Here is a 719,194-nt window from a genome sequence, read left to right on the forward strand (position 1 = left end):
AGGGCAGACATGGCGCGGGCTTTTTCGGCAATGCCTTTGGCTTCGGCCAGGAATTTCTGTTCCATGATGCGGGCTTCCATTTCGCCCTGTGTTTCCTGTGCTTCGGCTTTGGCTCGTATTACGGTAGCATCTGCCTGGCCCAGCTTGGTGTTGGCTTCGGCCTGTGCATCGCCGGTAGCGCGGATGGCTTTGGCTTCAGCATCGGCTTTGTCGGTAATAACGCTGGCTTCGGCTTTGCCCTGCTTGGCAAGGGCCAGTGCTTTTGCTTCCATTACCTGTGCTTCGCTTAGGCCAAGGGCAGCTGCCTGCCTTGCTTCGGCTTCGGCCATAATCTTGATGCTTTCGGCTCGCAGATCGGCAGATTTGCGCTCGGCTTCGGCATCGATGATGGCTTTCTGCGCCTCGTGTCCGGCAGCTTCGCGGGCTGCTTCGGCAGCTTTGATCTCTTTCACCAGTTTCTCCTGGGCTTCTTTCTCGGCATTTACCAGGGCTACATGCTTCTGGCGCTCTGCTTCGGCATGTGCCACGGTATCTTTGATACGCTCCTGCTCTTCTACCGTGGCTTTTTCTACCACCACACGGTCGCGGATCACCTCCTGAATGTTGCGTTTTTCTACCTCCAGCGCTTTCTCTTTTTCGATCTGCGCCAGGCTTACCACACGCTCGCGCTCGTTGGCTTCCAGGTCGCGGGCCTGTACTACGCGCTCCTGCTCAATGGCATCGGTTTTTTCTTTGTTGCGCTGTGCCACTAAGATCTGGCGCTGCATGTTTTGCTCTGCTATGGCCAGCTGCTCATCGGTTAAGATGCGGGCATTTTCAGACTTCAGGCGTTCTTCGGCTTCAATGCGCTCTGCTTCGGCACGCTCACGGGCACGTACAGAGGCAATTTCGCGTTTCTGCTTTTCTTCGCTTTCAATCTGCTGGCGCTCCAGCTGAAGCACGGTTTCTTTGGCCTCCACATCCTGCTTCTTCAGCGTTTTCTCTTTTTCACGCTCAATAAAGTTGGCCTCCATCTTTTGCTTGGCCGTCAGGTCGATGATCTTCTTGATACCTTCTGAGTCAAGAATGTTGCTTTCGTTCAGGTACTCGAGTGGTGTTTGCTCCAGGTAATCAATGGCACAGTCGTCGAGGATGTAACCGTTCAGGTCGGTGCCGATGATCTGCAGGATCTCGTCTTTAAACTCCCGGCGGTTGGTGTAGAGGTCTACAAAATCGAAGCGTTTACCAACAGCCTTCAGGGCTTCAGAGAATTTTGCATCGAACAGCAGTTCCATCTGCTGCGGATCCGAGGCGCGGCTACAGCCCAGGCTCTGGGCCACCGTCATCACATCTTCCTTGGTCTGGCTTACCCGCACAAAGAAGGTTACTTTTATATCTGCCCGCATGTTATCGCGGCAGATCAGGCCTTCTTTGCCTGTACGGCTGATCATGATGGTTTTAACGGTAATATCCATTACCTCCAGCCTTTGAATAACCGGCCATACTACCGTACCACTAAACGAAACCTTAGGCCCGCCCATACCGGTTACTACCAGCGCCTGCCCCTGCTCTGCCTTGCGGTAGAGCCTTGCTATGAGAATGGCAATGGCAAACAGCGCGAAGATGAATATGCCACCATAGAGTAAGAGGGCATTTCCTGCAATACTTTCCATAATTAAGGGTGATGATTAAAGTTGAATAATTTCTTTTGTTATATTATATAGTATAAGGTTCTACTAAGTAGCAGCGCTTTTCTGGCTGGTACTCCAGCACCAGGGCTGTTTCACCACTGTTTACTGCGGTACCAGGCCTGCTGCAGACCATCAGCACTATAGGAGCCCCGTTTCCGTTTTGCATTACAAGGGCCTGGCCTATTCTCACATCGTTAGCAGTACTTTGCAGGGTGCAGATTTTGCCAATGATCGAGGTATTCTTATGCTCTTCGTCGAGCTTATCAAAAAGCTTTACAAAGGGAATGGTAAGCACCTTTGCCACGAACATGCACAGCCAGAAACCAACACCAAAGGTGAGTAAACCCGGCAGCAGGCTCTGGAAGCCCAGCATATCGTTCACCACAATACAAAAGAGCCAGAGCGGCAGAATCAGGAAGGTGAGAAAGATCATGAGCGGCACCCGACCCAGGTTAAAGAAGCGCAACACATTATTGAGCCACTCCAGGCTGCCTTCGGGATGTCCGTCCATATCAGTGTCCGTATCCAGATCCAGATCAAACATATCAAGGTCAGCGGCACCAACCACTACGGTACACCAGTACAGAATAATGGCAATCAGCAGCAAGGTTGGAATAACGTTGGCTCCGGCTATGGCAAATTTGAGTAGTTCAGTCATGGCGCTAATTGGTTATTGGTTGGAAGCGGGCCTCCCGGCAACAAGGCCGGTGAGGAAATTAATTTCCCCTTATGTATTTAAGGCAAAGTGCCTATGTAAGCTATATTTTTACTTAGCCCCGGAATTTAATCCGGGGTACTTACAGCATAGAATATTACCCTCGGACCCCGGACAGAAATCAGGGGCTAACTAAGGGAGATAATCGCTCCGGACTCCGGAAGCCAGCCTGCTAGGCATTACCTTCGCCAGCAGGTTTATTAATTCCAAGCCTGTTCTTCAGGGCTTCCAGCTCGCCGGCGGTTCTGGCTGATCTTGGGCCGTCGTTCAGGGCTTTTTCAATCTCATCGTCGATGCTGCGGCTTTCGTTCGCAATCTGGCCATAGCTTTCTGCAAGCGCTTCTTCCTGAGCTACTTTATCACGCATGCGCTCCAGCATAGAAACAGTGCTGCTGCTATCGATCTGGGCAAGCTGTTTGTTAAGGCTTTTGGTGGCAGAGCTCACTTTTACACGAGCTTTAAGGGTTTTCAATTCGTTTTCCCATTTGGCGATGTTGGCCCTGATGGTGCGAATATTGCCCTCCAGCTGCTGAACACTGCCATCGAAGCGCTCTACATCACGCCTGCTGCCTTCGCTAAGCTTTACGTTTTCCTCCTTGCGCAGCAGGGCTTCGCCCGCTAAACGATCCGCTTCGGCGCTGTCCATTTCACCAGCCTGTGCTTTTTTCAGGAGCTGAATGGCCTTATGCTCATAGTTCTGTGCCTTTTGTTGATACTCCTCGCTTTCGCTGCGGGAGCGAATGGCCATAGCCTTTACTTCGGCAAGCGCCTGCAGGCTTTTATCAAGGTCTTCCTTCATGTCGCGGATGCCCTGCTCGGTTAAGCGGATAGGGTTCTCCAGCTGATCGATGGCAGAATGTGTTTCGGCCTGACCAATCTTAAAAAGTCTTCTGAAGATGTTCATGATATTAGTATTTAGTTGTTGTTTCTATGTTGAATCAAGAGATAACAGTCAGGGCCGGTCCGCCGCCTGGGCCGGGATTTCAAGTTAAGGCCTGAATGATCAGTCCTGACTTTTGATTCCTGGTTCCTGACGCTGTCTTACTGCCTCGCAAAGCGAATAAGCTCTTCGGAATATTCGGTTAGCAGCAGGCTTAGCGCATTAAAGGTACCCTCTACCTCGTTGAGGTCAAGGTTTTCGAGCTGCAGGGTATTACGGTATAAAACCTTGCGGCCGGTTTCGTCCAGCACAAAGGCACCGGCAATCATATCCCTGTTCTTTTTCAGCAGGCTTCTGTAAACCTCCAGGCTTTCCTCCCGAACCTCGAAAATGAACTGCTCAATGATGAGGATGGGTTCAGCACAGCCAATGACAAGGTTATGGATTCCGCGCTCTTCGTGGCTTACCACAAAAAGTCCTTCGGATTCATTTGCCAGCCTGATCTCGCATCCCATCTCCAGCAAATAGTTTTTCACTTTGTCGAAATAGCAGTTCATTTGGTTAAAATTTTTAGATTTACTTCATGTTGCTCAAAAATAAAGAATCGCGGAATTCATTAATATAATTGTTACACCATTTATAACAATAATTTTACGCCTGGCTGATATCTGTTTTGTTGTTGATTTAAATATACGGAAGATTTAGCTAAAAGTAATAGAGTTGCTAAAAAAAAGAGCAAATATTTTTTATGTCATACATCGGCAAGAACATTAAGCGCATCCGGGCGGTCAAAAAACTATCCCAGGCAGCATTTGCAGAGCTCTTCGACCTGGCCCGCCCAAGTGTAGGTGCGTATGAAGAAGGGCGTTCAGAGCCTAAGATCGATACTATTATTGCTATTGCTCAGCATTTTGGCCTGTCGGCAGACGCCCTGTTACGCAAAGAGCTTACAGTAAATGAACTGTACAGCCTGGACATCCTGAAAGGGGAGTTCGACCCCACCCAGCTACCCCCTGCCTTGGGTAAAAGCTCAAAAAATGAGCAAGTTCAGACCACCCCCTTAAACAGGAGCAACAGTACTGCAGGAGCGGGCCTGGCTTTTGTGAGCAAGGCCATGCGGCTGGAGTATATTGTAAACCTGAACAACAGGGACTTTCACAACCGGCTACCAAAAGTAGCATTACCGGAAGCCCTGCAAGACAAGACCAGGGCTTTTGAACATAGCGGCGGAGAGATGCTCACCGATGGCGGTGGCCTCAAAGATGGCGATATTCTTACCGCTATACCTGCGCCAAAAGAAAAGCCCGGCCGCCTGCACGAGGGCTGTATTTATGTAGTGGTTACCGCAAAGGAACTGCTGATACGCCGCCTTAGGAAAGCAGCAGAAAAAGAACTGGTACTGGATGCCGACAACCCTACAACAGGGCCAGTAACTGTGAACCAGGAAGAACTACTGGAACTCTGGGAAGTGAAAGGCTGCTGGAGCACCCAGCTGCAACAACCCGGCCTGCTGGAGCACAAATTACTGGCACTGGAAGACCAGTTACGCCTGCTGAAGGATCGTGTGGGCAACCTGGAAAGCAGGCAATAAGCATTGGCCGCAGGCAAGCAGAAGTTACTAATACTAACGCGAGTTAAGGATTAGCATCAGGGTCAAATGCTCCTTAATCGTCATCCCCGCGCAGGCGGGGATCTGTCAGCTAGAAACAGAAATGGTGCTTTCACCTGCAAAAGCAAACAGAGCTCCCTCTACAGGGGAATGACGGCTTGTTTTGACCGTAGAAGATGATAACAAACTGGTTATCTATAGCTTTAACCCATAGCGCACATTATCCACAACCAGTAGAAATACAAAAAGCCAGTCTGCAGCGACTGGCTTTTTAGTTTTGGTACGGGCAGGATACTTTAGAAAGGCTTAGAGGCTGTTGCCTGTGCGGTTAAAGCCTCCCCACCAGGTATTGTATTCGGCTTCATTCAAATTACCATCCCGGTCGGCATCATATACATCAAAGGACCTGTCCCTGAATTCTGTATCACTCAGCCTGCCGTCTCCATCAACATCCCAATCGGTGTAGGCACCAACCTGGTCTGCACCCACATCCTGCATGTAAGTGTTACGCCCGGCATTCCACTCACTCTCATCTATATAATTATCGCGATTGGCATCCCAGCGGCCATAATAACCAGCCTCATTCCAGGCTGTACCATACTCATTACTGTCTATCATGGCATTGGCATCTGCATCCCAGCGACCATAACCTTCTTCTTCAGAAACTTTACAAGCCGAGAGATTTACCAGCATCAGGGCAAAAACCACGAAGCACAAAAGGGAGTATTTCTTTGTTGTCATAACTTGATATATTTAAAAAATAGTATAAAATGTAACCTGTCCGGGCAAGCTATGTTTATCTGCAGCAAGGGGAACAGGCATATATTTCCACAATTGTGGCATTCAGCAGCAGCCAGGAACACAGCATGACCAAAAAAAGCCAGCCCACTTACAGGACTGGCCATCAAAAAGCATTAAATAAAATGATCTCCATGAATGCATTCACCGCCAAAGAACACCTCCAGTTCCGGCACAAGCCTACTGGTTTTCGCTGTACCAGGCATTGTATTCCTCTTCATTGATCATACGGTCGCCATCCCTGTCGTAATAGCCGTAGATACCCTGCCTGAACTCATCTTCACTAAGCCTGTCATCAGCGTCGGCATCCCATTCGCTATAGTCACCAGTGTAGCTTGGCATATTTCTACCCCTGCCTTCTGTCCACTCTGTTGCATCTACAAAGCCATCACTGTTGGCATCCCAGCGGTCATAATATCCAGATTCTCCCCAGGCATTGCCAAACTCCCGGTCATCGAGCGACACACTGTTGTCTTCATCCCAGGTACCATAGTGAGCACCATCCTCTGTTGACCTGGTACAGGAAGCGAAGCCCAGTAGCAACACTACCAGCATTGTTAACAAATAAGATGTATTTCTTTTCATAGTTGATATTGATTTGGTTTACCACTCTGTTTCAAGAGTAACCGCCATCATTATAATATGTTTGGCGGCCGCAAAGGCACTGCCACAGCCATTAAGCCAGGTAGCAGCGACAACCAATTAGCCAGCCATGAGGTTAAAAGGGCATGAAACAGCTGCTAACCATTTGCATGATCCTGGGCGTGCTTTATTCCTGCGAAAGCGGAACCACCTCTGCCGGGAGAGATGCCGCCGATACCATGGCTCCCCGCGAAGCCACCGACCCCGTACCCGAGCCTCCCACACTACCTGACAGCAGCAGCGAAGAGAACGGAATGAGCAGCAGCTCTGCAAAGGGAGAAAATGAAATATATTATCGTATTACCGGAACGGAGCCCTTCTGGAGCCTGAACATTGGCAGCGCCTACATTACCTACCGATCTATGGAAGGAGATTCGCTTAGCTTTCCCTACAACAGCCCCAAAAGTGCTGCCGGCCGTACCGAAGAGTGGGCGCAGCTTTACCAGCTTGGAGACCAGGGCTGGGCACTGCTGCGCAGGGGAAACACCCCCTGCTCCGATGGCATGAGCGACCGTGACTATGCCTACACCGCAACAGTTTGGCTAAGGGGGCAGCTACTGGATGGCTGCGGAGAGAAAAAGGAGTAAGGCGCAAGACTACTGCAACAACCGGCTATAAGCGGAACAGCGCCTGCAGAAACCCAATGTTCTCGTTTTTGTCTTTTACAATCAGCAGCGGAATACTCCTGTTATGTTCTGCAAAGCGCTCGGCCACACTACCCATAAGTGCGGCAGCGGCAGCACTTTTACCTTTCGATCCCATCACCACCAGATCTGCCTGCTCCCGAACAGCCTGGTCAAAAATCTCCTTCACCGGGTCATGGTTATTATCAAGCGTAAACACACAAGGCAAATCCTGATAGTGTTCGGGCAGCTTTTTCAGGAACTTCTGGTAATCGCTCCGGGCATGCTGACACATAATATCTGCAAACTCCTTCTCGCTTTTGCCGGTAGTATGCCAGCCACTGGGCAAACTGTATACATGCTGACACTTAACCTCCAGCGGAATCTGCGAATTTTCCTGTACCCTGAGCGCCTGCTTAAGGGCCCGCAGGGAGTGCTCTGAAAAATCAACCGCCACCAGGATCTTGTCCATCTTTTTAGGCAGCAGCTCAGGCACCAGGAGTACAGATCGATTTGCCGCCTTTACAACTTTCATGGGAACGGCACCACTTCCTTTCAGGCCTGCCTTATGCCCCAACACCAGCAGGTCTACATCTTTTTGCTGGGCCAGCTTCAGGAGTTTGTCGGTGGGGTTTCCTTCATGCACCTCCAGCACCGTTTCGCAATCCTTCACCTTTTCAAACAAAGCATCAACCTGTTGCCCTATATTATGCAGTATTTTTTCATCTACCGGCGCCATCAGCTCACCCCATTTCTCCTGCAATTCTTTGGGCATGTCGAGGCTGGTAGAAATATGCGTAAAATAAACCCGCTCGCTCTTCATCATTTTAGCCGTGTAGCAGGCAAAGCGAATTAACACCTCATCCATTTCAGAAAGATCGAGGCTTACCAGAATTTTATTGATCTTAAATTTGTCTTCCATAGGAGGCTGTTAAAAATTAGGCACAGGCTGGTTTGGGCTTAAATGTACTGCCAAGATTTAAGTTTTTCAACATCTGCCACTTCCTGTAGGCCTCTATTACAAAAACAATTGTACCTTTGTAAACAGATCAGTAAGAGAAGGTTTGAAAACACTGGAAAAACCCGAGACCACACAGGCACTTACTGCCAAGAGTGGCATTTTATATAAACTGAAGGATAAGTGGGGCTTACAAAGCCTTGTGCAGGTAGTTGCTGTACTGGCTGTTTTTACCCTTACAGGCTCTACCGTTGTGTATATCCGCAAATTTTTGTTTGCAGGACTGGGCTTTGACGACACCACCCCCTTTTGGCTAAAGACTGTTGCTTACCTCCTGTTTGTAATGCCTTTTTACCAGATTATGTTGCTTGCCTATGGCTTTTTGCTGGGGCAGTTCTCATTCTTCTGGGAAAAGGAAAAGAAACTGGCAAGGCGCATCGGTAAGCTTTTCAGCCGCTAGGCTCCCGGTAAATTATACCACAGGGCCAGCCTGCAGGCTGCTGATTAGCCTCTGCAGGCTGGCCCGGCCAAATGCCGGCATTTTATCTCTGGCACAACTTATAAACCCAAAGGCTGCACAGCCACTACCTCCACCCGGGTACAACGCCCAGGGCTATTGTTGTTTACCGCCGCGTAGTTAAAGCACAAACGCCCGCATGGACTAAACCTCCATCCCGCAACTCCCAGGCAACACCCTCTCCCGGCGGGAGCGCAACCTAATTTGTTTTTAGCTGTTATTGGTAACGTATGGCAAAGAGACGGGATCCCTTAAAACCCGAAGAAAAACGTAAGCTAAGCAAGGAAAACCTTAGCAAACTTGCAGGTATTTTCCACTATATACTGCCTTACCGCTGGCTTTTTATAGCAGGCATTACCTCCCTGGCATTATCGAGCCTTTGCCTGCTGGCCTTTCCGTATGTGGCAGCCCGCCTGATCGATGCTGCCACCGGCGCCGGTGAGTGGTACCTGCGGGGTGTAAACCAGATAGCCCTGCTCCTGCTGGGCATTTTGCTGATACAGGCCGTGTTTTCATTTCTAAGGGTTTACTTTTTTGCCCAGGTAAGCGAGCGCAGCATGGCCGATCTGCGGCGCAGCCTCTACGGCCGCTTTGTTAGCCTGCCCATGAGCTTTTACGACAGCCAGCGCACCGGAGAACTACTCAGCCGCATTACTTCTGATGTATCGCAGCTGCAGGATACCTTTACAGTAACGCTGGCCGAGTTTGTCCGGCAGGTGCTCACCCTAACCGTTGGCACCACCATTATCTTTTACTTTACGCCCAAGCTTGCCCTGTTTATGCTGGCTACCTTTCCGGTAATTGTGGTGCTGGGCATGCTCTTTGGCAACTTTATCAGGCGGCTTAGCAAGCAGATACAGGACGAGCTGGCCAGGGCCAACATTGTGGTAGAAGAAACCCTGCAGTCCATAAGCATGGTAAAGGCTTTTACCAGCGAGCGTTACGAAACCCAGCGCTACAGCACGGCACTGAACCGCGTGGTAGCAACGGCCCTTAAGGCAGCCAGCTATCGTGGTGCCTTTATCTCTTTCATCATCAGCATACTGTTTGGGGGTATGGTTGCCGTGGTATGGTATGGTGCCCTGCTGGTGCAAGGCGGAGAAATGCAGGTGGGCGATCTGCTGGCCTTTATCATGTACATGATGTTTATTGGCGGCTCTATTGCAGGCCTGGGCGATTTGTACGGGCAGCTGCAAAAAGCCATTGGCGCCTCGGAAAGGGTACTGCAGATCATTAGCCTGCCCGGCGAGATGACCCTTGAGGAACCACTGCAGCGCCTGCCCCTTAACGGCAGCATTGAGTACAGGAACATTGGCTTTGCCTACCCTACCCGCCCCGAAGTTGAAGTGCTGCAGAACCTGAAGCTAAGCATTTGCAGTGGTGAAAAGGTGGCACTGGTAGGCCACAGTGGCGCTGGTAAATCTACCATTGTACAGCTGCTGTTGCGCTTCTATGAGCCGGAACAGGGGCAAATTCTGGTAGACGGACAGAACATCAATACCTATGATCTTAGTGCTTACCGGGCAAACCTGGGCATTGTGCCCCAGGAGGTAATCCTGTTCGGGGGCAGCATCCGCGAAAATATTGCCTATGGCCGCCCCCAGGCTACGGAAACAGAAATACGCGAGGCCGCACGCAAAGCAAATGCCCTTCAGTTCATCGAAAACTTTCCCGAAGGTTTTGATACCCTGGTAGGCGAACGCGGGGTAAAGTTAAGCGGTGGCCAGCGGCAGCGCATTGCCATTGCCCGCGCCATTCTCAAGGATCCCAAGATCCTGATCCTGGACGAAGCTACCTCATCGCTCGATGCCGAAAGTGAGCACCTGGTACAAATGGCTCTTGATGAGCTTATGCACGGCCGTACCACCATTATTATTGCGCACCGCCTGGCCACCATCCGCAAAGCAGACCGCATTTATGTGATCAGCGGCGGGCAAATTGCAGAAAGCGGCACGCACGAAGAGCTGCTGCACCAGCCCGAAGGTACCTACGCCAACCTGGTGCGCCTGCAGTTGCAGGAGGAGGGATAGAAAGCCTGCTTTTCTCCTGTAAATGGCCTCATCTGGCTGATTCTCAAGACCCTAACTACTCATAATTTCCTCATAACAAGGCTATTACAATCGTTAACAGGAACGATAAAAGCGTTAAATCTACAAACCCTATTCTTAAACAAGCCGTAGATTAATGTATAGTTAGATAATAGAATTAGGATTTTTTTTAACAGACTCAGTCATGGAATCATCGAGGATAGAGGCGATACGGGATACACTGAAACCAATGCGTGTGCGCCTGCTGGCACATGAAATATATTTACAACTGGAGACCCTGGAAGACCTGCGGGAATTCATGGAGCACCATGTGTTTGCCGTGTGGGACAACCTTTCACAGCTCAAGGCACTGGAAAATGCCATCTCCAGCACCACCAGAATCTGGACCCCCAGCGAGGAACCTATCAGCAACCGCATTGTTAACGAAATGCTGGTAGAGGAAGAAAGCGATAGTGATGGCAATGGCGGCTACATCAGCCACTTTGAGCTCTACCGCAAAGCCATGCAGCAGGCCGGCGCTAAAACCTATATGATTGACCGCTTTCTGGTGCTCATGCAGGAAGAAAAAGATCTTGAAAATGCCCTTGAGAAAATACGGCTGCCCGAGAGCATTAAAAACTACCTGCGCATCAACTGGGGCATCTGCCACAGCAACAATCCTCATGAATTAGCAGCCGCCTACTTTTTAGGCCGCGAAGATGTTGTATCGGAACTGCTACACCGCCTGGACGGCGACCTGCTAAACTACCACCAGAAAGATTTAGCCCTCTACCGCGATTACCTCCTGCGCCATACCCGCATAAACGAACAAGAACAGAACCAACGCATTGAAGCCGTTATGAACGAACTTTGCGGCAATGATGAGCAGAAGTGGCGTGAAGCCGAAGCAGCCGCCAAAAAAGCCCTCGAAGCCCGCTATGTGCTGTGGGATGGTATGCTGTTGCTGGCAGTGTAGGGCAATGTGTTAATGTGCCAGTGAACAATGTGCTGATGGGCGGGAAGCAGTAGAAGCTATCTGCTGCAGATAAATCGATGCTGCGCTGCCCCAATCAGCACATTGGTCGCAGCGGCTACACGCCCCGGGCGAACCGGCACATTGAATAAGCAGTACATGATTAACCTACCGCTACCTCTTCTTTATTTTTATTGATATGCTGGATGTAGAGCTCCAGCAGCCCGTCATAAGTGCCCCAGCGCATAAAACGGGCGTCCTTCAGCAGTTGCTGGAGGCGGGGCATAAAGTCCTGCTGAAGGCCTTCGGCCACAATAAGCTGCAGGGCTTCTTTGTAGCGGCTTATAAGGGTAGAGTTGAAGCCTCCGCTGATGTAGCCCCTGTTGCCGCTGCCTTTGGAAGCAGAGAACTCAACCATGGTTTCGGCCTGGTACAGGAGCAGGTCGGCCACATCGTAGGGAAAAGGGCTTAGCTTGCGGAAGCGCGAGAGCAGCTCACGGGTTTTGGCAGCACGCGGGCGTTTAACGCTGCGGCCGCTGGGAAAATAATGCTGCCTGATCTTTTTCTTATAATCACCTACAAGACCGCCGCCATCCTGGCTTAACTCCTGCTGGTAGTACTCTTTTACGATAGGAAACTTCTTGTAGAGCTTCAGCAGCTCCTCCTGCAGCTCTTCTTCTGATAATTCCTGGAGGTATTTTTTAACCTCCCGCACACCTGTAGCCATATCTCCCTTAACTTTATGCTGCTGTCAAACGTTCCTTAAATGGGCCACGTTCAGCAATACAGCATTTTACTTTTACAATTGTGAAACAATTTAGCCCTGATTTTCGCACTAAAGATGGTAAGATGCTTATCTTGTAGAGCGGGTAATCTTTTTAGATTCAACCTTTTTGCTTTTGATTCCCCCTCTAAAGAATAAACCATAAGAGCCATTTTCACGTCCCGAAAGTGATAGTTTTGCGGTCCAGTCAATTTTTAAAGGCCGATCGGTTACGGGCATTGGTCAAGCTGGCATCTTCTATTAGCAACAGCATTATATTGTTGTTAGCACACCCTTTTTATGCAAGTAACGAAAGATACGTATATAGTTGGTATAGGCGCCTCTGCAGGCGGTTTTGAGGCCCTCAAAAAGTTTTTTAAGGGTTTACCTGAAGAGATTTCTGCCATTTTTGTCGTTATTCAGCACCTCTCGCCCCATTACGAAAGTAATCTTCATAAAATTCTGGAAGATTATACGAGTATGCCGGTGATAAAGGTAACGGAGACGGTAAATGTAAAGCCGGGGCATGTATATGTAATTCCGGAAAAAAAGCAGCTGAAGCTACGTAACACCAGCATTGTTCCCGAAGACCGGCCCGTTCAGAAAGTAGTAAACCTGGCCATTGATGTATTTTTTGAAACCATGGCCCTGGCCTATGGCGATAAATCCGTAGGTATTGTACTCTCCGGCACCGGCTCAGATGGTGCCCGCGGTGTACAGATCATTAAATCGCGCGGTGGGGTGGTAATGGTGCAGAGCCCCCAGTCGGCCAGCTTCGACAGCATGCCCACAGTTGCCATTACCTCCGACAGCCCCGACTATATTGGCAGCCCCGAGGTATTGGCCAAAGAGCTGGCAGAATTTATTCAGCGACCAGAGCTGCTGAACAATGAAAAGATCAAAGAATCTAACTCCCAGCGTGATACGCTGCAGGAAATAATCCAGGAGGTAAGTGCCTATTCCGGTATTAATTTCAGGGGTTATAAGCTGGGCACCATTATCAGGCGCATAGAAAAGCGCATGAAAATAAACCACCTGAACGATATTCAGGAGTATGAAACCCATTTGCGGCGCCACCCTAAAGAACTGAATAACCTTTACCGCGACCTGCTTATTGGGGTTACCCGCTTTTTCAGGGATCCCGAAGTTTTTAAAAGCCTGGAAGAGCATGTGATCCCGGCCATCTGCCAGAAGAACCGTGGCGTGGAGCCTATTCGTATCTGGACGGTGGGCTGCTCTACCGGTGAGGAAGCCTACACCCTCACCATGCTCTTTGACGAGTACATCAGCAGACACAACCTAAACCTGGAGTTTAAAATATTTGCTACCGACATAGACCAGCGGGCTGTAGAAATTGCAAGTGCCGGCCGCTACTCGGCTGCCATAGAAGAAGATGTAAGCCCGGAGCGCCTTAGCCGTTACTTTAGTAAACTTGGGGAGTATTACGAGGTAAAAAAGGACCTCCGGAAGCAAATTATTTTCTCCAAGCACAACCTGATTGGCGATCCGCCTTTTATTCAGCAGGACCTGATTACCTGCCGCAACCTGTTTATATACCTGCTGGATGAAGTACAGAACAAGGCACTCCAGACTTTTAATTACTCGCTGAAGCCCAATGGTTACCTGCTGCTGGGCGCTACCGAATCTATAAGCGAGCAGGATGCGCTGTTTGAATCCATAGACATTCGCAACAAAATTTTTAAAGCCAGGCCCGGCACTAACCTGCGGCCTTACAGGCCTACAAACTTTCAGGTAAGCCAACCGCAGTCTCTGCCTTCTACGGAACTGGTTTACCGCAACTGGGCAAATACCACTACGCCCACTGAACATTATGCCGACCTGCTGACTGGGCGTTTTGCGCCACCCTCCCTCATCATGAATCAGCAGGAAGATGTACTCTACACCACCGGAGCCTTACATAACTACCTGCACTTTCCAAACAAGCGGGTAGACCTGAACGTGTACAGCATGCTAAGGGGTAGGTTAATCCTGGTATTTCGCAATGCACTGCGCCAGCTGTCTGGTGGCGAATCGAGTGTGGTGTTTAAGGATTGCCTGGTGGAGAACGAAAACCAGCAGCACCTGGTCGATCTTAAATTCAGCATACTGGAAAATGCCAGGCCCGAGCCGCACGAAAAACTGTACCTGGTAGAGTTCTGGAGAAAAGAGGCAGACCAACAGCAAATAAGCGAAAGCATAAAGGTTATTGAGCACGATAACTACTCCAAAGCCGAGATTGAAAACCTGGAACTGGAGTTAAAAGTTGCCCGCAGGCAATTGCGCGTAAAAGCCGATGAGCTGGAGACCATTAACGAAGAAATGCAGAGTGCCAATGAGGAACTGCAAAGCGCCAACGAAGAACTGCAAAGTACTAACGAAGAGCTGCAGTCTTCTAACGAAGAGCTGCAGACCGTAAACATGGAGCTCAAGAACAAGGTAGATGCCGTTACCATTCTGCACGACGATATCAACAACCTGTTCAACAGCACTCAGCTGGCTGCCATTTTCCTGGATAACAGCACCAACATCCGTAAGTTTACCCCACCGGCCAAGCATTACTTTAACATACGCGAAACCGATATAGGGCGCCCGCTGGGCCATTACAGCTACAATTTTAAGTACCCCGATATTCTGGAAAATATAGAAAAGGTGCTTGAGCAGTTTTTACCGGTTGAGCATGAGGTAGAACACAAAGACGGTACCTACAGCATTATGCGCATACTACCCTATAAAACCGAAAGCCGGCAGGTAAAAGGGGTGGTCATTACCTTTACTGATATCACAGAACTAAAACTTAGCAACAATAAACTGCTTAAGCTTACCGAAGAGGTACTTGCCAACGAGCGGCACCTTAAATCGCTGCTGGACCATACCCCCGATTTTATTGTACGCTTTGGTTGTGACCTGAAGTATTCTTTCGTAAACCGTGCCCTGCTGGAGGCCAGCGGGCTTAGCTATAGGGAGTTTATTGGCCGGGAGCGGGTTGGCCTGCGCATGCTAAAAGAAGATAAGGAGAGCAAAAAGCTAATGCAGGAGGTAATAGAGACTAAGTCGGTTCGGGATTACTACCACACCTACACCTCGGAATCAGGAGAAAAGCACTACTACGTAAAGCTGGTGCCGGAATTTGGCGAGGACGATCAGCAGGTAAAAAGCATTCTTTCTGTATCTACCGATATTACGCAACTAAAGAACGCCGAGCAAAAGCTGCTGGACAAGAACAAGATCCTCTCCGAGATCTACGACCGTATGGACAATTTTGTGCACGCCATTGCCCACGACCTGCGCACTCCTATGGTAAACCTCAAAATGCTGGCCGACCTGTTTAAGAAAACCGAAAAAGAAGAGGAACGACAAGAGTTTGTTGAGATGATCGGTAATTCCGTAAAGAAGCTCGATACCACACTTAACGGCCTGATCAAAATTATTGAAGTAGCCAATGAGGGCGACATAAACTACCAGGAGCTGGCTTTTGCCGAGGTGTTTAATGCTGTTGCCGGAGATTTTAAAGCCAACATACTGGAATACAAGGTTAAGCTGGAGACTCGCTTTGAGGACTGCCCTAGCATTAGGTATGCCGATGTGTACCTGAACAGCATACTGCAAAACCTCCTTAGCAATGCAATTAAATACCGGCACCCACGCCGCAAGCCTCACATTTTACTTACAACCACCTGTACCGAAAATTTTGTGGTTTTAACTATTTCAGATAACGGCCAGGGCTTTAGCCTGGAGGCGGTACAAAACAGTCTTTTCAAGCCTTTTAAGCGCTTTCATCCGGAGGCCAGTGGTATGGGTGTAGGCTTGTATATTATTAAATATATGGTTGAACGCAACGGCGGAAAAATAGAAGTTGAGAGCCAGGTGAATGAAGGCACAAAATTTATTTTATACCTTAAACCTTATGAGCAAGAAAACAATACTGCTGATTGATGACGATACACTTTTTCTGATGCTCACCCGCAAGATGCTGGAAGGCCAGGATTACCTGGGGCGCATTGACACGGCTACAACTGTTGAAGAAGCCAGGCAGTATTTTCAGAACCTCAAAGAGAATAACAGTTCTTTTCCCGATGCGGTTTTTATAGACCTGGATATGCCAATGGTAAGTGGCCTGGAAATGGCACAACAACTGAAGGATACATTTCTGGCAGAGCATCCGCAAACAAAAATATTTATCCTTTCTTCTTCCATTAGCCAGCGCGACCGGCAAACGGCCGAAAGCCTGGAAGCTGTAACAGACTATATGGAAAAACCGCTCTCGCCGGAAGTACTGAAACAGGCACTTACCCTGGAACAAAAGTCTACCGGCGACAGGAAGAGCATGTCTGCAAACCGGAATACAGAACCAGAAGAAAAAATCAGGAAACAGGATTAATGCCACCAGGCACCAACGCAGGTTATGCTGCAGTTCTGCGCTGTGCTTCAGATGCAGTTACCCGGAGCACCAGTAAACTAACGGCCACTAACAGCCAACACACAGCGCTTGCCACCTGGCGCCAGCTTTCTGTACTTGTCAGTATTAGATTGTTCAGCGCTTAGCCGGAGGCCGCCTTTTGTTTATCATCGTTCTGAGCAGAAACCAGGAGCCGCCTTAACCTGTCAATATGTTCCTGCAGTTCTTCTGCTTTTTCTGCATAGCCTTTTGCAGCCAGCTGAAAGCCCCTGCTGGTGTTTTGGTTTTCCAGGGTATGCAACAAGGTCTTTCGTTCTTCCAGCGAGCGCAATGCCACCCACAGGGTAGATTCAAACTCCTGCTCCTGCCTAAGCAACAAATCCTTAACAGTAAAGCTGTGCCCGGTATGGCATCTGTAATGGCTAAAGGAATTTTCCTGAATATTAAAGAGCACACCTCCGCAATCGGGGCAACTGTATATGGAATTTTCGCCCAGGCTGTTCAGCTTATCTATTCCTGTTGCGGCTCTTTCTGCAATGGCAGCTTCGGCCAGCACATGTTCAGGCACAGCCGTTTCTTCTTTTTCAAGCTGAAGGGCCATCTCCAGTGCATCACCCATTTTAGATAAGCGTACACAGTAGTCTGCCTGCAGGTGTTCAAGCACAGAAAGCGGCATATCGGGGTACTCTGCTTCGTTAGGATCCTGTACAATACAGGTACCACCGCTATTTTTAATAGCCAGCATTCCCGAGGTACCATCGTTGAGGTAGCCGGTTAAAATAATGCCAATGGTACGCCCATCAAAAGCCGCCGCAGCCGAACGAAACAACATATCTATTGCCGGCTTCCAGCGGTTTTCTTTAGGCCCGTACCCAAACTTTATGCCTTCCTGCGCTACCAATAAATGCTTATCGGCCGGGGCAATGTAAATGTGCCCTTTTTGAATGGGAGCCCCCTCCCGGGCCAGGGCACAGGGCAACTGCGCTACCTGCTGAAGCTTATGCACTAAAAAGTCGCTGATTCCCTTTTGGGACAAATGCATCACAATAAAAAAAGCAGCATTCATACCATCATGGAGTTGACTCACCAGTTCCTGCAGCGCGCTTATTCCACCTGCCGATGTGCCTATGACTACTATATGTAAGTGTTCTTCTGTTTCTGTTAACTTCATCTCAACCGCTGTTAATTAGAATAACTCTGGTACATCTTAACTAGCACAACCTGTAAATGTATGCTACCCGGCCTTCATATTTGCCAAATTCGGCAAAATAGCAGAGCGGGGCCTGCTATCTCGTAGCCTTTAGCTGCTCAAGCAGCCGGTCTATAAATGGTATTTGTGCTGCATTGATGTAAGCACAGGCTTCCTCGTAGCTAAACCAGCGGGCCTGGTCTACCTCGGGGTAAGACTGCCACTTACCGCTTTTGTAAGGCCACTCAATTTTCATGCTGTTGCACTGAATACCCTGTGCCTCCTCCCATGCTCCCTCAAAAGCCCAGGCCCAAACAGTTTTTCCACCCTTTTGCTTAATGCTTTCCAGCGGCAGAAACGGCGGCTGAGGGTTAATTCCTGTCTCTTCTAAAAACTCCCTTTGAGCCGTCTGTAATAGTTCCTCCCCTTCGTGGGGCAAACCCTTTGGAATGCCCCACCAGCCTTTATCTTTCCGGGTAAAATAAGGCCCTCCCGGGTGTACCAGAAAAAACTGCAGCGCATGGGGCTGTTCTGGCTTAGGGCGATACATCAGCAATCCGGCACTTAAGTTCCTGGGCATAGGCTTGTTAAGATGATTATGTTGTTTGAACACAAAATGTAAAACATAGTTATTTAGCAGGAGGCGCTTTATGTGCCCTATGCATTTGCTGCCCGGAACCCACTTGCCTATCGCCGATTGCTATGCTCCCCACCAGCCTTTTACCACCTCTGGCTTTAGCAGAATGGGAAGCCACAAAAATTACACTGCATTTGTATATGCAGATCGTTGGTAAAATACAGCTTAAGCTTAACCCGCCCAGAAATCACTGGTGGCACGTAAGCTTATATCCCTGCGCCAAAGGCATAAGCTCACAACAGATCCCCTGCGGGGATAAAACACTGGAAATACTTTTCAACTTTATCAGCCACCGCCTGGAAATACAAACCAGTGCCGGTGAGTACGAGGAGATTTTGCTGCAGGATGGTCTTTCAGTTGCAGAGTTTTATCACCAGCTTTTTAACAAGCTGCAAAAAGTGGACGTGAGGGTGCGGATTCTGGCCAAGCCCTTTTCCATGAACATTGATAAACCTTTTACCCACATTACAGAGCATCACAGCTACCAGAAAACCCACATAGAAAGCTTCTGGAAAATTCTGCTCTGGACCAGTGGAATATTTAAGCAGTTCTGCAGCCGCTTTCAGGGAAAAACCTGCCCGGTGCAGCTCTACTGGCACCACATGGACCTTGCCCTTACCCGCTTTTCCGGCCGCAGGGCACCGGAGCTGCCCAGGAATGCCCATAAGCTATCAAAAGAAACCTACTCACATGAGTTTATCAGCTTTGGCCTTTTACCGGGAGACGAGCACGTACATGCTGCTGCTTACTACGCCTATGCCTACCCTAGCCCTAAGGGCATAAGCCATGAACCGCTGCAACCCCCGGCGGCACAATGGGTAGTAAGTAATGGCACGCCGCTGGCCCTGCTTATGTACAGCGATCTACGTACCCATCCCGATCCGGAGGGCGCACTACTGGCTTTTCTGGAAAGCTCTTTTCAGGCAGGAGCTAAATGCGCAGGCTGGGAGCAAACTTCCTGATCAGAGCTCTACAATAATGCCTACAGTAGGTAGTATGGTGCCACTGGTGTTGCGCAGCAGTTTGCCTAAATACTGGCCCGGGTTTGCAGGATCGGCTACAGGAAGGCCGGCATCATCACGCTGCACATCAATGTTTTCCTGGAACTCAACCTCATAGCCATACAGGTTCTGTACATCAAAATAAACATTCAGGCTCCAGCGGGAGAAAAAGTATTTCTTATCAATCCGCACATCGAGCTGATGGAAGGGGCTTAGGCGGCCTTCGTTCAGGCGGCTGTAATCTGTTACGCCCTGGCCTGTGCGGTCCCAGTTTTCCTGGTTTAGGGAGGCTGTATAATTATAGGGCGTAAAAGGAGGGCCGCCGCTTAGCAGAAAACGGGTGCCAAGCTCCCAGTTTCTTTTAAAACGCTTGCCTCCTGTTAAGCTAACAATATGCCGGTAATCCCAGGCAGAGGGCTTGTAAACATCATTTAGCCCTGTAAATTCACTGCGCACCAGGGTATAGGCCAGGGTTCCGTAAAAGGTGCCGGCAAGCTTTTGCTGCACCAGAAACTCCAGCCCGTAGGCCCTGCCTTTAGAGGCAGACACAACAGGATTCTGGCCCACCACGCCAAAATCTGCCCCCAGATTAGCCAGTGACACGCCCAGATCCAGGAGGTAAGGATAGTTGCGGTACCATTTATAAAAGCCTTCCATGGTAAGGCGCAGAAAATTGTTAGGCGCCCACTCCAGGCCTGTTACCAGGTGGTCGGCCTGCAGGTATTTTAAGCCGTTCTGCCGGTTTACCAAACCGCCGCCCTCAGTGCTTCTGTAGCCCATTACCACGTAGCTGGGCAGCTGGTAATAACGGCCTGCATTAAAGTTAAGGCTCCACTTGGGCAGAAAATAATAGGCCGCCGATAAGCGGGGCGAAAACTGTTGCCACAGCCGGTTCATCTCGTCAGAGTAATCTGTTGCATCCATACGAAAGCCTGCAGAAAGCACCAGCTGCCCCTCCAGCAGATCCTGGCTGGCCTGCCCGAAGAGCCCCCATTTATTAAGCGCCAGGTCTGATGTAAAATCCCTGGTAAGTGGCTGGCCCTGGGCAACAGTTTTAAAGTAGTTGTTAACACTATATTTTGCCCGCTCGTAGTTAAGGCCCCAGCTAAGGCGAAGACCACTGTTCAGCTGCCGGTAATCTTCCAGCCGCAGCTTGTTTTCGATCTCCTGCGAGTGGTAATCCAGCAGGAGGTTATCTGCCCGGCTGTTATCGTTGTTGGCCCATTTTACAGCTTTATTGTCGAGCATGTTTCGGCTAAGCACCACTGTATAGAAACCATCTTTTCTGAAATACTCCCACTTACCACCAATGGTGTAATTCCACTGGTCAGAAACAGGCAGGGTATTAAGCTGGTATCGCTGCTCTTCGGTTTCGTTTGCTGCCAGGTTCAGCTCAAAATTATCGAGTGCGCCCAGGCTAATGAGCGTAAAGCGGTTTTTGCGGTTAGGCTGCCACTGGTATTTAAGCTGATAGTCGTTGTAAACTGGCAGAAAGGGCAGCTCCAGGGCCTTAAAAAGCAGCTGCAGGTAGCTGCGGCGTACCGAAACAATAACAGAGGCACTGTCACCTACCGGCCCCTCTGCAGTAACGCCAAAATCGGTAGCTCCCACTATGCCATTGAACACCCACTTATCGCTGCGACCCTCGCGCTGCCTGAACTCAAAAATTGAAGACAGGGCACCACCCCGGTTAGCCGGAAAGGCGCCGGAGTAAAAGTCTACTTCTTTTATGAAATCAACATTGATAAGCCCTACCGGCCCTCCACTGCTGCCCTGGGTCTGAAAGTGGTTAATGTTGGGCACCTCCACCCCATCGAGGTAATATTTATTTTCGCTTGGGGCGCCACCCCTGATGATGATATCGTTGCGGAAAGAGGGCGCTGTGGCGGCTCCCGGGAGCGTACGGATTACCTTGCTGATGTCGCGGTTACCACCCGGGCTGCGCCTTATTTCATCGGGCCCAATGCTACGGAGCGATACCGGGCTCTCGTCGGTTTTGCTAAAAGGAGAAGCCACCACCTCTACCTCCTGCAGCCGCTCCGCTTCCTCAGCCAGGGTAATATTTACCTCTGCTGGCCGGGCGTTTGTAACAGCCACCTCATAAATACGCTCTGTTTTAAAACCCAGGCTCCGCACCTCCAGGTTATAGCGCCCCGGCTCAAGCTGGCTAAGCTCAAAGCGCCCCTCTTCTGTGGTGGTAACACCGCTGATGGCGGAGGTAGTGGCATTACCGCCAGTGCTACTGCTAATAACAACCGTGGCATAGGGCACCGGCTCATTGCTTACCTTGTTCAGCACCCGCCCCCTGATCACACCATTCTGGGCAAGGGCCAACACGGGCAGCACCAGCAGCAACAGGAACAGACAGCCAGACTTTTGCATGTTTATCTTTATTTAAGTAAAGCTAAACAATTTAAAGCTGTAAAAGGCAATAAGGTTGCAGAATGCAGGCGGATTCTTTTCTGCGGCAGATCCCGGTTATTAAAAAGAGCTTAAGCCTTTTTCTTCCAGAGCTGCCACCAGGGGGTACCAGGGTAGTGGTGATGCTCCCAGTGGTAACCGAAAAAATAGCAGCTCATAAAGGCCCAGAGGTGGTTTTTAGCCTGGCTGCCAGATTTGTGCCTGTTATCCGGAGCATGCTCACCCTTGTGGGGCAAATAGGTACCAAAGTAGAACAACTGCAGCGTTGCCAGTATGCTGGGCACCATCCAGAACAGGATAACATTCTGCTGCGGGAAGATGAGAATGAGCAGGTTATAGGTAATGGCCATGGCCACTATTTGCCAGATGGTAACATACTGCTTTAAAAAACTGAAATACCACAAAAAGAAATTATCGCTGTGGTGGTAATCGGGATCGTGGTCGGTGGCTACAAAGCGGTGGTGCAGGTGGTGGCGTGGGTACAGGCGCGGGTACCAGTTATAGGCAAACAGTAGCGCGGTAATCCAGCCAATGGCATTATTTAACCCTTTGTTTTTACTAACAGCTCCATGCATGGCATCATGGGCCGTTATAAACAGGCCTGTATACAGGTGCGTTTGCAGCAGCACCAGCAGCCAGCTTAGCGGCGAGTACCAGTTAATGGTATACTGGGTAAGCAAAAACCAGAGGCTAAGGGTCCAGGCAGCAACAATTGCCAGGGCTATGCTAACGCCCAGCTGCCTTTGCCAAAATGATATGGATTTTACTGCCACTGACATGCCGTAGCACAAAGATACAAAAGGATTTACAGATCAGTAGGTAAGCAGGCGATCGCGCACATGCTGCATCAGCCACATAGGTGTAGAGGTTGCTCCGCAAATACCCACCTTATCATTCTTTTCAAACCAGCCTGTATTTAACTCTTCGGGCCGGCTAATAAAAAAGGTATGCGGATTTCTGTCTTTGCACACCCCATACAAAACCCTGCCGTTAGAGGATTTGGTGCCAGATACAAACACCACTTTATCGTACTGGCTGGCAAAATCCCGCAGTTCTTTATCGCGGTTGCTTACCTGCCTGCAGATGGTGTCATTTGCATTTACCTGAATGCCACTAGCTTCTAACAAAGACTTTATCTGGTAGAAGTTATCGGTACTTTTGGTTGTCTGGCTGTAGAGCGTAAGGGAGCGGGGCAGCTCCTCCAGGGGCAATTCGGCAATATCCTGAAATACCACTGCCTCGTTGTTGGTTTGCCCCAAAAGGCCTACTACTTCGGCATGGCCATGCTTGCCATAGATGTAGATGTTATCGCCTTTATCGAAAGAATTTTTAATGCGGTTCTGCAGCTTAAGCACTACAGGACAGGAGGCATCTATCAGGCTTAGGTTATTTTGCAGGGCCAGCTCGTAGGTAGAGGGCGGCTCTCCATGTGCCCTGATCAGCACTGTTTCGTTGCGCAGCTCCCGGAGCTGTTCATGATTGATGATCCTTAGCCCTTTATCTTCAAGTCTGCGCACCTCCTCATCGTTATGCACAATATCGCCCAGGCAGTACAGGTAGCCCTGTTCTTCCAGCATATCCTCGGCCATTTCTATGGCGTAAACTACACCAAAGCAAAAGCCGGAATTAGGGTCGATATCTACTTGAAGATTAAGCATGGTTTCTACACATAGAAAGCGAAGGTAAGGGCAAAAAGTTTCTGATAAATATGTAATTGTTTAAAATATTTTACAAAAAGTTAAACTGATAGCGCAGCATTGTTTGTGCCAGCAGCAGCAGCTTTTTCTGGTCGGCTATGCGGATACGCTCTTTGAGTATGCGTGAGGCAGGACAAAGGCAGATTTTGTTGAATAATTTCTGATAATAGAGGTAAGCAAGATAAACACCCATTTGTGCTCCCTCGGGTAATTTTAATATGCCGGCATAGGCATCCTTAAAGTCTTTCTCTATGTCTTTTTCAATCTGCTGCTTTGCCGAGGCAGAAAACCGGCTGAAGTCCACACCCGGAAAGTAAACGCGGCCCCGATCTTCAAAATCGCTTTTGATATCGCGCAGAAAGTTCACTTTCTGGAAAGCTGCACCCAGGCTGCGGGCGGATGCCTTCAGCGAATGGTACAAGGCACTGTCTCCTTCGCAAAACACGCGCAGGCACATCAGGCCCACCACCTCGGCAGAGCCGTAAATGTACTCCTGGTACTTTGTCTGGTCGTACCGGGTGCGGTCAAGGTCCATTTCCATGCTGTGCAGAAAAGCATCTATCAGCTCCCACTCTATGCCATAGGCACGCACCACCTGCTGAAAGCTGTGCAAAACCGGGTTAAGGCTTACCTTTTCTTCCAGCGCCAGCAGCGTATCCTTACGGAACCGCTCCAGCAGCATGGACTTGTCGTGCTCGTGAAAGGTATCCACTATTTCATCGGCATAGCGCACATAGCCATAAATGGCATAAATAGGAAAATGGAACCGTTTGTGCAGCGTACGGATTCCAAGTGTAAAAGAAGTGCTGTACCGCTGCGTAATGAGCTTACTACACTCAAAGGTTGTTTGGCTAAACAGATCCATGCCTATCATCCCACTAATGGCTGAATGTTAATTTGCTATGTCTTTACTAATCTCACCGGCTACCACCTGCCCTGATATAAGCGAAGGCGGAACTCCCGGGCCCGGCACAGTAAGCTGGCCTGTGTAATAGAGATTTTTCACTTTTTTGCTTTTCAGCGATGGCTTCAGGAGTGCAGTCTGGCGCAGGGTGTTGGCTAAACCATACGCATTGCCCCTGAAGGCATTATAATCACCAACAAAGTCTTTGTGTGCATAACTGCGCTTGTACACCACGGCATCTGCCACCGATTGGCCCGTCAGGTCTTCCAGCCTGTTCATGATACGATGGTAGTACTGCTCCCGGATCTCCTCGGTATCCTCCAGGCCGGGGGCAACCGGCACCAGCAGAAACAGGTTTTCAGAGCCGGCAGGTGCTACTGCAGGATCTGTAACGGAGGGAACACAGGCGTAAAAGAGCGGATCGCTGGGCCATTGCGGCTGTTGGTAGATCTCCTGTGCATGCTGCCCAAAATCGCGATCGAAAAACAGGTTATGGTGCTGCAGGTTCCTGAGGCGCTTGTTCACACCCAGGTAAAACAGCAGGCTGGAGGGTGCCATGGTACGCTTCTTCCAATAAGAGGCGCCATAGGTACGCCATTGCGGATCGAGCAGCTCCTGTTCCACATGATGATAGTCTGCTCCTGCCACTACCACATCGGCTTTAAAATCTCCGCGGGCTGTAACTACTTTAGTAGCCCTGCCCTTCTCTACCACTATTTCATGCACCGGGCAATCCAGCTCCAGCTGCACCCCCTGCTCCTCTGCCACTTTTACCATGCCCTCTACTATTTTATGCATGCCACCCATGGGGTACCAGGTTCCCAGGCCCATATCGGCATAGTTCATAAGGCTGTAAAGGGCTGGTGTATTTTGTGGTGTAGCGCCCAGGAACAAAACCGGAAACTCTACAATCTGCAGCAACTGCGGATGGCTGAAGAACTTACGTGCATGCCCGTGCAGCGACTTAAACACATCGAGCCTGAGTATATCAAGCAGCAGGCGCAGGTTCATGAATTCTTTAAGGCTGCGGCCGGGCTTGTACACCAGGTCCTGCATGCCTACTTTATACTTATAGGCCGCCTGATGCAGAAACTCCTGCAGCGCCCTGCCACTGCCTGGCTCCAGGCTGTTAAAGAGTGCGCATAAGTCCTGCATGGCAGCAGGCAAATCAAGCGCCTCCCCCTTTCCAAAAAACACCCGGTAGGAAGGGTCCAGGCGGCGCAACTCGTAAAAGTCTGCCGGACTGTGGCCAAAAAGGCCAAAGTACTGCTCGAAAACATCGGGCATCCAGTACCAGCTGGGTCCCATATCATACATAAAACCCCCAGCCTGGAACGCGCGAGCGCGCCCACCGGGGGTTATGTTTTTTTCTACTATCGTTACTGAGTGCCCGGCCTTAGCCAGACATGAAGCAGCTGCCAAACCGGCAAAGCCTGCTCCTATCACTACTATATTTTTGTTCATGAAGTGGCCTCTGGCTACTTCACCGCATAGTTCTTCAGTTTGCCCTTAAGCTCCTTACGCGCTATGTGTATGCGGTTTTTTACCGTACCTATTGGAATGTTTAATTTATCTGCAATCTCATGGTACTTAAATCCACGGAAGTGCATCATGAAAGGCGTTTTGTAAGCATCTTCCAGATTTACAATGGCCTCATTAATGTCTTTAAGCGCAAAGCTTGTGTATGCTAAATTCTCTGTAATGTTCTCAGTAGAGTTAATGTAGTGCAGGTTATCAGTAGTATCGATAAAGGTATTCCTTCTTACCATGCGCTGATAGTTGGTAATGAAGGTATTTTTCATAATTGTATATAACCAAGCTTTAAGATTGGTACCGTCGGCAAATTTATCTCGATTCGTAAAGGCTTTCAGGATGGTCTCCTGCAACAGATCATTGGCTTCCTCCATGTCTTTGGTAAGCTTAAGCGCAAATGGCTTTAGGGATTTTGACATCTTGTTGAGGGAATAGCTGAACTCTAGTGCTGTCATGCAAAAAATGTTTAAGTTGGCTTAAAAAGTCTATAAACAAAATTATAAGGTTGTACCTAAATGTCAAGACTTTGTAAAAGTTTTTTAGAAAAAAGTTAAAAAGTGTCTTGACCAATTCAGAGGAGGAGAAGGCTGCTTCCGGAGAAGCTGCAGAATAGTATGAAAATCGTCTGTGATAGATATACGGCTCTAATACAGGAGGGTTACGTTGTACTTATATGATATTTTTAATTTTTATTGCTGAAAAATATTTTAGAATAAAAAATAAAACCCACCCTAATTTTGAAGGGTGGGTTGGCAATAATTGTTGAGGATTAAATCCCCATCTGTTTAAGATTTTATACAGGTTCTGTCAATATGCATCAACAACAGCGTTCTTATTCCTGAAATATGCTTTTTTCGCTACGCTGCGCCAGCAGCGAAACAAAATCTTCCAGCCTCCGCAGTAAAGTTGCATTGGGTGGCAGCTTAAGGTCGTTGCTTAGCAGCTGGTAGCCCGAAAGCAGCAGTTGCGCTCCCTTAAACTTATCCCCAATCATGTTTATGTACTTCTGGGTTTTGGCAACCGACTTGTTGGTAGTAATTACCGTTAGTACATAATCCGGATTATAGATCTGGTAGGTACTTTCCACATCGGGCAGCGGAACATTCTGCCCCAGGTAAATTACCCTGTTTTTACGACTCTTAATCGCGTAATAACAAAATAGCAGGGTTAGCTCATGTAGTTCGCCCTCGGGTAAATACAGCAGGTATTTGCGGCTCTTGTCTTTACTGGAGACATAGGTGCCATCAATGGCCACAATAAGCTTCTGGCGGATAAGGTTTGAAATAAAGTGCTCCTGGGCAGGACTCACAGAGCCGGTTTGCCAGAGCACCCCTATTTTGCGCAGAAAAGGAAACACCACCTGCAGCATGGTTTGCTCAAAACCCTGCTGCAGAATGTTAGTAGACATAATTTTCTCAAAGCGCTCCTCATCCAGGTCAATCATGGCCAGGCTAAGGGCATGGATCTGCTCGTTGTGGTGACTGGTTTGCTGGTCTGTGATCTGCCGCACGGCTTCGCCGATCTGCTTGGCATCCATGCCGGCAATTTTAGAGATCTTATAGCCATTGTCGCGCAGCAGCGATACATTCAGAATGAGCCTTAGGTCATCATCGTCGTAAAGGCGGATGTTGGTATCTGTGCGCTTGGGGTGCAGAAAGTTATACCGCTGCTCCCAAATACGCAGTGTGTGGGCTTTAATGCCTGAAAGATGTTCTAGATCTTTAATAGAGTAGTGGCTCACGCTATCCTCCCTTTCCGGTTTTGCTGTCTGAAGTATCGAATCGGAACCCATAATAAGCCAAAGACAACAGCACCATCCCGTTCCCGGGTGCGATGATGATCGCGGTGTGCATCTGCCAGTGCCTTCAGGTATGGATTTTGTAAACGTCCCAACGCTTTTATACGCCGGTGTATGAGTATGTCATGCAACACAAAATATGTTAAACCATAAACAGAAATACCTATACCGGCTCCTACTGCATACAGGTTGTCATGTTCCAATCCCAGCACAATTAACGCTACTGCAATGCTGCCAAAAAACAGCGAAAACAGGTCGTTAAGTTCAAAGAAACCTTTTCCATGCACATGATGTGTTTTGTGTATTCGCCAGAGTGGCCCATGCATCAGATATTTGTGCATAGCCCAGGAAACCACCTCCATCAAAATAAAACTACCAATTGCTGTAAACAACCCCACCATATCCTCTATTCTATAGTTCTTGCAATTAGTAACTGAAAGTGCGCCATCATGTTTAACACTGGCTGCATTTTACGTAAACAAAAGCAAAGAAACAAAGAAGAGGAGCTGCATAATATATAAAGGCAGTGCCATTCTGTTTTGCCGCTGCAGGGGCAGCAGGTAAAACAGCAGCAGCAGCAGGTAGGCTGTAGCAAACCAGGCAACAAAGTTCTGCAGGGGTATTTTATCATTGGCCCAGTACCAGAAATCGAAGGTACCCGAAACAGGTTCCATCAACACATCCAGCCCTATGAGCAGTGCAGCTGCAATTCCTGCCCTGGCCCAGGCAGGCCACTTAAGCGGTGCACAAATAACCCCGGCTATGTAAACAAGCACCAGCCAGTTTAGCCCTATTAACAGGGGCACCTCAAAGATTTTGAAACCAAATGCGCCACCGTAGCGGTACTCTCCAAAGATTTTGCCTGTATGTACGCCAGCCACCTCCACACCATAGCCTACCCCAAAGGCTACGAGGCAAAACAGAATAAACTGCCTGCTCCAGCCTTTATGAAACCAAAACAGTATACTTGCAGTAAGCAGCAAATGAAAGGGCGTAAGCAGCTGAAAAAGCTGCCTGCTCTGTGGCAACAGCAATCCTACCACTCCTGCTGCATAAGATGCCGCCAGGAGCAAAGGGGCGTAACGTTTGGCAGATGCCAGGCTTTCAGAAGGTATTGTTCGTTGCATCAACATTGAAAATTAATGCATTTTTTTAGACTTTGTGTAAGTCTTGTTCTATAATTACCCAAACAGGAACAGAAAAAACTATGATACTATATAACGTAACTGTAAGTGTAGATCCCGGCGTAGAAAAAGACTGGCTCCGGTGGATGCAGGAAATCCACATTCCGGAGATGATGGCTACCCGCAAATTTGTAGACCACAAAATCTTCAGAATACTGAATGAGGTAGAAGGCGGGCGCACTTACGCAATACAGTACTTTGCCCTCGACATCAACGATATGGACAACTACCTGCGCGACTATGCCCCTCGCCTGCGCCAGCAGCATGCCGAGCGCTACGGCGAAAAGGCCCTCTCCTTCCGTACCCTCATGGAGCAGGTGATATAGGGTTGGTATTGGGTATTCAGTGTTGGGCGGCCTGCCGCAGCGGTACTGATATTACCCAATGCTCTTCAGCTGCTCGTAGGTAAGGCGGCCGTTGATCCACTCAGGATCGAGCTGGGCGCCTATTCCTTTGTAGAATTGTATGGCCGGCTCGTTCCATTCCAGCACCTGCCAGCTTAACCGACGCACATCTTTTTCTTTGGCTATCTTAATCAGCTCCCGGAAAAGCAGGCGCCCCACACCAAAACGACGCTGGCTTTCGGTAACAACCAGGTCTTCCAGGTACATGCACTTGCCTTTCCAGGTGCTGTAGCTCCAGTAGTAAAGTGCCAGTCCTACAATACGACCTTCGGTTTCAGCCACCAAAAAATCAAATACCTTTTCCGGACCAAAGCCATCCTGCTCCATACGCTCTACGGTATTATCTACCTCCTGGGGAGCACGTTCATACTCGGCCAGCTCCTTAATAAGGCCCAGTACCTGCGGAAGATCTTCGCGGGTACCCGTGCGGATTATGATATTTTCTCTGTCTCTCATTTAAATGCAAAGGTATTAAATCTTTCCTGGATGGCTGATGTGTATTCTATTTTCCTGGTATGTGAACAGATTTAGATATCATAACATCATGTTGAATAATGTTAGAAAGAAGGACTGATTTTTTTAAATTACAACCCTCTCAATTGTTAGTCTATCTCTATCCTGATGAAAAAGCACCTGCTACTCTTTGCATTTCTGCTGACCACCAAGCTGTTAACAGCCCAGCAACTTGACTATTTGAACCTGCCTGATACGATATGGGTGGCTGTTGCTGTACAATCTGCAGAGGTACGACCTGAATTTGAAGAATCGCTGAAGATTTCAGCGCAACAGTATTTTTACAAAATAAACGGACGCGTAAAGAACAAGATCAAGTTTATGATAGCAGCAGACCCGGCTTTTGCAGACATGCATATGCACATACTGGATTGCAGGCTGGCCACCCAAGCTGATAAAACCTCTTCTTTGTTATTAACTGTGGTAGGCATAGGTGGTCCATTAGCGCTGGCAGCAGGAGGAATTCCTGTTCCCGTCGCTTTTTATTTCACCCCAAGCAATCGCTATGTTACCTCAATTTCCTATTCAGGAACGCTAATTTCGCTGGGTTTTACAGATGAGCATGAGCTACTTAGAAAAGTAAGCACCGGATATTTCTCTACTGATCGACGCAATGAAGGCAAAGTTGCAAAAGATTTTGGCTATTGGCTGGAAGCAAAAGGAAAAAAGCTAAACAGGAAACACCGCAAAGCACTAAGAAAAGTGAATCGGCAGCTATAGGTTACCAGCTTTGTATCTAAAGCTTAATATCATAAATAAAAAGCGGCGCCACTTTTTCAGTAGCGCCGCTTACATTTCCGCTGATTACACTTCAGTAATTATTTCATCTGCACGTTTTTGCTTTGCAGCTGGTCAAAATCTGGCGTAAAGTTCATATTGTACCAGGTAAAGGCATAGCGGTCGGCCCACTCTTCTATTTGCTTGGCCGTTGGCTTACCGGCCCCGTGGCCTGCCTTGGTTTCAATGCGGATCAGGTACGGGTTGCCCGGAGCAGCTTTTTCCTGCAGGGTGCTGATGAACTTAAAGCTGTGCGCCGGCACTACGCGGTCGTCGTGATCGGCGGTGGTTACCAGGGTAGCCGGGTATACCACACCTTCTTTTACATTGTGCAGGGGCGAGTAGCCCAGCAGGTAGCGGAACATCTCTTCGCTATCTTCTGAGCTGCCATACTCTACCGCCCAGGCCCAGCCAATGGTAAACTTATGGTAGCGGAGCATATCCAGCACCCCTACCGCAGGCAGTGCTACCTGGAACAGGTCGGGGCGCTGAGTCATAACCGCACCTACCAGCAGACCACCGTTAGAGCCTCCGCTTACCGACAGCCTCTCCTTGCCGGTATATTTTTCACTGATCAGGTATTCGGCAGCAGCAATAAAGTCGTCGAACACATTTTGCTTGTTTAGCTTCATGCCACCCTCGTGCCAGGCCTGTCCGTACTCACCACCACCCCGGATGCTGGGCTGCGCATAGATGCCGCCCTGCTCCAGCCACGCCAGGCGTGCCACGCTAAAGGCAGGACGCATGCTGATGTCGAAACCGCCATAGCTGTACAGGTAGGTAGGATTGGTGCCATCCAGCTTCAGGCCTTTTTTGTGCACAATAAACATAGGTACTTTTGTGCCATCCTTGCTGGTGTAGAATACCTGCCTGGTTTCGTACTTGGTAAAGTCAAAATCCAGCTTTGGCGCCTCAAACAGGGTGCTCTCTCCCGTCTGGATGTTGTATTTATAAATGGTGCCGGGGCTTGTAAAGGAGGTAAAGGTATAGTATAGCTCCTTGTCTTCCGGCTTGGCATCAAAACCACTGGCGGTACCAATATCGGGCAGTTGCAGTTCGCGCTCCTGCTTGCCCTGCTTACTATACTGGTACACTTTGCTGGCTGCATCCTGCATATAGGTTACAAAAAGCTTACCTCCGGCCGTTTCCACACTTTCCAGTAAACGATCTGTTTCCGGAATTACATCTATCCAGTTTTGTGGTTGTGGCATGCTCAGGTCTACCCGCACCAGGCGTTTATTGGGCGCATTCAGCGTAGTGAGCAGCAGCAGGCTGTTACCATCGGCATCCACTACATTATGGTCTTTTTTGAAATCTTCTACCACCGTTACAAACCCACTGTTGGGCTTGCTAAGATCTTTTACCAGCAGGTTATTGCCGCTGGTACCTTCAGATCCGTTGATGATCAGGAATCGCTCATCATCGGTGGTTTGCGCGTAAAAATTACGAAGGGGGTGCTGCTTATCTTCATACACCAGCTTATCCTGGCTCTGCGGGGTACCCAGCTTATGATAGTACACTTTATGGTATTCATTTTTGCCTTTCAGGGCATCGCCTTCCTTGGGAGCATCATAGGCACTGTAATAAAAACCATCGCCGGCCCAGCTCATGCCCGAAAATTTCACCCAACGCACTTCATCTTCCAGCTGCTTCTGGCTCGCAGCATCCATTACACGAACTGTTTGCCAGTCGGAGCCCGATTCGGCCACTGAGTAGGCCACATACTTGCCGTCTTTAGAAAAGCTTATACTTCCCAGGGCTACGGTACCATCTTCGCTCCAGGTGTTGGGGTCAAGAAATACCTGCCCCTCCTGGCCGGGCTGGTCCATGCGGTAGAGCACGTACTGGTTTTGCAGGCCGTTGTTGCGGTAAACGTACCAGGCATTGCCTTCGCGTGAGGGCGCTCCGGTCTTGGGGTAGTTCCAGATCTCGGTGAGCCTGTCTTTGATCTCATCCCGGTAAGGAATAAGATCCAGGTAGGTTTCTGTTACCAGATTCTGGGCCTTTACCCATGCTTCTGTTTCTGCAGAGCGGTCGTCCTCCAGCCAGCGGTAAGGATCGGCCACCTGCTGCCCAAAGTAGGTGTCTGTGGTATCAACCTTTTGGGTAACGGGATACTGGGGTGTTTGCATTTCTGAACTTCCATTAGCGCCCTGCCCTACCTCTGTGGTGGCAGGTGTAGAGGTACAAGCAGCCAGCAGTCCTATCGCTGCCGCACCGTACACAATTGTTCTCTTCATATAGCAGTAAATTTTTAACAAATTAACAAAGACTTACACCAGCGCAAAAGATTCTGCAGGATAGTGTATTCTTGTAACGAATACTAACAGACATTATGCGCGTTTTATTCCTGCTCCTCCTCTTTGCATCAACATTTGCCTCTGCTCAGCAGCTGCCCCTCTGGCGGCCTGGCCTGGGCTATACTCCAGATTTGAGCCCACAGGCCTACAAAGCATTTGAACAGTGGGGAAAGCTGGCTTTCCGCTCCAACCTTACCGAAGATGAAAAAAGGGAGCTGGAAGCCATCAACCTCAGATACACCTTTGATGAATCGATGGAAAGCCTTGAGCATATAGAGGGTGTTGCCTGCAGCTGGTATTGTGGCGGTGGCCCTTATGCCATCACGGCATCCTCTGCACTGAAACCCCAGGGCCGCAACAGCTACGAGGCAGAAAAAGCCCACGACCTCAGCTTTACAGGTGCCTGGGTGGAGGGTGTGCATGGCAATGGCTTTGGCGAATGGCTCGAATACCGCTTTGCCGCCGGCAGCCCCCGTATTACCGAAATAAAAATCTACAACGGCTACGTAAAAAATGAAAAGGCCTGGCAGGAAAACGGACGTGTAAGAACCCTGAAGCTCTTTGTAAATGACAAACCCACTGCCCTGCTGAAGCTCGAAGACAGCCGCGCCGAACAAAGCTTTAAACTGCCCGAACCCTGGGGGCGCTCACCCCAGCAACCGGAAATGGTGCTGCGCTTCGAGATTGTAGATGTGTACAAGGGAAGTAAATACGAAGACACCGCCCTTACAGAGATCTTTTTCGATGGCCTTGATGTGCACTGCTTTGTAAAAGGATCGCTGGTAAGCATGGCCGATGGTAGCTTCAGGCCAATAGAACAGCTGCGCGAGGGCGATATGGTACTCTCTTACAACCAGAGTACAGAAGAAACAGAGCCAGCCGAAATACTGGGCACGGCCATGGCCACCCACTGCAAACTGCTGCGTTTAAATTTTGATAACGGCACTTCCATTACTACCACACCAGACCACCCCTTTCTGCTGTCGTATGGCAAATGGGCTTCTTTCGACCCGGCTAAGTCGCGCCTGTATACAGGCTATGAGGGCGTTTTCAGAAAAATTGAAGGCGGCGATATATTCAATCATATTGGCTACCCCAGTGAACATAGCCTGGTGCGGCTGGTGAGGATTGAAGAACTGCATGCCCCCCAGCCTACCTACACCATTACCAGGCTATCTGGCCAGAACCAGAGCTTTATTGTAAACGGACTGGTAGTTGGCACCGAAGAACTGGAGGTAGATACCCACTATAGCCAATCTCCGCAACTGGCGGAGTAAGGTTATTAGTAGCGTAGTGCCAGTATTGGCATCGTAATGCCAGTTCCGGAGTAATCAGCACAGGTAAATGCAATCTGTTTCAGAAAAAGCATTACCGGGAGGGAAAGCGTATACGCAAGCCGGCAGCGGAGCCTTTGCAGAACTTCGTCTTGGGCAGGGCGCAATGTTTAAGGGCTGGCCAACGCATTTACCTCTTCCTGCACAACAAATGGAAAAAATAAAGCTCATGCAGCGGATTTTACTGGCCATTGGCATGCTTGTAAGCGGCACCCAATTATGCATTGCCCAGCAGGCTGCTGAACTGAAAAGCGTAGCCAGCCAATCCTTTGCACCGCAAAAACAGGAGGCGGCCCGGCAGCTGCAGTTTACCCTAAGCCTGCAGCCCGGCTACAACACAACAGACAAGGTAGTAAACCTGCATAATTTTGAAGTGGCGGCAGGCTGGAGCAGGCGGCCCAACCGGCTCATGGAAATTGGATTGAACAACATTAGCCTGAATACCAGAAAAACTTATTTCTACAATAGCCAGCCTCTTGCAACCCCAACAGTAACCACAAACCGTTCGCTTGGGCTTAATGTAGCTTATTATGTTTTCTTCAGGCATGATAATGCCCGTTTCAAGCCCTACGTAAGTGCAGGCTGGGCTACACAGCTAAGTCAGTATAAAAACAATCCCGGTATCCGTACATCTTTTCCCTCTGAAGCGCTGCACTGGTATAACAGTTTACTCCTAAGCCCTGGCATACGCTACCAATTCTCGGGCCTGTTCTTGAAGCTGGAAGCACCTCTTACGGCTATTCACTTAGATTCCAGTTATCAAAGAGTGCAGAATCCAGCCATTCCCATCAGGAGTCAGGAGCAATACAAGCTTGCGGCAAGCTACTTTCCCTTCGGCATCATACCCCTGGAGATAGGCATAGGGTACCGCCTTGCCAGATAGTAAGCCTACATTCTCACTGTAGAACTGCCACTGGCATAGCTGCTTTTTTTGTACCTTTGCCGAACTAATTTAAGTACCCTTAAGTACTAATTAAAGGTACAACAAGAACAACTCAAGCTATGCTATACCGCCCACGTCGCAATAGAAAATCGGCTGCTATACGCGCCATGGTTGAGGAAACCCAGGTGCATACCCGCAATCTTATTTACCCGCTCTTTGTTATTGATGGTAAAAACCTGCAGGTAGAGGTGGCCTCCATGCCTGGCCAATACCGCCGTTCTCCAGACCTGCTCCTGAAAGAAATAGAAGAATGCCTCAAGCTGGGCATTACCACCTTCGACCTGTTCCCGGCTTTTCCGGATGAAAAGAAAGACAAAGAAGCCAGCCTTAGCTACAATCCGGAGAACTTTTACCTGCAGGCGATCAGCAGGGTAAAAAAAGAATTACCTGAGGCCTGCCTGATGAGTGATGTAGCCCTGGACCCTTACAATTCCGACGGGCACGACGGCCTGGTTCGCGGCGGTAAGATCCTGAACGACGAAACCCTGGAAGTGCTGGCAAAAATGGCTGTAGCCCAGGCAGAGGCCGGCATCGACATCATTGGGCCCTCAGATATGATGGATGGCCGCGTGGAGTACCTGCGCAATGCCCTGGATGCGCGGGGCTTTACTGACGTAAGCATCATGAGCTACACCGCCAAGTATGCCAGCGCCTTCTACAATCCTTTCCGCGATGCGCTGGATAGCGCACCCCGCGAAGGTGAAGGCATCCCCACCAATAAAAAAACCTACCAGATGAACCCGGCCAACAGCCGCGAAGCACTGCTGGAGGCAGATCTGGATGCCGCCGAAGGAGCCGACTTCCTGATGGTAAAGCCTGCACTGGCCTACCTCGATATTATTAAGCTACTAAAAGACAATTACAACCTGCCTATTGCTGCCTATAATGTAAGTGGTGAATATGCTATGGTGAAAGCAGCAGCCGAGCGTGGCTGGCTCAACGGCGAAGCCATCATGCTGGAAACTCTCCTAAGCATAAAAAGGGCCGGTGCCGATATTATCCTTACCTATTTTGCAAAAGAATTTGCCAAGCTTCAGGCAAACCGGTAGGCCCGCACAGGCATTTGATCCTATAGTTTGATTCTCAAAGGCAGCCAGCTAAAAGGGCTGCCTTTTTTCTTCCACTCCCTGGCCCGCATCAAACGCTTTGTTTTACCAGCATGAATAACAAAAATCAAATCAACTACTTTCACGTTAATGATGCTCTTTAACAGGAGATTTCTCCTGAACGGGATGGATATAAGTAAAGCGATAGCTCTTTAATCGCCTGCTCCTGTGTAACCTAAAGCATGACTTTTGTCATTTTTCCACTTATACCGGCCAGATACAGCCAAATATCACCTCACAGCTTAAGCTAAAATTTAATTTATTATGTGGCAAGCACCCGGGCCAGCACTGACTTTCAGGAACTTAAATAGATGTCTAAACACAAATGGGCAGGAAATCCCGGCTGGAATGGTAACATTACCCAATGTGTAATAATACACCATTTTCTGATTTTCTACAGCTTCAGTCTTTCTCTAAGTTTGCATCAACCCTTAACAAATTAAAAAAACAGAAAATGAAAAAGTTCCTATTAGGTGTTTTAGGTGTATTTATGTTTGTAGGAGCATCTTATGCTCAGGAATACAAACCATTTAAAATTGGTGTTGGCCTTGGTTATGCCATCCCTGGTGGTGAAGGTGCCGGAGGAGGAATCCTGATTTATGGTGAACCAATGTATCGTATCAATGATGCAATTGCCGTTGGTTTAAGACTGGAGTCAGCGCTTGTAGTAAGAGGTTTATCTTCAACTGAAGATAGCTATTCCGGCGATATTGCAGGTATCTCTTCTTATACTCTTAGTGGTCAGTACTACTTCAGCAATGGTGGCTTCAGACCATTAGCAGGTCTGGGTCTTGGCCTTTACTCACTTTCTGCAGTAACACTGGAAAGCACAGGTGATTCTGGTGCTGGCGCAAGCACTACTTTTGGCTTCTATCCACGTGTTGGTTTCGATGCTGGTCACTTCAACCTCCTGCTTGAGTATAACCTGATTCCTGCTACCGAACTCGAATCAACTTCAGGTGCAGATCCAATCAAGGTTAAAAACAGCTACTTTGCTATCAAAGCTGGTGTTTCTATCCTGGGTGGCAGAAAAAAATAATAACAGTACTACATTCAGTAGCACAACAGTTATAACATACACAAGCCCCGGGCCTTACAAAGGTCCGGGGCTTTTTTTATTCAAGGTCACGCTTTATGGAGTATTTACTGGCACAGGATCCAGACAAAGCCGCTTACAATCTTTCACTCAACCACTTACACAAAAAGATCTAACAACACCTATTGGATTTTGGAAGCTTGTTGTATACCTTTAATAAATTATTGACATTATCCTATACCTCCTCATAATATTACTCCCTGTACAGGAGTAGACAGATGAGTGGCTTTCTCTGATTTGTTGTTTTTGGACCAGACGCAGGCACTGGTGGCTTTAATCCGCCACTGCTTTTAGCCGCGGCCATTTGCAGTAACCATCAAAAAGCATCCTTAACAAATTTACTTCAACCAAAAAAAGATGAAAAAGCTGTTACTAAGTGTGTTAGGTTTGTTCCTGTTTATTGGAGCATCTTATGCCCAGGAGTACAAACCATTTAAGATCGGCCTAGGTCTTGGCTATGCCATACCCGGGGGAGAAGGCGCAGGAGGAGGAATCCTTATTTATGGTGAACCAATGTATCGCATCAATGATGCAATTGCCGTTGGTTTAAGAGTGGAAGGAGCAATTGTTGTAAGAGGCTATTCTGAAACTAATGTAGATGACTACTCACTTGATGCTGCAGCTATTGGTTCTTACACCCTTAGCGGTCAGTACTATTTCAGCAATGCAACCTTCAGGCCTCTGGTAGGGGCTGGCTTTGGCATCTACTCGCTGGCCGCGGTTTCAGTTGAAAATGGCGATGATACCGGAGCCGGAGAAAGTACTACTTTTGGATTTTATCCCCGTGTAGGCTTTGATGCCGGGCACTTTAACTTCATGATTGAGTACAATATTGTACCCAACACCAAAATTGAATCAACAACTCTCGGCGGGGAGTCTGTAACCGTTAAAAACAGCTATCTTTCCATTAAAGCAGGTGCCTCTATCCTGGGTGGCAGAAGAAAATAATAGCTGCACCACATTTAGCAGCATAACTATCAAACATGCAAAAGCCCCGATCTTCACCAGATCAGGGCTTATTTATGGATCGGGAATTGATTTCTTATCCTTTGAAACTGCCGCTAAAGCCTTTAGCCCTCAGCAGCTTATTTCAACCTAGTTTTTAGATCGCGCATGGCCGCCACCCACTCTTCGGTATCAGGCCTGTTTAGCCAGCGGTCGCGCAGGTCGGAGTCTACAAGAATAATATCAATAGCGCTGTTGGCTTTGGAAACCAGCTCCTCTACATCATCCTCATCAAAACGTTCAGTCTTTTTTATAAATTCTGCCTCCAGGCCATCGGAGGGATTTCCATAGGCCGCCGCTACAACCTCTGCAGCTGCCAGGGCTTCCTGGCAAAGGCGCGCATCGGGATGACTGGAGCTTAACAGCTCATCCAGGGTACCTTCTACAAAGCCAATATTTCCCAATCCGCGCCATTCCTCCAGCCAACGTTCTGCCGGGGCAGTTTCTAATGTATATTTATCTGAACTAGCCATAAAAAATAATTTTTTGCCAAACCTAATGTTCTATACGCAAGTTTAAAAACGCCTGAGGATTTTTTGCTCATTTTTTTAGTAATTTACAGACCTGATAGCAGAGGGAAGGAGATTATGAAGATACTGCATACCGCCGACTGGCACCTGGGAAAGCGCCTGCAAACCTACAGCCGGCTGGAAGAACAACGGGAAGTGATGGACGAGATCTGCCGCATTGCAGATGAGCAGGAGGTAGATGTAGTACTCATAGCCGGCGACCTGTATGATACCTTTAGCCCACCCAACGAAGCCATAGAGCTTTTTTACAAAAGCCTGCACCGCCTGGCCAAAGGAGGTAAACGCGCCGTTATTGGCATTGCCGGCAACCACGACTCCCCCGACCGTATCAATGCCCCCGACCCACTGGCCCGCGCCTGCGGCATTATTTTATGCGGACGCCCGCTCTGCGAAATAAAAGACTGTAAAATGGAAGCCGGCATGGAGCTGCTGCGCTCAGAGCCAGGCTTTGCAGAGATCCGCATACCGGGCTATGAGTACCCGCTGCGCCTGCTCCTTACCCCTTATGCCAACGAAGCTACGCTGCGCCAGTACCTGGGCGAAGAGGAGCGCGAAGAAGAGCTGCGCCGCCTCCTGCAGGAGCACTGGCAGCACCTGGCCAATACCTACTGCGATGATAAGGGTGTAAACATGCTCATGACCCACCTTTTCGTTACCGATCAGGATAACCCAACCGAGGAAGAAGAAGGCGATGGCGAACGCCCCATCCTGCACATGGGCGGCGCCCAGGCCATTTATACCCAAAACATGCCTTCGCAGCTGCAATACGTAGCCCTGGGGCACCTGCACCGCTACCAGGTGGTAAGCAAAACACCCTGCCCGGTGGTGTACAGCAGCAGCCCGCTGGCCTACAGCTTTAGCGAAGCTAACCAGCCTAAATTTATAATTCTGCTGGATGCTGAGCCCGGCAAACCAGTGCAAATGAAACCTATTCGCCTGCAAAGCGGCCGCAGCCTGCACCGCAAGCGCTTCGAGGAGCTGGACGAAGCCATTGGCTGGCTGCAGGAAAATCCCAACACCTTTGTGGAGCTCACCATGGTATGCGATCAGTACCTGGATGCCAAAATCCGCAAAGCACTCACCAAAGCCCATGATGGTATCGTAAACATCATTCCCGAGCCTCGCCCAAGGGAAGGTGAAGAAAAAAATTTTAAGAGTCAATACGCTGACCGTCAGCTAGATATGTCCGACCTCTTTAAGAATTACTTCAAATCTCGTAAGGGCCAGGAACCCAACGAAACCATGATGGCGTTATTCAGGGAAATACTGGATGATGAAGGTTAACTTTTAGCGCAACCATGGCAGATCAACAACAATGGATTAGGGGCAGGCCCATGCACCCGGGGCTTTAGTGCCTGTATGAATGGCCTGTACTAAATACCAAAACGCTATACCCAATACCAAACATGATTCCTCTCTCCCTCACCATAGAAGGCCTGTATTCTTACCGCAAGCGGCAGCACATCGATTTTGAGAAGCTTTCGTCAAACGGGTTGTTTGGCATTTTCGGACAGGTGGGCAGCGGTAAGTCTTCCATCCTGGAGGCCATTATGTTTGCCCTCTTCGATGATACAGAGCGGCTCAACCGCAGCGGCGACGATCGCTATTATAACATGCTGAACCTGCAGAGCCGGGAGTTCTACATTGAATTTATTTTTAAGGCCGGGCAGGAAAACGGTAAAAAATACAAGGCTGTTTGCAGTGCAAAAAGGAACAGCAAACCCGAAAAGTTTGAAGAGGTAAAGGTTGGCGACCGCCGCTACTATGAATGGCAGAATGGCGACTGGGCACCCCTGGAGAACCAGAAAGATGCCTCCTCCCTGCTGGCCATGGAGTACAAGCACTTCCGCCAGACGGTGATCATTCCCCAGGGCCGCTTCCGCGACTTTATTGACCAGACCAGCGGTGAGCGCACCAAAATGCTGAAAGAGCTCTTTCAGCTACACCAGTACGACCTGGCTCCCCAAACCGGCAGGCTGCAAAAGCAAACAGAAATGCAGCTGGAAAACCTGAAAGGCCAGCTCAAGAACATTGGCGAAATAAGTCCTGAAAAGCTCGTACAGCTGCAGCAGGAGGCACAGCAGGCCGACCTGCGGGTATCTACCCTGCACCACCAGCACCAGAAGCTGTACAGCCAGGAAAAAAATCATGATACCCTGCGCAAGCTCTGGGAGCAGCTCGACCAGCTGGAGCACCACCTCAAAGGTCTGGAGCTGGAAAAGGATAAATGGCAGCAACGCAGCCAGCGCCTGGATACTTACCGAAAGGCCTACACCTATTTTTCGGAGCGCCTGCGCCAGCAGGATAACCTGGGCAGGGAACTGCAGCAAAAGCAGGCAGCACTGCAAAAACTGAATACCGATGCTGCCGCAGCACAAAAACAGCTGCAGGAGGCTGAAGAAGCTTACCAGCAAAGCAAAGAAAAGTGGGATAAACGCGACGACATAAAAGCCAGCTGTGATGACCTGGAGCGCATTCTGCTCATCAAGCAAAAAGAAGAGCAGCTACACCGCAAACAGCAGCAGGCCGAACAGGCACAGCAGCGGGCTAAAGCGGCCGAAGCAGCCGTAAAAGCCCTGGAGGCCCAGGTTAAAGAAGCAGAAAAGCAGCTGCATGAGCTGGAAGACAAAGCCCATGACGGCAGCCGCCTTACCGAAGCCCACCAGTGGCACAGGCGTTGCCAGGAGCTGCAGCAGGAACTGAAAAAGGAAGAAGATGGCTGCAAAGAGCTGCTGCAAACCCTGCAGGACTTTGCCCATAACCGCCGTAAGCTTATTAATGGCTACGAGTTTCTGCTGCCCGACAATAACTGGGAGTTGGTATTCAACAATCTGTCTGCAAAACACCAGGAGCTTGACAAAAAGCATCAGCAGCTGCTACAACATAAAGAAAGCCTGGCCGTACAGCAGGAGCTTTCCCGATTTGCCCAGCAGCTGCAGACAGGTGGCAGTTGTCCGCTATGCGGCTCCGATAACCATCCAAAGCCCCTGCAAATCCAGCATATGCAGGAAGCACTAAAGAAGTGTGAAGACGATTTAAGAAAGCACCTGCACGAGAGCCAGCAGATGAAAGTGCTGGAGGAACATCTTAAGCAGTTACGCCTGAAGCACGAGCTCCAGCAGCAGACTTATGAGCACAGGCAAACGCAGCTTCAGACCATTAAAAGCCGTTTTGAGCAGCACCAGGCAGGTTTTGACTGGCCAGAATACCAGGAGCACAACCTGGAGAAACTTGAGCAGCTGCTGAAAGAAACCCGCCAGCATCAGCACAAGCTGCAGGAGGCCCGTCAGCTTGTGCGCAGCCAGCGCCAGAAGCTGGAGAAGCAGCAGGCGGAGTGCGAAACACTTCGGGCAGCCACTCAAAATGCCGAAAAGGAATGGGATCGCCTGCAGGCAGAGCAAAACACCCTTACCTCGCAGCTAAAGGAAGAGCGGCTCTCCTGGCTGAAGTTTGATCTCCCTAAACTGCAGGGAAGCCTGCAGAAAGGCCGGCAGCAGCTAAAGGATGCGGTAGAAGGCTTTGAAAAGGCCCAGCTGCAGCGCCAGCAGGCCGAGCAGCGCCATAACCAGCTGCAGGGCGAGCTAAAAGCACAGCAGGCACATGCAAGGCAGCTGCAGCAAAAAACCGAAGAGCTGCAGCAGGAGCTGGAGCAGCTTTGCCGCGAAAAAGGCTTTATAAGCCTGGAAACCATCAAAGAAATTCTGCGCCAGTCGCTGGACCAGGATCGGGAGCAGGAACAGATCGATAACTACTACCACCAGCTAAACACCACCACCAGCACCCTGGAGCAGCTTAAGCTGCAGACCAATGGCCTGGTGTACGATGCTGCAGCCCACCGCGAGCTACAGCAGGAGCTTGATGTGCTGGAAAAAGAACTGGAGCAGGCACGCAAGGAAAAAATTGAGAAGGAGCGTGAGGCCGATGAGATGCAGAAGCAGCTGGATAAGCAGGCCGAGCTGCTGAAAAAAGCAGATGCCCTGGATGAACGCCTGCAAAACCTGAAGGAGCTGGCGGGCCTTTTCCGCAGCAGCGGCTTTGTAGACTTTGTGTCTACCATGCACCTGCAGGACCTTTGCCGCTCTGCCAACGAGCGCTTCTTCAAACTCACCAGCAACAACCTGAGCCTGGAGCTAAACGACGGCAACAATTTTATTGTGCGCGACCACCTGAACGGCGGCAAAACACGCTTGCTTAAAACCCTAAGCGGCGGCCAGAGCTTTCAGGCAGCGCTTTGCCTTGCTCTTGCCATGGCCGAGAACGTGAAGAGCCTCAACGGAGCCGACCAGAGCTTCTTCTTCCTGGATGAAGGCTTTGGCTCACTGGATAAAGAAAGCCTGCGCATTGTATTCGATACGCTAAAGTCGCTGCGCCAGGAGAATCGTATTGTGGGTATCATCTCGCACGTAGAAGAACTGCAGCAGGAAATAGACCTTTACCTCAATGTGAAGAACGACGAGGAGCATGGCAGCCTAGTGGTGTGTAGTTGGGAGTAGCCTTCTGCCCATCACAGCCTTAGAATTACATTACCTGAACCTGATCAGCCGGCGTTTCCATGCCGGCTTTTTTTTTGCTGAACAGAGTAGCAGTACTCCTCCCACTGATCACCGCAGATCAAATATATATCACTGTCTGTGAGCAACTTAGTTTACAAATCACTAAATTGTATAAAACGGATATTTTTTAGGCCTTTACCAAATTTTTATGATCCTATACCCCCTCCAGCTATGCTACCCCACCCCCTATTTAATAGCAAGTTGTATCCTGTCGGTACCTTTCTATTAGTCATCATCGCCACAGGGCTGGTTTTTTTCAGCTCCCGAAAACAGTCTTTAACCATTGACGAGCCCAACCATTTATACTGCGGCATGGAATGGCTGCAGGAAGCAAGTTATACTGCCTGGCCTGAAAATCCACCGCTGGCACGTGTGTTCATAGCACTGGGGCCATACTTGAATGGACATAACATCAGCCCACCCCTTAAGGGGAAGCAGACAACAATGACAGATTACTTCTTTGCATCCTACGACATGAAATATTTTGAAATGGGTGCTATTGAAGAACAGTTAGGCTGGATGCGCCTCTTTGTATTACCCCTGTTTCTCCTGTCTGTAGGAATTGTGTGGTACTGGGCCAGAGCATTGGGCGGAAACAAGGCAGCATTTCTGGCAGTAGGCATGTATGCCTTGCTCCCTCCCATCCTGGCTCACAGCGGTCTGGCCACTACCGATATAGGATTTGCTGCATTCTTCACCCTCTCTATTTTCAGTTTTGCCCGCTGGTTAAACAAACCTACCTTCCGCAGGGCATGTATGTTTGGAATAAGCATGGCCGCTGCCTTGCTAAGCAAATACTCAGCCCTGGCATTTTTTCCGCCAGCTGCACTGCTAATGCTGGTGCTCTTTAGATTCTACGGACTAGCGCAAACAGGCTTATCCGGGCGTATATGGGGATTGAAGGCACTAAAAAGCGCTGCTGCAGGCATAGTTGCTGCATTTTTATCTGTGTGGGCATTCTTTGGTTTTTCTACAGGCACGCTTGGCAACGAGCCAACCATACAGGCCGCTATTCAGGAGGGTGCTATCTCTGCCGCCTATGGAAATCTGTGGCTGCCGGCGCCTGAATGGTTTGCCGGCCTGGCCTTGCTCATGCTCCACAACCAACAGGGACACCTGGCCTATATTGCCGGAGAAGTATCTGTAGAAGGTTTCTGGTACTTTTATTCGATAACTACCCTTGTTAAAACACCCCTGCCTTTTTTACTGCTTCTCCTGGCAGGGGCTACAGGTGCCTGCCTCCGCCTAGATGGCCCAAGAAACTGGGAGGCGATGGCACTCTCGCTGTTGCCTTTCATTATTATTCTGGGAGGCTTAACCAGCAACATTAACATTGGCATCAGGCACATCCTCATCATTTATCCTTTAGGAGCCATAGGCGCCTCAATAGGTCTCATAAGGCTGCTCGGGCATGTAATGGAACGATCCCGTGCACGCTGGAAAAAAGCTGTGCCCCTTACCCTGGTACTCTGGCAACTTACTATTGCTGCAACAGCTTATCCTGCCTACCTCTCCTACTTTAATCCTATTGCAGGAGAGGAACCAGGCGAACTACTAATTGATAGCGATCTGGACTGGGGACAGGGCATGTTTGAACTGGCAGAATATTGCCGGGAGAACAAGATAGAATCGTTAAGCCTCTCCTACTTTGGCCTGGGCCAGGACTGCTGGTATGGACTACCCCCGATAAAAACGCTGTCGCCTGATTCAGTAGCAGAAGGTTGGGTAGCCATTAGCGAGGTGGCCTACAGAGGCGTATGGGGAGGAATGGCTACACCCGCCGAAACCTGTAATTCGCTTTCTTTCAGACCCATCATCAATGATAAGCTACAAGCCAACACAGGGTTTCGCTGGCTCGACAAGTACCCCCTAAAGGCAAAACTGGCCGGCTCTATCCGTTTGTATTATGTAGGCAACAAAGAACCGCAGCAGGCACCCCTGGAGCTTAAGGGAACAGCAAGATAGTATGAGATATATCTACTGAACCTGGTTCCGCAGCGTTCAACAGCACTTAATAGATAAAGCGCCCTTCTATGCTGTACTCCACCCTATCCTTAAAAATCATTTTCTGGATACCTTCAATGCTGTAGGTTTGGGGGAGTTGCTGCTCATTGAGGCTGAGTACCAGCTTTCGGGTGCTGTTGTAGAGGTAGTTTCTATCGCTGAACAGGGCTTCCAGCCGTTGCACCTGTCCTGCCAGGCGGTACACCTCCAGGTAGTTTACCCGCAGGTCGTCGGGCTCATCGGCCTGGTAACGGGTAACTTCCAGGCCCTCTTTTTGGGCAACAGTTTTAATGTAGCGGCCGCTTAACACAGGCCTGTTGATGTTCATTTCGTTGAACAACTGCAGCTCCTGCTCCAGACTGTCTTCGGTAAGGCTTACTGTGTCTACCTCCTCGCTGCCTCCGTACACCACTGTTTTAACAAGCCGTGCCCTGTTTGCTGCCAATACATCTATTTGCTGCACCAGCAGGCTATCTACATTGTAGTATTCCCTAATAGACTGGCTGGGGCCTTCCGTACCACGGTCGGCCTCAGCACAGCTCATCAGGCTTATCAGGCTTAGCAAATAGCTAATCCACTTCATGCTTCTATCAGTACATTGCCGGTCATGTCGGCGGGTTGAGGAACCTGCATTAGTTGCAGAATTGTAGGGGCCACATCACCCAGTTTGCCATTTTTAAGCCTGGCGCCCTGTGGTCCGCCCAGCATAATAAAGGGCACCAGGTTGGTGGTGTGGGCCGTATTGGGGCTGCCATCTTCATTGATCATGAAATCGGCATTGCCGTGGTCGGCCAGCATCAGTATCGTGTAGCCATTGGCCAATGCTGTTTCTGCTACGGCTCGGGCACATTCATCTACCACTTCGCAGGCTTTAACAGCAGCCTCAAACACACCGGTATGGCCCACCATATCGGGGTTGGCAAAGTTAAGGCAAACAAAATCAGGAGCACCTTTCTGTAGCTCGGGTATAATGCTGTCGCGAATTTCGTAGGCACTCATTTCCGGCTTCAGGTCGTAGGTAGCCACTTTAGGCGATGGGCACAGCAGGCGGCTCTCACCCTCGAACTGAACCTCACGGCCACCGCTGAAGAAGAAGGTTACGTGCGGGTATTTTTCGGTTTCGGCAATACGGATCTGGGTTTTACCATTGCGGCTAAGTACCTCCCCCAGGGTGTTCTGCAGCTTATCTTTCTCAAAAACAACGCCTACGTTCCGGAAGGTCTCGTCGTAATTGGTGAGTGTTACATAGTGCAGCGCAAGTTTGTACATGTTCTGCTCGGGAAAATCTTCCTGAGTAAGTGCCTGGGTTATCTGACGGCCACGGTCGGTGCGGAAATTAAAGCAGATCACCACATCGCCATTCTCTATCTTTGCCAGTGGCTGGCCCTGCTCATCTGTATGGATGACCGGCATGATAAACTCATCGGTTACACCTTCGGCATAAGACTGCTGCAGCGATTCCAGTATATTCCGGGAAGGCTTACCTTCGCCGTGCACCATGGCATCGTAGGCTATTTTAACACGCTCCCAGCGACGGTCGCGGTCCATGGCATAATAACGGCCAATTACGGTTGCTATTTTAGCGCCTGTTGTCTGGGCGTGCTGCTGCAGGTCCTGCAGGAAGCCGGCGCCGCTCTTAGGGTCGGTATCGCGGCCATCGGTAAAGGCATGCACATACACCTGTGGTACATTTGCCTCCTGTGCCAGCGATAGCAGGCCTTTCAGGTGTTCAATGTGGGAGTGTACACCGCCATCAGACACCAAACCAATAAAATGTAGTTTCTTGCCGGTTTGCTTTGCATTCACAAAAGCTCCCTGCAGTACACTGTTATGTTTTAATTCACCATCCTGTAGTGCCTTCGTTACCTTTGCCAGGTCCTGGTATACCACCCGGCCGGCACCCAGGTTCATGTGGCCAACCTCCGAATTACCCATTTGCCCTTCGGGTAAACCTACCGCCAAACCACTTGCCTCCAACTTACTGTGCGGGTACTTCGTATATAAACTATCGATGAAGGGTGTATTTGCTTTGTCGATAGCAGAAACCGCTGCATTTTGTGCAAGGCCCCACCCATCCAGTATCATGAGAATTACTTTGTTGTTCATGTTTAAGGTTGTTAGCTGAACAAAACTAGCTATTATTAGGGTAATAGGGAAAAATAGTCCCATTTTTAAACATGGAGCATCATAAAGGAAGGTTTTGATTTATCGCCAAACTTAGCAGCAGAACAAATTAATGCTTATTTTGGCATAATTTTAGCAGTATAAACTGCGGATTGACAGGAGAAGACAGAGATGTACAAAAAAATACTTTTGATGTTGGTATTGGTAGCCCTTGCAGGCATGCTGGCAATAGCAAATACCGTACAAACAACGCCAAGTGTAATGAACGGGGTGCGCGATGCAATTAAAGCAGGCAACTCCCGGGAGCTTACCCGCCATTTTAATGATATGGTGGAGCTTACCATACTTGATAAATCAGGTAATTACACCAAGGAGCAGGCTACCTTTGTGCTGAAGGAGTTTTTTGATAAAAACCCGCCCAGCAGTTTTAGCTTTATCCACCAGGGTGCCTCCGGCGATGGTACCCAATATGCCATTGGCCGCTATGCTTATGGATCGGGCAGCTCCTACCGCATATTTATGCTGGTAAAAAAGGGAGAGGCTAATACCTATAAGGTAAAGCTGCTGAACATAGCCGAAGAATAAGAAATTTAGGTTTGGAAGGTTAATAATAGTGGAAAACATACTTTCCAGACAAACATAAGAGCCCGGGCGCTGCTATTTATTGCAGCGCCTTTTTTATTTTTGCGCCGTGAATCTCAGTTACATAACCGAACAGAGCCTCTCCGACTTTATTTCTGCCGCTTTGCTGGAAGATGTAGGTCCGGGAGATTACTCTACCCTTGCCTCGGTGCCGGCCGATGCCCAAAACCGCGCGCGCCTGCTCATCAAAGATGAGGGTATACTAGCCGGTGTGGAAATGGCGCTGCACATTTTTCGCCAGGTAGACCCCCGGCTGCAGGTAAAGGTACTGCTGAAAGACGGCAGCCCCGTGAAAAAGGGCGATATTGGCCTTGAGGTAAGCGGCAGTGCCCGCAGCATTCTTACCGCCGAACGGCTGGTGCTTAACTGCATGCAGCGCATGAGTGGCATTGCCACCATTACCCGGCGCATGGTAAAGCTAATTGAGGGCACCGGCGCTAAACTGCTCGATACCCGAAAAACCACACCCAACTTTCGCATGGCCGAGAAGTGGGCCGTAGTGATCGGCGGTGGCTACAACCACCGCTATGGCCTCTACGATATGGTAATGCTCAAAGACAACCATACCGATTTTGCAGGCGGCATCCGGCAGGCAATTGAGAGCACTAATAAATTTCTGGCAGAACAGGGGCTTTCACTGAAAATAGAAGTAGAAACCCGCAGCCTTCAGGAGGTACAACAGGTGCTGGAAACAGGCGGCGTTCACCGGATCATGCTCGATAACATGAGCCCGGAGGTAATGGGGCAGGCCGTTCAGCTCATCGGTAAACGCTTCGAAACAGAGGCCTCTGGCGGTATTAAAGAAAGTACCATCCGGGCCGTGGCTGAAAGTGGCGTTGACTATATCTCTGTGGGTGCCCTCACCCACTCTGCCCAGCCACTGGATATCAGCCTTAAAGCATTTTAGGGGTATGGGTTTAGGTATGAGGTGGGGGTTCATGCCGCTGCAGATCCTCCATCAGCACATTGATACAAACTGCCCTTCCAAATTAGCACATTAAACAATTAGTATATTAGCACATTAACATGATCGTTAAGACCAAAAAATACAAGCTCGAAACCAAGACCTACATCGGGCTTGCCATGAAAAATATTTTACGTGAGCAGTGGTGGGTATTCCTGATTGCCCTGGCTATTATGGCCATGTACTTTGTGATTCCCAGCATCTGGTGGATCATCGGTGCCCTTATTGCCCTGGTGCTCTACATTCTTTTCTGGCTCATTCAGTTTGCCGGCGTAACCCAGCTGGAGCAGAACAAAATTTTATTTGATAAGCTAAGCTACGAGATCACCAGCCAGCAGGTACTCATCAAGGTTAATCCCCGCCAGGGCATGCCCCTGAACTGGAACATGATCAAAAAAGCCAGTATTGAAAATGAGGCTATCAACCTTTTTGTATCAAAAGCACAAATCATACACCTGCCTTTCCGCATCTTCAATACTGATAATGAGCGTAAGTTTGTAGAAACGATCATGAGAAGAAAAGGACTGATCAAAGAAAAAGAAGCAGAAAAGGCCGTTAAGTAATCTTTTTCAGCAGCTGTGGGAACCAGTTCTGCCCCGTCCGGTGTAAGGATAAAATGCAGAACTGGAGAATAATGATTGGGTTTGTGCTGCTGATGGTTCTGGCATGCCCGCCCGCTTACAGTCAAAATAGATATACCCATTTTCCCTGGACATACGATCGTAATGTATCTGCCGGCATTGGTGCCGAGGGTACAACTTTTACATTCCTGGGAAGGGTACGCCCCGATACGGCCAGTATTTATTCGGCCTTTGCCATACCGGTAAATCCCATTCGTGGCGCCATTGGTGGTTATTATAACAGGCATACCACCAACGGCAAGCACGTAACGGACTTTGGACTTGGCTATAACATAGTGCTTCGTTTTACCGAAACAGCTAACCTGCGCCTGGGTGTGCAGCGCAACTGGCACCAGGTAACAGATGTGGCTTCTGCCAGTGATATCTGGGATAGCAAAGCGCCCACTACCTACAACACTACTGACTTTTCGGCCCTGCTCCGGCGCGATCATTTAGTGACGGGTGTTTCTATGGAAAACGCCCTGGAGAAGGGAAACCGGCAGTACAACATATTACTGGGCTTCAGAGAGCTGGAGACCTACAGCTGGCTCCGCTCCTCTCCCTTTATGATGATGCAGATCAGGGAAGGAAGGGAAGTGCCTGAGTTCAGGTTTAACTATACTGTTACCGTGCTGAATACACTTGTAATGGGAAGCAGTGTGTACAAGAACAGCTACTACAGCTGGGGCGCCAATGCCGGCATTAAGCTGTTCCGTTCGGTATGGCTTGCCGCCGGTGCCGATTTTAAAGAGTTTAATACTCAGCCAGATGCCCTGGAGCTTGGGTTACGGTTTAACTTTGGCAGGGGCCGTGTACGCTCTGCCGCCGAAGAGGCCGAACTGCCCCCGGTATTATCCAAAGAAGGTTTAAGGTACTGAAGCACCAGCAACACCAGGGCAATGAGTATAAACAGGGCCATAATGCTGTAGGCCCAGGCAATATTGGAGCCCCGGTTAAAGAACGCACTGCTGAAGAGCAGTATAAAACCTACCCGCATTAGTATGTTTGCCATGCTGAAAACAGAGTTGGTGCGGCCTATAATGTTGTTGGGAATATGCTCGAAAAGGTAAGCAACGCGCAGCACCCGTATTCCGGCATTGGAAAAGCCTATAAGCAGGCCCGCCCCCAGGAATATAACCACAGAGCGGGTAAGCGCCAGCACACCCATCGAGACTATTGCCAGCAACATTAACAGCATAACGGCTTTAACTACCTCTCCGCTCCTGAAGAGCCAGCGTACACCCAGGCCTGCAGAAAGGGCTCCTATGGCATACAGCACCTCCATGGTGCCCAGTACCTCCCCTCCCTGCTGCAGGTGGTTGGTAATGTATATAGGCGCCACGGCGTGCAGCTCTACCAGTACCACCACAAATACTGTGTAGGATAGCAGGCCAAACAACAAAATGGCCCTGTTCTGCTGTAAAAAGGTAATTCCCGTACGGATGCGCTTAAACACGCTTCCCACTTCTATTTCGAACTGGGTTTGCGGCACATAACGGATTAAGGCAATAAGGCAGGAAGAGATGAAATAAGTAGCCCCATCGAGGGCGAATATTTCCCAGATCGTCCAGCGTGGAATATGGATGGCAAGCGGAATTTCCTGCGAACCGAGGGTGAGGGTTTGCTGCCAGTTTACCCCTTCCAGCAGGAGCGCCGCCAGCAGGCCCGCCCCTACATTAGTACTCTGGCCCACAATCTCCAGCATGGAAGTAACCCGCTGGTAGTTGCCTTTTTTGGTAATTTCCTGTGCAAAGGCGTAAAGGTTGGGATAGTGGATCTGGTATCCGAAAATAGTAACGCCAAACACCAGCATTACCAGATACCAGGGGAGTGCCTGCTGCCAGAAGCCCAGCGCTGCAACAGCCAGCACAATTGTACCTTCTACCAGGTTAGTAGTTAAAAACACCCTTTTCCGCGGAAAGCGGTCTACCAGCGAACCTGCAAACAAGCCCCAGAAAAGGGTGCAGAAGGTAACAAAGGCATACATGAGGTTAAAGCGGCTGGAGAGGCTTTGCTGGGCAAAATACCAGGGTATGGCCAGCATGGACACGCCCTGTGCAAAACCAGAAATGCCATTGGCAGTAAAAAGTAAGGCTAATGCTTGTTTATTTTTCAAGATACCGTAGTTTCAAGTATGATGCGTAAAGGCCCTCCGGAACCACCCAAACCCCTGCACTATGCCGATGCAAAAGCAAAAGCAATGGCTTACTGCGCCTACCAGGAGCGCTCCCGCCAGCAGCTGCGCGATAAACTGGCCGAATGGGGCCAGGAACCCGAAGCCATAGAGCGCATGCTTACCGAGCTGGAGCAGGAGAACTTCTTTAACGAAGAACGCTTTGCCATCGCTTACGCCGGCAGCAAATTTAGGGTAAAGCACTGGGGCCGCTACAAAATTCTTCAGGGCCTCAAGCAACACCGGGTTCCGGATACCCTGCAGCAAAAAGCACTAAGGGAGATAGACCCCGAACAGTACTGGGAAGCCCTTTTAACTCTGCTGGATAAAAAAAGTAAATCCACCCACGACAAAGACCCCTACGCCAGAAAGAACAAGCTGGTTCGCTATGCCATCAGCAAAGGCTACGAACAAGACCTTGTTTGGGATGCATTAAAGGAGCTGGAGGGAGATGATTAATGCGAAGGTTCGCCCGGGAGGCTAAGCCGCTGCGACTAATTATTAATGTGTTGATATGTAAATTTGGAGGCCCGCAGAAATTTATTTGCTGCAGGTTAAACACTACTGCTGCCCCTGCAGACAGCGCATTTCGGCGCAGATATGAGGCGTAGGTGCCCGGTAGCACAGGCTCCGGGGAGGTGCAGGAAGGGGCACAGTGCAGGACTAAAAAAAACAGGTAAATTGCACCACCGCTCCCAATCAGCACGTTAACCTCTTCGCTGCTCTATCCTTGTATCTGGTGGAGGAAGCTGATCGAGAAAGATGATGCGTTTGCCAGATACCTTTTCCAGCAGCGGCCGCAGTACCTGTTCCGCATTTTCGCGGGTTTCCTTCAGTATGCCCGATTGCAGGGCAGCTGTGCGCATTTGCTGCTCAGCCTTTTTATAAGCCTGCTCCAGCAGCTTGCTGTCTTCCTTAAAATACACCTGCTTTTCAATAGAATATACCCGCGATTTTGAGAGGTCGAGCTTGTAGTAGCACAGCTCGGGCCTGGGCAGGTGCACCATAACGGTATCGCCGCTGATGATAACATCCTCTGCACTGATCTTTCTCAGATCAATACAGCCTGTGGCCTCTCCTACTGTAATCAGGGCCACTTTGCTGTCGGGCACATCAAAGATGCCCAGGTAGGGTGCATTCTTTTCGGTTAGCTCAACAATATCTTTAAAGCGGTAGCGCACCAGCTCCAGCCGGCCCATGCTTTCAATTTCCTGGAGCACGGTTTCGTGCCGCACTGTAGCAACAGACTCTTCTTTTTCGCGAAACCAGTTAAACCTGGTTTCCAGCAGCCACCAGGCAACTCCTAAAAAGATAAGCAAAGGCAGCCAACGCAAAAGCCACCGCAGAAAACGGACTAACATCATATTACTGTGTGTGACAGGCAGCTGGCATAAGACACCCAAAGTACAGTGGGGCTACACCTGCAGTACCTATCATAGTTTTAAAGTTTTTGTTTTATAGAGCATACGCGGCTTTTACACATCCGGATATAGGGCTACGCTTGCGGCAACGTCTTTTCCTGATTAAACCGCCGCTGTTTATTATTATACAATTCTAATACCAGATAGTTATAGCAAGCATAGTGCCACAAACAAAAACATAATAAAAGCAGGATCTGATCAGACAGAAAGTGTAGAAAAAGCCCTGTAGTTGTTGGGGTAATATCTGCAATTAGCTTTAAAAACTACAGGCAAAAGGTTCATGACTAAGCGCTAAATCTTTAACTTTACCCCTAAACCATTTTTTATTATGAGCCAGAGTAGCTTTGATCTGCAGCAAATACTGAAGCAATTTGGAATTGAGTCTCTGAACAAATCCACCTCCACCGGAGCCGAATGGTTTGGCGAGGGTGCTGAAAAAATCACCTCCTGGTCGCCGGTAGATGGTAAGGATATTGCCAGTGTACATGCCACCACAGATGAAGATTGGGAGCGTGCGATAAATCAGTCGCTGCAGGCATTTAACGAATGGCGCCTTTGGCCCTCGCCCAGGAGAGGCGAAGTGGTAAGGCAGTTTGGCGAATCGCTAAGACAATATAAAGAGCCGCTGGGCCAGCTGGTGAGCTACGAAATGGGCAAAAGCCTGCAGGAAGGCCTGGGCGAAGTGCAGGAAATGATCGATATCTGCGATTTTGCTGTAGGCCTAAGCCGGCAGCTGCACGGACTCACCATGCACTCCGAGCGCCCACAGCACCGCATGTACGAGCAGTACCACCCGCTGGGCATTGTTGGGGTTATCTCGGCCTTTAACTTTCCGGTAGCCGTGTGGAGCTGGAATGCCGCTCTGGCCTGGGTGTGCGGCGATTGCGTACTCTGGAAACCTTCTGAAAAAACACCTGTAACAGCCCTAGCCTGCCAGAAAATTATGGGCGAGGTGCTGAAGAAAAACAACGTACCCGAGGGTGTGTGTGTGCTGGTGCAGGGCGATTACCGCATTGGCGAAAAAATATCGCACGACAGGCGCATTCCGCTGGTGTCTGCCACAGGCTCTACCCGTATGGGCAAAAAAGTAGGCGAGGCAGTAGGTGCACGCCTGGGTAAATCCTTGCTGGAGCTGGGTGGTAACAATGCCATTATTATCTCGCAGGATGCAGACTTAAAAGTAGCCATACCGGCTGCACTTTTTGGCGCCGTGGGTACTGCCGGGCAGCGCTGTACCACCACCCGCCGACTAATCATACACGAAAGCATCTATGGAGAATTTAAGGAGCGTTTAACAAACGCCTATCAGCAGTTGCGGCTGGGCAACCCCCTCGACAGCAGGAACCACGTTGGCCCGCTTATTGACAAAGATGCAGTAAGCCAGTACCAGAACACCATAGAAAAAGTAAAAGCCGAAGGTGCAAAAACCGTAGTGGAAGGTGGTGTGCTGGAGGGTGCAGGCTATGAGAGCGGCTGCTATGTAAAGCCGGCCATTTTCGAGGTGGAACCCCACTACGAAATGGTGCAGCACGAAACGTTTGCCCCCATTTTGTACCTGATGAAATATAATACCATTCAGGAGGCAATTGCCATACAAAACGGTGTACCACAGGGATTATCATCTTCCATCATCACAAACAACCTGCGCGAAGCCGAGCTGTTTTTAAGCCATGCAGGTTCTGATTGCGGAATTGCCAACGTAAATATAGGTACCTCCGGGGCCGAAATCGGCGGCGCTTTTGGCGGCGAAAAAGAAACCGGCGGCGGGCGCGAATCGGGCTCCGATGCCTGGAAATTTTACATGCGCAGGCAGACCAACACCATTAACTATGGTTCTGACCTGCCGCTTGCACAAGGCATAAAGTTTGATTTGTAAACAAAATATGTCCGAAAACATTTTATAGGTGTTTATTTTAACGTACTATTAACCCAAACATTGGATAAATGGATGAGCGTTCGTATATTCACCGTGCATCCAGATTTATTTTTTTGCAAAATATATGGCAGAAAAGAACAAACCCCACTACAACGCTGTCATGCTTATTGATGACAATGAGATTGACAATCTCATCAATCATAAAATGATAGAAGCCAGTAACATCACTAATAAAATTTTCACCCACACCGGTGCCAAAAGTGCTATCGAGTTTTTGAAGAATATAGAAAAACTTGAAGGCGCCGGCGAGAGCATTCTGCCGGATCTTATCTTCCTGGATATTGACATGCCTCTGATGGATGGCTTTCAGTTCTTAGATGAGTTTGATAAGCTATCCGATATCACAAAGAAGAAGTGTAAAATTGTAATGTTAACATCTTCTATCAACCCTCAGGACGTAAACCGTTCCAAGAAGTATGAGTACGTTAAAAAATACATCAACAAGCCGCTTACCCAGGAAAACCTGGAAAAACTGAATGTTTGAGCACTTGTAACGGTGTAAATACAATATAAAAGGCTGCCTTACCGGCAGCCTTTTTTTATGTTCAGCCGGGAGCAAAAAACCCTTGCCAGCAATACCGGCAGGCGCAGGAATACCCTTGCCCCATCTTCTTTTGCGGCACCTTATACAGCACTCCTAAATCTACGTCTGCCTACCTGAACAGGCATAAAAAAGGGCCCGGATTTTCTTCCTGGGCCCTTTTTTATAAAGTTATTCTATCTGGCTTAAGCACAGGCAAATGCCTGAGAGCTTAACTACTTATAAAGCAGCAAGCTTCTCCAGTAGTGTATCATCAAAGCGAATGTACTTGGTAGGCGCAAAGTATGGAGGCTCCATAGCATTAATGCGCTCTGCCAGCTGCTTGATCTTTTCGTACTTATTGCGCTTGCTTTCTGAAATAGCAATTTTCAGAATCTTGGTAAAGATCAGCACATGGTCGCAGGTGTCTTTTCCTAACAGGCGTATCTGACGCTGAATGGAATTGATCAGCTGGTTGAACAAATCATAATCGCTCATGAGGCAGTACTGCAGCGCCAGCAGGGTTTTAATCTCCAGCTGTGCATAGGGGTACTTCTTAAGGCTAACGTCGTTCAGCAGCTTGTTGATCCAGCGGGATGCCTCATCGGTTTTCCCTGCATAATAGCAGGAAATAGACCTGTAGGTAACATAAGTGATGTACTTGGGCAGGTCTTCCTTGTCGATTTCAAAATCCTGGAACAGCACCTCATTTTCCTCGTACATACGCTCGGGATCTCCCATGCGCAGGTGGCGCTCAACTTTGGTGAGCAGGAACTGGGCAGGGTAAGTAAACAGGCTGTAGTTGGTGAGCAGGTGTGCGGTAGATTCGTTTACCTCCTCATAGAAGTTCTCTGCCTTCCGGTATACTTTATAGTAGTTGTAGTACTCCAGGCGCAGGTACTCATATACCAGGCGCAGGTGGTAATAGATCGTATCGAGGTGATACATTTCAAAGATGGCATGCATGCGGTCCAGGATATCCTCTATAGGCTCCAGCTCCTGCTCCATGCTCTCATCGCGCACCACAAAAAGCCTGTGGAATACACCAAGGCAGCTTTGGTAAATGTACAACCTGTGCGAATTATAAAGCCTGCACACATTGTGCATTTCGTTGGTCAGCAGCGTTAGCTCCAGCTTTTCAATTTCGCCACCCGTTAAGGTGTATTCGCCATATTTGCGGAAGTAGTTTACCAGCAGGTCTTCTGCCTTATCTACCGCCAGCATATAGGCTACGTGCTGGTTGTAAAGCTGCGAATAAGTAAAGTGCTCCGGAGAATGAACGTGCAGTTTTTTCAGCGTTTTATACACAACTGTAAGCTCATTGGCCAAATCATAATCGAGCAATTCCTTCTCCAGCTTTTTAAGAGTAGCTATCGCAATTGCTTTTTTCTTGGTAAAAATTACCTCGTTGATGTTGGCTACTTTCTTCAACACATCCGTCCGGGGATTTTCCATCTGCTGAAGCAGGTATTCCTCGATCTTCTGGTTAAGGCGGGAGCGCAGCGTATAGTACGCATTGGTGTTTACATCAAGCTCGTCCATGATTTTGTTATCAGAAACGTGCTTTTCGCGCATGGCTTTTAACAGGTAGGCTGACTTTTCAGCGCTGCTTTCCATTAGCGAATTATAGATCTTATCGTAGTCTCCCTCAGAGAGCTGCTTTATAATGTTTTTTAGTTTGGCCATAAGTAAAAGGGCTTCAAAAGGCTGAGCTATAGGCTCCTAGAAAGGCACAATTTAATATCGTAGAATCGTTTATCTGGTTTTGGCAAATTATTGCTGAAAATAAGAAAATTCTCAATAATTTTTAAAATTTTAAAGAAACAAACTATAAGTCTTTAATATATTACCGACTCCTGTTTCTAATCATAATGTCATAAAGACCTTTAAATTGTATTTTGGCGATATCTTATATTAATACACCCCATGTTTTGGCTTAAAATTACCCCAACATTAAAAAATAGGGCTTTTAAAATTTTTTTATGAAAAGTGAGGTGTGGCATCCAGTAAAAACAAAATTTCCTTCAGAAAAGAACCATCCATACTGGCTTAAAATTCCTGAGTATTATTGATTCCAGGAAATGTGCTACTCCACCGGCAAACCGGCAACCGCATTAACAATATTTATCAGTAGCCTCGCAACAGCCGGAGCTCCGGAGAAGCACCCCATTCTTATCAAGATTTTCAGCCGGCTGTACCTGCAACAGCCCTATGTAAAGTAGCCCAAACTATTTACGGCAGTTTGTTAATTCAGAAGCAACTAAGTGTTTTAAAATCCGTTATTAGTTTACTGCTTAAAGTTTCCCCGATCAGATAATTTTGGTACATCTACTCCACCAGCTGCTAGATTTACATGAAAAGCCATTGCTGTTAGTAAGTGGCAGTGGCCAAGTCCGCAAGTACAATAATGCAGCTAAAAGCCTGTGGCCATTCCCTGAAGAGGAGACCTTCTCCAGCCTTTTAGAAATTGGAGAACTCAAGCAGCAACAGCTAATTTCTTTCCTGGAGGAATACAAAAATAGCAGAAGCAAATCAGAATCAGCCCCATTTAGCATTTGCCCCCCGATTTCAGGAGAAGAATTAATAATAAAAGTGATTGGGGAAGACCAGGAGCTTTTTCTGCTGGAGATCGAAAAGAAGCAGCCGGCTGAACAAAACATCCTGGCTGCCACCACTCTCTCGCCAGATATTCTGGATGCACTGATCAATGGCATAAGTGACCAGCTCATGGCAGTGCTAGACATAAACATGCGCTATATCACCTTCAATGATGCTTACAAAAAAGAGTATGCGCGCATTTTTGCCATTGAGATAGTGCAGGGAGATCATCTGCTGGATACCCTTCATCACCTACCCGGAGAGCAGGAAAAAGTAATGCGCATCTGGGGACAGGTATTGAACGGGGAAGAATTTTCCCTGCAGGAAACCTTTGGCCATGCAAGCCTCCAGCCTACCACCTACAGCTTTCACTTTATTCCGCTGAAAGATAAAAACGGCCAGCTCCTGGGAGTGCTGTACCAGGTAAAAGACATCAGCAAGGAAAAAATAGTGGAGGCGCTGTTACACGATGCCGAACAACGCTTCCGAACCCTGGCAGAATCCACACCCGACATTGTTGTTCGCTATGCCCCGGATATGCAGGTGCTCTTTGTAAACTCTGCTGTTGAACACGAACTGGAGGTAGCTCCAGCTACCCTTATCAGCAAAAACATTTTTGATGCACCCAATGCCAGCAAAATCTCCGAAGGCTACTTTCTTAAAGTAAAGCAGGCCCTCACCTCAGGGCAGGAAACGGATCTAATCAGCACCTACGAACTTAAGGGTGTGCTTAAAGATTATTACACCCGCTTTATTCCTGAAAAGAATGCCAGTGGCAAAGTTATTTCGGTGCTTGCCGTTTCGGAGAACATTAGTAACCTGCAGGAAGCACAAAAGGAGCTGCAGCAGGCAAGAGATTTTGTTTTCATGGCCGAAATAATTCCGCAGATTGTGTGGACTACCGAGGCAAATGGAAGTGTTTCTTATTTTAATCCGCGCTGGTATGAGTACACTGGCTTAAGCCTGGGAGAGAGCCTGCAGTGGGGCTGGCAGATTGTTATTCACCCGGAAGACACACAGCAAACCCTGCTTAGCTGGGAACACGCCCTGGAGAACAGCGAGCCCTACCAGGTCGAGTATCGCCTGCGCAGACACGATGGCAGCTATCGCTGGCACATAGGCAGGGGCATGCCCTTGCGCAATGAGGAGGGCAAGGTTATAAAATGGTACGGCTTCTGTGCAGATGTTCATGAACAAAAACAAAACCGTACCGAGCTGGCAAAAATGGCGCAGGAGTACCAGCTGCTGAACCAGATGATTCCGCAGATTGTGTGGTCAACGAAGCCAGACGGCGAGCACGACTACTTTAACCAGCGGTGGTATGAATTTACAGGGCTAAGCTTTGAACAATCAAAAGGCCAGGGCTGGACAGAGGTGCTACACCCCGATGACCTGCAGCTGATGCGGGAGCGCTGGTACCACAGTGTTGCCACCGGAGAACCTTACCAGGTTGAGTACCGCTTCAGGCGCTACGATGGTGTGTACCGCTGGTTTATAGGCCGGGCTACCCCCCTAAGGGATTCGAGTGGAAAAATTATTAAATGGTTTGGCACCTGCACCGATATACACGACCAAAAGCAGCAAAGCGATGTGCTTGCCCAAAAGAACCACGAGCTGCGGCAAATCAACAATTACCTGGATCAGTTCGTGCACACTGCCGCCCATGACTTACGCTCACCGGTAGCTAACATGAAGCTGCTCCACGATATGGTGTTACGCGAGGAAAGGGCAGAAAAGAAACAGAAGCTGCTGGAGACTTTTAAACCCCTGCTGAACCGCCTGGACAATACGATTATTGGTTTGGTAGAAATAGTGCAAATGCAGGAGGGCCATAACGCACTACGCGTGCAGTCGGTAAACCCCCTGCAAGTATTTGAAGAGGTAAAAGAAGAATTATCCGAGACCCTGAAAGATGCCGGTGCTTTGCTGGCGCAGCAGATTGTGCTCGAAAAGCCGCTTTACTACCTGAAGCCCTACCTGCACAGTATTTTGCGTAACTTAATCAGCAATGCCATTAAGTACCGCGATGCTGGCCGTAGCCTTAGCATTAAGGTTAAAGGAGAGTGGAAAGGCAAATACTACTTACTTAGCGTGGAAGACAACGGAATTGGCATTGACCTGCAGCGCAACAACAAAAATCTTTTTCGCCCCTTTAAACGACTAAGCCAGCAAGGGCAGGGCCTGGGTATTGGCCTGCACATGGTACAGAACATGGTAAGCAAAAATGGTGGCTACATAGAAGTAAACAGCAACCCGGGGCTTGGCTCCACCTTTTCGGTATACCTGAATCCCTACGAATTCTAGTACCGGGAATGTTCTGCTCTGTTTACCTGGCCAAAGATGGTAAAAAGAAAGAACCCTGGCCGTTTCCGGCAAGGGTTCTTTCTTCGATACAGACTATTATGTTGTTTAGCTGTTTAATCTATGGTAAAGCGTAAGCGGCCATAGTAAAAGGCCCCGGTAAAGCCCATTTGAACGGGATCCCACAAACCACCCGATTCTGTTAGGGCCGGGTCATGCTCATCGGGATAAACATCAAAAATATTGGTGGCCCCCACCGTGAGTATTATGTTATTTCCCAGCTGCCTGGCCACCGCCAGATCGGTTGTGTACTTGGGTGTATAAACATCCAGCTTTTCCTCCATCGGCACATCTTCCAGTTCATTCCAGTTCATCAGCACAACTTCGCCAAAGCGCATTAGCTTGGCATTGAAGGTCCAGCCACGCAGCTTGTAGTCTGCAATAAAGTTTATTTTGCTGGGTGGTGCACTGGCAATCAGAAACCTCTGCTCACGCTCTCCAAAGTAAATATCTTCTTTTCCCTGCAAACGCTGGGTTGTATGTATTGCATCAATTTCCATATCGTTGAAGTTACCGGCAAGGCTTAAGCTCAGGCGATTATCCTGGCCAAAGTTATTGGCCCAGGTAAGGATCACATCAATACCTTTGGTACGGGTATCTACAGCATTGGTAAAAAACTGTGCCGCGCCCACGTTCAGGGCCTGCAGATCCTCACCAATCACATCGTCGGTATCTTCAAAAGCACCAGTAAGCACTACGCGGTCGTCTATAGCCACATAGTAGCCATCTACGGTTGCCGTAAAGTTTCTGAGGCTGGCCGTAAAGCCCAGGCTCGCATTGAGCGCCCGCTCTTCTGTAAGGGCAGGTATACCCAGTTTACGGGTTAAGGCACTGGTGTTTCCGGCAATCACCTTATCTACAGCCACACCTCCTACAAAGTCGGTAAAGGTGGAGTTAAAGTAAACCTGCGCCAGCGAGGGTGCCCTAAAGCCTGTGCTTACAGAACCACGCAGGGCAAAGTTATCGGTAAACTCCAGCCTGGAGGCCAGCTTACCATTTAGGGTATTGCCAAAATCGCTGTAGTTCTCAAAGCGCATAGCAGCACCAACCATAAAGCGGTCAGTAAAGTCAAACTCACCATCTACATACACGCCAATGTTCGTGCGGATCTCATCCAGCTCATTTTCGGGGTTAAAGCCAGGGAAGCCCTGTGAGCCACCGGCCCGCCCCAGCACATCGAACTGCCGCACCCGGCCATCTATTACAGAATCTATAATACCGTAATTACGCCACGACGCCTCCTCGCCTGCAAAGATCTGGTAGCGCTCCAGGCGATACTCTGTACCAAAGGCAATGTTAGTGCCGGCAAACCAGTCTTTAAAGTAGCGGGAAAGGTTAATGCCGGTTGTATTTTGCGAAAGCTCAAAGCCACCTGCATCAAAGCGCGTAGGGGTTTCTTCCAGCAAAGATGCATTAAGGCTACCGGCTACAATATAGTGAAAGCGGTTGGAGCCGTAGGTGTTGTTCAGGTCCAGGTCCCATTCCTGCACCTTACTCTTAAAGCCTGCCGATACAGACCTGTCGATAATGCGGGACTGAATGCGTGGATCAAACCCATTGGGGTAAATAGATGGTATGTTTCTGTCGTCATCGGCTTCGCGGGTCCAGGCATAGGCATCGGTATCGCGAAAGTTAAACCCGCCAAAAGTATAGAACGAAGATGTTTCGCTAAGGGGTAGCTCAGCATTGAAGAGTGCAGAAAAATTATCGGACTCTGCATCACCAAACTGGCGTCGGTATATTTCGTACTGGCCAGGATCTGGCACCCTGTTGGTTCTGCCACGGCTTAGGTAATCCATCGTCATGTTTACAAAGCCGCGCTCACCTATCTCAAAACCATAATTGCCGTTTACCTGAAAGCTTTTGCCATCACCCTCTGAAGTAATGCCCGAGTTAACATTGCCGGTAAATTCATTTACCGAAGATTTAAGCACAATGTTGATAACCCCGGCTATGGCATCGGAACCATACTGGGCACTGGCACCATCGCGCAGAATTTCTACCCGGTCTATGGCTGCTGCCGGTATGGTGTTAAGGTCGGTACCGGTGTTGCCACGCCCCCTGGTACCAAATATGTTGATCAGAGATGACTGGTGGCGCCTTTTGCCATTTACCAGCACCAGTGTCTGGTCGGGACCCAGCCCCCGGATAGTGGCCGGATCAACGTGGTCGCTACCATCTGAACCAGACTGGCGGTTTACGTTAAAAGAAGGCGCCACATACTGCAGGAGCATGTTTACATCCAGCTGGCCGGAGGTGGTTGTAATCTCCTGAATTGGAATAATATCAATGGCCACAGGGGTTTCCGTTACCGTGCGGTTCTGGCTGCGGGTACCTACCACCACCAGGTCCTGGAGGCTTTCTATTTCTTCTTTGAGCACAACATTGATGTTGGGTCTGTTTGCTATCCGCACTTCCTGGCGGGCATATCCTATGTAGCTGTACACCAAGGTAGCATTCGCATCTGGCACTGTTAGCTGATAGGAGCCGCTGGCATCGGTAACTGTTCCCGTAGAGGTACCTTTCACCTGCACGGCAACACCTATCAGCGGTTCATCTCGTTCATTTAGCACCCTGCCACTTACGGCCAGGCCACCCTGGGCCAGCAGTGGCTGCGTACAGGTAAACAGAGAAATCAACACTAAAAAAATAAAAACCGGCAACAAGCTTTTCCAGCTCTGCCGTCTTATCAGGGTAAAAATAGTCATATAGATTTGTTTTGGTGTAGCTAACAAGTTAAACCAATTCTTTAAGTAATACCAAAACCGCTTTTGATCTTTCATAAACACCAGCACCTCCTGCAGCAGCATTTGCAGGGCTGTTATTAGCGGCGCTGCATCTTTATCAAAGATTGCGGAATAACATAGCTGAGCTATTTATGTAGCTACTGCTGAATACTTTAACAACAAAGCGCTGGTGATCTGACTGCCGCAGCAGCCCACAAATACACAGAGAGAAAGAAAACAGCACCATAAAACAGCTGCAGCACCAGCTCCTGCCTGGTCCTGAAAAAATATACGTTCTCCTGCCCTAAATAACACAAAATCTAAAGGCACAGGCTTTGTTAAGGGTTATGCGTAAAAGGCAATACCGGATATTTGTTTAACTTTGCGTGCCGGATGCCTGCCAGTAAGCAGCATACCCAAGCAATAATGATGTAAGAAAAACAGCCCTTTTTAACTTTTTCAAACGTTTGCAATATTTTATTCTGATATTTTAGGCTAATTCAGAATTTTTATTTAGTAAAAAATGGTTTTTCTTATTTTTATAGCTATCTTGCTAGCACATAATGTTGAAGGCTCAACCGAAATCGATTGAGGAAGCCAGGTATCGCTAAGGTTGCTGATTTACACTACACGTAATATTAAGCACGAAAAAAGCACAATTAACCTCTCGAAGGTACTGGTAAGTGGCTGGCACCATAGTAGCCTTCAGGCATTAAAGAAATTAAATAAGTAGTAAATCCTCTTCACATATTTTATCAATAAGGCATCTCCACCTGGAGATGCTTTTTTAATGCACAATTTCACCAGGGCCAGTTGCCCATTGCCTACAACAACCGGGCTAACAACTGCTCACCCTCCACAAATCAGCGGGCTTAATCATCAGCCTATTCTCCCATTCAGCCAAGCCTTTTACCTCTCATACCATTCTGCTTTTAAATATGATTGCTAAACATTAAATTGAATGAACATTTCTGTTTGCTGAATACTCATGACGCGCAATACTGTTTACTGGATTTGTCAATTAGGGGGCTGGTCGCTGTATGGCGTCATCAATATTTTCTTCTTTCTGCTGAATGGTGCCAGCCCTGAGCAAGTATTGAATCTCTTTCTTGCTGTTCTCTATTCCCTGCTGATTACGCACGCTTTCCGGGCATGGGTACACCGGCGCAGGTGGCTGAAACTCTCTACAGGCAGGCTGGTGCCACGCATTATTCTGGCCATCCTGATTATGAGTGCCCTTGTTTATGGCCTGCAGCTGGCAACATTCTACCTGCAGGATAACCTGGCCGCCGGGCTGGACCTTACCCTGGCCCTGCTCAACATACTCACCAACATGACGATCTTCTTCATCTGGTGTGTTATTTACATAGCCTATCATTATGTTGAACGTTACAATGCCACCCTGCGCTACGAGGCCGCACTAAATGAAATGACCCTGAACCGCCTTAAGTCGCAGCTCAATCCTCACTTTATTTTTAATGCCCTTAACAGCATCCGGGCACTGGTAGACGAAGATCCGCAGAAATCCAAGAAAGCCATAACCCAGCTTAGCAATATACTTCGCAACTCCCTGGTGATGGATAAACGCAGCCTGGTGCGCTTTCAGGACGAGCTGCAAACGGTAAAAGACTACCTGGCCCTGGAGGGGATCCGCTTTGAAGAACGCCTGCGCATCCAGTACAACATCAGCCCCGAAGCCAGCGATTTTCAGGTGCCGCCCATGATGCTGCAAACGCTGGTGGAAAACGGCATCAAGCATGGTATTTCTAACCTCATTGATGGTGGCATTGTACACATAGATGCGCTGGTAAAAGAGCAAAAGCTGCATGTGTGCGTGCGCAACAGCGGACAATATGTTAATGGTGTAAAGAAAAAGAACGGAAGCGGTGTTGGCCTTGCCAATACCAAGCAACGCCTGGCACTCCTCTACGGACACCGTGCTCACTTTAGTATTAAAAACGAAAACGACAAAACCGTACTCACCGAACTGGTAATCCCTCAACATTGATCCTATGAAAGCCCTTATCGTAGACGACGAACGCCTGGCCCGCAAAGAGCTAATGTCGCTCCTGGCAGAGCACCACGAAGTAGAAGTAGTAGGTGAAGCAGTAAATGCCGAAGATGCCTATGAAAAAATAAAAGAACTGCAGCCCGACCTGCTGTTTCTGGACATTCAGATGCCCGGCAAAACCGGCTTTGACCTGCTGGAGATGCTCGACAAAGTGCCTACCGTAATTTTTACAACCGCCTACGATGAGTATGCCCTTAAAGCCTTTGAGGTAAGCGCGCTGGACTACCTGCTCAAACCCGTACAACCCGAACGCCTGCAGGAAAGCATTAAGAAACTAGGGGCTCTCAGTGAGAACGGCAGCGACAAAGAAGATGAAGATGAGGACGATGCCTCCTCTGCTCCTGCCCGACAGCACAAGCTGGGCCCCGACGACCAGGTGTTTGTAAAAGATGGCGACCGCTGCTGGTTTGTGCGCCTAAGCAAAGTACGCCTGTTCGAAAGCGACGGAAACTATATTAAAGTGTACTTCGATCATCACAAGCCCATGATCCACAAATCGCTTAACGCGCTGGATGAACGGCTGGATGATAAAGTGTTTTTCAGGGCTAACCGCAAACATATGATTAACCTTAACTGGGTAGAAAACATAGAACCCTGGTTTAACGGTGGCCTGATGGTAACCCTGCAGGGAGGAGAAAAAGTAGAGGTTAGCCGCCGCCAGGCCACCCGCTTTAAAGAAATGATGAGCCTGTAAGAAGCCAGGGCACAGTTACTTCTAAGTATGGGCCTTTCATAACTTTCTGAAGAGAAGTAAAAAAATTGCCCCGGCTGTAGCAGATACTTTAATGCGCTGCAGCCGGGGCAATTGCAGTTAATTTCTGCACAAACTATTAATTACTTATTACTGCCTGCAGCTTTTTGCTCTGCCGGCCGCTTTTTAGCAGACTTTCTTTTATTGTAGATGTTCTTAAGATCTCTCTCAAACAAGGTATAAGGATCGTTATAGAACTTCAGAAAATCCGGCACACTCCTATGACCCGGATAAGGTGCATAGTAGTGGGTGGGGCTTTTTACATCATTCCGCCAGACCAGCACGTAGGCAAGCCTCATATCGTGCGCCTTCATTGTTTTAAGCAGGGTTTCTGTCCACCAGGTGGTATCCGGTATAGACTCCAGCCCGGTTTCGGTAAAAGCAGCCAGCTTGCCTGCCTTGATGGCATAGTCAGATACAATCTTCAGCTTCATGGCAGCTGTGTCAATAGCATAACGGTCGCGGCCCAGATCGGCATAATTGTCCATGCCCACCATATCTACCCACTCATCGCCAGGGTAACGCTCCAGAAACTCCTGCTCGTTATTAAACTTATTATCTGGTGAAAATGCATAGATAAAATTGTGCACATCAAGGCTATCTCTAAGGTAAGAAACCGTAAAGCGCCACAAAGAAATAAATTCCTCGCGACTTGTGTGAGGCTTACCCCACCAGAACCAGCCGCCATCGAACTCATGATAAGGCCGGAAAACAACAGGGGCCAGGGCACCATCGGCTCCTTTAAGGCTATGCGCCCATTCACCCATACCTCTTAAAATCTCTTTGTACTGCTCATGGGCCTCGCCACCGGGAATAATGTATTTTACAGCAGGCAGCGATACCGAGTCCTTCCAGTAAAAACCCCCACCTGACACAGGGTTAGAAAAATGCCAGGCTATTGTGCTTACACCACCGCGATTGTAGGTATCTACCACATTTTTACGAAGGCTTTCTTTAGCCCTTTGTATTTCCTGGGGAGAGCGGCCGGAAAAGCCCATAATATCCACACCAATCACTGCAGGATGAGAACCCGTAACCGATTTTACATCTGAGCGGCCTTCTTCGCCCCACCAGCCATGGCCATATTCTGTAGCATGCTGGTGGCCAAAGAGCGTGTGCTTTTTTGATAGCTTAGCCAGGTTTTTGTACAAAGCCTTAGTCTCCCTGGTAGCATCTTTATCAATAGGCTTTTTCTTTTGAGCATTAACAGCGCCAAAAGAAAAAGCAAAAAAGCTAACAAGCAGCAAAGTAAATCTCCCCAACTGTATCATATTTCCTGTGTTACTTCAGCAAATTACTTACTGATGCCGGTGTTTGCAAACTTACAACTCATGCAGCCAGGCATAAGATAGGGTCACCGATAAGTCTTTTCAGCCTGTACCAGATTACCAGAAAAAAACCATCACCCATCAAGGCTTCACAGATTTTGAAACCCACATTTTTACAGGAGCAAAAGCAGCCTGGATTTCCCTGCTACAGCATTCTGCTCCAGCATTACAACGGGTGCTATTATTTTTCAAGAAAGTGAAAGAGCCTGAGCAGCACTAGCCCCTCACAAGCTTCATCAGATCGGCCTCCAACTGCCAGTCTCTGGCGAGGCGCAGCATACCAGTGGCCTCCATTTCTGTAATGTAGCCTTTGGCGTTGTTGGCTTTCCAGACACGATAGAGGTAATCGAGCTTCTTTTCGGGGGCAATTTCTACCGTTTGCAGGTATTCGCGGGCGCGGTCAAAGGCAGAGAGGTAGTCCTGGGCCACAAACTCCTGCGCCCAGTTCAGCTCCTCATCGCCTTCCAGCTCCTGAGCAGTTTCGCGCAGCAGAAGCTGCTCCTCTTCATCAAGGCCGTGGTAATGAAAAATGATGCTCTTTAAAAGAAAGAAAATCTTTTTTTCCTCGCTGCTCATGCCAGAACCGGTTGTGTGGTAATTGTAGCTCCTAAAGATATAATAAATTATTCCGAAAAATGACGCAATTAACCTGCTCATCAGGAGCCTGATATAAATTTTACCTCCCCGGCTTACAGATATGCAGTTTATGCTGCCTTTTATACAATAAATAGCCTGGCCGTTATCTCGTCGGCAAGCAGGCGGCCTTCTTCTGTAAGCATCAGATGATTGTTCTCCAGCCTTGCCTGCCCTCTTGCCTGCATTTCCTGCAGGTAGCGCTTATTCTGCTGCAGCAAATCGTGCTGCCACTGGTTTTTTAAGTACTGCAGGTCTATTCCCCAGCTGGTACGCAGGCCCGTCATCAGGTATTCGTTTATATGATCCTGCCGGTTCAATTCCTCGCCTTCCTGGGGCAACACGCCTGCCTGCAGCTTTTTAATATAAAGGCCATTGTTGCGGATATTGTATTGCCGCGACTCCAGGTTATAGGAATGGGCGCCCGGCCCAAGCCCGAGATATTTCTTTTGCAGCCAGTAAGAGGTATTATGGTGTGAGTGGTAGCCGGGCAGGCAAAAGTTAGATACTTCGTAATGCTCATAGCCCGCCCTGAGCAGGGCCTGCGTAAGCATCAGGTAATGCTCCTCTCCTACCTCTTCGCCTGGTGGCTGCAGCTTACCCCGCTCAGTCCATTTACCAAAGGCAGTTTTAGGCTCTATGGTAAGGCAGTAGGCCGATATATGTTCGGGCCGCAACGCCAGTGCCAGGTCAAGGTCCTGCTGCCAGACCTCAGCGGTTTGCCCGGGTAAGCCATACATTAAGTCTATGCTGATATTATCGAAGCCTGCCGCCCTGGCCAGCGGCACACAGGCATGGGCCTGCGCTGCGCTATGCGCCCGGTTCAGGCCCTGCAGCACTGGCTGGGCAAAAGTCTGGATGCCGATGCTTAGGCGGTTTACGCCTACTTTGCGCAGGGCCTCCAGCTTTTCCGGTGTCAGGTCGTCGGGGTTGGCCTCCAGGGTTATTTCAGCCCCTTCCTTTACCTCAAAAAGCTCCCGTAAATGTTGCAGCAAAGCGCCAGTTTCACCAGCCTCCAGCAAGGAGGGTGTGCCGCCACCAAAATAGATGGTCTCTACCGGCTCCCCCTGCAGGTAGTGCTGCTGCATGCGGGCTTCCTGGTGTATTGCCTGCAGCAAATCCTGCTTCGGCTTCAGGTTAGTGCTGAAGTGGAAGTCGCAATAGAAGCATGCCTGCCGGCAAAAAGGGATGTGTAGGTATATGCCTGCCATAGATTAAGATTGCATTTCCTGCAGCACCGGCAGGGATTTTAGTTCGCCAAAATCGGCTACGTGCAGGCGGTAAAACTGCAGGATAAGCTGCAGCACATGCCGGCGCCGCTCTCCATTCATGGGAATGGGACTGCCATAAGGCTCCTGCAGCATGCGCTCTACGGCTTCGCGGTCTGTGGCATCGGCAGAAATATAAGGACTTACCTCTTCCAGAAAATCATCGGCCGTAGGCGTGGCAAAACCCAGGTAACGCGATAGCTTCAGCAAAAACTGCAGGTGAAAATTCTGAATACCCTCCCGCTGAGTATCCAGTATGTGTATGGAGCTGTGCAAAAACTGGAACAGCTGCGGATTAGACTCCTCACCCTTCATAGCTTTGCCCAGCATTTCTGTTAAGAACAGGGCAATGCCTGTTTTCTGAAAATCCATGGGCAGCTGCATAAACGGTTCCGAACATTTAATTTCTTTGATCCGCTGCAGGTTGGCCTTATCCTGGTAGTACACCACCATATCCAGCATTGTAAGCGGTTGGTAAAGCGCCATACGGCTGCCACCACTGCGGGCATTGCCGCTGCTGCGCACCCCGTTTACAATGTACGATTGCAGGCCAAGGGCCTCAGTATATACCTTTACTATGATGGATGTTTCGCGGTAACGAATGTGACTAAGTACAATGCCGCGTGTTTTATGGAGCATTTCTGATGAATAAATCTCTTGTGCTAGTACATCTACAGAACAATTATCTGGCTCCTATCATTCCAAAAAAAGCATTTTACCGCACTACAGCCAGCTTGCCCACCAATGCTTCGGTACCCAGGGCATTGGCACTAAAAACAAGATATACCCCGGTGGCCACTTCATTCCCCCGGCTGTCGCGCAGGTCCCAGGCGGCGGTGCCACCCTCGGCTTCCAGTTCGCGCACCAGGTAACCTGCCGTATTGGTGATCTTTACAACAGCATCCTGCACCAGGCCTGTAATACCCACTTGCCCCCGGTAGCCGGGGCGCACCGGGTTCGGAAAAATTTTAATGGCAGCCGCATGGGTACTTCCTCCGGTGGTGGCACCACTCCGGTAACTCACCAGACCCTGGTCGGTAGCAATAAACACCTCGCCTGTTTGCCCGTGTATGGCAATAGCCTGTATGTTGTTAGAGGGCAGCGGGCTATTTGCAGTAGTAAAATGCTGATAGAGTGTATCGCCGGCATCGCCCACCAGCCAAACACCACTGCGGGTGCCTATCCATTTACGATTACCCCCATCTACTGCTATGGCCGTAATGAGCGATTCGTCAAGCAGGGGCCTCTGCTGATAGACAGGCAAAGCTGCATCAACATCAGCACTTGATAGCACTGCTGCCGGGTTGGTAACATAAACAACACCATCCTGCGTACCCACCCAGACGCTTCCTTCAAGATCTTCCTGCAGGCTATACACCTGGTTTGCAGTTAATCCGCCGGTACCCAGGTTACGGTTCAGGCTTCGTACATCAGGCTGTTTCTCCGGATTAAATACCAATATACCTTCTGCACTGGCAGCAGCCGGCCGCAGCCGCAACCATATATCATTGGTGTAGGGAATGATAAGCTGCTGAGCCAGGGCAGCAGTACTGTTCCCGGCCAGGTATGCCTGCCAGCTCTCCTCCGATGGATTAAAGCGGTGCAAAGGACGGCTGCTGTTGTAGCTGCTCATCCACACTCTTCCCTCACTATCAACCCCCACACCACTTAGCAGCACCCTGTCGGGCAGATCCCTGGCGCCAGTAAAGCTTACCCCTTCGGTATTCAGGCCGTAGAGTATAAAAGCATCATCTTCGGGACGCCACGAGAGCAGGCCATCGGAATAAGAAGCCAGGTACCAGCTGTTATCTGCCGTTGAAAAAGCAGCCGCTACCAGGTCCCGCGCCTCTGGCATAGGGTGGCTTCCTGCCCGTTGCTGCGGATGGTAGTTAGTCCAGCCCCGGGTGGTAGTAAAAGTACTGAAGCCCCGGGTGCCCAGCGGATTTCCGCTGGCGGTATAGCCACCATAAAGTGCCACCATCTGGCCGTTGGCAAACTGCAGGCTGTTAACTGCATCGCTCAGTGGCCCATCGGGGCTCCTTCGTGCAAAACTACCTTCTGTGTTGGTAAGCAGGCCATTGAAAGCATCGCCCACCCAATAAAAACCGGCAGCATCCTGCACTGCAGTTACTGGCTCAATTATAAGATCCGAACTTATTCTGTTATAAGTTTGCTGCCCGGGCAGATAGCGGTAAACGGCCCTTTCAGTGGTAATGATGAGGGCATCACCCCCTGCTGCAGCCTGCAAGTCAGTAATGCCACCCTCTTCATTAAAAGCAGCAGGCAACCATGTCGCACCCTGCTTCTGGTAAAGCCCTCCGGCACGGTTTGCCGCCCACAGCTGCTCCCCTAAGGCTACCACAAAGTGAGTACCCTCTTCTGGCAGACCACTGTTTGCCCCATAACGCTGCCAGCTGCTGAAATCATTCAGGTTAACGCTGCTGCTTATCCTGTTTGCTATCAGGCCGGCATCGGTGGCTGCATAGAGGCTATCGTTCAGCACCGCGAGGCTATATACCCCTGCCCGTGTGCCGCCGGGGCCGAGGTTCAGGTAGCTGTCGGCCAGCCGTGCCTGTGCCAGCTGCAGAATGCTGATGCCGTAATCCGTAGCCAGTATGGCCGAATCGCCGCGAAAAGCCGTACCCCGAATGGTTTTACTGCCACTGATACTGGCAGTGCTGATGGTGGGAATGTTGGTAACCCTGCCATCCTGAAGCAAATCGATATTACCGCTGCCATAGCCGATAAGCAGGAGATTGCTTTGCTCCTGCCACAGAAGTGTACTTACGCCAACATCGTTAAAGCCCCGGAGTGGCCCCAGCTCCACAATTTCAGCCGAAGCTTTATCGTAATAAAAAAAACCGTTTTCACTGGCTGCATACACCCTGCTGCCCGCCAGTGCCACTTCCTGCACCTGTGCATAGGAAAAATGGGTTCGCCAGCTGCCAATGGGTATATCTCCCTGCGCCCGGGCTGTAGCAGAAAAAAATAGTAGCAGCAATAGGGGCAGCAGCTTAGTCATGATGGTTAAATTATTTGCTCGGCTTTGGGGCCTTTCAGGAAACAACGCCGGCAGCGGGCCTCATAGGTATCTTTTTCTCCTAACATTACTGTTTTTTGATTGGCTGTAAGCCGGTAGGAGTAGTGGGCAATATCGCCGCACTTTACGCAAATAGCATGCACTTTGGTTACATACTCTGCTATGGCAAGCAGTTGTGGCATGGGTCCGAAAGGTTTACCACTGAAATCCATATCCAGGCCCGCTACAATAACTCTTTTACCACTGGCGGCAAGTTTGTTGCACACCTCTACCAGCTCTTCGTCAAAAAACTGGGCTTCATCGATGCCCACTACATCGCAATTACCTGCCAGAAGCAGTATGTCTTCAGAAAACTGCACGGGTGTGGAGCGTATGGAATTGGCATTGTGCGATACCACGTTCTGCTCATGGTAGCGGGTATCAATGGCCGGTTTAAATATTTCCACCTTCTGCCTGGCAATCATTACCCGGTTCAGGCGGCGCAGCAGTTCTTCAGTTTTACCACTGAACATGGAGCCACAAATCACCTCTATCCAACCTGCCTTGCCGGCAGCAGCGGTACCCGAAATCTTTGGTTCAATAAACATAAAGCTCCCTCTTTCTTCAGCGCTAATCGGTATACTCCAGGTGGGGCAGTTTGCCAGACTCCGGCACCCGCACCACTACCCTGCCCTTCTCAACAATGCACTGGCAAGCCAGCCGATACACCTTTGGCAGGCGGCCCTGCCGCTGCATACGCTGCTCTGCTTCCGTATATGTACTAAGGTTTTCTGCTCCTTCCACCACTTTCATGGCACAGGTAGTACAACGGCCCTTTCCACCACAGGCATGCATCCAATCAACACCTGCAGCACCCATGGCCTGTAGCACCGATTGTATCATTTCTGTAACTTCAACCGTTTTATTATCCAGATTTTGTATTGTGATAGAAGGCATTGTAATTTGAGCTACAAAAGAAACCCGCATTAGTAAAAGCTCAAAGCAAAGCACAATAAATTTGCTTGGGCCTTCTGCTGGTGCAACCTGCAACAGGCAACTGGCGGGGGCACCTGACGGCCCTGTAAATTAAATTTTTTCTGAAGAAACAAATAAATAGAATGGTGCGCAAACTGAACCGGAAAGCAGCAGAAGCCTATAGCGAAGACTTTAGCAGTAATGTACTGAATAATTTCTTCTCGAACAGTACGGTAGCCACAGGGCAGGATATTCTGGAGCTAACCCCTGTGCAACAAATAAACCTGCTGCTGGTACAGCGGCTGTACCAGCGCTGGCAAGAAGAAACACTGCGCCTGCGCAGCCCCTACTTCAATTATGAGCACCCCCAGGTGCAGGAATCCCTGAAGGCATTAATGAACACCCTCTCCCGCCATATTCAGGTAGAGCGCGAGGCCCTGGAACCCCTGCTACAGGGAGCAGTACTGGATGCATTAAGACTTGCACTCAACCCCCTGTCGTTTTTCGATGAGTTTCTGCGCCAAAACTCAAGCCTTGACAGCCTGCAGTCCTCTTTGCGTTACCTGCGCTGGCAGCAGTCTTTAACAGATGTGCTGCACGAGCAGGTAGAGCAAAAAGAAATGGGAGAACCCGAATACCTGCTGGCAATGCTCGAAGCAGGCGTGCGATCGGGCAAGATTGCTTTAGACTCAACCGATGAGTACATACAGGCTTTTGAAGCAGTGCTCCCTATGCCTAATGGCCTGATAGAAGAGCCGGCGACTCCCCCACAGGCAGCAGCCCCCCGGGAAGAACCTGCCGATGACTTTTTCAGTGCTATTTCGCGTATGGCACCCCGCACTCCAAAACCAGCCCCACGCCCGACACCCGAACCAGAGCCCGCACAGATACCCGAGCCGGAACCAGAGCCTGCAGCAAAAGTTCAGGCACCCAGGAAAACAGAACCGGATCCCTGGGTGAGCAGGCCAGCCCCCGCAGAACCAGAGCCTACAGTACCAGCACCACGGCCTGCTACTGTAGCACCACTTGCAGCCTCTGCAGAAAAGCCAGCCGAAATCAAGAAGCCCGAAGAACCTAAAAAGCAGCCGGAAGAAAACCGCTCGCTTAATATGCGCTTAGGAGCAAATGATAAAAAACCGCTCTATGAGAAGTTTGAATCTAAAGAGCCCCGTAGTGCTGCCCTGGCACAAAAGCACCGGCCGACCAACATCCGGCACTACATTACGCTCAACCAGCGCTTTATGTTTGTAAAGGAGCTTTTTGATGGCAATGCTGCGGCATTCAATTCCGCGCTTGATGCCCTGGATACCTGCCAAAGCCACCGCGAAGCACAGCAGTGGACGCGCGATAACCTGGCACACAAGCCCCAGTGGCAGGACGACTCTGAAGCAGCCCAGGAGTTTATGGCTGTGATTGATCACCGCTTTGGCGGTTGAGCTGTGGGTGGCGAGGTATCAGGTTTTGGCTATGAGGTATGAGCCTGGGTTGTGGCATTCAGTTGCGTTTAGCCTGCCTGTAAAGGCTGGCTTTCCTTGTTTACTGCTACTCCCTTTTTGTGCCAGGGCCTGGCCGGAGTCTGAAATCAGCTATTTTAGCTTTCTTCTTACCTAAGCACCTGTATCTATTGAATTTAGCTTTAATTTTATTCCCTTAAACCACTTAGCTGAATAGCTACTACACAAGCGCTAAAGCCAGACTTTTGCCAGTGCAACAGGAGCTGAAATTTCAAGGTCTGATACAAATAATTAATCAGGCGGTTTCAGTTCAGGAACATACTGGCGCGATTTTGGATTGTTTCGCATAGTACCTGCCTTGCCCGCAGCCGGGTCAGGCTTTGTACCAGCACTAGCCGGATACCTTTATGATAAAAAGAATACTAACTGTGGCCGCTGCCACCTTTTTGAGTACGCAGGCCTGCGTGGCTCAAACTCCTGTACCAGCAACCGAAAAAGTGGTGCACCCCTTTACTCTTGAAGATTTCTACAGGCAGGACAAGCTGCTGGATCAGCAGGTAGAGCAGATTTTCAGCCGCATGAGCGATGAGCAGCGGGTAGGCCAAATGATCATCCCGGCTGCAGGCCGGCTTGGCAAGCCCGATGCCCAGCTGGATGAGCTTGCCCGCAAAGGCTGGATGGGTGGCATAATTTTATTGAATGGCACAGTTGAAAGCTTCAAGAACTATGTACATCGATTCGACAGCATCAGCAAAGCAAACGGGCACCTGCCGCTGGTCTATAGTGCCGATGCAGAGCCAAGCCTGATTAACCGGAAAATTAGCGGCTCTGTTCAGGTTCCTAAAACTGCCGAGCTCAAAGACACTACCGAAGTGATGGCTGTGGCCCATACCATTGCCCACCAGCTAAAAGACATTGGCATTCTCTATAACTATGCACCGGTTACCGACCTAAGCCTGCAGAATGCCGCCATTGGCAACCGCAGCTTTGGTTCCGATCCTGCCCATGTGGAGCGTATGAACAGAGTTTTTATCACTACCTCACAGGCAGATGGTGTAGCCACCACTGCCAAACACTTTCCCGGCCATGGCCTGGTAAAGGGCGACACCCATAAAAAGCTGGTGTTTATTGATGGTCCCATGAAGGAGGTTGACGTTTATAAAGGCCTGATAGATGCCGGCGTGTTAAGTATTATGATTGGCCATATTGCCGTACAAAATAACCCTAAGTACAACACCAACGGTCAGCCAGCTACCCTTAGCCGGGCAATTGTAACAGACCTGCTAAAAAAAGAAATGGGCTTTAAAGGTATTATCACCACCGATGCCATGAACATGGGCGCCGTGGCTGCTATCCCAAACTCATCGCTTTTGGCTGCACAGGCAGGTAACGATATCATCCTGATGCCAAACAACGAAAAAGAATCTGTATTCTCTATCCTGGCACAAATGGATAAGGATGCAGCCTTCAGGCAACAGGTATACGATTCGGTAAAGAAGATTATACGCTTTAAGCTGGCACTTGGGGTAATACGCTAAAGTGCGGCTTACGCTACATCGCTATATAACAGAAAAGCCTCCCTACTGAGGAGGCTTTTTTTATGTATTCAATAAGATGTAAAGCTTAGGCTGCCTGGGCGTTTTCGTTGTCGCGCTCGTCAATTACCTTCTTTACTTTTTGAATTGCTTTCAGGATACGCTCGCTGTCAAGGGTATTGATACTCTCGATCATTTTCGCTTTTTCGTCCTGGGTGATGTGCTTGTTATTGAGCAACAGCAACAGCTCTGTTTTCTGTTTTACAGAAGCCATTGGAGCCGCCTGCTTTTCTTCTGCAGCTGGAGCCTCGTTACTGGCTGCAGCAGGGGCCGGAGCACCACTAGCAGTATCTTCTACAGCGTCTTTTTTCTTAGCTGCAACTTTAGTACGAGCAGGCTCACGATCAGCAACTGCAGCACTTCTGCTTCCGTTGCCCGAGCTGCTGTTATCATCCTTCATCAGAAAATCCATTTCTTCGGCAGGAGTAGGTTCGTAACCTGCAGCCCTGATAATCCAGGCCAGTATGTTACGGTATGCCTTACCAATAGCACGGGTTTGTGCCATAGAAGCAATTGCAAACTCCTGGTAGTATCGCTTGCCTGACTCGCGGTTACTGCAAATGGCAAAACCAGAGCCAACGATCGTATCTGTTTTCAGATTTACCAGCTTAACATGCGCCTGGTACTTCATCTCGTCATCGTTTGTCTGGATGCGTTTTACATCCTCGATAACAGGAAGAATGCCTAACCTGGCACCGGCATACTGCCAGCCCTCTACATTCACATAGTCTTTACCCTGAATTTGCATAGCCAGGCGATTCTCACGGATGAACTTCGCCAGATCCTGCGCCAGGTGCAGTGTTTCGCTAGAATTTGAAATATCGTAGCTCTCCACTATTCTCTTCTCTGATTTTACCATTCCCTGTGCCATATCTTTCCGTTTTTATCTCTACATACAGAACACATGTCGTTCTGAAATAGTGCTTTAAAGATACTAAAATTTTTAGTATCATACATCTTTTTAAGCCTGAAAAACAAGTTTTTGAATAAATTTTTATCTCTACTCAAATGACAATATTTTTAGTATTCCCTTATACGCACAAAACCTTTTACCGGTTTAGCCGGGTTAAGCAATTGCATGCAGTTAGCCGAACTTCTATTACATAATTTTCCCTTTACTCCAACCGCGGAGCAGGAGGCACTCTTTGTTAAGCTGGAAGCCTTTTTAGCCGCGCCCGCCATAAGAAAGCAGGTATTTATCCTGAAGGGCTATGCTGGCACAGGCAAAACGGTAGTTTTGCAAACACTGGCAAAAAGCCTGAAAAAGCACAGACAAAGCGTTGAGCTACTGGCCCCTACAGGACGGGCCGCTAAAGTGCTTGCCAAAAGCGCTGGCCAGGAGGCCTACACTGTACACCGGCAGCTCTACAAACTTGTACAGCACCCCTTCTCCGGCCAAATAGACATGCAGCTGCGCAAAAACTATCACTCAAACACCCTCTTTGTGGTAGACGAAGCCTCCATGCTCAGCACCGAGAGCAGCAGCAGCGAGCAGGGTGTACTGCAGGATCTTATAGGCTTTGTTTTTTCCCGAACCGGCAATGCTTTGCTACTGGTAGGAGACCCGGCCCAGCTACCACCGGTAGCGGAGCCTACCAGCGTAGCCCTGGAGGCTGATGTGTTGCGCTTTGCCTATGGACTGGAGGTACAGGAACACACCCTTACCGAAGTGAGCCGACAGCAGGAAGGCTCGGGCATCCTGGTAAATGCTACTTACCTGCGCCAGTGCATGGAAGATCCGCCCAAACAGCTCAGGATAAAAACAGCAGGCTTCAGGGATATTTTCCAGCTGCCAGAGCAGCGGCTACTGGAGGGGCTGCGCTACTCCTTTAAAAAAGATGGCTGGGAAAACACCCTTGTGATTTGCGCCACCAACGAGGAGGCCGTTCGTTTAAACCAGCTCATCAGGCAGGAGATCTTAAACTTTTCAGCAGATGTTGTGACAGGTGATTTACTGATGATTGCCCGCAATAACTACCAGAGCCTGCCAAAGGGCAGCAAGATCAATTACCTGGCTAATGGAGAATTTGTGGAAGTGGTAGAGGTAATGGGTGAAGAAGAACGTTTTGGCTTTAACTTCCTGAAGTTGAAGCTCCGCCTGCCCGACGAACAGGAGCAACCGGCCTTTGACTCCCTCATTCTAACAGAAACCCTTGGCAGTACTCAGCCAGCCCTGCCCGACAACCGCAGCCGCAGCCTCTTTGAAGCTGTTAGCCGCAACTACCGCTACATGCCCCGCAGCAGGCAGGTGCGTGCCCTACGAAAAGATCCATACCTGAATGCGCTGCAGGTAAAGTTTGCTTATGCACTTACCTGTCATAAAGCACAGGGCGGCCAGTGGAACACCGTATTGTTACAACCACAATTCTGGCTCCTGGAGCCCAACACAGCAGACAAATTACGCTGGTTTTATACCGCTGTTACCAGGGCCAGCAAAGAACTGTTCATTATTAATCCTGCTTTGTAATATTTGTAGATAACCTCCCGAAGCTTGTGTAGGCATATTTATGCTAAAATCTGCCGGAAGCTTAAAAGAATAGCTTAAATTAGATATACACAATAGTCTTATATACAGATAGTTATATAAACATATCCGCTACATATTTATAGAAAAATAAAAAATAATTAGAAAATTTTTCTGCTTCTGGAACTTATGAACACCCCAAAACCTTATTAATGTACATTTGGCTTATTCATAGTTGATAGGTTTTAATGTTTTGGTTGAAAGGGAAAAAATCCACCCGCCTGGGTGGATTTTTTCTTTGTAGGCACTCAATTTTTTTACTGTTGCTGCGAAGACACCGAATCCAGCAGTTTCAGGGCATTGGGACCAAGATTATTGGCAACTACCTTTCTGTAATCAGAGCCACTTACAAAGTCTTTCATAAAGCGGGCCATCACCGGCCCCCAGTCACTGTTCCTGGGCATAACAATGCCAAAGCTTTCTGTGCTTTCGTCGCCGGCAGGATGCCTTTTTACCGGCAGACCATCCTTTATTGCCTGAAGATAATAGGTGAAATCGAGGTTCGTAAACAGGTTCTCATTTTCAGCCACCAGTTTAAGCGCCTCCGGGCTTGAGCTTACATACCTGAACTTCAGGTTTGGATGCTGGCTCTTTTTCAGCTCAGTCATTCTAACTTCGTTAGTAGTACCGCGCACCACCACTGCCTCCATTCCGGAAAAAGCAGCAGCAATTTTATTTCTGTTCTCCAGCGTAGCAACAGATTTGTTGGTAATTAGGATGGCAACATTTGTAATGTAGGGAGGACTGAAATCATAGGCTTTCTGACGCTCTTCGGTAATGGTGATATTTCCCAGGCCAAACACGCCGCCCTGCGACTCCTTAACGTTGCCCATGAAAGCTTTGAAGTTTTTGGCATCTTTGCCCTCATAGACAGGCTTTAGCTCTATGCCTTCGTTCTTCTTAAGCCATACCACAAAGGCATCCATCATATCTATACAGAGTCCGTTCAGCTTGTTGCCGGCGTCTTTCCCAACAAAGCCGGGTGTTTCTATATAGGAGAAAACTACCTGAGCAGTACCTTTTTGCCTGGCAGTTGCATAGGTATCGCCCGTTAACTGGGCAGCAGCATCAGGCGCAGCAAACAGCAATAACAGAAGCCCTAAAATCAGGCCGGGAGTAGTAATACGTCTTTTGTTCATAAAAATAAGCTCTGGATTATAATTACAATCTAGAGCTTACTTCTATTATTCTGCAAAATGTGTAATATTTTCAGCGAAAACGCCTAAGTATTCAGCTCCTCCCTCAGGAAGACGGCCGTATAGCTTCCTTCTGCTTTTGCCACTTTTTCTGGTGTACCCTGGGCTATGATCTTGCCGCCGCCACGCCCTCCTTCGGGCCCAAGATCTACCACCCAGTCAGATACTTTAATAACATCCAGGTTGTGCTCAATGATGAGTACGGTGTTGCCGCGGTTCACTAATTTCTGCAGCACATCCAGCAGCTGGCGTATATCCTGGAAGTGAAGACCTGTGGTGGGCTCATCCAGAATATAGAATGTATTACCGGTATCTTTTTTACTAAGCTCTGTTGCCAGCTTTACACGCTGTGCCTCCCCTCCGCTAAGGGTAGTAGCATGCTGGCCAAGGGTAATATAGTTAAGGCCAACATCGTTCAGGGTTTTAATCTTGCGCACAATCTTAGGCTGATGCTCAAAGAACTCCACAGCCTGCTCTACCGTCATGTCCAGCACATCGGAGATGCTCTTGCCCTTAAAGCGCACTTCCAGGGTTTCGCGGTTGTAGCGCTTGCCTTTACACACCTCGCAGTGCACGTGTACATCGGGCAGAAAATCCATTTCTATAAGCTTAAGGCCTGCGCCCCCGCACTCTTCACAGCGGCCACCCTTTACGTTAAAGCTAAAGCGCCCGGGCTTATAGCCCCGAATCTTTGCTTCGGGCAGTTCTGCAAACAAGGTACGGATATCGGTAAATACACCTGTGTAGGTAGCCGGGTTAGAGCGCGGCGTACGACCAATTGGCGACTGGTCTACCTCAATTACCTTGTCGAGGTGCTCCAGCCCTTTGATCTCTTTATGCGGCAGCGGCTCTTTGAGGGCATTGTAAAAATGCCTGTTCAGCAGCGGGTAGAGGGTTTCGTGAATCAGGGTAGACTTGCCACTGCCACTTACACCGCTTATGCAGATCATGGTGCCCAGTGGCAGCTTCAGATCCACATTGTGCAGGTTATTGCCGCTGGCACCCTTCAGCTCCAGAAAATTACCATTGCCTTTGCGCCTTTCCTTTGGCACTTCTATGGCACGCTCGCCCCTTAGGTACTGCGCCGTTACCGCCGGCAGTTCTAAAAACTCTTTTGGAGTACCTGCTGCCACAACCGTACCGCCATGGCGGCCCGCTCCGGGACCAATATCCAGAATGTAATCAGAGGCAATCATCATGTCTTTATCGTGCTCTACCACGAGCACGGTATTGCCAATATCGCGCAGGTCCTGCAGCGCCTTGATCAGCTTAACGTTATCGCGCTGGTGCAGGCCAATAGAAGGCTCATCCAGGATATAAAGTACGCCTACCAGCTGGGTACCTATCTGGGTAGCCAGCCTGATGCGCTGTGCCTCGCCGCCGCTAAGGGTACGGAGCGGACGGTTTAGGTGCAGATAATCAAGACCTACATCCAGCAGAAAGCGTATGCGTTTGCGGATCTCCTTGAGCAACTCGGCAGCAATGAGCAGCTGGCGCTCGCTTAGGCGCTCCTCCAGGTCCTGGAACCAGGCATAAAGCGCCTGGATATCGAGCATGGCCAGCTCTGCAATATTTTTGCCGTCTATCTTAAAGTGCAGCGATTCTTTTTTAAGCCTGGTACCCTCACACTCGGGACAGTTTATGGCGGTGGTGTAGTCTTCAACCCAGGCAATGGTTTTATCTGATCCCTCCTCGCGCTGCTTTTCCAGGAATGGGATAATACCCTCAAACTTAGTATCCCACTGGGTACCGGGATACTTTTTCGAGTTCACCTTTACAGTTTCATCACTACCATGCAACAGCACCTGCAGCACCTCTTCGGGGAGCTTGTTTATTGGTGTTGTAATGGTATGCTTGTATCCTTTCAGGATAGACTGAATCTTTTTGAAGATCCAGATATCGCGGAATTCGCCCAGTGGCGCAATACCACCCCGGGTAATGCTAAGGGTTGGATCCGGAATAATGGACTCCCTTGTAATTTCTTCGATAACGCCCAAACCGTTGCATTTAGGGCAGGCTCCATAAGGCGAGTTAAAGGAGAAGGTATTTGGTGCAGGCTCATCGTAGCTCAGGCCCGATTTAGGGTCCATGAGGTACTTCGAGAAGTGGTGCAGCTCGTTGGTATCGGCATTGAGCACCATCAGCAGGCCTTCGCCATGCTTCATGGCCGTAGCTACCGACTGGCTCAGGCGGTAGCGGTCTTCGGCTTTCAGCGCCAGGCGGTCTACCACTATTTCGATATCGTGTATCTTGTAGCGGTCTACCTGCATCTTAGGGTCTATGTCTTTTATTTCGCCATCTACGCGCACCTTGGTAAAGCCGCTTTTGCGTATCTGCTGAAAAAGCTCCCGGTAGTGGCCTTTACGTCCTTTTACCACCGGTGCCAGCAGAATAATCCTTACGCCATCAAAGGTGTGCATCAGGTGATCGATAATCTGGTCTTCTGACTGGCGCACCATTTTTTCGCCGGTGATGTAAGAAAAAGCCTCGGAGGCCCTGGCGTACAGCAGGCGCAGAAAGTCGTAAATCTCGGTGGTGGTACCTACGGTAGAGCGGGGGTTGCGGGAAGTTGTTTTCTGCTCGATGGATATCACCGGCGAGAGGCCGTTAATCTTATCCACATCGGGCCGCTCCATGCCGCCCATAAAGGAGCGTGCATAGGCCGAAAAACTTTCCATGTAGCGCCGCTGGCCTTCGGCATAAATAGTATCGAAAGCCAGGGATGATTTGCCGCTGCCACTAATACCGGTGATTACCACCAGCTGGTTGCGCGGAATGCGTACGTCTATATTTTTGAGGTTGTGCTCACGGGCACCAATTACCTCTATATGCTCTTCGCCAACCGGATCGAAGCGTTGCGCAGGTTGCACTTTAACCGCCTGCTCAGTCCGATTTGCTGCTGATTTTATCTTGCCCATAGTATTCTGCAAATATACGGAATTTTGCAGAGGGTAGTTAGTGCTAAGTCTATTAGTATTTTACTACTTAGGCATTGTTTGCAACCAGCTGCCAGGACAAACGAGCAAACATTCCATTGCCGCCCCTCCTGCCGGCCTCATCAGAAAAATTCACCCGCTCATCCTTAAACCCAGCCCTCTATCTAACTACAACTACCAGCTCACACAACAGGGGCATACATAAAAGCAGGCGCAGTTTGAGGATTCTCCTCTTCAGCTTTGGCTTTCTTACCTTTTTGTTTTTCAGAATGTACAAGAAATCTTTAGGTTAAAAACACTGTTCAGGCATTTGCATAACCGGCTTTAACAAAGCAAAGAGGCTGGTGTTATGCCAGCCTCTTTGTTTTGTGTTTGGGTGTTTGCCTCTTACCTATTCAAGAATAAGTTTGCGGATGCGGAAGTTCCGGTTATCTGTAACGTAGACATTACCCGCGGCATCTATGGCAAGGCTGCCTGGCTCATTGAAGCTTGCTGCAGCACCTATACCATCGGCATTTCCGGCAGTGCCGGTACCTGCAACGGTAGTTACTGTGCCATCTGGGGCAATCATGCGGATGCGGTGATTTAGATAATCTGCCACCAGCACTGCACCATCTGCTCTTACCGCCACATTCCAGGGCTCATTAAACTGAGCATCAGCAGCTGCACCATCGGCATAACCGGCAGAACCATTTCCAGCCAGGGTAGTTACTTCGCCGGCAGCTGTGATTTTACGGATGCGGTGTCCGTAAGAATCTGCCACATACAGATTGCCTTCAGCATCTATCTTCAATCCTGTAGGACCATTAAACTGAGCTGCAGTGCCCATGCCATCGGCATAGCCGGCAGTGCTACCGGCAAAGGTGGTTACTATGCCGTCGGGACTGATTTTACGGATGCGGTGGTTATTGACGTCGCCAATGTACAGATTACCATCGGCATCAACGGCAATGCCAGATGGCTTACCAAACTTGGCAATCTCCACCGGGCCATCATTGTCTCCATCTTTTCCGTTACCTGCAATGGTGGTAACCACACCATCAGGGGTAATCTTGCGGATTGCATGGTTTACATCTTCTGTAACATACACATTGCCTGCTGCATCTGTTGTAATAGCAGTAGGACCATTAAACTGTGCAGCTGTGCCTGTACCATCGGCAAAGCCTGCAGTGCTGCCGGCAAAGGTGCTCACCACTCCATCAGGCGTAATTTTACGTATCTGGTGGCTATCATAATCGGTAACATACATGACACCATTAGCATCTATGGCAATATCCCATGGATCATAAAACTGGGCACTGGCACCAGTACCATCGCTCATGCCCTGTGAACTGCCTGCAAAAGTGCTCACCCGGTACGATTCCAGGTAATCAAAGGCAGGGCCTTCAATGGTTTTACCATCTACTGTAAGGACAATTTTACCATCGCCGGCCTTATCGGGCACCTCAACTGTTAACTGGGTGGAAGTACCGCTTTTAATTACTGCAGCCACACCATTGAATGTAACGGTATGAAGCGAGGCAGGAGACCTGAAATTAGTACCTGTTATGGTTACTACAGTACCTGTAGCACCACTTGCCGGATTTACAGCGCTGATTGTTGGATCGGGCAATTCCACCACAGGCGGATCGGGTGTTACCGGCACAGGTGCGGGTTCATCATCGTCTTTACAGGAAAACACAAGCATAGAAACGCAGAGCATGAGCACAACACCCATACCCTGCCGGAGAAGAGAAAGTAACATAGTTGAACAAGTTTAATCCTACAGATCTTTGGTTCGAAAGGAAGTATTTGGCTGCTATAATATTTTGGGCGCAGGAAAACAGCTGCTGCTGCTCAAATGCCCACCACTTAAACGGAAGATTTACCATAAGGTTTGTGCAATAGAGGAAAAATGTCTAAAGCATCTGATGTGCCGCCCGCTCTTCTGTTTAAGCCTTTAGTTAAAAAGCTTTATTTGCTTATCAGCCAGTGATACAGGTATAAAGTTAGCAAATCAATTTATTTATTAGACTTAAAGCCATGTTAAATTGGATTTAAATATTGCTTTCAGCTCCCTGACCTCTAAAATTTATGAGGAGAATGTTCATCATTAAATTGTTTTGCCATAACAGTTAACCTACTGAGGTTCAAAGGCAGCAACTCTCTTTATATTGATGGATACCCCCTAAAGCAGAATAGCCGGCATTACTGCCGGCTATTCTGAAGCTGTCGCTGAAGAATAATTATCAGAAGTTTGGCGAGAGCAGGTATTTGCTGTAAAACTCATCTATCACCCTTACTGCTTCGTCCGGTGTGTCTACAATATTCACCAGGTGCAAGTCTTCTTCGTTAACATTTTTTTCCTGGTCCAGCATTACATCCCTGATCCACTGCATGAGTCCGCCCCAATATTTGCTGCCTACCAGCACAATGGGAAAACGACCAATCTTCTTGGTTTGAATAAGGGTAAGTGCCTCAAACAATTCATCCATGGTACCAAAACCACCGGGCATTACAATAAAGCCCTGTGCATATTTTACAAACATTACCTTACGCACAAAAAAGTGATCGAAGGTGATAAGTTTGTCCGAATCAATGTAGGGGTTATCGAACTGTTCAAAAGGCAGCACAATGTTCAGGCCTACGGACTTGCCTCCTTCATTGTAGGCACCTTTATTTCCGGCCTCCATAATGCCAGGTCCGCCGCCTGTAATAACACCGTAACCATGGCGCACCAGTTTGGCCGCAATTTCTTCGGCCATTTTGTAATATTTATGGTCTTCTTTGGTGCGTGCAGAACCGAATATGGATACACAGGGACCAATCTTTGCCAGCTTCTCGAAGCCTTCTACAAACTCAGACATTACTTTAAAAATAGCCCAGCTGTTAGAGCTTTTTATCTCGTTCCAGTCGCGGTCTTCAAAAGCCATACGAATAAGCTGGTCATCCTCATCTGATTTTTTCCGCGGAATAAGCTCTCCCTCTTTCGGGGGTGCCGGCGGCATGTTGGCCTTAGGTTTTTTTTTCGGTGCCTCTTTTTTTGGCGCCTCTTTTGGATGGTGCGGATGACCTTCTTTTGCTATTTTTTCCTCGTGTGCTACTTCGGCACTTGTTTTTTCTGCAATAGGTTGTTTAGGCATTTTGCCGGAAGCCTCTTCGGTGGTTACAGTACTGTTAACCAACGATGTATCATTATTTTTGTCAGATTCTGTACGACCATTGCCCTGCTTTCTATCAGAGTGTGTTTTATCATTTGCCATACTTTAAAAAAATTTAGTCTAAAAATCGCAAGCCTGCTAAGTTAGAACACAAAAACGAGTTTGCCAAACCAAAGCTATTCTGTTAACAATTGCTGCAGGGCAGGCTCAAGCTCCTGGTAGCGAAATGTGTAGCCGGCTTTAAGCAGCTTATCTGCCGATACCTTTGCACTGCCCAGTACCACCACCGCACGCTCACCCAGGGCCAGTTTCATGAGCTTACCCGGCACACTTGGCAAGAAATAAGGCTTATCCAGGGCTGCAGCCAGTACTTCTGAAAAATGAGCATTTGTTACCGGCTCAGGTGCTACCGCGTTATAGGCGCCCTGCATTTTATCATCGCGCATGGCCGTTAAAATAACCTGGCACAAATCATCTATATGGATCCAGCTCATATACTGCCGGCCATTGCCCAGAGGGGCACCCAGCCCTAAACGGAAAGGTAGCATAAGTTGCTTCAGGGCCCCACCATCGGGGCTTAGCACCACCCCTATTCTTAGCACTACCAGGCGCACCCCTTCCTCTTCCACGCCTTCGGCAGCATTCTCCCAGGCACGGCATACCGAGGCCATAAAGTCCTGCCCCGCCCCAGACTGCTCTCTTAGTAACTCATCGCCCCGGTCGCCACCGTAATAACCAATGGCCGAAGCAGAAATAAAAGCTCTGGGCTTTATCTTCAGGCGGGCCAGCTCCCGCACCAGGAGTTCCGTGGAGGCTGTGCGGCTACGGATAACAGTTTGTTTATAGGGGGCAGACCAGCGGTGATCGGCAAGGCTGGCACCTGCCAGGTTAATAACATAATCGGCACCCGCCAGGGCGCCCTCTTCTATTTTTCCTTGCTCAACATCCCATAGGTAATGCTTTATGGACTTATCTTCGCGAATGGATCTGCTAAGGTGGGCTACCTGGTAACCTTCTTTTAAGAGCAGACGGGAAAGATGGGAACCGATTAAGCCAGAGCCCCCACTGATTACAACTTTTTCCGGCATGGAAAAGAAATTTTCTGTGAAATAATAACGTTGTAACCCCTGTCTGCCCCTTATGTTCATCATTATCTAAGTGCTTTATGGAAAAAAGATTACTCCTCCTGCTGTTTATTGTACAGGGACTGTTTTTTACTGCCAGCGGCCAGGAGCCACGGCGGCAACAGCAAACCCTGCAGGGCCAGCAGCACTATGGCTATAGCTTAAAAGTGCCCTATGCCGAGCATAATGCCAAGCGCTACTGGCTGGCTTACCTGAAGGAGCGCGGCAAGGTAACCGAGCGCCGGCAGTTTATCGAGATCAAAGATATTTACTGGCTCGACAGCGGGGCAAAGCAACAGGCCCTTAGCACAGTGGCCGGCGACTCTGCCCAGAGTGAGGTATGGATCGGCTACCCCTCCACCACCCGCGATTCTGTGCTGGAAGCCGGCATTAAAGAACAACTGCAGAAGCTGCCATTCCTGATGAAGAAGTACCAGCTGATGGCCAGCCTGCAGGATGCAGAAGGTGCCGCCACTTACCTTAACCGTGAGGTAGAAAGCACCCGTCGCCAGGAGAGCAAGCTGGAAAACTCCCTCAGGCGCAATGCCGAAGAAAAACTGCGACTGGAGCAGCAGCTGGTTAAAAATGGCGAAGACAAGCTACGGCTGGAGCAGGAAATAAAGGACAACAAGCTAAAACAGGAGCAACAGCAGGCCGAGGTAGAGAAGATAAACCGCCAGCTGCAGGCCCTCAAAGAAAAGCTAAGCCAGCTGCAGGAGTAAATCTACATCAATGTAAAAAGATAAAGCCGGTATAAGCGTAAGCAACCGGGCCAGCATATAAAACACAAAAGCGGCAGCTGTAATCAGCTGCCGCTTTTGTGTTTTATGTAAGAGCAGAAATAAATGGACTAGTCGATCAGGTAGGTAAAGCCAATTGAGTAGGTGCGGCCAACCTGGTACTGCTTGTAAATATACTCCTCACCCTTAAACTCGTGGGTTTCTTTATACAGGGCATTCAGCAGGTTTTGTGCAGCAAGCTTTACAGCAAGATGCTGTCCAATTCCTTTCTTAATGTTGAAGTCAAGCGTGTTACGGGGCTGCTCATACACATCGGGAATTCCGCTAAAGCCACCGATTACCGCCAGGCGCCTGCCATACACATTGTAAACCAGGTTAGCCGCTACTCTCTTTGCTTCACTTTCATAGCTCAGGTAAGAGTTGATCAGGTAAGGCGACTGCCCATACATAGGGCGCTGTCCATCACGCTCGGGGTCGTTCAGGCGGATGGTCTCCAGCTCCTGAGGATCAATATCTACCGCAGAATAGATTAAGCTTGCATTAACACCGGTGCGGAAGTTGCGGAAGAAATCTCCGATAAAGGCCAGGTCTTTGCGCACCTCCAGCTCCAGGCCGTATACAGAAGCACTGCTTACATTGCGGTAGTTGATCTCCTGGGCCAGGTCTTGCGAAAGTGGGTTAAACACCCGCTCTATCGGGTCTTTGAAAGACTTATAGAAGAGGCTTACCGACAAGTACTCTGTTGGCACAGGATAGTACTCCCAGCGAAGATCTATGTTATCTATCTTTACACGCTTAAGATCCGGGTTACCTCTTTCACCCACTGCACCCAGGAAAGGGAAGGTTGTGAAGAGCGAGAGCTCCCTGAAGTTAGGCCTGGCAACCGTGCGGCCATAGCCCACGCGCAGGTTCATGTTATCCATGAGGTTTTTGGTGATGTTAACACCCGGCAGGAAGTCGCCCCCCTTTACGTGTGCATATTTTGCAGGATCGTCCTCGTTCAGCTGCACGTTATTCAGAAAAATATCTGTCTGCTCGTAACGCACTCCGCCACTTACACGGAATGAGCTGGTCAGGGGAAGATCTACCATGGCATAGGCTGCAGGCAGTTTTTCAAGGCCGTAGTAAGTACCGCCTTTATCTGTTTCATCACGGATAAAGAGAGAGGAACCACCATTTGGATTCCAGCCCAGGTTATCTGGCGCAAAGTACACATCTGAATCGCCCTGGTATTGCCTGATCGGTGAAGTACCGAGGCGGTACTGCAGGATACGCTCGTTAAAATCGCGCTCACGCTCCAGGTAAGTGCCACCCACTTTTATTTTAGACTCACGGGCCTGGTAGAGAAAAGGTATTTCAATGTCTACTTTTCCTTCAATATTGGTTTCATCCATGTCCCTGAAATAACGCGAAGGCGCTACCAGGTTGGCATTTACGGCATTGTACACTGTGTTTTCGCCTACCACCTCGCGGAAGTTGTTGAAGAAACGCAGGTCTGGCTCATCCTGGTTAAGTTTGGTGTAAGAGCCCAGCCAGTTTACTTTTATGTTGCGGCTGGTTAAACGGTGCTCACCCTTAACCTGGCCTGTGGCCATGCCTCGCTGGGTGTAGGCCAGTGCCCTGGCTTCTATTTGCTTGCTGGGGTCGTTGGTTCCGAAGTGGAAAGGATGCACCCCCTGCTGATAGGTAGTAGACCCATCGGCGCTGTGGTTGTACATCAGGTTTACGCCAACCTTATGGTTAGGGCTTATTTTATAGGAGGTATTGAAGATAGCTCCCCACAGCACAGATTCTGTACTGTTATTATACACTGAGTATTGCTGTGCTGTATCCAGTGAAGGCTCCTGGGTAGTGCCGGGCAATAAGAAATAACCGCGCTGTCCGTTGGAGTACTGGTCGTAATTTTTCTGGTAGCTGAAACCACCAACAAAACCAAGCGGGCGCTTGAACACTTCTTTCTGGTTGCCAATAGAAAGGCTGATGCTGTGGTTGGTAAAAGAAGTTTCTGCCTGTGGAGCAAAGCCACCCTGTATAGCATCAGACTGACGATCGAGCAGCTGAGCTTCAGCAGGATTTGAGAAGGCAACACCCACATCGGCCAGCTCGCCTTTCAGAATATCAGGCATTGCCCTGTCGCTTGCTGTTAAGCCAAGAATACCCGGGCTGCTGTTGGTGTGTGTTAGGAAATTATCGTTAAAGCTGGCATTCTCGTTGTACCCGATAGAACCAGAAAACTGCAGGGTAAACTGGTTTGGAAAATCTTTGGTGGCGATATCTACATAGCCCCCGGAGAAGCTGCCTGGCAGTTCAGGCGAAAAAGTTTTGTAAACTACAATGTTATCTACCAGGTTAGAGGGGAACAGGTCCATCTGGATTGTGTTCTTGTCCGGGTCCAGGCCTGGGATCTGTGCGCTGTTCAGCGATGTTTTGGTGTAGCGATCGCCCAGTCCGCGCACGTACACATATTTACCACCCTGTACAGATACGCCAGTAATGCGTCGGATCGCTGCTGCTGCATCGCTGTCGCCACTTCTGGAAAACTGTTGTGCAGAGATACCATCCAGTACAACAGCACTCTTTTTCTGCATGGTGAGCAGGGCAGTCTCATTATCTCTTAAGGCCTTGGCCTCCACCACAATTTCCTGCAGTGTTTCTTCTGCAGATACCAGGCGGGCATCTACCACAGCAACCTCATCAGCTTTTACAGCTACATCCTTAATGGTTAGGGTATTATATGATATATAAGAAACCCTTAAGCTAACAGTACCGGGCTCTGTTTTTATGGTATACTTTCCATCCAGATCCGTAATGCTGCCAATGGATGTACCTTCAATCTGCACGGTTGCTCCCAGCAGAGGCTCACCAGTACCACCATCTATTATTTGCCCCCGAATAGTACCCGACTGGGCAAATGCACCCACAGGGGTGAAAGCCGCTAAAAACCCAAACAACAGAAAGGCAGAAGCCAGAAAACATTTCATAAATGCAATTGTAATTAATACAAGTGCAAAAGTACGGTTTCCTTAAGGCCGGGGCTTAACAGAAGCGTTTATGAATATGTTAATTTGAGGTGGTGCAGATAGCATTAAGTTAACATTGAGGTAAAGGTTAAGTAAACAAAAGCGGCACCCCTTTAAGAGTGCCGCCCTGTTACTTATATGATCAGCTTAATCAAGCAAGCCATAAGCATCGGCAGCAGTCCAGCCGCGCATCCAGTTGGTATCACCAAATGCTCCGATGTATTCTACTGCCTCATAGTCAAATCCATTGATAGAGCCAGGATATTCAGATCTTTCCATGCTAAGTGGCAGTGTACCAGCTGCAGGCACAGGGTTCAGTGCATTTTCACTTACTACGATGGTAGGATCCTGGATCATGTTGCCGCTGGCCTCCAGGTGTGTAGCCAGGGGAGCGTATGCATTGGCAATACCAGCAAAGGTATTTTTAGAGTCGCCTGTGCCAATGTTCCAGAAGATGTTGTTGCGGAAGGCAAGATCTCCGGCAGCCAGACGATCGCGGGAGTTTTTACCGGTAGCACCTACATCTGTTACATTGATACCAGCAGGGAAGTTCATGATGATAGAGTTATGAACCAGGGCACCAGAACCTTCGGTGAAGAACATGGTGTTGTTGGTACCTGTACCTCCCTGGCCTATCATGGTCATGTTATAGATCTGTGGTCTGGAGAACTGCTCGGAAGCAAGATTATCTTTATGAGCACCATCGCTTTCAAAACCGCGGTCTGACAGCTGGAAGCCAGGCTGCTGATACACCAGCCAGAACTGGTTCTCGCCAGTCCAGCCCTGATCCCAGTCAAACGCATCGTCCTGGTTGATTACAGAAGCCAGGTAAGAAGAGTTAGCAGTACCGCCAAACCACTCAAAGCCGTCGTCGTCGTTGGCATAAACCTCTATGTAAGAGATGCTGGTGCCACGGCCAACGCCACCCATGGTAAGACCGTTAATTTCGTTACCCGCACCAATGTTGGTACCACCATGGCGGATAGATACATATTTCATCACACCGGAATTATCATCAGGATTATTTCCGCCGTACTGTCCGCGGGTTTCAGAGGTAGGAATACCTTCGATGTTTGTAACACCGTTTGGTGCGTTAATAGGTGCATTACCCAGCAGAATTACACCCCCCCAAAGGCCACGGGCATTGTAAGGAATATCTGTAGTGGTAGACAGGTCATCAGCGAGTGCCGTAAAAATGATTGGCTCCTCAGCAGTACCCTCGGCCATGATTTTACCACCGCGGGCTACAATAAGCGCACTGGCACTGGTACCCTGACCAGCCTGACCTTTGATTACGGTACCTGGCTCGATGGTAAGGGTCTGTCCTTCATTTACAAAAACAAAACCGCGGATTACGTATATGTTATCCTTTGTCCAGGTTGTGGTGCCCACACCTTCCGGAGTGGCAAATATCTCAACCACTTCGGCAGCAGGCTCTTCAGTAACTGCAACTGTAAAGCTCACAGCTTCGGTTTTAGGAGTAGACTGCTGATCTGTAACTGTAACTGTAATGGTTGCATTCTGCGGAGTTGCAGGAGCAGTAAAGGTAATATTGGCGGTACCTGATGTCTGGCCCACCAAAGCAGCAGCATTGGTTACCTCAACAGTACCAGCCGATGCGGTAGCGGTAACAGAAGCAATACGGCCTGGTGCCTGTATGGCTACATTGAATGTACCCGCCTCGCTATACATCACATTTAAATTTGCAGTTGGTGCCTCCAGGTCAGGTCGGTCCAGATCTGTTGTGGCTTCATCATCATCGCATGCCGACATGGTCACAAAAAGACTCATGATCAACAGCAAAAAGTACGCATTAAATTTTTTCATAAGTAAAAGAGATTGCTCGTTCTATTTGATCTAATTGATTTCTCTTGCAAAATTGAAGACTCTATTTTACATGAATGCGTACCTGAGGTTAAGATATAGTTAAAAGGCCCACTATCAGATTACTTAAATGTTAACTAGTAAACCCGCTGAAACCATACAAAACGCGCACCAGCGCATCCGCACCTACATTCACCAGACCCCGGTGCTGGAATCGAGGCAGCTCAATGAAATGTTGAATGCCCGGGTGTATTTTAAATGTGAGAACCTGCAAAAAGTAGGAGCCTTTAAAATGCGGGGCGCCGCCAATGCAGTTTTTTCACTCAAGCCAGAGGAGCGCCAAAAAGGCGTGGCCACCCACAGCAGCGGCAACCATGCCCAGGCCCTGGCGCTGGCTGCACGCCTGGCAGGCATCCCTGCCTACATTGTAATGCCACGCACGGCACCCAAGGTAAAAGTAGCTGCCGTACAGGGTTATGGGGCAGAGGTTATCTTTTGCGAGCCTACCCTGGCCGCACGTGAAACTACCCTGCAGGAGGTGGTGGAGCGCACCGGCGCAAGCTTTGTACATCCCTATAATGATGATCGCGTAATTGCCGGGCAGGCCACTGCCGCCAAGGAATTATTCGAGCAGGTAAAAGAGCCGCTTGACCTGGTAATGACTCCCGTAGGTGGCGGAGGCCTACTGAGCGGCACCGTGCTGGCCGCCCGTTCCTTTTCGCCTGCTACCAAAGTATGGGCCGGCGAGCCTGCCGGTGCCGACGATGCCTACCGCTCGCTGCAGGAGGGCAGCATTGTACCGCAAACAGGACCCAACACCATTGCCGATGGTCTGCTGACCTCATTAGGTGATAAAACCTTTGCCATTATTTCAAAAGGTGTAGAGCAGATCATACTGGTTTCGGAAGAAGAAATTGTAGAAGCAATGCGCTTCTTGTGGGAGCGTATGAAGCTGGTGGTAGAGCCCTCCGGTGCCGTGCCCCTGGCGGCAGCCATCAGAGAAAAACAGGTGCTTAAGGGAAAGCGTATCGGCATCATCATCAGTGGCGGCAATGTAGATCTGGGGAAGTTGCCGTTTTAGGTATCGGGTGTCAGGTATGAGGTATCAGCTTGGCCGCTGCCTGGAGTTTCCGGCCGATGGAACACATTTGCTAAACCAGATGCTGCTTTAGGATATCAGGAATATAAAAAACACAGCGGACTTTACTATTTGCTACCATAGTAAATCCCTTGCCTTGATCTTAGGTAGGCTGGCTGCAAAAAAAAAGCTGTTCCATACAACCGGAACAGCTTATATATATATGTATTAGAAAGATTTCATTTTAGCAGTAGCCAAGCTGAAACCTGATACCTGACACCCGATACCTTACCAAGGCAATCCGTAGTAGGCTTTTTCGCCGTTAGGGTACATACCTTCGATCAGTGTACCTTCGTTGCGCTTGCCGCTTAAGATACCGGCAACCTCATCAACGTTAGATACAGGCTGGTGATCAATGGAGGTAATGATAAAGCCTTCACGGATTTTGGCATCCTTTAGTTTGCCTGCACCAATTTTTTCCACTTTAACACCATTCTTCACTTTCAGGCGAGATTTCTCGGCATCTGAAAGATTACCAAGTACAGATCCTCCTATTTCCAGGGTATTGCTCTTGGCTACAATTTTTGTAGTACCCATGCTATTCTTCAGGGTAGCATCTGTGGTACGCACATCGCCGTTACGGTAATAAGTTACTTTTACTTTATCGCCAGGGCGGTTGGTGGCAATTACTTCCTGCAACTGGGCAGTAGTGTTGGTGCGTCTGCCGTTGATTTCCACAATCACGTCGCCTTCTTTAAGGCCGGCAGCTTCTGCAGCACTACCAGATGTTACATTGCTCACATAAACACCACGGTTGATTTCCAGATTTTTTTCTTTTGCCAGCTGGGCATTCACATCACCAATATTCACACCAAGCAGCGCACGCTGTACGGCACCGTACTCTTTCAGGTCTTTCACAATTTTGCTTACCAGGGTGGCTGGTACTGCAAAGCTATAGCCAGAGTAAGATCCTGTTGGAGAAGCAATGGCTGTGTTGATACCTACCAGCTCACCTTTCAGGTTTACAAGTGCACCACCACTGTTACCAGGGTTAACGGCAGCATCTGTCTGGATAAAAGATTCAATAGCTGTATTTACACCCTGGGCACTGGTGTTGTTACGGGCCAGGATACCAATGCTACGGCCTTTGGCACTTACAATACCAGCAGTTACAGTAGAGGTAAGGTCCAGCGGGTTACCCACTGCCAGCACCCATTCACCTACTTTTACTGCATCAGAATTACCATAAGGCAGGTAAGGCAGGTCTTCGCCATTTACCTTGATCAGGGCAATATCAGTAGTAGGGTCAACACCAATTACTTCGGCGGTGTAGCTGCGGTTATCATTAAGAGTTACTTCTACTTTGCTTGCATTGTCAATCACGTGGTTGTTGGTAACAATGTAACCATCGGCAGAAACAATCACACCGGAACCGGTAGCGCCCTGCGGCATGCCACCACGTCCTCGCGGACTTGGTGCTCCATCACCAAAAAGATCCGGGAACATTTCCTGAAGGGGGTGTCCGCTAGGCACCTGGCTGGCAGCGCCTCCTCCACTATAAGTAGATCGGATGTGTACAACAGCCGGCGTTGATACCTCTGCAGCATACACAAAGTTAAGCCCCTCGGGCACTGTAAAATCACCAGACTCCAGGTAGGAAGCCAGTCTGACATTTTGACGCTCAATGTACTCATTCAAAGGCTGGGAGCTGTCATCCTGCAGGTAAACCATGCTGCCAACAGCAACCATACCGCCCACAAGGGCTGAGGTGATAGTCGATAGGAATAAATTTTTCTTGCTCATATTAATGTTTTTATTTTTTTGCGCTAAGCGATCTACTCATCCAGATACAAAAACCGTACACATAACGCTGCGGCACAGTCCTACTTTCTACGTTTTAACACTTTTTAACGAAAAAAGGGTTTTAGCATTCCTGCCTTTCTTTTCAAAAAGCTTTTGCACCCGGCATATCAGAGACCTTATTTACCATGCCTGTATTTTTTACCCTGCAGTACAGAGCTTTACCAATCCATGATATAAATATTTAATGCAAAAGTTGTGCCTAAAGTACGAAGGGCACCCTTGATTATGTATTAATGTAGTACGGCTCATCCATTGAAATATCTTGAAAAAAGGCTAGTTTATACAAATAAATCGATTGCGACATCCATGCCAACCCAGCTCAAAGAACCAGATGCGCCTGTAATCCCCGCAGCAGGCAGCCTGTGGCACACCATACAGCGGGTAGTAGGGCCAGGCATTTTGTTTGCCAGCTGTGCCATTGGGGTTTCGCACCTGGTACAAAGCACCCGTGCCGGCGCCCTTTATGGTTTTGACCTGGCGGTATTCATTATCTTGGCCAATGTACTCAAGTTTCCCTTTTTTGAATATGGCTCCCGCTATGCCTGCGCCACCGGCCGCAGCATTTTATGGGGCTACCTGCAGCAGGGCCGCTGGCTTCTGCTTACCTACCTGCTGCTAACCGGGCTAAGCATGTTTGCTGTATCCTCTGCTGTTACACTGGTTTGTGCAGGCCTTTTCGGCACCCTGTTTGGGCTACCTCCTGCCGCTACTCCCTGGGTGGCCGCTGCCGTACTGCTGGTGTGCATCCTGCTACTGATGGCTAATAAATTCAGCCTGCTCGATAATGCCCTCAAGGTACTGGCCGTGGTACTGCTCTTCACCACCCTTACAGCTTTTTTTGTACTGATGTGGGACTGGAGCACCGGCCAGATGCCACACCGGAAGCCAGACTTTAGCTCAACCCAGATATTTTCTGCCGCAAGCCTGCCCTTTATCATTGCCCTGATGGGCTGGATGCCTACCGCTGTTGACCTTAGCGCCTGGAACAGCATCTGGACGGTAGAAAAGATCCGCCAGACAGGCTACCACCCCACCCTTAGGGAAACCCTTTTCGATTTTAACCTTGGCTACTGGTTTTCGGCAGGCCTGGCACTTTGCTTCCTGAGCCTGGGTGCACTGGTGATGTACGGCAGCGGCATACCCCTGTCTGACAGCTCCGTTGGCTTTTCCGCACAGCTCATCAGCCTGTATACTGCCGCGATTGGCGACTGGATCTACTATGTTATTGCCATAGCAGCGGCTACCGTTATGTTCAGTACTGTTATTACGGTACTGGATGGCTACAGCAGAACTATGGATGAGATTATGCTGCTCCTGAAGCCCCGCTTCTTACGCCGGCAAAGTGGACAGCGCCTCTATGTACCCCTGATGCTGCTGGTTGCCGGTGGTTCCTTTCTTATCATCTGGCAGCTGGCCACCGGCCTTTCTTCTATGGTAGACTTTGCCACGATTCTATCTTTTATAATCGCCCCGGTGATAGCCATCATTAATTTTAAAGTAATTATGGGCGCCGAGGTAGCACCACAACACCGGCCGGGGCGTGCCATGCAGCTACTCTCCTGGCTGGGTATCTTGTTTTTAGCAGGATTTACACTGGTATACCTCTATTACCTGCTGGCAATGGCATAAAAGGAGAAAAAATAAAGAATGAAAAATTTTTTCAACAGAGTGTTGCGTAAAGCATAAAAAGCTACTAATATTGCATTCCCAAAGGACGGGAAACACTTCAAGAACCAAGGCCAAAGGCCCGAGATCAAAGAGAAATTGACTGCTAACCAGGCCAATTAATCCGAAGAGTTTCTTAACTTTGGTACAAATTCCTCAGTAGCTCAGCTGGTTAGAGCACCTGACTGTTAATCAGGGGGTCCTTGGTTCGAGCCCAAGCTGGGGAGCTTGAAAATAGAGCACTTACGACGAATAAAGTTGTAAGTGCTTTTTTATTTGCACAGGATTTGGGATCAAGCGGTAAATCTGGGATCAAGCGGAAAAGTTGTGGAGGGGTAGAATCAGGCATAGATTTTAGAGAGTCTAAAAAGGAAGAAGTCAATGTTTCTCACGCCCCTGAACTGGCTTCTGAAGGCTTTGATTTTGGCGTTGAAGGATTCAGCAGAAGCATTGGTGCTTCTGTTGTCAAAGAAGTTGAGAATGCTTAGGTAGTGGTTCTGAATAGTTCTGGCTACTGTAGAGAAAGATTTAAAGGCTGCTTTTTCTACTTTGTTGTACCAGAGGGCAAGCTTCTTGAAAGCTACTTCTCTTACCTTTGTCTGCTGGTAGATAGCAGCCAAATCCCTGGAGAGGTTGTAAGCTTGTTCCAGGACAGGATACCTACTAAAGAGGATCTCTGCCCGATGAGCTTGTGAAGCAGACCAGTTGCTTTTGTTCTTAAACAGCAGGTACCTGCTTCTGGCCAAGAGCTGTTTTAAGGAGTCGCCATTCTCCAGCCTATCAGGGATAAAGTTACACCCCAACTCCTTTGCTAGCTCCATCTCCTTGTTTTCCTGCTCTATGGCTTGCCAGCAGATAGCTACTGTTAGCAAAAAGTCAATGTATTACAACAGACGCAATTGATGCTCCCGACTTTTAAATAAAATAGAGTTTAAACTCAAGGGGTCCATAAACATAAATACATCACTTGAAATTTAAGTAAAATCCCAACATCCTCTGGATTTAGCTGATGCTTCTTTGTTACCCCAGGAAGCTTCTACATTCAACACTGCACTATGTGATTTCCCAAAGTGCTCCGAAGTCCTGGCTAATCCATTTTTTTCCATGAGCGGTCAAAATCCTACAAATTGGGTGATGCATCCTATATTATTTCCTGCATAACTTTGCAGCATAATTTAGCAACTCAACAATAGCTTTTCCCAAGCCCCGGCCAGGCCTCAGTACAACAGGCTGCGCCAGTGCTGTGGAAACCTATATCACCTGTAGATTTTTTACTACCACTTTACATGAAAACCAGATTTTCTTTTTTGGTTGTCTTGATGGCAACCCTGGGCCTGTTCTGCCTAAGCGCATGCGAGGACGACGACACCCCTTCTGTTAACCCCTTAACTGCCAAAGCCGGAAATGATGTAACTATTGCCCTGGGCAGTTCTACCCAGCTGAATGGTGCTGCATCTGCAGATGCAGAGGGAATGGCATTTGCCTCCGCCTGGACAGTTACCAACAAACCTGCCGGCAGCAACCCAACACTATTGAGTGCTAACACTGCTACCCCTACTTTTACACCAGATAAAACAGGTGTTTATGTGGTAACGCTTACCATCAGCAGGGGCGAGTGGTCTGCAACTGACGAAGTGCAGGTAACTGTTACCGATGCACCAGGTGCGGTGCTGATCTCTGAAAACATTACCCAGGACCGGGTGCTGGAAGATATATTTACCAGCGACTGGACCAAGGTTGATTATATTGTAACCCGCTCGATAAGGCTGGATGCAAAGCTAACCATTAAGCCTGGTGTGAAAGTTGCCTTTGCAGAAGATGCCCTGCTTACAGTTTCTACCAGCGGCACCCTTATTGCTGAAGGTGGCGCTACAGAAGCCGGCACTATTTACCTGACGGGGCAGGAAGAACAGGATGCCTACTGGACGGGCATTATGCTCCATTCTGCAAACACCGCCAATAAATTAGACCACGTACAGCTCTCCCATGCCGGCAGCACACCCTATGCAGGCAACTTAATGGCTGGCATGCTCCTGAAAGCGAACAGCAAAATCAGCATTACCAACAGCAGGTTTTTACAAAATAATGACTATGGCCTCTATGCTGAAAGTACCGCAGAACTTTTAGCATTTGACCACAACAGCTTTTCACAGAATAATGGCATTGGCCTTGCCTTACCAGCCAGGCAGGTGCACATGCTGGGAAGCAACTGCTCTTTTGACGAAAACAACACCACCAATGCTGTTGAAATTCATGATGGCATCTTAAACTCCGGTGCTAACCTTACGTGGAAAGCGCTTGAGGTACCCTACATCCTTGCCCAGGATCTGATTATATCTGCCCAAACCGGGCTGCACCTGGATGCAGGTACTTTACTCAAAGTAAAGAGCGATAAAAGCATTTCCCTTCTCGCAGGCGCTCACCTGCATGCGAATGGCACTGCCAGCAAATGGGTACAGATTGAAGGACTGGAACCTGTAGCAGGTTACTGGAGGGGCATTATCATAGAGCATAGCGGCGACAACATGAGCGAAATGGATTATACTGCCATAAAGCATGCCGGTAGCACACCTCTGATTGGCGGCCGCAAAACATCCCTGAACATAGCCGCAGGAGCTGTTGTTTCCGTGAATCACAGCCTGATTGCTGATGGCGCAGGAGATGGCTTTGATGCCTACTCCAGCAGTGCAGATGTGCGTTCATTCGAGGGAAATACCATCCAAAATCATGCAGGCTACCCCATTGTAGTTTCTACTACCAATGTTGCCATACTGGATTATAACACCCATTTTGCAGCCAATGGTAAGCCAGAGGTGCGGGTAGACCCTACCAACTCTATTCAGAGCAGCACCGAAACTGTATGGCGGGGATTTGCAGAAGGCACCGCCTACCTGATTGCCGGCGTACACAACCACCTGTACGTACATTCCGGCTTTAAACTTACCGAAGGCGTAATCATTAAATTCCAGGAGGGCATCAGCCTGATTGTGAATGACGCAAACGGACACCTGGCCTATTTGAAAGTTGCAGGTACTGCTGCTAAAAAAGTAGTACTGCAGGGAGCAAAAGAAGAAGCCGGCTCCTGGTATGGCATTACCATATCATCAAACAATGCAGAAAATAACATCACCCATGCCCGGATACTGCATGGAGGCAAGCCTATCAGCAACAGCTTTTCTGCCAGTGTTGTGGTAGATAATTCTCCCATGGGCAGGCTTACCATTACAAACTCCTCCATAGAGCACAGTGCCCAGCATGGAATTTCCGTAGCTGCAGATAAAAGAGACATGCTGAATGATCAGAACCTGCAGTTTACAGCTGTACCTGCCTCACCGATCTATGTGTGGAATTAAGCGCAGAAAAAACGAGAAACTGCCAATAAGCAAGCGCTAACATACTTGCAGCGAACGGCTTTTACTGCAGAAGCGCAGTGTCTTATAAGCTGTATCTTAGCAATTTCAACATCGTACACTTTTACAAAAACAGCCCTGGATCTGCTTCCAGGGCTGTTTTTGTCTTACCTGATCCCTTCAGGAGAAAAGTGCTACGATATCTTCCCTGCTAAGATTTTTCATTACACCTTCGCCACTGCTCACCAGTTCTTCCGACAGCAGCTTCTTTTGCTCCTGCAGCTGGATGATCTTTTCTTCTACGGTATCCTTGCAGATCATGCGGTAGGCAAACACCCGCTTTTCCTGGCCCATGCGGTAGCACCGGTCAATGGCCTGGTTTTCTACAGCAGGGTTCCACCAGGGGTCCAGCAGGTACACATAGTCGGCGGCGGTAAGGTTAAGGCCGGTACCGCCGGCTTTCAGGCTGATGAGAAATACCCGCCGGTCGGGGTCGTCCTGGAAACGCTGCACCCTTTTCTCACGCTCCTTCAGGCTTGTTTGCCCATCGAGGTACTCGTAGGGTATATCCAGCTTTTTGAACTGCTCCTCTACCAGCTGCAGCATTTTTACAAACTGTGAAAATACCAGCAGCTTGTGCCTGCCGGTTTTTTCCTGAACGTGGGTGAGCAGCTCATGCAGCTTGGCAGAGCCTCCTTCTGCAGAAAAAGAGGGCTCAACCAATACCGGTGAGTCACAGATCTGGCGCAGGCGCGTAAGCCCCTCCAGCACATAGAGCTGGGAGTTTTCCACACCCTCCTCTTCAAATTTCTTCAGCAGGTAATTGCGGTATTCGTTGCGGTAAGCATCGTACACCTTGCGCTGGGCCGGACCCATCTCGCAGTAAAGGTATTCTTCTGTTTTTTCGGGCAGCTCGGTAAGTACCTGTTTTTTAGTGCGGCGCAGAATAAACGGATCAATTTTCTTTCTTAATTCTGCCGTAATGGCCTCGTTATGCTCCTGCTCAATAGGCTTGGCATAATCCTGCTTAAAAGCCGCTAGCCCCTGGAAGAAGCCCGGGTTTACAAAGTTCATCTGGGCGTAAAGCTCAAAGATGTTGTTTTCGATGGGGGTACCCGACATGGCCAGCCGCACCCGCCCCTGCAGCTGCCTTAGGGCCTTGTGGCGCTTGGCGTGCAGGTTTTTGATGGCCTGCGATTCGTCTGCTATGATCAGGTTAAACTTTATTTTCTTCAGCAGCTCCAGGTCGTTTACGGCTATGCCATAGCTGGTAAGCACCAGCTGATGCCGGGCCAGCTCCCCTTCCGACTCATATCGTTCGCCGTGGTGAATGATAAAATCGATACTCGGGGCAAACTTTTCTATTTCCTTCTTCCAGTTAAACAGCAGGGTGGTGGGGGCTATCACCAGGTTGGGCTGCTCAGGCCGCTCCTGCAACTCCAGGCCAATGAGCGCCAGTGCCTGCAGGGTTTTGCCCAGGCCCATATCGTCGGCCAGGATGCCACCCCAGCTGTACTCGCGCAGAAAGTTGAGCCAGTTGAGGCCCGCCTGCTGGTAATTGCGCAGGTTTGCCTGCAGCAAGGGTGGTGGTGCCACATCTTTAATGCTGGTAAAGGAAGCGAGGCGTTTTTTCTTTTCTTCTATTTCCCGGAATACTTCGGGATTCAGCTCCTCGTCTACCAGGTCGCCCAGCAGGTTAAAGTGTGTTTTGGGAATCAGGGCTTCGTCTTTCTCCAGCTGGGCACTGCGGAACAGCTTTTCAAATTTTTTCAGCCACGCTTCCGGCAAAATGCCAATGGTGCCGTCGGTAAGCTCAACATAGCCGCTGCCTTCCCTAACTGCTTTTTTCAGCTCCTTCAGGCTTACTTTGTTGTTGCCAAAGGCTACCTCCAGCTGGGTTTCGAACCAGTCGTGGCCGGAGCGTACATTCATGCTGATGCTGGGCGTATGCGGCGAAAAACGGAAGTTCTTCAGCTCGTTGAAGCCAAAAATATGTACCTCCTGTTTACGAAGGGTTTCAAAAGCTTTCAGGAACCAGTAGCCCTCCTGCATTTGCTGAAAAGTGAGATAGAAAAAGCTTTGCTGGGTAGCCGGTTTAAAGGAGGGGTGCAGCGAAGCCAGCAGGTTAATAAAACTTTCCTCTGCCTCGGGATCGCGCTCGTAAAGCGTTAGCTGCTCCTCGCTGGTAAAAAGGGTGGTGTCCTCCAGCAGGTTTACCTCGCGATCGCCCTGGTAGAGCATTACGGGGCGGAAAATAACGTACTGGTTCAGCTCAGAAATGTAAAGTCTTTTCTGCAGTGGCTCCAGCTGTACGCTTTCCACCGCCAGGCCCTCTTCTTCAAAAGCCACGGGAAACTCCTGTGCCAGTGGCTGCACTACCTGCTGCAGGTATTCTTTTAGCTGCCCTGGGGAAACACGCATTACCGGGTTATGAATAAAGGGCTGCAGGGCCAGGCCTTCCTTTAGGCTGTTCATGAGTCCCAGGCGGTAGCGCGACCAAAGCAGCAGGCAATTGTTGAAGAGCAGGAGCTTATCAGTTTCCGGATCCAGGGTACCGGCACCATCGGGAAGCTCCAGGTAGGGTTTTAGTACATAAAAGTCACCATCCCGGAAAAAGCGGAATTTTAGCCTGATGCCGGAGTAGACTGCAGCTGGCTGGTGCAAGTCTGATTTACGGGGTGTAAGTCCTTCCCTGATAAAATCAAAACTGCGCTCATCGAACAGCAGGTATAGCGGAAACTGTGGCAACAGCAAAAAAAGCTGGTTCAGGGTATTAAAAATAACCGCCAGCGTTTCCTGCTTAGCGGCAAGCGCAGCATTAAACTTTTCCTTTAGGAAAAAGGCTTCAGTGAAATCTTTTTGTTCGCTTAGGTTAGCTTCGTAAGGGGTTTTCAGCAGTGCTATATGGCTGGCCAGCTTATCGTTGTTCCTGGTTGGTTTTCCGCTTAGGGATAAGATTGCTCCCAGCTCGTAAGCCACCGGGTTAAGTGCAATGGCAAAGCCGGGGATGCGCTGCAGCTCTTCATTGTACTGAGCTGGCAGCAGGAGCGCCTGTTTCAGTTCGGGCGTAGCGGTTTTGCTGAAGATATGGTGCTGCAGGTAATTGGAGACAGCCACGGGTGCATTTAATCCCCGCAGCGGCCCTTTCAGCAGAAAGCGGAAACTATCATCCAGAAATGCTATTTCCAGCAGCTCCTCCAGCTTTGCTTTTGGTGGTCTCTGGGTCTGAAAACCTTTCAACATCTGCTGCAGCACTTCCTCCTGCCGCTCCTCTTTCAATAACTCCAGCACATTTTGCTCTACATGCTGGCTTACAAACAGGGCAAGCCAATGTATGTGATCGCACAGGCCTTTGTGCGTTTTATCGGAACAGGCAAGCTGATAGCTGCCGTTTTTCCAGTGGATGGTGGCTTTAGTGGGAACAGCTTTGTAGTATCCAAAACGATCAATCAGCTCTGCCTGAAACACATCGGGCATGACCTGCAGCGTAACAGCCATCAGCTGCCGGGCCCTGAAATCATCACGCAAGTGTTTAAAAAGCTTTTCCGGATCGACCCGGCCGGTGGCAGGTGCTTTTATAACTATGGGTTGTTTTTCTTTTGCAGAAGGCTTTGCTGCGATGCCCAGGGCCTGTTGCAGTGTAGGGGGTAAAGATTCCAGCACTTCTTCGGCTGTAGCAAGCTTTTTGTTTTTCTTCAGGTACAGCAGGCTGGCAGCAATATGCTTACAAACCTCTTCACTCCCCTCAAAATAAGGGCAGGTACAGCTTACTTCTGCCTCTTCGCCGGCAAGTCCAAAGTCAATATCCACTTCATAATATGGCTCATAGCTGCCCCGCACATGAAAGAGAAACGCATTGTGCGGCGCATCTTCCTTCACCAGGCTCACCTTGTTTCGCTGAAAAAGATCCTGCCCTCGACTGCGAATAGCTGCCGGGGCAGATTTAAGTAGTCGGTCTATTATTGTCATTGTTCATTAAAGATCAAACATCTGCCTTGATAAGCCTAATAACTATAAGCTTTTAGGTTTTTTCGGGGAGTGCCTGCCTCCGGTATAATAAATTTACGCTAAACAATTACTACCCCCACCAGGAAACCTTTACAAACGTTTGCTATAATGTTTAGCCATTGAAAAGCCTTTTTCACCTAGGAAAGCTGGGGTAAAGCTTTGTACTTTAGATACCTGATAACTCAAAACAATCTCTATCTTCTATGCGGAAATTCTGTTTTTATCTGCTGCTTATTTTAAGTTTTACCAACGTTTGGGCACAAAAGAAAAAAGCCCGGACTACACCAAGCTCCCCGGCAGCAGCCAATGATTACCTGAAGCCTGTACTCTGGCGCAATATTGGGCCTGCACGCGGAGGCCGTTCGGTAGCAGTGAGTGGCATACCTGGTAATCCTCTTGTTTATTATGCAGGTACCACCGGCGGGGGTCTATGGAAAACAACTGATGCCGGCCAGCGCTGGTTTAATATTTCTGATGGTTATTTTACCAGCAGCTCTGTAGGTGCCATTGCTGTGGCTGCCTCCGATCCTAATGTAGTGTATGTAGGTATGGGCGAGCATGCCCCGCGGGGTGTAATGACCTCCTATGGCGATGGCGTTTATAAATCTACCGATGCCGGTAAAAGCTGGACAAAACTTGGCCTGGAGCTAACGCGTCACATTGCCGGCATCGTAGTACACCCGCAAAATCCGGAGGTGGTGTACGTTGCCGCACAGGGTGCCCTCCACGGCCCCGGCGAAGAACGTGGTGTTTATAAATCTGCCGATGGCGGCAGGAGCTGGAAAAAGGTGCTATATGTAGATGCCAACACGGGTAGTGCACACCTGGTGATGGATGCAAACAACCCGCGCATTCTCTATGCCACCATGTGGGACCACCGCCGCCTGCCCTGGCAGGTAGTGAGTGGCGGCAAGGGCAGCGGGCTCTACAAATCTACCGATGCAGGCGAAAGCTGGGTAAGGCTGGAGAATGGGCTACCGAAAGAATTGGGAAAGACTTCCATATCGGTTTCGGGCGCTAATTCTGATAAGGTTTATGCACTTATTGAAAGCGACAGCGAAAAAGAGCAGGGCGGTGTGTTTATGAGTGCTGATGGCGGACAGAACTGGACACGGGTTAGCAAAGATCATAGCCTTATTCAGCGGGCTTGGTATTATACAGAAATCTTTGCCGACCCTAAGGATGAAAATACGGTTTATGCCCTTAACGAAACTGCCTTCAGATCTATAGACGGGGGTAAGAGCTGGGAAAAAATAGATGAAGGCACCCATAGCGACCACCACCATCTCTGGATTAACCCTGGTAACACCCAAAACATGATTATGGCCAATGATGGCGGACCAGCCATTACCTTTAACGGGGGCGCTACCTGGTCGGATCAGAACAGGCTGCCTACAGCACAGTTCTACCGCATCAATGCCGATAATCTTTTCCCCTACCATCTTTATGCCGGTCAGCAGGATAATTCATCGGTGAAAATAGCCAGCAGAAGCACTGCAGGCGGCAGCATAGACGAAAAGGAATGGTGGGCCAGTGCCGGTGGCGAAAGTGCCTTCCTGGCTTTCGACCCCCAGAACCCCCGTTACGTGATGGGCGGCAGCTACCAGGGCACCCTTGAGCTGCTGGATGCGCAGACGGGTGAAGGCAAGCCTGTAATGCCATCGCCTGTGCAGTACCTGGCAGCCATGCCAAAGAACATGCAATACCGCTTTAACTGGAATGCCCCGGTAATTTATTCGGCCCACGAACCAAACACTTTCTATCATGGTGGCAATGTTCTTTTCAAAACCACTGATAAGGGTAAAAGCTGGCAGGTAGTATCTCCTGACCTTACCCGCAACGATACTACCAAGCAGGGCAAAGGCGGCGCTCCCTACACCAACGAAGGCGCCGGTGGCGAGAACTACAACACCCTGTCTTATGTGGCAGAATCTGCACACGAGAAAGGCGTAATCTGGACCGGCAGCGACGATGGCCTGGTGCACCTTACCCGCGATGGCGGCAGGAGCTGGAGCAATGTAACACCCAAAGGTTTGCCAGAAAGCCTGATCAACAGCATAGAGGTATCGCCGCACGATAAAGGTACTGCCTACATAGCCACCACCCGCTACAAGTTCAACGACTTTAGCCCTGCCCTTTACAAAACCACCAACTACGGCCAGAGTTGGACAAAGATCAGCGATGGTATTCCCTATGGGGCTTTTACAAGGGTGGTGCGTGAAGATGACCAGCGCAAAGACCTGCTGTATGCAGGTACAGAAACAGGCCTTTATGTCTCATTTGATGGTGGCAACAGCTGGATGAACATGCAGCTAAACCTGCCCGTAACCCCTGTTTCAGACCTGAAGGTGCACCAGGGCGACCTGCTGGCCGCTACACAGGGTAGAAGCTTCTGGATCCTGGACGACCTGAACCCCATCCGCCAGTACGACTCCCAGCGTAGCCGCGAGGCTCTGCACCTCTACCAGCCAGAAGATGCCTACCGTGTATCGGGCTATAGTGCCATGGATGGAACAGATGTAGAAAAGGTAAGGAAAGCGGTGATGGCCTCTTCAGGAACAAACCCGGCAACAGGCGTGGTAGTATACTACCAGCTGCCACAGCAGTTTAATAAAGACAGCCTCCTGAGCCTGGAAATTCTGGATGAAGCGGGTAATGTAATCAGAACCTACACCAACCAGGAAGACAAGGAGTTTGTATCTTTCGATGGCGGTCCTTCCGCAGAAGCACTTTTACCGACACAGGGCGGCCTCAATCGCTTTGTGTGGGATATGCGCTATCCTACCCTGCCAGGAGTACCCACCGTTTATATTGAAGGCAGCTACAGGGGTCATAAGGTAGCCCCCGGTACCTACCAGGCCCGCCTGAAAGCCGGGGGAGCAGAACAGCTCGTGCGCTTCAGGGTGCTGGCCGATCCCCGCATTGAAGCCAGTACAGCAGAATATGCAAAACAGCAGGAAGTGCTGCAGGAGGTTGAAGGTATGATTCGTGATGTTCATTCTTCTGTACTGCGCATGCGCAAAGTAAGGCAACAATTCAGCGCTTTAACCTCGCTGCTGGAGGGGCAGCCCGGTATGGAAAAGGTAGTAACCGAAGGCAAAGAGTCCATCAAAAAAATGGAGGCCTGGGAATCGGAGCTGGTGCAAAATAAGTCACAGTCGTTTGATGATGTGATCAACTTTGAAAATAAGCTCAGTGCACACCTTATTTTCCTCAAAGGGCAGCTGGATGTAAACATTCCCTTTGTAACGGAGGCACAGCAAAAGCGCCTGCAGGAGTTAAAACAGGATTGGGCAAAGCAGCAGCAAAAAATGAATGCGCTGCTGGAGCAGGATGTTGCACGTTTCAACACCATGAGCCGTGACGCGCAACTGCAGCAAATTACCCTGCCGGCTGCAGGCAGGTAAGGCTACAGACATGAACATGCTTTTAAAGCATCAGGCAGCATAACAGCTGCCGCACTATAATAAACATGAATCATCCCGAATTTTGATTTGGGATAAAATAAGCAAAAACAGCCTTGGATGCTATTCCAGGGCTGTTTTTGCTTAAAGGTACTAGTTTTTGCGAGGAGGCACGACGAAGCAATCTGGCGTCTACGCGCATAGAAGCCAGATTGCCACACTCCGCTTCGCTGCGTTCGCAAAGACTGTACTGCTAATAGAAGTGGCCACTGGAGATCTCCAGTGGCCACTTCTATTAGGAATGCTAGCTCTTTAAAAATTTGGGATGATTCATGTTTCTGTTGTGTATGCTTTGTTTAAGACTGATTTTCTGGTTTGCTGATGACTATTAATGCTAGAAAGGCAGTCATTTCAGTATAATGAGATTTTGTGTTATGCAAGCCTATTGTAGCACTGATGAAGACCATAACTCAACCGATGCAGCATCCTCGCATGGATAATCAGGAACAGCCAAAGCAGCTCTGTGGAAGGAATGATGCCTACCCCTGTAGCATCTAATATCAGGCCTTATTCAGCCTGGATCAGCCAGAAAGCTTTTAACCAAAAAAGCCACAGCGGCAGGCTGTGGCTTTTTTTAGTGAAAAAGAATGGAATTAGAAGTATCCTTCGTTTTGCCTTAAGCTTTCGTTAGCATCTATTTCACGCTGCGGAATCGGGAAAATCAGCTCGAATGCATCATACTCAAAGCCATCTATGTCCCACTGCAGGCGCTTCATGTCGTGAACCCGCTGTCCTTCAAAGGCCAGCTCCAGGAATCGCTCCCGTACAATATCATCTACCGTAGGATTATCAATTGGATCCAGACCGGCACGTTCACGGATCAGGTTCACGTCATCGGCTGGCGATGCACCCACTTCAGTACCAAGGCGGGCGTTGGCTTCGGCCCGGGTCAGGTACAGTTCTGCCAGGCGGATCAGGTTTACGTTCGCATACTGGTCTACCCACTTACCTGTACGGCTTTCGCCAGTTACCGGGTCGCTGTAGAATAAAGCCAGCCGCTCATCCCCCTCCTCGTACTCAGACAAATGCTGATTCTGAATTTCGATATCTCCGCGACCACCAAACCTGGTGGAGGCAAAGAACAGCTGCATGTTATTAACACCATCCTGTGTGGTTACCTGGGTAGAAAGCACATCTTCTGAAGAGTTAGTAGTGTTATTGAATGCGTTTTCGTAAACAGGCACCAGGCTAAACACTCCCTGTGCATAGGCCAGGCCACGGTTGGCAGCATCGCGTGCGCCTTCATAGTTCAGCATTTGCAAATAAGCCCTGGAGAGGATGGCCGCAGCAGCAGTTTTGTTGGCATATACCCCGTTAGAGGTTGGTAACAAGTCTTCGGCCTGCTGCAGATCTTCAAGTACACGTGCATACACCGCTTCTACTGTTTGCCTTTCGGGATAGGTAATATCACCAAACTCATATGTTGGCTCCGTGATAATAGGTACAGCCAGGTTGGTGGTGGTGTTACCTGCACTGTAAGGCTTACCAAAGTATTTGACCAGCTCAAAATAGGCCAGCCCTCTTAAAAAGAGTGCTTCTCCCTGTACACGCCCCTGCTCTTCCTCATCCACCAGCTCCAGGTTATCCAGTACAATGTTGGTGGCATTGATCACATAATAACTGCTGTACCAGCGTTCGGCAACATCGCTGTTCGATGTTACCAGCTCTTTGCGCCAGACTTCAGCAGGCTCACCGTAGGTACCGGAAAACTGGAGATCGCCATCGCTACCCAATAGTTCACTGTCGCGTAGAGCATTACCACCAAACAGATCGCCATCGCTCAAAGCATCGTAGGCGCCTAACAGTATCCTTTCAATATTTTCGCCCGTATTCAGCGCACTTTCAGCAGGTAGTTTGTCTGTTGGACTAAGATCCAGCTCATCGGTACAGCTACCGACCAGAAGGCTGCCTGCGATCAAAGAGGTAAATCCTATGTATTTTATATATTTCATAGTGCTATCAATGGGTTAAAAGCTAAGTTTTGCGCCAAAAACAATGGTACGTGCCTGCGGGGCAGAGTAGAAGTCGTTACCAAGGCTGATGTTGCTGGCAGCATAGTCTGTGTTTACTTCCGGATCCCAGCCGGGGTATTGGGTAAAGGTGAGCAGGTTCTGGGCTACTGCATAAAAGCGCAGGGTGCCCAGGCCATAATTACCCAGCAGCGATTTAGGCAGGCTGTATCCCAAAGTAAGGTTCTTCAGGCGCAGGTATGAGCCATCGTAAAGGTAACGGCTGGAGGCCTGTGCTCCATTGTTGCTGTAAAGGCGTGCCTGTGGTACATCGGTAATATCGCCAGGCTTCTGCCAGCGGTTCATCTGGTCAACAGTCTGGTTATCTTCGTAACGGCCATTGGCTGTCATGTAGGTACCACCGCCATTAAAGATTTTATTTCCTTCTACGCCCTGGAACAGCACGCTCAGGTCAAATCCTTTAAAGGTAAGGCTGGTGTTAACACCATATATAAACTCGGGGGTAGGATTACCCAGCACCACCCGCTGTGCCAGGTTGTAGTTATTTGTGGCAATACGGCCACCCTGGTTCAGGTAGGTTACGCCGTCGATGTCTTCTGCCGCTACCTCATCGTTCACATACCAGAGGGCATCACCGTTATCAGGGTTAACTCCTGCATATTCCTGTCCGTAGAATACACCAATAGGCTCGCCTACAATAACATCGTTCAACCACCTGGAGCCCGATTGGGCCAGCGTTTGCTGATCGCCGTTAAGACTCAACACCTCGTTCTGGTTGTAAGCCATGTTCAAACCGGCAGTCCATTGCAGGTCTGTTTTGCTCAGGATAGTACCATTCAGTACCAGTTCTACGCCCCTGTTCCGGAGAGAGCCAATGTTGTCCATGATAGTCCTGTAACCCGAGGTATAGGGTACCGGGCGCTCCAACAACAAATCTGTAGTGTTCTTTACATAGTAGTCAAGCTCACCATTGATACGGTTCTTGAAAAACCCAAAATCAAATCCCACATCCAGCTGCGCTGTTCTTTCCCAGGAAAGATCGGGATTTTCCAGCTGATAGGGCACAAAGCCGGGCTGGCCACCATAAACAGACGCATCGTAGAGGCCAAGGTGGGTAAAGTTACCAATGGCAGCATTACCGGTGATGCCGTAGCTGGCACGTAGTTTCAGGAAGCTGATGGCCCTGGTATTTTGCAGGAATGATTCTTCGGATAGAATCCAGCCGGCAGAAACAGCCGGGAAGAAACCATAGCGGTTGTTTGCACCAAAGCGGGAGGAAGCGTCCACACGGCCACTTACACCCAGCAGGTAACGGTCCAGCAGCTTATAATTTGCCCTCAAGAAGTATGAGAGGAAGGAGTATTCTGATAAATCACCTTCTGCATCTGTAATCTCGGCTGCAGAAACCAAACGGGTTAGCTCAGTAGACGGGAAGTTCTGACCGGCAACATAGGTTTGATCTATCTGTGATTTCTGGAATTCTACCCCACCGGTAAGATCAATATCGTGCACCTCACCCAATGGTTTAACATAGTTTGCATAGGCACGGGTGGTGTAATTGAATATTCTAAGCCAGCGTGAGCTGCCCCAGCCAGCTGTAGAACGGCCTCCCTGTGTGTTGGCGTTCTGGTAGCGATCTTCATTTTGGGTGAGCAGGTCAAAGCCATATTCTCCTGTAATACGCAGGCCATCAACAGGCTCATACACAAGCGATGTATTGGCCAGGTTACGCCATACCGAGGTTTCGAAACGGGAGTTCTCAAGCTCCACGGTAGCGGGGTAGTAGAACATAGATGGGTTGAGGGCATCGTCGTAGAGATTACCCTCTGGGTCGCGTACCGGAGAAAGCGGCGATTGGGCCACCAGCTGTAGTGGGGTGGCAAATTCGTTATCGTCAGAAACACGCGCATTGAGGGTGCGGGAAATACCTACATTGGCATTAAAATCAAGGTTGCTCTTAAGCTCGTGATTAAGGTTAAGGCGGCCGGAAATACGCTTAAAGTTGTTCCCGATCAGGATACCGTCCTGGTCGCTGAAAGAGCCACTGGCGTAGTAGCGCGTTTTATCGGTGCCGCCAGAGGCAGACAGGTTCAGCTCCTGGGTACGGGCATCCTGGAAGGCCAGTTCTTCCCAGTTTGTATTCGCAGGATTGGTGCGCCAGTCCCTGTCGCCGGAAAGAAAGTCGAAGGTACCATGGATGTACTGCAGCCAGGAATCGGCCGCGTAATCGGGATGGTCTTCTATACCGGCAGGAATCAGGGCCGGGTTCTCAGGATCAACTACATCAGCAAAATAGCCATCGGCTACGTCGTTGTTCCAGGCTGCTTCCTGCAGCAGCTCAATATACTGTGAGGCATTGAGGAATTCCCGGTGATTGGTAGGCCTGCTAACACCGTACTGGTAGTTGATGTTGAAACTTGTTGCACCGGCTTTACCTTTTTTAGTAGTGATGATAACCACACCGTTAGAGGCACGGGAACCATAAATAGCCGCTGCCGATGCATCTTTCAGAATCTCCATCGACTCAATGTCGTTGAAGTTAAGGTCTGCCAGCGGGTTGGTGGGCGCTGCTGTGTTTGACTGGTTCTCCGAAGTAACAGGAATACCATCAATTACATATAGCGGATCGTTGCTGGCGTTAATGGAAGAAGCACCACGGATGCGGATGTTGATGCCCTGGCCCACTTTTCCGTTCAGCGAGTTTACAAAAACACCGGCTGCACGGCCCTGAATGGCTTGCTCCACAGAGGGAACCGGCACGTTCTGGATTTGATCGCCACCTACCCTGGCAATGTTACCGGTAAGTTCTTCCTTAACCTGCGTACCATAGCCCACTACTACCAGCTCAGAGAGCTGATCAAGGCTGGGGTAAAGCTCAACGTTAATAACGGATCTGTTTCCAACAGTTACTTCTTCATCCACAAAACCCACAAAAGAAAACTGCAGCACCGATTCTGCCGAAGGAACTTCTATGGTATAATTTCCATCCAGGTCAGTAACAGTCCCTGAAGTAGTACCTTGTATCCGAATGTTTACCCCGGGCAAGCCTGTGTTGTCTTCATTCGAAATTACTTTACCCGACACATTTCTTGACTGAGCCCAGCCAATTCCTGTGATCAGATGAAGCAGCAGTACACTACATAGTAAAGCTTTTCTCATAGTTCAGTAATTAATTAGAATATATAAATGCATGCTTTGGTGGAGGATTTAAACAGCCATTTCTGCGGCATTGACGTTCAAACACCCTTGTTTATCCGAACAAGTTAAAACAGAAATATTTGATTGAAAAGCAGGCGGTACAGCCGGAAACCAGGGGGAATGGCTTTAACAAATCATACTTAAACAGTGATACCGTTCTCGCAACGGTTTGAAATGCTCGTTTGCCAGATAAAGCCTTTTTTAAAAAAATTTTACGGTTTTATTAAATTTTATTCACTTTCGGTATTTCAGCATTAAAAACCATGCTACCCGAGCCAAATACATTCATCATTTGCTGAAGCAAGCCTTAAAAACAAGCCATCTGCCGATAAGGAATGGCTAATCTTACTGACCCCGGTAAAATTTTAAACCTGTCTGTTTAAAAACAAAAGGAGCCTGACTTAATAAGCAGGCTCCTGTGTATGTACAGCTTGTATACTGATTAGTCTCTTACTACCCGAAACCCGGTATGTTCCGGGGCGCTGCTGCATTCCTGTGAGGCAGGGTCTACAAAATCGTAGGCGCTGTAGCCGTAAACAGCACACTTACCTCCTTCTTCGTAGAATTCAGCCACATTACCACCCAGGTCAAACACTTTGGCATCGCCAAGAGCAAGCGGCTTAAAGGTACCAGCTTCTTTTACCAGGCTTCCTTTTACCTCCTGCAGCTTTTGCCTGAAGGCTGGCAGCTCATCCAGGGTTATGCTATAACCTGCCCAGTAATTGAGGGTATTTTCATCGGTGCCAGCTTCACGCGCTTTTTTCTGCAGTTCGGCCGCTTCTTTGCTGTTTGGCAGGCGGTAGCGCTGTCCTGTTTTTTCACTTAGCCAGTTTGTATAAGCCCGGGCATCTTCGAAAGATACATTTTGTGCAGGATAATTATCCTGGCCTGCAGCAAAGGCATGGGCAGGTTTATAGGCTTTGAACTGCGCATTGGTAATTTCATAAAGGCCTATGTGCAGGGAATCTTTCTTTACAGCTGCTACCTCTGGCAGCAGGAGGCCCTCTTTCCAGATGCCCAGCAGGTTCTGGTGGCGGGCAGACTTTTCCTTCTCCAGCAGCATGGCCAGCGGGCTTTCTTCGCTAAAGCTTTCGTTTGGTGCTTTGTACTTGCCAAAGAGGTAGCGATCAAACCAGGCCACTTCTTCTTCTATCTTTCTCTTTTGGTGGCTAAGCTTTTGCAGGCCGTGCGGCTGGCCCGGGAACCAGAGGAAACGCACAGGAGCCTGCTTTAACTGCTGCAGCGAGCGGTAGTACTCCCAGCCCTGGTCGCGTGGCACGGCTCTGTCTTCGCTGCCGTGGAAGATGATGGTAGGTGTTTTTACCTTTTCCATCTCAAAGAGAGGCGACTTCAGGACATAATTCTCGTTGTAGTTTTTACCGTTGAGGTTATCCCAGGGAGCACCGCCAAAGTAGCTCTGGTCAAAGGTAACGCCAAACTCGCAGGTGCCATAGTCGGAGGTCCAGTTAACATCGCCAGCGCCGGGAGCTGCTACTTTAAACAGATCGGGATGCTGTACGGTAAGCATGGTGGTTAAAATAGCACCGTTAGACCAGCCCATTACACCCATAGAGTCTTTGTTTACCTTGCCGGCATCGATCAGTGCCTGGGCACCATTCAGGATATCAGTAAGCTCCAGTTCGTAATAGTGCCCTTTGATAGACTCTACAAACTTCTGGCCGTGGTTGGAAGAACCATGGTAGTTGGGCATGAGCACAAAAGCTCCTTTTTCGGCAAGCAGGTGCGGGTAGTAGGCCCAGCTTGCTTCCCACTGGTCCTGGTCTACACCGGAGGGGCCGCCATGAATAGCCAGCACCAGCGGGTATGCCCGCCCCTGCTCATAATTGTAGGGATAGTACAGGATCCCGTTCACTTCTTCATCGAGTGCCCCTTTCCAGCGCATTACCTCGCTCCTGCCTATTTTCTTGTTATCCAGGTGGTTGTTCAGTTTTGCAAGCGGAGCTTCGGGGGTAATAGTGGCAATTTTACGTTTCGTTGCTAGCTTTCCCTTCAGGTACTGTGTAGGTGTGGAAGAAGTAGAGTGTACAAACAGGATATCTTCCCTGTTATCGGCAACCACAGCGGGTGTGAGGTGCTGCTCCATGCCTTTTGCTTCTACCGCCTGGTAAGTCCAGGAGCTGCCTTTTTTCTGGTAGTAAGCCAGCTTATTCAGCGGGCCATTGGCCAATATCGCCAGCACATCGTTGCCCACCACGGTAAAGTTACCTCCCAGGCCCCAGTCCCACTGCAGCTCCACCTGCCGGGGCTGGCTTGTAGCCAGGTCAAAATAATGGAGCAGGTCAATGCCGGCACCATTCCATTCCGGGTTGCTCGATTGCACACTGCTGAAGTAAAACCCTTTACTATCGGCTGTAAAGGCAAAGCTGCCCGGGGTTTGATAGTCAGCACCCAGTATTTCTTTCTTTTCGCCACTCTCCAGGTTCCAGAGGTATACTTTATTCTTCGGCTGGCCATCAACACCATAATGAGGAGAGCCCACATGGCTGCTCACCAGCCAGTTGCCATCTTTAGAGATGGCGTATTCATTTACCGGGTGTTTATTATCGGTGAGGCGGCGGGCCTGCTTCTTATTAAGGTCATAGGCAAAGATGCGGCTGGCCTTAAAGTGAGCCGTGTCTTCGATCACCATTACGTCATCTTTCTTCTTTTCCAGCAGCTGTTCATAGAGGGTTTTGCCTTCCTCTGCTACAAATATCAGCGAATGATCGCCCAGCCGCTGCAGGCTGCTGATGGAGGTGGCAAAGCTATCGAGTGCATAGGCCTCTCCTCCCAGCACATGCATGGCCCATATTTTTTTACCACTCCCGCGTGATGACAAAAAATAGATAAGCTCACCATTGGCTGAAAAGATAGGGCTATGGTCATTTTCTTCGCTGCGCGTGAGCTGTGTGCTGGTGTACTGCCCGTCTTTCAGCGTAGCAAGGCGTGTAAGGTAAAGATCGCTCACCAGCTTATCTTTTTCTTTGGAGGGACGTTTCTTTTCCCAAACAACCATGCCCGCATCGGGGGAGTAGGCCATGTGGTTGATCCGTTCCTGTTTTACAATATCATCCGGACTCCAGCCAGTTTGCCTGGTTTGCTGTTTTTGGGCATGGCCTGCCAAAGAGAGCCAGAGCAGGGCCAGCAGCAGAGGTACATTTTTATTCATCTTTTAAAGAAGGACAAATTAAGTAGCAGTAGAAATAAAATTTTAGGTAGATTTTAAAATTCAGGTTTATTTCAGGAGCAATTAACCTGGCTAAGCCGCAAGTTATTGAAAAACGGGTATAAGAAGAACAGCACACAAAGATTTCTGTACAGGCTGCAGTAACTGGCTGTTATAGCTAATATAAAAACAGCCGGGGCCAGAGCCTCGGCTGTTCTGTTATAAACCCGGATGTACTAACGCAGTTTTAAGGGTCAGCATACCAAATACCTGCCCTTATACTACCTGCAGAGGTGCTTTATGCACAAAAAGTGCAGCAGGCATTAATTTCCATCGCCACCCTGGCTGCCACCACTTTTCATATCATCATTAGAGATTTTGGACCTACGGTTGCGCTGGCTGAACTTCATGTCGCCAAAGCTGTAACGGAAGCTTAACCGTATGTCGCGCTGCTGAAAGCGCCAGGCAGAGGTTTGGTAGAAGTCGTCGCCGCTTATTTCGGACTCAAACTCCATATAATCCCTGAACGGGTTAGCAACTGAAAGACCAACAGAGCCTTTTTCCTTCAGGATGTCTTTAGAAATACCAAAGTTCATGAATATGTACTGCGGACTGCGCCCCTGGAACGTTGGCTGTGCGCTACGGTAATAGAAAAAGGTATTTGCTTTCCAGCCCTTGTCAAACTTAAAGTTAAAACCAGTGTTGCTATTGAAGCCTACACCACGCCTGCTCCTGTCTAGTGCAGCACTGGATACATTGTAGGTACTTAAATTTGCGTTCAAAAACAGGCTGGCCCATTTAGTGAGTTTTATGTTTGTAAAGGCGTTTGCACCAAAGGACTGGTTGCTGCCAACATTGAGGTAGGTACTTAAGGTAACGGTGTCTCCCTCAAACTGCTCCAGTGTGCTGTACGATTCTATCATGTCTTGTGTATTGCGGTAAAAAACAGAAAGGTTTACCACATTTTCCTTGATCATGGTGTTAAATGAGAGCTCCAGCTGATCGGTGATTTCAGGATCAAGCTTTGGATTGCCCCGGGAAATAAAAAGGGTGGAAGACTGGCGCAGGTATGGGTTGAGGTAGTACAAACTAGGCCGCTGTATGCGGCGTGTGTAGGATCCCTTCAGGCTGGTCATCTGGCTGATGTTATAGCTGGCAATGGCACTGGGCAAAAAGCTGCTGTACTCATTGCTGGCGTTGAGGGGATTATCTCTAAACTCGAAACCAATACGGGTATACTCATAGCGCAGCCCGGTAACCAGCCCCCACTTCTCACTTAGCTTGGAGTTAAGGGAAGAGTAGGCACTGACCACATCCTGGTCGTACCTGAACCTGTCCGACTGCCGGGGGTCAATTTCCTGATCCTGCCCTATACCAGGGCCAACAAATGCAGTAAATTCGCTGGTGAGGCGCCGCAGCATGGCCTTACCCCCGGTTTCCAGCTTTCCCCACTTCCCAAAAGGTTCAGTATAATCCAGCTGGTAGGTATACTCCATGTTATCGCCATCGTTGGTATTGTTGTTGGCAAGCGAGCGATCTCCCTCTTCCGTAAAGCGGTTCAGGGTATTGGAAAGGTTTCCCGACATCTGGAATGCCAGGGCAATCTCCCGCTCACTGCCTTCAAAAGTACGCCGGTAATCGCTTGTCCAGTCGAAGGAGCGGTTACTCATTTCCATCAGGCTGTTGCGAATAATTTCCTCAAAAGGCTCTGCACTGCCAGCGCTATACCGCTGGCTAAGGGTCTGAGAAATATTATCATTGGAATATCCGTGCATGCTCACAGAAGTATTCAGGCTGTTGTAGGCATTAAAGTCATAGAAGGCACCTATCCTGCCCGACAAAAAATTGAAGGAGCTCCGGCCTTCTCCGTCCTGGAGCAGGCGCTGCGGATTATCTCCGTAGGTTTCGCGGTACAGGTTATTTCCACTTCTTCGCTCAAATCCGTAATTGCCAAACATACTGCCATTAAGTCCAAAGCGGCCCCTGCCCAGGTTAAGGCTACCGCCTCCGCCCACTGCCCGAATACCTGCGTTCAGGTTTACATCTCCCTTAAAGCCTTCCATGCCCTTGCGCTTGGTAATGATGTTTACAATGCCGCTGGAGCCCTCTCCATCGTATTTGGCTGTGGGAACAGTAATCACCTCTACTTTTTTGATCTCATCAGCCGGGATACTGCGGAGTGCCTCGGCAACATTGCCACTAAAAAGGGAGGATGGCTTACCGTTAATCAGCAGGCGCACGCCGCTATTGCCCCGCAGTGAAATATTGCCATCCATGTCTACCGACATCATAGGTGTTTTACGCAGCACATCCGTGGCATCTCCTCCGGAAAGTGAGGGATCATTTTCTACATTGAAGACAACCTTATCTACATGGTTTTCAATCAGCTCCTGCTGGCCTGTTACTGTTACGCCATCCAGCACCTTGTCAGAAACGCTCAGTTTTATAGCGCCCAGATCATGATCGGGTTTTGCACCGCTTGTACTGATCTCAAAGCTTTTTTTTTCGTACCCCAGAAAAGAGATTTCAAGCTTGTAATCACCAGGGCTAACATCCTTGAGCTTAAAGCTGCCATCCTCTTCGGTAAGAGCGCCATTTACCTGCTTCCAGGGATTGAAAACAGCTGTATCTGCAGCAGGTGCCTGCTGCTTGGGCGGGCTTTGGGCCATCAAAAGAATAACAGTGGCATAGGGAATAGGCGCGCCTGTTTGCGTATCCAGCAGGCGTCCGCTTATGGCACCTTTCACTGTAGCAGCACCCCTTCCCGGGAACTGCGCATGTGCGGTATAGGTACAGACAATGAGACCTAACAGAAGGACGAAAAAATGCTTCATGCGCTGCGGGGCTTTGGTAACGATTGCTAAGGTAAAAAAGCTTTTTGTCTAAGACCTTAAGATAAGGTTAATTATTGTTAAATATTTAACAAATTGCAGCTGCACCGCTGTTATTTTACAAAAATCTGGCAACCAGCTCTTTGATAAAGCCCATACACCCCTGTTGGTTATGCTTGCCAGGCCCTGTAATTCTTTTCGGACACTTCATGGAGACCGGAGTCGACAAGGCCTGCGCCTGCTTGCTGCGGTTGTAGCAGCCGTACAGCTTTCCGGGGATATGGCATCCAGAACTTTGGTGTGCGGCACAGTGGGTTCTGCACAGCAGGAGGCGGAGTTGATGGAGGCGACCTGCTGGACCAGGACCTCCGCCAGGCACTCGTGGATCTGGCGCCGGATAGCAGAAAGATAGTGGCCGGCAAGTTTCACTGCCAGGCACCTCCCTGTCAAAAGTCAGCCTTTCTTCCGGCCTTTTTTTCAGAACACGTTATATACAGAACGTTAGTTACTAGTATATAAACCGTTAGCTTAGTCAACATTATTTCCAAAAAAAATTTGAGCACTGATTTAGTTTCAACCTACCACCAGCCTTTCGGCTATAATAACATAGAGTATATGCGCTAGAAGCAACTCCAGGGCTGTTTTATGTAATGTAAGCTTAAAATACAAGACCAATCTTCACCGCAAAAGGCAGTGAGACAGGTGTTTCTTTTACAGCAAATGGCTTTTTTTTAACTTTTTTTCCTAAATAAGTGCAAATTATTAATGCTCGTTGCTATATTGCATTGAATTTACTTCCTCCGCAGAAGCTAAAATCATCATGTAATGTTATTCCTGAAATTGCATTTTTGTACTTTACTAATCATATAAAGTATGCTCTCTCCTGATTATCAGAGGTCAAGAAAGTACCAGTATACCACATTGATTCCAATGGCATTATCGGTCATTGATTTTGGGATCATCCTTTTTCTGCTTAACCAGATAAAAGTCTATTGGCCGAACCTAGGTATAGATGCCCAGGACTATTTGCTGGTGAGTGTAAACCTGGCGCTATGCTGGACCCTGGCTAGCTTAATGACCGGGACTTACCAGGTAGAAAACATTGACAGGATTAAAAAGATCATTATCCGATCCCTCCTGTCTGGCATTATTTACCTTGCTCTTGTGCTGCTTTCGATGGGGTTGCGTCACGAAAGCACGCTTCCGCTTGGAACACTGCTATCGCTTTCCCTGGCTTCGGTAGTCACCATTGTAATAGCGCGCATGTTTATGCACCGCATTTACAAGGTACTCCGCCATATGTCGCCACACCGTAAAAATGTGATCATCATTGGCAACACCCCGAGAGGCAAAGAACTTAGCCGATACTTCCTTACCACTACATCACTGCCTGTTCAGTATCTTGGCTTTTTTGATAATCATATTCCCACCCGCCTGGAAGACGTACCTTTCCACCTGGGTAGCCTGGAAGGTGTTAAACAATACTGCCTGGAAAACAATGTTAACGAGATTTACTATGCCTTAGACCAGCAGCAGCAATTCTTTGCTGATCTGATGCAGTTTGCCGATGAACATTTTATATTCCTGGGCATCGTACCTCATTTAGATGGCATAGATTTTAGCAGACGTGTGGACACATTGCTTTTCAATGACAGCCGAATCCCTATTATCGCTTCAAGAAGAGTGCCTTTACAACTTTTTGAGAATCATCAGATCAAAAGAGCTTTCGATGTAATATTCTCTGCTATTGTACTGCTCTTCCTCTCTTTTACTGTTTTTCCTGTTATTGCACTGGCCATTAAGCTTAGTTCCCCGGGGCCTGTACTCTTTAAACAGTTACGCCCTGGCAAAAACAATAAACTGTTCTGGTGCTACAAATTCCGCACCATGAAGGTAGACAGCGATCAACAAAAGCAGGCTACAAAAAATGACAGCCGCATTACCAGGGTAGGCGCTTTTCTACGAAAGACCAGCCTTGATGAGCTACCGCAGTTTTACAATGTGCTGATAGGCGATATGTCTGTTGTAGGGCCACGACCTAACCTGCTCGTTCACTTACAGGAATATCCGAAAGAAATAAAAGAATATACCCAGAGACATTGGGTAACACCTGGCATAACAGGATTTGCCCAGGTTAGTGGGCTCCGGGGCGAAACAAAGGAAACTATTTTAATGAAGAAACGGGTAGAGCATGATTTGCAATACATCGAGAACTGGAGCCTGGAGCTAGACATGAAAATAATTGGTAAGACAGTGGTAAATATGGTGAAGGGAGAAGATAAAGCCTATTAAGCCCTTTCTACACCTAAAACACCTATACGCATGCTCCCAAAAGTTAAACTTTTCAATACCTGGGTTACTGCCGCCAGCTACCGGCAGTACCTCCATGATATAATCCAGTTAGCGGATGCAAGAAAGTCATCTTATGTATGCTTTGCGAATGTACATATGCTAATGGATGCCTACCAGATACCCAGCTTCAACCAGGTAGTGAACGAGGCAGATATAGTAACGCCGGATGGCCGGCCTCTTTCTGTTTTGATGAACCTACACTACAAAAACAAGCAGGAACGCGCCTGTGGAATGGACTTATTTCCGGATATTTTAAGAGAGGCCGAAAAAAGAGCTCTGTCGGTTTTTTTCTATGGCTCAACAAATGAGGTACTGGAAACCATCACCCAAAAAGCCCGGGAGGAACTTCCTGCATTAACAATTGCTGGAGCTTACTCTCCTCCTTTTCGCCCATTAACTCCCGAAGAAGATAAAGAGGTAGTAGACATGATCAATGCCTCCGGGGCCAATCTTGTTTTTGTATCGCTGGGCTGCCCCAAGCAGGAAAAGTGGATGCATGAACACAAGGGAAAAATTCAAGCCTGCATGCTGGGATTGGGGCAGGCTTTCCTCACCTATGCAGGACTGGAAAAAAGGCTGCCAAAATGGGCAAGAGATCTGTCGCTGGAATGGGCTTACAGGTTGTATTTAGAGCCCAAGAGGCTGTGGAAGCGGTATTTGGTGGGCAACAGCAGGTTTTTATGGCTGGCGGGAAAAAGTCTTTTGTTTCAACAGGATAATTAAGCCACTTCATTAGCATTAAGAAAAGGGGGCGAAGTGATGAATACTAATTATTTGCAATTCAATCGTTGCTCTTCTAGCAGGAGCGATTCGTAAACGTATGAGCCAATTTATTTCTGTAATAATTCCGGCCTATAATGCTGAGTTATACATAGCAAAAGCAATTGAGAGTGTTTTGGATCAAACTTATAAGCATTTCGAGCTTATAATTGTTGATGACGGATCCACTGATAGAACAGCTGATATAGTACAAAACTATGCCGAAAGAGATGGAAGAGTGAAATACTTCTATCAGGAAAACACAGGAGTTGGAAAAGCCTCAAATAAATGCATTGAACTTGCCAAAGGTGATATTATAGCACGCATGGATGCAGATGATATCATGCTACCGAACAGGCTGGAAGAGCAGTATCAATTTTTGTTAAAACATCCTGAGATAAGCGCTGTAAGCTGCCTGGCTTACTACATTAACAGTAAGGATAATATTACAGGAAGAACATACAGCGACATCTTAACCATTGAAGACTGTAACAGATACCTGAAAGAAGATAAAATAATATTCTGCCTCAACCCTGGCACTATGTTCCTGAAGCAACCAGTACAGGCCGTAGGGGGGTACAACGAGGAGGTTAAGATTGCAGAAGACATAGATCTTTGGAACAGGCTGCTGGAGCATGGTTACTACACAGTGGTGATGCCCGAGATATTAATGAAGTACAGAATACACAAAAGCTCAGCTACTTTTCTGATGCTGCCACTCATGCTCCAAAAAAAATGGATAATAGCCAACATAAGGAGGCGCAGAAAGCACTTGCAGCCTCTTGCAATCAGTGAGTTTATTACCGAGCAGAAGCAAACCTCATATATTAAAACAACTGCTTTATACTGTAAAGAGTTTGGAGGTCACCTTTACAGACTGGCAGGTTATGCTTATGGAGAAAGAGACTATTTTCATTTTATTCTCTACCTGCTGGCTTCCATTTTTCTAAGACCTAAATATGTACTGTTTAAAGTACTGAATCAAAAATTCAGAACACTTAGGCTTCTTTAACTGAGCTATAAGGTATATTAAAAATTAAGAAAAGGAACTTCTATGCTGCCTTTATAAAACCTATATCTTTTTCTACAGAAAGTTTTACTGACTGGAGAATTAGCAATTAAAACATAAGGTTATAAGGCACCATAATATTAGAGCTTATGATAAATGTAGCATTTATCGGATTTCTTCAAAAAAAGGAAGTGGTAAATGGTGTAAATTTTGCTGCTCATAATCTTGCAACAGGGTTAAATCAGATAGGCGTAAAAGTATTTTTTTATGAAGTATCTGATAGTACTACCAATTTTACAGACGAAGGAATGGTATACCGACGGTTCAGGAAAGGCCTACTCCCACTGAAAATTACAGATGAACTTTCTGACTTTCTGGAGGCAAATCCTGATCAGATTGACTTGTTCCATTTTCACAGCGTATTTATTCCATTTTTCATACCTATACAAAAAATATTGAGAAAAAAGGGATACCCTTACGTGATAACACCACATGGAGGCTATGAGAAAAGGATTCTGAAGAAGAACAGCATCCTTAAAAAATTATACATTCAGCTGTTCGAAAAGCATCTTCTCAGCAACGCCCGAAGTGTGATTTGTGTATCTGAAAATGAAATTGCCGACATAAGAAAAATATCCCAGAACGTGCCTACTAAGGTAATTTCCAACCCTGTACTTATTCCTGTTGAGGAAAATATACAGCCACAGCAAAAAAAAGGCGCACAGGTATTGGTGTACTTGGGCCGTTATGACATCTACCACAAAGGTTTGGATAAGCTAATCAGAATCTTTAAAAGAGTAGAAGATCATGATAATAATATTCAGCTGCACCTGTACGGACAAGGAAAGGATAAGTTAAAACTAGCTAAGCTGATAGAATCCTTAGAGCTGAAAAATGTAGAGTTGAAAGAACCTGTTTATGGCGATAAGAAAGTACAGGTACTAAAAGATGCTACCGCATATGTGCAAATGTCAAACTGGGAAACCTTTGGCATCTCTGTTGTGGAGGCTATGCTTCTAAGCAAGCCAGTAATCATAAGCGAGGGTTGTTCATTGTCCAAACTATTTGTGGAGTCTAAAGCAGGGCTGGTTGTAAATAATAACGATGCAGATAAAGCTGCAGATAGCATCATTAAGTATATATCCGGAACTCAAAATGTCTTAAAAGACGGTGAGGCATTAAAGAAACTGGCAAAGCAGAAGTTCTCCATATGCCAGATAGTTACCGAAACTTATAATCTATATCTTCAACTCCTTAAAAGAAACCACCACTACGGGAGTATGATAAATAACGTTCAATCATTAGAGTCAGCTGCCTTACCTTAGAGCACTCAATTTTAAATGATAAACATTCCACAGAATTGCAAGAACGATGGTTCCTGTGTGGAATAATTTATAAATACATGCAGCCAGACAATTATTTTATACAAATAAACAATTAGAAATGAGCTATCCTCTGATCAACAAAAGCAGCCTTAGAATATTAGTAACAGGAGGGTCTGGTTTTATCGGCACTAATCTAATAGAGTACCTCCTCGATAACGGAATTACATTTTTGAATGTTGATTGGAACCCACCTTTGAATCCTAAGCATAGCGTTTTTTGGAAGGAGTGTGACATCATGGACATAGCTGCCTTACAAGAAATTTTTTCTGCTTTTCAGCCAACAGTAGTTATTCATCTGGCTGCAAGAACAGATACTGATATATATGAGCTGGACGGAAACTTAAATGAGTATATACAAAATACTGAAGGAACAAGAAATGTACTGAGCTGTATCAGTAATACAGCTGGTGTAGAGCGCGCTATATTTACCTCCACCATGTTTGTCTGTAAAGCAGGCTATTTACCAAAACATGATCAGGATTATATGCCATTCACTCTGTATGGCGTAAGTAAAATGCTAAGCGAGCAGTACATCCGTGAAGCCAACTTAAGTTGTACCTGGACAATCATCCGACCACAAACCATATGGGGGCCTTGGTCGCTCCGATATAGAGATGTTATGTTTAAAGTTATGCAGAGAGGCCTGTACTTCCATCCTTCCAAGCAAAATGTATTTAGGGCCTATGGCTATGTAAAGAACGTAGTGTGGCAAATTCAGCAAATAATGAATGCCCCACAGGAGAAGGTACACCAACAGGCTTTTTATGTTGGCGATAAAGAAATTAATCTGCTGGACTGGGTACAACTTATTTCACAGGAACTAACGGGGAAAAGAGCAAGAATATTACCTACTGCAGTTGTTAAGGGTATTGCCTTAACAGGCGACTTATTGAAACATATCAACATTCCATTTCCGCTTTCTTCTACACGATTTAACAGTATGACACAGGATTACACTACACCAATAGATAGAACATATGAGATATTTGGTGTTCCTCCATATACTATGCAGCAGGGCGTAAAGGAAATAGTTGATTGGTACAAGATGGAGAGTAAAAATATAGCCCATCCCAAGAAAAAAACCATTGATATAGAAATTCCTGAAGAATTACATACAAGATAAACTTACACTCCTGGACATTAAGCATTAAAGAATGACTTTAAAAGAACTTAACCAAAGCAGAAAATTAAAGAAGGAAACGTATACTGAAAATCTTTACCCCTCTTCATCGTAAGTTCTGCAAGTTCGGACTCTACTCTTTTACAGATACAGCAAAAGAGATACAAAACCAGTTAATATGTAGATGTTGTGATGAATTCTTCCAGCAAATTTCCAGCCCATGCAGAAGCTGGTTGAATAAAATACAACTGTATACTTCCAAATATGCAGCGTCACCTTTTGAAGTAAAAGCTGCCAGCAGCAACCACCCTCTAAACCACCATCGCGACCATGGAAATCAAGAAGCGTGTAAGCATGATTCATTCCCTTCAGAGCGTCAGAATATTCGCAGCATTGATTGTGCTCTTACACCATATCAGCTCCATCTATATTTCCAAATATGAAATCCATAGCTTTGAATCAATGTTTAATTTTGGAAAGAGTGGGGTGCACCTTTTTTTTGTCCTAAGCGGGTATGTCATGTATGTAGCACACCATAAAGATTTAGGTTTAGGATTCAACACAGGAAAGTTGTTCGCATGGAAGAGGTTTACCAGAATTTACCCTACCTACTGGATCCTCACTACGTTTGTTGTTCTTGCCATGTTCCTAACATCGGGAGAAGTAAAGGAATACAAATACAGCCTTCCATACATATTTCAGTCTTTCACTCTGATCGACTTTGGCTTCATGCAAGGCAACCCTATCATTCCTGCGGCCTGGACACTCTTCCATGAGATAAAGTTCTACGCATTTTTTATGCTTTTTATTATTATTCAGAGCAGATCCATCAGAATTTCACTGGCAATAATTGCGCTGACAATGTCTCTGACCAAATCAGCACTTTACGGCACCACAAATTCATGGGGGATTGATTTTTACTTTAGCGAATTTAATTTCTTGTTCGCCTTTGGAGTATTAGCGGCATGGCTTACAAAAAAACACTTCATTTTCTTTAAATCTGCCTTATACCCACTCCTAAGTGTGCTTGGTTATATTTCTGTATCCTTCTTGAGCAATTACTATTTATGGGAAACAAGCACGATGTCAATTCTTGTTTTTGGTGTATCAGGTTTCTTCATAATCACCAGCTTTGCAGGTTATGAAACATATACCCAGAAGGTTCTTAACAGAAATCCGTTCAATCTCAACCAGAAAATGCTGTTATTTGCAGATGCTACCTATTGCTTATATCTGATTCATTATCCGGTATACACCATCGTAGCAATGCTCAATAAGTACTTAATGTTTTCGGATCCGATGCTTATTGCCATAATGATTGGAAGCTCTATCGTGATTTCAATTGTTTATTATAAGCTTATTGAATACCCTATCTACTACTCAATGAAAAATTGGCAATTCAAGAAAGCCAAAGTTGCTAAACCCGAAGTTCTTGCATAGAATAAATAAATGTTGGCAAGCCTTCTACCCAGAGTTTAAAGTAAGGCAGGCAATTACGCCAACACCACTATGTATCTTATAAAATCATATAATCTTCCTAAGAAGTCTGATATAACTGCATGATCCAATGAAGAAAATTTTGATTGTGGGCATTACCCCTCCTCCCTATGGAGGCCAGGCAATGATGACTGAGAGACTGGTGAAGGCAAAGTTTACTGAATTGCAGGTTTATCATGTCAGAATGGCGTTTTCAAAATCCATGAAATCGGTGGGTACTTTTGAGGTTGGCAAGGTGTTGCATATGTTTTCTGTGGTATTGCGCGCACTGTATTTTCGTTTCCGGTATGGAATCAATACCTTGTACTATATGCCCGGAGGCTCAAACTTTACCCCTATTGCAAGAGACATTTTTATCCTGTTCTTTCTACGAACATTTTTTTCAAAAACCATTTTTCACTTTCGGGCTGCAGGAGTATCGGAGATTGTCAGAAACCAGCCATACGTCCTTAGAAAAGCAGCCACTCTTATTTATAATAAACCGGAGCTGGCCATACAGTTATCGGCGTTGAATCCGGATGATGGCCAATACTTTAAAGCAAAAAAAGTCTCCATCATTCCAAACGGACTGGAGGATGCCGCGTTACCATATATTCCGATCGTTAGGCAAAGCCAAAAAATTGTTACCATTCTTTATGTTGGCGTGGTGCAAGAAACCAAAGGGATTATGGTGCTTTTAGAAGCAACAAAAATGCTATTAGAAGCAGGATATAAAATCAGGGTGAATATAATTGGAGAGTTTAACTCTGAAAAATTCAGAGTCACGGCCATTAACTACTGTCGCAATAACAATCTTGAAGATACTGTAAACTTTCTGGGTGTAAAAAAAGGCGAGGAAAAATGGCTTCATTTTAATGCAGCAGATATTTTCTGTTTTCCATCCTATTTTGAATCAGAATCTTTTGGCAATGTTGCTGTAGAAGCAATGATGTTTGGATTGCCAATTGTAGCTACGGAATGGAGAGGCATACCAGATATTGTAAAAGACGGTTTATCAGGTTTTCTGGTAAAAATAAAATCAGCTGATCAGTTAAAAAACAAGCTTAGTTTACTTATCGAAGATCAAAAATTAAGGATTGAGATGGGAACTAAAGGTCGGCAAATTTATGAGGAAACGTTTCAAATCAATAGATTTATGGATTCAATGGAACGAGCACTATCCAGTGTTTAAGGAACATAATTAATTTTTGCTTTATCAGCCTACCACAAACATCCATGGTTTGGTAAATAAAGTTGCAGAAAGTTGCAATGTATTTAACTCACTTATCTATTGATTGATAGGCAATAAGAATCTTTTCACAAAAAATTCAAACAAATGAAAATATTGTTGTCAGCTTATGCCTGTCGGCCAAAATTCGGAAGTGAGCATGCTGCTGGCTGGAATTTTGCGCAACAGCTTAGCAAGCAGGGACATCAAGTAACAGTGCTTACGAATGATGAATGTAGAAATGACATTGAGAATCAGGGAGGAGATATACCAGCCAATACTACATTCGTTTACCACAGATTGCCCTTGTGGATAAAAAAACCACTTTATAGAAAAACAGGACCCCTAGCCCATATTTACTACTTTTTCTGGCAGATAAGTGCCTTTTTTTGTGTCAGAAATATACTGAAAGATAATGAAGTAGATTTAATACACCTGATAACCATCGGTGTTTTTAGAACCCCTGCTTTTTTGGGACTTCTGACCCCGCCATTTATCCTGGGACCCGTTGGTGGAGGAGAAACAAGCACACCTCAGTTACAGCGAAAATTACCTTTCAGGTATAAGCTAAAAGAAAAACTAAGGCATTGGGCAAATTTATCAGCTCTTATCAACCCTTTGATGTACCTCACTTATCAGACTACAGATCTTATACTTTTAAAAACCAGTGACAATTTAAGGTACATCCCAGACAGGTTTCATAACAAATGCAGGGTAAGTCTGGAAGTTGGCATTGAATTAAGCCATAATCAGGAGAGAAAGACTACTTCAAGAGATGACAAATCTTTTAAAATACTGTTTGCTGGTCGTTTAGAGTACTGGAAAGGGGTACATTTAGCTATTAAGGCATATGCGCAAATCTTGAAAAAGCACCCTTCCACCACTTTTACGATCGTTGGTTCCGGATCGGAAGAACAATGGTTTAAGGAAACAGCCACACGCCATAATGTCCTGGATAAAATAGAGTGGTTACCAAGGGTTGAACAGGAAAAGCTTTTTCTGATGTACGAATCTTTCGATGTTTTTCTTTTCCCGAGCATGCATGATTCCAGTGGCCATGTAACAGTAGAGGCGCTATCTCATGGATTGCCCGTGGTTTGCCTGGATTTGGGAGGACCAAAGGAAATCATAAACGAAGCCTGTGGCCGTGTTATTCCTACACAAGATCTTGCTGAAGATGATATCATCCAAAAAATAGTTGATGAGATCAGTTCACTAATCTCTAAGCCGGAAAGCATCAGCAGGATGAGAGAAAATGCCCTGTTACGGGCAAGCCAGTTTTCCTGGGATAAAGTGGTTGAAAATAATTATCAGCTCATTCACGAAACAATAAGTTTACATGGAAGCAAAGGCACAAAGCAAAGCTGGAAGCAGCCTGCAGCTGTATGACAAACCATTTTTTGAGGCGTTCATCATTGCTCTACTTCTGTGTTTGTCTCCATCCAAGGCTATTGGACTAATAATTCCTTTTCTCTGCGCTTTTTGGTTTATTACAAGAAGCAAAAGCGGTAGTAGCTTTAAACGCTTGGTGCTGCTGATTATCTGGTGGGGACTTGTGTTACTCTTTTACCAATTCTACAATGCTCAGATAGGATCAGATTTTAATGTCTCAAATGGCATCCTGTCGTTTGTCAGCTATGCTTCTATTTTTATTGTTTTAGTTTTCCCTGCGCTATTAACCTCAGAGAAGTACAGCTATGACAAGTATGCCAAACTCCTGATTTATGTGATCTTGTTTGAGGGATGCTGGGGAATTATGCAAAAAATATTAGCCCCCATTATCATTCGTTCTAGCTCCGGCGATGTTGTAGAGGGTACTATTAATCCATTCTCGTTTATATATGGACACTCCGGATTCAGTAACCAGTTCTTTGCGATCAATATTGTGTGCCTGCTTATTTTTTGCTTTCCCTTTGTGTATAAAAACAAAAGATTCATCATACACTATGGCATAGGAATTATTGCACTTCTGTTAGCTTCTGTAGGTCATGTGTTCTATAGCTTTATATTAGCTACATCCATTACTTACTTTATATTTGAGGGCACAAAATTACTATTTAGAATTAAAACGCTGGCTTTGTTTTTCACAGCCATAGCCATCATTCTGTCATTGTTCGCAACCCTTGATCCTAAGGTGTGGGCTAATTCTCTGGATGCCTACGATAGTTTTATAAACGGAAAAACTCCAAAATCACAGGCAGTCATAATTGCAGTAAATGATTTGGGCAATCAATATCCCACCATGCACTTGGTTGGCATGGGGCCAGGGGAGTATTCTAGCCGAACCGGAATTATTGCTTCTGGTTCTTATTTTAGCTTGTCAGACTTTTTCACAGGCCTGCCCTTCTTAAACATCGGGATTTCAGACAGCTATAGGCAACATGTACTGTCTCACTGGTTACGAATACAGAAGATAGCCATAAGAGAGTCAACTTCCTGGGCAACCTCTACCATGGCGCGGCCTTACTTCTCAATATTATCAGTTTATACTGAATTTGGAGGCCTGGGCCTGCTACTACTTTTAAGTGTTATTTTTCACCAGGTATTCCTCTTAAAGAGGGAGTACCGAAGAGTTACATCATCGGCAAATAAAACCACACTAAAACAAATTGCCTTTGGTTGTACCTCCATCATTCTATTCCTGTTTTTGATTGGCTTATACGAAAATTACTATGAAACCTCACAAGGAATATTTGTAGGAATTTTACTTATTCTGGTAATGCGTTCATTTTTAAATATAGCGAAATTAGATGCCCTTCAACCTGTGGAACAGCCTGAAGCCAGGCCTCACCACCAGGAAATAGTATTGCGTTAAATGTTTTATGGGTCCGGCTAATATTGTCAGTGAGTCTTGGAAGAGAAAAGGCGTGCCTTTTTTGGATCTCCATAAATTGAACTTATTTTTCTTCTACTCTTTTTTGATCATCCTTACTCACATAGAGGGGAATGAACCGATTATTTTGCAGTCTGTTCCTTTTTAATTCACTAATAATCCCCTTTCTGCTTTCTCGGACCAAGATCGGATACATTGCGTTCGGACTGTAAGCGCTGACGCCAAAAATTAGTGACTGGTCTGCATCTTCACATATGAATGCTGCCTCAAGATCATCATCAAACCTCTCTACCGGATAGAGCAAGCCTCCCAAGAGCTCAGTTCTGCCTTTATGAGTAGTTTTTATTGCATATCCTCTTCTTTCCGTTTTCAAACCCATGATCCATACATCAGCTCCTTTATTCCAAATTTTGCCAGTATTCCATGCTTCATTATTAAACTGCCTTGCCCATACCTTCTGCCCCTTGTAAAAGGTAACTGGTTTATGTATTTCTACATTCTCCAGGTATACATTTCCGGCATCAGCAGAAGCCACATACTCTTCTATTCTGCTGTGCCTGATTACAAGAGGACGCTTTGAAAGATGCTCTATGCTTACGCCATACCCTATATGTTCAATGAAGAGCGGCGGACTGCTTTCATCACCCTCCTTAATTATCAACTTCATTGCCTGTGAACCATTGCCATTAAATACTGCGCCAAAGGCATTTATTTTATGTACACCTAAGGGTATGGTATAATTTTTACTTTTCACCATATAGGTCCCGGTTTTGATGCAGATGGAAGACTTCCCTGAATCAATTATCTTCTGCCAGTTACGGGTATCGCCATACCATCCTGGAGACGAAAGAGATGCCCAGCTGGAGGTGTCTTTTTCGTGATAAACTGGTGTTTCTTCAACAGGCAGCCTTAAAGAATACCTTGCATTGGCGTGTGGGCTGTATACTTCTCCAACAACATATTCTTCCAGACTTAATTTTCTGATTTTATTACCTCGATCAGTGAGTATAGTAGAATATCCGCTGGCAATTATATCACGGGCAAAAAGGCACCCATCCAGATTTTCAATAGCGCTTTGCTCCTGACTTCCTCCAGTAAATCTACTATTCAGCACCACAATCATCCCATGCTTACTGGTATTTAAAAGAGCAGGAACTGAATTATCACTGGTTAATTTGCGGATGATCAGAATGTTTCCGTCATTTTTAACACCTGCAATATTCTGTTGACAGATGAAGATATTTTCCAGCGTAATGCTGTAATCTGCTTTTCCGGACTGAATGGCATAATCAAAACCTTTTATAGATACATTCTGTAAAAGACAGGGCCCTGGGAACTCCCTGATCATGCTAATGGCCGTGCTACCCAAGCCATCTTCGGACACTATTCCTACATTGATGATTCCGCCACTATTATTTGCCACAAAATCAATAGCAATAGTTCCCGGATTTGCCGCCCCCGTACAGATAGTGAGATCTTTGATATAATTATGAAACTGCTGATTTCCAGCCGGAGTCTTTACCAATGCCTTTGGATGGTGTATATCTGAAAACCCTCTAGCACTGTCTTTCAATTTTATAGTGGTGATGCCTTGCCCCTGCCCCATCAGCATCATGGCCTGCCCCTCCCATTGCAAGGCATCGGAAATCAGGTAGGTACCTGCCGGAAAATAAAGAGTTTTAGGACGCGGGAAAAAATAATCAGGCTTCTGTTGAAAATTTGCTCCCGCCCTGTTTGCATCCATTGCCGCCTGTATGGCGTTTGTATCATCACTAATACCATCGCCCTTAGCACCAAAATCTTTTACGTTATAAAAGCCTCCTGCATCACTAACATTAAAGCCTGTATAATGTGGCACATGGGTTAACTCAAAACTTTTTGGATAGCTAATAAGCTGTGCTTTAACACTATTGGGTAAAAAGAACAAGACAAGCGAAATAATATAAAAGCATCTTATTTCAAAAATTATCATTGCCTTTGGATTCAAACAGATAAGAAGAAAAGTGCTGCGGAAGACACCATAAACAGGTTCTTCTTTACTTTATGTGAATGATCTGCTTCTATTTTTTGCTGATAAGCCCAAGGCTCATTTTTAACAGATCAGGATTGAATATAAGAATAGCAACCAGACTTAAACTCATCCACATCAGCGCTTTATAGATCACTAAATAAGGTAGTGTACTCTGGAAAAAAGGGCTAACAGCAACAATGAGCAGTGCAATAAATGAAAATACAATTATTGGCTTTGCAATATTCAAAATGTAGCTCTTTATCTCCTCAAAAGATTTGTTCAGCCACCACAAAATATACACAAACGAAACAAAGTATTTTATAACAAAGCTCCAGGCGGCACCTGTCAGTCCAAAATCCATCAGGAGCAGAAGACTAATGATCCCTGCACTAAAATTGATCAGATTGATTGTAATGTTATTTTCCGGCTTGCCGATACCAATCTGGAAACTTTCGTATATACACAATATCATCACACTTACTCCAGAAATAGCCAGTATTTGCATGCAATCCCGGCTAGGTGCCCAGGCAGTCCCGAAAGTAAGTTCAATGAGATCAGGAATAAAAACCAGCAGGGCTATAAAGAGTGGAAGGCTAGAGTATAGCATCAAATATGATGCCTTGAAAAAAGTAATTTCAAGCCTTTTCCTGTCCTGCTGAATATTGGAGAATAACGGCAGCAGAACTTTGGATACTGATAAATTTACAACATCACTGATTGTTGTAAAAACCTTCAATGCAAAGGAAAAATACCCTAACACTGTGGTATCGAAGGCGTAGCCAATGATGAGGTTGTATGAGTATTGGTTAAAGTTGCTTATCATTCGGGTTGCCAACACCTTGGAGCCAAAGGAAAATAAGCTTTTATAGAGTTTCCATGAAAAGTATATTTTAGGAATCCATCCACTGCTTATCCAAAATGTAACAGTCTGCACAAAAGAAAAGATAAGATGTTGTGCCACTAAACACCAGGCTCCAAAGTTATTATAAGCCATAACAATGCTAACTATCCCCCCGAGTACAATGCCAACAATACGCCCATACGCTACAACTTTAAAATTGAAGTTCTTCATCAATATTGCCCTGTGCACCAGACCAGATGAACCAATGATAAAGTTGAAGGCATGAACGCGAAGAATATCCTCCATCATGGGCTCCTTGTAAAAAGAAGCGATCACGGGAGCTGATAAAAACATCAGCAAAAAGAAAACAAAACCCAGAATGGATATTCCCCAGAATGCAGAATAGAGATGTTCTTTCTTTAAGTCTTGCCGTTGGATAAGAGCCTCTGCAAACCCCTGATCAATGACCAATGAAGTAAAAAATATTACAGAACTGGTTAATGCCACTAAGCCAAAAGGCTCTGGCCCTAGAATCTTAGCCAGCAAAAAATAGATCGAAACAGAGAAGATTCTAACTCCGATTGTCTCAGTAAAAGACCATACTACTCCTTTTATTGATTTCTGCCTTAAACTCATTGCTTGCTTCTTTTGGCCACCTTTTTATAGTAGCCTTTGTAGGTAGATTCCGCTACCGATCCATTATAAACAATGCCTGCATTTAAGTGATGATCTCTTACCAGCTTATCAAGGCGCTGAACTTGCTCTTTACCAGAAAATTCATGCCGCACTACTAGCAAAGTATAATCAAAATACTTACTTAGTATCAAATAGTCTGCCACCAAACCAACTGGTGGCGTATCGAATATAATGATGTCGTACTTCTCCCTAAGCGTACTCACCAGCAGATCAAGGCTGGTATGATTCAAAAGGTCAGAGGCATTTTCAACTGGAGTTCCTGCTGCTACCAGGTCCAGGTTTTCCACTTCTGTTTTTTGGACCAGCAGCTTGCTACCCCCCAACAGGCAATCACTAATGCCCGGACTTGTCTTCACTTTGAAATAACCCGATAATTTAGGCAAATGAAGATCTGCCTCTATCAAAAGTGTTTTTTTGCCTACTCTGGCAAAGGAGAGCGCCAGATGAGTGGCACAAAAGGTTTTTCCTTCTCCACTGGTAGATGAGGTGATTCCTACAACTTTAATATTTTCGCTCACCTGCAAAAACCCAATGTGCTGACGTATGTAACGAAAGGCATGTGCCAGGTACCCATCTCCTGCATATTGATTAGACTTTTCATCACCCTTCACATATGATATCTGATCAATCAGCGGAATATTCGTCCAGCTCAGCAGCTGGTCCTTAGTTTCCACCTTTGGCCGAAAGAAATCCCTGCTGAAGATAAAGCCAACCGGAACAATTAAACCGGCTAGTAAAGCCACCAGCATAACAAAGGCCTTATTTGGGGCAACAGGCTCTTTGCCGATCATATGAGGTGGGTCTACAATGGTTTTATCAGGAATATTTGATGCTATGGCTATTCCTGCTTCGGCCTTTTTTTGCAAGAGGTAATTATATATGTTGTCGTTAAAAGTAAAGCGTCTGTTAATATCTGTCAGATTTCGCTCATTCTCGGGTAAGCGGCTAATGGTTTGCTGTAATTCTGCTACCCGTCTGTTGCTCTCCTGCAGGCCTATCTTATTAGCCCCTATAAGATTACTTATGTTTTCAATCAGTGCTTGCTTGGTAGAGCTGATCTTCCGATCCAACACTTGTATCACCGGACTTTGCTTGCTGGAACTGAAGCTTTTATTTATCTTCTCTTCATTTAGTTTTGAGAGCTGTATCAGCAGACTGTTCAGCAGCTCGTCGTGAATACCAACTGATGAAGGAGCAACTACATCGCTTACATCATCATTGCTGGCCAGATAATCAGACATGTACTGATAATACTTATTTTGCACCAGCAGTTGTTCTCTTGTTTCTTCCAGCGCAAACAACTGTTCATTTAAAGTCTTGGAAGTAAGCTCTACGTTTACCACATTACTTCTAGAACGAAAGGCCTGCAGCTTGTTTTCTGCCCCTCTCAAAGAGTCGGCCACTCCCTGCAGCTGAAAATCGATGAACTCTATAGTCTTCTCCCCAAGCAGGTTTTTCTTCTTCAGATCATTGTTGATATACATACTGCTTAGCATCTTAAGAAAGACGATATCTTTCTGCGGTGTTGCACTTTGCAGGCTTAGCTTAACAATGTTTGACTTATCAGAAATCTGGCCGTAAAACAGTTTTTTATGATAATGCTCAGTAACATCATTTAAACTGGAGAGAGTTACGTAGTATGCCTGATCAAGATCCAGTGCCAGAGAGTCTACAGTATCTATTGATATATTCAGGTACGGGAGACGCAGTGGATCCTGTATCGATAAAACTGTATCCAGTTCAATGGCAAAAACTTTCTCAACAATCTCCTGTGTTTTTGGATGAAGTAGATATCGAGGCTGCTTTTTTGCAGATATCTTAACCCTGTAATGCTTACTGTCAGGAAAGGTAATATCAACAGGCTGATAGGTAAGTTGCCACGCATCAGGATTTAATTGCAGCTTAAAGGGAGCTGGGTAAAGCTCTTCTGAAAACATTTTCCCTAAAGTACCCAGCATTGCAGGATATTGATGATAGGCAATTTCAAAACCAAGTTCTTTCAGGCTTCCAGATATCATAGAGTAAGAAGTAAGAATACCGATTTCATCTTCTATCTCAGGATCGGAGTCCAGCAATTCAAAGCCACTTAAAAATTTTTCCTGCGAGTTCCCCTTATCACTTAGACTTTGGTCCTTTAGCTGAATAGAGGCTTCAACAAGGTATTTTTTCTCTGTAGTTGCCAGGTATACTACAGCCAGCGTAAGCGTAACAAGCATTGATAATAAAAACCAATACCAATTACGCAGCAATTTTCTAAGAATAATCCTTACATCAATATCTTCCATCACAGCAGCAGATTAGTTAACATAGTTCAGTACCAGTATAGCTGTTGAAACAGCTCCGAATATCACGCTAAGTACGTTTAAAGTATTAAGATTACCCCTGGTAGCCTTGGCTTTCAGGGGTTGCACATAAAGCACATCATTAGGCTGGAGGTAGTAAAATTCTGATGAAAGTAGTTGAGGATTTTTCAGATCAACCACTACTGCCCCCACACCCGTATCCGTTTGTCTTAACAAGGTTATGTTCTCCCTATTACCAAAGTCCGTAAGATCTCCCGCCATACCAAGCCCTTCCAACACTGTCAGCTGGTTGTTGTAGATATAAAAGTGCCCAGGATTTCGGACCTCACCTAATATGGTAATCTTAAAGCTTACCAGCTTTACCAGGATAGTAGCTTTATTCAGGTAAACACTAAACGCTTCCTGTATTTTCTGCTGCGCCTCTGGAACTGTTAAACCTGCCACCTGTAAAGGCCCAACCTCTGGCAATGTAATGCTGCCATTATCGTCAATCGAATAACTATTGAGGTATACGCTCGCCTGGTTGATATTAAAAAAGCTGTTTTCGGGCTGTATATTAAAGTAATCCGATGATTCTGTATCAAGTGTCTTTATTCTAACGGACAGAATATCCCTTGACTGCAACTTGTAGGCACCAGGTTGATTCGTTATAGGCGTTAATGTCTCTGTATTATACTTTGGATCAGAGAAATAGACAAGTTTTTTATTTGGCACACATGCACTGCCCAGAAGTAGCAACACCAGCAGGCACAGGTATACAGAGGACTTGGAGTAGAAATCCATCTCAGGTATTGGGTTATTGATAAGTCAGAAAAGATAAGTGCTAAAATTTCCTTCAAAGATACAAGCTAGATTGGCAACAAAAAACCTTGTTACCTTAAAGTTGAACCTCTAGTAATTAATAAAGTCAAAAGCTAGGGTATTAATGTATAAAAGGGGATGTTATGTGTAGTGATATGCTGATTACCGTCATATACATAAACGTACAATCGATACCCGCCCTCTTGTTCAGGAGTACAAAACTGAATATTAGAACCCCCATCCTCAGGCAAAAGATGATTCAAAACGTAATCATAATTTCCCTTCTTCATATCATCGAACCCTTCCGGACGTATTTCCCAGCAGTAAGACAACAGATCATTGTCGGGATCATGAGCAAAAGCCTGCACTTCCTGTACACTTCCTGCAGGCAGGTAAAGGCTGCGATGCAGGGGTTCACCATTCATGTGCAAGGAATCTAAACTGGGCGCCCAGTTATCTGGGTTAACTCCTGACCATCTTACCCTTAATCTGTTAACTGATTCTGTTTCAAAATCTTCAAAAGAAAACAAGCTATAAAAAGTCTCTGTTCTCTCGTACTTAGTACCCCAGTAAAAAGCATACCCTCCAAGAAAGTATGTACTATCCTTGTTGATCACATCCCAGTAATAGTCTACCTCCTGCCCTCTGAGGGTGCTGCTTTTTTCGAGAGGCGCCCCCCAGTCAGTAGAGTTAGCTTCCCAGGGACCCTCCGATCCCCATTCGCTTAATATATAGGCTTTGTTCCATCCAAAAAGCCCGCCAATCTCTTCTTGCAGGTAAGGCAAACGGGCAAAACCATTTACCCCCAGAATATCCAGATTTGGACATAACAGCCGCATCAAACCTCGCTTACTGAAATTTGGCCCCAGCGGCACCGCTGTCATTACCGGATGATTAGGATCAGTTTCGTGGATCATTTTGGCAATTCGGTCAATGGTATGTAAAACCATGAGTTGGTTGCCTCCAAACAAATGAACTTCATTACCAATACCCCACATCAACAAGGCCGGATGATCCTTATACTGTTCTACTACTTTTTTGAGGGCTGCAATTTTTTCATCCACAGCCCTGGAATTCCAGTAACTAAAATCATTGCCCCACCACTCATTTCCCACCTCCAAGCCAAGAGTAACGGTCAGGCCATAAGACGCAGCCTCGTCCAGAATCCTGCCTGCCTCATTTGTATTCCAGGTCCTGATAGAGTTTCCTCCATACAATGCAACCTTAGCCATATGCTTATGTCCGGCAGCGCCCTTGATATGGTAAGGCTTACCATGTCTGAAGAGGACAAATCTTCCATCCTGTTCCCGCACTTCCACGGTTGGAACAAAAGCCTCATCTTTTTCCTGACAAGAAAATGAAAGCAAACTAACAACCAATAACAAGAAGTAATATTTACACATGCTGACAGATCTTTAAGGGAGGATTAACAAGAACTTCGTGAGTATAAGCGCGTGTTACAGGCACAAATATAAAATTATTTCCTTTATAATTATCACTATTATAACTTTTAAATTAACTTTACCTCCATAATGACTCATGTAAGAAAAATGTCATTAAGTTTCACCGACCTATTTCAACAAGAGGCTTAACAGTGCTGCCACCTGCAGCCGAGGTTAAAACCACCTAGCTTAGGCTAAGTGCCAAAACTTTAAATAGAATTACACCACATTACTACTTATTCAAGAATACACATGCCAGACAGCCTTCACTATTTGCGCTCCACCCAACATATAGCCATTACGTTCACATTCCTAACGGAGCACCTATATTAAAGGCCACTGAGGCCCGTGCTTAACTAACTACAACTCCTCCAATGATGCATAAAAAAAAGTCTAAACTCCTTCTCCCTATCCTCATCCTCATTGGAGTAGGATTTCTCTTTTTGTTTCTCTACGGTTTTACAACAGTAGTTGAGGCTGGCCATCCGGTTCTTTATATACTACTAACCATAAGCCTGGGCTTTAAAATTGTACGCATTCTTTTTGAATGGTATCACTACGCAGGCATCAAACAACAGCCCGAACAGACTTGTGGCAGCAAAAAAGAATGGAAAGTAGACATGCTTACCACTGCCTGCCCCGGTGAGCCCAGAGAAATGATAGAGGAGACATTAAGGGCAATGGTAAATGTTAGCTACCCTCACCAAAACTACCTGTGCGATGAAGGCAATGATCCGGCACTTAAAGCCCTGTGTCAGGAATTAGGCGTGCATCATGTAACCCGTACTACACGAGAAAATGCCAAGGCAGGAAATATCAACAACGCGCTTGCACAGGCAAAGGGAGAAATATGTGTTATCATGGACCCCGACCATGCACCAACAGCTGATTTCCTGCACAAAACACTTCCTTATTTTGACGACCCCGAAACAGGCTATGTACAGGTAGTACAGGCTTATAAGAACCAAAACGAATCGTTGGTAGCACGCGGCGCAGCAGAACAGACCTATAATTTTTACGGTCCTTACATGAGCGCTATGGGCCAGTATGGTACGGCGCAGGCAATTGGCGCTAACTGTACCTTTCGAAGAGAAGCCCTTGATTCAATCGGTGGCCACGCCCCCGGCTTAACAGAAGACATGCACACCTCTATGCTGCTCCATGCCAAAGGCTGGAAATCAGTATATGTACCTGAAATTGTATCCAGAGGCTTAGTGCCAAGTACTTTATCAGCTTATTACAAACAGCAACTCAAGTGGTCAAGAGGCACCTTCGATCTCTGGTTTCATGTTTTCCCTCGCCTGTTTACAAAACTGTCGTGGCGCCAGAAACTTCATTACGGCTTACTACCGCTCTACTACCTTTTCGGTTTAGTTACCCTGATAGATGTAGCCGTACCAGTGTATGCCCTCTTCTCTGGAGATTATCCCTGGCACATGAACCCCCTGATATTCTTTGCTTATTATGCTCCTTTACTAATCAGCAGTTTACTTATAAGATTATTTGCCCAGAGATGGCTGAATGAGCCACACGAAAAGGGATTACATCTGACTGGAGGCATTTTAAGGGTAGGCGCCTGGTGGATTTACACAACAGGATTTATTTACACCCTGCTCAACATTAAGGTACCCTATATTCCCACACCAAAGGAACACGATGCAAAAAATGAATTTTTACTGGGTTTTCCCAACCTGCTGCTTGCCGTACTCTGCCTTGTATCTGTGATTTACGGTCTGCACATGGACTGGCAGCCATATAGTTTCCTGATGGCAGGCTTTGCCCTCTTCAACGCTTTTATTCTTTTCATTGCTTTTGCTATGGGCCAGACCCACTGGATCGACTTGTTGGTGCGCTTTAGCAACCGCTTAAAACTTCGTTACCTCTCACTCAGGTGGAAGCTGGCTGTCAAACCTTTTGGCAAAGTGGCATTACATTACTATATCCTGCTCTGCCCTATTTCCCTGCCGCTTATTGCACTACCATGGATCTTTTCTGAAGAAAAACAAGAAATCAATGCCTCCGGCGTTCGTAGCATGATTGTACAGAAAGAAATTGGTGGCTTTTATACGGGTATTTATCCAGCTGCTTCAGACAAGAGCATTATGGAACAGCTGGATAAAGCAGAGAGCGAAAGCAATCATTCATTTTCAATAGTCTCCACCTATCTTGCCTGGAGTGCCGCACCACTGCCTACTGCAGAATGGAGAAAAATAAGTGCCAAGGGCGCCATCCCCATGATTACGTGGGAACCCTGGACAAATCTTTTTCCACAATATGCCGATCATCCGGACTTAAGTCAGAACAGAAAAGTTTTTCTTTACATCACCGAGGGCTATTTCGATGAATACATTGATTCCGTAGCTGTTTCTATACGCTCACTTGGCTATCCTGTATTTCTTAGGTTTGCGCATGAAATGGACAACCCCATGTATCCCTGGTCTGCCAGCGGCAGCAACACTCCCAATGAATTTATTGCTGCCTGGCGTTATGTTCATAACCGGTTCCAGGCGCTGGGAGTCCAGAACGTAAGCTGGGTCTGGAATCCTTTAAAACCCTCCGCCTTCGATAACTATTACCCTAATGGCGCCCGCTATCCCGACAATATGTATATTGACTGGATTGGTGTTACCTGCCTGAATTACGGAAAAGCCAATGTAAGCCAGCAATGGTCTACTTTTGAGGAAATTTACAAGCCTTTTCAACTGAAGCGCCAAAGCTATTCAATTGATCTGCCGGTTATGCTGGCGGAGTTTGGCTCTACCTCCTATGGCGGCAATGGCGGCAAGTGGGTATCAGATGCTCTTAATCGCATACAGGATCACTATCCTGAAATTAAATCAACAGTACTCTTCTACAGCAAACAGGATAAAAACTGGGTCACCGACTGGCGGCCCACAGAGCGTGAAACCAGTATAGACTGGACCTACCAGCTTAGCCTCCTGGAGCCGGTGCTTAGTAAGTTTGATTTACCGGCCCAGTATGCCTTCGATAACAATGTTAATACTGATGCCCCAAAGCCAAAGTCGCGCATTGCGGGCAAAAATGGGAATTATACTATGCTGGTAGATGGTAAGCCTTTCTACATGAAAGGAATCTGCTATAATCCACAACACGACTGGCAGGATGGATTCCTGCCCCTCACAAGAAAGCAGCTGGAGAATGATTTCAGCCAGATCAAGGCCATGGGAGCCAACACCATCAGAAGGTACGAACCAGGCGTTTACGATGTAAACATGCTGAATGTGGCAGAAGAAACCGGCCTGTACATTATGTATGGATTCTGGTTTGACCCTTCAGTGGATTACCTCAAAGACAATGCAAAAAAAGCTGCCTACGAAGCAAAGGTTCTGAAGCATGTAAAAAAATATAAACACAGAAAATCTATCATAGCCTGGAATATTGGGAATGAAGCCTGGGGATTACAAAAGAAATATTTTGCAAAGCCTTACCTGACTATTACCCGCAGGGCTTACCTGGAGTTTCTGGAGGGCCTGGCACAAAAGATACGGGAAATAGACCCCGACCGACCCATTTTCGCCTCTGAAGAGCACGAGCACTATCAGTTGGCCAGTACTATTTACGAGATGAAAGCCCACCTTCCTTCCGTAGACGCAATTGGCATCAATTCCTACTACAAATCAAATATTACAACACTTCAGAATACATTTCTTCAATTCGATCAGTCCCGCCCTTACATAGTAACAGAATTTGGCCCTAAGGGCTACTGGCATCATGAATTTGGGGATTATTATAATGATACCGACTCTCTCCTGATTGAAGTATCCAGCCTTAGCAAAGCCCAGTGGTACCAAAGCCAGTGGGAAGATCACATAGCAAGCCAAAAGGGCTATAACCTTGGTGGCTTTGCCTTCAGCTGGCGCGACAGATATGAAGGAACTGCCACCTGGTTTGGCATAACTGACTACAAGGGCCGCCTAAAACCTGCCTACTACTATCTTCAAAAAGCCTTCAAGGGAATACCCGATCAGCAAAGCGCCTCTACAACAGCAAATTTTGCGAATATTACCATAGCAGGACCCTGGTATTCATTTAAACCTGGTGAAACCATATGGTTAACGGCTGGTGTTACAAATAATTATTCCGGCTCCTTATCCTTTGAATGGGAGGTACAGGAAGAATCGAGCTGGAAAAATGTTACAAGCATTCGGAATGACTTTTATGACAAGAAACACGTGGAGATCCAGCTACCGAATAAGAAATCACAGTACCGTGTTTATGTACATGCTGTTGATTCCGCAGGCAATGTGGTTACAGCCTCCAGGCCTCTCCTGATGGAGTAGCCGCAGGTAAAGATTGTCAATAATTATAAGTGAAGGATGAGCATGGTGTGATTAATCAACACCAAGGGAGGGATTAGCATCCACTGCCCGATACCATGGAAGAGGCTGCTGGTATTACTACACAATATCCTGTAAACAGGCGCAGTCTCTTTCATTTAAATAAACATGAATCGCAGCAGTTTAGCGGATAGAAACTTTTAGAAGAGAAACCCAAGCTGGTGCAACTGGTCCCGATAGCGCTATGGCATAAGGCATATTCCGATACACCTCACTTTGCTTTAGCAGGTAGCTTCAGCATGAACTTTAACGACTATCGGTTAATTTGCATTGCCGCGTTAAGCAGATGCTTGTTTCTGAGCCCTCCAGACGTGCTACTGATTCTACAAAAAAATCTACTCCTGCTGTACAGCGGCTAAATAATGGGCTTGTATAAAAGCTAGTGCATAATGGATACAGAGCCGGTAACAGACTTTTCTCCTTCTCCTAAATGTATAATGTAAGCATAAGAGCCAAGGGGGAGCTTTTTGCCTTTATAGGCACCATTCCAGGCCCTGGTGTAGCCACTGGATGTAAATACCAAATTACCCCACCGATCATAAACTTCGATTCTGCAGTTGGGATAATCAGAAATCATCAGTATTTCCCACTCATCATTAAGACCATCTCCATTAGGAGTGAAGGCATTGGGCACAAAGATTCCATCCACAACTGTAATGGTAACCTCATCAGTTGCACTACATCCCTGTTCATCGATAACGGTAAGGGTATAGGTAGTTGTTTTAGCCGGTCGGGCAATGGGATTAGCAATTGTTGGATCACTAAGGCCATCGGACGGAAACCACTCATACGCGCCCTCCCCACTGGCAAATAACTGAACTGACTCCCCCTGGGATACCTTGACGTCTTCACCTGCATAGATATCGGGAAGCTTGTTGATAATTGCCTTCACCGGCCTACGCTCGCTTTCACAGTTTCCATCAAAGTAAGCCACATAAAAGGTTGTTGTTTGGCTAAGAGCAGGGGTAGTAAAATGTCCATCTTCTGCTTCAGCCAAGGGCAAAGCGTCTGAAGCACTGGCATACCAACGGTAACTACCTGCACCTTCACCTCCCTCTTCCACCACTAACGTAACTTTTCCGGAGCCACATCGTGCCATGTCATTGACTACAGGAACAGCGGGTAAAGATTTACACACTACCTCTATTTTCACCAACGCACTTGCACATTTGGCATAACACTTATCCGAAATCACTTCACAAACCTCATAGGTAAAGGTATCAGTGCCTACAAAACCTGCATGGGGAGTGTAAATAAGCTGATCACCTGAAATGACCACCTCACCATTTTTTGGTGGAACAACAACAGCCGATATTCCAATGGCGTCGCCGGTAGTATGTGAATCATTCGCTAGAGCAGATATATGAACAGAGGTTAAAGGCTCTGTTGTGGCTCCATCATCCATTGCTTCCGGCTTACTATCTGCATCATTTACACATATCGTTTGCTCATTTTTGCGTGTTCCCGTAGAACCGGTAAAGCCGTAATATACTAAAGAATTCCCGCCGAAGATATTATTTATAATATCATCTGTATGACTGAAGCGGAGCTTTCCATCGAAATACATCTGCAATTCCTGCGTAGCCGGATTCCATTTGATTGTATAATCATGACACTGGTTATCTTCTATATCCGGATGATCGGGATCAATCCTGACTGCGGGAATCACCGCTGTGTTCAGATCACCATTATACACAAGTACAGTATGATCATCCCTTAGCTCATTTACAAGCTCACGATTGAAATAGGTATCGAATTCGATCGCAACCGAGGGCTTAATTACATCGATAGCCGCCTGATCAGTTGTATGAGTAGGATGATATGCAAAGCCCAACCCACCACCTGGCGTGCCCTTTGCATTAAATCCTCTTGCGTCATTATGCAGTACGAAGGCAATCCCATCTGCACCATCAGTATCTCTGGAGCCCAGGAAGAGCACAAAGTTTAGTTCAAGTGGCTTTGTTAAATCAACTTTCTTATCCCACCAGACAGCTCCAAACCGTCCTAACTCATCTTCTGTTACCTTGAAACATCTGTCTGATACTTTAACAGCATCTCCCTTTGGAATAAACTGGCAGAAAGAGATGCCTGGCAACAGCAGGAGTAACAGGATTAACCCACTCCTTATTTGCCTGAGGGACATATCCCGAATGATTGTCAGACCATCGCTTCTCAAAAGGAACATATTGATCGGGCCTAGTACAGAGGATAGAATATCACGATGTAAAATGCAGATTGAACAGTATAATAACCAAGAACATTACCTCAGCCCAATGCAGCAATTCACGCTAAACAGAAAGGAAAATAAAACTTATCAGTGATAAAATTATGAATAAAAAAGTTTAACAACAACATATCTCAAGGGAAATAATGAACCACACCCTCTTTTCATGCACAAATATTACCTCACTTGCAGCACAAACACAATTAGCTAACGGTGTGAATACACAACAAGCGGCCGCAGCATAAATTTCCGACGTATTATTCCTAAACAAAAGAACGGAGAGCAGGTAAGTCACTTGCCTGCTCTCCGCCTATTTAGAAACACAACTGATTCATCTCTTCCAAAGAGCCCGACAGGAGGATTGAATCTTATATATTCAACAATTACTCAAAGTAATTCAGGGTATTGTAGCCAGATTCAGCCAGGTACTTTTCTTTCTGCATCAGTTCCAGGTCTGACTGCATCATGTCTTTTACCAGGGCAGGCAGGTCGTACTTAGGCTCCCAACCCAGCACCTGTTTAGATTTGGTAGGATCGCCAATAAGCAGCTCTACCTCTGTTGGCCTGAAGTAACGAGGGTCTATACAAACAATCTCCTGGCCAGCAGGCAGTGCATGATCGCCGCTACAGCTCTTTACATACCCCTTCTCCTCTACGCCTTCTCCTTTAAATTCTATCTCTATGCCAAGTTCGGCAAAGGCCATGCGTACAAAATCACGCACGGTGGTAGTGATACCTGTGGCAATTACAAAGTCATCTGGTTTGTCCTGCTGCAGGATCAGGTACATAGCCTCTACATAGTCTTTGGCATGGCCCCAGTCGCGTTGTGCATCCAGGTTACCCAGGTACATCTTCTCCTGCATGCCCAGTGCAATACGTGCTGTGGCCCTGGTAATCTTGCGTGTTACAAAGGTTTCACCTCTTAGCGGCGACTCGTGGTTGAAAAGAATGCCGTTGCAGGCAAACATGTTGTAGGCCTCGCGGTAGTTAACGGTAATCCAGTAGGCATACATCTTTGCCACTGCATAGGGAGACCTGGGGTAGAAAGGAGTTTTCTCCGACTGTGGCACCTGCTGCACCAGACCATAAAGCTCGGAAGTGGAGGCCTGGTAAACGCGCGTCTTTTCTGTTAATCCCAGCAGGCGAACAGCTTCCAGTATGCGCAGTGTACCTATACCATCTGCATTGGCAGTATACTCCGGTGTATCAAAACTTACCCGCACATGGCTCATGGCAGCCAGGTTGTAGATCTCATCCGGCTGTACTTCCTGGATAATCCTGATCAGGTTGGTACTGTCGGTAAGGTCGCCATAGTGCAGCTTCAGGCGTATCTCCTTCTCGTGAGGATCCTGGTAAAGGTGGTCAATCCTGTCGGTATTGAACAAAGAGGTACGACGCTTGATGCCATGCACCATATATCCCTTTTCCAGAAGTAGTTCCGCAAGATAGGCGCCATCCTGGCCCGTGATCCCTGTAATTAATGCAGTCTTCATTATAAGTCTTACAATGCAGTAAATTTACTGCAGCATGTTATTAATGTGTATTATGTAGTAATTCTTAAGCCAGAATATCTTTGGCGTGATGCTGTAAGAAATCCTCATAGGCAAGAGCGATTCCTGCCCTTAAGTCAGTCTTGTGCTTCCAGCCCAGCGCATGAAGTTTGCTTACATCCATTAATTTACGTGGTGTACCATCAGGCTTGGTGGTATCAAACTTTATTTCTCCCGCGTAGCCTACAATATCGCTCACCAATGCTGCCAGCTCTCCTATTGATATATCTTCTCCTGTACCAATATTTACAAGCTCCTTCTCATTGTAGTGCTCCATTAAAAAAAGGCATGCCTCTGCCAGATCATCTGCAAAGAGAAATTCTCTTTTGGGAGTACCAGTACCCCAAACCACTACTTCTGAAAGCCCTGCTTCTTTAGCTTCGTGGAAACGGCGAATCAGGGCCGGTAGCACGTGGCTGTTTTCGGGATGGTAGTTATCGCCATAACCATACAGGTTAGTAGGCATTACAGATATGAAATTGCAGCCATACTGATCGCGGTAAGCTTCGCATAGCTTAATACCGGCAATTTTTGCGATGGCATAAGGCTCATTGGTTTGCTCCAGCGTGCCTGTAAGCAGGTACTCTTCTTTGAGAGGTTGTGGTGCCAGTTTAGGATATATACAGGAAGACCCCAGGAAACAAAGCTTTTTTACCCCATGCTGGTAAGCTGCGTGAATAACATTTGCTTCGATCATGAGGTTATCGTACAGAAACTCAGCCCGATAGGTATTATTTGCCATAATCCCCCCCACTTTAGCAGCAGCCAGAAATACATATTCAGGCTTTTCTTCTTCAAAGAATTTATCTACTGCTACCTGGTTGCGCAGATCAACTTTGGATGAAGACCTGGTAAGCAAATTATGATAGCCCTCCTTTTTCAGTGCTCTGTAGATGGCAGAGCCGACCATACCCCTATGGCCCGCTACATATATTTTTGAATTTTTATTCATATCCCCACTTTATTCTTTTCAACGCCTTCTCACAATACCCAATACTCAAAAAGAGTTCCTACACTGGCGGGTAAAAGAGTAACTTCTAAACTTTTTTTAACATACCACTGACACACAGGTAGCTTGACCGCTCTCATTAGTAACAATAAAGGCCACCCACATTATCAGAATGCAAATATCAAGAAAATTTAATGATTAACGCCTTTTAGCCATAACTGATAAATGGTTAAAAAATGCTTAAATCTTACGCAAGGTATGAATAATCTTTTTTACTTTATCATTTTTTAATGACATAAATGAAAGTATAGGATAAAATAGAGGCAGAACCAATAAAAAACCCCGGCTCATTTTTATCATGAGCCGGGGTTTTATGGTTGCCTTGTGTACTGCTTCTTACTGCACAAATGGATCGATGGTTTCGATGGTGCCATCGGGGCGGTGGGTTAACTCTGTTACTTTAATGCTCCTTAAATGGGTTTTGCCACCGGAAAGAGAGCTGTCGTGATAGAACAGGTACCACTTGCCTTCAAACTCCACAATAGAGTGGTGGTTGGTCCAGCCCAGTACCGGCTTCAGAATTACACCCTGATAGGTGAAGGGCCCGTAAGGGTTATCGCCAACGGCATAGGCAATGTTATGGGTATCGCCGGTTGAGTAAGAAAAATAGTATTTGCCATTGTACATATGCATCCAGGCAGCTTCAAAAAACCTTCTTTCGTTATCTCCGGCCAGCAGGGGCTGCCCGTTCTCATCCAGGATCTGCACATCCTTCAGCTCTTCGGCAAAGCCCAGCATATCGTTGCTCATGCGTGCTACTTTTGGCATCAGGGCAGGCTGGTCGTCGGCAGGGTAGGTATCTTCGGGCTTATAGGCACCGGTGCTCCAGCGTTGCAGCTGTCCGCCCCAGATCCCACCTAAATACATATAGTGGGTGCCGTCTTTATCCTTAAAAACAGTTGGGTCAATGCTGTAGCTGTTTGCAATGGGCTGTGGCTGTGGCTTGAATGGCCCTGTGGGAGAATTGCTGGTAGCAACACCAATGCGGAATATATCCTGCTTGTCTTTTACCGGGAAGTAGAGGTAGTAGGTACCATTGTTAAAGGCTGCATCGGGTGCCCATAGCTGGCGGCCGGCCCATGGAATGTCTTTGATATCGAGGGCTACGCCATGGTCTTTTACCTCTCCGCCAATACGGTCCATTGAAAACACATGGTAGTCGCGCATATCAAAGTGAGAGCCATCGTCTTTCTCGGGTATGCCCGCATCAACATCGTGTGAGGGGTAGATGTATATTTTGCCATCGAACACATGCGCCGACGGATCGGCTGTATACATGTGCGTAACAAGCGGCTCCGAGAGAAATCTCTGGTTTTGAGCGGCAGTATCTCCGGCTGCTGTTTCCTGAGCAACCGTATCGGCTTCGGCAGTGGTGGCTTCGGTATTACTGCTCTGGCAGGCTCCTGCCAGCATAGAAGTGGCCATCAGCACAAGCGCTGAATGTTTAAACGATGAGTTGGTAAGCATAATTGGTGGTTGTATACTATTGGTTCAATGCTTAAAAAAGCTGTACAGACAAAGCTTTCAGGCTCCGGTAATTGTACAGTTTCCTGTAATGTCAATTATACAATATTAAGCCATTGTTGCAAAACATAATTGCAACAAACTGGCTAACTTTCAGATAAATTGCTGCAACTGGTTGCATTAATTTCTGCAATTTGTTACAATCTACTGGAAATAATGCCTGCTTTTTTTATTATTTCAGCTGTGTTTTTTAGCCCGGTAATTGTCTGGTCGCAGTGATCAGGCAGCATAAAAACGGATAGCTTTAAACGCCAGAGGTGCTTCCATAGCGTAGGAATCAACTCCTTTGCTATGAAAGCACCTCTCGTTATAAAATTCATTTAAGCTTACTTAACCGGATAAATACGCGCTGCCCAGCCACCACCTGGTGCCATTTCTGCCTTTAGCTGATCTTTGGAGCTTACCTTCACCACTTCACGTACGTAGTCCGATCCTTCCCTGTCTGCATTGATGCCATCTTTGAAAATCTCGGCCTCATAGGCACCTTCGGGTAAAAAGGAAAAAGCAATATCTACATCGTGGCCATCCCAGTTGGTGATGGCACCCACATACCAGGTGTCGCCTTTTCTGCGGGCTATGGCTGCATACTCCGACACCTTACCCTCAAGAGCAACGGTTTCATCAAAGGTAGTAGGTACCGAAGCAATAAAGCGGGTACTCTCCTGCTCTCTTTGGTAGCTGGTAGGGTTATCTGCCAGCATGTTGAAGGGCGCCTCGTACATTACATACAGCGCCAGCTGATGCGCACGGGTACCCTGGCTCATAGGTGTGGAGTGTATGGCGCGGAAGTTATGCTTGTTGGCATTGTTCATGGCGCCAGGGGTATAATCCATGGGGCCGGCCAGCATGCGGATAAAGGGAATGGTACTGTCGTAGAGCGGGAAATCGGGATTAGACCATTTTGCCTGCTCCAGCCCGTGCACACCCTCAAAATTAACCACATTGGGGTAGGTACGCTGCAGCCCTGTTGGCTTATAGGCACCATGATAATCGATCATCAACTTATACTCAGCTGCTTTTTGGGCCAGGTTGTAGTAAAAGTCTACCATCTTCTGATCATCACGGTCCATAAAATCAACTTTAAAGCCTTTTACGCCCATTTTAGAGTAGGTAGAAAGTGCTTCGTCGGTCTTCTTGCTCAGTGGCAGCCAGCCGCCCCACAGCCATATCCCTACATTTTTCTGCTTTGCATAATCAATGATCTCCTGCAGGTTAATTTCGGGCACAATCTTCATAATATCCTCAGAGGTAGCCCAGCCTTCATCGAGCAGCACGTTTTCGATATTATTGGCTGCTGCAAAATCTATGTAATACTTATAAGTATCTGTGTTGATGCCTGCACGGAAATCCACGCCAGAAATATTCCAGTCATTCCACCAGTCCCAGGCAACCTTACCCGGCTCTACCCAGGAGGCATCTTTGATCCTGGAAGGGGAGGCCAGCTTGTAGATCATGTCGTTGTTCAGCAGATCCTTATCCTCTTCGCTCACAATGAGCACACGCCAGGGAAAGCTGCGGCTGCCTTCTGTTTTTGCTATGTAGGGCGCCCGCTTCATTACGTACGACTGCAGGTTGTTGTGGCCACCCTGCTTTTCTTCTACAGGATAGGGGGCAAAATCGCCGGTTAAGGAGAAATCCTTCCCGCCTGCCTTCAGGAACATACCAGGGTAGCTCTCCAGGTCTGCCTCTGTAATGGCTGCTTTTATGCCGTTGGGCAGCTCTACCAGTACAGGGGCAAAAGCCAGTGTATCTTTATTGATCTCTGAGAGGCGGATGTGGTTATAAATGTTCTCGAAAGAGATCTGGTACATATCACCTACATGCGGATCATTCGCATAGGGTATGTAGATCATGTGGTCTTGTGGAAAATTGAATTCAGCTACCTCTGAAGCCACAGTAATGGGCTTTCTCTTTTTAGTAAAGAAGCGATAAGCCACGCCATCATTGTAGGCGCGGAAGATCACACCATAGTCGCCCCTGAAGTTAAGGGTGAGCTGGTTGTAACGATCTTCAATTACATCCTTTTTATAGTTAAGCGCTTTAATGGTGGTGTTTACACTTTCGGGTTTGGAGGAGGCAACCTTAACATTTTCGCCAAGGGTCTGGCCGCCTTCCAGGCGCATGGCAATGGAAGAGGGGGCTATTACCTGCTGCTGCCCATGTTGCACCGACCACTGCAGCTGCCCTGCAGCATCAACCGTAACCTGAATTTTATTATCAGGAGAGTTAAGCCTGAACTGCTGGTTCTTCTGTGCATAAACAACGCCTGCACTGAGCAGCAGCACAAGTATGATGTATATGTTTCTCATCATGATGGTATAGTGAAAAGTAGTTGGTACCGGTTATCAGGTATGAGCAATAATTCCTTGAACACTTCAGGAAATCATTTCTAAACTGGCTGAATATAGTTTTAAACTGCCACCTAAAGCATAGCACTGCAGACCGCCTGCATTTGGCATTGCTCCTACTCTGCAAAGTAGTAAACGATTGCTGAAATAGAACTTTTTAGTTACTGTTTTTAAAGAAGATTATCTGCATGGCAGTAAATACCACAAAAGCCTGCTAAAAACAGATTAGCTGGCTAAGAAGCAGATGTAGCTGTAGTGCTTAGGCACCTACTTACCTCTGCTTACTTTTGTTCGCCCTTACACTCAACCTACATTTAGGTTACCAGAGCACCAGTACGCTCATAATACCTTTACCTGGGTATGGCCATGCGGAGCTGGTTTACCATCCTCGCCTAAATTAACAAATACCATTTTATCTATGGTGAGGATGCTGCTCTTGGTAATAAGGTTGCGCACTTCGCAGCGCAGGGTAATGGAGGTATTACCAAATGAAGCCACCGCCAGACCCAGCTCTATGATATCGCCCAGGCGGGCAGAGCTTACAAAGTTGATCTCTGAAATATATTTGGTTACCACCCGGCTGTTATCTAGCTGGGCAATAGCATAAATGGCAGCTTCTTCATCGAGCCAGCGCAGCAGGCTGCCACCAAAAAGCGTACCATTGGGATTCAGGTCTTCGGGTTTTACCCATTTGCGGGTGTGAAATTTCATGCTTGCTAGGTTCAAAAATGTCTATGTTTTAACGATTGCTGTTTTCTCCACACAGCTTGGAGGGCTGCAGCACAAACTACCGCCTGTTCTAAAAACTAATATGGAATCAGGGGCCTATGTTTGAGAGAAAACTACACTGTTTTATGTTATCATGTCAAATACTAAGGCATTGTTTTGTATTTTCAGCTGTTTTTAAGATGCTGTACGGAACATTACAGGCCTATGGCTACAGAATCGTGAAACATTCAGCATCAGATGCCTTTTTATCGGAACAATGGGCGCTGTAATTCGTCAGTTATATTAGATTTTTAAACATTTGCCTCCGGGGCAAAGCTTACTTTTAAGGGGATATGACGCAGGACTTTCAGGAGATAAACATTCAGATACCACGTACCGATAAGCCAAGGGTGGTTATCATAGGCGGAGGCTTTGCAGGCCTTAACATTATGAAGGCAATTGACACCCGCTACTACCAGGTTGTGGTGCTCGACCGGCATAATTACCATACCTTTCAGCCCTTGCTGTACCAGGTAGCTACTGCCGGCCTGGAGCCAGGTTCTATTGCCGGCCCGCTGCGGCACTTCATCGAAAATAACGAAGAGGTGTTTTTCCGCATGGCCAAGGTTACCAGAATCAACCCCGAGCGCAGAACTGTTACCACGCCGGTTGGGGAGCTTAAGTATGATTACCTGATCATTGCCTGTGGATCGCGCACCAATTACTTTGGCAAAGACGAAGCTTTCAAGGAAGCCCTGCCCCTGAAGCAGATTCCGCAGGCGCTGAACATGCGCTCCCACATTCTGCAAAACTTTGAGAAGGCCGTTAACACTGTTGATAGTTACGAGCTAAGAAGCCTGCTTAATATTGTAATTGTAGGCGGCGGACCTACCGGTGTGGAAGTAGCCGGGGCTTTGGGCGAGCTGCGCAGCCATGTATTACCTAAAGACTACCCCGAGCTTAACTTCAGGCAAATGCAGATTTACCTGGTGGAGGGCTTGCCACGCCTGCTCAATGGCATGAGCGATAAGGCCGGCAGAAAAGCTACCAAGTACCTCAAAGATTTTGAGGTAAACCTCATGCTCAACACCATAGTAGAATCTTACGATGGTAAAGAAGTGCGCCTCAACAATGGAGAAATTATTCCAACCCAAACCCTCGTATGGGCAGCTGGCGTAAAAGGAAACATTATTCCCGGCCTGCCCGATGAGGTAATTGAGCGCGACAGGATTCTGGTAGATGATTTTAACAGGGTGAGGGGATCTGACAGTATTTTTGCCGTTGGCGATATTGCCCAGCTTACAACGGAAAAGTACCCGAAAGGACTACCCATGCTGGCGCCTGTGGCGATACAGCAGGGTGAGCGGCTGGCCAAGAACCTGAACCGCGCCATGGAGGGGAAAGAAATGAAGCCATTCAAATATACCAACAAAGGCTATATGGCTACTGTGGGTCGTAACAGGGCGGTGGTAGATATGCCCAACGGCTGGAGCTTTGGTGGTTTTATGGCCTGGATGGCCTGGATGTTTATTCACCTGCTTTACCTGATTGGCTTCCGCAATAAGCTGGTGGTACTCAACAACTGGATCTGGAATTACTTTACCTACGATCGCGGCATACGCCTGATCATACGTCCGTTTAACAGGGAAGAAAAATTAAAGCAACATGAGGCAGAAATCTCGGGGGTCAAGTAGCAATGCTTACCCCCAGACTTTTGTGCCTTCTGTGCAGTTCCGGCACATTTCTATCTGATCCCTGCCTTTCAGGATAAGGGAGCGAAACTGCTCATACTCGCCGCTGTTCCATATCTCGCGGAAGCTTTTTTGCTGCGCATCGCCCAGGCGGTGGTGGGCATCTTTATCAAAACAACAGGGCACTACCTTACCATCCCAGGTTACCACGCAGCTGTGCCACATTTTCCAGCAGTGGTCCAGCAGCTTGTTTTTAATATGCCAGCGACCATCGATACCCTGCTGATAGCGGCTGTAGCGGCCAATAGTGGGGATCAGGGGCGATCCTTCTTCATAGTCGTAAATCTGTGCTGTTTTAAACCAGACATCATCTACGCCTAATTGCTTTGCCAGCTTTTTTGCATCCTCCAGCTGATGCTCATTGGGACGTACCACCAGAAACTGGAACACCACATAGGGTGTTCGGCTCTTTAACTGTTTTCGCCACTGCAGCAGACGCTTTGTTCCCTCCAGTACTTTTTCCAGCTTTCCGCCCACCCGGTATTGTTCGTACACCTCCTGGGTAGTGCCATCCAGCGATATAATAAGGCGGCTCAGGCCGCTCTCTACCGTCTGTCGTGCGCGCTCATCGCTAAGATAGTGGGCGTTGGTAGAGGTAGCTGTGTAAATACCCCGCTGATGCGCGTATTGCACCAGGTCCAGGAACTGAGGATGCAGGTAAGGCTCGCCCTGAAAATAAAGCAGGAGGTAGAGCAGGGTATCCTGCAGCTCATCAATAACTTTTTGGTATACCTCGTGCTGCAGCATGCCGGTGGGCCGGCTAAAAGAGCGCAGGCCGCTGGGGCACTCGGGGCAACGCAGATTACAGTGTGTGGTGGGCTCAAACGAAATACTTAGCGGCATGCCCGATATGCCGGCCCTACCACTGGTTCTACTATAGTAGTAGCTACCCAGCACCTGAGCAGCGTTGCGCAACTTGCGTGGCGTCAGGGTTCGGGAAAAATTATAGCCGTCCAGTAATGCACTCATATCTCTCTACTTCAAAACTACACAGCCTGTGCAGCAATCCCAAAAGCAGCAGAAGGAAATAATACATTGCCGTGAATAAAGGGGTGCATTGAACCAACCAGAATAACTATCTGAAATTATAAAAGAAGAGAAAATGCTGAGTTAATACTGCTATACCAGCGCTGTCAGTAGCAGAACAAATGGTAAAAAAATCAAGAGTAAGTAGTAAGTGGCGTGAAGTCTGCAGAGGAATTCCTGGCAGAACCAGAAACACTAATGGTTAAACAACAAAACAGGCAGGTTAAAGCAGGCGGATTTTTAGTGGCAGTTTTGGCTTTGGCTGAAGCCTGACGGCCAGAAAATAAGAGGGCTACAAGAAAGAATATAAGGTGCTTAGCAGTTACAGCTGCTCATCGAGCTGCTCCTCATCCGGACGAGAATATTCGTACCAGAATTCATAATCTTCGTACGCTATACAATCTTCCGCCACTGAGCCTCCCTCTTCCAGCTTTGTCAGGTATGTTTCGGGCAGCCAGTCACGCAGCGAACTGGCCTGGGGCGTCGGCAGCTTTGACAAGCGTATGTACTCTGTAGTACCTAAACGGTGTGGTGCTAACTTTGGCATATCTATTCCCTGTTTTACTAAAGTACGGCAAATGATTATGGCTGTAGCTCTATTTCCCTTTAAGCTATTGTTATCATTACCGTTACCCTATAGACACAACAAAAACGCTGCCAGTTGTAAGTAACAAATAATATTTTTCAGATAAACAACAAAAGCCCCAGAGCAGGCTGCAATGGGGCTTTTTATATGTGTAGTAATTCTCTACAGCTGGGGAAGATATCCCGCAGCAATTATCCACTATTGCTTCATGCGGGTGTAGTGCTGATAGAAAGCCACAATGGTTTCGATGCCCTTGAAGTAGTTAAAGACTCCATATTTCTCATTCGGTGAGTGTATGTTATCAGAATCAAGACCAAAACCCAGGAGCACAGAATCGAGGCCCAGCTCTTTCTGGAAGAGGGAAACAATGGGAATACTGCCACCATCGCGGGTAGGCACAGGCGTTTTGCCCCAGCACTCTTCAAAAGCAGCACTTGCCGCCCTGTATTCTGTAGAATCTGTGGGTACTACAGCTGCTTCGCCACCGTGGTGCGGCTTTACTGTTACTTTTACACCTGCAGGTGCAATAGACTTAAAATGCTTTGTAAATAGCTGTGTAATTTCTTCTGATTCCTGGTTGGGCACCAGGCGCATAGAAATTTTAGCATAAGCCTTGGAAGGCAGTACCGTTTTGGCGCCTTCGCCTATGTATCCGCCCCAGATACCATTTACATCCAGGGTTGGGCGTATGCCCACGCGCTCAATGGTACTGTAACCTTCTTCGCCATATACCTCGGCAATGCCCAGGTCCTGGGTAAACTCTTTTTCATCGTAAGGTGCATCGTGCAGCGCCTCACGTTCCTCCAGGCTTAGGGTGGCTACTTTATCGTAGAAGCCGGGTATGGTAATATGTCTTTTTTCGTCGTGCAGAGAAGCAATCATGCTGCAGAGTACATTAATGGGGTTTGCCACTGCACCACCATAACGGCCAGAATGCAAGTCGCGGTTTGGCCCTACAACCTCTACCTCCAGATAGCTCATGCCACGAAGGCCAACCGTTATGGAAGGCGTCTGGTTAGAGATAATGCCTGTATCTGAAATCAGGATCACATCGGCCCTAAGCAAATCTTTATTGGCACGCACAAACTTCTCAAGGTTAGAAGAACCTACTTCCTCCTCGCCTTCTATCATGAACTTAACATTGCAGCTAAGGCTTTGGGTGCGCATCATGGCCTCAAATGCCTTTACGTGCATATACACCTGCCCTTTATCATCGCAGGCTCCGCGGGCAAAAATAGCTCCCTGCGGGTGCTCGGGCGTTTTCTTAACAACCGGTTCAAAAGGCGGGCTGTCCCACAGCTCATAGGGGTCGGCAGGCTGTACATCGTAGTGCCCATACACCAGCACTGTTGGCAAAGCAGGGTCAACCTTTTTTTCTGCAAATACAATAGGATGTCCGGTAGTTTCGAAAAGCTCAACCCTATCGGCACCAGCCTCGCTCAAACGATTGCAAAGATATTCTGCAGCCCGGCGTACATCGCCCTGAAATTTAGAATCGGCACTTACCGAAGGAATGCGCAGCAGATCAAAAAGCTCGCCCAGAAAGCGGTCTTTGTTTTCTTCGATATAATTACGGTACAATGGCTGGGTGTTATTTTCCATATAGGTCAGGAATAGATTAGGCTAAAAATGTAATGCCACAAATATACACTTTTTCATAAAAGGGGTACCTGCGGTTAATTGCTTAAGCGCTGCAACATAAAATTGTTTTCCGATGGGAAGGAATTCGCAGGATGGAATAATACACTGCTTCTTTCGGAGAGGACATATGTGTAGTTATTACTGATCGAGGCCCCAGGGGCTCTTTTACCAAAAAAGCCGGCCCCTGTGAAGGAACCGGCTTATCAGTAACTATTTCATTTTAAGTGAGGCTTCAGGTTTAGAAGCCGTCTTTATCATCTGCAGTGGCAGGCTGTACTGGTTGTGTGCCTGTGCTGAAAGGATCGTTCTCTGCAGCAGGTACCGGTGCTGGTGCACTGAAATCATAAGGAGTATCCAGCCCCAGGTAGTCTTTGCGGAAGCGGCTTACATACCGCTTCGTTTCGGCTACATCAGATTCTACCACACCATATTCTCCGGCCTTGGCTCTTTTTGCCTTGGTGCGGATGGCTGTATTGAAATCTTCGCCGGAAGAGAACACCGCCAGGCGATTGCTCTCGTAGTTGAAGTAGTACCACACACCAGGGGCAATCTGCAGGAACACATTGATCACATTGCCAAGCTCTGCTGATTTGCGGATCTCCACAAAACCATCTACCACGGCATTGATGTCATGTGCGCCTATGTTGGAGAGACCAATTTTGCCCATGCTGTACCAGGCTTTTTTCTGCTCATTCCACTTCAGGTTCATGTCTGTGATCATAAGGCTTTTGGCCAGATCAGAGCTGATGCTCACCACCGGAGTATAGGTTTGCAGCGATTTATCCTCCCAGGCTTTCACCGGGGCCTCGCCTACTATTTCTGCCAGTTTATATACAAAGCGGCTACGCTCGGTATGCGCCTGTGGCAGGCCTACTCTTTTTACAACCTCAGTAACCGTTGTGGCCATGGCATCTTCGGCCTGCACCGGCAGCCGGTAGTCCAATACCATCAGGGAGTTCATATCAAACTCACTGCTCTGGAAGCTACCCTTACCCAAGCCGGCTGCTTTTACCTGCAGGCTGTTTTTATCGTTTGGCATAAAGGTAAGCGGACCTTCAAAGCGTACCTCACCGGTACCTTCGTTATAGGCAAAAATGCGGCCTACATACGACTTACCCGCTTTCTTGCTCATTTCTTCAATGCGGTACTCATTATTCAGCGCATCGTAAGAAAGTATACCTGCCGGCACAAAGAGGTCCTGGTCTTCAGGAGCCCTTTTCTTAGTTACAAAGCTTGGATACAGATCGTTGGTGCGGCTGTCGTAATGAATACCGGCAATCAGTGGTGCATCATCTTCGGTTACACTTTTGTTGAAGTCAAAGGCAATCTCCTTCTGCTCACCGGTACTCTTGTACTTGATCCAGGTGTTGTAGTTAGGAATGCTCTTCAGGTCGAGCTTAACAGAACCATCCAGCTCCAGTGCAGGCTTGTGAGCAAACATGGTTACCTTACCGCGGTAGATCATACCGGGAGAAATACCCATTTTTTCCTCCTCCTTCACCTGGCCGCTCGATAGGGTGTGCAGCTCTTTTTTACGGCGGCCTTCGTTTGCCTCAACCAGCTGAAAACTGTTGAACTGAATATTAAAAGTATCGGCAGTAGAGGTTACCAGGCGGTAGGTAGCCTTACCCATAAATTTATTTCTGCTCTCTACCTTAATAGCACCATTAACCAGGTGGTGATACTCGTTGAGCGTATCCATTACAATGGTGGCATTTGCCAGCTCCTGTAAACGGGCATTTTCCAAAATTTCTACCTGGTTGTTTTCAGGTGTGATCTTGGCATCTGCCACACGAATAAAGGGAATACCACTTACCGTAAGCTTAAGGGCATCGATATCATACACTGCATTTTCGGCATTGAAAGCAAGTGAATCAAGCTCTTTGCGGGTAGTGTAGAAATAGGAAGTGCTGATGTCTACATCTTTAGGCTTGCTCATGACAACCTTTTTCTCCTCGAAATTCCAGGTAGCTTTTGGAATAGAGGTTCGGTACTGGGCAAAAGGAAAATCAAGTGCCGCCACACCTTCTACCTCAGGGCTAACGGTAGCGTTACCTTTGTCGAGGTTAAAGGCAATGCGCACATCCTTAGCTGCCAGAATTGGCTTCTGCGCATTGGATGAGTTAATCTTAAAGTCTGCATTCTGAGCCTGGAAATCGCGCTGGTTAAAGGTATAAGCTTTAGACTCAACCTCGGCACCCTTGGTTAAGAGCTTACCACCACCATAGAGGCCCTGCTTACGCAGCAGCATCTGGCCATCGAGCTGAGCAACACCATCAAAAAGTTCAAAAGGCTTTTTCTTGTTGTAGATGTTGAGGCTATCGCTCTTGGGCAGCCACTTCATGCTATAATCTGCCACGTCTGCTTTTGGATAGTTTGCATTACCAACTGCACCCTGCTTCATTTCCATTTTATAGCCATCGGCCTTCACTGAGTCTTCAAAGAAGTAGAAGTCTCTGGAGTAGAGGGTACTGGTAAGGTACTTGATGTTGCCCTTACCGCGCAGACCTTTCTGGTCGAGCACCAGCGTATCGTACAAAGTAGCCGAACCGCCATAGAGCGAATAGCCATTTCGGGGAACAATGTGCTGAAAGCCAAGAGAGTTATCGGGCAGTACAACCAGGGTTTCTTCAAAATCTGGTACGATGCCTCCGCTGGAGAAAGTACCTTTGAACGAAATGGCTGCCGGGTCGCTACTACTCAAACTGTCTATGCCAAACGGAGGAATGGCAAAGCTGATGTTTTTACTGTAGGCACCGCCTGCAACTTCTTTCCTGTCGAAGAATACAGTAGAACCTGTCATGGCATCAAAAACAGGGTACTCGGGAAAATCCCTCATACTGGACTTGTTGTTGGCCAGGTCTATGTAGAGCTTACCAGATGTTTGTGCCAGCTGGTTGTCGAGGCGCTTCTTTTTAAGATCTTTGGTGTCCTGGAAGTTATCTACATCGAACTGGATAGACTGAATCTTTGGCAGGTTGATCAGGAAGCTATCGTAATCAAAACGCATTTGCTCACCCATAAAAATAAAGCTACCCGCCTGTACCTTACCATCGAAGCTGAAATCGCGGTTCTGCAGCAGCGTTATTTCGCGGTTTGTAGGTTCAATAACTACATTCTTAGCCCTGCTGATGTAGAACTGCTCAATACCGCGCACTTTCAGCTCCTGCTTATCCAGGTAGAGGGTTGCGTTTGGCAGCTTAGGCTCCAGCGAAGGAATTAAGAGGTTGTCGAAGTCTTTTTTACGCGTTTTGCTTAGTACATAATGGAAGCCCTTGCGGTTAATTTTCACCCAGCCTGTGGCTACATCATAATCTATATATCCGTTCTGCATCAGCACTTTCATGGCACTGCGAACGGTACCAGGCTCCTGCCTCAGGTCTTTGGCCATATCATCGGCATAAAACTCCGACGACTGCAGCTTGCGGGCATAACCCACCACCATTTGCAGGGGATGGAAGTTATAAATACCCTTCAGATCATCGAAGCGCTGCGGATGGAAGAACTCCTGCGAAGTAAAATAGGCAGGAACCTGCCCTTTTCCGCTTAATATGGAAATATTGATGCTGTCAACATTGGTATTCCACTGCATAAGGTCGGCAGTGATGTCCATCTGGAAAAACGAAGACACAAATGGCGTATACTTGAAGGCACCGCCATCTTTAATAAGCGTAAGCACACCGGTAGCAGTGTTAAAGCGCGACTGTACCGCCGGATGGTAAACAGAATCCTTCTGGTGATACAACACTACCGCCGAGCGATCAGCACTTATAACAGTATCCTGCAGGTTAAACTGCAGGGCGCGAATGTTGAAACGCTGCTTTCCGGCCTCCTTCAGCTCTATGGAAGCCATGCCTCCATTTACCGAAGAGCTGTATATTTTATTGCCGGAGAGGGCAAAACCACCACGGTAAACAAGCTCATCGCTGATGCCATTTACTTTAATATTGCTATCGTAAGACTTAAATCGCGGGTACTGGGCCTGATCGGGGCTTGCATAACGTGTTCCCTTGTACTCGAACACACCTTCTACAGGTGTATCCAGTTTTCCAGAATAGGTAAGTTTTACACCATCGGCATCCAGCTCGGGCTTGCTGCTTTTAAATGAATACGGCCCGAAGGTAGCATAAACAGATTCTGCCGGCAGGCCGGCATTTGTCCAGTCAAATACACCGCCGTCGCCCACAAATACCTCTCTGAGCACCATCAGATCGCCTTTGGTGTTTTTAAGCACTACAGAATCCTGGTTACTTACAAATACCAGCGAAACTCCCTGCAGGCTAATCACAGGTCCCTCTACCTGGGGCAGCTCCTGCTGAACATAAACAGGTACGGGTGCCGGGGCAGCTTTGGCTTTTTTAGTGTCTTTTGATTTAGTTTCTTCCGCAGGTGTATCCCAGGATTCCCAGCCGGTGCTCCAGTTATCATCGGCCTTATCGGCTGGCACATCCCAGTCGCTAAAAGCGCTGGTTTCCTCTTCAGGTTCTTCTTTTGGCTGTTCCTTTACCACCACAGGCTCCGGATAGCGAAAGTTAAAACTGCCGCCAACCGCATAAAGGCGTGAGTAGTTGGTAAAATAGAGTGCCCTGTTTTGCAGAAACTGGGCCGCTCCCTCCATAAAACGGGTAAGATTTTTACTATCGCCTTCCTTAAACAGGCGTTCGCTGATCTCCAGCAGCTCATTTACGGAATTGCCTTTGCCGGCAGCACCTGCCAGCATACCAAAATAAGCAGTAAAGTGGGGCGCTGGCTTGTAGCGCTTTTGCTCCATCTGGCTGGCCAGGGCCATAATACGGTTTTGCTGCTCGCCAGAGAACCCTCCGGCAGCCCAGGCAGAATCGAACTTAACCCCCCAGCTGCGGGCTTGTGGATTGGCCGTTCCGCTTAGCATAGTTGCTACGCCCTGCCCATATCCCGAAGGATCTTTAGGAAGGGTTTGTGCCACCAGCTGCTGTCCGGTCAATAGCAGCGCCATAACACACACAGTGCACAGTAACTGTAGTTTCATCTTTAACATCTTAAATACACACCTTAACATCACAAGAAGTGCCTCTTTATCAGGAGACTCTATAAACCAGCACAACCTACAGGATAAAACGATGCCATGCCACGTAATTGTATATGGTAAATTACATGCATGGGGCAATCGGCCATTTTTCTTTTATTATGGCTGCTCTAACAGCCTTTCAGGGCTGCTTTAAAAGTTGCAGGCTGGCCCACTTTCCATCAGCAAAACGCGCAACCTCCTCTAAGCCAAGCCCATGAGCCAGATCCAGCAGGTCTGGAATATCCTCTTCGTAAAAGCCGCTTAACAGTAAATGACCATCCGGCTGTAAAAATTCCACATACAGGTCCATTTCTTCCAGCAGCACGTTTTTATTGATGTTGGCCAGTACAATATCGTAGCGTCCGCCAATGCCACTTTCGGCCAGTGTACCCAGCCGCACCTGAATTTCGGGACATTTGTTGAGCAGGCAGTTTTCCTGTCCGTTCTCCACACACCATTCGTCTATATCGCAGGCCCACACCTCTGCAGCTCCGCGTTTAAACGCCATGATAGCCAGAATAGCCGTTCCGCAGCCAACGTCCAGCACACGCATGCCCTGGTGGTTGAGGTGGAGCTGCTGCTGTAACATCAGGCGGGTGGTCTGGTGATGGCCGGTACCAAACGACATTTTTGGGGTAATGATGATCTCGTAAGGCACATCGGGCCGTGGCGGGTGGAAGGAGGCCCGTACTACACACTCATCTCCAATCTCAATCAGGTCGTAATTTTTCTCCCACTCTTCGTTCCAGTTCTTTTTATCCAGGGTTTTTACCTCCCACTCCAGGGCAGCATCCATCATGTACTGCTTCAGGATAGAATCTGTAGCATCTCTATTGTAGGATTTTACAGGGGCATAAGCAGCAAAACCACGCTCCTCTTCTGCAAAAGCTTCGAATCCTAATTCGGCTAGCTCGGCCTGAATAATGTCACAGTAGGTTCCATCGCAACGAACCAGCAATTCGATATAATCCATTTTGTTGTATGTTAAATCCCTAACTTAATATCTGCTTCTTGTGGCTGTAGATCAGCCATTTGGCTTTAAACAGTAATTCTTATTTTTTCCCTTACATCTTTTAGGAGAGCACAGGAACAATATTCATATTTGTATTAATTACCCAGCTCTCTCTACTATGTACCAGCTAAAAGCACTCTTTTGTGTTCTGTGTATTGCTGTATTACTCAGCGGCTGCGCTGGCTCATACCGCACTATCAATCCGGAAAGCCTACCCTACCGGCAGCACCCAACAAGTACCGATGCTGCGGTGCAGGTTGGTTATCACTATAATATACTGACAGAATTAGGGAACAAAAAATTTGCCCGCAAGGAGAAAAAAAAGAACCTGAACCTGGTAGCGGTAAAAATAACCAATAATACCGACCGCACACTTATTTTTGGCAAAGACATCTTTTTGCGTTCAGAGGGCCAGATGGTTGCCCCGGTAAGCTATATGAGAACCTTCCGCACATTGAAACACAAGACCCCGCTCTACCTGTTGTACCTGCCAATCATCCACCTCAACGTCACTACGGTTGAACAAACCCACAGCGGGTTCAAGCAGCGGTTTTATCCGGTAGGGCTAATTGTAGGCCCCATTCTTAGCTTTGGCAATATGTTCAAAGCGCACTCAAACAACAAAAAGTTTTTAAGAGAGCTAAAAGCACACACGCTGCAGGATAAATCAATAAAACCTGGCGAAACAGTATATGGCCTACTGGGTGTGCAAAAAGCAACCTTTAAGCCTATCGAAGCAGAGATTAGGGTGAAAGGTGATAAAATTGTTCAGGATGAGTACTACATAGAAGGATATTGATGCCAGCTTGGCCATAAAGTAAAAACACCGCCTTTCAAAAGCGGTGTTTTTTATTTTTAGCGGCAGCCTGCAAAAGAAGCTACGTCGGTATAGGCAATGGTAAAATCGGCAAAGGCTCTGCTATCTGCCAGGTAGATCCTAAAATCGGCAAATGCTGGTTTATCCGTAAAGTACCAGTGCCCGGGCTGGTCGGCATAGAGTTTGTTCTCTTCTGAATAAACCACCAGGTCGGCAGAGGTTTCGTACTCCTCTACATACACCCGGAAATGCGCCTCCTCGGGCCTCTCAGTTACATAAACCGAGCCCCGAAGCTTGCACACATCAGGGGCCGCCCGCTCAGCCGGAGCCCCGCCCAGCAAGCAAAGTAATCCTATCAGTAGTAATTTCATGCTGCTATCTTAACTTAAATAGGGTGCTGAACATTGCAACAGCCCTAATTTATTTCTTTCTAAGAACATAAACCTGCCATCAATGGTGCTCTTCTCCGCCAAAGATCTTCCAGATAAAACCTCCGTTTACCACAAAGCCATCTGTTGGCGCCCAAATTTGCGCAAAGCTTGGGTTGGTAAAGGGCGGGTATACTATATCGCTGTAGCGCGACTGACGGGCATCTACAAAATTCTCAAAATTCAGGAACAGGCTGAACTTTCTCATCTCCCGCATGGCCATGATGCCCATAATCCAGTAATCCCGGGTTTGGGTATAGTCACTTAAGTATTGCCTGCCAGTATAGTACGCTTCGTAGCCAATGCGCCACTTGCCATGCTGCTCAAACATAAGCACTGCCCCTGCAGTGTGGCGGGGGGTAAGGGGCTTCTGCCGGTTTATGTTGTAGTACTGCAGCTCTACATCGGTAAAGGCATACTGCAAAAAGAGCTTAAAATCGCCCATGGTAAAGCGGGCATTGGTTTCTGAGCCCATGCTGCGCACCGGGCCATTGGCATTGCTGAAACTATATTGACCATAGATTTCACTTAGCACCAGTGCATCCTGCAGGCGGGTGTAAAAAAAGAGCTGGTTAAGCGAGAAGGTGATGTTATCGCCAATACCTGTTGTGTAGTTAACATCAAAATTGCCACCGTAGCTGCGCTCTGCCTTTGCATCGGCAGCGGTAATGGGCAATACGTTACGGAACACCATTGCCTCTGCCTCTTCTGTAAACACCGTTGGCAGTTTATAACCTAAACCTCCGCCCAGGCGGGCTGTAAACTTACGCACAGGCTTGTACATGAATGAAAGCCTTGGCAGCACAAAGGTACCATAGTCGGTATTATGGTCTGTGCGAAGGCCAGTCTCCAGTGCCAGCTGCTCACTTAGCTGCCAGCTGTGCTGGGCAAAAGCGCCCAGGGTGGTATTGCTGTAGTCGCGTGCCTGTATGGCGGATTGTTGCTCCGTAAACTGATCGGTAAAGAGGTTAAGCCCCCCAATCCAGCGGCTGTCTTCCTCGCCAAAGCTATAGCTGGCCTCGGTAAAGCTGGCCCACTGCTCACCTGCAAAGCGGTAGTCGGGAACCCGAATCTCACGGTCGAAATAGCTGATGCTGTTCTTTAATACCAGGGCCGCATTGTTTGCATACTGCTTTTCAAAAGCAAGCTGGGAGGAAACACGTTTAGAGCTATTCTCCTCTGTAAAAGGGTTGGTAGCGCTCGGACCCGACTCAATAGCGGCAATGTCTCCGCCCACACGCTCTTCCAGTGCGGCATTCACACCCACCCAAAGGGTAGCATCATCGCCAAAGTAACGGAACAGGCGCGGGTTAAGGGTTAGGCTGCGTACCTGAGGTATGTCTGAGAAGCCATCGTCGTTTGGATCGTATGGCTCCTGCAGGTTGCCGGAGGCATAAACGGTAGAGCCCCATTTTTCATTTCTGCCACTGTAAAAAGCATTGAGGGTGGTACCCAGGGCGCTTGTCTGGTTTAGCATAAGGCTTAGCTCGGGCTCCTCCCCTGGCTTTTTGGTTACCAGGTTTACCAGGCCGGCAATGGCACCCCCGCCATAGAGAGTGGAAGCACTGCCCTTGATTACCTCTACCTGCTGCAGATCCAGCGGCGGCACCTGCATAATGCTCAAGCCACTGGCAAAACCACTGTATAGCGGAAAACCATCGCGCAGCAGCTGAGTGTAGCGCCCATCGAGCCCCTGTATGCGAATGCTCTGGTTGGCAGAGTTGGCAGAGGTTTGCTGCATTTGGATACCGGTACTTTCGCGCAGCAGCATGGCAATGTTGGTGGAGTTCATTACTGCCTTTTCGCCCAGCTCCTCGCCGGAAATTGCTTCTACCCGGGTGGGTATATCTTCAATGGTGCGGCTGCTGCGGGTGGCACTTACCACCACGGCCTCCAGTTCTTCTTCGGGCTCCAGCTCCACCAGCAGAGGCTCCTCGCCGGAGCGCGGAAACTGCAGATCTAGTTGCTGCGACTCATAACCCACAAAGGAAAAAATAACAGTTTGCTGGCCCGCCGGAATATTTTCTACCACCACCAGCCCACTGGCATTGGCAGTTGCGCCTATGGTAGTGCCCTTAAGCTGTGCGGTAGCGCCGGGCAGGGCTTCGCCGGAGTCATGATCTACAATCCGGGCGCGAAGGGTGTGTTGTGCAAAGCTCAGGGAGCTGCACATAAGGCATAGGTATAGAAACAGGAATAACCTTTTCATTTAATTACTTTGAATAAAACAGAATAGAACAGCGGAAAAAGGGCTGAAAAAGCCCGGGGAAAAGGGTATTACTACTGGGGCGGGTGCCAGATGCCGTACTGTGGGGCTACAGATGGGTTTTGGATCAGCACACAAAGCTGCTGATGATGGGGTGTAACAGGATTTGCTTCCGGAGTTAGTTGCTGCGCTGCCTCAATAAGTAAACAGCAGCCAGCACAGGCAAATGGATTACACTGCTCTCCTTCTTCACCATCATGCTCCTCTTTATCAGAATGAGCATCCTGCTGCTCTTCGCAATTTTCTGTACAGCAGGAAAGAGCCGGCAAACTGGCGAGCGCCGGTGCCGAGCTTAAAAGCATTACCTGTAGCAATAAAAGGAGCGATAACAGCCTCATTCCTGCAAAAGTACGAATTTCAGCATAAATGCATGGGCTGCCCTCTTTCAAATAACATCACTTATCTATAGCTTAAAAATGAAAAGAGCCTTAGAGAGGCTCTTTTCATAACATTCAGCTTGTAATATGTCTATACAAAAGATACTGGAGCAAAAGCAAAAGTATGTTCCAAAAACTGGTTACAATGTAGTGGGGGTAGATCGTTACGAAATACCCGGCAGCGATGATGCCCTGTTCCTGATTGCCCACACCCACAGCCTGCAGGAGGCTGAACACATCAGGGCGCAGTATAATGGTAACGAAGGGATTACTGCCTACATCTATACACCAGATGCGGTTTAAATAGCTCCTTTGATGATGTCCATAAAGTCGCGGCTCTTAAGCGAGGCGCCACCTACCAGGCCACCATCTACATCGGGCTTGGCAAAAAGATTTTTAGCATTATCGGGCTTAACGCTGCCACCGTACAGAATGCGGATCTCGTTTGCCAGGTTCTGACCCCACTTGCCTGCCAGCTGCTGGCGTATATGGGCATGCATCTCCTGCGCCTGTTCGTCGGAGGCAGTTTTGCCGGTACCAATGGCCCAGATAGGTTCATAAGCAATTACCACTTTGCGCATTTGCTCTTCGCTCAGGTGAAAGAGGCTTTCCTCCAGCTGGCGCTGCACATACCCATTTTGATCCTCTTTTTCGCGGACCTCCAGTGGCTCGCCGCAGCAGAAAATAGGCTGAAGTCCGCCAGCCAGTACAGCATCCAGCTTTTTGGCCAGCTGCTGGTTGCTTTCCTTAAAGTACTCGCGGCGCTCGCTGTGGCCCAGGATTACCCATTTTACCCCAACGGCTTTCAGCATTCCTACCGATATCTCGCCGGTGTAAGCGCCTTTTTCGTGCTCGCTTACATTCTGGGCGGCTAAAGTTATGTGTTTTGCATCGCCAATAAGGCGGCTCACCTGGTGCAGGTGAGTAAAGGGCGGGGCTAATACAACCTGTACCTCGCGGTTCAGTTCGTCTTTCACCATATTCACCACTTCAGAGGCCAGCTTCTGACCTTCTTCGGGTGTGGTGTTCATTTTCCAGTTACCGGCTACTAGTTTTGTTCTCATGCTAAAAAAAGTCGTTTGGGTGCCAAAGTTAAAGTTTTTTGTGAAACGAGCAGGAAAAAGCAATGCACTTCAGTAACATCAGCATATAATCTTTGTTTTCTCAGCCTATCGGGAGCTGAACGGTTTTTTGATTATCCGGCACTGGCTGAAAACCATGCTTGTGCACCTGCTTTTGAACATACGAAACCCGCACAGAAAAAGACTGTCAAAAATTAAATCAACTCATGCGTCTTTTTTAACTTATCTGCGTCATCAGGGTATAATCCATAAAACTATCATGAGCTTAGCCAACACCCTTACCAGCCAGGAACACGAGTTACTGCTCCGGGAAGCCACTCCCGGCCAGCGGCAGGAAATAGCTGCCCTGCTTAGCACCAACAAACTACCAGTAAATGATTTAACAGAAGCAGTTACACTTTATGCCCTGATGTATAATGGAAACCTGGCCGGATCTGCCGGTCTTGAAATATATGGCACCCAGGCACTGCTGCGCTCTGTAAGTGTGGCCGATAGTGGTAAAGGCAGGGGTTGGGGTAAATTTATCAGCCATGAAATTGAAAAGCTGGCGCAACAGCAGGGCATAGAAGAGTTGTACCTGGTTACCACTACTGCAGAAGGCTTCTTCCAGAAACTGGGCTACCGTAAAGTGGAGCGTAGCAATGTAGCAGAAGCAGTACTGGTATCAGGCCAGTTTAACGGCATCTGCCCTGCTTCTGCAGCTATTATGGTAAAGCAAATACAGTGACTGGCAATGCCCCTGATTTACCGCCGCTCAGCTTAACTCAGAGACCTGTAAGCTTTCATCAAAATACATCCGGGAAAGTGAAGTGCCTGTAGAGGATACAAGCAGGTATCCTTAAATGCTATTTCTCCATCAGGGCCTGCAGCTGGCGCTCTTCTAAAAAGCCTTTTACCTTGTCGGCATCCATGCGATAGATGTCGATGGTAGTGGCATTGTAGTATACTTTCTTCAGGTATTCCAGCCGGTTATAAATACGTGGCTCAAAGCGGCCATTTTTAGATAGCAGGCCTTCTTCTCCCTGAAAAGCTGTGTGCAAGGCATAGCCTGCGCTGTCACGGAAAATGAGCAGACTGCCAGTGGAAATGGGTTGCTTAAGGTCTCCCATAAAAGTGGCATCCAGGCTGTACTCTTTTTCATAAGCAGTGGTCAGCACTACTTCCAGCATTGCCGGGTCCAGAAAAGTAGTGGGATTAAACCAGGGCAGGGGATCTATGCCCTCGTAGCTAAATGACTGAGCAAGCCCGAAGGTGTGGCAGTTGGCATGGGGCAGCACAAACCCCTCCCCATCCCAGGGCTCCTCCCGGTAGATGGTGTAGTAGGGATTATCCTGTTTAGGAACGGGAACATCGGTAATAAAGTCTGCATATTTTCGGTCCAGCTGAAAAACAGTATCCATCCATTGCACCTGCAGCAGGTGATTTGCCTTTTTTCCCTCAATAGTGTCATTAATGAGCAACAGCATTTTAGGATATGACACCACGCCCGTATCTGGCGCTGTTATACTTTGCTGGGCACTGCTGTTACTGAAGATGAACAGGCCTACAAAAAAAATAAAAGTACTTATCCTTAATGAGTGGTTTATTTTTGGCAGTATCATCGTTAAAAAAAGCAGTATCTGCAACTCATAAAATAAATGCAAATACGAAATTCTTTATACTTGGTTACTAAGGCATTAACGCTATCATCAGCTAAAATAGTACAGAAAGCACCACATCGCTGCCTGTTCTTTCTCATGCATATTTTTGTAATCTTAAACAGCGGCACCTGCCTTGCACAGGCTTCTGTAGATTATACCCTTGTAGACGAACAGGGCATTTGGGTCGAGAAGTTCGACAGTACATTATCCAATGAAAATAAGTATACAGCCAATAACCAGGTATATAAAGACAGTATTCGCTTCATCTACCGATACCATTACATTAGTCCGGATGGCAAAAAGTACCTGCAAAAAGTAGTGCCTAAGGCAAACAAAGATCGGGAAAAAGCATGGAAGCTGGTGCCGCTGCAGGAAAAAGATTCTCTCACCAATGATCGCCTGCAGCTGGTTGTTGAAACTGACCTGAAGGGGGCAGATGCTCAAACCCAAGGCTACAATCACACCCCCATCAGGTGGGAATACTACGCTCCCGCCGGGCAAATCAGCTTTCTGGAGCGCAGTAGTCTGGTGGAGAACTGGAAGAATATTTGGATCACTCCTCCGCGTGCACGTATGTTCAGAATTATGGCCTTGAATCCTTTTCCATCTATCCAATCACCCTATAAAATTGGCAACAGCTGGGAGTGGCATCAGGAGGTAGCCGGCTACTGGGGCGATGAGCGCTGGAAAGAATGGGCTGGGCCTGTCATGATTCACTACCACTACACCATCAGCCAGGAAGAAAAAATTTCATCAGCCATGGGTACTCTTCCTACCCTGGTAATACAAGGAGTGGCCAGCAGTAAACTTGGCTCCACCAGCCTAAAAGCCCATTACCATGCAAAATATGGCTTTGTAAAGCTGCTTTTCAGCAACATTGATGGCAGCCAAATTCTCTTGGAGCTGATTGAACTTGAGGTGAATTGATTTATAAAGACTTCTATGACGTACTTTATTTTCAAATATTTTTGAAAGTTTAGGAATTTGCTATACCTTGCCCACAGGATGCAGCTAGACGAAGCAAAAAGTAAGTTTATCCAGGCCTGGGGCGCCTTAGGCTCCAGCTGGGGGGTTCCGCGCACCATGGCCCAGATACATGCACTGCTGTTGGTATCTCCACAAGCCCTTACCACAGAAGAGGTTATGGAAGCACTTCAGATAAGCCGTGGCAATGCCAACATGAGTCTTCGTAATTTACTCGACTGGGGACTGGTGGAAAAAGAAGTGCATATGGGCGAACGCAAGGAGTTCTTCAAGGCTCCTAAAGATACCATGTATATGGCCAAGCAAGTTGCTGTTCAGCGTAAAAAGCGAGAACTGGAGCCAATGCTTAGGGCCCTGCAGGAGGTAAAGGAAGTGGAAGGTAATGATAAAGAGACTCAGGAGTTCAGGTCGCTTATCTCTGATATTGATGGATTTGCAAGGCAGTCGGAAAGTATGCTGAACCTCTTTATCAGCTCTCAGCAAAACTGGTTTATGAAAGCCATTATGAAACTGGCCGGAAAGCAGTAAAAAAAATTTAACCAAATACTTTCAATTATTTTTGAAAGTACTGTAAATAATATTCTACCAAAAACAATCCCGATGACACGTAAAATTGTAATTGCCGGTGGCAGTGGATTTTTAGGTGAGCTTGCAACCCGCCATTTTATAGCACAAGGCTGGAGGGTGGTGGTATTAAGCCGCGCCAGTCAAAAGCACAGCAGACTGATACGCCAGCGCTATTGGGATGGGAAAACCGTAGAACCCTGGCAGCAGGAGCTGGAGGGTGCCCACGCACTGCTTAACCTCAGCGGCCGCTCTGTAGATTGCCGCTACACCAGCGCAAACAGGCAGGAGATCATTGCCTCGCGCATCGATAGCACACACTGCCTTGCCAATGCTGTTGCAGCCTGTCAGCATCCGCCCAAGGTCTGGATTAATGCCTCTTCGGCAACCATTTACCGCCATGCCTACGAGCCACAGGATGAAGTTGGAGGTGAAGCTGGCAACGGTTTTTCTGTTGAAGTATGCCAGCAATGGGAACAGGCCTTTTTTGAAAAACAAGTGCCGGGGGTGCGCAAAGTAGCCCTTAGAATGGGCATTGTGCTTGGTAGCAATGCCGGAGCCTTATTACCTATGAAGCGGCTGGTACAGCTGGGCCTGGGCGGCTGTTTTGGCTCCGGCACCCAATACATGAGCTGGCTGCACCAGCACGACTACCTGCGTATCCTTGAGTTCATCATCAGCACAACTGCCGCAGAAGGCACCATCAATGCCACAGCACCACAGCCCCTCCCCAACCGGCTGTTTCTGAAAGCAATGCGCAAAACAATCGGCATCCCCTTTGGCCTGCCCCTGCCCCGCCCTTTACTGGCACTGGGAGCCCTGCTGATCCGCACCGAAACCGAGCTGATCCTGAAAAGCCGCTGCGTGGTACCACGCCGCCTGCAGGAGCTGGGCTTCGAATTCCGCTACCCCACTGCAGAAGAAGCACTGCAGGAACTGCTGGGTAAGAAAATACCTGCCGCAAATCCTAATAATTATTACCCAACGCAACCTTCAGCAGCATGAAACCAAAGCCCCTTTACATCGAAACCCAAATAGCCTGCCCATTGGAGGTACTGTGGGAGCATACACAAAACCCGGCCCTGCACCAGCAATGGGACCTAAGATTTTCATCTATAACCTATTTGCCTAAACAAGAGCATCAAGACCCGCAGCAGTTTTTGTACAGCACCAAAATAGGGTTTGGCTTAGCCGTAAAAGGCACCGGTGAAAGTGTAGCCACTAAAGCCTCAAGGGCAGGAGAAAGTACTTCTGTGCTGAAGTTCTGGTCTGAAAGCGGCTTATCCCTGATAAGGAGCGGCTCGGGTTACTGGAAATACCAGCCACAGCCGGAGGGCAACACCATACGCTTCCGCACGGGCTACAATTACCAGACCCGCTGGGGATTGGCCGGGGCCACTATCGATAGCTGCCTTTTCCGGCCACTGATGATCTGGGCCACTGCCTGGAGTTTCGACTGCCTTAAAAACTGGCTGGAAAAAGGAATTCATCCGCTGCAGGCCCTGCGGGCACAGGCAGGTGTTACCATTGCTTCAGCTGTGCTGAGCCTGGTGTGGATTTACCAGGGCCTGGTACCGAAGTTGCTGTTTCCCTATAGCGGTGAGCTGGGTATGCTTGAGCAGTCGGGGCTATTTACTGGTTTTGAGCATTTAGTAATCAAGGGAATAGGGCTGATGGAAATACTGTTTGGGTGCTGTTTGCTTATTCTTCACAACAGGCTTATCCACAGCATCAACATACTGGCCCTCTGTATACTGGGTTTGGGTGCAGTTTACAGTAATGCAGAAGTGGTTCTGGCCCCATTCAACCCTGTATCCTTCAACCTGGCACTTATTGCACTTTCGCTCATTTGCCTGCTCCACCTCAAACACCTGCCCCGGGCTTCTAACTGTAAAACCAAACCTATATGAGCTCTATTTACCAGAAGGTGCTGGGAGAGGACTTTTATAAGCTTCACCCGCAGATACAAAAACGATTTGGCTTCAGCAGCGAAAACAAAATTGCCTCCATTGGCAGAGGTGTGATGGAGGAGGTCTGGCTGGGGAAATTTTATACCCTGCCTTTCCTCTACATCGGTACCTGGCGCAACATTATGTTTCCACAGGCGGGGCGCCATGTTCCTTTCACCATTGAAAATTACGCCTACCAGGACTCCTTTGGCAGAGAAACCGTTACCTGGGTGCGCAGCTATCAATTTCCAAAGCACAAAAGGCGGTTCGATGCAACCATGATCTACAGCCGGCAGCGAAAGAGAATTATTGATTACCTGGGCACTCATCAGCACCTTGCTGTAGACATACACCTCGAAGTAGCCCCCAATGGTGGGTTACGGCTCATATCTGGCCAGCAGCGTTTTTATGAAGGACTGCTGGGCTTTCGCTTCCCAATGTTTTTTTCTGGCTATGCCGATGTGTGTGAGTGGTACGATGATGCCGAAGAGAAACACAAAATATCAGTATCTGTAAGCAACAAAGCCTGGGGTCCTCTTTTCGGCTACCGGGGCAGTTTTGATGTAGAGTACCTGCCAGTTACAGATGCAGCTGCAATACCCCGGCATGTTAAACCAGTACGGGAAGAGCAGCGCGAGTAGCTCATAACACAAAAACAACTACTCCTCCAATAATAACTAAGCTTATGGACAGATGCCAAACCACTATCCGTAATGCTGGCAGAAGGCTCACCCATTGCAGTGCGCAGGGGCAGCAGGATATAGACTCTGACTTCGGTACATACAGGCAGCTGCTAAAGCTTTAGCTTTTTGTATTTCCAGCTACCTTTCCTGAACCAGAAGAAAGCAATGCCGGCAGCAATAAGGTTGGAAACCGGGAAAGCCCACCAGAGTCCGTTATACGATAGAGACGTATTGTGTGAAAGTACATAGGCCACCGGGAAACGCACCACCCACAACGAAAAAACAGAAACCAGCATAGAGGCAAGCGTGTAGCCTGAGCCATTAAATACGCCGTTTACTACCTGCTGCACGCCCAGTAAACCAAAGCTGGGAGCCATAATTTTGATAAAGTTAGACCCGTTTTCAATTACTTTATCTTCGCCCGGCACAAAGAAGGCTGTGAGAGGCTCTGCCAGCAGGAACATTAATAAACCGATAATGGTAAGCCCGAAAAAAGCTACCCGCTGGCTCAGGCGGCCTACATGCGCCGCCTGCTTCACCTGGCCGGCACCCATATATTGCCCCACCAGCGTAGTAGTAGCTGCAGCCAGCCCCAGCGAGGGTATGATCACAAAACTTAAAATACGTGCACCAATGCCATAGGAGGCTACGATAATACTGCCAAAGCTGGTTACCAGCGTTACCAGAATGGCCATGCCCAGGGCCCGCGTCGACATTTCAAGGCTGGCAGGCACGCCTATCCTGATCAGCTCCCTCACCCAGGTGAAATCAAACTTGAAATCTTTCAGGTGCAGCTTAATGCCAAACCTGCCGGAAGCCATGATCCAGATGCCTGCCACTGCCGAAAGCCCCTGGGTAAACACACTGGCCATTGCCGCCCCGGCAACGCCCATGGCAGGTGCAGGACCCCAGCCGTAAATAAACAGCGGATCCAGCACCAGGTTCAGCAATACAGTTGTAAGCACCACATACATAGGAATGGCCACATTGCCAATGCCACGCATGAGCGACTGGAAAACAAAGTAAATAAAGAGGAACACAAAGCCCAGGGAAGAGACTTTAAAGTAGCTGACAGAATCCTCCAGGATTGTATCTTCTGCCCCAATGATCTCCATCAGGGGCTGGGCAAAGCTATAGCCAATACCGGCAAGCCCGGCTGAAATAAAGAGCATCACAAAAAGCGTTTGGGCGCTTACATAATCAATCATGCGCTGATCGTTCCTGCCCTTATACTGGGCTGCGAGAATTGAGCCCGCCAGTGTAAGGCCTATGCCCAGGGAAATAATCAGGAACAGGATAGGAAAGCTAATGGAAACCGCCGCCACCGCCCCTGCGCCAATTCTGCCCAGCCAAAAAGTATCGATAAGCTGATAAGCCGTTTGTAATATATTGGCCAACACTATTGGCCCCGAGAGGCGGAGCAACCTGTTCAGTACTGTTGGCCCGCCTCCCTTTGCATTTTCTTCCCTCATATCTAAAAATATACCTCGTTCGCTGGCCACCTGTTGCTACTTGCCCGCTACAATCAGAAGGGGAGTCTGGGTCAGCATTCGGGTTTATGTTCATGTTTATACCTGCCGCACGCTACTTTGGTTTAGCTATCAGCAACTTTCTCCGGATGCACCAAAGAAAAAATGTATCGGCACAGACATAAAAAAAGAAAAGCCATAGTGTTCTTTCGAACCATGGCTTTTCTTTTCTATAAGTATCAGACCAGGCTTATTTTCTGTGCCGATAGCCTGTTTTATCTAAGGGCGGCGGCTACGCTCGCTATTACTGCGCTGCATAGGGTTTGTACCGGAGCTACCACGTGGCGCCTGCTGCTGTTTGAACAGTTCAAAGCGGCTGGGGCGGTCCTGAGCTGGCCAGTAGTTATTGTCTTCGTCCACATCGGCTGTTTCGCGCCATGGATCAAGTACAATGGTTTCTACAGGCTTACTCCTGGCAAATACCTTGGTAACCTTGTTTTCGTTTTGGCGCCAGATTTCAGCAGGGATGTATTGTACCTCATTGGTGCCGTCGGCATAATTCCACTGAATTACAATTGGCATTACCAGGCCACCATTGTTGCGGAAGGTCAATTCATAGAAGTGCCATTTTGCATCAAGTATGGCAAGCTCTTCTTTGCTTAGAGACTTGCGGTACTGCTCGTAAGATGCTATGTCCTGCTTGCTTACTGCAAACTCGTTGTAGCTGTTGTAGAAATCGCGCAGGGCAGGGTTGTTCTCTACTGCCGTTTTAGGTACCGATTTTTCGTTACGGGTACGGGCAATGTGGTTAGCATTCCGCTGGTCCAGCTCCTGCTTCAGCACATTTTCTACACGGGGATCCTGCGTATTCATCTGGAAGTACTTCACATCATCCAGCGCTATATCTACGTGATCGGTCGTGTAGAACCAGCCTTTCCAGTACCAGTCCAGGTCTACACCTGAGGCGTCTTCCATGGTGCGGAAGAAATCTTCTGGGGTAGGATGCTTAAAGGCCCAGCGCTGGGCGTAGGTTTTAAATGCAAAATCGAACAGCTCACGGCCCATTACCGTCTCACGCAGAATGTTAAGGGCTGTAGCAGGTTTGCCATAGGCATTATTGCCAAACTGCAGCACCTGCTCGGAGTTAGTCATGATGGGGCGCTGGGTATCTTTGGCACTATTCATGTAAGGCACAATTTTGTGTGCAGGGCCACGGCTGCTGGGGTAATCGCGCTGCCACTCCTGCTCTGCCAGAAACTGCACAAAGGTATTCAGGCCTTCGTCCATCCAGGTCCACTGGCGCTCATCAGAGTTAACAATCATCGGGAAGAAGTTATGCCCTACTTCGTGGATGATTACGGAGATCATTCCATATTTAATACGCTCGCTGTAGGTACCATCTTTTGCAGGTCTGCCATAGTTAAAGCAGATCATGGGGTACTCCATACCATTGCTGGCCTCTACAGAAATAGCCACCGGGTAGGGATAAGGAACAGTATACTTGCTGTAAACACGCAGGGTGTGCGCCACAGCTTCGGTAGAGTACTGCTCATACAGCGGGTTGGCTTCTTTTGGGTAGTAGCTCATGGCCATTACCGTTTTGCCACCAACCTCTACGCCCATAGCATCCCATATATATTTGCGGCTGCTGCCAAAGGCAAAGTCACGCACACTATCGGCATGGTATACCCATGTTTTGGTGTCTTTTGCCTTAGTTTTCTCTTTCTTCTCCGCATCTTTCTGGCTTACAATAATTACCGGCTTAGAAGATGTTCTGGCTTTTGCAAACAGCTGCTGCTGCTCTTTAGTCAGCACCTCTTCAGGGTTTTGCAACACGCCTGTTGCAGCTATAATATGGTCTGATGGCACCGTAATGCGCACCTTGTAGTTACCAAAAGGCAGTGCAAACTCACCTCTGCCCAGGAACTGCTTGTGCTGCCAGCCCTGAAAATCGGAATACACAGCCATGCGTGGAAACCACTGGGCAATGGTGTAGAGGTAATTGCCATCTTCAGGGAAGTACTCATAACCACCACGGTCGCTCAGTATGCCGCGGTCGTTAATATTGTACCACCATTCTACATTAAAGCTCATTTTTTCACCTGGCTTCAGGGGCTTGGCAAGGTCTACACGCATCATGGTTTTGTTAATGGTGTAAGGGAGCTCGCTGCCGTTGGCTTCGGTTACTTTCTGAATCTTGAAACCACCATCGAAACCATAGCCAATAATGCTGCGCAGGCTGCCTATGGTCATTTTATCTTCTATGCTGTTGGTTTCTGTACTGTACGTGTCAGAACTGATGGCCCGCATGTTCTGATCTAGCTGCAGCCAGAGGTAGTGCAGATCATCCGGCGAATTGTTGTAGTAGGTAATGGTTTCCTTACCGGTAATTCGCTGGGTATCGTCGTGCAGGGTAACTTCAATATCGTAATCGGCACGCTGCTGCCAGTACTGGTGGCCAGGTGCACCAGAAGCGGTGCGGTAAACATTAGGGGAGCGCAGCTCACTGTCGAGCTGCTCAAATTTTCTTTTGTACACATTCTCTTCCTGTTGCTCCTGCGCAAATGCCGTGAGGCTTGCACTCATCACCAGGGCAAGAACAGCCCATCTTTTTATCATATCAGTTTGTATAATAATTCGCAATAACCAATTTAGTAACGAAAAACAGATTACCAAATTTTATTTTGGAGCATGAGCATAAAAGCCATGCCTACAATGGTAGCCGATACCCCCAGGGTCCATTCCCGCTTGCTTACACCGGCTACTACCACAATAAGGCCGGCAACCAGTAAAAAGAACAACACAATTACCACCTGGCCCAGCTCTATTCCAAGGTTGTAAGCCAGTAGCGGCTCAACCACTGAGGCCCTTCGGCCTACCATCGCCACCAGTTCTCTGGCCAGACCCAGGCCGTGTATCAGGCCAAAAGTAAAGGCATAAAAATAATTTAGATGGATTTTGCTGGCTGGAGAAGAAAAATCGGGCTGCCGGCGAAAAACATTACTGGCAGCTGTGATAAGAATGGTAACCGGAATCAGAAACTCTACCCAGGCAGCATTTGCCCTGAAAACATCAAAAGCAGACAGTGCCAATGTTACCGAATGCCCCAGGGTAAAGGCAGTTACTAAAATCAGCACTTTTCTCCAGTCACGTAGCGTATACAAGGCACTAAGTGCAAGAATGAATAAAATATGATCTAAGGCCCTGAAATTTAAAATATGCCCAACTCCCAGCTGAAAGTACATTTGAAAAGTACTCATACACCAAACTCGTATTTTTAAAAGGAATTTGCAAAATTACGGCTTTCGCGGAATTTCAGTACTTATTTTCTGTGTTAAAGTTAAGTTTGGTCCTGATTTTGCAAATAAAGGCTATATGATACTCAATTACCTGTTTCTCCTGATTGTTGGCTGGTTTCATCCTTTGCACCTTAGCGTAAGCGAAGTGGTGCTGAACCCTAAAAGCGGCAGCCTGGAAATTTCTCATCGCATTTTTCTGGACGACCTGGAGGCAGACCTGCAGGAGCGCTATGGAAATCAAATTGACCTGATAAACCCATCGGACCCTGCGCTTGTGCAGGAGCTGGTGGGCAGTTATTTAAACCAGCATTTCAGGCTACAGGTAAACGGAAAAGCTGTGCAGGCCCAATACCTGGGCTTTGAGGTGGAAGAAGATGCCATCTGGGCTTATATGGAAGTACCTAAGGTAAGGCAGCTCAGCAGCATTAATGTGCACAACAGCCTTTTCTTTAAGCGCTTTAACGACCAGGTAAACCTTGTAAATGTAAAAGTGGGCAGTAAGATCCAGAGCATGCGTCTGCAAACTGATAATGACAACGGCACTCTTAAGTGGTAGCCGCTACTCTTCTTCATCAACACCAGCAACATTGGCAAATATGGCCTGGGCAAGTTCCTGCCACTGCCTGCCATCGTGGCGCAGCAGCGTAAGGCCCTGCACCTGCCAGTCAGCCTTAAACTCCTTTTCCCTGTACTCCTCCCATGCTTCCTTAAATCGCTCTTTCTTCAAGTCCCTGAAAGCAAGCGTTATGTGCGGATGGAAGGGTTTTTTCTTATAATCAGCATTGAATACATTGAAACCACGCTTCATAAGTTCGTGCACATCTGACTGCAGGCGGCTTAGCGTAGCGTTGGGTACTACGTGCAGAAACAGCACCCTGGGCGGAAAAGCCCCATAACCGTCTATATCGATGTTGAAAGATTTGTAGCCTTCCGCCAACTCCTGCAGCGATGCGATCACTGCTTTCTCCCGGTTTTGCTTAAGCTCAAATGGCATGTGCAGGGTAATGTGAGCAGGAGAGTTCAGCGAAGCTTTGCTACCGTAGGTATCGCGCATGTGCTCCTTAAGGGCCCAGGCTTCCGAGCGGAGGGGCTCAGCGGGTACTAGCGCTATGAAGTATAAATTTTCTTGAACCGGCATGGTAAATTTTACGCCCTTTGGTAAATAAGGGTTATAGAAAAAGCCACCCTTTTTGGGGTGGCCTGTACTGCTTTGCTTAGCGCACTTATTTGATGCCTGTAAGCAGCTTTATAAGTCAAGTTCTTGTTGCTTATAGAAAGAAGCTGATCCCCAAAGATACATTATTGAAATTTGGGCCTACCTGAACGGTTTCGTTAGGATCACTCTTCGTATCTGCATATTTACCTTTTATGCCAGCTGTAGTACGGCTGTATTGCAGCAGGTTAGCCTGAAAGTCAATTCCCACATGTTCTCCTACACGGATTGTAACACCTGGTGCCAGCGATGCAGTAAAAGCGCGGTTTCTGAAATCTGACCCGGCAAGATCATCGCCTCCTGAGCGCCCCCAGCCAAAGCCCAGTGAGCCCTGCATATAAAAGCCTGCCCATTCATTCAAAGAAAAGTACTTTCTTCCATAAGGAGCAAGGGTAAACATATCTTGAGCACTTTTACCTGACAGATCAGTGTCATTGATAAAAGCTGAATGCATATACGATACCTGCATACCCGCCTCAAAGTCGTCTGCCAGAAATGTACCTATTCTTGGAGAGATAGTTACAGTTTTTGCAGTTGCGGTTGCCGAACCATAGTAACCCAGATAGTCAACCTGATCTTTACTGTAAGAAAAGCTTCCTCCCAACACAGTTGTTCCAGCACTAAACTGAGCATAAGCGCTGCTGGTAAAGCCAATAGTAGCCACCAGGGCAGCAAACAACATCTTTTTCATCTTCTAATTTATAAGTAGTTTGATGCTGCAAGTAACCATCAATTAACAATACAAAATAAACCGCAAGTGCGTAAAAACGGTGGCACGTAAGGTTGTTGTTCTATTTAAAGCCAATTTCAATGATGCCACTTTAAAAAAATTATCCCGGCAACAACAACTGGTACATTGTTATTACCGGGATAAACAAACAGACAAACTGCCTGCCTTAGATCAGCATTAATTTCCTAACAGGTAAATCACAGACAGTGTAAGGAATTTATTACGTTCCTTTTCATTTGCGTCCATTTCATTGTAAATATCTTTCCAGACAAGTGTATATCTGGCGTCAACTAAAAAGTTTTTACCAGCTACCGGAAGCATAACACCACCACCAAAGGAGGCACCTACTTCAAAGCGGTTTGCATGTTCTTTACTTACCTCTACAAAATCTTCTGTTTCAATTTGGTCGTATTCCTTTACAAACTTTACTTCCAGATCGTAAGCAAAGGGCTGGGTAACTTCATTTTCGGTGTAGTTTCCTTTTCCTTCATACCTGCCACTTAGCCAGTAGCTGAGTGTAGGTCCGGCGTTTACATAGGCTTTTACAACGCTGCCAAAAGTGCCTCTTAGCAACAGTGGCATGTCAATATAATTAGTCTTGAAGGTTTCCTCTTCTGTACCGTTCATAGTTGAGGTACCCAAATCATACTTGTACCCTTTTTGTGAAAAGGAAATTTCAGGCGCAAAAGAAAGCATCTTCGTAAACCTGATATTAGAAGCAACACCAACATTTAAACCTGCAGCATATCCTATTCCATCTTCTACTTTATTCTCCCTTTCTCCAAGGTTCATGGTGGCAACATTCACACCCACTTTAGGCCCAATCTGTATCTGAGCCTGCGCCAGTGCGGCTGTTCCAGCCAGCACCAACGTTAGAAACACCTTTTTCATTTGATTATTGTTGAGAAGTTTGATCCTACAATAATAGGCTTAAACTACCATCAATAGTACAGGTGTGTAAGAAGAATAATAATATTACAAAAAATCAATTCTGTACAATTGGGGCAGGCTCAACAAAATACAGATGAAGCGCGCTTCCGCTCTTTTAGCTGGTACACAGGCAAATGCACTTATTAAAATCAGTAGCTGTGGATACGCTGGTGGTGTACAAAAAAATTAAATAGCTGTTGTTAAAATTCTTCGAATAATGTCTCATCCACATTTTCCGAAACATTGATATCAGTGATCTGGCGCTCACCCCTGTTTTCGGAAAGCAGGATGTTGCCATGCTGCTGGTAGTCCTGCCAGGGCGACATAAAATTAGGCGTATCCATGGCTGCATTTTCATAATAGGCCCAGGCCTTTACCAGGCTATCAGCAGGGTCTATGTACACCCTGTACTTATTCTGAGGTGTATAGCCAACTTCTTTAAAACGCAGCTCCAATACTTCGGCCTCTTTCCCTCCTGCCAGTGTATCTTTACCAGCATAGGTAAGGGTTACGCCGCTGTCTTTTAGCTTATAAGGCATAACAAGCCAGTAGCTGTCGTTTACCCAGATCTGCCTGCCCTTGTCTATCCACTCCTTACGCTCCTGCTCGTCGGTTATTTCCCGGCCCCCAACCTGCACCCGGCCCTGCTCATCATTTACGTTTATCAGGTATGTATTATTTTCTTTGGGCACTTCTATACGTACCCTGCCAGTGTGCTTATCCCACAACAGCTTACGGTTGCCAAAGAAATTCCAGCCAATGTAACGGGTATTATCCCAGGCTTCACGACCACCCTGTGCCTTCATCACGGCATCGGCCCAAACAATGGCAAGGCTGTCAGAACCTTCACGGTCAAAACCTTCGGCAGCAGGGTTGTTCCCTCCTGCCCGGTTTGCCATGTTACTATTGGAGTCACCACAGGATAATAAAGCGAGTGGGAGAATGAGGTACATCAGCTTTTTCATGGGTAAAAGCTACAAAAATTGCTGCATATCACAGCAAAGGCTCATTCCTTTCTTAATCTAAATCTGGAGACTATAAACTGCCTGTCGGTTCTTTAAAAAGCTCTCTCCAGCTCCTGCGGCCTTTCTCTGTAAGGTATGGATAAAGCAACGCCATGCACATACGGGCATAATAAGCTGCTTTTTCATCTTCAGGGCCTTTGTATAGCAGCGCTGCCTCAGAGAGCCAGAAATCACTGATGCAATAGAGCTGGGGTAAAATATAACGATCATAATGTCCGCTCTCCGGCTCCGACATTAGCTCACCCACCTGCACCAGCGCCTGCAGGATAAATGAATATTCCTGGCGGCGGTGGTCATAATTTTGCCTGAACTGCTCCAGGATTGTCGGGTACTTCCGCAGCATGTGTACAAGGTCCAGCATAATAAACTGGTAGCGCTGCTGAATCTGGTAGCTGTTCAGCAGGGCTTCCCAAATTAGCTCCAGCCATAGCTTGGGCTGCGGAGTTTCTTCTATCTTAGCATTCAATTCTTTTATTAGTCTGTTGAGCAGTCCCTGCACAAGACTATCCCGATTTGGGAAATGGTAGGTAAGATTACCCACACTCATGCGTGCCCCGGCTGCTACTGCACGCATGCTTACCGAGGCTATTCCCTTATTATTAAATAAGGTCAGGGCTGTGTCCAAAATCCTGTCTTGAGTACTCATAATCACTAATATACAAAAAAATCAAGCCACTAGTACCTTAGTACTAAATATCATATTTAGTACTAAGGTACTACAGGAATAGTCAATGCTTCTGCGAAACTTTGTTGCCAGGCTGGCAGCTGCTCATTAGGTAAACAATTTTGTGTAACTGGAGCAAGGGTACAGCCAGGTATTTTAAGAAAATGAACCTCCTCTACCCTTAAACCAAAAGCAAATAAATCTGCAGGTCAGTATATAGCAAAAGCCATTGCCGTGCTGTAAATTGTGGACCATGAGCACCGATTATCTTCCGGTAAAGCATCAAGAAGCGAACCTCCCCGGCACCAGTCTGCGCAGGATCCGGTCTGTGCAGAATTACCTGGGAGAATTTGTTTACGGAGGTATTGATGGCTCAGTTACCACCTTTGCAGTAGTAGCAGGTGCTGCCGGTGGTGGTCTGGGTGCAGATGTAATTCTGATACTGGGCTTTGCCAACCTTATTGCCGATGGTTTTGCCATGAGTGTAGGCAGCTACCTTAGCAAAAAAAGCGAACAGGATAATTACAGCCTGCATGAGCGTACCGAGTACTGGGAAATAAATCATATGCCGGAACAGGAGCGCGAGGAGGTGCGTGAGATCATGCAGGCTAAAGGATTCAAAGGTGAGCTGCTGGAGAAAGTAGTGGAGGTGATTACCGCCGATAAAGACCGCTGGGTTGACCTGATGATGAAAGAAGAACTGGGGATGATGCGTGAAACCAAGTCTCCCCTGGCCATGGGCGCTGTTACTTTTGCCTCTTTTGTGCTGGTGGGGCTTATTCCGCTAATTACATATCTGGTTGAATTTTCTGGTACACGCCTGCAGGCAGATCCTTTCTGGCTGGCCTCCTTTCTCACAGCGCTTGCGTTTATAGGTATTGGCTACCTCAAGAGCTATGTTACCCAAACAAACCACTGGCGGGCAATGCTGGAGACCCTATTACTAGGCGGCGCAGCTGCAATGCTGGCCTACTACGTTGGCTCTCTGCTGGAGGGCTTCCTGGGATGAACCAGGGGTGAAGCTCCTAACGCTTCACCCGTGCATTTTTAACTTTACCTTCTCCTTTCTGCAGGTTATATACAAAGCCATTGATAATGGCATAGTGCACTTTATCTCCCTTAAGCAATACAAAATCAGCGGGTTCGTCCATACCAAATCCAGTTGCTGTTTTTGGCAGCTGCAGGTTAATGGGCAATGAACTGTACTCCATATCTTCAGGTATGTTGCTTAGCATTACACTGGTGTAGCCGTCTTTCAATAACTTCTCTACGCCGTACAACTGCAGCTGCTGCATATCTTCGAAGGCAAAAGGATATACTTTACCGGCTTGTAGCCGCAGGCCTTTGGCATTCAGTTCTTCAAAGCCCTGAAAAACCGACAGATCTCCCAGGTCTTCTATGGAAGATTCGTAGTAAAAGAGAGGCTGATTTGGCTGCCGTAGCTCGGGCTGCCCCAGCTCGGGCTGCCCCAGCTCAGGCTGCCCCAGCTCAGGCTGCCGCAGTTCTCTCTCATTTCTGTCGATGCCTACATCCGCCGTATATAGGAAACCATCTTTTTCAAGCTGTGCATTGCGCACCACCAAATCATAGAAGAAGCGGGCATTTTCCGGTATTTTATCATAATCAATAATACTTTCCTGCTGCCAGGAGCCGGTAGCAATGCTCTGAAAAGCAGCAAGCAATGCCACAAAGTTAAGCTTTCGGATTTCCTGCTTTTCCGGATCGCCGGGATAGCCACCAGATTCAATTAAAATGGTGCTGGTGCCCCAGCGTTGCATGTTTTCTCCAAAAGCCCGGGGTTCAAAATCGTCGTTCCATTTGGCTACTCCGCGCGGAATAAAAGGCTGCAGCACTTCATTTAGCTTTACCACCATTTGCATGGCCGGGCGGCGCACGTTGTCAACAGTGCCGGCATCATCAACCGGAGGTGCCAGGAGTGCAATGGTGGCAGCAGGTCCTTTTGGGCCTGCCGCATAACGGGGGTTCTGGTCGTGCAGGTTAAAGCCCCAGTCGGCCTGCAGGCTGTCACGAATATTTTTAAGCAGCTGGCTTTCGGGAGAGGCCAGGCGCTGGGCATCACGGTTAAGGTCTATATCCAGGGCATTGCGCCGCTGGTATCTTGCTGCTCCATCGGGATTGAGCATGGGCAAAAAATAGAGCGTGGTATTTTGCAGAATATTTTGCCGCAGCGAATCAAAGACATCGTCTTCATCACTCTGAAAAAAATTAAACAGATCGATAATGGCAGCCGTGGCAGTAGGCTCATCGCCATGCATCTGCGACCACAACAGCACTTTCTTGGGCCCCCACCCTAATTTCACCAGGTAAATCGGCCGGCCCTCTACCGATTCTCCAGCTTTGGTAACTGTAAAGCGGCTATCGTTCTCCAGTTCTTTAATCAGCACCTCTAACTCCGATGACGTAAACCTTCGGTGGCTAAGGCGTTCTTCTTTAAAGTTATCGTACTGCTGATAAAGTATCTGCCACACGTTTGGAACGGACTGTTCTTTCAGGGGAACACAGTTTGTCATAAGTAACAAGTATAGCAAAAAAGAGAAGTAAGCATACTTTCGCATAAAATAGAGAAATAGAATAATTAGGCCTTTTTAAGCTAATTATGTATTATACTGCCTGCTTTAACTGATGGTTCATCTACAGAGGGAGTATCAGCCTGAATTATATAAAACAGCTTGTACAAAAGCATAGGCCAGGCAGCAGAACAGCACTGATGCACCAGCCGCCAGATAATGCTTTGTATGCGCTGATAAAGTTATCGATTCTCTATCTAAAAACTATACACAGCTAAATCCTTCTATGGAACACTTTGGGTTTTGGTCGCTGCTGCCACCTGTTATTGCCATTATACTGGCCATCAGAACACGGCAGGTGTACCTATCGCTGCTCACAGGCATTTTTCTGGGCTGGGTAATTCTTAGCGGCGGCAACCCCATTACAGGCTTTTTTGCCACCCTGCAGGGGCTGGTGGCTGTTTTTCAGGAACCCTCCAATACCCGCACCATTCTCTTCAGTGCATTGGTAGGCGCCCTGATTGCCTTTGTACAACGCTCGGGCGGAGTGGCCGGTTTTGTGCTGCGGCTGGATGCCTGGCTACAAAAAAAGGCAGACAACAATGCCTCTGGCTCAGGTATTCGCAAGCGTGTGGAAGGGCTGGCTTTCCTCAGCGGCATGCTGATATTTGTAGAATCAAGCATTTCCGTTTTAACGGTGGGTGCCTTGTTCAGGCCGGTATTCGACCGGCTTAAAATCTCCAGGGAAAAACTGGCCTACCTGGCCGATACCTCCTCAGCACCATCCTGCATTCTGATTCCATTTAATGCCTGGGGGGCCTATATTATGGGTCTGCTTGCCCTGCAGGGCTTTGATCGGCCGTTTGCAACACTGGTACAGGCTTTCCCCTGGAACTTTTACCCCATACTGGCCGTGCTGCTGGCTGTGGTGCTTATTGTAACGGGCCGCGATTTTGGCCCCATGCACAGAGCAGAAAAAAGAGCCAGGGAAACCGGCCAGGTGCTTAGCCCCGATGCTAAGCCCCTGCTCTCTGCCGAGGTAACAGCACTGGAAGCCAAGCCTGGGGTGCCCCCCCGCATGCGCAACATGCTGCTGCCTATAGTACTGATGGTACTCTTAATGCCCCTGATGCTGGCCTACACCGGCTGGGATGCTGTAGAAGAACCAGGTGTAAGCCTGGGCCGGCACATACTCTTGTCTATTGGCCAGGGATCCGGCTCTTCGGCAGTGCTTTACTCTATCAGCATTACCCTTTTATTTTCCATGCTGCTTTACAGAGCACAGGGCATTCTTAAAACCGGCGAGCTGATCGACTTAACCCTGCGTGGCATATCAGACCTGATGCCGCTGGCGCTGCTGATGCTGCTGGCCTTTGCCATAGGCAATGTGTGTAATGCGCTGGGCACCGGCCTTTATGCGGCCGAGGCGGTTAAAGGCTGGCTAAACCCGGCCCTGGTACCGGCCATTGTGTTTGTTGTGAGCAGTTTTATTGCCTTTTCAACAGGTACATCCTGGGGCACCTTTGCCATTATGATCTCCATAGCCATTCCTATGGCCCAGAACCTTGGCTCTCCGCTGCCCCTTACCCTGGCTGCAGCCCTGGGTGGCGGCGTATTTGGCGATCACTGCTCTCCTATTTCCGATACCAGTATACTGGCATCTATGGCATCGGCCTCCGACCACATCGACCACGTACGCACACAACTGCCCTATGCACTAGCAGCCGCTGCAGTAGCGCTGGCCTTGTACCTGGTATCTGGCTGGATGATGGTGTAATAGGTATCGGGTATCAGGTATGGGTACAGGGTATGAGGTACAGAAGACGGGCTGCCTGTTCCTATCTGGTTACAGGCATCCATAGCAGGAGGTGCTAAGCTGTTTATAGAGCCTCTACAGCAACAAACCAAGACTCCTTACCTGACACCTCCTCTACACCAACACGAATTCTACGAAGAAAATGGAGCCTTCGCCCAGCTCGCTGTCGCAGCCAATGCTGCCCCCCATGGCTTCTACGTAACGTTTGGCAATAGAAAGGCCAAGGCCTGTAGATTCTTCGCCACCGGTTGGCCGGGCTGTTAAGGTCTGAAATTTGCTGAACAGGCGCCTCTGATCTCTTTTGCTGATGCCCGGCCCCTGGTCTTTGACTTCTATACGGGCTACATCGCCATCCTCATACAGCATCACCTGCACCTGTGAGCCCGGCGGCGAAAATTTAAGCGCATTGCTGATCAGGTTTTCAAGAATCTGTATCGTATAATTTCTGTCAATCTCTATCTCAAGCGTATTTTCCGGCAGCACCAGCTGTAGTGCAATGTTTTTGTTAGCAGCCTGTATCCTGAAATTAGTTACCACATCTTCCAGGAGAATTTCCATATCAACCATCTCAAGATTCAGCGCTATCTCCTGGGAGTCCATGGCATTGGTATTCAGGATACGGGCAATCATATCACTTAAGCGATCTGATGATTTAAGGCTAAGATCCAGGAACTGCTGCTGATCGGCAGTAAGCTTTTCCGACGCCAGCTTAATCAGGTTTAGCATGCCCCTGATCTGGTTCAGAGGACTACGCAAATCATGGGCAACAATGTTTACCAGCTCATCTTTTTCCTCATTGAGCAACTGCAGCTCCTTATTTTTTTCTTCCAGAATTTTCTGCTGCACCTTAAGTTCTCCGGTACGTTCTTCTATCCGCTGCTCCATTTGAGTATAGAGCAGGGCATTTTCCAGCGCTACCGCTATTTGCCCCGATAAAAGCCTGAGCAGCTGCAGCTGCGTTGTTGTAAAAGCACCGGTTGTTAAAGTATTGTGCAGGTAAATAATGCCCAACACCCGTTGCTGCCTTATTACGGGAAAGCACAGCACCGAGCGAATGTAGCGAATGGCTACCACGGCATCGGCAGCAAAACGTTTATCGTTCTGCGCATCCGACAGTACCAGTTCTTCTTTGATCCGAAATGTTAAATTGATGATGGAAGAAGGCAGCTCATTGTACTCCTCCACGGGCAGGCCAGCCAAAAATTCCACCTCCTGCTGCCCTGCCCTGCCTTTTGCCACTACCTCCAGGCTGTCGTCCCGGTTAATGAGTACATAGCCTTCCTGTGCACCTGCCTGCTGAAGTACAATATTCAACAGGTTTTCAAGCATTTTGTCGAGCCTCATTTCGCTCGATAGCGCCGTAGCAGCTTTCAGCAGGCTCTCTACATTTAATGCTTTATTCAACACAGCAGAAAGCCCGCCTGCCTGATCCGCAGTCAGGGACTGAAGTGCCGGGTACTGCCTGAGCATCTGGCTTGTCTTTGCTTTGGCACCCCACTGCAGGTAGGCCTTATACGCCTTTAGCAGATAATCATTGGCGGTTTCCTCTTTATCCTGAGCCATAAACGATTGCCCGGCAAGTTCAAGCGCCAGGGCTTTTTCCTGCAGGTATCTGTGCTCCTGAGCACCCTGCACTGCATTTTCATACTCAGTGCGGGCGCCAGGGTAATCTCCTTTTATCCGGGAAACTTCTGCCTGCAGCAGGTTGTACTTATGCCTGAAGTTCATGGGCGCATTTCGTGCCCACTTTTCCATGCTGTTCCTGGCTTTTTTTAATCTTGCTAAGGCTTTTTTCTGCTCTGCCGGGGGCAGATGCTGATACCTGGCCGCCTGCAGAAGCCCATCGTAAAAAACATAAGCCGGCAATACAGCCGAGCCCATCACATTTTCACTTTTATCGGCCAGAAAGTCGCTGTATTCCTGTGCCATGCTGTACTGGCCTGATAAGTACGCCAGTATAAGCTTCTGGAGATAAAGGTAGTAAACGCCTGTTTTGCTGCTTTCTCTAAAGGCGGGGCTAACCACCTCCCTTTCATCAAAAACAGCTCCCTGCAGCTTTACCGACAGCTCACCCTCCTGCATCAGGTTCAGCACTGCCTGATGAAAAAGCTGCGTTTGCTGATAGAGCAGCTCTTGTTTTAACTGCAGTATGTTCTGGCTGAAAAGCTCCATTTTTGCAGCCAGCTGCGGCAGGGGCTCACCGGCCAGGTAACCATGGGTGCACTGAATCATTAAACCTGAGGCGGCAAATTCAAGGTCTCCATTTTTAAGGCCCGACTCGTATGCCGCTTTTGCTATTTCCAGCGAATTGCGGAGCGGGTTTATCCAGAAATCAAGAAAAGCCGCTATAACCACATAGGTTTTAGCTACAGCAGCCTCAGCATGCAGCGATTCCAGCAAGTCTGCAGCCAGCCTGCCATAAGCATAGCCCGTTTGCACCTTATTGAACAAAGCGGTTTGTAATACTCCGTACCCACTGTAGGCGGGAATTGAGGCAATGGTGTTACCATATTTTATAGACAATTGCACCAGTTTGCACACAAACACAGGAAACAGCATAGGTGCAGAGCGGGATACTGCAGCACCTACACTGCCCATAATTTGCATAATGGCAAGGGCTTTTGGATCCGTCATGCGGGGTAAGGATGACAGCTTATGAATGCCTTTTCGCTTAAGCACCCATTCGGTTTTTAGCAGGCTGGCTACTATTGCTGCCTTGCCTGGTTTCCGCGGCAGCTTTACGCCCAGTTCTGCTAAAATCGACATAGCCGTATCTACAGCAGCCCGACCTTCATTTCTGGCAATAAGGGATTGTATTTTAGTATCAACCGCCCTTGCTTTATCCAACACATGTTGTGCGTGCTGCTCAACCTGCTGAAAACAGATTTCGAGCTGATCGAAAGCGCCGGCTAAATATGCGGCATAGGCTGCTTCTGTATACAGATCCAGCGTAAGCCTATAATTGCTCTGCCAGCAGTGCTGCGGCAAGAGCGCCAGACCATCCTGAAAGTACTTAAGCGCTACACCATAGCCGGTAGCACCCATTGCTTTAAGGCCAGCCCGAAGGTTTAGCGCTGCCAGCTTAAGCTGTTCTGCCCCATCTAGCAGCTGTTGTGCCAGGCTTAAATGCGTTACAACATCAAACAGCACTTCATCATTATCCTCCAGCTTAGCCAGGAGCAGCCCGCCAATCTGATGGTGAACATGCAGCCTGTGCTCATCGCCCAGGGTAGAATAAACAGCCTGAAGCAAACGATCGTGCAGAAAGCGATACATAGTATCTTTATCACCTGCTTCTGTTGCTATTTCTGTTATGATGTAGCCTTCCTCAACAGCTTTTTTTAATACTGCCTGCGGGTACTCCACCAGGTCGCCTACCAGTTCAATGATCAGGCCCTGGCTAAAGCGCTTACCAATGCAGGCTGCAATTACCAGCATGGCCTGTGTTTCTTTATCCAGCTGGTTAAAGCGGGATATCATCAGGCTTAGTACGTTTTCCGTCTGGGGCAGCTGCTGAATTCCGCTGATGTTCCAATGCCACCTGTCTGCCGGCACAGCTCCTTTTACTGCTTTATTATACACCAGCCCTGCCTGAAAAGCTGTGCGTAAAAACTGGGTCAGAAACAGCGGATTTCCTTTGGTTTTGGCAAAGAGTACATTGGCCAGCTCTTCAGTGTCGCCGGGGCTTTCCTGAAAGGTTTCGGCCAGAAATTTGTTTACTTCAGCTAAATTAAGATTTGACAGCTCCATTTCCAGCCTGCCAAACCCCGGCTTTTTATTCTGAAGCAAAGAGATAAGCGGATGGTCCTGCCCTACTTCTTCCTTGCGGTATATCCCCAGAAAAAGGAAGCAGGTAAACTCCTCATCTGAAAACAGCTCCTGCAGCAGGTTAAAGGTTGCGCTATCAGCCCACTGCAAATCATCCAGCTGAAAAACCAGCGGGTGCGCCTCGTCTGCAAGTGCTTTTATAAAGTTTATAAGCACAGCATGAAAACGGTACTGCGCCTCCGGCCCCTCCAGCTGGGCAACTGCAGTTGGCTGGCTGCCCATCAGCAGGTTCAGGTGCGGAATAAGGCCTGAAAGAATTTTAACTTCTTTCCCAACGGCCTCCCTTACTTTCTCCCGCCAGTAGATCAGTTCTTCATCTTTTCGGGTAAGCCAGATTTCAATAAGTCCTCCCAGGGCCTGAATAAGCCCATCATAAGGTTTGTTGGCAGAAAGCAACTCAAACTTGCCTTTGGCAATACTGGCTTTTTCCTGTTTAGCCCAGGCATGTACCTGCTCTGCCAATGTTGTTTTACCTATACCTGCATGGCCACTTATCCACACCTGTTCTGCCGCGCCCCTGTTAATACGCTGCCAGACCTGGCGAAGCAGCCTGATCTCGTGCTCACGGCCAAAAAGAGGTAAAGGAAACTGCAGCCGTGGCGCAGCATCGAAGCGGGCAAGGCTAAAAACCGGAATCTCCCCCTTCTGTCCCAGCAGGGCTGTACATTGCTCCAGATCGGCCTGTACACCCGCAGCAGACTGGTAGCGGGCTTCGGGTGCCTTGGTTAGCAGTTTGTGTATGATCTGAGCTATAGTAGCCGGTACCTCTGGATTTACCTGCAAAAGGAAAGGCGGCGCTACCGCCAGATGCGCATGAATAAGCGCCTGTGGATTGTTGCAGAGGTCCCGGAAGGGAAGGCTTTCCCCGAAAAGCTCATAGAGTACAACACCCAGGCTGTACAGATCGGCACGCTCATCGGCATTATTAGTTACATTTCCGCTTAGCTCCGGGGCCATATAGGGTAAAGCCAGGCTTTGGGGCAGATCAGAGCCGTGCACTTCTTTAGGAATGGGGCTGGCAAGCTTAAAATCCAGAAGAGTCGTAGACAGGGTGTCGGGCTGTACAATTATATTTTCGCTGCAGAAGTTTCCATGCAGCAGCCCCCTTTTGTGCAGCACATCCAGCAACTGGCACAGGCTAATGGCAATTATAACTTTTTCGGAAAGTGCGGGGCGATGCCGGGCCAGGTACTGCTTCAGGTTCAGGCCTTCCACATAGTGCAAAACCAATGCAGTATGATACTCTATGGTTAGCTTTCCCAGTACAGGGCGTACCTTTTTTGAAGACACCAGGCTTAAACATTGAAACTCATTCTCCAGCTGCCTGACAGTTTCTGTATCTTCCTGATCCCTTACCAGCTTTATGACTACACTATCTCCATAGGCAGGAAGGTCTGTCACATACAGTTGTGTATGTTTGCCGTCGTGTAAAAGAACAGCTCCTTCCAGAAGATCTTTGCCTGCCATTATGGCTTTCTCATCATAAAATGTCTATAAAAATATATAGCAATAACCATACAAAAAAATAACCTACCAAAAAAGAAGGGCAGCTTAAGAGCCAGCCTGTGTACGAAATTGCCCTGAAAATAACCTTTAGCTTTTACATCCCGAATGTATAGTGTTAAAGGCGTTTTAGCTAATTCTTTTAAAATTAGGTTACCATTAGAGTAACTCATGAAAGGTGCTGTCGTAGTTTTTAATAGAGATTAATTTTTTTGTAACCCCTTAATTTTTAAGTATATGGCATTAGATTTCAATAAATTCGCACAAGAAGGTAATACATTCGTCAATCAACTTGCAGAAAAGCTAGGGCATACCAGCGAGCAGGACCGTGGGCAGGTAACCCGCATCCTTAAAGCTGTGATGCATACCCTTAGGGATAGCCTGGAGTTCCATGAAAACCTGCATGTTATTTCCCAGCTGCCAATGGCCCTTAAGGCTGTGTGGGTAGACCAGTGGGAGTACAAGGAGAAGCCCCATCGTGCGCGCAGCATAGAGGAGTTTAAAGATATTGTTAAATCTTACCAGCGCCTCTATGGTGAACAGAATTTTGACTGGGGCAAGGGTACAGACGAGATTGTACGGATTACCATCGACTCCCTGAAGCAGTACCTTACTACAGGTGAGGCCATTCATGTAATGGGCCAGCTACCTAAAGAGGTACAGGAGATCATGGGATAAAAGCTTGTTGAAAGCATAAAAGAAGCGCTTCTGCTGTTTGCGGAAGCGCTTCTTTTATGCTTATATTTTTCATTTCAGGTTGGCTGCCTGCTCTTTGCGAAGGCCCTGCAGAAAATTATTCAAAGCAGTTTGCCAGTCGGCAGAGGCATCCCAGCTGGAGCCCGCATACACATCGCCGCTTGGTATGTGACGAATGTAAAACTTGTAAAGCGGCTCACCGGTATCCGGCCCTGCCTGCAGCTCCAGCGGCGACTCTTCATTAGGTGCGTAAGTAAGAAAACGGCGCAGGTTATCCTGTGCTGTATACAGGTAGAGCAGCACATAGGGATAGCCCTGCTTCATGCGCAGCACATCCTCGGCTGTTCCGGGTTCTGTAACACCCCATTCGTAGGGATAAAGCTGCATAATGCTTTTTAAAGCCGACAGGCTATCGCTGCTGCTGGTTTTCATGAATGCATAGCGGGGCACAGCCAGCTTATCGAACTTAAGGTCGAGCGGATAGGAGAAGAAGCGTTTTTTTATATTGATGTTATCCGTAGTATAAAACAGCTCCGGTGCCTCCGGTATCAGAAAATTGCTTAGATGCAGCTTTTCTGCATTGGCCGCCAGATACAGCGCTTCTGCTGCATCGGCAGGAGCAGCCGCTTTGGTTTGCCAGGCAGCAGTGCCGGCATCTACCAGTCCCAAACCTTTTTTACCGATGGGTGCAACGGTAAGGGTAATGTCGCTGCCCTTATCAACCAGAATAATATTCTGGATATCGCGCTGCTGAAAATCCCGTAAGAAACCACTGGTGGCATCGGGGCCTGAGAGTACATTGCCTAGCTCATAATAAGCAACCGCATCGATACCAGCTTTTCTTAAGCCGGGATGTAATGCTTTGGCAACTGCCTCCCACGAATTCTGACCGCCAGCTCCCTGCATTACGTTTATAACAACCACGCTACGGCTTTTAAGCAGCTCTGCAGGTAGTTTCTGGCTAATGGAGAGCTGAGAAACCGGGTTATTCTGCGCCACCCCCGAAAAAACCAGGCATAAAGCAATTAGAAGAAGCAGTAGGTGTTTCATTATACAATTAACCGACAAGCCTTATTTTTAGTATAGGCAATCTTAAAGTTGCACAAAAAAAGTATCACGTACAAAATATATGGTATATGGTATATGGTATATGGTATATGGTATATGGTATATGGTATATGGTATATAACAATTATTCCCGGCACCCACGCCATGTTTTAGATTTTCCGCCAGCTTAATCTTAGAATCTATTGTCTGTCTTCTAGTTTCTCATCTCCGCCAACGCCTCACAGGTACTTCAACATCAGGTTAATAAACTTTTGAATCTTTGGCGAATAAGGAGGTTTGAAAGTACCGGTTGAGGTTAAACCGCTCCGCTGCCGCATTACCGGCTTTTGGTTGCTGAAGTCCATAAAGCCCCAGTGCCCGTGTGCCTTGCCGATGCCGCTCCAGTTAACTCCGCCAAAGGGAAGGTTGGGCTGCAGGTAGTGAATGGCTGTATCGTTAAGGCATACACCACCGGCAGAAGTGCGCTGCAGCACTGCTGTCTCTACCTCTTTGCGGTTAGTAAAAAGGTACAACGACAGGGGCTTGGGCTTGGCATTTACATAACTGATCGCCTCCGACAGATCTGTATAACGCCTGATGGGCAGAATAGGACCAAAAATCTCTTCCTGCATCAGGCTGCTTTCTTCAGGCACATCGGTAACTACTGTTGGCGCAACAAAAAACTGGGCAGCATCGAAATTACCTCCTGTTTCTACTACAGCACCTGCATCTGCCGCTTCATCCAATGCAGCCTTTAGTCGCTCAAAATGTCTTTTATTAATAATGCGGGCATAGTCATTACTTTCCTTTACCTGAGCTCCTTCGCCACCATACATGCCGTTGATGGCCTTCCTTAATTCCTGCACCAGTTGCTCACACACACGCTCATGCACCAGCACATAATCGGGCGCTATGCAGGTTTGGCCGGCATTGAGCCATTTACCAAAGGCAATGCGCTCGGCTGCTTCTTTCAGGTTGGTGGTGTAATCAACTATGGCTGGAGATTTACCCCCTAATTCCAGGGTTGCGGAGGATAGATTTTCGGCAGCCGCCTTCATGATGATCTTACCCACCTGCGGACTGCCGGTAAAGAAAATATGGTCGAAAGGCAGCTTCAGCAAAGCCTGAGCTACCTCTTTGCCCCCCTTAAATAGTGCCACTTCATGAGGCTGGTATGTTTCTGCCACCATACGCTCCAGCAGGCCTGAGGTATGTGGCGTTTCTTCCGATGGCTTAAGCATGGCAGTACAGCCTGCCGCAAGGCAGCTTACCAGGGGCACCAGCAGCAGATTGAAGGGGTAATTCCAGGGGGCAATGATCAGGCTTACGCCTTTTGGCTCGTACTGAATGTAGGAGCGTGTACCCATAAACTGCAGCGGTGTTTTTACCTTTTGGGGCTTCATCCAGTCGTGCAGATGCTTAATGGCATGTTTTATCTCGGCCTGCACCGGGTATATTTCTGTAAGATCGGTCTCCGGATTAGGCTTTCCAAAGTCTCTGTAGAGTGCTTCATGAATGGCATTACGGTTCACCTCCATCCAGCGCTGCAACTTCTTCAAACGCTCTATGCGCTCTTCTGCCGTGCTTCTGCGCCAGGCCTGGCTGGTAGTTCGCTGTTGCTGGAACACCTGTAGCATTTGTGCAGGTGCATCGGTATCTAAGGCAGAAGTGGTAGCAGCTGTTTCCATAAGTTCTTTTCGTTTCTTTACGGCTTAAATAAAGATTGGATACTAACCAAAGAGTACCTTCAGGTAAAAGGAGGGCTTTTTAAGCTGCTGGCGCACATCCATATCGGTAAGCATACAGCTGATGGTTTGCCGCAGGGTTTCGTTGGCCGTGGCTTTGTTTACCACCATACTGAAAAGCCAGGGATAATTGAGCAGGTCCTGCAGGGTTTTGCTAAGCCTTAGCTCTTTCCAGAGCCTGTTGTAAATGGCTGTATCATAACCCTTCAGAAAAGCCGCAGTGTAGTTTTGCGCCTCCAGGGCCTTTTGCGCCCACTGGGCTGCCAGCTCCCCACTGGCCAGCGCATTGCCAATGCCTTCTCCCGTAAATGGATCGATGAGTGAGGCAGCATCGCCGGCCAGCATAAAGTTATCGCCGCTAACACCCCTCTTCTTTGAACCCAGCGGCAGCCCAAAGCCTTTTACCTCATCCAGCCGCCTGGCATGCCTAAAGCGCTCCCGCAGCTGCGGGTCCTGCGCTATAAGCTCCAGCATAGATTTGCGCAGGTTTACCTTTTTTTTGGCCACCATATCGCTGCGCATGCCGGCACCTACATTGGCCCTGCCATCGGGCAGGGGAAATATCCAGAAATAACCCGGCAGAAACTCCTTCAGAAAATGCAGCTCAATGTGCCCATCGGGGTGCAGTCCCTGCACGCCTTCATAATAGGCCCGGATGCCGGCAACATAATGCCGCTTTTCGGCATGAATGCCCCCCAGTGCTTTTGCCTGCTGCGAGTGTGCTCCGTTGGCAAAAACAGCCAGCTTTGCCTCTACCTCTACAAGGCCTTTTTCATCCTGCAGCCGCACACAGTCTGCCGAAACACGTTCCCATTTAACCAGCGCCACACCTTCTGCTACCTCGATCAGCGGATGCTGCTTGCACTGCTCCATCAGAAAATTATCGAACCAGAGCCTGGGTGCCACATAGCCGGGGGGTTGGGCCTGAGGCAAGTGGCGGTCTACAAAAGGAACATCCAGCACCTGCCGGTTTGGGGCCACAAAACGGGCACCCCAGCTGGGCAGTGCGGCAGGCGCAGCAGCCAGCGCTTCCTTAAGTTCCGGGGCCAGCCTGTTGAGCATGGCTACCGACCAGCCACTAAGGCCATCGCCACAAATTTTATCCCTGGGAAAGCGGGCTTTATCGACCAGCAGGCAGGCAACACCGGCTTTTGCAAGAAAAAGAGCAGTAGCGCAGCCAGCAGGGCCTGCGCCAACAATGCAGATTTGGTTTTTGTACAACACAGTCTTCAATTAGAAGAAAAAATGTCTTGCTTCAAAATTTAGTATTTCTTTTTGCCTCCGGAAGGCCCTGGCTTTTAAAACAGGGCTTATGCAAGTGACTGAACTAGACTAAGTTCAAGCTAATTGAAGACAGATTTTTATGTTTTGGAAGCCAAAATTCAGAGACATTTTTTCTTGTTTAAACAATAGTTTGTATATTCAGTCTTGCCGTTTTCCTTAACTCCTTTGAGGCGCAACCAGAGTTTAGCCCTATAATTATTGTTCTTGTGCAGGATAATTTGCAAGGTATAGAAGACAGACTTTCTGCCGGCAGAAAGGCAATTAGTAGAAAAGCCCTGATGCAAATGGGCTTTGTGCTGGCACTTTTGCTGATAGCCGTAGAAATGTATACTACCTACAGTAGTTTAGAGGCCTATGCTGCAGAAAACAAAGAAACCATTACCACCTACAAGCTGCTCAATGCCTCGGAGCAGCTGATCTCCACTTTAAAAGATGCCCAAACCAGCCAGCGGGGCTACATTTTAACCCAAAATTCAGAATTTCTGGAGCCCTACCATGAGGCAAATAAGCAGGTACCGGAGTTAGTTCAGCAGCTGCGGGCACTAACAGCCGTTTATCCGGATGAACAAAAGGTCTTTTATGATATAGAAGAACGAGTGGCACGGCTACAGGCATACCTGGCAGAAACCATAAATCTTAGCAAATATAAGAGCCGCGAGGAGGCCATTAGCCTGGTTAAAAATGAAACAGGTGCAAACCTGATGGATAGCTTAAAAAGCGATATCCGAAGCTTTGAGGCTTCATTTCAGGATTTGCTCCAGAACCAGAAAGCAACCACCTCTACAGCCCGGCTACAGGCAAGCATGTACGGACTCTCTGGTGGGTTTATAAGCCTGGCACTGCTTTTTATTACTTATGTATCGCTTCGCCGCATGCTCTCTAAAGAGGAGATACTGGCAAGAGGCCTTAAAGAAGAAGTTCAAAAACAAACCGAAGAACTCCATGCCGCAAACGAGGAGCTGCTGGCAGGCAATGAAGAACTGACTGCCTACGTAGAAAACCTTAACACCACCCAGGAAGCACTGGAACGGCAGCAGGCCTGCCTGCAACATGCCTACAGGCAGCTGGAAAGCGAGGATGCACGCAAATCAGCAGAACTGGAGGAAGCACGGGCACTGCAGCTTTCCATGCTGCCCGATGCACCCCCTGCACTCCCGCACCTGGACCTGAAACTGTACCTGGAATCGGCCTCTGAAGTAGGCGGCGATTACTACGACTACCGCATAAACCCTGATGGTAACTTTACTTTTGCCATTGGCGATGTAACCGGCCATGGCCTGAAAGCCGGCATCCTGGTTGCCACCGCCAAAAGTTACTTTCAAAACCTCTGGGACCAGCCGGGCGAGGTTATCCTGCAGAAAACATCCGAAGGCATTCGGAGCCTTAAGTTGCGTGGCATGTACATGGGCATGATGGTACTGCAGCAGCAAGGCAGCCACTACACTGTTACCGCTGCCGGAATGCCACCCTTGCTACATTTCAGGAAGCGCAGTGGCGAGGTAGAGATCATAAAACTGCCAGGCCTGTTTTTAGGCTTTCATGAAAAACAGCAATTTCAGCAGCAGCAGGTATTACTCGAAGAAGGTGATATACTGCTCGCCCTAACGGATGGATTGCTGGAAGCGAAAAACCCCTCCCGCAAAGTGCTGGGCATAAAACGGCTGGCTAATAAATTAAAGGAGCTGGCCCATCTTACAACATCAGACATAAGCGGCGAGCTGATTCGCTACGGCAGAACATGGATACAGAACCCTGGTGGCTTTACTGATGATCTGTCGATGATCATTCTAAAAGGAAAATAGGTAGACTCCTTCTTCTACACCCGGGCCGCCCCTTTTGTGGGCGGCTTTTTCTTTTCCCCTACCCTTACTATATTATCATAGTATATTTTTTCAGATACATGATAGCAGCAACATTTTCCAGAGCACTTGCCCCTTTCAGCCATTGGGGACTCCTGGCATTGCGCCTGGCTTTTGCCGTACAGCTGATCCACGGAACCCAGGATAATGTTTTTAGCTGGGAGCGCATGCTGGAGTTTCGCGATTTCCTGGAAGCAAGAGGGGTTCCTGCCCCGCTTGTTGCTGCACATGTTTCGGCTTACGCCCAGTTTATTTGCGGCATCCTGTGGATCGTTGGCTGGCAAACCAGGCTGGCTGCTGCCATTATGGTGATAAACTTTATTGCAGCACTTATTATCGTACACATAGGCCTGCCTTACGAACAAAACTTTCCTGCCATTAACGTGCTGGCCGTTTCATTCTGCCTGTTGCTTACCGGTCCGGGCAAAATATCGCTCGATCACCGGCAGCATGCTGCCTGAGTAACAGCCAGGAATAGCTGGAAAGCAACAAATTTCTTCAAACCAAAGCCTTAACTGCTTAAAAAGGCCTTAAACAAATTTTCTACCCTATTTTTATACAGATAGGCTAATCCCGACTGCCTTCTTCCCGTTTTTCAGTATGGGGCATCAGGAAAATATATTATAAATGTTATGCATGCATAACATATTTTTTTATATTTGAGTTAATACAAACGCAGCCTGTATGATTTTCAAACGGTTGCAGGAGCAGCTATCGACCTGGCATCTATGAAGAGAGAAGAAACTGTAGATTATAATATTAAAGCAGCCTGGCATGCCATATCACGCATGTATAACACAGAAGCTGGCAAGTACGATATTACCACCTCTATTGGCTTTGTGCTGCTGAACATTGATGCTGAACTGGGTACACCGGCCACCAAAATTGCACCACTGCTGGGCCTGGAGGCACGCAGCCTTACCAGGATGCTGAAGAACATGGAAGAAAAGGGCCTGATCTACCGCCAGGCAGACCCTGTAGACCGGCGCCTGGTGAGAATTTTTTTAACAGAAGAAGGAAAAAATAAAAAAGAAATCTCACGCCGCACTGTAAAATCTTTCAACCAGGCGGTAGTAGAGAACATCCCTCCTAACAAACTACAGTGCTTCTTTGAAGTTATCAATTCTATCAACAGGCTTGTAGATGAACACAAGTTTAAATAGCAGCAAGATGTGAGCAATAAGATGATAGGCCTGGGGCTGTAAACCTGCAGTTCTGTCTCTTATATACAACTTCTAATACTTCTTTCTTCTAACCACTATAATTTAATCTAAACCCATACACCAAGCTATATGAAACGAACCATCAATAAGGTTACAGTTCTGGGGTCGGGCATTATGGGCTCGCGCATTGCAGCACATTTTGCCAACATAGGCGTTAAAGTGCGCCTGCTCGACATTGCCCCTTTCGAACTTACCGAGGATGAACAGCAGAAAGGCCTAAGCCTTGACGACCCACGCGTAAAAATGCGCATTGTATCACAAAGCTGGGAGAACACCCTGAAAAGCAAGCCAGCTTCGCTCTACACCCCTGATTTTGCCAGCCGGGTTGAGCTGGGCAACTTCAAGGATAACATGAAAGACATTGGCGACAGCGACTGGGTGATTGAAGTGGTGGTGGAAAACCTGAAGATCAAAAAGCAGGTTTTTGATGATGTTGAAAAGTATCGCAGGAAAGGTACCCTTATCACTTCCAACACCTCGGGCATTCCTATTCACCTGATGCTGGATGGCCGTTCTGATGACTTTGCCCAAAACTTCTGCGGCACTCACTTTTTTAACCCGCCCCGCTACCTGAAGCTGCTTGAAATTATCCCTACCCCTAAAACCAATCCGGAGGTAGTAGACTTTTTAATGAAGTATGGCTCACAGTACCTGGGTAAAACCACCGTACTGGCCAAAGATACCCCTGCCTTTATTGCAAACCGTGTAGGTATCTATGCAATTCTGAAGGTGGTAGACACCATGCAGAAACTTGAGCTGAACGTAGACGAGGTAGACCGCCTTACCGGCCCGGTAATAGGCCGCCCCAAATCAGCCACCTTCCGTACCTCAGATGTAGTAGGCCTCGATACGCTGGTAAAAGTAGCCAACGGGCTATACCACGGCCTGCCCAACGATGAGCAGCGCGAAATCTTTAACCTGCCCCCGCAGGTAAACGATATGGTAGAGCGCAAATGGCTGGGCGACAAAACCGGCCAGGGCTTCTACAAAAAAACCAAGAACTCCAAGGGCCAGACTGAGATCCTTACCCTGGACCTCAACACCATGGAGTATGGCGAAAAGCAGCGCCCCAAGTTTGCCACCCTGGAGCAAACCAAACCTATCGAAAACCTGAAGGAGCGCATGCCGGTACTGCTTAGCGGCAAAGACAAAGCCGGTGAGTTTTACCGCCACAGCTTCTATGGCCTTTTCCAGTACAGCAGCAACCGCATACCCGAAATTGCAGATGAGCTCTACAAGATCGACGATGCCCTGAAAACCGGCTTTGGCTGGAAACTGGGCCCCTTCGAAACCTGGGACATCCTGGGTGTGCAGAAGACTGTGCAAAAGATGGAAGAGCTGGGCTATCAGCCTAACCAATGGGTGTACCAGATGCTGGAGAGCGGCAACAACAGCTTCTACAAAACCGAAGGCGGCCGCAGGCTCTACTACGATATTCAGAGCAAAGAATATAAAGGCATACCAGGCACCGAAGAATTTATTCTGCTGGATACCCTGCGCGGCTCTCAAAAGGTATGGGGCAATGCCGAAGCCACTGTGTTTGATCTTGGCGATGGCATCCTTAACCTGGAGTTCCACAGCAAAATGAACACCATGGGTGCCGGCGTCATTGAAGGCATCAACAGGGCCATTAACCTGGCCGAAGAAAAGTACCGCGGCCTGGTAATTGCCAACGAAGGCGATAACTTCTCAGCCGGCGCCAACCTGGGCATGCTGTTTATGTATGCCATTGAGCAGGAGTTCGATGAGGTAGAGTTTATGGTGCGCCAGTTCCAGCAAACCATTATGCGTGCCCGCTACAGCAGTGTGCCGGTAGTGGTAGCACCCCATGGCATGACGCTGGGCGGTGGCTGCGAGCTTACCATGCATGCCGACCAGGTGGTGGCAGCTGCCGAAACTTATATAGGTCTGGTAGAGGTAGGCGTTGGCCTTATTCCTGCCGGTGGTGGCACCAAAGAATTTACCCTGCGTGTAAGCGATAAGCTGGAGTCTGGCGACGTAGAATACAACGCCCTGCAAAATGCATTTATGAACATTGCAACGGCAAAGGTGGCTACCTCTGCCTATGAGGCCATGGACATGAACATCATCCGCAAAAAAGACCGGGTGGTGGTAAACAAAGACCGGCAGATTGCCGAAGCCAAAGCTGCAGCTCTTGCCCTGGCCGAAGCAGGTTATGTACAGCCCATCCAGCGCAGCAATGTAAAGGTACAGGGCAGGGGAGGCATGGCACTCTTCCTGGCGGGTATACATGGCATGCGTGCAGGTAACTATATTTCCGATCACGACCAGAAGATTGCCAGCAAAATTGCCTACGTGATGTGCGGCGGCGACCTAAGCTATCCGCAGGAAGTAAGCGAGCAATACCTCCTCGACCTGGAGCGCGAAGCCTTCGTAAGCCTTTGCGGCGAACGCAAAACCCTGGAGCGGATACAGAGCATTATTCAGGGAGGCAAGCCTTTGAGAAATTAGTAATTAGTAGTGGGTATTGAGTATTTAGTATTTAGACATAGTCAATGCATAATTATAAACAGCTTAAGGTATGGCAAGAAGCTGTGGCGCTTGCAACTGACATTTACAAACTAACTGCTCAATTTCCTGCTGAAGAACGATTTGGGCTGCAATCACAAGTGCGAAGAAGCTGTGTCTCCATCGCATTGAATATAGCTGAAGGGGCCGGACGAGCGACTTCTGGCGAGTTTAAACAATTCATTGGCTACGCAAGCGGATCTGCAAATGAAGTTGATACAACCCTGATCATCTGCAGAAACTTAGATTTATTAACAGAAGAAGAAGTAAACAGAGTATCGGCTAAACTTGATTCAATACAGAAAATGCTATACAAGCTTAAAAGTACCCTGTAGTAGTCCCAATACTCAATACCCAATACCAAAAAATGAACGCATACATAATAAACGGATATAGAACAGCGGTTACCCGGGCCAAGAAGGGCGGGTTTCGCTTTACGCGGCCCGATGATCTGGCTGCCGATGTGATCAAACACCTGGTAAGCCAGGTAGGCATAGACCCTCACCAGGTAGATGACCTGGTAGTAGGAAATGCCGTACCCGAAGCCGAACAGGGCATGCAGATGGGCCGGATGATCTCCCTGCTTTCCTTACCTAAGGAAGTGCCGGGTATGATCATTAACCGCTACTGCGGCTCCGGCATTGAGGCCATTAATATTGCCGCCGCCCGTGTAAACGCAGGCATGGCCGATTGCATTATTGCCGGTGGCACCGAAAGCATGTCAATGGTACCCATCATGGGCTACCGCACGGCACTGAACTACAAAATAGCCAGCCAGTTTCCGGAATACTACACCAGCATGGGGCTAACGGCAGAGCATATCTCCGAGGAGTTCAACATTAGCCGCGAAGACCAGGACCAGTTTGCACTGGCCAGCCACCAGAAAGCAGTAAAGGCACAGCAGGAGGGCAAGTTTAAAGACGAAATTCTGCCTATAACGGTAGAAGAGACCTACCTGGACGAAAACATGAAGAAAAAGACCCGCACCTATACCGTAGCGGAAGATGAAGGCCCACGCCCCGACACCAACCTGAAAGCACTGGGCAGCCTTAAGCCGGTATTCCGCCTGGGTGGCAAGGTAACGGCAGGTAACTCCTCGCCAACCAACGATGGTGCTGCCTTTGTAATGGTGGTAAGCGAAAGGTTTCTGAAAGAAAACAACCTGAAGCCTGATGCCCGCTTTGTCTCTTACGCCGCAGCCGGTGTGGAACCCCGCATCATGGGCATTGGTCCTGTTGCTGCTATTCCAAAAGCTCTTAAATATGCAGGCCTCAAACAGAGCGACCTCGATCTTATCGAGATGAACGAGGCTTTTGCGGCACAGTCCCTGGCAGTAATACGCGAGCTTGACCTGGATACCACCAACTTTAATGTAAATGGTGGCGCCATTGCCCTGGGCCACCCACTGGGTTGTACCGGAGCAAAGCTTAGCATCAGCATGATCAACGAAGCCAAACGGCGTGGCAATGCCAAATATGGTATGGTAACAGCCTGTGTAGGCGGTGGCCAGGGCGTAGCCGGCATCTTTGAATTTTTACAGTAGCGGGTAAGTAGCATCTGGTAATAGCGGCAGTTAAAACATAGAAAATGCCTTCGCTCACAAACGCCAGATACACATTGCCCCATACCCTGTACATAACATTGAATATTAAATACAAAAAAGATGGAAACAACTGATAAAAGAGAAGCCATCAAGGGTGGTGAATTTCTGATAAAAGAAACCCCGGCAGAGCGGGTATTCATTCCCGAAGAGTGGAGTGAAGAACAGCGTATGATTGCCCAGACCTGCAAGGACTTTCTGGAAACAGAAATCTATCCGCGTCTGGAAGAGATCGACTCTATGAAGCATCCCGAGCTGATGCCCGGCCTGATGGACAAAGCCGGAGAACTTGGCCTGCTGGGCACATCAGTACCTGAACAGTACGGCGGCTTTGGCATGGACTTTAACACCTCCATGCTGGTAGCAGAAGCCACAGGCCCAGGCCACTCTTTTGCCGTAGCCCTTTCGGCACATACTGGCATTGGCACCCTGCCAATCCTGTACTATGGCAACGAAGAGCAAAAAGCAAAATACCTGCCCAAGCTGGCCACCGGCGAGTACAAAGCGGCTTACTGCTTAACTGAGCCCGATAGCGGATCCGATGCCAACAGCGGCAAAACAAAGGCTGTTCTCAATGCTGAAGGCACGCACTACATCATCAATGGCCAGAAGATGTGGATCACCAACGGTGGCTTTGCCGATATCTACATTGTGTTTGCCAAGATTGATGACGACGAAAACCTAAGCGCCTTTATTGTAGAGCGCAGCTTTGGTGGCATCACCATGAATGAAGAAGAGAAGAAAATGGGTATCAAGGGTTCTTCCACCCGCCAGATCTTCTTTAACGACTGCCCTGTACCTAAGGAAAACATGCTTTCCGAGCGCCAGAACGGCTTTAAGATAGCAGTAAACATCCTGAACATTGGCCGTATTAAACTGGCAGCCGCCGCATTTGGTGCCTGCAAGGCAGTTACCGCCAATGCCGTGCAGTATGCCAATGAGCGCAAGCAGTTTGGCAGGGCCATTGCTAACTTTGGTGCCATTAAGCACAAGCTGGCCGAAATGGCAGCACGCACCTATGCCTCAGAATCTGCAGGTTACCGTGCCGGCCAGAACATCGACGATGCCTACGAATCTTTAAGAGCCGGTGGCATGGAAGAAGCCCAGGCAAAGCTAAAGTCTGTAGAGGAGTTTGCCATTGAGTGCGCCATCCTGAAAGTACATGGCTCCGAGGTGCTGGACTATGTGGTAGACGAAGGCGTACAGATCTACGGTGGTATGGGCTTCTCTGCCGATGCGCCAATGGACCGCGCCTACCGCGATGCCCGGATAAACCGCATCTTTGAGGGTACCAACGAGATCAACCGCATGCTCACCATCGATATGATCATGAAGCGCGCCATGAAGGGCCAGATTGATCTGATGAGTGCTGCCATGGCCGTACAGAAAGACCTTACCTCTATTCCAGACTTTGGTGCCCAGGAAGAAGAAGGCCTTTTTGTGAAAGAGAAAAAAGTGCTGAACAACCTGAAAAAGGCCGGCCTGATGATTGCAGGTGCTGCTGCCCAGAAATTTATGCAGAAGCTGGGCCAGGAGCAGGAAATCCTGATGAACCTTGCCGATATGCTTATCCAGGGATATGCGGCCGAGTCTGCCCTGCTACGCACCGAAAAGCTGGCTGGCATGCGCGGCGAAGAAGCCGTACAGGCACAAATAGACATGACCCGCATTTACCTGAACCATGCCGTAGAAATAGTAGGCAAGGCAGGCCGTGAAGCCATCTATGCCTTTGCCCAGGGCGATGAACAGCGCCTGATGCTGATGGGCCTGAAACGCTACACCAAAATCGATCCTTTCAACCTGAAAGAAGCCCGCCGCCGTGTGGCTGATATCATGATCGAAAAGAACGGCTACCCGTTCTGATAAGATAATTGATGAAGGGGATTTTACTGCCTCTGCCAAAATTGGCAGAGGCTTTTTTGTGAAAAAAATTTTCCATGAACAGCAGCTTTACTGCAGCACCTGCAATAAGGTGGTGTTTAGTGTTTTGCTGCTGTTAAAGAATCGCCGTTTAACAAAGAGCAGCTGCACTGGTACTTATTCTGTTACCTTCCACCCCTCATGATAAAAGCCTTTCCACAGCACCCCTGGCTGACTTAAACAATTGTTCATAGCATCTTCTTTAATTATAAGGTATATGAATTGATATGGAAGAGAGCACCAAAAACCTCGGTGAAATACTGGAAAGCTATTGGCAGCAGTTTCTTATTGCCCTGCCCCGCATTGCCATGGGCATTCTGGTAATAGTAGTTGGTATTTTAATAGCCGCATGGCTAAGCAGGTTATTGCGACAGCGCCTGGAAGGCCGCATGGATGATCCCCTCATGGGCCGTTTTATTGCCAACCTGCTCAAAATATCCCTTATTATATTAGTGATTATGCTGGGGCTGCAGGCGGCAGGTCTTAGCGGGGTAGCAGGCGGTTTGCTGGCAGCTGCAGGCGCAACTACCGTAGTGCTTGGCTTTGCCTTCAAAGATATTGGCGAAAACTTCCTGGCAGGTGTTATCCTGGCTTTTAACCGCCCTTTCAATATCAACGATTCTGTTAAAGTGGGCGAAATTTTTGGAAAGGTAAAAGCCCTTGACTTCCGCTATACCCATATTAAAACCTTCGATGGCCGCGATGTATTTGTTCCCAACGGCACCCTGCTGCAGGAGCCTGTGGAAAACTACACCCGTGATGGCTTTTTCCGCTTTGACTTTGTGGTAGGCATAGACTATGATGATGACATAGATGGTGCAAGCCGTGAGATCCTGAAAGCAATTCAGGAAGAGCCGGAAGTTATTAATGAAGAAGGACACGAGCCATTTGTTGTAACAGAAGAGTTGAATGTAAGCACCGTAGACCTGAAGATATTTTTCTGGGTGAATACCGATGATTACAGAAAAGGAGCACTGGAAACACGCGGGCGTGTTATGCGGAATGTTAAAAAACGTTTGCTTGCAGAAGGCTACAGCCTGCCAGCCGATATACACGAGCTTAAGTTCTACGGGGGCGATCCTTTCCCGGTTCGCCAGCCTAACGGACAACACAAGCAGCAAGACAGAGCAGCAGTGAATAAACAGCAACAACCTTAGCAAAAACCTAAAGATTTGGTTCTGAGGCGCCTGCCCGGGGAGAACAATTTTTACATTTTCAAAATATTTTGTGCATCACGTAAGGAATCTCCTAAAGTTCAACATTCGCAAACCTTACTTCTCCCCAGGAACTGCTATTTAGCCAGTTTCTGCACACAAAAAATGGCTGTAAGAATAGCATGCGCTTTGGCTTTTCTAAAAAACATTATGTCGCTAATTGCACATATCTAAGCTGCAGTAGGCATATAAGAAACATCAACAGGCCCAAAAAACGCAAAATTGGCTATTTCTAAAGAATTCTTATAGAAAAAGAAGTAGACAAGCTAGTGGTAATACACAAGGCATCTACTTCTAAACCTACTTTCGGTACTATCTGCTAACTACTTCTTTATTAGCCCGCTATTTGAGTAAGTTCTGGCGCCTGCTTTCAGCATTAGTGCAAAAAATGAATTTTATCAACAGCACCTTTCATGTACAGGCAGTGCCTGAATTGTACCCTTTTTAGAGAGTGGACAATTTTTTTCTAAATTTCTTATCACATAGCAACGCCAAAAAGAAGTTCCACTCTAACTTTGTAGTGCCATGACACTGATTAAAAAAACACTCTTTACACTGATCATAAACCTGCTGATCATTGTTTCTTTCTTTGTATTTGTTAACTGCTTCGGAAAGCAGGAAATGTGGCCTGTAATTGTATCAGGTATGTTCTTCGCAACATTCCTGGGCATTAAAATTTCACAGATTTCTAAAGAAGGCCGCCGCAACCAGCCACGTTACCAGCGCGCCCGCTATTAATTAGCTGATACGGCTCCAGTTAACTCTTTCACGCGTCTGCGCCTCTACCTGGCGACGCACATTGCTGTTTTGCGACCCGCTAAGGTCGGGGTCTGCCTCCAGCAAATCATTTGCAGCCTGGCGGGAGAGCTTCATAATCTCGCCATCCTTGCCCAGGTCGGCTATGGTCATGTCCATGAGCCCGCTCTGCTGAGTGCCGGTAATATCTCCGGGGCCTCTTAACTTCAGGTCTATATCGGCAATTTCGAAGCCATCATTGGTGCGCACCATTGTGTCGATACGGATTCGTGCTTCTTTGCTCAGTTTTACGTCTGTCATCAGAATGCAGTAGCTCTGATCTGCGCCACGCCCTACACGCCCGCGTAACTGGTGCAGCTGTGCAAGCCCAAAACGCTCGGCATTTTCTATTACCATTACCGAGGCATTGGGTACGTTTACCCCTACTTCTATTACAGTAGTAGCTACCATTAGCTGCGTTTCCTTTTTGATGAAGCGCTGCATCTCAAATTCTTTTTCCTCGGGCTTCTGGCGGCCATGCACAATACTTACCTGGTACTGCGGCGGCGGAAAAGCCCTGGAGACACTCTCAAAGCCATCCATCAGGTCTTTTAAATCCAGCTTCTCCGATTCTTCAATCAGCGGGTATACCACATACACCTGCCGGCCCTGGGCTATCTGCTCTTTCATAAAGCCAAACATGCGCAGCCGGTGGCTATCGTAGCGATGCACCGTTTTGATGGGCTTACGCCCTGCCGGCAGCTCGTCTATCACAGACACATCCAGGTCGCCATAGAGGGTCATGGCCAGTGTACGGGGTATGGGCGTGGCTGTCATCACCAGCACATGCGGCGGAAACTCCCGGTTTTTTTGCCACAGGCGTGCCCGCTGTGCTACGCCAAAGCGGTGCTGCTCATCTATTACAGCCATGCCCAGGTTCCGGAACTGCACAGGATCTTCCAGCAGCGCATGGGTACCCACCAGTATGTGCAGCTGGCCTGCCTCCAGCGCCTCATGAATTTGCCTGCGCATTTTAGTTTTGGTAGAGCCGGTAAGCAGCGAAATATTGAGCCCCATTTTTTTGGCAAAGGGCTGCAGGCCCTGGTAGTGCTGAGTGGCCAGAATTTCGGTAGGAGCCATGAGGGCTGCCTGGGCACCACTGCCAATGGCCAGCAACATAGTAATAAAGGCTACAATGGTTTTACCGCTGCCAACATCGCCCTGCAGCAGGCGGTTCATTTGTTTACCGCTGCGTACATCGGCATAAATCTCTTTAATTACCCGCTTTTGCGCTCCGGTAAGCTCAAAGGGTAGCTGCTCGTTGTAGAAGCGTGTGAGCAGGCCCGGATCACTAAATACCTGGCCTTTATATTTAGCAGTTCTGGTAACTTTTAGTTTTAACAGCCGCAGCTGTATGTAAAACAGCTCCTCGAACTTAAGGCGGTAGCGCGCCCTTTGCAGCCGGTCATGATCTACCGGAAAATGGATCTGCTGCATGGCATCCAGCTTACCAATCAGGCTGTAGAGGCTTAAAAAGTCGGGTGGAAGGGTTTCGTTGATATGCTCCTTTGCCAGTGCCAGCAGGTGCTCCTGTATTTTGCTGATGCCCTTGCTATCCAGCCCCCGCACCTTTAGCTTTTCGGTAGAGTGGTACACCGGCTGCAGGTAGCCTGTTTTGTCGCTCTGGGCATTTAATGGTTCTATCTCGGGGTGTGCAATGCTAAACTTACCTCCAAAGCGGCTGGGGCTGCCAAACACCACATACTGCACACCAGGCTTTAGCTGCTTTGCCACCCATTTCTGTGCCTGAAACCACACCAGCTCCATTTCCCCGCTGCCATCGTAAAAGTGAGCTACCAGGCGTTTCTTATGTCCCTCTCCCACTGTTTCCATAGAGCGGATAACGCCTTTGATCTGCACATGGGGCATTGTCTCATCCAGCTCCGAGATGCGGTAAAAGCGGGTGCGGTCTTCGTAACGGAAAGGGTAATGCTGGATCAGGTCGCTATAGGTAAACAGGTTAAGCTCCTTTTTAAGGAGCTCAGACTTCTGCGGACCTATTCCCTTCAGGTATTCTATGGGTGTGCTAAAGAAACCTGCCATGTTTTAGTTGTGAGTAGGTGAGGGAGTGAGGATTGGCCGCTCCTTTGGAGAATCTGAAGCACATGGAATAGATACTGCAACGATTTCACATTGATCACCACTCATTGACCATTGAAGAAAGTTTGTAATATTACAAATTCATAAATTTCTACAAAAATAGCCCACCCCTACTGTGACTGTTTAACAAAGTATTACAGCAAGAATTACGAAACGATCAACTCACTCCCTCACTCCCTCACCACTTACGTCCCTTTCCCACTCCAGGGTGTTGAGCATGTGAATGATATCCTGTTTTACATATTCTATCACTGGCTCCAGCGAATCGTTTTGGGTGGCAGTACGGAAGTAGAGGGCACCCCGTAAAAAGTGCCTGGTAGAGTCGGTAATAAAGAACTGGAACTGGCTGGGCACCTCTCCGCTTAATTCTTCTACCACGGCGGTTTTGCCACTTGGTGTCTTTAGCACTGTTTCTTCTATGGCAGAGGCCTTTATCTGGTGCTTGGAGGTAAGCTTATAGGCATCGCGCAGGTGCTCCTTTAGCTTTTGCTCCGAACCATCCAGCGGCTTATAGGTAAGCTGTACGTTGGCATCCAGTTGCGGATAGTAGAGGTTAATCCAGTAGCGCTCGGCAATCCAGCTGGAGTCAGGCTTAATGCGGGCATGGCTGGAGTAATCGAAGTCGTAAGGAAAAGTATCGGGCAGGGAAGTATAACTGTGCTCCGGCAGGTTAATGCGGTTGTATGCCCTTGGTTTGGGTACATAGTCTGTACTGCCGCCACAAGCGGTAAATAAAGCAGAGGCTAGCAGACTAAACAGAAATATTCGAAATATCATGATGATCAGTGAATAATAGAAACAAGCCTTAGTTTAACCCGGGCTTTACAAATTTATTGCTCCTGCAGTTATAATCCGCCAGATAAAGTCAGAAATACAGCATCAGGGCGTTGCTCTACACACCTGCTTACGCAGCCATATAATACGGCGGGCAACTGTACAGGAGCATAGCTGGCAAGCACCGGGAGCCGTGCAATGGAAAAGACCTACAGGCCCGACTGGGCGAGGTTCTTACCAATATAATAGCCGGCCACGAACATAAGAATGCCAGCAACCACCAACCAGATAACGACCTTTTTAGGTATTCTATTCATTTATATAAGAAATGCTGCTTACTGCTCCGGATTAGTACCCTATTATGAAGAAGCTCTCACTCCCCTTGCAGGCTTAACTTCTGTAGCTACAGGCTTAATAAGCACCCGCACACGTTTAATGCGTTTCATGTCTACTGATACAACAGTAAAAACAAAACGGTCAAAATGGATTTTTTCGCCGGCACGGGGCAGCTTGTTGTTGATCTCCAGCAGGAGGCCACCCAGTGATTCACTCTCGCCCTTCACCGGCTCAAAAACAGTAGAATCAACAGCTACGATCTTTGCAAAATCATTTAGGGAAGTTTTGCCTTCGAACACATAAGTGGTTTCATCCAGCTTATTGTAGGCAATATCTTCTTCGTCAAACTCATCATTGATCTCCCCTACTATTTCTTCAATAATATCCTCCAGCGTAATAAGTCCTGAGGTACCCCCGTATTCATCTACCACTACGGCCATGTGTATGCGCTTCTCCTGAAAATCCTTCAGCAGCGAATCTATCTTTTTAGTTTCGGGAATATAAAACACCGGGCGCAGCAGGTCCTGCCATCTGAAATGTTCATTTTCCTGCAGGTAGGGCAGCAGGTCTTTTACATAGAGCAGCCCCTTGAGGGTATCTACTGTTTCTTCGTACACCGGCACGCGCGAGTAGCCCGATTTATTTACCTTATCCATGAGCTCATGAAAATCATACTCATAATCGAAGGCAGTTATATCGAGGCGGGAGCGCATTACCTGTTTTACCGTAAGGGTTCCGAAGTTTACAATCCCTTTCAGAATTCCTTTTTCCTCCTCGGTAGTACCCTGGCTTGTGGTAATATCCAGGGCCAGGTTAAGATGATCTACGGTTATCTGGTAGTTTTTACGGACGATGCGTTTCTCCAGGATGTTGCTGAACCTGATCAGGAACCAGCTTAGAGGCCTGAAGAAAGTCTCGGCACCGCTCAGAAAGCCCGACATGCGGCGGGCAAAATTTATGTTATTGCTGGTAGCATATACCTTGGGCACCACCTCTCCAAAGAACACAATCAATATTGTTACCAGAAAGGTAAGCACCGTAACCACCAGTCCTTCGGTAGTACGGCCACCCACAACCCGCCAGGTAACAAAAGTAGAAAGGGTTACAATGGCAATGTTGGTAAAGTTGTTAAGGATAAGAATGGTGGCCAGCAGGCTCCGGGGCTTTTCCAGTAACTTCAGTACTTTCTTATCAGCTGCAGCACTGCTTCTGTTGCACTCGGCCACATCGGCACTGTCAAAAGAAAAAAATGCTACCTCAGAACCCGATATAAGGGCAGAAAGCAAGAGCAGGCACACCAGGGCTATGCCGCTAATGATATAAAAGAACCAGTCGGAAGGCGATACAGAAATTTGCAGGGAGATTTGCAGCAGCGAATTGGGCAGCAGAAAGGGCAAACCAGCCCATAAGCCTACCTGCCCGAAGCCGGAAGAACCGTGATCGGCTATGTTACCAAAACTTTTTCCCGAAGGAGGTTCTCCCGGCTCCGACCGGTAGGGATCATCTAAAGAATTATCCAAAATCAAATATTTCGTTCAACCATCATTTTAAAATGGCAAATCGTCTTCATCGCCACCGCTGTTGCTAAAACTGGTTGGCTGGGGCTGTGAAGCTGTTTGCCCGGCAGGTTTCTGATATCCTCCGCTGTTATCGGCACCACCCTGGGCACTGCCATAATCGCCGCCGCTGCCTTCGGACCGGCTGCCGCCCAGCATTGTCAGGTTCTGGCCCATGATCTCGGTAATATACCGGGTCTGGTTGTCCTTATCCTGATAACTGCGTGTTCGGATGCGGCCTTCTACAAACACTGAGTTACCTTTTTTAAGATAGCGCTCAATGGTATCGGCAATAGGGCCCCAGAAAACAATATTATGCCACTCGGTTTGTTCCTGCCGGTTACCATCGCGGTCTTTGTATGTTTCTGTAGTTGCAAGCGGAAAATTAGCAACCTTACGACCACTTTCCATGGCACGTACTTCAGGGTCTTTACCCAAATTGCCAATCAAAATAACTTTGTTTACTCCAGCCATAAAAATTAATCTTAAAAGAAAGTTTACACCTTTCGGCTTTTACGTAGATATTTATACAATATACTTAAAATCGTACATCTTTCAAATAGTTTTGAATTAGCACCGGTTTTGGGATCTGCTCTGCCTCAGATGGCGAAAACCATACAAATTCAGGGGGGAAAACCAGTTTCCGAAGCTGTTTCTCTGCAAGCTTAAACAGGAAGAAGCGAACATGCAAGCGCTGATGTGTTAGCTGATGGCTGTAAGCTGGCGAGGCCTCATACATGGGCTGCAGCCGGAGCAGCTCCTGCAGCAGCGGGTCTTCCTCCAGGGCTTCCGGTTCCTCATGTAGCGTTAATGCTGACTCCAGCAGGTAAAAGTCGTACAGACCCTGCCATATGTCTCCGGCCGGCCGGGCGCGCATCAGCATTTTACCATCTGCAGATACAATTACCAGGTAATGGAAGTAACGGAAACGAACAGCAGCTTTTTTACTTTTTACCGGCAGCACATGCTGCTGGCTGTGGGCAAAGGCCCAGCACTGCTGCTGCAGGGGGCAGTAGAGGCACAGCGGTTTTAAGGGAGTGCAATGCAGCGCACCAAACTCCATAATAGCCTGGTTAAAGGTGTCGGGCTGCTGCCGGTCAATAAGTTGTTCACCTATGTTGAAGAATACCTTAAAAGCACCGGGGCTGGCAATGTCAGTGGTTTCGCCATAAAGCCTGGCAAGCACCCTGTATACGTTACCATCTACCACCGGAACAGCTTTTTGGAACGCAAAAGAAGCAATTGCTGCTGCAGTATATTTACCAATTCCAGGTAATTTTTGCAGCACTTCGTAAGATTGTGGAAAGATTCCACTATGCTGCTCCACCACCTGCCGGGCACAGGCATGGAGGTTACGCGCCCTTCTGTAGTAGCCCAGCCCCTGCCATAGCCTGAGCACCTCCTGCTCGGGTGCGGCAGCAAGCGCCTGCACGCTGGGGTAAGCCTCGATAAAGCGCTGATAATAAGGCAGTCCCTGCTGCACGCGGGTCTGTTGCAGAATGATTTCCGAGAGCCAGATCCGGTATGGATCCCTGCTCTGCCGCCAGGGTAAATCGCGGTGGTTACGCAGGTACCAGTCAATTAGTTTAGCGGCAACCAAGTGACTGTTTTTTATTGGGTTATCTTGCTTATACAAAGTTATTACTCCTTAGGGCGCTGTAATATTTTTTCTAAACCTATGTTTTTATATTGGGAAGCGCCTTATAGATTTGTGGACGTTTTTGAGAAACGGCAAGTTCGTTAAAACCTTTAAATACTAAAACTGTGACGAAAGCTGAAATTATTGCAGAAATTGCTGAGCAGACCGGTATCGACAAAGCCGACGTAACAACCACTGTAGAAGCATTCTTTGATGTGGTGAAGGAGTCGATGGCCAGCGGCCATAACATCTATGTACGTGGGTTTGGCAGCTTTGTCAACAAGAAGAGAGCTCGCAAGATTGCGCGCAACATCTCTCAGAATACCGCTATGGTAATTGATGAGCACTTTGTACCCAGCTTTAAACCTTCCAAAGTCTTCATCGACAAGGTAAAAAGCAGCGATAAAGTGAAGGAGTTCAATGACGAAATGAAACTAACCGAAGAAGTAGACGGTTAATCTCATTAAGAGCAAAGAACAAAATAAGTAATGACGGGAAAACAATGGGCCGGCATGGCAGTAGCAGGGGTATTAGCAGTAAGCATATACCTCCTGCCGCAAACGGTAGTAAATGGCGATAGCGATAAGCTGGCTGCTTCCAGCCCTGTGCCCGCATCTGACTTAGCTACAGCTGAAACTCCTGCGGTAGAGGAACATAGCGAAGATGATGGCCATGACCACAGTGCCGATGGCCACCTACACAGCGGGCAGCGACAGGAGCTGCCCCTTGCCGTGCGTGAAAAGCTACAATCTCTGAAAGAAAGCGCCTCAAAGACAGCAGATAAAGAAAAATTTGCTATATTTGCCGACTCATTAGCCGCCAACTGGTCTAAATGGGCCTGGCACGACAGTGCCGCCCATTGGGCAGAGCAGGCGGTTACAGCCGTTCCTACCACTGAACGCCGGTATATTGCAGGCAGCCAGTGGTACGAAGCGTTTCAACTGGCTCCTGATGTTGCGCAGCAGCGTTTATATGGCGAGCGCGCAGCCAACCACCTTAAAAAGGTGCTGGAACAGGACCCAACGAGATCTGACGCCCAGGTACGGCTGGCACTTACTTATGTGGTAACAGAAAACCCTATGCAGGGTATTACATTACTACGGCAGGTGCTTGAGCGTGAACCAAATAACACAGAAGCGCTTTTTCATATGGGTGTGCTTTCTTTCCAAAGCAGCCAGTATGACAAAGCAGTTCAGCGTTTTGAGCAGCTGTTAAAATTAGCGTCTGACCACAAGGAAGGGCATTTTTACCTGGCACTGAGTTATATAGAGCTGGGGCAGAATGCAAAGGCACGGGAGCACCTGCTGGCTGTGCAGAAATTGGAGACAGACCCTGAAGTAAAGGCCGCTGTAGACAGTTATTTGGGCCGACTTTAAAGCAAATTTTATTAATTATCGTTCAAACTAAAAAAAACGGATATGCCTTGCGGTAAAAAGAGAAAGAGACATAAGATTGCGACCCACAAGCGCAAGAAAAGACTTAGAAAGAATCGCCACAAGAAGAAGTAAGGCGCTTCTTGAAAGGGCGTAACTAACGAGCTACTCTCTTCTCACCTCTTGCATGGGTATGCGAGAGGTGTACTTTTTTTGTTTAACTTAATATACGATAACCTTGAGTTACGAACTGTTAATCAATTCTACTCAGGATGGTAGCCGTATAGCCCTCTTAAAAAATAAAGGCCTTGTTGAGTTTCATCTGGAGCACGACGAAAGTCGGTTTACCGTAGGTGATATTTATCTCGGTACGGTACGTAAAGTATCTCAGGGGCTCAACGCAGCGTTCATTGACATTGGGTACGAAAAAGACGGATTTCTGCACTACCTCGATTTGGGGCCGAGGGTGCAGTCATTAAACAAGTTTACCAAGCTGGTACAGCAAGGCAAACTATCAGGTAGTGCGCTGGCCGGAAAACTCGGCAGCTTTAAACTGGAGCCTGAAATTGACAAACACGGCAAAATCGGACAGGTACTTAGCAAGAATCAGCAGATTCTGGTACAGGTAGTTAAAGAGCCAATCTCTACAAAAGGCCCCCGCCTCTCCTGTGAACTCTCCATTGCCGGCCGTTACCTCATTCTGGTGCCTTTTTCCGATAGCATTAATGTATCGAAAAAAATAAGCAACTCAGAAGAGCGCCAGCGCCTTATGCGCCTCATTACCTCCATCAGACCCGAAGGCTTTGGTGTGATCATCCGCACAGTAGCCGAAGGAAAGGAAGTTGCCGAACTAGACCGCGATCTGCAGGAACTTGTGAACAAGTGGGAGGCCGGAATAAAGAAATTGCGCAGCGCCAAACCACGGGAAAAGATCATTGGCGAAATGAACCGCGCCTCCTCTATTCTTAGAGATGTGCTCAACGAAAGTTTTGATGCCATCATTACCGACGAAGAGGAGATGTATTCCGACATCAAAGATTACATCCGCTCCATTGCTCCAGACAAGCAGAAGATCGTAAAACTCCACAACGGCAAAGTAAAGCCATTTGAGCAATACGGCATCGAAAAGCAGTTAAAAAGCCTTTTTGGCCAGACTGTTAGTCTTCAGGGAGGTGGTTACCTGGTAATTGAGCACACCGAAGCCCTGCACGTGATTGATGTAAACAGCGGAAATAAATCAAACTCCGCAGAAGATCAGGAAAGTACGGCGCTACAGGTAAACCTCCAGGCAGCAAAAGAGGTAGCCCGGCAGCTGCGGCTGCGCGATATGGGTGGCATTATTGTAGTCGATTTTATCGATATGCGTAAGCCCGATAACAAGCGCAAAGTTTATGATGCGGTTAAGGATGAAATGAAAGACGACCGCTCTAAATTTACCATACTGCCACTAACCAAGTTTGGCCTCATGCAAATTACCCGGCAACGGGTTAGGCCAGAGCTAAACATTGCCACACGCGAAAAATGCCCCACCTGTAATGGAACCGGAAAAATAACAGCTTCCATTCTGGTATCTGATGAAATTGAAAACCATCTGGACTACCTCATGACCCGCCAGAACGAGCGCAGCATTAAGGTGGCCCTGCACCCCTACCTCTATTCTTACTTTACCAATGGAATTATATCCAAACGGATGAAGTGGTTTATGAAGTATAACCGCTGGGTTAACCTGGAGCAGGACTCCTCACTGGGCGTAACCGATTACCGGTTCATGAATGGTAAAGATGAAGTTATTGAAGTACCCAAGTAAGTAAAGCTACAAGCTATTACCCTATCATTTTGAGTAGAAGACAAAAGCCCGCTGATGGATTCAGCGGGCTTTTCTTGTTTAATCATCTTCCGGGAAGTTGCCAGATCGCTCCACACCCCCTCAATTCGGCATGTAACTTTTATTTGCTTTATTAACAATTATGCCGTCAGAACAACAGCATGAGCGCCTCCCGAATAAGCCGTAACACAGGCAAAGTAGCGCAAAGTAGCCAACCGGACCCATGGGGCTAATTACAAAAATAATATATGCCATTTCGTACTTTTCGGTACTTATGTATTTTCCAGCACAGCTTTAAAACTTTGTAAAAAAACAAAAAGCCACCCGGCTTAGCCAGGTGGCTCCTGAATATGAGGAGCAAAAAGCGCTCCTGCTTCTTTTTAAAACTTAACCCCCAGGTCGAGCCCCAACAGGTCGTTATTAATTCTAAGCTTATCGTCCAAACCATTTACCTTGGCAGCCGCATTGATAAGGCCTCTGTTGTAAAAGAAACCGCCAAAAAGAATGGTGTTATAGCCCAGGCGGTGCTCCACACCCGCACCCAAATGCAGGCTCACATCAAAAAACTGAAAACGATCCACAACAGGCACATCAACATCTGTCTGCTCATTGATTTTTACCTCCAGCAGGCCCCCCAGCTGAAAAAACAGGCGGGTATCCAGGGCTAGTTCGTTTGTAAATAATTTAAGGGTGGCAGGTATCTGAAGGTACTGCAGCCTGTAAGATTCCGTTGTAGGAGTATTGCCCCGCCTGATCTCCAGGCCTACCCGTTTAGGGGCATACAGTATACCTGTGCTAAAAGAATAGTTATCGGTGATAAAATGATCATAAATGGGCCCGAACACAAAGCGGCCTCCTACTCCATCAGAAGAAAATGCCGCATCATTTCCCTCATAATTGATACGGTTCGAAGAAAGGGTTGGAGATAACTTTATTCCTATTTTACTTTGTGCCTGAGCGCCAAACGCTAATACCAAACCCAGCAAAAACAAACATGTCTTTTTCATACAACAATCAGTTAACCTTTATATATCGTTTATTAATACTTTTTCCTCTTTGCCTGCTGCTATTTAGCTGCGGCAACAATGCTGATGATGCTATAGACAGACCCGATGTATCTGATATTGAAGTGGAAGTAAGCATTCACAGACTGGAGCAACCTCTCTTCGAAGCAAAATCGAGGGACGAAATAAAAGCATTTTTAGAGGAAAACGAATTATTCGCCCAGAACTTTTTGAGGATTAACGAATATCCCAACGATTCGGTTATTGTAGATCAGCTCTGGCAGCTTTCGCAAGATCCGCACCTCGATACTGTTTACCGCGAGTCGCAGCAGATCTTCCCGGACCTGAAAGCCTGGGAAGAACAGTTTGAGACAGCTTTTAAATACATTAAGTTCTACTATCCTGAATTTCAGCCCCCGGTAATTTACACAGTAGTAAGTGGCTTTAGCACCGATCTGTTCATGACAGAAGATATGATCGTGATAGGCCTTGACTATTTCCTGGGACCAACCGCTACCTACCGCCCGCAGGAGCTGCCCCAGTATATTCTGCACCGCTATGCACCGGAGTATGTTGTGCCGGGTGCCATGCTGCTGCTTTCTTCCCGCTTTAACCAAACCGACCTTAGGGATAAAAGCATGCTGGCCGAAATGATCTACTACGGAAAATCTTACTACTTCGTAGATTTTGTACTGCCCTCGGCAGCCGACAGTGTTATTTTAGGATACACTACAGAAGAACTGCAGGGCGTAAACCAGAACAAGGGAACCATCTGGAATCACTTTCTGAAAAACGAACTGCTGTTCGAGACCAACCACGTGCTCAAGAAAAAATACCTGGAGGAGCGCCCAAAAACATTGGAAATAGGCGACAAAGCACCGGGTCGTATTGGCAACTGGCTGGGCTGGCAAATAGTACGCGCTTTTATGGAAAAGAAGGACGACCTAAGCCTGCGCCAGCTGATGGAGCTACCGGATGCCCGCTATATCTTTAATGAGGCAAAATACCGCCCTGAAAACGAACGTTAAACCAGCCCTTCCAGCAGCGCTGCAATACCTCCCGTAACAGTGCTGCGGGAAAACATGGTTTCGGCTGTGTGGCGTGCGTTTGCCTGGGCCTGCTCCAGCAGGCGTGACTCCTGCAGGTAGGGGTGCAGCTTTTCAGTAAATTCAGACGGTTTATCACCAGGTGCATAAAAGCCGCACTGCTGCTGCTCTACCAACTCTTTTAGCCAGCCACTGGTATTCACCACACAGAGCTTAGCAGCAGCCATGGCATCAAACAGTTTATTGGGGCTGTTGGTCTGCAGAATTGGCTGCGGACCAAAAGAGGTGTAGCTTGCATCGCTCACTGCCAGGTAATCCCGCACCTGTTCTTTGCCGCCAAAGGGCATAAAGCTAAGGTTATTTAAGGCTGCGGCCTCCTGCTTAAGCCGCTCCAGCTCACTACCAGCGGCAGCAATCAGAAAATGCACAGGCAACTGAGCACACTGGCATGCCTTAGCGGCAGCCAGCAGGTACTCCAGGTGGTTGGTAGCCCCGGCAGCACCGGTATAGCTCACTACAAACTTACCCTCCAGTCCCCAGGCTTTTACCAGTGCTGCAGGTTTTGGAACAGGCCTGAAGAATTCACAATCGGCCATATTTGGCGCCATGTGTACTGCTGCCCCGGGGTGCAGCTTTTTGATACCATCGGCAATACCCGGAGACAATGCCACTACTACTGCTGCCTGCAGGTATATCTGCTTCTCCAGTGCTCTAAGAGATTTTATCAGCAATGGATTCCTGATCGCTCCCATCTGGATGGGCGCTTCCGGCCACAGATCACGCACCTCGAATAAGTAGGGCACCTTATAACGTCTATGCGCATACAGGGCCAGCAAACCAATGGTAAGGGGGCTGGAGGTAGCATACACCAGGTCGGCAGGCATTAGCTCATCTATCCGTTGCCTGGCCAGCCACAGGTATTGTACAAAGGCCTGGATGCGCCTGCCGAAGCCCATGGCGTTATCGTAAGGTACTGGCAGGTAATGCACCTCCATGCCTGCAATCTGTTCCCTTTTTTCAACTGGTCCATTCCAGCTGGTGAGCATTAGCACCTGGTGCCCCCGCGCGGCCAAAGCTTTTCCTACATAGTACGAGCGTATGGCCCCTCCTTCTTCGGGTGTTTTAAAATACTGATGGAGGTAGAGAATGCGCATGGGGTGTAAACAGTTCAGCCAAAGTTTTTTTCCAGCCATCCTGCCAGCAAGGCCAGTGCCATTAGTTCCTGGCTATAGTCTGCCCTGCCCTGCCGGTGGGCCTGCAGCAGGTTCTGTGTAATGGCGGGTGGCAATATTTCGTGCAGCGGATGTTCCTTTTGCTCCAGCCACTGCCATAAAAAATCTGTTTTATCCTGCTGTACCCAGGCTCCAAAAGGCAGACCAAAGCCCTCCTTGGCACGCCGGGTATAGGCCTTGCCTCCGTACTTCTGCAGCAGGGCCTTTAGTATCCACTTTCTCCCCTTCTGTAACAGGTAAGTGGCCGGCATTCGGGTAATATATGCTGTAAGTGGTGCATCCAGGTAAGGCATGCGCATTTCCAGGCCCCACTGCATACCGGCTTTGTCGTTCAGTGCCAGCAAATCAGATACTAAATAATGTTTTCTGTCGTGCTCCAGCGCCCACTGCAGCGGCTCTGCCCCTGATGCTTCCTGCACCCGGGCACCATTTGCGAGTATAGACAGGCTGGTGAAATTAACAAAGGTCTGGTAGGGATTGCCACTTAGGTTTTTGCCAAACTTCTTCATCAGCTGCCATTGCTTACGGCCCGGCACATTTCTGCCTGCGGGCAGTAGGTTGCTGCCACTCCTGAGAAAGGGCAGTAATGATTTTATCAGGCCCTGGTGATCTAAGTATTTTGCAAATGCGCTATGGCGGTGGTAGCCTGCAAAGAGCTCATCGGCACCTGCCCCGCTTAGTACTACCTTTACTTTAGCGGCTGCATGTTCGCTTAATAAACAGCTCGTTATCCAGGCACTGTCGGCAACAGGCTGATCCTGGCGATGGCTTAGCTCCTGAAACCTGCCCAACACTGTATCGGCCTCCAGGAGCAGGTGCTGGTGGGAGGCCTGGTATTGAGTAGCCGCTTTTTCAGCCCATTTATAGTCCTGCGTACCCCAGGAGGCATCGTTGGCCTTGTTGCCCAGCGTAAAGCAGAGAGGCAGCTGCCAGGCCGCATGCTCCCGCAACAGGGCCAGCATAAGGGTTGAATCTACCCCGCCACTTAAAAACAAGCCTACCGGTTTATCGGACTGCAGGTGGTTAAGCAGGGCATCAGTCAGGAGCTCCTCTACCTTTTCCAGCACTTCCTGCTCATTAAGTTCTCCCGGCGATAGCAGGCTTACATTAGCAGGGGCCGGGGGCACAAAAGAACCCTCTACCGGCTGCTGGTGGGGCGTAAAGAGCAGATAGTGGCCGGGCTCCAGCTCATGAATATTCTGAAAAAAAGTCTGTGGACGGGCAGCAAACTTGTACTGCAGGTAGTGCATGAGCTGCGGCTCGTTAAGCCGCTTTTCCACCAGCCCGCTGGCCAGCAGGCCCTGCAGCTCCGATGCTGCCAGCCACACATTATTTTGCCGGGTGTAGTAAAGGGGCTTCTGCCCCCAGCGGTCCCTGGCCACAAGCAGGCAGGGTTCGCCATTCTCCAGGCCCTCGTAGTAGAGCAGGGCAAACATGCCGTTTAATCTTTGCAGCACTGCTTTACCCCAGATAAGCAGCGCATACAGCACAACTTCCGTATCTGAGGTGCTGCTAAAGCTGCAGCCCTGCTGTATCAGCTCATTGCGGAGCTCGGTGTAATTGTAAAGCTCGCCATTGTAGCTTAGCCATCCCTTTTTACTGCCCCATATGCGGTGCATGGGCTGTTCTGCTGCTGCAGTGGTGCCCAGGATCTGCAACCGCCGGCTCCCCAGGGCAAGCAAACCTCTGCCCCAGGGCAGGTTCACCGCCCCACCACTATCGGGCCCACGGTGCTCCTGCCGGCTTTGCATTTGCAGCAGCAGAGAGTCTGCGGCAGGTTTTGCAGCCAGTGCCTCTTCAGGGTCTATGATCAGGCTAAGGCCGCACATCTTTAAAGCTGCTTAACGTTCTTTTCAAAATACCGGCAAAAATGGGTAAGTGGGCATACATTACATTTAGGTGTACGCGCTACACATACATAACGGCCATGCAGGATCAGCCAGTGGTGGGCATGTGGTATCAGGTTTTCCGGTATATGCTTTACCAGCTCTTTTTCTACCTCCAGCGGTGTTTTGGCCTTTTGGTTTACCAGCCCCAGCCGCTTGCTTACCCTGAACACATGTGTATCTACCGCCATGGTAGGCTGGTTATACACCACAGAGGCAATTACATTGGCAGTTTTGCGCCCTACACCTGGTAATTTCTGTAGCAGCTTTACATCGGCAGGCACTTCGTTATTAAACTCCTCCACCAGCATTTTAGCCATGCCCAGCAGGTGTTTGGTTTTATTGTTGGGGTAAGAAATGCTTTTGATGTAGGGAAAAAGCTCATCGAAATGGCTGGCTGCCAGGTGCCGGGCTGTGGGAAATGCCTCGAATAAGGCAGGTGTGGTCATGTTCACCCGCTTGTCGGTGCACTGGGCGCTTAAGATAACAGCCACCAGCAGCTCATATGGATTATTGAAGGCCAGTTCAGTTTCGGCCTCCGGCATGTTAACAGTAAAGTAATCTATGAAGGCTTTGTATCGCTCTTTTTTTAGCATAAGCCAAAGATAATGAAAATACAGTATTTGGGCAGATGGGGAGGTTTTTTGCAGTATGATGCAGTTACAAATTAAACGGGCGCCTTAAAAACATGGCAAAGCTTGCACCTTTTTAATCTGTAGCCTCGTTACACCCAGTACAGCTACAAAAGCACTGTATTATTTTTAGACGATGGAAGCATGAGTACCCGGAAATTATACACTTTACTGGTTGTGCTGGGTTTGGCTATGGTCTGGCTGGGTTTTCTTTTTACCTATGAGTTAAAGATTGCAGAACACACACATACATCTGTAGAACAGGTGGCGGAGAAAAACACCGGCAACACCATACAACCAGAAGATGAAGAATCGCAGGCTGCTGGCTTAAACAGCAGTGATGCCGTATCAGAAGCAGGTTTAGGCTTTCCAATGGCGCTTGCCGGCCTGGGGATGATTTTTGTAATCGGTGGTGCTTTCAATTTCAGAAAGCAAAATAGTTAGCAACAGAACAACATAATAAATGCAGAAGCCCTGTTTACGTGTGTAAACAGGGCTTCTGCATTTAATTTAGTTTTTAACTTCTTAAGGCTGCCATATTCATGGCGCCCGCCCAATGCATAATTCTGTCGGTTACTGCTTCCGAAGGTTCAAGAAGCAGATCGTCAAGCAACTGGAAATCATTCTGTAGTTGCTCCCACTCTTGCTGCAGGCGCTCATCTGTCAGAAGCGCGATTTCAATTTCTTTGCTTTCTTCAACTGAGGTATCCTCATAAAGGTACCTTAGCAAATCATCCGGGGTAAAGGTTTTGATCATAGGCGATATTATTGCTCTCCATCTTTTTTCTAAGATTGATAAGCGCATATCGCATACGACCCAGCGCGGTGTTAATGCTTACTCCGGTTGCATCAGCAATCTCCTGGAAACTCATTTGCATGAAGTGCCGGCGTATTAAAACATCTCGCTGTGCATCTGGCAGCTCTGCAATGAGCTGATACAGCAGGTTGTGTGTTTCGTGCCGGATTTGTTCATCCTCATAGGTGCCCTCGGAGAACTCCACCGTATTAAAAACAGGGTTGGTATACTCCATGTTTACCACGGGATACCGCTTCTGCTTGCGGAAGTAGTCTATAGCCAGGTTGTGCGCGATGCGCAATATCCAGGGAAGGAATTTGCCCTCCTCATTATAACGTCCTGATTGGATGGTGTTGATAGCTTTTACGAAGGAATCCTGTAAAAGATCTTCTGCTATCTCGGCATCCTTCACAATCAGGTAAATAGCCGTATAAATCCTCGACTTATGACGCTCGACGAGTGTCTTAAAGGCCTCTTCGTTGCCATTTTTGTACGACAGCACTAATTCGCTATCGTTCAATCCATTTTTCCTCATGTAATTGTCTGTTAAGCTAACGTAGAGGTTCAGGCCATAGTATCGGGTCTAGAGGTTTAGTAATTAAAAATTTTTAGAAGGGTATTCGGTCTTTACTCAAATATACCGAACAGCAGCATAATTAGCAATAGAAGTAAGGCTTTAGGCAAGAATTAACAGATTTTAACGTTAATGGCTCCTCACAACTCTCTGCTACTCAATAACAACAGCCTCAAGTATCTTGCCAAAATGTTCATATATCACTAATATTGACTCATGCAGAAGTCTTTTTTCTCTCTCCTGTTGTGTGCACTCCTGATGGGAGCAGCACATATGGCTACAGCACAGCAACTGAGCCTGCAACCCTATGCCGGGATTGGCCTTAGCCTGATGAAGGACAAAACTCTGGATCAGACCTGGAACCCTCCTGTGTGGGGTGGCGGGCATGCCTCTCTATACAACACCACCGACAGAGACCTGCATTACACTTTACCAGCACCGGAAGCCGGACTGCGCACTCAATTACAAGTAGCCAACAAATGGAGTCTGCGGCTGGAAACCGGCCTGCAGCAAATGCGCTACAGAAGAAGAGTGGAGAAAACACTCTACACCAGTGGCAACATGCAGTACAGCTTTGCCGAGTCAGACATCGAGCTTCTTTTTCTGCACCAGAGCCTGGAAGGCGCCTACTCAGTTACACCACGTATACTGCTAAGTGCAGGTGGCTATGCGGGCACCCTGCTTACTTCGGTGCAGAACATGCCCCTCTTTCCCCCTGAAGCCGGTACTCCCGGCACTTCAGAAGCATATACAAAAGCCGGCCACGGATTACGGGACACACAGCTGGGCCTGAAAGCCAGCCTTTCTTATGAGCTTCCCCTGGGAATTACCACCACCGCCGGCATACGGCAAAGCCTGCAGTCGCTTTATACGGCAGAGGCCCAGCCGGCCGGCCCCATAAAACCTATAAGCTTTAGCCTTACTGTAGGATATAAGTTTAAAGTAAAAAGCCAGCCTAAGGCGGCAAATTAGCTTACCAACGCTTCAGTTTATACTGAACACCCAGGCTAAGCAGGTTAGCTTTGGCCCTTCTACTGGCTGCATCGTTTGCCGTATAAACAGGTGTTAAGCTATGCTGAAGCCCCAGCGACAGGGAAAGATGGCTGCACAGATCATAAGCCCCTCCTATGTGAACGCCCAGCACCTGATCATTAAAGTTTGCCCCGCTTTTGTCTTTTTCTGTTGTGATGGCATAAACCGGCTGTTGGCCGGGCACAACTGACCCTATGCTAAGTTGCTGAACCCACACCTGTGAATAGAGACGATGTGACAGATTTACGCCACCGCCAATCCATATTTTTGGCAGCAGCCGGTAGCGGGCGCCCAGCTCCTGGCTCAGATACAGCATACTTGTTTTTCCGCTGCGTTGATCATTTCCAATAATCATACGATCTTCTGGTGCTGCTTCGGGCGCCTCAACCCACAGCCCCTCTCCGGAAAAAGTCCTCATGTTCTGCAGCTCAACCCTGGGCTGAAACCTTAACAGATGCAGGCCAAGGTTGTGGTACAGCTGTAGCCGGTCATTCAGGGCATAACTTAAGTTACCCTTCAGGTAGCCGCCGGGCTTTTCCTGATAGGCAGTTGCAATATCTACCACATAAGCAGTGCTGGAATAGCCCGGGGGCGATAACGGATAATTCCCCGGCATTACAGCTCGTTCCGTATAATCGGGTATCCAGCTTTGCTGGAAGCCTCCTTCGGCAGAAAGCTGCAGTTTTTGTGCAGCTACTGGCATTACACAGGCTAAAAACAGGCCTGTTGCTACATAAATTGTCTTTAGCATGGGGCAGCGCGTTATAAAGTAAAAATACAACAATAGCTGAACTTAGCTATAGCAACACTAACATTTTTTTGAACAATATCAAGAATCATGGTGTGGCAGGCAATTTTTTGCTCCGGTGCCGGAGCAGTGCCCGAACCAGCACCTAAATCTGCTATAAAGTATTGTGCCAGTTTAAACATTCACCGCTTGTTGCAGCGTTATAATACTTCAGCCTCTCCCCTTTTTTTTGTATTTTTGCATTATCTATGAAGCAAACAACTGCAGTTACCCCTGCTCCCGATATACTCGATAGTCTCGATCCGCGCCAGTACATAATTATAAAAGGCGCCAAAGTAAACAACCTTAAAAACCTTAGCGTTGCCATACCCCGCAACAGGCTGGTGGTGGTTACGGGTGTTTCCGGCTCGGGAAAATCTTCCCTGGCTTTCGATACACTTTTTGCCGAAGGCCAGCGCATGTACGTGGAAAGCCTTAGCAGCTATGCCCGCCAGTTCCTGGGTCGTATGGAAAAGCCCGAGGTGGAGTACATACGAGGTGTATCGCCGGCCATTGCCATTGAGCAGAAGGTGAGCACCAAGAATCCCCGCTCTACGGTTGGCACCACCACCGAAATTTACGATTACCTTAAGCTGCTCTTTGCCCGCATTGGCCACACCTACTCGCCGGTAAGCGGGCAGGAGGTGCAGCGCGATACCGTTAGCAGCGTGGTGGATTACATCAACAGCCTGCCGGAGGGCACCCGCATTATGGTGCTTTGCCCCTTTGTACGCCACCCCGAGCGCAGCCTTGTAGCCGATCTGAAGGTGCTGCTTAGCAAGGGCTACACCCGTATCATCGCCAACGGCGAAACCACCTTTATCGAAGAGCTGCTGGAGAAGCCCGAGAAAGAGCTGGCCCAGATGCAGTTCGACCTCCTGATTGACCGTGCTGCCGTAGACCCTGCCGACGAGGATCTGCAGTTTCGCCTGGCCGACTCTGTACAAACTGCTTTTTTTGAAAGCCACGGCGATTGTATTGTGGAGATTCCGGGAGCTGAGGCACCACTCGAAGCAAGAAGGCTGTTCTCCGACCGCTTTGAACTGGATGGCATCCAGTTTGAGGAGCCCAGCGTAAACCTTTTTACCTTTAACAACCCTTACGGCGCCTGCAAAACCTGCGAAGGCTTTGGGCAGATCCTGGGCATCGATCCCGACCTGGTGATACCTGACAAGAGCCTAAGTGTGTACGAAGGTGCCATTGCTCCCTGGCGCAGCGAGGGCAAACGCGAAGACTGGCTGCAGCCCCTGCTTAAGAACGGCATCCGCTTCGATTTTCCCATACACCGCCCCTACAACGAGCTTACACCCGAAGAGCAGCAACTGCTGTGGGAGGGTAATAATTACTTCGACGGCATCAACAGTTTCTTTAAATGGGTAAACACCCAGATGCACAAGGTGCAGTACCGGGTACTGCTAAGCCGATACCGCGGCCGCACCGTATGCCCTGATTGCCGCGGAACACGCCTGCGCAAAGATGCTCAATATGTTAAACTAGGCGTACAGCCAGGCCAGGATCCTAAAACCGGCAAGAGCATTGCCGACCTGGTGCTGATGCCAGTAGGCAAACTGAAAGCCTTCTTCGATGGGCTGCAGCTGCCGCCGCATGAGCAGAAAATAGCAGAGCGCCTGCAAAAAGAAGTAACTAACCGCCTGGATTACCTCATCAGGGTAGGTCTGGAATACCTAACACTCAACCGGGTAGCCAACACCCTTTCCGGTGGTGAGTTTCAGCGCATCAAGCTTAGCACCTCCCTGGGTTCTGCACTGGTAGGCTCTATGTACATCCTCGACGAACCCTCCATTGGCCTTCACCCGCGTGACACCACCCGCCTGGTAAGCGTACTGGAGTTACTGCGTAACCTGGGTAACACAGTTATTGTGGTAGAGCACGAGGAGGAAGTAATGCGCACCGCCGATCAGATCATCGATATTGGTCCCGATGCCGGTACCCATGGTGGTGAGCTGGTGTTCCAGGGAACCTTGGAAGAGCTGATGGAGCACGGCCAGACACATACCGCCCGCTACTTAAGCGGACGCGAAGCCATACAGGTGCCTAAGCACCGCCGCCCCTGGCGCAACAGCATCTGGCTGCGTGGCTGCCGCGAAAACAACCTGAAGAACATTGATGTACAAATACCCCTGGAGGTAATGAGCTGCATTACGGGTGTATCGGGCTCAGGCAAAAGTACGCTGGTGAAAAAGATCCTCTACCCTGCTGTGGGCAAGCTGATGGGCTCCGTATCGGAAGCCACCGGTAAGTTCGACAAGCTGGAGGGCGACTATAAAAAGATCACCCAGGTAGAGTTTGTAGACCAGAACCCGATTGGCAAAAGCAGCCGCTCTAACCCCGTAACCTATGTGAAGGCTTACGATGCCATCCGCTCCCTCTATGCCGATCAGCCACTTTCCAAGGCACGTGGTTATAAGCAGGGCCACTTCAGCTTTAACGTAGAAGGAGGCCGCTGCGAGATCTGCCAGGGCGAAGGACAGGTAACCGTAGAAATGCAGTTTATGGCTGATATTCACCTGACCTGCGAGGGCTGTGGCGGTCGCCGTTTTAAGCAGGAGATCCTGGATGTGAAGTTCAGGGAGCGCGATATTGCCGAGGTGCTGGACCTTACCGTTGACGATGCCCTGGAATTCTTCAAAGGGCAGGCCGCCATCATCAATAAACTGCAGCCCCTGCAGGAAGTAGGCCTGGGATATATTACCCTGGGCCAGAGCTCCAGCAGCCTTTCGGGTGGTGAGGCGCAGCGTGTAAAGCTGGCTTCGTTCCTGGCCAAAGGCAGCGGCGCCAACAGCGGCGGTATTCTCTTCATCTTCGATGAGCCCACTACCGGTCTGCACTTCCACGACATCAGCAAACTGCTCCATTCCATCAATGCGCTGGTGGAGCAGGGCAATACGGCCGTAATCATTGAGCACAACATGGAGATGATCAAAAGCGCCGACTGGATCATCGACCTGGGCCCCGAAGGTGGCGAAGGCGGCGGCAAGCTTGAGTTCGCCGGCACCCCCGAAGAAATGGCCAAGCTTGCAGAAACGAATTATACTGCGAAATACCTGAAGGAGAAATTGTAGCAGGCGTTACCTGCTTCAGTAAGATGATTAAAAGATAAAGGTGCGTTTAGCCAGCTGTATATTGTTGGCTAAACGCACCTTTTGCTTATATTGATAGCCGAGATATACACCACAGTGGCGTATATCTAGTAGTTAGGCTGCATTGTAGCTGTTATCGAAACCCACATGATAGCATTGAAAAGATTAACATTATTCGTATCACTTGAGCTGTTATTTACAATGTGTAATAGTTGGGAGCCTGATTATGAGCATGCTCATCCCAATGCTAAGGCACTAATGACAGATGATTTCTTGTGGAGCCCGCTTGAGCCAAGTTCACCTTTTGGCAATGATGACGGAGCTGACGCAGTATGGCAATTTTATGAATGGAGAAAGAACAACCAAAATACAAGAGCAAAAGAATTTATACCATTCCTACTTACCGAATGGAATTACAAAACCTATGACTATACTCAAGTCGATACAGTTGCTATAAAAGAATTTATTGTATCTGGTAATATTGGTGATCGTCTTTACATGGGAATAGATGATGTCATTATAGCTACTGGTTTTGGGCAGCTGATTATGGAAGGTAAAATAGATGCAGATTTAAAGTCACTCACATTGATAGCACTGAATAGACAACTTCTCCCCATATCTCTTTCTCTAGTAAATGAAGAGTATAGAAATACTAGAGAAAGTCAGCTGCAGAGAATGATAAAAATAATAAACGCAGCCTAACAACAGAATAAAGCAAATGCCCCAACAGCGTTCAGCCATTGCTTGTGCAGGCCGTTAGCTTTTCGTACTTTCAGCAGAGGGCAGTGAAGGGCATCTGCTTTATTCAACGGACGTTGGGGGTAATATGCAATACAATAATCATGAAAATCAAATCTTTTACGTTTGGACTTTTGATAACAGTAATGCTATCAAGTTGTATTGTGTATCATCCTCAGTCAACGGATATCCCTCTAATTAGCAAAAAAAATGATTTAAGAGTTGATGCAGGAATATCATTAATTCCATCAGCTCAAGCCACTATTTCATATGGATTGACAGATAAAATAGCAGTTCAAGGGTTTGGAAGTATAGGTTCGGAAGAAAGATATTATTTACAAGCTGCAACTGGTTTATACAAGAACCTAGGCAACTCCCAGGTCTTTGAGGTATACGGTGGGTTTGGGCATGGCTATGGTAATGCATATAAGGGTGCAAATCCAGGACATTTATATGGAAACTACCAGTTGTATTTTACTCAGTTTAATTTCGGAAAAATAGCAACTGAACACTCAAATTTTGAAGTTGGAGTAGGAGTCAAAGCAGGATATTTGAATTCTTACCTTACTGATGATAATTATTATAGTGTTAAGCCTGAAACTACCCCAAACGTAGAATACCATGATAAAAGCCTTTTGTTTGAACCAGTTGGGGTGATGAGAGTCGGTGGAAGTAAGCTAAGATTTAGCTTAAGACTAGGGGGTGCATTGATATATAAATTCACAAATACTGAAAATAACTTGCCTTATAGCAAAGTAAACATAGGATTAGGGCTTAATTATAGATTATAAATAAAAAAATACTGGCCACAACAACAGAATAAAGCCAGGGCTGTAAGAGCTCTTTACTATCTTACCAGAAACTTTAGCCAGATGTACATTGAGAGGCGGCGGTGAGCAGCCCCTGCTTTATTCAACGGACTTTAGCGGTCATTGTAGAAAACCCTCACATAAATAACAATCATAAAATGAGTAAAATTAGCCTCGGGCAAAAAGCCCTGCACTTTCCTCTGACGAAAATAATAATCGGACTAATTGTATGTCTGGCAATAATCCGGATTGGGCAACCTTTAGTTGAGAAATTCCTGGAGTTGACGAGCATCAGCAATGACTGGGCAAAGCTAGTTAGAGGGGTAGTTGTTGCTATTCTTGCCATAGTTTCCTATTCCTATCTATTCAAGCGCTACGAAAAAAGAGAAATAACAGAATTCTCTAAAAACAACCTCCTTAGAAACATAACAATAGGAATAGCTCTAGGCGTAGTTTTACAGGCGTTGACCATATTGGTAATTTACTTAAAGGGTGGTTATTCCATCATATCTGTGAACCCTGTCTTGTTTATAGTTCCTCCATTGGCTATGGCCTTTACCTCTGCCATTGTGGAAGAAATTCTATTGAGGGGTATTGTTTTCAGGATTACAGAAGAGAAACTGGGGAGCTACGTAGCCTTGGTGATTTCTGCCGTTTTATTTGGAGCCATGCATTATGCTAATCCAAATAGTTCCTTAACTGCCGCTATAGGACTTGCCATCCAGGCTGGTCTTTTACTTGCAGCCGCCTACATCTACACGAGGAACTTATGGTTTCCCATTGCACTACATTTTGCCTGGAATTTTACACAGTCAGCCATTTTTGGTGCAAATGTATCAGGCAATACACTTTCTAAGACATTGATAACTTCTAAGATTGAGGGTGCAGTATGGTTTACAGGAGGAGAATTTGGTCCGGAAGGCTCTATTCAAGCAACAGTCTTCTGTTTAGTTCCAACAATCATACTTTTAGTTTTAAGCCATAAAGAAGGTAAAATTATAGAACCATATTGGAAGAAAAACAACGAACCGCTAATCGAGTAGACGGCCAGTGAGCCGTTAAGCTCTCTGGTGCGCCTCTCACACCACTGTACGTACGGGCCTCGTATACAGCGGTTCACTAGGGATAGAATAGCCGCTCTTTACAACAGCCATTCCCTTCTCGGAGTTTAAGGCAGGGCTAGCAAGCACGAAGCCTGAACCGCAGCGGCGGCCGCCTCCCAATCGAATTTTGGACAACCTAGCGTTCGGTCCTTCACTGGCTTGTGAGAGCTCCGTAGCTCCTACGGCTCGTTACTACCAACTACTATGACCTCTTCCGCCGGGCGGCCCCGTGACTTCTCCCGATGTACACGACATCCGGAGACCTCCCCAGGTAAGAGCATATAAACCTTTTTTAATGCTGGCTGGCGAGTTGGATAACTCAACTGCGAGTACCATGGAATCAATGGAACCCGTTTGGCCAAGGTTAATGGACCGTTTACCATCACCTAAATGGCTACCAGACACATCAGGGAAGACATATAGATACATTCATTCGTTGATGATGTATCTGTTCTGCGGTTTACGTTATATGAGTATGAAAATCATAGCTGTGGCTAAAAGAGGTAACACTGCCCCTGCTTTAGCTGAAGTAGTACTGTAAGCATTTGCAGATAAGTATATACATCTGATATTTATGAAATACGAGCCAATGACTGTGAGGGGTGATGATAATGATGTATTTACTTATAGAAGAATAAGGAAAGCAATCGGGTGGTTGGGCATTGCTTTACCGCTTGTGCTTGTGTGCTTTTCTTTTATTCCTTTTTTTAAAACCGAACTGCAGCCCTCCATCAGCCATTACTACTATACAAACCTCCGGGAGCTGTTTACAGGTACTTTATTTGCAGTTGGTCTGTTCCTGATCCGCTATAAAGGACATGTCAACAGATCTTTTTTCAGGAACGACAGCCTGTTAACAAACCTGGCAGGCATCATGGCTTTTGGCGCTGCTTTGGTGCCTACCGCGCCTGAATATAGAGTTGATCCGGAAAAACTCTTTACCCTGATACCTTATCCCGGCGAGTGGCTAAGCTGGTTACACTATGGCTTTGCTGCGGCCCTGTTTCTTATCTTTGCAAACCTGGCAATTAATGTGTTTACAATTGGCCAGGCCAGGAATGAAGATATACCGGTAAGCGCTGTGAATGAGAACAAGATCTACCGCATTTGTGGGTATTCCATTCTTATATTCATGGCCATGGTTCCAATATCCGATGGGTTTGATTTATTCAATTATTCAACTTTAGTGTTTGAAGCCCTGTCACTTTTTGCTTTTGGTATTGCCTGGCTGATAAAAGGCAGGGCATTAGGAGATACCGGTAAAATTGGAAGGATGGTGTACAGGGAACATAACGGCAAAACAGCCGGTGCCAAACGCTACTACATTGCCGACGGACACTAACCTTCAACAGCTTAGCAACCAGCCCATGAAAAGTTACCTCTTTACCTCCCAAAGACTTGGCTTCCGGAACTGGAGGCAGGCCGATCTGCAGCCCATGGCTGCCCTTAATGCAGATCCGGAGGTGATGGCGTATTTCCCCGGCACAGCATCAGAAGAAGAAACTTACAGGTTTATAGAGCGGATGCAGCAGCAGTATGCTGAAAGAGGGTTCTGCTATTTTGCCGTGGATAAGCTGGAGGATGGGGAATTTATTGGGTTTATCGGCCTTTCAGAACAAAATTACCAGGCATACTTTACCCCCTGCACAGATATAGGCTGGCGCCTGAAAAAGAGCGCCTGGGGCCAGGGCTTCGCTACAGAAGGAGCCAAAGCTTGTCTGGACTATACTTTCTCCCGTTTAGGGCTGGAAAAGGTGTATGCAGTAGCACCCCTGGTGAACACTCCATCAGAAAATGTGATGAAAAAGATTGGCATGCAGCCGCTAAAAACTTTTATGCATCCGCTGCTGCTGCAGGATGAGCGGCTGCGGGAGTGCATGGTATACATGATCGATAAGCATCGTTACCACAATGCTCCCGCTCCTCTTGCAGAAAGGCCTGATGTTGAATAATCCTGTTCTGTTCGGCTGTAACTGTACTTCCTGCTAGCATTCTTTGCCGGCAGCACTTATCTTGGCAGCATGCTTCGAATTTTCTACACCCTTCTCCTTATGCTTCCTTTTTCGCTGCAGGCACAAAAACTGCCTACCCGCTTTGAACAAAGCGGGGGCACCCAAACCCCTACCTATGCCGAAGCCATGGATTGGTGGAGGGCACTCGATAAAGCATCAGACAAAATAAGCATGCAGGCCGCCGGACCTACCGATAGCGGCGAACCCCTGCACCTGCTGCTCTACAGCCCCGACGGCAAAAGCAGTATCAGTAGTATCAAACAAAGCGGAAAGCCCCTGCTGCTGATCAACAATGCCATACACCCCGGTGAACCCGATGGCCTGGATGCCTCTATGCTGCTGCTGCGGGAGCTGGCTTTTAACCCACAGTTCCGGAAAGAAGTGGGCAGTGTGGCCATTGCCGTAATTCCTTTCTACAACATTGGCGGTGCCCTAAACCGCAATACCCACAGCCGTGCAAACCAGCAGGGGCCTGAGGCATACGGCTTCCGGGGCAATGCCCGCAATCTGGACCTGAACCGCGATTATATCAAGCTGGATAGCCGCAATGCCCAGTCTTTTGCCCAGCTTTTCCTGGCGTTGAAGCCACAGCTCTACGTAGAAACCCACGTGAGCAACGGTGCCGATTACCAGTATACCATGACCTTTCTGCCCACCCAGCACAACAAGCTGAACGGTCCGCTGGGGCAATACCTGCAGCAGGAGCTGGCACCACAGCTCTATACCCAGATGGAGCAGGAGGGCTGGCCCATGACGCCCTATGTAAATGTATGGGGCAAGGTACCAGATGAGGGCTGGGTTTCTTTCATCGACCACCCGCGCTACAGTACCGGCTTTGCAGCCCTGCATAATACCCTCGGCATCATGACGGAAACCCATATGCTGAAGCCCTATGAGCAGCGGGTAAAAGCTACCTACCAGTTCCTGCTGATTGCAGCAAAAGCAACTGCCCGTGATGGCAAAAAGCTGCAGCAGCTACAGCAGGAGCAACAGGATTTTTTTGCACGGCAAACCGAAATACCCCTGCACTGGGTATCCGATACCAGTCAGCACACAATCTTAAACTTTAAGGGCTACGAAGGCAGCATGCAAACCAGCGAAGTGAGCGGCCTGCCCCGCCTCAGCTACGACCGCACAAAGCCATTTGAAAAGCCGTTAAGGCACTACGATACCTACAAAGCTGCGCAGCCTGTGCAGGTGCCCCGGTTTTATGTTGTGCCCCAGGGATGGTGGCCTGTGCTGGAGCGCCTTAAAGCCAATGGCGTTGCCATGACAGCGCTTAGTGAAGATACCCTTATAGAGGGAGAGGTGTACAGGATCGCTGATTTCAAAACCCTTGAAAGACCTTTCGAAGGCCATTACCTGCACCACAGCATAAAGGTACAGCCCCAGAAGCAGCAGCTTAAGCTGCGCAAAGGCGATTTTATGATATCGACAGAACAGCCCGCCCGCCGCTTTATTGTAGAGGTGCTGGAACCTGCCGCCCCCGACAGCTACTTTGCCTGGAATTTCTTTGATACCATTCTGCAGCAAAAGGAAGGCTTTAGCGATTATGTATTTGAAGATGTAGCCGCGCAACTGCTTAAAGACAACCCAGGCCTGCGGCAGGAGCTGGAGGACCTGAAAAAGAAAGATGCAGCCTTTGCCGGTGATGCAGGCGCCCAGCTGGACTGGGTCTACAAACGCTCTCCCTATTACGAGGAGGCACATTTACGCTACCCCATTTACAGAATACTATAAAAGCGGAAGACCCTGCCATAGCAGGGTCTTCCTTTTCCAACTTTAACCACAAGGCAGGCTAACCCGTAGCCCGCTTTATCTTCAATATTGCTTGTTTCCGGACCGATTCCTGCCCATCATTGGGGTAAGGCAGTACATCTACCAAAACGATGTTGTAACTCAAATTATTGAAACGAAATAAGAAAGAATTTCCCGATTCTCCAAAACAATCAGCACCTGTGCAAAGGTTTGCTACTGCTCCTTCGCTGCCAACAGCTAGCTCGGCAACCGCTTTTCCACCCGTTATACAGTTAACATCTTTAGGGCAGCGGCTATCCTGAATACTATTTAGCCGCAGCCAAAAGCTGTTATCCCCATCTCTAAACTGCACAGAATCAGAGACGGCCACAGCAACTGATTCATCGGGCACTGCAGCCGGTGCAGTTTCCACACCCTTATCGGCTCCACCTTTATCGGCAGCACAAGCCGCCAGCAACAGCAGAAAAAAAATCTGTAAACAAATTTTACTCTTTTTCATCGGAAGATCTTTTTACAACAGAGCACTGCAAATCCTGTGCCCCTGCTGCACCAGTACCTGCGAAGATAAAATTGGGATGGGAGGACACTATTTCACAATAAAATTTACCTTGGCCGCACCTGTATTCCCAGATGCAGGATCATAGGCAGTAATGGCAATTTCGTAGGTACCGGCGGTTTGTGGCACAAAGCTGCCTCTAAAAGTGCTGTCCTTCTCCTTTACCTGCAGCGGCACCCGCTGGCTAAGCTTACCCCCCTGGTATACCAGGGCTTCTACCTCGTAGCGGTTTGCATCCCAGAGTCCGCCGGGGGTAACAGGGCAGCCGCAGGTAAGCACAACATTTGCCAGCAGCGGCACTTCCTTGCCGGCAGCAACCGACTCATGCGCCTGTGGAGCCAGGGCATTTACTATAAATCCCGGAATTTCCACCACCAGGCCATCGCCCGTAATATGCTTGCCCGGCAGCAGCCACAGCTGGGTTTGGGCCTGCACCCTGGCGCCGGGCTGGTTATAAGGAGCCCACACCTCTACTGTTACAAACTGGGGTTTCTCCAGCTGCAGGGTAGTTTCAAACTTCGCAGTTTCATCGTCGGCCAGTGCTGCATTACGCTGCCGTGGCTCCTGCATAATGCGTTTGGTGTTGCCAGTGCTACCCTCTGTAAATCCTTCTGCCAGTACTTTAGCCGTTACAGGATCTTTCACCACCACATAAGCCCCGCCAATGGAAGTGCCAATAAACTTGGCATCCTTTGCTTTTGCCCTTACCACCAGGGTAGTAGCCTGTACCACCTCGGTGGCAGCCTGCTGCTGGGCAAATGCTGATGCGGCAAAAGACAGGCACAGGAAAAGGATAAAAAGGTAACGCATAGGAAAATCAAATGAGTGAATGAGTGAATGAGTGAATGGTAAGTATTGATTTCGATACAAAAACAGTACTCACCTATATCTTCTCTGGCCTGAAGTATGGGTTTTCGATGATGCCCAGTACATTACCCCAGGGATCGAACACTGTAGCCAGGCGAATGCCGCCACCTACATCCTGCACCCCTTCCCGCTCTTTTGCTCCCTGTTCAAGTAAATATGTAACGCCATCGCCTGCATCGGGTACTCCCCAGTACACCACCACACCATTTTCACCGGGCTTGGCAGCACCTTCAGCGGGCACCAGTCCCAGCTCATAGCCGCCTATGTTAAAGCCTGCGTAAAACGGCTCATCAAAATAAGGATCCTTTCCAAACACCTGTGCGTACCATGCTTTGGCGGCCTGCACATCGGGTACCGGGTAAATGGCGGTTCGCAAACCCTGAAAGCGATCCTGGCTGTTTTGTGTGCTCATCAGATCAAAGATGTTTAATTTTTACCATTGCTTTCGAAGAACGACAACACTGGGTTCCGGGAAAGACTATTTTGAGCTGCACAGCCCTACGCTACGATGAGAAAAAAGGCTTTTACAGCTGTCTGTAATGTTGTTTTGCAGTGCAAAGCGTAAAGTTCGCACATGCTTTCTATCATTTTATTCTGAAATGTACACCTTAAAGCAGAAACTTTCATTTTACACAGCTTAATTCCTGCTTTGGATGCAGGCAGCATGGGCACAAACAAATGATAATTCAGTACTAACTAAGCTTTTTACAGCCTTTTAAGCAATAGCGTTGATATATGGTGAAGTTTTGTTATTATTGAATTGCCAAAGATTTATTTGTAATTCAAGGCCGCTGGCGTATCTGTTTCAGGTGATTCAACCCTTGCTTAATTTATTTAAAAGGCGGCCCGCTCCTGTGGCTGCTAAAGTTTATGCGTAAATACCTGTTCTTTAACCTCCTGATCCTGCTCCTGGCTGGCTCCACTGCAAATGTAAACGCTCAGTCAGCCGCAGGCTTAGATTCTCTGGATGATGCCCTGCACAATACCATTGCTCTCTACAGGGAAAAAGTCAGGGACAACTCCTTTCTGTTTCATGGCCGGGAATATACAGGCTGGGATAACAGAATTGAGGGGCATGCCTATTTTCTTATCGATGAATGGCAGGAAGGCAGCCTGCATTATAAAGGGCAACTGTACCAGCATGTTCCAATACGCTACGATATTGCTGCAGAAGAACTGGTGGTAAAGCATTATGCAGGTGTTTTCAAAATAAGGCTGTACAAAGAAAAAATCAGCCACTTTTCCCTCTCGGGCCATCTCTTCATAAATCTTGAGGCAGCCGATGCTGCGGCAGTATCGGCTGCTGCGGCAGGTGTTTCTACGACAGCCGACACTGCAACAGGAGCAGCTGTGGCAGCAACCACTGTACTAAACGATGCAAAGGGTTCACCCATGCTTTCGGGTTTTTATGATCTTCTATCCGGGGGAAATACCCAACTGCTTGTAAAACGCAGAAAAAGTGTAAAAGAAAGCATTGACAACAACCAGCTTCACAGAGAATTTATCCAGAAAAACCTCTACTTCATAGAAAAAGATGGCCAGTACCACCCGGTAAAAAGTAAGGGCTCTGCGCTAAAAGTGCTGGCAGATCAGAAAAAGGAGATTCGCCAGTACCTGAAAAAGAACAAGATTAAATTCCGCCAAAACCCGGAGCTTGCCCTGCTGAGCATGGTGGAGTATTACAACCAGGCAACAGAACAACCATGAAACATTTTATACAGTTTTTTCTGCTCTTCCTGGGCTTTTCTTTCCTATCACTGCCAGCCGCAGCACAAAGCGTACAACCACCGGTCATCAGCGCCAGCTTTAACAGCCTTAGCTTCGAGCAGTTTGTACAGGAGCTGGAAACAAAAAGCGGCTATCGTTTTTACTATAATCCTCAGCACACCGACAGCCTTTCTATAAGTGGTAATTATACCAATAAGCCATTAGCCGCTGTGCTGGAACAGGCCCTGCAGGGCAGCGGGCTGGAGTACGCAGTGGATGCCGAAACTAAAAACATCTATATCACCAAAGGCCAGAAGATTATCACCAGCCTGCCCGCTGGCTTTTTCAGGAAAGAAGAAGAGAAAGTTAGCCCGCAGCAGGAAAAAGAGTTTGTTGTAGATTACTACAATGGCAACGGCAACCGATCCTGGGTTAAAAAAGACAAGATCTATGAGATCGGTAAAAAAACCCAGACCATTGTACCGGGCAATGCTACCATAACAGGCCAGATCCGCAGTGCCCAAACCGGAGAGCAGGTAATTGGCGCTACCGTTCTCATTGAAGATCCCTTTACAGGAGCCGCTACCGATGCCTTCGGAAATTTTACCCTTCGCATTCCCAAAGGCCGCCACACCCTTAAGGTAAGGTCGGTAGGCATGGTTAGCGAGGAGCTCCAGATTGTGCTTTATTCTGATGGAAAGCTGGATATTGAGCTTTTTGAAAATGTTGCCCAGCTAAAGGCGGTAGAAATTAGTGCCGATCGAGATGTGAATGTGAGCCAGGCGCAGATGGGCATGGAAAAAATCAACATCAGGGCCATCAGGCAGGTACCCAGCGTAATGGGTGAGCCAGATGTGCTGCGGGTGGTGCTTACCCTGCCCGGGGTAAAAACCACGGGCGAGGCCAGTACTGGCTTTAATGTGCGCGGAGGCTCTGTAGATCAGAACCTGATCCTGTTCAACGATGCTACCGTATACAACCCCTCGCACCTTTTTGGTTTCTTTTCGGCCTTTAATTCCGATCTGCTCGATGGGGTGGAGCTTTTCAAAAGCAGTATTCCGGCACAGTATGGCGGCCGCCTGTCGTCGGTGCTAAAGATTACACCACGCTACGGCAACAAGAAAAAGATAGAAGGCAAGGCCGGCATTGGCCTATTAACAAGCAGGGCTACCATAGAGGGTCCTATCATCAAAGATAAAACCTCGTTTATACTGGGTGGCCGTACCACTTACTCTAACTGGCTGCTAAAGCTGCTCGATAACGAAGAGTACCAGAACAGCAAAGCCTCCTTCTATGATGTAAACCTGAACCTTACCCATGAAATAAACGAAAGAAGCAACCTCTACTTTACCGGCTACTTCAGCAAAGATCAGTTTAAGCTAAGAACCGATACCCTGTATGGCTACGATAACAAAAATGCTACCCTAAAATGGAAAAAGATTTTTTCTGATAAACTGCTGGCCGATTTTACCGGCAGTTACAGCCAGTACAGCTTTGGGGTATCCAGCGAAAGTAATCCTGTTAATGCCTATAAGCTGGCTTTTAATATTAACCAGCTGAATGCACAGGCAGCATTCAATTATTCGCTGAACCAGAGCCACACCTTAAACTTTGGCCTTACCTCTGTTTACTATAAGCTGCGCCCGGGTTCATTCCTGCCCATAGGTGAGGGATCTGAGGTGGTGCCCGATGTACTGGAAAGCGAGCGGGCACTGGAAAGCGCCCTTTACCTGGAAGATCAGTACGATATATCTAAAAGGTTTGCTGTAACCCTGGGGCTGCGGTACTCGCTCTTCAATTACCTGGGGCCTAAAAGTGTGATCACCTATGCCGATGGTTTACCCCGGAGCGAAACCAATATGCTGGATACCCTCTCCTACGGCTCTGGCGATCTCATCAAAACCTACCACGGGCCCGAATACAGGCTATCTGCCCGCTACATGTTTACCCCAAGCTTTTCTGTTAAGGGAGGCTACAATACCCTGCGCCAGTACATTCACATGCTCTCCAACACCACGGCGGTATCGCCCACCGATATCTGGAAGCTAAGTGATCCCAACATACGCCCGCAATTTGGTGAACAGTTCTCGCTGGGTTTTTACAAGAACTTCCGGAATGGTGTAATAGAAACCTCTGTAGAAGGCTATTACAAGAATATGCAGGATTACCTGGACTACAAAGGTGGTGCAGAACTGGTTATGAACCACGCCATAGAAGCAGAAGTGATCAATACCGAAGGCAAGGCCTATGGAGCAGAGTTTATGATCAAAAAGCTTAGCGGAAAGCTAAACGGCTGGCTTAGCTACACCTACTCACGCACCCTGCTGCGCATGGACGACCCCAACGCCGGCGAGCTTATTAACAATGGAGACTGGTACCCGGCCAACTACGACAAGCCTCATGACTTTACCCTTATTGGCAACTATAAATTTTCGCACCGCTTTAGTGTGTCCCTTAACTGCACCTACAGCAGCGGCCGCCCCATTACCCTGCCCATTGCCAAGTACTGGTACGCCGGCTCTGAGCGTGTACTCTATGCAGAAAGGAACGCTAACAGAATACCGGATTACTTCCGCACCGACCTTGCCATTAACATAGAGGGCAACCATTACCTGAAGCAGCTTACCCACAACTCCTGGACCATTGGTGTGTACAACCTCACCGGCAGAAGAAATGTGTACTCGGCCTATTTTATTGCAGAAGCAGGTGCTATAAAGGGCTACAGGCTCTCCATTTTTGGCAGTGCCATTCCATTTATCAACTACAACATCAGATTTTGAGCAGCATGAAATATTGGTTGAAAATTCTTCTGTTATCTATCTGCACTGCCTGCCTTTGGATTAGCTGTGTAGACCCCTACGAGCCTCCTGTAATAGCCGAAGCAAATAATTTTCTGGTGATAGAGGGTGTTTTACGCAGTGGCGAGCCTACTACAATCAAGCTCACACGCACTGCCCGCCTGGCCGATACCGCCAGGATCACACCCGAGCGTTCTGCAGATGTAAGAATAGAATGTGAAAGCTGCGGGCTTGACCTTCCACTGCAGGAAACTGCGGATGGTGTTTATGTTTTACCGCCCCTTGACCTGAACCCTAACGACCGCTATCGCCTGCATATCAAAACATCGCAGAACCGGGAGTACCTTTCTGATTACGTAGAAGTAAAGCAGGCTCCCCCTATTGACAGCCTTAACTGGACACTTAGCAGCGAAGGGGTACAATTGTACGTAACCACCCACGACCCCCAAAATAACACCCGCTATTACCGCTGGGAGTTTGAGGAAACCTGGGAGTTCCGCTCGCTGTATCAGTCAACTGTAGATTATGTTGATGGACAGATCATTGACCGTGTGCCGCCCACACCAATCAGGTGCTGGCAGAACAATAACTCTACCAGTCTGCTGCTGGGTTCTTCTGCCAAACTTGGCAACGATATAATATATCAGCAGCCACTTACTGTTGTACCACATGCATCCTGGAAGCTCTCTACTAAATACAGCATCCTGGTAAAGCAGTTTGCCCTTAGCAAGGAGGCCTTTGAGTACTATCAGCAAATGAAAAAGAACTCTGAACAGATGGGCTCATTTTTCGATCCCCAGCCTGTAGAGCTTGGTGGTAACATCTATTCTCTGGATAATGCCAACGAGCCTGTTATTGGTTTTTTCAGTGCTGGCCAGGTACAGGAGAAAAGAATTTATATCAGGGCCGATGAGGTGCAGCCCTGGGGCTACAGGCTGTGGTGTGATCTGATAGAGGTTACACCCGACAGCTTTAATTATTACTTTGGCCAGTCTGGCGTGGAACCTATCTATCAGGATCTGTCGGGGGTAGTATTCGGGCTTGACAATCCTGAATGCTACGATTGCTCCACGAAGGCCAGACCCGTTCAACCCGATTTCTGGGAATAACAATCTTATTTTATGATGTGCACGCCGCCCATTTTCCGTCAATACAACAGCTGCTTTCTGCCAGCCCGTCTGCTGCTTTTTATATTATGCACCCTGGGTTCTGCTGCAGGGCTGGCGCAGACAACACAATTTTCTTCCCTGCGGCAGGCATTTGAGCAGCATACAAAGCGGGCAGTAATTGAAAAGGTATTTGTGCACACCGACAGGGAGGATTACCTGGCCGGTGAAACCATGTGGTTTAAACTGTACGTGGTGGATGGCAGCAGGCATCAGCCCCTGGATCTTAGCAAGCTGGCTTATGTGGAAGTGCTGGATAAAGAGAACAAACCTGTACTGCAGGCAAAAACAGCGCTGGAAAACGGTAGCGGCAGCGGTTCTTTTTACCTGCCCCTAAGCTTAAAATCGGGCAGCTACAAATTAAGGGCCTATACAAACTGGATGAAAAACTTCGGCCCCGAATTTTACTTTGAAAAACCTGTTAGCCTTATCAACACCTTTACGGTACCGGAATACTCTGCTCCGGTAGCTGAGGCAGCTTTTGATGTGCAGTTTTTTCCAGAAGGCGGCGAAATGCTTAGTGGCATCAGGAGCAAAGTAGCTTTTAAAGCCCTTGACAGCCACGGAAAAGGCGTTGCCGTTAAGGGAGTGGTGGTAAAAGAGCAGGGAGATACGGTGGCAGTTTTTAGCCCCCTGAAGTTTGGCATGGGCCATTTTTACTTTACACCGGAGGCAAACACAACCTACAAAGCGCTGGTAAGCCTGGGTACCGACAGCAGCTTTACTTCTTTCTCCCTCCCTGCCGTGCAAAGCCAGGGCTATGTAATGCAGCTGGAAGAGGAAGCTAACGATGGGCTAAGCATCAGCGTTAGCACCAATTTACCCGATCAGCAGCTGCACCTGTTTGTGCATACCCGCCAGCAGGTTAAAGTAGTAGAAACGCAGAAATTAACAAATGGCCAGGCTGTTTTCAGGCTAAACAAGCAGCAGCTGGGAGAAGGTATTTCTCACCTTACCCTTATTAACCAGCAGAAGCAGGCGGTAGCAGAACGCCTCTACTTCAGGTACCCGCAAAATATCCTTAGCCTTGATGCCGGCACAAATAAAAATAGGTATGCCAGCCGCCAGCAGGTGGAGCTGCAGCTTGCTGCCAGCGAAAAGGGTAACGGAACTCCAGCCAACCTCTCGCTGGCCGTATACCGCACCGACTCCCTCAGCCGTGAAGAGGCGGCCGGCAACATCATGAGCTACCTCTGGCTTAGCTCCGACCTTAAGGGACATATAGAATCTCCTGCTTATTACTTTTCAGCGAAAGGGCCCCAGACAGCCCAGGCCATGGATAACCTGATGCTCACCCAGGGATGGAGAAGATTCCGCTGGCAGGAGCTCCTCGAAAAGGAAGAAGCCCCTGCGCTGGCTTACATTCCGGAGTACGAAGGGCACATTATCCGGGCAGTTGTAACCAGTAAAGAAACGGGTGCTCCGGCTGCGGGCGTAACCACTTATCTTTCGGTGCCAGGCAAGCTGGTGCAGTTTTATGTTTCCAGCACCAATGAGCAGGGAGAGGCACTGTTTATCACAGAGCAGCTCTATGGCTTAAATGATGTTATCCTTCAAAACAGACCAGATCAGGCAGGGCTTTATAACATAGAAATATCCAGCCCCTACGCCACCCAGTATTCGGCAGTGCCCCCTGCTCCGTTTATAATACCGGAGCAATATCAGGAGCAGTTAAGACTTAGGCATGTACAAATGCAGGCGCAAAACACCTATTGGCAGGAAGAAAGAAATCAGCTTGTTGCCCCCAGGCTGGATAGTGCTGCCTTTTACAGAACTCCCAGCAAAACTTACTTACTGGATAATTTTACCCGCTTCCCCACCATGGAAGAAGTAATGCGGGAGTATGTTTATGAGGTAAGAGTCAGAAAGCAAGGTGGCAAATTTAATTTTAAACTGCTCGACCCTAACATCAGGGATTACTTTGAAAACCCTCCCCTGGTGCTGCTGGATGGAGTGCCTGTAACAGATACGGATAAGATCATTGAATACAACCCCCTGAAGGTAGAAAAACTGGAGGTAGTAACTGACAGGTTCTTTAAGGGAAAGGATATTATGTACGATGGCATTGTAAGTTACACCACCTACAAAGGAAACCTGGAGGGCTTTCCCCTGAATGCTGATCTGAAACAACTGGACTACGACGGGCTGCAGCTTCAGCGTGAGTTCTACAGCCCCAGCTACGAAACCCAACAACAAATCAGCAGCCGTAAGCCAGACTTCAGAAACCTGCTCCACTGGTCGCCACAGATCGTTACCGGCAAAGACGGCAAAAGCAGCCTTAGCTTTTACACCTCCGACCTGAAAGGAAAGTTTATAGTGGTGGTGCAGGGAATTACCCCTACTGGTACAGCAGGCGTTACTACCCATACTTTTGAAGTAGAAGAAGATACGCTTTGAAATTTGAAAGTCTCCGGCCGCAATCAAACATCTATGCTGTAAAGCCGCGGCCCATATGCACAGAATGCATTAAATTTACCCTTAGTGGCTGCATGCTTTTGTTCATTTTTAAGCCTGGCAGCCTCCATTCTAAAAAAGGCATAGATGTACGATACCATTGTTATAGGCGGGGGGCAAAGTGCGCTTGCAACTGCATATTTTCTAAGACGGGAGGGACTTGAATACCTCCTGCTCGACAAGCAGCCTGCTGCCGGGGGTGCCTGGCAACAGTACTGGGAAAGCCTGCGGCTGTTCAGCCCTGCCGATGCCAGTTCGCTGCCTGGCTGGCTCATGCCCAGAAGTGAACATACCTACCCCTCGCGTAACGAGGTGGTAAGTTACCTGCAGCAGTACGAGGAAAGGTACAAAATACCGGTAGAGCGGCCCGTGCAGGTTACCGCTGTTCATCAGGAGGGGGCGCACTTTCTGGTTCAGGCAGACCAGGAAGCATACCAGGCTAAAACAATTGTAAGCGCTACAGGCTCATTTCAGAACCCTTACATCCCACCGTACCCGGGCAGAGAGCTTTTCAGGGGTGTGCAAATACATGCTGCTGCCTACCAAAACCCGGAGCCCTTCAGGGATAAAAAGGTTCTGGTGGTTGGCGGTGGCAACTCCGGCGCACAGATACTGGCCGAACTTTCCAAAACTGCGCATACAACCTGGGTAACTGAAAATGAGCCTTCTTTTCTGCCCGATGATGTAGACGGACGCTATCTTTTTAGCATAGCCAGCAAGATATGGGAAGCCAAAAAGCGGGGCGAAACCTTTGTGCCGAGGGGCTCCCTGGGAGATATTGTACTGGTAGAGCCAGTAAAAGAAGCCCGTGAAAGAGGTGCCCTGCTGGCCCGCAGGCCCTTTAATAATTTCACTGAAGAAGGTGTTCGCTGGCCCGACGGTACTACAGAGTACGTTGATGCTGTTATCTGGTGTACAGGATACAGGCCGGCGCTGGAACATCTGGCGCCTCTTGCCGTACTAGAGGCAGACGGCAAAGTGCTCACCCGCGGTACGCGTAGCCAGAAAGTAAACGGTCTGTGGCTGGTTGGCTATGGCAGCTGGACAGGCTTTGCCTCTGCTACCTTAATTGGTGTGGGCCGCTCCTCCAGACAAACCGCAGCCGAAATAAAAAAATATCTGCAACAGGATAGCCACAAGAATTAGTATCTTTGCACGCTTAATTGCGTTGGTGTGGTCCTGTGCGGCATGAACTTTCTTTATGATTAATCTCTACTATTATCGCCAGAACAGGCTGGTGAAAACTACTGCCGGCGAGCAGTTGGAAGACATACAGCTGGATGAACTTCTTTGGGTTGATCTGTTTAATGCTACAGATGCAGAAAAAGCTACAGTAGAACGTACACTGGGCATAGAACTTTTTACCCAGCAGGAAAGCGAAGAGATTGAAAGCAGCTCCAAATTTGCCGAGGATGCGCATGAGATTGGCATCAACCTTAACTTTCTGCACCGCGAAAAAGGCACCGACATCTACGAAATGGAAGCTGTGTCATTTATTCTGCGGAAAAATGCCCTTATCACACAGCGCAACTTCAAGTTCAAAACATTTACCGATACCGAACGCAAAATCCTAAGCCTGCGCCCCCGCAGCGGCGCAGATATACTCCTGTACCTGTTCGAGGTGCGGATCGATTTCGATGCCGACCTTATCGAGCACATTACGGATCAGATCTCAAACATCAGTAAAAGACTCATCAGGCGTGATGAGCTGAATGAAGAAGTACTTCTGAAAATTACCAGCCTGCAGGAAACAACCATCACCATACGGGAGAATATTGTAGAGAAGCAGCGCATTCTCTCCTCCATTCTCAAGAGCGATTTCTTTCCAAAAGACAATGTTGAAAAAATTCGCATAATGATAAAGGATGTTGGCTCGCTTCTGGACCATACTTCCTTTAATTTTGAACGGCTTGAGTTTCTGCAAAACACCTTCCTGGGTTTGGTAGATATTGAACAAAACCGTGTGATCAAGATCTTTACCGTAGTAACAGTGGTGTTTATGCCACCTACCCTTATTGCAAGCATGTATGGCATGAACTTCCGGTTTATGCCCGAGCTCGATAAGGCCTGGGGCTACCCTTTTGCTATTTTGCTGATGATTCTTTCCTCCGCCCTAACGCTTTTATTCTTCAAACGTAAAAACTGGCTCTAATGAGTTTGCTAGAAGCAATTATAATAGGCATTGTAGAAGGCCTTACTGAATTTCTACCGGTTTCATCTACCGGCCACATGATCCTTACCTCCTACCTGCTGAAAATGCAGGAAACTACCTTTCTTAAAACATTTGAGGTTGTTATTCAATTAGGAGCTATTCTGGCAATTGTATGGCTTTATGCCAAACGATTCCTCTCTAGCATTGAGATATACTTTAAGCTGGCCATTGCCTTTTTGCCAACTGGCATTATTGGCTTGCTGGCGTATAAAACTATTAAGCTCTACCTGTTTAACCCGGTAGTGGTGGCAGTAAGCCTTATTTTGGGTGGCATTGTGCTGATTCTGCTGGATCGCAAGCTTGAAACCACCGTTACTAAATACACCGACATAGCCGATATTTCTTATAAAAGAGCCTTTTTCATTGGGCTTATGCAGTGCTTTTCCATGATACCAGGTGTATCCCGGGCTGCTGCTACCATCATAGGTGGTGTGTTTAACGGGCTGGATAAACAACAGGCAGCCGAATTTTCATTTCTGCTGGCGGTGCCTACCATGTTTGCCGCCTCTGGCTACGACCTGCTCAAATCCGAAATTGAATATACTTCTCATAACCTCATGCTCCTGGGCGTTGGTATGCTGGTTGCTTTTGTCTCTGCCTGGCTTGCCGTTAAGTTTTTCCTCAAGTTCATTCACCGCTATGGCTTCCGGCACTTTGGCTACTACAGAATTGTGATCGGAGTACTGTTTCTGATCCTGTTCTTCTCCGGCATCATAGAAAGCATTTAAGCTGTAGAAGAGTACATTCCAGTATCTGTCCAGAGGGTGCTAAGGTTATAGGTTTCTGCCCGGTTTGATAACGCTATGCGTTTAGCTGCGTATAGTACCTTAAATGGTTTAACCTAAATTTTTTAGCTATGACAAAAGGACATAATAAACTCGATAACAACACTAACGATATTGATCAGGAAAATAAAGCCCAGCATCAGCATCGCAGCTTATCCAATAAAGACAGGGAACGTAAGAACGACCGTGAAGGTCGTGGCCCTGAAGAAGACCCCAGCAATGGCAGAAAGAAAAACTCCAATGCAGTAGGATAAGATTAGTTCTTCATATCAAAAAGGCAGAGCCAGGGCAAAACCCTGGCTCTCCTGTTTTACCTAGCATTCATTGTTACATCTTAAAATTAATTTCTGCCATCCTTGCTGGTTTAAACTACGGTGGCCGGCCCTAAACCCACAATTTGGCTAATATCTCTTTTTCAATCGGGCTTATATTCCTAAATACATAACCCAAGCATACTTACGTCGTAAAATATACAACAGAAGTACATGTTCAATCAAACATTTTTTAGCGATGAAAGACGATAATAAAAATAATAAACAGCAAGAGAATAATAAGCAGCAACAAAACGAGGTAAGTCCGTACAGCAGGGGCAAAAGCATGAACCCTACGCAAAACCCGGACCTGAACTCCGATGGCTTTACCAAAAGCATGAAACAACAGACCAGGGCAAACAACGCTGAGGGACACGCACAGACAGCACACCCCAACAACAGCCCAGGGCATGTAAACGACTAATCCATAGTTAATTATAAATAATATTAACAAAGAAAGAGCTGGTGTTTTTACAACCAGCTCTTTCTTATTTTCAGCGAACCTCCACGTGCCTGCATCCTGTACCCAGTAGCAGGGCAGCGGCATACTGGCAACAGGCACAGAGGTAGCAGGATAAACAGTTAGCAGTCAATAAGTACTGTAAATGAACATCTAAAATAGGCAACTGCTTTAGCTCGCCCACAGAGAAAATAGCTTAACAGCGAACATCAGCCATACTCTGCCGTAAAATATTATATAATAAATAAATGTTAAATTAAACTTTTTGAACTATGAATACTGATAGAGAGAACAACCGAAGCAACAATAACAACGAATCGAACCGTAACTGGAGCGACGTAAATTCAGCAAGCCGCTCTAAAGAAGATTCCGGCAACTCACAGTCTGACAGAGAGCGCCGTGACCGGAATGTTGACATGAGTATGGACCAGCGCAGAAGAGAAGATCAAAACCGCAACAATGAGATAAGCGGCCGCACAGATCAACTGAGCCCAAGTGGTGGTGGTCAGCAAACCAACCCTAAAGGCAGGGTACAGGAACAATCCAACCTGGGCTCTACTACCGGTAGCAAACAGGAAAACAACTCATAATAAAGCACAGCAGCTGGTAAACAGAAAGAGCCGGATCAAATCTCCGGCTCTTTTTTACTTTGGTGCATCCAGGGTGCGAAACTCGCTTACATCTACCTTCAGGTCTTTAAGTATACCCTCTCCAACGTGGTACACCAGGCCGTGTAAGTTCAGCTCCTGGCCCCTGTGCCAGGCATTCTGTACAATGGAGGTCATGCCCAGGTTCTTAACCTGTTCAATTACGTTCAATTCTACCAGCCTGTCGCGGCGCTCTTTTTCATCCTCAATAGCATTCAGCTCATCAGCATATATACGGGCTACATCTTTGATGTTACGCAGCCAGTTGTCTATAAGCCCAAACTGCTGGCTGGTCATGGCGGCAGCCACACCACCACACTCTTTATGGCCACACACAATAATATCGCGCACCTTGAGCACATCCACAGCATACTGCAATACACTTAGCAGGTTCATGTCGGTATGCACCACCATGTTAGCAATATTGCGGTGCACAAACATATCGCCAGCTTCTGTACCGGTTATAACGTTGGCCGGAACACGGCTATCGGAGCAACCAATAAACAAATACCGCGGGCTTTGGCCTTTCGCAAGATTTTTGAAATAGTTAGGGTCTTTTGCCAGCTGCTCGGCAACCCACTCTTTGTTATTTTTGAATATTTCCTCCATCGGCTTCTATGTTGATAAGTTTTACATCAATCTTCTTTTCAGCGGCTTCTCTTTTGAAATCTTTAATAGTCTCCAGCACATCATGGTCAATAAAGGTAGAGTGAGAGCCATTGATCACAACACTTCCATTTTCTGGTATGGCATTTAGCTCATTGATGATGTGTGCCCTGTTCAAAAAAGTAACCTGCTCAGATAAAACAAGTTCCACGGTTTCATGTCCGTTGTGGTGCACGCTCTTTTTATGGAAGGCATGTTTGTAATTTTCCCTAAGGATGCTATACATGCCTACCACCATGCCTATTACCACACCTATTAGCAGGTCGGTTAACACAATGGCAACCAGCGTAACAATAAAAGGAATAAACTGGTCACGCCCCTGGCTCCACTGTTCCCTGATCACTTTTATACTTACCAGCTTATAACCAACAACCAGCAGTACAGCTGCCAGCGCCGCTAAAGGAATCTGAGTAAGCAAGCCAGGAATGGCAAGCACACTCACCAAAAGAAAAATACCGTGAAAAAAACTTGCCAGCTTGGTGCGGCCGCCGGCACTAATGTTTGCCGTACTGCGAACAATCACCACCGTCATGGGCAAGCCACCAATAAAACCACTAACAATGTTACCGGCCCCCTGTGCCAGCAGCTCCCGATTCATTGGGGAGTGGCGGCGTAAAGGGTCTAGCTTATCAGTAGCTCCTACACTAAGCAGGGTTTCTATACTGGCAATTAAGCCTAAGCTCAAAGCAACCAGGTAAACCTGCGGATTGGAAAGTATAGCAAAATCAGGATGAGACAGGCTGCTTTTAATCTCACCCCAGTTACGCAACACCGGCAGGCTCACCAAATGTGATTCTTCAATCTGCCAGCCAGGCATGCCATCAAAAAACAACTTAAGCCCTATCGCTGCAATAACTGCTACCAGAGCGCCTGGTATATTCTTCAGTATTGCGTTTTGCTTCATAAAAGGCCGATCCCAGAAGATAATTATGGCCAGCGCAACAATGCCAACTGTTACAACCCCATAGTGTATGTGGGTTAAGGAGTAGAATATTTCGGAGAATGTATTAAGGCCGTTGGCCTGCCAGAAGGCAAAATCCCCGAAAAAGTCCTCATCAACGCCAAAAAAATGCGGTATTTGTTTAAGAATAAGAATAAGACCAATGGCTGCAAGCAAGCCTTTAATAACCGAGTGTGGAAAGAACATGCCGATGAAACCCGCCTTCAAAAAGCCTAAAGCAAGCTGTATCACACCTCCCAGCACAACAGCTACCAGAAAAGGCTCCCAGCCACCCAGATCTTCAATACCATTGAGCACAATAACTGTTAAGCCTGCTGCCGGGCCACTTACTGCCAGGTTTGTACCACTTAGCAGGGCCACTACTACACCGCCTACAATGCCCGTGATAATTCCGGAAAAAAGCGGGGCCCCGGATGCAAGTGCAATGCCAAGACAAAGGGGTAGCGCAACTAAAAATACTACCAGGCCTGCAGACACATCAGACCCTAACCATTTGAACGTAATTTCAGATTTCAATTTATTCGCCATGCGTCTAAAATAAGCGCTTTGTAGCAATTGTACAAAGCATTTTAGTACAGCAGGAGCAGCAGCAGAAGCAGAAGGAGTAAAAAACTCAACTTTGAGTAAGCTGAACCTCTTTTTCCTTAAACATATATTATAAAGAAAAGAAAAATAAACCTCTGCAGATGGTGTTCGACCATCAGTTTCAGAGGCAGCGCATCATTAACAAAAGGTGTCTTATAAAAATGAATGCCCGCCTTTCAGCATCAAAAGCACAGAAAAGATTATTAGTTTTATCTCTAATGAATAGAGGCCCTGTTGCCGGTCTGGATATTTTCACGTTCCACGGTCCAGCTGTAGGTAAGATCTGCATCCTGGGCCAGGGTGGCAGAAACAGAGCAGTACTTTTCAACAGCCAGGGTTACCAGCTTACCCAGCTCTTCCTCATTGGCATCTGGCGAGGTAAGCACAAAGCGCAGGTGGATCTCAACAAAGCGTTTTGGAATTTCATCTCTGCGGCGTCCGCTGGTTTCTACTCTTAAGGCTGTAACAGTACGGCGGCGCTTCTTGATCATGCCCACCAAATCAACTGCGGCACAGCTACCAACTGCAGCCAGCACAAGTTGCATGGGTGAAAAATGCTCCTTTTCCTCTGCCGGCAGCATATCTATCTGTAGCCGGTTTCCACTCTCGTTTACAGACTCAAACTGGTAGTCGCTTACAAAGTGGGTGGTAATATTCGTAACCATAAGGCTTTCTTGTGTTAGTTAATTTTTTTGGCTGCTGCCAGGGTACAATAAACAGCCTGCTGCATAGCGCTTAATGGCTGTAAGCACTTTTGCCTCTTTATGTAAAGCTAAGCAGGAAGAGGTAATTCACACAAATGTTAATGCTAATTTCAGAGCCCTACCTACCGCAAGCCTGAAAGCAGGCAGGGAAGTCCAAGTCCTAGCGCTGCATAAAGGCTTCTATAAAGAGAAAATAAAAGGGCAGGTGTTTCCACACCTGCCCTTACTATATCTATGATGTCTTTATACAGACTAAAATTTCATTGAAGCACCAAGAGTAAATGCACCAAGGGCACCGCGGCCGGTTTCTGCAAATACACCAAAGTTAGGATTGAAGAAGTAACGGCCACCAATCACCGGACCAATAACAATTCCGCCACCACTGTTATCAATATCAACAAGATAGTCCTCGTCGTAATTCCAGGAATATACTTCAAAACCTAATACCGCTGCTGCATAAATATCCCATTTGCTTTCATCTATATTCCAGTTAAACCACTCGTTCAGGGAGCTGGTAGCATGAAATGAGCCACGGCCACCAAATGAGAACACAGAAAAGCCATCACGGTAACTGCCACTTCTGTAGGTTCTGGAAAAGTAGCCAAGGTAAGGACCAACCGCAAAGCGATCATCAATGCTGTATTCAACATTTACAGTTAACGGAGGAAAGCCAAGGGTACTGCTACCATAGCCGAAACCATAACCAATCAAGCCAAACGACAGGCCTGCATTGCCGGTAAGGTCACCTTTTCTGTACTGTGCATTGGCAGAAAGGGTCGTCATGCACAAACCCGCCGCCAGGATTAGTAAAGCGATTCTTTTCATTTCGATAATTATTTGGAGAGTGTAAAAATGTGTGCAAATGTAAGAATTCATGGCTTACCTCCCACTCCATCTAACCCAAATTATAGTTCAGATTTTGATGGATTTACACAAGTGGTCAGTTACAGAGACGGCTGGTTTAGACTCTTACTAAACACAGGGTAAAAATAGAATAAATTCTTGAATTAATTAAAAATATAAGCGAAAAAATAAAATAACTCATTTTATTTTAGCTTTTTCCGTTTAAAGCCCGTCCTTTCTCAGGTTCAGGCATAAGTAAGTTCTTGCGCAGAAAACATTTTTGCAATAATGCAATTTCTACTAGCTTGGCATGGTTCTTATTAGTATATGATATAACCAATAAATGTGGTTAAAGACGCTTAATTAAAGATATGAAAAAGGCTTTGATAATTATAGGTAGTGTTGTAGGGGTACTGCTCTTACTACTTATCTTAATTCCGGTGATTTTTAAGGATGAGATCTTTCGTAAGGTTGATGAGCAACTGGCAAAAAGTGTAAATGCGGAGGTAAACTACAATCCTGATAAACTAAGCTTAAGCCTGCTGCGCAATTTTCCTCATGCTACCGCTGGTCTTGAGGATTTCAGCATTGTTGGCAAAGACCGCTTTGCCGGCGATACCCTGATGGCTGCAGATGAATTTAAAATTGTGATCAACCTGGGCAGCCTGTTCTTTGGTGATCAGATGAAAATCAGGGCCATTGAACTTGACCGCCCCTTTATTCAGGTGCTGGTGCTGGAAGATGGTACTGCCAACTACGATATTGCCATTGCAGAAGAAACCCTTCCCGGACAGGAAGATACCACTGCCACAGAATTTCAGATAGGCATTCAGCACTGGGCTATTAATGGGGGCCGCATTGTGTATGAAGACCGCAGCATTCCCGTTCGCATAGACCTGGAAGAGGTAAACCACAGTGGTAACGGCGACTTTACACAGGATATCTTTGACATGCGCACCCAAACAGAATCTCAGCGCGCCAGCCTGGTGTTTGATGGCGTAGAGTATGTTTCTGACAAGCACCTGGAAGCTGATGCCACCATTAACATGAACCTGCCGGAAATGAAATTCACCTTCCAGGATAACGTACTGGAGCTGAATGATTTTGCTGTTAAGTTCGATGGCTGGCTGGCCATGCCTAACGATCCTATTGTATTCGATATGAATTTTGCCGCACCGGAAAACACATTCAAAAGCCTGCTTTCACTGGTGCCCGGCATGTATAACGAGCACTTTGAGCAATTAGAAGCAAGCGGCGATGTGGCTTTCCAGGGCTACCTGAAAGGTACCTACAGCGAAGCCGACAGCACCCTGCCTGGCTATAAAGTAGCCCTGCAGGTAAAAGACGGCCGCTTCCGCTACCCCGATCTGCCCCAGGAGGTAAAAGGTGTAAATGTAGATATGGTGGTAGAAGACCAGAAGGGCGACATGAAAGACCTGCACCTGCTGGTAAACCAGTTTGCCATGCAAATGGGTAATAACCCTGTAAAAGGTATGGTGGAGATTCGCGGACTGCAGCCAATGCAGGTGAAAGCCGATGTAGATGCCCGCCTGAACCTGGCCGAGCTGGACCAGATCCTGAAGCTCGATACCATGGTCATGAGGGGTCTCTTTAGCGTTAACTTAAAGGCAGAGGGTGTGTATGATACCATCCAGAACCGCTTCCCCAGAACCAATGCCGAAATGGCCCTGAAAGATGGCTATTTTAAAACAGCCAGCTACCCTATTCCGGTACAGGATTTCAACTTTAACGGCACTGTTACAAACCAGGATGGCAGCCTGCAGGCTACCGTGGTGAATGTACCTGCTTTCTCAATGCTGGTAGACCAGGATCGTCTCACAGGCCGCCTGCAGCTCGAAGACCTGGATGATTACAAATGGGATGCTGCCCTGCAGGGTACCCTTGACCTTACCACCATTGGCAAGATTGTGGAATTTGAAGACATGGAAATTGCCGGCCGCATTATTGCCGACATACAAACCCGCGGCCGTATGAGTGCCCTGGATGCCGGCCGTTACGACGAGCTGCCTACCAGCGGTACCATGGGTGTGGAAAATTTTAAGTACAGCAGCAAAGATCTGCCCTACGATTTTCTACTTAGCACTGCAAACATGCGCTTTAACCCGCAGGCCATGGTGCTGGAGAGCTTCAACGGTAAAATTGGCGATACCGATATGCAGCTGAGCGGTAGCGTACGCAACTACCTGGCTTACGCCATGAAAGACAACCAGACCCTTTATGGCGATCTGAACCTGGTGAGCCAGCGCGCTAACCTTAACCAGTGGATGAGCGACGATGCGGCCCCTGCTGATACAGCTGCCGCCACTGCCATGGAACCCATTGAAATTCCAAAAAATATCGACCTTACCTTTAATGCTACCATTGGCGAGGTACTGTACGATAACCTTACGCTCAATAACATGGCTGGCACCATTGTGGCCAGAGATGGAAAACTACGCATGGATGGCCTTACCTTTAACACCCTGGGCGGCCAGTTTGGCCTTACAGGTACGTACGATCCTACCGAGCTGCAAAAGCCTAAGTTTGATTTTGGTATCAAAATCGATAACCTAAGCATTCAGAAGGCATTCCAGAATTTTGTAACCATACAAAAACTGGCTCCTATTGCCGAGCGCATGGAGGGTAACTTCTCTACCGATTTTAACCTGAATGGCTTGCTTGGCCAGGATATGATGCCGGTATTCAACACCCTTTCAGGTGGTGGACTGGTAAAAGTAGCCGAAGCTGTTATCGAAAACTCTAATGTGATTCAGAAAGTAGCCCTGGCCACCAAATTAACCGATAACCTGGGGCAGGAGGTACTTAAGCTTAAGGATGTGCTGATGAAGGTAAAAGTAGCCGATGGCGGCGTGAACGTAGAGCCGTTCGATTTCAATATCGGCAATATACCTATTACCCTTAGCGGCCGCCAGGGTTTCGATAGCTCCCTGGATTACAACATGAAGCTGGAGGTACCCTCCGGAGCAGTTGGCCAGGCAGCAAATAACCTGCTGGCACAGTATGGCATTGGCTCAGTAGTGGGCGATAAAATTCCGATGAACCTGGGCATTGGCGGTACTGCAACCGACCCAAAAATCAATATCCTGGGGGTAGGTGGTGGTAGCAGCTCCGGCCAGACCAGTGTAGCCGATGCTGCCAAGGATGCTGCCAAACAGCAGATCGACACCCAGATAGACAAGGCCAAAGAAGAGCTGGAAGCCAAACGTAAAGAAGCCGAAGCCCAGGCACAGGCCGAAATACAGAAAAGACAGGCCGAAGCCGAGGCGAAAGCCAAGGCAGAGCTGGAAAAAAGGCAAAAGGCTATTCAGGACAGCCTGAAGAAAAAGAGCAAAGGTGTGCTGAAAGACATCTTTGGCGGTGGCGGCAGATAATACTGCAAGTCCAGGTGAATAAAACAGAAGCGGGAGCCCCTTGGCTCCCGCTTTTTATTTGTACTGGTTGTAGTGCTTAATTTCACAAAGCCTTTTTCCCAGCCTCGGATGTGCCTGAAACTTCTCACTGATCCAGCTCCAGCTACTTTTATCTTCCTTAAAGTCTGTAGTATAACATTCGGCATCTATGCGCGAGTATAACTCACTGCCAACGGTTAGGATCAGTATGCCTTTTACAGCCCCTTCAGGAGAAAAGTGGTAGCCAATCCGGTCGCAGGTAAACTCACAGCCCCGCGAATAGGCCTTGCTTAGTAATGGCACTAAATAAGCAGGTGCCAGCCACCATTTGCTGTTCAGGTGCTTTTGTTTAATATGCCCTAACTCATGCCCGATCACAAAAGCCAGCACATCCTCCTGCCCGTTCAGCAGCGTTTCTACTACTTCAGACTGCAGTACCAGCACCTTGCTGCGCATAAACTTAAACACAAAAGCATTAAAGCTACCATGCACCAGGTAGGTATGGGGCACCTCTGCCAGCTGCAGGGCTTTGGATTGCTTCTCTACTATCTGGTACAGCTCAGGCAACTGCCGTGCACCAATCCTTACAGAATTGCCTTTCACAAGGCCCAGAAAATACCCCGTTACCAAATGCCGCAGCAGAAAAAAGAGACCAAGCCCAGCAACGCCAAGCAGTAAAAGCTCCGGCAAATAATCCAGCACTGCTTCGTTATAGAGCAGCAATGCTCCTCCTGCGGCGCAATAAAATAAAACGCTAAAAACCAGCCTTAGCCCATGGTAGCGGCTTTCTTTTGGGTGGGCAGCATATGTTACCTCCTCCTCCATTCCCGGCAGGCTGTGGTGCTTTTTCAAAAAGCTTTCATGTACACCTGATTCAGCCTTTTTTCTCCTGGCCTGGTACCAGCTTTCAATTTCTGTGGTAAGAAAATAGTGTTCAACCAGGTAAGTGAGCAACTCTTCGCGATCGCCAGCTGTGAGTTGCAATATCTCTTCATTGTGCTGCCGGGCGAGCATGAGTCCTCCGGCGGCATCGGGCTTGCAGACAAACTCACCATAATCCGATCCTTCTTTCACTGTTTTGTAAAAACAATATAAATCGGAATGATTTGTGCTATTAATATGCGAAATGAGCCACTTTTTGTATGGCACTGGTATTTGGTCTGTAATATTCATACTGAGAGAGGTTTAGCTAATTAATTTCTGAACTGATCAATAAAATTCAGGCAGCAACTTGTCGAATAAATATAGCGAAACAGCAACAAAAAGCTGCACACGGCAGCAGCCAGGGCCTGTAAGAAAACAAGCCCTGCAGATGAATTTTACTCCTGTTTCTGCGGTTTTAGGAACAAGCTGCTCCCACAAAAGCATCATTGCCATTTTTTTGGCCAATACCGATGATAAAATGCTTGTTTTCAATATATTAGGCTGATAGTTGAATAGTGTTGCCCGGGATTAATATGAAAAACCTTAAAACTTGCCTGTTTGGAATTTTACTGCTAACTGTTCAGTTTGCCCAGGCACAATCTTCAGAGAATGGTATTAAACGCTGGGATCTGGCAATACCCCTGCAGTGGACAGATTTTAGCGGAAAGCCTGATACACCGGATACTGAATTTGCTGCTGCCACCTATGCAGGTCTTGAGCTGGATGTGGTGGAGGTAAGCTTTTCCGGTCTTGTTACCTTTAAAGTAAGAGCCGTGTTCGACAGCCACCGCTCCTGGGCCCATCCCGATCGCAAAGACGATTACGTACTGGCCCATGAACAGCTTCATTTCGATATTGCCGAGGTATATGCCAGGCGGCTGGAGCGCAAGCTGAATAGCATGCAGATTAAGGTAAAAGATAAAGAGGTAGCCAAAAGACTTGCTCTGCAGTATAACGAAGCTCAGATGAAAGAGCAGGGCCGCTTTGACAAAGACTGTGTGCATGGCCTGGATAGAAAAAGCCAGGAAGGCTGGCGTAACAAAGTAGATCGCGAGCTAAAGATCAAAAGAGCCCCTAGAGGTCTGGTGGCTAAAGAACAGAAATAAATATTAGTAGCAATACAAATTATATGTGGCTGCCCCGGGGCAGCCATTTTGTTTTGTTCCTGATTTAGTACCTTAGGAAGAGCTTTGATTTTTCAGGCGCAAAGCCCTTGCTACAATTACTAAAAAGTAGACAACAATACTGCCCTATTTATTCTTTTAACTAGAAACAAATCAGAAACTATGAAACGTACAGCCACAGCCAAATGGCAGGGAGGCCTTAAAGACGGAAAAGGCCAGATTAATTCACAGAGCGGTGCTTTTAAAGATCAGCCCTACAACTTTCGCATGCGCTTCGAAGATGAGAGCGGAAAGAGCGGCACGAACCCCGAAGAACTGATTGCTGCCGCGCATGCCGGCTGCTTTAGCATGGCCCTCAGCGCTCAGCTGGAAAAAGCAGGCCATACTGCTGAAAATATTCAAACCCAGTGTACCATAACCATGGAGCCTGATGATAAAGGCCCACGGGTAAAATCCAGCACACTTAAGCTGCAGGCAAACGTACCAGGCATGGAGAAGGATGCATTCATGAAAGCCGCAAATGATGCAAAAGAAAACTGCCCTATCTCACGCCTGCTCAACTGCGAAATTACTCTGGATGCAGAGCTGCAGTAATAACAAATTAGTACTGCACAAAACGAATAGCCTGGGCTTCTGCCCAGGCTATTCGTTTTGTTTAATACTGCTCATGTAAATGCTGGCTAAGAACACAGCTGCCGGGGTACAGCTGCTTAGCTTTATACATTATATGTTAGTCTGGCTGCTCCTTTAGAAAAAACTGTGCTTCGCTTTACAGCATCTATGCAGTCCTTCAGAGCCTGTTACACAAGGGCAGGCTTAAGCTCCCTGATGTAAACAATGTAATCGCCGGCTGGTGGCTGTATTTTTTCCTGCCGAAGCATGCTGGCAATCTGTGCCCGGTGGTGGCTTCCGTGGTTCACCATATGTGTGATAATATCATCCAGGCGGGTACTGAACGACTCTCCCTTTGTATTCTTGTAAACAGCCTCCTGATCAAAGTCTGTGTTACTGCAATTGTTCAGAAACTCCAGCCATTGGCTGCTGTTCTCTTCCAGCATCAGGGGGAGCGTTGCGTTAGGATAAATCTCCCACAAGCGCTGTACGGGTGCCTCTACTCCTTTAACCCGGCACAGCCACACTTCCTCAGAGGTTAATATATGGCTAAGCAGCAGAAATACTTTATTGTTTACTACGGTATTATCCTGCAGGCAGCTCAGAAACCTTCTGTTTGCCCAGGTATTGTAGTTAAGTAGTTTAAGAAAATGCGCTTTCATATCTGTTTGTACGGTAACAAAGCTTTACCGTTAGATCAGGCACAATATTTAAACTTAAGGTAACATTTGGAAAACAGCTGATAAATCAGGCTGCCTGATCTGCTGAGGAAAGATGGCGAAAATTTGGGCGCTGCGAGGGGTTGCGCTGCTTAAAGCTGCGAACAACTTCTCCTTTGCTGATCAGGAATACGCCCGGCATCCTGAAGTAATCCTCCTGCACGCTGTTATTTGCTGCCTTCTGCCGGGGAGTCCGCTTCAACAAATCTATAATGCCAACACTCCAGCTTAGCAGCCGGGTTATGCTTCCCTGCTTAAGGCCAAAGGCATTGTACATAATGCCATTAGGGTCGCTTACATGATGCAGATCTCCAAGCTCGTATTTCTGTAACACCTCACTGGCTTCCCCCGACTCTGCCAGGTGAATCAGCACAATTTGGGTGCCCTGTCGTTCAATAATCTTACGCTGCTGATTAATGTCTGCCAGGGTTTCGCGACAAAAGCTGCTCCCGAGCCTGCGAAGAAACACAAGCATGGTGGGGCGCTCATTGGATAACTGCAGCACGCTTTTGCCCCGCTGGGTTCTAAACCGGCTTAGGGTTTTGGATAGTGGCTCCTGATAAGCATGTGCCAGGGACTGGGGCTGCTGACGGGCTTTCGCAATCTGGTGCAGGACTGCAACCATTAATCCGCACCAGCCAAGGGCTATCAGTACCCAAAGCTGCAATGCTATGTACTGCCAGAACATGCTCCCGGCTAAAACAGCCAGTTCTACGGCAAATATCAGGTTTGCAATCAACCCCATCAGCAAAACAGCTTTATTGCTAAAGGGATTGAGGCTTACGGCTATATAGCCTATGCCGAGCGTAGCCAGCAATATGCCGTACATTTGTATTGCCTGTAGCGACAAAAAAAGAGCATTTCCAAAAAATAAAACTCTGCTACCATCTGGCATCAGCATAAAAGTTGCTGCCAGTAGTAAGTTTACGACTCCGCCTCCAAGCAACAGAGGCCGAACCCAGGTAGGTACCTTTCTCATACGTTTTTCATAACATTGCCAAAGGCAGGGGCCTTGTGAGAGGCATCAGGACTATTTAAAAAATTCACTCGCGTTCAAGAGCGGGTGCACCAGAAAATCCTTGACATTGCTCTATACCAGGCTTTATAAAAAGTGCCCGGTTTGCGCTTTCGATGTAAAAAGCTGTCTTACCTTCTCCACTAGATCCGCACCACAGACAAAACTTTAATTTCTTTAGTAGGTACTGCCAAAAAACCTAAAAGGCTTAACCTGTTTTTGTACAGGAAATAGAATTTATAAAAGCAATATAAATCTACTCTTAAAAATATACTTTCAAAACTTTCCTTACAATATTCTTACTATCTTAATACTTCCTATACCGCTAAACACCACATTCATAATTAAATAACCATCTCTTACACCACTTTAAATATTATTTTAATATAAGCACCTGCCTGGAGCATAGCTGCTTTTTTATCCTCCCCAGGTAAAACCCTTAATCAACTAATTAATTAGTTGATCTTTGCCCATTTTTTCGTAGCTTCCTTTAGGCAACACAAGTCGGTACTATATGAAACTACTTTTTATGAAACACAGTAGCTGCTCATGCCTCGTGTGCGGGATTTTTGTACTATGCACTTCCCTGCTTTCTGCCCAGGAGAAACCCGAAAGCTCCAGGATAAAAGATGCCATGTATCTGATGGAAACATTTGACTATCAGCAGGCAGTTGAGTTGCTGCAGCAGATAGTCAAAACAGATTCTGTACAAACAGAAGCGCTTTGGCTGTTAGGCAGGTGTTATGCCCAGTTAGGACAGAATGCCGCAGCCAGACAGGCTGTTGGTAAGCTTCTGATGAAAGAACAGGAGCATAAACCGGCAAGAGCTTTACTTGGGCAGCTATACCTGAAGGAAGCAAATTATGCAAAAGCCGCTGCCTGCTACGACCTGTTGCTTAAACAGGATAGCACAAATGCGTACTTTTACAGACAACGAGCCTTTACAGCTGATAAAGCCGGAGATGTTAATGCTGCCTTAAATTACTATCGGAAGGCTGTGGCACTGGCGCCGCAGGATATTGAGAGCACCGTAGCCCTTGCAGAACTATTGAGTAAACTGGAAGATAATGTACAGGCTGCCGGCCTGGTGCAGCAGGGGCTTAGCCAGGATAGCAGCAATATTCGTCTGTGGCAGTTACAGGCACGGCTTAGCTATAAAGTTAAAGATTATGAGGGGGTGATCCGGGCAATGAAATATCCGCTTTCTGCCGGAGACAGCTCGCTGTACTACCTGCAGCTACTGGGTATTTCGCACTTTCACTTAAGTAACTTCGAAGAGGCCATTCGCTGGCTTGGGCACCTGCAGCTGGAGGGAGTGGAAACAGAAGTCTTGTTCTACTACCTTGGCCTTAGCTACAGAAACGCCGGAGATACTGGCAGGGGTATTGAGTACCTGGAAAAAGCTACCAAACAAAGTGTTTCTGAAAACCTCAGCCATTATTACACACAGCTGGCAGTAACTTATGAGGAAAAAGGCGACTACAGCAATGCAATACGCAGCTTTCAGCTTGCCCATAAAGCCTCTGGCGATAAAACACTGCTCTACCACCTGGCCCGTAATTACGATATGCACTATAAAGACAAGCAGGTGGCTTTAAACTACTACCAGAAATATCTTTCTGAAACAGACTCTGCCAATGCAAAATACCAGGAGTATGCCCGCTACAGGGCCTCGCAGTTAAAAGAACATATTCATTTCAGCATCGACACACTCTGATAGTGATTAAAACAATCAGCAGCAGAAACGACAAAGCAGGCTTATGGCCTGCTTTGTCAGTTAACCAATTTAGGCCAGTGGATTAGCCGTTCTTCTTTTCTGTAACTTCGTTACGAACTTCCTGAGCTATGTTTTTAAGCTCCTGCATGTGCTTACGAAGACGTGTACCAGCAGCCTTGTTTTCTTTGTTATAGAACTTATCTGCATCGTCTCTTGCATCACGTATCAGTTGTTCGAGTTTTTCGATTTTCTCCATGTTCTGTGAATGTTTTGGTTAAAAATAATACTACAAGATTGTGTATAAGGTTTTCAAATATATAAGAAAGGATGATAGCAGCGCTGTTTAAAACGCGTTTTCTTTTGTTTTTAGAGCTTTTAACAGCGAAAAAGGGCATGTTGTTCTTTCGAATGGCCCATCCGGAGCAATCTTTAGGGCTTTAACCAAATTTTTTCACCCTTTACAGAACCCTCTGAATACTGTTTTGAGGGCATGCTGGCAGGGCTCAAATGTTGGACAAAAAAAAGCTGCTCCTCTTCAGGGAGCAGCAATCTGGTGCATAAACAATCATTATTCCTATCGTTATCAGGCAGCCACTTTCTTAGGGCTTTTTGCCTCCTTCGGATAGGCATAGGCCTTGCCTTCTATTAGCTTTAATACATCGGCCAGCACAGATGCACCTGTTGGTAAAGCACCTGCTCCTTTGCCGGTAAATAGCTGCTTGCCGCTGTAGCGTAAATCTACCTGCACAGCATTCAACTCATGTTCTATGCCAAAAAGCGCATCTTCCGGACCTACTGCCTCAGGCTTTACACTTGCCTCCAGCTGCCCGTTTACCAGTTTAAGCCGGCCTAGCAGCCTTACACGCTGCCCCTGCTGCTGTGCAGCTTCGATAAGGGATACAGGTAAATCAGAAATGCCCTGCACCTCTACGTCTGATGGCTGCAGTATTTTGCCAAATGCATGCCTGGCCAGCAGGCACAGCTTATAGCAGGCATCCCAGCCATCAACATCAGAAGCAGGGTTTGCCTCGGCAAAACCAAGGCGCTGCGCCTCGCGCAGTGCATGTTCGTAACTCCAGTGCTGCAGGCGCATTTGTGTTAATATATAATTGGTGGTACCGTTGAGGATGGCACGTATCTCTTCTACCGGCTCGTGCAGGGGCTCATCCAGCAGGTGCAGGATAGGTATGGCACCGGCAACGGCAGCCTCGTAGCGGAAAGCAGTGTTGGTTTCCTGTTGCAGGGCCAGCAGCTCAGGCAGGTGCAGGGCCAGCATTTTCTTGGAGGCAGAGGTTACAGGCAGCCAGCGCTGCAGGGCTTCTTTTACTATTTCAAAAGCCGGTTCAGTTTCGCTAATGGCCTCTACTATCAGGTCAATCTCCGGATCTTCGAGGATATCGTGCGCATTGTAGGTAAAAAGTTCAGGCGGGCCCGGCCGCTCTTTGTTTGGGTTACGCACACAAATACGGCGCACCTCTATGGGCAGCTTTTGCTCCTGAATAATCTGGTAAAACCCCTGGCCTACCGTACCAAAACCAAACAATCCTATCTTCCAGTGCCTCTCCATATATATTATTTATATAATGAGTGATTTAGTTAATGCAAGCAGATGCTTTTGGCAAACAGCTGCCCTGGTGCATCTTTACCACTATTTAAAATCTTATAAACCTATTTTTTCTCGTGTAACTGCTGTTTCCCTTAGCTCCGGAAAATGGCCCTGAATAGCTGCCGCTATTGCCTCTGCCTCTACCAGAAAACCATCGTGCCCATACACAGAAGAAATAACCTGCAATGCCGCAGCGGGAATGTGGGCTGCCAGAAACTCCTGCTCATGCACAGGAAACAATATATCAGAATCAACACCCACTACCAGTGTTTTGGCGCTAACACCAGCTAAGGCTGCTGCCGCACTACCCCTGCCTCTGCCCACCTGGTGCGAATCCATTGCCTGCGAAAGACGGTAGTAGGTAAATGCGTTAAAGCGGTTAACCAGCTTTTGCCCCTGGTACTGCTGGTAAGTAGCAGCGCGGTAGTTTTCAAGCTTATCGGCACTGGTAGCAGCCTCTGCCTGGCGTTCGTTATAAATTTGCCAGGTTCTGTAAGAGAGCATGCCAATGCTGCGCGCAACCTTCAAGCCTCCCTCACCAGCTTTGGGGCTTTTCTGCAACCAGCTGCTATCGGCCTCAATGGCCATGCGCTGGCTTTCGTTAAAAGCAATGCCCCAGGGAGAGTGCCAGGCATTGGTTGCCAGCAGCACCAGGCGTTCAATATCCTTCGGACTGGAAATAGCCCATTCTACGGCATGTTGCCCGCCCAGGGAACCACCCAGCATCACGTTAATGCGGCTAATGCCAATATGTTCTTTTAGCAGCTGAAAAGCCCGTACAATATCACGGTTGGTGAGCACCGGAAAACTGTGGTACCAGGGCTCGCCCGTTTGTGGGTTTATACTCAAAGGGCCTGTAGAGCCATAACAGCCTCCCAGCACATTGGCACAAACAATAAAATAGCGGTCAGGGTCCAGCAGCTTACCCGAACCCACCAGTCCCGGCCACCACTCCTCTGGCTGTGCATTACCAGTAAGTGCATGGCAAATCCACACCACATTATTGCCTTCCCGGTTCAGGGTGCCGGCAGTGGTATAGGCCAGCTCAAAACCTGGCAGGCTTTCTCCTCCCTCCAGCTCAAACGGGGCTGTATGTTTATAAACTTCTAACATCTACTTCTACTCCCCTGGTACTGCTCGCAGGAACAAGTCTTTAGCAGGGACATTTTTTATTTCTTTAATTGATTTCCTGATGCTCCCGCCTCCGTCTTCTGCCTGGAAAAGTAATGACAGAAAACGGAGGGAGGAGTCAGGGTTATGCTAACACAGGTTTAGATACCGCAGCAAATGCCTGTTCCAGGTCTGCCTTGATATCGTCGATATGCTCTATACCAGCCGAGATACGCAGCAGGTTAGGGTTTACACCTGCACTTTGCTGCTCTGCTTCGCTAAGCTGCTGGTGCGTGGTAGATGCCGGGTGAATGATAAGGGTTTTGGCATCGCCCACATTGGCCAGGTGGCTCACCAGCTTTAAGCTGTTTACAAAGCGCTCGGCACGCTCTTTACCACCCTTTATGCGGAAGGTAAACACACCGCCAAAGCCTCTTTTAAAATACTTTGTTGCCAGCTCATGGTAGCGGCTGCTTTTCAGGCCCGGGTAATTAACTCCTTCTACCTCGGGGTGCTGCTCAAGCCACTGCGCCAGCGCCAGGGCATTCTGTACAGTGCGGTCTACCCGCAGGCTTAGGGTTTCCAGCCCCTGCAGCAGCAGAAAAGAATTGAAAGGGCTAAGCGCCGGACCAAAATCACGCAGGCCCTCTACCCTGGTACGAATGGCAAAGGCAATGTTTGGCAGACCCAGCGGGTTTCCTTCACCAAAAACTTCCCAGAAGTTCAGGCCATGGTAGCCTTCGGAGGGCTCTGAAAACTGTGGAAACTTACCATTGCCCCAGTTGTAGTTACCACCATCAACCACAACTCCTCCTATGGAGTTTCCATGGCCGCCAATCCATTTGGTGGCAGAAGAAACCACCACCGATGCTCCGTGCTCGAGCGGGCGGAACAGGTAGCCACCGGCGCCAAAAGTATTATCCACCACCAGCGGTATATCGTACTGCTTTGCCAGGGCTGCTATGGCCTCAAAATCGGGAACGTTGAAACCAGGATTACCCAGGGTTTCTATATAAATGGCCTTGGTTTTGTCGTCAATCAGCTGCTCCAGGCTATCGGCCTGGTCGTCATGGGCAAAGCGTACCTCTATTCCAAGGCGCCTGAAGGCTACCTTAAACTGGTTGTAAGTACCGCCATAGAGAAAAGGAGAGGTAACAAAATTATCGCCTGCCTGTAAAATATTGTTCAGGGCCAGAAACTGCGCGGCCTGGCCTGAGGCCGTTGCCACAGCCGCCACACCACCTTCCAGCGCAGCAATGCGTTTTTCAAACACATCGGTGGTGGGATTCATAATACGGGTATAGATATTACCAAACTCCTGCAGGGCAAACAATTTAGCACCATGCTCGGCATCGCGAAAGGCATAAGAAGTAGTCTGGTAAATAGGAACGGCACGGCTGCCGGTAGTAGGGTCAATTTCCTGGCCTGCATGTAGCTGCAGCGTTTCAAAGCGGAGAGATTGGGTTTGATCAGACATAATGATTATAGTTTGAGAGCAAAAGGTTTAGCTAAAAATTAGATTTGAAGGGTTCTGATGAGCTGCGAAAGCACACTTACAGTAGAAAACACTGCACTGGCAGCCCAGCAGTCAGCTTAACAGAAAAAGGGGAGTTACATGCAACAACAACAGCAACAGAAGCCGGAGGCATAGCAAGAGGGCATGCCAATAACTGCTTGTGTAAAGCTACGGGAAGATAATGGTGCTGTAAGCGCGTTGTGGTTTATCATAACTGTAACGATTTATATTCTCCCGGTTTTTCGGGATCAGGATTTAGCACCGTTGCCCAAGGTGGGCAGGGTTGCTAGCGCTTCAAAGAGCCTGTCTCTCTGCGCTTCTGTATAAATCAAAGCAGTCCAAAAGGAAGACTTGACCCTGCAAACCTACTACACACGCTTTACCAAAGCAAGCGTAGCAGCATAAAAAATTATAGTCAAGCTGTTGAAGTACCCTGATCGTTCGTATATTTAATCTTACTTTTTATACCGGTAATACATGAAAAAGTTGCCACTTTTATCAATGCTCCTGATTTCTATACTCTTACTTACCGCAGAACAGTGTAGCGAAAGCAGCGGCGATCATAAAATGCCTGATAGTCTTATGGGCAGCTGGATACACTCTCATGAAGAAGACTACTCTGGCTACCAGGTGTACCGGCACCCGAACTTTAGCTTTCCTCCCTCGCGTGGCAGAGAAAGGTTTGATTTGCGTGCAGACGGCCGCATCTTCTACTATGGCATAGCACCCGATGATGGCGCTGCCGAATTAGTGGAAGGAAGATGGACCCCCCTCAACGAGCGCACCATTGAGGTAACATTACCGGAAAATACAGAAAGTGAATTTTCTGCAGAGCTTATTGAAATGGCAAACGACAGGCTGGTAATACGCAGGCTGCCAGACTAAGACTGCTAAAAAAGTGGCAGTGTACCACCACGCCTGAAACGGCTAAGGTCGTATGGAGGCATTTGCCTGTCTGCCATAAATTTTCTTTTGGCAGCCCTGAACAGCTGCTTTATGTTTTCTGCCTCCTGTCCCTGCCCGCTGATGCGGCGTCCCCACCTGCTATCCTGCACATCGCCACCGTGCAGGGCGCAGATGCCATTCCAGACCTTATTAAACCTGTCGGGAAAGTTCTTTTCCAGCCATTCTTTAAAAATTGGCCCTACCTGGCCATTTAGCCGCACTACGGTGTAGCCCGCCGTTAAAGCGCCGTGTTCGGCTGCCTGCTTTACCAGCTCCCACACCTCGTGGCTGTTTAGGCCCGGAATAATGGGTGCTGTCATTACCCCGCAGGGTATGCCCGCCGCAGTTAACTGCTGCAGTGTTTGCAGGCGCCGCCGGGCTGTGGCAGTACGTGGCTCCATTTTACGCCGCAGCTCTTCCTGCAGGGTGGTAATACTAATGTATACATGCAGCAACCCTTCTTCGGCCAATGGCTTCAGAATATCAAGGTCACGCAATATCAGGCTGTTTTTAGTGATAATGCCTACAGGATTTCCCCACTTCAGGCAAAGCTGTAGCATTTTGCGGGTAAGCTGATAAGTACGTTCTGCCGGCTGGTAGCAGTCTGTATTACCCGATAAGGAGATGGAGGCAGGTTGCCAGCCTTTAGCCGAAAAAGCTTTTTCTAGCAGCTCAGGTGCATTTTTCTTTACAATGATTTTACTTTCAAAATCCAGACCTGCACTGTAGCCCCAATACTCGTGCGAGTTGCGGGCATAGCAGTAAATACAGCCATGCTCGCAGCCCTGGTAAGGGTTTACAGAATTCATCATGCCCAGGTCGGGGCTTTTTACTTCATTGATGATTTGCCGGGGGTTTTCTGTCAAAAATTGAGTAGGCCGGGCGGCATCCGGCCACTCATCGATCCCTTCCGGATGCTCCATAGCCTTCCCCAAATTACTAAACCTGTTATCTGGATTAGACTGAGCACCCCTTCCGGAAAGATAATTCATAGTTAAAGCCAATTTATTTAGTAAAATTGCTAAATAAATTTGGTTGTTCCGGCCTCGCCTCCGACTAAATTTTCCTATTTCTTTGTTACTCCTCCAGCACAAAGCCTAAATATGAAATTTGGAAAACTTGAAAATATAGAAGGAGTTAGCTTTACACTACCACCCTCCCACCCCATCAATGATAAAATATTACCCGGCAAAGCAGCCGCTGCACCGCGGGTGCATGTTGGCTGTTCGGTCTGGTCTGAGAAAGGCTACAAAGGCAGAATTTTCCCCCAAAAAACACCCCAGCGCTCCTTTCTGACAGAATATGCAAAGCAGCTGCCTACGGTAGAGTTGAACGGCATGCATTACTACCTGCCCCGGCCAGAGGTGGTAGAAAGCTGGAAGGCTGCCGTGCCTGAGGGCTTTCTTTTTTGCCCTAAGGTACCGCAGTTCATCAGCCACCGCCGGTATATGCTGGGTAATCCTGAAATGACAGATCAGTTTTTGCTGCGCCTGGCTGCCCTGGAAGGCTACCTTGGCCCCTGCATTTTACAGCTGCCCCCCTATTTTGGCCCGGAGCGCCTGCCGCAGCTCGAAGAACTGCTTACATTTATGCCCGATGATGTGGAACTGGCACTTGAGTTAAGGCACCCAGCCTGGTTTGCAGATAGTACCGCACAAAACGAGGTGTTTGCCCTGATGGAAGCCTGTGGGGTGCACCCGGTAATTGCAGATGTTGGCGGCAGGCGCGATGCCCTGCACATGCGTTTAAGCAGCCGAAAATTACTGATCCGTTTTAACGGCCATAACCTGCACCTTACCGATTACGAGCGGCTGGATGCCTGGGCACTGCAGCTCCAGCAGTGGATAGCACAGGGCCTGGAGGAAGTTTTCATCTTTATGCACCAGCCAGAGCAAGGCAATGGTGCTAACCTTGCCCTTTATTTTATCAGAAAAATGAATGCCCTAAACCCGAACCTAAGGCTAAAGGAGCCGGTGTGGTATGCTGAGTAGTAGCATAGCAGGAGCAGCAGCAGTTACACAAGTTATACACCTGTCAGGCTTTTGTAACCTGACAGGTGTTGCAGCTTTGCCATAAAAGCAAAAACCCCACCACTGGAGGTGAGGTTTTTGTTTGGATAGTGTCCTAAAGCCGGTTTACAGCTTTACAGCTTCGTTCATATTAACTGTAAGTACAGGTACGCTTGCTTCGCGAATTACATCTTCGGCTACACTATGGCTTAGCAGGGCAGAAAGTCCCTCACGTCCGTGGGTGATCACAGCAATCAGGTCTGCTCCTACGCTTGCCGCATAGCGCTTAATACCATCTTCGGTGTCGCTGTCTTCTATTGCTCCTATGGTGTAGTTACTTAGTCCCTGCTTTGCTGCATAAGCCTCTACATCTGAGCGCCTTTGTGCTACTTTGCCACTTTTGGTTACATACACCAGGTGCAGGTGAGCCCTAAGTTTGTCTGCCAGTACCTTAATATGGCGCAGTCCGTTGTAGGCCTTATCGTTCATGTCGGTAGCCAGCACTATGTTTCTGATGTCTGCAGGCCTGTCGGTTACCTTTATGGTAATCACCGGCACCCTGGCTATCCTGATCACCTGTTCGGTGTGGTTGCCTACAAAGTATTCTTCAAAAGTGTTTTCCCCGCTGGTACCCATTACAATAAGGTCTGGCTTGTGCTTATTCATAAAAGCATCTACCACCTCCTGCATAGGGCCTACCTCTATATAGGGCGTAATGCGTACGCCGCTGTTTTCATAGCTGGCTGCCAGCTCCTGCAGCCTTTGTGTATTTTTGCGGATAAGGGCAACCATAAAGCGGTCTTCTTCATGGTTATCTGTATAGTAAATGTCGCCGGTGGCAGAGAACTCCCGCCCCTGTGGCGATAGCTCTGTGTTCAGAAGCAGTATTTCGGCGCCACCCAGTTGCTGAGCCAGGCGCACCGCTCCTTCAAGTCCTTGTTTTGCTATATCAGAAAAGTCGGTTAGTACCAGAATGCGTTCCATAGCGATAGTGTTTGTGGTGATAGTAATGTGCTGATGTTTTGGTTTAAATTTTTTTATTCGGCGCTGGCTGGCTCTATAGATCCTACGCCACTCACCTGGCGCTGGATGTTCTGTGGATTTCCCCTGAATCGTATACCGCCAACACCGCTCACTTTTGCCTGCAGGTTATCGGTTACATACACTTCTGCACTGCCAATGCCACTGAGGCTTACGTTGGCATCACGTACCCGCAGCTCATAGGCCTCCAGGTTACCGGCACCGCTTAAATCGGCCGCCAGCTGACGGGCCGAACCCTGAAAACTTACCGAAGAAGCACCGGAGAGCTCCAGCTCCAGCTTTCTTACTTCCATTGCCAGGTCTACCATGGCGGCTCCTCTTACCTCTATTTCCAGGTTTTTAGCCTGCAGGGTGCCAGTATTGGAGATATTGGCAGCGCCACCAACCTCCAGCCTTTCCAGTTCGGGGTAGCTGATGCGTATGGTAACGCCATCAGATCCGTCTATTTTTTTTGTGTTGCTGATCCGGAGCGTATTTCTATTTACCTCAGTCTGGATAAGCGGCATCAGGTTTTCATCTGTTTCAATGGTTAAACCTGGCTCCCCCTGCGCTAATTCAATAGAATAGTTGCCCTCTATTATAATATCAGAAAATTTTTCGAGGCTGCGCTGCTCTTCTACAACTGTACCATTGCCCTCTTCTGCTCTTTCATTAGAGCCACAGGCAAAAAAAAGGGGTAAAAAGCCTAACCAAAAGAATCTCTTAAACATAAAATCGTTGTATTTCTGATGAAAAGTACGTGAAGCGGCTGCAAAAAACAATGATCTCCATCAGGAGAACAATAAATACGGCCCTGTTGTTGGAGGCAAAGAGCCTGTAGCATGTAACCGGCATTGGTAATCTGCTGCCGAAATCCTATTTTTACGCCACAATTTAAAATTATATTGCTATGACAGCATATTCTTCTGCAGTTAAAAGCGCTGCACATACAATAGCCCGCGACGAAGTTGTTTTTTCTCTTATCCAGGAAGAACGCGAGCGTCAGGAGCGGGGCATTGAGCTGATTGCTTCCGAGAACTTTACCTCACCACAGGTAATTGAGGCTGTTGGCAGCGTATTAACCAATAAATATGCAGAAGGCCTGCCTGGCAAACGCTACTACGGCGGTTGCGAGGTGGTAGATGAGGTAGAGCAGCTGGCCATTGACCGCCTGAAAGAACTGTTTGGTGCCGAATGGGCCAACGTACAGCCGCACTCAGGTGCACAGGCCAATGCAGCCGTAATGCTGGCCTGCCTGCAACCCGGCGATACCATCCTGGGCTTTGACCTTAGCCATGGCGGGCATCTTACCCATGGTTCTACTGTTAACTTCTCGGGCAAGCTGTACAACCCTGTTTTTTATGGCGTTGAAAAAGAAACAGGCCTTATAAACTGGGATAAGGTAGAAGAAATAGCAAAAAAAGAGAAGCCAAAGATGATCATCTGCGGTGCCTCTGCCTATAGCCGCGACTGGGATTATGAGCGCCTGCGCCAGATTGCCGATGCTGTTGGTGCCCTTTTACTTGCTGATATATCGCACCCGGCCGGCCTTATTGCCAAAGGGCTGCTGAACGATCCGCTGCCGCACTGCCACATTGTAACCACCACCACCCATAAAACCCTGCGCGGACCCCGTGGCGGCGTTATTATGATGGGCAAGGATTTTGAGAACCCCTGGGGAATCAAAACGCCTAAAGGCGAAGTGCGCATGATGTCGTCGCTGCTGGATGGCGGTGTATTCCCGGGCACCCAGGGCGGCCCGCTGGAGCACGTTATTGCAGGCAAAGCGGTTGCTTTTGGCGAAGCGCTGACAGATGAATATATGCATTACACGCTGCAGGTTGTTAAAAATGCTAAGGCCATGGCCGAAGCGTTTGTAGCAAAAGGATACAACCTGGTATCTGGCGGAACTGATAACCACCTGATGCTGATTGACCTGCGCAATAAAAATGTAAGCGGTAAGCAGGCCGAAAATGCATTGGTGAAGGCCGATATCACCGTTAATAAAAACATGGTGCCCTTTGATGATAAGTCGCCCTTTGTTACCTCCGGTTTTAGGGTTGGCACACCTGCCGTAACCACCCGTGGCATGAAAGAAGAGCATATGGGCCGCATTGTGGAGCTTATTGACCGCGTGCTGATGAACCACGAGAATGAAGAGGTGCTGGAGCAGGTGAAGCAGGAAGTAAATGCATGGATGAAGGAATTTCCGCTTTATAAATAAGCTTGTTGTAATAAGAGAGGATTTAGGGGGAGAGTATTAGTGGCAGCAACACAAGAGATGTCGTTCATAGACCACCTGGAGGAACTCCGGTGGCATCTTATTCGTGCCCTGATAGCGGTGGTTGTTTTTACAATCGCAGCTTTTCTGGCAAAGGACCTGGTGTTTCATGATATCATACTGGGGCCCTCACGCACCGACTTCTGGACCTACCGGATGATGTGCAAGTGGGGGGCCTATGTAGGATCTGATGCGCTTTGTATTGATGAGCTGCCGTTTATCCTGCAGAGCAGGGAAATGTCGGCCCAGTTTGCCATGCACATTACCACCTCTTTTGTGGTGGGGCTTATTTGTGCATTTCCCTACCTGTTCTGGGAAATATGGCGTTTTGTAAGTCCGGCACTGTATGATAATGAACGTACCCTAAGCACAGGAGCCGTATTTTTTGTTAGCCTGCTCTTTATGCTGGGTACACTGTTCGGCTATTATCTGGTTGCGCCTCTCTCCATTAACTTTCTGGCCAACTACCAGGTAGATCCCAGCATTGTTAATGAGTTCGATATTAACTCCTATATTTCTACCCTTACCATGCTGGTGCTGGCCTGTGCGCTTATGTTTCAGCTCCCCATGGTCGTTCTCTTTTTAACGAAGCTGGGCGTAGCAAGCCCCGCTTCCATGCGGGCCTATCGCAAGATCTCTATCGTTATCATTCTGATTGTTTCGGCCGTTATTACGCCACCCGATGTTACAAGCCAGATCCTGATTGCACTGCCGCTTATGCTGCTCTATGAAATCAGTATTTACTTAAGTGCTATTATTTTACGCCGCGAGCGTAAGAAAGAAGCTGCAGAGCTTAAAGCACTTGAAGAGCGGGAACGACTGCGCGAAGCGCAGGAAGAAAAAAAGCGCCTGGAAGAACCAAAAAAACAACTGCCGCTGGATCAGCAGTTTGATTAGAGCACCGGCCATTAGCTACTTCTGAAAACACACAGCGCAGCCAGTTATCTTCAGTACTTAATGAACTTGCACAAAGTAAGCTTTCTGTAGTACCCCTACCTAAAAGTAAAAAGCTGCCCCGGAATGATCCGGGGCAGCTTTTTACTTTTAGGTATAATCTGTTTGTTGCTTTGCCTTTGCACATAGGGCTGCAGGCTGGCTGGCAATCTTATTCAAAATTATGGCCTTCGAGCTGAATCATAAGTGTATCGCCAGTAGCCAGCTGCTGATGAATCAGCTGATTCAGATAATTATTAACACGGCCGTAGGTTTCCACACCATTACTAGTTTTCAAATAATAATTGATCATTGGAAACTGCAGTTCTCCAAAACCTACAGTTGCATACTGCTCCGGTAAACTACGTATCTGATACTCGTAGTCTGCTTCTGCTGGTGCTGCCTCTATCTTATTGTAGGCGGGTTGTTTAACAACCATTTTAGTGAGTATTTCTGACCTGGTACTGCTCTCGGTAGGAACCGTTAAAGTATCCAGACCTCTGAGCAGTAAAACTCCGCCATTATCTGTAAGCTGGTATGAGTAGCGGTTAGCATCCATACCCGGCATCATTGTGGCAATACCATTATCAAACGATAAAGTCTGTGGCTGAGCTGTCAGTGAAGTGTTTTGCTTCTTAAAACCAGGATTTTTTCCTTCGGCAGTGATGCGCTCCAGCATAGGTTTGATCTTGGCAGAATCCCTGGCCCAGCCAAACCAGCCGCCTTTGACACCTATATAAATATAATCTGTATTGATGGTTGTGGCTGAATATGTGTTTTTGGGCTCTATGTTGGGCTCAGGCTCATCGCTTTTAAGACAGGAAACAGAAACAGCAGCCAAAAGAGCCGCCATCAAAAGGGGGCGTAATACATTCATTGTTATGCTTTTAAAAATAGTGCTAATAAAATTACACAAATAGCCGCTACTACCTATGCTTTTTAAGTTGAAAAGAAGCTTTTACAGACAGCAGCTTACAAATGCCACAAAAAGTATGGCAGCAATGGCTGATGGCTAAGTGCTGTTAATTAACGTGCAGGCACTGCTTATTATGATATTTTGCTCTTGAATTATTTATATTAACCATTGACTGTCAGCAAGCTTTATACCGGGGAGCCATCTCTTCCAGCACTTCCTTCAGAATGGTACAGGCCTGGCGCATCTCCTGCTCTGTCATGCCGGCAAAGCCCATCCGGCAGGCGTTTAACTGCTTACCCGGTGGGTTATAGCTTAGCCCGTTGGAGAGGTAAAGGTTACGGGCCTTGCAGGCTTCCGCTACCTTAACCAGCGGGTAGGCTTCCCTGAATTTCACCCACACGGCCATGCCACCCTCCGGTTCCTGGAAATAGAGATACTGGCTGAACTCCTGCCGCAGCAGCTGGCAAAAATGTTCCTTTCGCTTTTTATATATGTTTTTGCTCTTGCGCAGGTAGCGCTGCAGGGTACCCTCCTGGATCAGGTTGGCAAGGGCACGCTCTATAAGATGATCTCCCTGCCTGTCGATAATACGGCGGTACTTAACCATTTCCATGATCAGGGCCGGGGGAGCAACCACAAAGCCAACCCGAATGGTGGGATAGATTACTTTTGAATAAGATCCTGTATAAATCACCAGGCCATGCCTGTCCATACTGGCAATGGGCAGCGTTGGCTTGTTCTCATAGTGATAGTCAAAATCGTAGTCATCTTCCAGAATATAGAACTTATACTTTCTGGCCAGCTCATATAAATGCAACCGCCGCTCCGGCGCCAGCATTACGGTAGTGGGGTGCTGGTGATGAGAGGTAATGTACAGCATGCGGATTGGCTGCTGCTGCAACAGCGCTTCCAGGGCATGGGTATCCAGCCCTTTGCTGTCAACAGGGATGCGTACCAGCCTGGCGCCACACTGCTCAAAACAAAGGTTGGCGGTGCGGTAGTTAAGCTCGCCTATTACCACCGTATCACCGGGTTTAAGCGTGGTACGGGCCAGTAGGTAAATGCCCATTACACTTCCCCTTGAAATAAATATGTCTGCCGGCGCTACAGCAAATCCTCTTATTTCATTAAGCTGCCGGCAAACCATATTTCGAAAAAAGGGGTCTCCCTGGGCATCTGAATAACTGAACAGCTTCAGGGGGTTTGCTTTTTTGTGAAGGCGACGGTACTCACGCCCTAACTCCTGCAGCGGACTAAGCCTGGGGTCGGGAAAACCATCATTAAATTCCAGGGCACACTTATGCACCTCCGGCGCCTCCAGCAGCAGGTTTTGCTCCAGCCGAAAAGCAGTAGCCCCCGCTACATCTGCTGTAAAAAGGCTCTCTTCCTTCAAAGGGTCTTTTTCTGCAACGGTAACAACAGGCAGCCGGCCATTAACATAGAGGCCGCTCCGCTCCTTTGCCACCACCCATCCTTCTGCCTGGAGCTCATCCATGGCCAGGGTAATGGTATTGCGGTTTAGCCGCAGTATTTCTGCCAGCAGGCGGGTGCCGGGTAGCTTCTGCCCGGGCTTTAGCACCCCCTGCTGTATAAGGCTGGCAAGGCCCTGGGAGATCTGCAGGTATACTGCGCCGGACTTTTCTTTATCGATCTCCAGCAAATTCAGGTAAGGGTAATCCATAACTGGCCTATCTGTTATCTGTAAACTGGCACATAAAGATAGCCCAGTTGTAAGATACCTTTGATAAAAAAAGAAGCAAATATGAAAACAGCTGCAACTGCCCTGCTGCTTATTGATGTTCAGCAGGGGTTTTACAACGAAAGCTACTGGGGTGGCAACAGAAATAATCCCGGAGCAGAAGCCAACATCAGCAAACTACTCACGCACTGGCGCATGCAGGGGCTGCCTGTAATCCATGTAAAACATGATTCTGTGAATCCTGCATCTCCTTTGCACCCTTCCAGTACAGGCAACAACTTTATGGACTGTGCACTACCCCAGGCAGGCGAACCACTATTTCCAAAGCAGGTAAACAGCGCTTTTATCGGTACACGCCTACAGGAATATCTTGATGAAAATGGGATTACCTCGCTCCTGATCGTGGGCCTGATTACGAATCACTGTGTTTCTACCACCGCCCGCATGGCCGCTAACTTTGGCTATGAGGTGTGTGTAGCCGAAGATGCAACTGCCACCTTTGACAGGATAAGCTTTGACGGCACCCTCTATAAGGCACAGGATGTTCATAATATCTCTCTGGCAAACCTTCATGAAGAATTTGCCACCATTGTAAAAACTGAAGACATGATTTTACAACACACTAATATATTGAGCCATGCCTGAGCATAATTCCCCCGGCCCTCTCACCACCATAAGCCGCCATGCGCACCGCGGCGTATACGATCCTGAAACCATTTACGCCATTCTGGACGAAGCCATTGAAGTTACCATTGCCTATGCTGCTTATGGCACCGCCATGGCAATCCCTACAGGCTTTGTAAGGATGGATGATAAAGTTTACATCCACGCATCGGTAAAGAGCCACTTTATTCAGCAGCTCCTCCGGCAGGAAAAGGTTTGCCTTACTGTATCGCTGCTGGATGGCATGGTGCTGGCCAATACTGCTTTTAACCACTCATTTAACTATCGTTCTGTGGTTGCCTTTTCCAAACCTTTTGAGGTAGAAGATCCGGATCAGAAAATGGAAATTTTAAAAGCATTTACGGATAAACTGCTGCCGGGCCGCTGGGAGGACGATATTAAAAAACCTACGCCCGAGGAGTTGAAAATAACAGCTGTACTTGGCTTTTCACTGGAGGAAGCATCAGCCAAAATCAGGCAGGGTGCCGCCGGTAACAACCAGCAGGAAGCCTACAGAAAAGTATGGACTGGCTACATACCCCTGAAACGAAACTGGGGAGCTCCGGTAAAAAATGCCGACACAGACCCCCTGGTAGAAGAACCAGCCTACCTTGCTGGCTTGTATGCCGAACAGACCCAGTCTTGATAAAATGATAAACAGCCACAGCTAAATTTTAGCCACATTTGTTAGTTTACAGCTACTAATAACATCTTTAGCACATACGTACTATAGCAACGTTTATCAGAATTATTCATCTAAGCAGATTCTGAATAAAACCGCTATACCGCTAAATCAGCTGGAAAAGGCCAGGTGAGGCTAAGGGTTAATATTCGGTCTGCATGTGAATGTGGTCGTCGTGGCGCACAGCATCGCAGCCGTGGAAGCGAATTTTGGCAGCAGCAGAAAGTCCCAGCCGCTGCTGCAGGTGAGGCTCCAGGAAAACCTTGCCAATCTCTTTTTGCTCCAGTAGCAACTGCAGCACCCGTTTGGTACGCAGGGCATCAAACTTTAGATTTGGGCGGCTGCCCATGGTCAGGTACTGAGGATAGCTGTACTGCCAGTACCCTTTGCCATGGCAGGCTTCTGCTGTAGACAGCTCCTGTTCAGTGGGCCCTTCAAATACGCCATAGCCGCTGCGGCTGGGTATTTCATTGGTTACTGTACCATCGGGGCGCAGGTAAAAGAAGGCCAGGTCTACCTTGCGGCCATCGGTATGGCTTAGGTGCGGCAGGAGCGGAAACTTTTTAAAGAGCGGAAAGCCGGCATCCAGGTAGTGTAATTCTGAACTGGGGTGCTGTTGGCGGAGCTGATCTGCCACCTCCTGCAGCACCCTGCGGGTATTAGGCGTTACGTAGTGGCGGTTCAGCAGGGGGTACATAACACTGGCAGGCTTAAGCGTAGGCGAGGTAAACACTGGCAGGGGTGTACGGCCAAAATAGCCACATACAATTGGCAGTACTGCTGCTGTAATCAGCAGGTAAAGGGGCACAAACATCAGCAGTGCCCTGCCAGCTCGTTTGTCTTTCCAGCGGCAGGCAATGCAGTAACAAAGGAGCCAGAGTAACCCTCCTACCTGGGTAAGGGCGGTTAGCAGCAGCACTAGCAGGGTATGGATAAAAAAGCTGAACAAACGCATACGTACAAAATTGGGCATCTAAATTACATAATAGGTACATAGTAATCCCGGGTGCTCCGCTTTTTATTTACAAATGGCTATCTTCGCTCATATATACTTACCCCACTACTCACCATGAGCAAGAAAATAGCAATTGGAGGCGATCATGCTGGTTTTGAATATAAGCAGCGGCTCATCGACCACCTGCAGAAACAGGGATATGCGGTTGAAGATTTTGGCCCCGGAAGCGATGCATCCGTAGATTACCCCGACCATGCCCACCCGCTTTCAGAAGCTGTAGCTAATAAGCGCCAGGACCTCGGCATTCTGATTTGTGGCAGTGGCAATGGCGTTTGCATGACAGCCAATAAACACCAGGGTATTCGTGCCGGCCTCTGCTGGAACGAAGAAGTAGCTGCCCTTATCCGCCAGCACAATAATGCCAATGTGCTCTGCATACCCGCCCGCTTTGTGGAATTTGAGCAGGCCGTTAAAATTACAGATACCTTTTTAACAACAGAATTTGAGGGAGGCCGCCACGGACGCCGCGTAGATAAAATTGCCTGCTGATTGGCTAGTCCTGCTCCTGTAGTACCCAAACATGGGGAAAGCGTTCTGAATTTCTGTAACGGCTTTCAATGGTAGGCATGCGCTGAAAGAGCTGCGGTACAATGCCGGCATCGTCTATGAGCACCTGGGGAGTGTCCTGCTGGAAATAGCGGAACGCATCAACAAGGTTATCGTAATAGTCAAGCTCACTTAGCTGGCGGCTGGCCAGGCGCCACTCCAGGTAAGGGGTTGCCAGCTTTGCATGCTGGTACAGGCTTACATCGCGCCCCAGGGTAAGAATGCGTTTACCGGCTACAAGCTCTTCTTCGGGCCTGCTGTTTACCAGCAGGCGCTCGGCATTTACATAGGGCTTTATTTCTGGCACTACCTCCAGGTACAGCACCATGTGCAGGGCCAGCACAAGTATGGTAAAAAGCCAGAAGATGCCCTCTGCTTTAATATGCCTGCGCACCAGGAGCAGGTAGTGCGAAATGTAAAATGCCCATGCCGGCACCAGCAGCAGCAGGTGGTAGGCTGATTTTTCTGCAGAAAGCACAATGGCAATAATACCCGCAATGAGGGAGTAAAACATGGTTTGCTGCAGGCGGGTCTGGTATATTGTGTAATTGCGACGGCTAAAATTGTAAAGGCCCACTACAAAGAACAGGGAGGGAATTGCTGCCAGCGCAAGCAGGCTTAAGGTGCCCAGGTAGTTATCGCTGCCAAACAGGTTTAGCGACATCAGGTAGCCAAAGTAGAAATCCTGCAGGTTATCCTGCCAGAAGAAGTACAGCACAATAACAGCCAGGGGCAGGGCAACGCCAATAAAGAGCAGGAGGTACTGGCGGGGCTTTGTACCCGTAAAGATCATGAGCGCAAACAGCAGGGCCGGAAAGAAGGTGAGCGTTGGCAAAAAGAAGCCACCGGCCACGCCTACATAGGCGCCCAGGAAAAACAGGCTTTCGTCTTTACCCCTGCCCGATACCACTTTAAAGGCATTCCGGATGGCCATGAGCAGGAAGGTCATGCTCATGAGTGGAGGCGAAAGCAGATAAAAATCGAAGAAAATATGGGCAAGTACCGTATAAATGAGTGCAGGTACGTAAGTATTCTCGTTATAAGCTTTATAATTGAGCAGCATTATGTTAAACTGGCCTGCCTGAATAAGCACCAGCAGCATAGCCAGTATAGCATGTGCCAGGGGAGCGCGGCCAAACAGCTCATCGAGCAGCCAGTAAACGGCAGCAGAGAAGGGAGCTGTATTGTCCCATATGCCATCGTATAAGCTGTCGCCGGCAGAGAGGTTTTCTCCCAAAATCATCCACCCTAATTCTGGCTGTAGTGTGGGTGTCCAACCCAAAAGGGCCGGTAAGCGTAACACCAGAAGCAATAAGAAAATACCGATAAGCCGGTATGGATCGTTTAAACGGAAGAAGCCTATCACAAACCTATATTCGTATACCCAAACAAAAACGAAAATAGTTTATTTCTTAGACAAACAACAATCTTGTTATAATATTTGCACCTATGAGTGAAAGCAAACGACAACAGAAATTCAGTCGATTATTGCAGAAAGAATTAAGTGAAATTTTTCAGCGCGATATTCCACATTTGTTCAAAAATACCATGGTTACAGTCACCGATGTGCGCGTAAGCCCCGATTTAAGCGTAGCCAAGGCATTTTTAAGCTTTATGCTTGCCCCTAACCAGCAGCAGTTGCTGGATGTGGTGAACGAGCGCAAGGCAGAGGTGCGAAACATGCTGGGGCGCCGCATCCGCAAAGAGGTGCGCCATGTGCCCGAACTTGTATTTTTCCTGAATGAAAGTGCAGATTATGCGGCCCATATGGACCGGGTGATCAGCAGTCTGGACATACCCCCTGCACCAGACGAGGAGGAATAAAAAATACAGGATGTAAGACTTTGGATAAGATTGCTGAAAAGCAGTTTATAAATTCAGGTCTTGCATCCTGATCCTTGAGCATCAACCTTATAGTCAGCATTCTCCTTGAATCTACCTTTTTACATTGCCCGGCGCTACTTCCGCTCTAAAAAGAAGAAAACTTTCATCAACATCATATCCATTATCAGCATGCTGGTGGTGGCAGTAGGTACCTGTGCACTTATTATAGTGCTGTCGGTGTTTAATGGCCTCGAGGATCTCATTCGCTCGCTCTACAATACTTTTGATGCAGAATTGCGTATTGTGGCCGAAAAAGGAAAAACCTTTGAGTTAACCCCCGAGCTGCTGGAGCTTGTGAGAACCACCGAAGGTGTTGAGATTGTAACGGAAGTAGCCGAGGACAACGCCCTGATCCGTTACCAGGATGCCGAAAAAGTAGTTAAGATAAAAGGCGTGGGACCCAATTTTCTGGAACAGGGCCGCATGCAGGGCACCCTGCTGCAGGGCGAGCTAAGCCTGCAAAAGGGAAATGTTCCGGTTGCCATTTTAGGAGCGGGCGTTAGAAATGCCCTGTCTGTAGCACTTGAAAATGAATTTTATGTACTGCGCATTTACTATCCCCGGAATGTACGCCCGGGCACCCTGGACCCCAGCAAGTATTATGTGCAGCAAAACATCAAACCCGGGGCAGTATTCAGCATAGAAAAGCAGTACGATGATAACTATGTGTTTGTACCCCTGGAGTTTGCTCTAAACCTCTTTGACTACGGCAACCGCCGCAGTTCGCTGGAAATAAAAACAACCGATAAAGTAAGCATTAGCAGGGTGCAAAGAAGGCTTAAGGAACGCCTGCCGGAAGGCTTTCTGGTGCAGAACAGTGATGAACAGCATAGCAGCCTGCTGAAAGCCATTCAGATCGAAAAGCTGTTTGTGTACCTGGCCTTTACTTTTATCCTGGGAGTAGCCTCTTTCAATATCTTCTTTTCGCTTACCATGCTTGCCATAGATAAGAAGCGCGACATTGCCGTGCTCTTTTCCATGGGCGCCACCACTGGCCTGGTACGCCGCATCTTTTTGTACGAAGGTGCCATTATTGCCTTTACCGGCGCCCTGCTGGGCTTGCTGCTGGGAATTGTAATAGTACTGATACAGGAAGAATGGGGCCTGGTAGGCATGGGCATGCAAACCTCGGTAGAAAGTGCATACCCTGTTCAGCTTATGTGGACGGACCTGCTGTTTACTGCTATCAGCACCGCGTTTATTACCCTGCTTGCCTCGTTCCATCCGGCATCACTGGCAGCCCGTACCCCTACCGCACAGCACATTTAGTTTATATTCAGGATATAGCGCTTCTGTAGCGGAACATCCGTAGAAAGTATGCTGCAGGGTTCGGGGGTAAACCCATGGCTAAACAATGGCTTAAGTGGGTAGGGCAGCTGCCATAAATATTCTGTACCTGGCCAGGCTACTCTAAATTATTCCTCTAAAAAATAGTGGTATTCTCATAGTTTTTTGCAAAGAATATTTAAATTTAATACCGGTCTAGTCTCTGTATTTCATTTTTTACTATTTTTCGGGGCTGTATCCACTTTTTATTAGATGAAAGTTAGCATCTCAAAGCCTTTTAAACTCATCTATTCGTTGTATGCCCACGAATACCTGGGTTATTTGTTTGAATCGTTCGTGGTTCAGCTCGATGATGCTGGCCAGCTATCGTTTCTGCATCAGAATATCTCTTATAAAAATGCCGCTGAATTTGCTTCCGGCCTGGATGAGAAAGACTACGAGCTTATCCGCATTATGGACAGCATGCAGCAGGATGTTGTTATCAAGCAGTTCTGGAATAAAAAGGTAAACCCAAGTGAGTTCTTCCTGAAGGTTTATGACCAGGAAAAAGGAAACAGGCCTGTTCAGGAAGAAATAGAACGCTACCTGGAGCACCGCAGGGCACAGATCCTGGAGCGTATGCAGGGCAAGCTCCTGTTCGAGATGGGCAACGATGGTGAGCCTGCCTGGCGCCAGATACAGGTAATGCCGCAACAGGCTACCGTGCTCTTCCACTTCAGGCGTAATGAAGTAAGCACACACTACTTCCCTACGATTAAATATGGCGGACAAAAGCTCGATTTTCAGCGCAGGGGTGCTTACCTGGTTTGTAAAGATCCGGCCTGGCTGGTACTCAATAACAGGCTCTACACCTTTGAGCAGGAAGTGGATGGCAAAAAGCTGCAGCCCTTTTTACAAAAGCAGTTTATAGAGGTTCCCCGCAAGGTAGAGGATACCTATTACCGGCGTTTTGTAGCACCCCTGATCTCGCAGTTTGATGTACTGGCCGTGGGTTTCGAGATCAAGGAAGAAACCTACTCGCCGCAGCCGGTGCTTACCTTCTCTGAGCTGGCCGAAGCGCAAACAGCCGAACTAATGCTTTACGATGGCAATGGTGCACACAGCAGTGGTGACACAGTGGCTACTGCCGGCGGCAATAGTGGAAAAATACTGTTTAACCTTTCTTTCCGCTACGGTACATATTTATTTAAAGCCGATACCAATTCCGATACCAGCGTTCGCGTAGAACAGCAGGGCAGCGAATACATCTTCCATAAAGTAAAACGCCACACCTCAGACGAAAAGCGTATCTTAAAGCTGCTGCGGGATACGGGGCTGGACATCAGGCATGCCCGCACCACCCTACCCAAGCAACAGGCTTTCAGCTGGTTAAACACCTACCGCCGCCAGCTGGAAGAGCTTGGCTTTAGCATTGGCCAGAACGAGGCCGATGGCAAACGCTATTTCCTCGGCGAATCTTCCATTATCATAGAAGTTCGTGAAAATATCGACTGGTTTGATATATACGCTGTTATCCGCTTTGGTCCCTACGAAATTACTTTTCAGGAGCTGCGCAGGCACATCATGCGCCGCCAGACCGAAATAAAATTACCCAATGGCGAAGTAGCCGTTATCCCGGAACAGTGGTTTCTGGACTACAGTGAACTGTTTGCCTTTGCCGAAGATAATCGCGAGCAGGAAAACATGGTGTTGCGCAAGCATCACCTGGCCCTGGTGCAGGACCTGCAAAATGGTAACCTGGCGCAGGTAACCATGAGCCGCAAGCTGGAGATGCTGCGCAATTTTGAGGAGATAGAGGATCATCCTGTACCGATTAAATTCCAGGGACAGCTGCGCCCCTACCAGAAAGCCGGCTATAACTGGCTGCAGTTCCTGAATAAGTATGGCTTTGGCGGCTGCCTTGCCGATGATATGGGTCTTGGTAAAACCATTCAGACCCTGGCCATGCTGCAGGCCCAGAAAGAACTGGGGCAGGAAGGTACCTCACTGCTGGTAATGCCCACCTCCCTGATCTATAACTGGGAGATGGAGGCCAAACGCTTTACGCCTAACCTGCGGGTGCACCTGTACACCGGCACCGGCCGCAACAAAGATGTTAGCCGCTTCAAGAATTACGACCTGGTGCTTAGCTCTTATGGCATTGTGCGCCTGGATATAGAGGAGCTGCAGAAGTTCTATTTCAACTATGTAATTCTGGACGAATCGCAGGCCATTAAAAATCCGGGCAGCAATATTGCAAAGGCCGTGCGGGAGCTTAAAAGCCGCCGCCGCCTGATCCTGACCGGTACTCCGCTGGAAAACAGCACCATGGACCTCTGGTCGCAGATGCATTTTATTAACCCGGGCCTGCTGGGCAACCAGACTTTCTTCCGCAATGAGTTTCTGAACCCCATTGAGAAAAAGCAGGATGAAACCAAAACCGGCAAGCTCTACAGCATCATCAAGCCTTTTATTCTGCGGCGCCAGAAAACGCAGGTAGCCACCGAGCTACCCGATAAGGTAGAGAACATCCGCTACTGCAGCATGACGGAGGAGCAGGCCGAAAAATATGAGGCCGCCAAAAATTACTACCGCAGCCACATTCTGGACCAGATTGACCTGCACGGTGTAAAAAAATCGCAGTTTGTGCTCTTACAGGGCCTTACCAAACTACGCCAGATTGCCAACCACCCCTATATGGTGGATGAAGAGTATAAAGATAGCAGCGGCAAAATGGAGGAAGTGCTGGACATGCTGCAGAATGCTATTGCAGAAGGGCACAAGATCCTGGTGTTTAGCCAGTTTGTTAAGCACCTTACGCTGGTACGCAAGTACCTGGATGCCGAGAAAATACCTTATGCCTACCTCGATGGTGCCACCAAAGACAGGCAGGGACAGGTAGAGCGTTTTCAGAATGACCCCAAACTGCGCATCTTCCTGATTTCCCTTAAAGCCGGCGGCGTAGGCCTTAACCTCACCAAGGCCGATTATGTGTTTATGCTCGATCCCTGGTGGAACCCTGCCATTGAGCAGCAGGCCATTGACCGGGCGCACCGCATCGGACAGGAAAACCGTGTGTTTACTTATAAATTTATTACCAAAGACACGGTAGAAGAAAAAATACTGGCCCTGCAGCAACACAAAACCAGCCTGGCAGATAACCTGATTACCACAGAGGAGAGCTTTGTAAAGACACTTAGTAAGGAAGACATTGATAATATACTGGCTTAATATTTACAAGCCAGATAGCAGCAGGTTTAGAATCAGGGCCTATATCCTGCTTTTAGGCTATTTTCCTGTTATCTTTAAGTCAGTACCTATTATAAATTTTTCAGAAAACAGATAACATGAACCTCCCTCCCCTCTTTGCAGAACGCATGCAGCAACAGCTAGGTAGCCAGTACGATAATTTTGTACAGGCACTTGGAGAGGAGGCACCGGTAAGTCTGCGCTTGAACAGACATAAGTGGCACGGATCAGTACCTTATGCCCCCGTACCCTGGACCGACAGTGGCTATTACCTGCCCGAGCGCCCGCTTTTTGCACTTGACCCGCTCTGGCATGCGGGAGCTTATTATGTGCAGGAAGCCAGCAGCATGTTTCTGGAGCAGGCTTTTAAGCAGTACCTAACAGGCCACAACCCCTTGCTGGCGCTGGACCTCTGCGGAGCACCCGGTGGCAAAAGCACACACATCAGCAGCCTGTTACCCGAGGGAAGCCTGCTGGTGAGCAATGAGGTAATCCGCAGCCGTGCCAATATCCTGGCCGAGAACATACAAAAATGGGGCCTTGGCAATACCCTGGTGACTAATAGCGATCCGGAAGATTTTGCCAGGCTGGAGGGCCAGTTTGATGTAATGGTTGTAGATGCTCCCTGCAGTGGCGAAGGTTTATTCCGGAGAGATGTCGCCGCACAGGAAGAGTGGTCGCCAGCTAACATACAGCTATGTATGGAACGGCAGAGGCGCATCTTAATGGATGTATGGCCGGCGCTGAAACAGGGCGGCCTGCTTGTTTACAGCACCTGCACCTATAACCTGCAGGAAAATGAAGAAAACCTGCAGTGGCTAAGCAGGCAGGAGGCTGTTAAGAGCCTGCCGCTGGAGATACCGGAAAGCTGGGGCATTGAAGAAACCGAACTCAGCGGTATCAGGGGCTACCGTTTTTATCCGCACCGGCTAAAGGGCGAAGGCTTTTTTATGGCTGTACTGCAAAAACAAGGTGGTAACCTGGTGGGGCGTTTACCAAGAGTACGCAAAGCACATCTGGCAGCGCCTCCAAAAGGGCTTGCGCCCCTAGTACAGCCCTGGCTACTCGATGGTACCAACTGGGAAATTCTGCAGGAAGGCTCCCTGATCACTGCCTTCACTAAAGAATGGGTAGCAGAAATACAGGTGCTCTATGAGCAGTTAAAGGTAGTGTATGGAGGCATACAGCTGGCGGAGCCTAAAGGTAAAAGCATGATTCCCCAGCCTGCCCTGGCTCTTAGCACATATTTGAACCCTGCTGCATTTCCTACACTAGATGCAGATCTTGATACAGTACTTAGGTTTCTGCGTAAAGACGATATCTTACCTGAAAATACCCCCGATGGCTGGGTGCTGATCTGTTACCGGAATATAGGCCTGGGCTGGCTTAAAATGATGAAAAACCGCAGCAACAATTACTGGCCTACCTACTGGCGCATTCGCATGGAACTTCCAGCAGACCATCAGCCTGCTGTGTTGCCACTGTAGTAAACCCTGCTCTCTGGCACAGCCCAGGCATGCATAGGTTTTACCGCTTCATGGCAACGTTAGCAAAGCTAGTTCCTGCCAGACTTAACAATCATCGAAAGCAGCTTAATATTAGTACCTCCAGGATCATCCATATCCCTGAGGGCTTTAACATTTCCTGTAACCTACTGTTTTTTCAGTATGGTTCTTGAAACTGGAATAGCAGCTTTTTTACTGGCCATTACACATCTGTTTGCTGAAAAGATGAAAGATGCAGCCATACCACGCAGCAAATGGCTTTCTTTTGCTGGTGGTGTTGCCGTTGCTTATATTTTCGTACATCTGCTGCCGGCATTACAGGATGGCCAGGCTTATCTGCAGCAACATAACTTAGGTGTTAGCATCCTGAAGCATCCTGTCTATTTGCTCACACTTCTGGGGCTTGCAACCTTTTATGGTGTGGAACGACTGGCTGTTCTTTCTTCAGGATCGGAAAGAGCTGCTAAAGGGCAGCCATCAAGGCACTCCATTCGCACCTTTTGGATCCATATTATTGCTTTCTCTGTTTACAATGCACTTGTAGGTTACCTGCTGATCCATAACGGGAAAAAGTCTCTTACATCGCTGCTATTCTTTACTGTTGCAATGGCCTTTCATTTCCTGGTGAACGATTATGTGCTTTTTGACCACTACAGAAGCATTTACCGCCATAAAGGCCGCTGGGTGGTTACAGCAGCGGTATTAGGTGGCTGGCTGGCTGGCATGCTTGTGGATTTGCCTAAAGTATGGATATACATACTATATGCTTTTGTGGCCGGCAGCACTATTCTTAATGTGCTCAAGGAAGAATTACCTGAAGAACGCAGAAGCAATTTCTGGTCATTTGCCAGCGGCATGCTGGTATACAGCATTCTATTGATGTTTTCTTAAAAAAACCCTGCTTTAACAGCTGCGTATGATTTAACAAAGACAAGTATTAACTAAAATAACAAAGTTATGATGTGGAGATTAATTAGAACAGCAATAATGATTGCAGGTGCCAGGGCATTGTGGAGCAACAAATTTGTACGGAAAGCAGTGAAAAAAAGGATTTCTTATAGCACCCGCTCCTTACTACCCTTTTAATATTTATCAACAACAACGACAATTCCAGGCTGCAACTGCAGCCTTTTTTTGGCTCATGCTCATTCCAGGGCTGCAGAATCACTGCTGCCCTTAAAGATGATTATTGTTTTTTTAAAGGAAATGCTGCCCGGCTTTAGATATGAAGAGGTATAGGACGTATTGCACTACAGAAGCCGGGCAGCTTTGCTATTGGTTATAGCGGGTTGTAGAAATTCTTAATCGATCAATATTATTATAAGTAAAAGCTGGTTACCCGAAATTGGGGAAGCCTTCTAAGCATTTCAGACAGTGAGAATTTATTGATTCCAGAAAAAAGCAGAATCCTTCCCTGCCATTATAACTATCCTCTAAAAAAATAGAGTTAACATCTCCTTAGCCACATGAAAAGTATGCTCAACTTCAGCAGCTGAGCCACTGTACACCAAAAAAATCAAGCGTAATAAGCTGATTGGTACGTTAAAAAAACAGGAATTTTTTGATCCATTCCTCTTTATTAATATCAAGATAATGATTTAATAATAAAGAGAAGAATTAATTTTTAATCAAAAAACTATTTTTTACTGCAAACGATTCCGCAAACGTTATAAATGCATTGCTTGACTTTATTAACAAAGGCCGGTAACGTTTGAGCCAACTCCAGACCCTGATCTTTCTACTGCTGATTTCTATTACAGGAAACACAAAAGCCAGCGTTATGCCCCTAGTACTTGCTGCTGAGGTAGCAGTTGGCCTTAGCCACATCCTGTAGAAACACATAAAGAAACTTTGTACTTCAACGTAAAGCTTTGCTGATAGTGGTGCAAAGATAAAGTGGATCATTTAACAATCTGTAGATGCCAGAGCGAGAATACTTGAAGTAAGGTCTTTCACATTTAAGGATTAAAAGTATATTAAATAGGATTCGACTAATTGTTTTTCCAGTACTCCTCTCTATCTTTGTACTGCTATAAGACCTTAATGCACGAATTACTCTACAACTCTCCTATCGGACCTTTACTCATTACTGGCAGTGAAGCAGGTGTCAGATCAGTCCGCTTTCATCAGGGTGCTGCTCCTGATCCTAAAGGAGAGGCTGTACCTCAATGTATAGAGGAGGCAGCTGAACAGCTCACAGAATATTTTTGTCAGCTACGCCACCAGTTTAATCTCAAACTAGACCTGCAGGGGACTGCTTTTCAGCTATCGGTCTGGAGGGCGCTCGATGCAATAAACTGGGGCCATACCCTTAGTTATTCGCAACTGGCCGACCGCATAGGAGCAAACGGAGCTGCCCGAGCAGTAGGAATGGCTAATGCGCAGAATCCATGCCTGATAATACTGCCCTGCCACCGTGTTATTGGCAGCAATGGTGTACTTACGGGCTACGCAGGTGGCTTATTACGTAAACAATGGCTTCTTCAGCACGAACAGCAGGTACTGCAGCTTAACCTTTTTGGCTGATCCCCGCCCCCCTGCCCCGGCTTTACTTTCATAACTTTTTATATCTGGAGTACCAAATGCTGGCAGCAGCCTTTAGTAGCCAGGCCCCTAGCTATACTTCCCGGGCCAGTTGTCTGCATCAGGCAATTTTTGCCTGAGTCACATCCTGCTGCAGGCTAAAATAATCTTGTTCTTCAGGCAGTTGCCTAACCTAATGCCCACTTACGCGTAAATTTTACTGTGTAAGTGTTCTTGTGGAATACACTTCCAAACTGATTTTTTAGCCTATGAACGAGATACATATTCAAGAAAAACATATATATAACAGCCTTAACCCGCTTTTCAAGAACAATGGATACGAACTTCTGCCATTTCATAAACAGTTCCGGCTCCCTACGCGCAATGGTTACAGGGCAGCATTGATTGCAGTAAACGGCACACGCTACGAACAAACCATTGAGCTGAATTTAGGCATTCGGCTGGATATTGTTGAAGATCTGGTAAGTCAGTTCATCAGGGAATTACCTGTTAGTTACAGGGAAAACACTACCATTACAGCCTCTTACGGCAGGCTTACCGAACAACCTTACAAGCGTTTTCTGGTAAAGGATGAAGCGGATCTTTCAGCAGTATGTAAGCGCATAGAGGAGTTTATGACTGCCAAGGGCTTTAAGTTTCTGGAAAGCTTTGACAAGATGCGTAAGATAGACGGCCTTGTTAACAGAAAGCCGGAACAGGCCTGCTATTTATTAAATAACCAGGTAGTTCGCTGCTTTAAGGGCATAGCACTTGCCAAAATGACCCACCGTACAGATTTTAACAGACTGGTTAAGACCTATCTGAATTACCTGCACAAACAATGGGCTCCGCAGGCGGTGATAGATAATTATAAAAAATTCGTGCGCTTCCTGCGCTTTTATTCGCTTAACTAGCTGATCTACAGCATTGAGCACCTAAGGCTAGTGGGGAAGTACTTTACTGCTCCAGTGCGATGGCGCCCTGGCATGCCGATAGTAGTATTGCTGCTCTTCATTTAAATCAATGGTATTCTCATACCAGGGCAGGTGCCTTACGCTATAAGGATAATTCATTCTTAATGCCGGCACCATAGAGGCGGGCCCAAAACAATTAGGCCTGTACAGTGCAAATGTAGTATCGACGGGTGCTGAAAAAGCCAGCCTTTCCACCTTTTGTTTCCAAAACTGGCCTTCCCAGTCAATTACTTCCTGCCTTTTCTCATATTGTGCAGGTAAATCATTGATCAGCAATGACAGCCCCACTTTTCCCACCCTGTTGTATCTGCGCCTGCTTAGCATATAATGCATAGCTAACATGAAATCATCCGGACATTCTTCTACTAACTCCAGATCGCTATCGGTATATACATAATACTGATCTCTAAACTGTTCAAAAATTGGGGTATCCCAGAGAGCACAATAACCAACATTCTCCTTCAGAAAAAACGTTTTATAAGGTATATGACGGTAATACTCCAACAATGGAGGATAGCTGGATGCATTATCGATGATGAAGATATTCCGGTACCCCCTTTTTTCCAGCGAACAGATTAACCGCTTTAGGTAAGTCAGATGGTTGCGATTATTTATGATGATCGGTATTGCAAAGCAGGATTTCTGATGCGCTGCTTTATAGGCTCTGAAAGCAAAGCCTGTTTCCAGGGATCTTTTTAAGGAACGAAGGTCTTTCAATCCACGAACCACTGATTTTGCTACAGGCAGAAAAAGCCTGCGAGGCAAACCCTTTGCATGTTCCAGGCGTTCCAGGATAATCTGAGCACTATAAATGGGCGCTTGTGAATAAGATTCATGAGCTTCCTTGATCAGAGAGGCATAAGTCGGTGGCAGGAGTTGGTGAAGTATTTTGGTTCTTTCAGCTTCTATCAGAGGAATGTTAGACAGTTTACTGCTGATACCATCCATGCTGTAAACAGCCACATCGCTATCTACATATTGTGTTGTTATCTTTCCACTAATGATCAGTTTCAGAAAAAAAGCCCAGTCAGCAACAATCCTGATACTTTCATCATAAAGGCCATAAGTATCAAAAAGGCTTTTCTTAATAAGGGTAACAGGATGGCAGAGGGTGCCCTTTACCATAGTTTCTACTGTAATGGAATCAGGCATTTTTACCCTATCCCGCATACCATTTGGGAAAATCCGTCGGAGGTTTCCGTATATTAGGTCTGTATCTTTTCGACTATGTATTAACAGTTGTGTAATAACCTGCTCATCACACAAATAATCACCACTGTTTAAAAAGAGCAGGTATTTGCCGGTAGCTGCCCTTATGCCTTTGTTCATGGCAGCGTACATACCGCTATCCTGTTCGCTAATCCAGTAGGTTATCTGGTCATCATACTCCTTCAGTATGTCCACACTGCCATCTGTAGAGCCACCATCAATTACTATATACTCAATCTCCTTATACTCTTGCTGCAGCACGCTTCTGACAGTTCTTTCAAGACCTGCGCTGTTGTTAAGGTTAATGGTTATGATACTAATCTCCATGATTGCTGCCCCCACAGACTCAACCTAAAATTGCATAAAGAGGTTAAAGCAGTATGATGTCAAAGCCTTGAAGCCGTTGCCGCCGCAAAAGACTCCTTTCTTTTTTACACCCTTTACACATACTCGTAGGTATGCCCTTCGTGCTGCAGGCTTACGCCTCTTTCGCCTTTTTCCACTCGCCCTACTATTTGGGCCTCTACTCCAAAACTGTTTGCGATCTGTATTAGGGTACCGGCATATTGCTCGGGGAGGTAGGCCTCCATGCGGTGGCCCATATTAAATACCTTGAACATCTCCTGCATTGGAGTGCCACTCTCCTGCTGAATAAGCCTGAAAAGTGGAGGAACGGGCAGCAGTTTATCTTTGATGACGCGCAGGCCATCCGGCAGAAAGTGAAGTACTTTTGTCTGGGCACCACCACTGCAGTGCACCAGGCCATGCACATGCTGCCTGTGCTCGCCTATAAAGGCCTTTAATATCGGCGCATATGTACGTGTGGGCGAAAGCACCAGTTTGCCGGCATCCATCTGAACACCTGCAGGCAGGCCTTCTACAGGATCTGTTAACTTTTTGCTGCCGGCATACACCAGCTCCCGGGGTACTGCAGGGTCAAAGCTCTCGCTGTACTTATTGGCAAGGTAGTGGGCAAAAACATCATGACGGGCACTGGTAAGGCCGTTGCTGCCCATGCCGCCATTGTACTCCCGCTCATAGCTGGCCTGCCCGTAAGAGGCAAGGCCTACAATAACATCGCCGGCCTGTATGCGGTCGTTGCTGATAACATCGCTGCGGCGCATGCGTGCCACTACGGTACTGTCTACTATAATGGTGCGCACCAGGTCGCCTACGTCGGCGGTTTCGCCACCGGTACTCCATATGCCAATGCCATGGTCGCGCAGCAGCTGCAACACCTCTTCGGTACCCTCAATAATGGCGGCAATAACCTCTCCAGGAACCCTGTTTTTATTACGGCCAATGGTACTGCTAAGCAAAATGTTATCCATTGCCCCTACACAGAGCAGGTCGTCGGTATTCATGATGATGGCGTCCTGGGCAATACCTTTCCAAACGGAGAGGTCGCCGGTTTCCTGCCAGTAAAGCCAGGCGAGCGAAGATTTGGTGCCTGCCCCATCGGCATGCATAATGGTACACCAATCAGGGTCTCCGGCCAGCATATCGGGCACAATTTTACAAAAAGCTTTTGGAAAAAGGCCTTTATCCAGTTTGCTGATGGCCTGATGAACATCTTCTTTTGAGGCGCTTACGCCTCTTTGCATGTAACGGTCCTGCTGCATAGGAACAAAAATACAAAATGCCCGGCAAGCCGGGCATTGTTCTGGTATTAATTGCTGATTTTATCTGCCATCGTCGTTAAGCTCATCGAAAACAGCATCACGTTCAGGCTTTGAAGGCCTTTCTTTTTTGGGCTCTCTTTTTCTTTCCGGAGTCTCTTGCTGCTGCTGTTCCGGATCAATAACTACGGGAACACCTTCATCTTCTGTTGCATCCTGTTGTGGCATTACCACCTGCGCCTCTGGTGTGATTTCTGTTACCTTAAACTCGGTGCGGCGGTTAACCTGGTGTTCTTCTTCCGTTTCTGCATTTTCTATGATAGGCCTTGTTTTGCCATAACCACGGGCGGCAATCCGCCTGGGCTCCACACCCTTGGAGATAATGTACTGTACGGCAGATTCTGCGCGACGCTGCGACAGGTCTATGTTATAGGCCACATCACCGCGGGAGTCGGTATGAGAGCTTAGCTCAATAACCAGCTGCGGGTTATCTTGCAGTACGGTTACCAGCTTATCCAGCTCACGGGCTGCATCCTGCCTGATTTCTGCTTTGTCAAAATCGTAGTAGATATTCTCCAGTACAATTGCTCTGTCCAGTACAATTTTATCCAGGACTAGATCTGCATAATAGGTAGTATCTGTTTTAAACTCTTTCAAGGTCTTGCGGTCCAGGTAACGGCCATCCATTGGTATTTCTTTACGCGTGGTAAAGTAATCCTGGCGTTCGCCAATAATGAGGAACTGCGGCACACCCTCTTCCAGCTGAAAGCGGAAGCGGCCCTGATCATCAGATTCCACCACGTCCTGCTGGCGCTGCTCGTTATCCATCAGGCGCACCTGCACATTAGGCAGCACTACCTGCTTTCCTTCATCATCGGTAGTGTAGGTTACACCAGCCAGGTAATAGTTCACAATTTTAAGGTCTGGCGAGTTATTGATGAATGCGTAGATATCGTCATCGCCGGCACCACCATCCCTGTTGCTCGAGAAGTAGCCTTTATCGAGGGTGTAATAGCTTAGGCCAAAGTCGTCAGCAGGGCTGTTCATTGGCTCGCTCAGGTTTTCAATCACAATTTTACCATCGCGGCGGGTTGCAATAAACAGGTCAAGTCCGCCAAGGCCGGGGTGCCCGTCGGAGCTAAAGTACAAACGATTATCTACCGATACATAGGGAAACATTTCGTTGCCTGCAGTATTGATTTCTTTGCCAAGGTTTTGAACCCTGCCCCAGTTACCCCTGGCATCTATCTGTGCGGAGTAAAGGTCTACACCACCCATGCCGCCACGGCGGTTAGAGGCAAAATAGAGGGTTTTGCCATTGCGGCTAAAAGCAGGGGTGCTATCCCAGGAGCGCAGGTCATTGATGGGCATGATCTGTGGCTCACTCCACTGCTCATTGCGGAAGTAACTCACATACAGGTTTACTTCTTCTCCTCCTTTTTTACCTTTAGCATTACCCCTGGCAAATACCATGGTGTTACCATCGGGGCTAAAGGCAATGGTACCTTCTGCACGGTCGGCCAGGTTAAAGGCTTCGGGCAGCTCCTGTACCGTTGTAGGTACTACTTCCATGGCCTGGCCTACATTTGCTTTGTACAGGTTGGTGAATGATTTACCAGTAGCCTTGTTTGTTCTGTCGTCGCTGCGCGAAGATGTAAAGTATAATTCGTTACCGCGGGCAACAGCACCGTATTCAGATTCAGGTGTATTGATGTTGGGCAGGTGCTTAATTTTGAAAACAGGCTCGCGGCTCAGAATATCACTTAAGGCCTGCAGGTTGCTTATTTCTTTGTTTGCACGCTGCTTATACTCCTCGTTCCGGGGCGAGCTTCCCAGGTAATCCTGGAACTGCTGGCGGGCCTCGGTGTATTTGCTGTTTGCCTTCATGGCATAGCCGTAGTAGAAGCGGGCTTCCTCATCCTGCAAACCTCCCTGCAGTGCAGCAGCATAGTAAGGCTCTGCCTCTCCAATGCGGTTAGATAGTCTGTACGATTCGGCTATATAGAAATTGGCCTTGGGATTGTTATCACCCGCTTTCTTAAACTGTTCAATCGCTACCTGGTACTCTCCCAGCTGATAGCTCTGTAAGCCCTTTTTGTAAGGACTACAGCTTGCAACCAGCAACACCAATAGTACACACCACAGATTTAAAAATTGATCTTTTCTCATATTATCTTCAGCATTCGCACCCTTTTACAGTAGTTGAGCTAGGTTACTTTTTTTGTAGTACAGGCTAATGCAACGGAAAACACAGGCGTATGCTGCCAGATTTCACTGTTGCCATGCAGTACAAATGGGGCTTCTTTTGAAAGTTAAGTATTTTACCGCAAAGAATAACGTTTTAAAGACGCTTCCTGTATGTTGTTTTCACTTTTTTCGCCGGATAATAACAACATTATTTGTTCAGGGATAAAAAAATAAAAAAGCTGACGTTTTTGGAACGTCAGCTCTTTGATATCAGGCTGTTTTCAGATGCTTAAAATAATCATTTCTTGTCTGAATCAGCTTATCGATAGAGATGGGTGTTTTAATGTACTCTGCTACCGCCTTGTATTGTTTGGCTTTCTCAATATCGTTTTTATAAACAGATGAGGTAAGCAGGATCAGCATAATGTCTTTTCCCATTTTTTCCCTGAACTCCTCGTAGGCATCCAGGAAATCCCAGCCATCCATAAACGGCATATTGATATCCAGAAAAATAAGATCTGGAAGCTCCTCGGTATTTCCGACGTTATTTCTCAGGTAGGAGAGCGCCTCTTCAGCATCGTTAAAAATGGTAACGCTGTTGGCAATCCCTGCACGCAAGATAAGCTCATAGCAAAGATTGCTATGAATCTCATCATCGTCTACCAGCATAATGCGGTTTATCTTCTCCTGGCTCATTTGCTACTTCACGCTAAAATTACAGCACAAACAATGCATTTCCCTCCCCGTAAGCACAAATTATGTACCAACTGTAGTATACAAAGATATAAAAAACTAGATTATCTCTTTAGCAAAATCCAATTTTCATCTTACAGCCAAATAGTTTATTTTATAGTCTTCCGCTAAGCCTGCTCCCTTTAAATCTGAAAGCAAAGGCATTTTTTGCCTTTCCCAGCAAAAACAAAATATTCTTTTTATATACAAACATTACATTACTCAGCTTTTTCCTCCAATTCCTGATAACCAATTATTTTATCAATGGAACTGCTTGATACAAAATGGTAATTGGTTCGCGCACGGCGATATATATTGAGGGCCAGCTCTTTTCCTTTTTCGGTTTCTGCCAGCTTTCTATAGATAGGAGCCAAAAACTTACGGCGCCCCACCTTGTTCAGGAACCTGTCCAGGGCACTATAAGCAGGCTCATACTCATGGGCGATGGCATGTATAAACCAGGCTGCCAAAATTTCAGAATTACCGGAATTGGTAAATCCAAAGGCAGCATCCAGCTCTGCCAGTTGCTGCTGGTTAAGCTCCTGTGGCAGGTTTCTGATAAAGTGCAGCCACTCGTGCGACGACCAGTCTTTTGTATTTAGCTGGCTGGCAGGAGTGCCCCCCTTCCATTGCTGCAGTGCCTGCTCTACCTGCTGGAAACGTTCCGATGTTACAGCTGGCACACTAGCAGGCAGGCCCTCTTCATAAATCCACTGTTTAAGCCCCAGCTGCTCGGCATTGAGGTTATTGGGCTCCAGCAGATTTTCGGACAGATAGCTCAGGAAGGCTTCGGTGGTCATGGTTTCAAAAGCATTGGCACTGAAGTACTCGCGCAGGAATGCATCCCACTTTTCGCGGCCCACCTGGTCTTCCAGGTAACGGAGCAAGTAGTAGCCTTTTTCATAGGCAATGTCTGTCATGCCGTCATCGGGGCTTCTGCCCTCCAGGTCCAGGTACAGCTTTGTATCTGCTGCTCTGTTTTCTTCTTTTAGCTGCGCAATGGTTGCTTCCAGATCCTGCCTGCCCAGCACTGCCAGCATGTCAGCGTAATCTTTGCCGTAAAGTGCTTCCATAATACGGCGCTCAAAATATACGGTAAAGCCTTCATTGAGCCAGAAATCATTCCAGGTTGCATTGGTTACCAGGTTGCCACTCCAGCTATGCGCCAGCTCATGAGCCACCAGCGAGGTTAAAGAACGATCGCCGGCCAGAATGGTAGGTGTTGCAAAAGTTAGCCTTGGGTTTTCCATACCCCCGAAAGGGAAGCTTGGTGGCAGCACAATCAGGTCGTAGCGCTCCCAGCGGTAGGGGCCATACAACTCTTCTGCTGCTACCAGCATTTTATCCAGCTCTGCAAACTCATAGGCAGATTCTTTGATCATGGAAGGCTCTGCATATACACCCGTACGGGTGCTGATGGGGGCAAACTCCAGATCACCTACCGAAAGGGCCAGCAGGTAAGCCGGAATTGGCTGATCCATTTTAAATTTATACACCCCGGACTCATTACGCTGCATAGGGTTTTCGGCACTCATAAGTGCCATAAGTGCAGGGGGCACCTGCACGGTAGCCTCGTAGGTAAAGCGGATACCCGGCGAATCCTGTATAGGTACCCAGCTGCGGGCAAGTATAGCCTGCGACTGCGTAAAAAGGAATGGATGTTCCTTGCCTGCTGTTTGCTCAGGAGAGAGCCACTGCAGGGCCTCGGCATCGGCGCCGGTTCTGTAATATACATTAACCCGCTTTGTATCAGGCTTGATGTTTATTTTAAGTGCACTGCCCATGTGCTCGTTGAACTCACCCATCTCAAAGGTGCCCATTTCTTCCTGCTCACCCAGGGTTACACGTTCTATCTGCAGACCCTTGGTATCCAGAACCAGCTCACTTGCTCCGCTGGCAGCTTCTATGTCTAAGCGGGCTACAGCTACAATTTCTTTTTTACCGAAATCTACCTGGGCATCCCAGTTCAGATGCTTAACAATGGCCTGGTCGGGCCGGGCATAGGAGTGAATATCTTGCACAACTTTAGATATAGTAGGTTCATTAGCAGTTTGTTCGCTAGGGCCGGCACAGCTGGTGATCATTACACCTGCTATACAGGCCAGGGACAGCATCCTGAGAATCATAAAAAAAAGATGTTTGTTTGCCCGAATATAGGAAAAAATGTAACCACCTCTTTTTTTGGCCATATCAGCAGGCAACAAGCTGCAGTAAAGCCTCTTTAAGGTCTAGCTATCAGGCTTTGTGCGGCTCCTGCTAGCAGGCTGGCTGCTGCTATATTTCAGGAACAGCTTTACAATAAAACAGCCAGCGGAAAAATCCGCTGGCTGCAAACATCTTTAGACTTTACTTTAACCCCTGAATTTATTCAGAAGCAGCCTGGGGCGCCTGCACCAACACTGCTTTTGTAGCATGGGCACTTTTTACTTGCTGTACAAAGGCAACCCAATCTGCATACCTGGCTGCGGCATAGCGGCCATCATCAATCCTGAAGGTAGCAATGCTGATGAGCTCTCCTTTTTTGTATTCGGCTTTCAGCTCATATTCGCCAAATTCTGTTTTAATATGTTGTGGTTCTGGCAGGTGCTCCAGTGTGTAAGCGGCCGGCACTTTGTATACAAGCGTATCGGAGTAGGTGTAGCCCCACTCCTGCTCAAAATCTGTTTTGCGGTTTGCCATGGGCCTTGGAGTATTTACCGGAAACCTGTTGAGGCTTAGGGGTAAAAACATGCGGGTGCCGGAGCGCATTTGTTTTTCCTGCAGCACACCCCCGGCCTCCAGCAGCATAACTGGCTCTGCTCCGTCGGCTCTTTTCAGCTTATGCTGATTTATACTCACATTGGGCAGGTCGGAGTGCTCGTACAACCACTTTTTTTGAATCTGCGGATCTGCCCGCATCACCTCATAGGGCAAATCGAACTGTATACCCCCAAAGCGACGGGAAAGCTTGTATTGCGGCTGATCATCTTCCAGGTCTACAATGGTTTTAGTATAGCGGTAATTATCTGCTGCACTGTAAACAGGTGTATTTACCAGCTTGCCTCCCTGCTCTGTAACCAGCAGGGCTTTTCTGTTTCCAGTAAAGCTGCCCATATGGTTGAAAGGTTTGGTCTGGCTGGTGCACTCAAGCCATACCGTATCTTTCTCCAGCGGCACGCAAAGAATAACATGGTTGAAATAGCGTTTTGGAAAATCTTCAAGAACGCTGTTTGTTCCGTCGGCACCGGCATGGATAATTGTGTAGTAAGAAGGAATATCTATGCTTTTTAAAAGTGCCTTGGTATAATTACTAAGTGCTTTACAGTCGCCATAGCCTTTCTGGTGTACAAAGGATGCCTCAAATGGCTGCCAGCCGCCAATACCCAGCTGAATGCTAACATAGCGTGTGTTCTGCTGCATGTATTCATACACAGCTTTTACTTTTTCTTCAGGAGTGGCTAAACCACCGGTGAGCTGCTTTATCGTATTTTCAGCCTCTGGTGTTAAAACATCTCTGCCTTTTAAAAGCTGATTCATGAATACACCCAGCTGCTGCCAGCTTTCCATATTCCCTTTGTAACCTTCTACCTCAAAATCTACCGGAGCCGTTAAAACATAGGCTGCACTTTGCCAGTAAGAAGCATAGGGTTCGGGCGCTACAGGCGCCAGCTTTTCTACTTTCCACTGATAGCGTTTGCTGCCACCTGCTTCATCAAAAATTTGTGGTTCCTGCAGCTTATGGGTACGATGCCGCAGGGTAAATCCTGGCGGGCAAATGATCTCCAGCTGTGCCTGTTCCACTCCTACTTTTTCGTCAACAGGTGGCTGCCACTGGGGGTAAAACATCATGTTTGTTGTCTCCCCTTCTCTGTACCATTCTACTGTATATGGGTAGCTGGTATGTTTAAGCCTGGCAGTTTTGTACCTGTTATCATTAATCAGGCCGCCATCAAGGTAGCTCTGGTCGGAAACATCGCTGCTCTTCAGCTTACGAACCTGCTTGCCACTGGCATCATACAGCACCCCTTCTAACTTTTTATGCTTATTCAGTTTGTCATAGGGCGCAAACATCAGGGCTTCGTCATCGCCCTGAGGGTTCAGCACGGTAACCACTTTTTTTAGTGTTTCCTCCGCTTTTCCGGTACTTAAAATCCGGAAGGTGGTAACTTCTTCTCTGATAACGGCATTGGCCCCTTTCTTCAGCTCTTCAGGAATCTGGGCAGCCGGGTATTTATTGCCTGGCCCGGCAAACGCTAAAGCCTGCTGCAAGGGCAGCAGGCTCATTGTTATCAGCAGTGTGTAAAGTTTTATTCGCATCTGCCTGTTTATTTTTGCTTCGTCAACACTACCTGCTCATTCTGCTTGGCCAGCATCAGCTGGTAAAATTGCTTTAAGGCGCCATATTCTTCGGCGGCATACACAGGCTTTTTAATTTGCAGCGAACTGGTAACGCTTAGCTTATTTCCCAGCTGGGCAACATTAAAGCGGAATATGGCAGATTTATCGGGCAGCACTAACATAGCAGGATCTGGAATTTGCTCCACCACATACCCTTCCGGCAGCTCTATTTCATACATGAGCATATCTTCTGTAGGGCAGCCAAAGTTTACCGGAAACTTGCGGTCATTCATTTTAAAAGGACTGTTCTCTTCAACTCCCTCAGGCAAAAGCGCAACATACAGCTTATCGCCTGCAGGAATGGCCTTGTCCCTTATCTCCAGTGTAAAGTGCTCCTCCAGCTTTTTATAAACATTCTCAAAGTTATCTACCTTGTGTTCCTTTACCAGCCAGTTACCCCTTTTGCCAAAGAATTCTTCCATGTACTTATCCTCTCCGTCGCTGAACATCTTTTTACGCACGTTCACTGCTTCGTAGCCATCCAGCAGATAAGAGAGGGTGCCCGTCATGGTACCATTGGGCATTACTTTTAATTTAGCCTTTATAAAAGACGACCACTTTTCAGTATTAAGCAGGGTAACCCAGCTTGTAAAACCTTCTCCAACAAGCCGGCCCCTGTCGTTCATGCAGCGGTAGGGTAGCGTGCCAAGTGGCTGAAAAGGATCTGTGGCATCTATAAGAATGTACTGGTTGTCACCCATGGCCACATGGCAGACCACATAGTTAAAGTCCTTCTCCAGAGGAATTACCGGGTTGATCCGGCCATGCCTGCGCGTACTCATGATCACCGGATTGGCCTGCAGACCTGCCTCACGGAGCATGGCAGTCATCAGCAGGTTAATTTCTGCAGCATTGCCCTCTTTTGTAGCCAGTACCTCTTTAAAGCCCTTGCTCATGTACACCCGCTCCTGGCCGTTATACTTAACATTTTGCTGCACATAGGCATACAAAGCCTGTATTTTTTCTTCCGGCTTTTCTTTGCCTGCTGTAAGCGATGCCACCAGGCTGCTTACATGCTTCTGCTTTTTAAGCTCTCCGCCAAACCTGTTAGCTTCTAGAAACTCCCTGCTAAGTTTATCCCAGTCGCTGCTGAAATACTTTATGGTCTGATTCGGATACTTGGTGTAGTTCAGCTCAAACTCAAGCTTAGAGGCATAATCGGAGAGCGTGGTGATATAGGCTTCTTCCTTAAGCGCCGGTACATTTTCCATGGCCCAGCGGTATTTGGTACCATATGGGGTAATGGTACCGCTATATCTTTCTATCTGGCCACCCGCCTGCGGAAGTGATTCTCCACGATAGTCAAACCTGTCCTGGTAGCTTTCGCTTTCATTGATAACAGGCGAATAGTGGCCGCTCATAAAGTTTTTGTACCCAAAGTACTCGGGAATTCTTGCCCTGAACTCACTCCAGCGCGTTGGAATGGTACTTTGAAAAACCCAGGTCTCAAAGCTGTAGATAAAATCGCTAAGCTTGTGGTACTCATATTCCAGCACTGAGCCAACCTTTACATTAGGCATGGTAAACTTGTGCAGGTTAGATCTTTCGTTGTATTCTTCTACAAACACATCGCTTTTAGATAGTTTGCTCTTTTCTTCCTTTCCATCTACAAGGTTGTAGGTAACACCCTTTACAGAAAGCATTTCTTCTTTAAGCATGCTAGTGCTCTGGTAAAGAAGGTTTTCAATATTAGCCTGCTCCAGGCCCTCAGTTTTCAGAATCTTAATGCGCACATGGCGTTTAATATTAAGCTGAAAACCCTTTTCGTTGTTGTAGGTGAAATAAGCCTCACCATAATCTCCCAGAATTACAGCCGGGGCAGTAGTGTCAGGCTCGTACACTTTCATTTCCAGATCCTGCTGATCTATCTTACCCCATTTCATAGGTGCAGACTGGCTCCATGCAATACCTGATAACAAGGCAAATGCTGTAGCCAGAAACAACGGCTTTACGTTCATAGCTTTTGGTTAAAGTTGCGTATAGATGGTTAAAAGCAGATAAAGCTAATTTTTTTCAAGGGGTATAGCAATTATTATAACAACAGATGTAATATTAAACTGTAAAAACTTTACTTCTTTTTTACAGATCTATTTCTTTTTACATTCGTATAAATGCCTAACGGTCAAGCTAAAAGGATGGGATTATTTGATAAGTTCTTAGGGATTTTTGATGAAAATAAGCAACCAGGGGAAAATACTGATGGGGGTAAAATGCCGCTGCTCGATAAAATAGCGCCCTATAAGCGTACCACCTGGATGCCTTTTGTAGAGGAGGATGTTGATGATGAAGCACTGGCCACTAAAATTGGGGGCACTGCTTACCTGGCACCAGGTGAGAACTATCCTGTTTGCAACAACTGCCAGGAACCGCTAACCCTGTTTCTGCAAATAAATCCTGCCTCACTCCCCGAGAACTGCGATCTGGACCTGGAGCCTGATAAACTTATCCAGCTTTTTTACTGCACCAACCAGCACCCTCACTGCGAAACTGAGTGCCAGGCGTGGCAACCCTTTGCAAAAAGCCAGCTGGCCAGAACCACCGTAATACCCAGTACGGATGTTACCCTGCCCGCTAAAGCCATTCCCAGGCAGTTTCCGGTGCGGCTGGTAAGCGACTGGGTAGAGAACGAAGATTACCCCGACTGGCACGAAATGCAACAGGGCGCTGCAGGCCTATCCGAGCAGGAGGTAGAGGAGCTGGAAAACGAAGAGACTGCGGTACCCAAAGCAGCAGACAAGCTGGGCGGATGGCCCTACTGGGTGCAGGGAGTGGAGTACCCGAAGTGTCCGGAATGTGGCATTCAAATGCAGATGATCTTTCAGCTTGACTCCAATCACCACCTCCCCTATATGTTTGGTGATGCAGGTATTGCCCATCTGCACCAATGCCGCCTTCATAAAAATATGCTGGCGTTTGGCTGGTCGAGCTACTGACGTTTTTAGCCATTTTCTTACATGGCAAAGAAAATGGCATACGTAACAAAAAGTAAATACTAACGATTAATATATAATTCGAAACACCCTTATTTTGGAACAGCATATTTTTTATAATCAAAGTATAGATGCACTACTCAATAGCTTGCCGGATGCTGTCTTTATTGGAGATACAGAGGGAATCAAGCGAGTGAATGATATAGCCCTGAAAATGATGGGCCTTAGCAGTGAAAAAGAAGTACCTGAAGGTTTAGCCTCTTTTATCAAAGCCTTTAACTTTCGCTTTCTCGAAAGCGGAGAAAAGGTTATACCCGGTGAAGGCCCTTTCTCCAAAGCACTGCGGGGTGAGCGTACTGTAACGGAGCTTAGGCACACCAACCACGAAACAGGCCTGCCCATTTACAGCCGCTGTGCCGCAGCGCCTATCTGGGAGAATAATACTGTAGTAGGTGCCATCCTTATCTTAACAGATATTACCGAACGTATAATTGCCGGAAAAAAATTACAGGAAACCTTACATGCCTTATCACACTCCACGCAGGAGCAGGAGGCGGTTTTGGATAGCATTCCCGATGGCGTATACATGGGTGACCAAAACGGCATATATAAAGTAAACCGGCCTGCGCTGGAAATGATCGGCTACAGCCCGGAAAGAGATGTACAGGGGCAGGTAAGCAGCTTTATCAGCAAGCTTAATGCCCGTTATGCAGAAAACGGAAACCAGATTCCTGTTTCCGAAGATCCTTTTTCCAGAGCACTGCGTGGCGAACGTGTGGTTCAGGAGATTATCATTACGCATCTGATTAGCGGCAAAGACGTTTACATTCGCTGTGCCGCAGCTCCTGTTTACCTGGAGAATAAAATCATTGGTGCCATTGCTGTAAATTCAGATATCACAGATAAGATCTTAGCTGAAAGAAAGCTGCAAAAAACCCTGCAGGAGCTCAGAAAGGTAAATGAGGAGCTTGAGGCTTTTACTTATGCCGTATCTCACGACCTGAAAAGCCCCCTGGGGCGAATCAGTGGCCTGGCTTCCCTCCTGCTGATCAGCAACGAAAGCCAGATTTCTGATAAAGACCGCTACCTGCTTCAGCTAATTGTACAATCGAGCGAAAAGCTTACCGAACTGGTGAGTCATCTGCTTAACCTGGGCAAAATCGGGCAAACCGAAATCAATTACTGCAAGATAGACTTAACAGCACTTTGCCACCAGGTAATTGAAAACATCAACACAGGCAAGAGAAACATAAAGTTTACCATAGCCCCCAATATGTATGTATGGGGAGATAAAACGCTGATGCATTCCGTTATGCAAAACCTGCTGACAAATGCGGCAAAATACAGCTCTAAAAATCCTAATGCTGAAGTACAGGTTGGCACCCATGAAGATAATGGCTACACCCTTTGTTATGTACGTGACAATGGGGTAGGATTTGATATGTCTGAGGCAGATAAGCTCTTTATGCCATTCAAGCGACTGTACACCGGCACAAACTTTGAAGGTACGGGCGTGGGCTTATCAACCGTAAAGCGTATTATCGAACGGCACGAGGGCAGGATCTGGGCAGAGTCTAAACCCGGCGAGGGTGCCACTTTCTATTTTAGCCTGCCAAACAAAAAGGGTAACAGCAACCGCCATACCCGCCCTGTTAAACTACCGGAGGAAAATCCGGGTACCAAGATCAAAAAATTGTCCCCGCAGGGATTATCTTAGGGTATGGCAAAAAACTATACTTTACAAAAGCAGCCCTTCCGGGTGCCGGTACCCGGCAATAAGCTAATACTGGAGCACTTTGGCCAGGCTACCACCGGCGAGCAGCGCTTTAGTGTTGCCCGTATGGTGGCACCCCCCGGCTGGAGCGAGCCCCACCAGACACCCGAGTTTGACGAGGTAACCCTGATGCTGCGTGGACGCAAGCAGATTGAGATAGACGGCGAAACTGTAGAACTTCATGCGGGAGAATCTATCCTTATCAAAGCAGGAGCCCGTATTCGCTACAGCAATCCTTTTAGTGAAGAAAACGAATACATATCGGTGTGCCTGCCGGCTTTCTCTCCGGATACCGTGCACCGGGAAGAAGAGTAGTTTGTTCGCTTCGCCGCTCCAGCTAAGGGAAGATTCGCAGAGCCGGCATCCGGAAAAGCGCCCGCTTTCACATTTTTTGCCCTTTACATTTTGGTATTGCGTATTGAGTATTTAGTATTGAAGCATCATTCAGATACAAGCTTTGCTGCAGGCCAAAGTGCCGGCGCGGGCTTCACTTCTGATCGTGCCATGATAGATTTTACTAAATAAACCAGTTACACTTACTTAACTCTAAACGCTTAAATCTTATGCAATACCGTTCCGAACGCGATACAATGGGACCCATAGAGGTACCCGCCGACAAGTACTGGGGTGCACAGACCCAGCGCTCGCTGCACCATTTTGAGATTGGCGGCGATACCATGAAAATGCCCATTGAAATTATATATGCATTTGCTTACCTGAAAAAAGCTGCTGCGCTTACCAATGCCGACCTGGGAGTGCTCACTCAGGAAAAAGCACAGAAAATTGCAGATGTATGTGAAGAAATTCTGCGCGGCGAGCTTGATGCAGAGTTTCCGCTCAAGATCTGGCAAACCGGTTCCGGTACCCAAAGCAATATGAACGTGAACGAGGTAATTGCTAACCGTGCCCATGTAAAAGGCGGAGGCAAACTCGATGATGAGAAAAAGAGCATCCACCCCAACGACGATGTAAACAAGTCGCAGAGCAGTAACGATACCTTCCCTACTGCCATGCACATTGCCGGCTATAAAATGCTGGTAGAGTATACCATTCCGCGTGTAGAAAACCTGCGAAACACCTTAAAGGAAAAGTCCGATACTTTTATGGAGGTGGTTAAAATTGGCCGCACCCACTTTATGGATGCCACCCCCCTTACGCTGGGCCAGGAGTTTAGTGGCTATGTAAGCCAGCTGGATCATGGTCTGAAAGCCCTGCGCAATACCCTGGACCACCTTAGCGAGCTGGCCCTGGGCGGTACAGCCGTTGGTACCGGCCTTAATACCCCCGAAGGTTACGATGTGGCCGTTGCCAAAAAGATTGCCGAACTTACTGGCCACCCCTTCCGCACAGCAGAAAATAAATTTGAAAGCCTTGCCGCCCACGATGCCGTGGTAGAAAGTATGGGAGCCCTTAAGCAGCTGGCCGTAAGCCTTATGAAAATAGGCAACGACATTCGCATGCTTAGCAGTGGTCCGCGCAGTGGTATTGGCGAAATTGTTATTCCGGAAAACGAGCCGGGTTCTTCTATTATGCCGGGCAAAGTTAACCCAACCCAATCCGAAGCCCTTACCATGGTATGTGCCCAGGTGCTGGGTTGCGATGTTGCCGTAAGCGTTGGCGGCATGAATGGCCACTTTGAACTGAACGTGTTTAAGCCGCTCATGATCTACAACCTGTTAACGGCTGCCCGCCTGCTGGGCGATGCCTGCCAGTCGTTTAACGACCACTGTGCAGTAGGTATTGAGGCTAACCAGGAGCGTATTAAGATGCACCTGGAGAACTCCCTGATGTTGGTTACAGCCTTAAACACGCATATTGGCTACGATAATGCCGCTAAAATTGCTAAAAAGGCTCATAAGGAAGGCACCACCCTGCGCCAGGCTGCCCTGGACCTCGGCTTGCTCACAAACGAGCAATTTGATGAATGGGTAAGGCCTGAAGATATGATTGGCAGTTTAAAAAAATAAACCCACCTTTAGATGATAAGGAAAACCGGCGGAAGGTAACCGCCGGTTTTTTGTTTTTTAAGGGCAAAGCTTACATACGCCAAGTTCTTTAGATTCAGTTCATTAAATGTATTGTTCTGATTTTGTACTTTGCATGCCTATTTATAGCTTTTGAAACTTAACTGTGGAAATAAACATGAAAAAAGCAGTATTAGCCATTGTTGTATTGCTGTGTTTCGGCCTCACCTACAACGCCAGCGCTCAGCTTTCCAAGAAAGAAAAGAAAGAGTGGAAAAAACAGATGAAAGACCTTGATGTAGAGGCTTTCAAAAAACTGGTAGAAGAAAAGGAAAGCCTGGAAAGCCAGGTAGCCAGCCTTAATTCACAGGTAAGCAGCCTGCAGGCCAGGGCCAACGAAAAAACAACCGAAGCAGAGCGCCTGAATGCCGAAGTAAAAGACCTGCAAAACCAGCTGGCAGAAACCAAAGCTGCCCAGGTACAGGAAGCCAACAACATGGACATCAGCGGCAAAAGTACTCGTGTTGTAAAAGGTGTTGCGTTTAAGGTACAGATTGGTGCATTCCGCAATAAAAACCTGACAAAATATTTTGAGAACAACGGCAGCTTTGATGGCGAAGTAGACAACACCACCGAGCGCTATACCCTGGGTACCTTTACAGATTACTGGGAAGCCGATAAGTTTAAAAAATACCTGCGTGAAATGGGTGTTAAAGATGCCTGGATCGTAGCCTATAAAGATGGTCAGCGCGTTCCGCTGAAAGATGTACTGGAAGGTGTGATTTAAGCACTGCTCCCAAAAAACTTGTTCTGCACAGTTTGATTAACGATTACGCACTGGCGCTCCTTTAGTAAGGGAGCGCTTTTTTATTGCAGGCTACGCATAAACAAAAACACCACCTGATCGGCCATGCGGCGCTTTTCTGCTACCGTCTCATCACTTTCCAGTAAATGCTGGCAAATGCCATTTACTACCGACAGCGTATAGGTGGCAAGGTAACGCGGGCTTATGTGTGCCATTACGGCCCTGTCGGCCTGCGCCTGCCAGTACAACTGTTCAAGCGCCAGCAGATACTTTTCCTGCCATAAAGAATAGTGCGAAACCAGCTCCGGAAGGGCATTGCAGCTTTTATTCAGCAGCTGCTGCGATAGCCTGTATTCTTCATCTTCTGCCAGCAGATGCAAAGCCTGCTTCAAGAAAGAAGTGATTTTTTGCAGTGGCGGTATTTCCTCGTCTTTAAGCAGCTTTTCCAGCTGCTCCTGCGTAGGTTTTAAGCGTTTCTCCACCAGTTCCTCAAACAGCGCCAGCTTATCTTTAAAATGCCAGTATACAGCACCACGGGTCATATCTACCCGCTGGGCAATTTCTTCCAGGCTGGTGCGGTCAAACCCACGCTCTAAGAACACCGATAAACCAGCCTGCAACAAGCGATTCCGTGTTTCCTCTGCTTCAGACCTGGTGCGTTTCATATACTTGCCTGCGTGTGGATTTAATAAGTGAGTTTAAGCTATTCCTTATAACAGTCTGCCAGCTGCAGCGGTGTTAAAAAAGCTGGTCAGGAGTAAAATAATCACACATCCTGATCACATACAAGCAGGTAGGTAAAAAAGGATTAGCATAATATTACCTGAACAGGTAACGCACCGAAAGCGCAATTTCTCCGCCCCAGAAACCAGCAAAGGGCGAAAATTCTAAGGCAGGCTTCCAGTCCAGCGAAGCATTGATTGGAATGGAATGGTCCTGAATGGTGTATTCTATGCCCAGGATACCATCAACACCTACAATAAGCCTGCTGCTACTATAAAAGCGATCGTTATAGTAGCGACCATTGGCAGCCCCCAGATGAGCACCACCCCCGTAATAAAAATACAAGCCGGGCTCATCAAAAGCCCTGGCATGACGCTCCCACAGGCCTGTGAGTTTAAATGCATTCCATCTGCTGTGCAAGATACCTTCCACTGCATCTGTGCTGCTGTAAAAATGCTTGGCTGTAACCCCCCAGAATGGCGAAAGTCTTAGGCCAAGCCCCGTGTTGTACTGCTGCGCCTGCAGCTCCTGCGTTGTTCCCAGCAATAACAGAAAACCTAATATGTAAAAAAGCCTCTTCATATAATTTTAAATTTTAACCTACATGCCTCTACACGTAAATAAGCCATCTGCACCCTCTAATGCCTATGTGATAAAATTACAATAGCAGTAAAATGTTGCAGGCTTGTGTGCTGGCATACGGTACTAACGGCACAAATAAGTTCCTCTTATTATACATCTTATTGGCCAATATGTTTTTACTGATTTAAGGTGCCGTACAGCCTGCCGCATTACCGGCACTCCTACACAATTGGTAGTGCTTTAGGTTATGGTAAAGCTCAAAATTAAACTAAAGCTGGTAGGGCAAAACAAGCCTTTAAACTGCTGAATGCTGCATACTTGCATTGGTAACGATTATGCAGCATATAGCAGGCCTGCAGTATATACGGGCGCATATACAGCAAAGCTCAAAAAAGACTGTTTGGGAATGTAGAGTAGAATGAAAAATTTAAGCCGGGCTGTGTCTGCTGAACGCTTTTCAAGGCCAAAGGGTATGGGTGATGCACAGCCTAAGCTAGCTTTTCATGCAGGTACTTTTACCAGATTGTTTACTTTTCTAAGAAAAGCTACCGCTTCTTCCTGGTCTGGTAAAATTTCTACGGTATAGCCAGTAAGGGTACGGAAAGCCTTTAACAGGTACTGCATACCGGTTTTTTGCATAATTTTTTCGCTACCCAATATAGCTGCGGCCATATTGTTAGGCAATACTTTTTTTACACGCGGAAACGCACTGATCACCACCCAGCCACGGGCATTAAAGCTTACATTTCCAATTTGCCGCTGGTCTATTATAATCCTGTTAACCTGTTGCTTTTCAGCAAAATCAATGCTTTTTGTCCAGAAAGCTTTATAGGAATCATCAGACATATCGCCAATAAAAGTCATTTTAATTATTTTATTGGAAGCATCGTACAGCGTTTGTGCCTGCTCTACTGTTATGATCTTTTCCATGGGCATAGCAATATCAGTCATAGAGTATACTAGCAAGTGTAGAACATTGTGCTTTTCAGAACGGCAGTCTTATTTAGCCCTACTTAACCAGGTACCAGGGAACGGACACAATGGCTGTGTTCATAAAACCCGTAAACTCATGTAGCTGGCTATTGCCAGATTTTTTAACACAGTAAGGCTGATTGAACTGGACAAGGAGTGAAATCTAGCAAAAAATAACAATTTATACGAATATTTATCCAATAATTAGTTTCTCATCCCACAAGTCCCGCCGCATGAGCAGATCAGGTCAGCAGCCGTATTAGCATCAAAAACGGAGCATAAGCTCTCACTTTAAAGTAGTTATCATACGGAATACGCGGCTTTCATCCAGAATAGTCTACTCATATTAGTATACCACATAGCGCTATTTACATGATGATTTACCCGGATATATAGCAGGCAAAACCTAATTTTTTATATAAAAAAGTGAGTTAATACAAAAAAAATCAGCAATTTAACCTAACCTGAACCTTGCAGATACAGTATAATGAGTACCGACTATTTTTTAAGCTGATATGAGCGACAAATTTACCATCATCAACCTGCTGAATAAGCTAGCCGTAGAGCAAAAATTAACCTGGAAGATTAAAAGCGCCTACGGAAACGGGTTAGGCAAAAACCTGCTGGAAATCCTTATTTATTCATTGCCGCAGCAAATCCGCAAAGGCCAGATCGTTTTTGAATCGGTTACCGGAGAGGTTGTAGCAGTGCAGTACAGTGGGTACAAATCTGCTGCCGCCGAAAATGTAGTTGATATGTTGCTGGATGTGATTAACTTTGAGAAACACAGGAAAGCAGCAGACGGTGATCTTAAAAAAGCTGTTTCGGCCTATTGACATTGCTCCCCTTGTTTTTTTCAGGGTAGTTGTTGGCGGCCTGATAACCATTGAACTTGCCGGCGAAATCATAACCGATTATGGCGCCGATTACTTCCACACGGACTTTCATTTCTCTTACCTCTTTTTTGAGTGGCTAAAGCCCTGGCCCTCCTTCTGGATGCACCTGCATTTTGCATTCAATGTGCTGATGGCCCTCTTTGTAACCTTAGGTCTATACTACCGGGCTAGTGCGCTGCTGCTTTGCCTGGGAACCACCTCAGCTTTCCTGATGGAAAAGTCGGTTTACATAAACCACACCTACCTCTATTGCCTTACTGCTTTCCTGATGATCTTTATTCCGGCCCACAAAGCCTGGTCGCTGGATGTTAGGCGTAAGCCCCGGCTGGAACAAAGCTCAGTACCGGCCTGGACACTGTGGATACTGCTTTTCCAGATCAGCGTAGTCTATATTTTTGCCGGGCTTGCCAAATTAAACCCCGACTGGTTCAGGGGCACTCCCCTCAACATATGGCTGCCGGCCAGGTCTCATTACTTTATCATTGGCCCGCTGCTGGCACAACCCTGGCTTCCGTACGTAATGAGCTGGGGCGGCGCTGCCTTCGATCTGCTGGTGGTGCCCCTGATGCTCTGGCGCTTTACCCGCCGCTGGACCTTTTTCATTGCCCTTACCTTCCACTTTACCAACGTCTGCATTTTTGGCATTGGCACCTTTCCCTGGTACAGCATGGCCATGACGGCCCTGTTCTTCCCGCCTCACAGCTTTCGTAAACTGCCCCTGCTGCGAAAAAAGCTGCCAGCCTATGTACCCCTCAATTTCAATAAGCTGCTGCAACCTGCAGCGAAGAAAGCCATTGCTGTATTCCTGGCCCTGTACATGCTGGTGCAAATTGCAGTGCCCCTGCGGCAGTACACTTATGCCGGCAACAGCAGCTGGACAGAGGCAGGCCATAATTTTAGCTGGCATATGATGCTGCGCTCCAAGCGGGGCGGTAGCATATATTACAGAGTAGTAGACCCTGCCAGCGGTGAGGAGTGGCAGGTAGACCCCAGGAATTACATTACCCCACACCAATACCGTAGCATGACCGGTAAACCGGATATGATCCTGGAGCTGGCACACCACATCCGCGATAAATACGCCCGTGATGGCTATGAGGGAGTAGAAGTGTACGCACACTGCTCCGTTGAATTTAACGGCCGCCCCAACCTGTTGCTAACCGATACCACTGTTAACCTTTCGCAGGAGTCGCGTCGGTTGGGCCCATACAGTTGGGTATTACCTTTTGAAGAAGACTAATGCTAAGCCTGCTGATTATACCTGCTTGTTTTGGAGGAGGGCTGTTGCTGCAACGGTTTGGCTCCATGGCCGGGCTTGCCCGCCTGCTTACCAAAATAGTTATATATGTATCGCTGCCGGCACTGGTACTGGAAAAAATACCACTCCTGCAGCTCAATGAACAGCAACTGCTGCCAATTTTAATGCCCTGGCTTATATTCGCCCTGGCCTGGCTGGGCTTTAGCGCCCTGGGCCGTAAACTAGGCTGGGAGCGTAAAACCAAGGGTGGCATTATTTTAAGCTGTGGGTTTGGCAACACCTCTTTTGTGGGCATACCTGTAATGAATGCCCTTTGGGGAGCTGCCGGTGTAGAGGTAGCCATTCTGGCCGATCAGCCCGGCTCCTTTGCCTGCCTCTCCACACTGGGCATAGTAGCAGCCTCCTGGTACGCCGGCGATACCATATCGCCACAATCGCTGGTGAAACGCCTCCTGCGCTTTCCGCCTTTCCTGGCTTTTGTAGCTGCCTTTGCCATGAACGCCCTTAACGTAGCTCCGCAGGGCATTATACTGCAAATACTCCATTGGGTGGGCTTGCTCGTGGTTCCCTTTTCACTTTTAGCCGTAGGGCTGCAGCTGGAGGTAAAGGCGCTGTTACGCCCACAGAAAGAAATTCTGGTAGGGCTGGCCTATAAGCTACTGCTGGCCCCCCTGCTGATCTTTATCCTCTACCTCTTTATTTTACAGCAGCGTAGTTTTATGGCCATTGGCAGTGTGATGGAAGCTGGCATGGGTCCTATGGTAACTGCCTCGCTGATTGCCGAGCAGTTCGGACTTAACCCGCCCATGGTGCGCCAGACCCTTAGCCTGGGCATCCTGCTTTCCTTCCTAACGCTGGCACTGTGGTATGGGCTGCTGATGTGGGTGGTGTGAATATCAGCATGCCAGCATTAGTAATCAACATCTACTGCTCTTGTCTTTTTGCATTACTTTTATAGAACTCTTGAGTACAAAAAAACCACCTGCTCTTTTACAGGTGGTTCTATGTAGTATGCAGGCCTGTTCATAAACAGCCTTACTTCGCAAAGATCTGGCTCATGTCCTGGAAGCTCTTAAACTCAAGGGCATTGCCGGCAGGATCCAGGAAAAACATAGTGGCCTGCTCACCTACCTCTCCTTTAAAGCGTATGTGCGGCTCAATGATGAATTTAATGCCGGCTGCTTTTACTTTATCGGCCAGCTGGTGCCACTGCTCCCACTCCAGAATAGCGCCGAAATGACGAACCGGCACAGCATCGCCATCTACCTCATTGGTTTTAGCCCTGCTTACCTCTTCGGGCTTTACGTGGGCCGAGATCTGGTGCCCGAAAAAGTTAAAGTCAATCCATTTATCGGTACTTCGGCCCACTTCGCAGCCCAGCAGCTCGCCGTAAAATGTACGGGTATCTTCAATAGACAGAATTGGAAAAGCCAGGTGAAAAGGTGTATAGTTTTGCATATATGGTTATGTTTGAAAATAAAGATAAATAATTTGCTTGTTGATCAATCTATTGATTAACTAATGTGAAGGTTCAGCAGCAGCTGTTAGCTGCTCCAACTACTGCAAAAATAGCTGAAGTGCAGCTGCATACGCTGGTTTATCAACTTACCTTGTACGATAATACTTTGTACTAACAACACCAAATGACACCACAAGAACTTAACCAGGAACTGGGCAACATAGATATTTACCTGCTGGATGCCATTCTGAAGGGCTATTTTCCGGCAGGCAGCAGGGTATTGGATGCAGGCTGTGGTGAGGGACGTAACCTGCACTGGTTATTGAAAAATGGATACGAGGCCTGGGGAGTGGATAAAAACCCTTCTGCCATACGTATGCTGCGCTATGTTGCCAACAGCCTTCAAAAAGGCTACCCTGCGGAGCGCTTCGATGAAACAGGCGTAGAAGAAATGCACTACCCACCTGCAGCCTTTGATGCTGTAATAAGCAGTGCCGTGCTGCACTTTGCTGAAAATGAAGCACACTTCAGGCAAATGTGGGCAGAAATGTACCGGGTGCTGAAGCCCGGAGGCGTTTTATTTATCCGCACCGCCACCCTGCTGGGCATGAATCCGGATGAAGTTCAGAAAACTGCCGATGGCAAATACCTGCTGCCAGATGGCAGCTACCGCTTTGTACTTAGTGCAACCCTTCTGGCAGATTTGCTACGGCAATACCCAGTTCAGTGGCTGGAACCACTAAAATCAGTATTAGTGGCTAACCAAAGAAGCATGGGCGTGTTAGTACTAAAGAAATCAACTGCTGCTACTGAAGCATAATCTTCAAACACCCTATGGAACCCTCTGAGCACAAATACGCCTCTTTCTGGAGCCGCCTGCTGGCCATCATCATCGATTACTTCCTGGTAAACCTGGTGCTGAGCCTCATTATTGCCACCGTTATTGTTGTTGGCTTTGCCGACGAGGGTGCTGATATTGTACAACGCGGCGATGACTTGGTGCGCGACCTCTCGGAAAGCTGGGGACCGGCTCAGTTGCTGCTGCTGGCTGGCTACTGGCTTTATTTTGCCCTGATGCACAGCAGCGCCTGGGGAGCTACGGTGGGCAAGCGGGTGCTGGGCCTCTATGTGGCCGACGAAGATGGCAACCGCCTAAGCTTCTGGCAGGCTTCGCTGCGCTACCTGGGCAAGCTGATCTCCCTCTTTACGCTCTTTGTAGGCTTTCTGGTAGCACTGGTACATCCCCGGCGGCAGGCACTGCACGACCTTATTGCAAAAACCTACGTAAAGCACTGGTAGTAAGCCTCCTTTTCACATTGCGGTAATATATCTGTGGTATTCTTCATCTAGGCACCACACTTCCTTAAACATTGGGTGATCTTGTGCCTCTATTTTTGTAGTGTAGCAAAACACTAATTTTGGTGAGGAGTAAAAACCACAAAATTTCCCCTGATCGGTTACTGCTGCAGGCACAGCTAAAGCCCCTTCAGCAAGCACCATTGCCGGTGCAACTGCAGCAGCACTCCCAGCGGCAGCATCGGCAGGCGATGCTGCCGTTTCTCTACTTTCAGCGATTGGGACAACACCTCTTCACAAAGCTGCTGCTCCGGCAGCTTTCTTCCTTTGGCTCTTCTTTCCGACATTAACCTATAAGCAGATGAGCACCCAAATGAAACGTGAGGTAGAAGTAGTAGTGATTTCGGATGTGCATCTGGGTACCTATGGCTGCCAGGCAAAAGCCCTGCTGCGTTACCTGAAAAGCATACGCCCCAAAACACTGGTGCTAAATGGCGATATTATCGATATCTGGCAGTTCAGCAAAAGCTACTGGCCAAAAGCACATATGCAGGTGGTAAAGTATATCATGGGCCTCATCAGCAAAGGAGTGCAGGTACATTATATTACCGGCAATCACGATGAGCTGCTGCGCCGCTTCACTGGCTTTAAGCTTCAGAACTTTAGCATCAGCAATAAAGCTGTGCTGAAACTGGGTAACAGACAGGCTTGGGTTTTTCATGGCGATGTTTTTGATGTTACCATGCAACACTCCAAATGGCTGGCCCGCCTGGGTGGCCATGGCTACGACGGGCTCATTTTACTGAATACCTTCGCCAACTTCTGCAGCCAGAAAATGGGGCGTGGGCGCCTTTCTTTCTCAAAACGAATCAAGGGCAGTGTTAAATCTGCCGTAAAATTTATCTCGGGCTTTGAGCTCACCGCTGCCGACATTGCCATTGAAAAAGGCTACGACTATGTGATCTGCGGCCATATTCACCAGCCCGAACTGCGCACCATCAGCAACCAGCATGGCAGTGTGCTGTACCTCAACTCAGGCGACTGGGTAGAGAGCCTCACGGCACTCGAGTATCAGCACGGGCAGTGGCAGCTCTACCGCTTTGCCGAAGACAGCAGCATGCTCGTGCCGGATTCTGAAGATGGCGATGTTGCAGAACCAGATCAGCAGCAGCTTTATGCCCTGCTAATGGCAGAATTTAACCCTAAATCGGCCTGATGAAGATTTTATATGCTGTGCAAGGCACCGGCAACGGCCACCTGAGCCGTGCCCGTGAAATTATTCCGGCGCTGCAAAAGCGCGCAGAGGTAGAGGTGCTGGTAAGTGGTACCCAGGCCGATATTTCTTTACCCGTTCCGCCTAAATACCAGTACCATGGCATTAGCTTTATATTCGGGCAAAAGGGTGGAATCGATTTCGCCGCCACCTGGCGCAGAAATTACCTGCAGCAGATCATGAAGGAAGTTAACAGCCTGCCAGTGCAGGAATACGACCTGGTGATCTCCGATTTTGAGCCAATCTCCTGCTGGGCCAGCCAGCTTAAGGGCAAAACCTGTATTGGCTTAAGCAACCAGGCTACCATATTATTGCCCGGCACCCCGCGCCCCAAACACCGCGATCCTGTTGGTGAAATGGTACTGCGTTATTATGCTCCTACCGCTGCCGCTTATGGCTTTCACTTTCAGGCTTACCAACCCAACATTTTTACGCCTGTAATACGGCAGGAAGTACGGCAGCTACAACCCAGCGACGAGGGCTATTACACCGTATACCTGCCTGCACACAGCGATGAGCTAATCCTGAAGGTACTCTCCGCCATACCCGACATTCCCTGGCAGGTATTCAGCAAGCACAGCAAAAAGCCTTACCGCTGTGGCAACGTAAACATACAGCCAATAAAAGAAAGGGCTTTTCTGGAAAGTATGGAAGGCTGCAGCGGCATTTTATGTGCTGCAGGCTTTGCCACACCTGCAGAAGCCCTTTTCCTGAAAAAGAAACTGATGGTGGTACCCATGAAGTACCAGTATGAGCAGCAGTGCAATGCAGCTGCCTTAAAAGCCATGGGCGTAGCGGTATTAAAATCATTCAAGAAAAAGCAGCTCCCTAGAATACTGGACTGGCTGGAAAAGGGCTCCCCGATACCCGTACTCTACCCCGACCGCACACAGGAAATGGTAGATGCTATTCTGGCTAAACATGCCGTGGCCTCCACCAGTGAGGCCCTTCCCTCCAAAGTACACAGCATTGTTCCGGAGGGGCTGGTTCGCCTGCTGCAGAAACCGGGAGAGCATTATGAATACCAGGCGAAGAACCGCTAAGGAAATATCACAGACAAATAAGCTGATCTCCGGCAGGTGTGCAGAAAATAAGCAGGAAAGATTTTGGTGAAGACTTTGTCTGGGGAACGGCAATATCTGCCTATCAGACAGAGGGTGCGGCGGCGGCAGATGGTAAGGGGCCTTCTATCTGGGATAGCTTCTGTGCCAGAAAGGGTAAAATAGCTGATGGCGATAGCGGCAGCACCGCCTGTGATTTCTATAACCTCTGGCAGCAGGATGTTGCCCTGCTAAAGCAGCTTAACATCACCAACTTCCGATTTTCGCTCTCCTGGCCCAGAATACTGCCACAAGGTACCGGAGCAGTTAACCAAAAAGGCATTGATTTCTACAACAGGCTTATCGACAGGCTGCTGGAGGCCGGCATTACACCCTGGGTTACGCTTTACCACTGGGACCTGCCCCAGGCGCTGGAAGATAAAGGTGGCTGGACTAACCGGCAAATAGTAGACTGGTTTAGTGAATACACCCGCCTGTGCGCCCTGCACTTTGGCGATCGGGTGCAGCACTGGATGGTGCTGAACGAACCCCTGGCTTTTACCGGTGCCGGTCACTTCCTGGGCATTCATGCACCGGGCAGGCGCTGGCTTAAAAACTTTTTACCTGCGGTGCACCATGCCACCCTCTGCCAGGCCGCCGGCGGGCGAATCCTGAGGCAGCTTTGCCCGCAGGCGCAAATTGGCACCACCTACAGTGGCAGCTGGGTAGAGCCCCTGCGCCCGGGCAACCAAAAAGATATTGCAGCTGCCCGGCGAACCGATGCCCTTCTGAACCGCCTGTTCCTGGAGCCCTGCCTGGGGCTGGGGTATCCTGTGCAGGAGCTCCCTTTTCTGCAGCGGCTTGAGCAGTACATGCAACCCCATGACGAAGCGCTGCTCCCCTTCAGTTTTGACTTTGTGGGCCTGCAGCTCTATACCCGCGAGCTGGTGCGCTACAGCTTTTGGGTGCCTCTTATGCAGGCACGCTTAGTATCTGCAAAAAAACGGGGGGTGCCCAAAACAGAAATGGACTGGGAGGTACACCCCCCCGCCCTGCACCACATGCTAATGCAGTACAGCCAGTACAAAGGGATCAAAAAGATCATCGTCACTGAAAATGGCGCTGCTTTTGCCGATACCCTGGTAAACGGAGGGGTACAGGACCCGCAACGGCAGCAATACCTGCAGGAGCACCTGTACCAGCTGTTGCAGGCCCGCCACGCAGGAGCACCTGTGCAAGGGTACTTTGTGTGGAGCTTTCTGGATAACTTTGAATGGGCAGAAGGTTACCGGCCCCGCTTTGGCCTGGTACATGTAGACTACGCCACGCAAAAGCGCACTGTTAAAGACTCCGGCTACTGGTACAGCCATTTCCTGGCAAACAGAGCTTCTGCTGCAGAAAAAAAACAGCCGCACACTTTTTAGGTTAGGATTAGTATAATCACTGCCACTTCTTTATTTTTTGCACGTATGTGATTTAAGCCCGAGCGTTGAATGCTCTAACATTATCATAACTCGTTACAGAGCTTTTTTTACCCATGAAAAACCAATCTCAACTACGCGTTGGCGGAGTGCCCGAGCATTTTAACCTGCCCTGGCACCTGGCACTGGAAGACAAAGCCTTTGACAACCTCAGCCTTAGCCTCGACTGGCAGGATTATCCCGGTGGTACCGGTGCCATGGCCAAAGATTTGCGTGAGAATAAGCTGGATATTGCCATGCTCCTGACAGAAGGAGCTGTTGCCGATATTATCCGTGGTGCCAATTACCGGATTCTTTCCCTCTATGTAGACAGCCCGCTCCTCTGGGGCATTCATGTACATGCAGATTCTTCCATTCAGGAGATCGATGATATGAAAGGCCGTACCTATGCCATTAGCCGCGAGGGCAGCGGCTCCCACATTATGGCCTTTGTAGATGCAAAATCCAGGGAGTGGAACACCAAAAACCTGAAATTTGAAATAGTAGGCAACCTGGAAGGTGCCAGAACCGCTCTGGCCAATAACACTGCCGATGTTTTTATGTGGGAAAAGTTTATGACCAAACCACTGGTAGATAGTGGTGAGTGGCGCCGCATAGGCGAAAGGCCTACCCCCTGGCCCTGCTTTGTGGTAGTGGTACGCGAGGAGGTAATGCAGCAACAGGCCGAGCAGGTAAGCCAGGTGCTGCAGGTGGTGCGGCAGTATGCACAGCAGCTTAAGTTTAATCCGGAAGCCCCGGCCACCATTGCACGCCGCTACCACCTGAAGCCGGAAGATGCCAAAATCTGGTGGGATGATGTACGCTGGGCCAATAACAGCCTTATACCTATGCTGATGCTGGAGGAGGTAATGAACGCGCTGAAAAGTGTAAACCTGATCACTAAAAAGAGCCCTCCAGAAAGCCTGTGCTTTGAAACCTGCCAGCTTGTATAGAACAGATCCGGAACCCCGCCGCTAAGGACAGGGCTGTAAGAAATGTACCCCGGACTAAAGTCCGGGGTGCGCCTATAACCTGATCATTCTAGACCTAACAATGCTTTCTCCTAGAAAAGGAGTTTATTGAAGAGTAGTCCCTAAAGTTACTTAGTCTCTCTCACAAGCCGGAAGCCTACATCATAGCCATTTCCAGGGCCACCGGCATGAAAAAAATAGGTGGCATTTACAACATCAGAGATAAAGCTTCCGCCCTTTAATACATGAACTTCTCCGCTATCAGGAGGCACAGGACTGGCATATACTTTTCCGTTGTAGTAATCTTCTACCCATTCCCACACATTGCCAATCGTATCGTAGAGGCCCCAGGGGTTTGGCTTCATCTTACCTACCGGCTGCGTACTGCCTTTATTGGTATCCTGAATCCAGGCCTGCTCTTTTGTTTCTGCCCACGAAAGGAGCTTATCGGCTCCGGCTCTGGCTGCATACTCCCACTCAAACTCTGTTGGCAGCCTGTAAACGGCAGCTGTATCCAGGGCATTGAGCTTTCTAATAAAAGCCTGGGCCTGCTCCCAGCTAACTCCTTCAACGGGGTGCTGGTCTGCATTGCCTTTTACCCTGCTTTCCTGAAAAAAAGAAGGGTTTGTGCCCATTACTTTTTTCCATTGCCCCTGCGTTACTTCATATTTTCCTATGTAGTAAGGCTTGTTGATGGTAACCAGGAAACCAGGTCTTGAATCACGCCTTGCAAGCTCCTCGCAGCGCTTAAAGTCCTCCTCCGTCCAGCGAACGCTTGCATCTACTTCCCGGGTGTCTGGCGGGCTAGGACATTCCAGCTCCACCCGGCCTACTACCATACTGCCGGGCTCAATCAGCTCAAATTCCATTCCTATTGTGTTGGTAAGTTTCCGCTTTGAGTTATTTGTACCAGGCTGCTGGCAGTATAGTGTTGCTGTAGCCAATAGTATGATCAAAAAGGAAGCACTGATAACTTTCATCCTTTTAGCTTTAGTGGAAACTACAATTCTTTGATGGCGATGTTCCGGTAAGCATGGGCAGCATCTGGTTTCCATGAATAACCACAGCAGCTCCCGCCCGGTACCGGTACTAGGGTTGAACTCCAGTGCAGCTGCAGGGCAATCATTCCTTCGGTTACATCTGCAATTAAATCGTTACGCCTGGCTTTTACATCCCACATCTTCACGCCGTTTACCCATAGCGTTGCGTGGGGTGCTGCTCCTTCAACACGCAGATGAAAGGAATTCCACTGGCCTTTTTTCCATACCTTCTGCAAATCTGTAGCCTCAGCGGTGGTAGTGGTACGTAGCATTTCACCAATCAGGTTTCCTGTGCCGGGCTCACCGTCTCCTGCAACCTCCAGCTGGTAGGCAGAACCACTTTCACTGGATCTGAAGAAGATCCCTCCATTAGTACCCGGATCCCCCTTAAATTCAAGGTACAGCTCAAAATCCCTGTATTTTTTATCAGTAAGAATAATGCCGCCCTGTCCGTAGGGGTACTGTTGCATCACTAAACTTCCATCCTCTACAAAGAAATTACCCGATGTTCCGTGGTGGCTGGTTTTGCTGATATGCCATCCGCTAAGATCCCGGCCATTGAATATAGGTGTGAACCCTTTTGGAATGGAATTCTGCTGTGCAATGAGCGTTGATGCTCCTGTAATCAGCAGAAAGAGACCAAGCATGCCTGATCTTAATACTTTCTGCATTGGCCCCGGAGGAGCAAAGCCACTTGCTTCAAAGGAATCAGTATGTACTTTTTGCATATTCTAAGAATCTACGCCTGCCTCCAGACCTGCGGCTTATTGCTCAAATTCAATCCCCGTCATTATCACCAGTGCATCGGTATCTTTAGCCTCCTGATTCCGCACCACTATGTATATATCCTGTACTCCATCAATTTCCGAAACATCTACCGGAATGGGCCTGCCTCCGGCATCACCAAAAAAGGGTCCGTTGGCCTCAGAGGTAGCCGGAGGAATTCTTTCGTAAGGCTCACCGATAAGTGTACCGGTTGGAGAGCCCAGCCGAAGCTCTATGGTGGCACCAACAAAATGCGACCAGTGCCAGAACCTGGTGATGGCACCAATGTTAATCCTGTTGATGCCAGTAAGATCGATATTCCTGAAACCGATGTACCCACCCTTGCCCGTAAATATAAAGCCGGGATCGTTGGTAGAGGGGGTAAACGAAATACCTTCTTCTGAAAAGACATCTGCTGTTTCAGGAGCCAGTAAGGGATATCGCAGCAGCACAATATCATCAGCAGTAAGGTTAAGTCCTGCTGCTTTGCCCGATCCTTTATCTGTATAAGTTGCCCGAAGCACATACGAACCCAATTCGAAGGGAGGTGAGAAAAAAGAAGCCATACGGCCACCTGCTCCCTTAACTTTGTATGCCAGGGTTTTGAAACTACCTTCTACAGGGAGCGACTGCTGCCCTTTTTCAGTGCCGGCAACATCCAGTATAAAATCTACAATTTGCTTTACCTCTGTATCATTGAGCATAGGATGTGGTGGCATGGCCGTTGTGCCCCATTTACCGCTGCTGCCTTCCCGGATGCTTAGGCTTAGGTTTTCAAAAACCCGCTCCTCTTCCTTGTATTTTTGTGCAACATCCAGGAAAGAGGGTCCTACCAAGGGCGCATCCAGCTTATGGCAGCTTACACAATTGTACTGGGTGATCAGGGATCTGGCCTGCAGGTGGCGAAGCGCTGTGCCCTCCTCCAGCGCTCCTCTCTCTTTAAGGGTAGTCAGTTGCTCAAAGGTCATGCCTGAAGGAATATACTCTGCCGTTACAGCTACAGCTGAAGGGGCAATATTTCCGTTGGCCAGGCTGCCATCTTCCTTATCGCTTACCTGTACCTTGTATTCTATTGTTTTGCCTGGAAAATAGAAAGTCTGGTTCCCGGAGCTTATTTCAAAGTCAACGGCTGGTCGTTCGTTTCCGGCTACAATCTCTAAAGATACACTGTCGCTTGCCCCGGCCGGATCGCTCACCCTTAACAGCACACTGTACCTGCCGGGCTGCTCAATTGTAACCGATGGATTTTGCTGCGTATAATTTTTCACCTGCCCGCCGGTAAGAGGCTTTACCTGCCAGGTGTAGTTTAAATTATCTCCGTCGAAGTCTGTAGAGCCCTTGGAGGAAAGGCCGACCTTTAAGGGAACGGCACCTGTTGAGGGCTCTGCACCGGCCAGTGCAATGGGTGCCCGGTTACCGGCATTGTACTCTATTCTCGATATTCGCCCCTGCCCTCCGCTGCCGTACTCAACCAGATAAAGATCTCCGGAGGGGCCAAAATCCATGTCGAGCGGTTGTTTGTGGGTAAGTTGTTCCGGGGGCAGCAAGTGCTCTATCGACTCCACCTCCGTTCGTGCACTGTTCATGGTAATCACCATAATCCAGTTACGCACATAGTCGGTTACCAGCCACTTGCCCTCGAAGTAAGCTGGAAATACACGTGCTGCATTCGGAGCAAAATCGGCCTGCCGAAAAACTGGGCCGCCTACTGCAGAACGCGCGGCACTGCCAAGTATAGGCCATTCCTCTGCTACCTTGTAAGGGTAAGCAACCAGCGCCGGCTGTGCAGGGGGCAGCTCCCGCAATCCTGTATTATTTGGAGAGCTGTTAATGGGCGATTCCGGATCGTAGGGCTCTCCCCAGCTGCCTGTCTGGTAATTGTAACTGTTGTAGGGCAGATTTTTACCAACAATGAAGGGCCAGCCATAATTGCCAGGTGCTTTGGCCACATTGAATTCATCGTAGCCCATAGGGCCATATATTTCAGCATTAGCGCCGGCATCCGGACCTACCTCTCCCCAATGCAGGTAACCGGTTTCGGAGTCGACCGTCAGGCGCCAGGGGTTTCTGTTGCCCATGATGAAGATCTCCGGACGGGTGTTGGGAGTGCCTTCCGGGAAAAGATTTCCTTCAGGAATGGTGTAACTGCCATCTGGCCGGGGGCGGATGCGCAGGATAGTGCCGCGCAGATCATTGGTGTTACCGGCTGTTCTTGCTCCATCCTGCCCACGCCCGCCCTCATTGGTAAAAGGCAGCGGTGCGTACTGCGTAGGTGCCGTATCACAACCAACCGAAAGATAAAGATTACCCTGCTCGTCCCAGGCCATGCCACCTCCGAAATGGTGGCCATCGGGCTGTTCCCATGGAATCCGCAGCAAAACAGTTTCGGAGGCCATGTTAAGCTTGTTGTCGGTGCCAAGGGTAAAACGCGACAGGCGCATAATCTCTCCTTTATCCTCTAATGCTGAATAATAGAGGTAGAGCTGCCGGCTATTCTCAAAGTCTTTGTCCAGCAGAAAACCTATCAAACCAGGAGCGGGGCCTCCGGCAACAGAAACTGTTCCGAGTGTTTCTACCTGCCCGCCTGCACTGTTTATTCTTTTGATGTTCCCCGGCCGTTCAATCCAATACACCCAGCCTTTGGTGTCAAACTCTATTTGCAGTGGTTCCTCTAGGCCATCGGCCAGCACTTTTTGGGTAAAGCGGGTAAACTCAGGCTTAGCATCACGATCAACCACTTTTGTTTCAGGATCGGGTTCAGAACAGGCCAACAGCAGGCCAACCAGTAATGCTAAGTAAAGGAACCTCGTCATTAAATTTCTGCAGTTATATTTTCTGTGTTCTTACTGATGTTCAGGATGTACCTGTCCTTAACAATGGCTTTGGCAGTGCACCCTGCAATACTAGTAACTATATGTTACCCGTATTGCAGGGTTTTGCTGCTTGTTAAGGGCTTTTGCTTATTGCCCGCTAAGGGTAAATGTTAGCTCCTGTACATCTCTTGAATTAGGGCCTACATATACCTTGAATTCTCCTGGCTCATACACATACTCCAGGTCGTTGTTGTAGAACTTCAGATCGTCGGCCGTAATCCTGAAGGTTACTGTTTTGGTTTCGCCCTTTTTAAGAGCGATCTTCTGAAAGCCTTTAAGCTCCCTTACCGGGCGCGTAATAGAGCCTACCAGGTCCTGGATGTAGAGCTGCACCACTTCTTCTCCATCTCTCTGGCCGGTGTTTGTTACATCCACCCGTACCTCCAGCTCCTGCTGAGGTGTTATGCTGGTCTGGCTTAACTGCGGCGCAGCATAGTTGAAGGTAGTATAGCTCAGGCCATAGCCGAATGGGTAAAGGGGCTCGTTGCTCACATCCATATAGCGTGATTTGTACTTATCGAGCATTTCGCCGCCATAGGGACGGCCTGTGTTCTTCTGCGCGTAATAAATAGGCACCTGCCCCACTACCTGCGGAAATGTAACGGGTAGCTTGCCTGATGGATTGTAGTCGCCAAACAGTACGTCTGCAATAGCATTACCTGCCTGCGTACCGGCAAACCATGTTTCTAATATGGCATCTGCATTTTCGGCTTCCCACTGCAGTGCCAGCGGCCGGCCATTCATGAGCACCAGCACGAGCGGCTTACCGGTTGCCTTCAGGGCTCTGAGCAGCTCCTGCTGCCTGCCCGGCAGGCTTATGTCGGCGCGGCTGGCGGCTTCACCAGACATGCCCTGCGATTCGCCTACCACTGCTACCACTACATCAGAAGCCTGGGCTACTTTTACCGCCTCTGCTATCATTTCCTCAGAAGAGCGGGTGTCTATTTCCAGCTCTCCGCCATGGGCATTCAGGCGCTGGATCATCTGCGGATCATCGGCAATATTTGCGCCTTTTGCATAATTTATTTTTACACCACTGCCTGCTACGTTACGGATGCCCTGCTCTACCGATACTGCCTGCTTCCAGTCGCCGGCGCCACTCCAGTTACCAATCATATCGCGCTGGTTTCTGGCCAATGGGCCAACCAGTGCTATAGAGGCTGTTTTATTCAGGGGTAGTGCATTATTTTCATTTTTGAGCAGCACCATGCTTTCACGGGCTATTTCACGGGCGGCGGTAATGTACTCCGGTTTCATGATGGTAGCTTTCGCACGGGCTTCATCGGTATAGCGGTAAGGATCCTGGAACAAACCAAGCTTGTACTTGGCCTCCAGAATACGGCGTGCTGACTTTGTTACATCTTCCTCTGTCAGCTTGCCTTCTCTTACCAGCTGGGCCACATTTTTCAGATACACTTCGCCTACCATGTCCATATCTGCCCCTGCCTTCAAAGCAAGAGCACCTACCTCTGCTTCGGTTCCCAATCCGTGTGGTACCAATTCATTGATGGCTGTATAGTCAGTTACTACAAAACCATCGAAGCCCCACTGATCACGCAGAAGTTCCGTCAGCAGCCACCTGTTGGCAGTGGCCGGCACCCCGTTAACCTCATTGAAAGCAGTCATTACACTGCCGGCACCAGCATCGATGGCCGCTTTGTAAGGGGCCAGGTATTCGTTGAACATCCGGTTCATGCTCATATCTACCGTATGGTAATCGCGGCCGGCTTCAGGAGCACCATACAGCGCAAAGTGCTTTACGGTTGCCATTACGGTATTGTTTTTTGTAAGATCGTTGCCCTGGTAGCCGCGCACCATTGCTGCAGCTATTTTACTGCCCAGGTACGGGTCTTCTCCTGCACCCTCTGCAATGCGCCCCCAGCGCGGATCGCGGGATATATCTACCATGGGCGAGAAAACCCAGTTCAGTCCATCGGCACTGGCTTCGTCGGCTGCAATGCGGGCGCTGCGCTCTACAGCTTCCATATCCCAGCTTGCCGCCAGCCCCAGGGGCATCGGAAAAATGGTACGATGCCCATGGATAACATCGTAGCCGAACAAAAGCGGAATTTTCAGGCGTGTGTTATTGATGGCTAACTCCTGCAATTTTCTGGCAGCTACGGGGGTGAAGGTGTTGAACACACCACCCACATTACCGTTGCGGATATTTTCATCTACGTTCTCGCTTACCACCGGACCAGTAACATCAAAGCCCACCGCCACCAGGTTCAGCTGACCAATTTTTTCTTCGAGGGTCATTTTACTGAGCAGATCATCTACAAACTGCTTCATTTGCTGCTCATTAACGGCAGTTCCCTGTGTTTGCGCAGGTTTGGTTTGTTGTGCGGTACTACATTGCGTGCCCATCAGCCCAATAGATATGATAAGGGCTGTGCGTATGATTTGCTTCATATGTCCTTTATATTTTGAGAGTCAGTTAATCATTTTTTTGTTGATAGCCTTAGCCAATATGCTAAGCAGCTGGTACAAGAGATACCAGCCCCTTACTTATTCTACTTTAACAACTTTTGTTCTTGCCGATACCCCGTTTTCATTGAAAGCTTCAACTGAAAAATAATAGGTCTGGTCTACTGACAAGCTCTTCAGTTCAAGCGTGTTATCTCCATAAACCAGCCAGGAGCTGTATAGCTTATCAGGAGCTATACCCCAGAGCACATTATAACCTTGGGCATCAGGCTGCTTTTCCCAGCTGATCATGGCATCCCTGCGGTCGGTGCGGCGGTTTACGCTAAAGCTCCGCACCTTTTGGGGCGCTTTTCCCTGGCCCTGGCCAAACACTCTCAATCCTGAAACAGCCAGGTTGGTAGTAGGTGCGTGGATGTTCTGAAAACGGATGTACCGCACTGTTTGCGGCGTACCCAACTCTACATAATCGTTTGGTACATCGGTGTGGTTATCGCTTCTATCTACAAGGGTTACCCAGTTTTTACCGTCTGTAGAGCCTGTAATCAGGTAACGGTGGTACAGCCCATGCACCTTTCCGTAGAGGTCTGACTTATAATCGTGGTAGTTCAGCTGAATGGCATGTACCCTGCCCGGCTTCTGCAGGTCTATTTCCACCCATTGCTGATCGTTGTTATTTTCTGCCACCCAAAAAGTTTTGATGTTTTCATCTACCATATGATCGGCCCTAAAATCCTGGAGTACAGAAGATGCTTTTACAGGTTTTTTATAAGAGAGCAGCATCCAGCCTGCAAAAGCACCCTCCCTTCCGGCAATGGCTGGCGCAAAATGAGGATAGTCGCCGAAGTAGGTGTTCACATGCATCAGGCCGTCTTTATCGAAGTGAGTAGGAAACATGCTGATGCGGCGTTCCCAGTTCATGTTTACAGAAACAGTGGCAGAACCAAAATGCCAGTACTGTCCGCCGGGACCTTCTACCGTACTGCCATGGCCTGCACCATTGGCAAAGCCACCCGGCTTGTAAGACACCGGGTTGTTAGGGGCATAGGTGAAAGGCCCAAGCGGGCTATCACTTACATACACACCATCGCCGTACACATTGAATTCTGTGCCGGGAGCGGCATACTGCAGGTAGTACTTTCCCCCATGCTTGGTCATCCAGGCCCCTTCCATATAACCTGCCAGCGCGGTATCTGCATGGTTTTCGCCAAAGCGCTCCCAGCCATGCTGGTCTCCGTGCAGTTTAAAGAGCTCTACGGTTTCTTCAGAAGGCTTGAAGCGGTGCTCTTTGTCCAGCTTTTTCACCCGTAGCGGATAGGTATTGGAGGAACCCCAGTACATATAGGCCTGTCCGTCGTCATCGATGAAGAGCGCAGGGTCCTGCAGGTCCCATAAAATAGAGGGGGTTGCTTTCCAGTCGCCCTTTTTAGGATTATCGGTATAGAGAACGCTCATGGAGCCCGAAGGGTCTCCTGCTACGTAGAGAACAGAATCTTTATAGTTGAAGGCAGCCGGTGCATTTGAGCCCTGGAAGTACCATTTTTCCGGATGGATAAAGCTCCAGTTCTGCAGGTCTGTGGAGTGCCAGTAGCCCATGGAGCGGGTTACAAACATATAATACTCGTTCCTGAACTCCACCACGGCGGGATCTGCACCGGAGCGGTAAGAGATATCTTTATGGGCATCGTATACCGCATAAGTATAGTCGATGTTGATAGGATTGCAATAGGTGCTCATGTGGGTACCCTGTGCCTGAGCTGTTGTCAGGGACAGCGCCGCTACTATAAGCTGAATTATTCCTGAAAGGCTTTTTTTCATCTGTATACTTTTCTCAAGCACTAACATTGGGTTGAAGAACATCTATTTTAAGGCCGGGCTTTCGAAGCCCAGCTTCTTTAAACCTGCCTGCACTTCTGGAGCGCCCATAAACAGGTCCCAGAGCAGGCCGCTGCGTCCGTTCTCAATCATCACCACTATAGGGCCCTGATCTATGCCCAGGTAACGCCGGGGGTACCAATCCTGCTCTTCGCTGAAGGCATCATAAAAACCATACTTGCCCCATACCTTGTTACCCAGGTCTTCGTACAGATGCCGGATCACTTTCATAGATTCTTCTGGCGTATAGGGGTAGGAAGAAAGTGCCGCTGTAGGGGAAATTACCCCTAAATCTTCGTTTGGGCTATGGCCGGCATAACCCCTTGGCGGGGGAGAGTAGCTGGAGGTAAGGCCCCAGGCCTCTTCGCCGTAACCTTCATAATCTTTGGGGTTATCGATGCAGTAGGCCCGGTGTATCAGGGTGTGGTTGGTATTGTGCAGCCAGTAATCGGCATAGCGGTCTTTGAGGTTGCGGGGGTCCAGCCCCAGGTAAGAATAGTGCGCCCAGAACAAGGGGCCAACACCCCCCTGCTGGCCATTGTGCTCCAGCGGAATTTTGTAACCATACTGCTCGGCATCTGCAGTTATATCACCGCTACGGGCCCAGCCTTTATGATACACCTCTGGCGGCACACCATGTGTGGGCGATGCCGCAGCCAGCACATACATGATCAGGCACTCGTTATAGCCTGATACCGGAAAATTCATGGCCCATCCATGGTTGGGTGACCAGTGCCAGTAAAGCACATCCTGTCCATTACGGTACCAGTCCCATTCTACCTCTTCCCACAGCTGTGTTATCTTTTTGGCAAGTGCTTGTTCCCGGGCATTTCCATCCTTGAAGTACTCCCGTACCGTTAACAGCCCCTGTACCAGGAAAGCTGTTTCCACCAGGTCACCGCCATCGTCTTTCGGGCTGAAAGGTTTTACTTTGCCGGTTTCGCCCTGGAGCCAGTGCGGCCAGGCACCATGAAAGCGATCTGCTTTTTCCAGGGAGTTTACAATCTTCTGCATGCGCTCAAAACCCTGCTCCCGGCTAATGAACCCCCGCTCAATGCCTACCAGTATGGCCATTACACCAAAGCCGGTGGCGCCGGTGGTTACCACGTTCTGATCGTTTTGCGGATAGTCGCCATCCAGGTGAATCCGCTCACGCGCCAGGCCAGAGGCAGGCTCCGCACCATCCCAGAAATACTGAAAGGTGTTTTTCTGAACCAGCGTCAGCAGCTCTTCATCAGTTAAACTACTATCTGCCGGGGAGGTCTCTGCACTATTTGTTTGTTCAGATGGCTGCTGACAAGCTACTAATAGTAAGCCAACAAGTAGCAGGAAATATGTAGTGGCTGTTTTCATTTACCGGTTTTCTTGTTGTATAAAATTTGATCTGCCGGGTCCGCTGCCCTCCGGCAGATTTATAAAATAAACCTGTGCCTTTATGTTTGCTTTACCTAAGCGGCAGTTTTATAAGTTATGAGTAGGGTTCATAAATCAACATTTTCAAACCTAAACTGCTGCTTTGGTTCTGTCATATAAGTATCCAGGTAAGGAGAATAGGTGCTTACTTTAATCGTTTCCGCTTTTGGATCTACGGTAATAAGCCGCAGGTACCCATTGCCCCCATTTTCTGATCCTTTTACTCCCTCCTGGTAATTTGCCAGCATCTGGTATACCTTATTTCCGTTAACGCCTTCGCTTACCAGGGTACCTTCGCCGTCGTGCAGCACGTGTCCGCTAAAGACAAACACCATATTTGGATGTTTTTTCACCAGCTTCTCCCAGATTTGATCGCCGTCGTTTGGTGCCCTGGCTCCCGTATCTTTACCAATGCCATAAGCCTGCGGCCGCCACCAGTCTTCTCCCCCCTGCCGGGTACTGTCTGAATAGAGATAAGTATGGGTGTTGAGAATTACTTTATGGTAGGGGTGCTCCTCCACTACCCTATTCGCCCAGTCCAGTACCTCGTTACGGGGGCCAAACTCCAGTGAAAGCACCAGCCAGTTAAGCCCTCCTGCTTTAAACTTATGATAGGTATTATCTACCTTGTTTGCTTCAAAGGCTCCTCCATAGGTTGGCAGTTCCTGATAGCGGCTTAGGGGCAGGTACTGGTTTAAGAGGGTGGTGTTCCGTACATCGGCGAATTTGCCAGGCTCACTGCCCATATCATGATTGCCGGGCACAAAGGTGTAGGGGATTTTGCCGTCGAGTAATGCCAGTGATTTTGCCACTGCCTGCCACTCTTCATCATTATTGTTCTGAGTGAGATCGCCTTGTTGCAGTACAAAAGCAAAACTATCGGCATGGGCTGCGATCCATTGTGTCTGAGCCTCAAAAATCTCCGGGTGCTTCTCTGCATATGTTTGTGTATCGGGCAGTAACACCATAGTAAAGGCTCTGCCTGCCTTGTTGCAGGCGCACAAGCTGAGGCAGGCTGCAACAATCAAAAAATAATGTAAAAGCTTTACCATTCCCTGTTATTTACTGAAGCTTAAAAAAACACCTGATAAACAGTTGTTTTTTCATCATTACTGCTCCTGAAACTTTCTAAAACACATACAGTTACCTTGTCGTTAGGCCTGCTGCCAGTAGGCAATTTCTTTAAGAAACTTTGCTGGCAGCAATATCATAACTGCTGGCTCATATAGTATGAGTCAACCAGCCCGAATTTTCCACTATCCGGGAGTAACTTTTTTCAAATTAGCATGGGTAAATATGGCGTTGCGTTCAGCTGCCTTTATGGATATGACTAAATCAATTGATTAGCATGAGCCCATATTGCTCCTATTCTGCTACTTCTGCGGGAAAACTGGAGCCGCTCGCCTGGCTTATACAAAAACAACACTTTTTGCTTAGCAATTATTGATAATGCCAGGCTGAACACCATTCGCTTAAGCCTGTAAATGGTACCTGTTTTATTGCTAAAGAAATGTTTTTGAGCTTTTGCCGAAACAGCGTGAATTATAGAGTAAAAGTGCTGGAAAGGCTAAAAAAGATCAATAATCAACAAAACGTAAACTACAAAAATGGGTGGTATGCTTTTACGCAGAATGCCAAAAGCCTTGGAGGCAAGGTTATAGATGTACTTCTGATCGAGTTGTAGCAACTGAGCAATTTCATCGTAAGACATATCCTGGTAGAAGCGAAGGTAGATGATTTCTCTTTGCCGGTTAGATAAACCTGCAAGGCACTTCTTTACTTTTGCTGCAAGTGTTTCTTTTTGCTGAACATCAATAAGCTCATCCAGGAAAGAAGCTGAAATACCAGGAGATGGTTGCGCAGCGCTCAGATCAAAATCAGAAAATACGTTCTCTTTTTTTAGTTTCCGCAGTGCTCTTCTTTTAACACTGGAAAAAAGGTAGAGGCGCACTGAGCGCACTTTACCAAGCTTTTCTCTACTACTCCAGAGGTCGGTAAACACATCATGTATTACATCTTCTGCCAAAGATTTATCCTTCACAACCATATAAGCGTACCTGAACAATTCGCTTACATACTTGTGATAAATGTGTTCATAAGCAAGCTCACTACCCTCTGAAAACTCCTGCCAGAGAGCAATGTCATCTTCTAAAAAAGATGTATTCTTATAATGAATCTGCAAAATTCCTCCCTCTTACACACACCTTAAATGTAAGAATTTTAATTTGTGCAAATTATTAAATACAGATTATTTTATTCTGCATTTCTTAACAAATGAGCATATAAAGAGGGAATAAATATCAACTCTGGCTTTATTCTGAAATATATGTCTAAAGATGCTGCATTCTAAGACAGGCAAATAGTTTATCTTTTGTTGGATTACAGTACTTAATCCTGCTGCTTTGCTGTTATATCAAACAGCTTTTTTAATAAAATACCTATGAGTTCATAAGAAAGGTATCAATTCAGACTCACTTACACAATTAATTGGCTATTCATACGAAAACCCTAACTTTTCCAAACCAGCTTTCACTTCCGGAGCCGACATAAAAAGATCCCAAAGCAAAGCAGACCGGTGGTTTTCGATCATGATGATGATGGGCCCCTGGTCGATGGCTAGATAAGAATCAGCGTACCATTGAGCCGTAGGATTATATGCATCTTTGAAGCCGTATTCGCCCCATATTCTATCGCCCATTAAGTAATAAAAATGCTTTAAAGCATCCATAGAGGCATCTGGTGTATATGGCATGGATGATAAAGCTGCAGTAGGTGTAATGACTCCCTTATCATTGGTGGGCGAATGAGCCGAATATCCCTCCTGGTTATCGCTTGCAGTAAAACCCCAGGCCTTTTCGCCATAGCCTACCCAGTTCTGCGGATTGGCAACAGCATGCTGCTGGTTTATCAGGCTGTGATTTACATTTTGCTCCCAGTAATTTGCATACTGGTCCCGCAAATTTCGGGGATCGAGCCCTAAAAAGGAATAGTGCGCAAAAAACAGGGGGCCTCCGAAGGCTTCTCCCAGTGGGAGGTTTATACCATAGTAGCTGTTCCCGTTCTGCATATTACCCCCTCTTGCCCAACCTTCATGATACACTGCCGGGTCGATTGGATGTGTGGGTGAGGCAGCTGCCAGTACATATACAATCAATGCTTCGTTCCAGCCCTGTATCCGATGGTTCATCTCCCAGCCATAATCAGGCGACCAGTGCCAGTACAGTACATTTTCGCCCTCTTTCGTATACCAGTCCCACTCTACGGCTTCCCACAACTGGTTAATCGTTTGTATAATTTGTGCCTCCTGCGGATTTGCAGGGTTTAAATACTCCCTTGCTGCCAGCAGGCCCTGGATCATGAAAGCAGTTTCCACCAGATCTCCCCCATTGTCTTTGGTACTAAAGGGCACAACGTCTCCGGTGTTTCCATCTATCCAGTGTGGCCACACGCCATGAAAACGGTCGGCAGTTTCCAGAAAATTAACAATCTTCTGCAGCCTGTCAACACCTGCCTGCCTGCTGATAAAGCCTCTTTCAATACCCACCAGGATAGTCATTACCCCAAAGCCGGAACCACCAATGGTTACAGTATTGCCTGAGGTGTTTCTTTCCCGGGCCAGGCCGCTGGTAGGGTGGGCAAAATCCCAGAAGTAGCGGAAAGTCTGCTCCTGCACCCTGGTAAGCAGCGCTTCATCGGAGATCTCTGGAAACTTGTAGGTGGAGTCCAGCTGCGTGTACAGGGTTTTTGAAATACCTGAAAATCCTTCTCCACCAGTGCCTTGCAACTGGTTAGAGATGGAGAACTCATATTTAGTCAGATATTGTAAAGGAGCTGTGGTAGTGACTTCTGCTGTTTTTTGATCATTGGAATAAGTGACCTGCAATCCTGCGCTTCCCGGCCCGGTTATGCTAAGGGCATCTTCAAAAGATGCCGGGTTAACCGGAACAGAGAAGTTAACTGCCATCTTAAGATCTGCAGGCACATTGGAGATTCTGGATGCACTGCTAACGCTCCTGCCATCAATGGTAAGAGCGGTTACTGTTAATGCACCTGCCTTGGTTCTGAAGCTAAGCTCCCTGGGCTCAAATGTTTCTCCGCTGGCGCCTGTTAACTGGTCTGTTATCGAAAGCGTGTAAACGGTATTATTCTGAAGAACACCATTGGGATAAATAACCACAGACTTATCCTGCGACTGAAAGCTGATGTTTGTAGCAACAACATCGTTACCCTGTTTTAGCTGAATAGCACTGCTGGCGGTGGTTTTGTTTACAGGACCTGAAAACACCAGAACAATGCTGGCATCAACGGGTATACCACTGCTTACAGTACTCTCCAGATCAATTTCCGATGATCCGGCAAATACCTGCTGCAGCTGTAGTGTACCACCAGCAGGCTCCTCTTTCTCACATGCAGCAAGGAAGCCAAAGAGTACTAATATGATGATATTCAGTCTGGTAACTAACATAACAGGATTTAAGAATAAGGGCCTCAAAAGAATGAGGCCCTTATCAATCAATAAACCAACCAACCATTCTTAAACTAATGAGTCTTTTAGCTAAACCGTATTTTACTACGATTCGTCTGCAATTATCTGTTGTATTTGCTCCTGTGTAAGTGCTGTGTTGAAGATGCGCAGTTCATCCATCTGGCTTTGGTCTGATAAATGGCCCCATTCTGTAAAACGTGGAGCGCCCGACATGATGGATATAACATTCGTACCTTCCCAGCTCACACCATTAAGGGTACCCGAAGAGACCAGCTCCCCATTTATATATACCTTAGCCTCGGTTTCGGAAATGGTAAACGCCATGTGCACCCATTCTCCTGTGTTAGGCACTACAGAGGCTGCTGCGCCACCATCGAACCAGGAGTCAGAAGAGCCTGTACCAACATTGAGCTTAAAGATTTGGTTAGTTGGAGATCCTTCCCGAAAGAACCTGAAACCAGCCGTTCTGTTGTTCATGGCATCAGGATTGTTTTCGTCTGGCGGACCAATTACCAGAATGCCTGCCCGATCCGGGGTGCCGTTTACATTCATCCAAAACGAAGCACTGAATTCGTTACCCAAATCCAGCATATCTGTTGAAAAGGTTAAATAAGCACCTTCGGCACCATCGTAGGCTGCGCCCGCTACCCCTTCTTCGGTAAAACCAGGGCTACCCACCACAGTAGGGTTGGTTACATTTACCAGCTCCATATAGCTGCCATCAAAGGGAAGATAGAAAACCTCCCCTTCATAAACAGGTGTATAGGGTTCTATTTTCTCGAAGGTAACCGACTCAGAAGTGCTTTTACCCGATACGTCGGTGGCAGTTACCGTTAAGGTGTGCTCGCCGTTGGTAAGGTTTTCATAAACATAGCTATCAATTACCCTGCGGTAGTCCAGGAATTCGCTGAAGCTTGCTATTTGTGTACCATCCAGTGTTAAGGTAATGGTCTGTACCTCAATATCGTCTTCAACCTCGAAGCTGATTTCAACAGGTGTAACATCTTCTGGAACACGTATCTGGGTACCTTCGCTGGGATATACAATATCTACGGTAGGCGCAGCTTCGTCTGGCCCGGGAGCTACCTCGGTGATCGGATCAATATAGCCGTCGTCATCACAGCTGCCAAACAGTGTAAGGGCAAATGTAATGAGCATTATATTTCTAAATATTTTCATGTCAGCTAACGTTTAAGTAATTGCTCTACTGTTGTAACTGCGGTAACAAATCAAGTTGTGCCAGTGGGTAAGGCAGGAACCTGTCTTCACCCTCCACGTAGTTTCTGCCACCGTAATCCAGTTCTTCGGTTCTGTTATGTCTCACCAGGTCGTAGAAGCGAATACCCCATTCCATGGCAAACTCAGCATACTTTTCGTCCAGTACATCATCGAGGGTAACACCACTTAGGGGAGGCATACTCACCCTGGCTCTTACCAGGTTCACGGCTTCGTCGGCCGACAATACCCCACTGGTAGCACCCTGAGTTAAAGCTTCTGCATGCATCAGCAGAATTTCTGCATAGCGGATTGCAATAAAGTTTTTATTGCTGCCATATTCTACCCTTCCCGGGGTTAGCTGGTTAGAGGGCAAATAATGTTTACCGCTGGCAAAAAGGGCACGGCTGTAATCATTAATTACATCGCCACTGGGGGTAACATTATCGATCCAATCGGGCAGTGTGGCATAAGTGGGGTCGGTTTTGATCTCATTAATACCACGATTTGTAAATAAAACAGAGGTTTCCAGTCGTTCTGTCTCTCCCCTGCCGATCATGAACTTAACATACTTAAGGCTGGGCTCCCAAAAGCCCCAGCCCGCACTGGCACCTGCTACTGCCGGAGTCCAGTCCTGCGGGCCAAAAAAGGCATTCAGATAGTTTCTGCTCTCCCCGGAGCCCTGGCCAAAATCAGAGTACTGCAATTCCAGAATATTTTCCCGATTGAGCTTACCAGGAATTTTGAATAGCTGATAATAATCCGGCTCCAGCATGAACTCACCCGAGCTGATGATGGCACCTGTAGCATCTGCCACGGCCTGGTAGTTTTCTGCCTCAAGATTTGCCAGTGCTTTTACTGCAAGGGCTGTATACCTGGTAATACCACCGGGTATATCTGTTCTTTCATTAGGATGCACCGCCGGGAGTACAGGAATAACTGCATCCATTTCTGCAGAAATATACTCCATCACTTCTTCCATAGAAGATAAGGAGGTACCAAAGAGCTCATCTGGTTGTGAGCTCTGGGGAATCAGCACGCTTCCCCAAAGCCTGGAGAGTTGAAATAATTCCCAGGCCTGCATTACCCGTATCTCAGCAATGTACTGATCGGCCTGCGCCGGATTGGCAGCAAACTCCCGGTAGCGCTCCAGCTCTTCTATGGTAGCATACCAGGTGAGAATGTCTCCGTAAAGGTTCAGCCATGTTGAATTGTACATCCAGAAGGAGCGGTCGTATTGATACAGATCTGTTTCAATTAGGGGAACCTGGTCTCCACCTGCATTTACATCATCTCCTCTTACTGAAATAAGCGGAAAGGTTTCCCACTGCAGATTATAGAGGTTTGCATAGGCCCCGTTCAGCAGCAGGACCATATTTTCAGTCTGGGTATAATCTGTATTTTCTGTTAACCTCTGCCGCTCCAGAGGTTCTTCCAGGTAGTCGTCGCAGGATACGTTAACCATGAGGGCAAGGCCCAAGGCACCTATATATTTTAAAAACTTAATAGCGTTCATATATTTAGTTTTTTAGAGTCTCAACATTAAACCTAAAGTATATACTGCAGGGATCGGATAGGTCTGGCGGTCAATACCATCCGGTACTTCAGGGTTAAACCCATTGTAGTCAAAAACCGTCAGGGGTCTTTCTGCTGTGAGGGTAATTCTGGCATCTGGCATAGCAGTTCCAAACAGGCGGTTGTCGCGTAAGCTGTAAGCAAGCCTTACGTTCTGAATTCTCCAGAACGAGCCGTCTTCTACAAAGTAGTCGCTCATGTTCTGGTTCCATCCTTTTCGGAGGCCTGCTGCAGAGGGATAAATATTTGAGGTACCCTCACCGCGCCATAAGTTATTGGCAAGGTCAGCGTCGATGTTGGTATCGGTGGTAAATATGATCTCTCCGCGCTTTCTGTTAAGGATGCTGTGGCCCGACTGGCCCTGGAAGAGTGCCGTAAACTCCAGGTTTTTCCAGGTTAAGCCCAGGTTTACACCATAGGTTAGGTTTGGTAAATAGGAGCCTAATACCACCCTGTCCTGGTCATTGATCAAACCATCACCATTCTGGTCACGATAGATAAAATCGCCGGGTGCAAGTTCGTTATCGGCAATAAATTCGCTGTTATAGCCACTGTTGGCTATTTGCTGCTCGTTCTGGAAAACACCTTCCACTTCATAGCCGAAGAATGCTGCAACAGGCTCGCCTACAATATAACGCTGGCGAAATTCGGCCGATCCGGCATCCAGATATTGCTGGCCACCCAGGCCCAGAACTTCATTTTTGAGGGTGGCAATATTACCGCCAATGCTGTAGGTAAAATTGTCGGAGATCTGGTCAGTCCAGTCCAGGCCAAACTCGAAACCGGAGTTGCGTATTTCGCCCCTGTTTCTCCTGATGTTATCCCTTATAACCGGTAAGATGATAGTTACTACGGCATCTTTGGTATCCCTTATGTAGTAGTCTGCCTCCAGCGACAGGCGATTATCCAGTAAACGGGAGGAGAGGCCTACGTTAATTTCTTCCGTAGTTTCCCAGCGGTCGAGGTAATCATATACATAATCTACTTCTCTTCCCTGTACATACTGGTTGTTGATGGCCGTAAAAATTGGAGAAAGGGTCGGAGCGCCGGTAGCAAAAGCAATTGCATCGTTGCCCAGCCTGCCCCAGCCTGCCCTGAATTTCAGGAAATTTATAGGATTTACATTAAAAAAGCTTTCTTCGGATAACACCCATCCTGCGCCAACAGTAGGGAAATTACCCCACCGTTGCTGAAATTTGCTGGTACCATCTCTTCTGAACGAACCGAAGAGCAGGTAGCGGCCATCGTAATTATAGGAGATCCGCCCGAAATAAGAGCTGCCGTAAAACCTGGAGCCAAAATCCTGCACATTGTCTACATCTATCTCCTCGGCATAGTACAGGTACCAGAGCTCTTCCCTATCACGATCTGGTGCTCCCTCATCGCCCGTTCCTGTTCCCCTGGCATACAGTCCGTCAGTAGTTTCTGACCTAAAAGAGTAACCTGCCATTGCGGTAAGTTCGTGTTTGCCAAAAAGATCACTGTAGGTAAGCACATTATCCCAGATACCATTCAGGGAGGTAGAACTTTCCTTCCTGATTGCATAGGGGTTTTGTGTTCTGCCATCATTAAACCTGAAATTTACATTCCTGGCATTGATGTTACCATAGCTGGAGTTGTATGTAGTATTGAAGGTTAGTTTATCAGGGATTAACTTAAGATCCACGAATACATTTGCCAGCACCCGGTTAACCCTGTTCCGGTTATCGTTGTAGAGCAAATCATAAAATGGGTTTTGAGAACCACGATAGCCCAGCTGCTGGGCATTGCTCAGGCGTATGGGCGATGCTGCAGTATTCAGCTCGTCGTACACCGGTAAAATAGGAACGGCAAAATATGTCTTGAACCAGACCGAATTTTCTGCAACATACTGAGTACCTGAGCTGATGTTCATGTTCACACCTGCACTAAGCCAGTCGTTCGCATTAAAATTGATTTTTCCTCTTAGGTTATATCTTTCAAATGAATTGCGGGTTTCCTGAAGCAGGCCTTCCTGCTCAAAATAATTTGCACCTACAGAGTATCTTGTTCTTTCGCTGCCCCCACTGATGCTAAGTGAGTGATTCTGGATTGGTGCAGTTTGCAGTACCTCATTGTACCAGTCGGTGTTTACATTTGGCACATTGGGGTTAATTCTGCTCCGGCCAAAGCGCTGAAATGCATTTTCGATAAATTCATTATCTGCAGTAGCACCGGTTTCCCGGATGTAGCGGGTAAACTGCTCTGCATTGGCCAGCTTCAGTATATTTTGTGCCCGCTGTACACCATAGTATCCATCGTAAACAATTTCGGGTTTCTGGTTAAAGGAGCCGGATTTGGTTTCAATAAGTACTACACCATTGGCTGCTCTTACCCCGTAAATAGCTGCGGCCGAGGCATCCTTCAGAATAGACATTGACTCTATGTCGTTCGGGTTCAGAAAGTCAATATTGTCGAAAAACATGCCATCGACTACATAAAGCGGCGATGCATTACCATCCAATGAACCAACACCCCTTACCCGCACGGTTGGCGCAGCACCCGGTGCACCACTGCTTACAATCTGTACGCCTGGCACCCTGCCCTGGAGCGACTGCATGGCCTGCCCGGTTGGGGTCTGGGTAATTTCTTCGGCCTTTACTCTTGAGATTGCCGAGGTCAGGTCTCTTTCTTCCTGGGTACCATAGCCAATTACCACTACTTCCTGCAGCGCCTCAACATCTTGTGCCAGCTGCACATCTATGGTAGAGCGGTTGCTGATGGGTATTTCCTGCTCGGCATAACCGATAAAGGAAATTACCAGGGTGCCGTTTTGCAGCGCCTCGGGTACTTCAAGGCGATAGTTTCCGTCAGGGTCTGTAACAGCGCCCACTGAAGCACTTTCTTTTAGCCTTACAGTTGCACCCGGCAGGCCCTGCCCGGTTTCGTCTGTAACCCTGCCTGTAATGATAACCGGCGGCAAAGAAGATTTCACATACCCCAAACCTTCTTCTTTATCATCAATACTCTGTATACTGATGTTATGATTTACCTGCCTGAATTTGATCTTAGCCTGCAGTGACAGCTCCTGCAGTACGTTGTACAGGGGTATATTAGTAGCATTGAGGCTTACTTTTTTACCCATATCTAACTTCCTGGGATTATAAACAAAGCTTAGCTGGGTCTGGGATTCTATTGCACCCAACACCTTGTCTATTCGCTCATTCTTTACCTCCAGGTTTACCAGAACCTCTTTTAGATTTGGATCCTGAGCATCTACATCGATTGCAAGCACCGGGCTTAAAAAAAAGCATTGGAGTAATAGCCCATACAGTAGGTATTTTGTTACCAGAAAACAACTTGGTAAATGTCTGTTTTTCATAAATTTCTTAGTTAAAAATAGAACTTATGATACTGTTCCTATCTCGGCTGATAAATTGATTGATGATTAAAAATTTTGATGTTGTTTCGGAGTCTCATTCCCGGCGCTGTTATAAACAGCTTATGCGTTAATGTGATAGCGCCGGTAAACTTTAAGGCTGAAATGTTAGGTGTACTTTGTTTTTTTCTATCCTATATTCAAACTTTATGGTAAAGCCAATACTGCGTAAAACATTCTCAAGAGATTCGTTATCAAAACGGCCGGTTACGTGATAATCCTTTTCAGGAAATTTGCCTTTGGCGAATTCCACTCCGTACCAGCGTTCCATCCGGCCAAGTGCTTCTTTCAGGGGCAGGTCTTTGAAAAGCAGAATACCCTCCTTCCAGGCAACTTCTTCCTCATAATCGAAAGCGGTTTTTGTAAGACTCCCTGCTGTACTGTTGATTTTTCCCTTTTCGCCAGGCTCCAGTATAAGATGTTGCTGATCATCTACTGTTGTGCGCACCTCTACTTTGCCAGTTACCAATGAAACAGATTGTTCTTTGGTATCAGGAAAAGCATTTATGTTGAAAGTTGTGCCCAGCACCCTGGCCGCTAATTTATCCGTACGCACAATGAATGGCCTGGTGCCTTTGGTCACATCAAAAAAGGCTTCTCCTTTTAAATAAACCTCCCTTACATCATCCTTAAATTCTTTAGGATACATAAGTGTACTGGAAGAGTTTAATACAACCTTAGAACCATCGGGCAGAAAGAAGGTTGCCTTCTGCCCTTTGTTATTCACCTTCTCAACCAGCTTTGGGCCTGCATCATTTTTCCAGTTTCCCGATAGCAGGTGGATTGATAGAGCAACAATCAGAGCACCTGCCAGAACAGCTGCATATCCCAGCAAAGTCCGCATTGAACTTTTTCTTCTGCTTTGCTCATACTGAAGCTGCTCTGCCCTGCTGCTTATTGGTTTTACAACAGCCTCAGCTGGCTTTGTTTTTCCTCCCAGCGCATTGGTGTTTTTTATTCTCTTAAGCAGTTGCTCACTTTCTTTTTCTGAAAGACTTTTTTCATCGAACTGTAGAGACTCCAGTATAATCCTTGCCTGAGCTATTGTTTCTTTCTTTCCAGGATTTTCTGCCAACCATTTTTTCCAATACACACCTGATTCATCATCCTGATGCAATACCCAGTTCCTAAAAGACAGGTCAGACAAAAGATCATCTACGCCACGATCACCTCTCATTAATTACGGCTTTTTATAGCATGAGTCAGCCACCTTGGTTTTTCCACTATCAGAAAACAAAAATTTTTACATCTTTTTGCATTTTGCTCACTAAGGCACAAAATCAACAGGAATAGGGGGAAATGCACCTGCAGCAAAATGGTAACAGAGGCCGCTGCAGCAGGTGATAACGGAAGCAAAAGGTAGTGATGGAAAAGCATGCCACTACAAGCTTTCGCAGCATGCAAAAAAAATCAGGGGCCTGAATTATCAGCGGCCTGAATTATGAGAGACCCTGGGCTTTAGCCTGATGGAGCCAGTAAAAAATTCCAATAGATTTATCAACACCAGTAACAACAATAACACCAGTAACTACTCACGATAATCTTTACAAACATGAATCATCCCGAATTTTTAAGGAGCTAGTATTTATAATAGAAGTGGCCTCTGGGGATCTCCAGAGGCCACTTCTATTAGCAGTACAGTCTTTGCGAACGCAGCGAAGCGGAGTGCGGAGGCCGCCCCGTGGCAATCTGGCTTCTATGCGCGTAGACGCCAGATTGCTTCGTCGTGCCTCCCGGGCCTCGGTGGCTCGCAAAAACTAATACCTTTAAGCAAAAACAGCCTTGAATGCTATTCCAAGGCTGTTTTTGCTTATTTTATCCCAAATCAAAATTCGGGATGATTCATGTTTATGGATGATGTGTCGTTACTTCTTCGGTATCTGAATAGCCGCTTTCTGCAGCTTCTGTTTCATCGGGTTCGCTAAAAAAGCGGCGCTGCATTAGCAAAATGAGGGCAACGCCAATAAATATGGCAGAGTCGGCAAGGTTAAAAACCGGGCGGAAGAAAATAAAATACTGGCCGCCCCAGCCCGGTACCCAATCGGGTAGCACCCCTTCATAGAGCGGGAAGTAGAGCATATCAATTACCTGGCCATGGAACCAGGGTGTGGGCGCTCCGGGCACCAGGTTGTTTTCCAGAAAAACCCCGTAAAAGATACTGTCAATTAAATTACCCACAGCACCGCCCAGAATAAGGGACATGCTCCAGATAAGCCCGGGATGTGCTTTACGATTGATGAGCAGGCAAATATAATAGCCTATGCCTATGGTGGCAGCAAACCTGAACATGGTGAGCAGTAGCTTGCCCCACTCCCAATCGAGCTTCATGCCAAAGGCCATACCCGGATTGAGGAGATAATGCAGCCTGAACCAATCGCCCAGCACATTCACTTCGCCGGCAATGCCGAGCTCCATATTATAATGGACCAAAAGTTTAACTGTTTGGTCAATGGCAATCACCCCCAGCGCCGCCAAGAAGAACTTCAAATACTTCACCTAATAGCTTGCTTGTTACTGCTTTTGCTTAACAAAAAAAGTAACGCTAAAATTACAGGAATAATACAGATTTGCCAAGATAATGAACACTACTAAAAAAATAAGAATATTTGCCACAGAAGCCGACGCAGCAAAAGCAGTACCGCCAGGCACTTTACGAAAGCTGAAAATAGGTGCTTACACCCTCTGCCTGGCCAATACCCACCAGGGATTTATGGCCATTTCAGATGCCTGCCCGCACCAGCTGGCCTCCCTTAGCGGTGGTACTTTAAATGCCCGGTTGCAGGTAATTTGCCCCCTGCACCAGAAAAGCTACTCGCTTATAACCGGAGAAGAAGGAAGTAAGCGCACACCTCCGGCAGAAACTTTTAAGGTAGAAACCACCGAAGAAGGTATCTTTGTGCACATACCGGCATAAAAAAACCGGAGCTGCACTCCGGTCTGAGTATATACACCTGTTTAACAAAGCGCTGTATAAGAATTGATGGTTTTATCCGTTTTTTGCATACGCAACGCTATACCTTAGGTTCATGAATTTCAGTAGAAAATTTGTACTTTCTTCCACTTTCTTTTTACTAAGAATTTTTGCCCCTTGTTTTGTAGCACTTTATGTATTGATGCCTGCACGGGCAATTGCACAGGAACAAGAGGTGGCGGAGCAATCGCTACTCTGGAAGATATCCGGAGGCGGGCTTAAACAGCCATCCTACCTCTATGGTACTATTCATGCCATTTGTGTAGACGATATGCTGGTATCGGAACCTATGCTGCAGGCAATGCAAAACAGTAAGCAACTGGCGCTGGAAGTAAACATCTCCGATGTTGCCGAGCTAAAGCAGCTGCAGGCAGGCATGCAGATGAAAACGCCAAGTAAGCTAAGCGACTACCTTTCCGAGGGTGAATACAGGCTGGTAGAACGTTTCTACCGCGATTCGCTGGGCGTAGCCCTTAACCAGCTGCAAAGCATGAAGCCTTTCTTTATCAGCTCGCTGCTCTATTCCAAGCTGCTCAACTGCCCGGTGCTTTCTTACGAAATGCAGCTCTCGCGCATGATGGGCCTGCAAAACAAAGCGGTAGTAGGTCTGGAGGGTGCCTCAGATCAGCTAAAAGCCCTGGATGCCATTCCTTACCAGGAGCAGGCTAAGCTGTTATTAGAAGCTGTAAAAAATTATGAAGAACTGAGGGCTGACTTCTGGAACATGGTGGTGAGCTACAAGAACCAGGACCTGGAGAGTCTCTTTTACATTGTACGCGAAACCAGCCTGGGCATGAAAAACTATGAGAAGATTCTGCTGCAGGACCGAAACCGCCGCTGGATGCCTACAGTAGAAACTCTTGCCCGTAACAAGCCCACCTTTTTTGCAGTAGGCGCCGCACACCTGCCAGGCGAAGATGGCCTTATCAGCCTCTTGCGGCGCAGAGGTTATACAGTAGAGCCCCTATTCTACTAAGTGCATACCAGGCTGTGTCCGGATTGAGTGATTAGTGATTCAGTTGTTCTGCATTCGCCGGTTTACACAAAAAAAGTCTGGCCTATGTGTATAAGCCAGACTTTTAGATTGCTCAGTTCAGTTAATGAACTTTATTCTGTGGTGTAGGTAACTACTAGTCTTGGACGTTTACTATCGTCGGCTACATCGCTTGAGGCAAAAACCAAGCTTCTGTAAGAAGACTCTACTTTTTGCTGAATCATATATCCAAAGCTGCTGCCGGCATTTTGTCTTGCATCGCGTACCAGGGCTGTCATGTCTATCTCATAGTTTTGAGTAGTTGATGTGCTGGCAGGAATGCTTACCTGGTTCAGTGTAGTACTGCCAGGTTGCGTATTCCAGGTAACTGTGTTCTCACTCCAGCTTTGGGTAATGCGTTTAATTACGCCTTCGTTTTGCCCCTGGTGTCCAAAATTGTTGTTTGCTTCGTGATGATACAGGTAAAGCGTTGCGCTTTCAATATGTGCTTCAGCCGGTATACTACTCAGGTCAAAATCAAAAAGAGAACGTAATACAGCAGGAGAACCATTAAAGGTACCGGCACTGCCAAGTATTTGTGGATGGGTACTGTAGTTGTTTGCTGGCTGTATATCCCAAACAGTGGCATCTTTGCCAGTGGTAGCATCAGGCTTAAATTCTACAGTTCCGTTGGTTGCCTCTGCAACATCCCGCAGATTCACTACCACAACCGAAGAGCTGGATTGCTGAGCCTTGGCGTCACTTTCAACTACCTGTACCACTATGTTAAACTTTGGATTTGTTTCATAGTCCAGCAAGCCACTGTCTGCAACTTTAAGCTCACCACTTGTTTCATCGATGATAAAAGCTGCTGCTGGGTGCTGGTTTGTAATGCTGTAAAGGAGTGAAACATTCTCCGGATCCTGTGCCTGAACTTTGCCTACTACAGTTCCATTGGGCGTGTTTTCATCAGTGGTAAACTCCTGATCAAAAACAACCGGAGCGTGGTTTTCCTCTTCGCATGCATCGTCTTTGCATCCAAACATCATTAAACCTGCCAGAGAAAGCATTAATGTAAACCTTTGTTTCATCACTAATAAAGCTATGTAATTGATAAAATGGGAATAGCCGCCTAAAGCAGTCTATTTTAAAGTGCCGAAACTAGCTTGTTTTGAACAGCGGGAAAAATCAGATACTTGTATTGTTACACCAATGTAAGATAATCGCTATCCCTTGCGTATAAGCTTTGCTGCTCTAGCTATTCATCAGCCTGGCAATTACCCATCATATCAAAGATCTATCAGCAAATTTCATTATCACAGACAGGCAGCATTAGCGTTGAGTAACATCTACCTGATAGCCTGCTGCAACAATGAATAAAGGATCTATTTCTTAGCTAGCTTTCCCTCTACTAGCTTTAACTGTGTATAAGGTTCCGGCTGTGTCCAGGCTAGGTACACTTTTTCATTCAGGCGTACAAGCTGTGGAAAACCGCTTTTGCGGCTGCTGAGGCTATCGGCCAGGGGCTGTATTTCTCCCATTTGTCCTTCGGGATTTACCTGCCGCAGCACCAGTCTTCCCTCGCCATCGAGCCAGCTTAGCAAGGCACTGCCGCCGGATAAAAGTTTAACGCCTACCCTGCCCATGGGCTGCAGGCTGTCTGCTACCAGCACAGGTCCCCAGCTTTCGCCGGCATCTTCACTAAAGCGGAGCTGCACCCTGTTGTTTCCGCCTGCACCGGTAAACCAGGCTACCGCTACCTTTGCACCCCTGGCATCGGCAGCCGGGCCATTTACCGGGCATGCACGCATTTCCCAGCCATCGTTATGCACAGGCCTGGGCTCCGACCAGCTACCTGCTGCATAGCGGGTGTAGTAGATGTCGCGGATTTCTTCTTCGGAACGGTCGCGGTAAAAAACAATGGCACCTTCCGGTGTTGCTACCATGGCAGTATTGCAGCAGTCGCAGGTACGGCCATCTACCTCAGTGGCTTGCTGCAGCTTGCCATCTGCAGCAAGGGAGCGGAAACGCAGTGTCATTTCACCGCCATGGCCATGACCGTGGGCATCTTCGGCGCCGGCATACTTATTTCCATCCAGCCACACAATGCCCTGCCGGCCTCCGGGTAAAGCAGCAGCACTCACAAAACCATGTTCGGTAGCAGAGCTATCGCTATGCAGGCGCTGAGCAGCTTTACCTGCTTCTTTGTACATAACATGATAGGCATAAGGTGCAGTAGGATCGGCAATCTGCAGAAAAAGTACACCCGGCTGTTTGCCATTCGGCAGCAGGTGGGGGTAATCGGCCCAGTTCACCATCAGGGATTTTCCGGCATGTACTAGTTCCGGCTCCTTCCATATACCTGTAGCGCCATCCATTTCTGCCATCCAGAGCGAGGCAGAATCGGAATTGTGCTGCACCATCCAGCTCATCCAGAGGCGGTTGTTTTCTTCATCTGCCAGCAGGTGCGGGTAACGGGCAAGACTATCGGCAGGAAAGGGCAACTGGCTGAAAACCAGTTGCTCCTCTGCTTTTACTTCTGCTTTTTTTTCTTCTGTTGCACAACCGGCCAGCACAGCTGCAGTTAGCACAAGCAGAGCATAAAACTGTTTGCTCATTGACCTACAAAGAAAACAGCGTTAGCGAAGAATAATTTACCACTGTGCCAGAAGGCACGGAAAAGTGGGTTATCCACCATATAAATAACCTCTCCCTGCCCTTTTTCCTCTACCCCAAACACAAGGGTATTTGCAAGCCTCTCCTGGGCTTGCTGACCCACAAAACCGCTTACAAGCGCGTTCTCTGAACGGATGGTACCAACATTCCAGCCACCTTTCAGGTAGTGGTAACTATCGGCATCGGTCTTTAAACTGAAGTACTCCTGATCATAACCAAATGCCAGGGGATGTGTAGGATCTAGCGTTACCCGGTAAATGCTACCGGCATTGTAGTTGCTGATGGCTTCGCGTTCGCTGTTGGCGTATACTTTCAGGCGCTCCTCCATATTTTCCTCACCTTCTTTTTCTTCTTCAGCAGCCGCTTTTTTCCGCTCAATATTAAGCCCGTCACGTCCGGCAAAAGCATTAACAGCATCTCCCATCAGTATAAGTTTTCCACCGGCACGTACCCAGCCTATCAGCTGTTCGTGAACATCACTGGTAATGGTACCCGAGTAAGACCCCCCTGGCAGGATCAAAACATCGAACTTGTTGATGTCTACCCGATCCAGATAATTAGTACCCAGTACAGTGGCCGGGTAGCCAATCTGCTGATCAAAAAAGTGCCACACCTCTCCAAAAGATAGCGACGAAACACCCTCGCCCGATAGTACAGCTACCTTAGGGGCATCAATATAGCGGATGCTGGAAGAACCAAAATCTTTCCCCTCTGCTACAAAACCGGTACCTACTGCCTGCAGTGGCCGCTCCCAATTACTTGCCGATTCTTTCACCAGAAAATCAAAACGCTCTCCCAGGTGCTGATTACCGGTGCGTGTAATAATAAGCGAGCCTCTGCCGTACTGCCTGCCATTGGTAGTGAAAGGCTCCAGGCTATAGCGCACTTTAATGCCCAGCCGCATCAGCTCTGCCAGAAAGCGGGTATCTTCCAGGCTTTGCCACGGCAACACATAAGCATATGGTTTTTCTGCTGAAATGTTAAGCGCATAAGCCTTGCTATCGGAGGCCGGGCGTGTTGCAATAGGTTCGGCAGCTGCATAAGCCTCCAGCCCAAATACGTAGGGCAGCGACCATGCAGTAATATCGTAGGTTACAGAATCGCTTACCTGGGTGGTAGGATCCATCAGTACCTGCACCAGCACTGCCTTTGGCTGCCTTGCAGAGATCACCAGGTCGCCGGCATTGGTGCGGAAGCTGCTTTCGCGGCCATCGGCATAGCTCCAGCCACGGTAGGTGCGGGTAGCGGCAGCTTCGGCATACTGGATCTGATGAAGGTCCAGAAACTCTTTCAGGGCCTGGCGCTTATCGGGGGCATTCTGTGCCGGAACAAGGTAGCTCAGGTATTTACCCGGGGGGCGCTGGCTAGAAGTGCGAAAGAAACTCTCGAAGTTCCTGATCACCTCCTGCTGGTTGTTGGCCGTTGCCTCTATGGTAGACATACTGGTGGTGTAGTGGTGCAGGATGCGGTCGGTAAGGGTTAAGGTATCGTTCTCGCTGGTAATAATGCCCAGCCCGGCGCGGCCGGAACCGCCCTGCTCGTATGTCATGCCAATAGCGCCGTTAAAGGTGGGGTAGGTATCGCCATAGCTGGGGTAGAGCAGATCGAAACGCTCACGCGTAAAATAGAGCCAGCCGCTTTCATCGAAATAGCGGGTGTTGTTCAAGCCAATGGTAGTCTGGAATTCGCGCTGCCACTCGGTAATGTACTGGTGGTAGGGCTCAGCGGCAGGAGCAAAGTAGTAAGGCTCTTCCACACCCTGCTCATGAAAATCGGCATGGATGTGTGGCAGCCACTGGTTGTATACCTGCATACGCTGCCGGCTTTCGCGCTGCGTTTGCCAGGCCCAGTCGCGGTTCAGGTCAAAAAGATAATGGTTGGGCCGCCCACCGGGCCAGGGCTCCTGGTGTTCGCGTGCTTCGGGCTGCGCATTGTATTGCTCACCTACCACAGAATTGTACCAGTTTACATAACGGTCGCGCCCATCGGGGTTAACCGCCGGATCTATGATTACCACCACATTCTGGAGCCATTCTTCAACATTTTCATTCCTGGCCTCTACCAGGTCGTGCATCACAGCCATGGAGGCCTCTGTACTTACCGATTCGTTGCCATGCACGTTATAGCTAAGCCATACCAGTGCTACTGGCTCTTCTGCCTCTACCCGGCCCTCCAGTACGCCTGCACGCCGCAGGTTGTTCTGCCGTATGCTCTCTAAACGAGCCAGGTTTTCGGGGCTGCTGACAAAGGCCAGCATCAGTGGCCTTTGCTCATAGGTTGTGCCATAGGGCTGTAGTTGTACTTTATTGCTGTTCTCTGCCAGGTACTCGAAATACTGTACTACCCTGTGGTGTGGTGTAAAGCGTGTACCCAGGGTGTAGCCTAGAAATTCATCTGGATTTTTAAGGTTCTGCTGTGCCAGCAAGGGGTTCATGAGACCTGCAAGGCACAGCACACATAGTGTAAAAATTTTCTTCATGTTTGATTTTATCAACTGCAAAAGCTACTGCTATTTTAAAGTTTACACAATTATAATGACTTATGGCCTTAAAAAACTACCAGGCTTTGAAAAGGAACAGATGGTGCCCTTCCGGACTTTCAAGTATTGCTTCTTCAGGCTCAGCGGTGGCAGCGGGTAAAATATGGGCTAACTTAAAACCTTTTTGCTGAAGCAGGCTAAGCTTTTCAGCAGCGTTGGCGTTAAACCAGGTTAGCGCCGGGCTCCGGAATGGATGCCCACAACTGCCTTTTTCATAGAGGCCAACCCTGAGCAGCGGGTGGCTCATGGTAAGCCAGCTGGATATGTCTCCCTCAGGTAATATTTTTTTAAAACCTACACTTTCCCAGAAGATTCTGTTCTCTTCCAGGTTATTTACTTCAAGGCTAATTTCATAAAAAGAGCCGCACAGGCTATGTCCTGTGGCAGGCTGTTTTGGAAAATCAAAATCTTTGAGACTTAGCCAGTAAACTGCTGTACCATCTGGCGCAACCACTCTTATTTTATTATCTTGAACCACAGTTTGTATGCCACTTAGCTGTAAAGCTGCTGCATGGCTGTCTATGGGTTGCTCTGTACAAAAAACAATGCCGGTGCGCCAGTCAGCTTCTGCCGGGCTTAGCTGAACCTGCAAATAGCCATCAGAATAAAGCCTGGTGTTAGCAATTAGGGGAGGATATAGCTCAGTAAAGCCTAAGTTTTCAAAAAAACCGGCAACAGCGGCACTGTCTTGTACTGGCAGGTTTACAATAAAATGATGGGCACGTGGCATAAAATTTTATGGCTTTTTTTGAACAGGTTAATTTACTTATTCTCTCTGTAAAGCCTCTGTTTTTTCTGCAATCGTACTTTTAAATTGAAATTAATGAACCTCTAAAGGAAAGACTCCGTTAAAAATTTTAGTACGCAAGTAAGATATTTTTGAATTTTCAAATATTTTTTTGAATTTTACGTATTAACAGGCGGGTAGTCTGCTCTGAGTGCTTTAAGCAAAGAAGAGTTGGCTGTTTTCCTGTTAACGTTGTAGATGTATAGCATGATTATTGTGTCTGGAATACTTTTAAATCCAGACTTAGCTTCAGTTTAGCCTGAATGACCTCCAGAGTTATTAAAAACATGTGGCTCCGGCTTATGGCCGTAGGAATGATACTGTTACTGTTCACAGTAGCTGTTTCTGCCCAACAATTGTACCCCATGCGCAAATATGACAAGTGGGGCTATATCGATGAATCCGGTCAGTGGATCATTAAACCGCAGTACCAGATGGCGATGGATTTTCATGATGGCCTTGCCATGGTGAAAGATACCTACCAGGGCGGTGAGGTATGGGATTTCATTAATGAGAAAGGGCAGAAGGTTATTCAGTCCGAATACTTTGGCTTTGGTACCTTTATCAAGCTGTATGATTACAAAGTATCCGTTCAGCCGCACGATCATTTTTCAGAAGGCCTGGTGCCTGTAACCATCCAGATCCTGGATCCTACCTATAAGGGTGCCGGTATTAGCGGCTTTCTTAATAAAGAAGGGCAGCTTGAGCTTTACGGGTATTACGATAAGGTATATAATTTTTCTGAAGGACTTGCCCGCATAGAAAAAGGCGGCAAGGTTGGCTATATTAACCGAAATGGCGATTACGCTATTAAGCCAATCTTTAGCGGAGGCGGAGCTTTTGCCAACGGCTTAGCCCCTGCACTGGATGAAGCCACCGGTAAATGGGGCTATATCGACAAGAAAGGCAATTTTGTCATTCAGCCGCAGTTCAGCAAGGCACGTGAGTTCTCCCAGGGTGTGGCCGCGGTATGGAAAGATTTTAAATGGGGCTATATTATGCCCGATGGTTCCGTAGCAGTACCAATGCAGTTTCGCTCTGCCGATTCTTTCTCCAATGGGTACGCCTTTGTTACTACTGAAAATGATGCTTTTTTCATTGACAGGCACGGTAAGAAGGTATTCGACAATGAACTTTACACCAAGCTTTGCCATACGCGCTCTTTTACCAATGGAGCTGCGCTGATGTCTGTTTCTCCTGAAAACAGGGGCTGCAACAGCTACAGACTGGCAGAAGAGGTAATTCTGGAAGATACTAACCTGCTGATGTACCTTAATACTGATGGCAAAGTGATATACCGCCAGGAACTGGAAGAGTACTATACCATCAATAAAATACGGCGGCCTTAGTTGTAATGTGGATAAACGGCATTTATCCCCAAATTTTAAGGCCTTTGCATACAAAAACAGCCATGGAGAGCTCCATGGCTGTTCTTATTTTTAGAGTTATCAACTTATCAACCTATAGCAGTTCATGAGTTACAGGAATGATGCTTCATGAACCTATCCGAATTATGCAGCGCATCTGCAGAAAAGGCAGTTGTTAAGCCACCGGAGGCTTTTGTGGAGGTGGAGGTGTAGTGGTGTTCCTGTCCAGTGGCACATTTTCACGTTCACGCGCTGGCACAGGACCACGCGCAGTTAAAGGCGGTGTGGTTGTAGTACCTGCTGTTTGTGCTGCATTCTCCTGGGCCTCCTCATGATAGAGGTTCTTCAGCAGGTCTATTGCCCTGGCTTTGTCTTCTACTGCTACAAAAACTTCAGCAGCATAATCCGGAGCGGCTGCTACCCAGCCGGCATCTAAACTTTCCTGCATGTGATTTCGCACCAGGGATGCAATTTGGTTCTGGGCCAGAAAATCGTGAACGGTATCGGCCTCTACAGTCGATCCCTGAAATATAGAAATGTTACTTTTATCTTCCATTTTGCCGTATTTATGTTTTGAAATGTTTTTAGAGACAGGTATAGTATTAACGGCAAAGTATCTGAGGAGTTTTAGCATTCTACCCTCTGCCAGAGGCCACAAGCCTGCAGGCAGCGAAGGTTTAAGAGCTATTATTCAGTAATAAACATTTCTTTCTCTGATGCATCTGCCTGGTTTTCTTCGTAAATGCTGCGCACCAGCAGCTCGTAGTCTTCCAGAATACGGCGACGCTTTAATTTAAGCGTTGGCGTTAACTCTCCGCTTTCCACACTCCAGGGTTCTGCTATCAGCCTGAACTGCTTTATCTTTTCCCACTGGCCAAAATTTTTGTTGTACTTATCCAGTTCACGCTGAAATTTATCGATTACCTCTGGTGACTTGATTATGTAGGCATCTGAGGTGTACTTAATGCCATTATGAAGACACCAGTCACGCAGGGCAACAAAATCAGGCACAATCAGGGCTGCAGGAAAACGCTGGCCCTCTCCCACCACCATTACCTGTTCTATTACCTTCGATTCTTTTAGTTTGTTTTCCAGTACCTGCGGGGCAATGTATTTGCCTCCGGAGGTTTTGAACATTTCTTTTTTACGGTCAGTAATGCGCAGGTAACGATTATCCTTTAGTTCTCCCACATCGCCGGTATGGAACCAGCCTTCAGCATCTATTACCTCTGCAGTAAGATCCGGCCTGTTGTAATAGCCCTTCATGATGTTGGGGCCCTTTACCAGGATCTCACCATCTTCTGCTATTTTTACCTCTACCCCTTCCAGCAGCTCTCCTACATAGCCAATCTGCACCCTGCTGGCATCGTTGCGGGTAAAGCTTATACCAGGTGAGGTTTCCGTTAGCCCGTAGGCCTCACAAACAGGAATGCCTGCTGCCCAGAAGATCCTGGCCAGGCGCGGTTGCAGGGCTGCAGCTCCGGAAACAACCATTTTTACATTGCCTCCCAGGGCTTCGCGCCATTTGTTGAAGATAATCTTATTGGCCAGCTTAAGCTGAAAGTTATACCAGCTGCCGGCATCTGCTGCAGGATCATGCCTTTTACCCAGCCCCAGTGCCCAGAAGAAAAGAGTCTTTTTGATGCCCGATAGCCCCGATCCTTTCGCCACAATTTTGGAGTACACCTTCTCCAGCAAACGTGGCACCGTGGTGAACACATGTGGCTTTACCTCCTTCAGGTTATCGCCAATGGTTTCCATGCTTTCGGCATAGTAAATGCTGGCACCAACATTTAAGTAGGCATAGATGGCCGTACGTTCAAAGATATGGCAAATGGGCAGAAAGCTTAGTATGCGCATATCAGGACCAATATCCGGAAACAGATCTGCAACCGATTGCGTGTTGCTAAGAATATTTTTATGCGTTAACATCACCCCTTTTGGGGTTCCGGTAGTGCCAGAGGTGTAAATGATGGTTAACAAATCTTCCGCATCTACTGCTGCTTTAAGCGGTACCAGCTGATTTGTATCTTCATTTTTGCCTTCTTTCAAAATATCCTTCCAGGAGGCTGCGCCGGGTACACTATCGAAAGTATATATTTTTATGGCATTCGGTAAGCCTGCTGCTGCATTACTGGCTTTCCTGTACAGTTCCTCATCGGCCACAAAGGCCATTTTAACACCGGAATCCTTAAATATAAACCTGAATTCATTTTCTGATATGGTAGGATACATCGGTACACTTACGGCACCCAGCTGTTGCAAACCAAAATCTATAAAATTCCACTCAGGCCGGTTTGGAGAAATGATTGCTACATGATCTCCCTTTTCTATGCCCCGCTTACGCAGGCCTATGCTCATCTGGTCTACAATGCGTGCTACATCTTCTGTACTGTAGCTTACCCACTGCCCATTTTGTTTGTAGGCTACCGCATCAGGTTTTGGAAACTCTTTAAGCTGTTGTGTAATTAAATCAAACAGGCGGCTGGGGATCATTATTTTTATGTTATCTATATTATGTTAAAAATTTACACATTTTTATGATATGTTCAAAGCCAAATATGATTCATCTCTAGTTTTGAACAACTATGATTTTTAATAAAAAAGGCTCTGGAAGTAAATCCAGAGCCTTTTTTATGTTGATAAACACCCTTGTAAAATCCGGAATGGGTCGTGTTTAAACTGAATGGATGATCAGCTCAGTTTAATTGGCAAAATCTCCTCTGAGGGTTCTGAATCGCTTTCTGGCCTCTGCAACATACACACTGCCCGGAAAACGTTTCAGGAATTCTGTATACTGCGTTTTGGCCGTTTCATGATCCTGCAGGTATTCTTCATAAAGCCTGGCCCGAAGGAACCAGGCATCATCGGCCAGAATATCAGAAGACCAGTTATCCACCAGGAGGTTTAGCTTATCAACAGCCTGCTGAAATTCTCCCAGTTCTACATAGATATTTGCCTGCCTGTAAAGTATGTCGTCGGTAAGACTGTGGTTTGCATACTCCTTTAGCATGGCATCCAGTTCCTCCAGAGCCTCTTTTTTCTTGTTCTGAAAGAGTAACAGCTCTGAGTTGGCATACCGCTGCATCGGGAGGTCTACGGAGTCTAAATAACTATTGTTTTTGATTAACTGGCTTAAGGCCATGGCATCATTGGCAATTTCGCGGGTGGTAGCTTCTTTTAAAACATCCAGGTGCCCCTGTGCCAGTCCAAACTCCCCTTTGAAATAAGAAAGCCTGGCATTACGTAATTTGGCTTCATATCCCAAAGGATCATCCTTAAAAGCCTTCTCTACCTGTGAGTATAGCAGCGTTGCCTCCCAGGGCTCTGCAGTAAGCAAATAGATATCTCCCAGTGCCATTTTGCTCTGGCCTCTTAAACGGGCAGGGGTACGCGGGTTCTGGATCAGCATGTTCAGGATCTCGGTAGCTTTTGCCTTCTCATCGAGGTAAAAGGCATAGAGCATGGCCATGCTGTTTTGTGCATCAATGGCTGTAGGGTTATTCTCTGCTTCGTTTACCAGCTGTTGATAATCATGGATCAGCTTGCGAATTTCAAGCGTATCTACCGGGTAGGTTGTTTTTACCAGCTGTTCTCTTGATAAAATAAGGTAGCGGCGCGCCAGGTAGTGTTCTGGTAATTCCGGAAAAGCCGTGTTAACATATTCAAAAATCTTGATGGCTCCTGCATAATCCTTGTTCTCCAGCGCTATCTGCCCTATTTCCATCAGCTGCTCCGGACCATCCTTAAAGCGCTTTTGCAGCGCTCTTGCCTGTACAAATGCTCCGTAGAAATTCTTTTGCTGCAGGTGCAGCCATATTAGCAGATCAGAGAACTGCCTGTTTCCAGGCTCCTGCTGTACTCTTTCAAAAAGCAGTGCCTCAAAGGCCTGCAGATCTTCTGGTTCTGTCAGGGCGTTCTGCAGCATATTCTTTGCCTGCTGCATTCTGCTGGGCTGCTGGCGAATGTAGCGAAAGTACTCTTCGAACATCTGATTTTGCTGGCCAAGCAAATTATAAAGCACTGCCATTTGCAGCGAATAAGACTCATCAGGGTTTGGCTGTACCTCACGTGCCCGCTCATAGGTGCGCAGCGCCTTCTCATATAAGCGGTTTGCCATAAGCTGCTGCGCTACGGTATGCGTCTTAAAGTTATTCTTTGCAGCAGCCTCTATGATTTCATTATAAAGCTTGTCTGCTTTTTTGGTTTCGCCCTGCTGTGCATATACCTGCGCCAGATCCAGCTGAAAGCGCTCAGCATTAGCCCTGTTACGGATAAGACGCTGCAGGTAACGCTCAGCTGCCCTGAAATCTTCCTGGTTTATCAACAGGTTCAGGTAATTGTTGTGAATAAGTGCAACGTTAGCTTCATCATCTGCAAGCTCATCGTAAAGCTGTCGTGCTTTGGCTAAATCACCACGCTGAAAATATTCATCGGCCAGTTGTATATCCTGCCTGTCCTGTGCCCAGCTGATGATGGGCAAAAACATAACCAGCAGTAGCAAAAATTTCTTACGCCAGGTACTTATACACATAATTCTCCCCTCTAATACTTATTAATAAAATAAATATTTAAGAAATATATTGTTTCTATTAAGCTGTTAAAAGGTTAATAACTGCTTCTTTTTTTTAATTTTGGTCTTAACCCGGTGTGGATATCTCAATTAAAAGGTTAAATAAGTGCTCTTAAGTTATTGATAGTTTGTGAGTTATCGATATCCACCTAAAGTTCCACATTAAGCTTTTAAAGCTGTTGATAAATTCTGCAGTTGTGGAAACAGGCTGTGTATAATCTGGAAAACTCAGCACTTATACCCACACCCCTGCCTCTTCAGACTTATCAACTCTCTTTATCTACAGTCGGTGCACACTTATCTACATCCCAACCTAAGTTATACACAGCACTTATAAGGTAATTTCCGGATTCTGAATCTCCCAGTTTGCCTTGATGGTAATGGGCTGCTCGTTGATAAATACAGGTTCAGGAGCCTCCAGTTTAAAGATATTTCCAGGGTCCCAGCGGCCGTTTGCGTTCTGGTCTACCACTACACGAATAAGGTAATCGCCAGGCTCTACAAAGCGGAAGGTGTACTGCCTGGTGTTTGTCTGCTGGCTTACCACTTCAAAATTATTTGCCCTTAAAAGCTGCACGATATAATTTTCTGCAGCAGTTGCAATGGTACCATTGATGATACCGGTCTGGCTTTCTGTAGCAAACCTATAGTTAAGTGCCTGATTATCAAGTGTATCCGACTCTACACTATACACAGAACCTTTGGGAACCCGTACTTCTACCTGTTGTTCTTTCTTTCCGGCTCCTCCCCTTGCCAGCTTTTGAGGATCTGTTTCTGTTGTGGTTGCTGTTTGTGCCTGTTGTGGAGGCGAAAGAGTTTTTCTTATGGTTAACCTATCGCGTTTGTTGTTCCATTCTATTTCCTCTGCGATTATTGTCTCCCAGGTAAGGCTGTCGTACATAACACGCAGGCTATCGGTGCGCAGCTCGGCTACAGGTTTGGAAAACTGCAGGTTTAGCTGCAGGTTTTTGGTAATGGATGATCCTTTCCGGGGTAAGGGATCAACAGTAAAGGATGCTTTTGCACGTTTGCTTTCATCAAAACGTATGTAAAATGTATCACTTGCTACCTGCTGCAGAGAATCAAGTGCTGTGATGGTAGCCCACAGGCTGTCCTGAATGGCTTGTGGATATATCCTTACCTTTTTATTTTTTTCAATAAAGTTACTGCTGACTTCAGTGGTGCCTTCGGTTTGCAGTTCATAACTGTTCATGGGCTTGTTGAAAGTAACTTCAAAATAGTTACCCACAGGCCGTGCACTGTTTACCACCGGCTTATCTGCAGTAACGCTAAACAGCCTCATGTTTACAGAATCTGTTGTAGCAGCAAGTTGTAAGGTATCCGGCCAGTAACCATAACGCTCATTTTTTGTTTGCAGCGTTAAATTTTTATTATTGTCTGTAAATCCATACACCAGGTAGGGCCCTTTTTTCAGATTCCGAAGTTCATAATTACCTTCTTTATCTGTAGTGCTAAAGTAGGCTGGTTTATCTGTAAAAACAGTAGTGGTATCTCTGGGATCAAACAGTACCACTGTAGCACCTTCTACTACCTTATCTGTTAAGGCATCTCTAACCTTGCCTCTGATGATGAGTGAATCCAGGTAGTTTCCAGTACTGAAAGCCAGGTAAAGGTTTGGTGCTATATTACCTTCTGTGATATCCACAATGCCTTCCCTAAAATTAAAAGTATAGGTGGTGCTATCGTTCAGGGGTTCCTCAAAGCTGAGCTCAACAATGTTTTTATTAACCCTGGCTTTATATTTTGCCTCTGTACGAGGCGTAATGATAAGCTGTTGCTGCAGGTTTTTTAACGTAACCAATTCATCAAACTGCAGCCTGAGCACTCCATCTTTATAATTAAGTGTATTTTGTGCTGGCGTAATATTTACCAGGCGCGGTGGTATGGTATCTCTGTCGCCGCCTGTTGGGCTACCAACATTGGCACAACCTGTACCCATATACCAAACACCTGTAACAATCATTGCCAGGTACAGGAAGAATGAAGATAACTTCATGCGTGTTGAAGAATATAGATTAAACTTGAAAATTGATTATTATGGTTTCTAGCCCATAGGTTGCTACGTGCTCCTGTTACTACTGCGTTGGCATATGCTTTTTTCCCTTTTTGGTATTCTTCGCTTAGCATGCTTACGTAAAAGGCATCAAAGTACATGGGCCTGACCTCTTTTACTGCAAAGCCATGTTTCCTGGCCAGTTTGTGCATAACATCCTGGCTGAAGTGATACAGGTGGCGGGGAACATCCCAGGCTGCCCAGGCATGGCCATAGACCCGGGCATCGTAGCTTTCAGGGTTTGGCACGGCAATCACCAAACTACCCTGTTTATGTAACAGGTCTTTTAATAACGTAAAAGTCTGCCCTAAATCGTATACATGTTCCAGCACATGCCACATACTTATTACCTGAAATCTTCTGGTAAGCGGAATTTCGCTTAGCTGTTTGTGTAGCTCCTGCCCTAATGCTGCTTCTGCCTGTTTACGGGCGCCGTCATTAATTTCTACTCCATCTACCTTCCATCCATTGGCTTTTGCTGCAGCAAGAAAATGGCCGGTACCGCAGCCAATGTCCAACAGCTCTCCCTTTGTGCTCCATTTCTCTACCAGTGAGGTCTTCTGGCGCAGGGTTATGTGCCTTACAAGCTTATAAATACGGTTTATAAGGGTATTGCCTTCGTTGGTATGCGATACATAGGTAGCAGAATCGTAATAGCGGCCAAGCTCTGATTCTGCAGGCCGGGGGTTTGTAAACAGCAAATCGCAGTTCTGGCATTGCTGAATGCTGAAGGTTTCGCCACTTACGCTATAGTCTTTAGATGTTGTAAACAAACGGAACTGCCCGCTATGGCAAAGCGGGCAGTGCTGTAGTTCCTGGTGCATATGTTTTATTTTCCCATATAAATGGTAAGAACAGAAATGTCGGCAGGTGATACACCGCTTATTCTGCTGGCCTGGCCAATGGTTGCCGGCCTTTGTTTATTTAACTTTTGCTTTGCCTCTGCCGAAAGTGCTACAATTTTATTGTAGTCGAAGTTTTGTGGAATAATATGGTTTTCCAGCCCCTCCATCCTTTCGGCAAGCTTTTGCTCTTTATCGATATACGTTTCGTATTTGATCTGGATTTCGGCCTGCTCCAGCACTTCATCAGAATAACGGTTCAGGTAATCTGCTAATTCAGCATCCAGCTTTTTAAGTTCGCCAACACCTATCTGCGGCCTGCGCAGCAACTGTAAGGCACTGGTGGTTTCTTTCAGCGCAGCTGTGTTAAACTCTTCCAGTCCGGCATTTGCCAGTTCAGGTGCTACTTTTTTCTGCTTCAGGTCGTTTAGCAGTTTCTTCAGATCATTTTTCTTATCAAGCACACGCTCCAGACGCTCATCTGAGGCAAGGCCCAGGCGGTGTCCCATCTCTGTCAGGCGGAGGTCGGCATTATCCTGGCGTAACAGTATCCGGAATTCTGCCCTTGATGTAAACATACGGTATGGCTCATCGGTACCTTTATTTACCAGGTCATCTATGAGCACACCTATGTAGGCATCGGATCGTTTAGGAATAAAGGCTTCCTTTTCGTGCACCTTGTTATGTGCGTTGATCCCTGCAATGAGTCCCTGGCAGGCAGCTTCTTCGTAACCGGTTGTACCATTGATCTGCCCTGCAAAGAACAGGTTTTCTACCAGCCTTGTCTCCAGCGTTAGCTGCAGCTGTGTTGGCGGGAAGTAATCATATTCAATAGCATAACCCGGCCTGAACATTTTAGCGTTTTCAAAACCTACTATCTGACGCAACGCTTTATACTGTACATCTTCCGGCAATGAGGTTGAAAAGCCATTCACATAGATCTCTACTGTGTTCCAGCCTTCTGGTTCTACAAATATCTGGTGACGCTCCCTTTCAGCAAACCTGTTAATCTTATCTTCAATAGATGGGCAGTAGCGGGGGCCCAGGCCTTTGATGCGCCCGTTAAACATGGGTGAACGATCAAAACCTGTTTGTAGTGTTGCATGCACCTCTTCATTGGTATAAGTAATGTAGCAGGGCAACTGCTTTTGCATAGGTGCTTCTGTCATGTAGGAGAAGGTACCCGGGTTCTCATCTCCCAGTTGCGCTTCCATGGCTGCATAGTTTAAGGTACGGCCATCTACTCTTGGCGGTGTACCTGTTTTCATGCGGCCTGCTTCAAAGCCCAGTTCTATTAACTGTTCGGTTATGCCGGTAGCAGCTTTTTCTCCACTCCTGCCACCACCAAACTGTTTTTCACCAATATGAATTAGGCCATTCAGGAAGGTGCCGTTTGTGAGTACTACAGCTTTTGTAGGTATTTCAATACCCAGTGCAGTTTTTACGGCAACCACCCTACCCCCTTTTACTACTATGCCTTTAGCCATTTCCTGCCAAAGATCTATGTTAGGCGTTTGCTCCAGGGCCAGACGCCATTCTTCTGCAAAGCGCATGCGGTCATTTTGTGTGCGTGGGCTCCACATAGCCGGGCCTTTAGATCTGTTCAGCATCCTGAACTGCACGGTAGATTTATCAGAAATAATTCCTGACATACCACCCAGTGCATCTATCTCCCGCACTATTTGTCCTTTAGCCACACCGCCCATGGCTGGATTACACGACATTTGTGCAATGGTCTGCATGTTCATGGTAACCAGCAGCACCTTCGATCCCATTTTAGCGGCAGCATGTGCAGCTTCGCAGCCTGCATGGCCACCCCCTACTACAACTACATCGTATTCCGGAAACATATCTTATTTTCTATTCTAGATATAGATGTTCCACGTGAAACCTTAACACCATTACAAAGAATCTTCATTCTGTTTGGCTGCTATAGTTCCACGTGGAACGTGTGATATAACTCTTACAAAAGTAAATTAGCTTTGGTTCAAAGAAGCGTACAAAGATAAATACTGATCTTCTTTCTGCCGCATCTGCGTTTGTTCATCAGCAGATTTATCTCTATAGCCTAATAAATGTAAAACGCCGTGAATAATAACACGGCGTAATTCCTGATCAAATGAACTGGAAAAATCGGTACTGTTTTCCCTGATTCGATCTATGCTGATGAAGATGTCTCCTTCCAATATCTCTTCCTGGTCGCTGTTATCGAAAGTGATGATATCAGTAAAGTAGTCGTGTTGCAGGTAATCAATATTCACCTGCTTCAGATAAGGATCAGAACAGAAAATGTAGTTAATTTCAGAGATGTCAGCACCTTCTGTTTTAACTACATTTTTGATCCAAGTCCTGATTTTAGTTTTTTGAGGCAATTTGAACTGAATGTCTTCCTCAAAAAAATTAATTACAGGCATACTAATTCAGGTAAAAGCAGAGCTCAACTAAGCGTCCGTTGTTTTTAAAGTTTACCTCGTCTGCAAGGTGCTTCATTAAGAAGATGCCTCTGCCACCAGGCTTCTCTATATTTTCAGGAGCAGTAGGATCAGGTAAGTGTTCGTAGTCGAAGCCTTCTCCTTCGTCTTCAATTTCGAACTGTATGTTATCTTCACGCAAAAAGAGCGTGAGTTTAACATTCTTGCTTGGATCCATTTTATTCCCGTGGCGAATAGCATTGTTCACCGATTCGGTAACCGCAATCATGATATTCCCATACAGGCCATCATCTAACTGAAATTCCTCTTTGGCATTATCAATGAAACTTTCAATCATTCTGATGTTTTCAATGAGAGAAGGAATTTCAATTTTTATCGTATTGATCATACCCGTCCTAAAAAGTTATTGCTCTAATCTCTTAAAATAATTATTTATCTCTTCCTTATAGAAAGGGTTAAGTTTTGGTGGTACTGATCGTATCAACTCAATTTCCCTCTCTTTTTGTTTTAGGTACTCTTCCAGTGCCTTGGGCGCCTGCTGATCGTAATCTTTGGCGGTTTCCCCTTTTCGTTCTTCATCTAATTCCCGTTCCATCATGGCTTTTTCTGCTTCCAGCAAGCGTGTCTGAATCTCCTGCTGGCGCTCCACAAGTTCGCGAGATAATTTTTTATTCACCAGTTCAGTTTCGGTTTCTTCCATCATTTTCTGCAAACCTTCACCTCCGGGCAATTTACCATCTTTCCCAAATTTCTCCTGCATTTCTTTCAATGCTTCGCGAATACGCTCCTGCTCGGCAGCCATACGTGCCAGCTCTTCGCTTAATTCACGGCCACTTTTGCCTCCCTTTTTCAGCTCATTGATGCGCTCGTTGAGCTGCTGCTGCATTTGCCCTAGCGTTGGCTTTTGCCCTTTCTGCTGGCCCTTTTTTGGGTTGCCCATGGCATCGGCCATCTGCTGCTGCATTTGCTGTAAGATATCATCTAGTAAAAGGGCCAAATTGTTCATGGAAGTCATGGCAAATTGCTGCTTGCCTGCAGCAACACCCTTTTTGCGTTCCTTTATAGCTTCTACGCTTTCTTCCATGTAACGGTTCATGTTATCCACCTCGCGGGTAACAAAACTGCGAATCTGGAATACACGTTCTGCTAAGGAACGCAGGCTGTCTTCCAGGATAACGGCATCGTCTTTAAACTTTAACTGCTTTTGCCCCAGCTCTACAAATCGCGGGTCGCTTTGGTTTACTTCCCTGAACTCTTTCATTAAAGCTTCCTGGTCGAAAGAAAGTTTAACAAGATTATCCACAATATCGCGCAGGTGGTCCAGGTTTTCCTGCAGCGACTCCATTTCCATGCCGCCCTGCATCTGTTTCATCTTCTGCTGCATCTGGCGCATTTGTTCTGCTGCTTTCTGCTGTGGCTTACTGGCTTTTTTAGGTTTACCCTCCTGGAGCATCTGCTCACTCTTTTGTTGCTGTTGCTTTATCTCCTCCTGCTCCTGCTGGGTGTCTTCCATGCTGTTGGGGCTCTTCAGGTCCTGGTTAAGCTCCTGCATCTCCTTCATCTCCTGCTCCAGTTCCTTAAACTCTTCGTTGAGCTCCTGCTGCTTTTCTTTCAATTCTTCAGAGTCAGCATTTTTTTCTTCACTTTGCTTCGATAGCTCCTCCTGCTCTTTGCTTAGCTCCTCCAGTTTGTCGATATTTTTCTCCAGCTTGTCATCAAACTTCATACGCTTGAACAGCTCCAGGGTTCGCTCCAGCTCTTTTTCCAGGTTATTCTCCTTGCGGTTTAGCTTCTCTAGCACATCGCGCATTTCATCCGGGTTGCTCTTTTCTTCTAGCAGCTTTTGCAGCTCTTCGTACAGCTTCTTGGTTTCTTCATCAAGCAGCTCGTCCATTAGCTGGCGCAGCTGCTCCGCTTTTTCAGCAATCTTCTCATCCTGCTGTTTATCGAACCTTTTTTTCTGCTCATTCAGCAGCTCCTGCTGCTCCTGCAATTTTTTTACTGCCTCCTCAAGCTTTTGGCGTTCCTCAACTAATTCCTGCAGCACTTTCTCATCCTGATAGTTTAGCTGATTTTTGCCGCGCATACGCTCTTCTGCTTTCTTAAGCTGCTCCTTTAGCTGTCTGGCCTGTTTCAGGTTCTCATCCAGCTGGTTTTGTGCCTGCTGCTCACTTTTATTGATCTGCTCTTCTATCTCTTTTGCATCGGGCAGCTTGAGCATGTACACACCAGTGCGTGAAGCTTTGGCGCCATTTACGCCATCATTGTCCCACACCTGTACAAAATACTCCAGGCGGTCTCCAGCGGCAATGCCGAGGCTGTCGAGCTGCCAGCGATAGTAATAGGTTTGGCTAAGATTGCCCCTTTGCAGTGGCAGCGAAATGGTTTTATAATTGCCCCCCTCCTTATTTTCCTTGCTTAAGCGGTAATGTACCTGCAGGCGGCTAAGCCCGTAGTCGTCGGATACATTGCCTGCCAGTACCACATAGTTGTACAGCAGGGTATCGCTAAACCTGTTTAGGTTTACCTGTGGGTGCCTGTCTGGTATTACTTCCAGCTGGTATTCTATGGCTTCTCTGTTCTGGCTCCAGCGGTTTTTAAGCTCCACCTGGTAAGATTGGGAAGCCAGCATGGTTTTAGAGAACAGCAGTTGCTGCTCCCTACCCGGTGCTCCTGCCAGTGCGGTACTGTCTTCTGAAAAGCGAAGCCGCAGGCTGTCGGTTGCTGAGGTAAAGAACTGCCATTGTACCTGGGTTCCTTCCGGTACCTGAAAACTACCTGTATTATCCAGCACGGCGGCTTCCTTAGCCAGGTACTGCGGGTACTGCAGCTTAACCCTGAATCCTTTCAGATCGGGGCGTTCTGCCAGCGCTATGGTATAATCATCACTCTCAAAACCTGCGGCCTCAAAATGGAATGCTTTTTCTTCCTGAATTTTTGGAAAGGTATAGCTAAAATAATTGCCCTCACGCTGCATTTTTACACGACGCCCCTCCTCTGTTACCATATATGCTGTTTGAGGCACAGTAGAGCCGGCAAACTGCAGTTTAAGGGTAAAATCTTCGTTGCGGAAAGCCTGCAGGTTTTCGTTCATCAGCTGAAACTGGAAAGGAGCCTGAGGCTTAAACTCCTGCTGGTAACTTACCAGGCGCCTGGTGCTGTCGGTAATAAGCTCTGGCAAAAAGAAAGCTGCCAGTAACAGCAGGGCTAATGGAGGCAGCAGGTAGCGCAGATATTGTCTGTTGCTGCTGAAGTCTACTGCCGCATCAAAGGGTACTGTTGATATCTCTGCAGATTTTTGCCTTACACCGGCAGCAGCCAGCGGATTGCTGATGGCCAGCTGCTGGAGCTGCAGTACATTCAGGAGTTTATCGCGTACCTCGGGAAAGTAAGCGCCAATGCGTTGTGCTGCTTCCTCGTCGGTAAGGGGTTTGGTAATAGAAAAGAGGTAGCCAAGTGGTCTTAGCACCCAAACATATAAAATGACCAGCGCCAGTGCGCTAAAGCCAAAAAACAGTACTGTACGAACACGGCTGCTGAAGTTGGCCAGGTATTCGGCAAAGGCCAAAACCAAAAATACAGCCAACAGGCAAGCCAGCGTCCAGATGAGGCCGCGAAGCAGCAGGTTTGTATAATATTTGCGCTTATAGCGCCGTATGCTGCGGATTACCTCTAAATCTTCCCGGTTTGCCATAATCTATTCCGCTCCCTTTTTGGGTATGGGGTATCAGGTATGGGGTTTCAGCTCTTTCAACAGCAGTGGCAAATCTTCCTGCCCTAAGTCAAACAGCTTAATATCCATTTACTATATACCATATACCTTGTACAATATTTTATTACTATCTCTAAAATTCACAAAACCTACTGGCTGCGCAAGGTGCGCGCCTGTTGAAAATAAACTTCTCCCAAGTCCCGGTATTGCATAGGGTTGTTCGGAAAATTTTTAACGTACGATTGCAAAAGCCTGTACCCTTCGTCGTACCAGAGTACAATTACGGGTGCATCTTTCATTAAAACTTTTTCTGCTCTTAAGAAAAGATCATTTGCTTCTTTAAGAGAACGCGCCTGCAGTGCCTGTTCATATAATCTGTTAAAAGTAACATTGTTATAGCGCCCTATGTTCGGATAAACCTGATCTCTGCTAAGCCTATCTGCACTGCCGCTGTAAAAAACCCATAGAAAATTTTCTGGGCTTGGGTAATCGGCAAACCAGGCCGAGCGCATCATATCAAATTTACCGCTGAAAGCACGCTCCAGCAATTGCGCCATAGGGTAAGTATTGATCTCAACCTGTATGTTCAGGTAATCACTTAGCTGCTTTTGAATTTCTACGGCAACATTGGTATTCCTGTCACCCTCGGCATTCAGCATCAACTCAATCTTCGGGAATCCCTTACCATCCGGATAACCGGCTTTGGCCAGATAATAGCGGGCAGAGTCAACATTCAGGCGAAAGCCAGTGATCTCATCAATGTTGTAATCGGCAAATACAGGCGGTGTAATGCCGTGGTTACCAGGCGCATAGCCTTCGTTATTCAGCGCAAAGTTAAGAATTTTCTCCCTGTCTATGGCATAGCTGATGGCCTTACGCAGGTCTTTGTTGCTGAACAGTTTGCGGTCCGACATATTAAAGGTCAGGTACTGGGTAACCATTTCCGGTTCGCGCTGCAGCTCGTACTTAACAAACTCTCCGGTGCCGGTCTGGTTGTTCTCCAGTATTTCAATGATGTGCTCTGTTGGCAGGCGGTACACCATATCGAGGTTGCCTTTGCGGAACTCCAGCAGCTCTGTGTTTTTGCTGTTGATAAACTGGATGTTGAGTGCATCCAGAAAAGGCAGCTGGTTGCCAAAGGCATCGCTTCGCCAGTAACGCTCATTTTTAGGCAGTGATATAGAAATGTTTTCTTCTATACTACCCAGCTGAAACGGTCCGGTGCCAACGGGGTGGCGGCTCATATCGGCGCCATATTTATCCCATGCTTCTGGCGGGTAAATAAAGCAGGCTGGCCTTGCCAGGTGCATCAAAAACATGCTGTTAGGCCTGGTAAGGGTAAACCTAAGGGTGCGGCTGTCGAGTACCTCTATGCCCGGTACCCCTGTAGCAGGTGCACTGCCCTTTGCGCTGGCTGCATAATAAGCATCGGCGCCTTTAATCAGTCCGGAGAATACTGCGAAGTTCTGGTTCTGTGGAGAAAAGGTGCAGAGCCGGGTAAGGCAAAAGGCTACATCTTCGGCAATAAGTTTGCGGCCTTTACCGGTGCTAAAGCAGGGGTCATCATGAAAGTACACATCATCGCGCAGCCGTATGGTATACACAGTGCCGGTTTCGTCCATAGTGTAGCTTTCGGCCAGTCCGTTGATAACGGTAAGGTTATCTGGCTTGAGCCGGAACAGGCCCTCATACACCTGGTTTGCTACCCGGTAAGAGTACACATCGGTAATGGCCGGTGGGTAAAGGTTCTTGATATATTCAGTTTCATTTGTTCTGAATATACCGCCATAATAACGCCCCCCCTCCCCTTCGCGCAGTTCATTAGCAGGCCCATCAACAGTTTGCTCCTGTGTGGTGCTGCAGCCGGATGCCAGCAAACAGAGCAGAGAAACCTGAAGCCACCGTTTATTCATAGCTAAAATACAGAAAGTAGACATTTAAGATAAAGAAATAAGCGGTAGTGAAAAAGCTAAGCACTTACTCATGACAGCTCTACAATAACAGGACAGTGATCGGAGTGTATAGCATCCGGTAGTATGCTTGCACTTTTTAGCCGATCCTGCAGTGGCAGCGTGGCCAAGTGGTAATCGATACGCCAGCCTTTGTTATTCTTTCGTGCACCTGCCCGATAGCTCCACCAGCTGTAGCAGTGCGGATCCTTGTTAAAGTGACGAAACGTATCCACAAAGCCAGAACTCACAAAACCATCAAACCATTCCCGCTCCTCAGGCAAAAATCCGGAGGAATCTTTGTTACGGATGGGGTCGTGAATATCAATTGCTTTGTGGCAAATGTTGTAATCGCCGCTGATGATCAGGTTGGGGTGTTCCCTGCGCAGCTCTTCAACATACTGCTGAAAATCTGCAAGCCACTGCATTTTAAAAGATTGCCGCGCATCGCCACTGGAGCCAGAGGGCATGTAAACACTCATGACTGATAAATCCGGATAATCGGCTCTTAGCACCCTGCCCTCATAATCGTATAGAGGCAGGCCGCAGCCGTATTCCACGTGGAACGGTTCAGGCCGGCTAAAGATGGCAACGCCGCTATAGCCTGGTTTTTCGGCGGGCATCCAGTAGAGATGATAGCCCAGGTCTTCGAAGGCCTTGGTATCTACCTGTTCGGGCCGGGCTTTAATTTCCTGCAGGCACACCACATCGGCATCCTGTTCGGCAAGCCATTGGGCAAAGCCTTTCTGCATGGCTGCCCGGATGCCATTTACATTGTAACTAATGATTTTCACAAAAACAGAGAAAGCAGAACTTTATAATTAAATAAATAGCTGGTGCGCTAAAACACCAATATGAGCAAATTAATTATAATTTTTGATATCTGCTTGAATGTAAGAGCACTGATTGAAGGTTTAATGCACAGGAGGAGGAAAAAAATAGTTCCGGACTCCTCTACTCCCCCGTGCAGCAGCTATTTTCTACAAGGCTTTTAGCCTTCTGTTAAGCATGCCCCAGGCTTTTGTATAAGAAGATCCTATGTATTTAAAGTAGTTTACGGTACTAACGTTGAAGGTACGCCCAACATAAACCTGGTTAAGAATAACACTGATAATATAGGTAGTAAGCGTAGCCAGCGCTGCCCCGATCAGCCCCAAATTAGTTATGAACAGGTAGTTAAGCACGATGTTGAGAACGGCATTCCGCAGCACAAAGAGGGTGTTCATTTTCTGTTTTCCGGTGGCATCGAGCATTACGCCCACCTGCTTGTCGAGGGGCAGCAGCAGCCCGTACAGCACTGTAATCTGAAGCACAGGAATGGCTTCGGCATAGCGCAGCTCGCCAATAAGCGTAACTATCTGTGGGGCAAAGAGCAAAGTAAAGGCCACAAAAGGCAGCATTACAGAAAACAGAATAGCCACCGATTTTTCGTAGTAAGGCCGGGCAGCCTGTACTCCCTCCTCCTTAATAGCGCGCACCATTTTTGGAAAGATTACCTGCGAAACGGTATTGGCCGGTACCTCAAAAATATTGGAGATCTTAAGGGCTAATACATAAGGGGCAACAGCCGTTGGTCCCAGCAGGGCGGTTAACATCCAGCTGTCGATGTTGCGCATCATATAAGCACTGATAAAAGTACCAAAGGTGTATTTACCGTAGTGCAGCTGTTCTTTAAGGGTGCTAAAGCTAAAGCGCCAGGTAAACGACATGTACTTGCTGCCATAGTAGTAGGTAATAAAAGTACCTGCCACAATTCCCACCCCCTGCAGCATTACCACTTCTGTGAGGGTAACCGACTGGTAGTAAAAAATATATGCGATCAGCAGAAGCGAATAAAGCCCCTTGTTAGCAAACTGGCCAAGCGACGATCCTTTGAAATCCATGTTTGCCCTTTGCATCATTTCCAGGTGAAACACTGGTACCATCAGGAAGTTAAGGAAGGCATAAATCTGCAGCATAGGGCCGATCAGCGGGGCATTTGTTACACTGCCTATCCAGTCGCTGCAGGTCCATAAAAAAGCAGAGATAAGTACAGTAACAGCTATGTTGAGCGAGAGGGCGCCGGTTTCTACCCGTATATAGTCTTCGCGGCTGTCGGTATGGTTGAGGTAGCGCACCAGGCCATTGCTGATAAAGCCATAGCGGAACTGCTCAATAAAGCCTGTCAGCATCAGAAATACCCCCCAGGTACCAAACTCTTCTTTGGTGGTATGCCTTACCAGGGCATAGTAGGCAACAAAACCAAAAATTACGATAGATGCACGTTCAAAAAGCTTGAATGCCCCGGAGCGGAGCCAGTAAGACTGAGAGAATTTTTTAAAAAGTTGTTTCATCAACACGACCAATAGACTGGTAAATTACAAAAATCAAAGGATAAATATGAATAATTTAGCTAACTATCCAGCAAGAGGCTTCATTAAGGTTGTTTTATGTTTGTAAACATAATGCATTGTATTGCTTTGGCGAAGGCTGATGTACCAGAAGTTCCCTTCTGTTTTACTGTATAATATATGTTGATAAGTTGAGAAACAGTTTGATACTAGCTTAAAGCTGCTTTAGCAAAAATCCTCCGCAATCATACGAAAATACACCCACTACTGTTGCTAAAGAATTTAAACAATGGCTTTAGCAGGCAATACAGATGGTAGTGGCCTGGAGCAGTGCAGGCAGCTATTATGCAAGTGTGGGTATTCTTATGATGATGGTAGCTGAAAAACTTCGGGGAGATGACGGGAGCTAATTAGTACGAAAGCTATCCCGGTGCTGTAAAACACCTTTCAGGGCTGCCAAAGAAAAGTACAATTTAGTGCAGAAACATAAGAGCTCCCTGGGAAGCAGCTGAGCTATTTTTGCCTAATCCGGGGGTATAACGCAGCTTATAAGCTAACCGTTTGTCTTTGAAGAGGCTATAAAGTACAAATTGTAGAATAAATCTACACTTTCCACACAAAAAGCACATGTATAATTTTTTCAGGTAAACTAAAAAGTGATCAAAAAATCAGATGTAATGCAATATTGGCATAAGCTTCTTGTTTTTATTACACGAGATGACTTTATTGGATTTCTGTAAGTGCAGATGGAACGCTTATTAGTAATTTTTGCTTTCGTTTGTGAAACCTAAAAAGTCTTTATCCCAAAAAGATTCAACTTTATGACTAAGAGAGCTGTAGCCGCCTTAATGTTGGTTGCTGTAATGGTATGTGCCTGGTGGACAGGAAGAGATTTGCTAGAGCAATATATAAACCCACAGCAGAGTGGCGAAATTAAAGAACTCCATCATACAACTCAGGAAGAAATTGTTGAGGAATTGCCGGAACCAACCCTTCTTTATGGAATGGTGGTAGATTCATTCAACATAGTTGAACAAACGATCAAACCACGCCAGAACCTGGCCGACATTCTCAATCCTTTTAATATTGAGGCCCGTATTGCAACTGAACTGGCGAAAAAGTGCCGCCAGATATTTGATGTTCGCCAGCTGGCAGCCAATAAAAAAGTAACGATCCTTGCCTCTAAGGATAGCACCCAAACGGCTCAGTTCATGATCTATGAGCCCAACCCAACAGAATTTGTTGTTTTCTCGCTACGTGATACCCTGGGTGCAGCCATTGTGCAGCGCGAGGTTAAAACTGTAGAAAAAACCATTTACGGCGTTATCAACAGCTCACTGTCGCAAAGCATGCAGGAAGCAGGCGGTAATCCGGCCCTTACCAGCAAACTGGTTGACGTATTTGCCTGGCAGATCGACTTCTTCCGCATTCAGAAAGGCGATTCTTTCCGGGTGATCTACGAAGAAAAGTGGGTGGAAGACCAGCAGATAGGTATCGGCAAAATTCTGGCAGTGCAGTTCGATCATGACGGCGAACCTTACCATGCCTTCTATTTCGACCAGGGCCAGGGCAGCAACTACTTCGATGAAAAAGGTAACAGCCTGCGCCAGGCATTCCTGAAAGCACCCCTGAACTTTACCCGCATTAGCTCACGTTACACCAGGAAGCGCTTCCACCCGGTGCAAAAACGCTGGAAAGCACACCTGGGCACTGATTATGCAGCGCCTACCGGAACACCCATCTACACAGTAGGCGATGGCGTGGTGGTTGAAGCAGGCCGCACTAGGGGCAATGGCAACTATGTAAAAGTAAAACACAACGATACCTATACTACCCAATACCTGCACATGAGCAGAATTGCCAAAGGAATGAGGAAAGGTACCCGCGTACGCCAGGGAGAAGTGATCGGCTATGTAGGCAGCACAGGCCTGGCAACCGGCCCGCACCTTTGCTTCCGCTTCTGGAAGAATGGCAAGCAAATAGATCCGTTCTCGGTTAAAATGCCTCCGGCAGAACCTGTAGCCAAACAATACCAGGTGGCATTTGAGCAAATGAAGCAGCAATATACCCAGCGCCTGGCAACCATAGGTCAGGATCAGGCACCGGTAGACCTAAGGGCCAGCTTGTAATAAACATTTCAATGTACAGCATTGGTCAAAAGCACAGGGGTAGCATAACCTGTGCTTTTTTCTTTTACTGAAAAATATAAACTTAGTGCCCCCTGCGGGGCATTTTTTGTTTACATACAAAGATGTATGTCTGTAACCATATTATAAGTAAATAAAAAGCAAAGCTTGAACATACAGGAACTGCAGCAGCCAGCGGTACGGCAATGGATAGAGGAGCATGCGCACGACGAGCCAGCCAGGCTTATGTTGCAGGCACAGCTGTACCCCCACATACCCATGCGGGAGGCAGTACAACAGCTGCAGGCAAGGCAAAAAGCCAGGTACAAGCTCCCGCACTGGTATGCAAATCAGGGAGTACTCATGCCGCCTCCCCTTTCTGTAGAGCAGGCTTCTTCTGAAGAAACCGCCCGTTATAAAGCCAGCCTGGTGTGGGAGCGCATGCCGGAGCAGGAAAAAAGCGCTGCCGTAGCAGGCACCCTGGCAGATCTTACGGGTGGTATGGGCCTCGATAGCTGGGCCTTTAGCCGGCACTTTAGCAATGTATATTATGTAGAGCAGCAGGAGGAGCTTAGCAGCCTGGCGGCGTACAACTTTAAGCAGCTCAATTGCACCAATGTACAAGTACATGGCGAACAAGCTGCAACATTTTTGCAGCAACAGCAGCAGCCACTCGATGTACTCTACCTCGACCCGGCCCGCCGCGATGCCGCCAGAAATAAAGTAGTGCTGCTATCCGATTGCCAGCCCAATGTGGTAAGCATGCTGCCGCTGCTGTTACAGAAGGGCAGGCAGGTGTGGGTAAAGGCTTCGCCCATGCTGGATATCAAAGGTGCTATGCAGGAATTAGGGCAGCAGGTACAGGAGGTACAGGTAGTAAGCCTGCGGGGAGAAGTAAAAGAACTGCTTTTTTGCATAGAAGCAGCACAGCAGCCCGACCCGCAGATCACAGCGGTAAACCTTACTGCAGCGGGAGAAGCAGAAAGCTTCTGCTTCCGCTACAGCGAAGAGAGCACTGCCGCCCCGGCCATTAGCATGCCTCAGGCCTATCTGTACGATCCGGGTGCTGCCCTGCGCAAAGCAGGTGCCTTTAAGCTGCCGGCAGTGCGCTTTGCTATGCAAAAGCTGCATCCCCACAGCCACCTCTATACATCCCGGGAGCAGCTAAATAATTTCCCCGGCCGTAGCTTTAGAATGCTCGGACTTGTTAAAGCTGATAAAAAAGCTGTACGCAAATTGCTTCCCGGCGGACGGGCACACCTGGTGGTCCGTAATTTTCCACAGAAAGCTGAGCTGCTGCAGAAAAAGCTTGGGCTGGAAGAGGGAGATCCCCTCTACCTGTTTGCCACCACCCTGGCCGATGGTAAACCACAACTGCTCCTGTGTGAAAGGATATAAGCCTCTTCAGTATCTGAACTGTTTAGGGGCAGGGCTTTCCTTGGCGGCTTCCAGTATGGTTTTCATTTTTCTGATGTTAAAATTAGCATCTGGTAGCCTGATAGGGTTAAACAGATGAACATATACAGCTACTGTTAGTTAATCTGGTGATGGATTTCAGGCAAAGCGGTGTTCAGGAATTAGCGGTGGGCTTTGTACAATTCTGAAAATTTACTGCAACAGTAACCACATTGACCATTCAATAAAGTATTTTTTATCACAAACTTATTTTTCATGAGCGCTATAGCAAATTTTATTGGCGGGCTTGCCGGAGCAACCGCAGTTACCCTGGTCAACGAATCCGTAAGACAATTTATGCCACAGGCACCCCAACTTCAGCTATATGGCATACGTGCAGTGCGTCAGATATTTAACAAAACAGATGCTGATATGCCAGACCGGGAAGAACAATACGGTATGGCAATGGGAGGCGAGCTGATGGCAAATGCATCATACTACAGCATGGCTGGCCGCAGCACCACCAAAGGGGTATTGCTTGGCCTGGCAGCAGGTTTGGGTGGTATTTTTCTGCCAGATAAGCTAGATCTTGGCAAAGCCCCCAGCAACCAAACCCTTACCACCCAGATCATGACGGTGGGTTATTATGTTCTAGGAGGCATTGTAGCCGCTAAAACTACCCGTGCACTATCAGGTAAGAGAAGAAAATAATCCGGAGTAACATTTTATTCAGCAGCCTCTTGTAATTCTTTTGCAAGAGGCTGCTGTACTTTGTAGGGAATAAGTGCGCCAGTCAACTGCCCCAGCACACTGGCAGCAAGGCCCCACAGCATTGGGTTCAATTCTGTTTCCAGCCACACAGCCAGCAGCCACACCAGCATACCTGCAGTAATAGAAAGCATGGCGCCTGCAGGGGTAGCCTTTTTCCAGAACATGCCTGCCACCAGCGGAACCAGCAAGCTCACCAGGCTTAGAGCCGAGGATTCGCCCACCAGCTCATAAATATTGTTGCTGCTAAGCGCCATGCCCAGCGAAACAGCAGCGACCAAAAGCACACTTAGCCGCGAAAGGCGCAGCAGCTGCCGGTCGCTAAGCCTGTGTAGCTGTGGCCGCAGCAGGTTTTCGCTTAAAATGGCCGCCGGTGCCAGCATGGCCCCGCTGGAGGTACTGATGATGGCTGATACCAGAGCACCAAAAAAGAGCACCTGCAGCCACAGCTCGCCACTGCGGGCAACCAGGCCCGGTACCAGCATTTGCGGGTCTTCTGCCAGCAGATCGGGGTGCAGCTTTGCGGCATACAGGCCAATGAGCAGGGGCATAAAGGCCACGCTGAGGTACATGGCTCCGGCAGCAACAGAAGAAAACACCGCCACACGCTCACTTTTAGAAGCCATTACACGCTGAAATACATCCTGCTGCGGAATAGAACCAAGGCCAATGGTTATCCACAGGGCCAGGTAGTTTAACCAGCCGGTAGCACTCCTTTCTTCTGCCGGTACCATTCTGAAGAATCCCTGCGGCTGAGCCTCCAGCAGCTCCCCCAGCGGGTATTTCCATATCAGTACTGCACATATTACCACCAGGCCCAGCAGAATAAGGCAGGTTTGTATAAAATCTGTTACCGAAATCGACCACATACCGCCCAGGTAGGTATAGCCAACCACCACGGCACTGGCCAGCACCATGCCAACAGCTGCATCTATCTCAAACACCTGCTGCATTAAAATGCCCAGTGCTACCATCTGGGCGGCAATCCATCCAAAATAAGAAAGCACCATGCATACGGCAGCCAGGGCCTCTACCCTTCTGCCAAATCGGATGCGGTAAAAATCGCCCATGGTGAGCAGGTTCATGCGGTAGAGCCTGCGGGCAAAAAACACACCTACCAATACCAGGCAAAGGGCTGCACCAAAAGGATCTTCAATTACCCCCAGCAGGCCGTGCTGTGCAAATTCAGCAGAAGCACCCAGCAGGGTTTCGGAGCCAAACCAGGTAGCAAAGACCACAGCCGTAGACATATAAAAAGGCAAACGGCGGCCTGCCAGCATAAAATCCTGGGTATTATGTACTTTGCGGGAGGCCTGCCAGCCAATAAACAGGTTCAGCAGCAGATAAAGTAAAACAAAGACGGCTAACACTGGTAGTTATTTGAAGAGCAAAGTAAACCGGAAATGGCTATCTGGCAATGATTGATGACTTAAAGCTGCCTTTCCACCCTTTTTTATATATTGCATGTTATGAAGGCGATTATTCCTGTGGCCGGCGTAGGCTCCCGCTTGCGTCCACATACCCATACCCAACCTAAAGCACTGGTACCTGTGGCGGGCAAAGCCATTCTTTTGCACATTGTTGATATGCTTATCGATAATGGCGTGCAGGACCTGGTATTTGTAATCGGGTACATGGGTGCCAAGATCAGGCGCTTTATTACCAGCCACTATAAAGATTCTGATGTTCGTGTAGAGTTTGTGCTGCAGGATCCGCGCGAAGGCATCGGGCATGCCCTTTACCTGGCACGTGATACTTTTCAGAACGAACAGGAAATAATGATTGTGCTGGGCGATACCATTGTAAACCTGAACCTGAAGGCTTTTACCGAAAGTTCAGATTCGGTGCTGGGTGTGCAGAAGGTAAGCAATCCCGGCAGCTTTGGTATTGCAGAGTTAGGCCAGGAGGGCTTTATCCGCCGGCTGGTAGAAAAGCCACAGATACCCAAGAGTAACCTGGCGCTGGTAGGCATTTACAAAATTGCCAATCCGGCTTTGCTCATAGAAGGGCTGGAGCACATAATGGAAAACAATGTAAAGCACCTGGGCGAATACCAGCTTACAGATGCCCTGATGTATATGGTAGAAAAAGGCCACCAGATGCGTACCGTGCCGGTAGACAGCTGGTTTGACTGCGGCAGGCGTTCTTCGCTGCTGGAGGCCAATGCTATTTTGCTTACCCGCCAGCTAAAGGAAAATCCGCAGAAATATAAATATCCCTCCACCATTATTATACCGCCGGTAAGCATAGGCAAAAACTGCAAAATTACCCACTCCATTATTGGTCCCAATGTAGCCATTGGCGACGATGCCATTGTTAGTTACTCCATTATAGAAGATACCATTGTAGGCTCCTACAGCGAATTACGCAATATTATGCTTTCGCACTCCATTATTGGAAACGACACACGTATACTGGGCCTAAGCCAGCAGCTAAATATTGGCGACAACACCGAAATAAATTTTACGGAGTAGCGGAAGATGCATAAAAAGAAGGGAACAGGCATACTCTTACTGATGCTACTGGCATTGGCCGGGGCCTGTGGCAGCGGGAGCAATGAAACAGCAGATACTGAGCAGGCAAGGCCAGCCAATAAAACCTTTACCTTTAGCAATGGAGAGGTAGAGCAGATTTTGCAGCTAAGGTGGAATAATGATACTGCCGTAAGCTTTGTGCTGGAACACCACCAGGGAGCATGTAACTACACCCTAAGCGGCAATGCAGTAAACCCCTACAACACCTACGAACCCGAAACAGATACTGACGCCAGCACCGGCGAGCTCTACTGGGTTGATATCTACCTCTACAACAGGGATAATTGCCGCATGGCGCTCCGGATTGCCCAGGATACCAGCAGGGCCCAGCTACAGCTGTCGAACTGTGCCGCCTCCCCCACCTGTGCACTGGAGAGTGTGGGCATCTTAAGGCGCCAGGAGTAGGGTATATTTTCTCCCTGATTCTGAAAAAAAATTGGCAAAGGCTAAACAGCGCACTTACAGCTGCTTAAGGGCAATAGTTGCAGGCTTTAGTTGTGCAGCATCAGGAGGATAACAAGTTTTTGGCTTCTAACATTAGATGGTTTTTCTAATTTTGCTCTCCCGTGTACTGTTTCAAATGCCCTAAAGAGCCCAAACGCTTATTATGCCATCCATTCTAAACAATCACATTCAGAAGTTAAAGCTGGCTGTTTCTATATTGTTGCTGTTTTGTTGTTTGTCTGGCACACAGGCACAAGACAGGCTATATGAAGCAGGATATATCGTACAGGAGGGGGACACCATCAGGGGCTTTATTAAACGAACGGATGAAGTTAAGTTAAGCTACTCCATTGATTTTAAAACAAGCGCTACCTCCGAAGCTTCAACGCAGTACACGCCCCACAACCTGAAGGGCTTTGGTTTTACCACCGATGGTCTTCATTTTGCAGCGGTTGATGTGTACATCAGCCATGCAACGGTTACGATAAAAGATCAGAGGTTCGCAAAGAAATTAAGAAGCGGAGCCCTAAGCCTGTACAAACTTCAACTGTCAAGATCTGAAAAAACAGACATCTTGTTGAAAGACTACTCCCATGTTTATGTTCTTGAGAAAGAAGGCAGCTTCCATACGCTGACACAACATAAAATTAAAACTACCAATCGGGAGGGAGTGAATAAAAAATACATTGGAATATTACGGGCAATGTTAGGCGACTGCCTGAACAGTCTTGATGATGTCAGTGCTGAGCTTCCTTATAAAGATCAGCCAGTTATTCAGCTGGTTGAGCAGTACAACCACTGTAAAAACCCAACTAAAGAAAGCACCACCTACCAGTACCAAACAAAAGCATGGGTCAGAAAGGGAATTGAAGTAATGTATAGCAGTACTTATTCTCCCCTTCATGATCTTTTGTCTAAAAGATATGGATATGCTGCAGGCTACTTCTGGGATATCACCAAGCCAAATTTAAGCAGAAAGTACTCTGAGAGAATAGGAATCAATTATACAAATCTCCACTATAATTATTGGAATCAGCGAAGCAGAAAAGACATTCCTGCATCTATCCACCTGATTAGAATACCCCTGCTCATTCAGTACAACATGAACAATTATCAGGAAGCAAAGCTAAACCCGTTTTTGAATATAGGTTTAACCGGTCAGTTCTCTACTAACCAGAAATTTGGCTACCTCGATATAATACCTTTTTTCACAGTTGGTGGCGGTGCTTATTTCGGAAAGTTAAAGCTTGAATTTTTCATTGATAACATAAATTTCGCCTGGAAGAGTGATAAAATATTCAATGCAGGCATTGGTTACAGGTTGAATAAGCTTTAGTAAAGGGCATTGGAAAGTGGCGGCATAGCTAACATCCGTTTACCTCTTTTCTATCTTCTCCTTAAATTTCCAGCGCCTGTCTGTAAACATTTCTCTCTTTTTCTAATTTTTCAGTAACACATCAGGTACTAAGGCTGGTGTGACTTTTTCTGTTGTACATTTTTTTGTCTTTAAACTGATAATGCCATGACTGCACGTCCGCTTCGTGATATTCTGTTCGTAGATATAGAAACTGTTGCTGCGGCACCATCCCTGGAGGAGATGAATAACCCCATGCGGCAGGCCTGGGAAAGTAAGGTAGACTACATCGACTGGACGGATGAAGAAGTAACACCCGGAGAGCTGTTCGAGTATGAAGCTGGTCTTTATGCAGAATTTGGCCGCATTGTGAGTATTTCGGTGGCTTACTTTTACGAGAAAGATGGTGGAGCGCTTGAGCTGCGGGTAAAAACCTTTGCTTCGGTAGATAACGAACCCTGGCTCCTGAAGCAGTTCATGCAGCTGCTCAACGATCGCTTCGATCAGCGCAGCCTGCGCCTCTGCTCCCACAATGGCAAGGAGTTCGATTTTCCATACCTCTGCCGCCGTATGCTGGTGCACTGCATTCCCATTCCCGAAGCACTGAACTTTGCCGGCAAAAAGCCCTGGGAGGTACCCCACCTCGATACCATGGAGATGTGGATGTTCGGCAACCGCAAGTATACCATATCGCTGCAAACCCTCACGGCGCTCTTTGGCATCGACTATGAGCCCCATCCTGATGGCGATGAAATTAACCGCCTCTTTTACGAAGATGGCCAGGAGGGTTTAGATGCCATTGTGCTGCACAGCCAGCAGGATGTAATTGCCACCGCACAGGTATACATGCGCTACCGCTGCCAGCCCCTGTTAAAACCTGAGCAGATTGTGGTGGTGTAGCTGTAAAAGTGCTAATTATTTAATGTGGCAATGTGCTAATGAATAGCTGTGGAGGCAACCCCTGGCTTGGGCCAGGGTCTGTTGGCTTGAGCGTACCCAGGGTTTCAACCCTGGGCTAAACGGGGGCAGCATTATCTAAGTGTTCATGGGTATTCTAATCTAAGAATTAAGAAATCTTCCTAAGGCTTGATTCCCTGTGCGGACTAAATTCATTCTTTTGATTGAACGCTCTGAAAGAAATGTCAGAGCAGGCCCATCACTTAGCCCAGGATTTCAGCCGGGGGTATCCGGTATTTGAGCCAAAGCCTGCCATTGGCAACCCGATGCCACTAAGCAACCTCCCTTAAAATTTTTTTTAAAATCCCTGCGTCTTTTTATTTAAGGCTCCGTCGTACTGTCGAAATCAAAAAATAAAACTAAAATTTCGATAGAACCATGGAGCCAATCTTTTGCTACCCCACCACAGGCAATAAGCAGTGCAGTTCTTTTACAGCTAAGAAAGCGGAAGCAGGCAGTCAGCCAGTTGTTAACAAATGGACCCTGCTGCTTTATTTTTTGCTGATGTTGCTTCCCCTCCTGTTTAGCCTGTTTTAATAAGTATAGGGTGTGCCTGGAATAAAACTGCAGGCACACGGCTTTACAACTAGCAGCACAATAGCTCTTTTACATACATTTGCTCATCTTCTCCACATTGATTCATGATGGAAGTAAAACCCATGCTGCCCCGGCATGCAGCGGCAGTGCTCAACATCTATAAAGAAGGTCTGGCAACGGGTCAGGCCACATTCAACACAGAGGTTCCCTCCTGGGAAGACTGGCACAAGGCTCACCACTCCCACAGCCGGCTGGTGGCCCTGCAAAAAGACATAGTCGTGGGCTGGGTGGCGCTTTCGCCTGTTTCTGCACGCCATTGCTACCGGGGTGTGGCTGAGTTCAGCATCTACATCAGCGCCAGCCATAGAGGAAAAGGCATCGGCGATTTGCTCATGGAGCAGCTGATAGCCGAAAGCGAAGCCAATGGCATCTGGACCCTTTACTCGGCCACCTTTGCAGAAAATAAGGCCAGCATTGCCCTTCAGAAAAAATGGGGGTTCCGCGAAATTGGCTACCGCGAGAAAATAGCACAGCTCAATGGCATCTGGCACAACACCATTCTGCTGGAGCGGCGAAGCGATAAATTTTGATAAACTTACATCCGTTCTCCTGCCGCCGCTTTTTTCTTTAATTTGGTGGCTGTATGCTCAACCGACTCCATACCGGAAAGCTTCAGCAGGAGGTTCTGCTGGAGGTAAAAAACCTGCAAACCCATTACCAGACCCCCGGCGGAGTTATTCGTGCCGTAGATGGCATTGATTTCAGTATCCGCAAGGGCGAAACCCTGGGTATTGTGGGTGAGTCCGGCTCTGGCAAATCGGTAACGGCCCTTAGCCTGCTGCAGCTGCTGGGCGCACAGGGAAAGAGCATGGAAGGCGAGGCTATTTTCCAGTCGCGTCAGCTGGGGCCCATCAACCTGCTGAAGGCCACTTCTCAGCAAATGCGGCAGATTCGTGGAAACGAGATTTCCATCATCTTCCAGGAGCCCATGACCTCGCTTAACCCGGTGTACACCTGTGGTAACCAGGTAATGGAAACCATACTGTTGCACCGCCGTGTAAGCCACGACGAAGCACGACGCCAGACCCTGGCCCTTTTTGACCGGGTGCAGCTGCCAAAGCCGGAGCGCATTTTCAAGGCCTACCCGCACCAGCTGTCGGGTGGGCAAAAACAGCGGGTAATGATTGCCATGGCCCTCTCCTGCGATCCGCAGCTGGTAATTGCCGATGAGCCTACCACTGCACTGGATGTAACGGTGCAGTCGTCTATTCTGAAGCTGATGGCCGAGCTGCGCGACGACATCAACACAGCCGTGATGTTTATTACCCACGACCTGGGCGTAATAGCCGAGGTAGCCGACCGGGTAATGGTGATGTGGGGCGGCAAGGCTGTAGAAGAAGCCGATGTGCTGGATATTTTCAGCAGACCCAAGCACCCCTACACCAAAGGCCTGCTGGCCTGCCGCCCGCGCCTCGACATGACGCTGAAAGTGCTGCCTACCATTACAGATTTTGTGGCACTCGATAGCAGTGGTCAGCTGATAGAACGGCCCGATGCCCGCTACCACTCTGTAGGTGAGGCCCTGCTGATGAACGTAGAAACAACAGAGGAGATAAACAAGCGCCACCTGCAGGTGCTTAAAAATACCCGGCCACTGCTGGAAATAAATGAGCTAAAGGTAGAGTTTGATGTAAGCCTGAACCCTTTTAAACGGCAGCAGGGCAAGGTAACAGCGGTAGATGGCGTTAGCTTTAAAGTATATCCCGGCGAAACGCTGGGGCTGGTGGGGGAGTCTGGCTGCGGCAAAACCAGCCTGGGCCGCAGTATTTTGCGCCTGATGGAACCCAGCAGCGGCGAAATTATTTTCGACGGGCAGAACATCCGCAAGCTCAGTAACCGGGATATGCGGCTGCTGAGGCGCCAGATGCAGATTATCTTTCAGGACCCCTACGCCTCGCTCAACCCGCGGCAAACCATTGGCAGCGCCATTATGGAGCCTATGCAAATCCATAAGCTGCAGCAAAACGACAAGCAAAGGCGGGAGCGCGTAATGTACCTGCTGGAGCGCGTAGGGCTGCAGCCCGACCAATATCATCGTTATCCGCATGAATTTTCCGGCGGACAGCGCCAACGAATCTGCATTGCCCGAACATTAGCCTTAGAACCGCGGTTTATTATTTGCGACGAAAGTGTTTCGGCGCTGGATGTATCGGTGCAGGCGCAGGTGCTTAACCTGCTCAACGAGCTTAAAAATGATTTTGGCTTAACCTATATTTTTATCTCGCACGATCTGTCGGTAGTGAAATTTATGGCAGACCGCATTATGGTAATGCAGCGTGGTAAGATTGTAGAAACAGGCTATCCGGAGCAGATGTTTGAGCACCCCCGCGATGAATACACCCGTTCGCTGATCAAAGCAATTCCGAGAGGAGACCTTGAAGATATCCGAAAAGCACAACTGGCCCGCATGCTGGCCAGAAAGGCAGGGTGATGTATTTTCTGGCATATGCTTGATTATGCTGTGGCAGGCACAAGCAGCGCTAGCTGAGCATATTAGGTGATTTCACCTAATGAAATCCCGCCTTCTCCAAGGGGGATCTTCATTGGTACAGCTACTTAGAGGCAACAGGTGTAAATAGTATTAGAAAGTAAAATTGAGCCATAAGCAGCTAAAAACAGGGCTTTCCTTTAAAAGAAGCTTTTTATTAATATATTTCAGAAGACTAACCTCCTGGTTAGAATTTTAATCCCTAACCGGATTTTTTAGACTATGAGTAAAGCAAAAGAATCAAAAAGAAACAAATCTAAGTCCGGCGACAACGGACCAAGCAAAGAAGAAGTTTACCGCATGAAGGACCGCATCCGCGATCTGCTGCAAAAGAACCGGTCCCGTGCCCTCGATACCAAACATATTATCCGAAAGCTCGACCTTAAGAGCCGCAAGCAGCTCGATGCCATGGAAAGTGCCCTGCACAAGCTGGTAAAAGGCGGCGAGGCCGAAATAACCCGCAACGGCCAGTTCCGCATCAGGTTGGGAGAAGAGGTGATAGAGGGAAGAGTGGACTTTGTAAACCCACGCTATGCCTTTATTGTATCGCCAGATACCCAGCAGGATGTAATGGTAAATGCCAACCGCCTGAAAAATGCACTGGATGGCGATACGGTAAAAGTGCAGCTGTACAGCGCAGGTAGAAATGCCGACAAACGGCCCGAGGGCGAAGTGGTAGAGATTGTAAAGCGCGGCCGTACGCAGTTTGTGGGCCGCATTCAGCTTTCCAAAGGCTTTGCTTTTGTGGTGGCCGATAGCCGCAAAATGCACCACGATATCTTTGTAAAGCCTGGCGATACCATGGATGCGCAGGATAACGACAAGGTAATGGTAGAAATTACCCAGTGGCCCGACCGCAACCGCAATCCCGAGGGTAAGGTAGTACGGGTGCTGGGCCAGGCTGGCGAAAACGAGGCTGAAATTCACTCCATCATGGCAGAATTTAACCTGCCGTTTGAATTTGAAAAGGGCGTAAATACCCAGGCCAAGCGCATTAAAGATGATATTACCGAAGAAGAAATTGCAAAGCGCCGCGACTTCCGGGATGTAACTACCTTTACCATAGACCCTGCCGATGCCAAAGACTTTGACGATGCCATCTCCCTGCGCCTGCTGGAAAATGGTAATTACGAAGTAGGCATACACATTGCAGATGTAAGCCATTATGTAAAGCCCGGCACTGTGCTGGATAAGGAAGCAATAGAACGGGCAACCTCTGTGTACCTGGTAGACCGCACCATTCCCATGCTGCCAGAGCGACTCTCTAACGAGCTGTGCTCGCTACGTCCCCAGGAAACAAAGCTTACCTTTGCAGCAGTATTTGAGCTTGATAAAGATGCCGTTATCCGCAATGAATGGTTTGGCCGTACGGTTATCTATTCCGACAGGCGTTTCTCTTATGAGGAGGCCCAGGAACGGATAGAAACCCTGCAGGGAGATTTTGCCCGCGAGCTTACCATTCTCAATACCCTGGCCCTGAAGCTGAAAAGCGACCGCTTTGCCCGGGGTGCCATCAACTTCGAAACAGTAGAGGTAAAATTCAGGCTCGATGAGCAGGGCCGTCCGCTGGAGGTTATCCCGAAGGTGCGTAAAGATGCCCACAAGCTCATCGAAGAGTTTATGCTGCTGGCCAACAAGCGGGTAGCCGAGTGGGTGTACAACCGTGGTAAGAGAACCAAAGGCGATTACACCCCGCCAACCTATGTGTACCGGATTCACGATGCACCGGATCCCGAAAAGCTGGAAGGATTCTCGGCCTTTGCCCGCAAATTCGGGCATTCGCTTAGCACCGATGAGGATGCCGTTTCAAACTCGCTCAACAAGCTGATGCTGGATATCCAGGGTAAGCCCGAACAGAACGTACTGGAAACCCTTGCCATCCGCAGCATGGCCAAAGCCAAATACTCAACTGAGCCAGAGGGGCACTTTGGTCTGGCCTTTGATCACTACACCCACTTTACCTCCCCTATTCGCCGCTATCCCGATGTAATGGTGCACCGCCTGTTACAGCACTACCTCGATGGTGGCAAGAGTGCAGACAGGGATAAATATGAAAAGCTTTGCCAGCACAGCTCCGACCGCGAAAAACGTGCTGCCGATGCCGAACGTGCCTCTATCAAGTACAAGCAGGTAGAGTTTATGAAACTGCAGGATCCGGAAACCATCTGGAATGGTGTGGTATCAGGCGTAACCGAATGGGGCATCTATGTAGAAATTGTGGAAACACGCTGCGAAGGTATGGTGCGTCTCTCCGACCTGAAGGATGACTTCTACGAGTACGATGACCAAAACTACCGCATCGTTGGCAAAAGCAATAAAAAGATTATTACTTTGGGCGATAAAGTAAAGGTGAAGGTACTGAATACCGACATCGATCGCCGCACCATTGATCTTGAACTTGTTGAACACCAACGATAACATCCGTTCCCTGCAGGAATTAACCCACCTGCTAAGCCAGACAGTAGAAGAAGCCCGTTACGGGCAGGACCCACTGTCGCTCTACGAACCTATCCGCTACATTATGTCGCTGGGGGGCAAACGCATTCGTCCCCTGCTGACACTGTTGGCGCACCAGCTCTGGCAGCATAACCCGGAGCCGGCCCTGCAGCCGGCCCTGGGGGTGGAGCTGTTTCATAATTTCAGCCTGATGCATGATGATATTATGGATAAGGCCCCCCTGCGCCGTGGCCAGCCTACCGTGCATGCCCGCTGGAACGAAAGCACTGCTATTTTAAGTGGCGATGTAATGCTGGTAAAAGCCTACGAGCGCATGATGCAGGTGCCCGATGGGCTGCTGCGCCCCGTGCTGGAGAAGTTTAGCCAGTGTGCAGCCGAGGTTTGCGAAGGCCAGCAGCTGGATATGGAGTTTGAAGACCAGCAGGGCGTAAGCGAAGCCGCTTACCTGGATATGATCAGGCGTAAAACAGCCGTATTGCTGGGCTTTAGCCTGGAGCTGGGTGGCATTGTAGCCGGTGCAGATGCAGAAGCCTGCCGCCATTTGTATGAGCTGGGTATTAACATGGGCATTGGTTTTCAGCTGATGGACGACCTGCTGGACGTGTATGCCGAGCAGGAAAAGTTTGGTAAGCAGGTAGGCGGCGATATTATTGCCAATAAAAAAACCTATTTGCTCATTAACGCCCGCCAGCGTGCTGCCGGCAGCGATGCGCAGGAGCTTAACAGCTGGCTGCAGCAGCAGGAGTTTGATGCCACCGAAAAAGTAGCTGCCGTTACCGCCATTTACGACAGGCTGGGCATCCGGGCTCTTACAGAGGCCAAAATAGATGAGTATTTCCATGAAGCTTTTGCTGCCCTTGCTGCCCTACCGGCGCCCGAGGCACGTAAAGCACCCCTGCGTCAACTAATGCAAGCCTTATCCAAGCGAGAAAAATGATTAGTATTACCGTTGTTCTGATCATCATCATTTCCGCTGTGAGCATTTATGGCTTTCAGCAGCCCGACTTTTTGCAGAAGATGCTCTTTCACCCATACAGTGTAAAGCATCGTGGGGAATGGTACCGCTTTTTAAGCAGTGCCTTTGTGCATGGCAGCTGGATGCACCTGCTCTTCAACATGTTTACCTTTTACTTTTTTGGAGAAGCAGTAGAGCGTTATGTGCTGAAGCCCCTTTTTGGTGCTGAAATGGGCGGCCTTTACTTTGTGCTGCTCTTTATACTAGGTGTAGTGGTATCACACATCTCTACCTATAAAAAATATGCCGATGCGGCTTACTACCGCTCCCTGGGGGCATCGGGTGGTGTATCTTCAGTAGTGTTTGCCAGTATAATGTTTTACCCGGTAAATGACGTGTGCTTCTTTGGCGTTATTTGCATACCTGGTTTTGTACTGGGTCCGCTTTACCTTATCTACTCCTACTACCAGGGCAAGCGTGGTGCCGATAATATAAACCATGAGGCCCACCTTTACGGTGCCCTCTTCGGCATCCTGTTCAGCATTATTGTAGATGTATCGGTTCTGGGCCGCTTTGTAGATCAGGTAGTTCAGTATATGTCGCAGTACCAACTATAAACAGCAGTCCAGGGCCAGGCAAAAGAGCAGCAGCCAAAGAGCATAGAGCGCAGCGCACTAATTTTACCGAATAGATTATTCACAAAAGCATCCTTCAATGAAACTTAAGCACATACCACAGCTACTTGGTTTTAATAAAAGGGCTAAACGCTATGGCTATGTGGTAAAAGAATTCAACCTGCAGGAGCATGGCTTGCTGCGCTATGCCCAGTGGCAGCACCCCAGCGAATCGCCCAAGGAGATAAGCCATCAGACTGTAGCACAGCATAAGAGCATTATCAGCGAGGGTGATTTTTGCATAGATATTGGAGCCCATACAGGCGATACTACCCTGCCCATGGCGCTGGCCGCAGGCACTGCAGGTTTAACGCTGGCGCTGGAACCAAACCCTTATGTATTTCCGGTGCTGGAGAAAAATGTTCGGCTTAACCGTGATAAAACCAATATTGTACCCCTGCTGGCAGCTGCAGCACAGGCCTATGGAGAAATGGAGTTCGAGTACTCCGACTCCGGCTTTTGCAATGGTGGGCGCCACGAAAACATCAGTGTACTGGACCACGGGCATGTGTTTAAACTTTCTGTCTGGGGTATTGATATTGCCTATGAGCTGCAGACAGACTTTGCAGCCCATTTACCAAAGCTTCGCTTTATCAAGACAGATGCCGAAGGTTACGATCTGTATATTCTGCAGACCTTAAAGGATATCATCAGGGAATATAAGCCTTATTTAAAGGCTGAGGTATATAAAAAATCTTCTGCAGCCTACCGCCGGGAGCTGGTGGTTTATCTGAAGGAAATGGGCTATGCTGTTTACCACATAGCAGAAGAGCCTTTTATAACTGGTGTGGAAGTAACCACCGAAAATGTGATGGACTGGAAGCATTACGATGTTTTCTGCATTCCCCCTAACAAGCCAAAGCCACGCTGATGCTGTGGCAGAACGTATAACCGCTGTTGTTGTAATGCCCTGCCGGCAGATGTACCAGAAGAACAAAATGACCTATCAAAAGAAGGCCAGATAAACGATGAACCCCCGCCACCTGAATATATTGATTGCTGTGCTTTATGCCTTTGCTGCCCTTAGTTTGCTGGGCATGGGCAGAGCCCGTGAAAAACTGAACAGCTACCAGGCAGCCCAGCAAACAGAGGTGCTACAGGATAGCACTGCCGCTGCCGAACCAGCGCAGCCGGTACAGGAAATACCAGTTGCACCTGAAGAGCTGGCGCTCCGCAGCCGGCTTAACATGTGGCAGATTATAGCCATTTGTTTTTTTGGTACCGCCTCTTTACTACTGGTACTTAAAGATAAGCTGGTAAAGAAAAAGCCCGAGGCGCCTGAACAGCATTAAAAAATTTTATTGTTGAAACCCCCATAACCTGATATTTGGTACCAAACCACAGGCTACCATAAGCTGTTAATATGCTGTAACCCTTGTAGCCCTGGCTGCTATTTTTTTAACATAGGTTTCTATTTTTTATGTCTAAACTAACGATTCCCGACTGGTTATCGATTAGCAGAATTGTGATGGTGCCGGTAGTACTGCTGCTGGCGTATTTTGATCTGAGAATGTGGTGTGCCTCCCTCCTGCTCACAGGCTTTATTACCGATGCCCTGGATGGCTACCTGGCACGTAAATGGAATATTACCACTGCGCGTGGCTCACGGCTGGATTCTACCGGCGATGCCCTGCTGTTTGTAGCAGGCGTGGCAGCTGTTTTTTGGTTTGAGTGGAGCTTTGTAAAAGAGCACTGGCTTGAACTGGCCATTGCCCTGGGCCTGTACTTTGTGCAGCTGGGGCTGGCCTACTGGCGCTACGGCAAGCCCAGCAGCTTTCATACCTATTCTGCTAAAACCGCTGCTGTTTTACAGGCTGTTTTTCTGGTATGCACCCTCTATTTTGGTCCCCGGGACTGGTTGTTTTATGTTGCCCTGGCCATCAGCATACTGGAAACTGTAGAAGAGATCATCCTTATTTTTATCTATGATGAGTGGGTAAATAACATCAAAGGCCTCTATTGGGTAATGCGGGATGATCTGGAAGCAAAACGCAACTAACAGCAAACTTAATTATCGCTTCGTAGGTGCACCACCTCTTTTTCCGGAAGGCTGCGGCGCAGGTACAGGTCGTTGGGCAGAAATATGCGGAAAGTACAGCCATCATTATTACCTGAAGATTCCAGCGTAATGTAACCGCAAAGGCGCTCTACTATAGAAGCTACAATATAAAGGCCAAGGCCGCTGCCCTGCGATTTTTCATGGCCCCGGTAATACATATCATAAATCTTCTCGTGTATCTCCGGATCAATGCCCGGACCATTATCGGCCACGCTGATCAATACCCCATTGGCTTGTTCCTGTACCGATATGCGCAGGCGCGGCTCTGAGTTATTGCGGAACTTAATGGAATTGTCAATCAGGTAAAACAGAAAGCCCCTGATCAGCTTTTCGTCGGTTATAAAAGAAATTTCTTCTTTAACATTGATGTCTATGAGTACCCCATGCTCCCGTATCGCTTTTTCAAAACTTAGAAGGGTATCTTCAATTACTGCCTCAAAATCAATGGGTGCCAGGCTTAGGTCTTCCTGCTTTACTTTTGTAATGGCAATCAGCTCCGAGAGGGTAAACTCCAGGTGATTGGCCCGCTCGCCCAGCAGCTTAATGTAGCGGGTAGAGAGTGGATCCTGCACCTCCATCTGGGCTACATTAATGAGACCACTTAGGGTTGCTACCGGTCCGCGCAGGTTGTGCGAGGCTTTGTACATAAAGGTCATCAGCTCGCGGTGAATTTTTTCGGAGCGGATTTCGGCCATTTTACGGTCTGTGATCGGGTAAGAAATGGCCATGTACTTGTAGATGTGGTTGTGCTCGTCGTATACCGGCACTACCGACATATCAACCCAAAAGAAATGGCCATCTTTGGTGCGGTTGCGGATCTCCCCCCGCCATACGTGGGCCTCCTGCAGGCTAATGTACATATTGGTCCAGAAGCTTTTCGGATGGTAGTCGGAGTTGAGCATGCGCGGATTTTTGCCCAGCAGCTCGTTGCGGGAGTAGCCGGAGATATCACAAAACTTATTGTTAATATCTATGAAATTGCCTTCCAGGTCTGTTACCGCAAGCAGTGCAGAGCGGTCCAGGGCTTTTTTGTAGTGGTGCAGCTCGTTATGGATCCTGAGCTTCTCTTCTTCGGTGCGGATCAGGTCGCTGAGGTTGTTGGCTATCACCAGCTTGGCGGGGTGCTCGTTGAAGTGGATCTGGTGAATCACCAGGTCGAGGTACACAATTTTGCCCTCATCGTTTTTAAAGCGCCATACGCCTGCTTTTTCGTAATGCTGGTCTGGCAGCAGGTGCAGGTTAAGCAGGTACTGGTCTTTTTCGTACACCAGCGTTTGCAGGGGCTTCATGCGTAGCTCCGACTGGGTATAGCCAAAAAGCTCCAGGGCGGCATCGTTCAGGGAGAGCAGCAGTTTATCGCGGCTGCTGCAGATCCACATGGGCTGAGGGCTTTCTTCGTACAGCTTTTGGTAGCGTTCCTCATCGGCCTGCAGACGCAGGCGCTGGCCCTCCAGCTGCTGATGCCGGGTGCGCAGCACAATCATGAGCAGGCTGGCAGTAACTATTAAAAACAGAAGGTTGGTGAAGGTGCTGCCCAGAACCGGCAAATCAGGAATATACTGCAGCATAAATGCCGACAGGGTAAACCAGGCAAGTCCTGCCAGTAGGTAGAGGATAACGATCCGCTGCGGACTCTTATCATCAGAGGGGTGTTGTCCGCTAGTATGGTGGTGCATAAAGTGCAAACTCCTATAGAGACTGTTTAGTAAGTTACTAAACTGAAGTTGGAATTATAAGGAATTTATCCGGATATGACAAAATAAAAAGCACACAGCTTACGTTGCTGTGTGCTTTTTGTTGGTTAGCAGCTAACTGCTGTTAGGCAAAAGGCCTGCATTAGATGCAGACTTATGCCTCTAAAGGTTTTACAGATACGAATGAACGGTCTTTGAAGCCTTTTTTGAACTCCACAGTACCTTCAATCAGTGCAAACAGAGTGTGATCTCTGCCAATGCCTACGTTCTCGCCGGGGTGGTGCTGAGTACCACGCTGACGAACCAGAATGTTACCAGCTTTAGCAAACTGGCCACCGAATATCTTTACGCCAAGACGTTTGCTGTGTGATTCGCGACCGTTCTTGGAACTACCTGCGCCTTTCTTGTGTGCCATGGTATTTCTTAGTTCTTGAGGTTACTAAAATAATTGTTTGAATAAGGGTTTACTTGCTGATGCCAGTGATTTGCACCTTAGTAAAGTCCTGACGGTGACCATTCTTCTTTCTGTAGCCCTTGCGGCGCTTCTTCTTGAAGACAATTACTTTGTCACCTTTTACGTGGCCAAGGATTTTCCCGGCTACTTTGGCGCCAGCTATAGTGGGTGCGCCTACTTCGACAGCGTTGTCATCTCCAATGAGCAACACAGTGCCGAACTCTACGGAAGCGCCTTCTTCGCCTGCCATCAACGGGGCATAAACGAACTGGTCTTGCGTTACTTTGAACTGCTTTCCGGCTATGTCAACAATTGCGTACATTGTACTTGAATTAGGGTATTCTAAAACAGAGGGCAAAGATAAGGATTTGCTTTCAATATTCAAAGCTCTTTTGCAGGTCCTTGTATACCTAAAATCATACCAAACTTATGCACACCCCGTTGTGCATAAAAATTGAAAAAAAATTTTCGTTTGTAAGTTCTTGAACATCAGCTACAAACACGGGTACAAAGTGGCTTTTACAAGAATAAAACTTTTCGAATTATTTCCTCATTAACCTTCTGTTAATTAGTGCGTTATATTAGTGTACTTGAAACTTTACTTTACATAGAGGGGGTTTGAAAAGCGGGTAAGGTTTCTAATATTTGTAAGCACACCCCAACACAAAACAGCGGGTAAACCCCTACTAACTGGCACTCGTTTAAGTGCCTGTTATTAAAGATTCCCGGTGTAATGTTTTAACCTAAAATGAACGCAGCATGAGTCGTATATCAGCAGCAGAAGCAGAAGAGCCGATTTTAAGGGAGAATAAAGACCGTTTTGTGCTGTTCCCTATTCAGCACAACGATATCTGGCAGTTCTATAAAAAGGCAGAAGCCAGCATCTGGACCGCCGAAGAAATAGACCTTAGCCAGGACCTGAAGGACTGGGAAAACCTGAACGATGGTGAGCGTCATTTTATCAAGCACGTACTGGCTTTCTTTGCAGCCTCAGATGGTATTGTAAATGAAAACCTGGCCGAAAACTTTGTAGCGGAAGTACAGTATACCGAAGCCAAGTTCTTCTATGGCTTCCAGATCATGATGGAGAACATCCATTCTGAAACCTATTCTTTGCTGATTGATACTTATGTAAAAGATCAGGGCGAAAAAGATTACCTCTTCAATGCCATTGATACCATGCCTTGTGTAGGCAAAAAGGCTCAGTGGGCCCTGCGCTGGATCAACGAAGGTTCTTTTGCAGAGCGCCTGGTTGCCTTTGCAGCTGTAGAGGGCATTTTCTTTTCCGGTTCGTTCTGTTCCATCTTCTGGATGAAAAAGCGTGGCCTGATGCCGGGCCTTACCTTCTCTAACGAGCTTATCAGCCGCGACGAAGGTCTGCACTGCGATTTTGCCTGTTTATTATATACACAGCACCTTGTGAGCAAGCTTTCGCCAGATACGGTGAAGAAAATCATCACAGATGCCGTGGAAATAGAGAAAGAGTTTGTGACCGACGCACTGCCTGTAGACCTTATCGGCATGAATGCCCGTCTGATGTGCCAGTACATTGAATTTGTAGCAGATCGCCTGCTGATGGAGCTGGGTGTCGATAAGGTATACGGTGCAACCAACCCCTTCGATTTTATGGAAATGATCTCCCTGCAGGGTAAAACCAACTTCTTTGAGAAGCGCGTGGGCGATTACCAGAAAGCCGGGGTGATGAACCAGGAAAAAGAAAAGCCACGATTTACCCTGGACGAAGATTTTTAGTGCCACTATACTATAGTGCCCTCTCTCCTCAACCAACAGAGTGCACATGTAGCCGGAATCCCGGGGGTAAAACCCCGGGCTTTTAACCGGAATAGCCAGGTAACCGGAAAGTAAATAGACAGTACTCCGGCTGGGGTCCGCCAAAGCCTCAGCCCTTTCAACCAAAACTTTTATGTTCGTAATAAAGAGAGACGGAAGACGCGAATCTGTACGCTTCGATAAAATCACAGCCCGCATTGAAAAGCTTTGCGGTGGCCTGGATGCCAATTTTGTAAGCCCGGTAGAGGTGGCCAAAAAGGTAATCAACGGCCTGTACGATGGCGTTAGCACGCAGGAGCTGGATAACCTGGCAGCCGAAACATCGGCTTCTATGGCTACCCGCCACCCCGACTATGCAATTCTGGCGGCTCGCATTGCGGTAAGCAACCTGCACAAAGTAACCAGCAGCAGCTTTAGCAACACCATGAAGCGTCTCTACACCTATGTAGACCCTAAAACAGGTGAAAACGCATCGCTCATCAGCAAAGAGGCCTGGAAAGTGGTGAAGGAGCATGCCAAAACGCTGGACGACGCCATTGTATACGAGCGCGACTTTACCTACGACTACTTTGGTTTTAAAACGCTGGAGCGCTCTTACCTGATGAAGTGCGATGGCAAAATCGTAGAACGTCCCCAGCACATGCTGATGCGTGTAGCGGTGGGTATTCACATGGATGATATTGATTCTGCCATTGAAACCTACAACCTGCTGAGCGAAAAGTGGTTTACACACGCTACGCCTACCCTCTTCAATGCTGGTACGCCTAAGCCGCAAATGTCGTCCTGCTTCCTGCTTACCATGAAGGACGACTCTATCGACGGCATTTACGATACGCTTAAGCAGTGCGCACTGATTTCACAAAGTGCCGGCGGTATTGGTCTTTCTATTCATAATGTACGTGCCACTGGCTCTTACATTAAAGGCACCAACGGTACCTCCAACGGCCTGATCCCGATGCTGCGTGTGTTTAACGACACTGCCCGCTATGTAGATCAGGGCGGCGGCAAGCGCAAAGGTGCTTTTGCCGTATACCTGGAACCCTGGCATGCCGATATCTTTGACTGGCTGGAACTGCGTAAAAACCACGGCAAGGAAGAGCTGCGTGCCCGTGACCTGTTCTATGCCCTCTGGACACCAGACCTGTTCATGAAGCGTGTGGAAGAAAATGGCGAATGGAGCCTCTTCTGCCCTAATGAGTGTCCCGGCCTTGGCGATTGCTACGGCGAAGAATTTGAAAAACTTTACACCAAATACGAGCGCGAAGGCCGTGCCCGTAAAGTGGTAAAAGCACAGGATCTGTGGTTTGAAGTGCTGGAATCTCAGATTGAGACCGGTACGCCATACATGCTCTACAAAGACCATGCAAACCGCAAGAGCAACCAGAAGAACCTGGGTACCATCAAGAGCTCCAACCTCTGCACCGAAATCATGGAGTATACCTCTAAAGACGAGGTAGCGGTATGTAACCTGGCTTCTCTTGCCCTGAATAAATATGTTGATTACGATGCCAAAGGCAACCCGTTCTTCAACCACCAGAAACTGTATGAAATTACCAAGGTAGCCACCAAGAACCTCAACAAGGTTATTGACCTGAACTACTACCCGGTGCCAGAGGCGCGCAATTCAAACATGCGTCACCGCCCTATTGGCCTGGGGGTACAGGGCCTGGCCGATGCCTTTATAATGCTGCGCATGCCTTTTGATAGCCCTGAGGCCCGCCGCATGAACGAAGACATCTTTGAAACGATATACTATGGCGCCATGGAAGCTTCTATGGAGCTGGCCCAGAAAGATGGTCCTTACCAGACTTTCAAAGGATCTCCTGTAAGCAAGGGAATCTTCCAGTTCGATATGTGGGGTGTTACGCCTAAGAGCGGCCGCTGGGACTGGATTAGCCTGAAGCAGCAGGTGAAGAAGCACGGGGTGCGCAACTCCCTGCTGGTAGCGCCAATGCCTACCGCTTCTACCTCGCAGATCCTGGGCAACAACGAGTGCTTTGAGCCATATACCACCAATATCTACAGCCGTCGTACGCTTAGTGGTGAGTTTATTGTCATCAACAAGCACCTGCTGAAAGACCTGATTGCCCTTGGCCTGTGGGATGAAAACATGAAGAACCGCCTGATTGCCGCCAATGGCTCAGTGCAGGAAATTCCTGAAATTCCGCAGCACATCAAGGACCTGTACCGTACCGTTTGGGAAATTTCCCAGAAGTCGATCATGGACATGGCCGCCGACCGTGGTGCCTACATTTGCCAGAGCCAGAGCCTGAACATCCACATCCAGGACCCGAACTTCGGCAAAATGACCTCCATGCACTTCTACAGCTGGAAAAAAGGCCTCAAAACCGGTATGTACTACCTGCGTACCAAAGCTGCTACACAAGCCATTCAGTTCACGGTTGACAAAGCCGCCCTGAACCAGCCAAAAGCTGAGGCGAAGCAGGTAGAGGTTAGCAACGAAGACCAAAACCGCTCCGACATGGCCTGCTCTCTGGATAATCCGGATGCCTGCGAGGCCTGCGGCAGCTAAGATTCTGCTCGATAATTTGAGTGTTTATGATGAAGCGATTCCCCTAGCTCGAAAGGGCTAGGGGTTTTGTTAATGTCAAAGCAAGAAAATAATTATGAAATTTGGTAGGCCTATGAAACAAAAGGCCCCTTAACAACAAATCTTGGCGGAGCAGTTGTTAAAGGGCTGAATAAGTCATTTCTAGCATTTACAAGGGCAAGTGGTTAGCCCCTGCTATACTATTATAAACTTGAAAGGGAGAGTAAAGTTAATAGTTGAATAGCTAAAGTTATCCACAAAATTACTTTACAAAATATACCAGAGTATGCCAATGAGCATTCTTAAATTTAAACCCACTGATATTCATCACTTAAGCCAGTTAGGAACACTTGCAAAAAATAATCAGATTGAAAAGTATCTTACCATGGATGAACAGAAACCTTTTGATCCTGCAAAGGACTATTATGGGGGTCTGAGAAAAACTTTATGTAAGTGTCTCAGAAGTGGTAGACTTAGTGACCTAATTGATGAAGTCCAAAAGCTATAATTTAGGCATCCTAAACAAAGAAGCACATATTTAGAACTAGCATCGAATTTTCTTACGGTATTAGGAGATGCTAAAATAGGTGCTGCAAGTAAGGTTACATGCAAGCTACCCATTGTTGAAAACTGCGTTATCTCAGCACCTTCACATCTATGTGTTGATATTAATAGTAAGAGATGGTTAATTTGGTTTTACTTCGCAGAGGATGAACTTTTGTTAGAGAGAATTCAAATTCAGCTACAACTGATGAAGAAAATGGCTCCTGCAGGTACAGTGCCAACGATCATTGATTTGAGGCAGGAAAAGTTATATCAAACTGATGATATGACCATTAGCATCTATGAATTCCTGGTAGAGGAGGAAATTTCCTTTTTAGTAGGTTACCTGAGTGATAGAAGCAGATATTTTGCTGCATAATTTTGAGTGTTTATGATGAAGCGATTCCCCCGGTGCGAAAGTGCCGGGGGTTTTGTTTTTATGTGGTATAAAAGAAGAAGTCTATTCGGCTTATCTTTATTGTAGGTGAGGTTGAGAAGGGGTTATTTGCGAGGAGGAACGACGAAGCAATCTGGCTTCTATTGAGCAGTTAGATTCTATTGTCTGCAAACTTTGCCCATACTACAGTTAATAAATGGAATAGAGTAAGCAGGAAAGCTTAGCAACTATGGGACTCTTCTATCTATAAACTCGAACTGCACCATTTCATAGATGCCAGATTGCCGCGCTGCGCTCGCAAAAACAGGAGAAATTGCAGTAGAGGGAGCAACTTTGAATTCAGGTGTTTAGGCAGTAAGCGGCTGCAAATGCAGGAATTAAGCTAGTAGAAGGATTGATTGCAAAACTTTATAAAGATGGTGGCAGGGGCGACTTCACAAGAGGCAAAATTACGAAGCAGTATTACTTATCTTGACTTAAGCCATTGCGCACTTATTTATACCAATCCTTTGCCAGGTCCAGCCACAGGGGATTATGTGCTTCGATGAGGGCTACTTTTTTGGCGCGCGGTCCTGCCTTTAGCTGCTTTTCCCGCTCCAGGGCTTCTTCGGCAGTAGGATGCTCTTCCCACCACACCAGTTTATGTACTTTATACCGGCTGCTGAAGGATTGGGAATGCAGGCTATTCTTATGTTCCTCTACCCTGCGCTGCAAATCATCCGTCATGCCCGTGTAAAGAACGCTGTTGCTGCGGTTGCTTAAGAGGTACACGTAATAGTTAATGTATGCCATTTAGCTTTGCGTATGCCATATATAATCCAAGAACCTGCAGAAGCCAATTGGTTTTCAGTAGATTAAGATTAGCAGTTTAGGCTGTGGCATTATTCTGTTAGCATGAATGAAAGGCTGTTTTGGCTTTGAAAAAGCAAGAGCTGCACACCGGAGGCATGCAGCTCGATTAAAAATACAGGAAAAAAATTTCGTGGTGCTACTTATTGTCTGTAGAACTTTAAGACTACGTTACTGGCAGTAGTGAGGGTTAACTCCCAATAGGGTATTCCTGTAATCTGGTCATATACCTTGTTTATCTCGTAACGCAGGTTCATGCTGCCAGGCGTGAGTTCTTTATCAAAGTTCATGCTTTCATCGCAGGGGTAATGGAACCTGCTTCTCCAGTTGCTTTCCTGAAATACCAGCTGGTTGTCGTTGGCAGTAACACTGCCTGTGATGTAATCTGCCTGGTAAGTGCCGTAGCAGTTATGGATTGGTTCAACATCAGAATATACACTCCAGATAAAACTGCCATCCTGCTCAATTTTGATACCTGCACCTGGCCGTGGGCTCATTTCCCAGGGGCTGTTGGCACCACCAAACCAGCGGTTGGCTGCCCGATCATATAACTTCTCATCAAAAACAAACCCTATTTTAAAACTATCATCATCCAGCCACACACCCGCCAGCTGATCAGCATAGGCTGCGTCGGAGGTAAGTTTGTAATTGCCTGACACCAGGCTGCCGAAGGTATTAGCAGTAGGTGCATTTGCGTTGATCTGGGCACCTTTGTCGGTGTAGCCCAGCAGACCCCAGCCCAAGCCCTGCTGAATGGTAGCGTTTTCAACAGAGACCTTAGCTGTTAGGGCAACCGCCACATTCGCTTTCAGTCCGGGATAGAAAGGGACCTCCTTGTTGCCTGCATACGATACTTCGGTGTGGCGAAGTCTGTTAAGATCACTGGTAGAGTGGAATAAGATACCTCCCCAATAGCTGGAAGCAGATTTAGTATGGGCAGTAAAAGTAATTTTACCCGCATCTGTTCCTGTAGCATTCAAATAGCCGTTTGCTACTCTTAAAACTGTTTCCTCTTTAAATTCAAAGGTGGCACCCTCGGCAATACGCACACCAGATTCAATGATGATATCGCTGCTTACATAGTAGCCTGAGCCATCGTTAAAATCAGGCCATACTACATGAGATGCATGATTTACCACACCACCGGTTTCCACACCGTTAAAGCCGTTGTTTCCGCTATAGTGTGAGAAGAAGTCGAGCTTGTGCAGCTCACGGGCCGGTAAGTACATGGCACTGCCGGTGTTATTCACAAAAGCGTTGGTTTCAAACTTGTTAAGTGTTGCCATGCCCTGCACATACATGCCATAGCCAGCACTCTCATAAACATTGGTACCGGTCATTTTTAAAGCTGCGCCACTGTTTGCGCTGCCCATCATAATAATGCCTGCCTTGATGCCTGGTAGATCTACAAAGCTACTGCTGCCTGCATCCGAAAGAGTTACATTCTCAAATTCATTCAAAGGATTGTTGCTGATAAAAGCAATGCCTTTCCAGAAGCCCCTGACAGCATTTTTTCCCGCAAAGGTCACGCGCTTTTCATGAGTTCCGGTACCGTCGTTAGTACCCTTGGCAATGAGGGCGCCGGATGGATGAATGGTAAGGCCTTTATCCTGCTCGAATTCTATGCGAACCCCTGGTTTAACAGTAAGCTTGGCAGAAACCACCACATCGGCAGTGACAATATAATCGGCCAGTGCGGCATCTGTAAAGATATCTTCCAGTACCCGGTCTTCGGTTATGTCTTCGCTGATGATGATGGCAGCAGGCTCGCTGGGTTCCTGACCTGGAGCAAGAGCGGTGATCTTTACTTCGTCGGTGGCATAGCCCCGGGCATTGCTTATTTTAAGTTCTACCACATATTCACCAGTTACATCGGCAATAAAAGTGGAAGTCATGGAAGTAGCTCCGTTTATATTTGCAACGCTGCTGGCAGGTTTGGTTTTAAGTATCCAGTTATAGCCAAAGGACTTGCCATTACCATCTTTAGAGGCAGATCCATTGAGAGTTACCAGCGTGCCGGCTGCTACCTGCTGATCGGGGCCAGCTTTGGCCTCCAGCTGGTGCTGAGGCTGTGGTAGTGTTTCATCTTCTTCACAAGCAAACATGCTTAAGGTCAGGAACAGAAGAAAATAGGCGAGTTTGAAAAACGTGTTCATCTCTTTGAGCTTCAAAAATGTAAGATTCTGGTTAAGGTGTTACAGCTGAATTTTTTGCTGTGATACCGGTCAGACCAAAGAGGTTGAAAAAGCGTTGCCTGAGCTAAAAAAGATTTTTCAGTTTTTTTACCTATGCGCAGATGCTGCCAGAAACTGCTTGCGCCAGGTGCTATAGACTGCTTTTCCCGGCAAACCACAAGTTTAAGCGCAGGGGTAAATGTGCCTGTTTTCAGAAATGGCATATAGTCTCTGTGCACTTTCCCCCCTGGAAGTAAAAAAACCACCTGCTGTGTACACAGGCCTTTTGCCGCACATCATCAGTACAGATGCTGCTGAAGCCACAGGTTTAGCCGCAGCAAATTTTTTCTATAAGTGAGCATCAGGCAAAAACTACTCTGGCAGCATAGATTCACACATTATCTTTAAGGAGAGCTTTTTATTAATTGTGTTTAATAAAAAAATTAATAGTTAAACAAAACAATTATTTATTAACCTAGTATATCCCTTTATAGCTAAGATAAATTATTTACTGTTAAACAAACAGACAAGCAATGAAGGGAATTTTTGAAAACTTTAACAACCGCTGGAGCAGCCTTTTTATGGCGCTTACCCTGCTGACGCTGGTAGCTACCAGCTGTGATGACGACGACGACAATCCGGTTGTAGAACCAAGTAATGGAACTCTGCTGGAGCGGGTACAGAACGATCCGCAGCTTACTACCCTGGAGACCATTTTAACCATGCCCGAGTTTTCAGACCTGGCAGCAACAGCCGCAGATGAAGATGCTAACATCACTATTTTTGCACCCACCGATGCCGCTTTTACAGCTCTGCTAAACACCCTGGGAGCAAGCTCTCTGAATGAGCTGCCCATGGAGGTAGTGCGCGAAGTTGTAGAATATCATATTGTAGGGCAGGCGCTGATGTCCTCACAGATCACGGCCGGGCAGGTAACTACCCTGCAGGGCGAAAGCCTTACGGTTACCACCACTGGTGGCGTACAGGTAGATGGCATTGGTGTAACCCAGGCCGATGTTGAAGCCGATAATGGCGTTTTGCATAAAATAGGTGGTGTGCTGCTGCCCGAAGAACCACGCGCCGTGGCAGGTACAATTCTGGCACCGGCTTATTTTAATAATAACTTCAGCATACTGGTAGATGCCCTGCGTACAGCCGGTCTTGTAGATGATCTGCTAGGTGAAGGGCCTTACACTGTTTTTGCACCAACAAACGATGCTTTTGAAGCAGCAGGCATTACCAGCCTGGAAGGAATGACTTCGGAAGACCTGCAGCCAATTTTACTCTACCATGTGGTAGACGGCGAAGTAATGGCAGCTGATTTAACTGCAGGCGCTGTTAACACACTGGCAGAGCAGGATTTCTACGTAAGCCTTGCAGAAGATGGCGTGTACATTAATGGAATGTCGGAAGTAGTTACCACAGATGTAGCAGGTTCTAATGGCGTGGTGCACGTAATAAACCGTACTTTGATGCCTCCTAGCCAGAGCATTGTTGAGATTGTGCAGGAAATGGCCAGTGCTGCGGATGGAGCAGAATTTACACAGCTGCTGGCAGCGGTACAGCGGGTAAGTACCGGCGGCGGTGCTAACCTGGCAGAAGCGCTTAGTGGTGATAATAATGGCATGGGTTATACCGTGTTTGCACCCACCGATGCAGCCTTCCAGGCAGTGTATGATGCCGATAACGGTATTAACAGCATTGATGATATTCCGGTAGCTACGCTGCAGGCTATTCTGCTTACGCACGTTGTTAGCGGACGGGTGTTTTCTACCGATCTGATGGATGGTAATGTGGCTCCTCTGCAAAGCGGAGAAACCCTTGTAATTGATGCCGGCACCCCATCGGTAATGGTAGAAGGTTCTAATGAAGCAAATATCAACGCCGGGGCCTCAAATGTACTGGCAACAAATGGCGTAATACATGTTATTGATCAAGTACTAATCCCTGCAAATTAAGCCAGAAAGTTAAGGTCAATCCGGGCTAAAGCCATGACTTCTGGTCATGGCTTTCCTATTTCAGGTACCGGCGCCCTCCTACCCTGCAATGGCTGCATTAACAGCGGTGCAAGGCTTCCAAACTTTAGCAGGCAGGTGGCGTTACATATAATTGATAGCAGGTATGCTGTATGCAGCTAACTTGTTGGAAGGGAGAAGAACTACAGCCTTATTAAAGTACGCCTGGAATAGATGAGCTAAAAAAGCTCTGTAAAAGATTTTGATTCGAAGTTTCCACGCACTTAATTTGTAGTACAAAGCAAATGAAAACCGCTAATCCAATAAACTGCTGTTGCCTTGCTTGTTGTGCTTACACAACGAAGGGAACATTATTGGGTTGATTTGAATACGTTCATCACTGAATAATGAAGAGCCCTTCGGATGATCCCGCAGGGCTTTTTTCGTTTTTACTGATACACCGCCATGAACAAAGGTACCAGAACATACGGCCACAGCATCTACACATGCAGCTCTTGCTGTTGTTGTGTGTGTTGTACCCCTTTGCCGAAGGAGTGTTTCTGGTATAGTTGTGTGTAACTGCAGATTACCTTACTATGCTAAGTATTAAGAAAGCCCTTCGAGCCCTATATGCCCGCAGGGCTTTTTTGTTTATCTCAAATATGATTAAATAGAACTCCATATGCGCGAGCAGGAATTAATACAAAAACTTTTTGAGCGGAACCAGCAGGCCTTTATTGGTTTTCCCGGCAAGCAACAGGCCGAGGCGGTTATCGACAGGCTTTTTCATTTTTTGTTTACCCCCTACCATGGTCGCTTTAGCTGTTTACAGGAAACCGAACAGGAGTACCAGCTACTTAAAACCAGCTTTATACAACTGCTGGAGCGGGTGGTGCCCGATGAAAAGGCAAGAAAGAGCCTTTCAGAAGCTTATTTCGAAGAACTTCCCCGCATTTACCAGCGGCTGCTGATAGATGCCGAGGCTATTTTGCAGTTCGATCCGGCAGCACGCTCGCTGGAAGAAGTACTACTGGCCTACCCTGGCTTTTACGCCACAGCCATACACCGTCTTTCGCATGCGCTGTTTATGCTAAAGGTACCGGTGCTGCCGAGGCTTTTTTCTGAATATGCACACCGGCAAACCGGCATCGATATTCACCCGGGAGCCCAAATTGGCGAAGCCTTTGCCATAGACCATGGAACCGGCATTGTTATAGGCGAAACAACTGTAATTGGCAGGCATGTTAAAATATACCAGGGGGTTACCCTTGGTGCCCTGAATGTAGACAAAGGCTATACAAACCAGAAACGCCACCCCACCATTGAGGATAAGGTAATTATCTATTCCGGCGCCACCATTTTAGGTGGTAATACTATTATTGGCCATGACAGTATCATTGGTGGCAATGTATGGTTAACTTATAGTGTACCCTCGCACTCGGTGGTGTACCATAAAAGTGAAATAAAGGTAAGGGAAAAGAACCCCTTTGCCGAACCAATCAATTTTGTAATTTAATACCAGAACATACTATGAAAGCACAAAACGTTTTAGAAACCATTGGCAATACGCCTCATGTACGCATCAACAGACTCTATGGCAGCGAGCACGAAGTCTGGATAAAGCTGGAAAAGAACAATCCCGGCAACAGCATCAAAGACCGCATTGCACTGGCTATGATCGAGGATGCCGAAGAAAGAGGTGTTTTAAATAAAGACAGCGTTATCATAGAGCCTACTTCAGGCAACACCGGTATAGGCCTGGCCCTTGTAGCAGCAGTAAAAGGTTATAAGCTGATTCTGGTAATGCCTGAATCTATGAGCGTGGAGCGCAGAAAATTAATGGCAGCCTACGGGGCCGAATTTGTACTGACGCCACGCGAGCAGGGCATGAAAGGAGCCATAGAACGGGCAGGTGAGCTGGTGCAGGCTACCCCGAATGGCTGGATGCCCCAGCAGTTCGATAATGGAGCCAACCTGGAGATCCACCGTAAAACCACGGTGCAGGAGATCATCAAAGACTTTCCCGATGGCCTCGATTATGTAATTACAGGTGTGGGCACAGGCGGCCATATAACTGCGGCAGCAGAGGTGCTGAAAGCGAAATTCCCGAACCTTAAGGTTTTTGCCGTAGAGCCGGAGCTATCGCCTGTGTTAAGTGGCGGTGCACCGGGCCCCCACCCGCTGCAGGGCATTGGTGCAGGTTTTATACCGTCAATCATGAAGCCCGAGCTGCTGGATGGCGTTATACAGGTAAGTAAGGAAGCTGCTTTTGAATATGCCCAGCGTGTAGCCCGGGAAGAAGGCATCTTTGTAGGTATTTCAACAGGTGCTTCGCTGGCGGCTGTAGCCAAAAAACTGCCGGAGATCCCGAAGGGGGCCAAAGTTCTAACCTTCAATTACGATACCGGCGAGCGCTACCTGTCTATTGAAGGACTCTATTAAGAAACAGAAACAGTACAAAATCAGAAAGAGCACCCATCTGCTATGGGTGCTCTTTCCTTTTCATCATTAAGCCAACTTAACGATTATCTTTCACCAGGCTTTGTTTGCGATTTCTGATCATGTGCCTGCCATGGTGCATCAGAAAGGTTCGGTACACCTCCATGCGGACGGGCGGGCTCACGATTAAACTGTCCATAGCCGTCCAGCGACTGGCCTTGTGTCCAGCGGCCCTGTGCCATTGACTCTTCCGGACGAATGTTGGTAACCACAAACTTGTAGTTGAACTCCTGGTTTTCCAGATCACGTGGGAAGGTGTTAGGCACCGTGTCTGTTAAAGCGCCTATTTCCTCGAGTACTGCCAGCCATTGTTGCTGGTGCATGGTATCGCGGGCAATCAGGAACGAAAGCATATCGCGCATGCCGGGATCGTCTGTCATTTCGAACAGGCGGGTTGCCAAAAGGCGGCCACTACTTTCTGCCATAACGTTTGCACGCATATCGGCAGCCAGGTTACCGGTTCCTACTACCCATGAGCCGTTAAAAGGAACACCATTGCTGTCGGCAGCCATAGCGCCTAAACCGGCAGAAAGGTAATGGCGTGGGTCCATACCACCTAAAATTTGCTGTACTACCGGGTTCATGGAAGAAACATCTTCCTTAACAGCCATAGAGGCTCCCTCCAGGTTAAGGGCCACTGCTGTGGAAAGCATTTCAATATGTGATATTTCTTCTGTGCCGGTTTCCAGCAGCATATCGCGGTATTTCTCTGGTCCGCGCGCATTCCAGGCCTGGAACAGGTACTGAAGGCACACACGAATTTCTCCTTCTATACCACCAATTGCCTGCTGAAGCATTTTGGCGAACATTGGGTTGGGCTTATCAACCCTAACTTTGTACTGAAGTCTTTTATCGTAAAAAAACATAAAAATTGTGTTTTAGAAAAAATAAATTGTTACAGTTCCAACAGGTTCGATAAGCCATTGTTAGCCAATGTCAGAGAAAATATTGTTACCTTTTGTTGGATATCTGAACCGTTCATCCGCTAGTTTCTGCACTCGCTGCCATACATATTAATTGTCAAAAGCTTTGTAAACAGCTTGTAATGAGGATAATGTAAAAGAACGGGAGAGGCAGGATGCTGCTTTTGCTATAAGAATTACTTATAGCCTTATAATTTTAAATAATAGAACAGGCGCCAGCATAAAATAGGTAAAGCACCCAGTTGATAGCTGCTAAAATGAAAAAGCCCTGCCGGAGGGGCAGGGCTTCTTAAAAATTCAAAAAGGAAGGATTAATGCACCAGGCTATGCTCCAGCATATACTGGGCTATTTGCACTGCATTGGTGGCAGCACCTTTGCGAAGGTTATCGGCCACAATCCACATATTAAGTGTTTTAGGCTGCGACTCATCGCGGCGCAGGCGACCAACAAATACCTCATCGCGGCCATGGGAGTTCATGGGCATCGGGTACACTTTATTGGCCGGATCATCTTCTACCACCACACCAGGTGTCTGGCTTAGCAGGCGGCGTACTTCTTCCAGGGTATAGTCTTCTTCAAACTCTACGTTTACAGACTCGGAGTGGCCGCCCATTACAGGTACGCGCACGCAGGTAGCAGTTACCTGAATGCTGTCGTCGCCCATAATTTTCTTGGTTTCGTTTACCATCTTCATCTCCTCTTTGGTGTAGCCATTGTCCATGAATACATCAATCTGAGGCAGCAGGTTAAGATCTATACGATATGGATAAGGTCCGTTCTCTACCTTTTGGCCTGCACGCTCTGCCATTAACTGGTCAACAGCGTTTTTACCGGTACCGGTTACAGACTGATAGGTAGATACCACGATGCGCTTAATGCGGTACTTTTTATGCAGTGGCGCCAGTGCCAGCACCATTTGTATGGTAGAGCAGTTTGGGTTTGCAATAACACGGTCGTCGATGCGCAACACATCGCCGTTTACCTCTGGTACCACCAGTTTGTTCTTGGGGTTCATGCGCCAGGCAGAGGAGTTATCGATTACGATAGTGCCCACTTCTGCAAACTGCGGAGCCCACTCCAGCGAAGTGCCGCCGCCGGCAGAGAAAATAGCAATGTCTGGCTTTTTGGCAATAGCCTCCTTCATGCCAATAATGGCATATTCCTTTCCCTTAAACTTCACCTGTTTACCCACTGAGCGCTCAGAAGCTACAGGGTACAACTCGTCGAACTCGAAGTTTCTTTCTTCCAGTACTTTAAGAATTTCGGTGCCCACCAGACCGGTGGCGCCAACTACCGCCAGTTTCATTTGTTATTAGGTTAATTAATAGACTGGCAAAAGTACAACAAAATTTTCTTTTATATGAAGAGAACAGCAATAATGGCCCTGCTACTATGCCTGTTTTTTATAAATAATTTGGTATTAGGGCAGATAAGCAACCTTCCTTACAGTCAAAGTTTTGAAGAAAGCTTTACTACGGGAACCCGGGTGCTGTTCCTGCCCCACTGGTGGGCCAATGAAGTAAGCAGCAGCTCCCGCATATACCAGACTACGGCAGGAGCCTACAGCGGTATGGCGGCTTTGGTGGCAGAACCTACCAGTACTTTTACAGCAGACATACGGCTGCTGCTCAATGCCAGTGCACTCGATGGAGCAAATCTGAGCTTCAGGGCCCGCAGCGGCAAAAACGGTAGCGGCACCCGTGCTTCAAAGCTCCTGTTAAGTTTTTCAGCAAATGGAGGCCAGAGCTTCAGCAATCCTGTGGAGGTAGGTGGTGCCGGTGCTTTTCCGAATGCCGATACAGAATACCAGCTGTTTGAATTTACGCTGCCGGCAGACTTGCTGCATAACCCAGATGCGGTGATACGCTGGCAGGTAGCGCGCCTGGAGGAGGGCAGCGGAACGGCCGCACGTATTTTGCTGGATGATGTGGTGGTAAGTCCGGCAACGGCACAATTAGCCTTACTTTCTGCTGAAGCAGCTTCTTCATCAGAAATAGTACTTACTTTTAACCTGCCGCCAGAGCAGGCCTCTGCCGAAAATACTGGTAACTACAACATAAGCCCTGCTGCTACCATCACGGCAGCTTCCCTGCACCCGCAGAATCCACGCCAGGTGCTGCTAGAGGTATCATCTCCCTTAGCGCCGGGTAGTTATGTCCTTACCATTACAGGCATCAGGCCTGCCGGAGCAGGTGAACCATTGCCCCTTACCTCCTTCCCTTTTCAGTACACGCCAGCTCCGCAGTACCGCGATGTGGTAATCAATGAAATATTTGCCGACCCTAACCCAAAGGGAAGCCTTAGGCCACAGCCTGTAGTATTACCAACAGCAGCAGATGCCGAGTTTGTAGAACTGTTCAATGCTTCTGACGCTCCATACAATTTGCAGGATTTGCGCTTAGGTGGCGGGAGGCTTCCAGATTACCAACTGGCACCAGGCGCCTATGTACTGCTGGTACCTGCCGGAAAGCAGGAGCTCTATAATGAATACGGAGCGGTAGCAGAGGTACAGGGCTGGAAAAGCCTTGGCAACAGTGGCAGCAGCTTACAGCTTACCCACACCGCCAGCGGCCAGCTGCTCGATAGCCTTAGCTACTCCATAAGCTGGTACCGCGAGGAGGGCAAGGCAGAAGGTGGCTGGTCGCTGGAGCAAATAAACCCCTACAGCCAGTGCAGCCAGCCCCTGAACTGGCGCGCCTCTGCAGACCCAAAAGGTGCAAGCCCTGCTGCACCTAACTCTGTGCTCGATACCACCCCCGATACAGAACCACCGCAACTGCTGCAGGCCGTAGCAGCTGCACCACAGGAGGTAGTGTTGATATTTGATGAGTATCTTTCTCCAGCTGCTTTATCTGCAGCCTCGTTTGCCCTGGACCCAGTGGTGCCCATTGCAGGGTTGCAGCACCGGGGGCGGCGGCTGGTGGTGCAGCTTTCTGAACCACTGCATCAGCAGTCTTACCAGATAAACATAGCAGAAGTAGCAGATTGCAGCGGCAATACAGCCCTGCTGACTGCACCCATCATTTACCCCAGGCCAGCAGAAGCCGGAGATTTGCTGATCAACGAAATTATGTATAATCCTGCGGCAGGTGCTCCTGAATGGGTAGAACTACATAACCCTACTGCGCACTATTTAAATTTGCAGGGCTGGTACCTGGGCTTAAGGGAAGGTGGTATAAAGTCTTCGGCAATTATAAGCCGGGAGCTGCTCCTGATGCCCCCCAATAGTTACCTGGTGCTTACCCCCAGCCCCGGTGGCGTACAGGAATATTTTCCGCAGGCGCCTGCAGAACGACTGCTGCAACTGCAGGGCTTTCCTAACCTGCGCAACAGCGGCGATACCCTGGTGTTGTTAACACCTGCATTTAAAGTAGCAGAAACTGCTTTTTTTTCCGATGCCCTGCACCATTCCCTGCTTTCCGACCGCATAGGAGTTTCGCTGGAACGAATAGATGCTGCAAAGCCTGCCCTGCTGATGGCTAATTGGACTTCTGCAGCCTCTCCCCACTGGGGCAGCCCTGGTATGCCTAACTCACAAAGCCGCTCCCTGGCACCGGCCACAGCCCCATTACAAATTGAACCTGAAGTAGTGGAGCCAACTCCGGATGGTGTGGATGATGTAGCCTTTATCCGTTACCAGTTGCCCAGGTCGGGCCTTAGCGGTACGCTTTACATTTTCGATGCCGGGGGGCGGGAAGTAAACCGGCTGGCGGATAATCAGCTGCTGGGGCAGGAAGGAACTTTTAACTGGAATGGTACTAACAGCTCAGGAGAACGTGTAAGAAATGGATACTATATAGTACTGCTTTCTGTCTTTGGATCTGATGGTTATATGGAGCAATGGCGGAAAACAATTGTGGTAACAAGTTGGCTGTAAGGAACTTTTGATAAAAACTTCATGTATTATTTTTGGGAAAATATCATAAAAGTTTATATCTTAAGATCAAATTCCTGCCAGAATAAAAAAGATATTATGAGTGACGTAATCGACAACACCCTTGTTAGTGGAGTTCAGCGTGGTCTTCGCCTTGAAGCCCTGCATCGCTACATCAGAATGAAATACGGCATCAGCATTGATCTGGATGCTCTGAAAAGAAGAATACACCTGCTGAATCTTAAATTAGATTACTAACAAAAAAGCTGCCTGCAGATATCTGCAGGCAGCTTTTTTGTTATAAGGCCTTTTATTTCTTTTCCTGAAAGATAAACACCTGTGGTTTTCCTTTCTGGTTCATGTAGCCCCTGTACATACCGCTGGTGTTGAAGGGCATGGCAATGTTGCCTTTATTGTCTACAGCAATAATGCCACCTTCGCCTCCCTGTTCCTTCAGGGTTTTCATCACCACCTCTTCTGCGGCATTCTGTAGAGAGAGTCCCTGGTATTTCATGCGGGCGGCAACATCGTATGCTACTACATTGCGTATAAAGAATTCGCCATGGCCGGTAGCCGATACGGCACAGCTCTGGTTGTTGGCGTAGGTGCCTGCGCCTATGATGGGAGAATCGCCAACCCGGCCCCAGCGCTTATTGGTCATGCCACCGGTAGAGGTACCGGCTGCCAGGTTGCCCTGGCTGTCCAGTGCTACGGCACCTACAGTGCCAAATTTTTTACCTTCAAAAAGTCCCCATTCCGGGTCCTTCAGGCTGCCTTCCTTGTCTTTACCCTGCTCCAGCTGTTGCAGGCGTTTTAGCTGGTCGAAGCGCCGCTGATCAAAGAAATAGGAGTTTTCTACCTGCTCCAGTCCCTGCTCCCTGGCAAACTCTTCGGCACCGGTGCCGGTAAGCATAACGTGCGGTGATTTTTGCATAACCGCCTGTGCTGCCAGAATTGGGCTCTTGATGGTGGTAACACCAGCAACAGCGCCTGCCTGCCCTGTTTTACCATCCATAATGGAGGCATCCAGCTCATTACGGCCGGCGTGGGTAAACACAGCACCCCTGCCTGCATTAAACAGCGGCGATTCTTCCATGATCTGTATAGCCGTAGTAACAGCCTCCAGGCTGGTGCCCCCGCGCTCCAGCACGGCATAACCCTTTTCCAGGGCTTCAGAAAGCTTTTGCCTGTAGATGCGCTCCAGCTCCGGAGTCATGTTCTCGGGCGTGATGGTACCTGCCCCACCATGAATTACCAGTACCACTTTATTTTGTGCTTGTGCCGCCATTGTAAAAAAAAGGAACAGGAGTATTAATATGTTTTTCATGCAGCGCAACGTTAGATTGGTTAAGTCAGCAAGAAATTTCATTTATTTCTTATTTTCAAGAAAAATAACGATATTTGCGCCTCGAAGGTGATAATGCCTTAAAACTGCACTGCCATGCGGTTTATGACTTTTTCCACTTGTTGAATAGTGTTTAGTAGGTAAACAAGTACGCCCATGTCGAACGAAGCAACAGTACGATACTCAGACGAGGATTTAAAAGAGTTTGAAACGCTGATTCAGGAGAAACTGGATAAGGCTAAGAGTGAGCTCAAGTACATCAAAGAAACCCTGAATAAGACCAGCGAATATACGCTTGACAGTGGCGGACCTGTTAAGATGCTAGAAGATGGAGCCGATGCTGCCGAACGTGAAAGCTTAACACAGCTAGCGGCACGCCAGCAAAAGTTTATTAACCAGCTGGAGAGTGCAATGGTCCGTATCAAAAACAAGACTTACGGTGTTTGCGTGGATACTGGCAAGCTTATCAGCAAAGATCGTTTACGTGCTGTGCCGCATACCATGCATTCAATAGAAGCCAAGCTGGCTAAAAACACCTAACACGCGCCTTTGGACTTTCTGCAAAACCATGTAGAGGCGCTTATTTTTTGTTCACCCTCACCACTGGGGGTGGCAGACATAAAAAGTGCTCTTTCTGAAATGTTTGGGGCCGATGTGCCCCAGGGGCATATAGAGGAGGCTGTACAGCACCTGCTGCAGCGCTACGAAAGCCCCGACTACGCTTTTGAACTTGTTGCCCTCGCCGGTGGTTATCAGTTTATGACAAAGCCGGCCTATGCTGCCGGTATAAGCATATTACTAAAGCAACAGTCTAAAAAACGCCTGTCTACCTCTGCGCTTGAAACGCTTTCTATTATAGCTTATAAGCAACCTATTACCAAAAACGAAGTAGAACAAATTAGGGGCGTTAACTGCGATTACACAATCCAGAAACTTCTGGAAAAAGAATTAGTTGAGATAAAAGGAAAAGCTGAGGCTATTGGCAGGCCCCTTCTGTACGGAACAAGCCGCAAATTTGAAGAGCACTTTGGTATTAACAGTCTGAAAGACCTGCCCACCCCCAAAGATTTCTCGGCCGACGATAACAAAATAGGCGAAGAACAGTAAAGCATAAAGCTGCAGTACTGTTCAATTCCCTAACCAGTACCCAGTACCAGTAAAGCATTAGTTGCTATCTGCACCAGAAGCACACAAATAACAAACTACGTTTACGTAACACGATTCGATGAACAAACCCAACCGTAAGTTCACTCCCAAGCAAAATGGAGGGGAACGCTCTTCTAATGGAGGAGAACGCACCTCTTTTGGAGGAGGAGAACGCTCCTCTAATGGAGGAGTACGCAGCGAGCGCCCCCGCAGGCCTCGTACAGATGAAGGAAGTAGAGCAGGGGGTTTCTCTGATAAGCGCTATTCTCCCATGCTAGACCCTGATGATAACAAAGAATGGCAGCAGCGGGACGAAGCTGGCCGCCGTTACCGCCCCTCAGGAAATGATAATGCTGAACGTCCGCGTCGCCCAAGAGGCGATGATGATGACAACCGCCGCGATGGCGGGCGTCGTGGCGAAGGCCGTCGGAGCGACGATCGCCGGAGCGATGCTCCCCGTGGAGAAGGCGCTCGCAGAGACGATCGTCGTGGCAGTGCCCCGCGTGAGTTCAGAAAGCCCGGCCGTGATGGCGAGGGTGGCGCAAGCCGTTTCCGCTCCGAAGAAGGCAGAAGCTCCAAACCGCGTACAGGTAACAGCCGCTTTGGCGAAGGCTCTAGCTTTGGCAGAGACAGCGACGATACTGAAAGAGGAGGTTTTAACCGCCGCTTTAACAGCGACGATGACAGCCGTGGCTACGGTGCCCGCAGGGACAACCGCCGTGGCGACGAGGCCCGTGGATACAACCGTAGCGACGAAGGATTTGGAGAACGAAGGTCTGGCGGACCACGTTCAAGCGGACCGCGCCCAGGCGGAAATCGCTATGGCGAAGAACGCTCCGAGACCGGACGCTCTGCAGGTTATGGCAACCGCAGGAATGAAGGTGGCCGCAGCGAATTTCGCTCCGAAGGTAATCGCAGCGAGCGCCGTGGAGAATTCCGCTCCAACCGCTCTGAAGGCAACCCTGCAGAACGCCGCAGCAATGCCGGCCGCAGAGGTGGTGCCCGTTTCGACAACCAGGATGAAGCCCCGCGCCGCAGCCGCAGAAGCGAAGATGGTAACGATTTTGAAGGACGCGAAAGCACTCCTTTTAAAAAAAAAACTTTTAGCGAACGGAAAAGCAGCAGCACCTCAACCCCTCCCACCTACGACTTTAGCAAAATAAAGCCTAAGGACGAGAAAGTTGCCCATACCGACGCCAACATCCGCCTGAACAAGTACATTGCTGATGCCGGCATTTGCAGCCGCCGCGATGCCGATGAGCTGATTGCCAGCGGACAGATAAAAGTAAATGGTGAGGTAGTTACCCAGATGGGCCATAAGGTGAGCCGTAACGATAAGGTTACCTTCAACGGCAAAAAGATTAACCCTGAAAAGTTAGTGTACGTGCTGTTGAATAAGCCTAAAGACTTTATCACCACCACCGAAGATCCGCAGGAACGTAAAACAGTAATGCAGCTGGTAGACGATGCCGCCGATCAGCGCATCTACCCGGTAGGGCGCCTTGACCGTAACACTACTGGTTTACTCCTGCTGACCAACGATGGCGAGCTGGCTGAAAAGCTAAGCCACCCCAGCCATAAGGTTAAAAAGGTGTACCAGGTACTGCTCGATAAGCCGTTGGATGAGGCAGATTTCGATAAAATTCAACAGGGCATAGAGCTGGAAGACGGCCCCGCTCCCGTTGATGAGATCGGCTACGTAATTCCGGAAAAAACTGTGGTTGGTGTGGAAATCCATATTGGCCGTAACCGTATTGTACGCCGTATTTTCGAATCGCTGGGGTATGAGGTACTGGGCCTTGACCGCGTAATTTATGCCGGTCTTACCAAAAAAGACCTGCCCCGCGGCCACTGGCGCTACCTGAGCCAGAAAGAGGTAATCCGCCTGAAGCATTTTAGCTAACAGGCTGGCGAATACAGGCACTGGTGCTTTTGGCACTATGCAGCATACATATCATCAAAAGCCCTTGCTATATAAAGCAGGGGCTTTTTGCTTTTTACTGCCAAGTGTTTGTACAGGCTTAGTATATTGTGGCAGTGTTTAGCCTGTGTACTTAATGAAATCTATCCTGCTGCTCTTGTTTGCCCTCTGCCTTGCCGGCTGCAGTAGCACTGCTGAAAATAGTGCCGTAGCCGAAACAGCAGATAAGGTGCTGGTGTTAAAGGCCAGGCGTGAAATGCAGCTCCTGAAGGAGGGGCGGGTACTAAAGACCTACAAAATTGCAATGGGAGATCAGCCTGTGGGGCATAAACAACAGGAGGGAGATGAGCGTACTCCTGAAGGCAGATACACCCTTGACTGGCGAAACAGCAAAAGTGCTTACCATAAATCCATTCACATCTCTTACCCCAGTGAGCAGGATAAGGCCCGGGCTAAGCGTTTGGGTGTATCTCCCGGTGGTGACATTATGATTCATGGCATGGCTAAAAAAATGGCATGGATAGGTGCTCTGCACACAGCAAAAGACTGGACCAACGGATGTATCGCCGTAACAAACGAAGAGATGGATGAAATTTGGGCAATGGTGAAGAATGGAACAGAAATTGAAATTCTTCCGTAAAAATCTGGCCAGATGTACGGCAGTTACCGTCCCAACAAAGTCCTGATGATACAAAAATACAGCAGCTAGCAGCTAATGATTCCATGATGGCAGCTGTATGCTTCAATAATAAAAGCTCATTTAGAATATACTGGTAATATAAGTTTATGAAAAGATTACTCCTGAACGCTCTGCCCATACTGCTGGCAGGGCTAGTGGTGCAGGCCTGTTCAAATACCGGCCAAAGGCTGGAAGCCCCCACACAGAATGTGGTAGAAGGACCACTGGAAGTTGAAATACGCCAGCAGGAGGATGGATGGCGGCTGTACAGGGGAGGCGCGCTGTACTACATCAATGGCGCAGGAGGCAGCCGCTATTTTGATGAGCTGGCAGCCAGTGGCGGTAACTCCGTTCGTACCTGGAGCACACAAAATGCCCAGGACATACTGGATGAGGCACACAGGCGCGGCCTTACCGTTACCCTGGGGCTGGATGTGGCCCGGGAACGGCATGGCTTCGATTACAACGATACTGCTGCTGTTGCAGAGCAGCTGGAGCGGCTGCGGATTGAAGTGCAAAAGTATAAGAACCATCCCGCCCTGCTCATGTGGGGCATTGGCAATGAGCTAAACCTGCACTACACGAATCCTAAAGTGTGGGATGCGGTAAACAGCATTGCCCGGATGATACATGAGGAAGATCCTAACCACCCGGCTACTACCATGCTGGCAGGCCTTAACCAGGCAGAGGTAGATCTTATCAGAACAAGAGTGCCGGCGCTTGACCTGCTGGCGGTGAATGCCTATGGTGACCTGCCGTCAGTACCTGAAAAGGTGCGCAGCCTGGGCTGGACCAAACCCTATATTGTAACAGAGTGGGGCCCTACCGGCCACTGGGAGGTAGCTAAAACAGCCTGGGATGCTCCCATTGAAGAAACCAGCAGCGAAAAAGCAGCCGTTTACATGCGCCGTTACGAAGCCTCCATGGGAACTGATACTGAAATGAATTTAGGTTCTTACGTATTTCTGTGGGGGCAAAAGCAGGAACGTACCCCCACCTGGTATGGCCTTTTTACGGAGGCAGGGCAGGTATCGGAGGTGGCAGATGTAATGCAGTACCTCTGGACTGGCAGCTGGCCCCGCAACAGGGCACCACACCTGGATTCTATGCTTGTAGATGGAAAAAGAGCAACAGATAATATTTACCTGCAGCCGGGGGCGAGCTACAGCGCCAGCGTATATGCTTCAGACCCTAACGGAGATCCACTCTCATACCGCTGGGAGCTTCTGCCCGAGAGTACAGACCTGAAGGAGGGCGGTGACCGCGAAAGCAGGCCGGCTCCCCTGGAAGGGCAGTTTACAGCAGAAGCGGGGGGGCAGCTCACGCTAAATGCGCCAGCACAGGAGGGTGCCTACAGGCTTTTTGTGTATGTTACTGATGGCAATAACAAAGTGGCTACTGCCAACATACCTTTTTATGTAAAAAAATAAAGAACAAGGGGGCAGATTTATTCTTTGGCACATTAAATGTAGATTAATCCACAACATTAAGTATTCAGATATTACACCTAAACGTTAAGGCTATATGCCGGAGTAAAAATTTATTAATTTCATGCGCTAGATTTAACGTTTGATCCATTTAACCAAAACTTATGCGTTCCAGTAATCCAGCCCTAAAAAAAGCCTTTTCCGGCAGTTACTATGCCGAAGGCAACGATGTAATGACGGTAAAAGGTGCCGTTGATAAAAGCTTTCTCCTGATCCTGATTGTGTTTGCCGGTGCAGCCATCAGCTGGACCCTGATTACAGGTGGCCTGGTGCCTGCACAGCCGCTGTTAATTGGCAGTGCCATAGCTGGCTTTGTGCTGGCCATGGTAACCATCTTTAAAGCAGAAATAGCTAAGTATACTGCTCCCATATATGCAATACTGGAAGGCCTTTTCCTGGGCGGACTTACCCTTTACTTCGAAATGATGTTTTCGGGTATTGCTTTTCAGGCAGTAGGCTTAACCCTTGGCGTATTCATCAGCATGCTGGTTGCCTATAAAACAGGTGTGATCAAAGCCACTGAGGGTTTTCGTGCCGGCCTGATGGCAGCGACTGGTGCTGTAGCCCTGGTGTATGTAATATCATTCGTTATGAGCCTGTTCGGTTACCAGATCCCGTACATACACGAATCAGGCCTTATTGGCATTGGCTTTAGTGTGGTGGTGGTAGTTATAGCTGCCCTTAACCTGATACTGGACTTTGCCTTTATTGAAGAAGGTGCTGCCATGGGTGCTCCCAAACATATGGAATGGTATGCAGCCTTTAGCCTGCTGGTAACCCTGGTGTGGCTCTACCTGGAAATTCTTCGCCTGCTGGCTAAACTCTCCAGCAGAGACTAAGTGTTTCTGGTTTACAATATTATTTAGTACAGCCCCTGTCTTATGGCAGGGGCTTTTTATTTGCTGCACATTGCTGTAACATACTATCTTAACAGGCGCCAGAACCGTATTAACAGGAGAGAGTATATTTGTAGTAAAAGATTGCGGGTAGTTGGGCTTAATTACTGCCTGGAATATATCAGAAACGAACAAACATGACCTTCAAGGAAATATACAACAACATACTGCCCCTGTGGGGAGACACAATTGATTTTTCGGATGCTATTATCCTGGAACCAAAAAAGCCCTATACCAACCGCAAGTCACTGGTTCCTTCAAAGGAAAAGGAGCATTTCTACTCCCAGAAGCTCAGCAGCCAGTGGAATAGTGTAGAAGAGGCTGTTGATGAAAAGGATGAGTGGGGAAAACTGATGATCTGGACGATGTACCAGGTCTTTCACCGGCACGCCCGCAAGAAGTTTGAGCAGAACAAGTCTTCTTTTTCGCCTAAGGAAATCGACAGAAAAGAAATTGAAGAACAGTATTTCAGGAACCTTAGCGAGGATGGATGGGAAGCACAATTAGCAGAATATGAACGAATTATAGAATAAACCATTTCGCCTCCGCATAAGGTACAAGCGGTAAAAAGAGCAGACTGCCTCCTGAAAAAGTAGAAATTTACATTTAAAAAATTAGGTAATTTTTTCGTTTATTGAATTCTGATGTGTCTGTACATGGTGTGGGTCTGCTCACGCATGTGTTCATTCGCACATCAGCAAGCTAAACCTGGGTTTGCAGCGCATGCAATATTCAACAGCAATCTGGTGCCAGCTAAGCACCATAGTTCAGGATGCACGATCACCGTCTGCCGCATTTCTTTATAACCAATGAAAATACTACTGATATTTTTACCATTCTTCTGCATCAGTAATCTTTTTGCCCAGATGACTAAGTCTGCCGATCCCTTTGCCCACACCTATTCTATTGTAGCCCGCGATTCTGCCACCGGCGAAATGGCCGTAGGTGTACAAAGCCACTGGTTTAGTGTGGGTACTGCCGTATCCTGGGCCGAAGCCGGTGTTGGCGCAGTGGCCACACAGTCGTTTGTGAATGTATCTTTCGGCATGCGCGGGCTGGCTCTCCTGAAAGAGGGAAAGTCGCCGCAGGAGGCCCTGGATATACTCCTTAGCGACGATGAGGCCAGGGAGGTGCGGCAGGTAGCCATTATTGACAAGCAGGGGCGGGTAGCCGTGCATACCGGTAAAAACTGTGTAGAATATGCAGGCCATGCAACAGGCACTAATTTTTCTGTGCAGGCCAACATGATGCTCAACGACAAGGTTTGGCCGGCTATGGCTAAATCATTTGAAAAGAATAAAAGCCTGCCCCTGGCTGAGCGGGTACTGGCTGCGCTGCAGGCAGGCGAGGCAGCCGGTGGCGATATAAGAGGTAAACAGTCTGCAGCTTTGCTGGTAGTAAAAGCCAAAGCAAGCGGAGAGCCCTGGAACGATAAGGTACTGGACCTGCGGGTTGATGACCACCCCCAGCCACTGCAGGAAATGGAGCGGCTGCTAAAGGTATTTCGTGCCTACGAGCATATGAACCGCGGCGACCTGGCAGTAGAAAAGGGCGATATGCAGGGGGCCATGCAGGAGTATACTGCGGCAGAACAGATGTTTCCAGATAACCTGGAAATGCAGTACTGGCATGCCATAACCCTGGCAAATGGCGGAAAAGTTGCCGAGGCTGCTGCCATGCTGAAGAAGATCTACAAAAAAGATGCAAACTGGCAGGAGTTAACACGGCGTTTGCCAAAAGCTGGCCTGCTAACGGTAAGTGACAAAGATTTTGCAAGGCTGTTAGGAGAGTAATGTAAATGAACAAGCGCTGCCCCTGCCTTTTCTTTACCCCCTTACTGGTGCTGATGCTTGCATTGGTGGCAGCCCCTCCCCTCTTTGCGCAGAACAAAGCACCCCAGGACTTTGGTTTCAGGTACCTGCAGATGCCCTTTCAGCAAGATCCTGTGAATATTCTGGTGCTATCGCAAAAAGGACAGGAGCAGAAAAAAAAACCACTATTACTCTTTATACAAGGTTCACTGCCTATTCCGCTCATTATATACGATGAGCAGGGCGTTTACGGTACCTTTCCTTTCCGTACTACAGAGCTGCTGCAGCATTACCACCTGGCCATAGTCGGAAAGCCTTTTATTCCGGTAGTTATAGAATCGAAGTACCTTCCGCCTAACTTTACCTTTCTGGATCCGGATACGGGGCATTTCCCGGTAGAGTACTCGGAGCGGAATATCCTGGATTATTATGTAGCCCGTAACCTGGCGGTGATCAGCTACCTGAAAGAACAGCCCTGGGTAAGCAATCAGCAGCTGGTGCTGGCAGGCCATTCCGAGGGTAGTACCATAGCAGCCAAAATGGCAACCCTTTCGCCCGAAATCACCCACCTGGTCTATTCCGGCGGTAACCCCCTGGGGCGCATCATGTCGTTTATAGCCAGGGCCAGGGCTATAGAAGATTCGCAGGCCGAAAGCGATTTACTCTACTGGCAGTATGTGATCAACAATTCAGAAAGCCTGGATGGCTCAGAGGGTGATACCCCCAAAACCACCTACCAGTTTTCCTTACCTCCGCTGCATAACCTGCTGCAGCTGGAGATACCGGTGCTGGTTACCTATGGTACTAAAGATACTGCAGCAATATTCAATGACTACCTGCGGGTGGAGACTATGCGGCAGCAAAAAAGCAACTTTACCTACAAGGCATATTCTGGCCTGGAGCACAACTACTTTGGCCTTACCCCTACCGGCGAGGTAGATTATAACAACTACAACTGGGATAATGTAGTGCAGGACTGGCTCGAGTGGCTGCAGCAGCCGGCAAAGAAGTAGTATTACAAAAATCCTATTGTACGGCCTGTTGTTAAACTATTTTTTTGTACCTTTTTACGGTTCATACAGGCTTGTGCAAACAGCTGATTTTTTCTGCAGAAGCCTGCTGGCCAGTGTAAGCATACCTCAATTTTTATCATAACCCTTAATTTTTAAAGCAATGGAAAATGCTAAAAAAATCCTCTTTCTCACCGGCGACTATGCAGAAGACTACGAAACCATGGTGCCTTTTCAGATGCTGCAGATGGTAGGCTACGAAGTGCATGCCGTTTGCCCGGATAAGAAAAAAGGCGAAGTGATTAGAACGGCTATACATGATTTTGAAGGAGACCAGACCTATTCCGAAAAGCGCGGACACAACTTTCAGCTTAACTACAGCTTTGATGAAGTTAACCCTGCCGATTATGATGGCTTTGTAATTGCCGGAGGCAGAGCACCAGAGTACCTGCGGCTAAACGAAAGGGTGCTGGAGCTGGTGCGTTACTTCATGAACAATAACAAGCCACTGGCAGCCATTTGCCATGCCATTCAGATATTAACCGTAGCCGGTGTGATAAAAGGGCGCAGGCTTACTGCTTACCCTGCTGTTGGGCCTGAAATTGGCTTAGCCGGCGGCACCTATGAGGCTGTTGCCATTGATGATGTGGTGGTAGATGGCAAGCTGGTTACCTCACCCGCCTGGCCGGCCCATCCAAAGTTCATACGTGCATTCCTGGATGTGATGGGTGCAAAAATTGACCTGGGAGCCTCTGCAATGGCTGCTGTTACTGCTTAGTTGTCCCACTCGGTTCTTCTACCTAAGCGGGTCTTGTAGCCCCTGTTTCAGGCAAAAGGGCTCATAAAAAAGGAGGGCAATGGACTTTTACATACCATTGCCCTTTTTTGTGTGGGTATCTGAAAAAAATAGGATACCAGAAAAAATCTGTTGTGCTCTTTCAGCAGTTCGTTTAGCCCTCTTTTTTAACAGCACCTGCAGTACTGCTTTCAGCTTTCTGGGCTGCACCCGGCTTAGGCAGGTCCGTGAGGTGAGAGGCTGCCACCTGCCAGCCCTTTTCGGTACGTACCCAGGTATCGGTGTAGTATTGCTTCACCTGCCGCTTTTCTGCACCAACCATAAATTCCGAAACTACAATACCCCTGAGAATTACTGTGCCGGGATATGCAGTGGCTACGGTTTGTACGGTGTAGAGCTTTGTAGTGCCGGGTTTGCCGGCATGATCGCGCACCATTTTTACGAGCGCTGCCTTGTTTTGTACATTTCCCTGCGGAAACCTGATCTCAAAACCTTCTGCTACAATACGGTCCATGGCGGCGGCATCATTTTGCTCATAAGCATCAAGCCATTGGCGTTCCAGCGCCAGTACTTCCTGCTCTGCCGATTGCTGTGCAGCTGCACCCAGACCCAGGCACAGCAGAAAAAGAAAAATGAGAGTTTTCTTCATATAAAAAGTAAGGATGATAAGGAAAAAGCTATTGCAGGAACAGGAAAGAAAGAGCTGCTTGCTGCCATTTACAAAGTGGTGATTTGCAGCGCTATCTTTACCCAGAAAAGCAGTGGAAAGATAATATATTTGGCAGCGCTGGTAATAGCGCTTTTACACCAGCGGTCATTTTCTTCTTAGAACAACTTCAAATTAGTCTGCATGCATACCATTTTTTCAGATCTTTTTGTACCTTAGGGTTTATGAAAACCACCAGTAACAACATTTTCAAACGATTGAGGAGCCTAAAACAAAAAAACCCTTCCGCTGTTAGGGAAGGGTCTTGTGGGAGTGGTGATGGGCGGAATCGAACCGTCGACTCAAGGATTTTCAGTCCTTTGCTCTACCAACTGAGCTACATCACCAGCCGATTGGGAGTACAAAAGTAGTACAGAAATATATTTTGGCAAACATTTCTGAAGAAAAATATTTTAGAGAATAATTATTTAATCAAAACAACCCCAATTCATAAAAGATAGCCCTTTATGGAATTTTTACCCCGTATCATATTTATACTTATTCTGGGTGTTACTGCCTGGCTGATCTTTAAGCGGGCCAGGTACATTAACCGCAATATTTACCTGGGCAAGTCGCAGGATCGGACCGATCATAAAAGCGAACGCCTGCGCAACCTGCTGCTGATTGCCTTTGGCCAGAAAAAAATGTTTAAGCGCCCCATACCGGCAGTGCTGCACCTTTTCATCTATGTGGGCTTCTTCGTAATCAATATTGAGGTACTGGAGTTTGTGATTGATGGTATTTTTGGTTCCCACCGTTTTTTTGCCAGCATTATTGGAGGCGACGGCCTCTATACCGCTGCCTTAAACCTGTTTGAGTTTCTGGCGGTGCTCATCCTTATCTCCTGCGTGGTTTTCCTCATTAGGCGTAATGTGCTGAAGGTAAACCGCTTTAAAGGAGAGGAAATGACCCACTGGCCAAAGCTGGATGCTAACCTCATCCTAGTCTTCGAGATCATACTTATGTCGGCCATCCTGACCATGAATGCCACTGATACCCTCCTGCAGGCCCGTGACGAACGATATGTGGCTACCGGCAGCTTCTTTTTCAGCGGTCTTTTAACACCCCTGTTCCAGGACTTAAGCACCCCTACCCTTGTCATCATTGAGCGGGCAACCTGGTGGCTGCACATCATCGGTATTCTGGCCTTTACAGTTTATATTACCTACTCCAAGCACCTGCACATTTTCCTGGCTTTCCCCAATACCTACTATGCCGATATAAAGCCTAAGGCTGAAATGCGTAATATGCCTGAAGTAACCCGCGAGGTTAAAAGCATGCTGGGCATTACCGATACCACGGCACCAGACCATGCTGCCCCAGAGGCACCGGGAGAGGGCATGGAAATTGGCCGTTTTGGTGCCAAAGATATTAATGACCTAAGCTGGAAAAACATTCTCGATTCCTACACCTGCACCCAGTGCGGGCGCTGCAGTAGCATGTGCCCGGCATGGCAAACAGGTAAAAAGCTGTCGCCGCGTAAAATTGTAATGGATGTACGTGCACGCGCCGAAGAGGTAGGCAACAGCCTGGACTCCGGCGGGCCGGGTCTGGAAGACGGCAAATCGCTGTTCCGCGATTATATAACCGAAGAGGAGATCAATGCCTGTACCTCCTGCCAGGCCTGCGTGGAAGCCTGCCCTGTTATGATTAACCCGCTGGATGTAATTCTGCAGATGCGCCGCTATATGGCCATGGAAGAGAGCAGCAGCCCGCAGGAGTGGCAGATGATGTTCCAGAACATCGAAACCAGCTTTGCCCCCTGGAAATTTCCACCCAGTGACCGCTTTAACTGGGCAGAGTCTCTTCGTGAGAACAAGGAGTCATAAAGAGCAAGTTAACCTGTACAAATTAACAGGCAGCTGGTATGTAGAAACACCAGCTGCCAAAACAACCACTTACGAATTATTAATCTGATGGAATATAAAGTACCTACCGTTGCTGAACTGGCCGCTGCCGGAGAAACACCCGATGTATTATTTTGGGTAGGCTGTGCCGGTAGCTTCGACGACCGCTACAAAAATGTTACCCGTGCCTTTGTAAAAATCCTGAATAAGATAGGCATCAAGTTTGCCGTACTGGGTACGGAAGAAAGCTGCACCGGCGATCCTGCCCGCCGTGCCGGTAATGAATTTCTTTTTCAGATGCAGGCCATGAGCAACATTCAGGTGCTCAATGGCTACGAGATCAAGCGGATTGTAACTGCCTGCCCACATTGCTTTAATGTGCTGAAAAATGAGTACCCTGCCCTGGGAGGTACCTATGAGGTAATGCACCACAGCAGCTTTCTGCAGCAGCTTATCAATGAGGGCAAAATTACCATGAAAGGCGGTGGTGAATTTAAGGGCAAACGCATTACCTACCATGATAGCTGCTACCTGGGCCGTGGCAATGGAATTTACGAAGCACCACGCGAAGTGCTGGAGGCACTGGATGCCGAGCTGGTGGAAATGAAGCGGAGCAAAGCCAAAGGCTTATGCTGCGGTGCCGGTGGTGCCCAGATGTGGAAAGAACCGGAGCCAGGCTTCCCAGACCCAAAGAAAGCGAAAGATATAAACGTGGAGCGTGCAGAAGAAGCGCTTGCCACCGGCGCCCAGACCATTGCCGTAGCCTGCCCCTTCTGTATGGTAATGCTTTCAGATGGCGTGAAGGCAAAGAATAAAGAAAACGAAGTAAATGTAGTTGACCTGGCAGAGCTGATTGACCGAAGCCTTTGAGGTACGAGGTATGGGCTGTGCGGTATGAGCGTACTCTCTAAGCTTTTAGCAATAGTTTTTTGTGCAGTAGCTGTGTTGCTTGCAGGGCTGGTGTGGTTGCGATCTAAGCTGCCATATAATTCAGAAGAGCGGCTTTTTGATAGAGAAAGCAGTATAGTCTACCATGAGCAGTCTGTTACAGCCTATAGTACATTGCTGGCGCTAAGTTTGATGCTGTCAGTTCTGTTTGTTTACTTTGAATTCAAGACTAAACAAGGAACTTCAGGAGACTGATTCTGCTTTATATTGATTGAATAAGTAGTAAGATTATGCACATACCGTTCAGCAAACTGCCCACTACTGCCCGCATCTGGGTGTATGCGGCTCCAAGAGCTTTTACCAGTGAAGAACTAACGTTTATCAATAATACCGCACCTGAATTTTTAAACAGCTGGGCCACGCATGGAACACCCCTGCAGGCGGGTTTCCAGGTGCTGGAGGATCAGTTTCTGATCTTGGCTGTAGACGAAGGTGTACAGGCAGCCAGTGGCTGCTCCATCGATAGCTCTATGGGCTATGTACGCATGCTGGAAAAAGAGCTGAGTCTTAGCCTTACCGAACGCAGCCTGGTTTATTTTCTGCAGGATGGGCAGGTAAAAGCTTATGCGCTGGGTGAGCTAAAGCAGCTGATAGCGGAAGGTGTGATAACGCCACAAACGCAACTGGTAAACACACTTGTAGCCACTAAGGCTGAGCTGGAGCAAAAATGGTTGTTACCTGCTGCAGAAAGCTGGCTAAAACGGCATTTCAAAAAGGCTGCTGTTTAAGTAAAAACAAATAAAATTTTAAACCACCGCAGGCTTGCGGTGGTTTTTCTTTTGTTAACACTATTCAGGTACACTCCATTTTTCTTGTAAAACACGTATCGGGTTTACCATCAGTCTGTTAATGGTGGCAGCAGCAGGCAGGCGCCGCTGTGGGTGTAGGCATTACGGCAGTATTTCTTAGGGCAATATGTACTGTTCTGCACAAGGCTTTCAAAAAAAATGCATTGGAGGCCGGGCTTAACACCTGCTACATTATGTAAAAGCTGTAACACACCTTGCAAAGGTTTTATGCATAGCGGAATTTTATGATAATAAGAATGTGGGAAAGAGTAAGCCATTGGGGTGTAAATCCGTCTATGCGTCCGCATGAGCGGCGCATCATTCTGCTTACCAATAATCTCTCGCTAATTCTGTTAACCCTAAGCGTATTACTTGCCATAGCCATTGCTGTTACCATAGGCCTGGTTATCCAGGTATATCTTGTGCTGATCACCTGTTTCTTTTATCTGTGGGTACTGGTACTTAACCGTAGCAGGCATCACAGCTTCAGCCGCATGGCCATATGCATTTTTGTGCCTACAGCCACCATGCTTGTGTCGGTGCTGGGAAAAATCAGTAATGAACAGGTAGAAGAATTTTCATTTTTTGCAAGCCGCCTGGTGCTGCTTATTACTGCCCTGTTACCCCTGGTGTTGTTTCGTTTAAACGAGCGGAAGATGCTTGTTACAGGGCTTTCGATAAATTTTTTCTATTTACTGTTACACACCTCCATTCATGCTGTTTTTGGGGTGAGTTACTACCAGCTGGGTTTTGGCTCTCCCTATTACAGGTTTGTTCACCTGCTCTTTATCATACTCTTTGTGCTGATGGTAGCAGCCTTTTTATACTACAAAAATATGCTGATGCAGGCAGAAGAAGAGCTAATGGAGGGGCATAAGCAGCTCAACTATTTGTACGAAGAGCTGGGCATACGGCACGAAGAAATTTCTGCTCAGGCAGATGTACTGGTAGAAAGCCAGCAGCAGCTGCAGGAAGCCAATCAGCTTATAGAGCAGCAGAAGGAGTTACTGCAGGCAGAAAACCTGCAGCTGCACCAGCACCTGCTGGAAAAAAACAAAATTCTGGATGCCAGCAACCGGGAGCTGCACAAACGGCTGGAAGAGCTGCAGCAGTTCAGTTATACCATCTCTCATAACCTAAGAGGCCCGGTTGCCAGCCTGCTGGGCTTATGCAGTCTTTTTAACATGGAAAAGGCCGATCCGGAAAACAGGGAACTAATGCTCCATGCAAAATCATCAGCAGCGGCACTTGATCGGGTGATCCTCGATCTCTCAAAGGTGCTCCAGATACAGGAAGGCCGGCAGGTATCTGAACCCGTAAACCTGGAGCAGCTGCTCGAGAATGTGCTGCTGTCTTTAGATAACGAGCTGGAATCTGCAGAAGCGGAGGTATTCCAGCACCTGGAGGTTAAGCAGCTGCAAAGTGTAAAGTCTTACCTGTACAGTGTATTTTACAACCTGATCAGCAATGCCCTGAAATACAGGCACCCTGACCGTACCTGTTTCATCAAAATAGAAACAAGACCATCAAGAGGTGGTGTGAGCTTAGTGGTAGAAGACAATGGTACGGGAATTGACCTAGTGCAGCATGGGCATCAGCTTTTTAAGATGTACAAACGGTTCCATGAGGGAAAAGACGGGCGCGGCCTGGGTCTCTACCTGGTTAAAGTGCAGGCAGAAATACTGGGAGGCCATGTTGATGTTAAAAGTCAGCCAGGGGAGGGTACCACCTTTACCATCTGGCTGCCAGGCTAGTTCAATTGCAGGTGCCCCATCCTGAAATAGCGATACAAAAAAGTAAAGCTATAAAAGAAGGAGCTTACTACAGCATTAAATAAGCACGTACGCCATATGCCCGAAGCGCTCAAAAGCTGCACGCTCCAGTGCTTCGCGGTGTTGCGGATGTGCTATTTCAATAAGGGCTTTGGCGCGCTGCTTCAGGCTTTTTCCGTACAGGTTTACAGCACCCCATTCAGTTACAATGTAATGCACATTGGCACGGGTAGTTACAACGCCTGCACCCGGGCGCAATACCGGGTTAATTCTGCTCTCGCCCCGAGAGGTAACAGAAGGAAGTGCTATGATAGGTTTACCACCTTCGGAATAAGAGGCGCCCCTGATAAAATCGATTTGCCCCCCTACCCCGCTGTACTGCCGCATGCCAATAGAATCGGCACAAACCTGGCCGGTAAGGTCTACCTCTATGGCGCAGTTAATGGCGGTTACCCTGGGGTTTTGTCGTATTACGCTCACATCGTTGGTGAAGGCTACATCCATGAGCTGTATGGCCGGGTTACGGTCAATGAAATGATAGAGGCGCTGGCTGCCCATTACAAAAGCTGATACGGTTTTACCCCGCATTACTGCTTTATACTCGTTTGTTACCACTCCTTTTTCTATCAGGGGCATCAGGCCGTCGGAGAACATTTCGGTGTGCACGCCCAGGCCTTTGTGGTTGCTCAGGGAGGCGAGTACGGCATCGGGTATGGCGCCAATTCCCATCTGTAGCGTAGCACCATCTTCTACAAGGGCTGCTATGTGCTTGCCAATTTGCCCGGCCTGTTCGCTGCATTTGCGGTTATGCGGTTCGTGCAGCGGCACATTGTGCTTAACCAGGTAATTGAAACTGCTGATGGGCAGCAGGCCATCGCCATATACATGGGGCATATGTACATTTACCTGTGCAATTACAATTTTTGCGCTTTCAATGGCCGCTTTGGTGGCTTCTACCGATGGCCCCAGACTGCAGTAGCCGTGTTTATCTGGTGGCGATACCTGCACCAGGGCAACATCCAGCGGCAACACATTGCGCCGAAACAGGTTGGGTACTTCACTTAAGAAGATGGGAATATAGTCGGCCAAGCCCTCCTGTGTGGCTGTACGTACATTAGGTCCTACAAAGAGGGAGTGTAGCTGAAAGCTATCCTGGTAGCGGGCTTCGGTATAAGGAGCTTTTCCTTCGGTGTGCAGGTGTACAATTTCAACATCTTTCAACTCTGGGGCACGGGCTACCATGGCGTCTATAAGTGCGGCAGGAGCCGCGGCAACGCTGTGTATGTACACCCGGTCTCCCGATTTGATCACCTTTACAGCTTCTTCGGCACTAACAAACTGGCTCATATGCGTATAGCTTTGCGTACAACATACAGTAAAGCTAACGCTTGTTAGTAAACCTTTTTATGATATTAAGCCTCTCTTAAAGTTGATATTAGTCATGAAAGGGGGGCCGGCAGCGCTAAGCCGGATGTGTTACTGCTCCTCTCCCTGCTGGCCGGGGTTAACAAATTTTTTGTAGAACGGGCGGAGCAGGCGTACAATATCGCGGGCATCATCCAGTGCCTGGTGGCTTACAATATCAGACAAGCCGGCTCTTTCTTTACAGGTAGACATGTTGGGTAGCTTTCGGTCGTTGTGCCAGTCGAGGTAAAGCAGGGCGGGATCTATAACTGCATTGCTGATTTTGAGCAGCTCACCATAGCCGGGAAGGTTATGAATAAAGGGCAGGTCGAAGGAAGCAAAGTTTTTACCGGCAGCCAGCAGGGCGCGCTTCCGGTTTACCTGATGGGCATCCAGAAATTCAGCAAAACGGGCTAGTACTTCGCCAGCCTGGCAATGGTCCGGGGGCAGGTTGTTTTTCTGCTCTGCATCGGCAATCTCCTGCAGCAGCCTGGCATTCATGGCAAGTGCGGCTACATTACCGCATAGAATTTCATAATGCACCGCCAGGCGCAGGTAAGGGAGCTCTTCTACGGGTACTTCGGGTTTTTCTGTATCTTCCAGTACGGCAGCAAACTCAATAATCTGGCAGGTAAGCGGATCGGAGCCGGTAGTTTCTAAATCGATACTTAGGTAACGCATGGGGTAGTTTTTTACACAACCGCAACAGGAACAGAAAGTTGCAGCACTACGGCCTGCGCCTGTTATTAACAAGGATTACTGCTACCTGCGACAGCCATAGATAAGCCTGCTCTAAACTGGTGAGCTGCTTACCAGTGAAATTCCCTGTCGGCTACTTCAACATCTTCGGGTACCAGGGTATCTTCAATAAGGGTGGTTTTATTGGTAAACAGCGCATGCCTGAAGCGCAGCACCAGCTTCTGATCATTAAGCTCAACGATCTGGAAGTCCTTTATGTCTTTATCGATACCAAAGGCCTGTGGTATGAGGCTGCTCTGCAGGCTAAGGTAAGGCTTGTTCTCCCTGTCGTGCCGCAGGTACCATTTCCCATGCATAGATTCGCCACAGTCGGCCGACTGCTCCCCATTATTATCATGAAAGGTACCATCAGTTTTGAAGGTTTGCCGGTAGCCGTAGTAGCAGGGCCCCATGCTTACACGAACTCCGCCATTATAGCGCCAGGCCAGTTTCCAGCTTTTGAGGGTATCGCCTGCCAGGAATTGAGCAGCATTTTCAGGCAGCTGATAGGCAGGTTCCTGCTGGCAGGCGCAAAGGAGCAGCACAGTAAAGAGCAGTAATAGCGGGAGAGATCGCATTGCAAAAAAAGAGTGATGCTTTAATATAAAGTTTTAAGCTGCTAATGCCAATCCTTAACCTTGCTCATTTATCCATGTGCTGCTCCTCCTCTACTTTTCTTGTTTTTTCAGCACAATGGAACGACCTTTGCACACATCAATGGTAAAAGGGGAACGAATCCTGCTTTTTGCTGTTTTTTATATAAACCTCTTGCCCTATGCAAACAGATCAACAAACCGATAATAAAAGATACGTAACGCTTTACCTGGAGGCAAATCCAAACCCTAACAGCCTTAAGTTTGTAGCTAACTTTATGCTGCTGCCCGAAGGCCAGACCTACGATTTTGCTGATAAAAACAGTGCGGAGGCATCTCCTTTAGCACAGGAGCTGTTTGAGAAACCCTATGTTGAGCGGGTGTTCTTTATGAGCAATTTTGTAACGGTAACTAAAAATGCCGATATAGAGTGGATAGAGATACAGTCAGAGCTTAAAGCCCTTATTCAGCAGTACCTGGAAAGTGGCCGTGCCCTGGTGAACAAACAGAACGAAGTTACTGCAGCTGCAGGCGCCGGTCCGCAAACTGATACTGAGGCTAAGATCGTGAACATTCTGGACGAGTATGTTCGCCCGGCAGTAGAGAGCGATGGCGGTGCCATTCAGTTCCACAGCTTTGAAAATGGCGTGGTGAAAGTGTTGCTACAGGGCTCCTGCAGCGGCTGTCCTTCATCAACCATCACCCTTAAGGCCGGCATCGAAAACCTGCTGAAACGCATGGTGCCTGAGGTGCAGAGTGTAGAAGCGCAGGGCGTTTAAGAAAACATAAATCAAACAAAAAGCCAGCATAATAAGCTGGCTTTTTGTTTGATTGAAGATTTCATTTTAGAATAAGCTTTGACGTATTTGTTTTCCGCAAATCTCCGTCCGGAGCACGCTCACCTCCAAAATCAAAATATTGAAAATTTCCTGAGTAGCTACCTGTTAGTTTCTTACCACCAGCCATGGTAAGATCAAGCGAAAGGGTGTAGTTATTGGCAGAACCGGAAACTGTAACTGTGCCAGACTGAGGTAAATACTCGTTATCTGAATCGCTAAGTTTGCCGTCGTTATTACTATCTACAACAAGACTTAATTGATTGAAATAGTAATCACCTTCTACATCAGTAGCCTGAGCATCGTAGGTAAAAGTACCGGTACGAAACTCATCACTACCTGGTGAAAAAAGCTCTGCATACAATAGAAACTTTGCTTCTATTTCATCTGCATCCTCCAGATCATCTAATGTAACGTTTGCCTGATCTACCAAAGCAAAATCATAGTTGTAGTGAGTTTCTGCTAAGTCAGGACCAAAATCAAAAGCAAAACCTTTTTGTGCAGTGTAGCCTTTACCATCAAACATTATCGGGGCTGATGCTGGTTTAGCATCATCGTCATCGCAGGATGTAATAGCCAACAATGCCAGCACACCCACCAGATAGAAATTTGCTCTCATTGATATGTAAAATAAATTGTTAGATGAGTGCAAATGTAATCATCTGATTCACAATTATATTGAATTTAATTACAAATATTTTTCATTATATCAATAGCGGGCAAATTATGTAAACGCTTTGTTTTAGAGCTGCTCCTGTTCTGTCTGAAACTATGCTGATGTCTGTGGTTGTAAAAGAACAAAGCTGGTTTAGACCTTTCCTTTTAAATAAGCCTGCCGGGTATTTTCCGGAAAACGCTCTATGGCGTAGCGCAGCATGGTGCGGGGCATGTTCCTGTAATGCTGGTCCAGGAATTCTACCAGCACCAGCTCGTCTTTTTTGCCCAGCTCGCGCAGCATCCAGCCAATAGCTTTGTGCATCAGGGGGTGCTGGTGCTGCATAAGTTTCTCGGCCAGCAACAGCGTATCGGTAAACTGCCCTTTGCGGATAAAAGCCAGGGTTGCTACTACTGCTATGCGCTGCCGCCAGAGGTCGCCGGCGGCGGCAAAGGTATAGAGCAGGGAGCGTTCTCTGTTCAAAAGCCAGTGGCCCAGCATGTCATAGGCGGTTGCATCTACCAGGTCCCAGTTGTTAATGCCGGGCAGGTGCTGCAGGTAGCACTGTACACAGGCCTCCTTTTCTGCTGCTGTTTTGCTCTTTTTGTAGCGCTCCAGCAGCATAAATAATCCACACAGGCGCTCCTCATGCCAGGCGCTTAGGAGTAGCGGACTAAGATTGTGCAGCTCCAGCTGCTGCCAGTGGCCTTTGGCTATTGCCCTGTTATCAGGCACTACTACACCCAGAAATTGATCGCCTTCGCCATAACCACCGGCATAGGCCTGAAAATATTTTGGATAATGTGCAGCCTTTTCAGGCCTTACCCTTTGCCGCAGCGCCTGCTGTACGCTTTGAAGAGGTGTGAAGGTGGAGGTTTCCATTTTTCTTGAATCAGGAGCCAGTAAATTGTGGGGTTGAAAGTTGCCATCTGTAGCCAGAAAATCATTTCAGCCGTCACGTCATCAATTTAAAATACAGCTTGCTTCTATACAAGTTTTGAACATCTGCCGGCGCAAATCCTGGCTCCTGATTCCTGAGTCCTGACTCTTCACCTCTTCCTTCTCACTAATTTTTCCTAATATTGCCCAACAATTTTTAGATCTGCTTTTTATACTTAAAGACTTAAACTCGCATCAGGATGGGAAAAGTACTTATTATCGGAGCTGGTGGCGTTGGCACCGTTGTGGTGAAGAAATGCGCGCAGCTACCCGAAGTTTTTACAGAAATTATGCTGGCCAGCCGTACGCTGTCTAAAGTAGAACGCATAGCACAGGATACCGAAAAGCGCTTTGGCGTTAAAATAAAAACCGCACAGGTAGATGCCGACGATGTACAGGCGCTGGTAAAGCTGTTCAACAGCTATAAGCCCGACCTGGTGGTAAACGTGGCGCTGCCTTACCAGGACCTGCCCATTATGGATGCCTGCCTGGAGTACGGGGTGCACTACCTCGATACTGCCAACTATGAGCCTAAAGAAGAAGCCAAATTTGAATACAGCTGGCAGTGGGCCTACCAGGACCGCTTTAAGCAAAAAGGGCTGATGGCGCTGCTGGGCTGCGGTTTCGACCCCGGTGCCACCCAGGCTTTCACGGCTCATGCCGCCAAACATCACTTCGACGAAATCCATTACCTCGATATTGTAGACTGTAATGCCGGCAGCCATGGCAAAGCTTTTGCTACCAACTTTAACCCGGAGATTAACATCCGTGAAATTACCCAGAAAGGCAAGTACTGGGAAAACGGACAGTGGGTGGAGATTGACCCCATGAGCATTCACAAGCCTATAGACTATCCAGGCATTGGTCCGAAGGAGAGCTACCTCCTGTTCCACGAAGAGCTGGAGTCGCTGGTGAAGCACTTTCCGACCATCAAGCGCGCCCGCTTCTGGATGACCTTTGGCCAGCAGTACATCACCCACCTGCAGGTGCTGCAAAACGTAGGCATGACCAGCATTCAGCCAATCAAATTCCAGGGTATGGATGTTATTCCGCTGGAGTTCCTGAAAGCAGTACTGCCTGCACCCGATGAGTTAGGTGAAAACTATACCGGCGAAACCTCTATTGGCTGCCAGATCAAAGGTATCAAGGGGGGTAAAGATAAAACCTACTTTATCTGGAACAACTGCAGCCATGAGGCAGCCTACAAAGAAACCGGCGCCCAGGGCGTAAGCTATACCACCGGCGTACCAGCCATGATTGGCGCCGCCCTGATGCTGAAAGGCACCTGGATGAAGCCCGGCGTGTACAACGTAGAGCAGCTGGATCCCGATCCGTTCCTGGACATGATGAACAAGCACGGCCTGCCCTGGCATGAGAAAGAGGGCGTAGAGCTGCCGCATGAATATCCAAATTAATCAATTTGAATCAGGAGTCAAGAATCAGGAATCAAGACTGAATGCACAACTACAAGAACCTTCAGGTGTGGCAGCTGGCAATGGAGCAGGCAGAAAAAATATACCTGTTGTCGGCAAATTTTCCTGCTGAAGAAAAGTTTGGTTTAGTTTCACAGATCAGGAGAAGTGCTGTTTCTATAGTTAGTAATATAGCTGAAGGATCGGGTAGAGGTTCTGATAAAGATTTTGTTAGATTTTTAAATATGGCCCTAGGCTCTGCCTTTGAAGTTGAAACGCAACTTTTACTAGCAGTGCGTCTTGGCTACTCATCGGCTAACGATACATCTATCGTTGATAAGACGAATCAGCTGCAGAAGATGATCCATAACCTGATTAAAAAGCTAGAATAAACAATTGGGACTGCAGCGGCATTTTACCGGGGTGGTCCTGTTTCTTGATTCCTGATTCTTGACTCAATTCCTGAAATGACTACAAGCGAAAAATTCCCCATAGACAAAACGCCAACGGTACGATTCGATACCACCCCTTCCCCCTGCTTTGTGCTGGAGGAGCGGCTGCTGCGGTATAATTTGCAGGTGCTTAGGCATGTGATGGATGAGACCGGTTGCGAGATCATCTGTGCCCTGAAAGGCTTTGCCATGTGGAGCACCTTTCCGCTGGTGCGGGAATACCTGCCGGGCGGCACCGCCTCTTCACTGCACGAGGCTAAACTTATTTGGGAAGAGATGGGTGTAAAAGCCCACCTCACAGCACCGGCCTACCGTGAAGAAGACTGGCCCGAGCTGGAGCAGATCTGCAGCCATATTGTATTCAACAGCCTCAACCAGTGGAACCAGTACAAGGAACGGGCACTGGCGGCTGGTATCAGCTGCGGCATTCGGGTTAATCCGCAGTACTCAGAGGTAGAGGTAGAGCTGTACAACCCCTGCATTCCCGGCTCACGCCTGGGCACTACGGCCAATCATATTGGCGATAAGCTGCCCGAGGGCATGGAGGGTGTGCATTTCCATACCCTGTGTGAGAACAATGCCGATGCACTGGAGCGTACCTTCAAAGCAGTGGAAGATCGCTTTGGTCCGCTGTTGCATCAGGCAAAATGGCTTAACCTGGGTGGCGGGCATCACATTACGCGTGATGATTATGACATTGACCGTCTCATTAAGCTTATCAGGTACATCAAAGAGAAGTACGATGTGCATGTGATCCTGGAGCCTGGCGAGGCGGTAGGCTGGCAAACTGGTTACCTGCGCGCCAAGGTGCTCGATATCATAGATTCCCAGGGAATCAACGTAATTGTAATGGATGCTTCTGTAAGCGCGCACATGCCCGATTGTATTGAAATGCCTTATAAGCCGAAGATACATGGAGCTGGTGATGTTCAATCAAATGGCCGCACCGATGAAAAAGACGGCTCCTGGCGCGTAGGTGGTGGTACTTGCCTGGCAGGCGACTTTGTTGGCGATTACCAGTTTGAAAAGGAGCCACAGATTGGTGACCCGCTGATCTTTAACGACATGATCCATTACACTATGGTAAAAACCACCAACTTCAATGGCGTACAGCTCCCCTCTATCGGCATCTGGAAAGAAGATAACTCTTTTAAGCTGGTAAAAAGCTTTGGCTACGAAAGCTACAAGGGCAGGTTAAGCTGATTAGGAGATAATGATCATTTGATATGAAGGAGCCCGAAAGGCTCCTTTTTTTATTAAAGGTTTAAACAGCAAAATTCACATCAGGTGGTTTTAATACACAGTGAATCCTGTAAACTGCACCTTCCGGTATGGTTGTATTAAAACAATGCGGCAGGTAGCGGTTGAGCAGTAAACATATTAAAGATCTGTATAATAAAAGTTACTGCCTGCCATTGGCGTGATGTCTGCCGGAGACATAGTAAGTGTGTCTTCAAAACATAATAAACAGCTGTACCTCAAGTCTTAAACAATGATAAAGTTCTTATATTGTTTTTAAGGAAGGCTCATCTATAAGGAAGCATGGAAAACCCAAATTACAGCTATGGCTTCAAAAGTCAGAACAACGAATGTTCAGACGTAAAGCTTAAAATTACTGGTGCCATACCCGGGTGGCTACAGGGTACGCTGATCAGAACAGCACCCTCTAAATTTGAGGTGGGGAGGGATAAGTATAAGCATTGGTTCGATGGTTTGGCGATGCTGCACAAGTTTGAAATTAAGGATCAGGAGGCAACTTATTCCTGCAAATTTTTGGAATCCGAGGTATACAAGAAGGCCCTGAAGAAAGGCAGGATCGCCCATGGTGAGTTTGGCACCGACCCCTGCCGGGATCTTTTTCAAAAGGTTTTTTCCTTCTTTAAAGGCCCTACTCCTACCGACAATGGCTGTGTGAACATTATCAAATATGGCGAAGAAGTGACTTCCTGTACGGAAACGCCTAACCCGAAAATATTTGATCTGGATACCCTGGAAACAAGGGGCAACTATCGGTTTGAGGATAAACTACGGGGACAGCTTACGCCGGTCCATCCACACATGGATAACGAGGGGAACATTTACAGTTACCTGACAGAAATAGCTTACAAAAGTTTCTACCACATATATGAGGCTCCGGCAGATAGCAAGGAACGAAGGCTCATTGCCTCAATACCCACCAAAGAATTTGCCTACATCCACAGTTTTGGGATGACTGAGAACTATGTTGTCTTCCTGGAAAACCCACTGGTGGCAACACCGCTGGAATTCAGGTTCAAAGACAAGCCTTTTATAGAAAAGTTTAAGTGGAAGGAAGACAGGGGCACCATCATTCACCTGGTTCATAAAAATTCCGGTGAGGTAAGTACCATTAAAACAGATGCATTCTTCTGTTTTCATCATGCCAACGCATTTGAACAGGATGGGGAGATCGTTTTCGACCTGATTACTTATGAAGATGCCTCTATCGTTAGTTTTCTGTACCTGGATGAGCTTAGGGCAAACAATCCTTCATTGGCGGCAGGTCAGTTGTGGCGGTACACCATTTCAACCTTCGATAATACGATTGAGAAAAAGCTGCTCACTGAGCTTCCGGTGGAGTTGCCGCGCACCAACTATGAGAGCATCAATACAAAGCCCTACCAGTACGTTTATGCCGCAGCCAATCTTGAGCCTGGTAATTTCCTTGATGCCCTGGCAAAAATAGATGTTAATACAGGGGCGGAAACTATCTGGCAGGAAGAGGGTTGCTATCCCGGAGAGCCGGTTTTTGTACCACGGCCTTCCGGTGCATCAGAAGATGATGGCGTTATTTTGAGTGTGGTACTCAATGCACGCAAAGGTACCTCATTCCTCCTCATTTTAAATGCACAGAACCTGCAGGAACTGGCCAGGACCGAAGTGCCGCAGCATATTACTTTTGGCTTTCACGGACAGTTCTTTGCTTTGAACTCCTGAGCATTCTGATGCTGCTATTACCATTGCTTTAAATGTTAGCTGCATGTGGCCTGCACATGCAGCTTTTTTTTGCGGCACAGCTATACATTGTTACATTTAGCTTTTTAACATCTGTTTCTTTTCAAATGCTGAAATTTTTCTTTGCTACTGTACTTTTTTTGACTGTGACAACAGCTGCTATGGCACAATTGAGTGTAGGTTATCATCAGTCTAATCTTCCGTTTGTTTCCATCGGTTATGAAATCAATGAGCGGCTAATGCCTGAGCTTCGTATTGGTACGGATTTGGTTATTAATAATTTTTCACCTGAACTGGTGCTTACCTATCAGTTTATCAACAAGCCTGACTATGAGTTTTATGCTGGTTTGGGGTACAGGGATAATACATTTCGGGGGCCAATACTCCCCGTTGGTTTGAACCTGTTTCCATTTGAAAGAAAGAACTTTGGCTTTCACCTGGAGGTAGCCCCTATCATAGTAATTGAAGGACGGTCAGTCTTAAGGGGCAGCTTTGGTATCCGCTACCGCTTTGCAGGCGAATAAGCACATCTGCAGATTATAGACATTCTCCTGGTATGCTGGTTAAGGCTGTTCTTGTTATTTTTACAGGAGCAGTTATCAAAAAATATTATCATGAGTAACAGCCCCTTTACCCCGGAAGAACTTCAGCGCTACAACCGGCACCTCATCCTGCCCCAGTTCGGGCACGAAGGGCAGCGTAAGCTGAAGGAAGCAAAGGTGCTGGTGGTAGGCACCGGCGGTTTGGGCTGTCCGCTGCTGTTGTACCTGGCTGCTGCGGGCGTAGGTACTATTGGGCTGCTTGATTTTGATGTGGTAGACAGAAGCAATCTGCAGCGGCAGGTGCTGTACACGGTAGAAGATGTTGGCACTCCCAAAGTTGAGGCTGCCAAAAAGCGTCTGCAAGGGCTAAATCCTAATGTTACCTTTATTACGCATAACACCAGGATTACTTCTGAAAATGCTCTGCAGATTATAAAAGCTTATGATGTGGTGGCTGATGGTACCGATAACTTCCCTACCCGCTACCTGGTAAACGATGCCTGCGTGCTGCTGGACAAGCCCCTGGTTTATGCCTCCATTTTCCAGTTCGATGGACAGGCCTCCGTGTTCAACTACCACTACCCCGATGGCAGCCGAGGTCCCAATTACCGAGACCTTTTCCCCCACCCTCCCCTGCCCCACATGGTGCCCAGTTGTGCCGAAGGGGGCGTGTTAGGAGTGTTACCCGGGTTACTGGGTACAATACAGGCTAACGAGGTGATCAAGGTAATTACCGGCATTGGCGAAACCCTTTCAGGCAGGTTGTTCCTCTACGATGCCCTAAGCTTTAGTACCCGCACTTTAAAGGTTGCCAAAGATCCACAAAACCCGCTCACCGGCGAAAACCCCACCATCCACTCCCTCATCGACTACGAGGCTTTTTGTGGAGTAGGCAGGCAGGAGCAGCCACTGCAGGAAATAAGTGCTACAGACTTGAAAGCCATGCTGGATGCCGGGGAAGATTTTCAGCTGATTGATGTGCGCGAGCCGCATGAATGGGAAGATGCTAATATTGGAGGAGAGCTAATTCCGTTAAAGAGCCTAGAAAAACAGCTGGATAAAGTTGCCAGGTGTAAGAAAGTAGTGCTCCATTGCCGCGGTGGCCAGCGAAGTGCCCAGGCCATTAAGCTCTTACAGGAGCAGGGCTATCAGAATCTCTACAACCTGAAAGGCGGTATTCTGGCCTGGGCGCAGGAGGTGGATGAAGACATGATTGTGGGGTAAAAAAAGTGGCGCTGCTACCATAATGCTACCAGCGCCAGTTAAGATCTATTGCTTTCTACTGTAGCTGCCCTTTGAATGGTTTGCTGCTGTGTTGCTGTTCCGGAAGCGTACATAAACCATCAGACTCTATTGCAAAGGCACCATTGAGAATGTTATAGTAATGTTCTACCGCCACCACCCAGGCAATGCTGATAAGGGCCTTGTCGGAGAAATGTTCCTGGCAGCGGCCATAGGTTTCATCACTTACCTGCTTGTGCCGGGTTAATTCAGTGGCAAAACGGAGGGCCAGCTGTTCCTGCCTGGAAAAAAGCGGCGATTCCTCAAAGCTGTTTACGCTAAAGAAGCGTTCCTGCCGGTCAAATTTACCTATGGCCTGTGCTTTGGCAATATCTATGCAAAAGCCGCAGCCGTTAAGCTGCGCTACATGAATTTTAACCAGCAGTGCCAGGTCGGGGGGAATGGCCAGCTGTTTTTCCAGGGACTGTATCTTTCTGGACCAGTTTAAAAAGCTAAAAGGCAGGCGAGCATGAATCAGTTTGAGGGGGCTGATTACCTTGCCAAACATCTTTTTGGTGAACCAGTAGGCCAGCTTCATGAGCGGGCTCTCAGGATTTTCGATAGGGCTTAATCGTGCAGTCATAGCGGTTTTTTCCTTATGTCCGGATTAGTCGCTGTTTGTGACAGCCTATTTCAGAATAATTTTATCCGGATTGCGGACAAAGAAAATCTGCGACAGTTGGCTGCCATCAGCCTGAAGATAAAGCACACTATCTGTTTGCCCGTTTACCAGTAAGATAACAGCCGGACGCCCGTTGACCAGTACCTGCCGGATGCCTAACTGCTGCTCCAGCTTTTTACCGGTAACACCAACCAAAAACTTGCTTACCACCCCATGCCCCCTTAAGATGTTGAGTGCAGCAGCCACCTTACCACCCCCATCGGAATAAAGTGCAACATCCTGTTTTAAGAATTGGGCCAGCTTTTCCGGATTGCCGGCTGCGCAAGCCTGTAAAAAAGTATTGATCAGCTGCTGCAGGCTTTGGTCTTCTGTTGCGCCGGATGCAGGAGTTTTAACTCCCTGCGAAACTTTCTGCTTGGCACGCCGCACCAGTTGCCGGCAGTTTACTTCCGTAGTATTGCAGATGAGTGATAACTCCTGGTAGGGATAGTCGAAAGCTGTTCGCAAGACAAAAGCAGCCCGTTCGGTTGGGTTGAGCTGATCAAGGGCATAGAGCACTTCATAGGCTAAAATGCCTTCCTGCGGCACTCCTTCCGGCACAGCATCTGTAAACGTAATCAGCGGTTCCGGCAGCCAGGTGCCGGGATAAGCCTCACGCTGCTTTTTTAGAACCTGTAGACGGTCTATTGATTTATTGGCAACAATGCGGGTTAAGTAAGCTTTGGGGTTTTTGATTCCGCTCACCTCTTTGCCAAGCACCACCTCAAAAGTATCCTGCACCAGGTCTTCGGCCTCCTGAATCTCTCCCAGGATGTTGTAGGCGACCGAAAAAAGATAGGCTCTGTACTTGGTATAGGCTTCTTCCATAAAAAATAAAAATCAGGAATTAAAGATCAGGAGCCAGGCTTAGCTGCTGCAGGCAGAGGCGGTAGTACTTATATGGTCTTGGCTCCTGATTCCTGGCTCAATTATGTAAATACCCTATCCCAGTCTTTCCAAACCGGTTCATAACCCTGTTCCCTGATGAGGGCTGCTATTTCCTTTGGGCTGCGCTCGTCGCTGATCTCAAACTGCTCCAGCGATTGTGGCTCAACAGCATAGCCACCGGGATTGGTCCTGGAGCCGGCACTCATGGAGGTAATGCCCAGCTTCAGCACATTATTGCGGAATTTAGGAGTTTCCCGGGTAGAAAGCGAGAGTTCCACATCTTCATTCAAGATCCGGTAGGCACAGATCAGCTGCACCAGCTCCCGATCTGTCATTTCAACTTTGGGAGCCAGGCCGCCCGAGAAGGGACGCAGCCTTGGAAAGGAGATGGAAAATTTTGTTTTCCAGTACCTTTTCTCTAAATAGTTCAGGTGCAGGGCAGTGAAAAAGCAGTCGGTGCGCCAGTCTTCCAGGCCAATGAGCACCCCCAGCCCAATTTTATGCACGCCTGCCCTGCCCAGGCGGTCGGGGGTTTCCAGCCGGTACTGGAAGTTCGATTTTTTACCCCGCGGGTGATGCTTTTTATAATCTTCCTGGTGGTAGGTTTCCTGGTACACCAGCACGGTATTCAGGCCCAGCGGTACCAGCTCCTGATACTCCTCCTGGTCCAGCGGCTGCACCTCCATAGAAATATGCGAAAAGTGGGGGCGGATAAGCGCCAGCACCCGCTTGAAATAAGGCACCCCTACTGTCTGGTTAGCCTCGCCGGTTACCAGCAGCACATGCTCGTAACCCAGGGCTTTGATGGCGGCTACTTCCTGCAGAATTTCTGCATCGGTGAGCGTGCGGCGGGGCAGCTTATTGGTAAAGCTAAAGCCGCAGTAGGTGCAGATGTTCTGGCACTCGTTAGAGAGGTAGAGTGGTATGTACAGCTGCATGGTATTGCCAAAACGCTTGCGGGTAAGGGCATGGCTAAGCCGGGCCATTTGCTCCAGGTAAGGAGCTGCAGCCGGCGATATAAGGGCTTTAAAATCCTCCAAGTCCCGCTTTTCCCTGTTCAGTGCCCGCACCACATCATCTGCTGTTTTGCTGTAAATGCTGCTTTTTACGCTATCCCAGGAGTGGCTGGAGAAGGTATCTTGAAAGGTCATGGCAGGTGGTTATTGGGTATAAGGTGTGGAGTTTAGGTATGAGGTGCTGGTGTAGCAAAGAGGCTATAAAAGCAAAAGCTTCCAGGTGATGTATAGAAAATCAGAAATGGATTTCATGATAGTTAGCAGTGTACTAGTGTACTTCTACCTCATAACTTTCAGCCCTCATCCAAAAAGGCTGTAAATGGACTACTGGCTTCGGCGGCGGTGCTTTCAGGGGCCAGCCTGGCTTCGTAGGCCATACGGCCGGCTTCTACGGCCAGCCTAAAGGCTTTTGCCATGCGTAGCGGGTCTTGCGATACGGCAATGGCTGTGTTTACCAGTACGGCATCGGCGCCCATTTCCAGGGCTTTGGCGGCATCTGAGGGAGCGCCTATGCCGGCATCTACCACCACGGGTACCCTGCTTTGCTCAATGATGATTTGCAGGAAGTCCTGAGTTTTGAGCCCCTTGTTGCTGCCTATGGGAGAGCCCAGTGGCATTACGGCTGCTACACCTACCTCCTCCAGCCGTTTGCAAAGCACCGGATCGGCATGAATGTAGGGCAGCACCACAAAACCCAGCTTCACCAGCTGTTCGGCTGCCTGCAGGGTTTCGATGGGGTCGGGCAGCAGGTAGCGCGGATCGGGGTGTATCTCCAGCTTAAGCCAATGGGTCTCCAGCGCCTCTCGGGCCAGCTGTGCTGCAAAAACAGCTTCTTTGGCTGTTCGCACACCCGAGGTATTGGGCAGCAGGTTAAACTGTGGGTGCTTCAGGTGCCGCAGAATATTATCCTGCGCATCATAGGCATCTACACGCTTGAGGGCAACGGTTACCAGTTCGCTGCCGCTTGCCACTAGTGCTTCTTCCATCAGGGGGGCAGAAGAGAATTTTCCGGTACCCGTAAAGAGCCGGGAGCTGAAGGTTTTATTGGCGATCGTAAGCATGTTCTGTTGTTGAGTTTTCCAGGAGTTGCAGAATGCTGGCTACTGTAAAGCGCATATTTTCGGCGCCGGCAATAAGCGAAGAAACAGCAATGCCATGTACGCCAGTCTGCATAATGGCCGGAATATCACTGAGCCCAATGCCGCCAATGGCAATTACCGGAATGGTAATGCCTGCCCTCCTGCATTGCTGCATAAGTTGCCGGTAGCCCTCCAGCCCTAAAATGGGGCTTAGCTTTTGCTTGGTGGTGGTAAAGGCAAAGGGGCCTGCTCCTACATAATTGGCACCGTTTTGCCAGTGCTGCCTGATATCCTCAAAGGTATTGGCCGTTTGCCCGATGATCATATTTTCAGCAAACCTTTGTGCCTGCTGAATAGGCATATCTTTTTTGCCCAGGTGAAATCCATCGGCACCAACCTCCTGCGCAATCTGGGGATAGTCGTTGATGATGAGCCGGGCACCCCACTGCAGGCAAATGCTTTTGGCATCTTCCGCAAGTCTTTTTACTTCGGCGAGTGGTTTGTTTTTCACCCGTAGCTGCACCCACTTTACACCAGCCTGGCAGGCAGCTTCTATGCCCTGCAGGTGGGTGTGCTGCGCATTTTCCTGCGATATAAACTGTAGTTTCTCTATCATAGGTTATGTATTATGCCACCCCAGCAAGCTGGGATGGGAGCTTAAAAATTTTTCGATGTAGCGCTTGCCCAGCTGGCAGGCCTCAATGGGCGAGGCCCCTTTAGCCAGGTTAGCACAGATGGCAGCCGCCAGTACACAGCCAGAGCCATGCTTGGAACTGGGAATTCCTTTTGTAGCCTCCGGGTCCAGTACATGCTGGTAGCCTTTATAAAAGAGCAAATCCCTGCCCTTGTGTTCCTGTGCATGGCCTCCCTTTTTCAGGATGGTAAAGTGCTGAGAAAGCTGTATGGCTTTTTCGTTGGAGCCAATCAGGAGATCAAACTCAGGCAGGTTGGGTGTAAGCCAGTCAACCTTTCCCTTTAGCCGTATCCAGTCTGCGGAACCCCCAAAAAAGGGAAAGTTGTCAGAAGCCTTCAATACCGGGTCCCAGATAATGGTAGCCCGCGGATTGGCGTGCTTGATGTAACCGGTAAGCTGCAGGAGGCGCTCCATATTTTCAATGATGCCGATCTTATAGTAGTCGACTCTGAACTTAGGCACCAGCATAGCCAGCTGCTCCAGTATGTCGGTGCTCGATAGCCACTGCACGCGCGCCACCTTTTCGTCGTTTTGCCAGGTGGTGGCGGAGAGAATGCCAAAGCCATACACTTTGAGCATTTCAAAGGTTTTGAGATCTGCTGTTACGCCTGCTCCGGCAGAAGGGTCGAAACCGGCAATGCTACACACGTATTTTCTTTCAGGCATTGTTTACCCTTTCTTGAATCTCTAAAAATGCCGCCAGCGGATCGGCTGCCTGCCAGATGGCGCCCAAAACGGCAGCACCGCCAATGCCCAGTTGCCTCACAGTATTGATCGTGCTACCATCTATTCCCCCCATTGCCACAACCTTGTTCAGCGGAGCATTAGCAGGTACCTGCTGCAACTGCGGGTGGGCAGCATAGCCAGGCTTGGAAATGCTGTTGAAAAATGGGCTTAGCAGCGCATAATCAACCTGCTCTGCCAGTGCCAGGAACTCCTCCCAGGAGTGAACAGGACATGAAACGCAGTAGCCTGGCTTTACATGCGGAAGTGTATGTTGCTGAAAATGCACCCCTTTTACCTCCACCAGCTCTGGCATGCGTGCGGCATAATGTACCATGATGTGCGGATGGTAGCGCTCCTCTACCTTATGCAGGTAAGCAAGGAGCTCTTGTTCACTCCAGCCCTTTTTGCGCAGGTGCAGGGTTTCCAGACCGTTTGCAAACAGCCTGTTTACCCACTGTGTTTCCAGTGCATAAGGCCTTTCCGGTGTTATCACCAGCAGGCGAAAAGAAGAAGCATTATTATCAGGCATGTTTATAATACACTAAATGCATGCTGCAGCTTTTACCACTACAGGTACAGCTCGGAGCCTGCCTGTTTAAACTCTGCTGATTTTAGCTTCATGCCTTCCTGCAGGGCTGCTTCCTCTTCCAGCCCCTGCTCTTCGGCATATTTGCGCACATCCTGTGTAATTTTCATGGAGCAGAAGTGGGGTCCGCACATAGAGCAGAAGTGGGCAACTTTGGCACCTTCGGCGGGCAGGGTTTCGTCGTGAAACTCCCGGGCCGTATCCGGATCCAGGGCCAGGTTAAACTGGTCTTCCCAGCGGAATTCGAAGCGGGCCTTGCTAAGGGCGTTGTCGCGGTACTGCACACCCGGATGTCCCTTGGCGAGGTCGGCGGCGTGGGCGGCAATTTTATAAGTAATTACCCCGTCTTTCACATCCTTTTTATTGGGCAGGCCCAGGTGCTCTTTTGGTGTTACATAGCAGAGCATGGCCGTGCCAAACCAGCCAATCATTGCAGCGCCAATGGCAGAGGTAATATGGTCGTAGCCGGGTGCAATATCGGTAGTAAGCGGACCCAGGGTGTAGAAAGGAGCCTCGCCGCAGTGGGCCAGCTGCTTGTCCATGTTCTCCTTGATCATGTGCATGGGCACATGGCCGGGGCCTTCTATCATGGTTTGTACATCGTGCTTCCAGGCAATTTTGGTGAGCTCGCCCAGGGTTTCCAGCTCGGCAAACTGAGCTTCGTCGTTGGCATCGGCCAGGGAGCCGGGGCGCAGGCCATCGCCTAAAGAGAAGGCTACATCATAGGCCTTCATAATCTCGCAGATCTCCTCGAAGTGCGTATAGAGGAAGCTCTCCTTATGATGCGCCAGGCACCATTTGGCCATGATAGAACCCCCGCGCGATACAATACCGGTGAGCCTTTTGGCTGTTAGCGGTACATAGCGCAGCAGCACGCCGGCATGAATGGTAAAGTAATCAACCCCCTGCTCGGCCTGCTCTATGAGTGTATCGCGGAAGAGGTCCCAGCTAAGCTCTTCGGCCTTGCCGCCTACTTTCTCGAGCGCCTGGTAAATGGGTACTGTGCCAATGGGCACGGGCGAGTTGCGGATGATCCACTCCCGCGTTTCGTGAATATTTTTACCGGTAGAGAGGTCCATGATGGTATCGGCTCCCCAGCGGCAGGCCCACACAGCTTTCTCTACCTCTTCCTCTATGCTGGAGCCTACGGCAGAGTTGCCAATATTGGCATTGATCTTCACCAGGAAATTGCGGCCAATGATCATAGGCTCTGTTTCGGGGTGGTTGATGTTGGCCGGGATGATGGCCCTGCCGGCGGCTACCTCCTGCCGTACAAACTCCGGCGTGATAAAACCTTTTGGTGTGTTGGCGCCAAAGCTGTGGCCTTTGTGCTGCTGCCACAGGTTGTTATGGGCAGAAAATTGTTCTTCGGCCCGCTGGTTTTCACGTATGGCGATATACTCCATTTCGGGAGTGATGATACCCTGCCGGGCATAGTGCATCTGGCTTACGTTTTTACCAGCTTTGGCCCTAAGGGGGCGCTGGATGTGGGCAAACCTTAGCGGGTCCAGGCTGGCATCGGCCTGGCGGGCCCTGCCATACTGGGAGGAGATCTGCGGTAGCTCTTCCACATCGCCACGTTCCAGTATCCAGGAGCGGCGCAGCGGGTCCAGTCCTTTGCGCACATTGGTTTCTACGGCAGGATCGGTATAGGGGCCGCTGGTATCATATACTGTTACGGAGGGATTCTTTTCTCTTTTACCACCGAATTTTTCCTGGGTGTCGCTCAGAGAAATCTCCCGCATGGCCACACGTATATTGTGGAGGCTTCCGGGTACATATATTTTTTGTGACTCGGGAAATGGCTCACGGCTGATCACTTCCTGCTGGGGTGTTTTTTCGTTCTTCATAAAAATGGGTTTAGTGGGGGAGTAAAAATGGAGCTGGAGAGGCTTAACCGCCCTGGGTAGCTTTGATGAGAATCACTTTGTCTTCTGGCAGAAGCTCAAAAGTGAGCCAGTTGGCTTTTGCTATTACCTGCTCGTTAACGGCAACGGCAATGCCACGGGTATCGGAAATACCCAGCAGGGGCAACAGCTTGTTAATGGTACAGCTGGCCGGTGTGGTGATTGTTTGATTGTTTACCAGTACCTCCATATAGATAAGTTTAATAACTTTAGGAGGCACCAGGAGCGCAGAATGCGCACAGCATGGTAGCGGACTTTTTCCTACGCCGGTACTAACCGGATCAGGTTTATGAGGGTATAATCTCAGCCACACACAAGTGAGGCACCCCTAAAGTATTGTCAATATTATAAATTTTTAGGGGTGAAGACAAAGCGATTGCAGTTATTTTTAATTTTAACTAAAAAGCTATGTTGCGTACATAGGAACTGTGGTGGAGCGATAAACCTGCAAATGCTGCAAAGTGTGTAGTGTGTAGATAGCCGGAAAAACTGGCTGCAGCCTGATAGTTATTGTCGCAATAGCGGCCCGTTACATTAGTTGTAGCAGCCATGCGCCCCGGGCCTTCCGTTACATTATAGAATTAGCAGATTATCACTTTAGTATGTTTACCCGAGACGAAGCAAAAGCCTGGAACGAAAGATTTTATACCCTGTTTGGTACCTATATGCGCAGGCATGAGCCGCAGGCAGAAGGAGCCAGGCAGTGGCTCAATTACCGCACAGGTGTAAAGGGCATCTTCTTTCGGGTAGAGGCTACGGGAAAAGAAGCCGTTGCCTCCATTGATCTGCAGCAGGCCGATGAGGGCGTAAGAAAGTTATTCTTTGATCAGTTCGTGGAGTTCCGCAAAGCCCTGGAGAGCCACACCGGCCCCCTGTACTGGGAGGAGGAATACAGCTTATCCAGCGGCCGCATCATCAGCAGAATTTACCAGAAGCAGCAAGAGGTGAGTCTTTTCCGCCAGGATGACTGGCACCAGATTTTCCCTTTTTTCGAAAAATACCTGCTTGGCTTTGATGCTTTCTGGGCCGATTTCAGGGAAGGCTTTATTGAGCTTGCTGAATAAGATGAAGTGGATATTTCCGGGTTTGTGATATTACCGTTCTGCCTGTTGTTTTCTATAATTTAATCAGTTTTGTATCTTTATTTAAGCCTGAAAACCAGATAAATAGATAATATTTTAAACCTGCGGGTTTGAGTTCCGTAGAGAAGGAAAGATGGTATTTTTTTACTAAATAATTTTTTTATGGATACTCGTAGACCACGTTATGAAACTGATTCTGCTTATTACTCTGCAGATGTAGCTTATGGAAACAGAGGGATGGGCTTTTTCAGGCGCATTTCCTGGGGTGCTATTTTTGCCGGTGCACTGGTTGCTATTGTTGTAATGTTGCTGCTGAACCTGCTGGGCATTGGTATTGGGCTGGGCTCAATAAACCCTGTAGAGGAATCCAATGCTTTTTCCGGGCTTGGTACAGGAGCCATCATCTGGTGGGTGGTAAGTAACCTGATAGCCATTTTTGCCGGTGGTTATGTAGCAGGCCGTTTAGCTGGCGTACCTTTAAGAACAGCCAGTACTCTGCATGGTATTTTAGCCTGGTGTTTGTATACACTGGTTTCTTTCTGGATACTTACAACGGCTATTGGTAGCATTATAAGCGGTGTTGGCAGCATTATGTCAGGGGCTATTTCTGCAGCCGGTTCAGGCATTGAAGCAGTTAGCGGAAATAGTGGAAACAACCAGGACCAGAACTCTAATCAGCAGGCTTCTATCAGCTTCGCTGAAATTCAGCGCGAAGTAAGGCAGGTACTTAGCCAAACCGGCGATCCGGCACTGCAGCCGGATTCAATTGAGCAAACTGCCCAGAATACTGCGCAGAATGCACGTCAGACACTGCAAAATACTTCCTATGTTTCTGATGAGGAGCTTACCAGTATTGTAGAGAATGTGATGTTCCAGGGAGGTCAGCTGGTAGAGAACATTGACCGCCAGGATGTGGTGAATGTGGTAGTACAAAGAACAAACTTAAGCCGCCAGGAAGCCAACAATGTTGCCGATGTAGTGGTGCGCAAGCATCAGCAGGCAAAGCAGAACTGGAAAGAATTTAAAGCCAATGCAAAACAAGAAGCGGAACAAAAAGGACAGCAGGTTGCAGACTCTGCCTCCAAAGCAGCTATCTGGAGCTTCGTAGCTTTATTTTTGGGCGCTGTAGTAGCTGGTGTTGGTGGTGGTGTAGGCAAGCCTCATGAGGTTGTGGTAGCACCAGATGCCAAAACAGATGTAGTAAAATAGGTTTCCTGAACAGGAATTTTAATCAATATTCATGTATCCCGGCCAAAGCCTCCTGAGGAAGGTTTTCTGCCGGGATATTTTTTGCCTTTTCAGGCACGTGCTGGTGTTGTTTTACTTCCTGAAGGTCCAGCGCTGCTCAACTGGTTTGGCTGCCATAAGGGCATCGGCAAGGGCCTCGTCATTTTCAAAGCTTAGCTGTTCCAGCTGCCGGGCCTCTACCCAAACCTCAAACTGGTTTTCTTCAAAAGGCCAGGGTTCTATTATCAGGCTGCTGTCCTGGCTGCGCTGCCAGATATGGTAGGTTTCATTATCCGGGCCCTGAAAAACCTCGAGCCGGCGTTCATCTTCGGGCAGCTGGCGTCTGCACAGAATCAGGGAACAACGGTCGCACCAATGCATTAAGCGATAGGCGGCCTCTGCCTCCTGTTTGCTCATGCTCAAAGACTTTCGCCACTTCTGCTGATGCTGCTTTTGTTCATCCAGCAGCTCATCCAGCCCTTTGTTGTCTCCCCTGAGGCCCTCGTACAAATAACTGACATGCATGCTGATGAGCAGGGCCACATAGCGGCTCTTGTATTGGGCTACCTTTACCACATTGCGGGCCTGTTGCAGTGAAAAAACCTTCTGGCTGAAATCTATGGGAGCACCTGCTTTGGTAAGATGTTCGGCACGCTGCCACTTATCCTGCTGGTTATCGTGGTCGCCAATGGCGGTAAGGGTTTCCAGCCAGCGCCGGGGGCGCTGCTTTACCTGCCAATGCCAGCCAATTTGCACGGCCAGCAGCTCGTGCGCCCGCTGAAAGATAATTTCCCAGCCACTTTCGGTACTGTTTACTATCATAGAGGATTAGCCCTTCACAGAAAAACTTACTGAATCGCTGCTATCGTTCTCGGTGTTACGAACAGCCGTAAGATGGATCAACGAAACTTTCTGATCTGTTCCCGGAAGGGTTTCTTCGTTTTCCTGCAGCAGGTCTATTTGCAGGCCTTTGAAGTCTTCCACCAGGTCGGCCTCACGATAACGAATATCTGGCAGGTAAGCCGTAGTGTTTTTGGGCTGGTTCTCGCTGTAAGCCAGGAGGTAAAGGTTGCCTCCATCTGGTTTAAGGCAATTGATCACAGCCTGGTGAAAGCTGCGCCTGGTATCTGGTGGGAGCTGGGCGTACATCAGTACAGCTGCATCAAACTCCAAACCCTGGCAAAGAGGTGCGTTAGGCTGGTAGAGGCTGAAGGTGACATTCTTTTCTTGTGCCTGATCGGCAAGTGCAAGGGTTTTTTCCTGATCATTTTCACTAAAGCCTACCGCATGCACCTCCCAACCTGCCTCAGCGGCATAAACAGCATAACGGTTTGCAGATTCACTCAATAAGAGTAAACGGCCTGGCGGGAGCCTGTCAATTACCCTTTTAAAAAATGGATGGGGCTCATGACCTGTATGCTCTTTATTACCAGAATTACTAAATATCGACATATTAGATTAGGCTTGTCTCTATTTAAAGACATAGATGAGAGAATGTTTAAAAAGATAACGATTTTTCTTATTTACCGTATTTATATATAGATGAAGCCTATTTTTTAAGCACAAAAAGTTAAAATAAAATTAATCAGGCTTTTCAAAACCAAGCCAGACCGATCCTGTTATACAGGTACCTCCAAAAGAAAAGTAGGCCTTGCAGGCGCTTTTCAATCGTTTGAAATTTTTTAGGAGGTAAATTTTAGAGGGGATCATGAACAAGATCAGTGTTGAAGCGCCCGTAGATTGTTCCTGTAGCAGTGTGGGCATTATTTTGTTACTAACTGAACATGCAGTATTTCAACAGGACATCACAGCCAAAGCATCCTGTTGCCGGCCCTTAGTGATGAATCTTAGCGTTCAAGTAGCTAACCTGATTTTCAGTGCCCCTTATTTAACAAACGCCCGGGCTTTTCCTTTCAGCACTCAGCCAATAATGCTTTTCTTTTTAAATGTGGCAGTGAATAAAACTAAACTGCCGACAGCTGCACGAGCGAAGAATGCTAAGGCTGCCAGGCATTTCAAAACATTCAAGGCTTTCTCTCCTTTAGTAGATAATTCTTTTTGCTCCTCACCTCTTCTCTTTCTCAATCCCGGAGGTACGCTATCCACACCCACTTTGAGGGTGGCGGCGAACAGGCAAACGCAACCAATGAGCAGCCCAAGTGGAATAACTTTGTTCAAACACTGGTATTGCAAACAACATGCAAAGCCAGAGTTGCAAAAAAAGCCACAGGTGGTGCATAGGTATGGGCGTAACCTCTTGCAAAAGCTTAAGAGTGAAAAAAAAGCACTCTGCAGCAACTGTAATGGTTTGTAAACCATTACAGTTGCTGCAGGCTGCTTAACTGACTGCTTCCTGGAAGCGGTATGCTATGTAATGCTTTGCTAAACGAACCGGGGCGTACACCATATGTCCTACAGGGTTTCAATTCAGGGATTCTACATCTCTTGCAGATCCTGTTTATTCCTGTCTGCAATGCAGCAGGCGCAACTCCTTTTGTATGGAGGCTGTTGGCTGTGGCAGAGAGGAGTAGGTGGTATATCCGGGCTCAAAGGACAATTAAACAGAACTTTTTATTATTGAAAATTAAATTTTTATGGCTACGAAAGACAAAAATGAGTCGCAGTCCGATCAGGACCAAAACAAAAATTCGGACACTACTTCGACTAACGACAGCAACAAATCCGGTAATGCTACTGGTAAATCATCAACAGATGTAACTGCATCAACGGGCAGCACTTCAACAGGCAGCAGCTCAACAGGCAGCAGCAATGCTGGTGGCAGCACCGATAAAAGTAAAACAGGTGGTACTTCTAAGTCAGCAACTGCTGCTTCCAATAACAGAAGCTCAGGCAGCTCGGCCAGCGGAAGTACCCAGGCAGGTTCTACCACCACAGGCAGCACCAATGCTGGTTCTACTACAGGCGATAATGATAAAAAAAGTAGTAGCGGGAGTATAGGTGGTTCCAGCACCAACACAAGCATGAGCAGTTCTGGTGGCACCACTGGCATAGGAAGCAGTTCCGACAGGAACAATGATGCGTCTGGCAGCAACAGTAACAGGGGCAACGACTCCGACAGAGAACGCAGCTGGGGCAGTTCCGGAAGCCAAAATCCCTATTCATCTTCTTACGGCTCTAACCAGGGCAACCAGGACCAGAATTCTGGCAGCTGGGGTCAGGGTAATAACCAGAACCAGGGAGGCCAGAGCAGCAGCTACGCTCTGGGTGGCAGCTCAGGGGCCGACAGAGGCTATGGTTATGGTATGAGCGGAACGCTTGGATCTGACCAGGGTAACCAAAACCAGGGTGGTAACTGGAGCCAGGGCTACAGACAAAGTGAAGGTGGTTATAATGAGGGCAGCAACCGCAACCAGGGTGGCTCTCAGAACCAGGGCTCTAATTTTGGCTATGGCAGCTCTGCCAGCCAGTACAGTGGCAGTGGCCAGGGAAGCTCAGGCGCTAACTGGGATAGCGGTAACTATGGCCGCGGTCAGTCTGGCATGGGTAATAGCTATGGCCAGTCTGGCTATGGTGGTCAGCAGGGCTACGGCGGAGATCAGAACCGTGGTAGCCAGGGCCAGATGGGCAGCTACAACCAAAACCAGGGAAGCCACACCTGGAACCAGGGCAACAGCTCAGGAAGCAACCAGGGTGGTCAGGGCGGCCACAATTACGGGCAAAGTGCAGACTGGAACCAGAGCCACGGCTCTAACTGGCGAAACCAGGAACGTGAACAACAAGGCAGCTCTCAGGGCTGGGGATCTTCTTATGGCCAGGGTAACCAGGGTAACATGAGTAACCAGGGAATGTCTGGCGGATATGGCAGGAGCTCAGGATTCAGCCAGTTTGGGGATCAAAACCAGTCTGGTAACCAGAACCAGTTTTCCAACCAAAATTCAGGCAATATGAGAAACGACAGAGATAACCAGAATGAAGGTTATCGTGGCTACAGCTCCGGCTCTGGATATGATACCGGCAGCTACAGCGGTAGCGGTAGCGACAGAAACCGCGGCTTTGGCGGTGCAAGTGGTATGAGCGGCGGCGGCTCCAATTATGGAGGTGGCTCTAATTATGGCGGAAGCCTAGAGCGTGGTACCGACAGCGACCGTAACTATGGTAACTCAAGCTACGGCTCCGGCAACTACGGAAGCTCCAACTACGGCTCCAGCAGTGGCGGTGGAAATTACGACCGCGACCGCAATTCAGGCGGTGGCTTTATGTCTGATGCAAGCTATGGCGGCACCTCTTACCGTGGTACCGACAGCGATCAGAACTATGGCAACTCCAGCTACGGGTCTGGTAACTACGGAGGCTCAAACTATGGCTCAAGCAGCCAGGGCGGCTATGGTGGCTCACAAGGCCGCGATATGGGCATGTCTAACAGGGGCAGCTCCGGTGGCTATGGTAATTCCGGCAGCTACGGCGGTGGTTCCGATCGCGGCGATTGGGGCAGAGGCAGCCAGGGCAGCTCCGGCGGCTATGGAAGCAGTATGAGCAGCGGCTATGGCTCCAGCACTAGTAATTATGGCGGTGGCTTTGGCTCCAGTGGCCAGAGTGGCTTTGGTGGTGGTTCCTATTCGAGCCGCGATATGGGCATGTCTAACAGAGGCGGCTCAGGCAGCTATGGTGGTTCCAGTAGCTATGGCGGTGGTTCTACCGACCGCGACCGCGATTTTGGCAGCAACCGCAACTATGGTAGTGGCTCAGGCTCCAGCTATGGTAGTGGTTCTGCAAGCTGGGGTGGCAACTCTGATCGTGACAACGACCGCAATATGGGCAGCAGCTATGGTGGCGGTACTACCGGTGGCTATGGCGGAAGCTTAAGCTCTTATGGCGGTGGTATGAGCTCTGGCAACCAGAGCGGATCAAGCTACAGCTCCGACAGAGACCGCAATTATGGAGGTGGCTATGGCTCAGGTTCCGGCAACTACGGCGGCGCCAGCAGCTATGGCGGCGGTGGTAACCAGGGTGCAGGTTATGGACAAGACAGATCCGGATCTGGCACATACCGCAGTCAGCACACAGAATATGCAAACTATAGCGGCGACCGCAACCAAAATTACGGTGGCAGTAGCAACTATGGCCGCAATAGTGACTATGATCGTGACAGAAACCGCGATGATGACCGTGGCTTCCTGGAAAAAGCAGGTGAGCGCGTGCGTTCATGGTTTGGCGGCGATGATGATGATCGCGACCGCGACCGTAACTATGGTGGCTCACAAGGCCGCGACCGCTACTAATATAAGTAGCTAAATACTGGGTTAAGCAAAGGCTGGCTCATCAGGAGCTGGTCTTTGCTACATAACCTTTTCCTCTGTAAACAGTAGTTTATATAGGGAGACAGCAAAATTCTTTTTATAGATAGAATGAGCTGTACACACGCTTTTGCAGAAATGTGCCTGAATATTCAGGATGCTTTTTTCAAAATGCAAAAGCAGTTTTGTCGGCTAAACAAGGCTATCACAGCCAGCTGACTTTTTAATATATTTTTTAACTAAACTTTAACAATTATGCGATACGAAGGAGATTATTCAAACAGAGATTATAATAACAATTATGACCGCGACCGTACCTATGGTACTAACTATAGCCGTGGCTACGACCGTGATTATGACAATAACATGAACCGGGGCCGTGACAACGACCGTGGCTTTTTTGATAAAGCCGGCGATCAGGTTCGCTCCTGGTTTGGCGATGATGACAATGACCGCCGCAGGAACCAGGGTGGTTATGACCGCGACTACAGCAGCCGCGACCGCAGCTGGGGTGATCGTGACAGCAACCGCAGCTGGGGCGACAGCGACCGTAACATGAGAAGTTCTGATGGTTACCATAACAGCAGTATGGGCAGCGCCTATAATGGTGGCAGAGACTTTGGATCCAGCAGCAACTTTGACCGTGATTCCGGACGCAGCAACTACGGTTCATCAGCCAATATGTATGGTAGTACCAGCAACTTTGGTGGTGGCATGACAGGTGGTTACGACCGCGACCGCAGTGACCGTAACTTCGGTAGCAGCAGTTATGGTTCTGGTAGCAGCAACTATGGTTCCGGCTCTTTAAACAGGGGCAATAGCTATGGTGGCGGTACCAGCGATTACCGCACTTATGGTAGCGAATATGGTGGCGGTAGCGGCAGCACCAACTATAGTGGTGGCGGCAGCAGCTATGGCCGTGATTATGATCGCGACCGCGGAAGCCACTTTGGATCATCAGGTTATGACCGTAACCGGGACCGCGATAACGACCGTGGCTTTTTTGACAAAGCCGGCGATCAGGTTCGCTCCTGGTTTGGCGATGATGACAATGACCGCCGCAGGAACCAGGGTGGTTATGACCGCGACTACAGCAACCGCGACCGTAGCTGGGGCGACCGCAATACCAGCACTCGTGGCTGGGGAAGCGACAGCTATAACAGAAACCGCGACAACGACCGTGACGGATTCCGAGATGACCGCAGCTCGCAGTTTGGCGGATACAACCGTGGGTACGATCCAGACCGTTATTAATAATCAGTAATTAATGGCAGCCCTGATAAAAGGGCACATAAATAGTAAAACCGGCTCTTTAAGAGTCGGTTTTTTTTGCTTCAGGTAATATAATTGTAACAGTGGTGCCTTTACCAGGGCTGCTTTCTATGTGCAGGCTTCCTCCCATCTGCTGCAGTACTTCGCGGCTCATGTGCAGCCCCAGGCCGCTTCCTTTTTCATTGTTGGTGCCTGTGCGGCTGTGTTTTTTATTAAGATCAAAGAGCTGGGTTAACACCAATGGCTCCATGCCAACACCAGTATCCTGAATGATGAGCCCGGTGGCATCCGGTTTTTGTTCTGCCTGAACGCTGATGATACCCCCGGATGTAAATTTATTTGCGTTAACAAGCAGATTTCGCAGCACCATGTTCAGAGAGGTGGTATTTGCAAAGGCATGTAACCTGGATGGGACCAGATTTTGGAGTGTATTTCCTTTTTGATCTGCGGCATCCTGCAATACAGAAAGTTGTTGTTCTACAACAGTACACAGGTTTACCTGCTTTTTTTCCGGCTCCTGCCCATCCAGCTGAATCATGCCCCACTCAAGTAAATTCTCAAGCAGGTTAACAGCATTTTGTACGGACTTGCCCAGTGCTGTTGTATACTTTTCTGTGTCCTGCAGGGCTGCTTTTTTAGTGGATATCAGCATAAGCAGGTTCTGCAGGGTGTGCAGAGGCCCCCGCAGGTCATGGGCAACGATAGAAAGCATCTGATCTTTGGTGTGGCTTGCTTTTGCAAGTTCTTCGGTAAGCTTTACACGCTCCTGCAGCAGTGAATGGATGCGCTTTTTCTGTCGGCTTACTGTTTGCAGGCTTTGGGTGAGCTTCAGGTTCTGGTAGCGGAGCTCCAGCAATTTTACAACCTGCCCGGCCAGTACCTTGAGGGCAAACTTCTGCTCATCGGTGAGGTTACGTGGTATATGGTCTATCACGCAAAGCGCTCCCAGCCTGTACTGGTCGTGGGTAATAAGAGGCGCGCCAGCATAAAATCTAATGTCGGGGTCGCCCAAAACCAGCGGATTATCCTTGAAGCGCTCATCTGCAGTGGCATCTTCAATTACCATCAGTTCATCACTTAAAATGGTATGGGCACAAAAAGCATATTCGCGTGATACTTCAGATAATGATAACTCCTTTCGTGCTTTAAACCACTGCCGTTTAGCATCTATAAGTGAAATAAGCGATACGGGTGTATTGCATATTTGTGAAGCAAGTTTAACAATGTCATCAAACTGCTCTTCGGAGCTAGTATCTAACAGCTCGTACCGCTGTAGGGCCTGCAGACGTACTTTTTCATTGGGCGGCAGTGGGGCTTGTTCCATTTCTTAAAAAAATCCAGATCAACAGAAACCATTCTCATCAAGAGGATATCAAGCTTTGTGAGAGCCGCCTGAACGAGGAGATAAAAATTTTACAGGGCCTATAGAGGCTATATAATAATCACCAGCTTACTGAGTGGGCATTATATCATTAAATTAACAAACAGCATCTTTTTTCAAAAGAAGATCTTACTATTAATGCTTCTGCTTGCTCCATAGCCTATATTGCCATACTACATTAAAAGATTGATCAGCTGGTTTTAGAATGTCCGGGAATGTGTATTGGGCTCCTGTTAAACAGCTAACCATCAGCTGGCCCACCATTCTGAATAAGTGAAAAGCACCAACATAAAAAAGGTGTACCCTAAGATAAAAACCTCCTGTTTTAGGCAAGATATATTTCTTTCCCAAAACAGGAGATAGTTTTCTGCTTTTATCAAAATCTCTGATTTCAGAGATATGGCTTGTTGCTATTTTTTAGGAGCATTGTTCGTGTCTTCAGGATCTTTTACCTGCTCGTTAAGAATACGGTTTTTCTCCCTCTGTTTTTCTGTACCTATTTCGCTAACGCTGGGGCGGTCAATAAAACCATTGGTGCTTACATTAGCACGTTGTGAGCCACCATCGTCGCTGTGGCTAGTTTTGCTACTCAAGCCACCTTTGTCGGTATCTGCAGGACTCTGCTTTTCCGTTAGCTTATGCTGTAGCCCCGCATTATCGGGTAGGTGGTTCTGAGGATCTCGAGCTTGTTTTTTATTATTATCTGCCATAATCAAATGTTTTAATCTAATTCTATTTAAGTATACGAGCTAAGCCCGAAATGGATATCAGCTTTAGGGATTGGAAGAACCTAAGACACCCTCCGAAAGCAGCTGATACTACCATAGCCGTTAGCAGCACAGCATAAAAAGGCCGGTGGCACCAAACTTAGGAGCTTACTCCACTGTAAGGTGCCACCGGCTGTTTTTGTAATCTGTCGTTTTCTTCTTTACTGCCTGTTGCTCTTTTTCAGATCATCTGGCAGCAGTGTGAGCCGTTGCTAAGGCTGCACAACGATTTTTGTGGTAAAGGCTTCGCCACTGGCAGTTGTCATTCTTACCAGGTAGAGCCCCCCTTTATAATTAGCCACACTAAACTCCGCAGAGCGGGCGGTGCCAAAGCTGTCTTTTGCATCGTAAAGTGTTGCCAGCTCCTGGCCTGCTAAAGTGTAGAGCTTAACAGTGGTTCTGCCCTCTTCCAGTACTATAAAGTCTACAGTTGCCCTGCCTGAAACCAGGTTGGGCGTTACAGAGAAAGCACTGTTAATGTTAAGGTACTGCACATCGGCATTTTGCGAAATACGTGCGTTGGTGTTCTTTTCATCAGGCGCACAGGCTTGTTCTGCAAAACAGCCCCCAATCGATGCCCCGCGGCTAATAAAGAAATCAGCCAGCTGTTCTGGCAGGCACAGCTGCACGTAAACCGGCTTATTTTTAGCTGGCTGCCAGCAAAGCTGCAGTTTTCCCCTACCACAGGTGGCGTCGATGGCACAAACACTAAAGGTTTCGGTGGTAGTGTTGCCTACAGCATCCATAACCGTAAGGGTGTAGGTAGTGCTGGTTTCAGGGCAGGCCTCTATGGATTCGGTGGTTTCTCCTGTACTCCAGCTGTAGCTGTACTCTCCATTACCGCCGCTTACAGAAGCAGTTAAAGTAGTACATTCTTCAGGCTCATAACCATAATACACTACCTCATCGCCGCTAATAGATACTTCCAGTGGTTCGTACAGCTCAAAGCGTGTTAACACGGGCAGGTGGTCTGATGTAGTACTTGCGTAATTCTCGATGTAGGAGAACGGAATGATGAGGGTTTCGGTGCCGGCCAGGTAATTATCATACAACTCATCGCTTATGGTGATGTGGTCGATTACATTATCCTGGGTAATGAAAGAGCGTAATCCTGCCTCGCTAAGGGTAGAGGTAACCACCCTGAAGTTTTCAGCCTCCACAAATTCGGTATAGGTGGTGGTGCCACCACCAATCGATTCGTCTACATCATCATTATAATCACCTAATAAGATGATGTTGGCATCTGGGTAGAACTGATCCAGCGTATCGTTCAGCGCCTGTACATCAAAGAAGCGGCGCTCAAGATCGTTGGCACCGGAGCCCGATTTAGCATGGATGTTGATCAGCTGAATGCGCTCGGTAACACCATCTATGGTGGCATCTACGGTAATCATGTAGGGCAGCCTGCCGCTCGACCAGAAGGACGAGGGGTTACCAGTCGGGTAGGCATCCAGTGGTGTGGTTTCGCCGGCGCGGGCAGCATCATACATCTCCTCAAAAATTACCCTTTCGTCTACCACGGTGATGGTAGCAGGATTATAGAGAAAGCAGATCTTCTGTTCCGGGAATGTTGGGTCGGGCTCATCGAAAGAATAGGAGAAGCGGTCGGAGCATATTTTTTCATAGCCCAGCATATCTGCCAGTTGCTGCAGCAGTGCCTCATCAGATATTTCCTGTACGGCAATAATATCGGCGTTGGCCTGCTCAATTAATATTCTGGCATTTTGCATCTGCAGTTCTACATTTTCCGGACCAAAGTTAGGCAGGGTAGAGCCAAAGAACTCCATATTCCAGCTCATAACCTCCAGGGTAGTAGAAAGAGGGATGTCTGTACCTTCCGGAACATAAGGCTCGGTACCTGGCAAATCTTCAATAAAGCGCGGAAGCAGTTGTAATGTGCCTCTGAAGCTACTTAATACGCCAGTGGTGGTTACAGCCTCATCAGGAATTTCGCGTCCTACCAGGCTCTCCACATCGCCATCTATTCTTAGGGCTAAAGTGCCGGTACCGTCTGTAATATCATAGTTGCTTTCGGGGAAGAGCAAGCCCCTGCTATCTACAAAAGAAGCTCCTGGTATGGTTATCAGCTGACCCTCAAGAGCAGGGGTTATTTCAGCAATGTTTACCACTACTGGCTCTACAGGATTGTTGGCAGGGCCAAAGCTCTCTACGTTGGTAACATCTACCAGCTGCACCATTTGGTTGAAGGCACCTATAGAGGCGGTTACCTGAATGGAATCACCAATACTGAAAGCATCGGGACCATGCACCTGATAATCAAAAACAGCTATGCCGCCGGTTTTATCCTGCAGGTAAGCAGGGCCGCCCAGTTCATTCACGGCTGTAAGGGTACCGTTTATGATTACCAGGGTGCCTAGTGGTAAGTTTTTAGCTTCTGCAATGCTAACTTCCTGAGGCTCCGGATCAGGATCTGTGCCTCCTCCGGTACCAAAGCGCTGGTCGGTATTGATGGTGTTGTAGGTGCTGGCAAGCGGGCCACTCCAGGTAAAATCTGCATAATTAAAGCCTGTGCCGCTTAGCTGAAGGGAAGCGCCCACAGGGGTTGAGCTGCCTTCAGCTACCCCAATATCTGTACTAAGTGTACCATCGGCCGGGCCACCTACTGCTGTAAAAGCACCCTCGTAGCTTAAAAACTGTACTACTATGCCATCGGGATCTACCAGGGCTATACCATCGGGTGCACCGTTTTGCAGTCCGGATATGGCAAAAAATACAGTGCCGTAACCATTCTGCTGGTTAGGTATTATGCCGCTTAGGTTGGTTGTATTATAAGCACCGCCACCATTGCCGTTATAGGCAACCAGCTGCCAGCCCTCCAGGTTGGCGCCTGCATTGCCTGCTACTTCCACACCCTCGCCTACGTCTGTACCGTCGTTATCGTAGTGGATTTCGTTGATGAATACAACATCCTGCAGGGGCAGGAATACCTGGTTGTTGTTTACTGCATTGTACGTTGAGGCAGTTTCGGCAGCCCATGTAAAATCTGCATAAGCCGAGCCTGTACCTGTTAGCTGCAGAGAGAAATTTGCAGGTGTGCTGCTACCCTCTGCCACCCCAATATCTGTGCTGGTTAAGCCTGCAGCAGGACCATTATTAGCCTCAAAAGAGCCTTCGTAGCTTAAAAACTGGATAACGTTGTTTTCGGCATCTACCAGGGCAATACCATCGGGAGCACCATTCTGCAAACCAGTAATTGGGAAGAAAACAGTGCCAAAGCCAGCCATCTGATCGGGAATAGTACCCGATAAGGTGAGTGAACTGTAGCTTTCTCCATTGTTGCCATTATAAGGAATCAGCTGCCAGCCTGTTAAGTTTGTGCCGGCCAGGCCAGCCAGCTCAACACCTTCGTTTTGGTCAGTACCTTCGTTATCGTAGTGAATTTCGTTGATGAAAACGATGGTAGAAGCACCTGGAGTCGGATCCGGATCCGGATCAGGGTCGGGATCGGTACCACCGCCACCTTCGCCAAAGCTTTGAGCACTATTAACTGCCCCAAAGGTTGCAGTGGCTTCAGCTGCCCAGCTAAAGTCTGCATAGGTAGTGCCGTTGCCGGCTAGTTGCAGCGAAAAATTTGCCGGGGTTGAGCTGCCTTCTGCCACACCTATGTCTGTACTGCTAAGTCCGTCGGCAGGGCCTCCAACAGCAGTAAAGCTACCTTCGTAGCTTAAGAATTGTACAACACCGCCATTATTATCGATTAGCGCAACCCCGTCAGGAGCACCATTCTGAATGCCGGTATAGCTTTCTGTTACAAAGCCATATCCGCTGTTCTGGTCGGAAATAGTACCGCTCAGGTTTATTGTGCCGTATGGAGCACCGTTGTTGCCATTGTAGAGCACCAGGCTCCAGCCGCTTAAATCTGTTCCGGCAGGACCGGCTACTTCAATGGCTTCATTAGCATCTGTATCAACATTATCGTAATGAATCTCATTGATAAACACCGCCTGGCCTTTTGCAATCTGCGTGCTGCCCAGGGCAAAAGCCAACAGAAAAAATGCCTTAATCAGTAAATTTCTTCTCATAAATTACCTCATTAAAAATGATAAAGATATTTTCAAATCTATATAAAAGATTTAAAAGCAAGGCTTAGGAAGGGTTATGGTATTATTAATTATTTAAATAATAGCTCAAATATTACGTTGATCAGCGGGCACGGCAGCCTGGCCGCGGTGGTAACAAAAGAGTAGGTCTGTAAAACCACGGGGGCAGCAGATAGTTATCTTTTTAAACTTAAATGATCATGAAAAAAAGTATATGTGCAGTTATGCTGCTAATGGGTACACTGGCTGCCTGTAGTGAAAGCCGCGAAGGGGATGACAATGCTCAGATGAGAAGAGATGATATGGCTCCTATTCAATATTCCGATCCGGACGATACAGATACAATGCAGCAGAATGAGCCGGATACAGCAAAGAGACGCATCAATAACATTCCGGGGAGGCCTGCAGATTCCATAACCACGCAGCCATACGGCACGGGAACGAACATATAGTACCTGATGCCTCTGCCATGGCAATGAGGCATCAGCTGTTTTCTGCCTGGCTTACAGCTGTTTTGCTTTTGGCCAGGTGCTGCACATATTCTGTAAGACCATTCTCGAACACCGTTACGTTTTCTGGGCCAAAGAAACGTTCTACCTTTCTTTTTGCATACTTATCCTGGTAGAGTACGGCATCTATTTCTTTAGGCGGTTCTTTGTGCTTAAGCCTGATTTCGGCACTCTTAATAAGGTGCTTGAGCTCAAAATCGGCTTCGGGGAGGGAGTAACCTATAAATACCCATTTTTGTGCCTCAGACAGCAGGTTTTCTGCCTCATGCCAGATGGCAGAGTAAGCCGCTGTACGAAATGATTTGCGGTAGCTGAAGGTGGCAATGTGGGTAGTGAGGTTACTGCTGCAGATGCGGCATTTGTCGTCCTGCTCGTCTATCTGGGAGCAGGCATCAAAGTGAGTATCATTGAAAGAGGGATCGAAAAGCTTAAAGTCGCTCAGGTAAAGGCCTACTTTTTTGTGGAGCGACAGCTTTTTATCGAGCTGGTAAAAGAGTGTTTTGCAGTTTTTGCAGTAAGCCCAGTTACTTGAGCCATGCATTTTGCAGATTTTGATGCCATCCACAGGGCTGCTCCTGCGTTTGCTTTGCCAGTCGTAAGAAGGGGTAACATAGTTGATGGTAACATCAGGATCGATTTCTTCCAGGTGTTTCTCCAGCACAATATCCCAGTTCATCACAATGTATGAGCAGTCATAGTCCTGGTAATGCCGCAAAAGGCTGTCTATATCTTCGCAGATGTTAAAACGCTGATCCAGGATCTGAAAGGTGCGGTATATGAGCATTCTTCGCAGCGCCCGTAATTTATCCGGCGGGTAAATGTTACCCAGGTGGGTGCCATTGGTAACAGATATATCTATTGATGTAAACACATCCTCCAGGGAGGGGATTTCCTTACCCTCCTGCCAGCCAAAGGTATATCCTAAAAAATCGCAGATAATTTTTGTGATTGTCTGGTCCAGCGGACTATCAAACTCATCAGAAACCAGCAGGGGGGTTAAATCGGCCTGCACCGGTAAATCGGCACATTTGGAAAAACCTGCTCCCAGTATAAAAGCTACTTTTTTGCGTTTGTTGCTGTTGTTCTTCATGTATGGGTTTCAACGGTGGTGCAAACCCGAGGTTGCAGAAAAAATGCGAGAAGTACTATGATAAAATATAAATAATGGAACACACCTTTGCCGCCATTTTTTTTATTTATTCGCTGCTTTTGCAAAGAACAGGGTAATAGTGACAGACAAGAAATAGCAAAGCCTGCAATGCAGCGCGCATCACAGGCTTTAGAATGAAAGCTAATATTTAGCTGCTAGTGAGAAGCCGCAGCCATTTCTGCTCTTTTAGCCTTGTGCCGGTAAATAAGCAGTACACCCAGTGCAAAGCTGGCGCAGCCGGCCATAGTTAAAGCCATTGGCAACGGGGTGCCATTGTGGAAAAAGCTAACTGATACAGAAGCCAGGGCACCGGCTACCATTTGAATACTCCCTAACAGGGCCGAAGCACTGCCGGCATAGCGGGTAAAAGGGCTTAGGGCAACAGCAGTAGCATTTGGCGCAACAAAGCCGGAACAGAACAGGAATCCAAAAATAAGTACCAGGGTGCCGGTAACATCTAAAACGCCCCACACCGTTCCTACAGCCAGCAACAAGCCCAGTACTCCCTGGAAAACACTGGCACGGCGGGTAATCTGCTCTGCTGTTTTGCGCTTAAGCAACAGGCGGTTTATCTGGCTGCCCAGGATAAAGCCAAAGGCATTCAGGCCAAACAGCCACCCATAGTAGGTTTCCGACAGCCCAAAATATTCCATAAACACAAAGGGTGAACCCGAGATATAAGCAAACATGCCGGCGAAGGCAACGCTGCCTGCAATGGAATAGGTGATAAATTCAGGATCTTTCAGCACCATCAGGTAATCTTTCAGCACTTTTTTTGGCTGAAGAGACACACTGGCATCTGGCTGTTTGCTCTCCGGCAATAAGCGGTAGACCATAAACAGCAGGGCAGCGGCTATAAGGGTAAGCGCTGTAAATATGTGGCGCCAGCCAAAGCTTGCTGTTACAAATCCGCCCAGGGTAGGTGCAACAATGGGTGCTACCCCCATCACCAGGATCAGGGTAGAAAAAACCTTAGCGGTTTCGCTGGCCGGAAACAGGTCGCGCACAATGGCGCGCCCTGCCACCATGCCCACACAGCCACCCAGGGCCAGCAGCAGGCGCAGCCCTATTAGCCAGAAAACATCTGGCGCAAAGGCACAGCCAATAGCGGCCAGCAGGTACAGAAACAGGCCAATCAGCAAAGGTGTTCTACGGCCATATCGGTCTATAACAGGACCATAAATGAGCTGCCCTACCGAAATACCAACAAAATAGCTGGTAAGCGAAAAGCCAACATGTGCAATATCTGTCTGCAGGTCTTTGGCAATGGCCGGGAAGCCCGGCAGGTACATATCTATAGAAAAAGGCCCAAGTGCAGCCAAAGCACCCAGCACCAATATAATTTTAGTTCTTTGTTGTTGATTCACGGTACATTAATTTAGAGCAGAAGCATCTCTGATCTGAAAGCTTCGGGAAAAAATATAAGGGCACATTGCTTTGCCCCGGTTTCCTAACACAAATGAGCAGCTGTAAGTGCAAAGCATTTGAATGTTTTGCAAATTTGAAAAAGCTTTTCGGCTTATGCGTTATCGTTGCTGGTTTATATTGCACGCTGCTTTAGGCCCAAATGCCGGCAGTCTGGCCAAGAAGGGGCAGGGAGAGCAGCAGCGCTGCAGAAGCAGGCATGGAGTAGTTCGGCAGGTAAAGTAGCTGATAAATCTGGCAGTTTACAGGTACACGAAGAAATGCTTCAAACCAGGTAAGGGGCATTGCCTGTACCTGGTTTGAAGCATAAGCTGTGCTTAGCGCAGTACTGATTTTTAACGGATCACTTGCAGGGAGGCTGTTAGGCAGGACTGCCGCTTTTTTCCCTTAGCCACTCATAAATACTCTCTACATCTTCGCGGCGGCAGAGCTCGGAACCCGGGCTCATGGTGGCGGCAGTGCCGGCAGCCACACCCCAGCGGATCATATCGTGGTGCGATTTACCCAGACTAAGGGCAAGCACCATGCCTGCTACCATGCTATCGCCTGCACCTACTGTGCTTAGCTGCTTTACCGTAGGTGGCACTACATATTCGATGTGGTTTCTTGTGGCAAGCATAGCGCCTCTTGGCCCCAGCGATACAGCCAGCATGGTGGCCTTTCCTGTGTTGATTACTTCTTTGGCTATTTCCTCCTGCTCCAGTGCATTAACTTCCTCCTTACCTGCCAGCTGGCTTAACTCGCCCAGGTTTGGCTTCAGGAGGCACACACCAAAATCGGCAGCCTTCATCAGGGCTTTGCCAGAGGTATCCACTACACATTTAATACCACGCCCCTGGGCCATCTGGGTTATTTTGGCATAGAAATCATCTGGAGCACCGGTAGGCAGGCTGCCACTGGCTACCAGGTACTCTACCTCCTCGGGCAGGTTTCTGACTGCCTCAAGGCAGGCCTCCAGCTCTTCTTCGCTTACTTTGGCGCCGGGCATTCCAAAGCGGTACTGCTTTTGTGTACTCTTTTCAAAAACAACCAGGTTTTCGCGGGTCTCCTCCTTCGCATGTATCCGCTGCTGCCTGATGCCTTCTTCTGCCAGCAATTTTTCCATTTTATCGCCGGCAGGGCCTCCGGCCAGGTAAATACAGAGCGAATCGCCGCCCAGGAATTTGATTGCCCTGCTTACGTTGATGCCACCGCCGCCTGGTTCCCAGCGGGGCATATCACAGCGCAGCTTTTCATCGGGCAGCAGCCGATCGGTTTCAGTACTTTTATCCAGCGCAGGATTGAGTGTAAGGGTTACTATTTTTGTCATAGGTTGTGTATGGGAGCCAGGAGTCAGGAATCAGGAGTATGACGATGGCCAGATAAACCATGGGCCATGGATAAAGCATTCCTGATGCTGTTCCTGAAGTAAGTTTCCGATCTGAAGCCCCTGGTCTTGGTACCTGACTCGTGGCTCCTGGTTCATATTAAATTAAAAATCTTTTCGTACTGTTTTTATCAGCTGAATGATGATACTTGGCAAAACAGCAGCTACCATCACCAGCCCCCAGTGCCTGGGTGCGAGGCCATCGAATTGCAGCAGTTCTGCCAGGCCTGGAATCAAATAGCCCATGAGCAGGAAAGCAGCACAAACTGCCAGTGCCATCCACACATATTTGTTGCGTGTTACCTGGTTGCTGAACATGTTCTCCCGCGCCTCGCGCATATTAAAAACATGCAGCAGCTGCGCAAATGCCAGGCTGAAGAAGGCCACATCATTGGTGATACCTTCTGGTTCCTGCCAGATGTAATGGGCAAAAAGGTAAGCTCCGGTAACACTCGCAGTAATAATAACGCCATATACTGCTATTTGCAACCAGTTTTTATTGTTAATGAGCGGTTCCTGCGGATCTTTTGGAGGCTGCTCCATTACCTTTGGCGTGCCGCGGCCTATACCCAGGGCCAGCGCCGGAAAAACATCAGAAAGCAGGTTCAGGAACAGCAGTTGCAGCGGTTCCAGCGGTAAGATCAGGAGTCCGAAGCTAATAATGGCGATGATGAGGATCTCTGCCAGATGATAGGAGAGCTGGTAGATAATAAATTTACGGATGTTGCCGAAAATGATCCGCCCTTCCTCAATTGCGTAGATGATGGAGTTGAACTTATCATCTTTCAGTATCATATCTGATACCTCCTGGGCCACCTGGGTACCTCTTTTGCCCATGGCAATACCAATATTGGCCTTTTTAAGGGCGGGCGCATCGTTTACACCATCGCCCGTCATGCCTACAATTTCGCCTTCATCCTGGTAGTGCTTAATTAAATCGAGCTTCTGGCCGGGATCTACCCGTGAAAACACAGGGGTACTGATCAATACTTTATTATCATTCTTATCCAGCTCGGCCTGCAGGTTTTTACCGTGCAGCACAGTATGCTCCGACTCGTTCTCCTCATTTACCAGGCGTACGTCTTTAGCAATTTTGAGGGCGGTGCCGGGATGGTCGCCGGTTACCATCACTACTTTTATGCCTGCTTTGTGGCAAACATCCATAGCCTCGGCAACTTCTTGCCTGGGCGGGTCCAGAAAGCCTATAAGGCCGGTAAAGGTAAGATCGTGCAGAAAGTCTTCGGCCTCCTCTCCTTGCGGCAGGTGGTCGGTGGTTTTATAGGCAAAGCCCAGCACGCGCAGGCCATCACCGGATAGCTCATCATTTTTCCGTAGCCAGTACTCCTTATCTTGTTCACCAAGCTCTTTTTCTTCTCCATCCAGCAGAATTCTGGAAGAACGGCCCAGTATGGCATCGGCAGCGCCTTTGCCTGCTACGTAGAGGTGCTTATCTTCCTGATGAATGGTACCCATTACCATGCTTTCAGAGTCGAAGGGATCGTGCAGCCGGCGCTCCAGCCGCCGGTGTTGCTGGTAAAGGTCTGGCTGATAGTTACTGGTAAAGTGGAGCAGGGCAACTTCCAGCGGGTCACCTTCGCCCCGTTTGTATGCATCTTCGTCCTCCTCTACATCTACTTCTTCAACAAGCTCTTCTTCCTCTTCTTCCTCCTCAGGTTCTGCCTGCATCTTGTTGGGAGGCACAGGCCGGGCACTTGCCACTCTATCCTGATGAGGTGAGGTGCTTTTTTCAGAGGCAGCTCTATCTTTCTCTACAATACGGTCTTCTATCGTTTCACTGAATATTTTCTCTTTTGATTGTTTACTGGTGTCAGAGACTGAACCAGGCTTTGCGGGTCTGTCCAGGGCGTCTTTTTGTGTTCTTTCTACTGCGGCGGTCTCTAGCGGTGCAGTGTCCACTGGGGCAGTATCCACTGCGGCAGCATCCACTGGGGCAGCCCCTTTTTCTTCTCCTGTAAGGAATGCATCGTTGGCCAGCACAGAAATTTTGAGCAGGTGCAGCAGATTTTTATTTTCCCGGGGATCCAGCCCTTCTTTAGAAAGCTGAGGCTGGCTGCCCTCTTTCCAGTCTACATCTGCTCTTATATCGTTTGGCAGAAAAAAGGTATTGACTGTAAGGCGGTTTTCTGTGAGGGTACCGGTTTTATCGGTAAAGATTACGGTGGTTTCGCCAAGGGTTTCTACAGCAGCAAGCCGCTTAACAATTACATTCTTTTTAGCCAGGCGCAGCATACCGCGGGCAAGGGCAATGGAAGCTACAATGGGTAAGCCTTCGGGAATAGCGGCGATGGTCCAGGCAATAGAGGTTTGTATCAGCTCATAAATCTCTTTGCCCGATAACCAGCCGAAGAGGAAAAAAGCCGCAGCCAGGCCAAGGGTAGCCCAGATAAGGTTTTTTGCCAGCTTGGAGAGTTTAAGGGTAAGAGGTGTTTCTGCATCTGCTTCCTCCCCTACCATGGCAGAAATATTGCCCAGCTCAGTGTGCATACCGGTGGCAAATACCACCGCTTTCCCCGTACCGGTGGTAACGGCTGTGCCTTTATACAATATGTTGGTACGGTCGGCTACTCCTTTTTCTTCCTGCAGTGCTTCTGCTGTTTTGTTTACCGGCAGCGACTCTCCTGTTAGCGGCGATTCGTCTACCCCCAGCTCGGCGGCTTCTATAATGCGGGCATCTGCAGATACCAGGTCTCCCTGCTCTATCAGCAGAATATCGCCGGGCACCAGTTCTTCGGCATTGATGGTGGCTCTTTTGCCATTGCGCAGCACCTTTGCCTCTATTTTATCCAGCTGCTGCAATGCCTCCATGCTTTGCTGGGCCTGGTACTCCATCCAGAACCCGATAATGGTGTTAATGAGCAGCACAACCAGAATGGCAATGGCTTCGGCATAATCGCCAAATATAAAAGCTACGGTTGTGGCTGCCATCAGCAGGTACACCACCGGGTTATTAATCTGCGACAGAATAATATGCCAGATGCTTTTCTGTTCGTGCTCCTCCAGTTCATTGGGGCCCCACTCTTCCCTTCGCCTTATTATTTCCTGTTCCGAGAGGCCTGCAGCAGGATCTACAGACAATGCCGCTGCCACCTCCCGGTGTTCTTTACGGTAGGGCTCCTCTATGGGAGAAGCATGTTTAGCTGTTTTGCGTGATTTTGAAGCTTTGCCCATTGCTCGCAGTTTAAAAAGTATTGTAGTAAGGTCTACAAAATCTTCACAAGAATAACGCAATGAAATACATGGTAGTTACACCACCGGTTAGTGTAATAGCAGCAACAGCTGCAGGGTTGCAAGCCTGCAGCATGAGAGAGGCCGGTTACGCATCAGATGTAGTTGTGCTGTTACTTTCTGCTGTCCAGTGTTGTATTTAGTTGCTGCAGAAATTGCTGTACCTCTTCTACATCTTCTACCCGGTAGTGGGCCCAGGTTTTTTCGCCATGCTCACCGGCTATGATGCCTATTCCTTTTTCATGCACCGCTTTCAGGCCATCTTCATCGGTCAGGTCATCGCCAATAAAAACAGGCAGTACTTTTTCTCCCTTCAGGTTCAGTTTTTCCATAAGCCATTCTGTTGCCCGGCCTTTATGCCAGTCAATCTTAGGCTTTAGTTCCTTAATTTTTTTACCGCCCCCGCCTTTCAGTTTCTCCTGGCGGCTTAGTTCATCTTCTACTGCCTGTATTACTGCCTCTACCTGCTCGTCGGCCACATTGCGGTAATGCACGGCAATAGCGTATTTTTTGCGCTCTATTTGCACACCTGCTATGCTGCCTATTTTATTGTTGAGGCTTCTGGTTGCATCGTCCAGGGCGGGCTGGGCAGCCTGCCCTCCTTCGTACTGCAGCTCCAGCCCGTTTGGCCCCTCTATATCGAAACCATGGCTGCCAGCATATACTACATTTTCCAGGCCCACCTTTTTCTGTACATCGGCACGGTCGCGGCCACTTACAACGGCAACGGTTACCTTTTCTGCCAGTTTGGAGAGGATGCTCCTCATCTCATCTGATAAAATGGCTTTTTCAGGGTCTTTTACAATAGGGCTGAGGGTTCCGTCATAATCCAGAAAAAGTACAGGTGTGTATCCCTGTAGCTTCTTTTCTATTTCCTGCCTGCTTTGCAGGGCATGTGGCAGTTCATGGGCCTCACGTGGAGTTGCTTGGTTTTGCATGAAATTATCTAGTTCTGTTAGCTTGTGTACAATTATATCGGCTCCGGCTTCTTCCAGTTCCCTGTCTTCGCCATTGCGGGCAACCCCCACTACCCAGCCAAACCCTCCTTTTTTACCGGCAGCAACACCTGCCCTGGCGTCTTCGAAAACAATTGCTTTTTCAGGCGCTACTCCTAATTCCCTGCTTGCTGCCAGAAATGTATCAGGATCGGGTTTTCCGTTCAAGCCTCTTTCTTCAGTGGTTTGTCCGTCTATCCGTATGTCAAAAAAGTCCAGAACACCTCCGGCATGCAGCACCTCTTCTGCATTGCGGCTGGAGGAGACTAATGCCATGGGTACGCCCAGCTGCCGCCATCTTCCCATCATTTGCAGGGCATCTCCGAATACTTCTACCCCTTCTTCTGCCAGCAGCTTATGAAAGTAATCATTTTTACGTTTACCCAGGCCATAGATCGTGTCCTGATCGGGTGTGTCTGCTGCATTACCTTCGGGCAGGTTAAGGTTACGGCTTTCAATAAAACTGCGAATCCCTTTATAGCGGGGCATTCCGGCAAGATAGCGTTTGTAATCTTCTTCGTCAAAAGGAACATACCCACTGCCCAGCTTCTTTTGTAGCAGTTCATTGAAGATTTTTTTGAAGGCACTACAATGCAGACTTGAAGTATTGGTGAGTACTCCATCCATATCTAAAATAACTGCCTTGTAGGGTAAATGGCTCATGCTTTGGTTCGGGTGCTGCGCTGCTGGTGCTTTGCCGGCAACACATGGGTATACACTTATAGTAACCTGCCAGCCCGGCAATAGTTATTTCTCTTTTAACTGATCTGAAAAGCAGGCCGTATGGAGATTTAAAAAGGAGAGTTTCTGATCATAACCTGTTTAAAATGGCAGACTCTTTAAGAGCAGCCATAGTACCAGCAGCACCAGCCAGCTGGTACCATAATACCGAAGCACCCGGAGGCGGTTCTGGTAATCGAGCCACCACAGCGCAATTACAGGACGCCACAGGCCAGCCAGCAGCAGCAGCGTATTGAGCAGTAAAAGTATTTTAATGAGCTGTTCTAAAACCTCCATAAGCAAAAAAGCACTGCCTTTGCGGCAGCGCTTTTATTATAGAAATAAATTTTATATCTGTTACAGGGTACGCTTAACTTCTTTGGTGGTAAAGCCTTCGATGTTATCGCCTTCTCTGATATCGTTGAAGTTTTTAATGCTGATACCGCACTCGTAGCCTTGCTTAACCTCGGCCACATCGTCTTTGAAACGTTTCAGCGCATCAACGTCACCAGTATAGACTACTATACCATCGCGTACCAGGCGCACCTTGTTGTTGCGTTTCAGGAAGCCTTCGGTAACCATACAGCCGGCAACTGTACCAACCTTAGAGATTCTGAATACTTCACGAACTTCAGCATTACCTGTGATCACCTCTTCTACTGTAGGTGCAAGCATACCTTCCATGGCATCTTTCACTTCGTTGATGGCATCGTAGATGATCGAGTACAGGCGTACTTCAATTTCTTCCTGCTCGGCAATTCTACGCGCACCTGCCGATGGACGTACCTGGAAACCAATCACAATTGCATCTGAAGCAGAAGCTAACAGAATGTCTGATTCTGAGATCTGACCAACCGCTTTGTGAATGATGTTTACCTGTACCTCTTCGGTAGAGAGCTTCAGTAACGAATCTGAAAGTGCCTCGATTGAGCCATCCACGTCACCTTTAACAATAACGTTAAGCTCTTTGAAGGTACCAATTGCCAGACGGCGGCCAATCTCGTCCAGTGTAATGTGCTTTTTGGTACGCATGCTCTGCTCACGCATCAGCTGCTCACGCTTGGTAGCGATTTCGCGAGCTTCGCGGTCAGTTTCCATTACATTGAACTTATCACCGGCCTGGGGTGCACCACTTAGGCCCAGCATCTGCACCGGGGTAGATGGCCCAACCTTTTTGATGCGCTGACCAAGGTGGTTGAACATGGCCTTAACCTTACCATAGTGCTGTCCGGCCAGTACAATATCGCCTACATTGAGGGTACCTGTTTGTACCAGCAGGGTAGTTACATAACCACGGCCTTTATCGAGGGTGGCTTCAATAACAGTACCGGAAGCGGCACGTTCAGGGTTAGCCTTAAGCTCAAGCAGCTCGGCCTCCAGCAGTACTTTTTCCAGCAGGTCGTCAATACCCTGGCCAGATTTGGCAGAAATTTCCTGGCACTGGTATTTACCACCCCAGTCTTCTACCAGTATGTTGATGTTTGCCAGCTCTTCCCTGATTTTTTCCGGGTTAGCATTTGGCTTATCTACTTTGTTAATGGCAATGATAATAGGTGCACCAGCCACCTGTGCGTGGTTGATGGCCTCTTTGGTTTGAGGCATCACGGCGTCGTCGGCCGCTACTACTATAATTACAATATCGGTTACTTTAGCACCACGGGCACGCATGGCCGTAAAGGCTTCGTGACCAGGTGTATCCAGGAATGCAATGCGTTTGCCGCTGTCGGTGGTTACATCGTAGGCACCAATGTGCTGGGTAATACCACCGGCTTCGCCGGCTGCTACCTTGGCATTACGGATGTAGTCAAGGAGCGAGGTTTTACCGTGGTCAACGTGACCCATGATGGTTACAATCGGTGCACGATCTACCAGGTCTTCCGGTGCATCTTCTTCCTCGGTTACTTCGGCTTCGTCATCGCTGGTGGTAAACTCTACATTATAGCCAAACTCATCGGCAATAACGGTAATAGCTTCTGCATCCAGGCGCTGGTTAATCGATACGAACATACCCAGGCTCATACAGGTAGAGATGATCTCATTCACAGTTACGTTCATGAGTGCAGCCAGGTCGTTAGCCGATACGAACTCGGTAACTTTCAGTGTTTTTGCATCTTCCTGCTCCTGCAGCATACGCTCCTGCTCGGCATCTGCGGCAGCAGAGCGTTTGTCGCGGCGATATTTTGCACGGTTGCTGGAGCGACCGCCACCTTTACCACCACCACTCAGGCGGGCAAGGGTTTCCTTGATCTGCTCCTGAATCTGTTTATCAGTAAGCTCTTCTTTAGGGGCTCTTGGAGCAGGAGCACCTGGCCTGCCACCTCTTTGTGGACCTCCAGGACCTCTTCCAGCTCCTCCAGGTCCGCCTGGGCCTCTGCCCGGACCACCAGGTCCGCGCTGTCCACCAGGACCACCAGGGCCTCTGCCCGGGCCACCAGGTCCGGCCGTGCCACGCTGGCCGCCAGGTCCGCCCTGACCACCTCTGAAAAGTTTATCAGTTTTAGTTTCTGCAGTACCCCCGGCCTGGGCAGTTGGCTGCTGGCCTGGTTGTGTAATGCGCTTACGCAAACGCTTTTTCTTCTTTCTGTCGTCAGAAGAAGCAACAGGTTTATCTTTTTTGCCACCACGGCCTCTATCGGCAGGCAGCTCAATTTTACCTAATACAGTAAGCCCTTTGAGTGCATCTGCTTTTGCCTGAATTACCTTTTCGGGCTGGTCAGCTGTTGCCTGTATCTCTTCTTCCTTTTTAGGAGAGGCAGGTGCTGCTGCTGTAGTATCTTCTTTTTTGGGTCCGGCCTGGCTAGGTCCGGCCTGGTTAGATCCAGCCTGTATAGGCCTGTCTTGTGCAGGTCTGGCTGGCTGCGAGCCGGCAGTTTGCTGTCCGCCTTTTTGCGGTGCGCTTGTCCGGGGCTCATTCTGTGCAGGTTGGGCCGAAGGCGCGGCCTGTTCTGGCTTGGCGGTTGCTGCTTTATCAGCAGGTGACTGTGTAGGCTGCTCTGTTCTTGCAGGAGCTGCAGCTATTGGTTGTTGAGGCATCTGCTTTTCTGGTGCAACAGGAGCCTTCGCTTGCGGTTCTGCTGCTTGTTGTGGCTTTGGCTGTTCCGGCTGAACGTACTGTTCTTTAGCTGGAGTAGCTGCTTCCTGAGCCTGTGGCGTTACCGGTTTAGAAGGTGTAACGGGCTGTTCTGGTGCTTGCGCAGCAGCAGGTTTTGCCGGTTTGTCTTCTTCTTTGGTACGTGCAGGCTTGTTGAGGTCTATTTTACCCAATACTTTCAAACCACCCAGTTTTGGGCGGTCAAGGTTGTTACTGCCTTCGGCATCTTCTGCTTTAGGTGCCTGCTGCGTTTCTGCAGCCTGTGGAGCAGGGGTAGCCTCTGTTTTGGGTGTTTCTGCTTTAGGGGCCTCTGGTTGCGCCTGTGCAGCAACAGGCTGTGTTGCTGCAGGCTTAGCAGGCTCCTGTGGCTTAACTTCCGGAGTGCGGGCACTCTCTACAGTCCGCGTCTCTCCAGACCGGGTCTCTCCAGACCGGGTCTCTGCAGGCCGTGCTTGCTCGGTTTTGCGGAAGTTGCCTTTTATAAATATTTCATCATCATCGTCGCCGGATTGATTAGCAGGCTCATCGCTGTCTGCATCGATCACAACGTTTTGGTTGCTTTTTCTGCCAATGGTGAGGCTGTGTGCCTCCTCTTTATCCATAGCAGAGGACGCAAATTCCCGTTCCAAAACTCTGTATTGGTCTTCAGAAATTTTGGCGTTGGGGTTATTTTCTACTTCATGGCCTTTTCTGCCCAGATAGTCAATAATGGTATCTTTACCAATATTGAGCTTTCGGGCCACTTGACCAAGCCTCATCATTTTTGCTTCTGCCATATCCGCTGCCTTCTTTCTCTTGTTTTTTTAGTTAAGGTTCGGGCGATTTTTTTACTCAAATTCCTGACGCAGCACCTGGTGAACACTTTCGATCGTTTCCTCTTCCAGGTCAGTACGTCTTAACAGATCATCTTTGGAAAGGGCAAGTACGCTCTTAGCTGTATCAAGCCCCACCCGATGAAACTCGTCAATGATCCACTGTTCGATTTCGTCGTTGAATTCCTCCAACGCTACATCTTCGTCGTCAATGGTATCCACATCGCGGAACACGTCTATTTCCAGTTCTACCAGACGGCTGGCCAGCTTAATGTTCTGACCACCGCGGCCAATGGCCAGCGATACCTGGTCGGGCTTAAGGTACACGGCAACGCGCCCGTTTTCTTCATCTACTTTCATGTTGCTGATCTTAGCCGGGCTAAGTGCACGGGTAATGAACAGCTCCTTATTTTCAGTAAAATTGATAACGTCTATATTCTCGTTTTGCAGCTCGCGCACAATGCTGTGAATACGTGAGCCTTTCATACCAACGCAGGCACCCACCGGGTCAATCCTGTCGTCGAAGCTTTCTACAGCTACTTTGGCACGCTCGCCGGGTTCACGTACAATTCTGCGAACAACAATCTGCTCGTCGTAAATTTCAGGAACCTCTGCTTCGAACAGGCGCTCCAGGAATACCGGCGAAGTGCGGCTGAGGATAATACGCGGCGTGCCGTTTACCATCTCAACACGGTGTATAATCGCCTTGGCAGTATCGCCTTTGCGGAAACGATCTTTCGGAATCTGCTCGCCCTTAGGCAGGATCAGTTCGTTTCCTTCTGCATCAAGCAGCAGCACCTCGCGGCCCAGTACCTGATAAATTTCGGCGGTGATCATCTCACCTACCATATCTTTATACTTCTGGAAAAGAATTTCTTTTTCCAGGTCTTTTACTTTCTGAATAAGCGTTTGCCGGGCAGTAAGTACTGCACGGCGGCCAAAATCCTCCAGCTTTACTTCTTCGGCAACTTCCTCACCTATCTCAAAGTCAGGCTCGATCTTCTGTGCTTCAGTAAGGCTGATCTTGTCATGATCCCAGATATCCTCGGAGTTATCATCAACAATCTCACGGAAACGCCAGATCTCCAGGTCGCCCTTTTCGGCATTGATGATAATGTCGAAGTTATCGTCGGTGCCATATCTTTTGCGGATCATGGTCCGGAAAACATCTTCCAGAATCCGGATCATGGTTGGCCGGTCTATATTTTTACGCTTTGCAAACTCGGCAAAGTTTTCTATTAACGTTCCGCTGCTCATCTTTTTATGAAAATGACACTAATACACTAACACTCTTGATGTTATCATGGCTGATAAACACTTCGTTGTGCAGGGTTTGCTTTTTAACTTTTGTTTCTTCATTTACCCGGATGCCCTCGGCAGTAATTTCCAGTAAAGGACCTACTACTGTAGCACCATCGGTCTTGGTTACTTTTACGCGTCTGCCAATATGCTTAGGGTACTGCCGCTGGTATTTCAGCGGAAAGTCTACGCCAGGCGAAGAAACTTCCAGAGACCAGGCTCCTTCAAAAAAATCTTTTTCTTCAAGTGCTGCTGATATCCTGCGGCTAAGCCGGGCACACTCATCAATGGTTACGCCCTCGTCGCCATCTATCAGTACCATTACCTTCTGACGCCGGGCAGCTCCTGTAACCACTATTTCTACTAAAAACAGGTGGGGCTGCTCCTGCAGATACTCCTGGGCCAGGTTAGCAATGTATTCTTTTACCTCCATGCATCAAATGCGTTGCTTAAAGAAAAGAGGGGACTTCATTGTCCCCTCTGCTCGAGAAACGCTTATTTAGCGGCAAAATTAATATTTTTTGGATACTAAAACAACTTTTTCATAAGAATAAGCTATTTTCAGCGTTCAGCCGCGCTTTTGCTAAAGGCTTTTGGTCTCCTAAGCCTTTTGTTTCTATTCTCAAACAGAACGATTACAAGTTTAATAACAGCTTTTACTAAAAAGTTGGTTCACTTGTGGAGATGTTTTCTCCTTTAGTCCTGTATTTTTGCAAAAATTCAATCTGTTCTTAGCTGATTACTTCTGGCTTTTTGCCGGAAGGCTGGTCAGCTTCTATAACTTTGTGCCCATGATACCACCGCTTCGCGTTTACAATACCTTAAGCCGACAAAAAGAAGTATTTGAGCCTCTGGCACCACCGCATGTTGGCATGTATGTGTGCGGACCAACCGTTTACAGCGATGTGCACCTGGGCAATGTGCGCACCTTTCTGAGCTTCGATATTATTTACCGTTACCTGAAGCAGCAGGGCTATAAGGTGCGCTATGTGCGTAACATCACGGATGTAGGCCACCTGTTGGGCGAGACCAACGAAGGTGAAGACCGGATTTCGCAGAAAGCCCGCCTGGAGAACCTGGAGCCTATGGAGGTAGTACAGCGCTACACCAACGGCTTTCATGAGGTAATGCAGCAGTTTAATATTTTACCGCCCAGCATTGAGCCGGCGGCAACCGGGCATATTGTAGAGCAAATTGGCCTTACCCAGCGGCTGCTGGAGCAGGGCCTGGCCTACGAAGTTAACGGATCGGTGTATTTTGATGTAAGCAAATATAACCAGGAGCATAACTACGGCAAGCTTAGCGGCCGCAATGTAGAGGAGCTGATTGCCAACACCCGTGAGCTGGAGGGGCAGGAAATAAAACGTAATCCTGCAGATTTTGCCCTCTGGAAAAAGGCGCAGCCCGAGCACATCATGCGCTGGCCATCGCCCTGGGGCCCTGGATTTCCGGGCTGGCACCTGGAGTGCACTGTTATGAGCACCAAATACCTGGGTGAGCGTTTCGATATACACGGTGGCGGCATGGATCTTAAATTTCCGCACCACGAATGTGAAATAGCCCAGTCGGTTGGCAGCTGCGGGGTAGATCCGGCCAAATACTGGGTGCACACCAACATGGTGACCATCAATGGCCAGAAAATGAGCAAGAGCCTGGGCAATAGTATTCTGCCTTCGCAGTTTATTACAGGTAACCACCCGCTGCTCGACCAGCCATACAGCCCCATGGTGCTGCGCTTTTTTATGCTGCAGTCGCATTACGCCAGCACGCTGGATATTAGCATGGAGGCCCTGCAGGCTGCCAAGAAAGGCTACCTGAAGCTGATGAATGGCATGCGTGTACTGCGCAACCTGGAGTACAGCGAGCAGGAGGGCATTGAGTTTAATGAAAAAGGAGCCCAGCAGGTAAAAGGCCTGTGCGATAACTGCTACCGCTCCATGAACGATGATTTTAACACTGCCCAAACCATTGGCCACCTGTTTAACCTGGTTAAAAAGATAAATGCGCTGCAAACAGGGCAGCTTAGTACTGCAGAGCTGGGCAGGGAGGTTTTTGATCAGATGAAGCAAACCTTCATCAGCTTTACAGAAGAGGTGCTGGGCTTGCGCGAAGAACTGGACCTGCGCCCTGAGAATCTGCTGGAGGCACTCCTGGAGGTATACCGCCAGGCAAAAGAACAAAAAGACTATGAGCGTGTAGACCAGATCAGGGCAAGCCTGCGCAACAGCGGCATTGTGGTAAAAGACATGAAGCAGGGCATCGACTGGGCTTACGAGGAGTAGGAATGGCTTGTGACAGAATAGACTGTAGATAATGGACTGCAGCGGCTATGTGCACCAAGCAGACTAGAATAGATTTTCTTAGGTATTTTGCCTGATGATGGTGGCAGCATGAAAGTGCTGCAGGGTTCAAAAACTGGCAAACAGCAATCGGAAATAATTGATGAAATTAAAAAATATACTTCTACCCGGCCTGTTTCTGGCACTGTTGCAGGTAACAGGCTGTGGCGATGATAACAGAAGAGCGGGCGGAGAAGAGCAGGCAACTGTATCTGCAGTTGAAAGGCTGGAAGGCGTTACCGTGCCTGCATTTAATGCAGACTCTGCCTATGCCTATGTGGCTGCTCAGGTGGCCTTTGGGCCCAGGGTGCCCAATACCGAGCAGCACCGGCAGGCTGGCGATTTTCTGATTGCCAAGTTTAAGGAGTATGGTGCGGAGGTACAGGTGCAGGAGTTTGCTGCAGAAGCTTTTGATGGAACCACCCTGCAGCTGCGTAATATCATAGCCAGCTACAACCCACAGGCTACCAAGCGGGTTTTGCTTGCTGCCCACTGGGATACCCGCCCTTTTGCCGATAAAGATCCTGATGAGGCAAACAGGAACCAACCCATACTGGGTGCAAATGATGGCGGCAGTGGCGTGGGCGTACTGCTTGAAATTGCGCGGCAGCTGGGCCAGGGGCCCTTGCCGCAGGTAGGTGTTGATATTATCCTGTACGATGGCGAAGACTATGGCGAGCCCCATCAGTCTAAAGATGTGCAGCCGAAACAGGGTGGAACCTACTGGTGCCTTGGCTCGCAGTACTGGGCCCGCAACAAACACGAAGTAGGGTACAATGCGTATTTTGGCATATTGCTGGATATGGTGGGTGCTAAAGATGCCATGTTTTACCGTGAAGAGTACTCGCGCACTTATGCACCCAGTGTAGTAAAACGGGTGTGGGGCTGGGGCAATGAGCTAGGCTATGGCCGTTACTTCCGCTACGAAAATAGCGAACCAATCATCGATGACCACTATTTCATGAATGCAGGCGGTGTGCCTTCCATAGACATTATTGAGTTCGACCCCGCTTCTGATTTTTATTTTGGCAAATACCACCACACGATGGAAGACAACATGGAGATCATCAGCCCGGAAACGCTAAAAGCTGTTGGCGAAACAGTAATGCACGTGGTATATCATGAGCCTGCCCCTGCCGTGGCAAATTAATTTTACTGATGGGTAAGCATGTACTGCCTGTGGTGTTAAAAAATTGTGTAGTTAGCAGGCTTGATTTTCCTGATAAGTAATGGATACCACTGATGTCATCAGCTACATTAACAGCAACAACCTGGTGGGAATACGGGGCGGAAGTAAGCCCAGGGAGTTCCTGTATATCTGGATGGTGGTGGTGGCAAACAGGATTTTTGTACGCTCCTGGGGCTTAAGTGAAAGAAGCTGGTACACCGCCTTTCTGGAGGAAGGAACAGGCGCAATAAAATGCGGAGAAACTGAAGTGGCTGTTAGGGGAATTATTCCTGCGGATATTGCCGTACTGGGACCAAAGATAAACGAGGCATATCTGCAGAAGTATACTTCGGAGCATAACCGCCCGTATGCCAATGGCATAGTACAGCCAGCGCATATGGCAAAAACGCTGGAGCTTGTACCCCTTGCTGCCGGCAACATAAAGGCAAAACAATAGAGCAGATATGCTTTTCTGCTAGTCCTGCAGTTGATCCTGTAGATCGTTCACTGCCTGCGCATGCGCCTGCATGTAGGGAAGGGTTTGTGATGCCCAGTTTCGCATGTTCATGTCCAGGGCCTCATCGGAGGCAATTTCATACTGGTGGATCATCTTGCGCTGAATATCACTAAGAACCTGCAGGTATTCTTTCTCAAACTGCGGGGAAGAAAGCTGCTTTAGCTTATCATGGTAACTTTGTACATCCTGCCCTTCTGTATTGGGTAGTACTACCTCCTTTTGCTGTGCCATTTGCTTAATCTGGTTATTAAGCTTTTTGTGCCAGGCGGCAGATTGTTCGGCAAAGCTTCTGGCTGCCGGGCTTTGGGCTTTCTGGAGTGCCAGCTCGCTGTAGCGAATAATCATCATTCCATAGCTGTAGGCATCTATGAGAAAAGCAGCATCCTGGCGGGCATCCCAGCTTTCTGAAGATGCCTCGCTCAGCTGCAGTGCTTTTTCTTTTGTCTGGGTATTGCTGCTGCCTCTATCGCACGAAGAGAGCGATACAGCTATGGCCATGCAAAGCAGGCCTGTTTGGAAACGACAGAGGCACGGCATACCTGCTAGCGCCGGTCGCGGCGTTTTTCTTCGGCCGGAAAGGTAAGCAGTACGCTTATGCCTGCTCCAAACCAAAAGATGAACATAATGGGGAACCAGGAATTATCAAAGAATAAAACAGTTCCGCCTTTATTAGAGGTAAAAACACCAATTATTACAAATACCAGGGAAATAAGCCCCATAATGGTCATCACAAAACCGGCAGTTCTCATATTTTTATTTTATAGTGTTGTTTTATTTAACGCTCCAGGCGAGCAACGTGATTATCTACAGATTGCTCTACATCGTTTATTACTTCCTTAATCTCGTTCTTTACGTCTTCCCATTCATCGTCGGTAGCAGCCTGTATGCTATTGTACTGCGCTACCAGTCTTTCACGCTCTTCGTCCAGCTGGTCAATGATTTGCTCATATTCCTGCCTGGCCGAAGCAGATACAGATTTTGCTTCATCTTCTACCTTTTCAATTCGCTCGTCTACCTGGTCCAGCTTCTGGTTAAGCGTTGTGGTTAGTTCCTCTTTTTCCGTTCTTACTTCTTCAGATGCCTTCAGGCTATAAGCACCAGGCACATCTGCGAGGTCCTCATAAACAACGTCGTCGGCATCTTCTGAAAGAGCCTCCCTGTTATTGGTGCAGGCAGTGGTTCCAATTAAGGCGGCTGCAACAGCTGCGGCCCCCAGGAATTTCCGAAAGTTTGTTAATGGTTTTTTCATAGTCGGCTAAAAAATTGATTATTACCGACTTATTTTACGGGAACATGCCAGTAGGGTTAATTTTGCCCCCTACTGATGGTTTACCACGTTCATCAGGTACTGGCCATAGCCACTTTTCATCAGTGGGTTAGCAAGCCTTCTTAGTCCTTCCTCATCAATAAAGCCCATCCGGTATGCCACTTCCTCGATACAGCCTACCTTAAGACCCTGGCGTTCCTCGATTACCTGTACAAACTGGCCTGCCTGCATCAGGGAAGCAAAGGTGCCGGTATCGAGCCAGGCAGTGCCACGGCTTAAAATACCTACCTTCAGCTTGCCCTCCCGCAGATAATGCTGGTTGATATCTGTGATCTCCAGCTCGCCGCGTGGGCTTGGCTTCAGGCTATGAGCAATATCTACTACCTGGTTATCATAGAAGTAAAGACCGGGTACTGCGTAGTTAGACTTAGGCTTTGCAGGTTTTTCTTCGATAGAGATGGCCCGCTGGTCCTGGTCAAACTCCACCACACCGTAACGTTCAGGGTCATGAACGTGGTAGGCAAACACTACCCCTCCATCCGGATCGTTATTGCTCTGAAGCATCTTAGCCAGGCCACTGCCATAGAAGATGTTGTCTCCCAGTACAAGGGCAACCTTCTCTTTGCCAATAAAATCGGCGCCTATGGTAAATGCCTGGGCCAGGCCTTTGGGCTCTGGCTGCACAGCATATGAGAAACGGCAGCCGAGGCTTTCGCCATTGCCTAGCAGTCGCTCAAAATTCGGGAGGTCGTGTGGCGTAGAAATGATCAGAATTTCACGTATGCCTGCCATCATGAGGATAGACAGCGGATAATAGATCATTGGCTTATCGTAAACCGGCATTAGCTGTTTACTAACGGCTAAAGTAAGCGGGTGCAGACGGGTACCAGAGCCGCCGGCCAAAATAATTCCTTTCATTCTGAAGAAATAAAATTTATTGCTGCGCTAAATTAAGAAGGTTTGGCTCAGCTGCCAAGTATTATGCATTTTCCTTAGCACCTACTGCAGCAGGCTGGTAGGGGATGCTAACAATAAACCGGCTTCCTTTGTGTGGCACACTACGCAGCTTTACGGTGCCCTGCAGCTTTTCTACGGCATTTCTTAATATGTACAGGCCAAGGCCGGTTCCGTTAGAGCGGGTGGTTGCCCTGTAAAACATATCGAAAATATGTGCCTGGGCCTCTTCAGAAATGCCAATGCCATTGTCGCTCACTTCCAGTACCAGCTGATCGTCTTTAAGTTTGATGCACACCAAAACCTTTGGAGCCGTATCGGAGCAGTACTTGATGGCATTTTCCAGCAGGTTCTGGATGATCGTTTGCAGCAGGTTTTCTTCGATGTAAACGCTGTCCTTTATTTCTATGCGTATGGTAAAAGTGATCCTGTAGAAATCCGGCAGGTGGCACAGCGATTGCAGGCAGTCCTGCACCATGTTTCTAAGATTAACCATGCCCATGCGGGCTGCTCCTTTTTTTACCCGGGAAAGGGTAAGCAAATCGGTAACTGTTGTATTGAGCCGGCCAATGGTTGAGTGGTAGTGGTTAAAGTACTCCATTACCTTGGGGTCGTGGCCATACTCCAGTTCCACAATACGGTGCAGCGCCATGAGCGAGCGCAGTGGTCCTTTCATATCGTGGGTTACCCGGTCTATGAACAGGCCCATATCCTGTTGCTCCTGCACCAGCTGGGTTTCTTTTTGCTTTAGTTTACTTATGTCCAGCGCAATGGCTGTTATATAAGGTTCTTCTCCGGGGCGGTCTAATAAGCCAGCTGTATACTGTACCCAGAGATACTGCTGATTTTTATGCCTGATCTGTAACTCTGTGGTAAAAGCTGTTTTGCTGCCGCTGGCCAGTTCTAGCATCTGGCTGTTAAACATGGGGGCATGCTGCGGATGGAGCAGCTTGTTTAAACCAATAACCTGCAGCTCACTGTCGGTATATCCCAGCATCTGGCAGAACTGCTGATTATAGCGAATAAGGTTAAGGCTTTTATCGTATATAAGCGAGGCGGTGGCCAGGCTTTCAAACTGCTGGTCTTCGGCCTGAGCCTCTGAAGGCTTTTTTATTGTTAGTGAAATGCTGCTGTTGCAGCACTTGATACGCAACAGATGGGTGGTGTAGCCATTTTCTATTGCAGACAGCCTGGTGATGGCTTCGTAAGCGCGTGACTTGTTCTGGGCCAGTAAAAGCTTTCTGATTAGCGGGGCTTTGTCTTCGGGGTGTACCCTGTCTAAAAACGAGTGCTGGCGGGCCTGGAGTGCAGGGAGTTTAAAAAACAGAAGCAGGGGGGCATTTGCAGCCAGCATGCGTCCATCGGGCAGGAGCAAAGCACAGGGTTCTTCTATCAAGTTTAGGACAAAAGTTACCTCTGCCGGTAACGCCAGGCCACTGGAGGAGAGGTCTGCCGGCAAAGCATCCCTTTTCGTGAGTTTCTCTTTTTTACCTGCAGAATACATAACCCGGAGCTGGAGAAGCATCCGAACGGATGTTCTATATAGTCCTATATTTTATTCCAAGCTAAACAAATCTAGTTAAATATCTTACAACTTCAGGACATTTGTGTTATTTTAGTTTTTAAAATAACAAAAAGTAGTGTTCTTTCGGGACTAATTACAAAAGTGCGCATTTAACCTTTTTTTGAACCTGTTCGTTAGTAACCAGCATATGGAGATGAAGACAATTACAAGGAATTTATTGCTGTCAGTACTATTTTTTGGACTGTTGCCCGGAGGCTTATTTGCAGAAGAGGTTTTTGCACAAATGGGTGCACCTGATTCACTGGTGTTTATCAGTGGCAGGATTATAAATGCGAAAGACAGCACACCAGTTGTGGCAAAAATCAGGTTTAGAAAGCTGCCCCATGGAGATGATGTTGGTGTATCGGTGAGCAACAAAACCGGTACTTACCAGATGCCTGTGCTCAATGAGCGCAGCTATGGTTTTGAGGTAATAGCAGAGGGATACATACCGTTAAGACAACAGGTAGATATTTATGATTTCAACAGAGATCAGCTGGTACAGAAAGATTTTCTGATGGAACCTGTTCGGGTAGGGCAGATCATGGAGTTCGATAACTTTCTGTTTGATCAGAGCGAGGCCATCCTGCTGCCAGAATCTTACCCTACACTCGACAAACTGGTTGATTTGATGATGGACAACCCTACGCTGGTTATTCAGCTGGAGGGACATACGGATTTCAGGGGGCCTGTTGGCGCAAACAGACGCCTTTCCGCAGAGCGTGTGGAGGTGATACAAAATTACCTGGTGAACAAGGGAATTCAGAAAGACCGGGTAAAAACCAAAGCTTTTGGAGGCTCGCAGCCGCTGTCGAAAGAAGATACCGCCGAAGCCCGGCAGCTCAACAGAAGGGTTGAAATACGCATTTTGCAGGAGTAGTATTGAGCGGGAAACCTCCGTAGATTTCTTAACAAAACCCGAAAAAATGGTAAAGTTTGTAACTTACCACGAGTATACTTGTTGAATAATATATAAAGTTTGACTTTTAGGAATTACATTACAGCCAAAGAAAAACTCTTTTTGAGATATGAGAATACACTTTTACAGTTATAGGTTATTGTTTATTTGTTTGCTGCTAATAGCTGCAGCTCCCACTTATGCACAGAACGTTCAGTGGGCATCAAAGGTTTTAGAAGTATCCAGTGAAATTTCCGGCAACCAGTTTTCATCCATGCAGGCGCTGAAAGCACCCAATGTGTTGCCAGCTGGTGGCGAAAACCCCAATGCCTGGACACCCGACCGACCAAACCGCAAGGAGTTTATTAAAGTAGGCTTCGATGAGCCAATGCGTATACGCCAGATTATTGTAGCGGAGTCTTACAATCCTACTGCTGTATCTGAGGTTTATGCCTATGATACCCAGGGTAAGGAGTACCTGATCGAAACTTTTCAGCCACAAGCTGTGCGTAATGCCGAAGGCCGTTTGCTGAACATCTTCCTTGACCGTACCGAGTACGATGTGGCCGCCGTGAAGGTAGTTCTGGATGGTACTGTATTACCAGGTTACCACAGCATCGATGCAATTGGTATCTCTAAATCAAGAGCACCTATTGTAATTGACGTTAATGTGGCGGCAGATGTGAACCCCGATATCCAGGCACAAAAGCTGGGGCCAGAGGTAAACAGTGAATACAAAGAGCTTAAGCCGCTGCTGTCTCCTGATGGCAATACCCTGTTCTTTAGCCGCCGCAACCACCCTGCTAACGTAGGTGGTGTGAATGATAAGGAAGATATCTGGTTCTCTGAGAAGAACGTGCAAACCGGAGAGTGGACTGAAGCAAAAAATATTGGAGCTCCACTTAACAACGAAGGCCCTAATTTTATCAGCTCTATTACTCCTGATGGTAATACCATGCTGCTGCTGTTAGGTAACCGTTACGACAAGCGCGGCAAAATGCGTGCGGGTGTATCCATGAGCTATAAAGACGGCGACAAATGGACAGACCCGGTAGCCCTTGAAATTGATAATGAGTATAACTTTTCAGATCAGGCTAACTTCTATCTTGCCCAGAGCCGCAAAACCCTGCTGATGTCGGTGCAGCGTGAAGATACCCGCGGTGACCGCGATTTGTACGTGAGCTTTCTGAAGGAAAACGGCAACTGGACAGAGCCAAAGAACCTGGGCGATATATTGAACACTGCAGGTATTGAAGGCAGCCCTTTCCTGGCAGCCGACGACCGCACCCTATATTTCTCTTCTAATGGTTTTAGCGGCTATGGCGGAAGTGATATTTATGTTACCCGCCGCCTGGACGATACCTGGACAAACTGGTCGGAGCCTGAAAACTTAGGCCCAAGCATTAACTCTAACGGTGATGACCTTTTCTTCAACATTCCGCTTAGTGGTGAGCAGGCCTACTACTCACGTGGTGCTACCGATGCCGATGTAGATATTTTCTCCCTGGACCTGCCGGTGTTCTACAAGCCATCGCCGGTTGTAGTAGTAAAGGGTAAGGTATACAATGCTAAAACCAATGAACCAATTGGTGCTGCCAGAATATTCTATGAGCGTTTGTCTGATGGTGTTGAAGTAGGTATTGCCCGCAGCGAATCTGATGGTAGCTACCAGATTATTCTGCCATACGGCGAGCGCTATGGCTATCTGGCAGAAGCACCTGGCTTTGTTTCCATCAGTGCTAACATAAACCTGGTAGAAGAGCAGGAATTTAAGGAAATTACCCAAGACCTGTACCTGATGCCAATCGAAGTTGGTGCCCGTGTTACCATCAACAACATCTTCTTCGATTTCGACAAGGCAACCCTGCGTCCGGAGAGCTATCCGGAGCTGAACCGCCTGCTAGAGCTGCTGAACCAGTATCCTAACATGAGCATCAGGATTGAAGGTCACACCGACGCTCTTGGTTCAAATGAATACAACCAACGCCTTTCTCAGCGAAGAGCTGATGCTGTTGCCCGCTTCCTGCGCGTAAATGGTATCAACACAGATCGCCTGGTGGTAGAAGGTAAAGGTGAAACAACCCCGGTTGCTACCAATGAAACCGAAGAGGGACGTCAGCTGAACCGCCGTGTTGAGTTTGAGATTACAGAGCAGTAATGTTTATAATACTACCAGCTTAAAAAAGAAGGGCCACTGCTGCAGTGGCCCTTCTTTTTTTATGCCAGCCAGAGCCTGACGCTGGCTTAATGTGAATTAGATTAAAGCTACTGCTAATCTACCTGTTATCATCTTCTACAGCTAAATACAAGCCGTCATTCTCCTGAAAAGGGAAAATCACCATTCCTGTTTTTAGCTGACAGCTCCCCGCCTGCGCGGTGATGACGATCAAGGAGCAATTAACGCTGATGCTAACCATAACGCACGTTGGCTTACAACCCATGGCAAACAGGGTGCAGGCACAGTGTAGGGAGATGTACGCTTACATTGAACGAATATTAAAGAGGAGCACAAGTCCTTTGAATAAGGCAGCTTAGGAGCCGTGTATTATACGTGTGTTGTTTAAGCAGGAGCCTGCGCAGGCAGGCACAGAAGCGAAAGCAAAACAGTTGGCAGATGTTTTGGCAGAACAGCTGAGGAAGAATTTGAGGTAGATTAAGATTAGAGATTACCCAAACTTTGGAAAGCTGTTACCGGCCTGATATCAGGCGTGCTGTTTTTTCAAAACGCTCGGAGCGATACAGGAGCTGCCCTCTGCGCAGGTGATCCGTTGCATGCGCCATGCTGCGCTGGTTGAAATGCCATGCGGCATAGTTATAATACTGAAGCCCCGCCAGCTCGCGGAGGTCTATGGTTCTGAAGATCTTAAGGTTCAGGTTGTAATAGCCTGCGGCCTGTTCGCTGTTTTTGATTGCCTGCAGGCGCTCCTTCACCCCATTGGTGTTTGCTACAAAGCCATTGGCAGGATCGGTAGTTTCCAATAAAATCAGTTGCCCGTTTTGCGGCTTTACCAGCAAAACAATGTGGTTGATTGATTCTATGATCTGATAGTGGTAGCCTAAGCGCTCCAGGATCAGTGCATAAAATGCGGTTGCACTCAGGCAGTTATATTCGCCAGTCTGGAAAAGGGCCTGTAGACCGGTGTACTTTGTATAGTGTTTTAAGTACCGCCGGTGCACATCGTAAAATAGCTGATGCAGCAGCTGCTGATCTGCTATTTTACCTTTTTTATCGAGCCACTGCTGGCTGTAGGCATTAAGATCATGCTCCCACTCTAACAGTTTTCCGGTTTTACCGCTGGCATAAGCAGGCATAAAAAGCCTCAGATCAGAAGACCTGGCGCTTAAGAGTACAAAAGAATCGAAATTTTGCCTTAAGGGTTGCGGCCTTGCATGCTTGTTACCTGCTAATGCCTGGTTAGTATACCCTGTTACTAACAGTAAAGCCAATATCACCACAAAACGTACCATGTTCCCTCCTTTTCATTGCTGTTTACGCTATGTTAACATCAAGTTAACAATTTGTTAACATAGCAATATGCAAATCGTTGGCTTTATTTTAAAAATAGTTTAGTGAGGAAATAGCCGGATAGCACCTGCTTTAAGGTAAAAGCATTTTGTCAGGCGGAATGAAAGATAGGGGGTAAAGAAGTTAAAGAACTAAACCTGGTGTTTTGCCCTTTGCAGGCTGCTTGCGCCCGGTGAGATGTAAGGCACAACAGAGCATAGAGAAGTAACTTATTGCTTGGGGGGAAATACATTCCATAAAAAAGCCCGGGTTTACCGGGCACTGTGTATTATACATTGATAGTGTGTAAGCAAACAAATCAGCGGCTGCTGATATTCTTAATAAGGCTAATACCTGTCAGGAAAAAGATTAAGCCAAGTACTGCTACAATAGCACCCTGCCATACACCCATTGCCAGTCCCATTAAGTTTGTACCACCGCTAATAATGGCAATTACTGCTATTATTAGTATAATGATACCGAGTATGGTAAGAATGGTGCCAAAAACTTGCTTCAGATCCATAAAAAATCATTTTTTGATGATAGTATATCGTTTCCTTAGATTGAAATGTTTCAATTCAGAAGAATCCGGCGGTTTTTATCCATTCATGTTTAGCTTCTAGAACAGTAGCGATAGGGCAACAGGCAGGCAGGCAGGGGAATACACTCCTGATGCTATCCGGCTGAATTAATCCTGGCCCTTGCCGGAAGTACCAGGCTTTGACTGCGCCTCCTGCTTTGCTTTCTCCATCTTTTTCTGGGGTGTAAGCACCGCACTGCCTAAGTGAGCCTGCTGCTGGTCTGATTCCCTGCGTTCTTCTGGCTTTCTGTCCTTGTTCTTCATGCGGCTTTCTTCGGCCTGCATCTTTTTGGGAGGAGTAAGTGGTTCATCTCCAAAGCTTGCCCTGCGGCCTTCAGCTACTTTTTCTACTGTTCCTTTCTGTTCTGTGCCTTTTTTAGGATTATTTGCATTGTTTTCCATATTTCAAAAATCTAGTTTTACCTTAGTATACGAGAAGCAGCAGATGAGTTGTCTTATTAATCTGGAAGCCTTTTGGGGATAACTACTCTGTTTACTTATAGTACAGTACCGGAGCAGGGGCTTAGCATAGCGCAGGCTCAACTTGCAGCTTGCCTGTGGGTGCGGCTTTTAGTGCGGGCAAACAAAAAAATGCTTTGCTCAAGGAGATTATGCTACCCACAAGGTTAAAGATGTTATGAGTAATTTTGGCAGAATTAATCTGAACAAAGAACAGACTTAATATGAAAAAAGGATTGTATGTACTTACGTTGATGCTGCTTGCGTCAGTTACGGCTTTTGCCCAGTTACGTCACGAGCAGCAATCGCAGATTGGCTTGAAGGCTGGTGCCAACTTTGCCACCATTCAGGATGGCTTTGACCAGCTGGAGGGTATTGACGAAGAGCCCTGGATCCCAAGACTTACCGTTGGACTGGCAACGAGCTTCTGGGCGAATGATTACTTTGCCTTTGCTCCTGAAATTAACTACAGCCAGCGTGGCTTCAGAGCAAGCGGAACTCTGTTAGGTGTAGATTACACCAATACCTACCACTACGATTTTGTTGAAGTACCTTTACTTTTTAGGGCAACCTTTGGCCAACAGATTGTTAGAGGCTACATAAACCTGGGCCCTACTGTTAGCTACATGGTTGCCGGCAAGGAAACTGCAGAAATGGGAGGTATTACCACTGAAAAAAAGATCGATACCGAAGATACAAGGTACAGCCTTTTTGAGGTTGGCGGTGCCGCTGGAGGTGGTTTACACATCAACACAGGTTTGGGTAGCTTTTTGATAGACCTGCGCTATCATACAGGCTTTACAAATATTCAAAAAGAGGAGTTTACGCTGCCTGCATATGTTACAATGGGAGAGGGGCCGGAGAAGTACAGAACCCAGTATGTAAGCCTGTCGCTGATATTTCTTACTCCTCACCGGGAATAAAAATAATTATATTCTGTGTTTAAACCTGCTTCTGCCCGGAGCAGGTTTTTTTATTGTTAATTTTCAGAATAAAGAGATTGGAAAAGCCTGGGTAGCACAGCCTGAAGGCAGAAGAACACCTTCTGCTGCAGCTAAGGTAGGATTTATTAATTCTGTAGAGCAAAAGAAATAAAACCTTAGTCAAAAAGAGCCGTTCTTATGAACGATTATTGTAGAACAAAAAAGTACAGTTATGAGAAAAATTTTTTTTACACTCTTTTTGATGTTGCTGACAACGGCAAGTGTATTTGCCCAGGCACAGGTAGGTTTACGTGCAGGAGCCAACTGGGCTACTGTTATTAGAGAGCAGGATCCACCAGCAGGCGTAGAAACTCCCTGGCGGCCGGGCTTTATGGTGGGTGTAGCTACAAGCTTTGGTGCAGGTGAAATATTTTCTATTGCCCCCGAACTGGTCTTTAGCCAGCGCGGCAATAACTGGGAAGAAGGAGGCGTCAGTAGCAGTACACGCTATAATTTCCTGGAGCTGCCTGTATTGTTTCGTATTTCTTTTGGTGATGTACTGGGCGGTTATATTAATGCCGGTCCTACCTTTAGCTACTTGCTGGGTGGAAAAAGCGATTCGGAAGATGTTAATTTCAGTGAGATTGATGATCCTAAAAGATGGGAGATTGGCGGTTCACTGGGTGGAGGTGTAAAGCTTAATACAGGGGCAGGAACCTTCCTGATAGACCTGCGCTATACCCGTGGATTTTCCGACACATTCTTTAGAGACTTTAGCGGAGACCAGGAGTCCAAGCACCAGCTGATCACTACATCGCTGATCTTCCTGATTCCTTCAGTACAATAACAAGTTTATTTTAAGTAACAGTTAAGAGCCTGCTCCTTTTAGGGGGCAGGCTTATTTATTGTACAGACTGCACCCGGTGCCTGCGTTGTAACCAGTGCAGGTATACCCAGGCTGCTGCTGCCAGTATTGCGCCGGTGGCAAAGGCTGTTGATATATTTTCGACCTTATTGGCATATACCCAGCCGGAGAGCAGAGCGCCTAAGCCAATACCTACCTCCAGCGAAATGTAAAGTGTAGCAAGGCCCCGGCCCCTTTGCCCCTCCTGGCTTAGATCGATAGCCCAGGCAAAAGCCGTTGGAGAATTGATGCCTGCTGCAAAACCAAAGATTATACCTCCAAATAGAAATACTTCCGGTCGCCAGGCAAAGCCCGTAAGGCACATGGCGGCCACGTACAACAAAGCACCCGCCTTTAAAACCGGAGCCCGGCCAATGGTATCGGAAAAGCGGCCGGCAAAGAAACGAACACTTACAGAGGCAAGCGTAAAACACAAAAAGTACAGCCCCCGGTTTGCAATGCCCAGGCTATCGCTAAGGTCGGGTACAAGGGTTAACACCGTGCCTAAAGAGTAAGTAGTAAGTAACAGCACCACACTGGGAGGCATTACCCGTGGCTCCAGAATTTCATGGCGGTTTAGCTTAAGCAGGGAGAGGCGAAAGCTTTGCTTTTCAGCAAGGGTTTCCTTCATGCCTGCCAGTATTACAATAGAAAGCAGTGCAGCTGCAGAAGAAGACCAGAACACCCACTCCAGTGGCGCCACCCGGGCAAGGCTGCTCCCTATAAACGGGCCACAGGCCATCCCCAGGCTGCTGCACAGGCCAACAAATCCCATGGCCTCACCACGCTTGTTTAAGGGCACAACATCTGAAATATAGGCCGAGCTGCCCGTGGGAGTAAAGCCGGTAGAAAAGCCATGCAGCAGGCGTAAGGCCAGAAAGCCTGCAACTGTAAGCACCAGGGGGTACAGAAATCCGCATAATACGCACACAACAGCACCAAAAACCATTACCGGTATGCGGCCTATGGTATCGGTAAGCTTACCGCTGAACGGGCGCGACAAACCTGCCGTAACTGTAAACAAACCAATTATAAAGCCTTTGTACTCGCCCCCGCCCAGGTTCTCCAGAAATGCCGGCAACTCCGGTATAATCATATTGAAACTGCTGAAGAATAAAAAAGTACTCAGGCACAGAAGGCCAAACTGAAGCGTGTAAATAGAATTGTTCATAAATAGCTGCCCGCAAAGTTACGGCACCAGGCGGTGGTGTAAAAGAATAATGCTCCGCAAAGAATAGCTTACCTTAACAGGCTCTCGAACATGTGATTACAGTCTCTAATACTAATGCCCGGTGCCGGTGACAGGGAAAACAAGAGGCTTGCTGGCTGTAGCAGTTTGTAGTTGAAGATTGAAAAAAGTGTAGGTGCGTTTCTTAAAAAGAGAAAACCATTTCAAAACGATGTGCAGCCTCATGGGCGAATAACTAAATCGTTAAAGAAAAAACAGCTTTTTTATTGTGCCAGAAGCGATATGTGGCGGTAGTGATGCTTTTGGCATGGCTTCTGCCAGAGCAGTTAACAGATCCTGATTTATTTTTTTACTAATGTTTTGGCTGATTTTTTAATCTAAATTCCCGTTTAGCACGGACTGGTAAATCTTCCTCCAGTCCGTGTTTTTTTTAAGGGCACTGCAGGAGTGCAGGAAGGATCTTCAGATTCTGGCAGGCAAGGATGATCTGGTGGCCAAACTACGCGGTAACAAACAGCTTAGCCACACAGGGCTAATCCTTTTTAAAAGCCTTTTTGATTTTTTCAATGGAGAGTGCATGTTCTTCTGTTCCCCTGTCGCTCAGTAAAAAGGCTACTGGCTTTAAAAAGGAAAAATGTTCGCAGAAGATTCTGAACATGGCTACAAAAGGAATTACAATGAACATACCTGTTACGCCCCAGATCATGCTGCCTACAATCAGGCTTAATATGGTTACCAGGGGATTCAGGCTAACGTGTCCGCCGGTGATGTTGGGAGTTAATATGTTATTCTCAGTAAACTGGATAAACAGAAAGTAAACAAGCACCCAAAAAGTATAATCTAAATCATCCATGGCAACCATGGAAAAGGTTATGGGAACCAATGCACCAATGAGGGTGCCGAAGTAGGGGATGAAATTAAATAGGGCTGCCGTTATTCCCAGAAGAATAGGATATTTTAAACCAATGATGGTAAAAGCAATTGAATGTACAACAGCCAGTATCATCACCACGGTAAAAACACCGGTCATGTACTTGGTAGTAACCTTGTTCATTTCATTCAGTATTTTTTCTGCCCGGTACTCTTCTTTATCCGGTGCCATTCGAAGAATAAATCTGTAGAACTTGGTGCGGTAGTAAAGCATAAAAAAAATGTACACCGGCATCAGTCCAATAATAACCAGTGTTCTGGTGGTAGCTTTAAAAATCGTTTTTAAGGTATCGTCTAAATTGGTGAGGTTGGCTATTCTTTCTTCAACCCAGTCTCTGATGGTGCTGTTTGATACACCAAACACATCAGAAACCCACTCCTGTGCCTGTCGCAAATTAATGGTTGCCTGCTCCCTCATTTGCGGAAAGTCTTCTACAAATACCGAGAACTGGTCTGAAAAGAAATGAATGACCGCCACCAGCACAACAACAGCTAAAATAATACTGATGAGGTTGGCAAGAATTCTTGCCAGCCCACCCTTTTCCAGAAAATTGGCAATGGGGTACAGCAGGTAAGACAAAAGTACAGCCAGTGCAAGCGGGGCTAAAAATTGTTGCGCTTCAATTAACCCATAAATAAATAAGATAACTAGTAGTAGATAGACCGTTATTTTTTTTGCGAGTACGTAACGCCTGCCCATTTTTTAAAATTCCTTTATTAACAAAATAAAAAAAGGGGGTTATATGTTTGAAAACAGCTAGCAGAAGCAGCCTTGGCCTATAAATTTAACATTGGGAGATGCCGGGTCAGGGCGTGCTGCTGCAACAGACTAATGTACTCCTTAATACTGTTGCAGCAGCATATCCTTACCTCCACAGCAAAGAATAGCTAGCCAGTACTAACCCATACAGGCTTCATTACTTTTTTGGAGCAGCGGTGAGTTGTGTGCTGCCCGGCAAGGGCATAAGTGTATGTAAGCTGGTAGTACGGTTTATCTACAGCACAGCTTTTTCTCCGGGCGTTTTTGGTCTTGGAGCACCGGGGTTTTCGCCTTCGGTGCTGGCTACTACCATGGCTACGGAGGCATCGCCGGTAACATTTACTACCGTACGGCACATATCCAGTATACGATCCGGGGCAATAATAAGTGCAATGCCGGCCGCAGGTACACCAATGGCCTCCAATACAATTATCAGCATAACGAGTCCGGCTCCTGGTACGCCGGCAGAACCAATAGATGCCAGCGTGGCGGTAAGCACAATCATAAGCTGGTCTGACAGGGTTAAGCCAAGCCCCAGGGCCTGTGCAATAAACACAGCGGCAACACTCTGGTACAGGCTGGTGCCATCCATGTTAATGGTAGCCCCCAGGGGCAGCACAAATGAGCTTACCTCCTCGCTTACGCCCAGTTCTTCTTCTACCTGGCGCATGGTAACGGGTAAGGTTGCCGAGCTGCTGGAGGTAGTAAAAGCCAGTAGCTGGGCCGGCCGAATCCCCTCAAAGAACCTTCCGTACTTCATGCGGGTAAACAGCTTGAACAGGGCAGGATACACCACCAGTACCATCAGGGCCAGGCCACCCAGCACGCAGGCGGTATAGGCGCCTAAAGCCTTAAGCAGCTGGTAGGCCCGCTCGGGGTTATCGCCGGCCAGCTCTACCATCAGCGAAGCCATAAGGGCAAAAACACCATAGGGAGCCAGCAACATAATGAACTCCACTATTTTAATAATGATGTCGTTAAGACCATCAAAAAAGCGCACAACCGGTTCGCCCTTTTCTTTTGGTATCTGTAGCAGGGCAATGCCTACAATAAGGGCAAAGAAAACAACCTGCAGCATGCGGCCATTATCTGCCGTTGCCGAAAAAATATTATCGGGCACAATATCTACTACAGGCTGCAGCGGGCTTTGTCTGCGTAGCTGCTCTGCGGTTTCGCCCCTGCTTCCGGCATCGGTCTGGTAGAGGGTCATTAACTCATCGCGTGTTGCGGTAGGAAGTATTTTGCCGGGCTGAAAAATATTAGCAATGAGCAGGCCCAAAGTAACAGCAATAACGGTGGTGCAGAGGTACACAAGAATTGTTTTGCCGCCTATGCGGGAGAGCTTTGATATATCGCCCAGGTTAGCAACGCCAACTATCAGCGATGCCAGCACCAGGGGTACGGCAATCATCTTCAGGGCATTGATGAATATGGTGCCAATTGGCTTTATCCAGTTAATGGTAAATGAAGTTGGCCAGCCAAATTGTATGCTTAACCAACCATACACTAAACCTAAAACAAGACCCAAAACAATTTGAATGTGCAGCGGAATCCTCTTCATTAATAATTTGCTTTGCAGCGAATATAAGAAAAAATGCCACAACCCCGCTGATGCAGCAATGATGGGCCGGTAGCTTTACTTCTCCTGGTTGAGTGACTCCAGCAATAATTTCCAGCCTTGTGGCTGCATTTGCCAGATGCGCAGGTAGTATCCCTTGTTGCCACTCTTAGTGCTGTAGTGGCCGTAGGTATAGCCAAAATCACCTGCTTTGCCTACGGCTGCATAAAGGGGCTGCCAAAGGCTGTACTGCTGGTTTTCCTGTTTCAGCAGCTCGCCGGCTGCTTCAAAGCGGGGGTACTGCCCCTCACGGTAAATGGCTGTGCCGGGGCTAAGGTAGGGGGCGTTGCTGGTATAGGCTTTATCAGTTTCCAGCAAACCTGCTTTGGTGGCTTTCTCATTCTTCCTTTTCAAAGGAGTAAGCGCGTAGCTGGCAGGGTATGCAATAGGAGTATGAGCGGACAGGGCTGTGTGTGGAGAGCCGAAATCGGCTACATTTTTCCAGCTATCATCGGCTTGTTTTTGCCATATAGATGTGAAATGTCCCCACCGCCAGCTGCTGCTGTCTTTCTCGGTAGGCTTGAATACATAAGGGCCGGTGGTAAAGCCTATATCGCTGCCGGCAGAAACAACCGCATAAGTAGGGTGCCAGTACAGCTTGCCACTAATGTTAGAGAGGTTTTGGTAAAAGGGCTTTCCCAGTGTAGGCTTAGGGGTAAAGATCATGCCGCTATCACCCAGGTAGCTTACAAAGGCGGCCTTTACTCCTAAGCTATCTGCGTAGCTGGCAAAAGCTTTTTCTGCCCCTATAAGCGACTGGAGCGACTGCTGGCCCCACAGCGGCGGCATGCTAAACAGTATTAGCAGTACCGGCAAAATCTTTTTCATAAGCCAGAAACCAAAAAATTATGCAAAAACGTAGTGAGATAGCCTACACTTTATTTGCCCTGCTTAACAGATAAGCATCTGCCATTACCAGGGCGGCCATTGCTTCCACAATGGGAACGGCACGGGGCACCACACAAGGGTCGTGGCGGCCTTTGCCGCTTACAGTTACAGCCTCGCCCTGCTGGTTTACACTTTCCTGATCCTGCATAATGGTAGCAACCGGTTTGAAGGCTACCCTGAAGTAGATATCTTCGCCATTGCTGATGCCACCCTGTATGCCGCCACTCTGGTTGGTGCGCGTGCGGATCCGGCCCTGCGCATCGGTATAAAACTGGTCGTTATGCTGGCTGCCACGAAGGGTAATGCCGGCAAAACCACTGCCATACTCAAAACCTTTGGCAGCATTGATGCCCAGCATGGCGGCGCCCAATTCTGCATGCAGTTTGCCAAATACCGGTTCGCCCAGGCCCACGGGTGCTCCTTTGATAACGGCACTCACTATGCCACCAACGGTATCGCGGTCTTTGCGTACGCCATCTATATATTCGGCCATGCGCTCGGCCATTTCGGGATCGGGGCAGCGCACAGGGTTAGTATCGGTTTGGCTAAGGTCCAGTTCCTGGTAGGGCTTCTGAAGTTCTAGTTCGCCCACGCCACTTACCCAGGCCTGCACGCTCATGCCCCACTGCTGCAGGAGTTGTTTGGCTACGGCGCCTGCGGCTACCCGGGCGGCGGTTTCGCGGGCGCTGCTGCGGCCACCGCCACGGTAATCGCGGTGCCCCCATTTGGTCTGGTAGGTATAGTCGGCATGCGAAGGCCTGAAGCTCTCTGCAATATGACTGTAATCTTTGCTGCGCTGGTCCTGGTTGCGGATAAGCAGGCCAATGGGCTGGCCAGTAGTTTTACCTTCAAAAACGCCGGAGAGCACCTCTACCTGGTCGGCTTCCTGCCGCTGGGTGGTAAGGCGGCTCTGGCCCGGGCGGCGGCGGTCAAGCTCGTGCTGCAGGGCAGCTTCGTTTAGCTCCAGTCCGGCAGGGCAGCCATCTATAATAGCACCAATGGCAGGGCCATGCGACTCACCAAAAGTTGTTATGCGGAATAACCTTCCAAACGTGTTCGACATCTCTATTTGCGGATAAGCAATACTACTACTGCAGCGAACATAAGTAAAATTAGGCCATTCACCAACCAGCGCAGGGAGCTGTCTTCATCGAATGATGCTAAATTGTTGCTTACTCCGCTCATTTTCTCATAGAATGAACCTGGATCTGCAGCCATGATCGACTCATTCTTACGGCTGCGGCCTACAGCTTCTACCGTAATACCAGATCTTAAGGTATCGTAGCTGGCGGTGCGTGGGTTAAAGAAGATCCACTGAAAGCGGTCGCCCAGCTCATAAGTGCCTGGCTCGTTAGGTACGGCATAGTAATTAAACTGCTTTACGCCAATTACTGTGTTGCCTGTTTTGCGGGTATTAACGGTTTCATTCGGTTCATACACCGTTAAATTCCTATCCTGCTTAACCTGGGGAGCGCTGATGGCTGCTATATTGCCCTGCCCCACCACGCTAAAGCTGTAGCTGAAGCTTTCGCCGGTTTCTACCTGCTTATTGCTGACTGTTTCTTTAAGCTGGTAATCGCCAACAGCTACCTGCTCTTTTAACGGATGTTCAGGCAGTGCTTTTACTTTAACTTTTAATGGATCGGAATAGAAGGTTTTGAAGCCCTCCTGGCGATCGGGGCCAAAAAATGTGCGCCTTTTGGCAAGCTTGTACTTGATCATCTGCAGGTCTACCGCCGGAAACTCCACTGTTTTGGTATTCAGGGGATAGTAGCGGGCCTGGTAGAGCTTGTACTGACGGTACCGCTCGCCCTTGATCTCTACATTGTTTGCTTTGATCTGGTAGATCTGAAAATTTTCTTCCCAGGCGTCATGTGGTTTCAGTTGCTGAATAATTTTTGTGAGCTGGTTGTTGAGGTCGTAAAATTCGAACACCTGCGGATCGGTTTCCGGAATATAAAATGCCAGGGTAAGGGTAAAGCCTTCGCCAATGTACACCTCCTGCTTATCTACGGTAAGGCCTAAAAAGGCGTGGTCGGGCCTTTCCACATATTCAACATCTTCCTCTACATCGTCTATACCAAATAAATCGTCGAAAAGGCTGCGGGGGCGGTTTTGCCCGTTGCCGCTGTACTGCTGGCGTGGCGGGCCCACACTAATGGTGGTGCCATCAGAATCTACATACTCGCCATTAACTTTTATTCTGAAAGGCTTAAGCCTGAAGTTGCCCTGCTGCCTGGGCATATAAGACTGAATAATGCTGATCTGCTGGCTGCGGCGGCCGTTCACTATTTGTGTGGCACTGGAGGTGGAGATGCCGGCCCTGTCAAAACCATCTATATCGGGAAATGCACTGTAGGACTCAATTTCTCCGTTTTCAATGCTTAGGGTAATGGTAAAAGGCTCGTTCTGCGCAATCTGATTTTCTCCCAGCTGTATGCTAACTTCCTGGCCTACGGCAAAAGTGCAAACCATTAAAAAAAAACTGAGCAGTATATATGATCTTTTTAGCATTTGTGTCGTTATCTTTGCGAGGCTTTGCAAACGAATGAAAAGCCATTATACATAATATTAACTTGACTTTCGGCTAATTATTTTGTATTTTAAGAAACTCAAAGTTAAGCCGGAGATTACAATTTTTTAACCTAAACTGTAAAGTAAAATGCTGGAGTACTTTAAAACAATTCTCAGCAAGGTAAGCTTTAGCAAGGAGTTGTTTGAGAGGGAATTGAGGAAAGCAATTACCTCGCTGGTGCCCAAAGAAGTTGATCAACTTCGGGATTGGTGCTATGCTAAATTTCGTCACCTGTACGAAGAGGTCCTGGACCGCTGCTTCGTTGCCGGGTCTGCTGTGTAAACGATTTGCTAAAAAAACTCAAGCCCTTCCCCCCTTAGAAGGGCTTATTCTTTTACAAAGCGAATGTTTCTCCTCAATCCTTCTAATTTAGTGCGTTTAACGGCCGATTTCTTAAAAAGCTTCGCGAAAATTTCTTCAGTAATTTCTTCCCAATCCTGCTTCCGCATTGCTCCAAGCTCCTGATGAGGTTCAAAGAGAGGCTCCTGGTGCGCCTGCGAGAAGCGATTCCAGGGACATACATCCTGGCAGATGTCACAGCCAAAGATCCAGTTTTCAAATTTTCCTTTTACTTCCTGTGGTATTTCCTCCTTTAGCTCAATGGTAAAGTAGCTGATGCAGCGGCTGCCATCCACCACACCGGGTTTTACAATTGCATCTGTAGGGCAGGCATCTATACAACGCGTGCAGGTGCCACAATAGTCTTTGGCCAGCGGCACATCCGGCTCTAACTCCAGGTCTAGCACCAGCTCGGCTAAAAAAAAGAAACTGCCCATTTGCTTATTCAGCAGCAGGCTGTTTTTACCCAGCCAGCCCAGCCCGGCACGTTTTGCCCACTGGCGTTCCAGCAGGGGAGCGGAGTCAACAAAAGCCCGGCCCTCAATAGCGCCTATTTCTTCCTGCAGCTCCTGCATAAGTTCCCGCAGCTTAGCCTTCACCACATGATGATAATCCTGCCCATAGGCATATTTAGCCAGCTTATAATCGCTGCTGCCGGTTAAATCCTGCTTGGGAAAATAGTTATAGCCCAGCACCACTACCGATTTTGCGCCGGGCACCAGCTTGCGCGGATCGAGCCGAAGGTCAAAATGATTTGCCATGTAGCCCATCTGCCCGTGCATACCTGCCTTTAGCCAGGCCTCCAGCCGGGGAGCTTCTTCCTCCAGGTAGGCAGCTTTGGCAATACCACAAAAGGAAAAGCCCAGTGCTGCTGCTTTATGCTTAATAAGCTGGCTATGTTTTTTTGATGTGCTAATGTGCTAACTTTTTAATGTGCTAATGTTACGGTCTGCGGCGATGGTATGTCAGTTTTGCCTGGCTGCTTATAATTCGTTTATTGCGTATAGCGGGTCTATCTCTAACCACCCGTGTCAATACACCCCATACCCGCATACAGCTAACATACATTCATCTCCGGCACCTTTATCAGGTTACAGGCTTTTCTCCAGCCAGATGCGGTTTTCAGAAACTTCAGCCCTGGGCTCTACTGCTATAATGTTAAATCCCCGGCGCAGGGCAAACTGTAGCATGGCCCGGCAGTGGTTTCTGGTCTTGAAACGCACAGTGGTATAGCCTTGGTTCCGTGCCCAGGCCTCCTGTTGTTCGGCCAGCATGTCTGCAACGCCATGCCGGCGCCAGCTGGGGTGTACACCGCCCATCCAGGAGTAGAAGCAATCTTTGCTTAGCGCATAGCCTACTTTGCAGCCTACTGTTTCTCCATTGGCTACAGCCAGTAAGTTCAGGTGGGGTTTATCGAGTAAACGAGCCCTGTATTTTTCCGGTGGGTAAGCATCAGCAGCAAACTCGGGTATGGTGCTAAGGAAGTGAGCGGCTTCTTCCGGAGTTCCACTTTTAATACTCAGGTCCATTCAATTTCTTTTACACAAAAATAGCCATGCTGCTGGCATAGTTGCAGTAAGTTTTACAAATTCCCGAAAGTAAAAATCCAGCTATGGAGCAGCCTGTAAGATGCGGATGGGCCGAAGGTAAGTTTTCCGATTATGTACGCTACCACGATGAAGAGTGGGGTGTGCCGGTGCACAGCGATCCTGTACATTTTGAATTTTTGGTGCTGGAGAGCGCCCAGGCTGGGCTTAGCTGGGCAACAGTGCTTAAGAAACGGGAGGCCTACCGCTCGGCATTTGCCGGTTTTAACCCGCAGCAGGTAGCAGGCTTTGGGGAGGCAGAAGTAAACGAGCTGCTACAGAACGAAGGAATTATACGTAACGGGGCTAAAATCAGGGCTGCCATCAACAATGCGCAGTGTTTCCTGAAAGTACAGCAGGAGTGGAGCAGCTTCGATAGTTATCTGTGGAGGTTTGTTGATGGAAAGCCCGTTATCAACCATTGGCAGCACGCCAAAGAGGTGCCGGCAACAACACCCTTGTCTGATGCTGTGGCCAAAGACATGAAGAAAAGAGGTTTTAAATTTTTAGGCAGTACGGTTATGTATGCCCATCTGCAGGCCTGCGGGCTGGTGATGGACCATACTACTGACTGTTTCCGCTATCGTGAACTGGCTGGTTTGTAATTTGCAGTTTATCGCTGCGAGCCTCCAATGTTGAAGGGAATGGAAAAGCCCAGCCAGGGCAGAGCAATAAAGTCGCCGCTGGTGTCGGATACCTGGGGAAAAATCAGCCCAAAATCAAGGCCAACTCTTTTGATGATGGCCCTGCTGCCGAACATAAGAAAAGCAAGGGTTTCACTATCAACGCTGATAAAGTAATTTTCGGTAAGCAGGTACCAGTTTTTGCCTACCCTGGTCATGCCACTAAGGGTAATAAGAGGGGTAGAAGACCAGTCGCCGCCTGCATAGCCATAACCAAGGCCAAAGGTGGCATTGTGGTTACGGGAGCCAATGGTACCTACGCCATAGGCCAGGGCAAAGCCTGTTCCTGCTTCGCCAACAACAGACCCCACAAGAGCACCAGCTCCCAGGTTAAATTTGTTTTCTACAATAGGCACTGAAATCTTAGGCGTAAGCCACACGGGCGAGGCGGTTCCGGCAAACAGAAAAAGAGGTACCGTGCCTACGCCAATGGATACGTTGTCTGATATGCCAATACTTGCCTGGTTAAACAATATCCAGATATTTTGGTAGTAGCCCTCGCCCTTGCGGAGTCCGTAGCCGTTAGGTGCCCAAAAGTAACGGGTAGCCTGCGGATTATCTGCCCAAATCTGGCCATTTACGATCTGTTCCGGCGTAATGCGGCTGAGACTGGTGATGTTTATTCTGGCTATTGTAATTTCACCAATGGTGCGGGTCTTCAAAAGGATAAACTCCTCATCCTGGTGTATGATCTGTCCTATGTATTCGTTGCCGTCGCTGGTTTGTACACGGTAGGTGGCAGTTGTATCATTCTCTGTCTGGGCCTGTAGAGGCTGAATAAAAGCACAGAGCATCAAAAAGAATGATAGAACAAATATTGTTTTTGCTTTTTCCCGGGGAGTCATGTAAAAAGGTGGGGTTGGGTATTGCATAATTTACAACTGCTCCCGCTTCTTATAAAGCAGACAGTGGAAATTTTTTACGGTCAGAGTACAAATTATAAAAACGGATTAACCCTCGCCTGCAAGCGACATAACTTTTTTGCTAAATGTTTTGGCCTCTTCCGGTATGGAGGCTTCGAGGGCGGCTAAAGGGCAATATAAGCTGGCAACATAGTCCATGTCCAGATAACTGGCAGTAAGCCTGAAAGGCACCTGAAAGCCTTCTGGCAATACCTTATCTGCGCCAACTGCAATCAGAAAGACTTTTTTACCTTTTAACTGCCGTCCCTGCTTTTTTGAGGTGGTGATAAGATCGGTTAAGCGATCAAAAAATACCTTCATGTGTCCGCTCATGCTGTACCAGTAGATTGGCGTGCCAAACACCAGCACAGCATGAGCAAGCAGTTCCTGCACCAGCTCCTGAAAGGTGTCGTCGGGCGGGTAAATGTCCGAGTAGTTGTAGTGGTAAACTTTATAATCGGCTAGGTTTAGCACCCGGACCCTCTCTTTGCCAAAAAGCTGCTCCACCAGCCTGGATGTATTGCCTGCTTTACGGGCGCTTCCCATAATTACCAGGGGCAGGTGGTGACTGGCTTTTTCCATTTGCAGTACAGGCTTCAGGCAAGCAGACTTTTGATCTGCGTTATGCGGTAATGGCGTTCCAGTGAAAATGTGGTTTCTGTGGCTTCCAGGTGCTCGTAAATGGCCAGGGCACGCTCCCACAAGGCACGGGCGGTAGCGGTATCTTTCTGCAGCAAAAAGCCCTCGGCAGCTTCGTACAGAATATCCGCCATGGGCGCCAGGTGCTCGGGCTGAAACTGGTGTTCCTGTTGCAGCCAGCTTACCAGCTCTTTGGGGCTTACTGCAATCATGCTGATGAGGTTCAGGGAAAGCACTCTTTGCATGGTTTCATCTACCATCTGTAGCGCTTCCCCCACCTGTCCCTGCTGCTTGAGGCCCAGCATATCAGCCAGCATCTTACCCAATACCCTCCCCAGCTGGTCTATTTGTTTTTTAAGATAATCTCTGCGTTCAAAGCCCATCAAAAAAATTGTTAGGTGCGTACTAAAATAATTCAACTCATTTATCAATGCTGAAATTACAAAAATGTGCATTGAAGATTGATAGTTTTATTTACTGCATATCACCAAAAGAAGATCCTAAAGCAGCGGTATATATTCTATGACAAGCGCTGAAAGTTTCTGGCTGATGAAGGGCCGCCAGAGCCTTACTCTTTGAATAAGTAAAGAATGCATCTATTGCCTTGATCTTACCCTCTTTGTATTCTAACTGTGTTCGAAAGTGATTGGTCCAGAACTTAGGTGTATTTGCACCTGAATGGCTGTCAACTATGGGCTTTTCTATGTAGGTACTCTGCTTTGTGATGGCATATTGATAATAAGAATATTTTATGCTGCCACCACAACCAGATCCTGTAGGCGTACTGCCTGTAGCATACGTCCCTATCTCAAAAGAATTACTTTTACCAAACAGGGCAGGTTCAATAAGGATGAAGGGTAAATTTTTTCTTAACTGTTTAACAGCTTTATCGAAGGGAAGTCTTTTATCTGATGCAGCGGGCTCACTCCCAAAGAAAGGCCATGGGGTATTGGCGTAGTAGTTAATCGGTTCCGGGTGCCAATTTTTTCTGCCTTATTGTTATTGATTAGCCAGAAGTTTAATTTTTTCCACCAACAGTAATGGCTGCTTTAATGCTACCATTTTTTTCGATGAGAAACATTTCCTTGCTCTGTGCATCCTCCCCAACAGGAAAAACTGTCTCGTTTTTTGAAAACATTTCCTTTGCATGGAGATTGAATGTTTGCCCGATCAACAGGTAAATCAGGATGAGGTAGCGCATGATGGCTGGCTTTTGTTGAGCGGCAAATCTGGATGAAAAGCAAGAAATAGATCTTTCTAATTAGAGGTTTTCCTTACCTTTACCCTATGGCCAAACCCGATAAAAAACTTTTTCTGCTCGATGCCCTGGCTCTTATTTACCGGGCCCATTTTGCCTTTAGCAAAAATCCGCGCATCACCAGTACAGGCCTTAACACAGGGGCTGTATATGGTTTTACCAACTCTCTGCTGGAGATCATTCAGAAAGAAAAGCCTACCCATATTGGTGTAGCCTTCGATACCGATGTGCCAACCTTCCGGCATGTAGAGTTTGAAGCCTATAAGGCGCAGCGCGAAAAACAACCCGAAGATATTAAGATAGCAAAGCCATACATTCGTCAGCTGATCGAAGCATTTAACATACCCATCCTGGAGGTAGACGGTTTTGAGGCCGACGATGTGATTGGTACGCTGGCTAAAAAGGCCTGCCGGGCGGGTTTTGAGGTATTCATGATGACGCCTGACAAAGACTTTGGCCAGCTGGTAGAGGAGCATATTTACCACTACAAGCCTGCCTATATGGGCAATGCAGTAGATATACTGGGGGTAAAGGAAGTACTGGAAAAGTGGGATGTGGAGCGCATTGACCAGGTTATTGATATGCTGGGCCTCCAGGGCGATGCCGTAGACAATATTCCCGGCATCCCGGGCATAGGCCCCAAAACGGCCTCCAAGCTCCTGAAGGAGTACGGAACCGTAGAGAATATTGTGGCCCATGCCGATGAAATAAAAGGAAAGAACGGCGAGCGCATCAAGGAATTTGGTGAGCAGGGCATTCTATCCAAGCGCCTGGCAACCATTAACCAGGAGGTGCCGATAGATTTTGATCCTGATGCCCTACTATATACCGGTCCCGATGATGCTAAACTAAAGCCCCTGTTGCAGGAGCTGGAGTTCCGCAGCACCATGCGCCGCCTCTATGGCGAAGAAGGCACCAGTGCCGTAGCTGCCGCAACAGCAGCAGTTGCTAAAAAAGCGCCCAAACAGGGTGCTTCCCTGCAGGGCGACCTCTTTGCACCCGCCGCCGATAGTCAGGAAACTGAACAGGATGGTACAGAGGTGATGACAGCCGTTGCCGACCTGGCAGCAGAAGACCACAGAACCCTTGCCGGCCCGCGTACCATCTATAACTCCACCCACCACTATCACCTGATGCAGACCCAAAGGCAGCAGGAGGAGCTGGTGAAGCACCTGAAACAGCAAAAAGGTTTTTGCTTCGATACCGAAACCGATGCGCTTGATCCGGTAGAGGCCAGGCTGGTAGGCATAAGCTTTAGCTGGTATCCTGGCGAGGCTTATTATGTGCCTGTACCAGAAAATGAAGCGGAAGCTAAGGAGCTGATTGGCCGCTTTAAAGAGGTGCTGGAAGATGAGAAAGTGCGCAAGATTGGCCAGAACCTGAAGTACGATATACTGGCACTACGCAAATATGGTATAGAGGTGCAGGGGCCCGTTACCGACACTATGATTGCCCACTACCTGCTGGAGCCCGATATGCGCCACGGCATGGACCTGCTGGCCGAAACCTACCTCAACTACAAGCCTGTAAGCATCACAGAACTGATTGGCAGCAAGGGCAAAGATCAGAAAACCATGCGTGATGTGCCGCTGGAGGCCATTAAGGAATACGCCGCCGAAGATGCCGACATAACCCTGCAGCTGGAGCGCAAGCTGATGCCCCTGCTGAAGCAGGAAAAACTGCTGAAGCTGTACGAGGAGGTGGAAGCCCCCCTGGTGCACGTACTGGCGGATATAGAATACAACGGAATTAATGTTGATACTGATGCCCTGAAAGAACTTTCGGTGCAGCTCGACCAGGAAGCGAAAGAGCTGGAGAAACAGATTTACCAGGAGGCCGGCGAGGAGTTTAATATTGGCTCTCCCAAACAGCTGGGCGAAATACTATTCGATAAGCTTAAGCTGATTGACAAGCCTAAGACTACAAAAACAGGCCAGTATGCCACCGGCGAAGAAATTCTGATAAAGCTGGCCGATGAGCATGAAATTGTAAAGCACATTTTAGAGTACCGCCAGCTAACCAAGCTTTGCAGTACGTATATTGATGCGCTGCCCAAGCTGATCAGCCCGCGCGATGGCAGGGTGCATACCAGCTTTAACCAGGCCGTAACAGCCACCGGCCGCCTGTCTTCTACCAATCCCAACCTGCAGAACATCCCAATCCGTACCGAGCGGGGGCGGGAGATCCGCAAAGCCTTTGTGCCCCGCAGCGAAGGGTTTACCCTGCTCTCTGCAGATTACAGCCAGGTAGAGCTGCGCCTGATGGCTGGCTTTGCTAAGGACGAAGCCATGGTAGAAGCCTTCCGTGAAGGTAAAGACATTCATGCTGCCACCGCAGCCAAGATCTATAAAATAGACATTGAAGCCGTAGATTCTGATATGCGCCGGAAAGCCAAAACGGCCAACTTCGGCATTATTTACGGCATATCTGCTTTTGGCCTGGCCCAGCGCCTGAACATACCCCGTAAAGAAGCATCTGATCTGATTGAGGCCTACTTCCAGGAGTTTCCGGGGGTGAAGAAATACATGGACGAGAGCATCCACAAAGCCCGCGAGCAGGAGTATGTGGAAACCATTATGGGCCGCCGCCGCTACCTGCGCGACATCAACAGCCGCAACCAAACTGTTCGGGGCTTTGCAGAGCGCAACGCCATTAATGCCCCCATCCAGGGTTCTGCTGCGGATATCATTAAAGTGGCCATGGTAAACATACACCACTGGATGAAAAAGCAGCAGCTGAAAAGCCGCATGGTGCTGCAGGTGCACGACGAATTGGTGTTTGATGTGCACCTGGATGAACTGGAGTTGATGAAGGAGCACATCCCCCTTTTCATGAGCACCGCCGTAGACCTGCCCGTACCGCTTGAAGTAGGCCTCGGCACCGGCCCCAACTGGCTGGAAGCACATTAAATTTTGTCTTTACTCTAATTTTAAATGGGCGCAGGAGTTTCTTGTGCAGTTAGCAATATAAGACCTACCTGTAGCAGCAGGTGGGTCTTCTGTATTAATATACCTTTGAAGGTTAACCTGTATATGAATGAAAATGTAAAATGTCTGTACTAGCTTTATATGAGAATAAAAATGGGGAAGCTCCCGGAATAAGTAGATTTTTTAAGTTGATGTAGCTGTAGCACTCATTTTTCAGTTTTTGTTTTTTTTGCGCTTTACCCAAAGCATTTTTAATCAATGGAGTTTCCGCTTTTACAAGACATCGTTATCATCTTAGGGCTTGCCGTCCTGATCATCCTGCTTTTTCAGAGGCTAAAAATGCCTTCTATTCTTGGCTTTCTGATAACCGGGATTGTTGCCGGACCTCATGGCTTAAGCCTTATCCATGCCCGCCACGAAGTAGAAATGCTGGCAGAAATTGGCGTAATCTTTCTGCTGTTTGTGATTGGTATTGAGTTTTCCCTGAAGGGTCTGGCCTCTATCAAAAACACGGTAATCTTGGGAGGTAGCCTGCAGGTGTTCGGTACCATTCTGGCAACTGCAGTTATCACTAAAATACTGGGCCTCCCCTGGAGCCAGGCGGTGTTTATGGGCTTTCTGTTATCGCTAAGCAGCACGGCAATTGTACTGAAGCTGCTGCAGGCAAAAGCAGAAATCACGGCACCGCACGGGCGTATTGCTGTAGCCATCCTCATCTTCCAGGATATAATTGTGGTGCCCATGATGCTGCTCACGCCCATTATATCCGGCCAGGCAGATAACATCGCCACAACCCTGCTGGTGTTAACTGCAAAAGTGATAGGAGTGGTGGGAGTAATCATTCTTTTGGCCCGCTATGTTGTGCCTACTGTGCTTACACTGGTGGTAAAAACCCGCAGCAAAGAGCTTTTTATTCTTACCATTATAGTGCTTTGTTTCGCCACGGCCTGGCTTACCTCTTCCATAGGGCTGTCGCTGGCATTGGGTGCTTTTTTTGCAGGCCTGGTTATTTCAGAATCTGATTACAGCCACCAGGCAACGGCTAATATTCTGCCTTTCCGGGAGATCTTCATCAGCTTCTTTTTTGTATCCATTGGTATGCTGCTGGACATGGGCTTTTTCATAAGCCACCTGTTCCAGGTACTGCTGCTAACAGCAGGCGTTATTTTACTGAAGGCCCTGGTGATTTCAGTGGCTGTAGTAGCGCTTCGTTACCCGCCCAGAACAGTTGTGCTTACAGCCTTTAGCCTGTTTCAGGTAGGGGAGTTTGCCTTTTTACTTTCTACCGTAGGCCTGCAATACGAACTGATGGAGGATATTATTTACCAGTATTTTCTGGCTATTTCTATCCTTACCATGGCTGCTACGCCTTTCATTTTTGCCCAGGCTGCCGCTATTTCTGATTTCCTGGTGAAGAGAACATTACCAGCGCAGGTGCGCGAACGGCTTGAAAGACGTAGCAAGGCAATAAGTGCTGCTGTTGATCATGAAGTCCTGCACGATCATGTGGTGATTATTGGTTATGGCATCAACGGGAAAAACGTTGCGCGTGCTGCCAAAAATGCCCAGATCCCCTATGTGATCATCGAGATGAATCCGGATACGGTAAAAACGGTTAGAGCCGAAGGTGAACCCATCATGTACGGTGATGCCTCTCAGGATGTGATTTTACAGCATGTGCACGTACAGGAGGCGAGGGTGGTGGTGGTGGCCATTTCCGATCCCGATGCTACCAAAAAGATTGTGGCGCAGATCAGGCAGTTCAGCAAAACAGTCTACATCATTGTGCGTACCCGCTATGTGAGCGAAATTGAAGAGAACATTCGCCTGGGTGCCGACGAGATCATACCAGAAGAATTTGAAACCTCTATTGAGATATTTACCCGGGTGCTAAAAAAATACCTGGTGCCACAAGACCAGGTAGAATCATTTATCAATTACATAAGATCGCAGAACTATGAGATGCTGCGGAGCCAGAGCAGCCTTTCGCGGGTGGTGCCAGACCATCTGCAGTTAACCATACCCGATGTAACCATAAGCACCCTGCCGGTGTACCAGGGGAATAATAAAATAGTAGGCAAGAGTGTATCCGATTCCGGGCTGCGAAAAAACTTTGGGGTAACGGTGCTGGCCATAAAACGCGGAAGTCATTTTGAAACCAACATACGGCCAGAGCAAACCATTGAGCAGGATGATGTGCTGTATGTCTTTGGCTCACCCGATAACATCTCTGCCCTGAACAGCTTCCTGGAGATGTAGAAGGCTGATTCTTCCAGAATTATGCGGCAGTTTCAGGAGGGTGGCATTAAAAAAAGAGCCACCCTTGTAAAGGTGGCTGTAGCAAAAAGTCTTCGCTGAATTAAAAAGGGATAGTTAGTTTAGGGGGCCTGCTCTGCAGCGATCTGATCTTCCTGCTGCAGAATTACCTTTATTTTTTCAATGGCCAGCTCATTATTGGGATCATCCAGGCTGTTGCTCACCACCAGACCTTCGCGGTTCAGCACTACATATGACCAGTCCGGTAGCTTCACCTGCTGTCCTGGTTTTGGCCTGTTGATAATGCTCTTAAGATAATCATTAGCGTCGGCATACACCATGCGCTCGTAAGCATCGCGGTTATCGATCATGGAAAGCTGCAGAAACTTAACATCCTTAAAGTTAGCCAGCTGTTTCTTAAGTAGTTCATCGTGCTTTTGCAGTTCGGCAGGGTCTGCGTCCTGTATGTTATTATCGAAGCGAACCAGCACAATATGGCCTTTCAGTACACTTAGTGGAACATCGCGGCCATTCTTGTCTTTGAACACTACCTTTGGCTTATTCACCTCAAATACGTTCTGCATTTTTATAAGCTCATGCAGCTCGTTCTTGTATGGCTGCACGGGGCATTCATTTGCAAACTCAATGTATTCGTCTTTTACTACATCCAGCCCTATATAAGAAATAGCTTCTACCAGGTACACAGCCTGCACATGGTATTTGGGTAATGCACGCAGGTTTTCGGCAGCCAGTTCGTACATGTGGTTGTAATATTGCTTGTCCTGCTCTGGCTGCATTTTATGTGCAATGGCATACAGGTACTGCATGTAGTTTGTCAGGAAAGTGCGGTAGCTGTCCAGGCTTATTACATCGTAATTATGCAGCTTTACCTCATCGATAAAGCTGTAGTAGTTTTCGGGCAGCTTAGCCTTTTTGCCTTTGATGTTCTGCAGCTGGTTTGCATAAGCAAAAAGATCGTTAGCCCAGAGGTAATCGAGGTTGGCCTGCTGATAGGTATACAATGCAGGGCTTAAGCTTGGTCTTTTGCTGGTAAGGGCAATCAGTTGTTCTTCTTTGCGTTGTTTGCTCCAGGCTACAAACTCTTCTACCGATTTCTTTTTGAACTTCTCTTTAAGATCGTCTGTGCTAAGTTCGTGGGTCAGGTAGAACTTAGTCAGGTAAGCATTATCTTCGGCGCCATCTCCGCTAAAGCGGATGCTGCTGGCAAAGTCATTGGCATCAAAAACAATCTGCAGCTGGGAGCCCGGCTCAACAAAGATAGCGGCAGAGTGCTTGCCGTAGTAAACACGGCCAAACATGGCCTCCCGTACATAGGCTACAAACTGGAAATTGTTATTATCATCCAGGCTGGTGGTAGAAGCATGGTCTTCTTCGCCGGGCACAAAAGAATGCAGTACCACCCGCACCTGCTTGTCTTTGGCATTCAACACCTCGCCTGAAATAGATATATTGTTCACTTCTGCCATTAGCAGAAGCGGCATGAGCAACAATCCAATAAATGTTGTTATCTTCTTATGCATTGAAACAATATCCTTCTTATCAGTTTTCCTTACATCCAAATTTTAGGTTGAGATTAGATGCAGGAAGTTCTTCCGGCATGCAATCTTACTAAGAAGTTGTGAGTTTAGCTAATAAAATCAAATTTTTATTAGAAAGTTGCAATTAATTAAGTTTTGCTACACTCCAAAATCTTCTTCTTATACAGAGGTTTTCTTACATTAGTTTTCTGTCATATATACACTACGTTCGTTTTTTGACAGAGGTTTTATGTGTGAGAAAAAACCTTAAATAAAAGCATAAAAGCTCGTTACAGGGCACAAATGCTGATCTGCTTTATGTATAGCAGGCCAGGCATTCTGGCAAATTAATTATCTTTGCCTTAAGCTGGTGGTAAAGGCACATAAAGCATCTGCTAAACAAAAGTGTGCGGCAGTGCTGCTGCTTTTGCCTGTCTGCTCCTGCTTTGCCGGTGTACCTGCAACAGCGAGATACAAGGCTGGCGGAGCAGGAGCTGGCTGTGACTGGGCTGCTTTACGGCCGGTGAGTGCAAACGCCTTATGCTGGCACCCTATTAGCTGCAGCTGCTGCTACAAACTGCTGATCGGAATTTTCTGCAGAATTGACCTGACAAGATCCTTACCTGTTACTGCTTCGGCTTCGGCTTCGTAGTTGAGCAGAATGCGGTGGTTTAGTACGTCTTCTGCTACTTCCTTTACATCTTCGGGCAGCACATAATCGCGCCCGTCGAAATAGGCTACTGCCTTGGCGGCAAGATTTATGTTGATACTGGCACGGGGCGATGCGCCAAACTGGATGTAGGCAGCTTCGTCTTTAAGGCCGTAGTTAGCAGGCTGGCGGGTAGCCCATACCAGCTCAATAATGTAGCGCTCCAGCGAATCATTGATGTTCACGGCATTGATCTCATCTCTTATTTCAAAGATATCTTCTTTGGTAAGGATGGTGCCAACCTGGGGCTTAAAGGTTGTGTTGGCCATGCGGCGCATGATCTCCAGCTCCTCGTCTTTGGTGGGGTAATCTACAAACACCCGCATCATAAAACGGTCTACCTGTGCTTCGGGCAGGGGGTAGGTTCCCTCCTGGTCTACGGGGTTTTGGGTTGCCAGTACCAGAAAAGGTCTGTCGAGCTGGTAGGTGGTATCGCCAATGGTAATTTGCTTTTCCTGCATGGCCTCCAGCAGGGCACTTTGTACCTTGGCAGGGGAGCGGTTTACCTCATCGGCCAGAATGATGTTGGCAAAGATGGGGCCCTTCTTCACCTCAAAGTTGCTGGTTTGCTGGTTATAGATCATGGTGCCAATGAGGTCGGCGGGCAGCAGATCCGGGGTAAACTGCAGGCGTTTAAAGTCCAGGTGCAGTACCTGGGCCAGTGTATTTACGGTAAGGGTTTTGGCCAGGCCCGGCACACCCTCGAGCAAAATGTGTCCGTTGGTAAACAGGCCAATCAGCAGGCGGTTTATCATGTGTTGCTGCCCCACCACCATTTTACCTACCTCGTGAAACACATCTTTGATTTTCCGCTGATGATCCTGGCGGCGATCGCCCGCCTGGCTACTGCTGCCTGAAAAAAAGTCTTCCATCTATATAAGGTGTATCTTTATCTTTTATTTACTGAACAACTGAAGATAGGAACGCGCCCGCGCTCCAATTGGTATTTACACTTATGGTTTAAGTTGGGTGGTCCAGACCAGCGAAACTGTTACAGACATTTGCTGGCTTGCATTAAAAACATTGTTACGTGCCAGGTTTGGCTGCAGCCTGTTGCTAAGCGTGTAGGCAAAGCGTCCCTCCAGTTGCAGCAGGTTATTGCCAAGGCGCACAGCAGGCCCTAGCCCGCCCAGCAGCCCATAGTGCCAATTGAGCCTGGGCTGGCTCCTGTAATCAATACTATAAACAACCTCAGTACCATTTTCTATTATTTTTTCGCCCAATATATAGGAGGCAAATGCCCCGCCCGTAATGAGCAGCTGCAGGCGTCCGCTCCCTACCACTACCAGGCTCTGAATAGGCAGGCTCAGGTGCTGTTCTTCTATATGAAACGCCTCACTGGTGCCGGGAAACAGGTGCCAGCCCTTTTGTTCCATCAGTAGCTCCAGTTGTATACCTAAGTGAGGCGTGTTTAAGCTACGGAACAGGATGCCTCCTCCTATACCGGGCGTCCACTCCTGCGCCGGTGCAGCCAGGTTGGTAAACTCATTAAACTGAATACGGTGTAAACCATAGCCTCCGCGAACACCAACCGACAGCTGCCCAAATGCTGTACCTGAAAAAAGGCAACAGCAACATACTAGTATAACAAAGTGCTTCATTCTTAGCAACAAAGATTGGGCTTTTGGTATTATTGTGCAACAGATTTAACAACTGCCTGACGAAGATAGCGTTTTGGTGCTATAAAAGATTGTGCAGTTCATATATACCCGTAAATAAGGCTACCATCCTATAACGCCTTTAAGCAGGAATACACCCCCGGAGGTATGAATATTAATGAAATAAGTGCCAAACAGCTCAGGCTCCTGGAACTCTCTGAACAGGAGCATGAGATTTATAAAAAGGTGTACACGAACAGTGGCAGCATAGAGCAGCTTAACCGTTACCTGCAGCAGCAGGGAATTTTTGACCAGTATCGCCAGATACATGCCGAGTATGTTGCACTTTGCTGTTTTAAAACCGAAAGATATGTGCGTAACGAAGCACTGAAACGGGCTATTTTTCTTAGCTGGTATGCAGAGGTGGAGCCAGCCTCCTTTACCGGTCTTGCCGATTTATGGGAAGATAAAATCACCGAGGCCTACTTTGCGCTAAACAGAATAATAGAGAAAGGTTGGATGAATGAGGAGCTTGCCTGGATGCTTACCTATTACAGCAGCTGGGACTGGGTAATACTGCAGTATACAGAAAATAAAATACATGCAGTAACGAAATGGGTGAGGGCAATTAATGCTCATGAAGCAACCCTGCCATTGGGCTTGCTGCCAAAAGGCACTATGGATAAGCGAGGGCTCATGGGCCTGTATTTTAAAGAACTGGGCGTTGAGCAGGCATAGCAGCCCTTTATGGCTTGGCTGTTGCCTATAGCGGCAGTAGCTGCAGTTGGAACAGTTGCCTGTTAGAGTGTTTGCCCTTTAGAGCGGCAGATGATTAGAGCAGTGTTTGCTAAACCAGAGCCGGCTTTAACGGTTTCTTAAGCATGACAGCAGAAGAAATACGCCAGCACCTGCACCGCCTAATTGATGCACTACCCGCCGAAGAGTTGGTAAGGCTGGAGCAGGATATTGAAAAGCATGAGCAGGCACTGCAACGGAGGCAGCTAATTGCTCATATTATTGAAGAAGATGCTCGTTTGCTAAAACGCCTGGGCCGATGATAGAGTGGGAAGAACTAGTTTACCTCCACGAAATGCTCAACGAACGCTTTTTTGGTGACACAGGCATTCGCGATGAGCGCGGGCTGGAGGCAGCGCTGGCCCGGCCCCTGGCAAGCTTTGGTGGGCAGGATCTTTATGAGGGCCGCCTGGAAAAAGCAGCTGCGCTGACAGAAAGCCTGGTTAAAAATCATCCCTTCCATGAAGGAAACATCCGAACTGCCTATGTAGTCATGAAGCTGCTGCTCCTGGAGGCGGGGATGCAAATAGATGCCACCGAAGAGGAGCGGCACAGCCTGATGCTGGATATTGCCACCAGCCAGGCCGGTTATGAGCAGATAGTGGAATGGCTGCGGCTGCACCTTGTTAAGTAAAGTGCAGGCATGATTATGAAAAACCTCAACACCAACTACTCAGGAGGTGCTAAGTGTTTACCTTTCCCCTCTTTTTCCGTTAAAGCCTTATTATAATCATCCCTGAGCGTGTACATGGAGTTGTCCACTTTGAAAAATCAATTCATAGAAGATCATAATATAAATGAACTACACCCGCTGCACAGCCTTATTCTGGACGAATGCTGCGAAACAGCTATTCGTTTGGGAAAAACGGGCTATGATACCTTAAGCACAGCTGTATCCGTAGCCTTTTTAACCTGCTTTTCAAGCCTGCGGTCTGTAATAGAAGAGGGCCTTAAGGAATACGATCGTGTAAAGATTGTGTACAGAGGGCAGCAGTTTGTTTTTTATACCGTAAACGATCCGGCCCTGGACAGCAGCGCCATCAGTTTTATCAGGCACGAAAATTAAGCATACAGCATAAGACAAAACCAGTGCTGCATTAGTTAGTAGCCCTATTCCCCACTGGTACTTGAGAATTGACGCAAAAGGTCCCTTAATTTTTCATGAGCTGTTGCTGGTATACCTTACCGTTTACACCCTCCAGTTTTGCCACAAAACGGGTGTGTGGCGGGTAAAGATGTAAAAATTCGATATAAAGGTCGTAATTGCCGATGCCCAGCTGCCTGTAGCGTTTAAATTCCTGCACCAGGGTTCCGTTCTCCAGGTATATGTTCAGCTTTACATACTCCAGCGGTTTTTCTATGGAAAACTGCATGGTATGTTTAAGTACCTCCGGACTAACAGGTGTTTCTACCGTGCTTTTGTCTACATCCATTTGCGCCAGTACTTTGCCCGAAGCCGTAACTACCTTTGCAGTATAGCGGGGGTTATCGGTAGAAAAGATGGTTTCGTTTACCCCGAAGGTGTAGTGTTTTACCCCGGCACCAAGCTTTTGGTTGGTGAAGTAGTGGTACTTTTCCCTGCCCCGGGCATCGTATAAAACAAAGGAAGCCACCTCATCAACAGGGTTGTGAAATGCAAGCACTGCCTTTTTTGAAAAGGTTTCTATTGATGGAAGATCAAGATAGTTCTTTTTGATGCTTACCCTGCCGGCTTCTGTATTGGTAACGCCAGCCACATAGTTCATGATGTTAGAGGCGCTGCCAAGCATGGCAGAATCTACCGAAATATCATAGAGGCTTCTGTTGTTGGTAATGGCCCATACAAACATTTGTCCATACTCATCTGCCACAACCTCATATTTTGCCAGGGAATCTCCCAGTATTTTCAGGGGAGTTATGGCAAATCCATTGAAGAGGTACTCGCCATTTACGCCCGGCGAATAATTGGTGGCCTGCATGCAAAACCCCCTGCTGTTGATCATTTTCTCTGATCCGGGCTCCAGGCTTATGAGCACTTCTTTTACAGTAAAAAGATCCTGTGCCCCGGGATCTTTAGATTTAAAATGCAGTCCCGGAGGTATTCTAACATGAATAACCTTGTTGATCAGGTTTTTTATTTTAATGAACAGGTTTTCCTTGCCCAGGCCGCCTGCAGAAGTGGCTTTTACCTCTACTGATTTAGTATATACAGCAGTGGGCAGATCAACATAATCTGTGTGCTGGCCAAAGGCTGATGCACTTATCAACAGCAGCACAAGAAGCAGATATAACCGCATGGCAGGTTCTTTTAAAATGATAGATATCCGGAGAGGGCTTTTAGCTTTTCAGCAAAATTCAGGGCATGAAGATATCTATTATATGATTCTTAAGCTGTTAGATGTAGTATTTGCAATATTATTGATACAAAACAGCATGATGATCTATGGCTGTTGGCTGGCATTATCAGAGCTCTAAATGAAGCGCGGGCCATGTTTTGTAAGTTTTGTTATGCAAAAAGCCCCGGGAATCTACATTCTGCCGGGGCTTCTAACATTTATGTTTTTTCGGATTTTTTACTGCCCTATTACCTTTATCATGGTTCCCTGTTCTACCCTGTCGGTAAGCTCCAGCCCATTGAGTATGGCCAGCTCCTCCATACGGTCTTTAGGCACCTGAAAATTGGTCAGAACCTGTAAAAAGCTTCCTGCCTGCTGAACTGTACGAACCTGAATGCGCTCCGGCTGGCGGTTTAACTTATCCGGATCGTTAAGCTGACTGAATGCCTGCATGGTGTTGCTAAAGAGCTGAAGATAGTTATTGAAATCATTGGCCGAAGAAACCCCAATCATGCTGTAGATATTGCCTCCGTACTGGATCAGGTAAATAAGTGTGCGAAGGGTTTGTCCCTGCTGCTGCCCCTGTTGTGCTGGTTGGTCTGCTACCATGGCAATAGCTGGCAAACCATTAACTGTAACCTGCTTCGACTCCACCATCTGCAGGCCGTACTGTTGCAGGGTTTGCTGGGCCGCCTCCTGGAGTGAGCTGCCCTGTGCAAGTGTAAGCATCATCATGGCTTTACCATCCGGAGATGCCATCTGGAATGCCTGCGGGCTATTCTGATGCTGCCAGTTGGTAGGTATCGGAAACTGGAACCTGAGCTCGGGGTGGTAAAAAATACTGTTTTCTACAAAGCCCTGCTTTGGATCTTCTCCATATACCATCCCATCTATCATCTTTAGGTAGCTGTTCCGGTTTACTTCGGCATTGGTGAGTAATAACTCCTTTTTCCATTTAGCCGCCAGCTCATGTACGGTTTCGTATCGCTCTCCGGGGTTTGGGTGTGTGGAAAGAAAACCAGGGATTTCTTCTGCTCCTGTTCCTTCCTGCTGACGCTGAAGGGTCAAAAAGAAATCGGCCATTTCGGTAGCATCATAGCCTATTTTAGAGGAATACTCAACCCCCAGCTCGTCAGACTGGCGCTCATCGTCGCGGCCATACTTCAAAAACAGGAGCTGCAATCCCTGGGCGGCAGTATTACCAAACTGGGCAAATTCCGGCGAGGCAATCATGGCGCCAATGAGGGCTACCTGCCCCAGTGTTGCCTTTGTTTGCTGCTGTGCAGAGTGGCGGGCAGTAATGTGGCCTATTTCATGCCCCAGTACGCCGGCAAACTGGGCTTCGTTGTTAAAGTGCGCCATAATGCCGCGCGTAAAATATACATAACCACCAGGTACAGCAAAGGCGTTGATTACCGGAGAGTCTAATATTTTAAACTCATAGTTTAGCTCACTGCGGTGAGAGACGGCTGCCATCTGCTCGCCTTTCTGTTGAATAAAGCGCTGTAGCTCGGGGTTTTCATATAAGCCAAACTGGGCTACAATCTGTGGATCGGCTTCCTTGCCCATAGCGATCTCCTGTTCAGTGGAGACCAGGCTCACCTGGCGTCTGCCAGTAACCGGATTGGTAGCGCAGGAATTAAAAAAAAGCGCTACAGCAACAATCAGGCTGATGAGTGCGGGTTTGTTCATCACGATAGATAAAATTTAAATCTGAAAAAAATTCCGCTATGCGGATAGGTCGTGGTAAAGGCTTTCAACCCTGAATTAACTGAAGATTAGCCTATTTTGTTGGAGCAGGCAGTTTATTCCTTGGCCATTATCCTGCAGATAGTGGGTGTAGGCTTATGTACATCCGGATTCCTTATTTGAAGGCTGTTTAGAGGCTGTTCCGGCACAGGCAAAGCTACTGCTCTAAAAAGATGGTCTTAGATAAACATAAATTAATGAGCATAAGCCCGGCCTGAGCAGCCAGTAGGTGTGGTACAGGTACGCACATCATGAAAGCCATGGTTGAACAACCCGGTAAAAAGCAGGATTTGAAGTCGGGAGGGTGTTGAAAGAACCCAGTTAGGTAGCGCTGCCAAAATAGCAGGAACAGCAGTATTGTTCTATTCTATGGATGTTGAATAGAAAGAAGCAGGTACCGATTTGTTTATAAGCAGTTTATGAGGCAATAGGCAACTGGCTGTTTTTTGAATCGCTTAGAAAGTAGCCCAGCATAAACCTGTTTGGTTCAAAAGATTTAAAGCCTTCATAGCTCCTTAAGTTATGCAGATCCGGGCTGTGTTGTAACCTGTGCAGGTTAAAATAGCCATTTTCGCATGCACGGTTTAGGTGGTACAGGGCTTTTTCAGGCATGTTGTTAAGGGAATAGGCTCTTGCTAAGCCATAGTGGGCAGCAATGCTGTAAGGCCTGGCCCTGAGTGAAACATGGAAAGCACTGATGGCCTTGTCTATTTTCTTTTTCCTGAGCAGGCGCTCACCCGATGCCAGTGCCAGTGAGGCTTTATCGTATACCTCCGGCGATAGCAGCACTAACACCAACCCTACCAGAGGACTCAGAATCAAAGAGAGTGAAAAAGCACCACTAAATTCAACAGAACGGTTTTTGCCTAAAAAGCCTATTACAAGGGACAACAAGAGCCAGGCAACACAAAGTATCATAAAAATAGAGAGAAGAGATAAAAAAACATCTACTTGTTAAAGTTTAATATATTATTTCATTATTCCAAGAGTTTTGGAGGGTAGTTATAAATAATTTGTTAAAAAATATTATGAAGCAATCAGGAGGGAGGCTCTTCTGTATTATACTGCTTGATTTAAGTTGCTTACTGGTTTTGTACATTAACCATAAACCTGCTTCAGCCTGGCTACAGCGCTGTTGCAATTACTGCAGAGGTATACTTTTAAGGCATGATCAGATGGGTATGTGCCAAATATCTGTGTAGTAGCGCTTTGTTGCCGGGCATGTATTGGAAATACTCTTCAAAGGCACTAAGGAAGTAGTAGAGCTGGGTGCTGCCGTATCTTACACTCAAGGTGCTACGGGTGTCTTTTGTGTGCGATATAAATCAGTTTTGGTAAATTATTTCCCTTCAAATCTCAATGCAAACGATTGAGATTATAGCTACATATCATATATTGAGTATTGATATATAGATGCTTTGAGGATGCGCAATGTTTTAGCCTGTTTCTTTCTGGTTGTACCTTTTCTTTTTTCCTGCAGCAACGCCGAAAAGGAAAAGCAATATAGAATTGGATTCTCCCAATGTACAGGCGGAGATGCGTGGCGTAAGGCGATGCATGATGATATGAGACGGGAGCTCTCATTCTACCAGGACATGGAGCTGGTGATCAAAGATGCCAAAAACAGCACTCCCGAACAGGCAAAGCACATCCGCGAGTTTATAGAGCAGGGGGTAGACCTGCTAATTGTATCTCCCAACGAGACCGACCCCATCACCCCACTGGTTGAAGAAGCTTTTGAAAAAGGCATTCCGGTTATTATCGTTGACCGCAGAACCTCTTCCTCGCTCTACACAGCCTATGTAGGTGCTAACAATTACGAAATAGGTAAACTGGCAGGAAACTATGTTGCTGAACTGCTGAAAGGGAGGGGCAACATCATTGAAGTATGGGGCCTTAAAGGTTCGTCTCCGGCAATAGACCGCCACAGGGGCTTTATGGATGCCCTTGCCCCTTTTACCGATATCAACATTGTAGCAGAAGTAAGAGGCGAATGGGAAAAAGAAGTTGCGAAAGCGAGATTTCCTGATGTTTATAAAAAAGTACAGGATGCAGACCTTTTGTTCGCTCATAATGATGTAATGGCGCTAGGCTCATATGAGTACCTGAAGAGTATTAACCAGGAGGAGAAGCTTTTATTTGTAGGTGTGGATGGCTTAAGCGGTACCAACGGAGGTTTGCAGTTTGTAACCGATGGCATTCTGGATGCCACTTTTCTGTACCCAACCGGTGGCGAGGAAATCATAAAACTGGCCAACAAGATCCTGCGTCATGAGCCTTACGAAAAGGAAAATATTCTGAGCAGTACGGCAATAGATGGCCGTAATGTTCACATCATGAAGCAGCAAACAGACAAAATTCTTGTACAGCAGAAAAGCATTGAACGGCAGCAGGATAAGATAAAGGAGCAAATTGAGATCTACCAGAACCAAAGAACCCTTCTGTACATAATGCTGGGCAGCCTCACCATTATTATTATCCTGGGGGCGCTTGCTATGCTGGCATTAAGAGAAAAGCAGGAAATAAACAGGGTATTGCTTGCAAAGAACAGGGAGATCTTAAACCAGCGCAATGAAATAGAAAAAATGGCCCGTAAAGCTGATAAAGCCACGGAGGCCAAGTTTAAATTCTTTACCAATATTTCGCATGAGTTCCGCACACCATTAACCTTAATACTTGGTCCTGTAGAAGACATCTTAAGGAGCAATATTAACTCCGACCTGAAGAAAGACATGCAGCTGGTTAAGAACAATGCAAACAGGCTGCTGCACCTGGTTACCCAGCTGATGGATTTCAGAAAGATTGAAAATAAGAAAATGAGGCTCCAGGCAGCAGAAAATGATATTGTAGCCTTCATCAGGGATGTTGCTTCTTCCTTTAAGCGGGTGGCACAAAAAAGAAGAATCAGTTTTATGGTGGATAGTAAACCGGAGAAGCTAAAAGTTTATTTTGATACCGATAAGCTTGATAAAGTGCTGTTTAATCTGCTTTCCAACGCTTTCAAATTTACACCCGATGGAGGAAGCATCGGCATCAGCATAGCAGTTTCTGATACTTACGACAGTGTAGAAATTACAGTGGAGGATACCGGGAAAGGCATGGCGCCGGAGCATGTGAAACATGCCTTCGACAGATTCTACACAGGCGATACCTATAATAACTTAAGCACCGGTCTGGGGCTGGCACTTTCAAAAGAATTTATCTCGCTGCACAAAGGCAGTATTGCCGTGGTAAGTGAAAAATGGAAGGGCACTAAATTTATCATCACACTGCCCTTAGGAAAGGAACACCTGAAAGAAGAAGAGATTCTTATAGAGTCAGGAAGTGAAGCCCTTTACCTGATGCCCTCCCTGCTCCATACTTCAGAAGACAGCTATACAGATCTTTCTGAAGCAGACGGTGCAAGCCTGCAAAAAGAGCACACGGTTTTGCTGATTGAAGATAACAATGAGCTTAGGGCATTTCTGAGGCAGCGGCTACAAAAAGACTTTAACGTGGTAGAAGCGCCAGATGGTATCTTAGGCCTAAACCAGGCCTTTGATGTAGTGCCGGATCTTGTTATTTCTGATATTATGCTGCCAAACAAGGATGGGCTGGAAGTAACGGCTACCTTGAAAAACGATCCCAGAACTTCGCATATACCGGTGGTGCTACTCACGGCAAAAGACTCTATCGATCATAAGATCGAAGGCATACAGTCGGGCGCAGATCTGTATGTGACCAAACCTTTCAGCTATCAATACCTGCTGGAAAGGATCAAAAACCTGCTTAGGTCCAGGGAAAAATTAAAAGAGCATTACTGCAGTGAGATTCCGGTAGATACAGCACTGGCAGCCCCTAAGCAGCTGGAGAAGAAATTCATCAGTGAGTTTAGGGCGCTGGTACAAAAGAACCTCTCAAACGCTGAGTTCAACACCAACGATATTGCAGAAAGCCTGGGCATGTCGCGGGTGCAGGTATACAGAAAGGTAAAACAGCTTTTAGGATATTCTGTGAACGATTATGTAGTAAAAGCGCGCATGAAAAAAGCGAAGCACCTGTTGCTCCATACCGATCAGACCATAGCGGAGATATCTGCAGAGGTGGGTTTTTCTTCTCCCGCCTACTTCTCCACTGCCTTTAAAAATCATTTTGGCATAAGTCCTTCTGATTTCAAAGGTTCTCACCTGATCAAGCATTAGCACTTTCTCTGAAACTTTTGCTGTGCCCGGCTGCTAACCTCCCAACTATCTGTTGTGGTACAGAAAGTGTAAAACCACTTCAACAGCAAGACCAGACTACGGCTGAAGAAACAGCCTTATTGCCGTTCCTGCCTCCGGCTTTTAGCTTGCAACCCTCATAATCCCGAAAGGATAAAAGATAAAGCCAAAGGTTTCTGTAGAGGCAAAAATCCCGGAGAGACTACATGGTAGCTATCTGATATAGTTAACAGTAGAGCAGAGCATATGCTGAATGGCTGCTGTCAGTCCGGCTCATTACATTGGTCGCTGCATATGTTAATGATGTTAGCCCCTGCACCAGGCGTTTTGCGCTTCTGCTCCTTTGCCAGAACCACCCCACCCCTTCAAAATCTCTATACCTTTGGCCTGAATCTGGTGCCAGCCGGATTCTGGTTTTGATACAGCAGCTTCCTGATTATACCGAGATAACAGATAACCCTCTCCTTCCTGTGCTAAAATTTTATTATGAGCAGCTACATGGGCAGATCAGCAGCACAGGTAGTACATTAGAGGTGATACGATTTTGAAAGAATGATACAATAATGAAAGCAAGGGGTACTGGAAATATAGATTTATTTTACCGCAAACGGTTGCGTAAACGCTGATTTTGCGTGATTTTCTGAAAACGATTGAAATTCAAACAATCTTGAAACGATCCTGAAACCCTCTTCTTTTTCATGCCCATAACTTGAGATTAAAATCAAGCCCGCATAAGATGAGGAACAGGAGAATTTTGTTTTGGTCGATAACGGTAGCATTGGGAGGCTTTCTCTTTGGCTTCGACACAGCTGTTATATCAGGAGCAGAACAGTCAATAGAAAAGGTATGGCAGCTTAATGTATTTGAGCATGGCCTTACCGTTAGTATTGCCCTAATAGGTACCGTAATAGGGGCATTGTTTGGCGGCATACCCTCCGATGCCTTTGGCCGGAAGAATACCCTGTTCTGGATAGGTGTTTTGTACCTGGTATCTGCCGTGGGCTCTGCCCTTGCTACCGACTGGTACTCTTTTCTGTTTTTCAGGTTTATTGGCGGTTTGGGCGTTGGGGCCTCTTCGGTTGCTGCCCCTATGTACATCAGCGAAATAGCCCCGGCCGCTAAGCGGGGCAAAATGGTAGGTATGTTCCAGTTTAACGTTGTGCTGGGTATCCTGATTGCCTACCTCTCCAACTACCTGCTGAAAGATGCCGGCGAAGGTGCCTGGCGCTGGATGCTGGGTGTGGAAGCTTTTCCGGCTGCCGTTTTTGTAGGCCTGATGTTGTTTGTGCCCAGGAGCCCACGCTGGCTCATTGTAAAAAGAGGGGCAGTGGAGGAGGCTAGAAGTGTTCTAATGCAGATAGATCCGCAGACTGCAGATGCAGAGCTAAAAGCAATTGTTGATTCTAAAAGCAGTAACAGGCCCGGAGTTTCAGCAGACAGGCTTTTCTCCCGGAAGCATAGCATCCCGGTGCTGCTGGCAGTTCTGTTTGCTGTGTTCAACCAGGTGTCGGGTATCAATGCCATTATCTATTACGCCCCCCGCATTTTTGAAATGGCTGGTTTGGGTAAAGAGTCGGCCCTGCTTTCTTCTGCCGGTATTGGCTTTGTTAACCTGCTCTTTACCATGGTGGGGCTAACCCTAATAGACAGGGTGGGCCGAAGAAAGCTGATGCTGATTGGTTCTGCCGGCCTGATTGTAACCCTGGGGCTAGTGGCCAGCTCTTTCTATATGGAAAGTGTGGGTGGTATGATGGTACCCATTTACCTGTTTGCCTACATCGCCTTTTTTGCCCTTTCACAGGGAACGGTTATCTGGGTATTTATTTCAGAAATATTTCCCAACCAGGTAAGAGCAGGAGGGCAGGCGCTTGGAAGTTTCACCCACTGGTTTTTGGCAGCGCTAATCGCCTTCTTCTTTCCATATATCTCCTCTAGCCTAGGCCCGGGCAACACCTTTATGATTTTTGCTTTGATGATGGTTTTGCAACTCTTGTTTGCATGGAAAATAATGCCTGAAACCAAGGGTACCTCACTGGAGAAAATTCAGGTGCAGGGCAACACTACTGATAAAGAACTAGAAATGAAGAGCTATACAAAAACAGTATAAATTATGAATGAAAGATTACTCATTTTCCTATTCCTGAGCTGCTTACCTTTTTTAGGCAGTGCACAGCAGCAAACTATCAGGGGAACCGTTATCGATGGTACGTCAAATGAGACTCTCCCAGGAGTAAACGTACTTGTTAAAGGAACATCAACAGGTGCAGTAACAGACCTCGATGGCAAGTTTGAATTAAGCGCTGCACCAAGTGATACACTGGCTTTCTCGTTTGTTGGTTACCTGACCCAGGAAGTAGCCGTTGGCAACAAAACTACTATCAATGTATCCCTGCAGGAAGATCTGCAATCGCTCGAAGAGGTGGTTGTGGTGGGGTATACTGCAGAAAGAAAAGTGGATTTAACCGGTGCGGTTGCTGTTGTGGAAATGGAGTCTGTGAAAGGACAAAGCATGAGTTCGGGTAATCCGGCTCAGGCTTTGCAGGGAAGGGTACCCGGGCTTTACATCGAAAGGTCAGGTGATCCTACAGGCACTAACCAGCAAATACTCATCAGAGGTGCAAACACTTTGGGTGATAACAATCCCCTGTACATCATTGATGGGGTGCCAACCATACGCCCGGAAGTTTTCGCAAGCTTGAACCCAAGTGTGATAGAGTCTATACAGGTATTAAAAGATGCCTCGGCTGCCTCTATCTATGGTGCCAGGGCCTCCAATGGTGTTATTATCGTATCTACCAAAAATCGGGTGGCAGGGCGCCAGAATGAGAACAAGCTGAATATTCAGCTCAACTCCAACATATCTGCATTATCAGAAAAAAGGCAGCGCTACGAAATGCTCGATGCTGTAGGCAGGGGGAGAGCCCTGTGGCAGGCCTCAGTAAACGATCGTACCGATCCGGCAGGAGGTTACGGCGAGATTTACAACTTTGACTGGAACGGCGATTTTGATAACCCCGTGCTTAATAGTGTAACGGTACAGCCTTATGTTGGAGGCGACGAAAATGTGCCCGCCGGCAACACCGACTGGCAGGATGTAATGTATAAAACCGGCCAGGTATACAACAACGATCTGACGATTTCAGGAGGCTCCGAACAGGCTTTTTTGCTGGCCAATATCGGTTATCTTAAAAACACAGGTACGCTGGCTCACACTAATTACGAGCGTTATACTGCCAAGCTTAACTCTCACTTTAACCTGTTTGATAATGCATTTACCTTTGGTGTAAACACCCAGTTTGCCTCTTCCAATGAAACACTGGCATCGCGAGATGTAGGCAGCGCCTTTACCCCGGGCCTGGCCGTTACCCTGGCACCCACCATACCTGTTTATACGTCTGATGGCGAATTTGCAGGCCCCCTGGGTTCTGGCTATTCCGACAGGAACAACCCTTTATTGATCCAGTACATTAACCGCTGGGATAACACGCACCGCAATTCTTTTTTAGGCAATGCTTTTGCCCAGATAGGCATCGCTGAAAACCTGAATTTCAGGACCAGCTTTGGGGTAGACTACAACCAGGTGCATGTTAAAGACATTGAACCCAGGGTTTCTAATGGCTTTATCTCCAGAACAATCAACAGCCTGGAGCTTCGCAATAACTCCTACTTAAGCCTTACCTTCTCCAACACCCTTACTTACAATCTGGAATTAAGCGACCACAACTTTGATTTTCTTCTTGGTACTGAAGCCGTAAAAACAGACCTGACCTTTATGACCTCCCGTGCACAGGAGTTTGCTTTAGAAACCGAAGATTTCTTTGTACTGGATGCTGCAACGGGTTTACGTAACAACACAGGTAGTGAAACGGGCAGCCGCTTGCTGTCGCAGTTTGGTAAAATAGGATACCGCTTTCAGGATAAATATTTAGCTTCTGTAACCCTGCGGAGAGATGGCTCCTCCCGCTTTGGGGCCAACAACAGGTACGGAATTTTCCCTGCGGCCACCTTAGGCTGGAGAATAGACCAGGAGTCTTTCATGGATAATGTCAAATCACTAAGCCAGCTTAAAATAAGGGCAGGCTATGGGCAGGTTGGCAATCAATCCATCGGGGATCTGTCGCGCTTTGGCTTGTTTGCCTCCCGCTACGGACTTACCCAGGAGCAGGTGCTGGGCAACGGATTCTTCTTCGATAACTATTACAATGTTGGTACTGCTTATGACTTGGCAGGTGTAAATACCGGAACACTTCCTTCGGGCTTTGTGTCTATACAGGGTGCAAATCCTGACCTGAAGTGGGAAACCACCACTGAGCTAAACTTTGGTGTTGACTTTGGCTTCTTCACGCAAAAGCTGCAGGGCTCCTTCGATTACTTTACACGGGAAACAACGGATGTACTGATTACTCCACCGGTGGCTTCTGCCGCTGGCGAAGGTGTGCTAAGAACACTAAACGGAGCAACCGTAGAAAACAAGGGCTGGGAATTTGCCCTGGGTTATACAGATCAAACCAAGGGAGGTTTATCTTATACCATTGCTACCAACATTAGCAGATTCAGGGATAAAATAACCGAGCTACCCGAAGAGGTACGCACAGGTTTTGCCGGCAATGCCGAGCAGGATATCCTGGGGCAGTCGCAGTTTGCCATATTTGGTTACAGAACCAATGGGCTGTTCCAAAACGAGGCAGAAGTAGAAACACACGCCAACCAGGTTGGGGCAGCGCCAGGCAGGATCCGCTATGTAGATTTAAACGATGATGGCGAAATAAATGCTTTAGACCAGGAGTTTTTCGGTACCACCCTGCCCTCGCTGGAATATGGCCTGAACATCAACCTGGGCTATCGCAATTTTGATCTTTCTATGTTTGGCTCCGGCGTTGCAGGCAGAAGGGGCTTCGATAACTATATCTTCCTCAATGAATTTATTCGGGGTAGAGATAATGTAGGCCCCGGCACACTTAATGCCTGGACGCCCCAAAACAACACCTCTACCATTCCGGCACTAACGCTCTCAGATGGTAACAACGAGACCAGAACATCAGACTACCTGTTTGTCAACAATTCTTATTTCAAGTTGAGAAACCTGTCGTTAGGCTACAATTTTTCAAAAAGCCTACTCGCCAATCTTGGCCCTGTAAGTAACCTAAGGGTGTATCTGCAGGCAGAAAATGTATTCTGGTTTAAAAGCAGGGAGTTTAAGGGCCCAGATCCGGAACGGACAAACCTGACTGCCATTCCGGTACCTTCTGTGTATTCGTTCGGCCTCAACATAAGTCTGTAAATCTATCTACTGAATTAAGAAACATACGAATATGACACGCTACACAATAAAAACCACGCTTATTGCCGCTATTACGGTGCTGATGTTTAGCTGTGATGATTTTCTTGAGTATGAGCCAAAAGGAGCCTTATCTTCTGAAAATGTAGCCGCTCCCGAAAACATAGAAGGCCTGGTAACCGCAGCCTACGCCGGTATTGCCAACGATGACATGGTAGGGCCTATTACCAGTAGCTGGATATATGGCAGTGTACGCTCCGACGACGCCTACAAAGCAGGCGGAGGCGTTGCCGATGTTATAGACATTCACTTTCTGGAGCAGTACAACATGGTGCAGCCCCAGACTGGCGACAACTGGATGGGCCCCCGCACCTTCGAAAACCACTATAAGGCTATATCAAGAACTAACTTTGCCTTAAGGGCCATCAATGCTACCGAAGATTTTGAACTTAAAGCAGTAAGAACCGGTGAGCTTCGCTTCCTGAGAGGCCACTCTTATTTTATGCTGAAGCAGCTGTTCAAATACGTTCCATACATAGATGAAACCCTATCGCCGGAAGAAATTCTGGAGGTATCGAACCGGGAGTACACCAATGATGAGCTCTGGAATAAGATTGCCGAAGATTTCCAGTTTGCCATTGACAACCTGCCCGAAACACAATCGGAAGTAGGAAGGGCAAATAAGTATGCTGCCATGGCTTATCTGGCTAAAGTTCGCCTTTACCAGGCCTATGAGCAGGACGATAACCACCAGGTGGTGAACATCAACACCTCGCGCCTGGAAGAGGTGGTGTCGCTGACCCAGGAGGTAATTAACTCCGGTATGTACCGCCTGCAACCCGACTTTGCTGAAAACTTTCTCAATGGGTACGATAACGGCCCCGAATCAGTTTTTGCCATTCAGTTCTCCATTGCCGACGGAACAACCACCGGCCGTGTGTCTTTTGTAACCGGCCTCAACTCACCTCATGGTGCACCGGAGTATGGCTGCTGTGGATTTCACTATGCAAGCCAGAACATGGTAAATGCCTTCAAAACTGATAATAGCGGCTTACCCATGTTCGATACTTTCAATGAAAGCGACATGATTAATCCGCAGGATTTCCTCAACAATGGCGTTGACCCCCGCTTGGACCACACCGTGGGTGTACCAGGGCACCCCTATAAGTACAACCCTAATTTTCTTTACCAGGAGAGCTGGGCAAGGGATAAAGGAGTATATGGCTTTTTTGGTAACATGAAAGAGCAGCAGTTGCCTGACTGTGAATGTTTCATCAAGAACGGACCATTTATAGGGACCTCAAAAAACATTGATATTATCCGCTATGCAGATGTGCTCCTGATGCAGGCAGAGGCCCTGATAGAACTGGGGCGCCACCAGGAAGCCCTGCCTCTCATTAACCAGGTTAGGGCCAGGGCTAAGGCCAGCACTGGCAGACTCAAAACTGCCGATGGTGAAAACCCTTCTAACTATCGTATTGAGGAATATGTAGATGGCGGCAATATTAACTGGACCCAGGAAAATGCCAGGGAAGCCCTGCGCTGGGAGCGTAGGCTGGAGTTTGCCATGGAGAGTCCGCGCTTTTTTGACCTGGTACGCTGGGGTATTGCTGCAGAAACCCTGAATGCCTACCTTGAAGAGGAGAAGACCAAGAGAGACTACTTATCTGGTGCCCATTTTACGGCAGGCCGGGATGAGTACCTGCCTATTCCGCAAAGGGAGATAGACTTCACTAAAAACCTGTATGTGCAAAATCCCGGTTACTAAGGGGTTTGTACCAGTGCTATTTTGAACAATCAGCCGGCTACTGCCGGAGTAATGCCGGCTGATACTTTTTGAGTTGACCAACTACGCCATCAACTAACCTTAATGATATGAAAATAAAACAACTGTTATATGCTGTTCCCATGGTACTGTTTATGGGGTGCCAGGCCGAGAGTTCTAAACAAACAACCGACGAAGTAGTGGATAATGGAACCACAAAAGAAGCCCACCGGCTGCTCTATCATTTTACGCCACCCTCAGGATGGATGAATGACCCCAATGGCATGGTGTATCATGATGGCGAGTACCACCTGTTCTACCAGCACAACCCCGACAGCACCGTGTGGGGACCCATGCACTGGGGTCATGCCGTGAGTAAGGATATGGTGCAGTGGGAGCACCTGCCTATTGCGCTTTATCCCGATAGCCTGGGTACTATCTTTTCCGGCAGTGCCGTGGTAGACCTTAACAACACCTCCGGCCTGGGAACAGCAGACAACCCACCCATGGTAGCCATTTACACCTACCATAATGCAGAGGGAGAGCGTGCCGGCAGAAACGATTACCAGACCCAGGGCATTGCCTTTAGCCTGGATAGGGGCCGCAGCTGGACCAAGTACGAAAGCAACCCGGTGCTGCCCAACCCCGGTATCCGGGATTTTCGCGATCCAAAGGTAAGCTGGAATGAAGAAGCACAAAAGTGGATCATGGCCTTGGCTGTAGCCGATCATATCAGCTTTTATTCTTCCAAAAACCTTAAAGAATGGCAGCACGAAAGTGATTTTGGCCAGGGCATTGGTGCACATGGCGGGGTTTGGGAATGTCCGGATCTGTTTAAAATGCAGGTAAACGGCAGTGGAGCAGAAAAGTGGGTGCTGCTGGTGAGCATTAACCCGGGTGGCCCTAACGGGGGCTCTGCAACACAATACTTTGTTGGCGATTTTGACGGTAAGCGCTTTGTGCTGGATGAGCAGTTTAGCGCTGATGTAGACGAAAAAGGCATCTGGATTGATTATGGCCGTGACAATTACGCAGGTGTTACATGGTCGAACATACCGGCTGAAGATGGAAGGAGACTGTTTATGGGCTGGATGAGTAACTGGAAGTACGCCAATGTAGTGCCGACAGAAAAATGGCGCAGCGCCATGACAGTAGCCAGAACCTTAACACTGGCAGAAACCTCGGAAGGATTGCGTCTGCTTTCCAATCCTGTGGAGGAATTGGAAAAGCTGTACCAGAATGAATACACACTGGAATCGCAAGCTGTGGCCAGCGCTTTAGACATATCAGAAAAAATGCCCTTCCGGTCTCCAGCTCTTCAAATAGACCTTGAGCTGGAACTTGCTAATGCAGATGGTGAGTTTGCTGTTGAATTATCGAATGATCAGGATCAGAAGATTCTGGTAGGCTACGATGCCGCAAAAAATCAGTATTTCATTGATAGGACAAAGGCTGGTACTCACAAGTTTTCAGATGAGTTTGCAGGAATACATTATGGGCCAAGACTGGCCTCTGGTGCAGTGCATACCATGAAACTGCTGGTAGATGTGGCATCAGTAGAACTGTTTGCCGATGGCGGAAAAACAGTTATGACAGATATCTTCTTCCCGGATGAGGAATTCACCAACGTCAGATTAGTATCTCAAAAGGGAAATGTGCGCATAAATGCGGGCAAGGTCACAGACCTTAAATCCATCTACAATGGATCTTTGTAACGGTGCTTCCGATAGCTGGCAAGAGTAGCATTCAGGCTGTTGCCTTATGTTTTGTATTCATTTTTTCTCCAAACCTGGGTTGAGGGGTATTGGCATGCTGGTTCATCTGCAGAATGATTGAATACGCTTAAGAGTATCATGGAAAAGGTATGGCTGCCATTGTTGTGGTCTTTATCCGGCCAGCTCTTAAAATTCAGTTCAAATACCAAATCACAAATCAAGAATCATGAAGAGTGAAAAAGAATCATTCGCTATTCGTGTAGCAATGGCTGTTGCCATGCTTACACTGCTTAGTGTTGGCGATACATTAGGTCAGGAGGCGGCTCCTGATAACACATCCAAAGTGCCCAAACATACCTTTGCTAATACGCTGGAGGAACAGGAGGCTCAGTTAAAAACCAATCCGCTGATGCAGAGGTTGATTGAGTCGCGTAAGAAAATGGCAGACGATAAGTTCCGTCCTATCTATCATTACGTAAACCCAGAAGGAACCCTCAATGACCCCAACGGATTAAGCTACTGGAAAGGAAACTGGCATCTTTTTTACCAGGCCTACCCGCCGGAAGATCCGCGTCAGCACTGGGGCCACGCCATCAGCAAAGACCTGGTTCACTGGAGAGATCTGCCCTATGCCATCTATCCTGGTCCTGAACGTGCCGTGTTTTCAGGGGCTACCCTGGTTGAAGAAGATCGTGTTATTGCCATGTATCATGGAACAGGTGTTGGTAATATGGTGGCGGTATCGAGCGATCCCCTGCTCCTGAACTGGGAGAAAGTTACTGGCCAGGCAGTTATTCCGCTAAAGAGCACTACTGGTTTTTCCCTGCCCTATAGTGTGTTCGATCCTTCTATCTGGAAAAAAGACGGTGTTTACTATTCGCTCTCTGCAGGCAGATCATTCACAGGTCCTGGGAATAAACCTGTGCGGGCAGATTATCTTTTCCGCTCAAAAGATCTGGCCAAATGGGAGTACATGCACGAGTTTGTAGAAGGAGACCGCTTTACCCTGGTGGGTGATGATGGCGCCTGCCCTTATTTCTGGCCTATTGGCGACCGGTACATCATGAACTTCTTCAGCCATATGAGTGGAGGGCAGTACTTGCTGGGCGACTACGATAAGGAAAATAATAAGTTTATTGTTACCTCCGGTGGTAAATTTAATCATGGCGCGGTGAGCCCCGCGGGTGTGCATGCCCCTTCTGCTACTCCGGATGGCAAGGGAGGCGTAATTGTTATTTTTAATATGAACCAGGGAAGGCCAACCGAAGGCTGGAACCAGATCATGACATTGCCACGCCGGCTAACGCTTCTTGCAGAAGATGAGGTAGGGCAGGAGCCGGCCGGAGATATTGCTTCTCTTCGCTACAATGCTAAACGTATAGGTAAAACAAAGCTTCCTGCAAACAAGGAAATAGTACTGAAGAACATCAGCGGCAATGCAATGGAGATTTCTGCAGAGATTGATCCAAAAGATTCTAAAACAATTGAATTGAACGTATTGCGCTCACCCAATAAAGAAGAATACACCCGCATCATTTTTTACAAAGAAAAGGGATTTTCGGCAGGCCTGGATTACCAGTCGGGCCCAGAGACGGCCAAAATGCCGGCAGATCTTATCTATTTGGTTACCGATGAAAAGCCTGCGCCCCGAAAGCGCAGTGTGCCGGCAAGCCTGATATCAATACAATCATCTTACTCTTCCACACTGCCAGATGCTGAAATCCGTGCTCCGGAAACGGCTCCCTTTCAGTTAAATCCGGGAGAAACCGTTAAACTTCGAATTTTTATTGATAAAAGTGTAGTAGAGGTATTTGTAAATGGAAAACAGTGTGTGGCCATGAGGGTGTATCCCGGCAGGGATGATAGCCTGGGGGTATCCATCCAGTCTCGGGGAAGAGATGCCGAACTTAAATCGCTGGATGCATGGCAGATGAAAAACATCTATGAAGGAGATGTACATCAATAGGTGGCATCTGGCAGTGGTATCAGGCATCAGTAGGGGTAGGCAAGGGCTGAACTTTGTGCCAGAAGTGGTACAGACTACAGTATGCATGATTCCTGCAGGAAGCAGGCATTACGGCCACCAGCACAAACCATCTGTCAAAAGCAGAGCGGCCCAATTACTATGGCCATACAGCTGCCGGTAAAATAATGATGAAAACACAAGAAGAAGCGGAAACAGTGCACATATGAGAATTTTATCTTTCGGAGAAATCCTGTTTGATATCATAGAAGGAGAGCATTACCTGGGAGGCGCTCCCCTGAATTTTGCAGCGCACCTGGCACAGCTTGGAGCCGAGTCGTACATCTATTCAAAAGTAGGCAGGGATGAGCTGGGTAAGTATGCCGTGCAGCAAATAAGTGGCCTGGGCGTTAAAACAGACTTTGTTCAGCATGATGAAGCCCACCCAACAGGCACAGTACCGGTAGAGTTTATTGCGGGACAGCCCTCCTACACCATTACCGAACATGTAGCTTACGACTACATACAGTTTGAGGCGCATAATCAGGTGCTGGTAAAAACTGAATTTGATGTGCTCTATTTTGGCACCCTGGCCCAGCGCAGCGGGCAATCCAGAGAGGCATTGCAGCAGCTGGTGAGCAGTAAGAAGTATACGCATATTTTTTATGACATCAACCTGCGCAAGAACTGCTATACGCCACTGGTCATTCAGCATTCCCTTGAGCTTTGCACCATTTTAAAGCTTAACGATGATGAGGTAAATGTGCTTTCGAATATATTCTACGGCCAAGCCTTAACAGTAGAGGAATTTACGCTCCTGGTATCGAAAGACTACCACATCCCGATGATCATTATTACTGCAGGAGAAAAGGGCTGTTATTTATTTTACGAAGAGGCGCTCCATTTTATAGCGGGCTATCCTGCCACAGTGGTAGATACGGTTGGTGCAGGAGATTCATTCAGTGCAGCTTTTATACACCATTACTTCAAGAAGAAAGACGCGATGAGGGCTGCGGATATCGCGAACAGAATGGGCGCCTTTGTTGCTTCTTCCCGCGGTCCGCTGCCCCCTTATTCAGCAGAAATCAAAAGCGCGCTCATGCTAAGCTAAAAGATTTGCACTATTAGTTGATAGTTACCTGTGATTATAAACACTTCTTGTTTGTGAGCTTTAAGAAGTGTTTACCGCGCTTACTCCGCTAATATTGATTTAGTGGAAAGACAAAGAGTTGATGTACCCGGCCTTTTTCTGTGGTTGGTTTAGAGGCAATGCCGGGGTGGTTTCCGGGGGTATGTTAACTGTTTTGAGTAAGCTTAAAATCCGGCGGTGGGGATTCCTCAAAGCCGGATTTTTTATTTAGCTTTGGCTAATTACAAAGCACCTCCTCACCTGAATTTACTTTCTACTAATAGAAAAAGCCTCACAACTTGCTGAAACCAGCTGTTATGAGGCTTTGTACGTACCAGGAGCGGGAATCGAACCCGCACGGCACTTGCGTGCCACAGGATTTTAAGTCCTGCGTGTCTACCAGTTCCACCATCCCGGCGGCCGACTATGTACTACTGTACCTAGTCTTTTAACGAAAAAGCATCCCGGTGCAGGATGCTCTTCTTTGAGCGAAAGACGGGGTTCGAACCCGCGACCTCGACCTTGGCAAGGTCGCGCTCTACCAGCTGAGCTACTTTCGCGTTTGTTATTTTTTCTTTTTTCCTTCCCGCTAACCGGTTGGGATTACAAAGGTAGTGGATAGAAATAAAAAGGCAAGGGGTAGGGAGAAAAAAAATTCAAAAATTTTACGTCGATTTAAGTGTACTAATATTAGCAATCTGAACTCCAATGTTTTACGATTTTTAGTGCCTTTAGCAAGGGTTGCTATCCTATTAAAGTTATTGGTCGCCTCATACAGTAGAGGGGCTGATCAAAGAGAATTTCCCGGTAAACCTCAAACCCCCACCGCCGATAAAAGCCAATGTTGCTGGCTAGTGAAGTTTCCAGGTAAACAGGCCGCTGCAGCTGCCGGCTTTCTTCAATAATATCCTGTAGCAGCATACTGCCAATGCCCCTGCCCTGCTGTTCAGGTGCTACTCCCAGAAACCACAGGTAATAGAAGGGTAGCTGCGGATAGCCCTTTTTGATCTTTGCCTCCCGGGCAAGTATTTTCCCAACCCTCCTCAGGCCTGTCACACCAACCACCAGGCGAAGGTCCAGCATCAGGGTCCTGATGGTGGTTTTCTTCTTTTCAGGCAGTAACACAAGGGCACAGCCCTTCCGGTCAGCAGACAGATAAACAGCACCAAAAGCCTGGCACAGTTCAAAAGAGTAGTCCATGAGGCTTCTGATCCTCTTTTCCCGCCTGCCATCCTGCCTGACAATGTAGTTAACGCTGGGATTGGCATCAAATGCGCGTGCCAGGATGTCGATTACCAGTGCTTTGTCGCTGCTGCTTGCCTTGATCATCTTTATCTGCATCCATGGGGAATAAATTAGCCCTTCTTCTCCAGCAGTCCCTTAATTTCGTTGAGCTTTAGCAGGGCTTCCACCGGTGAAATTGTATTGATGTCGGTTTTTTCAACAAGCTCACGCACCTGCTCAAACTTAGGGTCCAGCTCAAACAGGCTAAGCTGATAGGTATTTTTGGGCATCTCCTTTACCTTCTGCTGGTGCTGCAGCCTGCCCTTATCGCCTTCGAGGTGGTGCATGATCTCGCTGGCGCGTATTACCACCCGGTTGGGCATGCCGGCCATCTGCGCAACATGAATACCAAAGCTGTGCTGGCTGCCACCGGCCTGCAGCTTGCGCATAAAGATTACCTTATCGCCCACCTCTTTTACCGATACATTAAAGTTGCGTACCCGGGGCAGGTCTTCGGCCAGCTGGTTCAGCTCGTGGTAATGGGTGGCAAAAAGTGTTTTAGGGCGGTATTTGTCGTTTCCATGCAGGTACTCCACAATACTCCAGGCAATGGAAATACCATCGTAAGTGCTGGTGCCACGGCCAATCTCGTCCATCAGCACCAGGCTGCGATCACTTAGGTTGTTAAGGATGGAGGCCGTTTCAATCATCTCCACCATAAAGGTACTTTCGCCCCTGGCCAGGTTATCTGAGGCACCTACGCGGGTAAACACCCGGTCTACCACGCCAATGGCAGCCCGTTTTGCCGGCACAAAGGAGCCTACCTGGGCCATCAGCACAATCAGTGCCGTTTGCCGCAGCAGGGCCGATTTACCCGCCATGTTAGGGCCGGTAATAATCATGATCTGCTGCTCGTCGGGGTCCAGCAGCGTATCGTTGGGAATGTAGGGCTGATCGGGCGGCAATTGCTGCTCAATAACCGGGTGGCGGCCCTGCTCAATATCAATGGCATAACCGTCGTTTACCTGCGGCTTGATGTAACCACGCTTCTGGGCTACGGCTGCAAATCCAGCCAGGCAGTCGATGGTGGCCAGCACCCGTGCATTTTGCTGAATATGGGTAGTATACTCTGCTGCGGCAGCTACCAGCTCGTTGAAGAGGTTTTGCTCAATGCTGTTGATCTCGCCCTCGGCATTCAGAATCTTCTCCTCGTAAGTCTTCAGCTCCTCGGTAATGTAGCGCTCGGCGTTTACCAGCGTTTGTTTCCGGATCCAGTCCTGCGGTACTTTATTTTTATGGGCATTGGTAACCTCCAGGTAATAGCCAAACACCTTGTTATAGGCAATTTTGAGAGAGGAGATGCCAGTGCGGGCCTGCTCGCGCTGCTGTATCTGCAGCAGGTAATCTTTGCCGCTGTAGGCTATGGTGCGCAGCTCGTCGAGCTTTTCGTATATGCCATCGCGCATCATGCCGCCCTGGTTGGTTACCAGCGGCACCTCATCGGCCAGCTCCCGCTCAATACGCTCGTAGAGGTAGGTGCAGGGGTTCAGCTGGTCGGCCAGCTTGCGCAGCGGCTCTATGTTGCCGCCCGCCAGCATATCGCGGATGGGCAGGGTGTGCTTCAGCGATTTCTTCAGCTGCAGCATCTCCCGCGGGTTGATGCGCCCTACAGCTACTTTAGAGATCAGACGCTCCAGGTCGCCAATGCTGCGCAGGCTTTTGATCAGCTGCTGCAGCAGCTCGGGCTGTTTGGTAAGGGCTTCTACCACTTCCAGCCTCTCCTGGATGGCTTTAAGATCTTTGAGTGGCATTACCAGCCAGCGGCGCAGCTGGCGGGCTCCCATGGGCGTGGCGGTCTGGTCCAGCACAGAAATGAGGGGAATGCCATCGGGCTGCTGCGGGTACACCAGCTCCAGGTTGCGGATGGTAAAGGGATCGAGCCACACATAATGCTCCTCGGCAATGCGCGAGAGCTGCACCAGGTGGTTCATGTCGTGGTGCTCGGTTTCCTGCAGGTAGTGTAGCACGGCGCCGGCGGCAATAATGCCCTCGGGCAGGTCTTCTACGCCAAAGCCTTTGAGCGAGGTAGTACCAAAATGTTTGGTGAGGCACTCATAGGCGTAATCGTGCTGAAACACCCAGTCTTCGGGCGTATAGGTGCTGAAGCTGTAGTTGCTGTATTGTTCTGAAAAGCGCTTGCGGCAGCCCTTGCTGTAGATTACCTCCGAAGGCTGCAGGCCCTGAAGCAGCTTTTCGATGTACTCCTGCGGACCTTCGGCTACCATGAACTCGCCGGTAGATACATCCAGAAAAGCAACCCCAATACTGCCCTTGCCAAAATGGAGGGAGCAGAGGTAGTTGTTGCGGCTTTTTTCCAGTACCTGGTCGTTAAAGCTAAGGCCGGGCGTTACCAGCTCGGTTACGCCGCGTTTTACAATACCTTTCACTGTCTTTGGGTCTTCCAGCTGGTCGCAGATGGCTACGCGGTAGCCGGCGCGCACCAGGCGGGGCAGGTAAGAGTCGAGGCTGTGGTGCGGAAAGCCCGCCAGCTCTACCTCAGAGGCAGAGCCGTTGGAGCGTTTGGTGAGCACAATGTCCAGCACCTTGCTGGCTGTAACAGCATCATCACCAAAAGTTTCGTAAAAATCGCCCACCCTGAACAGCAGCAGCGCACCGGGGTGCTTAGCCTTAATGGCATTGTACTGCTTCATCAGGGGAGTTTCTTCTTTCTTTGTCTTAACTGCAGTGTCTTTCGTCATCTCTAGAATAAAGCTTTCCGGCTCCGCCAATCTCAAAGATAGTGAATTCAGTTGCTTTGCAGGAATTCTCTTTCCAAAGAAGCTTTCGGATTTAGAAAAATGTACTGCTATTTTACATTTATAAAATGTGATACTCCCTTTCTATGCTACCGAAGCTGTACTTGATACTCACTACTCACTACTCAATACTAGAAAATGCGCAAGCTTAAGCTCGACGAACTGAACCGCCTTAGCCCACAGGAATTTGAACAACTGCCCAAGCACCCCCTGGTACTGGTGCTCGACAACATCCGCAGTCTTAACAACGTGGGCAGCGCCTTTCGCACTGCCGATGCCTTTGCAGCAGAAAAGATCTACCTCTGTGGCATTACGGGTACGCCGCCCCACCGCGAAATCCATAAGTCTGCCCTGGGTGCTCAGGAAACAGTGGCCTGGGAGCATGCCCCAAATGCAGCGGAGCTGTGCAGCAGGTTAAAGCAGGAGGGCTACCAGGTGCTGGCTGTTGAACAGGCCGAGGGCAGCACGCAGCTGCAGCAGTTTATGCCGGCAGAAGGGCAAAAGTATGCACTGGTATTTGGCAACGAGGTAGAGGGGGTGAGCGAGGGGGTGATGCAGCTGGCCGATGCAGCCCTGGAGATTCCGCAGTGGGGCACCAAGCATTCACTGAATGTATCGGTAAGCATGGGCATTGTGCTCTGGAGCCTGCTGGAGAAGCTGTACCGGGAGTAATTTTACTTTTTAAAGAAATAGTATGCGCAATTTAATAAGATGAGAGGCGTTAGAGCTAAAAGCTTTTTACCAAACCCTCTCCTCCTTATGAAAAAGCTCCCCCTGCTGTTGCTCCTGTTTTTTGCCGCCTGCGAAGCTGATAACAGCAGAAGTACCCGTGATAATTATGCAGGCGATGAGTTTGAGGAAACTGCGGATGTGGACATGAATATTCCATTCTCTGCCCAGCCACCTTCACCGGCAGATTACAAGATGCATAGACGTTCGGGAGATATGGACTATGCTGCAGTAGAGATGGTGGCAGTGCCAGGTGGTCCCTCTGCCTATACAAATGTATCCCAGCCCCTTCCTGCTCCCTTTGATACGGTGGCCAAGCAAATAATCAAAACAGCTTCCCTGGTGTACGAGGTAAAAGCGCTGCAGGAAGCGAATCACAAGGTCGATAGCCTGGTGAAAAAGACGGGAGGCTACATCTCCTCCTCAAACCAGAATAACAGCCAGCAGCGGCATGAGCTTAATTTAACGCTGCGGGTGCCTTCGCGCTACTTCGATGCACTCATGAATGCCCTTGGCACCCTGCCGGAGCGGGTAGACCATAAGTCGGTGGAGGCGCAGGATGTCACCGAGCAGTATGTGGATTTGCGCAGCCGCCTGCAGACCAAGAAAAAGGTAGAAAAGCGCTACCAGGAGCTGCTGCAAAAAGCCAATACAGTAAAAGAGATTCTGGAAGTGGAAGAAAAGCTGCGGCAGCTGCAGGAGGAAATTGAAGCAAAAGAAGGTCAGCTGCGCTACCTTAGCCACCAGGTGGGCTACAGCACCATTCACCTGAACCTCTACCAGGTGCAAAAGTACGAGTACCTGCCCAGCCGCACCCCCAACTTCGGCCAGCGTATTTTAGGCGCGCTGGATGGTGGCTGGCAACTGCTGCTGGGTTTGCTGCTCTTTATTTTCAGGCTCTGGCCGCTCTGGGTCATTGGCGGTATTATTGCCCTGGCAGTGATCAGGTACCGGAAACAACATAAGCGCAAATCACTTGCAAAAGATTAGCAACTTTTTGATCTTGAGTTGATTGCAGTACCACCTTTAACTTTTTGATATGAAAAAGATTTTTTCCCCGCTTTTCACCTGTCTGTGCTTCCTGCTGTGCAGCAGCAGCCTGTTGGCACAGGATGTTCTGCTGATTACCAGCGAAATGCTGGACAAAAAGGCAAAGTCTACCGTTAACCGCGTATACCTTACTGCCGATAAGGTGCTGATGGAATCCGATGATCAGAACGAGATGACGACCCTCTACGACGCCACCAAAGAGGAAATGTACCTGATCAACCACAAAAAGAAAGAATATACGCTGATGGACAAAGCAGCAATGGCGGAGATGAATGCCCAAATGCAGGAAGCTGCCCGGCAAATGGAGCAAACCCTGCAGCAGATGCCGGAGAGTCAGCGGAAAATGATGGAAGAGCAGATGCGTAAAATCATGGGATCTAAGGAGCCTGTCACCTATGAAAAAGAACAGGCCCAGGCACCTGTTAAAAACTGGAAGAGCACCAAGTATGTAGGTAAAAGCGGCGATAAGCTGCGGCACGAGGTATATGTAGTTACCTATAAAGATCTGGGAGAGGATAAAGATAATTTCAAGGCGCTGGTATCGCTCTACACACTGCTGCAAAGCCAGCTGCAGGAAATGGGCCGCAATATGCCGGGCATGATGGCCTTTTCCATGCCCGAAATGCTGCCCGGTGGTGAAGAAGGCTTACCCGTAAAAAGTATTTATTACGATGTGCAGGGGCAGCCGGATATTACCTCTACCATGAACACCATAGAAAAAACCACCCTTGCTGCAGATAAATGGCAGGTACCGCCCAAATACAAGCAGAAGAAGTTTACAGCATCGGCAAAATAGCAGCTACGGAAACTAGAATTGAGCCTGCGATAAACAACTCAATTCCTATACAGTTATCTAAGAACAGAGAAAAGGATGGTAGGCCCAGGCTTACCATTTTTTCATCTTCGATATTTATTAATTGTAATACCGGAATTTAATATACCATGAAAATACTTGTTGCAGGATCACACGGTAAAGTAGGGCACCACCTGGTGCAAATGCTAAGCGAAAAAGGCCATGAAGTACGGGCTATGATACGCGATTCCAGCCAGTCAGAAGAAATGCGTAAGCTTGGTGCCGAGCCAGTGGTTGCCGATCTGGAGAAAGATAAATTTTTTCCGCTGGAGGGCATTAATGCCGTCTATTTTGTAGCTGGATCAGGTGCTGGTACAGGCGCCGATAAAACCGAAGCCGTAGATAAAAAAGGAGCTATTAAGCTGATAGAAGATGCCTATAAGCACAAGGTGCAGCGTTTTATTATGCTTAGCTCTGTAGGTGCCGACGACCCCCGCAAAGGACCAGATGAATTGAAAACCTACCTGGAAGCCAAGCATGAGGCGGATAAAGAGCTTAAGTACAGCGGCATTCTGTACACCATCATAAGGGCTAACAATCTTTCCGATGACAAAGGAACCGGCAAAGTTACTGCCACCGAAAAGCTGGATAGCTACGAGGGCAGTGTACCACGCGAAGATGTTGCCCGTGCCCTGGTAGCCTGCCTGGATATTCGCCACACCGAAAATAAGGTGTTTGAATTAACAAGCGGCAACACGCCCATAGACCAGGCACTGGTTAATCTGCCGCTTGTGTAGCAGTTTTTTTGAAAAGTTACAAAGCCGTACCGGAAGGTGCGGCTTTTTTATTTGCCCCAGGCTGCTTCTTATCAGCTAAAAGCCTGTAGATCTGTTGCTTTACTCGCATATTGCAGATAACAATCTGATAATTAGATTCGTAGTTTTATATAAGTGCCTGTAAAAAAAACAGGCGGTTAAATAATTTTTTCACCTAAACACAAAAATTATGTTTACAGACAGAAAAGAAGCAGGTCAGGCCCTTGCCGATCAGCTAAAGAAATATCAGAATGAAGAAGGTGTAGTACTGGCAATACCAAGAGGTGGTGTACCCATTGGGCACGAAATTGCAGAAGCCCTCGACTGGCCCCTGGACCTGGTGCTCTCTAAAAAGATCGGACACCCAACCAACAAGGAATTTGCGATAGGTGCCGTAAGCCTGAATGGCTATGTGGTGAACCAGGACTTGCAGGTGCCTAAAGACTATCTCGAAACAGAAATAGCCCGTGTTAGGGAAACCCTGCGCAATAACTATCATAAATACCTGCACGAGCAGGACCCGCTCATCATTACCAATAAAACCGTTATCATTACTGATGATGGTGTGGCCACAGGGCATACCCTGCTTTCGGTAATTGACCTGATCCGCAAGGATAAACCCCGGAAGCTGATTGTTGCGGTGCCGGTTTCGGCAAAGGAAGCTATTCATAAAATAAAGCAGCAGGCCGATGAGGTGATTTGCCTGTCGGTGCCCGATGAGTTTAGGGCGGTAGGGCAGTTCTACCAGGATTTTAACCAGGTAGAAGACCAGGAAGTAGCAGCGCTGTTGCACGACCGTCGCCACTTTGAAGCCAGATAGTTTATGGAAGTAATAAGAGAAGACATTACCATACCGGTAGGTCAGCATGTTCACCTGGAGGCTGAGCTGATTCTGCCCCTGGATGCACAGGGAATAGTTATTTTCTCCCATGGCAGTGGCAGCAGCCGGCACAGTCCCCGCAATAAAAAGGTAGCAAACGATTTGCAGCGGTCAGGGTTTGCTACGCTTCTGTTCGATTTGCTAACCCAGGAAGAAGACCGGGTATACGAAAACCGCTTTAACATTGAGCTGCTCACCGAGCGGCTGGTGAGCGTTACCCGCTGGACTGGCAGGCAAAATGAAGTGCAGCACCTGCCCATAGGCTACTTTGGCGCCAGCACAGGAGCAGCCTCTGCGCTAAAGGCAGCGGCCCGTGTTGGTAGCTTTGTAAAGGCTGTAGTATCACGCGGCGGCCGGCCAGATCTTGCCATACCAGAGCTTTCGGGCGTGGAAACGGCTAGCCTGCTAGTTGTAGGTGGTGATGACCACCAGGTGATTGGCTTAAACGAACAGGCCTATGCACAGCTGCCCCAACCTAAGCAACTGGAGATAGTGCCCGGGGCCGGACATCTCTTTGAAGAGCCCGGCAAGCTGGAAGAAGTAGCCCGATTGGCAGCAGACTGGTACAGGCAGTACCTGCAGGCATAGAAGCACCGGTAACAGGTAGAAGTCTTCTGACTCTTAAGCTTGAAAATTAAAAGGGCCCGTTAATACAGCGGGTCCTTTTTTTGTGCTTTTAATCAAAACTTCCTGCAATTAGGCAGGCAGGGCAGCGTTTCTTTTCAGGTACTTAAGGGCTGTTGCTGCACGCGTAGAGATCCTTTATAGGAGCCGATAAATTTTTTATCTGCAGTATGTGTTACTTTTGTACCTTGAAGGCTGAAGCACGTACCATGAAGATACACCATGCTCTTTTACTAACGATCTTTCTGCTGGCCCTGCAGCTACCAGGCTACGCTCAGATGCAACAGGCACCCAAATGGTCTGTAGAGGTTAAGCCCGAGCGTGTGCCAGTGGGTGGCGAAGCAGAGTTCATCATTCGGGCGCAGATTCCCAAAGACTGGTACCTCTATTCCAATGATTTTGATCCGGAGCTGGGGCCCATGGTAACGGAGTTTGAGTTTAAGCCCCATGCCAGCTATTCTTTAGTTGGTAAGGTGCAGCCGGTAGGAGCCAAGCGTAAATATGATGAGATCTGGGAGGGGGAGTATACCTACTTTACCGGCACTGCAGAATTTCGCCAGAAAATAAAGGTGCTGCAGGAAAACCCAAAGATACAGGCAACGGCCAGCTACCAGATCTGCACCGATGTTACCGGCCAGTGCATTCCGTTCGACAGCGACCTGCCACAGCCAAATATACAGGTAGTAAAAGGAAAAGAGGGGCAGCAACAGTCAGGCGAAACCATAACACCCCCTAAACAGGGTAATAAAGAGCCCCAGGAAAAAACAGGCTATAAAAAAGACGGAGGCACTTCTTCTGTCACAAGCCCGGAGGTTGAAACCCTAAGCGGAGGTGAAGGCGCTGCCGGATTGGCGGCAGCAGAGCAGCAGCAGGAGGTGTTTGTACCGGCAGACAGATCCGGAGAAGCGGCCGAAACTGCAGCACAAACCGAGACTGTGAGCAACGATGGTGTTAGCGTGCGCCAGTACGATCCTTTTCAAAATCCGTTCGGGGAAGAAAGCAGCGATGAATCCCGCAGTGGCTTTCTGGCCCTGTTCCTGATCTCGCTGGCGGCCGGTGTAACGGCACTGCTCACCCCCTGCATTTACCCCATGATTCCACTTACAGTTACCTATTTCCTGAAAATGGGACAGGGAAACAGGCGTAAGGGAGTTATGTTTGCCCTCTTCTATGGGGTGTCTATTATCCTGATTTACCTGTCGCTGGGTATTCTGTTCGCCAAAATATTTGGTGCCGATTATGCCAACGAGCTCAGTACGCACTGGTTCCCCAACATCCTGTTCTTCTTTATCTTTATTCTGTTTGCACTTTCCTTTTTCGGGCTCTTTGAAATTACGCTGCCTAACAGCTTTATCAATAAAGTAGATAAGCAGGCCGATCGTGGCGGTTTGGTAGGCGTTTTTTTTATGGCCTTTGCCCTGGTGCTGATCGGCTTTAGCTGTACCGGCCCTATTGTGGGTACGATCCTGATAGAAACTGCCGATGAAATCGGGGCTACCTCTATAGTATCAATGCTTGGTTTTTCCCTGGCCTTTGCCCTGCCTTTTACCCTGCTCGCCATTTTTCCGGGCTGGCTTAACTCACTGCCCAAGAGCGGCGGCTGGTTAAATTCGGTGAAGGTGGTATTAGGATTCCTGGAGCTGGCGCTGGCATTAAAGTTTTTAAGCGTGGCAGATCAGACCTACCACTGGGGCCTGCTGGACCGCGAGGTGTACCTGGCGCTCTGGATCATCATCTTTACCCTGATGGGCTTTTACCTGCTGGGCAAACTCAGGCTGCCGCACGACAGCCCCCGCAGCAGCACCTCTGTTACCGGACTGATCCTGGGCATTATTACCTTTGGCTTTGTGCTCTACCTTATTCCGGGCATGTTTGGTGCGCCCTTAAAAGCGCTTGCAGGTTACCTGCCGCCCATGAGCACCCACGATTTTAACCTGGTGGCTATTTTGAAGGGCGAAGAAAAGTCGGAACTGCCCCAGCTGTGCGAAAAGCCCCAGTACGATGAGCTGCTCCACCTGCCTCATGGCCTAAATGGCTACTTTGATTATGAACAGGCGCTGGCCTGTGCCAGGGCACAAAACAAGCCCCTGTTCATTGACTTTACCGGCCATGGCTGCGTTAACTGCCGCGAAATGGAAGCCAACGTCTGGAGCGATCCCGAAGTGCTGCGCCGCCTGAAAGAAGATTATGTGGTAGTAGCCCTTTATGTAGACGAGAAAAAAGAACTTCCCGCAGAAGACTGGTACATTAGCGCCTACGATGGCAAGCTCAAGAAGTCGATCGGTAAGCAGAACCTCGATTTTATGATCCAGCGGCTCAATGCCAATGCCCAGCCTTACTACACACTGGTAGATCCGCATACAGAATCCTTACTGGCAGCTCCCAAAGCCTACGACCTGGAGGTAAAGAATTTTGTAGAATTTCTGGAGGCAGGCGTAGAACGCCATAAGCAGAGACCATTGGCCCAGCAGTAGTAGCCCGGCTGCGTTAACCTGCGGATTTTCCAATTAGCTGCTGCAACTGATTATAGGGTTTGGGCAACTGCTTTAGTATCAAAAAATTACAACAAGCGAAATAATATTACAGCCGCTGCTTGGCAGCGGCTGCTTTTTTTATATTTGAGGTCTCTATCAAATTGGCACTATTTCTGTATTTGCCATAACAGAACCTCAACCCTTACCGCTTATGAAGCGCGTTTTACATACCCTTATATTAGTGCTGGCTGTAGCTGCTTTTGGCTGCAGTTCCGGCAAAAAAGCCTGGGAGCAGGGCAACTACTACGAAGCCAGCATGCAGGCCATTAACAGGCTAAAGCAAAAGCCCGATCATAAAAAAGCTTCCCAAACCCTGTTGCAGGCCTACCCCATGGCAGTAGAGGCCCTGGAGGCAGATATCATTCACCTCAAAACCCTTAAAACAGCAAACCGCTGGGGCAACATTGTAAGTCGTTATGAGCAGCTAAATGCACTTTACGATGCCATTCGCTATACACCCGGTGCCTTAAACGTGGTGCCAGTACCAAAGCCCTATCATGCCAAACTACAGGAGGCGCGTGAGCAGGCTGCAGCAGAAAGCTATGCTTTAGGCCAGCAGGAGTTGAGCAGGGGCAGTCGAGAGGCAGCCCGGCAGGCTTATGAACATTTTGGGGCAGCCATGCACTATGTGCCGGGCTATCTTGATAGTGAGAGAAAGATGGAGGAAGCCCACTACCTGGCAACTTTAAAGGTGCTGGTAGAACAAATTCCGGTACCGGGCCGCTACTCGCTGGATGTAGCCTTTTTCAATGACCAGATAGAATCATACCTGCACAATGCCGAAAAGCAGCATGGGTTTATCCGCTTCTATTCCATGGAAGAGGCCGATGCTGAAAAGCTTAACCAGCCCGACCACTACGTGCGGATTCAGTTTGAGGATTTTGTAATCGGAGAAACCCATTTAAAAGAGAGCAAAGAACAGCTGAAGCGCGATAGTGTGCGCATTGGCGAGGTAAAGGTAAAGCCTGATTCTTTAGTGCCGGTATATGGTACTGTAGAAGCCAAGCTCACCACTTTCCGGAAGGAAGTAATCTCCCGGGGCCGCGTAAGTATGTACATCGTAGATGCCCGCACCAACGCAGTACTGCAGCACAGGCAGTTTCCGGGTGAGTTTGTCTGGTTCAGCGAGTGGGGCTTTTTTAACGGAGATGAGCGGGCCCTGGATGCTAAACATAAAAAGCTGGTTCAGTTGCGCGAAGTGCCACCCCCACCTCCACAAGATATGTTTGCCGGCTTTGCTGCCCCTATCTTCTCCCAACTCACAGATGCCTGCCGGGGGTTCTATGCGAAGTACTAGCATGATTGAATGCTAATAAACTCCTGATCATTCCTGGCGCAAGCATCCGCTTGTGTCTCACAAAGGCTTAACCTGTAGTGCCTGGCAGGCACACAATATGTAAAGGCATAAGCGAATGCTTGCCGCAGGATTTGCTGCTGCCTCTTAAAATCAAAGTTTCTGGTAATAGTGGATACAACCATCCACTGAAGCAGCTTTTTGAAAGATAATGGATGCCCTCTGTGCTGTTAGGCATAGGGGGCTTTTTTTATAGCCTGCCAAACCTTCTGCTGCTGCAGTGTTTATTAGAACAGGTGTCTGTTACCGCTAAAAGTACTGCTTATGGAAGAAGCCAAGGAACCTTTCGATATACATAAAACAGTTGCTCTTCTCCGGGAAATGACGGCAGAGCTGCCACCAGCAGCCTTATTTGATCTTTATGAGCGGGGCTATACCAGTGTTTTTGAGCAGCTGGTGGCTTGCATTATCTCCATCCGCACTTTTGATGAAACCACCGTTCCGGCTTCGCTGCGGCTGTTTGCGCTTGCTCGTACACCCGCAGAAATGATGAAACTTAGTCCCGAACAATTAGCCGAGGCAATTTACGACAGCTCTTATGCCCGCAACAAAGCAGCTACCATACTAGCCATTGCACAAGAGGCAGAAGAAAAGTGGAACGGAGAGCTGCCGGCCAGTTTTGAGGTGTTAACAGCTTTTAAAGGCGTGGGCCCCAAATGTGCAGGGCTGGCGCTGGGCATTGCCGCACAGCAGCCCTACATTGGGGTTGATATTCATGTGCACCGCGTTACCAACCGCTGGGGTTATGTAGCAGCCTCCACGCCGGAAAAGACCATGGCAGCCCTGGAGAAAGAACTACCGCAGGAGTACTGGGTGGAGATTAACCGCCTGCTGGTACCCTTCGGCAAGCATATTTGTACAGGCCGCCTACCCCACTGCTCTACCTGCCTGCTGCTCTCCATGTGCCGGCAGGTGGGGGTTACAAAGCACCGTTAAGGTTGTGGCGCATCATCCGGCGGCGGAGCGGAAGGATTTGGTACAAAAACCCAGCCCATCTCCTGCTCAAAATACTCCAGCACGTGCATTTTCAGCAGCTTTTCCTGTTCCAGCAGGTCAAAGTGGGGCAGGTTCTTTACCTTTTTCCAATGCGGCCAGCCCTGGGCATCGAGCCCCTCCAGCTCATAGAAGCCGCTGTAGCTAAGGGCCTTGCAGATGGCAATGTGCATGAGGTCCTGCTTTTCTTCTTTGCTGAAGCTGCGCTTTCCCTGCCCCAGCTCCTGTACCCCAATCAGGAACAGGATGGCATTAAGGTCTTTGGGCCGGCGGCCAATCTGCTCTCCCAGCCGCAGGCGCAGCTGCTGCCAGCGGCGTTCCAGGTCAAGGTCTTTTTTAAGCATTTTCTCCCTTTGGTTCGTTGGGGCTGCCCTCCGCGGGGCGGCCCTCCGCTTGCAGGGCTTCCCAGAATTCAACGGCGCGCCTCAGGTGTGGTATAACAATGCTGCCCCCGATGAGGGTAGCAACCGAAAAAATTTCATACATCTGCTCATTGCTGTAGCCCAGCTGGTGGCATTTTTCCAGGTGGTAGCGCACGCAGTCGTCGCAGCGCAGCACCATGCTGCAGGCAAGGCCAATGGCTTCTTTTGTTTTAGTATCGAGCGCTCCCTCCATATAGGTATTGGTGTCGAGGTTAAAAAAGCGCTTCAGTACTTTATTATCAGCCTCCATGATCTTCTCATTCATGCGGCTGCGGTAGTCGTTAAAATCAGATACAATGCTCATAAAATGTAGTACGTAAAAATATGTGCAAATATACATGCTAAGACTGAGAAAATGGGTGCGTAGAATTAGCACTTGCCTGGTAGGATATTTATGATTTGTTATATACTTTAGATGGCCATTATTTAAAGATTATATGACAAGACTCTCTCTACTCTCTCTGATGCTGTTGCTGGTTTTATGCTGGGGATGCGACCAGCCAGCCAAGAAACAAGCTACCAAAGAAAAAAAGGTAAAGAAGCTCGAAGGACTGGTGCAGCATTATTACGACGATGGTTCCCTTGCTTCCGAGATAAACTACAAAGACAAGAAAAGGCATGGCTATGCCAAGGGTTATTTCAAGAATGGTTCGGTACAGGGTGAGTTTAATTATGAAGAGGGTGAGCTGCATGGCATCACCAAAATGTATTACGAAAACGGTAATATATTTCGGGAAACCCCCTATACCCACGGAAAAAAGGATGGCGTAGAAAAACTCTACCGGCAGAGCGGCCAGCTATTGGCCGAGGTGCCTTACAAAAATGACGAGCTCGGGCTGGGTACCATCGAGTACACCAAAGAAGGCAAACCCAAAAAGCAGCTGCCCCAGCTAAAGGTAGAGCAGATCGATAAGCTGCTGAAGAACAACCAGTACATCATCCGCATTAGCCTTAGCGAAAGAAATGGCAAAACAAGGTTCTATTTTGGCGAGCTGCAGGATGGGAAATACAAAGGAGGCGGAGGCCTCAACTGGATACCTGATAAAAACGGAGTTGCCGAGCTGGTGTATAACATGCCTCCCGGCACCTTTATGATGGAAACCATTCAGATAGTGGCAGAAACAGAAACAAAAATGAAAACGCCCTACCTGATATCAACCAAAGTAAATGTTGCAATAGAAAACAAAGGGTACTAGGAGGTACCCTTTTCTTTTTTAATTGGATCACCAGGATGTGAATTAGTCCAAAGCCTGTAAAGCAGGCTTTAGCGGATCATTTGCCTGCGCTGCAGGAGCTCGTGGTTGTGTGGATCTACCTCCAGCCCTTTGTCCAGCAGCTGACGGGCCTGTGAGGTTTGCCCCCTTCTGAAATAATATACGGCTGCCACAGAATAAGCCCTGCCCAGTAAGGCATTGTCGAGTATGTAGGCTTCTGTTCCTCCCTTTTTTCGCTGGTAGGCCTGCTCAAAGATCTGCCGGTACTGTATGCCTTTTTTTTCCTGATCCAGCTCATAGGCCTGGCCAAAGCGTACCAGGTAAAACTGCAGCAACTGGCTATAGAGAATGTTGTTGTTTTCAAGGGCAGGATACTTCTTCAGGTAGTCTTCCAGGAAACTGGTTTTTTCATCTAGGGAGTAAATGGTGTTCAGGCGCTGGCCTATGCAGCCGAGCAGCAGCCCGGTACTGTTGGTGGCCTCGGGCTTCAGCTGGTAAGCCTTTTCGCTCCACTTCAGGCCTTCGGTAAACTGGCCGGCATTGAAGGCAGTTCTGCCCTTTTCAAAATAGTAGATGTAGGAAATCTCATCGACCAGGGAAGTATCACTAAGTGCTCCCTGTAGCTTGTGGTACATCTTATCATAATAAGCGGTCTGACCCTTGTTGGAGAGCTGGTCTTCGGTAAAAAGAATCCATTCTCCTTTTAGCTGCTCCTGGTGGTTATCAACGCCCTCTATGTTGGCCAGTTTAACCAGGTAATCGATGTAGGCAGTGTCTGCATAGGTTTTACTTTCCTTGGCCAGCAGTATGGAGTTGTAAACGAGAAAACCACCCCGGTCGCAGGGGTATAGTGCATAGCCCTTCTCAAACTGCCGGAGGCTGCTCTCCCACTTTTCTTCATCCATCAGGTAAAGCCCGTCGTTATAATACTGCAGCGCAATCAGCTCCTGCAGGGAGATGTCCTGGTTGTCAAAATACATTTCATCAAAAAGCTTTTCAACACCTTTTGTCTGGTAATCCTGCTCGCTGATGAGCTTCATTTTGCGGAGTTGTGCTACATATTGTGTTTTGAACCTGGCATCGAACACCATATAGCCTACCTGTGGGTCTGTACTTTCCAGGGCAATGCGGTCGGTATCAGGGTAAGCTACCAGAAAAACGTGGGTAGGGGTTTCTTTTATGCTGAAGGGTATATTTAGCTGCTGCAGTACAAGTGCGTAGAGTGCCGTGGCAGATACGCAGTTGTACTCTCCCCTGCTGAAAATATCGGCAAAATGGTTAGCCAGTACATACTTCTTGAGGAAAGTGCTGTGCACCTCTTTATGGATAGCCTTAATCTTTTTCTGTGCTCCTTTTGCTTTCTCAACCCTGGGGCTAAGGCTGGCAATAAACTCTTTTAGCTGCTCCGCGTGTGTTGCCTGCATAGAAGCCTCTGCTCCGGGGCTGCTGATGTACAGGAGCCGGAACTGACTCTCAAAGCTAAGAGGCGCCAGCTGATTGAAAGCTTGCTGCTCCTGTGCAGAGCTGTAGTGCAGGAGGGGTAATTCTTTTAACGCCAGCTTCTGTGCATGGAGAGTAATGCTGCACAGGCCCAGGAGACAGATAAGTAGAGCGTAACGCATAACAGCTATATTTGTGGGTAACAATATAGCAGATAGCATACTATATTCTGGGCTGATGCAAGATATAATTGCTCTTTTGTTAAAACACTAATGGCTGCAGAGAGCAATTCCCTGCAAAAGCACCGGCACCATGCGTAAAGCCTTACAATACAAACGTCATACTCACTTTTACACCAAAGCGGCGCACGTTGGGCGTATCGAGGTAAGTAAGCCGGTGTATGGCATCTACCCTGAAAAACTTAAAGATGTTCTCAATGCCGTAGCCAACCTCTATATAAGGGGTACTGCCTAAGGAGCGGGGTGGCCTGTATTCTGAACCAGTCTGGTCTTCGACAGGTGCTATGATTTGCTGGTTCTCCTGGTTAAGGTGCCCCCAAAGTACATTGCTGTGGGCAATGGCGCGCCACTTAAGCTTGCGGATCAGGGGTACGCGGTTCAGCAAAAATCCTTCAAAGTAGTGGATGTAGCGAAAGGAGGCATAGGTATCGCTGGCAAATTCGGCCAGGTCCATGAGGTTATAGGCTGCCGTAGTGTAAAAAGGCGACTGGTTACCCAGGTGCACCCTTAGCAGGGGGTAGGGCAGCGTACCAAAATATTTTCCGCCTTCAATAGTATAGCGCGAAACACCCAGAAAAGCCATTTTTACCCGCTGGGTAGCATGCAGGCTTAAGCGATGGTATTCAAAATCGCTGCCCAGCATATCCGGTATGCCATAGGCATAGCGAAGCGTTACCACCGGCCAGTTTTGCATGCTGGAGGGAATCCGCTCAAAATCGTTGATCAGATAGGTTTCTCCTTTAGCAAAACGGGTTTCCAGCTGCACCTCCGAGGTACTAAAATCGCTTGCCAGGCTCTGGGCATCATTTGCCGGATGATAGCTGAAGGGGTAGATGGGTGAAAAATAACGGTGGTTGTATGATACAGAAACTGTGGTGCCCCTGGAAAGGTCGGTTTGCAGCTGCAGACCGCTGCGCTGGTAGCGGTAGGGTAACTGCAGGTTGCCCCAGCGGCTGGAGGCATAGAAAATATAGTTGGTACCATCCATTTTATCGGTCTCCAGCCCTACCTGCTCCAGGTCACTGTTGTGGTAGATGCGGACGGAGGTCCAGTTGGTACGCGACAGGATGCGTTCTGCCTGCACACTATATTTAAAACGATTATCGCCGGTGCCATAGGCGCCAAAACCACTCAGGCGGTAATCTGTAGAAAATGCAGTGGTGGTGCGTCCGCCAAAGCCAATGCGGTGGCCTTCTATGTTATTGTAGATATAGAAGTTTGGAAAAGGGCCAATCTCCAGCGCAGGGTTTACCTTAAAGTAGCCTGTTGCCAATATCTTAAGCAGGGTAACAGATCTTTTAACAGCAGGTATTTTATTGGCAGAATCAATCATCTGCGCTACCTTTTGTTCTTCGTAACTAAGCGAATCATGGCGGTTAAGGCTCCAGAAATCTTCTGTAGCCTGTGCGGCCTTTATTTCAACAGTTAAAGGGTTGGCGTAGAATTCAGGATCTTTAGGCATGTTAACCACCGGATCTTTCAGCGAGGTATAGAATTTGGCTACTATGCCGCTGCCCCGCTGGCCGGGTTTACGCACATCCATCATTACCCGCGTTTTAAGCGGCAGCCACGAGCCTGCTGTTGTTTGGCTGAGCTGCTGGCTTATGGTGATTTTGTGCACAAAGTTCAGGTTTGCTTTTGGCAGTACCTGCAGGTCCAGCTGTTTAAGGGCAAAGTCCTTTTTGGTAATCCAGATGGTGCCGTAAAAAGCAAGGTCCTGTTCCCGTTTGGGCGCTACGCCTATTTTATAGGTAAGCTCCCCGTCTATCATCAGGCTGTCCTGCAGGTCGTACTCGTAATAAAGCTTCCAGCCATCTGCCACCGGCGATACAAATTCTTTTTCCAGTATGTTAAGCCAGTTTTCATAAAAGTTATACTCCTGAAAAGAGCTGCCCACCAGCTGCGACAGAAAAGTGCCATCTTCCACACCAAAGCCCTTTAGGTTGGTGTGGAGTATGTGCTCTTTTCTAAGCTGTGGCTTGGTGCGGTAGTAAAAGCGGCTGATACTCTCCGATAGAAAGAGGGGAAGCAGTGCCTCTCCATCTTCGGTTTTGTACTGGTGAATGCTATCGAAGGCTGCCTGTACCTGCTGCATTAATTTTCTTTTGCTGGCTTCTTCGGGCAGGCGCTGCAGGCTTAACTCTATTTTGTTATAGGCTTCGTATTCGTAGGCCGTAAGATTGGTTTTGTTGTTGGTGTTCTTATTATCCAGTACTTTCTGGATGATGGGGTGTGCCGGGTTCTCCCATTTTTTCTTTCCCGGCCGTATCACTACCTCGCGCAGCGTTTCAGAATCTTCCAGCATTTTAACCTCTATGGTTTGGCTGCGGCCAGGGCGTATGGGCAGGGTTTGCTTTTTATAGCCAAGGTAGGAGACTGAAACAGAATCGTAGGCTTCGCTGCTTACTAACTGAAAGTAACCCTCGAAATTGGTGGTTACACCAACAGAGGTTCCTGTAAAGATAATGTTGGCAAATGGCAAAGGCTCGTTGGTACGTGCATCGGTAACACGGCCTTTTATTTCTGTTTGTGCCCAGGAGGCAGTGCAGGATAGGAGCAGTAGAATTATTAAAAGAGAATTGCGTTTCATTCGCCTCTTGTCAATACAACCAATAAGCTAAGTTAGGGGGGATTTTGCAAACTTAACTTATTGAGTAATAAAATAATGATTATCCTCTTTACACAAAAGGTATTTTGTTGGTTAATAAGGTGATGGCAAATATTTTACAGCATTTCTGGAGCCTTGTTTTTCCGCAAACTTGCATTGTTTGCAATGAAAGGGTGCTGGTGCAGGGGGAGGAAAGCATTTGTACCTATTGCCGTTCTCGCCTTCCGCAAACAGATTATCATTTGCATCCTGCCAATAATGTGCTGTACCAGCAGCTGGTGGTGCACCTGCCTGTAAAATATGCCTTAGCCTATTTACTTTTTACTAAAAGTGGCAGAACTCAGCAATTGTTACATCACCTTAAGTACAGAGATATGCCGGAGCTGGGAGAGGAGCTGGGCAGGTGGTATGGTGCTGTTTTGGCAGAGCAGGCTTTTCAGCACCATTTTGATGCCGTAGTGCCCATACCCTTGCACAAAGAAAAGCTACTGAAAAGAGGCTACAACCAGAGCTACCATTTTGCCCTGGGGTTAGGGATTAGCCTGGGGCTGCCCGTATGGCCGGAGGTGGTAGTGCGGAAAAGCGCCAGTGAAACCCAAACCCGCAAAAGCAGGCTAAAGCGCTGGCAAAATGTAGAAGATATATTTGAAGTAGTGGTAGAAGAAAAGGTAGCGGGCAGCCGCCTGCTGCTGGTAGACGATGTGATTACGACCGGGGCAACCGTGCTTAGCTGTGCATTTGCACTGAAGGAGGCAGGCTGTAGCGAAATTAGCTTTGCTGCCCTGGCCACTGCCTGATGAAAAACAGGAGCAGGCAGGCACAAAAAAAGCTCCTGCCTTGCGGGCAGGAGCCTGTATATATGCTGTGAGCAATATTAGTAGTTAGTTCCGGCAGAGATCATGGCGCAACGGAAACCAATAGTAGCTGTTGCAGAGTCTTCTTCCAGGAAGCGGCGTGTACCAGGAGACAGCCAGTAGGCAATGTCTTTCCAGGAACCACCTTTGTATACACGTACACGGTCGTTGATCAGTGAGTTTTCAGGATCGTAAGCACTTCCTTCGTCCATGTAGCCATCGCGGCGCACTGGGTTAAGGTCGTCGAACTCACGGAATGAAAGCGGACGGTAAACGTCTTGTACCCACTCATTTACGTTGCCAGCCATGTTGTACAGACCAAAGTCGTTAGGCGGGAACTCGTAGATGTAGGCAGTGATCATGGCACCATCGTTCAGCTTACCGGCAATACCGGCATAGTCACCGCGGCCGCGCTTGAAGTTAGCCAGGAAGTAACCCATTTGTTTGCCATAAGGGTTACGCAGGGCGTGTCCATCCCAGGGATACAGGCGCTTGTGTGTTTGGTTCTCATCAAGCCACTGGGTACCGATAAGGGCCTGTGCGGCATATTCCCACTCGGCTTCTGTTGGCAGGCGGTAGTCTGGTAGCACTACACCAGTTTCCAGCGGAATGCGGCCACCAGTAGTTTCAGGAACATCATCCAGACCGTTTTCTTCGGCCAGCTTCTGGTTTACCACGCGGGTACGCCATTTGCAGTAGTCGTTAGCCTGCACCCAGGTAACACCTACCACAGGGTGGTAACGGAAGCCGGGGTAACGGAGGTAATGCTCAACGTAAGGGTCGTTAAAGGCCAGCTCACGTGCCCATACTGTAGTATCTGGCAGAGCCGACTCATAGAACTCACGGCTTGAGTCTAATTTTACATAGAAGAGGTACTCCAGCCAGTGGATGTTGGCAACTTCTGTTTCGTCCATATAGAACGAAGCTACCGTAACCGTACGCTCTAAGTTATCGCGCGAGTTTAAGATATCTTCTTCGTAAGATCCCAGGGTGGTGCGGCCACCCTGTATAAATACCAGGTTTGGACCGGCAGGCTGTCCGCGGAATTCATTCACGGCAAATCCGCCATCTTCGTTGTATTCCAAACCGGTAGCAGTACTGGCTTCGCCCGGGTTTACTGCATCAGGCGTTCCGCTTCGTCCGCAGGAAGCAAGCAATGCTAATCCGCAGGCCAAAGCTGTTAAGCCTTTAAGGTTGCTCACAATGTTGGTCATAACACACTTTTTTATTCTACACGCTGTTTAACGCAATACCTGTTAGCCAGCTACACCTATTTGCTGGCACATGACAAAATTGAACGATTCTCTTAACATTTTAAGTACAAATCCTAAGAAATAACTCACTATGTAAGATTACGTCTGTTTTAATCTATTTGCAAGCCCCCTTTACTGCCTGTTAGCGTAAAGTAAAAGCAACGCAATTATCAAACGCTGTTTCTTCCGGAAACGTATTTCTAAAATATTGAAAAAATACAGTATCTGCAGAAGATATGTAAGGTTTTTTAAATCAAAGCCTGCAGCCACACCCTAAAAAGGCACTTAGCTGCTCATATCCTGCAATAACTGCCTTGCTTCTTCTATTGTTCCAACTTCCTGTATGCTGAGAATGAGCCTCTTCTTGTGCTCCTTAAGTCTGCAGCGGCGCGGATGCATCTGTACATACCTTAAAATTTTGCCAAAAGTTTCCGACTTATAATAATCTTCTCGTTCCTGCGGAACAAAATAGGCTTTCAGGGTGCCTGACTTTAAGTTAAGCTTCTCAAAACCAAGCTCCTCGGCCTGCCAGCGCAGGCGCACGGTCTGGATCAGGTCCTGCACACTTTCGGGCAGCGGACCAAAGCGGTCGCGCACACTGTCGCCGAATTTTTGCAGCTCCAGCTCAGTCTTGATATTATCCAGCTGGCTGTACAGATTTAATCTTTCGCTGATGTTGCTTACATACTCATCTGGTATGAGCAGCTCCATATCTGTTTCAATGGTACAATCCTGCACCACAGGGCCTTTGATGGCTTCGCTCAGCTCGCGGGCAAAGAGGTCCCGGAATTCTGTTTCCTTTAACTCCTGAACGGCTTCGTCCAGTATTTTATGGTACATATCGAAACCAAGATCAGAAATAAAGCCGCTTTGCTCGGCCCCCAGCAGGTTGCCGGCACCGCGAATGTCCAGGTCGCGCATGGCTACCCTGAAACCATCGCCCAGGTCGCTGAACTCCTCCAGGGTGCTCAGGCGCTTGCGGGCATCGGAGCTTAGCTGGGCCACGGGTGGCGTAAGCAGGTAACAGTAAGCTTTTTTGTTGGAGCGGCCTACGCGGCCCCGCATCTGGTGCAGGTCGGAGAGGCCAAACATATGCGCCCTGTTGATGATGATGGTGTTTGCATTGGGAATATCCAGACCACTTTCGATGATGTTGGTACTCACCAGCACATCAAACTCTCCCTCAATAAAGGCAACCATTACTTTTTCGAGCTTGGCACCATCCATCTGGCCGTGGGCAACGGCAATGCGGGCATCGGGCACCAGTCGCTTAATAAGGCTGCCAATGCTGTCGATGTCGGAAATGCGGTTGTGCACAAAGAATACCTGCCCGCCCCGGCGCAGCTCCTGGCTCACGGCATCGCGCACAATCTCATCGTTAAAAGAGTGCAGCTCGGTGGTAACCGGCTGGCGGTTGGGGGGTGGTGTGGCAATTACACTTAGGTCGCGGGCGCCCATAAGGCTAAAGTGCAGGGTGCGCGGTATTGGGGTTGCCGTGAGGGTAAGCACATCTACATTTACCCGCATTTCCTTGAGGCGCTCTTTGGTTTTTACCCCAAACTTCTGTTCTTCGTCAATCACCAGCAGCCCCAGGTTTTTAAACTCCACATCTTTGTTTACAATGCGGTGGGTGCCAATAAGAATATCGGTTTTGCCCTCCTTTACATTCTGCAGGGTTTGCTTCAGATCTTTGCTGCTTTTAAAGCGGTTAATGTACTCTACCTTAAGCGGAAAATTATCGAGCCTTTCGCTAAAGGTGCGGTAATGCTGCATGGCCAGAATGGTGGTAGGCACCAGCACGGCCACCTGTTTGCCATCGGTTACGGCTTTGAAGGCTGCCCTTATGGCCACCTCGGTTTTACCAAAGCCCACATCGCCACACACCAGTCGGTCCATGGGGTGTGCCTGCTCCATATCTTCCTTTACATCGGCAGTAGCCTTGGCCTGGTCGGGGGTGTCTTCATAAATAAAGGAGCTCTCCAGCTCGGCCTGCAGAAAGCCATCGGGGCTGTAGGCAAAGCCCGGCGCACCTTTTCGTTTGGCGTAAAGGTCTATCAGGTCTTTGGCAATATCCTGTACTTTTTTCTTGGCGCGCTTTTTCTTATTCTCCCAGTCTTGCGAGCCCAGCTTGCTGATCTGGGGTGGCGTTCCCTCCTTGCCGGTGTACTTGCTGATTTTATGCAGCGAGTGAATGCTCACGTACAGCAGGTCATCATCGCGGTAAATAAGGCGCACCGCTTCCTGCTCCTTGCCATTATTCTCCACTTTCTCGAGGCCGGCAAACTTGCCGATGCCATAGTCTACGTGGGTAACAAAATCGCCGGGCTGCAGGCTGCGTAGTTCCTTTAAAGTGAGGGCTTTGCTTTTGCTGTACTTGTTTTTGTTGCGGAACTGGTGAAAGCGATCAAAAAGCTGGTGATCGGTATAGCAGGCCAGCCGCAGGTTACGGTCTACAAAGCCCTGCCGGAAAGCAACGTTTAAGGTCTGGAATTTGAGGTAAGGGTTTGTCTCTTCAAAAATGGTGGTGAGGCGTTCCAGCTGCTTTTGCTGCTCAGCTACCAGTATGTTGGTGAGGCCTTCCTCGCTGTTGCGCTCCAGGCGCTCGGCTATCAGCTCAAAGTTTTTGTTGAAGCTGGGCTGTGGCTCGGCCTGCCAGCTGTGTTCATGCCCGGCATCGAGGTAAAAGCGGTTGCCCCATTCTACGCGCGTAAAATTCGGGAGCTTCTCTTTATAAGTTTCGGGTGTTTCAAAAAGCTGTTCCGGCTTCATCAGCAGTTTGCTGTTGCCGGTAGCTTTCAGTACATCGGCAAAGCTTTGGCTGGCTTTGTCGAAGTAGCTTTGCAGCACATCCAGGGTTTGCTGATAGTCTTTGAAGAAGATGAGCGTATCTTCCTGCATAAAATCCAGCAGGCTCTGGCGCTCTTCCTGTATCAGTTTGGTTTGAACGTTCGGAATAATGGCAATGCTGTCGATGCTTTCGGTACTAAGCTGGCTTACCGGATCGAAGGTACGGATGCTTTCTACCTCGTCGCCAAAAAGCTCTATGCGGTAGGGCAGCTCATTGGCAAAGCTGTATACATCCACAATACCGCCACGCACGGCATACTGGCCGGCTTCGTACACAAAATCGGTAGGCTCAAAATCGTAGGTCTGCAGCAGCTCTACCATAAAGGGAACATCCAGCCGCTCGCCTTTGCGTACGCTAAAGGTGTTTTCTTTAAGAGAGCGGCGGTTGATTACTTTTTCTGTCAGGGCTTCCGGATAGGTTACCACCAGCTCGCCGGTGGCGGCTTTCTGGTTCAGGCGGTTCAGCACTTCGGCCCGCAGCAGCACATTGGCATTTTCGGTTTCATCGAAGCTGTAGGGGCGCTTCCAGGAAGAGGGAAACAGCAGCACCTCCTGCCGGCCCGTAAGAAACTGCAGGTCGTTGAGAAAGTACTGGGCTTCGTCGCGGTCGTGCATCACAAACAGGCAGGGCCGCTTGTTCATTTCATAAAAAACCGATGCCAGCACTGCATCCAGGCTACCCCGCAGACCTTTGATCTGGAGGCAGCTTTTTTTTCCTGGCTCCAGGTAAGATGCAAGGGTTTGTACCAGGCTATCGTTAGTATATAAAGTCTTTAAATCTTCTACCGTCAAGTTCAAAAGTTTTTGCTCTTTAAATAATTAAGCGCTGCAAATTTAGTTTGAAAAAAGTTAGCCTCTGCACTAACTTGTTATTGTACTGATAATAAGCGCAGAAATAGTGTGCATGCGGCGCAACCAAACCTTATTTTGTACAGTAAAACTAAATACAGGCTCCGGCTTTATAAATATCACGCTTGCAGATGTTTTTCCTCTATTTTTAGTAAGCAGGTTTGGAGCCCCACACTTTATATAACAGATTTTTTTATGCTACCATATCATAATAGAAAAATAACAGATACGGGTTCACAGGCTACCCTGGAGAAGATAGAGAAGTTGCACCCCCACAAAATGCTGCTTTACCTGGCCATTTTTGGCAGCACCCTTATCTTCCTGTTTATGATTATTGCCTTTACCGCAACCAATAACCATCCTGTATTGCAGGAGGGTGAAGCACAAATACAGCTGCCTAAAGCATTTACCTTCAGCACCCTGGTGCTGTTGTTCAGTTCTTACTTTGTGTCGCGTTTTATGCGGGCCTTTGAGCAGGAGAACATGAAGAAGCTGCGAAATATGCTGGGCATCACAGTAGTGCTGGGCTTTATTTTTACCATCAGCCAGTATTGGGGCTGGCATCAACTGGAGCAGGCCGGGCATGGTTTAAGCGGCATCAGCAGTGGAGCATATCTTTACATTATTTCAGGATTGCACATTTTGCACCTGGTAGGAGCCATGTTTTTCATGACCCACCAGTTTATCCGCACCAGCAGCATCTCTACCGATCCGGTAAAAACGCTTATTGCAGTAACCAATCCATACCAGAAGATGAAGCTGGAAATGCTCACCACTTACTGGCATTTTATGGACTTTCTGTGGGTGGCATTGTTCCTCTACTTCCTGATTATGTTTTAAGGGCCTGTGCAATTTTACCACAAGCATAAAATACTGTTGTTAACGGCTGTTGCTGTTTTGTTCCTATCATTTATTCCGGGCGTACAAACCTCTATGGAAATACCTGCACCCCCATTGCTGGACAAGTACCAGTGGAAAAACCGCCTCTTGCTCCTGTTTGCCCCAGATGAGGATGATAAAAGTTACAGACTTCAGCTGGAAGAACTGCTGAAGCAGGAAAAAGGGCTGCGGGAGCGTGATCTGCTGATCTTTCATGTGTTTCCCGACAGGGTTATATTACCGGATGGCACTGTTACTGTGCAGGCAGATGCCAGTGAACTGCGAAAGCACTACATTATTCCTTTAAAAGAAACTGCTACCCTGCTGATAGGCAAAGACGGGGGAGAAAAGCTGCGCAGCCGCGATTTACTTACCACCGAACGCCTCTTCCAGACTATTGATGTTATGCCCATGCGCCGGAATGAAATGAAGGAGCAGGATTAAAGTAGTGCTGATATTATTCTTTGCCTTTTGTATACTACACCTACCCCTGATTGAAATACAGGGCTAAATATGGCTGCCTTCGGGTATGCTCTACTGTAAAGAATTTATGCTGCAGCTCTTCACTAGCAACTAATCCTGACTGTCGCCGCTGTGCTCTGACTGGCAGCGCTGGCTGTTTTGCCGCAGCCGGAGCAATTAGCCATAGTCAAATTAAATAATCAGTTGCAGCGGCTATGGGTCCCTGACTACGCACCCCGGACTGCGCGTCCCGAACTAACCGCTATATCCATCCGCCATTGCTTTTTAGCAAAATACTGCCGTTGTTCGTAATAAGTATTTTTTAACAGCAATACACTGCCAATGGCTCCCTCAGCGCAATTCTACTATTTTAATGATCGTATTGTACAGGCCAATGAGGCCGTACTGCCCCTGCAGGACTTAAGCATGTTCAGGGGCTATGCAATTTTCGATTATGCCCGCACCCACAAAGGAAAACCCCTGTTGCTGGAGCAGTACCTGAAGCGTTTCCGCAGCTCTGCCCAGGCCCTAAGATTACCCCTGAAGCAAAGCAACGAGGAGTTAAGCAGGATCATAGGGGAGCTGATTGATCGTAATGGTTTTACAGAAAGCGGGGTGCGACTGTTGCTAACGGGTGGGTACTCTCCGGATGTGTTTACACCGGCAGACCCCAACCTGATGATAAGGATCGAAAACTCTACCCTTGCACCGCAGGCAGCTTATACCGAAGGAGTTTCGCTGCTCACCAATGAGTACCTGCGCGACTGGCCCCAGGTAAAGCATACCAATTACCTCAATGCCATCAGGCACTGGCCCAGGGTGAGTGCTGCCGGTGCTACCGAAATACTCTATTACTGGCAGGACGAAGTACTGGAGTGCAGCCGCAGTAACTTTTTTATTGTGAAAGGGGGCAAATTGATCACCTCAACCACGGAGTACATACTGGCGGGCATTACGCGTGCAGGCGTACTGGCACTTGCCCGGGAGCAGGGCATCAAAACAGAAGAGCGTATTTTTTCATTAGAAGAAGTGTGGCAGGCCGACGAAGCTTTTATTACCGGAACCACCAAGCGGGTGATGCCGGTAATAAAGATTGATGATCGCCCCATTGGCAACGGAAAGCCAGGGCCTGTAAGCCAGAGGCTGCTGCAGTTATGGGCAGCGCAGGTGGAAGGCTGAAACAATGTATCCATTACAAATAAATAACATGACCATAGATCTAACAAACAAAAACATACTCGTAACCGGCGCCAGCCGTGGTATTGGCAGGGCCATAGCAGAAGCACTGGCGAAAAGTGGTGCCCGTGTAGCGGTACACTACAACCATAACAGGGAAGAAGCAGAAGCGCTTGCCGCACAGATTGGTAATGGGAGCCGGGCCTTTGGGGCTGATTTAGGAACAGGCGATGGACCGCTTCAGCTATGGGAGCAGGTAACGGATGCCTTTGGAAAAGTAGATGTGCTTATCAACAATGCCGGTGTTGCCATCAGCAGTGATATGGAAAAAGATGATACAGACTGGCTGCACGACTGGGGACACACCATGATGGTAAACCTGAATGCTACTGCCCTGCTCTGCAAAAAAGCAGTGGCACATTTCAAGCAGCAGGGTGGCGGGCGCATCATCAGCATCAGCAGCCGGGCTGCTTTCCGGGGCGATACAGCCGATTACCTTGCCTATGCTGCCAGCAAAGGCGGCATGGTAGCCCTTACCCGCAGCCTGGCCAGGGCCTATGGCAAGCAGGGCATCAAAGCCTTTATTATTGCGCCAGGTTTTACACGCACCGATATGGCACAGGATTTTATGGACCAGTATGGAGAAGACTACGCACTGAACGATATTGCCCTGAATAAGCTGACCGAACCCGCCGACATAGCACCCACCATTGTATTTTTAGCCAGCGGCCTGGCCGATCACGCCACCGGCAGTACCATCGATATCAATGCGGGCAGTTATGTACACTAAGGTAGAATCAAGAATCAGGAGCCAGGAATCAGGATAAAATACAATGAACGGAGGATGTTAGATGTAGCTACAAAATTTAGCTCACAGAGCTTGTTGCTGACCTGCTTGAAGAAGTACAAGCCAGCAGGTGCAGGGGCAGTTGCTATGATCCCCGAAATCCATTGTCTATCGTCTAGAATCTATTGTCATAAATCTATCGTTCATTCTCATGTTTCCTGGTTCCTGATTCCTGACTCTTGGTTCATAACTCCAATTTCAGAACATCAAACGGTTTATTCTTTTTAATCCGGCGCTTTGTTCGTTATTTTACAAGGCTATGACAAAACGGTGGGTATTAAAGGAACGAGCTGATGCGGAGACGGCTGCCCGCTTGTCGGAAGAAATAAACGTGGACCCCGTAATCGCTAATTTGCTGGTGCAAAGAGGCATTACGAGCTATGAGGAGGCTTTTAAGTTCTTTCGGCCGCAGCTGGAAGACCTGCACGACCCCTGGCAGATGAAAGACATGGCGCTGGCTGTAGAGCGGCTGGAGCTTGCCATTGACCGGGGGGAAAGAATTTTGATTTACGGTGATTACGACGTAGACGGTACTACCTCTGTGGCACTGGTCTATGGCTTCCTGCGAGAACATTATTCTAACCTGGATTTTTACATTCCGGACCGCTATAAAGAAGGTTACGGCATTTCTGACGATGGTATTACCTATGCCATCGAAGAAGACTTCGGGCTGGTGATCAGCCTCGACTGTGGTATCAAAGCCCTCAAAACCATTCAGCGTGCTGCCGAGGCCGGCGTAGACTTTATTGTGTGCGACCACCACCTGCCCGGCGATGTGCTGCCACCTGCCGTAGCGGTGCTGGACCCTAAACGGTCCGACTGTCCCTACCCATATAAGGAGCTAAGCGGATGTGGCATTGGCTTTAAATTTTTACAGGCTTTTTGCCTGAAGAACGATATTCCACTGCAGCACCTCTACGAGTACCTCGACCTGACAGCCGTAAGCATTGCTGCCGATATTGTACCCATTACCGGCGAAAATCGCATTTTAGCCTATTGGGGGCTCAAAAAGCTGAACAAACAGCCTCGCCCGGGCCTTTTGGCACTTATAGAACAGGCAGGGTTTAAGAAGGAAATTGACATTACCAATGTTGTTTTCGGCATTGGTCCGCGAATCAATGCCTCCGGACGCATTGCCCATGCAAAAGCAGCTGTAAACCTGTTGCTTACCCAGGAGCAGGAGGAGGCAGCCTTTCTGGCGGAAGGCATTGACGATAAAAATTCGCAGCGCCGCAGCTTCGACAGCACCATTACCGAAGAGGCGCACGAAATGATCAGACAGGACCCGGAGTTTAAAGATGCCAAAACAACGGTGCTCTTCAAAAAAGACTGGCACAAGGGCGTAATTGGCATTGTGGCTTCACGCTGCGTAGATTGTTATTACCGCCCTACCATAATACTTACAGAATCTAATAACAAAGCCACCGGCTCAGCGCGTTCTGTAGTAGGGTTCGATATATATGAGGCTATTATGGAGTGCAGCGACCTGCTGCTCCAGTATGGTGGCCATATGTATGCAGCGGGCCTCACTATGGAGCTGGAAAATGTACCGCTTTTCAGGCAGCGGTTCGAGGAGGTGGTGGCAAGGCGCATACGGCCGGAGCAGCTCATTCCGCAGCTGGAGATAGACATCCCCCTGGGCTTTGATCAGATCACGCCTAAGTTTTACAATGTGCTGAAGCAGATGTCGCCCTTTGGCCCGGAAAACATGCAGCCTGTGTTTATGACCAGGCAGGTAAAGGCAGCCGGCAGAACCCGCATCATGAAAAACCGGCACCTGAAGGTATCGGTGGTAGAAGAAGAAACAGGTATTACATTTGAGGCAGTTGGTTTCGATATGGCCGATTACTTTGATTTTATTGACAGCGGCATGCGTTTTGATATTGCTTATACGTTGGAAGAGAATACCTTCTGGGGTGAAGGAACCCTGGAATTATACCTGCGTGATATTAAGTTTGAAGAATAGTATTGAGCGCCCGAAGAGCAATTAGCGCAAGCAGATACATTTTATGATACTACGAGCCGAAAATCTGGTAAAAAAATATAAAAAGCGCACGGTGGTAAACAATGTGTCCGTGCAGGTAGAGCAGGGCGAAATTGTGGGATTGCTGGGCCCCAACGGTGCCGGCAAAACCACTTCTTTTTACATGATTGTTGGCCTTATCAAGCCTAATGAAGGCCGCATTTTTTTAGAGAATGAAGATATTACTGCGCTCCCCATGTACCGACGGGCTAAAAAAGGCATTGGCTACCTGGCACAGGAGGCATCGGTTTTTCGTACCTTAACCGTAGAAGAAAACATTCTGGCCGTGCTGGAAATGACTAATCTTCCCAAAGCACAGCAAAGAGAAAAGATGGAGAGCCTGCTGGAGGAGTTTAGCCTTACGCATGTGCGCAAGAACCAGGGCATGGTGTTGAGTGGTGGTGAGCGCCGCCGTACCGAAATTGCCAGGGCGCTGGCGGTAGACCCCAAGTTTGTGCTGCTCGATGAGCCCTTTGCCGGTGTAGACCCTATTGCCGTGGAGGAAATTCAAACAATAGTGGCGCAGCTGAAAAACAAGAATATAGGCATCCTTATTACCGACCACAACGTTAATGAAACATTGTCTATTACTGATAGAGCGTACCTGATGTTTGAGGGTCGCCTGCTGAAAGCCGGTTCTGCCGAAGAGCTGGCCTCTGACCCGCAGGTACGGAAGGTATACTTAGGTCAGCATTTCGAACTTCGCCGTAAAATCTGATTTTTTCAGCTATGCTGGATTTGTTCAACTCTGTTCTCACATGGTTCATGAAAAAGCGCATCCAGGAGGTGGAGCATTTCATGAACAACCCGCATGATGTACAGCAGCAGGTGCTTCAAAACCTGCTCGATACTGCCAAAAGCACCGAATGGGGGCAGAAATGGGGCTATGCAGAGCTGCAGAAGAGCAGCGCCTTTCAGGAGCGGGTACCCATCAGCACCTACGAACAGCTTAAGCCATATATAGACCGTATGATGCGCGGGGAGCAGAATATCCTCTGGCCCGGCAAAATAGACTGGTTTGCCAAGTCAAGCGGTACTACTAGCAGCCGAAGCAAGTTTATTCCGGTATCGCCAGAGGCGCTGGAAGACTGCCATTACAAAGGCGGCAAAGACCTGATCTCTATCTACGTCAATAATTTTCCTGAAACCAAGATCTTCACCGGCAAAAACCTGGCTATTGGCGGGAGCCTGCAGGTAAACGAGCAGGATAGTGATGGTTCCTCCAAATATGGCGATATCTCCGCTATTATTATGCGAAACCTGCCCTTCTGGGCGCAAATGGTGCGCTCGCCAAGCCTGGAAGTAGCGCTGCTAAGCGAGTGGGATGAGAAGCTGGAGCGCATGGCCAATGAAACCATCAACGATAATATTACCAATCTGTCGGGTGTGCCTACCTGGACGCTCCTGCTGATGGAGCGCATCCTGGAAATTACCGGTAAGCAGAACATGCTGGAGGTATGGCCAAACCTGGAGGTGTTTACCCATGGTGCCGTTTCCTTTACCCCGTACGAGCAGCTCTTTAAAAAGCTGATCCCCACCGATACCATGTATTACCAGGAGGTGTACAATGCCTCAGAAGGCTTCTTTGGTATTCAGGACCAGACCCACAGCAAGGAAATGCTGCTTATGCTGGATTATGGGGTGTACTATGAGTTTATCGAAACCTCAGAGCTGGAGAAGGAGAATCCGAAGGTGCTTACGCTGGACCAGGTGCAGTTGGGAAAAAATTATGCCCTCATCATCAGCACCAATGGAGGCCTGTGGCGCTACAACATTGGCGATACAGTAAAATTCACCTCCCTGAATCCTTACCGCATCATCATCAGCGGGCGTACCAAACACTTCATCAATGCTTTTGGCGAAGAGGTGGTAATAGAAAATGCAGAGCAGGCCATTGCCGAGGCTTGCCGGCAGACCAATGCCGAAATTGATAACTTCACGGCTGCCCCCCGGTACTTTGGGGAAAAGAGCAAGGCCAGCCACGAGTGGATCATAGAATTTGTGCACCCGCCGCAGGATAAAGATCGTTTTGCGCAGGTGCTGGACGAAACGCTGCGCAAGATCAATTCTGATTACGATGCCAAGCGTTTTAAAGACATGGCCCTGCAGCCGCCAATTGTACACCATGCACCAAAAGGTACTTTTTACCGCTGGATGGAGAAGCGCGGAAAGCTGGGCGGACAGAACAAAGTGCCCCGCCTAAGCAACACCCGCGAGCATGTAGAGGATATTCTGGCAATGCTAAACACCTAATTTCAGCAGGCACAACCAGGTACAGGTATTAGGTGTTCGTTGATTGCACAGTCGTCTAGTTCCGGCTCCGCTGTAAGGATAATAAAATCAGGCACTACGGCCATGAAATGCCTGCTAAGCTTTAAACATACGTAGAATTATTATTTTGCTTTGCCTTTTCTTTTTTATGCTTAAGCAGGGTTAATACTACTGACGCGACAAAAGCAATGCTTATTCTTCTGGTAAAATCAATTTTTTCCAATTGACCTGCAAAGTCTGGCGAATCTCCTGACATCAACTGCTTGATTGGCACAAAAAATTCGCCCAGCAATAGCCCAACTACTACAATGGTGATAAACACCACTGTTCCATACCCAACTGCACGTTTAATCCCAAATTTTGCTTGTTCCATTGATGAAATACCAGTTTAGTAAAGAAAGGGCTCCTTTACTACTGTTCAACTAGTAAAGGAGCCTGGTGATAAGTATATAAAATTCAAAGTATTTTAGGGCCTTTGATCATAATCAGATCCTAAGCCTCTTTCCATTTAATGGTGCAGCCTATGGCTTTGGTGCTGGTAGTTTTGGGCTTTTTGCCGCTCATCAGCTGGCCAACGGCTTCCTCAACATATTTCTGATCGGCGGCGGCAGCATCTTTATGGTTATTGTCGATGGCGCCTACATACTCAACTTTGAAGCCTTTGGCCTCTTTGTTCAGAATGTAAATATGAGGCGTGCGGGTGGCGCCAAATGCTTTGGCCACTGATCCGGTATCGTCCTGCAGGTAAGGGAAGCCATAGCTTTTCTCCTGTGCACGTTTCTGCATTTCCTGGTAACTATCGCCGGCCTGCTGGCTGGGATCATTTGGGTTAATAGCCACAACAGGGTATCCTTTGGGAGCAAACTGTTTGTTCAGGGCTATGATGCGGTCTTCGTAAAGCTTTGCATAGGGGCAGGTATTGCAGGTGAACACCACAATAAGGCCTTTGGCGTTGGCATAGTTCGCCAGCGACACCTCTTTGCCATCAACATTGCGGAGCTTAAAGTCGGCAACATAATCACCAACCTCGTAGCCTTGTGGTAGCGTAGCAGCGCTAGCCAGCACAAATAAAGCGCCCAGTACTAGTAAAAAAACGTTTTTCATTGTTGGATTTGGCTTATGGTACAGATGTATATTTATTTAACAGTGCCTCCAGTTCCTGTGGCTCCATTTTACCTTCTATTAGCTTGCGTTGCTTGCCCGAAAGAATAATAGTGGTAGGAATTGCTCCTGACCACTGCGGGTCTACCCGGTTGATAAAAGCATTCTGGTCGGTTTCGTCCAGCAGCATTACTGTGCCATTCAGCTTTTTCTTTTTGACAAAGGGCTTTACCCGGCTTTCAAGTATTTCCACATCATCCAGGCTCACAAAGTACATTTTTACGCCTTTATCAGCGTACTTTTCCTGCGCTTTGCTGAAGTAGGGCATTTCTTCAATACAGGGTCTGCACCAGGTAGCCCAGAAGTTGATGAGCACAACACCCTCTTTTGGCTGTTTCAGCAGATTGTTCAGGTCTGCCAGCTTAATCACTTCCACCTCCTGTGCAACGGCAGGTGCCAAACTAAATAATCCAAAAACCAGTAAGAGTAAAATCTTTTTCATGCAATATCATATAGTTCAGAAAGATAACGCATGCACGGCACAAAAAGTCCGTAAGAGGGTTAAAAATTGATTAGAAACACTTACTCCCGCTGCTGGCGTATAAGGCGGGTGCGGTAGGCATTAAAGATGCGGCTTTTGGAAACAAAGCCGGCGTAACGGCCGCCATATATTACGGGCAGGTTCCAGGCGCCGGTTTTTTCAAATTTATTCATCACCGATTCCATGTCTTCGTCCAGCACTACCTCTGCCGGAGGCTGGCGCATAATGGTGTTGATGATCACCTTTTTCCGCTTTTCAATATCGAACATAATTTCCCGGATATCATCAAGGGTAATGATGCCTTTCAGAACGCCATGTTCATCCACCACCGGAAAAATGTTGCGGGTACTCATTTGTACCAGCTGCACCATTTCTTCCACAGTAGCGGTAGGTCTTATTTCCATCAGGTCGGTTTCTACCAGCTTCTCCAGAGATATCAGGCGAAGCACCTGCTTGTCTTTGTCGTAAGGAATAAAATCGCCCCGTTCAACCAGGTTTTTTGTATAGAAGGAGTAGCGCTGAAAGTAAGAGGATACACTGTAGGAGATTGCCGATACCAGCATAAGGGGCACAAAAAGTGTATAGCCGCCTGTTAGTTCGGCGATGAGGAAGATGGCTGTGAGCGGGGCATGCATAATGCCGCTCATAACGCCGCACATACCTACCAGGGTAAAGTTGGCTACGCTTACATGGCCGGCAACCTGCACCACATTAATAAAGCGGGCAAAGAGAAAACCGGTAACAGCACCCATAAAAAGCGAAGGCGCAAACACACCGCCACTACCGCCGGCGCCTATGGTGAGGGCCGAAGCAACAGGTTTGATGAGCAGAATACCTAACAGGAACAGCAGAAGAAAGTAAGGATTTTCAACCTCATCGAAAAATAAGCTGCGGCTAAGCAGGTAGTGGTCCCGGCCCTCGAGCATGCCGGTAATGCTGTCGTACCCCTCGCCATAGATTGGCGGAAATATAAAAATGATTAGCCCCAGGCCGATACCACCAACCAGGGCGCGCGGAATGCGGGCATTGATTTTTCCGACCCAGCCCTCTACAGTGTACATAACCCTGTTAAAATAAAAGGCAGTTATGCCGCACACAGCACCAAGCAGCAGAAAGTAAGGCGTTTCTATTGCCCTGAAAGGTTCTTCGAGCCTGAAGGTAAAGAGTATATCCTGGCCCAGCAGCACGAGCGAAACCAGCTGCCCACTTACGGAGGCAATCAGCAGCGGAATGAAAGAGGCAATGGTTACATCGGAAAGGATTACTTCTATGGCAAAGATCACACCTGCTATGGGAGAATTGAAAATAGCCGCTACGGCCCCGGCAGATCCGCAGCCTATGAGCATGGTGCGCTTTTTGTAGTTTAGGTGCATAAGCTGCCCTATGTTGGAGCCAATGGCAGAACCTGTAACTACAATAGGTGCCTCCAGTCCCACAGACCCGCCAAAACCAACGGTGAGGGCAGAGGTAAACATGCGGGAGTACATTTTAGAGCGCTCTATAATGCTGCTCTTTTTAGAAATGATGTAGAGAATATCCGTTATGCCATGGCCGAGCTTTTCCTTCAGTACAAAGTGTGCCAGCAGTACCGTAAGCAATATACCGATGAGTGGGTAGGTAATGTAAAGAATGTTGGCAAAACCGTAGTGGAAAAAGCCGGTGAGGCTATTCTGGATAAAATGGACGGCTGATTTCAGGGTAACCGCCGCCAGGCCGGAAATCATCCCGATGATACCCGCCAGGATCAGTACAAAGTTTTTATTGTTGATGTGCTTGATGCGCCAGATTAAAAAGCGCGCCAGCAGGTTGTTACCGTTCATTCCCCAAAGCTTCCAGACAAGGCGCAAGTTAGGCCAAAGATGTTTCTTATGTAAAGCTTTTTTGGCTTAATGTGGGCTTGCTCAGCAACTATTCCAGGGGCAGGAACCTGTAGCGGTAACTTTACTGTTTACCGTTCAGCTTTTGTATATTTGCAGCCATGATCAATAAAATCAAAGACTTTTACGCCAAATACAAGCAGTACATGCTGGTAGACGTGCTCATGTATGCTGCCATGATCCTGCTGATCATTCTGTTGTTCGTGTTTTTTGGCTAAGGTTTCTATTCATCTGCCACGGCAGTTTCTGCTAAGAGCCCCAGCTCCCCCATATCTTTCTTGGCATTAATGCCCATAGACTTTAGCTTTTCGGCGCGGCTTAGTAGGTTGCCTTTGCCGGTGCTTAGCTTTTTCATGGCTTCGCTGTAGGTCTCCTGGCTCTTGTCCAGTAAAGCACCTATTTTCTCCAGCTCCTGCACAAACCCATAAAATTTATCGTAAAGCCTGCCGCTTTCTTCTGCAATCTGCAGGGCATTCTGATTTTGTTTTTCGTATTTCCAGATAGATGCCGTGGTGCGCAGCGTAGCCAGCAGGGTAGTAGGGCTTACAATAATTACCTTGCGCTCCCAGGCATATTGGAAGAGGCTGGAGCTGCCCAGGCTGGAGCCGCCCAGGCTGTCGGTATCGGTGCTAAGGGCCAGGCTAAACGATGCTTCTATGGGTACAAAGAGCAGCACAAAATCTGGTGTGTTGAGCTTGTGCAGGCGGTAGTAGTGCTTTTCAGAAAGACCTTTTACATGGCTGCGCAGGCTGTGGATGTGCTGCTTCAGGTAGTTAAGCCTTTCAGTTTCGTCGGGGCAGTTGCAGAAAGACTCGTAGGCCTTGAGTGAGACCTTGGCATCGATGATCAGGTGGCGGCCTTCCGGCAGGCGTACAATAACATCAGGCCGCTGCGCCTGTCCGTCTTCGCCGCGCAGGCCCATGTCTTCGCCCTGCAGCAGGTATTCGCTGCCGCGCTGCAGGCCGCTGCTCTCCAGGATGCGCTCCAGTACCAGCTCTCCCCAGTTTCCCTGTATTTTATTGTCGCCCTTAAGGGCCTGGGTAAGGTTGCGGGCTTCTTCACTCATTTGCTGGTTCAGGCGCGCTAGGCGTTCCAGCTCTCCCTTCAGCACCTCGCTCTGCACCGTCTGGTTTTCCTGGTTTTTCTCAACCCGCTGTTCAAAAGAGGCAATACGCTCTTTTAGTGGATCCAGGATCAGGCGCAGGCGTTCGCTGTTGCTTTCGGCCAGCTGCTCGCGCTGCTGGCTTAGTACCTGGTGGGCCAGGTTTTCGAACTGCTGGCGCAGTTGCTCCTGCAGCTGCCGGAGTTCTTCCTTTTGTGAGCCCAGCTTTTCCTGCAGGTGGCGGTTGGTGGTTTGTGCTTCTACCAGGCTGCTGCGCAGGTCGGCTTCGGAAAACTGGAGCTGCTCCCGCTCCTGCAACAGGCGGTTGTGCTGCTCCTGCAGTCGCAGGTACCTGTCCTGTGCCAGCTGGCTGGCATGTTCGGCCTCTGTATGCTTTAGCGCTGCCTCTTTTCCCTTTTTAAACAAATGCAGGCAGCCAAACAGTAGAAGCAGGCTGCTGCCGGCAGAAAAAAGGAGGAGCAGGAGTGGAAGGCCAGTCATTTTGTATCTGAATGTTTCTACCAATATAAAGGATTACGCCTGATTTTGGTAGAATACTGAGTATTGAGTATTTGGGTTACTGATGGTATGTCTGCAGTGGGGCTATCTGGCGGGGTGTGCCATGGAAAGGCAAAAGCCTCCTGCAGGAGCTGCAGGAGGCGATTGGATAAGGTAAACAAGCAAGGTTTTTTAAACTGCGCTAACGTTATAGAAGCGGTAGTGAACGTAAAGCTTGTTTGACTTGAGGTACTCCAGGATAAAGCTGTAGAGCACATCGTAGGAAATAATCTCCATGTCAACGCCAGGCTCTGACGGAATATCGATTTTGCGCAGTTTGTTGTAGTAAGTACGGCCTTTTTCTTCGATCTGGTCGTAATTGAATTCTTTTTCTGTTACAATGCTAAGCAGGCGAATAAAAATGCTGTTGCGGTAGTTGTGGCGCTTATCCAGGTGTGTAGAGTTGTACTGCTGCAGTGCTTCCACACGGCGGCGAACCTCTTCTATGTTGCCATCGCGCAGCAGGTACATATACTGAATAATGAGACGTGCAATGTTATAAGAAGAGAATTCTTTTGGATAATCCGGCATGGTATCCACAAACTTCTCCAGGTTAAAGCCCCAGCGCAGCAGCTTGGAGTCATTTACAAACACCAGGAAGGCCCGGTAGATCTTCCAGCGTTTCTTTTCGAGCTCAGGCAGTACGCTATAGTTTTTGTTAGTGCGTACCTTGCGGAAGATTTCACCGGCTTTTTTGTAGTTCAGGCCCTTCATCATCAGCAGAAAATACAGCTCCATAAAGCGGAACCACTGGCTGCTGCCAGCTTTAAAGAATTTGCTGGTTTTCTGGGCATAGGCGCCACCACCTTCGGCATCGCGCAGGCAGTAGTAGGCCTTAAGCTTGGTAAGGACCACATCGTTCTTATTCAGGTCTATCTCTACCAGGCTGTTGTCTTTTTTCAGGTAACGATCTTCAATGGCATCGCACAGACGAATGTTATCCTTAAAGTTCCAGCTAAGCTCGTTATAGAGCGTTTGGAGCATAAATACCAGGCGGTCTATCTGGCGGCTCTTATACTTCTGGGCGTACTTCTGCAGCTTTATCACGGTTTCGGGTATGTTGCTCATTACCCGGTTTTGTGCACTTACAGATTTGTTTACAAACACCAGAATGCCCTGGTAGGCTGCTTCGGCTTCTTCTATGGCCTGCTTAAAGCTTTGATAATAGGCCAGTTCCTCGCTTACTTCCTGGTAGGGAGTAACCTTGCCCTGTCTTGCATAATCATTGCGTTGCAGGGTAAGGGCTTCAATTAGAATATCGATGCACTCAAACTGCTTGGCATTTTTGATAAGTGTAGGCAGCACGTTAGCGGCAATTTCATGAGCACCCTCTTTTACCAGGATCTGGCATTGGTGCAGCATGTGGCGGCATTCGTACTCGCACTTATTGTATAAGGTGTAGGTACTTTTGTCGTAATCCAGAAAGTAAAGATGGTTGAGCAGTTTTTGCTTAAGCTTTGCTTTTGCATTGCGGTAGTTTCGGTTACCGGGGTGAGAACGAAACATGGCTTTGGCAGCTTCATCATCACTGAGGAACTGTCCGTTTACGATGCCATCATACAGCTGGTTATCTTTGGAAATTTCGTTTTTCCTGAAGTTCAGATTCACAAGCTGAATGCTGCGCTGTCCCCTTTTTTTGGTAATCTCAATGAGCTTAAGCAGGTCTTCCATAGTGGCTGAGGTTTGACTGGGGTGTTGTAAGTGCTGATAATGTTACGTGCGGTGGCAGCTCTGTAGTAAAAGTTATTTTGGCTGTTCGTCAACTACAAGGTTCTGCTAATGTTAGTGCTTTTCCCGTAAAAATATTACATACAGGTAAAATAATTAGCTTTAAGGATCTTTTGCAAGAAAAACTTAAATTTTTTCGGCAAAAAATTTTATTTATGTAGAATAAATACACTAAATTTGTGATATAACACAAAAATCTACTATTGGAATAGGCTTTCAGCCACTTAATGATTAAAGCGGATTTTAAAAGGGAAGCAGTATATTTTTAAAAATATTTTAAGAAGATAGTGCAACTTACAAGGTCCGGAATCAGTATAAGATAGATAGATTTTTTAAGCATAATCGGTATGGACAAGTTCAGAATCAACTACAAGTGTAACAAGATACCAAAGGCCAACTCGGGATTAGAGGGCTTTACGGTAGACCGTACCTATACTGGCCGCTCCTTTAACGGATTGTTTGAGGTAACGCCGCAGTGGGGTAATGGCAAGCAAACCAAACTGCTGCAGCGCCAGGAGTTTGAGGAGTACTTTGAGATAGTGCCTGTAGGTTTTCTGCATCAGCAAAGTGCCTGATTACCAGCGGTAGCATGTATGTACAGCAAATAAAAGAAACCTGCCTCTACGTAAAGGACCTGGACCAGAGCAGGGCCTTTTATGAAGGTAAACTGGAATTGCCTGTGATTGGCCTGGCCGAGCACAGGCACATTTTTTTTAGGGCCGGAAGCTCTGTTCTGCTGTGTTTTATCGCTGAAAGCTCAAAAAAATCCACTCATTTGCCCCCGCACTGGGCTGCGGGAAAGCAGCACTTTGCCTTTCAGGTGGCAGCACCTGAGTATGAAGCCTATAAGAACAAGGTAAAGAAGCTGGGCATTGCCATTACTCATGAAGAGCTGTGGCCTAACGGCCTGGAGTCGTTCTATTTTGAAGATCCGGACGGCCATGTGCTGGAGGTAGTGCCCGAAGGGCTTTGGGAGAAGAGTAAATAGCAGCAGGCTATTCTTTTGCTGCTTACTCCCGCTTTTCCTGTTAGGCCACTACCCTCTGCCTACATACCTAAAACAATTTCTTTTCTGCTTAACTGTATGCTCCAGACTGCACAAGGCTTTTTTGTAGTTGCACCGTTAGTTGCAGGGGCATTGTAAATAAAATATTCTTTTCCCTCCGCCTGTATGTTGCTTTCCAGAGGCAGGTTTTGTTCAAGGTTGTAGCGGTAGGCTTCCAGCACTTGCTGTTCCAGAGTGCTTGCCGGTACCTCATGCTCATTGAGCAGCGAATAGCACTTTATTTGTGCCTGGTACTGGTTCTGGAGTGAATCCAGCAAGGAGGGGGGCATGGCAGGACAGCAGTTGCTGCTGTCGGGTAAGCTTTTAGACTCCAAAACCGATACAATCATTTGCCCCTGCTGCAGGCCTGCAGCTTCAATCTCTCCTTCTTTTATACGCCTTGGTTCCCGGCGCCGCATTTCTTCCTGGAGTGTACCCGGGTCTAAACGACGCTGGCTGCCTGTATCACAGGCAGCCAGCAAACACAGCAACACAAAATATAATGGTTTACGAATGCTCATGTTTATGCACAACACTGGTGATGTTGGCAGCAAATATAAGGTATTTGTGGGTGTTGGCGTACATATCCCGGGTTTTACCCGCAGAAGCTTTTACAACCACTTCTCCGCCATTTTTGGCTTTCAGGGTTAAAATACCGTTCCAGGTGTGGCCTTCATCCACTGTTTTTCTGGCCTGGTTAAGGGCTTCTGAAGAAATTACCAGGTTGTTGAACGCCATCTTTTGCAGCTCGCTCTCCTGGTAGCCCAGTACCTGAACAGTAGTGGCGTTTACCAGGCTTATCTTAAGGTGCTCATTCAGCTCAAACAAAAGGTTCGTGCTGTTAATAATGTTTTCCTTTTCCTTGCGGTCCTGCTGGCTGCGCTCCATTTCTTCCTGGGTTGCCTGCAGTTCTTCCATGTTCTGGCGCATTTCTTCTTCCTGGGCACGCATCTGCTCGGTTAGCTGCTGCGAGTCTTCCAGCAGGCGCTGGGTGCGCTCGTTTACTTTTGCAGAAGACAGTGTGGAAGCAATGCTCTCTGCAATTTTCTCAACAAACTCAACCTGGTAATCGGCATAGGTATTGAATGAGGCAAGCTCAAGCAAACCATAAACCTCGTCGTTCAGCTTCAGGGGCACAATCAGTATAGACGTAGGGTTTGCTTCGCCCAGGCCTGAGGTAATGCTAATGTAATCGTCGGGAATGTCTGTAAGATAGATAGTTTCTTTCTCCAGCCATGCCTGGCCGGTAAGGCCATCGCCGGGATACACCTTCTGTTCTACATACTTTTTCTTATCCCAGGCATAGCAGGCGGCCATCTCCAGGTAAGGGTCCTGCGGGTTTTCGTCGTTTACAATGTACAAACCACCCTGGTTGGCGCCTACATATTTTACCAGGTTACTGAGTATGGTATCGCTCAGGCTGCCAATGTTGTCGTTGCTCTTACGCAAAATTTCGCCAAACCTGGCCAGGCCTTCTGTTGCCCAGTTGCGGCGGCTGTCTTCTTCTGCTACTTTCTGCAGGTTGTCGCGCATTTCTATAAGCGAGTTGCCCAGCACATCTTCCTGGCTCAGGGGCTGAAAGTTAGCAGTGTAGTTGCCTTTACCAATGTTTTCGGCAAAGCCGGAGGTAGATCTCAAGCCAACCACCAGTTTTTCCAGGGCCACGGCCATTTCGCCGATTTCGTCGTTAGAGAACTTGCGGGTGTTATCTTCGGGCAGTATACCGTTGCTAAGCTTGTATACTACATCTTTCATATAAGTTACCGGGCCGGTAATGGTGCGGGTAATGATCAGTGCAATAATAAAACCCAGCACAATAACGACGATGCCCAGTACAATGGTGGTATTACCCAGGGTTTCAAAAGAAGTCATCTGCACTATGGTAGCTGTTTCTTTTTCCTGCAGTTTAGCCTGGATCAGGCTCTCCAGCTTCTTTTGCAGGTTGCCCATCTCCGGCAGAATCTGGCTGGAGAGCGCTTCCTCAGCCATGAACTTAACCATAGAGTCTTCATAATCTTCAAAAGTGCGCAGATTTGCCATAATCTCATTTTGCTGCACTGTAAAGATGGCGTCCAGCTGCGTGAAAATGGCTTTCATTTCTTCCTGCTGCTTCTGATCTTCCCATTTTAGTGAGAGGGCATCGAGCTCCTTCTTCAGTACAGGGTACTCGTTGCGCTGCAGGCTGTCGAGCTTTTGTTGGTCCTGCAGGTTGCGGTACATATACACCCAGTTGGTTACCAGCATTTTGGAGCGGCTTACCAGGTGGTTAAGATCACTGAGCTTAGCTACGGAGGGATCAATTACCTCGGTGTTTTCCCGGATAATTGAGCCGTTGTGCCGGATGGTTAAAATGCTGTAGATGGCATTGGCAGCAAAAATGGTAATCAGGATTAAAAATCCTCCTAATACCTTGTTGCCTATGGTAAACCTAAATCGTTTCATGCTTTTGCGTTACCTGTGTCTGTGCCTAAACTTTAAGATTATTGTTGGCTGGTATTGTATTATCTGCATGTTAGCCTGCTGGTGTAAAATGTAAGTATCATCTACATCTTCAAGCTTTTGAGTACAGAATATACATCCTGCCTATACTTCTGTATATACCTTCAATGCAAACTTTAGCAGCTCCTGGCTTATTTTAAGCCCGTGCATATCGGTTGTTGCCTGATTTACTTCAAATTTCCAGCGGCCATCATTCAGAATAAAGTTGATGGCACTGCCCTGTTCGGCAAGGCCGGATTTTTCACTGATGATAAGGGTGGGCGAATTGGCCAGTTTGGTTCTCATGGCAGCAAGTTCTTTGCTCTGCCCTGACGGTAAGAATATCATATGGCAGTCTTTGATCTCATCGATGCTGTTATACACCACCACTTCAATAGGCTTTCCATTAACGGTTTTTGATGCTGCCATCTCTTTTAATGGAGTGGTAATGCCCGATTTTCCGAGTACACCAATTACAAAGCTGTTACCCTGCGTATTGTCGGGCCACTTAATGTATTTTGTAAAGTTGTAAATGAAAACGGTGTGGAATTTATAATCCGTTCCCTGGGCCTTTACCCCATGTTGTAACAGCAATATAAACGCTGCTGCTACCAAAGTTATCAGTCTTGCCTTTTTCATACCTATCTAAAAATGATGTTCTTCAAAATTAGAGGCTTAGCTTAGGTAAAACTGCTCATAGTTGCCGCTTATCTTAATCAGGTAATAAAAAGACGTTCTGTGCAGGGATTTGCACACTTGCAAGAAAGGCAGTGGCTCTTGTTTTAAAATGTTTTTAGCCGGCAGGCGTTAAGCTTCGTACATTATAGTATTTTTGTAGTGTAATTGTTAGTAGGTATGCGAGATAAGTTAGACGCCATCCGTCATAGGTTTGAAGAAGTAAGCCAACTGATCATACAGCCGGAGTCTATGGCTGATATGACTAAATATGGCAAGCTTAGCAAAGAATATAAAGACCTGAGCAAAATTGTTAAAAAGTATGATGAGTACCTGCAGGTAACCGGTAACATCAAACAGGCCAGGGAAGTACTGAATACAGAGAAAGATCCGGAGTTCCGGGAAATGGCAAAGATGGAGCTGGAAGAGCTGCAGCCCCGTGAGGAGGAGCTGGAGGAAGAGCTCAAGAAAATGCTGGTGCCCAAAGATCCCAACGACGATAAGAACGCTATCCTGGAGGTACGCGCCGGTACTGGTGGCGATGAAGCGGCAATCTTTGCAGGCGACCTCTTTAAAATGTACCAGCGCTTTTGTGAAAAGCAGGGCTGGAAAATGGAGGTGCTCGACCTTACCGAAGGTACTGCCGGTGGTTATAAGGAGATTATAAGCATGGTGAGCGGGCCCGAAGTGTACGGCCTTTTAAAATATGAGTCGGGCGTACACCGCGTGCAGCGTGTGCCGGCCACCGAAACACAGGGGCGTGTGCATACCTCTGCGGCAACAGTAGCAGTGCTGCCCGAGGTAGAAGATGTAGAGGTGGAAATCAATATGAACGATGTTCGCAAAGATACCTTCTGCTCCAGCGGCCCCGGCGGCCAGTCGGTAAACACCACCTACTCGGCCATTCGCCTTACCCACATTCCAAGCGGACTGGTGGTAAGCTGCCAGGACGAGAAATCGCAGATCAAAAACTTTGAAAAAGCCCTGAAGGTACTGCGCAGCCGCCTCTATGAAATGGAGCTTAGCAAGCACAATGCCGAAATAAGCGCCCAGCGCAAATCCATGGTAGGCAGCGGCGACCGCTCCGACAAGATCCGTACCTACAATTACCCGCAGAGCCGGGTAACCGATCACCGCATTGGCTATACGGTTCATAACCTGCCAACGGTAATGGAAGGAGAGATCTTTGATTTTATTGAACAGCTGCGTATGGCCGAGCATACCGAAAAGTTAAAAGAAGGATCGGACAACGCTTGAAAATCCGCCAGCTCACATACCTGATACTGCTGTTACTGAATGCTTTTGCCTGCCTGCCCGAAGAAGAGGTGGTGCAGCATGAAGCCGTTGGCCTGCAGTTAAGTACCGATACTGTTTTTTTTGATACACTCTTTGTTACCGAACGCAGTGTTACCAAAAGGCTTCGGGTATTTAACCCGGGCAATAAGGCCGTAGTGCTTGAGTCTATAGCACTGGCAGGAGGGGCCGAATCGCCCTACACCCTGTTAGTGAATGGCAGAAGGGGAAAGAGCTTTGGCGAACAGCGCCTGCTGGGAGGCGATAGCCTGCTGGTGCTGCTGGAAGCACAGCTGCCGGCCGGTACCAGTCCCGAACCACAGCTTATTTCAGATGCGGTGGTGCTCATCAACAGGGGTTACCGGCAGGAGGTGCCGGTGGTAGGCTGGGGGCAAAATGCCCAATTTATTGGCGATGTGGTGCTGGGCTGCAATACAGTTTTTACTGGTACCACCCCTTATGTTATTGAAAAATCCATACTGGTAGACTCTGCCTGCTCACTTACCATTGAAAAAGGAGCAAAGCTCTACTTTAAGCCCGGAGCATTCCTGTATGTACGGGGTACTCTTATTGCCGAGGGAGACTCAAGTAAAACCGACCGCATTCTGTTCCGAAACCACCGGCTCGATCTGCAGTACGAAAACCAGCCGGGGCAGTGGGGCGGCATTATGATACTGGAAGGCAGCACAAGCAATTACCTGCGCTACTGCGACATACGGAATGCAGAGGTAGGTGTAAGGGTAGGTAGCCCGGATGATAACGACGAGCCTGACCTTAGGCTGGAGCACTGCCGGCTGGAGAACCACCTGCAGGCGGGAATTCTGTGCTATACCTCAGACCTGGTAGCCGTAAACACCCTGGTTGCAAATTGCGTGGGCCCTGCTGTGGCCAACCTGGCAGGTGGCAATTACAGCTACACCCACTGCACTTTTGCCAACTTTTACACCGGGCAGCGCGATGCTCCTGCCGCTGTTTTTGCAGATAATACGGTACTCGATAACGATGAGGTGCTGATGGCAGATCTTAGGCTGGTGCTGCAAAACTCAATTATCTGGGGTAACTTATCGGCTCCAAACGAGTTACTGATAGATAACAGTGGGGGTGCAGTGGTGGCAGTGCTGCTGGAGCATAACCTTATCCGCAGCAACAACAGTGCCTATGCCGCCGGGGGCAACCTGCTGGAGACCAGCCTGGGCTTTGTAAAGTTTCAGAACCCGGGTGCCTATAATTTCAGGCCCGATAGCCTGTCGCCGGCAGTAAATGCTGCAATGCCTTTAGGTGTGGAGTATGACCTAAGCGGCAAAACCCGCGATAGCCAGCCAGATATTGGCGCCCTTGAGTTTATACCAAGAAAATAAATTCACTCTTATAGAATTGCCGTGGTAGAATTTTTTCAGCAGGAACTAGAATTACCGGCCTTCAACAGGGGCTACCATATCATTACCCGTCATATTGTGGAGAACTGCTCTTTCCTGCCGCAACTGGAAACAGGCATTCTGCACATATTCATACAGCATACTTCGGCCTCTCTCACCATTAACGAAAATGCAGATCCAAGTGTGCGGGAAGATTTCAAAAGCTACTTCGATAGGATTGCCCCTGAAAATGCTTCTTACTACACCCACACGCAGGAAGGATCTGATGATATGCCTGCCCATCTGAAAAATGCCTTACTGGGTTCTTCACTTTCCATACCTGTTAGCCAGGGCAGGCTTAATCTTGGTATATGGCAGGGAATTTACCTTTGCGAGCACCGCAATCGGGGCGGTAGGCGCAGGCTGGTGTTAAGCGCCTGGGGCAACAGCCGTAATAAGCTTTCTTAAGCAGTAGCTTGCCGGAAGCAAACCCCTGATGCCTGCAGGATTACCTGCAGCAGCCGCCGGTATGGCTGTAACGTAACAAGCCGGGCCAAACCACGTAAAATATTGTAGAATTGCGGAAAAACATTTTCTGTTTTTTTCAATTCTTGTTGTAAGCACTTACTGATGGACAATCAAGAAAGGCCATTACAGTAAGCATCTCCCTCTCTACTCCTTAAGCCAGGGTCAGCACCAATTTTTTATGCTGATGGCTATCCCTTTCTTTTTTTAAACCAAAACATTAAAAACAAATGGCTGAAATCAGAGTAGAACCAAAACGAAAAGCACCTATCTGGCCCTGGATTGTGGGCATTTTAATTCTTTTAGGCCTTATATGGCTGTTGGCAGAAGCCTTCGACAGAGATGACGATGAATATGAAAATGACAGAATAGAAGACGACAGAGGAATAGAAAATGATACTGTAGGAAGTGTTTCTACAGACGAAGAAGGTGGTAAGCTGGTGTTGAACATTAGCCGGCCCCTGGATTCAGAAAGTGAAGTTGCTGCATAAAACCTGTAGCACATCTAAACTAAATCGCTGCTTCAGCTAAACAGCCATCAGTGATTTACAGTATTCAATAAACACAGCTAAAGCAATTTTTTAAATTTAAAGAAGATAGTGATGAAAGATAATGATAGAGATCGCGTAAACGATCGTACCCGCACAGGAGATAGTTACAGAGATAATGCTGGCACAACCAATAACCTGGTTCGCCTCAAGGATGCAGATGATCTTAAGATCGTAAAGCATGATTCTGATGTGCGCGGCTGGCCGGTGCTTACCTCAGATAATATGGAAGTTGGTAAGGTAGATGAACTGATTGTAGATACAAATGCAATGAAAGTTCGCTACCTGATCGTTGATTTGTACGACGACTATGCAGCCGACAAAATTGACCATTACCTGTTGCTGCCAATAGGTGCAGCGCGTTTGCATGAGAAAGACAACAAAGTATTGGTGAGCGGTATCAAAACCACTACCGTACTAAACTATCCTGTATACCGCGATACACCCATTACCCGTGAGTATGAACAATCCATCAGAGGTTTTTTTGATCGTGGGGGTGTTATGAACAGCTCCTCAGGAGCCATAGCAGGTACACCTGGTGCCGTTGCCGGTACCCCATCAAACACCATTCCTTCCAATACCATGGACAGGCCCAGCGCCGAGAGAACCATTGTTCGTACTGATGAGGACCACATTCATGGAAATGTAAGCGACAGACCCCGTAGCATGAGCAATACAGACACTCCTGCTACTGGCAGAACCATTATTCGTACCGACGAAGACCACATCTATGGACATGCAACCAATGCATCGGATGATGTACATGGTACTACCTCCAGGCACGATGTAGAAAGCTCTCATATGCAGGATCCCGACCGCATCGGCGACGATACCCGTGCCGATACTGATTCACTCTCCGGCAGAAGCGACAGACTGCGTGGTGAGCGCCGTGAGCCATTAACAGGCAACAAGCCATTTGGTACACCAAACTTTAGCACGCCGGCAGATTTTAACGAGCGTTCACAAACCTCAGGTTTAACGCCACGTACCGGTAGCCTGGAAAACAAGGAAATAAACATGGGGCCTAGTGGTGCCACTAAAGATGAGTGGGATGCGCAGCGTCCGCACCACCAGGAGGGCGACTGGAACGAAACCTCCAACCTGAACAGCTCCACCAGTCTCTCTAATGATGCCAAGCGTGGATCTAATATGGGTAACATAGAGAACCGCCCGCAGTATCATACCGACCGGGAACGCCTGGCATCGCCGGAGCACGTAACCCGCAGACAGGGAGATCCTTCTACAGACGATTTCTACGACCATGAGCATTTCGATGAGGAAGTGTTCTACGTGCGTCGTCGCAGGAAAGAAGACTAAGGAATAATACGTTTTCTCCTTTTAACAGAAAGCTGCTTGTGTGTTCATAAGCAGCTTTCTTTTTAGCGTATGTTCCTGGTGAGGCGATAGTAGTCGAAGAGGGTGGTTCTGAATACTTTTCTGTCTGTAGGTTTATCCATAAAGGGCAGGGTAGTGGAATCGGTAGACAGAAAAAACTGCTGGCCCTGCTGCATACCCTCATAAAGCTGGCTGGCAAACCGCAACTGTTCCATTTTATTATTGCTCTCCAGAATATATTCGCCTTCCTGCTGCTGCCGATCCCGCCACTTAACAATGAGCGGCCTTACTTCGCCTAACAGTTCATTTGCTTCCAGAACAATGTAAGCTTCGTCGTAGCGCCAGTTAACCACCAGCGCCGGTATCAGCAGCGGGTAATCTGCCTCCTGGGTGCGATCCTGGTGCCTGAAAATATCGAGCTTTGCCGCTTTCAGGTTCTGGTAATCGTATTCGGTTCGGCGTAAATTCCTGAAAAAAAGCTCTGCATCGTCGGTGGTGGCGAAATGAAGGCTATCTCTGTTTACCCGCTTTTTTGTGTCGGTATCGCAGGCAAACAGCAGGAGCAGGAGAATGGTAAAGCAAAGATTTCTCATCAAGAAAATAAACCACTGAAGGCGTTCTTGGTTCCATTTATCAAGTAATAGCCTACCTTGGCATATAAAAACCGTTAAATTTAGAGCACAAAATAGATTTTTAAGAATGAAGACGATTTTGACCTATGTCGCCAGTCTGTTTATGCTGGCAAGCCTTAGCTCTTGTGGTTATAACACCATGGTTTCTAAAGAAGAAGCAGTAGCTGCCCAGTGGGCGCAGGTAGAAAACCAGTACCAGCGCCGGGCCGACCTGGTGCCAAACCTGGTAAATACTGTTAAAGGAGCTGCAGATTTTGAAAGAGGTACACTAACAGATGTAATAGAAGCAAGATCCAGGGCAACCTCTATTCAGGTAAATGCGGAGGAGTTAGACCCTGCGCAGATCCAGCGTTTTCAGGAAGCGCAGGAGCAGTTAAGCGGTGCACTTAGCCGGTTGCTGGTGTCTGTTGAGCGGTACCCGGAGCTAAGAGCCAACCAGAACTTTCTGGAGCTGCAGGCCCAGCTGGAGGGTACGGAAAACCGTATAGCCGTAGAGCGGGGCCGGTTTAATGAGCGGGTGCAGGATTATAACACCTACATCAGGAGCTTTCCGCAGAATATATTTGCCGGCATGTTCGGGTTTGAGCGCAAAGGCTTATTTGAGGCACGGCCTGGTAGTGATGTACCACCAACCGTTGAATTTTAGTGCCTATGGCTAAGGATAGTTTAACAGAGCAGGAGCGTAAAGCTGTAATTGCAGCCATTGAGGATGCTGAAATGGCAACCTCCGGTGAAATACGGGTGCACCTGGAAAATCACTGCAAGGGCGATCATATGGATCGTGCAGCAGAACTGTTCTCCATGCTCAAAATGCATAAGACCGAACTGCGCAATGGTGTACTTTTTTACCTGGCCCTGAAAGACCATAAATTTGCCATTCTGGGTGATAAGGGAATCAATGAAAAAGTGCCCGAGCACTTCTGGGAGGATATCCGCGATCACATGCGCGGATTATTTAAAGAAGGTAAGTTAGCCCAGGGTTTATCAGAAGGTATTCGCATGGCAGGCGAACAGCTGAAGGCACACTTCCCTTACCAGAAAAATGACCGCAATGAACTGTCCGATGATATATCTTTTGGACAGTAACCAAGAAAAGAAAATGATGAGATATCCTATAGTATTGCTGGTATTGTTGCTTTGCTGTCTGACGGCTTTTGCACAAGTGCCTGCAGACGAATTACCCCCGCGGCCCAATCCGCCAATGGCGGTAAATGACCTGGCAAACACCATGAACAGCAGCCAGCAGCAGCAGCTGGAGCGAAAGCTGCGGAATTATAACGATACTGCCAGCACTGCCATTGTAGTAGTTACCATACAGAGTACAGGTGCCTATGAAATTGCAGACTATGCTACTGCCCTGGGCCACGCCTGGGGTGTGGGCCGTAGCGATGTGGATAATGGTGTGCTTATTCTGGTGGCGCTTAAAGACCGTGAGGTATGGATTGCTACGGGATATGGCGTTGAAGGTGCTATACCCGATGCCATTGCCAAAAGGGTGGTGGAGCAGATCATTAAGCCCAGGTTCAGACAAAACGATTATTACGGAGGCCTTAACGAAGCAACCTCCGCGCTAATGAGCTATGCCGCCGGCGAGTACAGCGACCTGGCTACTGGCCCGCAGCAGGAAAGGCAGACCCGGCAGGATGAGGGCAGCCCTGTTGGCCTGATCATGGCGCTTTTTTTCCTGATCTTTTTTATTATTCTGCCCATGCGGGCGGCGCGCAGAGCACAGCGCAGGCACCTTACCGGTAAACGGGGTGGGGGTGGCTGTATGGGACCATTAGGTACGGCTATTTTGCTAAGCTCTATGGGCCGCAGAGGCGGCGGCTTCGGTGGAGGCGGCGGTTTTGGCGGGGGCGGGGGCGGCGGCTTCGGCGGCTTTGGCGGCGGCGGTTTTGGTGGCGGCGGTGCTGGCGGCAGCTGGTAACAGTTGGTAGCAGGGCTGGTCACTGTAAAGCGAGTTTTGGACAGGTGGCCATGCTATAAAGCCCTAATTCTGTAAACAATAGCAGCGCTTTTAAATTTATTTTAGCAGCGGCTCTGTACAAATACTGTACAGGGCGCTGCTATTTTTTTACTATAAAACCATAAGCCATGAAAGCTGCTATTATAAAACGTTACGGCTCTGCCGATTCTCTTCGTATCCAGGATATGCCCCGCCCCAGCCTCTCAGATGATGAGGTGCTGGTTCGGGTACGGGCCACTTCCATAAACCCGGTAGACTGGAAGATCCGGGAAGGAAGCTTAAAGTTTTTAACCGGTAAGGATTTTCCTAAAGTACTGGGCTCTGACTTTAGCGGCGAAATTGTGGAGGCTGGTGCCAATACCAATGGTTACGAACCCGGCCAGCTGGTGTACGGTATGAACAATGCTGTAAAAGGGGGCGCTTATGCCGAATACCTGGCAGTTAAAATCAGTAAGCTGGCGCCAAAGCCTACCAGCCTGAGCCACGAAGAGGCCGCTGCTGTACCCATGGCTGCCCTTACTGCCCTGCAGGGGCTGAAGAAAGGCGGTCTTAGGGCTGGGCAGCACATCCTGGTAAATGGTGCATCGGGTGGTGTAGGCTCGTTTGCCGTGCAAATAGCCCGTGCCTACCATGCCAGTGTAACGGGCGTGTGCAGCAGCCGGCATGTAGAGATGGTGCAGCAGCTTGGTGCAGACCGGGTAGTTAATTACGAAGAGGAGTCTCCCCTGCCCAATACCCCAACCTACGATTTGATTTTTGATGCGCACGGCACCATGTCGTTCAGCAAAGCCAGAAAAGCGCTGCGCGAAGGGGGGCAGTTTGTTTCTACCTTACCTTCTGTAGATAAGGTTTTCTGGTCGGTAGCCTCTAAAGTTATGGGTGATCAGGGCTCGCACATTATTCAAGTGAAGGTGAATCCCACCGACCTAAGCGAACTAAGAACACTGATTGATGATGGGCAGATTAAGCCTTTTATCGACAGTGTGTTTCCGCTGGAGGATATAGACGAAGCCCACAGGAAAAGCGAAGAAGGCCATGCCAGTGGTAAAATTGTAGTGAGCCTTTACGCTGAAGATACTGGCAAAAAGTAGCATGCTTTACTATTGCTACGGGTGCCAGCTATTTAAAATATAACAGCTAATGATAGCAATACCACCCGTAGCAAGTTGGTGTTTTGCTATTTGCAATGGGTTAGCCAAATGTACACGCTGCTTATGTGTGGCCGCCAGGATGTGGAGCAGGTTTTGTGTTTTCTGTAATTTAGCTAAGTTAGCAGAGAGCTGTTTAGCTGCTGATGCCAGACTGGCACTATTTTGGATTAAGTTATAAAATCTTAGCTCAGCTGCAGTACTGATACTGCTTTGTATTGCTGCGGCAGAGTTGCTATTGATCCTTAATCCTGTGTATTATGAAGATGTATCTAAAAGCTGTGCTTGCAGGCTTGTTTATCCTCCAGAGTTTTGTTGCAGTGGCGCAAAACAGGAGCGCTGGTCAGGAGGTGCTGATCATTATTAATGGTGAGCCGGCTACTGAAAAGGAACTGCAGGCAATAACAGAAAGAGAACCTTATGAGATCCAGTATCTTTCTCCGCAAAAAGCGCAGGCGCTTTATGGCCCTGCCGGCGCAAAGGGTGCTATGCTTTTAACCACAACCCCAGTGAGAAAAGCAAACAAGCCGCTGGTGATATTAAATGGGAAGCCTGTTCCGGCAGATTCTCTTAAGCAGCTGCCCTTTAAAAAAATAGATGTGCTGCGTGGCCGCCAGGCTATAAACCTGTATGGCCCTGCAGGAAAAGATGGTGTTTTGCTGGTAGAGGCCGAGGCTGAAAAAACGGATGTATGGCTGGAAATTGTTAATAAAAAAGGCAGACCGGTAAAAGGTGCACAGCTCCTGGATAAAGATGGAAATGTGCTGGGCACTACAAATAAGTGCGGATTAGCACTGTTAGAGAATTTTACAAGGGGTAACAGCGTTACAGTAAAGAGTAAGAGGTATCAGACACTTCAGCTTGATATTTCGGATCGGAAACAAAAAATTATACTTTCAAAATAAAGCATTTGGTACATGCATAAACCCAACAAGTTTTTATATCAGCTTCTGGCCTTTGCCCTGGTTGTTGGTATCAACGTATCCTGCGAAAAAGATGAGGCAGTAGAGCCAGTCAATCCTACTCCCACTCCCGAAACAGAAGAACCTGATTTGCGCCTTGAGACCAATAACTGGATCTATGACGTAATGAAGGAGGTATACCTCTGGGAAGATGAGTTACCCGCTGCGCCAAATTTTGAGCAGGAGCCCGAGGAATTCTACAACGACCTGCTCTCTTCTAAGGACAGGTTCTCCTATATCATTGCTGATTACCAGGAGCTGATGAATAGCCTGAATGGCGTAAGTCGTGAGGCTGGGTATGAGTTTATGCTCAGCAGGTCTGGTGAAGATAATGTGGTGGCAATTGTGTTGTACGTAAAGAAAGATTCTCCAGCCCAGGCAGCCGGTCTGAAAAGGGGAGATGTAATTACGAGCATCAACGGACAAACCATCACCATGTCTAACTACCAGGACCTGATTGCAGCGGCCGGAGAAAACCATACTGTTGACTACCGCCGTTTCAACGAAACTAAAAATGCTTATGAAGCACAGGCTGGTGTGTCGCTGGCAGCAGTTGAGCTATCAGAAAACCCTAATTACCTGGATACGGTGTATGTAGCACCTAATGGTAAAAAGGTTGGTTATTTTGTGTATAACTTCTTTTCTCCGGGGGTAGGCAATACCAGTGAGTATGATCAGGAAATGGATAACATCATTGCCGATTTCAAGAGCAAGGGTGTAAATGAGCTGGTGCTGGATTTGCGCTACAACAGTGGCGGTGCTGTATCATCTGCAGCAAATCTTGCCAGCCTGGTGGGGCAGAATGTAAACAGCAGCAAAGTATTTTACGAAAACCGCTGGAACCAGCTTTACCAGGACTACATCAGCAGCAGGGCCGATGGCGATGACATTTTAAGGGGCAAGTTCCTGACAAAGGATGTTACCATTGGTAACGATTTAGCCTCTGGTACCATATACGTACTGGTGGGTTCAAGAACTGCATCGGCCAGTGAGCTCATCATTAATGGACTGAGGCCTTATATGAATGTGGTAGTGATTGGCGAACAAACCGTAGGTAAAAATGTGGGTTCAATTCCTATTGAAGATGAAGAGAACCCCGACAACCACTATGGCCTGCTGCCAATTGTGTTCCAGATCTACAACAGCCAGGGCCAGTCAGACTATGCAAATGGCTTTACACCTGATGCCGGAAGCGAAATAGATGAATTCAGCCTGTTTCCTTTTAAGCAGCTTGGAGATATCAATGAGCCTCTGTTAGCACGTGCCCTGGAACTGATCAGCGGAGAAGGTGCCAGAATTTCTACCAAGGCAGCACGTAATCTTGATCCTATGACACCAATTATGTCGTCGATCGATAAAAAGACCAGGACCAACAGGCTTATTCTCGATAAGGCGCCACAGTTATAAGTAGACTTTTGTAGAGTAAATAATTTAAGCAAAAAAGCAGGATGTACTCCTGCTTTTTTGCTTTCTGCCTGCGGTAACTGCTGCTTTAAATTATGGGATGACGTTGAAAAGGCTTTGTCTGATCGAAAAGATAGCGGTAGGTAACCAGCTGACGGCTTTGCTCCGCCCCTAAATGCCTGGATATATTCAGCATTTTCGGATTAAAATCGCCCTGCCACTGCAGCTCCACACTCTTATACTTTGTGGAGGTTTTAATTACCTTTTCTGCCTCTACAATCATAAAATAATCTACGCCAGTTCCCTGAAATTCGGGTACAATGCCATAGGCCAGGCCTACAAACTTGGTGCAGAAGCCAGCCTGCTTCATCAAAAGAAATTTAAGCTTGGCCAGCAGGTTAAATTTGCCTCCCAAGTGCTTTACAATTCCATTTATATCGGGAATGTTCAGCCACATGGCAACAGGTGTTTCGCGGTGGTATGCAAACCAGACCAGTTTCTCATCCATAATTGCTTTCATAGATGAAAAAAGCTTGTAAGCCTGTGCCGGACTCATTTCTTTATTGCCTTCGTGCTTAGACCATGCTTTGTTGTAAACCGTGCAGAAATCTTCAGAGAATTTCCTGAGCTGCGATTTTTTTACATGTACGGCCCGGAAATCGGGATCAGCCGCAAATTTTTTATGAGCCTGGTAAAATTTTTCCTGCAGCTGTACTGACTGGCTGGCAACAGGCAGGCTCCAGCAGATCTGGTTATAAAAGTTACGAAAGCCGTAGGCTTCAAATAAGCGCTGGTAGTAGGGCGGGTTGTAGTTCATGGTGTACAGGGGCGCCTGAAAGCCCGACACCAGCAGGCCCCACCACCTGTCGCGCTCCCCAAAGTTAATGGGTCCATCCATTGCCTCCATGCCTTTTTGCTGCAACCATTGGGCGGCTGTATCGAATAGCTGGTTGGCAGCATCCTGCTGGTCTGTGCAGTCAAAAAAGCCAATACCCCCCACCGGCATACCATCGCCCTTGTTCCTGTAACGCTTGTTTACAAAGGCAGCAATGCGGCCTATGGCTTCTCCGCCTTCGTCGTAGAGCAGCCAGCGAATGGCTTCGCCATGCCTGAAGTACTTATTTTGGGCGGGGTCAAATATGCTGTTAATGTCTTTATCGAGCGGCCTGATCCAGTTTGGATTGTGCCTGTTGCGGTTGATATGCACCTGCAGGAATTCCTTCTCCTGATGCTTATCCGTTACCTCCACTACTACCCTCCTGGGGTATGTTGTTCTTTTGATTTGGATAGCCTGCATGGTAGTAAAAGTATGCGTACTAATATAGTCCGGGCCTGCTCACACCGGAAATTCTGCTCTTCTGGAAAAAATGCCGCGTTCTAAGGCCGGTGCAGCTGGTTAATACAGAAGTTGCTTAAGCAAGCAGTCAAACTGTATCGGAGCATAAAGGTCGGCAAAATTCTAATAAGGTTTAAAAAGAAATTGCCTTAAATGCAGGCAGGTGTTACTGCGCTTTTTTGCCAATAACGGCCACACAGTTAGGAATGGTAAAGAAGCGAATAAGTTTGTGGTGCTGCAGGCCGGCATCTTTTTGCCAGCGTTTCATTTCCCTGATTGTGTAGGTGCCGGCCGTGCTGCTGAGGGCAAAAAAGAGATCGCTGCTGCTGCCAATCAGGTCTGAGTTTGTCTTTGGTTCAGGCCTTACAAAATCCATGAGCACATAGTAGCCTCCCGGCCTTAAAGCTTTGAAGATTTTTTCTGCGATAAGCGTATTCTGGGCTTTGCTGAAGTGGTGGCTAAGGCTCGACATAAGCACAAGATCATACTGCTGCTCCGGCAGACTGTCTTCCAGTATATTGCCGGCTTTATGTTGTACCTGATCGCCCATTCCCTCCTGTTCCAGGATTGGCTTTGCCCAGCGTATGGCCTCCGGTAAATCCATAATAGTGGCCTGTAGTGCTTTTTGCTTCCGGCACAGTGCTACCGAATGGAGGCCGTGCGAGCCGCCTATGTCCAGCATCTGGCTGGCCCCGCGGGGAACAGGTACCCGCTTGCCCACCTCCCTGCTTTGTGCGCGGGCTGCAGATGCCATGGCATCCTGGTAGTAGCTCCACTCCTGTTCTTTCAGGATGGTATGAAAGCCCAGTCCTTTGCCTGTTTTCAAGAAATCGCCCAGGTGATTCATCCAGTGCCAGCACACCCGGTTATCCAGTATCATCATGGCTGCTACAGAATCGGGGCTGCTGCGGAGCATCCACTTGCGGGAGAGTCTGGTGAGCTGCCACTGCTCCTTTTTGTAGGCTACATAACCGGCAGATGCCAGCACGTTCAGCAGGCTTTGCAGGGCCATTTCGTTTAGCTCCAGCTGCCTGGCCAGCTCCTGTAGCGAGAGGGGAGCATCTTCAAGGGCTTCAAAAATACCTGTATCTGTTGCTTCCAGCACTGCCCGGGATAGTATAAAAGCAATATGGCTATGGCCTAATGGCGTGGGCACAAGCCTGGATTTAAGCGCCAGCCATTCAAGAGGATTCTGCGCTATGGCATCTAATTTCATAAAGGGAGATATGGGGTTACGGTTAGGTAACAAAATTGTAGGCTCCGGGTTGTGGAAAAGTGAATGCTATTGCAGAACTTGTACACCATGAATACCAATACAAAGCCTGCAGTTGCCCTTGTGGCCCATGATAATAAGAAAAGAGACCTGGTAGAATGGTGCCAGCATAATAAAGCGCTGCTGCAAGAGTATCAGCTATTAGCCACCGGTACTACCGGAAAACTAGTGGCAGAAGAAACCGGTCTGGAGGTAAAACGTCTCAAAAGCGGCCCATTGGGTGGTGACCTGCAGATTGGCGCTATGATAGCCGAAGGTACTGTAGATTATTTAATTTTTTTGTGGGATCCGCTGGAAGCACAGCCCCACGACCCGGATGTAAAGGCGCTGCTAAGAATTGCTGCGGTCTGGAACATTCCCGTTGCCTGTAACCGTGCCACTGCCGACTATATCTTTACCTCGCGCCTGCTGAACGAAAAGTACGACCGCAAGCACCCCGATTACGCAGATTACCTTAACAGAAACATTGATACCGAAGAGGAGGCTGAAAAAAGCTAGCCTAAACTCCTGCAGGCCTGTGCTGGTTATGGAGGTATGAAATTACCCCTATCATTTTTTTTGCTGAAGCTGCTTGCTTTGGCAGTATTGGCCGGCAGCTGTAATCGCGAAAGCGCTGCAGATGACGATGCAGATACTATAGTTATTACGACGCCCGGGCAGGATACTACTGTTGCAGATACCCTAACCCGACATGCAGATGATGGTGTGGCCGTAGAAACCCCGGCTGATGAGCCGGTGCCCGAGGTTGTGGAAGAGGAGCAGGCAAAGCAACCAAATGCGCAGCCAGCGCGCGAAAAGCAAAAACAGCCATCAACAGCAGAGCGAACACCCGCTAGCGGCAATACACAGGCAGGTGCCCCTGCTGTAGGCACACCTGCTCCACCTTCTGATGGAGGAGTACTGCAGGAGGGCAGTTACCGCCTGCAGAGCGTGCAGGGAGAGGGGCTTCCGCTGGTACTCGATATGACCACCGACTGTGATACCAAGCTAATGAGCGGAACGCTGCAGCTGCAGAATGGCCGCTTTCAGTTCAGGAGTACCGCGGCAGAGGTATGTGGCGGCCAGACCAGAAAACAGGAGGAGCATGCTGCCGCCGGCAGCTACAGGCTGGATGGCAACCGTATCTTTTTAAAGGTTGAATCAGGAGAAGTATTAGGCGATGCGGCAGGCGTGGTAGAAGGTAATGCCATCAGGCTGCAGCAGATCAGCAACGACGAAGAACAGCAGGAAGTAGACTGGCTGTTTGAAATGTAACAGCGCAGCAGCTAATAACATGAAAAAGCCTTCTCCCATAAAGAGAAGGCTTTTTGGTTAAAGTTGGAAAAATAGACTTTTGTTGCTTTAAGCTTATTCCTTGATAAACTTCTGATTATAGGTTGCTCCGCTTTCACCCTGTGAACGCAGGGTATAGAGGCCTGCTGGCAGGGCAGATACATCTACTGTAAGTTGCTGGTTTTCTGTTAAGCGGCCCTTCCATACTTTTTTACCTGTAATATTGTATAGAATGGCGGTGGCAGATTTTTCACCCGCAAGTTCGATATGCAGCACATCTTTACCGGGATTGGGGTAGAGGCTGATGCCGGCAGCAACAGCATCTGCCTGGTAACCAACCAGCGGCTGTTGGCTGGTGCGCAGATCTGCCAGACGAGTACTGCCGCAGCTACCTTCAAATACCTTTACATTTCTGAAGTAGGAGGTTTGCTGGGCATAGCGGTCGTCGTCGCCTACAAATACCAGTTTGGTGAAGTTACCTGTAAAGAAACTGCCAACGGGTATGGTATACTTTTTCCAGCTGGTGCCACTGTAGTTGTCGTAGTTGGCAATGCCCAGGTTCTGATTACCATAAACCCTAAAGGTGGTTTCAGGGGTGATCTTTTCATCATTATCGAAAGAAATGCCCTGCACCTCTCCCATGCGGGTACTGCGGTATTCAAACTCCAGCACAGTATTGGCAGTAACAGTGTAGCTGAATGGAATTTGCTTCCAGGTATTGCCACTCACAAAAAGGGTGGCGCCATTATCCTGCACCTGGTAAGTGCCGCCGCCTTCCTGGTCGGCAAAGCTGCTCACGCTGTAGTTGCTAAAGTTTAAGGCTGTGCAGGCGGGCGTACTGCTACCGCCGCTTCCAAGGCAAATGTTTTTGGTTTCTGTTGCGCCAAAGCTGCCGGCGCTGCTGGCCAACACCTTGCCGCTGGCATCGGTAAGGCTGTAGTTTCCGTTGCCGTGGGTACAGCAAATACCATCTCCGTAGGCATCGGTAATAACAAAATCGTAGCAGCCGTCGGGCAGGCAAAAAGTTTCGTTAATGGTTTGGACGGCCGTGCTGTAAGGGCCTCCCGCAGCCACAATGCTGCCGTTACTGGCCTTTAGCTCCCAGCTTGTTTCTGTGGGGTAGTTATCAAGTACCAGTTTTAACTTTACCTCATTGGTGGTGCAGGTGGGGGCAGGTGTGGTGGTTCCTCCGCCTCCCAGTCCGCGGGAGGTTAGCAGGCTTGCCCGATAGCCGCCGTTTCCGAACATGGCCTGCATACGGGCCTTCTGGCCGGCTGTGAACAGGTTCATGCAGGCATCATCAGAATAATCCATATAGTTCTGCACCATATCTGTGGTGCCGCAGCTGCTGTGGCCTATGGCACAGCCATAGTTGGGGGCATCGGAGGGGGGCGTATCGTTCACATTGTCATCAACACTGCAGCCACCATCGCCCCAGATATGGCGCAGGTTTAGCCAGTGGCCCACCTCATGGGTAGTAGTACGGCCTTTATTGAAGGGAGCGGTTGCTGTGCCGGTGGTGCCAAAATACTTGTAGCTGATCACTACGCCATCGGTAGTGGCAGGACCGCCGCCGGGGAACTGCGCATAACCCAGGGTATTGCCGCTGAGGTTACACACCCAGATGTTGAGATAGCTGTCGGCTGGCCATGCATTACGGCCTCCCCTGTTGGAGAACTTTACTGCATCGTCTTTGCTGAAGCTGGTAACACTGGTTGAGGTGCGTGTAATGCCGGTGGTAGAGGTGCCCATGTAGTTGTGGGTTGCCAGTTTAAACTCTATTCCCACATCGGCTGCCTGGCTCCAGGTGTTATCAGCATCGGCATTGGTGCGCCTGAAATCTTCGTTAAGCACTTGTATCTGGCTCCTGATCTGTGCATCGCTAATGTTTTGTGTACTGTTATTATATACCACATGCACCACTACCGGAATGGTGATGATGCCTGTTGCAAGCCCGGCTCCCTTATGTTTCTGGATAAACCTGGCCGTTTGCTCTTCAATAGCGTTTAAAACCCTGGCCCTTGCGGGATTTTTGGCGATCTGCTGCTCCAGTACTTCCATGGCAGAGCAATTGCGCTGCAGGGGTATGTCGTTTTGCTGGCCATATGCGGCTGACAAGAACAATAAATTTGCGGCTAAAACAAGTATAAATGGCAGCTTATTTATAGAGTGTGCTGGTAGATGTTTTGTCATGCGTGTGGATTAATATAGGGTAAGTTGTTTTATATCAGTAGTGTTGGCGAATCATATTTTGCATGAGCACATTTATTTTGTATTGCAGCATGTTGTATTTTGTAACTATTAAATTAAATAAAATAGCTGCAATTCAAGTATTTATTATTCTTTTTATTGAATATAAATAAAAGATAATCAGTGTTTTAACGCTAAACATATTGCTTTGCTTAGCAGGTGCGTCTGCTGCAGCCGGGGCTGCCAAAGCTGCAGATTATACTCTTTTTGCTCTTTAAAGGTTCTGCTGTTTATTAATTCTTCCTTTCATCAGGCTCTATTACCGCTCATCACATTCACCAACTTTCTGTGCAACCACTGCCGGCTTAGGCTCATCTAAGATGCAAATACCAGCATAACAAGCTTAGAACAGGGAAATGGACATTTATCACCACAATTGACCACTTATACAAAGTACCTTGTTATGCAAACTAGCTTGTTATACTTTACATTACTTTTTAGCACAACCCCATTAGCCATGAGACCAAGACATTTACTTTTCCTAGTTCTTTTAGCTGCCAGTACAGCCAGCGCTTTTGCACAATCTACCTTAAAAGGTAAGGTTGTGGACGACAAAAATAAACCAGTGGAGTTTGCCACTATTATGCTGTTGGATGTGGCAGACTCTGCCCTGGTGAAAGGAGCCATCAGTGATTCTGCCGGCCAATATATACTGCCGCAAATAAAGGAGGGGCGTTACCTGGTATCTGCCAGCATGATGGGTTTCGATAAGGCCTGGGCAGGACCGGTTACAGTTGCTGGCAGTGCTGCACAAAGCCTGCCCCAGCTGCGCCTGCAGGAAATGGTGGAGCAAATGAAGGCTGTTACAGTGGTAGGGCAAAAGCCAATGGTTGAGCAGCATGCCGACCGCATGGTAGTAAATGTGGAGGGAAGCATTCTGGCAACAGGGGGTAATGCCCTTGAGGTGCTGGAGAAGTCGCCGGGAATATCCGTAGACCAGGATGGTAACATAAGCCTGAATGGCAAGCAGGGAGTAACGGTAATGATTGATGGCAAACGCACCTATCTCTCCAGTGCCGATGTAGCCAATATGCTCAAAAACATGACCAGCGATGCACTGGAGCAGGTAGAGATTATTACCAACCCTTCTGCCAAATACGATGCAGCCGGTAACTCGGGCATCATCAACATCAAAACCAAAAAAGGAAAGAACAACGGCACCAACGGGAGCATTAGCCTTGGAGCAGGCCATGGCCGTTTTGAAAGGGCCAATACCGGCCTGACCCTCAACCACCGCCAGGGCATTGTGAACGCCTTTGGCAGTTATAACTATGGCCTGAACCGCGGCTACCAGGACTTAAATATTTACCGTACCGCCGTAGATGAGAATGGTGTAAACACATTTGAGCAGAATAACTACATGCCTAACCATTGGAGAGGGCACAACTATAAAGCCGGCGTAGATATATTCCTGAACAAAAAGAACACCCTGGGTGTGATGGTAAACGGCAGCTTTGGCATCTGGGGCTCTAATTCAGATAATGAAGCATTGCACAGCATTGTGGGTAGGGGCACTGAAAGACTGATTAGTACCCGGGGCGATATTGACGAATCTTACAGCAATACTACCATTAACCTGAATTACCAGAGAACATTTGAAAAGCCCGGACAGGAGCTAACTTTCGATATAGATTATTCGCACTACAAAGGCCGTAACGATAACTTCTTCGATAACCGCTTCAGTTATTATGATGAAAGGCCCGACAGTGTTTTTCTGCTGCAAAGTGCTTCTCCTTCCGACATTGATATATGGGTGGCAAAGTTAGACTACAGCCTGCCTGTTGGAAAGAGCAAGATAGAAATGGGTGCAAAAGCCAGTTACGTATACTCTGATAACGATGCCCGTATAGAAAAGCAGGAAAACGAAGGGAACTGGGTAATGTGGGATAAATTTACAAACGACTTTCTGTACCAGGAAAACATAAATGCAGCCTATGCAAACTGGAGTGGTGCTTTTGGTAAAACTACTGTAATGGCAGGTTTGCGGGCGGAGCATACCTGGTACCAGGGTGAGTCTGTAAAAAACGATAGTACGGCAAAAAATGAGTACCTGTCGCTCTTTCCCAGCGTTTTTGTGCAGCGCCCTATCAATGAAAAAAATACACTGAACCTTTCGTACAGCCGCCGGGTAGACCGCCCCTCTTACCAGGACCTGAACCCATTCTACTACCTGTTGGATGTAACCACCTATGGCAAAGGAAACCCGCTGCTGCAGCCACAGTTTACGCATCAGTTGCAGCTTAGCCATACGTTTAACCAGGCAGTTGTAACCAATCTTTCGTACAGTATAACCGATGGGCCCATGACGGAAATACTGGAAACAGAAGGCCTGGATGCTTTCCAGACAAAAAGAAACCTGGGAACACGCAAAAACTGGAGCCTGAACATGTCGATACCAGTACCTGTAGCCAAATGGTGGAATATTCAGAACAACCTAAGTGCCTACCATAATAAGTATGAAGGACAGTATCTTGAGCAGAATCTGGACATCGAGCAGTTTACTGCCAGCATTTACATGATGAACAACATAAAGCTGCCTCATAATTTTTCTGCAGAGTTCTCGGGCTTTTACAGAACACCTCAGGTTTGGGGTATCATGAAAATCAACAGCCAGTACATGGTGAATGCCGGCGTGCAGTACAGCTTCTGGGATAGCAACGCCAGTTTAAAACTGGGTGTTAACGATATTTTCCGTACCATGAATTTTTCCGGAGAATCTATCTTTGGAGAAAACACAATAAAAATAAACAACCGCTGGGATAACCGCAGGGTGAACCTGACCTTCAATTACCGCTTTGGTAATAAAGATGTTAAGCCTGTAGGTCGCAAAAGAGGTGCTTCTTCTGACGAGCAGGACCGCATCAAAAGCAGTGGTAGCTAAAAGCATTGGTTAAAGTTGGAAAGTTGAAAAGGAGCCCCTGTGTCGGGGGCTCTTTTTTTGCGCCACTATATGCCGGTAATGTTTGTAATGATGGTGGCATACTTTGGTGAATATATGTAAGTGCTTACATACAATGTTAAAGAATGTTAAAATAGCTGCTTTGGCACCTATTGAATAAGGTAAATAGCTTCATTATCATCTTATTTTGCCGTTCCTCAAAATTTGTTAGTGCTTACGTGTAATGAATAATACCTTTATTCAGTCTATTAAAGTAGTTAAAACTCCTGTGGCTACTGTTCATCACTAAAAACTACCGTTTATTGCAAAGTACCTTGTATAGCCTATAAGCATTTTTGACCTTAGCATAAAGATTGCCACTCCAACTACCAATGCATATGATCAATAAACCTATACCCCTTCTATGTCTGTTGCTCTGTATGGCAACAGCCGCTACGGCTCAGACTAACCTAAAAGGTAAAGTTGTAGATGAGAATAATAAGCCTGTAGAGTTTGCCACTGTAATGATCCTGAACGCTGCCGATTCTGCCATGGTGAAAGGTGCTATAAGTGATGCAGAGGGAGCATATATATTTCCGCAGATAAAAGAGGGGCGCTACCTGCTATCGGCCACCATGATGGGGTATGCCAAGGCCTGGGCTGGACCGGTTACAGTAGCCGCTGGCAGTGCTCCCGGCCTGCCACAGCTGCAGCTGCGCGAAAATGTGGAGCAGCTCGATGCGGTAACCGTTGTAGGCCAGAAGCCAATGATTGAGCAGCAGGCCGACCGTACCGTGGTGAACGTAGAGGGCAGTATACTGGCCAGTGGCGGCAACGCGCTGGAAGTGCTGGAAAGGGCTCCGGGGGTTATTGTAGACAAAGACGATAACATAAACCTGAATGGCAAAAATGGTGTGATTGTAATGATTGATGGCCGGCGCACCCGCATGTCGGGTACGGAGGTGGCAAACCTGCTGCGTAATATGCCCAGCGATGCCGTGCAGCGGGTTGATATTATTACCAACCCATCGGCCAAATACGATGCAGATGGTAATTCAGGAATTATTGATATCCGCACCAAAAAAGGCAAGAGCGATGGCTTTAATGGTACTATCAATGCCGGTACCGGTTATGGCCGCTACGAGAAAGCAAATGGTGGCCTTAACCTTAACTACCGCAAAGGCAACTACAACTGGTTTGGTAACTACAACTATAACTACGGCCGCCGTTTCAGCGAAACCTTCCTGGACAGGAGACTGCAGTACAACAATGAGCAGATTATCTTCGACCAGAATAACACCCGCCCATTTACCTCGCACAACCAAAGCTTTAAGGCAGGGGTAGATTATGCCCTGAACGATAAAAATACCTTTGGCATTTCGGCTACAGGATTTGTAAACTCCTGGAACCTTAGCCTTAACAATAACACCTACCAGTACAGGGCAGCAGATAACCTGCTGAAAGAAGAGCTGCTTACCAGGGGTACAGTAGAAAACAGCATGAGCAACTACTCTTTCAATGCCAACTACCTCAGAACTTTTGGCAAGCCCGGACATGAGCTTACTGCAGATCTTGAGTACACGCTTTTCAATGGCGAGAAAACAGATAATATTACCAACAGCTCTTTTTATGCAAATCCGGAAGATAATGAGCGGGAGGTAATTACCAGCCTTACCCCTTCAGATATTGATATTGTAGTAGGTAAACTGGATTATACCCTGCCACTGGAGAAGGGTAAGGTAGAGCTGGGTGCTAAAACCAGTTTTGTTACTACCGATAACGATGTGCAGTTCTATAATGTGCTTGGTGAAGACAGGGTGGTAGACGCTGCCAGAACCAATCATTACCTGTACAAAGAGCGTATCAATGCTGCTTATGCTAACTGGAGCCGACAGTTTGGCAAGCTAAGTGTGCAAACAGGCCTGCGGGCAGAGCATACCTGGTACGAGGGTAATTCCATTACCCGGCAGGAGGTGCGCACCAGGGATTATCTTGAGTTTTTCCCAAGTGCTTTTCTGCAGTATAGCATCAGCGAAAATCACCAGGCTGGTTTATCGTACAGCCGCCGCATCGACAGGCCCTCTTACCAGATGCTGAACCCCTTTGTGTACCTGCTCGATAAGTATACTTACTTCCAGGGAAATCCCGATCTGCAGCCGCAGTTTACCAACCAGCTGCAGGCCAACTACACCTTTAAGAAACTATACAGCCTGAATGTAGGCTACAGCCATACTGCTGAAGTGTATACCCAGGTGCCTGAGCTAAACAAGGAAGATGAGCGCTACAGTTATTCGACCATGAAAAACCTGGCCGACCTCTATAACATGAGTGTGAATATCAGTGCGCCCTTTGATTTTACAAAGTGGTGGAGTGCCCAGAATAGCTTTAGCCTGTTCCATAACCGTTACAAAGGTCCGCTCCTGGGTGAGCAGCTGGATATTAACATGCTCTCCTATAACCTGAACATCATGAACCGCTTTAAGCTGCCGCATGATTTTTCAGCAGAGTTAACTGGCTTTTACAACTCGCCGCAGGTATATGGCGCCATGCGCTCCAGGGAAATGTGGGCTATCAATGCAGGTGTTCAGTACACCTTCATGAATAAAGCAGCCACTTTAAAGCTTAATGTAAACGACATTTTCAGAACCATGCGCTGGCAGGGCACGCAGAATTTTGCCGGTGTGGATATGACCATTCTTAACCAGTGGGAGAGCCGCCAGGCCCGCCTTACCTTTACCTACAATTTTGGTAATAAGGATGTGAAGCCAATACGCCGCCGCAAAAGTGCAGGAGAAGAAGAGCAGCGCCGCCTGGATGGAGGCAACCAGAATTAACAGCATTCAAGCCTTATGCTTTGCAGGGGCAAACTGCCGGCAGCAAAGCTTTTTAAGCTATAAAAATCTTTTTTTGATTAGTGTTAGAAAAAAAGGCCTCCCGCTTGGGAGGCCCTTTTTTGTTTTTGCGGCTTGGGTAGTGAATAAACTGCTACTTCAGGCAGTGAAGCACTCTGCTACCAGTGCTCTTACTTCCTCTACCACCAGTGGCTTTTGCAGGTAGGCGGTAAAGCCAAGCTGCTGTGCGTGTGAAATATCTTTATGATTATCGGAGCTGGTAAGTACTGCAACTTTTACTTTCTCGTGTAACTGCCGTGCTTCCAGTTCTTCCATAAACTCAAAGCCGTCCATTACAGGCATATTAAGGTCCAGCAGTACTAGAATACAGCTGCCATCATAGGCGGAAGGGGTTTCATTAATATCCTGCTCCAGAAAGTTCAGGGCTTGCTGGCCATCGGTAACAGTTACAATGGTTTGGCAAAATCCTTTTTCCTTGATCAGTTCTTCGGTAACAAAGTTGCTGATAGGGTCATCATCTACCAGCAGGATCTTTTCTAGCTTAGCTTTCATTAACTGCCTGGTCTAACAAATACAGATTAAAGACAGAACCTTGTCCTACTTCACTTTCTACTTCAATTCTACCGCCGCTGTTTTCTATGATGCGTTTTACAATATACAGCCCCATGCCCGATCCTTCAACATCTTTGTGCAGGCGTTTAAAGAGCGAGAAGATTTTATCCTGTTGTTTCTGCGGAATTCCCTGCCCATTGTCGGATACCCTCAGCACAATATAATCGCCTATGCGGCGGGTGCCGAGGTGTATCTCCGGTGCACGGTCGGGGTGTCTGTATTTAATGGCATTGGTAATGAGGTTGTGCAGAATGCTCCTCATGTTTTTGCGGTTATAGTTGAGTTTATCAACCTCCAGGTTAATGTGCAGCTGTGTGTTGCTTTCCTGCATCAGGTTGCTGATGTCGGCCTGTAAGTCCTGCAGCAGGGGCTGGAAATGTACCGCTTCTGCAACCTCTTCTTCCAGTTCCTTTTGCATATGGGCAATGTCGGTAAGGTCTTTGATGGTTTTCTTAAACCTGTTTACCGATTTGTAGATCATATCCAGCAGGTTTTGCTCACGCTCCGAAAGGCTTGCTTTTATTTTGGCATCCAGCAGCGTAAGCAGGCCTTCCAGGTTAGCAATTGGGGCCTTTAGGTCGTGAGAGGCTGTATAAATAAAATTATCCAGATCGGCGTTGATGCGTGTAAGCTGTTGGTTTTTCCGGCTAAGCTCAGAGGTGCGGGAGGCTACCTGCTCTTCCAGCTTATTGTTGATTTCACGAAGGCGGGCTTCACTTTCCAGAATTAGCTGCTCTGCTTTTTTGCGTTCGGTAATATCTCGGCTTACGCCAATGATTTGTGTTGCCTGCCCTTTTTCATTGCGCTTAAACACATTGTAACGCCCCATTATCCAGAGGTAATGGCCCTGTTTGTTTTTGCCGCGGTACTCTATCTCGCGGGCCTGCTGACCGGTGTAAGAGCGCAGGCCTTCTATAAAGGCAAAGAAACGTGGCAGATCCTCGGGATGCAGCAGGCTGTACACCCAGTTGCTGCCTTTGGTTTTGCGTAATTCATCTACTTCTTCAGGGGTATAGCCGAGCACTTCGTGCAGTTCACGGTTACCGTATATGTTTACGCGTTTTTCCAGATCGAAAACAGTGATCACATCCGGTGTTGTGTCTGTAACTGTGCGGATAAAGTGTTGCTCCTCCTGCACTTTCATTTCGGCAAGCTTGCGTTCGGTAATATCCATGCCGGTTCCGCTAAGCTTGTACAGCTTACCATCTGATGTCAGGCTGGCCTTGCCCTGGCTCAGCACCCAGCGCACCTCGCCATCACGGCGGCAAATGCGGTGCTCTATGGCAAAAGGTATCTGGTCTACAGAGCAGTCGGCAATGGTGGTGGCCACCACCTCGCGGTCATCGGGATGGATCAGCTCCAGGTAAGTGTTATAAGTAAGGTCAAGTTCTTCTTCGCCAATCCCATAGATACGGCGCATTTCTTTAGACCAGAACACCAGGTTGCGCGTAATATCATACTCCCAGTTGCCCAGCTGGGCAATTGCCTGTGCCTCTTCCAGCTGTTCTACGGCAGTTCTAAGTATTTCCTGGGTTTCTTCCAGCTGTGCAAGGCTTTCCTGGAGTTCTTCATTGGAGGCCTGCAGTTCTTCCTGGTGTTCCTTAAGTCTCTCCTCCTGTTCTACTGCTTCTGAAACATCGTGTATCACACTAAGAGCCCCGCTAACGCTTCCCTCTTTGTCGTGGAGGGGCACAAGAATAGCATCGTACCATCCTTTGCGGTTAATGTAAGGTTGCCGTACCAGCTGAATGCGCTCGCCCTTTAATGCTTTTTCAAGAGAATTGAGGTAAGGAGTATTTTTCAGCTTTGGGTTTATGCTTGTTACACCCCGGCCTAAAACATCCTCTCTGGTGGAGCCAAAGATTTTTTCTGCCGAAGTGTTCCATTCGGTTAGCCTAAGCTCCGGGTCAAAGGCCATGATAGCATCTTCGCTGTTGCTTACCAGCGAAGACAGAAAATCATTTTGTTTACGGAGTTCTTCTTTCTGAATCTCCACATAGGTATCAAAGGCGTGGCGCTTAAGCTCTATGTGAAACTGTTCCATCTCCTGCATGATTGATACAATCTGGTTGCAGTCGCTGGTAAAATCGGGTAAAAACTTCAGGAAGAGCTGTTTTCTAATGCTGTAGCCAATTACAAGGTCTACCCCCTGAATGCCTTCTTTTGGAATGCCTGGCAGTTCATTGTTCTTCCAGTGTATAAGTTCCAGCAGCGCTTTTGTAAGGGCTGTATCCTGATCAATATCTTCAAAAAAAGCTTGTAGCGATTTCTGTGTAACAAGCAAAAGCTCTTCTTCTGACAGGTGATCAAAAAAAGCAAGCAGGGGTAACTGGTACTCCCTTAGCATCTTAAGGTTTTCCCTGGCAACTTCCTCCAGCCGGTTGTTAAGAAGGTAGTTGGTAAACTTTTTCGCTTCTTTGAAACAAAACAAGCTTTTCGATTCATTCTCTTGCACCACTAAAGCCATATTTATAGGAGAGAACAGTTAAGGACAGTTGTTGCATAAATTACTAAAGGTTAACTAAAATAGTTCATGCCTGGATTCGCTCACTTACAAAAATAATGAAATTATTTAAGTCAGGGGGATATGCATGTGGATCGCTCCATTATTTAGTGATTTTAATGGTTAAGCAGGTGCTTAAGGGGCATAAAAAAAATAATTAATTGAAGGCAAAGCCAGGCAAAAGAGAAGGGTTGGGTGCTGGCTAATAAGTACCAGACTTTTATGCCTGTCAACTGCAGAAAAAAAGCCAACCCCTGGAGGCTGGCTCTTCTTGTTTTAAGGTATGGCTTAATTAAGCGCCGGGTTTGCCTCTTTGTGCGGCTACCAGCTGCTGGTTAAGTTCTTCAACGGCGTTGCGCTCAGTTTGCAGCTCGCGCATGAGCTTGGTTTCGCGCTCGCGCGAACGATTCTTAAAATCCTGAAACTCCTGCTCCAGCATTTCAAATTCACTGCGTTTGCGAACGGCAAAGCGTTTGCTGTTGCGGTGGTTATAGAGTACAACGGCCAGGATAAGTATTAAAAGTCCAATTACTACCCAGTTAAAGGTAACATAAGCCTCTTTCTGAATATTCATTCCCAGTACCTGAATATGTGCTTTTTCATATTCGCTTTCGGCTACCTCCTGGTTGCGCTCATTTATTTCCTGAGATAACCTCTTTATCTCCTGCTGCTGATCCTGAATCTGCTGTCTCGACTCCAGCATTTGCCGTTGTCTGGCTGCCAGGGTGTCCTGTACATTTTTCCAAAACTCATCCAGGTTCCTTTCCCTCACTACTTTATACTCCTGGTAATTATTGGCGCCTTCCTTCATGTTCTGGAATTGCCTGGATAAACTATTGTTTGATCCTGCTGGCGCGTCTTGTGCCTGAAGGGAGTAGCCCATGCTCAACAGCAGACATAGGCAAAGAAGATGTTTGCTCAAAAATTTCATAGCTCTATTCTGTTACTATGCAAGCCCTCGTTGGATTGATCTAAGAATACTACAATTTATTGACTCCACACTAAGGAGGATTGCAAGATAAAGATTTTTCGTAGGTATACGAACACGAAAGTTATTTATTGCCCCAGAGATTTGTATTTTCAGCCTGTTGCTGCATTGGTGTCTGCCCGGAACTCTGCAGTCTGCTGCCAGTAGGGGAATTCTATTGAGGCAGCTGTATGAAGTGCAGTGGCTACACCTCTTAGCCGCCTTACCACATGCAGAGCGCCTTCTATGCCTGCCGAAACACCGGCAGTAGCAATAATATTCCCGCTATCGGTGTAGCGTGGGCCCCTGATGGCCTTGCCATAGGGTGCATATTGCTGCAGGCTGTCGATGTGCTCATGATGGGTTGTAAAGATTTTCCCATCCAGCAAGCCTGCAGCTGCCAGCAAGTAGGCCCCAGTGCAAACCGACAAAAGCAGGTTAGTTTTGATAGACATAGCTTTCAGCCACCTTAAAACTTCTTCATTGTCTTGTATTTTTTCGATGCAGCCACCCGGTATTACCAGCACGTCCAGCAGGGGGCTATCTTTCAGTTCGTAATCCGGCACAAGGGTAAAGCCCTTATTGGCCCGTATTGGTTCCGTTGTAAGACTTAAGGTAATTACTTTAAAGTGTGCTGTTGCTGCAAACACTTCTGCAGGGCCTGCCACATTTAATATTTCCACGCCTGGGTAAAGTAGTATTCCCGATCTGTATACTTTCTGATCCTTCATACCTATCTGATTTGGTGGCTGTTATATTATGACTGGATCGGGATTTTACCCCGTACACCATATGACCCGGCCGTAGCGAAGATTGTTTATCAGATGTTAATTTTTTTGTGAGGCTGGTAGTGCTGGAAAAGGGAGGCTGGGAAACATGCACGGACTGGATCTTGTTTTTCCTGTGAGACAATGATGACCGTGGCAGGAATGATGTAGCCATGCTTATGCTCAGCTATGCTTTAGTTTGAAGTGAACAAGCCAGGAAAAAAATTATTTAATATTTAAGGAAAGAGGTATTGCAAACATGTGGAGAGTCTGCTACATTTGCATCTCCAATTCAAACACGCCCATGTGGTGAAATTGGTAGACACGCATGTTTCAGGTACATGTGCCGAGAGGCTTGGGGGTTCGAGTCCCTCCATGGGCACCAAAAAAAGCGGCCAAACTGGATAATCTAGTTTGGCCGCTTTTTTCTTAAGAATTTAGTAGTCCTATGAGCTGTACACTCCTGATAAATATTCTTTCACTGTAGTGGGCTTTCTGCCTAATAGTTTTTCCAGATCAGTGCTTGTTTGGGAGAATGTTCCCTGTTTAAAGGCTTCTGCCCATTCTACCGACATTGTTACTATGGGGGCAGGAACACCAGCGCTGCTCAGTGCCTGGGCGAAGTCTTCAGCAGTTGGATTTACGTATGGAATTTTAGTGCCAAGTGTATCACTAAGCATAGCAGCAATATCACCAAAAGATATACTGTCGGTATTGCTAAAGACAAGCTCTTTGTTCTGGTGCTCCCTGCTTGCCAGCACTGCAGCGGTTGCTTCGGCCATATTTTCCCGTGTTGCAAAGGCAACTTTTCCTTCTCCTGCAGGGAAAAACACACCCGTATTGGCCACCTGCTCTCCTAAAAACATGGGGATCATATCGGCATAAATGTTGTTTCGCAGCAGGGTGTAGGCCATGCCCGATGATTTTATGTGCCGCTCCGTGTCAAGGTGCGTTTTCATCACCAGGGCAATGGGCGATGCTTCAGCATTATCGCTTTTCCTGTCGATGCTGGTATAATAAATATGCTTAACCCCTGCTTCTACAGCTGCCTTTACCACATTTTCATGCTGCTTTCCGCGTTTTTCCAAATCACTGCCGGAAACAAGCAGTAGCTGGTCTACGCCTTTGAACGCCTGCATGAGTGCACTGTAGTTATCGTAATCTCCAATTTTAATGGTTACGCCTTTGGCTTTCAGTGCTTCTGCTTTTGCGCTATCTCTTGCCAATGCGCTTATGTTGCTGGCTGGTACCCCTTTCTTAAGCAGAAATTCTATAACTGCATTTCCAAAGTGTCCTGTTGCGCCTGTTACTAAAATCATATAAAAAATTTGTTTGTCATTGAACATTATATTGAGCAAAGCTAGTACATTCGCTATATAATATATAGTAACATCTTAAAATGTAGTACTATACTTTGGTATAGTGGCAGCCAGCCAGCCTATTATGAAAAGCCTGTTAGAAGCTAAGTCTTGTCCGATTGAATTTGTTTTAGCTATCAATGATACGCTGAACGTAATTAATGGAAAATGGAAGCTGCCCATTATTGGTACGCTGCTGTTTGGTAATAAGCGCTTTATGGAACTGGAGCGTAACATTGCTAAAATCACGCCCCGTATGCTCTCTAAGGAGTTAAAGGAGCTGGAGCTGAATGGTATTGTAAAGCGAACAGTTTATGATACCACACCGGTAACAGTAGAATACAGCCTTACTGATTCAGGTAAAACCATAGGCGAGGTTTTGGATAAAATGGTTGAGTGGGGGCTGGCTCATCGTAAGGCAGTCATTACGGATTGAGTTTAGTGCCTGTTGTGGTTGTGTATTTAGCGTTCCGGATAAGCAACGAATTGCTTTGCTATCGTTGAAATAGCTAGCAGTAGTCACTATAGAACCGCATCACCTGCTTTGAATTCCAGGCTTAAGAGTTCAAGCAGCTCCACGTTGGGGCACCAGGAAAAGCAGCCAAACCAGATTTCTGGTTTGGCTGCTTTTTGTTTCAGCAAGGATGCTAGTTAATGTCCTATCCGTTACCCTTCATCTGTAAAAGCTACTTCAAGTCCAGCAGGGCATCGTCGGGCCCCCTGGCATCGGTACCAGGTGCTTACCGCTTCTCCAGCTTTGTTTTGTACAGAACTTTGCCTTCATCGTTAATTACCTGAACCAGTATGGCATCTTTTGTAACGGAAAATACCATAAAGCCATATTCCGAAGCCGCGAACTTGCTTTCGGGAAGCTTGCCGGTTTTGCGTATTTCTGATGCAGAGCCGGAGATGAAATGATGGGTTTTCCCTTCGGGAAGGATGTGCTGCAGGTCGTGTTCATGTCCGGAAATGTAGGCATCGGCTTCGTGTTTATCCAGTAGCGGCTTAAGGGTAGAACGTATTGCTTTTGTATCGTAACCCTCTTTACGCATGCCCCCGGAAAACATGGGGTGGTGGCCCACCACCAGCTTCCATTGAATATCCGGGTCAGGGGTGCTCAACACTTCTTCCAGCCAGCGTTTCTGCTGCAGGGTATCCTGGCTGGCAACATTGGGGCCGTATTCTGTATTGCTGTAAAACTCCTTTATGAGCGGGTTGGTATCAATAAAAGCAATGAGCACTTTCTGCCCGTTACTGCCGGGGATGTTGAATGTTTTAGAGTAGTACCTGGCCGGCATTTTCCAGCGGCGGCTAATTTTCGAATAGGCTACCTGTGCATCTGGGTCTGATTTATAATCATGGTTGCCTAAAATAGGGTACCAGTCAAACTGCAGGGAAAAATCGGTGTAAATATCTTCAAAAGAATACCGCCACAGTGGGTCAAACTCACTCACAACGCCACTGGGGTAAAAGTTATCTCCTGTGGAAACAACAAAACTCACCCCCATTTCTTTGGCGGTTTTGCCCATTTGCCTGGCTACCTCTTTTTGATGATCCTCCCCGTTTCTTCCCCAGTCTCCCATTACTATAAAATTTAGGGCGGGGGTGTTTGCGGCAGGCTTATCTGCTGCCTGGTTTTTGTGATGCGTGGAGAAGGTAAAGGACAGCAGCGCAACTGCTATAAAAAGCACAGGGAGGTAAAATAACGTTTTTTTCATTTCTGGATTTAAGTCTGTTTCGTGGTGTGTGCTGTTGTAGGCAGCCCTTAGTTCTGCTCCTGCAGTACTTTCAGGAGCTCCATAATTTTCCAGTGCAGTTCGGTGTTCTGGTATACTCCCCTAAAGGCTTCTGAGCCGGGACCATAGGCAAAAACCGGCACCATTACCCCTGTATGGTCTGTAGTACTGAAATGGCCGTGGATGGATCCCTTTGAAACATCACCTCCTAAGAGAGAAAGACCTCCGGTTTCGTGGTCGGCAGTAATAAGGAGCAGCGTTTCCCCATCGCTATCTACAAATTTCATGGCCTCCCCAATGGCCTGGTCAAAATCGAGCACCTCACGCACTACATACCCCATGTCGTTGCTATGCCCGCCCCAGTCAATTTGGGCACCTTCTGCCATTACAAAAAATGGTTTTGGTTTATGTGATAGCAGCTGTAAGCTCTTTACGAGTGCACTTGGCAAAAAATCGCCCCTGCCCTGCTGTTTTGAGAGAGCATTTGCCCCGTCCAGGATCAGTACTTTATTACCCTGCACACTGTCTATAGCACTGAATGATTCTGAAACAAAGTAGCCTTTCTGCCGGAGCTCCTGCAACAGGTTCTTACCATCTTTCCTGTTTTTAAAAGCACCTGCTCCGGCTCCTATCAGTATGTCGTTGTTGCTGGACAGGTAATCGTAGGCAATGGCTTCGCTTAGGCTACGTTCTGCTTGGTGTGCGTAAAAGGCGGCAGGGGTAGCGTCTGTAACATCGCCATTAGAAATGATAGCGGTGCTAAAGCCCCTGCTCTTCAGTTTTTCGGTAATGGGAACCAGAGGATTTCCGAGGGAGTCAACACCCACGTGCCGGTTGTTTGTTTTGCTGCCGCTGGCCATGGCTGTTGCACCTGCTGCAGAATCGGTAATGTCGCTGTCTGTAGCCGTGGTAATGGAAAAGCCAATGTCTTTTATATTGAAAATATTTAGCTGCCCTCGATTGGCAGCATAGCCGCTGTAGAGCTGGGTTAGCCCCATGCCATCGCCAATCATCAGAATAATATTTCTGGGCCCTGATTTTTGGGAGGAGTGTGCAACAGAGGGCTTATAGACCGCATGAGGGCTGGTATGTTGATAAGTGTTTTTGGGTAAGTCTTTCAGGAAAGCAGCCAGTCTGGGCACATTATCCGTGTTCAGCACATCTACCTGCATGTTCATGAGCTGGATCCAGGCATTGCCAAAGTCCGGGCTGGCCCAAAAGCGAATCTTTTTGCCTTTGGCATGAACATCGTTGATGAGCGCCTGCAGCGTACGTTTTTCTTCTTTGGGTAGTACGCCTTTGCCATTCCACTGGGTGTACTCCCTGAAGCTGGTGCTGATGAGGCTGATCCGCTCCAGCTGTTCAGGGGTGTAGGCTATACCCGGCCGGCCATCGAAATAGATAAAGTAGGGATATTCCTTCCATGTAGCCGGCTCTGGGGTATTACCGCTGATGGTAATTTTGAGGCTGGGAGAGGCGAGTAGCTGCGGGTATTTTTTCAGTATTTTGACTAACTGCGTTAAGGTGGAGGCTCCCTCTGTCTTCAGGTCAATCATGAGCGTGAGTGTTTTACCCGAATCAGCATATACAAAGCCCTTATTGGCCGATATGTATTTTTGAAGGGGCTTTAGGTAAAGCCCCTCCAGCGTTTTGTCTTTTTCAATCTCTTCGCGGGTGTGGGCCACATACAGTTCTTTTCCCTGCAGAAAGATGTCTGCCTCGAGATACCCAACCTCCTGCACATAGGCTGTATAGAACGGAACAGGCTGAACATAATCGTTATGCGCAAAAATATTGGAGGCGGTATACACCTGCGCCGTGGCGAGTGCTGAAACAAAAATGGTGATGCAGAAAATCAGAAGTTTTTTCATAGGTTTAAAATAAAGAAGTGGAATGTTAGAGGTTAAGCCGAAACCTGTTTTCTAACATTCCACTTAAAAAGAGGCTGTTCAACAATCAGTACCTGAGCCAGCAGAGTTGTGTTGCCGAATCAGCCTCCTTGTTTTAGTTTACTGGTTTTTAGTGATGCTGAATTAGTAGCTGGGGTTTTGAACCAGGTAGCCCGGTACGTTTGAGGCACCGTCTATCGCATTTTGCGGAATGGGGAACAGCCTTTTGAACTTGTCGCTATTGGTTTTTTCTGTCCAGCTATCCTCATACTTTCCGAAACGGATCATATCGGTGCGGCGCAGCATTTCCCAGTAGAACTCAAAGCCACGCTCCCTGAACAGCAGGTCGAGCGACATTTGATTCAGGGCTGGCGCAGGCGTAGTAGCTGTTCTGGCGGCTCTTACGGTGTTTACATCTTCGAGTGCGGCTGCGGCATCTCCATTCTTACGCAGTTTGGCTTCGGCACGCATCAGGTAAATGTCTGCCAGGCGAAGCAGCACAATATCGGCTTCTCCAAAGTTTCTGCCGCTTGATGATTTACGGCTGAACTCATACTTTTCTACCCGATAGCCGGTGCTGTAACCGCTTCCTTCTACGGTATAGTCAATTTGCTCGGTAAAGATTACCGGAATATCAGGATTGTTCCGGCTGTTATTATAGAGCTTGTCTACCTTGTAGCTGCCATCTTCGCAGCGCACAAATACGCCTCCCTCTTTAATAAGCCCATACTGCTGGCCTCTAAGGATGCCTCTGTTGATATGAAAATCTTCGGCAGCTACACAGGCTTCTGCAGGAGGCAGGTTTTCTTTGTAGAACCTCGGATCGATATCCGCAGGATCTACCGGGGCGTAAGCATTTACCCAGGTGCGGTAAAAGTCAGGCGTAATACCGGGGCCATCGGTACCATTGGCAGCCGGAAACTCTGGCAGCGGGTACTGATCGCCGGAGAGGGAAAAGTAGGCCATCCGGTTATGTCCGTTTAGCTCGGCACGCTGGTCGTATACAAAAATCAGCTCGGGGTTGTCGTGGTTGTCATCATCGAAAAGGGCAAAGTAATCGGGAGAAAGCTGGTACTTGCCCCCTTCAATTACCTTGTTGCAGTACTCGATCACTTTGTCCATATCCTCCGCGCGGAAATCAAAACTTTCGGCATACGGATCGCGGTATACAGCTGCATTCAGGTACAGGCGTGCTAAAAGGCCCTGTGCAGCGCCCCTTGAGAGGCGGCCTGGCCCCACATTAGGGTCGAGCTGAGATTCTACCGCCTCGAGCTCAGTTCTAACATACTCATAGGCTTCAGCACCTCTTAAAATCTGCGAGGTTTCGTTAATATTATCCTTCACAAACACCAGTCCGTACAGATCGAGGCTAAGCATGGAGTAGTAGGCTTTCAAGGCCCGGGCCTCGGCTATGTAAAGGTTTACCTTCTCGCTCTTAAGGGTTGGCAGCACGTTCAGGGCAGTAATACACCTTGCAATTCCCTTCATAATGTTGTTCCAGGTATCCCTGATTCTGGGATCGGTGGTGGAGAAGTTGTGGGTGTGCATGGCAATGAAGATGCCATTATCGCCCCAGTCTGTGCCTCCGCGGTAGGGAAGAATTGCCTCGTCAGTAGATATTTCCTGTAAATTGAAATAGTTAACATGGGTAAACAGGCTGCTGAAGGGAGCGTAGGCAGGTGCTAAATTGGCGTCGGCAGCCTCTGCGTCAGAAAGTCCGGAAGAGGTTTCGTCCAGGATCTCCTCACTTAAATCAGTGCATCCTTCAATGATTACGAAACCCATGAACATCATTAAAAAACTAAAGATCTTTTTCATATTCTTATAAAAGAGCGTTAAGGCAGGTTAGAATGTCACATTTAAACCAAAGAGCAGCGTTCTGGCTTTTGGATAGCTCATATAATCGATGCCATACGAAGACACACCATTGATGGTACGATCGGTGTTTACTTCGGGGTCAAACCCATCATAAGGCGTAATCACGAACAGGTTCTGCCCGGTTACCGACAGCCTTACTTTTGGTACCCATTTGGCAATACCAAACGCGCTTGTATTAAAGTTGTAGCCAAGGGTAAGGTTGTTCAGGCGAAGAAAGGAGGCATCTTTAAGAAAGCGGGTGGAGACCGGTGCAGAGTTGTTCGTTGATTCTTCCGGGTTTTCAACGGCCTCAGGCGTGGTGTTCAGGCCTTTAGACAAACGCAGCTTGTAGAAAGCGGCATTGGCAGTGTTGTCATAAATTTTGTTGCCTGATACGCCATTAAGGTTTACCGCCAGATCAAAGCCCCTGAAAGCAATGTTGCCGTTAAAGTTATACTGCCTTGTAGGCAATGCACTGCCTGCTACCACGCGGTCTTTGTCGTTTATCAGGCCATCTTCATTTACATCCCTGTAAATGCTTAAGCCGGCTTCATCAAAACCCAGGTGCTCCTGCAGGTAAAAGGTACCGATGGGCTGCCCGTTTACGTAGCCGTTAATGGTGGCAGATGATAAACCAGAGCCAGTAGCACTACCGGAAGGAATAACTGTGTAGGGCGAGTTCTCCACCTCGTTCTGAATGAAGGTTGCATTACCACCTATGCCGTAAGTTACACCGCCTGGGTTGGTGTGCTGGTAGTTCAGGGCCAACTCCAGGCCACGGTTGGTGATGGTCATGTCCTCTACGTTCATCCAGGTAGTGCTGGCGGGCTGAACAGGGTCTGTTGGAATAACCTCCAGCAGTATGTTGTTCGATACTTTGTTGAACACATCTACAGAGCCAGACAGGGCACCTTTGAAGAGGCCAAAATCTAAACCAATGTTGGTTTGGGTAGAAACCTCCCACTGAATATCAGGGTTGGCCAGCCTTGTGTAGGTAGTACCAGCAGGGTATGGCCCGCCAGGTGTGAGCGGATAACTGGTGCCACCGGTTACTTCAGAAGTAAACAGGGGCTGGGTAATTTTGGAAGGTATTTCCTGGTTACCGGTTTGTCCCCAGCCTGCCCTTAATTTCAGTAGGCTTACGAATGATGATGTCTTGAAAAAGTTCTCATCTGAAATTCTCCAGCCTGCAGAGAAGGAAGGGAAGATGCCGTATTTGTTGTTTTCACCAAACTTGGAGGAGCCATCGGCCCGAACGGTAGCAGTAAGTAAATAGCGGTCTTTGTAGCCATAGTTTATTCTGCCGAAGAAAGACTGCAACTCGTTGATCAGTGCAAAACCACCGGGCAGGTTATTGCCCATGGTCAGTTCCTGGCCCATACCCGGGTTGTACCTTGGTTCGATATCGGAAATCGGGAATTTGTTAATGCTGTTCCATCTTTCCTGCACAAATATTTTCTGGTAGGAGTGGCCGGCCAGGGCTGTTAAATTATGATCCAGATTTAAATAGTTGTAGGTAAGGTAGTTTTCCACCAGGTAGTTGGTGTTAGTGGCATTGGTGGTTAGCAGGCGTCCATCCTGCTGTGGCACCAGGCTGGCCAGCGACTGCTCATCGCGTACTGAACTTGAGTTGTCAACGCCAAGATTCAGCTTATATTCCAGTGACTTGCTTATTGTTAGGGATGGTGTGATGTTGGCAATAATCCTGTTGGTGGTGGTAATATCTTTCCACAACTCCAGCGTACGTAGCGGGTTATCTCCAGACTCGTACTGGTAAGGAGCTCCGTTTTCGTTGTAGGCCGGAAAAGTTGGATTGGTAGAAAGCGCACTGCCTATAATGCTGGAAATGGGCGGGCGCTCACTTTTCGTCTGGGAGGCATTCAGGTTCAGCCCCACATTCAGCAGGTCATTCAGAAACTTTTGCGTAACATTCAGCCTGGCAGAATATCTTTTCAGGTTACTGTTCCTGAGCACACCTTCCTGATCCTGCAGGCCCAGAGAGGCATAATACACCAGCTTATCGGCCCCGCCGGTAAACGACAGGTTATGATTCTGGGTAATGGCCGTGCGTGATATTTCCTCCTGCCAGTCGGTATTGGCACCCATATCATTCAGGTCGCCCTCCAGGGCAGATACTTGCCTGCGGAACTCATCGGCACTGAATACATCGAGTGGGCGTGCCATGGTAGAGATGCCATAGCCCAGCGAGTAGTTGATGGAAGATTGCCCTGCTTTGCCTTTTTTGGTGGTAATGAGCACCACACCATTGGCACCGCGCGATCCGTAAATGGCAGTGGCCGAGGCATCCTTCAGTACATCTATGGATTCAATGTCCTGTGGGTTGATGAAGTTCAGGGGGTTGGTAGCACCACCGGTGCTGGAGTTATCCAGGGCCAGACCATCTACCACAAATAGGGGCGTGCTGCCTGTACGTACACCGCCCGGTCCGCGAATAGAGATACCTTGTACAGCACCGGGTTCTCCACTGGCCGAGGTAACATTTACACCGGCTACCTTTCCCTGCAGCAGCTGCTCGGGAGAGTTGATCACGCCCCTGTTAAACTCTTCGCTCTGTACTGAGGTGACAGCACCGGTTACATCCCGTTTTTCCTGGGTGCCATAACCCACTACTACCAGCTCTGAAAGGGTTTCAGTATCTTCTGCCAGCGTTACATTAAGTGCAGACCTGTTGCCAACCTTCTGCTCCTGGCTAATCATGCCAACAAAACTGAAAACCAATACGGCATCTGCAGAACTAACAGTTAGCTGAAAGTTGCCGTCTACATCACTTACGGTACCATTAACGGTGCCCTTTTCTACAATGGTTACTCCCGGGAGCGGTTCTCCCTCCTCGTTTGTTACCTTGCCCTTTATCACTTTATCCTGGGCAAAGGGTTGGTGGTTAATTGTGTAACCCACACTGGCAGTAGCGTAATAGGGTATGAAAGCCGCATAAGCCAGAAGGCAGCTAACAAAGAAAAGCCTGGTGCAATACTGCATGAAGAGTATTCTCTTAAATAGGTGATACAGTTTTTCCATTGAAAAATTTATTTGGTTACGATGGTTAGATGGAGTGGATTTTCCCCTTGTTGCCGCACCTTATGGTGCTTTTTATGATTTTTGCGCAAGTACGCTTTTATGCATCAGAGGGAATTAGATTTATCATTAAGGCTTGGTTATCAAAATGTATCATACAGGCACTACCTTACTGAAGGATACTGCTGCTACTTTTCTTGTACCAAAAGAGCTAAAGTGTGGCTTAATATTGCTGCTGGCCGAAAGCAGGGGGATGGCTAAAAGATAGCGGGCATCAAGGGTATGTATTGAGCTATCCAAGCATCCTATTTCAGTCTTTTCCGGCTTAAGAATAGACCTTGCCAATCATTAGCAGCAATTTCAAAGCCTCGCTTTATTGCCTGCAAATGTAGGTAGAGCGGGGTAGGCGAACTTTTATTTTCAACGAAGTGCCGGTAATGGCAGGCGAAAGGCAGTAAAAACTAAATGTGCAGCGAATGATTGGGAAAGGCAGCACAAAATGGTTACGCATTGATCACGTTTTGGTAATCTTGAGAGCGTATAGCTGCATTGCTGCCGGAGGGAATCTTCCCTTGAATCAAAACTTACTCCTGGAAGTCAAGTGGAGGGTTATCAGGTAAGGGAAATCTTTCACGCAGCTCCCGGGCTGCGGGGATGCAGGAATTACCTGTGTTGAGGTTGCGCTGTGGAGATACTGTTGCTACAGATATTGAAATAAGGCTCCTTTTTCAAATGTACCCCTACAATCATGTTGTTGAATCAGAGCAGCTGATGCTTCGTGGCGTAGTTTATCATGGCAGCAGTGTTGGTTGCCTTAAACTTTGTTAAGAGGTTCTTTCGGTGCGAGATAACGGTTAAGATGCTAATGAAAAGCTGATCGGCAATCTCCTGGTTGGTTAAACCGGAGGCAACCAGTTTAAGTATTTCTTTTTCGCGGCGGGTTAGCCTGGGGAGGTTGCTAGGCGCATCTTTTTGTTGCTGCAGCAGGGTTTCGGTTACTTCGGTGCTAAAGTATTTTTTGCCGAGGTGTACTGCGGTAATGGCATCCAGGAGTTCTTCTGTGGTAGCGTTTTTGAGCACATAGCCCGAGGCGCCATTCTGCATCATTTCTGCAATATAATTGTATTGGTTAAAGGTTGTTAATGCCACTATCTTTAGCTGTGGATATTCGGTTTTAATTTTTCTGCACAGTTCAATTCCATTGCAGTCGGGCAGGCTGATATCAGAAAGTACCACATCTGCTGCAACTGTCTGGAGCAGTTCCAGCCCATCCCTTGCATTAAGGGCAAAGCCAGCTACCTCTACATGTGCAGAGCTGTTTAAGGTGCTTTTTAAGCCCTCAATCATCATAGGATGGTCCTCAATAAGCAGTACTCTTATTTTTGTTGTCATGATTGTTTGTTTCAACCCATTACTTCTGCAGTGCTCTGGCCTTCTTTCAGTGTAAATTCAATGGTAACGGTAGTACCCAGCTGTGGATTTGAGTAAACATCTATATTACCTCCCAGGTAATCAATCCTGGATTGAATGTTGCTTAAGCCAATTCCCTTAGAGGACCGGGTGCTGTCAAAACCCCTGCCATTATCTTCTACGGTTAGAGAAACCGTGTTTTCTGTCCGGATAATTTGAACGAGCACTTCTGTGGCGGCAGCATGCTTTACCACATTGTTGAGCAACTCCTGAACAATGCGGTACAAAATAATTTCGGTATTGGCCTCCAGGCGGGCTTCCATGCCAAACACCTGAAAATTGATCTGAAGCTGGCCTTCTGTCTGAAAAGCCCTGCAAAAGTCCTGAAGGGCTTTCACCAGTCCAAAACGGACCAGCGACTCGGGCATCATGTTATGGGCCACCCGGCGTAGCTCCCGGATGGTGTTATCCAGCTGGTCCAGGGCCATTGCAAAGCTGGCAGCATCCCGTTCTGTAAGAATCATACTACTTTTCATATTGCTTAGCAATAATTTAACGCCTGATAACATTCCGCCTAAGCCATCATGCAAATCCCTGGCAAGTCTGCTGCGTTCATCCTCCTGCCCTTTTAGCATGGCATTTACAGCTAATAATTGCTGGGCCTGCTCCAGCTCTTTAATACGCTGCGCCTGCAGCTCCTGGGTTTGCAGGGAAATAATGCGCTTGTTGCGGGTGTTGCGGTAAAAAAGGAAACCAAAGCCCAGCAGTGAAACTGTAGTGCCTGTGAAAACAGCATTCAGTATATTTTTTTGTCTGATGCTGAGTACCTGAATTTCATTTTCCTGCTGTAGCTGTTCAATTCTGCTTTCTTTTTTGGCGGCCTCGTACTTAGCTTCCAGCTCCTGTATGTTTTGGGTTACCTGTTCGTTAAGCACCACAGCCTCCAGTGAGTCGCCTTCTGCCCGCAGTAAATCGTAGGCTTCAATATTGCCCAATGCCAGCTCTATGTTCGCTAACTGCAGTACAGAACTGCCCAAGCTTTCACGGAGCTCATGGGTGCGGCATAGCTTCAGGGCCTGGCTTGCATACAGTTTAGCCTTCTGGTATTCTTTGAGGTGTAGATAGGCCGAGGCCAGTCCGTTTAGTGCTAAAGATTCGTTATTGACATCTGCCACAGACTTTGCCAGATTTTCCATTTCCATTGCCACAGGAATAACCCGGGTGTACTGCCCATTCCGAAGATAAATGTCTATGATGTTGCCAAGAGCCCCCAGTTGCATATAAACGTTGCTGAGCTCCTTTCCAATAGTGTAGCCTTCCTGAATGGCTGTGAGTGCCTGTGCATAGTCTTTTTTTCTTATGAGCACCAGTCCCCTGTTTAGCTGTGCCATGCCCAGTCCCCTGATATGCTCCTGCTCACGGGCCAGTGCTACGGCCTTATCGCAGTAGATCATGGCTTTGTCATACTGGTTCAGTTCATCACCGTACAAACCACAAAGATTAGAGTAGAGCATGTGCAAGCCTGTTTCATACTTCAGGTCTTCGAAGGCTGCAGTAGCTTTTAAGTAGTACTGCAGGGCTTGTTCATATTCTGCCTTATACTGATAGCTCACCCCTACATTGGCGTAGGCCTTGGCCAGTGGCAGCCTTAACTGGTGCTTTTGTGCTATGTCTACTGCCTGTAAATTCAGGGCCAGGCTCTGGTCGTATTTGCCCTGGCGGTTGAGCAATTCAGAATGATAGGCAATGTATTTAACCTTTCCTGCCGGGTAATTAAACTTATCACTAATCCTGCCAGCCTGCAGGTAGTAATATACGGCCGAATCGGGAGCGGTTCCTTCAAGTGATTCGCCAATTCTCAGGTAGAGCATAATGGCAGCAGTATCTTCCGGGCTGTGCCTTAAGCGCTCCAACAGGCTGTTGCGTTCTGAGGTGCTTCCAGTCTGCCCGTACAAACTGGAGGCAAGGCTCAGGAATACTAACAGCAGAAGGCAGTTCAGTTTCATGATTCTTGTTTTTAACATTGCACCTTAGCAAGAGGCTCCATATCCGGGCCCCAAAAAAGGCAGGAGCAGCAATTAGCTTTCTTTACTGATCATGCCATGGCCCATCACTTCACTACAACCAGCGGCAGTTCTCCGGAATTGTCTCTCTTAGCCTGCCTGGAGCTCTATTTTTATCATCCGGAAGTACCATCAAGTACTCCTGCTGGCTGCAGATGCATTTAAAATTACAATGCATTATTACAAAAGTTTAATCTCCTGACAATGGCTGTGGTAACATAAATTCATGTAAGCCTGAATTGCTGCTGCTTATGCTTAGCTGCTCCCTTTCTGCCAGTTGCTGATGCCAGTGTAAGAGCGTGTCAACTGGTTTCTTCTAATAGGGAAGTTCAAGTTTTATGTCTACAGGCCTCCAGCCACCATAATTTGGTAAGGCAGAGGAAGCCTCCACACCCATGGGTGTAAACAGTACCTCTGCACTGCCTGTGGCTTCTTTCGGTTTGAGGCCATGATGTGGATAGGTGGAAACATAGGGGCCTGTCTGGCGTAGTTTTAGCTGTCTGCCATCTTTTAAACTGGCGCTAATGGTATATCGGCCAATGGGTATATTGTTTAGGCTGAGCGAGGTAGAGCCTACTTTTTTGGTGATGACAAAGCTTCTGCTTTCCCCGTACAGGGTTTCAAGGGGAGTAAGGGTAATGAGTATTTCTGCATCCGGAGGCAGGCTTCCCCGCGCAGCCCAGATATCATCAGGATCGCCTATGTTGTAGTTCAGAAACAAAGCACCCCCAAAATAGCCTCCCGACGACCAAGGCTTTTCTGCACGGTGATCGGCATCGGCCAGTCCGTACGAGAGCAGTACAAAGTTCTTTACCTTTCCTGTGGTAGATTCAAAGCTTTCTAATTTGCTATCTGCAGGGTAGAGCGAAAGTGCGGCTCTGCCCGTGCCATAATCAATTGTGTAACCTCCGGACCAAAAATGGGTGGCTCCCCAGGGTACTAGAATTTCATAATAGCCATTCTCATCAGTTTCTGCAGAGGCAGAAGAATAGTAGCCACCAACGGCCGAGGAACGAACTCCAACAAAAGCACCGGCTAGTGGATTGCCGTTTAAATCGGCTACAAACCCACGAACTTTTCCTTCTTTAACAGATACCTGCGGGAAATTGGGCACACGTGGCATCATGGATTCCATCACATTCAGGTAATCATCCTGCGCAGACACCTGAAAGTGTACTTCTCCTTTTACCTCCGGCGCAGGAGTTTGTGGGCCCCATGCTGGTTCTTCTGCCGTGGGGTTAGGGCGGGTTCTTCTGTGGTAGTACAGCTTACCACAACACACAGGCTAAAGGCCAGGAGCAGGCTTGTCCTGATTTGTTTCTTGTTCATAAGGTTAAGGTAGTATGTTGGTAATAGAACTCATTTGCCAGTGCCGTACATATAGTAACTATGTGCGCTGGTAGCTATAGGCATCGATGTAAATGCTGCCCGGGAAAAAAATTTCTTTTATAAAGGTTTGAACATGCTGGCAGTGCAGCTGGTCATTCTTTATACAAATTACGCTGTAAGTGACATATGGCGGAATCCTCATAAATAAGGAAACTTTCTCCTTATTTATGAGGACTTTTTTATTGATAGTGCCCGGGGGTGGTGAAACTGTGAGGGGTTAGAGTCAAATGTACGCCGGTTTTCAGACCTGGCATCAATGTAAACATATCAAGCATGCCCAGCCTGCCCTTTGGCATTTTTGCTTTTAGTGTTTTGTAACACTTGCCGCGGCTGTTGCTGGAATAGAAGGTTTTACCACAAAGGCTTTTGCAACCCTTCCAATCAGGCTGAACTCACTTTCAGGCATTTTATTTTCCACTGGCTTTAGCGATCGCAGGTAGGAGATAACGGCGGTCATATCTTCGTCACTCATATCCAGTCCCTGCATAAAAGGCAGCACTGCTTCTCCGTTACTTTTTACTCCGTAACGAAGTACACGTGCAATTTCTGCGTCCGTCATGCTTCCTATACCGGTTTTGGCATCCGGAGTTATGTTGGGTATAAAGAATACACCAAAGGGAGTATCAATTTTTTTACCCCCGGCCAGGGAAGGCTCTTCACCCTTTGCAAGCATTGCCTCCACGTTTTCAGCAGGACTGTGGCAATGAACGCAGCCTTTTGTTACAAGGGTAAGATGTTTTCCCTTTTCAATTACAGCCGGATCGGTTGATGCCTGGATGGCTGGGTAGGGAGCATCATAGGTGAGGTTTTGGCGAAGCATAGTAGCAACTGCTACACCTACAATTATGCACAGCACAGCAAGGCCTGTCCATTTTAATATTTTACGAAGCATATTAGATTGATTTTTAGGTAAGAAGAAGATATGATCAGGGTTACTTTTTCTATGGCTGGTTTTAGTTACTGGCTAAGGGCTTGTAGCTTCTGTAAAGCAGGCACCCCATAGAAAGGAAAAATACAACTGCAAGTGCAATAGGAGCCTCCTGCTGTGCATACCATACACCACTGTTGTTTAATAGGGGGTTTAGTAAAGGCTTTGTGATCATGGCAAACAGAAGAAACAAGCCAGCTGCAACAACAGGTGAAAAGATGATGGCAGCTATGCGTAACATAAGTGTGCGGTTAAGGCTCAGCTGGTTTCCGATGCCTGTGGAACCAATAAGCAGCAACAGCAGACCAACTTTCATAAACAGTGCTGCTGCACCGGTATCTATAATGCGGCCATTGGTGGCAATGATAACACCCAGCTTAATTGTCCAGGCCACAGCGCCTCCAATCAGGAGTAACGCTGCTACCTGGGTCCATTTTGAAAAAAGTAATTTCAGTTGCATGATGAGTAAGGGGTTTAGTGTATTGGTTAAAATTTTTTGTTAGTATGCTGTTAGGGATGTAGGGCAGTAGACTTTTTTTCCCAGCGCACAAGGCAAAGGTACCCAGGGATGCTGCGGCTTGTCTAACACCCGGGTTACACTGTTTACTACTGTGGTAACCTTCAAAAATCAGCTTTCACTAAGGAATTGGGGGGATAACACTGTGGTTACATTTTGTGCCGCAGGGGTAACACAAGTATGAAATTCCGCTATAGCGGATAGCGTTTAGCGTTTAGGAATAGCTTTTAAAAATGGTACGGGCCTGGCTTAGCTAATCCAAAGCCGATGTTTATGTGCGTATCGGCAAAAGAAGTTCGATTGTTGCCCTCCGGAAGATGAGTAGTAGATAAAAAAGGTGCTGGCAGCCAAGCCAGCACCCGTCTTACTGTTAGTACGTTGGTTTTGAATGAAGTGAATTGCTCCTGGAAAAATCACTCTACTGTTTTGCTGATAATAGTCTTTTCAACCGGATGGTTGAGGTGCTTTTTCCCTACTATAAGCCGGTTGCCGGTATCATAGGTAAAATACGCCCACACCCAGTCTACCATAACCTCCAGCTTGTTCCTGAAACCTACAATGGAAACCAGGTGTACGAACATCCATATAAACCAGGCAAAAAAGCCCTGCGATTTGTACTCCTTTTTAAAGAGCTTCAGGTCTGCAACTGCATGGTTACGGCCTATGGTAGCCATGGCGCCATTATCGTTATAGTCGAATGGCAATAAGGCTTCTCCGGCTCTTAAGCGCATCAGATTTTTGCCTAAAAGCTTTCCCTGCTGCAAAGCGGGCTGCGCCAGCATGGGGTGGCCCTGTGGGTTTTCTTCTGTTACCATGGCAGCAATGTCTCCAATGGCAAAAACATTACTATACCCAACAACACGGTTAAATACATCTACCTGCAGCCTGTTGCCACGCAAAACACTTTCTGGCCTGATGCCGGCTATGGGAGCGCCCGTTACCCCTGCAGCCCAGAATAGGGTACGTGTAATGATCTTCTCTCCGGAGTCCAGGAGAACGGTATAGCCATCGTATGACTTTACCCTCTTGTTCAGCCACACCTTTACACCAAAGCGCTCCAGGTACTCAAGCGCCTTGGCAGAGGCCTCTGCCGACATACCCTTCAGCAGCAGGGGGCCGCTCTGTATCAGGTGTATGTCCATTTCCCTGAAGTCGAGCTCACTGTAATCTTTGGGAAAAACATGTTTGCGCAGCTCGCTTAAAGCCCCCGCCAGCTCTACGCCGGTTGGCCCTCCTCCCACAATCACATAGTCCATCAGGCTGTTGCGCTGTTCTTCATCATCCAGCTGCAGCGACTTTTCAAAGTTGTACAAGATGGTGTTTCTTATTTCCAGTGCATCGTCAATGCTTTTCATGGCAATGGCATGCTTTTCCATCTGGGGGTCGCCAAAAAAGTTTGAGGTAGCCCCTGTGGCAATCATCAGGTAATCGTATTTGATAAGGCCAATGGATGTTTCCACCACCTGCAGGGCTGTATCTACCCGCTCTACTTCTGCCAGTCGGAAGTAGAAGTTCTTTTGTTTCAGGAATATCTTCCGGAAGGGGTGGATAATTGAATCTGCCTCCAGGCCGGCGGTGGCAACCTGGTACAGGAGGGGCTGAAAGGTGTGATAGTTTTGCTTGTCAATTAATACTACCTGCAGATCGGCATCCTGCAGTGATTTTGCCAGTTCTACACCAGCAAATCCACCGCCTATGATTACAACACGCTGTTTACCGGTGTTTGCGATTTTGGCATAGTTTCCCATTAAAGGCAGAAGTAGGTTTGTTGAATTGAAAGATTTAAAGCTGTTTACCTGTACGCAGGCCTTTGCCTACATGTTTTCCGGGGCAGGGTAGGTATTAACCGGCATATTTGTAACTATATGAATAGATAATTGAAAAATTTCTTTGCCCTTCTGCTTCTACAGCCTCCATTTTAGCTAACTTGTATATTCCAATTGCAAATATGTTGCCTGAAAAGCCATCGGTTAATAAAATCTGGAGGAATGTAGTGCTCCTGCTCTTACTGCTGGGGATTCCCGGAGTAGCTGTCAGCCAGCCAGGCCTGGCTGCTGCCGCTAATGCTGCAGAGCATTTCAGGGGTTTGCCCATCATTCAGAATTTCAACCCAAAAGAGTACCTCCACCTCACACCACACTTTGAGCATACCTCTATCATTCAGGGCAAAGAGGGCGTGATGTACATTGCAAGCCAGGGGGGCGTGCTGCTGTACAATGGCAGTAGCTGGCAGTTTGTAGAAGTGCCAGGTAAGGATATGGTATGGTCACTATGCCTGGAAGCTTCCTCTGACCGTATTTACCTTGGGGCTTCTGATAACCTGGGCTATCTGGAGACAGATAGTAGTGGTAAAAAAAGGTTTGTTTCGCTGCTGCCCCACTTACCAAAAGAGGTTGGCGCCATCGGTATTGTCTGGGCCACCATTGTTACGCCCGATGGTGTTTACTTCAAGACCAACCACTACCTGATGCGCTGGCACCAGGATCAGTTTAAGGTTTGGAAAGCAGATGAAGCTTTTGGCGGTGTTTACCATATTAACCAGAAGCTCTATGTGCACCAGCCAAACAAAGGGCTGTTCGTATTACAAAACGATAAGCTGGAGCTTTTCTCCAACGACAAGGCATTTTCTGCTGAAATCCCGCAGTTTCTGATGCCGCTTTCTCCTGACCGCTGGCTGCTGACTACCAACAGCGGTGGGCTATACCAGTTCGATGGCAGGCAAACAGCTCCTGTTAATGGCGCTGCAGTCTCTTTTCTGCTAAACAACTGGCTGTTTAGCGGCACTGTTCTGCCAGATGGCAACATTGCCCTGGCAACATTAAGGGGCGGTGTGGTAATTGCTGATCAGCAGCTCAACATTAAACGCATTATTAACAAAGAAAGCGGACTGCCTACCAACACTGTTTATCTGCTAAGTACCGATAAGCAGGGAGGCTTGTGGGTAAGTTCAGAAAAAGGCTTAAGCCGGCTTAGGCTCAATGCCCCCTTCTCCTATTTCAATGAACAAAATGGCCTGCAGCGGCAAACCTACGCTGTGCAATTGCATGAGGGCCGGCTTTATGCAGGCACTACGGATGGTCTGTTTGTTTTGGAAGAAAAGGCACCCTTTGGTGTATCAGCCACCTTCAAAAAAGTAGCCGGTTTTGGGGCCAGTATATGGAATATTCAATCTTTAGGAACATCCTTGTTTTTGGCAAGCGAAGAAGGGCTGTTTGAATGGCGGGGCGGCAACATAACATCACTGAAAATCTCTGATCATCCCTGGAACAACTATTGCAGAGACGCAGAGCCCAGCATTCTTGATACTTCTTTAGTATATGCAGCGGGCAAGGGGCTCCATACTTTTAAGCGTAAGGGCGAAGCCTGGCAGTACCAAGGCAGCATAGCAGGGCTGGAAGAAGAAGATCTGACACAGATACTGCAGATGCCTGAGGGCGACCTATGGTTACCGATACATTCAGGCCTTGTTCGGCTGCGCTTTCCTAGTGCACAGGGTGCTCATGCTGATCAGGACTTTTTCACACAGGCCACGGTAGAACGTTTTGGCGAAAAGCAGGGAATACCTGCCGGCACCCTCAGGTTGTATAGGATGGGTGAGCAGCTTATTGCCCAGGCAGGTGAGGTGAATTATAAACTATTCCGATTCCGGGAAGAGCTTAATCGGTTTGAGCCTATCTCCAACTTTGCAGAGCAGCTTGGTTTAGCTGGTCAGCTGGCACATCCGGCCATGGAGTATAATAAGGAGCAGCAGCTTTGGCTGTGGACCAAGAATAAGGAAGATCAGCGCTGGAAATTAGCCTTAGCCGCCAAACAGGCAGGTGGTGCCTATACTTTAAGCACGTATGATTTCAGTGGCATAACCGATCCTTTCAAACGCTTTATGTACCAGCAGCAGAACGATGGAACAGTCTGGTATGCAGGGGTAGACGGCCTGGTGCGTTTTGAGCAGTCGGGCGCTAAAGTAGAAAAACATCCCTTCCCCACGCTGCTGGAGCGCGTGGTGTTGTCGGGCAATTCTGTAGTCTTTCCTCAAAGCAAGGCTGCAGCTGTTTTCCCTTTTGAAAATAATTCCTTAGGTTTTGAATTTGCTGCACCCAGCTACAATGGCGCCGATGAAAATAAGTTCCAGTATTGGCTGGAGGGCTACGACGAAGGCTGGTCTGCCTGGAGCAGTGAGCGCTTTAAGGAGTACACCCGCATACCCGAAGGTACCTATACCCTGCATGCCCGGGCACTAAGTGCACAGGGCGAGATAGGAGAACCTGTTGCCTATGCTTTTACTATTTTGCCACCCTGGTACCGCGCAGGCTATATGTATGTGCTGTATGTGCTGCTCTTTTTGGGTGGGGTGTGGATCTTGGTCCGCTGGCGTTCCTCGCAGCTGCGGGCCGAGAAAATGGCCCTGGAAAGCCTGGTAGCGCAGCGTACTACTGAGCTGGCACAGAAAAACAGAGCATTGAGTGAGCAATCAGAAGCCCTGGCGCAGCAGGCAGAAAAGCTAAAGGAGCTGGATGGGGTGAAGTCCCGATTTTTTGCCAATATCTCGCATGAGTTTCGCACGCCGCTTAGCCTTATCCTCAATAACCTGCTCGATAAGTTGGCTGCTACCGAACGCAGTCCGGAGCAAACGCAGGTACCGGTGGCTGTTTCCGATCTGAACGTAATGTCACGGAATGCCAGGCGGCTGCTGCAGCTCATTAACCAGCTGCTGGATCTTTCCAAAGTGGAATCGGGTAATATGCAGCTGGAGCTGCAGAATGGCGATTTACAGCAGCTGATCAGGCTTATTTTTGCCTCCTTTTCGTCACTGGCCACTGCACAGCAAATCAATTTTCAGCTCCGGCTTCCGGAAGATCCGCTCCTGTGCATGTACGATGTCGATAAGGTTGAGAAAATACTGTACAACCTGCTTTCCAATGCCTTTAAGTTTACCCCGGCACAGGGCACAGTGGTGCTGGAGGTAAAGCTGCTGCCCGCTCATGGCCAGCAGCAGTCATCGCTGGTACAGATTAGCCTGCAGGATAGTGGCCCGGGAATTCCGGCAGATCAGCTGATGCATGTGTTTAACCGCTTTTACCAGGGTAAACAGTATTATGCAGATGCCCAGGGTACAGGCATTGGCCTGGCCCTTACCAAAGAACTGGTAGAGCTGCACCAGGGTCATATAAGTGTGGAAAGCAGGGCGGGAGAAGGAAGCTGTTTTATGGTGCAGCTGCCTTACATTCCCGCAACTGCTGGTATAGCACCAGGTGCAGACGGGCATTCGGCCAGTGCCCTGGCTTACCAGATGCTCACGCTACCGGCGCAGCAGGCAGAGCAGCAAGAAGCACTGGCATCAGTAGCTGCTACAGGGCAGGAAGAACAGCCCCTGGTGCTGGTGGTGGAAGATAATGTAGACCTTCGCAACTATATAAAGCGCCAGCTGGAGGGTAGCTACCGGGTGCTGGAGTGTGTAAACGGCGCCCAGGGGCTAGCCAAAGCGCTGGAGGTGGTGCCTGATTTAATCATCAGCGACTGGATGATGCCCGAAATGGACGGCCTGGCCCTGTGCCAGCAGCTTAAAGGAGATGAGCGCACCAGCCACATACCACTGATCATGCTTACAGCCCTGGCCACTACCGATGCCAAACTACAGGGATTGGAAAACGGTGCCGATGAGTACCTCACCAAGCCTTTTGATGCCCGGGAGTTTCATGTACGTATCCAGAACCTGCTGGAAAACCGCCGCAAATTGCGTGAGCACTTTAGCCGTGTGCTACGCCTGGAGCCTACCCAGCTGCAAATAGCCTCTGCCGATGAGAAATTCCTGCGCCGCATGATGCAGATTGTGGAAGCGCGCATGACCGATTCTGAATTCAGCATAGAAGAATTTAGCCGTGAGGCAGGCCTAAGCAGGGTGCATCTGCACCGCAAGCTAAAAGCCCTTACAGGGCAGGCCCCCAGCGATTTTGTACGCATGATGCGCCTGAAACAAGCCGCACAATTGCTGCAGGCCCGGGCAGGTAACGTTGCTGAAATTGCTTACCAGGTAGGCTTTAACAACCTCTCCTACTTCTCTAAATGCTTCCGCGAAGAGTTTGGTACTTTACCAAATGAGTATGCTTCCCGAAAAGCTGCCCCTATGTAGCAGCGCCAGTCTTAACTTTAGTAATAGAATATATTCAGTTAGCTGTTTGCTGCTACACCCATAATGAAATCTATCTGTTAAAACTCTGCTTTTAAATTCTATGGATACACCAGACTTCCTGCTACAGAAGCTTACAGAATTAAATTCAGGGGTAAGTGCGGTACTTTTAGAGGACTTTGCCCGGGCCATGCCCCTTAAAAAGTTTCGTAAGGGAGAAACCATTGCCCCTGCAGGTAAGGTAGCCAGCGAAGTATTTTTCGTTGAAAAAGGATGTGTAAGGATGCTCTATTACCTGGAAAGTAAAGAAGTTACTGCCTCTTTCTTTTTTGAGGGAGGCTTTACCGGGCCATGCATCAGTATGATGTTCAAGACAATTAACCAGCAGGTGTTTGAAGCCTTCGAAGACTGCCACATTCGAACTTTAAACTTTGATACCTATATGAGCTTGCTTCGGCAACAACCATGCTTTTACCAGCTGCGCAGTACTATTGCGGAGAGCATTATGGCCGACCAGGAGCTGATCATTCGCTTCTTCCTTAGCTTTACGCCAATGGAGCGCTACCAATACCTGATCAAGAACCAGCCCCAGCTGTTCATGCGTGTTCCGCAGCACCACATAGCCTCCATGATCGGCATTACGCCTGTGAGCCTTAGCCGCATCAGAAAAAGAATTGCCTGCTAAAGTATTTCTTAACTTTTGTTAATGAAAAGCAGCCTTGCCTGCTGCTAAGTTTGTAAAGCGCAACAGAAACTTTTTTGTACAGAAAAGAAAAGCTCCGCAGGGCTTCTATTTTTCAAATGTACTTCGGCAGCGGACGAAGGAAAAGCTTTTACAAACATGAAAAACTCAAATATTATCAAAGCAAAGCAGGGAGATACTTTCTCCATGATGGGCCTGAAAATTACTGTTAAACAAAGTGCAGCCGCCAGCGGTGGTTTAATTTCAGTATTGGAGCAAACAGTAGCGCCTGGTGCAGGATCTCCACCACACATTTGCAGCGGGGAAGATAAAATCATCTATGTGGTAACAGGTAAGTTTGATGTGCTCCTGGGCCATGAAGTTCACCATTGTACTGCCGGTGATACGGTTACCATTCCGCGGGGCCTGCGGCATAATTTTAAAAACGCCGGCACCAGGCAGGGAAAGCTCCTGGTAACGCTTACCCCCGGGGGGCACGAGAACTTTCTGCGGGAACTAAGCGAATCATTACAACAGGCAGCCCCAGGCACAGACACACTTAAAACTGTTGCAGCCAGGCATGAGGTGGTGCTTGGCTGAAACTGGAGTGCTAAGTTTTCTGAACGTCAGGGAAAGTTTTTACGCGCTGCGCATTCACTACAGCAGCTCACATTCCACTAACGGCAACTCCTCATTTTCCCCTGTATTTCTATCCTGATTTACATCTTGAAGGGTAAGGAACCCTGCCATGTTACAGGCGTGGCAGGGTCTGTTACCTGGCTGTTATTGTGCCTCAGGCAGGGTTACGTACTATTTTTCAGATGTTACAGGAGTGTTATACAGTGTAACAGGCGGGTTAGACAAAGGCCCTTCTGCCACTGTACATTTGCTAAGCATTCAGACGGAAATAGAGTTGCTGTTAATTTCAATAATTGCTACAACTGGAGCAATAACCAAGAATAGCAACCGGGGCCGAAAGTTTAACGATGAAAGTCATTGGTCGATAAAATAAGATTAATCTGTAGAAATGTGCCTGCTGACGATTAGTAGCCGGCATTGGTCTAAATAGTGAAAATCCACAGCATAAGCCTTTTATCTTTGTGCTGTGCGGGTTGGGGTAAGCTACTGGCCTGTTTGATAACTCTTAAAAATATTAAGTGATTGGAGTAAGTCGCTTTCATACAAGTATGCATGCATGCACTATTCTAATTTTGCTTATATAATCTGTTACAGATGATAAGTACAGTGCAGCTTGATTGCTGCATTGCAGGCTGTAAAAAGACAAGGCACATCAATATTTAAAGGAACGAACAGAACATGGAAACCTTTTGCAAATACTAATGCCCGGCAGTAAGGCTTCGGAGGCAGGATTATAGCTTGCAAAGCAAATCTTGATTTTGATCAATTATTCTGACACCAAATCTGCCTTACTTTGTGCATTGAAAAAAACAGAGGGCGAACAGAAGCATTAGTCTGCAAAATGTACACAGCAGCAAGATCTGCAAACTCTTACAGGCCAGTGTTCTTTACTTTTGCAGCATAAGCAGTGGAGGAAGGCATGAAGGATCGGCTGTGTAACAACAGGCAAGTATGGCTGTTAACTGCAGAACTTGTTAGTTGAGCAAAGCTGCAGATTTGATTTTTAGGCGCTGTGAAAGGGATCAGGTATAGCTGATTCTGCTATTCGGTTCAGAACTTGTTTACTACACTTTAACTAGGACAATTGGCACCTGGCATGCAGATGTGTTTCCAGGCAGGAACGCCTGTGCCACCTTTGCTCTGCCAATACAGCTTCAGTAGCGGTTAACAAAATGGTTTTTTAGAGACAAAAGAGGTCATAAGCATACATAAGACTGGCCTTACAGATAGCATAAATATTTAACACTAATATCAATCATGACTACACCATCTTTCAAAGTGGTGCTGCTCATTGCATCCTACTGTTTCATCTTATTTTCCTGCCTGGAGGAGGAAGAAACCCCAGCACCCGATGCTGGTACTGAAGTACCTTATGCAGTAACAGGCACTGTAGTAGATACAAAAGGCAACCCAATGGCCGGCGTAAAAGTAAGGGCAGATAACGACGCCCTCTATGGCTCTGCAGAGGTAACTACCGATGCCAATGGCAAATACACCCTGCCCAAACTGGAGATAGGTGGCTGGAAGATCTATGCCTGGAAAGAAGTAAGCTACAAGGGCAAAACCTACCACCTGCGCATGGGCATGCCTGCCGCTGCCGACTATAATGCCTTTAGCCCGGGAAAGGAAGGGGCCGTTAAGAACTTCAGGTGGCAGCTTTCCGGTCCTATACCCGACCGCCCCAGGAGCGAGCGTTCAGGATCTGGTTATTTTGGGGGCACACTGCTCTTCACCAACTTAGGACCTGATGCTGTTCAGATGCCTTCCGGTACAGTAGTAACAGTAACCCTAACGCCTGTAGCAGGTGCCACCTTATTGGATGGGAGTGCGCCTGAAGTCATTAAAAAATCTTTTACCATAGAAGAAGGAGAGTACAACTACTGGATTCACGATATAGCCCAGTGCGAGTACCGCATTACAGCAGAAAGTAAGTTCAATGGAGCTACCAAAGAGGTGTTGTTGGGTACCAGTGCCTATAGCGGCCATAAGCCTGCCATAGAGAGCTTTTACTTTCCGCCCAGCCTGGGCAGCAGTGGCGACTATGAGAACGGCCTGCTCTCCAGTAATGATCACCCCTTTTTCATGCATCAGCCATAATTCCTGACTACAAATGAAGTCTATTTCAATAACAAGCATCCTCCGCAAGTGCTTAATTTGCCTGTATGTGCTGGCCTTTTTCACAGCTCTTAACGGCTGTACCGACGATGATGGAGATGTAGCAGGCCCGGTGGTGGTAGAGGATCCGCTTAGCCCGGCTCCCAGTGTTACAACTACCCTTAGCGGCCTTGTGCTTGACGAAGAGGGAAATCCGCTCTCCGGCGTTAGGGTAACGGCACATGGCGAAACTGCCACCACCGATGCCGAAGGCTCATTCAGGCTGCAGGACGTTCAGGTGCCTGGCAACCGCTGTGTGATCAGCGCCGGGAAAGAGGGATATTTTACCAGCGTACGCGCCGAAGTGCCCCGTAAGGAAAAGGAGACCAGGGTAAACGTTTATTTGCAGCGCGCCACCACCACCCACACGATTGATGCAATGGCTGGCGGTACGGCAACCTTAGCCAATGGATCTAAGGTGGAAATTCCTACAAGCGGACTGGTGACAGAGTCTGGCGATGTGTATGAAGGGGAGGTTAATATGAGTGTGCTTTACCAGGATCCCTCCGCAGCAGGCTTTGGTGCTGTTGTAGCAGGTGGAGACATGATGGCCCGCAGAACAGACGAAAGCAGCACCATCCTCTATTCTTACGGCATCTTACGGGTGCTGCTCACCGGCAGCGATGGAGAAAAGCTGCAGCTGGCAGCAGGAAAACCCTCTACCCTCACAGTAGCAATTCCTGAAAGCCAGCTGACTACCGCTCCTCAAACAATTCCGCTATGGTATTTCGATGAAGAGGAGGGAGTCTGGCAGGAAGAAGGATCTGCCACCCGCCAGGGCGACAAGTATATAGGAACCGTAAAGCATTTTACCGACTGGAACTGCGATGATCCCAAGGAGTTTGCAACCATTATCGGCAGGGTGGTAGATTGTAGAGGTGAAGCACTCAATCAGGGTGATATATACGTAGGCCAGTCCACCAACGATCTCAGCAACGGTATTGAGATTGATAACGATGGTCCGGGTGCCGAACAAATAGGTTTTGAAAAGAGAGTTCCTGCAGGTATGCCCCTGATGGTGATGGTAGCGCCTCCCCTGACCATTCCGCCCCTTACTACACCAAATGAAAAGTTTCGTTGGGTGTTGGTACCTGTACCGCCACTGGCCCCCGGGCAGGTATATGATGTAGGCACCATTAAGCCCGATCCCTGCCCATCCATTGCATCGGGTAAATTTAAAACCAAACAGGGTGATAAAGTGAAATATCTTAGCATGAAGGTGGTAAACGGCGGTGGTCATTTAAGTCTGATCAAATATGCTTTTCCAGTAAAAGTAGCAGACGCCGACGCATCTTTCACTGCTAACTATCTTGCTGCCAATGCCACCTACACTTTGCAGGTGATTACAGAATCCGGGTTAAACGTTACAAAAACATTTTCAACAGCAGCAGCCGGAGAAACTGTAGACCTGGGCATTATTGATCTGTCAGGTCCTGAGCTTGTTGCGGTAGCGGGCATTGTGCATTGCCACAATGCGCCCATTGCCAATGCAACTGTTGAGGCAGCGTGGGCAGGAGGCTCTGCCAGTACTACTACCGATGCCTCTGGCACCTATGAAGTTTTAGTTCCGGCTACCACTGCAGGCACCATCACCATTACGCATGAGGATAAAACAGGAACTACTGGCTTCCAGGCTCCGGCTAGCGGAGGCGCTAGTGCAGGCCCCCTGAATATGTGTGAAACCACTACAGAAACAGGAGTCAACAGCTTTGTTATTGATGGAGATGGCTATGCCAACACAACAAAAGTAATCAGCCTGAGCCCTTATCCTAACAGCTTTATTTACTATAACAGGGATGCTGCTGTTTCCACGCTAACAATCCATGATGTTTCCGGCAACCAGGAGGTGGCAATAACTTTCCTGGGTAACGCCCTCGGAGAGGCGGAAAAGAGTGGTACAACAGGAGCACGGATCACCCTTAAGACAGGGAATAATTCAGTTCATTATTTTGCTGGTTTAAGCATGGAGGGTACAGATCTGGATGTGAGGGTTACCCGCTATGATGCGGTGGGAGGGCTGGTGGAAGGAACCTTCTCCGGCACCTTTATGAGCCAAAGTGGTAATCCTGTTACCATCAAAGAGGGCAAGTTTTCCGTGATCAGGTTCAATGATCTGAGTGGCGCATGCGGTGGCTTTTGTATGTAATCCCTGATGGCACTCATGCCGGCAGTTAAACTTTCATCAACAGCTGCTTCCTTCTCTGCCAGGCGCTGTTGCGCTCCTAAACTGCTTACTGCATTTCTAAATCCGAATTTTACAAATCATAATCATTTTTCTTAGTTCAAAATCATGAAACTCAAACACTTTTCTATTGTGGCAGCCCTTGCTGCACTGGTTATTACAGGCTGTACAGACGATTCAGGCGATCCACAGCCAATCCCGACACCTGAGCCACCAAAAGAAACCCAGGAGCTGGGCAACATCAGCACCAATACTACTTTAGAGGATATCTTTACAGATCCTGCTACGCCAGATTACCGCGTAAGTGCAGATATAAAAATTGAAGCCATCCTCACCATCAAACCAGGCGTAGTGGTAGAGGTAGCAGAGGGTAAAAAGATAGAAGTACATGAACCAGGCTATCTTTCTGCTGTTGGTCAGCAGAATAAAAAGATTATTTTCCGGGGCAAAACCCAGAGCGCAGGCTTCTGGAAAGGTCTGATCATCTACTCCAGCAACGAAGCCAGCACTTTAGATTATGTAGAGATTGCCCATGCCGGAAGTGCTGTGCTGTTTGATGGGATAAAAGCAGCCATAGGCCTTTTTGGTGCAAGCGGAAGCCCGGCCAAGCTTAGCATCAGGAACAGTGAGCTGCACCACAACGCAGGCTATGGCATCTATGTGGGCAGCAATACGCAGTTCAGCGGCTTTGCCAGCAATAAATTTACCCACCATGCAGCAGCAGGATTATATATGACAGCCAGCCAGGTGCAAAACCTTGATGCTGCTTCCCATTTTTCTGATAATGCCAAAGGAGGCATAGAAGTATTTGGTGGCACTGTAGAGGGAACAGGCGAGGTGGTGTGGCCGGGCTACCATTACCGCTTTAGCAGCGGACCTTTATCTGTAAGAACAGGCTGGAAGGTAATGGCTGGTGCTGTTATAGAAATGGCAGATGATCAGTACATAGAAGTGGCAGACAGACCAGGCGCTTACATACATGCAGCCGGTACTGCAGAAAAGAAGGTAACTTTCACCAGCGTTAGCAAACAGGCGGGAGCATGGAGAGGCATCAGCATCTTTACTGCCAATGCTAACCTGCTCGAGCATGCGGTGGTAGAGAATGGCGGCAGCGCCATCAGCTATGGTGTTAAAGCCAACATCTATGTGACCACCTCCAGCAAACTCACCATCCGAAGCAGCAAGATTTCCAACAGCGGGGGCTATGGCATCTACTACAGAAGCTCTGCTGTGCTCAATAATGACTTTGAACAGGTAAACCTCTTCGAGGCCAATCCCGCCGGTAACGTCTATAAAGACTAAGACTACCCCACTGTAGCTTAACCGTTTTAAGACAGCATATAGAGCCCTAATCTTTCAAAGGTTAGGGCTTTTTATTGTGTGTTGCTGCACAGAATCATGGACATCAGGTTTCCTGATCCATTGACGGGTTGCAAAAATATGCCGGAACATTAATGCTTCAGGCCTGAAAAGCTAAATCCCGAAACAACCGGCAAGTGTCAAGTACTAAAGCACCGCTAAACATCATTCGGCATGCAAAGGTTAATCATCAGGGAATTGATCAGACAAAAACTTTAATCTTGGATAACAGCATAGAAGCGTTTACCCCAACAGGGAAAAGGGCCTGGACTAAGGTAGCTAAGAACAGTGCCTTTGCAGGCTCTGCTTGTGCCATTGTTACCAGGGCTTTTGATGCCGCTTATAGGCTTGTTCCGCTACTTATATTCATCATATTTTGTGCCTGCACCCCAAAGACCTCTAAAACCACTTTGCCGCTGGAGCCCCCGGCAGCCTTTACCCTTTCTGGCAATGGGGAAACACCTGCAGCATGGTGGACCAATTTTAACGATCAGCAGTTGGATGCACTGGTGGGGCAGGCACTAGATTCGAACTTTAACCTGATGACTACCTGGCACAGGTTTCAGGCGGCACAAGCCGTTGTTGAGCGGGAGAGATCTTACTTATGGCCCGATGTTGAAGCTTCTTTGCAGGTGGGAACAAGCTATCCGCAGCCAAACTTTGTGGGTGGCGAAAACCTGCGCTTCGGGCTGTCTTCCGTTTACGAGGCAGACCTCTGGGGCCGGATCAGCTCCAGGGTTGCTGCTGAACGTTTCAGGGCAGAAGCATCCCTGCTCGATTACCAGGCAGCGGCAGTTTCGCTTTCTGCAGAAATTACACGCACCTGGTACCAGCTTATGGCAGCCTGGCAACAGCTGGCGCTGGTAGAGGAGCAGATTGAAACCAATGAAAAGATCCTGGGGCTCATCAGGGCTCGCTTTGGCATTGGGCAGATCAGGGCTGTTGATATGCTTCGGCAAAGGCAGCTAATTGCCTCAACCCGGGAGCAAAAAGTCTTTACCGAATCCAGGATACAGCTGCTGGAGCATCAGTTAGCAGTACTCTTAGGCCTCCCGCCCCAGGCACCACTCAACTACAAGGCCGATAGCCTTCCTGCACCGCCGCCCCTGCCCGAAACTGGTGTGCCGGCTGAGCTTGTGCGGCGGCGGCCAGATGTACAACTGGCTTTTAAACTTTTACAGGCGGCCGATCGGGAAGTGGCCGCAGCAATCAGCGATCAGTATCCCAGGTTTGCGATCAGTGGTTCGGCTTCTGTACGGGCAAACAATGCAGAGGATTTATTTCAGGACTGGGCCTACTCCCTTGCCGCCAACCTGGCTGCCCCCCTTTTTTATGGAGGAAGGCTGCGGGCAGAAGTAGACCGTACAAAGGCGGTGAAAAATCAGCGCCTTTACGAATGGGGGCAAACCGTGCTGGTTGCTTTTCGCGAAGTGGAGGATGCCCTGGTACAGGAGCAGAAACAACTTGAGGGAATACAGGTTTTGGAGGAACAGCTCGGCTTTGCCGAACAGGCCTCTGAGCAACTGCGGATAGAGTACCTGAATGGCATGAGTGAGTACCTGGCTGTTCTTACCGCTCTTAACCAGGAGCAGCTGCTGCGGCGCAACCTGATAACGGCAAGGCTAAACCTGCTGGAGTATCGGATTGCCCTGTACCGTGCCCTGGCGGGTGGGTTCGAAACCCAGCGGGAGATAGATGATGGAGGGTACTTAGATGAGTAGCTTAAATATGATTCAGCCGGATCAGCTTTTGATTACATGAATAAAAAGAAAACACTGCTTATCTGCCTGGCAATTCTGCTGGCAGGAGGAGCGGTTTTAGCCTATATTTTTTTTACTGAACCTTCGGCCAGCCGTGAAGGAGCCAGCAGGCAGTCTGCCATGCTGGTAGATGTTGAAATGGTGGAGCAGGGAAGCTATCAGCCGCTTATTGTGGCAACGGGTAGCGTGCAGCCTTCAGCAGATATTGTGCTTAGCCCCCGCGTGAGTGGTGAAATCATAAGCCGCTCAGATGCTTTTGTGCCCGGCGGCTTTGTAAAAAAAGGGGAGGTACTGCTACAGATCGACCCTGCAGATTTCAGAAATACCCTTGAGTTGCGGAGGAGCGATTTGAGCCAGGCCATGGCCGATCTGGAAATTGAGCAGGGGCGGCAGAATGTAGCCCGCAGGGACTTTGAGCTGATCGACGAAAATATTACAGAAGAGAACCGTGAGCTGGTACTGCGGGAGCCCCAGCTCAATGCAGTGAAAGCAAGGGTTGAAGCTGCCCGGGCAGCGGTAGAACAGGCAAAGCTGCAGCTGGAGCGAAGTACCATAAGAGCTCCCTTCGATGCCCATATTTTAAGCCGTAATGCAAACGTAGGCTCACAGGTGGCACCCGGCGACGATCTTGGCCGCCTGGTAGGGCGCGATGTATACTGGGTAGTGGTAAACGTACCGCTCTCCAAACTGCGCTGGCTCACTTTTCCCGATAAGGAAGGCGAGCGGGGGTCGGAGGTTACGATCAGGGACCGCAAAGCCTGGCAGGAAGGAGAATATCGCACCGGCTACCTTTATAAGCTGGTAGGAGCACTGGAGGATCAGACCCGGATGGCGCGCCTGCTGGTGGCGGTTCCCGATCCGCTCGCTTACCAGGAGGAATCCGAAGGACTGCCTCCCCTGATGATTAACTCCTTTGTGGAGGCCAGCATCAAAGGCACAGAAATAAAAGATGTTGTACGGCTTAACCGCGATTGGGTGCGGCAGGACGAAACGGTGTGGGTAATGGAAGATGAAAAGCTAAGCATCCGCGAAGTTGATATTGTACTAAGCGATGCGGAATATGCCTACATCAGCAAGGGCCTGCAGGAGAACGACCAGGTGGTAACCACCAACCTCACTACCGTTGCCGAGGGTGCCGAACTTCGCAGAAACAATCCGGACTCTGCCGCTGGCGGAGGGGATACAGCAGCTACTGCAGCAGGGCAGCGCCGGCAGGGAGCACAAACTATGGGAGGTACACGCTAAATGCAGGAGAAGGACTCACATAACAATCAGGAGAAGCAGTACAGCGGTCCTATTGCCTACATGGCACGCAATCCGCTTGTTGCTAATTTGCTGATGATCATCCTGATTGGTGGTGGTGCCTGGTCGATGTACAATATTCAGAAAGAGGTATACCCACAGTTTCAGCTCGATATTGTAGAAGTAAGTGTGGTATATCCAGGAGCGGCACCCGCAGAGGTGGAGGTGGGCATTCTGTTGCCGGTAGAGGAAGCTGTCAGGGGGGTGCAGGGCATTAAAGAAGTTGTCTCCACCGCTTACGAAGGCTCCGGAACAGTAGAGATAGAACTGGTGGCCGGAACAGAGCGCATGAAAGCCTTCCAGGATATTGACCAGGCCATCGCCAGGATACGCACCTTTCCCGATGAAATTGAACAGCCGGAGGTGCGGTTGCAGGCGCGGCAGCGTAGTGTAATAGAGGTTGGCCTTTACGGTAATGTTGATATCTGGACGCTAAGAAAGTTAGGAGAGCAGCTGCGCGACCGCCTGCTGAACAACGAAGCCATTACACAGGTAGAGCTTGGTAATGTACCGGAATATGTTACCCACATTGAAATTCCCCGGCACCGGCTGCGGGAGTACAACCTCACCCTGAACCAGGTAGCGGAAATCATCCGCCAGTCGAGCGAAGATATTCCCGGCGGGGCCGTTCAAACCAATACCGGCGAAATTTTGCTGCGGATGAAGGAGCGCAAGCAGTGGGCAGAAGAGTTCGGTAATATTGATGTTATTACCACCGGATCTGGGGCCACGGTAAAGCTGGCAGAGCTGGCCTCCATTACCGATGGTTTTGCCGAAGAAGGTCTTCATGGCCAGTTTAACCAGCAACCTTCCATAGAGCTGAATATATACCGGATCGGAGACCAGTCGCCCCTGGAGATTGCCGCTGCTGTGCAGGAGATCCTGCAGGAGTTTGAGGCTTCGCTGCCGCCGGGTGTGCAATACCGCATTGACAGCAACACTGCCGAAGATTACCGGGAGCGCCTGTACCTGCTGGCCGAAAACGGGCTAATGGCCGTTGTGATTGTTTTGCTGATACTGGCCCTTTTCCTGGAATACAAGCTGGCCTTTTGGGTAATGATGGGTATGGCCATTGCTTTTGTAGGCAGCATACTGTTTTTACCCCTGTTTGGCCTCAGCATTAATATGATCTCGATGTTTGGCCTGCTGGTGGTGCTGGGTATTGTGGTAGACGATGCCGTGGTGGTAGGCGAAAACATTTACGAATACCGGCAGCAGGGTAAAGGCTTTCTGGAGGCGGCTATCACAGGTGCTAAAGACATTTCCCGGCCTGTTGTGTTCAGCATTCTTACCAATATTATTGCCTTTGTGCCGCTGTTGTTTATTCCGGGCGAGACGGGTAAGTTCTGGTGGCCCCTACCGGCGGTTGTAATCATAGTACTTTCCATTTCGCTGTTCGAGGCCCTGTTTATTTTGCCGGCGCACCTGGGGCACAGTTCAGATAAAAAATCTTCTAAAGTGGCTAAAAAGCTGGAGCAGTGGCAGGAGGCTTTTTCAAAACACTTTCAGAAGTTTGTAGACCATTACTACAGGCCCCTGCTAAAAAGAGGTTTGCAAAACCGCTACATTACCCTTAGTGCTGCCGTTACGCTGCTGGTGGTGGTGGGCGGCTATGGCTACAGCGATCACATGGGTATTATTATGATGCCTGAAGTAGCTGCCGATGAAATAGAAGCAGGCGTTACCCTGCCAGTGAGCACTACCCCGGAACAGGCGGCAAAGGTAGCCACTGAGATTACAGAATCAACGCTGCAGATGTTTGAAAAACATAACCTGTTTGAGGTGGCCGAGGGGGTAAAAACAAATGTGCGGGGCCAGAATATTATTGATGTGGAGATTGTGATGAAACCACCCGACGAGCGCGATATGTCGGCCCGTGAGGTAATTAGCCTCTGGCGGGATGAGATCGGGCAAATAGAAGGGGTGGATCAGATTACTTTTGAAGCAGAGCGTGGCCCCGGAGGTTACCAGCAGGATATCAGCGTTGACCTGAGCCACTCCGATATTGAGGTGCTGGAAAAGGCCAGCCAGGCTTTTCTGGAGCGGGTGGAAGCCTTTGAAAACACCCGGGATGTAAACGATAACTACAACAAGGGCAAGCTGCAGTTCGATTTTGAGCTACTGCCCGAGGGCCGTAATCTTGGCCTTACCCCTACCGCTGTGGGGCAGCAGATCAGGAATGCCTTTTTCGGAGCGCTGGCCATGCGGCAGCTGCGTGGAAACAACGAGGTAGAAGTGCGGGTAAAGCTGCCGCTCGAGGAGCGGAAAGACCTCTACAACCTGGAAGACTTTGTAATCCGTACCCCCGGGGGAGTGGAAGTTCCGCTGCTGGATGTGGTTACGGTAAACGAGCGCGAAGCCTTTACTTCCATAAACCGCCGCAACGGGCGCCGGGTAGTTACCGTGGGCATGGATGTGGAACCGGCCAATACAGTTACACAGGTGCTGGAGTCCCTGCAAAGAGAGGTGCTTCCCCAGCTTAGGGCCGACTATCCCGGCATAACCTGGAGCTTTGAGGGCAGCCAAGCCGAGATGCGGGAATCTACCCAATCGCTCTGGGGTGGCTTTACACTGGCCATGCTGGTAATGTATGCCCTGCTGGCCATTGCTTTTAACAACTACCTGCAGCCTCTTATTGTAATGATTGCCATTCCATTTGGCCTGGTAGGCGCTGTAATCGGGCACATCCTGCTGGGCTACGACCTATCCCTGGTGAGCCTGATGGGTGTAATTGCATTATCAGGAGTGGTTGTAAACGATTCCCTGATCATGATCGATTATGCCAACCGGAGACGACGCTCAGATGGATCTGTTTTAGAATCGATTCACGAGTCGGGCGTTCGGCGTTTCAGGCCTATTATCTTAACCACCTTAACCACCTTTGGAGGCCTCACCCCCATCATACTGGAAACTTCTCCCCAGGCCAACAACCTGATTCCAATGGCCATATCGCTTGGGTTTGGTATTATCTTTTCTACCGCCATCATACTCTTGCTGGTTCCCTGTCTCTACATGATTCTGGAGGATATCAGGTCGCTGGTAAAAGGCAGCAAAACTTGATTTTCCATCTTTGGGTTATAAACAGCTGCCTATATTCTTTCTGTATAAAAGAGCAATCAAGCTTCTAACCGATGGTTTTGGTGAAATGTACTATATCATTAACTATGAATGACTTAGCGGCAGGCCTGGATCGGGAAGCGCAGTTTGCAGTGGAGCCCCTGCAGGAAAAGATCTGCCGCAGGGCTGTAGAAGAAAACAATATGATGTTCAAACATATTAATCGGATTCAGATTTTACAGTAGAATTATTGCTAACCCTTTATGCTTGTCAGAAGAAACTTAAAGTGGAGCATTATTTTCCACTACACCTGGAAACACTTGCTCTACTACACCATACTTTCCATCATTGTGTTCCTGTTGCACGATCACTTTGAGATCATCATCCTGCACCTGCCATTTAGTACCATTACAGCTTTGAGTACTGCCCTGGCCATCTTTCTGGGTTTTAAAAACAACAATGCCTACGACAGGTGGTGGGAGGCGCGAAAGATCTGGGGCCTCCTGGTAAATTACAGCCGGGCATGGGCGCGGGAGGTAATCACGATGATCATTCCTGAAGATCCGGGTGAGGCAGCGGCAGTAAAAGAGTTGCAGAACCGCATGATCAGGAGGCACATTGCTTTTGTGCATGCCCTGCGGGTTTTTCTGCGAAAAATACACCACTACAATGAAACAAGCCAGGTAGAAGTGTACGAGGAGCCCAATGAATATTCAGATACTGTAGCCTTTCTGGAGCCCCGGGAGTATGAGCTTTTTCATCATAAGAATAACCCGCCGAACTACCTGCTGGAGCGACAGGGCAAGGATCTGCAGGAGGCTTTTAAGCGGGGCTGGCTTTCGGATTTTCGTTTTGTAAAACTCGAGGAAACACTTGTGGAGTTCAATAACATACAGGGCAGGAGCGAACGCATTAAAAACACACCCCTGCCCCGGCAGTACAGCTTTTTCTCCAGGGTGTTTGTGTTTATACATGCTTCCCTGCTCCCTTTTGTATTTGTGGAGGAAATAGGCTGGGCTACCATTCCCTTATCTATCATCATCTCCTTTGTGTTTCTATGTCTGGACCTGGTAGGCGAGCGCAGCGAAGATCCTTTCGAAAACAGGCTGGAGGATGTGCCGTTAACAGCCCTAAGCCTTACCATTGAAACCAACCTGAAGGAGCAATGGGGCGACGATAACTTTCCTAAGGCAAAAGATACCCGAAAGGGTGTGGTGCTCTAAGCGATGCACCGGCCCTTGGGCTGGCGATCTGTGCTGCTGTTTCACTAATTTAAACAGAACCACATTTGGTGTGTTAATTAGCATTGGTGAGATGATGCAGGATTTTGGAACAAGAATTTATTTCTCTGCTGATCAGGTGGTACAGCTAAAAAATGATTAGAAGCTTTTATAAGAAAATTGCGGCTGCCCTGGCGCTTTTTACAATAGAGCTGCTGTTTGTCTGGACGCTTTTTTTAACATGCATTATTATATTCTTCTACATCAGCTCCGAGGTTAGGGAAGATGACACGCTGGGAATTGACCAGGCAGCTTTTTCGTATGCAGGAAACATTGCATCGCCAGAACTTACCAGCTTTTTTGAAGGCATAACATTCTTTGGTTCCAGGAATTTTCTAACACCTGCGGCTTTGCTGCTGGTTGGCTATTTTCTTTTTGTACGAAGGCACCGCTGGCATTCCCTTAAAGTACCGGTAATTGCCCTGGGCAGCATTACATTAAATCTTGTACTGAAGTACCTGTTCGACAGGCCCCGGCCTGTAATGCCACTGGTAGAGGCTTCGGGACTTAGCTTTCCGAGCGGGCATACCATGGTGGCTGCATCCTTTTACGGGCTTATCATTTACCTGGTGTGGCGCCATGTGGAAAAAAAGCCACTGCGGAACATACTGGTGCTGCTCCTGTCGGTCTTCATCATTCTTATAGGCTTTAGTCGTATTTACCTTCGGGTGCACTATGCTTCTGATGCCATGGCGGGCTTTGCTGCCGGATTCTTCTGGCTGGTGTTAGGTATATGGTCGTTGCGCAAAATGGAAAAGTTCTCACGAAAGGAAATAACACCGAGCCTTGAAGAAGAGGAGCAGCCAAAAGGGCCCTGATGCTGCTGGGCCGTTTTCTGTTTGTGTTCTTAATATCTTAATAACTGATATTGGTATCTGATTCAGACCCTTACTAAATTTTCTTTCGGTGCATACATCTGCTAAACTATCTGATGCTGTGAAACAGGCACTTGTACACCACAGGGTTAGTTTGCTGTTAACTGATCAGCACAACAGGCCAACATAAGACAAGAAATTTTGCAGGCATGCTTAGCCCGGGAAAAAAGCTATGGAAATACTGATCGTTTTTTTACTGATACTGCTCAATGGTGTATTTGCCATGTCGGAAATAGCACTGGTGTCTGCTAAAAAGCCACGCCTGGAGGCAGAGGCCAAAAAAGGTAATGCAAGCGCAAAAAGAGCTCTTAATCTGGCAAATGCTCCCGATGTGTTTTTATCAACAGTACAAATAGGCATTACCCTTATAGGCATTCTTACCGGTATTTACAGTGGCGAAGCCATTACAACAGACTTAGCACTTTTGCTGGCATCGGTGCCATTTTTAGCTCCTTATGCAGGTGGGCTTGCGGTGGTAATTGTTGTGGTGCTGATTACTTTTTTTACGCTGGTGCTGGGTGAACTGGTGCCCAAGCGCATCGGCTTGTCAAACCCCGAGGCCTATGCAAAGCTTTTGGCCGGCCCCATGACGCTGCTCTCCAAAATAACCGCTCCCTTTGTGTGGCTGCTTACCAAAACATCTGATTTTGTGCTGCGCATCTTTAACATAAAGCCCGCAGAAGTACGGGTTACAGAAGATGAAATCAGGGCCATGGTAGAAGAAGGAGCCAGGGGCGGTATTGTGCAGGAGGTAGAGCAGGATATTGTGGAGCGGGTCTTTCACCTGGGCGACCGGCGAATCAGCTCGCTCATGACCTATCGTACAGATGTGGTCACTATTCCGGTGCATGCAGGTATTTCCCAGATCAGAACTACGCTTAGCGACACACTTTTTTCTGTGTATCCTGTTGTTGAGCACAACCTCGACGATGTGCTGGGGGTGGTTTATCTGAAAGATATGTTCAGGCATCTGGGAGAGGAGAACTTTCAGCTGCAGGACTATATAAAACCTGCCACCTATGTTGCAGAAACTACCTCTGCCTATAAAGCCCTGGAGACCTTTAAGCACACCGGCGTACACTACAGTCTGGTATCTGATGAATATGGAACTGTAATGGGAATTGTTACCATGAATGATATACTGGAGGCCCTGATAGGCGACAGTGTAGAGCTGGGAACAGAAGAGTGGGGTGTTCAGCAGCGCGACGATGGCAGCTGGCTCATTGACGGAGATTATCCCTTTCATGACTTTCTGCATTATTTTGATATACCCTCAGATGACCAGGTGCACCATTTCGATACACTGGGTGGCCTGATCCTGAATGAACTGGGCTACATCCCTAAAGAAGGAGATAAGCTGCACTGGTCGGGGCTGGAACTGGAGGTAATAGATATGGACCGGGTTAAGATCGATAAAGTACTGGTCAGGAGGATAGACAATGGGTTTACTGATTGAATATTCTCCGCTTCAAAGGCTTCTCTAGCTCATTTTTAGCCCTGCTCCACAATCAGTAGTGCCCACCGGACTACCAGAAAGAGTATGCCTGCAGGGCCGAATACGGTGGTTGTAATGTTTTTGCCGGAAAGCAAGTAGTAATAAGCAGGGCTCCCTTGCCTGCCACTGATAAGGCATTTTTATTGTTTATCTGAGGTAATGCACTGTAAAAGTTCTTAAAAAGTACAATCTGTGGCCAGTTAATATACTTATTATTAGGGGCTTGTTGATTTAATTCGGACCTTTGTAACAATCTTCTACGTTTAATGTTTTTTAGATTGTTGCATAAATATTTTACTAAAATTAGCTCTATAATTTTTATTCCAGCGTATATCAAGGACTGTTGTCTGATATCTCTGACAGCTTACGCATCAGGTACCATTTTTATGGATAAACCAACATTTTTACTGGAGCAGGGGTCGGTAGCCAGTGATGGCTGTTATTGAGCACCCCTTTTTTGCTAAAAAGATGTTTTATGCAGAGCGTATCAAAAACTCTGATGCCCCGTGGCACATATACCATGTGCCGGATCGTACACACTAAACCTGTGAAGGTGCACCAGGCCGGTGCTGTTTTAAAGAACAAAAGCTCCTGACAAACACATTTTATTAAAGTTTGATAAGTGCGCTCATTTTTCAGCTATAAAAGTATAGAGGCAGCAATTTTACTGATTGCCTTTCTTGGTGTTACACCCATAGCCAAAAGCCAGCCGGGAACCTTAGATCAGGATTTTGGCACCCAGAGTGGCTATACGCTCACCAGCTTCTTTAATGGAGGTGTGGGCTATCATGGTATAGCCATTCAGTCAGACGGGAGAATAGTGGTGGCCGGCGATGAGCATAAGGGCAATAAAGCAGTTTTTGTCCTGGCCCGCTATAACAGCAATGGCGAACTGGATACTTCATTCGGCTCCGGCGGAAAAGTGTTTACAGATTTTGATGGTGGAAACGACCGGGCCAGGCCTGTGGCCATTCAGAACAATGGTAAAATAGTTGTGGCTGGCTATGCCTACAATGGCAGCAACTACGATTTTGCCCTTGCCCGCTACAACCAGGATGGAAAGCCTGATAATGGTTTTGGCGATCGGGGAAAGCTGGTAATTGCTTTCGGGGAAAGAAACGACTACGCCAGATCAATGGTACTACAGCCCGACGGTATGATACTGGTGGCTGGCGAGGTGTGGAAGGAAGAAAATGGCATTTCTTCGGATTTTGCCATTGCCCGTTACAAGAGCAATGGCAAACAACCGGATAAAGATTTTGGCTCTGACGGAATAGTAATCACTGATTTTGAGGGAGGGGATGATAAAGCCAGGGCAATGGCCGTTCAGCCTGATGGGAAGATTATAGTTGCCGGTCAGTCTTACGAAAGCGGTAAAGGATTTTTTTCTCTTGTTCGCTATAATACAAATGGCAGTCTGGATACCAGCTTTGGTAATCGTGGAGACGGAAAAGTGCTCACAGCGCTTGGTTCCGGCAATGCTTTAGGTATTTCTATGGTCCTGCAGCCCGATGGAAAGATCTTGCTAACAGGTGAAGCCTCCAACGGCAGCAACCAGGATTTTGCCCTTGCCCGCTACAACAGTAATGGCCTCTTGGATGCCTCATTTGGCTCTGGCGGAAAAGTACTGACTGATTTTGGCGGCAGTAATGACCAGGGCAGAACAGTAGTGCTGCAGGCAGGCGGAAAGATAATTGTGGCAGGCCAGGCCAAAAATGGAAGCAGAGAAGATGCCGCCCTTGCCCGCTATAACCCCGATGGCAGCCTGGACACCAGCTTCGGTGATCGGGGAGACGGGAAAGTAGTTGCAAACTTTGGCGGAGAAAATGAATCAGTAAATGCATCGGTTATTGTAGGCGAACAGCTGTTGCTTGCCGGGTATTCTGGTTCAGGTGTAGATACAGAAGAAGCACTGCTTGCGGCTTATCTTTTGGCAGAAGAGGAAGTTGAGGATGTGCTGCTGTCGGTAGTAGTAGAGAAAGATGCTGCAGAGGATGATAAAGATGGCTTTTTTGAGATATCAGTATCCAAAGCCCTGGCTACAGATGTTAGCCTTGGCTACAGCTTATCCGGAATAGCCCAAAGAGGCAGCGATTATAGTACAGAGCCGGAGGCAGATGAAGTAGTGCTGAAAGCAGGCAAAACCAGTATAAAGGTTAAAATATCGCCAAAGGCAGATTCAGAAGTAGAAGAAGAGGAAACAGTAGTGCTTGCCTTAGCAAATCCCACCATACAGGGTCTGGAACTGGACGAGGCAAAGAAATCCGCAACACTAAATATTACAGACGATGATGAGGAAATAGAAGAGGTGCTGCTTTCCGTTGCCAGGGGAAAAGATGCAGCCGAGCCGGCAGAGCACGGCCACTTTATCATCAGCGCCAGCCCAGCCCCGGCAGAAGATCTTACAATCGGCTTTGGGCTAAGCGGTACAGCTGTTACAGCTGACTACAGCACCACCCTGGCAAAACAGGAAGTAGTGCTGCCTGCAGGGCAGACCACTGTTCAGGTACCCATTCAGGTAATAGATGATGCAGAGGTAGAAGAGGAGGAAACAGTAATCCTGACGCTTAATACCCCAGACAAAGAAGGTGTACTAGTGGATGAATCAAACAAAACAGCTACTGTACAGATCACCGACAATGATGAGGAACCGGAGGATGTTTTTCTTTCAGTAACCAAAGACAAAGATGCTGCAGAAGATAATGTTAACGGAGAATTTATCATCAGCTTATCATCAGCGCTGGAAGAAGCTCTTACCATTGGCTATGGGATAACGGGCACTGCTACAGAAGGATCAGACTACAAAGCAGTTGGCGGGCAGGTAGTGCTGCCTGCTGGTCAGACCAGTGTAAAAGTAGCCATAGAGGTTGTGGCAGATCTGGATGTAGAGCCAGAAGAGACAGTGATTTTAACCCTCCAGGTACCAACAGTGGCAGGAGTAGTCCTGAATCCTGAAGAGGGTAAGCAGAATGCAAGCCTAAGTATTATTGATAATGATGAGGAAGTGGAAGATATTCTGCTTTCAGTAGCCAGCGGAAAAGATGCTACAGAGCCGGATGAGCACGGCTATTTCATCGTCAGTGCTACTGCTGCTCCCCGGGAAGACCTGCTTATCAGCATTAACCTGACAGGCACAGCTGTTGAAGGAGCGGACTATGAAACAGTAGGGCAGCAGGTAAGGCTGGAGGCGGGACAAACATCAGTACAGGTACCCGTTCAGGTAAAAGATGATGCAGAAGTAGAAGCAGTGGAAACAGTAGTGTTGGCGCTGCAGGCACCTGCTATAGCAGGAGTGGCTTTAGATCCTGATCAGAACAAGCAGCAGGCGAGCCTTTCCATTCAGGATAATGATGAAGAACCAGTGCCGGCAATTGTTTTATCTGTTGCAAAGGGAGCGGACGCTGCAGAGCCTGATCAGGCGGGGCAGTTCATCATCAGTGCCAGTGCTGCTCCCCGGGAAGATCTCTCCATCAGCTACACGTTTGCGGGTACAGCAACAGCAGGTCAGGATTACACTGCTCCTGCTGAGCAGGTTGTGTTGCCAGCAGGCCAGACCAGTATAAATGTACCCATAGCTGTAACAGATGACCAGGAAGTGGAAGAAGAGGAGACGGTAATCCTGGCACTGGAAGTACCAGCTGCAACAGGCATAGAACTGGATGAGACAAGAAAATCAGCTACCCTTACCATTACAGACAACGATGAAGAAATAGAAGAGGTGCTGCTTTCTGTGGCAGTCGTAAAAGATGCAGAGGAAGATAATAAAGATGGAGAGTTTGAAATCTCCCTTTCCAACACCTTGGCCGAAGACCTTACCATCAGCTACAGCATAGCGGGCACTGCTGCCGCAGGCACAGACTATGAAGCCCCGGAAGAGCAGCTGGTGCTGAAAGCAGGCAAGAAGAGCGAAAAGATCAAGATAAAAGTAGCAGCAGATACAGAGGTAGAAGAAGAGGAAACTGTAATTCTCACACTGCAGCCTTCTGGTGCAGCGGGTGTACTGCTGGATGAGGCAAAGAAAGAGGCAATACTAAAAATACTGGACAATGACGAGGAGCCGGTGGAAGTAGAACCTGCCTTGCTATCAGTAGTAGTAGATAAGGATGCCGCAGAAGATGATAAAGACGGAGCCTTTGCATTGCAGCTGTCTAAGGCTTTAGAAAATGACCTGGTTGTTACCTTCAGCATATCCGGTACAGCACAAAGGGGCAGCGACTATACAACAGCGCCTGAAGAAGACCAGGTGGTGCTCAAAGCAGGCAAGACCACTGAAAAGGTACAAGTAAAGATAATAGCAGATACAGAGGTAGAGGAAGCCGAAACAGTAGTACTGCGCCTGCAGGCTCCTGCCACAGCAGAAGCGGTGCTGGATGATGCAAAGCAGGAGGCAAGCCTGAAGATAGAGGATGACGATGAGGAAGTAGCAGAAGACATACTGCTGTCTGTTGCAGCTGCCCGCGATGCTGCAGAGCCGGATCAGGACGGACATTTTGTAATTAGTGCCTCCAGTGCGCCGGATAATGATCTGACAATTGGTTTTAACCTGTCGGGCACAGCCGGCACAGACGATTATAGCACCACCCTGGCAAAGCAGGAGGTAGTGCTGATGGCGGGGCAAACAACAGTTCAGGTGCCCGTTCAGGTAAAAGACGATGCAGAAGTGGAAGGTGAAGAAGGAGTGGTGCTGGGGTTGCTGGCGCCAACCATAAACGGTGTGGTACTTGATGAAAATGCAAAGACAGCTGCACTTAAAATCAAAGATAATGATGAAGAGGAGGAAGACCTGGCCCTGCTTTCTGTTAGAGTTGGAGAAGATGCAGCCGAGGATGCTGAAGATGGATACTTTCTCATCAGCAGCTCTCTTCCGCTTCTTATTGATGTTCCCCTTTATTATAGTATTTCTGGCACTGCCACGGCAGGTGCAGACTTTGATTCTCCAGGCCAGCAGGTAATACTTCCTGCAGGCCAGACCAGTGTAAGAGTACCCATAGCCGTACAGGCAGATACTGAAATAGAGGAAGCCGAAACGGTGATACTTACGCTGCAGTCGCCTTCGCTGCTGGGCCTGATGTTAGATGAAGCCGGGAAAGTAGCAACCATGATGATTGAGGACGATGACGAAGAGGTAGTAGAAGATGTGCTGCTGTCGGTAGTAGTGGAAAAAGAGGCGGCAGAAGATGATAAAGACGGCTTCTTTGAATTAGCAGTATCACAAGCACTGCCTGCTGATGTTACTATCAGTTACCAGCTCTCCGGCACTGCACAAAAAGGCAGCGACTACAGCACAGAGCCAGAGGCAGATGAGGTTGTGCTGAAAGCAGGCAAAACCAGTGTAAAGGTAAAGATATCGCCCAATGCAGATACAGAGGCAGAAGAGGAAGAAACAGTAGTACTTACCTTAGTACCCCCGGCTGTTGAAGGCCTGGTACTGGATGAATCAAGAAAATCAGCTAGCCTTGCCATCACAGATAATGATGATGAAGCAGTAGAGGAGGTGTTGCTTTCAGTAGCCATGGGTAAAGCTGCAGCAGAACCTGATGAGCACGGCTATTTTATCATCAACGCTACTGCTGCCCTTCAAGCAGACCTTCCAATCAGCATTAGTCTGTCAGGCACAGCAACGGAAGGGGCAGACTATGAAGCAACAGAACAGGTGGTGCTAATGGCGGGCCAGACTTCAGTGCAGGTGCCGGTTCAGGTAATAGATGATGCAGCGGTAGAAGAGGAGGAAACAGTAATTCTGACGCTGAATGCTCCCACAGGGGAAGGTGTAGCATTGGAAGAAACAGCAAAATCGGCTAGCCTCACCATTCAGGATGATGATGAAGAACCAGTGCCGGCAGTAGTACTATCAGTGGCAAAGGGAGCGGACGCTGCAGAGCCTGATCAGGAGGGGCAGTTCATCATCAGTGCCAGTGCTGCTCTCCAGGAAGATCTTACCATTGGCTACAGTATTTCAGGTACAGCAATAGCAGCCGAAGATTATACTGCTCCCGCAGAGCAGGTAGTGCTAAAGGCAGGGCAGACCAGCGTAAACGTAGCAATAACTGTTAGCGATGACGAGGAAATAGAAGAGGAAGAGACGGTAATCCTGGCGCTGGAAGTACCTGCTGCAACAGGCGTAGAACTGGATGAGACAAGAAAGTCAGCAAGCCTTGCCATAAAAGATAATGATGAAGAAGTAGAGCCAGCAGTACTATCTGTTGTAGTAACCAAAGATGCTGAAGAAGATAATAAAGACGGTGAGTTCGAGATCTCTCTGTCTGAGGCTTTGGCGGAAGACCTGCTCATCAGCTACAGCTTAACAGGCACTGCTGCCGCAGGTGCAGACTATGAAGCCCCGGAAGGACAATTGGTGCTGAAAGCCGGTAAAAAGAAAGAGAAAATCAAGATTAAGGTATTAGCAGATACTGAAGTAGAAGAAGAGGAAACAGTGATTCTTACACTGCAGCCTTCTGCTGTGGCAGGCGTAGTGCTGGATGAGGCTAAGCATGAGGCAACACTAATAATACTGGACAATGATGAGGAAGATGAAGAAGTAGCGGATGTACTGATTTCAGTAGAGGTTGCCACGCATGCAAACAGGGAGGACAAAGATGGAGAGTTTGAGATAAAAGCATCTAAGGCTTTGCCGGAGGATGTTACCATCAGCTATAGCTTTTCGGGAACAGCTACAAAAGGAGATGCCTACAGCACGGAGCCGGCAGGTGAACAGCTGGTACTAAAAGCGGGCAAAACCAGTGCAAAAGTAAAGGTTAAGAAACAGAAGAAAGTAGTAGACAGGCAAACGGTGGTGCTGCAACTCACAGCCCCAGCCCGTGAAGGTCTGGTGCTGGATCAGCAGAATGATTCGGCAACAATGGAGATCCAGAGCCAGGAGGAGGTAGAAGATGTGCTGCTTACTGTTTCAGTAGAAAAAGGTGCGGGAGAGGATAGCAAAGATGGCTTTTTTGAAATAGCAGTATCAAAAGCATTTTCAACCGATGTTACCATCAGCTACAGCTTATCCGGAACAGCACAAAGAGGTAGCGACTATACTACAGAGCCGGAAGTAGACCAGTTAGTGCTGAAAGCAGGCAAGACCAGCATAAAAGTTAAAATAAAGCCAGTAGCAGATGCAGAAGTAGAAGAGGAAGAAACTATAACCCTAACCCTGCAGGATCCTGCTGTGGCAGGACTGGCGCTAGATGAAGCCAGAAAAGCAGCAACAATGCAGGTTCAGGATAATGACGAAGAAGTGGAGGTGGAAGATGTGCTGCTTTCTGTTGTGGTGGATAAAGATGCTGCCGAAGATAATAAAGATGGCTTCTTTGAGCTCAAACTCTCAAAAGCCTTAGATACAGACCTTACCATAGCCTTTGCTCTTTCGGGTACAGCAACGGCAGGCACAGATTATGTTAATCCCGGAGAACAGCTGGTCCTGAAAGCAGGCAGGACCAGCGAAAAAATCAAAGTAGAGGTAAAAGCTGATGCAGCAGTGGAAGGCGATGAAACTGTAATTCTCAGCCTGCAGGCCCCGGCAACAGCAGGTGTTTTACTGGATGAAGCCAATAAAACCGCAAGCCTGAAGATCAGCGATAATGACGAAGAACGGGAGGAGGTAGAGCCGGCATTACTATCTGTTGCAGTTGCCAAAAATGCAGCAGAAGATAATAAAGACGGTGAGTTCGAGATCTCTCTGTCTGAGGCTTTCCCTGAAGATCTTGTTATTAGCTACAGCTTAGCCGGTACGGCTACTGCAGGGGCAGACTATGAAGCCCCGGAAGGCCAGGTAGTGCTTAAAGCCGGTAAAAAGAAGGAGAAAATAAAAGTAAAAGTGCTGGCAGATTCAGAAGTGGAGGGAGACGAAACAGTGGTTCTGGAGCTGGCAGCACCAGCAACGGCAGGTGTACTGCTGAATGAGGGAAAGAAAGCAGCTACCCTTACCATAGAAGATAACGATGAGGAGGAAGTACCGGTACAGGTGCTGCTATCTGTTGCTCTAGAGAAAAATGCTGCAGAAGATGGCAAAGATGGTTTCTTTGAAATATCCCTGTCGGAGGCACTCTCGGCCGACCTTACCATTAGCTACACCCTGTCTGGAAGCGCTACCCCTGGCGAAGACTATGAAGCGCCTGCCGGTCAGCTGATGATAGAAGCAGGCAAAACCAGCGAAAAAATAAAAATAGCTGTGCAGGCCGACGCAGAAGAGGAGGAGGATGAAACTGTAGTACTCACGCTTGATGCGCCCGCTACGGACGAAGTAATTCTGGATGAAACCAGAAAAGCAGCAACGCTTATCATTGAGGATAACGATGAAGAAGAGGAAGTGGAAGATGTGCTGCTTTCTGTTGTAAAAGCCAAAGATGCTGCCGAAGATAATAAAGATGGCGCCTTTACACTTAGACTGTCGGAAGCCCTGCCTGCAGACCTCAGCATTCGCTACAGCCTTTCGGGTACAGCAACCGCAGGAGCCGATTATGAAGCTGCCGGTGAAGAGGTAGTGCTGAAGGCCGGAGATAAGCAGGTAGAGGTAGCAATAACAGTAAAGGCAGATTCAGAAGTTGAAGGAGACGAGACTGTAGTGCTGGAGCTGGTAGCCCCCACCCAATCAGGGGTAATACTGGATGTAGCGAATAAATCAGCAAGCCTTAACATTAAGGATGATGATAAGGAGGAGGAAGCAGAGCCGGCCATACTTTCTGTATCAGTAGAAAAGAATGCAGCAGAAGATGATGAAGATGGTGCTTTTGAGGTGAAGCTTTCAAAAGCTTTGGCTACTGATCTTAGCATAGCCTACACCCTGTCGGGCACTGCTACGGCAGGTACAGATTTTGAATCTCCGGCTGCGCAACTGCTGATAAAAGCAGGCCAGACCAGCGCAAAACTAACCATCGCTGTTAAGGCAGATGAAGAAGCAGAGCAGGAGGAAACCGTAATATTAACCCTGCAGGCGCCTGCCGCAGAGGATGTGATCCTGGATGAAGCTGGTAAAGCAGCCACATTGAAGATACGCGATAACGATGAGGAGCAGGAAGTAGAACCAGCCTTACTTTCGGTTACAGTTGCTAAACACGCAGAAGAAGACAACCGGGAGGGTACTTTTCTTATCAGCAGCTCCATTGCCCTGCCTGTAGATGTTATCATTAGCTACAGCCTTGCAGGTAGTGCTACTGCAGATACAGACTATGTTTCGCCAGGCGGGCAGGTAGTGCTGAAGGCCGGCCAAACCAGTGTGGAAGTAGCAATAAAAGTAAAGGCAGATACAGAAGCTGAAGGAATCGAAACAGTGGTGCTAAGCCTGCAGACTCCTGTAGTAACAGGTTTGCTGCTGGATCAGAACAGGAAGGCTGCAACGATGAACCTCCTGGATAATGATGAGGAAGAAGTTGTCCCCGCTGTTCTTTCTGTTTCAGTAGATAGAGATGCGACAGAAGACGGTCAGGAGGGTGTATTTATGATTATGCTCTCAGAAGCCCTGGATACCGATCTCACCATCAGCTACAGCCTGTCTGGTACGGCCACTCCCGGGCTAGATTATGAATCTCCTGCCGGGCAGCTGGTACTGAAGGCCGGCAAAACCAGTGAAAAGGTAGTGGTTGCTGTAAAAGCTGATACAGAAGTAGAAGGAGATGAAACAGTTATACTAAGCTTGCAGACCTCTGCTACAGAAGGCGTGGTGTTACATGAAAGTGAAAAAGCTGCCACACTAAAGGTTTTTGATAATGATGAGGATGATGTAGAAGAGATCGTCTTTTTGTCGGTTGCCGTAGGTACGGATGCAGCAGAGGGTGCTGAAGCAGGCTATTTTGTTATCAGCAGTTCTGTTATGCTGCAAGAAGACCTAACCATTAGCTACAGCCTGGCAGGCACTGCAGCCGCTGGTGCAGACTATGTTTCGCCAGGCGGGGAGGTAGTTTTAAACAAGGGCCGCAAGAGTGTAAAGGTGGCGGTAGAAATACTTGACGATGAGGAGGTTGAGGAAGATGAGACAGTGGTCCTTAGCTTGCAGGCCCCTTCCATAGCAGGCGTGGCCCTGGATGAAGCGAAGAAATCGGCCAGCCTTACCATCAGGGATAATGACGAAGAAGAGGAGGTAGTACTAGCCCTGCTTTCTGTTGCTGTAGATAAAGATGCAGCAGAAGATGATAAAAGCGGTGCTTTTGTGCTTTCGCTGTCAAAAGCGCTGGATGCTGATCTTACCATCGGCTACAGCCTGTCGGGTACTGCTCAGAGAGGCAGCGACTACAATACCGATCCTGCAGCAGACCAGCTGGTGCTGAGCGCCGGGCAGACCAGCATAAAAGTAGCGGTAAATGTACTGGCAGATCTGGAGGTGGAAGCGGAAGAAACAGTGGTGCTAGAGCTAAACGCCGTTACAGCAGCAGGTGTGGTAATAGATGAAACCAGGCAGGTAGCAACCCTCACCATTACCGATAACGATGAGGAGGAGGTGGTGGAGCCGGTAGGTACCTATGCTGTATTGCCTACGCTTTTTACACCCAATGGCGACCAGATGAACGATGCTTTTGTGCTGCATGCCCGCAATCTGCGTGCCCTGCACTGGAGAATCTATAACCGCCATGGCAGGCTTATTTATGAAACCACAAGCATAGAAGATGCTACTGCAGTGGGCTGGGATGGTACGGTAAATGGCGAGCCGCAGCCAGAAGATTCCTATATCTGGATCTTAGTGTACCAGGAGAATGCTCCGGAGGCAGGCAGTACCAAATTAACAGGAAGTGTAACGCTAATACGATAGATATGCGATTATTTAAAGTTGCCCTTGTGGCAGTCGTATGCATGGTAGTTGTCACTACAGATCTGTTGGCGCAGTACACAACACCTATAAGCTTTTGGCTAAGCCCGCAGCTAACGGCTCCCACGGCTATGTCGGGTAACGATTACCAGCAGATAAGCGCCCACTACCAAAAGCTGGCCCTGGTGGGTAATATTGGTGCCCGCAGCATGGTTCTTAGCGGCCAGTTTCCGCTATACAGCAGGAACAACGTGCCCTTTGGCACGGCAGGTATCAATATTTTGCGGCAGGATAACGGCACCGCCTACCTGTTTTCCACAACCGGCGCAGTGCTTAGCTACAACTACACCGTAAGGTTCAGCAGCCAGCACCATCTTGTTGGTGGTGTGCAGGGCGGCTTTTTCTCCAGAAAAATAGACTGGAACAAAGCCACCACCAGGAACCAGTTTGCAGATGGACAGATCAACCCAAACCTGGATCATGGAGAAACCTTCCACGACTACCGGAGCCAGGCTTTTACAACCAATATTGGTTTAGCCTACTACCTGACAGATGCACGGGGGGAGCAGCGCTTTCATATAGGGGCAGGAATGATCAATGCAAACAAAGGCAGGTTTACCTACCTGGAAAACGACAACAGCCAGGCCGAACCTGTTAAATGGATGGTTTACTCGCAGCTTAGGCTGATCAGCAATCCTTTTTTTGAGCTGGCTACAAACATGTACTGGCAGCAGGAGAATAAATTCAACGACTTTGTAGGCGGGCTGCAGCTTAACAAAGGCATAAATCCAAGAAAAACAGTTTCTGAGGAGCACCTGGGGCTGGGGGTTTACTATTCCCCAGATCATTCGGCTACGCTGGCCATGCAGTTGCTGCGGCAAAACATGCTGCTGGGCCTTAGTTACAGTATGCCCTTTGGCGATAAAGATTTGTACGGGATACAAAGTGCGGCAGAAGTTACGCTGGGCTGGCGCCTGCAACGTTCAGGCAAAAAGGCTGCTTATTATGCCGGGGGTAACCGCAACCGGCTGCCTGCTTATGGTGGAGCTAAGCGAAGTTCATCAAAAAAGCTGGAAAACAGAACCCTCAATACAAAGTATAAGGTAAAGAGCAAGGCAGCCCGAGCCTTCAAAAGCAATGCAAGCAAAAAGGCAGATGCCCGCTCCCGTAAGTTTAACAGGAAAGTAGCATCCTATAAATCCAGGGCTAAAAAGGAGAGTCCGGCCTACAAGAACAAATCTGGATTGAAATCGCTGTTCTCTAAAAAGAATAAGTTCAAGTACAGGAAGGTAAAACGGCCCTCCTATAAAAAGAACAGGCCTAATAAATGGAAGCTTAAGCGAAGAGGCCTGCTGCGGATGAACAACCGCAGGAATTAATATTAAATTTTATCTAATGAATTGAAAACGTATTAATTAGCTTTCATTAAATTTAATATTAGCTTATTCTATGATATGCAATTGAATGGTAAGTATTATAATGCTTATAACAGCAGGGGAGAACTATAGCAGGTAATCTTCAGTATGTATACTGTAAGCTTTATTTTTCTTTGTTAGGCTGCTCCCGGCAACTTATCCAGCCTGAGCCTGATGTAAGCCCGGGAGGAGCAGCGTACTACTTTTCTTTTGCCTAACTGTCGTCAGGGGCAGTTTTATTTAAAATTTTATGCCAGTATTAAAGCAGAATGATGTTTACGCCGGCCGGTATATACTAGACCAGATCATTGGTGAGGGCGGCTTTTCGGAGGTGTGGAAGGCCAGGGACCTGATGGCCGATGATGCTGTAGTGGCAATTAAAATCTATGCGCCCAGTAAAGGGCTTGATGATTATGGTCTCCGTCAGTTCCGAAATGAATTTTCCATTACCTATAATTTATCTCACCCCCACCTGCTAAAGGTAAATCACTTTGATATAGCGGAAGGTTCGCCCTACCTGATCATGCCATACTGCCCCTATGGCTCTCTTACCAGTGAACTGGAGCAGGGCGGTACTTTCAGCGAACAGAAGGTAGCGCTGGTGATGTATCAGATAGGCTCGGCCCTGGAGGAAATACACAGCCAGGATCCCCCCATCATTCACCAGGATATTAAGCCGGATAACATCTTGCTGTTACATCCAAAGTCTTTTGTGCTGGCAGATTTTGGTGTCAGCAGCCGGTTCAGGCATACCCTGAGAAAAGCTACCTCAGACAGCACACAAACCCTCACCATTGCCTACGCACCCCCCGAGCGTTTTGATCGGCATCCTTCAGCGGACCCCTCCAGCGATATTTTTTCACTGGGCGTAACGCTGTATGAGATGTGTACAGATAAAGTGCCCTGGGAAGGCGCCGGAGGCCAGTGCCTGCTGAAAGGAGCGAGTGTGCCTGCACTTCCCCAGGGTTTCTCTCCTGAGCTTAATAAAATACTGGAGGCCTGCATGCAGGCTGACCGCAGTAAAAGGCCTACTGCTGCAGAAATCTCTGGATGGGGTAAGCATTTTCTGGAAACAGGCCAGTGGAACGTGCCAAAAAAGAAAAAAGGGGCGGAGCCTGCGAAAAAAAGCTATATTCCATTTATGGCTGCTGCAGTTGTAGTACTGCTTGTTGCAATGGGAGGCCTCTGGCTGTACATAGATTACAACAGTGTATCTGCCGCTAATACGAAAGAAGGAACAGCTGCTGCAGAAATGGCAAACAGTGCTGCTTCTTTGGGAGAAGGCAAGGCCGAAGACCCGGTAGCGGATAAACTGAAAACAATGGAAGCCCAGCTGGTAAAGGCTAACCAGCAGCTGCTGTTGCAGGACTCCCTAAACCAGGTACTGGCACAATATAAAGATGCACAGGTGGTAAAAGACCAGGCAGCCAGCAGCAGGGAAAATATGAGCGCCACTCAGCAAGGGGCAGCGCAGCAGGCCCGTGCTGTTTCTAAAGCAGAAAAGCTGCGGATTCAAAGCAGGGAGCTGCAGCGATACCTGAACCAGATTTCAGACCCGAAACATTCAAGAGAGCTGCGTTCCGGCTGGAAGCAGGAGGCACTCTCCCGTTTTGCAGATGGTTCTGTGCGGGTGCTCGACGAATCAGACGGAAGCTTGAAAGAGTACAGGGCCGCTGTGTTCCTGACGCTGCTGTTTACCTCTCCGCACCAGGTGGTGGTAAGAGAAATAAAGACAGATCAGCGAAATAAGGTTACGGAAGTGAGGCTTGCAAAACAACCTCTCAGCGCAAGCATGTAGTTTGTCTGCTTGTTAAATCTTATAGGGCTTTCGGTAATCAGGCCTGTGGTTTCCGTATGTTCTGTGCAGGCTTTGTAAGTTCTAAAGCTGTAGGATCTGGTCTGTTAGCGCAAAGCTCTGTTTCTTTACAATAAGATTTTTGAAAGATTGCCGGAAAGCTATATTTGGCTGTCTGGATCACTGGAGTAATATATTTTAAACTTTTTTGCATGTCGTTGCCACCGGAAGTTGTTTTCAGATCAAGCGTAGATATCCAGGCCATGACCGATGTTGGCAGGTACCGGGCCCATAACGAAGATAACTTTATTGTATGCCCGGATCTGAGCCAGAAGCGCTGGTGCTTATCGGATCATCCCGCAGAATTACCGCCCCAGGGGTGTTTGTTAGTAGTAGCAGATGGAATGGGAGGAGCCAATGCCGGAGAGGTTGCCTCTGCAATAGCTGTTGAAACCATCAAGAACAGGTTTGATCTACTGGAAATAGAAGCCAGCCAGGAGGAGGAGCAGATACAGCGTTATATTGCCGGGGCAATTATGGAGGCTCACGAAGCTATTGTTGCTGCATCAGCAGAAAATCCCGATCGTGCAGGCATGGGTACCACCATTGTTGTTGCCTGGGTATTTCCCGAGAAGGCTGTTATGGCCTGGGTTGGCGATAGCAGGGCTTACCGCTTCAGTAAACAGGATGGGCTTAAACTGCTTACCAATGATCATTCGCTGGTGTGGGAGCTGGTAATGGCTGGTAAGCTTACACCCGATGAGGCAGACATACATCCGGACAGTAATATCATTACCCAAAGCCTGGGAGCGCCAGACCGTTTGCCCCGTCCGGACTTCACCACATGTGCTTTGAAACCCGGAGACCGTTTGCTGCTTTGCAGCGACGGCCTCAATAATATGCTCTCCCACAAAGCTATAGAGCAGATCCTGGCAAAGAAAATACCCCTCTCGGAAGCCGGTAAAAAGCTCATCGATGCTGCCAATGAAGAAGGTGGAGACGATAACATTACCGTTCTTTCACTGGAGTTGCTCGAAAAACCGCCTAAAAAGAATTTTTTCAACTTGTTTGGGCTTTTATCAGTATAAAATTGGCCAGCTAAAGAAGAGCTCCGGCTAAGGAGTTCTGTAAAAACATTGGTAAAACTGCAATGAGTATGGTTTCGACCCATTTTTTTGATAGGCATAGATTGAGAATGTACCTCCTGAAAGGACTGCTGCTTTTTACAGTCCTTTTTTCAGTGGTTTCTTTTGCTTTTGCTCAGCAATATACCCTGCGCGATCAGGCAGAAATAAAATACCGGGCGCAGCTTACACTGGTTGATTATGAAAGTATCCTGAACCTGATTTCCAATGCAGCCATTTCAGAGTCGGTACTAAGAGATGCCGCCCGTAATTCTTACAACAACCCCGATACCAGGCTCTTTTACACCCCGGAGGTGAGCCTGGTAGATGATATTGCACCTTCTGCATTGGATGCAGCGGATAAATCACCCTTAAAAGTGAAGGACTATATCCGGGAGTTCGACAGGATGTATGTTAAATCGGAGCTGGAAACAGTGGATTTCTACGATTTTCAGATCTCGAATCTTAAAAAGAAGGACAACCTGTACATCAGAATAAGGTATAAGGCTCATTTTAAAGGAAGGCACAAAACAGAGGTTGCTCCCTACAAACCTGTTGATCGTCTGGCAGAGCTGATTGTGGAAAAAAAGGAGGGGCGCTGGGTTACCTACATTTCCGGCATTATTCCCTACGACCCGGCCTTGCCCCTTAGCCAGGCACAGGATGATGTAAAGTTAGATGTTTCCGTTGCTGATGATGGTTCTTTTGCACAAAAGCTGGATGAATTAAAAGAGGCGCAAAATGCCCAGGAGCAACACGTGAACAGTGCCCTGATCGCGTATAGCTGGAAAGCATTTGACGATAAACGTTTTGAAGAGGTTCGCCTGCTGGCCAGGGAGGCCGAAGAACGCAGGGACTATGAGGCCGCCAGGCTGCTTTACGGGCAGGCCCTGCAGCTAAAACCAAAAGAGCCTGCTGTAGAGGCAAGCCTGGTTAAGCTTAATAAAACAATTCAGCAGCATGAGCTTCTTGAGCAGAAGTTCAGGGCCGGAGACTATGTTGAAGCAATTAAAGCCTACAGCGAGGCAATTGCACGCGAACCGGAAAATGCATACCTCTACTATGGAAGGGGAAAATCTTACGAGAAGCTAAACGAGCTGCAAACGGCGGTCAGGGATTTTTCTACGGCCATTAAAATTGACGGTAAGTATACAGAAGCTCTGGATAACAGGGCAAGGCTATATGTACGTATGGGCCAGCCAAAAAATGCTGTAGAGGATTATACCCAGATTACCCGCTATTTAAAAGATGCCTCGGTTTACTATACAGAAAGGGCAAAAATAAGGGCAGCCCAGGGCGATACCAGGGGTGCGCTGGAGGATTATGCTGCTGCCACCAGGCAAAACCCACAGCTAGCTGCTCCCTATTACGAGAAGGGCCTGATTCTGTATCAGCAAAAGCAGATGGATGGGGCAATTGAGGCTTTCAGGGCAGCAATTGCCAACGACAGCCTGCTTGCAGATGCTTATTATTTCCGGGGCTTAGCCTTTGTTGAAAACCACAACATCAGCTCAGCGGCCTATGATTTTGAAAAAGCCAGAAAAATAGGCCTGAAGGAGGAGCAGTTAGCGGCCATCGATCAGATTGCATCTTCTTATACTGCCGCCGGGGAGGCGGCCATGCAGAAGGCAGATTACAAGGCTGCTCTTGAAAATTACATAAAGGCAGTTATTTTCAATCCCGCTGATGATGGTGCCTGGTTGAAAAAGGGAGACGTACACCTGCAGCTGCAGGATTATGAAAATGCCGTTCAGAGCTACACGAAAGCCATAGCCCTTGAGGGTGTAACGCTTGCCTACTACAAAAGGGGCATGTTGTATTGGCAGCAAAGAGATTACACAGCCGCTAAAAGCGATTTTGAGAAATTTGTACCTATCGGAAAGGAGCTGGTAGGCAGGGCAGAAGGCAGGGCAGTTAACGCACCCTCTGCACAGGCGCTTGAGCTGGCGGCAGAGGAAATTGCAAATGCCTGGTACTATTTAGGAAATGCACAGCTAATGGCAGAACAGTATACCGGCGCACTCGAAAGTCTGGACAAGGCCCTTGAGATCAATAAAAACTATGCTGAAGCACTGTTTGCCAGGGGTTCTGTACAGATAGCGCTTAAGAATTATAAGAAAGCTATCAAGGATATAGAAAAAAGCCTGAAATCGAGCATCAAGGATAATCGCTGGGTGTACCTGGCACTGGGAGATGCATACCAGGCAATTGGTCAGTTTGATTATGCCATCAGTATATACAGCTACATTATCGATTCGGTTGATAAAGGTTTTGACCTGGCATATGTACACAGGGCCGACAGTTACAAAAATTTAAAATTGTACCAGCAGGCGCTGCAGGACATAAAGCTTGCCCTGTCACTCAATAATGCCTTAAACAGTGATGTTAGTCTTATTACCAGCAAAGGCTTGCTGGAGCTTTATGAGTCAAGGTACCAGGAGGCAGGGCTTACTTTTGACCAGGCATTAAGTATAGAACAAAACGATGCCTGGGCGCTGTACGGAAAAGCTTCTGTACTGGCCAGCCAGAATAAAATAGAAGAATCGCTGGATTTGTACCGTAAAGCTTTTCAGACCGGAAAAATAGAATGGTCGGCAATAAAAGATGATCCCATCATAAAAAATGTAAGTAAGCAAAAAGCTTTTAAGGACCTGGTAGATGCCTCCTTACGCCTCTAGAAGGAAAAGGAACGGAGAAAGCAGAAGAGCTTTAGGGCAGACTATATCTTTTTATCAGAGCATTTCGTTATCCTGTTTCTTAAAGATGACTTACCTTTATCGAATGGCAGGCAGCTGTTGCAGCAGATTTTTCTTGTCTGGTATGGCGCTAGCTGAAACATAATTTACTTACTACCCGAAAATTTTTGATATATGATTCGTTGTCACAAATGTGGTTTTTCCAATCAACATAATGCAAAAGAATGTGTCAAGTGCAGAACGAGCCTTGTAAACGGGGGCGCAGCAATGCCTGGTGCAGCAGATGCAGACAGCCGTAGTAAAAAAACAGTTGTGATTGGTGGTAAAGACGAAGCACCATGGGATCAGGTAAATGCCGCGCCTGCACAACGCAGCCGGCAACAGGGGGGTGTTCACACGGTCAGGAGAATTGTTCCGGATCCTAATACCTGCTGCCTGGTTGCCATTTCTCTTGATGAGGAAAAAGAACTAAGGAAAATTGATCTGCAGGAAGATCCTGTGCAGCTTGATCGCAACTTGCTGGATCCAGGGAACAGCTCAATCTCCAGAAGTGGGCATGCAACCATTTATGAAAAGAATGGCAAGTGGTATGTCGAAAACCTAACTGCTCTGAAAACAACTTTCATACAGGTGAACGGGCCGGTAGAGCTAACCGATGGAGATGTGCTGCTGATGGGCGATAGCCTGTTTAAGTTTAAAATGGGTAAAAAAGACTGATAATTATTTTTAGTGTGTTAATGTAATGATTTTTATATGGCATGGTCAATTCTGAAAAGTTCTGAAGATAGCCAGGATAGTGCCAATGGCAGGAAGTTGAATAAAGAACAGCCATCCTATCCCTACACCCTGGTGTTCCTGGATGCTGCAAAAAATGCACCTCAGGGCACCGAGAAAGTCATAGATGCGCCTTACATCAGCATTGGCAGAGATTCTGACTGCCTGATCAGCTACGGAGATGAGTTTCCGATGGTAAGCAGGCTGCATGCGGCCATAGAGTGGAGTGAAGACAGCTACAGCATCAGGCATTTGTCTAATACAAACCAGACCCTCCTGAACGACAGGCCCATTGCCCGGAAATGGTTTCTGCGCGATGATGATGTTATTCAGTTAGCGCCCTCGGGCCCGAGGATAAAATTCAAGCTGCCGCTCATCATCAACACAAAGTCTCCTAAGAAAGGCAGCAGTAGCAGTAAACTGGACCTGCATAACATAGCCCTTGTAACTGTAATTGTGCTGGCAGTATTGCTGGCAATATTGATGGTTTACCTCACGGTAGGGGACTAGGGTTTAGTTTGTGGAGAAGCGGTTCAACCCTTCAGCAGATCTGCGACACCTTCTTCTGCCACAGCAGTAATCAAATACAGCAAACTCCGTCGCGGAGCTTCAGGGCGGACAGACCAGAATTTTCATGGTTTGTCCGCTTTTTTTGTTGCGGTAAAAAAGCTTACAGTTGTAGGCCCTATCAAGCATAAGTTCAGGCAAAAGGCGCACATGATCTAACTTTATTCCGGCGGCCGTTATGCAATGCAAAATAATTGGATTGTAGCGCCATTTTTTATTAAAAATCACTCTAAAGTGGTATTTACATTGTAGATCTATGGCCATAATTTGATACTCCTAAGAGACTGTTGATGCGGCACCAAATCAAATATATGCATAGCAGCTATTCATTGGTTTCATAGATTAGGAACAGGATTCTTTCTCAATATGCTGCACTAGCTTACTCCTACTGATCTTATGTAGTGCAAAGGGAATTCTATCTACAAGTGCAGGAAAGTTGATGTACGCTTAATATTTGCCTTTGTATCAGGGTAATAAACGGTTCAAAGGTATTTGAACTTTACTTTTTAAGGGTTGGAAGGTGTTCTAAAGCACCTTCGCAAACATGTTATTATGCACATTTATTTTTAGCCATTGGAGGTATGAAGGCCCTTATTTTCCTCATTATTTTTTTTGGTGTGGTGTCTATTGCTAACAGCCAGTCGGGAACATTGGATAAAAGCTTTGGTACCAACGAAGGCTATACTCCCACTCCTTTTCCTAATGGATATTCTAATTTTTATGGTTTAGCCATTCAGTCTGATGAAAAAATAGTAGCAGTAGGTGAAAAATGTATGGGTGGGAAATGTGATAACAATACCAGTTCATTTGACTTTGCCATTGCTCGTTACGAGAAGAATGGAAAATTGGATACAAGTTTCGGTCCTAATAAGGATGGAAAGGTTGTTACTGATTTTGATGGGAGAAAAGACAATGCTAGGTCTGTGGCAATTCAATCTGATGGTAAAATAGTAGTGGTGGGCTATTCATCTGACGGTAGTTCATTTGACTTTGCCATTGCCCGCTATGAGAAGAATGGTACATTAGACAGAACCTTCGGTCCAAATAAAGATGGGAAGGTAATCACTGACATTAGTTCAGGAGAAGATAAAGCCTTTTTTCTTCTTATACTGGAGGATGATAGGATACTTGTAGTAGGACAGGCAAAGGATGGTAAAAGGCCTTCTGACTTTGCAGTTGTTTGCTATGAGAAGAATGGTATGTTAGATACCACCTTCGGCCCAAATAAAGATGGGAAGGTACGTACTGATATCAAGGGTAATGCTGATATAGGAAGAACTGCATTGATATATAATCAAAAGATATTAGTTGTAGGTGAAGCAGCAGTAAACGGCAGTTCCAATGACTTTGCCATTGTTTGTTATGATATGAATGGCACATTAGAGACTAGCTTCGGCCCGAATAAAGATGGAAAGGTTGTTACTGACTTTAGGGGAGGAAGCGATCGAGTTAGTACAGCAGCTATTATTGAAGAGGATAAAAAGTTTGTAGTGATGGGCGATGCACAAATTGGTAATTCATTTGATTTTGCCATTGCTCGCTATGATATGAATGGTACGTTAGATACCACCTTCGGCCCGAATAAAGATGGAAAGGTTGTTACTGACTTTAGGGGAAAAGATGATTGGGGAAACGCTTTGGCATTTCAGACAGATGGAAGTATGATACTGGCAGGTCAGGCTCATAAGGGTGTTGATTTCGATTTTGCTCTTTCACGCTACACCCGCAATGGCTTTATAGATACAAGTTTTGGTCCTGATAAAAATGGAAAAGTAGTTACTGCTATTGGTGCTGAAGGTGAAAATATTACCGCAGCATTAGTAAAAGATAATAATCTCTATGTTGCTGGTACATATCTACATCCTAGTAATCCAACTGCAGTAGTAGCGGCTTTTCATTTATTAGAGGACCCAGCCATAGAGTTATCAGTAACAGCAGGCCCCGAAGCAGCAGAACCCAGCAGGCACAGCCACTTTGTTATTAGTTCACCAGAACCACCTACAGAGGATCTGCTCATTCGCTATACCTTATGGGGAAGTGCTGGCGGAGGCACCGGCAAAGACTATACTACACTTCCCAGCCAGCAGGAGGTAAAGTTACCAGCAGGGCAAAAGTCAGTGAAGGTGGAGATAAAAGTAGAAGATGACTTAGAGTATGAACGAGATGAGCAGGTAACCCTGTTACTTAATCCTCCTACAGTACCTGGTGTTTTGCTGGATGAAAGCCAAAAATCAGCAACAGTAAAAATCAAGGATAATGACGAAGAACCTGTTCCGCAGCCGGAGCTGAAGACATCTGGAAACTGCTTACCTGGGGTAACGCTAACAATTGAAAATGCCGAAAATGCAACACAGATTGTATGGTTCAAAGATGGAAAAGCCATAAGCACTGTTGTGCCTGTGCCTGCGACCAGTGGTAGCACGGTAGCGGGCGGAGGCCAATCAGGTATTGGTCCCAACCAGTTATTGAATCCGAATAAGGTTTTTGTTGATGGGCAGAACACTGTTTATGTGGGCGATCGGGATAATCACCGTATTCAAAGGTGGACATCAGGTGCTAAAAGCGGCAGTACTGTGGCTGGTGGTAATGGTGCTGGAGCAGAAGCCAAGCACCTCTATTTTCCTAATGGTCTCCATGTAGATGGTAACGGGAATGTATTGATTGCCGACCAGGATAACAATCGTATCCAAATGTGGACACCAGGAGCTACTAGTGGGATTACTATAGCTGGAACGGGCAAACAAGGAAATGACGTCAATGAGTTTGATTCCCCCCGTGGACTTTTTATTGACAACGAGGGCAATTTATATATAGCAGATCATAACAATCACCGAATTCAAAAGTGGGCACCTGGAGCCAGCAGTGGTATAACCGTAGCAGGAAGTGGTGTAGCGGGCAGTGGAGCGAAAGATCTTCATAATCCCTCTGGAGTAGCTGTAGACATCCATAATAATATTTACGTTGCAGATCGGGATAACCATCGCATCCAAATGTGGACTCCGGGAGCTGATGCTGGAATAACTGTTGCCGGAGGTAGCAAAGCAGAAAGTGAAGCGGAAAAGTTGAGTTCTCCTGCTGGTGTGTTTGTGGATGGTGTGGGTAACCTGTATATCGCTGATCGGGGAAACAACCGCATTCAGATGTGGGCTCCGGGAGCTGATGCTGGAATAACTGTTGCCGGAAGTGGCGAAGCAGGCAATGGAGCAGATGAGTTTGATGGAGTCTGGGATGTATTTGTCGATAAAACAGGAAATATATATGCAGCAGATTATAAGAATCACCGCATCCAGAAATGGGCAGCTCCTACACTAACTACAACTTTTACTCCTGCCGAACCAGGTGTTTATTCAGCAGCAGTTACTTATGGTTCCAAAACAGTCAATACGAAGGCTGAAACAATTAGAGAAGTTGTAGAAGTAAGTGTCAGCATTTCAGCTGAGCCTTCTACTCCTATTATTGCTGGTACCAAAGTAACTTTTACAGCTGTTCCTACACATGGCGGAGAAAATCCAGTTTTTGTGTGGAGGGTGAATGGAGTAGCTGTAAAAGGGGAAAATGGACCTGTCTTTACCAGTTCAACATTGAAAGATGGGGATGTGGTCATGTGTGATCTCACCTCTGATGCTCCCTGCACGGAGGAACCAACAATTAGTTCCAATTCTATTCCCATAACTGTGCTTCCAGTTATAGAATTATCGGTGACAGCAGGCCCGGATGCATCAGAGGATGATGAGCACAGTTACTTTACCATTACAGCGAGTGCTAAGCACACAGAGGATCTGATGATTAGCTACAATTTCACAGGCAGCAGTGCTCTAAGGGGCAGCGAAAAGGACTACATCACCGATCCTGTGGGGGATGAGGTAAAGCTAGCGGCAGGAGAGACGTCTGTACAGGTGAAGATACTGGTAGAGGGTGATAATGTTGCTGAAGATGATGAAGAGGTGATCCTGACACTGGAGCCACCTACTGCCGCAGGGGTAAAGCTGGATGAGGCAAAGAAAACCGCCAGCCTGACCATCAAAGATGATGATGAGGATCCAGAGCCAGTTATAGAGTTATCGGTGACAGCAGGCCCGGATGCATCAGAGGATGATGAGCACAGTTACTTTACCATTACAGCGAGTGCTAAGCATACAGAGGATCTGATGATTGGCTACAGCCTCTCGGGTGTTGCTCTAAGGGGCAGCGAAAAGGACTTTCTCACAGATCCTGCGGGGGATGAAGTACGGCTAAAGGCAGGAGAGACATCTGTACAGGTGAAGATACTGGTAGAGGGTGATGATATAGAAGAGCCTGATGAAGAGGTGATCCTGACGCTGGAGCCACCTACTGCCGCAGGGGTAAAGCTGGATGAGGCAAAGAAAACCGCCAGCCTGACCATCAAAGATGATGATGAGGATCCAGTAGATCCAGACCCGGTATTGCTATCGGTGACAGCAGGCCCGGATGCATCAGAGGATGATGAGCACAGTTACTTTACCATTACAGCGAGTGCTAAGCATACAGAGGATCTGATGATTGGCTACAGCCTCTCGGGTGTTGCTCTAAGGGGCAGCGAAAAGGACTTTCTCACAGATCCTGCGGGGGATGAAGTACGGCTAAAGGCAGGAGAGACGTCTGTACAGGTGAAGATACTGGTAGAGGGTGATAATGTTGCTGAAGATGATGAAGAGGTGATCCTGACGCTGGAGCCACCTACTGCCGCAGGGGTAAAGCTGGATGAGGCAAAGAAAACCGCCAGCCTGACCATCAAAGATGATGATTTCTCAGGTCCTGTGATCGCCATGTTGCCTAATCTTTTTTCTCCTAATGGAGACCAGGTGAACGATTTCTTCATTTTGCATGCCACTAATTTACAGGCTGTGCACTTGCAGATCTTTAATCGTCAGGGCAGGCTGATTTTTGAAACCAAAAGCCTTAATGCTGCTACCGAACTGGGCTGGGATGGAACGCACAATGGAGAGGATGTGCCGGAGGATACATACGTTTGGATTCTGAACTACCAGGATATGGCGCCCAAACCAACAAGTTTGAAATTAAAAGGTAGTGTTACACTCATTAGGTAGAGGAATTTTCTTCTACAACACAAGGGCAACACACAGCTTGTAAGCTTATTATAACCACAGCATAAGTAGACGTTGTACTGTGCATCCACTTTGCATCTTTCATAGAAGTTTTTTAAAAATCACTCTAAAGCGGTATTTCCCTTTTAGTCCAAAGGTCATAATTTGATACTCCTAGTAGATTATTGCCACGACACCTTTTTGTGCAGAGGCTAAGAAGATTTTCAGGTTACATTGAAGTAGGACGGCACCTGCCTTGATATTAGCCTGAGTTACTCTGAACCACTTTTTGTAGAGCATATTTTGAGATTTTTTCGATTGGAGTATAGAAAACAAGCCTATGCTTCAATCCTGTTTTTGAGATGCTTAGGGATTTGGATGCGCTGTGTATGAACAGCATGCTAAATCCAGAACAGCTCATCACTCCTGTGAATTTTGTACTAGCCCGATAAATCTCCAAAGCCGGCACATGTCAAACTAAAAGGAAGTGTTACGCTAATACGATAAAACATGCATTTTATTCGATCTGTACTTTTTGCGGGAGCACTCTTTTTACTTATAAGCCCAAGAGCTTTTGCCCAGTACGCTACTCCTAACAGTTTTTGGCTAAATCCACAACTAACTGCGCCAACAGCCATGGCAAGTTATAATTACCAGCAGGTAAGTGCACATTACAGGCAACAATCGCTGGTAAATAACATTCGCAGCAGAAGCATGGTGTTAAGCGGCCAGTTCTCAATGTATGGCAAAAGGAATACCCAGTTTGGTACCATTGGCCTGAACCTGATGCGCGATGAAAGCGGCTCCTCCTACCTGTTTTCCACAAGTGGCGCCATGTTCAGCTACAATTACGATGTAAGCCTTAGCAGCCGCCATCATCTTGTAGCAGGCGTACAGGGTGGCTATTTTTCCCGGAGCATAGACTGGAATAAGGTTACCACCAGCAGCCAGTACAACAACGGGCAGTTTGAGCCTGGCATCAACCACGGAGAAAATTTTACCGATTACAGGAGCCACACCTACACAACCAATGTTGGACTGGCTTACTACCTGGCTGATATGCGGGGAGAGCAGCTGTTCCATATAGGCCTTGGCATGATCAATGCGAACAAAGGCAGGTTTACCTACCTGGATAATGATGAAAACCAGGCAGAGCCCGTAAGGTGGGTGGCCTATTCGCAATTCAGGGTCTTCAGCAGCCCATCTTTTGAGGTGGTATCAGATGTATACTGGCAGCAGGAAAGCGGGGTGAGTGACTTTATGGGAGGGCTGCAGCTAAGAAGAAGCATCAATCCCAGGGAAACAGTATCCGATGAGCACCTGGGGCTGGGATTGCATTATTCTCCGGATCATGCAGCAACGCTCTCCATGCAGCTGATGAAACCAAACTGGCTGCTGGGCCTTAGCTACAGCATGCCTTTTGGCAACCAGCAGTTGCAGAATGTTCAGAACGTAGCAGAGGTTACCCTTGGCTGGCGAATGCAGCGGCCTGGCAAGCGCGGTTCCTTCTATGGCGGTGGCTCCAGGGGAAAAATGCCTTATCAGGCAAAAAAAACAGCCCCATGGCAGCCCAACAAAAAAGCGCCATCCTATAAGTTCAAGCCTAACAGAAAGCCTGCACCTGCCTTCAAAAAGAAGTTTGGCAGGAAAATAGCGCCATATAAATTCAAGACAAAAAAGAAGGCCACCTTCAATTATAAAATAGCCAGGAAAAAAGCGTTCAAACATCATAAGAAGGTGAATAAAAGCAGGGGCATTTCTTACAACCCCATGAAATTCAAAAAGTGGAAGCCTAAAAGAAGATCGGCCTGGAAGCCCTCCGGACGAAGATTCAAGGGCTGGAAAACATGATTGGTTTCGGCTAAGCTCAGTTGGGAGTACTTAATTATTAGGCCCCTGGAAAGCTGCTAAATACCTCTTTAGTGGTATTTATTATGGCTTTTTATCTTACTAACTTCATTTACTCTAAATATATCAAATGCTGTAGATGCTACACTTTGGTGTCAGGAGAGGCAGAATCCTAATTTCTTTGGCCTGACTGCTTTCAAGGGGCGGTTCTTACTTAATTTTTTATGCCAGTTTTAAAACAGAACGAAGTTTTTGCCGGGCGATACATTTTATGCCAGCCCATTGGTGAGGGTGGTTTCTCTGAGGTTTGGAAAGCCAAAGACCAGATGGCGGATGATGCAATTGTGGCAATAAAAATCTATGCACCAGACAAAGGCCTTGATGATTACGGGGTTCGCCAGTTCCGCAAGGAATTTTCCATGACCTACCATCTTACACACCCCCACCTGCTGAAAGTCTACCATTTCGATATTTCTGATGGTTCTCCCTACCTGATCATGCCTTTCTGTCCCTTTGGCTCCCTGGCCAGGGTGTTGAGAGACGAAGGTCCCTTTAGTGAAAGGCAGGTGGCGCTGGCGATGTGCCAGATAGGCTCGGCCCTGGAAGAACTGCACCGGCAGGATCCTTCCATTATTCATCAGGATATAAAGCCGGATAATATTTTAGTACTGAATGCAGAGTGTTACCTTCTGGCAGATTTTGGAATTAGCAGCCAGATCAGGCATACCCTGCGAAAAGCTACCTCCAACATGCAATCACTTACGGTTGCTTATGCCCCGCCGGAACGCTTCGATCGCCACCCTACCTCCGATATTACAAGCGATATTTTTTCACTTGGCGTTACCCTCTACGAGATATGCACCAACACCATTCCCTGGAGTGGGGCGGGGGGGCAATGCCTGCTGAAGGGCGCCCTGGTGCCTGTTCTTCCTGATAACTTCTCTCCCGAGCTCAATGAGCTGCTTGAGGCATGTATGTCGGTAGATCGGAGCAAAAGACCTACAGCTGCCGAACTGCATGCTAAAGGAAGGCGCTTTCTGGAAACCGGCACCTGGAGTGAGCCTAAGAAGAAAAGAGGAGGGCAGCTTCTTAAAAAAAGGTCTTTTCAGTACCTGCTAGCTGCTGCAGTTGCACTTTTTGCCTTAGCAGGCTATTGGTTTTACAATAGTGAGTATAGCAGTTCTGCAGGGTACGCAAATAGTACAGCTTCTTCCGGCATACAGCAGCAAAACTCCAGAGCGCTGGAAGATAAAATTAAAACTATGGAAGCCCAGCTGGTTGAAGCCAATCAGCGGATTGTACAGCAGGACTCTACCAACAGCACCCTGCTGCAAAGCAACAAACTACCGGTAGCAGGTGCCCAGGATCTAATAGCTAACAAAGAGAGCGAACTTAAAACAGATCAAAGGAGTGCAAGGCAGCCTGAGGTTGTAATAGAGAGCAACACAAGCAGACTAAACCTGGAGCTAAGGAAACACCTGAATCAGATATCTGATCCTGGAATTTCTAAAGAGATACGCTCTGGCCGAAAGCAGGAGGTGTTGGGCAAATTTGCCGATGGTTCTGTTCAGGTACTGGATGAATCGGAGGGTACTGTGAAAGAATACAGGGCCGGCGTTTTTCTCACCATCCTGCTTAATTCTCCACATGAGGTTGATCTCCGGGAGGTAAAAAGAGACCGCAACAGTAAAATCGTTGAGCTTAGGCTATCCATGAAATCTTTAAAGCAGAATTTGTAAAGCTGCACACATAAAGATTATTAGCTCTCCACAGAATGAATTTTTTAGATTAAACTATATTCTGAATGTCGATGCCACCGGAAGTTGTGTTCGAAACAAAGATAAACATCCAGGCCATAACGGATGTAGGGATGTCTCGTGCACACAATGAGGATAATTTTATTGTATGTCCGGACCTAAGCGAAAAGCACTGGTGCTTGTCTGATCATCCTGCGAACTTATCTTCCAGGGGAAGTCTGCTGGTGGTTGCCGACGGTATGGGCGGGGCTAATGCCGGCGAAGTTGCTTCAGAAATAGCTGTAGAAACCATCCGTAACTGCTTTGATGCCCTGGATATTGAGGAAAATCCTGAAGATAGCAAGGTTAAGGATTACCTCTACCGGGTTATTTTAGAAGCTCATAAGGCCATTGTTGCTGCATCTCATCAAAACCCTTCCTGTGGGGGTATGGGCACAACCATACTTATTGCGTGGGTTTTTCCAGACAGGGCAGTTTTTGCCTGGGTTGGTGATAGCCGCGGGTATTTGCATCGAAAACGCAGCGGACTTAAAATTATTACCAACGACCATTCTATGGTGTGGGAGTTGGTAGAGGCTGGCAAGCTTACCCCCGAGGAGGCAGACGTTCATCCCGATAACAATATCATTACCCAGAGCCTGGGAGATGAAGACCATCCCCCCCGGCCAGATTTTCTTAGCTGTCCGCTTGAGCCCGGCGATCGTTTGCTGCTTTGCAGCGACGGCCTTAATAACATGGTAACCCACAAGGCCATAGAGAAGATTCTGGGAGAAGGTACCTCCCTGGCAGCTGCCTGCCAGCAACTGGTTCAGTCTGCCAACCAGGGTGGCGGGTCTGATAACATCACTGTTCTTTCTCTTGAGTTGCTGGAAAATGCTCCTAAGAAAGAGGCAAAGAGTTACTTATGGTTTTTATTGGGCCTGGGGATAGCTGGCTGTTTGCTCTTAGGCTGGATGTTATTTCGTGCGCCTGCGGCTGCTGATTCGGCTCCACAACTTAACGATACTTATGTGCTGCAGCAGGAAGTAGCAGCCCTGGAGCCAAGTCCCGATAAAAAACTAACAGTGAGTAATTCAGGAACTGAAGAAGCACATGCTGCAGCAGAACCAACCCCGGCAGCGGTTGCTCCTGAACTAAAGCTTGCGCTTGCAAGGTACGATTACCTCGACAGTATGCTTGGTCTGCGTTTTCCCGATGAAGACTTTAGTGCTGCAGATCAGCAGCGTATTCTCTTATCCCGGATGGCTGCAGGCGATTCATTAACTACTGCAAACAATGAAAAAGCAGTAAACGAATTATTGAGCCTTGCCCGAAAGTATCACCTCGGTTACGCTGCCGATGATAGTGCCCGGCAGTATTTTCTGGATTATTTATCCGGCAAAGACAAAGTGGTGATCGACGAGGTAGCGCGGGAGCTCATCAGAATGGAGTTATTAATTAACCAGGTTAAACCCCTTTGAGTATGTTGTCAAAGTACTTACTAAAAGAGCTGGGGTTGGAAAAATATATTCTGGGGGGGCTGCTTTTTCTGGGGTTAAATTTCTCCCTTACTAGTTACTCCCATGCGCAGGAGTACAGCCTTAGGGATCAGGCAGAAATAAAATATCTGGCGCAGCTAACGCTGATTGATTATGAGGGCTTCCTGAATCTTGTTTCAAACTCATCGGTTTCAAAATCAGTGGTAAAAGATGCTATTCACAATGCCTATGAAAATCCCGCGACCAGATTCTTTTATTCTGAGCACATCAAAGTAGAGGATAATATACTGCCTTCCGCTATAGACTCACCTGAAAAGACTGGCAGCAGCGTAAAGGATTATATCCGCGAATTTGATGAGATGTATGTTAAATCAGCACTTGAAACAGTAGACTTCTACAACTTTCAGATAACCGATCTTAAATACCGCGACTACCTGTATGTAAGGGTAAAGTATACGGTTGATTTTAAAGGGAGACATAAAAAAGATGCTGCTCCCTATAAGCCGGTAGAGCGAGTGGCAGAGCTAAGAGCAGAAAAAAGAGGTGATACCTGGGTTACTTATATTACTAGTATTACTAAATTTGACCAGGCTCAGCCCCTTGGATCAAAAGCAGATGATATTAAGTTGAACAGGGCCATTGCTGATGATGGTACCTTTACCCGCAAGCTCGATGAGCTGGTAAAGTCCCAGCAATCTCAAAGACAAAGAGCAGGCAGTTTAGTAAACCACTGGAAGGCCTACGATGATAAGAGATTTGAAGAGGTACAGCTATTAGCAGAGCAGGCACTGGATGTGCGTGACTATGCCAACGCAAGGCATTATTATACCCAGGCCCTGCATGTAAAACCAAATAATGCAGCTGTAGAGGCTAAACTGCTCAAACTCGAAACGACTGTAAAGCAAAATGAGCTCCTGGCAAAAAAGTTTGCAGCAGGGCATTACATGGAAGCCATCAAGGAGTACAGCAAAGCAATTGCCGGAGATGCGAATAATCCAGACTACTACTATGGCAGGGGAAAATGCTATGAGAAGCTGAATGACACCAAAGAGGCAATCAAAGATCTTTCTGCGGCAGTTAAGCTGGATAATAACTTTGTAGATGCGTTAAGCAACAGGGCACAACTCTACATCCGCACCTCGCAGCCACAAAAAGCTATTGAAGACTACAACCAGATCATTAAAAGCCTGTACGATGCATCTATTTACTATCCCGCAAGGGCCAAACTGAAAATTGCCATGGGAGATGTAAAGGGCGCCTTGGATGATTATACCGCTGTGATAGCGTTAAACCCCGGCCTGGCTGCAAATTATTTCGAAAAAGGAATGGTGCAGTATGAGCAAAAGCAGCATGAAGAGGCAATCAGTACATTCAGTGCAGCCATTGAAAAAGACAGCCTTTTTGCTCAGGCATATTATTACCGCGGGCTGGCCCACATCGAGAATGAGAATATTAATGCTGCAGCTATAGATTTTGAAAGAGCCAGGAAGATTGGCATGGAAAAAGCCCAGCTATCTGCAATGGAAAACATTGCTTCAGATTATTTCAAATCTGGTGAAGAAGCAATGGAGAAAGCCAACCATAAAAACGCCCTGGCAGCTTTTATCAAAGCTGTGCTTATTGCACCAGGCGATGATAGGGCATGGTTGCGCAAAGGAGATGCCCATTACAGTCTCAATGATTTTGAAAATGCGGTTCAAAGTTATACAAAGGCAGCAGAGCTGGAGAAGGTTTCCCTGGCTTATTACAAGCGCGGACTGGCTTACCGGCAAATAAAAGATGAGGAGTCGGCCAGGAATGACTTTAAACAGTTTGTTTCTGTAGGTAAAAAGCTGATCAGCAATATTGAAAAGCAGGCCAGTCTTGCCACATCAGAAAAAGCCTTATCTAAGCTGGCAGAACAGGTGGCTGATACATGGTACATGATAGGGAATGCCCAGCTACTGGCAGAGCAGTATTCCGATGCAATTGCAAGCCTGGAAAAAGGGCTTGAAATTAATAAAGCCCACACCCGTGCCTTATTTGCAAGAGGAGCGGCTTATTATGGCCTTAAAAATTACAAAAAAGCCATCAAAGACATTGAGAAAAGCATCCAGTGGGGTATTGAAGATGGTCCGGGTGTTTACCTACTACTGGGCGATGCTTACAAGGCAAACGAGCAGGCAGATGTTTCCATACAAATTTATACCTACATCATTGATAAGGTTAACCCTAAATATGATCAGGCGTACATACACCGATCCCTCTGTTACAAAAATTTCAGGCAGTACCAATTAGCACTTCAGGATATTAATGTTGCCCTTTCAATTAATGAGTCACTGAAGCAGGACCTTAGCTTAATGACGAGCAAGGGTCTCATGGAACTGTATGAAAGCAAAATTCAGGAGGCAGATCTCACTTTTGACCAGGCTTTGAGCATTTCAGAAAATGATGCCTGGGCCCTATACGGAAAAGCCTGTGTACTGGCAAGCCAGAACAAGGTAGAGGAATCACTGGATTTGTTTCGTAAGTCTTTTCAGCCAAAAGTAATTGAGTGGTCGGCAATAAAAGACGATCCGATCATTAAAACAGTAAGCCAGCAGAAAGCTTTTATGGATCTGTTCCAGGCTTCTTTCAGCATGTAGAAGGTTTGGAAAACACTCTACTACACCTGATGCATTGCCTTTTTCCTATGGTTTTGTAAAAAGAAAGAGTGATAGGTGCTGTTGGCCCTTACTGGCCTGATAAGCAGGGGATTTGTTAAAATTAAATTATAATTAAATTGAGGAATAATTTCATATTTTATGATTATTTAGTATTTTGATGATGCTATTCCTCGCCTGAAATTTTTAAGCAACTGTTGCTTGGGCACAGTAAATGCAGGCATCTGAAACAACATCTCTGATAGAACTTTAACAGCTTATAAGAATCCTCCTGACTCTCCTGATTTTTTTGTGGAGTCTTTCTAAGTCTGTATATACAATAGCTTAACAAAAGCTTTAGCAGGAGAATTGCCGTTTTCTCCCTGAAATTGCTTTGCCTTTAGCGAGCAGGGGACTGCTGCCATACCCATATACTTTTTAATTCGTTTCGCTTTCTTCAGATGGAAAACCAGTACGCCTACCTGCAGGACTTTTTTCTGCTCAATGCTGTGCCTGATACTAATCAGGTGGATGAGACTCTGTTGCAAAGTTTTATTGATGGAAACGAAGCAATAGAGGGGGGCGCTAGTTTCTTTTGGTTGATGAATTACATGAAGCGCGAGCCGGAGTATGTAAGCAGTTCCATTAAGCAGGTTTTGGGGTATCATAAAGCTTTTCTGAATAATGGCAGCATAAGCAGCTATTTAAGGCTTATTCCGGCAGAGGACAGAAATCTCCTGCGGAAAGTATTTTCGGATATATACGATTACTATCAGCAAATTCCGCTTGATGAAAAAGGCCTGTACCGCTTTGATTTCAACTATCGGGTGCAGCGCATTGATCAGCGCCTGATCTCTGTGATGCAGCAAACTATATTTCTACAGTCCTCTCCTACAGGTTTGCCGCTTTTGGAGCTAAGTTTATTAACTGATTTTAGTACCTATAAAAGTAATCCCCTCATTCAGCTGCAAATTTTTAAGTTGCAGAATGGTTCTTACAAAAGAGTGGCGGCCTGCCAGTACGATGAGTGCCTGGACAAACTAACAGACAGGGAAAAAGAAGTGATTGAGCTGATTGCCCATGGTTTAACAGATAAAGAAATAGCAGATAAAATGTGTATTAGCCTGCATACGGTAAAAACACATCGTAAAAACATCATCAGTAAAACAAATTCCAGAAATACGGCAGAGGCAGTTAATAAATACCTGGCTACACTGGCACCTGAGCAATAAAAGTGGGGAACATACACAATGGAGCGAGCTGCCTGAGCAAAAATGCTGTAGCTGAAAAAGACTGCCTGAAAGTGGTGTGACTGCTATGGAGTGTGCTTAATTCTGACATCTCCAAACAAAAGGTATGCGTGGGTTGTAGAGGCAGGATACCCTGAAGAGACAGGAGTGGAACCAGGATATGTTACCGTTTAGCATAAACCATTTGCCAGGCTAAATTGAAGCAGCTCGGCGGTATTCCTGGACTGTGTTTTCTCCAGCATGTTCTTTCGGTGCGTTTTAATGGTGTGCAGGCTGCGGTTTAGTTTTTCAGCTATTTTTTCGCTGCTGTAGCCATTCCTGATCCAGTGCAGAATATTTAGTTCTGCGGGAGAAAGCTGTTGATTGGCCTCGGCCTGATCTGGTGCGAAAGTTTTTACATCTTCGTTTTCCCAGATGTGATTACTGTTGAGTGACTGGGCAAGGTAGGTAATCTTATAATTCGGAGATGGATATGGAATTACCGTGCAAACGCCTGCATTGATCAGCGGCCTTCCGTTTTTATCAATCTTGTGAAAATTATTTATCTGCCTGATGCTTAGCGTATTGCCGTTGGGCTGCTGAATCCTGTAGTTGAAAATAAAACGATGTTTAACATCAGGCTTTGAAGGAGCCTCGGCCAGGAAACTGCAAATGGACTTGAAAATTGAATTGTTAATAATCTCCCAGTCCTGTTTGTTAATTAAGCTGGTGTAGTACCGGATTCCCTCTTTTTTAACCAGATGTGCCGAATGGTTTACCACATCGCTGAAAGTACTGCTGAAAAAGATATAGCCGCCGGTACGGTAGTCAACCATATAAGAATAACTGTTGGTGGCTTTCAAAAGTAAGCGGGATGCTTCGCTGATCAGGGGATAACCGGCGGTATCGGAGGCAAGGCCATTGTATTCAGCAATGGTTTTTTGCACAAAATCAATATAGTTCAAGAACTGGCTCATGGGCCACGGGGGTTAAAAGTATTGTATGCCAAGCTGCCTTTGGCTACGGTTGCAAAGGCCTTTCAGAAAAAATCCTGCAGCTTTCTGCAGTTATAATAAAAGCAATCTGGAAGCAGTGTCTGTAAAAAAAGTTACAGAATATATTAATAAAGGCCTAATGTATAACAAGTTAATTGTATAAACAAAAGTTTAAAGAAGAAAAATCAAAGGATCGTAAAATTTATGTAGCAACTTTGATTCTTTAGAAATTAAGCTAAAAAATACCTCTTTAGTGGTATTGTCGCTGCCTGATAAAAGGGCTAATTTTCATTTATTAATAATTCGCAAAGGAAAAGCTGAATTATACTTTTATGATAGGTGGCTATGGTGCCACGGGCAAGCACCTGTCTGTGTAGTACAGGTAATTGCTGCCCGCAGCCATCTGATCTTTGTGAAAGGCACCTGGCCGGGAAGGATGCCACTACATTGTATACTATAGTATATAAGCACATCAGGGCAACCGGAATAAATTATAAATGCTTTTTTAACTGTAATCAGTTTAGCTCATGCTGCCTTTAAAGTATAAGTTTGTTAATTGGGTAGATGGGATGAAAATCTCCAAAGATCATTTTATTGCCTTAGAAAATGCAGTAATAGATCGGTTCAGAGATGCAGTAGGGTATCAGCTAAACAGCCTTAACTATGGAATACTGCCCGCAACTGCAGGCAGTAAACAGCCGCTGGAGATCTTCTTTAGCTACGACCATGCTACCCGTAAAATTACTCTTAAGCTACTCTCGTGTTTTGCTGTAACGCCAGCCGGTGCACGTGTAGAAATATATGATGAAGGCATTCCCGGTTTTGATATGGGAAACAGCCAGCCAGCCCTGGAGTTTGAGGTAGATGGTTTCAACACTCTGGGCTATGAGGTAGTGCTGGTGGTAAATCCCTTTGCACGCTTGGCCTTTGGGTATCCTAATCCCGAAGAATCGCCCCTGCGCAATCCTTTTATACAGGCCGCACACTCCCTGGAGGTTATTCCCTATCCCAGGGTAAACCAGCCGGAGCAGGGGCCATACCATTTAACAATTGGCAGAATTGAATTTGAAGCCGGGCAGCCAAAGCTGTCAAAGCAATACATTCCGCCCTGTGCAACCATTAAAAGCTCTTCTCATTTAACCTCGCTTAACAACCGTATCATCAAAAAAATAGATGAGCTTGAGGCAACCTTGCTGAAGATCATTCAGAAAAAAAGATCAGGCTCGCAGCAGACCGACCTGGACCAGGAAACCTGCTATGTAGCCGAAAAGGTGCTGTACTTTCTGGTAACCAGCAAAGACCATTATAAACTAACCAGTGAGTTTGAGCCGCCACATGTAATTGTAGATTACAACCTAAAGCTGGCAAGGGTACTCTATACTGCCCTGGAGTGTTCCAGAAATAAGTTTGAGCTGCTCGATTACTACTGTAACTGGCTGGAGTGGAACCCTGGTCGCTTTGAAAGCACACTTAACGATTCTTTACAGATAAAATATAACCACCAGGAGTCTTTCAAAGCCCTTAAGCAGGCCGAAGACAGCTATGAGCTTATCCTAAGCTTTTTTGAACAGGTTTGGAAAATGGCTGCGCCAGGCAAGGGCCAGAAAAAGCTCACGCGTGTTTTCGGCTGGCTTGTTGAGCATTCCCGTGAAAAAAGAATGGAGCATTCCCAGGTATTTAAGCTGGATAAGGAAACCAACATTATTGGCAGGGGAACGGAACCTGCCATAAACCTGCGTATTGCAGGCGACCAGTTTGTGAGCCGCCAGCATGCACAGTTGTTTATTGACGATGGCGCTTTTCTGCTCACAGACCTGCAAAGCAGCTATGGTACCATGGTGCAAAACAAAAATGGTGGCTGGATACGGGTAAACAACGAAGGTTTTTACCTGATGGATGGTGATCAGATCCAGGTTGGTAAAACCCTGCTGGTTTTCAGATCGCAGCAGGCGGTAAGTACAGAAGCAGAGGCTATAGAATCAGTAGAGCGCCTGCCCTATGCAAGCCTTTATGAGCTGATGGGTGTGTAGGTTTAGGTTTGATGATAACTGACGTTTTTTGATAAAAAATATCTGCAATATGGCTAACAGTTTACCACAATTCCACACGGTAATAAGAGGGGAAAACTTAACAACGATTGCAAGGAAATACGGATTTACAAACTACAAACCAATTGCTGTATATAATGGCCTGAAGAATGAAAATTCAATAAGGGAAGGTCATCGGATTGTTATTCCCCGCTCCAGGCAGGGGTATGATAGTGTGATCACGAAGTTAAATCAGCTTAAGGTAGAAATGGGCAACATGACCAAAAGTACAACTAACCAGCTGAAGATCGATAAAGAGGAATTTGATAGAAAGAACAAGGTGATAGATATAAGCTGTGAGGTTTTAACCATTGCAGTGGGTGTAGGCAGGATTGGCGCTAAAGCGGTTGTGGCATCCAGGGATGTTGTTACCAAAATGCCGGTCATTAAAAAAGCAATGATAGAAGTTGGTGCATTATTGGCAGAAAAAGCAAAGGGTAAGGCAGAGGATCTGGCTTTTGATGCAGTAAACAAGAGCGTTTTTGATGAAAAGAGCCAGGGAGCTGTAGAAACCACTTACAAAGTTTACAGAAAAAAGTATGATCTGGCTTTTAAGTATGCCAAAAAGGGGCTGAAGGTACTGGATGTTGCAGAAGTTGCGCTGGATTTTATTCAACCCTCAACAATTGCAAAGTACTACACTGCCTGGGTTGCTGGTGAGTCTGTTGAGGAAACAGAAGAGAATGCTAAGAAAATGATTGAGAGAACGCATCAGCAGGCAATTATGAACTTAAATGAGAAGATAACCAGGCTTACTAACGAAAGAAATTTACTCTATAGCAATCAGCAGATGAGTATGCCGGTTCTGGTGCATTAGTAAAAGCTGGCTTAACTGAAAGAAATTAGCCCAGGGAGCCTGTAAAGGCTGTAAAAAGCGGGCCTGCACTAGTGCTTGTACCTGCTGCATACAGCGGCTAAATATAGATACACTGATTCTGACTTTTTAGCTTGAGGGCCTACAAGATCGCCTTCGGCCTGTAATAATATGCTGTTTATTTTTTAAGTCTCAACTTTAAGCTCACAGTTATGGCGTGGATATATGAAAGTAGTACCGGGAGTTTACTCTATTCAGAAAACAACTCCCCCTTCGGCACGCTGGTAGGGAAAGGGTACTCCGGGAAAAAGGGGTTTAAAAACAATATTTTGTTCGATACGGTGAAGGATGTAGGTCCTATCCCTCCCGGAAAATACATTATTGGACTATCCTACCAGTCTATCAGCAAAGGTCCCATGACCATGAACCTGAATCCCTTTGGGCATAATGCCTTTGGCAGAACTCTCTTCAGAATTCACGGCAACAACAGAAAAAACGATGCATCACAGGGCTGTATCATTCTTAGCCCTGATCTCAGGAAGAAAATAGGGGAGTCCAGCGACAGGGTACTGATCGTAGTCAGAAAGCTGAAGCTGCCGGATAGCCTTCCCCAAATCAGTTTAAGGCAAAGTTTCACTGGCGGCGGCGGATTGAGAGGCTAAGCCCGCAAGCACTTTTCCCCATCATGTATAGCACTAATTCATCCATTTTCAGACCCCTACCTATTTATCATGCTTATTACTACTGCCTATACCGACGAACTCAAAAGAGCCATCCAGATTGCACAGTCTATTGCAAAGGAGCACCAGCACCAACACTTTGGCCCTGCGCACCTGCTGCGTGCGCTGCTGCACTCCGAGATTGGCCTGGTAAAATTTCTGGAATCGATTGATAAAGATGTGCCTTACCTGCGCGAGTGGGCAGAGGTGCGCATTGAAGGCTACCCCAAGGCCTCCCGCGGTGTCAGCGAGCCCGTAGGCGACGACCGCATCATTGCCGTGCTGGATGAGGCAGATGTGCTGCGCCTGAAAATGGGACAGGATACCATAGATCCTGCCTGTGTGCTGGCAGCCTTAAGCAAGCCTAATGTGGCCTTCACCAAAGAGCAGCTCAAAACCTTTCCGCTTTCTGCCGATGATGTGGTAGATACCAGCCTGGAAAATGCCTCGGTACAGCAGGCAGTTGGTGCTGCTGCAGGTTCTGCGGCTACCAAACCAACTGGTAAAGAAAAAGCAGGTGTTAATGCCCTCCACAAGTTCTGCATCGACAAAACTTCTCTTGCCAGGGAAGGTAAGATAGACCCGATCATTGGCCGCGACCGCGAAACCCGTATGATGATTGAGATCCTGGGCCGGCGCACCAAGCCAAACGTGCTGATTGTAGGAGATCCCGGTGTTGGTAAAACGGCCCTGGCAGATGGTTTTGCCCTCAGCATTGTAGAAAAAAACGTACCCGCACACCTGCAGGCAGCCCTGCTGTACGAGCTCGATACAGGTGCCCTGGTAGCGGGAGCCTCTTACAAAGGCGAGGTGGAAGACCGCCTCAAGAGCATCATTAAGGAGCTGAAGGGACAGCAAAAAGCCATTTTGTTCATAGATGAAATGCACCTGCTCCTGGATAGTACCGGCCCCATAGGTTCCGGCGCAGCCAATCTCTTGAAGCCAGAGCTGGCCCGCGGTGAGCTTACTGTTATTGGTGCTACTACAAACGATGAGTACCGTGAGCTGATAGAACCAGAGCAGGCTTTTAACCGCAGGTTTGAAGTACTGCGCGTGGAGGAGCCGGATGTAATTACGGCTGCCAAAATGCTGGAGAAAATCCTTCCTTTCTATGAGCAGCACCATGGCATAAAAGTAGCAGAGGGCGCAGCTGCAGAAGCCGTGGCACTAGCCCGCCGCTATGTGAAAGACAGGCGCCTGCCCGATGCCGCCATTGACCTGGTAGACCGCACCATGGCCGCCATCCGCATGGCCGATGAAACATCGGAGAAAGAACTGGCAGATCTTACCGAAAAACTGCTACGGCTAAAAGATACAGGTTACAGCATGGCCGATCTGCGCTGGTTCCATCGGGAGCTGAACAACCGCATTAGCCCGATTCTGCTCGGCCAGCTTGAGACCGAAGAGGAAGATGGTGATATTGATACCCCTGATACACTGCAGGCCCACCTTTTAACCATGCTGGAGCAGCTGCAGCGCCTGTCTGGCACCAAAAAAGGAATGGTCGATAAGGTAGACCTGGCCGCGGTGGTGGCACACAAAACAGGCATACCACTCGGCAAAATACAGACCAAGGAACGTGAAAAGCTGCTCAACATGGAGGCTACCCTGCAGCAGCGCGTCATCGGCCAGGATCCAGCCATCAAAGTAATTGCAGAGGCTATCCTGGAGTCTCGTTCGGGCCTTACCAAGCCGGGACAGCCCATTGGCTCTTTCTTTTTCCTGGGACCAACCGGTACCGGTAAAACCGAGCTGGCAAAGTCCCTGGCAGATTTCCTGTTCAACGATGAAACAGCCATGATCCGCTTCGATATGTCGGAGTTCAAGGAAGAGCATTCTGCCGCCCTGCTCTACGGAGCGCCTCCCGGCTATGTAGGCTACAAAGAAGGTGGTTTGCTGGTAAACAAGATCCGGGAGAAGCCCTATGCCGTGTTGCTGTTTGATGAGGTAGAAAAAGCCCACCCATCTGTATTTGATGTGTTCCTGCAGATTCTGGACGAAGGTAAACTGCACGACCGCCTGGGCAAAGAAGGAGACTTCTCCAATGCTGTTATTCTCTTTACCTCCAACATAGGCAGCGATTTTATCATAGAGCGCTTCGAAGAGCAGGCAACACTGCCCGCCTCTAATGAAATGATGGAGATCATGAGCCGCTACTTCAGGCCGGAGTTTCTGGCGCGGGTAACAGAAATAGTGCCCTTTGCCCCAATCACCGAAGCCAATGTAGAGAAGATATTCAGAATACACCTTAAAAAGCTGCTCGACACTTTGCACAAGCAGGGCATCTCGCTGGATATCTCCAGCGAGGCAGTAAAGCAGCTGGCAATATCTGGCTTTACGCCTAAGTACGGTGCCAGGCCACTCACCGGCGTAATCCGCAACCAGTTACGCAGGCCGTTGTCGCGCATGATCATCTCCGGCAAAGCAACCAAAGGCACCACCGTGCACCTTGATGTAGGCCAGGGCGGAGAGCTTAGCTGGACAGTTGGAACAGAGCCGGAAGCGGTGCTTCAGCACGAGTAAAGCAGCATTTTAGATTTTTTACTAAATAAAACTCAATATGAACGAGGTAGAACTAGTTGGAGGGCAGTTAGTGCCCCAGCAATCTTTTGAAGCCATAACCCAGATTTCTTCCAACAGAACACTTCTGGTGCAGCAGCTCAACAGCAAGCCAGGAAAGCCAGAGCCTGTTACCGGGCTTAAAACCATAGAAGAGGCTTTTCAGCACTTCAAGCCAAGTGTAAAGGTAGCTTTCGAAACTGCAGAAGGTAAACCGGTTAACGAAGAGCTGAAGTTTAGCAACCTGGGTGATTTCGGAAAAGAAGGTCTTGTTTCCCAGAGTCCGTTTTTGAGTGATACCCGCACCCAGCAGGATACTTACCAGAAAATTGCCAAACAACTGCGCACCAACAAGATTCTGAAATCTGCACTGCAGTCATCGGAATCGCGCCAGGCCTTCCTGCAGGCCATACAAGCCATGATGGAAGAAATTGACAGTGCAAAACAGTAACCACCACTAACTGAACAAAATTATGGAACAGGAAAAAGATCCTATACTGCAGCAGACCAAGGAAGCCGCACCGGTAGCCAGCCCCTCCCTAAGCCTTACTGAACTTTGTGATCAGCTGGCAGAGTATGGTGGTTTCGAAATACTGGAATCGGCCATTGATGGCGCCAAGGTAATGAACCCCGAAAGCAAAGCGCGTAAAAATATATTCCTGACAGAAGCCTCACGGGAGAAAGACCGCCAGCAGCTCAAAAAGCAGCTGCAAATGTGGGCCGACCTGGTGAGTAATGCAGAAAGCGTAGCCGATATGGTAGCTGCCGCCCAGGAGAAAGCCGATGAGGCCGATGATGTGCTCCGGGCAAACCTTAGCACGGCTGTAAAAGAGTGCAAGCAGCTGGAGCAGGCCTACCGCTCCCTGGCCCTCTTCTACAAAAACACCGAGCGCGATAAAATCAAGAACCTTACCATCTTCAACGCCAACATCGACAGGCTCAAAGACCTAGACAATACCCTGGTAATTGATAAAATAGACGAGGAGCTGAAGGCTCGCCACGACCGCCTGGATCTAAGAGAAAACTATGCCATGCTGGTAATACCAGGCTACCTGGGCTCTAACAAAGTGGTGGAGAAATGGGCAAAGATCGCGCACCAGAACAAAGTAATGCTCATCACCGACTTCGAAAACCTCGAATCGCCAGATGAGGTAATGGAAGAATTTGATGCAGCCAACCTTACCGGCGGCGACATTTACCGCTCCAACGTAATGATGACCTGCAACTGGCTGGTTGGTCGCAATAAGCACGAAGACCTGGGTGAGGAAGACCACCTGCTGGTGCCCCCTTCTACAGCCCTGGCTGGCAAGATTTACAGCACCCTTATTGCCCAGCCCACTGCCGGTAAAATGCATGGCGGCATTAACGAAGTAGATGGCGTAAGCTTTCCGCTCAAGAAAAGCGAGATCTCCGAACTGGAGAAACGCGGCCTGGTGCCCATGGTAAAAGAGTGGGAGAAGGTAATGGCATTCTCTGCCAAAACCCTCTACAACGGCAACGACATAGGCCTGCAGACCTACTCTGTGGTACGTGTGTTCGACTATATCGGCAAAGTAATCATCGACTTCCTGAACCGCCAGGCCTTCGTTAACTGGACCCCGGTGGTGGAGCGCGACCTGCGCAAGGAGATATCCAAATACCTGGAGAGCATCCGCGGCAGCGATAAGATCATTCAGGACTACAACCTGATGCGCCTGGAGCAGGACCCCGATACCAAAAAGATCTTTATTGACATGCACATTACCCCATTCTTCCCGGCTAAAAACTTTATGCTGAAAATGGGTGGTACCAAAGGCGATACTGCCGAGGCCTGGGCATCTGAATATGCAGAGCAGTAGAGGCTTTTACAATCAGATAAAAAGTAATACAGAATACCTTCTATTATTATTCACTTTTAGTTTTCAAATTATCAAAAACCATTAACTTTTTTTCAACCATGGCTGTAAATGCAAGATTGAATTTAGACAGTTTAAAAGACGTGAGAGTAATTGATTTCTCTTACAATTTTAATCGTGATGTAGATGCTTCCGGCAGACCTTCCGGTGCTGTACGCGGAGGAACCGTTCAAATCACTATCGAATCTACAAAGAGCGCCTTCCTTCCCGCCTGGATGACAGCTGCTTCCGGAAAAACCAAAAGTGGTGAGATCACCATTATGGATGATGAAGATGATAGCAAATCGCTGAAAAAGATCAAGTTTGATGATTCATACATTGTCAACTACGGAGAAAACTTCAGCTGGCAGGGTGGCGAAAACATGATGGAAACCTTCACACTTTCTGCTTACAAAATCAGCGTGGATGGTGACGGTGGCCCTGCCGAATTCCAGAACGAGTGGCCTAGTAAGAAGTAGGAGTGTTTACTGTCATTAGTGGTGTGTGATTGTACACACCACTAATGATTACTATTCAAAAATATTCATATTTCAGAATACGATATAAAGTGAGAAGATTGTTTGTCAGCGGAGTTACTGAAAAGAGTGCCATCTTCCAAAACGACCTATATAGAAAACTTTGCTTTTAAGCTAGCAGATACGGAGTTTGAGATAAAAGGGGATGCTTTTAAAAGTTTAGTGATGTAGATAAATAAAACATTATATACTTAAATTTTATATTTATGAGCTTGGTTCGGCAATATGAAGTACTGGCAAAGAAGCAACTGGCTCTGCAGGAAGGTATTGAGCTTATGAAGCAGATTCAGATTGATCTTAACCGGCAGATGATGTCGGCAAACGTCTGGGGCCTTACAGCCGTGGCGGCCAATGCAACTCTTATCCCTCTGAACGTTATTATCAACAGTTTTGAACTGAAGAAAGCTAATAGTATTTATCAAACTTTGGTACGGCAGGTGTATGATAAGTTTGCCAGTAGCGGAACACGCGCAGAAGGCGTGGCAAAAACCTCTCTGGGCATCCTCAAAAAGGTAGTGGTAGAGGAGCTTACTCGAAATGCATTGAAAGACTACATTCCTGGGGTAAATATACTAATAGGACTTGCCGAAGACTCTCTGGCATTCTGGCAGGCACTTCAAACTGTCAGTTCAGGCAGTCAGGAAATGAAGATGATAGCTAGAAACATCAGTCTGAAGATAGCGACGGCCAACCGTGAATTATTACAATTGGGTATTCAAAGAGCATACATACATGACCGTATGCAGGAAGTCTCCCGCATTGCCTGATGTCCAAGAGCCTATCTAATAATTTGATGTGAGTCTAAAAGATATAGTTATAGATCCAAAAACTGGTGACTTTGTTCATGCTGAAGTATCATAGACAGATTCATAAGCTAAGTATAATGCTATTTATATTTATAGGAACATAGATATAAAGATTCATTGTCTAGGTGGTGTTTGATAGTATAGATCTATTTCTAATGGAATTGTTCAAGAATGCATGTTATGAGTTAGTGGGAACATTAAAAGTCACTGATAAACACCAATCACAGCATATTCGTCTTTAGCGTTGAGAATTAGTTAAGAATTACTTCAACTAATTTCTATTTAGGACTTATAGTTTCTTTGCTGACTATTTACATCAATATATTATTTGTCAAGTTACATCTAATAAAGTACTATTTTGGCACAGCACGTAGAAGTCAATATCACCATTGAAGGAGAGGAAATTACGCCTTTCTCCCTCATTTCCATTTCACAGGATATTCACCACCATCATGTGTTTGAGGTGGTGTTGCCGGTAGATGCATTCGAAAACAGCAGCCGGGGTATACTGGAGCAGTCAAAGGGCTATATTGGCAAGTCCATTATTATTCGCTTTGGCCCGCATTTGTTTGAAAGAAGGCATGCAGATAACCAGTTTATCGGGCTTATCACCAACATTGGCGTGAGCCGCTCGGGCAATGGTGAGCGCCAGATTGTGATTAGGGGTAACAGCCCAACCATTATGATGGATGGCAATGGTCAATGCCGCTCCTTCACCCAAAAATCCTTACAGGATATTGCAAATGCCATGTTGGAAAAAGTGCCGCGATCATTGGAAAGTCATATTGGTCCACAGTTTGGTGGTACCATTCCCTATGTTGTGCAGTTTAACGAAAGCAATTGGGCTTTTCTGAAGCGCATGGCAGCACGCTATGGCGAGTGGTGCTATTACGATGGTGCCAAACTGGTGTTTGGTAAACTCCCGCAAGGTACTGTTGTAGATCTCCCTTTTGGCGAAGATCTCTTTAACTTTGAATTTGACCTGCGGCTCCTGCCTACCAATGGCAAAGCCGTTGCCTACAATTACCTGGAAAGCAAAGCTTACGAAGGTACTACGGCTTCGGCAGCGGTAAGTGACCTGGATGATTTTGGTAAATTCGCACTCGACCAGTCTTCCAGGATCTATTCGCAGGAGCCAGTGTTTGCATCTGCAGATGTGGTGGTACAACAACAGGAACTGGATGATATCTTATTGCAGCAGAAAGCATCCTCTGCCCGTAACATGGTAGTGGCTACAGGCGATAGTGACAATCCCCACCTCAACGTAGGCACCGTGATCAACATCACCGGAGAAGGCGTGCATGAGCAGGACTACGGTCGTTTTATCATTACCTCTGTCACACACAGCATCAGTGGTACATATTCTTACAGTAACGGTTTTACAGCTATTCCGGCAGAGAATCAATCGCCTCCTGCTCCGGCAATACGCAAACCTGTGGGAGATATTCAGCCGGCCCTTATCATAGATAATGCAGACCCCGAAGGTTTGGGCAGGGTAAAGGCGCAGTTTTACTGGCAGCCGGCACCGGAATCAACTCCCTGGATAAGGGTGGCTAACACCATGGCTGGCAACGGAAAAAGCAATGTCCATGGCTTCTATTTTACCCCAGAGGTGGGCGATGAGGTGATGGTTGGCTTTGAAGATAACAATCCCGATAAGCCATTTGTGATGGGCAGCGTGTACCATAAAAAGGTGGCTCCTTCGGAATGGAAAGATAGCAGCAACCAGATTAAGGTAATACGCACCCGCAATGGCAACCAGATTTACCTGTTCGATAAAGATGGTAAAGAAGAAATTAAAATCCTGAACAAGGATGTGGGGGATCCCACCAATATCATCTCCCTTTCTATGGATGGTGAAGGTAAAATTACCATCGAAACCAAAGGCGAGCTGGTGATGAAAGCAAAATCCATACAAATGGATGCGGATGAAGGCATAAAGATTACTTCCGGCAAGGCTACTGAAATGAAAGCGCAGGAACTCAGTGTGAAAACCGATCAGAACATAAAGATGGATGCCGGTCAGGGCATTAAGACCAGCTCCAGCCAGGCAACTGAAATGAAAGCCATGGAGCTGAAAGTGGATGCTGATATGGCCATCAACATGAAATGTCAGCAGATGAAGCTGGAGAGCTCAATGGCTCAATTGAAGGCCGCCGCAAATCTGGATATTGATGGCGGAGCTATGGCATCTGTTAAGGCTGCTATCATCAAGTTGAATTAACAAAAGGAACAGAGCTAATATTTTTCAAAGTGCCTTATGCTTCCTTCCTACTACACTTTTCCACTTAACTGCCAGAAAATCATGGAGAAGCAGAGGCAGCCGCGCTGCAGCCTGGCAGATTCCATCAGGCAGCACATTCACCTTATTTTGCGCACACATTTTAATGAGTACCGCTTCGATCCCCGCTTTGGCTGTATGGTGTGGGATAAGGATTTTGAAACCATCAGGAGTGTGTACAAATGGAAAACGGAACTGATTGATGCCTTTGGCAAAGCCCTCAAAAGCTACGAAAAAAGGCTGCAGCAGATTCAGGTGGTAGTAGATCTTGATGACCAGAAAATTATTGATCCCCAAACGCACAAGTTGATTGAACTGCGGAAAAGGATTATCATTCATGCAGCCGGTACCATTGGCCAGACCAACGAATCTTTTCAGCATACCGAGTATATCTTTTTCAGTCCCCTGTCTTTAACCTGATCTCTCTCTTATGATAGGACAAGCCACACCCAATACCTTTCATCCCGATAGCTTCAGAAAAGAGCAGGTGATCCGCAGGCTTCGCAGCAGGGCCATACAATACTGGGGGCTGCAGGAGGCCGATGCCGATAAGCTGGACCCACTGGTGGATATGCTACTGGGTGCCTGTTCAGTAGAGTTTGAGCGTACTGCACAGGAAGTGCATGTTTCACAAAGCAGACTTCTGGAGCGCCTGGCACAGCTCATGGTGCCGGAGGTGTACACCAATGCCCGCCCCGCTCATGCCATTATGCATGCCAGGGCAGATGGGGCCATCCTGAAGCTTAAGCCCGAAGACCAGTTTTTTGTAGAAAAAGAAGTACAGGAAGATAATAAGATAAGTACCCTGCCCATCACCTTTTCGCCGGTTACTAACTGTCAGGTGTACGATGCGGCCGTTGTTTGCCAGGCTGTAGGAAATAAAATTACATTCTATGAGACTCCCCTGGCAAAAGGCAAGAGCCTGTATGGAGAAACAAAAGAAAACCTGGCGCCCTACACGCTATGGCTTGGCCTGCGGCTGAACACAAAAATTGCCAGCCTGAAAGGCATGCGTTTGTTCTTCGACTGGAAAAACGATCTGGACAGAAAAAAGTATCTCCCCCTGCTATCGGCAGCCAAATGGTCCGAAAACGAAACAACACTTAAGGTAGTCCATGGTTTTGCCAGGCAGTCTGGCGACAGGCTGCAGGATTTTGATGCTATGGCAGAGCTCGAAGGGCATGTGCTGCAGTATTATCAGCAGCACTTTATTGCCATCGAAGAGGGTGAACATAAGCTTAGCTACCAGAAATACCCGGCAGAATTTGCCCCTGTTTTTACACCCGATCAGCTTAAGGAAATAAAAGAAGAGCTGGTTTGGCTGAAGATAAATTTTCCGGGACTGGCCTCGCAGCAGCCCCTGCATGAGGTGTACTGCACGCTTAACTGTTTCCCGGTGATGAACCGTAAACTGCACCAGAACAGCCGGCCTTACACCCTTACGCCTAATCTCAACATCATTCCAATCCAGAGCAGTGAACACTACCTTTCCATCAGGCGGGTGTACACCGATAACCGCGCTTACCGCTCGCTATCATTCAGAGAAGTAGGCGAGGCGGAAGATGGCACCTATTCTGTGAGGCAGGGAGGCGTTGCGCGCTTCGACCAGCGGAATGCCACCAGCCTGCTTAACTACCTGTGGGACCTGCTGCGCGATGAAAGTGCAGCCTTTTCAGCCTTTGGGCATCATGCCCTTACTACGGAGATACGTTCGCTTGAGCAGGGGCTTACACGGCTGCAGATGCATTTTCTGCAGAAACTACAGGAGCAATCATCCAAATGCCACCTCTTGCTGCACACCAAAACCCCCGAAGATGTGTGGGTAGAGTTCTGGTCAACGCAGGGTGCTGCAGCAAACCAGCTGCCCTCGGGCAAAAAAGCCAGTCCCCAGACCCAGACCTTTGTTAAGCGCGAAGACCTGATGCTGATCACCGCCACTGCAGGAGGCAAGGAGGCCATGAATGAAACAGAAAAGCTGCAGGTCTATAAGCATACCTTGCTCACCCGAAACCGCATTGTAACCGAAGAAGATATCAAATCTGCCTGTTTTGCCGAGCTGGGCGAAAAGCTGGAGCGTGTTACTGTTAAGAAAGGCTTTGTGGTAGATGCCTCTGCGAAAAAAGGCTTTAGCGCTACGCTGGATGTTGTGCTCACCCCTGCTCCTAATTTTACGGAGATAAACTGGAAAGGCGCATGCTACGAGATGCAGGCGCTGCTGGAGCGCAAGAAGATGTTCACAACCAAAATACAGGTGTATACACAAACTGAATTTGCTGCAAATGTACCAGGGTGAAGACGATTACCGTGCAGAGGCACTCATAGCTTTCTGGCTGGAGAACGAGGTGTTGTCGCTCGACAATCTCACCATTCAGCCCGAGGGTACTTTTCAGCGCCCCTACAGCAAGGATGTGCTGGCAATTGAGCGTGGCGAAAAAGCCCCTGGCAGCCAGGTAAAGCTGCGCATCAGCAGGGAGGGCTTGTACGATATGCTGCCGGAAGGCCTTTTCCACCAGGCAGAGCAAAAAACACAAAAAAGCACAGAGGAAGCAGTAAAAGAATCTGAAAGGTACGAAAGGGAAGAGGCTGCAGCCCGTCGCATGTTCCTGCCCCTGGAGCAGGAGTTTTACCGGCAGCGGATCTGGTTGGAGCATACTGAGCTCCAGGCCTGCCTCAATACTGTGCGTCCAGAGAACGAAAGCTTTTTCATGAACTTCTGGGGAATCGACAAAAAAGCATTCACGCCCCAGCAGAGCCTTAACCTGCTGGCTGTTTTGCCCCACCTGCACGAGGTGGTGGGAGACCAGGAGCTGGTGGCTTTTTGCCTGGAGAAGATCATCCAGGAACCTGTATCCATAGCCTACACCCAGCAGCAGGAAGAGCTACCGGAAGGTCAGGGTGTTTCCCTTCTGGGCAATGTGAGCCTGGGGGTAGATGTGGTATTGGGGGGAAGCTGGTGGGCTGATGAGCCTGCCATAGAAGTGACCGTAGGCCCCATTGCAGCGGAAAAGCTGCCCCGGTTCCTGCCGGAAGGCAAGACTTACAAGCAGATCAAGAAATTATATGGCTACTTCTTTCCGGCAGAAGCCAGCGTGATTACGAATGTTGCCATCGAAAAAGCCGGCACCGGCTTCAAATTGGTAGCAGAAAACATGCATGCCGGCAGACTGGGATACACAACAGAAATTTAACGCTACCATGGCTCCTAAAAAGATTGTTTTTACAGCACTGGCCGATACCCATGTAAACTACAAAGGCAGGTACGTGCGCTTTACCGGAAGGCCCAGAAAGATCCTGGACATGAATGGTAAAACTTTTACCCTGCCCAACGGAGCATACGGCTACTGCTACTCCGTAAATGGAGCCACCATGTATGTTGCCCTCAAGGAAAGCCTGCTGTTGCCGCCCCTGAAGTCATTCAACTTTGCCACCTGGAATTTCCACCTAAGCATACGCCCCCACTCTGATAAAGGCTGGGAAATTGAAAATACCTAAGCCCTAATGAGGGGGTAGCTATCGGAAACTAAATTGCTGGCCAAAAATATATATGCCGGGCGCTTAGATCTTCTGCAATGAAAAGGAAATTTAAATAGCTTAAGCAATGATAAATTATAAATATTTAGCAAGAGTACACCATGTGCCTTTTGATCAGTACAATGGTTTGTATGTTGCTCGTGATTATAGGGATCCCTATAGTTCAAGATTTATTTGCTCCTACAACGACGGGAAGAATCATAAAGCCAGGCTTTTCCAATTCTTCAGGAGATGTGGGCAAAATGAAATCCAGAGAGATTGGGAATTGCATCATATTGTGGAGGGGCAGCATTTTGCAGACATAGACTTTTCAGGCAGACTTAGCAAAATGTATGCATATGAACTTCCATGTGTTTTGATACATAAAGAAGAACACAGGGCTTACAATCGTCTCCTTCATATTAAGGAAACGGATGAACTGTATCGGGATCAGCTTCCTAAAGATATGCTGCAACGCTCACAACAAGCTGCAGCAAGTGCTCATGATAAAAGTCAGCAAAGGAAGCTGCAAATACGCATCAAAGATATTGAACATTTATACCTGGATGCATACAGCGGAGATACGGTCTTACAACGTATTGCACAGAATGTTATAAATGAGGCCAAAGAACTAATAGGCTGAATTTTCAAGCAAGGTAGTAAAAGTTATATGCAATAGTTTCTATGTGCTATGAGTAAGCCAGCAGCCAGAATCGGTGATATGCATATGTGTCCCATGGTCACGCCAGGCCTTCCGCCTGTGCCCCATGTTGGCGGGCCTATTACCGGTCCCGGCTGCCCAACCGTGCTGATCGGAGGCATGCCCGCCGCGGTGATGGGTGACATGTGCACTTGTGTAGGTCCGCCCGATACTATCGTGCTGGGCTCAACAGGAGTGTTCATTGGCGGCAAACCTGCAGCCCGCATGGGTGACCAGTGCGTACACGGCGGTGCTATCACCCTTGGCTGCCCCACCGTCCTCATTGGTGAAACCGGCGGCGGCGGTGGTGGTGGCGCTGCGACTAAGAAAGGATCTGGTGGGGGTGGAAGTTCTTCCTCTTCTGCAGCAAAATCAGGTGGTTTGGCTGCCATGCCGGTGGAGGCTTTGAAGAATGTGATTAGAGATGCACCTCCTGATGTGGCAAAAAAGCTCGCTCAAGTGGTGACCTTAAAAGAAGCTACTATTGATGGGACTCCCTTTTGTAAAATTTGTAGTAAGTCATAAATACAAAAGAGCTTGCAATGAAATTAATCATAAAAACTGCTCAATTATGTTACTTGTCCGCTGATTTGAAAACAAAAGCAAATTTAAATATGGCTGAATATTTGAGAAAGCGCTTTCCACTCGAATTTGCTAGCACTGATGTTAATAATATAATCCAGTTGATTTCAAAACAAAGAAAAGCAGCCAATAGCTATGGTGTAGAAAAAGAAAATGATATAGCTACTTTTCTAGATTTTTCAGTAATGTACGGCGAAGGATTTCATTTAGATGAATGGGCTCAAGATGTGCTGCAATGCATCAAATTATATGGTCCTGATAAAATGGCATTGCTCCGCCATTATGTTCGTAGAACAGGAATTGAACTATGACCAAATGCAAAATTTTTGAATATGGAAATCGACTTAAAGGCAGCTGCCATTGCAGATATGGAGTTCTGGGCAAAATATCCTGAACTTTCTGGGCGTAAGTTAACCCTAGAGCCAAAGGATATGACCTATCGTGAAGCTTGGAGAGAAATCTATCAAAAGAGGGCTCATCAAATGGCAACTCCTCCACCAACATTTATCACGCCTCTATCAGTAGATGCCCCACCTAGGCCTAAAATCGCCAATGATCCCACACTACCTTGCCCAACAATTGCCCAAATGACACATGAAGAAAAGATGCAAGTGGCTATAAAACAGGCAAATTTGAGTGAAGAGGTATTAGAAGAAATTGGAGATATCAAAACATTAGTAGCTTCTATGGTAGTAGTCGGTGGAATATTAGCTTTGATTGCAGCAACTGGTTATGGTGCGGTTGCAGAAGCTGTGGCAGCAGGTTTACTTATAATTGGTGGAGCCTTGTCTGGTCACCAGATTGGAGAAGGTATCAATAGTATGATGGATTTTTACCAAAAGACAAGATGCGATAAGGCCAAAACTCCTCAGGACTTGGCTGATGCAGGAAAAAATTTTGGAGATGGTATATCCAAAATGGGTGTGGGTGGATTGAACTTATTGCTTGCAGCAGTTGGAGGAAGAAAAGCATCAAGAAAGACTGAGTCTAAACCTAAACCTGATATTGAGAACGCTAAATGGGCACAAGTAGACGCAGATAATGTATTTAGTAAAGGTGGTAAATTTTCTAATAAATCACTAAATGAGATAGTTGCAGAGCTAAAGTCTGGAAAATTAGATCCAAATGAACTAGAAATAGAAGTTGTAGTAAGAGAGGGTAAAATGTTCATATTAAACACTAGATCATCTTTTGCTTTAACGAAAGCTGGTATTCCTAGATCAAAATGGAATGTAAAAAATAAGACTGGGGATTCAAGTCCAAATGGTGCAGAAGAAAGATTGACAAAACAGTTAGAAAACCCCAAAAATAAAAAATATTTGGACAGTGACGGTACAGATACGATTGTTATATATCCTTATGACAAAACTCCTAAATAGTTATGTTTGCTTTTATAGTTATGTTTTCAATTGATCTCTTCTCAAAAATTTAGTTTTAGGCGTTTAAATATTTTATAAAAGTGCGTCGCTTCTATGGTTTTGAACCATAGAAGGTATTTTAGAAATATACATGCATTATTTATTTCACCCACTGTGGTAGTCATGGTGTATTGTCTTTATTTTTATGCCTGAACAAGATTGTAATATGAGGACATTTTATGTAAACAATCTTAATGTTAAATAATAATTTATATTTTGTCTTATAAGGGTATGTCTATAATATTTCTGATGAATTGTTGATCATTACTTAAAGTCATTTCTAACATAGAAATTATAAACTAATCAAAGCTGATTGTTCCCGTGCGCCCCTACATTAGCTACATATTACTAGACGCTGCCCGGATGGAGGTGAGGATGGAGGAGGCTAAAGAGCTGAATCCTTATCATCTTTCGCTGTACAAAGGGCGTAGCGAAGAGGATTTGGCGGCGGTGGCTCCTTACTTGTTTTCTGTGCCTGAGGACGAGGATGATTTCCTTAACTGGTTTATGGAGCAGGGCTGGAGTGATGCCTGGGGGGTGATTGTGTCTTCGCAGGCTTCTTTTGAGGAATGCTATAGGCATTTCCGCAAGTTCTTGATAGTACAAACCGAACTGGGGGAAGAGCTTTACTTCCGCTTCTATGATCCGCGGGTGCTGAAGATCTTTTTGCCCATCTGCGATAAACATCAAATCATCGAGTTTTTTGGTCCGGTTGATTTTTTTGCCTGCGAAGGAGACAGCAGGGATGAAGCGCTGGTTTTCCAGCATATTGATGGAGAGCTAACAATTGATGCCATCCCGGCTAATCAGCTGTTTGGGGTAACGGTGCAGTAATTCTGCCAGTGTTGTTTGCCTGGTTGAGTGAAACTCGTTCATAGCAGAATTCTTTTCCACCTAAACATTGTATATCATGATTCCCCAGCATAAGCAAATCTTTTTTACAGCAGCCGATCACCTCAACTGCTACATAGGGCTGCGAAAGCCTAATGACGAAGCCGATCAGTGGATCACCAAAGAGGGATACATTCCTAAGGGGATGGAGGTAAAAGCAAAATCTGCCAAAGCGGGTAAATATGCAGGACTGGTGGTGAATCCCTATCTGCGTAAAGATGCCTTTACCGATGAAAAAGACTGGGCTAGAGCAAAGAAAAGCTGGGATGAATTCACCAAAAATGGTTTACCTAAAGGTTATAGCTACCCCACAAATGGCGATGATGTGGGCGTGCTGAAAAAGGAGGGTAAAGGCATACATGCAGATTATGACCTGATGTTTGTGAACCTGGCCGATAAAGAGGCAAAATACGCTACACCAGCACCCGAGAGGCGCACTACGTGTGCAATAGTGTTATGCGCCTGATCAACCGCCTGGAATCCCGAAAGCAGATGATCCAGCATCCTTCTGAATTTTTATACAGTGGTGTGGGGGCGGCCGAGCAGGAACAGATTTACATTTTTGGCACCAAAAGACAATTCATGATTTCTACTTCATACTTTAAAACAAATGAGCATGTCCTTTGACATGCTAATGGAAGCAAGTGGAAATGATATCAAAATGTAGCAGCTTAGCTAAGTAATATTTTTTTAGTTCTATCAGCCTATCATCGAGAGATTGAACCATAAAGCATCAGTAGGCTCAAATTCATTACTGTAGCATTCCCCCTATAAATACCACTTTAGCGGTATTGAGCCATTCCTATTACTTATCTACATTAAGCCTGCTATCCACAGGGATAGTTCAGGGTATGCAGTGCCATATAAGATTCACTTTATCAGTGTTCATACTGATTTTGTTTTTGTCTTTTTATGCGTTAAGCCAGCACTACAAAAGGCATTGGTAAGAGCTATTTGTTGCCAGCCAGCAATAGCTTGTATGCTGCTGATAAGTTCTACAGACTCTTTGCAAAGCTACTATGAATTTTTTTAGGCTAGTTTTTTTATTCATTGCTACTCTTGGCCTTATCAAAACCGCTAAGGCCCAGCCGGGAACGGTTGATAAAACTTTTGGCACCAGGGATGGCTTCACAATCACTCCTTTTCTTGACCGTGGGAGTTCCGACTTCAGTGAAATAGTAATTCAGGAAGATGGAAAGTTAGTAGTAGCGGGTGAGATATGTACAAGTGAAATATGTAATGAAGAATCTATCACTTTTGACTTTGGAGTTGCCCGCTATAATCAAGATGGTACTTTAGACACTAGCTTTGGCCCAAACAGAGATGGCAAAGTACTGATAGATTTCAGCGGACGCAAGGATAATGCCCGGTCCTTAGCTATACAAGGGGATGGAAAGATAGTTGTCGTCGGTAGAGTAGAGATAAGCAACGGTGTTTTTGACATGGGGGTTGTCCGCTTAAATGAGAATGGTACCATAGACAAAACGTTTGGTCAGAATAGAGACGGTAAGGTAGTTACTGACATCAAATCTGGAGTTGATTGGGCGAGAGCGGTGACCATTTTAGAGGGTGGTGAAATAGTTGTGGCAGGTGAGGCAGAAGTTAATGGCAATGTTGATTTCGCAGTTGTTCGTTACAGAAAAGATGGCACTTTAGATGAATCTTTTGGTCCTGATAAGACTGGCAAGGTAGTTACTGACTTTGGAGCTACTAAAGATGAGGGAAAAGCACTGTTCATACAGGAGGATGGGAATATTATCGTTGCGGGAGAGGTGTTCAATCATGGTAGTTCTGATTTCGGAATTGTGCGTTATAAACCTAATGGTGCATTGGATACTGGTTTCGGAGGAGATGGAATAGTACTTACTGACATTCTTGGCGGTCCAGATCGTCCTCTTTCCATAGCTGTACAGAGGGATAAAAAAATAGTAATCGGAGGCAGGGCAGAATATTCTTTCAGAAAAATGGATGCTGCCGTTCTTCGCTATGAAAGCGATGGTACTTTGGATTCAGACTTTGGTGATAACGGAAGATTACTTATTGACTTTTATAAAGGGGGGCATGATTATGGAAGATCAGTAGTCATTCAGCCTGATGGTAAGATCTTAATATCAGGTGAAGCGTATTTCCAGGGCATTGCGGAAACTGCGCTTGCCCGCATTCAGCCTGATGGTACTTTAGATGAAACATTTGGACCTGAAAAAACTGGTAAGGTAGTTACTGATTTAGGGGGGGCGGCAGAAGCTATCAATGCTGCTAAAATCAAAGGTGGAAAAATGTATGTAGCAGGACGTACCATGGTAGGTTCAGCGATTACCGCATTTGTAGGAGCCTATCACTTATACGAACTTGGCGAGATTTCTATTACGGAGGTAAAAAACGCCAGGGAGGATAATGAACATGGTTACTTTGAACTAAAAACAACAAAAGCATTAAATGAAGATGCAGTTATCAGTTTCGAAATTTTACCTGCCAGTACAGCAACTGAAGGCACGGACTACGAAAGTTTGAATAGAAAGGTAACGCTGAAGGCAGGGCAGTTAACTGCAAAAATTGAAATTAAAGTAAAGGCCGATGCAGTAGTAGAGGGGGATGAAGAAGTAGTTCTGGCATTGACAGGCATTAAGAGTGAGGAAGCCAAGTTGGATGAGACAAAGAAGCAGGCTGCACTGAAGATAATAGATGATGATGAGGCTTCTTTATCGGTAAGTACAGAGCATAATGCGGCAGAACCTGATGATAATGGCCTCTTTGTTATAGAATCCTCACATGAGCTGGATGAGGACCTGACCATCAGCTTTACGTTATCAGAGGGTACAGCTATTGAAGGAAAGGATTATAAATCCGTTAACCGACAGGTAGAGCTCAAGAAAGGGAGTAAGCAGACAGAAGTGCTCATAGATGTTGAGGATGACTCAGAGCATGAAGGGGATGAGACTGTAACACTAACTTTAGATGTGTCTACTAAAGAGGGGGTAAAGCTGGATGAGGCGAACAAAACTGCTGAGCTTACCATTACAGATGATGAAAAAAAAGAAGCAGCAGTTTTGTCAGTGAACTGGGCAGAACATGCAACAGAGCCGGATCAGAACGGCCGCTTTGTGATAAATGTTACCCGGGCGCTGGATGAAAATCTTGTTATTAGCTTTAGGTTAAGAGGCACTGCTACTGAAAAAGACGATTACAAGCAACATAGTATGCAGGTAACCCTTGAAAAAGGAAAGACAACAGCAGAAGTTATTATTGAAGTAGAAGATGATAAAGAGGTAGAGGAAGATGAGACTGTGATCATAACCCTGGAGGCTCCCGATAGAAATGACGTGGTGCTGCAGGAAAATAATAAATCAGCTACACTGCTCATCAAAGATAATGATAAAGCTGTTTTATCAGTAGCCGTAACCAAGCATGCTGCAGAAGATGAAAGATATGGAATATTTAGCATTAGCACTACTGCTCCTGTTAGCAGGCCTGTTACCATTTCTTATTCGGTAGAGGGAACAGCCACCCCTGGAAAGGATTACCAGGTGTTAAAGGGTGAAGTTGTGCTGCCTGCCAAGGCCATGGAGATAGCGGTAGAGGTAGTCATTATTCCTGATACAGAGGTGGATCCTGCAGAGACTGTTACGCTCATCCTGGAGCAGGCAGATTATTCGCTGGTGCAGGTGGTTGAGGGTGCAGGCAAACAGGCCGAAATGGTTATTGAGGATAATGATAAGGATGAGCCCACAGCACTTTTGTGGGTTGAGAAAGGAAAAGATGCAAGGGAAGATGATGAAGATGGCTACTTTGTGATCAGGGCCAGCGAAGCTCTAACAAGCGATATCAGCATCAGCATTGGCTTATCGGGTAATGCCCAAGCAGGCAAGGATTATACCGCACCTTCACAACCTATAGTGTTTCCGGCAGGAAAAACATCTGTAGAAGTACGGATTGCCGTGCGGAAGGATGAACAGGTTGAGGTTACTGAAACTGTTGAGCTGGAGCTAAAGAGCTTATCAGGCAGTGGCAACATCAGTATTGATAAGGCCCGAGCTTCTGCCAGCATCAACATTCAGGATAATGATGCCTGCTTTACCCTTTCACAGCAGGTGCAGCCGGCCAGCTGTGCCGATGGAACCGATGGTGGCATTGTGCTCACCCTGGGTGGAGCTTCTGATGATGTTGTTTATTCCTGGAGTACCGGTTATACGGGTAAGGATCTGCAGAAGGTAGCGCCGGGCAAATACAAAGTAGAGGTAACCGACCGGGTGAAGGGATGTACCCTTAGTGGTGAATGGGAGGTAAAGGCACAGGATAAAACTGACCCAGTGGTGAAGGTGCGTACCTTAAGCCTGCAGCTAAACCCTGAGGGTAAAGCAACCATAAATGCACAGGATTTGGATGATGGCAGCACAGACAACTGTGCTATAAAATCAATTACGGCAGATAAGACCAGCTTCAGCTGTGCTGATGTAGGGGAGAACACAGTTACCCTTACTGTTGAAGACGAGAGTGGCAACAAAGCAACTGCTTCCGTTAATGTACTCATTGAAGATAAACTGGCTCCTGCGCTTACCGCTAACCAGAAGTTTACAGTTGCCGAGGATGTACCTGTGGGTACAAAAGCAGGTACTGTTAAGGCAGCGGATAATTGTGGAATCAAGGAATGGAAGATAACGGCAGGCAATGCAGCGGATCACTTTCATATTGATGCTGATGGCAATATCCTGACCAATGCTCAACTTGATTATGAAGATCAGGCCCTTTACAGGCTCACTATTGAGGTTTCAGATGGCGCTTTAACAGATCAGAAAGAGGTAACAATTGAGGTCGGGAATGTAAGTGACATTGGACCTGAGGTAAGTCAATTGATAGTGGCGGCGCAGGAGGTACTGGAAGATGAGGAGTATTCTTTTGATGTACCCCTGGAAGCTTTTGTTTCTGATGGAGGAGAAGTGCTGCGCTTCAGTGTAGAGGGGCAGCCAGCCTGGTTTACTTTTGATGCAGCTACCCGCCACTGCGGTGGCACACCCCTCAATGAACATGTGGGAGAACATCAGATCACCATAAAAGTTACAGACTCCAAAGGAAGAACAGCGGAGCAGCAATACAAGCTGATAGTAATTAACACCAACGATGCCCCGCATGCACTGGACCTTTCCGCCGAACTGTTGATGGAAAACCTGCCAGAGGGAGTGCTGGCAGGAGCGCTTAGCCACCAGGATGTGGACGCAGGAGACAGCCACAGCTACTCACTGGTTGCAGGCGAGGGTGATACACACAATAGCTATTTTACCATAGAAGACAACAGGCTGCTGTCGCTGCAGGTAGTAGACTATGAAACAGAGCCTGTACTATATGTACGCCTGGCAGTGACCGATAAGGCAGGAGCCACTTTCGAAAGAACGTTTGAAATAGAAGTAGGAAATGAAGAAGATGGGGCTGCTTTTTTGCCCAACCTATTCTCTCCAAACGGAGACCAGGTGAATGACAGCTTTCTGCTGCATACCCGTAAGCTTGGTGCCTTGCAGTTGCGCATCTATAACCTGAATGGCCGGCTGGTGTACACAACAAACAACTTCGAAGAAGCAACCATCAGGGGCTGGGATGGCAGGGCCAACGGAGAGGCACAGCCCGAAGGCTCCTACCTGTGGGTGCTGGATGCCCATTACCCCGATGGCAGTCCCGTACTCATCGGTGGCAAAACAACAGGTAACGTAACGCTGGTCAGGTAGCGCCAGGGCTTATTCATCGGGCCTTTCTAAAGAGCCTTGTGCTGCTTTTTAGCTGTAGTTTCAGCAATAAGCAAGGCAGTAAAATGTGCTATTGCACTGTAATATTCTGCTAATCTGGCAGCTTCAATAGCTAAATACCTCTAAAGTGGTATTGATAGAAGCTATATACCTCACTACCTTAATCTTATTATCAACGCCCCTAATTTGCAGAAGACCCGAAGGCCGCGTGCAATTTTTATGAGGCGTTCATGCTACCTTTTTTAGGCTTAACTGCTCGTGCAACGGCAGTTATTATTTACACTTTATGCCAGTATATAAGCAGAATGATGTTTTTGCAGGCCGATATGGGTTAACAGAACTGGTCGGCGAGGGTGGCTTCTCGGAAGTCTGGAAGGCAAACGACCAGATGGCCGATGATGCGGTGGTGGCATTAAAAATCTACGCTCCGGAGAAAGGACTCGACGACTATGGGGTGCGCCAGTTCCGCAAAGAATTTTCGCTGACCCATCACCTGGCGCATCCACACCTCATGAAGGTATATCACTTTGATATAACTGATGGATCTCCTTACCTGATCATGCCTTACTGCCCCTACGGATCGCTCTCCAAATTACTGGCAGATGAAGGCACTTTCAGCGAAAGGCAGGTGGCCCTGGTGATGTGCCAGATAGGATCAGCCCTGCATGAGTTGCATAAGCAGGAGCAGCAGATCCTGCACCAGGATATTAAGCCCGATAATATTTTGGTGCTGAACCCGGAAAGCTTCCTGCTGGCAGATTTTGGCATCAGTAACCAGATCAGGCATACCCTTAGAAAAGCAACTTCTGATATGAAGTCGCTCACCATTGCCTATGCGCCACCCGAGCGCTTCGACCGTCACCCCGTATCCGATGCCTCCAGCGATATTTTTTCTTTCGGTGTTACTTTATACGAGGTGTGCACCAACAGCATTCCCTGGGATGGCTATGGAGGGCAAAGCCTGCTAAAAGGAGCGCAAACACCAGACCTGCCCGAAGGGTTTTCTCCGGAGCTAAACAGGCTGCTGCAGGCCTGCATGTCTGTAGACCGTAGGGAGCGCCCAACGGCAGAGGAGCTATATGAAAGAGGTAAACACTTTTTAGAAACTGGTCAGTGGAAGCCCCAGCTGGCTGAGCCAGTGGTTGAAAAAAGCTTTGTACAAAAGTTTACCCCCTACCTGCTGGCTGCTGCCATCTCGTTATTTGCCATCACCGGCTTCTGGTTTTACAATTATACCGATGCCGAAGCGGCTGATGAGGCTTCTGCAAAGTTAGCTACCTCGCTTGCACAGGAAAAAGGCTCCAGGGAAAGCCTTGAGGCGAGACTTAAGGTACTGGAAAGCAAGGCAGCTAAGCTGGAGGCAGAAAACAAAAAGCTCCTTCAGAATGAACTCACAATGCAGGAGCTGCTGCAGGATAAAGATGGTCTTATTGCCAGCTACGAAAGGGAGCTTTTAACCTATAAAAATGGAAAGCAAAGACCTGCTGCCGTGGCAGATGACAACTCCTTCCGATCAGCCAAAGACCTACAGGAGTACTTAAACCAGATATCGAATCCCAAAATATCTAAAAAGGTGCGTACTGCCTGGAAGCAGGAAACCATCAGCCAGTTTGCAGACGGATCTGTAAAAGTGCTGGATGAGTCTGATGGTACAGTAAAGCAATATTCGGCCAGTATACTGCTGAATCTTTTGATAAACGTGCCCCATCGCATTGTGGTCAAAGAGATGAAAAAAGACCGTAACAATAAAGTTACGGAGCTCCGGTTATCGATGCAGTCAAGTTTGTAAAGGAAGCCAGACCTATGTTCCGAAACCTTAAGCATACAAGACCTCTTACGCTCCTGCTGGCACTGGTAAATTGCTTTTTGCTGGCAGCAGCACCTGTGCTTGCCCAGCGAGCTATTACACCCATGCAGCAGCAGGCAATAGCGGAGGTGGCGATCGACAGGGTGGAGGTTTTTACCAAATACCTGGCATTGCTGGCCAAAGAGCAGGATAGTGATAAAAGAAAAGCTTACGAAAGATATATAAGCCTGTCTTTCGTAGGGCAGGAGACTCCCATTCGGGTGTATAACGATCTGTTGCCCGGTTCAGTAGTAGAGGCTAATCCAATCCTGGATCAGCATGTTTACCTGGAGGAGTACCTGGGGCAGCTTTCTGCCAATTATGCCAATATGCTGAATGTCTCCTTCAGCGACCATAAAGTTAAATGCATAAGCTACAGCGATTACCTGAAACAGTACTATGTGGTGGTAACAGCTCAGCGGGAGCTAAGTGGCATGTACAGGAATGGGGCCCGGTTAATAGAAAACAAAGCTGCTTATCCCATTGATTTCTTTGTACAGCTGGAGCTGGGCCAGTATGGTATTGATGTAGGCAGCTTATTTGGCTTTGAACCACATAAAGAGCGGCACAACTATACAATTGTGCCGGTAGATAGCACAACTGTGGCAGGGCAGGCAAATGAAATGGAGGGTTTTCGGGAGGCTATCAGGCTGGTATCCTCCAAAAGAAAGATCAGGATCAAAAGAGGCAAGTCGCATGTGCTGCAGTGGTCGGGAGGCTTAAAAGATGATATTGTGGAAGTAGAGCTGATTCCGCTCGATGATAAGAAGGGCAAAACCACTGTTTACTTTGAGCCCCTCCGGAATGAAAAGTCTGCCAGGGTTTGGATCCATGATAGTGTAAGGGCGGGCCTCTACAGGTTCAGAATAACAAATATTACCACCGGCCACTACACCCAAACCGGCCAGGTAAAAGTAAAGAGAAAGTTTTTGTTCTTAGGCTCCGCTGCAGGCCCTGCTGCCCTGCAGGCTGATGCTGCTTTTTTACCGGTGCCGGTAAAAAAGTTTTTTAAATCTAGCATACCGATTTGCCATTCCTAAATTCTGAAAAATATGATTCGTTGTCACAAGTGCGGTTATTCAAACCAGCTAAATGCTAAAAATTGCGTTAAATGCAGGCATAGCCTTGTTAAAGAAGAGGCGGTTGTTCCGGTGGCTGCAGACCCCAGCCTTCTGAACAAGAAAACTATTGTAGTAGCAAGCAGCGAAGACCTTCCCTGGGACCAGCCCAACCCGGTGCCTGTGCCTGTGCAGCGTAATCGCGCCAACGGAGGGGTACAAACAGTTAGAAGAGTGGTGCCCGACCATCGTTCCTGCTATTTGGTGGCACTTTCTGTTGATGAGGAAAAAGAGCTGCGCAAAATCGATCTGAAGGGCGACACCATTTCACTTGATCGTGAAGTGCTAGATCCCGGAAACACTTCTATTTCCCGGAACGGACACGCCAGCATCTATCAGAAAGATGGGAGCTGGTATCTCGAAAACATGACTGCCCTTAAAACAACCTTTATTCAGGTAAACCAGCCACTGAAGCTTACAGATGGCGATATCGTGCTGCTGGGTGACAGTCTGTTCAAGTTCAAGCTTGGTTAACCCGTTCTGTAAATTTTTTTTGTCTATTAATGTTTTAGATATGGCATGGTCAACTCTTAAAAAGTCTGCAGACAACAAGCATGTGGCAAACGGCAGGGCAGTGGAAAAACAACAACCCACAGCCCCCTACACCCTGGTGTTTCTTGATTCTGCGAAAAACCTTCCCGAGGGAACCGAGCAGAAGATGGATGCTTCTTACGTTAGCCTGGGCAGAGACAATGACTGCATGGTCTGTTACGGCGAGGAGTTTCCGATGGTAAGCAGGTTTCATGCAGCAATAGAATGGAGCGAAGACAGCTACAGTATCAGACATTTGTCTACCACCAACCAAACGCTCCTGAACGGCAGGCCAATAGCCAGGAAGTGGTTTCTGCACGACGACGATGTGATTCAGCTGGCACCTTCCGGCCCCAAGATCAAGTTTAAAATGCCCCTGGTTTTATCAACGCAGTCATCAGAAAAAAGCAAGAAAGACTACTATAACATAGCCATGATTACCCTGGTTGTGCTGGCGGTGCTGCTTGTTGCCTTTATGGTGTACATGACGATTACGAGCGCCTGATCTGCCGGAGTTCAACGCCAGATCAGTGCCTTCTAACTGCTACTGCATGACTGAACAAACGGACAGCCGCTAAAGCCCTGTTAGGGCCTAAGGGGTCACACAAGCTTCAGTCTTTACCCACCATTATTTTTTTTCGAATGCAATCAGAAGTTATCTCAAAATCTACAGTATACATCCATGCCAGAACGGATGTAGGAAAGACTCGTGCGCACAATGAGGATAACTTTATTGTATGTCCGCAGGTAGGGGAAAAATGCTGGCATACAACTGATGAGCCGGTACCCCTCACAGATAAGGGATGCCTGTTGGTGGTGGCCGACGGAATGGGAGGGGCAAATGCAGGAGAAATTGCTTCAGAAATAGCAGTGGAAGTGGTGCGGAAAAAGTTTGATGGTTTGGTGCTTGATCAAGACTTTGCCGAGAACCAGGCAAAGGATTATCTGTATCAGTCCATTATAGAAGCACACAAAGCCATTGTGGCTGCTGCCATCGAAAACCCAACGTATGCTGGTATGGGCACCACCATTCTAATGGCATGGGTTTTTTCTGATAAAGCAGTATTGGGCTGGTGCGGAGACAGCAGGGCTTACCTGCACAGAAAAAAACAAGGCTTAAAAATCCTTACCAAAGATCATTCCCTGGTATGGGAGCTGGTAGAGGCAGGGCAGCTAACCGTAGAGGAGGCAGATGTTCATCCCGATAGCAACATCATTACCCAAAGCCTTGGTGATAAAAACCGGCTTCCGCGCCCCGATATTACTGTTTGCAGGCTGGAGGGTGGAGATCGCCTGCTTCTTTGCAGCGACGGCTTAAATAACATGCTGACACACCTGGACATTGCCGCCATTCTGGCTGAGGAAGGGCCGCTGTCTGCCATTAATGAAAAGCTTATTGAAAGGGCCAATGAGCAGGGCGGGGAGGATAACATAACGGTTGTTTCCCTGGAGGTAGAACAACAGGAAGAGCCCACAGCGAAAAAATCTAAACTGGCACTCTGGCTGCTGCCGTTTTTAGCTGTTCTGGGTCTGGCAGGGTGGTTTCTGTATTACACCGGTTTTTTTGCTGCATCAACTCCGGAAGATGAGATGTATAGAGAAGCTGGAACTGAAATAGTACAGGAAGAATCTGCTGCCCGGCAAAAAGCCCTGGACCCCCGGCCACCGGAGCAGCAGACAATGCAGTTTGCTGATGCAGGGCCTGAAGGAGCAATCGCTGCTACTGCAGTGCCAGTGGCCGATTCCTCTGCTTCAGAAGTTAAGCAGGTGGTGGCTAAGTACCACCTGCTGGATAGCATGATCAGTCTTAGACCGCTGAATGGAAGCGGGCCGGATGTTGGGCAGGACAGTTTAGCCCTTTCTGGAGGAACAACCAACAGGCTAGCAGAGCGCCAGGGCCGCGAACAGGAGGCTGACAGGGAGTTGAATAGTCTTCTCCGGAAGTACTATTTGGGTAATCCGAAAACGGGCAATAGCCAGCAGCTGTTTTTAGATTCTCTTTCAGGTAATGATAAACGCTTATTAAGCAGGGTTTCAAAGGAATTAGCCAGAATTGAAACACTGATCAGGCAGGAAAAAACTAATTAGTATGCTACAGAAGTCTATCCTTCAGAAGATCCGACACTATGCCTGTTTCACAGGCTTGTTTTTACTGTTGCTGGCAGCTCCACCGGCTGTGTATGCTCAACTGCAGGATAACATCTACCTCATAGATGAAACTGCCATAAAAAATGTAGACATCATCCAGATCGACAGCAAAAAAATAAAGTACCTGAGCAAGAGCGGAAAAGACCAGGCCTTAAACAGCAGACAGGTGATCATGGCATTTAATGCGCAGGGCAGGTACCTTGTCTTTCCGGGAAACGAAGCGCAGATCGCATCTTTTTTCAGTGCAGAAAAAGAACTTCCTAAAGCAGATCTTATCGTTACCTTATCGGAGCAGGTTATTCCGGGCTCCATTAGTACCGAAGATGCACTACAGGTTAATTTCGATGATTTAGCTACAAAGGAAAAGAGTAAAAAGATCTCTACGGCAGAACTGGCAGCCATTATTTACAAAGATGGAAGTCATAAGCTGTTTACGAGTCCATCACAGGCATCCAGCATCTTAACCTCCCTAAGCGAAAAAATTTCTGCCACCCGCCTTACCACCTACGACAGAACAGAGCCCCCTGCCCAGCTTGTTTCTTCTACTGCTGCAGTAGCAGCTACCCCTTCTGCCCCGCCCGTACTAAAAGAAGCGGAGCCAGTGCTAAATGCTACCTTACATGAGCTGAAAACCGATTCTGTTGCGGCAGTGGCACCAGCTCCTGAGGAGTCTGAAGTGCCCCATAACCCGCTGGAGATAGATCATGCCTTATACAGCCGCAAAGCCCTGCAAAAAACCGAAGACCTAAGCACCTACCTGGCCGTTATCTCAAGCAAAAGTACCGCAATGGCAGAAGTGGATAAAGCGGTAGAAATGGCTGTAAGGCTGTTTATCAATGAAGATGCCCAGGTAGAAGTATCCAGCAAAGCGGGCAGAACCAGGCACAAGATCAGGGCTTATCTTACCAAGCTAAAGCTGCTGAAATATGATAAGGTGGAAATTCACTGGACAGATATTTCTTATGTAAGTGACCTGAAAAAAGGCGTAGACGGAAACTACTACGGTATTATTACCCTGCAGCAGCGCTTTAACGGTTTTTTGGACGGACAGCTGGTGTACAGCGATTTAACCGAGAAAAATGTGGAAGTAATGGTAAAGGCTTACCAGAAAGAAGTAGACGGCGAAAGGCAGGAAATGTGGGATGTATTCCTGTCGGATATAGGGGTGGTTGTAACAAAATTTGAATAGAAGCAGGAGTTTAAAAATACCGCTTTGGAGGTATTCTTTAAGATTCTAAAGGCTTCTAACTTAATGAAAATCTTTCTTTTGTAAATTCCTCAGGAGCGGCTATAACTGCATTTGGTGTATTTAGGAGATGAAGATGAACAAAATGCGCTGCCGCACAAAACCAGCTTAGCAATGAAAGATGTTTTTATTCGTCTTGTATTGGTATTAATTGTTTGTTTGAATAGCTCAGGTGCGGTGTTTAGCCAGACCAGCGCCGGCTATCAGGAGGTTTTTGCTTTTGAAGTAAAGCAGATAGATGAATTTTTTGAGCGCTTCAACAATCAGCAGACACTCATAAAAAACTACATAGCGGCACGTGATAACACTACAGAGGTAAACAGGGAAGAGTTAATAAAGAATTTGTTCAACGGCCACAGTACCACCATCAGGGTGGGAGATGTTTACAAGTTCATTGAATCGGTGAATAACCCGCAACAGCCGGTTGTACTCAGTTTTTACGATGATGAATGGTTTGCCAAAGTAAAATGCTCGGTACTCTACCAGCAGAAGAAAAGAGAGCTGGTACTGGTGCTCCGGGTTCAGAAAGAAAAGGATGGGGCCTCCAAATGGGTGATCCATGGTGTTGATGCAGATTTTTTTGTTACCCCCGATGCGCAGGATCCCAAGGCTTCTCTTAACCCCATCAGCCATGGCACAGATTTTCTGGGGCTAAGCAAAGCATTTACAGATACAGAGAACATAAGGTCTTATTTGCCTGCCGATTACCAGGAAGATCAGCTTTCCAAGTTTATTCTGGAGATCCGTAACAAGCGCCTGTCTTTTGTTCAGGTAGAAAGCATCTCCTATCACCTCCTGCAGATTGATGGCTGGATCCTGACTGTAGAGAACTTTCAGCGACCTGAGAAAAACTCCGGCTGGCTAATCAGTGACCTTATTCAGGCAGATACAAAAGCAAAAGAAAATTATAAGCAACAGATATTAAAGCTAAAAATATGAAAGCTGTTAAAAATGGGCTTCTGTGTATTTTTTTATGCCTGCTGGCCTCCTACCCCTGTTTTTCTCAAAAGTATACAGTGCGGGATCAGGCAGAGATTACCTACCAGGCCCACATAACACTAACCATGTACAAAGATTTGCTTAATGTAATCTCCTACACCGATGTTACAGAAGCAGAAGTGGGTGAGCTTATAAAGAACAGCTACAGCGATCCGCAAACACAAATATTCTTTTCTGATGCAGCCATCATTGAGGATAATGTGAAGCCCTCGAACCTACGCGCCAGCCATGAGCAGGATAAAAATGTTAAGGACTATCTTAAGTACTTTGACCTGATGTATGCCAAGTCTGATGAACAAACAGTGGAGTTTTCGGATCTGCAGGCGTCTAATTTAAAATACCGCGATTACCTGTACATAAAGGTTAAATACACCAGCCACTTTAAGGGAAGGCATAAGGAAGATACTACCGCCTACAGCCCCACAGAGCGGCTGGCAGAGATACGGGTGGAAAGAAAAGACAACCAATGGAAAACCTATATTACCAGCATTGTTTATTACAATCCCGACAGCCCCCTGGATTCTACAGAAAGCGATGTGGAATTAGATGAGACCGTAGCAGACGATGGTACTTTTTCCAACAGGCTGAAGGCAATCAATGGCAGCTCCAACTCTCTGGATGAGCGCGATAAAGCAGCACAGATTTCGCAGTATACCTTTAAGCAGGATTCTGTTTTTAGCTTGTACATGCAAAAAGGGCAGCAGGCTTTTGAGGCTGGTAGTTTTAATGAGGCAGTGGCCGCTTATACCCAGGCGCAGCAGATCAATCCTTATGATATTACGCCCAGAATTAAAATCAATGAAGTAACCAGGTCTATCCTGGATAGCAGGAACAGCATAGAGGAGAAATTTCAGGAAGCACTGATGAATGGCGACAGGGCCAAAGCTGCAAGAGAATATGTAAAAGCGAAAAGCTTTTACCAGGAGGCGCTTTCCATAAAGCCTCACGAATCAGCTCTAAAACCAAGAATAAGCGATTTAGAAAAAGTTATCCAGAATAAGGCGCTACTGGAAAGCAAGTTTAATGTGGGTAACTACAAAGAAGCCATCAAAGACTACAACAAAGCCATTCAGGATAATAAAGGCAATCCCGATTACTATTATGGCCGGGGTAAATGCTACGAAAAACTAAGTGACACCAAAGAGGCAATCAGGGATTACTCTAAAGCAATTGAACTGGATGGCAATTTTATAGAGGCAATTCACAGCAGGGCAAAACTTTATGAGCAGGGCTCTCAGCATTACGAAGCCATTGGTGATTACAGCCTCATCATCTCAAATCCTGATTATGCTGCGGAATTTTATCCTGCCCGCGCCCGGATCAGAAAAATAATTGGTGATTTTAAGGGTGCTGTTGAAGACTATGATGAAGCCATAAAGCTAAGTCCGGAACTGCCATTAAACTACTTCGAAAAAGGCCTGATCGAGGTAGAACAGGCGCTAATAGAGCCAGCTATCGTATCATTCAGCAGTGCAATTGAAAGGCAGGAAGATTATAAAGATGCGCATTATCATCGTGGTCTGGCCTACATCAAAGTGGATGATGTACACAGTGCTGCGGCAGACTTTAATCGTGCCAGGGAGCTGGGGATTGATAACAGCCAGCAGCAGAAAATCAGCAGCCTTGCATTTGTGTATTTCTCTGAGGGAGACTTCAACATGAAGGTGGCTAATTATGGCGATGCGCTGGGAGGTTTTATGAATGCTGTACTTATATATCCTGGCTACGGAGAAGCCTGGCTCAGAAAAGGCGATGCCCATGCCATGCTGGAGGACTATGAGAACGCCATCATCAACTACAGCAAATCACTTGCATTAGATACCATCACAAATGCTTATTACAAAAGAGGTTTAGCCTATCAGCAGCTAAACGACCAGCAGTCTGCCGTTAAAGATTTTGGCAGGTATATCCCGATCGGTAGTGTAATTGCTGCAAAAAAGGAAAAAGCGGCAAAAAGTGGTAATGCTTCACAAACTAACAGTGCATCAATGGTAGAAGAAAGTGCCGATGCATTGTATTCACTGGGCTATGCCCAATTGATGACGCAGCATTATACCGCTGCCATTGAAAGCCTGGATAAAGCCATCAAGGTTAAAAAGTCTTACCCACTGGCCCTTTTTGCCAGGGGATCGGCCCAATATGCGCTAAAGAAACACAAAAAAGCAGCGAAGGATATAGAAGAAAGTATAAAACTTGGCTATCAAAAACCTGCTGTATTCTACACCCTGGGGCAGGTGCATGAGGCAATGGGCGATGCTGAAGAAGCAGCTAAAAGCTACTCACAGGCCATAAGGGCAGATGCTGGTTTCGAGGCGGCTTATAAACAAAGGGCAATCTGCTACAAGAACACAAAGCAATACAAGCTGGCCCTTGATGACATCAATACAGTATTTTCGCTCAATGAAAATCTGAAAGCAGACGTTAGCCTGCTTACCAATAAGGGATTGATTGAAATGTACCAGAATAACTGGGCCGAGGCAGACAAATTTTTTGACCACGCGCTAAGCCTTAAAGAAGACGATGGCTGGGCTCTTTATGGCAAAGCCTGTGTTTTAGTGCAGCAAAATAAAATCCAGGAGTCCCTGGAGCTTTATCGCAAGGCTTTTCAATCTAAACAAATAGAGTGGTCCAGTATAAAAAACGATCCCCAGATCAGGATTGTGAATAAAGACAAAGGGTTTAAAGAGCTGGTTAAAGCTTCTTTCTGATTTTTTATGGTTGAGCTTTCGGGCATCTCTCTGGAAACATCAGGTTAAAACCCACAGATACAGAAGAAGGCCAGCTATTACAGCTGGCCTTCTTTGATTTTTTTGATCTATAGCTTTTCTGGTGCTTTTGCTTATTGCTTTCTTCAGTACCTGGCAAACAAAGAGTCTGCTTTAGTATGTTCAGGTTTATGAAAAACCATTCTACAAGAAGTTAAAACCCTACTGCACCAGTATACAGGTGCTAGTGAGCAACCTGAACTTTTACAGCAACCGGGCCTTTCTGCCCCATTTCAACCTCAAAAGTAACTTTGTTATTTTCTTTTATGGGATCGATCAGATCATTGATGTGAACAAAGATGCTCTCCTGTGTCTGCTGGTCTTTGATGAAGCCATATCCTTTGGAATCATTAAAAAAGGTTACTATGCCTTTTCTGATGGCATCGGCAGGGTCTGCTGCTTCCTGCTTGGGAACGCTCACTGCAATAGATTCCTTTTTAACTTTGCGTTTTTCCGGATCAGGAGGGGTCGATGAGAAATTACCATTTTCATCAACATACATGATCATATCATCAAGGCTTTTGCCCTTATCAGCGTTGGCTTTACGCTCTTCTCTCTTTTGCTCTTTGTCCTTTTTCTTCCGTAGCTTGTTCTTTTCTTTTTCTTTTTTACTAAATGTCTCTTGAGATCTGCCCATAATTAATTTTTACTGTTTGAGTATTTTTGTTGAGTAATGCCCGTTCCCCTGCTTGCTGTTGTTGCCTGTTGAGGTGCGCCATGTATTATATAACACAAGCTTGTAGCGAAGAAATTCCAGGCTTCTTAAATTATATTAGCTGTAGACCAATAAAATATGCAAGCTGCTAAGTTCACACTATTTATTTAATGAACCGATAACTATTCCTGCCCGAAGCAAGAATAATATACTAAAATTTTCTAATACAGCTACTTAGCAGGCTTAAAATCTTCAGCAATAAATGTAGACGGAGGAAGAGGAGGCTACAATCGCAGTGCCTGTTTGATTTCTTTACTCCTCCATTTGTGCATTTGTTTCAGTATGTTCAGCTTAATTGTAGCGGTAAACCGTACTATTTAGGGCGCTCTACACACAGGAAAAGCAAAAGTTAGCAGGCGGTTAGATTATTCAGTTTCTGGGCTAAGCCGCCTGCAGGCTAAGGGCACAGGAGGGTGAGGCGTAGATTAAATGATAAATGTTAAATTGACATTAATAAAAATAAGTGTTAGTATTACGCTTGTAGGCTTGTGGTGTAGGTGTGGTGGTGTTTCTGCAGCCAGCACTGCAGCAATTCCTATTGTGTGCTGACGTCTCCCTTGCTGGAGAAGCCTATTTTTGAGTTGCTTCTTAATTCAGTTTCAGTTCAGACATAATAATATTTTTTTACAAGCAGAATAATAATATAAGCATGAGTATAGAAGAGCTAGAAGGCATCAGCAAGCAGGTTCGCCGGGATATTGTGCGGATGGTGCATAGTGCGCAGTCGGGGCACCCTGGCGGCTCATTGGGTTGTACAGATTTTTTAGTAGCCCTTTACTTTAGGGAGCTTACCCACAACCCCCGGTTCAGCATGGATGGTG

The 719,194-nt window shown here is 47.9% G+C and carries 551 protein-coding genes, 5 tRNA genes, 2 pseudogenes and 2 riboswitches (1 of these 560 only partly in view); of the genes and pseudogenes, 291 read left to right on the top strand and 267 right to left on the bottom strand.

Going from position 1 to position 719,194, the window contains the following annotated elements; all coding sequences use genetic code 11:
• The 4 genes from KWJ01_RS24745 to KWJ01_RS24760 form a co-directional block, all read right to left on the bottom strand.
• Positions 1-1,652: the 5' portion of a flotillin family protein gene (locus tag KWJ01_RS24745; RefSeq protein WP_224999816.1), read on the bottom strand. Its footprint begins 496 nt before the window's first position; the window shows 1,652 of its 2,148 coding nt (coding positions 1-1,652); the start codon lies at positions 1,650-1,652; its stop codon lies off the left edge, out of view.
• A gap of 43 nt (positions 1,653-1,695) precedes the next feature.
• Positions 1,696-2,328 carry an OB-fold-containig protein gene (locus tag KWJ01_RS24750; protein ID WP_224999817.1) on the bottom strand — a complete coding sequence of 211 codons (633 nt, stop codon included), beginning with the start codon at positions 2,326-2,328 and terminating at the stop codon, positions 1,696-1,698.
• Between the two features lie 229 nt (positions 2,329-2,557).
• On the bottom strand, positions 2,558-3,289 hold the full coding sequence (locus KWJ01_RS24755; protein ID WP_224999818.1) for a PspA/IM30 family protein: 732 nt from the start codon (positions 3,287-3,289) through the stop codon (positions 2,558-2,560).
• Between the two features lie 137 nt (positions 3,290-3,426).
• A complete protein-coding gene (locus tag KWJ01_RS24760; protein WP_224999819.1) occupies positions 3,427-3,822 on the bottom strand; it encodes a YbjN domain-containing protein in 396 nt (131 codons plus the stop codon).
• Positions 3,823-4,013: 191 nt separating this feature from the next.
• Between KWJ01_RS24760 and KWJ01_RS24765 the strand changes: the two genes are divergently transcribed.
• Entirely contained in the window at positions 4,014-4,856 is an 843-nt protein-coding gene (locus tag KWJ01_RS24765; RefSeq protein ID WP_224999820.1) for a LexA family transcriptional regulator, read from the top strand.
• 324 nt (positions 4,857-5,180) lie between these two features.
• Here the strand turns inward: KWJ01_RS24765 and KWJ01_RS24770 are convergent, their stop codons facing one another.
• Together KWJ01_RS24770 and KWJ01_RS24775 are read right to left on the bottom strand one after the other, a co-directional pair.
• Positions 5,181-5,615, bottom strand: a complete 435-nt coding sequence (locus KWJ01_RS24770) for a hypothetical protein (RefSeq protein ID WP_224999821.1) — start codon at positions 5,613-5,615, stop codon at positions 5,181-5,183.
• 237 nt (positions 5,616-5,852) lie between these two features.
• Positions 5,853-6,257 carry a hypothetical protein gene (locus tag KWJ01_RS24775; protein ID WP_224999822.1) on the bottom strand — a complete coding sequence of 135 codons (405 nt, stop codon included), beginning with the start codon at positions 6,255-6,257 and terminating at the stop codon, positions 5,853-5,855.
• A gap of 143 nt (positions 6,258-6,400) precedes the next feature.
• Here KWJ01_RS24775 and KWJ01_RS24780 point away from each other — a divergent pair, with 143 nt between their 5' ends.
• The gene (locus KWJ01_RS24780) at positions 6,401-6,901 is read left to right on the top strand and encodes a COG3650 family protein (protein WP_224999823.1); all 501 of its coding nucleotides are present in this window, start codon (positions 6,401-6,403) and stop codon (positions 6,899-6,901) included.
• Positions 6,902-6,926: 25 nt separating this feature from the next.
• Here the strand turns inward: KWJ01_RS24780 and KWJ01_RS24785 are convergent, their stop codons facing one another.
• Positions 6,927-7,859: a universal stress protein gene (locus tag KWJ01_RS24785; protein ID WP_224999824.1), complete on the bottom strand. Its 933-nt coding sequence runs from the start codon at positions 7,857-7,859 to the stop codon at positions 6,927-6,929.
• A gap of 142 nt (positions 7,860-8,001) precedes the next feature.
• Here KWJ01_RS24785 and KWJ01_RS24790 point away from each other — a divergent pair, with 142 nt between their 5' ends.
• The 3 genes from KWJ01_RS24790 (at position 8,002) to KWJ01_RS24800 (ending at position 11,415) form a co-directional block, all read left to right on the top strand.
• The gene (locus KWJ01_RS24790) at positions 8,002-8,355 is read left to right on the top strand and encodes a DUF6787 family protein (RefSeq protein WP_224999825.1); all 354 of its coding nucleotides are present in this window, start codon (positions 8,002-8,004) and stop codon (positions 8,353-8,355) included.
• 287 nt (positions 8,356-8,642) lie between these two features.
• A complete protein-coding gene (locus KWJ01_RS24795; RefSeq protein WP_224999826.1) occupies positions 8,643-10,442 on the top strand; it encodes an ABC transporter ATP-binding protein in 1,800 nt (599 codons plus the stop codon).
• A 202-nt stretch (positions 10,443-10,644) separates the two neighbouring features.
• On the top strand, positions 10,645-11,415 hold the full coding sequence (locus KWJ01_RS24800; protein ID WP_224999827.1) for a DUF3050 domain-containing protein: 771 nt from the start codon (positions 10,645-10,647) through the stop codon (positions 11,413-11,415).
• Between the two features lie 160 nt (positions 11,416-11,575).
• Here the strand turns inward: KWJ01_RS24800 and KWJ01_RS24805 are convergent, their stop codons facing one another.
• The gene (locus KWJ01_RS24805; protein WP_224999828.1) at positions 11,576-12,139 is read right to left on the bottom strand and encodes a DUF6155 family protein; all 564 of its coding nucleotides are present in this window, start codon (positions 12,137-12,139) and stop codon (positions 11,576-11,578) included.
• Positions 12,140-12,475: 336 nt separating this feature from the next.
• Between KWJ01_RS24805 and KWJ01_RS24810 the strand changes: the two genes are divergently transcribed.
• Complete coding sequence (locus KWJ01_RS24810; protein WP_224999829.1) at positions 12,476-16,108, top strand: CheR family methyltransferase; 3,633 nt, start codon at positions 12,476-12,478, stop codon at positions 16,106-16,108.
• Entirely contained in the window at positions 16,080-16,553 is a 474-nt protein-coding gene (locus tag KWJ01_RS24815) for a response regulator (protein ID WP_224999830.1), read from the top strand. Before KWJ01_RS24810 ends, KWJ01_RS24815 begins: the two co-directional genes overlap by 29 nt.
• A gap of 160 nt (positions 16,554-16,713) precedes the next feature.
• On the opposite strand, the gene KWJ01_RS24820 is transcribed toward KWJ01_RS24815, so the two are convergent.
• Positions 16,714-17,742: a chemotaxis protein CheB gene (locus KWJ01_RS24820; RefSeq protein WP_224999831.1), complete on the bottom strand. Its 1,029-nt coding sequence runs from the start codon at positions 17,740-17,742 to the stop codon at positions 16,714-16,716.
• A 115-nt stretch (positions 17,743-17,857) separates the two neighbouring features.
• Positions 17,858-18,340 (bottom strand): NUDIX domain-containing protein, encoded by a 483-nt coding sequence (locus tag KWJ01_RS24825; RefSeq protein ID WP_224999832.1) that lies wholly within the window; start codon positions 18,338-18,340, stop codon positions 17,858-17,860.
• Between the two features lie 122 nt (positions 18,341-18,462).
• Here KWJ01_RS24825 and KWJ01_RS24830 point away from each other — a divergent pair, with 122 nt between their 5' ends.
• Entirely contained in the window at positions 18,463-19,359 is an 897-nt protein-coding gene (locus KWJ01_RS24830) for a DUF5996 family protein (protein WP_224999833.1), read from the top strand.
• On the opposite strand, the gene KWJ01_RS24835 is transcribed toward KWJ01_RS24830, so the two are convergent.
• From KWJ01_RS24835 to KWJ01_RS24875, 9 genes are all read right to left on the bottom strand, one after another.
• Positions 19,360-21,780 carry a TonB-dependent receptor gene (locus KWJ01_RS24835; protein ID WP_224999834.1) on the bottom strand — a complete coding sequence of 807 codons (2,421 nt, stop codon included), beginning with the start codon at positions 21,778-21,780 and terminating at the stop codon, positions 19,360-19,362.
• A gap of 110 nt (positions 21,781-21,890) precedes the next feature.
• The gene (locus tag KWJ01_RS24840; protein ID WP_224999835.1) at positions 21,891-22,598 is read right to left on the bottom strand and encodes a fatty acid desaturase; all 708 of its coding nucleotides are present in this window, start codon (positions 22,596-22,598) and stop codon (positions 21,891-21,893) included.
• A 33-nt stretch (positions 22,599-22,631) separates the two neighbouring features.
• Positions 22,632-23,477, bottom strand: coding sequence for a 4-hydroxy-3-methylbut-2-enyl diphosphate reductase (locus KWJ01_RS24845; protein ID WP_224999836.1), 846 nt, complete (start codon positions 23,475-23,477; stop codon positions 22,632-22,634).
• A 70-nt stretch (positions 23,478-23,547) separates the two neighbouring features.
• Positions 23,548-24,381 (bottom strand): phytoene/squalene synthase family protein, encoded by an 834-nt coding sequence (locus KWJ01_RS24850; RefSeq protein WP_224999837.1) that lies wholly within the window; start codon positions 24,379-24,381, stop codon positions 23,548-23,550.
• A 27-nt stretch (positions 24,382-24,408) separates the two neighbouring features.
• Positions 24,409-25,884: an NAD(P)/FAD-dependent oxidoreductase gene (locus KWJ01_RS24855; RefSeq protein ID WP_224999838.1), complete on the bottom strand. Its 1,476-nt coding sequence runs from the start codon at positions 25,882-25,884 to the stop codon at positions 24,409-24,411.
• A 14-nt stretch (positions 25,885-25,898) separates the two neighbouring features.
• Positions 25,899-26,408, bottom strand: coding sequence for an RNA polymerase sigma factor (locus KWJ01_RS24860; protein ID WP_061989948.1), 510 nt, complete (start codon positions 26,406-26,408; stop codon positions 25,899-25,901).
• A gap of 377 nt (positions 26,409-26,785) precedes the next feature.
• Entirely contained in the window at positions 26,786-27,694 is a 909-nt protein-coding gene (locus KWJ01_RS24865) for a MerR family transcriptional regulator (RefSeq protein WP_224999839.1), read from the bottom strand.
• Positions 27,691-28,152, bottom strand: a complete 462-nt coding sequence (locus KWJ01_RS24870; protein ID WP_224999840.1) for a sterol desaturase family protein — start codon at positions 28,150-28,152, stop codon at positions 27,691-27,693. The genes KWJ01_RS24865 and KWJ01_RS24870 overlap by 4 nt, the downstream gene beginning before the upstream one ends.
• Before the next feature lie 69 nt (positions 28,153-28,221).
• Positions 28,222-28,878, bottom strand: a complete 657-nt coding sequence (locus KWJ01_RS24875) for a carotenoid biosynthesis protein (protein ID WP_224999841.1) — start codon at positions 28,876-28,878, stop codon at positions 28,222-28,224.
• Positions 28,879-28,958: 80 nt separating this feature from the next.
• On the opposite strand from KWJ01_RS24875, the gene KWJ01_RS24880 reads away from it, so the two are divergent.
• Complete coding sequence (locus KWJ01_RS24880; protein WP_224999842.1) at positions 28,959-29,261, top strand: DUF4286 family protein; 303 nt, start codon at positions 28,959-28,961, stop codon at positions 29,259-29,261.
• A 51-nt stretch (positions 29,262-29,312) separates the two neighbouring features.
• On the opposite strand, the gene KWJ01_RS24885 is transcribed toward KWJ01_RS24880, so the two are convergent.
• Positions 29,313-29,795, bottom strand: a complete 483-nt coding sequence (locus KWJ01_RS24885; protein ID WP_224999843.1) for a GNAT family N-acetyltransferase — start codon at positions 29,793-29,795, stop codon at positions 29,313-29,315.
• A 165-nt stretch (positions 29,796-29,960) separates the two neighbouring features.
• On the opposite strand from KWJ01_RS24885, the gene KWJ01_RS24890 reads away from it, so the two are divergent.
• Positions 29,961-30,572 (top strand): hypothetical protein, encoded by a 612-nt coding sequence (locus tag KWJ01_RS24890; RefSeq protein ID WP_224999844.1) that lies wholly within the window; start codon positions 29,961-29,963, stop codon positions 30,570-30,572.
• A gap of 98 nt (positions 30,573-30,670) precedes the next feature.
• Here KWJ01_RS24890 and KWJ01_RS24895 read toward each other — a convergent pair whose 3' ends face one another.
• On the bottom strand, positions 30,671-32,869 hold the full coding sequence (locus tag KWJ01_RS24895) for a prolyl oligopeptidase family protein (protein WP_224999845.1): 2,199 nt from the start codon (positions 32,867-32,869) through the stop codon (positions 30,671-30,673).
• Positions 32,870-32,964: 95 nt separating this feature from the next.
• On the opposite strand from KWJ01_RS24895, the gene KWJ01_RS24900 reads away from it, so the two are divergent.
• The 3 genes from KWJ01_RS24900 to hemB all read left to right on the top strand — a co-directional run bounded on the left by KWJ01_RS24900 (position 32,965) and on the right by hemB (position 36,255).
• Positions 32,965-34,206, top strand: coding sequence for a hypothetical protein (locus KWJ01_RS24900; RefSeq protein WP_224999846.1), 1,242 nt, complete (start codon positions 32,965-32,967; stop codon positions 34,204-34,206).
• Positions 34,207-34,273: 67 nt separating this feature from the next.
• Positions 34,274-35,146 carry a hypothetical protein gene (locus KWJ01_RS24905; protein WP_224999847.1) on the top strand — a complete coding sequence of 291 codons (873 nt, stop codon included), beginning with the start codon at positions 34,274-34,276 and terminating at the stop codon, positions 35,144-35,146.
• A 119-nt stretch (positions 35,147-35,265) separates the two neighbouring features.
• On the top strand, positions 35,266-36,255 hold the full coding sequence (gene hemB / locus KWJ01_RS24910; RefSeq protein ID WP_224999848.1) for a porphobilinogen synthase: 990 nt from the start codon (positions 35,266-35,268) through the stop codon (positions 36,253-36,255).
• 20 nt (positions 36,256-36,275) lie between these two features.
• On the opposite strand, the gene KWJ01_RS28110 is transcribed toward hemB, so the two are convergent.
• Positions 36,276-36,398, bottom strand: coding sequence for a hypothetical protein (locus KWJ01_RS28110; RefSeq protein ID WP_255651208.1), 123 nt, complete (start codon positions 36,396-36,398; stop codon positions 36,276-36,278).
• A gap of 368 nt (positions 36,399-36,766) precedes the next feature.
• Here KWJ01_RS28110 and KWJ01_RS24915 point away from each other — a divergent pair, with 368 nt between their 5' ends.
• Positions 36,767-37,351, top strand: a complete 585-nt coding sequence (locus KWJ01_RS24915; RefSeq protein ID WP_224999849.1) for a hypothetical protein — start codon at positions 36,767-36,769, stop codon at positions 37,349-37,351.
• Positions 37,352-37,765: 414 nt separating this feature from the next.
• A complete protein-coding gene (locus KWJ01_RS24920) occupies positions 37,766-38,356 on the top strand; it encodes a hypothetical protein (protein WP_224999850.1) in 591 nt (196 codons plus the stop codon).
• A gap of 137 nt (positions 38,357-38,493) precedes the next feature.
• Here KWJ01_RS24920 and KWJ01_RS24925 read toward each other — a convergent pair whose 3' ends face one another.
• Positions 38,494-38,886: a DUF4259 domain-containing protein gene (locus KWJ01_RS24925; RefSeq protein WP_224999851.1), complete on the bottom strand. Its 393-nt coding sequence runs from the start codon at positions 38,884-38,886 to the stop codon at positions 38,494-38,496.
• A gap of 114 nt (positions 38,887-39,000) precedes the next feature.
• Here KWJ01_RS24925 and KWJ01_RS24930 point away from each other — a divergent pair, with 114 nt between their 5' ends.
• The 3 genes from KWJ01_RS24930 (at position 39,001) to KWJ01_RS24940 (ending at position 45,461) form a co-directional block, all read left to right on the top strand.
• Complete coding sequence (locus KWJ01_RS24930) at positions 39,001-40,227, top strand: exonuclease subunit SbcD (RefSeq protein WP_224999852.1); 1,227 nt, start codon at positions 39,001-39,003, stop codon at positions 40,225-40,227.
• A gap of 122 nt (positions 40,228-40,349) precedes the next feature.
• A complete protein-coding gene (locus KWJ01_RS24935) occupies positions 40,350-43,436 on the top strand; it encodes an AAA family ATPase (RefSeq protein WP_224999853.1) in 3,087 nt (1,028 codons plus the stop codon).
• 372 nt (positions 43,437-43,808) lie between these two features.
• A complete protein-coding gene (locus KWJ01_RS24940) occupies positions 43,809-45,461 on the top strand; it encodes a glycosyltransferase family 39 protein (protein ID WP_224999854.1) in 1,653 nt (550 codons plus the stop codon).
• Between the two features lie 46 nt (positions 45,462-45,507).
• Here KWJ01_RS24940 and KWJ01_RS24945 read toward each other — a convergent pair whose 3' ends face one another.
• The gene (locus tag KWJ01_RS24945; RefSeq protein WP_224999855.1) at positions 45,508-46,083 is read right to left on the bottom strand and encodes a hypothetical protein; all 576 of its coding nucleotides are present in this window, start codon (positions 46,081-46,083) and stop codon (positions 45,508-45,510) included.
• A complete protein-coding gene (gene gpmI, locus KWJ01_RS24950) occupies positions 46,080-47,606 on the bottom strand; it encodes a 2,3-bisphosphoglycerate-independent phosphoglycerate mutase (protein ID WP_224999856.1) in 1,527 nt (508 codons plus the stop codon). Before gpmI ends, KWJ01_RS24945 begins: the two co-directional genes overlap by 4 nt.
• Positions 47,607-47,816: 210 nt before the next feature.
• Between gpmI and KWJ01_RS24955 the strand changes: the two genes are divergently transcribed.
• From KWJ01_RS24955 to KWJ01_RS24970, 4 genes are all read left to right on the top strand, one after another.
• Positions 47,817-48,209 (top strand): DUF4783 domain-containing protein, encoded by a 393-nt coding sequence (locus KWJ01_RS24955; protein ID WP_224999857.1) that lies wholly within the window; start codon positions 47,817-47,819, stop codon positions 48,207-48,209.
• Positions 48,210-48,315: 106 nt separating this feature from the next.
• Positions 48,316-49,173, top strand: a complete 858-nt coding sequence (nadC, locus tag KWJ01_RS24960) for a carboxylating nicotinate-nucleotide diphosphorylase (protein ID WP_224999858.1) — start codon at positions 48,316-48,318, stop codon at positions 49,171-49,173.
• Positions 49,174-49,292: 119 nt separating this feature from the next.
• Positions 49,293-49,793, top strand: a complete 501-nt coding sequence (locus KWJ01_RS24965) for a hypothetical protein (RefSeq protein WP_224999859.1) — start codon at positions 49,293-49,295, stop codon at positions 49,791-49,793.
• Positions 49,794-49,846: 53 nt separating this feature from the next.
• Positions 49,847-50,728, top strand: coding sequence for a hypothetical protein (locus KWJ01_RS24970; RefSeq protein WP_224999860.1), 882 nt, complete (start codon positions 49,847-49,849; stop codon positions 50,726-50,728).
• On the opposite strand, the gene KWJ01_RS24975 is transcribed toward KWJ01_RS24970, so the two are convergent.
• On the bottom strand, positions 50,611-51,966 hold the full coding sequence (locus tag KWJ01_RS24975) for an MFS transporter (protein WP_224999861.1): 1,356 nt from the start codon (positions 51,964-51,966) through the stop codon (positions 50,611-50,613). The two genes, KWJ01_RS24970 and KWJ01_RS24975, sit on opposite strands and share 118 nt — an antisense overlap.
• An 18-nt stretch (positions 51,967-51,984) precedes the next feature.
• On the opposite strand from KWJ01_RS24975, the gene KWJ01_RS24980 reads away from it, so the two are divergent.
• Complete coding sequence (locus KWJ01_RS24980; RefSeq protein ID WP_224999862.1) at positions 51,985-52,482, top strand: regulatory protein RecX; 498 nt, start codon at positions 51,985-51,987, stop codon at positions 52,480-52,482.
• A gap of 248 nt (positions 52,483-52,730) precedes the next feature.
• Here the strand turns inward: KWJ01_RS24980 and KWJ01_RS24985 are convergent, their stop codons facing one another.
• On the bottom strand, positions 52,731-53,387 hold the full coding sequence (locus KWJ01_RS24985) for a DUF4230 domain-containing protein (RefSeq protein WP_224999863.1): 657 nt from the start codon (positions 53,385-53,387) through the stop codon (positions 52,731-52,733).
• 385 nt (positions 53,388-53,772) lie between these two features.
• Here KWJ01_RS24985 and KWJ01_RS24990 point away from each other — a divergent pair, with 385 nt between their 5' ends.
• On the top strand, positions 53,773-55,320 hold the full coding sequence (locus tag KWJ01_RS24990) for an aldehyde dehydrogenase family protein (RefSeq protein ID WP_224999864.1): 1,548 nt from the start codon (positions 53,773-53,775) through the stop codon (positions 55,318-55,320).
• Between the two features lie 124 nt (positions 55,321-55,444).
• Entirely contained in the window at positions 55,445-55,864 is a 420-nt protein-coding gene (locus KWJ01_RS24995; RefSeq protein ID WP_224999865.1) for a response regulator, read from the top strand.
• A 276-nt stretch (positions 55,865-56,140) separates the two neighbouring features.
• Here the strand turns inward: KWJ01_RS24995 and KWJ01_RS25000 are convergent, their stop codons facing one another.
• Positions 56,141-57,586: a hypothetical protein gene (locus tag KWJ01_RS25000; RefSeq protein ID WP_224999866.1), complete on the bottom strand. Its 1,446-nt coding sequence runs from the start codon at positions 57,584-57,586 to the stop codon at positions 56,141-56,143.
• A gap of 906 nt (positions 57,587-58,492) precedes the next feature.
• On the opposite strand from KWJ01_RS25000, the gene KWJ01_RS25005 reads away from it, so the two are divergent.
• Complete coding sequence (locus KWJ01_RS25005) at positions 58,493-60,802, top strand: PAS domain-containing sensor histidine kinase (RefSeq protein ID WP_224999867.1); 2,310 nt, start codon at positions 58,493-58,495, stop codon at positions 60,800-60,802.
• A 113-nt stretch (positions 60,803-60,915) separates the two neighbouring features.
• On the opposite strand, the gene KWJ01_RS25010 is transcribed toward KWJ01_RS25005, so the two are convergent.
• Positions 60,916-63,567, bottom strand: coding sequence for a TonB-dependent receptor (locus KWJ01_RS25010; RefSeq protein ID WP_224999868.1), 2,652 nt, complete (start codon positions 63,565-63,567; stop codon positions 60,916-60,918).
• A gap of 1,006 nt (positions 63,568-64,573) precedes the next feature.
• Here KWJ01_RS25010 and KWJ01_RS25015 point away from each other — a divergent pair.
• Complete coding sequence (locus tag KWJ01_RS25015) at positions 64,574-65,593, top strand: sensor histidine kinase (protein ID WP_224999869.1); 1,020 nt, start codon at positions 64,574-64,576, stop codon at positions 65,591-65,593.
• Between the two features lie 4 nt (positions 65,594-65,597).
• On the top strand, positions 65,598-66,350 hold the full coding sequence (locus tag KWJ01_RS25020; RefSeq protein ID WP_224999870.1) for a LytTR family DNA-binding domain-containing protein: 753 nt from the start codon (positions 65,598-65,600) through the stop codon (positions 66,348-66,350).
• 140 nt (positions 66,351-66,490) lie between these two features.
• On the opposite strand, the gene KWJ01_RS25025 is transcribed toward KWJ01_RS25020, so the two are convergent.
• The 7 genes from KWJ01_RS25025 to KWJ01_RS25055 form a co-directional block, all read right to left on the bottom strand.
• Positions 66,491-67,678: a glycoside hydrolase family 26 protein gene (locus KWJ01_RS25025; RefSeq protein WP_224999871.1), complete on the bottom strand. Its 1,188-nt coding sequence runs from the start codon at positions 67,676-67,678 to the stop codon at positions 66,491-66,493.
• A 273-nt stretch (positions 67,679-67,951) separates the two neighbouring features.
• Positions 67,952-68,311, bottom strand: coding sequence for a hypothetical protein (locus KWJ01_RS25030; RefSeq protein WP_224999872.1), 360 nt, complete (start codon positions 68,309-68,311; stop codon positions 67,952-67,954).
• A gap of 140 nt (positions 68,312-68,451) precedes the next feature.
• Positions 68,452-69,579, bottom strand: coding sequence for a radical SAM family heme chaperone HemW (gene hemW / locus KWJ01_RS25035; RefSeq protein ID WP_224999873.1), 1,128 nt, complete (start codon positions 69,577-69,579; stop codon positions 68,452-68,454).
• A 3-nt stretch (positions 69,580-69,582) separates the two neighbouring features.
• On the bottom strand, positions 69,583-70,275 hold the full coding sequence (gene recO, locus KWJ01_RS25040) for a DNA repair protein RecO (protein ID WP_224999874.1): 693 nt from the start codon (positions 70,273-70,275) through the stop codon (positions 69,583-69,585).
• Between the two features lie 76 nt (positions 70,276-70,351).
• A complete protein-coding gene (locus KWJ01_RS25045; protein ID WP_224999875.1) occupies positions 70,352-72,658 on the bottom strand; it encodes a hypothetical protein in 2,307 nt (768 codons plus the stop codon).
• Positions 72,659-72,663: 5 nt separating this feature from the next.
• Complete coding sequence (locus KWJ01_RS25050) at positions 72,664-73,263, bottom strand: thymidine kinase (protein ID WP_224999876.1); 600 nt, start codon at positions 73,261-73,263, stop codon at positions 72,664-72,666.
• Positions 73,264-73,285: 22 nt separating this feature from the next.
• Positions 73,286-73,612 carry a 2Fe-2S iron-sulfur cluster-binding protein gene (locus KWJ01_RS25055; RefSeq protein WP_224999877.1) on the bottom strand — a complete coding sequence of 109 codons (327 nt, stop codon included), beginning with the start codon at positions 73,610-73,612 and terminating at the stop codon, positions 73,286-73,288.
• A 161-nt stretch (positions 73,613-73,773) separates the two neighbouring features.
• On the opposite strand from KWJ01_RS25055, the gene KWJ01_RS25060 reads away from it, so the two are divergent.
• Together KWJ01_RS25060 and KWJ01_RS25065 are read left to right on the top strand one after the other, a co-directional pair.
• Entirely contained in the window at positions 73,774-75,066 is a 1,293-nt protein-coding gene (locus tag KWJ01_RS25060; protein WP_224999878.1) for a hypothetical protein, read from the top strand.
• Between the two features lie 425 nt (positions 75,067-75,491).
• Entirely contained in the window at positions 75,492-76,622 is a 1,131-nt protein-coding gene (locus KWJ01_RS25065; RefSeq protein WP_224999879.1) for a glycoside hydrolase family 3 N-terminal domain-containing protein, read from the top strand.
• A gap of 85 nt (positions 76,623-76,707) precedes the next feature.
• On the opposite strand, the gene KWJ01_RS25070 is transcribed toward KWJ01_RS25065, so the two are convergent.
• Positions 76,708-77,550 carry a hypothetical protein gene (locus tag KWJ01_RS25070; RefSeq protein WP_224999880.1) on the bottom strand — a complete coding sequence of 281 codons (843 nt, stop codon included), beginning with the start codon at positions 77,548-77,550 and terminating at the stop codon, positions 76,708-76,710.
• Positions 77,551-77,757: 207 nt separating this feature from the next.
• On the opposite strand from KWJ01_RS25070, the gene KWJ01_RS25075 reads away from it, so the two are divergent.
• A complete protein-coding gene (locus KWJ01_RS25075; RefSeq protein ID WP_224999881.1) occupies positions 77,758-79,146 on the top strand; it encodes an ATP-dependent RecD-like DNA helicase in 1,389 nt (462 codons plus the stop codon).
• 314 nt (positions 79,147-79,460) lie between these two features.
• Here the strand turns inward: KWJ01_RS25075 and KWJ01_RS25080 are convergent, their stop codons facing one another.
• From KWJ01_RS25080 to KWJ01_RS25100, 5 genes are all read right to left on the bottom strand, one after another.
• Positions 79,461-80,342, bottom strand: a complete 882-nt coding sequence (locus tag KWJ01_RS25080; RefSeq protein WP_224999882.1) for a transporter substrate-binding domain-containing protein — start codon at positions 80,340-80,342, stop codon at positions 79,461-79,463.
• An 83-nt stretch (positions 80,343-80,425) separates the two neighbouring features.
• Positions 80,426-83,317 (bottom strand): excinuclease ABC subunit UvrA, encoded by a 2,892-nt coding sequence (uvrA, locus tag KWJ01_RS25085; protein ID WP_224999883.1) that lies wholly within the window; start codon positions 83,315-83,317, stop codon positions 80,426-80,428.
• A gap of 409 nt (positions 83,318-83,726) precedes the next feature.
• Positions 83,727-85,079, bottom strand: a complete 1,353-nt coding sequence (locus KWJ01_RS25090) for an IPT/TIG domain-containing protein (protein WP_224999884.1) — start codon at positions 85,077-85,079, stop codon at positions 83,727-83,729.
• A 484-nt stretch (positions 85,080-85,563) separates the two neighbouring features.
• Complete coding sequence (locus KWJ01_RS25095; protein ID WP_370634798.1) at positions 85,564-86,247, bottom strand: TIGR00730 family Rossman fold protein; 684 nt, start codon at positions 86,245-86,247, stop codon at positions 85,564-85,566.
• Between the two features lie 404 nt (positions 86,248-86,651).
• Positions 86,652-87,626 carry a TIGR01777 family oxidoreductase gene (locus tag KWJ01_RS25100; protein ID WP_224999885.1) on the bottom strand — a complete coding sequence of 325 codons (975 nt, stop codon included), beginning with the start codon at positions 87,624-87,626 and terminating at the stop codon, positions 86,652-86,654.
• Between the two features lie 14 nt (positions 87,627-87,640).
• On the opposite strand from KWJ01_RS25100, the gene KWJ01_RS25105 reads away from it, so the two are divergent.
• Positions 87,641-88,321 carry a hypothetical protein gene (locus KWJ01_RS25105; protein ID WP_224999886.1) on the top strand — a complete coding sequence of 227 codons (681 nt, stop codon included), beginning with the start codon at positions 87,641-87,643 and terminating at the stop codon, positions 88,319-88,321.
• A gap of 128 nt (positions 88,322-88,449) precedes the next feature.
• Here the strand turns inward: KWJ01_RS25105 and KWJ01_RS25110 are convergent, their stop codons facing one another.
• Together KWJ01_RS25110 and KWJ01_RS25115 are read right to left on the bottom strand one after the other, a co-directional pair.
• Complete coding sequence (locus tag KWJ01_RS25110) at positions 88,450-91,320, bottom strand: TonB-dependent receptor (RefSeq protein ID WP_224999887.1); 2,871 nt, start codon at positions 91,318-91,320, stop codon at positions 88,450-88,452.
• Between the two features lie 186 nt (positions 91,321-91,506).
• The gene (locus KWJ01_RS25115) at positions 91,507-93,186 is read right to left on the bottom strand and encodes a hypothetical protein (protein WP_224999888.1); all 1,680 of its coding nucleotides are present in this window, start codon (positions 93,184-93,186) and stop codon (positions 91,507-91,509) included.
• Between the two features lie 127 nt (positions 93,187-93,313).
• On the opposite strand from KWJ01_RS25115, the gene KWJ01_RS25120 reads away from it, so the two are divergent.
• Positions 93,314-94,264, top strand: coding sequence for a pyridoxal-phosphate dependent enzyme (locus tag KWJ01_RS25120; RefSeq protein ID WP_224999889.1), 951 nt, complete (start codon positions 93,314-93,316; stop codon positions 94,262-94,264).
• A 285-nt stretch (positions 94,265-94,549) separates the two neighbouring features.
• On the opposite strand, the gene KWJ01_RS25125 is transcribed toward KWJ01_RS25120, so the two are convergent.
• Positions 94,550-96,064 carry a Do family serine endopeptidase gene (locus KWJ01_RS25125; RefSeq protein ID WP_224999890.1) on the bottom strand — a complete coding sequence of 505 codons (1,515 nt, stop codon included), beginning with the start codon at positions 96,062-96,064 and terminating at the stop codon, positions 94,550-94,552.
• A 366-nt stretch (positions 96,065-96,430) separates the two neighbouring features.
• Here KWJ01_RS25125 and KWJ01_RS25130 point away from each other — a divergent pair, with 366 nt between their 5' ends.
• Together KWJ01_RS25130 and KWJ01_RS25135 are read left to right on the top strand one after the other, a co-directional pair.
• Positions 96,431-97,753, top strand: coding sequence for an NRAMP family divalent metal transporter (locus KWJ01_RS25130; RefSeq protein ID WP_224999891.1), 1,323 nt, complete (start codon positions 96,431-96,433; stop codon positions 97,751-97,753).
• A 189-nt stretch (positions 97,754-97,942) separates the two neighbouring features.
• Positions 97,943-98,016: transfer RNA gene (locus KWJ01_RS25135), tRNA-Asn, on the top strand.
• Between the two features lie 114 nt (positions 98,017-98,130).
• On the opposite strand, the gene KWJ01_RS25140 is transcribed toward KWJ01_RS25135, so the two are convergent.
• The gene (locus KWJ01_RS25140) at positions 98,131-98,610 is read right to left on the bottom strand and encodes a transposase (protein ID WP_224999892.1); all 480 of its coding nucleotides are present in this window, start codon (positions 98,608-98,610) and stop codon (positions 98,131-98,133) included.
• A gap of 465 nt (positions 98,611-99,075) precedes the next feature.
• On the opposite strand from KWJ01_RS25140, the gene KWJ01_RS25145 reads away from it, so the two are divergent.
• Positions 99,076-101,142, top strand: coding sequence for a hypothetical protein (locus KWJ01_RS25145; RefSeq protein WP_224999893.1), 2,067 nt, complete (start codon positions 99,076-99,078; stop codon positions 101,140-101,142).
• Between the two features lie 177 nt (positions 101,143-101,319).
• Here the strand turns inward: KWJ01_RS25145 and KWJ01_RS25150 are convergent, their stop codons facing one another.
• Entirely contained in the window at positions 101,320-105,108 is a 3,789-nt protein-coding gene (locus KWJ01_RS25150; RefSeq protein ID WP_224999894.1) for a DEAD/DEAH box helicase, read from the bottom strand.
• A gap of 242 nt (positions 105,109-105,350) precedes the next feature.
• Here KWJ01_RS25150 and KWJ01_RS25155 point away from each other — a divergent pair, with 242 nt between their 5' ends.
• Positions 105,351-108,554, top strand: coding sequence for a glycosyl hydrolase (locus KWJ01_RS25155; protein ID WP_224999895.1), 3,204 nt, complete (start codon positions 105,351-105,353; stop codon positions 108,552-108,554).
• Positions 108,555-109,204: 650 nt separating this feature from the next.
• Here the strand turns inward: KWJ01_RS25155 and KWJ01_RS25160 are convergent.
• The 4 genes from KWJ01_RS25160 to KWJ01_RS25175 all read right to left on the bottom strand — a co-directional run bounded on the left by KWJ01_RS25160 (position 109,205) and on the right by KWJ01_RS25175 (position 119,779).
• Positions 109,205-110,563 (bottom strand): RagB/SusD family nutrient uptake outer membrane protein, encoded by a 1,359-nt coding sequence (locus KWJ01_RS25160; RefSeq protein WP_224999896.1) that lies wholly within the window; start codon positions 110,561-110,563, stop codon positions 109,205-109,207.
• Between the two features lie 15 nt (positions 110,564-110,578).
• Positions 110,579-113,740, bottom strand: a complete 3,162-nt coding sequence (locus KWJ01_RS25165; RefSeq protein WP_224999897.1) for a TonB-dependent receptor — start codon at positions 113,738-113,740, stop codon at positions 110,579-110,581.
• Positions 113,741-114,221: 481 nt separating this feature from the next.
• Entirely contained in the window at positions 114,222-116,948 is a 2,727-nt protein-coding gene (locus KWJ01_RS25170; RefSeq protein ID WP_224999898.1) for a prolyl oligopeptidase family serine peptidase, read from the bottom strand.
• A 320-nt stretch (positions 116,949-117,268) separates the two neighbouring features.
• Entirely contained in the window at positions 117,269-119,779 is a 2,511-nt protein-coding gene (locus tag KWJ01_RS25175; protein WP_224999899.1) for a TonB-dependent receptor domain-containing protein, read from the bottom strand.
• A 927-nt stretch (positions 119,780-120,706) separates the two neighbouring features.
• Between KWJ01_RS25175 and KWJ01_RS25180 the strand changes: the two genes are divergently transcribed.
• The 9 genes from KWJ01_RS25180 (at position 120,707) to KWJ01_RS25220 (ending at position 131,920) form a co-directional block, all read left to right on the top strand.
• Complete coding sequence (locus KWJ01_RS25180; RefSeq protein ID WP_224999900.1) at positions 120,707-122,068, top strand: exopolysaccharide biosynthesis polyprenyl glycosylphosphotransferase; 1,362 nt, start codon at positions 120,707-120,709, stop codon at positions 122,066-122,068.
• Positions 122,069-122,098: 30 nt separating this feature from the next.
• A complete protein-coding gene (locus tag KWJ01_RS25185) occupies positions 122,099-122,851 on the top strand; it encodes a WecB/TagA/CpsF family glycosyltransferase (protein ID WP_224999901.1) in 753 nt (250 codons plus the stop codon).
• 97 nt (positions 122,852-122,948) lie between these two features.
• On the top strand, positions 122,949-123,899 hold the full coding sequence (locus tag KWJ01_RS25190) for a glycosyltransferase (RefSeq protein ID WP_224999902.1): 951 nt from the start codon (positions 122,949-122,951) through the stop codon (positions 123,897-123,899).
• 146 nt (positions 123,900-124,045) lie between these two features.
• On the top strand, positions 124,046-125,221 hold the full coding sequence (locus KWJ01_RS25195) for a glycosyltransferase family 4 protein (protein ID WP_224999903.1): 1,176 nt from the start codon (positions 124,046-124,048) through the stop codon (positions 125,219-125,221).
• A 118-nt stretch (positions 125,222-125,339) separates the two neighbouring features.
• On the top strand, positions 125,340-126,404 hold the full coding sequence (locus tag KWJ01_RS25200; RefSeq protein ID WP_224999904.1) for an NAD(P)-dependent oxidoreductase: 1,065 nt from the start codon (positions 125,340-125,342) through the stop codon (positions 126,402-126,404).
• A 327-nt stretch (positions 126,405-126,731) separates the two neighbouring features.
• Positions 126,732-127,841, top strand: a complete 1,110-nt coding sequence (locus KWJ01_RS25205; protein ID WP_224999905.1) for an acyltransferase — start codon at positions 126,732-126,734, stop codon at positions 127,839-127,841.
• 127 nt (positions 127,842-127,968) lie between these two features.
• Positions 127,969-129,069, top strand: coding sequence for a glycosyltransferase (locus tag KWJ01_RS25210; RefSeq protein WP_224999906.1), 1,101 nt, complete (start codon positions 127,969-127,971; stop codon positions 129,067-129,069).
• Between the two features lie 144 nt (positions 129,070-129,213).
• Positions 129,214-130,494 carry a glycosyltransferase family 4 protein gene (locus KWJ01_RS25215; protein WP_224999907.1) on the top strand — a complete coding sequence of 427 codons (1,281 nt, stop codon included), beginning with the start codon at positions 129,214-129,216 and terminating at the stop codon, positions 130,492-130,494.
• Positions 130,445-131,920 carry a hypothetical protein gene (locus KWJ01_RS25220; RefSeq protein WP_224999908.1) on the top strand — a complete coding sequence of 492 codons (1,476 nt, stop codon included), beginning with the start codon at positions 130,445-130,447 and terminating at the stop codon, positions 131,918-131,920. The genes KWJ01_RS25215 and KWJ01_RS25220 overlap by 50 nt, the downstream gene beginning before the upstream one ends.
• 82 nt (positions 131,921-132,002) lie before the next feature.
• Here the strand turns inward: KWJ01_RS25220 and KWJ01_RS25225 are convergent, their stop codons facing one another.
• From KWJ01_RS25225 to KWJ01_RS25245, 5 genes are all read right to left on the bottom strand, one after another.
• The gene (locus KWJ01_RS25225; protein ID WP_224999909.1) at positions 132,003-133,910 is read right to left on the bottom strand and encodes a glycoside hydrolase family 55 protein; all 1,908 of its coding nucleotides are present in this window, start codon (positions 133,908-133,910) and stop codon (positions 132,003-132,005) included.
• An 88-nt stretch (positions 133,911-133,998) separates the two neighbouring features.
• Complete coding sequence (locus KWJ01_RS25230; RefSeq protein WP_224999910.1) at positions 133,999-135,426, bottom strand: lipopolysaccharide biosynthesis protein; 1,428 nt, start codon at positions 135,424-135,426, stop codon at positions 133,999-134,001.
• A complete protein-coding gene (locus tag KWJ01_RS25235) occupies positions 135,423-137,771 on the bottom strand; it encodes a tyrosine-protein kinase (protein WP_224999911.1) in 2,349 nt (782 codons plus the stop codon). The genes KWJ01_RS25230 and KWJ01_RS25235 overlap by 4 nt, the downstream gene beginning before the upstream one ends.
• 12 nt (positions 137,772-137,783) lie before the next feature.
• A complete protein-coding gene (locus KWJ01_RS25240; RefSeq protein WP_224999912.1) occupies positions 137,784-138,572 on the bottom strand; it encodes a polysaccharide biosynthesis/export family protein in 789 nt (262 codons plus the stop codon).
• 131 nt (positions 138,573-138,703) lie between these two features.
• Positions 138,704-139,822 carry a cellulase family glycosylhydrolase gene (locus tag KWJ01_RS25245; protein ID WP_224999913.1) on the bottom strand — a complete coding sequence of 373 codons (1,119 nt, stop codon included), beginning with the start codon at positions 139,820-139,822 and terminating at the stop codon, positions 138,704-138,706.
• A 584-nt stretch (positions 139,823-140,406) separates the two neighbouring features.
• Here KWJ01_RS25245 and KWJ01_RS25250 point away from each other — a divergent pair.
• A complete protein-coding gene (locus KWJ01_RS25250) occupies positions 140,407-144,333 on the top strand; it encodes a glycosyltransferase (RefSeq protein ID WP_224999914.1) in 3,927 nt (1,308 codons plus the stop codon).
• Positions 144,334-144,769: 436 nt separating this feature from the next.
• On the opposite strand, the gene KWJ01_RS25255 is transcribed toward KWJ01_RS25250, so the two are convergent.
• The 6 genes from KWJ01_RS25255 to KWJ01_RS25280 form a co-directional block, all read right to left on the bottom strand.
• Positions 144,770-146,533, bottom strand: coding sequence for a gliding motility-associated C-terminal domain-containing protein (locus KWJ01_RS25255; RefSeq protein WP_224999915.1), 1,764 nt, complete (start codon positions 146,531-146,533; stop codon positions 144,770-144,772).
• A 464-nt stretch (positions 146,534-146,997) separates the two neighbouring features.
• Entirely contained in the window at positions 146,998-148,107 is a 1,110-nt protein-coding gene (gene gmd, locus KWJ01_RS25260; protein ID WP_224999916.1) for a GDP-mannose 4,6-dehydratase, read from the bottom strand.
• Between the two features lie 64 nt (positions 148,108-148,171).
• Positions 148,172-149,116 carry a GDP-L-fucose synthase gene (locus KWJ01_RS25265; protein ID WP_224999917.1) on the bottom strand — a complete coding sequence of 315 codons (945 nt, stop codon included), beginning with the start codon at positions 149,114-149,116 and terminating at the stop codon, positions 148,172-148,174.
• Positions 149,117-149,509: 393 nt separating this feature from the next.
• Positions 149,510-150,640, bottom strand: a complete 1,131-nt coding sequence (locus KWJ01_RS25270; protein ID WP_224999918.1) for a glycoside hydrolase family 43 protein — start codon at positions 150,638-150,640, stop codon at positions 149,510-149,512.
• 383 nt (positions 150,641-151,023) lie between these two features.
• Positions 151,024-153,009, bottom strand: a complete 1,986-nt coding sequence (locus KWJ01_RS25275) for a glycoside hydrolase family 97 protein (RefSeq protein WP_224999919.1) — start codon at positions 153,007-153,009, stop codon at positions 151,024-151,026.
• A 375-nt stretch (positions 153,010-153,384) separates the two neighbouring features.
• On the bottom strand, positions 153,385-153,756 hold the full coding sequence (locus tag KWJ01_RS25280; protein ID WP_224999920.1) for an acyl-CoA thioesterase: 372 nt from the start codon (positions 153,754-153,756) through the stop codon (positions 153,385-153,387).
• Positions 153,757-154,106: 350 nt separating this feature from the next.
• Between KWJ01_RS25280 and KWJ01_RS25285 the strand changes: the two genes are divergently transcribed.
• Complete coding sequence (locus KWJ01_RS25285; RefSeq protein WP_224999921.1) at positions 154,107-155,447, top strand: NAD(P)/FAD-dependent oxidoreductase; 1,341 nt, start codon at positions 154,107-154,109, stop codon at positions 155,445-155,447.
• A gap of 6 nt (positions 155,448-155,453) precedes the next feature.
• Here the strand turns inward: KWJ01_RS25285 and KWJ01_RS25290 are convergent, their stop codons facing one another.
• From KWJ01_RS25290 to prmA, 5 genes are all read right to left on the bottom strand, one after another.
• Positions 155,454-156,473 (bottom strand): SPASM domain-containing protein, encoded by a 1,020-nt coding sequence (locus tag KWJ01_RS25290; RefSeq protein ID WP_224999922.1) that lies wholly within the window; start codon positions 156,471-156,473, stop codon positions 155,454-155,456.
• Between the two features lie 379 nt (positions 156,474-156,852).
• On the bottom strand, positions 156,853-157,077 hold the full coding sequence (locus tag KWJ01_RS25295) for a hypothetical protein (protein WP_224999923.1): 225 nt from the start codon (positions 157,075-157,077) through the stop codon (positions 156,853-156,855).
• A 237-nt stretch (positions 157,078-157,314) separates the two neighbouring features.
• Positions 157,315-158,718, bottom strand: coding sequence for a dipeptidase (locus tag KWJ01_RS25300; RefSeq protein WP_224999924.1), 1,404 nt, complete (start codon positions 158,716-158,718; stop codon positions 157,315-157,317).
• A gap of 277 nt (positions 158,719-158,995) precedes the next feature.
• Positions 158,996-163,732: a hypothetical protein gene (locus KWJ01_RS25305; RefSeq protein WP_224999925.1), complete on the bottom strand. Its 4,737-nt coding sequence runs from the start codon at positions 163,730-163,732 to the stop codon at positions 158,996-158,998.
• A 211-nt stretch (positions 163,733-163,943) separates the two neighbouring features.
• Complete coding sequence (gene prmA, locus KWJ01_RS25310) at positions 163,944-164,777, bottom strand: 50S ribosomal protein L11 methyltransferase (RefSeq protein WP_224999926.1); 834 nt, start codon at positions 164,775-164,777, stop codon at positions 163,944-163,946.
• A 157-nt stretch (positions 164,778-164,934) separates the two neighbouring features.
• Between prmA and KWJ01_RS25315 the strand changes: the two genes are divergently transcribed.
• Positions 164,935-165,615 (top strand): hypothetical protein, encoded by a 681-nt coding sequence (locus KWJ01_RS25315; RefSeq protein WP_224999927.1) that lies wholly within the window; start codon positions 164,935-164,937, stop codon positions 165,613-165,615.
• Between the two features lie 56 nt (positions 165,616-165,671).
• Here KWJ01_RS25315 and KWJ01_RS25320 read toward each other — a convergent pair whose 3' ends face one another.
• From KWJ01_RS25320 to KWJ01_RS25330, 3 genes are all read right to left on the bottom strand, one after another.
• The gene (locus KWJ01_RS25320; RefSeq protein WP_224999928.1) at positions 165,672-166,004 is read right to left on the bottom strand and encodes a DUF6150 family protein; all 333 of its coding nucleotides are present in this window, start codon (positions 166,002-166,004) and stop codon (positions 165,672-165,674) included.
• A 79-nt stretch (positions 166,005-166,083) separates the two neighbouring features.
• Positions 166,084-168,270: a TonB-dependent receptor gene (locus KWJ01_RS25325; protein WP_224999929.1), complete on the bottom strand. Its 2,187-nt coding sequence runs from the start codon at positions 168,268-168,270 to the stop codon at positions 166,084-166,086.
• 71 nt (positions 168,271-168,341) lie between these two features.
• Positions 168,342-168,665, bottom strand: a complete 324-nt coding sequence (locus tag KWJ01_RS25330) for a hypothetical protein (RefSeq protein ID WP_224999930.1) — start codon at positions 168,663-168,665, stop codon at positions 168,342-168,344.
• Positions 168,666-168,791: 126 nt separating this feature from the next.
• Between KWJ01_RS25330 and KWJ01_RS25335 the strand changes: the two genes are divergently transcribed.
• Positions 168,792-169,007, top strand: coding sequence for a hypothetical protein (locus KWJ01_RS25335; RefSeq protein WP_224999931.1), 216 nt, complete (start codon positions 168,792-168,794; stop codon positions 169,005-169,007).
• Here the strand turns inward: KWJ01_RS25335 and tpiA are convergent.
• Entirely contained in the window at positions 169,004-169,768 is a 765-nt protein-coding gene (tpiA, locus tag KWJ01_RS25340) for a triose-phosphate isomerase (RefSeq protein WP_224999932.1), read from the bottom strand. The two genes, KWJ01_RS25335 and tpiA, sit on opposite strands and share 4 nt — an antisense overlap.
• Before the next feature lie 277 nt (positions 169,769-170,045).
• On the opposite strand from tpiA, the gene arsN2 reads away from it, so the two are divergent.
• Positions 170,046-170,513 (top strand): arsenic resistance N-acetyltransferase ArsN2, encoded by a 468-nt coding sequence (gene arsN2, locus KWJ01_RS25345; protein WP_224999933.1) that lies wholly within the window; start codon positions 170,046-170,048, stop codon positions 170,511-170,513.
• Positions 170,514-170,631: 118 nt separating this feature from the next.
• Here arsN2 and KWJ01_RS25350 read toward each other — a convergent pair whose 3' ends face one another.
• Positions 170,632-171,387 (bottom strand): hypothetical protein, encoded by a 756-nt coding sequence (locus KWJ01_RS25350; RefSeq protein ID WP_224999934.1) that lies wholly within the window; start codon positions 171,385-171,387, stop codon positions 170,632-170,634.
• Between the two features lie 135 nt (positions 171,388-171,522).
• Here KWJ01_RS25350 and KWJ01_RS25355 point away from each other — a divergent pair, with 135 nt between their 5' ends.
• From KWJ01_RS25355 to KWJ01_RS25375, 5 genes are all read left to right on the top strand, one after another.
• Entirely contained in the window at positions 171,523-172,353 is an 831-nt protein-coding gene (locus KWJ01_RS25355; protein WP_224999935.1) for a hypothetical protein, read from the top strand.
• A gap of 78 nt (positions 172,354-172,431) precedes the next feature.
• The gene (locus KWJ01_RS25360; RefSeq protein WP_224999936.1) at positions 172,432-172,938 is read left to right on the top strand and encodes a GbsR/MarR family transcriptional regulator; all 507 of its coding nucleotides are present in this window, start codon (positions 172,432-172,434) and stop codon (positions 172,936-172,938) included.
• A 72-nt stretch (positions 172,939-173,010) separates the two neighbouring features.
• Positions 173,011-173,979 carry a TIGR01777 family oxidoreductase gene (locus tag KWJ01_RS25365; protein WP_224999937.1) on the top strand — a complete coding sequence of 323 codons (969 nt, stop codon included), beginning with the start codon at positions 173,011-173,013 and terminating at the stop codon, positions 173,977-173,979.
• Positions 173,976-174,884 carry a DoxX-like family protein gene (locus tag KWJ01_RS25370; RefSeq protein ID WP_224999938.1) on the top strand — a complete coding sequence of 303 codons (909 nt, stop codon included), beginning with the start codon at positions 173,976-173,978 and terminating at the stop codon, positions 174,882-174,884. The genes KWJ01_RS25365 and KWJ01_RS25370 overlap by 4 nt, the downstream gene beginning before the upstream one ends.
• Positions 174,881-175,564 (top strand): DUF4166 domain-containing protein, encoded by a 684-nt coding sequence (locus KWJ01_RS25375; RefSeq protein ID WP_224999939.1) that lies wholly within the window; start codon positions 174,881-174,883, stop codon positions 175,562-175,564. The genes KWJ01_RS25370 and KWJ01_RS25375 overlap by 4 nt, the downstream gene beginning before the upstream one ends.
• A gap of 152 nt (positions 175,565-175,716) precedes the next feature.
• On the opposite strand, the gene KWJ01_RS25380 is transcribed toward KWJ01_RS25375, so the two are convergent.
• The 3 genes from KWJ01_RS25380 to KWJ01_RS25390 all read right to left on the bottom strand — a co-directional run bounded on the left by KWJ01_RS25380 (position 175,717) and on the right by KWJ01_RS25390 (position 180,335).
• Complete coding sequence (locus KWJ01_RS25380; RefSeq protein WP_224999940.1) at positions 175,717-177,078, bottom strand: MATE family efflux transporter; 1,362 nt, start codon at positions 177,076-177,078, stop codon at positions 175,717-175,719.
• A gap of 276 nt (positions 177,079-177,354) precedes the next feature.
• Positions 177,355-179,694, bottom strand: a complete 2,340-nt coding sequence (locus KWJ01_RS25385; RefSeq protein ID WP_224999941.1) for a M1 family metallopeptidase — start codon at positions 179,692-179,694, stop codon at positions 177,355-177,357.
• Between the two features lie 50 nt (positions 179,695-179,744).
• Positions 179,745-180,335, bottom strand: a complete 591-nt coding sequence (locus KWJ01_RS25390; RefSeq protein WP_224999942.1) for a HupE/UreJ family protein — start codon at positions 180,333-180,335, stop codon at positions 179,745-179,747.
• A 115-nt stretch (positions 180,336-180,450) separates the two neighbouring features.
• On the opposite strand from KWJ01_RS25390, the gene KWJ01_RS25395 reads away from it, so the two are divergent.
• Positions 180,451-180,930 carry a DUF6702 family protein gene (locus tag KWJ01_RS25395; RefSeq protein WP_224999943.1) on the top strand — a complete coding sequence of 160 codons (480 nt, stop codon included), beginning with the start codon at positions 180,451-180,453 and terminating at the stop codon, positions 180,928-180,930.
• A 3-nt stretch (positions 180,931-180,933) separates the two neighbouring features.
• Here the strand turns inward: KWJ01_RS25395 and thpR are convergent, their stop codons facing one another.
• From thpR to KWJ01_RS25420, 5 genes are all read right to left on the bottom strand, one after another.
• Complete coding sequence (gene thpR, locus KWJ01_RS25400; protein WP_224999944.1) at positions 180,934-181,512, bottom strand: RNA 2',3'-cyclic phosphodiesterase; 579 nt, start codon at positions 181,510-181,512, stop codon at positions 180,934-180,936.
• 130 nt (positions 181,513-181,642) lie between these two features.
• A complete protein-coding gene (locus KWJ01_RS25405; RefSeq protein WP_224999945.1) occupies positions 181,643-182,278 on the bottom strand; it encodes an autotransporter outer membrane beta-barrel domain-containing protein in 636 nt (211 codons plus the stop codon).
• A gap of 216 nt (positions 182,279-182,494) precedes the next feature.
• Positions 182,495-183,208, bottom strand: a complete 714-nt coding sequence (locus KWJ01_RS25410) for a porin family protein (RefSeq protein WP_224999946.1) — start codon at positions 183,206-183,208, stop codon at positions 182,495-182,497.
• Positions 183,209-183,447: 239 nt separating this feature from the next.
• Positions 183,448-184,146 carry a hypothetical protein gene (locus tag KWJ01_RS25415; protein WP_224999947.1) on the bottom strand — a complete coding sequence of 233 codons (699 nt, stop codon included), beginning with the start codon at positions 184,144-184,146 and terminating at the stop codon, positions 183,448-183,450.
• A gap of 136 nt (positions 184,147-184,282) precedes the next feature.
• Complete coding sequence (locus tag KWJ01_RS25420; RefSeq protein WP_224999948.1) at positions 184,283-184,918, bottom strand: TetR/AcrR family transcriptional regulator; 636 nt, start codon at positions 184,916-184,918, stop codon at positions 184,283-184,285.
• 271 nt (positions 184,919-185,189) lie between these two features.
• Here KWJ01_RS25420 and KWJ01_RS25425 point away from each other — a divergent pair, with 271 nt between their 5' ends.
• Complete coding sequence (locus tag KWJ01_RS25425) at positions 185,190-185,945, top strand: VIT1/CCC1 transporter family protein (RefSeq protein WP_224999949.1); 756 nt, start codon at positions 185,190-185,192, stop codon at positions 185,943-185,945.
• Positions 185,946-185,961: 16 nt separating this feature from the next.
• Here KWJ01_RS25425 and KWJ01_RS25430 read toward each other — a convergent pair whose 3' ends face one another.
• A complete protein-coding gene (locus tag KWJ01_RS25430; RefSeq protein WP_224999950.1) occupies positions 185,962-187,467 on the bottom strand; it encodes a M14 family zinc carboxypeptidase in 1,506 nt (501 codons plus the stop codon).
• 283 nt (positions 187,468-187,750) lie between these two features.
• Here KWJ01_RS25430 and KWJ01_RS25435 point away from each other — a divergent pair, with 283 nt between their 5' ends.
• Complete coding sequence (locus KWJ01_RS25435; RefSeq protein WP_224999951.1) at positions 187,751-189,241, top strand: Na+/H+ antiporter NhaC family protein; 1,491 nt, start codon at positions 187,751-187,753, stop codon at positions 189,239-189,241.
• Between the two features lie 153 nt (positions 189,242-189,394).
• Here KWJ01_RS25435 and KWJ01_RS25440 read toward each other — a convergent pair whose 3' ends face one another.
• A complete protein-coding gene (locus KWJ01_RS25440; protein ID WP_224999952.1) occupies positions 189,395-194,575 on the bottom strand; it encodes an ATP-binding sensor histidine kinase in 5,181 nt (1,726 codons plus the stop codon).
• Between the two features lie 273 nt (positions 194,576-194,848).
• Between KWJ01_RS25440 and KWJ01_RS25445 the strand changes: the two genes are divergently transcribed.
• Positions 194,849-195,289, top strand: a complete 441-nt coding sequence (locus tag KWJ01_RS25445) for a DUF2267 domain-containing protein (protein ID WP_224999953.1) — start codon at positions 194,849-194,851, stop codon at positions 195,287-195,289.
• A gap of 69 nt (positions 195,290-195,358) precedes the next feature.
• Here the strand turns inward: KWJ01_RS25445 and KWJ01_RS25450 are convergent, their stop codons facing one another.
• The 3 genes from KWJ01_RS25450 to KWJ01_RS25460 all read right to left on the bottom strand — a co-directional run bounded on the left by KWJ01_RS25450 (position 195,359) and on the right by KWJ01_RS25460 (position 199,323).
• A complete protein-coding gene (locus KWJ01_RS25450) occupies positions 195,359-196,357 on the bottom strand; it encodes a hypothetical protein (protein WP_224999954.1) in 999 nt (332 codons plus the stop codon).
• A gap of 236 nt (positions 196,358-196,593) precedes the next feature.
• On the bottom strand, positions 196,594-198,042 hold the full coding sequence (locus KWJ01_RS25455) for an aldehyde dehydrogenase family protein (protein WP_224999955.1): 1,449 nt from the start codon (positions 198,040-198,042) through the stop codon (positions 196,594-196,596).
• A gap of 42 nt (positions 198,043-198,084) precedes the next feature.
• Positions 198,085-199,323 (bottom strand): NAD(P)/FAD-dependent oxidoreductase, encoded by a 1,239-nt coding sequence (locus tag KWJ01_RS25460; protein ID WP_224999956.1) that lies wholly within the window; start codon positions 199,321-199,323, stop codon positions 198,085-198,087.
• Between the two features lie 266 nt (positions 199,324-199,589).
• On the opposite strand from KWJ01_RS25460, the gene KWJ01_RS25465 reads away from it, so the two are divergent.
• The 9 genes from KWJ01_RS25465 (at position 199,590) to KWJ01_RS25505 (ending at position 210,466) form a co-directional block, all read left to right on the top strand.
• Positions 199,590-201,185: a CHASE3 domain-containing protein gene (locus KWJ01_RS25465; protein WP_224999957.1), complete on the top strand. Its 1,596-nt coding sequence runs from the start codon at positions 199,590-199,592 to the stop codon at positions 201,183-201,185.
• A gap of 98 nt (positions 201,186-201,283) precedes the next feature.
• A complete protein-coding gene (locus KWJ01_RS25470) occupies positions 201,284-201,703 on the top strand; it encodes a DoxX family protein (protein ID WP_224999958.1) in 420 nt (139 codons plus the stop codon).
• Between the two features lie 267 nt (positions 201,704-201,970).
• Positions 201,971-202,405 (top strand): MarR family winged helix-turn-helix transcriptional regulator, encoded by a 435-nt coding sequence (locus KWJ01_RS25475; protein WP_224999959.1) that lies wholly within the window; start codon positions 201,971-201,973, stop codon positions 202,403-202,405.
• Between the two features lie 129 nt (positions 202,406-202,534).
• Positions 202,535-204,937, top strand: coding sequence for a 3-hydroxyacyl-CoA dehydrogenase/enoyl-CoA hydratase family protein (locus KWJ01_RS25480; RefSeq protein ID WP_224999960.1), 2,403 nt, complete (start codon positions 202,535-202,537; stop codon positions 204,935-204,937).
• A gap of 44 nt (positions 204,938-204,981) precedes the next feature.
• Positions 204,982-205,329 (top strand): four helix bundle protein, encoded by a 348-nt coding sequence (locus tag KWJ01_RS25485; RefSeq protein WP_224999961.1) that lies wholly within the window; start codon positions 204,982-204,984, stop codon positions 205,327-205,329.
• A 32-nt stretch (positions 205,330-205,361) separates the two neighbouring features.
• Complete coding sequence (locus tag KWJ01_RS25490) at positions 205,362-206,537, top strand: acetyl-CoA C-acyltransferase (RefSeq protein WP_224999962.1); 1,176 nt, start codon at positions 205,362-205,364, stop codon at positions 206,535-206,537.
• Between the two features lie 120 nt (positions 206,538-206,657).
• Positions 206,658-208,457: an acyl-CoA dehydrogenase family protein gene (locus tag KWJ01_RS25495; protein ID WP_224999963.1), complete on the top strand. Its 1,800-nt coding sequence runs from the start codon at positions 206,658-206,660 to the stop codon at positions 208,455-208,457.
• 284 nt (positions 208,458-208,741) lie between these two features.
• Positions 208,742-209,671: a mechanosensitive ion channel family protein gene (locus tag KWJ01_RS25500; protein WP_224999964.1), complete on the top strand. Its 930-nt coding sequence runs from the start codon at positions 208,742-208,744 to the stop codon at positions 209,669-209,671.
• A 582-nt stretch (positions 209,672-210,253) separates the two neighbouring features.
• Positions 210,254-210,466 (top strand): hypothetical protein, encoded by a 213-nt coding sequence (locus tag KWJ01_RS25505; RefSeq protein WP_224999965.1) that lies wholly within the window; start codon positions 210,254-210,256, stop codon positions 210,464-210,466.
• Here the strand turns inward: KWJ01_RS25505 and recG are convergent, their stop codons facing one another.
• The 5 genes from recG to mutY form a co-directional block, all read right to left on the bottom strand.
• Entirely contained in the window at positions 210,467-212,566 is a 2,100-nt protein-coding gene (recG, locus tag KWJ01_RS25510; protein ID WP_224999966.1) for an ATP-dependent DNA helicase RecG, read from the bottom strand.
• A gap of 219 nt (positions 212,567-212,785) precedes the next feature.
• Positions 212,786-213,400 (bottom strand): gliding motility lipoprotein GldD, encoded by a 615-nt coding sequence (gene gldD / locus KWJ01_RS25515; RefSeq protein ID WP_224999967.1) that lies wholly within the window; start codon positions 213,398-213,400, stop codon positions 212,786-212,788.
• Between the two features lie 356 nt (positions 213,401-213,756).
• On the bottom strand, positions 213,757-215,253 hold the full coding sequence (gene gldE / locus KWJ01_RS25520; protein WP_224999968.1) for a gliding motility-associated protein GldE: 1,497 nt from the start codon (positions 215,251-215,253) through the stop codon (positions 213,757-213,759).
• Between the two features lie 27 nt (positions 215,254-215,280).
• Positions 215,281-215,763: a single-stranded DNA-binding protein gene (locus KWJ01_RS25525; RefSeq protein WP_224999969.1), complete on the bottom strand. Its 483-nt coding sequence runs from the start codon at positions 215,761-215,763 to the stop codon at positions 215,281-215,283.
• 64 nt (positions 215,764-215,827) lie between these two features.
• Positions 215,828-216,925 (bottom strand): A/G-specific adenine glycosylase, encoded by a 1,098-nt coding sequence (gene mutY / locus KWJ01_RS25530; protein ID WP_224999970.1) that lies wholly within the window; start codon positions 216,923-216,925, stop codon positions 215,828-215,830.
• 122 nt (positions 216,926-217,047) lie between these two features.
• On the opposite strand from mutY, the pseudogene KWJ01_RS25535 reads away from it, so the two are divergent.
• The 3 genes and pseudogenes from KWJ01_RS25535 to KWJ01_RS25545 all read left to right on the top strand — a co-directional run.
• Positions 217,048-217,386, top strand: a pseudogene (locus tag KWJ01_RS25535) (HU family DNA-binding protein); the annotation flags it as partial.
• 30 nt (positions 217,387-217,416) lie between these two features.
• Complete coding sequence (locus tag KWJ01_RS25540; RefSeq protein ID WP_224999972.1) at positions 217,417-218,304, top strand: tetratricopeptide repeat protein; 888 nt, start codon at positions 217,417-217,419, stop codon at positions 218,302-218,304.
• A gap of 235 nt (positions 218,305-218,539) precedes the next feature.
• On the top strand, positions 218,540-220,108 hold the full coding sequence (locus KWJ01_RS25545) for an Rne/Rng family ribonuclease (protein WP_224999973.1): 1,569 nt from the start codon (positions 218,540-218,542) through the stop codon (positions 220,106-220,108).
• Positions 220,109-220,506: 398 nt separating this feature from the next.
• On the opposite strand, the gene KWJ01_RS25550 is transcribed toward KWJ01_RS25545, so the two are convergent.
• Positions 220,507-221,133, bottom strand: a complete 627-nt coding sequence (locus tag KWJ01_RS25550; RefSeq protein WP_224999974.1) for a porin family protein — start codon at positions 221,131-221,133, stop codon at positions 220,507-220,509.
• Between KWJ01_RS25550 and gldB the strand changes: the two genes are divergently transcribed.
• Positions 221,121-222,158: a gliding motility lipoprotein GldB gene (gene gldB, locus KWJ01_RS25555; RefSeq protein WP_224999975.1), complete on the top strand. Its 1,038-nt coding sequence runs from the start codon at positions 221,121-221,123 to the stop codon at positions 222,156-222,158. The genes KWJ01_RS25550 and gldB overlap by 13 nt on opposite strands.
• Here gldB and KWJ01_RS25560 read toward each other — a convergent pair.
• Genes KWJ01_RS25560 through nth (KWJ01_RS25570) form a run of 3 tightly spaced genes read right to left on the bottom strand, consistent with a single transcriptional unit; the run spans position 222,155 to position 225,890 of the window.
• Positions 222,155-223,330 carry a glycosyltransferase family 4 protein gene (locus KWJ01_RS25560; RefSeq protein WP_224999976.1) on the bottom strand — a complete coding sequence of 392 codons (1,176 nt, stop codon included), beginning with the start codon at positions 223,328-223,330 and terminating at the stop codon, positions 222,155-222,157. The two genes, gldB and KWJ01_RS25560, sit on opposite strands and share 4 nt — an antisense overlap.
• Before the next feature lie 14 nt (positions 223,331-223,344).
• Positions 223,345-225,237, bottom strand: coding sequence for an asparagine synthase (glutamine-hydrolyzing) (asnB, locus tag KWJ01_RS25565; RefSeq protein WP_224999977.1), 1,893 nt, complete (start codon positions 225,235-225,237; stop codon positions 223,345-223,347).
• A gap of 2 nt (positions 225,238-225,239) precedes the next feature.
• The gene (gene nth / locus KWJ01_RS25570; protein ID WP_224999978.1) at positions 225,240-225,890 is read right to left on the bottom strand and encodes an endonuclease III; all 651 of its coding nucleotides are present in this window, start codon (positions 225,888-225,890) and stop codon (positions 225,240-225,242) included.
• A gap of 180 nt (positions 225,891-226,070) precedes the next feature.
• On the opposite strand from nth (KWJ01_RS25570), the gene KWJ01_RS25575 reads away from it, so the two are divergent.
• Positions 226,071-226,370, top strand: coding sequence for a hypothetical protein (locus KWJ01_RS25575; protein ID WP_224999979.1), 300 nt, complete (start codon positions 226,071-226,073; stop codon positions 226,368-226,370).
• 73 nt (positions 226,371-226,443) lie between these two features.
• Here the strand turns inward: KWJ01_RS25575 and KWJ01_RS25580 are convergent, their stop codons facing one another.
• Both KWJ01_RS25580 and KWJ01_RS25585 read right to left on the bottom strand, forming a co-directional pair.
• Positions 226,444-226,683: a hypothetical protein gene (locus KWJ01_RS25580; protein WP_224999980.1), complete on the bottom strand. Its 240-nt coding sequence runs from the start codon at positions 226,681-226,683 to the stop codon at positions 226,444-226,446.
• On the bottom strand, positions 226,658-227,257 hold the full coding sequence (locus KWJ01_RS25585) for an RNA polymerase sigma factor (protein ID WP_224999981.1): 600 nt from the start codon (positions 227,255-227,257) through the stop codon (positions 226,658-226,660). Before KWJ01_RS25585 ends, KWJ01_RS25580 begins: the two co-directional genes overlap by 26 nt.
• 255 nt (positions 227,258-227,512) lie before the next feature.
• Here KWJ01_RS25585 and KWJ01_RS25590 point away from each other — a divergent pair, with 255 nt between their 5' ends.
• On the top strand, positions 227,513-228,268 hold the full coding sequence (locus KWJ01_RS25590) for a hypothetical protein (protein WP_224999982.1): 756 nt from the start codon (positions 227,513-227,515) through the stop codon (positions 228,266-228,268).
• 1 nt (position 228,269) lies between these two features.
• Here KWJ01_RS25590 and KWJ01_RS25595 read toward each other — a convergent pair whose 3' ends face one another.
• Entirely contained in the window at positions 228,270-229,079 is an 810-nt protein-coding gene (locus KWJ01_RS25595) for a hypothetical protein (RefSeq protein WP_224999983.1), read from the bottom strand.
• Positions 229,080-229,090: 11 nt separating this feature from the next.
• The gene (locus KWJ01_RS25600; RefSeq protein WP_224999984.1) at positions 229,091-229,258 is read right to left on the bottom strand and encodes a hypothetical protein; all 168 of its coding nucleotides are present in this window, start codon (positions 229,256-229,258) and stop codon (positions 229,091-229,093) included.
• A 66-nt stretch (positions 229,259-229,324) separates the two neighbouring features.
• On the opposite strand from KWJ01_RS25600, the gene uvrA (KWJ01_RS25605) reads away from it, so the two are divergent.
• From uvrA (KWJ01_RS25605) to KWJ01_RS25635, 7 genes are all read left to right on the top strand, one after another.
• Positions 229,325-232,198, top strand: coding sequence for an excinuclease ABC subunit UvrA (gene uvrA, locus KWJ01_RS25605; protein WP_224999985.1), 2,874 nt, complete (start codon positions 229,325-229,327; stop codon positions 232,196-232,198).
• Positions 232,199-232,363: 165 nt separating this feature from the next.
• A complete protein-coding gene (locus KWJ01_RS25610; protein WP_224999986.1) occupies positions 232,364-232,918 on the top strand; it encodes a hypothetical protein in 555 nt (184 codons plus the stop codon).
• 140 nt (positions 232,919-233,058) lie between these two features.
• Complete coding sequence (locus KWJ01_RS25615) at positions 233,059-233,745, top strand: hypothetical protein (RefSeq protein WP_224999987.1); 687 nt, start codon at positions 233,059-233,061, stop codon at positions 233,743-233,745.
• 176 nt (positions 233,746-233,921) lie between these two features.
• Complete coding sequence (locus tag KWJ01_RS25620; protein WP_224999988.1) at positions 233,922-234,806, top strand: CPBP family intramembrane glutamic endopeptidase; 885 nt, start codon at positions 233,922-233,924, stop codon at positions 234,804-234,806.
• 634 nt (positions 234,807-235,440) lie between these two features.
• Complete coding sequence (locus KWJ01_RS25625) at positions 235,441-236,208, top strand: hypothetical protein (protein WP_224999989.1); 768 nt, start codon at positions 235,441-235,443, stop codon at positions 236,206-236,208.
• Positions 236,209-236,233: 25 nt separating this feature from the next.
• Entirely contained in the window at positions 236,234-236,818 is a 585-nt protein-coding gene (locus KWJ01_RS25630) for a GNAT family N-acetyltransferase (RefSeq protein WP_224999990.1), read from the top strand.
• Positions 236,819-236,887: 69 nt separating this feature from the next.
• A complete protein-coding gene (locus tag KWJ01_RS25635) occupies positions 236,888-238,618 on the top strand; it encodes a M14 family zinc carboxypeptidase (RefSeq protein WP_224999991.1) in 1,731 nt (576 codons plus the stop codon).
• A gap of 58 nt (positions 238,619-238,676) precedes the next feature.
• Here the strand turns inward: KWJ01_RS25635 and KWJ01_RS25640 are convergent, their stop codons facing one another.
• The 3 genes from KWJ01_RS25640 to KWJ01_RS25650 form a co-directional block, all read right to left on the bottom strand.
• Complete coding sequence (locus tag KWJ01_RS25640; RefSeq protein WP_224999992.1) at positions 238,677-239,135, bottom strand: hypothetical protein; 459 nt, start codon at positions 239,133-239,135, stop codon at positions 238,677-238,679.
• An 87-nt stretch (positions 239,136-239,222) separates the two neighbouring features.
• Positions 239,223-240,002, bottom strand: a complete 780-nt coding sequence (locus tag KWJ01_RS25645; RefSeq protein WP_224999993.1) for a hypothetical protein — start codon at positions 240,000-240,002, stop codon at positions 239,223-239,225.
• 73 nt (positions 240,003-240,075) lie between these two features.
• Entirely contained in the window at positions 240,076-240,471 is a 396-nt protein-coding gene (locus KWJ01_RS25650) for a VOC family protein (RefSeq protein ID WP_224999994.1), read from the bottom strand.
• Positions 240,472-240,929: 458 nt separating this feature from the next.
• Between KWJ01_RS25650 and KWJ01_RS25655 the strand changes: the two genes are divergently transcribed.
• The 10 genes from KWJ01_RS25655 to KWJ01_RS25700 all read left to right on the top strand — a co-directional run bounded on the left by KWJ01_RS25655 (position 240,930) and on the right by KWJ01_RS25700 (position 252,542).
• A complete protein-coding gene (locus KWJ01_RS25655; RefSeq protein ID WP_224999995.1) occupies positions 240,930-241,766 on the top strand; it encodes a hypothetical protein in 837 nt (278 codons plus the stop codon).
• Entirely contained in the window at positions 241,763-244,546 is a 2,784-nt protein-coding gene (locus KWJ01_RS25660) for a TonB-dependent receptor (protein WP_224999996.1), read from the top strand. Before KWJ01_RS25655 ends, KWJ01_RS25660 begins: the two co-directional genes overlap by 4 nt.
• Before the next feature lie 5 nt (positions 244,547-244,551).
• Positions 244,552-245,673, top strand: coding sequence for a DUF4249 domain-containing protein (locus KWJ01_RS25665; RefSeq protein ID WP_224999997.1), 1,122 nt, complete (start codon positions 244,552-244,554; stop codon positions 245,671-245,673).
• Between the two features lie 12 nt (positions 245,674-245,685).
• The gene (locus tag KWJ01_RS25670; RefSeq protein ID WP_224999998.1) at positions 245,686-248,127 is read left to right on the top strand and encodes a hypothetical protein; all 2,442 of its coding nucleotides are present in this window, start codon (positions 245,686-245,688) and stop codon (positions 248,125-248,127) included.
• A 144-nt stretch (positions 248,128-248,271) separates the two neighbouring features.
• Entirely contained in the window at positions 248,272-249,330 is a 1,059-nt protein-coding gene (locus KWJ01_RS25675; protein WP_224999999.1) for an ArsO family NAD(P)H-dependent flavin-containing monooxygenase, read from the top strand.
• 55 nt (positions 249,331-249,385) lie between these two features.
• The gene (gene corA, locus KWJ01_RS25680; protein ID WP_225000000.1) at positions 249,386-250,336 is read left to right on the top strand and encodes a magnesium/cobalt transporter CorA; all 951 of its coding nucleotides are present in this window, start codon (positions 249,386-249,388) and stop codon (positions 250,334-250,336) included.
• Entirely contained in the window at positions 250,336-251,124 is a 789-nt protein-coding gene (locus KWJ01_RS25685; RefSeq protein ID WP_225000001.1) for an undecaprenyl-diphosphate phosphatase, read from the top strand. The genes corA and KWJ01_RS25685 overlap by 1 nt, the downstream gene beginning before the upstream one ends.
• A gap of 128 nt (positions 251,125-251,252) precedes the next feature.
• Positions 251,253-251,435 carry a hypothetical protein gene (locus tag KWJ01_RS25690; protein WP_225000002.1) on the top strand — a complete coding sequence of 61 codons (183 nt, stop codon included), beginning with the start codon at positions 251,253-251,255 and terminating at the stop codon, positions 251,433-251,435.
• 256 nt (positions 251,436-251,691) lie between these two features.
• Positions 251,692-251,916 carry a hypothetical protein gene (locus KWJ01_RS25695; protein WP_225000003.1) on the top strand — a complete coding sequence of 75 codons (225 nt, stop codon included), beginning with the start codon at positions 251,692-251,694 and terminating at the stop codon, positions 251,914-251,916.
• Between the two features lie 308 nt (positions 251,917-252,224).
• Positions 252,225-252,542, top strand: coding sequence for a hypothetical protein (locus KWJ01_RS25700; protein WP_225000004.1), 318 nt, complete (start codon positions 252,225-252,227; stop codon positions 252,540-252,542).
• Between the two features lie 54 nt (positions 252,543-252,596).
• Here the strand turns inward: KWJ01_RS25700 and KWJ01_RS25705 are convergent, their stop codons facing one another.
• From KWJ01_RS25705 to KWJ01_RS25720, 4 genes are all read right to left on the bottom strand, one after another.
• Positions 252,597-253,208: a carbonic anhydrase gene (locus KWJ01_RS25705; protein ID WP_225000005.1), complete on the bottom strand. Its 612-nt coding sequence runs from the start codon at positions 253,206-253,208 to the stop codon at positions 252,597-252,599.
• Positions 253,186-254,754, bottom strand: a complete 1,569-nt coding sequence (locus KWJ01_RS25710; protein ID WP_225000006.1) for a SulP family inorganic anion transporter — start codon at positions 254,752-254,754, stop codon at positions 253,186-253,188. The genes KWJ01_RS25705 and KWJ01_RS25710 overlap by 23 nt, the downstream gene beginning before the upstream one ends.
• Before the next feature lie 272 nt (positions 254,755-255,026).
• Positions 255,027-255,476, bottom strand: coding sequence for an OsmC family protein (locus KWJ01_RS25715; protein WP_225000007.1), 450 nt, complete (start codon positions 255,474-255,476; stop codon positions 255,027-255,029).
• Positions 255,477-255,767: 291 nt separating this feature from the next.
• On the bottom strand, positions 255,768-256,340 hold the full coding sequence (locus KWJ01_RS25720) for a hypothetical protein (protein WP_225000008.1): 573 nt from the start codon (positions 256,338-256,340) through the stop codon (positions 255,768-255,770).
• 389 nt (positions 256,341-256,729) lie between these two features.
• Here KWJ01_RS25720 and KWJ01_RS25725 point away from each other — a divergent pair, with 389 nt between their 5' ends.
• Positions 256,730-259,750 carry an AsmA-like C-terminal region-containing protein gene (locus KWJ01_RS25725; protein ID WP_225000009.1) on the top strand — a complete coding sequence of 1,007 codons (3,021 nt, stop codon included), beginning with the start codon at positions 256,730-256,732 and terminating at the stop codon, positions 259,748-259,750.
• 54 nt (positions 259,751-259,804) lie between these two features.
• Here the strand turns inward: KWJ01_RS25725 and KWJ01_RS25730 are convergent, their stop codons facing one another.
• Complete coding sequence (locus KWJ01_RS25730; RefSeq protein WP_225000010.1) at positions 259,805-260,842, bottom strand: M48 family metallopeptidase; 1,038 nt, start codon at positions 260,840-260,842, stop codon at positions 259,805-259,807.
• A 383-nt stretch (positions 260,843-261,225) separates the two neighbouring features.
• Between KWJ01_RS25730 and KWJ01_RS25735 the strand changes: the two genes are divergently transcribed.
• Together KWJ01_RS25735 and KWJ01_RS25740 are read left to right on the top strand one after the other, a co-directional pair.
• The gene (locus tag KWJ01_RS25735) at positions 261,226-261,798 is read left to right on the top strand and encodes a hypothetical protein (protein ID WP_225000011.1); all 573 of its coding nucleotides are present in this window, start codon (positions 261,226-261,228) and stop codon (positions 261,796-261,798) included.
• A gap of 180 nt (positions 261,799-261,978) precedes the next feature.
• Positions 261,979-262,410, top strand: coding sequence for an OsmC family protein (locus KWJ01_RS25740; protein ID WP_225000012.1), 432 nt, complete (start codon positions 261,979-261,981; stop codon positions 262,408-262,410).
• A 206-nt stretch (positions 262,411-262,616) separates the two neighbouring features.
• Here KWJ01_RS25740 and KWJ01_RS25745 read toward each other — a convergent pair whose 3' ends face one another.
• Together KWJ01_RS25745 and KWJ01_RS25750 are read right to left on the bottom strand one after the other, a co-directional pair.
• Complete coding sequence (locus tag KWJ01_RS25745; RefSeq protein ID WP_225000013.1) at positions 262,617-263,090, bottom strand: DinB family protein; 474 nt, start codon at positions 263,088-263,090, stop codon at positions 262,617-262,619.
• Between the two features lie 85 nt (positions 263,091-263,175).
• The gene (locus KWJ01_RS25750) at positions 263,176-264,126 is read right to left on the bottom strand and encodes a redoxin domain-containing protein (RefSeq protein ID WP_225000014.1); all 951 of its coding nucleotides are present in this window, start codon (positions 264,124-264,126) and stop codon (positions 263,176-263,178) included.
• Between the two features lie 565 nt (positions 264,127-264,691).
• Here KWJ01_RS25750 and KWJ01_RS25755 point away from each other — a divergent pair.
• A complete protein-coding gene (locus KWJ01_RS25755; protein WP_225000015.1) occupies positions 264,692-265,879 on the top strand; it encodes a tetratricopeptide repeat protein in 1,188 nt (395 codons plus the stop codon).
• Positions 265,880-265,961: 82 nt separating this feature from the next.
• On the opposite strand, the gene KWJ01_RS25760 is transcribed toward KWJ01_RS25755, so the two are convergent.
• From KWJ01_RS25760 to KWJ01_RS25775, 4 genes are all read right to left on the bottom strand, one after another.
• A complete protein-coding gene (locus KWJ01_RS25760; RefSeq protein WP_225000016.1) occupies positions 265,962-266,135 on the bottom strand; it encodes a histone H1 in 174 nt (57 codons plus the stop codon).
• Between the two features lie 327 nt (positions 266,136-266,462).
• A complete protein-coding gene (locus KWJ01_RS25765) occupies positions 266,463-267,446 on the bottom strand; it encodes a homoserine dehydrogenase (protein ID WP_225000017.1) in 984 nt (327 codons plus the stop codon).
• Positions 267,447-267,539: 93 nt separating this feature from the next.
• Positions 267,540-268,598, bottom strand: coding sequence for a homoserine O-acetyltransferase (gene metX / locus KWJ01_RS25770; protein ID WP_225000018.1), 1,059 nt, complete (start codon positions 268,596-268,598; stop codon positions 267,540-267,542).
• A 142-nt stretch (positions 268,599-268,740) separates the two neighbouring features.
• Positions 268,741-270,072, bottom strand: coding sequence for an O-acetylhomoserine aminocarboxypropyltransferase/cysteine synthase family protein (locus KWJ01_RS25775; protein WP_225000019.1), 1,332 nt, complete (start codon positions 270,070-270,072; stop codon positions 268,741-268,743).
• A 260-nt stretch (positions 270,073-270,332) separates the two neighbouring features.
• A riboswitch (SAM riboswitch) is annotated at positions 270,333-270,441 on the bottom strand.
• 147 nt (positions 270,442-270,588) lie between these two features.
• Between KWJ01_RS25775 and KWJ01_RS25780 the strand changes: the two genes are divergently transcribed.
• Positions 270,589-270,996: a hypothetical protein gene (locus tag KWJ01_RS25780; protein WP_225000020.1), complete on the top strand. Its 408-nt coding sequence runs from the start codon at positions 270,589-270,591 to the stop codon at positions 270,994-270,996.
• A 5-nt stretch (positions 270,997-271,001) separates the two neighbouring features.
• On the opposite strand, the gene KWJ01_RS25785 is transcribed toward KWJ01_RS25780, so the two are convergent.
• The gene (locus KWJ01_RS25785; RefSeq protein ID WP_225000021.1) at positions 271,002-272,048 is read right to left on the bottom strand and encodes a PA0069 family radical SAM protein; all 1,047 of its coding nucleotides are present in this window, start codon (positions 272,046-272,048) and stop codon (positions 271,002-271,004) included.
• A gap of 111 nt (positions 272,049-272,159) precedes the next feature.
• Here KWJ01_RS25785 and KWJ01_RS25790 point away from each other — a divergent pair, with 111 nt between their 5' ends.
• A complete protein-coding gene (locus tag KWJ01_RS25790) occupies positions 272,160-273,047 on the top strand; it encodes a DUF72 domain-containing protein (RefSeq protein WP_225000022.1) in 888 nt (295 codons plus the stop codon).
• A 144-nt stretch (positions 273,048-273,191) separates the two neighbouring features.
• Here KWJ01_RS25790 and KWJ01_RS25795 read toward each other — a convergent pair whose 3' ends face one another.
• Together KWJ01_RS25795 and KWJ01_RS25800 are read right to left on the bottom strand one after the other, a co-directional pair.
• The gene (locus tag KWJ01_RS25795; protein WP_225000023.1) at positions 273,192-274,049 is read right to left on the bottom strand and encodes a universal stress protein; all 858 of its coding nucleotides are present in this window, start codon (positions 274,047-274,049) and stop codon (positions 273,192-273,194) included.
• Between the two features lie 53 nt (positions 274,050-274,102).
• Positions 274,103-274,816 carry a head GIN domain-containing protein gene (locus KWJ01_RS25800; protein ID WP_225000024.1) on the bottom strand — a complete coding sequence of 238 codons (714 nt, stop codon included), beginning with the start codon at positions 274,814-274,816 and terminating at the stop codon, positions 274,103-274,105.
• 179 nt (positions 274,817-274,995) lie between these two features.
• Here KWJ01_RS25800 and glyA point away from each other — a divergent pair, with 179 nt between their 5' ends.
• Complete coding sequence (gene glyA / locus KWJ01_RS25805) at positions 274,996-276,309, top strand: serine hydroxymethyltransferase (protein WP_225000025.1); 1,314 nt, start codon at positions 274,996-274,998, stop codon at positions 276,307-276,309.
• Positions 276,310-276,366: 57 nt separating this feature from the next.
• The gene (tatC, locus tag KWJ01_RS25810; protein ID WP_225000363.1) at positions 276,367-277,263 is read left to right on the top strand and encodes a twin-arginine translocase subunit TatC; all 897 of its coding nucleotides are present in this window, start codon (positions 276,367-276,369) and stop codon (positions 277,261-277,263) included.
• A gap of 208 nt (positions 277,264-277,471) precedes the next feature.
• Here tatC and KWJ01_RS25815 read toward each other — a convergent pair whose 3' ends face one another.
• Together KWJ01_RS25815 and KWJ01_RS25820 are read right to left on the bottom strand one after the other, a co-directional pair.
• Positions 277,472-278,176: a hypothetical protein gene (locus KWJ01_RS25815; protein ID WP_225000026.1), complete on the bottom strand. Its 705-nt coding sequence runs from the start codon at positions 278,174-278,176 to the stop codon at positions 277,472-277,474.
• A gap of 214 nt (positions 278,177-278,390) precedes the next feature.
• Entirely contained in the window at positions 278,391-279,896 is a 1,506-nt protein-coding gene (locus KWJ01_RS25820) for a PLP-dependent aminotransferase family protein (protein WP_225000027.1), read from the bottom strand.
• An 81-nt stretch (positions 279,897-279,977) separates the two neighbouring features.
• On the opposite strand from KWJ01_RS25820, the gene KWJ01_RS25825 reads away from it, so the two are divergent.
• Positions 279,978-280,559: a cysteine hydrolase family protein gene (locus KWJ01_RS25825; protein ID WP_225000028.1), complete on the top strand. Its 582-nt coding sequence runs from the start codon at positions 279,978-279,980 to the stop codon at positions 280,557-280,559.
• The gene (locus KWJ01_RS25830; protein ID WP_225000029.1) at positions 280,552-281,223 is read left to right on the top strand and encodes a pyridoxamine 5'-phosphate oxidase family protein; all 672 of its coding nucleotides are present in this window, start codon (positions 280,552-280,554) and stop codon (positions 281,221-281,223) included. The genes KWJ01_RS25825 and KWJ01_RS25830 overlap by 8 nt, the downstream gene beginning before the upstream one ends.
• A 178-nt stretch (positions 281,224-281,401) precedes the next feature.
• Here KWJ01_RS25830 and KWJ01_RS25835 read toward each other — a convergent pair whose 3' ends face one another.
• Positions 281,402-282,232, bottom strand: coding sequence for a hypothetical protein (locus KWJ01_RS25835; protein ID WP_225000030.1), 831 nt, complete (start codon positions 282,230-282,232; stop codon positions 281,402-281,404).
• A 96-nt stretch (positions 282,233-282,328) separates the two neighbouring features.
• On the opposite strand from KWJ01_RS25835, the gene rpiB reads away from it, so the two are divergent.
• A complete protein-coding gene (gene rpiB / locus KWJ01_RS25840; protein ID WP_225000031.1) occupies positions 282,329-282,763 on the top strand; it encodes a ribose 5-phosphate isomerase B in 435 nt (144 codons plus the stop codon).
• A 4-nt stretch (positions 282,764-282,767) separates the two neighbouring features.
• Here the strand turns inward: rpiB and KWJ01_RS25845 are convergent, their stop codons facing one another.
• Entirely contained in the window at positions 282,768-284,063 is a 1,296-nt protein-coding gene (locus KWJ01_RS25845; protein WP_225000032.1) for a hypothetical protein, read from the bottom strand.
• 206 nt (positions 284,064-284,269) lie between these two features.
• Between KWJ01_RS25845 and rbfA the strand changes: the two genes are divergently transcribed.
• The 7 genes from rbfA (at position 284,270) to KWJ01_RS25880 (ending at position 294,161) form a co-directional block, all read left to right on the top strand.
• Complete coding sequence (gene rbfA, locus KWJ01_RS25850) at positions 284,270-284,644, top strand: 30S ribosome-binding factor RbfA (protein WP_225000033.1); 375 nt, start codon at positions 284,270-284,272, stop codon at positions 284,642-284,644.
• 105 nt (positions 284,645-284,749) lie between these two features.
• A complete protein-coding gene (locus KWJ01_RS25855) occupies positions 284,750-285,973 on the top strand; it encodes an FtsX-like permease family protein (RefSeq protein WP_225000034.1) in 1,224 nt (407 codons plus the stop codon).
• Positions 285,974-286,243: 270 nt separating this feature from the next.
• Positions 286,244-289,201, top strand: a complete 2,958-nt coding sequence (locus KWJ01_RS25860) for a DEAD/DEAH box helicase (protein ID WP_225000035.1) — start codon at positions 286,244-286,246, stop codon at positions 289,199-289,201.
• Between the two features lie 116 nt (positions 289,202-289,317).
• Complete coding sequence (locus tag KWJ01_RS25865) at positions 289,318-290,706, top strand: RsmB/NOP family class I SAM-dependent RNA methyltransferase (RefSeq protein WP_225000036.1); 1,389 nt, start codon at positions 289,318-289,320, stop codon at positions 290,704-290,706.
• Positions 290,707-290,886: 180 nt separating this feature from the next.
• Positions 290,887-291,615 (top strand): hypothetical protein, encoded by a 729-nt coding sequence (locus tag KWJ01_RS25870; RefSeq protein WP_225000037.1) that lies wholly within the window; start codon positions 290,887-290,889, stop codon positions 291,613-291,615.
• Positions 291,616-292,767: 1,152 nt separating this feature from the next.
• Positions 292,768-293,250 carry a methylated-DNA--[protein]-cysteine S-methyltransferase gene (locus tag KWJ01_RS25875; protein ID WP_225000038.1) on the top strand — a complete coding sequence of 161 codons (483 nt, stop codon included), beginning with the start codon at positions 292,768-292,770 and terminating at the stop codon, positions 293,248-293,250.
• Between the two features lie 266 nt (positions 293,251-293,516).
• Complete coding sequence (locus KWJ01_RS25880; protein ID WP_225000039.1) at positions 293,517-294,161, top strand: hypothetical protein; 645 nt, start codon at positions 293,517-293,519, stop codon at positions 294,159-294,161.
• Between the two features lie 27 nt (positions 294,162-294,188).
• Here KWJ01_RS25880 and KWJ01_RS25885 read toward each other — a convergent pair whose 3' ends face one another.
• From KWJ01_RS25885 to KWJ01_RS25915, 7 genes are all read right to left on the bottom strand, one after another.
• A complete protein-coding gene (locus KWJ01_RS25885; RefSeq protein WP_225000040.1) occupies positions 294,189-295,757 on the bottom strand; it encodes a glycosyltransferase in 1,569 nt (522 codons plus the stop codon).
• Positions 295,758-295,870: 113 nt separating this feature from the next.
• The gene (locus KWJ01_RS25890) at positions 295,871-297,052 is read right to left on the bottom strand and encodes an AIR synthase related protein (protein WP_225000041.1); all 1,182 of its coding nucleotides are present in this window, start codon (positions 297,050-297,052) and stop codon (positions 295,871-295,873) included.
• 60 nt (positions 297,053-297,112) lie between these two features.
• On the bottom strand, positions 297,113-299,218 hold the full coding sequence (locus KWJ01_RS25895) for an OmpA family protein (RefSeq protein ID WP_225000042.1): 2,106 nt from the start codon (positions 299,216-299,218) through the stop codon (positions 297,113-297,115).
• A gap of 288 nt (positions 299,219-299,506) precedes the next feature.
• Positions 299,507-299,932: a response regulator gene (locus KWJ01_RS25900; protein ID WP_225000043.1), complete on the bottom strand. Its 426-nt coding sequence runs from the start codon at positions 299,930-299,932 to the stop codon at positions 299,507-299,509.
• 254 nt (positions 299,933-300,186) lie between these two features.
• Entirely contained in the window at positions 300,187-302,094 is a 1,908-nt protein-coding gene (locus tag KWJ01_RS25905; protein ID WP_225000044.1) for a M1 family metallopeptidase, read from the bottom strand.
• A gap of 238 nt (positions 302,095-302,332) precedes the next feature.
• On the bottom strand, positions 302,333-304,264 hold the full coding sequence (locus KWJ01_RS25910) for a DUF3857 domain-containing transglutaminase family protein (RefSeq protein WP_225000045.1): 1,932 nt from the start codon (positions 304,262-304,264) through the stop codon (positions 302,333-302,335).
• Between the two features lie 8 nt (positions 304,265-304,272).
• A complete protein-coding gene (locus KWJ01_RS25915) occupies positions 304,273-306,303 on the bottom strand; it encodes a transglutaminase domain-containing protein (protein ID WP_225000046.1) in 2,031 nt (676 codons plus the stop codon).
• Between the two features lie 177 nt (positions 306,304-306,480).
• Between KWJ01_RS25915 and KWJ01_RS25920 the strand changes: the two genes are divergently transcribed.
• From KWJ01_RS25920 to KWJ01_RS25940, 5 genes are all read left to right on the top strand, one after another.
• Positions 306,481-307,278: a DUF1963 domain-containing protein gene (locus tag KWJ01_RS25920; RefSeq protein WP_225000047.1), complete on the top strand. Its 798-nt coding sequence runs from the start codon at positions 306,481-306,483 to the stop codon at positions 307,276-307,278.
• A gap of 94 nt (positions 307,279-307,372) precedes the next feature.
• Positions 307,373-308,992, top strand: a complete 1,620-nt coding sequence (locus KWJ01_RS25925; RefSeq protein ID WP_225000048.1) for an ATP-binding protein — start codon at positions 307,373-307,375, stop codon at positions 308,990-308,992.
• A gap of 3 nt (positions 308,993-308,995) precedes the next feature.
• The gene (locus tag KWJ01_RS25930; RefSeq protein WP_225000049.1) at positions 308,996-309,364 is read left to right on the top strand and encodes a cupin domain-containing protein; all 369 of its coding nucleotides are present in this window, start codon (positions 308,996-308,998) and stop codon (positions 309,362-309,364) included.
• A gap of 248 nt (positions 309,365-309,612) precedes the next feature.
• Positions 309,613-311,016, top strand: coding sequence for a class II fumarate hydratase (gene fumC, locus KWJ01_RS25935; protein WP_225000050.1), 1,404 nt, complete (start codon positions 309,613-309,615; stop codon positions 311,014-311,016).
• Between the two features lie 175 nt (positions 311,017-311,191).
• Positions 311,192-311,800 (top strand): Ezrin/radixin/moesin family protein, encoded by a 609-nt coding sequence (locus tag KWJ01_RS25940; protein WP_225000051.1) that lies wholly within the window; start codon positions 311,192-311,194, stop codon positions 311,798-311,800.
• A gap of 80 nt (positions 311,801-311,880) precedes the next feature.
• Here KWJ01_RS25940 and KWJ01_RS25945 read toward each other — a convergent pair whose 3' ends face one another.
• The 3 genes from KWJ01_RS25945 to KWJ01_RS25955 form a co-directional block, all read right to left on the bottom strand.
• Entirely contained in the window at positions 311,881-312,483 is a 603-nt protein-coding gene (locus tag KWJ01_RS25945; protein WP_225000052.1) for a TetR/AcrR family transcriptional regulator, read from the bottom strand.
• A 154-nt stretch (positions 312,484-312,637) separates the two neighbouring features.
• Positions 312,638-313,123, bottom strand: coding sequence for a hypothetical protein (locus KWJ01_RS25950; protein WP_225000053.1), 486 nt, complete (start codon positions 313,121-313,123; stop codon positions 312,638-312,640).
• A 501-nt stretch (positions 313,124-313,624) separates the two neighbouring features.
• Entirely contained in the window at positions 313,625-314,074 is a 450-nt protein-coding gene (locus KWJ01_RS25955; protein WP_225000054.1) for a hypothetical protein, read from the bottom strand.
• A gap of 536 nt (positions 314,075-314,610) precedes the next feature.
• On the opposite strand from KWJ01_RS25955, the gene KWJ01_RS25960 reads away from it, so the two are divergent.
• Genes KWJ01_RS25960 through KWJ01_RS25970 form a run of 3 tightly spaced genes read left to right on the top strand, consistent with a single transcriptional unit; the run spans position 314,611 to position 317,142 of the window.
• A complete protein-coding gene (locus KWJ01_RS25960) occupies positions 314,611-314,931 on the top strand; it encodes a hypothetical protein (RefSeq protein ID WP_225000055.1) in 321 nt (106 codons plus the stop codon).
• The gene (locus KWJ01_RS25965; RefSeq protein ID WP_225000056.1) at positions 314,900-316,231 is read left to right on the top strand and encodes an HTTM domain-containing protein; all 1,332 of its coding nucleotides are present in this window, start codon (positions 314,900-314,902) and stop codon (positions 316,229-316,231) included. The genes KWJ01_RS25960 and KWJ01_RS25965 overlap by 32 nt, the downstream gene beginning before the upstream one ends.
• Positions 316,231-317,142: an AEC family transporter gene (locus KWJ01_RS25970; protein WP_225000057.1), complete on the top strand. Its 912-nt coding sequence runs from the start codon at positions 316,231-316,233 to the stop codon at positions 317,140-317,142. The genes KWJ01_RS25965 and KWJ01_RS25970 overlap by 1 nt, the downstream gene beginning before the upstream one ends.
• Positions 317,143-317,284: 142 nt before the next feature.
• Here KWJ01_RS25970 and KWJ01_RS25975 read toward each other — a convergent pair whose 3' ends face one another.
• Positions 317,285-317,707 (bottom strand): VOC family protein, encoded by a 423-nt coding sequence (locus KWJ01_RS25975; protein WP_225000058.1) that lies wholly within the window; start codon positions 317,705-317,707, stop codon positions 317,285-317,287.
• A gap of 185 nt (positions 317,708-317,892) precedes the next feature.
• On the opposite strand from KWJ01_RS25975, the gene KWJ01_RS25980 reads away from it, so the two are divergent.
• Positions 317,893-318,528, top strand: a complete 636-nt coding sequence (locus tag KWJ01_RS25980) for a bifunctional 2-polyprenyl-6-hydroxyphenol methylase/3-demethylubiquinol 3-O-methyltransferase UbiG (protein WP_225000059.1) — start codon at positions 317,893-317,895, stop codon at positions 318,526-318,528.
• 14 nt (positions 318,529-318,542) lie between these two features.
• Positions 318,543-319,007 (top strand): RDD family protein, encoded by a 465-nt coding sequence (locus KWJ01_RS25985; protein ID WP_225000060.1) that lies wholly within the window; start codon positions 318,543-318,545, stop codon positions 319,005-319,007.
• 176 nt (positions 319,008-319,183) lie between these two features.
• On the opposite strand, the gene KWJ01_RS25990 is transcribed toward KWJ01_RS25985, so the two are convergent.
• The gene (locus KWJ01_RS25990) at positions 319,184-319,351 is read right to left on the bottom strand and encodes a hypothetical protein (protein WP_225000061.1); all 168 of its coding nucleotides are present in this window, start codon (positions 319,349-319,351) and stop codon (positions 319,184-319,186) included.
• A 14-nt stretch (positions 319,352-319,365) separates the two neighbouring features.
• Here KWJ01_RS25990 and KWJ01_RS25995 point away from each other — a divergent pair, with 14 nt between their 5' ends.
• The 4 genes from KWJ01_RS25995 (at position 319,366) to KWJ01_RS26010 (ending at position 323,730) form a co-directional block, all read left to right on the top strand.
• Positions 319,366-320,220 (top strand): UDP-2,3-diacylglucosamine diphosphatase, encoded by an 855-nt coding sequence (locus tag KWJ01_RS25995; protein WP_225000062.1) that lies wholly within the window; start codon positions 319,366-319,368, stop codon positions 320,218-320,220.
• The gene (locus KWJ01_RS26000; RefSeq protein ID WP_225000063.1) at positions 320,220-321,320 is read left to right on the top strand and encodes a glycosyltransferase family protein; all 1,101 of its coding nucleotides are present in this window, start codon (positions 320,220-320,222) and stop codon (positions 321,318-321,320) included. The genes KWJ01_RS25995 and KWJ01_RS26000 overlap by 1 nt, the downstream gene beginning before the upstream one ends.
• Before the next feature lie 38 nt (positions 321,321-321,358).
• The gene (locus KWJ01_RS26005; RefSeq protein WP_225000064.1) at positions 321,359-322,741 is read left to right on the top strand and encodes a GH1 family beta-glucosidase; all 1,383 of its coding nucleotides are present in this window, start codon (positions 321,359-321,361) and stop codon (positions 322,739-322,741) included.
• 113 nt (positions 322,742-322,854) lie between these two features.
• Positions 322,855-323,730, top strand: a complete 876-nt coding sequence (locus tag KWJ01_RS26010) for a substrate-binding domain-containing protein (RefSeq protein ID WP_225000065.1) — start codon at positions 322,855-322,857, stop codon at positions 323,728-323,730.
• A gap of 146 nt (positions 323,731-323,876) precedes the next feature.
• Here KWJ01_RS26010 and KWJ01_RS26015 read toward each other — a convergent pair whose 3' ends face one another.
• The 14 genes from KWJ01_RS26015 to KWJ01_RS26080 all read right to left on the bottom strand — a co-directional run bounded on the left by KWJ01_RS26015 (position 323,877) and on the right by KWJ01_RS26080 (position 347,307).
• On the bottom strand, positions 323,877-324,617 hold the full coding sequence (locus tag KWJ01_RS26015; RefSeq protein WP_225000066.1) for an SUMF1/EgtB/PvdO family nonheme iron enzyme: 741 nt from the start codon (positions 324,615-324,617) through the stop codon (positions 323,877-323,879).
• A gap of 131 nt (positions 324,618-324,748) precedes the next feature.
• A complete protein-coding gene (locus tag KWJ01_RS26020; protein WP_225000067.1) occupies positions 324,749-325,516 on the bottom strand; it encodes a DUF1080 domain-containing protein in 768 nt (255 codons plus the stop codon).
• 36 nt (positions 325,517-325,552) lie between these two features.
• Positions 325,553-328,366, bottom strand: a complete 2,814-nt coding sequence (locus tag KWJ01_RS26025) for a PQQ-dependent sugar dehydrogenase (RefSeq protein ID WP_225000068.1) — start codon at positions 328,364-328,366, stop codon at positions 325,553-325,555.
• Positions 328,367-328,513: 147 nt separating this feature from the next.
• On the bottom strand, positions 328,514-330,838 hold the full coding sequence (gene bglX / locus KWJ01_RS26030) for a beta-glucosidase BglX (protein ID WP_225000069.1): 2,325 nt from the start codon (positions 330,836-330,838) through the stop codon (positions 328,514-328,516).
• A 96-nt stretch (positions 330,839-330,934) separates the two neighbouring features.
• Positions 330,935-332,668: a family 43 glycosylhydrolase gene (locus tag KWJ01_RS26035; protein ID WP_225000070.1), complete on the bottom strand. Its 1,734-nt coding sequence runs from the start codon at positions 332,666-332,668 to the stop codon at positions 330,935-330,937.
• A 42-nt stretch (positions 332,669-332,710) separates the two neighbouring features.
• Positions 332,711-334,078 (bottom strand): glucoamylase family protein, encoded by a 1,368-nt coding sequence (locus KWJ01_RS26040; protein WP_225000071.1) that lies wholly within the window; start codon positions 334,076-334,078, stop codon positions 332,711-332,713.
• A 128-nt stretch (positions 334,079-334,206) separates the two neighbouring features.
• Positions 334,207-335,106, bottom strand: coding sequence for a metallophosphoesterase (locus KWJ01_RS26045; RefSeq protein WP_225000072.1), 900 nt, complete (start codon positions 335,104-335,106; stop codon positions 334,207-334,209).
• Positions 335,107-335,705: 599 nt separating this feature from the next.
• Positions 335,706-336,320, bottom strand: a complete 615-nt coding sequence (locus KWJ01_RS26050; protein ID WP_225000073.1) for an RNA polymerase sigma factor — start codon at positions 336,318-336,320, stop codon at positions 335,706-335,708.
• A 309-nt stretch (positions 336,321-336,629) separates the two neighbouring features.
• Complete coding sequence (locus tag KWJ01_RS26055; RefSeq protein WP_225000074.1) at positions 336,630-338,603, bottom strand: glucoamylase family protein; 1,974 nt, start codon at positions 338,601-338,603, stop codon at positions 336,630-336,632.
• A 105-nt stretch (positions 338,604-338,708) separates the two neighbouring features.
• Complete coding sequence (locus KWJ01_RS26060) at positions 338,709-339,803, bottom strand: LamG-like jellyroll fold domain-containing protein (protein ID WP_225000075.1); 1,095 nt, start codon at positions 339,801-339,803, stop codon at positions 338,709-338,711.
• A 25-nt stretch (positions 339,804-339,828) separates the two neighbouring features.
• Positions 339,829-341,355 carry a RagB/SusD family nutrient uptake outer membrane protein gene (locus tag KWJ01_RS26065; protein ID WP_225000076.1) on the bottom strand — a complete coding sequence of 509 codons (1,527 nt, stop codon included), beginning with the start codon at positions 341,353-341,355 and terminating at the stop codon, positions 339,829-339,831.
• Between the two features lie 12 nt (positions 341,356-341,367).
• Positions 341,368-344,667: a TonB-dependent receptor gene (locus tag KWJ01_RS26070; RefSeq protein ID WP_225000077.1), complete on the bottom strand. Its 3,300-nt coding sequence runs from the start codon at positions 344,665-344,667 to the stop codon at positions 341,368-341,370.
• A 238-nt stretch (positions 344,668-344,905) separates the two neighbouring features.
• The gene (locus tag KWJ01_RS26075; protein WP_225000078.1) at positions 344,906-345,988 is read right to left on the bottom strand and encodes a FecR family protein; all 1,083 of its coding nucleotides are present in this window, start codon (positions 345,986-345,988) and stop codon (positions 344,906-344,908) included.
• A 671-nt stretch (positions 345,989-346,659) separates the two neighbouring features.
• Positions 346,660-347,307: a lipoprotein signal peptidase gene (locus tag KWJ01_RS26080; RefSeq protein WP_225000079.1), complete on the bottom strand. Its 648-nt coding sequence runs from the start codon at positions 347,305-347,307 to the stop codon at positions 346,660-346,662.
• A gap of 82 nt (positions 347,308-347,389) precedes the next feature.
• Here KWJ01_RS26080 and KWJ01_RS26085 point away from each other — a divergent pair, with 82 nt between their 5' ends.
• Together KWJ01_RS26085 and KWJ01_RS26090 are read left to right on the top strand one after the other, a co-directional pair.
• Positions 347,390-347,725: a Rieske 2Fe-2S domain-containing protein gene (locus KWJ01_RS26085; protein ID WP_225000080.1), complete on the top strand. Its 336-nt coding sequence runs from the start codon at positions 347,390-347,392 to the stop codon at positions 347,723-347,725.
• A 112-nt stretch (positions 347,726-347,837) separates the two neighbouring features.
• Positions 347,838-348,758: a TraB/GumN family protein gene (locus tag KWJ01_RS26090; protein ID WP_225000081.1), complete on the top strand. Its 921-nt coding sequence runs from the start codon at positions 347,838-347,840 to the stop codon at positions 348,756-348,758.
• A 131-nt stretch (positions 348,759-348,889) separates the two neighbouring features.
• Here KWJ01_RS26090 and KWJ01_RS26095 read toward each other — a convergent pair whose 3' ends face one another.
• The 4 genes from KWJ01_RS26095 to KWJ01_RS26110 form a co-directional block, all read right to left on the bottom strand.
• A complete protein-coding gene (locus KWJ01_RS26095) occupies positions 348,890-349,846 on the bottom strand; it encodes a DNRLRE domain-containing protein (RefSeq protein ID WP_225000082.1) in 957 nt (318 codons plus the stop codon).
• Between the two features lie 294 nt (positions 349,847-350,140).
• On the bottom strand, positions 350,141-351,373 hold the full coding sequence (locus tag KWJ01_RS26100; protein ID WP_225000083.1) for a hypothetical protein: 1,233 nt from the start codon (positions 351,371-351,373) through the stop codon (positions 350,141-350,143).
• Positions 351,370-353,910, bottom strand: coding sequence for a M14 family metallopeptidase (locus tag KWJ01_RS26105; protein ID WP_225000084.1), 2,541 nt, complete (start codon positions 353,908-353,910; stop codon positions 351,370-351,372). Before KWJ01_RS26105 ends, KWJ01_RS26100 begins: the two co-directional genes overlap by 4 nt.
• A gap of 76 nt (positions 353,911-353,986) precedes the next feature.
• Positions 353,987-354,700, bottom strand: coding sequence for a hypothetical protein (locus tag KWJ01_RS26110; RefSeq protein WP_225000085.1), 714 nt, complete (start codon positions 354,698-354,700; stop codon positions 353,987-353,989).
• Positions 354,701-355,122: 422 nt separating this feature from the next.
• On the opposite strand from KWJ01_RS26110, the gene KWJ01_RS26115 reads away from it, so the two are divergent.
• The gene (locus tag KWJ01_RS26115; protein ID WP_225000086.1) at positions 355,123-356,106 is read left to right on the top strand and encodes a WG repeat-containing protein; all 984 of its coding nucleotides are present in this window, start codon (positions 355,123-355,125) and stop codon (positions 356,104-356,106) included.
• A 193-nt stretch (positions 356,107-356,299) separates the two neighbouring features.
• On the opposite strand, the gene KWJ01_RS26120 is transcribed toward KWJ01_RS26115, so the two are convergent.
• From KWJ01_RS26120 to KWJ01_RS26175, 12 genes are all read right to left on the bottom strand, one after another.
• Complete coding sequence (locus KWJ01_RS26120) at positions 356,300-356,680, bottom strand: hypothetical protein (protein WP_225000087.1); 381 nt, start codon at positions 356,678-356,680, stop codon at positions 356,300-356,302.
• Between the two features lie 131 nt (positions 356,681-356,811).
• Positions 356,812-358,620 (bottom strand): long-chain fatty acid--CoA ligase, encoded by a 1,809-nt coding sequence (locus tag KWJ01_RS26125; RefSeq protein ID WP_225000088.1) that lies wholly within the window; start codon positions 358,618-358,620, stop codon positions 356,812-356,814.
• A 208-nt stretch (positions 358,621-358,828) separates the two neighbouring features.
• Complete coding sequence (locus tag KWJ01_RS26130; protein ID WP_225000089.1) at positions 358,829-360,658, bottom strand: tetratricopeptide repeat protein; 1,830 nt, start codon at positions 360,656-360,658, stop codon at positions 358,829-358,831.
• A gap of 370 nt (positions 360,659-361,028) precedes the next feature.
• Complete coding sequence (locus KWJ01_RS26135; RefSeq protein ID WP_225000090.1) at positions 361,029-362,714, bottom strand: Ig-like domain-containing protein; 1,686 nt, start codon at positions 362,712-362,714, stop codon at positions 361,029-361,031.
• Complete coding sequence (locus tag KWJ01_RS26140) at positions 362,711-363,595, bottom strand: class I SAM-dependent methyltransferase (protein ID WP_225000091.1); 885 nt, start codon at positions 363,593-363,595, stop codon at positions 362,711-362,713. The genes KWJ01_RS26135 and KWJ01_RS26140 overlap by 4 nt, the downstream gene beginning before the upstream one ends.
• Positions 363,596-363,600: 5 nt before the next feature.
• Positions 363,601-365,463, bottom strand: a complete 1,863-nt coding sequence (mnmG, locus tag KWJ01_RS26145; protein WP_225000092.1) for a tRNA uridine-5-carboxymethylaminomethyl(34) synthesis enzyme MnmG — start codon at positions 365,461-365,463, stop codon at positions 363,601-363,603.
• Between the two features lie 126 nt (positions 365,464-365,589).
• On the bottom strand, positions 365,590-366,027 hold the full coding sequence (gene ybeY, locus KWJ01_RS26150; protein ID WP_225000093.1) for an rRNA maturation RNase YbeY: 438 nt from the start codon (positions 366,025-366,027) through the stop codon (positions 365,590-365,592).
• A gap of 1 nt (position 366,028) precedes the next feature.
• A complete protein-coding gene (locus KWJ01_RS26155; RefSeq protein ID WP_255651215.1) occupies positions 366,029-366,433 on the bottom strand; it encodes an ATP-binding protein in 405 nt (134 codons plus the stop codon).
• A gap of 15 nt (positions 366,434-366,448) precedes the next feature.
• Complete coding sequence (locus KWJ01_RS26160) at positions 366,449-369,739, bottom strand: DUF4175 family protein (protein ID WP_225000094.1); 3,291 nt, start codon at positions 369,737-369,739, stop codon at positions 366,449-366,451.
• A gap of 167 nt (positions 369,740-369,906) precedes the next feature.
• Positions 369,907-371,670, bottom strand: coding sequence for an ABC transporter substrate-binding protein (locus KWJ01_RS26165; RefSeq protein ID WP_225000095.1), 1,764 nt, complete (start codon positions 371,668-371,670; stop codon positions 369,907-369,909).
• A gap of 68 nt (positions 371,671-371,738) precedes the next feature.
• Positions 371,739-372,500, bottom strand: coding sequence for an exodeoxyribonuclease III (locus KWJ01_RS26170; RefSeq protein ID WP_225000096.1), 762 nt, complete (start codon positions 372,498-372,500; stop codon positions 371,739-371,741).
• A 186-nt stretch (positions 372,501-372,686) separates the two neighbouring features.
• The gene (locus tag KWJ01_RS26175) at positions 372,687-374,039 is read right to left on the bottom strand and encodes a flippase (protein WP_225000097.1); all 1,353 of its coding nucleotides are present in this window, start codon (positions 374,037-374,039) and stop codon (positions 372,687-372,689) included.
• Positions 374,040-374,857: 818 nt separating this feature from the next.
• Here KWJ01_RS26175 and KWJ01_RS26180 point away from each other — a divergent pair.
• The 3 genes from KWJ01_RS26180 to KWJ01_RS26190 all read left to right on the top strand — a co-directional run bounded on the left by KWJ01_RS26180 (position 374,858) and on the right by KWJ01_RS26190 (position 378,268).
• Entirely contained in the window at positions 374,858-376,165 is a 1,308-nt protein-coding gene (locus tag KWJ01_RS26180) for a peptidoglycan DD-metalloendopeptidase family protein (protein ID WP_225000098.1), read from the top strand.
• 165 nt (positions 376,166-376,330) lie between these two features.
• Entirely contained in the window at positions 376,331-377,560 is a 1,230-nt protein-coding gene (locus KWJ01_RS26185; protein WP_225000099.1) for an RsmD family RNA methyltransferase, read from the top strand.
• A 273-nt stretch (positions 377,561-377,833) separates the two neighbouring features.
• Positions 377,834-378,268, top strand: a complete 435-nt coding sequence (locus KWJ01_RS26190) for a hypothetical protein (RefSeq protein WP_225000100.1) — start codon at positions 377,834-377,836, stop codon at positions 378,266-378,268.
• A 14-nt stretch (positions 378,269-378,282) separates the two neighbouring features.
• Here the strand turns inward: KWJ01_RS26190 and KWJ01_RS26195 are convergent, their stop codons facing one another.
• Positions 378,283-379,695 (bottom strand): sodium:solute symporter family protein, encoded by a 1,413-nt coding sequence (locus KWJ01_RS26195; protein WP_225000101.1) that lies wholly within the window; start codon positions 379,693-379,695, stop codon positions 378,283-378,285.
• A 99-nt stretch (positions 379,696-379,794) separates the two neighbouring features.
• On the opposite strand from KWJ01_RS26195, the gene KWJ01_RS26200 reads away from it, so the two are divergent.
• From KWJ01_RS26200 to KWJ01_RS26255, 12 genes are all read left to right on the top strand, one after another.
• A complete protein-coding gene (locus KWJ01_RS26200) occupies positions 379,795-380,799 on the top strand; it encodes a sugar phosphate nucleotidyltransferase (protein WP_225000102.1) in 1,005 nt (334 codons plus the stop codon).
• 6 nt (positions 380,800-380,805) lie between these two features.
• On the top strand, positions 380,806-381,264 hold the full coding sequence (locus tag KWJ01_RS26205) for a hypothetical protein (RefSeq protein WP_225000103.1): 459 nt from the start codon (positions 380,806-380,808) through the stop codon (positions 381,262-381,264).
• A gap of 202 nt (positions 381,265-381,466) precedes the next feature.
• Positions 381,467-382,639, top strand: a complete 1,173-nt coding sequence (locus tag KWJ01_RS26210; RefSeq protein WP_225000104.1) for a hypothetical protein — start codon at positions 381,467-381,469, stop codon at positions 382,637-382,639.
• A 186-nt stretch (positions 382,640-382,825) separates the two neighbouring features.
• The gene (locus KWJ01_RS26215; protein ID WP_225000105.1) at positions 382,826-383,557 is read left to right on the top strand and encodes a ribonuclease H-like domain-containing protein; all 732 of its coding nucleotides are present in this window, start codon (positions 382,826-382,828) and stop codon (positions 383,555-383,557) included.
• 698 nt (positions 383,558-384,255) lie between these two features.
• The gene (locus KWJ01_RS26220) at positions 384,256-384,741 is read left to right on the top strand and encodes a GNAT family N-acetyltransferase (protein ID WP_225000106.1); all 486 of its coding nucleotides are present in this window, start codon (positions 384,256-384,258) and stop codon (positions 384,739-384,741) included.
• A 53-nt stretch (positions 384,742-384,794) separates the two neighbouring features.
• Positions 384,795-386,642, top strand: coding sequence for an ABC transporter ATP-binding protein (locus KWJ01_RS26225; RefSeq protein WP_225000107.1), 1,848 nt, complete (start codon positions 384,795-384,797; stop codon positions 386,640-386,642).
• A gap of 279 nt (positions 386,643-386,921) precedes the next feature.
• Positions 386,922-389,117, top strand: a complete 2,196-nt coding sequence (gene rnr, locus KWJ01_RS26230) for a ribonuclease R (RefSeq protein ID WP_370634780.1) — start codon at positions 386,922-386,924, stop codon at positions 389,115-389,117.
• The gene (locus KWJ01_RS26235; protein ID WP_370634781.1) at positions 389,092-390,093 is read left to right on the top strand and encodes a polyprenyl synthetase family protein; all 1,002 of its coding nucleotides are present in this window, start codon (positions 389,092-389,094) and stop codon (positions 390,091-390,093) included. Before rnr ends, KWJ01_RS26235 begins: the two co-directional genes overlap by 26 nt.
• Positions 390,090-390,728: a rhomboid family intramembrane serine protease gene (locus KWJ01_RS26240; RefSeq protein ID WP_225000108.1), complete on the top strand. Its 639-nt coding sequence runs from the start codon at positions 390,090-390,092 to the stop codon at positions 390,726-390,728. The genes KWJ01_RS26235 and KWJ01_RS26240 overlap by 4 nt, the downstream gene beginning before the upstream one ends.
• A gap of 97 nt (positions 390,729-390,825) precedes the next feature.
• Positions 390,826-391,656, top strand: a complete 831-nt coding sequence (locus tag KWJ01_RS26245; RefSeq protein WP_225000109.1) for an FkbM family methyltransferase — start codon at positions 390,826-390,828, stop codon at positions 391,654-391,656.
• 97 nt (positions 391,657-391,753) lie between these two features.
• Positions 391,754-392,077: a hypothetical protein gene (locus tag KWJ01_RS26250; RefSeq protein ID WP_225000110.1), complete on the top strand. Its 324-nt coding sequence runs from the start codon at positions 391,754-391,756 to the stop codon at positions 392,075-392,077.
• 128 nt (positions 392,078-392,205) lie between these two features.
• Positions 392,206-392,784, top strand: coding sequence for a CDP-alcohol phosphatidyltransferase family protein (locus KWJ01_RS26255; protein WP_225000111.1), 579 nt, complete (start codon positions 392,206-392,208; stop codon positions 392,782-392,784).
• A gap of 8 nt (positions 392,785-392,792) precedes the next feature.
• Here KWJ01_RS26255 and KWJ01_RS26260 read toward each other — a convergent pair whose 3' ends face one another.
• The 3 genes from KWJ01_RS26260 to rplU all read right to left on the bottom strand — a co-directional run bounded on the left by KWJ01_RS26260 (position 392,793) and on the right by rplU (position 395,314).
• Positions 392,793-394,520: a PAS domain-containing sensor histidine kinase gene (locus KWJ01_RS26260; RefSeq protein WP_225000112.1), complete on the bottom strand. Its 1,728-nt coding sequence runs from the start codon at positions 394,518-394,520 to the stop codon at positions 392,793-392,795.
• Between the two features lie 172 nt (positions 394,521-394,692).
• Positions 394,693-394,953, bottom strand: a complete 261-nt coding sequence (gene rpmA, locus KWJ01_RS26265) for a 50S ribosomal protein L27 (RefSeq protein ID WP_225000113.1) — start codon at positions 394,951-394,953, stop codon at positions 394,693-394,695.
• 49 nt (positions 394,954-395,002) lie between these two features.
• Positions 395,003-395,314: a 50S ribosomal protein L21 gene (gene rplU / locus KWJ01_RS26270; RefSeq protein ID WP_225000114.1), complete on the bottom strand. Its 312-nt coding sequence runs from the start codon at positions 395,312-395,314 to the stop codon at positions 395,003-395,005.
• 437 nt (positions 395,315-395,751) lie between these two features.
• Between rplU and KWJ01_RS26275 the strand changes: the two genes are divergently transcribed.
• The 3 genes from KWJ01_RS26275 (at position 395,752) to KWJ01_RS26285 (ending at position 400,256) form a co-directional block, all read left to right on the top strand.
• On the top strand, positions 395,752-396,744 hold the full coding sequence (locus KWJ01_RS26275) for a ribonucleoside-diphosphate reductase small subunit (protein WP_225000115.1): 993 nt from the start codon (positions 395,752-395,754) through the stop codon (positions 396,742-396,744).
• 172 nt (positions 396,745-396,916) lie between these two features.
• On the top strand, positions 396,917-399,316 hold the full coding sequence (locus tag KWJ01_RS26280; protein WP_225000116.1) for a ribonucleoside-diphosphate reductase subunit alpha: 2,400 nt from the start codon (positions 396,917-396,919) through the stop codon (positions 399,314-399,316).
• 769 nt (positions 399,317-400,085) lie between these two features.
• Positions 400,086-400,256, top strand: coding sequence for a hypothetical protein (locus KWJ01_RS26285; protein ID WP_225000117.1), 171 nt, complete (start codon positions 400,086-400,088; stop codon positions 400,254-400,256).
• Between the two features lie 510 nt (positions 400,257-400,766).
• Here the strand turns inward: KWJ01_RS26285 and KWJ01_RS26290 are convergent.
• Positions 400,767-401,066: a GIY-YIG nuclease family protein gene (locus tag KWJ01_RS26290; protein WP_225000118.1), complete on the bottom strand. Its 300-nt coding sequence runs from the start codon at positions 401,064-401,066 to the stop codon at positions 400,767-400,769.
• 200 nt (positions 401,067-401,266) lie between these two features.
• Positions 401,267-403,279, bottom strand: coding sequence for a hypothetical protein (locus KWJ01_RS26295; protein ID WP_225000119.1), 2,013 nt, complete (start codon positions 403,277-403,279; stop codon positions 401,267-401,269).
• Between the two features lie 551 nt (positions 403,280-403,830).
• Here KWJ01_RS26295 and KWJ01_RS26300 point away from each other — a divergent pair.
• The 3 genes from KWJ01_RS26300 to cysK all read left to right on the top strand — a co-directional run bounded on the left by KWJ01_RS26300 (position 403,831) and on the right by cysK (position 407,694).
• Positions 403,831-405,255, top strand: a complete 1,425-nt coding sequence (locus tag KWJ01_RS26300; protein WP_225000120.1) for a fasciclin domain-containing protein — start codon at positions 403,831-403,833, stop codon at positions 405,253-405,255.
• Positions 405,256-405,934: 679 nt separating this feature from the next.
• Positions 405,935-406,768 (top strand): serine O-acetyltransferase, encoded by an 834-nt coding sequence (locus KWJ01_RS26305; protein WP_225000121.1) that lies wholly within the window; start codon positions 405,935-405,937, stop codon positions 406,766-406,768.
• Between the two features lie 14 nt (positions 406,769-406,782).
• Positions 406,783-407,694: a cysteine synthase A gene (gene cysK / locus KWJ01_RS26310; protein WP_225000122.1), complete on the top strand. Its 912-nt coding sequence runs from the start codon at positions 406,783-406,785 to the stop codon at positions 407,692-407,694.
• A gap of 83 nt (positions 407,695-407,777) precedes the next feature.
• Here cysK and KWJ01_RS26315 read toward each other — a convergent pair whose 3' ends face one another.
• Together KWJ01_RS26315 and KWJ01_RS26320 are read right to left on the bottom strand one after the other, a co-directional pair.
• Positions 407,778-408,617: a manganese catalase family protein gene (locus KWJ01_RS26315; protein WP_225000123.1), complete on the bottom strand. Its 840-nt coding sequence runs from the start codon at positions 408,615-408,617 to the stop codon at positions 407,778-407,780.
• 368 nt (positions 408,618-408,985) lie between these two features.
• Positions 408,986-409,981, bottom strand: a complete 996-nt coding sequence (locus tag KWJ01_RS26320; RefSeq protein ID WP_225000124.1) for an aspartate-semialdehyde dehydrogenase — start codon at positions 409,979-409,981, stop codon at positions 408,986-408,988.
• A gap of 54 nt (positions 409,982-410,035) precedes the next feature.
• Here KWJ01_RS26320 and KWJ01_RS26325 point away from each other — a divergent pair, with 54 nt between their 5' ends.
• Positions 410,036-412,552 carry a lamin tail domain-containing protein gene (locus KWJ01_RS26325; RefSeq protein WP_225000125.1) on the top strand — a complete coding sequence of 839 codons (2,517 nt, stop codon included), beginning with the start codon at positions 410,036-410,038 and terminating at the stop codon, positions 412,550-412,552.
• A 96-nt stretch (positions 412,553-412,648) separates the two neighbouring features.
• The gene (locus tag KWJ01_RS26330) at positions 412,649-412,807 is read left to right on the top strand and encodes a hypothetical protein (RefSeq protein WP_225000126.1); all 159 of its coding nucleotides are present in this window, start codon (positions 412,649-412,651) and stop codon (positions 412,805-412,807) included.
• A 52-nt stretch (positions 412,808-412,859) separates the two neighbouring features.
• On the opposite strand, the gene KWJ01_RS26335 is transcribed toward KWJ01_RS26330, so the two are convergent.
• A complete protein-coding gene (locus tag KWJ01_RS26335) occupies positions 412,860-413,876 on the bottom strand; it encodes an isoaspartyl peptidase/L-asparaginase family protein (protein ID WP_225000127.1) in 1,017 nt (338 codons plus the stop codon).
• Positions 413,877-414,050: 174 nt separating this feature from the next.
• Between KWJ01_RS26335 and KWJ01_RS26340 the strand changes: the two genes are divergently transcribed.
• The 10 genes from KWJ01_RS26340 to KWJ01_RS26385 all read left to right on the top strand — a co-directional run bounded on the left by KWJ01_RS26340 (position 414,051) and on the right by KWJ01_RS26385 (position 423,622).
• On the top strand, positions 414,051-414,434 hold the full coding sequence (locus KWJ01_RS26340; protein WP_225000128.1) for a TraR/DksA C4-type zinc finger protein: 384 nt from the start codon (positions 414,051-414,053) through the stop codon (positions 414,432-414,434).
• 9 nt (positions 414,435-414,443) lie between these two features.
• Positions 414,444-415,001 (top strand): SMC-Scp complex subunit ScpB, encoded by a 558-nt coding sequence (gene scpB / locus KWJ01_RS26345; RefSeq protein WP_225000129.1) that lies wholly within the window; start codon positions 414,444-414,446, stop codon positions 414,999-415,001.
• Between the two features lie 118 nt (positions 415,002-415,119).
• Positions 415,120-416,943, top strand: a complete 1,824-nt coding sequence (locus KWJ01_RS26350) for a pseudouridine synthase (protein WP_225000130.1) — start codon at positions 415,120-415,122, stop codon at positions 416,941-416,943.
• Positions 416,944-417,097: 154 nt separating this feature from the next.
• Positions 417,098-417,601 carry a murein L,D-transpeptidase family protein gene (locus KWJ01_RS26355; RefSeq protein WP_225000131.1) on the top strand — a complete coding sequence of 168 codons (504 nt, stop codon included), beginning with the start codon at positions 417,098-417,100 and terminating at the stop codon, positions 417,599-417,601.
• Between the two features lie 146 nt (positions 417,602-417,747).
• On the top strand, positions 417,748-419,070 hold the full coding sequence (locus KWJ01_RS26360) for a glycoside hydrolase family 2 TIM barrel-domain containing protein (RefSeq protein WP_225000132.1): 1,323 nt from the start codon (positions 417,748-417,750) through the stop codon (positions 419,068-419,070).
• A gap of 161 nt (positions 419,071-419,231) precedes the next feature.
• A complete protein-coding gene (locus tag KWJ01_RS26365) occupies positions 419,232-419,966 on the top strand; it encodes a Bax inhibitor-1/YccA family protein (protein ID WP_225000133.1) in 735 nt (244 codons plus the stop codon).
• Positions 419,967-420,160: 194 nt separating this feature from the next.
• Entirely contained in the window at positions 420,161-420,556 is a 396-nt protein-coding gene (locus tag KWJ01_RS26370; RefSeq protein ID WP_225000134.1) for a hypothetical protein, read from the top strand.
• Between the two features lie 276 nt (positions 420,557-420,832).
• Positions 420,833-421,816, top strand: coding sequence for a DUF1028 domain-containing protein (locus KWJ01_RS26375; RefSeq protein ID WP_225000135.1), 984 nt, complete (start codon positions 420,833-420,835; stop codon positions 421,814-421,816).
• Between the two features lie 5 nt (positions 421,817-421,821).
• Entirely contained in the window at positions 421,822-422,847 is a 1,026-nt protein-coding gene (locus tag KWJ01_RS26380; protein ID WP_225000136.1) for a S9 family peptidase, read from the top strand.
• Positions 422,848-423,007: 160 nt separating this feature from the next.
• Complete coding sequence (locus KWJ01_RS26385) at positions 423,008-423,622, top strand: DJ-1/PfpI family protein (RefSeq protein ID WP_225000137.1); 615 nt, start codon at positions 423,008-423,010, stop codon at positions 423,620-423,622.
• A gap of 172 nt (positions 423,623-423,794) precedes the next feature.
• On the opposite strand, the gene KWJ01_RS26390 is transcribed toward KWJ01_RS26385, so the two are convergent.
• Together KWJ01_RS26390 and KWJ01_RS26395 are read right to left on the bottom strand one after the other, a co-directional pair.
• Positions 423,795-424,289, bottom strand: a complete 495-nt coding sequence (locus KWJ01_RS26390; RefSeq protein ID WP_225000138.1) for a nuclear transport factor 2 family protein — start codon at positions 424,287-424,289, stop codon at positions 423,795-423,797.
• Between the two features lie 331 nt (positions 424,290-424,620).
• Positions 424,621-424,693: transfer RNA gene (locus KWJ01_RS26395), tRNA-Phe, on the bottom strand.
• A 120-nt stretch (positions 424,694-424,813) separates the two neighbouring features.
• On the opposite strand from KWJ01_RS26395, the gene KWJ01_RS26400 reads away from it, so the two are divergent.
• The 4 genes from KWJ01_RS26400 (at position 424,814) to KWJ01_RS26415 (ending at position 429,683) form a co-directional block, all read left to right on the top strand.
• Complete coding sequence (locus KWJ01_RS26400) at positions 424,814-426,175, top strand: (Fe-S)-binding protein (protein WP_225000139.1); 1,362 nt, start codon at positions 424,814-424,816, stop codon at positions 426,173-426,175.
• Positions 426,176-426,262: 87 nt separating this feature from the next.
• Entirely contained in the window at positions 426,263-427,063 is an 801-nt protein-coding gene (locus KWJ01_RS26405) for a (Fe-S)-binding protein (protein WP_225000140.1), read from the top strand.
• A gap of 308 nt (positions 427,064-427,371) precedes the next feature.
• A complete protein-coding gene (locus KWJ01_RS26410) occupies positions 427,372-427,869 on the top strand; it encodes a hypothetical protein (RefSeq protein ID WP_225000141.1) in 498 nt (165 codons plus the stop codon).
• Positions 427,870-428,174: 305 nt separating this feature from the next.
• Positions 428,175-429,683, top strand: coding sequence for an ATP-binding protein (locus tag KWJ01_RS26415; RefSeq protein WP_225000142.1), 1,509 nt, complete (start codon positions 428,175-428,177; stop codon positions 429,681-429,683).
• 75 nt (positions 429,684-429,758) lie between these two features.
• Here the strand turns inward: KWJ01_RS26415 and KWJ01_RS26420 are convergent, their stop codons facing one another.
• The 3 genes from KWJ01_RS26420 to KWJ01_RS26430 all read right to left on the bottom strand — a co-directional run bounded on the left by KWJ01_RS26420 (position 429,759) and on the right by KWJ01_RS26430 (position 432,421).
• Complete coding sequence (locus tag KWJ01_RS26420; protein WP_225000143.1) at positions 429,759-431,048, bottom strand: acetyl-CoA hydrolase/transferase family protein; 1,290 nt, start codon at positions 431,046-431,048, stop codon at positions 429,759-429,761.
• A 129-nt stretch (positions 431,049-431,177) separates the two neighbouring features.
• The gene (locus KWJ01_RS26425) at positions 431,178-431,786 is read right to left on the bottom strand and encodes a 3'-5' exonuclease (RefSeq protein WP_225000144.1); all 609 of its coding nucleotides are present in this window, start codon (positions 431,784-431,786) and stop codon (positions 431,178-431,180) included.
• A gap of 128 nt (positions 431,787-431,914) precedes the next feature.
• Positions 431,915-432,421 carry a lipocalin family protein gene (locus tag KWJ01_RS26430; RefSeq protein WP_225000145.1) on the bottom strand — a complete coding sequence of 169 codons (507 nt, stop codon included), beginning with the start codon at positions 432,419-432,421 and terminating at the stop codon, positions 431,915-431,917.
• 197 nt (positions 432,422-432,618) lie between these two features.
• Here KWJ01_RS26430 and KWJ01_RS26435 point away from each other — a divergent pair, with 197 nt between their 5' ends.
• Positions 432,619-433,215 (top strand): NifU family protein, encoded by a 597-nt coding sequence (locus KWJ01_RS26435; protein WP_225000146.1) that lies wholly within the window; start codon positions 432,619-432,621, stop codon positions 433,213-433,215.
• Between the two features lie 61 nt (positions 433,216-433,276).
• On the opposite strand, the gene KWJ01_RS26440 is transcribed toward KWJ01_RS26435, so the two are convergent.
• Positions 433,277-433,891: a hypothetical protein gene (locus tag KWJ01_RS26440; protein WP_225000147.1), complete on the bottom strand. Its 615-nt coding sequence runs from the start codon at positions 433,889-433,891 to the stop codon at positions 433,277-433,279.
• A 189-nt stretch (positions 433,892-434,080) separates the two neighbouring features.
• Positions 434,081-434,809 carry a DNA alkylation repair protein gene (locus tag KWJ01_RS26445; RefSeq protein WP_225000148.1) on the bottom strand — a complete coding sequence of 243 codons (729 nt, stop codon included), beginning with the start codon at positions 434,807-434,809 and terminating at the stop codon, positions 434,081-434,083.
• 257 nt (positions 434,810-435,066) lie between these two features.
• Between KWJ01_RS26445 and KWJ01_RS26450 the strand changes: the two genes are divergently transcribed.
• The 6 genes from KWJ01_RS26450 (at position 435,067) to moeB (ending at position 441,469) form a co-directional block, all read left to right on the top strand.
• Positions 435,067-436,281, top strand: coding sequence for a saccharopine dehydrogenase family protein (locus KWJ01_RS26450; protein ID WP_225000149.1), 1,215 nt, complete (start codon positions 435,067-435,069; stop codon positions 436,279-436,281).
• A gap of 41 nt (positions 436,282-436,322) precedes the next feature.
• Positions 436,323-436,670: a four helix bundle protein gene (locus KWJ01_RS26455; protein WP_225000150.1), complete on the top strand. Its 348-nt coding sequence runs from the start codon at positions 436,323-436,325 to the stop codon at positions 436,668-436,670.
• Between the two features lie 75 nt (positions 436,671-436,745).
• Positions 436,746-437,933, top strand: a complete 1,188-nt coding sequence (nspC, locus tag KWJ01_RS26460) for a carboxynorspermidine decarboxylase (RefSeq protein ID WP_225000151.1) — start codon at positions 436,746-436,748, stop codon at positions 437,931-437,933.
• A gap of 339 nt (positions 437,934-438,272) precedes the next feature.
• Entirely contained in the window at positions 438,273-439,685 is a 1,413-nt protein-coding gene (locus KWJ01_RS26465; RefSeq protein ID WP_225000152.1) for a carotenoid oxygenase family protein, read from the top strand.
• Between the two features lie 179 nt (positions 439,686-439,864).
• Positions 439,865-440,227 carry a hypothetical protein gene (locus KWJ01_RS26470; RefSeq protein WP_225000153.1) on the top strand — a complete coding sequence of 121 codons (363 nt, stop codon included), beginning with the start codon at positions 439,865-439,867 and terminating at the stop codon, positions 440,225-440,227.
• Between the two features lie 90 nt (positions 440,228-440,317).
• Entirely contained in the window at positions 440,318-441,469 is a 1,152-nt protein-coding gene (moeB, locus tag KWJ01_RS26475) for a molybdopterin-synthase adenylyltransferase MoeB (RefSeq protein ID WP_225000154.1), read from the top strand.
• 55 nt (positions 441,470-441,524) lie between these two features.
• Here moeB and KWJ01_RS26480 read toward each other — a convergent pair whose 3' ends face one another.
• The 9 genes from KWJ01_RS26480 to thiS all read right to left on the bottom strand — a co-directional run bounded on the left by KWJ01_RS26480 (position 441,525) and on the right by thiS (position 449,273).
• On the bottom strand, positions 441,525-442,109 hold the full coding sequence (locus tag KWJ01_RS26480; RefSeq protein WP_225000155.1) for a carboxymuconolactone decarboxylase family protein: 585 nt from the start codon (positions 442,107-442,109) through the stop codon (positions 441,525-441,527).
• Between the two features lie 45 nt (positions 442,110-442,154).
• Positions 442,155-443,015 (bottom strand): sigma-70 family RNA polymerase sigma factor, encoded by an 861-nt coding sequence (locus KWJ01_RS26485; RefSeq protein WP_225000156.1) that lies wholly within the window; start codon positions 443,013-443,015, stop codon positions 442,155-442,157.
• A gap of 101 nt (positions 443,016-443,116) precedes the next feature.
• Positions 443,117-444,226 (bottom strand): 2-iminoacetate synthase ThiH, encoded by a 1,110-nt coding sequence (gene thiH / locus KWJ01_RS26490; protein ID WP_225000157.1) that lies wholly within the window; start codon positions 444,224-444,226, stop codon positions 443,117-443,119.
• Positions 444,227-444,384: 158 nt separating this feature from the next.
• Positions 444,385-445,152, bottom strand: coding sequence for a thiazole synthase (locus KWJ01_RS26495; RefSeq protein WP_225000158.1), 768 nt, complete (start codon positions 445,150-445,152; stop codon positions 444,385-444,387).
• A complete protein-coding gene (locus KWJ01_RS26500; RefSeq protein ID WP_225000159.1) occupies positions 445,133-445,786 on the bottom strand; it encodes a thiamine phosphate synthase in 654 nt (217 codons plus the stop codon). Before KWJ01_RS26500 ends, KWJ01_RS26495 begins: the two co-directional genes overlap by 20 nt.
• 3 nt (positions 445,787-445,789) lie before the next feature.
• On the bottom strand, positions 445,790-446,530 hold the full coding sequence (locus tag KWJ01_RS26505) for a hydroxymethylpyrimidine/phosphomethylpyrimidine kinase (protein WP_225000160.1): 741 nt from the start codon (positions 446,528-446,530) through the stop codon (positions 445,790-445,792).
• Entirely contained in the window at positions 446,523-447,119 is a 597-nt protein-coding gene (locus KWJ01_RS26510; protein WP_225000161.1) for a thiamine phosphate synthase, read from the bottom strand. The genes KWJ01_RS26505 and KWJ01_RS26510 overlap by 8 nt, the downstream gene beginning before the upstream one ends.
• A gap of 38 nt (positions 447,120-447,157) precedes the next feature.
• Positions 447,158-449,026, bottom strand: a complete 1,869-nt coding sequence (gene thiC / locus KWJ01_RS26515) for a phosphomethylpyrimidine synthase ThiC (protein WP_225000162.1) — start codon at positions 449,024-449,026, stop codon at positions 447,158-447,160.
• A gap of 43 nt (positions 449,027-449,069) precedes the next feature.
• The gene (gene thiS, locus KWJ01_RS26520; protein WP_225000163.1) at positions 449,070-449,273 is read right to left on the bottom strand and encodes a sulfur carrier protein ThiS; all 204 of its coding nucleotides are present in this window, start codon (positions 449,271-449,273) and stop codon (positions 449,070-449,072) included.
• 51 nt (positions 449,274-449,324) lie between these two features.
• Positions 449,325-449,423: riboswitch (TPP riboswitch) on the bottom strand.
• A gap of 262 nt (positions 449,424-449,685) precedes the next feature.
• Here thiS and KWJ01_RS26525 point away from each other — a divergent pair.
• Both KWJ01_RS26525 and KWJ01_RS26530 read left to right on the top strand, forming a co-directional pair.
• Positions 449,686-450,147: a DUF4268 domain-containing protein gene (locus tag KWJ01_RS26525; RefSeq protein WP_225000164.1), complete on the top strand. Its 462-nt coding sequence runs from the start codon at positions 449,686-449,688 to the stop codon at positions 450,145-450,147.
• Positions 450,148-450,327: 180 nt separating this feature from the next.
• Positions 450,328-451,374, top strand: coding sequence for a hypothetical protein (locus KWJ01_RS26530; RefSeq protein WP_225000165.1), 1,047 nt, complete (start codon positions 450,328-450,330; stop codon positions 451,372-451,374).
• 111 nt (positions 451,375-451,485) lie between these two features.
• Here KWJ01_RS26530 and KWJ01_RS26535 read toward each other — a convergent pair whose 3' ends face one another.
• The gene (locus KWJ01_RS26535; protein ID WP_225000166.1) at positions 451,486-452,214 is read right to left on the bottom strand and encodes a DUF3891 family protein; all 729 of its coding nucleotides are present in this window, start codon (positions 452,212-452,214) and stop codon (positions 451,486-451,488) included.
• 6 nt (positions 452,215-452,220) lie between these two features.
• Positions 452,221-452,844, bottom strand: a complete 624-nt coding sequence (locus KWJ01_RS26540) for a hypothetical protein (RefSeq protein ID WP_225000167.1) — start codon at positions 452,842-452,844, stop codon at positions 452,221-452,223.
• Positions 452,845-453,100: 256 nt separating this feature from the next.
• Between KWJ01_RS26540 and KWJ01_RS26545 the strand changes: the two genes are divergently transcribed.
• The 3 genes from KWJ01_RS26545 to KWJ01_RS26555 all read left to right on the top strand — a co-directional run bounded on the left by KWJ01_RS26545 (position 453,101) and on the right by KWJ01_RS26555 (position 457,901).
• Positions 453,101-453,706, top strand: coding sequence for a hypothetical protein (locus KWJ01_RS26545; RefSeq protein WP_225000168.1), 606 nt, complete (start codon positions 453,101-453,103; stop codon positions 453,704-453,706).
• Positions 453,707-453,986: 280 nt separating this feature from the next.
• The gene (locus KWJ01_RS26550) at positions 453,987-456,632 is read left to right on the top strand and encodes a hypothetical protein (protein ID WP_225000169.1); all 2,646 of its coding nucleotides are present in this window, start codon (positions 453,987-453,989) and stop codon (positions 456,630-456,632) included.
• A 270-nt stretch (positions 456,633-456,902) separates the two neighbouring features.
• Positions 456,903-457,901 carry an SWFGD domain-containing protein gene (locus KWJ01_RS26555; protein ID WP_225000170.1) on the top strand — a complete coding sequence of 333 codons (999 nt, stop codon included), beginning with the start codon at positions 456,903-456,905 and terminating at the stop codon, positions 457,899-457,901.
• Positions 457,902-457,959: 58 nt separating this feature from the next.
• Here KWJ01_RS26555 and KWJ01_RS26560 read toward each other — a convergent pair whose 3' ends face one another.
• The 3 genes from KWJ01_RS26560 to KWJ01_RS26570 form a co-directional block, all read right to left on the bottom strand.
• A complete protein-coding gene (locus KWJ01_RS26560) occupies positions 457,960-459,243 on the bottom strand; it encodes a GAF domain-containing sensor histidine kinase (RefSeq protein WP_225000171.1) in 1,284 nt (427 codons plus the stop codon).
• Between the two features lie 467 nt (positions 459,244-459,710).
• Complete coding sequence (locus KWJ01_RS26565; protein ID WP_225000172.1) at positions 459,711-460,010, bottom strand: hypothetical protein; 300 nt, start codon at positions 460,008-460,010, stop codon at positions 459,711-459,713.
• A gap of 269 nt (positions 460,011-460,279) precedes the next feature.
• The gene (locus KWJ01_RS26570; protein WP_225000173.1) at positions 460,280-464,110 is read right to left on the bottom strand and encodes a DUF5689 domain-containing protein; all 3,831 of its coding nucleotides are present in this window, start codon (positions 464,108-464,110) and stop codon (positions 460,280-460,282) included.
• Between the two features lie 218 nt (positions 464,111-464,328).
• Here KWJ01_RS26570 and KWJ01_RS26575 point away from each other — a divergent pair, with 218 nt between their 5' ends.
• Positions 464,329-464,580 carry a hypothetical protein gene (locus KWJ01_RS26575; RefSeq protein ID WP_225000174.1) on the top strand — a complete coding sequence of 84 codons (252 nt, stop codon included), beginning with the start codon at positions 464,329-464,331 and terminating at the stop codon, positions 464,578-464,580.
• Between the two features lie 31 nt (positions 464,581-464,611).
• Here KWJ01_RS26575 and KWJ01_RS26580 read toward each other — a convergent pair whose 3' ends face one another.
• The 10 genes from KWJ01_RS26580 to rimP all read right to left on the bottom strand — a co-directional run bounded on the left by KWJ01_RS26580 (position 464,612) and on the right by rimP (position 479,174).
• Positions 464,612-465,727 (bottom strand): hypothetical protein, encoded by a 1,116-nt coding sequence (locus KWJ01_RS26580; RefSeq protein WP_225000175.1) that lies wholly within the window; start codon positions 465,725-465,727, stop codon positions 464,612-464,614.
• A gap of 215 nt (positions 465,728-465,942) precedes the next feature.
• Positions 465,943-467,154, bottom strand: coding sequence for a multidrug effflux MFS transporter (locus KWJ01_RS26585; protein ID WP_225000176.1), 1,212 nt, complete (start codon positions 467,152-467,154; stop codon positions 465,943-465,945).
• Between the two features lie 190 nt (positions 467,155-467,344).
• Positions 467,345-467,497: a hypothetical protein gene (locus KWJ01_RS26590; RefSeq protein WP_225000177.1), complete on the bottom strand. Its 153-nt coding sequence runs from the start codon at positions 467,495-467,497 to the stop codon at positions 467,345-467,347.
• Positions 467,498-467,573: 76 nt separating this feature from the next.
• The gene (locus KWJ01_RS26595; protein ID WP_225000178.1) at positions 467,574-468,521 is read right to left on the bottom strand and encodes a 1-phosphofructokinase family hexose kinase; all 948 of its coding nucleotides are present in this window, start codon (positions 468,519-468,521) and stop codon (positions 467,574-467,576) included.
• 162 nt (positions 468,522-468,683) lie between these two features.
• Entirely contained in the window at positions 468,684-471,767 is a 3,084-nt protein-coding gene (locus KWJ01_RS26600) for a cation-transporting P-type ATPase (RefSeq protein ID WP_225000179.1), read from the bottom strand.
• Between the two features lie 170 nt (positions 471,768-471,937).
• Positions 471,938-473,482, bottom strand: a complete 1,545-nt coding sequence (gene otsB / locus KWJ01_RS26605) for a trehalose-phosphatase (protein WP_225000180.1) — start codon at positions 473,480-473,482, stop codon at positions 471,938-471,940.
• A 159-nt stretch (positions 473,483-473,641) separates the two neighbouring features.
• Entirely contained in the window at positions 473,642-473,836 is a 195-nt protein-coding gene (locus KWJ01_RS26610; protein WP_225000181.1) for a hypothetical protein, read from the bottom strand.
• A 60-nt stretch (positions 473,837-473,896) separates the two neighbouring features.
• Complete coding sequence (gene infB, locus KWJ01_RS26615; RefSeq protein ID WP_225000182.1) at positions 473,897-477,406, bottom strand: translation initiation factor IF-2; 3,510 nt, start codon at positions 477,404-477,406, stop codon at positions 473,897-473,899.
• Positions 477,407-477,457: 51 nt separating this feature from the next.
• Complete coding sequence (gene nusA / locus KWJ01_RS26620) at positions 477,458-478,699, bottom strand: transcription termination factor NusA (RefSeq protein WP_225000183.1); 1,242 nt, start codon at positions 478,697-478,699, stop codon at positions 477,458-477,460.
• Positions 478,700-478,703: 4 nt separating this feature from the next.
• Positions 478,704-479,174, bottom strand: a complete 471-nt coding sequence (gene rimP / locus KWJ01_RS26625; RefSeq protein ID WP_225000184.1) for a ribosome maturation factor RimP — start codon at positions 479,172-479,174, stop codon at positions 478,704-478,706.
• Positions 479,175-479,532: 358 nt separating this feature from the next.
• Between rimP and cysS the strand changes: the two genes are divergently transcribed.
• The 3 genes from cysS (at position 479,533) to KWJ01_RS26640 (ending at position 482,705) form a co-directional block, all read left to right on the top strand.
• Entirely contained in the window at positions 479,533-481,023 is a 1,491-nt protein-coding gene (gene cysS, locus KWJ01_RS26630) for a cysteine--tRNA ligase (protein ID WP_225000185.1), read from the top strand.
• A 160-nt stretch (positions 481,024-481,183) separates the two neighbouring features.
• The gene (locus KWJ01_RS26635; protein WP_225000186.1) at positions 481,184-482,230 is read left to right on the top strand and encodes a M28 family peptidase; all 1,047 of its coding nucleotides are present in this window, start codon (positions 481,184-481,186) and stop codon (positions 482,228-482,230) included.
• Positions 482,231-482,309: 79 nt separating this feature from the next.
• Complete coding sequence (locus KWJ01_RS26640) at positions 482,310-482,705, top strand: DUF2255 family protein (protein ID WP_225000187.1); 396 nt, start codon at positions 482,310-482,312, stop codon at positions 482,703-482,705.
• An 18-nt stretch (positions 482,706-482,723) separates the two neighbouring features.
• On the opposite strand, the gene KWJ01_RS26645 is transcribed toward KWJ01_RS26640, so the two are convergent.
• The 5 genes from KWJ01_RS26645 to KWJ01_RS26665 form a co-directional block, all read right to left on the bottom strand.
• Positions 482,724-483,263, bottom strand: coding sequence for a DUF4142 domain-containing protein (locus KWJ01_RS26645; protein ID WP_225000188.1), 540 nt, complete (start codon positions 483,261-483,263; stop codon positions 482,724-482,726).
• A 44-nt stretch (positions 483,264-483,307) separates the two neighbouring features.
• A complete protein-coding gene (locus KWJ01_RS26650) occupies positions 483,308-483,514 on the bottom strand; it encodes a hypothetical protein (RefSeq protein ID WP_225000189.1) in 207 nt (68 codons plus the stop codon).
• A gap of 26 nt (positions 483,515-483,540) precedes the next feature.
• Positions 483,541-484,014 (bottom strand): hypothetical protein, encoded by a 474-nt coding sequence (locus KWJ01_RS26655; RefSeq protein ID WP_225000190.1) that lies wholly within the window; start codon positions 484,012-484,014, stop codon positions 483,541-483,543.
• A gap of 69 nt (positions 484,015-484,083) precedes the next feature.
• Complete coding sequence (rfbA, locus tag KWJ01_RS26660) at positions 484,084-484,950, bottom strand: glucose-1-phosphate thymidylyltransferase RfbA (RefSeq protein ID WP_225000191.1); 867 nt, start codon at positions 484,948-484,950, stop codon at positions 484,084-484,086.
• Between the two features lie 61 nt (positions 484,951-485,011).
• A complete protein-coding gene (locus KWJ01_RS26665) occupies positions 485,012-486,511 on the bottom strand; it encodes a PAS domain-containing sensor histidine kinase (RefSeq protein WP_225000192.1) in 1,500 nt (499 codons plus the stop codon).
• Between the two features lie 193 nt (positions 486,512-486,704).
• On the opposite strand from KWJ01_RS26665, the gene KWJ01_RS26670 reads away from it, so the two are divergent.
• Positions 486,705-487,430 (top strand): OmpA family protein, encoded by a 726-nt coding sequence (locus KWJ01_RS26670; RefSeq protein ID WP_225000193.1) that lies wholly within the window; start codon positions 486,705-486,707, stop codon positions 487,428-487,430.
• Between the two features lie 148 nt (positions 487,431-487,578).
• Positions 487,579-489,606 (top strand): OmpA family protein, encoded by a 2,028-nt coding sequence (locus KWJ01_RS26675; protein WP_225000194.1) that lies wholly within the window; start codon positions 487,579-487,581, stop codon positions 489,604-489,606.
• Positions 489,607-490,136: 530 nt separating this feature from the next.
• On the opposite strand, the gene KWJ01_RS26680 is transcribed toward KWJ01_RS26675, so the two are convergent.
• The 3 genes from KWJ01_RS26680 to KWJ01_RS26690 all read right to left on the bottom strand — a co-directional run bounded on the left by KWJ01_RS26680 (position 490,137) and on the right by KWJ01_RS26690 (position 491,935).
• Complete coding sequence (locus KWJ01_RS26680) at positions 490,137-490,916, bottom strand: hypothetical protein (RefSeq protein ID WP_225000195.1); 780 nt, start codon at positions 490,914-490,916, stop codon at positions 490,137-490,139.
• 356 nt (positions 490,917-491,272) lie between these two features.
• Positions 491,273-491,476, bottom strand: a complete 204-nt coding sequence (locus KWJ01_RS26685; RefSeq protein ID WP_225000196.1) for a hypothetical protein — start codon at positions 491,474-491,476, stop codon at positions 491,273-491,275.
• Between the two features lie 165 nt (positions 491,477-491,641).
• Positions 491,642-491,935, bottom strand: coding sequence for a hypothetical protein (locus tag KWJ01_RS26690; RefSeq protein WP_225000197.1), 294 nt, complete (start codon positions 491,933-491,935; stop codon positions 491,642-491,644).
• Between the two features lie 281 nt (positions 491,936-492,216).
• Here KWJ01_RS26690 and KWJ01_RS26695 point away from each other — a divergent pair, with 281 nt between their 5' ends.
• Positions 492,217-492,915, top strand: coding sequence for a porin family protein (locus tag KWJ01_RS26695; protein WP_225000198.1), 699 nt, complete (start codon positions 492,217-492,219; stop codon positions 492,913-492,915).
• A 232-nt stretch (positions 492,916-493,147) separates the two neighbouring features.
• Positions 493,148-493,762, top strand: coding sequence for a porin family protein (locus KWJ01_RS26700; protein ID WP_225000199.1), 615 nt, complete (start codon positions 493,148-493,150; stop codon positions 493,760-493,762).
• Between the two features lie 55 nt (positions 493,763-493,817).
• Here KWJ01_RS26700 and KWJ01_RS26705 read toward each other — a convergent pair whose 3' ends face one another.
• From KWJ01_RS26705 to KWJ01_RS26730, 6 genes are all read right to left on the bottom strand, one after another.
• Positions 493,818-494,990 carry an MFS transporter gene (locus KWJ01_RS26705; protein ID WP_225000200.1) on the bottom strand — a complete coding sequence of 391 codons (1,173 nt, stop codon included), beginning with the start codon at positions 494,988-494,990 and terminating at the stop codon, positions 493,818-493,820.
• Positions 494,991-495,540: 550 nt separating this feature from the next.
• Complete coding sequence (locus tag KWJ01_RS26710; RefSeq protein ID WP_225000201.1) at positions 495,541-496,638, bottom strand: AI-2E family transporter; 1,098 nt, start codon at positions 496,636-496,638, stop codon at positions 495,541-495,543.
• 295 nt (positions 496,639-496,933) lie between these two features.
• On the bottom strand, positions 496,934-498,259 hold the full coding sequence (locus tag KWJ01_RS26715; protein ID WP_225000202.1) for a dicarboxylate/amino acid:cation symporter: 1,326 nt from the start codon (positions 498,257-498,259) through the stop codon (positions 496,934-496,936).
• Between the two features lie 75 nt (positions 498,260-498,334).
• Positions 498,335-499,144: a nuclear transport factor 2 family protein gene (locus KWJ01_RS26720; protein WP_225000203.1), complete on the bottom strand. Its 810-nt coding sequence runs from the start codon at positions 499,142-499,144 to the stop codon at positions 498,335-498,337.
• Positions 499,145-499,187: 43 nt separating this feature from the next.
• Positions 499,188-500,267 (bottom strand): chorismate synthase, encoded by a 1,080-nt coding sequence (gene aroC / locus KWJ01_RS26725; RefSeq protein ID WP_225000204.1) that lies wholly within the window; start codon positions 500,265-500,267, stop codon positions 499,188-499,190.
• Positions 500,268-500,269: 2 nt separating this feature from the next.
• The gene (locus KWJ01_RS26730) at positions 500,270-501,679 is read right to left on the bottom strand and encodes a BatD family protein (RefSeq protein ID WP_225000205.1); all 1,410 of its coding nucleotides are present in this window, start codon (positions 501,677-501,679) and stop codon (positions 500,270-500,272) included.
• Positions 501,680-501,866: 187 nt separating this feature from the next.
• Between KWJ01_RS26730 and KWJ01_RS26735 the strand changes: the two genes are divergently transcribed.
• Positions 501,867-502,061 carry a hypothetical protein gene (locus KWJ01_RS26735; protein ID WP_225000206.1) on the top strand — a complete coding sequence of 65 codons (195 nt, stop codon included), beginning with the start codon at positions 501,867-501,869 and terminating at the stop codon, positions 502,059-502,061.
• 44 nt (positions 502,062-502,105) lie between these two features.
• Here KWJ01_RS26735 and queG read toward each other — a convergent pair whose 3' ends face one another.
• On the bottom strand, positions 502,106-503,035 hold the full coding sequence (gene queG / locus KWJ01_RS26740; RefSeq protein ID WP_225000367.1) for a tRNA epoxyqueuosine(34) reductase QueG: 930 nt from the start codon (positions 503,033-503,035) through the stop codon (positions 502,106-502,108).
• Positions 503,036-503,209: 174 nt separating this feature from the next.
• Positions 503,210-503,647 (bottom strand): GNAT family N-acetyltransferase, encoded by a 438-nt coding sequence (locus tag KWJ01_RS26745; RefSeq protein ID WP_225000207.1) that lies wholly within the window; start codon positions 503,645-503,647, stop codon positions 503,210-503,212.
• A gap of 83 nt (positions 503,648-503,730) precedes the next feature.
• Here KWJ01_RS26745 and KWJ01_RS26750 point away from each other — a divergent pair, with 83 nt between their 5' ends.
• Positions 503,731-504,309 (top strand): DNA-3-methyladenine glycosylase I, encoded by a 579-nt coding sequence (locus KWJ01_RS26750; protein WP_225000208.1) that lies wholly within the window; start codon positions 503,731-503,733, stop codon positions 504,307-504,309.
• Between the two features lie 8 nt (positions 504,310-504,317).
• Here the strand turns inward: KWJ01_RS26750 and KWJ01_RS26755 are convergent, their stop codons facing one another.
• From KWJ01_RS26755 to KWJ01_RS26770, 4 genes are all read right to left on the bottom strand, one after another.
• The gene (locus tag KWJ01_RS26755) at positions 504,318-505,259 is read right to left on the bottom strand and encodes a hypothetical protein (RefSeq protein ID WP_225000209.1); all 942 of its coding nucleotides are present in this window, start codon (positions 505,257-505,259) and stop codon (positions 504,318-504,320) included.
• Positions 505,260-505,337: 78 nt separating this feature from the next.
• A complete protein-coding gene (locus KWJ01_RS26760; protein WP_225000210.1) occupies positions 505,338-505,871 on the bottom strand; it encodes a flavodoxin family protein in 534 nt (177 codons plus the stop codon).
• A gap of 14 nt (positions 505,872-505,885) precedes the next feature.
• Entirely contained in the window at positions 505,886-506,311 is a 426-nt protein-coding gene (locus KWJ01_RS26765; protein ID WP_225000211.1) for a hypothetical protein, read from the bottom strand.
• A 635-nt stretch (positions 506,312-506,946) separates the two neighbouring features.
• A complete protein-coding gene (locus KWJ01_RS26770) occupies positions 506,947-507,129 on the bottom strand; it encodes a hypothetical protein (protein WP_225000212.1) in 183 nt (60 codons plus the stop codon).
• An 86-nt stretch (positions 507,130-507,215) separates the two neighbouring features.
• Here KWJ01_RS26770 and polA point away from each other — a divergent pair, with 86 nt between their 5' ends.
• Both polA and KWJ01_RS26780 read left to right on the top strand, forming a co-directional pair.
• A complete protein-coding gene (polA, locus tag KWJ01_RS26775; RefSeq protein WP_225000213.1) occupies positions 507,216-510,095 on the top strand; it encodes a DNA polymerase I in 2,880 nt (959 codons plus the stop codon).
• Positions 510,096-510,371: 276 nt separating this feature from the next.
• Entirely contained in the window at positions 510,372-512,372 is a 2,001-nt protein-coding gene (locus KWJ01_RS26780; RefSeq protein WP_225000214.1) for a monovalent cation:proton antiporter family protein, read from the top strand.
• Positions 512,373-512,491: 119 nt separating this feature from the next.
• On the opposite strand, the gene KWJ01_RS26785 is transcribed toward KWJ01_RS26780, so the two are convergent.
• The 3 genes from KWJ01_RS26785 to KWJ01_RS26795 form a co-directional block, all read right to left on the bottom strand.
• Positions 512,492-513,871 (bottom strand): hypothetical protein, encoded by a 1,380-nt coding sequence (locus KWJ01_RS26785; protein ID WP_225000215.1) that lies wholly within the window; start codon positions 513,869-513,871, stop codon positions 512,492-512,494.
• 606 nt (positions 513,872-514,477) lie between these two features.
• Positions 514,478-515,488 (bottom strand): MoxR family ATPase, encoded by a 1,011-nt coding sequence (locus tag KWJ01_RS26790; protein WP_225000216.1) that lies wholly within the window; start codon positions 515,486-515,488, stop codon positions 514,478-514,480.
• 81 nt (positions 515,489-515,569) lie between these two features.
• Complete coding sequence (locus KWJ01_RS26795; protein WP_225000217.1) at positions 515,570-516,217, bottom strand: porin family protein; 648 nt, start codon at positions 516,215-516,217, stop codon at positions 515,570-515,572.
• A 165-nt stretch (positions 516,218-516,382) separates the two neighbouring features.
• On the opposite strand from KWJ01_RS26795, the gene KWJ01_RS26800 reads away from it, so the two are divergent.
• The 4 genes from KWJ01_RS26800 to KWJ01_RS26815 all read left to right on the top strand — a co-directional run bounded on the left by KWJ01_RS26800 (position 516,383) and on the right by KWJ01_RS26815 (position 518,075).
• Positions 516,383-516,952, top strand: a complete 570-nt coding sequence (locus KWJ01_RS26800) for a hypothetical protein (RefSeq protein ID WP_225000218.1) — start codon at positions 516,383-516,385, stop codon at positions 516,950-516,952.
• Positions 516,953-517,095: 143 nt separating this feature from the next.
• On the top strand, positions 517,096-517,272 hold the full coding sequence (locus KWJ01_RS26805) for a hypothetical protein (protein WP_225000219.1): 177 nt from the start codon (positions 517,096-517,098) through the stop codon (positions 517,270-517,272).
• Positions 517,269-517,643 carry a type II toxin-antitoxin system death-on-curing family toxin gene (locus KWJ01_RS26810; RefSeq protein WP_225000220.1) on the top strand — a complete coding sequence of 125 codons (375 nt, stop codon included), beginning with the start codon at positions 517,269-517,271 and terminating at the stop codon, positions 517,641-517,643. Before KWJ01_RS26805 ends, KWJ01_RS26810 begins: the two co-directional genes overlap by 4 nt.
• 129 nt (positions 517,644-517,772) lie before the next feature.
• On the top strand, positions 517,773-518,075 hold the full coding sequence (locus KWJ01_RS26815; protein WP_225000221.1) for a hypothetical protein: 303 nt from the start codon (positions 517,773-517,775) through the stop codon (positions 518,073-518,075).
• Positions 518,076-518,160: 85 nt separating this feature from the next.
• Here the strand turns inward: KWJ01_RS26815 and KWJ01_RS26820 are convergent, their stop codons facing one another.
• The 3 genes from KWJ01_RS26820 to KWJ01_RS26830 form a co-directional block, all read right to left on the bottom strand.
• Positions 518,161-519,285, bottom strand: a complete 1,125-nt coding sequence (locus tag KWJ01_RS26820; RefSeq protein ID WP_225000222.1) for a hypothetical protein — start codon at positions 519,283-519,285, stop codon at positions 518,161-518,163.
• Between the two features lie 276 nt (positions 519,286-519,561).
• Positions 519,562-521,016 carry a M48 family metalloprotease gene (locus KWJ01_RS26825; protein WP_225000368.1) on the bottom strand — a complete coding sequence of 485 codons (1,455 nt, stop codon included), beginning with the start codon at positions 521,014-521,016 and terminating at the stop codon, positions 519,562-519,564.
• Positions 521,017-521,490: 474 nt separating this feature from the next.
• Entirely contained in the window at positions 521,491-521,991 is a 501-nt protein-coding gene (locus tag KWJ01_RS26830) for a lipopolysaccharide assembly protein LapB (RefSeq protein ID WP_225000223.1), read from the bottom strand.
• Positions 521,992-522,638: 647 nt separating this feature from the next.
• Here KWJ01_RS26830 and KWJ01_RS26835 point away from each other — a divergent pair.
• The 7 genes from KWJ01_RS26835 to KWJ01_RS26865 all read left to right on the top strand — a co-directional run bounded on the left by KWJ01_RS26835 (position 522,639) and on the right by KWJ01_RS26865 (position 537,104).
• Complete coding sequence (locus KWJ01_RS26835) at positions 522,639-525,254, top strand: substrate-binding domain-containing protein (protein ID WP_370634789.1); 2,616 nt, start codon at positions 522,639-522,641, stop codon at positions 525,252-525,254.
• Between the two features lie 754 nt (positions 525,255-526,008).
• A complete protein-coding gene (locus KWJ01_RS26840) occupies positions 526,009-527,379 on the top strand; it encodes a sugar porter family MFS transporter (RefSeq protein WP_225000225.1) in 1,371 nt (456 codons plus the stop codon).
• Positions 527,380-527,382: 3 nt separating this feature from the next.
• On the top strand, positions 527,383-530,553 hold the full coding sequence (locus KWJ01_RS26845) for a TonB-dependent receptor (RefSeq protein ID WP_225000226.1): 3,171 nt from the start codon (positions 527,383-527,385) through the stop codon (positions 530,551-530,553).
• A 31-nt stretch (positions 530,554-530,584) separates the two neighbouring features.
• Positions 530,585-532,318 (top strand): RagB/SusD family nutrient uptake outer membrane protein, encoded by a 1,734-nt coding sequence (locus KWJ01_RS26850; protein ID WP_225000227.1) that lies wholly within the window; start codon positions 530,585-530,587, stop codon positions 532,316-532,318.
• A gap of 107 nt (positions 532,319-532,425) precedes the next feature.
• Positions 532,426-534,030, top strand: coding sequence for a glycoside hydrolase family 32 protein (locus KWJ01_RS26855; protein ID WP_225000228.1), 1,605 nt, complete (start codon positions 532,426-532,428; stop codon positions 534,028-534,030).
• A 226-nt stretch (positions 534,031-534,256) separates the two neighbouring features.
• Positions 534,257-535,996 carry a glycoside hydrolase family 32 protein gene (locus KWJ01_RS26860; protein WP_225000229.1) on the top strand — a complete coding sequence of 580 codons (1,740 nt, stop codon included), beginning with the start codon at positions 534,257-534,259 and terminating at the stop codon, positions 535,994-535,996.
• 223 nt (positions 535,997-536,219) lie between these two features.
• Complete coding sequence (locus KWJ01_RS26865; RefSeq protein ID WP_225000230.1) at positions 536,220-537,104, top strand: carbohydrate kinase; 885 nt, start codon at positions 536,220-536,222, stop codon at positions 537,102-537,104.
• A 350-nt stretch (positions 537,105-537,454) separates the two neighbouring features.
• Here the strand turns inward: KWJ01_RS26865 and KWJ01_RS26870 are convergent.
• The 4 genes from KWJ01_RS26870 to mutS all read right to left on the bottom strand — a co-directional run bounded on the left by KWJ01_RS26870 (position 537,455) and on the right by mutS (position 541,105).
• Positions 537,455-537,540: transfer RNA gene (locus tag KWJ01_RS26870), tRNA-Leu, on the bottom strand.
• Positions 537,541-537,609: 69 nt separating this feature from the next.
• A tRNA-Gly gene (locus KWJ01_RS26875) sits at positions 537,610-537,682 on the bottom strand.
• Positions 537,683-537,866: 184 nt separating this feature from the next.
• Complete coding sequence (locus KWJ01_RS26880) at positions 537,867-538,451, bottom strand: N-acetyltransferase (protein WP_225000231.1); 585 nt, start codon at positions 538,449-538,451, stop codon at positions 537,867-537,869.
• Positions 538,452-538,477: 26 nt separating this feature from the next.
• A complete protein-coding gene (gene mutS, locus KWJ01_RS26885) occupies positions 538,478-541,105 on the bottom strand; it encodes a DNA mismatch repair protein MutS (RefSeq protein ID WP_225000232.1) in 2,628 nt (875 codons plus the stop codon).
• Between the two features lie 195 nt (positions 541,106-541,300).
• Between mutS and KWJ01_RS26890 the strand changes: the two genes are divergently transcribed.
• From KWJ01_RS26890 to nth (KWJ01_RS26930), 9 genes are all read left to right on the top strand, one after another.
• Positions 541,301-541,834, top strand: a complete 534-nt coding sequence (locus KWJ01_RS26890; protein ID WP_225000233.1) for an RNA methyltransferase — start codon at positions 541,301-541,303, stop codon at positions 541,832-541,834.
• A gap of 87 nt (positions 541,835-541,921) precedes the next feature.
• The gene (locus KWJ01_RS26895) at positions 541,922-542,881 is read left to right on the top strand and encodes a DUF4349 domain-containing protein (protein WP_225000234.1); all 960 of its coding nucleotides are present in this window, start codon (positions 541,922-541,924) and stop codon (positions 542,879-542,881) included.
• A 49-nt stretch (positions 542,882-542,930) separates the two neighbouring features.
• Complete coding sequence (locus KWJ01_RS26900) at positions 542,931-543,737, top strand: hypothetical protein (RefSeq protein ID WP_225000235.1); 807 nt, start codon at positions 542,931-542,933, stop codon at positions 543,735-543,737.
• 146 nt (positions 543,738-543,883) lie between these two features.
• Entirely contained in the window at positions 543,884-544,531 is a 648-nt protein-coding gene (locus KWJ01_RS26905; protein WP_225000236.1) for an SDR family oxidoreductase, read from the top strand.
• 208 nt (positions 544,532-544,739) lie between these two features.
• Positions 544,740-545,369, top strand: a complete 630-nt coding sequence (locus KWJ01_RS26910) for a phosphoribosyltransferase (protein ID WP_225000237.1) — start codon at positions 544,740-544,742, stop codon at positions 545,367-545,369.
• A gap of 3 nt (positions 545,370-545,372) precedes the next feature.
• The gene (locus KWJ01_RS26915) at positions 545,373-546,017 is read left to right on the top strand and encodes a dienelactone hydrolase family protein (protein WP_225000238.1); all 645 of its coding nucleotides are present in this window, start codon (positions 545,373-545,375) and stop codon (positions 546,015-546,017) included.
• Between the two features lie 245 nt (positions 546,018-546,262).
• A complete protein-coding gene (locus KWJ01_RS26920) occupies positions 546,263-548,527 on the top strand; it encodes a thioredoxin family protein (RefSeq protein ID WP_225000239.1) in 2,265 nt (754 codons plus the stop codon).
• 211 nt (positions 548,528-548,738) lie between these two features.
• Positions 548,739-549,884: a hypothetical protein gene (locus KWJ01_RS26925; RefSeq protein ID WP_225000240.1), complete on the top strand. Its 1,146-nt coding sequence runs from the start codon at positions 548,739-548,741 to the stop codon at positions 549,882-549,884.
• 321 nt (positions 549,885-550,205) lie between these two features.
• Positions 550,206-550,877, top strand: a complete 672-nt coding sequence (nth, locus tag KWJ01_RS26930; protein ID WP_225000241.1) for an endonuclease III — start codon at positions 550,206-550,208, stop codon at positions 550,875-550,877.
• Here the strand turns inward: nth (KWJ01_RS26930) and KWJ01_RS26935 are convergent.
• Complete coding sequence (locus KWJ01_RS26935; RefSeq protein WP_225000242.1) at positions 550,874-551,278, bottom strand: hypothetical protein; 405 nt, start codon at positions 551,276-551,278, stop codon at positions 550,874-550,876. The genes nth (KWJ01_RS26930) and KWJ01_RS26935 overlap by 4 nt on opposite strands.
• Complete coding sequence (locus KWJ01_RS26940; protein ID WP_225000243.1) at positions 551,271-551,660, bottom strand: carboxymuconolactone decarboxylase family protein; 390 nt, start codon at positions 551,658-551,660, stop codon at positions 551,271-551,273. The genes KWJ01_RS26935 and KWJ01_RS26940 overlap by 8 nt, the downstream gene beginning before the upstream one ends.
• 133 nt (positions 551,661-551,793) lie before the next feature.
• On the opposite strand from KWJ01_RS26940, the gene KWJ01_RS26945 reads away from it, so the two are divergent.
• Positions 551,794-552,552: a toxin-antitoxin system YwqK family antitoxin gene (locus KWJ01_RS26945; RefSeq protein ID WP_225000244.1), complete on the top strand. Its 759-nt coding sequence runs from the start codon at positions 551,794-551,796 to the stop codon at positions 552,550-552,552.
• A 68-nt stretch (positions 552,553-552,620) separates the two neighbouring features.
• On the opposite strand, the gene KWJ01_RS26950 is transcribed toward KWJ01_RS26945, so the two are convergent.
• Together KWJ01_RS26950 and KWJ01_RS26955 are read right to left on the bottom strand one after the other, a co-directional pair.
• Positions 552,621-554,192, bottom strand: coding sequence for a hypothetical protein (locus KWJ01_RS26950; RefSeq protein ID WP_225000245.1), 1,572 nt, complete (start codon positions 554,190-554,192; stop codon positions 552,621-552,623).
• A 142-nt stretch (positions 554,193-554,334) separates the two neighbouring features.
• Positions 554,335-556,839 (bottom strand): DUF5686 and carboxypeptidase-like regulatory domain-containing protein, encoded by a 2,505-nt coding sequence (locus KWJ01_RS26955; protein WP_225000246.1) that lies wholly within the window; start codon positions 556,837-556,839, stop codon positions 554,335-554,337.
• A gap of 122 nt (positions 556,840-556,961) precedes the next feature.
• Between KWJ01_RS26955 and KWJ01_RS26960 the strand changes: the two genes are divergently transcribed.
• A complete protein-coding gene (locus tag KWJ01_RS26960) occupies positions 556,962-557,654 on the top strand; it encodes a ComF family protein (protein WP_225000247.1) in 693 nt (230 codons plus the stop codon).
• 77 nt (positions 557,655-557,731) lie between these two features.
• Here KWJ01_RS26960 and gldJ read toward each other — a convergent pair whose 3' ends face one another.
• Together gldJ and mfd are read right to left on the bottom strand one after the other, a co-directional pair.
• A complete protein-coding gene (gldJ, locus tag KWJ01_RS26965; protein WP_225000248.1) occupies positions 557,732-558,925 on the bottom strand; it encodes a gliding motility lipoprotein GldJ in 1,194 nt (397 codons plus the stop codon).
• Between the two features lie 324 nt (positions 558,926-559,249).
• Entirely contained in the window at positions 559,250-562,603 is a 3,354-nt protein-coding gene (gene mfd, locus KWJ01_RS26970) for a transcription-repair coupling factor (protein ID WP_225000249.1), read from the bottom strand.
• A 252-nt stretch (positions 562,604-562,855) separates the two neighbouring features.
• Here mfd and KWJ01_RS26975 point away from each other — a divergent pair, with 252 nt between their 5' ends.
• From KWJ01_RS26975 to KWJ01_RS27005, 7 genes are all read left to right on the top strand, one after another.
• Positions 562,856-563,500: a cytochrome c oxidase subunit 3 gene (locus tag KWJ01_RS26975; RefSeq protein ID WP_225000250.1), complete on the top strand. Its 645-nt coding sequence runs from the start codon at positions 562,856-562,858 to the stop codon at positions 563,498-563,500.
• A gap of 93 nt (positions 563,501-563,593) precedes the next feature.
• On the top strand, positions 563,594-563,983 hold the full coding sequence (locus KWJ01_RS26980) for a DUF4174 domain-containing protein (RefSeq protein WP_225000251.1): 390 nt from the start codon (positions 563,594-563,596) through the stop codon (positions 563,981-563,983).
• A 360-nt stretch (positions 563,984-564,343) separates the two neighbouring features.
• Positions 564,344-565,180, top strand: a complete 837-nt coding sequence (locus KWJ01_RS26985) for an aminotransferase class IV (protein ID WP_225000252.1) — start codon at positions 564,344-564,346, stop codon at positions 565,178-565,180.
• 28 nt (positions 565,181-565,208) lie between these two features.
• Positions 565,209-565,967 (top strand): SDR family NAD(P)-dependent oxidoreductase, encoded by a 759-nt coding sequence (locus KWJ01_RS26990; protein WP_225000253.1) that lies wholly within the window; start codon positions 565,209-565,211, stop codon positions 565,965-565,967.
• Positions 565,968-566,283: 316 nt separating this feature from the next.
• On the top strand, positions 566,284-567,990 hold the full coding sequence (recJ, locus tag KWJ01_RS26995; protein ID WP_225000254.1) for a single-stranded-DNA-specific exonuclease RecJ: 1,707 nt from the start codon (positions 566,284-566,286) through the stop codon (positions 567,988-567,990).
• Positions 567,991-568,033: 43 nt separating this feature from the next.
• Positions 568,034-568,765, top strand: coding sequence for an LPS export ABC transporter ATP-binding protein (gene lptB / locus KWJ01_RS27000; RefSeq protein ID WP_225000255.1), 732 nt, complete (start codon positions 568,034-568,036; stop codon positions 568,763-568,765).
• Between the two features lie 47 nt (positions 568,766-568,812).
• Entirely contained in the window at positions 568,813-570,300 is a 1,488-nt protein-coding gene (locus tag KWJ01_RS27005) for a GH3 auxin-responsive promoter family protein (protein ID WP_225000256.1), read from the top strand.
• 121 nt (positions 570,301-570,421) lie between these two features.
• Here the strand turns inward: KWJ01_RS27005 and KWJ01_RS27010 are convergent, their stop codons facing one another.
• The 6 genes from KWJ01_RS27010 to KWJ01_RS27035 form a co-directional block, all read right to left on the bottom strand.
• The gene (locus KWJ01_RS27010) at positions 570,422-570,691 is read right to left on the bottom strand and encodes a hypothetical protein (protein ID WP_225000257.1); all 270 of its coding nucleotides are present in this window, start codon (positions 570,689-570,691) and stop codon (positions 570,422-570,424) included.
• Between the two features lie 119 nt (positions 570,692-570,810).
• Complete coding sequence (locus tag KWJ01_RS27015; RefSeq protein ID WP_225000258.1) at positions 570,811-571,422, bottom strand: thioredoxin family protein; 612 nt, start codon at positions 571,420-571,422, stop codon at positions 570,811-570,813.
• Between the two features lie 13 nt (positions 571,423-571,435).
• Positions 571,436-571,921, bottom strand: coding sequence for a TlpA disulfide reductase family protein (locus KWJ01_RS27020; protein WP_225000259.1), 486 nt, complete (start codon positions 571,919-571,921; stop codon positions 571,436-571,438).
• Positions 571,922-572,001: 80 nt separating this feature from the next.
• Positions 572,002-573,780, bottom strand: a complete 1,779-nt coding sequence (locus KWJ01_RS27025) for a chloride channel protein (protein WP_225000260.1) — start codon at positions 573,778-573,780, stop codon at positions 572,002-572,004.
• Positions 573,781-574,060: 280 nt separating this feature from the next.
• Entirely contained in the window at positions 574,061-575,440 is a 1,380-nt protein-coding gene (locus KWJ01_RS27030) for a DNA recombination protein RmuC (protein ID WP_225000261.1), read from the bottom strand.
• A gap of 189 nt (positions 575,441-575,629) precedes the next feature.
• Entirely contained in the window at positions 575,630-577,168 is a 1,539-nt protein-coding gene (locus KWJ01_RS27035) for a hypothetical protein (RefSeq protein ID WP_225000262.1), read from the bottom strand.
• 404 nt (positions 577,169-577,572) lie between these two features.
• Between KWJ01_RS27035 and KWJ01_RS27040 the strand changes: the two genes are divergently transcribed.
• Together KWJ01_RS27040 and KWJ01_RS27045 are read left to right on the top strand one after the other, a co-directional pair.
• Entirely contained in the window at positions 577,573-577,800 is a 228-nt protein-coding gene (locus tag KWJ01_RS27040; protein WP_225000263.1) for a hypothetical protein, read from the top strand.
• A gap of 14 nt (positions 577,801-577,814) precedes the next feature.
• On the top strand, positions 577,815-578,213 hold the full coding sequence (locus KWJ01_RS27045) for a VOC family protein (RefSeq protein ID WP_225000264.1): 399 nt from the start codon (positions 577,815-577,817) through the stop codon (positions 578,211-578,213).
• 59 nt (positions 578,214-578,272) lie between these two features.
• Here the strand turns inward: KWJ01_RS27045 and KWJ01_RS27050 are convergent, their stop codons facing one another.
• The 3 genes from KWJ01_RS27050 to KWJ01_RS27060 form a co-directional block, all read right to left on the bottom strand.
• Positions 578,273-578,791: a hypothetical protein gene (locus KWJ01_RS27050; protein ID WP_225000265.1), complete on the bottom strand. Its 519-nt coding sequence runs from the start codon at positions 578,789-578,791 to the stop codon at positions 578,273-578,275.
• A complete protein-coding gene (locus tag KWJ01_RS27055; protein WP_225000266.1) occupies positions 578,778-580,712 on the bottom strand; it encodes a GAF domain-containing protein in 1,935 nt (644 codons plus the stop codon). The genes KWJ01_RS27050 and KWJ01_RS27055 overlap by 14 nt, the downstream gene beginning before the upstream one ends.
• Positions 580,713-580,853: 141 nt before the next feature.
• Complete coding sequence (locus tag KWJ01_RS27060) at positions 580,854-581,387, bottom strand: YfiR family protein (protein WP_225000267.1); 534 nt, start codon at positions 581,385-581,387, stop codon at positions 580,854-580,856.
• Between the two features lie 216 nt (positions 581,388-581,603).
• Here KWJ01_RS27060 and prfA point away from each other — a divergent pair, with 216 nt between their 5' ends.
• The 5 genes from prfA to KWJ01_RS27085 all read left to right on the top strand — a co-directional run bounded on the left by prfA (position 581,604) and on the right by KWJ01_RS27085 (position 586,461).
• Positions 581,604-582,680 (top strand): peptide chain release factor 1, encoded by a 1,077-nt coding sequence (prfA, locus tag KWJ01_RS27065; protein WP_225000268.1) that lies wholly within the window; start codon positions 581,604-581,606, stop codon positions 582,678-582,680.
• Positions 582,677-584,074 carry a right-handed parallel beta-helix repeat-containing protein gene (locus KWJ01_RS27070; RefSeq protein WP_225000269.1) on the top strand — a complete coding sequence of 466 codons (1,398 nt, stop codon included), beginning with the start codon at positions 582,677-582,679 and terminating at the stop codon, positions 584,072-584,074. Before prfA ends, KWJ01_RS27070 begins: the two co-directional genes overlap by 4 nt.
• Before the next feature lie 21 nt (positions 584,075-584,095).
• On the top strand, positions 584,096-584,539 hold the full coding sequence (locus KWJ01_RS27075; protein WP_225000270.1) for a secondary thiamine-phosphate synthase enzyme YjbQ: 444 nt from the start codon (positions 584,096-584,098) through the stop codon (positions 584,537-584,539).
• 287 nt (positions 584,540-584,826) lie between these two features.
• A complete protein-coding gene (locus tag KWJ01_RS27080) occupies positions 584,827-585,087 on the top strand; it encodes a hypothetical protein (RefSeq protein WP_225000271.1) in 261 nt (86 codons plus the stop codon).
• A gap of 111 nt (positions 585,088-585,198) precedes the next feature.
• Positions 585,199-586,461, top strand: a complete 1,263-nt coding sequence (locus tag KWJ01_RS27085) for a PRC-barrel domain-containing protein (protein ID WP_225000272.1) — start codon at positions 585,199-585,201, stop codon at positions 586,459-586,461.
• Positions 586,462-586,523: 62 nt separating this feature from the next.
• On the opposite strand, the gene KWJ01_RS27090 is transcribed toward KWJ01_RS27085, so the two are convergent.
• A complete protein-coding gene (locus tag KWJ01_RS27090) occupies positions 586,524-587,072 on the bottom strand; it encodes a hypothetical protein (protein ID WP_225000273.1) in 549 nt (182 codons plus the stop codon).
• Positions 587,073-587,178: 106 nt separating this feature from the next.
• On the opposite strand from KWJ01_RS27090, the gene KWJ01_RS27095 reads away from it, so the two are divergent.
• The 6 genes from KWJ01_RS27095 to KWJ01_RS27120 all read left to right on the top strand — a co-directional run bounded on the left by KWJ01_RS27095 (position 587,179) and on the right by KWJ01_RS27120 (position 592,594).
• Entirely contained in the window at positions 587,179-587,757 is a 579-nt protein-coding gene (locus tag KWJ01_RS27095) for a LemA family protein (protein WP_370634793.1), read from the top strand.
• Positions 587,758-587,762: 5 nt separating this feature from the next.
• Positions 587,763-588,197 (top strand): TPM domain-containing protein, encoded by a 435-nt coding sequence (locus KWJ01_RS27100; RefSeq protein WP_225000274.1) that lies wholly within the window; start codon positions 587,763-587,765, stop codon positions 588,195-588,197.
• A 13-nt stretch (positions 588,198-588,210) separates the two neighbouring features.
• Entirely contained in the window at positions 588,211-589,038 is an 828-nt protein-coding gene (locus KWJ01_RS27105; protein WP_225000275.1) for a YgcG family protein, read from the top strand.
• A 167-nt stretch (positions 589,039-589,205) separates the two neighbouring features.
• Positions 589,206-590,168, top strand: a complete 963-nt coding sequence (locus KWJ01_RS27110) for an NAD(P)-dependent alcohol dehydrogenase (protein ID WP_225000276.1) — start codon at positions 589,206-589,208, stop codon at positions 590,166-590,168.
• A gap of 317 nt (positions 590,169-590,485) precedes the next feature.
• Positions 590,486-591,130 (top strand): hypothetical protein, encoded by a 645-nt coding sequence (locus KWJ01_RS27115; protein ID WP_225000277.1) that lies wholly within the window; start codon positions 590,486-590,488, stop codon positions 591,128-591,130.
• Between the two features lie 12 nt (positions 591,131-591,142).
• Positions 591,143-592,594 carry a S41 family peptidase gene (locus KWJ01_RS27120; protein WP_225000278.1) on the top strand — a complete coding sequence of 484 codons (1,452 nt, stop codon included), beginning with the start codon at positions 591,143-591,145 and terminating at the stop codon, positions 592,592-592,594.
• Between the two features lie 85 nt (positions 592,595-592,679).
• Here the strand turns inward: KWJ01_RS27120 and KWJ01_RS27125 are convergent, their stop codons facing one another.
• A complete protein-coding gene (locus KWJ01_RS27125) occupies positions 592,680-593,888 on the bottom strand; it encodes a hypothetical protein (protein WP_225000279.1) in 1,209 nt (402 codons plus the stop codon).
• A gap of 205 nt (positions 593,889-594,093) precedes the next feature.
• Positions 594,094-595,143 (bottom strand): class I SAM-dependent methyltransferase, encoded by a 1,050-nt coding sequence (locus KWJ01_RS27130; RefSeq protein WP_225000280.1) that lies wholly within the window; start codon positions 595,141-595,143, stop codon positions 594,094-594,096.
• 87 nt (positions 595,144-595,230) lie between these two features.
• On the opposite strand from KWJ01_RS27130, the gene KWJ01_RS27135 reads away from it, so the two are divergent.
• Both KWJ01_RS27135 and KWJ01_RS27140 read left to right on the top strand, forming a co-directional pair.
• Positions 595,231-595,698, top strand: coding sequence for a methylglyoxal synthase (locus KWJ01_RS27135; RefSeq protein WP_225000281.1), 468 nt, complete (start codon positions 595,231-595,233; stop codon positions 595,696-595,698).
• Positions 595,699-595,776: 78 nt separating this feature from the next.
• Positions 595,777-596,454, top strand: coding sequence for a hypothetical protein (locus KWJ01_RS27140; protein WP_225000282.1), 678 nt, complete (start codon positions 595,777-595,779; stop codon positions 596,452-596,454).
• 93 nt (positions 596,455-596,547) lie between these two features.
• Here KWJ01_RS27140 and KWJ01_RS28155 read toward each other — a convergent pair whose 3' ends face one another.
• A complete protein-coding gene (locus tag KWJ01_RS28155; RefSeq protein WP_304502777.1) occupies positions 596,548-598,590 on the bottom strand; it encodes a M43 family zinc metalloprotease in 2,043 nt (680 codons plus the stop codon).
• 589 nt (positions 598,591-599,179) lie between these two features.
• On the opposite strand from KWJ01_RS28155, the gene KWJ01_RS27155 reads away from it, so the two are divergent.
• Positions 599,180-601,603, top strand: coding sequence for an outer membrane beta-barrel protein (locus KWJ01_RS27155; RefSeq protein WP_225000283.1), 2,424 nt, complete (start codon positions 599,180-599,182; stop codon positions 601,601-601,603).
• Between the two features lie 395 nt (positions 601,604-601,998).
• The gene (locus KWJ01_RS27160) at positions 601,999-604,434 is read left to right on the top strand and encodes a TonB-dependent receptor domain-containing protein (protein WP_225000284.1); all 2,436 of its coding nucleotides are present in this window, start codon (positions 601,999-602,001) and stop codon (positions 604,432-604,434) included.
• A gap of 156 nt (positions 604,435-604,590) precedes the next feature.
• Here KWJ01_RS27160 and KWJ01_RS27165 read toward each other — a convergent pair whose 3' ends face one another.
• From KWJ01_RS27165 to KWJ01_RS27180, 4 genes are all read right to left on the bottom strand, one after another.
• Positions 604,591-605,004, bottom strand: a complete 414-nt coding sequence (locus KWJ01_RS27165; protein ID WP_225000285.1) for a response regulator — start codon at positions 605,002-605,004, stop codon at positions 604,591-604,593.
• Positions 604,994-607,531 (bottom strand): PAS domain S-box protein, encoded by a 2,538-nt coding sequence (locus KWJ01_RS27170; RefSeq protein ID WP_225000286.1) that lies wholly within the window; start codon positions 607,529-607,531, stop codon positions 604,994-604,996. The genes KWJ01_RS27165 and KWJ01_RS27170 overlap by 11 nt, the downstream gene beginning before the upstream one ends.
• Positions 607,532-607,859: 328 nt before the next feature.
• Positions 607,860-608,450: a hypothetical protein gene (locus KWJ01_RS27175; protein WP_225000287.1), complete on the bottom strand. Its 591-nt coding sequence runs from the start codon at positions 608,448-608,450 to the stop codon at positions 607,860-607,862.
• A gap of 197 nt (positions 608,451-608,647) precedes the next feature.
• On the bottom strand, positions 608,648-609,265 hold the full coding sequence (locus KWJ01_RS27180) for a DJ-1/PfpI family protein (protein ID WP_225000288.1): 618 nt from the start codon (positions 609,263-609,265) through the stop codon (positions 608,648-608,650).
• A 336-nt stretch (positions 609,266-609,601) separates the two neighbouring features.
• Between KWJ01_RS27180 and KWJ01_RS27185 the strand changes: the two genes are divergently transcribed.
• Positions 609,602-609,686, top strand: a tRNA-Leu gene (locus tag KWJ01_RS27185).
• A 61-nt stretch (positions 609,687-609,747) separates the two neighbouring features.
• Here the strand turns inward: KWJ01_RS27185 and KWJ01_RS27190 are convergent.
• On the bottom strand, positions 609,748-610,620 hold the full coding sequence (locus tag KWJ01_RS27190) for an SDR family oxidoreductase (RefSeq protein ID WP_225000289.1): 873 nt from the start codon (positions 610,618-610,620) through the stop codon (positions 609,748-609,750).
• Positions 610,621-610,744: 124 nt separating this feature from the next.
• On the opposite strand from KWJ01_RS27190, the gene KWJ01_RS27195 reads away from it, so the two are divergent.
• The gene (locus KWJ01_RS27195) at positions 610,745-611,095 is read left to right on the top strand and encodes a helix-turn-helix domain-containing protein (protein WP_225000290.1); all 351 of its coding nucleotides are present in this window, start codon (positions 610,745-610,747) and stop codon (positions 611,093-611,095) included.
• Between the two features lie 304 nt (positions 611,096-611,399).
• On the opposite strand, the gene KWJ01_RS27200 is transcribed toward KWJ01_RS27195, so the two are convergent.
• The 10 genes from KWJ01_RS27200 to KWJ01_RS27245 form a co-directional block, all read right to left on the bottom strand.
• The gene (locus tag KWJ01_RS27200) at positions 611,400-612,377 is read right to left on the bottom strand and encodes a tartrate-resistant acid phosphatase type 5 family protein (protein WP_225000291.1); all 978 of its coding nucleotides are present in this window, start codon (positions 612,375-612,377) and stop codon (positions 611,400-611,402) included.
• A gap of 47 nt (positions 612,378-612,424) precedes the next feature.
• Complete coding sequence (locus tag KWJ01_RS27205; protein ID WP_225000292.1) at positions 612,425-614,266, bottom strand: alkaline phosphatase; 1,842 nt, start codon at positions 614,264-614,266, stop codon at positions 612,425-612,427.
• 162 nt (positions 614,267-614,428) lie between these two features.
• Positions 614,429-616,102 (bottom strand): RagB/SusD family nutrient uptake outer membrane protein, encoded by a 1,674-nt coding sequence (locus tag KWJ01_RS27210; RefSeq protein ID WP_225000293.1) that lies wholly within the window; start codon positions 616,100-616,102, stop codon positions 614,429-614,431.
• A 27-nt stretch (positions 616,103-616,129) separates the two neighbouring features.
• Entirely contained in the window at positions 616,130-619,180 is a 3,051-nt protein-coding gene (locus KWJ01_RS27215; RefSeq protein WP_225000294.1) for a TonB-dependent receptor, read from the bottom strand.
• Positions 619,181-619,936: 756 nt separating this feature from the next.
• The gene (locus KWJ01_RS27220) at positions 619,937-620,569 is read right to left on the bottom strand and encodes a response regulator transcription factor (protein ID WP_225000295.1); all 633 of its coding nucleotides are present in this window, start codon (positions 620,567-620,569) and stop codon (positions 619,937-619,939) included.
• Positions 620,570-620,580: 11 nt separating this feature from the next.
• Complete coding sequence (locus KWJ01_RS27225; RefSeq protein WP_225000296.1) at positions 620,581-622,593, bottom strand: ATP-binding protein; 2,013 nt, start codon at positions 622,591-622,593, stop codon at positions 620,581-620,583.
• Positions 622,594-622,966: 373 nt separating this feature from the next.
• Positions 622,967-623,932, bottom strand: coding sequence for a carboxypeptidase-like regulatory domain-containing protein (locus KWJ01_RS27230; RefSeq protein WP_225000297.1), 966 nt, complete (start codon positions 623,930-623,932; stop codon positions 622,967-622,969).
• Between the two features lie 411 nt (positions 623,933-624,343).
• Complete coding sequence (locus tag KWJ01_RS27235) at positions 624,344-624,931, bottom strand: cytochrome c (protein WP_225000298.1); 588 nt, start codon at positions 624,929-624,931, stop codon at positions 624,344-624,346.
• 61 nt (positions 624,932-624,992) lie between these two features.
• The gene (locus tag KWJ01_RS27240) at positions 624,993-625,427 is read right to left on the bottom strand and encodes a hypothetical protein (protein ID WP_225000299.1); all 435 of its coding nucleotides are present in this window, start codon (positions 625,425-625,427) and stop codon (positions 624,993-624,995) included.
• A 470-nt stretch (positions 625,428-625,897) separates the two neighbouring features.
• Complete coding sequence (locus KWJ01_RS27245) at positions 625,898-627,232, bottom strand: NAD(P)/FAD-dependent oxidoreductase (RefSeq protein WP_225000300.1); 1,335 nt, start codon at positions 627,230-627,232, stop codon at positions 625,898-625,900.
• A 200-nt stretch (positions 627,233-627,432) separates the two neighbouring features.
• On the opposite strand from KWJ01_RS27245, the gene KWJ01_RS27250 reads away from it, so the two are divergent.
• The 26 genes from KWJ01_RS27250 (at position 627,433) to KWJ01_RS27375 (ending at position 681,504) form a co-directional block, all read left to right on the top strand.
• Positions 627,433-631,611: an ATP-binding protein gene (locus KWJ01_RS27250; protein WP_225000301.1), complete on the top strand. Its 4,179-nt coding sequence runs from the start codon at positions 627,433-627,435 to the stop codon at positions 631,609-631,611.
• Positions 631,612-631,711: 100 nt separating this feature from the next.
• A complete protein-coding gene (locus KWJ01_RS27255; protein ID WP_225000302.1) occupies positions 631,712-632,293 on the top strand; it encodes a Crp/Fnr family transcriptional regulator in 582 nt (193 codons plus the stop codon).
• Between the two features lie 156 nt (positions 632,294-632,449).
• On the top strand, positions 632,450-632,890 hold the full coding sequence (locus KWJ01_RS27260; RefSeq protein WP_225000303.1) for a cupin domain-containing protein: 441 nt from the start codon (positions 632,450-632,452) through the stop codon (positions 632,888-632,890).
• A 1,296-nt stretch (positions 632,891-634,186) separates the two neighbouring features.
• Positions 634,187-635,026, top strand: a complete 840-nt coding sequence (locus tag KWJ01_RS27265; protein WP_225000304.1) for a carboxypeptidase-like regulatory domain-containing protein — start codon at positions 634,187-634,189, stop codon at positions 635,024-635,026.
• Between the two features lie 13 nt (positions 635,027-635,039).
• Complete coding sequence (locus KWJ01_RS27270) at positions 635,040-637,229, top strand: carboxypeptidase-like regulatory domain-containing protein (protein ID WP_225000305.1); 2,190 nt, start codon at positions 635,040-635,042, stop codon at positions 637,227-637,229.
• A gap of 144 nt (positions 637,230-637,373) precedes the next feature.
• A complete protein-coding gene (locus tag KWJ01_RS27275) occupies positions 637,374-638,567 on the top strand; it encodes a right-handed parallel beta-helix repeat-containing protein (protein WP_225000306.1) in 1,194 nt (397 codons plus the stop codon).
• Between the two features lie 278 nt (positions 638,568-638,845).
• On the top strand, positions 638,846-640,345 hold the full coding sequence (locus tag KWJ01_RS27280; RefSeq protein WP_225000307.1) for a TolC family protein: 1,500 nt from the start codon (positions 638,846-638,848) through the stop codon (positions 640,343-640,345).
• A gap of 36 nt (positions 640,346-640,381) precedes the next feature.
• Positions 640,382-641,629 carry an efflux RND transporter periplasmic adaptor subunit gene (locus KWJ01_RS27285; RefSeq protein ID WP_225000308.1) on the top strand — a complete coding sequence of 416 codons (1,248 nt, stop codon included), beginning with the start codon at positions 640,382-640,384 and terminating at the stop codon, positions 641,627-641,629.
• Entirely contained in the window at positions 641,630-644,746 is a 3,117-nt protein-coding gene (locus KWJ01_RS27290) for an efflux RND transporter permease subunit (RefSeq protein WP_225000309.1), read from the top strand.
• Positions 644,747-644,850: 104 nt separating this feature from the next.
• Positions 644,851-644,988: a hypothetical protein gene (locus KWJ01_RS27295; protein WP_225000310.1), complete on the top strand. Its 138-nt coding sequence runs from the start codon at positions 644,851-644,853 to the stop codon at positions 644,986-644,988.
• Positions 644,989-645,006: 18 nt separating this feature from the next.
• Entirely contained in the window at positions 645,007-645,966 is a 960-nt protein-coding gene (locus tag KWJ01_RS27300) for a bestrophin family protein (protein ID WP_225000311.1), read from the top strand.
• Positions 645,967-646,118: 152 nt separating this feature from the next.
• Positions 646,119-646,841, top strand: a complete 723-nt coding sequence (locus tag KWJ01_RS27305) for a phosphatase PAP2 family protein (RefSeq protein ID WP_225000312.1) — start codon at positions 646,119-646,121, stop codon at positions 646,839-646,841.
• 229 nt (positions 646,842-647,070) lie between these two features.
• Positions 647,071-648,354 carry a hemolysin family protein gene (locus KWJ01_RS27310; protein WP_225000313.1) on the top strand — a complete coding sequence of 428 codons (1,284 nt, stop codon included), beginning with the start codon at positions 647,071-647,073 and terminating at the stop codon, positions 648,352-648,354.
• A gap of 661 nt (positions 648,355-649,015) precedes the next feature.
• Positions 649,016-659,134 carry a Calx-beta domain-containing protein gene (locus KWJ01_RS27315; protein WP_225000314.1) on the top strand — a complete coding sequence of 3,373 codons (10,119 nt, stop codon included), beginning with the start codon at positions 649,016-649,018 and terminating at the stop codon, positions 659,132-659,134.
• Between the two features lie 2 nt (positions 659,135-659,136).
• Positions 659,137-660,510, top strand: a complete 1,374-nt coding sequence (locus KWJ01_RS27320) for a type IX secretion system membrane protein PorP/SprF (protein ID WP_225000315.1) — start codon at positions 659,137-659,139, stop codon at positions 660,508-660,510.
• Between the two features lie 286 nt (positions 660,511-660,796).
• On the top strand, positions 660,797-662,344 hold the full coding sequence (locus KWJ01_RS27325; protein WP_225000316.1) for a serine/threonine-protein kinase: 1,548 nt from the start codon (positions 660,797-660,799) through the stop codon (positions 662,342-662,344).
• A 209-nt stretch (positions 662,345-662,553) separates the two neighbouring features.
• Positions 662,554-663,429 (top strand): Stp1/IreP family PP2C-type Ser/Thr phosphatase, encoded by an 876-nt coding sequence (locus KWJ01_RS27330; RefSeq protein ID WP_225000317.1) that lies wholly within the window; start codon positions 662,554-662,556, stop codon positions 663,427-663,429.
• Positions 663,430-663,536: 107 nt separating this feature from the next.
• A complete protein-coding gene (locus tag KWJ01_RS27335; RefSeq protein WP_225000318.1) occupies positions 663,537-666,143 on the top strand; it encodes a tetratricopeptide repeat protein in 2,607 nt (868 codons plus the stop codon).
• A gap of 285 nt (positions 666,144-666,428) precedes the next feature.
• Complete coding sequence (locus KWJ01_RS27340) at positions 666,429-666,878, top strand: FHA domain-containing protein (protein ID WP_225000319.1); 450 nt, start codon at positions 666,429-666,431, stop codon at positions 666,876-666,878.
• Positions 666,879-666,914: 36 nt separating this feature from the next.
• Positions 666,915-667,445, top strand: coding sequence for an FHA domain-containing protein (locus KWJ01_RS27345; RefSeq protein ID WP_225000320.1), 531 nt, complete (start codon positions 666,915-666,917; stop codon positions 667,443-667,445).
• 638 nt (positions 667,446-668,083) lie between these two features.
• Complete coding sequence (locus tag KWJ01_RS27350) at positions 668,084-672,571, top strand: gliding motility-associated C-terminal domain-containing protein (protein WP_225000321.1); 4,488 nt, start codon at positions 668,084-668,086, stop codon at positions 672,569-672,571.
• Positions 672,572-673,078: 507 nt separating this feature from the next.
• Positions 673,079-674,419, top strand: coding sequence for a PorP/SprF family type IX secretion system membrane protein (locus KWJ01_RS27355; protein ID WP_225000322.1), 1,341 nt, complete (start codon positions 673,079-673,081; stop codon positions 674,417-674,419).
• A gap of 221 nt (positions 674,420-674,640) precedes the next feature.
• Positions 674,641-676,155 (top strand): serine/threonine-protein kinase, encoded by a 1,515-nt coding sequence (locus KWJ01_RS27360; protein WP_225000323.1) that lies wholly within the window; start codon positions 674,641-674,643, stop codon positions 676,153-676,155.
• Between the two features lie 65 nt (positions 676,156-676,220).
• Positions 676,221-677,633 carry a Stp1/IreP family PP2C-type Ser/Thr phosphatase gene (locus KWJ01_RS27365; RefSeq protein ID WP_225000324.1) on the top strand — a complete coding sequence of 471 codons (1,413 nt, stop codon included), beginning with the start codon at positions 676,221-676,223 and terminating at the stop codon, positions 677,631-677,633.
• A gap of 2 nt (positions 677,634-677,635) precedes the next feature.
• On the top strand, positions 677,636-680,275 hold the full coding sequence (locus KWJ01_RS27370) for a tetratricopeptide repeat protein (RefSeq protein WP_225000325.1): 2,640 nt from the start codon (positions 677,636-677,638) through the stop codon (positions 680,273-680,275).
• A 458-nt stretch (positions 680,276-680,733) separates the two neighbouring features.
• Positions 680,734-681,504 carry a response regulator transcription factor gene (locus tag KWJ01_RS27375; protein ID WP_225000326.1) on the top strand — a complete coding sequence of 257 codons (771 nt, stop codon included), beginning with the start codon at positions 680,734-680,736 and terminating at the stop codon, positions 681,502-681,504.
• Between the two features lie 188 nt (positions 681,505-681,692).
• On the opposite strand, the gene KWJ01_RS27380 is transcribed toward KWJ01_RS27375, so the two are convergent.
• Positions 681,693-682,478 carry a helix-turn-helix transcriptional regulator gene (locus KWJ01_RS27380; protein ID WP_225000327.1) on the bottom strand — a complete coding sequence of 262 codons (786 nt, stop codon included), beginning with the start codon at positions 682,476-682,478 and terminating at the stop codon, positions 681,693-681,695.
• Positions 682,479-683,023: 545 nt separating this feature from the next.
• Between KWJ01_RS27380 and KWJ01_RS27385 the strand changes: the two genes are divergently transcribed.
• From KWJ01_RS27385 to KWJ01_RS27520, 28 genes are all read left to right on the top strand, one after another.
• On the top strand, positions 683,024-684,526 hold the full coding sequence (locus KWJ01_RS27385) for an FHA domain-containing protein (protein WP_225000328.1): 1,503 nt from the start codon (positions 683,024-683,026) through the stop codon (positions 684,524-684,526).
• 49 nt (positions 684,527-684,575) lie between these two features.
• Positions 684,576-685,400 (top strand): LysM peptidoglycan-binding domain-containing protein, encoded by an 825-nt coding sequence (locus tag KWJ01_RS27390; protein ID WP_225000329.1) that lies wholly within the window; start codon positions 684,576-684,578, stop codon positions 685,398-685,400.
• Positions 685,401-685,609: 209 nt separating this feature from the next.
• Entirely contained in the window at positions 685,610-686,059 is a 450-nt protein-coding gene (locus tag KWJ01_RS27395) for a tlde1 domain-containing protein (protein WP_225000330.1), read from the top strand.
• A 69-nt stretch (positions 686,060-686,128) separates the two neighbouring features.
• A complete protein-coding gene (locus KWJ01_RS27400) occupies positions 686,129-688,639 on the top strand; it encodes an ATP-dependent Clp protease ATP-binding subunit (protein ID WP_225000331.1) in 2,511 nt (836 codons plus the stop codon).
• Between the two features lie 37 nt (positions 688,640-688,676).
• Positions 688,677-689,126 (top strand): hypothetical protein, encoded by a 450-nt coding sequence (locus KWJ01_RS27405; RefSeq protein ID WP_225000332.1) that lies wholly within the window; start codon positions 688,677-688,679, stop codon positions 689,124-689,126.
• Positions 689,127-689,148: 22 nt separating this feature from the next.
• Positions 689,149-690,513, top strand: a complete 1,365-nt coding sequence (locus KWJ01_RS27410; RefSeq protein WP_225000333.1) for a DUF5458 family protein — start codon at positions 689,149-689,151, stop codon at positions 690,511-690,513.
• A 98-nt stretch (positions 690,514-690,611) separates the two neighbouring features.
• Positions 690,612-691,028 (top strand): type VI secretion system tube protein TssD, encoded by a 417-nt coding sequence (gene tssD, locus KWJ01_RS27415; RefSeq protein WP_225000334.1) that lies wholly within the window; start codon positions 690,612-690,614, stop codon positions 691,026-691,028.
• 263 nt (positions 691,029-691,291) lie between these two features.
• Positions 691,292-691,852, top strand: coding sequence for a hypothetical protein (locus tag KWJ01_RS27420; protein WP_225000335.1), 561 nt, complete (start codon positions 691,292-691,294; stop codon positions 691,850-691,852).
• Positions 691,853-692,249: 397 nt separating this feature from the next.
• Entirely contained in the window at positions 692,250-694,115 is a 1,866-nt protein-coding gene (locus KWJ01_RS27425) for a type VI secretion system Vgr family protein (protein ID WP_225000336.1), read from the top strand.
• 81 nt (positions 694,116-694,196) lie between these two features.
• Positions 694,197-694,592, top strand: coding sequence for a GPW/gp25 family protein (locus KWJ01_RS27430; protein WP_225000337.1), 396 nt, complete (start codon positions 694,197-694,199; stop codon positions 694,590-694,592).
• A 10-nt stretch (positions 694,593-694,602) separates the two neighbouring features.
• Positions 694,603-696,465: a type VI secretion system baseplate subunit TssF gene (locus KWJ01_RS27435; protein ID WP_225000338.1), complete on the top strand. Its 1,863-nt coding sequence runs from the start codon at positions 694,603-694,605 to the stop codon at positions 696,463-696,465.
• Positions 696,452-697,360 carry a type VI secretion system baseplate subunit TssG gene (locus KWJ01_RS27440; protein ID WP_225000339.1) on the top strand — a complete coding sequence of 303 codons (909 nt, stop codon included), beginning with the start codon at positions 696,452-696,454 and terminating at the stop codon, positions 697,358-697,360. Before KWJ01_RS27435 ends, KWJ01_RS27440 begins: the two co-directional genes overlap by 14 nt.
• A gap of 7 nt (positions 697,361-697,367) precedes the next feature.
• Positions 697,368-697,664 carry a hypothetical protein gene (locus KWJ01_RS27445; RefSeq protein WP_225000340.1) on the top strand — a complete coding sequence of 99 codons (297 nt, stop codon included), beginning with the start codon at positions 697,368-697,370 and terminating at the stop codon, positions 697,662-697,664.
• A gap of 106 nt (positions 697,665-697,770) precedes the next feature.
• Complete coding sequence (locus tag KWJ01_RS27450) at positions 697,771-698,325, top strand: hypothetical protein (RefSeq protein ID WP_225000341.1); 555 nt, start codon at positions 697,771-697,773, stop codon at positions 698,323-698,325.
• Positions 698,326-698,373: 48 nt separating this feature from the next.
• Positions 698,374-698,907 carry a PAAR domain-containing protein gene (locus tag KWJ01_RS28415; RefSeq protein WP_370634796.1) on the top strand — a complete coding sequence of 178 codons (534 nt, stop codon included), beginning with the start codon at positions 698,374-698,376 and terminating at the stop codon, positions 698,905-698,907.
• Between the two features lie 17 nt (positions 698,908-698,924).
• Positions 698,925-699,275 (top strand): hypothetical protein, encoded by a 351-nt coding sequence (locus tag KWJ01_RS27460; protein ID WP_225000342.1) that lies wholly within the window; start codon positions 698,925-698,927, stop codon positions 699,273-699,275.
• Between the two features lie 21 nt (positions 699,276-699,296).
• Entirely contained in the window at positions 699,297-700,343 is a 1,047-nt protein-coding gene (locus KWJ01_RS27465; protein ID WP_225000343.1) for a hypothetical protein, read from the top strand.
• A 360-nt stretch (positions 700,344-700,703) separates the two neighbouring features.
• Entirely contained in the window at positions 700,704-701,216 is a 513-nt protein-coding gene (locus tag KWJ01_RS27470; protein WP_225000344.1) for a DUF4123 domain-containing protein, read from the top strand.
• A gap of 76 nt (positions 701,217-701,292) precedes the next feature.
• Positions 701,293-701,739, top strand: coding sequence for a CyaA/EF/ExoY family adenylyl cyclase toxin (locus KWJ01_RS27475; RefSeq protein ID WP_225000345.1), 447 nt, complete (start codon positions 701,293-701,295; stop codon positions 701,737-701,739).
• A gap of 553 nt (positions 701,740-702,292) precedes the next feature.
• A complete protein-coding gene (locus KWJ01_RS27480) occupies positions 702,293-706,987 on the top strand; it encodes a Calx-beta domain-containing protein (protein ID WP_225000346.1) in 4,695 nt (1,564 codons plus the stop codon).
• Positions 706,988-707,291: 304 nt separating this feature from the next.
• Positions 707,292-708,794, top strand: a complete 1,503-nt coding sequence (locus tag KWJ01_RS27485) for a serine/threonine-protein kinase (protein WP_225000347.1) — start codon at positions 707,292-707,294, stop codon at positions 708,792-708,794.
• Between the two features lie 14 nt (positions 708,795-708,808).
• Positions 708,809-709,891 carry a hypothetical protein gene (locus tag KWJ01_RS27490; protein ID WP_225000348.1) on the top strand — a complete coding sequence of 361 codons (1,083 nt, stop codon included), beginning with the start codon at positions 708,809-708,811 and terminating at the stop codon, positions 709,889-709,891.
• A 12-nt stretch (positions 709,892-709,903) separates the two neighbouring features.
• On the top strand, positions 709,904-710,443 hold the full coding sequence (locus KWJ01_RS27495; RefSeq protein ID WP_225000349.1) for an FHA domain-containing protein: 540 nt from the start codon (positions 709,904-709,906) through the stop codon (positions 710,441-710,443).
• A gap of 40 nt (positions 710,444-710,483) precedes the next feature.
• Complete coding sequence (locus KWJ01_RS27500) at positions 710,484-711,005, top strand: FHA domain-containing protein (RefSeq protein WP_225000350.1); 522 nt, start codon at positions 710,484-710,486, stop codon at positions 711,003-711,005.
• A 137-nt stretch (positions 711,006-711,142) separates the two neighbouring features.
• Positions 711,143-712,588, top strand: a complete 1,446-nt coding sequence (locus KWJ01_RS27505; RefSeq protein ID WP_225000351.1) for a PP2C family serine/threonine-protein phosphatase — start codon at positions 711,143-711,145, stop codon at positions 712,586-712,588.
• Between the two features lies 1 nt (position 712,589).
• Complete coding sequence (locus KWJ01_RS27510) at positions 712,590-713,837, top strand: hypothetical protein (RefSeq protein WP_225000352.1); 1,248 nt, start codon at positions 712,590-712,592, stop codon at positions 713,835-713,837.
• Positions 713,838-714,008: 171 nt separating this feature from the next.
• Positions 714,009-714,833 (top strand): hypothetical protein, encoded by an 825-nt coding sequence (locus KWJ01_RS27515; protein ID WP_225000353.1) that lies wholly within the window; start codon positions 714,009-714,011, stop codon positions 714,831-714,833.
• The gene (locus KWJ01_RS27520; RefSeq protein ID WP_225000354.1) at positions 714,830-717,601 is read left to right on the top strand and encodes a tetratricopeptide repeat protein; all 2,772 of its coding nucleotides are present in this window, start codon (positions 714,830-714,832) and stop codon (positions 717,599-717,601) included. The genes KWJ01_RS27515 and KWJ01_RS27520 overlap by 4 nt, the downstream gene beginning before the upstream one ends.
• Before the next feature lie 241 nt (positions 717,602-717,842).
• Here the strand turns inward: KWJ01_RS27520 and KWJ01_RS27525 are convergent, their stop codons facing one another.
• The gene (locus tag KWJ01_RS27525; protein ID WP_225000355.1) at positions 717,843-718,295 is read right to left on the bottom strand and encodes a cold-shock protein; all 453 of its coding nucleotides are present in this window, start codon (positions 718,293-718,295) and stop codon (positions 717,843-717,845) included.
• A 727-nt stretch (positions 718,296-719,022) separates the two neighbouring features.
• Between KWJ01_RS27525 and KWJ01_RS27530 the strand changes: the two are divergent.
• Positions 719,023-719,194 (top strand): annotated as a pseudogene (locus KWJ01_RS27530) (transketolase); the annotation flags it as partial.

Source organism: Cesiribacter sp. SM1 (assembly GCF_020178975.1).
Taxonomy (GTDB): Bacteria; Bacteroidota; Bacteroidia; order Cytophagales; family Cyclobacteriaceae; genus Cesiribacter.

Excerpts from the sequence above, each read along its gene's own strand:
- KWJ01_RS25250 (WP_224999914.1), top strand. The coding sequence starts at position 140,407 with ATGATGCATAAAAAAAAGTCTAAACTCCTTCTCCCTATCCTCATCCTC.
- thiH (WP_225000157.1), bottom strand. The coding sequence starts at position 444,226 with ATGACCTTTCAAGATACCTTCTCCAGCCACTCCTGGGATAGCGTAAAA.
- KWJ01_RS25060 (WP_224999878.1), top strand. The coding sequence starts at position 73,774 with ATGGTGCGCAAACTGAACCGGAAAGCAGCAGAAGCCTATAGCGAAGAC.
- KWJ01_RS25860 (WP_225000035.1), top strand. The coding sequence starts at position 286,244 with ATGAAAGTTAGCATCTCAAAGCCTTTTAAACTCATCTATTCGTTGTAT.
- KWJ01_RS27405 (WP_225000332.1), top strand. The coding sequence starts at position 688,677 with ATGAACGAGGTAGAACTAGTTGGAGGGCAGTTAGTGCCCCAGCAATCT.
- KWJ01_RS25430 (WP_224999950.1), bottom strand. The coding sequence starts at position 187,467 with ATGACAAACTGTGTTCCCCTGAAAGAACAGTCCGTTCCAAACGTGTGG.
- KWJ01_RS27205 (WP_225000292.1), bottom strand. The coding sequence starts at position 614,266 with ATGAAAAAACTTCTGATTTTCTGCATCACCATTTTTGTTTCAGCACTC.
- KWJ01_RS26155 (WP_255651215.1), bottom strand. The coding sequence starts at position 366,433 with ATGATCAATACGATAAAAATTGAAATTCCTTCTCTCATTGAAAACATC.
- KWJ01_RS25720 (WP_225000008.1), bottom strand. The coding sequence starts at position 256,340 with ATGAAAAGAATCGCTTTACTAATCCTGGCGGCGGGTTTGTGCATGACG.
- KWJ01_RS25020 (WP_224999870.1), top strand. The coding sequence starts at position 65,598 with ATGAAAGCCCTTATCGTAGACGACGAACGCCTGGCCCGCAAAGAGCTA.
- KWJ01_RS25150 (WP_224999894.1), bottom strand. The coding sequence starts at position 105,108 with ATGACAATAATAGACCGACTACTTAAATCTGCCCCGGCAGCTATTCGC.
- KWJ01_RS27135 (WP_225000281.1), top strand. The coding sequence starts at position 595,231 with ATGAATACCAATACAAAGCCTGCAGTTGCCCTTGTGGCCCATGATAAT.
- KWJ01_RS26440 (WP_225000147.1), bottom strand. The coding sequence starts at position 433,891 with ATGAGAGCAAATTTCTATCTGGTGGGTGTGCTGGCATTGTTGGCTATT.
- KWJ01_RS24800 (WP_224999827.1), top strand. The coding sequence starts at position 10,645 with ATGGAATCATCGAGGATAGAGGCGATACGGGATACACTGAAACCAATG.
- KWJ01_RS26290 (WP_225000118.1), bottom strand. The coding sequence starts at position 401,066 with ATGGCATACATTAACTATTACGTGTACCTCTTAAGCAACCGCAGCAAC.
- KWJ01_RS25815 (WP_225000026.1), bottom strand. The coding sequence starts at position 278,176 with ATGAATGTATTACGCCCCCTTTTGATGGCGGCTCTTTTGGCTGCTGTT.
- rimP (WP_225000184.1), bottom strand. The coding sequence starts at position 479,174 with ATGGAGGTAAAAGAATACATTGCTAACCTGGCCCAGGAGTATCTGCAG.
- KWJ01_RS26720 (WP_225000203.1), bottom strand. The coding sequence starts at position 499,144 with ATGAAAAAGATTTTGCCGGTACTGCTAATACTGTTTAGCATGCCGCCG.
- KWJ01_RS27005 (WP_225000256.1), top strand. The coding sequence starts at position 568,813 with ATGAAAAAGCGCATCCAGGAGGTGGAGCATTTCATGAACAACCCGCAT.
- KWJ01_RS25690 (WP_225000002.1), top strand. The coding sequence starts at position 251,253 with ATGACAAAAGGACATAATAAACTCGATAACAACACTAACGATATTGAT.
- KWJ01_RS26825 (WP_225000368.1), bottom strand. The coding sequence starts at position 521,016 with ATGAACAAACCCGCACTCATCAGCCTGATTGTTGCTGTAGCGCTTTTT.
- KWJ01_RS26975 (WP_225000250.1), top strand. The coding sequence starts at position 562,856 with ATGCTACCATATCATAATAGAAAAATAACAGATACGGGTTCACAGGCT.
- KWJ01_RS25490 (WP_224999962.1), top strand. The coding sequence starts at position 205,362 with ATGAACGCATACATAATAAACGGATATAGAACAGCGGTTACCCGGGCC.
- KWJ01_RS25630 (WP_224999990.1), top strand. The coding sequence starts at position 236,234 with ATGAAAAGTTACCTCTTTACCTCCCAAAGACTTGGCTTCCGGAACTGG.
- KWJ01_RS27305 (WP_225000312.1), top strand. The coding sequence starts at position 646,119 with ATGATTAGAAGCTTTTATAAGAAAATTGCGGCTGCCCTGGCGCTTTTT.
- KWJ01_RS25130 (WP_224999891.1), top strand. The coding sequence starts at position 96,431 with ATGCCAACCCAGCTCAAAGAACCAGATGCGCCTGTAATCCCCGCAGCA.
- KWJ01_RS27340 (WP_225000319.1), top strand. The coding sequence starts at position 666,429 with ATGCCTGGTGCAGCAGATGCAGACAGCCGTAGTAAAAAAACAGTTGTG.
- KWJ01_RS24775 (WP_224999822.1), bottom strand. The coding sequence starts at position 6,257 with ATGAAAAGAAATACATCTTATTTGTTAACAATGCTGGTAGTGTTGCTA.
- KWJ01_RS26765 (WP_225000211.1), bottom strand. The coding sequence starts at position 506,311 with ATGGGCTTTGAACGCAGAGATTATCTTAAAAAACAAATAGACCAGCTG.
- KWJ01_RS26350 (WP_225000130.1), top strand. The coding sequence starts at position 415,120 with ATGAACAAACCCAACCGTAAGTTCACTCCCAAGCAAAATGGAGGGGAA.
- KWJ01_RS24870 (WP_224999840.1), bottom strand. The coding sequence starts at position 28,152 with ATGGTGGGGTTGTTTACAGCAATTGGTAGTTTTATTTTGATGGAGGTG.
- KWJ01_RS25075 (WP_224999881.1), top strand. The coding sequence starts at position 77,758 with ATGCAGTTAGCCGAACTTCTATTACATAATTTTCCCTTTACTCCAACC.
- KWJ01_RS26705 (WP_225000200.1), bottom strand. The coding sequence starts at position 494,990 with ATGAACAATTCTATTTACACGCTTCAGTTTGGCCTTCTGTGCCTGAGT.
- KWJ01_RS26540 (WP_225000167.1), bottom strand. The coding sequence starts at position 452,844 with ATGTCGATATTTAGTAATTCTGGTAATAAAGAGCATACAGGTCATGAG.
- KWJ01_RS26405 (WP_225000140.1), top strand. The coding sequence starts at position 426,263 with ATGGAATATAAAGTACCTACCGTTGCTGAACTGGCCGCTGCCGGAGAA.
- KWJ01_RS27495 (WP_225000349.1), top strand. The coding sequence starts at position 709,904 with ATGATTCGTTGTCACAAGTGCGGTTATTCAAACCAGCTAAATGCTAAA.
- KWJ01_RS24985 (WP_224999863.1), bottom strand. The coding sequence starts at position 53,387 with ATGATGTTAGTCCGTTTTCTGCGGTGGCTTTTGCGTTGGCTGCCTTTG.
- KWJ01_RS26420 (WP_225000143.1), bottom strand. The coding sequence starts at position 431,048 with ATGAGCCAGTTTGTTAGTGCCGAAGAAGCTGTAAAGGTGATCAAATCG.
- KWJ01_RS27160 (WP_225000284.1), top strand. The coding sequence starts at position 601,999 with ATGATCAATAAACCTATACCCCTTCTATGTCTGTTGCTCTGTATGGCA.
- hemB (WP_224999848.1), top strand. The coding sequence starts at position 35,266 with ATGCTATACCGCCCACGTCGCAATAGAAAATCGGCTGCTATACGCGCC.
- KWJ01_RS25175 (WP_224999899.1), bottom strand. The coding sequence starts at position 119,779 with ATGAAGCATTTTTTCGTCCTTCTGTTAGGTCTCATTGTCTGTACCTAT.
- KWJ01_RS26900 (WP_225000235.1), top strand. The coding sequence starts at position 542,931 with ATGAAAAAGATTTTTTCCCCGCTTTTCACCTGTCTGTGCTTCCTGCTG.
- KWJ01_RS26610 (WP_225000181.1), bottom strand. The coding sequence starts at position 473,836 with ATGGAGGTTTTAGAACAGCTCATTAAAATACTTTTACTGCTCAATACG.
- KWJ01_RS24920 (WP_224999850.1), top strand. The coding sequence starts at position 37,766 with ATGAAAAAGCTGTTACTAAGTGTGTTAGGTTTGTTCCTGTTTATTGGA.
- KWJ01_RS25110 (WP_224999887.1), bottom strand. The coding sequence starts at position 91,320 with ATGAAATGTTTTCTGGCTTCTGCCTTTCTGTTGTTTGGGTTTTTAGCG.
- KWJ01_RS25375 (WP_224999939.1), top strand. The coding sequence starts at position 174,881 with ATGAGCTCTATTTACCAGAAGGTGCTGGGAGAGGACTTTTATAAGCTT.
- KWJ01_RS28415 (WP_370634796.1), top strand. The coding sequence starts at position 698,374 with ATGAGTAAGCCAGCAGCCAGAATCGGTGATATGCATATGTGTCCCATG.
- KWJ01_RS26955 (WP_225000246.1), bottom strand. The coding sequence starts at position 556,839 with ATGAAACGCAATTCTCTTTTAATAATTCTACTGCTCCTATCCTGCACT.
- KWJ01_RS26430 (WP_225000145.1), bottom strand. The coding sequence starts at position 432,421 with ATGCGATCTCTCCCGCTATTACTGCTCTTTACTGTGCTGCTCCTTTGC.
- KWJ01_RS27260 (WP_225000303.1), top strand. The coding sequence starts at position 632,450 with ATGAAAAACTCAAATATTATCAAAGCAAAGCAGGGAGATACTTTCTCC.
- KWJ01_RS26485 (WP_225000156.1), bottom strand. The coding sequence starts at position 443,015 with ATGGAAGAAGCCTATACCAAGTACAGAGCCTATCTTTTTTCGGTCGCC.
- KWJ01_RS26685 (WP_225000196.1), bottom strand. The coding sequence starts at position 491,476 with ATGGATCTGAAGCAAGTTTTTGGCACCATTCTTACCATACTCGGTATC.
- KWJ01_RS26640 (WP_225000187.1), top strand. The coding sequence starts at position 482,310 with ATGGATACCACTGATGTCATCAGCTACATTAACAGCAACAACCTGGTG.
- KWJ01_RS26730 (WP_225000205.1), bottom strand. The coding sequence starts at position 501,679 with ATGGTTTGCACTTTTGCCGTAGGCCAGGAAGTTAGCATACAGCTGGGA.
- rbfA (WP_225000033.1), top strand. The coding sequence starts at position 284,270 with ATGAGTGAAAGCAAACGACAACAGAAATTCAGTCGATTATTGCAGAAA.
- KWJ01_RS25475 (WP_224999959.1), top strand. The coding sequence starts at position 201,971 with ATGAAGAGAGAAGAAACTGTAGATTATAATATTAAAGCAGCCTGGCAT.
- KWJ01_RS25335 (WP_224999931.1), top strand. The coding sequence starts at position 168,792 with ATGTCTATACAAAAGATACTGGAGCAAAAGCAAAAGTATGTTCCAAAA.
- KWJ01_RS25495 (WP_224999963.1), top strand. The coding sequence starts at position 206,658 with ATGGAAACAACTGATAAAAGAGAAGCCATCAAGGGTGGTGAATTTCTG.
- KWJ01_RS26760 (WP_225000210.1), bottom strand. The coding sequence starts at position 505,871 with ATGGAAAAAGCCAGTCACCACCTGCCCCTGGTAATTATGGGAAGCGCC.
- thiC (WP_225000162.1), bottom strand. The coding sequence starts at position 449,026 with ATGAAGAACGAAAAAACACCCCAGCAGGAAGTGATCAGCCGTGAGCCA.
- KWJ01_RS24825 (WP_224999832.1), bottom strand. The coding sequence starts at position 18,340 with ATGCCCAGGAACTTAAGTGCCGGATTGCTGATGTATCGCCCTAAGCCA.
- KWJ01_RS26140 (WP_225000091.1), bottom strand. The coding sequence starts at position 363,595 with ATGCACCAGGAACTACAGCACTGCCCGCTTTGCCATAGCGGGCAGTTC.
- KWJ01_RS25270 (WP_224999918.1), bottom strand. The coding sequence starts at position 150,640 with ATGCTTACCAACTCATCGTTTAAACATTCAGCGCTTGTGCTGATGGCC.
- KWJ01_RS26130 (WP_225000089.1), bottom strand. The coding sequence starts at position 360,658 with ATGTGTATAAGTACCTGGCGTAAGAAATTTTTGCTACTGCTGGTTATG.
- KWJ01_RS25760 (WP_225000016.1), bottom strand. The coding sequence starts at position 266,135 with ATGGAGAAAATCGAAAAACTCGAACAACTGATACGTGATGCAAGAGAC.
- KWJ01_RS26845 (WP_225000226.1), top strand. The coding sequence starts at position 527,383 with ATGAATGAAAGATTACTCATTTTCCTATTCCTGAGCTGCTTACCTTTT.
- KWJ01_RS27015 (WP_225000258.1), bottom strand. The coding sequence starts at position 571,422 with ATGAAAAACGTTTTTTTACTAGTACTGGGCGCTTTATTTGTGCTGGCT.
- KWJ01_RS25875 (WP_225000038.1), top strand. The coding sequence starts at position 292,768 with ATGCACGAATTACTCTACAACTCTCCTATCGGACCTTTACTCATTACT.
- KWJ01_RS26020 (WP_225000067.1), bottom strand. The coding sequence starts at position 325,516 with ATGCAAAAAGTACATACTGATTCCTTTGAAGCAAGTGGCTTTGCTCCT.
- recG (WP_224999966.1), bottom strand. The coding sequence starts at position 212,566 with ATGGCAGGTTTCTTTAGCACACCCATAGAATACCTGAAGGGAATAGGT.
- KWJ01_RS25265 (WP_224999917.1), bottom strand. The coding sequence starts at position 149,116 with ATGAATAAAAATTCAAAAATATATGTAGCGGGCCATAGGGGTATGGTC.
- KWJ01_RS25790 (WP_225000022.1), top strand. The coding sequence starts at position 272,160 with ATGAAATTTGGAAAACTTGAAAATATAGAAGGAGTTAGCTTTACACTA.
- KWJ01_RS25370 (WP_224999938.1), top strand. The coding sequence starts at position 173,976 with ATGAAACCAAAGCCCCTTTACATCGAAACCCAAATAGCCTGCCCATTG.
- KWJ01_RS26635 (WP_225000186.1), top strand. The coding sequence starts at position 481,184 with ATGAAATTAAAAAATATACTTCTACCCGGCCTGTTTCTGGCACTGTTG.
- KWJ01_RS26240 (WP_225000108.1), top strand. The coding sequence starts at position 390,090 with ATGATTAGTATTACCGTTGTTCTGATCATCATCATTTCCGCTGTGAGC.
- KWJ01_RS26850 (WP_225000227.1), top strand. The coding sequence starts at position 530,585 with ATGACACGCTACACAATAAAAACCACGCTTATTGCCGCTATTACGGTG.
- KWJ01_RS25195 (WP_224999903.1), top strand. The coding sequence starts at position 124,046 with ATGATAAATGTAGCATTTATCGGATTTCTTCAAAAAAAGGAAGTGGTA.
- KWJ01_RS25115 (WP_224999888.1), bottom strand. The coding sequence starts at position 93,186 with ATGAAAAAATTTAATGCGTACTTTTTGCTGTTGATCATGAGTCTTTTT.
- KWJ01_RS26480 (WP_225000155.1), bottom strand. The coding sequence starts at position 442,109 with ATGACTGCACGATTAAGCCCTATCGAAAATCCTGAGAGCCCGCTCATG.
- KWJ01_RS25745 (WP_225000013.1), bottom strand. The coding sequence starts at position 263,090 with ATGAAAGCGCATTTTCTTAAACTACTTAACTACAATACCTGGGCAAAC.
- KWJ01_RS24760 (WP_224999819.1), bottom strand. The coding sequence starts at position 3,822 with ATGAACTGCTATTTCGACAAAGTGAAAAACTATTTGCTGGAGATGGGA.
- KWJ01_RS27165 (WP_225000285.1), bottom strand. The coding sequence starts at position 605,004 with ATGAAAGCTAAGCTAGAAAAGATCCTGCTGGTAGATGATGACCCTATC.
- recO (WP_224999874.1), bottom strand. The coding sequence starts at position 70,275 with ATGCTCCATAAAACACGCGGCATTGTACTTAGTCACATTCGTTACCGC.
- KWJ01_RS25095 (WP_370634798.1), bottom strand. The coding sequence starts at position 86,247 with ATGGCTTTTGAAGACCGCGACTGGAACGAGATAAAAAGCTCTAACAGC.
- KWJ01_RS27345 (WP_225000320.1), top strand. The coding sequence starts at position 666,915 with ATGGCATGGTCAATTCTGAAAAGTTCTGAAGATAGCCAGGATAGTGCC.
- KWJ01_RS25160 (WP_224999896.1), bottom strand. The coding sequence starts at position 110,563 with ATGAAATATATAAAATACATAGGATTTACCTCTTTGATCGCAGGCAGC.
- KWJ01_RS26045 (WP_225000072.1), bottom strand. The coding sequence starts at position 335,106 with ATGGTGTTACTGCCCGATACACAAACATATGCAGAGAAGCACCCGGAG.
- KWJ01_RS27010 (WP_225000257.1), bottom strand. The coding sequence starts at position 570,691 with ATGGAACAAGCAAAATTTGGGATTAAACGTGCAGTTGGGTATGGAACA.
- KWJ01_RS27180 (WP_225000288.1), bottom strand. The coding sequence starts at position 609,265 with ATGAAGGATCAGAAAGTATACAGATCGGGAATACTACTTTACCCAGGC.
- KWJ01_RS26165 (WP_225000095.1), bottom strand. The coding sequence starts at position 371,670 with ATGAATAAACGGTGGCTTCAGGTTTCTCTGCTCTGTTTGCTGGCATCC.
- KWJ01_RS24840 (WP_224999835.1), bottom strand. The coding sequence starts at position 22,598 with ATGTCAGTGGCAGTAAAATCCATATCATTTTGGCAAAGGCAGCTGGGC.
- KWJ01_RS27170 (WP_225000286.1), bottom strand. The coding sequence starts at position 607,531 with ATGGCTTTAGTGGTGCAAGAGAATGAATCGAAAAGCTTGTTTTGTTTC.
- KWJ01_RS25610 (WP_224999986.1), top strand. The coding sequence starts at position 232,364 with ATGATAGCATTGAAAAGATTAACATTATTCGTATCACTTGAGCTGTTA.
- KWJ01_RS26410 (WP_225000141.1), top strand. The coding sequence starts at position 427,372 with ATGCACATACCGTTCAGCAAACTGCCCACTACTGCCCGCATCTGGGTG.
- KWJ01_RS27505 (WP_225000351.1), top strand. The coding sequence starts at position 711,143 with ATGCAATCAGAAGTTATCTCAAAATCTACAGTATACATCCATGCCAGA.
- KWJ01_RS26915 (WP_225000238.1), top strand. The coding sequence starts at position 545,373 with ATGGAAGTAATAAGAGAAGACATTACCATACCGGTAGGTCAGCATGTT.
- KWJ01_RS26905 (WP_225000236.1), top strand. The coding sequence starts at position 543,884 with ATGAAAATACTTGTTGCAGGATCACACGGTAAAGTAGGGCACCACCTG.
- KWJ01_RS26895 (WP_225000234.1), top strand. The coding sequence starts at position 541,922 with ATGAAAAAGCTCCCCCTGCTGTTGCTCCTGTTTTTTGCCGCCTGCGAA.
- KWJ01_RS26085 (WP_225000080.1), top strand. The coding sequence starts at position 347,390 with ATGAACACTACTAAAAAAATAAGAATATTTGCCACAGAAGCCGACGCA.
- KWJ01_RS26865 (WP_225000230.1), top strand. The coding sequence starts at position 536,220 with ATGAGAATTTTATCTTTCGGAGAAATCCTGTTTGATATCATAGAAGGA.
- KWJ01_RS25010 (WP_224999868.1), bottom strand. The coding sequence starts at position 63,567 with ATGACTATTTTTACCCTGATAAGACGGCAGAGCTGGAAAAGCTTGTTG.
- KWJ01_RS27120 (WP_225000278.1), top strand. The coding sequence starts at position 591,143 with ATGCATAAACCCAACAAGTTTTTATATCAGCTTCTGGCCTTTGCCCTG.
- KWJ01_RS24970 (WP_224999860.1), top strand. The coding sequence starts at position 49,847 with ATGCAGAACTGGAGAATAATGATTGGGTTTGTGCTGCTGATGGTTCTG.
- KWJ01_RS26580 (WP_225000175.1), bottom strand. The coding sequence starts at position 465,727 with ATGAAGAACAACAGCAACAAACGCAAAAAAGTAGCTTTTATACTGGGA.
- KWJ01_RS25105 (WP_224999886.1), top strand. The coding sequence starts at position 87,641 with ATGGAAAAAAGATTACTCCTCCTGCTGTTTATTGTACAGGGACTGTTT.
- KWJ01_RS24930 (WP_224999852.1), top strand. The coding sequence starts at position 39,001 with ATGAAGATACTGCATACCGCCGACTGGCACCTGGGAAAGCGCCTGCAA.
- KWJ01_RS26530 (WP_225000165.1), top strand. The coding sequence starts at position 450,328 with ATGGATACTCGTAGACCACGTTATGAAACTGATTCTGCTTATTACTCT.
- KWJ01_RS26445 (WP_225000148.1), bottom strand. The coding sequence starts at position 434,809 with ATGGAAACCTCCACCTTCACACCTCTTCAAAGCGTACAGCAGGCGCTG.
- KWJ01_RS25590 (WP_224999982.1), top strand. The coding sequence starts at position 227,513 with ATGCAGAAGTCTTTTTTCTCTCTCCTGTTGTGTGCACTCCTGATGGGA.
- KWJ01_RS27420 (WP_225000335.1), top strand. The coding sequence starts at position 691,292 with ATGAGCTTGGTTCGGCAATATGAAGTACTGGCAAAGAAGCAACTGGCT.
- prmA (WP_224999926.1), bottom strand. The coding sequence starts at position 164,777 with ATGGATTATATCGAATTGCTGGTTCGTTGCGATGGAACCTACTGTGAC.
- asnB (WP_224999977.1), bottom strand. The coding sequence starts at position 225,237 with ATGTGCGGCCTTAGCCTGATCATAGACCCTGAAGAGGCACTGGCTGCA.
- KWJ01_RS25275 (WP_224999919.1), bottom strand. The coding sequence starts at position 153,009 with ATGATGAGAAACATATACATCATACTTGTGCTGCTGCTCAGTGCAGGC.
- KWJ01_RS25065 (WP_224999879.1), top strand. The coding sequence starts at position 75,492 with ATGATAAAAAGAATACTAACTGTGGCCGCTGCCACCTTTTTGAGTACG.
- KWJ01_RS25295 (WP_224999923.1), bottom strand. The coding sequence starts at position 157,077 with ATGCCAAAGTTAGCACCACACCGTTTAGGTACTACAGAGTACATACGC.
- KWJ01_RS26570 (WP_225000173.1), bottom strand. The coding sequence starts at position 464,110 with ATGAGAAGAAATTTACTGATTAAGGCATTTTTTCTGTTGGCTTTTGCC.
- KWJ01_RS27335 (WP_225000318.1), top strand. The coding sequence starts at position 663,537 with ATGTACCTCCTGAAAGGACTGCTGCTTTTTACAGTCCTTTTTTCAGTG.
- KWJ01_RS25165 (WP_224999897.1), bottom strand. The coding sequence starts at position 113,740 with ATGAGAAAAGCTTTACTATGTAGTGTACTGCTGCTTCATCTGATCACA.
- KWJ01_RS24935 (WP_224999853.1), top strand. The coding sequence starts at position 40,350 with ATGATTCCTCTCTCCCTCACCATAGAAGGCCTGTATTCTTACCGCAAG.
- KWJ01_RS25000 (WP_224999866.1), bottom strand. The coding sequence starts at position 57,586 with ATGGCCAAACTAAAAAACATTATAAAGCAGCTCTCTGAGGGAGACTAC.
- KWJ01_RS27330 (WP_225000317.1), top strand. The coding sequence starts at position 662,554 with ATGTCGTTGCCACCGGAAGTTGTTTTCAGATCAAGCGTAGATATCCAG.
- KWJ01_RS26115 (WP_225000086.1), top strand. The coding sequence starts at position 355,123 with ATGCGCAAATATGACAAGTGGGGCTATATCGATGAATCCGGTCAGTGG.
- metX (WP_225000018.1), bottom strand. The coding sequence starts at position 268,598 with ATGTTAGAAGTTTATAAACATACAGCCCCGTTTGAGCTGGAGGGAGGA.
- KWJ01_RS24895 (WP_224999845.1), bottom strand. The coding sequence starts at position 32,869 with ATGAAGAGAACAATTGTGTACGGTGCGGCAGCGATAGGACTGCTGGCT.
- KWJ01_RS25050 (WP_224999876.1), bottom strand. The coding sequence starts at position 73,263 with ATGTTTATTGAACCAAAGATTTCGGGTACCGCTGCTGCCGGCAAGGCA.
- KWJ01_RS26120 (WP_225000087.1), bottom strand. The coding sequence starts at position 356,680 with ATGGAAGATAAAAGTAACATTTCTATATTTCAGGGATCGACTGTAGAG.
- KWJ01_RS27490 (WP_225000348.1), top strand. The coding sequence starts at position 708,809 with ATGTTCCGAAACCTTAAGCATACAAGACCTCTTACGCTCCTGCTGGCA.
- KWJ01_RS25655 (WP_224999995.1), top strand. The coding sequence starts at position 240,930 with ATGCGTAAATACCTGTTCTTTAACCTCCTGATCCTGCTCCTGGCTGGC.
- KWJ01_RS26040 (WP_225000071.1), bottom strand. The coding sequence starts at position 334,078 with ATGAAAACAGCCACTACATATTTCCTGCTACTTGTTGGCTTACTATTA.
- KWJ01_RS25305 (WP_224999925.1), bottom strand. The coding sequence starts at position 163,732 with ATGGCGCTGCTATTGACCGGACAGCAGCTGGTGGCACAAACCCTTCCT.
- KWJ01_RS24885 (WP_224999843.1), bottom strand. The coding sequence starts at position 29,795 with ATGAGAGACAGAGAAAATATCATAATCCGCACGGGTACCCGCGAAGAT.
- KWJ01_RS25455 (WP_224999955.1), bottom strand. The coding sequence starts at position 198,042 with ATGGAAACAGCTGCTACCACTTCTGCCTTAGATACCGATGCACCTGCA.
- KWJ01_RS27040 (WP_225000263.1), top strand. The coding sequence starts at position 577,573 with ATGGACAAGTTCAGAATCAACTACAAGTGTAACAAGATACCAAAGGCC.
- KWJ01_RS24755 (WP_224999818.1), bottom strand. The coding sequence starts at position 3,289 with ATGAACATCTTCAGAAGACTTTTTAAGATTGGTCAGGCCGAAACACAT.
- KWJ01_RS27130 (WP_225000280.1), bottom strand. The coding sequence starts at position 595,143 with ATGAAATTAGATGCCATAGCGCAGAATCCTCTTGAATGGCTGGCGCTT.
- KWJ01_RS27480 (WP_225000346.1), top strand. The coding sequence starts at position 702,293 with ATGAATTTTTTTAGGCTAGTTTTTTTATTCATTGCTACTCTTGGCCTT.
- KWJ01_RS27375 (WP_225000326.1), top strand. The coding sequence starts at position 680,734 with ATGGAAAACCAGTACGCCTACCTGCAGGACTTTTTTCTGCTCAATGCT.
- KWJ01_RS27055 (WP_225000266.1), bottom strand. The coding sequence starts at position 580,712 with ATGAAACGATTTAGGTTTACCATAGGCAACAAGGTATTAGGAGGATTT.
- KWJ01_RS24780 (WP_224999823.1), top strand. The coding sequence starts at position 6,401 with ATGAAACAGCTGCTAACCATTTGCATGATCCTGGGCGTGCTTTATTCC.
- KWJ01_RS26300 (WP_225000120.1), top strand. The coding sequence starts at position 403,831 with ATGAAGGGAATTTTTGAAAACTTTAACAACCGCTGGAGCAGCCTTTTT.
- KWJ01_RS26675 (WP_225000194.1), top strand. The coding sequence starts at position 487,579 with ATGAGAATACACTTTTACAGTTATAGGTTATTGTTTATTTGTTTGCTG.
- KWJ01_RS24785 (WP_224999824.1), bottom strand. The coding sequence starts at position 7,859 with ATGGAAGACAAATTTAAGATCAATAAAATTCTGGTAAGCCTCGATCTT.
- KWJ01_RS26335 (WP_225000127.1), bottom strand. The coding sequence starts at position 413,876 with ATGAAAAACATATTAATACTCCTGTTCCTTTTTTTTACAATGGCGGCA.
- KWJ01_RS25920 (WP_225000047.1), top strand. The coding sequence starts at position 306,481 with ATGGGATTATTTGATAAGTTCTTAGGGATTTTTGATGAAAATAAGCAA.
- KWJ01_RS25740 (WP_225000012.1), top strand. The coding sequence starts at position 261,979 with ATGAAACGTACAGCCACAGCCAAATGGCAGGGAGGCCTTAAAGACGGA.
- KWJ01_RS25120 (WP_224999889.1), top strand. The coding sequence starts at position 93,314 with ATGTTAACTAGTAAACCCGCTGAAACCATACAAAACGCGCACCAGCGC.
- KWJ01_RS26750 (WP_225000208.1), top strand. The coding sequence starts at position 503,731 with ATGGAGCAGCCTGTAAGATGCGGATGGGCCGAAGGTAAGTTTTCCGAT.
- KWJ01_RS25070 (WP_224999880.1), bottom strand. The coding sequence starts at position 77,550 with ATGGCACAGGGAATGGTAAAATCAGAGAAGAGAATAGTGGAGAGCTAC.
- KWJ01_RS25125 (WP_224999890.1), bottom strand. The coding sequence starts at position 96,064 with ATGAGCAAGAAAAATTTATTCCTATCGACTATCACCTCAGCCCTTGTG.
- KWJ01_RS27300 (WP_225000311.1), top strand. The coding sequence starts at position 645,007 with ATGCTTGTCAGAAGAAACTTAAAGTGGAGCATTATTTTCCACTACACC.
- KWJ01_RS26790 (WP_225000216.1), bottom strand. The coding sequence starts at position 515,488 with ATGGAAGACTTTTTTTCAGGCAGCAGTAGCCAGGCGGGCGATCGCCGC.
- KWJ01_RS26655 (WP_225000190.1), bottom strand. The coding sequence starts at position 484,014 with ATGAAAAAACCATTAACAAACTTTCGGAAATTCCTGGGGGCCGCAGCT.
- KWJ01_RS25715 (WP_225000007.1), bottom strand. The coding sequence starts at position 255,476 with ATGGTTACGAATATTACCACCCACTTTGTAAGCGACTACCAGTTTGAG.
- KWJ01_RS25685 (WP_225000001.1), top strand. The coding sequence starts at position 250,336 with ATGAGTTTGCTAGAAGCAATTATAATAGGCATTGTAGAAGGCCTTACT.
- KWJ01_RS25640 (WP_224999992.1), bottom strand. The coding sequence starts at position 239,135 with ATGAAAAAGAGTAAAATTTGTTTACAGATTTTTTTTCTGCTGTTGCTG.
- KWJ01_RS25775 (WP_225000019.1), bottom strand. The coding sequence starts at position 270,072 with ATGTCTGATCAAACCCAATCTCTCCGCTTTGAAACGCTGCAGCTACAT.
- KWJ01_RS26680 (WP_225000195.1), bottom strand. The coding sequence starts at position 490,916 with ATGGTACGTTTTGTGGTGATATTGGCTTTACTGTTAGTAACAGGGTAT.
- KWJ01_RS26690 (WP_225000197.1), bottom strand. The coding sequence starts at position 491,935 with ATGGAAAACAATGCAAATAATCCTAAAAAAGGCACAGAACAGAAAGGA.
- KWJ01_RS27370 (WP_225000325.1), top strand. The coding sequence starts at position 677,636 with ATGTTGTCAAAGTACTTACTAAAAGAGCTGGGGTTGGAAAAATATATT.
- KWJ01_RS25425 (WP_224999949.1), top strand. The coding sequence starts at position 185,190 with ATGAGCACCGATTATCTTCCGGTAAAGCATCAAGAAGCGAACCTCCCC.
- KWJ01_RS26295 (WP_225000119.1), bottom strand. The coding sequence starts at position 403,279 with ATGAACACGTTTTTCAAACTCGCCTATTTTCTTCTGTTCCTGACCTTA.
- KWJ01_RS24915 (WP_224999849.1), top strand. The coding sequence starts at position 36,767 with ATGAAAAAGTTCCTATTAGGTGTTTTAGGTGTATTTATGTTTGTAGGA.
- KWJ01_RS25505 (WP_224999965.1), top strand. The coding sequence starts at position 210,254 with ATGACACTGATTAAAAAAACACTCTTTACACTGATCATAAACCTGCTG.
- KWJ01_RS26650 (WP_225000189.1), bottom strand. The coding sequence starts at position 483,514 with ATGAGAACTGCCGGTTTTGTGATGACCATTATGGGGCTTATTTCCCTG.
- rnr (WP_370634780.1), top strand. The coding sequence starts at position 386,922 with ATGAGTAAAGCAAAAGAATCAAAAAGAAACAAATCTAAGTCCGGCGAC.
- KWJ01_RS26780 (WP_225000214.1), top strand. The coding sequence starts at position 510,372 with ATGGAGTTTCCGCTTTTACAAGACATCGTTATCATCTTAGGGCTTGCC.
- KWJ01_RS25940 (WP_225000051.1), top strand. The coding sequence starts at position 311,192 with ATGAAAAAAGCAGTATTAGCCATTGTTGTATTGCTGTGTTTCGGCCTC.
- KWJ01_RS26090 (WP_225000081.1), top strand. The coding sequence starts at position 347,838 with ATGAATTTCAGTAGAAAATTTGTACTTTCTTCCACTTTCTTTTTACTA.
- rfbA (WP_225000191.1), bottom strand. The coding sequence starts at position 484,950 with ATGAAAGGAATTATTTTGGCCGGCGGCTCTGGTACCCGTCTGCACCCG.
- KWJ01_RS26840 (WP_225000225.1), top strand. The coding sequence starts at position 526,009 with ATGAGGAACAGGAGAATTTTGTTTTGGTCGATAACGGTAGCATTGGGA.
- KWJ01_RS26450 (WP_225000149.1), top strand. The coding sequence starts at position 435,067 with ATGGGAAAAGTACTTATTATCGGAGCTGGTGGCGTTGGCACCGTTGTG.
- KWJ01_RS27085 (WP_225000272.1), top strand. The coding sequence starts at position 585,199 with ATGAAAGATAATGATAGAGATCGCGTAAACGATCGTACCCGCACAGGA.
- KWJ01_RS26590 (WP_225000177.1), bottom strand. The coding sequence starts at position 467,497 with ATGCCCCTTACCTGGTTTGAAGCATTTCTTCGTGTACCTGTAAACTGC.
- KWJ01_RS26525 (WP_225000164.1), top strand. The coding sequence starts at position 449,686 with ATGTTTACCCGAGACGAAGCAAAAGCCTGGAACGAAAGATTTTATACC.
- KWJ01_RS27475 (WP_225000345.1), top strand. The coding sequence starts at position 701,293 with ATGATTCCCCAGCATAAGCAAATCTTTTTTACAGCAGCCGATCACCTC.
- KWJ01_RS26060 (WP_225000075.1), bottom strand. The coding sequence starts at position 339,803 with ATGAAAATATTTAGAAATATAATGCTCATTACATTTGCCCTTACACTG.
- cysK (WP_225000122.1), top strand. The coding sequence starts at position 406,783 with ATGAAAGCACAAAACGTTTTAGAAACCATTGGCAATACGCCTCATGTA.
- KWJ01_RS25845 (WP_225000032.1), bottom strand. The coding sequence starts at position 284,063 with ATGATTTTGGGAGAAAACCTCTCTGCCGGCGACAGCTTATACGATGGC.
- KWJ01_RS27195 (WP_225000290.1), top strand. The coding sequence starts at position 610,745 with ATGAAAAGCCTGTTAGAAGCTAAGTCTTGTCCGATTGAATTTGTTTTA.
- rplU (WP_225000114.1), bottom strand. The coding sequence starts at position 395,314 with ATGTACGCAATTGTTGACATAGCCGGAAAGCAGTTCAAAGTAACGCAA.
- KWJ01_RS27060 (WP_225000267.1), bottom strand. The coding sequence starts at position 581,387 with ATGAAAAAGGCAAGACTGATAACTTTGGTAGCAGCAGCGTTTATATTG.
- KWJ01_RS26545 (WP_225000168.1), top strand. The coding sequence starts at position 453,101 with ATGAACAAGATCAGTGTTGAAGCGCCCGTAGATTGTTCCTGTAGCAGT.
- KWJ01_RS27285 (WP_225000308.1), top strand. The coding sequence starts at position 640,382 with ATGAATAAAAAGAAAACACTGCTTATCTGCCTGGCAATTCTGCTGGCA.
- KWJ01_RS24990 (WP_224999864.1), top strand. The coding sequence starts at position 53,773 with ATGAGCCAGAGTAGCTTTGATCTGCAGCAAATACTGAAGCAATTTGGA.
- KWJ01_RS27045 (WP_225000264.1), top strand. The coding sequence starts at position 577,815 with ATGTATGTACAGCAAATAAAAGAAACCTGCCTCTACGTAAAGGACCTG.
- KWJ01_RS26210 (WP_225000104.1), top strand. The coding sequence starts at position 381,467 with ATGCCATCCATTCTAAACAATCACATTCAGAAGTTAAAGCTGGCTGTT.
- KWJ01_RS25360 (WP_224999936.1), top strand. The coding sequence starts at position 172,432 with ATGCAGCTAGACGAAGCAAAAAGTAAGTTTATCCAGGCCTGGGGCGCC.
- KWJ01_RS27115 (WP_225000277.1), top strand. The coding sequence starts at position 590,486 with ATGAAGATGTATCTAAAAGCTGTGCTTGCAGGCTTGTTTATCCTCCAG.
- KWJ01_RS25240 (WP_224999912.1), bottom strand. The coding sequence starts at position 138,572 with ATGGATTTCTACTCCAAGTCCTCTGTATACCTGTGCCTGCTGGTGTTG.
- KWJ01_RS27410 (WP_225000333.1), top strand. The coding sequence starts at position 689,149 with ATGGAACAGGAAAAAGATCCTATACTGCAGCAGACCAAGGAAGCCGCA.
- KWJ01_RS26470 (WP_225000153.1), top strand. The coding sequence starts at position 439,865 with ATGGCACAATTGAGTGTAGGTTATCATCAGTCTAATCTTCCGTTTGTT.
- KWJ01_RS26010 (WP_225000065.1), top strand. The coding sequence starts at position 322,855 with ATGAAAAACCAATCTCAACTACGCGTTGGCGGAGTGCCCGAGCATTTT.
- KWJ01_RS27365 (WP_225000324.1), top strand. The coding sequence starts at position 676,221 with ATGTCGATGCCACCGGAAGTTGTGTTCGAAACAAAGATAAACATCCAG.
- KWJ01_RS25780 (WP_225000020.1), top strand. The coding sequence starts at position 270,589 with ATGAAAAAGTTGCCACTTTTATCAATGCTCCTGATTTCTATACTCTTA.
- corA (WP_225000000.1), top strand. The coding sequence starts at position 249,386 with ATGATTAATCTCTACTATTATCGCCAGAACAGGCTGGTGAAAACTACT.
- KWJ01_RS26285 (WP_225000117.1), top strand. The coding sequence starts at position 400,086 with ATGAAGAAAATGGCTCCTGCAGGTACAGTGCCAACGATCATTGATTTG.
- KWJ01_RS26390 (WP_225000138.1), bottom strand. The coding sequence starts at position 424,289 with ATGAAGAAAACTCTCATTTTTCTTTTTCTGCTGTGCCTGGGTCTGGGT.
- KWJ01_RS25995 (WP_225000062.1), top strand. The coding sequence starts at position 319,366 with ATGAGCACCCAAATGAAACGTGAGGTAGAAGTAGTAGTGATTTCGGAT.
- KWJ01_RS25870 (WP_225000037.1), top strand. The coding sequence starts at position 290,887 with ATGGTTCTTGAAACTGGAATAGCAGCTTTTTTACTGGCCATTACACAT.
- KWJ01_RS26670 (WP_225000193.1), top strand. The coding sequence starts at position 486,705 with ATGAAGACAATTACAAGGAATTTATTGCTGTCAGTACTATTTTTTGGA.
- bglX (WP_225000069.1), bottom strand. The coding sequence starts at position 330,838 with ATGAAGCAAATCATACGCACAGCCCTTATCATATCTATTGGGCTGATG.
- KWJ01_RS25220 (WP_224999908.1), top strand. The coding sequence starts at position 130,445 with ATGGAAGCAAAGGCACAAAGCAAAGCTGGAAGCAGCCTGCAGCTGTAT.
- KWJ01_RS27210 (WP_225000293.1), bottom strand. The coding sequence starts at position 616,102 with ATGAAAAAGATCTTTAGTTTTTTAATGATGTTCATGGGTTTCGTAATC.
- KWJ01_RS26340 (WP_225000128.1), top strand. The coding sequence starts at position 414,051 with ATGTCGAACGAAGCAACAGTACGATACTCAGACGAGGATTTAAAAGAG.
- KWJ01_RS25325 (WP_224999929.1), bottom strand. The coding sequence starts at position 168,270 with ATGAAAAGGTTATTCCTGTTTCTATACCTATGCCTTATGTGCAGCTCC.
- KWJ01_RS26000 (WP_225000063.1), top strand. The coding sequence starts at position 320,220 with ATGAAGATTTTATATGCTGTGCAAGGCACCGGCAACGGCCACCTGAGC.
- KWJ01_RS26505 (WP_225000160.1), bottom strand. The coding sequence starts at position 446,530 with ATGCCTGAAAGAAAATACGTGTGTAGCATTGCCGGTTTCGACCCTTCT.
- KWJ01_RS25980 (WP_225000059.1), top strand. The coding sequence starts at position 317,893 with ATGACACCACAAGAACTTAACCAGGAACTGGGCAACATAGATATTTAC.
- KWJ01_RS25625 (WP_224999989.1), top strand. The coding sequence starts at position 235,441 with ATGAAATACGAGCCAATGACTGTGAGGGGTGATGATAATGATGTATTT.
- KWJ01_RS26745 (WP_225000207.1), bottom strand. The coding sequence starts at position 503,647 with ATGGACCTGAGTATTAAAAGTGGAACTCCGGAAGAAGCCGCTCACTTC.
- KWJ01_RS26595 (WP_225000178.1), bottom strand. The coding sequence starts at position 468,521 with ATGACAAAAATAGTAACCCTTACACTCAATCCTGCGCTGGATAAAAGT.
- KWJ01_RS24850 (WP_224999837.1), bottom strand. The coding sequence starts at position 24,381 with ATGGATCTGTTTAGCCAAACAACCTTTGAGTGTAGTAAGCTCATTACG.
- KWJ01_RS25765 (WP_225000017.1), bottom strand. The coding sequence starts at position 267,446 with ATGGAGAGGCACTGGAAGATAGGATTGTTTGGTTTTGGTACGGTAGGC.
- KWJ01_RS25985 (WP_225000060.1), top strand. The coding sequence starts at position 318,543 with ATGGAACCCTCTGAGCACAAATACGCCTCTTTCTGGAGCCGCCTGCTG.
- KWJ01_RS25830 (WP_225000029.1), top strand. The coding sequence starts at position 280,552 with ATGCCTGAGCATAATTCCCCCGGCCCTCTCACCACCATAAGCCGCCAT.
- KWJ01_RS25945 (WP_225000052.1), bottom strand. The coding sequence starts at position 312,483 with ATGAAACGCACCAGGTCTGAAGCAGAGGAAACACGGAATCGCTTGTTG.
- KWJ01_RS27200 (WP_225000291.1), bottom strand. The coding sequence starts at position 612,377 with ATGAAAAAAACGTTATTTTACCTCCCTGTGCTTTTTATAGCAGTTGCG.
- KWJ01_RS26555 (WP_225000170.1), top strand. The coding sequence starts at position 456,903 with ATGCGATACGAAGGAGATTATTCAAACAGAGATTATAATAACAATTAT.
- KWJ01_RS25390 (WP_224999942.1), bottom strand. The coding sequence starts at position 180,335 with ATGAGTACTTTTCAAATGTACTTTCAGCTGGGAGTTGGGCATATTTTA.
- KWJ01_RS25550 (WP_224999974.1), bottom strand. The coding sequence starts at position 221,133 with ATGAAAAAGACATGTTTGTTTTTGCTGGGTTTGGTATTAGCGTTTGGC.
- KWJ01_RS25205 (WP_224999905.1), top strand. The coding sequence starts at position 126,732 with ATGGAAATCAAGAAGCGTGTAAGCATGATTCATTCCCTTCAGAGCGTC.
- KWJ01_RS25750 (WP_225000014.1), bottom strand. The coding sequence starts at position 264,126 with ATGAGAAAGGTACCTACCTGGGTTCGGCCTCTGTTGCTTGGAGGCGGA.
- KWJ01_RS25670 (WP_224999998.1), top strand. The coding sequence starts at position 245,686 with ATGATGTGCACGCCGCCCATTTTCCGTCAATACAACAGCTGCTTTCTG.
- KWJ01_RS25180 (WP_224999900.1), top strand. The coding sequence starts at position 120,707 with ATGGCATTATCGGTCATTGATTTTGGGATCATCCTTTTTCTGCTTAAC.
- KWJ01_RS25435 (WP_224999951.1), top strand. The coding sequence starts at position 187,751 with ATGGAACACTTTGGGTTTTGGTCGCTGCTGCCACCTGTTATTGCCATT.
- KWJ01_RS26770 (WP_225000212.1), bottom strand. The coding sequence starts at position 507,129 with ATGCGCTACCTCATCCTGATTTACCTGTTGATCGGGCAAACATTCAAT.
- KWJ01_RS25155 (WP_224999895.1), top strand. The coding sequence starts at position 105,351 with ATGCGGAAATTCTGTTTTTATCTGCTGCTTATTTTAAGTTTTACCAAC.
- KWJ01_RS27275 (WP_225000306.1), top strand. The coding sequence starts at position 637,374 with ATGAAACTCAAACACTTTTCTATTGTGGCAGCCCTTGCTGCACTGGTT.
- KWJ01_RS25315 (WP_224999927.1), top strand. The coding sequence starts at position 164,935 with ATGTACCAGCTAAAAGCACTCTTTTGTGTTCTGTGTATTGCTGTATTA.
- KWJ01_RS25585 (WP_224999981.1), bottom strand. The coding sequence starts at position 227,257 with ATGAGGAAAAATGGATTGAACGATAGCGAATTAGTGCTGTCGTACAAA.
- KWJ01_RS26550 (WP_225000169.1), top strand. The coding sequence starts at position 453,987 with ATGGCTACGAAAGACAAAAATGAGTCGCAGTCCGATCAGGACCAAAAC.
- polA (WP_225000213.1), top strand. The coding sequence starts at position 507,216 with ATGGCCAAACCCGATAAAAAACTTTTTCTGCTCGATGCCCTGGCTCTT.
- KWJ01_RS27265 (WP_225000304.1), top strand. The coding sequence starts at position 634,187 with ATGACTACACCATCTTTCAAAGTGGTGCTGCTCATTGCATCCTACTGT.
- KWJ01_RS27450 (WP_225000341.1), top strand. The coding sequence starts at position 697,771 with ATGATAAATTATAAATATTTAGCAAGAGTACACCATGTGCCTTTTGAT.
- KWJ01_RS25015 (WP_224999869.1), top strand. The coding sequence starts at position 64,574 with ATGACGCGCAATACTGTTTACTGGATTTGTCAATTAGGGGGCTGGTCG.
- KWJ01_RS25290 (WP_224999922.1), bottom strand. The coding sequence starts at position 156,473 with ATGAGTGCATTACTGGACGGCTATAATTTTTCCCGAACCCTGACGCCA.
- infB (WP_225000182.1), bottom strand. The coding sequence starts at position 477,406 with ATGGCAGAAGCAAAAATGATGAGGCTTGGTCAAGTGGCCCGAAAGCTC.
- KWJ01_RS26245 (WP_225000109.1), top strand. The coding sequence starts at position 390,826 with ATGAAACTTAAGCACATACCACAGCTACTTGGTTTTAATAAAAGGGCT.
- KWJ01_RS24830 (WP_224999833.1), top strand. The coding sequence starts at position 18,463 with ATGCTCCCCACCAGCCTTTTACCACCTCTGGCTTTAGCAGAATGGGAA.
- KWJ01_RS24880 (WP_224999842.1), top strand. The coding sequence starts at position 28,959 with ATGATACTATATAACGTAACTGTAAGTGTAGATCCCGGCGTAGAAAAA.
- KWJ01_RS25580 (WP_224999980.1), bottom strand. The coding sequence starts at position 226,683 with ATGATCAAAACCTTTACCCCGGATGATTTGCTAAGGTACCTTTATGAG.
- KWJ01_RS27270 (WP_225000305.1), top strand. The coding sequence starts at position 635,040 with ATGAAGTCTATTTCAATAACAAGCATCCTCCGCAAGTGCTTAATTTGC.
- KWJ01_RS27355 (WP_225000322.1), top strand. The coding sequence starts at position 673,079 with ATGCATTTTATTCGATCTGTACTTTTTGCGGGAGCACTCTTTTTACTT.
- KWJ01_RS26860 (WP_225000229.1), top strand. The coding sequence starts at position 534,257 with ATGAAGAGTGAAAAAGAATCATTCGCTATTCGTGTAGCAATGGCTGTT.
- KWJ01_RS24820 (WP_224999831.1), bottom strand. The coding sequence starts at position 17,742 with ATGAAGTTAACAGAAACAGAAGAACACTTACATATAGTAGTCATAGGC.
- KWJ01_RS25660 (WP_224999996.1), top strand. The coding sequence starts at position 241,763 with ATGAAACATTTTATACAGTTTTTTCTGCTCTTCCTGGGCTTTTCTTTC.
- KWJ01_RS26355 (WP_225000131.1), top strand. The coding sequence starts at position 417,098 with ATGAAATCTATCCTGCTGCTCTTGTTTGCCCTCTGCCTTGCCGGCTGC.
- KWJ01_RS25800 (WP_225000024.1), bottom strand. The coding sequence starts at position 274,816 with ATGTTTAAGAGATTCTTTTGGTTAGGCTTTTTACCCCTTTTTTTTGCC.
- KWJ01_RS25975 (WP_225000058.1), bottom strand. The coding sequence starts at position 317,707 with ATGCAAAACTATACACCTTTTCACCTGGCTTTTCCAATTCTGTCTATT.
- prfA (WP_225000268.1), top strand. The coding sequence starts at position 581,604 with ATGCGAGATAAGTTAGACGCCATCCGTCATAGGTTTGAAGAAGTAAGC.
- KWJ01_RS26500 (WP_225000159.1), bottom strand. The coding sequence starts at position 445,786 with ATGATAGAGAAACTACAGTTTATATCGCAGGAAAATGCGCAGCACACC.
- KWJ01_RS26715 (WP_225000202.1), bottom strand. The coding sequence starts at position 498,259 with ATGAAGAGGATTCCGCTGCACATTCAAATTGTTTTGGGTCTTGTTTTA.
- nspC (WP_225000151.1), top strand. The coding sequence starts at position 436,746 with ATGACTACAAGCGAAAAATTCCCCATAGACAAAACGCCAACGGTACGA.
- KWJ01_RS26100 (WP_225000083.1), bottom strand. The coding sequence starts at position 351,373 with ATGAGCAAACAGTTTTATGCTCTGCTTGTGCTAACTGCAGCTGTGCTG.
- KWJ01_RS27435 (WP_225000338.1), top strand. The coding sequence starts at position 694,603 with ATGATAGGACAAGCCACACCCAATACCTTTCATCCCGATAGCTTCAGA.
- KWJ01_RS25225 (WP_224999909.1), bottom strand. The coding sequence starts at position 133,910 with ATGATAATTTTTGAAATAAGATGCTTTTATATTATTTCGCTTGTCTTG.
- KWJ01_RS25865 (WP_225000036.1), top strand. The coding sequence starts at position 289,318 with ATGAACCTCCCTCCCCTCTTTGCAGAACGCATGCAGCAACAGCTAGGT.
- KWJ01_RS24815 (WP_224999830.1), top strand. The coding sequence starts at position 16,080 with ATGAGCAAGAAAACAATACTGCTGATTGATGACGATACACTTTTTCTG.
- KWJ01_RS25255 (WP_224999915.1), bottom strand. The coding sequence starts at position 146,533 with ATGTCCCTCAGGCAAATAAGGAGTGGGTTAATCCTGTTACTCCTGCTG.
- KWJ01_RS26190 (WP_225000100.1), top strand. The coding sequence starts at position 377,834 with ATGAGCGCTATAGCAAATTTTATTGGCGGGCTTGCCGGAGCAACCGCA.
- nth (WP_224999978.1), bottom strand. The coding sequence starts at position 225,890 with ATGCTAAAAAAAGAGCGATACAAAGCCTTCATAGATTACTTTACTGTT.
- KWJ01_RS24995 (WP_224999865.1), top strand. The coding sequence starts at position 55,445 with ATGGCAGAAAAGAACAAACCCCACTACAACGCTGTCATGCTTATTGAT.
- KWJ01_RS27465 (WP_225000343.1), top strand. The coding sequence starts at position 699,297 with ATGGAAATCGACTTAAAGGCAGCTGCCATTGCAGATATGGAGTTCTGG.
- KWJ01_RS27400 (WP_225000331.1), top strand. The coding sequence starts at position 686,129 with ATGCTTATTACTACTGCCTATACCGACGAACTCAAAAGAGCCATCCAG.
- KWJ01_RS27190 (WP_225000289.1), bottom strand. The coding sequence starts at position 610,620 with ATGATTTTAGTAACAGGCGCAACAGGACACTTTGGAAATGCAGTTATA.
- KWJ01_RS25970 (WP_225000057.1), top strand. The coding sequence starts at position 316,231 with ATGCTAAGCCTGCTGATTATACCTGCTTGTTTTGGAGGAGGGCTGTTG.
- tpiA (WP_224999932.1), bottom strand. The coding sequence starts at position 169,768 with ATGAGAACAAAACTAGTAGCCGGTAACTGGAAAATGAACACCACACCC.
- KWJ01_RS26160 (WP_225000094.1), bottom strand. The coding sequence starts at position 369,739 with ATGGCAAACCGGGAAGATTTAGAGGTAATCCGCAGCATACGGCGCTAT.
- hemW (WP_224999873.1), bottom strand. The coding sequence starts at position 69,579 with ATGGCAGGCATATACCTACACATCCCTTTTTGCCGGCAGGCATGCTTC.
- cysS (WP_225000185.1), top strand. The coding sequence starts at position 479,533 with ATGATACCACCGCTTCGCGTTTACAATACCTTAAGCCGACAAAAAGAA.
- KWJ01_RS25485 (WP_224999961.1), top strand. The coding sequence starts at position 204,982 with ATGCATAATTATAAACAGCTTAAGGTATGGCAAGAAGCTGTGGCGCTT.
- KWJ01_RS25420 (WP_224999948.1), bottom strand. The coding sequence starts at position 184,918 with ATGAGTACTCAAGACAGGATTTTGGACACAGCCCTGACCTTATTTAAT.
- KWJ01_RS26810 (WP_225000220.1), top strand. The coding sequence starts at position 517,269 with ATGATAGAGTGGGAAGAACTAGTTTACCTCCACGAAATGCTCAACGAA.
- KWJ01_RS26960 (WP_225000247.1), top strand. The coding sequence starts at position 556,962 with ATGGCAAATATTTTACAGCATTTCTGGAGCCTTGTTTTTCCGCAAACT.
- KWJ01_RS26110 (WP_225000085.1), bottom strand. The coding sequence starts at position 354,700 with ATGCCACGTGCCCATCATTTTATTGTAAACCTGCCAGTACAAGACAGT.
- KWJ01_RS25405 (WP_224999945.1), bottom strand. The coding sequence starts at position 182,278 with ATGAAAAAGATGTTGTTTGCTGCCCTGGTGGCTACTATTGGCTTTACC.
- KWJ01_RS26560 (WP_225000171.1), bottom strand. The coding sequence starts at position 459,243 with ATGGAACAAGCCCCACTGCCGCCCAATGAAAAAGTACGTCTGCAGGCC.
- KWJ01_RS26985 (WP_225000252.1), top strand. The coding sequence starts at position 564,344 with ATGGCTCCCTCAGCGCAATTCTACTATTTTAATGATCGTATTGTACAG.
- KWJ01_RS27485 (WP_225000347.1), top strand. The coding sequence starts at position 707,292 with ATGCCAGTATATAAGCAGAATGATGTTTTTGCAGGCCGATATGGGTTA.
- KWJ01_RS24905 (WP_224999847.1), top strand. The coding sequence starts at position 34,274 with ATGCAATCTGTTTCAGAAAAAGCATTACCGGGAGGGAAAGCGTATACG.
- KWJ01_RS25600 (WP_224999984.1), bottom strand. The coding sequence starts at position 229,258 with ATGTTTAAACTGGCACAATACTTTATAGCAGATTTAGGTGCTGGTTCG.
- KWJ01_RS26385 (WP_225000137.1), top strand. The coding sequence starts at position 423,008 with ATGGAAAATGCTAAAAAAATCCTCTTTCTCACCGGCGACTATGCAGAA.
- KWJ01_RS24955 (WP_224999857.1), top strand. The coding sequence starts at position 47,817 with ATGTTGGTATTGGTAGCCCTTGCAGGCATGCTGGCAATAGCAAATACC.
- KWJ01_RS25380 (WP_224999940.1), bottom strand. The coding sequence starts at position 177,078 with ATGAGGGAAGAAAATGCAAAGGGAGGCGGGCCAACAGTACTGAACAGG.
- KWJ01_RS26425 (WP_225000144.1), bottom strand. The coding sequence starts at position 431,786 with ATGCGTTACCTAAGTATCGATTTAGAAACTACCGGCTCCGATCCGCTT.
- KWJ01_RS26375 (WP_225000135.1), top strand. The coding sequence starts at position 420,833 with ATGAAAATACTACTGATATTTTTACCATTCTTCTGCATCAGTAATCTT.
- KWJ01_RS24795 (WP_224999826.1), top strand. The coding sequence starts at position 8,643 with ATGGCAAAGAGACGGGATCCCTTAAAACCCGAAGAAAAACGTAAGCTA.
- KWJ01_RS27245 (WP_225000300.1), bottom strand. The coding sequence starts at position 627,232 with ATGGGAAACTATGCCAAAATCGCAAACACCGGTAAACAGCGTGTTGTA.
- KWJ01_RS24860 (WP_061989948.1), bottom strand. The coding sequence starts at position 26,408 with ATGACAGCACTAGAGTTCAGCTATTCCCTCAACAAGATGTCAAAATCC.
- uvrA (WP_224999883.1), bottom strand. The coding sequence starts at position 83,317 with ATGGGCAAGATAAAATCAGCAGCAAATCGGACTGAGCAGGCGGTTAAA.
- KWJ01_RS25615 (WP_224999987.1), top strand. The coding sequence starts at position 233,059 with ATGAAAATCAAATCTTTTACGTTTGGACTTTTGATAACAGTAATGCTA.
- KWJ01_RS25960 (WP_225000055.1), top strand. The coding sequence starts at position 314,611 with ATGAGCGACAAATTTACCATCATCAACCTGCTGAATAAGCTAGCCGTA.
- KWJ01_RS25705 (WP_225000005.1), bottom strand. The coding sequence starts at position 253,208 with ATGGAGGAAATATTCAAAAATAACAAAGAGTGGGTTGCCGAGCAGCTG.
- KWJ01_RS27440 (WP_225000339.1), top strand. The coding sequence starts at position 696,452 with ATGTACCAGGGTGAAGACGATTACCGTGCAGAGGCACTCATAGCTTTC.
- KWJ01_RS26920 (WP_225000239.1), top strand. The coding sequence starts at position 546,263 with ATGAAGATACACCATGCTCTTTTACTAACGATCTTTCTGCTGGCCCTG.
- KWJ01_RS26830 (WP_225000223.1), bottom strand. The coding sequence starts at position 521,991 with ATGATACTTTGTGTTGCCTGGCTCTTGTTGTCCCTTGTAATAGGCTTT.
- KWJ01_RS25200 (WP_224999904.1), top strand. The coding sequence starts at position 125,340 with ATGAGCTATCCTCTGATCAACAAAAGCAGCCTTAGAATATTAGTAACA.
- KWJ01_RS26330 (WP_225000126.1), top strand. The coding sequence starts at position 412,649 with ATGAGTGACGTAATCGACAACACCCTTGTTAGTGGAGTTCAGCGTGGT.
- KWJ01_RS26565 (WP_225000172.1), bottom strand. The coding sequence starts at position 460,010 with ATGGCAGATAATAATAAAAAACAAGCTCGAGATCCTCAGAACCACCTA.
- KWJ01_RS25710 (WP_225000006.1), bottom strand. The coding sequence starts at position 254,754 with ATGGCGAATAAATTGAAATCTGAAATTACGTTCAAATGGTTAGGGTCT.
- KWJ01_RS26950 (WP_225000245.1), bottom strand. The coding sequence starts at position 554,192 with ATGCGTTACGCTCTACTTATCTGTCTCCTGGGCCTGTGCAGCATTACT.
- KWJ01_RS27395 (WP_225000330.1), top strand. The coding sequence starts at position 685,610 with ATGGCGTGGATATATGAAAGTAGTACCGGGAGTTTACTCTATTCAGAA.
- KWJ01_RS26785 (WP_225000215.1), bottom strand. The coding sequence starts at position 513,871 with ATGCCGCTTCTGCTAATGGCAGAAGTGAACAATATATCTATTTCAGGC.
- KWJ01_RS27105 (WP_225000275.1), top strand. The coding sequence starts at position 588,211 with ATGATGAGATATCCTATAGTATTGCTGGTATTGTTGCTTTGCTGTCTG.
- KWJ01_RS26215 (WP_225000105.1), top strand. The coding sequence starts at position 382,826 with ATGACTGCACGTCCGCTTCGTGATATTCTGTTCGTAGATATAGAAACT.
- KWJ01_RS24835 (WP_224999834.1), bottom strand. The coding sequence starts at position 21,780 with ATGCAAAAGTCTGGCTGTCTGTTCCTGTTGCTGCTGGTGCTGCCCGTG.
- KWJ01_RS25725 (WP_225000009.1), top strand. The coding sequence starts at position 256,730 with ATGAAAAAGGCTTTGATAATTATAGGTAGTGTTGTAGGGGTACTGCTC.
- KWJ01_RS27310 (WP_225000313.1), top strand. The coding sequence starts at position 647,071 with ATGGAAATACTGATCGTTTTTTTACTGATACTGCTCAATGGTGTATTT.
- KWJ01_RS26180 (WP_225000098.1), top strand. The coding sequence starts at position 374,858 with ATGACTAAGAGAGCTGTAGCCGCCTTAATGTTGGTTGCTGTAATGGTA.
- KWJ01_RS26095 (WP_225000082.1), bottom strand. The coding sequence starts at position 349,846 with ATGAAACAAAGGTTTACATTAATGCTTTCTCTGGCAGGTTTAATGATG.
- KWJ01_RS27220 (WP_225000295.1), bottom strand. The coding sequence starts at position 620,569 with ATGACAACAAAAATAAGAGTACTGCTTATTGAGGACCATCCTATGATG.
- KWJ01_RS25025 (WP_224999871.1), bottom strand. The coding sequence starts at position 67,678 with ATGATACAGTTGGGGAGATTTACTTTGCTGCTTGTTAGCTTTTTTGCT.
- KWJ01_RS25285 (WP_224999921.1), top strand. The coding sequence starts at position 154,107 with ATGACGCAGGACTTTCAGGAGATAAACATTCAGATACCACGTACCGAT.
- KWJ01_RS25825 (WP_225000028.1), top strand. The coding sequence starts at position 279,978 with ATGAAAACAGCTGCAACTGCCCTGCTGCTTATTGATGTTCAGCAGGGG.
- KWJ01_RS24945 (WP_224999855.1), bottom strand. The coding sequence starts at position 46,083 with ATGAAGTGGATTAGCTATTTGCTAAGCCTGATAAGCCTGATGAGCTGT.
- KWJ01_RS26075 (WP_225000078.1), bottom strand. The coding sequence starts at position 345,988 with ATGAGAGGTGATCGTGGCGTAGATGATCTTTTGTCTGACCTGTCTTTT.
- uvrA (WP_224999985.1), top strand. The coding sequence starts at position 229,325 with ATGAAGCAAACAACTGCAGTTACCCCTGCTCCCGATATACTCGATAGT.
- KWJ01_RS27320 (WP_225000315.1), top strand. The coding sequence starts at position 659,137 with ATGCGATTATTTAAAGTTGCCCTTGTGGCAGTCGTATGCATGGTAGTT.
- gldD (WP_224999967.1), bottom strand. The coding sequence starts at position 213,400 with ATGATATTTCGAATATTTCTGTTTAGTCTGCTAGCCTCTGCTTTATTT.
- KWJ01_RS27080 (WP_225000271.1), top strand. The coding sequence starts at position 584,827 with ATGGCTGAAATCAGAGTAGAACCAAAACGAAAAGCACCTATCTGGCCC.
- KWJ01_RS25890 (WP_225000041.1), bottom strand. The coding sequence starts at position 297,052 with ATGCAGCAGGACCGTTACATGCAAAGAGGCGTAAGCGCCTCAAAAGAA.
- KWJ01_RS26325 (WP_225000125.1), top strand. The coding sequence starts at position 410,036 with ATGAAGAGAACAGCAATAATGGCCCTGCTACTATGCCTGTTTTTTATA.
- KWJ01_RS27295 (WP_225000310.1), top strand. The coding sequence starts at position 644,851 with ATGAATGACTTAGCGGCAGGCCTGGATCGGGAAGCGCAGTTTGCAGTG.
- KWJ01_RS25950 (WP_225000053.1), bottom strand. The coding sequence starts at position 313,123 with ATGAAGAGGCTTTTTTACATATTAGGTTTTCTGTTATTGCTGGGAACA.
- KWJ01_RS26380 (WP_225000136.1), top strand. The coding sequence starts at position 421,822 with ATGAACAAGCGCTGCCCCTGCCTTTTCTTTACCCCCTTACTGGTGCTG.
- KWJ01_RS26135 (WP_225000090.1), bottom strand. The coding sequence starts at position 362,714 with ATGAAGTTATCTTCATTCTTCCTGTACCTGGCAATGATTGTTACAGGT.
- KWJ01_RS25230 (WP_224999910.1), bottom strand. The coding sequence starts at position 135,426 with ATGAGTTTAAGGCAGAAATCAATAAAAGGAGTAGTATGGTCTTTTACT.
- KWJ01_RS25540 (WP_224999972.1), top strand. The coding sequence starts at position 217,417 with ATGACGGGAAAACAATGGGCCGGCATGGCAGTAGCAGGGGTATTAGCA.
- KWJ01_RS25185 (WP_224999901.1), top strand. The coding sequence starts at position 122,099 with ATGCTCCCAAAAGTTAAACTTTTCAATACCTGGGTTACTGCCGCCAGC.
- gldJ (WP_225000248.1), bottom strand. The coding sequence starts at position 558,925 with ATGACCAACATTGTGAGCAACCTTAAAGGCTTAACAGCTTTGGCCTGC.
- KWJ01_RS26035 (WP_225000070.1), bottom strand. The coding sequence starts at position 332,668 with ATGAAAAAAAGCCTTTCAGGAATAATTCAGCTTATAGTAGCGGCGCTG.
- KWJ01_RS25915 (WP_225000046.1), bottom strand. The coding sequence starts at position 306,303 with ATGAACGTAAAGCCGTTGTTTCTGGCTACAGCATTTGCCTTGTTATCA.
- KWJ01_RS25885 (WP_225000040.1), bottom strand. The coding sequence starts at position 295,757 with ATGGAGATTAGTATCATAACCATTAACCTTAACAACAGCGCAGGTCTT.
- recJ (WP_225000254.1), top strand. The coding sequence starts at position 566,284 with ATGACAAAACGGTGGGTATTAAAGGAACGAGCTGATGCGGAGACGGCT.
- KWJ01_RS25385 (WP_224999941.1), bottom strand. The coding sequence starts at position 179,694 with ATGATAAAAAGATGGGCTGTTCTTGCCCTGGTGATGAGTGCAAGCCTC.
- moeB (WP_225000154.1), top strand. The coding sequence starts at position 440,318 with ATGAGTAACAGCCCCTTTACCCCGGAAGAACTTCAGCGCTACAACCGG.
- KWJ01_RS27445 (WP_225000340.1), top strand. The coding sequence starts at position 697,368 with ATGGCTCCTAAAAAGATTGTTTTTACAGCACTGGCCGATACCCATGTA.
- KWJ01_RS25525 (WP_224999969.1), bottom strand. The coding sequence starts at position 215,763 with ATGGCTGGAGTAAACAAAGTTATTTTGATTGGCAATTTGGGTAAAGAC.
- KWJ01_RS26225 (WP_225000107.1), top strand. The coding sequence starts at position 384,795 with ATGCTCAACCGACTCCATACCGGAAAGCTTCAGCAGGAGGTTCTGCTG.
- KWJ01_RS25100 (WP_224999885.1), bottom strand. The coding sequence starts at position 87,626 with ATGATGAACATAAGGGGCAGACAGGGGTTACAACGTTATTATTTCACA.
- KWJ01_RS27525 (WP_225000355.1), bottom strand. The coding sequence starts at position 718,295 with ATGGGCAGATCTCAAGAGACATTTAGTAAAAAAGAAAAAGAAAAGAAC.
- KWJ01_RS25735 (WP_225000011.1), top strand. The coding sequence starts at position 261,226 with ATGAAAAACCTTAAAACTTGCCTGTTTGGAATTTTACTGCTAACTGTT.
- KWJ01_RS26665 (WP_225000192.1), bottom strand. The coding sequence starts at position 486,511 with ATGCTTCTCCAGCTCCGGGTTATGTATTCTGCAGGTAAAAAAGAGAAA.
- KWJ01_RS25595 (WP_224999983.1), bottom strand. The coding sequence starts at position 229,079 with ATGCTAAAGACAATTTATGTAGCAACAGGCCTGTTTTTAGCCTGTGTA.
- KWJ01_RS26710 (WP_225000201.1), bottom strand. The coding sequence starts at position 496,638 with ATGGGCAGGCGTTACGTACTCGCAAAAAAAATAACGGTCTATCTACTA.
- KWJ01_RS24765 (WP_224999820.1), top strand. The coding sequence starts at position 4,014 with ATGTCATACATCGGCAAGAACATTAAGCGCATCCGGGCGGTCAAAAAA.
- otsB (WP_225000180.1), bottom strand. The coding sequence starts at position 473,482 with ATGAGCCATTTACCCTACAAGGCAGTTATTTTAGATATGGATGGAGTA.
- KWJ01_RS26980 (WP_225000251.1), top strand. The coding sequence starts at position 563,594 with ATGGAAATACCTGCACCCCCATTGCTGGACAAGTACCAGTGGAAAAAC.
- KWJ01_RS27030 (WP_225000261.1), bottom strand. The coding sequence starts at position 575,440 with ATGACTGGCCTTCCACTCCTGCTCCTCCTTTTTTCTGCCGGCAGCAGC.
- KWJ01_RS25700 (WP_225000004.1), top strand. The coding sequence starts at position 252,225 with ATGAATACTGATAGAGAGAACAACCGAAGCAACAATAACAACGAATCG.
- KWJ01_RS25145 (WP_224999893.1), top strand. The coding sequence starts at position 99,076 with ATGAAAACCAGATTTTCTTTTTTGGTTGTCTTGATGGCAACCCTGGGC.
- KWJ01_RS26600 (WP_225000179.1), bottom strand. The coding sequence starts at position 471,767 with ATGGGCAAAGCTTCAAAATCACGCAAAACAGCTAAACATGCTTCTCCC.
- KWJ01_RS24900 (WP_224999846.1), top strand. The coding sequence starts at position 32,965 with ATGCGCGTTTTATTCCTGCTCCTCCTCTTTGCATCAACATTTGCCTCT.
- KWJ01_RS26510 (WP_225000161.1), bottom strand. The coding sequence starts at position 447,119 with ATGCCTGATAATAATGCTTCTTCTTTTCGCCTGCTGGTGATAACACCG.
- KWJ01_RS26015 (WP_225000066.1), bottom strand. The coding sequence starts at position 324,617 with ATGGAATTTGAGCTGATTGAGCCCGGCAGTATGGTAGTAGGCCGGGTG.
- KWJ01_RS25365 (WP_224999937.1), top strand. The coding sequence starts at position 173,011 with ATGACACGTAAAATTGTAATTGCCGGTGGCAGTGGATTTTTAGGTGAG.
- KWJ01_RS25210 (WP_224999906.1), top strand. The coding sequence starts at position 127,969 with ATGAAGAAAATTTTGATTGTGGGCATTACCCCTCCTCCCTATGGAGGC.
- KWJ01_RS27155 (WP_225000283.1), top strand. The coding sequence starts at position 599,180 with ATGAGACCAAGACATTTACTTTTCCTAGTTCTTTTAGCTGCCAGTACA.
- KWJ01_RS26370 (WP_225000134.1), top strand. The coding sequence starts at position 420,161 with ATGACCTTCAAGGAAATATACAACAACATACTGCCCCTGTGGGGAGAC.
- KWJ01_RS27290 (WP_225000309.1), top strand. The coding sequence starts at position 641,630 with ATGCAGGAGAAGGACTCACATAACAATCAGGAGAAGCAGTACAGCGGT.
- rpmA (WP_225000113.1), bottom strand. The coding sequence starts at position 394,953 with ATGGCACACAAGAAAGGCGCAGGTAGTTCCAAGAACGGTCGCGAATCA.
- KWJ01_RS26275 (WP_225000115.1), top strand. The coding sequence starts at position 395,752 with ATGAGTCGTATATCAGCAGCAGAAGCAGAAGAGCCGATTTTAAGGGAG.
- KWJ01_RS26945 (WP_225000244.1), top strand. The coding sequence starts at position 551,794 with ATGACAAGACTCTCTCTACTCTCTCTGATGCTGTTGCTGGTTTTATGC.
- KWJ01_RS25910 (WP_225000045.1), bottom strand. The coding sequence starts at position 304,264 with ATGCGAATAAAACTTTACACACTGCTGATAACAATGAGCCTGCTGCCC.
- KWJ01_RS26260 (WP_225000112.1), bottom strand. The coding sequence starts at position 394,520 with ATGCACCACCATACTAGCGGACAACACCCCTCTGATGATAAGAGTCCG.
- KWJ01_RS26910 (WP_225000237.1), top strand. The coding sequence starts at position 544,740 with ATGTTTACAGACAGAAAAGAAGCAGGTCAGGCCCTTGCCGATCAGCTA.
- KWJ01_RS26175 (WP_225000097.1), bottom strand. The coding sequence starts at position 374,039 with ATGAAACAACTTTTTAAAAAATTCTCTCAGTCTTACTGGCTCCGCTCC.
- KWJ01_RS25575 (WP_224999979.1), top strand. The coding sequence starts at position 226,071 with ATGAGTACCCGGAAATTATACACTTTACTGGTTGTGCTGGGTTTGGCT.
- KWJ01_RS27390 (WP_225000329.1), top strand. The coding sequence starts at position 684,576 with ATGGCTAACAGTTTACCACAATTCCACACGGTAATAAGAGGGGAAAAC.
- KWJ01_RS25410 (WP_224999946.1), bottom strand. The coding sequence starts at position 183,208 with ATGAAAAAGGTGTTTCTAACGTTGGTGCTGGCTGGAACAGCCGCACTG.
- rpiB (WP_225000031.1), top strand. The coding sequence starts at position 282,329 with ATGAGCAAGAAAATAGCAATTGGAGGCGATCATGCTGGTTTTGAATAT.
- KWJ01_RS26320 (WP_225000124.1), bottom strand. The coding sequence starts at position 409,981 with ATGAAACTGGCGGTAGTTGGCGCCACCGGTCTGGTGGGCACCGAAATT.
- KWJ01_RS25330 (WP_224999930.1), bottom strand. The coding sequence starts at position 168,665 with ATGAGGCTGTTATCGCTCCTTTTATTGCTACAGGTAATGCTTTTAAGC.
- KWJ01_RS24770 (WP_224999821.1), bottom strand. The coding sequence starts at position 5,615 with ATGACAACAAAGAAATACTCCCTTTTGTGCTTCGTGGTTTTTGCCCTG.
- KWJ01_RS27255 (WP_225000302.1), top strand. The coding sequence starts at position 631,712 with ATGGATACACCAGACTTCCTGCTACAGAAGCTTACAGAATTAAATTCA.
- KWJ01_RS24980 (WP_224999862.1), top strand. The coding sequence starts at position 51,985 with ATGATGCGTAAAGGCCCTCCGGAACCACCCAAACCCCTGCACTATGCC.
- KWJ01_RS26855 (WP_225000228.1), top strand. The coding sequence starts at position 532,426 with ATGAAAATAAAACAACTGTTATATGCTGTTCCCATGGTACTGTTTATG.
- KWJ01_RS25500 (WP_224999964.1), top strand. The coding sequence starts at position 208,742 with ATGGAAGAGAGCACCAAAAACCTCGGTGAAATACTGGAAAGCTATTGG.
- KWJ01_RS25620 (WP_224999988.1), top strand. The coding sequence starts at position 233,922 with ATGAGTAAAATTAGCCTCGGGCAAAAAGCCCTGCACTTTCCTCTGACG.
- KWJ01_RS25300 (WP_224999924.1), bottom strand. The coding sequence starts at position 158,718 with ATGGAAAATAACACCCAGCCATTGTACCGTAATTATATCGAAGAAAAC.
- KWJ01_RS25820 (WP_225000027.1), bottom strand. The coding sequence starts at position 279,896 with ATGGATTACCCTTACCTGAATTTGCTGGAGATCGATAAAGAAAAGTCC.
- KWJ01_RS27025 (WP_225000260.1), bottom strand. The coding sequence starts at position 573,780 with ATGAACGGTAACAACCTGCTGGCGCGCTTTTTAATCTGGCGCATCAAG.
- KWJ01_RS27235 (WP_225000298.1), bottom strand. The coding sequence starts at position 624,931 with ATGCTTCGTAAAATATTAAAATGGACAGGCCTTGCTGTGCTGTGCATA.
- KWJ01_RS27100 (WP_225000274.1), top strand. The coding sequence starts at position 587,763 with ATGGCTAAGGATAGTTTAACAGAGCAGGAGCGTAAAGCTGTAATTGCA.
- KWJ01_RS26940 (WP_225000243.1), bottom strand. The coding sequence starts at position 551,660 with ATGAGCATTGTATCTGATTTTAACGACTACCGCAGCCGCATGAATGAG.
- KWJ01_RS27175 (WP_225000287.1), bottom strand. The coding sequence starts at position 608,450 with ATGGGCTACTCCCTTCAGGCACAAGACGCGCCAGCAGGATCAAACAAT.
- KWJ01_RS26360 (WP_225000132.1), top strand. The coding sequence starts at position 417,748 with ATGAAAAGATTACTCCTGAACGCTCTGCCCATACTGCTGGCAGGGCTA.
- KWJ01_RS25355 (WP_224999935.1), top strand. The coding sequence starts at position 171,523 with ATGCATATTTTTGTAATCTTAAACAGCGGCACCTGCCTTGCACAGGCT.
- KWJ01_RS26890 (WP_225000233.1), top strand. The coding sequence starts at position 541,301 with ATGCGCAAGCTTAAGCTCGACGAACTGAACCGCCTTAGCCCACAGGAA.
- fumC (WP_225000050.1), top strand. The coding sequence starts at position 309,613 with ATGCAATACCGTTCCGAACGCGATACAATGGGACCCATAGAGGTACCC.
- KWJ01_RS25560 (WP_224999976.1), bottom strand. The coding sequence starts at position 223,330 with ATGCGCATTCTCTACCTCCATCAGTATTTTAAAACACCCGAAGAAGGA.
- nth (WP_225000241.1), top strand. The coding sequence starts at position 550,206 with ATGGAAGAAGCCAAGGAACCTTTCGATATACATAAAACAGTTGCTCTT.
- KWJ01_RS27020 (WP_225000259.1), bottom strand. The coding sequence starts at position 571,921 with ATGAAAAAGATTTTACTCTTACTGGTTTTTGGATTATTTAGTTTGGCA.
- KWJ01_RS24965 (WP_224999859.1), top strand. The coding sequence starts at position 49,293 with ATGATCGTTAAGACCAAAAAATACAAGCTCGAAACCAAGACCTACATC.
- KWJ01_RS25480 (WP_224999960.1), top strand. The coding sequence starts at position 202,535 with ATGAAACGAACCATCAATAAGGTTACAGTTCTGGGGTCGGGCATTATG.
- KWJ01_RS25795 (WP_225000023.1), bottom strand. The coding sequence starts at position 274,049 with ATGGAACGCATTCTGGTACTAACCGACTTTTCTGATATAGCAAAACAA.
- KWJ01_RS26280 (WP_225000116.1), top strand. The coding sequence starts at position 396,917 with ATGTTCGTAATAAAGAGAGACGGAAGACGCGAATCTGTACGCTTCGAT.
- KWJ01_RS26305 (WP_225000121.1), top strand. The coding sequence starts at position 405,935 with ATGCGCGAGCAGGAATTAATACAAAAACTTTTTGAGCGGAACCAGCAG.
- KWJ01_RS25190 (WP_224999902.1), top strand. The coding sequence starts at position 122,949 with ATGAGCCAATTTATTTCTGTAATAATTCCGGCCTATAATGCTGAGTTA.
- KWJ01_RS27385 (WP_225000328.1), top strand. The coding sequence starts at position 683,024 with ATGCTGCCTTTAAAGTATAAGTTTGTTAATTGGGTAGATGGGATGAAA.
- KWJ01_RS26220 (WP_225000106.1), top strand. The coding sequence starts at position 384,256 with ATGATGGAAGTAAAACCCATGCTGCCCCGGCATGCAGCGGCAGTGCTC.
- KWJ01_RS26065 (WP_225000076.1), bottom strand. The coding sequence starts at position 341,355 with ATGAACGCTATTAAGTTTTTAAAATATATAGGTGCCTTGGGCCTTGCC.
- KWJ01_RS26535 (WP_225000166.1), bottom strand. The coding sequence starts at position 452,214 with ATGATAGTAAACAGTACCGAAAGTGGCTGGGAAATTATCTTTCAGCGG.
- KWJ01_RS24750 (WP_224999817.1), bottom strand. The coding sequence starts at position 2,328 with ATGACTGAACTACTCAAATTTGCCATAGCCGGAGCCAACGTTATTCCA.
- KWJ01_RS27110 (WP_225000276.1), top strand. The coding sequence starts at position 589,206 with ATGAAAGCTGCTATTATAAAACGTTACGGCTCTGCCGATTCTCTTCGT.
- KWJ01_RS26455 (WP_225000150.1), top strand. The coding sequence starts at position 436,323 with ATGCACAACTACAAGAACCTTCAGGTGTGGCAGCTGGCAATGGAGCAG.
- KWJ01_RS26400 (WP_225000139.1), top strand. The coding sequence starts at position 424,814 with ATGGAATTTTTACCCCGTATCATATTTATACTTATTCTGGGTGTTACT.
- KWJ01_RS25835 (WP_225000030.1), bottom strand. The coding sequence starts at position 282,232 with ATGCCCAATTTTGTACGTATGCGTTTGTTCAGCTTTTTTATCCATACC.
- KWJ01_RS25140 (WP_224999892.1), bottom strand. The coding sequence starts at position 98,610 with ATGGAGCTAGCAAAGGAGTTGGGGTGTAACTTTATCCCTGATAGGCTG.
- KWJ01_RS26315 (WP_225000123.1), bottom strand. The coding sequence starts at position 408,617 with ATGTTTTTTTACGATAAAAGACTTCAGTACAAAGTTAGGGTTGATAAG.
- KWJ01_RS25785 (WP_225000021.1), bottom strand. The coding sequence starts at position 272,048 with ATGAATTATCTTTCCGGAAGGGGTGCTCAGTCTAATCCAGATAACAGG.
- KWJ01_RS25045 (WP_224999875.1), bottom strand. The coding sequence starts at position 72,658 with ATGACTAAGCTGCTGCCCCTATTGCTGCTACTATTTTTTTCTGCTACA.
- thiS (WP_225000163.1), bottom strand. The coding sequence starts at position 449,273 with ATGGAGGTACTGGTAAACAATCAAACAATCACCACACCGGCCAGCTGT.
- KWJ01_RS26645 (WP_225000188.1), bottom strand. The coding sequence starts at position 483,263 with ATGGCCATAGCTGTATCGCTCTCTTCGTGCGATAGAGGCAGCAGCAAT.
- KWJ01_RS26465 (WP_225000152.1), top strand. The coding sequence starts at position 438,273 with ATGGAAAACCCAAATTACAGCTATGGCTTCAAAAGTCAGAACAACGAA.
- mnmG (WP_225000092.1), bottom strand. The coding sequence starts at position 365,463 with ATGTTTCCGGAATACGATGTAGTTGTAGTAGGGGGTGGCCATGCAGGC.
- aroC (WP_225000204.1), bottom strand. The coding sequence starts at position 500,267 with ATGTCGAACACGTTTGGAAGGTTATTCCGCATAACAACTTTTGGTGAG.
- KWJ01_RS25955 (WP_225000054.1), bottom strand. The coding sequence starts at position 314,074 with ATGACTGATATTGCTATGCCCATGGAAAAGATCATAACAGTAGAGCAG.
- KWJ01_RS26880 (WP_225000231.1), bottom strand. The coding sequence starts at position 538,451 with ATGATCAAGGCAAGCAGCAGCGACAAAGCACTGGTAATCGACATCCTG.
- KWJ01_RS24875 (WP_224999841.1), bottom strand. The coding sequence starts at position 28,878 with ATGCAACGAACAATACCTTCTGAAAGCCTGGCATCTGCCAAACGTTAC.
- KWJ01_RS27095 (WP_370634793.1), top strand. The coding sequence starts at position 587,179 with ATGAAGACGATTTTGACCTATGTCGCCAGTCTGTTTATGCTGGCAAGC.
- KWJ01_RS27250 (WP_225000301.1), top strand. The coding sequence starts at position 627,433 with ATGTTGCCTGAAAAGCCATCGGTTAATAAAATCTGGAGGAATGTAGTG.
- gmd (WP_224999916.1), bottom strand. The coding sequence starts at position 148,107 with ATGAAGACTGCATTAATTACAGGGATCACGGGCCAGGATGGCGCCTAT.
- KWJ01_RS26575 (WP_225000174.1), top strand. The coding sequence starts at position 464,329 with ATGAAAAAAAGTATATGTGCAGTTATGCTGCTAATGGGTACACTGGCT.
- lptB (WP_225000255.1), top strand. The coding sequence starts at position 568,034 with ATGATACTACGAGCCGAAAATCTGGTAAAAAAATATAAAAAGCGCACG.
- KWJ01_RS25245 (WP_224999913.1), bottom strand. The coding sequence starts at position 139,822 with ATGGCTAAGGTTGCATTGTATGGAGGAAACTCTATCAGGACCTGGAAT.
- KWJ01_RS26835 (WP_370634789.1), top strand. The coding sequence starts at position 522,639 with ATGAGACGGGAGCTCTCATTCTACCAGGACATGGAGCTGGTGATCAAA.
- KWJ01_RS26795 (WP_225000217.1), bottom strand. The coding sequence starts at position 516,217 with ATGAAGCACTTTGTTATACTAGTATGTTGCTGTTGCCTTTTTTCAGGT.
- KWJ01_RS26695 (WP_225000198.1), top strand. The coding sequence starts at position 492,217 with ATGAAAAAAGGATTGTATGTACTTACGTTGATGCTGCTTGCGTCAGTT.
- KWJ01_RS27325 (WP_225000316.1), top strand. The coding sequence starts at position 660,797 with ATGCCAGTATTAAAGCAGAATGATGTTTACGCCGGCCGGTATATACTA.
- KWJ01_RS25990 (WP_225000061.1), bottom strand. The coding sequence starts at position 319,351 with ATGTCGGAAAGAAGAGCCAAAGGAAGAAAGCTGCCGGAGCAGCAGCTT.
- tatC (WP_225000363.1), top strand. The coding sequence starts at position 276,367 with ATGTCGTTCATAGACCACCTGGAGGAACTCCGGTGGCATCTTATTCGT.
- KWJ01_RS24845 (WP_224999836.1), bottom strand. The coding sequence starts at position 23,477 with ATGCTTAATCTTCAAGTAGATATCGACCCTAATTCCGGCTTTTGCTTT.
- KWJ01_RS26255 (WP_225000111.1), top strand. The coding sequence starts at position 392,206 with ATGTCTAAACTAACGATTCCCGACTGGTTATCGATTAGCAGAATTGTG.
- KWJ01_RS27430 (WP_225000337.1), top strand. The coding sequence starts at position 694,197 with ATGGAGAAGCAGAGGCAGCCGCGCTGCAGCCTGGCAGATTCCATCAGG.
- KWJ01_RS25235 (WP_224999911.1), bottom strand. The coding sequence starts at position 137,771 with ATGGAAGATATTGATGTAAGGATTATTCTTAGAAAATTGCTGCGTAAT.
- KWJ01_RS25905 (WP_225000044.1), bottom strand. The coding sequence starts at position 302,094 with ATGATTCTCAGGATGCTGTCCCTGGCCTGTATAGCAGGTGTAATGATC.
- tssD (WP_225000334.1), top strand. The coding sequence starts at position 690,612 with ATGGCTGTAAATGCAAGATTGAATTTAGACAGTTTAAAAGACGTGAGA.
- KWJ01_RS25755 (WP_225000015.1), top strand. The coding sequence starts at position 264,692 with ATGAAACACAGTAGCTGCTCATGCCTCGTGTGCGGGATTTTTGTACTA.
- KWJ01_RS25450 (WP_224999954.1), bottom strand. The coding sequence starts at position 196,357 with ATGAAACACCTACTGCTTCTTCTAATTGCTTTATGCCTGGTTTTTTCG.
- KWJ01_RS26925 (WP_225000240.1), top strand. The coding sequence starts at position 548,739 with ATGAAGCGCGTTTTACATACCCTTATATTAGTGCTGGCTGTAGCTGCT.
- KWJ01_RS26250 (WP_225000110.1), top strand. The coding sequence starts at position 391,754 with ATGAACCCCCGCCACCTGAATATATTGATTGCTGTGCTTTATGCCTTT.
- KWJ01_RS27215 (WP_225000294.1), bottom strand. The coding sequence starts at position 619,180 with ATGGAAAAACTGTATCACCTATTTAAGAGAATACTCTTCATGCAGTAT.
- KWJ01_RS25440 (WP_224999952.1), bottom strand. The coding sequence starts at position 194,575 with ATGGCAGGCAAAGATCTTCTGGAAGGAGCTGTTCTTTTACACGACGGC.
- mutS (WP_225000232.1), bottom strand. The coding sequence starts at position 541,105 with ATGACGAAAGACACTGCAGTTAAGACAAAGAAAGAAGAAACTCCCCTG.
- KWJ01_RS27360 (WP_225000323.1), top strand. The coding sequence starts at position 674,641 with ATGCCAGTTTTAAAACAGAACGAAGTTTTTGCCGGGCGATACATTTTA.
- KWJ01_RS26105 (WP_225000084.1), bottom strand. The coding sequence starts at position 353,910 with ATGAAGAAAATTTTTACACTATGTGTGCTGTGCCTTGCAGGTCTCATG.
- KWJ01_RS25445 (WP_224999953.1), top strand. The coding sequence starts at position 194,849 with ATGGCATTAGATTTCAATAAATTCGCACAAGAAGGTAATACATTCGTC.
- KWJ01_RS26990 (WP_225000253.1), top strand. The coding sequence starts at position 565,209 with ATGACCATAGATCTAACAAACAAAAACATACTCGTAACCGGCGCCAGC.
- KWJ01_RS24940 (WP_224999854.1), top strand. The coding sequence starts at position 43,809 with ATGGAATGGCTGCAGGAAGCAAGTTATACTGCCTGGCCTGAAAATCCA.
- KWJ01_RS26365 (WP_225000133.1), top strand. The coding sequence starts at position 419,232 with ATGCGTTCCAGTAATCCAGCCCTAAAAAAAGCCTTTTCCGGCAGTTAC.
- KWJ01_RS24890 (WP_224999844.1), top strand. The coding sequence starts at position 29,961 with ATGAAAAAGCACCTGCTACTCTTTGCATTTCTGCTGACCACCAAGCTG.
- KWJ01_RS26495 (WP_225000158.1), bottom strand. The coding sequence starts at position 445,152 with ATGCTTACGATCGCCAATAAAACCTTCAGCTCCCGGCTCTTTACGGGT.
- nusA (WP_225000183.1), bottom strand. The coding sequence starts at position 478,699 with ATGAGCAGCGGAACGTTAATAGAAAACTTTGCCGAGTTTGCAAAGCGT.
- glyA (WP_225000025.1), top strand. The coding sequence starts at position 274,996 with ATGACAGCATATTCTTCTGCAGTTAAAAGCGCTGCACATACAATAGCC.
- KWJ01_RS25930 (WP_225000049.1), top strand. The coding sequence starts at position 308,996 with ATGGCAAAAAACTATACTTTACAAAAGCAGCCCTTCCGGGTGCCGGTA.
- KWJ01_RS27240 (WP_225000299.1), bottom strand. The coding sequence starts at position 625,427 with ATGCAACTGAAATTACTTTTTTCAAAATGGACCCAGGTAGCAGCGTTA.
- KWJ01_RS27035 (WP_225000262.1), bottom strand. The coding sequence starts at position 577,168 with ATGGAAGACCTGCTTAAGCTCATTGAGATTACCAAAAAAAGGGGACAG.
- KWJ01_RS27125 (WP_225000279.1), bottom strand. The coding sequence starts at position 593,888 with ATGCAGGCTATCCAAATCAAAAGAACAACATACCCCAGGAGGGTAGTA.
- KWJ01_RS26025 (WP_225000068.1), bottom strand. The coding sequence starts at position 328,366 with ATGACGAGGTTCCTTTACTTAGCATTACTGGTTGGCCTGCTGTTGGCC.
- KWJ01_RS27050 (WP_225000265.1), bottom strand. The coding sequence starts at position 578,791 with ATGAGCATTCGTAAACCATTATATTTTGTGTTGCTGTGTTTGCTGGCT.
- KWJ01_RS26755 (WP_225000209.1), bottom strand. The coding sequence starts at position 505,259 with ATGCAATACCCAACCCCACCTTTTTACATGACTCCCCGGGAAAAAGCA.
- KWJ01_RS24810 (WP_224999829.1), top strand. The coding sequence starts at position 12,476 with ATGCAAGTAACGAAAGATACGTATATAGTTGGTATAGGCGCCTCTGCA.
- KWJ01_RS26435 (WP_225000146.1), top strand. The coding sequence starts at position 432,619 with ATGCAAACAGATCAACAAACCGATAATAAAAGATACGTAACGCTTTAC.
- KWJ01_RS25080 (WP_224999882.1), bottom strand. The coding sequence starts at position 80,342 with ATGAACAAAAGACGTATTACTACTCCCGGCCTGATTTTAGGGCTTCTG.
- KWJ01_RS27380 (WP_225000327.1), bottom strand. The coding sequence starts at position 682,478 with ATGAGCCAGTTCTTGAACTATATTGATTTTGTGCAAAAAACCATTGCT.
- KWJ01_RS26820 (WP_225000222.1), bottom strand. The coding sequence starts at position 519,285 with ATGCGGTTATATCTGCTTCTTGTGCTGCTGTTGATAAGTGCATCAGCC.
- KWJ01_RS24805 (WP_224999828.1), bottom strand. The coding sequence starts at position 12,139 with ATGGCTACAGGTGTGCGGGAGGTTAAAAAATACCTCCAGGAATTATCA.
- KWJ01_RS25280 (WP_224999920.1), bottom strand. The coding sequence starts at position 153,756 with ATGAAATTTCACACCCGCAAATGGGTAAAACCCGAAGACCTGAATCCC.
- KWJ01_RS25665 (WP_224999997.1), top strand. The coding sequence starts at position 244,552 with ATGAAATATTGGTTGAAAATTCTTCTGTTATCTATCTGCACTGCCTGC.
- gpmI (WP_224999856.1), bottom strand. The coding sequence starts at position 47,606 with ATGAACAACAAAGTAATTCTCATGATACTGGATGGGTGGGGCCTTGCA.
- KWJ01_RS25645 (WP_224999993.1), bottom strand. The coding sequence starts at position 240,002 with ATGCGTTACCTTTTTATCCTTTTCCTGTGCCTGTCTTTTGCCGCATCA.
- KWJ01_RS26800 (WP_225000218.1), top strand. The coding sequence starts at position 516,383 with ATGAATATTAATGAAATAAGTGCCAAACAGCTCAGGCTCCTGGAACTC.
- KWJ01_RS25055 (WP_224999877.1), bottom strand. The coding sequence starts at position 73,612 with ATGCCTTCTATCACAATACAAAATCTGGATAATAAAACGGTTGAAGTT.
- KWJ01_RS26700 (WP_225000199.1), top strand. The coding sequence starts at position 493,148 with ATGAGAAAAATTTTTTTTACACTCTTTTTGATGTTGCTGACAACGGCA.
- KWJ01_RS25470 (WP_224999958.1), top strand. The coding sequence starts at position 201,284 with ATGATAGCAGCAACATTTTCCAGAGCACTTGCCCCTTTCAGCCATTGG.
- KWJ01_RS26805 (WP_225000219.1), top strand. The coding sequence starts at position 517,096 with ATGACAGCAGAAGAAATACGCCAGCACCTGCACCGCCTAATTGATGCA.
- KWJ01_RS25675 (WP_224999999.1), top strand. The coding sequence starts at position 248,272 with ATGTACGATACCATTGTTATAGGCGGGGGGCAAAGTGCGCTTGCAACT.
- KWJ01_RS27350 (WP_225000321.1), top strand. The coding sequence starts at position 668,084 with ATGAAGGCCCTTATTTTCCTCATTATTTTTTTTGGTGTGGTGTCTATT.
- KWJ01_RS25880 (WP_225000039.1), top strand. The coding sequence starts at position 293,517 with ATGAACGAGATACATATTCAAGAAAAACATATATATAACAGCCTTAAC.
- KWJ01_RS26205 (WP_225000103.1), top strand. The coding sequence starts at position 380,806 with ATGCATAAAAAGAAGGGAACAGGCATACTCTTACTGATGCTACTGGCA.
- KWJ01_RS27520 (WP_225000354.1), top strand. The coding sequence starts at position 714,830 with ATGAAAGCTGTTAAAAATGGGCTTCTGTGTATTTTTTTATGCCTGCTG.
- KWJ01_RS26200 (WP_225000102.1), top strand. The coding sequence starts at position 379,795 with ATGAAGGCGATTATTCCTGTGGCCGGCGTAGGCTCCCGCTTGCGTCCA.
- KWJ01_RS25395 (WP_224999943.1), top strand. The coding sequence starts at position 180,451 with ATGATACTCAATTACCTGTTTCTCCTGATTGTTGGCTGGTTTCATCCT.
- KWJ01_RS25635 (WP_224999991.1), top strand. The coding sequence starts at position 236,888 with ATGCTTCGAATTTTCTACACCCTTCTCCTTATGCTTCCTTTTTCGCTG.
- KWJ01_RS27225 (WP_225000296.1), bottom strand. The coding sequence starts at position 622,593 with ATGAAACTGAACTGCCTTCTGCTGTTAGTATTCCTGAGCCTTGCCTCC.
- KWJ01_RS25695 (WP_225000003.1), top strand. The coding sequence starts at position 251,692 with ATGAAAGACGATAATAAAAATAATAAACAGCAAGAGAATAATAAGCAG.
- KWJ01_RS25895 (WP_225000042.1), bottom strand. The coding sequence starts at position 299,218 with ATGAGAAAAGATCAATTTTTAAATCTGTGGTGTGTACTATTGGTGTTG.
- KWJ01_RS26125 (WP_225000088.1), bottom strand. The coding sequence starts at position 358,620 with ATGATCCCCAGCCGCCTGTTTGATTTAATTACACAACAGCTTAAAGAG.
- arsN2 (WP_224999933.1), top strand. The coding sequence starts at position 170,046 with ATGAGCTTAGCCAACACCCTTACCAGCCAGGAACACGAGTTACTGCTC.
- gldB (WP_224999975.1), top strand. The coding sequence starts at position 221,121 with ATGTCTTTTTCATACAACAATCAGTTAACCTTTATATATCGTTTATTA.
- thpR (WP_224999944.1), bottom strand. The coding sequence starts at position 181,512 with ATGCCGGTTCAAGAAAATTTATACTTCATAGCGCTAGTACCCGCTGAG.
- KWJ01_RS26415 (WP_225000142.1), top strand. The coding sequence starts at position 428,175 with ATGATAATAAGAATGTGGGAAAGAGTAAGCCATTGGGGTGTAAATCCG.
- KWJ01_RS27460 (WP_225000342.1), top strand. The coding sequence starts at position 698,925 with ATGAAATTAATCATAAAAACTGCTCAATTATGTTACTTGTCCGCTGAT.
- KWJ01_RS25650 (WP_224999994.1), bottom strand. The coding sequence starts at position 240,471 with ATGAGCACACAAAACAGCCAGGATCGCTTTCAGGGTTTGCGAACCGCC.
- KWJ01_RS26935 (WP_225000242.1), bottom strand. The coding sequence starts at position 551,278 with ATGCTTAAAAAAGACCTTGACCTGGAACGCCGCTGGCAGCAGCTGCGC.
- ybeY (WP_225000093.1), bottom strand. The coding sequence starts at position 366,027 with ATGCCTGTAATTAATTTTTTTGAGGAAGACATTCAGTTCAAATTGCCT.
- KWJ01_RS25900 (WP_225000043.1), bottom strand. The coding sequence starts at position 299,932 with ATGAGCCAGGAGAAGATAAACCGCATTATGCTGGTAGACGATGATGAG.
- KWJ01_RS25350 (WP_224999934.1), bottom strand. The coding sequence starts at position 171,387 with ATGATACTGCCAAAAATAAACCACTCATTAAGGATAAGTACTTTTATT.
- KWJ01_RS27510 (WP_225000352.1), top strand. The coding sequence starts at position 712,590 with ATGCTACAGAAGTCTATCCTTCAGAAGATCCGACACTATGCCTGTTTC.
- KWJ01_RS26055 (WP_225000074.1), bottom strand. The coding sequence starts at position 338,603 with ATGTTAGTTACCAGACTGAATATCATCATATTAGTACTCTTTGGCTTC.
- KWJ01_RS27500 (WP_225000350.1), top strand. The coding sequence starts at position 710,484 with ATGGCATGGTCAACTCTTAAAAAGTCTGCAGACAACAAGCATGTGGCA.
- KWJ01_RS25170 (WP_224999898.1), bottom strand. The coding sequence starts at position 116,948 with ATGAATAAAAATGTACCTCTGCTGCTGGCCCTGCTCTGGCTCTCTTTG.
- KWJ01_RS27515 (WP_225000353.1), top strand. The coding sequence starts at position 714,009 with ATGAAAGATGTTTTTATTCGTCTTGTATTGGTATTAATTGTTTGTTTG.
- KWJ01_RS26735 (WP_225000206.1), top strand. The coding sequence starts at position 501,867 with ATGCTGGAGTACTTTAAAACAATTCTCAGCAAGGTAAGCTTTAGCAAG.
- KWJ01_RS25215 (WP_224999907.1), top strand. The coding sequence starts at position 129,214 with ATGAAAATATTGTTGTCAGCTTATGCCTGTCGGCCAAAATTCGGAAGT.
- KWJ01_RS27090 (WP_225000273.1), bottom strand. The coding sequence starts at position 587,072 with ATGAGAAATCTTTGCTTTACCATTCTCCTGCTCCTGCTGTTTGCCTGC.
- KWJ01_RS25415 (WP_224999947.1), bottom strand. The coding sequence starts at position 184,146 with ATGGCAAACCGGGCAGGAGGGAACAACCCTGCTGCCGAAGGTTTTGAC.
- KWJ01_RS25030 (WP_224999872.1), bottom strand. The coding sequence starts at position 68,311 with ATGAGCAGCGAGGAAAAAAAGATTTTCTTTCTTTTAAAGAGCATCATT.
- KWJ01_RS24925 (WP_224999851.1), bottom strand. The coding sequence starts at position 38,886 with ATGGCTAGTTCAGATAAATATACATTAGAAACTGCCCCGGCAGAACGT.
- KWJ01_RS24855 (WP_224999838.1), bottom strand. The coding sequence starts at position 25,884 with ATGAACAAAAATATAGTAGTGATAGGAGCAGGCTTTGCCGGTTTGGCA.
- KWJ01_RS25320 (WP_224999928.1), bottom strand. The coding sequence starts at position 166,004 with ATGAAATTACTACTGATAGGATTACTTTGCTTGCTGGGCGGGGCTCCG.
- KWJ01_RS25090 (WP_224999884.1), bottom strand. The coding sequence starts at position 85,079 with ATGTTACTTTCTCTTCTCCGGCAGGGTATGGGTGTTGTGCTCATGCTC.